Annotated in this window: 839 protein-coding genes, 4 tRNA genes, 12 pseudogenes and 2 riboswitches (2 of these 857 only partly in view); of the genes and pseudogenes, 450 read left to right on the forward strand and 405 right to left on the reverse strand. The window is 71.3% G+C overall.

Annotated features, from left to right (window positions below):
* Window positions 1-227 carry the end of an NAD(P)H-binding protein gene (locus tag H4W80_RS03505; RefSeq protein ID WP_192783733.1) on the forward strand. It extends 628 nt beyond the left edge of the window, so the window shows 227 of its 855 coding nt (coding positions 629-855); its start codon lies off the left edge, out of view; the stop codon is at window positions 225-227.
* Window positions 228-242: 15 nt separating this feature from the next.
* On the opposite strand, the gene H4W80_RS03510 is transcribed toward H4W80_RS03505, so the two are convergent.
* Window positions 243-1,583 (reverse strand): serine hydrolase, encoded by a 1,341-nt coding sequence (locus H4W80_RS03510; protein WP_192783734.1) that lies wholly within the window; start codon window positions 1,581-1,583, stop codon window positions 243-245.
* Between the two features lie 134 nt (window positions 1,584-1,717).
* On the opposite strand from H4W80_RS03510, the gene H4W80_RS03515 reads away from it, so the two are divergent.
* The 4 genes from H4W80_RS03515 (at window position 1,718) to H4W80_RS03530 (ending at window position 5,464) form a co-directional block, all read left to right on the forward strand.
* Window positions 1,718-3,469 (forward strand): sensor histidine kinase, encoded by a 1,752-nt coding sequence (locus H4W80_RS03515; protein ID WP_192783735.1) that lies wholly within the window; start codon window positions 1,718-1,720, stop codon window positions 3,467-3,469.
* Complete coding sequence (locus H4W80_RS03520; RefSeq protein WP_192783736.1) at window positions 3,462-4,136, forward strand: response regulator transcription factor; 675 nt, start codon at window positions 3,462-3,464, stop codon at window positions 4,134-4,136. Before H4W80_RS03515 ends, H4W80_RS03520 begins: the two co-directional genes overlap by 8 nt.
* Window positions 4,137-4,310: 174 nt before the next feature.
* Window positions 4,311-4,508, forward strand: coding sequence for a hypothetical protein (locus H4W80_RS03525; RefSeq protein WP_192783737.1), 198 nt, complete (start codon window positions 4,311-4,313; stop codon window positions 4,506-4,508).
* A gap of 140 nt (window positions 4,509-4,648) precedes the next feature.
* Window positions 4,649-5,464: an alpha/beta fold hydrolase gene (locus tag H4W80_RS03530; RefSeq protein WP_192783738.1), complete on the forward strand. Its 816-nt coding sequence runs from the start codon at window positions 4,649-4,651 to the stop codon at window positions 5,462-5,464.
* A 105-nt stretch (window positions 5,465-5,569) separates the two neighbouring features.
* Here H4W80_RS03530 and H4W80_RS03535 read toward each other — a convergent pair whose 3' ends face one another.
* Together H4W80_RS03535 and H4W80_RS03540 are read right to left on the reverse strand one after the other, a co-directional pair.
* Window positions 5,570-6,754: an NAD(P)/FAD-dependent oxidoreductase gene (locus H4W80_RS03535; RefSeq protein ID WP_192783739.1), complete on the reverse strand. Its 1,185-nt coding sequence runs from the start codon at window positions 6,752-6,754 to the stop codon at window positions 5,570-5,572.
* Window positions 6,751-6,960, reverse strand: coding sequence for a ferredoxin (locus tag H4W80_RS03540; protein ID WP_192783740.1), 210 nt, complete (start codon window positions 6,958-6,960; stop codon window positions 6,751-6,753). The genes H4W80_RS03535 and H4W80_RS03540 overlap by 4 nt, the downstream gene beginning before the upstream one ends.
* A gap of 104 nt (window positions 6,961-7,064) precedes the next feature.
* Between H4W80_RS03540 and H4W80_RS03545 the strand changes: the two genes are divergently transcribed.
* From H4W80_RS03545 to H4W80_RS03555, 3 genes are all read left to right on the forward strand, one after another.
* Complete coding sequence (locus H4W80_RS03545; protein WP_192783741.1) at window positions 7,065-7,715, forward strand: TetR/AcrR family transcriptional regulator; 651 nt, start codon at window positions 7,065-7,067, stop codon at window positions 7,713-7,715.
* 312 nt (window positions 7,716-8,027) lie between these two features.
* The gene (locus tag H4W80_RS03550) at window positions 8,028-8,207 is read left to right on the forward strand and encodes a hypothetical protein (protein WP_192783742.1); all 180 of its coding nucleotides are present in this window, start codon (window positions 8,028-8,030) and stop codon (window positions 8,205-8,207) included.
* A gap of 101 nt (window positions 8,208-8,308) precedes the next feature.
* On the forward strand, window positions 8,309-9,454 hold the full coding sequence (locus H4W80_RS03555) for an epoxide hydrolase family protein (RefSeq protein WP_192783743.1): 1,146 nt from the start codon (window positions 8,309-8,311) through the stop codon (window positions 9,452-9,454).
* A gap of 54 nt (window positions 9,455-9,508) precedes the next feature.
* Here H4W80_RS03555 and H4W80_RS03560 read toward each other — a convergent pair whose 3' ends face one another.
* On the reverse strand, window positions 9,509-10,393 hold the full coding sequence (locus H4W80_RS03560; protein WP_192783744.1) for a helix-turn-helix transcriptional regulator: 885 nt from the start codon (window positions 10,391-10,393) through the stop codon (window positions 9,509-9,511).
* A gap of 361 nt (window positions 10,394-10,754) precedes the next feature.
* Between H4W80_RS03560 and H4W80_RS03565 the strand changes: the two genes are divergently transcribed.
* Window positions 10,755-11,384, forward strand: coding sequence for a TetR/AcrR family transcriptional regulator (locus H4W80_RS03565; protein WP_192783745.1), 630 nt, complete (start codon window positions 10,755-10,757; stop codon window positions 11,382-11,384).
* A gap of 88 nt (window positions 11,385-11,472) precedes the next feature.
* Here H4W80_RS03565 and H4W80_RS03570 read toward each other — a convergent pair whose 3' ends face one another.
* Genes H4W80_RS03570 through paaA form a run of 8 tightly spaced genes read right to left on the reverse strand, consistent with a single transcriptional unit; the run spans window position 11,473 to window position 18,034 of the window.
* On the reverse strand, window positions 11,473-12,294 hold the full coding sequence (locus H4W80_RS03570; protein WP_192783746.1) for a 3-hydroxyacyl-CoA dehydrogenase family protein: 822 nt from the start codon (window positions 12,292-12,294) through the stop codon (window positions 11,473-11,475).
* On the reverse strand, window positions 12,291-13,022 hold the full coding sequence (locus tag H4W80_RS03575; RefSeq protein WP_192783747.1) for an enoyl-CoA hydratase/isomerase family protein: 732 nt from the start codon (window positions 13,020-13,022) through the stop codon (window positions 12,291-12,293). Before H4W80_RS03575 ends, H4W80_RS03570 begins: the two co-directional genes overlap by 4 nt.
* Window positions 13,019-14,197 carry a thiolase family protein gene (locus H4W80_RS03580; protein WP_192783748.1) on the reverse strand — a complete coding sequence of 393 codons (1,179 nt, stop codon included), beginning with the start codon at window positions 14,195-14,197 and terminating at the stop codon, window positions 13,019-13,021. Before H4W80_RS03580 ends, H4W80_RS03575 begins: the two co-directional genes overlap by 4 nt.
* 12 nt (window positions 14,198-14,209) lie before the next feature.
* On the reverse strand, window positions 14,210-15,265 hold the full coding sequence (gene paaE / locus H4W80_RS03585) for a 1,2-phenylacetyl-CoA epoxidase subunit PaaE (RefSeq protein WP_192783749.1): 1,056 nt from the start codon (window positions 15,263-15,265) through the stop codon (window positions 14,210-14,212).
* A 1-nt stretch (window position 15,266) separates the two neighbouring features.
* Entirely contained in the window at window positions 15,267-15,896 is a 630-nt protein-coding gene (gene paaD / locus H4W80_RS03590; RefSeq protein ID WP_318787603.1) for a 1,2-phenylacetyl-CoA epoxidase subunit PaaD, read from the reverse strand.
* Window positions 15,897-15,949: 53 nt separating this feature from the next.
* Complete coding sequence (gene paaC, locus H4W80_RS03595) at window positions 15,950-16,786, reverse strand: 1,2-phenylacetyl-CoA epoxidase subunit PaaC (RefSeq protein WP_192783750.1); 837 nt, start codon at window positions 16,784-16,786, stop codon at window positions 15,950-15,952.
* Between the two features lie 13 nt (window positions 16,787-16,799).
* The gene (paaB, locus tag H4W80_RS03600) at window positions 16,800-17,093 is read right to left on the reverse strand and encodes a 1,2-phenylacetyl-CoA epoxidase subunit PaaB (RefSeq protein ID WP_192783751.1); all 294 of its coding nucleotides are present in this window, start codon (window positions 17,091-17,093) and stop codon (window positions 16,800-16,802) included.
* Window positions 17,090-18,034, reverse strand: coding sequence for a 1,2-phenylacetyl-CoA epoxidase subunit PaaA (gene paaA, locus H4W80_RS03605; RefSeq protein WP_192783752.1), 945 nt, complete (start codon window positions 18,032-18,034; stop codon window positions 17,090-17,092). The genes paaB and paaA overlap by 4 nt, the downstream gene beginning before the upstream one ends.
* A 109-nt stretch (window positions 18,035-18,143) precedes the next feature.
* Between paaA and paaZ the strand changes: the two genes are divergently transcribed.
* Both paaZ and H4W80_RS03615 read left to right on the forward strand, forming a co-directional pair.
* Window positions 18,144-20,195 carry a phenylacetic acid degradation bifunctional protein PaaZ gene (gene paaZ / locus H4W80_RS03610; protein ID WP_192783753.1) on the forward strand — a complete coding sequence of 684 codons (2,052 nt, stop codon included), beginning with the start codon at window positions 18,144-18,146 and terminating at the stop codon, window positions 20,193-20,195.
* Window position 20,196: 1 nt separating this feature from the next.
* Window positions 20,197-21,000, forward strand: coding sequence for an enoyl-CoA hydratase/isomerase family protein (locus tag H4W80_RS03615; RefSeq protein ID WP_318786683.1), 804 nt, complete (start codon window positions 20,197-20,199; stop codon window positions 20,998-21,000).
* 128 nt (window positions 21,001-21,128) lie between these two features.
* Here the strand turns inward: H4W80_RS03615 and H4W80_RS03620 are convergent, their stop codons facing one another.
* Both H4W80_RS03620 and H4W80_RS63335 read right to left on the reverse strand, forming a co-directional pair.
* The gene (locus H4W80_RS03620) at window positions 21,129-22,538 is read right to left on the reverse strand and encodes an aldehyde dehydrogenase family protein (protein WP_192783754.1); all 1,410 of its coding nucleotides are present in this window, start codon (window positions 22,536-22,538) and stop codon (window positions 21,129-21,131) included.
* Window positions 22,539-22,546: 8 nt separating this feature from the next.
* Window positions 22,547-24,094, reverse strand: coding sequence for a GMC family oxidoreductase (locus tag H4W80_RS63335; RefSeq protein ID WP_192783755.1), 1,548 nt, complete (start codon window positions 24,092-24,094; stop codon window positions 22,547-22,549).
* Window positions 24,095-24,216: 122 nt separating this feature from the next.
* Between H4W80_RS63335 and H4W80_RS03630 the strand changes: the two genes are divergently transcribed.
* The gene (locus H4W80_RS03630; RefSeq protein WP_318786684.1) at window positions 24,217-24,678 is read left to right on the forward strand and encodes a GbsR/MarR family transcriptional regulator; all 462 of its coding nucleotides are present in this window, start codon (window positions 24,217-24,219) and stop codon (window positions 24,676-24,678) included.
* A 4-nt stretch (window positions 24,679-24,682) separates the two neighbouring features.
* On the opposite strand, the gene H4W80_RS03635 is transcribed toward H4W80_RS03630, so the two are convergent.
* A complete protein-coding gene (locus tag H4W80_RS03635) occupies window positions 24,683-25,174 on the reverse strand; it encodes an Lrp/AsnC family transcriptional regulator (RefSeq protein ID WP_225963219.1) in 492 nt (163 codons plus the stop codon).
* Window positions 25,175-25,293: 119 nt separating this feature from the next.
* Between H4W80_RS03635 and pdhA the strand changes: the two genes are divergently transcribed.
* From pdhA to hisC, 4 genes are read left to right on the forward strand one after another with little or no spacing between them, the layout of a single operon-like run.
* Window positions 25,294-26,370: a pyruvate dehydrogenase (acetyl-transferring) E1 component subunit alpha gene (gene pdhA / locus H4W80_RS03640; protein WP_192783756.1), complete on the forward strand. Its 1,077-nt coding sequence runs from the start codon at window positions 25,294-25,296 to the stop codon at window positions 26,368-26,370.
* Between the two features lies 1 nt (window position 26,371).
* Entirely contained in the window at window positions 26,372-27,394 is a 1,023-nt protein-coding gene (locus H4W80_RS03645; RefSeq protein ID WP_192783757.1) for an alpha-ketoacid dehydrogenase subunit beta, read from the forward strand.
* Window positions 27,391-28,797, forward strand: coding sequence for a dihydrolipoamide acetyltransferase family protein (locus H4W80_RS03650; protein ID WP_192783758.1), 1,407 nt, complete (start codon window positions 27,391-27,393; stop codon window positions 28,795-28,797). The genes H4W80_RS03645 and H4W80_RS03650 overlap by 4 nt, the downstream gene beginning before the upstream one ends.
* Before the next feature lie 19 nt (window positions 28,798-28,816).
* Window positions 28,817-30,025: a histidinol-phosphate transaminase gene (hisC, locus tag H4W80_RS03655; RefSeq protein ID WP_192783759.1), complete on the forward strand. Its 1,209-nt coding sequence runs from the start codon at window positions 28,817-28,819 to the stop codon at window positions 30,023-30,025.
* On the opposite strand, the gene H4W80_RS03660 is transcribed toward hisC, so the two are convergent.
* From H4W80_RS03660 to H4W80_RS03670, 3 genes are read right to left on the reverse strand one after another with little or no spacing between them, the layout of a single operon-like run.
* Window positions 29,914-31,224, reverse strand: a complete 1,311-nt coding sequence (locus H4W80_RS03660) for an MFS transporter (protein WP_192783760.1) — start codon at window positions 31,222-31,224, stop codon at window positions 29,914-29,916. The two genes, hisC and H4W80_RS03660, sit on opposite strands and share 112 nt — an antisense overlap.
* Window positions 31,225-31,233: 9 nt before the next feature.
* On the reverse strand, window positions 31,234-32,751 hold the full coding sequence (locus tag H4W80_RS03665) for an acetate--CoA ligase (protein WP_318786685.1): 1,518 nt from the start codon (window positions 32,749-32,751) through the stop codon (window positions 31,234-31,236).
* Window positions 32,748-33,509: an enoyl-CoA hydratase/isomerase family protein gene (locus tag H4W80_RS03670; protein WP_318786686.1), complete on the reverse strand. Its 762-nt coding sequence runs from the start codon at window positions 33,507-33,509 to the stop codon at window positions 32,748-32,750. The genes H4W80_RS03665 and H4W80_RS03670 overlap by 4 nt, the downstream gene beginning before the upstream one ends.
* Window positions 33,510-33,621: 112 nt before the next feature.
* Between H4W80_RS03670 and H4W80_RS03675 the strand changes: the two genes are divergently transcribed.
* Window positions 33,622-34,515 (forward strand): LysR substrate-binding domain-containing protein, encoded by an 894-nt coding sequence (locus tag H4W80_RS03675; protein ID WP_192783762.1) that lies wholly within the window; start codon window positions 33,622-33,624, stop codon window positions 34,513-34,515.
* A 46-nt stretch (window positions 34,516-34,561) separates the two neighbouring features.
* Here the strand turns inward: H4W80_RS03675 and H4W80_RS03680 are convergent, their stop codons facing one another.
* Window positions 34,562-35,506, reverse strand: coding sequence for an AraC family transcriptional regulator (locus tag H4W80_RS03680; protein ID WP_192783763.1), 945 nt, complete (start codon window positions 35,504-35,506; stop codon window positions 34,562-34,564).
* 82 nt (window positions 35,507-35,588) lie between these two features.
* Here H4W80_RS03680 and H4W80_RS03685 point away from each other — a divergent pair, with 82 nt between their 5' ends.
* Complete coding sequence (locus H4W80_RS03685) at window positions 35,589-36,422, forward strand: NAD(P)H-binding protein (protein ID WP_192783764.1); 834 nt, start codon at window positions 35,589-35,591, stop codon at window positions 36,420-36,422.
* Window positions 36,423-36,483: 61 nt separating this feature from the next.
* Here the strand turns inward: H4W80_RS03685 and H4W80_RS03690 are convergent, their stop codons facing one another.
* Window positions 36,484-37,086 (reverse strand): hypothetical protein, encoded by a 603-nt coding sequence (locus H4W80_RS03690; protein ID WP_192783765.1) that lies wholly within the window; start codon window positions 37,084-37,086, stop codon window positions 36,484-36,486.
* A 263-nt stretch (window positions 37,087-37,349) separates the two neighbouring features.
* Here H4W80_RS03690 and H4W80_RS03695 point away from each other — a divergent pair, with 263 nt between their 5' ends.
* Window positions 37,350-37,643 carry a hypothetical protein gene (locus H4W80_RS03695; RefSeq protein WP_192783766.1) on the forward strand — a complete coding sequence of 98 codons (294 nt, stop codon included), beginning with the start codon at window positions 37,350-37,352 and terminating at the stop codon, window positions 37,641-37,643.
* Window positions 37,644-37,693: 50 nt separating this feature from the next.
* Here the strand turns inward: H4W80_RS03695 and H4W80_RS03700 are convergent, their stop codons facing one another.
* Window positions 37,694-38,893, reverse strand: a complete 1,200-nt coding sequence (locus H4W80_RS03700) for an aminoglycoside phosphotransferase family protein (protein ID WP_192783767.1) — start codon at window positions 38,891-38,893, stop codon at window positions 37,694-37,696.
* A gap of 177 nt (window positions 38,894-39,070) precedes the next feature.
* Window positions 39,071-40,021, reverse strand: a complete 951-nt coding sequence (locus H4W80_RS03705; RefSeq protein WP_192783768.1) for a LacI family DNA-binding transcriptional regulator — start codon at window positions 40,019-40,021, stop codon at window positions 39,071-39,073.
* Between the two features lie 243 nt (window positions 40,022-40,264).
* Here H4W80_RS03705 and H4W80_RS03710 point away from each other — a divergent pair, with 243 nt between their 5' ends.
* The 3 genes from H4W80_RS03710 (at window position 40,265) to H4W80_RS03720 (ending at window position 44,913) form a co-directional block, all read left to right on the forward strand.
* Window positions 40,265-41,458: an MFS transporter gene (locus H4W80_RS03710; RefSeq protein WP_192783769.1), complete on the forward strand. Its 1,194-nt coding sequence runs from the start codon at window positions 40,265-40,267 to the stop codon at window positions 41,456-41,458.
* Between the two features lie 27 nt (window positions 41,459-41,485).
* A complete protein-coding gene (locus H4W80_RS03715) occupies window positions 41,486-43,999 on the forward strand; it encodes a glycoside hydrolase family 2 TIM barrel-domain containing protein (protein ID WP_192783770.1) in 2,514 nt (837 codons plus the stop codon).
* A 173-nt stretch (window positions 44,000-44,172) separates the two neighbouring features.
* A complete protein-coding gene (locus H4W80_RS03720) occupies window positions 44,173-44,913 on the forward strand; it encodes an SDR family NAD(P)-dependent oxidoreductase (RefSeq protein WP_192783771.1) in 741 nt (246 codons plus the stop codon).
* Window positions 44,914-44,970: 57 nt separating this feature from the next.
* Here H4W80_RS03720 and H4W80_RS03725 read toward each other — a convergent pair whose 3' ends face one another.
* Window positions 44,971-45,912 (reverse strand): aldo/keto reductase, encoded by a 942-nt coding sequence (locus tag H4W80_RS03725; protein WP_192783772.1) that lies wholly within the window; start codon window positions 45,910-45,912, stop codon window positions 44,971-44,973.
* Window positions 45,913-46,004: 92 nt separating this feature from the next.
* Here H4W80_RS03725 and H4W80_RS03730 point away from each other — a divergent pair, with 92 nt between their 5' ends.
* Window positions 46,005-46,610: a TetR/AcrR family transcriptional regulator gene (locus H4W80_RS03730; protein ID WP_192783773.1), complete on the forward strand. Its 606-nt coding sequence runs from the start codon at window positions 46,005-46,007 to the stop codon at window positions 46,608-46,610.
* A 48-nt stretch (window positions 46,611-46,658) separates the two neighbouring features.
* Here the strand turns inward: H4W80_RS03730 and H4W80_RS03735 are convergent, their stop codons facing one another.
* Both H4W80_RS03735 and H4W80_RS03740 read right to left on the reverse strand, forming a co-directional pair.
* Window positions 46,659-47,753: a winged helix DNA-binding domain-containing protein gene (locus H4W80_RS03735; protein WP_192783774.1), complete on the reverse strand. Its 1,095-nt coding sequence runs from the start codon at window positions 47,751-47,753 to the stop codon at window positions 46,659-46,661.
* 4 nt (window positions 47,754-47,757) lie between these two features.
* Window positions 47,758-48,177, reverse strand: coding sequence for a VOC family protein (locus H4W80_RS03740; RefSeq protein ID WP_192783775.1), 420 nt, complete (start codon window positions 48,175-48,177; stop codon window positions 47,758-47,760).
* 95 nt (window positions 48,178-48,272) lie between these two features.
* Between H4W80_RS03740 and H4W80_RS03745 the strand changes: the two genes are divergently transcribed.
* The 3 genes from H4W80_RS03745 to H4W80_RS03755 are packed head-to-tail and all read left to right on the forward strand — an operon-like array spanning window position 48,273 to window position 49,752.
* Window positions 48,273-49,289, forward strand: a complete 1,017-nt coding sequence (locus H4W80_RS03745) for a helix-turn-helix transcriptional regulator (RefSeq protein WP_192783776.1) — start codon at window positions 48,273-48,275, stop codon at window positions 49,287-49,289.
* 44 nt (window positions 49,290-49,333) lie between these two features.
* The gene (locus H4W80_RS03750) at window positions 49,334-49,549 is read left to right on the forward strand and encodes a hypothetical protein (RefSeq protein ID WP_192783777.1); all 216 of its coding nucleotides are present in this window, start codon (window positions 49,334-49,336) and stop codon (window positions 49,547-49,549) included.
* A 17-nt stretch (window positions 49,550-49,566) separates the two neighbouring features.
* Window positions 49,567-49,752, forward strand: coding sequence for a hypothetical protein (locus H4W80_RS03755; RefSeq protein ID WP_225963220.1), 186 nt, complete (start codon window positions 49,567-49,569; stop codon window positions 49,750-49,752).
* Window positions 49,753-49,765: 13 nt separating this feature from the next.
* Here H4W80_RS03755 and H4W80_RS03760 read toward each other — a convergent pair whose 3' ends face one another.
* Entirely contained in the window at window positions 49,766-50,662 is an 897-nt protein-coding gene (locus H4W80_RS03760; RefSeq protein ID WP_192783779.1) for a hypothetical protein, read from the reverse strand.
* Between the two features lie 133 nt (window positions 50,663-50,795).
* On the opposite strand from H4W80_RS03760, the gene H4W80_RS03765 reads away from it, so the two are divergent.
* Window positions 50,796-51,338 (forward strand): MOSC domain-containing protein, encoded by a 543-nt coding sequence (locus tag H4W80_RS03765; protein WP_192783780.1) that lies wholly within the window; start codon window positions 50,796-50,798, stop codon window positions 51,336-51,338.
* Window positions 51,339-51,374: 36 nt separating this feature from the next.
* Window positions 51,375-52,181, forward strand: a complete 807-nt coding sequence (locus tag H4W80_RS03770; RefSeq protein WP_192783781.1) for an APH(3'') family aminoglycoside O-phosphotransferase — start codon at window positions 51,375-51,377, stop codon at window positions 52,179-52,181.
* 22 nt (window positions 52,182-52,203) lie between these two features.
* Here the strand turns inward: H4W80_RS03770 and H4W80_RS03775 are convergent, their stop codons facing one another.
* Entirely contained in the window at window positions 52,204-52,944 is a 741-nt protein-coding gene (locus H4W80_RS03775) for an SDR family oxidoreductase (protein WP_192783782.1), read from the reverse strand.
* A gap of 101 nt (window positions 52,945-53,045) precedes the next feature.
* On the opposite strand from H4W80_RS03775, the gene H4W80_RS03780 reads away from it, so the two are divergent.
* Window positions 53,046-53,666 (forward strand): TetR/AcrR family transcriptional regulator, encoded by a 621-nt coding sequence (locus H4W80_RS03780; RefSeq protein ID WP_192783783.1) that lies wholly within the window; start codon window positions 53,046-53,048, stop codon window positions 53,664-53,666.
* Here H4W80_RS03780 and H4W80_RS03785 read toward each other — a convergent pair.
* The 6 genes from H4W80_RS03785 to H4W80_RS03810 all read right to left on the reverse strand — a co-directional run bounded on the left by H4W80_RS03785 (window position 53,613) and on the right by H4W80_RS03810 (window position 59,279).
* Window positions 53,613-54,767 (reverse strand): alpha/beta hydrolase family protein, encoded by a 1,155-nt coding sequence (locus H4W80_RS03785; protein ID WP_192783784.1) that lies wholly within the window; start codon window positions 54,765-54,767, stop codon window positions 53,613-53,615. The genes H4W80_RS03780 and H4W80_RS03785 overlap by 54 nt on opposite strands.
* Window positions 54,768-54,780: 13 nt before the next feature.
* Window positions 54,781-56,244 (reverse strand): S41 family peptidase, encoded by a 1,464-nt coding sequence (locus H4W80_RS03790; RefSeq protein ID WP_318786687.1) that lies wholly within the window; start codon window positions 56,242-56,244, stop codon window positions 54,781-54,783.
* Complete coding sequence (locus tag H4W80_RS03795) at window positions 56,205-57,251, reverse strand: ABC transporter permease subunit (RefSeq protein WP_192783785.1); 1,047 nt, start codon at window positions 57,249-57,251, stop codon at window positions 56,205-56,207. The genes H4W80_RS03790 and H4W80_RS03795 overlap by 40 nt, the downstream gene beginning before the upstream one ends.
* Entirely contained in the window at window positions 57,248-58,138 is an 891-nt protein-coding gene (locus H4W80_RS03800) for an ABC transporter ATP-binding protein (RefSeq protein WP_192783786.1), read from the reverse strand. The genes H4W80_RS03795 and H4W80_RS03800 overlap by 4 nt, the downstream gene beginning before the upstream one ends.
* Window positions 58,135-58,527: a GntR family transcriptional regulator gene (locus H4W80_RS03805; protein WP_192783787.1), complete on the reverse strand. Its 393-nt coding sequence runs from the start codon at window positions 58,525-58,527 to the stop codon at window positions 58,135-58,137. Before H4W80_RS03805 ends, H4W80_RS03800 begins: the two co-directional genes overlap by 4 nt.
* A 95-nt stretch (window positions 58,528-58,622) precedes the next feature.
* Window positions 58,623-59,279: a TetR/AcrR family transcriptional regulator gene (locus tag H4W80_RS03810; RefSeq protein ID WP_225963221.1), complete on the reverse strand. Its 657-nt coding sequence runs from the start codon at window positions 59,277-59,279 to the stop codon at window positions 58,623-58,625.
* A gap of 65 nt (window positions 59,280-59,344) precedes the next feature.
* Here H4W80_RS03810 and H4W80_RS03815 point away from each other — a divergent pair, with 65 nt between their 5' ends.
* Window positions 59,345-60,319: an NAD(P)-dependent alcohol dehydrogenase gene (locus H4W80_RS03815; RefSeq protein ID WP_225964462.1), complete on the forward strand. Its 975-nt coding sequence runs from the start codon at window positions 59,345-59,347 to the stop codon at window positions 60,317-60,319.
* A 44-nt stretch (window positions 60,320-60,363) separates the two neighbouring features.
* Here the strand turns inward: H4W80_RS03815 and H4W80_RS03820 are convergent, their stop codons facing one another.
* From H4W80_RS03820 to metX, 3 genes are read right to left on the reverse strand one after another with little or no spacing between them, the layout of a single operon-like run.
* Window positions 60,364-60,846: a CoA-binding protein gene (locus H4W80_RS03820; protein ID WP_192783788.1), complete on the reverse strand. Its 483-nt coding sequence runs from the start codon at window positions 60,844-60,846 to the stop codon at window positions 60,364-60,366.
* The gene (locus H4W80_RS03825; RefSeq protein WP_192783789.1) at window positions 60,843-62,180 is read right to left on the reverse strand and encodes an O-acetylhomoserine aminocarboxypropyltransferase/cysteine synthase family protein; all 1,338 of its coding nucleotides are present in this window, start codon (window positions 62,178-62,180) and stop codon (window positions 60,843-60,845) included. The genes H4W80_RS03820 and H4W80_RS03825 overlap by 4 nt, the downstream gene beginning before the upstream one ends.
* Window positions 62,177-63,400 carry a homoserine O-acetyltransferase MetX gene (gene metX, locus H4W80_RS03830; RefSeq protein WP_192783790.1) on the reverse strand — a complete coding sequence of 408 codons (1,224 nt, stop codon included), beginning with the start codon at window positions 63,398-63,400 and terminating at the stop codon, window positions 62,177-62,179. Before metX ends, H4W80_RS03825 begins: the two co-directional genes overlap by 4 nt.
* Before the next feature lie 79 nt (window positions 63,401-63,479).
* On the opposite strand from metX, the gene H4W80_RS03835 reads away from it, so the two are divergent.
* Window positions 63,480-64,028, forward strand: a complete 549-nt coding sequence (locus H4W80_RS03835; protein ID WP_192783791.1) for an OsmC family protein — start codon at window positions 63,480-63,482, stop codon at window positions 64,026-64,028.
* A 35-nt stretch (window positions 64,029-64,063) separates the two neighbouring features.
* Complete coding sequence (locus H4W80_RS03840; RefSeq protein ID WP_318787604.1) at window positions 64,064-65,278, forward strand: NAD(P)-binding domain-containing protein; 1,215 nt, start codon at window positions 64,064-64,066, stop codon at window positions 65,276-65,278.
* A gap of 4 nt (window positions 65,279-65,282) precedes the next feature.
* Here H4W80_RS03840 and H4W80_RS03845 read toward each other — a convergent pair whose 3' ends face one another.
* The 8 genes from H4W80_RS03845 to H4W80_RS03880 are packed head-to-tail and all read right to left on the reverse strand — an operon-like array spanning window position 65,283 to window position 73,048.
* Window positions 65,283-66,164: an ABC transporter substrate-binding protein gene (locus H4W80_RS03845; protein ID WP_192783792.1), complete on the reverse strand. Its 882-nt coding sequence runs from the start codon at window positions 66,162-66,164 to the stop codon at window positions 65,283-65,285.
* Window positions 66,161-67,273 (reverse strand): LLM class flavin-dependent oxidoreductase, encoded by a 1,113-nt coding sequence (locus tag H4W80_RS03850; protein WP_192783793.1) that lies wholly within the window; start codon window positions 67,271-67,273, stop codon window positions 66,161-66,163. The genes H4W80_RS03845 and H4W80_RS03850 overlap by 4 nt, the downstream gene beginning before the upstream one ends.
* Complete coding sequence (locus tag H4W80_RS03855; protein WP_192783794.1) at window positions 67,263-68,063, reverse strand: LLM class flavin-dependent oxidoreductase; 801 nt, start codon at window positions 68,061-68,063, stop codon at window positions 67,263-67,265. Before H4W80_RS03855 ends, H4W80_RS03850 begins: the two co-directional genes overlap by 11 nt.
* 1 nt (window position 68,064) lies before the next feature.
* The gene (locus H4W80_RS03860; protein WP_192783795.1) at window positions 68,065-69,555 is read right to left on the reverse strand and encodes a zinc-binding metallopeptidase family protein; all 1,491 of its coding nucleotides are present in this window, start codon (window positions 69,553-69,555) and stop codon (window positions 68,065-68,067) included.
* Entirely contained in the window at window positions 69,552-70,277 is a 726-nt protein-coding gene (locus H4W80_RS03865; protein WP_192783796.1) for an ABC transporter ATP-binding protein, read from the reverse strand. Before H4W80_RS03865 ends, H4W80_RS03860 begins: the two co-directional genes overlap by 4 nt.
* Complete coding sequence (locus H4W80_RS03870; RefSeq protein WP_192783797.1) at window positions 70,274-71,095, reverse strand: ABC transporter permease; 822 nt, start codon at window positions 71,093-71,095, stop codon at window positions 70,274-70,276. The genes H4W80_RS03865 and H4W80_RS03870 overlap by 4 nt, the downstream gene beginning before the upstream one ends.
* Entirely contained in the window at window positions 71,092-72,081 is a 990-nt protein-coding gene (locus H4W80_RS03875; protein WP_192783798.1) for an ABC transporter substrate-binding protein, read from the reverse strand. Before H4W80_RS03875 ends, H4W80_RS03870 begins: the two co-directional genes overlap by 4 nt.
* Window positions 72,074-73,048, reverse strand: a complete 975-nt coding sequence (locus tag H4W80_RS03880; protein ID WP_192783799.1) for an ABC transporter substrate-binding protein — start codon at window positions 73,046-73,048, stop codon at window positions 72,074-72,076. Before H4W80_RS03880 ends, H4W80_RS03875 begins: the two co-directional genes overlap by 8 nt.
* Before the next feature lie 126 nt (window positions 73,049-73,174).
* Between H4W80_RS03880 and H4W80_RS03885 the strand changes: the two genes are divergently transcribed.
* The gene (locus H4W80_RS03885; protein WP_192783800.1) at window positions 73,175-73,948 is read left to right on the forward strand and encodes an IclR family transcriptional regulator; all 774 of its coding nucleotides are present in this window, start codon (window positions 73,175-73,177) and stop codon (window positions 73,946-73,948) included.
* A gap of 60 nt (window positions 73,949-74,008) precedes the next feature.
* On the opposite strand, the gene H4W80_RS63340 is transcribed toward H4W80_RS03885, so the two are convergent.
* Both H4W80_RS63340 and pip read right to left on the reverse strand, forming a co-directional pair.
* Entirely contained in the window at window positions 74,009-75,004 is a 996-nt protein-coding gene (locus H4W80_RS63340) for an RCC1 domain-containing protein (protein WP_192783801.1), read from the reverse strand.
* 184 nt (window positions 75,005-75,188) lie between these two features.
* Window positions 75,189-76,142: a prolyl aminopeptidase gene (gene pip, locus H4W80_RS03895; protein WP_225964466.1), complete on the reverse strand. Its 954-nt coding sequence runs from the start codon at window positions 76,140-76,142 to the stop codon at window positions 75,189-75,191.
* A 188-nt stretch (window positions 76,143-76,330) separates the two neighbouring features.
* On the opposite strand from pip, the gene H4W80_RS03900 reads away from it, so the two are divergent.
* The 4 genes from H4W80_RS03900 to H4W80_RS03915 all read left to right on the forward strand — a co-directional run bounded on the left by H4W80_RS03900 (window position 76,331) and on the right by H4W80_RS03915 (window position 79,473).
* A complete protein-coding gene (locus H4W80_RS03900; protein ID WP_192783803.1) occupies window positions 76,331-76,603 on the forward strand; it encodes a hypothetical protein in 273 nt (90 codons plus the stop codon).
* Window positions 76,604-76,791: 188 nt separating this feature from the next.
* Window positions 76,792-77,169, forward strand: a complete 378-nt coding sequence (locus H4W80_RS03905; protein ID WP_192783804.1) for a hypothetical protein — start codon at window positions 76,792-76,794, stop codon at window positions 77,167-77,169.
* Window positions 77,170-77,213: 44 nt separating this feature from the next.
* Window positions 77,214-78,404, forward strand: coding sequence for a serine hydrolase domain-containing protein (locus H4W80_RS03910; RefSeq protein WP_192783805.1), 1,191 nt, complete (start codon window positions 77,214-77,216; stop codon window positions 78,402-78,404).
* A 415-nt stretch (window positions 78,405-78,819) separates the two neighbouring features.
* A complete protein-coding gene (locus tag H4W80_RS03915; RefSeq protein ID WP_192783806.1) occupies window positions 78,820-79,473 on the forward strand; it encodes a class I SAM-dependent methyltransferase in 654 nt (217 codons plus the stop codon).
* Here the strand turns inward: H4W80_RS03915 and H4W80_RS03920 are convergent.
* Window positions 79,468-80,943 carry a DUF1349 domain-containing protein gene (locus H4W80_RS03920; RefSeq protein ID WP_192783807.1) on the reverse strand — a complete coding sequence of 492 codons (1,476 nt, stop codon included), beginning with the start codon at window positions 80,941-80,943 and terminating at the stop codon, window positions 79,468-79,470. The two genes, H4W80_RS03915 and H4W80_RS03920, sit on opposite strands and share 6 nt — an antisense overlap.
* Before the next feature lie 151 nt (window positions 80,944-81,094).
* Between H4W80_RS03920 and H4W80_RS03925 the strand changes: the two genes are divergently transcribed.
* Window positions 81,095-81,757 carry a response regulator transcription factor gene (locus tag H4W80_RS03925; protein ID WP_192783808.1) on the forward strand — a complete coding sequence of 221 codons (663 nt, stop codon included), beginning with the start codon at window positions 81,095-81,097 and terminating at the stop codon, window positions 81,755-81,757.
* On the forward strand, window positions 81,754-82,902 hold the full coding sequence (locus H4W80_RS03930; RefSeq protein ID WP_192783809.1) for a sensor histidine kinase: 1,149 nt from the start codon (window positions 81,754-81,756) through the stop codon (window positions 82,900-82,902). The genes H4W80_RS03925 and H4W80_RS03930 overlap by 4 nt, the downstream gene beginning before the upstream one ends.
* Here H4W80_RS03930 and H4W80_RS03935 read toward each other — a convergent pair.
* From H4W80_RS03935 to H4W80_RS03945, 3 genes are all read right to left on the reverse strand, one after another.
* Window positions 82,854-84,002 (reverse strand): DUF418 domain-containing protein, encoded by a 1,149-nt coding sequence (locus tag H4W80_RS03935; RefSeq protein WP_192783810.1) that lies wholly within the window; start codon window positions 84,000-84,002, stop codon window positions 82,854-82,856. The genes H4W80_RS03930 and H4W80_RS03935 overlap by 49 nt on opposite strands.
* A gap of 146 nt (window positions 84,003-84,148) precedes the next feature.
* A complete protein-coding gene (locus H4W80_RS03940; protein ID WP_225963222.1) occupies window positions 84,149-85,900 on the reverse strand; it encodes a SpoIIE family protein phosphatase in 1,752 nt (583 codons plus the stop codon).
* Window positions 85,901-86,015: 115 nt separating this feature from the next.
* A complete protein-coding gene (locus tag H4W80_RS03945; RefSeq protein WP_192783811.1) occupies window positions 86,016-86,378 on the reverse strand; it encodes a hypothetical protein in 363 nt (120 codons plus the stop codon).
* A gap of 297 nt (window positions 86,379-86,675) precedes the next feature.
* On the opposite strand from H4W80_RS03945, the gene H4W80_RS03950 reads away from it, so the two are divergent.
* Window positions 86,676-87,440, forward strand: coding sequence for a class I SAM-dependent methyltransferase (locus tag H4W80_RS03950; RefSeq protein ID WP_192793257.1), 765 nt, complete (start codon window positions 86,676-86,678; stop codon window positions 87,438-87,440).
* Between the two features lie 186 nt (window positions 87,441-87,626).
* The gene (locus H4W80_RS03955; protein WP_192783812.1) at window positions 87,627-88,466 is read left to right on the forward strand and encodes a phosphotransferase enzyme family protein; all 840 of its coding nucleotides are present in this window, start codon (window positions 87,627-87,629) and stop codon (window positions 88,464-88,466) included.
* Window positions 88,467-88,615: 149 nt separating this feature from the next.
* Here the strand turns inward: H4W80_RS03955 and H4W80_RS03960 are convergent, their stop codons facing one another.
* Together H4W80_RS03960 and H4W80_RS03965 are read right to left on the reverse strand one after the other, a co-directional pair.
* Window positions 88,616-89,842, reverse strand: a complete 1,227-nt coding sequence (locus tag H4W80_RS03960) for an MFS transporter (protein ID WP_192783813.1) — start codon at window positions 89,840-89,842, stop codon at window positions 88,616-88,618.
* An 87-nt stretch (window positions 89,843-89,929) separates the two neighbouring features.
* On the reverse strand, window positions 89,930-90,394 hold the full coding sequence (locus H4W80_RS03965; protein ID WP_192783814.1) for a MarR family winged helix-turn-helix transcriptional regulator: 465 nt from the start codon (window positions 90,392-90,394) through the stop codon (window positions 89,930-89,932).
* Window positions 90,395-90,475: 81 nt separating this feature from the next.
* On the opposite strand from H4W80_RS03965, the gene H4W80_RS03970 reads away from it, so the two are divergent.
* From H4W80_RS03970 to H4W80_RS04010, 9 genes are all read left to right on the forward strand, one after another.
* Window positions 90,476-90,856 carry an ester cyclase gene (locus tag H4W80_RS03970; RefSeq protein ID WP_192783815.1) on the forward strand — a complete coding sequence of 127 codons (381 nt, stop codon included), beginning with the start codon at window positions 90,476-90,478 and terminating at the stop codon, window positions 90,854-90,856.
* A complete protein-coding gene (locus tag H4W80_RS03975; RefSeq protein ID WP_192783816.1) occupies window positions 90,853-91,020 on the forward strand; it encodes a hypothetical protein in 168 nt (55 codons plus the stop codon). The genes H4W80_RS03970 and H4W80_RS03975 overlap by 4 nt, the downstream gene beginning before the upstream one ends.
* Before the next feature lie 61 nt (window positions 91,021-91,081).
* On the forward strand, window positions 91,082-91,465 hold the full coding sequence (locus H4W80_RS03980) for a hypothetical protein (protein ID WP_192783817.1): 384 nt from the start codon (window positions 91,082-91,084) through the stop codon (window positions 91,463-91,465).
* Window positions 91,466-91,742: 277 nt separating this feature from the next.
* Window positions 91,743-92,552, forward strand: a complete 810-nt coding sequence (locus H4W80_RS03985) for a rod shape-determining protein (protein WP_192783818.1) — start codon at window positions 91,743-91,745, stop codon at window positions 92,550-92,552.
* A 31-nt stretch (window positions 92,553-92,583) separates the two neighbouring features.
* On the forward strand, window positions 92,584-92,925 hold the full coding sequence (locus H4W80_RS03990; protein ID WP_192783819.1) for a TraR/DksA family transcriptional regulator: 342 nt from the start codon (window positions 92,584-92,586) through the stop codon (window positions 92,923-92,925).
* Window positions 92,926-92,978: 53 nt separating this feature from the next.
* Window positions 92,979-94,526 (forward strand): PucR family transcriptional regulator, encoded by a 1,548-nt coding sequence (locus H4W80_RS03995; protein ID WP_192783820.1) that lies wholly within the window; start codon window positions 92,979-92,981, stop codon window positions 94,524-94,526.
* 120 nt (window positions 94,527-94,646) lie between these two features.
* The gene (locus H4W80_RS04000) at window positions 94,647-95,891 is read left to right on the forward strand and encodes an NAD(P)/FAD-dependent oxidoreductase (RefSeq protein WP_192783821.1); all 1,245 of its coding nucleotides are present in this window, start codon (window positions 94,647-94,649) and stop codon (window positions 95,889-95,891) included.
* Between the two features lie 146 nt (window positions 95,892-96,037).
* Window positions 96,038-96,373, forward strand: coding sequence for a hypothetical protein (locus tag H4W80_RS04005; protein WP_192783822.1), 336 nt, complete (start codon window positions 96,038-96,040; stop codon window positions 96,371-96,373).
* A 406-nt stretch (window positions 96,374-96,779) separates the two neighbouring features.
* Window positions 96,780-97,283, forward strand: a complete 504-nt coding sequence (locus tag H4W80_RS04010) for an inclusion body family protein (RefSeq protein ID WP_192783823.1) — start codon at window positions 96,780-96,782, stop codon at window positions 97,281-97,283.
* Window positions 97,284-97,364: 81 nt separating this feature from the next.
* Here H4W80_RS04010 and H4W80_RS04015 read toward each other — a convergent pair whose 3' ends face one another.
* Together H4W80_RS04015 and H4W80_RS04020 are read right to left on the reverse strand one after the other, a co-directional pair.
* Window positions 97,365-97,517: a hypothetical protein gene (locus tag H4W80_RS04015; protein ID WP_192783824.1), complete on the reverse strand. Its 153-nt coding sequence runs from the start codon at window positions 97,515-97,517 to the stop codon at window positions 97,365-97,367.
* A gap of 78 nt (window positions 97,518-97,595) precedes the next feature.
* Window positions 97,596-98,639, reverse strand: coding sequence for an FAD-binding oxidoreductase (locus H4W80_RS04020; protein WP_192783825.1), 1,044 nt, complete (start codon window positions 98,637-98,639; stop codon window positions 97,596-97,598).
* Window positions 98,640-98,849: 210 nt separating this feature from the next.
* Here H4W80_RS04020 and H4W80_RS04025 point away from each other — a divergent pair, with 210 nt between their 5' ends.
* A complete protein-coding gene (locus tag H4W80_RS04025; RefSeq protein ID WP_192783826.1) occupies window positions 98,850-99,599 on the forward strand; it encodes a neutral zinc metallopeptidase in 750 nt (249 codons plus the stop codon).
* Between the two features lie 247 nt (window positions 99,600-99,846).
* Here H4W80_RS04025 and H4W80_RS04030 read toward each other — a convergent pair whose 3' ends face one another.
* The 3 genes from H4W80_RS04030 to H4W80_RS04040 all read right to left on the reverse strand — a co-directional run bounded on the left by H4W80_RS04030 (window position 99,847) and on the right by H4W80_RS04040 (window position 103,018).
* Window positions 99,847-100,947 (reverse strand): hypothetical protein, encoded by a 1,101-nt coding sequence (locus H4W80_RS04030; protein ID WP_192783827.1) that lies wholly within the window; start codon window positions 100,945-100,947, stop codon window positions 99,847-99,849.
* 237 nt (window positions 100,948-101,184) lie between these two features.
* Entirely contained in the window at window positions 101,185-101,568 is a 384-nt protein-coding gene (locus tag H4W80_RS04035) for a hypothetical protein (RefSeq protein ID WP_192783828.1), read from the reverse strand.
* A 124-nt stretch (window positions 101,569-101,692) separates the two neighbouring features.
* Window positions 101,693-103,018 (reverse strand): phytase, encoded by a 1,326-nt coding sequence (locus tag H4W80_RS04040; protein WP_192783829.1) that lies wholly within the window; start codon window positions 103,016-103,018, stop codon window positions 101,693-101,695.
* A gap of 487 nt (window positions 103,019-103,505) precedes the next feature.
* On the opposite strand from H4W80_RS04040, the gene H4W80_RS04045 reads away from it, so the two are divergent.
* Window positions 103,506-104,051, forward strand: coding sequence for a PadR family transcriptional regulator (locus tag H4W80_RS04045; RefSeq protein WP_192783830.1), 546 nt, complete (start codon window positions 103,506-103,508; stop codon window positions 104,049-104,051).
* A 171-nt stretch (window positions 104,052-104,222) separates the two neighbouring features.
* Here H4W80_RS04045 and H4W80_RS04050 read toward each other — a convergent pair whose 3' ends face one another.
* A complete protein-coding gene (locus tag H4W80_RS04050) occupies window positions 104,223-105,137 on the reverse strand; it encodes an NAD-dependent epimerase/dehydratase family protein (protein WP_192783831.1) in 915 nt (304 codons plus the stop codon).
* A 66-nt stretch (window positions 105,138-105,203) separates the two neighbouring features.
* Here H4W80_RS04050 and H4W80_RS04055 point away from each other — a divergent pair, with 66 nt between their 5' ends.
* Together H4W80_RS04055 and H4W80_RS04060 are read left to right on the forward strand one after the other, a co-directional pair.
* Entirely contained in the window at window positions 105,204-105,800 is a 597-nt protein-coding gene (locus tag H4W80_RS04055) for a TetR/AcrR family transcriptional regulator (protein ID WP_192783832.1), read from the forward strand.
* A 7-nt stretch (window positions 105,801-105,807) separates the two neighbouring features.
* On the forward strand, window positions 105,808-106,296 hold the full coding sequence (locus tag H4W80_RS04060) for a site-specific integrase (protein WP_225963224.1): 489 nt from the start codon (window positions 105,808-105,810) through the stop codon (window positions 106,294-106,296).
* A gap of 25 nt (window positions 106,297-106,321) precedes the next feature.
* Here the strand turns inward: H4W80_RS04060 and bla are convergent, their stop codons facing one another.
* Window positions 106,322-107,341, reverse strand: a complete 1,020-nt coding sequence (gene bla / locus H4W80_RS04065) for a class A beta-lactamase (RefSeq protein ID WP_225963225.1) — start codon at window positions 107,339-107,341, stop codon at window positions 106,322-106,324.
* On the opposite strand from bla, the gene H4W80_RS04070 reads away from it, so the two are divergent.
* From H4W80_RS04070 to H4W80_RS04085, 4 genes are all read left to right on the forward strand, one after another.
* Window positions 107,334-107,861 carry a hypothetical protein gene (locus H4W80_RS04070; RefSeq protein ID WP_192783833.1) on the forward strand — a complete coding sequence of 176 codons (528 nt, stop codon included), beginning with the start codon at window positions 107,334-107,336 and terminating at the stop codon, window positions 107,859-107,861. The two genes, bla and H4W80_RS04070, sit on opposite strands and share 8 nt — an antisense overlap.
* Window positions 107,862-107,891: 30 nt before the next feature.
* Window positions 107,892-108,197, forward strand: a complete 306-nt coding sequence (locus H4W80_RS04075; protein WP_192783834.1) for a hypothetical protein — start codon at window positions 107,892-107,894, stop codon at window positions 108,195-108,197.
* Window positions 108,194-109,342, forward strand: coding sequence for a bifunctional WXG100 family type VII secretion target/C40 family peptidase (locus tag H4W80_RS04080; RefSeq protein WP_318786688.1), 1,149 nt, complete (start codon window positions 108,194-108,196; stop codon window positions 109,340-109,342). The genes H4W80_RS04075 and H4W80_RS04080 overlap by 4 nt, the downstream gene beginning before the upstream one ends.
* A gap of 186 nt (window positions 109,343-109,528) precedes the next feature.
* Window positions 109,529-110,248 (forward strand): hypothetical protein, encoded by a 720-nt coding sequence (locus H4W80_RS04085; protein ID WP_192783835.1) that lies wholly within the window; start codon window positions 109,529-109,531, stop codon window positions 110,246-110,248.
* 326 nt (window positions 110,249-110,574) lie between these two features.
* Here H4W80_RS04085 and H4W80_RS04090 read toward each other — a convergent pair whose 3' ends face one another.
* On the reverse strand, window positions 110,575-112,182 hold the full coding sequence (locus H4W80_RS04090; protein WP_192783836.1) for a phospholipase A2: 1,608 nt from the start codon (window positions 112,180-112,182) through the stop codon (window positions 110,575-110,577).
* Window positions 112,183-112,470: 288 nt separating this feature from the next.
* Between H4W80_RS04090 and H4W80_RS04095 the strand changes: the two genes are divergently transcribed.
* Window positions 112,471-113,031, forward strand: coding sequence for a GNAT family N-acetyltransferase (locus tag H4W80_RS04095; protein WP_192783837.1), 561 nt, complete (start codon window positions 112,471-112,473; stop codon window positions 113,029-113,031).
* Window positions 113,032-113,037: 6 nt separating this feature from the next.
* Here the strand turns inward: H4W80_RS04095 and H4W80_RS04100 are convergent, their stop codons facing one another.
* The 6 genes from H4W80_RS04100 to H4W80_RS04125 form a co-directional block, all read right to left on the reverse strand.
* Window positions 113,038-113,730, reverse strand: a complete 693-nt coding sequence (locus tag H4W80_RS04100; protein ID WP_192783838.1) for a hypothetical protein — start codon at window positions 113,728-113,730, stop codon at window positions 113,038-113,040.
* Window positions 113,721-115,163, reverse strand: coding sequence for a hypothetical protein (locus H4W80_RS04105; protein WP_192783839.1), 1,443 nt, complete (start codon window positions 115,161-115,163; stop codon window positions 113,721-113,723). Before H4W80_RS04105 ends, H4W80_RS04100 begins: the two co-directional genes overlap by 10 nt.
* Window positions 115,160-115,996 carry an ATP-binding cassette domain-containing protein gene (locus tag H4W80_RS04110; protein ID WP_192783840.1) on the reverse strand — a complete coding sequence of 279 codons (837 nt, stop codon included), beginning with the start codon at window positions 115,994-115,996 and terminating at the stop codon, window positions 115,160-115,162. Before H4W80_RS04110 ends, H4W80_RS04105 begins: the two co-directional genes overlap by 4 nt.
* The gene (locus H4W80_RS04115) at window positions 115,993-116,781 is read right to left on the reverse strand and encodes a zf-HC2 domain-containing protein (RefSeq protein ID WP_192783841.1); all 789 of its coding nucleotides are present in this window, start codon (window positions 116,779-116,781) and stop codon (window positions 115,993-115,995) included. The genes H4W80_RS04110 and H4W80_RS04115 overlap by 4 nt, the downstream gene beginning before the upstream one ends.
* Window positions 116,778-117,350, reverse strand: coding sequence for an RNA polymerase sigma factor (locus tag H4W80_RS04120; protein ID WP_192783842.1), 573 nt, complete (start codon window positions 117,348-117,350; stop codon window positions 116,778-116,780). Before H4W80_RS04120 ends, H4W80_RS04115 begins: the two co-directional genes overlap by 4 nt.
* Before the next feature lie 82 nt (window positions 117,351-117,432).
* Window positions 117,433-118,620: a cytochrome P450 gene (locus H4W80_RS04125; protein WP_192783843.1), complete on the reverse strand. Its 1,188-nt coding sequence runs from the start codon at window positions 118,618-118,620 to the stop codon at window positions 117,433-117,435.
* 74 nt (window positions 118,621-118,694) lie between these two features.
* On the opposite strand from H4W80_RS04125, the gene H4W80_RS04130 reads away from it, so the two are divergent.
* Window positions 118,695-119,303: a TetR/AcrR family transcriptional regulator gene (locus tag H4W80_RS04130; RefSeq protein ID WP_192783844.1), complete on the forward strand. Its 609-nt coding sequence runs from the start codon at window positions 118,695-118,697 to the stop codon at window positions 119,301-119,303.
* Between the two features lie 27 nt (window positions 119,304-119,330).
* Here H4W80_RS04130 and H4W80_RS04135 read toward each other — a convergent pair whose 3' ends face one another.
* From H4W80_RS04135 to H4W80_RS04155, 5 genes are all read right to left on the reverse strand, one after another.
* On the reverse strand, window positions 119,331-119,750 hold the full coding sequence (locus tag H4W80_RS04135) for a MarR family transcriptional regulator (RefSeq protein ID WP_192783845.1): 420 nt from the start codon (window positions 119,748-119,750) through the stop codon (window positions 119,331-119,333).
* A 115-nt stretch (window positions 119,751-119,865) separates the two neighbouring features.
* On the reverse strand, window positions 119,866-120,906 hold the full coding sequence (locus H4W80_RS04140; protein ID WP_225963226.1) for a PP2C family protein-serine/threonine phosphatase: 1,041 nt from the start codon (window positions 120,904-120,906) through the stop codon (window positions 119,866-119,868).
* Between the two features lie 341 nt (window positions 120,907-121,247).
* Window positions 121,248-122,777: a rifampin monooxygenase gene (rox, locus tag H4W80_RS04145; RefSeq protein ID WP_192783847.1), complete on the reverse strand. Its 1,530-nt coding sequence runs from the start codon at window positions 122,775-122,777 to the stop codon at window positions 121,248-121,250.
* A gap of 269 nt (window positions 122,778-123,046) precedes the next feature.
* Complete coding sequence (locus H4W80_RS04150) at window positions 123,047-123,667, reverse strand: L-threonylcarbamoyladenylate synthase (RefSeq protein ID WP_192783848.1); 621 nt, start codon at window positions 123,665-123,667, stop codon at window positions 123,047-123,049.
* Window positions 123,668-123,886: 219 nt separating this feature from the next.
* Window positions 123,887-125,110, reverse strand: a complete 1,224-nt coding sequence (locus tag H4W80_RS04155) for an oxygenase MpaB family protein (protein WP_192783849.1) — start codon at window positions 125,108-125,110, stop codon at window positions 123,887-123,889.
* A 180-nt stretch (window positions 125,111-125,290) separates the two neighbouring features.
* Between H4W80_RS04155 and H4W80_RS04160 the strand changes: the two genes are divergently transcribed.
* Together H4W80_RS04160 and H4W80_RS04165 are read left to right on the forward strand one after the other, a co-directional pair.
* Window positions 125,291-125,947, forward strand: a complete 657-nt coding sequence (locus tag H4W80_RS04160) for a TetR/AcrR family transcriptional regulator (protein WP_192793260.1) — start codon at window positions 125,291-125,293, stop codon at window positions 125,945-125,947.
* An 18-nt stretch (window positions 125,948-125,965) separates the two neighbouring features.
* Window positions 125,966-126,508 (forward strand): dihydrofolate reductase family protein, encoded by a 543-nt coding sequence (locus tag H4W80_RS04165; protein WP_225964473.1) that lies wholly within the window; start codon window positions 125,966-125,968, stop codon window positions 126,506-126,508.
* 57 nt (window positions 126,509-126,565) lie between these two features.
* On the opposite strand, the gene H4W80_RS04170 is transcribed toward H4W80_RS04165, so the two are convergent.
* Both H4W80_RS04170 and H4W80_RS04175 read right to left on the reverse strand, forming a co-directional pair.
* Window positions 126,566-127,228: a hypothetical protein gene (locus tag H4W80_RS04170; RefSeq protein ID WP_192783850.1), complete on the reverse strand. Its 663-nt coding sequence runs from the start codon at window positions 127,226-127,228 to the stop codon at window positions 126,566-126,568.
* A 195-nt stretch (window positions 127,229-127,423) separates the two neighbouring features.
* On the reverse strand, window positions 127,424-128,317 hold the full coding sequence (locus H4W80_RS04175; protein ID WP_192783851.1) for a helix-turn-helix transcriptional regulator: 894 nt from the start codon (window positions 128,315-128,317) through the stop codon (window positions 127,424-127,426).
* Window positions 128,318-128,378: 61 nt separating this feature from the next.
* Between H4W80_RS04175 and H4W80_RS04180 the strand changes: the two genes are divergently transcribed.
* The gene (locus H4W80_RS04180; protein WP_318786689.1) at window positions 128,379-128,936 is read left to right on the forward strand and encodes a cyclophilin-like fold protein; all 558 of its coding nucleotides are present in this window, start codon (window positions 128,379-128,381) and stop codon (window positions 128,934-128,936) included.
* 39 nt (window positions 128,937-128,975) lie between these two features.
* Here the strand turns inward: H4W80_RS04180 and H4W80_RS04185 are convergent, their stop codons facing one another.
* Window positions 128,976-129,584 (reverse strand): TetR/AcrR family transcriptional regulator, encoded by a 609-nt coding sequence (locus H4W80_RS04185; RefSeq protein WP_192783853.1) that lies wholly within the window; start codon window positions 129,582-129,584, stop codon window positions 128,976-128,978.
* A 92-nt stretch (window positions 129,585-129,676) separates the two neighbouring features.
* On the opposite strand from H4W80_RS04185, the gene H4W80_RS04190 reads away from it, so the two are divergent.
* The 4 genes and pseudogenes from H4W80_RS04190 to H4W80_RS64365 all read left to right on the forward strand — a co-directional run.
* Window positions 129,677-130,417 carry an SDR family NAD(P)-dependent oxidoreductase gene (locus tag H4W80_RS04190; RefSeq protein ID WP_192783854.1) on the forward strand — a complete coding sequence of 247 codons (741 nt, stop codon included), beginning with the start codon at window positions 129,677-129,679 and terminating at the stop codon, window positions 130,415-130,417.
* 40 nt (window positions 130,418-130,457) lie between these two features.
* Window positions 130,458-130,850 (forward strand): ester cyclase, encoded by a 393-nt coding sequence (locus tag H4W80_RS04195; RefSeq protein WP_192783855.1) that lies wholly within the window; start codon window positions 130,458-130,460, stop codon window positions 130,848-130,850.
* Between the two features lie 81 nt (window positions 130,851-130,931).
* Window positions 130,932-131,618: an SDR family NAD(P)-dependent oxidoreductase gene (locus H4W80_RS04200; RefSeq protein WP_192783856.1), complete on the forward strand. Its 687-nt coding sequence runs from the start codon at window positions 130,932-130,934 to the stop codon at window positions 131,616-131,618.
* A gap of 83 nt (window positions 131,619-131,701) precedes the next feature.
* A pseudogene (locus tag H4W80_RS64365) lies at window positions 131,702-131,986 on the forward strand (sulfatase-like hydrolase/transferase); the annotation flags it as partial.
* Window positions 131,987-132,007: 21 nt separating this feature from the next.
* Here the strand turns inward: H4W80_RS64365 and H4W80_RS62415 are convergent.
* The 6 genes from H4W80_RS62415 to H4W80_RS04230 form a co-directional block, all read right to left on the reverse strand.
* Complete coding sequence (locus tag H4W80_RS62415; RefSeq protein WP_264085959.1) at window positions 132,008-132,589, reverse strand: RAD23 family protein; 582 nt, start codon at window positions 132,587-132,589, stop codon at window positions 132,008-132,010.
* Complete coding sequence (locus tag H4W80_RS04210) at window positions 132,586-133,293, reverse strand: hypothetical protein (RefSeq protein WP_225963227.1); 708 nt, start codon at window positions 133,291-133,293, stop codon at window positions 132,586-132,588. The genes H4W80_RS62415 and H4W80_RS04210 overlap by 4 nt, the downstream gene beginning before the upstream one ends.
* On the reverse strand, window positions 133,290-134,327 hold the full coding sequence (locus tag H4W80_RS04215) for a COG1470 family protein (protein ID WP_192783858.1): 1,038 nt from the start codon (window positions 134,325-134,327) through the stop codon (window positions 133,290-133,292). The genes H4W80_RS04210 and H4W80_RS04215 overlap by 4 nt, the downstream gene beginning before the upstream one ends.
* Window positions 134,328-134,425: 98 nt before the next feature.
* The gene (locus H4W80_RS04220) at window positions 134,426-135,061 is read right to left on the reverse strand and encodes a hypothetical protein (RefSeq protein WP_225963228.1); all 636 of its coding nucleotides are present in this window, start codon (window positions 135,059-135,061) and stop codon (window positions 134,426-134,428) included.
* A gap of 78 nt (window positions 135,062-135,139) precedes the next feature.
* Window positions 135,140-140,293, reverse strand: a complete 5,154-nt coding sequence (locus H4W80_RS04225) for a ThuA domain-containing protein (RefSeq protein WP_318786690.1) — start codon at window positions 140,291-140,293, stop codon at window positions 135,140-135,142.
* Window positions 140,294-140,551: 258 nt separating this feature from the next.
* Window positions 140,552-141,832 (reverse strand): ROK family transcriptional regulator, encoded by a 1,281-nt coding sequence (locus H4W80_RS04230; RefSeq protein WP_192783860.1) that lies wholly within the window; start codon window positions 141,830-141,832, stop codon window positions 140,552-140,554.
* 242 nt (window positions 141,833-142,074) lie between these two features.
* Here H4W80_RS04230 and H4W80_RS04235 point away from each other — a divergent pair, with 242 nt between their 5' ends.
* The 6 genes from H4W80_RS04235 to H4W80_RS04255 all read left to right on the forward strand — a co-directional run bounded on the left by H4W80_RS04235 (window position 142,075) and on the right by H4W80_RS04255 (window position 148,619).
* The gene (locus H4W80_RS04235; RefSeq protein ID WP_318786691.1) at window positions 142,075-143,397 is read left to right on the forward strand and encodes an ROK family transcriptional regulator; all 1,323 of its coding nucleotides are present in this window, start codon (window positions 142,075-142,077) and stop codon (window positions 143,395-143,397) included.
* Between the two features lie 432 nt (window positions 143,398-143,829).
* Window positions 143,830-145,383: a sugar ABC transporter ATP-binding protein gene (locus H4W80_RS04240; RefSeq protein ID WP_192793265.1), complete on the forward strand. Its 1,554-nt coding sequence runs from the start codon at window positions 143,830-143,832 to the stop codon at window positions 145,381-145,383.
* Complete coding sequence (locus H4W80_RS04245) at window positions 145,370-146,380, forward strand: ABC transporter permease (RefSeq protein ID WP_192783861.1); 1,011 nt, start codon at window positions 145,370-145,372, stop codon at window positions 146,378-146,380. Before H4W80_RS04240 ends, H4W80_RS04245 begins: the two co-directional genes overlap by 14 nt.
* Before the next feature lie 48 nt (window positions 146,381-146,428).
* Window positions 146,429-147,490 (forward strand): ABC transporter substrate-binding protein, encoded by a 1,062-nt coding sequence (locus tag H4W80_RS04250; RefSeq protein WP_192783862.1) that lies wholly within the window; start codon window positions 146,429-146,431, stop codon window positions 147,488-147,490.
* Window positions 147,487-147,615, forward strand: a complete 129-nt coding sequence (locus H4W80_RS62420; RefSeq protein ID WP_264085960.1) for a hypothetical protein — start codon at window positions 147,487-147,489, stop codon at window positions 147,613-147,615. Before H4W80_RS04250 ends, H4W80_RS62420 begins: the two co-directional genes overlap by 4 nt.
* Window positions 147,612-148,619, forward strand: a complete 1,008-nt coding sequence (locus H4W80_RS04255) for a sugar phosphate isomerase/epimerase family protein (RefSeq protein ID WP_192783863.1) — start codon at window positions 147,612-147,614, stop codon at window positions 148,617-148,619. The genes H4W80_RS62420 and H4W80_RS04255 overlap by 4 nt, the downstream gene beginning before the upstream one ends.
* 116 nt (window positions 148,620-148,735) lie before the next feature.
* On the opposite strand, the gene H4W80_RS04260 is transcribed toward H4W80_RS04255, so the two are convergent.
* The 8 genes from H4W80_RS04260 to H4W80_RS04295 form a co-directional block, all read right to left on the reverse strand.
* Window positions 148,736-149,017, reverse strand: a complete 282-nt coding sequence (locus H4W80_RS04260) for a YciI family protein (protein ID WP_192783864.1) — start codon at window positions 149,015-149,017, stop codon at window positions 148,736-148,738.
* Between the two features lie 105 nt (window positions 149,018-149,122).
* Window positions 149,123-150,031: an amidohydrolase family protein gene (locus H4W80_RS04265; RefSeq protein WP_192783865.1), complete on the reverse strand. Its 909-nt coding sequence runs from the start codon at window positions 150,029-150,031 to the stop codon at window positions 149,123-149,125.
* Window positions 150,032-150,036: 5 nt separating this feature from the next.
* The gene (locus H4W80_RS04270) at window positions 150,037-151,152 is read right to left on the reverse strand and encodes a vWA domain-containing protein (protein ID WP_192783866.1); all 1,116 of its coding nucleotides are present in this window, start codon (window positions 151,150-151,152) and stop codon (window positions 150,037-150,039) included.
* Complete coding sequence (locus H4W80_RS04275) at window positions 151,145-152,002, reverse strand: AAA family ATPase (protein ID WP_192783867.1); 858 nt, start codon at window positions 152,000-152,002, stop codon at window positions 151,145-151,147. Before H4W80_RS04275 ends, H4W80_RS04270 begins: the two co-directional genes overlap by 8 nt.
* Window positions 151,992-153,008, reverse strand: a complete 1,017-nt coding sequence (locus H4W80_RS63345) for a xanthine dehydrogenase family protein molybdopterin-binding subunit (protein WP_192783868.1) — start codon at window positions 153,006-153,008, stop codon at window positions 151,992-151,994. The genes H4W80_RS04275 and H4W80_RS63345 overlap by 11 nt, the downstream gene beginning before the upstream one ends.
* 3 nt (window positions 153,009-153,011) lie before the next feature.
* Window positions 153,012-154,391, reverse strand: coding sequence for a xanthine dehydrogenase family protein molybdopterin-binding subunit (locus tag H4W80_RS63350; RefSeq protein ID WP_192783869.1), 1,380 nt, complete (start codon window positions 154,389-154,391; stop codon window positions 153,012-153,014).
* Window positions 154,391-154,894, reverse strand: a complete 504-nt coding sequence (locus H4W80_RS04290; RefSeq protein WP_192783870.1) for a (2Fe-2S)-binding protein — start codon at window positions 154,892-154,894, stop codon at window positions 154,391-154,393. Before H4W80_RS04290 ends, H4W80_RS63350 begins: the two co-directional genes overlap by 1 nt.
* 11 nt (window positions 154,895-154,905) lie before the next feature.
* Window positions 154,906-155,703: an FAD binding domain-containing protein gene (locus H4W80_RS04295; protein ID WP_192783871.1), complete on the reverse strand. Its 798-nt coding sequence runs from the start codon at window positions 155,701-155,703 to the stop codon at window positions 154,906-154,908.
* Between the two features lie 90 nt (window positions 155,704-155,793).
* On the opposite strand from H4W80_RS04295, the gene H4W80_RS04300 reads away from it, so the two are divergent.
* Entirely contained in the window at window positions 155,794-156,465 is a 672-nt protein-coding gene (locus H4W80_RS04300) for a GntR family transcriptional regulator (protein WP_192783872.1), read from the forward strand.
* Between the two features lie 58 nt (window positions 156,466-156,523).
* A complete protein-coding gene (locus H4W80_RS62425) occupies window positions 156,524-156,658 on the forward strand; it encodes a hypothetical protein (RefSeq protein WP_264085961.1) in 135 nt (44 codons plus the stop codon).
* 158 nt (window positions 156,659-156,816) lie between these two features.
* Here the strand turns inward: H4W80_RS62425 and H4W80_RS04305 are convergent, their stop codons facing one another.
* Complete coding sequence (locus H4W80_RS04305; RefSeq protein WP_192783873.1) at window positions 156,817-158,274, reverse strand: FAD-binding protein; 1,458 nt, start codon at window positions 158,272-158,274, stop codon at window positions 156,817-156,819.
* A 295-nt stretch (window positions 158,275-158,569) separates the two neighbouring features.
* On the opposite strand from H4W80_RS04305, the gene H4W80_RS04310 reads away from it, so the two are divergent.
* The 4 genes from H4W80_RS04310 to H4W80_RS04325 all read left to right on the forward strand — a co-directional run bounded on the left by H4W80_RS04310 (window position 158,570) and on the right by H4W80_RS04325 (window position 162,755).
* Window positions 158,570-158,911, forward strand: coding sequence for a hypothetical protein (locus H4W80_RS04310; RefSeq protein WP_192783874.1), 342 nt, complete (start codon window positions 158,570-158,572; stop codon window positions 158,909-158,911).
* Window positions 158,904-159,419 carry a TetR/AcrR family transcriptional regulator gene (locus H4W80_RS63355; RefSeq protein WP_192783875.1) on the forward strand — a complete coding sequence of 172 codons (516 nt, stop codon included), beginning with the start codon at window positions 158,904-158,906 and terminating at the stop codon, window positions 159,417-159,419. Before H4W80_RS04310 ends, H4W80_RS63355 begins: the two co-directional genes overlap by 8 nt.
* A gap of 583 nt (window positions 159,420-160,002) precedes the next feature.
* A complete protein-coding gene (locus tag H4W80_RS04320) occupies window positions 160,003-161,109 on the forward strand; it encodes an SGNH/GDSL hydrolase family protein (protein WP_192783876.1) in 1,107 nt (368 codons plus the stop codon).
* Window positions 161,110-161,198: 89 nt separating this feature from the next.
* Window positions 161,199-162,755: a lectin gene (locus H4W80_RS04325; protein ID WP_225963230.1), complete on the forward strand. Its 1,557-nt coding sequence runs from the start codon at window positions 161,199-161,201 to the stop codon at window positions 162,753-162,755.
* A 60-nt stretch (window positions 162,756-162,815) separates the two neighbouring features.
* Here H4W80_RS04325 and H4W80_RS04330 read toward each other — a convergent pair whose 3' ends face one another.
* Window positions 162,816-164,099, reverse strand: a complete 1,284-nt coding sequence (locus H4W80_RS04330; protein WP_192783878.1) for an extracellular catalytic domain type 1 short-chain-length polyhydroxyalkanoate depolymerase — start codon at window positions 164,097-164,099, stop codon at window positions 162,816-162,818.
* A gap of 239 nt (window positions 164,100-164,338) precedes the next feature.
* Between H4W80_RS04330 and H4W80_RS04335 the strand changes: the two genes are divergently transcribed.
* The gene (locus H4W80_RS04335) at window positions 164,339-164,797 is read left to right on the forward strand and encodes a MarR family winged helix-turn-helix transcriptional regulator (RefSeq protein ID WP_318786692.1); all 459 of its coding nucleotides are present in this window, start codon (window positions 164,339-164,341) and stop codon (window positions 164,795-164,797) included.
* A gap of 80 nt (window positions 164,798-164,877) precedes the next feature.
* Here H4W80_RS04335 and H4W80_RS04340 read toward each other — a convergent pair whose 3' ends face one another.
* Genes H4W80_RS04340 through H4W80_RS04355 form a run of 4 tightly spaced genes read right to left on the reverse strand, consistent with a single transcriptional unit; the run spans window position 164,878 to window position 169,717 of the window.
* Window positions 164,878-166,494 (reverse strand): GH39 family glycosyl hydrolase, encoded by a 1,617-nt coding sequence (locus H4W80_RS04340; protein WP_192783879.1) that lies wholly within the window; start codon window positions 166,492-166,494, stop codon window positions 164,878-164,880.
* 43 nt (window positions 166,495-166,537) lie between these two features.
* Window positions 166,538-167,422, reverse strand: a complete 885-nt coding sequence (locus H4W80_RS04345; RefSeq protein WP_192783880.1) for a carbohydrate ABC transporter permease — start codon at window positions 167,420-167,422, stop codon at window positions 166,538-166,540.
* Window positions 167,406-168,359 (reverse strand): carbohydrate ABC transporter permease, encoded by a 954-nt coding sequence (locus H4W80_RS04350; protein ID WP_192783881.1) that lies wholly within the window; start codon window positions 168,357-168,359, stop codon window positions 167,406-167,408. Before H4W80_RS04350 ends, H4W80_RS04345 begins: the two co-directional genes overlap by 17 nt.
* Window positions 168,360-168,400: 41 nt before the next feature.
* Window positions 168,401-169,717 carry an ABC transporter substrate-binding protein gene (locus H4W80_RS04355; protein WP_192783882.1) on the reverse strand — a complete coding sequence of 439 codons (1,317 nt, stop codon included), beginning with the start codon at window positions 169,715-169,717 and terminating at the stop codon, window positions 168,401-168,403.
* Window positions 169,718-169,900: 183 nt separating this feature from the next.
* Here H4W80_RS04355 and H4W80_RS04360 point away from each other — a divergent pair, with 183 nt between their 5' ends.
* Together H4W80_RS04360 and H4W80_RS04365 are read left to right on the forward strand one after the other, a co-directional pair.
* Complete coding sequence (locus H4W80_RS04360) at window positions 169,901-170,944, forward strand: LacI family DNA-binding transcriptional regulator (protein WP_192783883.1); 1,044 nt, start codon at window positions 169,901-169,903, stop codon at window positions 170,942-170,944.
* A gap of 300 nt (window positions 170,945-171,244) precedes the next feature.
* A complete protein-coding gene (locus H4W80_RS04365) occupies window positions 171,245-172,675 on the forward strand; it encodes an endo-1,4-beta-xylanase (RefSeq protein WP_225963231.1) in 1,431 nt (476 codons plus the stop codon).
* Between the two features lie 86 nt (window positions 172,676-172,761).
* Here the strand turns inward: H4W80_RS04365 and H4W80_RS04370 are convergent, their stop codons facing one another.
* The 3 genes from H4W80_RS04370 to H4W80_RS04380 form a co-directional block, all read right to left on the reverse strand.
* Window positions 172,762-175,587 (reverse strand): glycosyl hydrolase family 95 catalytic domain-containing protein, encoded by a 2,826-nt coding sequence (locus H4W80_RS04370; RefSeq protein WP_318786693.1) that lies wholly within the window; start codon window positions 175,585-175,587, stop codon window positions 172,762-172,764.
* A 171-nt stretch (window positions 175,588-175,758) separates the two neighbouring features.
* Window positions 175,759-177,114, reverse strand: a complete 1,356-nt coding sequence (locus H4W80_RS04375) for a lectin (protein ID WP_192783886.1) — start codon at window positions 177,112-177,114, stop codon at window positions 175,759-175,761.
* Between the two features lie 366 nt (window positions 177,115-177,480).
* Entirely contained in the window at window positions 177,481-178,170 is a 690-nt protein-coding gene (locus tag H4W80_RS04380; RefSeq protein WP_318786694.1) for a FadR/GntR family transcriptional regulator, read from the reverse strand.
* Window positions 178,171-178,395: 225 nt separating this feature from the next.
* On the opposite strand from H4W80_RS04380, the gene H4W80_RS04385 reads away from it, so the two are divergent.
* From H4W80_RS04385 to H4W80_RS04400, 4 genes are read left to right on the forward strand one after another with little or no spacing between them, the layout of a single operon-like run.
* Window positions 178,396-179,643: an ABC transporter substrate-binding protein gene (locus tag H4W80_RS04385; RefSeq protein WP_225963232.1), complete on the forward strand. Its 1,248-nt coding sequence runs from the start codon at window positions 178,396-178,398 to the stop codon at window positions 179,641-179,643.
* 4 nt (window positions 179,644-179,647) lie between these two features.
* On the forward strand, window positions 179,648-180,610 hold the full coding sequence (locus H4W80_RS04390) for a carbohydrate ABC transporter permease (RefSeq protein WP_192783889.1): 963 nt from the start codon (window positions 179,648-179,650) through the stop codon (window positions 180,608-180,610).
* Complete coding sequence (locus H4W80_RS04395) at window positions 180,610-181,437, forward strand: carbohydrate ABC transporter permease (RefSeq protein WP_192783890.1); 828 nt, start codon at window positions 180,610-180,612, stop codon at window positions 181,435-181,437. Before H4W80_RS04390 ends, H4W80_RS04395 begins: the two co-directional genes overlap by 1 nt.
* 1 nt (window position 181,438) lies before the next feature.
* On the forward strand, window positions 181,439-182,602 hold the full coding sequence (locus H4W80_RS04400) for a mandelate racemase/muconate lactonizing enzyme family protein (protein WP_192783891.1): 1,164 nt from the start codon (window positions 181,439-181,441) through the stop codon (window positions 182,600-182,602).
* Between the two features lie 53 nt (window positions 182,603-182,655).
* Here H4W80_RS04400 and H4W80_RS04405 read toward each other — a convergent pair whose 3' ends face one another.
* The gene (locus H4W80_RS04405) at window positions 182,656-184,158 is read right to left on the reverse strand and encodes an arabinofuranosidase catalytic domain-containing protein (RefSeq protein ID WP_192783892.1); all 1,503 of its coding nucleotides are present in this window, start codon (window positions 184,156-184,158) and stop codon (window positions 182,656-182,658) included.
* Between the two features lie 208 nt (window positions 184,159-184,366).
* Complete coding sequence (locus tag H4W80_RS63360) at window positions 184,367-185,104, reverse strand: FadR/GntR family transcriptional regulator (protein ID WP_318786695.1); 738 nt, start codon at window positions 185,102-185,104, stop codon at window positions 184,367-184,369.
* 337 nt (window positions 185,105-185,441) lie between these two features.
* Between H4W80_RS63360 and H4W80_RS63365 the strand changes: the two genes are divergently transcribed.
* The 3 genes from H4W80_RS63365 (at window position 185,442) to H4W80_RS04425 (ending at window position 192,467) form a co-directional block, all read left to right on the forward strand.
* Entirely contained in the window at window positions 185,442-187,826 is a 2,385-nt protein-coding gene (locus H4W80_RS63365) for an RICIN domain-containing protein (protein ID WP_192783893.1), read from the forward strand.
* A 95-nt stretch (window positions 187,827-187,921) separates the two neighbouring features.
* A complete protein-coding gene (locus tag H4W80_RS04420) occupies window positions 187,922-190,747 on the forward strand; it encodes an RICIN domain-containing protein (RefSeq protein ID WP_192783894.1) in 2,826 nt (941 codons plus the stop codon).
* 10 nt (window positions 190,748-190,757) lie between these two features.
* On the forward strand, window positions 190,758-192,467 hold the full coding sequence (locus tag H4W80_RS04425; RefSeq protein ID WP_192783895.1) for a ThuA domain-containing protein: 1,710 nt from the start codon (window positions 190,758-190,760) through the stop codon (window positions 192,465-192,467).
* A gap of 69 nt (window positions 192,468-192,536) precedes the next feature.
* Here the strand turns inward: H4W80_RS04425 and H4W80_RS04430 are convergent, their stop codons facing one another.
* From H4W80_RS04430 to H4W80_RS04460, 7 genes are read right to left on the reverse strand one after another with little or no spacing between them, the layout of a single operon-like run.
* Window positions 192,537-193,868 carry an alkaline phosphatase family protein gene (locus H4W80_RS04430; protein WP_192783896.1) on the reverse strand — a complete coding sequence of 444 codons (1,332 nt, stop codon included), beginning with the start codon at window positions 193,866-193,868 and terminating at the stop codon, window positions 192,537-192,539.
* A complete protein-coding gene (locus H4W80_RS64370) occupies window positions 193,868-194,116 on the reverse strand; it encodes a hypothetical protein (protein ID WP_192783897.1) in 249 nt (82 codons plus the stop codon). Before H4W80_RS64370 ends, H4W80_RS04430 begins: the two co-directional genes overlap by 1 nt.
* Before the next feature lie 3 nt (window positions 194,117-194,119).
* On the reverse strand, window positions 194,120-194,965 hold the full coding sequence (locus tag H4W80_RS04440; protein WP_192783898.1) for a TatD family hydrolase: 846 nt from the start codon (window positions 194,963-194,965) through the stop codon (window positions 194,120-194,122).
* Window positions 194,966-195,463, reverse strand: coding sequence for an EboA domain-containing protein (locus H4W80_RS04445; RefSeq protein ID WP_192783899.1), 498 nt, complete (start codon window positions 195,461-195,463; stop codon window positions 194,966-194,968).
* A complete protein-coding gene (locus H4W80_RS04450) occupies window positions 195,417-196,274 on the reverse strand; it encodes a sugar phosphate isomerase/epimerase family protein (RefSeq protein WP_192783900.1) in 858 nt (285 codons plus the stop codon). The genes H4W80_RS04445 and H4W80_RS04450 overlap by 47 nt, the downstream gene beginning before the upstream one ends.
* Window positions 196,271-197,107 (reverse strand): SCO3242 family prenyltransferase, encoded by an 837-nt coding sequence (locus tag H4W80_RS04455; protein WP_192793268.1) that lies wholly within the window; start codon window positions 197,105-197,107, stop codon window positions 196,271-196,273. Before H4W80_RS04455 ends, H4W80_RS04450 begins: the two co-directional genes overlap by 4 nt.
* Window positions 197,108-197,112: 5 nt before the next feature.
* Window positions 197,113-198,252: an inositol-3-phosphate synthase gene (locus H4W80_RS04460; protein WP_192783901.1), complete on the reverse strand. Its 1,140-nt coding sequence runs from the start codon at window positions 198,250-198,252 to the stop codon at window positions 197,113-197,115.
* Window positions 198,253-198,615: 363 nt separating this feature from the next.
* On the opposite strand from H4W80_RS04460, the gene H4W80_RS04465 reads away from it, so the two are divergent.
* The 6 genes from H4W80_RS04465 (at window position 198,616) to H4W80_RS04490 (ending at window position 207,922) form a co-directional block, all read left to right on the forward strand.
* Entirely contained in the window at window positions 198,616-200,046 is a 1,431-nt protein-coding gene (locus H4W80_RS04465) for a sugar ABC transporter ATP-binding protein (protein ID WP_192793269.1), read from the forward strand.
* Window positions 200,047-201,060, forward strand: a complete 1,014-nt coding sequence (locus H4W80_RS04470; RefSeq protein WP_192783617.1) for an ABC transporter permease — start codon at window positions 200,047-200,049, stop codon at window positions 201,058-201,060.
* Complete coding sequence (locus H4W80_RS04475) at window positions 201,057-202,007, forward strand: ABC transporter permease (RefSeq protein WP_192783616.1); 951 nt, start codon at window positions 201,057-201,059, stop codon at window positions 202,005-202,007. The genes H4W80_RS04470 and H4W80_RS04475 overlap by 4 nt, the downstream gene beginning before the upstream one ends.
* Window positions 201,994-203,214, forward strand: a complete 1,221-nt coding sequence (locus tag H4W80_RS04480; RefSeq protein WP_192783902.1) for a substrate-binding domain-containing protein — start codon at window positions 201,994-201,996, stop codon at window positions 203,212-203,214. Before H4W80_RS04475 ends, H4W80_RS04480 begins: the two co-directional genes overlap by 14 nt.
* Before the next feature lie 75 nt (window positions 203,215-203,289).
* A complete protein-coding gene (locus H4W80_RS04485; RefSeq protein ID WP_225964488.1) occupies window positions 203,290-204,123 on the forward strand; it encodes a sugar phosphate isomerase/epimerase family protein in 834 nt (277 codons plus the stop codon).
* Window positions 204,124-204,445: 322 nt separating this feature from the next.
* The gene (locus tag H4W80_RS04490) at window positions 204,446-207,922 is read left to right on the forward strand and encodes a ThuA domain-containing protein (RefSeq protein WP_192783904.1); all 3,477 of its coding nucleotides are present in this window, start codon (window positions 204,446-204,448) and stop codon (window positions 207,920-207,922) included.
* 402 nt (window positions 207,923-208,324) lie between these two features.
* On the opposite strand, the gene H4W80_RS04495 is transcribed toward H4W80_RS04490, so the two are convergent.
* Together H4W80_RS04495 and H4W80_RS04500 are read right to left on the reverse strand one after the other, a co-directional pair.
* Entirely contained in the window at window positions 208,325-209,056 is a 732-nt protein-coding gene (locus H4W80_RS04495) for a hypothetical protein (RefSeq protein ID WP_192783905.1), read from the reverse strand.
* A 66-nt stretch (window positions 209,057-209,122) separates the two neighbouring features.
* A complete protein-coding gene (locus tag H4W80_RS04500; protein ID WP_192783906.1) occupies window positions 209,123-209,347 on the reverse strand; it encodes a hypothetical protein in 225 nt (74 codons plus the stop codon).
* Between the two features lie 134 nt (window positions 209,348-209,481).
* Here H4W80_RS04500 and H4W80_RS64375 point away from each other — a divergent pair, with 134 nt between their 5' ends.
* The gene (locus H4W80_RS64375) at window positions 209,482-209,775 is read left to right on the forward strand and encodes an exo-rhamnogalacturonan lyase family protein (protein ID WP_225964489.1); all 294 of its coding nucleotides are present in this window, start codon (window positions 209,482-209,484) and stop codon (window positions 209,773-209,775) included.
* On the opposite strand, the gene H4W80_RS04505 is transcribed toward H4W80_RS64375, so the two are convergent.
* Both H4W80_RS04505 and H4W80_RS04510 read right to left on the reverse strand, forming a co-directional pair.
* Complete coding sequence (locus H4W80_RS04505; protein WP_318786696.1) at window positions 209,718-210,302, reverse strand: carboxymuconolactone decarboxylase family protein; 585 nt, start codon at window positions 210,300-210,302, stop codon at window positions 209,718-209,720. The genes H4W80_RS64375 and H4W80_RS04505 overlap by 58 nt on opposite strands.
* 467 nt (window positions 210,303-210,769) lie before the next feature.
* Window positions 210,770-211,351: a TetR/AcrR family transcriptional regulator gene (locus H4W80_RS04510; RefSeq protein ID WP_225963233.1), complete on the reverse strand. Its 582-nt coding sequence runs from the start codon at window positions 211,349-211,351 to the stop codon at window positions 210,770-210,772.
* Window positions 211,352-211,443: 92 nt separating this feature from the next.
* Between H4W80_RS04510 and H4W80_RS04515 the strand changes: the two genes are divergently transcribed.
* The 6 genes from H4W80_RS04515 to H4W80_RS04540 all read left to right on the forward strand — a co-directional run bounded on the left by H4W80_RS04515 (window position 211,444) and on the right by H4W80_RS04540 (window position 223,857).
* A complete protein-coding gene (locus H4W80_RS04515; protein WP_192783908.1) occupies window positions 211,444-212,319 on the forward strand; it encodes an SDR family oxidoreductase in 876 nt (291 codons plus the stop codon).
* A 272-nt stretch (window positions 212,320-212,591) separates the two neighbouring features.
* Window positions 212,592-212,861, forward strand: a complete 270-nt coding sequence (locus tag H4W80_RS60185; protein ID WP_225964491.1) for an SDR family oxidoreductase — start codon at window positions 212,592-212,594, stop codon at window positions 212,859-212,861.
* 850 nt (window positions 212,862-213,711) lie between these two features.
* Window positions 213,712-216,411, forward strand: coding sequence for a DUF6603 domain-containing protein (locus tag H4W80_RS04525; protein ID WP_192783909.1), 2,700 nt, complete (start codon window positions 213,712-213,714; stop codon window positions 216,409-216,411).
* 35 nt (window positions 216,412-216,446) lie between these two features.
* Window positions 216,447-218,633, forward strand: a complete 2,187-nt coding sequence (locus H4W80_RS04530) for a hypothetical protein (protein WP_192783910.1) — start codon at window positions 216,447-216,449, stop codon at window positions 218,631-218,633.
* On the forward strand, window positions 218,630-222,181 hold the full coding sequence (locus tag H4W80_RS04535) for a hypothetical protein (RefSeq protein WP_192783911.1): 3,552 nt from the start codon (window positions 218,630-218,632) through the stop codon (window positions 222,179-222,181). The genes H4W80_RS04530 and H4W80_RS04535 overlap by 4 nt, the downstream gene beginning before the upstream one ends.
* Window positions 222,178-223,857 (forward strand): PLL family lectin, encoded by a 1,680-nt coding sequence (locus H4W80_RS04540; RefSeq protein ID WP_192783912.1) that lies wholly within the window; start codon window positions 222,178-222,180, stop codon window positions 223,855-223,857. Before H4W80_RS04535 ends, H4W80_RS04540 begins: the two co-directional genes overlap by 4 nt.
* Window positions 223,858-223,914: 57 nt before the next feature.
* Here the strand turns inward: H4W80_RS04540 and H4W80_RS04545 are convergent, their stop codons facing one another.
* The 3 genes from H4W80_RS04545 to H4W80_RS04555 are packed head-to-tail and all read right to left on the reverse strand — an operon-like array spanning window position 223,915 to window position 226,644.
* Entirely contained in the window at window positions 223,915-225,051 is a 1,137-nt protein-coding gene (locus H4W80_RS04545) for a mandelate racemase/muconate lactonizing enzyme family protein (RefSeq protein WP_192783913.1), read from the reverse strand.
* Window positions 225,048-225,983: a dihydrodipicolinate synthase family protein gene (locus tag H4W80_RS04550; RefSeq protein ID WP_192783914.1), complete on the reverse strand. Its 936-nt coding sequence runs from the start codon at window positions 225,981-225,983 to the stop codon at window positions 225,048-225,050. Before H4W80_RS04550 ends, H4W80_RS04545 begins: the two co-directional genes overlap by 4 nt.
* Window positions 225,970-226,644: a GntR family transcriptional regulator gene (locus H4W80_RS04555; RefSeq protein ID WP_318786697.1), complete on the reverse strand. Its 675-nt coding sequence runs from the start codon at window positions 226,642-226,644 to the stop codon at window positions 225,970-225,972. Before H4W80_RS04555 ends, H4W80_RS04550 begins: the two co-directional genes overlap by 14 nt.
* 179 nt (window positions 226,645-226,823) lie before the next feature.
* On the opposite strand from H4W80_RS04555, the gene H4W80_RS04560 reads away from it, so the two are divergent.
* The 3 genes from H4W80_RS04560 to H4W80_RS63370 are packed head-to-tail and all read left to right on the forward strand — an operon-like array spanning window position 226,824 to window position 229,992.
* On the forward strand, window positions 226,824-228,182 hold the full coding sequence (locus H4W80_RS04560; RefSeq protein ID WP_192783916.1) for an ABC transporter substrate-binding protein: 1,359 nt from the start codon (window positions 226,824-226,826) through the stop codon (window positions 228,180-228,182).
* Window positions 228,179-229,093, forward strand: a complete 915-nt coding sequence (locus H4W80_RS04565; protein WP_192783917.1) for a carbohydrate ABC transporter permease — start codon at window positions 228,179-228,181, stop codon at window positions 229,091-229,093. Before H4W80_RS04560 ends, H4W80_RS04565 begins: the two co-directional genes overlap by 4 nt.
* On the forward strand, window positions 229,090-229,992 hold the full coding sequence (locus H4W80_RS63370; RefSeq protein WP_318786698.1) for a carbohydrate ABC transporter permease: 903 nt from the start codon (window positions 229,090-229,092) through the stop codon (window positions 229,990-229,992). Before H4W80_RS04565 ends, H4W80_RS63370 begins: the two co-directional genes overlap by 4 nt.
* On the opposite strand, the gene H4W80_RS60190 is transcribed toward H4W80_RS63370, so the two are convergent.
* Together H4W80_RS60190 and H4W80_RS60195 are read right to left on the reverse strand one after the other, a co-directional pair.
* Window positions 229,982-230,377, reverse strand: a complete 396-nt coding sequence (locus H4W80_RS60190; RefSeq protein WP_318786699.1) for an NAD(P)-dependent oxidoreductase — start codon at window positions 230,375-230,377, stop codon at window positions 229,982-229,984. The two genes, H4W80_RS63370 and H4W80_RS60190, sit on opposite strands and share 11 nt — an antisense overlap.
* On the reverse strand, window positions 230,335-230,607 hold the full coding sequence (locus tag H4W80_RS60195; RefSeq protein ID WP_225966524.1) for a Rossmann-fold NAD(P)-binding domain-containing protein: 273 nt from the start codon (window positions 230,605-230,607) through the stop codon (window positions 230,335-230,337). Before H4W80_RS60195 ends, H4W80_RS60190 begins: the two co-directional genes overlap by 43 nt.
* 25 nt (window positions 230,608-230,632) lie before the next feature.
* On the opposite strand from H4W80_RS60195, the gene H4W80_RS62445 reads away from it, so the two are divergent.
* The 6 genes from H4W80_RS62445 to H4W80_RS04600 all read left to right on the forward strand — a co-directional run bounded on the left by H4W80_RS62445 (window position 230,633) and on the right by H4W80_RS04600 (window position 234,312).
* Entirely contained in the window at window positions 230,633-230,782 is a 150-nt protein-coding gene (locus H4W80_RS62445; protein ID WP_264085962.1) for a hypothetical protein, read from the forward strand.
* Window positions 230,783-230,922: 140 nt separating this feature from the next.
* On the forward strand, window positions 230,923-231,450 hold the full coding sequence (locus H4W80_RS04580; RefSeq protein ID WP_192783918.1) for a GNAT family N-acetyltransferase: 528 nt from the start codon (window positions 230,923-230,925) through the stop codon (window positions 231,448-231,450).
* A 72-nt stretch (window positions 231,451-231,522) separates the two neighbouring features.
* On the forward strand, window positions 231,523-231,933 hold the full coding sequence (locus tag H4W80_RS04585; protein ID WP_225963235.1) for a Tn3 family transposase: 411 nt from the start codon (window positions 231,523-231,525) through the stop codon (window positions 231,931-231,933).
* 365 nt (window positions 231,934-232,298) lie between these two features.
* Window positions 232,299-232,457 carry a hypothetical protein gene (locus H4W80_RS04590; protein ID WP_192783919.1) on the forward strand — a complete coding sequence of 53 codons (159 nt, stop codon included), beginning with the start codon at window positions 232,299-232,301 and terminating at the stop codon, window positions 232,455-232,457.
* A gap of 112 nt (window positions 232,458-232,569) precedes the next feature.
* Window positions 232,570-233,166 carry a hypothetical protein gene (locus H4W80_RS04595; protein WP_192783920.1) on the forward strand — a complete coding sequence of 199 codons (597 nt, stop codon included), beginning with the start codon at window positions 232,570-232,572 and terminating at the stop codon, window positions 233,164-233,166.
* Between the two features lie 507 nt (window positions 233,167-233,673).
* On the forward strand, window positions 233,674-234,312 hold the full coding sequence (locus tag H4W80_RS04600; RefSeq protein WP_192783921.1) for a hypothetical protein: 639 nt from the start codon (window positions 233,674-233,676) through the stop codon (window positions 234,310-234,312).
* A gap of 293 nt (window positions 234,313-234,605) precedes the next feature.
* Here H4W80_RS04600 and H4W80_RS04605 read toward each other — a convergent pair whose 3' ends face one another.
* Together H4W80_RS04605 and H4W80_RS04610 are read right to left on the reverse strand one after the other, a co-directional pair.
* Window positions 234,606-235,412 carry a hypothetical protein gene (locus tag H4W80_RS04605; protein ID WP_192783922.1) on the reverse strand — a complete coding sequence of 269 codons (807 nt, stop codon included), beginning with the start codon at window positions 235,410-235,412 and terminating at the stop codon, window positions 234,606-234,608.
* Window positions 235,413-235,561: 149 nt separating this feature from the next.
* Window positions 235,562-238,858, reverse strand: coding sequence for an ATP-binding protein (locus H4W80_RS04610; protein WP_192783923.1), 3,297 nt, complete (start codon window positions 238,856-238,858; stop codon window positions 235,562-235,564).
* Window positions 238,859-238,960: 102 nt separating this feature from the next.
* Between H4W80_RS04610 and H4W80_RS04615 the strand changes: the two genes are divergently transcribed.
* From H4W80_RS04615 to H4W80_RS04625, 3 genes are all read left to right on the forward strand, one after another.
* Window positions 238,961-239,602, forward strand: a complete 642-nt coding sequence (locus tag H4W80_RS04615) for a hemerythrin domain-containing protein (RefSeq protein ID WP_192783924.1) — start codon at window positions 238,961-238,963, stop codon at window positions 239,600-239,602.
* A gap of 59 nt (window positions 239,603-239,661) precedes the next feature.
* Entirely contained in the window at window positions 239,662-240,087 is a 426-nt protein-coding gene (locus H4W80_RS04620) for a DUF4267 domain-containing protein (RefSeq protein ID WP_192783925.1), read from the forward strand.
* A 274-nt stretch (window positions 240,088-240,361) separates the two neighbouring features.
* The gene (locus tag H4W80_RS04625; RefSeq protein WP_192783926.1) at window positions 240,362-241,282 is read left to right on the forward strand and encodes a hypothetical protein; all 921 of its coding nucleotides are present in this window, start codon (window positions 240,362-240,364) and stop codon (window positions 241,280-241,282) included.
* Between the two features lie 194 nt (window positions 241,283-241,476).
* Here H4W80_RS04625 and H4W80_RS04630 read toward each other — a convergent pair whose 3' ends face one another.
* Window positions 241,477-241,797, reverse strand: a complete 321-nt coding sequence (locus H4W80_RS04630; RefSeq protein ID WP_192783927.1) for a hypothetical protein — start codon at window positions 241,795-241,797, stop codon at window positions 241,477-241,479.
* Between the two features lie 232 nt (window positions 241,798-242,029).
* On the opposite strand from H4W80_RS04630, the gene H4W80_RS04635 reads away from it, so the two are divergent.
* The 5 genes and pseudogenes from H4W80_RS04635 (at window position 242,030) to H4W80_RS04655 (ending at window position 246,045) form a co-directional block, all read left to right on the forward strand.
* Window positions 242,030-243,175 carry a sensor histidine kinase gene (locus H4W80_RS04635; protein WP_192783928.1) on the forward strand — a complete coding sequence of 382 codons (1,146 nt, stop codon included), beginning with the start codon at window positions 242,030-242,032 and terminating at the stop codon, window positions 243,173-243,175.
* 43 nt (window positions 243,176-243,218) lie between these two features.
* Window positions 243,219-243,857, forward strand: coding sequence for a response regulator (locus H4W80_RS04640; protein WP_192783929.1), 639 nt, complete (start codon window positions 243,219-243,221; stop codon window positions 243,855-243,857).
* Between the two features lie 124 nt (window positions 243,858-243,981).
* Window positions 243,982-245,196, forward strand: coding sequence for an alpha/beta hydrolase family protein (locus H4W80_RS04645; RefSeq protein ID WP_318786700.1), 1,215 nt, complete (start codon window positions 243,982-243,984; stop codon window positions 245,194-245,196).
* An 82-nt stretch (window positions 245,197-245,278) separates the two neighbouring features.
* Window positions 245,279-245,446, forward strand: a pseudogene (locus tag H4W80_RS64380) (RICIN domain-containing protein); the annotation flags it as partial.
* Window positions 245,443-246,045, forward strand: coding sequence for a hypothetical protein (locus H4W80_RS04655; protein WP_192783931.1), 603 nt, complete (start codon window positions 245,443-245,445; stop codon window positions 246,043-246,045). The pseudogene H4W80_RS64380 and the gene H4W80_RS04655, both read left to right, overlap by 4 nt.
* A 6-nt stretch (window positions 246,046-246,051) precedes the next feature.
* On the opposite strand, the gene H4W80_RS04660 is transcribed toward H4W80_RS04655, so the two are convergent.
* Window positions 246,052-246,381, reverse strand: a complete 330-nt coding sequence (locus H4W80_RS04660) for a sensor histidine kinase (protein WP_192783932.1) — start codon at window positions 246,379-246,381, stop codon at window positions 246,052-246,054.
* Between the two features lie 299 nt (window positions 246,382-246,680).
* Here H4W80_RS04660 and H4W80_RS04665 point away from each other — a divergent pair, with 299 nt between their 5' ends.
* From H4W80_RS04665 to H4W80_RS04675, 3 genes are all read left to right on the forward strand, one after another.
* The gene (locus H4W80_RS04665) at window positions 246,681-246,863 is read left to right on the forward strand and encodes a WD40 repeat domain-containing protein (RefSeq protein ID WP_192783933.1); all 183 of its coding nucleotides are present in this window, start codon (window positions 246,681-246,683) and stop codon (window positions 246,861-246,863) included.
* Window positions 246,864-247,108: 245 nt separating this feature from the next.
* A complete protein-coding gene (locus tag H4W80_RS04670) occupies window positions 247,109-247,621 on the forward strand; it encodes an RNA polymerase sigma factor (protein ID WP_192783934.1) in 513 nt (170 codons plus the stop codon).
* The gene (locus H4W80_RS04675; RefSeq protein ID WP_192783935.1) at window positions 247,618-248,664 is read left to right on the forward strand and encodes a CU044_5270 family protein; all 1,047 of its coding nucleotides are present in this window, start codon (window positions 247,618-247,620) and stop codon (window positions 248,662-248,664) included. Before H4W80_RS04670 ends, H4W80_RS04675 begins: the two co-directional genes overlap by 4 nt.
* 111 nt (window positions 248,665-248,775) lie before the next feature.
* Here H4W80_RS04675 and H4W80_RS04680 read toward each other — a convergent pair whose 3' ends face one another.
* Entirely contained in the window at window positions 248,776-249,396 is a 621-nt protein-coding gene (locus H4W80_RS04680) for a Tn3 family transposase (RefSeq protein ID WP_225963236.1), read from the reverse strand.
* Entirely contained in the window at window positions 249,332-249,589 is a 258-nt protein-coding gene (locus tag H4W80_RS04685) for a hypothetical protein (protein WP_192783936.1), read from the reverse strand. Before H4W80_RS04685 ends, H4W80_RS04680 begins: the two co-directional genes overlap by 65 nt.
* Before the next feature lie 570 nt (window positions 249,590-250,159).
* On the opposite strand from H4W80_RS04685, the gene H4W80_RS04690 reads away from it, so the two are divergent.
* From H4W80_RS04690 to H4W80_RS04700, 3 genes are all read left to right on the forward strand, one after another.
* Window positions 250,160-250,696 (forward strand): DUF302 domain-containing protein, encoded by a 537-nt coding sequence (locus H4W80_RS04690; protein ID WP_192783937.1) that lies wholly within the window; start codon window positions 250,160-250,162, stop codon window positions 250,694-250,696.
* A gap of 185 nt (window positions 250,697-250,881) precedes the next feature.
* On the forward strand, window positions 250,882-251,934 hold the full coding sequence (locus tag H4W80_RS04695) for a BUD32 family EKC/KEOPS complex subunit (protein WP_192783938.1): 1,053 nt from the start codon (window positions 250,882-250,884) through the stop codon (window positions 251,932-251,934).
* 187 nt (window positions 251,935-252,121) lie between these two features.
* On the forward strand, window positions 252,122-252,643 hold the full coding sequence (locus H4W80_RS04700; RefSeq protein WP_192783939.1) for a Rossmann-fold NAD(P)-binding domain-containing protein: 522 nt from the start codon (window positions 252,122-252,124) through the stop codon (window positions 252,641-252,643).
* A gap of 116 nt (window positions 252,644-252,759) precedes the next feature.
* Here the strand turns inward: H4W80_RS04700 and H4W80_RS04705 are convergent, their stop codons facing one another.
* Window positions 252,760-253,290 carry a hypothetical protein gene (locus H4W80_RS04705; protein ID WP_192783940.1) on the reverse strand — a complete coding sequence of 177 codons (531 nt, stop codon included), beginning with the start codon at window positions 253,288-253,290 and terminating at the stop codon, window positions 252,760-252,762.
* 72 nt (window positions 253,291-253,362) lie between these two features.
* Between H4W80_RS04705 and H4W80_RS04710 the strand changes: the two genes are divergently transcribed.
* Together H4W80_RS04710 and H4W80_RS04715 are read left to right on the forward strand one after the other, a co-directional pair.
* Window positions 253,363-254,328 carry a metallophosphoesterase gene (locus H4W80_RS04710; protein ID WP_192783941.1) on the forward strand — a complete coding sequence of 322 codons (966 nt, stop codon included), beginning with the start codon at window positions 253,363-253,365 and terminating at the stop codon, window positions 254,326-254,328.
* A 529-nt stretch (window positions 254,329-254,857) separates the two neighbouring features.
* On the forward strand, window positions 254,858-257,170 hold the full coding sequence (locus tag H4W80_RS04715; protein ID WP_225963237.1) for a molybdopterin-dependent oxidoreductase: 2,313 nt from the start codon (window positions 254,858-254,860) through the stop codon (window positions 257,168-257,170).
* Window positions 257,171-257,185: 15 nt separating this feature from the next.
* Here the strand turns inward: H4W80_RS04715 and H4W80_RS04720 are convergent, their stop codons facing one another.
* Entirely contained in the window at window positions 257,186-257,485 is a 300-nt protein-coding gene (locus H4W80_RS04720) for a hypothetical protein (RefSeq protein WP_192783942.1), read from the reverse strand.
* 505 nt (window positions 257,486-257,990) lie between these two features.
* Between H4W80_RS04720 and H4W80_RS04725 the strand changes: the two genes are divergently transcribed.
* Window positions 257,991-258,539, forward strand: coding sequence for an EF-hand domain-containing protein (locus H4W80_RS04725; RefSeq protein ID WP_192783943.1), 549 nt, complete (start codon window positions 257,991-257,993; stop codon window positions 258,537-258,539).
* Between the two features lie 112 nt (window positions 258,540-258,651).
* Here H4W80_RS04725 and H4W80_RS04730 read toward each other — a convergent pair whose 3' ends face one another.
* The 6 genes and pseudogenes from H4W80_RS04730 to H4W80_RS60210 form a co-directional block, all read right to left on the reverse strand.
* Window positions 258,652-259,005, reverse strand: coding sequence for a hypothetical protein (locus H4W80_RS04730; RefSeq protein WP_192783944.1), 354 nt, complete (start codon window positions 259,003-259,005; stop codon window positions 258,652-258,654).
* On the reverse strand, window positions 259,002-259,169 hold the full coding sequence (locus tag H4W80_RS04735; protein WP_192783945.1) for a hypothetical protein: 168 nt from the start codon (window positions 259,167-259,169) through the stop codon (window positions 259,002-259,004). The genes H4W80_RS04730 and H4W80_RS04735 overlap by 4 nt, the downstream gene beginning before the upstream one ends.
* A gap of 181 nt (window positions 259,170-259,350) precedes the next feature.
* Window positions 259,351-259,533, reverse strand: coding sequence for a hypothetical protein (locus H4W80_RS04740; RefSeq protein WP_192794434.1), 183 nt, complete (start codon window positions 259,531-259,533; stop codon window positions 259,351-259,353).
* A 634-nt stretch (window positions 259,534-260,167) separates the two neighbouring features.
* Entirely contained in the window at window positions 260,168-260,329 is a 162-nt protein-coding gene (locus H4W80_RS60205; RefSeq protein ID WP_225963238.1) for a hypothetical protein, read from the reverse strand.
* Between the two features lie 84 nt (window positions 260,330-260,413).
* Window positions 260,414-260,503, reverse strand: a pseudogene (locus H4W80_RS64385) (hypothetical protein); the annotation flags it as partial.
* A complete protein-coding gene (locus tag H4W80_RS60210; protein ID WP_225963239.1) occupies window positions 260,461-260,634 on the reverse strand; it encodes a hypothetical protein in 174 nt (57 codons plus the stop codon). The gene H4W80_RS60210 and the pseudogene H4W80_RS64385, both read right to left, overlap by 43 nt.
* Window positions 260,635-260,859: 225 nt before the next feature.
* Between H4W80_RS60210 and H4W80_RS04750 the strand changes: the two genes are divergently transcribed.
* From H4W80_RS04750 to H4W80_RS04765, 4 genes are read left to right on the forward strand one after another with little or no spacing between them, the layout of a single operon-like run.
* Window positions 260,860-261,384, forward strand: a complete 525-nt coding sequence (locus H4W80_RS04750; RefSeq protein ID WP_192783946.1) for an RNA polymerase sigma factor — start codon at window positions 260,860-260,862, stop codon at window positions 261,382-261,384.
* Window positions 261,381-261,863 carry a hypothetical protein gene (locus tag H4W80_RS04755; protein ID WP_192783947.1) on the forward strand — a complete coding sequence of 161 codons (483 nt, stop codon included), beginning with the start codon at window positions 261,381-261,383 and terminating at the stop codon, window positions 261,861-261,863. The genes H4W80_RS04750 and H4W80_RS04755 overlap by 4 nt, the downstream gene beginning before the upstream one ends.
* Window positions 261,860-262,555 carry an ABC transporter ATP-binding protein gene (locus H4W80_RS04760; protein WP_192783948.1) on the forward strand — a complete coding sequence of 232 codons (696 nt, stop codon included), beginning with the start codon at window positions 261,860-261,862 and terminating at the stop codon, window positions 262,553-262,555. Before H4W80_RS04755 ends, H4W80_RS04760 begins: the two co-directional genes overlap by 4 nt.
* On the forward strand, window positions 262,552-263,190 hold the full coding sequence (locus tag H4W80_RS04765; RefSeq protein ID WP_192783949.1) for an ABC transporter permease subunit: 639 nt from the start codon (window positions 262,552-262,554) through the stop codon (window positions 263,188-263,190). The genes H4W80_RS04760 and H4W80_RS04765 overlap by 4 nt, the downstream gene beginning before the upstream one ends.
* A 450-nt stretch (window positions 263,191-263,640) precedes the next feature.
* On the opposite strand, the gene H4W80_RS04770 is transcribed toward H4W80_RS04765, so the two are convergent.
* The 3 genes from H4W80_RS04770 to H4W80_RS04780 form a co-directional block, all read right to left on the reverse strand.
* Window positions 263,641-265,101, reverse strand: a complete 1,461-nt coding sequence (locus tag H4W80_RS04770; protein WP_192783950.1) for an extracellular catalytic domain type 1 short-chain-length polyhydroxyalkanoate depolymerase — start codon at window positions 265,099-265,101, stop codon at window positions 263,641-263,643.
* Between the two features lie 400 nt (window positions 265,102-265,501).
* Window positions 265,502-266,776: a cytochrome P450 gene (locus H4W80_RS04775; RefSeq protein WP_192783951.1), complete on the reverse strand. Its 1,275-nt coding sequence runs from the start codon at window positions 266,774-266,776 to the stop codon at window positions 265,502-265,504.
* Window positions 266,777-266,792: 16 nt separating this feature from the next.
* Window positions 266,793-268,148 carry a glutamine synthetase family protein gene (locus tag H4W80_RS04780; RefSeq protein WP_192783952.1) on the reverse strand — a complete coding sequence of 452 codons (1,356 nt, stop codon included), beginning with the start codon at window positions 268,146-268,148 and terminating at the stop codon, window positions 266,793-266,795.
* A gap of 290 nt (window positions 268,149-268,438) precedes the next feature.
* Between H4W80_RS04780 and H4W80_RS04785 the strand changes: the two genes are divergently transcribed.
* The 6 genes from H4W80_RS04785 to H4W80_RS04810 are packed head-to-tail and all read left to right on the forward strand — an operon-like array spanning window position 268,439 to window position 273,920.
* Window positions 268,439-268,627, forward strand: a complete 189-nt coding sequence (locus tag H4W80_RS04785; RefSeq protein ID WP_192783953.1) for a ferredoxin — start codon at window positions 268,439-268,441, stop codon at window positions 268,625-268,627.
* 5 nt (window positions 268,628-268,632) lie between these two features.
* Complete coding sequence (locus H4W80_RS04790) at window positions 268,633-269,856, forward strand: NAD(P)/FAD-dependent oxidoreductase (RefSeq protein WP_192783954.1); 1,224 nt, start codon at window positions 268,633-268,635, stop codon at window positions 269,854-269,856.
* Entirely contained in the window at window positions 269,853-270,659 is an 807-nt protein-coding gene (locus H4W80_RS04795; protein ID WP_192783955.1) for an acetoacetate decarboxylase family protein, read from the forward strand. Before H4W80_RS04790 ends, H4W80_RS04795 begins: the two co-directional genes overlap by 4 nt.
* 40 nt (window positions 270,660-270,699) lie before the next feature.
* Entirely contained in the window at window positions 270,700-272,172 is a 1,473-nt protein-coding gene (locus H4W80_RS04800) for an aldehyde dehydrogenase (protein ID WP_192783956.1), read from the forward strand.
* Window positions 272,165-273,073 carry a 3,4-dihydroxyphenylacetate 2,3-dioxygenase gene (locus H4W80_RS04805; RefSeq protein ID WP_192783957.1) on the forward strand — a complete coding sequence of 303 codons (909 nt, stop codon included), beginning with the start codon at window positions 272,165-272,167 and terminating at the stop codon, window positions 273,071-273,073. The genes H4W80_RS04800 and H4W80_RS04805 overlap by 8 nt, the downstream gene beginning before the upstream one ends.
* Window position 273,074: 1 nt before the next feature.
* Window positions 273,075-273,920 carry a fumarylacetoacetate hydrolase family protein gene (locus tag H4W80_RS04810; protein WP_192783958.1) on the forward strand — a complete coding sequence of 282 codons (846 nt, stop codon included), beginning with the start codon at window positions 273,075-273,077 and terminating at the stop codon, window positions 273,918-273,920.
* A 7-nt stretch (window positions 273,921-273,927) separates the two neighbouring features.
* Here the strand turns inward: H4W80_RS04810 and H4W80_RS04815 are convergent, their stop codons facing one another.
* Window positions 273,928-274,638: a type 1 glutamine amidotransferase gene (locus H4W80_RS04815; protein WP_192783959.1), complete on the reverse strand. Its 711-nt coding sequence runs from the start codon at window positions 274,636-274,638 to the stop codon at window positions 273,928-273,930.
* A gap of 94 nt (window positions 274,639-274,732) precedes the next feature.
* Here H4W80_RS04815 and H4W80_RS04820 point away from each other — a divergent pair, with 94 nt between their 5' ends.
* Both H4W80_RS04820 and H4W80_RS04825 read left to right on the forward strand, forming a co-directional pair.
* The gene (locus H4W80_RS04820) at window positions 274,733-276,223 is read left to right on the forward strand and encodes an aldehyde dehydrogenase (protein ID WP_192783960.1); all 1,491 of its coding nucleotides are present in this window, start codon (window positions 274,733-274,735) and stop codon (window positions 276,221-276,223) included.
* Window positions 276,220-276,933: a gamma-glutamyl-gamma-aminobutyrate hydrolase family protein gene (locus H4W80_RS04825; RefSeq protein WP_192783961.1), complete on the forward strand. Its 714-nt coding sequence runs from the start codon at window positions 276,220-276,222 to the stop codon at window positions 276,931-276,933. Before H4W80_RS04820 ends, H4W80_RS04825 begins: the two co-directional genes overlap by 4 nt.
* Before the next feature lie 53 nt (window positions 276,934-276,986).
* Here H4W80_RS04825 and H4W80_RS04830 read toward each other — a convergent pair whose 3' ends face one another.
* The 9 genes from H4W80_RS04830 to H4W80_RS04870 all read right to left on the reverse strand — a co-directional run bounded on the left by H4W80_RS04830 (window position 276,987) and on the right by H4W80_RS04870 (window position 286,942).
* Window positions 276,987-278,681, reverse strand: a complete 1,695-nt coding sequence (locus tag H4W80_RS04830) for a serine hydrolase (protein ID WP_192783962.1) — start codon at window positions 278,679-278,681, stop codon at window positions 276,987-276,989.
* Between the two features lie 25 nt (window positions 278,682-278,706).
* Complete coding sequence (locus H4W80_RS04835; RefSeq protein WP_192783963.1) at window positions 278,707-279,618, reverse strand: MBL fold metallo-hydrolase; 912 nt, start codon at window positions 279,616-279,618, stop codon at window positions 278,707-278,709.
* Window positions 279,619-279,875: 257 nt separating this feature from the next.
* Window positions 279,876-280,643 (reverse strand): MBL fold metallo-hydrolase, encoded by a 768-nt coding sequence (locus H4W80_RS04840; protein WP_192783964.1) that lies wholly within the window; start codon window positions 280,641-280,643, stop codon window positions 279,876-279,878.
* Between the two features lie 78 nt (window positions 280,644-280,721).
* Window positions 280,722-281,576, reverse strand: a complete 855-nt coding sequence (locus tag H4W80_RS04845) for an amidohydrolase family protein (protein WP_192783965.1) — start codon at window positions 281,574-281,576, stop codon at window positions 280,722-280,724.
* Window positions 281,577-281,579: 3 nt separating this feature from the next.
* Complete coding sequence (locus H4W80_RS04850) at window positions 281,580-283,271, reverse strand: amidohydrolase (RefSeq protein WP_192783966.1); 1,692 nt, start codon at window positions 283,269-283,271, stop codon at window positions 281,580-281,582.
* 20 nt (window positions 283,272-283,291) lie between these two features.
* Entirely contained in the window at window positions 283,292-284,158 is an 867-nt protein-coding gene (locus tag H4W80_RS04855) for an ABC transporter ATP-binding protein (RefSeq protein ID WP_192783967.1), read from the reverse strand.
* Window positions 284,155-285,141, reverse strand: coding sequence for an ABC transporter ATP-binding protein (locus H4W80_RS04860; protein ID WP_225963240.1), 987 nt, complete (start codon window positions 285,139-285,141; stop codon window positions 284,155-284,157). Before H4W80_RS04860 ends, H4W80_RS04855 begins: the two co-directional genes overlap by 4 nt.
* Window positions 285,142-285,143: 2 nt before the next feature.
* Entirely contained in the window at window positions 285,144-286,001 is an 858-nt protein-coding gene (locus H4W80_RS04865; RefSeq protein ID WP_318786702.1) for an ABC transporter permease, read from the reverse strand.
* The gene (locus H4W80_RS04870; protein ID WP_192783968.1) at window positions 285,998-286,942 is read right to left on the reverse strand and encodes an ABC transporter permease; all 945 of its coding nucleotides are present in this window, start codon (window positions 286,940-286,942) and stop codon (window positions 285,998-286,000) included. The genes H4W80_RS04865 and H4W80_RS04870 overlap by 4 nt, the downstream gene beginning before the upstream one ends.
* A 239-nt stretch (window positions 286,943-287,181) precedes the next feature.
* On the opposite strand from H4W80_RS04870, the gene H4W80_RS04875 reads away from it, so the two are divergent.
* Both H4W80_RS04875 and H4W80_RS04880 read left to right on the forward strand, forming a co-directional pair.
* Window positions 287,182-288,819 (forward strand): ABC transporter substrate-binding protein, encoded by a 1,638-nt coding sequence (locus H4W80_RS04875; protein WP_192783969.1) that lies wholly within the window; start codon window positions 287,182-287,184, stop codon window positions 288,817-288,819.
* A 44-nt stretch (window positions 288,820-288,863) separates the two neighbouring features.
* Window positions 288,864-289,679, forward strand: coding sequence for a mycofactocin-coupled SDR family oxidoreductase (locus H4W80_RS04880; protein WP_192783970.1), 816 nt, complete (start codon window positions 288,864-288,866; stop codon window positions 289,677-289,679).
* A gap of 90 nt (window positions 289,680-289,769) precedes the next feature.
* On the opposite strand, the gene H4W80_RS04885 is transcribed toward H4W80_RS04880, so the two are convergent.
* Window positions 289,770-290,363, reverse strand: coding sequence for a MarR family winged helix-turn-helix transcriptional regulator (locus H4W80_RS04885; RefSeq protein ID WP_192783971.1), 594 nt, complete (start codon window positions 290,361-290,363; stop codon window positions 289,770-289,772).
* A gap of 324 nt (window positions 290,364-290,687) precedes the next feature.
* Between H4W80_RS04885 and H4W80_RS04890 the strand changes: the two genes are divergently transcribed.
* A complete protein-coding gene (locus H4W80_RS04890) occupies window positions 290,688-291,074 on the forward strand; it encodes a hypothetical protein (protein ID WP_192783972.1) in 387 nt (128 codons plus the stop codon).
* A 145-nt stretch (window positions 291,075-291,219) separates the two neighbouring features.
* Here the strand turns inward: H4W80_RS04890 and H4W80_RS04895 are convergent, their stop codons facing one another.
* Both H4W80_RS04895 and H4W80_RS04900 read right to left on the reverse strand, forming a co-directional pair.
* Window positions 291,220-291,465, reverse strand: coding sequence for a sulfurtransferase TusA family protein (locus H4W80_RS04895; RefSeq protein ID WP_192793276.1), 246 nt, complete (start codon window positions 291,463-291,465; stop codon window positions 291,220-291,222).
* Window positions 291,466-291,486: 21 nt separating this feature from the next.
* Window positions 291,487-292,050 carry a dihydrofolate reductase family protein gene (locus H4W80_RS04900; protein WP_192783973.1) on the reverse strand — a complete coding sequence of 188 codons (564 nt, stop codon included), beginning with the start codon at window positions 292,048-292,050 and terminating at the stop codon, window positions 291,487-291,489.
* A gap of 129 nt (window positions 292,051-292,179) precedes the next feature.
* Here H4W80_RS04900 and H4W80_RS60215 point away from each other — a divergent pair, with 129 nt between their 5' ends.
* Window positions 292,180-292,926: a TetR/AcrR family transcriptional regulator gene (locus H4W80_RS60215; RefSeq protein ID WP_225963241.1), complete on the forward strand. Its 747-nt coding sequence runs from the start codon at window positions 292,180-292,182 to the stop codon at window positions 292,924-292,926.
* 432 nt (window positions 292,927-293,358) lie between these two features.
* Here H4W80_RS60215 and H4W80_RS64390 read toward each other — a convergent pair.
* The 3 genes and pseudogenes from H4W80_RS64390 to H4W80_RS04915 all read right to left on the reverse strand — a co-directional run.
* Window positions 293,359-293,487: pseudogene (locus tag H4W80_RS64390) on the reverse strand (class I SAM-dependent methyltransferase); the annotation flags it as partial.
* Complete coding sequence (locus H4W80_RS04910) at window positions 293,450-293,770, reverse strand: hypothetical protein (RefSeq protein WP_192783974.1); 321 nt, start codon at window positions 293,768-293,770, stop codon at window positions 293,450-293,452. The pseudogene H4W80_RS64390 and the gene H4W80_RS04910, both read right to left, overlap by 38 nt.
* Window positions 293,728-294,216, reverse strand: coding sequence for a cytochrome P450 family protein (locus tag H4W80_RS04915; protein WP_192783975.1), 489 nt, complete (start codon window positions 294,214-294,216; stop codon window positions 293,728-293,730). The genes H4W80_RS04910 and H4W80_RS04915 overlap by 43 nt, the downstream gene beginning before the upstream one ends.
* 668 nt (window positions 294,217-294,884) lie before the next feature.
* Between H4W80_RS04915 and H4W80_RS64395 the strand changes: the two are divergent.
* The 6 genes and pseudogenes from H4W80_RS64395 to H4W80_RS04955 form a co-directional block, all read left to right on the forward strand.
* Window positions 294,885-295,091 (forward strand): annotated as a pseudogene (locus H4W80_RS64395) (hypothetical protein); the annotation flags it as partial.
* 810 nt (window positions 295,092-295,901) lie between these two features.
* A pseudogene (locus tag H4W80_RS64405) lies at window positions 295,902-297,899 on the forward strand (transposase); the annotation flags it as partial.
* 205 nt (window positions 297,900-298,104) lie between these two features.
* On the forward strand, window positions 298,105-299,505 hold the full coding sequence (locus tag H4W80_RS04940; protein WP_225964503.1) for an alpha/beta fold hydrolase: 1,401 nt from the start codon (window positions 298,105-298,107) through the stop codon (window positions 299,503-299,505).
* 70 nt (window positions 299,506-299,575) lie between these two features.
* The gene (locus H4W80_RS04945; RefSeq protein ID WP_192783979.1) at window positions 299,576-300,808 is read left to right on the forward strand and encodes a sensor histidine kinase; all 1,233 of its coding nucleotides are present in this window, start codon (window positions 299,576-299,578) and stop codon (window positions 300,806-300,808) included.
* Window positions 300,805-301,452 carry a response regulator gene (locus H4W80_RS04950; RefSeq protein WP_192783980.1) on the forward strand — a complete coding sequence of 216 codons (648 nt, stop codon included), beginning with the start codon at window positions 300,805-300,807 and terminating at the stop codon, window positions 301,450-301,452. The genes H4W80_RS04945 and H4W80_RS04950 overlap by 4 nt, the downstream gene beginning before the upstream one ends.
* A 184-nt stretch (window positions 301,453-301,636) precedes the next feature.
* Entirely contained in the window at window positions 301,637-302,344 is a 708-nt protein-coding gene (locus tag H4W80_RS04955) for a hypothetical protein (RefSeq protein WP_192783981.1), read from the forward strand.
* 225 nt (window positions 302,345-302,569) lie between these two features.
* Here the strand turns inward: H4W80_RS04955 and H4W80_RS04960 are convergent, their stop codons facing one another.
* Window positions 302,570-302,824 carry a hypothetical protein gene (locus H4W80_RS04960; RefSeq protein WP_192783982.1) on the reverse strand — a complete coding sequence of 85 codons (255 nt, stop codon included), beginning with the start codon at window positions 302,822-302,824 and terminating at the stop codon, window positions 302,570-302,572.
* A 276-nt stretch (window positions 302,825-303,100) separates the two neighbouring features.
* Window positions 303,101-303,823, reverse strand: a complete 723-nt coding sequence (locus H4W80_RS04965; RefSeq protein ID WP_318786704.1) for a recombinase family protein — start codon at window positions 303,821-303,823, stop codon at window positions 303,101-303,103.
* A 75-nt stretch (window positions 303,824-303,898) separates the two neighbouring features.
* Here H4W80_RS04965 and H4W80_RS04970 point away from each other — a divergent pair, with 75 nt between their 5' ends.
* A complete protein-coding gene (locus tag H4W80_RS04970) occupies window positions 303,899-304,498 on the forward strand; it encodes a PDDEXK family nuclease (protein WP_192783984.1) in 600 nt (199 codons plus the stop codon).
* A 154-nt stretch (window positions 304,499-304,652) separates the two neighbouring features.
* Here H4W80_RS04970 and soxR read toward each other — a convergent pair whose 3' ends face one another.
* The 4 genes from soxR to H4W80_RS04990 all read right to left on the reverse strand — a co-directional run bounded on the left by soxR (window position 304,653) and on the right by H4W80_RS04990 (window position 308,031).
* Complete coding sequence (gene soxR, locus H4W80_RS04975; RefSeq protein ID WP_192783985.1) at window positions 304,653-305,147, reverse strand: redox-sensitive transcriptional activator SoxR; 495 nt, start codon at window positions 305,145-305,147, stop codon at window positions 304,653-304,655.
* Between the two features lie 32 nt (window positions 305,148-305,179).
* On the reverse strand, window positions 305,180-306,667 hold the full coding sequence (locus tag H4W80_RS04980; RefSeq protein ID WP_225963242.1) for an MFS transporter: 1,488 nt from the start codon (window positions 306,665-306,667) through the stop codon (window positions 305,180-305,182).
* A gap of 461 nt (window positions 306,668-307,128) precedes the next feature.
* Window positions 307,129-307,311, reverse strand: coding sequence for a hypothetical protein (locus tag H4W80_RS04985; protein ID WP_225963243.1), 183 nt, complete (start codon window positions 307,309-307,311; stop codon window positions 307,129-307,131).
* 102 nt (window positions 307,312-307,413) lie between these two features.
* Window positions 307,414-308,031 (reverse strand): stage II sporulation protein M, encoded by a 618-nt coding sequence (locus H4W80_RS04990; protein ID WP_192783986.1) that lies wholly within the window; start codon window positions 308,029-308,031, stop codon window positions 307,414-307,416.
* An 83-nt stretch (window positions 308,032-308,114) separates the two neighbouring features.
* On the opposite strand from H4W80_RS04990, the gene H4W80_RS04995 reads away from it, so the two are divergent.
* A complete protein-coding gene (locus H4W80_RS04995) occupies window positions 308,115-308,762 on the forward strand; it encodes a TetR/AcrR family transcriptional regulator (RefSeq protein ID WP_225963244.1) in 648 nt (215 codons plus the stop codon).
* Window positions 308,763-309,099: 337 nt separating this feature from the next.
* On the opposite strand, the gene H4W80_RS64410 is transcribed toward H4W80_RS04995, so the two are convergent.
* Window positions 309,100-309,555, reverse strand: a complete 456-nt coding sequence (locus tag H4W80_RS64410) for a recombinase family protein (RefSeq protein ID WP_378526871.1) — start codon at window positions 309,553-309,555, stop codon at window positions 309,100-309,102.
* A gap of 225 nt (window positions 309,556-309,780) precedes the next feature.
* On the opposite strand from H4W80_RS64410, the gene H4W80_RS05005 reads away from it, so the two are divergent.
* Genes H4W80_RS05005 through H4W80_RS05015 form a run of 3 tightly spaced genes read left to right on the forward strand, consistent with a single transcriptional unit; the run spans window position 309,781 to window position 316,086 of the window.
* Window positions 309,781-311,562: a branched-chain amino acid ABC transporter ATP-binding protein/permease gene (locus tag H4W80_RS05005; RefSeq protein WP_225964508.1), complete on the forward strand. Its 1,782-nt coding sequence runs from the start codon at window positions 309,781-309,783 to the stop codon at window positions 311,560-311,562.
* Between the two features lie 22 nt (window positions 311,563-311,584).
* Window positions 311,585-314,767 carry a S8 family serine peptidase gene (locus H4W80_RS05010; protein ID WP_192783989.1) on the forward strand — a complete coding sequence of 1,061 codons (3,183 nt, stop codon included), beginning with the start codon at window positions 311,585-311,587 and terminating at the stop codon, window positions 314,765-314,767.
* Window positions 314,767-316,086 (forward strand): ABC transporter substrate-binding protein, encoded by a 1,320-nt coding sequence (locus H4W80_RS05015; protein WP_192783990.1) that lies wholly within the window; start codon window positions 314,767-314,769, stop codon window positions 316,084-316,086. Before H4W80_RS05010 ends, H4W80_RS05015 begins: the two co-directional genes overlap by 1 nt.
* Window positions 316,087-316,451: 365 nt before the next feature.
* Here H4W80_RS05015 and H4W80_RS05020 read toward each other — a convergent pair whose 3' ends face one another.
* Window positions 316,452-317,630, reverse strand: a complete 1,179-nt coding sequence (locus H4W80_RS05020) for a coiled-coil domain-containing protein (RefSeq protein ID WP_192783991.1) — start codon at window positions 317,628-317,630, stop codon at window positions 316,452-316,454.
* Window positions 317,631-317,781: 151 nt separating this feature from the next.
* Between H4W80_RS05020 and H4W80_RS62460 the strand changes: the two genes are divergently transcribed.
* Entirely contained in the window at window positions 317,782-318,819 is a 1,038-nt protein-coding gene (locus H4W80_RS62460; RefSeq protein ID WP_264085964.1) for a tyrosine-type recombinase/integrase, read from the forward strand.
* A 36-nt stretch (window positions 318,820-318,855) separates the two neighbouring features.
* Here the strand turns inward: H4W80_RS62460 and H4W80_RS05030 are convergent, their stop codons facing one another.
* The 3 genes from H4W80_RS05030 to H4W80_RS05040 form a co-directional block, all read right to left on the reverse strand.
* Complete coding sequence (locus tag H4W80_RS05030; RefSeq protein ID WP_192793282.1) at window positions 318,856-319,722, reverse strand: AraC family transcriptional regulator; 867 nt, start codon at window positions 319,720-319,722, stop codon at window positions 318,856-318,858.
* A gap of 66 nt (window positions 319,723-319,788) precedes the next feature.
* On the reverse strand, window positions 319,789-320,601 hold the full coding sequence (locus H4W80_RS05035; RefSeq protein ID WP_192783992.1) for a phytanoyl-CoA dioxygenase family protein: 813 nt from the start codon (window positions 320,599-320,601) through the stop codon (window positions 319,789-319,791).
* Between the two features lie 404 nt (window positions 320,602-321,005).
* Window positions 321,006-321,464, reverse strand: a complete 459-nt coding sequence (locus tag H4W80_RS05040) for a MarR family winged helix-turn-helix transcriptional regulator (protein WP_192783993.1) — start codon at window positions 321,462-321,464, stop codon at window positions 321,006-321,008.
* 298 nt (window positions 321,465-321,762) lie between these two features.
* Here H4W80_RS05040 and H4W80_RS05045 point away from each other — a divergent pair, with 298 nt between their 5' ends.
* Complete coding sequence (locus H4W80_RS05045) at window positions 321,763-323,487, forward strand: FAD-binding oxidoreductase (RefSeq protein WP_225963245.1); 1,725 nt, start codon at window positions 321,763-321,765, stop codon at window positions 323,485-323,487.
* Between the two features lie 79 nt (window positions 323,488-323,566).
* Here the strand turns inward: H4W80_RS05045 and H4W80_RS05050 are convergent, their stop codons facing one another.
* Window positions 323,567-324,910, reverse strand: coding sequence for an MFS transporter (locus tag H4W80_RS05050; RefSeq protein ID WP_225963246.1), 1,344 nt, complete (start codon window positions 324,908-324,910; stop codon window positions 323,567-323,569).
* A gap of 176 nt (window positions 324,911-325,086) precedes the next feature.
* Entirely contained in the window at window positions 325,087-327,774 is a 2,688-nt protein-coding gene (locus tag H4W80_RS63375) for a helix-turn-helix transcriptional regulator (RefSeq protein ID WP_192783995.1), read from the reverse strand.
* 160 nt (window positions 327,775-327,934) lie between these two features.
* Between H4W80_RS63375 and H4W80_RS05060 the strand changes: the two genes are divergently transcribed.
* The 5 genes from H4W80_RS05060 (at window position 327,935) to H4W80_RS05080 (ending at window position 331,644) form a co-directional block, all read left to right on the forward strand.
* A complete protein-coding gene (locus H4W80_RS05060; protein ID WP_225963247.1) occupies window positions 327,935-328,450 on the forward strand; it encodes a dihydrofolate reductase family protein in 516 nt (171 codons plus the stop codon).
* An 18-nt stretch (window positions 328,451-328,468) separates the two neighbouring features.
* Window positions 328,469-329,965 (forward strand): DUF6298 domain-containing protein, encoded by a 1,497-nt coding sequence (locus tag H4W80_RS05065; protein WP_192783997.1) that lies wholly within the window; start codon window positions 328,469-328,471, stop codon window positions 329,963-329,965.
* A gap of 5 nt (window positions 329,966-329,970) precedes the next feature.
* Window positions 329,971-330,531, forward strand: coding sequence for a pyridoxamine 5'-phosphate oxidase family protein (locus H4W80_RS05070; RefSeq protein ID WP_192783998.1), 561 nt, complete (start codon window positions 329,971-329,973; stop codon window positions 330,529-330,531).
* Complete coding sequence (locus H4W80_RS05075; RefSeq protein ID WP_192783999.1) at window positions 330,528-331,142, forward strand: dihydrofolate reductase family protein; 615 nt, start codon at window positions 330,528-330,530, stop codon at window positions 331,140-331,142. The genes H4W80_RS05070 and H4W80_RS05075 overlap by 4 nt, the downstream gene beginning before the upstream one ends.
* Window positions 331,143-331,248: 106 nt before the next feature.
* Window positions 331,249-331,644: a DoxX family protein gene (locus H4W80_RS05080; RefSeq protein WP_192784000.1), complete on the forward strand. Its 396-nt coding sequence runs from the start codon at window positions 331,249-331,251 to the stop codon at window positions 331,642-331,644.
* A 147-nt stretch (window positions 331,645-331,791) separates the two neighbouring features.
* On the opposite strand, the gene H4W80_RS05085 is transcribed toward H4W80_RS05080, so the two are convergent.
* Window positions 331,792-332,028, reverse strand: coding sequence for a Tn3 family transposase (locus tag H4W80_RS05085; RefSeq protein ID WP_318787605.1), 237 nt, complete (start codon window positions 332,026-332,028; stop codon window positions 331,792-331,794).
* A gap of 48 nt (window positions 332,029-332,076) precedes the next feature.
* Window positions 332,077-332,943 carry a GNAT family N-acetyltransferase gene (locus H4W80_RS05090; protein WP_192784002.1) on the reverse strand — a complete coding sequence of 289 codons (867 nt, stop codon included), beginning with the start codon at window positions 332,941-332,943 and terminating at the stop codon, window positions 332,077-332,079.
* A 139-nt stretch (window positions 332,944-333,082) separates the two neighbouring features.
* Here H4W80_RS05090 and H4W80_RS62470 point away from each other — a divergent pair.
* A pseudogene (locus H4W80_RS62470) lies at window positions 333,083-333,238 on the forward strand (YciI family protein); the annotation flags it as partial.
* A 692-nt stretch (window positions 333,239-333,930) separates the two neighbouring features.
* Here H4W80_RS62470 and H4W80_RS05095 read toward each other — a convergent pair.
* Window positions 333,931-334,500 (reverse strand): dihydrofolate reductase family protein, encoded by a 570-nt coding sequence (locus H4W80_RS05095; protein ID WP_192784003.1) that lies wholly within the window; start codon window positions 334,498-334,500, stop codon window positions 333,931-333,933.
* Between the two features lie 991 nt (window positions 334,501-335,491).
* Between H4W80_RS05095 and H4W80_RS05100 the strand changes: the two genes are divergently transcribed.
* From H4W80_RS05100 to H4W80_RS05130, 7 genes are all read left to right on the forward strand, one after another.
* Window positions 335,492-336,598: a serine/threonine protein phosphatase gene (locus H4W80_RS05100; protein ID WP_318786705.1), complete on the forward strand. Its 1,107-nt coding sequence runs from the start codon at window positions 335,492-335,494 to the stop codon at window positions 336,596-336,598.
* A 413-nt stretch (window positions 336,599-337,011) separates the two neighbouring features.
* Window positions 337,012-337,173, forward strand: a complete 162-nt coding sequence (locus H4W80_RS05105) for a hypothetical protein (RefSeq protein WP_192784004.1) — start codon at window positions 337,012-337,014, stop codon at window positions 337,171-337,173.
* Entirely contained in the window at window positions 337,173-337,379 is a 207-nt protein-coding gene (locus tag H4W80_RS05110; RefSeq protein ID WP_192784005.1) for a hypothetical protein, read from the forward strand. The genes H4W80_RS05105 and H4W80_RS05110 overlap by 1 nt, the downstream gene beginning before the upstream one ends.
* A 785-nt stretch (window positions 337,380-338,164) precedes the next feature.
* The gene (locus H4W80_RS05115; protein WP_225963248.1) at window positions 338,165-339,466 is read left to right on the forward strand and encodes a coiled-coil domain-containing protein; all 1,302 of its coding nucleotides are present in this window, start codon (window positions 338,165-338,167) and stop codon (window positions 339,464-339,466) included.
* 543 nt (window positions 339,467-340,009) lie between these two features.
* A complete protein-coding gene (locus tag H4W80_RS05120; RefSeq protein ID WP_225963249.1) occupies window positions 340,010-340,966 on the forward strand; it encodes a cyclase family protein in 957 nt (318 codons plus the stop codon).
* 17 nt (window positions 340,967-340,983) lie between these two features.
* A complete protein-coding gene (locus H4W80_RS05125; protein WP_192784007.1) occupies window positions 340,984-341,205 on the forward strand; it encodes a tyrosine-type recombinase/integrase in 222 nt (73 codons plus the stop codon).
* Window positions 341,206-341,360: 155 nt separating this feature from the next.
* The gene (locus H4W80_RS05130) at window positions 341,361-342,125 is read left to right on the forward strand and encodes a class I SAM-dependent methyltransferase (protein ID WP_192784008.1); all 765 of its coding nucleotides are present in this window, start codon (window positions 341,361-341,363) and stop codon (window positions 342,123-342,125) included.
* A gap of 372 nt (window positions 342,126-342,497) precedes the next feature.
* Here the strand turns inward: H4W80_RS05130 and H4W80_RS05135 are convergent, their stop codons facing one another.
* From H4W80_RS05135 to H4W80_RS05155, 5 genes are all read right to left on the reverse strand, one after another.
* Window positions 342,498-343,265: a MerR family transcriptional regulator gene (locus tag H4W80_RS05135; protein ID WP_192784009.1), complete on the reverse strand. Its 768-nt coding sequence runs from the start codon at window positions 343,263-343,265 to the stop codon at window positions 342,498-342,500.
* 170 nt (window positions 343,266-343,435) lie between these two features.
* Complete coding sequence (locus H4W80_RS05140; RefSeq protein ID WP_192784010.1) at window positions 343,436-344,707, reverse strand: serine hydrolase domain-containing protein; 1,272 nt, start codon at window positions 344,705-344,707, stop codon at window positions 343,436-343,438.
* Window positions 344,708-344,975: 268 nt separating this feature from the next.
* Window positions 344,976-345,362: a hypothetical protein gene (locus tag H4W80_RS05145; RefSeq protein WP_192784011.1), complete on the reverse strand. Its 387-nt coding sequence runs from the start codon at window positions 345,360-345,362 to the stop codon at window positions 344,976-344,978.
* 9 nt (window positions 345,363-345,371) lie between these two features.
* Complete coding sequence (locus H4W80_RS05150; RefSeq protein WP_192784012.1) at window positions 345,372-346,847, reverse strand: alpha/beta hydrolase; 1,476 nt, start codon at window positions 346,845-346,847, stop codon at window positions 345,372-345,374.
* Between the two features lie 381 nt (window positions 346,848-347,228).
* Entirely contained in the window at window positions 347,229-347,852 is a 624-nt protein-coding gene (locus tag H4W80_RS05155) for a LysE family translocator (protein ID WP_192784013.1), read from the reverse strand.
* A 109-nt stretch (window positions 347,853-347,961) separates the two neighbouring features.
* On the opposite strand from H4W80_RS05155, the gene H4W80_RS05160 reads away from it, so the two are divergent.
* On the forward strand, window positions 347,962-348,936 hold the full coding sequence (locus tag H4W80_RS05160; protein ID WP_192784014.1) for a LysR family transcriptional regulator: 975 nt from the start codon (window positions 347,962-347,964) through the stop codon (window positions 348,934-348,936).
* 27 nt (window positions 348,937-348,963) lie between these two features.
* On the opposite strand, the gene H4W80_RS05165 is transcribed toward H4W80_RS05160, so the two are convergent.
* The 9 genes from H4W80_RS05165 to H4W80_RS05205 all read right to left on the reverse strand — a co-directional run bounded on the left by H4W80_RS05165 (window position 348,964) and on the right by H4W80_RS05205 (window position 359,359).
* Window positions 348,964-349,287 (reverse strand): dioxygenase family protein, encoded by a 324-nt coding sequence (locus tag H4W80_RS05165; protein WP_465263744.1) that lies wholly within the window; start codon window positions 349,285-349,287, stop codon window positions 348,964-348,966.
* A 40-nt stretch (window positions 349,288-349,327) separates the two neighbouring features.
* Window positions 349,328-349,861, reverse strand: a complete 534-nt coding sequence (locus H4W80_RS05170; RefSeq protein WP_192784016.1) for a pyridoxamine 5'-phosphate oxidase family protein — start codon at window positions 349,859-349,861, stop codon at window positions 349,328-349,330.
* Between the two features lie 55 nt (window positions 349,862-349,916).
* Window positions 349,917-351,008: a serine hydrolase domain-containing protein gene (locus H4W80_RS05175; protein WP_192784017.1), complete on the reverse strand. Its 1,092-nt coding sequence runs from the start codon at window positions 351,006-351,008 to the stop codon at window positions 349,917-349,919.
* Window positions 351,009-351,361: 353 nt separating this feature from the next.
* Window positions 351,362-352,417, reverse strand: a complete 1,056-nt coding sequence (locus H4W80_RS05180) for a hypothetical protein (RefSeq protein WP_318786706.1) — start codon at window positions 352,415-352,417, stop codon at window positions 351,362-351,364.
* 214 nt (window positions 352,418-352,631) lie between these two features.
* Window positions 352,632-354,422, reverse strand: a complete 1,791-nt coding sequence (locus H4W80_RS05185; RefSeq protein ID WP_192784018.1) for an ABC transporter permease — start codon at window positions 354,420-354,422, stop codon at window positions 352,632-352,634.
* Window positions 354,423-354,427: 5 nt separating this feature from the next.
* Complete coding sequence (locus H4W80_RS05190) at window positions 354,428-355,168, reverse strand: ABC transporter ATP-binding protein (RefSeq protein ID WP_192784019.1); 741 nt, start codon at window positions 355,166-355,168, stop codon at window positions 354,428-354,430.
* On the reverse strand, window positions 355,165-355,698 hold the full coding sequence (locus tag H4W80_RS05195) for a PadR family transcriptional regulator (RefSeq protein WP_192784020.1): 534 nt from the start codon (window positions 355,696-355,698) through the stop codon (window positions 355,165-355,167). The genes H4W80_RS05190 and H4W80_RS05195 overlap by 4 nt, the downstream gene beginning before the upstream one ends.
* 374 nt (window positions 355,699-356,072) lie before the next feature.
* Window positions 356,073-357,440, reverse strand: coding sequence for a sensor histidine kinase (locus H4W80_RS05200; protein ID WP_192784021.1), 1,368 nt, complete (start codon window positions 357,438-357,440; stop codon window positions 356,073-356,075).
* A gap of 968 nt (window positions 357,441-358,408) precedes the next feature.
* On the reverse strand, window positions 358,409-359,359 hold the full coding sequence (locus tag H4W80_RS05205) for an NADP-dependent oxidoreductase (protein WP_192784022.1): 951 nt from the start codon (window positions 359,357-359,359) through the stop codon (window positions 358,409-358,411).
* An 83-nt stretch (window positions 359,360-359,442) separates the two neighbouring features.
* Here H4W80_RS05205 and H4W80_RS05210 point away from each other — a divergent pair, with 83 nt between their 5' ends.
* From H4W80_RS05210 to H4W80_RS05220, 3 genes are all read left to right on the forward strand, one after another.
* A complete protein-coding gene (locus H4W80_RS05210; protein ID WP_192784023.1) occupies window positions 359,443-360,015 on the forward strand; it encodes a TetR/AcrR family transcriptional regulator in 573 nt (190 codons plus the stop codon).
* Between the two features lie 597 nt (window positions 360,016-360,612).
* Window positions 360,613-361,194, forward strand: coding sequence for a hypothetical protein (locus tag H4W80_RS05215; protein ID WP_192784024.1), 582 nt, complete (start codon window positions 360,613-360,615; stop codon window positions 361,192-361,194).
* Between the two features lie 11 nt (window positions 361,195-361,205).
* Entirely contained in the window at window positions 361,206-362,114 is a 909-nt protein-coding gene (locus H4W80_RS05220; protein WP_192784025.1) for a hypothetical protein, read from the forward strand.
* Between the two features lie 180 nt (window positions 362,115-362,294).
* Here the strand turns inward: H4W80_RS05220 and H4W80_RS62475 are convergent, their stop codons facing one another.
* The 3 genes from H4W80_RS62475 to H4W80_RS05235 form a co-directional block, all read right to left on the reverse strand.
* Window positions 362,295-362,429 carry a hypothetical protein gene (locus H4W80_RS62475; protein ID WP_264085966.1) on the reverse strand — a complete coding sequence of 45 codons (135 nt, stop codon included), beginning with the start codon at window positions 362,427-362,429 and terminating at the stop codon, window positions 362,295-362,297.
* 286 nt (window positions 362,430-362,715) lie between these two features.
* Complete coding sequence (locus H4W80_RS63380) at window positions 362,716-363,849, reverse strand: TetR family transcriptional regulator (RefSeq protein ID WP_318786707.1); 1,134 nt, start codon at window positions 363,847-363,849, stop codon at window positions 362,716-362,718.
* A 547-nt stretch (window positions 363,850-364,396) separates the two neighbouring features.
* A complete protein-coding gene (locus H4W80_RS05235; protein ID WP_111697587.1) occupies window positions 364,397-364,870 on the reverse strand; it encodes a nuclear transport factor 2 family protein in 474 nt (157 codons plus the stop codon).
* 747 nt (window positions 364,871-365,617) lie between these two features.
* Between H4W80_RS05235 and H4W80_RS05245 the strand changes: the two genes are divergently transcribed.
* Window positions 365,618-365,914, forward strand: a complete 297-nt coding sequence (locus tag H4W80_RS05245) for a hypothetical protein (protein WP_192784027.1) — start codon at window positions 365,618-365,620, stop codon at window positions 365,912-365,914.
* Window positions 365,915-365,920: 6 nt separating this feature from the next.
* Here H4W80_RS05245 and H4W80_RS05250 read toward each other — a convergent pair whose 3' ends face one another.
* Complete coding sequence (locus H4W80_RS05250; protein WP_192784028.1) at window positions 365,921-366,775, reverse strand: helix-turn-helix transcriptional regulator; 855 nt, start codon at window positions 366,773-366,775, stop codon at window positions 365,921-365,923.
* A 129-nt stretch (window positions 366,776-366,904) separates the two neighbouring features.
* Here H4W80_RS05250 and H4W80_RS05255 point away from each other — a divergent pair, with 129 nt between their 5' ends.
* Complete coding sequence (locus H4W80_RS05255) at window positions 366,905-367,714, forward strand: MerR family transcriptional regulator (protein WP_192784029.1); 810 nt, start codon at window positions 366,905-366,907, stop codon at window positions 367,712-367,714.
* Window positions 367,711-368,700 (forward strand): BtrH N-terminal domain-containing protein, encoded by a 990-nt coding sequence (locus H4W80_RS05260; protein WP_192784030.1) that lies wholly within the window; start codon window positions 367,711-367,713, stop codon window positions 368,698-368,700. The genes H4W80_RS05255 and H4W80_RS05260 overlap by 4 nt, the downstream gene beginning before the upstream one ends.
* 17 nt (window positions 368,701-368,717) lie before the next feature.
* Here H4W80_RS05260 and H4W80_RS05265 read toward each other — a convergent pair whose 3' ends face one another.
* On the reverse strand, window positions 368,718-370,007 hold the full coding sequence (locus H4W80_RS05265; RefSeq protein WP_192793287.1) for an FAD-dependent monooxygenase: 1,290 nt from the start codon (window positions 370,005-370,007) through the stop codon (window positions 368,718-368,720).
* A gap of 41 nt (window positions 370,008-370,048) precedes the next feature.
* Between H4W80_RS05265 and H4W80_RS05270 the strand changes: the two genes are divergently transcribed.
* Complete coding sequence (locus H4W80_RS05270) at window positions 370,049-370,573, forward strand: TetR/AcrR family transcriptional regulator (protein ID WP_378526869.1); 525 nt, start codon at window positions 370,049-370,051, stop codon at window positions 370,571-370,573.
* Between the two features lie 25 nt (window positions 370,574-370,598).
* On the opposite strand, the gene H4W80_RS05275 is transcribed toward H4W80_RS05270, so the two are convergent.
* The gene (locus H4W80_RS05275) at window positions 370,599-371,213 is read right to left on the reverse strand and encodes a TetR/AcrR family transcriptional regulator (RefSeq protein ID WP_225963250.1); all 615 of its coding nucleotides are present in this window, start codon (window positions 371,211-371,213) and stop codon (window positions 370,599-370,601) included.
* Window positions 371,214-371,239: 26 nt separating this feature from the next.
* Here H4W80_RS05275 and H4W80_RS05280 point away from each other — a divergent pair, with 26 nt between their 5' ends.
* Together H4W80_RS05280 and H4W80_RS05290 are read left to right on the forward strand one after the other, a co-directional pair.
* Window positions 371,240-372,574, forward strand: a complete 1,335-nt coding sequence (locus tag H4W80_RS05280; protein ID WP_225963251.1) for a M14 family zinc carboxypeptidase — start codon at window positions 371,240-371,242, stop codon at window positions 372,572-372,574.
* Window positions 372,575-373,176: 602 nt separating this feature from the next.
* Window positions 373,177-373,944 carry an SDR family NAD(P)-dependent oxidoreductase gene (locus tag H4W80_RS05290; RefSeq protein WP_192784032.1) on the forward strand — a complete coding sequence of 256 codons (768 nt, stop codon included), beginning with the start codon at window positions 373,177-373,179 and terminating at the stop codon, window positions 373,942-373,944.
* 52 nt (window positions 373,945-373,996) lie between these two features.
* On the opposite strand, the gene H4W80_RS05295 is transcribed toward H4W80_RS05290, so the two are convergent.
* Complete coding sequence (locus H4W80_RS05295; RefSeq protein ID WP_192784033.1) at window positions 373,997-375,337, reverse strand: FAD-binding oxidoreductase; 1,341 nt, start codon at window positions 375,335-375,337, stop codon at window positions 373,997-373,999.
* A 136-nt stretch (window positions 375,338-375,473) separates the two neighbouring features.
* Here H4W80_RS05295 and H4W80_RS05300 point away from each other — a divergent pair, with 136 nt between their 5' ends.
* The 3 genes from H4W80_RS05300 (at window position 375,474) to H4W80_RS05310 (ending at window position 378,313) form a co-directional block, all read left to right on the forward strand.
* Entirely contained in the window at window positions 375,474-376,382 is a 909-nt protein-coding gene (locus tag H4W80_RS05300; RefSeq protein WP_192784034.1) for an RNA polymerase sigma-70 factor, read from the forward strand.
* 78 nt (window positions 376,383-376,460) lie between these two features.
* Window positions 376,461-377,393: an NAD-dependent epimerase/dehydratase family protein gene (locus tag H4W80_RS05305; RefSeq protein ID WP_192784035.1), complete on the forward strand. Its 933-nt coding sequence runs from the start codon at window positions 376,461-376,463 to the stop codon at window positions 377,391-377,393.
* Window positions 377,390-378,313 carry an RNA polymerase sigma-70 factor gene (locus H4W80_RS05310; protein WP_192784036.1) on the forward strand — a complete coding sequence of 308 codons (924 nt, stop codon included), beginning with the start codon at window positions 377,390-377,392 and terminating at the stop codon, window positions 378,311-378,313. The genes H4W80_RS05305 and H4W80_RS05310 overlap by 4 nt, the downstream gene beginning before the upstream one ends.
* Window positions 378,314-378,760: 447 nt before the next feature.
* On the opposite strand, the gene H4W80_RS05315 is transcribed toward H4W80_RS05310, so the two are convergent.
* Window positions 378,761-379,087 carry a hypothetical protein gene (locus tag H4W80_RS05315; RefSeq protein WP_192784037.1) on the reverse strand — a complete coding sequence of 109 codons (327 nt, stop codon included), beginning with the start codon at window positions 379,085-379,087 and terminating at the stop codon, window positions 378,761-378,763.
* Window positions 379,084-379,461, reverse strand: a complete 378-nt coding sequence (locus H4W80_RS05320) for a DUF6069 family protein (protein ID WP_192784038.1) — start codon at window positions 379,459-379,461, stop codon at window positions 379,084-379,086. Before H4W80_RS05320 ends, H4W80_RS05315 begins: the two co-directional genes overlap by 4 nt.
* Before the next feature lie 141 nt (window positions 379,462-379,602).
* Here H4W80_RS05320 and H4W80_RS05325 point away from each other — a divergent pair, with 141 nt between their 5' ends.
* Together H4W80_RS05325 and H4W80_RS05330 are read left to right on the forward strand one after the other, a co-directional pair.
* Complete coding sequence (locus tag H4W80_RS05325) at window positions 379,603-380,718, forward strand: sensor histidine kinase (protein ID WP_192793290.1); 1,116 nt, start codon at window positions 379,603-379,605, stop codon at window positions 380,716-380,718.
* Window positions 380,719-380,770: 52 nt separating this feature from the next.
* Entirely contained in the window at window positions 380,771-381,415 is a 645-nt protein-coding gene (locus H4W80_RS05330) for a response regulator transcription factor (protein ID WP_318786708.1), read from the forward strand.
* A gap of 3 nt (window positions 381,416-381,418) precedes the next feature.
* Here H4W80_RS05330 and H4W80_RS05335 read toward each other — a convergent pair whose 3' ends face one another.
* A complete protein-coding gene (locus H4W80_RS05335) occupies window positions 381,419-381,868 on the reverse strand; it encodes a MarR family winged helix-turn-helix transcriptional regulator (protein ID WP_318786709.1) in 450 nt (149 codons plus the stop codon).
* 87 nt (window positions 381,869-381,955) lie between these two features.
* On the opposite strand from H4W80_RS05335, the gene H4W80_RS05340 reads away from it, so the two are divergent.
* Window positions 381,956-382,681: a nucleotidyltransferase domain-containing protein gene (locus H4W80_RS05340; RefSeq protein WP_318786710.1), complete on the forward strand. Its 726-nt coding sequence runs from the start codon at window positions 381,956-381,958 to the stop codon at window positions 382,679-382,681.
* A 17-nt stretch (window positions 382,682-382,698) separates the two neighbouring features.
* On the opposite strand, the gene H4W80_RS05345 is transcribed toward H4W80_RS05340, so the two are convergent.
* The 5 genes from H4W80_RS05345 to H4W80_RS05365 all read right to left on the reverse strand — a co-directional run bounded on the left by H4W80_RS05345 (window position 382,699) and on the right by H4W80_RS05365 (window position 384,125).
* Window positions 382,699-383,520 (reverse strand): nitroreductase/quinone reductase family protein, encoded by an 822-nt coding sequence (locus tag H4W80_RS05345; RefSeq protein ID WP_192784040.1) that lies wholly within the window; start codon window positions 383,518-383,520, stop codon window positions 382,699-382,701.
* Between the two features lie 241 nt (window positions 383,521-383,761).
* Window positions 383,762-383,843, reverse strand: a tRNA-Tyr gene (locus H4W80_RS05350).
* A gap of 39 nt (window positions 383,844-383,882) precedes the next feature.
* Window positions 383,883-383,955, reverse strand: a tRNA-Glu gene (locus H4W80_RS05355).
* Window positions 383,956-383,968: 13 nt separating this feature from the next.
* A tRNA-Leu gene (locus tag H4W80_RS05360) sits at window positions 383,969-384,041 on the reverse strand.
* A gap of 13 nt (window positions 384,042-384,054) precedes the next feature.
* Window positions 384,055-384,125: transfer RNA gene (locus tag H4W80_RS05365), tRNA-Ala, on the reverse strand.
* Window positions 384,126-384,349: 224 nt separating this feature from the next.
* Here H4W80_RS05365 and H4W80_RS05370 point away from each other — a divergent pair.
* On the forward strand, window positions 384,350-385,102 hold the full coding sequence (locus H4W80_RS05370; protein ID WP_192784041.1) for a MerR family transcriptional regulator: 753 nt from the start codon (window positions 384,350-384,352) through the stop codon (window positions 385,100-385,102).
* Here the strand turns inward: H4W80_RS05370 and H4W80_RS05375 are convergent.
* The gene (locus tag H4W80_RS05375; RefSeq protein ID WP_192784042.1) at window positions 385,086-385,772 is read right to left on the reverse strand and encodes a TetR/AcrR family transcriptional regulator; all 687 of its coding nucleotides are present in this window, start codon (window positions 385,770-385,772) and stop codon (window positions 385,086-385,088) included. The genes H4W80_RS05370 and H4W80_RS05375 overlap by 17 nt on opposite strands.
* Window positions 385,773-385,858: 86 nt before the next feature.
* Here H4W80_RS05375 and H4W80_RS05380 point away from each other — a divergent pair, with 86 nt between their 5' ends.
* Window positions 385,859-386,935, forward strand: coding sequence for an FAD-dependent oxidoreductase (locus tag H4W80_RS05380; protein WP_192784043.1), 1,077 nt, complete (start codon window positions 385,859-385,861; stop codon window positions 386,933-386,935).
* Here the strand turns inward: H4W80_RS05380 and H4W80_RS05385 are convergent.
* Window positions 386,925-387,836 carry a LysR family transcriptional regulator gene (locus tag H4W80_RS05385; RefSeq protein ID WP_192784044.1) on the reverse strand — a complete coding sequence of 304 codons (912 nt, stop codon included), beginning with the start codon at window positions 387,834-387,836 and terminating at the stop codon, window positions 386,925-386,927. The two genes, H4W80_RS05380 and H4W80_RS05385, sit on opposite strands and share 11 nt — an antisense overlap.
* A gap of 71 nt (window positions 387,837-387,907) precedes the next feature.
* On the opposite strand from H4W80_RS05385, the gene H4W80_RS05390 reads away from it, so the two are divergent.
* Both H4W80_RS05390 and H4W80_RS05395 read left to right on the forward strand, forming a co-directional pair.
* Window positions 387,908-388,273 (forward strand): YybH family protein, encoded by a 366-nt coding sequence (locus H4W80_RS05390; protein ID WP_192784045.1) that lies wholly within the window; start codon window positions 387,908-387,910, stop codon window positions 388,271-388,273.
* 45 nt (window positions 388,274-388,318) lie between these two features.
* Window positions 388,319-389,389 (forward strand): adenylyl-sulfate kinase, encoded by a 1,071-nt coding sequence (locus H4W80_RS05395; RefSeq protein WP_192784046.1) that lies wholly within the window; start codon window positions 388,319-388,321, stop codon window positions 389,387-389,389.
* A gap of 49 nt (window positions 389,390-389,438) precedes the next feature.
* Here H4W80_RS05395 and H4W80_RS05400 read toward each other — a convergent pair whose 3' ends face one another.
* Genes H4W80_RS05400 through H4W80_RS05410 form a run of 3 tightly spaced genes read right to left on the reverse strand, consistent with a single transcriptional unit; the run spans window position 389,439 to window position 392,902 of the window.
* Window positions 389,439-389,834 carry a DUF742 domain-containing protein gene (locus H4W80_RS05400; RefSeq protein ID WP_192784047.1) on the reverse strand — a complete coding sequence of 132 codons (396 nt, stop codon included), beginning with the start codon at window positions 389,832-389,834 and terminating at the stop codon, window positions 389,439-389,441.
* 6 nt (window positions 389,835-389,840) lie between these two features.
* Entirely contained in the window at window positions 389,841-390,239 is a 399-nt protein-coding gene (locus H4W80_RS05405) for a roadblock/LC7 domain-containing protein (protein WP_192784048.1), read from the reverse strand.
* Entirely contained in the window at window positions 390,236-392,902 is a 2,667-nt protein-coding gene (locus H4W80_RS05410) for a sensor histidine kinase (RefSeq protein WP_192784049.1), read from the reverse strand. Before H4W80_RS05410 ends, H4W80_RS05405 begins: the two co-directional genes overlap by 4 nt.
* A 406-nt stretch (window positions 392,903-393,308) precedes the next feature.
* On the opposite strand from H4W80_RS05410, the gene H4W80_RS05415 reads away from it, so the two are divergent.
* Entirely contained in the window at window positions 393,309-394,301 is a 993-nt protein-coding gene (locus tag H4W80_RS05415; protein WP_192784050.1) for an ABC transporter substrate-binding protein, read from the forward strand.
* A 49-nt stretch (window positions 394,302-394,350) separates the two neighbouring features.
* Here the strand turns inward: H4W80_RS05415 and H4W80_RS05420 are convergent, their stop codons facing one another.
* Both H4W80_RS05420 and H4W80_RS05425 read right to left on the reverse strand, forming a co-directional pair.
* Complete coding sequence (locus H4W80_RS05420; RefSeq protein WP_192784051.1) at window positions 394,351-394,953, reverse strand: TetR/AcrR family transcriptional regulator; 603 nt, start codon at window positions 394,951-394,953, stop codon at window positions 394,351-394,353.
* Window positions 394,954-394,957: 4 nt separating this feature from the next.
* Window positions 394,958-395,926 carry an aldo/keto reductase gene (locus H4W80_RS05425; protein ID WP_192784052.1) on the reverse strand — a complete coding sequence of 323 codons (969 nt, stop codon included), beginning with the start codon at window positions 395,924-395,926 and terminating at the stop codon, window positions 394,958-394,960.
* Between the two features lie 96 nt (window positions 395,927-396,022).
* On the opposite strand from H4W80_RS05425, the gene H4W80_RS05430 reads away from it, so the two are divergent.
* From H4W80_RS05430 to H4W80_RS05445, 4 genes are all read left to right on the forward strand, one after another.
* Window positions 396,023-396,250 carry a response regulator transcription factor gene (locus H4W80_RS05430; RefSeq protein ID WP_225964521.1) on the forward strand — a complete coding sequence of 76 codons (228 nt, stop codon included), beginning with the start codon at window positions 396,023-396,025 and terminating at the stop codon, window positions 396,248-396,250.
* Between the two features lie 221 nt (window positions 396,251-396,471).
* On the forward strand, window positions 396,472-399,402 hold the full coding sequence (locus tag H4W80_RS05435; RefSeq protein ID WP_192784053.1) for an AfsR/SARP family transcriptional regulator: 2,931 nt from the start codon (window positions 396,472-396,474) through the stop codon (window positions 399,400-399,402).
* A 240-nt stretch (window positions 399,403-399,642) separates the two neighbouring features.
* Window positions 399,643-403,695 carry a LamG-like jellyroll fold domain-containing protein gene (locus H4W80_RS05440; protein ID WP_192784054.1) on the forward strand — a complete coding sequence of 1,351 codons (4,053 nt, stop codon included), beginning with the start codon at window positions 399,643-399,645 and terminating at the stop codon, window positions 403,693-403,695.
* 11 nt (window positions 403,696-403,706) lie between these two features.
* Window positions 403,707-409,655 carry an RHS repeat domain-containing protein gene (locus tag H4W80_RS05445; protein WP_192784055.1) on the forward strand — a complete coding sequence of 1,983 codons (5,949 nt, stop codon included), beginning with the start codon at window positions 403,707-403,709 and terminating at the stop codon, window positions 409,653-409,655.
* Window positions 409,656-409,731: 76 nt separating this feature from the next.
* Here H4W80_RS05445 and H4W80_RS05450 read toward each other — a convergent pair whose 3' ends face one another.
* The 3 genes from H4W80_RS05450 to H4W80_RS05460 all read right to left on the reverse strand — a co-directional run bounded on the left by H4W80_RS05450 (window position 409,732) and on the right by H4W80_RS05460 (window position 412,798).
* Window positions 409,732-410,754 (reverse strand): hypothetical protein, encoded by a 1,023-nt coding sequence (locus H4W80_RS05450; RefSeq protein ID WP_192784056.1) that lies wholly within the window; start codon window positions 410,752-410,754, stop codon window positions 409,732-409,734.
* 77 nt (window positions 410,755-410,831) lie between these two features.
* Window positions 410,832-411,869 carry a nitrilase-related carbon-nitrogen hydrolase gene (locus H4W80_RS05455; protein ID WP_192784057.1) on the reverse strand — a complete coding sequence of 346 codons (1,038 nt, stop codon included), beginning with the start codon at window positions 411,867-411,869 and terminating at the stop codon, window positions 410,832-410,834.
* Window positions 411,866-412,798, reverse strand: coding sequence for a DUF1838 family protein (locus H4W80_RS05460; protein ID WP_318786711.1), 933 nt, complete (start codon window positions 412,796-412,798; stop codon window positions 411,866-411,868). The genes H4W80_RS05455 and H4W80_RS05460 overlap by 4 nt, the downstream gene beginning before the upstream one ends.
* A gap of 173 nt (window positions 412,799-412,971) precedes the next feature.
* On the opposite strand from H4W80_RS05460, the gene H4W80_RS05465 reads away from it, so the two are divergent.
* From H4W80_RS05465 to H4W80_RS05480, 4 genes are read left to right on the forward strand one after another with little or no spacing between them, the layout of a single operon-like run.
* Window positions 412,972-413,610 (forward strand): TetR/AcrR family transcriptional regulator, encoded by a 639-nt coding sequence (locus tag H4W80_RS05465; protein WP_192784059.1) that lies wholly within the window; start codon window positions 412,972-412,974, stop codon window positions 413,608-413,610.
* Entirely contained in the window at window positions 413,607-413,900 is a 294-nt protein-coding gene (locus H4W80_RS05470; protein WP_225963252.1) for a DUF6204 family protein, read from the forward strand. Before H4W80_RS05465 ends, H4W80_RS05470 begins: the two co-directional genes overlap by 4 nt.
* Before the next feature lie 36 nt (window positions 413,901-413,936).
* Complete coding sequence (locus tag H4W80_RS05475; RefSeq protein WP_192793294.1) at window positions 413,937-414,494, forward strand: helix-turn-helix domain-containing protein; 558 nt, start codon at window positions 413,937-413,939, stop codon at window positions 414,492-414,494.
* Between the two features lie 28 nt (window positions 414,495-414,522).
* Window positions 414,523-415,062 (forward strand): GNAT family N-acetyltransferase, encoded by a 540-nt coding sequence (locus H4W80_RS05480; RefSeq protein WP_192784060.1) that lies wholly within the window; start codon window positions 414,523-414,525, stop codon window positions 415,060-415,062.
* Here the strand turns inward: H4W80_RS05480 and H4W80_RS05485 are convergent.
* Entirely contained in the window at window positions 415,046-415,879 is an 834-nt protein-coding gene (locus tag H4W80_RS05485; protein ID WP_192784061.1) for a MurR/RpiR family transcriptional regulator, read from the reverse strand. The genes H4W80_RS05480 and H4W80_RS05485 overlap by 17 nt on opposite strands.
* 64 nt (window positions 415,880-415,943) lie before the next feature.
* On the opposite strand from H4W80_RS05485, the gene thrC reads away from it, so the two are divergent.
* The 8 genes from thrC (at window position 415,944) to H4W80_RS05525 (ending at window position 422,583) form a co-directional block, all read left to right on the forward strand.
* Window positions 415,944-417,008, forward strand: a complete 1,065-nt coding sequence (gene thrC / locus H4W80_RS05490; RefSeq protein WP_225963254.1) for a threonine synthase — start codon at window positions 415,944-415,946, stop codon at window positions 417,006-417,008.
* Between the two features lie 103 nt (window positions 417,009-417,111).
* On the forward strand, window positions 417,112-417,720 hold the full coding sequence (locus H4W80_RS05495) for a biotin transporter BioY (protein ID WP_192784063.1): 609 nt from the start codon (window positions 417,112-417,114) through the stop codon (window positions 417,718-417,720).
* A 7-nt stretch (window positions 417,721-417,727) separates the two neighbouring features.
* A complete protein-coding gene (locus tag H4W80_RS05500; RefSeq protein ID WP_192784064.1) occupies window positions 417,728-419,095 on the forward strand; it encodes a class I adenylate-forming enzyme family protein in 1,368 nt (455 codons plus the stop codon).
* 1 nt (window position 419,096) lies between these two features.
* Window positions 419,097-420,305 (forward strand): thiolase family protein, encoded by a 1,209-nt coding sequence (locus H4W80_RS05505; protein ID WP_192784065.1) that lies wholly within the window; start codon window positions 419,097-419,099, stop codon window positions 420,303-420,305.
* Window positions 420,302-420,976 carry an energy-coupling factor ABC transporter ATP-binding protein gene (locus H4W80_RS05510; protein ID WP_192784066.1) on the forward strand — a complete coding sequence of 225 codons (675 nt, stop codon included), beginning with the start codon at window positions 420,302-420,304 and terminating at the stop codon, window positions 420,974-420,976. Before H4W80_RS05505 ends, H4W80_RS05510 begins: the two co-directional genes overlap by 4 nt.
* On the forward strand, window positions 420,973-421,578 hold the full coding sequence (locus tag H4W80_RS05515) for an energy-coupling factor transporter transmembrane component T family protein (RefSeq protein ID WP_192784067.1): 606 nt from the start codon (window positions 420,973-420,975) through the stop codon (window positions 421,576-421,578). The genes H4W80_RS05510 and H4W80_RS05515 overlap by 4 nt, the downstream gene beginning before the upstream one ends.
* Before the next feature lie 49 nt (window positions 421,579-421,627).
* Complete coding sequence (locus H4W80_RS05520; RefSeq protein WP_192784068.1) at window positions 421,628-421,972, forward strand: ArsR/SmtB family transcription factor; 345 nt, start codon at window positions 421,628-421,630, stop codon at window positions 421,970-421,972.
* A complete protein-coding gene (locus H4W80_RS05525) occupies window positions 421,972-422,583 on the forward strand; it encodes an SRPBCC family protein (protein WP_192784069.1) in 612 nt (203 codons plus the stop codon). The genes H4W80_RS05520 and H4W80_RS05525 overlap by 1 nt, the downstream gene beginning before the upstream one ends.
* Window positions 422,584-422,653: 70 nt before the next feature.
* On the opposite strand, the gene H4W80_RS05530 is transcribed toward H4W80_RS05525, so the two are convergent.
* Window positions 422,654-423,625, reverse strand: coding sequence for an MASE1 domain-containing protein (locus tag H4W80_RS05530; RefSeq protein WP_225963255.1), 972 nt, complete (start codon window positions 423,623-423,625; stop codon window positions 422,654-422,656).
* A 373-nt stretch (window positions 423,626-423,998) separates the two neighbouring features.
* Entirely contained in the window at window positions 423,999-424,835 is an 837-nt protein-coding gene (locus tag H4W80_RS05535; RefSeq protein WP_192784071.1) for a hypothetical protein, read from the reverse strand.
* Window positions 424,836-424,929: 94 nt separating this feature from the next.
* Here H4W80_RS05535 and H4W80_RS05540 point away from each other — a divergent pair, with 94 nt between their 5' ends.
* The gene (locus tag H4W80_RS05540) at window positions 424,930-425,958 is read left to right on the forward strand and encodes an NAD-dependent epimerase/dehydratase family protein (RefSeq protein ID WP_192784072.1); all 1,029 of its coding nucleotides are present in this window, start codon (window positions 424,930-424,932) and stop codon (window positions 425,956-425,958) included.
* Window positions 425,959-426,115: 157 nt separating this feature from the next.
* Here H4W80_RS05540 and H4W80_RS05545 read toward each other — a convergent pair whose 3' ends face one another.
* Entirely contained in the window at window positions 426,116-427,069 is a 954-nt protein-coding gene (locus H4W80_RS05545; protein WP_192784073.1) for an NADP-dependent oxidoreductase, read from the reverse strand.
* Between the two features lie 98 nt (window positions 427,070-427,167).
* On the opposite strand from H4W80_RS05545, the gene H4W80_RS05550 reads away from it, so the two are divergent.
* The gene (locus H4W80_RS05550) at window positions 427,168-427,701 is read left to right on the forward strand and encodes a MarR family winged helix-turn-helix transcriptional regulator (protein ID WP_192784074.1); all 534 of its coding nucleotides are present in this window, start codon (window positions 427,168-427,170) and stop codon (window positions 427,699-427,701) included.
* Between the two features lie 83 nt (window positions 427,702-427,784).
* Here H4W80_RS05550 and H4W80_RS05555 read toward each other — a convergent pair whose 3' ends face one another.
* Window positions 427,785-428,906 (reverse strand): FAD-binding oxidoreductase, encoded by a 1,122-nt coding sequence (locus H4W80_RS05555; RefSeq protein ID WP_225963256.1) that lies wholly within the window; start codon window positions 428,904-428,906, stop codon window positions 427,785-427,787.
* A 71-nt stretch (window positions 428,907-428,977) separates the two neighbouring features.
* On the opposite strand from H4W80_RS05555, the gene H4W80_RS05560 reads away from it, so the two are divergent.
* Entirely contained in the window at window positions 428,978-429,847 is an 870-nt protein-coding gene (locus H4W80_RS05560) for an NmrA/HSCARG family protein (RefSeq protein WP_192784075.1), read from the forward strand.
* Window positions 429,848-429,856: 9 nt separating this feature from the next.
* Here the strand turns inward: H4W80_RS05560 and H4W80_RS05565 are convergent, their stop codons facing one another.
* A complete protein-coding gene (locus H4W80_RS05565; protein WP_192784076.1) occupies window positions 429,857-430,429 on the reverse strand; it encodes a TetR/AcrR family transcriptional regulator in 573 nt (190 codons plus the stop codon).
* A gap of 462 nt (window positions 430,430-430,891) precedes the next feature.
* On the opposite strand from H4W80_RS05565, the gene H4W80_RS05570 reads away from it, so the two are divergent.
* The 6 genes from H4W80_RS05570 (at window position 430,892) to H4W80_RS05595 (ending at window position 436,626) form a co-directional block, all read left to right on the forward strand.
* A complete protein-coding gene (locus tag H4W80_RS05570) occupies window positions 430,892-431,446 on the forward strand; it encodes an RNA polymerase sigma factor (protein WP_192784077.1) in 555 nt (184 codons plus the stop codon).
* Window positions 431,446-432,279, forward strand: a complete 834-nt coding sequence (locus H4W80_RS05575) for a hypothetical protein (protein WP_192784078.1) — start codon at window positions 431,446-431,448, stop codon at window positions 432,277-432,279. The genes H4W80_RS05570 and H4W80_RS05575 overlap by 1 nt, the downstream gene beginning before the upstream one ends.
* A gap of 121 nt (window positions 432,280-432,400) precedes the next feature.
* The gene (locus H4W80_RS05580; protein WP_192784079.1) at window positions 432,401-433,801 is read left to right on the forward strand and encodes a hypothetical protein; all 1,401 of its coding nucleotides are present in this window, start codon (window positions 432,401-432,403) and stop codon (window positions 433,799-433,801) included.
* Between the two features lie 4 nt (window positions 433,802-433,805).
* Entirely contained in the window at window positions 433,806-434,798 is a 993-nt protein-coding gene (locus tag H4W80_RS05585; protein WP_192784080.1) for a helix-turn-helix transcriptional regulator, read from the forward strand.
* Window positions 434,799-435,070: 272 nt separating this feature from the next.
* Window positions 435,071-435,661 (forward strand): RNA polymerase sigma factor, encoded by a 591-nt coding sequence (locus tag H4W80_RS05590; RefSeq protein WP_192784081.1) that lies wholly within the window; start codon window positions 435,071-435,073, stop codon window positions 435,659-435,661.
* Window positions 435,658-436,626, forward strand: coding sequence for a CU044_5270 family protein (locus tag H4W80_RS05595; protein WP_192784082.1), 969 nt, complete (start codon window positions 435,658-435,660; stop codon window positions 436,624-436,626). The genes H4W80_RS05590 and H4W80_RS05595 overlap by 4 nt, the downstream gene beginning before the upstream one ends.
* 609 nt (window positions 436,627-437,235) lie before the next feature.
* Here H4W80_RS05595 and H4W80_RS05600 read toward each other — a convergent pair.
* Window positions 437,236-438,354 (reverse strand): FAD-dependent oxidoreductase, encoded by a 1,119-nt coding sequence (locus H4W80_RS05600; RefSeq protein WP_192784083.1) that lies wholly within the window; start codon window positions 438,352-438,354, stop codon window positions 437,236-437,238.
* Between the two features lie 93 nt (window positions 438,355-438,447).
* Between H4W80_RS05600 and H4W80_RS60250 the strand changes: the two genes are divergently transcribed.
* Both H4W80_RS60250 and H4W80_RS05610 read left to right on the forward strand, forming a co-directional pair.
* The gene (locus H4W80_RS60250; protein ID WP_318786712.1) at window positions 438,448-439,023 is read left to right on the forward strand and encodes a TetR/AcrR family transcriptional regulator; all 576 of its coding nucleotides are present in this window, start codon (window positions 438,448-438,450) and stop codon (window positions 439,021-439,023) included.
* A gap of 272 nt (window positions 439,024-439,295) precedes the next feature.
* Window positions 439,296-439,574: a hypothetical protein gene (locus tag H4W80_RS05610; protein WP_192794435.1), complete on the forward strand. Its 279-nt coding sequence runs from the start codon at window positions 439,296-439,298 to the stop codon at window positions 439,572-439,574.
* A 118-nt stretch (window positions 439,575-439,692) separates the two neighbouring features.
* On the opposite strand, the gene H4W80_RS05615 is transcribed toward H4W80_RS05610, so the two are convergent.
* Together H4W80_RS05615 and H4W80_RS05620 are read right to left on the reverse strand one after the other, a co-directional pair.
* Window positions 439,693-440,331: a response regulator gene (locus tag H4W80_RS05615; protein ID WP_192784084.1), complete on the reverse strand. Its 639-nt coding sequence runs from the start codon at window positions 440,329-440,331 to the stop codon at window positions 439,693-439,695.
* Between the two features lie 290 nt (window positions 440,332-440,621).
* Entirely contained in the window at window positions 440,622-441,758 is a 1,137-nt protein-coding gene (locus H4W80_RS05620) for a sensor histidine kinase (RefSeq protein ID WP_192784085.1), read from the reverse strand.
* Window positions 441,759-441,924: 166 nt separating this feature from the next.
* Here H4W80_RS05620 and H4W80_RS05625 point away from each other — a divergent pair, with 166 nt between their 5' ends.
* The 8 genes from H4W80_RS05625 (at window position 441,925) to H4W80_RS05660 (ending at window position 448,661) form a co-directional block, all read left to right on the forward strand.
* Window positions 441,925-443,397 carry an alpha/beta fold hydrolase gene (locus tag H4W80_RS05625; RefSeq protein WP_192784086.1) on the forward strand — a complete coding sequence of 491 codons (1,473 nt, stop codon included), beginning with the start codon at window positions 441,925-441,927 and terminating at the stop codon, window positions 443,395-443,397.
* Window positions 443,394-444,350, forward strand: a complete 957-nt coding sequence (locus tag H4W80_RS05630) for an ATP-binding cassette domain-containing protein (protein WP_192784087.1) — start codon at window positions 443,394-443,396, stop codon at window positions 444,348-444,350. The genes H4W80_RS05625 and H4W80_RS05630 overlap by 4 nt, the downstream gene beginning before the upstream one ends.
* The gene (locus tag H4W80_RS05635; RefSeq protein ID WP_192784088.1) at window positions 444,347-445,099 is read left to right on the forward strand and encodes an ABC transporter permease; all 753 of its coding nucleotides are present in this window, start codon (window positions 444,347-444,349) and stop codon (window positions 445,097-445,099) included. The genes H4W80_RS05630 and H4W80_RS05635 overlap by 4 nt, the downstream gene beginning before the upstream one ends.
* Window positions 445,100-445,540: 441 nt before the next feature.
* Window positions 445,541-446,713, forward strand: coding sequence for a serine hydrolase domain-containing protein (locus tag H4W80_RS05640; RefSeq protein WP_192784089.1), 1,173 nt, complete (start codon window positions 445,541-445,543; stop codon window positions 446,711-446,713).
* 131 nt (window positions 446,714-446,844) lie between these two features.
* On the forward strand, window positions 446,845-447,627 hold the full coding sequence (locus tag H4W80_RS05645; protein ID WP_192784090.1) for a MerR family transcriptional regulator: 783 nt from the start codon (window positions 446,845-446,847) through the stop codon (window positions 447,625-447,627).
* Between the two features lie 41 nt (window positions 447,628-447,668).
* A complete protein-coding gene (locus H4W80_RS05650; RefSeq protein ID WP_192784091.1) occupies window positions 447,669-447,965 on the forward strand; it encodes a hypothetical protein in 297 nt (98 codons plus the stop codon).
* On the forward strand, window positions 447,962-448,210 hold the full coding sequence (locus H4W80_RS05655; RefSeq protein WP_192784092.1) for a hypothetical protein: 249 nt from the start codon (window positions 447,962-447,964) through the stop codon (window positions 448,208-448,210). The genes H4W80_RS05650 and H4W80_RS05655 overlap by 4 nt, the downstream gene beginning before the upstream one ends.
* Before the next feature lie 253 nt (window positions 448,211-448,463).
* Window positions 448,464-448,661 (forward strand): hypothetical protein, encoded by a 198-nt coding sequence (locus tag H4W80_RS05660; protein WP_192784093.1) that lies wholly within the window; start codon window positions 448,464-448,466, stop codon window positions 448,659-448,661.
* Here the strand turns inward: H4W80_RS05660 and H4W80_RS05665 are convergent.
* A complete protein-coding gene (locus tag H4W80_RS05665) occupies window positions 448,645-448,818 on the reverse strand; it encodes a zinc finger domain-containing protein (RefSeq protein WP_225963258.1) in 174 nt (57 codons plus the stop codon). The genes H4W80_RS05660 and H4W80_RS05665 overlap by 17 nt on opposite strands.
* A gap of 108 nt (window positions 448,819-448,926) precedes the next feature.
* Window positions 448,927-449,511 (reverse strand): TetR/AcrR family transcriptional regulator, encoded by a 585-nt coding sequence (locus H4W80_RS05670; protein WP_225963259.1) that lies wholly within the window; start codon window positions 449,509-449,511, stop codon window positions 448,927-448,929.
* 199 nt (window positions 449,512-449,710) lie between these two features.
* Here H4W80_RS05670 and H4W80_RS05675 point away from each other — a divergent pair, with 199 nt between their 5' ends.
* From H4W80_RS05675 to H4W80_RS05685, 3 genes are all read left to right on the forward strand, one after another.
* Window positions 449,711-450,364, forward strand: coding sequence for a CatB-related O-acetyltransferase (locus tag H4W80_RS05675; RefSeq protein ID WP_225963260.1), 654 nt, complete (start codon window positions 449,711-449,713; stop codon window positions 450,362-450,364).
* A 45-nt stretch (window positions 450,365-450,409) separates the two neighbouring features.
* Entirely contained in the window at window positions 450,410-451,684 is a 1,275-nt protein-coding gene (locus H4W80_RS05680) for an erythromycin esterase family protein (RefSeq protein ID WP_192784095.1), read from the forward strand.
* A gap of 120 nt (window positions 451,685-451,804) precedes the next feature.
* Window positions 451,805-453,334, forward strand: a complete 1,530-nt coding sequence (locus tag H4W80_RS05685) for an FAD-dependent monooxygenase (protein ID WP_192784096.1) — start codon at window positions 451,805-451,807, stop codon at window positions 453,332-453,334.
* Between the two features lie 81 nt (window positions 453,335-453,415).
* Here H4W80_RS05685 and H4W80_RS05690 read toward each other — a convergent pair whose 3' ends face one another.
* Window positions 453,416-453,925: a TetR/AcrR family transcriptional regulator gene (locus H4W80_RS05690; protein ID WP_318786713.1), complete on the reverse strand. Its 510-nt coding sequence runs from the start codon at window positions 453,923-453,925 to the stop codon at window positions 453,416-453,418.
* Between the two features lie 137 nt (window positions 453,926-454,062).
* Between H4W80_RS05690 and H4W80_RS05695 the strand changes: the two genes are divergently transcribed.
* Window positions 454,063-455,496: a DHA2 family efflux MFS transporter permease subunit gene (locus H4W80_RS05695; protein WP_318786714.1), complete on the forward strand. Its 1,434-nt coding sequence runs from the start codon at window positions 454,063-454,065 to the stop codon at window positions 455,494-455,496.
* 158 nt (window positions 455,497-455,654) lie between these two features.
* Here the strand turns inward: H4W80_RS05695 and H4W80_RS05700 are convergent, their stop codons facing one another.
* From H4W80_RS05700 to H4W80_RS05715, 4 genes are all read right to left on the reverse strand, one after another.
* On the reverse strand, window positions 455,655-459,374 hold the full coding sequence (locus tag H4W80_RS05700) for an NB-ARC domain-containing protein (RefSeq protein ID WP_192784098.1): 3,720 nt from the start codon (window positions 459,372-459,374) through the stop codon (window positions 455,655-455,657).
* Window positions 459,375-459,500: 126 nt separating this feature from the next.
* On the reverse strand, window positions 459,501-461,105 hold the full coding sequence (locus tag H4W80_RS05705) for a hypothetical protein (RefSeq protein ID WP_192784099.1): 1,605 nt from the start codon (window positions 461,103-461,105) through the stop codon (window positions 459,501-459,503).
* Window positions 461,106-461,452: 347 nt separating this feature from the next.
* Window positions 461,453-462,442: a DMT family transporter gene (locus tag H4W80_RS05710; RefSeq protein ID WP_192784100.1), complete on the reverse strand. Its 990-nt coding sequence runs from the start codon at window positions 462,440-462,442 to the stop codon at window positions 461,453-461,455.
* Window positions 462,443-462,513: 71 nt separating this feature from the next.
* A complete protein-coding gene (locus H4W80_RS05715; RefSeq protein WP_192784101.1) occupies window positions 462,514-463,089 on the reverse strand; it encodes a helix-turn-helix domain-containing protein in 576 nt (191 codons plus the stop codon).
* Between the two features lie 54 nt (window positions 463,090-463,143).
* On the opposite strand from H4W80_RS05715, the gene H4W80_RS05720 reads away from it, so the two are divergent.
* Window positions 463,144-464,463 (forward strand): alpha/beta hydrolase, encoded by a 1,320-nt coding sequence (locus H4W80_RS05720; protein WP_225963261.1) that lies wholly within the window; start codon window positions 463,144-463,146, stop codon window positions 464,461-464,463.
* Window positions 464,464-464,862: 399 nt separating this feature from the next.
* On the forward strand, window positions 464,863-465,456 hold the full coding sequence (locus tag H4W80_RS63385) for a serine hydrolase (RefSeq protein WP_192784103.1): 594 nt from the start codon (window positions 464,863-464,865) through the stop codon (window positions 465,454-465,456).
* A gap of 162 nt (window positions 465,457-465,618) precedes the next feature.
* Here H4W80_RS63385 and H4W80_RS05730 read toward each other — a convergent pair whose 3' ends face one another.
* Together H4W80_RS05730 and H4W80_RS05735 are read right to left on the reverse strand one after the other, a co-directional pair.
* Window positions 465,619-466,839: a riboflavin synthase gene (locus H4W80_RS05730; RefSeq protein ID WP_192784104.1), complete on the reverse strand. Its 1,221-nt coding sequence runs from the start codon at window positions 466,837-466,839 to the stop codon at window positions 465,619-465,621.
* Window positions 466,840-467,021: 182 nt separating this feature from the next.
* Window positions 467,022-467,651 carry a TetR/AcrR family transcriptional regulator gene (locus tag H4W80_RS05735; protein ID WP_225963263.1) on the reverse strand — a complete coding sequence of 210 codons (630 nt, stop codon included), beginning with the start codon at window positions 467,649-467,651 and terminating at the stop codon, window positions 467,022-467,024.
* Between the two features lie 74 nt (window positions 467,652-467,725).
* Between H4W80_RS05735 and H4W80_RS05740 the strand changes: the two genes are divergently transcribed.
* On the forward strand, window positions 467,726-468,409 hold the full coding sequence (locus H4W80_RS05740) for a carboxymuconolactone decarboxylase family protein (RefSeq protein ID WP_192784106.1): 684 nt from the start codon (window positions 467,726-467,728) through the stop codon (window positions 468,407-468,409).
* 59 nt (window positions 468,410-468,468) lie between these two features.
* On the forward strand, window positions 468,469-469,107 hold the full coding sequence (locus tag H4W80_RS05745; RefSeq protein WP_192784107.1) for an NAD(P)-dependent oxidoreductase: 639 nt from the start codon (window positions 468,469-468,471) through the stop codon (window positions 469,105-469,107).
* Here H4W80_RS05745 and H4W80_RS05750 read toward each other — a convergent pair.
* A complete protein-coding gene (locus H4W80_RS05750) occupies window positions 469,104-470,348 on the reverse strand; it encodes an MFS transporter (protein ID WP_192784108.1) in 1,245 nt (414 codons plus the stop codon). The two genes, H4W80_RS05745 and H4W80_RS05750, sit on opposite strands and share 4 nt — an antisense overlap.
* Window positions 470,345-471,454 carry a MerR family transcriptional regulator gene (locus H4W80_RS05755; protein WP_225963264.1) on the reverse strand — a complete coding sequence of 370 codons (1,110 nt, stop codon included), beginning with the start codon at window positions 471,452-471,454 and terminating at the stop codon, window positions 470,345-470,347. The genes H4W80_RS05750 and H4W80_RS05755 overlap by 4 nt, the downstream gene beginning before the upstream one ends.
* Before the next feature lie 191 nt (window positions 471,455-471,645).
* Between H4W80_RS05755 and H4W80_RS05760 the strand changes: the two genes are divergently transcribed.
* Window positions 471,646-472,665 (forward strand): aldo/keto reductase, encoded by a 1,020-nt coding sequence (locus H4W80_RS05760; RefSeq protein WP_192784109.1) that lies wholly within the window; start codon window positions 471,646-471,648, stop codon window positions 472,663-472,665.
* A 4-nt stretch (window positions 472,666-472,669) separates the two neighbouring features.
* Here the strand turns inward: H4W80_RS05760 and H4W80_RS05765 are convergent, their stop codons facing one another.
* On the reverse strand, window positions 472,670-473,053 hold the full coding sequence (locus H4W80_RS05765) for a nuclear transport factor 2 family protein (RefSeq protein WP_225963265.1): 384 nt from the start codon (window positions 473,051-473,053) through the stop codon (window positions 472,670-472,672).
* Window positions 473,054-473,154: 101 nt separating this feature from the next.
* On the opposite strand from H4W80_RS05765, the gene H4W80_RS05770 reads away from it, so the two are divergent.
* The 7 genes from H4W80_RS05770 to H4W80_RS05800 all read left to right on the forward strand — a co-directional run bounded on the left by H4W80_RS05770 (window position 473,155) and on the right by H4W80_RS05800 (window position 477,779).
* On the forward strand, window positions 473,155-473,925 hold the full coding sequence (locus tag H4W80_RS05770) for a helix-turn-helix domain-containing protein (protein ID WP_192784110.1): 771 nt from the start codon (window positions 473,155-473,157) through the stop codon (window positions 473,923-473,925).
* A 26-nt stretch (window positions 473,926-473,951) separates the two neighbouring features.
* Window positions 473,952-474,206 (forward strand): NmrA family NAD(P)-binding protein, encoded by a 255-nt coding sequence (locus H4W80_RS05775; protein WP_225963266.1) that lies wholly within the window; start codon window positions 473,952-473,954, stop codon window positions 474,204-474,206.
* A gap of 5 nt (window positions 474,207-474,211) precedes the next feature.
* Complete coding sequence (locus H4W80_RS62480) at window positions 474,212-474,340, forward strand: hypothetical protein (RefSeq protein ID WP_264085967.1); 129 nt, start codon at window positions 474,212-474,214, stop codon at window positions 474,338-474,340.
* A gap of 212 nt (window positions 474,341-474,552) precedes the next feature.
* Window positions 474,553-474,696: an SRPBCC family protein gene (locus tag H4W80_RS05785; protein ID WP_192784111.1), complete on the forward strand. Its 144-nt coding sequence runs from the start codon at window positions 474,553-474,555 to the stop codon at window positions 474,694-474,696.
* Between the two features lie 196 nt (window positions 474,697-474,892).
* Window positions 474,893-476,035: a hypothetical protein gene (locus H4W80_RS05790; protein WP_192784112.1), complete on the forward strand. Its 1,143-nt coding sequence runs from the start codon at window positions 474,893-474,895 to the stop codon at window positions 476,033-476,035.
* Window positions 476,032-477,177 carry a sensor histidine kinase gene (locus H4W80_RS05795; protein ID WP_192784113.1) on the forward strand — a complete coding sequence of 382 codons (1,146 nt, stop codon included), beginning with the start codon at window positions 476,032-476,034 and terminating at the stop codon, window positions 477,175-477,177. The genes H4W80_RS05790 and H4W80_RS05795 overlap by 4 nt, the downstream gene beginning before the upstream one ends.
* Window positions 477,174-477,779: a response regulator transcription factor gene (locus tag H4W80_RS05800; RefSeq protein WP_192784114.1), complete on the forward strand. Its 606-nt coding sequence runs from the start codon at window positions 477,174-477,176 to the stop codon at window positions 477,777-477,779. The genes H4W80_RS05795 and H4W80_RS05800 overlap by 4 nt, the downstream gene beginning before the upstream one ends.
* Before the next feature lie 35 nt (window positions 477,780-477,814).
* Here H4W80_RS05800 and tsaA read toward each other — a convergent pair whose 3' ends face one another.
* The 10 genes from tsaA to sigJ (H4W80_RS05850) all read right to left on the reverse strand — a co-directional run bounded on the left by tsaA (window position 477,815) and on the right by sigJ (H4W80_RS05850) (window position 486,049).
* Entirely contained in the window at window positions 477,815-478,219 is a 405-nt protein-coding gene (gene tsaA / locus H4W80_RS05805) for a tRNA (N6-threonylcarbamoyladenosine(37)-N6)-methyltransferase TrmO (protein ID WP_192784115.1), read from the reverse strand.
* 57 nt (window positions 478,220-478,276) lie between these two features.
* Entirely contained in the window at window positions 478,277-479,224 is a 948-nt protein-coding gene (locus H4W80_RS05810; protein ID WP_225963267.1) for a DUF1152 domain-containing protein, read from the reverse strand.
* A 25-nt stretch (window positions 479,225-479,249) separates the two neighbouring features.
* Window positions 479,250-480,686, reverse strand: a complete 1,437-nt coding sequence (locus tag H4W80_RS05815; RefSeq protein ID WP_318786715.1) for a HAMP domain-containing sensor histidine kinase — start codon at window positions 480,684-480,686, stop codon at window positions 479,250-479,252.
* Window positions 480,683-481,366, reverse strand: a complete 684-nt coding sequence (locus H4W80_RS05820) for a response regulator transcription factor (RefSeq protein ID WP_192784117.1) — start codon at window positions 481,364-481,366, stop codon at window positions 480,683-480,685. Before H4W80_RS05820 ends, H4W80_RS05815 begins: the two co-directional genes overlap by 4 nt.
* Entirely contained in the window at window positions 481,363-481,893 is a 531-nt protein-coding gene (locus H4W80_RS05825) for a GerMN domain-containing protein (protein ID WP_192784118.1), read from the reverse strand. The genes H4W80_RS05820 and H4W80_RS05825 overlap by 4 nt, the downstream gene beginning before the upstream one ends.
* Window positions 481,796-483,130, reverse strand: a complete 1,335-nt coding sequence (locus tag H4W80_RS05830) for an acyltransferase family protein (RefSeq protein WP_192784119.1) — start codon at window positions 483,128-483,130, stop codon at window positions 481,796-481,798. The genes H4W80_RS05825 and H4W80_RS05830 overlap by 98 nt, the downstream gene beginning before the upstream one ends.
* Entirely contained in the window at window positions 483,130-483,909 is a 780-nt protein-coding gene (locus H4W80_RS05835) for an SGNH/GDSL hydrolase family protein (RefSeq protein ID WP_192784120.1), read from the reverse strand. The genes H4W80_RS05830 and H4W80_RS05835 overlap by 1 nt, the downstream gene beginning before the upstream one ends.
* Before the next feature lie 97 nt (window positions 483,910-484,006).
* Entirely contained in the window at window positions 484,007-484,435 is a 429-nt protein-coding gene (locus H4W80_RS05840; protein ID WP_192784121.1) for a YybH family protein, read from the reverse strand.
* A 21-nt stretch (window positions 484,436-484,456) separates the two neighbouring features.
* Window positions 484,457-485,065, reverse strand: a complete 609-nt coding sequence (gene wrbA, locus H4W80_RS05845; protein WP_192784122.1) for an NAD(P)H:quinone oxidoreductase — start codon at window positions 485,063-485,065, stop codon at window positions 484,457-484,459.
* A 60-nt stretch (window positions 485,066-485,125) separates the two neighbouring features.
* On the reverse strand, window positions 485,126-486,049 hold the full coding sequence (gene sigJ, locus H4W80_RS05850; RefSeq protein ID WP_192784123.1) for an RNA polymerase sigma factor SigJ: 924 nt from the start codon (window positions 486,047-486,049) through the stop codon (window positions 485,126-485,128).
* Between the two features lie 95 nt (window positions 486,050-486,144).
* Here sigJ (H4W80_RS05850) and H4W80_RS05855 point away from each other — a divergent pair, with 95 nt between their 5' ends.
* Window positions 486,145-487,098, forward strand: a complete 954-nt coding sequence (locus tag H4W80_RS05855; RefSeq protein ID WP_192784124.1) for a WD40 repeat domain-containing protein — start codon at window positions 486,145-486,147, stop codon at window positions 487,096-487,098.
* 493 nt (window positions 487,099-487,591) lie between these two features.
* Complete coding sequence (locus tag H4W80_RS05860) at window positions 487,592-489,601, forward strand: transglycosylase domain-containing protein (protein ID WP_192784125.1); 2,010 nt, start codon at window positions 487,592-487,594, stop codon at window positions 489,599-489,601.
* Between the two features lie 140 nt (window positions 489,602-489,741).
* Here the strand turns inward: H4W80_RS05860 and H4W80_RS62485 are convergent, their stop codons facing one another.
* The 5 genes from H4W80_RS62485 to H4W80_RS05885 all read right to left on the reverse strand — a co-directional run bounded on the left by H4W80_RS62485 (window position 489,742) and on the right by H4W80_RS05885 (window position 494,852).
* Window positions 489,742-490,698 carry a MerR family transcriptional regulator gene (locus H4W80_RS62485; RefSeq protein WP_192784126.1) on the reverse strand — a complete coding sequence of 319 codons (957 nt, stop codon included), beginning with the start codon at window positions 490,696-490,698 and terminating at the stop codon, window positions 489,742-489,744.
* Window positions 490,699-490,777: 79 nt separating this feature from the next.
* On the reverse strand, window positions 490,778-492,007 hold the full coding sequence (locus tag H4W80_RS05870; RefSeq protein ID WP_192784127.1) for an NAD(P)/FAD-dependent oxidoreductase: 1,230 nt from the start codon (window positions 492,005-492,007) through the stop codon (window positions 490,778-490,780).
* Between the two features lie 78 nt (window positions 492,008-492,085).
* A complete protein-coding gene (gene sigJ, locus H4W80_RS05875) occupies window positions 492,086-493,027 on the reverse strand; it encodes an RNA polymerase sigma factor SigJ (RefSeq protein ID WP_192784128.1) in 942 nt (313 codons plus the stop codon).
* A 90-nt stretch (window positions 493,028-493,117) separates the two neighbouring features.
* Window positions 493,118-493,603, reverse strand: coding sequence for a carboxymuconolactone decarboxylase family protein (locus tag H4W80_RS05880; RefSeq protein ID WP_192784129.1), 486 nt, complete (start codon window positions 493,601-493,603; stop codon window positions 493,118-493,120).
* A 217-nt stretch (window positions 493,604-493,820) separates the two neighbouring features.
* On the reverse strand, window positions 493,821-494,852 hold the full coding sequence (locus H4W80_RS05885; protein ID WP_225963268.1) for an NADP-dependent oxidoreductase: 1,032 nt from the start codon (window positions 494,850-494,852) through the stop codon (window positions 493,821-493,823).
* A gap of 91 nt (window positions 494,853-494,943) precedes the next feature.
* Between H4W80_RS05885 and H4W80_RS05890 the strand changes: the two genes are divergently transcribed.
* Window positions 494,944-495,387 (forward strand): MarR family winged helix-turn-helix transcriptional regulator, encoded by a 444-nt coding sequence (locus H4W80_RS05890; RefSeq protein WP_192784130.1) that lies wholly within the window; start codon window positions 494,944-494,946, stop codon window positions 495,385-495,387.
* On the opposite strand, the gene H4W80_RS60270 is transcribed toward H4W80_RS05890, so the two are convergent.
* Window positions 495,359-495,598 carry a hypothetical protein gene (locus H4W80_RS60270; protein ID WP_225963269.1) on the reverse strand — a complete coding sequence of 80 codons (240 nt, stop codon included), beginning with the start codon at window positions 495,596-495,598 and terminating at the stop codon, window positions 495,359-495,361. The genes H4W80_RS05890 and H4W80_RS60270 overlap by 29 nt on opposite strands.
* 9 nt (window positions 495,599-495,607) lie before the next feature.
* Between H4W80_RS60270 and H4W80_RS05900 the strand changes: the two genes are divergently transcribed.
* Both H4W80_RS05900 and H4W80_RS05905 read left to right on the forward strand, forming a co-directional pair.
* Window positions 495,608-496,186, forward strand: coding sequence for an RNA polymerase sigma factor (locus H4W80_RS05900; protein ID WP_192784131.1), 579 nt, complete (start codon window positions 495,608-495,610; stop codon window positions 496,184-496,186).
* Window positions 496,183-497,067, forward strand: coding sequence for a hypothetical protein (locus tag H4W80_RS05905; protein ID WP_192784132.1), 885 nt, complete (start codon window positions 496,183-496,185; stop codon window positions 497,065-497,067). Before H4W80_RS05900 ends, H4W80_RS05905 begins: the two co-directional genes overlap by 4 nt.
* 95 nt (window positions 497,068-497,162) lie before the next feature.
* Here H4W80_RS05905 and H4W80_RS05910 read toward each other — a convergent pair whose 3' ends face one another.
* The 3 genes from H4W80_RS05910 to H4W80_RS05920 all read right to left on the reverse strand — a co-directional run bounded on the left by H4W80_RS05910 (window position 497,163) and on the right by H4W80_RS05920 (window position 500,501).
* Window positions 497,163-497,957 (reverse strand): SCO6745 family protein, encoded by a 795-nt coding sequence (locus tag H4W80_RS05910; protein ID WP_225963270.1) that lies wholly within the window; start codon window positions 497,955-497,957, stop codon window positions 497,163-497,165.
* 354 nt (window positions 497,958-498,311) lie between these two features.
* Window positions 498,312-498,896, reverse strand: coding sequence for a dihydrofolate reductase family protein (locus H4W80_RS05915; protein WP_192784134.1), 585 nt, complete (start codon window positions 498,894-498,896; stop codon window positions 498,312-498,314).
* A 531-nt stretch (window positions 498,897-499,427) separates the two neighbouring features.
* A complete protein-coding gene (locus tag H4W80_RS05920) occupies window positions 499,428-500,501 on the reverse strand; it encodes a saccharopine dehydrogenase family protein (RefSeq protein ID WP_192784135.1) in 1,074 nt (357 codons plus the stop codon).
* A gap of 142 nt (window positions 500,502-500,643) precedes the next feature.
* Between H4W80_RS05920 and H4W80_RS05925 the strand changes: the two genes are divergently transcribed.
* Window positions 500,644-501,561 carry an AraC family transcriptional regulator gene (locus H4W80_RS05925; protein WP_192784136.1) on the forward strand — a complete coding sequence of 306 codons (918 nt, stop codon included), beginning with the start codon at window positions 500,644-500,646 and terminating at the stop codon, window positions 501,559-501,561.
* Window positions 501,562-501,596: 35 nt separating this feature from the next.
* Here H4W80_RS05925 and H4W80_RS05930 read toward each other — a convergent pair whose 3' ends face one another.
* Both H4W80_RS05930 and H4W80_RS05935 read right to left on the reverse strand, forming a co-directional pair.
* The gene (locus H4W80_RS05930; protein WP_192784137.1) at window positions 501,597-503,111 is read right to left on the reverse strand and encodes an MFS transporter; all 1,515 of its coding nucleotides are present in this window, start codon (window positions 503,109-503,111) and stop codon (window positions 501,597-501,599) included.
* A gap of 29 nt (window positions 503,112-503,140) precedes the next feature.
* Window positions 503,141-503,761, reverse strand: coding sequence for a class I SAM-dependent methyltransferase (locus H4W80_RS05935; RefSeq protein WP_192784138.1), 621 nt, complete (start codon window positions 503,759-503,761; stop codon window positions 503,141-503,143).
* Between the two features lie 97 nt (window positions 503,762-503,858).
* Here H4W80_RS05935 and H4W80_RS05940 point away from each other — a divergent pair, with 97 nt between their 5' ends.
* Both H4W80_RS05940 and H4W80_RS05945 read left to right on the forward strand, forming a co-directional pair.
* Window positions 503,859-504,464 carry a helix-turn-helix domain-containing protein gene (locus tag H4W80_RS05940; RefSeq protein WP_192784139.1) on the forward strand — a complete coding sequence of 202 codons (606 nt, stop codon included), beginning with the start codon at window positions 503,859-503,861 and terminating at the stop codon, window positions 504,462-504,464.
* Window positions 504,465-504,588: 124 nt separating this feature from the next.
* Window positions 504,589-504,843 (forward strand): hypothetical protein, encoded by a 255-nt coding sequence (locus tag H4W80_RS05945; RefSeq protein ID WP_192784140.1) that lies wholly within the window; start codon window positions 504,589-504,591, stop codon window positions 504,841-504,843.
* Here H4W80_RS05945 and H4W80_RS05950 read toward each other — a convergent pair.
* On the reverse strand, window positions 504,808-505,242 hold the full coding sequence (locus H4W80_RS05950) for an ester cyclase (protein ID WP_192784141.1): 435 nt from the start codon (window positions 505,240-505,242) through the stop codon (window positions 504,808-504,810). The two genes, H4W80_RS05945 and H4W80_RS05950, sit on opposite strands and share 36 nt — an antisense overlap.
* A 229-nt stretch (window positions 505,243-505,471) precedes the next feature.
* Here H4W80_RS05950 and H4W80_RS05955 point away from each other — a divergent pair, with 229 nt between their 5' ends.
* From H4W80_RS05955 to H4W80_RS05980, 6 genes are all read left to right on the forward strand, one after another.
* Window positions 505,472-505,855: a hypothetical protein gene (locus H4W80_RS05955; protein WP_192784142.1), complete on the forward strand. Its 384-nt coding sequence runs from the start codon at window positions 505,472-505,474 to the stop codon at window positions 505,853-505,855.
* On the forward strand, window positions 505,848-507,449 hold the full coding sequence (locus H4W80_RS05960) for a multicopper oxidase family protein (RefSeq protein ID WP_192784143.1): 1,602 nt from the start codon (window positions 505,848-505,850) through the stop codon (window positions 507,447-507,449). The genes H4W80_RS05955 and H4W80_RS05960 overlap by 8 nt, the downstream gene beginning before the upstream one ends.
* Before the next feature lie 71 nt (window positions 507,450-507,520).
* Entirely contained in the window at window positions 507,521-507,976 is a 456-nt protein-coding gene (locus H4W80_RS05965) for a MarR family winged helix-turn-helix transcriptional regulator (protein ID WP_192784144.1), read from the forward strand.
* The gene (locus H4W80_RS05970) at window positions 507,973-508,812 is read left to right on the forward strand and encodes an ABC transporter ATP-binding protein (protein WP_192784145.1); all 840 of its coding nucleotides are present in this window, start codon (window positions 507,973-507,975) and stop codon (window positions 508,810-508,812) included. The genes H4W80_RS05965 and H4W80_RS05970 overlap by 4 nt, the downstream gene beginning before the upstream one ends.
* Window positions 508,772-509,632 (forward strand): ABC transporter permease, encoded by an 861-nt coding sequence (locus tag H4W80_RS05975; RefSeq protein ID WP_192784146.1) that lies wholly within the window; start codon window positions 508,772-508,774, stop codon window positions 509,630-509,632. The genes H4W80_RS05970 and H4W80_RS05975 overlap by 41 nt, the downstream gene beginning before the upstream one ends.
* A gap of 119 nt (window positions 509,633-509,751) precedes the next feature.
* Window positions 509,752-510,843 (forward strand): VWA domain-containing protein, encoded by a 1,092-nt coding sequence (locus H4W80_RS05980; protein ID WP_192784147.1) that lies wholly within the window; start codon window positions 509,752-509,754, stop codon window positions 510,841-510,843.
* A gap of 108 nt (window positions 510,844-510,951) precedes the next feature.
* Here the strand turns inward: H4W80_RS05980 and H4W80_RS05985 are convergent, their stop codons facing one another.
* The 6 genes from H4W80_RS05985 to H4W80_RS06010 all read right to left on the reverse strand — a co-directional run bounded on the left by H4W80_RS05985 (window position 510,952) and on the right by H4W80_RS06010 (window position 517,961).
* Entirely contained in the window at window positions 510,952-511,713 is a 762-nt protein-coding gene (locus H4W80_RS05985) for a glucose 1-dehydrogenase (RefSeq protein ID WP_225963271.1), read from the reverse strand.
* Between the two features lie 206 nt (window positions 511,714-511,919).
* Window positions 511,920-514,115 carry a xanthine dehydrogenase family protein molybdopterin-binding subunit gene (locus tag H4W80_RS05990; protein WP_192784149.1) on the reverse strand — a complete coding sequence of 732 codons (2,196 nt, stop codon included), beginning with the start codon at window positions 514,113-514,115 and terminating at the stop codon, window positions 511,920-511,922.
* Window positions 514,112-515,095 (reverse strand): FAD binding domain-containing protein, encoded by a 984-nt coding sequence (locus H4W80_RS05995; RefSeq protein WP_225963272.1) that lies wholly within the window; start codon window positions 515,093-515,095, stop codon window positions 514,112-514,114. Before H4W80_RS05995 ends, H4W80_RS05990 begins: the two co-directional genes overlap by 4 nt.
* Before the next feature lie 4 nt (window positions 515,096-515,099).
* Complete coding sequence (locus H4W80_RS06000; protein ID WP_378526868.1) at window positions 515,100-515,729, reverse strand: (2Fe-2S)-binding protein; 630 nt, start codon at window positions 515,727-515,729, stop codon at window positions 515,100-515,102.
* Window positions 515,730-515,766: 37 nt separating this feature from the next.
* Window positions 515,767-516,810 carry a zinc-dependent alcohol dehydrogenase family protein gene (locus H4W80_RS06005; protein ID WP_192784151.1) on the reverse strand — a complete coding sequence of 348 codons (1,044 nt, stop codon included), beginning with the start codon at window positions 516,808-516,810 and terminating at the stop codon, window positions 515,767-515,769.
* A gap of 80 nt (window positions 516,811-516,890) precedes the next feature.
* Window positions 516,891-517,961, reverse strand: a complete 1,071-nt coding sequence (locus H4W80_RS06010; RefSeq protein WP_192784152.1) for an MFS transporter — start codon at window positions 517,959-517,961, stop codon at window positions 516,891-516,893.
* Window positions 517,962-518,104: 143 nt separating this feature from the next.
* Between H4W80_RS06010 and H4W80_RS06015 the strand changes: the two genes are divergently transcribed.
* Window positions 518,105-519,022, forward strand: coding sequence for a helix-turn-helix transcriptional regulator (locus H4W80_RS06015; protein WP_192784153.1), 918 nt, complete (start codon window positions 518,105-518,107; stop codon window positions 519,020-519,022).
* Window positions 519,023-519,065: 43 nt separating this feature from the next.
* Here the strand turns inward: H4W80_RS06015 and H4W80_RS06020 are convergent, their stop codons facing one another.
* Window positions 519,066-519,473: a MerR family transcriptional regulator gene (locus H4W80_RS06020; protein ID WP_192793302.1), complete on the reverse strand. Its 408-nt coding sequence runs from the start codon at window positions 519,471-519,473 to the stop codon at window positions 519,066-519,068.
* A gap of 59 nt (window positions 519,474-519,532) precedes the next feature.
* Here H4W80_RS06020 and H4W80_RS06025 point away from each other — a divergent pair, with 59 nt between their 5' ends.
* The 4 genes from H4W80_RS06025 (at window position 519,533) to H4W80_RS06040 (ending at window position 522,360) form a co-directional block, all read left to right on the forward strand.
* Window positions 519,533-520,240, forward strand: coding sequence for an SDR family oxidoreductase (locus H4W80_RS06025; protein WP_192784154.1), 708 nt, complete (start codon window positions 519,533-519,535; stop codon window positions 520,238-520,240).
* Window positions 520,241-520,479: 239 nt separating this feature from the next.
* On the forward strand, window positions 520,480-520,803 hold the full coding sequence (locus H4W80_RS60275) for a hypothetical protein (protein WP_225963274.1): 324 nt from the start codon (window positions 520,480-520,482) through the stop codon (window positions 520,801-520,803).
* Window positions 520,804-520,850: 47 nt separating this feature from the next.
* Window positions 520,851-521,768 (forward strand): NADP-dependent oxidoreductase, encoded by a 918-nt coding sequence (locus H4W80_RS06035; RefSeq protein WP_192784155.1) that lies wholly within the window; start codon window positions 520,851-520,853, stop codon window positions 521,766-521,768.
* A gap of 82 nt (window positions 521,769-521,850) precedes the next feature.
* Window positions 521,851-522,360: a P-loop nucleotide/nucleoside kinase family protein gene (locus H4W80_RS06040; RefSeq protein ID WP_192784156.1), complete on the forward strand. Its 510-nt coding sequence runs from the start codon at window positions 521,851-521,853 to the stop codon at window positions 522,358-522,360.
* A 4-nt stretch (window positions 522,361-522,364) separates the two neighbouring features.
* Here the strand turns inward: H4W80_RS06040 and H4W80_RS06045 are convergent, their stop codons facing one another.
* Both H4W80_RS06045 and H4W80_RS06050 read right to left on the reverse strand, forming a co-directional pair.
* Window positions 522,365-523,255, reverse strand: a complete 891-nt coding sequence (locus tag H4W80_RS06045; RefSeq protein WP_192793303.1) for an MsnO8 family LLM class oxidoreductase — start codon at window positions 523,253-523,255, stop codon at window positions 522,365-522,367.
* Between the two features lie 95 nt (window positions 523,256-523,350).
* Entirely contained in the window at window positions 523,351-523,830 is a 480-nt protein-coding gene (locus H4W80_RS06050; protein ID WP_225963275.1) for a MarR family winged helix-turn-helix transcriptional regulator, read from the reverse strand.
* 84 nt (window positions 523,831-523,914) lie between these two features.
* Between H4W80_RS06050 and H4W80_RS06055 the strand changes: the two genes are divergently transcribed.
* Window positions 523,915-524,388 (forward strand): cupin domain-containing protein, encoded by a 474-nt coding sequence (locus H4W80_RS06055; protein ID WP_192784157.1) that lies wholly within the window; start codon window positions 523,915-523,917, stop codon window positions 524,386-524,388.
* Window positions 524,389-524,393: 5 nt separating this feature from the next.
* On the opposite strand, the gene H4W80_RS06060 is transcribed toward H4W80_RS06055, so the two are convergent.
* From H4W80_RS06060 to H4W80_RS06070, 3 genes are all read right to left on the reverse strand, one after another.
* On the reverse strand, window positions 524,394-525,371 hold the full coding sequence (locus tag H4W80_RS06060; protein ID WP_192784158.1) for an NAD-dependent epimerase/dehydratase family protein: 978 nt from the start codon (window positions 525,369-525,371) through the stop codon (window positions 524,394-524,396).
* Window positions 525,371-525,805 carry a MerR family transcriptional regulator gene (locus H4W80_RS06065; RefSeq protein ID WP_192784159.1) on the reverse strand — a complete coding sequence of 145 codons (435 nt, stop codon included), beginning with the start codon at window positions 525,803-525,805 and terminating at the stop codon, window positions 525,371-525,373. Before H4W80_RS06065 ends, H4W80_RS06060 begins: the two co-directional genes overlap by 1 nt.
* Window positions 525,806-525,884: 79 nt before the next feature.
* Window positions 525,885-526,463: a TetR/AcrR family transcriptional regulator gene (locus H4W80_RS06070; protein WP_192784160.1), complete on the reverse strand. Its 579-nt coding sequence runs from the start codon at window positions 526,461-526,463 to the stop codon at window positions 525,885-525,887.
* 100 nt (window positions 526,464-526,563) lie between these two features.
* On the opposite strand from H4W80_RS06070, the gene H4W80_RS06075 reads away from it, so the two are divergent.
* The gene (locus H4W80_RS06075) at window positions 526,564-527,460 is read left to right on the forward strand and encodes an SDR family oxidoreductase (RefSeq protein WP_192784161.1); all 897 of its coding nucleotides are present in this window, start codon (window positions 526,564-526,566) and stop codon (window positions 527,458-527,460) included.
* A gap of 7 nt (window positions 527,461-527,467) precedes the next feature.
* Here the strand turns inward: H4W80_RS06075 and H4W80_RS06080 are convergent, their stop codons facing one another.
* The 6 genes from H4W80_RS06080 to H4W80_RS06105 are packed head-to-tail and all read right to left on the reverse strand — an operon-like array spanning window position 527,468 to window position 533,641.
* On the reverse strand, window positions 527,468-528,205 hold the full coding sequence (locus tag H4W80_RS06080; RefSeq protein ID WP_192784162.1) for an ABC transporter ATP-binding protein: 738 nt from the start codon (window positions 528,203-528,205) through the stop codon (window positions 527,468-527,470).
* Entirely contained in the window at window positions 528,205-529,146 is a 942-nt protein-coding gene (locus H4W80_RS06085; RefSeq protein ID WP_192784163.1) for an ABC transporter ATP-binding protein, read from the reverse strand. The genes H4W80_RS06080 and H4W80_RS06085 overlap by 1 nt, the downstream gene beginning before the upstream one ends.
* Window positions 529,146-529,988 carry an ABC transporter permease gene (locus tag H4W80_RS06090; RefSeq protein ID WP_192784164.1) on the reverse strand — a complete coding sequence of 281 codons (843 nt, stop codon included), beginning with the start codon at window positions 529,986-529,988 and terminating at the stop codon, window positions 529,146-529,148. Before H4W80_RS06090 ends, H4W80_RS06085 begins: the two co-directional genes overlap by 1 nt.
* Window positions 529,985-530,899: an ABC transporter permease gene (locus H4W80_RS06095; RefSeq protein ID WP_192784165.1), complete on the reverse strand. Its 915-nt coding sequence runs from the start codon at window positions 530,897-530,899 to the stop codon at window positions 529,985-529,987. The genes H4W80_RS06090 and H4W80_RS06095 overlap by 4 nt, the downstream gene beginning before the upstream one ends.
* A 4-nt stretch (window positions 530,900-530,903) precedes the next feature.
* Window positions 530,904-532,511 carry an ABC transporter substrate-binding protein gene (locus tag H4W80_RS06100; RefSeq protein ID WP_192784166.1) on the reverse strand — a complete coding sequence of 536 codons (1,608 nt, stop codon included), beginning with the start codon at window positions 532,509-532,511 and terminating at the stop codon, window positions 530,904-530,906.
* The gene (locus tag H4W80_RS06105; RefSeq protein ID WP_225963276.1) at window positions 532,508-533,641 is read right to left on the reverse strand and encodes a C45 family autoproteolytic acyltransferase/hydrolase; all 1,134 of its coding nucleotides are present in this window, start codon (window positions 533,639-533,641) and stop codon (window positions 532,508-532,510) included. The genes H4W80_RS06100 and H4W80_RS06105 overlap by 4 nt, the downstream gene beginning before the upstream one ends.
* 153 nt (window positions 533,642-533,794) lie before the next feature.
* Here H4W80_RS06105 and H4W80_RS06110 point away from each other — a divergent pair, with 153 nt between their 5' ends.
* The 4 genes from H4W80_RS06110 to H4W80_RS06125 all read left to right on the forward strand — a co-directional run bounded on the left by H4W80_RS06110 (window position 533,795) and on the right by H4W80_RS06125 (window position 542,043).
* Entirely contained in the window at window positions 533,795-534,637 is an 843-nt protein-coding gene (locus H4W80_RS06110) for a MurR/RpiR family transcriptional regulator (protein ID WP_225963277.1), read from the forward strand.
* A 36-nt stretch (window positions 534,638-534,673) separates the two neighbouring features.
* Complete coding sequence (gene lepB, locus H4W80_RS06115) at window positions 534,674-535,189, forward strand: signal peptidase I (RefSeq protein ID WP_192784169.1); 516 nt, start codon at window positions 534,674-534,676, stop codon at window positions 535,187-535,189.
* A gap of 188 nt (window positions 535,190-535,377) precedes the next feature.
* Window positions 535,378-539,628 (forward strand): HAMP domain-containing protein, encoded by a 4,251-nt coding sequence (locus tag H4W80_RS06120; RefSeq protein ID WP_192784170.1) that lies wholly within the window; start codon window positions 535,378-535,380, stop codon window positions 539,626-539,628.
* A 114-nt stretch (window positions 539,629-539,742) separates the two neighbouring features.
* Entirely contained in the window at window positions 539,743-542,043 is a 2,301-nt protein-coding gene (locus tag H4W80_RS06125; protein WP_318786716.1) for a PP2C family protein-serine/threonine phosphatase, read from the forward strand.
* On the opposite strand, the gene H4W80_RS60280 is transcribed toward H4W80_RS06125, so the two are convergent.
* From H4W80_RS60280 to H4W80_RS06140, 3 genes are all read right to left on the reverse strand, one after another.
* Window positions 542,044-542,313, reverse strand: a complete 270-nt coding sequence (locus H4W80_RS60280; protein WP_378526872.1) for a helix-turn-helix domain-containing protein — start codon at window positions 542,311-542,313, stop codon at window positions 542,044-542,046. It lies immediately after the preceding gene.
* A 44-nt stretch (window positions 542,314-542,357) separates the two neighbouring features.
* Complete coding sequence (locus H4W80_RS06135) at window positions 542,358-543,143, reverse strand: glucose 1-dehydrogenase (protein ID WP_192784172.1); 786 nt, start codon at window positions 543,141-543,143, stop codon at window positions 542,358-542,360.
* Between the two features lie 188 nt (window positions 543,144-543,331).
* Window positions 543,332-544,246 (reverse strand): NmrA/HSCARG family protein, encoded by a 915-nt coding sequence (locus H4W80_RS06140; protein ID WP_318786717.1) that lies wholly within the window; start codon window positions 544,244-544,246, stop codon window positions 543,332-543,334.
* Window positions 544,247-544,367: 121 nt separating this feature from the next.
* On the opposite strand from H4W80_RS06140, the gene H4W80_RS06145 reads away from it, so the two are divergent.
* Window positions 544,368-545,000, forward strand: coding sequence for a TetR/AcrR family transcriptional regulator (locus tag H4W80_RS06145; RefSeq protein ID WP_225963279.1), 633 nt, complete (start codon window positions 544,368-544,370; stop codon window positions 544,998-545,000).
* A 58-nt stretch (window positions 545,001-545,058) separates the two neighbouring features.
* Here the strand turns inward: H4W80_RS06145 and H4W80_RS06150 are convergent, their stop codons facing one another.
* A complete protein-coding gene (locus H4W80_RS06150; RefSeq protein WP_192784174.1) occupies window positions 545,059-545,667 on the reverse strand; it encodes a TetR/AcrR family transcriptional regulator in 609 nt (202 codons plus the stop codon).
* Between the two features lie 199 nt (window positions 545,668-545,866).
* Between H4W80_RS06150 and H4W80_RS06155 the strand changes: the two genes are divergently transcribed.
* Both H4W80_RS06155 and H4W80_RS06160 read left to right on the forward strand, forming a co-directional pair.
* Window positions 545,867-546,427, forward strand: a complete 561-nt coding sequence (locus H4W80_RS06155; protein ID WP_192784175.1) for a hypothetical protein — start codon at window positions 545,867-545,869, stop codon at window positions 546,425-546,427.
* Window position 546,428: 1 nt separating this feature from the next.
* Window positions 546,429-547,868, forward strand: a complete 1,440-nt coding sequence (locus tag H4W80_RS06160; RefSeq protein ID WP_192784176.1) for a dihydrolipoyl dehydrogenase family protein — start codon at window positions 546,429-546,431, stop codon at window positions 547,866-547,868.
* Between the two features lie 24 nt (window positions 547,869-547,892).
* Here H4W80_RS06160 and H4W80_RS06165 read toward each other — a convergent pair whose 3' ends face one another.
* Window positions 547,893-549,692 (reverse strand): DUF5605 domain-containing protein, encoded by a 1,800-nt coding sequence (locus H4W80_RS06165; RefSeq protein WP_192784177.1) that lies wholly within the window; start codon window positions 549,690-549,692, stop codon window positions 547,893-547,895.
* 184 nt (window positions 549,693-549,876) lie between these two features.
* A complete protein-coding gene (locus H4W80_RS06170; RefSeq protein ID WP_192784178.1) occupies window positions 549,877-551,376 on the reverse strand; it encodes a sulfatase family protein in 1,500 nt (499 codons plus the stop codon).
* A gap of 101 nt (window positions 551,377-551,477) precedes the next feature.
* On the opposite strand from H4W80_RS06170, the gene H4W80_RS06175 reads away from it, so the two are divergent.
* The 6 genes from H4W80_RS06175 to H4W80_RS06200 are packed head-to-tail and all read left to right on the forward strand — an operon-like array spanning window position 551,478 to window position 560,063.
* Window positions 551,478-552,071, forward strand: a complete 594-nt coding sequence (locus H4W80_RS06175; RefSeq protein ID WP_318787606.1) for a TetR/AcrR family transcriptional regulator — start codon at window positions 551,478-551,480, stop codon at window positions 552,069-552,071.
* Window positions 552,068-554,473, forward strand: coding sequence for a beta-glucosidase family protein (locus tag H4W80_RS06180; RefSeq protein WP_192784180.1), 2,406 nt, complete (start codon window positions 552,068-552,070; stop codon window positions 554,471-554,473). The genes H4W80_RS06175 and H4W80_RS06180 overlap by 4 nt, the downstream gene beginning before the upstream one ends.
* A gap of 52 nt (window positions 554,474-554,525) precedes the next feature.
* Window positions 554,526-556,109: an ABC transporter substrate-binding protein gene (locus tag H4W80_RS06185; RefSeq protein ID WP_192784181.1), complete on the forward strand. Its 1,584-nt coding sequence runs from the start codon at window positions 554,526-554,528 to the stop codon at window positions 556,107-556,109.
* A gap of 12 nt (window positions 556,110-556,121) precedes the next feature.
* On the forward strand, window positions 556,122-557,069 hold the full coding sequence (locus H4W80_RS06190; RefSeq protein ID WP_192784182.1) for an ABC transporter permease: 948 nt from the start codon (window positions 556,122-556,124) through the stop codon (window positions 557,067-557,069).
* 4 nt (window positions 557,070-557,073) lie between these two features.
* Window positions 557,074-557,955, forward strand: coding sequence for an ABC transporter permease (locus H4W80_RS06195; protein ID WP_192784183.1), 882 nt, complete (start codon window positions 557,074-557,076; stop codon window positions 557,953-557,955).
* Window positions 557,952-560,063: an ABC transporter ATP-binding protein gene (locus tag H4W80_RS06200; protein ID WP_192784184.1), complete on the forward strand. Its 2,112-nt coding sequence runs from the start codon at window positions 557,952-557,954 to the stop codon at window positions 560,061-560,063. Before H4W80_RS06195 ends, H4W80_RS06200 begins: the two co-directional genes overlap by 4 nt.
* A 6-nt stretch (window positions 560,064-560,069) precedes the next feature.
* Here H4W80_RS06200 and H4W80_RS06205 read toward each other — a convergent pair whose 3' ends face one another.
* A complete protein-coding gene (locus H4W80_RS06205; RefSeq protein ID WP_318786718.1) occupies window positions 560,070-560,849 on the reverse strand; it encodes an NAD(P)-binding domain-containing protein in 780 nt (259 codons plus the stop codon).
* Window positions 560,850-560,908: 59 nt separating this feature from the next.
* On the opposite strand from H4W80_RS06205, the gene H4W80_RS06210 reads away from it, so the two are divergent.
* A complete protein-coding gene (locus H4W80_RS06210; RefSeq protein ID WP_192784185.1) occupies window positions 560,909-561,478 on the forward strand; it encodes a TetR/AcrR family transcriptional regulator in 570 nt (189 codons plus the stop codon).
* A gap of 543 nt (window positions 561,479-562,021) precedes the next feature.
* Here the strand turns inward: H4W80_RS06210 and H4W80_RS06215 are convergent.
* Together H4W80_RS06215 and H4W80_RS06220 are read right to left on the reverse strand one after the other, a co-directional pair.
* Window positions 562,022-563,053 carry a sensor histidine kinase gene (locus H4W80_RS06215; RefSeq protein WP_192784186.1) on the reverse strand — a complete coding sequence of 344 codons (1,032 nt, stop codon included), beginning with the start codon at window positions 563,051-563,053 and terminating at the stop codon, window positions 562,022-562,024.
* On the reverse strand, window positions 563,050-563,715 hold the full coding sequence (locus tag H4W80_RS06220; protein ID WP_192784187.1) for a response regulator transcription factor: 666 nt from the start codon (window positions 563,713-563,715) through the stop codon (window positions 563,050-563,052). Before H4W80_RS06220 ends, H4W80_RS06215 begins: the two co-directional genes overlap by 4 nt.
* A 66-nt stretch (window positions 563,716-563,781) precedes the next feature.
* On the opposite strand from H4W80_RS06220, the gene H4W80_RS06225 reads away from it, so the two are divergent.
* Entirely contained in the window at window positions 563,782-564,813 is a 1,032-nt protein-coding gene (locus H4W80_RS06225; RefSeq protein WP_192784188.1) for a hypothetical protein, read from the forward strand.
* Between the two features lie 180 nt (window positions 564,814-564,993).
* Here H4W80_RS06225 and H4W80_RS06230 read toward each other — a convergent pair whose 3' ends face one another.
* The 4 genes from H4W80_RS06230 to H4W80_RS06245 are packed head-to-tail and all read right to left on the reverse strand — an operon-like array spanning window position 564,994 to window position 567,560.
* Window positions 564,994-565,188, reverse strand: a complete 195-nt coding sequence (locus tag H4W80_RS06230; RefSeq protein WP_192784189.1) for a hypothetical protein — start codon at window positions 565,186-565,188, stop codon at window positions 564,994-564,996.
* Window positions 565,189-565,238: 50 nt separating this feature from the next.
* Entirely contained in the window at window positions 565,239-565,883 is a 645-nt protein-coding gene (locus H4W80_RS06235; protein ID WP_192784190.1) for a response regulator, read from the reverse strand.
* Window positions 565,874-566,959, reverse strand: coding sequence for a sensor histidine kinase (locus tag H4W80_RS06240; protein WP_192784191.1), 1,086 nt, complete (start codon window positions 566,957-566,959; stop codon window positions 565,874-565,876). The genes H4W80_RS06235 and H4W80_RS06240 overlap by 10 nt, the downstream gene beginning before the upstream one ends.
* A complete protein-coding gene (locus H4W80_RS06245) occupies window positions 566,943-567,560 on the reverse strand; it encodes a DedA family protein (RefSeq protein ID WP_192784192.1) in 618 nt (205 codons plus the stop codon). Before H4W80_RS06245 ends, H4W80_RS06240 begins: the two co-directional genes overlap by 17 nt.
* A gap of 102 nt (window positions 567,561-567,662) precedes the next feature.
* Here H4W80_RS06245 and H4W80_RS06250 point away from each other — a divergent pair, with 102 nt between their 5' ends.
* Both H4W80_RS06250 and H4W80_RS06255 read left to right on the forward strand, forming a co-directional pair.
* Window positions 567,663-570,392, forward strand: coding sequence for a DEAD/DEAH box helicase (locus H4W80_RS06250; protein ID WP_318786719.1), 2,730 nt, complete (start codon window positions 567,663-567,665; stop codon window positions 570,390-570,392).
* Window positions 570,389-571,516, forward strand: a complete 1,128-nt coding sequence (locus H4W80_RS06255; protein WP_192784193.1) for an SWIM zinc finger family protein — start codon at window positions 570,389-570,391, stop codon at window positions 571,514-571,516. Before H4W80_RS06250 ends, H4W80_RS06255 begins: the two co-directional genes overlap by 4 nt.
* A gap of 35 nt (window positions 571,517-571,551) precedes the next feature.
* Here H4W80_RS06255 and H4W80_RS06260 read toward each other — a convergent pair whose 3' ends face one another.
* The 5 genes from H4W80_RS06260 to H4W80_RS06280 are packed head-to-tail and all read right to left on the reverse strand — an operon-like array spanning window position 571,552 to window position 580,180.
* Window positions 571,552-575,571, reverse strand: coding sequence for a glycoside hydrolase family 2 TIM barrel-domain containing protein (locus tag H4W80_RS06260; protein ID WP_192784194.1), 4,020 nt, complete (start codon window positions 575,569-575,571; stop codon window positions 571,552-571,554).
* Entirely contained in the window at window positions 575,568-577,388 is a 1,821-nt protein-coding gene (locus H4W80_RS06265) for a glycoside hydrolase family 2 protein (protein WP_318786720.1), read from the reverse strand. Before H4W80_RS06265 ends, H4W80_RS06260 begins: the two co-directional genes overlap by 4 nt.
* A 19-nt stretch (window positions 577,389-577,407) precedes the next feature.
* Window positions 577,408-578,250 carry a carbohydrate ABC transporter permease gene (locus H4W80_RS06270; protein ID WP_318786721.1) on the reverse strand — a complete coding sequence of 281 codons (843 nt, stop codon included), beginning with the start codon at window positions 578,248-578,250 and terminating at the stop codon, window positions 577,408-577,410.
* Window positions 578,247-579,176: a carbohydrate ABC transporter permease gene (locus H4W80_RS06275; RefSeq protein WP_192784195.1), complete on the reverse strand. Its 930-nt coding sequence runs from the start codon at window positions 579,174-579,176 to the stop codon at window positions 578,247-578,249. The genes H4W80_RS06270 and H4W80_RS06275 overlap by 4 nt, the downstream gene beginning before the upstream one ends.
* The gene (locus tag H4W80_RS06280) at window positions 579,173-580,180 is read right to left on the reverse strand and encodes a LacI family DNA-binding transcriptional regulator (RefSeq protein ID WP_192784196.1); all 1,008 of its coding nucleotides are present in this window, start codon (window positions 580,178-580,180) and stop codon (window positions 579,173-579,175) included. Before H4W80_RS06280 ends, H4W80_RS06275 begins: the two co-directional genes overlap by 4 nt.
* Before the next feature lie 141 nt (window positions 580,181-580,321).
* Here H4W80_RS06280 and H4W80_RS06285 point away from each other — a divergent pair, with 141 nt between their 5' ends.
* Both H4W80_RS06285 and H4W80_RS06290 read left to right on the forward strand, forming a co-directional pair.
* Entirely contained in the window at window positions 580,322-581,782 is a 1,461-nt protein-coding gene (locus tag H4W80_RS06285) for an ABC transporter substrate-binding protein (protein WP_192784197.1), read from the forward strand.
* A gap of 9 nt (window positions 581,783-581,791) precedes the next feature.
* Window positions 581,792-583,267, forward strand: a complete 1,476-nt coding sequence (locus H4W80_RS06290; RefSeq protein WP_318786722.1) for a sulfatase-like hydrolase/transferase — start codon at window positions 581,792-581,794, stop codon at window positions 583,265-583,267.
* A 26-nt stretch (window positions 583,268-583,293) separates the two neighbouring features.
* On the opposite strand, the gene H4W80_RS06295 is transcribed toward H4W80_RS06290, so the two are convergent.
* The 10 genes from H4W80_RS06295 to H4W80_RS06340 form a co-directional block, all read right to left on the reverse strand.
* Window positions 583,294-584,175 carry an aldehyde dehydrogenase family protein gene (locus H4W80_RS06295; protein ID WP_225963280.1) on the reverse strand — a complete coding sequence of 294 codons (882 nt, stop codon included), beginning with the start codon at window positions 584,173-584,175 and terminating at the stop codon, window positions 583,294-583,296.
* Window positions 584,168-585,592 carry an aldehyde dehydrogenase family protein gene (locus H4W80_RS06300; protein ID WP_318787607.1) on the reverse strand — a complete coding sequence of 475 codons (1,425 nt, stop codon included), beginning with the start codon at window positions 585,590-585,592 and terminating at the stop codon, window positions 584,168-584,170. The genes H4W80_RS06295 and H4W80_RS06300 overlap by 8 nt, the downstream gene beginning before the upstream one ends.
* A gap of 14 nt (window positions 585,593-585,606) precedes the next feature.
* Window positions 585,607-586,527: a deoxyribose-phosphate aldolase gene (deoC, locus tag H4W80_RS06305; RefSeq protein WP_318786723.1), complete on the reverse strand. Its 921-nt coding sequence runs from the start codon at window positions 586,525-586,527 to the stop codon at window positions 585,607-585,609.
* Entirely contained in the window at window positions 586,520-587,527 is a 1,008-nt protein-coding gene (locus H4W80_RS06310; protein WP_192784201.1) for an ABC transporter permease, read from the reverse strand. The genes deoC and H4W80_RS06310 overlap by 8 nt, the downstream gene beginning before the upstream one ends.
* Window positions 587,524-589,011, reverse strand: a complete 1,488-nt coding sequence (locus H4W80_RS06315) for a sugar ABC transporter ATP-binding protein (protein WP_192784202.1) — start codon at window positions 589,009-589,011, stop codon at window positions 587,524-587,526. Before H4W80_RS06315 ends, H4W80_RS06310 begins: the two co-directional genes overlap by 4 nt.
* Window positions 589,008-589,949, reverse strand: a complete 942-nt coding sequence (locus H4W80_RS06320) for a sugar-binding transcriptional regulator (RefSeq protein WP_192784203.1) — start codon at window positions 589,947-589,949, stop codon at window positions 589,008-589,010. Before H4W80_RS06320 ends, H4W80_RS06315 begins: the two co-directional genes overlap by 4 nt.
* Complete coding sequence (locus H4W80_RS63390) at window positions 589,946-591,460, reverse strand: FGGY-family carbohydrate kinase (RefSeq protein ID WP_192784204.1); 1,515 nt, start codon at window positions 591,458-591,460, stop codon at window positions 589,946-589,948. Before H4W80_RS63390 ends, H4W80_RS06320 begins: the two co-directional genes overlap by 4 nt.
* Window positions 591,461-591,462: 2 nt before the next feature.
* Complete coding sequence (locus tag H4W80_RS06330; protein ID WP_225963281.1) at window positions 591,463-592,515, reverse strand: galactitol-1-phosphate 5-dehydrogenase; 1,053 nt, start codon at window positions 592,513-592,515, stop codon at window positions 591,463-591,465.
* Window positions 592,516-592,569: 54 nt separating this feature from the next.
* Window positions 592,570-593,556 (reverse strand): substrate-binding domain-containing protein, encoded by a 987-nt coding sequence (locus H4W80_RS06335; RefSeq protein WP_192784205.1) that lies wholly within the window; start codon window positions 593,554-593,556, stop codon window positions 592,570-592,572.
* Between the two features lie 633 nt (window positions 593,557-594,189).
* Window positions 594,190-595,074 (reverse strand): LysR family transcriptional regulator, encoded by an 885-nt coding sequence (locus H4W80_RS06340; RefSeq protein ID WP_192784206.1) that lies wholly within the window; start codon window positions 595,072-595,074, stop codon window positions 594,190-594,192.
* Window positions 595,075-595,144: 70 nt separating this feature from the next.
* Here H4W80_RS06340 and H4W80_RS06345 point away from each other — a divergent pair, with 70 nt between their 5' ends.
* Complete coding sequence (locus H4W80_RS06345) at window positions 595,145-595,831, forward strand: CTP synthase C-terminal region-related (seleno)protein (RefSeq protein WP_192784207.1); 687 nt, start codon at window positions 595,145-595,147, stop codon at window positions 595,829-595,831.
* Window positions 595,832-595,855: 24 nt separating this feature from the next.
* Here H4W80_RS06345 and H4W80_RS06350 read toward each other — a convergent pair whose 3' ends face one another.
* Genes H4W80_RS06350 through H4W80_RS06365 form a run of 4 tightly spaced genes read right to left on the reverse strand, consistent with a single transcriptional unit; the run spans window position 595,856 to window position 599,555 of the window.
* Entirely contained in the window at window positions 595,856-596,284 is a 429-nt protein-coding gene (locus H4W80_RS06350; protein WP_192784208.1) for an SRPBCC family protein, read from the reverse strand.
* Window positions 596,281-596,595 carry an AfsR/SARP family transcriptional regulator gene (locus H4W80_RS06355; protein WP_192784209.1) on the reverse strand — a complete coding sequence of 105 codons (315 nt, stop codon included), beginning with the start codon at window positions 596,593-596,595 and terminating at the stop codon, window positions 596,281-596,283. The genes H4W80_RS06350 and H4W80_RS06355 overlap by 4 nt, the downstream gene beginning before the upstream one ends.
* 56 nt (window positions 596,596-596,651) lie before the next feature.
* On the reverse strand, window positions 596,652-597,983 hold the full coding sequence (locus tag H4W80_RS06360; RefSeq protein WP_192784210.1) for a serine hydrolase domain-containing protein: 1,332 nt from the start codon (window positions 597,981-597,983) through the stop codon (window positions 596,652-596,654).
* An 18-nt stretch (window positions 597,984-598,001) separates the two neighbouring features.
* The gene (locus H4W80_RS06365; RefSeq protein ID WP_192784211.1) at window positions 598,002-599,555 is read right to left on the reverse strand and encodes a hypothetical protein; all 1,554 of its coding nucleotides are present in this window, start codon (window positions 599,553-599,555) and stop codon (window positions 598,002-598,004) included.
* A gap of 235 nt (window positions 599,556-599,790) precedes the next feature.
* On the opposite strand from H4W80_RS06365, the gene H4W80_RS06370 reads away from it, so the two are divergent.
* The 6 genes from H4W80_RS06370 to H4W80_RS06395 are packed head-to-tail and all read left to right on the forward strand — an operon-like array spanning window position 599,791 to window position 605,372.
* Window positions 599,791-600,501 carry a phosphoribosylaminoimidazolesuccinocarboxamide synthase gene (locus H4W80_RS06370; RefSeq protein WP_192784212.1) on the forward strand — a complete coding sequence of 237 codons (711 nt, stop codon included), beginning with the start codon at window positions 599,791-599,793 and terminating at the stop codon, window positions 600,499-600,501.
* Complete coding sequence (locus tag H4W80_RS06375; protein WP_192784213.1) at window positions 600,498-601,199, forward strand: SDR family oxidoreductase; 702 nt, start codon at window positions 600,498-600,500, stop codon at window positions 601,197-601,199. The genes H4W80_RS06370 and H4W80_RS06375 overlap by 4 nt, the downstream gene beginning before the upstream one ends.
* Window positions 601,200-601,256: 57 nt before the next feature.
* Complete coding sequence (locus H4W80_RS06380) at window positions 601,257-602,411, forward strand: NAD(P)-dependent oxidoreductase (protein WP_192784214.1); 1,155 nt, start codon at window positions 601,257-601,259, stop codon at window positions 602,409-602,411.
* Complete coding sequence (locus H4W80_RS06385; protein WP_192784215.1) at window positions 602,408-603,364, forward strand: HD domain-containing protein; 957 nt, start codon at window positions 602,408-602,410, stop codon at window positions 603,362-603,364. The genes H4W80_RS06380 and H4W80_RS06385 overlap by 4 nt, the downstream gene beginning before the upstream one ends.
* Window positions 603,364-604,566 carry an MFS transporter gene (locus H4W80_RS06390; RefSeq protein WP_192784216.1) on the forward strand — a complete coding sequence of 401 codons (1,203 nt, stop codon included), beginning with the start codon at window positions 603,364-603,366 and terminating at the stop codon, window positions 604,564-604,566. Before H4W80_RS06385 ends, H4W80_RS06390 begins: the two co-directional genes overlap by 1 nt.
* Window positions 604,563-605,372: an HAD family hydrolase gene (locus H4W80_RS06395; protein ID WP_192784217.1), complete on the forward strand. Its 810-nt coding sequence runs from the start codon at window positions 604,563-604,565 to the stop codon at window positions 605,370-605,372. The genes H4W80_RS06390 and H4W80_RS06395 overlap by 4 nt, the downstream gene beginning before the upstream one ends.
* A 350-nt stretch (window positions 605,373-605,722) precedes the next feature.
* Here the strand turns inward: H4W80_RS06395 and H4W80_RS06400 are convergent.
* A pseudogene (locus H4W80_RS06400) lies at window positions 605,723-606,148 on the reverse strand (sigma factor); the annotation flags it as partial.
* 250 nt (window positions 606,149-606,398) lie between these two features.
* On the opposite strand from H4W80_RS06400, the gene H4W80_RS06405 reads away from it, so the two are divergent.
* From H4W80_RS06405 to H4W80_RS06460, 12 genes are all read left to right on the forward strand, one after another.
* A complete protein-coding gene (locus tag H4W80_RS06405) occupies window positions 606,399-607,154 on the forward strand; it encodes an SDR family oxidoreductase (RefSeq protein WP_192784218.1) in 756 nt (251 codons plus the stop codon).
* Between the two features lie 164 nt (window positions 607,155-607,318).
* Complete coding sequence (locus tag H4W80_RS06410; RefSeq protein ID WP_192784219.1) at window positions 607,319-608,110, forward strand: class I SAM-dependent methyltransferase; 792 nt, start codon at window positions 607,319-607,321, stop codon at window positions 608,108-608,110.
* Window positions 608,107-608,337 (forward strand): hypothetical protein, encoded by a 231-nt coding sequence (locus H4W80_RS06415; protein WP_192784220.1) that lies wholly within the window; start codon window positions 608,107-608,109, stop codon window positions 608,335-608,337. The genes H4W80_RS06410 and H4W80_RS06415 overlap by 4 nt, the downstream gene beginning before the upstream one ends.
* A gap of 138 nt (window positions 608,338-608,475) precedes the next feature.
* Window positions 608,476-609,375: an RNA polymerase sigma-70 factor gene (locus tag H4W80_RS06420; RefSeq protein ID WP_225963282.1), complete on the forward strand. Its 900-nt coding sequence runs from the start codon at window positions 608,476-608,478 to the stop codon at window positions 609,373-609,375.
* Window positions 609,376-609,514: 139 nt separating this feature from the next.
* Window positions 609,515-610,201, forward strand: a complete 687-nt coding sequence (locus H4W80_RS06425) for a sigma-70 family RNA polymerase sigma factor family protein (RefSeq protein ID WP_192784222.1) — start codon at window positions 609,515-609,517, stop codon at window positions 610,199-610,201.
* A 50-nt stretch (window positions 610,202-610,251) separates the two neighbouring features.
* A complete protein-coding gene (locus H4W80_RS06430) occupies window positions 610,252-610,737 on the forward strand; it encodes an Ohr family peroxiredoxin (protein ID WP_318786724.1) in 486 nt (161 codons plus the stop codon).
* A 271-nt stretch (window positions 610,738-611,008) separates the two neighbouring features.
* Window positions 611,009-612,091 carry a ribosome small subunit-dependent GTPase A gene (gene rsgA / locus H4W80_RS06435; RefSeq protein WP_225963283.1) on the forward strand — a complete coding sequence of 361 codons (1,083 nt, stop codon included), beginning with the start codon at window positions 611,009-611,011 and terminating at the stop codon, window positions 612,089-612,091.
* 79 nt (window positions 612,092-612,170) lie between these two features.
* Window positions 612,171-612,707, forward strand: coding sequence for a GNAT family N-acetyltransferase (locus tag H4W80_RS06440; RefSeq protein WP_378526867.1), 537 nt, complete (start codon window positions 612,171-612,173; stop codon window positions 612,705-612,707).
* Between the two features lie 123 nt (window positions 612,708-612,830).
* Window positions 612,831-613,817, forward strand: a complete 987-nt coding sequence (locus tag H4W80_RS06445) for an NAD-dependent epimerase/dehydratase family protein (protein WP_192784224.1) — start codon at window positions 612,831-612,833, stop codon at window positions 613,815-613,817.
* Window positions 613,818-613,989: 172 nt separating this feature from the next.
* Window positions 613,990-615,387, forward strand: coding sequence for an MFS transporter (locus H4W80_RS06450; RefSeq protein ID WP_225963284.1), 1,398 nt, complete (start codon window positions 613,990-613,992; stop codon window positions 615,385-615,387).
* A gap of 46 nt (window positions 615,388-615,433) precedes the next feature.
* Complete coding sequence (locus H4W80_RS06455; RefSeq protein WP_192784226.1) at window positions 615,434-615,982, forward strand: YciI family protein; 549 nt, start codon at window positions 615,434-615,436, stop codon at window positions 615,980-615,982.
* A 36-nt stretch (window positions 615,983-616,018) separates the two neighbouring features.
* Window positions 616,019-616,768 carry a hypothetical protein gene (locus H4W80_RS06460; protein ID WP_192784227.1) on the forward strand — a complete coding sequence of 250 codons (750 nt, stop codon included), beginning with the start codon at window positions 616,019-616,021 and terminating at the stop codon, window positions 616,766-616,768.
* 13 nt (window positions 616,769-616,781) lie between these two features.
* Here the strand turns inward: H4W80_RS06460 and H4W80_RS06465 are convergent, their stop codons facing one another.
* Window positions 616,782-617,171, reverse strand: a complete 390-nt coding sequence (locus H4W80_RS06465; protein ID WP_192784228.1) for a cupin domain-containing protein — start codon at window positions 617,169-617,171, stop codon at window positions 616,782-616,784.
* Window positions 617,172-617,208: 37 nt separating this feature from the next.
* Entirely contained in the window at window positions 617,209-618,663 is a 1,455-nt protein-coding gene (locus H4W80_RS06470; protein WP_225963285.1) for an MFS transporter, read from the reverse strand.
* A gap of 464 nt (window positions 618,664-619,127) precedes the next feature.
* Here H4W80_RS06470 and recD2 point away from each other — a divergent pair, with 464 nt between their 5' ends.
* The 4 genes from recD2 to H4W80_RS06490 all read left to right on the forward strand — a co-directional run bounded on the left by recD2 (window position 619,128) and on the right by H4W80_RS06490 (window position 626,173).
* The gene (recD2, locus tag H4W80_RS06475) at window positions 619,128-621,332 is read left to right on the forward strand and encodes an SF1B family DNA helicase RecD2 (RefSeq protein WP_192784229.1); all 2,205 of its coding nucleotides are present in this window, start codon (window positions 619,128-619,130) and stop codon (window positions 621,330-621,332) included.
* A 123-nt stretch (window positions 621,333-621,455) separates the two neighbouring features.
* Complete coding sequence (locus H4W80_RS06480; RefSeq protein ID WP_318786725.1) at window positions 621,456-622,664, forward strand: L,D-transpeptidase; 1,209 nt, start codon at window positions 621,456-621,458, stop codon at window positions 622,662-622,664.
* 1 nt (window position 622,665) lies between these two features.
* Window positions 622,666-623,184 carry a GNAT family N-acetyltransferase gene (locus H4W80_RS06485; protein ID WP_192784231.1) on the forward strand — a complete coding sequence of 173 codons (519 nt, stop codon included), beginning with the start codon at window positions 622,666-622,668 and terminating at the stop codon, window positions 623,182-623,184.
* Between the two features lie 130 nt (window positions 623,185-623,314).
* The gene (locus H4W80_RS06490; protein ID WP_192784232.1) at window positions 623,315-626,173 is read left to right on the forward strand and encodes an AfsR/SARP family transcriptional regulator; all 2,859 of its coding nucleotides are present in this window, start codon (window positions 623,315-623,317) and stop codon (window positions 626,171-626,173) included.
* A 15-nt stretch (window positions 626,174-626,188) separates the two neighbouring features.
* On the opposite strand, the gene H4W80_RS06495 is transcribed toward H4W80_RS06490, so the two are convergent.
* From H4W80_RS06495 to H4W80_RS06510, 4 genes are read right to left on the reverse strand one after another with little or no spacing between them, the layout of a single operon-like run.
* Window positions 626,189-627,886, reverse strand: a complete 1,698-nt coding sequence (locus H4W80_RS06495; RefSeq protein ID WP_192784233.1) for a multinuclear nonheme iron-dependent oxidase — start codon at window positions 627,884-627,886, stop codon at window positions 626,189-626,191.
* 14 nt (window positions 627,887-627,900) lie between these two features.
* Window positions 627,901-628,581 carry a TOMM precursor leader peptide-binding protein gene (locus H4W80_RS63395; protein ID WP_192784234.1) on the reverse strand — a complete coding sequence of 227 codons (681 nt, stop codon included), beginning with the start codon at window positions 628,579-628,581 and terminating at the stop codon, window positions 627,901-627,903.
* Window positions 628,560-629,897 (reverse strand): YcaO-like family protein, encoded by a 1,338-nt coding sequence (locus H4W80_RS06505; RefSeq protein ID WP_225963288.1) that lies wholly within the window; start codon window positions 629,895-629,897, stop codon window positions 628,560-628,562. Before H4W80_RS06505 ends, H4W80_RS63395 begins: the two co-directional genes overlap by 22 nt.
* Complete coding sequence (locus tag H4W80_RS06510; protein WP_192784235.1) at window positions 629,897-630,799, reverse strand: TIGR03621 family F420-dependent LLM class oxidoreductase; 903 nt, start codon at window positions 630,797-630,799, stop codon at window positions 629,897-629,899. The genes H4W80_RS06505 and H4W80_RS06510 overlap by 1 nt, the downstream gene beginning before the upstream one ends.
* 146 nt (window positions 630,800-630,945) lie before the next feature.
* Here H4W80_RS06510 and H4W80_RS06515 point away from each other — a divergent pair, with 146 nt between their 5' ends.
* The 17 genes from H4W80_RS06515 to H4W80_RS63405 all read left to right on the forward strand — a co-directional run bounded on the left by H4W80_RS06515 (window position 630,946) and on the right by H4W80_RS63405 (window position 649,745).
* Entirely contained in the window at window positions 630,946-632,292 is a 1,347-nt protein-coding gene (locus tag H4W80_RS06515) for a radical SAM/SPASM domain-containing protein (RefSeq protein ID WP_192784236.1), read from the forward strand.
* On the forward strand, window positions 632,285-633,100 hold the full coding sequence (locus H4W80_RS63400; RefSeq protein ID WP_192784237.1) for a TOMM precursor leader peptide-binding protein: 816 nt from the start codon (window positions 632,285-632,287) through the stop codon (window positions 633,098-633,100). Before H4W80_RS06515 ends, H4W80_RS63400 begins: the two co-directional genes overlap by 8 nt.
* Entirely contained in the window at window positions 633,094-634,359 is a 1,266-nt protein-coding gene (locus H4W80_RS06525) for a YcaO-like family protein (RefSeq protein ID WP_192784238.1), read from the forward strand. The genes H4W80_RS63400 and H4W80_RS06525 overlap by 7 nt, the downstream gene beginning before the upstream one ends.
* Before the next feature lie 20 nt (window positions 634,360-634,379).
* Window positions 634,380-635,705, forward strand: a complete 1,326-nt coding sequence (locus H4W80_RS06530; RefSeq protein ID WP_192784239.1) for an MFS transporter — start codon at window positions 634,380-634,382, stop codon at window positions 635,703-635,705.
* A complete protein-coding gene (locus H4W80_RS06535; protein ID WP_225963289.1) occupies window positions 635,702-636,604 on the forward strand; it encodes a S8 family serine peptidase in 903 nt (300 codons plus the stop codon). The genes H4W80_RS06530 and H4W80_RS06535 overlap by 4 nt, the downstream gene beginning before the upstream one ends.
* Window positions 636,605-636,612: 8 nt before the next feature.
* On the forward strand, window positions 636,613-637,260 hold the full coding sequence (locus H4W80_RS06540; RefSeq protein WP_192784240.1) for a GAF domain-containing protein: 648 nt from the start codon (window positions 636,613-636,615) through the stop codon (window positions 637,258-637,260).
* A 7-nt stretch (window positions 637,261-637,267) separates the two neighbouring features.
* A complete protein-coding gene (locus H4W80_RS06545; RefSeq protein ID WP_192784241.1) occupies window positions 637,268-638,353 on the forward strand; it encodes a radical SAM protein in 1,086 nt (361 codons plus the stop codon).
* The gene (locus H4W80_RS06550; protein WP_192784242.1) at window positions 638,341-639,321 is read left to right on the forward strand and encodes a 4Fe-4S cluster-binding domain-containing protein; all 981 of its coding nucleotides are present in this window, start codon (window positions 638,341-638,343) and stop codon (window positions 639,319-639,321) included. Before H4W80_RS06545 ends, H4W80_RS06550 begins: the two co-directional genes overlap by 13 nt.
* Window positions 639,311-639,991 carry an iron-containing redox enzyme family protein gene (locus tag H4W80_RS06555; RefSeq protein WP_192784243.1) on the forward strand — a complete coding sequence of 227 codons (681 nt, stop codon included), beginning with the start codon at window positions 639,311-639,313 and terminating at the stop codon, window positions 639,989-639,991. The genes H4W80_RS06550 and H4W80_RS06555 overlap by 11 nt, the downstream gene beginning before the upstream one ends.
* Complete coding sequence (locus H4W80_RS06560) at window positions 639,988-640,173, forward strand: aroma-sacti cluster domain-containing protein (protein ID WP_192784244.1); 186 nt, start codon at window positions 639,988-639,990, stop codon at window positions 640,171-640,173. Before H4W80_RS06555 ends, H4W80_RS06560 begins: the two co-directional genes overlap by 4 nt.
* The gene (locus tag H4W80_RS06565; RefSeq protein WP_192784245.1) at window positions 640,170-643,289 is read left to right on the forward strand and encodes an AAA family ATPase; all 3,120 of its coding nucleotides are present in this window, start codon (window positions 640,170-640,172) and stop codon (window positions 643,287-643,289) included. Before H4W80_RS06560 ends, H4W80_RS06565 begins: the two co-directional genes overlap by 4 nt.
* A 185-nt stretch (window positions 643,290-643,474) precedes the next feature.
* Entirely contained in the window at window positions 643,475-643,690 is a 216-nt protein-coding gene (locus tag H4W80_RS06570; protein ID WP_192784246.1) for a hypothetical protein, read from the forward strand.
* A gap of 72 nt (window positions 643,691-643,762) precedes the next feature.
* On the forward strand, window positions 643,763-645,019 hold the full coding sequence (locus H4W80_RS06575) for a M16 family metallopeptidase (RefSeq protein WP_192784247.1): 1,257 nt from the start codon (window positions 643,763-643,765) through the stop codon (window positions 645,017-645,019).
* Between the two features lie 10 nt (window positions 645,020-645,029).
* The gene (locus H4W80_RS06580; protein WP_192784248.1) at window positions 645,030-646,448 is read left to right on the forward strand and encodes a M16 family metallopeptidase; all 1,419 of its coding nucleotides are present in this window, start codon (window positions 645,030-645,032) and stop codon (window positions 646,446-646,448) included.
* Entirely contained in the window at window positions 646,445-647,776 is a 1,332-nt protein-coding gene (locus H4W80_RS06585) for a SagB family peptide dehydrogenase (protein ID WP_192784249.1), read from the forward strand. Before H4W80_RS06580 ends, H4W80_RS06585 begins: the two co-directional genes overlap by 4 nt.
* On the forward strand, window positions 647,773-648,960 hold the full coding sequence (locus H4W80_RS06590) for a M20 metallopeptidase family protein (RefSeq protein ID WP_192784250.1): 1,188 nt from the start codon (window positions 647,773-647,775) through the stop codon (window positions 648,958-648,960). The genes H4W80_RS06585 and H4W80_RS06590 overlap by 4 nt, the downstream gene beginning before the upstream one ends.
* Before the next feature lie 137 nt (window positions 648,961-649,097).
* Window positions 649,098-649,745 carry a LuxR C-terminal-related transcriptional regulator gene (locus tag H4W80_RS63405; protein WP_192784251.1) on the forward strand — a complete coding sequence of 216 codons (648 nt, stop codon included), beginning with the start codon at window positions 649,098-649,100 and terminating at the stop codon, window positions 649,743-649,745.
* A gap of 48 nt (window positions 649,746-649,793) precedes the next feature.
* On the opposite strand, the gene H4W80_RS06600 is transcribed toward H4W80_RS63405, so the two are convergent.
* Window positions 649,794-650,678 (reverse strand): radical SAM protein, encoded by an 885-nt coding sequence (locus tag H4W80_RS06600; protein ID WP_318786726.1) that lies wholly within the window; start codon window positions 650,676-650,678, stop codon window positions 649,794-649,796.
* 188 nt (window positions 650,679-650,866) lie between these two features.
* Between H4W80_RS06600 and H4W80_RS06605 the strand changes: the two genes are divergently transcribed.
* From H4W80_RS06605 to H4W80_RS06665, 13 genes are all read left to right on the forward strand, one after another.
* Entirely contained in the window at window positions 650,867-651,190 is a 324-nt protein-coding gene (locus H4W80_RS06605; protein ID WP_192784252.1) for a DMT family transporter, read from the forward strand.
* Window positions 651,187-651,852, forward strand: coding sequence for a TetR/AcrR family transcriptional regulator (locus H4W80_RS06610; protein ID WP_192784253.1), 666 nt, complete (start codon window positions 651,187-651,189; stop codon window positions 651,850-651,852). Before H4W80_RS06605 ends, H4W80_RS06610 begins: the two co-directional genes overlap by 4 nt.
* 20 nt (window positions 651,853-651,872) lie before the next feature.
* Complete coding sequence (locus H4W80_RS06615; protein ID WP_192784254.1) at window positions 651,873-652,427, forward strand: GNAT family N-acetyltransferase; 555 nt, start codon at window positions 651,873-651,875, stop codon at window positions 652,425-652,427.
* Window positions 652,424-652,717 (forward strand): DUF952 domain-containing protein, encoded by a 294-nt coding sequence (locus tag H4W80_RS06620; RefSeq protein WP_192784255.1) that lies wholly within the window; start codon window positions 652,424-652,426, stop codon window positions 652,715-652,717. The genes H4W80_RS06615 and H4W80_RS06620 overlap by 4 nt, the downstream gene beginning before the upstream one ends.
* Window positions 652,718-652,816: 99 nt before the next feature.
* Window positions 652,817-653,191 (forward strand): nuclear transport factor 2 family protein, encoded by a 375-nt coding sequence (locus tag H4W80_RS06625; RefSeq protein ID WP_192784256.1) that lies wholly within the window; start codon window positions 652,817-652,819, stop codon window positions 653,189-653,191.
* A gap of 705 nt (window positions 653,192-653,896) precedes the next feature.
* Window positions 653,897-654,103, forward strand: coding sequence for a hypothetical protein (locus H4W80_RS06630; RefSeq protein WP_318786727.1), 207 nt, complete (start codon window positions 653,897-653,899; stop codon window positions 654,101-654,103).
* Between the two features lie 551 nt (window positions 654,104-654,654).
* The gene (locus tag H4W80_RS06635; RefSeq protein ID WP_192784258.1) at window positions 654,655-656,358 is read left to right on the forward strand and encodes an enoyl-CoA hydratase-related protein; all 1,704 of its coding nucleotides are present in this window, start codon (window positions 654,655-654,657) and stop codon (window positions 656,356-656,358) included.
* A 16-nt stretch (window positions 656,359-656,374) separates the two neighbouring features.
* Window positions 656,375-657,904, forward strand: a complete 1,530-nt coding sequence (locus tag H4W80_RS06640) for a helix-turn-helix domain-containing protein (protein WP_192784259.1) — start codon at window positions 656,375-656,377, stop codon at window positions 657,902-657,904.
* A 123-nt stretch (window positions 657,905-658,027) separates the two neighbouring features.
* Window positions 658,028-659,032, forward strand: a complete 1,005-nt coding sequence (locus H4W80_RS06645; RefSeq protein WP_192784260.1) for a tyrosine-type recombinase/integrase — start codon at window positions 658,028-658,030, stop codon at window positions 659,030-659,032.
* Between the two features lie 94 nt (window positions 659,033-659,126).
* The gene (locus tag H4W80_RS06650) at window positions 659,127-659,378 is read left to right on the forward strand and encodes a helix-turn-helix domain-containing protein (RefSeq protein WP_192784261.1); all 252 of its coding nucleotides are present in this window, start codon (window positions 659,127-659,129) and stop codon (window positions 659,376-659,378) included.
* A 107-nt stretch (window positions 659,379-659,485) separates the two neighbouring features.
* Window positions 659,486-660,433: an ATP-binding cassette domain-containing protein gene (locus H4W80_RS06655; protein ID WP_192784262.1), complete on the forward strand. Its 948-nt coding sequence runs from the start codon at window positions 659,486-659,488 to the stop codon at window positions 660,431-660,433.
* A complete protein-coding gene (locus tag H4W80_RS06660; protein WP_318786728.1) occupies window positions 660,430-661,224 on the forward strand; it encodes an ABC transporter permease in 795 nt (264 codons plus the stop codon). Before H4W80_RS06655 ends, H4W80_RS06660 begins: the two co-directional genes overlap by 4 nt.
* Window positions 661,225-661,236: 12 nt before the next feature.
* A complete protein-coding gene (locus H4W80_RS06665; protein WP_192793319.1) occupies window positions 661,237-662,037 on the forward strand; it encodes a MerR family transcriptional regulator in 801 nt (266 codons plus the stop codon).
* A gap of 49 nt (window positions 662,038-662,086) precedes the next feature.
* Here the strand turns inward: H4W80_RS06665 and H4W80_RS06670 are convergent, their stop codons facing one another.
* A complete protein-coding gene (locus H4W80_RS06670) occupies window positions 662,087-662,743 on the reverse strand; it encodes a ribonuclease FAU-1 family protein (protein WP_192784263.1) in 657 nt (218 codons plus the stop codon).
* 138 nt (window positions 662,744-662,881) lie between these two features.
* Between H4W80_RS06670 and H4W80_RS06675 the strand changes: the two genes are divergently transcribed.
* The 3 genes from H4W80_RS06675 to H4W80_RS60295 all read left to right on the forward strand — a co-directional run bounded on the left by H4W80_RS06675 (window position 662,882) and on the right by H4W80_RS60295 (window position 664,991).
* A complete protein-coding gene (locus H4W80_RS06675; RefSeq protein WP_185075410.1) occupies window positions 662,882-663,214 on the forward strand; it encodes a YnfA family protein in 333 nt (110 codons plus the stop codon).
* 257 nt (window positions 663,215-663,471) lie between these two features.
* Complete coding sequence (locus H4W80_RS06680) at window positions 663,472-664,368, forward strand: LysR substrate-binding domain-containing protein (RefSeq protein ID WP_192784264.1); 897 nt, start codon at window positions 663,472-663,474, stop codon at window positions 664,366-664,368.
* Window positions 664,369-664,448: 80 nt separating this feature from the next.
* Entirely contained in the window at window positions 664,449-664,991 is a 543-nt protein-coding gene (locus H4W80_RS60295; protein ID WP_225966525.1) for a hypothetical protein, read from the forward strand.
* On the opposite strand, the pseudogene H4W80_RS60300 reads toward H4W80_RS60295, so the two are convergent.
* From H4W80_RS60300 to H4W80_RS06695, 3 genes and pseudogenes are all read right to left on the reverse strand, one after another.
* Window positions 664,977-665,132 (reverse strand): annotated as a pseudogene (locus tag H4W80_RS60300) (MerR family transcriptional regulator); the annotation flags it as partial. The gene H4W80_RS60295 and the pseudogene H4W80_RS60300 sit on opposite strands and share 15 nt — an antisense overlap.
* 110 nt (window positions 665,133-665,242) lie before the next feature.
* Complete coding sequence (locus H4W80_RS06690) at window positions 665,243-666,805, reverse strand: serine hydrolase domain-containing protein (RefSeq protein ID WP_225963290.1); 1,563 nt, start codon at window positions 666,803-666,805, stop codon at window positions 665,243-665,245.
* A 347-nt stretch (window positions 666,806-667,152) separates the two neighbouring features.
* Complete coding sequence (locus H4W80_RS06695) at window positions 667,153-667,593, reverse strand: YybH family protein (protein ID WP_192784265.1); 441 nt, start codon at window positions 667,591-667,593, stop codon at window positions 667,153-667,155.
* Window positions 667,594-667,840: 247 nt separating this feature from the next.
* Here H4W80_RS06695 and H4W80_RS06700 point away from each other — a divergent pair, with 247 nt between their 5' ends.
* The 5 genes from H4W80_RS06700 (at window position 667,841) to H4W80_RS06720 (ending at window position 671,548) form a co-directional block, all read left to right on the forward strand.
* Window positions 667,841-668,740: an ABC transporter ATP-binding protein gene (locus H4W80_RS06700; RefSeq protein ID WP_192784266.1), complete on the forward strand. Its 900-nt coding sequence runs from the start codon at window positions 667,841-667,843 to the stop codon at window positions 668,738-668,740.
* The gene (locus H4W80_RS06705; RefSeq protein WP_192784267.1) at window positions 668,737-669,459 is read left to right on the forward strand and encodes an ABC transporter permease; all 723 of its coding nucleotides are present in this window, start codon (window positions 668,737-668,739) and stop codon (window positions 669,457-669,459) included. The genes H4W80_RS06700 and H4W80_RS06705 overlap by 4 nt, the downstream gene beginning before the upstream one ends.
* Before the next feature lie 8 nt (window positions 669,460-669,467).
* Window positions 669,468-670,670 (forward strand): sensor histidine kinase, encoded by a 1,203-nt coding sequence (locus H4W80_RS06710; protein ID WP_192784268.1) that lies wholly within the window; start codon window positions 669,468-669,470, stop codon window positions 670,668-670,670.
* A complete protein-coding gene (locus H4W80_RS06715) occupies window positions 670,667-671,260 on the forward strand; it encodes a response regulator transcription factor (protein WP_192784269.1) in 594 nt (197 codons plus the stop codon). The genes H4W80_RS06710 and H4W80_RS06715 overlap by 4 nt, the downstream gene beginning before the upstream one ends.
* 90 nt (window positions 671,261-671,350) lie before the next feature.
* The gene (locus H4W80_RS06720) at window positions 671,351-671,548 is read left to right on the forward strand and encodes a hypothetical protein (RefSeq protein ID WP_192784270.1); all 198 of its coding nucleotides are present in this window, start codon (window positions 671,351-671,353) and stop codon (window positions 671,546-671,548) included.
* Window positions 671,549-671,612: 64 nt separating this feature from the next.
* Here H4W80_RS06720 and H4W80_RS06725 read toward each other — a convergent pair whose 3' ends face one another.
* Entirely contained in the window at window positions 671,613-672,851 is a 1,239-nt protein-coding gene (locus H4W80_RS06725; RefSeq protein ID WP_192784271.1) for a glycosyltransferase, read from the reverse strand.
* 480 nt (window positions 672,852-673,331) lie between these two features.
* On the opposite strand from H4W80_RS06725, the gene H4W80_RS06730 reads away from it, so the two are divergent.
* The 3 genes from H4W80_RS06730 to H4W80_RS06740 all read left to right on the forward strand — a co-directional run bounded on the left by H4W80_RS06730 (window position 673,332) and on the right by H4W80_RS06740 (window position 676,492).
* Window positions 673,332-674,288: a D-alanine--D-alanine ligase family protein gene (locus tag H4W80_RS06730; protein ID WP_192784272.1), complete on the forward strand. Its 957-nt coding sequence runs from the start codon at window positions 673,332-673,334 to the stop codon at window positions 674,286-674,288.
* Window positions 674,285-675,670, forward strand: a complete 1,386-nt coding sequence (locus H4W80_RS06735; RefSeq protein ID WP_192784273.1) for a UDP-N-acetylmuramoyl-tripeptide--D-alanyl-D-alanine ligase — start codon at window positions 674,285-674,287, stop codon at window positions 675,668-675,670. Before H4W80_RS06730 ends, H4W80_RS06735 begins: the two co-directional genes overlap by 4 nt.
* Window positions 675,671-675,799: 129 nt before the next feature.
* Window positions 675,800-676,492, forward strand: a complete 693-nt coding sequence (locus H4W80_RS06740) for an aspartate/glutamate racemase family protein (RefSeq protein ID WP_192784274.1) — start codon at window positions 675,800-675,802, stop codon at window positions 676,490-676,492.
* Between the two features lie 15 nt (window positions 676,493-676,507).
* Here the strand turns inward: H4W80_RS06740 and H4W80_RS06745 are convergent, their stop codons facing one another.
* Complete coding sequence (locus H4W80_RS06745; RefSeq protein ID WP_192784275.1) at window positions 676,508-678,607, reverse strand: ATP-binding protein; 2,100 nt, start codon at window positions 678,605-678,607, stop codon at window positions 676,508-676,510.
* An 18-nt stretch (window positions 678,608-678,625) separates the two neighbouring features.
* The gene (gene vanY-N / locus H4W80_RS06750; RefSeq protein ID WP_192784276.1) at window positions 678,626-679,183 is read right to left on the reverse strand and encodes a D,D-peptidase/D,D-carboxypeptidase VanY-N; all 558 of its coding nucleotides are present in this window, start codon (window positions 679,181-679,183) and stop codon (window positions 678,626-678,628) included.
* A gap of 198 nt (window positions 679,184-679,381) precedes the next feature.
* On the opposite strand from vanY-N, the gene H4W80_RS06755 reads away from it, so the two are divergent.
* From H4W80_RS06755 to H4W80_RS06765, 3 genes are read left to right on the forward strand one after another with little or no spacing between them, the layout of a single operon-like run.
* Complete coding sequence (locus H4W80_RS06755) at window positions 679,382-680,056, forward strand: response regulator (RefSeq protein ID WP_192784277.1); 675 nt, start codon at window positions 679,382-679,384, stop codon at window positions 680,054-680,056.
* A 7-nt stretch (window positions 680,057-680,063) separates the two neighbouring features.
* Window positions 680,064-681,539 carry a sensor histidine kinase gene (locus H4W80_RS06760; protein WP_192784278.1) on the forward strand — a complete coding sequence of 492 codons (1,476 nt, stop codon included), beginning with the start codon at window positions 680,064-680,066 and terminating at the stop codon, window positions 681,537-681,539.
* Window positions 681,536-682,018 carry a GerMN domain-containing protein gene (locus H4W80_RS06765; RefSeq protein WP_225963291.1) on the forward strand — a complete coding sequence of 161 codons (483 nt, stop codon included), beginning with the start codon at window positions 681,536-681,538 and terminating at the stop codon, window positions 682,016-682,018. The genes H4W80_RS06760 and H4W80_RS06765 overlap by 4 nt, the downstream gene beginning before the upstream one ends.
* Window positions 682,019-682,050: 32 nt before the next feature.
* Here H4W80_RS06765 and H4W80_RS06770 read toward each other — a convergent pair whose 3' ends face one another.
* On the reverse strand, window positions 682,051-682,929 hold the full coding sequence (locus H4W80_RS06770; RefSeq protein WP_318786729.1) for an aldo/keto reductase family oxidoreductase: 879 nt from the start codon (window positions 682,927-682,929) through the stop codon (window positions 682,051-682,053).
* A gap of 93 nt (window positions 682,930-683,022) precedes the next feature.
* Between H4W80_RS06770 and H4W80_RS06775 the strand changes: the two genes are divergently transcribed.
* On the forward strand, window positions 683,023-683,886 hold the full coding sequence (locus tag H4W80_RS06775; protein ID WP_192784279.1) for a LysR family transcriptional regulator: 864 nt from the start codon (window positions 683,023-683,025) through the stop codon (window positions 683,884-683,886).
* A gap of 126 nt (window positions 683,887-684,012) precedes the next feature.
* Window positions 684,013-684,390 (forward strand): serine hydrolase domain-containing protein, encoded by a 378-nt coding sequence (locus H4W80_RS06780; protein WP_225963292.1) that lies wholly within the window; start codon window positions 684,013-684,015, stop codon window positions 684,388-684,390.
* 184 nt (window positions 684,391-684,574) lie between these two features.
* Here H4W80_RS06780 and H4W80_RS06785 read toward each other — a convergent pair whose 3' ends face one another.
* A complete protein-coding gene (locus H4W80_RS06785) occupies window positions 684,575-685,108 on the reverse strand; it encodes a DUF1062 domain-containing protein (RefSeq protein ID WP_318786730.1) in 534 nt (177 codons plus the stop codon).
* Window positions 685,109-685,449: 341 nt separating this feature from the next.
* On the opposite strand from H4W80_RS06785, the gene H4W80_RS06790 reads away from it, so the two are divergent.
* Entirely contained in the window at window positions 685,450-686,856 is a 1,407-nt protein-coding gene (locus H4W80_RS06790; RefSeq protein ID WP_192784281.1) for a serine hydrolase domain-containing protein, read from the forward strand.
* Between the two features lie 94 nt (window positions 686,857-686,950).
* Here the strand turns inward: H4W80_RS06790 and H4W80_RS60305 are convergent, their stop codons facing one another.
* Both H4W80_RS60305 and H4W80_RS64415 read right to left on the reverse strand, forming a co-directional pair.
* Complete coding sequence (locus H4W80_RS60305; RefSeq protein ID WP_225966526.1) at window positions 686,951-687,163, reverse strand: hypothetical protein; 213 nt, start codon at window positions 687,161-687,163, stop codon at window positions 686,951-686,953.
* A 16-nt stretch (window positions 687,164-687,179) separates the two neighbouring features.
* Window positions 687,180-687,338, reverse strand: a pseudogene (locus H4W80_RS64415) (TetR/AcrR family transcriptional regulator); the annotation flags it as partial.
* Window positions 687,339-687,566: 228 nt separating this feature from the next.
* Here H4W80_RS64415 and H4W80_RS06800 point away from each other — a divergent pair.
* Entirely contained in the window at window positions 687,567-688,088 is a 522-nt protein-coding gene (locus tag H4W80_RS06800) for a hypothetical protein (protein WP_192784282.1), read from the forward strand.
* A gap of 237 nt (window positions 688,089-688,325) precedes the next feature.
* Here H4W80_RS06800 and H4W80_RS06805 read toward each other — a convergent pair whose 3' ends face one another.
* Window positions 688,326-690,653: an ATP-binding protein gene (locus tag H4W80_RS06805; RefSeq protein ID WP_318786731.1), complete on the reverse strand. Its 2,328-nt coding sequence runs from the start codon at window positions 690,651-690,653 to the stop codon at window positions 688,326-688,328.
* Between the two features lie 205 nt (window positions 690,654-690,858).
* Here H4W80_RS06805 and H4W80_RS06810 point away from each other — a divergent pair, with 205 nt between their 5' ends.
* Window positions 690,859-691,467, forward strand: a complete 609-nt coding sequence (locus H4W80_RS06810) for a hypothetical protein (protein ID WP_192784284.1) — start codon at window positions 690,859-690,861, stop codon at window positions 691,465-691,467.
* A gap of 10 nt (window positions 691,468-691,477) precedes the next feature.
* Here the strand turns inward: H4W80_RS06810 and H4W80_RS06815 are convergent, their stop codons facing one another.
* The 5 genes from H4W80_RS06815 to H4W80_RS62505 all read right to left on the reverse strand — a co-directional run bounded on the left by H4W80_RS06815 (window position 691,478) and on the right by H4W80_RS62505 (window position 694,551).
* Complete coding sequence (locus H4W80_RS06815; RefSeq protein ID WP_192784285.1) at window positions 691,478-691,876, reverse strand: ATP-binding protein; 399 nt, start codon at window positions 691,874-691,876, stop codon at window positions 691,478-691,480.
* Window positions 691,873-692,064, reverse strand: coding sequence for a DUF5999 family protein (locus H4W80_RS06820; RefSeq protein ID WP_192784286.1), 192 nt, complete (start codon window positions 692,062-692,064; stop codon window positions 691,873-691,875). Before H4W80_RS06820 ends, H4W80_RS06815 begins: the two co-directional genes overlap by 4 nt.
* A 133-nt stretch (window positions 692,065-692,197) precedes the next feature.
* Window positions 692,198-693,196 carry a hypothetical protein gene (locus H4W80_RS06825; RefSeq protein ID WP_225963293.1) on the reverse strand — a complete coding sequence of 333 codons (999 nt, stop codon included), beginning with the start codon at window positions 693,194-693,196 and terminating at the stop codon, window positions 692,198-692,200.
* Window positions 693,197-693,250: 54 nt separating this feature from the next.
* Window positions 693,251-693,769 (reverse strand): hypothetical protein, encoded by a 519-nt coding sequence (locus tag H4W80_RS06830; RefSeq protein ID WP_192784287.1) that lies wholly within the window; start codon window positions 693,767-693,769, stop codon window positions 693,251-693,253.
* The gene (locus H4W80_RS62505) at window positions 693,766-694,551 is read right to left on the reverse strand and encodes a MerR family transcriptional regulator (protein ID WP_192784288.1); all 786 of its coding nucleotides are present in this window, start codon (window positions 694,549-694,551) and stop codon (window positions 693,766-693,768) included. The genes H4W80_RS06830 and H4W80_RS62505 overlap by 4 nt, the downstream gene beginning before the upstream one ends.
* A gap of 80 nt (window positions 694,552-694,631) precedes the next feature.
* Between H4W80_RS62505 and H4W80_RS06840 the strand changes: the two genes are divergently transcribed.
* Window positions 694,632-694,940 (forward strand): ArsR/SmtB family transcription factor, encoded by a 309-nt coding sequence (locus tag H4W80_RS06840; RefSeq protein WP_192784289.1) that lies wholly within the window; start codon window positions 694,632-694,634, stop codon window positions 694,938-694,940.
* Window positions 694,937-695,737, forward strand: coding sequence for an SRPBCC domain-containing protein (locus tag H4W80_RS06845; RefSeq protein WP_192784290.1), 801 nt, complete (start codon window positions 694,937-694,939; stop codon window positions 695,735-695,737). The genes H4W80_RS06840 and H4W80_RS06845 overlap by 4 nt, the downstream gene beginning before the upstream one ends.
* A gap of 56 nt (window positions 695,738-695,793) precedes the next feature.
* Here H4W80_RS06845 and H4W80_RS06850 read toward each other — a convergent pair whose 3' ends face one another.
* From H4W80_RS06850 to H4W80_RS06870, 5 genes are all read right to left on the reverse strand, one after another.
* Window positions 695,794-696,819, reverse strand: coding sequence for a DUF4037 domain-containing protein (locus H4W80_RS06850; protein WP_318786732.1), 1,026 nt, complete (start codon window positions 696,817-696,819; stop codon window positions 695,794-695,796).
* 106 nt (window positions 696,820-696,925) lie between these two features.
* On the reverse strand, window positions 696,926-697,660 hold the full coding sequence (locus H4W80_RS63410; RefSeq protein ID WP_318786733.1) for a GNAT family N-acetyltransferase: 735 nt from the start codon (window positions 697,658-697,660) through the stop codon (window positions 696,926-696,928).
* A gap of 6 nt (window positions 697,661-697,666) precedes the next feature.
* The gene (gene purB / locus H4W80_RS06860) at window positions 697,667-699,097 is read right to left on the reverse strand and encodes an adenylosuccinate lyase (RefSeq protein WP_192784292.1); all 1,431 of its coding nucleotides are present in this window, start codon (window positions 699,095-699,097) and stop codon (window positions 697,667-697,669) included.
* 61 nt (window positions 699,098-699,158) lie between these two features.
* Window positions 699,159-701,549 (reverse strand): ATP-binding cassette domain-containing protein, encoded by a 2,391-nt coding sequence (locus H4W80_RS06865; RefSeq protein ID WP_192793325.1) that lies wholly within the window; start codon window positions 701,547-701,549, stop codon window positions 699,159-699,161.
* Window positions 701,550-701,663: 114 nt separating this feature from the next.
* On the reverse strand, window positions 701,664-702,020 hold the full coding sequence (locus H4W80_RS06870) for a VOC family protein (RefSeq protein WP_192784293.1): 357 nt from the start codon (window positions 702,018-702,020) through the stop codon (window positions 701,664-701,666).
* A gap of 171 nt (window positions 702,021-702,191) precedes the next feature.
* Between H4W80_RS06870 and H4W80_RS06875 the strand changes: the two genes are divergently transcribed.
* From H4W80_RS06875 to H4W80_RS06885, 3 genes are all read left to right on the forward strand, one after another.
* Window positions 702,192-702,566 (forward strand): helix-turn-helix transcriptional regulator, encoded by a 375-nt coding sequence (locus H4W80_RS06875; RefSeq protein ID WP_225964573.1) that lies wholly within the window; start codon window positions 702,192-702,194, stop codon window positions 702,564-702,566.
* Window positions 702,567-702,576: 10 nt separating this feature from the next.
* On the forward strand, window positions 702,577-702,993 hold the full coding sequence (locus H4W80_RS06880) for a VOC family protein (RefSeq protein ID WP_192784295.1): 417 nt from the start codon (window positions 702,577-702,579) through the stop codon (window positions 702,991-702,993).
* Between the two features lie 101 nt (window positions 702,994-703,094).
* On the forward strand, window positions 703,095-704,141 hold the full coding sequence (locus tag H4W80_RS06885; RefSeq protein WP_192784296.1) for a methyltransferase: 1,047 nt from the start codon (window positions 703,095-703,097) through the stop codon (window positions 704,139-704,141).
* On the opposite strand, the gene H4W80_RS06890 is transcribed toward H4W80_RS06885, so the two are convergent.
* The 3 genes and pseudogenes from H4W80_RS06890 to H4W80_RS06900 all read right to left on the reverse strand — a co-directional run bounded on the left by H4W80_RS06890 (window position 704,128) and on the right by H4W80_RS06900 (window position 706,172).
* The gene (locus tag H4W80_RS06890; RefSeq protein ID WP_192784297.1) at window positions 704,128-704,691 is read right to left on the reverse strand and encodes a dihydrofolate reductase family protein; all 564 of its coding nucleotides are present in this window, start codon (window positions 704,689-704,691) and stop codon (window positions 704,128-704,130) included. The two genes, H4W80_RS06885 and H4W80_RS06890, sit on opposite strands and share 14 nt — an antisense overlap.
* A gap of 81 nt (window positions 704,692-704,772) precedes the next feature.
* A pseudogene (locus tag H4W80_RS06895) lies at window positions 704,773-705,075 on the reverse strand (MerR family DNA-binding protein); the annotation flags it as partial.
* Window positions 705,076-705,350: 275 nt separating this feature from the next.
* Complete coding sequence (locus tag H4W80_RS06900; RefSeq protein WP_192784298.1) at window positions 705,351-706,172, reverse strand: helix-turn-helix domain-containing protein; 822 nt, start codon at window positions 706,170-706,172, stop codon at window positions 705,351-705,353.
* 100 nt (window positions 706,173-706,272) lie between these two features.
* Here H4W80_RS06900 and H4W80_RS06905 point away from each other — a divergent pair, with 100 nt between their 5' ends.
* The gene (locus H4W80_RS06905; RefSeq protein ID WP_192784299.1) at window positions 706,273-707,250 is read left to right on the forward strand and encodes an NmrA/HSCARG family protein; all 978 of its coding nucleotides are present in this window, start codon (window positions 706,273-706,275) and stop codon (window positions 707,248-707,250) included.
* A 16-nt stretch (window positions 707,251-707,266) separates the two neighbouring features.
* Here the strand turns inward: H4W80_RS06905 and H4W80_RS06910 are convergent, their stop codons facing one another.
* Window positions 707,267-707,572 carry an SCO4225 family membrane protein gene (locus H4W80_RS06910; RefSeq protein ID WP_192784300.1) on the reverse strand — a complete coding sequence of 102 codons (306 nt, stop codon included), beginning with the start codon at window positions 707,570-707,572 and terminating at the stop codon, window positions 707,267-707,269.
* Between the two features lie 327 nt (window positions 707,573-707,899).
* Here H4W80_RS06910 and H4W80_RS06915 point away from each other — a divergent pair, with 327 nt between their 5' ends.
* The gene (locus tag H4W80_RS06915) at window positions 707,900-708,907 is read left to right on the forward strand and encodes a carboxymuconolactone decarboxylase family protein (RefSeq protein WP_192784301.1); all 1,008 of its coding nucleotides are present in this window, start codon (window positions 707,900-707,902) and stop codon (window positions 708,905-708,907) included.
* A gap of 207 nt (window positions 708,908-709,114) precedes the next feature.
* On the opposite strand, the gene H4W80_RS06920 is transcribed toward H4W80_RS06915, so the two are convergent.
* From H4W80_RS06920 to H4W80_RS06930, 3 genes are all read right to left on the reverse strand, one after another.
* Window positions 709,115-710,233, reverse strand: coding sequence for a phosphotransferase (locus H4W80_RS06920; RefSeq protein ID WP_192784302.1), 1,119 nt, complete (start codon window positions 710,231-710,233; stop codon window positions 709,115-709,117).
* A 13-nt stretch (window positions 710,234-710,246) separates the two neighbouring features.
* The gene (locus H4W80_RS06925) at window positions 710,247-712,766 is read right to left on the reverse strand and encodes a DUF7825 domain-containing protein (RefSeq protein ID WP_192784303.1); all 2,520 of its coding nucleotides are present in this window, start codon (window positions 712,764-712,766) and stop codon (window positions 710,247-710,249) included.
* Window positions 712,767-712,848: 82 nt separating this feature from the next.
* Window positions 712,849-713,835 carry a helix-turn-helix transcriptional regulator gene (locus tag H4W80_RS06930; protein WP_192784304.1) on the reverse strand — a complete coding sequence of 329 codons (987 nt, stop codon included), beginning with the start codon at window positions 713,833-713,835 and terminating at the stop codon, window positions 712,849-712,851.
* A gap of 89 nt (window positions 713,836-713,924) precedes the next feature.
* Here H4W80_RS06930 and H4W80_RS06935 point away from each other — a divergent pair, with 89 nt between their 5' ends.
* On the forward strand, window positions 713,925-715,058 hold the full coding sequence (locus tag H4W80_RS06935; RefSeq protein WP_192784305.1) for an epoxide hydrolase family protein: 1,134 nt from the start codon (window positions 713,925-713,927) through the stop codon (window positions 715,056-715,058).
* 40 nt (window positions 715,059-715,098) lie between these two features.
* Here the strand turns inward: H4W80_RS06935 and rph are convergent, their stop codons facing one another.
* Both rph and H4W80_RS06945 read right to left on the reverse strand, forming a co-directional pair.
* Window positions 715,099-717,753, reverse strand: a complete 2,655-nt coding sequence (gene rph / locus H4W80_RS06940; protein ID WP_225963294.1) for a rifamycin-inactivating phosphotransferase — start codon at window positions 717,751-717,753, stop codon at window positions 715,099-715,101.
* Window positions 717,754-717,784: 31 nt separating this feature from the next.
* Window positions 717,785-718,528, reverse strand: coding sequence for a TioE family transcriptional regulator (locus H4W80_RS06945; RefSeq protein WP_192784306.1), 744 nt, complete (start codon window positions 718,526-718,528; stop codon window positions 717,785-717,787).
* 42 nt (window positions 718,529-718,570) lie between these two features.
* Here H4W80_RS06945 and H4W80_RS06950 point away from each other — a divergent pair, with 42 nt between their 5' ends.
* Window positions 718,571-719,773: an erythromycin esterase family protein gene (locus H4W80_RS06950; protein ID WP_192784307.1), complete on the forward strand. Its 1,203-nt coding sequence runs from the start codon at window positions 718,571-718,573 to the stop codon at window positions 719,771-719,773.
* A 3-nt stretch (window positions 719,774-719,776) separates the two neighbouring features.
* On the opposite strand, the gene H4W80_RS06955 is transcribed toward H4W80_RS06950, so the two are convergent.
* Together H4W80_RS06955 and H4W80_RS06960 are read right to left on the reverse strand one after the other, a co-directional pair.
* Complete coding sequence (locus H4W80_RS06955; protein ID WP_192784308.1) at window positions 719,777-720,919, reverse strand: NAD(P)/FAD-dependent oxidoreductase; 1,143 nt, start codon at window positions 720,917-720,919, stop codon at window positions 719,777-719,779.
* Window positions 720,920-721,087: 168 nt separating this feature from the next.
* Window positions 721,088-722,098, reverse strand: coding sequence for an ArsR/SmtB family transcription factor (locus tag H4W80_RS06960; protein ID WP_318786734.1), 1,011 nt, complete (start codon window positions 722,096-722,098; stop codon window positions 721,088-721,090).
* A gap of 95 nt (window positions 722,099-722,193) precedes the next feature.
* Between H4W80_RS06960 and H4W80_RS06965 the strand changes: the two genes are divergently transcribed.
* From H4W80_RS06965 to H4W80_RS06990, 6 genes are all read left to right on the forward strand, one after another.
* The gene (locus tag H4W80_RS06965; RefSeq protein WP_192784309.1) at window positions 722,194-723,756 is read left to right on the forward strand and encodes a serine/threonine-protein kinase; all 1,563 of its coding nucleotides are present in this window, start codon (window positions 722,194-722,196) and stop codon (window positions 723,754-723,756) included.
* Window position 723,757: 1 nt separating this feature from the next.
* Complete coding sequence (locus H4W80_RS60330; protein ID WP_225963295.1) at window positions 723,758-725,512, forward strand: protein kinase domain-containing protein; 1,755 nt, start codon at window positions 723,758-723,760, stop codon at window positions 725,510-725,512.
* Window positions 725,509-726,888, forward strand: coding sequence for a protein kinase domain-containing protein (locus H4W80_RS06975; protein ID WP_192784310.1), 1,380 nt, complete (start codon window positions 725,509-725,511; stop codon window positions 726,886-726,888). Before H4W80_RS60330 ends, H4W80_RS06975 begins: the two co-directional genes overlap by 4 nt.
* Complete coding sequence (locus H4W80_RS62510; RefSeq protein ID WP_192784311.1) at window positions 726,888-728,549, forward strand: protein kinase domain-containing protein; 1,662 nt, start codon at window positions 726,888-726,890, stop codon at window positions 728,547-728,549. Before H4W80_RS06975 ends, H4W80_RS62510 begins: the two co-directional genes overlap by 1 nt.
* A 48-nt stretch (window positions 728,550-728,597) precedes the next feature.
* The gene (locus H4W80_RS06985) at window positions 728,598-729,614 is read left to right on the forward strand and encodes an aminotransferase class V-fold PLP-dependent enzyme (protein ID WP_192784312.1); all 1,017 of its coding nucleotides are present in this window, start codon (window positions 728,598-728,600) and stop codon (window positions 729,612-729,614) included.
* A gap of 232 nt (window positions 729,615-729,846) precedes the next feature.
* Window positions 729,847-731,673, forward strand: coding sequence for a rhamnogalacturonan lyase (locus H4W80_RS06990; protein WP_192784313.1), 1,827 nt, complete (start codon window positions 729,847-729,849; stop codon window positions 731,671-731,673).
* A 7-nt stretch (window positions 731,674-731,680) separates the two neighbouring features.
* On the opposite strand, the gene H4W80_RS06995 is transcribed toward H4W80_RS06990, so the two are convergent.
* Window positions 731,681-732,763 carry a TetR/AcrR family transcriptional regulator gene (locus H4W80_RS06995; RefSeq protein WP_192784314.1) on the reverse strand — a complete coding sequence of 361 codons (1,083 nt, stop codon included), beginning with the start codon at window positions 732,761-732,763 and terminating at the stop codon, window positions 731,681-731,683.
* 113 nt (window positions 732,764-732,876) lie between these two features.
* On the opposite strand from H4W80_RS06995, the gene H4W80_RS07000 reads away from it, so the two are divergent.
* The 9 genes from H4W80_RS07000 (at window position 732,877) to H4W80_RS07040 (ending at window position 743,090) form a co-directional block, all read left to right on the forward strand.
* Window positions 732,877-733,884, forward strand: a complete 1,008-nt coding sequence (locus tag H4W80_RS07000) for a LacI family DNA-binding transcriptional regulator (RefSeq protein WP_318786735.1) — start codon at window positions 732,877-732,879, stop codon at window positions 733,882-733,884.
* Window positions 733,885-733,901: 17 nt separating this feature from the next.
* The gene (locus H4W80_RS63415; RefSeq protein ID WP_192784316.1) at window positions 733,902-735,992 is read left to right on the forward strand and encodes a beta-galactosidase; all 2,091 of its coding nucleotides are present in this window, start codon (window positions 733,902-733,904) and stop codon (window positions 735,990-735,992) included.
* A 31-nt stretch (window positions 735,993-736,023) separates the two neighbouring features.
* Window positions 736,024-736,749: a ThuA domain-containing protein gene (locus tag H4W80_RS07010; RefSeq protein ID WP_192784317.1), complete on the forward strand. Its 726-nt coding sequence runs from the start codon at window positions 736,024-736,026 to the stop codon at window positions 736,747-736,749.
* A gap of 8 nt (window positions 736,750-736,757) precedes the next feature.
* Complete coding sequence (locus H4W80_RS07015) at window positions 736,758-737,792, forward strand: Gfo/Idh/MocA family protein (RefSeq protein WP_192784318.1); 1,035 nt, start codon at window positions 736,758-736,760, stop codon at window positions 737,790-737,792.
* Between the two features lie 162 nt (window positions 737,793-737,954).
* Window positions 737,955-739,244: an ankyrin repeat domain-containing protein gene (locus H4W80_RS63420; protein WP_318786736.1), complete on the forward strand. Its 1,290-nt coding sequence runs from the start codon at window positions 737,955-737,957 to the stop codon at window positions 739,242-739,244.
* Between the two features lie 36 nt (window positions 739,245-739,280).
* Window positions 739,281-739,835 carry an MmyB family transcriptional regulator gene (locus tag H4W80_RS07025; RefSeq protein WP_318786737.1) on the forward strand — a complete coding sequence of 185 codons (555 nt, stop codon included), beginning with the start codon at window positions 739,281-739,283 and terminating at the stop codon, window positions 739,833-739,835.
* A gap of 114 nt (window positions 739,836-739,949) precedes the next feature.
* Window positions 739,950-741,575 carry a PP2C family protein-serine/threonine phosphatase gene (locus H4W80_RS07030; protein ID WP_192784319.1) on the forward strand — a complete coding sequence of 542 codons (1,626 nt, stop codon included), beginning with the start codon at window positions 739,950-739,952 and terminating at the stop codon, window positions 741,573-741,575.
* A complete protein-coding gene (locus tag H4W80_RS07035; protein ID WP_192784320.1) occupies window positions 741,572-742,645 on the forward strand; it encodes a cobalamin B12-binding domain-containing protein in 1,074 nt (357 codons plus the stop codon). Before H4W80_RS07030 ends, H4W80_RS07035 begins: the two co-directional genes overlap by 4 nt.
* A 22-nt stretch (window positions 742,646-742,667) precedes the next feature.
* Complete coding sequence (locus tag H4W80_RS07040) at window positions 742,668-743,090, forward strand: GrpB family protein (RefSeq protein ID WP_192784321.1); 423 nt, start codon at window positions 742,668-742,670, stop codon at window positions 743,088-743,090.
* Here the strand turns inward: H4W80_RS07040 and H4W80_RS07045 are convergent.
* Genes H4W80_RS07045 through H4W80_RS07060 form a run of 4 tightly spaced genes read right to left on the reverse strand, consistent with a single transcriptional unit; the run spans window position 743,080 to window position 748,096 of the window.
* Window positions 743,080-743,982: a carbohydrate ABC transporter permease gene (locus H4W80_RS07045; protein ID WP_192784322.1), complete on the reverse strand. Its 903-nt coding sequence runs from the start codon at window positions 743,980-743,982 to the stop codon at window positions 743,080-743,082. The two genes, H4W80_RS07040 and H4W80_RS07045, sit on opposite strands and share 11 nt — an antisense overlap.
* The gene (locus H4W80_RS07050; RefSeq protein WP_192784323.1) at window positions 743,979-744,860 is read right to left on the reverse strand and encodes a carbohydrate ABC transporter permease; all 882 of its coding nucleotides are present in this window, start codon (window positions 744,858-744,860) and stop codon (window positions 743,979-743,981) included. Before H4W80_RS07050 ends, H4W80_RS07045 begins: the two co-directional genes overlap by 4 nt.
* Window positions 744,860-746,230, reverse strand: a complete 1,371-nt coding sequence (locus H4W80_RS07055) for an extracellular solute-binding protein (protein WP_192784324.1) — start codon at window positions 746,228-746,230, stop codon at window positions 744,860-744,862. Before H4W80_RS07055 ends, H4W80_RS07050 begins: the two co-directional genes overlap by 1 nt.
* A 12-nt stretch (window positions 746,231-746,242) precedes the next feature.
* Window positions 746,243-748,096, reverse strand: coding sequence for a glycoside hydrolase family 127 protein (locus H4W80_RS07060; protein ID WP_192784325.1), 1,854 nt, complete (start codon window positions 748,094-748,096; stop codon window positions 746,243-746,245).
* A gap of 128 nt (window positions 748,097-748,224) precedes the next feature.
* On the opposite strand from H4W80_RS07060, the gene H4W80_RS07065 reads away from it, so the two are divergent.
* The 3 genes from H4W80_RS07065 to H4W80_RS07080 all read left to right on the forward strand — a co-directional run bounded on the left by H4W80_RS07065 (window position 748,225) and on the right by H4W80_RS07080 (window position 752,836).
* A complete protein-coding gene (locus tag H4W80_RS07065; RefSeq protein ID WP_192784326.1) occupies window positions 748,225-749,256 on the forward strand; it encodes a LacI family DNA-binding transcriptional regulator in 1,032 nt (343 codons plus the stop codon).
* Window positions 749,257-749,365: 109 nt separating this feature from the next.
* Entirely contained in the window at window positions 749,366-751,327 is a 1,962-nt protein-coding gene (locus H4W80_RS07070) for an Ig domain-containing protein (protein WP_225963296.1), read from the forward strand.
* A 9-nt stretch (window positions 751,328-751,336) separates the two neighbouring features.
* On the forward strand, window positions 751,337-752,836 hold the full coding sequence (locus tag H4W80_RS07080; protein WP_192784327.1) for an Ig domain-containing protein: 1,500 nt from the start codon (window positions 751,337-751,339) through the stop codon (window positions 752,834-752,836).
* 44 nt (window positions 752,837-752,880) lie between these two features.
* Here H4W80_RS07080 and H4W80_RS60345 read toward each other — a convergent pair whose 3' ends face one another.
* Together H4W80_RS60345 and H4W80_RS07095 are read right to left on the reverse strand one after the other, a co-directional pair.
* Window positions 752,881-754,131, reverse strand: a complete 1,251-nt coding sequence (locus H4W80_RS60345; RefSeq protein WP_225963297.1) for a hypothetical protein — start codon at window positions 754,129-754,131, stop codon at window positions 752,881-752,883.
* A 40-nt stretch (window positions 754,132-754,171) separates the two neighbouring features.
* Window positions 754,172-754,945, reverse strand: coding sequence for a pectate lyase (locus tag H4W80_RS07095; RefSeq protein WP_225963298.1), 774 nt, complete (start codon window positions 754,943-754,945; stop codon window positions 754,172-754,174).
* A 184-nt stretch (window positions 754,946-755,129) separates the two neighbouring features.
* Between H4W80_RS07095 and H4W80_RS60350 the strand changes: the two genes are divergently transcribed.
* Window positions 755,130-759,344 carry an AAA family ATPase gene (locus H4W80_RS60350; protein WP_225963299.1) on the forward strand — a complete coding sequence of 1,405 codons (4,215 nt, stop codon included), beginning with the start codon at window positions 755,130-755,132 and terminating at the stop codon, window positions 759,342-759,344.
* Window positions 759,345-759,404: 60 nt separating this feature from the next.
* Here the strand turns inward: H4W80_RS60350 and H4W80_RS63425 are convergent, their stop codons facing one another.
* The 4 genes and pseudogenes from H4W80_RS63425 to H4W80_RS60360 form a co-directional block, all read right to left on the reverse strand.
* Window positions 759,405-760,937: an epoxide hydrolase family protein gene (locus H4W80_RS63425; RefSeq protein WP_318786738.1), complete on the reverse strand. Its 1,533-nt coding sequence runs from the start codon at window positions 760,935-760,937 to the stop codon at window positions 759,405-759,407.
* A 21-nt stretch (window positions 760,938-760,958) separates the two neighbouring features.
* Window positions 760,959-761,777: an NAD(P)H-binding protein gene (locus H4W80_RS07110; RefSeq protein ID WP_192784328.1), complete on the reverse strand. Its 819-nt coding sequence runs from the start codon at window positions 761,775-761,777 to the stop codon at window positions 760,959-760,961.
* 226 nt (window positions 761,778-762,003) lie between these two features.
* Window positions 762,004-762,537, reverse strand: a complete 534-nt coding sequence (locus tag H4W80_RS64420; protein WP_225963300.1) for a group II intron maturase-specific domain-containing protein — start codon at window positions 762,535-762,537, stop codon at window positions 762,004-762,006.
* Window positions 762,538-762,620: 83 nt separating this feature from the next.
* Window positions 762,621-762,844: pseudogene (locus tag H4W80_RS60360) on the reverse strand (IS5/IS1182 family transposase); the annotation flags it as partial.
* A 212-nt stretch (window positions 762,845-763,056) separates the two neighbouring features.
* Between H4W80_RS60360 and H4W80_RS07120 the strand changes: the two are divergent.
* Window positions 763,057-763,263, forward strand: a complete 207-nt coding sequence (locus H4W80_RS07120; RefSeq protein ID WP_192784329.1) for a cold-shock protein — start codon at window positions 763,057-763,059, stop codon at window positions 763,261-763,263.
* A gap of 358 nt (window positions 763,264-763,621) precedes the next feature.
* Window positions 763,622-765,055 carry a DEAD/DEAH box helicase gene (locus H4W80_RS07125; RefSeq protein ID WP_192784330.1) on the forward strand — a complete coding sequence of 478 codons (1,434 nt, stop codon included), beginning with the start codon at window positions 763,622-763,624 and terminating at the stop codon, window positions 765,053-765,055.
* On the opposite strand, the gene H4W80_RS07130 is transcribed toward H4W80_RS07125, so the two are convergent.
* On the reverse strand, window positions 765,015-765,245 hold the full coding sequence (locus H4W80_RS07130) for a hypothetical protein (RefSeq protein ID WP_192794436.1): 231 nt from the start codon (window positions 765,243-765,245) through the stop codon (window positions 765,015-765,017). The genes H4W80_RS07125 and H4W80_RS07130 overlap by 41 nt on opposite strands.
* A gap of 417 nt (window positions 765,246-765,662) precedes the next feature.
* On the opposite strand from H4W80_RS07130, the gene H4W80_RS07135 reads away from it, so the two are divergent.
* Entirely contained in the window at window positions 765,663-766,652 is a 990-nt protein-coding gene (locus H4W80_RS07135) for an aldo/keto reductase family protein (RefSeq protein WP_192793331.1), read from the forward strand.
* Between the two features lie 13 nt (window positions 766,653-766,665).
* Here the strand turns inward: H4W80_RS07135 and H4W80_RS07140 are convergent, their stop codons facing one another.
* Window positions 766,666-767,280, reverse strand: a complete 615-nt coding sequence (locus H4W80_RS07140; RefSeq protein ID WP_192784331.1) for an ATP-binding protein — start codon at window positions 767,278-767,280, stop codon at window positions 766,666-766,668.
* 44 nt (window positions 767,281-767,324) lie between these two features.
* Complete coding sequence (locus H4W80_RS07145; RefSeq protein ID WP_192784332.1) at window positions 767,325-767,906, reverse strand: TetR/AcrR family transcriptional regulator; 582 nt, start codon at window positions 767,904-767,906, stop codon at window positions 767,325-767,327.
* Window positions 767,907-767,970: 64 nt separating this feature from the next.
* Between H4W80_RS07145 and H4W80_RS07150 the strand changes: the two genes are divergently transcribed.
* Window positions 767,971-769,014, forward strand: coding sequence for an FAD-dependent monooxygenase (locus H4W80_RS07150; protein ID WP_192784333.1), 1,044 nt, complete (start codon window positions 767,971-767,973; stop codon window positions 769,012-769,014).
* Between the two features lie 23 nt (window positions 769,015-769,037).
* On the opposite strand, the gene H4W80_RS07155 is transcribed toward H4W80_RS07150, so the two are convergent.
* Window positions 769,038-769,730, reverse strand: a complete 693-nt coding sequence (locus H4W80_RS07155; RefSeq protein ID WP_192784334.1) for a type 1 glutamine amidotransferase domain-containing protein — start codon at window positions 769,728-769,730, stop codon at window positions 769,038-769,040.
* A gap of 315 nt (window positions 769,731-770,045) precedes the next feature.
* Entirely contained in the window at window positions 770,046-771,575 is a 1,530-nt protein-coding gene (locus tag H4W80_RS07160) for an FAD-dependent monooxygenase (RefSeq protein WP_192784335.1), read from the reverse strand.
* 73 nt (window positions 771,576-771,648) lie between these two features.
* Here H4W80_RS07160 and H4W80_RS63430 point away from each other — a divergent pair, with 73 nt between their 5' ends.
* Window positions 771,649-772,296 (forward strand): TetR/AcrR family transcriptional regulator, encoded by a 648-nt coding sequence (locus tag H4W80_RS63430; RefSeq protein WP_192784336.1) that lies wholly within the window; start codon window positions 771,649-771,651, stop codon window positions 772,294-772,296.
* 61 nt (window positions 772,297-772,357) lie between these two features.
* On the opposite strand, the gene H4W80_RS07170 is transcribed toward H4W80_RS63430, so the two are convergent.
* A complete protein-coding gene (locus H4W80_RS07170; protein WP_192784337.1) occupies window positions 772,358-773,095 on the reverse strand; it encodes an SDR family oxidoreductase in 738 nt (245 codons plus the stop codon).
* 132 nt (window positions 773,096-773,227) lie between these two features.
* Between H4W80_RS07170 and H4W80_RS07175 the strand changes: the two genes are divergently transcribed.
* The 6 genes from H4W80_RS07175 (at window position 773,228) to H4W80_RS07200 (ending at window position 781,048) form a co-directional block, all read left to right on the forward strand.
* Window positions 773,228-773,584, forward strand: coding sequence for a winged helix-turn-helix transcriptional regulator (locus H4W80_RS07175; RefSeq protein ID WP_192784338.1), 357 nt, complete (start codon window positions 773,228-773,230; stop codon window positions 773,582-773,584).
* 175 nt (window positions 773,585-773,759) lie between these two features.
* The gene (locus H4W80_RS07180) at window positions 773,760-775,814 is read left to right on the forward strand and encodes a carbohydrate-binding protein (RefSeq protein ID WP_192784339.1); all 2,055 of its coding nucleotides are present in this window, start codon (window positions 773,760-773,762) and stop codon (window positions 775,812-775,814) included.
* A 39-nt stretch (window positions 775,815-775,853) separates the two neighbouring features.
* The gene (locus tag H4W80_RS07185; protein ID WP_192784340.1) at window positions 775,854-777,944 is read left to right on the forward strand and encodes a glycoside hydrolase family 36 protein; all 2,091 of its coding nucleotides are present in this window, start codon (window positions 775,854-775,856) and stop codon (window positions 777,942-777,944) included.
* Between the two features lie 14 nt (window positions 777,945-777,958).
* Window positions 777,959-779,278: an ABC transporter substrate-binding protein gene (locus H4W80_RS07190; protein WP_192784341.1), complete on the forward strand. Its 1,320-nt coding sequence runs from the start codon at window positions 777,959-777,961 to the stop codon at window positions 779,276-779,278.
* A 1-nt stretch (window position 779,279) separates the two neighbouring features.
* Window positions 779,280-780,194, forward strand: coding sequence for a carbohydrate ABC transporter permease (locus tag H4W80_RS07195; RefSeq protein ID WP_318786739.1), 915 nt, complete (start codon window positions 779,280-779,282; stop codon window positions 780,192-780,194).
* Window positions 780,191-781,048 carry a carbohydrate ABC transporter permease gene (locus tag H4W80_RS07200; RefSeq protein ID WP_318786740.1) on the forward strand — a complete coding sequence of 286 codons (858 nt, stop codon included), beginning with the start codon at window positions 780,191-780,193 and terminating at the stop codon, window positions 781,046-781,048. The genes H4W80_RS07195 and H4W80_RS07200 overlap by 4 nt, the downstream gene beginning before the upstream one ends.
* Window positions 781,049-781,115: 67 nt before the next feature.
* Here H4W80_RS07200 and H4W80_RS07205 read toward each other — a convergent pair whose 3' ends face one another.
* From H4W80_RS07205 to H4W80_RS07215, 3 genes are all read right to left on the reverse strand, one after another.
* The gene (locus tag H4W80_RS07205; RefSeq protein WP_192784342.1) at window positions 781,116-783,701 is read right to left on the reverse strand and encodes an outer membrane protein assembly factor BamB family protein; all 2,586 of its coding nucleotides are present in this window, start codon (window positions 783,699-783,701) and stop codon (window positions 781,116-781,118) included.
* The gene (locus H4W80_RS07210; RefSeq protein ID WP_192784343.1) at window positions 783,695-784,567 is read right to left on the reverse strand and encodes a hypothetical protein; all 873 of its coding nucleotides are present in this window, start codon (window positions 784,565-784,567) and stop codon (window positions 783,695-783,697) included. Before H4W80_RS07210 ends, H4W80_RS07205 begins: the two co-directional genes overlap by 7 nt.
* Before the next feature lie 125 nt (window positions 784,568-784,692).
* Window positions 784,693-785,301 (reverse strand): TetR/AcrR family transcriptional regulator, encoded by a 609-nt coding sequence (locus H4W80_RS07215; RefSeq protein WP_192784344.1) that lies wholly within the window; start codon window positions 785,299-785,301, stop codon window positions 784,693-784,695.
* Window positions 785,302-785,387: 86 nt separating this feature from the next.
* On the opposite strand from H4W80_RS07215, the gene H4W80_RS07220 reads away from it, so the two are divergent.
* From H4W80_RS07220 to H4W80_RS64425, 3 genes are all read left to right on the forward strand, one after another.
* On the forward strand, window positions 785,388-786,179 hold the full coding sequence (locus H4W80_RS07220; RefSeq protein ID WP_192784345.1) for an SDR family NAD(P)-dependent oxidoreductase: 792 nt from the start codon (window positions 785,388-785,390) through the stop codon (window positions 786,177-786,179).
* Between the two features lie 125 nt (window positions 786,180-786,304).
* Window positions 786,305-787,660, forward strand: a complete 1,356-nt coding sequence (locus H4W80_RS07225) for an L-lactate MFS transporter (protein WP_318786741.1) — start codon at window positions 786,305-786,307, stop codon at window positions 787,658-787,660.
* Complete coding sequence (locus H4W80_RS64425; protein ID WP_417629245.1) at window positions 787,657-787,767, forward strand: MFS transporter small subunit; 111 nt, start codon at window positions 787,657-787,659, stop codon at window positions 787,765-787,767. Before H4W80_RS07225 ends, H4W80_RS64425 begins: the two co-directional genes overlap by 4 nt.
* Before the next feature lie 26 nt (window positions 787,768-787,793).
* On the opposite strand, the gene H4W80_RS07230 is transcribed toward H4W80_RS64425, so the two are convergent.
* From H4W80_RS07230 to H4W80_RS07240, 3 genes are all read right to left on the reverse strand, one after another.
* Entirely contained in the window at window positions 787,794-788,252 is a 459-nt protein-coding gene (locus tag H4W80_RS07230) for an ATP-binding protein (RefSeq protein ID WP_192784347.1), read from the reverse strand.
* Between the two features lie 114 nt (window positions 788,253-788,366).
* On the reverse strand, window positions 788,367-788,741 hold the full coding sequence (locus H4W80_RS07235) for an STAS domain-containing protein (RefSeq protein WP_192784348.1): 375 nt from the start codon (window positions 788,739-788,741) through the stop codon (window positions 788,367-788,369).
* A gap of 301 nt (window positions 788,742-789,042) precedes the next feature.
* On the reverse strand, window positions 789,043-790,014 hold the full coding sequence (locus H4W80_RS07240) for a helix-turn-helix transcriptional regulator (RefSeq protein ID WP_192784349.1): 972 nt from the start codon (window positions 790,012-790,014) through the stop codon (window positions 789,043-789,045).
* Window positions 790,015-790,253: 239 nt separating this feature from the next.
* On the opposite strand from H4W80_RS07240, the gene H4W80_RS07245 reads away from it, so the two are divergent.
* From H4W80_RS07245 to H4W80_RS07265, 5 genes are read left to right on the forward strand one after another with little or no spacing between them, the layout of a single operon-like run.
* A complete protein-coding gene (locus tag H4W80_RS07245; protein WP_225963301.1) occupies window positions 790,254-790,838 on the forward strand; it encodes a hypothetical protein in 585 nt (194 codons plus the stop codon).
* Window positions 790,839-790,856: 18 nt separating this feature from the next.
* Window positions 790,857-791,555, forward strand: coding sequence for a fibronectin type III domain-containing protein (locus tag H4W80_RS07250; protein WP_225963302.1), 699 nt, complete (start codon window positions 790,857-790,859; stop codon window positions 791,553-791,555).
* Between the two features lie 7 nt (window positions 791,556-791,562).
* Window positions 791,563-792,849, forward strand: coding sequence for an ABC transporter substrate-binding protein (locus H4W80_RS07255; protein WP_192784351.1), 1,287 nt, complete (start codon window positions 791,563-791,565; stop codon window positions 792,847-792,849).
* Window positions 792,849-793,784 carry a carbohydrate ABC transporter permease gene (locus H4W80_RS07260; protein WP_192784352.1) on the forward strand — a complete coding sequence of 312 codons (936 nt, stop codon included), beginning with the start codon at window positions 792,849-792,851 and terminating at the stop codon, window positions 793,782-793,784. The genes H4W80_RS07255 and H4W80_RS07260 overlap by 1 nt, the downstream gene beginning before the upstream one ends.
* Window positions 793,781-794,611 (forward strand): carbohydrate ABC transporter permease, encoded by an 831-nt coding sequence (locus H4W80_RS07265; protein ID WP_192784353.1) that lies wholly within the window; start codon window positions 793,781-793,783, stop codon window positions 794,609-794,611. The genes H4W80_RS07260 and H4W80_RS07265 overlap by 4 nt, the downstream gene beginning before the upstream one ends.
* On the opposite strand, the gene H4W80_RS07270 is transcribed toward H4W80_RS07265, so the two are convergent.
* A complete protein-coding gene (locus H4W80_RS07270; protein WP_318786742.1) occupies window positions 794,586-796,652 on the reverse strand; it encodes an amylo-alpha-1,6-glucosidase in 2,067 nt (688 codons plus the stop codon). The genes H4W80_RS07265 and H4W80_RS07270 overlap by 26 nt on opposite strands.
* Before the next feature lie 162 nt (window positions 796,653-796,814).
* On the opposite strand from H4W80_RS07270, the gene H4W80_RS07275 reads away from it, so the two are divergent.
* Genes H4W80_RS07275 through H4W80_RS07295 form a run of 5 tightly spaced genes read left to right on the forward strand, consistent with a single transcriptional unit; the run spans window position 796,815 to window position 802,052 of the window.
* A complete protein-coding gene (locus H4W80_RS07275; RefSeq protein ID WP_318786743.1) occupies window positions 796,815-797,810 on the forward strand; it encodes a LacI family DNA-binding transcriptional regulator in 996 nt (331 codons plus the stop codon).
* Between the two features lie 39 nt (window positions 797,811-797,849).
* Complete coding sequence (locus H4W80_RS07280) at window positions 797,850-799,100, forward strand: sugar ABC transporter substrate-binding protein (protein ID WP_192784355.1); 1,251 nt, start codon at window positions 797,850-797,852, stop codon at window positions 799,098-799,100.
* A complete protein-coding gene (locus H4W80_RS07285) occupies window positions 799,097-800,122 on the forward strand; it encodes a carbohydrate ABC transporter permease (protein WP_192784356.1) in 1,026 nt (341 codons plus the stop codon). The genes H4W80_RS07280 and H4W80_RS07285 overlap by 4 nt, the downstream gene beginning before the upstream one ends.
* The gene (locus H4W80_RS07290) at window positions 800,115-800,960 is read left to right on the forward strand and encodes a carbohydrate ABC transporter permease (RefSeq protein ID WP_192784357.1); all 846 of its coding nucleotides are present in this window, start codon (window positions 800,115-800,117) and stop codon (window positions 800,958-800,960) included. Before H4W80_RS07285 ends, H4W80_RS07290 begins: the two co-directional genes overlap by 8 nt.
* A gap of 54 nt (window positions 800,961-801,014) precedes the next feature.
* Window positions 801,015-802,052, forward strand: coding sequence for a hypothetical protein (locus tag H4W80_RS07295; protein WP_225963303.1), 1,038 nt, complete (start codon window positions 801,015-801,017; stop codon window positions 802,050-802,052).
* 15 nt (window positions 802,053-802,067) lie between these two features.
* Here H4W80_RS07295 and H4W80_RS07300 read toward each other — a convergent pair whose 3' ends face one another.
* Window positions 802,068-803,558 (reverse strand): NAD(+)/NADH kinase, encoded by a 1,491-nt coding sequence (locus H4W80_RS07300; protein ID WP_225963304.1) that lies wholly within the window; start codon window positions 803,556-803,558, stop codon window positions 802,068-802,070.
* Between the two features lie 44 nt (window positions 803,559-803,602).
* Between H4W80_RS07300 and H4W80_RS07305 the strand changes: the two genes are divergently transcribed.
* Together H4W80_RS07305 and H4W80_RS07310 are read left to right on the forward strand one after the other, a co-directional pair.
* The gene (locus H4W80_RS07305; RefSeq protein ID WP_192784358.1) at window positions 803,603-803,836 is read left to right on the forward strand and encodes a hypothetical protein; all 234 of its coding nucleotides are present in this window, start codon (window positions 803,603-803,605) and stop codon (window positions 803,834-803,836) included.
* 307 nt (window positions 803,837-804,143) lie between these two features.
* Entirely contained in the window at window positions 804,144-804,782 is a 639-nt protein-coding gene (locus H4W80_RS07310) for a TetR/AcrR family transcriptional regulator (protein WP_192784359.1), read from the forward strand.
* A 136-nt stretch (window positions 804,783-804,918) separates the two neighbouring features.
* Here H4W80_RS07310 and H4W80_RS63435 read toward each other — a convergent pair whose 3' ends face one another.
* From H4W80_RS63435 to H4W80_RS07330, 4 genes are all read right to left on the reverse strand, one after another.
* Window positions 804,919-806,220, reverse strand: a complete 1,302-nt coding sequence (locus H4W80_RS63435) for an FG-GAP repeat domain-containing protein (RefSeq protein WP_192784360.1) — start codon at window positions 806,218-806,220, stop codon at window positions 804,919-804,921.
* A 200-nt stretch (window positions 806,221-806,420) separates the two neighbouring features.
* The gene (locus H4W80_RS07320; protein WP_192784361.1) at window positions 806,421-807,266 is read right to left on the reverse strand and encodes an ABC transporter permease; all 846 of its coding nucleotides are present in this window, start codon (window positions 807,264-807,266) and stop codon (window positions 806,421-806,423) included.
* The gene (locus tag H4W80_RS07325; RefSeq protein WP_192784362.1) at window positions 807,263-808,153 is read right to left on the reverse strand and encodes an ABC transporter ATP-binding protein; all 891 of its coding nucleotides are present in this window, start codon (window positions 808,151-808,153) and stop codon (window positions 807,263-807,265) included. Before H4W80_RS07325 ends, H4W80_RS07320 begins: the two co-directional genes overlap by 4 nt.
* A gap of 122 nt (window positions 808,154-808,275) precedes the next feature.
* Window positions 808,276-812,109 (reverse strand): S8 family serine peptidase, encoded by a 3,834-nt coding sequence (locus H4W80_RS07330; RefSeq protein ID WP_192784363.1) that lies wholly within the window; start codon window positions 812,107-812,109, stop codon window positions 808,276-808,278.
* A 115-nt stretch (window positions 812,110-812,224) separates the two neighbouring features.
* Between H4W80_RS07330 and H4W80_RS07335 the strand changes: the two genes are divergently transcribed.
* Window positions 812,225-813,172 carry a LuxR C-terminal-related transcriptional regulator gene (locus H4W80_RS07335; RefSeq protein ID WP_192784364.1) on the forward strand — a complete coding sequence of 316 codons (948 nt, stop codon included), beginning with the start codon at window positions 812,225-812,227 and terminating at the stop codon, window positions 813,170-813,172.
* Between the two features lie 34 nt (window positions 813,173-813,206).
* On the forward strand, window positions 813,207-814,190 hold the full coding sequence (locus H4W80_RS07340) for a helix-turn-helix domain-containing protein (protein ID WP_192784365.1): 984 nt from the start codon (window positions 813,207-813,209) through the stop codon (window positions 814,188-814,190).
* A 352-nt stretch (window positions 814,191-814,542) separates the two neighbouring features.
* On the opposite strand, the gene H4W80_RS07345 is transcribed toward H4W80_RS07340, so the two are convergent.
* Together H4W80_RS07345 and H4W80_RS07350 are read right to left on the reverse strand one after the other, a co-directional pair.
* A complete protein-coding gene (locus H4W80_RS07345; RefSeq protein WP_225963305.1) occupies window positions 814,543-815,973 on the reverse strand; it encodes a peptidoglycan recognition protein family protein in 1,431 nt (476 codons plus the stop codon).
* A 6-nt stretch (window positions 815,974-815,979) separates the two neighbouring features.
* A complete protein-coding gene (locus H4W80_RS07350) occupies window positions 815,980-816,978 on the reverse strand; it encodes a M23 family metallopeptidase (RefSeq protein ID WP_225963306.1) in 999 nt (332 codons plus the stop codon).
* Window positions 816,979-817,188: 210 nt separating this feature from the next.
* Here H4W80_RS07350 and H4W80_RS07355 point away from each other — a divergent pair, with 210 nt between their 5' ends.
* Window positions 817,189-820,017 (forward strand): AfsR/SARP family transcriptional regulator, encoded by a 2,829-nt coding sequence (locus tag H4W80_RS07355; protein ID WP_192784366.1) that lies wholly within the window; start codon window positions 817,189-817,191, stop codon window positions 820,015-820,017.
* On the opposite strand, the gene tenA is transcribed toward H4W80_RS07355, so the two are convergent.
* Window positions 819,998-820,705, reverse strand: a complete 708-nt coding sequence (tenA, locus tag H4W80_RS07360; RefSeq protein WP_192784367.1) for a thiaminase II — start codon at window positions 820,703-820,705, stop codon at window positions 819,998-820,000. The two genes, H4W80_RS07355 and tenA, sit on opposite strands and share 20 nt — an antisense overlap.
* A riboswitch (TPP riboswitch) is annotated at window positions 820,697-820,792 on the reverse strand. Its footprint overlaps the gene before it by 9 nt.
* 25 nt (window positions 820,793-820,817) lie before the next feature.
* A complete protein-coding gene (locus tag H4W80_RS07365) occupies window positions 820,818-822,017 on the reverse strand; it encodes an MFS transporter (RefSeq protein WP_318786744.1) in 1,200 nt (399 codons plus the stop codon).
* A 59-nt stretch (window positions 822,018-822,076) separates the two neighbouring features.
* Between H4W80_RS07365 and H4W80_RS07370 the strand changes: the two genes are divergently transcribed.
* The 12 genes from H4W80_RS07370 (at window position 822,077) to H4W80_RS07425 (ending at window position 837,767) form a co-directional block, all read left to right on the forward strand.
* The gene (locus H4W80_RS07370; RefSeq protein ID WP_318786745.1) at window positions 822,077-823,051 is read left to right on the forward strand and encodes an ArsR/SmtB family transcription factor; all 975 of its coding nucleotides are present in this window, start codon (window positions 822,077-822,079) and stop codon (window positions 823,049-823,051) included.
* 72 nt (window positions 823,052-823,123) lie between these two features.
* Window positions 823,124-823,244, forward strand: a riboswitch (SAM riboswitch).
* A 54-nt stretch (window positions 823,245-823,298) separates the two neighbouring features.
* Window positions 823,299-824,414: an ABC transporter substrate-binding protein gene (locus H4W80_RS07375; RefSeq protein ID WP_192784368.1), complete on the forward strand. Its 1,116-nt coding sequence runs from the start codon at window positions 823,299-823,301 to the stop codon at window positions 824,412-824,414.
* Window positions 824,393-825,496 carry an ABC transporter ATP-binding protein gene (locus tag H4W80_RS07380; RefSeq protein ID WP_318786746.1) on the forward strand — a complete coding sequence of 368 codons (1,104 nt, stop codon included), beginning with the start codon at window positions 824,393-824,395 and terminating at the stop codon, window positions 825,494-825,496. Before H4W80_RS07375 ends, H4W80_RS07380 begins: the two co-directional genes overlap by 22 nt.
* Window positions 825,493-826,350: an ABC transporter permease gene (locus H4W80_RS07385; protein ID WP_192784370.1), complete on the forward strand. Its 858-nt coding sequence runs from the start codon at window positions 825,493-825,495 to the stop codon at window positions 826,348-826,350. Before H4W80_RS07380 ends, H4W80_RS07385 begins: the two co-directional genes overlap by 4 nt.
* Window positions 826,343-827,143, forward strand: a complete 801-nt coding sequence (locus tag H4W80_RS07390; RefSeq protein ID WP_192784371.1) for an ABC transporter permease — start codon at window positions 826,343-826,345, stop codon at window positions 827,141-827,143. The genes H4W80_RS07385 and H4W80_RS07390 overlap by 8 nt, the downstream gene beginning before the upstream one ends.
* 26 nt (window positions 827,144-827,169) lie before the next feature.
* A complete protein-coding gene (locus H4W80_RS07395; RefSeq protein WP_192784372.1) occupies window positions 827,170-829,317 on the forward strand; it encodes a hydantoinase/oxoprolinase family protein in 2,148 nt (715 codons plus the stop codon).
* A 2-nt stretch (window positions 829,318-829,319) separates the two neighbouring features.
* Window positions 829,320-831,323, forward strand: a complete 2,004-nt coding sequence (locus H4W80_RS07400; protein ID WP_192784373.1) for a hydantoinase B/oxoprolinase family protein — start codon at window positions 829,320-829,322, stop codon at window positions 831,321-831,323.
* Entirely contained in the window at window positions 831,320-832,576 is a 1,257-nt protein-coding gene (locus H4W80_RS07405) for an amidohydrolase (protein ID WP_318786747.1), read from the forward strand. The genes H4W80_RS07400 and H4W80_RS07405 overlap by 4 nt, the downstream gene beginning before the upstream one ends.
* A gap of 304 nt (window positions 832,577-832,880) precedes the next feature.
* Window positions 832,881-834,302: an RICIN domain-containing protein gene (locus H4W80_RS07410; RefSeq protein WP_192784374.1), complete on the forward strand. Its 1,422-nt coding sequence runs from the start codon at window positions 832,881-832,883 to the stop codon at window positions 834,300-834,302.
* A 100-nt stretch (window positions 834,303-834,402) separates the two neighbouring features.
* The gene (locus tag H4W80_RS07415) at window positions 834,403-835,347 is read left to right on the forward strand and encodes a cucumopine synthase-related protein (protein WP_192784375.1); all 945 of its coding nucleotides are present in this window, start codon (window positions 834,403-834,405) and stop codon (window positions 835,345-835,347) included.
* The gene (locus H4W80_RS07420; RefSeq protein WP_192784376.1) at window positions 835,344-836,432 is read left to right on the forward strand and encodes an NAD(P)/FAD-dependent oxidoreductase; all 1,089 of its coding nucleotides are present in this window, start codon (window positions 835,344-835,346) and stop codon (window positions 836,430-836,432) included. The genes H4W80_RS07415 and H4W80_RS07420 overlap by 4 nt, the downstream gene beginning before the upstream one ends.
* 27 nt (window positions 836,433-836,459) lie before the next feature.
* Complete coding sequence (locus H4W80_RS07425) at window positions 836,460-837,767, forward strand: cytochrome P450 family protein (protein WP_192784377.1); 1,308 nt, start codon at window positions 836,460-836,462, stop codon at window positions 837,765-837,767.
* Window positions 837,768-837,801: 34 nt separating this feature from the next.
* On the opposite strand, the gene H4W80_RS07430 is transcribed toward H4W80_RS07425, so the two are convergent.
* Together H4W80_RS07430 and H4W80_RS62530 are read right to left on the reverse strand one after the other, a co-directional pair.
* Entirely contained in the window at window positions 837,802-838,698 is an 897-nt protein-coding gene (locus tag H4W80_RS07430) for an ABC transporter ATP-binding protein (protein ID WP_192784378.1), read from the reverse strand.
* Window positions 838,699-838,716: 18 nt separating this feature from the next.
* A complete protein-coding gene (locus H4W80_RS62530) occupies window positions 838,717-839,340 on the reverse strand; it encodes a TetR/AcrR family transcriptional regulator (RefSeq protein WP_192784379.1) in 624 nt (207 codons plus the stop codon).
* Between the two features lie 138 nt (window positions 839,341-839,478).
* On the opposite strand from H4W80_RS62530, the gene manA reads away from it, so the two are divergent.
* On the forward strand, window positions 839,479-840,636 hold the full coding sequence (gene manA, locus H4W80_RS07440; RefSeq protein ID WP_318786748.1) for a mannose-6-phosphate isomerase, class I: 1,158 nt from the start codon (window positions 839,479-839,481) through the stop codon (window positions 840,634-840,636).
* Window positions 840,637-840,691: 55 nt separating this feature from the next.
* On the forward strand, window positions 840,692-841,294 hold the full coding sequence (locus H4W80_RS07445; RefSeq protein ID WP_192784380.1) for a flavin reductase family protein: 603 nt from the start codon (window positions 840,692-840,694) through the stop codon (window positions 841,292-841,294).
* On the opposite strand, the gene H4W80_RS07450 is transcribed toward H4W80_RS07445, so the two are convergent.
* Window positions 841,291-842,856, reverse strand: a complete 1,566-nt coding sequence (locus H4W80_RS07450) for an FAD-dependent oxidoreductase (protein WP_192784381.1) — start codon at window positions 842,854-842,856, stop codon at window positions 841,291-841,293. The two genes, H4W80_RS07445 and H4W80_RS07450, sit on opposite strands and share 4 nt — an antisense overlap.
* A 95-nt stretch (window positions 842,857-842,951) precedes the next feature.
* Here H4W80_RS07450 and H4W80_RS07455 point away from each other — a divergent pair, with 95 nt between their 5' ends.
* Together H4W80_RS07455 and H4W80_RS07460 are read left to right on the forward strand one after the other, a co-directional pair.
* Window positions 842,952-843,542 (forward strand): helix-turn-helix domain-containing protein, encoded by a 591-nt coding sequence (locus H4W80_RS07455; RefSeq protein WP_192784382.1) that lies wholly within the window; start codon window positions 842,952-842,954, stop codon window positions 843,540-843,542.
* Between the two features lie 31 nt (window positions 843,543-843,573).
* Window positions 843,574-844,158 (forward strand): Rv1733c family protein, encoded by a 585-nt coding sequence (locus tag H4W80_RS07460; RefSeq protein WP_192784383.1) that lies wholly within the window; start codon window positions 843,574-843,576, stop codon window positions 844,156-844,158.
* Between the two features lie 278 nt (window positions 844,159-844,436).
* On the opposite strand, the gene H4W80_RS07465 is transcribed toward H4W80_RS07460, so the two are convergent.
* Window positions 844,437-844,907, reverse strand: coding sequence for a VOC family protein (locus tag H4W80_RS07465; RefSeq protein ID WP_192784384.1), 471 nt, complete (start codon window positions 844,905-844,907; stop codon window positions 844,437-844,439).
* A gap of 165 nt (window positions 844,908-845,072) precedes the next feature.
* On the opposite strand from H4W80_RS07465, the gene H4W80_RS07470 reads away from it, so the two are divergent.
* Complete coding sequence (locus H4W80_RS07470) at window positions 845,073-846,101, forward strand: TIGR04222 domain-containing membrane protein (protein WP_192784385.1); 1,029 nt, start codon at window positions 845,073-845,075, stop codon at window positions 846,099-846,101.
* A gap of 16 nt (window positions 846,102-846,117) precedes the next feature.
* On the opposite strand, the gene H4W80_RS07475 is transcribed toward H4W80_RS07470, so the two are convergent.
* From H4W80_RS07475 to folE, 3 genes are all read right to left on the reverse strand, one after another.
* Window positions 846,118-847,011, reverse strand: a complete 894-nt coding sequence (locus tag H4W80_RS07475; protein WP_192784386.1) for an ABC transporter permease — start codon at window positions 847,009-847,011, stop codon at window positions 846,118-846,120.
* A 424-nt stretch (window positions 847,012-847,435) separates the two neighbouring features.
* Window positions 847,436-848,656 carry an NAD(P)/FAD-dependent oxidoreductase gene (locus H4W80_RS07480; RefSeq protein WP_192784387.1) on the reverse strand — a complete coding sequence of 407 codons (1,221 nt, stop codon included), beginning with the start codon at window positions 848,654-848,656 and terminating at the stop codon, window positions 847,436-847,438.
* A 52-nt stretch (window positions 848,657-848,708) separates the two neighbouring features.
* Window positions 848,709-849,347: a GTP cyclohydrolase I FolE gene (gene folE / locus H4W80_RS07485; protein WP_192784388.1), complete on the reverse strand. Its 639-nt coding sequence runs from the start codon at window positions 849,345-849,347 to the stop codon at window positions 848,709-848,711.
* 115 nt (window positions 849,348-849,462) lie between these two features.
* On the opposite strand from folE, the gene H4W80_RS07490 reads away from it, so the two are divergent.
* Window positions 849,463-850,173, forward strand: coding sequence for a helix-turn-helix transcriptional regulator (locus H4W80_RS07490; protein ID WP_192784389.1), 711 nt, complete (start codon window positions 849,463-849,465; stop codon window positions 850,171-850,173).
* 150 nt (window positions 850,174-850,323) lie between these two features.
* Here the strand turns inward: H4W80_RS07490 and H4W80_RS07495 are convergent, their stop codons facing one another.
* The 5 genes from H4W80_RS07495 to H4W80_RS07515 all read right to left on the reverse strand — a co-directional run bounded on the left by H4W80_RS07495 (window position 850,324) and on the right by H4W80_RS07515 (window position 855,030).
* Window positions 850,324-851,130, reverse strand: a complete 807-nt coding sequence (locus H4W80_RS07495) for a Gmad2 immunoglobulin-like domain-containing protein (RefSeq protein WP_225963307.1) — start codon at window positions 851,128-851,130, stop codon at window positions 850,324-850,326.
* Between the two features lie 90 nt (window positions 851,131-851,220).
* Window positions 851,221-851,877: a helix-turn-helix domain-containing protein gene (locus tag H4W80_RS07500; RefSeq protein ID WP_192784390.1), complete on the reverse strand. Its 657-nt coding sequence runs from the start codon at window positions 851,875-851,877 to the stop codon at window positions 851,221-851,223.
* Window positions 851,878-852,009: 132 nt separating this feature from the next.
* Entirely contained in the window at window positions 852,010-852,798 is a 789-nt protein-coding gene (locus tag H4W80_RS07505; RefSeq protein WP_192784391.1) for an HAD family hydrolase, read from the reverse strand.
* Window positions 852,799-852,876: 78 nt separating this feature from the next.
* Window positions 852,877-853,998, reverse strand: coding sequence for an esterase-like activity of phytase family protein (locus tag H4W80_RS07510; protein ID WP_192784392.1), 1,122 nt, complete (start codon window positions 853,996-853,998; stop codon window positions 852,877-852,879).
* A gap of 198 nt (window positions 853,999-854,196) precedes the next feature.
* The gene (locus H4W80_RS07515) at window positions 854,197-855,030 is read right to left on the reverse strand and encodes a putative protein N(5)-glutamine methyltransferase (protein ID WP_192784393.1); all 834 of its coding nucleotides are present in this window, start codon (window positions 855,028-855,030) and stop codon (window positions 854,197-854,199) included.
* 268 nt (window positions 855,031-855,298) lie between these two features.
* On the opposite strand from H4W80_RS07515, the gene H4W80_RS07520 reads away from it, so the two are divergent.
* Window positions 855,299-855,898 carry a TetR/AcrR family transcriptional regulator gene (locus tag H4W80_RS07520; RefSeq protein WP_192784394.1) on the forward strand — a complete coding sequence of 200 codons (600 nt, stop codon included), beginning with the start codon at window positions 855,299-855,301 and terminating at the stop codon, window positions 855,896-855,898.
* Window positions 855,882-856,388: an FBP domain-containing protein gene (locus tag H4W80_RS07525; RefSeq protein WP_192784395.1), complete on the forward strand. Its 507-nt coding sequence runs from the start codon at window positions 855,882-855,884 to the stop codon at window positions 856,386-856,388. Before H4W80_RS07520 ends, H4W80_RS07525 begins: the two co-directional genes overlap by 17 nt.
* 940 nt (window positions 856,389-857,328) lie before the next feature.
* Here H4W80_RS07525 and groL read toward each other — a convergent pair.
* Entirely contained in the window at window positions 857,329-858,954 is a 1,626-nt protein-coding gene (gene groL / locus H4W80_RS07530; RefSeq protein ID WP_192784396.1) for a chaperonin GroEL, read from the reverse strand.
* Window positions 858,955-859,162: 208 nt separating this feature from the next.
* On the opposite strand from groL, the gene H4W80_RS07535 reads away from it, so the two are divergent.
* Window positions 859,163-859,774, forward strand: a complete 612-nt coding sequence (locus H4W80_RS07535) for a TetR/AcrR family transcriptional regulator (protein WP_192784397.1) — start codon at window positions 859,163-859,165, stop codon at window positions 859,772-859,774.
* 6 nt (window positions 859,775-859,780) lie between these two features.
* Here H4W80_RS07535 and H4W80_RS07540 read toward each other — a convergent pair whose 3' ends face one another.
* From H4W80_RS07540 to H4W80_RS07555, 4 genes are all read right to left on the reverse strand, one after another.
* Window positions 859,781-861,268, reverse strand: coding sequence for an MFS transporter (locus H4W80_RS07540; protein WP_192784398.1), 1,488 nt, complete (start codon window positions 861,266-861,268; stop codon window positions 859,781-859,783).
* A 124-nt stretch (window positions 861,269-861,392) separates the two neighbouring features.
* Entirely contained in the window at window positions 861,393-861,944 is a 552-nt protein-coding gene (locus H4W80_RS07545) for a TetR/AcrR family transcriptional regulator (RefSeq protein WP_192784399.1), read from the reverse strand.
* A gap of 73 nt (window positions 861,945-862,017) precedes the next feature.
* On the reverse strand, window positions 862,018-862,608 hold the full coding sequence (locus H4W80_RS07550) for a TetR/AcrR family transcriptional regulator (RefSeq protein ID WP_192784400.1): 591 nt from the start codon (window positions 862,606-862,608) through the stop codon (window positions 862,018-862,020).
* Window positions 862,609-862,652: 44 nt separating this feature from the next.
* Window positions 862,653-863,240 (reverse strand): TetR/AcrR family transcriptional regulator, encoded by a 588-nt coding sequence (locus H4W80_RS07555; RefSeq protein WP_192784401.1) that lies wholly within the window; start codon window positions 863,238-863,240, stop codon window positions 862,653-862,655.
* Between the two features lie 126 nt (window positions 863,241-863,366).
* On the opposite strand from H4W80_RS07555, the gene H4W80_RS07560 reads away from it, so the two are divergent.
* Window positions 863,367-864,122, forward strand: a complete 756-nt coding sequence (locus H4W80_RS07560) for a class I SAM-dependent methyltransferase (RefSeq protein WP_225963308.1) — start codon at window positions 863,367-863,369, stop codon at window positions 864,120-864,122.
* On the opposite strand, the gene H4W80_RS63440 is transcribed toward H4W80_RS07560, so the two are convergent.
* On the reverse strand, window positions 864,117-865,310 hold the full coding sequence (locus H4W80_RS63440) for a cytochrome P450 (protein WP_318786749.1): 1,194 nt from the start codon (window positions 865,308-865,310) through the stop codon (window positions 864,117-864,119). The two genes, H4W80_RS07560 and H4W80_RS63440, sit on opposite strands and share 6 nt — an antisense overlap.
* 186 nt (window positions 865,311-865,496) lie before the next feature.
* On the opposite strand from H4W80_RS63440, the gene H4W80_RS07570 reads away from it, so the two are divergent.
* Together H4W80_RS07570 and H4W80_RS07575 are read left to right on the forward strand one after the other, a co-directional pair.
* Complete coding sequence (locus H4W80_RS07570; RefSeq protein WP_192784404.1) at window positions 865,497-866,333, forward strand: hypothetical protein; 837 nt, start codon at window positions 865,497-865,499, stop codon at window positions 866,331-866,333.
* Between the two features lie 184 nt (window positions 866,334-866,517).
* The gene (locus H4W80_RS07575) at window positions 866,518-868,077 is read left to right on the forward strand and encodes a sulfatase family protein (protein ID WP_318787608.1); all 1,560 of its coding nucleotides are present in this window, start codon (window positions 866,518-866,520) and stop codon (window positions 868,075-868,077) included.
* A 66-nt stretch (window positions 868,078-868,143) separates the two neighbouring features.
* On the opposite strand, the gene H4W80_RS07580 is transcribed toward H4W80_RS07575, so the two are convergent.
* Window positions 868,144-868,662: an XdhC family protein gene (locus H4W80_RS07580; RefSeq protein WP_192784406.1), complete on the reverse strand. Its 519-nt coding sequence runs from the start codon at window positions 868,660-868,662 to the stop codon at window positions 868,144-868,146.
* Window positions 868,663-868,704: 42 nt separating this feature from the next.
* Between H4W80_RS07580 and H4W80_RS07585 the strand changes: the two genes are divergently transcribed.
* The gene (locus H4W80_RS07585) at window positions 868,705-869,493 is read left to right on the forward strand and encodes an SAM-dependent methyltransferase (protein WP_192784407.1); all 789 of its coding nucleotides are present in this window, start codon (window positions 868,705-868,707) and stop codon (window positions 869,491-869,493) included.
* A 20-nt stretch (window positions 869,494-869,513) separates the two neighbouring features.
* On the opposite strand, the gene H4W80_RS07590 is transcribed toward H4W80_RS07585, so the two are convergent.
* From H4W80_RS07590 to H4W80_RS07615, 6 genes are all read right to left on the reverse strand, one after another.
* Complete coding sequence (locus H4W80_RS07590) at window positions 869,514-871,211, reverse strand: carbohydrate-binding protein (protein ID WP_192784408.1); 1,698 nt, start codon at window positions 871,209-871,211, stop codon at window positions 869,514-869,516.
* 4 nt (window positions 871,212-871,215) lie between these two features.
* Window positions 871,216-873,126: a glycoside hydrolase family 127 protein gene (locus H4W80_RS07595; RefSeq protein WP_192784409.1), complete on the reverse strand. Its 1,911-nt coding sequence runs from the start codon at window positions 873,124-873,126 to the stop codon at window positions 871,216-871,218.
* A gap of 27 nt (window positions 873,127-873,153) precedes the next feature.
* On the reverse strand, window positions 873,154-873,960 hold the full coding sequence (locus H4W80_RS07600; RefSeq protein ID WP_192784410.1) for a carbohydrate ABC transporter permease: 807 nt from the start codon (window positions 873,958-873,960) through the stop codon (window positions 873,154-873,156).
* Window positions 873,957-874,898, reverse strand: coding sequence for a carbohydrate ABC transporter permease (locus H4W80_RS07605; RefSeq protein WP_192784411.1), 942 nt, complete (start codon window positions 874,896-874,898; stop codon window positions 873,957-873,959). The genes H4W80_RS07600 and H4W80_RS07605 overlap by 4 nt, the downstream gene beginning before the upstream one ends.
* A gap of 4 nt (window positions 874,899-874,902) precedes the next feature.
* Window positions 874,903-876,180: a sugar ABC transporter substrate-binding protein gene (locus H4W80_RS07610; RefSeq protein WP_192784412.1), complete on the reverse strand. Its 1,278-nt coding sequence runs from the start codon at window positions 876,178-876,180 to the stop codon at window positions 874,903-874,905.
* 67 nt (window positions 876,181-876,247) lie between these two features.
* Window positions 876,248-877,318: a LacI family DNA-binding transcriptional regulator gene (locus tag H4W80_RS07615; protein WP_192784413.1), complete on the reverse strand. Its 1,071-nt coding sequence runs from the start codon at window positions 877,316-877,318 to the stop codon at window positions 876,248-876,250.
* A gap of 371 nt (window positions 877,319-877,689) precedes the next feature.
* Here H4W80_RS07615 and H4W80_RS07620 point away from each other — a divergent pair, with 371 nt between their 5' ends.
* On the forward strand, window positions 877,690-881,310 hold the full coding sequence (locus H4W80_RS07620) for a LamG-like jellyroll fold domain-containing protein (protein WP_225963310.1): 3,621 nt from the start codon (window positions 877,690-877,692) through the stop codon (window positions 881,308-881,310).
* Window positions 881,311-881,401: 91 nt separating this feature from the next.
* Here the strand turns inward: H4W80_RS07620 and H4W80_RS07625 are convergent, their stop codons facing one another.
* Window positions 881,402-882,058: a response regulator gene (locus tag H4W80_RS07625; RefSeq protein WP_192784414.1), complete on the reverse strand. Its 657-nt coding sequence runs from the start codon at window positions 882,056-882,058 to the stop codon at window positions 881,402-881,404.
* On the reverse strand, window positions 882,055-883,278 hold the full coding sequence (locus H4W80_RS07630; protein ID WP_192784415.1) for a sensor histidine kinase: 1,224 nt from the start codon (window positions 883,276-883,278) through the stop codon (window positions 882,055-882,057). The genes H4W80_RS07625 and H4W80_RS07630 overlap by 4 nt, the downstream gene beginning before the upstream one ends.
* A 133-nt stretch (window positions 883,279-883,411) precedes the next feature.
* On the opposite strand from H4W80_RS07630, the gene H4W80_RS07635 reads away from it, so the two are divergent.
* Genes H4W80_RS07635 through H4W80_RS07645 form a run of 3 tightly spaced genes read left to right on the forward strand, consistent with a single transcriptional unit; the run spans window position 883,412 to window position 886,346 of the window.
* On the forward strand, window positions 883,412-884,314 hold the full coding sequence (locus tag H4W80_RS07635) for an ABC transporter ATP-binding protein (protein WP_192784416.1): 903 nt from the start codon (window positions 883,412-883,414) through the stop codon (window positions 884,312-884,314).
* Window positions 884,311-885,198 carry an ABC-2 transporter permease gene (locus H4W80_RS07640; protein ID WP_192784417.1) on the forward strand — a complete coding sequence of 296 codons (888 nt, stop codon included), beginning with the start codon at window positions 884,311-884,313 and terminating at the stop codon, window positions 885,196-885,198. Before H4W80_RS07635 ends, H4W80_RS07640 begins: the two co-directional genes overlap by 4 nt.
* Before the next feature lie 20 nt (window positions 885,199-885,218).
* Window positions 885,219-886,346 (forward strand): alpha/beta hydrolase family protein, encoded by a 1,128-nt coding sequence (locus tag H4W80_RS07645; protein ID WP_192784418.1) that lies wholly within the window; start codon window positions 885,219-885,221, stop codon window positions 886,344-886,346.
* Window positions 886,347-886,363: 17 nt separating this feature from the next.
* On the opposite strand, the gene H4W80_RS07650 is transcribed toward H4W80_RS07645, so the two are convergent.
* From H4W80_RS07650 to H4W80_RS07665, 4 genes are all read right to left on the reverse strand, one after another.
* On the reverse strand, window positions 886,364-886,948 hold the full coding sequence (locus tag H4W80_RS07650; RefSeq protein ID WP_318786750.1) for a 2'-5' RNA ligase family protein: 585 nt from the start codon (window positions 886,946-886,948) through the stop codon (window positions 886,364-886,366).
* A gap of 104 nt (window positions 886,949-887,052) precedes the next feature.
* Window positions 887,053-887,607 carry a type II toxin-antitoxin system prevent-host-death family antitoxin gene (locus H4W80_RS07655; protein WP_192784419.1) on the reverse strand — a complete coding sequence of 185 codons (555 nt, stop codon included), beginning with the start codon at window positions 887,605-887,607 and terminating at the stop codon, window positions 887,053-887,055.
* 63 nt (window positions 887,608-887,670) lie between these two features.
* A complete protein-coding gene (locus H4W80_RS07660) occupies window positions 887,671-888,717 on the reverse strand; it encodes a LacI family DNA-binding transcriptional regulator (RefSeq protein WP_192784420.1) in 1,047 nt (348 codons plus the stop codon).
* Window positions 888,701-891,106, reverse strand: coding sequence for a beta-xylosidase/alpha-l-arabinosidase (locus H4W80_RS07665; protein ID WP_192784421.1), 2,406 nt, complete (start codon window positions 891,104-891,106; stop codon window positions 888,701-888,703). The genes H4W80_RS07660 and H4W80_RS07665 overlap by 17 nt, the downstream gene beginning before the upstream one ends.
* Window positions 891,107-891,507: 401 nt before the next feature.
* On the opposite strand from H4W80_RS07665, the gene H4W80_RS07670 reads away from it, so the two are divergent.
* From H4W80_RS07670 to H4W80_RS07685, 4 genes are all read left to right on the forward strand, one after another.
* A complete protein-coding gene (locus tag H4W80_RS07670; RefSeq protein WP_192784422.1) occupies window positions 891,508-892,827 on the forward strand; it encodes an extracellular solute-binding protein in 1,320 nt (439 codons plus the stop codon).
* The gene (locus tag H4W80_RS07675; protein WP_192784423.1) at window positions 892,824-893,750 is read left to right on the forward strand and encodes a carbohydrate ABC transporter permease; all 927 of its coding nucleotides are present in this window, start codon (window positions 892,824-892,826) and stop codon (window positions 893,748-893,750) included. Before H4W80_RS07670 ends, H4W80_RS07675 begins: the two co-directional genes overlap by 4 nt.
* A 1-nt stretch (window position 893,751) precedes the next feature.
* Entirely contained in the window at window positions 893,752-894,642 is an 891-nt protein-coding gene (locus tag H4W80_RS07680; protein WP_192784424.1) for a carbohydrate ABC transporter permease, read from the forward strand.
* An 85-nt stretch (window positions 894,643-894,727) separates the two neighbouring features.
* The gene (locus H4W80_RS07685) at window positions 894,728-895,054 is read left to right on the forward strand and encodes a rhodanese-like domain-containing protein (RefSeq protein WP_192784425.1); all 327 of its coding nucleotides are present in this window, start codon (window positions 894,728-894,730) and stop codon (window positions 895,052-895,054) included.
* A 12-nt stretch (window positions 895,055-895,066) separates the two neighbouring features.
* On the opposite strand, the gene H4W80_RS07690 is transcribed toward H4W80_RS07685, so the two are convergent.
* Entirely contained in the window at window positions 895,067-895,789 is a 723-nt protein-coding gene (locus tag H4W80_RS07690; RefSeq protein WP_192784426.1) for an SDR family NAD(P)-dependent oxidoreductase, read from the reverse strand.
* Between the two features lie 124 nt (window positions 895,790-895,913).
* Here H4W80_RS07690 and H4W80_RS07695 point away from each other — a divergent pair, with 124 nt between their 5' ends.
* The 5 genes from H4W80_RS07695 (at window position 895,914) to H4W80_RS07715 (ending at window position 900,924) form a co-directional block, all read left to right on the forward strand.
* Complete coding sequence (locus H4W80_RS07695; protein ID WP_192784427.1) at window positions 895,914-896,549, forward strand: TetR/AcrR family transcriptional regulator; 636 nt, start codon at window positions 895,914-895,916, stop codon at window positions 896,547-896,549.
* Between the two features lie 90 nt (window positions 896,550-896,639).
* Window positions 896,640-897,614 carry a pirin family protein gene (locus tag H4W80_RS07700; RefSeq protein ID WP_192784428.1) on the forward strand — a complete coding sequence of 325 codons (975 nt, stop codon included), beginning with the start codon at window positions 896,640-896,642 and terminating at the stop codon, window positions 897,612-897,614.
* 2 nt (window positions 897,615-897,616) lie between these two features.
* Complete coding sequence (locus tag H4W80_RS07705) at window positions 897,617-897,937, forward strand: tetratricopeptide repeat protein (protein ID WP_192784429.1); 321 nt, start codon at window positions 897,617-897,619, stop codon at window positions 897,935-897,937.
* A 131-nt stretch (window positions 897,938-898,068) separates the two neighbouring features.
* Entirely contained in the window at window positions 898,069-900,234 is a 2,166-nt protein-coding gene (locus H4W80_RS07710) for a transglycosylase domain-containing protein (protein ID WP_192784430.1), read from the forward strand.
* Between the two features lie 78 nt (window positions 900,235-900,312).
* Window positions 900,313-900,924 carry a DUF4232 domain-containing protein gene (locus tag H4W80_RS07715; protein WP_192784431.1) on the forward strand — a complete coding sequence of 204 codons (612 nt, stop codon included), beginning with the start codon at window positions 900,313-900,315 and terminating at the stop codon, window positions 900,922-900,924.
* Window positions 900,925-901,073: 149 nt separating this feature from the next.
* Here the strand turns inward: H4W80_RS07715 and H4W80_RS07720 are convergent, their stop codons facing one another.
* Window positions 901,074-903,338, reverse strand: a complete 2,265-nt coding sequence (locus tag H4W80_RS07720; RefSeq protein ID WP_192784432.1) for a glycoside hydrolase family 3 C-terminal domain-containing protein — start codon at window positions 903,336-903,338, stop codon at window positions 901,074-901,076.
* Between the two features lie 124 nt (window positions 903,339-903,462).
* On the opposite strand from H4W80_RS07720, the gene H4W80_RS07725 reads away from it, so the two are divergent.
* A complete protein-coding gene (locus H4W80_RS07725; protein WP_225963312.1) occupies window positions 903,463-904,452 on the forward strand; it encodes a LacI family DNA-binding transcriptional regulator in 990 nt (329 codons plus the stop codon).
* A gap of 7 nt (window positions 904,453-904,459) precedes the next feature.
* Here H4W80_RS07725 and H4W80_RS07730 read toward each other — a convergent pair whose 3' ends face one another.
* Together H4W80_RS07730 and H4W80_RS07735 are read right to left on the reverse strand one after the other, a co-directional pair.
* The gene (locus H4W80_RS07730) at window positions 904,460-905,803 is read right to left on the reverse strand and encodes an MFS transporter (RefSeq protein WP_192784433.1); all 1,344 of its coding nucleotides are present in this window, start codon (window positions 905,801-905,803) and stop codon (window positions 904,460-904,462) included.
* Between the two features lie 43 nt (window positions 905,804-905,846).
* Window positions 905,847-907,376 carry the 3' portion of a sulfatase gene (locus tag H4W80_RS07735; protein WP_192784434.1) on the reverse strand. The gene runs 240 nt beyond the window's last position, so 1,530 of the gene's 1,770 nt are visible here — the last part of the coding sequence; its start codon lies beyond the right edge, outside the window — the gene reads right to left on this strand; the stop codon is at window positions 905,847-905,849.

A 907,376-nucleotide genomic window follows, 5' to 3' on the forward strand; every position in this document is an offset into this window, starting at 1 on the left:
GCCGTCCGGTCCGCTTCGCCGTCCAGGATCTGGACGAGTACCGTGCGGAGCTGAGCGCCTGGACGACGCCCCAGGTCGCCGACGTGGTGATCAAGGAGTCCGCCGCCGCTGTCGACCGGCCCATGCCCCCCACGGACACGGTCGAGAAGGTCACCGGCCGGCCCGCCCGCACGTACGGCGAGTGGGCGCGCGACCACGCCTCGGTCTTCCGCGACGAGTCCTCGTGATCGTGGCCGGGGCCGTCAGGAGCCCTTGACCAGCGTGAACGCGCCACGGGTCAGCCCCAGCTGCTCCGACTGCGTCCGCGCCTGGTCGAACGGGGTCTTCGGATCGATCGCCAGGGTCGTCACCACGAACGACCTCCCGTCCGCCGCCCTGGCGAGGTAACCCAGGTCGCTCACCCCGGGCTCCGACCCGCCCTTGAACCAGACCGACGGCCACTGGGACCTGTCCAGCGCGAGGCCCGCGTCGCTGATCGACAGGGCCTCGCCGACGTGATTGTCGGTCAGCTTCGACAGCCGGGCGAAGGCCTGGCACACCTGGGCGGGGGAGGCGTACCACTCGAGCGTGTCCAGCTCGCGCGGCGCGGTCCACCCGGCGACGCGGGACAGCGGGACCTTGGCGACCACCCTGTCCAGATAGGCCCGCTTCCCGGCCGTTCCCAGCGACAGGTACTTCCTGGCGTGCCGCGGATAGCCGGCGCCCTTGAGCACGAACATCTCCCGCGTGGTGAGCCAGGGCCTGTCGCGCCGGTCGCGGGCGCCCCAGGCCCGCGCGGTACGCTCGACGTTCTTGCGGCCGGCCCGGTGGATGAGCAGGTCGGCGGCGGTGTTGTCGCTGATGGAGATCATCAGCGTGGCGGCCTCCAGCACCGACACCTTGCTGCCGTCCGGGCGGTTCTGCAGCTCGCCCGACCCCAGGCTCTTCAGCTCCGGCGTGATCGCGAGCTTGGTGTCCCATCCGAACGCCCCGCTCGCGATCCGCTCGGCCACGGCCCCCAGCACGTAGAGCTTGAACATGGAGCCGAGCGGGCGCGCCGTACCAGGGGCGACGGAGTGCACGGGGCGGCAGGCCCCGTCCCCGGTCACCTCGGCGGCGATGAAGCCGGCCCGCGGCGCGAGCCGGCTCAATCGCTGGTCCAGCTCCGCCCAGTCCTTGGGCGCGGGGGCGGCGTGGGGGCGGAACAGCAGTCCGCTGACGAGGCCGGCGCCGTCCGTCGTGAGCGACAGGTCGAACAGGACGCCGGCCGCCTCGACCGTGGCGACGAGCAGGGCGCTCTCCGACCTGGTGAGCTCCTGGAACCGCATGCCCTTGAAGGCGGTCAGGGTCTGGTTCAGCCGGTCGGCGGGGACGTTCTGGAGGAACTCGGCGGCGAAGTGCTGCCTCAGCTCGCTCTCCGGGATCGGCGGGCGCTGGGCGGCGTCAAGCAGCCAGCGCAACTGCCTGCCCGCGGGCGTGTCGGGGATCTCGGGCGCGGCGACGGCGGTGGCCTGCACGGGCGCGGTCTGACCCGCGCAGACCGCCGTCATCGTGGCCGCGACGGCTGCCGCCGTCAGAAAGCGGACGGGTTTGTTGTTTCTCATGGTGCTCAGGCAATCGCGGCGGGGTCATGGCGGGCCACCATGGGAGCCCCCGTTCCGGCTGGTGGGGATGGCCGTACGAAATATGCGGATAACCTCATAGCCCTCTCGCCGATCACTCGCGACGATGGGGGCTTATGGGTTCGAGGCTGGTGGCCGGGGTACTGGCGACGGGCGCGGCCGCCGGCATCGTGGCGAACGTGATCATCACGAGCCGCATCACGGCAAGCCGCGGCGTCCCCCTCCCCGTGACCGAATGGGTGTTCATGGTGGTAGCGCTGCTCATGCCCGCGCTGGGCTGGTTGCTGGCCACCCGGCGTCCGGAGCTGCGGTACGGCTGGCTGCTCCTGCTCTGCGCGCTCTTCCTGGGCGTCGGTCTGACCGGCTCGGGGTTGTCGATCACGGGCGCGGTGCCGCTCTGGCTGTCCGCCCCGCTCTCCTCCGTCCTCGCTCTCTTCTACGGCCTGAACTGGATCTTCGTCCCCCTGCTCTTCCCCGAAGGACGGCTGCCCTCGCGGCGCTGGCGCGCGTTCGCGTGGATCTCCGGTATCGCGATCGCCCTGCATGCCGTGGGGAACACGCTGAGCGGCGGCGTCGCGCGCGGGCCGACGCGGATCCTGGAGTCGACGCTCACCCTGGTCGGCCTCCTGTCGTCGGCCGCCGGCCAGCTCGTCACGTGGATCATGGCGACGCTCGGGTTCTGCGGGCTCGTGCTCCGCCTGGGGCGCAGCGCGCGGGTCGAGCGCCGGCAGTACGCCTGGATGGTCGGGGGCGTGGCCGTGAGCCTGCTGGGTGGCGTCGCCCAGATGGCGTTCCTCACGAGGGTGCCGATGCTCGCGCTGCTCGGGACGGTGGCCATGACGGGGGCGCTGCCCGTCGCGATCGGGGTCACCGTGGTCCGCCACCGGCTGCTCGACATCGGGATCGGCATCCGGGGCTCCCGCCTGCACCTGATCTTCGATGTGCGGCCGACGGTGGACGAGGTGCTGTCCGACCTCGGCACCGCGCTGGAGGGCGCGCCCGAGCCCGCGGAGCAGCTCGGCCGGGTGGCCGCGGCCGTACGCACCGCGTTGGAGGCCACCTGGGCGGCCGTGACTCTGGCGGACGGCACCCGCGTGGTCGCCGGTCGGCAGGAGGGCCCCGCGACGCTGACGGTGCCGGTGCACGGAGGGCTCGGCCGGATCGAGTGCGGCCCCCGAGGCGTGGGCGGGCTGACGCGCGTGGACCGGCGGCTCCTGGAGGCGCTGGCCGTGCCGGCCGGGCTGGCCATCCAGAGCGCCGGCCTGGCCGCCCGCCTGGTCAACGCCCAGGAGGCGGAACGCCGGCGCATCGAACGCAACATCCACGACGGCGTTCAGCAGCAGCTCGTCGCCCTCATCGCCGGTCTGGAGCTGGCCCGCTCCACCGGCGCGAGCCCCGACATGCTCGCCCACCTGCGCGAACAGGCCCGCCAGACGCTCGCCGACCTGCGCGAGCTGGCGGCCGGCATCCACCCGTCGGCCCTCGGACAGGGCGGCCTGGTGGAGGCGGTGGAGGAACGCTGCTCCCGCCTGCCCGTTCACACGACGGTGACCTCGGACCCCGGGCTGCGAACCAGGCGGTTCGCGGACGAGGTCGAGGGCGCGATGTACTTCACCGTCAACGAGGCCGTCGCCAACGCGCTCAAACACGCGGGTGCCGCCACCATAGAGGTGGGCCTGTCGCACGCGGGCGGCCGCCTGCGCGCCACGGTCGCCGACGACGGCAAGGGTTTCGACCCTGGGGCCACCGCCCGCAGGGGGCTGGCCACGCTGTCCGACCGGCTGGACGCGCTCGGCGGCGGGCTCGACCTCGACAGCTCGCCGGGAAAGGGGACACTGGTGAAGGCGTGGGTGCCGGTCGATGGGTGAGCGGATCCGTACGGTGGTCGCCGACGACCACTACCTCGTACGCGAGGGCACCCGGCAACTGCTCGACATGTCGGGCGAGATCACGGTCGTCGGCGCGGTCGGCAACGCCGACGAGCTCCTCGACGCCGTCCGCCGCCTCGGCCCCGACGTCGTGGTCACCGACATCCGGATGCCGGGCGGCGACTGGCGGCCCGGCTTCGAGGGCATCGACGCCGCCCACCGCATCAGGGCCGCGCATCCAGGGGTGGGGGTCGTGGTGCTGTCGCAGTTCGCGGACGCGTTGTTCGCGTTCGAGCTGTTCAAGCACGGCACCGAAGGCTACGCCTACCTGCTCAAGGATCGGGTCGGAGACCTGGACGAGCTGCTGGGGGCCATCAGGGCGGTGGCCTGCGGCGGCTCCGTCATCGACCCGAAGGTCGTGGAGGGCCTGCTGGCCAGGCGCGACGTCCGCGGCCGGCCGGAGGCGCTGACCGGACGCGAACGCGACGTGCTCCGGGAGATGGCGCGCGGCCGCTCCAACTCGGCCATCGCCAGGGCGCTTCATCTGTCGATCTCGTCGGTGGAGAAGAACGTCAACGCCATTTTCACGAAACTGGGGCTGGAGAACAGCGGGGACGTGCACCGGAGGGTGGCGGCGGTCCTCGCCTACCTCGGCCCCGATCGATAGGCGCGGGCGACTGTGCTGCCACGATGATCCACTCCCTGCCGTTACCCGGCGCGCTGTCGGCGACCCTGCTCCTGGTCGCGGTCACCGCCGCGCCCGCCGCCGCCCCCGGCCGCTCGGCGACCACGACGTGAACGTGCCCGCCGCCGGCGTCGTGCTGCACGAACGAGACGGCCCGTGGCGGGTGACCGCCTCCAGCAAGGAGGTGTCGTCGTCGCATCGCGCCGCCTGATCACCACCGTCGGGTTCGTGATCGTGGACCCCGCCACCGGTGCCTCGAAGGCCGTCACCACCCGCGGTGTCGAAGGGAACGCGGTCTTCCAGTGGACCCCGGACGGCCGATACCTGGCTGCCGACTTCTGGGACCAGGAGTGAGCCTGTCGATGGAGGCGTCGACTTCTGGGCCATCACGCGGGTGCTGGCGACGTTCTCCGCGAAGGCCAACCGGGACTGGGTGGATCTGGTCTACACGCCCGACCTGTGACTCGGAGCACGGCTCACTACCATGGGTAGTCATGGAGTTGACGGAGCGATTCGAGTGGCGTGGGAGGCAGATCGCCTGGGGCCGCGCCGGCACTGGTCCGGCCGTGGTGTTCTGTCATGGCACGCCGTTCTCGTCGGCGTTGTGGCAGCCGTTCGCCGACGCCCTGAGCCGCGACTTCACCGTCTACCTGTGGGACATGCCCGGCTATGGCCTGTCGTCCAAGCATGCCGAGCATCCCGTGGACTTCGGCGCGCAGGCCGAGGCGTTCGCGGCGCTGCTCGCGCACTGGGGGCTGGAGCGGCCGCACGTGGTCGCCCACGACTTCGGCGGTGCCGTGTCCCTGCGCACCCACCTGATCCTGGGCGTGGACTACGCCTCGCTCATGCTCGTCGACGTCGTGGCCATCCCGCCCAGCGGCTCGCCCTTCTTCAAGTTCGTGCAGGACCATCCTGACGTCCTGGGGCAGTTGCCGGCCTACATCCACACCGCCATCGTGCGGGCCTACATTCAGGGCGCGAGCCATCGCGGCCTGCGCGACGACGATCTCGACGCCCTCGTGCGGCCGTGGACGGGGGAGGAGGGCCAGCCGGCCTTCTACCGGCAGATCGCCCACTACGACGAGGGCTTCCTCGAAGAGAACGAGGAGGCGCTGGGCCGCGTCGGCATTCCCGTGCGGATCCTGTGGGGCACCTGCGACGCGTGGATCCCCACCGAGATCGGCCGGCGGCTGCAGGGCCTGATCCCCGGCGCGGAGCTGTCGCTGATCGAGGCCGCCGGTCACCTGGTCCACCACGACGCTCCCGTCCCGCTCATGGACGAGATCCGCGCCTGGCTCACGGCCGGCTGAGGCGCCGGCCGTGTGAATCTACAATGTAAAGGCGCCGGGACGGGAGGCCGCGGCCACGTCGATCTCTCCAAGTGACCGCAGGCGACGAAGAACGAACGGCGCCGGTCAGGCCGATCCCGCGAGCAGGGAAGTCGCGGCCAGCTCCTGCCGGTGCAGGCGGGCCTGTTTGGGCATGTTCCAGCCGAGTACGCCGGTGACCCGGCCGTCGTGGCGGTAGACGGCGACGAAGCGGCGCTCGGCCACGGAGCCCTCCGCGATGGAGACCTCGGCGTCCGGGGACGGCATCCCGTGTACGTGGATCTTGGCGTCGAACTGGTCGGTCCAGAAGTAGGGGATCGGGGTGTAGGGGCGGTCGTCGCCGAGGATGTTGCCGGCGACGGCGATCGCCTGTTCGGTGGCGTTGGTCCGGTTCTCCAGCCGGAGCGACCTGCCCAGCGTCTCGTGGTGCCAGCGGGCCACGTCGCCGACCGCGTAGACGCCTTCCGCCGCGCGGCAGCGGGAGTCGCACACCACCCCGTTGTCCAGGTCGAGCCCGCTGGTGGCGAGCCAGTCCGTGACCGGGGCGGCGCCGAAGGCCACCACGACGACGTCGGCCGGCAGCACGTCGCCGGTCTCCAGGCGTACCCCGGTGACGCGGCCGTGCCGTTCGGTCAGGCCGCCGGCCGCGGCGCCGAGCCGCAGCTCGACCCCGCGCTCGGTGTGCAGGTCGGCGAGCAGTCCCGCGGCCGGTTGGCCGAGCTGGCAGGCCAGCGGCGCCGGTTGAGGGCCGGCCAGGGTGACGTTTACGCCCATGCCGCACGCGGTGGCGGCGATCTCGGCGCCGAGCACGCCGTCCCCGACGACCACCAGGCGCGTGCAGGACAGCAGGTCTTCTCGCAGCGCGAGCGCGTCGTCGAGCGTGCGCAGCACGTGGACGCCGGCCAGTCCGGCCTGGCCCGGCAGCGTGCGGGGGCGCAGCCCGGTGGCGACCACCACCGCGTCCGCGCTCAGCACGCGTCCCGACGCCGTGCGCACGGTACGGGACGGGACGTCCAGCCCGGTCGCCGGGTCGCCGAGCAGGAACTCCGCGTTCAACGCGGACAGGGCGGCCGGGGGTCGCAGCCGGGCTCGCTCGGGCTCCCAGCCGCCGGACAGGATCTGCTTGGACAGCGGGGGCCGGTCGTAGGGCGGGTGGGGTTCGGCGCCCAGGACGGTCACCCGGCCCGCGTACCCCTTGCGGCGCAGGGCTTCCACGGTGGCCAGGCCGGCGGCGGAGGCGCCGGCCACGAGCACGTGGTCCGGGGTGGTCATGCGTCCTCGCCCACGGAGCCCACGGAGATCGCCGCTCCGGGGCAGACGTCGGCGGCCTCGCGGACGGCCGGGTGGAGCTCCGCGGGCGGCCGCTCGTTGAGCAGGATGACGATCCCGTCGTCGTCTCGCTGGTCGAACACGTCCGGCGCGACGAGCACGCACGTGCCGGCGCCGCAGCATTTGTCCTGATCAATGGTGATCTTCACGGTTTCGTCTTCCTTCCCCGCGGGTTAAATCAGTCGCTTGATTTAAATTAAATCACATGATTGAGTTGAGTGAGTGTGAGGTTCCCTACGGGGAGGAGAGGGCGATGGCGGGCAGGGCCGCGCGGCCCGAGCGGGGGAGCGCGACGCGGGAGTTGATCCTGGCCACCGCGGAGCGGCTGTTCGCCGAGTACGGGGTGCAGGCGGTGTCCAACCGCCAGATCAGCGAGGCCGCGGGGCAGGGCAACAGCGCCGCGGTGGGCTACCACTTCGGCGCGAAGGCCGACCTGGTCCGCGCGATCGCGCGCAGGCACGCCGACGAGATGGAGCAGCTGCGGGCGTGGATGGTCGCCGAGGCCGCGGGCTCGGTGGACGTACGCGACTGGGTGGCCTGCCTGGTGCGCCCGTTCACCCGGCACCTGGAGGCGCAGGGCAGCCCCACCTGGTACGCCCGGTTCCGCGCGCAGGTGATGGCCGATCCGGCGCTCTACCAGATCACGGTCGAGGAATTCCTGCCGTCGCCCTCGCTGCGGCTGCTCGTGGACGGTCTGAACCGGTGCGTGAGCGACCTGCCGGCCACCGTGCGGGAGGAGCGCTGGGCCATGGCGCGTCACGTGATCGTGCACATGTGCGTCGAGCGGGAGCGCGCCCTCGCCGAGGGCGCCTCCACCCTCCATCCGAGCTGGGACGACCTCGCCACCAGCCTGATCGACGCGATCGCCGGACTGTGGCAGGCCCCGGTGACGCCTCGCCCGTGACCGCCTGCCGCGAAGGAAAGACCCAAGGAAAGGACCGACTCCTATGTCGCCGGCAGGTTGTTTACGGCACCCTCTACCGGCGCGTCCCCACCTTGAAACTGGCCACCGAGCTGGACCGGGGTCCCGTTCAAGCGCAACGGGCTGGTTTACGGCGTGTTCGAGGTCCCCGTCACCTGGTGACCCGGCAGGGGGGTATCCGGTGAACGAATCGGCGTGAGCGCTATGTGGATAGCGGGACCTCGTGCGACGCCCATAGGTTCACATGGCCGGAAGGCGTCGGCATCTCCGGCCCCCTGTGAAAGGAAACCCAACATGAATCGTGTCCTGGTTGGCCTGGCCGCAGCGCTTGCCTTGGCGGCGGGAGGCGTCCTGGTCGCCGTGTCGCCGGCCGTGGCCGCCGGCTCGGAATCGGGCAACGGCGCCGTCCCGAGGACGGTCACGGGTGACGAGAGCGACAGCGTCCGCATCACGGGCGAGACCCCGGCTCCCTGAACGCGTGCTTCCCGACGAAGTCAGCACGTCAGCCCGTCCTCCGGGACGGGCGGTGAACCGCGACAACCCATATCTATTTCATTGCCGGAAGGAACGTTTCGATGATCAACCCGTTCCGCATTGACATCCCGCAGGACGAGCTGGACGACTTGAGAGACCGGCTTGCCCGTACCCGATGGAGCGGCGAGATCGGTGGCCAGGACTGGAGCCGTGGCGTCCCGACCGGCTACCTGCGGCAGCTCGCCGCCTACTGGGCCGACGACTACGACTGGCGCAAGCACGAGGCCAGGCTGAACGACGTGCCCCAGTTCACCACCGACATCGACGGGCAGACCATCCACTTCGCCCACATTCGCTCTCCCGAGGCCGGGGCCACCCCGCTGATGCTCGTCCACGGCTGGCCCGGCTCTTTCGCCGAGTTCCTGGACGTCATCGGCCCCCTGACCGACCCGCGCTCCTACGGCGGCGACCCTGCCGACGCCTTCCACCTGGTGATTCCCTCTTTGCCCGGGTTCGGCTTCTCCGTTCCGCTGCGCGACGCGGGCTGGACGCACGGCCGCATCGCCGCCGCCTTCACCGAGCTGATGCACCGGCTCGGCTACACCCGCTACGGCGTGCAGGGCGGCGACGTCGGCGCCTTCGTCGCCCCGGAGATGGGCCGCCAGGATTGCGAGGGCGTCCTCGGCGTGCACGTCAACGCCCTGGTCACCTTCCCGATCGGGGCCGAGGGCGAGATGGACGGCCTGACCGCGTCCGAACAGGAGCGGCTGGGGCGGCTGGAGCACTGGCAGCAGGAGCAGAGCGGCTACGACAAGATCCAGGGCACCCGCCCGCAGACCCTGGGGCACGGCCTGAACGACTCCCCGGCCGGCCAGCTCGCCTGGATCGTCGAGAAGTTCAAGGAGTGGACCGACAGCGCCGCCGACCTGCCCGAAGACGCCGTCGACCGCGACGCCCTCCTCACCGATGTCAGCATCTACTGGTTCACGCAGACCGGCGCCTCTTCGGCCCACCTCTACTACGAGGCCCACCACGATCCCTCGGCCTGGGCGCCCCGCGAACCCAGGACCGTGCCCACCGGCGTGGCGGTCTCCCTCACCCAGGACGTCGCCATCCGCCGCTTCGCGGAACGCGATCACGCCGTCGTGCACTGGACCGAGTTCGAGCGCGGCGGGCACTTCCTGGCCCTGGAGCAGCCCGGCCCGTTCGTCGCCGACGTGCGCGAGTTCTTCCGCTCGCTGCGCTGACCGTTCACACCGCCGGGCAGGTCGGCTCGATGCCCGGTGGTGGGGCTCCCGCGCTCACTGGCGTCCTTGCCGGGTGCTGGACGGAAGGCGGCCGTACGTCTGCCTGTACAGGGCGGCGAAACGGCCGAGATGGGTGAACCCCCATCGCAGGGCCACCTCCGTGACGGTCGTCCGGCTGCCCGTGTCCGCGATACGGAGCAGATCGGCGTGCGCGTGAGCCAGCCGTACCGAACGGAGGTAGGCCATCGGGGTGGTCTGCAGATGTTCGCGGAAGCCGAGCTGGAGGGTGCGGATGCTGACTCTGGCCGCGGCGGCGATGTCGGCAAGGTGGATCGGCTCGCCGGCGTGGTCTTCGCAGTAGCGGCCGGCTCGCCGGAGGGCGGCAGGGGTCCAGGGGGCGGCGGACTCGCGTAGCGCGTCCGAGTGGTTGTGCGGCTGGGAGGAGAGCAAGGTGTGCAGGAGAAACTGCTCGAAGTGATGCTCGGCCAGTTTCGTGGCCGCGAAGGGCAACATACCGGTCGAGGCCAGCATGGTGAGCGCGTGGCCGAGCGCGCCGGCGGCGTCCACCCCGGGGTCGAACCGCAGCCCCTCCTTGGGAGGATCGCCAAGGTAGGCCTCGAGCGCCTCCTCCATGGCCCCCAGCGGAACCTGCATCATCAGAACCTCGTGATCGATGCTCCAGCGCATGTCGATCTTCTGCTTGGGGCCGATGAGGGAGATCGGCGCGGTGACGTCCCGCCCGTTGAGCATCACCCCGCCGCTTCCCTGCAACGGCATCATGATCGCGTAGAAGTTGAACGACTCCGACGTTCCGACGCGAATCTCCGCACCGTATGACGCGGTGTGCAGAGCGATCTTTCCCTTGTGGAGGAGCTGGTATCGGGCACCGCGCGGGTCGGGCTTGACGATCTCGAGGTAGTAGGGCGGGAAATGCTGCACCAGTAGGTCTCGCAGCTGGTCGACATGTGCTGTGACAACCGGGTGATTCGCCGACGGGTATTGGGACTTCGACTCTTTCATGGCGCTGATTCCCTTGCACGTTCTGCCGGTGGCCACTGGGCTCGGCGACATGGTGGCATGAATTCCGGCGTTCGCGTATCCATTTCATTCCCGCGTCTGCTGCCTGCGGGTTCAGCAGATTAACGATGGATCTCGACGCTGCAAGGACGCTTTGAGGTATTTCTAAATAAAACGCTTTTTGGGTTGGTCGCGGTTAAAATCGCGCTGCGGCGAGTGGCCGGCGCCCGGTTACGTCGCACGGCCGATCCGGGTGCCTGATCCGTCGTGAGATGCTGCATTCGTGACGACTCAGCCTGCCGAACCGTCCCCGCGCCGCGGGCGTGGCCGTCCCGGTCATGACCAGGCCGCGGTCCTGCGCGCCGCGGTGGAGCTGTTCAACCGCAAGGGGTACGACGCCACGAGCATGGGCGACCTGGCCAAGGAGCTGGGCCTGACCAAGCCGGCCATCTACCACCACGTCACCAGCAAGGAGCAGCTGCTCGGCCAGGCGTTGGACGACGCGCTCGACGAGCTGACCGCCGTCGTGACCGAGGCCTCCAAAGACCGGGCCGGGGGGACGAGCGCGTACGGACGGCTGCGCGAGGTGCTGCGCCGCAGCGTCGAGGTGCTGGTGGCGCACCAGCCCTCGGTCACGCTCCTGCTGCGGGTGCGCGGCAACAGCGAGGTCGAGCTGGCGGCGCTGGAGCGGCGGCGCTGGCTCGACGACCGCCTCGCCGCGCTCGTCACCGACGCCGTCGAGGAGGGCGCGCTCCGCGACGACGTGCCGGCGACGCTGGTCAGCCGGCTGCTGTTCGGCATGGTCAACTCGCTGGTCGAGTGGTACCGGCCCGACGGCGCCTACGACCGGGCGATGGTCGCCGACGCCATCACCGCCATCGCCTTCGACGGCCTGGCCCGTCACGAAGCCTGACCCTCCGAGGGCCGGACGCCGTCACGAAGCCTGGCCCTCCGACGGCCGGACGCCGGCACGAAACCTGACCCCCAAGGGCTGGAAAGGCTCACCAGGTGTAGAAGCCCTGGCCCGTCTTGCGGCCGAGATGTCCGGCCGCGACCAGGTCGCGCAGGATCCGCGGCGGCTCGAACCGGGGCCCCAGCTCGCGCGCCAGATGCTCGGCGATCGCGAGCCGCACGTCCAGCCCCACCACGTCGGTGGTGCGCAAGGGTCCCATCGGGTGCCGGTAGCCGAGGGTCATCGCCGTGTCGATGTCGGTCGCGCTCGCGACGCCCTCCTCCAGCATCCGCATCGCCTCCAGCGCCAGGCAGACGCCCAGCCGGCTGCTGGCGAACCCCGGCGAGTCCGCGACCGTGATCGGCGTCTTGCCCAGCTCGGCCGCCCACTCCTGGGCCAGCGTCACGAGCGCCGGATCGGTACGCGGCCCCGTGACGATCTCGATGAGCGCGCTCACCGGGACGGGGTTGAAGAAGTGCAGCCCGAGGAAGCGCTCCGGTGCGGCCAGGCCGGCGGCCAGCGCGCCGATCGACAGGCTGCTGGTGTTCGAGGCCAGCACCGCGCCCGGCGCCGCCTTCTCGACCAGGGCGAACACCTGGGCCTTGAGCGCCGCGTCCTCCGGGACCGCCTCGATGACGAGCTCGCACGGGCGCAGCTCGCCGGGGTCGGAAGTCGTGCGCAGCCGCGCGAGGGCCTCCGGGTCCGCGTGGCCCTTGGCCAGGCCGTCGCCCACCCGGGCCCTGGCCCGCTCGGCCGCCTCCGGGCCCTCCTCCACGACGATCACGTGGCTGCCCGAGGTCAGGAACGCCTGCGCGATCCCGGACCCCATCCGCCCGCCGCCGAAGACGCCGACCATCCGTGGCAGGCTCATGAGCGCCGCTCCAGGAATGCCGTCATGCGCATGTGCTTCTCCTCCGTCTCGAACAGGACCGCCTGGGCCACATCGTCCACGAACGGGTGCGCGCCCCGCGGGGCGTGGAAGACCGCCTTGGTCAGCCGGGTCGCCAGCGGCGCCCGCGCGGTGATCCGGTCGGCCAGCCGGTGCCCGGCCGCCAGCAGCTCCTCGGGCTCCACGACCTCGTTGAGCAGCCGTACGGCGTGCGCCTCCTCGGCCGTGAGCACCCGGCCCGCGAGCAGGATCTCCTTGGCCAGCGGCTCCCCGACCAGCTCGGCCAGCCGCCAGGCCGCCCCGGCCGCCGCCAGGATGCCGAGGCCCGTCTCCGGGTTGCCGATCCGCGTGGCCGGCGTGCCGATCCGGAAGTCGCAGGCGTAGGCCAGCTCGGCCCCGCCGCCCAGGGCGTACCCGTCGAGCAGGGCCACGGTCGGCATCGGCAGCCGGTGGATGCGCTCGAAGAGTTTGGAGTTGATGCCGCGCAGCGCGTCGTACAGGTCGCGTTCGCGCAGCTGGGCGATGTCCGCCCCGGCCGCGAACGTCGAGCCCTCGCCGGTGAGCAGGACGACGCGCGGCTCCTCCTCGACGGCCGCGCACGCCTCGTGGAGCCTGGCGACCAGCTCGCGGTCGATCGCGTTGCGCACCTCGGGGCGGTTGAGCCGCCACACCACCCTGTCCTCGCCCTCCTCGACGATCAGGCTGGTCATGGGCGCTCCACCAGGAGGGCGCTGCCCTGGCCGACGCCGACGCACATGGTCGCCAGGCCGCGCCGGCCGCCGGAGCGTTCGAGGCGCCCGAGCAGGGTGAGCAGGATCCGGGCGCCGGACGCGCCCAGCGGGTGCCCGAGGGCGATCGCGCCGCCGTCGGCGTTGACGCGGTCGAGGTCGAGCCCGAGATCGCGGACGCAGGCGAGCGACTGCGAGGCGAACGCCTCGTTCAGCTCCACGGCGTCCAGGTCGCCGACCGACCAGCCGGCGCGTTCGAGCGCCTTGCGGGTCGCCGGGACCGGGCCGAGGCCCATGATCTCCGGCGCCACGCCGGCGTTCGCCGCCGCCACCAGCCGCGCCCGGGGCGTCAGGCCGTGCCGTTCGAGGAAGCGGTCGCCGACCACGACGACGGCCGCGGCGCCGTCGTTCAGCGAGCTGGAGTTGCCCGCGGTGACGACCCCGCCGGGGCCGTTGACGGGGCGCAGCCGCGCCAGCCGCTCCAGGCTCGTGTCCGGCCGCGGCCCCTCGTCGGTGTCGACGACGCCCGCAGCCGTGGGAACCGGGACGATCTCGCCGGCGAAGCGGCCCTCCTTGATCGCCGCGACCGCCCGTTCGTGGGAGCGCAGCGCGTACGCGTCCAGCTCCTCACGGGCCAGCCCCCAGCGCCGCGCGACGGTCTCGGCCGTCTGCGGCATGGAGGCGGTCGTCGCGGCGTCGAAGCGGGGGTTGGTGAACCGCCAGCCGATCGAGGTGTCGAACGACGGCCCCGGCTTCGCGAACGCCTTGGCCGGCTTCTCGGTCACCCACGGCGCCCGGGTCATCGACTCCGCCCCGCCCGCGACCACCACGTCGGCGTCCCCGGCGGCGATCAGGGCGCGCGCGGTCGCGACCGCGGTGAGCCCCGAGGCGCAGAGCCGGTTGACGGTGAACCCGGGCACCGAGTCCGGCAGGCCCGCCAGCAGGAGGGCCATCCTGGCGACGTTCCGGTTGTCCTCGCCGGCCTGGTTTGCCGCGCCGAGCACCACCTCGTCGACGAGGTCGGGGGCTATCCCGGCGCGGGCGACGGCCTCGCCCACGACGAGGGCGGCCAGGTCGTCGGGCCGGACGTGGGCGAGCGCGCCGCCGTAGCGGCCGATCGGCGTCCGCGCGCCGGAGACGACGAAGGATTCGGGCATGAGAAGGGCTCCTTATGCGTCGTAGTCGACGGTGACGCGCTCGCCGACCGGAACTGTCTGACAGGTCAGGACGAACCCGGCGTCCACCTCGGCCTGTTCGAGGGCGTAGTTGCGGCGCATGTCCACCTCGCCGGCCCGTACGACCGCGCGGCAGGTCCCGCAGACGCCGCCCTTGCAGGCGAACGGCAGGTCCGCGCGCGCCGCCTGCGCGCCGTCGAGCAGCGTCGCGTCGCGGGAGATCGTCGAGGTCGTGCGCAGGCCGTCGAGCACGGTCGTCAGCTCGCTCGTCGCGCCGGACGCGACCCCCTCCGCGGCCCGTCGCGGTCGCGGCGGCGGCTCGTCGACGTAGAACAGCTCGACGTGTACGCGGGAGGCCGGCACGCCCAGGTCGGCGAGCACGTCACGCGCCTGCTGGATCATCGCCAGCGGCCCGCAGAGCCAGACGTGGTCGAACACCTCGACCGGCACCAGCTCGGTCAGCAGGCGGCGCAGCCGGTCGCCGTCGAGCCGCCCCGAGAACAGCTCGACGTCGCGCGGCTCCCGCGAGAGCGCGTGGACCACCTGGAGCCGGGGGCCGTGCAGGTTCTTCAGGTCGCCCAGCTCCTCGGCGAACATCACGGTCCGGCTGGTCCGGTTGCCGTACAGCAGCGACACCTGGGCCCGCGGGTGGGCGAGCACGGTCGAGGCTAGCGACAACATCGGGGTGATGCCCGACCCGGCGGCGACGCACAGGTGCCGCTCGCCCGTCGCGGGGTCGGCCCGCCAGGAGCCGGTCGGCGTCTGGACCTCGATTCGCGTCCCCGGCGCGACCTCGCGTACCAGCCAGGACGAGAACAGCCCGCCCGGGATCTCGCGGACCCCGATCCGGGGCCGCGCGCCGGCCGGCGCGCAGATCGAGTACGAGCGGCGCTCCTCCCGCCCGTCCACGACGCGGCGCAGGGTGAGCGACTGCCCGGCGCGGAAGGCGTACGCCTCGCGCAGCTCGTCCGGGACGGCGAAGGTGATCGCGGCGGCGTCCTCGCACAGGTGGTCCACCGCCGACACGGTGAGCGGGTGGAAAGCGGCCATGTCAGATCTCCTTGACGTGCTCGAACGGCTCAAGGCAGCCGGTGCAGCGGTAGAGGGCCTTGCAGGCGGTCGCGCCGAACTCGGACGTCAGCCGGGTCGCCGCCGACCCGCAGCGCGGGCAGGGCGGGGCGCTCCTGGCCGGCCCGAGGGTGAGCGGGATCGGGCCGCTGCGCCGGGGGGCGGGGCCGGGGGCCGACAGCCCGGCCTCGCGCAGGGCGGCCCGGCCGCGCTCGCTGATCCAGTCGCTCGACCAGGGCGGATCCAGGACGATCCGCACCTCGACCCGGGCGAACCCGGCCTCCCGCAGCCGGTGGACGAGGTCGTCGCGCATGGTCGCCAGGGCCGGGCAGCCGGTGTACGTCGGGGTGATCGACACGACCACCTCCTCGCCGCCGTGGACCTCGCCGCCGTGGACCTCGCCGCCGTGGACCTCGCCGCCGTGGACCTCGCCACCGTTGACAGCGCCACCGTTGACAGCGCCACCGTTGACAGCGCCACCGTTGACAGCGCCACCGTTGACCTCGACGCCGCGCAGCACGCCGAGGTCGGCGAGGGTGAGCATGGGCATCTCGGGGTCGCGCACCCCTGCCGCGACCTCGGCGGCCCGCTCGCGGGCGCTCACCAGCGCCACCTCGGCGGCCGCGCCGCCCACCAGCGCCACCTCGGCGGCCCGCTCGCGCCCGCTCACCAGCGCCCGCTCGGGTGGGCGCGGGCGACGACCTGCATCTCGGCGAGCAGCGGGCCGAGGGCGTCGGTGTGCGCGCCGTCGCGGCCGGCGCCGGTCAGCGGCGCCCGCCCCGGCCGCTCGACGCCGCTCACGGCGAAGACCTGGTCGAGGACGACGTCCACCTCCTGGCGCAGCTCCACGCCGAGATCGGTGAGCTCGGCCTGGTACGGCCACAGGGCGTCCAGCGCCGCCACCAGCCTGCGCCGCGACTCCTCGGTCCCCTGCGCCAGGGTGAGGAACCAGCGGCCCGCCCAGTCGCGGTGGTAGGTGAGCTCCTTCACGCCCTTGGCCGCCACCGCCGCCAGGACCTGGTCAGGGCTCGTACGCAGCCGCTCCAGCAGCGCGAGCCGGGCCACCGAGAACAGCAGCAGCCGCACGACGACGTGCGCGAAGTCCCCGTTCTCCACCTCGGCGAGCCGGACGTTGCGGAACTGCTCCGCGTCGCGGAAGTACGCCAGCGCGTCCTCGGCGGGCACCGGCGAGCCCTCGGGGAGGGCGGGCACGAGGCCGGGGTCCGCGGCGGCCGCCCGCGTCAGCAGCAGGCGGGCCTGGCCGAGCAGGTCGAGCGCCATGTTCGCCAGCGCGATGTCCTCTTCCAGGTCGGGCGCGCGGCTGCACCACTCGGCCAGGCGCTGCGACATGATCAGCGCGTCGTCGCCGAGCATGAGGCAGTACGCGGCCAGCTCGGCGGCGTCCACGCCCGGCGGCACCGTGGTGTCGACCCCGGCCAGGGGGTCCTCGAAGCCGGTGCCGAAGGCCCACTGCGAGGAGTCGCCGGCGAATTCGTCGTTCATGCTTGCCAACCGATCACATGTGCGGGACGTTGTCGGGAATGTCGTAGAACGTCGGGTGCCGGTAGACCTTGTCCCCGCTCGGCGCGAACAGCGGGTCCTTCTCGTCCGGGCTGGAGGCCGTGATGGCGTCGGCCCGTACGACCCAGATGCTCACGCCCTCGTTGCGCCGGGTGTAGACGTCACGCGCGTGCCGTACGGCCATCGCGTCGTCGGCGGCGTGCAGCGACCCGACGTGCACGTGGTTGAGGCCCCGCTTGCCGCGGACGAACACCTCGTACAGCGGCCACTCCCGCCGGTCGGCGCTCATCGCGTGCCCGCCCGCTCCGCGAAGGCCGCCGCGGCCTCGCGTACCCAGGCGCCGTCCTCGTGCGCGGCCCGGCGGTGCGCCAGCCGCTGGGCGTTGCACGGCCCGTCACCGCGGATCACGGCGGCGAGCTCCGCCCAGTCGGGCTCGCCGAAGTCGTGGTGGCCGCGTTCGGCGTTCCAGCGCAGGTCGGGGTCGGGCAGCGTCACCCCGAGCGCCTCGGCCTGCGGGACCGTCATGTCCACGAACCTCTGGCGCAGCTCGTCGTTGGAGTTGCGCTTGACGCCCCAGGCCATCGACCGCGCGCTGTTGGGGGAGTCGGCGTCCGGCGGGCCGAACATCATCAGCGACGGCCACCAGAACCGGTCCACCGACTCCTGGACCATCGCCCGCTGGGCGTCGGTGCCGCGCATCATCGTCATCAGCAGCTCGTAGCCCTGCCGCTGGTGGAACGACTCCTCCTTGCAGATGCGGATCATGGCGCGCCCGTACGGGCCGTAGGAGGTGCGGCAGAGCGGCACCTGGTTGCAGATCGCGGCGCCGTCGACCAGCCAGCCGATCGTGCCGACGTCGGCGTACGACAGCGTCGGATAGTTGAAGATCGAGGAGTACTTCTGCCGGCCCGCGAGCAGCAGCTCGGTCAGCTCGGCGCGCGAGACGCCCAGGGTCTCGCACGCCGAGTACAGGTACAGGCCGTGCCCGGCCTCGTCCTGCACCTTGGCCAGCAGGATCGCCTTGCGGCGCAGGGACGGCGCGCGGCCGATCCACGCGCCCTCGGGCTGCATGCCGATGATCTCGGAGTGCGCGTGCTGGGCGATCTGGCGTACGAGCGTCCGGCGGTAGGCGTCCGGCATCCAGTCCCGGGGCTCGATCCGGTCGTGGCGCGCGATCGTCGCCTCGAACGCGGCTTCGAGCGCTTCCGGCTCCGCCGGTGTCGTCGTCATCGATTTCCCTCCTCGGGCGTCGAGTCGTATTTACTTATCGCTCGGTCAGTAATACCGTGACACGTGTGGGGGTACCTGCGCAAGGGGCCCGCGGAGAGGAGACGACAGCGTGAGCGCGCTGCTGGAGAGCTACGCCGCCGGAGGATGGTTCCGGGCGGCCGATGACGGGGAGCCCCTGCTCGACGCCGCCACGGGCGAGGAGGTCGCGCGGATCTCCAGCCGGGGGCTGGACGTCGCCGCGATGGTCCGCCACGCCCGTGACACCGGCGGGCCCGCGCTGCGGTCCCTGACCTTCCACGAGCGGGCGGCCCTGCTGAAGGCGCTGGCCAGGCACCTGACCGAGCGCAAGGAGGAGCTGTACGCGCTGTCGGTGCGCACCGGCGCCACCTCGCGCGACACGATGATCGACGTGGACGGCGGCATCGGCACCCTGTTCAGCTACGCCGGCAAGGGCGTTCGGGAGCTGCCGAACGACACCGTCGTCCTGGACGGCGGCCTGGAGCGCCTGGGCAAGGGCGGCACGTTCGTCGGCCAGCACCTCTACACCTCGCGGCCGGGCGTCGCCGTGCAGATCAACGCCTTCAACTTCCCGGTCTGGGGGATGCTCGAGAAGCTGGCCCCCGCCTTCCTGGCCGGGCTGCCCTCGGTCGTCAAGCCCGCGAGCCAGACCGCGTACCTGACCGAGCTGGCCGTACGGCTGATCGTCGAGTCGGGCCTCCTGCCCGAGGGCACGCTCCAGCTCGTCGCGGGCGGCGCCGGCGGGCTGCTCGACGAGCTGACCGTCCAGGACTCCGTCGCCTTCACCGGCTCCGCCCACACCGCGGGCATCCTGCGCCGCCACCCGAACGTGCTGGACGGCGGCGTCCTGCTGGGCGTCGAGGCCGACTCGCTGAACTGCTCGATCCTGGGGCCGGACGTGCGGCCGGAGGACCCGGAGTTCGACCTGTTCGTCAAGGGCGTCGTCACCGAGATGACGGTCAAGGCGGGACAGAAGTGCACGGCCATCCGCCGGGTCCTCGTGCCCTCGCCCCTGGCCGGCCAGGTCGTCGAGGCGCTGGCCGAGCGCCTGGCCAAGGTGACCGTCGGCGATCCCCGCAATCCGGACGTACGGATGGGCGCGCTGGCCAGCCTCGGCCAGCGCGACGAGGTGCGCAAGGCCGTCGAGGCGCTGCGGGCGAGCGCCGAGGTCGTCTTCGGCGACCCCGCCGGCGCCGCCCTGCTCGACGGCGACGCCGAGCGCGGCGCGTTCATGACGCCGCTGCTGCTGCGCGCCCGCCCCGGCGCCACCGAGCCGCACGACGTGGAGCCGTTCGGGCCGGTCGGCACCGTGCTCGCCTACGACGGCCTGGACTCGGCGATCGCGCTGGCGGCGCGCGGCAGGGGCAGCCTCGTCGCCTCCGTCGCCACCCATGACCCGGAGGTCGCGCGGACCGTCGTGCTGGGGCTCGCGCCGTGGCACGGCCGGGTCCTCGTCCTGGACAGGGACGACGCCAAGGAGTCCACCGGGCACGGCTCGCCGCTGCCCGTCCTCGTCCACGGCGGCCCGGGCCGGGCCGGCGGCGGCGAGGAGCTGGGCGGCGTGCGCGGGGTCCTGCGCCACATGCAGCGCACCGCCGTCCAGGCCTCCCCGGACCTGCTCACCGCGGTCACCGGCCGCTGGACCACGGGCGCCGCGCGCGCCGAATCGGGCGTCCACCCCTTCCGCAAGTCCCTGGCGGAGCTGCGGGTCGGTGACACCATCGCCTCCGCGCCGCGTACGGTCTCGCTCGCCGACATCGAGCACTTCGCCGAGTTCACCGGGGACACCTTCTACGCCCACACCGACGCCGAGGCCGCCGCGCGCAACCCGCTGTTCGGCGGCATCGTCGCCCACGGCTACCTCGTCGTGTCCCTGGCCGCCGGGCTCTTCGTGGATCCGGCGCCCGGACCGGTCCTGGCGAACTTCGGCGTCGACTCCCTGCGCTTCCTCACCCCGGTGAAGGCGGGCGACACGATCGACGTGACGCTGACCGTCAAGCAGATCACCCCGCGCAGCTCCGCCGACTACGGCGAGGTCCGCTGGGACGCCGTCGTCGCCAACCAGGACGGCCAGCCGGTCGCCACGTACGACGTGCTGACGCTCGTGGCCAAGACCTGGCCGCTGCCCGGACAGGAGGCCTGAGGTGGACCCTGTGGTGGAGGGGGCCCCGCTCCTGCTTGAACGAGATGGCGCCGTCGCCGTGCTGACCCTCAACCGCCCGGACCGCCGCAACGCGCTGGACACGGGGCTGAAGACGGCGCTGCGCCGGGCGCTGGAGGAGGTCGCGGCCGACGACGCCGTACGCGCCGTGCTGCTGACCGGCGCGGGGACCGCCTTCTGCGTCGGGCAGGACCTCGCCGAGCACGCCGCGGCCCTCCGCTCGGACGCCGGGCACGCCTTCGACACCGTCGAGGAGGACTACGCGCCGATCGTCCGGCTCCTGGCCACCATGGGCAAACCGGTCGTCGCCGCCGTCAACGGCACGTGCGTCGGCGCCGGCCTGGCCCTCGCCCTGGCCTGCGACCTGCGGGTGCTCGCGGAGGAGGCCGTCTTCGCGACGGCGTTCACGGCGATCGGGCTGACGTGCGACTCGGGGCTGTCCCTGACGCTCGCGCGGGCGGTCGGCGAGGCCAGGGCCAAGGAGCTGGTCCTGCTGGGCGAGTCGTTCGGCGCCCGGCAGGCGGTGGAGTGGGGGATCACGGGCCGCGTGGTCCCCCAGGAGGAGGCGGGCGGGGTGGCGCGCGAGCTCGCGGCCCGGCTCGCCGCCGGGCCGACCGCCGCCTACGCCGAGTCCAAGCGGCTGATCGCCGGGGCCTGGGACCAGGACCTCGGGGCGGCGCTCACCGCCGAAGCCCGCGCCCAGGCCCGCCTGGGGCTGACGGCCGACCACGCGGGGGCGGTGGAGGCGTTCCTCGACAAACGCAAACCCACCTTCGAGGGCCGCTGACCCACCGGCCCCGGCTCGCGTCGGGCGCCGTACCCGCCACCCACGTGCCGGCCCGCGTCTTCTCGAAGGCCGGCCCGGGGTGGGCGTGGACGCCGGTCACCCCAGGCCCGTACGACGTCGGCGGGCCGTCACGCGGCCGGTGCGGTGTGGATCGAGGTGGGGCGGGTGGCCGCGTCATAGGCGGCGCGGGAGCCGGTCGCGCCCATGCCGCTGTCCCCGGCCGGTTCGTACAGCCGCTCGGGGCCGCCGCCCTGCCACTGGTTCACCCACACGACACCGGCGGGGATGCGGCGGGCGGCCGCCATGTGCGCGGGGTCGGCGGTGTACACGGTGGCGGCCAGGCCGAAGCGTGACGCGCTCGCCCGCTCCAGCCCCTCCTCGAAGGAGGAGACCACGACCACCGGGGCGATCGGGCCGAAGGTCTCCTCGGTCATGACCAGCATGGACTCCTCCACGCCGGTGAGCACGGTCGCGGGGTAGAAGAAGCCCCTGCCCTCCGGCACCACCCCGCCGGCCCGTACGGTCGCGCCGCGCGCGACCGCGTCGGCGACGTGCCGTGCCACGATGTCGCGCTGCCGCCGGTCGACCAGCGGGCCGAGGACGGTGCCCGCGTCGTGCCCGTCACCGAGCGCGTATGTGCCCGCGGCCTCCACCAGGGCCTCGATGAACGGCTCGGCGACGTCGCGGTGCACGTAGACGCGTTCCATGGAGGTGCAGATCTGGCCGGAGTTCGCGAAGGCGCCGAACGCGACCGCGGCGGCGGTGGCCACCGGGTCCACCCCCGCGTCGACCACCACGGGATCCTTGCCGCCCAGCTCCAGGATCGAGCGGCGCAGCAGCGCCCCGGTCCGCTCGCCGACCTTGCGCCCGGACTCGACGGAGCCGGTGAAGTGCACGAGCCCGACGCGTTCGTCGGCGACCAGCGGCGCGCCCGCGCGGGAGTCGCCGAGGACCAGGTTGACCACGCCGGGCGGCAGGTCCATCAGCTCCAGCAGCCGCACCGCCGACATCGGCGAGCGCTCGGACGGCTTGAGCACGACGGTGTTCCCGGCGGCCAGCAGCGGGCCGAGCGCGCCCAGGGTCATGGGCACGGGGAAGTTCCACGGCACGATCACGGCGGCCACCCCGAGAGGGGTGCGCACGATCGTCGTGCCGGTGCCGTCGATGGTCTCCTCGAACGCGTACTCCAGGGCCTCGGCCACCGCCGCCTTGAACCCCGTCGCCGCGCCGCCGATGAAGGCCCGGCCGAGGGCGACGGGCTTGCCCATCTCCCGGCATTCGAGCTCCGCCAGCTCGTCGGCGTGGGCGGCGACCGTGTCCGCCCATCGGGACAGCCGCTCCACCCGTTCGGCGACGCTCAGCGCGGCCCAGGCCGGCTGCGCGCGCACGGCCGCGTCCACGGCCAGGCGCACGTCCTGCGGCGAGCCGCTGGGGCAGCGGGCGACGACCTCCTCGGTCGCGGGGTTGACCACGTCGTGGAAGGCGTCGCCCCGGGAGTCCTCCCAGGTGCCGCCGATCAGGTTCTGCAGGGTTTTCACAGGGCTCCTCAGAGACGGTCGGCCATGAGCTCGCCGACCATGATCGATGCCAGGTTGGTGTTGGCCCGGGGTACGGACGGGAAGATCGACGCGTCCACCACGCGCAGCCCCTCGACCCCGAGGACGCGGCACGACGGGTCCACCACCGTGGCGGCGTCCCCGGGCGCGCCCATCCGGCAGGTGCTGGTGCCGTGCTGGGCGTCCACGGCGGTGGCGAGGAGGTGCTCGTCGAGCGCGGCGTCGTCGTCCAGCACCGCGAACAGCCGCTTGTTGCTCGCCTCCACGGAGCCGGAGCCCGCGACGATCGTGGCCGCCTCGGGGCCGCGCGCCAGCTCGACCAGGGCGCGCACGCCCTCGCGCAGGCGTCGCAGGTCGCGGGGGTCCGACAGCATGCGTTCGCGCACCTCGGGCTGGGCCTGCGGGTCGGCGGAGGTCAGCGTCAGCACGCCGCGCGAGTGGTTCTGGTTGAGCCACACGCCGAAGCCGCCCGCCGGGAAGCGGGTGTCGGCGGCCTGCATGGACAGCACGTTCTGGTTCAGCGAGACGAACATCAGGTCGTGCGGCAGCCCACCGGGGCCGCCGCTGGTGTGGCGGTCGTCGGCCGTCTTGACGGCGGCCTCCTCGGTCAGCGGCAGCTCGACGACGATCATCGGATGGTCCTGCATGCCGAGCCCGACCGGGAGGTCCCGCCGTACCGTGATCCCCAGGCGGCCCAGGTCGGCGGCCGGGCCGACGCCCGAGCGCATGAGGATCGCGGGGGAGTGGATCACGCCCGCGCTGAGGACGATCTCGTCGGCGTACTCGGTCACCATGGTCCCGCCCACGACGGCCCGCACGCCGACGGCGCGGTCACCGGCGAAGACGACCTGGTCGACCAGGGCGTCACCGCGGACGGTGAGGCCGGGCAGGGACCGGGCCGGCTCGAGGTAGCCGTCGTTGACCGTGACCCGGCGCCCGGCGCGCGAGTTGATCGGGTAGGGGGAGACGCCGGCGGCCCCGGGCGCGTTCACGTCCGGCGCCCAGGGGTGCCCGGCCGCCAGCGCGGCGGCGGCCAGCGCGGCGTCCGCCCCGCCCCACCGCTCGCGCGGCATCCGGAAGATCGGAGTCGGCCCGCCCCGCCCGTGGTACGGCTCGTCGCCGAACTCCTCGTCGTCCTCCAGCTTCGCGAAGTACGGCAGCACGTCCCGCCACGACCAGCCGGCGCATCCCGCCGCGGCCCAGTCGTCGAAGTCCTCCATCGGCGGGCGGATCGCGATCTGCCCGTTGATCGACGAGCTGCCGCCGACGCCCCTGCCCCGCCAGTACGGGGCCGCCGCCTGCCTGTCGGTGCGGGAGGAGGTGACGCCCGTCCAGACCAGGCCCTCGACGGCGGTGGGGTCGAGCAGCGCGCGGACCGGGTTGGGGGAGCGCCACGCCTCGTGCAACCGCGCCGAACGGTAGTCGGGCCCGGCCTCCAGCAGCAGGACGCGCTTGCCCCGCTCGGCGGAGCGGGCGGCCAGTGCCGCGCCGGCGGACCCCGCCCCCACGACGATGATGTCCCAGCCCGTGTCTGTCACGGCGAACCTCCTGCGCTCGGCCCGGAACCGCCCGGGCCACCGTTAGCCGGTAGACTGCCCCCAGCAGAAAGTTCAGTCAATAGTGAAAGTTCATTTTTTTCTGAACGGATGGTGTTCCGCTGGTGTCCGTCGGCGACGTGAACCTCCTGATCGACGACTTCGGCCTGCGCATCGGCCGCGCGATGGGCTGGCCGCCGATGGCCGGGCGGGCCGCGGGGGTGCTCATGCTGAGCGAGAGCCCCATGACGATGGACGAGCTGCAGGCCGCCCTGAACGCCAGCAAGGGCTCGGTCTCGGAGACGACCCGCCTGCTCGTGGTCAGCGGGACCGTGCGGCGGTTCAAGGAGCCCGGGTCCCGGCAGTACGTGTACGAGTGGCGCGACGACGCCTGGATCGGCTGCCTGCAGCACCAGCTGGAGCAGACGACCGAGCTGCTCGCCCTGGCCGAGAACGCCCGGGCCCGCTCGGCCGGGCTCCCCGATCGCCAGCGCGCCCGCATGTCCGAGATGTACGACTACTACACGTTCATGGTGCGGAGCCTGGAGGCGTTGCTCGGCGAGTACAAGGCGTCGCGGGCACGCTGAGCGCTCACCCGGCTCCGGCGCCGCGGGCCTCCTCGAACACCAGCCATGTGCGGGTCGCGCGGATGCCCGGGATGTCCTGGATGAGCTCCAGCACCACGTGCCGGAGCGTCGCGTTGTCCGGGGTCCTGACCAGGGCCAGGACGTCGTAGTCGCCGCCGACCAGGGCGAAGTTCTCGACGTACGGAGTCTCCCGGAGACGGGCCGACACCGCGCGCCAGGAGTTCTGCTCGATGGTGAGCGAGACGTACGCGCTGGTGCCCAGGCCGGCCTTGTGCGGCGCGATCCGCGCCGTGAAGCCGGTGATCACCCCGGCGTCCATCAACCGGGTGATCCTGGCGTAGACGTTGGCCCGGGAGACGTGCACGCGCTCGGCGAGGGTGCGCATCGAGATCCGGCCGTCGCGCCGCAGCTCGGCGATGATCGCCCGGTCCACCCCGTCCAGCGGCGCGGCCGAATGTCCCGCCAACCCCTCTCCGACGCCGTCGTTGAACGACAATCGGCCCTCCTTAAGACTGGTTTGAGACCTTTTGTCGCTCATCATGCCTGATGTCTTGAACACCTGGCTCCATCCGCGGACGCTTTCCCTGTCAAACGTCCAGAGAAAGGGAGCGTCGCATGTCCGTCGACGTCCTTCTGCCCTCACCCGTGCCGGTGCGCTTCGTCGCCGAGGACGGCACGCCGGTCCAGCCGCCCACCGGCTACCAGGTGCCGGAGGAGGATCGGCTGCTGGAGGCCTACCGCCGGATGGTCGTCGGCCGCCGCTTCGACCGCCAGGCGACCGCGCTGACCAAGCAGGGACGCCTGGCCGTCTACCCCTCCAGCCGCGGGCAGGAGGCCTGCCAGATCGCCGGGGTGCTCGCGCTGCGCGAGGACGACTGGCTGTTCCCGACCTACCGGGACTCGGTGGCGCTGGTCTCCCGTGGCCTCGATCCCGTCGAGGTGCTGACCCTGCTGCGGGGCGGCTGGCACTGCGGGTACGACCCCGCCGCCACCCGGGTCGCGCCCCAGTGCACCCCGCTGGCCACCCAGACCATCCACGCCGTGGGCATGGCCGACGCCCTGCGCCGCAAGAACGAGAGCGGCGTCGTCATGGCGTTCATCGGCGACGGCGGCACCAGCGAGGGCGACTTCCACGAGGCGCTGAACTACGCCGCGGTCCTGCACGCGCCCGTCGTGTTCTTCGTGCAGAACAACAAGTACGCGATCTCCGTGCCGCTGGCCAAGCAGAGCGCCGCGCCCGCGCTCGCGTACAAGGGCATCGGGTACGGCATCCGCTCCGAGCAGGTGGACGGCAACGACCTCGTCGCGGTGCTGTCGGTCCTGACGGCGGCCGTGGAGCACGCGCGCACCGGCGGCGGCCCCTTCCTGGTGGAGGCGCACACCTACCGCATGGACCCCCACACCAACGCCGACGACGCCGGCCGTTACCGGGACAAGGGGGAGGTCGAGCAGTGGGAGGCGGCCGACCCGCTCGCCCGCCTGGAGACCTACCTGCGCGAGCGCGGCGCGCTCGACGCGGCCGCCGTGGACGCGGCGCACCAGGCCGCCGAGGAGTTCGCCGCCCGGGTGCGCGAGGAGATGAACGCCGACCCGAAGGCGGATCCGTTCGAGCTGTTCGAGCACGTCTTCGCCGAGGCCACGCCCCAGTTGCGCGAGCAGCGGGCCCTGCTGGCGTCCGAACTGGAGGACTGAGATGACCAGTTTGAGCATGGCGCAGGCGTTGAACGCCGCGCTGAGGGACGCCCTGCGCGAGGACGAACGCGTGCTCGTCTTCGGCGAGGACGTGGGCCCGCTGGGCGGCGTCTTCCGCGTCACCGACGGGCTGACCAAGGAGTTCGGCGAGGAGCGGTGCTTCGACACGCCGCTGGCCGAGGCGGGGATCGTGGGCCTGGCCGTGGGCCTGGCCATGGGCGGCTTCCGGCCGGTGATCGAGATGCAGTTCGACGCCTTCGCCTATCCGGCCTTCGAACAGATCGCCTCGCACGTGGCCAAGCTGCGCAACCGTACGCGCGGGCGGCTGTCGCTGCCGATGGTGATCAGGATCCCGTACGCGGGCGGCATCGGCGGCGTCGAGCACCACTGCGACTCCAGCGAGGCGTACTACGCGCACACGCCCGGCCTGAAGGTCGTGACCCCCGCGACGGCCGACGACGCGTACTGGCTGCTGCGCGACGCCATCGCCGACCCCGACCCGGTGATCTTCATGGAGCCCAAGCGCCTGTACTGGTCCAAGGGTGAGACGTCCTTCGGGGACCGGCGGGCGGCGGGGTTCGGGCAGGCGGCGGTGGTGCGCGAGGGCCGCGACGCGACGCTGGTCGCCTACGGGCCGAGCGTTTCGGTGGCGCTCCAGGCCGCCGACGCCGCGGCCGAGGACGGGCTCGCCCTGGAGGTGGTGGACCTGCGGACGATCGTCCCGTTCGACGACTCGACCGTCGTGTCCTCCGTACGCAAGACCGGGCGCTGCGTGGTGATCCAGGAGGCCCAGGGGTTCGCCGGGGTGGGCGCGGAGATCGCGGCCCGGGTGCAGGAGCGGTGCTTCCACTCGCTGGCGGCGCCGGTGCTGCGGGTCACGGGGTTCGACATCCCGTACCCGCCCCCGATCCTCGAGCACTCGCATCTGCCGGACGCCGACCGGGTGCTGGACGCGGTGGACCGGCTCCAGTTCGGCGACGAGCCCGATCTGGCGCACCTGGGCGGTTCCGGGGAGGCGTCATGACGCGGCACGTGTTCCGCCTGCCCGATCTGGGCGAGGGGCTGACGGAGGCCGAGATCGTCGACTGGAAGGTCTCCGTCGGGGACACCGTCGAGATCGACCAGATCGTGGTGGAGGTCGAGACGGCCAAGGCGGCGGTGGAGGTGCCCGTGCCGTACGCGGGGACGGTGCTGAGCCTGAACGCTCCGGCGGGGACCGTCCTGTCGGTGGGGGAGCCGCTCATCGAGGTCGGGCCTGCGAGGGGTGCGGGCGGTTCGGCGGCCGCGGAGCGTTACCGGGAGGAGGAACGCGCCGGATCCGGAAATGTCCTCATCGGCTACGGCACCGGCCACACCCCCACCAACCGCCGACGCCGCACCCCCCGAAAGCCCCCCACCACCCAGCCCCACACGGCCCCGGGTTCCATGGCCGATGAGCTGCAGGCACCTCGGGTGATCTCCCCGCTCGTGCGCAGGCTCGCCCACGAGCACGGGGTGGATCTCGCCGCCGTCACCCCCACCGGACCCCGCGGCGTGATCCTCCGCCGCGACGTCGAAAGCGCCATCGCCGCCCTCTCCACCTCCACCGTCTCCACCATCGCCGCCGCTGCCGTCGATCCGGCGACGCCCCGAGCGACCGAGACAGCCGCGCCCGCGACCCAGCCGAACTCGGACCCGATCCACCCCATCTCGGACCCGACCCGGACGACACCGATCGCGGCCGGAACCCCGCTGCGGGCCGAGCGCATCCCCTTGCGCGGGCTGCGGCGGGCAGTGGCCGACAAGCTGAGCCGCAGCCGCACCGAGATCCCCGACGCCACCACCTGGGTGGACGTCGACGCCACCGGCCTGCTCGAGGTCAAGGACGCGCTCCGGCGGGACCGCCCGGACCTGGGCATCGGGCTGCTCGCGCTCCTGGCCCGCGTCTGCGTGGCCGCCCTGCGCCGCTTCCCCGAGCTGAACTCCTCGGTCGACACCGCCCGCGCCGAGATCGTCCGGCACGGTCACGTCAACCTCGGCTTCGCCGCCCAGACCGATCGCGGCCTGGTCGTGCCGGTGGTCCGCGACGCGCACCTCATGTCGACCGCGCAGCTCGCCGCCGAACTGACCAGGCTCACCGCCCTCGCCCGCGAAGGCACGCTGCCTCCCGCGGCGCTGACCGGGGGCACGTTCACGCTCAACAACTACGGAGTCTTCGGCGTGGACGGATCCACCCCGATCATCAACCACCCCGAGGCGGCGCTCCTCGGCGTCGGCCGCATCATCGACCGCCCCTGGGTGCGGGACGGCGCGGTCGTGCCCCGCAAGGTCACCCAGCTGTCGTTCACGTTCGACCACCGCGTCTGCGACGGCGGCGCGGCGGGCGGCTTCCTGCGCTTCGTGGCCGACTGCGTGGAGAACCCCGCCATCCTGCTCGCCCACGCCTGACGGAAGGAAGTGACCTCAGGTGGTCAACCTACGCTCGTCCCTGCTCGGCCTCCAGTCCTACGTGCCGGGCCGCAAGTCGCCCGGGGCCGTCGTCCTGGCCAGCAACGAGTGCCCGTACGGCCTGCTGCCCGGCGTCGCCGCCCGCCTGGCCGAGCTGACCGGCGGCCTGTCCCGGTACCCGGACATGGGGGCCACCCGCCTGCTCGAAGCGCTGGCCGCCCGCCATGAGGTGAGCCCCGATCGCATCGCCGTGGGCGCGGGCTCGTCCGAGGTCTGCGGGCAGGTCCTGCACACGGTGTGCGGGCCGGGCAGCGAGGTGGTCTTCGGGTGGCGGTCGTTCGAGGCGTACCCGATCCTGACCACGGTGGCGGGCGGAGTCCCCGTACGGGTGCCGCTGCGCGACCACGTGCAGGACCTCCCGGCCATGGCGGCGGCCATCACCCCGCGGACCAGGCTGGTGTTCGTCTGCAACCCGAACAACCCGACCTCCACCCCCGTCGGCGAGGCCGCCCTGCGCGCCTTCGTGGACCAGGTGCCCGAGGACGTGCTGATCGCCGTCGACGAGGCCTACCACGAGTACGCCGACCCGTCCGCCGTGCCGGACGCGCTCGCCCTCTTCGGGGACCGGCCGAACGTCGTCGTGCTCAGGACCTTCTCCAAGGCGTACGCGCTGGCCGGCCTGCGTGTCGGCTACTGCGTCGGGCCGCCGGAGATCATCGCCCAGGTACGCAAGACGCAGACGCCCTTCAGCGTCAGCGCCCTCGCCCAGGAGGCGGCCGTCGCGGCGCTCCGGGAGCACGAGGAGGTGGACCGGCGGGTCGCCCTCACCGTCAAGGAGCGCGACCGCGTCACCGGCGAACTCCAGGCCCTCGGCTATGACCTGCCGCCCTCTCAGGCGAACTTCCTGTGGCTCCCGCTCGGCCAGGACAGCGCGCCCTTCGCCGACCACTGCCACGGCAACGGGGTGATCGTGCGGGCGTTCCCGGGGGAGGGGGTGCGCGTCACGGTGGGCCTGCCGGAGGAGAACTCGGCCTTTCTCGCGCCGGCCGCGACCTTCCGCGCGACGACCGCGGAAGGACAAACGGCCGTCCCGGACGCGATCGGGGCCGGGACACCTCAGGCCCCGCCGGTGACCTCGTCCACGCCCCGGTCCAGCCGCAGGCCGCGGGTCTCCCTGAACGAGGTCAGCACCACGACCAGCGACACGGCCGCGAGCCCCACCATGTAGAAGGCGGGCGCGACGGCGCTGCCCGACGCGGAGACCAGCCCGGTCGCCACGAACGGGGCGGTGCCGCCGAACAGCACGTACGCCGCCGTGTACCCGATGGCCGAGCCGCTCGCCCGCACCTTCGCGGGGAACATCTCCACCAGCGCGGGCACGTTGGAGGTGCCGATCACCGCCACGAGCATCGCCAGCACCGAAGTGCCGACCATCGCCCCGGCCAGGCTCGACCCCATCAGCCAGAACGCCGGCAGCGGCAGCAGCACGAAGCCCGCGCACGCCACGACGAGCATGGGCCGGCGGCCGAACCGGTCGCTGGCCGCCGCCGCGAACAGGCAGGCCACGCTGTAGGCGAGCATCGAGACCACGTTCGTGAGCTGGGCCTGGCTCTTGGTGTAGCCGAGCTCCTCCGACATGTACGCGATCATGTAGCTGCTCATCAGGTAGTACCCGACGGCGTTGGTGATGCTGTAGCCGAAGAGCGTGGCGATCTGGCGGCCGCAGCGGCGCACGGCCTCGCGCAGCGGCGCCGGCTCGACCGCGTCGTTCTGCTGCAGCGACCGGAACACGGGCGTGTCCTCGACCTTGGACCGCAGGTAGAGCCCGATGAGCCCGAGCGGCGCCGCCAGCAGGAACGGGATGCGCCAGCCCCAGCTCTGCAGGGCCTCGGCCGTGACCGACGAGGTGATCAGGAAGCCGACGCCGGAGCCCGCCACGCTGGCCAGGCCCACGGTCACCGGCACGGCGGCGGCGAAGCGGGCCCGCCGCCCCTCCGGCGCGTACTCCACGATGAACGCCGACGCCCCCGTGTACTCGCCGCCGGTCGAGAACCCCTGGGCGCAGCGCAGCAGGAACAGCAGGATCGGCGCGGCCATGCCCCAGGAGGCGTAGGTGGGCAGGATGCCGATGAGGAACGTGGCGCCGCTCATCGTCAGGATGGTCAGCGCCAGCATCCGGTTGCGGCCGAGGCGGTCGCCGTACCTGCCGAAGAAGGCGGCCCCGAGCGGGCGGGCGATGAACCCGCCCGCGAAGATCGCCCAGGTGGCGAGCAGCGCGGCCGTCGTGTCGTAGTCGGGGAAGAACAGCTTGGCGATCGTCGCGGACATCACCGCGTACGCCGCCGAGTCGAACCATTCGACGAAGTTGCCGATGGCGGAGGCCATGGTGACCTTGCGCCGGACGTCCGTGGTGGGGTGGGGGGTCATTGTCACTCCCTATTTCTGGTGACGGAGTCGGAGCTGGGCGCGCTGGATCTTCCCGGTCGCCGATCGGGGCAGCTCGTCCACGAACTCGATCTCCCTGGGGTAGGCGAAGCGCGAGTGCGTCGTCTTGGCGAACTCGCGGATCTCCCGTGCCAGCTCCTCGCCCGGCAGGTGGCCGGGCGACGGCCGGATCCACGCCTTGACGGCCTGGCCGCGTACGGGGTCGGGCACCCCGGCCACGCCCACGTCCGCGACGGCGGGATGGGCGCGCAGCGCCTCCTCGATCTCGTCGGGGCCGACGCGGTAGCCGGAGGTCTTGATCACGTCGTCGACGCGGCCGAGGAACCAGTAGTAGCCGTCCTCGTCCACCCGCGCGTGGTCCTTGGTGTGGAACCACTCGCCGCCGAACACCTCCCGGGAGGCCTCGGGGCGGTTCCAGTAGCCGAGCGGGAACTGCGGGTTGCTCCGCGCCCGCAGGCAGATCTCGCCGACCTCGCCCGCCGGGACCGGCCGCTCGTCCTCGTCGAGGAGCGCCACGTCCCAGCCGGGCAGCGGCCGGCCCATGGACCCCTCCTTGACCGGGGTGCCGGGGAAGTTCCCCACCAGCGGGTACGACTCCGTGGACCCGTAGTAGTCGAGCAGCGTGACCCCGAACTGCTCGCGGAACCAGCGGATCAGGTCGGCGGTGAGCGGCTCGTTGGCGCAGCAGATCGTACGGAACCGCTGCGGATGACGGCGGCCCGCGTCGGGCAGCTGCTCGCGCATCTTGCGCAGGAACGTGGGGTTGACCAGGCCGGTCGTGACGCCGTTGCGCGCCATGCTCGCCAGCAGCCCCTCCGGGTCGAACCCGGCCGCCGGGCGGTAGACCAGGTGCGTCGCGCCCGCCCTGAGCGGGCCCATGAGCTTGGCCATCGACCAGGCCCACTCTCCCGCGCCGTAGAAGACGTCGCCGGGGCGCAGGTCGTGGCAGTGCCGGAACTCGTTGTGGCCGAGCAGCGTGCGGTGCGCGTGCACGATGCCCTTGGCGGGGCCGGTCGTGCCGGAGGTGTAGAAGATCAGCGCGGGATCGTCGGCGGCGGTGTCGGCGTCCTCGAACTCCGGCGTCAGCAGGCCGATCGCCGGGTCGTCCACGTCGACCACGATCCCGCCGTACCCGCTCGCCCGCCGGATCGCGCCCGCCTCGGTGACCAGCACGGACGCGCCCGAGTCGGCGAGCCGGTAGGCGATCTGGTCGTCGGCCCAGAGCAGGGACATGGTCACGAGCACGGCGCCGGTACGCAGCACGCCCAGGTACGTCGCCGGGGTGTCGGTGCGCTGCGGGAGCATGACCGCGACCCGGTCGCCGGGGCGGACGCCGAGGCCGTGCAGGCAGGCGGCCACCTGGCGGGAGCGGTCCTGCACCGCGCCCCAGCGGACCTCCTCGTGCGCCCCCGTGTGATCCTCGAAGATCAGCGCCAGGTTCTCGCGGGGGTGGCGGTCGGCCACGTCCACGGCCATGTTGTAGCGCTCGGGAACGCTCCATTCGCTCACTTGGCGCGCCCCTTCAGAAAACGGGCCATCTCCCGCTGGGGCTCGCCCGTGGCGTACGCGGCGGCGTGCACCTTCTTGGCCGCCGCGACCGAGTCGGCCAGGGCGTCGCGCTCCAGCTCCCTGAGCCGCCCCTTCGTCAGCGCCACCGCGCCGGAGGGCAGCGCGGCCAGCTCCTTGGCCTGCGCCACGGCGGAGGCAAGCACGTCGTGCTCCGCCACGAGCCTGGTCAGCAGGCCGAGCCGCTCCGCCTCCGCCCCGTACACCAGGCGTCCGGTCAGCGCGAACTCGGTCGTCTTCGCGCGGCCGAGCACGCTCCACATGGCCCAGATGCCGGTGATGCTCGGGATGCCCGAGAGCACCTCCGGCTGGCCCATCCGGGTGCCCGCGTGGCCGATGCGCAGGTCCGCCAGCAGCGCGAACTGGAACCCCGAACCGGCCGCCACCCCGTTCACCGCGGCCACGACCGGCTTGTCCAGGTCGAGCACCGCCCGGTAGAGCCGGTCGAAGCCGTCGATCCAGGCGTCGGAGGCGGCGTGGTCGTCGGGGTCGATCCCGGCCGTCTCACCCAGGTCCTGACCGGCGCAGAAGGCGCGCCCCGCCCCCGTGAGGACGACGGCGCCCACCTGCGGGTCGGCGCCCGCCTCGCGCAGCAGCTCGATCAGCCGCTCCCGCATCCCGGCGGTCCAGGCGTTCAGCTTCTCCGGGCGGTTCAAGGTGATCACCGCGACGGGTCCGTCACGGTCCAGCAGCACACTCACTAGCGTCCCTTCGCAGGTCAACGGGCTTGCCGGGGATATAACCAGGTCCTGCGGGGCGCTGGCCAACATCAATGTGGACTCTTGGCGATATCAGAGCGATATGGTCAGGGTGATGGAGCTACGCCACCTGCGCTATTTCGTCATGGTCGCCGAGGAGCTGCACTTCGGCCGGGCCGCGGAGCGGCTGCACATGGCGCAGCCGCCGCTGTCCCAGCGCATCCGCGACCTGGAGCGGGAGCTGGGCGTCCGGTTGTTCGACCGCAACCCGCACCGCGTCTCGCTCACCGAGGCCGGCGCGCTGCTGCTCGAGCACGCGCGCGGGGTGCTGGAGCGGGCGGACGCGGCCCGCGAGGCCATGCGCCGCATCCGGCCGGGCGACTCGGGCGTGCTCCGGGCCGGGGTGCCGCCGGACACGACGCCGATGGCGCTCAGGACGCTGGTGGCCACGTTCGCCGAGCGCGTCCCGGACGTGCTGCTGGAGCTGCACGAGCTGACCACCGCCAGCCAGCTCGCCAAGCTGCGCGCGGAGGAGCTCGACGTGGGCCTCCTCCGGCATCCGTGTGACACGGTGGGGCTGGAGTCGAGCGAGGTCGTCCACCGGCGGCTCGGCGTGGTGCTGCCCGCCGACCACCGCGCCGCCGGGCAGGAGGTGGTACGCCTGCGCTCGCTCGACGGCTCGCCGCTGGTGATCTTCCCTCGGGAGATGGCGCCTCAGCTCTACGACCACATGCTGGAGGCGTGCCGGGACAACGGGTTCCTGCCCGGCGCGATCAGGCACGCCAGAAACCCCCACTTCGTGCACGGCCTCGTCATGTCGGGGCTGGGGGCGCACCTCAACGAGGAGCCGTACGACGAGCTGCCCGCCGGGCTGGTGTGGCGGCCGATCGACGAACCCCGGCTGACCTGGTCGACGTCGGCGGTGTGGCTGCCGGCGCAGGGCGGCGAGGTCACCGCCGCCTTCGCCGCCGCGGCCCTCGCGGGGCTGCGCGAGGTCGGCCATGCGTAGTGCTCCACCGTGACGCCGGCAGGAGGCCATCGCCGGTGCAAGGAGGTCAGCGCGCCTGGCGGCGGCGCCAGGCCGAGGGGCTGAGGGCGCGGGCGCGCTTGAAGGCCACGCTGAAGGCGAAGGCGTCCTCGTACCCGACCTGCCGGGCCACCGTGGCGACGGTCGCCTCGGTGTCACGGAGCAGGTCCGCCGCCAGGGCCATGCGCCAGCCGGTGAGGTAGGTGAGCGGGGGTTCGCCGACCAGGCCGGTGAAGCGCGCGGCGAAGGCCGCGCGCGACATCCCTACCTTGGCGGCCAGCTCGGCGACCGTCCATCGGTGGGCAGGGTCCTCGTGCAGCAGGCGCAGGACGTCGCCGATCGCGGGGTCGGCCAGCGCCCGATGCCAGGCGGGCAGCGCCGGATCCGGCCTGGCGCACCACGCGCGCAACGCCAGCACGAGCACCAGATCCAGCAGGCGGTCGAGGATGGCGTCCTGGCCGGGCTCGTCGCAGGCGACCTCGGTGGCGAGCAGATCCAGCGCCGCGCGGGTCCGCGGCCCGGCGGGCACCACCGCCAGCGGCGGGAGCATGTCCAGCAGGCGGTCGCCCACGTCGCCGCGGAGCTCGTACGCGCCCCGGATCATGACCGTGGCCCCGGGCAGGCCGTCACCGTAGGTGCGCGGCGCCAGGCTCCGACGAGCCGGCGTCGCCATCTCCTCGCCGCCGACGACGTACTTCTTCTGTCCCTGAATGACCACCTGGGGCGGGGTGGACGGGCTGTCGGCGATCGTGTACCGGCTCGTGGCGCTGATGAGGGCGATGTCACCGGCGGCGAGGCGCACGGGCGCGCCGTCCTCGCCGAGCCGGACCGACGCGTGGCCGCCGAGCGTGGCCACGACCGTGAGCGCGGGGGCGTCGGCGAAGCTCAGCGACCATGGCGGCCGCTGGACCAGCTTCCTGACCAGCGCGTTCCTGGCGCGGGCCCGGTGCAGCAGATCGCTCAGGACATCCATGCCCACCACGGTAGACGATCACAAAGGCATCCCGGAGGTTCTCCCATGGATCGTCTTTGCGTTGTGGAGTTCCCTTAGGGGAATGACGAACCTCATCCTGGGCGGCAACGGCAAGACCGGCCGCCGCATCGTCCGGCGGCTGCGGGCCGCCGGCCATCCGGTGCGGGCGGTGGCCCGTACCACCGGCGACCTCCCCTTCGACCTGGGCGACCCCACGACGTGGGCGCCCGCGCTCGACGGCGTCACCGCCGCCTACCTCATGGAGCCCGACCTGCGGGGGAGTGCCGGCCACGGCGCGCGCATCCCCAGGTTCGTGGCGGCGGCGGTCGCCTCGGGGGTGCGGCGGCTGGTGCTGCTGTCGGCCTACGGCGTCGGCGAGGCCGGCGACAGCCATCCCCTCAAGCCCGCCGAGCAGGCGGTGCGCGCCTCCGGTATCGACTGGACCATCCTGCGGCCGGACTGGTTCGCGCAGAACTTCAGCGAGAGTTTCTGGCTGCGGGGGGTTCTGTCCGGGGAGCTGGTCCTGCCCGCCGGTGACGGGGGTACGCCGTTCGTCGACGCCGAGGACATCGCCGAGGTCGCCGTGGCCGCGCTGACCGAGGACGGCCACAGCGGCCGGACCTACCAGCTGACCGGCCCGCGGGCGATCAGCTTCGGTGAGGCGGCCGATCTCATCGGCAAGTCCGTCGGGCGTACGATCCGTCACGTAGACGTCGAGCCCGAGGTCTTCGTCGAGCGTCAGGCCGCCAACGGCGTCCCCGCCGAGGTCGCCCGGCTGCTCACCGGCCTCTTCGTGGCCATCCGCGACGGCCGGGGATCCCCGGTCTCGGACGGGGTGGAGCTGGCCCTCGGCCGGGCGCCCAGGCCGTTCGAGGACTACGTCGCGGAGACCGCCGCGGCCGGCCACTGGGACTGACCACCGGAGCCTGTCGTGGTGGCACCGCGGCTGCGGCGCCACCACGACAGGGCGCGGCCCGTCAGAGGAATTCACCCCACACCGGGACGGCGTCCCCCTGCTCCCAAGGCTCCTTCGCGTCGTCGTCGCGCGGGTAGAAGTCGTTGGTGATGTATTCGGCAAGGTCCCGGCCGTAGCTGATGATGTCCGTGCCCCAGATCGACAGCACCTGACTGCCGTGTGTGCCGCGTCCGCCGGGCAGGAAGCGATGGGCGTAGAGGGGGATCAGCTTCGGCGCCCCCGCCAGCTCGCGCTCCGCGATCTGGAGCGCCTGCGCCTTGTCCTCGGGCCGGGGTCCCCATGACCTCAGCCAGACGCCGTACTCCACGTCACGCAGGACGTTGCGTACCGGCCACTCCAACTGGTGGCGAAGCTCCTCCTCGTCGCCGTCGCGCCAGTCCGGCCAGGGGCGGTCCCAGGTGGCGCCTTCCTCCGGACGGGCGGAGTTGATCGGGAGTCCGGCGGCGAGGAAGGCACGGTGATCGTCGGCGAACTCGACGCCGTGCTCCGCCTCGATCCAGGCGAACTCCCTGTCGGTCAGCCCCGGCGTGATCTCGCACTCCCCGGACAACGCCAGGCGCCGATGGGCTTCCCGCCCGAGCCGGACCGCGTCTGGATGCAGCACGCCGTCCACCCTAGCGAGCGACGGTTCGGCCTGCGGCGCCGCGGATCGACGGCCGCACGCCCGCTCGCGTTCCGGCGTGTGCCGCCCGCGGTGCTAAGGTCCGGCCATGAACAACGAGCGATCAACGGGGCCGACCGGCTTCAGGTAGTCCGCCAGGAAATGCCTGGCGGTGCTACCAGGGGAGCCCCATGTCCCGCACTGCCCATCACCTCGACCGCCCGATTCCCGACGGAAGCGGCCGAGGGGGAGACCCATGGCGATCGGTGACGATAGTCGATCTCCGTTACAGCGCCGCGTGCCTGCGCGAGGCACACCGAGCCGGCCATCGAGCACGCCCGACCCCCGTCCGCCGCAGGATCGACGTCTACTCCTGGGCCAGGGCCGATCGCCGGGACCGGTGGGTGGCGCAGTGGGCCATGATCGAGGAGCGTCGAGCGCGCCGGCGTCTGCGTCTCCGGCTCGAAGCGATCCGCCAGAGGGCCAACGCCGCCGAGGCCGTCGACGATCTCGAGGTCCACCCCGCCCGGCACCGTCGCAACGCCCTCTGGCTGTACTGATCGGGATACGCCCTTCTTCCGTAGATCCGGCTTCCCGCCCCGGCATCGCGTCAGTCCATGATCACGACGGTACGCAGGGCGGCGCGGATGCTGGTGACGGGGTCGCCGTGGTGGTAGATCCGCTCCGACGGTTCGATGCCGTCCAGGAACTCCTGATAGCGGACGGCGTAGTCCAGGTGGGACAGCGGCTCGGCGATCGCGAGTGCCCGGGCCGCCTCGCAGCCGGGGACATGGGCGGTCCAGGCGTCGATCCAGGCCCTGGCGGCGGCGGGCCGTTTGTCGGCGGGAAGCCAGTCACGGGCCCGTATTCCGTCCAGCACCGGGTTGCCGAGGTGCGCGTCGGCGAAGTCCACCACGGCCGGCGGGCCGCCGTCGCTGCGCCAGTTTCCCGGGTGGAAGTCGCCGTGCACGATCGTGTCGGGCAGGCCGCACTCCGCCAGCAGAGGCCAGCGTTCGACCAGCTCGTACGCCCCCGCCAGCTCCTCGGCGGTCAGCTCGCGGCCCACGTCACCGGCCAGCAGGCCGCGGACCCGGTCGGCGACGACGGGTCCGCGCCGATCCGGCAGCCCGGACGGGATCGCGCCCGCCAGCCGGGCCTGCGCGGCGACCAGCCGCGTCACGGCGCTGTCGACGATCTCGACGGGGGCGTCCCAGCAGTCCTCGCCGGGAAGATGCTCCAGCAGGACCCGCCCCGGCCCGGACGCCACGACCGTGGGAACCAGGCTCGGGTCCAGCGCCGCGAACATGCCGATGACGGCGGCCTCCTCGACGGCGAAGTGCGGCGTGGCCTTCAGCCACACCGGCCCTCGGGCCGTGGGCAGCAGGAACAGCCCGGCCAGATTCCAGGTCTTGCGCTGCCGGATCGGCCCGGTCAGCGGTCGCCCGGCCGTCCTCAGCGCGTCCTCCGCCCAACCGAGCAGCTCCCGCAGCCCGTCGATCCGCGCCCACGGAGCCCGCAGCCGCTCGGGCCTGTCCAGCACTCCATGGTCGGTGGGCTGCGGAGCCGTCAGCCGCCCGGGCTCGGGCCGCTCCAGCGCTTCGACGTGATAGGTCACATGACCGTCGCGGCCGCCTTCGCCGCCGTCCACGTCCAGCAGGCGCAGCACCAGCACATCCACGCCGAGCACCTGGCGTACGTGCGCGACCACCGGCTCCACCTCGGCCCACCACGGCACCTCCACCGCGAACGGGCCGATGACCCCGAGCCGCTCGTCACCCGAAGTGACCCACGCGCTGACCGTTCTTCCCATCCGGCCAGTCTGATCGCTCCCCGCGACGTCCGCCACGGAATATCCGGCCGGCGCGGCACCCGTGCCGGAGGCCCTCGGCGGCCTGGCCGTGCGCCGCGCCCCTTGCCGCCGGCGCGCCTCAGGCTCGGTGGCGGTGCGGGCAGCCGCGCTGATCGGAGCTGGTCGCCAGGTGCTGGCTTACGTTGATTCGCCCTGGATGAGCCGGCATTCGCCGACGCCGGTGAAGTCGGCCTCGGTGGGCTCGCGATCGAGGAGGAGCTCGGCCAGGCGACCATAGGACGTGGGCGGGCCGAAGCCGATGGTCGTGAGCCGGGGGCTGGTCTGGGTGGCCACCGGGGTGTCGTCCACGCCCACCACCCCCAGCTCCTGCGGCACCGTACGGCCGATGACCCGTGCGGCTGCCAGCACCGCCGCGGCGGTGTCGTCGTTGTAGCAGGCCAGGCCCGTGCCGATGGGCAGCGAGGCGATGGCGTCCAGGTCGGCGTCCGCGCGCAGCGCCACGGTGATCACTTGCGGCTCGTCCATGCCGGCGGCCCGGCACGCCTCGCGCACGCCCTGCTCGCGGGCCCGCAGCAGCACGTCGTCGCGGGCTTCGGTGAGGCGGGCGTAGGCGATGCGCCGGTATCCGCGCCGCATGAGGTGCTCGGCCTGCGTCCGCCCCACGGTCCAGCTGTGCCCGCCGGGCTGGGAGATCGCGTGGGCGATGTCGAGGGTGCGCACGCCGGCCGAGCTCAGGACGGCCCGCTTGCTCTCGCTCAGCTCCGACAGCGCGATGACCATGCGGGGCCGGGCGGTGGTGATGACCGCCGCGAAGGATCGCGCGGAGGCGGTGGCCGAGCACATGAGCAGGGACAGGCCGTGCTCGGCCAGCGCCTCGGTCATCTGGTCGGCCACCTGGCTGAACTGGCCGTTCGGGGAGATCGGCAGAACGAGGAGGATCAGGTCGCTCTGGCCGCGCGCGAGCGCGCGGCCGGCCGAATGCGGGCGGTAGCCGAGTTCGGCCACGGCCCGCTGGACGGCGTCGCGGGTGGCCTGGCTGAAGCGGTCGCCGTGCCCGTTGAGGATGTAGCTCACCGTCGAGCGGGACACGCCCGCATGCCGGGCGACGTCTTCGCTGCTGACCCGCATCGCACTCCTGTTCAGTCTGGAGCGGTTCGCCCCAGACAGATGCTAGACGGAACAGGCGCCAGCCCCCTACGCTTCCGATTCACGCGCGTGTTCACACGTGTGAATCACGCGCGTGAACAGGACGGGAGAAACTCATGCCAGACGCTCTGCCGGCGCGGGATCCGGAAGCGGTCACCCCCCACCCCAGCGACGCCCCCACCCCGCCCCCCCGCCGCCGAGCCGGCGCCCGGACGCTGGCTATGGGTGATCTATCCGCTGGCCATGGTCGCGATGAACGCGGTGTGGGGCGGTGTGATGCAGGTGCTGCTCGGCAAGCAGATCGCCGCGATCGTGCCGGAGCAGGCCGCCTCCGCCGCGGCGCTCGGGATGGCCCTGAGCGTCTCGGCCGTCTCCAGCGTCGTCTCCCAGCCCATCGCCGGGATGTTGTCGGACCGCACCCGCACCCGCTTCCTCGGCCGCCGCAACGTGTGGATCTTCGGCGCCGGCATCGTCGGCGCGCTGGGGCTGGTCGCCATGTCCCAGCTGACCTCCACCATCGCGATCGCCATCACGTGGGCGGCGATGATGTGGCCGCTGAACGCCACACAGGCCAGCCTGACGGCGGTGCTGCCCGAGCGGGTGCCGCAGCGGCTGCGCGGCAGCATGTCCGGCGTGCTGGGAGCGGCCGGCCTGATCGGGGCGTACGCCGGCGTCGCCCTGGCGGGGCTGTCGCAGGACCTGTTCATGGGCTATCTGCTGGTCGCCGGGCTCTTCCTGCTGCTGACCCAGATCTTCGCCCTGACCACCAAGGACCGTCCGGCGCCGGAGCCGGACGCCCGCACCACACCCGGGGAGGAAGCCGGCGGCACGAGGCTCAGCCTGCGCGGCGCGCCGGACTACTGGTGGGCCTTCACCGGCCGCTTCCTGCTGATCTTCGGCTACTTCTCCGTCAGCAGCTTCCAGCTGTACATCCTGCGCGACCACATCGGCCTGGGCGACATCGACCGGGCGGCCACCACGCTGGTCGCGATCTCGGGCCTGGGCACGCTGCTGAGCCTGGCCTTCGCCCTGCTCGGCGGCTGGATCTCGGACAAGACCGGCCGGCTGCGGCTGTTCGTGGGCCTGTCGAGCCTGATGTTCGTCCCGGCCGGGCTGGTCTACCTGCTCGTGCCCACGCTGACCGGGGCGTGGGTGGCGACCGCCGTCACCGGAGCGGCCTTCGGCGTGTACATGGCGGTGGACCAGGCGCTGATCACGCGGGTCCTGCCGGGCGTCGGCAACGCCGGCCGGGACCTGGGAATCATGAACATCGCCAACGCCGGCCCGCAGATCATCGCCCCCAGCGTCGCCGGCGCCGTGGTCGGCGCCACGGGCGACTACCGGCTGGTGTTCGTGCTGCTCATCGTCTGCACCGCGCTGGGCGCCCTGTCGGTGCGCTTCATCAAGGGTGTCCGCTGACACCGTCCCCCTGAGGAGAGAACAACCATGATCCGCGAACCCTTCAACGACGGCTGGCGCGTCACCCGCCGCACGTCCATCTTCGAACTGTTCACGGCCGGCGACGGCGCCGGGGCGGTCGCCGTGACGCTGCCGCACGACGCCATGCTGGCCGGCGGCAGGTCCGCCGAGGGCTCGGACGGCTCGCACACCGGGTACCACCGGCCCGGCGCCTGGCGCTACGACAAGGAGTTCGAGGTGCCCGCCTCGTGGGCGGGCAAGCGGGTGAGCATCGAGTTCGAGGGCGTCTACCGCGACGCCATGGTGTACATCAACGACGCCTTCGCCGGCCAGTGGGCGAACGGCTACTCCACCTTCCACCTCGCCGCCGACCCCTACCTGCGCTACGGCCGGACCAACACCATCCGGGTCGAGGCGCAGGCGTACAAGGACTCGCGCTGGTACAGCGGCGGCGGCATCCACCGCCCGGTGCACCTGCTCGTCGGCGACCTGCTGCACGTCACCCCGACCGGCCTGCGGGTGAGCACCCCGCAGATCGACGACGAACTCGCGGTGGCCGCGGTCGCCACCGAGGTGGTCAACGAGGGCACCGGCACCCGTACCGTCGAGGTCCTGCTGGAGGTACGCGACGGCGACGGCGAGATCGTGGCCGCCGACCACGCCCCGCTGACCGTGCTGGCCGGTGAGCGGGCCATCGTGCGCCACCGCGCCTACATCCGCCACCCCGCTCTGTGGAGCGTGGAGGAGCCGAACCTGTACACCGCGACCGTCCGGCTGACCGACGACGGCGGGCAGGTCGACGAGGCCCGCACCACGTTCGGCATCCGCAGCGTCTCGGTGGACCCGATCCGGGGCCTGCGCGTCAACGGCGCCACCGTCAAGCTGCGCGGCGCGTGCGTGCACCACGACAACGGCCCGCTCGGCTCGGCCGCCATCGCCCGGGCCGAGGAACGGCGCGTGCGACTGCTCAAGGACGCCGGCTTCAACGCCATCCGCTCCGCGCACAACCCGCTCAGCACCGCCATGCTGGAGGCCTGCGACCGGCTCGGCATGCTCGTCATGGACGAGACGTTCGACATGTGGACGGTGTCCAAGACCGACGACGACTACGCGCGCCGGTTCCCGCAGTGGTGGGAGCGGGACGTGGACGCCCTGGTGGCCAAGGACTTCAACCACCCCAGCGTGATCTTCTACTCCATCGGCAACGAGATCCTCGAAGCGGGCACCCCGCACGGCGCCCGCTGGGGACGCCTGCTCGCCGAGCGCATCCGGGCCCAGGACCCCACCCGCCTGGTCACCAACGCCCTCAACGGCATGATGGCGATCATGGACCAGATCCCCGCGCTCATGGCCCAGGCGAGTGGCGCACAGGCTCAGGCGGATGCCGGCGGGCCGGCCCAGGCGGATGCCGGCGGGCCGGCCGTCGAGGGCGGCTTCAACGACCTGCTGGACGGCATGGGCGCGCTCACCGCCCTGCCCGAGGTCGGCGAACGCATCGCCGAGTCGGCCGCCGTGCTGGACGTCGTGGGCCTCAACTACGGCGACTCCCGCTACCTCACCGACCACCAGACCCACCCCAACCGCGTCGTGGTCGGCTCGGAGACCTTCCCCACCCTGATCGACCGCTACTGGAAGCTCGTCACCGAGCACGGCCACATCATCGGCGACTTCACCTGGACCGGCTGGGACTACTTGGGCGAGAGCGGCATCGGCCGGCCGACCTACCCCGGCGAGGGCCCCTCCTTCGGCGCTCCGTACCCGTGGCTCACCGCCTCCACCGGCGACCTGGACATCACCGGCCGCCGGCGCCCCATCTCCTACTACCGCGAGACCGTCTACGGCCTGCGCCGCACCCCCTACCTGGCCGTGCAACGCCCCGAGCACCGCGAGCACCCCTTCCGGCCCAAGGGATGGGCCTGGAGCGACTCCATCGCCAGCTGGACCTGGGACGTCCCGGCCGGCACCCCCGTCACCGTGGAGGCCTACACCGACGCCGACGAGATCGAGTTCGTGCTCAACGGCACCACCGCGGCCAGAGTGCCCGTCGGCACCGACAAGGCGTACCTGGCCACGGCCGAACTGCCGTACCAGCCCGGCACGCTGGAGGCGGTGGCCTACCGGGACGGGGCCGAGACGGGCCGCTGCCGGCTGCTCACCGCGGGCGCGGCCGCGCGGCTGCGGCTCACCCCCGACCGGCCGCACCTCGGCGCCGACCCGCAGGACCTGGCCTATCTCGACATCCACCTCGTGGACGAGCACGCGACGATCAACCCGATCAGCGACCGCACCGTGACCGTCAGCCTCGACGGCCCGGCGACCCTGCAGGCTCTGGGCACGGCCAGGCCCTCCACCGAGGAGCCCTTCCACGCCACCTCCTGCACCTCCTACGAAGGCCACGCCCTGGCCGTGCTGCGCCCCACCGGCGCCGAAGGTCCCGTCACGGTCACCGTCCGCGCCGACGGCCTCCCGCCGGCCACCGTCACCATCGAGGTATGGCAGCCCGGCGGCACCGCCGCGCGCCACGAGCCGGCACGTTCATGAGCCGGCGCTGGGGGGTTCCCGCGCGGGCCCTCCAGCGGCCGGTGCGCGTCACGGCACGGCCGCCGGGCGTCCCGTTCCTGGAAAACCCCCGGGCGGGGCGTGTATTCTGGCTGGTCAGGGGCATATTCGGTGCGGTGCCGACGGGTGGCATCTCACTGATCAAGGGCTCGATCATGGAACTTCAGAACCAGACCGCGCTGGTGACCGGGGGCGGCTCGGGCATCGGCCGCGCGACCGCGCTGGTGCTCGCCCGCGAGGGAGCCTTCGTCATCGTCGCCGGTCGCAGTGCCGACCACCTCGCCGAGACGGTCGCGGAGATCGAGGCCGCGGGCGGCAGGGCCCGTGCCGTTCCCACGGACCTCAACGACCTGGCCGCGCTGCGGCGGCTCGCCGACGAAGCCGGTGATGTGGACATCCTGGTCAACAACGCGGGCGTCTACCCCTTCATGCCGACCCCGAAGCAGGATCTGGAGTCGTTCATGCAGGTGTTCGACACCAACGTACGGGGGCCGTTCTTCCTGACCGCCGCCCTCGCGCCGAAGATGGGGGCCAGGGGGGCCGGCAGCATCGTCAATGTCAGCTCGATCGCCGCTCTCCAGGGCATCCCGGACGCCGCCGCCTACGGGGCGACGAAGGCCGCTCTCGACGCGCTCACTCGCTCCTGGGCCGCCGAGTTCGGCGATCGCGGGGTGCGGGTCAACTCCGTGGCCCCCGGAAACACCCAGACTGACAACGTGGTGAAGGCCCTCGGTGAGGAGATGTTCGAGGAGTGGGGGCGGACGGGCAACCCACTCGGCCGCCTCGGCCGTCCGGAGGAGGTCGCCGAAGCGATCCTCTTCCTCGCCTCCCCGCGGTCGAGCTACATCACCGGGGTCACCCTGCCGGTCGACGGCGGCTACGTCGCGCGCGGCTGAGCCGGATGGCCGTCGGAGGGTCCTGCCGCGAAACCCTGCGCCGGCTTCAAAGGGGGATCAGCCGAGCGGGACCTCTGCCGAGCGGGAGGGGACGGCGTCGAGCGTGCTGAGCGTGGCGCGGTCGAAGGTGATCGTGGCGGCGGCGACGTTCTCTTCGAGGTGCTCGATGCTGGACGTGCCGGGGATGAGCAGGACGTGCGGGGCGTGGTGGAGCAGCCAGGCGAGGCCGACCTGCTCGGGTGTGCGGCCGAGCGTCGCCGCCGCGGTGCGGACGGCCGCCTCGTCGGTCACCTTCGGCATCTGGGGGAAGGCGCCGCCGAGGGGGAAGAACGGGACCCAGGCGATGCCCTCGGCCCGGCACAGCTGGAGCATGGCTTCGTCGTCGCGGGTGACGAGGCTGTAGGCGTTCTGGACGCAGGCGATGCCGGCGGGGATCGCCCGGCGCAGCCCGTCGAGGGTGACGCTGCCCAGCCCGATCGCGCCGATCTTGCCCTCGTCGCGCATCGCCGTCATCGCGGCGAGCTGGTCGTCGAGGTCGACCGCCTGTTCGCCCGTGGCCCGCAGGCCGGGGCCGGCGTCCAGGCGGCGCAGGTTCACGACCGGGATCTGTTCCAGGCCGAGGCTGACGAGGTTGTCCTCGACGCTGGCGCGCAGTTCTTCGGGTCGCTGTGCGGGGCGCAGCGGGATCGGGCCGCCGGGGTCGGGGTCGGCGCCGACCTTGCTGACGATCATGACGTCGTCCTGCGGCCGGATCGCTTCGCGCAGGAGCTCGTTGGCGAAGCCGTTGCCGTAGAACTGGGCGGTGTCGATGTGGTCGACGCCGAGGTCGATCGCGCGGCGCAGGAGCGCGAGGGCCGTGTCGGGGTCGTGGTGCAGGCGTTCGAGCTGTGCGGTGCCGTAGCCGACGCGGGAGACGGTGCGCCCGGCGAGCGGAGCGGTGCCGCCGGGGCGAGGGGCGTCGACCGGCCGCGCGCCGGAAAGGGGGTTGCTGGAGGTCATGAGGATCCCCGTCCACATAGGATGTCAGAGATAGCGGAGGAGCCTCCGCTATCTCTGACTGACTATAGAGCAATACCGGAGGTTCCTCCGCTTTGAGTCCGCCCGAATCGGCGTCCGCCGACACCGCCGCGACACAGCGCCCGCTGCGCGCCCACGCCCAGCGCAACCGGGACAATCTCATCGCCGTCGCCCGGGCCGCCTTCGCGGCGGCCGACGACACCGTCCCGCTCGAGAGCATCGCCCGTGAGGCGGGCGTCGGGATCGGCACCCTCTATCGCCATTTCCCCACGCGCGAGGCGCTGGTGGAGGCGGTCTACGCCGCCGAGCTCGACGACATCGCCACGAGCGCCCCGGCCCTGCTCGAACGGTTCCCGCCGCAGATCGCGCTGCGCGCCTGGATGGAGCGGTACGCGGCGTTCACGGCGGTGAAACGCGGGATGGCCGACGCGCTGCGTGCGGGCCAGGCCTCGGGGCGCATCCCGACCTCCACCACCAGGGAACGTATCACCACCGCGATCGCGACGATCCTCGCCAAGGGCGCCGAAACGGGCGCACTCCGCGCGGACGTCGACCCGGACGAGGTCACCACGATGCTCCTCGGCATCTTTCTCGCCACGTCGGCCCGCGACACCCCCGAGCAGACCGGGCGGCTCCTCGACCTGCTCCTCGACGCCCTGCTCCCCAGAGCGGCCCGGTAGCGGCGGGCCGGGGCGACGCCGTGCCCGTGCCCCGGGGCAGGGGTCAGCTCAGCCGTCGCCGATCCGCACGCGGTGGCTGTCGCCGTCGGACAGGAACGCCGCCAGCGCCCGCCCCTGCTCGCCGACGGCGTCCCGGTCGCCTCCGGACAGGCGGCCCAGCGGGGTGACCACCACTGTGCCGTCCTCCACGGTCCAGGTCGCGCAGACCCGGCCGTCGACCAGCACCACGCGGGCGCCCGCGACCGACAGGCCGCGGTGGGCGTCGTCGATGATCCGGCCGCGGTCGTGGTAGCCGAGGATCGCGTTGTCGAAGGCGGGCAGGAACCGCACCGGCGCGGGCGTGTCGGGGTCGGGGCGCGGCGCGTCGGGCAGGTCCAGCAGCTCCCGGCCGCGCTCGTCGCGGAAGGAGACGAGCTCCGGGCGCACCGCGGCCACCGCGGCCGGCAGCCCGGCCAGGCCGCACCAGGCGCGCAGGTCGGCCGAGGCCGCCGGGCCGTAGGCGGCCAGGTAGCGCCGCACCAGCGCCTCGCCGACCGGGTCCGAGCCGTTCTGGGCGGGCGGATCCGGCTCGCGGCCGAGCCAGGAGGACAGCGGCGCGTTGCGCACGCCCGCCTTCGTCCGCCACAGCCCGCGCGGCGGCAGCTGCGCCATCGGGATGAGGGCGGCGACCAGCATCTCGCCCAGCACGCGAGGTCCGGCCGCCGGCCAGCGCCCGGCGACCGCCCGCCCGAGGTCGCCCATCGAGCGGGGCTCGCCGTCGGCCAGCACCGCCCGGCCCGCCGCCGCGAGCTCGTCGAGGTCCACCCCGTCGAGCTCGCGGCGGTAGGTGCCGAGCATCCGCTGGCGCAGCATGGCGTCGTGGCGGGCGCGCCAGGCCAGGGCGTCCTCCGCGGTGAGGAGGTGGACGGTGCGGCGCATGAGAATGGTCCGCACCAGCCGCCGCCCGGTCAGCAGCTCCGAGAGCGCCGCCGCGTCGAACGCGCGCAGCCGCGACCAGAGCCCCACGAACGGTTCCTGCGGCTCCTGAGCCTGCAGGCCGCACAGGTGGGCGACGGCGTCCCGCACCGGTAAGTCGGCGCGATCGAGCAGCAGCTGCCGCGCCAGCGTCGCGCGGTTGAGTGTCCGGGTGTCGAGCACGGTCATGCGATCATCCTGCCGTGGCGGCGACGTCGATGACCCAGGTGACGCCGAACCGGTCCGTCAGCATCCCGTACAGCGGGGCCCACTGCGCGGGCCCGAGAGGCTGCAGCACGGTCGCCCCGTCGGAGAGCCTCTCCCAGTACGCGGTGATCTCCTCGGCCGTCTCGCCGCGCACCGAGACGAAGAACGCGTTCTCCCCCCGGCTGTACGGCAGTCGCGAGGGCACGTCGTAGGCCATGACCTCGAATCCGGCGGCGGCGCTCACCTGGCCCCACATGACCTGATCGGCCTCGGACGGCTCCTGAGCGCCGCCGGCGTCCTTGTAGGTCACCACGGCCAGGTCCCCGCCGAACACGGACTGGTAGAACGTGAGCGCCGCTCGGGCGTTCCCGCGGAAGTTCAGGTGGGTCACGGTGTTCACGGACATGATTGCTCCTTTTGTCGGCGGTCATCCCGGTCGCCGACCACACTCCCAGGGGTAGCGGTCAGGTTGTGGCCGCTTCTGCGGGTGATACTGGACGGGTGCAGAAAACCTCGGCTCGGCTGCTGTCCTTGCTCTCGATGCTCCAGGCGCGCCGGGACTGGCCGGGAGCGCTGCTGGCCGAGCGCCTCGGCATCAGCCCGCGCACCGTGCGCCGCGATGTCGACCGGCTGCGCGAGCTCGGCTATCCGATCGTGGCCGCCAAGGGCCCTGACGGCGGCTACCGGCTCGACGCCGGTACGCGGCTGCCGCCGCTGCTGTTCGACGACGAGCAGGCCGTCGCCCTGGCCATCGCGCTCCAGTCCGCCACCACGACCGGCGCCGGCATCGAGGAGGCCGCGGCCCGTGCGCTGACCACCGTCCGGCAGGTCATGCCCGCCCGGCTGCGCCACCGCATCGACGCCCTCCAGATCACCGCCGTCGAGCGGTATGCGCCGGATCCCCCGGTCGACAGCGGGGTGCTGGTGTCCGTCGGCGCCGCCGTACAGGCCGGGGAGGTGCTGCGTTTCGACTACGCCTCGCCAGGAAGCGACGGCGGCGACGGGCCGGGCCCGCCGCGCCGGGTGGAGCCCCATCACCTCGTCACCTGGGGCGGGCGCTGGTATCTCGTGGCATGGGACCTCGACCGGGAGGACTGGCGGACCTTCCGGGCCGACCGGATCGCGCCGCGCGTCCCCACGGGGCCCCGCTTCACGCCGCGCGAGCTGCCCGGGGGAGGGGTGGCCGCCTTCGTGGCCGATCGGTTCCGGGGCTCCGGCGGCTCCGGCGAGTGGCCCTGCCGCGGCGAGGTCATCCTCGGCCTGCCGGCCGCCGCCGTGTCCCCCTACCTCCACGACGGGGTCGTCGAAGCGCTCGGCCCGGACCGGTGCCGGGCCATCCTGGGCTCCTGGTCCTGGGTCGGGCTGGCCGCGAGCGTCGGCAGGTTCGACGCCGACATCGAGGTCGTCGGCCCCGCCGCGCTCAAGGACGCCTTCGCGCACCTGGCCCGCCGCTACGCCGACGCCGCTTCGTCCCGGGGGGCGTCGACGGATGACACGATTCGCCATCCGGATGCGTGATCGGGCCATGGCCCCGGCCGGGCCGCGATGGCGATGATGGGGCGATGAGCAACCCCGACCTGAAGATCCCGTACGAGCGCGACGGCTACCTCGTCCTCGGCCGCGCCCTCGGCCCCGGCGAGGTAGGCGAGCTGCTCGAAGAGGCCGTCCGCATCTGCCGGGGCGAGCTCGGCGACATCAGCGGCGCGTGCTGGTGCCGACGTTCCTGGCCGACCCGGCGCCGGCGCGGCGCACGCCCCCTGTCCTGCCGCCACCGGTGATCGCGATGATGAGCGCGGTGCGCGCGCACTGGTCCGACGGGGTGTCCAGGCCGGTCCCGATGCGGGAGCTCGCCTCGGCCGCGCGGGTCTCGCCGAGCGCGCTGTGCCGTACGTTGCGCCGCACCGCGCCGGAGGCCGCCCCGCCGTCACCAGCCGAGTCCCACGGCCTCACGGTGCTGCAACCGCTCGTCCAAGCCCCCTGACACTGACGTGAGGTCAGCGCGGCGGGCCGGTTCGGCGCCCGTACGCCTGCGACAACGCCAGCAGGACGGCGAGGCCCGCGCAAACGGCGACGCAGTGCTCGGCCACGGCCACCCCGCGAAGTTCGACCGGCTGGTACGCCCCGGCCACCAGCCACGCCAGCCGCCACGCCCCCCAGGAGAACAGCGACCCGGAGGCGACGAACCCCACGGCCATGGGCAGCCACACCGGCGTCCGCCCGCTGCCCCACGGGCCGAGCGCCCACAGGCTCCAACCGGCGGCCGCCGCGCACAGCGCGCTGTCGGCCATGAGGAGCCTGCCTTGGGCGTCCACCACGGTGAGCAGCCCGTAGGTGCTGCCCGCGGCCCAGGAGATCCAGGCCGCGGTGAGCGCCCCGAGCGGCGCCAGCGCCCACAGGAAGCGGCCGTCGGCTCGTTCCCGGCCCACCCGCCCCGCGAAGGCGCGCGGCCATCGTTCACGCAGGAAGAGCGGCAGGCCCACGACCAGCGCCACCGCCATGCCCGCGAACCCCACGCCGATGAGGACGGTCTCCCAGGCCGGCGTGGCGGCCGCCGCCGGCTCGGGCGCGCTCGGGGCCACCAGGCTGCCGACGATCATGAACGGGATCATGGACACCAGGAAGCCGCCGGCGACCCACCCGAGCGGCAGCACCAGCCAGTCCGGCAGCCGCGTCCCCCACGACTGGGCCAGCGCCAGGCCCAGCGCGGCGCCGGCCAGCGCCATCACCACCGTGACCGCGTTGAGCAGCACCCAGTGGGCCGTGCCCTGCCACACCTCGGCGGCGATCCAGATCACCTTGACCAGCAGGTAGAGGGACATCGCCACCGCCGCGACGAATCCGGCGAAGCGGCGCACCAGCACGAGCGTCCGAACCTCGATATGTACACGCATGTCAGGAGCCTCCCGGCCCGCGCCGGTGCCCGGCCACCCCCGTAAGAGGCAGGCCCCTCCCCAGCGAGGGGGAGGCGGGGCTCGGCTACGCTGCCCCCGAATTGCCAAAACCTTATGAAGGGGGACGAACGGGGTGAACGGGACTGTTACCGCCGTCAGCACCAGCGGCGAGCACTCCTTCAGCAAGCCGAACCGGGAGAGCATCACCCTGCTGGCCGGGCTCGGCGTGGAGGGCGACGCGCACGCGGGCGTGACGGTCAAGCACCGCTCCCGCGTCGCGCAGGACCCGACGCAGCCGAACCTGCGCCAGGTGCACCTCATCCACGAGGAGCTCTTCGCCGAGGTGGGACGGGCGGGCTTCGCGGTCGGCCCCGGCCAGCTCGGCGAGAACATCACCACCCGGGGCGTCGACCTGCTCGCACTGCCGGTCGGCACCCTGCTGCGCATCGGTGCGGAGGCCGTCGTGGAGCTCACCGGGCTGCGCAACCCGTGCGTGCAGATCGACGGCTTCCAGAACGGCCTGCTCAAGCAGGTCGTCGGCCGCGACGAGGCCGGGAACCTGGTGCGCCGGGCCGGCGTCATGAGCGTCGTCAGGACGGGCGGCGTCGTACGCCCCGGCGACGCGATCAGGGTGGAGCTCCCCGCCGAGCCGCACCGCCCCCTCGACCGGGTCTGACCCGCTCGGCCGGCCACTCCGGCTAGGGTGGTCGACATGATCAACTTGCGGGCAGTGCTCTACGACGGCCGCGACGGGGACGGATGGATCCCCGTCACGGACGGCGAATCCGGGGCCGGTGTCTTCCGCTCCGATGACGGCACCCGATACGCCAAATGCGTCACCGCCGGTGGCGTGACCTCGCTGGAGGAGGAGCGGGACCGCGTCGAGTGGCTGGGCGCGCAGGGCGTTCCGGGCCCGCGCGTCCTCGACTGGCGCGTCACGGCCGACGGCGCCCGCCTGGTGACCAGCGCCGTCGCGGGCGTCCCCGCCCATCGGGTCCCGGCCGCGCGGCTGCGGGCGGCGTGGGACCGGATCGCGGATGCCGTACGCCGCCTGCACGACCTGCCCGCCGGCCGGTGCCCGTTCACGCGGGATCTCACGCGGATGTTCGCCATGGCCGGCGACGTCATCGCCCGGGGCGCCGTCAACCCCGAGTTCCTCCCCGAAGAACAGCAGCACACGCCCGCCGGCGAACTGCTCGCCCGCCTCGCACCTCAGCTGGAGCACCGCCTCGCGCAGGAGGCCGCCGAGACGGTCGTCTGCCACGGCGACCTGTGCCTGCCCAACATCATCCTCGACCCGGAGACCCTGGACGTGGCGGGCTTCATCGACCTCGGCCGCCTCGGCCGGGCCGACCCGTACGCCGACATCGCGCTCCTGCTCGCCAACTCGCGGGAGACGTGGCCCGACGAAGGGGAGGCGAACCGGGCGGACGAGAGGTTCGCCGAGCGGTACGGCATCGTCCTCGACCGTGACCGCGAGCGCTTCTACCTCCACCTCGACCCGCTCACCTGGGGTTAGCGCCCGCTGAGACAAAACGGGCTCAGTTCTGCGTCGTCGGGCGGATGACGATCTCGCCGATCTCCACGTCACGCGGCTGTTCGATGGCGAAGGCGACAGCGCGGGCGACGGCCTGCGGTGCGATGGCGTACCGGTCCATGTTGCGGCGGATCTCCTCGCGGACCTCGGGGTTGTCGATGGAGCCGGCGAGTTCCGTACGCACGTAGCCGGGCGAGATCGCCGTGGTCCGCAGCACGCCGTCGGTCGACTCCTGCCGCAGCCCTTCCAGCAGGGTGCGCACGGCGTTCTTGGTCGCGGCGTAGACCGCCATCGTGGGCGTGATCTTCAGCCCGGCCGTCGACACCGTGGTCACGAGATGGCCGTGGCCCTGCTCGCGGAACACCGGCAGCGCGGCGGCGATGCCGTGCAGCACGCCGCGCAGGTTGACGTCGATCATCGCCGACCAGCCGGCCACGTCGAGGTCGGCCATAGGGCCGATCTTGCTGATGCCGGCGTTGCCCACCAGCACGTCGAGCCGCCCGAACTCCGTCACGGCGAGGCCGACGAGCCGTTCGAGGTCCTCGCGGGCGGTGACGTCCACGGCGCGGGTGGCGGCGCGCCCGCCGCGGTCGCGGATCTGGCGGGCGATCTCGTCGAGCCGCTCCGTACGCCGGGCGCCGAGCACGACGGCGGCGCCCCGCTCGGCGAGCAGGCGTGCGGTGGCCTCGCCGATCCCGCTGCTCGCCCCGGTGATGGCCACGACCTTGCCCGTGATGGCTGACATGGGAATTTCCTCCACAGTAAACTGGACACGTGTCCGGTTAGGTGCTCCCCACCGTACCGGACACGTGTCCGCTTAGCCAGCCCCCGTCATGCGGAGGACCGATGAACGCACCCCGCCGAGCCGACGCCACCGAGAACCGCGCACGGATCCTCCAGGCCGCACGAGAGGTCATCGCGAACGCGAGCGAGGTGCGGCTCAATGAGATCGCCAAGCGGGCGGGCGTCGGCCAGGGCACCCTCTACCGCCACTTCCCGACCCGGGAGGCGCTGCTCGCCGAGGTCTACCGCAAGGACGTGGACGACCTCGTGGCCGCCGCGCCGGCGCTGCTCGCCGAGCACGCGCCGCTGCCCGCCCTGGCCGGCTGGCTGGACCGGGTGGCGGAGTACGCGAAGGTCAAGCGCGGGGTGTTCGCGGCCGTCGAGGTGGGGGTGTGGCAGGACCTGTCCGCGCACAGCCTCGGCCCGATCGGCGAGGCGCTGACCACGCTCCTCGACGCGGGCAAGGCCGAGGGCGTCATCCGCCCCGACGTGGACGCCCGCGACGTCATCCTGCTCATCGGCTACCTGACCCGCCTGGAGCCCGCGGAGTGGGACGCCCGCGCCCACCACCTCCTGCGCGTCATCCTCGACGGCCTGCGCGGGTCGACGGGGCTCGCCCCGGCCGGCGGTTCAGGACTGGCCGCAGGCCGCGGGGCAGAACCTGACCTCGGGGTAGCGCGATGACGGCTTGTCCAGGAGGGGTTGCCGCCGCGACTTCAGGTGCTGGTCGAGGAAGGCCCCCACGTAGGTGCGGGTGAGCTCGGCGGCGCGCGCCGCGGGCAGCAGGCCGTAGGCGGGTTTGATGCCGAGGGCGCCCGCCAGCAGCGGGAGGTCGGTGAAGGACTGGTGGTCCGCGCCCGTCAGCACGATCCAGCGCTTCCACCCGGTCAGCAGCTTCCAGTCGCGCTCCCACGAGTTGTCGCCGCCGCCGGGGACGTGCTGCGGTGAGCCGATGAACATGAACGGCCGGGAGAACCCGCCCTTGGGGATCCGGGCGTAGGTGGTGCCGTCCAGGTCGATCCCGGCGCGTACCCGTGGGTCCCGCACCATGGCCGCCATGGCGCCGGCCCCGCCGATGGACTGGCCGACCATGGCGATGCGGGAGCGGTCGATCCGGCCGGCGCCGTCCCACGCCGAGGGCAGCTGGTCGAGCACGAAGGAGACGTCGGCGGCCCGGCCCGCGACCACCCCCGTGCCGAAGCCCGGGTCGGCGTCGCTGTCGCAGGCGAGGCATTCGGCCACCCGCCCGTCGGCCAGGGTCGTGGCGTAGCTCTCGTAGATGTGGTCGATGCCCGCGACGACGTACCCGCGGCTGGCCAGGTCCTCGGCCAGGGAGGTGAGGGTGTTCATCGGCTTGGTGAAGCCCGGGGAGAGCACCACCAGCGGCAGCTCGCGGCCCGTGGGCTCGGCGTCCTTGACGGCGTTGGTCCGGGTCCTGCTCAGCGTGTCGTCCGGCACGCCCGTGATCCTGCCCCCTCTCAGGGTGAGCTCGGATTCCTTCGGCGTCATGTACGGGGCGCGCTGCCCGCCGCGCCGCTCGGCCGGGTACCACAGGGTGACCTTGAGCTCCCTGGCTCCGGCGTCGAGGTTCCAGGGGTCGGGGCGGGAGGTGTCCTTCAGGTGGAGGGCGGTGGTGCCGACGGGGTGGGCGCCGGTCGGGGCGGGCAGGGTGGCGGGGCCGGTGGGCGTGGCCGAGGGGGCGGCGGAGCGCGGCGGCGTGGGTGCGGAGCAGGCGGACGCGGCGAGGACGGCCAGTCCGGCGGCGGCTGCCAGGAGGTGTCTCATCGGGAAGGTCCGTTCACTTGTGCAGCAGGGCCAGGGCCTTGGCCAGCGCGGGGTCGCGCCCGGCGGCCGCGTCCTGAGGGGTGAGGGGTACGTGGTGGTCGGGCGGCACGCCGATCCGGTCGATCACCTCGTGCCCGGGCCCCAGGTGGTGCCGGGTGGGGAAGCTCAGCGTGGTGTTGTTGCCGAGCAGGTACGGCTGCGCCGGTCCGGAGATGACGCCGGCGGTCCTGGTGCCGATCAGCACGCCGGTGCGCAGGTTCTTGACCGCGGAGGTGAAGTGTTCGCAGGCCGACGCGCAGCCGCGGTCGGTGAGCACCATGAGGGGCAGGTCGAGCAGGGGGACGGTGTCGTCGGTGCGCAAGGTCTCGCACCTGCCGTCCACGGTGCACAGGTGGGCGGTGGCCTGGCCGTGGGCGAACGCGCTCACCAGCCGGATCGCCTCCTTGGGGCTGCCGCCGCCGTTGCCGCGCAGGTCCAGTACGACGCCGGCGAGGGTGCGGCCGGTGCGCAGCCTGGAGATCGCCTTGAGAACCCTGTCGGCGGAGTCGGGGGCGAACCCGCGCATCCGTACGTAGGCGATGTCGTCGTCCAGCAGCTTCGACTGCACCACTTGCAGGGTGGCCAGGTCGCGCTGGTAGAGGCCGGGTTCGAGCGTGACGCTCCAGCGGCGGCCGGTGCTCTGCCGCAGCAGCCGCAGCCGGACCGGCCGCGCCTGCGGGTATCGCGGGTAGAGGGCGGCGATCGCGGGGGTGGCCTCGCCGTCGATGAAGGGGGCCGAGCCGTTGATCGACTCGATGAGGTCGCCGGGGCGCAGTCCGGCGGCCCGCGCCGCGCCGCCCGGCACGGTGGTGACGAACAGCGGGGCGAGGGCGGTGCCGGAGTTGCTCTGGACCTGCTCGCCGTTGACGTTCGCCTCCAGGCCCAGGCCGTAGCCGTCGCCGTCGTAGTAGCCGGGTGGCCGCTCGACGTCGTGCGCCCAGCGGGCGTGGTCGTCGCCGAGGGCGGCCACGACGGCCTCGAGGGTGACGACGGCCAGCTTGTCGCGCAGGCCGGGCACCTGATCGGTGATCTTCCGGTAGGCGGTCTCGAAGGCGGCCCAGTCGGCTTTCCGGTCGCCGGTCAGCGCCGGCATGGTGGCCTCGGGCACGTCGCGCCCGTCGCGGTTGAGCTGCTGGGTCAGGGCGGCGAATCCGGCGGTCAGCAGCGAGCGGGCGTCCAGGGTGGCGCCGCTGTAGTAGTTGCCGAGGATGCAGAAGTACGCCTGCTCGATGACGTCGATCGTGGTGGCCGTCTCCGCTCCCGGGCGTCCCTGGGGCTGCGAGCAGGCCGTACCGGCCGCCGTGCTCGCCTGGCTGCGCGGTGGGGCCGGCGCCGTGCAGGCCGCCGCCAGGAGGAGGGCGAGCCCGGCGGCCGCGGCCCTGGCGGCGGCGGGCGCGGTCATGACAGCCGCCTGCGGATCCACCAGAAGCAGAACCACGTCAGGCCGAGGGTGAGCAGGGCGTAGATCCCGGTCTCGATCCACTGGAAGGGCCAGAAGCGCTGCAGGGGCTGGTAGGCCGCGTGCTGGCGGTAGCCGAGCCGGTTGATCTCGGCGACGCAGCCGTCGCCGCCCGCGGCCGACGGTGAGCAGGGTCCCGATGTCGTGGAGACCTGGATGGCGGCTCCGCCGTCGTCGTCGGAGATCGTGCGTCCGGACGGATCGGTCATGGTGCTGGACAGGACCCAGGCGCCGGCCTGGCCCGGAACGGCTGATTTGAGAAGGATCCGCACAGGCCCGCCTCCCTCTCGTGATATGCCGAGGTTTTCCACGTTCGCCTGGCTGAGCTGGAAGGCGCCGGTGGCCGGGGGCATCAGGTGGGCGCGGACCAGCAGCGGCATGGCGAGCTGGATCGCGGCGAAGACGGCCAGGGTGAGGGCCATGGCGGGCAGCGTGCGGCGTGCCAGCATGCCCACGGTGACGCCGAGGACGAAGGCGAAGGCCGCGTACCCGATCGGGGCGATGCCGCGCGCGCCGAACACCAGGGGAGCCATGAGGGCGAGGTTCTCCGAGGCCGACTTGTCCAAGGGGTCGGACCACCAGCTCGCCGCGAGGGCGCACAGGCACGCGGCGGCCATGGCGGCCAGGCCGGTGAGCCCGAGTTTGACCGCCAGCCAGCGGCCGCGGGTGATGCTCTGGTTCCAGACCAGCAGGTGCGTGCTCGCCTCGAGCTCGCGGGTGATCAACGGCGCTCCCCAGAAGATCCCGACGAGGGCGGGTAGGAGCAGCACGGTGAGGTTGACGGCCATGAAGGGCGTCTCGTACGCGCCGAAGAAGCGGTTGTAGAAGCGGTCGCAGGTGCCGTCCTGGGTGCAGGCGGCGATCCCGGCGGAGTAGCGGGTGGCCAGGTCCGGGCCGGTCAGGGCCAGGACGACGGCGAGAACGACGAGGACGGCGGCCATCGTCGCGGCCGAGCCGCGCAGCTGGCGCCAGGTCAGCCAGATCATCGCCGGACCTCCAGGGCGACGCGCCGGTGGTCGGCGGTGCGTTTGTCCATGTAGGCCAGGACGAGGTCCTCCAGGCTGAGCCGGCTGACCGTCCAGGCGGGGTCGTGGATCGGGCCGTCGGTACGGATGATGAACGTGCTCTGCCGTTCGGTGTGGCGCGCGGAGATCACGTGCTGGCCGGCGGGCAGCCGGTCGGGGTCGCGGCGGGGGCCGGTGAGCCGGTGATGGGTGGCCAGCAGGTCGTCGACCTCGCCGGCCACCTGGACGCGGGAGTCGACGAGCACGATGAGGAAGTCGCAGACCCGTTCCAGGTCGGAGACCAGGTGGGAGGAGAGCACGACGCTGAACTCGTGCTCGACGGTGGCCTCCATCAGTCCCTGCAGGAACTCGCGGCGGGCCAGCGGGTCGAGCGAGGCGACCGGCTCGTCCAGGATCAGCAGCTCGGGCCGCTTGGCCAGGCCCAGGGTGAGGGCGAGCTGGGCGCGCTGGCCGCCGGACAGCCTGCCCGCCCGGTGGGCGGGGACGAGTCCGAGCCGCGCGACGCGCTCGCGTGCCGCGGCTGCGTCCCAGCGGGGGTTGAGCCGGGCTCCCAGCCGCAGGTGTTCGGCGACGGTCAGCCCCGGGTAGACGGGGGTGTCCTGGGCGACGAACCCGATCCTGGCCAGCTGGGCGGGCGTGGCCGCCGGCCGGTCGCCGAGCACCGTGATGCCGCCCGCGGAGGGGTGGAGCTGGCCGCCGGCGAGCTTCAGCAGCGTGGTCTTGCCGGCACCGTTGGGGCCGACCAGCCCGACGACGTGGCCCGCCGGGATGTCGATGGTGCACTCGCGCAGCGCCCAGCGTCTGCCGTATTTCCTGCCCAGTGCCTGGGCCTGCAGGACGGCGTTCACGCTATGTCCTCCTGAGCGAAGGTCCGAAAAGTGGTCATGAAGAGCGCCTCGATGCTTTCGTCGTCGAGACCGGCTCGGCGGGCCTTGGCCAGCCAGCGCTGCAGCTCCATCCGCAGCGGGCCGTGCGCGGCCAGGGAGGTGTCGGCGAGCGTCGCGGTCACGAACGTCCCCACCCCCGGCCGGGCGGCGACCAGGCCCTCGTGCTCGAGTTCGCGGTAGGCCTTGAGGACGGTGTTGGCGTTGATCGCCAGCTGCGCCACGACCTCCTTGACGGTCGGCAGCTGGTCGCCCTCGCGCAGCACGCCGAGCCGCAGCGCGTGCCGTACTTGCTGGACCATCTGCAGGTACGGCGAGACACCCGACCTGCCGTCCAGATGGAACTCGATCACGGTTCCTCCATTTATCTAGCTTCCTAGCACTATAGGACTCTAGATGTTAGAGGACCATAAGGATCACAGCCGGGCCGGTTCCCGCTGACCCGGGGCTACCGCGCCGCCGCCGGCCCGTGCAGAGAGTCGAGGGTGAGGGGCGGCGCCGGCGGCAGGGGCTCGGCGTGCTCGGCGCGGAAGGCCTGCAGCAGGTACGCCACCAGCCGCCGCGACCCCGCCGCCGCGACCTCGCTCGTCCCGGTGGCGACGCCGCAGTTGGCCTTGAGCAGCAGCGTCAGGTCGGCCGGGTCGAAGTCGGCCCGCAGCCGCCCCGCGGCCTTGGCCCGCCGCACCACCTCGGCGAGGCCCTGCTCGGCCCGCACCCGCGTGCGCTCGTAGTCGATCGCGTCGGGGAACGCCGTCAGGAACGCCTCGGTGAACCCCCGGTCGGCGACCTGCATCGCGCACACCGTCTCGATCATCGAGCAGAACCCCCGCCACGGGTCCGGATCGGCCAGCGCCTCGTCCACGACCGACGCGCACGTGGCCAGCTCGTCGCCGAACACCTCCGTGATCAGCGACTCCCGCGACGGGAAGCGCCGGTAGAGCGTGGCCACGCCCACCCCGGCGCGCCGCGCGATGGCCGCCATGGGCACGTCGAGCCCGCGCGTGGCGTACGCCTCCCGCGCGGCCTCGAGGATGCGCGCGCGGTTGTGCCGCGCGTCGGCCCGCAGCTCCTGCGCGGGCTCCATCTGAGAGGGATGACCAGGCATGTTTCTCACATTAACGTAAGTGGACGGCACCATCCGTTTAGCCCGGTAGCGTCGCTGACGTGGAGATGAATGCGACGGAGATGCGCGCGGCCCTGTTCGACCGGTACGGGCCGCCGGAGGTGCTCTATGTGGGCACGGCGCCCAGGCCGGTCCCCAGGTCCGGGGAGGTGCTGGTGCGCGTGCACGCCATCAGCGTGAACGGCGGCGAGCTGCACGGCCGGGCGGGCAAGGTGCGGCTCGTGACGGGGCTGACGCGGCGGGGCTTCCCGAAACGGATGGGGCTCGACTTCACCGGCGAGGTCGTCGCCCTGGGCCCGGACCCGGCCGCACCCGGCCCCCGGGTGGGCGACCGGGTGTGGGGCGTGCTCGGCCGCACGTTCGGCAGCGCCGCCGAGTACCTGGCCGTCCGCCCCGGCCAGCTGTCCCTCGTCCCGGAGGGCCTGGACCTGGTGGAGGCCGCGGCGCTCCCCGTGGGCACGACGGCGATCACGGCGCTGCGCGACAAGGCGGAGCTGCGGCCGGGCGAGCGCCTGCTCGTCCGGGGCGGCAGCGGGGGCGTGGGCGTCGTCGCGGTGCAGCTCGGCAGGGCGCTCGGCGCCCACGTCACCGCCCTGGCCGGGGCGCGCAACCTCGACCTCGTCCGCGACCTCGGCGCCCACGAGGTCCACGACTACGCCACCACGCGGCCCGCGGATCTGCCCCGCTTCGACGTGGTCCTGGACACCGTCGGCACCCAGCACCCCGCCTACCGGCGCCTGCTGACCCCGTCGGGCCGCATGGTGGCGATCGCCTTCGACGTCGACCGGGCCGCCTCGGCCCTGTCGTACCTGGCCGCCTCCACCGTGTACGGCCGGCGGCGCGTGCGCTTCTTCAGCGGCCGGCCCACCCACCGCCTTTTCGCCGATCTCGCCCGGTACGTGGAGAGCGGCGCCATCCGCCCGGTCGTGGACACCGTGTTCCCTCTGGAGGAGATCGCCAAGGCGCACCGGGCCCTGGAGGCGGGCGGCGTACGCGGCAAGATCATCGTCCGGTTGGTCTGAGACCCGGCGTCGCGGGCGGCACGCCCAAGGGTGTCGAAGGGCGGCTACTGGAGGCCGGCGCGGACGGACGTGATGCGCTGGGTGTTGAAGCCGAGCCAGTGCATCCGGCCCACATACCGGGCGTGCTCGACCTTGAGGCAGCGGTCCATGATCACGGTCACGCCGCCGTCCCCGGCGATCCGCGCGCCCTCCTCGTTGATCACGCCGAACTGGCACCAGAGGGCGGCGGCGCGAATCGCCACGGTCTCCTCCGCGATGGCGGGCAGCGCGTCCGGCGCGCGGAAGACGTTCACGAGGTCCACCGGCACGGGCACGTCGAGCAGGCTCGGGTAGCTGGTCTCCCCGAGGATCTCCTTCTCGCGGGGGTTCACGGGGATCACCCGGTAGCCGTGCCGCTTGAGGTAGTAGCCGACGAAGTAGCTGGCGCGCAGCTCGTTGCCCGACAGGCCCACGATCGCGATCGTCCTGGTGGAGTGGAGTACGCGCTGGATCGTCAGCGGGTCCTGGTATCGCCCGAGCTCGGTCATGGCGTCTCCACCTTCTTTCCGATCGTCCCGGCGACGCGGGCGAACCCCTGCTCCAGGTCCCAGATCAGGTCCTCGACGGACTCGGTGCCGACCGACAGCCGCACCGTCCCCGGCCCGACGCCGGCCGCCCGCAGTTCGTCGTCGCCGAGCTGGCGGTGCGTCGTGCTGGCGGGGTGGATGACCAGGCTCTTGGCGTCGCCGACGTTCGCCAGGTGGGACCAGAGGGTCAGGCCGCCGATGAGGGTCTGCCCGCCGGTCCGGCCGCCGGCGCAGTCGAAGGAGAAGACGGCGCCGGCGCCGCGCGGCAGGTACTTCTCCACCAGCGGCCGGTACCGGCTCTCCGGCAGGCCGGGGTAGGTCACGTTGGCGGCCAGTTCGTGCGACTGCAGGAACGTCGCGACCGCCCGCGCGTTGTCGACGTGGCGGTCCATGCGCAGCGACAGCGTCTCGAGCCCCTGCAGGAACAGGAAGGCGTTGAACGGCGAGAGCGCCGCGCCGAGGTCGCGCAGGGTCTCGGCCCGCAGTTTCATCAGGTAGCCGTACGTCCCGAACGTCTCGTGGAAGCGCAGGCCGTGGTAGGCGGGCGACGGGTCCGCGACCACCGGGAACCGCCCGTTGGACCAGTCGAACGTGCCGGCCTCGACCACGACGCCGCCGATGCTCGTGCCGTGGCCGCCGATGAACTTGGTCGCCGAGTGGATCACGATGTCGGCGCCCCACTCGATCGGGCGGCACAGGTATGGTGTCGCGAACGTGTTGTCCACGATCAGCGGCAGCCCGTGCTCGTGGGCGATGGCCGCCACGGTCTCGATGTCCAGCACGTTCCCGGCGGGATTGCCGATCGTCTCGCCGAAGAACGCCTTCGTGTCCGCCCGTACCGCCCGGCGCCAGGCGTCCGGGTCGTCGGGATCGACCCACGTCAGCTCCACGCCCATCTTGCGCAGCAGGTGCTTGAGCTGGTTGACCGTCCCGCCGTACAGCGCCGAGGACGAGACGACGTGGTCGCCCGGCTGCAGCAGCGTGAACAGCGCGGCCGCCTGCGCGGCGATCCCGCTGGCGAAGGCCACCGCGCCGCTGCCGCCCTCGAGGTTGGCCACCCGCTCCTCGAACACCGCGACGGTCGGGTTCATGATGCGCGAGTAGGTGTTGCCGTACTCCTGCAGGTTGAAGTACGCCGCCGCGGATTCGGGGTCTTCGAAGACGTAGCTGGTCGTCTGGAAGATCGGCACCGCGCGGGCGCCCGTGTTCGGGTCGGGCCGCTGGCCGGCGTGCAGTTGCCGGGTCTCGAACCCGAACTCGCGGGCCTGCTCGGCACGGGGGAGCTGATCGGTCACGAAGACCCCTTCCTCGACGTCGCCCCGGCCAGGAACCGGCGGATGATGGGCGTCTGCCGCGCCTCCTCGAGCAGGAAGCAGTCGTGGCCGTACGGAGCCTCGATCACCTCGAACTCGACCGGTTTGCCGAGGCCGCGCAGCGCCTGCTCGATCTCCGCCGACGCCGACGGCGGGTAGAGCCAGTCGGAGCTGAAGGCGATCAGCAGCGTCCGCGCGCGAACGCCTTCGAGCGCCGGCGAGAGAGCCCCGCCGCCGTGCTGCCGCGCGAGGTCGAAATACGTCAGCGCGCGCGAGGTGTAGAGGTAGGTGTTGGCGTCGAAGCGCTTGACGAACGAGTCGGCCTGGTGGCGCAGGTAGCTCTCCACCTCGAACTCCGCCTCGGTGATCGTGTAGCGCGGGGCGTCGGCGGACTGCAGCCGCCTGCCGAACTTCTCGCTCAGCGCGGGCGCGGACAGGTACGTGATGTGGCCGACCATCCGCGCCACCCCCATGCCGCCCGCCGGCGCGCGGCCCGTGCCGTAGTAGCGGCCGCCCTGCCAGGCCGGATCGCGCATGATCGAGTCACGCGCGATCGCGTTCCAGGCCACCCCCTGCGGGTGGAGGGCGTGCGTGCTGGCGATCGCCACGACCGCGTCGACCTGGTCGGGGAACAGGACCGCCCACTGCAGCGCCTGCATCCCGCCGAGCGAGCCCCCGGCCACCGCCGCCAGCCGCTCGATGCCCAGGGCGTCGAGGAACGCCCGCTGCGTGCGTACCATGTCCGCGACCGTGACCACGGGGAAGTCCGGCCCGTACGGCCTGCCCGTCGCCGGGTCGGTCGAAGACGGGCCCGTCGTCCCGCGGCAGCCGCCGAGCAGGTTCGTGCAGATGACGAAGAACCGGTCGGTGTCGAACGCCTTGCCGGGCCCGATCATGCCGTCCCACCAGCCGAGCCCCTTGCCGCCCGCGCCGTCGCGGTCCTCGGCCCCGAACCCGTCGCGCGTGCTCTGGCCGGACGGCGCCTTGGCCAGGCCCGCGGCATGGGCGTCGCCGCTGAGCGCGTGACACACCAGGATCACGTTGTCGCGCCGGGGCGACAGGACGCCGTAGGTCTCGTAGGCCACGCGCACCGGGTGCAGCTCCCGGCCGCAGTCGAGGCGGACCGGCTCCGGCAGGTCGAGGTGCTGGGTCTCCACCGTGCCGACCGTGCCGGCCGCGAGCGTCGGGGCTGGCTGCGACATGAGGGCTATGGTAGCCGCCACGGCCGGTGTATGGTCAAATACCTACCGGAAATGAGGGAAGGGCCGGAAGGGGCGGGACATGACTACGGTCGCCAACGGAGTGAACGTGCAGGCACTGCTGGACGCGCGCGAGGCGCTGAAAGGCGCGCCCGAGGCCGCGCAGTTCGTCTGGCGGGCATCCTCCAGATGGCAGAACGGCGTCCACAGCACGACCACGGTCAAGGAGTTCTTCGGTCTCGGGCAGGAGCAGGCCCACAGGAACGAAGCGGTGTTCGACGCCGACCACCCCGAGGTCTTCGCGGCCGAGGACAACGGCATCACGCCGATCGAGTACCTCCTCGTCGGCCTGGCGAGCTGCCTGACGGCCGGCGTGGCCTCCGTCGCGCAGAACCGCGGCATCCAGCTGCGCTCGGTCGAGGCGACGCTCGAGGGCGAGCACGACATCCGCGGCATCCTCGGCGTCGACGCCGACGTGCGCAACGGCTTCAACGACATCAAGGTGACCTTCGCCATCGACGCCGACGCCTCCAAGCAGGAGATCGAGGCGCTGGTGGCCCAGTCGCAGAAGCGGTCGGCCGTCTTCGACGCCCTCACCAACCCGACGAACGTCACCGTCGAAGTCGCCTGAGAGGCCGAGCCATCGAGCACGTCACCACGGTCGTCATCGGGGCGGGCCACGCCGGTCTCGCCGCGAGCCACTTCCTCGGCGAACGGTCCATCGATCACCTGGTGATCGAGCGCGGCGAGGTGGCGAACTCCTGGCGGCGCGAACGCTGGGACTCCTTCCGGCTGCTCACCCCCAACTGGCAGAGCCGCCTGCCGGGCCTTCGCTACGAAGGCCCGCGGCCCGACGGCTACATGACCACGAAGGAGGTGACGCAGTTCATCGAGCGCTTCGCCGCGCTCTGCCGGGCTCCCGTGCGGACCGGCACGGACGTGACGTCCGTCCGGCGCACCGGCGACGGCTACCACGTGACGACGAGCCGCGGCGAGCTCCGCTGCCGGGCGGTGGTCATCGCCAGCGGAGCCTGCAACCGGCCGGCGGTGCCGGCCTTCGGCGACGCGGTGCCGCCGTCCGTCGGGCAGCTGACGCCGTTCGACTACCGTGCCCCCGATCGGCTCCCCGACGGCGGCGTGCTCGTGGTGGGAGCGTCGGCGACCGGCGTGCAACTGGCCGCCGAGCTGCGCGCGTCCGGCCGGCCGGTGACGCTCTCGGTGGGCGAGCACGTGCGGTTGCCCCGCACCTACCGCGGGCGCGACGTGCTGTGGTGGATGGACTCTTCGGGCGTGTGGGACCAGCGGTACGACGAGGTCGACGATCTGGCGCGGGCCCGGCGGCTGCCCTCGCCCCAGCTCGTCGGCACTCCCGAACGCCGCACGCTCGATCTCAACGCGCTCACCTCGATGGGGGTCGAGCTGGTCGGCCGCTGGGCGGCCGTGCGCGACGGGCGCGCGCTGTTCTCCGGCGGGCTGCGCAACGTGTTCTCCCTCGCGGACCTCAAGATGGAGCGGCTGCTGGGCACGTTCGACGAGTGGGCGCGTACGCGCGGCCGCGACGCCGAGGCGGGCCCGCCCGAGCGCTTCGCGCCGACCCGGGTGCCCGAGTCGGCGCGTCTGCAGCTCGACCTGCGCGGCGGCGAGACCCGCACGATCGTGTGGGCCACGGGTTTCCGGCCCGATTACGGCTGGCTCGACGTGCCCGTGCTGGACGAGAAGGGCCGGCTGCGCCACGACGGCGGTGTCGTCGACAGCCCAGGACTGTACGCGCTGGGCCTGCCCGTGCTGCGACGGCGCAGGTCCACGTTCATCAGCGGCATCGAGGCCGACGCGCGCGAGGTGATCGACCACCTCGCGCGCTACCTGGCCGGGCGTCGGTGACGGTTCAGCGGGTCCGCAGCACCAGCTCGCCGATCTCGGGGAGCACGGCGTCCGCGACCGAGACCTTCTCCTGGATCAGCCCGTTGGCGTGGAAGAGGTCGGCGGCGTGCTGCTGCTCGGCGACGAACTCCTCGCTGACCGGGTGCAGCCCCCAGGGCCGGGTGCGCAGCGCGTGCTCCCAGGCGTCGAGGTCGCCGTCGAACAGGGCGGCCGCCTCGCGCGGGTGCCCGGCGGTCCAGCGGTCGGCCTCCTGGAGCGCGGCGACGATCCTGGCCAGCTCGTCGGGCCGTTCCCGCGCGAAGTCGCGGCGGGTGAACCAGAGCGAGCGGTGGCTGAACAGGCCGTCGGTCTCCACGAGCGTGCGGGTGCGCGACTCGACCGGCGTCAGGTACGGGTAGGAGCCCACCCAGGCGTCCACGTCGCCGTTCACCAGGAGTTCGGCGGCGTTGCCGTAGGCGTCCACGGGGACGATGTCGCCCCAGCCGAGCCCGGCGCGCTCCAGGGCCAGCAGCAGCAGCGTGGTCTGCCACGAGCCGTGCCCGAGCGCCACCCGCCTGCCCTTCAGCTCCGCCACGGAGCCGATCGGCGAGTCGTCCCGCACCACCAGGCGGCCGTTCTCGACCCGCGGCCCCGAGATCGCCACGTACACGATGTCGTGGCCCTTGGCCTGGGCGGTGACCGGGGGAGTGGAGCCGGTGCCGATGAAGTCGTACCCGCCGTCGAACAGGTGGTCGCCGTGCGCGGACGGCAGGGCCCGGGCAGGATCGACGCGCTCGCCCCGGCCGAGGGCGTTGAGGTCCACCCACTCCACGCCGGGCAGCAGGTCGCGGTGGCGGGCCACCCACAAGGTGTTGTTCTGCGGGAAGAAGCCGACTCGGGTGGTCATGAGGTACGTCCTTTCAGCAGCGGCAAGACATGGCGGCCCACGCGGCGGGCCTCTTCGAGATGGGGGATCCCGGCCAGGATGAAGGCGTCCACGCCGAGGTCCAGGAACTGGTCGAGGCGTTCGGCGACCTGGTGGTAGTCGCCGACCAGGCCGAAGGCCGGGCCGTCGCGCAACTGGCCGAAGCCGCCCCACACGTTCGGGGCGACCTCCAGGGCGCGGGGGTCGTCACCGGCCTCGGCGAGGAAGGAACGGCTGCGCCGCACGCCGACGGAGTCGCCCCCGCCGGAGCCGCCGCCGGAGTCGCCGCCGCGCGGCCTGGCCTGCCAGCCCTGCCGGATCTCCTCCCACGCCTCCTCCTCGCTCTCCCGGGCCAGCAGGTCCACGCGCACGGCGAACCGGGGCGGCGTGGCGCTGTGCGCGCGTACGGCGTCGAACTTCTCCGCCAGCGCCTCGAACGGCTCCAGCCACGACAGGTAGTAGTCGGCGTGCCGGCCGGCGGCGTCGATGGCGGCGGGGGAGGAGCCGGAGAAGAAGATCTCCGGGAACGGCTGCCCGGCCAGCTCCTCCGGCAGGCCCGCGTCCTCCACCTGGTAGAAGCGGCCGTGATGGGTGTGCCCGCCCTGCCAGACGCCCTTGAGCACGTCCAGGAACTCCGAGGTCCGCGCGTAGCGGTCGTCGTGGTCCACCTTGTCGCCCCACCAGAGCTGCGCGGGACCGCCGCCGCCGGAGATGACGTTGTAGACGATCCGGCCGCCCGTCGCACGTTGCAGCGTGGCCGTCATCCGGGCCGCCTGCACCGGGTGCAGGAACCCGGGCTGGAAGGCCACCATGAAGCGGTACGAGGTGGTCTCGCGGGCCAGCGTCGCGGCGGCGGCCCACGGGTCGTCGGTGTGCGGGAAGTTCGGCAGCAGCCCGCCGACGAAGCCGGACTCCTCGGCCGCCCGGGCGACCTCGGCCATGTAGTCGGCGTGGGTGTAGCCGTCGTCGCGGCCGTCCCGGGTGCCGGGGGCGGTGCCGCCCGGGGCGAACCCGCCCCGGCTGCGGACCCGGCGGCGCAGCGACGGCTGGTCGCCCTCCATGTGGATGCGCCAGTAGATGTCAACCGGCAAGAGCCTGCTCCTTGAGGTGCTCACCGAGGTGGTAGACGTCCTCGGCGGGGACGAAGAACTCGCTCACGCCGCGGCGGGCGTACTCCGCCACGTGGTCGAGCACGTGGTCGAGCGAGGTCAGGTGGACGCCGTAGCGCAGGCCGGGCAGCTCGGGGACGAGGGCGTCCAAATCGTCGCCCTCGGCGAAGACGTGCACGTCCGCGTGCCGCCGCGACAGGGCGAGGGCTTCGGGAGAGGTGCCGGAGAGCTGCACCTCGGGGAAGGGGGACGCCGACAGCGGCAGGCCGAAGCCGCCCGCGGCGACCTCGTAGAAGTCGCCCTTGAAGTCGAACGGGCCGTCGTGCCAGACGCCCTTGGCGACGGTCAGGAACTCGCCGGCGCGGGCCTGGCGGTCGGGGCCGGTCAGGAAGTCGCCCTGCGCCCTGGCCGCGGCCGGGTCCAGGTCCACCGCGAGCCGCCAGCCCAGCCGGCCGGCGGCGAAGCGCTGCAGCGAGGCCGAGAGCTTGGCGGCGTAGACGGGGGTGGCGGCCGCGGCGTGGAACCCGGCGACCACGCGCAGGTGCCGGGTGCGGCGCAGGACGTTCGCGGCGACGGCCAGGGACTCCTGCCCGCCGGGGTCGAACGGCACCAGCGCCCCCGCCAGCCCCGCCAGGTCCGCGGCCACGGCGCTGCGCCCGGCCGGATCGGTCAGGGCGGGCCGGACGTCGGTGACGAACGCGGGCAGCTCCGGCGCGGCGGCGCTCCTGGTGGGCAGGACGACGTGGAAGCGGGCCGTCGCGGGATGGGTCATGTCAGATCTTTCCTAGGAGTTCGGCGGAAACGGGAGGCGTCCTGATCGGGCGCGGCGACTGCCCCGTCTCCTGGAGGAACGTGGGCGGCGGCAGGTGGTACGGAGGCTCCGCCCCGGCGGGCAGCGGCCCCGGCCCCCGTTCACGGGCGGCGAACTCCCGCCGGACCGCCGCCAGCGTCTCGGGCTGCTCGACCAGCGTGACGGCCGCCGCGGCCAGGTAGCGGGCGGCGGCCAGCAGCCCGGCGTGGGCGATCGTGGTGCCGGTGGCGGCCGTGGCCGCCCAGGAGTGCAGCGGCACGCCGATCGGGACCACCGCCGCGGTCAGGCTGAGGTGCGGCGCCGTCCAGCTCACCTCCGAGGTGTCGCTGGACGGCCCGCCCAGGTCCGGCCCGGCGGGCGGGCGCAGCGGCAGGACCCCTGCCGCCAGGCCCGAACCCGGCCTGCCGATCGCCTCCTGCAGCCGCACCGCGAACTCGTGGTCGGCGTCGGTGAACGCGGGCGGACCGAGCTCGCTCATCGTGTGGTGCAGCAGCTCCGCGCCCGCCCGGTTGCCGAGCCCCTGTCTGATCGCCGTCACCAGCCGGTGTTCGAGCCGGGTCTGACTGGCGACGGCCGCGGCCCCGGCGCAGGCCACGACCTTGTCATAGAGGGTCCTGGCCCGCTCGTGGGTGGCCTCGCGGACGTAGACCCACAACGTCTGCAGGTCGGGGGTGACGTTGGGGGCGCCGCCGCCGCCGATCGCGTAGCCGATCCGGCCCGCCGGGGAGACGTTGCCCGCGCGCAGCCGCTCGATCATGCCGGTCAGCAGGAGCACCCCGTCCAGGCCGCTGCGGGTGCCCAGCGGGTTCGAGCCGTGGCCGGGCGAGCCGAGGAAGGAGAACGTGGCAGAGTACAGCGCGCTGGTGACGTCCCAGCCCGTCCCGGTGACGGGGGCGGGATGCCAGTCGAGGAAGGCGTCGAGGCCGTCGTACGCGCCGTCGCGCACCGCGTACGCCTTGCCGACGAGCTGCTCCTCGCCCGTGGAGGCGAACACCTTGACGGTCGCCCGGCCGCGCAGGGCCCTGGCGGCGGCGATGGCCGCGCCGGTCGACGCCGCCGCCAGGGCGTTGTGGCCGCACCCGTGGCCGTGACCGTACGCGGGGGCGTACTCGTCGCCCTCGAACCCGGTGGGCTCGTGGCGAGGGACGCCCGCGCGCTGGGACAGGCCGGGCAGCGCGTCGTACTCGACGTTGAAACCGAGCACGGGGCCGCTGCCACCGCAGGTGGCGACGAAGGCGGCCGGCAGGCCGGCGGTGCCCCACGCGATCGTGAAGCCGTGCGCGCGCAGCAACTCGGCGGTGGCCAGCGCGGAGCGCCACTCGCGCAGCGACGGCTCGGCGTAGGCCCAGATCCGGTCCGCGAGCCCGGTCAGCGCGGGCGCGTTCTCGTCGATCCACGCGGTCGCCACCGTGACCGCGCCTGCGCCCGGCGCCCGGCGCACAGGCGCGGTCACCGGGCCACCTCCTCGCGCGGCGTGCCCGCGTGGGTGTCCACGCCGAGGTCGGCGAGGAGGCGGCGGCGCAGCTCCACGAAGGCGGGGTCCGTCCTGTCGCGCGGCCGGTCGAGGCCGACCCGCAGGTCCGTGACGAAGCGGCCCTCGCGCAGCACCGCGATCCGGTCGGCGAGCAGGATCGCCTCCTCGACGTCGTGCGTGACCAGGAGCACGGCCGGGCGGTGCCGGGCGCACAACTCGGCGATCAGGTCCTGCATGTGCAGGCGGGTCAGCGCGTCGAGCGCGGCGAACGGCTCGTCCAGCAGGAGCAGCTCCGGCTCGCGCACCAGGGCCCTGGCCAGCGCCACCCGCTGGGCCTCGCCGCCGGACAGCGTCGCGGGCCAGGCGTCGGCGTGCCGGCTCAGGCCCACCTCCGCCAGGGCCTCGAGCCCCTTGGCGCGGGCGGAGCGGCCCTGCCCGATGATCACGTTCGCGAGCGCGCGCTTGGAGGGGATGAGCCGCGGCTCCTGGAACACCACCGTGCGCACCGGCGGCACCAGCACGCTTCCGCCGGTGGCGGCGTCCAGGCCCGCGAGAATGCGCAGCAGCGTGGTCTTGCCGGTGCCGCTCGCGCCGAGCAGCGCCAGGAACTCTCCGCGCCGCACCTCCAGGTCCACCCCGTCCAGCACGGCGCGCTCGCCGAAGACCTTGCGCAGCCCCGTCGTCCGTACGGCCAGGCTCATCGCAGCGTCACCGCCCTGCGCCAGGGCATCGTCATCCGTTCGACCAGCCGCAGCGCCAGGTCGGCCAGCAGCCCGATCACGGCGTAGAGCAGCACGCACAGCGCCAGGATGTCGGTGCGCAGGTAGTCGGTGGCCCGGGCCATGAGGTAGCCGAGCCCGGCCGTCACGTTGATCTCCTCGGCCGCGATGAGCGCGATCACGCTGAGCGTGGTGGCCAGGCGCAGCCCGGCGAAGACCGACGGCAGCGCGCCCGGCAGCACGACCTCGCGGGCGATCGCGAGCCGGCCGAGCCCGAACGAGCGAGCCGCCTCGACGACCTTGCGGTCCACGTTGCGCACGCCGCTGGAGACGTTGACGTACATGGGGAAGGTGCAGGCCACGCCGATCAGCAGGATCTTGGACGCCTCCTCGATCCCGAACCAGACGACGAACAGCGAGGTCAGCGCCAGGAAGGGGATGGCGCGCAGCGCCTGCATCGAGGAGTCCACCAGCTCCTCGCCGAGCCGGGTGAAGCCGGAGACGACGCCGAGCAGCAGTCCGGTGGAGGCGCCCAGCACCAGGCCGAGGCCGGCCCGGGTGACGGACACGCGCAGCGCCTCCGGGAGCTGGCCGTCGGCCCACAGCTCGGCGAAGGTCTTGACGACGTCCTGCGGGCCGGCGAGCACGTCCTTGGTGAGGGCGCCGGAGGCGGTGGCCGCGTACCAGGCCGCCAGCAGCAGGACGGGGCCGACGGCCCGCAGCGCGAACGTCAGCGCGGGCGCGCGGCCGGCGGCGCGGGGCGGGTTCGGGGCGACGAGCCCCTGCACCGCGGCGCTCATTGCTTCGCCTTCCCCAGCGTCGTCACGTCCACGACGTGCTGGGAGACGTCCAGCGGCGCGGTGAGCACCTTCTGGTCGAGGAAGAACTTCGCGACCTCCTGATATTTCGCGATCTCGGGTGCGGTGACCGCCTGGGCGGGCTTGCCCTTCTTCTGGATGCCGACCACCAGGTCCTTCTGCTTGCCCTGCACGGCCTGCGGGCCCGCCTGGGTGAAGACGTTCAGGTACGCCGCCGGGTCGGCGATCTCCTTCGCGCTGCCCTCCTTGAGGAACTCGAACAGGGCCTTGACCACCTCGGGATGCTCGTCGAGCAGCTTGTTGGCGGCCACGTAGATCACGTAGTTGTCCGACTTGATGGCCTCGCCGTCGGCCAGGATCCGCGCGTCCAGGTCGGTGACGGCGGGGATGAGGAAGGTGGAGAACGTCGACCAGGCGTCCACCTTGCCCGAGCCGAAGACCGGCGCGGTCTGCGGCGGCAGCAGGTAGACGCGCTTGACCTTGTCCACCGGCACGTTGAACGTCTGCAGCGCCTTGAGCAGCAGATACTCGCTGGTGCCGCCGTGCCCGACGGCCACGCTGCGCCCGGCCAGGTCCGCGACCGACTTGATCGGCGAGCCGTTCTTGACCACGATCCCCTCGCCGGCGAGGTCGGGCGGGACGGTGGCGAAGATCTTGAAGCTGGGCTTGACGGCCAGCGCGGTGACGCCGGAGGTGATCGAGCCGGTCGCGATGTCGAGCGAGCCGGCGTTGATGGCCTGGGCGGCCGGGGCGAAGACGGAGAAGTCGCCGGCCCACTTGACCTTGGCGTTGACCTTGGCCAGGGCGGCGTCCAGGCTGCCGTCCTTCTTCGCGACGGCCAGGAAACCGCTGTTGCCCGGGTCCGCGATCCGGACGACCACCTGCTCCTGGGCGGTGGTGGCGCCGGCGCCGCCGCCACAGGCCGCGGCCAGCAGGACGACAGGTACGGCGAGCAGCAGCTTACGCATGGGTGACTCCTTGAAGCGGGGTGTGGTCGGCCCAGGCCGCGACGTCCACGGGCGATGGGAGGAAGTGGTGGCCGCGCAGGAAGCGCTCCTGCTCGGCCAGCAGGTCGAGGCGTTCGGGCGACAGGTCCAGGTGGAGCGAGGCGCCGGGAACGTAGGCGGCGGCCACGCCGCTCGCGCCCGCGCCGGTCTCGGCGCCGAGGATTCTGGCGACCTCCGCAGGGTGCCCGGCGGCCCAGTCCGCGGCGCGCAGCAGGACGCCGAGGAAGCGGGTGACCACGTCGGGGTGCTCGTCGAGCAGGCGCTGGTGCACGGTGATCGGCCGCGGGGTGCCGTTGTTCACCCGCGCCCGCCGGTCCGGCACGGCGTCGAGGTCGAGGCCGACCTCCGCGCCATGGCGCAGGGCGGCCTCGACGGCGAGCGCGCCCTTGACGTAGACCGCGTCCACCTCGCCGGCGGCCAGCGCGGCCAGCTCGGCCTCCCACTGGCCGCCGCCCGGCTCGGCCGCGACGTCCACCAGCTCGGCGTCGCCGAGGCCGAGCCCGGCCAGAGACAGGGCTCCGTGGAAGCCGCGCAGGGCCATGGCCCGCCAGAAGTCGATCGCGATGCGGTGCCGGGGAACGGCCAGGCGCAGGCCCTTGAGCTGCTCGGGGCGCTCCAGAGCGGTGCCGGCGCGGACCAGGACGGCCTGGTGCTCCTCGATCCAGGTGAGCCCGATGAGCCGGGTGGCCTCGCCGCGGGAGCGCGCCCAGAGCGCGGGCACGTTGCCGCCCTCGCGGAACAGGCCGGTCAGGGCGTGGGTGTAGTGCGTCTCGCGGGGGACGTCGGGCGAGTCGTCCTGCAGGGACCGGACCTCGATCCCGTCGGCGGCGAACTCCCCGGCCAGCCAGCCCTGGTCCGCCGCGATGCCCGTCGCGGTGGGCACGGGACAGCGGGTGAACCAGATGGTGTCGAGTGCGGCGGTGGTCATGGGGGAGAGTTTGCCGCTAAATTGGTAGGGAATGCAAAGAATATCCCGCGATGCGGGAAGCCTTCCCGGCCGGACCGGCTCTCACCTGGTCACGGCTCTCCCTACTCGGAAGACGGAGTTTCCCGCATGGCAGCAGAAGGCGGCGTGCAGTCCGTGCGCAGGGCGATCGGCGTGCTCGACTGCTTCGGCGGTGGGGACGCCTCGCTCGGCCTGTCCGACCTCTCGCGCAGGATGGGGCTGTCCACCTCCACCACGCACCGCCTGGCCAGGACGCTGACCGCCGCGGGCTTCCTGGAGCAGGAGGCGCGCACGGGCCGCTACCGGCTCGGGCCGTCGATCACCGAGCTGGGGCAGCTCTCCTTCCACCGGCGCGGCCTGCACCGCGTCCCGCCCGAGCTGGCCGAGCTGGCCCGGATCACCTCCGCCACCGTGGACCTGGCCGTGCGCAGTGACCGGCACGCGGTCATCCTGAGCGGCGGCTCGCTCAACCCCGACAGCGGCGTCGGCCTGCGCCGCCCGTTGCACTCCACGGCGCTGGGCAAGGTCCTGCTGGCCTGGGACCCGGAGGGCAGGGCGGACCTGGAGGCGCTCGGGCCGCTGCGGGCGCTGACCGGCCGCACGATCGTGGACCACGGCGAGCTGCGCGCCGAGCTGGAGCGCGTACGCCAGGCCGGGTACGCGCTCAACGACGGGGAGTCGGGCGACGGCATCCGCACGGTCGCGGTGCCGGTGCTCGACCGGCAGGGCCACGCACGTTACGCGCTGGCCGTTCGCTCCACGCCGCTGGTCATGAGCGAGGCGCGGATCGACTGGTTCGTCACGCACGCGCGGGCCTGCGCCCGCGCGCTGGAAGTGCTGCTGATCCCGCCCGCCGAGCGCCGGTTGCGCACCTCCGAGTGAGGCTGCACTCTCTCAGGACGGGCAGAATCGCGGCCGGGACGGCTCAGCCCCGGAGTCCCGTCACAGCAGCACCATGCAGACATATCCGCAGGAGATGGCGCGCGCCCCGCAGTGCGCCTCTTCGGGGATGTCGAGCTGCCCGTAGAAGTCGTACGCCCACGTGACGATCCTGCCGCCGGCGGTCAGCGCCATGCTGGCCAGGTTCCCGGCGGAGATCGCGACGACGTCGGACTGCGCCTCGTACGGGACCTCCAGTTGGCCGTACTCGTTGTCGCCCCAGGCGATCACGGCGCCGTTCTTGAGGGCGAGGCTGAAACCGTTGCCCGCGGAGATGGCGGTGACGCCGGACTGTGCCTCGGCGGGCACCGCCAGGTTCGCGGGGAGGTCGGGTCCCCACGTGACGACGCGGCCGTCCTCCCGCAGCGCGAGAGCATGCTGGCGGGCGGACATCGCGACGACACCCTCCTTCGCCTCATCGGGAACGTCGACGAATCCCCGCCATTGGATGACGCCGCCGTCCTTGAGGAAGAGGCCGTACGAGCTGCCGCCGTTCGCGCCGGTCATCGCGGTGACACCCGATTTCGTCGCTTCGGGGAGCGCCAACTCGGTGTCGTGGGTACCGCCCCAGACGATGACGCCACCGTCTCTGAGCGCGAAGGAATACGCGCCCGCTGTCGCGATCGCCGTCACGTCCCGGGTCGCCGCGACAGGCACCCGAACCAACCTCTGCTGGTTGCGGTCGTTGAGGTTGAAGTTTCCCCAGATGGTCACCTTCCCGTCCTTGAGCATCAGGTTGTACAGGTTCGCGCATGCCCCGATGGAGAAGGCGGTCACTCCCGACAACCCGGCCGCCGGCACTTCCGGGGCATTGGCCGGACCCCATTGGATGAGCTTTCCGCTGCCCGGAGCGCACTCCGGCTCTCCTCGGCCTTCGGTTGTGATCGAACTCGCCCCCGAGTGCGCCTGCGCAGGGGACACGCGCGATACCGTCCCGCCCAGCACGGCGGCCGGCAGGCCGACCGCGACCGTACGCATGAGCTGACGTCTACTGATCACAGAGCCTCCATGACGTGGTACGGCCGGCGCGAACCTGCGCCGGCGCCTGAGGCTACGAAAGCGATCTTCCGGTCGTCTTCCGCTCCGGTTCTGTGCCGCCGCCCAGGACGCCCTGCCACCCGTCACGCCGCCCGGGACGCCCTGCCACCCGTCACGCCGCAGCCCTGCCGCTGCGGCGTGAGCGTCAACGTCGGCGGAAGCGGTCGGTGGCGTCGATCAGGCGGTGCCGGGTGCCGGGTTCCGAGCCGCCGTGGCCCGCGTCCTCGACGAGGTGGAACTCGGCCTCGGGCCAGGCCTGGTGCAGATCCCATGCCTGGTCGGGCGGCGTCTTCATGTCGTAGCGGCCGTTGACGATCACGGTGGGGATGTGCCGGATGCGGTCGATGCCCGCCAGGAGGCCCTCTTTGGGGAGGAAGCCGCCGTTGCTGATGTAGTGGTGGGTGATGCGGGCGAAAAGGAGGACAGCGCCGTCGTCCAGCTCCGGCGGGTCGACAGGCAGCAGGGTGTTGGCCGAGAACTCCCAGTCCATCCAGGCGCGGGCGGCCGGGAGATGGACGGCGGGGTCGGGGTCGCCGATGCGGCGGCCGTACGCGGCGATCAGGTCGTGACGCTCGTCGGCGGGGATGGCGTCGCGGAACGCGGCCCACTCGGCGGGAAAGAGGCGGGCCGCGCCGCTGGAGGTGAACGTCCAGTCCTCGTCGGAGCGCCGGACGAGGTAGATGCCGCGGAGCACGAGCTCGGTGACCCGGCCGGGGTGGGCCTGGGCGTACGAGAGGGCGAGGGTGCTGCCCCAGCTTCCGCCGAAGACCAGCCAGCGGTCGACGGACAGGTGCTCGCGGAGCCGCTCCATGTCGGCGACCAGGTGCGAGGTGGTGTTGTGCCGCAGTGACACCGCCGGGTCCGCGGCGCTCGGCCGGCTGGCGCCGCAGTTGCGCTGGTCGAACAGCACGATCCGGTACGCCGCCGGGTCGAAGAACCGGCGGAAGGCGGGCAGGAGGCCGCCGCCGGGCCCGCCGTGCAGGAAGACCACGGGCTTGCCGGCCGGGTTGCCGCAGGTCTCCCAGTAGATCTCGTTGCCGTCTCCGACGTCGAGCAGCCCGGAGTCGTACGGTTCGATCGGCGGATAGAACTCCTTCAGTGCCATGTGATCAAGTAGACCACCCGAGCCGGGCGGTCGCGCACCGCGCCGGCTGAGGCGGTCCGGTGCGGGGTCAGTCCCGCAGGGCGGTTTCGGCCTGCCGGTTCTGAACGGGCCCGGTCTTGAACAAGAAGCAGAGCAGGGCGGCGGCCACCAGGACCACGGCGCAGGCCACGAGGGTGGTCTGCATGGCGCCGACGAAGCCGGCGGTAGCGCTCTCCCTCGATCAGGCCGAACACGATGCCGCTCAGTACCGTCTGCTGGAGTGGCGGCGCGGACCGAGGCCGCTGATGTCCGGAGATGTGAAGGAGCAGAAGGATCGACACGCGTCGCCACCGTCACAGAACACCCTTTTTCGGGATGTGGTGAGTGACTTCCACCTTCCCCGTGTCATCGGGACCCGGGTGAAGCTGGTTGGCGAGGCGGAAAGCCCAACGGTGAGAAGCCGGCTCGCAGCCTAGCACAGCGCTTCGGCGCCGCCGGCCCGGCACAAAACCTCGTCTCTCTTGTAGACGAGGTTGTCGTGGCGCGCTAACGTTGTCTTCGTTGGAGACGACGTTTGAGGGATCTTGTGAGGCAAGATCTCCACGTCGGCCGTGGTAGTACTGGAGATCCGCGAAGGAGGCCGCACAGACAAGCAGGTGCACCCATGACCGAGCGCTACCTCGGCGTCCTCGGCGTCGCCGAGGCCCTGGGCGTGAGCCGTCATGCGGTGCACAAATGGCGCAGCCGCTATTCGGACGACTCCGATCACCCGTTCCCCCCGCCCGACGTAGAGGTCGACGGAGCTCCCGGCTGGCGGCCCGATCGGCTGGCGGAGATCGTACGGTGGCGCGAGGGGCTGCCCGGCCGCGGCGCGGGCGGGGGCCGTCCTTCCCTCGCGCGTCAGGAATACCTCAAGGAAGCAGGGTCGCGCGGCCTGACCCGGGACGAGGCCATACGCGCGCTCGCCACGTTCGGCGAAGAGTTTCCCGAGATGACCGAGCCGGAGATCTGCGCCTGGCTCGTCGGGAAATGGCGCGGCTAGAGCCCTTCCCCCTCACCCCTCATCAGCACGGAAGGCGATGACGCATGCCCGAGATCGGCGGAGACACCGCACCGGGATTCGAAGCAGTACGCGAGGCGTTCGCGGCCGACCTGGCCGCCGCGCCGGGAACAGGCGCCGCGGTCAGCGTCTACCTGCACGGCCGTAAGGTCGTCGACCTGTGGGGCGGGATCGCCGACCCCGGCACCGGCCGCCCCTGGGAGCGCGACACCCTGCAGCTCGTCTACTCCACCACCAAGGCCGTCACGGCCGCCTGCGCCCTTCTGCTGTCCCAGCGGGGCGAGCTGGACCTGGACGCGCCCGTGGCGGAGTGCTGGCCGGAGTTCGCGGCCAACGGCAAGGACCGCATCCCGGTCCGCTGGCTGCTCACCCACCAGGCCGGGCTGCCCGCGATCGACCACCCGATCACCCCTGATGAGGCGATCGCCTGGGAGCCCATGGTGACCGCGCTGGCGGCCCAGCGCCCGTACTGGGAGCCCGGCACGGATCACGGCTACCACGGGCTCACCTACGGCTGGCTCGTCGGAGAGGTCGTCCGCCGGGTGTCCGGCCGGAGCCTGGGCACCTTCCTCGCGGACGAGATCGCCGGCCCGCTCGGGCTGGACCTGTGGATCGGGCTGCCGGAGACCGAGCGGCACCGGGTCAGCCGCATCATCGAGACCCCGCCCGACTTCCAGGCCATGGCCCGGATCGACCTGGACGCCCTTCCCGAACCCATGCGCGAGATCATGGCCGCCTTCGCCGACCCCGCGTCGCTGACCAGGCGCTCCCTCGCCGTCGTCACGCCTCCGCTGGACCACAACAGACCGGAGGAGCAGGCCGCCGAGATGCCCGCCACCAACGGCATCTGCACGGCCCGCGCGCTGGCCCGCTTCTACGCCGCGCTCATCGGCGAGGTGGACGGGCACCGCATTCTCGCCCCCAGCACCCTGACCGCCGCGACCGCGGAACAGGTCAGTGGCATCGACCGCATCCTGCGCGTGCCCGTCCGCATCGGCACCGGTTTCGGCCTCCCGACACCGGACGCGTTCTGGTACTCCCCGACCGCCTTCGGATTCCCCGGCCGCGGCGGCTCGCTCGGTTTCGCCGATCCGGCGACCGGCCTCGCGTTCGGATACGTCATGAACCACCTCCTGGAAGGCGTGCCGGACCTGAGGGCCGCGAACCTTCTCGCCGCGGTCCAGAAGGCCATGGACGCCGGAGCGGCCCACTCTTGATGATCTGACCGCCCTCCGGCAAGTGATCGTCAAGCGTTCTCCAACCACGGTCTCTTACGTTCTGGGCATGCCTAACGTTGGTTTGATCGAGATCATCGTCGCGTTCATCATCCCCATGGCGATTCTCTGGGTCGTCATCTACACCGCCGTACGGGCGGCGATCCGCCACAGCAGGTGACCCTGCCCGGGCGGCGGCGTGGCCGCGCTGCGCGAGATCGAGGGGGAGTGAGGAGCCGATGACCTCTCCCGCCGGGCGGGTTGTGGACGGGGGAGCCGGCGGTCGGCTTGAGCGAGCCTTCCGACGAGGATCGTGAAGCCGAGCACGCCGTCGGCCGGATCCACCCCACGCTGACCGGCCGGTAGGCGTGCTCGCTCATTTGACTTCAAGCGCACTTGAAGTCGTTGACTGGCGATCATGCAGACAGCAGGTACCTCTCTCAAGCAACGCGCGCTCAGAAGACTGGTGCGCCAGGCCCATCACCCCCGGGGCGTCGTCGGATGGGCGATCGGCCAGATGTTCGCTCATCGCCCCTCCAACCGGCAGCGCAACATCTGGGCGGTGAAGCTGCTGGACGTGCGCCCCACCGACCGGGTGCTGGAGATCGGCTTCGGTCCCGGCGTCGCCATCGCCGAGTTCGCCCGCCGCGCCACCCGGGGCCACGTCTTCGGCGTCGACCACTCGCAGGCCATGCTCCGGCAGGCCGCCCGCCGCAACGCCGCCGCCGTCCGCGCGAACCGCGTCCACCTCACGCGCGCCTCCGTGGAGGAGCTGCCGGACTTCGGCGATCCGCTCGATGCCATCCTCGCCGTCAACTCCGTGGGGTTCTGGCCCGACCCGGTGGCGCGGCTTCGTGAGCTGCGCCACCTGCTCCGCCCCGCGGGACGCATCGCGCTCGTCAGCCAGCCGCGCTGCCCCGGCGCCACCCGGGACACCACCGTCCGGGCCGCCCAAGAGCTCCAGGACCTGCTCACCCTGGCGGGCTTCACCCATTTCCGGGTCGAAACCCTCGAACTCGACCCGCCCGTCGCCTGTGTGCTGGCCGAGAATCCGACCGGCACGCCGTCATGACCGCCGACGTCCGGCGGCGATCGCCGCACCGAGGGCGATGGCCGCATAGCCGCAGGTCACGGCCAGCCCTGCCCACGGCGGGAGCGGGTAGTAGCCCCCGAGCAGTGACGGGTCCACGTCCACGTGCGCGAACGTCGGGACGCTCTGCGTGATCGCGAACCCGGCGGCCGGGGTGATCATCAGCAGCCATGGCGCCAGGCCCGCGGTAGCCAGCAGGTAGGGCACGACGACCAGCGCGATGGCCAGCCCGATGGCGACGACGGCCCGCTTGACCAGCGCGGCCAGGCCCAGAGCCAGTACGGCGGCGGCCGCGGTCAGCGCCGCGTAGCCGGCGATCACCCGCAGCTCGGTCTGCAGGGTGATCGGCTGGATCGGGTTCTGGTTGGCGCGCAACATCGCCAGGCCGGCAGGAATCACGACCCCTGAGGTCACCAGCCCCGTCACGAACGCGACCGCGCCGATCACCACGGCCTTGGCCGCCAGCAGTGCGACCGGCGGGCTCGTCCCGAACAGCCCGCGCCGGCGGTCCGCCGTGACGAACGTGACCGCCCCCACGAGCACCGGGATCAGCCCTATGGCCCCGCCGATCAGCATGAGGTCGGCGCGCAGACCGCCCTCCACCGTGGCGGGCCCGATGTCACCGCCGCCGGTCACGATGAGCTTGTCGCCGGACTCGACGACCCCGCCCGGGTGATGCGGGGTCCTGCCGTCGGACTCCAGGGAGACGCCGACGTCGTCGCGGCGCCACGAACCGTTCGCGCCCTGCACCGTGATCCGGTCGAACGTGGCCGTGGCCTGGGCGAAGGCCTTCGCCATGTCCCACAGGGCGCCCGGCGAGGTGGCGAACAGCCCGATCTCGACCGTCTCCGGCAGCCCGGTCAGCTCGACCGTGCTGACCTCGGTCCACGTCTTGCCGTCGTCCGACTCGTAGCCGGTGACGGTGTCGCCCGACCTGGTCAGCCGCAGCCACTGCGGGCCGTTGTGGGGGCCGCCGGGGACGTCGTGGGTGTAGTTGTACTGCATCCGCACGCCGTGTGCCCCGGTGAGCATGACGGCCGCGTACGGTGTGCCCTGCTGGAGGCTCTGCCTGACGAGGAGCCCGGCCTTCGCCCACGGCACCACTCCCTCCTGGACGTTGCGCACCCCGGGTACGGCGTCCGGCAGCCGGACCTGCCCGGTCATGTCCGATACGCGGGCGGTGATGCTGCCGTTCCCCTTGAGCGGCTGGTGCACGAAGTAGTACTTGTCTCTCACCGCCGTGCCATCGGGTCCCACCAGCGGCGCGGGGCAGGGCCCTTCGCCCTTCCCGGTCACGCAGGTGGTGCGGGCGCCCCCGGCGACCAGCAGTCCGAGCGACACGGTGACCAGCACGGAGGCCGCCATGGCGAGCGCCCAGCCGCGCGCGCTCCGGAACCTGGTCCACTCCGCGCGCAGCAACTGAGGAAAACGATCATGCCCGAATGAACTCATGCCGACGGTTGTACGCGGCACCCGGTCCCAGCCGGGTCGCAGCCGCTGCGACCTGGCTGGAACCGGGGATCTGGCATCGTTGAGCCATGGCACCTCGACCCGCCGGCCGGTCCGGCCGCTGCGCCCGCACGTCCACCGGCGGTGAGCGGCGGTGAGGGTCCTCGTCGTCGAAGACTTCGAGGTCCTCGCCCGCTCCATCGGAACGGGGCTGCGCCGCGAGGGCATGGCCGTCGACGTCGTCCTGGACGGGACCGAGGCCCTCGACCGCCTGGCCGCCACCCGCTACGACGTGGTGGTCCTCGACCGGGACCTGCCCGGCGTCCACGGGGACGAGATCTGCCGGCGGCTGGCCCACGGCCGCTGTGAGACCCGCGTACTGATGCTCACCGCCTCCGGCACGATCGAGGACCGCGTCGACGGGCTCAGCCTCGGGGCCGACGACTACCTGCCCAAGCCGTTCGCGTTCGCCGAGCTGGTCGCCCGCGTCCGTGCCCTGGCCCGCCGCGCCACCCCGCCGCTGCCGCCCACCCTGGCCTGCGGCGACATCACCCTCGATCCGGCCCGCCGCAGCGCGTTCCGGGCCGGCCGGCGGCTCGAGCTGAGCCCCAGGGAGTTCGCCCTGCTCGAATGCCTGCTCGCCGTGCCCGGCGTGGTCATCTCCGCCGAGGAACTGCTCGAACGCGTCTGGGACGAGGCCGCCGACCCCTTCAGCAGCGCCGTCAAGCACACCATGCACCGGCTACGGGCCAAGCTCGGCGACCCGCCCGTGATCGAGACCGTCCGCGAAGGCGGCTACCGCATCGGACCGTCATGACCTCCCCGCAACTCGCCAGAAGATCCCTGCAGACGCGGCTCGCGCTCGCCTACGCGGCGGGCATCTACGCCGCCGGGGTCTTCGTGCTCATACTCGTCGACGTGCCGCTCGTCGGCATCCACGCGGCCAAGCCCGTGGACGGCCCCTCACCGGGCGTGATCACCGGGACCGGGTCCGGGATCGGCCTGCCCCAGCTCCTCATGGGATCCGCCGTCGCCCTGGTCATCCTCATCCCCGTGGCCCTGGCTCTCGGCTGGTACGTCGCCGGCCGGTTCCTGCACCCGCTGCGCGCGATCACCGCCACCGCCAGGGTCATCTCCGCCGGAAACCTCCACCGGCGCCTCGACCTCGGCGAGCCCATGGACGAGCTGACCGAACTCGGCCACACCCTCGACGACCTGTTCGCCCGCCTGCAAGCGTCCTTCGACGCCCAGCGGCACTTCGTCGCCAACGCCTCCCACGAGCTGCGCACCCCCCTGGCCGGCCTGCGTACCCTCCTCGAAGTCGCCCTCGCCGACCCCGATGCCGACGCCGGCAGCCTGCGCGCGGCCTGCGAGGAGGCCCTCGCTCTCGGCGGACACCAGGAACGGCTCGTCGAAGCGCTGCTCGCCCTGGCCACCAGCGAGCGCGGCGTCACCCGCTGGGACACCCTCGACCTCGCCCACGTGGTCGGAGGCGTGCTCGCCTCCCGCCGCCACCTGGCGGCAGAGGCGGGCGTCGACCTGGCCGAACACCTCACCCCCGCGGTGACGGCCGGGGACCCGAGACTGATCGAGAGCCTCGTCGCCAACCTCATCGACAACGCCGTCCGCCACAACCACGCGGGCGGGCACGTGAAGGTCACCGCTGAGACCTCCGGCGAGGAAGTGGTCCTCACGGTCGCCAACAGCGGCCCGGTCATCCCCGGCGACCAGCTCCAGCGCCTCTTCCAGCCCTTCCAGAAACTGGCGCCCGATCGAAACGGCCGGGGCGACGGCTACGGTCTCGGCCTCGCCATCGTCAACGCCGTCGCCGAGGCTCACCACGCCACCCTCACGGCCGGCGCCCGCCCCGAAGGCGGCTTGGCCGTCACCGTGCGGTTCGCGTCTGCGGCTCATCAGGCCCAGTTGGTGACGCGGCGCAGGACGTACTCGACCGGTCCGTAGCGGTGCGTACGTAGCCAGCGCGCGCTCAGCCAGAGCAGGACCGTGTAGATCACCAGGGCCACGCCCATCACGGCGAGCGGCGACAGCTTGCCCGCCAGCGCCAGGCCGTACCCGGTGAAGACCAGGCAGCACAGCACCGACTGCCCGACATAGTTGGAGGCCGCCACCCGGCCCGCGGGGGACAGCGCGCGCCCGGCGGCGGGGAAGCGCCGGATCACCCGCAGCAGGGTCACCACGTACGCGGCGGCCAGCAGGATCGAGGTCACTGTGGACACCGTCGCGCCGGCCAGCTCCCACGTGCCTCCCGCGCCGGCCGTCAGCGCGAGCAGGATCCCGCCGGGCAGGCCGAGGCCGAAGCCGATCCACTGGATGCGCGGCGCGAGATGCCACCACCGCTCGGTCTCCTCCAGCAGCCTGGCCTTGCCCGCTGCCAGCCCGAACAGGAACATGGCCAGCGCCATCGGCCCCTGGAAGATCCAGACCATCGCGACGAGCGGCGGGTAGAGCTCCAGTTGCAGGGTCAGCACGTCGAGCGGGCTGCCGGTGGCCAGGGCCAGCGTGCGGGCCGCCGCCGCGACGTCGGCCACCGGGGCCTGGCCGGCCGCCGGGTCGAGGGTGGACAGCCACGCCAGGCCGGCCCACAGCAGGGCCAGCACGCCGACGATGACCGATCCGGTCACGACGGCGGTCTTCGGCCTGATGCCGCGCAGCGCGAGCAGGAGCAGGCCGAGCATGGCGTACAGGGTGAGGATGTCCCCGATCCACAGCAGGATCCCGTGCGCCAGGCCGATCACGAACAGGCCCAGGCACCTGCGCAGCGTCCTGGCCCGCACGCTCGCGCCCGCCCGCTCCGCCGAGCGCATCTGCAGCGTGAACGAGTAGCCGAACAGGAACGAGAAGATGATGTAGAACTTGGTCAGCACGAGGGCGGTGATGACCGTGGCCACGGGCCCGTCGGGGATGGGCATGGTGCCGTTGATCGCGTAGCCGGGGTCGGCGAAGAAGCCGATGTTGGCCACCAGGATGCCCGCGAGCGCGAAACCGCGCACCACGTCGATCTCGTGGACCCGGCCGGCGAGCGGCGTGCGCACTTGTGTCATGGGCCTGAAGCTACGGACGGCGTGCCCGCGCGGGCATCCGACCTTGGTCTGTCTCCGGGCGACTAAAGCAGCACGGGGAGGGGCACGGCATGCCCTGCGCGTTCTCCGCGTGCTCGTGACAGGCGGCGGTCCCGGAGGATCCGGTCTCAGGGGTGGGCCGGGATGCGCACCGTGAGCAGGGCGACGTCGTCGTCGTTGTCCGTGGGGCGGACGCGGTCGATGAGGACGTCGCCCAGCAAGGTGACGGGCCGGTGGGCCATCGAGGCGGCGTGCCGGGCCAGCCGGGACATCCCTTCGTCCAGCGTCCGGGTCGGCGACTCGATCAGGCCGTCGGTGTAGAGCACCAGCGTGGACAGAGGCGGCAGGTCGGCGGTGGCGTCGGCGCGGACGGTGGGGATGCCGGTGCCCAGGAGCAGGTCCTGCCCCTCCTCCAGGTAGCGCGTCCGCCCGTCCCGCTCCACCAGCAGCGGTGGCGGGTGGCCCGCGTTGGTCCAGCGCAGCAGCCATCCGCCGTCGTCGCGGCGCTCCAGCCGGGCGAGGACGGCGGTGGCCATCGTGGTCTGCGCCATGCGGGCCACCGCCTGGTCCAGCCGGTCCACGATGACGCTGGGCGGATCCTCGCTCGCGCCGGCGTAGGCGCGCAGCATGTTGCAGACCTGCGCCATGCCGGCGGCGGCGTCCAGGTCGTGGCCGACCACGTCGCCGATCACCAGGGCGGTGGCGCCGTCGGGCAGGACGAAGGAGTCGTACCAGTCGCCGCCGACCTGCGAGGCGCGGGGCGCGGGCCGGTAGGAGGCGTTCATCTCCAGCCCGGGCACCGACGGCAGATGGGGGAGCAGGTGGCGCTGCATGGTCTCGGCGACCCGCCGTTGCCGCTCGTACAGGCGGGCGTTGTCCAGCGCCAGGCCGGCCCGGCGGGCGATGTCCTCCACCAGCAGCAGGTCGGCGGTCGTGAACGCCGCCGGCTGCCCGGAACGTCCCAGCGTCAGGGCCCCGACCACGTCCCGCACCCCGCGGATCGGCGCGATGCACGCCGAATGCATGCCCGTCACCCGGAACAGCTCCTGCTGGGCGACGGCGATGCCCGAGTCGGGATGCCCATGGTAGGTCTCCGGGGTCACGAGCGTGGCGGTGACTCCGCGCAGCGCCCGCGACAGGGGCATCGGCGACTCCTGGGGAACGGGCGGCATCGGCCCCTCCAGGTCGTCCCGGTACGTCAGGAGACCGTCCTCGAAGTGGACGACGGAGGCGCGCGACACCCCGCCGTCCTCGGTGAGCAGGTCGATCACCACCCAGTCCGCCAGCAGCGGCAGGACCAGGCGTACGAGCTGGCGCAGCGTCTCGTCCACGTCCAGGCTGGAGGTGAGCGTCGTGGTCGTCTCCGCGAGCAGGGCCAGCCGGTCGAGCTGCGACATCGAGGCCGCGGCGCCGTCCGCCTCATGCGGGGCGGGCGTGGGGGACGGGGTCTCGTGGAAGATCACCAGCGCTCCCGTCCCGCCCTCGTCGAGCCGGCAGGGGGTGACCATCCAGGAGACCCGCATCAGCAGGCCGTCGCCGCGCTCGAACCATTCCCCTTCGCCCTGCGCGCTGCCGCCCACGATGAGGGGCCGGCGCATCGCGCACCGGCTGCGCGGCAGGGTCTCGCCGTACTTGCCGCGGTGCAGCAGGTCATGGGCGTCCCGGCCCAGCAACTCCTCGGCGGGGCGGCCCAGCAGCTGTTCGGCCTGGGCGGCGACCTCCACGATCCGCCCGCGGTCATCCACCACGTACGCTCCCGCGTCGGAAAGGTCGGGCAGGCGGCCCAGCCGCGCGCCGTCCACCGCCCATGATGCCCCGGTATCGCCGGCTGGCACGTTCATGGACGGCGCTTCCTCCCGGGTGCCCGTGACCTGTTTCATCACAAGCAGCCTAGAGGAACGCGGCATATGCCCAGGAAACGCTGTCACTCGCCGCCCGGCCCCAGGCATGGGCCGGCCCCGGCCGACGGGCGACCGGGGCCAGGCGAGCCGGATGTCAGTCGGCGCAGATGGCGAAGACGCTGATGCCGACGTCGTTGTAGCCGTCCTGGCGGCCTATGCCGATCCAGCCGCGGCCGTCATCGGTGGGGAACGACCCGACCAGGATCGCCCTGTTGCCGCGGGCCTCGGCGCCGCCGCCGAGGACCCTCTTGCTGCCGGGGCAGAAGAGCGTGCGGCGTTGGAAGTTGGGGACGTTGGCGTTGGGCAGGGTGACGAGCTGGTAGCCGGATGGCAGAGCCGATGGGCGGGCGGCCGCCGGGGCCGGTGCGGACGCCTGGCTGGCGACGGCGGTCGCCGTCAGGCACGCCCCCGCCGTGAGGACGGTGAGGGGGATGGTCAGGAACCACTTCGACTGCATCGTTCTCCTTCTGTCCTGCCCCTGACGGCCACGACTCCGGGCAGCACGGCACGCCGGCGAATGCGCGCACTGAGAGTGGTGGTCTGATCACGGAGGGCAAAGGTGCTGACACGATGAGTATCGACTCTATTACTCACCGTGTCCATACGTATCTGTGTTCGGAGGGCCTCACCCCCGGGCGCTCAAGTCTCGTACTTCGCGCACGCACACTGCGGCTGCGGCACCGCCCACGACGGTGTGCGCTCAGCCATGGCCAACGGGCTGTATGTCTGCGCAATCCGTGAGGGGTGGGCCAAAATGGCCCGCATGCCTACCATGCCCGAAGATCACGTTGAGACCGCACATCCCTCCCCCTTCAACGCCTACGACATGATCGCCGAGGGGTACGCGGCCGAGAACGAGACGAGCCTCGCGAACGCGTACTACGAGCGGCCCGCGATGCTGGAGCTCGCCGGGGACGTGACCGGCCGGCGGATCCTCGACGCCGGCTGCGGCTCGGGTCCCCTGTTCGCCGCGCTGCGTGATCGAGGTGCCATTGTGACCGGCATCGACGCGAGTGCCGGGATGCTGGAGCTGGCCCGCCGGCGGCTGGGCGCCGACGCGGATCTGCGGGTCGCCGACCTGGGTAGCCCGCTGCCCTTTCCCGACGGCGCGTTCGACGACGTCATCGCGTCCCTGGTGCTGCACTACCTGGAAGACTGGGGACCGACGCTGGCCGAGCTGCGACGCGTGCTGAGGCCTGGCGGACGCCTCCTCGTCTCGGTCGATCATCCTTTCGTGATCACCCTCATGCGTCGCATGGCCGGGGAAAAGGCCAGCTATTTCGGAATCCGTAACCGGACCGAAGAATGGACCATGGGTGGGCAGACTGCCCAGATGAGCTTCTGGGACCGGCCGCTGCACGCGATGACCGAAGCCTTCACCGCGGCTGGCTTTCGCATCAGCGTCATCAGCGAACCGCCGTTCGTGCCGGAAGCCCGCGAACTGTTCCCCGAGGAGTTCCGCGAGATCACCGGCACGAGGTTCCTGAGCTTCCTGTTCTTCGTTCTGGAAGCCAACTAGCGGCGTCTCGTCACGATCGGCTGTGGTGACCCAGCATTTCAGGGGGTGATTCCCGCCATCTGGAGCGCTCAGCCACATGATCACGGGCCTATGACGGAAGCCGGCGCCGCAGCCTTGGTACGGTGCCTGGGTGGCACCGCTGGGAGAGTGCGGCGGCAGCGTTCAAGGGAGAGGGGTCAGGCCACGATGCAGGCGTCAGAGGTCGCGCGGGCGGTGGCCGCGGCCACGTCGATCGCCTCGTCACTCGCCCTGACGTTCGACGACGCGATCGTTCTTCATGACTCGAACAAGCTCACTCTGCGCCTGCTGCCGTGTGACGTCCTGGCCCGGGTGGCACCTGTAGGGCAGCAGGTCGCACAGTTCGAAGTCGATCTTGCTCAGCGGCTCGCCGAGTCGGGGTGCCCTGTGGCCGCTCTCGAGCCTCGAGTGGAACCGCGCGTCCATGAACGTGACGGTTTCGTGGTCACGCTGTGGACTTACTACGAACCCGTGACACCTCACGAGGTCTCACCGGCCGGCTACGCCGACGCGCTCGAGCGGCTGCACGCCGGCATGCGCGGGCTCGATGTCCCGACACCGCACTTCACGGATCGGGTCGAGCAGGCTCAGCGACTCGTGGCGAACCGCGACCGCACTCCGGCGCTCGCCGACGCGGACCGGGAGCTGCTCGGCGACACGTTACGAAGCCTGAGACGGGCGATCGGCGAGCGCGGCGGCGCCGAGCAGCTGCTGCACGGCGAGCCGCACCCGGGCAACGTGCTCGCCACGAAGAACGGGCCGCTGTTCATAGACTTTGAGACGTGTTGCCGCGGGCCCGTCGAATTCGACCTCGCCCACGCGCCCGAAGAAGTCGGCGAAAACTATCCGGGTGTCGATCAGGAGTTGCTGCGCCAGTGCCGGATCCTCGTACTGGCGATGATCACATCGTGGCGCTGGGATCGAGGCGATCAACTCCCGAACGGGCGCCAGTTGGGCCGAGAGTGGCTCAGTCAGATCCGAGCGGCGCTCGATCGCGAAAAGCTGTAGTGGGTGGCGGCATCCCCGGGGACGGTTCGCCACCGGCGCCCGTGATCAGCCGCTGTAGGAGATCCAGCCGTATTCGTACTGAGTCCAGCCGTTCTCGTCCCCGCTGAGCGCGGATCCGCCTGTTCGGTGATCCACTCTCGCCGAACAGCTCAGTCGTCGTGGGCGATGAGCATGAGCTGCCGCCACAGCAGCACCACGAACACCGCGGAACCGGCGAAGGCGAACCAGAAGGGCGCCGCGACACCGAAGCGGGTGGCCAGGACACCGCCGATCAGCGAGCCGACCACCAGACCGGCGTAGACGCAGATGGCATTGACGCTGCCCACCCGGCCCTGGAGCTCGCGCGGGACCGCGCGCTGGCGGACGGTGACCGAGGTCGTGCCCCAGATGAACGCGTGCGCGCCGAAGGCCAGGAAGATGCCTCCGGCGACCCACGGCGAATGGGTCAGTGCCAGGCCCAGGTGGGTGAACGTCTCGATGACGAGTCCGATCCGCATCAGGGCGCCCAGGCTCACCTTGCTGGTGATGGCCCCGTACAGGCCGGTGCCGATCAGGCCGCCGATCCCGCCGATGGTGGTCATCAGGCCGAAGCCCATGGCGCCGAGGCCGAGCTGCTCCTGGGTGTAGAGGACGAGAACCGACCAGGCCGCGCCGAACGTGAAGTTGAAGATCAGGATGGTGAGCGCCAGCGTGCGGACCGCCGCGTGCTGGATGGTCCAGCTGAACCCGGCGATGAGCTCCCGTACGGTGTTCGGCCTCGGATCGTCGTCCTGCCGGCCGTGCGGTGGCAGCGTGATCCGGGAGACCAGGACGATCCCCGCCATCACGAGGAGCAGCTGGCTCGCGAACGGCCAGGTCAACCCCAGGCCGAACAGTGCCGCGCCGATCGGCGGCCCGGCGAGCTGGTTGAGCGTGATGAATCCCGTGCCCAGCCGGGCGTTGGCGATGACGAGATCGTCCTTGCCGACCATCATGGGCGTCAGCGTGGCCGTCGCGTTGTCGGCGAAGACCTCGGCGATGGACCGGAGCGTGAGCGCCACCAGCGCCGTCGCCACGGTCACGGTGCCGGTCACCATGAGGGTGACGAGGGCCGCCAACACCACGGCCCGTACGGCGTTCGCGACGAGCACGATCCTGCGCCGGTTGTGGCGATCCGACAGCACGCCCGCGTACAGGCTGAACATCAGCGGCGGCGCCCAGCCCACCAGGGCCGACAGTGAGATCATCAGCGGATCGCGGGTCAACGTCGCGATCAGCAGGGGGCCCGCGGCGGCCGCGACCCCGTCACCGAGATTTGTCAGCCAGCTCGAGGCCAGCAACCACCGGAATCCTGTCCCTAGCCGGGCGGGCAGGACTCGCTCCACGACTGCGATCACGAGCGCAAAACCATACGTTGCGAGGGTTTTCACGGCAACGCGTTTTTTGCGTCGCGGCAGGCGCGTCACCAGGGGAGGAGACCGATGTCACTCGGCGCGCATGCGCCCGACCTCTGACTGGAAGACCTCCTCCGTCCTGCCCAGGAAATCGGCGATCAGCTCCAGCTGCTCGTCGGTGTAGCCGTCCAGCGCGCCGCGCCACGCCCGTACGAACGGGGCGAACACCGGGCCGATCACCTGCGCGGCCTCCTGGATCTGGAGCGTCACCACGACCTTGCGGCGGTCGACGCTGTCGCGCTCGCGCCGTACGTATCCCACCGCCTCCAGCCGGTCGATCACCCCGGTGACGGACGCGGTCGTGATGCCCGCCCGCCTGGCCAGCTCGCTCGCCGTCAGCGGGCCGTCGCTGAGCAGGTTGAGGCAGTGCAGGTCGGTGGTGTTGACGCCGATCCGCTCCGCGGCGCCCTGGCTCATCGCCACCGACAGCGCGTTGGTACGGCGCAGCGCGTCGAGCAACTGCGTCACGAGCTCGGCACGCCTTGACATCGCCATCCAAACTCCTTAGCGTCCCAAGTGTTTAGGAAAACTAGAGATATGGTTCTCTAGCAACTAGCCTATCGGAAGGACGGCACCATGAAGGATGTCATCAGGCGCTTCTACGACGAGGTGCTCAACGCCGGCGACCTCGACGTCGCCGACGAGATCGTCGGCCCCGGCTTCGCGCCCCGGGGCGGCGGGGCCGCCGGCCCCGAAGCGCTCAGACAGATCGCCCGCTACCTGCGCTCGGCGCTGCCCGACCTGCGCTTCGACATCGAGGACCTGATCGCCGAAGGCGACCGGGTGGCCAGCCGGTGGACGTTACGGGGCACGCACACGGGAGACTTCTTCGGGTTCCCGCCCACCGGCAAGCCGCTGGAGGTGCGCGCCTGCGTCATCTTCCGCATGGAGAACGGCAAGGTGGCCGAGATCTGGCCGGTCATCGACTCCGGCTCCCTCGCGACCGCGAGGGGATGACCTGGTATTTCGGTGGCATGCGCCGCCACAAGAAGGCGCTGGGCCGGCTCCCGCCCCAGGCGCACGAGCCCCGGCCCCGCCGAAGGCATCGCCGGATGCGCGAAATCCTGGCGACGGTCGACCGGCTGCCGCTCCCGGACCGCGAGGGCGGCAGCGGCGGCTGATCGCGCACGCCGGCGATCGCCGGGCATGCCTTTTCTGGTGGTGTGGGCTATGGTCGGCCCTATGACGGGACCGTGGAGAACACCACAAGGGTCCATCGCGTTCATCGGCGTGATGGTCCTGGTCCTGCTGTCCCTGGTGGCACTGTCGCTGTCGCTGACCAGCGCTTCGGGCAGAGCGAGCGGCCCCGTCGTGCAGGGGGCGGTCTCCGGCCCGGTGTGGAGCCCGGGCGGAGGGGACGCCGACCTGTCCAGCCTGCCGCCGCAGGCGAGTGGCGTCCGCGAGCACCACGTACTGTCCCTGTGGCCACCGCTGCGCGGCGAGCGCCGCGCCGAGCTCGCCCATCTGGCGCTGCTCCCGTCACCGGGCTCGGACGCGGACACGCTCCGCGACCCTCAGCAGCTGGCGCACCGCACCGCGGGATCGCGCAGCCCGCCGCTCACCTAGCCGACGTCTTCCCCGTCAGGCTCTGCGGCCACACGCGCCGCAGAGCCTGACCGTACGCCGACGCGCGCCGCGGAGCCTGACCGCGCGCTGTGGAATCTGACCGCGCGCCCACGCCCGGACCGTTCGCACCCGCGTGCCGTCGCGCCTGGAGACGTCTGACGACCGTCCCTGCGGCAGGAGAAGCGACAAGGATCGCCTCCCCATGCCGCCTTTCCCTCGTCGTCAGCTAGGAGCTGATCATCGTCATGCCGTTTGTTGCATCCGTGCGCGTCCATCCATGGCCGGCGCGCTTGCGCGGGCCCAGCCCGGCGGCACGTGGGAGCGCGGGATGAGCCCGACGCGGCGCGTGGTGGCGCTCGACCTGGGCACCGCGCGTACCCGATCGCTGGCCCTGAGCGGGCACGCCATCGCCGACCGGCCGTCGGTGATCACGGGGCGAGCCTCCGGCGTGGCGGAGGTGGTGCGGCCCATCCGGCACGGCATGGTGGCCGACCCGGGCGCCTGCCTTCGGCTGGTGCGCCTGGTGTTGCGGGACATCCGGCACTACGACGGCCGGCCGCCGGCGCTGGTCCTGACCGGGGTGCCGATCGCGGCGTCGCCGAGCGATCGCCGGGCGGTCCACGCCGCGGTGTCCGAGATCGCCGGGTGCGAGGTGACGCTGGTGGAGGAGCCGCTGGCCGCCGCCGTCGGCGCGGGCCTGGACGTCCTCGATCCCCGGCCCTGCCTGGTGCTGGACGTGGGGGCGGGCATCGTCGAGGCCGTGGCCATCGGTGGCGGGGCCGCCGTCGACGCGGTCTCCCTCCAGCTCGGCGCCACCACCGCCGCGGGGCTGCCGCCGTACGCGCTGGAGAGCGTCGTCGACATGACGGCGGGCCTGCTGCGCCGCCTGCCGACGGCCTCGCGCTCCCGGGGCTTGGTGGTCACCGGCGGCGGCGCTCGTCAGGAGCAGCTGCTGAGCCGCCTGCGCGCCGCGCTGCGGCTGCCGATCGACGTGGCGCCCCAGCCGCAGCACGCCACCATCCGCGGCCTGATGCGCCTGTGCCTGCAGCCGGCTCTGGCCGACGGCCTCGGCCTGCGCGCCCGCTGACGTATTCCCTTCCCAGAAAGGACCTTCCATCATGACCGACAACCACGAGACCACCCACCTCAGCAGCGTGCAGCTCCAGTCGCTGCGCCAGGACCTGCAGGAGCAGCTGGAGCAGCGCAGGCGGCACCTGGACGGGCTGCGGGTGCAGGAGCAGGAGGGCAGCGGCGCCGACGGCACGTGGCAGGAGCTGGTCATCTCGATCACCGCCGCCGAGCGCGCCGTCGCCGAGCTGTCCCAGGCCTACGACAGGCTGGTGGCGGGCACCTACGGCCGCTGCGCCGCCTGCCAGGCGGCCATCCCGTTCGAACGGCTCAAGGTCCGGCCGCTGGCCCGCAACTGCATCGACTGCCAGCGGCGGCACGAGGCCGCCTGACACCGCGAGAGGGAGCGGGGCGCCCGCTCCCTCTCGCCGACCGGAGTTTGAACATGATCACATTGGACCGCCTGGTGAACGTGCTCGGCGGGTACGGCGTGCGGCTGTGCGGCCGTCCCGAGGCACGTTCGGCCTGGCTGCGCAGCGTGGCGATGCCCGATGCCACCGGTCGCCACGCCGCCGGCGACCTGCTCCTGGCCGTCGGCACCGCCTCGATCGCCGAGGCGGTGCGGTGGGCCGCCGCGTCCCGGGCCACGGCGGTCCTGGTCCGCCCGGCCGGCAGCGGCGCGGAGGTCGAGCGGGACGCCGCCGAGCTCGGCGACCGGCACGGGGTGGCCGTCCTGCTGGCCGACCCCGCCGTGTCGTGGAGCCAGCTCGCCGGCGTGGTGTACGGGCTGGTGCTGGAGAGCCGTGAGACCGCCTCCGGGCGTGGCCCGACCGACCTGTTCGCGCTGGCCGACAGCCTGGCCGACGTCATCGGCGGGGCGGTGACCATCGAGGACCGGCACTCGCGGGTGCTGGCCTACTCCCGCTCCCAGCAGGCGGGCGACCCGGCGCGGTTGGAGACCATCCTCGCCCGGCGCGTCCCCGACCGGCTGCGCGAGCTGTTCCAGCAGAGGGGGGTGTTCGCCCGGCTGGCCGCGGCGGACGAGCCGGTGTTCGTGCCCGCCGATGCCGAGCACGGCCTGACCGGGCGGATGGCGGTGGCGGCGCGGGCCGGCCGCGAGCTGCTCGGCTGGGTGTGGGTGACCTGCGAACGCCCGTTGACCGGCGCTCATCTCCGCGCGCTGGCGGACGGCGCGCGCACCGTCGCCCTGCACCTGCTGCGGTCGCGGGCCAGCGCCGACCTGGAGCGGCAGGTGGAGTCGGACCTGGTCATCCGGCTGCTGGAGGGCAGCTCCGACGCCGAGACGGTGATCAGCCGGCTGGGGCTGTCGCCGCAGCCGATGCGGGTCATCGCCGTACGCGCGCACACCCCTGATCGCCACGCCGCGCTGCTGCTGGCCTTCGAGCAGGCGACCACCGGTTTCGGCTGGTCCAGGCCCGGCCGCAGCGCGCTGCTCGGCGACACGCTCTACACCATCCTGCTGGCCGAGCAGGCCGACGCGGCCCGGCAGTGGATCACGGCCCTCCACCGCGAACTGCCCGCTCAGGTACGCGTCGTGGCCGGGATCGGCGCACCCGCCGAGGTCGCCGAACTGCCCGCCGCCCGCCAGGAGGCCGACGAGTGCCTGGCGCTGCACGAGAGCGCCGGGCCCGGCGCCGTCCCGCCCGCCTACGACGAGTCCTGGGACGACATCCTGCTGCGGCGGCTGCGGGCGGCGGCGCGTACCGGCCGGACTCCGGCCCGCGGGCCGGTGAGCACGCTGATGCGGCACGACACCGGTCACGGCACCCGCTTCGTGGCCACGTTGCGGGCCTGGCTGATGAGCCAGGGCGACCTGGCCCTGGCCGCCGAGCAGCTCGGAGTGCATCCCAACACCGTGCGCAACCGGCTGCGCAAGATGGACGAGCTCGTTCCGCTGGACCTGAACGACGGTCGCAAGCGTCTCGCCATGATCATCATGCTGGCCGCCGTCGAGGACGAGCCCCGCCACTGAGGCGTTGTGCCGGATCGACAACGGCCGCGCCGCGATTGTCGCCCGCCCACAACGCCGCAGGCCGCCGCCGGGGCCATGCTGACTGCGACACCCCGTCATTCGTCCCGTTGGAGGTTGGGCATGGGCGGCAACTGGCCGCGATCGGTGATCGTGGTGGGCGCGGGCATCGTGGGCCTGTCGACCGCATGGTTCCTGCAGGAGCGCGGCGTCCAGGTGGACGTGGTGGACCGCGGGGGAGTGGCGGCCGGCGCGTCCTGGGGCAACGCCGGATGGGTCGCGCCGGGCCTGGCCATCCCCCTGAACGAACCGGCCGTCCTGCGCTACGGCCTGCTCTCCCTGCTGAACCCGGCCGCGCCGCTCCACGTGCCCGCGAGCCTCGACCCGGGCCTGTGGAAATTCCTGGCCCGCTTCGCCGCCAACAGCCACTGGCGGTCCTGGACCCGGGCCGCGCGCGCCAACGTGCCGCTCAACGACGAATGCATCGAGGCTTACGAGGTGCTCGCCGCCGACGGCGTGTCCGCCCCGGTCGTCGCGGCGCCGATCACGGCCGCGTTCCGCACGTCGCGCGAGGCCCAGGGGCTGCTGCGCGAGCTGCGCAGGCTCCAGGCGGTCGGGCAGCGGGTCGACCACACCGTGCTGGACGGCGACGGGCTCATCGAGCACGCCCCGCTGGCCGGTGACGCGCTGGGGGCGGGGGTACGGATCGACGGCCAGCGCTACGTCGACCCGGGCGCCTTCGTCCACGCTCTGGGCAGGGCCGTCATGCGGCGCGGCGCGACCGTGTACGCCGTCGAGGTCGACGACGTGCGTACCGACGACCGGAAGGTGATCGTCCGCTCGGCCAAGGGCACCGTCCTGTCCGCCGACGCGGTGGTGCTCGCCACCGGCGCGTGGCTGCCCCGTCTGGCCCGGCAGTGGGGCGTACGCGTCCCGGTTCGGGCGGGCCGCGGCTACTCCTTCACCGTGCCGGTCGACCACCCCGTTCCGGGCCCTCTCTACCTGCCCGACGTACGGGTGGCGTGCACGCCGTACCGGGGCGGGCTGCGGGTGGCGGGCACCATGGAGTTCCGGGACCCGGACGCCCCGCAGGTGCCCGCCCGGCTGGAGGCCATCATCGCCTCCGCCCGTCCGCTGCTGCGGGGCGTGCGCTGGGAGGAGCGGACCGACGTCTGGGTGGGGCCCCGCCCCGTCACCCCGGACGGACGGCCGCTCATCGGCGCGACGGTGGCGCCCACCGTCTACGTGGCGGGCGGGCACGGCATGTGGGGCCTGGCCCACGGCCCGATCACGGGGCGGCTGCTGGCCGAACAGATCACCACCGGCAAGCAGCCCGCCGCCCTGGCCGACTTCGACCCGCTCCGCTGATCCGGACAGCCTATTGCATAGGAAGCTTTCCTATTTAATACTTCGATCAATGCAGCGTATCGCGGCGCGCGATGCTCCATCGCGCTCCTGCTGCACGTGCCGCCGTGCCCCCACCGGCTCGGCGACTTACCCCCCCGGAGGTCCTCGTGACTCGTCGTGTCCCTGCCCTCCTCACCGCCATGCTCGCCGGGTTCGGCGCGCTGTCCATCTCCGCCGCGCCGGCGCGGGCGGCAGTCGTGGAGGTGACCTACAGCCCGGTCTCACTCGGCGATTACTGCTCCGCCAAGGTCAACTCCTCCTCCACCATCGGCTTCTACAACGGCAGCCTGAGCTGCTACCGCTGGAGCAGCGGCGGCTCCGGCATGACCTACACCGGTAGCGGCAGCGCCTCCGCCGCGTGCGCCTACTTCAACCCCGCCTACACCTACCTCGGCTCTGCCCAGGGCGCCAGCCAGGCGCTGATCTGCAGGTACTCGGTCTGACCCACACCGGTGCCGCCCTTCGCCGGCCGGCCGCCGCGCGGGCGAGCTTCGCCCGCGCGGTCATCGCCGGCACCGCGCGGGTCTCGTCCCGCACTGCCGGGGCGCGAGCGGCCTCCCCGCCCATCCGCCCCCCAAGGGGCCCGCGACAGGTGAACATTCCGGTAATGCTGGCCTGTCCTGGCTGCCACATCCGGCCGGGACAAAATGCGCTCCTCTCATCCTCCAGGGACGTATTCCGGCTGCTCATCGTCTCGTTGTGAAGCGTTACGGGATAATGCGATTTTGTTCGGGTTACATTATGCAGCCTTGACGGCACACAACGTCAAAGATCAGGGTGGAGGCATTCGCCCGGCGCAGTCCGGGCCACGGTCTGTTTTCGTCAGATACGACAGGGGGGAATTTCTGCATGTCGGAATTCATCAACGTCCTCATCGCCATCGACGCGGAAACCATTCTCGAAAGGTTCGGCAAGAACACCGATCCGGACCGGCCGACGTCGATCCCCGACAGCAGCAACCTGATCTACATGACCACCCGCCAGAATCAGCTCGGGGGCGCTCCGGGCAGCGAGTTGACCATCAACGCCTCTCCCATGGACATCATCAGGTGGCGGGAGACGACGCTGTCGCTGAACTCCGAGTACACCGGCATCCTCTACCGGTTCAACACCCTCGCCGGAAAGGAGCTGATCAGCACCCCCGCACCGAGGTCGGTGGTTCTCAGTGAGCCGCAACCGAACAGCCAGGACCCGTTGAATCCCACCACCCAGAAAATCAGCAGCTACTACTGGGAGTGTGAGGTCCTGGACACGGGGACGGTCACCTACAACTTCAGCTTCATGATTCTCAACCACAAGGGCGAGAAACAGGGTTACTACTGCTGGGACCCCTTCATCAATATCCAGCCCTGACGGCGGGCCCTCCGGCCGTCCTCCTGGGCGGATGACGGCCGGAGGGATCCCTCCGCCGCCTTGGTCAGCACGTCGGAGTGCTCAGCGAGGCACGAAGCCGCGGTAGACGATGCGCCGGCGCCGGAGCACCGGCCACTGCCGGTCCTTGATGCCGCCCAGCGCGAGGGCGATCACCGCGCCGGTGAGGAAGGTGCCCACGATGACGCTCATGACCAACATGAAGGCGATCTCCACGATAATCCCCTTGTCAACAGTTGAAATCTGAACTTGATGGCGTGAACAGCGCCCTTCCCTGCTCTATTCCGTGAGGTCTCACTCGTGATCGTCGTCAACGTGCACCAGCTCGGCGTCCGGGGCATGCATGAGGGGCTGCGAGTGCTCGCCGAACAGCCTGGCCGCCGGCTCGCCGCGGCTGCCGACGTCCACCTTGGCGAAGATCGCCTTGAGGTGGTCGCGCACGGTGTGGGGGCGACAGGTGCAGCCGGGTCGCGATCTCCGCGCGCCCGGGGCCAGCTCCCCGCCCAGGTGGCGTGCCTCGATCGTCAGCAGCTCGTCGGTGGCCTGCCGGTCCAGCTGCGCCACCACTTCGACCGCCACCAGGCTCCGCCCGCGGAAAGCTTGCGGGATGTCCTCCAGCGGCGGGAAGCGGAGCAGCCGGCCGGGTGAGATGACCGAGTCGGGGACGGCGGCGGTCCAGTCGCGCCACCGGCTCAGGACGGCCTCGGCCCGCTCGATCGGCCAGTACATCGCCCCCGCGTGCACCCTAGTGAGGGGGAACAGGGCGAACTCCAGCTCGGTGACCAACGCGAATCTGCCTCCGCCGCCGCGGAGCGCCCGGAACAGGTCCGGCTCGCGTGCGGCGTCCACGCGTAACGTGCGGCCGTCGGCGGTCACGACCGTGGCCGCGGTCACGTGGTTTGCCGCCGGTCCGTGGGAGCGGGCGAACCAGGACAGGCCACCGCCCAGCGTGTAGCCGACCGCGCCGACGTCGGCCGCGGACCAGGACAGGCCGATCAGGCCGTACTGGGCGGCGGCCGCGGTGACCTCCGCCCACACCACACCGGCGCCCACCCGGGCCAACCGCAGGTCGGGATCGATGTGCACGCGCGCCAGCTCGAAGGTGCGCAGCAGGATCGTGCCGTCCAGCGGGCCGAGCGGGGCGGCGTTGTGCCCGCTGCCCTGTGGGACCACCCGCAGCCCTGCCGTACGGGCCGCTTCCAGGGTGGTGGCCACATCGCAGGCCGTACGGGCAAGCACGACCGCGGCCGGACCCTGGTCGACGGCCAGTTGCCAGGCCGAGCGGGCGGCGTCCCGGCCCGGATCGCCGGGGAGGATCAGTGCTTTTCGAAGGGTCAATGACCCGAACGAGGGTGCCGGACGGCGCGATCCACTCCCATCCCGCACGTCGGGCACTTGAGGGATGCGCTCATCTCGATGATCTACTTTGTAAAGGGCGATGGCTCATGAAAATTCTTAGGACCTCAAAGCAAAAAGCGCGGGCTTCGCCCGCCCACTCCCACAACCAAGTGTTGACCAGTCATCTACGGGGCCCTATTCTCGCCCATCGTGAAGTTCTTCAAGATCGCGGCGCTTGCCTGTGCCCTCATCACCCCGTTAGCCGGAACGGCGTCCGCGAACGCCTCGGTATTTCCGGTGAAAAACTCTGTCCTCACCAAGAACGCGCTGTACGAGGCGGGCCCGCTGCCGCCGACGAGATGTGACGAGCTGCCGGTTGAGCCGTACAACGCCGGGCAGGCTCGCGCCTACATTGACGAGGTCATCCGCTGTCTGGAGAACACGTGGGGGCCGTATCTGAAAAAGGCCGGCCTGCCCTATGAGCCGGTCAAAGTTCGGTACGTGAAGCGCCTGCCCAAGAACTACTGCGGCTCCGACGAGGAGAGCAGCCGGGACTCCGAGGCGTGGTATTGCGACTGGGATCGCACGCTGTCCTTCAAACTCGGCTCTTCCTGGCTTGCGTCCCCGTCCGATCTCCTGCTCTTCAACGAGGCTGCGCTGATGTACGGCTATCACGTGCAGAAGCTGACGGGCCTTTACGACGCCGGCGAAGACCTCAGGGCCGGGAGCAAGGCCGAGCATCACGAGCAGCTGCGGCGCATGTATCTGCAGGTCGAATGTCTGGGTGGCGTCTTCATTCAGAGTGTCTGGCCGCTCAGGGGCAGGACCACCGAGGATTGGAACAAGGTCCTGGGGTATGTCCTGGACGACAACGTCAAGCATTGGATCCGGGCCGGTTTCCGTACCGGTGATCCGGGTTCCTGCAACACCTGGTCGGCGCCTTCGTCGAAGGTGGCTTAGAGCTGTCGATGCTCTCCAGAGCGTCGCGGCGCTCCAGCGGGACCCGGGGCAGGGGTTTCGGAGACGCCGTCCGGTACTCCGGAAGGCTCGCGGTAGGTGCGGTGGCCGGTTCGTGTCACGGTCAGGGCGGGCGTGGACAGCACGATGGGAGTGCCGGTGCTGTCCACGAGCGTGGCCGGGGCCGGGCGGATCAGCGGAGAGTCGTGGCGCCGTCGGTCTCGGTCTGATCGGTCGGCTGTGGGGCCGGCTACTTGAAGGCGAGGTGGAGCTGGGTCATGGTGTTCTCGACGCGGTTCTTGTCGCCGACGACCACGTAGGTCTCGTAGTTGACCTTGTCTCCTCTGTCCAGGGCGCCGCGGGGGCTGGTGACCTGGATGGTGTTCTCGGCGAAGTGGCCGTTGTAGTCCATGGGCGGGCGGGTCATCGTGTAGTAGTAGGCCTTGCCGCGGAGGACTTCGGGCTTGACGTACATGCCGAGGCAGTAGCGGTCGTCGTCCGTGCAACGGACCATGGGGTCCTTGCTGGTGTGGGAGTCCGCGGGCTTGGGGGAGAGGCGGCCGGTGGCGGGGCTGTAGGAGAAGACCTTGGTGAAGTCCGGCTGGAGGTAGGCGACGAGGACGCCGCTGAAGTAGTCGTGTCGTTCGTCGTCCGAGGTGATGGTGGCGGCGGCGCGGAAGACGTTCTCGAGTGCCGGTATGTCGTGGTCGGGTGCGAGTTCGATCTGGGTCTGCAGCCAGTAGGGTGACAGGCCCATGGTGAACGGGGAGCGCTTGTCCTGGTGGTCGGCGCTGCGGCAGTTGCCCCAGCCTGGTTTCGTGTCCGCGAGGGTGACGAACATCGCGGGCCTTCCCGCTGTGCGGATGGAGCTGCCGGACCTGGCCATGGTGTAGAGCGCGCTGGTGCTGGGGCCGTGGTAGGGGGGCGGCTGGTTTTCGTCGTCGAGGCGGGTGCCGGCCTGGGTGGGGTTGTAGCATTCGGTGGCGGCCTCGCCTTCCTGCCAGGCGTGGAAGGCGTATTGGAAAGCGGCGCCGTGGCCGCCGCTGGAGATGAACTCCTTGTTGTTCACCTTGACGGACGCGATCGCGCCGGCCAGTGCTGTCGAGGTCGTGACTGCGAGCTTGTTGCGCTTGTCGACCAGGACGGACGCGGTGACGTCTTGGAACGTCCGGTCGTAGTTCTTCTTCGTGGCGCACTCGGACTTGTAGGTGAGCACGAAGTCGTTGTAGGTGGGGCTGCTCCGTGGCGGTGCCTCGCATGAGTTCTGTGCGGCTGTCGCTGCCACTGGGGTGACCACCGCGGTCATGACCGTGACCGCGGCCAGTGTGGCCCCCTGTCGGATGGATCTCATGAGCGGATCTAACCGGCCTGCGGTGATGCGGCGGGGTCTGTTAAAGAAAAGGGCAAATGTTAGGGGTTGCCGTTTCGGGTGGCCTCTGGCGGCGCGTCAGCGGACAATCGTCGAGGTACGGCTGCCGCGTCCTCGGGCCGGTCTTCACCCGCCGGCGCGGTGGCGTCGCCTCTTGCATGACCGGGCTGTGGGAAACGCCGGAACGGGTCGCCGGAATGAACCGGCGACCCATTCAGGTCATGGCCTGACTATCGTCTTCTTGGGTCCGCAGTGGGCGAATTTAACCTTGTACGGCTTGCTTACGCAGGCCCAGAGTTCGATCTGGCCGTGCGGCATGCCGATGGTCTTCTGCTCGATGCAGTCCTGGTCTTTGTAGTAGTTGGCGTACTGGTAGGTGTGGCCTTTGTATCGCACCTTGGCCATCGCGTAGCGGTGGTCGGTGCTGCGGTCGCAGACGAGGATTGCGTTGTGCCCGGACAATTGGGCCTCGGCCAGCACGTCTCCGTGGGAATTGGTGATGTACGCCCCCGGATAGGTGTGAGCGGTGGCCGAGGCGGCGCTCGATCCCATGACGGTGAACGTGAATCCGGCAACGGCGGTGATGAGCAGCAGTTTTCTCACGGTGCCCCCTGTCGGTGATCCTTTCCGTAGGAAAGACGACGGGTTCACCCCTCAAGTTCATGAGAAATCGGATGCCTGTGCCCGTGGTCCGCGCGATGCCTCGAGGCGGTCACGGGCGGGCTGCTCAGCCGCGCGGGTTCCAGCCGGTGACGTCGATGTCCAGCCCGAGGCGGTGGGCGATGTCGTCCCACTTCACGTACTTGAAGTTGGTGTTCTCGCGGACCTCGCCCTGCGGGTCCGTCGCCTCGGGGGTGTTGGTGCCGTCGTGGGTGACGAACAGGCCCTTGGGGAACCGGCGGCCGAGCGGTACGTTGACCACCATCGTCCCGTCGCTGCCCTGCACCCCGTCGATGCCGTCGTTCTCGCCGACCTGGAAGGAGCCGAGGTAGGTGTTCTCGCCTCTGCGGTCGTAGACGGCGAAGGTGTCGCTGCCCTGGCTGGAGGCGATCAGGTAGCCCTTGCCGTTCTTGGCGTAATAGATGGTCAGGCCTTCGGCGTCTGCCGTCAGGTGGTCGCCGCCGTATCCGGGGTCTGCGCCGGGGGCGCATTCCTCGGTGGTGGGGTCGTAGGTGGCCGGTACGCCGTACTCGCGGACCCGGTCGACGAGCTTCGGTGAGCCGGTGAGATCACCGGGGATGCGCCAGATGCCGACGTCCTCCTGGGCCGCGTAGAGGGTGCCGGTCTGGGCGTCGACGACCATGCCTTCGATCTGCGGGCCCACGCCCGGCTCGTCGCAGGGGCTCCAGGTCTGGCCGTTCGGGAGGGTGAAGCTCGACGGGAGGTCGATCGTCCGGAGCGTCGTGTAGCCGATCTTGCCGTCGGGGGCGTCGGTGAGCTTCAGCAGCGCGAGTCGCGTGGTGTGGCGGCGGCTGACCAGGACGTAGGTTCCCGAGTCGCGCTTCCATGTCGCGAGGCCGTAGACGGTTTCGGCGTCGTTCACCTCCGTCTGGGTCGTGTTGAAGATGAAGGGCGCGGCGGGGTCGGTGATGTCGGTGAGGGGCTGCCGGCTCTGGCTCGCCTTCGCCGAATCGACGCGGTAGATGCGCAGCTTGTCGGAACCTCGGTCGGAGGCGACGAAGATGTCCGATCGGCCCGCCTTGGAGGCGTGCCCGTAGACGACGTCCACGTTGTTCAGCCGGCCCGGCTCGTCGCCCTGGGTCGGCTCGGCCGGTGCGGGCAGGTGCTGGAGCTGCCGGCCGTCCAGGTCGTAGACGTACAGGCCGCCTTCCTTGGCGGTGGTCGCGATGAGGCTCCCCTCGGGAGAGGTGGGGTGGACCCAGATCGCCGGGTCGTCGCCGTTGGCGTTGCCGCCGGCCTCGTCGTCGAACAGGGGCGGGGTCTCGACTCGCGGCTCGACGGCGGGCAGGTTTTGCGCGGTGGCGGGTGGGACCAGGGCGGCGAGCAGGCCGATCGTCAGTGCTGTGGACGCCAGCGAGGTCAGGGGGCGCATCGACTTCTCCTCATTGTGGAACCTTGCAGCCTTGATCCTCATGAGCGAAGCCGACCGGACCATGAACCGTATCGGAACTTCCGCCCAAATCGCGGCGCTGTCGCCCTCATACTCGCCAGGCCCGGCGGGAAGCATGGGAAGCAGCGGTCGATCACTCCCGGCGTCGGCGACCTGACGCTGGATACCGAGGTGATCCGGCTGCCGGCTGGCCCCGGCCTGACCCTGATCACCCACTCCGCGCCTGCCGGCTCGCCGAGCGACGACGGGCTCCGGCTCCTCGCGTCCACGATCGGCCCGCATACGGCCTCGGCAAAGTAGGCGGTCTGTGGTGGGGCTGCCTGCCCGGGCGCGGACCTTGCGGTACGGCGGTCGTCGTCGGGTGCGGTACGGGGTGCCTCGCCCGTCGCCTTCCCGCCTCCACGGGCACGACAGCTAGCCTGTTCGGCAGGGCTTGGGCGGGTGCCGGGCCCCGCGAGTGAGGGAGACGATGTCGGCGACGCGACTGCTGGTCCTGGGCGTGGTGCGGCTGCACGGTCAGGCACACGGCTATCTGGTGGGCTCCGAACTGGAGTCGTGGGAGGCCGGGCAATGGGCGGGGCTCAGGTCGGGCTCGATCTACCACGCGCTGCGTCAGCTGGCCAAGGAAGGTCTTCTGGACACCAGCGAGGTGCACGAATGGCCGGGCCGTGTGGCCGCTTCGACGACTTCGAGCTCGGCGCCGACCAGGCAGCCACGCTCACTTACGGATCGGCGCCCTCTGTCTCGAGCCACCAGCTTCTCACCCGGAGCGGCCGTCGCCTACGCGGGGGACGTGACGGCACCGCAGAGTCGTGGAGCACCTCCCCGGGTGTGGGAGCTCATCGACAACCTCGTGCAATATGCGATGCGGCCCGCGGGCCCGCGCACCATCGCCATCGGGGTGCGCCGGCGGCAAGCACCGGCAGCGGGTCTGGTGGAGATCCTGGCCCGCCGGGTACGCGAGCGCGGCCACGCCGAGCACCGCCGCGCGCACCTGCCCCGTGTGCTGGTGTAGGGGTGTCCGGGACCGACGCGACCAAGCCCCGGACGCTCAGCCCAGCATCGACCGCCAGGCCCTCCGTGCGGCTGTACGGGGGGCTGGTTCGTCGTCGGCACCCGTTGCCCCAGGTCCTGCGGCTATGTCGACGTTCAACCGCTCAACGAACTCTGGGGTTATTTCTCAATCTCAGGCGGCGTTGTGGCGGAACCAGTCGAGGGTCGCGGCGATGCCGTCGGCGTGCGGGGTGACCTTGACCGGTCCGAACGCCTGGCGGAAGGCCGAGTCGTCGGCGATGAACGGGCGGTCGCGCTGATACCAGGTTTCCCCGAGGGCGCGCACGGTCGGGTTGAACAGCCCGATCAGGCGCTGCGTTCCCCGGCCGAGCCCGGCGATCTTCAGCTCGCCTCCCACCGCGGTCCGTACGAGGCCGAGGAACTCCCGGCCGGTGACCGCTTCGGCGGCGGGCAGGTGCCACGAGCGGCCGTCGGCCTCGGCGTGCTCGCCCAGCGTGACCAGCCCGGCGGCGACGTCCGGCAGGTAGGCGACGGTGTGCGGCTGGTCGAGGTCGCCGACCCAGCGGGCGGTCTTGCCGGCCAGCGCGGCGGCGAAAATGGTCGGGCCGATGGTGGTGTTGACCCCGCCGGGGCCGTAATAGTCGGAGACCCGCCCCAGGGCCGCGCGGATGCGCCCGGTCCGGTGGGCGTCGAGGATCAGCCGGTCCACTTCGGCGCGGGCCCGGCCCTTGGGGTTGGTGGCGGCGTGCGGCAGGTCTTCGGTCATGGGGGCGTCGACCGGGCCGTAGACGTACAGGTTGTCGGCCATGACCAGCTTCGCCCCGGCGGTCTCGACCCCGGTCAGGACCGTGCGGATGAAGCCGGGGAACTCCTTGGCCCAGCGCTCGTACTTCGGCTGTGCGCACTGATAGACCACGGCGGCGCCCTCGCAGGCGGCGATGGCACCCTCGGTGGTGGTGACGTCGGCCTTGAAGGCGGCGCCTCCTCGGCTGACGGCCCGGACCTCGTGGCCGCGCGCGGTCAGCTCGGCGACGACGGCCGCGCCGATGCCGCCGGTGGCTCCAAGGACTACATGAAGGTCGGACATGTGATCACTCCCGTGAGGCCGTTTCGAATCAGCGTTATATAACAACGTTATGATAGTATCCCATCCATGGCAAGACCGAGAAACCGCGACTACGACGAGCTTCGCCGCGAGCTGGTGGACGCCGGAGGCCGGCTCCTGGCCACCGAGGGCCCGGCGGCGCTGACCACCCGCCGCGTCGCGCAGCGGGCGGGCGTGTCCACCATGGCCGTCTACCAGGTGTTCGGCGACAAGGGTGGTCTCGTGCGCGAGATGTTCCTGGCCGGGTTCGAGCGGCTCGCCACGGCCTTCGCCGCCGTCCCGCACACCAGCGATCCGATCGCCGACCTCCTGGCGCTCGGGCGCGCCTACCGGGCCAACGCCCTGGCCAACCCGCACCTCTACGAGCTGATGTTCGGCCGTCCCATCCCCGAGTTCCAGCCCGACGCCGAAGCCGCCGCCCAGATCCAGCCGACCTTCGACACGCTCATCGCCGCCGTCGCGCGCTGCGTACGGGAAGGAGCCTTCGCTCTCGCAGAGCCCGCTGACCTCGCCATCGGGATCAACGCGCTCGCGCACGGGCTGTGCAGCCTCGACCTGCGCGGCGCCCTCGGCGACGCCACCGAGGCCAGCCGTCACTGGGACCGCGCCTTCGACACGATGGTGCGAGGGCTGCGCGCGGGGTGAGTGCAAGATGTCGGCCTTTGGCCGACGCGGGCACCGCGTTGATCGGCGGCCGGCCGTACCGCATACTCGGCGCGCCTACCGCGGCGAGCCGATCGCCTTCGCCGCCCCCCACGGCGAGGAGATCGACGCACTGACCGCCGTGCCGGTTCGCGCGTTCCTGGCCGAGCTCGCCGAGCTGTCACCGGCCAGCCGTAAGCGCAAGCGCGCCGCGATCGCCTCCTTCGCCACGTGGGCCGTCCGGCACGACCTGCCGCCGGCCGACCCGACGGACCGGATCGACACCATGAAGGTGCCCAAGAGCCTGCCCGCCCCGGCCGCGGCCGCCGACGTCATCAAGCGGCCTGGATGGGTGGTCGGCCTGACGCCGAACGTGGTGATGGCGGTGGCCGCACGCCTCATGGGCAGCGCCCGGTGCCGGAGCGGGCATGCGTCTGTTCGTTTGCGTACAGCCCCTACCGGCTTTCCGCGGCCGGAGAGCGCGCGATCTGGTTCATGATCGCGGTTGCGAACGGAGAAGCCCCTCAGAGCCGGCCGAGGGCTTTGGCCAGCGCGGTCGCGGAGGAGGCGATCACCTTGTCGTCATGCGCGGTGTTGTCGGTGTTACGGTTGGTGAACACCGAAAGGATCATCGGCGCGTTGGACCCGGGCGCCCAGACGATCGCCAGGTCGTTGGCGGTGCCGTAGTTGCTCGCGCCGCCGGTGCCGGTCTTGTCGCCGACCGTCCAGTCCTTGGGGAGTCCAGCCCGGATCCGGTTGGCACCGGTGAGGCTGGCCTTCAGCCAGCCGACCAGCCGCGTCCGGTCGCCGATGTGGAGGGTCTTGCCGGTGGTGAGCTTGGTGAAGGTCTGTGCGGCCGCCGCGGGGGTGGTGGTGTCGCGCTCTTCACCCGGCTCCCACTCGGTCAGGGTGGGCTCCGGCCGGTCCAGCCGGCTTGTCCGATCACCGGTGGCGCGGAAGAACTCGGTCAGCCCGCGCGGCCCGCCGATCTGCTTCAGCAACGTGTTGCCTGCGAAGCCGTCGGATTTGGTGATCCCGGCGCGGCACAACTGTGCGGGTGTCATGCCGGTGTCGGTGTATTCGGTGGTCTCCGGGGAGTTCGTGGTCAGCCCGGCCATGTCGGCAGGCTTCCAGCGGACCACCTTGTCCATCAGCCCGGGGTCGCTGGTGCGTGCTTTGTGCAGTACGGCCGCGCAGGCGAACACCTTGAACATGGAGTTGAGGGGAAAACGCTCATCGGCTCGGTAGCCGACCGTTTTACCGGTTCCCAGGTCGATGCCCACTGCGCCGATACGCCCCTGGTAGGACTTCTCGAGTTCCTGCAGCGTCTTGTCCAGGTCGGAGTCGGAGGGGGCGGTGGTCCCCGTCCGGGAGCCGGCGCTGGAGGTGCTCGTCTCGCCGGTGGCGGCATCCGCCGCACTGGCAGGGCCGCTCAGCAGCACGGAAGCGGTCAATGTCGCGATCCCTAGACGCAGGAGTGGTTGTGTCATGGCGGAGAGCAGATCAGAAACTGGCCAGGGGCGTCCAATATTGATATTGATCATTGAGTCATATCGATATGGATATCCGCAGGCGACTCAAGGGCAGATGGCGCCGGTGAATGTGCAGGGTGCCCTCGGTGTCGCCCGCTCCACGCTGTATCGAGCGCTGGAGCACGACTCCCCGCTCGCCGCGGCGGCCGTGCCGGTCGAGGCGAGCGTCGACCGGGACCACGCACCCCTCTCTCCCGCCCCGGTGGCGGCCGCCGAGCTCCGCCTCGCGCGGGCCGTCGGCGTAGTGCTGCTGGCCGTCGACTTCCAGGACGACACGGGTACTGTGCGGCGGGAGCAGCGAGAAGTCCATGCGCTCGCGTCCCAGCACGCTGTCCTTGCCGCCTCGCTGCCTTCGGGTCTGTGGGTCGCAGTGCAAGTACACCTGCGGGATGAGGGCGGGGCAGCGCACAGGGACTGGCGGTCGCGTCCGATCGAACTGCTCTTGGGCCGCGACGCCGGTGGGAGGCATCGCGCCGTCCATGAGATCGCGGCCGGACAAAAGGTCAAGGATGTTAGATTGTCGGGCGATTGATGTTGATCTGACAGCAGAGGCGTGACTCACGTGGCAGGGTTTGAGATCTACTTCGATGCGCTCGAGGAGTGTGCCACCAAGGCCAAGGGAGTCGCGAACCAGTTCAAGAGCGCGGCGGAGGACGGTCCCACGACCGTCAGCACCTCCTGCTTCGGCGGCCTGGAGAACGTCTCCGACAAGCTGGCCAAGGCCGTCAACGACTTCGAGGCGAAGATCGACACCGAGATACGCCATGCGCAGCGGAACCTGACCAAGGTCGAGGCGGCCATCCACCAGGTCGTCCAGAACGTCCGCAAGGCCGACCTCCCCGACGTTCCCCGGACGGAGCGGGTGTGACGGACATCTGGGACCAGTACCTCAGCCCCATCCAGCGCGTCATCGACGACCTGAGCGGCGACCAGGCCCAGATCTCCAAGATCTCGGGGCAGTGGCGGACGCTGGCGGGCGACCTCACCACGGAGACCGGCGTGATCAAACGCGCGGTCAACAGGGTGGACAGCGCGTGGAACGGCGCCGCCGCCGAAAATTTCGCCACGTACATGGCCAGGTATCCCGAGTCCGGTACGGCACTGAGTGAGGCCCTGACCAGCTGCGCCGGCAAGCTGGATGCCGCCGGGACCGCACTGGAGACGGCCAAGGGCGAGGTCCAAGCCCTCTACCGGGAGAAGCGCGCCTGGCTGGACGAGCAGCGCAGCGACCCCGACAGCACCACGATCTCGATGACGAGCATCAGGTCCCAGGTGTCCGACGCCCTCGAACGGGCCAAGGCGCACACGGACAAGGCCGCCGAGGTTCTCGGTCAGGCCACCAGCGAGATCGGCAAACACCTCGGCGAGGTACGGTTCTTCACCGGTATCCCCGCTCCCGGCGATCAGGACTTCGTCCCGGGCAACAAGTCGGGGATGCCCTGGATCCCCGACCCGGACTTCCGGCCGCACACCCCGAAGACGCAGCTGGCGTCCTACAACGGCAACGGCAACGGCCTGCCGACCGGCGATGGCATCGGGAACGGCGTCAACGGGGCGGGCGGCGCCGGCAGCAGCGGTGGTGGTGGCGGTGGCGGCGCGCCTTCGCTGGCCGTCCCGCCGAACGCCCACAGCCTGGCGCCCAACCCTCGTGCCCAGGCCGTCATCGACTACGCCCTCAAGCAGCTCGGCGACCCCTACGTGTGGGGAGCGACGGGACCCGGCTCCTTCGACTGCTCCGGACTGACCCTGCGCGCGTACGAGGCCGCGGGGACCACCATCCCTCGGGTCGCGCACGATCAGTGGCTGCGCGGGCCGCGTATCCCTGATGGCAACGCGCAGCCCGGAGACCTTGTGTTCTTCGACAACAACGGTGACGGCACGGCTGACCATGTGGGCATCGTGCTCGACCCCGACAAGGGCACGATGATCCACGCGCCCAGACCGGGCTCCGAAGTCAAGATCGCCCCGTACAGCCGTACCCCCATGGGCTTCACCCGGCCGGGAACGAGCTGACCCCGGGGCACGAGATCTGGCCGTCGGGAACCCTGCGCGTGCCCTCGGCGAGCCCGGGGGTGCGGCTTCAGTCCTTCCGGGCGTCTTGCCGGACGGTCGGCCTGGCATGCACCGCGCCCTGTCACACCCGCAGGCTAGATTCACTCCAGCCATACTTGATCTTCACTTACCACTTGGATGTACGGAATGCACCCCCTCATCGTCGCCTTAGCCCTTGTCACCGCCGCTCCCGCCACCGCCCACGCCCAGACGGCCGAACCAGACCCGGTCGCGGGCCTGCGGTCGCTGCTCGCCCGCGGCGCCGGCGCGACGGCCGAGTTCTACGGCCAGGCCTCCACGGACCTGTCCAAGGAGGTGCTACTGAGCAACGGCAGGCGCACCGTCATCGGGAGCGGCATGGGAGTGCGCGGAACCGGCAAGGTCAAGCTGGGCCCGGCCGGCGTGATCGCCTCGGAGCACACCCGGCAGCTCGGCGTGGGCGGCAAGGAACTGATGGTGGAGGCGGCATCCAAGGACCCCTACTTCGCCGGCGTGATCGCCACGGTGGGGACGCTGCGCACCGTCAGCGTGGGTGGCTGGCAGTACCAGCTCGCGCCGGGGGCGAAGACCTGGGTGCGCACCGGCCGCGCCAGCGGCGCCGCGGCCGCGTACGGCGACCAGTTCATCAACGTCCTGGAGATGGCAACGCTGCGCAAGCTGCTGGCCACCAAGACCCGCAAGAGCGTCGCGCCGTGGCTCAAGGATCACACCACCGGCCGCAAGCAGCGGATCTACACCCTGACCGGGACGATCAAGCTCAAGGAGCTGTATCGCGTCTCTCCCAGCTTCCGAGAGGCCGCGGGGACGGCGGCGTCCCTCGGGACGTCTGAGGTGACATGGACGTACATGTACGACGACCGCGGATGACCGTACCGGGTCGGCTGGCGCTTCTACGCGCACCCGCGGCCCGAGGTCCCGGGGCTCGGACATGACCGGATCCTGCGGGGGCACCTGGCCACGCAGTACCGGAACTGGGACAGGCCGATGACGATCATCGCGCCCCAGGCGAAGCCGGGCCGGGGACTCGCGGTGGACGACCTCGCCGACGTCCTCAGCGCCCCCGAGCGCCGCAAGTGAGGAACGAGCTGTAGTCGCTTGGAGCGACAGGGGAACGGGCGCTCGCCGCGCCGCCCTGCGCCTGATCGGCCGGACAAGGGCGGGGGCGATGGTCGCCCCCGCCCTCCCTTGGCTGCTCAGGGGTTGCCGTACTTCTTGACGAACTGGTAGTACGTCCACGCCCATGCCCTGCAGTCGGGCCGGACCAGAATGAAGTAGCCGCCGCACACCTTGTCGCGCATCGTGATGTAGAACCGGTTGTCCACATCAAGCTTTCGCGTACGGGTGTTGTCGAGGTAGTACTTGTACTTCTTCTTCTGGTTGGCGATCAGCCCGTATCCGTAGTCGTGGGAGTCGCAGGCCGGCCGCATATCGAAATTGTGGGGCTTGTCCGGAGACTTCGTGCAGTGGTCGTAGTAGATGCCCCTGACCTTGAAGCCGCTGGCGGTCCGTTTCCAGTCGGGCTTGCGCCATTTGCCGCCGTGCCAGGCCCAGGCAGAGCAGCCCGACTTCGTGTACCACATCCAGGTGACAGCGGTGTTGCACTTCTTCGGGTAGGACTGCGGGGGGTCCACGCCGTCCGGCAGGAAGTCGCCGGCCGGCGGCTCGGTGGCGTTCGGGTCGTCGAGCCCGGCCGCGCCCTCGGTGGGCCCGCCGTTGGCCGGCATGTCGGTGCCGGTGGCGACCACCTGGGGAGCGGCGGCGCCCGCCGGGAACGACAGCTGCCACCCGCCGCTGGTGACGGACTCGATCGACGACAGGCGCCCCACCGAGTCGTAGGCGTAGGTCCCCTGGACGGCGCCCACGCTGGGATCGCTCATGGTGCGCAGCAGGCCGTTCAGGTCGTAGGCGTAGGCCGCCTCGATCTGCGGCGCGTCGGTTCCGTAGGTGACCGCCACCTCCTTGAGCCGGCCCGCGTAGTCGCCGTTGGAGGCGCTGGTGGCGGTGGTGGCCGTGGCGTAGGTGAACCTGGTGACGGACGCGGGGGTCGCGGTGCCGGCCGGCTCCTTCACGGTGCTGACGCGGCCCTGGGCGTCGTAGGTGATCGTGGACTTGCCGAAGGCGGTGCTGCCCACATCGGTCACCCGCCAGGGGTCGGCGCTCGGCGCCCCGGCCGGCCGGGCCCAGGTGTAGGTGAGCTGGAGGTCGCCGGTGCTGATGGGGGTGCCGTCGTCGGTGGCGAAGGTGTCGTCGCCCGCCTCCACGGGGCCCGGATCCGTCACGAGCGTCTCGACCGTCGTGGTGCGCATCGCCCCGATGACCGCGTCCCACCTGGTGGTTTCGGTGATCTTGGACCCGCCGGCGGCCTCGTAGGTCTGGACGCCGCCGCCGTCGGGGAAGGAGACGCTGCTCTTCAGGGAGTAGCTGGTCGAGGTGCCTTCGTCGAGTTCCGTGACGACGATGGTGCCGTTCTGGTTCTCGAGTTTGCGGTTGATCTGGCCGCCGGCGATCTCGGCCTGCCAGCCTGGCCCGAAGACGCCCAGCTCAGGGCGGGTCGCCGGGGCCGACTGCGGCCGGGCCAGATCACCGGCGGTCAGGGCCACGCCGTGCTTGCGGCTGATCGCGCCCGCGGACACGTCCAGCTCGGTGAGCCTGAAGGTCTTGGTGTCGGAGGAGTACTGGCCGGGGCCGATCTCCTGGACGTTGGCCGGTGGCGGGTCGTCGAGCGCGGCGGCGGAGACCGGCGGGGAGAGGAAGGGGAGCAGCATCGCCGAGACGGCGACGGGGAGCGCTAATCGGCGCAAGGGGTGCCTCCAGGTAAAGGGAGAAAGTGATTTGATCACCTGGAGAGTAGAGGCTGATAAACCGCTCGACAAGAGCTGGACAATTTCCTGGAAGGGTGTTCAAATCGCCTACGAAGCCATGTCGTGAATGTAATTTATTCGTGCGTTCGTGCAGGTCGCCGGGCTGGATGTAATTTTGTGGCGAATTTATGGCGATTCTGTGGAGGCTTTGTGAATAATGACGTGAAGTGTATTCGGTTCCGTATGTGGTGGCCCGGACCACATCCCGTGCCCTAGGATCGTGAGCCTATGAGCCAATTGCCCACGCTGTCCGCCACAGAAATCCCTTCGGAACGGCTCCTGCTGCGCAAGGCGCACGCCGCCGACCGTGAAGGCATCATCGAGCTGATGACCGATCCCGAGGTCCAGGCATACCTCGGTGGCCCCCGGCCGCGCGGTGACGTCGAGCAGCACTTCGACGCGGTCATGACCGCCGACGCCACACCCAGGCCCGGCAACTATGTCATCGCGGACGGCACGACGGACCGGCTGATCGGAACACTGATGCTCGCCCGCCGTTCGGCCGATCGACCGGGGCGTGTCACCGAGGACGGCGAGGAGCTGGAACTGGGCTATGTGCTGCGGCGCAGCGCGTGGGGCGCGGGATTCGCCTTCGAGGCCACAACGGTCGCGTTGCGCGCCGCGGCCGACGAACTTCCCGACCAGCCGGTCTTGATCGTGACCCAGACCGCGAACACGCGATCTCTGAAACTCGCCGCCCGCCTTGGCTTCCGCCCCGTCAGCACATTCGAGGAGTTCGACGCCGAGCAGACCCTCTGCACCGCTCCCTTGTCCGTGTTCCGAACCTGATCTGTATCAGCGCCGCAGGTCCCGTCCCGCGAGAACGAGCCAGAGGTACGGCAGCGGCAGCATCGCCAGCCAGAACAGGTGCGCCTCGTTCCAGTACCCGAACCCGCACGTCGGCGGCCAGAGCCGGACCTGCTGCGGCAGCAGGATGGTCCCCAGCACCATGGCCAGCTGGACCACCACGGCGGCCATGGCGGCCTGCCGTCCGGGCGCGAGCCGCACGGCCGTCGCCGCGGCGGCCAGCGCGATGCCGAGGCAGACGCCCACCTCGATGAGCAGGTCGCCGACCGGGAACAGGGAGCCCTCCGGCAGGCGGGTCAGGACGTAGGAGAAGGCGGCCAGCCAGATCGCGATCGCGGCGGCACCGGGCAGCAGACAGCGCAGCGCCTGGCGCACCCATCGGGGGACCGCCGCGGCGCCGAGGTCGGCGGACATGGCATCGACCAGCCCGAAGGCCGCCGCCGCGCCCAGCAGGGTGCCACAGATGCGCATGAGCACGAGCGCGTCACCCCCGGGAAGCGCCTCCCCGTACCGCACCAGGCTCACCAACCCGGCGGTGAAGGCGGCGACCAGGACCAGCGGCGCCCAATCGATGGCCCGGGCGAGCGGCCCCACCAGCAGCAGCACCACCCGCCGGCGGGACGGCGGCGAGGCGAACGAGGGTGCGGCGGTCTGCTGCCGGGCGGGCAGGGTCACATGCATGGCGTGGCTCCCATCGGCGCGTTGAACTCGCGTCCCAGCCCGAGCAGCGGCAGGGCCTGGTCGATCGTGGTGGAGGGCTTCATGAGCGTGTCCCAGTTGGCCTGGACCTTCTGGCGGGAGCCGGGGGAGGCCAGCAGCAGCTTGGCGTAACCGACCTCGGCCGGGCCCCAGTCCAGACCGGACAGGCGTCCTTGATGACTGTCGACATAGAGCTGCCGCCGGGCCTCGGGAGGGGAGACCTGGCCGATGAGCCAGAGCGCCACCACCGTGCGGGCCTGACCGCGCACGTCACACAGCGCGGCGCGCCGGGAGGGGGTGAAGTGCTTGACGGCCGAGTCGTACAGCCCGGTCGTCCAGAAGGCCACGTCCTCGGCCAGCACCCTGCGCTGGTCGGGATGCCCCCAGCTCATCGGCGGCTGGACCTCGCCGGGAGCGTCGGCGAAGCTCCAGCTCATGCTCATCTGCCGCACCTGGGGCGCCCGGGTGCGCGGCGCGGCGGGCAGCGCCGCCACGACCGGCTGGACCGCCTGTTCCCACAGCGGGATCCACGGTTCGTAACCGGGAAAGGCACAGTAGGTGAGCCCCTGGCGCTTCGTGCAGCGGTGGGCGCCGGGGCCGAAGTAGCGCTCGCGCACGCGGGAGTCCACATGGTCGAGCGTCAGCGTCACGTTCGTGGGGAACTGCGCCGGGGGCCGGGTGGACGCCGCGGTGGCCCCCGTTGGCACCGCGACGGCCAGCCCCATCACCACGGCCACGGCGGGCGCCGGCCGTACCCTGTGTCTGAGCAGCGCGATCCCGCCGAAGACGGCCGCGGCGGCGAGCACGTACACCAAGTGGAGCGCGGACGGTCGGTCGGGCCAGTCCGGCCGGTGGACCTGCATCACCGGCAGCAGCCAGCCGGCCTGGCGGTTCGAGGTGTTGGTGAAGATGAGGAAGCCGAGCACGGCCACCACCAGCGGCCCGGCGATCAGCCACCGCGCCCAGCGGCCGACGGCCACGCCCAGCGTCGCGGCGAGCACGGCGGCGGCCACCGCCGTCAGCGGCTCCCATGGGTCCAGCCGGCCTCCGGCGGGGCCGCTCAGCAGCCGGATCGCCAGGTAGCCGCCCATGGCCGCCGCCGCCGCGACCCCTGCGACCAGCGGTGCGGCCAGCAGCAGGGCGCGCGTGCGGTGCTCGGCCCGCCCGGGCAGGCCCGCGAGGCTCTCGGGCATGCCGTGCCGCCCGTCGCGCGAGGTGGCCAGGCCGGCCACGATCAGGACCGCCGCACCGAGGCAGGTGGCCAGCCCGGTGGCGTTGATCGGGTCCATCGTGAGGTCGGGCTGCTGGTCCCAGCTGAGGAAGGTCTGCAGCGCCAGCACCAGGACGGTCGCGCCCCACACCAGCGGGTGCCGCACCAGCCTGCGCGCCTCGAACAGGAACAGCCGCCGCGTCACGCCGCCTCCCCGAGCAGCATGAGATAGCCGTCCTCGACACCGGGCGTCGCCGCGTCCGCCGCCGGCGGCCGCGCGCCGAGCGTGCGGTAGCGGCCGTCAGCGGTCCGCCAGAACAGCTCCGACGTGGCGGGCGGCGCGTCCGACAACCACACCCGGCCCTGCGCCACGGCCGCGAGCTGGCCAGGCGTGCCGTCGAAGACCGCCCGGCCGTCTCGCATGACCACCACCCGCCCGCACAGCGCGGCGACGTCTTCGGTCTGGTGCGTGGACAACACGACGGTACGGCTCTCGCCGAGCCGCGAGACCAACGCGCGGAAGGCCATCCGCTGCTCCGGGTCCAGACCCACGGTCGGCTCGTCGAGAATGAGCAGGTCCGGCCGGCCCAGCAGCGCCTGGGCCAGCGCGAGCCGCTGTCGCATGCCGCCCGACAGCCTGCGCACCTTCGTCCGTGCCTGATCGGTGAGGTCCACCTCGGCCAGGACCCGGCGTACCTCGGCGTGCCGGTGCTCGCGGTCGGTCAGCTCCTTGAGGATCGCCACGTAGTCCACGAGGTCGAAGGCGGTGAAATGCGGGTAGGCGCCGGGGCTCTGCGGCAGGTAGCCGAGCCTGCGCCGCAGCGCTGTCCGCTGCCGGCGGTCGGCCGGGTCCAGGCCGAAGGCGTCCACCGTGCCCCCGTCGGGAGCAAGGGTGGTGGCCAGGCAGCGCAGCAGCGTGGTCTTGCCGGCGCCGTTCGGGCCGAGCAGGCCGGTCACGCCGGTGCCGAGCGTCAGGTCGAGGCCATCGAGTGCCCGCTTGGCGCCGTACGTCTTGGTCAGTTCCTTGATCTGGATCATCTGGCGCTCACTCTGTAGAAGCGGTACGTCAGCAGGACGGCGGCCACGCCGTACCCGATCTGCGGCGCGGGACCGAATACGGCCAGCCAGCTGCCGATGAGGCGGCCCGCGCCGACGATGGCCAGCCACACCCCGCCCATGGAGAGTGCGGCCATCGGGACGGGCAGCCGGTTCGACAGGGCCAGGCAGCCCGAGGCGGCGGCGAGTGCGGGCAGCAGCCAGGCGGCGGCCAGCCCGGGCGGTGCGGGCAGCAGTGGTGAGGCGAGCCCGGCCAGCGCCGCCGACACCGCGAGCACCGCCGTGGCGCGGGTCAGCAGCAGTCGTGGCCCCGACATCGGGGTGGCGGCCACCAGCTCGTGGGCGGGATCGACGCGGGCCCCGTAGGCGAGCGCGATGCCCGCCAGCGGCAGCACCGGCGCGACGATCAGGAAAGCGGGCAGGTAGTCGGCCTGCGCGCGGGCTGCCAGCACCGCGAACGCCAATACCGCCACCACGGCGGCCAGCCAGGACCGGCTCATCGTCGGCGTCGCCGACAGCAGCCTGGCCAGGTGGTCGGGCACCCCGCCGTGGCGTAGAAGCCGCTCGGCCAGGCTCAGGCGCGGCGTGATCAGCTCGGTTTCCAGCCGCGCCCAGGACTCGTCGAGCCAGTCCTGGTCGTACGGCACCGCCGCCCGGCAGTCGGCGCAACGGCCGAGATGCGCGTCCACGGACATGGCCAGCGCCGGTTCGAGCGCGCCTTCGAGGTAGCGCTCGCGGAGGTCGTCAGGGATGTGCCAGCCACTCATGACAGCTCCTCGCGCAACCGGGCCCTGGCCCGCATCGCGCGGGTCTTGACCGTGCCTTCCGGAATGCCCAGGAGACCGGCGGCCTCCTTGGTGGTGAGACCGTCGAGGACGGTCGCCTCGATGACGGCCCGCAGCTCGGGGGAGAGCCTGGTCAGGGCGGTGCCGAGGTCGCCATGCTCCACGTTCAGCAGCACCACGTCCTCGGCCGAGGCGACTGGCGAGCTGTCGCCCGGTTCGATGCCGGAGCCGATCCAGCGCGAGCCGCTGCCACGCAGGGCGGAGATCAGGCGGCGGATGGCGATGGTCCACAACCAGCCGGCCGGGTTGTCGCCGCGGAAGCGGCCCGCCGAGCGCCACACGGCCAGGAACGTCTCCTGGAGCGCATCGTCGACGATGTCCGTGTCGGCGCAGCGGCGGGCCAGCCGGGCACGCAGCCAGGGGGCGTGCCGCTGATGGAGGAGGCGCAGGGCGGCGGTGCTCCGCGCGGCGACGGCGGCGACGAGCTCGGCGTCGGTGCTGTCCGCGGTGACGTCGGGGGCTCCGCGCCGCCTGAAGGGAAACGGGCTCACGGTGTATCTATCGCACAGCCCGCATGGGCCGGTTCTCACGGTGCCGGCAACCGGAGCCGCCGGCACGGCGCTTCGGGGGACGCTACCAGGTGACCGGCAGGGCGGCCACGCCGTAGATGGCGGCTCGCGGTCGCAGCGGCACCTCCTCGGCGGGTACGGCCAGCCGCAGCGTGGGGAAGCGGCGCAGCAGCGCCGGGTAGGCGAGCCGCATCTCCAGCCGGGCCAACTGCTGGCCCAGGCACTGGTGGATGCCGTGGCTGAAGCCCAGCTGCTGGGTGGCCTGGCGGGTGACGTCGAAGTGGTCGGGGGCCGGGAAGCGGCTGGGGTCGCGGTTGACGACCGGGAGACAGATCGTCACGGTCTGGCCGGCTTTGATCGTCTGTCCGGCGAGGGGCACGTCGGCCCTGGCGACCCGGATCGGCCCGATGTGCGTGACGCTGAGGTAGCGCATCAGCTCCTCGACCGCGCTCTCGGCGACGCCGGGATCGGTGCGTACGAGGTCCGCCTGCTCGGGGTGGCACAGCAGCAGGAACGTGCCCAGGCCGAGCATGTTCGCGGTGGTCTCGTGTCCGGCGGTCAGCAGCAGCGTGGCGACGCCGGTGAGCTCCTCGTGGTCGAGCTCGCCGCCGGTGGCCAGCTCGCTGAGCAGGTCCTGGCCGGGCTCGGCGCGCTTGCGTCCGACCAGCTCGGACAGGTAGCCCATCAGCTCGCCGGCGGCGGCGCCCCGCTGTTCGACGGTGTTGTCGAGGTTCACGGCCCGCGCGGTGGTGTCCTGGAAGCGTGAACGCTCGTCGTACGGCACGCCGAGCAGCTCGCAGATCACCAGCGACGGGATCGGCAGCGCGAACGTCTTGACCAGGTCCGCGGGCGCGCCCCCGCGGGCCATCTCGTCGAGCTGGCCGTCGATGACCTCCTGGATCCTGGGCTCCAGCTTTCGCATCTTGCGCATGCTGAAGTGCCCGGTCAGCAGCTTGCGGTAGCGGGAGTGCTCGGGGTCGTCCATCGCGATGAAGAAGCCCGGCGGGATCACCAGGTCCGTCAGCCCCTCGGGCGGCGCCAGCTCTTTGATCGGCGGGGCGGCGCCCTGCTGGGTGTTGCTGAAGCGGGGGTCGTCGAGCACCGCGCGCGCCTCGGCGTAGCCGGTGACCAGCCAGCCGAGCCGTCCGTCGGCGTAGGTCATCGGGTGCAGCGATCCGGGGAGCTCTTTCAGGAGGGCAGGCGGCTGGAACGGGTCCTCCCGCTCGACCGGCAGCGCCTTGAGGGTTTCCATGCCTCCCAGAAAAGCGCACAGACTGCGAAATTGCAACCTCTGCATAAACGCAAGATGTGCGGTAAGCTGGCGACGTGGAAGGTCACCGCGAACGCAAGAAGGCCCGCACCCGCCGCGCGCTGCTGGAGGCCGCGGTGCGGCTGTTCGGCGAGCAAGGCTACGAGCAGACCACCATCGCCGAGATCGCCGCGGCGGCCGACGTGGCGCCCAGGACCTTCTTCGCGTACTTCGCCAGCAAGGAGGATGTGCTCTTCCTGCAAGCCGACGATCGCTGGCAGGTCATGCTCGACGTGATCGCCGGGCGCGAACCGGGGGAGCCCCTGGGGGATCTGCTGAGCCGGATGTTCGAGGCCCTGGTGCGCAGCCTGGCCGAGGACGACGAGCTGGACTTCTCGCTGTCGCCGCTGCGGACGCGGCTGGTGTTCACCGAGCCCGCGCTGCGGGCACGCGGGCTGACGCTCATCCTCGAGGGGCAGCCCCTGCTGGCCAAGGCCCTGTGCGAGGTCTACCCTGAGCTGGATCCCGTGGCGGCAGGCGCGGCCGTCGGCAGCTTCATGGGTGCACTGGCCGTGGCGGGGATCGTCGCCCAGCAGCAGGGCGGCTCCAACGAGGACGTCCTGGCCGCCGGGCGGCGGGGGATCGAGATCGCGGTCAACGGGCTGTCGGGCCTCGACGGCTCCTGACGCGCGGCGCCCGCGACCGCCGGAGGTTCACCGCCGGCGTCGCATGGACAGGGCCTGCCGCCAGTGCTCTGCCGCCTGGCCCATGTCGTGGCCGAGGAGTTCGAAGAACTGGGTGGTGGTACGGAGCCGATCGCCGGTGGGCGTGTCGGCGCCGAAGATGCCGACGCCGTGTCGCGTGGTGTCGGCCCAGATCGCTATCGACCTGGCACTGGCCGCCCACGTGTGGTACCAGACGTCCACGTCGACGAAGTAGCGCACCCGGCGCGCCTCCCGCTCCCGGGCGAGCATCTGCCGCTGCTCCAGCCATTTGACGGCATTGGAGATCGTCGCCGGACTGACCTGGAGCTGCTGGGCGAGCTCCGTGGCGGTCAGGCTGCCGCTCTCGCTGAGGAACAGCGCGGCGAACACCCTGGCCGTCATCGGCGCCATCCCGCCCTCGACCATCATGGCGACGAACTGCTACCTGGCAGGCCTGCCCGTAACCGCCGCCAAGGCTGACCAGCCCCGGCCGCACAACACGAAGACGGACTGGGAATGCGCCCTGGCCGCCGGGTGAGCGGATTCACGGGGCCGGTTCGCCGGCGCGGTGGGTGATCGCCAGAATCGCCATGTCGTCATCGCGCGGACCGCCGGCCCAGCGCTCGACATCGCGCACCAGCACGTCGATCACCTCCTCCGGATGCCGGAACGGGCCTCGGCCGCCGAGCCGGCTTTCCGGGTCGTAGAACGCCCCGGAACGGCTCCGGGCCTCCGTCACCCCATCGGTGACGAGCAGGAGCGTGCTCCCGGTGGGGAAGGGCCAGTGGTCGGGCCGGGCCCGCGGTACGCCCAGGCGGCTCATGCCCAGGGGAAGACTCGGCTCCGCGGGATCCAGACACGACACCGTGTCACCCTGAAGGAGGAAGGGCGAGGGGTGGCCGCAGTTCAGCAGGAGCACCCGGTCCGCGTCCGGTGTGATCTCGCCGAGCACCGCGGTGACGAACCCCTCCATCCGTACGCTTTCCTCCCGCGAGGAGGCTTCCTTGATCAGTGCGCGCTCCATGCGCTCGGCCAGCACCACGAGGTCGGCTTCCTGCTCTGCCGCCTCCCGGAACGTGCCCAGCAGGACGGCCACCGTGCCGACCGCGTCCAGGCCCTTGCCTCGCACATCCGCGATCAGCAATCTGGTGCCGTACGGCGTGTCCTGGACGGCGTAGGCGTCTCCACCGATCAGGGCCTCGATCTGCGCGGCCTTGTAAACCGCGGCGATGGCCAGCGGCCCTACCTGTGCCGGAGGTGCGGGCAGCACGGCGCGCTGGACGGCCTCGGCGACGGAACGCACCACTTGCAGCCGGTGGCTGTGGCCGGCGACCACGCGGTTCACCCCGAGGCCCACGAGCGCGGTGAACACCGCGCTGATCAACGAGAGTGTGCCGACGGCATGACCGAAGTAGCCATCCTTGATCAACAACACCAGCTGGACCAGGACGATGGCCGCCGCGACCGCGATCGTGTGCCGCCGCGACAGCAGCGCCCCTGCCACCACGACCGCGGCGCCCAGCATGTAGTCGCCCCAGTAGTAGCGCGGGGACAGCAGGTTGAAGACGGCGCCGATGACGATCATGGCGGCCGGTATGAAGGAGATGTACCGGGGCCACCTCGTGGAGAGTGGGTTCATCCGCACCCCGATCCGCAGCCGGTCGACCTGTGCTCGACGAGCAGGGGCACGGCCGCGTGACGTCCTCTGGTGGTCGTCGCACGCCGTTCCCGCAGGTGCCGGAGCTGATCCTTTTCTAGTGAATGTTGAATCGCCTGTCGAGGCGACACTCCCAGGGCGCCCTGGGAGCGGGCTCCTCGGGATCGGTGATCTCGCGGTGAGATCTCATGGTGAGATGGGCCGCTCGGTCACCGCCGCCTCCCTCAAGTCGCCGCCATGATCTCCACCCGAGACAGGCGTGTTCGCCTTCAGTCGGCGGGCTTGCCGAACCAGCGGGAGAGGTGGTCGTCCAGGTCCTGCTGATCGTCGCCGATCCAGGCGACGTGGCCGTCGGGCCGTAGCAGGACGCACGGAACATCCAGCGCCGCGGTGGGATCCGCGAGGTGGTCGACCCGGTCTGACCAGCCGCCTACGGTCAGGCGTTCGGTGCGGTCCAGCAGCAGGCCGCGGCCGCGACGCAGCAGACCGTAGAGGTGGCCCTGTTTCACGTCGATGTCGCGCAGGCGGCGGCCGAGCAGGTCGGGGCCTGCGCCGAAGTCGTAGCGGATGCCGATCGCGGTGATCTTCTCGATCAGATGGCGGTTCACCTCGTCGAAGTCCATCAGCTCGGTGAGCAGCCTGCGCACGGCCTGCGGGCCAGGTTCGGTGGACAGCAGTTCCATCTGGGCGCGGGTGTTGTCCAGCACGTCCGCGGCGACCGGATGACGTTCGGCCTGGTAGGTGTCCAGCAGTGCTTCCGGGGCCCAGCCGCGGATCTGCGCGGCCAGCTTCCAGCCGAGGTTGAACGCGTCCTGAACGCCCAGGTTGAGGCCCTGACCGCCGATGGGCGGGTGGATGTGTGCCGAATCGCCGGCCAGCAGTACCCGGCCGACCCGATAACGTTCGGCCAGCCGGGTGGCGTCGCCGAAGCGGGACAACCAGCGCGGGGAGTGCACGCCGAAATCGGTTCCGGCGATGGCGCGCAACTGTTGTTGGAAATCCTCGAGGGTGGGCGGTTCCGCCCGGTCGCTGACCCCCGCGGCGGGGACGACGACGCTGTAGATTCCTCCGCCGAAGGGCCGGAGCCAGAATGGCTGACGGGTCTCGCGGATTTCGGTCACCTTGGCGGTGATCTCCTCCTGCGGCACACCCACTTCCATCTCGCCCATCAGCGTCTCGGTCCGCGAGGGCTCGCCGGGGAAGCCGACGCCGAGCAGTTTGCGCACCGTACTGCGCCCGCCGTCACAGCCGACGAGATAGCGCGAACGCACCCGTTCCCCGTCGGCCAGCTCGACGGTCACGCCCTCGTCGTCCTGCTCGAAACCGGTCACCGTACAACCGCGCCGGACCTGCGCACCCAGTTCGGTCGCATGTTCTTCGAGCAGGCGTTCAATGACCGGCTGCGGGATGCCCAGCAGATAGGCGTGCGCGGAATCCAGGTCCTTGGGCGCGGGTTTGCTGATGGCGGCGAAGAAACCGCCGGCCGGACGTTGCCTTCCATGCTGGAGAAGGCGATCCAGGAGTCCGCGCATCGCCATCAGTTCGAGACTGCGAATATGCAGACCGACGATGCGGACGAACGACTTCGGCTCGGTTTCCTTCTCCAGAACGAGTACCCGTACGTCGTGCAGCCGCAGTTCGGCGGCCAGCGTCGCGCCGGTCGGCCCGCACCCGGCAATGATCACGTCGAACGTGAAAGGCGCGCGATCGGCGCCGGAGGCCGGCGACCGGAGGGCTCCGGGGACGTCGCCCACCGTGGAGTTCGACGGCGGCTCGGCGGTGACCTGCTGAGAGTGCATAGGTGTTGCCTTTCGGGAGTGCCCTGTTGTCCAGGCGCTCCCGGCGACACCTACGTCAATCGCCAGCCGTGACGGGAAGGGGGAGCACCCACGTCGATACAGCGTTCATGGGTCTCACCTCCTCGGGCGGTGTCACGGTCAACCGCAAGTTACAAGCCCGAGCATCATGCCGTCCACTCATTTCCCAACCACGTGATCGGGGGCGCGCCAATCCGTCATGGTCACCGACGGGAACGAGTGCTGTGGCGGCTGCTGTACGAAACAGTCGCCTATTCGAACGGGGAGGTGTCTCCCGTGCCCCGGCGGAGAATCTCGGGCTCCTCTTGCGAGAAGTCGATGACGGTCGTCGGGGTGGCGCCGCATTCGCCGGAGTCGATGACCGCGTCCAGCACGTGGTCGAGCCGTTCCTTGATCTCCCAGCCCTGCGTCGCGGGTTCGGTCTCGTCGGGCAGCAGCAGGGTGCTGGACACCAGTGGTTCGCCGAGTTCGGCCAGCAGTGCCTGGGTGACGAGGTGATCAGGGATGCGGACGCCGACCGTCTTCTTCCGGGGGTGCAGCAGCCGCCGGGGGACCTCCTTGGTGGCGGGCAGGATGAACGTGTAACCGCCGGGAGTCGCCGCCTTGACCTGGCGGAACAGCGCGTTGCTCAGGTGTACGAACTGTCCGAACTGGGCGAAGTCCCGGCATACGAGGGTGAAGTGGTGGTCGCTGCCGAGGCCGCGGATCTCCCTGATCCGGTCGAGGCCCTCCTTGTTGCCCGGTCGGCATCCCAGGGCGTAGCAGGAGTCGGTGGGGTAGGCGATGAGCCCGTCCGCCCGCAGGATCTCGGCGATCTGGCTGATCAGGCGAGGCTGGGGGTTGTCCGGGTGAAGATCGAAGTATCTGGCCACGCCTGGGATCCTAGGGGGGTCCGGCACCCTGGCATGACAGGCGCCCCCCGGGCGCTACAGTCTCGCCGCCCGGCGGCGCCTCCCTGAGCCCGCACCAAGGCTCCCGTGGTTGACGTCGGCGAACGGGGCCAAGTTCACCACCTCCGAGGCGGGTTGACGTGGGTTTCCCCGCGTTGCCGTTGGTTGCGGCCATCGCCTGTCGACACCCCTGGACCGTGATCAACCGGGCCGGTTGCCCGTCGGAATCACGATCTTGGTTTGTGCCCCCTTGGTGAGGTAGTACGTGGTCCACTTCTTGACCATCTCGTCGAGGAGCCAGGCGGCGGCGGGCACCAGCGGCAGCCCGATCACACCCTCCCGGAACTGCACCAGCAACGGCCAGGCGGTCTTGACCACCGGGTCCCACAGCGGCTCGCGTCGGATGCCGTTCCAGTCGGCCACCTGGTTGCCGGTGAGGTACCGGGCGAACGCGTTGACGAGAGACTTGTCGATGCCGCCGGGGCTGGTCAGCTCCGCGAGCATGTCCCGCAGGATGGCGTTGAGTTCCACCCCCTCCGGGGTCGGTCCCATGTTCCTGGGCAGGACCAGGTCCGACTGGGCGTAGGAGGAGTCCCAGGTGGCGGGGAGGAACTCGTCCCTGATGCCGAGCATGTGCCCGAGCATCTGCACCGAGTGCAGGTACCCCGCGGCCTCGGTGGGGGAGATGCGCACCTTCCACTCCCGCATCCCGCGCATGGAGTAGGTCGCCAGGGTGTGCCACGTGACGAGCATGTCCTCCTGGCTGATCGGGATGGGGCCGGACCAGTGGGGAGACGACTTCAGCAGGTGCCGCACCGCCGCGTGCACCAGCCGGGTCTTCACAGCCTCGACGACGGCCGTGCCGCCGGCCCCCCAGGCGTTCTGGGGTCTGACCGCGTACGCCAGGATGTTCGTCTTGGCGATCCGGTCTTTCAGATCCGCGCCGCCCGCCGAGTAGTAGACAGCGCGTGCCTCCTTGGGGATGGCGGTGGCCAGCATCCCGGCGCCGACAATGGTGAGGACGACGATGTAGTTCCCCTTGAGCGCGTGGAACCGGGCCCCGGCGTCCAGCATGGCGGGGTCGGCCCACGACGGGAGCTGACGCGCCTGCTCGATGAAGGCCCGCAGATCCTCCGGAAGTCCCGCGGGCAGGGGCTGGTCGTTGCGGTTCCAGTCGTACAGCAGCCGGTTGACCTCCGGTATGACGCCGCGATCGAACAGTGAGGCGAGGAGCGGATCGGCCACGTCGTCCCACACCCATCGGGGGTCGGCGCCGCTGCCGGAACCCGCGATCGAACCACTGGCCGGCCAGGTCCAGCCATCGGACAGGGAGTCCGCCTGGGCCGGGGAGATCATTCCTAACGCGCCGAGCGCTCCCATGGCGGTGCCCGAGATCAGCACCTCGCGCCTGCTCAACTCTGCCATGCTCTGCACTCCTTCGAGGTGGGGGGTCCTGCTCCGGGCATGCGAGAAATGGATGATACTGAGAAACAAATCATGAGTCTGTGTATCATCATCAGAGCACAGTGTGACGGGCATCACAAGACCGCGTTTGAGGCAGAATCCCTACAGGAGGTGATCGTGGAATCGGTGCTGTCCGGATTCATGGCGTTGTCGGACTCGGATTCGTTGCTTCAGCGCGCCTATTCCGATGCCGTCGAGCGCGTCGACGACAGTGACACGCTACGGACGCGCATCCTTGACGCGGCGTACGAGCAGTTCTGCCGGATGGGCATCAGGCGCTCCACCATGGAGGACGTCGCCCGGTTGGCGAAGGTGTCCCGGATCACGGTGTACCGGCGGTTCGACACAAAGGACACGCTGATCGAACACGTGGTGCGCCGCGAGTTCCGCCGCTATTTCGACCGGTTCCTCATCGACATCGAACAAGCCGGCACCGCTGCCGACAGGGTGGTGCTGGGCTTCGTGAGCTCGTTGCGGGCAATTCGCGGTAACCCGCTGATCGGCGGACTCATCGCCACGGAACCGGACCTGCTGGTCCCCTCCATGACGGCTGACGGGGGGCAGACCCTCGCCACCGTGCGGCATTTCGTCGCGGGCCAGCTCCGCAGCGAGCAGCGCGCGGGGAACGTGTCGAGCAGCCTTGACGTCGACCTCGTGGCCGAGATGATGGTGCGGATCTCGGCCTCTTTCCTGACGATCCCCAGTGCCATCATCAATCTGGATGACGACGAGCAACTGGCCGCGGTGGCCCGGCGGTTCCTCGTGCCCATGCTTGAGCCATTCGCCGGCGAGCGATGACATTTACCCCTGTCGATTCTGGGTTTTTACGTCTCGCTCGACGGCAAAAGCGCTGACGCGGACAACGGAATCCGGGACGTCATGATGAGCATCGACGACCCGAAGCAGGAGGAGTACTTCGTCAGCCGGCTGTGGGAGGCCGGGGCCTTCCTCATGGGCCGCAACACCTACGAGATCATGGCCGGATACTGGCCCACCTCCGACCACCCGTCCGCCAGGGCCATGAACGAGATCCCCAAGGTCGTGTTCTCCCGCACCCTGAAATCGGCCGGCGACTGGCCCGAGACCCGGATCGCCGGCGGTGACACGGCGGAGGAGATCGCCAAGCTCAAGGCCGAGCCCGGCAAGGACCTCGTCGCCGCCGGCGGCACCGAGTTCATGCACTCCCTGATCAAGCTAGGCGTGGTCGACGAGTACCGGCTGTGGGTGCTGCCCGCCGCCACGGGCAAGGGCGCGCCGCTGTTCCCCGAGCTGGATCAGCCCGTGAACCTGCGCTTGGTGAAAAGCACGGCCTTCCCGTCCGGAGTCCTCGAACTGGTGTACGTGCCGGCCGACAGGTGAGACCCGGCAAGCGACGCACAGTCATCGAGGTCGGATCCCGTTTGGCGGCTCATCGTGTCAGGTCGGGCGGATGGCGTGCGTCAGGCTGCGGCACATGGCGTCCGAGTCGGCGATCCACATGATCATGAAGTCGTATCCCTGGGCTTCTCTGGACTCGGCGTCGGCGCAGAACTTCGGCGTCGGCGGGCCATCGGCGCGGAAGCCGACGTCTGGGAGGAACGGCACCTGCTTCAGCAGGAGGCAGACGGCATCCTCGGCTGCGGCTTCCAGATCCCCTCGCACCACTGCGACCAGGCCCACCGACCAGTCGTACTGCGGGTCCTGGTAGATCGACACCGCCAGGTGGTCGTTCTCGTAGGCGCAGTCCACCGCGTCGGCGGCCATGGTCACCCGGCTGGCGAAGGTCCTGAGCCCCTGACGGAAGGTGCGCAGCTCCGCTTCGTCGGCCATCTTCTGCTCCGGGATGACATCCAGAGCCATACCGATCAGGCCGTTCACGCCGAGGCAGGGGTTCGTGGCGACCCGCTCGACTCCCTCCGGGGAGGGCAGCAACGACCGGGTGATCGGGCCTGCGGCGGGGCAGAAGCCCTTCTTGGGCGGCGCCTTCGTCTGGGCTGCCCGAGGAGGAGTGTCTTGTTGAGGGAAGTCCTCGCACGCGGTGACGAGACTCAGCGCGAGGATGGCCGCCAGCAGCCTGCTCAGGGTGGAGCGATGAAACATGGGAGTCCTTCCGGCACCGGAGGTTGGCACTCCACTGGATGGTTCCTGGTGGCGGCGGATATGGCATGAGTAGCCCCTACTCATGTCCTGTGTCCGGGGCACGGTCTCACGAGATCATCGGCGCGAGTGACCAGCGCAACGGGTGCCATCCCCAGGTCTGGCGCGCTCGCCGATCGGGACCGTCAGTGCGCACCTTCAGCCAAGGTGAGGGTGGTCGGTGTCCTGGGGCCGCTCGGTGCGCTCGTGCGTGGCGGCCCAGGAGGCGAGCAGGCGGAGCGCGTCCTCGGACGGGGAGCCGGGTTCGGCGGCGTAGATCGTCATGGACAGGTCGGGCTCGGCGCGCAGGTCCATGCTCTCGTAGGTGAGGGTGAGGTCGCCGACGATGTGGTGGTGGAAGTGTTTGACGCCGGTGCCGTGGGTGCGCACGTCGTGGGCGCCCCAGCGGCGGCGGAAGTCGTCGCTGCGGGTGGACAGCTCCCCGACCAGGTCGTGCAGGCCCTTGTCGTGCGGGTCCTTGCCGGCGGCGGTGCGCAGGTTGGCCACGGTCATGTCGGCGGCCAGGTCCCAATCGGGGTAGAGGCGACGGGCGGCGCTGTCGAGGAAGGTGAAGCGGGCGAAGTTCGGCGGCCGGTTGGGGTCGGCGTAGACGTCGCAGTACAGGGCGCGGCCCAGGTGGTTGGCGGCCAGCAGGTCCGACCGGTTGTTGCCGATGATCGCCGGGGCGGTGGTGATGGTGTCGAGCATCCATTGCAGGCCGGGGCGTGCCGTCGGCTGCTTGGGCCGGCGGCGGCGCAGGATGGCGTTGCTGCCGTTGGCCTCGTGCGCGAGACGCAGCAGGTGGGCGCGTTCGGCGTCGTCCAGGTGCAGGGCGCGGGCGAGCGCGTCGAGCACGCCGGCCGAGACGCCGGCCAGGTGGCCGCGTTCGAGCTTGGCGTAGTACTCCACGCTCATTCCGGCCAGGGCGGCGACCTCGCTGCGGCGTAGTCCGGGGACGCGACGCCGGCCGGCGACGGGCAGGCCCGCCTGCCCGGGGGTGATCTTGGCGCGCCGTGAGGTGAGGAATTCGCGCACTTCGGACCGGTTGTCCATGCCACGACGGTACGCCAGCCTCTGGGCAGGGTGGGATGTACTGGCAGTACATCCATCAGGAGTGGCTTCCTCGCTCCCGGGCTGCTCGGATGTGCTGGATGCCATGACCGATGTCGTGACCGTCGCCGTCCGGGCCCGCCGCATTGCCGCCTGCCTGCTTACCGCCGCGCTGGCCGGGTGCTCGCTCCCGGCGGACCCGTATCTGATCACGCCACGGTCGAATACGGCGAGCGTCATTTCGGGAATGCCGGTCGTGCTGTGGCTCGGCGACCAGGCCGTCACCGCGAGCTTGACCGACACGCCGCCATCGCGGCAGTTCGCCGCGATGTTGCCGTTGACCGTACCGCTGACGGACGCTTGGGGACAGGCGAAGGCGGGGCCGCTGCCGCGCCCGCTCACCATCGACGGCGGCGTGCCGGTCCACGATCCCACCCCGGGTGAGATCTACTTCTGGCCGTCGAACTCAGTGATCGCCGTGTACTACGACGAGCTCGGCCAGACGGTCCCTGATCCGGGCCTGGTCCGCCTCGGCGTCGTCACGACCGGCCTGGACAGGCTCGCCGAGGCGGGCGAGCGGGTCACGGTCCGGATCGAGCCGGCTGCCGCGACCGGCTCTTGACCATCGCAGTTGCTCGCGAGGACCGTCGCCGGGCGGATCTCAGGAGAGCGGCCAGTTGCGTAGGGCGGCATCGGCCAGCTCCTGGAGTTCGTCGCGGCAGACACCGCTCGCGGCCTGCACGGCGATGCCGAACGCCAGAGTGGTGACGTAGCGGGCCAGGAGCCCCGGATCGGTTTCCGGAGGAAGGTCGCCTTCGTCGATCGCTCGCTGGAACCGCTCTCGTACGCAGGAGTAGGAGTCGTTACGCCAGGCGACGAGAAGGTCGCGGACCTCGCGCCCGGAGTCGCTGGCGGCCAGGGCGCCCTGGACGCCCAGGCACCCGTGGGGATGGGCCGGGCGGGTGGTGGTCCGAACGGTGCCGGCCAGGATCGCAGTGGCGACGCCGAGGGCGGTCGGCTCCTCCAGGGCCTGTGTCAGGTATGCGCTCGGCCCCTCGGTGTAGCGCTCCAGGGCCTTGCGGAACAGTTGCTCCTTGTTGCCGAAGGCGGCGTACATGCTGGTGGTGGAGATGCCCATCGCGTCCGCCAGGTGGGCCGTGCTGGCCCCCTCGTAGCCATGCTCCCAGAAGGTCAGCACGGCGCGCTCGAGAGCTTCGTCGGCGTCGAATTTTCGCGGCCGGCCGATGGGGCCGCTCTGTTTCCTCTCCACTCGCCCAGCCTACCTCTTTTTGCAGCGATCGCTACAGAAGTGCTACCGTCGACTTCTGTAGCGATCGCTGCAAAAATCGAAGGGGCATCGACGTGGGACTGCTCGACGGCAAGACCGCTCTCGTCACCGGAGGTAGCACCGGAATCGGCCTGGCCAGTGCTATGCGGCTGGCGGCCGAGGGCGCGCACGTGTTCATCACCGGCCGGCGCAAGACCGAACTCGACGCGGCCGTCGAAGTGATCGGTTCAGCCGCCACCGCGGTGACCGGCGACATCTCGAACCTGGCCGACCTGGACCGGCTCTACGAGACGATCCGCAGCCGGGGACGGGGCCTGGACGTCCTGTTCGCGAATGCCTCCGTCGCCGCGCTCGTGCCGCTCGAGCGGGTCACCGAGGAGCACTTCGACACCCTGTTCGGTATCAACGTCCGGGGCATGCTGTTCACCGTTCAGAAGGCGCTGCCGCTGCTCAACGACGGCGCCTCGGTGATCTTGAACGGCTCCACCAACGTGGACGTCGGCGATGAGGGGCTCGGCGTGTACGCGGCCACCAAGGCCGCCACCCGGCAGTTCTCCCGGACCTGGGCCAACGAGCTCAAGGGCCGCGGCATCCGGGTCAACACCGTCACGCCCGGCCCGACCGATACCCCTGCCTTGAGAGGGCTCACCCCCGACCCGGAGCGGTTCGAGCGGCACCTGGCTGCGCGTGTGCCGCTGGGACGGCTCGGGCGCCCGGAGGAGATCGCCGCCGCCGTGATCTTCCTCGCCAGTGAGCAGAGCAGTTTCATCACCGGGTCCAGCCTGTACGTCGACGGCGGCCTGAACCAGATCTGACGGGCGAACCTCAAGGGCTGCCATGCAGAAAGGTCATCTCATGTCCGACAGCGATCTACGCGCGTTCTACCTGCGCTACCTCCAGGAGCTCAACGCCCACAGGTTCGATGGCATGGACGAGTTCATCAACGATCAGACCACGTTGAACGGTGAGCCGGCCACCCGGGACGACATCATCGCGGTTCAGAAGGCCGACGTGGACGCGGTTCCGGACCTGCGCTGGGAGCTCAAGGAACTGCTCTTCGACGGTGACCGTCTGGCTGCGCGTCTGGTCAACACGGGCACCCCGGTGAAGGAGTGGCTCGGTGTGGCTCCCACCGGCGCCTCGTTCGAAATCGTCGAGTACGCCATCTACCAGGTCCGCGACGGCCGGTTCGTGCGCATGACGGCCCTGCACGACGCCGGCGAACTACTCCGGCAGCTCACCGGCTGACCTCCGCGATCGGCGCCAGGGAACCCGGACGCCCGCAGATGTCCGAGGGATGCTCGGGCCACGAACGTCGAAAGGAAAAGCATGACCATCACACTGATCACCGGGGCCAACAAGGGCATCGGCTTCGAGACGGCCAGACAGCTTCTGGAGTTGGGCCACGTCGTCTACATCGGCGCGCGTGACGTCGAGCGAGGCGAGAAGGCCGCGGCAGCACTCGGCGCACGATTCGTGCAACTCGATGTGACCGACGACGCATCGGTCAGCAGCGCGCTGGCGACGATCGACGCGGCCCAGGGCCGGCTCGACGTTCTGGTGCACAACGCGGGCATCTTGGGAGAGGGAGCCATCGACGGTCCCAAGGCTCTGCGTGTGTTCGACACCAACGCGGTGGGAATCGTGCGCGTCACGGAGGCGGCGCTTCCCCTGCTACGCAGATCATCGAACCCCAACGTGGTCACCGTTTCGAGCAGCGCCGGGTCGTTCTGGGCAGTGAACAACCCCGACCGGCCGGAGTTCCACCTGCCCCTGGCGCTTTACTCCGCGTCCAAGGCAGCGGCCACCATGCTCACGGTTCAGTACGCCAAGGCCCATCCTGGCATCAAGTTCAATGCGCTCGAGCCCGGCACCACCGCCACCGACATGACCGCGGCCTTCGGGATCGGAAGGTCACCGGAGGAGAGCGCCAGGACCGTCGTGCGCCTGGCAACCCTCGGCGCGGACGGTCCGACGGGAACGTTCCAGGACGAGAGCGGGGAATTGCGCTGGTAGGCGCGTGAAAACGACCCACAGGCAGCGCGACCGCGCTGCCTGTGGGACCAGATACAGGCGCCGCAACGCCACGAACGACGATGATGCCGACGGTGCGAACGCCGCGGCTGGACGCGCTGGCGGCCTCGGGCGCCTTGCTGACCCAGTGGTACTCGAACTCGCCGGTCTGTTCGCCGTCCCGGGCGGCCCTGCTGAGCGGGCGATATCCGGGAAACGCGGGCGTACGGTCGATCGTGCAGGGGTATCGGACCACGCCGGGCCTGACCCAGGACGTGCCGACGCTCGCGAGCGCGCTGCGGGAGGTCGGCTACCACACCGAACTGGTCGGCAAGTGGCACCTGGGCCTCACCCCGGAATCCCGGCCGGAGGCCCACGGCTTCCGGCCGAATTCAGCGGCGGAGACCCATGCGATGCCGCCAGGCGAGGGCGATCCAGGCCGCGAGGGCGACGAGCGCCACGAGGACGATGACGCCGATCTTGAGGGGAGTGCCCATCGCACCTTGGTCGTCCATCACGGTCGCCGGCGCGGCGGCTTTGCTCCGCGCGGGCGCCGTCGCCTGGCCCGTTGCGGGGGCGGTCGCCGCCACGGGGGAGGGGGCGATAACGCCCGCCTTCACCTTCACCGTCGCCTTCGCCTTGGAGGGCTCGGTCGCGGTCACGGTGACCCGCCACTCGCCGCTCGGCAGCGGCTCGGCCGAGTGGTAGAGGTTCTGGCCCTCGGGCGCCGACCTGAGCGGCACCGGCCCGAAGGAACGGCCGTCTGCCGAGGTCGCCTTCAGCGTGGCCTCGACGATCTCCGTCACGGGATGGCCGTCCTTCTTGTACGTGACCAGCACGTTGACGTTGTCGGCGCCGTCTCCCGTCACCTCCAGCTCGATCGGCCCGCCGTGGGCGGAGGCCGCCGGTGCGCCGAGCACCAGCATGAGCCCGGCCAGCAGGACGGTGAGGACGTGTGCCGTTGCCTTGTTCACGAGTCGTGGCTCCCCTCGGGTTCGGTGTCGGGGGTGAGCGCCCCTTCGCCGGGTGATGTCGGTAGGAACACGTGCTGGTGGCCGTAGCCCGCGTCGACGTTCACGGCGTCGAGAGCGGTGGCCCCGATCGACCAGGTGAAGAGCGCGTCGGCGCGTTGCCGTACGGCCAGGTCCATGGCGGCGGCGCGGGCCGGTCCTGTCAGACCCCGCGCGGCCGCGTAGGTGTCGACGGTCGTGGCGAGCTGCCGTGCGGCGGAGGCGAGACTCGACCGCGCCACGTTGGTGGCGGTCTCACCGGACGGCGGGTCGGCGAAGCCCTGGACGGCCGCGGCGGCCGCCTGCTGCCAGGTCTCGACGTCGGCGGCGGTCACCGCGACGGGCCCCGCTGTGCCGTCGGACGGCATGGCCCGGCTCAGCCCGTCGAGCACGGGCAGGAGCCGGGCCCGCGTGCCGCGGGCCAGCTCCGTCAGGGTCTTGATCTGCGTTCTGTCGCGGAGGGCGGACTCGGCACGGAGACGGTCGGCCGTCCGCTCGATCGAGTCAGGCCGGGTCAGCGCGAACACCACACCGCCGGCGACGATCGCGCCGAGCGCGAACGCGACCGCGAGGGCGAGCAGGCGGGCCCACGCCGCACCCTGTGCGGGGGCCGGTTGCCTGGGTCGGTTGATGGTCGCCTCCTGAGGGCGGATGTCGATGGCGCTCACGCCTCCTGAGGCGTGCCCTTGCCGTGGAGCATGATCAGCTTCTTGATGCGCCTGCGGCGCCAGGCGGCGACCAGCCGGATGGCGAAGGGGGCGAGGACGAGGAGGACGAGGAGGGCGAGCTGCGGCCACGGCAGGGCCCAGACCGTGGTGCCGACCGCCATCCGCTGGGCGGTGACACCCGGGATCGGCCGGCCCGCGGGCGAGGGGATCACCGTGACCGTCGTGCCGATGGGCCCCAGCGGCCAGGCGCCGGCCACCCGTGCGACGAACGTGCGGCTGCCGCCCGGCATGAGCTCCCTGGTCTTGGCCGCGGACGGGTCACTCCAGTTGTTCTCGCCCACGAACGTGGACGTCAGGACCCGGTTGTCCGCGACCAGCCGGACGTTGCCGGCGTTGGCCACGGTATAGGTCACCTCGACGGATCCGGCGGCGAAGGGATTCCACGATCCCGTGTACTCGGCTCGCACGCCGGTTACCGCCACCTTGGCCACATAGTCGCCGGTGACGCGGATGTTCAAGCGGACGCCCACCCGGTTCTGGACCCGTACCTGACCGGAGACGGTCTCCAGGGACGCGGTCACACCCGCGGGGTGATCGCCCGGCGTCGCGTTCTGGGGGATCGACACCGTCACCGGCACGACGGAGGTGGCCCCGGCGGCGATGGTCACCTTCTCGGGAACCGCTATCCAGGAGCCGCCGTCGGCCGGTTTCGCGTCCGAGGGCCGCATGTCGAAGTAGCCCTTGGAGGTCAGGTAGCCGTCGTTGGCGTCGATCGTGAAGTCGACCGGCTGAGTCGATCGGTTGATGACCGCCACATGCTCGACCGCCTGCTGCCCGCCGGCGAGTTCGAGGTCGATGACGCTGCGGCCGTCAGGGCCGTCGGCGTTGGCCGGAACGACCGACCAGGTGGTGTCGGCGTCGGACGGGGGCGCGAACGCGACCGTGGTGACCAGGACGGCGACCAGCAGGGCAACGCCGGCAGCGGGTAAGGCGGCGAGGCGGGCGAGGGCGCCTCGCGAACGGCTTGTGGTCAACAGAGGTGTCTCCAGTCTCATCGTGGTCGTCCGGGACCTGCGCCAGGCCGGCACAGGTCCCGGACGACCACAGCGGGCGATGGCGTCCTGCCTCCGGTTCAGGACTGGTTGAAGAGGGAGAGCGTCAGAGTCGAGTGGTACTCGCCGGCGGCCACGTCGGCGGGAGTACGCAGTGCGAGGCCGGCGTTGACCTGCCAGGTGCCGATCTCGTCGGCGGAGTTCGCCGTCGACACCAGCAGCTCCTGACCCTGCAGACCGACGGCGGGCGCTCCCGAGCCGTCTGAGATGACACTGGAGACGGGCTCACCGGCCTCCACCGCCCCGGAGGAGGAGTCGCTCAGCAGGCGCGGCCGCCAGCCCAGGTACTGCGGGCCGATGGGCGGCGCCGAACCGCTCGTCACGGTGAACTCGCTGGCCTGGCCGACGACCGCCCAGAAGTCACCGGCGGGGATCTCCTCGGGCCGGCGGCTGTCCGTCACCGTGACCGTCGGCAGGGTGCCGACGAACTGGCGGGCGGCGGCGTTGGAGCCGTCCTCCCGCAGGGCCACTCCGCCGTTGTCGGCGACGGTCATGGACACCTCACCGGGAGTGGTGTTCGGCTCGATCGTCACCGACACGTCGATGCCGTTGCCGGGGTCGTCGTCCGCCACCGCGGGACCGGCCACGCCGGCGCCGGCGGTGGCGAGCGCGACACCGAGCATCGCCGTGGCGAGTATCTGTGCAGTCCTGTTCATTCTCATGTGTTTCGCTCCATTGAGGGGGTGGGGCCGGTCGGCTGCTCGGCCGGCCGGCCCCGGTTCTGCTGTCGGCGGTCAGCGGCAGCTGAGCGCCGGGTAGGCGGCGTCGTACGACGAGGTGACCTGCTCGCCGCCGATCGTCGCGGTCCCCTTCACGGTCACCGTGCCCGCGTCGATCTGCCCGGCCCGGCTGTTGAAGGACTGGTACGCCTGCTTGCCCGGGGCCACGTCGGCCACGGTCTTCGAACCGAACGGGGTGGTCAGCGTCACCGTCGCCGGCACGTCCGAGCCGTTGACGGCCGTGACCGCCACGTACGCCGAGGTGCCGATGCAGCGGGACGAGGCGGAGACCGTCAGCTTGACCTGCGGCGCGGACGCCGAGATCGTCAGCGTCAGCGTCTTGGCCTCTTCGACGTTGCCCGCCTTGTCGGCCGAGCGGTACTTCAGCTCGTGCTGCCCGTCGCCGGTCACGGTGACCGGCCCGGTGTAGGCGGTCCAGGCGCCGCCGTCGAGCTGGTACTCGGTCTTGTCGACCCCGCTGCCGCCGTCCTCGTCGGCGGCCTTCAGCGTGACCGACACCGGACCGGTGAACGTGCCGCCCGCCGGCTGCTCCGGATCGGTCGTCGCCGTCGTCACGGGCGCGGTCCTGTCCCCGCCCGAGCCTGCCTTGGTCAGGTGGAAGTAGTCGAACGTGACCGTCTTCGACGCCGACTGGCTGGTGCCGATGGTGTACACGCCGACCTTCGCGCCGGTGGCCACCGCGGCGTTCTCCACCGTCGCGGAGAGATCCGTCCAGGTCTGGCCGTCGGAGGAGTAGGAGCCGGTGAAGGTGGTGGCCGCCTTCTTCAGCCGCAGCCACCACACGCCGCCGGTGAGGTTGTTCACCTGCGGCTGCGGGTTCTGCACGGTGCCGCCGACCTCGCTGCGCAGTTCGATGCCCCGAGCCACCGTCGAGCCTGCCGCGTTGGTGGTGAGGAAGTCGAGCTTCACGTAGTCGTCGTCGCCGGTGTACACCATCAGGCCGCCCTGCTGGTACTGCTCGTTGAGCGCAGAGGCGTCCACCTTGGTCTCCAGCGTCCAGTCGCCGCTCGGCGCCGTCTGCAGGATGAAGTTCTTCGGGCCGCTGTTGCCGGTCCCGTAGATGTCACCGGTCGTGGTGTCGAGCTCCAGCCTGCCGTTGCCGACGCGCGCCGCCGTGGCGTCGGGGCGCACGACCGCGTTCCAGCGGCAGGAGTCGAGCGCGGTGCCGTCGAACTCGTCGTCCGGGTCCGGCGCCGTCGCCTTGTCGTCCGGCGTGATGTGGAACCAGTCGAAGGACGCGTCCACCACCGGGTGGTTGGCCCCGGCCAGCGAGATCAGGCCGATCTTAGGGTTGGCGATCCCGGCGAGCGGCTTGGTCTGCGGCATCGCGGTGAACGTGGTGCCGTCCGAGGAGTAGTGGGCGGTGATGTTGGTGCCGTCGCTGACGAACCGCACGTACACCGTGTCGGGGTAGGAGTCCCCGAGGTTGGCCGTGTTGCTCTGCGACACTTCGTTCGGGCTGCCGTTCTCCTCCCGGATGAACTGGAAGATGCGGCTGGCGTGGTTGGAACCCGAGGTCGACCGCGCCTGCAGCACCATCTTGGCGTAGTTGTCGTCGTCGCCGTAGATGATCAGGCCCGCCTGCTGGTACGCGTCACGCGCGTCCAGCGTGAGCTTGGCGGTGGCGGTCCACGCACCCGATGGCGCCGGCTGCACGACGATGTTCGGCGTGTTGCCGCCCGTGCTGTAGATGTCGGTGGTCGAGGTCGGGATCACGAGCTTGCCGTCCGCGACCTTGAGGTCCTGGTTCTCCCGGATGACCGACCAGCGGTCACGGTCGAGCTGGCTGCCCAGGAAGTTGTCGGAACGGCCGGCGAAGCACACCGTGGCCGGCGCGTCCACCTTGACCGGGACCTGGGCGGTGGCCGACGCGCCCTTGTCGTCGGTCACGGTCACCACGGCCGTGTAGTTGCCCGGCGCGGTGTAGGTGTAGCTCGCCTCGGCCGTGGTGGGCTCCGGCGCGCCGGTCACCCCGAAGTTCCACTTGTAGGTGATCGGGTCGCCTTCGGGGTCGGTGGCCGTCGCCTTGAAGCCGACCTTCAGCGGGGCGACGCCCGTCGCCGGGGTCGCCGTCGCGGTCACGGCCGGACGCTCGTTGTCCGTGGCGCCCTTGCCGACGAAGTCGACCCAGTTGAAGTTGGCCAGGTAGGCGTTGTCGGCCGCGCTCGCCGGCTTGCGCACGACGAAGTACAGCGGTCCGCTCTCGGTCGGTGGGCCGGCCAGGTCGAGCGTGACGTCGGTGAACGTCTGCCAGCCGCCGGTGGGCGGCACGTCGACCGAGCCGACCAGCGCGCCGGTCTCGGGGTTGCCCGCCCGGACCTGTACGGTTCCGCCGGCCCCGCCCGAGGAGGCCCGGAGCCGGATCGCGGTGACGTTCGACAGGTTCACCGGGTCGAACGACCACCAGTCGCCGTCCTGGACGAACGCGATGTGCTGGTTGCCGCCCTGGGTGTCGGTCGTGGTCTCCGCCTGGACGCCCGCGGCGTCGGTGCCCTTGCCGTCGGCCACCCGGCCGGTCCGCGCGAAGTGCTCGGCCTGCTTGCGCTTGGGCTCCAGGATGATCTGGCCCCGCCCGGTCAGCGGTCCGGCGCCATTGGCGCCCCCGTCGGTGTAGCTGGCCTCGATGGCGTAGAAGAGGTTGTCGTACTCGCCGTGCCCCGCCTGCTGGGTCTGCAGGGTGCCCTCACAGCCCTTGAGCTGGTCGAGCGGATGGCCGTGGCTGTCGTGGCCGAGGATCGCCTGGATCTTGACCTTGTCGCAGTCGATCGTGCCGTCCTCGGCGTCGGTGACGGTGACCTTGAACTTCACCTGGTCGCCGAACTCGAAGAAGGCGCCGTTCGGCGGAACGTCCACCTTGACGGTGGGACGGGTGTTGCCGGCGCTGATCGCCACGCTGGCGGTGGCGGTCTTGCCGTCGGGGGTCCTGACGGTCAGGACCACGCTGTAGTCGCCCCCCTTCTCGTAGGTGAAGGCGGGGTTGGGGTCGGTGGAGTCGGTGTCCCCGTCACCGTCGAGGTCCCAGGCGTAGGTGAGCGTCTTGCCCTCCGGGTCCCGGCTGCCCTCGCTGGAGAACTTGACCGCCAGCGGCAGGGGCCCGTCGGTCTTGTCCGCCGTGGCTCGGGCGATCGGCGGCCGGGTGCCCTTGGTGTACTCGATGCGGTAGATGCCGGAGTCGGCGTTGTCGCCGCCGAAGCCGGAGCCCCACTCGATCATGTAGAGCGCGCCGTCGGGACCGAACTTCATGTCCATCGGCTTCTTGAACGACAGGGAGCCGAGGATCGGGTTCATCTCGACGACCTTGCTGCCGTTCTCGTTGAGCTGGAACGACCACACCTTGTCGTTGTTCCACTCACCGAAGACGGCCTTGCCGTCCCAGTACGCCGGCCACTTCACGTCCGACTGCAGGTTCGGGTCGGAGCGGTAGACCGGGCCGCCCATCGGCGCGCCACCGCTCAGCTCCGGGAAGTTCTGCGGGTCGGCCGCGTAGTGGTACCAGATCGTCGCCGGGATCACCGGCGGCAGGCTGGTCAGGCCGTCGTTGTTCGGCGATTCGTTGACCGGCGCGGCACAGTTGAACGGCGACCCCGACTGCTTGGTGGCGAAGTTGTAGTCGACGTACGGGGTGTTGTTGCCGATGCAGTACGGCCAGCCGAGGTTGCCGGGCTTCGTGACGAGGTTCCACTCGACCGTGTTCTGCGGACCCCGGGTGGAGCTCGCCGCGTTCGCGTCGGGACCGTACTCGCCGAGCATGACGTTGCCCGTCTTGGGGTCGAGACCCATGCGGAACGGATTGCGCAGGCCCATGCCGTAGATCTCCGGCTTGGTCTTCGCCGTGCCCGGCGCGAACAGGTTGCCGGACGGGATGGTGTAGGTGCCGTCGGCCTCGGGGTGGATCCGCAGCAGCTTGCCGCTCAGGCTGTTGGTGTTGCCGGCGGTACGCTGGGCGTCCCAGTTGGCGCGGCCGGACTGCTCGTCGATCGGCGCGTAGCCGTCGGAGGCGAACGGGTTGGTGTTGTCGCCCGTGCCCAGCCACAGATTGCCGGTCTTGGGGTCGATCACCATGCCGCCGCCGTGGTGGCAGCACTCGGCCCGCTGCACCGGGACGTCGAGGATCTTCTTCTCGCTCGACAGGTCCAGGGTGTCACCGGTGACGGTGAACCTGCTCAGCCGGTCGACGTTCGTCCCGGTGGGCGAGTAGTAGAGATACACCCAGTGGTTCGAGTCGAATCCGGGGTCGAGCGCCATGCCGAGCAGGCCGCTCTCGTTGGCGGTGAAGACGCTCAGCTTCGCCGCCGTCACCGTGCCGCCGGCCGGCTTGATGATCTTGACCTCGCCGAGCCGGTCGATGTAGAAGACCCGGCCGTCCTTGGCGACGTCCACCATCATCGGGTTCGACGTGTTGTCGTCGAGGGTGACCTTCTCGAAGCTGGAGCTCTGCGAGGCCGAGCAGTCGGCCTTGACCGCGCCGGCGGCGGTCTGGATGCCGCCGAGCAGCAGCTTCAGGAAGTTGGGCTCGCTGTAGTTCTCCTTGAGGTGGCCGAGCCCGGTGTACCACGAACGGCCGCCGTCGAAGTCCTGACACCACGTGTTCGGGTGGTCGGCGCCCATCGTGGCGCCGGTGTAGGACTTCTCGTCCATCGACGTCAGCACGTGAACCGTGCCACGCGGGTTCGCCTGGTAGTCGTACCATTCGTCGGTACGGGTCCAGGTCGTCGGGAGGTCCTTGGTCGCCGGGTGCGCCGGGTCCTCGACCTTGACCGTGGCCTGCTGGATCGCCGGGTGCTGCTTGAAGTACGCCCCGACCAGCTTGCCGTACCAGGCCCAGTTGTAGCCGCTGTCGGCGGCGGCGTGGACGCCCACGAAGCCGCCGCCGCCCTGGATGTAGCGCTGGAAGGCGTCCTTCTGCGCCTGCGTGCCCAGCGGGTCACCGGTCGTGGACATGAAGACCACGGCCTGGTACTGCGCCAGGTTCTGGTCTGTGAACAGGGCGCTGTCCTCGGTCGTGTCGACCGCGAAGTTGTTGTCCTGGCCGAGCTTCTGCACGGCCGCGATGCCTTCGGGGATCGAGTCGTGCCGGAATCCGGTCGTCTTCGAGAAGACGAGCACCTTGAAGGCGGGCTCCGCCGCCGTGGCGGCCTCGGCGCTCACGGGCGCCGCAAGGAGCGTGAGGAAAGGGGCGACGAGGGCTAAGGCCATCGTGGTGGCGGTTCGACGTCTCGGACGTCGTCCGCCTGCTGGCAGGACCGCGTTGAGCAGCCTGGCCCACGTTCGAGGACGTGGTGACATGGAAAACCCTTCCTGACCGGGGGGACGTCAGGCAAGGCGCGCGCCGCCGCGCTGTTGCCACTTGGTGGTAGCGGATGGTGCGGGTTGCTGGAGGGTGCCGTCTCCAGGTCTGTGGGGCCGTCAGTAAGGTGCCGGCCTGCGGAGTGAATCCAAGATCGTCGTCGGATCGTCGATGATGTGGTTGACCACCATGCTCGCGGCGCCGCGGGAGGCGGCGCCGAAGCCGAGCGTGGAGGCGACGAATCGGCACTGGGCGGCGGGAGCGGCCACCACGAGCCGTTGCAGCTGATCCTGTGCGTGCGGCAGCAGCCACTGGGCCAGTGAGGCGAAGTAGCCGCCGATGACGATCACCCGCGGGTTGAACAGGTTGGCCAGGATCGAGCCGCCGAGCCCGAGCCACTCGCCGACCTGCGCCACCGCCGTCATCATCCGCCGGTCGCCCGAGGCCAGGCCCTGGGCGATGTCGGCCACCCGCTCGCCGGGATCGGGCACCGGCATGCCGGGCAACCCGTACGCCTGTTCGGGCATGGCCGCGCGTACGAGCGCGGCCAGGCCGACCTTGGTCTCCCAGCAGCCGATGCGGCCACAGCCGCATCGGTCGCCGTTGGGGTCGACCCGCAGATGCCCGACCTCGCCGGAGAACCCGTCCGCTCCGCGCAGAAGTTCGCCGCCTGAGATGATGCCGCCGCCCACGCCCACCTCTCCGGTGAGATAGACCAGGTGGGGCGTGCCGGCGGCGACGCCGGAGGTGTATTCGGCCAGGGCGGCGAGGTTCGCGTCGTTGTCCACCCACACCGGCACGCTCCGCGGGCCGAGTATGGAGCTCAGCTGCTCGGCCAGGGGCAGGTCGCGCCAGTGGAGGTTCGGTGCGAGTGTCACGACGCCGCGTGTCACGTCCACGAGTCCGGGGACGGCCACCGCGATGCCGGTCGGGACCGCTCCGGCCCGCCGCATCGCCTCCACGGCCTCCTTGGCCACGAGCCCGAGCCGGCGTACGGCGCTGTCCGGGCCGCTGCCCATCGCGTCGTGGACCACCCGGCGCTCGACCAGGCTCCGGCCGCTCAGGTCGGTGCCGTGGACCGCGATGTAGTCGACGTTGATCTCCATGCCCAGGGCGCCGACGTGCGCGCCGTGCAGCGCCACCGCCCGTCTGGGACGCCCGATCGCGCCCACGTGCTCGACACCGACCTCCCGCACCAGCCGCCGTTCCAGGAGCTCGGCCATGAGGTTGGAGACGGTGGCCCGGTGCAGCCCGGTCGCCTGCGCGATCTCGGCACGGGACAGGGACGTGTGCTCGCGCAGCTCGCGCAGCACCAGCGAGAGGTTCGCCCGGCGCAGCGTGGCGGGACCCGTCGGCGCGGCGCCGCCAGGGGGGCGGGAGCGGGACGGTCTGTACGTCACCGGCACCACCTGCCCCTTTGTTTGTCTCCGAGATCAATTAATCAGGGTTGTAACACGGCGATGTCCGACCACGCACCCCTCAAGTCCGTAACGAGTTGGCATCGCTCACTTCCGTGCAGTTCCGCCACGTGTTTCGCTCCAGTTACCGGAACGTTATGGAAGTTACGAACGATTTAATACTTGTGCCCGCCGGAAGTCGTGCCTTTAATTCGGCTAGCCATCTGAACTAATCGAGGAGGAGCGTGGACCACAGCCGGGCCGACGGCCACGCGACCGACTCGATGAGTCGCGGCGGGTCCGCGGGAGTTCCCGCGGATCAGGCCACCGTGCGCCGTTCCAACCTCGCCCTCGTGCTGCGTCACGTCAGCGCGTGCGGCCCGTGCACCCGATCGGCCGTCGCCGCCGCGACCGGGCTGAACAAGGCGACCGTCACCAGTCTGGTGAGCGAGCTGCAGGCGCGCGGACTGGTCAAGGAGATGGGGCCGCAGCACGCCGGCTCCGTCGGCCGCCCGGGCGTCGCGCTCGCCCTGGACGGCTCCCGGGTCGGCGCCCTCGGCATGGAAGTCAACGTCGACTACATCGCCGCGATCGCCACCGACCTGGCCGGCAGGGTGATCATCGACCGGCGCATCGGTTTCGACGCCATGGGCTCCAGCCCGGAACGCTCGCTGGACGAGCTGGCCCGCATGGCCGAGAGGACCGTCGCCGACCTCGACCGGCTCGGGATCACGCCGGCCGGGATCATCGTGGCCGTCCCCGGCCTGATCGACGCCACCACCGGCACCGTCGTCGTCGCCCCGAACCTCGGCTGGCGCGGGGTGGCGGTGGCGGAGCGGCTGTCCCACGCGAACATCGCCGCGGAGATCCCCGTCGCGGTGGACAACGACGCCAACCTCGCCGCCCTGGCCGAGTACACCTCGGGCGTCGCGGCGGGCACCTCCGATCTGGTCTACCTCACCGGCGAGGTGGGCATCGGCGGCGGCGTCATCGCCGGCGGCCGGCTGCTGGGCGGAGCGGACGGATTCGCGGGGGAGGTCGGCCACGTCGTGATCGATCCCTCCGGCGAGCCGTGCCGCTGCGGCCGGGTCGGCTGCTGGGAGACCAAAGTCGGGCTGGCCGCGCTGGTCCGCATGGCCACACCGGACCGCGCGTACGGCACGGGCCCGCAACTCGTCCGTGACCCGGAGGAGCGGCTGGCCGAGATCGAGCACCGACGGGCCGAAGGAGATCCCCGCGTCGACGCCGCCGCCGTGGAGGTGGGCCGGTGGCTCGGAATCGGCGCGGCCATGCTGGTCAACCTCTTCAACCCACGGGTGATCGTGCTGGGCGGGTACTTCGCGCGACTCGCCGACCTGATCATCCCCGCAGCGCAACAGACGCTGGCACGCCTGGGCATGAGCGACGCCGTCGAGCGCTGCCGGTTCGCCGCCTCCGACCTCGGCTTCGGCGCCGCCTCGCGCGGAGCGGCCGGAGTCGTCGTGGAACGAGCACTGTCCGACCCCACAAGCATCTCGATCCGAACGTCTCCAACCATCGGGGTCATCGAGGGGACCCCGATGGCCTGATCGCCACACCGTCAGCCTGACCCGCGTGCCCGCCACGCGGTCCCGATCTACCGCCCGCTTTCCGAACCTCCCGTCCGCCTGACCGGCCTGTTCCGCACCGCCTCGGCACATCCCGCCCATTTTCGCGTGCCGCGGCCATGGGGCATGCGGGCAGGCGGACGGGAAGCCCCCGTGCCCCTTTTCCCCGTGCCCTTTCCCCATCCAGAACGTCCCGCCCGCCTGATCGGTCACCCGAAGCCGCACCGGCACCGTTGACGCCGACCTCGGTGCCGTTGCGGCGGTGCCAACCGGCGCCGTCAGGCGGGCGGGGCCGTCAGGCGGGCCCATCAGGTGGGCCCATCAGGTGGGCCCATCAGGTGGGGCACGGCCGCACCGTAACCGAGGGAGGCCCCTGTGCCGCGGTCACCATCCGACTCGTCATCGCTGCTCGTGATGCGAGGAATCGTCAAGCAGTTCCCGGGCGTGCGCGCCTTGGACGGCGTGAACCTTGAGGTCAGAGCCGGAGAGGTGCACTGTCTGCTCGGCCAGAACGGCGCCGGGAAGTCCACGCTCATCAAGATCCTGTCCGGTGCCCACGAACCCGACGAGGGCGAGGTGCTGCTCGACGGCTCGCCCGTACGGCTGGCGCCGCCGACCGCGGCGATGGGCCACGGAATCGCCACCATCTACCAGGAACTCGATCTGGTGGACGGGCTGAGCGTGACGGAGAACATCTTCCTCGGCCACGAGATGGCGACCTTCGGGTTCTCCCGCCGGGCCGAGGCCGACCGGGCGACGGCCGAGCTGCTCGCGCGGCTGGGGCACGGCGAGATCCGCCCCCGCACCGAGGTGGGCTCGCTGTCGCCGGCTCACAAGCAGATCGTCAGCATGGCCAGGGCGCTGTCGCACTCGGCCCGGGTGATCATCATGGACGAGCCGTCGGCCGCGCTGGACCACGACGAGGTCGGCAACCTGTTCCGGGTGATCCGTGACCTCACCTCCCAGGGCGTGGCGGTGATCTACATCTCCCACCGGCTGGAGGAGATCCGCGAGATCGGCGACCGGGTCACCGTGCTCAAGGACGGGCGCACGGTCGCGGTGGGGCTGGCGGCCAAGGACACCCCGACCTCGAAGATCGTGGCGCTGATGACCGGCCGCAACGTCGAGTACGTCTTCCCGCCCCGGCCGGGCAGGGGAGCCCACGAGGGGCGGCCCGAGGTGCTGCGGGTGGAGAACCTGACGCTGCCCGGCCGGTTCGCGGACGTGTCGTTCAGCATCAGGACCGGGGAGATCGTCGGCCTGGCGGGCCTGGTCGGCTCCGGCCGCAGCGAGATCATCGAGGCGATCTACGGCGCGCGGCGGGCCGGTGGCCGGGTCGTGCTCGATGGGCGGACGGTGCGGCCGGGCAGCACGACCCGCGCGGTGCGGATGGGCATGGGCCTGGCCCCCGAGGAGCGCAAGGCGCAGGCGTTGCTGCTGGACCACCCCGTCGCGCAGAACATCACGCTGGCGAGCCTGAGCCGCTACACCAGGCCGCGGTGGCTGGGCTGGCTCGACCGCCGGACCGAGTTCGCCGAGGCTGAACGGCTGTCGCAGCTGCTGGACATCCGCCCGCCCGATCCGCGCCGGCCGATCAGGACCTTGTCGGGCGGCAACCAGCAGAAGGCGGTGCTGGGACGCTGGCTGGCCGAGGACCGCAAGCTGCTGCTGCTGGACGAGCCCACGCGCGGGGTGGACGTCGGTGCCAGGGCCGAGCTGTACGCGCTGGTGCGCAAGCTGGCCGACGACGGCATCGGCGTGCTGCTGGTGTCCAGCGAGGTGCCCGAGGTGCTGGGCCTGGCCGACCGCGTGCTGGTCATCCGCGAGGGCCGGATCGTCCATGAGGCGCCGGCCGAGGACCTGGACGAGCACCGGGTGCTCGACCTGGTGATGGTCTCCGCAGGACAGAGACCCGGATCCGATGTGGCACATCCCCCCACCGAAGGAGCATCGCATGACCGAGGTTGATCAGGCCGCGCCGGCAGGTCCGCGATTGAAGGCGGCAGGACCGGGCGGGCGGTTCGGCCGGCTGGGTGAGGTCCGGCATCTGGGGCTGGTCGCGGCGTTGATACTGCTGGCGATCGTGGGATTGGTGACGAGGCCGGAGAACTTCGCCACCTCCTCCAACTTGGTGAGCATCCTGGCGCTGGCCTCGACCATCGGGGTGATCACTGTTGGCATGACGTTCGTGATCACCGGTGGTGGCATCGATCTGTCGGTGGGCGCGCTGATGGCGCTGGCGTCGGTGTGGGCGACCACGCTGGCGACCCAGTCCTACGGGCCGGTCGTGATGATCGTGTGCGCGGTGCTGGTGGGCACCGGCGCGGGCCTGCTGAACGGGATCTTGATCGCCTACGGCCGGATGGTGCCGTTCATCGCGACGCTGGCGATGATGGTGGCCGGGCGCGGCCTGGCGCAGCGGATGTCCAACCAGCGCACACAGCTCGTGCAGCAGGACAACTCGATGATCGTGAGCCTGTCGACCACGCGGGTGCTCGGGCTGCCGCTGCTGGTGTACGTGTTCGCGCTGGTGGTGCTGTTCGGCTGGCTGGTGCTCAACCGCACGACGTTCGGCCGGCGCACCTACGCGGTGGGCGGCAACCCCGAGGCCGCCCGCCTGGCCGGTATCGACGTACGCAAGCACACGCTGCTGTTGTACGCCCTGTCGGGGTTGTGCTGCGGGATCGCCGCGGTGCTGATCATGGCCAGGACCACGACCGGATCGTCCACACACGGCGACCTGTACGAGCTGGACGCGATCGCCGCGGTGATCATCGGCGGGACGCTGCTGAGCGGCGGCCGGGGCACGATCATCGGATCGATCCTCGGTCTGCTGATCTTCACTGTGATCACCAACCTGTTCATCCTGAACGGCCTGAACACCGCCGACCAGCTCATCGCCAAGGGCGCGATCATCGTCGCCGCCGTGCTGCTGCAGCGGCGAAGCCTCAAGACACAAACCTGACACCAGGGCCGGATCGCAAGCCTTCCGGCTTCAGCAAGGAGAGAAGACATGGACAAGAACGTCGCCCGGCGCGGCTTCCTCTTCAGCGGCGCCGCCCTCGGCGCGGGCGCCCTCATCAGCGCCTGCACCAGCAACGAGCCGGTCGCCACCCAGCAGGCGAGCGCGCCCGCCGCCGCACCCGCGGCCGAGGACGGCAACGACGCCCCTGGCGAGAAGGTCGTCATCGGCTTCTCGGCCCCGGCCGCCGACCACGGCTGGATCGCCGCCATCAGCAAGAACGCGGCGGAGGCGGCCAAGCAGTACACCGACATCGAATTCAAGCCGGTCGAGCCGACCAACGACATCAATCAGCAGATCTCGGCGGTGGAGTCGCTGATCCAGGCGAAGGTCAACGTGCTGGTGATCCTGCCCAACGACGGCCAGCAGCTCAACCAGGTCGCCCGGCAGGCCATGGACGCGGGCATCCCGGTGGTCAACGTGGACCGCGTCTTCCCGGACAAGCTGTCCTACCGGGCCTGGATCGGAGGGGACAACTACGGCATGGGTGTGGCCGCCGGGCACCACATCGGCAAGACGCTGAAGGACAAGGGCGTCTCCAACCCGGTCATCCTGGAGATCCAGGGCATCGCCACGCTGCCGCTGACCCAGGACCGCAGCAAGGGCTTCGCCGACGCGCTGAAGACGTACGGCTTCAAGGTGACCGCGCAACAGGACGCCAAGTTCACGGTGGAGTCCGGGACGCAGGTGGCCGCCAACCTGCTCCAGGCGCACAAGAAGATCGACGCGATCTGGAACCACGACGACGACCAGGGCATCGGCGTGCTGGCGGCGATCAAGGAGGCCGGTCGCAACGAGTTCTTCATGGTCGGCGGCGCCGGCTCGGCCAACGCGATGCGTGACATCCAGGCCGACAGCGGCGTGCTGAAGGCCACCGTCACCTATCCGCCCACCATGGCCGCCTCGGCGATCAAGATCGCCCGGCTGATCGCCCAGGGCAAGGGCATGAGCGACCTGCTGGAGCAGCAGGTGCCGCAGTCGATCACCCTGGCTTCCGAGACCATCACCAAGGACAACGCCGCCCAGTACCTGCCTCTCGGGTTCGAGTCATGAGGCCCGCCATCGAGATCGGCATGGCGGCCCCGCACCGTCCTTCGAGGACGGTGCAGCGGGTGCCGGCGGCCGTCGAGCAGAGCGCGGCTGAGGACAGCCGCTTCATCACTGTGGAGGGATCATGACGAGGCCGGTCACGTTGTTCACCGGGCAGTGGGCGGACCTGCCGTTCGAGGAGGTCTGCCGGCTGGCGTCGGAGTGGGGCTACGACGGCCTGGAGATCGCCTGCTGGGGCGACCACTTCGAGGTCGACAGGGCCCTCGCGGACGACTCCTACATCGAACGCAAGAAGGAGACCCTGGCCAAGTACAACCTCGGTGTGTGGACGATCTCCAACCACCTGGTCGGCCAGGCGGTCTGCGACCACCCCATCGACGAGCGCCACAAGGGCATCCTGCCCGCCCGCATCTGGGGCGACGGCGAACCCGAAGGCGTACGGCGGCGTGCCGCCGAAGAGATCAAGAACACCGCCCGCGCGGCGGCCGCGCTCGGCGTCAGGACCGTCGTCGGCTTCACCGGCTCGTCGATCTGGCACACGCTGGCGATGTTCCCGCCGGTGCCCCCGTCGATGATCGAGGCGGGCTACGCCGACTTCGCCGACCGGTGGAACCCGATCCTCGACGTCTTCGACGAGGTCGGGGTGCGCTTCGCCCATGAGGTGCACCCGAGCGAGATCGCCTACGACTACCACACCACGGTGCGGACGCTGGAGGCCGTCGGGCACCGGCCGGCCTTCGGCCTGAACTGGGACCCCTCGCACATGGTGTGGCAGGACCTGGACCCGGCGAACTTCATCCTCGACTTCGCCGACCGGATCTACCACGTGGACTGCAAGGACGCCCGGGTGGCCACCCGCGACGGCCGGCGCGGCCGGCTGGCCTCCCACCTGGCCTGGGCCGACCCCCGGCGTGGCTGGGACTTCGTGTCCACAGGCCGGGGCGACGTGCCGTGGGAGGCGTGCTTCCGCGCGCTCAACCACATCGGCTACGACGGCCCGATCTCCATCGAGTGGGAGGACGCGGGCATGGACCGGCTGCACGGCGCGCCGGAATCCCTCGCCTACATCCGCTCGCTCAACGCCATCACCCCACCGGCCGCCGCCTTCGACGCCGCCTTCTCCTCCGAATGACCCATCACGCCGCGCGGCGGCCGCACAGTGGCGGCCCCGCGCAGCCTCCGGGTGACCGGCACAGGAGAGCTGGTCTTCGGCTGGAAAGGAAGGCCGCGGCGCGGAAGGGGTGAACTCTAGCCGGAGCCGAGCGAGCCGACCGTCACGCGCCACTGGCGCAGCCGGCGATCCCTGGTGACCTGTAGTTGTGTGTACGGGTCCTGGTCGACGAGCGCCTGCGCCGCGGTCTCGTCCTCGGCCTGTAGGACGATCATGCCGGCCGTCAGGTCCGTGTAAGGGCCGGCCGCGACGAGGCTGCCCTGCTCGAAGAGCTTGTTCAGGTGTGCGAGATGGTCCTCGCGGCGCTCCGCTCTCAGCGGGGTGTCGTTGTAGCCGTAGGTCAGGACGAACAGTGCCATGGCGAGATACTCCTTTTCACTTCGATTCCGTTGGCGACCGGGACCGTCTGACGTCACCGGTCGAAGCCCTCCGAGCCCCGCGGCCCGAGGCCCGGCAGTTTCAGGTCAGCCCTCCAGCCCGTACACCCGTCGTGCGTTGCCGGCGAAGATGTCGTGCTGGTCGGCGGGTGGGAGATGAGCCAGTGCGTTCTTCCACGCGTCGACCAGGTGCGGCATCGTGGTCCAGATCTTCTCGACCGGGAAGTTGGTGCCGAACATGGCCCGGCCGGCGCCGAACCAGCCGATCACCTCGTCGGCGACGAAGGAGATGAGGTCGGGATCGACCCGGTGGACGAAGGTGCCCTGCCCGGTGAGCTTGACGACGACGTTCGGGCGCTCGGCCAGCGCGGCCATCCCGGCCCGCCACGGCTCGAGGCACTCCAGCCCGATGAGCATGCCCGCGTGCACCAGGACGAAGGTGACGTCGGGGAAGGCCGCCGCCAGCTCGACCGCATCCGGCATCTGTTCGGGAAAGACCTGCAGCTCGAACAGCCAGCCGTGGTCGGCGAGCGCGCCGATGTTCTTACGGAAGACCGGATCGTTCATACGATCGGGCGCAGTGGCGAACCGGAACTCCGGGCGCTCGTGCCAGTGCAGTTGCTGACGGATCCCCCGGATCAGCGGCGTGAGCGCGGCCTGTCGTCGCATGGTGTCCGGAGCGCTCTCGTCGAACATGTCGGCCGATCCGATGACGGCCATCGGCCGGCCCGTCTCCTGATGAACCTCGTGAAGCCAGCGCACCTCGTCCACAACCCGGTCGAGCGGCCAGTTCGTCTGCACGTAGACCGACTCGCTGATGCCCGCGGCCGTGGCGTCGGCGACGTACTCGTCGATCAGGTAGTCCCGCCTGATCGGCTCGTACGGGCCGAAGATCCGCGGCACCATCGGTCCGGACAGCCAGGGCAGGTCCCCGGCCCGCCAGATGTGGTGGTGCGAGTCGACGATGTCGCCCGAGTAGCGGGTCGCCTCCGGCATGACGATCACTCCCTGATCAAGGTCTGTACCTGCTCGTACGCCGTACGCAGGTCGCGTACGCCCGCGAGCGCGTCCACGCTGCCGAGCACGGCCGACATGCCGCGGGTGACCGGCCGGTACGCCGGGTCGCAGGCCAGCGGCGACCACCACAGCAACCGGTGGCTCAGCAGCGACAACCGCCGTACGGCCGCCTGCATGGGCCGGCAGTCGCCGCGTTCGAGGCCATCGGAGAGCACGATCGTCAGGGCGCCGCGCGCCACGGTGACATGCCGGGCGTTGGCGAGGAACTCCTGGAGCGAGGCGCCGATCCGCGTCCCGCCCTCGGCGTCCAGGACGACGTCGCTCAGCGAGCCGACGGCCGCGTCGACATGCCGTGCGCGCAGCGGTTCGGTGACGCGGGTCAGCCGGGTGCCGAAGGTGAACACCTCGACGCGGTCGAGCCGGCCGACCACGGCGTGGGCGAAGCGGAGGTAGTCGGCGCTGTGCTGCTTCATCGACCCGGACACGTCGATGAGCAGCAGCACGCGGCGCTGCCGCCGCGGACGGTCGCGCCGGCGCAACGTCACGATCTCCCCGTGGCTGCGCCTGGACTCACGGCAGATCCTGGCGACGTCGATCCACGGACCTCGCCGGGCAGGGCGCCGACGCCGCGACCGGATCGTCGGCACCGCTCCGGGTAGTTCCCGCCGCAGCAGCGAGAGCACCGCCCGGTCGTCCTCGCTCGCCGGGCCGAACATCGGGCGTCTCTCGCGCTCCGAGGAACCGGCCTTCAGCCCGGCCTCCCCGCCGAACGTCGCCGTGAGAGGAGCCTCGTCTCCGTTCCCGCGCGGCGCGGGGGCCTCCTCGTCGGAGAACTCCTCATCGGGGACGCGCCGTGCCGCGACCTCCCCGAACCAGCGCTCGAACGTGGGGGAGTACACCTCCAGGTCCTCGTGGGAGGTGGTGAGCGTGGCCACCCCGATCCAGTAGAGGTGTGTGGCGTCGCGCGGGCCGACGGCCTCGATCGCCTGGAGGAAGACCCGCTGTCTGGGCACCGGTACGGGCAGGCCCCGATCGCGCAGGTCCCGCAGGAACCCGTGCACATGATCGCCGATGCGTACGAGGAGGGACTGCTCAGTCACCGAACACCTCCGCGGCGTGGCGGCCGAGGAGCGCGAGGTCCTCCTCGTGCTTGACGAGCAGCCCCGCGGACCGGCGCATCGCCTCCAGCCAGCTTGAACCCTCGCGGGTCAGCGTCTGCACGCCACGGGCCCAGGAGACCGACTCGGCGATGCCCGGGCGTTTCAGCAGAGCCAGTCCGCGGATGCGATGCACGGCGGCCACGAGGCGGGCCGCGCTCCTCTCGTCCAGGCCCGGCGCCTGCGCCCGGATGATCGCTCGCTCCCGTTCGGCGTCGGGAAAGGGGATCCAGTGGTAGAGGCACCGGCGCTTGAGCGCGTCGTGCAGTTCGCGGGTCCGGTTCGAGGTGAGGACGACGAACGGGACGCTCGCCGCCGTGATGGTGCCGATCTCCGGGATGGTGATCTGGAAGTCGCCGAGGAACTCGAGAAGGAAGGCCTCGAACTCACTGTCCGCCCGGTCGATCTCGTCGATCAGCAGCACCGCGCCGGATGCCGCCCGCAGCGACCGCAGTAACGGCCGCTGCAGCAGGAACTCCTCGCGGTACAGGTCGCCCACGCCGCGCCCCTCCACCTCGGTGGCCCGCAGGGACAGCAACTGTTTGGGGTAGTCCCACTCGTACAGGGCCTGGGAGGCGTCCAGTCCTTCGTAGCACTGAAGCCGGATCAGCTCGCGGCCGAGGATCCGGGCCAGGACGTTCGCGACCTCGGTCTTGCCGACCCCCGGCTCGCCCTCCAGCAGCAGCGGGAGCCCGAGCGTGCCTGCCAGGTGGAGGGCGGTGAGCAGACCCTCGTCGGCGAGGTAGCCCTCCGCGCCCAGCCGCCGGTCCAGCGTGTCCTGATCAACCAGCACGGCCGGCTCGCAACTCGTCGAGTCCGCGCAGCACCTTCTCCGGGGTGAAGGGCATGCTCGTCAGCCGTACGCCGACCGCGTCGTACACGGCGTTGGCGATCGCGGGGATCGGCGCGTTCGCCGTCATCTCGCCGATCCCCTTGGCCCCGAACGGCCCGTTGTCGGCGGGCCGTTCGAGGAACAGGCTCGTCTGCGCCGGGATGTCGGCCGGCCCGGGCATCAGGTATTCGGTGAAATCGACCGGGCCGTGCTCGCGCGAGTGCGGATAGTACGGTTCGGTCGACTCGAACAACGCGTGCGACAGGCCCATCCAGGCGCCGCCCTCGACCTGCTGCGTCGCGAGGGCCGGGTTGAGCGCCCGGCCGATCTCGTAGGTGTTGTAGAGCCGCAGCACCTCGATCACGCCGGTCTCGTCGTCGACCGCGACCTCGGCCACCGTGCACGCGTGCGCCTGGCAGGAGTCCGGGTCCATCTCGCCGGTCTCCGGCACCGGGGAGCTCGGCTCCTTGAGGAAGATGCCCCGCCCGGAGATGGTCCGGCCCTGCCGGAAGTGCGCGGCGAGCGCGACGTCGCTGATGTGGATCTTCATTTCCGACGATCCCTTGAGGCGGACGAAGCCCGTGCCGTCGGTCTCCAGGTCCTCCGCGTCGACCTCCAGCTCGTCGGCGGCGACCTGGAGCATGACCTCCCTGGCCTCGCGCGCCGCCATGATCACGGCGTTGCCGACGCGGTGGGTGCCGCGGCTGGCGAACGTTCCCATGCAGTGCGGGCCGGTGTCGGTGTCGGCGGTGTCGACGATGATGTTCTCGATCGGGATGCCGAGCGTCTCGGCGGCGCATTGGGCGATGACCGTCCGCAGTCCCTGGCCGAGATCCACCGAGGAGAGCGTGACGACGAATCCGCCCATCGTGGTGGCGTGGACGAGTGCCTGCGACGGGTCGCCGCCGAGGTTCATGCCGGTCGGGTAGTTGACCGCCGCGTATCCGCGCCCGTGCCGTAACGCCATCGCTCAGCCCTCCGATCGCTCGGTCGAGGACATCGCCCGGTACTCCGGCGGAAGGTCGTGCCCCACCAGGCCGGCGGCGCTCTGGATCACCTCGACCAGCGCCGTGCCGGACGCGATCTTGCGATGAGCCTTCATGTCGCCGTCCCGGTAGGCGTTCTTGAGCCGGAGCCGCAGCGGGTCCATGTTCAGCTCCCGGGCGATGCGGTCCATGTGCGACTCCAGCGCGAAGTCGCCGATCGTGACGCCGAACCCGCGCATGGCGCTGGACGGCGTGCGGTTGGTGTAGACGCAGTACGCGTCGACATGGACGTTCGGGATCGTGTACGGGCCGGGCATGTGCGCCGCCGCCTTGGTGGTGCCGTACGGGCTGTGCCGGGAGTACGCGCCCGCGTCCACGTAGAGCGTGATCTTGCGGGCGACGATCCGGCCGTCGTCCATGACGCCGTCCTTGATGGAGATGCGCTCGGCCGCTCGGGGGGACGAGACCTGCATCTCCTCGGCGCGGCTGTAGACGTACTTGGCCGGCCGGCCGGTGAGCATGGCGGCGATGCACGCGAGCGGCTCGACGATGACGTCGACCTTGCCGCCGAAGCCGCCCCCCACGGTGCCCCCGACGACGCGCAGGCTGGTAGGAGGGACGCCGAGAATGAGCGCGGTGTTGTCGAGGGTGAAGAAGGCGGCCTGGGTGTTGGTGTGGATGCGCAGCCGGCCGTCGCCCTGAGGGACGACGATGCAGCCGGTCGGCTCGGTCGGCGCGTGTTCGATGGGGGAGGAGCTGTAGCGGCCCTCGATGATGCGGTCCGCCTCGGCGAAGCCTCGCTCGACGTCGCCGAAGCGGATCCGGCGGCAGTGATGTCCCTCGTACACGAAGTGGTTGGTGCCCGCCTGTTTGATGATCGGGGCGCCGTCGGCCAGCGCCTCCTCGACGTCGAGGACGGCGGGCAGGTCGGTGTAGTCGACCGTGACCCGGGCCGCGCCCTCGCGGGCGGCGTCCTCGGTCTCGGCGACGACGGCGACGATCGGCTCGCCGCGGTAGAGGACCCGATCCTCGGCCAGCACGGGCTCGTCGTCAGGTCCCACGCCGATCAGGCGCAGCACGGTGTACCAGTTGTTCGGCACGTCCTGGTGGGTGATGACCCGGAGCACGCCCGGGACTCCGAGGGCGCCGGAGACGTCGACCCGGTTGATGAGGGCGTGGTGCCGTGTGGACCGGTGGATCTTGACGTGCGTCATCTCCGGCAGCGTCATGTCCTCGAAGAAGACCGTGCGGCCGGTGACGTGGGCGCGGGCGTCCGAGCGCGGGACGGCGGAGCCGATGACGGCGAAGTCGTCCGCGCGCTCGCCCTTGAAGTACGCGGTGTCGATCGGGGTGAGGCGCGCCATCAGACCTCGGCCTCCGCGCTCGTGAGGGGGGCGCCGCGGCGGCGTCGCGCGGCGGCGAGGACGGCGGCGATGATCGGCTCGTATCCCGTGCAGCGGCAGACGTTCCCGCAGATCGCCTCGGTGACATCTTGGCGGGTCGGATCCGGCTTCCGGTTGAGCAGGGCCGTGGCGGACATGATCATCCCCGGGGTGCAGAACCCGCACTGCGTCGCGAAGAGGTCGACGAACGCCTGCTGTACGTCGCCGAGCCGGTCGCCCTCGGCCAGGCCCTCGATCGTCTCCACGGCGGAGCCGTCGATCGTCACGAGGGGGATCAGGCACGAGACCACGGGCCGGCCGTCCAGCAGCACGGTGCAGCTGCCGCAGCCCCCTTGCACGCAGCCGCGCTTTGCCCCCATCAGTCCCAATGTGTCGCGCAGTGCGCTCAGCAGCGTCGTCGACGGCCGGGCGATCAGCTCCCGCTCCGTGCCGTTCACCTTGAGCGTGACGATTGTCGAGGGCATGCGATCCCCTTTCAGGCCCCCAGCAGGGCGCGACGCAGGTGGACGGGGTAGACCCGAGCGCGGTACCAGGCGGAGGCGTAGGCGTCGTCGAACGGCTCGATGACGTCGGCTCCGGCTGCCTCGGCGACGACCTGGGCGTTCAGCGGCGCGCCCAGCAGAACGCGCTCGGCGCCGACCGCGCGTACCAAGCGCCGCGCCAGGCCGCCGAGCACGAGACGGATGTCGCTGACCAGGCCGTCCTCGATCGTGATCCGGGCCGCCACCGTCACGATGGATCCCGAGTTGAGCCGCCGCCGGCTCGCCTTGTAGAACCGGAACGCGTCCTTGGCCGGAGCGGTGAACCGGACGCGGGTCACCAGGTCGCCCGTCCGCAGGCCATCGGTGACGACCCGCTCGAGCGGCTCGGGGCGGGCTCCGTCGGCGCCGAGCACGTCCAGCTCCGCGTCCAGGGCCAGAAGGGCCGCCGCCAGGTCGCCGTACGGTTGTGGCACGAAAAGGTTGCCGGCCACGGTGGCGAGGCTGCGGACCGGCGGCGCGGCGATCGACCGCACGCAGCCGGACAGGTAGCTCAGCCGATCGTCGTCCTCGATGTCGGCCAGAGTGGTGGCCGCGCCCAGGGCCACCGTGTCGCCTTCGACGTCGACGCCGGACAGTCCCGCCCGGCGCAGGCTGACCAGCCGCAGGTCGCGGCCGGCCTGTTCGTCCAGGCGGGCCAGCAGGTAGGTGCCGCCGCCGAGGGGCACGGCCCCGGCCTGAAGCGCCGCACGAGCCGCTTCGGGACTCTCGGGTGTCTGAACGGAGGTCAGCATGTGCACTCCAGTTATCGATATCGATAATTAACTTACGTGGCATGATCGAAGAGTCAAGGGCCTTCTGGGCCCTCAACGTCAGGAGGTTTCTTGTCGGAACCCACGGGGAGCCCGCGCTCCGCGCGACCGACGCTGAGCCGGCAGATCCGCGACGGTCTGCTGCAACGGATCGTCTCCGGCGAACTCGGCGAGGGCGACCGGCTGATCGAGACGAAGATCGCCATCGAGTTCGGAACGAGTCAGGCCCCGGTCCGGGAGGCGCTCCGGCAGCTCGAGGGCCTCGGCCTCATCGACAGTCAGCCTCGTCACGGCAGCCGGGTGCTTCCCTTCGCCGAGCAGACCATCCGCGAGGCGTACATCGTGCGGGCGGCCCTTGAGGAGACCGCGACGCGGCTCGCCATGCTGGCCGCAACCCTCCCCTTCGACCGGCTGGGGGAGGCGGTCGAGGAGATGTACCGCAGCGCCCAGGACAACGACGCGCACGGCATCGGCCTGGCCAGCGCGCGATTTCACCGGCACGTCGTGCAGGCCGGCGGCAACGTGCTGCTGACCCGCGCGTGGGAGGCGCTGCAGATCGAGGCGCGCACGGCCATCGCTCTCATGGTCACCAGGCCGAAACTCGAGCGGGTCGCCGACGAGCACCGCGAGCTGCTGGACGTCATGCGCGCCGGGGACGTCGAGGTGGCCTGCCGCCACGCCCGTGACCATCAGTGGGCCTACGCCGACACGCCGCACGACCCGTACGGGACGCCGAAACACTAGAGGTCAGCGCCTTTCTCGACGCCGGCCGGTGCCGAGCGGACGGCGTTCCCCCGCTACCGTGCGCGACCGGCCCGGTCTCGACGGCCGGCCCGACGGCCCGTTCGGCATCACGGCGCTGGGCGGGGGCGCGTACTACTTCCACATCGCGGCGGCTTCGGCGGTGCCGACCCCTCGCGGCCGCACTGCAACATGACCGTCAAAGGCACGCTCGCCAACCCGTACGCGACGGCGCCCTCCACCCAGCTCAGAAACGTCCTGGAGTACGCACGGGCGTGACCACTTGACCGAGAATAATGTCGGGGCCTGAGCACCCGACGTGGCATAGGCCCCGGAATGATCCGGCCGCGGACTTCACGGTCCCGGAGGGAAGACGCCCTGGCCCGGAGTGAGGATTCCGTCGGGGTCGTAGCGTTCACGGGCCGCCTCGAAGTCGGCCCATGCGGGGCCGTAGTGGGTGCGCCACTCCTCAGGCGTGGTGGGTATGGAGCCGACCGGGTACTGGTAACCCCCGACGGCTCGGGCACGCAGGTAGAGGGAACGGTTGGCCTCCACCATGTCCTGCGGGCTCTCGGCTCCGGGCGAGGCGGTTCTGAGCAGCGTGAAGAGGAAGACCGTCTCCTCGTCGGGCATGCGCAGCAAGGGCAGTCGCAGGCGGGCGCGGGGGAAGGGATAGAGCAGGACAACGCCGCTGGCGCCGACCTCGGTCTCGGTCAGCTCCTTGATGGCGGCCTCCACGAAGGCGTCGGTGCGGCTCGCCGGCAGGAACATGTTCCACCAGGGGTGCGGGCGGTACCACTCGCCAGTGGACTTCAGATAGGCGACGCCCGCGGCGAGCCGGTTGAGGAAGTCGAAGTAGGACATGTCCTGGATCTGCCGGTCGACGGGCTGGTCTCCCAGCCCGTCGAGAAGCCTGGCGTCGTCGGGCGGGGTCGTGCCGTTGAAGAAGGCGACCGCTTCAAGCTGGTGACTCCAGCCGGCGGAGCCGGTCGGCAGCCCGAGCTCTCCCTCCACGTAGTCGAAGCGGCCCTCGTTGACCACGCGCCGCTGGTCGGCGGTCAGCGCGGCGACGCTCGGGTAGGAGAGCAGGTAGTGGCGGACCGTCTCGGGGGCGGGCAGCAGGCGCACGGTGGCCTTGGTGATGATGCCGCACTGTCCTCTTCCAGCCAGCGCCGCGCGGAAGAGGTCGGGGCGCGTCTGCGCGGAACACCTCCTCAGGCCGGCATCTCCCGTGACGACCTCCAGCTCTACGACGTTGTCCGCCTGGGATCCGTGGTGGTGGGTCTGGCCGCCGACACCGCCCACCGAGAGCGTGCCGCCGACCGAGAGCTCCAGGTAGTCGGTGAAGACCGGAGGGGTCAGGCCGTGGGCCAGGGTCGCCTGCGCCAAGCTGCTCCAGAGCGCGCCCGCCTCCACGACGGCCGTGTCCTCCCGCACCTCAATCGCGTTGAGCGGGGTCATGTCGATGATCAGACCGCCCGCTACCTGGCCCTGACCTAAGGTGGCGTGTCCCTGGCCGCGCGCGGCCACCTGCAGGCCGTGCGTCCGGCAGTACTTCATCATCGCCATGATGTCCGACACGGCGCCGGGCTCCAGCACGGCCCCGGGGGTCCGATGGACCAGGTGCCCGAAGTCGTCGGCCGCCTGGCCGCGCGAGGCGGGATCGGTCACCACCTTGCCCTTCAGCGGCGGCAGGTCGACCATCCCCTGAGACTGGGCGGCGTCGGTGACCCACGTGCGCGTGGACGGGTCGAAGCCGACCACGGCCGCCCCCGCCGTGAGGAACGCCTGTCTCCACGGATGCCACGTCATACCGATCCTTTCGCCGCGCGGTCACGTCGCGTCGATCATCGCCGACGGCATCCGGCGACGCTACCCGAACGAAACCGGATGACAGCCACAAAAGGGTTACTACGGCGCTTCGGGCCTCGACGGGCGAGCCGGGGGGCAGGCGAAACTCATCGGGGCTCGGCTGACTCGTGACCCAGTGCCTTGTGCCGTAGCCGGAACATCGACGGCTTACTGGGCTCCGGCCGCGCAGGCTAACGGCGTTAGCTTATGCTCTCGACACCAGCTAACATCGTTAGCCATTGCGAAGGGAGACGTCATGAGCGTTGAGACCATGCGGGGCCGGGGATGGGGCGCGTGGGTGCGCTGGGCGGGGTGGGTGCTGCTCGCCGGATTCCTCGGAGCATTCGCCGTGTTCGAGTCGGCGAAGTACGGGCTGCCGACCACGGCGGCGGCGGTGGCGTTTTTCCTGCTGCCGGATCTGGCCGGCAAGGTCGCGGGCAGGCGGCGCTGGATCGTCGCGGTCGCGAACTCCGGCTGGATTCCGGTCGTGATCCTGGTCGGCTACTCCCTCTCACCGATCGGCTGGCCGCCGCTGTTCACCGCCGGGCTCGGCTGGGCGACGCGGCTCGTGGTCGCACGGGTGGTGCGGCGTGGTTGAGCGCCGTGAGCAGATCGTCGCGGCCGCGCTGGAGCTGTTGGAGGCCGACGGCCGCGAGGCGATGTCCATGCGGAGCATCGCTGAGCGCGTCGGCGTCCGCGCGCCGTCGCTCTACAAGCACTTTCCCGACAAGGCGGCCGTCGAGTTGGAGCTGACCGTGATCGGGCTGACCGCGATGACCGAGGCGCTCGAGGCCGCCGAGCCCGGGCTGCTGTCCTGCGCACGCGCCTACCGGAACTTCGCATTGGCGCGGCCGCACCTCTACCGGCTGACAACCACCAATCCGCTGCCGCGGTCGTTGCTGCCCGAAGGACTCGAGGACCGGGCCGCCGGTCCCATCCTGCGTGCGATGCACGGCCGCGCGGATCTGGCCCGCGCGGTGTGGGCGTTTGCGCACGGGATGGTGATGCTCGAACTCGACGGCCGGTTTCCGCCCGGAGCCGACCTGGAACCCGCCTGGATCGCGGGTTGTACGACCTTCCAGCCACGACCGGTCCATCGCCGTTGAGGACTCCTGCCGGTCACCACCAACTCCGGCAGGAGATAGCAGCCTGCGGACTCAGTGTGGAGACGGCTACGAAACACGTCAAGACGTAGGCGAATCGGTTCGATTGGGTGGCCGGCGCCCAGGAGGCCTGTGCGCTGGTGCGTCCTGGTCGTGCCACGCCGCCACCGGATGAACGTTTCATCAGCTCGCCCGCCGTGACAGTGCGACCGCGCCCGGTCAGCTCTGATCAGGCCGCTTCGGCGCGCGGCGGAAGAGGGCGGGCCCTTGACGGACCGTCTCGCGTCATGTTTGCTCCGCCACATCACCACCTCGGCAGGCCGGTGTGAAAGGAGCCCCGGATTGGCCAGGGCGATGTTAACGCTAACAACGATACCGGGAGCCGATGCCGGCAGGCCGAAGGGGACAGCACCCGACCGTGCCCGCCGTGGGCCGGTTACGGCGACCACTCAGCACGATGCCAAGTCGCCGATCCTTACCGAAGGAGGTCCTCGTGTCCGCAACAGACAGGCCGGAGCGCAAGGGCATTAGCGCAAACATTGCTACTCGATTCGACCTACCCCCTGACCGCCGCGAGAGAATGAGCATGCGTACGTGGGGACGATGGTGCGCCGCCGCGCTGATGGCCGTGGCCTTGGTGATGGCGGGTACGGCGGGGGTGGCCGCCGCGGAGTCCAACGGCGGGGTGCGGGTCATGCCGCTGGGCGACTCGATCACCGAGGGCACGCAGGTGCCGGGCGGGTACCGGATCGGGTTGTGGCAGCGCTTAGCCGCCGGCCGCTACACGGTCGACTTCGTCGGATCGCAGTTCAACGGGCCGGGCAGCCTGGGCGATCACGATCATGAGGGACATCCCGGGTGGCGGATCGACCAGATCGACGCGAACATCAGCGGCTGGCTGCGTACGTACACGCCGCGCACGGTGCTGCTGCACATCGGCACCAACGACGTCCTGCAGAACTACAACGTGGCCGGTGCCCCGCAGCGGCTGTCCACGCTGATCGACCACATCACCACAGCCGTGCCCGACGCCGACGTCTTCGTCGCCACCATCATCCCGCTGTCCAACTCCGGCCAGGAGTCGGCCGCCCGCACCTTCAACGCGGCGATCCCCGGCATCGTCCAGAGCAAGGTGAACAGCGGCAAACGCGTCCACCTGGTCGACATGCACAGCAAGTTGACGACCTCCGACCTGATCGACGGCATCCACCCCACCGCCGGCGGTTACGACAAGATGGCCGCCGCCTGGTACGGCGCGCTTCAATCGGTATCGGGCAGCATCGGCCAGCCGGGGAGCGGCAACCCTGGTGCGGGCGCGATCAAGGGTGTGGGGTCGGGCAGGTGCCTCGATGTCTCCGGCGCCTCGCAGGCGAACGGCGCGCAGGCGCAGATCTGGGACTGCAACGGCCAGGCCAACCAGCAGTGGACGGCGACCGCGAGCGGTGAGCTGCGGGTCTACGGTGGCAAATGCCTGGACGTCTACGGCGCCGGCACCGCCGACGGCGCCAACGTCATCATCTGGGACTGCAACGGCCAGACCAACCAGCAGTGGCGCTTCAACTCCGACGGCACCATCACCGCCGTCGGGGCGAACAAGTGCCTGGACGTGCCGAACTATTCCACCGCCAACGGCGTGAAACTCCAGATCTGGTCCTGCGGCGGCGCCGCCAACCAGCGCTGGACCCGCTCTTGACGGATGACATCCCGGTGGATCGCCCGGAGATCTCCCCCCGACACCCCGGTAGGTAGAGGAATCAGATGCGCAGAATCCTTGGCTTAGCAATGGCGGCGGTCCTCGCAGCCGGCTCCGTCGTCGCGATCGGCGGCGAGACGTCGCCGGCCGCCGCGCTGGACAACGGCCTGGCCCGCACGCCCCAGATGGGCTGGAACGACTGGAACAGCTTCGGCTGCAACGTCAACGACTCCCTGATCCGCCAGACGGCCGACGCCATGGTCTCCAGCGGCATGGCGGCGGCGGGCTACACCTACGTCAACATCGACGACTGCTGGTCCACCAAAAGCCGCAACTCCAGCGGTGACCTGGTGCCGGATCCGCAGAAGTTCCCCAACGGCATCAAGGCCCTGGCCGACTACGTCCACTCCAAGGGGCTCAAGCTCGGCATCTACTCCTCGGCCGGAACCACCACGTGCGCGGGGTACCCGGCCAGCCTGGGCAACGAGCGGCGGGACGCGGCACTGTGGGCGTCCTGGGGGATCGACTACCTGAAGTACGACAACTGCGGCGACCACCGGGGCCAGAACGGGCAGCAGCGGTACACGGCCATGCGGGACGCGCTGGCCGCCACCGGGCGTCCGATCGTGTACAGCCTGTGCAACTGGGGCCAGGAGAGCGTGTGGACCTGGGGGATGCCGGTGGGCAACTCCTGGCGCAACACCGGCGACATCGCGGCCAACTGGAACTCGATCATGGGCATCCTGGACCAGCAGGTCGGGCTCGACGCGTACTCGGGCCCCGGCGGGTGGAACGACCCGGACATGCTGGAGGTGGGCGTCGGCGGGGTGACGGGAACCGAGGGCCGCGCGCACTTCAGTCTGTGGTCGCTGCTGAACGCGCCGCTCATCGCCGGAAACGACCTCCGTACGATGAGCGCCGACACGCGCACGATCCTCACCAACACCGAGGTCATCGCGGTCAACCAGGACTGGGGCGGCAGGCAGGGCCACAAGATCAGCGACAACGGCAACCTGGAGGTCTGGCGCAAGCCGATGTCGAACGGTTCGGTCGCGGTCGTGCTGCTCAACCGGGGCACCTCCACCTCGACGGTCTCCACCACCGCCTCCGCCCTGGGGCTGGGGTCCGCGTCCTCCTACTCGGTGCGGGACCTGTGGGCGCACACGACGTCCTCCTCGTCCGGGACGATCAGCGCGTCGGTCCCTGGACACGGGGCGGCCATGTACGTCGTGACCGGCGGGGGCATCGTCACTCCTCCGCCCGCGGGCGCGATCAGGGGCGTGGGGTCGGGCAGGTGTCTTGACGTCGCCGGCGCCTCGCAGGCGAACGGCGCGCAGGCGCAGATCTGGGACTGCAACGGCCAGGCCGGCCAGCAGTGGACGGCGACCGAGGGCGGCGAGTTGCGGGTCTACGGCGGCAAGTGCCTGGATGTGTACAACCGGGGCACCGCCGACGGCACCAACGTCATCATCTGGGACTGCAACGGCCAGGACAACCAGAAGTGGCGCTTCAACTCCGACGGCACCATCACCGCCGTGGGGGCGAACAAGTGCCTGGACGTGCCGAACAACGCCACCGCCAACGGCACCAAGCTGACCATCTGGTCGTGCAACGCCGGCGCCAACCAACGCTGGACCCGCGCCTGACGTCGCGCGCCACATGGGTGCACCGCTGTGGCGGTGCACCCATGCATCAGGCGTACGGCACTACGTGGCGAGGGCGCAGGCCGTGCCATTGAGGGCGAATTGCGTAGGTGCGGAGTTCGTGCCGCTATAGGTGGCCTGGAGGCCGAAGGTGACGGCGGTACCCGCGGCGATGGTCGCGTTGTAGGCGGCGTTGCGCGCGGTCACCTGGGCGCCTTGCTGGCTCACGGTGGCGTTCCAGGCGTTGGTGATCTGCTGGTTGCCCGGCCAGGTCCAGGTGAGCGTCCATCCGCTGACCGCGGTCGTGCCGGTGTTGGCGATGGTGACGGCGGCGGTGAACCCGTTGTTCCAGGAGTCGGGTGTGTACGTGACCCGGCAGGCGCCGGCCGGGGGAGTCGGCGTGCTGGTGGGGCCGCCGCCGGTGAGGCCGAAGAACTGGACGGCGGCGGCGGCCATGCCGCTCATGGGCAGGCTGTGCCCGGCGCCCTGGATGCTGTAGGCCTCGACCTTGACCGTTCCGGCGGGGTCGGCGTAGCGGCGGCGGTTCCAGTTGGCCTGTGGCGTGTCGGTGCCGGTGGGCGTCTGGCTCAGGCCGAAGACGTTCGTCCACTGGTCGATCTCCTGCTGGAGGGCGGCGTAGTAGACAAGGGTGTCGTTCGTGCCGTGCCAGAGCTGCACGCGCGGCCGGGCGCCGGTGTAGCCGGGGTAGGCGGCGCGGACCAGGTCCCCCCACTGCTGTGGGGTCTTGCTGATGCGTCCCGAGGCGCAGTTGCTGGCTCCCGGCGAGGGGATGTAGTCGGCCTCGTTCGCGAAGCAGCTGTGCGGCACGCCCATGAACGCGGCCCCGGCCTTGAAGACGTCCGGGTAGTTGCCGAGCATGATGTTGGTCTCCATGCCTCCGGCCGAGGTGCCGGTGACGTACACGCGGTCGGCGTCGCCGCCGTAGCGCTGCAGCGTGTAGGTGACCATCGACATGAGCGAGACCGGGTCGCTGCCGCCGCCCCGCACGTGCGACTCGGCCGACCAGGAGTCGAAGCAGTTGCCCTTCTTGGAGGCCGACGGGTAGATGACGATGAAGCCGTAACGGTCGGCGAGGGAGGCGAACTCCGAGCCGGAGTAGAGGCCGGGGCCGGATCCGCCGCAACCGTGCATGGCCAGCACGATCGCCGGGCGTGCCGGGCGGTTGTCCGGAACGTACACGTGCATGCGGAGATTGCCGGGGTTGGCGCCGAAGCCGGTCACCTCGGCCAAGGTGGCCGCGGCGGCCTGGTGCGGCAGTGTCGCGGTCATGACGACGGACAACACCGCGGCGCAGACGCCGGCCACCAACGCGGTCAGTCGTTTCATTCGCCCTCCTCTGCTCGGTACCCGGGGTGCGGCGGCGTCGGGGTGTGGCCGCATCGACGCCGGTCGCTGGACCATAGGAGCCGCCCCGATCGGCCGTCAACGCCTCGCCCGTGCGGAGTCGGGGTGGGGAGATCGCGCGAAAGCGCATTTCCGCTGCATGTCAAGCAACTTGTTATCAAGCTGCTTGACATGCTCGCCGGGAAACTTTCATCGACGCGGTCGCGCGATATCGTCTCCCGGTGACCGACCGCGTGATCTCCCCGGCCGACCCGCCCGACCCCCTGACGCCGCGGGTGAGCTATCTGGTGTTCCGGCTGGAGCGCTACATCCGCAGCCGCCTGGACGAAGCGCTCACCCGGCACGGCGTCACGACCACCGAGTACATGGCGCTCAGCGAACTGCGGCTGCGCGACGGGCCGTCCTCGGCGGACCTGGCACGCATCGCCTTCGTCACGCCGCAGGCGATGAGCCTCGTCATCCGCGACCTCGAACGACGCGGCCTGATCCGCCGAGACCCCCAGCCCGGCGCCGGCCGCGTGCTGCGCGCCCGCCTCACCCGCAAGGGCCTGTCCACCCTGCGGCGCTGCGACCGCTCCGTCGACGAGATCGAGGCGGTCATGTTCGCCGAGGTCGACGACACCGCGCGCAAGACGCTGGCGGAAAGCCTCACGGCGTGCGCCCGCGCCCTGCGTCCCTGACCTGCGTCGCTGCGTCAGCCTTGCCGACCGGCGAGTTGCCGATCGGTACCGGGGCGTGCTTCAGCGGGGCTGCGACGCGGTCACGCCGACTGCCTCAACGACATCACGGCCCACGGCGCGAGTTCGACATCGAGGTCCAGCACGCCGCTGCCGGGCACGGTCAGCGTGAACCTGAGGAGCGAGTCGGCGACTCCGCTCAGGTACTCGCTCTCGGCTCGGGACGGGTTGAGGGGGGACCCGAGCCGGTACCAGGCCTCGGCGGCGTTCCCGTGCTCCCAGTCCACGATCTCGACGAGGAACGTGGCGCCCGGCTCCAGCCCGTCGATCGAGTGGCGGATCCTGCGGCTCGGCCCCATCTCGGCCAGCGCGCGCGCCGCCGGATACGAGTTCTCCGAGCCGACCCCCCTCGTGCCCATGTCCTCGGGGTAGTTGAAGAACACCGCCGACACGGCTGACGTCCGGCTGTCACGGGTCACGACCCCGTCGGGCGTCGCGAGGAGCAGCCGGTCGCCGAGCCGTTCCAGCATCGTGAAAGCGTGGAACGTGGGCTTGTGGACGCCTCCCTCGTTCACCAGGCCGAAGCCGCCGTGGAACGGGCCCATCCCGGCGCCTCCCTCCTCGAACACGTCCGTGAAGGTCCAGTAGGAGATCGAGTCGGCGAGAGTGGCGCACTTCAGATACGACCGCGTGATGGAGGTCGCCGCGAACAGCGTGTCGTGGATGAAGTCGCGGGCCGACGGCGACGTCGACCACTCCGTGATGTGGATCTCCGCCTCGGGATAGGCGCTGTTGGTCACGAGCTTGCGAAGGAGGGTCAGGTCGTCGAACGTGGCATCGGCGTACCGGGTGATCTGCACGGCCTCGCCGTCGGTGCCGTACGCGAAGTCGGTGGGGTACAGGTGGGTGGAGATGAAGTCGATCGGGAGTTCGCGCTCGGCGCACCAGGCGATGAAGTCCTCGATCCACACCGGGCGCCAGTCGAGCGCGTCCACGTCGGCCGCGGCGGCCGTCTCGTACATCGCGGAGCGGTCCTCGGCCTCGCCCTTGTAGCGGTCGTCGGGCACGAAGACGCTCGTCGCGGGCCCGCCCACCTTCAACGCGGGATCGATCTTCTTGATCGCCCTCACGGTCTGCTCGTAAAGCTCGAAGTACTCGGTCTTCGTGCCGGTCCAGAAGTGGGGAACCAGGTTCGGCTCGTTCCACACCTCGAACCGCCACTCCCGCACCTCGGCGAGGCCGTACCGGTCGATCCAGTGCTCGACCGACCTCGTGACCAGCTCGACCCAGCGCGCCATGTCCTTGGGCGGGCTGCAGTGAGCGCCCCACCAGAACACCGTCTCCGTCTCCGTCGCCAGCTCGCGCGGCATGAAGCCCAGCTCGACGAAGGGGCGGACCCCGCAGTCCACAATGAAGTCGAACACCTTGTCCACATAGCTGAACGTGTGCACGGGCGCGGCAAGGGGGGTGTTCGGGCCGAAACCGCTGCCGTAGCTCTCCCGGTACACGAACATGTCGTCGTGAAAGACGCCGTGGAAGCGGATGTACTGGATTCCGCATGCGGCGACGACGTCGGCGAATTGCTGCCGCCAGTCCGCGCGCAGGGCCTCGTTCGCCCGTCCGGCGCCGATACACCTGCTCCAGACGTGCGGAAGCGCACTCTCGTCGCACAGCCTGCCGTCGATCCGCAATCGGGTCATGGTCTCACTTCTCTTCAGGAAAACGTTGGTGAATGGAGCGCTGCTAACCTTTGACGGCGCCCAGCGACAGGCCCGACTGCCAGTACCGCTGCAGGCTGAGGAACGCGATGATCAACGGGATGATGGTCAGCAGCGCGGACGTGATCACGAGATTCTGGATGAGGGCGCCGTTCCCCGCCGTCGAGCCCAGCTTGTTCCACTGGTTGATGCCGACGGTCAGCGGATACCAGGCGGGATCCTTGAGCATGATCAACGGCAGGAAGTAGTTGTTCCAGATCGACACGAACGAGAAGAGCAGGACCGTCACGCTCGCCGGTGCGAGCAGCGGGAGTGCGATCTGGAGAAAGGTCCTGAACTCCCCGGCACCGTCGATCTTCGCGGCCTCCAGCAGGCCATTCGGCACGGCTTCGGCCGTGAACACCCACATCAGGTACAGCCCGAAGGGGTTGATGAAGGACGGGATGAGAATCGCCCACGGGGTGTTGGTCAGACCGACGTGCGCGAACAGCAGGAACTGCGGGATCGCCAGGGCGATGCCGGGGACCGAGATCGATCCCAGGACGACGAAGAGGAACACCCGCTTGCCCCTGAAGTCGAGTTTCGCCAGGGCGTACCCGCCGAGGGCGGCCAGGAAGGTCGACACGGTCGCACCCACGACGACGTAGAGAACGGTGTTGAGGAGCCAGCGGGAGAAGATCCCGTCCTGGTAGCTGAACACCTGCACGATGTTGTCCCACAGGGCGAACTCGCGGCCGGGTGCCAGCCCGAACGACGACACGAAGTCGGCCTGCGACTTGGTCGCGTTGATGACCAGCCACACGAGCGGCAGCAGGCAGTACAACATGAACAGAGCTGTCATCACGGTGAGGGTCGTGCTCTTCCTGGGATTCTCCACCGTGTAGAGCCGGCGGCTACTGATCGGGTGCATTCCTCAACCCTCTGATCTGGACGACGTAGGCGACGGTGATCGTGATCGCCGCCATGACGAGCGCGAGTGCGGCCGCATAGCCCTGCTGGGACCCGGTGAACGCCAGGTTGTACGCGTACAGATTCGGCGTGTAGAACGTGGTGACGCCGCTGTTGGCCACCATCGAGGGCAGGATCTGCGGTTCGTTGAACATCTGGAACGTGCCGATGATCGAGAAGATGATCGTGACGACCAGGGATCCGCGAAGTGCCGGCAGCTTGATCGCGCGGACGATCTGGAGCTCGTTCGCCCCGTCGATCGCGGCCGCCTCGTACAGTTCGCGTGGGACGGCCTTGAGCGCGGCGTAGAAGATGAGCATGTTGAAGCCGGTGAACGCCCACGTCACCATCACCCCGATGGAGATGAGCGTGGTACCAGGGGCGAAGGGGTCGAGGTCCGTGCCGAAAGCGTCGTTGAGGCTGCCGAACAGGCCGTACTTGACGCCCAGCAGGAATCCCCACATGAGGGTCGCCACGATCGCCGGCACCGCGTAGGGGAGGAAGATCGTCACCCGCATGAACCTGGTGCCGTGCACCCGCATGGAGTCCAGCGCCAGCGCCAGCGCCATGGCGAAGATCAGCATGATCGGCACCTGGACGAGCGTGAAGCGGAAGACGCGCCCCACCCCGTCCCAGAACTGCGGATCCTGGAACAGCTTGCCGTAGTTCGCGAATCCGACGAACGTGTTGCCCCCGATGAGCTTGTCCTGGAAGAGGCTGAGGTAGACCGCGTACAGGATGGGCACGATGAACACCAGGGCGAACAGCGCCCCGAAAGGCGCTATGAACGCCAGCCCGATCTGTGACTTCCGGCGCTTGTGACTTGGCGCCGGATGGTGTGCGGCATCCGGCGACGCCATGGCCGAAGCGGTGACGTCGACCTGACGTGCCAGGCCCATGTCCGTGTTCCTTCCGATTCGTTGCGGTGGCCGAGGGCTCACTAGTCCACTTCGAAGCCCTGCTCGTTGCCGTACTGGATGCAGCGCTGCTTCCACTGCTCGAGGATCTCGGCGAGCGAGCCCTTGCCCGTGGTGTAGAACGGCGAGGCGAGGTCGCCGTAGACCGAGCGGGCCCACTCGAAGAACGGCGGGTACTGCCAGCCGCTCCCGACGATCTCCGAGGCCTCGGCCAGCACGGCGCCGACCTTCTGCTCGCCGAAGTACCGGTTGGCCTTGCTCTGGAACGCCTCGCTGTCCAGGACCGACGTGTTCGGCACGAAGGCGCCCGCGTCGACGCGGGACGACAGACCACCGCCGTGCGTGAAGTACTCGAGGAACTTGAAAGCCGCGTCCTGGTGCTCGGCCGCGGCCGGGATGCCGAAGGAGCTTCCGCCGTTCGCCGCCCCGACCTTGTCTCCCTGCTTCCACTGCGGCATCAAGGCGACTCTGAAGTCTCCGGCGGCCTTGGGCGCGCGCTCCGGCAGCGTGGAGGTCAGCCAGCCGCCCATGGTCTGGGTGGCGAGGGTTCCGTCGTTGAGCGTGCGGTTCCAGTCGTCGGACCACCCTGTGATCTTCGTGTTGATCAGACCCTCGTCGAGCATCTTCTGCCAGAAGGCGACGGCCCTGGTCGTGCCCTCGTCGGTGAAGTCGATGTGCACCTTGTTGCCGTTCACCTTGAACGGACGGCCACCGGCCTGCCAGATGAGGGAGAGCAGGAAGAAGATGTCTCCCGTGTCCTGGGCGATGTAGTGGTCGCCCCCGAGCGCCCGCACCTTCTTGGCGGCTTCGTAGTACTCGTCCCACGTGGCCGGGGCCTTGTCGATGCCGGCCTTCTTGAGGGTGGCCGTGTTGTAGAACAGCGCCGAAGGACCGTAGTCGGACGGCAGCGCGTAGACCTTGCCGTTGACCGTCACGTCGCTCCACGCGCCCGGGACGTAGTCCTTCTTGAAGTTCTCGACGCCGTACTTGCCGAGATCGGCGAGCTTGCCGGGAATGGCGAAGTAGGGCACCGCGAAGTACTCGAACATCACGACGTCAGGCACGCCGGAGCCGGCCTGGATGGCGTTGTCGAGCGCCTTGTACTCGTCCTGGGACGAGCCCGCGTTGACGACCTCGACCTTGATGTTCGGGTTGGCGGCCTGGAAGCCCGGGACAGCCCCCGCTACGGTGCCGTCCCAGCTCCAGACCGTGAGCTTCACCTGCTGGTCACCGCCGCTGCCGGTCGCGCTTCCGCCGCCGGAGCCGCCCGAGCAAGCGGTCAGCGCGAACATCGGCACGAGGACCGCGGAAAGGAGCCTTGCCTTCTGGGAGAGCCGCATCGAGCCTCTCCTCTCGTCCTGGGGGATGGGTTCGAAACTATTTCGCAACTTGTTCGGTGCTGCCAGGACACTAGGTGGCGTGTCTGTCCCGTGTCAACGGGAGGAACAGCGAGGATGCCGGACGGCAATGGGGGAAGGGCCGTGGTAGATTCGAAATAGTTTCGAAGCCCGAAAGGAGCCCTGATGTCACGGCGAGGTCGTTCGGAGCGAGCCACCTTGGCGGACGTCGCCCGACTGGCCGGCGTCTCGCCGGCGACCGCCTCGAAGGTCCTCAACGGGCGGAGCGATGTGGGCGCGAGCACGCGTGAGCATGTCCTCGGGGTCATGGCCGAGATCGGCTACATGCCGACGGCGGTGCGACATGAGCGAACCCGCGGCCGGACCCTCGTCACGGTGCTCGACATCGTGGAGTCCCGTTATGCCGGGACGGTGCTCCAAGGGGTACTCCTGGCGGCGACCTCCGCGCAGGCCGAGCTCCTCCTTCGCCTGCCGCCCGACGAGCCGATCAGCGCGAGCCGTACGGCGGCCCGGGCCTGGATGGAGGAGCAGCAGGCGTCCGGTGTCGTCGGTGTCATCGCCCTCGCCGTCGCCGTGCCCGACTCGGTGCTCCTCGCGGCGGAGGAGCTGGAGGTGCCCATCGTGACGATCGACCCGATCGATACGACCGAATCGCGTCTCGTCAGCATCGGCTCCACCAACTGGGCGGGCGGTCGCTCGGCGACCGAGCACGTCATCAAGCTCGGCCACCGCAGGATCGCCTGGATCGGCGGGCCGCTGGGCTCTGCCCCCTCGCTGGAACGCTTCCACGGGTACCAGGCCGCGCTCGACTCGGCCGGCGTCACGCCGGATCGCGCACTGATCCGCCACGAGGCGTTCTCCGTCGAGGCGGGACTGCGGCACGGCCATGACCTGCTCGCGCAGGACGAGCGGCCGACCGCGATCGTCGCGGGCAATGACGAGATCGCCGTTGGGGTCCTCGCCGCGGCCAAGAATCTTCACATCAATGTGCCGGGCGAGCTGTCGGTCACCGGGTTCGACGACACGCCGCAGACCCAGTGGACCACGCCCCGGCTCACGTCCGTCCGGCAGCCTCTCGTCGGCATGGGCCGGATGGCGGTCGAGACCGTCCTCGGCATGGCGGACGGCGTCCAGCCCGCCTCCCGGCACCTCCAGCTGGCGACGACCCTCAGCGTCCGCGACTCGACGGGCCCCGCCCCTGCGTCCTGATCTGCCCAGGTTCAGACGCAAAATATGAAACTTTCATGGCCTGCCGTCCCTCGCGGGAGCAACGGGCGAAAGTTTCGGTGCGCATCATGAGTGGCTGAGGCCCTTTAGCCCCGAATCAGGCAGCCGAATGTGTCTGAAACTTTTCAGACCTACCTTGACATGTTTCGGAAGCATTTCCACACTGAGTCACCAAGTGACGCCTTGATGGCGTGTCCCCACGTGTTCCCGTTTCCGTATCTCAGACATGGAGGCTCAGGCATGGGCGCAAACGCCATACCCTCGTCTGAAACCAGGCGGCCCTTGAGCGGCTTACGCTGGTCCCTGATCGTCGGTGCTCTCGGCGTGCTCGCCGTGATCATGGCACTGATGGCGCCGCTTCGCGCCGACGCCGCGGCGAGCACGCTCGGCGAGGCCGCCGCGCAGAGCGGGCGGTACTTCGGCACCGCCATCGCCGCGGGCAGGCTCGGCGACTCGCAGTACACCACGATCGCCGGCCGCGAGTTCAACATGGTGACGGCCGAGAACGAGATGAAGATCGACGCCACCGAGCCGAACCGGGGCCAGTTCAACTTCACCAACGGCGACCGCGTCTACAACTGGGCCGTGCAGAACGGCAAGCGGGTGCGCGGCCACACCCTGGCCTGGCACTCCCAGCAGCCCGGCTGGATGCAGTCCCTGTCCGGCAGCTCGCTGCGCCAGGCGATGATCGACCACATCAACGGGGTCATGGCCCACTACAAGGGCAAGATCTACGCCTGGGACGTGGTCAACGAGGCCTTCGCCGACGGCAACTCCGGCGGCCGGCGCGACTCCAACCTGCAGCGGACCGGCAACGACTGGATCGAGGTCGCCTTCCGCACCGCGCGCGCCGCCGACCCGGCCGCCAAGCTCTGCTACAACGACTACAACATCGACAACTGGACCTGGGCCAAGACGCAGGGCGTCTACAACATGGTCCGCGACTTCAAGCAGCGCGGCGTGCCGATCGACTGCGTGGGCCTGCAGTCGCACTTCAACGGCAACAGCCCGTACAACAGCAACTACCGCACCACCATCTCCAGCTTCGCCGCCCTCGGGGTGGACGTGCAGATCACCGAGCTGGACATCCAGGGCGGCTCTCCGCAGACCTACGCCGCCGTGACCAACGACTGCCTGGCCGTGCCGCGCTGCGCCGGCATCACGGTGTGGGGGGTACGCGACCAGGACTCCTGGCTCGGCGCCGGCGCCAGCCCGCTGCTGTTCAACGGCGGCAACAAGAAGCCCGCCTACGACGCGGTCCTCAACGCCCTCAACGCCGCCAACCCCGGCCCCACGCCCACGGTGACCCCGACGCCGCCCGGTGACAGTGGCCAGATCAAGGGGGTGGCCTCCGGTCGCTGCCTGGACGTGCCCAATGCCAGCACCACCGACGGCACCCAGGTGCAGTTGTGGGACTGCAACGGCCAGTCCAACCAGCAGTGGAGCTCGACCTCCGCGGGTGAGATCAAGGTGTACGGCAACAAGTGCCTGGACGCCGCCGGCACCGGGAACGGCACGAAGGTGCAGATCTACGGCTGCTGGGGTGGCGACAACCAGAAGTGGCGCGTCAACTCCGACGGGAGCATCGTCGGCGTGCAGTCGGGACGCTGCTTGGACGCCGTCGGCACAGGCACCGCCAACGGTACCCAGATCCAGCTGTACGACTGCTCAGGCGGCGGCAACCAGAAGTGGACCTGGAGCGGGCGTTCCTGAAGCCGCGCCGGTAGGCCCATGACTTCGCCGCAACCGGTGGCCGGTTGCGGCGAAGCGCGTGCGAAGGTCTGCGAGCGTCGTCCGGTTCACACGCCCGTGATGGTCCATTGGTTGTTGGTGCTGTTGTTCGGCGACCACATGGCGACGGTGGAGCCGGCCGTGCTGTTGCCCATGCCGTCGAGGGCCGTACCGGTGCCGCGGTTGATGATCTGGTAGCGGCCGTTGCCCGTGCTGTTGAGGCGCCACTGCTGGTTGTTGCCGCCGCCCCACGCGGCCTGCCTGGCGTTGGCTCCGTTGGCGGTGTTGCCCCAGCTGTCGGCGACCATGCCGTTGGTACGGTTGACGATGCGGTACCACCCGCCGCCCAGGTCGACGAGCTGCCACTGCAGGTTGGTGCTGCCGTCCCAGTTCCACTGCTTGAGGTTCGCCCCGGAGGCGACGTTCCCGCCGCTGTCCAGCGCCAGGCCGGTGGTCGCGTTGGTGATCCGCACGTAGGTCGCCGGCGGGGGACCGCCGGAGCCGGTCATGCGGTACGTACGGCCGGCCTGGCCGGTCAGTCCGATGACGTCGTTCTCGGGTTTGGCGACGCTGACGGTGTCGCCGGTCGTGGTGTCGACCACCTGGTAGGTCCCGGCGAAGATCCGGCTGCGCACGTTGACCGTCCCGTCACGGTCGAACCTGATGAGGATCTCGGTGGCCCCGCCGGAGCTCCACGTCGCGTCCACGGTGTAGCCGCCGCGCCCTCGAAGACCCTGCGCCTTCCCGCTCGGCCAGGCCGCCGGGAGCGCCGGCAGCACGTGAAGCTCGCCGTTGTGGCTCTGCAGCAGCATCTCGGCGATGCCGGACGTGGCGCCGAAGTTGCCGTCGATCTGGAACGGCGGGTGCAGGTCGAACATGTTGGGCGCGAGCCGGGCCGTCGTCACGAGGGCGCGGATCAGGTCGTGCGCCCGCGTGCCCTCCTCCATCCGCGCCCAGTAGTTGATCTTCCAGGCCAGGGACCAGCCCGTACCGTCGTCACCGCGCAGTTCGAGGGTCCGCCGCGCGGCGGTGTACAGCGCGGGGGTGCCGCGCTTGGTGATCTGGTTGCTGGGGTGCAGGCCGTAGAGGTGGGAGATGTGCCGGTGGTTCTGCTCGGTCTCGACCCAGTCGTACAGCCACTCCTGGATGTTGCCGCGTGAGCCGGTCTTCATCGGCGGGAGCCGGTCCCGGGCGGCGAGGACCTGGGCACGGAAGCTCGCGTCCGTGCCCAGGAGCTCGCTCGCCTTGGCGCAGCCGTTGAACAGGTCCCGCAGGATCTGGTTGTCCATCGTGGGTCCGGCGCAGACGCTGACGCCCGCGTGGTGGGTCAGTTCCGGGGAGTTCGACGGGTTCGTGACCAGATATTTGAGGCTCGGTTCCTCCACGAGGGTCTCCAGGAAGAACTGCGCGGCCCCCTTCATGGCCGGGTAGTACTGCCGGAGGAAGTCGAGGTCGCCGGTGAAGAGGTAGTGGTCCCAGATCATGGTGGCCAGCCATGCGCCGCCGGTCTGCCACATGCCCCAGGTCGCGCCGTCGACGACCGAACTGCCCCGCCAGCCGTCGGTGTTGTGGTGGGTCACCCAGCCGCCGGCGTTGTACTGCACCCGGGCTGTGCGGGCGCCGCTGACCGTGAGGTCGTTGATCATCCTGAACACCGGCTCGTAGCACTCCGACAGGTTGGTCGTGTCGGCCGGCCAGTAGTTCATGGGCAGGTTGGCGTTGAGGGTGTACTTCGAGTCCCAGGACGGGGTCAGCGAGTCGTTCCAGATGCCCTGGAGGTTGGCGGGCTGGGTGCCCGGCCGCGAGGAGGAGATCAGCAGGTATCGGCCGTACTGGAACAGCAGCGCCGAGAACTGCGGGTCGTTGCTGTTCGCGTGCTGCGCGATCCGCACGTCGGTCGGCTGGTCGGCCGCCGAGGTGCGGCCGAGGTCGAGCGTCGTGCGCCCGAACAGCCGCTGGTAGTCGGCGACGTGCCGGCCGCGCAGGTCGTCGTAGGTCCTGCCGGCGGCGGCGTCGAGATGGCGCCGGGCGATGCCCTGGTAGTCGCCGCTGACGTCCTTGTAGTTCACGTAGCCGGAGCCGATGGAGATCAGCACCGTCACGCTGTCGGCGGACCTCACCTGCAGGGTGCCGCCGGAGCTGCTGACACTGCCGCCTTCGGCGACGGCCCGGGCCAGTGCCAGGAACCTGACCTTGCCGGCCAGGCCCCTCTGGTCGCCGGAGATGCCGTCGAGCGCCACCGTCGTGCCGTCCGGGCTGGACCGTGTCGTCCGCTGCGGGCTGCCGAACGTCGCGGAGAACGTGATCGAGCCGGGCTTGTCGGCGGTCAGGCGGATGGCGATCACCTGATCCGGCGCGCTCGCGAGCACCTCGCGCCGGTACCGTACGCCGTTCTGCAGGTATGTCACCGTCGTGGTGGCCGTGGTCAGGTCCAGGGAACGGTTGTACTCCGAAACTCCGGTGGCGCTGCCGAAGGTCAGTCGCAGATCGCCCACGGGCTGGTAGGCCAGCTGAGCCGAAGGGTTGCCCAGCATGTTCTGGTCGACCAGGGTCTGGGCCTGGCTCCACTGGTTCTGGAAGACCAGCTGCCGGATCTGCCCCAGCGCCGCCGCGCCCTTCGTGTTGCTCTGGTCGTACGGCCCGCCGGCCCAGATGGTGTCCTCGTTGAGCTGCAGCCGCTCGGTGTCGACGTTGCCGAACACCATGGCGCCCAGGCGGCCGTTTCCGATCGGAAGCGCGCGCAGCCACTCCGTGCCGGCGCTTTCGTCGTACCACAAGGCCAGATCGTTCGCGGCCCTCACCTCCGCGGGCGCCACCGACTCGGCCCGGGCCGCGGCCGTCCATGGCAAGGGCACCAGCGCGGCTCCGGCTCCAGCCGCGCCGAATCTCAGCACTTGTCTTCGCGATAAATCAGCCATTTCGGTTCTCCAAGCCCATGAGGGTTTCGCGGGCGGTCGTCGGGTGCGAGCACGAGCCCCGCACCGTGTACGTCCAGGCGTGCTCGTGGCCATCGCCGGGGCGATGAGTCGTCCCGGCGATGGCGCATGGTCAGCTGTCACGGGCCGTCAGGCGCGGGCCCACTTCTGGTTGGTGGCGCCGGTGCAGCTCCAGATCTGCACCTTGGTGCCGTTGGCGGTGCCGTACCCGGACACGTCCAGGCACTTGTTCGCGCCGACCGCGGTGATGGTGCCGTCGGCGTTGAGGCGCCACTTCTGGTTGTTCTGGCCGTTGCAGTCCCAGATGATCACGGCGGCGCCGTCCGCCGTCCCGGCTCCGCTCACGTCCAGGCACTTGCCGCCGTAGACCCGCAGCTCACCGGAGGTGGTGGAGGTCCACTGCTGGTTGGCCTGGCCGTTGCAGTCCCAGATCTGCGCCTGCGCGCCGTTGGCCTGCGAGGCTCCGCTGACGTCCAGGCACCGCCCCGACCCCGCGCCCTTGAGCGCGCCCGCCGCCGGCGGATCAACCGTGGGGGTCGGTGTCGGGTTCGGGTCGCCGCCTCCGAACTGTGTGAAGAAGTTCCACACCACCGGCCTGGTCCAGGACTTCTCGCCGGGCTCGAAGTCGCCGGGCTTCCCGTCCACGGGACCGGGGGTGTGGCCGGCGTCGAACGCCGCCCATGCGACCGGATACCCCGCCCGGCACCCCGAGTAGTAGGTGACGACGTGCGTCAGGCTGCCCTGCGCAGGCTCGGGCGGGTTCTGGGCGGTGCAGCCGTTGTTCCTGACGAACCTGTCACGCAGCGACCGGCCCGCGGAGATGTTGAGCACCCCATCCCTGAGGCCGTGCAGCCCGATGTACGCGATGGGCTCGTTGCCGCCGCTGCACCCGCTGAGCTGGCCGCCGGAGTAGACCGCCACGGCGCGGAAGACCGTCGCCCGGGCGCACGCGAGCGCGTAGCTCATGCCGCCGCCGTAGCTGAAGCCCATGGCGAAGCGCTGGGAGGTGTCCACACAGAGGTCCGCCTCGATCCGCCGGAGCATGTCGTCGACGAAGGTGATGTCCTCACCGCCGGAGTTGGCCCAGCCGTTGTTGAAGCCCTGAGGCGCGACGAAGATGGCGGTGTTGTTCGACAACGCCCTGAGCCCGTAGTAGGACCAGGGATATCCGCTGGTTCCGCCCCCGTCGACATCGTTGGCGGTGCCGCCATTCCAGTGGAATCCGAAGATCAACCGGTAGGGGGTGCTGTTGTTGTAGTTGTCCGGAATTCTCAGAATGTAGCTGCGATTTTTCCCGCTGGTCGTGATCGACTGCGTACCGCTTCTCAGCGTCGGGGTCTTGCCGCATCCCGCGGTGCCCGCGAGGGCGCTCTTTTGCGCGAGGGACGGGGGCGCGCTGTCGCCCAGCGCCGTATGCACCGTGGCCAGGACGATGAGCAGTACAGCGGACGCGATAGCGGTGAAGAGGTACCTGAGCCTCGACATCACGCGAATTCCTTTGCCGTTCTTGGGGGTGAAAAACGTAAAAGGGAAGCCACTCCACCACCTTTTCCGGGGGTGCGGGCATTGGCGGCCGGCCGGTCGAGTTCTTGAAGTGTTAGCGCTCACTCAACGCCGCCGTCAATGGGATCTCCTTTCTTCCTGGCGGCTGGAGGCGATGGTGCAGCGGAGCAAATATGACCGTGACAAGACCTGTCAAGGCTCGGCCTTCCAGGCGTTGGGGACCTGCGCCTGAGACGGGCCCGTCGCTCCGGCGTCTGACCAGGAGAAGCGGCCGCGGCCGCCACTGACGCGCCGCGATGAAACTTTCACACCCCTCGATCGAATCGGTTCCGAGGACGCGAACGGGTGCTAACGCCGCAGCCGTACGGGGTCGGCCGGTCCGCTGCGGCGCACGACCCAGGCCTCGGTGATGTGGTTGAACATCGCCTCGGCGGCGCCCCCGGGATCGTGGGCGGCGATGCGTTCGTAGATGCGGCGGTGGCCGAGGTTCGACGCCACGCACAGCGCCCGCTCGGTCCGGCCCAGGTATCGGGCGGTGTTGACGACCTGGCTTTCCAGCGCCCGTACGACACCCCGGGCGATGCGGTTTCCCGACGCCTGCATGATCGTGTCGTGGAAGGCGCGGTCGCTGTCGGCGTACGTGACCGGGTCGTCCACGAGCCCGTCCATCCGATCCACCAGTACGCGCAGCTGCTCGATGGTGTCCGGCCCGGCCAGGCGGGCGGCGACGTTCGCCATGTCGGACTCCAGCACGCGCCGTGTGACGACGAGGTCGTCGAGAATCGCCAGGCTCTCTTCCTCGGCGATGGTCGCGGCGAGGACGAGCTCGTCGAGCATGTCCCACATCGTCGGCGGGGTCACCATGGTGCCGGAGCCCTGACGGACCCGTACCAGTCCCTTCTCCTGCAGGAGTTTCACCGCTTCCCGCACGACCGTGCGGCTCACGGAGAAGGCCTCGCACAGCGCGGGCTCGGGGGGCAGCGAGGTCCCCGGCGGGTGCACCCCGCGAACGATGCGCTCCACCAGCTCCGCTGTCACCGCTCTGGCGAGACTGGCAGGACGTCGTACCCAGGCCGGTGGCGCCGGGACGCTGCCAGGCGTTTCCTGCGATGTCGTCATAGACCCCTCCTGGCGCGCGCCACCGCGTCAGTATACGTGAGCCCTATTGACGTTATACGTCATACGAATTATGTTTGCGCCTGGTCCAGCGGTCCTCTCGGAAAGCGGGCAGCAATGAAACAGCGAGCATTGTGGTCGGCCTTGATGGTCGCCGCACTGGTCCTGGCCGGTTGCGGGAGCGCGGCCCGGACCGAGTCCCCGTCCGGAGACTCGACGCAGAAGCAGCAGAAACTCGTGGTCTGGGACTGGAAGTCCGGTGAACCGGCCGCCGCCGCCTACATCGAGAAGGCGAAGGCCGACTTCGCCAAGCGGCATCCGGGGGTCACCGTCGAGTTCGTCGCCCAGCCGTTCGACCAGTACTACACCCTGCTCGGCACGGCCATCCAGTCCAGCAAGGGGCCCGACGTCATGCTCTTCAACGGGGGAGGGCAGATCCGCGACCGGGTCACCGCGCTCCTTCCGCTGGACCAGTACGTGGCCGAGGACAAGAGCCGGCTGGCGGGCTGGGACGCGTTCGGCAAGGACGGCAAGATCTACGCCGCACCGGTGACCCTGCAGGGGCACCCGATCTACTACAACAAGGCGCTCTACGAGAAGGCCGGCCTCGACCCGGCGAACCCGCCCAAGACCTGGAACGAGTTCGTCAGCGGCTGCGCCGCCATCAAGAAGGCGACCGGGGCCACCTGCTTCGCGCTCGGCAACAAGGAGGGCTTCGGCATCCAGTTCTTCCTGTCGGGTCTCGGATCCGGCGTCCTGACGCCTCAGGAGTACGACGCCTGGATCGCCGGGAAGCGCGACTGGACCTCTCCTCACGTCAGGCGGATCTTCGAGCTGTGGAAGGAAGCCGGCGACAAGGGGCTGAACAACGACGGCGCCAACTCCACCGCGATGTTCACCGACATCTTCAGAGTCTTCAAGACCAGTAAGGCCGCTCATATCATCGGGCTGATGTCGGACATCGGGCACTGGAAGGACTTCGGCGAGTTCCTGCCGCCCGACAAGATCGGCGTCATGCCGGCCCCCGTCGTCACCGGCGGAGCCACCCCGAGCCTTCCGTACGACGGCGGCATCGGTTACGCGGTCGCCAAATGGACGAAGGACCCCGCACTGGCCGCCGATCTCGTGCGCTCCCTGACCTCGACCGACGCCTTGACGGCGTTCTACGCCAAGGCCGGCGCGATCGCGGCCGACACGACGATCGACGTCTCGCAGGCCGGCCCGGCCGTCACCACGATCGCGTCCGAGATCAAGACCGGCAAGCCCGCCCTGCACGTGGCGCTGTCCTCCAAGACCCTGGACCTGATGGGAAGGCTGTCCCAGCAGCTCCTGAGCGGGTCGACCACCGTGGACAAGGCCGTGGCGCAGCTGGCCGCCTCCGACCGGGCGGGCTGACCGCGTGCCGATCGGAAGTCCGACCCCGTTGGTCCGCCCGGCCGGCTCCGGGCGGACCGGCGCAGCCACCGTCACGCACCGCAGACGCCGCCAGGACGCCCGTAGGGGGCGCGCGGAGCGCCTCGCGCCCTACGTCCTGGTGGCCCCGGCCGTACTGATCATCGTGGTGCTGCGGCTGTGGCCGCTGGTCCTGGGGGTCAACTTCTCCTTCACGGGCGACGGCGAGCTCAACGGAACCCCCGTCGGCCTGGGCAACTACCTGGAGCTGGCCGCCGACCCGTTGTTCCGCACCTCGCTGCGCAACGTCGGGCTGCTGGTGCTGCTGCTTCCCGTGGCGGTGGCGATTCCGGGCCTGCTCGCGACCTTCATCTATCTGCGCGTGCCGGGTCACCGGGTCTACCGCAGCGTCTATTTCTTCCCTGCCGTGCTCTCGCCGGTGATCGTCGGTGCGATCTTCAACCTCATGCTCGGGTTCGACGGCCCGTTGAACGCCGTCCTCGGGGCGGTCGGCGTCGGCCCGGTCGACTGGCTCGGCGATCCGGACCTCGCCATGTTCACGGTTGTCGGCGTGCACGTATGGGCGACGTTCGGGATGGCCCTGGTGGTGTTCCTCGCCGGATTCAGCACCCTGGACGCCTCGCTGCTGGACGCCGCCCGCGTGGACGGCGCGTCGCTCCGCCAGACGATCTGGCACGTGATCATCCCGAGCCTGACCCGCACCATCCAGTTCGTCTTCGTGACCACGATGATCGGGATGCTGACGTCCATGTTCGGCCTGCTCTTCGTCATGACCAGTGGAGGCCCGGAAGGGTCGACCTACCTGCCGGAGTACTACATCTGGCACCAGCAGGGACAGATGAACCGGCCTGCGCTCGCCTCGGCCGCCTCGACGGTTCTCTTCGTCGTCATGCTCGTGGTGGGGCTCCTGCAGATCACCCTGCTCCGCCGTGCGGGGAGGCAGGACTGATGCCCGGCAGGCGTCTGGCCGGGTGGGTGGCCGCTGTTCCGATGGCCGTGCTCGCGCTGGCGACGATCTACCCCCTCGTCTTCACCGCCAACGTCGCGATGAAGACCCGGCGCGACTACGTCCTCGACCGGTTCTCCCCGGCGGGTTCCCTGCGCTGGGACAACCTCGCCGAGGCGTGGGCCGGCGCCGGAATGGCGCGATACTTCGTCAACTCGTTCGTCGTCGTGGCATTCGCCGTGGCCCTGCTGTTGCTGCTGGGGTCGATGGCGGGCTTCGCGCTGAGCCAGCTGCGCTTCCGCGGTTCTTCGATGATCTTCCTGGGCTGTCTCGCGGGGCTGTTCGTCCCGTTCCAGGTGATCATGGTGCCGCTCACCAGGGTCATGGCCGACAGCGGGCTCATCGACACCTATCCGGGACTGATCCTGGCCTACGTCGCGCAGTTCCTCCCGTTCACCGTCTTCCTGATGACGAGCCACTACCGGACCATTCCGGCGGAGATCGTCGACGCGGCCAGGATCGACGGGAACACGGTGTACGGCGTGTACCGGCGGATCATGCTCCCGCTGGGCGTTCCGGCGCTGCTGTCGGTCGGCATTCTCGACGCCCTGTTCTGCTGGAACGACGTGCTCATCTCCCTGCTCATGATGCCGTCGCCCGAGCATCGCACCCTCATGATCGGGGTCAATGCGTTGCGCGGACAGTATTCCGACGACATCCCCACCTTCGCCTCGGGGGTCCTGATCGCGGCGATACCCGTGCTGATGATCTATCTGTTCCTCCAGCGCCAGATCGCCGACGGCGTCACCGCCGGTTCCACGAAGGGCTGACATGCGGATCACGGGGTATCGCACCACGACGACGGTCCAGGAATGGGGCCGTCCCGTCGGTGACGCCAACGGCGTCTTCGCCGACGGAGTCGTCTCGGTGCCGCTCGTCATGGTGGACACCGACGAGGGGATCACCGGCATCGGCATAGGGCCGCACGTGGAGATCGAGACCGTCTTCGCCGCCATCGAGGGCGAGGATCCGCGCGGCGTGACGGCGCTCTACGACCGCATGCTGCGGCAGACCTTCAAGGCGGGCCACGCCGGCGCCGTGTTCGGCACGATCGGCGCGCTCGACACCGCCCTGTGGGACATCAAGGCGCAGGCGGCCGGTGAACCTCTCTGGCGGCTGCTGGGCGGACGCGACCGGCGGGTGCCCGCCTACGCCTCAGGCCTCGACATCGGCCTGACCGACGACGAACTCGTCTCGGTCTACCAGGTCTACGCCCAGCACGGTCTGCGCGCTGCCAAGATCAAGGGCGGCCTCGACATCGAACGCGACCGGCACCGCCTCACCCTGGTACGGGACGTCCTGACCGAGGCCGGGCACGGATCGCGGCCGGGCCTGATGCTCGACGTGAACGAGGCCTGGACCCGCAAGCAGGCGGTCCGGCACGTCTGCGAGCTCGAACGCAGCCTCGATCTCACATGGATCGAAGAGCCGGTCCGGCGATGGGACGCCGAAGGCCTGGCCGTGGTCGGTCGCGGCATCCGCGCCTCCGTCGCCACGGGGGAGAACCTCACCGGACTCGAGCAGTTCCGTCCGCTGCTGGCCGCGGGGGCCGTCGACATCGTCCAGACGGCCGCGGTCTGGGGGGTGTCCCACTTCCTCCGGGTGTCCGCCCTGGCGCATGCCCATGACCTGCCGGTCAGCCCGATCGGGAACACGCCGGTCGGGCTGCTGCACGCCGCGTCGTCGGTGCCGAACCACCTGGCCAGCGAGTTGCAGGACCTGAGCCCACCGCTCGGAATGTCGCTCGACCTGTACGTCGAGGACGGCGCGTTCGTCCTCGGAGACTCGCCGGGCCTCGGCATCACCATCGACGAGAGCGCGATCAACGCGTTCACCCGCCGGCCGGACGCCAGGGCCGCGCAGGGCCCCAACATCCGGCCGGAGCACGCCGGACGACGGCTGCTGGCGGTCACCGGCGGCGCCCACCAGACCTAGCGTCATCCGCCCCTCGCCGGCGTCCGGGTATGCCGAAGGTTCGTGGCACCGGGTCAGCGGTAGCCGGCGGCGATGATGTCGGCCTGGACGGCGTTCTCGGTGGCGTCGGTGGGATAACCGGCGACCATGGCTCCTTCGTAGAAGGTTCCGGCGCTGAGGTTGGCGCCGCCGTCGGGCTTGCAGCAGTCGCCGCCGCTGCCCAGGATGATGGCCCCTTGCTTCTTCATCGGGCTGTAGCCGTTGGGGAGCGGCCCGTCGTACAGGGTGTACAGGCTGCCGGACTGCGCGTTGCTGCCCTTGATGGCGAACCTGCTGGTGCCGTTGTTCTTCAGCGTGGCGGTGACGAACTTGTGGGGGAAGGCCCGCTGGTTGGGGTTCCAGGACTGGCTGCCGCCGGGGTAGAGCCCCCATTCGAGGTCGGCCTGGACCCAGGGGCCGGTTCCCTGGCAGCCGCCGAACCAGCACTGGGTGCTGAAGTTGATGGCGTCCATGGCGCCGGCGGCGTCGGCCTTCCTGGTCGTCTCGCTGTTGCCGTAGTCGAAGCAGCAGCCGCCGTTGACGTGGGTGCCGCTGGTGACCATGTACATGCCCTCGGGTGCGCTGCCGGTGGGGACGCCGGTCAGGTGGCCGTCCCGCCAGTAGCTGTTGCCGGGGTTGATGTAGAGCGAGTACGCCTTGCCGCCGCCGACGGTGAGCGACTCGGTGGTGGCGATCGCGGGCCTGCTCTGAGGCGAGCCGGGGACCACGCTGGATCCCTGGTACCACAGGTCGTTGCCCCGCCCGGACTGGTCGTACACGACGGTCATGACGCACGTGGTGCCGGCGCAGAACGAGTCCTGGGCCGCGGCGTCGGCGACACCGCCCGCGGTCAGCACGCCGATGTTCCTGGTCGTGCTGTCTGAGGAGCGCCTGACCTGGTACAGGTTGCCGTTGTAGGAGCCGTAGAGCGCCCGTGTCGTGCTGTGCGCGGCCACGCACGGCGTGCCGCCGGAGGCGTAGATGTCGCACGGGCGCGCGCCGGGCGGCGGCGGGGTCGGCGTCGAGGTGGGCCCGGCTCCGGTGCTCCATTTCTGGTTCGTGCCGCCGTGGCACGCCCAGATCTGCACTTTGGTGCCGTTGGCGGTGCCGTACGCGGACACGTCCAGGCACTTGTTCGCGCCGACCGCGGTGATGGTGCCGTCGGCGTTGAGGCGCCACTTCTGGTTGTTCTGGCCGTTGCAGTCCCAGATGATCACGCTGGTGCCGTCGGCGGTGCCGGCGCCGTACACGTCCAGGCACTTGGTGCCTTGCACCCGCAGCTCACCGGCGTCGGTGGAGGTCCACTGCTGGTTGGCCTGGCCGTTGCAGTCCCAGATCTGCGTCTGCGCGCCGTTGGCCTGCGAGGCGCCGCTGACGTCCAGGCACCGCCCCGACCCCACGCCCACCAGTGGCGTGGTCGCTGCCGAGGCCGGTGCCGACCAGGTCAGGGCGGTGGCCAAGAGGGTTGCCAGGGCCGCCACCACAGCTGCGACGACGGCCGCCCGGGAGCCCGATAAGGGAACGGATGAAGGCTGCATGTCGTACTCCTTGGAGGTAGGACGAGACGGAGACAGCCACGCTCGGAGACTGGAGCGAATCGATTCGCCAACGGCGAAGCACATACGACGCCTTGACCGCCTGTCAAGGTTCCGTCCCGCCCGGCGGCCTGCTCGGCGGTACTCATCGGCGACGCTCGCGGTCGGACTCGATGAAACGTTCATCCGCCGCAGGATCGGCGCGGCCGGATCACTGGGAGGAGAAGAGGCGCTGCTGGATCTCTCTCCGGTAGTCGTCGAGGGTGTTGTCGATGTGCGTGGCCGCGGCCTGGGCGGCCGCTTCCGGGTCGCCGGCGCGGATGGCCCGGTAGATGGCCTCGTGTTCCTCGACGGCCTTGGCGGCGTGCCCGCCCACCGAGCCGCTCAGCCCGATGAGGTTGGACTGCGCCTGCAGCCTGCGGGCCTCCCGCACCGCCACCTGGAGGAACATGTTGTGCGAGGCCGTGGCGATGGCGGTGTGAAAGGTGTCGTCGCCCTGGTTGAACAGGTCTTCTTGCCCGGTCTCGAAGCCGTGGCGGCACAGGCCGGCCGCCTCCTCGATGGCCCTCAGCTCCGCGGGGGTGGCGCGGCGGGCGGCCAGCCTGCTGGTCTCCATCTCCTGCGCCCGGCGGAACTCGAACAGCATGTAGACGTGGTCGAGGTCGGTCGGGAGGAAGAAGGAGGCCCAGCGCCCGGTGCCGAACATCCCCTCGTCGTCGGCCACGTACAGGCCGCGGCCCTTCTGAGCGCGTACCCGGCCGAGCGCGGAGAGCAGCTTCACCGCCTCGCGCACCACCGTGCGGCTGGTGCCCAGCTGCCGGGCCAGCTCGATCTCGGTCGGCATGCGGTCACCCGGACGCAGGCCGAGCCGGACGATCAACTCCAGCACCTGCTCGGCCGCCACCTCGTAGCCCGGCCGGTATCCGCTCTCGCGCGGGGTGTCGGTCACCGTGCTTCCTTCCTCGCCGTTCCCTGCAAAGTATGACTGATGCGGGCGCCCTCCCACGGCTCAGACGCTGAGGCTATGAGTACGACACATCTGAACGGTTCATCTGAAACCGATCGGCACGGGTGCGCGCGGCGCGGGAATTCATGCTGGTGAATGGTGCAATTCGGCTAACCGTGGCCGGATCCCCGGTGTGCAAATGGTGAAATAAGCGGGCTTAAGGTCTTGACGGGTATCAATACTCACAACGTAATTAGAGGCGAAGACCCTCACAAGGGCGTCACCTGCCCGAGCAGCAGGGCGTGACCTGGCCACACCCGTACCCCCCAAAGGAACCACCGTGCAGTCATCTTCGCCCGTCACGGCGCTGAGACCGTTCCTGATCGGCATCGTCGCGGCGCTGGCCGCGGCGTTCGCCCTCGTAGCCCCCGCCACCCCGGCCCTCGCGGCCACCACGACCCTCTACGCCTCACCCACCGGCACCGGCACCGCCTGCACGTCCGCCCAGCCGTGCTCGCTGTCCGCGGCGCAGACGGCGGTGCGTTCAGCGAACGGCGCCATGTCCGGGGACATCGTCGTCGAACTGGCCGACGGGGTGTACCGGCTGTCCGCGCCCTTCCGGCTGACCGCCGCCGATTCCGGGAACAACGGCTACACCGTCAAATGGCAGGCCGCGGCGGGCGCCCGTCCCGTCATCAGCGGAGCCAAGGCGGTCACCGGATGGACCGTGGCCGATTCGGGGAAGAACATCTGGCGCGCCGACGTCGGCGCGGGGATCGACACCCGGCAGCTGTACGTCAACGGCGCCGTCGCCACACGGGCGCGCACGACCGTGAACCGGTCCGACTTCACCGCCACCACCACCGGTCTGAGGTTCGGCAACAGCGCCCTGAGCTACCTGAACAACCTCGCCAACCAGAACCGGGTCGAGATGGAGAGCGTGGGCTCGTTCACGGACCGCTACGTGACGGTGCAGAGCATCAGCGGGAACTTCATCACGATGCAGCAGCCCGGCTGGAACAACAACAGCTTCGGGTACGACACCTTCACGCAGCCGCACCGGGCCGGTCCGCTGTACCTGGAGAACGCCTACGAGTTCCTGGACGCGCCGGGGGAGTGGTACATCAACCCCGGCACCGGCGTCCTGTACTACATCCCGGCTGCCGGGCAGAACATGAGCAACATCAGTGTCGAGCTCCCGATCCTGCAGTCCCTGGTGAACGTCGGGGGCACCTACGACGCGCCCGCGCACCACATCACGTTCAGCGGGATCACCTTCTCCGGCACGACCTGGCTCGGACCCAGCAGCAACCAGGGCTACGCGGACCAGCAGACCGGCGCCTACATCGCGGGCAACTGGAACTGGCCCGCCGACAGGCTGACCTCCTGCCAGGAGGGCTGCCAGCAGTTCGAGGCCGCGCGGCCGAACTGGCAGCAGATGCCGGCAGCCGTGCAGGTGTCCGCCGCCAACAACGTCACCTTCACCGACTCCCGGTTCGTCAACCTCGGCCAGACGGCCATCGGCATCGGCAACGACGCCAACGCGCACGCCAGCGGTGTCGGCCTGGGCGCCGGCGACATCACGGTCACCCGGTCCGAGATCGCCCAGAGCTCGGCAGGCGGCATCGTGGTCGGCGGCGTGCGCGCCGACGCGCACCACCCCAGTGACCAGCGGATGGTCAACCGGAACATCACCGTCAGCAACAACCGCATCCACGACCTCGGCCTGGACTACCGGGGCATCGTCTCGGTCCTGACCACCTACGTCACCAACACCGACGTGTCACACAACGAGGTCTACAACCTGCCGTACACCGGCATGTCGATCGGGTTCGGCTGGGGCGCGAACGAGCCGGGCGGCAGCAACAACTACGCCAACCGCGGCCTGTACAACTACCAGCCGCGGTACACCACCCCCACCACCGCGTCCGGCAACAAGCTCATCGGCAACTACGTGCATGACGTCATGCAGCAGATGACCGATGGGGGCTGCATCTACACGCTGTCGTGGAACCCGAACGCGGTGATCAGCGGCAACCACTGCCTGCGGACCAACGGCTGGTTCGGGATCTACTTCGACGAGGGCTCCAAGTACTACAGCGTCACCGGCAACGTGCTCTCGAACACCGGCACCTGGGCCACCGCCAACTACTGGGGCGGCGAGAACATGGGGAACTTCACCGTCACCGGCAACTGGTCGACCAACGGCAGCACCAACGTGACCAACGGCGACCGCGGCAATGTGGTGAACAACAACGTCACCGTCGCCAACGGCGCCTGGCCCGCGGGAGCCCAGGCCGTGATCGCGTCCGCCGGCCCCGGGGGCCAGCCTTCGGGGAGCACGAGTGCGTTCAAGGGTGCGGCGTCGGGGCGGTGCCTGGACATCAGCGGAGCCTCGCAGGCCAACGGCGCGCAGGCGCAGATCTGGGACTGCAACGGCCAGGCCAACCAGCAGTGGACCTCCACCGCCTCCGGTGAGCTGCGGGTCTACGGCGGCAAGTGCCTGGACGTGAACGGGGCCGGGACGGCGGACGGCACCGCGGTGATCATCTGGGACTGCAACGGCCAGAACAACCAGAAGTGGCGCCTCAACGCCGACGGCACCATCACCGCGGTCGGCGCGAACAAGTGCCTGGACGTGTCCGGGTACGGCACCGCCAACGGCACCAAGGTGCAGATCTGGAGCTGCACCGGCGCCACCAACCAGAAGTGGGCCCGCGCCTGACACCGTTCGGCGACGCGCCCTCGGCGCCCCGCTCTCGGGGACGGGAAGCGGGGCCCTCCCTTCGCTCGAATCGATTCGATAGCAGAGGAACGCTCATGTCCCGACGTCCGTGGCTCACCTTGCTGACCACGATGGCGCTGATCACTCCCGGAGCACTCGCGCTCGACGCCTCCCCGGCGAACGCCCTCGCCATCCCGGCGTCCGACTACCAGCAGGTGTCTCTCGCGTCGGGAGGCGCCGAGCTGGGTGAGGCGATGTCGCTGGCCGTGATGCCGAACCGGTCGGTGGTGCACACCGCGCGCGACGGCACGGTGCGCGTCACCGATGTCAACGGCACCACGAAGGTGGCCGGCAGACTCAACGTCTACAGTCACGACGAGGAGGGCCTGCAGGGTGTGGCGGTGGACCCCGACTTCGCGTCCAACCGGTACTTATGGCTCTACTACTCGCCGCGGCTGAGCACGCCGAACGGTGATGCGCCGACCAACGGCACGCAGGCGCAGTTCGACCAGTGGAAGGGCGAGCTGTACCTGTCCCGGTTCGTCCTCAAGCCGGACGACACTCTCGACCTGGCCAGCGAGAAGGTGGTCCTGAGGGTCCAGAACGACCGCGGCCAGTGCTGTCACGTGGGCGGGGACATCGACTTCGACGCCGCCGGAAACCTCTATCTGACCACCGGCGACGACAGCAACCCCTTCGAGTCGAGCGGCTACTCCCCGCTGGACGAGCGGACCGACCGCAACCCGCAGTTCGACGCCCAGCGCTCGGCCGGCAACACCAACGACCTGCGCGGCAAGCTCCTGCGTATCAAGCCGCAGCCCGACGGCACCTACACGATCCCCAGCGGCAACCTGTTCCCGCCGGGGACGGCGAAGACCCGGCCGGAGATCTACGCGATGGGCTTCCGCAACCCGTTCCGGATGAGCGTGGACAAGGCGACCGGCACCGTCTACCTCGGCGACTACGGGCCGGACGCGGGCGTCACCAACGCCAACCGGGGGCCGAGCGGGCAGGTGGAGTTCGACCGCATCACCGGTCCGGGCAACTACGGATGGCCGTACTGCACGGGCACGAACACCACCAGCGAGACCTACAACGAATGGAACTTCGCCACCAACAGCACCGGTCCGAAGTACAACTGCGCGGGCGGCCCGACCAACAACTCCTTCCGTAACACCGGCCTGACCACGCTGCCCGCGGCGAAGCCGGCGTGGATCAGGTACGCGGGGGACGCCGGAAGCCCGCCGGAGTTCGGCTCCGGGTCGGAGTCGCCGATGGGCGGCCCGGTCTACCGTTACGACCCCAACCTGAACTCGGCCGTCAAGTTCCCCCAGGCGCTCGAGGGGCGGTTCTTCGCCGGCGAGTACGGCCGGCGCTGGATCAAGGCGATCGAGGTCAAGACGGACGGCGCCTACGGGGAGATCTCGGCGTTCCCCTGGTCGGGGACGCAGGTGATGGACATGGCCTTCGGTCCTGACGGGGCCCTGTACGTCCTCGACTACGGCGACGGCAACAACAACCAGGCGCTGTATCGCATCGAGTACATCGGCAGCGCCAACCGCAATCCGATCGCCAAGGCGTCCGCCGACAAGACGTCAGGACCGGGCCCGCTGACGGTGAACTTCTCCTCGGCGGGCAGTTCCGACCCGGAGGGCGGCGCGCTGACGTACTCGTGGAACTTCGGCGACGGCACCACCTCCACGGCGGCGAATCCGAGCAAGACCTACACCACGAACGGCGCCTACACGGCGACGCTCACGGTCCGGGACCCGCAGGGTCTCACCGGCACGGCGAGCGTGATCGTGAACGTCGGCAACACCGCGCCGACGGTCACCCTCACCACCCCTGCCGACGGGCAGCTGTTCTCCTTCGGCGACACCGTGCCCTTCCAGGTCACCGTCACCGACCCGGAGGACGGCACGATCGACTGCGCCGGGGTCACCGTCGCCTACTTCCTCGGCCACGACAGCCACCGCCACCAGATCACCTCCAAGACCGGTTGCTCAGGCTCCCTCTCGGTGCCGGTGGACGGTGAGCATGACGCCGCGGCCAACATCTACGGCGTCTTCGTGGCCTCGTACACCGACAAGGGCGGTCTGACCTCCACCAGCGACCGTACGCTCCAGCCGCGGCACCGGCAGGCCGAGCACTTCGGCGCCCAGCAGGGCGTCCAGGCGGCCGACCACGCCACCGCGGAAGGCGGCAAGACGGTCGGCTTCACCGACGACGGCGACTGGATCTCCTTCCAGCCGTACAACCTGGGCAACGCGACGAGGATCACCGCCCGGGTGTCCTCGGCCGGCGCGGGGGGCCGGATCGAGGTGCGCGCCGGCTCGGCGACGGGCACACTGCTGGGAACGGTGAACGTGGCGAGCACCGGCAGCTGGGACACCTTCACCGACGTCTCGGCGAACCTCAGCGGCGCCCCGGCCGGCACGACGACGCTCTATCTGGTCTTCCGCGGCCCGACCGGACAGGGCTACCTGTTCGACGTGGACGCCTTCACTCTTGACACCGGCACCCCGCCCTCCGGGAGCACGAGTGCGTTCAAGGGTGTGGGTTCTGGGCGGTGCCTGGACGTCAGCGGAGCCTCGCAGGCCAACGGCGCGCAGGCGCAGATCTGGGACTGCAACGTGCAGTCCAACCAGCAGTGGACGTCGACCGCCGCGAGTGAGCTGCGGGTGTACGGGGGCAAGTGCCTGGACGTGAGCGGGGCCGGGACGGCGGACGGCGCCGCTGTGATCATCTGGGACTGCAACGGGCAGAACAACCAGAAGTGGCGCCTCAACGCCGATGGCACGATCACGGCGGTGGGGGCGAACAAGTGCCTGGACGTCACCGGCTCCGGCACCGCCAACGGCACCAAGATGCGTATCTGGACCTGTACCGGAGGAACCAACCAGCGCTGGACCCGGGTCTGAGAGGACACCCATGCTGAGCGAACGAAAGACATCCGTGCTGCGACGCCTCTCAGTGACGGTGGCGACGATCATCGCCGCCGCGACGGCGATCCCGGCCATCCCCGCCCAGGCCGCCGCCTTCAAGGTGCTGGTGTTCTCCAAGACGGCCGGGTTCCGGCACGACTCGATCCCCAACGGGATCCAGGCCATCCGCGACCTGGGAGCCGCCAACGACTTCGCCGTCGACGCCACCGAGGACGCGAACGCCTTCACCACGGCCAACCTGGCCCAGTACAAGGCGGTGGTGTTCCTCAGCACCACCGGTGACGTGCTGAACGACAACCAGCAGGCCGCCTTCCAGACGTATGTGGACGGCGGGGGCGGCTACGTCGGGGTGCATTCGGCCGCGGACACCGAGTACAGCTGGCCGTACTACGGGCAGCTGATGGGGGCCTGGTTCAACAATCACCCGGCGATCCAGCAGGCCACCGTACGGAACGAGGACCGGGCGCACGCCGCGACCGCTCACCTGGGGACGACCTGGTCACGTACCGACGAGTGGTACAACTACCGCACCAACCCACGCCCGAACGTCCGGGTGCTGCAGAGCCTGGACGAGGGCAGCTACAGCGGCGGCGGCATGGGCGATCACCCGATCACCTGGTGCCACCCGCAGTCCTCCGGCCGGTCGTTCTACACCGGCCTGGGGCACACCCAGGAGTCGTACGCCGATCCGAACTTCCGCACGCTGCTGCTCGGCGGGATCCGGTACGCGGCTAAGGCCACCAACGCCGACTGCCGCCCGGAGACCGGGTACACGACGTTGTACAACGGCTCGACGACGGGCTGGTCGCAGGCCGGGCCGGGGTCGTTCGCCAACAGCGACGCCACGCTGACCTCCCAGGGCGGCATGGGCATGCTGTGGTACAACGCCAAGGAGTTCCGCTCCTACTCCGTCAAGCTCGACTGGAAGATGACCGGCGACTCCAACTCCGGCGTGATCGTCGGTTTCCCGGCCACCAGCGACCCCGACGCGGCGCTCAACACCGGATATGAGGTGCAGATCGACGCGACCGACACCCCGGACAAGACGACCGGGGCGATCTACGGGTTCAAGGCCGCCGACATCGCCGCCCGCGACGCCGCGCTGAACCCGCCGGGGCAGTGGAACACCTATGAGTTGCTGGTGGAGGGCGAGCGGCTGCAGGTGTTCCTGAACGGCACCAGAATCAACGATTTCACCAACGCCGATCCGGTCCGCTCGCTCCAGCAGGGCTACATCGGCATCCAGAACCACGGGTCCGGCGACGTGGTGTCGTTCCGCAACATCCGCGTCAAGGAACTGACCAGCACACCGGGCGGTACGGGCGCGCTCAAGGGCGCGGGGTCGGGCCGGTGCCTGGACGTCAGCGGAGCCTCGCAGGCCAACGGCGCGCAGGCGCAGATCTGGGACTGCAACGGCCAGCCGAACCAGCAGTGGACGGCGACCGCTGCGGGTGAGCTGCGGGTTTATGGCGGCAAGTGCCTGGATGTGAGCGGGGCCGGGACGGCGGACGGCGCCGCGGTGATCATCTGGGACTGCAACGGGCAGAACAACCAGAAGTGGCGCCTCAACGCCGACGGCACGATCACGGCGGTGGGGGCGAACAAGTGCCTGGACGTCAACGGCACCGCCAACGGCACCAAGGCACGCATCTGGACCTGCACCGGAGGCACCAGCCAGCGCTGGACCCGCGGCTGAGGCCACCCGTCCACAAGCGGCGCGGCCCCCGACCGGGGGCCGCGCGAGCCCTGTGACCCATGTGCGGGGTCAGCGACTTCGCCGGGCCAGGCCCGCCAGGAGTTCTTTGACCTCGGTCGCCTCGTAGCGGTCGCGGTCGAAGGGGCCGATGAGCAGCGGGCCGTCGTCGGGGCTGTCGGGCAGGCGGCCGTGGCTGCCCCGCACCGGTGCGGGGTCGAGCGGGACCACCGGCATCGTGTAGCGGAAGCCCAGTTTCTTCCTGGCCAGGGCCGCGGCGGCGCGGAGCTTGACGAACGGGTCGCGTGGGTTCATGAACAGTTCGGCGGGGTCGTAGCCGGGTTTGCGGTGGATGTCCACGAGCCTGGCGAAATCCGGGGCGCGGTCGTCGGAGAGCCAGTAGTAGTAGGTGAACCAGGCGTCGGGTTCGGCGATGGCGACGAGTTCGCCGGCGCGTTCGTGGTCGAGGCCGTACTTGGCCTTGCCCGCCTGGTCGAGCACCTCGTCCACGCCGGCGAGTTCGGCGATGGCGGCGCGGGTGCGGTCGAGGTCGGCGGGGTCGCGCACGTAGATGTGGGCCACCTGGTGGTCGGCGACGGCGAAGGCCCTGGACGCCCACGGGTCGAGGTATTCCATCCCGGCCTGGGTGTGGACCTCCAGGAGCCCGGCGGCGCGCAAGGCCCGGTTGACGTCGATCGGCCGGGACGCCGGGGTGATGCCGTACTCCGACAGCACGACGATCTCGGCCTCCTCGGCCAGGAGCGGGGCGAGCGCGGCGTCGACGGCGCGGGCGGCGGCGATGGCCTCGGGTCCGTCGGGGCCGTGCCGTTGCAGGTCGTAGTCGAGGTGCGGGACGTAGACCAGCAGCAGGTCAGGGCGTTCGCGGGCCAGGATGCGGCGGGCCGCGGCGATGATCCATGCGGAGGAGGTGATCCCGGCGTTGGGCCCCCAGTAGGTGAACAGGGGGAACGGGCCGAGAGCGGCTTCGAGGTCGTCGTGGAGTGAGGGTGGGCGGGTGTAGCAGTCGGGATCCTTGCGGCCGTCGGCGTGGTAGATGGGGCGTGGGGTGACGAGCAGGTCGGTGGCCGCGCCCATGGCGTACCACCAGCAGACGTTGGCGGTGCGCAGTCCGGGTACGGCGGTCCACAGTTGGTCGCCCTGGATGAGTGCGTTGTGCTGGCGCCACAGCAGCACCTCGCCGAGGTCCCGGAAGTACCATCCGTTGCCGACGATGCCGTGGTCGCGGGGCATCGCGCCGGTCAGCAGGGTGGCCTGCATCGAGCAGGTGACGGCGGGGAGCACGGGCCGCAGCGCGGCCGCCGTTCCCACCTTGGCCACATTCGGCATGTGCGCGAGCAGGCGCGGGGTCAGGCCGACCACGTTGATCACGACCAGCGGCGCCATCACTGCTCCTTCATTCCGAGCGCGGTCAGCCGCTCGCGCAGCCCGGCGAGCTCCCCGGGCCGGGTGAGGAGGTCCGCGGCGGCGTGCTGGGACAGCCACAGCCCGAGCCGTTCGACGCCGAGCAGGGTTCTGACCCGCGCGGCGATGCCGGAGAGCTGGCGGTGGATGCCGGGGAGATCCTCGGCCGGGTGCACGTTGGTGCAGTAGGCGAGGTGGATCGTCGAGCCGTCGGGGTGGCGCAGCCTCATGAGTCAGCCTCGCTTGATCGTGTTGCCGGCGTAGTCGGGGGCCGCCTCGGTGCCCGCCTCCAGGCTGAGCCGGCCGCTCTGCCCGTAGAAGGCGACCGGATTGCGCCACAGCACCTGGTCCACATCGTCCTCGCCGAAGCCGGCCGCGAGCATCGCGTCGGCGACCTCGCGCGTCTTCAGCGGATCGCTGCGTCCCCAGTCCGCGGCCGAGTTCACGAGCATCCTGTCCGTGCCGTACTCCTTGAGCAGGACCACCATCCGGTCCGCGTCCATCTTGGTGTCGGGATAGATCGAGAACCCCATCCAGCAGCCCGAGTCCGCGACCATGCCGACGGTCAGCTCATTGAGATGGTCGACCAGCACCCGTTCGGGAGGCATCCCGGCGTCCCGCACCACGTCGAGCGTGCGGCGGGTGCCCGCGGCCTTGTCCCGATGCGGCGTGTGCACGAGCACCGGGAGATCATTGGCCCGCGCGAGGGCGAGCTGGGCCTCGAAGGCCCGTTCCTCCTCCGCCGTCATCGAGTCATAGCCGACCTCGCCGACCGCGACGACCGAGTCCTTCAGCAGATATCGCGGCAATTCATCCAGCACCTCGGCGCAGCGCGGATCGTTCGCCTCCTTCGGATTGAGCGCGAGCGCGCAGTGGTGGCGGATGCCGTACTGCGCGGCGCGGTGCGGCTCCCAGCCGAGCAGCGCGTCGAAGTAGTCGAGGAAGCTGCCGACGTTGGTGCGGGGCTGGCCCAGCCAGAAGGCGGGCTCCACCACGGCCCGGACCCCCGCGGCGTGCATGCGCTGGTAGTCGTCGGTGGTCCGGGAGGTCATGTGGATGTGGGGGTCGAAGATACGCATTCAGATCCTCTCCATGACATCGCGCGGAACGGGCCGGCCGGCCGCCCGCCGCTCCGCCGCGTAGTCCGACAGCATCCGGGCCAGCTCGGCGTCGAACCGGCGCTCCAGGCCGGACACCGCCGCCAGCGGGATCGACATGAAGACGCACTTGAGCACCCCGTGACGGAAGGCATGGTCGTCCAGCCACGCCGACCCGTAGGGGCCGAGGGCCGCGGCGACCAGCCGCGCGTCGTTGGCGCGCAGCGCGTCCTCCACCAGGTCGACCGCGGCCGGGCCGAGATCGAGCTCGGGCAGTGCGGTCAGGATGGCCAGCCGCTCGCCGGTGTCGCCGCGCTCGTACAGTTTGCGGATCGTCGCGTGGTCGCCGCCCAGCGCTTTGAGCAGCGCGCTGCGGGCGGTGGGGCCGCCCTTCCGTTCGGCTTGCGGGAAGAGCAGGTGGATCGCGTCCGGGTCAGCCTCGACCCGCCGAACGGCCTGCGTCTGCCACTCGTCCCTCATGTGCCCTCCTCAGGAACTCGATCGATCGGCGGGCGACCTGCGGGGCCGCGTGCCCGTGCCGGGCCAGCTCCACGGCCACCAGACCGGAGTAGCCGCGCAGCTCGGCGAGCACCGGCACGAAGTCGATCTCACCCTCGCCGAACTCCAGGTGCTCGTGGACTCCCCGGCGCATGTCCTCGATCTGGACGTGCACGGTGTACGGCAGCGCCCGCCGGACGCAGGCGGTCAGATCGTCCCGCTCCACGCAGTGGCAGTGCCCGATGTCGAGGGTGAGACCGAACCGGGGATGGTCGCCGAGCATCCGGCGCAGCCGCTCGAAGCCGTCCAGGTCGGCGACGAGCATCTCGGGTTCGGGTTCGAATCCCAATGTGACACCCACCTGGTCGGCCTCGTCGAGCAGCCGTGCGCACTGGCGGGCCAGCCGCGTGTACGCCTCCGCCTCCGGCATGCCGTCAGGTTTGACCCCGCTCCACAGATGCACCACGGGAGCGCCCAGATCGGCGGCGACCCGCATCGCGGTGGTCAGGAACTCCACTCTGCGCTCGGCGTCGTCGCTGATGAGGGTCGGATGGTGTTTGCGCAGGGGATCGAGGGTGTAGCGTCCGCCCGTCTCGACCACGGCATCGAGGCGGAGGCGTTCGAGGAGCCCGGCGATTCGCGACACCTCCGCGGCCAGGCCGGGGGAGTGGGGGTCGAGATGGCCGACGTCGAGCGTGATCGCCGCACCGGTATACCCCAGATCGGCCAGGATCGCGAGCGCCTCGGGAAGCCGGTGGTCGGCGAAGCCGTTGGTGCAGTAGGCCCACTTCATGACGTGGCCAGCCGGGACGAGAGCCACCTGCCCAGGGGCAGCGAGCACAGCAGCGCGCCCGCCGCCGCGAACCGCCCGCCACCGGCGAGCGCCGCCGCCTGGAGCGGGATCAGGGCGAGGATGCTGAGGCGGACGGCGTTCCGCACGTTCTCGGGATCGGGGTGGGCCCGTAACCCGGCCTGGACCGGAAGGGTCGAGGCGAGATAGCCGGCGAGGAGGACACCCGCGCCCGTCCGGGCGGCGGCTCCCCTGCGCAGGCTGGCCGCGGCCGCCAGACCGGCCGCCGCGGTGGTGGCGGCGAGGGCGCGCTCGGCGGTCCCGGGTGCCGCCCCCGCCACCTCGGCCCGGCCGAGGACGCTGATCCCGTACGTGTGCGCGCCGACCGCCAGCGCCATCGGCACCGCGGCTCTCCCGCCCGAGCCGGCGCCCAGGATCACGTCCAGGGCGCGGCAGGCGGCCATCGAGGCGGGGCCCGCCGCCGTCCGTTTGAGGCCCAGGTCGTAGGCCCACACCGCACCGGCCAGCAGGCCGGCGACGGTGAGGCCGCGGCGTCCACCGGCGAGGGCGGCGGTGGCCAGGCCGGCGCCGGTGAGGGCGGCGGCGACCCCGAGCGCGGCACCGGGGCGGACCCTGCCGGACGGGATCGGGCGTTCAGGACGCTCGACGGCGTCGGCCTCGCGGTCGGCCCAGTCGTTGAGCGCCATGCCCGACCAGTACATCAGCACCGAGGCCACGGCCAGCCCCGGGTTCGGGCTCCGTCCCGCGGCGACCGCACCCGCCATGGTGTCGCCGGGCACCGACAGCGCGGCCGGCGCGCGGACCAGCTCCAGCATCGCCCTCACGACAGCTCCTCGGCGAAGGCGAGCAGGCGGGCGTACTGGGCAGCCAGGGCGTGTTCGCCGGCTCCCAAGGGGTTCTTGAAGAAGTAGCCGAGCTCGGGGAGCACCCCGCCCCGTCCCTTCTCGTGCGCCCGCGCGACCAGCCGGGCCAGGTCCAGGATCAGAGGGGCCGCCAGCGCCGAATCGCAGCCCTGCCAGGTGAACTGCATCGCCATCCGCACGCCGAGGAAGCCGTCGAAGGTCACGTGGTCCCAGGCGGTCTTCCACTCTCCCAGGTCGGCGACGTAGTCGATGTGGGTCCGCCCCTCGACGGGCTCTCCCACGACCCCGGCGACGACCTGGTCCTTGGACAGCTCCTTGCTCGACCTGGCGGCCGGATCGGCGAGCGTCGCCCCGTCCCCTCCGCCGAGCAGGTTGAGCCCCGACCAGGAGCGCACCCGTAACGCCCGATCGGCGAACATGGGCGCCAGAGCGCTCTTGACCAGGGTCTCGCCGGTCTTCCCATCGCGTCCCGCGTACGGCACGCCCCGCCGGGCGGCGAGTTCCGCCAGCGCCGGCAGGGTCGGCCCGGTGGAGGGCGTGAACTCCACATAGCCGCACCCGGCCTGGAACGCCGCATAGGCGTACAGCGAACTCGGCGGCAGGACGTCGTCCCCCGTCGCGAGCCGCTCCTCCAGATCGGCCAGCCTCTCGAACTCCGGGCGAGAATCCACCGGAGGCTCGGTCGACGACACGTTGACGACGACCACCCGGGCCAGCCCATGCCGGGCCCGGAAGCCGGCGATGTCCCCGCTCAGGCGGGCCGCGGCCGCGGCCTGCCCGCCGTCGCCGGGGACGTGGCCCGGCCGGATCTCGGCGTCGGCGGCGTCCAGGTCCGCGGCGATCAGCCGGGGCAGGTCCGGCGGTACCACCCCCGCCCTGCTCAGCTGCTCGGCGCGTTTGCGTAAGGAGGTCTCGGTGATGTCATGGCCGCCGAAGGCCAGGCCGGCCAGCGGAACCAGGCTTCCGGGAAAGCCGGGGGACTCGCTCACGCATCCTTGCGGGGTCGCGGCCCCCGCCCTGATGGCCGAGGCGCCCACGATGGCGGTGGTCGCCACGGATCCCCGTGCTCCGATGAGCCACACACCGAGCTTGTCCATGAAAGCTCCATCGTGTCGGGACTACCCCCGCATGCGGAAGGCATCCGGTATGTAAGTCTCCGCGATGGTAAGAGCTATTTTTGTCGATGGTCAACCATAAGCAGGCTTATCGTCGTCTTTTTATCCGCTGCTTGCGGTCATCACCGCTCGGTCCACCGCCTCGGGCGTCAGCAGGTCCTGGAACGCCCATCCCGAGCTCCGCCGTCTTTCGCGATCTCCGCGCAATTATGTCGCACCGAGGGCCGCTTTTGCTTGACCGTCGACATAAGCCCGCTTAGCATCCCGCACCATGAGGGAGATAAGCCCGAAACTTGCCGATGGCCCCAGGCTCACCCTCATGGTGGGAGAAGCGGGGTGCTGAGCATGCGTGGCATCGGCAAGAGCTTCCTGGGCGTACGGGTGTTGTCCGGAGTGGAGCTGGACGTGGCGGCCGGCGAGGTGCATGCCGTCGTCGGTGAGAACGGAGCGGGCAAGTCCACCCTGATGAAGATCATCTGCGGGGTGCATGCGCCGGACGAGGGCACTGTCGAGATCGACGGTCGGCCGGTTTCCTTCGGCCACCCCCTGGACGCACAACGCTCCGGTATCGCGATCATCTACCAGGAGTTCAACCTGCTGCCCGAGCGCACCGTCGCCGAGAACGTCTTCCTCGGGCGCGAGCCCGTCCGGCGCGGCCTGGTCGATCGGGCCGCGATGGAGCAGGCGACCGCGCGGCTTCTCGATGAGCTCGGCGAGCACTCCTTCGGCCCCCGCGACGCGGTCAGGCGCTTGTCGGTGGCCCAGCAGCAGGTCGTGGAGATCGTCAAGGCGCTGTCGGTGAACGCCCGGCTCGTCGTCATGGACGAGCCCAGCGCGGCGCTCGCCGAGCACGAGGTCGAGCTGCTCTACCGGCTGATCGGGCGGCTGCGGGAACGTGGCGTCGCCGTCGTGTACATCTCCCACCGTCTGCGCGAGGTGTTCGACCTGGCCGACCGGGTCACCGTCCTGAAGGACGGCAAGCTCGTCACGACGGTCCCGATCGGCGAGGTGTCCTCCGACGAGCTGATCCGCCTGATGGTGGGCCGCGATCTCGGCACCTACTTCCCGCCCCGCTCGACCGCGACCGGTGAGGTACGGCTCAGCCTGCGCCGAGCGGGCAACCACAAGCTGCGCGACATCGATCTGGAGCTGCGGGCCGGACAGATCGTCGGCATCGCGGGCCTGCAGGGAGCCGGCCGGTCGGAACTCGCCAAAGCGATCTTCGGTGCGGAGCCGTTCACCACCGGCGAGATGACCCCGTCGCGCCCCCGCTCGGTCCGGGAGGGCGTGGCCATGGGCATCGGGCTGGTGAGCGAGGACCGCAAGGCCGAAGGGCTCGCGCTGCGCCAGTCGGTGCGTGACAACGCCCTGCTGGTGGCCCGCGCGGTGGGTGCCAAGGGCCGCGACGGCGTCGCCGGCCTGCTCGATCGGGTACGCCTGTCGCCTGCGCGCCAGGAACAGGAGGTCCGCTACCTGTCCGGAGGCAACCAGCAGAAAGTCGTGCTCGCCAAGTGGATGACGATGGCGCCGCGGGTGCTGCTGTTCGACGAACCGACCAGGGGTGTCGACGTCGGGGCCAAGGCCGCGATCCATGACCTGATGCGCGAGCTCGCCGATGACGGCATGGCCATCATGATGATCTCTTCTGAGCTGCCCGAGCTCATCGGTATGAGTGATCGCGTCGTCGTCCTGCGCGATGGCCGCGTCGCGGGGGCGCTGCCGGCCGGGGCCTCGGAGGAGGCCGTCATGCGCCTGGCCGCGGGAGAGGTGGCCTGAATGGACACCCTGTCACGCAGTCGCCGTCCCGCCCTCGGCGGCGAGGCGCACGGTGGCCTGGCGGCCCGGTTACGTGAGCCCACGCACGTGGTGTTCCTGGCGCTGTTCGGCCTGGTCGCGGTCGGCTGGGTCCTCGTCGCGCTCGACGGCGGCCAGTTCCTGACCATGGAGAGCGTCGTCGGGATCCAGCAGCGTTCGGCGGCTCTCGGCATCGTGGCGGTCGGGCAGACGCTGGCGATCCTGGCCGGGTCGCTCGATTTGTCCGTGGCGTACCTGATCAGCCTGACCTCGCTGATCGCGGCGGAGATCATGGCGGGCCAGGACGGCAACATCGTGCCGGCCATCGCCGCGGTGCTGGCCGTCAGCGCGCTGGTGGGGCTGGTCAATGGGCTGGTCATCACCAGGCTCCGGGTGCACGCCTTCATCGCCACACTCGGCGTCGCCCTCATTATCAGGGGCGTGGTCGACCATCTGTACGACGGCCCGGCCGGTAAGGTGCCCGAGTCGTTCCAGATCCTCGGCTACTCCCGGATCGGGCCGATCCCCGTCTCCGCCCTGCTGTGGGCGGGCGTGGCCGTCGTGGCCTGGTTCCTGCTGAGCAGGACCCGGCTGGGCTACCGCATCTACGCCGTCGGCGGCAACGAGGAGGTCGCCCGGCTGTCCGGGATCCGCACGGGCCGGGTCATCGTGCTCACGCATGTGCTCTGCTCCGTCTGCGCCGGCGTCGCGGGTCTGCTGCTGGCCAGCCGGCTCGGCGCCGGCGCGCCCACGGTCGGCACCGATGGCGGCTACGACCTGGAGTCCATCGCCGCGGTCGTGCTCGGCGGGACCGCGCTGGCCGGCGGCAAGGGCGGCGTCGCCGGGACGGTGGGCGGGGTCCTGCTGCTGGCCGTCCTGGACACCATCTTCAACCAGCTTGAGGTCAACTCTTTCGTCAAGGACGTGGTCCGCGGCGTGGTCATCGTCATCGCGGTGGCCGTCTACGCCCGGCGTATCAAGGGACGGTCGGCATGAAGCGGGCACTTCCCATCCTCGTGGTCCTGCTGGTGCTGCTGGCCGCGATCGCGGTCGCCAACCCTCTCTTCCTGGAGCCCGCCGGGTTCCTGGCGTTCCTCAAACGGGCCGCGCCGCTGGTGATCCTGGCGGCGGGACAGTATTTCGTCATCGTCTGCGGCGAGTTCGACCTGTCGGTCGGCTCGCTGGTGACGGCCGAAGTGGTGATCGCCGCGCGGCTCATCGACGGCGACGATGCGGCGACCTGGCCGGTCATCGCCCTGCTGATCGTCGCCGGGCTGCTGGTCGGGCTGGTCAACGGCGTGGTCACCACCAAGCTGCGGGTGCCGTCGTTCATCGTGACGCTCGGCATGCTGCTCATCCTGTCCGGAGCGGTGTTCTTGTGGACCGGCGGCGCGCCGCGCGGCGCCCTGTCGGAGGGCTTTCGGGCCTTCGGCCGCGGCGGTCTCGGGCCGGTGCCGTGGTCGGTGCTGATCCTGCTGGCCATGGGGGCGGCGGCGATCTGGCTCATGCGCGCCGATTTCGGCAAAACGCTGATGGCCACCGGCGACAACGAGCGTGCCGCGGCCCTGTCCGGGGTCCGGGTCGACCGGGCCAAGATCTTCGCCTTCATGCTGTCCGGTCTGGCCGCCGCCGTCGCGGCGATCCTGCTCGGCGGTTTCGCCGGGGTCTCGGCGCAGGTGGGTCAGGGGCTGGAGTTCTCGGCCATCACCGCGGTCGTGCTCGGCGGCGTGGTGCTCGGCGGCGGGCGCGGCTCCGTGCTGGCCGCCATGGCCGGCGCCTTCACCCTGGAGGCGCTGTTCACGCTGCTCAACCTGTATGGGATCTCCGGAGCGCTGGAGTTCACCGTGCAGGGCGTCATCATCATCGCCGCGGTCGCGGCGGGAGCCATCCGACTTCCCCGGAAGTTCACCCCCCGAAGAGGAGACGCACATGCCGCGTCATAAGGCCACAGCCGCGGTATTCGCCGCGCTGGTCCTCGCCGGCTGCACCACCGACAAGCCGGCAGCCACGACTCAACCCGCCGCTTCCGCCCCGAACGCCACTCAGAGTGCCCAAGGCTCGGGCTCGGGCTCGGGCACGGGCGCGCAGTCGAAGTTCTTCGTGCAGGCGGACTTCGACGCCCAGCTGGCCATGCGCACCCAGACCCCGCAGGGTCCCTCCGACAAGCCGTGGGAGCAGGCCATCGCCCCGCAGATGACCGGCACGGCCAAGTACAAGAAGGACGGGCCATACCACCTGTGCTTCTCCAACGCGGCGGTCAACAACCCGTGGCGCCAGGTCGGGTGGAAGACGATGCAGGCCGAGGCCGGCCTGCACAAGGAGATCACGAAGTTCACCGCGCTGGATGCCGAGGGCAAGGACGACAAGCAGATCTCCGACATCGCCGAGTTGCAGGCCAAGGGCTGCGACGCGCTGATCGTCTCGCCGAACACCACGGCCACGCTCACCCCGGCCGTGACGGCCGCGTGCGGGAAGGTGCCGGTGATCGTGTTCGATCGGGGCGTGCAGACCGACTGCCCGGTGACGTTCATCAAGCCGATCGGCGGCTACGCCTTCGGCGCCGACGCCGCCGAGTTCCTGGTCGAGAAGGTGCCGGCCGGCGGGAAGGTGCTGGCGCTGCGCATCCTGCCCGGCGTGGACGTGCTGGAGACCCGCTGGTCGGCGGCGAAGGTGGTGTTCGACAAGAGCAAGGTCCAGGTGGCGGGGGTGGAGTTCACCGACGGCGACGCCGCCAAGACCAAGAGCATCGTCAGCGACTACATCCAGCGGTACGGCAAGATCGACGGCGTCTGGATGGACGCCGGAGCGACGGCGGTGGCCGCGATCGAGGCGTTCGAGGACGCGGGCGTGCCGGTGCCGCCGATCAACGGCGAGGACCAGCAGGACTTCCTGCAGAAGTGGAAGGATGCGGGCCTCACCGCCGTCGCGCCCACCTATCCGACCTACCAGTGGCGCACCCCGATCATCGCCGCGCTGAAGATCCTCAAGGGCGAGGAGGTGCCCAAGATGTGGAACCTGCCGCAGCCGAAGGTCACCTCGGAGAACCTGTCGACCTACCTCAAGCCCAACATGCCGCCGCTGCACTACGCGCTGTGCGGCTGCGAAACCCTGCCCGGGTTCCCCGAGAACTGGGGCGGGAAGAAGAGCTGACCGGTTCCTCGCGAGAACCCACGGCGAAGAGCTGACCGGCTCCTTGCGCCCATTCGACGACGAAGAGGGATGCCATTGTTCTCCATCGGCGTGAACACCTGGGTCTGGGTCTCCCCGCTGACCGACCACGACCTGGCGCGGCTCGCGCCCCGCATCGCCGGGTGGGGCTTCGACGTCATCGAACTGCCCGTCGAGCAGCCCGGCGACTGGAACCCGGACAAGGCCGCGACGGTGCTGGCCGAGCACGGGCTGGCCGCCTCCGTGGTGCTGGTCATGCCGCCCGGGCGCGAGCTCGTGGCCGCCTCCCCACAAACCGTCCGCGACACCCAGGACTATCTGCGGCACTGCGTCGACGTGGCAGCGACCGTCGGCTCCCCCGTGATCGGGGGGCCGGCCTACACCTCCGTCGGCCGCACCTGGCGGCTGTCACCCGACGAGCGCCGCGCCGCCTACGCCGAACTGCGCGAAAACCTGCGGCCCGTCCTGGACCACGCGGCCGAGCGCGGGATCAAGCTCGCGGTCGAACCGCTCAACCGATACGAGACCAGCCTCATCAACACCGTCGAACAAGCACTGGAGGCGCTGCCCGAAGACTGCCACCTGGCACTCGACACCTACCACATGAACATCGAGGAGAAAGACCCCGCCCAGGCGGCCCGGGCCGCGGCCGGCCGGATCGCGCACGTGCAGGTGTGCGGCACCGACCGCGGCACCCCAGGCGCCGACCGCTTCGACTGGCCCGGCTTCACCCAAGCGCTGCACGACGCCGGCTATGACGGGCCGCTCGTCATCGAGTCGTTCACCGCGCACAACCAGACCATCGCCACCGCGGCCTCCATCTGGCGGCCCCTCGCGCAGAGCCAGGACGCGCTCGCCGTGGACGGCCTCGCCTACCTGCGCACCCTCTGATCAAGGTGGTGCTTGAAAGTTTCATACTTATTGACGGCCTTTTTCTAGTATCGGTGAGACAGCGTGGCACCGCCGACGCCGCCTACACCTGCAGATTTCCAGTAAAGGCAGCAGGATCCTGGCCCGGCAGAAGCAAAAAGGCGGGCGTGGATTCGCTGGATAAGCATGCTTGACACTAAGTTTGGCCCGACCTATTTTCGTTCCGAATCGATTCGATATCTGTCGCATGGTCAGGCCCCGCCGCCCGGATCGATGGGTGGGCCACTGCTGCTTCCCGCCCTTCAACTCCGACCGTAGCCGGTAACCCCCCAGGAGATCCTTCATGCGAACATCACGCCTGCTTCCCGCCCTCGTCGCAGCCTTATTAGGGCTGTGGCTGTCCGCGGTACCGCTGGTGGCACACGCAGCCGCTCCGCAGTTCAAGGTGCTGCTGTTCACCAAGACCGCGAGCGGCGCCTACCGGCACGACTCCATCCCCGCCGGTGTCGCGATGTTCCAGCAGATGGCGACCGACAACAACTTCCAGCTCGACCAGAGCGAGGACTCCGCCGTCTTCACTACCGCGACCCTGAACACCTACGACGCAGTGATCATGTTCCAGACCAGCGGCATGGTCTGGGACAACGACGCCCAGCGTCAGGCCTTCCAGGCGTACGTGCGCAGCGGCCACGGCGTCGTCGCGATCCACAACGCCACCGACATGAACATCGAGACGCAGTTCCCCTGGTGGGACCAGGTTGCCCTGGCCGGCGCCCACATGACCGCGCATTCATCGATCCTGCAGGGCACCGCCAAGGTGGCCGACAAGGTTCACCCCTCCACCAAGGGGCTGCCGGATCGCTGGGTGCGCACAGAGGAGTGGTACAACTTCGACAAGAACCTGCGCGGCTCGGTGCACGTGCTGGTGACCGCGGACGAGACCACCTATGACGCGGGGCCGAACAAGATGGGCGCCGACCACCCGATCTCCTGGTGTCACAACCCGGAGGGCGGCCGGCTGTGGGCCACCGCGATGGGCCACCAGGCGTCCTCCTATTCGGAGTCGTCGTTCAAACAGCACCTGCTGGGTGGGGTGAAGTGGGCGGCGGGCGCGGCGTCGGGCGACTGCGGCGGCACCGTCGCGGCCCGGTTCCAGAAGGTGACCCTCGACGGCGCACCGGATCAGCCGATGGAACTGGACGTGGCCGGCGACGGCAGGGTCTTCTACATCTCGCGCTCGGGCAAGGTGAACCTGATCCCCGCCAACGGCGGGGGCACGCGCGTCATCGCCACCCTGTCGGTGTACGACGGCGGCGAGGACGGCGGCATCGGGCTGGCGCTGGATCCGAACTTCGCCACCAACGGCTGGATCTACGTCAACTATTCGCCGTCCAACGGCGGCGAGGTGAACCGGGTGTCGAGGTTCACCTTCAACGGCACCAGCCTCGACCTGGCGAGCGAGAAGAAGATCATCGAGGTGCCGGCGTACCGCAACGTCGACGAGCCCGGCCACACCGGCGGCTACCTCGCGTTCGGGCCGGGCGGGAACCTGTACATCGGCCCGGGTGACGACACCAACCCCAACGGGTCCAGCGGCTACGCCCCGATCGACGAGCGGCCGGGCCGGGAGCATTACGACGCCCAGCGGTCCGCGGCCAACACCAACGACCTGCGGGGCAAGATCCTGCGCATCCACCCCGAGGCCGACGGCACCTACACGGTTCCGTCCGGCAACCTGTTCGCGCCCGGCACCGCCAAGACGCGGCCGGAGATCTACGCGATGGGCTTCCGCAACGCGTTCCGCTTCTCGGTCGACAAGGTGACGGGGTGGATCTCGGTGGGTGACTACGGCCCCGACGCCGGCGCCGCGAACCCCAACCGCGGTCCCGAGGGCACCGTCGAGTGGAACCTCATCAAGCAGCCGGGCTTCTACGGCTGGCCGTACTGCGTCGGCAACAACATCCCGTTCAACGACTTCAATTTCGCCACCAACACCTCCGGCGCGAAGTTCAACTGCTCGGCACCCGTCAACGACTCGCCCAACAACACCGGGCTGACCAATCTGCCCGCGGCCAAGCCCGCGACCGTCTGGTACAACTACCACGCCTCGGCCGAGTTCCCCGAGATCGACTGCTGCGGCGGTGCCGCCCCGATGGGCGGCCCCTTCTACCGCTACGACGCCGCCAGCGGCTCTGACCGCAAGTTCCCCGAGTATTTCGACGGCACGCCGTTTGTCTACGAATGGAGCCGCAACTTCGTCAAGGAGTTCCGCCTGGACTCCTCGGGCAACCTCCTCAAGATCAACCCCTTTGCGGCACAGCTCGCCCCGCACGCGCCGATCGACATGAAGTTCGGTCCGGACGGCGCCCTGTACATGGCCGACTGGGGCAACGGCTTCGGCCACGCGAACACCGATGACAGCGTCTACCGGGTCGACTACGTGGCCGGAAACCGCGCGCCCCTGGCCAAGGCGAGCGCCAACCCCGACTCGGGCGCGGCACCCCTGACGGTGGCGTTCTCCTCGGCCGGCTCGTCCGACCCCGACGGCGACGCGATCACCTACGCGTGGGACTTCGGCGACGGCGGGACCTCCACCAGCGCCAACCCGTCCCACACCTACAACGCCAACGGGACCTACACGGCCAAGCTGACCGTACGGGACTCCGGCGGGAAGACGGGCAGCGTCACGTTGTCCATCGCCGTCGGCAACACCCGTCCCAAGGTCGTCTTCTCGGCTCCGCCCGACGGCGGGTTCATCGACTTCGGTGACCAGGTGGCCTACACGGTGAACGTCACGGACCCCGAGGACGGCGCCGTCGACTGCACCAAGGTCAACGTGATCACCGCGCTCGGCCATGACCAGCACGCCCACGACACCGGCCAGTACACCGGTTGCTCCGGAACGGTCACGACCACCGCGTCCGGCCATGACGAGGCCGCCAACGTCTACTACGCCCTGTCCGCCGACTACACCGACAAGGGCGGCCTGAAGGGCAGCGCCGGCATCACCCTGCAACCCAAGCACAAGCAGGCCGAGCACTTCACCGGCTCGTCCGGAATCCGGATCGTCGACGAGCCCGGAGCCGAAGGCGGCAGGCGCATCGGCGACATCTCCAACAACGACTGGATCTCCTTCGGCCCGATCAACCTGTCGGGGATCGACACGGTGTCCTTCCGCGTCTCGGCACCGTCCAACACCGGGGCGTCCATCGAACTGCACGCCGACTCGCCGACCGGAGCCCTCGTCGCCTCCAGTCCCGTGCCGGCGACCGGGGGATGGAACACCTACGTGTCCCTGCCCGCGGTGCAGGTCACCGATCCCGGTGGCACCCACAATGTCTACGTCGTGTTCAAGTCGCCGTCCGCGAACTCGTTCGACGTGGACTCGTTCACCGTCAACGGCAAGGGCGTCGGGCAGGGCGACGGCTCGCCCCCGGGCAGCACCAGCGCGCTGCGGGGTGTCGGGTCGAACCGGTGCCTCAACGGCGCCTCGCAGACGAACGGCACACAGGTGCAGATCTGGGACTGCAACGGGCAGGCCGGCCAGCAGTGGACGTCTACCGCCGCGGGTGAGCTGCGGGTGTACGGCAACAAGTGCCTGGACGTGAACGGGGGCGGGACGGCGGACGGCACCGCCTTGATCATCTGGGACTGCAACGGGCGGGACAACCAGAAATGGCGGTTCAACGCCGATGGCAGCATCACCGCCGTCGGGGCGAACAAGTGCCTGGACGTCAGCGGCGCCGGCACCGCCAACGGCACCAAGACGCAGATCTGGACGTGCAACGGCCAGAACAACCAGAAGTGGACCCGCGTCTGAGCGTCGTGTGACGTCCGAACCCTGGAGCCGGCCGCTCTCCTGCGGCCGGCTCCAGCGGCCTGGACGGCCGGGGCGTCGGAGATGTGGATGTGGCCGCGCCGGTCCACCACGACGTCCTCCGTCCGCGCCACGAGCCGGCTTGCGGGCATCGGGCCGTACCCGCGGGTGGGGGTCCGGTGGTACGAAGTAGCGCACCTCGCAGGCAGACGGGCGTTGGACACGTCGTACACACCGCATCGATCCGTGGATCAGGTCGCTCCGCTACGAGCCCTGCCGCCCCCGATGGATCCAGGGGGCTGTCAACGGCCGGCCCGAGCGTAGTCGTGTACCGTACCGGATCCGATCACCGCTCCGGAGCGATTCGTCGCCCCGCGTACGTCGACGAGACAGGTCGCCCGCAGTTCAGGGACGTACGAAGCGGTCGTCGAGCGCGGCCTGCGCCGGCGGCGGCGCCCGTAGCCCCGTGAAGGCCAGCGCCGCGGACAGCACCCCGAGCAGCGCGCACTGCCCGCACGCCGTCACCCAAAGGATCGTGCCGACCTCGCCCTCGTTGGCGTAGGCGAGCAGCGACAGCCGTGGCAGCAGCAGGAACAGGCCGTAGATCGACAGCGCGAGCGGCCACGACGACGAGCGCCTCCGGGTCAGGGCGAGCACCCCGCTCACGGCGAACACCGCTATCCCCGCCCCGGCGGGGTCCATCCACAGGAACATCCAGGGCGAGTCGACCCGGCCCCAGGGCAGGATCTGCGTCCACCCCTGCAGGGCGAGCGCGCCGCCCACCGGCAGCAGCGCGAGCCACCACGGCCGCCGGACAGGAGGCATGTCGGCGTGGAACCCGGCCAAGAGCGCGATCACCGGCACCCCGGCCGACGCGAGGTGGGCCGCGTCCTCCAGAGGCAGGATGGGCTCGCCCGCGACCACGTGTTCGATGAGGAAGTGGACCGGCGGCAGGACACCCGGCAGAGCCGCGATCTTCGCCTCACGCGGGCGGCCACGCATGATCGCCGCGAAGGCGACGGCGGTGCAGGCCCCGGCGATCGTCACCACGATCTCGAGCAGCCGTTTCGGCGAACCGGGAGCGCCGAAGAAGTGGAATTCGCCGTCCGCGCCCAACCCGCGCAGCAGGTCACCCACGCCCGAGAGAGCGACGGACGCCTGGAAGGCCAGCCCGATCAGGGCCAGGAGGCGTACGGTCTCGCCTCAGGCGAGGAAGCGGGGCGCCGAGCCCGCGGCGCCGAGCCGGATCCGTACGGACAGGGCCAGCACGCTGGCGATCTCGCTCCAGGGCGGCCGGGGGTTGATCTCGTCGGGCGCGTCGCCGTACATCTCCATGAACGCGTCCACCATCTCCTCCTCGCGCTCGGCGCGGTAGGAGGCGGGCAGCAGGCGGAGCACCGAGCGGTAACGCTGTTCGAGCAGGGTCATGCGGCACCTCCGGCCGTCCGTGCGCGCAGCAGGGTCGTGGCGACGCGCGCGGTTCCTCCATGCGGGCGGCCTCCGCGCGCAGGGCCTCGGCGCCGTCGTCGGTCAGGCGGTAGTAGCGCCGCAGGCGCCCCCTGCTGTGCCTCTTCGCGGTCGAGCGCGATCAGGCCCCCGGCCGAGAGCCTGTCGAGTACGCCGGGGTCACCGGCGCGGACTGGGGCAACCTCAACCTCAAGCAGGCGTATGCGCGGGCCACCGCCTACGCGGCCAGGCAATTGAGCGACGTGACCCTCGCCGAGCGCGCCTGGCAGGAGCTACGCACCGGGCGAGCCCACGACCCGGCCTATCGACTACCTGGGCACCGGCATGTCTTTCAGGAGGACGGCGCGCCGATCCCGAACACTTCCATCAGCTGCGCGAGGGTGCGGTAGTAGCCGATGAGGACGACGAGCTCCACGACACCTTCGTGTCCGAGCACGCTGACCATGGCCTCGTACTCGTCGTCGTCCAAGGGCCGAGGGGTGTCTTGCAGACGTCGGCACAGAGCGTAGGCCGCCCCTTCGACGGGATCTTCGGAGGCGAAGGTGCCGGAGGCCAGGGCGGACAGTTCTTCTTCGGTGAGCCCTGCCGCGCGTCCCACCCGCTCGTGGGCGTACCTCTCGAAGTCGCTCCGGGTGGCCGCTGCGACGGTGAGAATGGCGATCTCGCGGGTTCGGGCGCTCATCTTGGTGCGGTAGCGCACCGCCGCGCCCAGCTCCTGAAGCGCCCCGCCGAGGGCGGGCGCGTACAGCATCACGCCGAAGGGGCCGTTCAGCGACCCGTCCCGGTCCTGGACCGCGAAGTGCTGGGGACCAGTGACGCGGGGACCTGAGGTGATTTCTTGGTAGAGGGCCAACTGTTCCTGACTCAGCGCGGCTCGCGTCAGTTTCGGCAGGCGGGGGGCAGAGGCGTCGTGCACGTGGATGTCCTGTTCGTGAGCGTCGTGTCAGAGACGGGTGGTGGAGAACTGTACGACGATCGCCAATGGTCTCGTCCTCGTCGAACGCGCGGCCCTCGTGGTTGGCGCCGTCCAGGAGCAGGCTCTGTGCGCGGCCGCCGGCTGCCCGCATCGCCTCTGCGATCCATCGGCTCTGCTGGGCCGTGGTGATGGCGTCGCCCGTCCCGCGCAGCAGCAGCGTCGGAGGGCTTGCGGGGTGGACGTGCGTGACCGGGCTGAGCGCGGGGAGGTGCTCCTCGGTGAGCTCGGATTCGGGTACGCCCGCGAGCAGGGCGGGGTCGGGGCGAGCAGAAGGTCTGCCGTGTCCATCCAGGCATAGGGCGGCCCTTCCACAACTCCGGGACGCGCCGATCCACGCGCGGCAGTACGCCAGGAGCATGCGCATGCCTTGCAACGCCGGCGCCGTTCCACGTGTCGCTGGATGGTTCTCAGGAGTTGGGCTGGGGCGGCTGAACGAGCCCGGCCACGGCGCTCACCACCGCGGCCCGGCGGCTGGCGAGATCGTGGAACCCGAATTCCGGTTGCAGCGCCTTCAGTGACCAGGCGGCGCTGTCCCAGCTGATCACCACTCCGATCACCATGGCCATGAGCTCCGCCGGCGGGATGTCGTTGCGAAGCTTGCCCGCTTGCTGAGCGGCCGCGATCGCGACGACCCTCGCGCGGTATCCCGCGACCTCGGGCTCGAAGGACTGTTCTCGTTCCAGCCCTGCCCACAGGTAGAGCCGCCGGACGTGCGGCCACTTCTCCAGGCGGTCGAACAGGTCGCCGGCGTAGCCGATGAGGTGATCGTCGCCGAAGGGGATCGATGCCGCGAGCTCCAGGAAGGTGTCGGCGACGACCTTGTCGAACAGCTCTTCCTTGGTGCCGAAGTGCATGTAGATCGACCGCTTGTTGGCCGCGGCGTTCTCGGCGATGCGATCGACCCGGGCACCGGCCAGACCGTACCGGGCGAACTCGTCGACCGCCGCTTTCATGAGTCGCCGCTTGGTCTCGGTGGCGTCAGGTGGCATCCACCCATCGTACATAACTATCCAGGGATTTACGTACGGCGCGGCGTGCTGTATGAATACATCTAGTTAGTTACAAACGAAGGGGAACCCTCATGGGCACCTGGTTCATCACCGGAACCTCCTCCGGCTTCGGCCGTGAGCTCACCGAACAACTGCTCGCCCGAGGAGACCGGGTCGCCGCCACCGCGCGACGCCCGGAGTCCCTCGACGACCTGGCGGCCCGCCACGGCCGGCAACTGTGGCGAGCCCGCCTGGACGTCACCGACACGACCGCGCTGCGCCAGGTCGTGGACCGCGCGTTCACCGACCTCGGCCGCATCGACGTCGTGGTGTCCAACGCCGGCTACGGCCTGTTCGGGGCACCCGAGGAACTCACCGACGAGCAGATCGACCGGCAGATCGCGACCAACCTCACCGCCTCGATCCAGCTCGCCCGCGCCGCCACCCCGCATCTGCGCCGGCAGGGCGGCGGACGCTACATCCAGATCGCCAGCGTCGGCGGCCAGATCGCCTTCCCCGCCATGAGCCTCTACCACGCCACCAAGTGGGGAATCGAGGGATTCTGGGAGTCCTCCGCCGCCGAGCTCGCGCCGTTCGGCATCGGCGTCACGATCGTCGAGCCCGGCATGTCCCGCACCAACTTCGGCGGCGGCGGCGCCGTCCTCGGCGCACCGCTGCCCGAATACGCCGACGGCCCGTCCGGGCAGCTGCGGCGCGTGCTCTCCGGCGAACTGCCGCCGCTGCCCACACCTGGCGACCCCGCCAAGATGGCGGCGGCCATCATCGCCTCCGCCGACCAGGCCGAGGCGCCGCTCCGCCTGACGCTGGGCTCCGACGCCTACGAGCTGGCGACCACGGCCCTGCGCGGCCGCCTCGAAGCCCTGGAGGCCGGGCGAAGCCTTGCCTACTCCACCGACGCCGACGACGTCGTCCACGCACCTGCCCTCACCGCCTCCACCTCCCGCTGAAGGAGCCCGCCATGTTCGATTTCACCGGCAGACCGTCCTGATCACCGGCGCCTCCGGCGCGCTGGGCACCACGCTGTCCGTCCAATTCGCGCAGGCCGGCGCGAACGTCGTCGCCGCGTCCCGCAGCCGCTAGGACGAGGTGGCCGAGAAGGCCGGCGGCAACAGCCTCGGCGTCCGCCTCGACGTCACCAGCGAGACGGAGTGGGCCGAGGCGATCACCCGGGCTCACCGCCGCGCCCGGCCTCGTCGCCTACAGCAGCAGCAAATGGGCACTGCGCGGACTCACGCGCGCCGCGGCCAAAGAACTCGCCCGCGACAGCATCCGCGTCAACGCCGTCCACCCCGGCATCATCGAAACGCCCCTGGCCTACGACCCCGACGGCAACCCGATCGTCCCCGTCGACAACCTCGCCGTCCCCCGCAACGCGGCCCCCGACGAGATCGCCGACTTCATTCTTTTCACCGCCTCCGACCAAGCCCGCTTCGCCACCGGCTCCGAAGTCCTCGCCGACGGCGGCTACATGCTCGGCGCCATCGCCTGACAACAGGCAAGCTCATCACCGCATCAGGGGCAATCGAGCTCACCATTGTTCAGCCTCCGCTCGACGCGGGCGGGTGCCGCTTCATGACTCGTCGCAGGGCGCTTGGTCTGCGGTTTTGAGTTGGAGCGGAGGCCTCAGCAGGAGCGCTGATGTGCTGGATGCGTGCAGAAGAGCAGGTGGCGAGCATGCATTCGGCTATCTGCGCCTCGCAGAAGGCGGCCGAGAACCGAGAAGTCTCGGAGCCGATTTCCTCTCGCAGGCACCAGGCCATCACCTCCCCGCTACTTCACTCAAAGTGAGCGCGTGCTTACTTTGAGCGAGAATGCCGATCCAGAGAAAGGAAAGGTTTCTGCCCATCCTGTCCGCCCTCGTAGACCGCACCACCACCGCAACCCCTCCACGGGACAGGTCGGCGTCGGGCCACGCCCTGCGTCTCGGGCGCATGCCGTTCGCCGGCGTCGACCAGTCCCTCGAGGCCCGGTTCACCACAGTGATCGACGCACGTGCGAGCTTCCGAGCGACAGGAGCGACAGGAGGGACATGGGCGACCTGGTCGAGTTGTGGAAGCGGGACATCAGTGATGGCGGGGTCATCGACGACCTGCTTGACGAGACGCACCCGGGGTTCACCGGCGCGAAGCTGAGCCGGCCGCGCGCTGTGTGCCCGGCGGCGAGGCTTCGGGACACAAGGCGGCGCACGGCACCGCGGTGGCCGGCGAGCGCGTGGTTCGGACCATGGGGGAGGGGTTGCCGTGCCGACGGTGGATGATCTGCGTGCTTTGCTGGAGGACGCGCGGTTGGAGGGTGCGCTGAGTCTGCCTGCTACGGCGTTGGGGCCGTGGTGGGAGCCGGTGAGCGCACTGTGGGCCGGGGACGGCCTGCGGATGGAGCGGCTGGACGGCGGCGATCCGGCCCGGCTTGCGGTACGAGGGTTCGCGGCGCTGGCGGACAGGAGTGCGGCGCCCGCGGTGGTGTCGGTGGAGTTCACCGCTGCCGATGGTGAGGTGGCCGGTGTCTCGCTGTCGGTGGACGGCGTGGAGCCGGGGATTCCTGCGGCGTGGTTGGCCGGGCGGGTCGGTGCCGTGTGTGCGCGGCTGCCTGAGAACGCGGTGGTCAGTGGGTTCCGGGTGCGGGCGGGCGCCGACGGGCTCGCGCTGGACGGGTGGGGCCCGGAAGTCCGGCTTGCCGTGCGCAAGAGCGCCGGTTCGCTTTGTGCCGTGGAGGGCGGCGGCGGGGACGGTGGCCGGTGGCGGGTGGTGTGCTGTGATCGCGACCTGACGGCGGACGGCCTCGCGGAGGCGGCGTCGGGGCTGGACGACCTGGTGCCTCGGCTGCCCCAGGGCCTGGCGGCGGGTTCCTGGCTGGTGCTGCCGGGTCCGGCCGTGGTGCCGGTGCGCGGAGGCCGGCACAACGTTGCGCGTGGTGCGGAGCGCGATGGTCTGGGGCGGGCGTTGCCGGTGAAGCCGCAGCGGCCGCGGCCGCTGCCGTCGCGGCGGGTGCCGACGGCGGTGGCCGGGCGCGAGGGTTTCACGGTGCTGGCACCGGCCGCGCAGGGGGCGCAGCCGCTCGGGTGGAGCATCGGGACGCCGGGTGACGGCGAGGGGATCACCGTCTCCTACCGGGTGCCTCCGCTGTCGGTGACGGGAACCTTGACGGCCCTGCCCGCGTCGCCGCCGTACCGCACGGTGCTGGGCGGGGTGCTGCTGGTGGAGAGCACGCTGGTCACCGGCAGCGCGGTGGGAGCCTACGTCGTGCCCGGTGAGTCCGGGGTGCGGCCGTCGATGTTCGCTTTCGGCGCGCTCGGCCGTGACAAGGGGATCGGGCCGCCGCCGTTCCAGGTGCGCGGCATCGCGCTGGGAATGGGCTGGAACAGCCGGGTTCGGCAGCCCACGATCGAGGAGGTGGCCGATTTCCCGTTCGTGGTGGCGTTGGACAACCCGGGGGCGATCGGCGGCGCGGGCGGCGACCCGGTGCAGGTGCTGCGTAACCTGACCGGCGGGAACGACCCGTGGGTGCGGCCGGCCGAGGGCGAAGTGTGGGTCGCCGCGGGCCTGGCGTTCAGTTGCTTCGATGTGGTGTTCGGCCGGGCGCTGGCGATGGTGCAGACCGGGGCGGATCTGACGATCGCGCTGCTGGGCGTGGGAAGTGCGGAGCTGCCCCGCAAGGCGGGCAGGAAGTTCGCGAAGGCGGAGATCGCCCTGGAGGCGGTGCTGAAGCCGAACGCGGGGGAGATGCGGCTGTCGGCGGCGTTGACACCGGCGTCGTTCGTGATCGACCCCAACTGCAGGCTGCGCGGCGGGGCGACGCTGGCGGTGTGGTACGGCTCCAGCCCCCAGGCGGGCGACTTCGTCCTGAGCCTGGGCGGCTACCACCCCAACTACAAGCCGCCGGCGCACTACCCGGTGCCTGCGCGCCTGGGTTTCGACTGGGACCTGACGGGGAGCGTGACCGTCAGCGGCAGCGCCTATTTCGCGGTCACGCCGTCGGCGGTGATGCTCGGCGGCAGCCTGGATGTGCGGTTCCATTCGGGCATCCTGCGGGCGTGGCTGACCGCGCAGGCGGACGCGCTGATCCAGTGGGAGCCGTTCGCGTTCGACATCGGCATCAGCGTGCGCATCGGCGTGCAGGCCCGAATCAAGATCATATTTGTGACGCTGACGATCACCATCGAGATCGGGGCGAGCCTGCGGCTGTACGGGCCCCCGACCGGTGGGGAGGCCACGGTCCACTTGTGGTTCATCGAGTTCACCATCGGTTTCGGGGCCGAGCGCAGCGCCGAGGACGACCTCCTGGACTGGGGGGAGTTCACGCGAATGCTGCCGCCGCCTGGCGGGCTGGTGCGTATTCACCCGGGTGCGGGACTGATCAGCGACGAAGGGCGGGTCGGTGGCGCGGGCGGCGCGTGGCTGGTCTCCTCCGCGGGTTTCGCGTTCACCGTGGACTCCTCGGTGCCGATCACCGAGATGTACGTCGACAGCCTGTCCACCTCGCCGGTGCAGCGCGGTGACCGGGTCGGGGTGCGGCCGATGGGCGAGCGGGACCGCACGGCCAAGCAGGTGGTCGCACTGCTGCTGGAGGGGGAGCCGCTGTCCCTGGGCGGGTGGGGGAGACGGTTCCACCGCTCGGCGGTGCCGCGGTCGCTGTGGGGGACCGGGTCGCCGACTTCGCTGCCGCCGGACGGGGCGCAACTGATCCGCAACCAACTGACCGGCGTTGAGCTGGCGTCCCCGGCGGCGGACAACGGCGGCAGCACCGGGTACGTCTCGGCCGAGCACCTCAAGTTCGATCGGATGGATCCCGGCGTGCTGCCGTTGGACGCGAACGCTCGTCCCACCGGGCCGACTCCGGTGCGGCTGCCCGGAGGGCAGGCGATCGACCGTATCCGCTCCACCGTCGATGCCGCGCCGCAGCGTTCCGCCCGGGCCGCACTGGTGGCCGCGCTGGCCGCTGCCGGGGTGGAGGTGGGGGCGGTGGATCGAGATCTGCCCGGATACGCCCGTGCGGCCGAGTCCGCCTTCACCGCGGCTCCGCAGCTCGTCCCCATCGGCTGACCACCTCACCGGTGGAGAAAGGCTTCACATCGGTCATGAGCAGAATCAGCAGTGTCGAGCACCGGATGCGCCTGTTCGACCATCGCATCCCCGCCTTGTACGCGGGCAGGCACGAGATCCGCGTCGACCAGAGCCTGGATGCCACCGGGGCGAGCCTGCCCACGCACCGGCAACTGTTCGACGTACGGGAACTGCGGTTCGAGATCGCGGCCACGGACGTGCAGGCGTGCTATCCGCTGCCAGGGGCCAGCGGCCTCTACAGCCAGGTGCTGCCGCACATCACCCTGGACACGGCGGCGCTGCCGTGGCTGCGGCGCCTGCCGGGGACGGACAGGGCGACGCCATGGATGGCCCTGCTGGTCTTCCGCGAAGACGAACTCCCGGGAGACCCGCTGGCGACGGGCATGGTCGACGTGCAGACCGTGCGCGGGCTGCTGGACGGCGCCCTGCCCGGACAGCCGCCGCATATCGCGCCGGAGTACATCTTCGACGACGAATGGGACAGGGCGTGCACGACCATCCGCGTGCCCGGTGAGCTGTTCTCCGCGATCGCGCCGACGGCGAAGGACATGGCCGCACTGGCCCACCTGCGCGAAGGCGGGCCGCCGGACGCCACGCACAACCGCTCGGGCGACGAACCCGAGCCAGAGCTGGACGAGCTGAACGCGGTAGTGGTGGCCAACCGCTTCCCCTCCGTGGACGGCGGCATGCACGTCGTACACCTGCTCTCCTTCGACGGATTCGAGCGCTACCTGGACGGCGCGAGCGCCCCGCCGGCCGCGGGGCTGCGGATGGTCTCGCTGTGGTCGTGGACGTTCGAGTCCGCCAATGACACCGGGGTCGGCTTCGGTGACCTGGCGCACAACCTCGCCACGGGCCCGGATGCCCGGCCCGACCTGCTGCTGCGCCGACGGGTGCCGGATCCGGCCGGGTCGGAGCCCGCGCGGCGTGAGGTCGCCGAACGGCTGCGGGCGGGCGCGGCGGCACTCGCGCATGTGCTGGACTCCGGCGAGCGGTCGGTGGCGTTCTACCGCGGGCCGTTGACCGCGCAGCGCGCGCAGCCGCTGCCCGGCCCCGCCGAGGGGCGTTCCCGGCTGGAGTCCGCGGGTGAGGCGCTGACCTACCTGGAGGAACACGGTGTGTTCGACACCGGGTACGCGGCCGCGTTCAGCCTGGGGCGGCAGCTGTGCTTGGGCGATGAGGAGTTCCGTACCGCGCTGATGGAGTTCCGCAAGGCGGCGCGCGGCGTGGTGCGGCGAGTCGCCGGCCGAAGGGCGCTCGGGCGGTCGGTGACGGCGGGGGAGTTGTCCGGGCGGGCGGCGCGCGAGGCGTTCGACCGGCTGCTGACCGCCGAGTCCGGGCGCCGGTTCGGCCAGATGCTGTCCGCTGCGGGGGCGGCGGCCGCCGCCGGGCGGCGCACCCGCCGGGCAGGCGCCCGATCGGCCGGCGCGTCCAGTCCTGTGGGTGCGGTGCAGTTGCGCGCGGCCGTGGCGCAGGCGGACACGCGGGCGGTGCTGCGCGAAGTGCTCGCGCAGGAGCTCGAACCGGTCGCGGCGTGGCTGGGGCGGCTGCCGATGCTGGAGACGATCCCGTTCGAGCACCTGGTGCCGGACGAGGCGATGCTGCCGGTCGAGTCGCTGCGGTTCGCCTACACCGACCCCGGGTGGATACGCGCCGCCGTCGACGGCGCGCTCAGCGTGGGGGTGGGCCATGCCCTGGACGCCGATCTGAACGCGCTCGCCGCGCAGGTCGCCGAGCCGCCGCCGTGTGTGCTGCTGCTGCGGTCCGACCTGGTGCCGAACTGGCCGAAGATCATCATGACGGCCTTCCGCGGGGACACCGTGGTCGAGCCGGTGCGGCGCGCGGTGTACGGGCATGACGTGCTGTTGATGCTCTACCCGCAGGTGATCGACTGCTTCACGATGGCCGAGCCGCCGCAGGGCCTGCATTTCGGGTTCAGCGACATCGGCACCATCGAGCGGCGGAAGATCTCCGGTCCGGACGTGGGCGCGAGGCTGGGCGAGTTCCCCGAGGAGCCGACCGACGACCGGTTCGCGCGGTTCCTGCGGCCGGGTGGCCACGACGTGCTCAACGTCGACGGCACCGATGATGCGCTGCTGCCCGCCCTCTCGCGCGCTCACGAGATCGAGCGGCTCACCTCCGCGCAGTTCGCCCTGCAAATGATCAAGGCCCCTCAGTTTCAGGAGTTCTCCCGTCCATGAACACGACCGGGCGTTCGACAGGGCCGGCGATGACCGCGGCCAACACTCTGGTGGTCCCGGTCGAGGTCGCCGCGCTGGCGGTCAACGACCAGACCCGCATCACCGACGGCAGCTTCATCTGGCAGCGCTGGCAGGCCGACTTCAGCGCCGTGGCCGAGGACAACCTGCCGCCCGAACCGGTGCCGTTCACCTTCGAGGACTGGAGCGACGACCCCGGCCGGTGCGGGGTTTACCTGCAGTGGCAGCTACCCCAGGCGCTGACCCGTGGCCGGCACGACGAGGCCGAGGGCATCGGCGACTTCCCGCTGGTGCCCAACCGGTGGCTGGTCGTACGCCGTCTCGGTCTCCAGACGCCACGCACCTGGCTGGTGCACAGCGATTACCTCGGCAGCCGTGACGACGGGCCGGGCGTCACCCCCGGCACCGTGTCCTATCTCGACCCGAGCTCCGGACAGGAGCCGAAGGCGACCTTCCTCGGCCGCGCCGTCGAACTCACCCAGGACAACCCCTGGAGGGAACCGGACGACGCCCGTGAGCCGTTCCTGACCGCGATCGGGTCGGGCCTGCTGACCTTCGCGGCCTTCCAGCCGTACAACCACAACGTGTTCTCGCTGCACGACCCGCTCGACGATGTCACCAGAGACGCGACGCTGTCCTACCACGTGTCCGGCTGGTACTCCCATCCCGGTGCCGACATCGCCGCCAGAGCCGGCGAGGAGAGCCTGCACGAGTGGCTGGACCGCCTGCGGTGGAGCGCGCCGACCGCCACCAGCGAGGTGGCGCGCACCCTGTACACCGGCAGCGTGCTCAACCTGGTGTGGCAGCCGGGTGGGCCTGTGCCGGAGTCGGACTGCCCTGGGCCGGACAACATCGCGGTGTGCGTGGGCAACAGCTCCGCCGAAGCGGTCGCCGCCCTGCCCGGCGAGGCTGAAGGCGTCCTGGACGCCGAGGACTCGCGGCTGTTCCGCGCTTTCGCGCTGGGCTGCCTCGGCGCGCTGGACCGCGCCGACGGCGCCGGTGACGGGCTGGTCGCGCAGGCCGCTCACGACACAGGGTTCGGGACCTCCCCGGGAGGCTTCGCCTGGCGCGTGGTCGACCACGACGACGCCGAGGCCCGCAGCCGTACACTGGCCCAGCACCGCGTACGCGAGCAGCAGGTGGTCGCCGAGCTCAACCGCCTGCAGGCCGAGCACGACGCCGATGTACGCGCCCTGGCGGGGGAGCGCGACCGCCTGTTCGACCTGTGGTCGCTGTCGCAGGCGGCTCGCCGCCACCCGGACGTCGACGCCATCCTCGACGACGAGCTCGACCCCGACTTCTCCTCCGGCGCAGCCGGGCGTGCCGCCGCCCTCATCCGCCGCATTCGGACGGCACGCGAGGTTCTGCCCTGGGGCGAGACGCCCGAGGAGCTGGCGGCCGACGCGGCCGCCTACGCCGACCGGGCCGGGCTGCGCTCCGCATGCGTCCTCGAACGCGTCCCGGCACCACCCTTCCACCACGCCACCGACCCGGTGGTGGTGCTGCACGGCGCCCACCTCAACGCGCCGCTCACCCGCGGGTCGGCGCTGCCGTGCCGTCCCGCCGACCGGCTGGTCCGGGCCGTCCGTTTGATCACCGAGAACGACGTGCGCGCCGAAGTGCGGGCCGTGCCCACCAGCGGCCTGCCGGAACTGCTGCCCGCGGCGCTGACCGAGTTCTTCATCCTCGCCCGCGCCCGCCCAAGCGGCCCCATCAGCGCCGGGGACACCATCGGCGCCCCGCCCGAATACGGCATCGACCTGTGGCGGCAGCCCTGGCAGCCGCTGTTCCTGATGTGGAAGGCCAGCTACACGCCGCTGGCCTACACCGAAGCCGGCCGGCGCCGCTGGCGGTTCGACGGCACCCGCTACATCTGGGACGGCGACGGCGACATCCCCGACGCGGTCGAGGTCATGGGCCGGCAGATCCTCACCCCCAGCGTGGGGCACGCGCTGGCCGGACAGATCGACGCCCACACCGCGCACCGCACCGACCTGCCGGACGACCTGGTGCGCGGGCTGCGCGAGACCGTCCGCCGCGAGGACCTGCTGGCGCAGTCCCTGGACGGGTTCGGCGCGATGCTGCGCCAACGCGACCCCCGGGCGGGCCGCCGCCCCCCGGCCGGCGTCGAAGCCCTCATCGGCCCCACGGACATTTCCCCGCCCGTCCCCGGCATCCCGCCGAAGTATCCCGGACAGGAATGGCAGGACTCGCGCTACCACGAACTGCGTGCCGGGCAACTGGCCTTCACCCGGCTGTCGGTGGTCGACCGGTTCGGCCGCGCGGTCAACCTCATCGAGGACGAACGCCACTTCACCCCGGTGCTGCCGGACACGATGATCCCCGAGACCCCCGTCGATGACATCGCCTCCGACCGGCTGATCGAGTTCGGCCCGCGCCTGCTCCAGCCGGCCCGGCTGCGGTTCGACTTCCTGGCCAGTGACCGCGACGACGACATCGCCGTCACCCCCGGCGCCAACCCGGTATGCGCCTGGCTGCTCAACAACCGCCTCGACCGCGCCCTGGCCTGCTTCGACCCCGACGGCCGCGCCCTGGGCGAACTGCGGGACGTCCTGGCCCCCGACGGTGACCGCGCCGTCGCCTGGGCGCCCCTGCCCGGCTCGCACGTACGCGAGCTCGAGCAGCTACGCGAGATGTTGCCGCACACCTACGCGTTCCTCGACGCCATCCGCGGCCGCGGTCCGGCCGTGCTGGCGTCCGTGCGCGCCACCGTGGACGCGGCACTGACGACGATCGACCCGGACGGCCCCGCCGACGCCGGCCTGGGCTTCCTGCTCGGCCGTCCCGCCGCCCTGGTCCGCACGCGCCTGGACCTGGAACTGCTCGGTCCGGTACGCACTACCGTCGGCTGGACCCAGGTCGCCGACCCCCCGCCCCCCGAGGTGCCCTCCTACGAGTGGTTCGTCCGTCTGGGCGAGCCCGCGCGGACCGACGACGGCCTGATCGGCGTCGTCCTCAACGACGACTACACCCACCTGCACACCACGATCGCACCGGTCGGCGACCACGGCGGCTACCTGCGGCCCATCCCCATCGACGGCGAACCGTCCATCACCGTCTCCGTCACCGGCGCCCCGATCACCGCCACCCTGCTCGTCGACCCGCGGGTGCCCATCCACGCCACCACCGACATCCTGCCCACCGGCACCGTCCACATCCCCCAGGAGTTCACCGCCACCGCACTGTCGCGCATGGCCGTCGGCTTCCGCGCCGGGCCACTGCTGGCCGCCGAAGCCCGGGGGAGCGCGCTCACGCCCGCCCCCGCCACCGCGACCGGCACCTGGACCTGGTCAGAACCCACCGCCGACGGCTGGCGCAACCTGCCCATGACCACCCCCGACCCCACCGCAGCCTCCTTCCACCGGCCGCAGATCCGCTCCGGCTTCCTCGTCCTGAGCGACGTCCTGAGCGCCGGCCTGAGCGACGTCCCCGCCTTCACCGACAGCACCCCCGATCCCGCAGACGGCCAGGACGCCGATGGGGGAAACCAGAACGGAGCCGCCCGATGAGCCTGACCGTCTCCCAGTCCGTCGCCTCCACCGACAGCCCCTCGGCCTCCTCCAGCGGTCAGTCCGGTCTCGTCTACGACCTCAACACCGACCCCGACCCGCTGAGGGTCTCGCCCGCCCAAGGTGCCCTGGAACGCGGCGACATCGTCATCGTCGCCAGCGCCATGAACTTCAACCCCATCGACGTCCGCCGCATCACCGTCGGCTTCCCCGTCGGACCGCACGCCCACTCCCTCACCGAGCACCTGGAGCAGATCGAAGCCACCCTCAACCAGCAGGGCACGAGCTGGACACCCTCACACGACCCCCAGGAACAGCAGATCGTCTTCACACCCCCCGGCGGCAGCGCGGTCATCGACCCCGGCAGCGGCGCGACCATCCAACTGCGCAACATCCCCGTCAACCGCGCCGTCGGCACCGTCCCCCTCAACATCACCGTCTCCTGGCGGCGCGGCAACGCCGCCTGGAAGGACGACATCGATCTGCTCTCCGTCGGCAAGTTCCCGCCCGACTTCCGCCTGTCCAATCTCAAGGCCGCCCCCCTGACCCTCGAACACTCCGGCAGCGTCACCCTCACCTGGGAGGCCTCCTCAGGCGCCACCTACCGGCTGCTGTACGGGACCGCCGAAGTCGACGTCACCGACGTGCGCACCTACACCGTCAACAACCTCCGCCAGACCACCCCGTTCTACCTGCGCGGCATCGCCCAGTCCGGCAACTCCACCGTGGAGCGCACCCTGACCGCGATGGTCACCGTCACCGTCCCCGACCTGGAGGTCACCAACCTCTACGTGCGCGGCAACCTCAACGCACGCATGATGACCAACATGATGCGCACCAGCTACACCACCGCCGACGGCTGGGGCCCATCCGTACCGGTCAACCTCCACTCCGGCATCACCATCCCGGGCATGGCCGTGCACAACGACCGCCTGTACTGCGTCCACACCCCCTTGATCGGGGACCGCCTGCAATGGTCGGTCTCCAACGACGGCATCGACTGGCGCGCCGGCCAGCCCTTCAACGCCCGCAGCTACGACGCCCCCGCCCTCGCCTCCGCCGGCGGCCTGCTCCACTGCGTCTACCGCACCCCCGACGACGCCCTGCACCACACCACCTTCAAGGACGAGGTGTGGAGCCCGCCCGTCCCCATCGGCGAACGCCTCACCACCCACGCCCCCGCCCTGGCCACCATGGTGGACGGCACCACACTCGTATGCGTCTACCGCGGCACCGACGGCATCCTGTACTACATCGTCTATGACGGCAGCACCTGGAGCGGAGGAGAAAACCACTACGTACGCAGGGAGCGCAGTATCACCGGTCCTGGCATGACCGCAGGAATCAGGGGCGATCTCAACGTGGTGTGGTGCACCCACCAGTCGGAAGACGGCGGCTGGTGGCAGAACTACTACCAAGGTGGGTATTCCCCCGGCTGGCCAGGAGCTGGGTACGCCCCTACCGAGCGCTCCCAGAGCGCCAAGGCGTGCGCGACCTACGACCGCCGCCTCAACCTCGTCCACCGCCGCGAAGACGGCTACTACCTGCAACGCAGCGCGCCCGGCGGAACCGGCACAGAGGTTCCCATGCAGCGGATGGCCGTCTCCAACCACACCGCCGCAGCCCCCGTTCTCATCACCTACGACAATGCCCTGCACATGTACTACATGCGCTGACCTGCGGCTTCCGGGCCTGTGGGACTGTGCGGCCAACGGCGGAGCTGCAATCCGGTGTCAGCAGAACGCGAGGGACCCGTCCGGCCGGACGGGAACCCGGCGTTCCCAGTGCACGTAGTCGTCCTCCGCCAGCGCGTCCTCGTCGATGGTGATCCCCCAGCCGGGCCGGTCGGGCCGCAGCTCCAGGTGCCCGTCGACCGGCACGTACGGGTCCGGGCACCACCTCGTCGTCTCCGGCTTGTACTCCAGGATCGAGAAGTTGCTGCAGGCCGCGGCGAAGTGCACGTTGTGCGCGGTGGCCAGTGGCCCCATCGGGTTGTGGGGCGCCACCATGGTGTTGAAGGTCTCGGCGAGGGTCGCGATGCGCCGCATCTGGGACATGCCGCCCACCACGCAGATGTCCGGCTGGACGATGTCGGCGCCCCCGTGGGTGAGCAGGTTCAGGAACTCGTGGGGGGAGTACAGGCTCTCCCCGGTGGCCAGGGGCACCTCCAACTGCTGGCGCAGGTAGCCCCAGGAGGCGAAGTGCTCCGGGCGGAGCGGCTCCTCCAGGAAGAGCGGGTCCATCGGCGCCAGGGCGTTGCCGAGCTGAACCGCCTGGTAGGGCTCGAAGATCTTGGCGTGCGCGTCGAAGGCGAAGTCGAACTCCTCCGGGCAGCACCGCCTGACCTCCTGAGCCCATTCCGCGGTCTCGGCGACGACGAGGCCCCAGCGTCTGGCGTGCAGGTCCGTACGGAACGGGCTCAGCTTGAAGGCGGTGAGTCCGTGGCTCCGGTGCAGCTCGGTGGTCTGGCGGCGGCACTCGTCGGGGTCGGGCGCGGAGTAGAGCCCGCAGTAGACGCGCACCCGATCCCGTACGGCGCCACCGAGCACCTGGTAGACGGGCACGCCGAGCGCCTTGGCGGTGATGTCCCACAGCGCGTGGTCGATGGCGGCGATCGCCGCCAGCCCGAGCGCCCCCTGCGGGAACCTGGCGGTGCGGAGGAGGAGCTGGGACACGTATTCCACGCGCCGCGGGTCCACACCCTTGATCTGCCCGCCGAGGTAGTCGAGCAGGGGGCCGAGCGCCAGGTCGGGGCCGTGGTTGTAGGCCTCGCCCCAGCCGCTGACGCCCTCGTCGGTGTCGACGCGCACCAGCACCCGGGGACGATCGCCGACGCGCTGCACGAACGAGCGCAGGCCGCTGATCCTCATGACGCCGCCACGGGCAGGGGCCCGAGGTCGTCGGTCTTCGCCCACTCGGTGAGGATCCGCGCGACCTCCTGCCGTTCCGGTTCGCCGAGGACGGTGCTCGGCGCCCGGACCGCGCGGTCGCACAGGCCGAGCTGGTGCATCGCCTCCTTGACGACGCTGACGTTGTTGGCTCCGGCGTCGACCGCGCGCAGGTGCTCGAACCGCGCGATGTCGTGGAGCATCCGCTCCGCCGCCGGATAGCGCTCCTCGCGCAGGGCGTCCCTGAGCCGGAGCGAGAAGGCGGGGTTGACGTTCACCAGCCCGGAGGTGAAGCCCTCGGCCCCGTGGACGGCGTAGGACAGCGCGTACGGCTCGGCCAGCCCGGCGATCCAGACGAACCGGTCGGGGCCCACCTCCGAGCGTAGCTGCGCGAAACGGTTGACGTCCGCGACGGCGTACTTCAGGGCGATCACGTTGGGGCACAGGTCGCCCAGCCGCGCCAGCAGCCGGCCGTCGACCCAGGCGTTGCGCAGGTAGAGGACCAGGGCCAGGTCCGGCACCGCCTCGGCGATCTCCCTGTGGTAGTCGAGCCAGCCCTGGGCCGACACGTGCGGGTGCACCGGCTGGTGCACCATGACCATCCGGATGCCGTGCGCCGCCGCGTGGCGGGCCTCCTCGACGGCGGTGGCGACGTCGAGGCCGATCCCGGCCAGGAGGTGCGCCTCTCCCTGCGCGGCCTCCGCGGCGGCCGTGATCAGCTGAAGCCGCTCCTCGGCGCTCAGGGCGTAGAACTCGCCGGTGTTGCCGTTCGGGGTGAGCACCTTGACGCCCGCGTCGATCAGGCGGCGCAGCAGCGCACGGTACAGCGCGAGGTCGGGGACGCCGTCGGCATAGGGCGTGACCGGGATGGCGACGACGTCGCGCAGGGCCCGGGAGAGCTCACCGAACCTCACGGCCGGCCTCCTTGATCTGCTGGAGCGCCCGCTCCTGGAACACGCTGATGTGCTGCAACACGAGCCGGGCCGCCTCTTCGGCCTCCCCGTTCAGTGCCGCCTCGAGAATCTGCTGGTGCTCCTGCGCCTCGTCCTCCCAGGAGGGACGCTGGGACCAGACGTTGACGGAGATGAGGGCCGTCTGGTCGCGCAGCTGGTCGAGCACCCCGACCAGCACCTCGTTGTCGCAGTCGGCGTAGAGGGCGCGGTGGAAGTCGCGGTTGGCGAGGCTGCGGGTCACCTCGTCCGTGGTCTCCTCCGCCTTGCGCAGGGCCTCGCGGGCGAGCCTGCCGCCGTCGCGCAGCCCCGCCTCGACGCTTCGCCGCACCGCGACCGGCTCGATCAGGCACCGGGCGTCGAACACGCTGCGGGTGAGGCGCTCGTCGACCTTGCGGACCGTCACCCCGGTGTATTCGCTGATGGTGACCAGGCCGGCGCCGCTGAGCGTCTTCAGCGCCTCGCGCACCGGAGTCTTGGAGACACCGAAACGGCTGGCGAGCTCCACCTCCACGAGCGCACGCCCGGCCGGCAGCTCGCCGCTCAGAATGCCGCGACGCAGCGCTTCGAGGACGAGGGCCGTCCTCGAAGACGCTTTGATCGCGCCCAACGCTGTCTCACTCACCCGCGCTCCTTCACTTGTCGTCGACCGCCACGGCCGGCGCTCCGTCTGGCCGCCGGGGTGGGATCGGAGGGCACAAGGCCCGTTGTATAGAACCGACCATACCCTAAATCTCATATCTCATGTACCGTATGGCAACCGCACAGCGGAGCGCAGTTCTTGGTGAACGAGAGGAAAGACCCATGACCCGTCAGCACCACCCGGCCGAGATCCTCGGCCCGCACGCCCTGTCCCGGCGCGGCTTCATCCGGACGGCGGCACGGGCCGGCGTCGCCATGGGTCTGGCGTCCGCGGTGAGCGCCTGCGACGGCTCAGGCGGCGGCAGCGGCGGCGCCGTCACGTTGCAGTTGTGGGACACCGACACCCGCCCGGAGCGCACGGCCAACCTCAAGAAGCTGATCTCGATGTTCGAGGCCAAGAACCCCGGCATCCGCATCAACTACCTGGGCCTGCCCACCGACCAGTACATGCAGAAGATCAACACCGCGATCGCCACGCGCTCCACACCCGACCTGCTCACCCCGAAGGCGTCCGACCTCGCGGCCCTGGTGGCCCAGAACGCGCTCGCTCCCCTGGACGACCGCGTCAAGAAGGCCGGCCTCGAACAGCACATCTCCGAGCAGATGCTCAAGTCCACCCGGGCCGCCGCCCCCGACGGCAAGCTGTACCTGACGCCCACCACCAGCCTCGCCGACGTGATCTACTATCGTGCCGACTGGTTCCAGGAGGCCGGGCTGAAGCCGCCGGCCACCTGGGCGGACTTCGACGCGGCCGCGAGCCGTCTCACCAACGCCTCCTCCGGCCGCTTCGGCTACACGCTGCGCGGCGGCAACGGCTTCTTCAGCCAGTTCGTGCAGATGGTCTATCCACGCGCGGGCGTGAGTACGTTCTTCCGCGAGGACGGGTCCTCCACGCTGGACGACCCCGCGGTCATCGCCGCCTGCGAGAAGTACGTGGCCCTGTTCGGCAAGCAGACCGCGCGCAGTGATCTGACCGCCGACTTCAAGACCATGGTGGCCCAGTTCGGCAACGGCGGCGCGGCCATGTTGAGCCACAGCATCGGCTCCTACCCCAACCACGTCGCCGCCCTGGGAGCCGAGAAGGTCGGCGCCGTCGCGCCCTTCCCCGGGCCGGACGGCCAGGTGCTGACCGGCTGGATGACGACCGGGTTCGCGATGTTCCAGGCGAGCGAGCACCAGGAGGAGGCGTGGAAGTTCCTCGCCTACACGATGGAGCCCGAGGGCAACAGCTTCTGGGCCCAGAAGTCCGGATACCTCCCGGGCAACACGACGGTCGCGAAAGAGCAGTGGGTGACCGAGAACGCCGCCATGAAGGCCGCGCTGGACGCCGCCGCGAAGCCCGGCGTCGTGACCCTGGAACTGCCCTACTACCTGCCGGAATTCACCTCCATCACCGTCACCGACCTGCTTCCGGAGTGGCAGAAGGTGCTGCAGGGCAGCCTGACGTCCCGTGACTTCCTCACCGCCGCGGCCGCGGCCCTGACCACGGCCAAGCGCAAGTACGACAAGGAGCACGGATGAGTTCCACGACCGCCGAACCGGTGCGCCGGCCGACCGGGTCCCGGACCGGGCACGCGTACCTGCTGATCGCGCCGGCCGTCGTGCTGGTGCTGGTCTTCCTGCTCTATCCCGTGCTCAGCGTCTTCTGGGAGAGCCTGCGCCACCACAACCTCACCCGGCCACTCGACGACGGGTTCGCCGGCCTGGACAACTACCGGGCAATGCTGGCCGACGAGCAGTTCTGGCGGAGCCTGCGCTTCACCGGCCAGTGGGTGTTCGTGGAGGTGGCGCTGCAGTTCGTGCTCGGCCTGGCGCTGGCGCTGGTGCTGAACCGCACCTTCGTGGGCCGCGGGCTCGCCCGCGCCCTGGCCTTCAGCCCATGGGCGGTGTCGGGCATCCTCACCACGACGATCTGGATCCTGCTCTACAACCCCACCACCGGGATCGGGCACTACCTGGCGTCCATGGGCATCGGCGAGTACGGGACCTCCCTGCTGTCGGATCCCGACACGACCTTCTGGGCCTTGATCCTCGCCGAGCTGTGGAAGGGCATCCCGTTCTTCGCCATCCTCATCCTCGCCGACCTGCAGTCGGTGCCGCTGGAGCTGTACGAGGCGGCGGGCGTCGACGGCGCCGGGCCGCTGCGCCGGTTCTCGGCGGTGACCTGGCCGCACATCCGCAGGGCCGTGGTCATCGCCACGCTGCTGCGGGCGGTGTGGGAGTTCAACAACGTCGACCTGCTGTACACGATGACCGCCGGCGGCCCGGCGGGTTCGACGACCACGCTGCCGCTCTACGTGGCCCAGACCGCCATCCACGACCAGGACTTCGGCTACGGCTCCGCGCTCACCGTCACGGCGTTCCTGCTGCTGACCTTCGCGTCCCTGGTCTATCTGCGCATCAGCTCCGGCGATTCCAAGGAGGGCAAGTGAGCCTCGCCACCCGCGACGACGTCGGGCCGGCCCCGGCGGCACCACCGACCCGGCACGCGACCGGCGCGCACGCGGCCCGCAAGCGACGGCGCTCGGTGGGCGACCGCCTGATGCTGTGGGTGCCGCTGACGTTGTTCCTGCTTTTCACGCTCGTCCCGTTGTACTGGATGGTGCTGTTCGCCTTCCGGCCGACGGGTTCCACGGCCCTCGTGCCGTGGCCCATCACGCTGGAGAACTTCGAGAGGGTCTGGGAGGGCTCGGGCTTCGGCGTCTACTTCCGCAACAGCATCGCCGTCGCGGTGGCCAGCCTCGTCGTGTCGACGGTGATCGGCATGCTCGGGGGGTACGCGCTCGCCCGCCTCAGCTTCCGCGGCAAGAACGTCTTCCTGGTCATCATGCTGTGCACCCAGTTCATCCCGGGCGCCATGATGCTCATCCCGCTCTTCCAGATCTTCAACGGGCTCTATCTGACGAACAGCCTATGGAGCCTGATCATCGCCGACACCGTCTTCCACCTGCCGCTCTCCCTCGTCCTCATGGCGGGCTTCATCAGAAATGTGCCGGTCTCCCTGGAGGAGTCGGCTCAGGTGGACGGGTGCGGCCGGATCCGGGCGTTCTGCGCGGTCGTCCTGCCGCTGCTGAAGCCCGGGATCGTCGCCGTCGGGTCCTTCGCGTTCATCAGCGCGTGGAACAACTTCCTGTTCGCCATCATGTTCATCAGCTCCCAGGACCGGTTCACCGTGCCCGTCGGGCTGAGCTACCTGCTGGGCGAGTTCGGCAGCGACTTCGGCGCTCTCGCCGCCGGAGGCCTGATCGCCGTCGCGCCCGTGGTCGTGCTCTTCGCGTACGTCCAGCGCTTTCTCATCCAGGGGTTGAGCGCCGGCGCGGTCAAGGGCTGACCCGCGCCGGGATGTGCGGCGTGAGCTGCACGTTGGGCAGCCCGAACAGCGGTGAGCCGATCGGCAGTGGTTCCGGGTCGGTGACGTCGAGGATCGCGCTGAGCCGCCCGCTCACGCATTCGGCGGTGAGCGCGTCGGTGTCGATCAGGCTGCCCCCGGCGGTATTGATGACCGTGGCGTGGTCGGGAAGCAGAGCCAGGCGGTCGGCGTCCAGCAGGCCGCGGGTCCCAGGCAGTGACGGCGCGTGCAGGGTCACGATGTCGCTGCGGCGCAGCAGGTCGGGCAGCGGCACGGGGGTCGTGCCGAGGTCCTCGGCGTCCGCCTTTGTGGCGTACGGGTCGCTCACGAGCACGGTGAGGTCGAAGGCCTGCAGCAGGCGTGCCACCGCCAGCTGGTGTGCGACAGGCCGACGATGCCGACGACGCGACCGTAGTTCGACCCGGCGGTCATCCGTTCCCGCCACGCGGGGTCGGCGCCCCGCCGCCGGTACGCCTCGGCGAAGGCGCTCACGCGTTTGCCGCTGTGCAGGATCGCGGCGAGGGTGTACTCCGCGACGGGCACCGCGTTGGCGTTGGCCGCGGAGGTGACGAGGATTCCGCGTTCCCAGCACGGCACCACCGCGTCCTGGCACACCGTCGACGTGACCGCGTTCGTCCAGGACCAGCTCGCCGCCGGGCAGGACGTCGGCCTCGCGATCGCGTCCACCGCCACGGCGTACGGGCCGTTCACCCCCTTCTCCAGCAAGGAAGCGATCGACAACCACCCCTACCTGGAACTGACGCTGTCCTGACCCGCGCGACGGCGCCGGCCCACCTGGCCGGCGTACCAGGTCGAAGGCGCTGTCGCCGAGGACGGTCGCACCGCCTCCTTCGTGGGATGGGAGAGTGAAGCGAGTTGATTGTCCGGATCGCACGCTGGTAGAACTCGGCGATGCTGACTGGAACGCTTGTCCGCCTACGCGCCGTCGAACCCACGGATTTCGAGAGCCTATGGCGCTGGAGTCACGACCCCGAGGTGGTGCGCTGGATGAGCAGCGGCTATCCCGAGTCGTTCGTGCAGGCGCAGGAGCGGTTGGCAGCGGCGCCGCGCAACAGCTACGAGAACTGCCGGTTCATCATCGAGTCGCTCCACGATCAGCGTGCCGTCGGGTTCGTCCGGCTCAGGGACGCCAAGCCGGAGGTCGGGAATGCTGAGCTGGATATCCAGCTTGGCGAAAAGGATGTCTGGGGTCGTGGCTACGCCACTGAGGCGATACGCCTGATGTGCAGGTACGGCTTCAACGAAATGCGCCTGCACCGGATCACTCTGGACCTCGCGGCAGAGAACACCGCAGCGCGCCGCGTTTACGAGAAGGTGGGCTTCGTCGAGGAGGGCCGCGTCCGCGAGTGCTTCCGTCGTGATGGCAAGTGGCACGACATGATCCTTATGGGCCTCCTTGAAGGCGAACTCCGCGACTGATCGATGAGACTGCCTCAAGTCAGGTGAGACAGGACACCAACCGAGCCCGTCTTCTGAACTTCGGACATCAACTTGACTTGTCCACATAACGAACATGGTCAACTTCGGGTTGTTCGACCTGGTCGGCAAGGCCCTCACCCCGCGCATCCGTGGGCCGGGGAAGATCACCATGCTGCGGATGGCCGGTCGCTCAAGTTCGGAGAGGCGACCGCGTCTTTGATGGTGGGGAAATGGTCGGCGGCTTCCTGGCAGAACACCCTGGCGGCGGCGTTGAAGGAGTGGGGGCGGATGCGGCGGGCCATCCACGCTGCCCGTTATATGTCCGATCCGGTCTACCGCCGCAAGATCTCCCGGCAGCTCAACAAAGGCGAGAGCCTGCACGCGCTGCTGGCCGAACTCATCGAGCGGGCGGTGTCGAGCCTGTCACCGTGGCGTGGCTCGGGCTGGGGCTGGGGCGGAGTGGGCCTGACGTCGGTGGGATGAGCGGCGGTGGGGTTCGGCTGTGGTGCGCGCTCCCGCCTCCTAGGAAATCTACTTTGTAAAGGACGTCGGTTTAGACAAAATTCCGCTCGGAAGACCACAGCGGCACGGGCTTCGCCCGTACATCATCTACAACCACCAACCTGCCCAGGAGATCGCGTCGACGATCGGCGCGCTGGGAACCCGTGTCCGCCATACCTCCTCCGCAGGGCCCGCCGGTCCGCCCACTACATCCCGGCCGGCCCCGGACACCGCAAGCTGCGTCTCTGACACCACCAACCGCATCGCCGGTCCCACACGCGATGAGGACCGAACGACCCGTACTCACCCCGGGCGCCGGTCTGGAAGTGCCAGCGGGGGAGGGCTTGGTGGCCGCCCCCGCGACCGGGGACGCCGACCAGGCCCTCATGTACGGTCTCCTCGGGCTGAACACCGCCCGCTATGTCCGCATCACCGTCGAGCCGGTCGGCGGCGCCTGGTTGTTCGCAGGCGAGGTGGAGGTGCGCACCACCTGGCCCGAGCGCTGACTGTCCCCGTCTGGCGATGTGTCCGGAATCGGCCGCGCCCGGTCCGGGAATCTGGCGGGTCGGCTTGTAGGCGCTACCGGGACGCCCTACGAACAGCTCTTTTCTGGTCAAGGTGGCTGACTTCGTGTTCAGCCCCGCCTTTGCGGGGCCCGGAAGGCGCTTACGGATCCCGCCGCCCTCCCTGGAGTCGACTCAGACGAGGCCCGCCGCCCGCTGGAACGCCTTGCTCAAGGAACCCGTCAATCTGTGCCAGGCGATCTTCGGTGACCGGACGGAACGGGAAGATGCCTTGTACTCCGCAGTGAGATATTGGCTCATCCATGTGGCCAGGCTCGGCCCCCGGGTGCCTCCCGGGCAGCTTCTGTGGACCTTGAAAGAAATGTACGGGCGCGGCCTGGACCGGCAACTCGTGACGGGCCACGATGAGGGATCCGATGAGTCCGAGGTTGCCCCTGAGCCCTACGACGGCGCTCGCAAGCTCTTCGAGATAGCGGCCGACATCGTCGTACCCACCGAGAACGCGGTCCAGCTTCCTCTGCTGGTCGCCGACCTCGCGGCGGTGAACGAGCTGCCCCTCGATCAGCAAACCGTCGACGAACTGCACGGCATGATGGCCGACCTGCCCATCTGGGACAGGGAGCGGGACGACCCGCTGTTCGAGGGCCGGATGAAGGAGCATGCAGCAGAAGCGGAAAAGGAGCGGAAGTGACCGGTGACCTGGTGGCCATCGCCGATGCTGTGCGCGGCAGGCTGCGCAGCAAGCTCGACCTGTCCAGGGGCTGGGTGACGGCCGCCGGGCACGGCGGCAAGGCCTCGATGGCGCTGCGGGGGGTCGCGGACGAGGCCGTCTTGGGCGACGCGGCGCGACGCCACCGGCGCCCTTCTGGCTCGGGCCGTTCTCGACCCGGGGAGCAGGCAGCACATTCAGGAGGTCGTCCAGGCGGTCAACGCGGAGCGGGTGGCCCGGACCTGACGGCTCGTCGTTCGATTCCAGCCGTTCCATGGGGTTCGAGCGCGTGTCCGGGTGTTTCGGCCGTTATCTGGGCGCGCGTTCGGATGCCTCACGAGGTCTGATCAGCGTCTCGCCGGGCTCAACGCCATGCTGAGCCGCATCATGAGCGTGTGCCGGCTGGGTGGTAGCAACCATCGCAAGCCGCCCGGACCGTTGCAAGCCGGGCTCAATCCCTGCGCAAGGTGCTCCCTTTAGCGTCGCAGCGTGTTCAAACGACTGGTTCTCGGCGCCGCTCTTTCTGCGGTCGCGACATTGACGCTCGCCTCCACCGGCTCCGCCTTGGCCGCTCCTGTCTCGGCTGGGGCGCCCGCGCCCGGTAAGGTGGCGGACAAGCTGTTCCGCGCCTGGCTGGCCGCCGATCGCGCGGGTGCCGCGAAGGTGGCTACGCCCGCCGCGGTCAAGGCGATCTTCACTTATGTCTATCGCGCGCCCGACCGCTTCGACGGCTGCTCCGGTAACGTGTGCCGGTTCGTGCACACAAGCGTGCGCGTGCCCGGCGGGCTTGACGGCATCGCGATGGTGGTCACCGGTTCGAAGGTCAGCAAGGTTTACCTGTCGCGGCACATCACTGAGCCGCCCATCGTGGCCAAGCACCTCTTCGCCGCTTGGAAGCGCGGCGACGAGTACGGCGGTCTCGAGGTCGCCACCTCCGCCACGGTGCAGAAGCTGTTCAAGGTCAAGTACGACCCGCGCGGCGTCACCCACTTCTTCCAGGGGTGCAGCAGGGAGCGGCAGGGCTACTCGTGTGCCTACTCCTATGAGGGCGGTGCGATGCTGATGCACGTACGCGGCTCCAGGAACGCCGGCTACGAGGTTCGCTCGATCTCCTACCTGGCCGACTGAGGGGCCCGGCACGTCGCAGGTTCGATGCGCGGTCAGTTGGGCCGTACCATCGTCGCCTGCTCGATGGTGGTTCGGCCCGGCGAGCGAAGTGTCCTGTGGGTCCTGGACGCGCGGGTCGGCATGCCCGAATCGTGGGGCGTCCTGGCAGAGCGGGTCGCCGTGATCGACATAGGGCTTCGATCCGTCACCTAACCGATGGGAGAACTTCGACTACCGGCGGGCGGCGGGGGAGGAACAGCATGCCTTCGTGCCCAAGGCGACTCTGCCGCCAGACAGCAGCCACAGATTCTCGATCACCGGTCGTCGGTGATGAGGTGCTTGGGCGGGGCCGTGATCTTGACGGGCTTTCCCCATCCTCGATAGATGATGTTCATCGTCATGGTGTAGGTGTCGCCGCCCTCCGGGTGGGTGAACCGGATGATGGCGTGGAATCGTCTCGGCAGGTCGTCCGGACCGACCCAGAGTTTCCAGGTGATCGGCCCTTCCCATGAGCTGTCGCCTTCCTTTTCGGTCTCGAAGTACATCCCGGCCTGCCTCTCATCCAGCCGGGGGACCGTCACCGTGCCGCTGTGGAGGGTCGTCTTCGCTCCCTCGAAGGTTCCGCCGTCGGTGCTGGTCGCGCCGTGGGAGGCGCCCAGTTTGAGGAAGCCCGGGTTGATCCCGTTGATCAGGTCTTCTCCCCAGATGACCCCGGCCAGGTTCCGCCCGTAGGTCCATTTCCCCACCGTCGACGGCGACTTCCAGGTGTACTTGCCGTCCTTGGAACGCACGTAGGCCTGTGAGTAGAACTCCCGGCCGATGCTGATTTCCCGGGACCGGCCTGTCCCCCCTACCTCCTGGGAGATCGTCGTGGTGTCGGCGGCGTACACGCCTGAGGCCTTGAACCGGTACGCACCGGACGCCTTGATGTCCCAGGTGGCCGGGGGCCCGCCGTGTCGCTTGACGGAGAAGCGCACGCTGCTGTTCTTCGCGAACTGCTTCTTGATCGCTTTGATGACGGAGTCGAGGGACTCCGGTTTGGGGGCCGCGTGCACGGTGCCGCCGGGGATCGAGACGCTCAGCAGGCCGGCCACCACCAGGGCGACGCTCATGCGTTTCATACGCCGATCATCCCGGACGACGATCTCCCTCTCATCACGGCAAGGCGCTGGGCCATGGTGCATGCGGCGGACCCTTCACGCAGGGAGCCGAAACTGCCGCTGATTGCTGGAACGTGGTCCGCCTCCTCAGGTCGCGCCGTGGGCAGAGGCTAGGTGGTCGTTCGCGACCGGGCCTCGGCGGCCCAGTGGGGTGCGTTCCACTGGTCGGCGATGGTGGCGGCCTGGGTGAAGTGGGCGGCGGCCTCGGTGCGGCCTAGGAGGAGGGCCAGCTCGCCGAGGGTGTGGGCGACCGGGCGCAGCGCCACCGCCAGGCTCGCGGCGCCCGCCGGGGGGCTGTTGCGGTGCGGAAGCAGCGTGGCGTAGATCTCCTCGGCGGCGTCGCGGTCGTTCAGGGCGACGATGGCCATCGCGCGCAATGTTGTGAGGAAGGTGAAGAAGAAGTCGGGGCGGATCGGGCTGGGTGACGCGCGGACCTGGCGGGCTTCGGCGTCCAGGCCGTTGGCGTGGAGGGCGAGCGCGAGCAGGTCGGAGGTCATGGGGCCGAGTGCGGTGTGGAGGGCGCGTACGTCGTCCAGGTGTGCACCGAGCGTGCCGTCGTTCAGCCAGATCGTGGCCAGGGTGAGTTGGAGGATGCCTGTGGCGTGTACTGATCCGGCGCGGCGCATGCCCTCGTCGGCCTTGATGTAGAGGAGTTCGGCGTCGGCGAATCGGCCTTCGACGAGTGCCAGGGTCGCCAGGGTGATCTCGGCGACGGCGATCGCCTCGGGCATGCGGTAGGTGCGGGCGAGGTCCAGGGCTTCGGTGGCCGCCTGGCGCATGGTCACCGGGTCGTTGGCGGCGGCGGCGACGGCGGCGTGGTTGATCAGCCCGGTGACGCGGTAGACGGGCAGGTCGTGTTCGGTGCCGATCGCGACGAGTTCTCGGCAGAGGTCGGCGTCGCCGTGGATTCGGGCCAGGCTCTGGAGGGCGGCGGCCCGCAGCCGGGGCCCGCGGGCGAGGTCGAGTGCCTCGTGCGCTGCCTGCAGAACGGTGGGGTCGTCCTCGCCGGCCAGTTCGTCCACGTACGCCGTCAGGAGCCGGGATCGCACCGAAGGGGTCAGGTCGCGTTTCAGCAGGCGGCTCAGGCGGTCGACGATGGGCCGGTCGACGGTGCCGTATATGCGGGCCTGCCAGGGGGTCGGCTCCGTCCACGCGGTGAACGCGGCGATCATCAGGTCGTCGCGGCCCAGGGACTCTGCGTACTCCACGGCTTGGCGGCGTGTCTCGCGGGCGGCTCCGACGGCTCCCGCCCGGATCTGCGCGCGCAGCAGCCTGCCGAGCAGTTCGACGCGTTCGTCCGGTCCGGTCGAGTTGGTGACGGCGTCGGTGAGGAGGGCGGCCGCCACGTCGTGGGCGTAGCGGGCCTCGGCGAGTTCGGCGGCCTGGACGCAGTAGCCGACGGCCTTGGGTGAGCCGGCGCGCGCGTAGTGGTGGGCCAGCGCCGCGATGTCGCCGGTGCCTTCGAGGGCGGCGGCGATCCGGGCGTGCATGCGTGCTGTGCGCAGGCGGCTGAGGTCGGTGATGAGCGTGTCTCTGACGAGGGCGTGGACGAAGCGGACGCGTCCGGGGGCGGGCTCGTTCAGCAGACCGGCGATGACGCCCGCGTCCAGCGCGTCCATGACGCCGTCCTCGTCGGTGTCGGCGGCTTTGACGAGGACGTCCACGGAGCTTTCCCGGCCTGCGACCGCGGCCAGCCGGAGGATGGACACGCCTCCCTCGGGCAGGCGCGCGAGCCGGCGGCGCAGGACGTCCCGTACGCCTTCGGGGACCTCGGAGAGGGCGACCAGCGCGCCTTCGCCGTTCAGCAGCCGGGCGCTTTCGCGTACATAGAACGGGTTGCCGCCGGTGCGCTCGGCGATCCCTGCGATGGTCTCCTGGTCGGTCTGGCATTCGGCTCGTACGAGCTCCGCGACGGCCTCGTCGTTCAGTCCGGGCAGCGCCAGGCGGAGGGGTGTGGCGCGTGCGAGGGAGGCCAGCGTTTCGGTGAGGTGTCCGCTCTCGTCCGCGCGGTACGCGGCGACGACCAGGATCGGGGCCCGCGTGCCGAGGCCGCCGCCGAGCAGTTCCAGCGTGGCGGCGTCCGCCCAGTGCAGGTCGTCCAGCACGACGGCGACCGGGCGTTGCGCGGCGACGGCCGCGAGCCATTTCCACACGGCCTGGCGCAGGCGGAAGCGTCCCGCGGTGGCGTCGGCGTTCACCGGCTGGGTGTCGGTGAGCAGCGGCGCGAGGTCGTTGGCGAACTCGCCCGGGGGCGTGGCCGCGGCGACGGCTGTGAGCGCCTCGGTCCAGGCCCATGCGGGTGGCGCGCTGTCGACTTCGGGGCAGTGGCCGACGGCGACCAGCCATCCGTCATGTTCGAGCCGCCTGCCCAGGTGTTCCAGCAGGGTCGATTTGCCGAGCCCGGCCTCGCCGGTGACGAGGGCGATGCGGGCGCCGTCGGTGGCGGCCTCGGTGGCGGCCGTGACGAGTGTCGACAGTTCCGCCTGGCGTCCGACGAACGGCGTCTCGGTGATCGGGGCCGGGCGCGGCGGCGGTGCGGTCGGCGGTGCGGTCGGCGGTGCGGTCGGCGGTGCGGTCGGCGGTGCGGTCGGCGGTGCGGTCGGCGGTGCGGTCGGCGGTGCGGTCGGCGGTGGCGGGGGCACGGTTTCGCGCAGGACGTCCGTGCGCTGGGTGAGGATCGCCTCCTCCAACGCCGTCAGGTCCGGGCCGGGGTCGAGCCCGAGTTCCTCGGCGAAGATGCCGCGGGCGCGGCGGAGCGTCGCCAGCGCGTCGGCTTGGCGGCCGCTGCTCCACAGTGCCAGGGCGTGCAGCCGCCAGCCCTCTTCGCGCAGCGGCTCCTCGCGGGTGAGCCGCTCGGCCTCGGGGACCACCGTAGCAGCGTCGCCGATTCGCAGGCCCGCCGCGACGTGCAGCTCGGTGGCGATCAGGCGCAGCTCGTTGAGCCGGGCCGTCTCGGCGGCGGCCCATGGCTCGTCGGCGACCTCGGCGAACGCCGGTCCCTGCCACAGCGCCAGCGCCTCGGCGAGCCGTGACCGGGCGGCGCGCGGGTCGGTGACCGTACGGGCCTGGTCGAGCAGTTCTTCGAACCGCCACGCGTCCACCGACTCCGGGGGCAGCCGCAGCGCATAGCCGGGCGCCGCGCTCACCAGCAGGCGGGCCGGCGTGCGCGGCGGGCGCCCGGGCTCCAGCAGCCGGCGCAGGTTGGACACGTACGCCTGCAAGGACATCAGCGCCCGCGCGGGCGGCTCGTCGCGCCACAGATCTTCGATCATCCGATCGACCGGTACGACCTGGCCACGCGCCGCCACCAGCAGCGCCAGCACGCCCCGCTGTCGTGGCCCGCCGAGGTGAACGGTCGCGCCGTTCACCTCGGTCGCGAACGAGCCCAGTACCCGGATGAAAACCATGATTCGCACATCGTACGGGGATGGTTCCAAATCGGCTCCAAGTCCCCTCCAAATATCCGGGAGCAGCCTGGACACATCGCCACCGATGAAGGGCAGGAACAGATGAGCGTCAACACCCAGGACATGGAGATCGTCCACCGCGCCTTCCGTCGCGAGTCACGGCTGCTGGTGGAGCTCGTGGCGGCTGTCGCCCCGGGTGACATCGCTCGCGCCAAGGTGATCGCCGGCCACTTCCGCGACTACCGGCTGGGGCTGAAGAACCATCACGAGGGCGAGGACGAGCTGCTGTGGCCGCCGTTGCTGTCCCGGGTGGATCTGGAGGCCGACATCGTGCTGCGTATGGAGGCCCAGCACGAGCGTGTCGCGGCCACGCTGACCAGGCTGGAGGCCGCGGTCCCGGCGTGGGAGGCCGCGGCCGGGGCGGAGGAGCGCGACACGCTCGTGGCCGCCCTCGCCGACCACCGGGCCGTGCTTCTCGAGCACCTCGACGATGAGGAGGCCACTCTCCTGCCGCTCGCGGCCGAGCACATCACCGAAAAGGAGTGGGCTTCCCTGGGCGAGCACCTGGTGGCCAACACGCCCAAGTTCACCCTGCTCACCCTTTTCGGCCTCGTGCTGGAGGATGCGAACCCGGCCGAGCGCGCCACGCTCCTGTCCGTCCTTCCCACTCCGGTACGCGGTATCTGGCACGTCATCGGCCGCCCTCGCTATGCCCGCCACATCAGCCGCGTCCGCGCCGCCTGACCGGACCCGCACGACTCCCAAGCCCACTGAGCTCACACAGACTCGCAAGGAGAAGAACAATGTCACTGAAGAAGATCAACACTGTGCTGGCCGTCGCCTTCATCCTCTTCATCCTCTGGTTCGGGATGGATTTCATCGTGAGCCCGGAGACGACGGCGCCGGGGTTCGGCCTGCCGAGCTGGCCGTCCGGTGACGGCGGCGGCTTCCTGATCGTCAAGGGAATCCGTGATGTCGTCTTGGCCCTGGTCCTGGGGATCCTGCTGGTGACGGGCCACCGCCGGGCGCTGGGCTGGGTGCTGCTGGTGGAGGCCCTTGCCGCGTACGGTGACATGACGACCGTGCTGGCCCACCACGGCTCCGTGGCCACCGCGTTCGGCGTCCACGCCCTGACCGCGACGCTGATGGTGGTCAACGGCCTGCTGCTGATGCGCGAGACCCGCAAGGTCGCGGCCGCTCCGGCGACGCCTGCCCCGCAGCCCGCCTGACGCCACCTTGGCGCGTGTCGGCGTTCGCGTGCTCGGCGTCGCCTCAGGACGGCTTGGCGTCCGACGGCGTGCGGGGCTGTGGTGGACAACATCAACGGCGACATGGCAGTCATCGACTGGGGGAAGGCCCGCGTGGGGAGGCTGTCAGATTGAGTTGTCGGATTCTGCTTGATTTTAGATCTTGGTGTTGCAGAGTGTCTGTCATGGTGGCTTTGCGCGTGTTGGCTGGTGGGATCGAGGCTCTGCCGCGTTGGCGGAGTTTTGGGACGAGAACGTGAGACGGCGGCTCGCAGCCTCGATCGTTTGCGCGCTGGTCGCTGCCGCTCTGGCTGCCGTGCAGGTCCTCGCCGCGGATCGCTTCGGCATCAATCAGTGGACGACCAGAGTGGGCCCCTACGATGACTACGTCGGCTGGGACCACGCGATGACCCGTTCCACGTGGTATCCGACCGCTTCCACGCTGATCGCCTCAGCGATCACGTACCGTGTGTTCCACCGTGCGTCGTGGTCCTGGCTGTGGCTGCCGGCCGCGGCTTGGCTCGGCTCCTGTCTGATCGCCGCCCCGCTTCTGTACGGCCTGGCCGCCGCGGCGCCGGAAAAGGGCCTCAACTCCAGTCCATCCGAGGTGGCCTGGGCGACGATCATCGGCGGCGCGATCGGCGTCGCCGCGGCGATGGCGGCGCTACGTCATCGGGAGGCCGGGGCCGGCCTGGTGGCCTATACCCTGTGGGTCTCCCTCCTGGAATTCACCAGGCCCTGGTGGTGGGATAGACCGCCGCCCTTCGATCCCATGCTCGCGGAAGGCGGGTTGAGCGGCGAAACCGGTGAGTACGTGGTGATGGCGACGCTCCGAGAAGCCGGTGGGGTCACCGCGGGGCTGATCGGGCCGGTCCTGATCAGCGGCATCGTCGCGGCATGGGCGGCAGCGCAACAGGGCCGATGGATGAGCGGTGCCCTCGCGGGCGTGGCCGGTCCGCTTCTGCTCTGCTCCGTCTATTTCACGACTGATCCGGGGTTGGGCGACCAGGAAAGTATTCAGTCCCTTCTGTGGGCCTACTCCATTGCGGCGGTGCTGATCGGGCTGTGCGTCAGTACGATCATCGCCGCCGTCGCCCAGATCCTCGCGAAGCGGGGGAGGGTGTACGTGTTGGGGACGAAGTCTTGGCCTCCGATCCGACCGCGGGGGAAACGGTAGCCGAAAAGGTCACTGCGTTGATCGATGGTTCCGGTATGAAGCCTCTGGTCGAGATCACCATCAGGGCAGAGGGAGAGCGAAATGCCCTTTTGGGGCATTTGTCGTTGTGGCTGTTTCATCGCGAGAGGGGAACGCCGGCGCCACTGCGTTCACCGCGGTGTCAACACCCGGCTGCTCTGACCTCATCGAGCACTTCACCGGCGCCGGGCCCAGCGGCGAAGCTCGGTGGCGGCCTCGTCGGCGGTAAGGGAGCCGCGTTCCAGGTGAACCTCCTGAAGATGCCGGATCGCGGTCCCCACCAGCGGGGACGACGGGATGCCGAGCACCTCCATCACCGCCCTGCCGTCGAGTACGACGGGGGCATCGTCGCGCCTGACGTACCTGTCACGTTCGGTGGCGGCGCGGGCAGCGGCCTCCTCCTTCGCGCGGTCCCGCAGTCGCAGGGATCCAGGCGTGCTCGGGACCCCAGGTCTGGCGGCCGTTCTCCCACAGGGCAGCGGTCTGGCTGCCGTCACCACCCCAGAAGTCCGCCTCCACGTAAGGGGGTTGGGCAGCGTAAGAACGAAAAGTCGCGTCAGCGGGCCGGGCGGAAGCGGCTTGGCGTGACATTCCGTTCCGGATCGGGCGTCCGAAGGATCGCGGCGCTACGAGGCGTCTGCGCGGCCAGACGACGGATATGACGGCCGGAGTTGAGCATGCGACCCTTGGGGCGTGCACGTCACGCCGCATGTCGAACCCCATCCGCCGATGATCAGGCGAATCCGGCCGGGGCACTGGCTGGCGCTGGATCGGCTCGCCGCGATCGGCTACGCGTTCGTCGCCTTCCTGCTGCTGGCCGACGAGGTCGGTGGACCCGAGAGGTTCGCGGTCGTTCCCCTGGGTGTGATCGCCTCGGCGCTGCCGATCGCGCTGCGCCGTCAGCGGCCGGTCGTCGCGTTCGGGATCGCCCTGGCCGGGCTGGTCGCGGCGGAGCTGGTCGAGCGCGAGACGATCATCTTGGGGATGCTGTCCGTGGCCTACGTCCTGTATGCGGTGGCGGTCCTCTGCCGCCCGCGCACCGCCTTCCTCGCGCTCGGGATGGCGCTGGCCGCCGCCGTGGCGACCGGAATTCCCGGCTTTCCCCGCATCGGCGGGGCCCCGGTGATCTCCGTACTGCTCTTCACCACGGTCTGGACCGTCGGCTACGCCGTGGGCATGCATCGCCGCCACCTCGGGGAGTTGCTGCGCAACCAGGCCAGGCTGGCCAAGCAGAGTGTGACCGACGAGCGGATGCGCATCGCCCGCGAGCTGCACGACGTCATCGCGCACGGCATGAGCGTGGTCACCGTACAAGCGGGATTCGGCGCCCTGGTGATCGACGACAGGCCGCAGGAAGCGCGGGCCGCGCTCACGGCCATCGAGACCACGGGACGCCAGAGCCTGGCCGAGATGCGGAGGCTGCTTGGCGTGCTCCGCGAGGAGGACCGGAGCGAAGGGCCCGATCTCGCGCCCGCGCCCGGGCTGGCCGACCTCGACCGGCTCCTGGAGCAGATCGCCGGGGCGGGGGTGCGGGTGGAGCTCACCACCACCGGGCCGCCTCGCGCACTGCTTCCCGGGATCGACCTTTCGGCGTACCGGATCGTGCAGGAGGCGCTGACCAACGTGGTGAAGCACGCCGCCACCGGCTCCGCCAGGGTGACCCTGCACTACGGCCCGGACGAGCTGTCCATCGAGGTCGCCGACGACGGCCTCGGCTGCCGGAAGGCCGGCGGGCCGTCCCCCGGACACGGCCTGGTCGGCATGCGTGAGCGCGCGCACCTGTACGGCGGCGCGTTCCACGCGGCGGGCCTGCCCGAAGGCGGTTTCCGCGTCACCGCCACCCTCCCCGTCCCCTCCACGGAGCACCCGGCATGAACCTCGCCCTGACCTCCGCGCTCGCCATAGCCGGGCGCGCGGCATGACCGTCCGCGTGGTGGTCGCCGACGACCAGATCCTCGTACGTGCGGGGTTGTGCGGCATCGTGAACACCGCCCCAGACCTGACCGTCGTCGGCGAGGCCGGCACCGGGCTGGAGGCCGTCAAGGTGGTCCGCGCACAGGCGCCGAACGTGGTGCTCATGGACATCCGGATGCCCGGCATGGACGGTCTGGAGGCCACCCGCCTGATCACCTCGTCCGGCGACACGAAGGTGGTCATCCTCACCACCTTCGACCTGGATGACTACGTGTACGCGGCGCTGCGCGGCGGGGCCAGCGGGTTCCTGCTCAAGGACACTCCCGCCAGGGACCTGCTGACGGCGGTCCGGGTCGTCTCGGCGGGCGACGCGCTGCTCTCCCCAGGCATCACACGGCGGCTGATCAAGGAGTTCGCGGGTCGCGCTCACCCTGAGCCACTGGAGGGCATCACCACGCGCGAGCGAGAGGTGCTCGCGCTGGTCGCCGAGGGCCTGTCCAACGGTGAGATCGCCGAGCGGCTGCACATCGGGCCGGGTACGGCCAAGACCCACGTCAGGCACCTGCTGGCCAAGCTGGACGCCCGCGACCGCGTGCACCTGGTGATCATCGCCTACCGCAGCGGGCTGGTCTCCGTCCGCTGAACCCGGCATCGGCCGAAAAGGCGTAGCCCGCCGGCGCGAAATGAGCCCTGGGGTAGACGACTCCGGCCGGGGCGGGTCACTAGCTTCGGACCACTCCCACTTCCAATGATCTGAAGGAGTGCGTGTGATCTCCCCGCGAGTGGTGTGCGCCGCCGCCCTGCTGGCCGCCGCCCTGCTGGCCGTACCGACCGCCGCCCAGGCCAAGACACAGCTCAAGACACAGGCCCTGGCACAGGCCCGGCCCCAGGCCGCCGCCCCGCCCCAGCTGACCCTTCCGGCGCCGACGGGCCCCTGCCCGCTCGGCACGGTGTCCCTGCATCTGGTCGACCGGTCAAGGAAGGACCCGTTCGCGGGCGCTGGCCACGACCGCGAGCTGATGATCAGCCTGACCTATCCGGCCAGGAAGGTCGCCGCGTACCCGGTCGCACCCTGGCTGCCGCCCAAGGCAGCGGCCCAGTACCTGCGCCAGGAGGGCCTGCCTCCGGGAGCCGTCCTGCTGCCGCAGACCCACGGGCACGAGGGCGCCCCCGCCGACCGGCGCGAGGGCCGGTTGCCCGTCGTGCTGTACTCCCCGGGCAACGACTCCTTCCGGTCGGCCAACACCGTGGTGGTCGAGGAACTGGCCAGCCGGGGATACGTGGTGGCCACCATCGACCACACCTATGACGGCCTGGTGGAGTTCCCCGACGGCCGAGTGGTGCCCCCCGCTCCCGACGGGGGAAAAACCGGCCGGGTGATCTACGAGCAGCGCATCGCCGACACCCGCTTCGTCCTGGACCAACTCGCGGTAGTGAACCGCGGCGGCAACCCCGACGCCGAGCACCGCAAGCTCCCCAAGGGACTGCGCGGGCTGCTCGACCTGGACCGGGTCGGCATGTTCGGCTACTCGGCCGGCGGGCCAACGGTCGCGTCCGCCATGGTCGAGGACAGGCGGATCAAGGCTGGGCTCGCCATGGACGGCCCGGTGGCGGGCCCGGTCGTCACCGCGGGGCTGGACCGGCCGTACATGCTGATGACCGCCACCAAGGCCGTCCGCGACCGGATCCCCGACCTGGCCACGTTCTGGTCGAATCTGAAGGGCTGGAAGCTCAACATCAGGACTGAAGGGGTCGAGCACGTCTCCTACGGCGACCTGGAGATGATCGCCCCGCAGGTGGCGTCACTGCTGAAGTGGACGCCCGCACAGCTCGCCGAGCAGATCGGCACGCTCGCCCCCGAGCGCGGCGAGGCCGTCCAGCGGGCCTACCCGCTGGCCTTCTTCGAGCGGAACCTGCGCGGCAGGGGTCACCTGCTGGACGGCCCGTCGCCGAGATTCCCCGAGGTCACCTTCATTCCCTAGTCGAGTAGCTCCAGTTCGTCGCCTTTGTCGTCGTGAGCGGCGTTGAGGGCCAGAGCACTGCGTCTACACGGACAACCAGCGGTGGTGGCTGCGCAGGAACTCCGACGGCACCCGGGCGGTCATCGCCAAACAAAGCGGCAAGTGCCTGGACGTGGCCTGGGCCGAGCAGAAGAACGGTACCCAGATGGTGCAATCGCGCTGCTGGGACGGTAAGAAGCAGAAGTGGACCTTCCTCGCGATCCCCCGATGACACCCCCGCCCTGCCGGCTCTACGTGCTGCCCGCCGCAGCCGCTCCGACGGCCGTGATCATGCGTCGCGGGCCGTCGGTGTGGTGGCACCTGCTGACCTGGGACCTGGAGGCAGGCGAGCTGACCCCGGGCGCGTGGCTGCGGGGGATGCTCTACCCCGAGCGCAGCGCCGTCTCGCCGGACGGGAAGCTGCTCGGCTACTTCGCGCTCGGCCACGGACGGCACCCGTGGGACACCTACTTCGCCGTGTCGAAGGTCCCGTGGCTCACCGCGCTCGCCGCCTGGCACACCCACGGCACGTGGACCGGCGGGTGCGCGTTCGCCGCGGACAACAGCCTGACGATCTCCGCCTCCATGGACAAGCGCCCCTTCCACGGCCGCTATCCGTACGGTGTCACGGTGGGAAACCTGCCCCCGACGCTGCCGGGGGCGGCGGGGACTGCGCGGGACCACCGGGGGCGGCTGCTCGTGGCCACCGACCAGGGTGAGGTGAAGATCGTCGAGGAGCGGTCCGGCGCCCGGGTGACGATCTGGTCCCGCGACCTGAACGGCCTCACCCCCGACCCGGTGCCGTCCCCGCGCTGGGCGCGGGCCTGGTGACCAGATCTACAGCAGGAGTGCGGCCGTGACCTGCCAGCCGTACGGCGTGGGCCCCGGCGCTGGCCCGGCAGCCCACCTCCTCGGCACGTTCGACGAGCGAGCGCAGGCCGACACGGGCTGCCACGACGACGGCGGCGGGGCGCCGTCGTCCCGGACGGTGATCGCCAGGTCCGGGCAGGCGGTCAGGGTGATCACGCAGCGCGAGGTGGTGGAGTGGCGCTGCACGTTCGTTGGCGAGCGCCTCGACGGCGATGCGATGCGGTGGGCGGCCAGCTCGACCGCAGGTGACGGTTCGGGCAGCGGGTCCGCCGCGTCGACACCTCGCAGCCTGATCATCGCTTAACCCGCTGTTCGAGCCCGAACCTCTAGGTTGAGGATGGCGGCGTGTGCGCTCCGCGGCGTCGAAGCATGCCCGGCTTCCCCTCCAGGGATGGCGAATGGCTGCACGACCACTGCGCCACCGTCCGCGGCGATGCGGGCAGTGGCGGCGTCGAGGTCGGCCACCCGGATGACGGGAACGACCCGGGGCTGTCCGTCGCGCGAGGCCATGATTCCCGTGTCGATCCCGGCGCCGTCCCCGTGCGGGGCGATGAGGTGGTCGGGCGCGGCGAAGGGCTGCATCTCCCAGCCGAGGAGTGGAGTCGGTGGCGTTCAGCCCCAAGGGAAACACCCTCGCCACCAGCGACCAAGACGGCGCCGTGCGATTGTGGGATGTCGAGATCCGGCTCACGCCCGCGAGCGGGTGGGCGCGGCCGAGCTGCTCGACGATGACCGGATCCAGCGTGTCGCCCTCCCTGATCCGCCAGGTTGCCAGATAGCGCGGATTATCTGGGAACCGGTCGAGCCCCGGCCCGATCACAATCCTGAGGGCGTTCCCGTTCTCGGGCACCTGCGTCGGCAGTGGCGGTGTCCGGTCGATGCGCTCCTAGCTACACCAGCCCCGGCGACGGTATGGCGTCCGGACTACAGGGTGAGTAGCGCAAACTGCTCATAGCCAGCTGCCACATTCCGCGAGGTGCCGGACATTTACCAGGTGTCCGGCACCTTTCGGCAAGGAGACTCTGTGACACACCGAGATCGCTTCGAAGCGGTCTATGACGCGTACTACCCGGCGATACACCAGTACGCCGCACGCCGTACCGGTTCGCCCGACGACACGGCCGATGTCATCTCCGAGACGTTCCTCACCGCCTGGCGGCGCATCGGCGACGTGCCTGAGGGTGAGGAGGCGCTGCTGTGGCTGTACGGGGTGGCCCGCCGCGTACTGGCCAACCAGCAGCGCGGCGAATCTCGCAGGGCCGTGCTCACTGAGCGGCTACGTGCGGAACTGGCAGCCGACCGGCCGGTCAGGCCGGTCGATCTGGACCATGTTCGCGCCGCCTTCGACGGGTTACCCGAACGCGACCGCGAGGTTTTGGCACTGGCCTGCTGGGAGGGTCTGACCAGCCAGCGGATCGCCAAAGTTTTGGGTTGTACGGCTATTGCCGCCCGGACCCGGCTGCATCGGGCGCGCAAACGGATGGCGGCGGCGCTGGCGCGGCAGGCGTCCTTGACGATCGCGATGGGGGAAGCATGAGCGACATCGACAACCTGGTAAGGGCCATCGACCCGGCACCACACGCGCCGGATCAGGGGCCCGGCGCGCGCGAACTGCGTGCGGCGATCATGGCGACCCAGGCGCGGCCGCACCGAGCGGTCCGGCGTCTGCCGTGGCGGGCCGGTGCCATCGGGCTCGCAGCGGCCGCGGCCGCGACGGCGGTCTTCCTTGGCCAGGTCACCCTCACCGCATCGCCCTCTCCCACGGTCACACCCGGCGGCACCGTCCTGTCGGGCACGTCGATCCTGCTGGCCGCCGCTGCCAAGGCCCAAGCCGCCCCAGAAGGCGCCTACTGGCATCTCAAGCAGCTGTACGTGGGCTCGGCGGGACCTTACGGCCAGAACGGCAACACCTACCGTCTGGAAACCTCGTACCTCTCGGAGACGTGGGTGGCCAAGGATGGCCGAGGCTGGATCGGCCGCAGGCAGCTGGCCGCACGCCCTCTGGATGTGGAGGCATGGCGCCGGGACGGCTCGCCGACCGAATGGGAGATGGGGAAGGACGGCGGCGTCTACTCCACCTCGCCCGGCGAGGGCACGCTCACCCGGCTCAAGGGGGAACAGAAGCTCTACTGGAGTGCCATGCCCCTGACCCTGAAGGAGATCGAGGCGCTGCCCGCCGACCCCGAAGCGCTGAAGAAGCGGGCCGCTGAGGCCATCCGTAGCGATCAGGATTTCGCCGGTTCGGTGGAGGACGGCCTGCCGCCCACCTTGGCATCACTCCTGTACGAGCTGCCCGCCTCCCCACAGGTGCGCAGCGCCGCCTACCAGGCGCTGGCGACGCTGCCCGCAGTGCGGGTCGAAGGCCGGACCACCGATCCGCAGGGGCGGCCGGGCGTCTCCGTGACCTTCCCAATCCAGCAGGGCCGGCCCACCCAGGGCAGACTGATCATCGACCCCGACACCTCCAAAGTGCTGACCTTCGAAGTCACCGGCGGCATGCCAGAGGTGAAAAACCGGGTCAACATGGTGCTGGAGTCCGGCTGGACCAACACCCGGCCATCCCCGCCCTCCGCCGAGTGAAGGCCGCCGGGCTGGTCGGCCGCGGCGCGAGCCCGCCGGCCGGCCCGGCTACATCCGCCCTCGGTGAGGGGATGTGAGCGGCAAGCGCATGGTTCTTCCAGGGTTCGGGCATCAGGAATTGATCAGGAAGGTGGTGCCTGACTCGTTCACCAGGGTTGGCCGCAGCGGCCGTCGGCCGTCGTGCAGTTTGGCGAGTTCGGCTTCGATGTCGACCTCGATGAAGCCGAAGAAGTTGATGTTCTCGCGGTGGCCGGGGGCGATGAACGACAGCAGTTCGTCCGGGACTTCGCGGCCCTGGACGCGCAGTTCCTTGATTGCCATGCCGTAATACTCGGTCGTCCACGTGATCACCGCGTTCGTCAGGATCGTAAGGCACCATGCCTGCTCGGTCTGGTCTTGCAGGTGGGGCCGGACGATGGTGCCGTGCTGGGCGTAGTGCAAGTCCCGGCGCAGCGCGTGCAGCGGTTCGCCCTTGTTGAGCTGCCGGGAGATCTTGCGTCGATAGACCGGATCCGAAAGGTAGCGGGCGGCATGGATGGTGCGGCGCATCCGGCCCCATTTCTTCAACGCCGCGGCCAGGGTGTTCTGCCGGGAGGCGGCTGGCCACTTCCCGACGATGAGCGAGGCGGTGGCCTCCCCGAACTTCGTTCGGTTCAGGGCGCCGGGATCACCCGGGCGAGACCGCGCCGGTCCAGACGGCGTCGGCGGCGGAGTAGACCGCCAGCAGTTCATCGTCGAGGTAGGGGGACAGGCCCGTGTCGTAGCGCAGGTTGGCGTCGGTGTCGGTGACGCTGAGGGTCCGGCCGTTCAGGTAACCTCTGGCGCCGGCCGCGTCGTAGTTCAGCAGCCAGGAGGAGCCTTGCGCGCCGTACCCGGTGAACCAGGAGGAGCCTTGCGCGCCGTACCCGGTGAACCAGGAGCGCATGGGCAGCAGCCGCTCGCCCTTCAGGCTGGGGGCGTGGGCGGCCGAGTGCGGCGCCGGGGGTCTGGGTGTCGAACGCGCACTGCGCCGCGGTTGCCACGACGTTGCGGTACTACGAGCGTACGGCGGTGCCCGTGTACCAGTGTGGCTGCCCGTCGGCGCCGATGAAGAACACCTTGCCTGAGGTGGCCGGGCCGTCGGGTTGCGCCGGACCGCTGACGGAGGGAAGCGACGACACGATGCTGCCGGGCTTGCCGCCGGGCGTGATTGCGGCGCCCGCGAGGGGCTTGCTGACGGAGCCCGTACGGTGTAGGGGTGGCGTTGGCCAGGTTGGCGCCGCCGTCGCCGAGCCAGAACGCCGCGACCTCCGCGGCGGCCGCCTGTGTGGAGGCCAGCGGCTTGGTCACGACGTTGGACGGCGACGTCGGCTGCGGCGGCGCGGCCGGGCCCGGTGAGACTGACGACTGTGGCCTTCTTTGGTGCGACCGTCGCCGCGCGTGTCACCTCGACAGACGAACCCAGCACCCGCTAGAAGTGGAGCGAGGCGGGGTCCTCCGCTGGGGAGGAATTGTCATGCAGGCTCCGAACACGGCGACGTCCATCACGCACACCAACGTGCGCCTGCTGATTCCCGTGCCCGGCTCGTTCGCCGAGGCGATGAGCGACTACGAGAGGCTCGTGCCCTCCCTGGACTCCGCCCGGGTCGAAGATCTCGTCCGGCGGCAGGCGTCGTGGGACGAGGTGATCGAGCAGGCCCGCGAGAACGCCCCGCACGGCTTCGTGATCTTCTGGCGCTTCGAGGTCCAGCCACTCATGAGCCTGGCCGGTGACGAGTGGCCGTGCGTCCAGTACCTCATGGGCAACCACACGATCGCGCAGCGGATGTTCCACCACGACCCCGCGGTCATGCTGAGCGCCCCGCTCCGCACGGTGCTCTGCGCCGGCGCGTCCGGTGTCGTGACATTGCAGGTCGACCAGCCCAGCAGCCGCTTCGGCAGTTACGGCGACCCCGAGATCGCCGCCGTGGGACGCGAGCTCGACGGCATGCTGGCCGACCTGCTGGATGCGCTCGGCGCCCCGGTGCCGGGCGAACTTCGGGCTCAACGCTGACGAAGCCGGGGGAGAGCGCCCCCGGGACGACCGGGTCGTTGGCGACGCTGATGTTCTCGTCCCCGATTCCGGGTCCGGTTCGGTGCGGGCGTCGAGGGTGACCGCTCGAATTGTCTTGGGTTCCTTCCCGTCCTCTGCCCGCACTCCACGCGGTAGGGATACCGTCATCGGCCGGTAAGGTGATCATGATGACGGACCCGCGCCTGACCACCCACCGTGACGTTTCCACGGCCATGGCCCGCTACGACGACCGGCAACTGGCCGAGCTGCTGGAGCGCGAGGCCGTGCCCCTCGGCATCGGCATCGGCGGGGCGTCCGCGCGGCTGGAGGTCGGCGGCACCTCGGTCTTCGTCAAACGCGTGCCCCTCACCGAGCCCGAACTGCGCCGCCCGCACTCGACGGCCGACCTGTTCGGGCTGCCGTCTTTCTGCCAGTACGGCATCGGCTCGCCCGGCTTCGGCGCCTGGCGCGAGCTGGCCGCGCACACGATGACCACCGAGTGGGTGCTGACCGGCCGGTTCCCCGGCTTCCCGCTGCTGTATCACTGGCGGGTGCTGCCCCACGCCGAGCCCGCCCCGCTGTACGGACAGCTGGCCGACATCGATCAGGCGGTCACCTTCTGGGAGGGCGCGCCCGGCGTGCGCCGCCGCCTCGAAGCGCTGGCAGAGGCCCCGGCGAGCCTGACGCTCTTCCTGGAGTACTTCCCGCACAACCTGCACCAGTGGCTGGAGGAGCGGGTGCGCGCGGGCGACGCCGACCGCGCCTGCGCCCTGGCGGACCAAAGGCTGCATGAGGCCGTGTCCTTCATGAACGCGGGCGGCCTCCTGCACTTCGACGCGCATTTCAAGAACATCCTCACCGACGGGCGCCGCTTCTACCTGACCGACTTCGGGCAGGCCGTGTCGACCCGGTTCGACCTGTCACAGGAGGAACAGGCCTTCTATCGCCGGCACCTCACCTTCGACCGCACCTACACGCTGACGTACCTGGTGAACTGGCTGGCCGGCGCCTTCCACGGCGCCGACTGGCCGCGGCGTCGCGAACTGGTGCGGGAATGGGCGGCGGGAGAGCGGCCGGCCGGCGTCCCCGGCGGGGTCGCGGCCCTGCTGTCGCGGCACAGCCCGCTGGCCACCGTGCTGAACGACTTCTACCACGGTCTGCAGAGTGAGAGCAGGAAGACGCCGTACCCGCTGGAGGAGATCCGCCAGGTTGGGGTGCCGCTAACCAACGTGTCATAGGCCGCCAAACCTTGAAGATCCCTAGCCTGACCTTCTGTAATGCCGAAGGCCCCGGCGCGGATCTATGGGCATGGGACGTCCGCCGCTTGGCATGGATGAACTCATCGAGCACTGGACTGTGCACGCTCAAGGACTAGGCCGACCTGGTCTATCGCACCGGGACTTCGTCGACTGGTCGGGCGGCGGGATGGAACTGGCCGTGATCAACCCCGTCGGCATCTTCGGCCCGGCGCTCGGCCCGGACTGCTCGGTCTACGTCGAGGTGGTGGAGCGACTGCTGAACGGAAAGCTGCCTGCCATTCCACGCGTGACCGTCGGGGTGGTCGACGTGCGCGACGTCGCCGACCTGCACCTGCCCGCGATGGTCGAGCCGGGTGCTGCGGGCGAGCGGTTCCTGGCCGCCGCCGGGGTGATGTCGCTGCCGGAGATCGCGAACCTGCTGCGGGTACGGCTCGGCCCGGCGGCCCGCCGAGTGCCGACCCGGACGGCATCGGACTGGGCGATCCGCCTCGGCGCGCTGGTGAGCCCTCGCTTCGCGACGGTCGTTCCGGACCTGGGCGTGGCACGCCAGGCGTCGAGCGCGAAAGCGCGTGAGGTTCTGGGCTGGCGGCCCCGGGCGATCGAGAAGACGATCCTGGACACCGCGGCCGACTTGGCCGGCCTGGGCCTGCTCCGCAACACCACGCGAATGGCCGACGCGGGTCGGTGACGCCAGCTGGTGGCTGCGCGGCGGAGTAGCCCTGGCTGGGCGCATGGGACGTTGACGGCCAGGCAGTCGGTCAGCCTGTCGCCGTCGGCGACCGAGCACTCCCGAACCCGTGATGGTTACGGATCTCCTGAAAGGTGCCGCTCGATCGTCCGGCCCGACCACCCTGTACAGCCCAAGGTGCCGGCCGGCGTCTTGGTCCGGCGGGCGACGTGGTCAACCACCTTGTCGGGGAACTCCGCCCGGCCGCGCGGGAAGCGTCCATGCTGGCGTATGGAACGCGACCGCCCAACATTACGGACGGTCAGATCACCTGACTGGGTGACCACAGCAGGGGGAGCCTGACAGCGCTCGCAAAAGGAAAATGCCAGTTCAGAATAGGTTTGGCGGATCATCGCACGCTTCTTAACGGCACCCCAGGTTGCCGGACGGCACGCCCTGCCGCTCGAGTAAAGGGTCACCCACCGGTTGAGGAGACGCACGCCGATCGGGAAGGCGGACAAGGACCCGACCGAACGGCCTCCGACCAGCGCACGCGTGCCACACTGCTTCGCCATCCGCGGCTCGGCTCCGAACTCGCCGGCGACCTCGCCCCTCCGCAGGCCGGAACAGGTCGTCAGGATGGCCGGGACGAGGTCGGCCACGTCCATGTCAGCGAGCCGTTGGCGACTCGTCGACTTGGCGTAATGTCCGGGTTGTTGGGTTGTGCGGAGAATCGTCCCATGCGTAAATCTTCCGCTGCCGTCGCCGCGCTGATGGCAGCCCTGGTCGCCGGCACCGTCACTCCCGCGTCGGCCGATGCCCAGGAGACCCGCGGCCCGTCCCTCAGCTTCGCCCTGCTCGGCGACACCCCGTACGGCGCCGACCAGCAAGCAGCGTTCCCCGCGCTGGTCGACGCGGTGAACGCCGACCCGGACGTCCGCTTTGTCCTGCACGCCGGTGACGTCAAGAACGGCGCGTCCACCTGTGACGACGCGCGCTTCGCCGACCTGGCCAAGCTGTTCGGCACCTTCGACGACCCGTTCGTGCTGACCCCCGGCGACAACGACTGGACCGACTGCCACCGCACCGCCGCAGGGGGGTATGTGCCCACCGAGCGGCTTGAGGCGGTCCGCACGTTCTTCTACCCGAAGGCCGGTCACACGCTCGGCCGCGACGCGATGGGCGTGCGGACCCAGGCGTCCGACAGCCGGCACAGCGCCTACAAGGAGAACGTGCTGTTCCGCCGGCAGGGTGTCGTGTTCGCGACGGTGCACGTGGTCGGCAGCGAGAACGACCTGGCGCCGTGGTCCCAGTTGCCGGGCGGTGACCGTCCCGACCTGCGACTGGCCGAGTTCACCGCGCGCAAGGCGGCGGCCCTCGACTGGATCGACACCGCCTTCGACACCGCACGGCGGACGAACGCGCCCGGCGTGCTGCTCCTGATGCAGGCCGAGCCGGCCGACACTCCCGGGTTCTCCGAGATCCGCGCCCGGATCACCGACCGTGCCAAGGCGTACGGCAAGCCCGTCCTGCTCGTGCACGGTGACGAGCATGTGTACGAGGTGGAGACCGGCTACGCGGGCGTCCCCAACCTGACGAGACTGGAGACCTACGGCGTCACGGCGACCCAGTGGCTGCGCGTCACGGTCGAGCCCCGCTCGCGAGCGGTGTTCTCATGGCGGCCCCAGACGGTGCCCGCCTCGTAAAAGCCCGCCGGCCCGGAGCGCCCGCTCCGGGCCGGCGGCCTTCAGCGCAGATCGAGCGCCGGTCACCCGCTTCGAGGAGGGCAGGCAGGTCTTCGCCGACCCCCGGATGAGCTCCTGGCGGCCGCGGCATGACCTCCCGGAGGAGGAAGGCGACGAGTGCGCGCCGCCGGCCCCTCATCGGAACAAAATCTGTCCAACCAGATCCTGAAAGGTATGGCGGGCGGCCGGGTGCCTGGATGACCAGGGAGACCCCGTTCCTGCCCGGAGCGGTGGGCGATCACCATCGCATCGAGGCTACTTGGCCGCCCCTCGCCGAATCGACCACCCGCGAGGAGCTGATGCTCGTGGCCTGTTCTGGGGATGTCGCCCCTGATTGCGAGGGTGTTTGCCGGGACGTTGGCGTTTCCGCTTAGGGGTCCCGTGGCCCATCCGCTTCTCTACGGCAACGGTCAATTTGTAGTGCCCAGGGTATGACGTTAGCAACCGCTGTCCCATTATCAGGCGGAAACTTCAGAGTCGGAGTTGATGCATGGTGGAACGACGCATGTCGGTTGCGACGCACTGGGGGAGTTATATCGCCGTAGTCGATTCCGGCCAGCTGGTGCGAATCGAGCCGAGGTACGACGACCCCGTACCATCGCCGATCGGCCCCGGAATGGTGACAGCCGCCGACGACAGCGCTCGCGTGTTGCGCCCCGCGGTGCGCAAGGGCTGGCTGAACGGCGAGCCGCGCGCCCACGACACGGCCAGAGGTACGGACGCCTTCGTGGAGGTGAGCTGGGACGATGCGATCACGCTGGTGAGCGATGAACTCCGTCGAGTTCGTGCACAGCACGGAGACAGCGCGGTGTTCGGCGGGTCCTACGGCTGGGCGAGTGCGGGCAGGTTTCACCACGCGCAGGGCCAGCTCCACCGGTTCCTGGCGCTGGGAGGGGGATACACCGACTCCCGCAACACCTACAGCACCGCGGCGTTGGAGGTCATCCTCCCTCATGTGATCGGCGGCCATCCGTGGAGCTACCAGTCCCGGATGCCGATGTGGGGTGAGATAGCCGAGAACTGTGAGCTTGTGGTGGCGTTCGGAGGGCTTGCCCTTAAGAACAGCCAGATCAACCCTGGTGGCCTGGCCAGGCACCAGACGCAGAACCTGCAACGCCAGTGCCGTGAGGCTGGGGTGCGGTTCGTGAACATCAGCCCCATCCGCAGCGATACCGCCGGCTTCCTCGACGCCGAATGGTTGCCCGTCATCCCCAACACCGACACCGCCGCGATGCTCGGCATCGCACACACGATGCTGGTCAACGGGTGGCACGATGAGGACTTCCTTCGCCGATGCTGTGTCGGGTTCGATCGCTTCGCCTCCTACCTGGCCGGCGAGCTCGACGGCATCCCGAAGGACGCTGCCTGGGCAGCGAAGATCACGGGCATCAGCCGCGACGCGATCACCGACCTCGCCGGCCGCCTCACCACCCAGCGTTCTCTCATCATGGTCAACTACGCGGTGCAACGGGCAGACCATGGTGAACAACCGATCTGGATGTCTGTCGTACTGGCCGCCATGGCGGGCTCGATGGGTCGGCCCGGCTGCGGCTGGGGCGCAGGGTACGCGACGATGGACGCGACAGGCGTTGCCCCAGATCGCCCCTTTGTGGGGACGATACCGGAGGTATCCAACCCTGTTCCGGATTTCATCCCAGTGGCAAGGATCGCCGATGCCCTGCTGCATCCGGGCAAGACCATCGACTACGACGGCCGGCGCCTCACGTTGCCCGAGCTTCGCCTGATCTACTGGTGTGGAGGGAACCCGTTCCACCACCACCAAGATCTCCATCGGTTGGCGCGTGCCTGGCAGACCCCTGACACGGTGGTGGTTCACGAAGCCTGGTGGAACACCACGGCCAAGTTCGCGGACATCGTGCTGCCCGTCGCCACCAGCCTGGAGCGCGACGACTTCGCCGCCGGATTTTCGGACCCCCACATCGTCGCGATGCCGAAGGTCCGCGAGCCGGCGGGCGAGTCGCGTACCGATCACAACATCTTCGCCGCCTTGGCCTCCCAGCTCGGGTACGAGCGGGAGTTCACGGAGTCGCGCTCCGAGATCGAGTGGGTCCGACACCTTTACGAGCAGACGAGGACCAAGCTCGGCGGCGATGCCGCCCTGCCGAGCTTCGACGACTTCTGGCGCAGTGCCACCGCTGAGCTGCCGGCGGCGACCGGACCGTTCCCCGGCAGTTTCGAGGACCTCCGCTCAGATCCGCAGCGCTTCCCCCTGCTGACGCCGTCGGGCCGGATCGAGATCTTCTCCGAGGAGATCGACTCGTTCGCCTACGACGACTGCGCCGGGCATCCGAAGTGGTTTGAACCAGTGGAGTGGCTTCGTGCCGATCTGTCGGACCGATTCCCGCTGCACCTGATCTCGAATCAGCCGGCCTCACGCTTGCACAGCCAGTACGACAACGGCGGCCGCAGTCTCAGTTCGAAGATCGATGGTCGTGAGCCCGTGACAATGAATCCGATGGACGCTGCGCCGCGCGGCATCGAGAGCGGCATGATCGTGCGCGTCTACAACGATCGAGGTAGCTGTCTCGCGGGCGCGGTCCTGTCGGACGACGTCATGCCGGGCGTCGTGCAACTGTCCACGGGGGCGTGGTGGGATCCGGTCCAGCCAGGCATGGACGGAACGTTGGACCGCCACGGTAATCCGAACGTTCTCACCGCGGATCGGCCGTGCTCGCGCCTTTCCCAAGGACCGAGTGCCCTCAGTGCACTGGTCGACGTTGAGCGCTACGACAGCCCCCTTCCCGATGTGCTCGCCTTTTCGCCCCCAAGCCTCGAGCATTGAGACTGGAGGAGGTCGTCAGCGGGAGCATAGGCGTGCTGCCGGATCGTGCTCGGCGGTGATACGGGCGGAGGTCTCCTCGCCCGGGCGAACGTAGCGGCCGAGGCCGGCCAGGTGCTGGTGGCGGCTCTTGGCCTGCAACCCCGGCGCGGTGCGCCCGGCCTGGGCCAGATGTTGGAGCGCGCTGTGGCGCAGCTGGTGCAGCGTCCCGCCCTGGCCGTGCGGGTCGAGCTCGGCGGAAGCGGTCTTGAACAGGTACTCGGCGCGCGGATAGGACAGCCGGCCGCGGCCGGTGGCCGGGCAGATGTCGGCGGCCACAGGCGCGCGTGTCCCGGAGACGGGAGCGCGCCGGTCGGCGAGGGGGATGGCGCGGTCGCCGCGGTGGGCGGTCTTGCGCCGCTCAGGCGGCGGGGCCGGGCCGGTGGCCAGCAGGTCCAGGCGCTGGGCCCATATGGTGAAGGAGACCAGGGCGGACAGGTGCCGGTTCCAGGTGGCGGCCGCGGCGAGATGTCAACGCTCCATCACCGTCGCGTACTGCTCGGGAGTTTCTGTCGGCGGTACTCAAGCCTCACCACCACGCCACATCACAGCATGTATCTCATACGTTACTTTCGGCTAGCGTCCTGGCGGTGATCATTCGATCCCCGCGAAACGGCGAAGGCGAGGTGGTAAAGGTTGCATCCAACTCCGCACGAACAGCAACGTCTGATGACCGGCCGGGCCGTACTGACGTCCTGGCCGGTCCGCCGTCCTGCGGCTCAGTGATGATCCTCAAACAGGAAGGAACCACACCATGTCTGACTCATTCGCAGCTCACGCAGACATGACCACTCTTCAAGATCGCAAGTACCGCCAGTGGTTCAGGGGCGCCGACGTCGACGGCGACGGGGTCATCACCCGGCAGGACGTCCTGCTGATGGCCGAGCGCTACATCGCCGCCCGTGCCGCGTCACAGTCCCCGATCGCCCATCGCCTCACCCAGGAGCTGGACGCGTTCTGGACTCACGTGATCGCCCCGATGGATCAGGACGGCGACGGGAAGATCGACCTGCGAGAGATGACCGAAGGGTTCCGGCGGGCCCTGACTGACCCCGGCCTGTACCCGCAGCAGATCCAGTTGGTGGCCGACTGCTATTTCGACCTCGTCGATCTCGATGGCAACGACAAGATCGACCTAGAGGAGTTCCAGCAGATATTCGGCCTGGCCGGCAACATCTCCTTCGAGCACTGCGCCGAGGTTTTCACAGCCCTGGACCTGGACGGTTCAGGCACGCTGGATCGCGCCGAGTTCCACCAGGCTCTCGCGGAGTATTTCTACGGCAACGACCCGGACGCCCCCGCCATCCACCTGTTCGGCAGAGTCGCGGACTGACGGCCCCTCGCCGTGCGGGCGAGGGCGTCAGGGCCGTGTTCCAGGAGCACGGGGCGGGACACCGCACTCGCCAACGTCGCGCAACCCCAGACGGTCATGATCGCCGGTCCCGTCATGGGGCGAACAGGACGCGGGATTCAAGATCGAGGCGGGTGGCGGGAGCGGCCGGAGCGTTGATATTGAGGATCCAGTTGCCGAACCGGCGAATCGTCACCACATCGTCGCGGACCCCGGCCCGCACCGTGTGCAGCAGGCTGACGATCAGCGTCAGCCCCTTGTCCTGGTCCAGCACCTTGCGCAGATCCGCGACCTCGGTCACCAGTGCCTCGCCCGCGAAGTGCGCGACCTTCCCCGGCGGCACATCCGCCAGCCAGGCCTCGGCCGGGCCAAGCGCCTCCAGGTGCCGCAGGAGCGCCAGACGTCCCTTGAACTTGCCCAGCGACGCAGCCTGCGCCACGTCCGTCAACCGGTCGTAGTCACTGCGCGCGTGACCGGATCGACCACCAGCAACGTGGCCGGCCTCACGCGAGCAGCAATATCGACCCGGCCCGCCACGAGCGTGAGGAATTCGCGGTTCACCTCGGTACGGATCGTCTCGGTCAGCTCGTCGTGTAGCCGGGCAACTCGCATCGCGCCCGGACCAGGTCCTCCAACGCCACGTTGATCAGATCGGCTGGGTTGTCCCTGGCCTGGGCCGCCTTGCGGGTCGTCTTGCGTCCTACCGTGGGCCCACTCCACCTCATCGGCCGTGGGAGTGAACACCTCGGCCGGTTCCCGCGCCCCGATAGTTCGCGCGAACCTCCGGAAACCATCACCAACCGGCGTGAATGCGGAAGATGCCGCCATCGCCCTCGTAGTTGTGCCAGGTGGTGACGTTCCAGCGCACCGTGGGGTGGCCTCCCGAGCCGTCCGGTTGCACGCCGTCCCAGAGCGCGTCGGAGGCGCCGATGTCGGACTTGCAGAAGTTGATGCCGCACTTGGCCGCCGGCGGCAAGGCGGAGAGCGATGGTGAGCCGCACGCGAAGCCGGGTGCGTTTGCGGGGATGCTGATCAGGGTTGAAGCCTTCGATGACGATGTCGGAGAAGTGCGGCGCGAGTTGCTGGTCGGCCTGAGTGCGCGCAGTCCCGCGGGACAGTCGGCCGGCATTGATGGTCTGGCGGAGCCGGTCGCGCTCGGTGGCGGGGATGGGGCGGCGTCCGAGCCAGTCGGGCCAGCCGTCAGGCCGTGTGGGTGAGAGGGGCGGCACGGGGTCGGCGTTCCCTTCGGCTGGCGTGGTGCTGCCTTTGGTGACGTGACGCCTTGCGCGGTGGCGGGAACGGCTGTTGATCAGTTACTTACCGCCTTTGCTGGCGGTCCGGACAGGCCTGCCAAGCTTGCGATTCCTGCATGGGGGCGGTTTCGAACTCGAACCTCGTCTCCTGTTCGTCCTGCCGCATGGTCCCGGTTGCGCGCCGACGATCAGCGTGCTGCCCGCTCACGCCGTTGGTGGATGTCGATCTCGACCCCGGCCTGCGCGCAGTAGGTCTGCCAGCGGTGGTGGGCGGCGTCGTAGGACAGCGGCCCACCACGACCGTTGATCGAGGCGCGAAACAGCGGCCCGGCGCGGTAGCCAGCCGGCGCGGGCCAGCTACAGCTTGAGCAGGGCGACGTAGCCGCGATCGTCCAGCAGCACCGTGCGCACGCTGCCGCCCTTGCCGTGGATGCGCACGTGTTCGTCGTCCAGGCGCAAGCCGAGGTCTTCGACGTGCAGGCCGCACACCTCCGAGGCGCGGGCGCCGCAGCGGTCCATCGGGTCAGCCTGCAGCAAGTCGTGGCGGAGCGCCCACTTGCAGAAGGAGGCGACGGCGGAGCGCTTGCGCTTGCGGGTCGACGGCGCGAGTCCGGCGATCTCGGCGAGGAACGCGCGGACCGGCGCGGCGGTCAGCTCGCCGACCGGGTCGCCGTGGTGGCCGGCGAACTGCAGCAGGTCCCCGCGCGATAGGCGCGCCGGGTGTGCGCGGAGGCGCCGGCATTGGTCAGGTCAGTGAGGAAGTCGTCCAGGGGCGCCGCCGGCGGGTGCGCGCGGCCGAACTGCTCGCTGATGACCGGATCCATGCCGCCTGCCCTCCGACGTCTCGGCCCCGATCGGCGAAGTTGCCAGACAACCGGGAAACGAAGCGTCCGCGCGAGAGGCCGGCCGCCCAGGTCGTGCCCGGCCTGTGATCGCTATCTTGCCAGATAACGTAGATCGTCTAAGAACTGGTCACGTCCCAAGGTGATCCGGAAATCGTGAACCTTCTTGGCTTCTCGCCCGACTGTGCAAGATGACGGGAGGGCGAGATGACCGATGAGCTGCTGGTGGTGCGCGCTCAGCTGGGCGAGCGCGCGGCGCTGGCCGAGTTGCTGGCTCAGTGGCGGGTGCCGGTGTGGACGTACGTGCGCCGCATGCTGGATGCAGACCGGGCCGACGACGTGACCCAGGAGATTTGGCTGGCCGTAGTCCGCGGCCTGCCCCGGCTCAGGGAACCCGACCGGTTCGCGCCGTGGCTGTTCACGATCGCCCGGCGCTCGGTCACCGACCGGCTGCGCGGCGAGTATGCCCGCGAGCAGGAGACGCTCGCGGGCGACGACGTGGCCACCGAGGACCCGGTCGAGGCCATGGTGGATCGCGCCGCGCTGATGAACGTGCTGTCGGAGCTGCCGGTGCTGGAGCGGGAGATCCTCGTGCTGTTCTACCTGGAGGACCTGACGGTCGAGGAGTGCGCGTACATCTGTCGGATCCCGGCCGGGACAGTCAAGTCCCGACTCAGCCGCGCCCGTCGTCTGCTGCGTGAGCACCTCAAGGAGAAGGGATACCGGCCATGACAGAAGAGCCTCGTCTGTCGGCGCAGGACATGATCGATCGACTGGCGCCGGTGTTGTCGCCCAGGGTCCGGATCCGGGCGGTGGCGGCACTGCTGGCCGGCGTCGGCGGCACGGTGTTCGTGGGCACGTTGTGGTGGTCGGAGCCAGGACCGCTGCCAGGGCGCACGCATCTGGCGTTCGCGTTGTTCACCGTGTTCTGCCTGGCCTGGGCGACGTACGGCGGGTGGCTGCTGACGCGCCGGGTTCCGCTGTTCGCCACCGATCGGGTGATCGCCGCCTGGATCGGCCTGGCCGCCTCGCTGGCCACCACGGCGGTCGTGACCGTCGTGGCCGTGCAGCGCGGCACCGGGGCGGGGCTTGCCCTGGCGGTCGGGGGCCTGTTCGTCGCTGTGGCCCTGGCGCTGGCGGTGCGCGCCCATGCCCGGCGCGCAGCGCTGCTGCGCCGCATGCACGAGCTGACCGGCCGGGAGGAGCGGTGAACGCGCTGCGGACCAGTGGCCTGGGCAAGCGTTACCGGCAGCGGTGGGCGCTGCGCGAGGCCACCATCGCGGTGCCCGCCGGGGCCAGGGCCGCGTTGGTCGGGCCGAACGGGGCAGGCAAGTCCACGCTGCTGAACCTGGCGGCGGGCCTGCTGACGCCCACCACGGGACGTGCGGAGGTCTTCGGCCGGCCGCTGGAGACGGCCGCGGTCGCGTTCGTCGCCCAGGACAAGCCTCTGTATCGCCGGTGGAGCGTCGCCGACCTGCTGCGCTTCGGCTCCGCGACCAACCCCCGCTGGGATCGCGCGGCTGCGCAGGCTCTGCTGTCCGGGCACGACATCAGCCTGCGCGAGCGGGTGGACCGATTGTCCGGCGGCCAGCGCACGCTCCTCGCGCTCGCGCTGGCCGTCGGCAAGCGCGCCGATCTGGTGGTGCTGGACGAGCCGCTGGCCGAGCTCGATCCGCTGGCCCGCCTGCAGGTGATGAGCGTGGTACGCGAGCTGGAGGCCACCGTGCTGCTGTCCTCCCACATCCTGGCCGACCTGGCCGAGGTGTGCGATCACCTGATCCTGCTCGGCGCCGGCCGGGTTGGGCTGTGCGGCAGCTTCGCCGACCTGCTGAGCAGCCACTCCGCCACCGATCTGGAGGACCTCGTACTGCACTATCTCCGCAACCCCGAGGCGGTTCGATGAGCGGCCCGCTGTGGGTGGCCTGGCGCGGACAGCGCGCCCAGGCCGCCGCCATCGCCGCGCTGCTCCTGCTCTACGGTGCCGCCGCCGCGGCCGAGCGGCTGGACCCGGGCCTGAGCGGACTCACCTTCCAACTGGCCGGCTTCCTGGCCGGCGCAATCTGCCTGATCTGGGGCGCTCCCCTCATCGCCCGGGAGTTCGAGGCCGGCACTCACAAACTTGCCTGGACCCAGAGCCTGTCGCGGGGCCGCTGGCTGGCCGCCGTCCTCGCCATCGCGGCGGCCGGCGCCCTGACCGCGACCGCCGCCCTCGCCGCGGTGCTGACCTGGGCCCTGCCGGGCACCGAGGGTAACCCGATGGCCTGGCCGTACTACGAAAGCCACGGCCTGGTTCCGTACGCCAGGGCGCTGTGGGCGCTGACCCTCGGCGTCGCACTCGGTGCGGTGACCCGGCACACCCGCATCGCCATGCCGCTATCGGTACTCCTGGTCGGTGCCGGTCAACTCGCCGCTCGGGCCCTGCGCGGGCGATTCGATCTGTCCTTCTGGGCCATGCAGCGGACCGAAACGGCCGTCTACCTGGCGTTCACCCTTGCCCTGACCGGAATCGCCTACTTGGCGATACGACGCCGAGCCTGACCATGAAGGAGATCACGATGGCCCACAACCCGAAATTCGTCCGCCGACGCCTTGGCACGACAGCCCTGGTCGTGGTGACCGTGCTCGTCGCCGCGGTGCTCCTGGCCGGCGTGATCACACTGCTGGGCTGAAGCGCCTGCGTGGTGAGCCGGCATCGCCCCCCGGCTGCTCTGCGGCGCCCGGCGGCGGCGGCGGCCGGATCCGTCGCGGGTGCGTGAGTTGCTGCACCAGGTCGGGTTGGCCGGGCGGGAGGGGTGGCGCCCGGCGACGGGATACCGGTGGCGTCGGTGATCAGAGGGTGCTCGCTGCCGACCCGTCCGCGATCGACCGCGGACGGGCCGGTCTGCGGCAGGTGCTCCCAGGCGATCCCGGGCGCTCTTTGGAGTGATACCCGTGAGAGACGTCGAAGGGTGTACCCAGAGCATCTGGACACACCCTTCGACGTGGCCGTCAGGTCGGGCAGCCGCTGTCGGCGATGACGAAATATCCGGCAGACCTTTCCTCAAGGGTGTGACCGGTGTAGAGGTTCCAGAGGCCCATCTGCTGGTTGGAACCGTTGGCGTAGACGTAGCCGCCGCTCTGATGGGCGCGACCGGCCGCGACGTGGTTGTAGTTGCTGGCAGTGAAACACTGCGGGGTGTAGCTGCTCGTCGTGGCGTTGACGGCAGCGGACTGGGAGCCGACCGCTCCGGCGCCGTCGACGGCGGCCACCGTGTAGCTGTAGGACGTGCCGCTGGCCAGGCCCGTGTCCGTGTAAGCGGTGGAGGTGACTGCGGAAGTGTTGATCTTCGTACCGTTGCGGTAGACGTTGTATCCGGCCGCCCCGGAGACCGGATACCAGGTCAGGGAGGCCGAGGTGTCGGTGGTTCCCGTCACCGAGAGACCGCTCGGTGCCGCAGGACCCGTCTGGTCGAGGCCGAAGAACGTGGCTGTGTAGTAGCTGGAGCAGATGTACTTCAGATAATAGGTGCTGGAGGTTCCGCACTGATCGGCGCCGGAGCCGGGGTTGACGGCCAGGCCATGGCCCATGCCGGAGATCGAGTAGGTGACCACGGCAGGCTTGCCGTTGGCGTCGTTGTAGACGTTCTCGGTAGTGCCGCCGGTCAACGACCGGGTGCTGGAGGGGGTCTGGCTGATACCCCAGACGTTGGTCCAGCCGTCTCTGCTGTAGGTCAGCTGGGCCGGGTTGACGGTGTAGTCGGAGCTGCCGTGCCAGATCGCCACGCGCGGGTACGGTCCGCTGTAGCCGGAGTACGCGTTGCGGATGAGGTCGCCCCACTGTTTGGGAGTTCGGCTGGTCGTGCCTGAAAGGCAATTGGTGTTGGTGATTCCGGTGGTGGAACAGTAGGCGGCGGGACCGGAGTGTATGGAGCCCGCGGCGAACACGTCCGGATAAGCGGCGAGCAGGTCGGCGGCCATGCCACCACCGGCGGACAGGCCGGTCACGTAGATGCGGCTGGGGTTGACGTGGTAGTTGGCCTTCGCGTACTGAACCATCTGGTAGATGGACAGCACCTGGCCCTTGCCCCGGGTGATGTTGGACGAGGTGCCCCAGTCGAAGCAATAGTTGATGGGGCTTATCAACGAGGGCTGCTCTGGGAAGACGAGGGCGAACCCGTACAGGTCCGCATACTTGGGCCAGCCGGATTTGGCGTAGTAGTCGCTGGCGCTCTGAGTGCAGCCGTGCAGGGCGACCACGAGCGGCGCGTTGTCCGGCAGGCCGGCCGGAAGGTAGCTGTACATGTTCAGGCTGCCGGGATTGGAGCCGAAATCGCTGATCTTCGTAAGCGCGGCAGCGCTCGCGGGAGCCGCCGTGACCATGCTTCCGATGAGCAGCGCTCCGGCCACGAGGACCGACCAGAGCCGGGCGAGACGGGCCTTGATGTGATGTGGTGTCGGTGAATTCTCCATCGTGCACTCCTGGGGGGTGGGAGATGAGCACCGGCTGTCAAACCGCCCACGCTCCCTCGAACACGGCCCTGCCATCGGAGTACGTGACGGCGGTCACAGACCTTTTGGGTATCCTCCGTCTCGCTAGCTCCTGCTGATATGTGTGCATGATCCCCTGTTCACATCGGCTTCGTATGAGCCGCGACCACAAGCGTCCGAGGCTGGAACCGGGAACGCGAACGGCAGCGCGTTCCAGGCGTTGAGGATGCTCTGTGGTTTGCGGCGATGTGGCAAGGATCAAGATCGGCGGCTCCGCCTCGCCGGGAGGAGGCGGCGATTGCAGGGCCGCATGCTTAATCAGGCTGTCAGCGCCTTGGCGAGATGAGTTTCCCGGTCCCGGCCCGGTCCTCAGTTCCGCGGATCAGGTCAGGGTGACTTCGACGGGGAGCTTCTTGATGCCGTTGACGAAGTTGGAGCGGACGCGGGGCACGTCACCGGCGAGCCTGATCGAGGACAGGCGGGGGATGAGCTCCTCGAACATGATGCGGATCTCCGTACGGGCGAGGAGGTTGCCCAGGCAGAGGTGCGGGCTGCCTTTTCCGAAGGTGATGTGGTCGTTGTCCTGGCGGGCGACGTCGAAGTCGTAGGGGTCGGTGAAGACCTCCTCGTCCCGGTTGCCGGAGGCGTACCACATCACGACCTTGTCGCCTTCGCGGATGAGCTTGCCGCCGAGTTCGACGTCGCGGGTGGCGGTGCGGCGGAAGTGGTAGACCGGCGAGGCCCAGCGCAGGAACTCCTCGACCGCGGTCGGGATGAGGGACGGCTCCTCCTGGAGGCGTGCCAGCTGCTCGGGGTGCTGGATGAGCGCCAGCATCGAGTGGCTGATGGTGTGGCGGGTGGTCTCGTTGCCCGCGACGACCAGGAGCAGGAAGTAGTTGTCGAAGTCCTGCGAGGACAGGGGGACTCCGTCGCGCGGGGTCTCGTTGACGAGCTTGGAGATGAGGTCCGCGCCGGTGCCGCCGCGCCGCTGCCGGGCCAGTTCCCGGCCGTATTCGAAGACCTCCAGGGAGGCGGGCGAGCGGAACGGCAGGTCGCGGTATCGCTCGCTCTCCTCGCTGTGCAGGAGGACGTCGGCGTAGTCGGGGTCGGTGTTGCCGATGATGCGGTTGCCCCAGTCGATGAGTTTCTGGTTGTCCCCTGGCGGGACGTCGAGGAGCCGGGCCAGGACGTTGATGGGAAAGTCGGCGGAGACGTCGGCGACGAAGTCGAAGGAGCCCTTGGCGAGGGCGGCATCGAGCGTCTTGGCGGTGAGGCCGCGAAGGAAGTCGGTGTAGGAGCTGATCACGGAGTTGCCGAACTGGCGCTGGAGCAGGCTGCGCAGCGCGCGGTGCCGGACGCCGTCGAGCTCCAGGATGGAGGCACGCTTGGCGATCTGGTCGTCGTCGAGCTCTTCCAGGTTGACGAACTTGGTGGAGGTGAAGGTCTCCGCGTCGCGGTCGACCCGGGCGACGTCGGCGTGCCGCGTGACGGCCCAGAAACCCGAGTTCGGGGAGGCTTCAGGCGTCCAGTGGACGGGGTCCTGGTGCCGCAGGGTGTGGAACATGCGCCACGGGGTGACGCCGTCGGTGAAGCGGTCAAGGTCGGAGAGGTCGACCTCATCCAGCGGAAGTGGCTCGGAAAGTGCGTCTTTGATCACGAGGGTTCCTTCGGCGTCACAGGTGGTAGGCGTATTCGGTGAACTCCCAGTCGGTGACGTGCCGTTGGAAGCGTGCGACCTCTTCGCGTTTGTAGGAGAGGAAGGCGGCGACGGCGTCCACGCCGATGACGTCGGCGAGCAGGGCGTCGGCCTCCAGCGCGTCGAGCGCGGCGGGAAGGTTCATGGGGAGGACCGCGGCCTTGGCGGTGTCGTAGCCGTAGCCTTCGAGCGGGGCGGGAGGTTCCTCACCCGCCAGGACGCCCAGCAGCGCGGCGGCGGCCGTCCCCGCGATCAAGAGGTACGGGTTGGCTCCGGCGTCGGCCAGGCGCAGCTCGAAGCGGGCGCCTGGGCCGCGTTCCGGAGGGACGCGGAGCATGGCGCTGCGGTTGTCGAGGCCCCAGTCGATCAGCCAGGGCGCGAGGGTGTCGGGCCCGAACCGTTTGTAGGAATTGATGCTCGGGTTGAGCAGGGCGGCGAGTGCCGGCGCGTGGGCGAGGACTCCGGCGACCGCGTGACGGGCCGTGGCCGACAGTCCGTAGGGGGCCGCAGGGTCGTCGAAGGTGTTGGTGCCGTCGCCGTCCTCGCAGGAGAAATGCAGGTGGAAGCCAGATCCGCCGGCGTCGTTGAACGGCTTGGCCATGAACGTGGCGAGCTTTCCCTCCTGCCGGGCGAGCTCCTTGACGGCCGCTTTGAAACGGAAGGCGCGGTCGGCGGCGTCGAGCGCGGTGGAGTGGGTCAGATTGATCTCGATCTGGCCTCCGTCGAACTCGTGGTTGCCGCTGGTGACGCCGATGCCGAGGTCACGCAGCATCCGCAGGGTGCGCAGCAGGTGATTGTCGGGATCGGCGCGCAGGCCCGCCGTGTACACGGCGCCGGAGACCTCGCTGTAGCGGCGCCATCCGGCCGGCGAGGCCGGGTCGGGCTCGCACAGGAAGTACTCCAGTTCCGGCCCGACCACCGGGTGCAGTCCGTGTTCCGCGCAGCGGGCCAGAACGGTGCGCAGCAGGTCGCGCGGTGACTCCGGCGCGGGCGACCCGGTGCGGGGGTCCTCGACCTCTCCGAGGCACGACGCGACGCCCGGCTCCCACGGCAGGCTGACGAGGGTGTCCAGGTCAGGGCGGACGATGACGTCCGGCAGTCCCGCGTCGAGCCCGCCCGCCACCGGGACCACGTCGCCCTGGGGAGTGGTGTGGTAGACCGCCCGGCAGAAGGCGAGGCCATGCCGGAGAGCGGTGGGCAACTGGTCGACCAGGACGTCCCGGGCGCGGTCGACGCCGATCAGGTCGGGATAGGTCACCCGGACCACGTCGATGCCCTCGGCGGTGAGTCGTTCCAGGTGCTGTCTGACGTCGGGGTTCTCTGGTGCGCTCACCGGGTCTCCTAGGCGGATGTATGGGGGAGACGCCAGCCGGACGTGGAGACGAGCGTCGGTCCGACAGGACGTTTGAAGCCAAACGTTAAAGATGATGACCCTCCTTCGCAAGGGGAGGGATACAGAAAATCTATCCATCCGGACGTCTTGACCCGGTGTCGGGTCCTCCTTATCTTATTTGGAGTCAAACGAGTTTGGGGTCGAGTCGCCCCGGTGGCCAGGGCCCGGTCCCGGCAATGTCCGCGGGCGGGCCCTTCTCCATTTCTCTCGCCCCTTGGGAAGGACCGGCAATGAGGGTCATCGTCGACATGAGCAAGTGCCAGGACCACGGACAGTGCGTCTTCGCCGCTCCCGACGTCTTCCGGATGGACGCGAACGGTCGGCTGGCCTACGTCAGCGATCCCCATGACGCGCTGCGCGAAGAGGTCGAGGAGGCGGCGGATGTCTGCCCCCTCCAAGCCATCCGGATCGAGGACTGACCACGATGAGTGGCCGGATCGTCATCGCTGGAGCCTCTCTGGGAGGCCTGCGCGCCGCCGAGCAGCTGCGCGCCGCGGGCTGGGCCGGAATGATCACCGTTGTGGGGGACGAACCCCACATGCCCTACAACCGGCCGCCCCTGTCCAAGGAGGTCCTGGCCGGAAAGGCGGGCTTCGACTCCCTCGCGTTCACCCCGAAGGCCGGCGTCGCCGATGTGGAGTGGCGCCTCGGCACCGCCGTCACCGCGGCCCGGCTGGAGGAGGGCGTCGTCGTGCTCGATACCGGCGCGGAACTCACCTTCGACGGGCTGGTGATCGCCACCGGCATGCGACCCCGGCGGTTGGCCTGCCCGGGGCCTCGCGACGGCCGCCACACGGTGCGGACGCTCGACGACGCCCAGGCATTGCGCGCCGAACTGATGCGCCCGGGAGCCATGGTCGTGGTGATCGGCGGCGGGTTCATCGGCTGCGAGGTGGCCGCCACGGCGGCCGGCCTCGGCGCCGCGGAGGTGACGGTCGTCGACCCGCTGCCACTGCCCATGGCCGGACCTCTGGGCGAGCTCCTGGGAGACGCCCTGCTCCGTCGGCATACCGATCGTGGGGTCCGTTTCCTGCTCGGCCGGGGCGTCGACGGCTTCCAGGGCGACGCCCGTGCCGAGGCGGTGGTCCTGGACGACGGCACGGTACTCGCCGCCGATGTGATCGTGGAGGCGGTCGGATCCGTCGCGAACACCGAGTGGCTCGACGGGAACGGTCTCGATCTCACCGACGGAGTCCTCACCGACGACCGGCTGCGAGTCGGTGGTCTGCCGCACGTCGTAGCGGTCGGCGATGTCGCCCGTCACCCCAACGCCCGCTACGACGCCGTAGCACGGCGTGTCGAGCACTGGTCCATGCCGACTGAGACCGCCAAGCACGCCGCGAAGGCTCTCGTCGCCCAGCTGACCGGCGCGGTGCCGTTCCCCGGTCCGTTCGCGCCGCTGCCCACGTTCTGGAGCGATCAGCACGACTTCCGGCTCCAGTCCTTCGGCCTGCCGGTGCTGGGCAGGGACGACGTGCGGGTCCTGGAGGGCACTCCGGACGGCGACTTCGTCGCCGGTTACCACCGCGACGGCGGTCTGGTCGGCGTGGTGGCGCTCGGCGGCGCTCCTGCCGCCCTGGCCGCCTCCCGATACCGCGCCCAACTGCTCGGACAGCTCGTTCTCACCGCTCATGGAGTCCCCCGATGACCGCCCTGCGTGGCTATTTCCATCCCAAGTCGGCGAGCGGCGGCTCGTCGCTGATCCCCTCGCCGCCCTGGCTGTACTCCGGTGACCTGCTCACCGTCGAGTACCGTACCGACCCCGATCGGGTGCGCGAGCTGCTGCCCGCGCCGCTGGAGCCGGCCGAGGACGACCCTGGGGCCGTCGCGCTGATCTGGGCCGACTGGCAGTCCTGCTCGACCGGCGGAACGGAACTGCTCGATCCGGTGCGTTCCCAGTACAAGGAGGCGTTCGTCGTCGTGCGCTGCTCCTATCAGGGGCGGACGTACTCACGCTGCGTCTACATCTGGGTCGACAAGGACTTCGCGATCGCACGGGGCCTGCACCAGGGTTACCCGAAGAAGCTCGGCTCGATCCACCAGACCCGCCCCCACCCCTACGGGCCCGCACCGCGTATCGAGGCAGGAGCCCGGTTCGGCGCGACCCTCGCGGCGGCCGACCGGCGGCTGGCCCAGACGGTGGTCACCCTGCGGGAACCCGCCGAGACCAACGGGTTCGTCAACGGCCACCCCATGGCCCACCACCGCTGGCTGCCGTCTGTCGAGAAGGGCAGGGGACTGGCCCTCGACGAGCTGATCGAGTCGGGCGCCGCCTCCTTCGAGGGCGGCCGGCCATGGGTCGGCGACGCCGAGCTGGAACTGTTCGACGCGCCCACCGAGGAACTGTCCCGGCTGGAGATCCGTGAGCCCATCGCCGCCTACTACAGGCAGGTCGGCGTCGTCTGGGACGGCGGCCGGCTGCTGGCGTCCGGAACCTCCGGAGCCGAGTGACCGTGCGCTTCAACATGCTTTTCATCAACAGGAGGGTGGCATGACCGACCACATCACCACGGTCGCCGGGGTCGCGGTCGACACCCGGCACTGGATCGGCGGCGCACGCGTCGCCTCCGAGGAGACCTTCACCGACGTCTCGCCCATCGACGGCAGCGTCCTGGGTGAGATCGCTCGCGGCACGGCGACGGAGGCCACGGCCGCGGTCGCCGCCGCCACGGCGGCCTTCCCCGGCTGGGCAGCGACGCCCCGCGCCGAGCGGGCGCGCCTCCTGCACGCGATCGCCGACGGCGTCGAGAAACGCCTCGAGGAGTTCGCGATCGTCGAGACCTCCGACAACGGCGCTCTGCTGCGCTCCCACCGCCGGGGCGTCATGCCGCGGGTCGCCCACAACTTCCGCTTCTTCGCCGACCGGCTGCTCGACCTCGGCCACGACGACTTCGAGACCCGAGGGCACACCAACCACGTCAGCTGGGACCCCGCCGGACCGTGCGTGCTCATCACGCCGTGGAACGCACCGCTCATGCTGGCCACCTGGAAGATCGCCCCCGCCCTCGCGGCGGGGAACACCGTGATCCTCAAGCCCGCCGAGTGGACGCCGCTCACCGCCTCGCTGCTCGCGGACGTCACCGCCGAGGCCGGGCTGCCCGCCGGAGTTCTCAACATCGTGCAGGGCTACGGGGCCGAGGTGGGCGAGGCGCTCGTCACGCATGCCGACGTACGCCGCATCAGCTTCACAGGGTCGGTGCCGACCGCCCGGCGCATCGCCGTCGCGGCCGGAGACCACCTCACCCCGCTGAGCCTGGAGCTCGGCGGCAAGTCGCCGTTGCTGGTCTTCGCCGACGCCGATCTCGACCTGGCCGTCGATCTGGCCGTCGAGCAGTACGACAACGCCGGACAGGTCTGCCTGGCGGCCACCCGGATCCTCGTGGAGGAGACGATCGCGGAGGAGTTCACCCGCCGCTTCACCGCTAAGGCGGCCGCCTTGACCCAGGGCGACCCTCGCGACCCGGCCACCGACATCGGCCCCAACATCCACCCCCGCCAGGTGGAGAAGATCGACGGATTTGTACGGCGTGCCCTGAACGCCGGAGCCCGCGCGATCATCGGCGGCGGCCCGAAGACCGACCTCGGCGGCCTCTACTACCGCCCCACGCTCCTGACCGACGTCGCCCAGGACAGCGAGATCGTCCAGGAGGAGGTCTTCGGCCCGGTCCTGACCCTGCAGACCTTCGCCTCCGAGGACGAAGCGGTCGCCCTGGCCAACGACACCCGCTTCGGACTGGCGGCCACGCTGGCCACCGGCGACCCCGAGCGCGCCGAGCGGGTCTCCGCCCGGCTCGTGGCGGGCACCGTATGGGTGAACTGCTTCTTCGTCCGCGACCTTCGGGCACCTTTCGGCGGCGCCCGCCAGTCCGGCGTCGGCCGCGAGGGCGGAACCTGGAGCTTCGACTTCTACTGCGACCTCAAGAACACCGTGACCGCACCGACCGAGGGGGTTCGGCATGGGTGAGATCGTCGGCGCAGGCCTGCTGGCCCACGTCCCCACCATCGTGCTGCCCGAGGCCGATCGCCTGGAACTCAACGGGGGCAAGGAGATCACCCTCGTCACCGGGCTGCACCGGTTGCGCGCCGAGGTCTTCGACCGGGACGACTACGACACCGTCGTCGTACTCGACTCCCACTGGGCCACCACCGTCGAATTCGTCGTCACCGCCCAGGACCGGCGCGCCGGCCTGTTCACATCGGAGGAGCTGCCGCGCGGCATGTGCCGCATGCCCTACGACTTCCCCGGTGACCCTGAGCTCGCCCGCAACATCGCCTCCTTCGGCGCTGAACGCGGCACCTGGATCACCCCCATCGACGACCCCTACCTGCCGATCTACTACGCGACGATCAACCTCTGGAAGTTCCTCGGCGAGGGGCTCCCGGACAAGCGGTGGGTGACCATCGGCGTCTGCCAGACCGGCGACCTCGAAGACCACCTGCGCCTTGGCCGCGCCCTGGCCGACGGCATCGCCGCCACCCCCGGCCGCCGTGTCCTGCTCGTCGCCTCCGGCGCGCTCTCGCACACCTTCTGGCCGCTGCGCGAGCTGCGCGCCCACGAGGCGAGCGACCCCGCGCACATCTTCACCCCCGAGGCGCGCGAGGCCGACCACCAGCGCATCGCCTGGTTCAAGGAGGGCCGCCACGACCGGGTCCTCCAGACCATGGACGAGTTCTGGAAGTACAGGCCCGAGGCGAAGTTCTTCCACTACCTGATGCTCGCCGGTGCTCTCGGGGAGGGGGCATGCACCGCGCCCGCCCGCCAGTACGGGGAGTACGAGAACTCCATCGGCACCGGCCAGGCCCATCTCTGGTTCGACCGTCCAGCCGGCGGCTGGACCGCTCCCCGCCACACCCAGGAGGTCTGACATGCCTGAATACCGCCGCATCCTGCTTGACGGCGTCGTCGTCGAGACGGTCCGGGAGGGGGAGGAACTCGTTGCCGGGGACGGTCGCCGGATCAAGGTCGAGGAGGCCCGCCATCTGCCGCCGGTCGTTCCGTCGAAGATCATCGCGGTGCATCTGAACCACCGAAGCCGGGTCGAGGAGTTCCAGATCAAGCTCGGGGGCACCCCGACCTACTTCCACAAGCCCACCTCGTCCCTCAACGCCCACGGTGGCGCGATCGTGCGGCCCGACGGCTGCAAGTGGCTGAACTACGAGGGGGAGGTGGCGATCGTCATCGGGAAGACCGCGCGGAACATCGCACCGGACGACGCGGGGGAGTACATCGCCGGCTACACCGTGGCCAACGACTTCGGCCTGCACGACTTCCGCGACACCGACGCCGGGTCGATGCTCCGCGTGAAGGGCTCCGACACGCTCTGCCCGCTCGGCCCGGGGCTCGTCACCGACTGGGACTTCCGCGGCAGGAGCCTGCGCACCCTTGTCAACGGGAAGGTGGTCCAGGACGGCTCCACCGACGAGATGACCTGGGACATGCACTACCTCGTCGCCGACATCGCCCGCACCATCACCCTGTACCCGGGAGACGTGCTCCTGTCGGGCACCCCGGCCAACTCCCGTCCCGTCCGGCCCGGCGACGTCGTCGAGGTCGAGGTCGAGGGGCTCGGCAGGCTGACCAATCACGTGGTGGCCGGGCCGGCCGCCGTCCGCACCGACGTCGGCGCTCAGCCGACGGAGTCCGAGGAGGTCCTTTCGACGGCGCTCGGCGGCGACTGGGAGTTCCGCGGGATTCGTCCTCCGCGCCGGTAGCGCCTGGTCAGCCGACGGGCAAGGCTATCCGGTCGAGGAAGGCGTCGACCAGCTCGGCGGTCCTGGCCAGGGCCTGGGGCCGCTCCGCCAAGGTGCGCGACACCAGTTCGTCGGGGTCGATGCCGAGCCGGGCGCAGAGGGTCCCGCCGTCCAGGTCGAGCCAGGCCCGCAGGACCGGCGCGGTGATCTCTGGATGGAACTGGACGCCGAGGCTGCGTCCGGCGACGAACGCCTGGAGGCCGGCCACGTTCCGGGCGATCTCCACCGCTCCGGGCGGCAGGACGCACCGGTCGTAGTGCCACTGGAACCACGGACCGGATGAGACGAGGTCGGGGATGTCGCTCTGGACGTCGGTCCAGCCGAGCTCCGGGAATGGCGCGGGCTCCACCGATCCGCCGAACGCCGTGGCAAGGGCCTGCGCGCCGAAGCAGATGCCCAGAACGGGAACGCCGAGATCGCGCGCCTCGCGCAGCAGGGCGAGTTCGCCCGCGATCCAGGTTCCGATCGTCTCCTCGTCGTACACGGACCAGGGCGCGCCGAGGGAGACGACCAGATCCCACTCGGCGGCCGACGGGAACGCGAATGTCACGTCAGGTGAGTGGAAGCGCTCCTCCGGAACGACGGTCAGCGTGGTGAGGTCGTACCCGCGCTCGATGAGCCGGTCGCCGACCAGTCCGGGCTGTGAGGCGTGATCGTGCCGCAGGACGAGCGCACGCATGGCGGTCTCCTTCCGAGGTCGTTGGACGGGGCGGGGGAGACTCGATGATATGTCATTTGGAGCCAAACATGACTAGGTGGTCGGGAGGCCCCACATGCTGGAGATGACCCATGAGCACTGGTCGAAGCGCGCCGAAGGTCTCAATCCCGGCGGTGCGCATCTGATCGGCGGCTCCGAGGAAGCGGGCTCGGGCGGCGCGTTTCCCGTCGTCGCGCCGCGTGACGGCAGGGTGCTGACGCACGTGGCCGATGCCGGAGCCGCCGAAGTGGACGCGGCCGTCGCCGCCGCGCGCCGCGCCTTCGACTCCGGCCCCTGGCCGAGGCTGGCGCCCGCCGAGCGCGGCCGGATCCTCATCCGTCTCGCCGATCTGCTGGAGGAACACCGCGAAGAGCTCGCCCTCACCATCAGCCTGGAAATGGGCAAGCCGATCACCGATGCCTACGCCATCGAGCTGCGCGCCGTCATCGCCACCTTCCGCTGGTACGGGCAGCTCGCCGACAAGGTCGCCGACGAGTCCCCCCACACCCCTGCGGACGCGCTCGCGCTGGTCACCAGGGAACCCGCCGGGGTGGTGGGCGCGGTCGTCCCATGGAACTTCCCGCTGACGCTCGCCGGATGGAAGATCGCGCCCGCGCTGGCGGCGGGGTGCACGGTCATCCTCAAGCCCTCGGAGTGGTCGCCGCTGTCGGCGCTGCTGCTGGGCCGGCTCGCCGGTGAGGCCGGGCTGCCGCCGGGCGTGCTGAACGTGGTGAACGGCGCCGGGCCGGTGGCGGGCCGGGCACTGGGGCTGCACCCGGACGTGGATGTCGTCGCCTTCACCGGCTCCACCGCTGTGGGACGCCACTTCCTGCGGTATGCGGCCGACTCCAATCTCAAACGGGTCTGGCTGGAGCTGGGCGGCAAGTCGCCCAACATCATCCTCCCGGACGCCCCCGACCTGGACAAGGCGGCGGCCACCGCCGCGTGGGGGATCTTCTTCAACCAGGGCGAGATGTGCACCGCGCCGTCGCGGCTCCTCGTCCACCGGTCCGTCGCCGATCAGGTCACCGAGGCCATCGTGCGACGCGCCGGTCAGCTGCGGGTCGGCGACCCGCTCGACCCGGCCACCGAGATGGGTGCGCTCGTCGGGGAGACCCATCTGGAGCGGGTGCTCGGTCACATCAGCGCGGGGGTGCGGGAGGGGGCCAGGCTGCGGACGGGCGGCGGTCGCGCGCGACCCGTGCCCGGGGGCAGCTACCTGGAGCCCACTGTCTTCGACCAGGTCGACCCGGGGCAGCGGCTCGCCCGAGAGGAGATCTTCGGCCCGGTGCTGTCCGTGCTGGCCTTCGACGACCTCGACGAGGCCGTGGCGCTGGCCAACGCCACCGAGTACGGCCTCGCGGCCGGCCTGTGGACGTCCGACCTGTCGACCGCACACCGCGTCTCGCGTGCTCTGCGGGCGGGGACGGTCTGGGTCAACTGCTACGAGGAGGGCGACCTGACCGTGCCCTTCGGCGGGATGAAGCAGTCGGGCAACGGGCGTGACAAGTCCGTCCACGCCCTGGAGAAGTACACCGAACTCAAGACCACCTGGATCCAGCTGTGACCCGTCCCCTGATAGCGATCCCCGCCCGCTTCTCCGCCTCCGCATCAGCCCTGCGGTACTCCGCGGAGGTCACCGCCCGCGCGCTGGTCGAGGCCGTCTGGCGGGCGGGCGGAGAGCCGGTCTCCCTCCATCCCGACGCGCCTGGAGGCGTCGCCGACCCGGCCGAGGTCGCGTTCCGGCTCGCCCGGTTCGACGGAGTACTGCTGCCCGGCGGCGGAGACCTCGCCCCTCGCCGCTACGGGGCCGTCGATACGCATGAGAGCGTCTACGACGTGGACGACGTACAGGACGGATTCGATCTCGAAGTGGCACGGCAGGCCCTGACGGCGGGCGTGCCCCTGCTGGCCGTCTGCCGCGGCCTCCAGGTCGTCAACGTCGCCCTGGGTGGCAGCCTCGACCAGGACATGGGCGGACCCGGTCGGGAACACCGTCACGTCGTCCAGCCCGTCGTCGTGGCCGGCGGTTCCCTGCTGTCGCGGGCTGTCGGATCAGACAAGGTGGCCGCTTCCTGTTATCACCACCAGCGGGTGGACCGGCTGGGGGAGGGCCTGGTGGCGACCGCCTGGGCCGCCGACGGCACCGTCGAGGCCCTCGAGCTCCCAGGCCGCGCCTGGTTCGCCGCCGTGCAGTGGCATCCGGAGGACAGGGCGCACGAGGACCCGACCCAGCAAGCGATCTTCGACGCGCTGGTGGAAGCGGCTGGCCGCTGACGCATGGTCATCCCGCGGCGAGCGGCCGGAGGTCCATCAGCGGAGACTCGAGGTCACTCGACCACGCCGCACACCTTGTTGGTGAACTGTGGCGCGATCACGTTCTTCATGAGGTTCTGCACCGCTGTGTAGTTCGGTGCGGCATCCGGCACGTTGCCCGTCAGGGTCAGGACGAAGTTGTTGTTCCTGCAGATGAAGGTGTCCTGGTTCCCCCAGCCGCGGAAGGCCGTCAGGTGGCTCAGGCCGTACTCCGACTGGTCCTCGATCCACATCTGGAAGCCGTACCAGCTCGGCGTCGTCGCCGGGATCGTGGAATCGGCGGGGAATCCACGCGCGTAGAGCTGCTGCACGTGCTTGGTCGTCATCAACTTGAGGAAGTCCGCCGGCACCAGCTGGGACCCGTTCCAGTTGCCCTTGTTCAGGACCAGCCGGCCGAGCTTGTGGAAGTCGGCAGGTGTGAAGTAGGACTCGCGCCCGCCCTCGTTGATGCCGTCACCGAGGGTACGGTTGCCGCCGTTGGCTTCTTCACGGTGCACCGACCACTTGAAGTCGCTGATGCCCATCGGCGTCAGGATCTTCTGCTTGATGAACTCCGCCGTCGCCCCCACGGTGCCACCGGTGTTGTGGTGGATGATGGCGGACAGCAGGTGGGCGTTGCCGGTGTTGTAGAAGAACTGCCCCAGCGGTTTCTGCTTGGTGGGGCGGCTCGGCCGGCTCAGGATGTAGGCGACGCTGTCGGTCACGCCGTCCATCTCCTCGAAGTCGGACTTGCCGGTGCCTGTGTTGATGCCGTCGTTCCAGGACAGACCGCTGGACATCGTCAGCACGTTCTCGAGGGTGATGTCGGCCTTGTTGACGTTGCCGTTGTTGGTGAACAGCGAAGCGTACGAGGCCGGCAGCAGATCCTTCAGCTTGGTCTGGTACGGGTTCGTCTGGTCGAACAGTTCGGGCTTGGCCTTGATCAGGGCGCCGATGCCCAGGGCGGTGATGGTCTTCGTCGCCGACTGCATTTCGTGCTGAACGTTGGCGCCGCCACGGAAGTACCGGTCCGCGATGGTCTCACCGCAGTACGTCATGGTGTAGCTGTCCAGACCGGTGGCGTTGGCCTGGATCCAGGAGATGGCGCTGGTGCTCAGTGCCGTGCGCTGCGCCGAGGTCAGCGGGCTGCAGCCGCCGGACGCCGGGATGGTGAACGTCGTGGTCTGTGTCGCGCTCTCCCGGCCCTGCGCGTCGACCGCCTTGGCGGTGACGGAGTAGCTTCCGTTCGCCAACCCGGAAAGGATGGTCGACCAGCTGCCGCTCGCGTCGACGGTGGCAGTCACCGGGGCGTTGCTGCCCAGTCGGACGACGACCTTGGCCAGATCTCCGTCGGCGTCGGAGGCGGTGCCGGTGACGGTCGCGTTCACGCCGCTGACCGCGACGCTCATGCTGTTCAGGGTGGGGGGATGGGCCGCTGCGGGGCACAGGTTGTTGGTGTCGAGGAACCAGAACGTGGAATCCCAGGAGTTCAGCCCCTTGAGGAGCGTCGTCGTCGCGTTGCCGTCGTACCCCAGGTAGTCGCCGCCGGTGGTGATGAAGTAGCCATAGTTGTTGGCACGGCCCGCGGTGACATGGCTGCTGTTGGTCCCGGTGGCACAGGTCGGCGTTACGGCATGGGCCGCTGACGGAGTTGCGATTCCCAGCAGGCCGGAAACCAGCAGGCATGCCGCGCCTAAAACTCCAGGGCGCCTTCTTCTGGCCTTTCTCATACTGCGTTTCTCCTTTCGAGAGAACTCAGGACATGTGATTGATCAGACTCCAGTGGAGGAAAAAGTCTGCCTCCTTGTAATCCGGGTAGAGCGCCGTGATCCGGGCGGTGGCGTCATCGATGTTCTTGGCGCTCCTGACGATCCGCAGGTAGTTGTCGAAATAGCCGATCTGCTCGTTGAGCATCGACAGGTCACCCGGGTCGCCGTGGCCCGGATAGACGACCGGGTTCAGCGATCGATATCTGTCGCGGAGGTTTCCCAGTTCTTCTCGCCAGACGGCCACGCGGTCGAGCGTGATGTCGTCGCCCATCCACGGATGGACCTTGTTGTAGGCGAGGTCGGAGAGGAACAGGGCGTTGTTCGACGGGCAGTAGACCGTCGTCATGTAGTGCGCCTCGGTCGCCGGGTAGTCCGTCTCCACCTCGCAGCTGCCGCCGCCCTGGAGGTGGAGCTTCTTCCCGCCGAGCAGCTTGATGTCATGCTCGTAGTCGAAGCCCTGAGGGAAGGAGCGAGACTTCGGCCGCAGGGATTCGTCCAGCGCGCCGAGGCCGTCCATGTAAACGGCGTAGTCCTTGATGTCGCGACGAATGTTCTTGTTGGCGGCGAGGATGCGTGCCTGCGGGAACTGGTCTCGGAAGAGGGGCATTCCCGCGAAGTGGTCGGTGTGGCCGTGTGTGATCAGCACCTGCCGCAGCGGAAGGCCGAGCCTCCGCACCTGGTCTGCCAGCTTCTGGGCTTCCGCTTTCGTGCGCTGGACGTCGATGACGGTCAGCGACCGGCCGTTCGACAGGATGTAGGAGTTGACCGTCGCGAACCCGCCTTTGTGGACGGTCACGCTGATCTTGACCTTCTCCGAGGTTCCCTTCCTCTCGGACGCGTTCGCCGGTGTGGCCGAGGGCGCCAGGGTCAGGACCGCGAGCCCCGCTCCCAATGTCATCAGATTTCTTCTTTTCACTCGCATACTCCTTAAAGGGCGCATCCGTGGTTTTGTGGTGCCTCGTTTGTGTCCAAACAGTATGCGTCTGTGAACGGGAGTGCAAGGCCTCGGGACGCCTCGATTTCGCCTCGTTATTTCTCCGGCTGACCGGGAAAGGCCGCGAGACAAAGCCGAAAGGAAATGCGGAGACCCCGGGAGACGCGAATAGATCGGAACCCGGGGTCTCGGTAGCGCATTGCGCGCGGAAAGGCGCGGTATCAGTCGGCGAGCAGACTGGTCAGTCCGGCCGCGGCGAAGGCGGCGTCGAATTCGGCACGCCCTTCGGTGAAGTGGCCCCAGCTGTCGACGTGGGCGACGACCACCCGACGGGCGCCGAGGATGCCGGCGGCCTGAGCCGCCATCGCGCCGTCGATGGTCAGGAGCGCACCGTCGAACAGGGGAGTGCGTACCGCCCCGGCGAAGAGCAGCGCGGTGTCGACCGGGCCGAATCGTTCGGCGATCGCCTCGACCGGTTCCAGTGCGGCATTGTCGCCGCTGACGTAGACGGTGGGCAGGTCAGGGGCGGTGAGGACGAACCCGATCACATCGCCGGTGAAGGGCTCGCAGCCCTCGGGGCCGTGCCGTGCGGGGACGCCGGTGATCGTCAGCGTGCCGCCGTCCGGGCGGGACAGCTGGGCGGACTGCCAGGGGGCCAGGCCGCGGGCATTGCCGCCCAACCGCTGGGCGCCGCTCTCGGTGACGAACACCACCGGGACGGTGCCCAGCAGCGCGCGCCCGGAGGTGTCGAGGTTGTCGGGGTGCTCGTCGTGCGACAGCAGTACAGCGTCCACCGGGCCGAGCTCGGCAGGGGCGGCGGCCGGGCCGGCCGTCTTGGTGAGGAACTGGCCGGGCCCCACTTCGTACTGCCCTGGAGCGTCGAAGGTGGGGTCGGTCAGCAGCCGCAGGCCCCCGATCTCGATCAGCGCGGTCGGGCCGCCGAGGACCCGGACTCGAGCGGCGCCGGCGGGGGTTTTGGTGTTGACCACATCATCCTCATGTCAAAGTTGAGGTTTCTCCGTGAGGCGGCATTTGGCCTTCCTCGCGGAATGGACGGATTCTTGCCGTTAGACAACCCTCGGTTCGAGCCCGAAGACCCGGGCCGCGTTGTCGTGCAGGACCTTCCCCAGCACGTCGTCGGGCAGGCCGAACCCGTGGTAGCGGTCCACGATCTCCGGCAGCGGGCAGTAGGGATAGTTGCTCGCGAACAGGAAGCGGTCCTGGAGGTAGGTCCGCATGGCCAGCAGGTAGTCATGCTCCCCGGGCAGCCCGGGGAAGTAGACATCGGGCATCATCCACACATTGCGGCGGCGGAACGCCACCCCGAGAGCCTCCTGCACGAAGGGCCAGCCACCGTGCACATAGATGATGTCGAGCCGCGGGAACCGGATCGCGACCCGCTCGTGCCTGAGCGGATCGCTGTAGGACAGGTCGGGTCCTGTCTCACCGCCCCCCATCAGGAGCAGGGGGAGACCCGCGGACTGGCAGGCGTCGTAGACGGGATCGACGACGGGGTCATCGAGGTGTACGGGGGTGCCGGCGAGTCCGGGCTCGACGACGATCCCGCGCGCGCCGCGGGCCCGGAGCCGGGCGATGGTGACCTCGGGATCCGGGTCGAAGGCGTCGACGGCACCGCAGGCGTGGAAGAACTCCGGCCTGTCCTCGACCGCCGCGAACACGGGGTCGTTCCCCTGGCCGCCCCACAGATCGTTCGGAACACGAGCGGCGAGACCGGCCTGCCGCACTCCCGCGGCGGCGCAGTCGCTCAGATAGGCGTCCATGGACGGTGCCGCCATCGACGGAGGCACCGTCCATCCACGCTCGCGCACGCCCCGCAGGGTGCCCTGGAGATCGGCCCAGGTCCGGTCGTTGACGAAGGCCTCGATCGGAGGGCACACGCGGGCGTCGATGATGTTGTCCATGGATCAGCTCTCGCGCTCGTGGATCACCCGGCCGCCGAGGACGGTCATCCGTACCGTGGCCCGCGGGATGTCATGCGGATCCAGGGACAGCAGGTCCTGATCGAGCAGGCACAGGTCGGCGACCTTGCCCGGTTCCAGGGTGCCCTTCCAGTCCTCGGCGAAGTCCTGCCACGCACCGGCGGCCGTGTAGGTGCGCAGTGCCTCGGTCAGGGTGATGCACTGGTCCGCGCCGCTGACCTTGCCGCTCGCCTTGGACTCGCGCAGCATCATGGTCGAGACGCCCTGCAACCAGTCCGGTGCGGTGACCGGGGCGTCCGAGCCGCTGGCCACGTTGATGCCGGCGTCGATCGCGTCGCGGTAGGGCCACTCGTACGCGGCGCGTTCCGCGCCGACGAACTGCTCCTCCAGGTCGGCGATGGTCCACTTGATGGTCGGGTTCATGTTCACCCCGAAGCCGTACTCCGCGCAGATGCGCATGCTTCGCGCGGTCAGGAAATCGCCGTGGATGACGTAGTGACGGGAGTCCTGGCGCGGATGCTCGTTCACAGCCGCGGCGAAGGCGTCGACCACGGCGTCGATCCCGCGGTCGCCGGTGATGTGCACACCGGCCTGGTAGCCGGCCCGGTGTGCGTGCGCGATCATCTGGTTGAGCTGGGCGACCCGCTCCTCGTCGGTCTCACCGGCGACGGTCAGCTCACCGCAGCCACCACTCACGTAGTGGTCGTGCATCCAGGCGGTCTTGTTCGGCGGGATGCCGTCGGCGAGGATCTTCACGCCGACCACGTTGACCATGCGAGGGTCCTTGGCCGGCGGCACCGTCATCGCGTCGAGCTCGGCTGCGAAGTCCGCGTAGGAGCTGGACATGGACACCGGCAGCAGCAGGGCGGTGACGCGAGCGTTGAGGCGTCCTTCCTCCAGCAGCCGATGGTAGGTGGCCAGCCCGCCCTCTCCCATGCCGCCGCTCTTGTCGCCGGGGCCGAGACCCGGCTCGGTGAAGCTGGTGATGCCGAGCGCGTTGAGCTCGGCGACCGCCGACAGCACGGCGGCCTCGCGCACCTCGTCGTCCAGGGGTGGCAGCAGCGCGGCGATCGCGTGCTGGGCACCCTCGCTGAGGACGCCGGTGGGCCGCCCGCCGTCATCGGTGAGGATGGTCGAGCCGGGCGGCGGCACGGTGTTCTCGTCGATCCCGGCCAGCTCCAGGGCCCTGCTGTTCACCCAGATCGTGTGGTAGGAGAAATCCTGCAGATGGACGGGGTTGTCGGGGCTGACCGCGTCCAGGTCATGCCGGGTCGGCATGCGGTCCGGATTCTCGCGGCACTCTTCGAGATATCCGAGATCCCAGCCCGCGCCGACGATCCACTGCCCGGGCTCGGCCTGGGCAACCGCGTCGGCGACGACCCTGGTGATGTCGGCGATCGACGTGACGGCCGGATAGCTCACGTCGAGGCTGAGCGGCGGGCGGGTGAGTCCCCAGCTGATGGCGTGCAGGTGAGAGTCGTTGATGCCGGGCAGAAGGGTGCCGCCGCGCATGTCCACGACGCGGGTGTCCGGACCGGCGAGCCGCTCGATCTCGTGGCGCTCGCCGACCGCGAGGATCTCGTCGCCGGCGATGGCGAGTCCCTCCGCCACCGTGGAGTTCTCATCGATCGTCAGGACCCTGCCGTTGACATAGATGATGTCCGCGTATTGCTTCATGTGGTCTCCTTGCCTGCGGGTCAGGTGGCCTGCGGGCGGCTCTCGGCAGCGCGCCGTTCGGGGCGCCAGCCGGGCCGTGGTGCCGCGGCCCTGAGCATCTGGGTGTAGGGGTGTTGGGGGTCGTCGAACACCTTGGCGGTCTGGCCGCGTTCGACGATCGTGCCGTCGCGCATGACGATCACGCGGTCGGCGAGCTGGCGGATCACCGAGAGGTCGTGCGAGATGAAGATGTACGACATCCCGGTTTCGGCCTGGAGGTCGGCCAGCAGGTTGAGGACCTGGGCCTGGATGGACACGTCGAGTCCGGACACGGCCTCGTCGAGGATGATCACATCCGGTTCGGCGGCCAGGGCCCGGGCGATGCCGATGCGCTGGCGCTGCCCGCCCGAGAGGTTGATCGGCAGCGCGTGGCGGCGGCGCGTGTCCAGACCGACGGAGTCGAGCAGCTCGCCGGCCCGCTTCTCGCGCCGCGCCCCGCTGAGCTCGCCGAAGTGCAGCCGCAGCACCTCCATGACCGCCTGGTGCGCGCTCTGCCGCGGGTCGAGGGAGGTGTACGGGTCCTGGAAGACGATCTGCGTCTCGCGGGCCCGCCGCCGCCGTTCCCGCGCCTTGGTCACCCCGTGGTCGCGTGGTCGGCCGTTGACGGTGATGCGGCCGGCGTCGGGCCGTTCGATGCCCAGCAGCAGCTTGGCGACCGTGGTCTTGCCGGAGCCCGATTCGCCGACGAGGCCGAGGCACTCGCCGCGCAGGACGTCGAAGGAGACGTTGTCGACCGCGACGAACTCCCGGTGGTCGAGCCGGAACGTCTTCCGCAGGCCGGTCGCCTCGACGACCGCGGTCCCGGTCGCCCGCGGCTCGTTCGCGTGGTGCGTCTGCTGCACGGTCATGCGGTCCACCTGCGTCCGGATACGAGAGTCTCGGCGAGCTCCACGGAGCGGTGGCAGCGCACTCGTCCCTCCGCTTCGGCCGTCAGGTCGGGCAGTTCCAGGCGGCACAGGTCCACCGCGTGGGAACACCGGTCGTTGAAGGAGCAGCCGTTCGGCGCGGTGGCGGCGGACACCGGGTTGCCGGGGATCGAGGCGAGCCTGTCGACGCGCTCGTCCACCGCGGGGCGGCAGCCGATCAGCGCGGCGGTGTACGGGTGCCGGGGCTGGTCGTACAGCTGTACCGCGGGACGGTCCTCGACGACGCGGCCCGCGTACATCACCGCGATGCGATCGCAGATCGCGACGGCCAAGTCGAGGTCATGGGTGATGAACAGCAGTGCCAGGTCGTTTTCTCTGCGCAGTTCGTCGAGCAGCAGGACAACTTCGGCCTGGATGCTCACGTCCAGGGCGGTGGTCGGCTCGTCCGCGAGGATCAGCCGGGCGCCGGACCCGAGGGCGCTGGCGATCATCACGCGCTGCAGCATGCCGCCCGAGAACTCATGAGGGAAATGGCGCAGCCGGGTGCGGGCGCGGCTGATGCCGACGGAGTCCAAGAGCTGGACGGCCCGTTCCTCGGCGGCCCGCCGGTTCAGGCCTTGGGACATCCGCAGGCCCTCGGCCAGGAAGTCGCCGATGCTGCGCAACGGGTTGATGGCCGCGAAGGGGTCCTGGAAGATCATCGCCACCTGGGTGCGGCGGTAACGCTGGAGCGCGGAGGCGTCCATGTCCAGCACGGAGTCGCCGTCGAAGGTAACCCGGCCGCTGACCTGGCTGTTGTTCGGGAAGACCTTGAGGATGGCGCGGGCGGTGAGCGACTTGCCCGAACCGGACTCGCCCACCAGGCCGAGTGCCTCGCCACTGTCGACCGTCAGGGTGATGCGTTCGAGGAGGGGACGCCGGCGCCCGGCGGACACCGCGAGGTCATGGAGTTCCAGAAGGGCCATGGTCAGTCCTCCTTGTCCGGGTCGGAGATCGTGTTGCCCAGGAAGGTGAAGGCGAGGCCGAGCAGCACGATGCACATCCCGGCCGCGAGGGGCCCGTTGTAATTGCCCTGGACGATGCTGGTGGTGTCACCGACCATGACGCCCCAGTCGGGCGCGGGCGGATCGATGCCCAGCCCCACGAAGGAGAGCATCGCGAGGTCGACCAAGGCGAAACCGAAGGAGATGGTCGCCTGGGCGGTGATCATCCGCGCCAGGTTGGGCAGCAGATGGCGCAGCGCGATGCTCAGCGCCGACTGGCCTTGGACGTAACAGGCGACGATGTACGGCTTGGATCGCTCGCGCAGCGCGGCGGTGCGCGTGATGCGGGCGGTCCACGGGATGTACGCGATCGCGATGGCGGCGACCGCGGCGGTCAGGCCGCGGCCGGCGACCACCACGATGAGCGCGGCGACCAGGACCGAGGGGAAGCAGAACACCAGGTCCAGCCCCCTGCCGATGACGCGGTCCACCCAGCCGCCCTTCCAGGCGGAGGCCAGCGCGAGCGGCACGCCGGCCAGCAGGGACAGCAGGACCACGAACAGCGGTCCGAGCAGGCTGGGGCGGGCACCGTGGAGCAACCGCGACAGGATGTCGTTGCCGGCCGCGTCCGTACCGAGCGGATGGCTCGCGCTCATCGGCAACGACTGGTCGAGGATGTCGCCGCCGGTGGGGCTGTGCGGTGCCAGCAGCGGGGCGAACAGCGCGCCGAGCACGGCGACGGCGATCACCGCGATCGCGGCCCAGGTCAGCGGCGGCAGCCGGCGGAGGCGTCGGGTCGCGGTCCGCCCGGTGTTCGAGGGTGCCTCCAGGGTGATGCTCACGATCTCGCTCCGATTTTGACGCGGGGGTCGAGCATTCCCTGCAGGATGTCCACGACCACCGCGGTGATCACCGTGACCAGGACGATCAGCAGGGCGATCGTTTGTACGACGGGGTAGTCATGGGCGTTGGCGCCGTTGAGCAGCAGCGAGCCCAATCCGCTGAGGCCGAAGGCCTGCTCGACGATGACAGAGCCGGCGATCATGGCGGGGATCTGCAGGCCGACGACGGCGAGCATCGGCGGGGCGGCGTTGCGCAGGACATGACGCCGGAAGACCCGCCCGTACGGGACGCCGCGTGCCGTCTCGGTGAGCGTGTGCGGGCTTTCCATCTCCTCGCGCATCGCGGCTCTGCCGATCCGGGCCAGCATCGCGGAGGAGACGATCGCCAAGGCGATGGCGGGCAGCGTCAGGTGCCACAACCGGTCGACGAATCCGCTTCCCGCGCCGGTCGCGGGGAAGATGCGGAAGTGCACGGTGAAGACGGTGGAGAGCAGGACTGCGGTGACGAACGTCGGAATGGTGGCTCCGACGGTGGTGCCCAGCGCGACGATCGCATCCGGCACACCCTTGAAGCGGGCGGCGACCGCGGCGGCCGTCGTGCCGATGATGATCACCAGCAGCTGCGAGTAGACGATCAGCCAGAGGGTGACGGGCGCGGCGGAGCGCAGCAGGCCCGAGACGCCGGTCTGGGCGGAGATCGAGGTGCCGAAGTCGCCTTGCAGAGCGTTGCCGAGCCACAGCCAGTACCGCTCGAGGAATGGCTGGTCCAGGTGGTACTGGGCGCGGAGCTGGGCGACGCGTTGCGGGTCGGGTGTTCGGTTGCCGAGCAGCGAGCTGAGCGGGTCTCCGGGGGCCAGATAGACAAGAGCGAAGATCAGCACGCTCGCCACGAACAGCAGGATGACGAGCGTCGCGGCTTGTTTGCCTAGGTAGCGAAGCATGGTGATTCCTTCGCTGGGAGCGGTTCAGAGGAGTTCATTGACAGCTCCGGAGGGAGTGCCGATACTAACGGGATCGTAAGACCCCAAACGGTAGCAGTCGACCGCCACCAGCACCAGAGTCGTCAAAAGGGAATCCCCGAGCGCACGACTGCCCACCGATTCCGTGATCGCGGACGTCGAATCGCCAATTCCGACGTCGCGCCAAGCGCCCATATGAGGAAGGCATTGGCATGCCCAAGATGCACAGACGGAGGACGGCTGTCGCCGCGGCATTGCTGCTCGGCGTGACGGCCGGATGCGGCGGCGGTCAGACCGGCCAGGCACTGAAGGTCGAACAGAACGGCAGCAAGGTCTATCGCGCGGGGACGCCCACCAAGCCCCTCGACCAGGTCAAGTGGTACACCTTCTACCGGCCGGTGCTCGGGCTGGTCTCGGCGGCCTTCAACGACTACCCGGAGCTGATGGTCAACGCGAATCTCTGTGAGAGCGTGGTCCGACTCGACCCGGACTATTCGATCAAGCCCGGCTTGACGACCTTCACCGTCAATCCCGACAGCACGGTTTTCACCTACAAGATCCGTCCGGGCGCGAAATTCTGGGATGGCTCACCGGTCACGACCGGCGACGTCATCTACAGCATCACTGCCAATACGACAGGGTCGACCGGCGCGCAGAACGCCACCATCGGCAACGAGATCAAGTCGATGGTGGCGACCGCGCCCGACACGGTCACCATCACGCTCAAGGCCCCGGACATCATCTTCAACGACCAGCTCGCCGGCAGCGCCGGCAAGGTCTACCAGAAGAAGCAGGCCCAGGCGGCCGGCCAGAACTGGGGCCTGCCCGCCGCAGGGGTCATGTGCACCGGCCCGTACAGGACCGGAAAATGGGATCCGGCGAGTTCGCTGGAGATCGTCCGGAACGACGACTACTGGGGGCCCGACTTCAAGCCGCTGGTGCGGTCGGTCGTCTTCTCCTGGCCGCAGGACCCCACCACGCTCGCCAACGCCTTCCGCGGTGGCACCCTGGACGGCGGCTGGAACATCCCGCCGTCCATCGTCCCGACCCTGCAGCGCTCCGGCAAGGGGACGATGATCGTCGGCAGCTCCGACAACGCGGTACAGATGTACGGGCTGGTCGTCAGCAACACCACCAAGGGCAGCCTGGCCGATCCGAAGGTACGGCAGGCACTCTCGAAGTCGATCGACCGCGACGCCATCGCGGCCAAGATCTACAACGGCGCGGCGGACCCCCTGGCCGGTCTGATCCCGCCGGGTTCCATCGGCGATGACAGCACCTCGTTGAAGAACGCCACCGCCCGGATCTCCACCGCACAGGACGTCGCGGGCGCCAAGCAGCTCATCACCGAGACCGGAAAGCCCGCCCCGACACTGACGCTCGCGCTCCCCGCGGCTGACGCGCTGGCCAATCCGACCGCGGTCGCCGTCCAGAGCCAGGCGGCGGCGGCCGGTTTCAAGATCACTCTGAAACCGATGGAGCCGAACCAGTACGCCCAGCTCTTCGCGGACCCGGCGGCCCGCAAGGGCGTCGACCTCTTCTTCACGGTGTACGCGCCGATCGTGCACGACCCGATCGTCTACCTCAACGACCTGATCGCCGCCGACGGGGTCTACAACTTCAACGGCTATGACAACCCCATGGTCCAGCGCGCGCTGGCGGATGTCCGCGCCCAGACCGACCCGGCCAAGCGCGCGGACGGTCTCCTCCGTGCACAGGACCAGTTCCTGAAGGACCTGCCGCTGCTCCCGCTGACGGCTCCCCGCGTCACCGTCTGGGAAGGACCCGGCCTCACGGGATCGCCGACCACCTTCACCTATGTGCAGTCGCCGTGGGCGGCACTGCTGGGCGGCAAGTGAGCACGCCGACGATGATCGATACGGAAAGAGCAGGAGAACACCCCATGGGACGACTCGCAGGCAAGACCGCGTTCATCACCGGCGCGGCGGGCGGACTCGGGCGCAGCCATGTGCGCCGGCTGGCGGAGGAGGGGGCGGACATCGTCGCGGTGGACATCTGCCGTTCGATCGACACCGTGCCCTACCCGCTGTCCACACCGGCGGAGCTCCAGTCGACGGTGGAGGAGGTCGAGGTCCTCGGGCGGCGCATCATCGCCCGCGAGGCCGACGTCCGCGACCGCCAGGCGCTGCAGGCGGCCTTCGACGAGGGCGTGAAGGAGTTCGGCGGCATCGACGTCGTGGTCGCCAACGCGGGCATCGCGCCGATGCTCATCGAGGACCGGCCACAGGCGTGGCAGGACGTCATCGACGTCAACCTGACCGGCACCTTCAACACGGTCGAGGTCGCCATCCCCTCGATGATCGAGCGCGATCACGGTGGTTCCGTCATCATCATCAGCTCGACCGCCGGCCTCACCGGCATCGGCGGCTCCAGCAACGGCGGCCTCGGGTACTCCGCCTCCAAGCATGGTGTGGTCGGGCTGATGCGCTCGTACGCCAACAACCTGGCCGAGCACAGCATCCGGGTCAACTCCGTGCACCCGACGGGGGTCTCGACCCGGATGGTGACCGACCCCGCCATCCTGGAGTTCGTCGCTCAGGACGCCGGAGCGCAGCGCATGCCGCCGAACGCGCTGCCGGTGGAGGCGGTCGAACCGGTCGACGTCTCCAACGCGGTCCTGTGGCTGGCTTCCGACGAGGCGCGGTACGTGACCGGGATCATGCTGCCGGTGGATGCCGGGTTCACCAACCGGCGGTGACTCCCGGGCGCTCAAGAAAGTTCCGGCCCCCCGGTCTCGTTCCTGCCCGGATGCGGCGCGGGGGCGAGGCCGGGGGCGGCGGCCGCGTCCTCAGCTCCTGGCTCGCCGGCCACTGCGCCGCGGCGCGAGGTCCTTGCCGTTCAAGAGCTCTCCGCGGCGCTCTTCGCCGTTCTCCTCGAGTTGCCGGACGACCTTGCGCAGCGATTCCGCAGCGGACTTGCACTCCTGCGAATCGAGCAGTGCCGTCACGAAAGCCTCCTCGGCGTGGAAGGCGGGGAACAGAGTCTGCATCAGTTCCTCTCCTTCGCGCGTGAGCCTGACGAGCACCAGCCGCCCGTCGGTCGGGTGGTCGGCGCGGCTGAGCAGCCCTCGCTCTTCCAGCGTACGGGCGACGCCGGTCAGGGTGCCCTTGGAAATGCCGGCCTCCTCGGCAACGTGCCGGGTCTCCGACTCCCCCCAGATCCACACCACCCACAGCACCACGAAACCTGTCCAGGTGAGGTTCAACGGTCGCAGCACCGAGTTCTCCACGTGCTGGCGAATGCTGGCCGCGGCGCGGTAGATATTCGCCACCATGGCCATACGCTCCTGCTGGATCTCGAGCCCGCCCAGCCTCGCCTGGACCAGTTTCTCGGTTTCGTTGATAGACCCCGGGCCGGTCGTCTTCGGACCTTCGATTGCCATGTGATCAGCGTCCTCCGAACTCACATCTTATCTGGGCCCAAACGATCTGCTGCGGGTGAGCATACCTGCGATCCATGCCGCGGGCGGCTCTGGGCGGTGGTGAGGCGCGGCATGGTCGATGTCGTCGGGTACGCAGACCTCCGTATACCCAGGTCTTTTCAGGGACGCGGAGTAGTCCAGCGGCGCATTGACCCGGCGCCACTGCTCAAAACAGGTTGGGCGATGCGATAGTGCCGCGCCGGGAGCTGAAGGAGGCGGTGGCCGCGGTGACCGGCATGGTGCCGCCGCCGGACGCCGACGCCGGACGCCGACGCCGATGGGCAGATGCGGGCGCTGCTGGCCGAGCGGATCGCCACCGTGTCGGGATTCCTCAAGACGCTGACCACGGTGATCGAGTTCGGCGCGAACGCCGAGGCGCAGCGGCTGCCGGCCGCGATGAAGACGCTGCCGCGGCTGCTGGACGGCCGCAAGAAGGTGACCGAGGCCGACATCGACGTCACGCTGGTGAGCGGGTCGTGGAAGCGGCTGGTGTTGCGGGCCGGATCGCACGGCAGCACGGTGGACGAGAACGCCTGCACCATGTGCGTGCTGACCCAGTTCCACCGCCATCTCAAGCGATGTCTATGCCGAGGCCTCGGCGCGCTGCCCGATCTCGGCCCCGGGGGCGTGCGGGAGCTGCGAAACCCGGACGAGCCCGAGTGGGACGACTGACGTTGACGTCAACGATCGCGCGGTGGTCCGGGCACTCTGAGGCGGCGCGGCACGACCAGTTGCCCAGCCTGCCTGGGCCTGCACGGCGCTCCAGGTGGGGGCGTCAGGCCCGCGTGTCGCGCTTCCACCGGTTCACGGGTCGGCCTCAGCGGTTGTCGGGGCGCCAGGGCGCGTCGGGGTCCACTGGACGGGCTTGGCCGCTGACGCGCAGGGCGTAGGTGGGCTGCTGGCGGTTCCGGAGCGGGCCGAGGTAGGTGTGGCCGGTCAGATGGCACCAAGCGGGCAGGTCGAGAGGCGCGGCCGGGTCGGTGGCGATGATGTGCACGAGTGTGCCGGGCTCTGCGTTGGCGATGGCGGCGCGCAGGCGCACCAGGAGGGTGATGCAGAGCAGGCCGGTCCGTGGCCGATCGGCTCAGCGGCGGACGCGGTAGCGGATGTGGGTGGCCTCTGGGGTGTCGATCACCTGAATGATCTCCAACTCGATCTCCGACGGCAGGACGTCGAACAACCGGCGCCCTGCGCCCAGGAGTACTGGAATGTGATGGATCTGCACTTCATCCAGCACCCCGGCCTGGAGGGCCTGCTGCACCGTGTACGCACCGCCACGAATCTGGACGTCCCGTTCCCCGGCGGCGGCCTTCGCCTGCGCCATCGCGCTTTCGATCCCGTCGTTCACGTAGGTCACCAGCGGATAGCCCCACCGGGCGGCCGGGCCGGGCGGCCGGTGACTGGGGACGAAGATCGGCAGACCGCCGTGAGAGCCGCCCCAGTGGTCCATGAGCTCAGCGGTCCGCCGTCCCGCGAGGATCGCACCAGCCCCGTTCCATTCGTCTTGGAACTGCTTGACCGGCCCGGGATGCTGGTCCGAGTCAGCCCACTTGTGCAGCCGCTCGCCATCGTCGCCACCGAGAAAGTCGTTGGGATCGGCGATGTACCCGTCGAGGGACATCGACATGTCGAGCACTGATTTGGACATGGCCCACTCCTTGTCTTCAACGGCGTGGCCCCTCGGCCACCGCCCGCTCCCTAGTTCGGAGATTAACTGTGTCCCCAGGACACTGTGTACGCTAGAGACAGTTTTGACGGATGGCAAGTGGGAGGCGACATGTCGGCCAACGAAGATCCAAGGGCACTGGCCGAACTGTTGTGGGGCCTGCGGAAGCCGCACACCAGAGGCCCCAGGCCTGCCTTCGACCTCGCCCGGCTGGCCGACACCGCCGTCAAGGTCGCCGATACCGAGGGCCTGGAGGCGGTCTCCATGCACCGGGTCGCCGCCGAGCTCGGCCTCACCAAGATGGCCCTGTACCGCTACGTCAAAGGCAAGACAGAGCTGATGGCCATCATGATCGAGGCGGCGGTCGGCACACCCCCCGACCTGAGCGGGGCGGCCGGCTGGCGGGCCAAGCTGGAGGAGTACGCCCGCGGACTGTCCGCCGCCTGGCGGCGCCACCCCTGGCTGCCGTCGATCACCGTGGGCGACCGCGTCATGGGACCACGTGAGACCGCATGGTCCGAAAGAGCCCTCAGCGCCCTCACTGACGCCCCCCTGACCGAACGCGAACGGCTCGACGCGGTCATGATGGTGTCCCACCACATCCGCGCCACCCACCTGGCCGCCACCCAAGGCACCCAGACCTGGACGGACGGCAGCGCCGCCCCCATTATGCGCGACCTGCTACTCCTCAACGCCAGCCGTTTCCCGCTGCTGGCCACCGCCGTGGCCATCCCCTCGACCACCACCACCCGGGAGTTCGGCCTCCTCGCCCTCCTTGACGGTCTCGAACGCACCATCACTCAACGCATCCACAACAACGGCGATGAACAAGCGGCTTCGCCCCCAGATCCTCCGTAAGCGGCGACCACCAGCGGGCCCCCGAACAGGACCTGCCCATCGACGGCCGGCACCTCGGTTCCGACGGGTGGACCCGCCCAAGGTCGCGCCCGACCACACCAAGGAGATGGTGTCACCGGGCTGGAACAGACCAGGCCGGCACGGGGTGTCCCGCCCGGACGAAGCTTGCGCCTTCCGGATCCACTTTGCAGCTCGGCGGGACGCGCCAGCATGAACACCCGGACGGGCAGCGAACGGCAAGGTTCCCGACCTCCCAGGCACCGAATACTCCACGGTGAAACCGGCCCGCTCGATCTCCGCCAGGGTGTCGCGGCCGGTGTGGCAGCCGCCGGCCAGGTGCGGCCAGATAGTGGCGTCCAGCACCGCCTGCACCCGGGCCAGGCCGCGCGTGTCAGCGCGTCCGTGCTCCAGGAACCGCACCTGCCCGCCGGGTTTGAGCACGCGCCGTGCCTCGGCCAGCGCCGCCGGGACGTCGGGCAGGGAGCACAGCACCAGGCAGAACACCACCGTGTCCACGCTGCGATCAGCGGCTGGGAGCCGCTCGGCCAGCCCCGGCAGCACCTCGACGGCGACCGCGGCATCGGCGGCGGCCGCCCTCGTCCAGGGCGCGGGCCATCGCCGGATACATCCGGCCGAAGACCGGCCGTCGCAGGTTCGTCCTCTGCTCGGGGTGGGCCAGCAGCCACAGCGCGCCCTCGTCGATCGCGGCGACCGTGGTCTCGTGCCCGGCGAACAGCAGGAACATGCCCATCGCGGCGGCCTCGTCGTCGCTCACCCCATCGGTGGCGGCCAGCCGGGAGATCACATCGGCGTCCGGGTCACCGCCGGCGCGCTTACGTGCCACGAGCTGCTGGCCGTAGAAAACAGCTCGGTCAGGCCCTGCTCGGAGCGGGCGCGGTCGGTGACGTCGCCGGCGGCCTGGGTCCAGGCCCGGAACTGCGCGCGGTCCTCGAACGGCACGCCGAGCAGCTCGCAGATGACCGCGATCGGCAGAGGCAGCGCCAGCGCGGCGTGCAGGTCGGCGGGCGGCCCGGCCTCAACCAACTCGTCCAGCAGACCCGTGGTGAGCGTCTCGACCCGGGCGCGCAGCGCGCGCATGCGCTTGGGCGAGAAGTGCGGCTGCAGCAGCGCGTGCATCCGCCGGTGGTCGGCCTGCTCGGTGCCGAAGTCGCCCAGCGGGCCGCCGAACATCGCCGACTCGCCGGTGCGGGAGGCCTTGTCCGGCTCGCGGTGGGCGCGGCCGAGCCGGTCGTCGTCGAGTAGCTGGCGTACTTCCTCGTATCCGGTCACCTGCCAGCCGGGATCGCCGACCGCGGTGGCGGATGGCGTGAATCGGAATGCGCGCCTGCAGCTCGCGCAGCAGCGGCGCGGGCCGCATCGGGTCGGGCTGCTCATACGGCAGCTGGACGGGAGCGTGCGCCAGGAGGACCTCCAAAAGGTAGACGAGCATTTGTATCGGCCACACGCGCCTTCGCCCATGCCGGATACGCCGCCACCGATCTGGACGACATCGCCGCCGAGGCCGAGCTGACCCGGGCGATGCTGTATCGGGCCGTGCTCGATCGGGCCTGCGTCCGGCTGGCCGAGGCCACCGGCGCCGACGACTTCGGCGACGACGCCATCCCCGCCCTGCTGCGCGCCGCCGCGGCCGACCCCGACGGGTTCCGGCTGCTGTTCCGTTACGCGGCCCGCGAGCCCGACTTCCGCGACCTGATCGACTCCATCACCGCCGCCTCCCGCGAGGTCGGCCGCCGCAACCTGGCCCGCGTCATCCCGGAAGGGCCGTGGCTGGACTGGGCCGCCAACCCTGCTCCCCGGCTTCACCCTGGAGGCCGTCATCGCGTGGCTGGACGCCGACCGGCCCGACCCCGACCAGGCGGCCGAGCGGATCAGCCAGGCCGTGCACGGTTCAGCGGCTGGGTCGTTTCGCCAAGGCTCGTGAGGTGCCGCCCGTGGTGGTGGAGCATGTACGGCGGTGCCTGGAGGTGGGTGAGGATGTGGCGCCGGTGTATGCCTCGCCGCGTACGGCAGAGTCGCATCGGGTGCTGGTGCGGCGCCGGGAGGGGGTGGCGTGCGCGCCGGGCAAGGCTCGCAAGATCGCGGCCAAGGCGTTGACCCGGGCGGCGTGGGTGAAGAACCACCCGCCAGACCTGATCAACGTGGCATTGGAGCGGCTGACGCAGGCGCAGCTGGAGCTGCCGGCGTTCTCCACCCTGGACACTATGGAGTCGACGATCCGCGGCCAGGTCAACGGGCAGATCTTCCAGACGATCTGGCGGCGGCTGGGCGCTGAGGGCCGCGCCCGGATCGAGGCGTTGCTGGTGGTCGGGCCGGGCGGCAAGAGTGATCTGGACCGGCTGAAGAAGCCGGCGCGGCGGGCGAGCTGGTCGAAGTTCAAGGCCCAGGCTGCCCACCTGGCCTGGGTGGCGGGGCTGGGCGATACCGAGATGGTGCTGGAGGGCATCGCCGCCTCGAAGATCGCCGATTTCGCCGGGGAGGCCGAGGCGGCCGACGCCGATGTGCTGGCCCGGTCCTACACGGTCGACGCCAAGCGGGTCGCGTTGCTGGTGTGCCTGGTGCACACCGCTCAGGCGCGGGCGCGTGATGATCTCGCCGAGATGTTGTGCAAGCGGACGGCGGCCACGAACAAGAAGGCCAAGGCCAAACTGGAGGAGATCCACTTGCGGCAGCGGCAGGTGGTGGAAGGCTTGATCGGCACCTACCGGGGGGTGCTGCAGGGCCTGGTGCCGGGCGGGCCGGTGGAGGCGGCCGAGGTCGCGGCCGCGCAGATGGTGATGATGGCCCTGGCCGCGCTGACCGGCCCAGCCGGGGACGCGGACGCCGGCAGCGAGGCCAGCGCCGAGACCGGCAGCGTGGCGGGCCGGGAGGCCGGCGAGGAAAACGCCGAGCCAGATCCGCGGACCGGTCTGGAGACCGCGGTCGAGGCGCTGGTCAAGGCGGTGCGGATGCAGGCCGCGGGGATGGGGTCGGTCCGCCAGGTGGTGGAGCGGGCCGGCGGCGCGAGCGCGCAGCTGGCCGACATCGAAGAGGTCACCGCCTACCAGCACGACAACCACGAGCTGCTCATCCAGCAGTTCTTCAAGGCCGACCGGTCCACCATGCTCGCCCTGACCGGCGTGTTGCGGTTCAAGGCGACCTCCGCCGACCGCAGCGTGCTGAAGGCTCTGGAGCACGCTTTGACCTACTGGGGCAAGACCCGCGACTTCATCCCCGCTCGCGGCACCGATGGCCGCCTACTGGATCTGGGGTTCGCCTCGGCCAACTGGCTGCGCGCGATCCGGGATCGCAAGCATCCGGGCATGCTGGTCAAACGGCACTTCGAGGCGATGGTGTTCGCCTACCTGGCCGAGGAGGTACGCACCGGGGACATCGCGGTGGCCGGGGCGGCGGAGTACGGCGACTGGAGCGCCCACCTGCTGAGCTTCTACCAGTGCCGGCCCCTGCTGGCGGCCTACTGCGCCGAGGCGGGCCTGCCGGGATCCGCGGCCGAGTTCGTGGCCGAGCTGAAGGAACGCCACCGTCAGGCCGCCGAGCACCTGGACGCCGGCTACGCCGACAACGAGGACTTGACGTTCGCCAAGGACGGCACCCCGACGCTCAAGCGGCTGGCCGGGCTCGGCACCACCGCGACCGCGGCCAAGCTGGGGGCGGAGATCAAGGCGCGGATGCCCGAGCGCACGCTGATCGAGATTGTGTCGCGCACCGCGTACTGGCTGGGCTGGCACCGGCACTTCGGGCCCGCCTCCGGCCACGACCCGAAGCTGAAGAAGCCGCAGGACCGCTACGTTTTGACCACGTTCGCGTCGGGTCGAACATGGGCCCGGCCGAGGCGGCCCGGCACATCGAGGGGATCACCGCGCACGAGATCTCGCTGGCCAAGAACCGGCACATCAGCCTGGCCAAGCTGAACAAGGCGATCACCGACGTGGTCAACGCCTTCGCCCAGCTGGACGTGGTCAAGGCGTGGGGCGATGGCAGCAGCGTGGGCACCGACGGCACCCAGGTCGACACCTACATCGACAACCTGCTCGCCGAGACTTCGATCAGATATGGGGGTTTTGGTGGTATTGCCTACCATTACGCATCTGATAACTATATTGCGTTGTTTTCCCGTTTTGTTCCTTGTGGGGCGTGGGAGGCGATCTACATCATCGATGGGCTGCTGGCGAACGCCTCCGAGGTCCAGCCCAAGACGGTGCACGCCGATACCCAGGGCCAATCGTTCCCCGTCTTTACCCTCGCGCATTTGTTCGGGTTCGATCTGATGCCGCGCATCCGCAACTGGAAGGGCCTGACCTTCTTCCAGCACGCCGACCACGTCACCTACCGCCACATCGACGCCTTGTTCCGCAGCGAGAACGGCGCCCGAATCGTGATCGATTGGGGGACTGGTGGAGAAGATGTGGCCCGATCTCATGCGGGTGGCGATTTCGATCCGCGAGGGTAGGCTCAACTCGGTCACCTTGTTGCGCCGGCTCGGCTCCCACTCCCGCAAGAACGAGATCTACCGGGCGTTCCGGGAGGTCGGCCGCAGTGTGCGCACCGTGGCGCTGCTGCGCTTCCTGGCCGATCCCGCGCTGCGCAGGCGCGTCACCGCGGTCACCAACAAGGTGGAGGGGTTCAACGGCTTCTCTGGCTGGCTGCGGTTCGGCAACGACGGCGTCATCGCCGTCAACGACCCGGCCGAGCAGGAGAAGATGATCAAGTTCAACTCCCTGCTGGCCAACTGCGTGATCTTCCATACAGCGCTGGACATGATGGAGGTGATGCGCCGACTGCTGGCCGAGGGCTGGGAGATCAGCGCCGAGGACGTCGCGCAGCTCTCGCCCTACCTGACCGCGCACATCAGCCGGTTCGGCCTGTACGCCACCGATGTGCTGCGGCTGCGGCCTGATGACTTCGACCCTGACCTGCCCGAGATCGACTTCACCACTCTGGCGGAGGCGGCGTAGCACTCCATCCAGATCTCGCTCGCACCAGGATGGCAGTCGAATTGTCGGCGTTGGTGTGGCGGGTCATAGGTATGTCTAGTGGCAGATGTGGCGGGAGATCGGTGTGCCTAATCTGTGAGGTCATCTGCGGCGCTCGCCGCACCATCTCCTGTTGGAGGATTCGATGACCCGGCCACGATCGGTTTTGCTTGCCGTGCCCCTCGTGATGACGATGGGAGCGTACGCTCCAGCCGCCTCCGCCTCATCCAGCGGAGCGCCCGCGCCGCCCCTGACCTGGTCCGCCTGCGGGGGGAAGATCTCGGCCGAGCTGCAGTGCGCCACCTTGACCGTGCCCGTCGACTGGTCGAAGCCCGGCGGGAAGACGATCGCCCTCACGGTGGGCAGGGCGCCGGCGACCGGCGCGGCGGCCGCGGGCACCGTCCTGTTCAGCCCTGGCGGCCCCGGTGGCGCCGGCGTCCAGGAGCTGTCCCGGGCGCTGCCCCACTTCGCCGGGCTGCGCACCCGCATGGACGTCGTCACCTGGAACCCGCGCGGCGGGGTGAGCGGCGAGCACATCCCACTCGCCGCGTGCGCGGCCGGTCCCGCCTTCGCCACGCCGGACAGCCGGCGCGAGTACGACCAGGCGCTCAAGGCGAACGCCGCCGGGATCGCCCCCTGCAGGGACGCCGTGCCCGACCTGTTCGCCCACCTGGACTCCGCCACCCAGGCCCGCGACATGGACGCGATCCGCGCCGCCCTCGGCGAGCAGAAGATCTCCTTCCTCGGCAACTCCTACGGCGGGGTGCTCGGAGCCTCCTACGCGCGGCTGTTCCCCCAGCGGCTGCGCGCGATGGCGGTGGACAGCGTGCCCGACCACGTGGACCCGCTGGCGAAGTCGGAGCGACTGCAATACGAGGGGCTGGAGGCGGGGTTCCAGCGGTTCGTCCGCTGGTGCGCCGACGCTTCCGACTGCGCGCTGCGGGGCACCGACGTGGAGAAGACCTGGCAGGCCGTCGTCCGGCGGGCCGAGCGCCGTCCCCTGACCGGTGCCGCTGCCGCCGGTGAGCGCCGCTACGACGGCGACGACCTGAAATTCCTGGCCTACGGCCTGGTCGACAGCACGGCGGAGTGGCCCGCGCTGGCCAAGGCCATCGCGAGCGCCGCCAAGGGCGACGCGTCCGGCTTCGACCCCCAAGGCCGCGGCCTGCCGCCGCGGGTCACCGCCATGCTCGCGGTCAACTGCGCCGACGGGTTCCGCTACGACGGCTACCACGCCTACCGCGCGGCCGTGCGGCGCTCGGTGAAGGTGTCACCGAACTTCTCCGGCATGCGGGAGAACGCCTGGCTCGCCTGCTCGCCGTGGGCGCCCAAGGCCACCAACCCGCCGGCGCCGCTACCGGCCCGCAAGCTGCCGCCGCTGCTCGGCATCGGCCCGGTCTACGAGTACCCCTCCGTCCGCGCCATCACCGACCAGGTCCCCGGCTCGGTCACGGTCAAGTACGACGACATCGGCCACGGCCGCTACCTCAACGCCGGCGACCCCTGTGTCACCGGCCACGTGAACCGCTACCTCATCGACGGCAAGCTGCCCGCCCCCGGCACCACGTGCCCCGCCTGGCCGGCGTGATACTGATCGCGTGAGACGACTAGCGGCTTTGTGCCCCTTTCCGGCCGGCGTCTGGCGACGTATACCGCTCATGGGCCGCGACGCCCTGCTCGCCTGCGCCGTGGCGATCATCGCCCTGACCGTCTCGGCACTGGACGCATGGTGGCGCGGTCAGCCCGCCGAGATCACCGATGCGGGCGCGGCGTGGGCGGCGCCGATCCTAGCCGTCTGCGCGCCGCTGGCGCTGCGCAGGCGGCTGCCGCTGACGGCAGTGGTCGCGTCCGCGACGGTGATGCTGGCGCTCGGCCTCGCGCTGGAGCGCGACGCCGGGATCTGGGTCCTGGGCCTGATCGTCGCCTCGGCGGCCTACCACCGCCATCGGCTGCGCTCGGTGCTCCTGATCGGCTCGGCCGCCTGGGCGGTGGCGGCAGGCCTCGGGGGCGGGTCCGTGCCGGACCTCGCCACCGTGTCCGTCTACGCGGCAGCCGGCGCGATGCCGGTCGCCGCCGGCTACGCGCTGCGGCTGCGAGCCGACCGTGCCGTGCAGGCCGCGCGGCTGCAGCGTGCCAGGGAGGAGCAGGCACGCTCGCAGGAGGCCGCGCGGATCGCCCGGGAGGTGCATGACGTCGTCGGGCATCACCTCAGCGCGATCAGGCTTCAGGCGGTCGGTGCCCGGCGGGCGCTGGCCGGTCACGACTGCGAGGCCGACCGCGCGCTGGCCGGGATCGCCGGTCTGTCGGCCGAGGCGCTGGCCGAGATCCGGGCGCTGCTCGCGACCTTGGTGCGCTCGGGCCGCGAGGACCACGCTCACAGCGGAGGTCTCGCCGGCCTGCCCGCGCTGGCGGAACGCAGCGGCGGCCCGGGACTGGTCGTCTCCCTGAAGGTCGACCCTCGCCTCGAGAGCACCGTCCACCCTGAGACGGCGGCCTGCGCCTACCGGATCGTGCAGGAGGCGCTGACCAACGTGGCGCGGCACTCCACCACCGCGCTGGCCTCGGTCACGGTCCGTGCGGTGAGCAGCCAGGTGGTCGTCACCATCGACGATCCAGGCCCGCCCCGGCTGCCGGCCGACGGCGGCGCCCCAAGGGGTGGGCGCCGCGATGGGCAGGGCCTGGCGGGCATACGCGAGCGGGTGGCGGCGCTCGGAGGACAGTGCCACATCGGTCCACACGGCAGAAACGGCTGGCGGGTGCGCGCCAGCCTGCCCGCCCTTCCTCCACATGCGCGTGACGACAGATCGGCGGAAACGGCCGGCGGCACAGAACCCGGCCCTTGCACGATGTCCTCAGCGTACGGTCATCCGGCCCGGAAGGTGCTCCCGTGATCCGGCTGCTGATCGCCGACGACCAGCAGCTCGCCCGCGAGGGACTGCGGCAGCTGCTCAGCCATGAGCCCGACATCGCCTTCCTCGGTGCCGCGAGCGACGGAGCCGAGCTGATCAGCATGGCGCGCGAGCACCAGCCGGACGTCATCCTCACCGACCTGCGAATGCCGGGCACCGACGGCATCACGGCGATCCGGCGGCTGACGGCACGGGCACCGGACAGGCCGATCATCGCACTGACCACGTTCGACACCGACGAATACCTCTTCGGGGCACTCGAAGCGGGTGCCGTGGGCTTTCTGCTCAAGGACGGCGACCCCGACCTCTATCTGGCAGCGATACGCGCGGCCCACCGAGGGCAGGGACTGATCGACCCGCAAGTCACCCGCAGGCTCGTCCGCCGCTTCGCCACCCCACCGGTGCGAGGCCATGGCCTGGAGTTGACGATCCGGGAAACGGAGGTCCTCCGCCTGGTCGCGCTGGGCCGCACCAACGCCGAGATCGCCGGACATCTGCGCATCGCCGCAGGCACCGTCAAGATCCACGTGTCGCGTGTCCTGACCAAGATCGGCGTGCGCACCCGTGTCCAAGCCGCGATCCACGCCTACCGCTCAGGATTGGTGTCCTCGCATGAGGAGGAGTGAAAGTCCTCTCGGCACCGCCGCTCGGCCCGCGCGGCCGCTTGCCGGGTGTCCAACCCAGGTCCGCAGCACCCAGCAACCCGTCCAACGAAGCTGCACGATGCGGAACGTCATCATATGGAGTGGTGTGATGAGTCGAAGGCGCACAACGTGGCGGTGGCTGCTGGCCACAGCCGCAGGGCTGGTCGTGGCCGTGGTGGCCGGTGTCGTGGTGGCCTTTCCATCGGTCGCCGCCACGACCTGCCCTGGCTGCTACGGCATGAAACAGGCCAGGCCCGGCCTGTATCTGGAGCCGGGGCTGCCGCCAGCACGGGAGCGGCAGGTGACCGAGGTGATCGAAGCGGCCAACCGCCGGGTGTCAGACTTCTACGGCGGACGCCGGAGCTCTCCCGACATCCTGGCCTGCGTGACCACCACGTGCTACCGAAAGATCGGCGGTGGCGGGGAGCGTGGGATCGCCGTGCTGAACCGCGCGGTCATGCTGTCACCGAAGGGCCTCGATGCGGTGATCGCCTCACACGAGATGTCACACGTCGAACTGCACGCCCGTCTAGGATCCGACGCCGGGCCCATCCCGCAATGGTTCGACGAAGGACTGGCCGTCGTGGTCTCCGATGACCCGCGCTACCTCAAGCCCGAGGGCACCGGTGACCGGTGCCGGGTGTCCACGCCGGGAGCCCTGCCCCGAACACTTGACGACTGGCTGCGCACCGCGCAAGCGGACCAGGACACCTACGCCAAGGCCGCCTGCCGGGCGAGCCAGTGGCTCCAGGCGAACGGTGGTTCCAAGGCCGTCCTCGAACTGATCGAACACATGGCCGCTGGGAGTGCCCTGCCCGCCTCCGTGGCAGCCGCCACGCGTGAAGCTCCTTCGACAGCGGCACCGGCTGGGTGACAGCGTTGCGATCGCCCTCCAGGAGGGCTCTGACGACAGGCCATCTTCAGCACGCCCCAGCGGTAGCTCTGAGCTATCGCACTAGAAATAACCTCACTGGGTTCTGCGACCAGCCCAAAGTAGCTCCCTGTGATCGACACTACGGTCAGTCACGTTAGGGCCCGGCAGGTTCCGACTTTCGCGACTAACCGTCCTGACGTCGGTGTGGACACACCGGGGCCTCGTTTAAACGATGAGGTCCACGGCGCGGGGAAAGGTCGCGGCGGCGGCTTCCATGCCTGTGAGGGCATTACGCCGGTCTGCGGTCTTGTCTTCGCCCACGTCGACGTAGTTCTGTTCGCAGAACTCGCGTGCGAACTCGCCGACGTGCTCGGCGGTCTCGGCCAGCTTTTCAGTTACCATTCCGACGCTCATCCCGCCGGTGAAGGCGATATGGAACCGGTAGAGCAGCAGCGGGAGGTCGGCGGCTGCGGTGGCCATACAACGTGGCCTGCCGCTCGATCTCGTTGTTGATGTTGGTCAGGCTCGCGCGCCATCCGCTGTCGATCAGTTCCACGGCCGGAACAAGCCCGTCGTTGACCGCCGACTCCAGGTAGTTGCGGGCGTCGGGGCAAGGAGCCCTCGCGTTCCTCGTCGGTCAGTTTCTCCCACGTCGGCACAAACGTGCAGTCGTGGGCGAACTGCTGGCGGGCCCTGGCCAGGGCCAGGACGCGCGGGTCGTCGAGCGGAATCTGCGGCAGTGGCACGGCGTGCTCCTCAGGGAATCGGGAGCTGGTCAGCGGGGTTGCCCTCGGCAGCGGCTGCGAGGGTTTTATGAACGACGCCAACGGAGACCTTCACCCCGGCGGCGATGGTGCGGATGGATTCCCCGCGCCGGCGACGGTCGAGGATCGCGACGCGCTTGTCGTCGTCGACCACGGGGCGGCGGCCGCCGACCTTGCCTTGCTTTCGGGCCGTCTCCAGGCCGTTCTTGGTCTTGCGGACGATGTCGCGGCGACGGTCCTCAGCCAGAGCGAGGGCCAGGTCGAGGATGAAGGAGCGTTCGGTGTGCTCGCCGGCGCCGATGCCCTCCAGCACCTTGACGCCGACGCCCTGCTGGAACAGGTCGTTGAGGACGATCAGTCCTTCCAGGAGATTGCGGCCGAGCCGGTCGACTTCCTGGACGGTCAGCAGGTCGCCCTCGCGGATGTAGGACAGCGCGGTGAGGAGGTCGGGCCGGTCACTGGTGGCGAGCTTGCCGCTGGCCTTCTCCTCGATGACCTTCAGACAAACCGGATCGAGAGCGTCATGCTGCCGCTGGGTCTTCTGCTTGTCGGTGCTAACCCGGACCAGTCCGATGAGCGCCTGCGCTGTAGACGAACCGACGTCGGCGGGGACTCGTACCCATCCTCCGCCCGAGGGGTCTGAGCGGCGTCCCGAGCAGGGATGAGGAAACTGATTAGCAACCTCATAAGCCGCAGCCCTGCCCAGCGTTGGCACCGATGATTGGGCTGCCTGCCTCAAGATCATCCCAATGTGGGTTTTGCGCTTATGTGGGTTGACTCCCTGTGAGGCATGACGACGGTGACCTGGGAGCGCGAGCCCGGGGAGAAGGTCGAGGAGTTCGTCGCGGCGCTGCTGCTGCTCAAGTACCCGCACGGCAATCAGCCCACCCCGTCCAAGGGAGATCGCGGCGTCGACGTACGCGTGGAGAATCCCGACGGCTTCGACATCTACCAGGTCAAGCGCTACAGCCGCCCGCTGACGGCCGGCCAGGCACGCAAGATCGAAGCCTCCTGGAACACCTTCGTCAGCCAGACGCTGCCGGTGCGCTCCTGGACCCTGGTGACGCCGTGGCAGCCCACCAACCCGCGGCTGGACTGGCTGGCCGGAGACGGCGGGCAGCGCCTGGCACGGCTGATGGCCGAGGCACTGCAGGGCGGCCGCGAGGTGCCCCCGGCGTCCCGGCCGAGGACCTGCTGGACGCCCGTCGTGCCCTTCTGCACAGTCACGACATCGACGGCCTCTTCGACCACGACCAGACCACAGCAGAACTCGCCGCCGAAACCCTCCTCAACCGAGCCCGATGCATGTTCCCGGACGCCGGCCACATCACTCCACGGCGGATCACCCGAGGCCCGCGACCGACACCAGCCGATGGCAGGCCGGCCATAGGCGAAAGCGCAAGCCTCCCCGGCTACTACGAACTCTCCGCACACAGCGGGATCACCCTCGCACCACTCCTGGGCCGGCTGCTCGCAACGGAGATCCTTACCGAGAGCCGTGACCCCATCCTCTCTTCCTTCCGACCAGACCGTCCTTGACATCGTCATCGCCGCCTCTGATCATGTGGTGGTTCGTCCGGAAAGGTGGCGTCAGGCTCCTGGAGTCGTACCGGCCCCGGACCCCGTCCGCGGAGGGCGTCGTCAGGGTTGAGCAGCAGGCAGGCCTTCATCGACAGGCAGCCGCAGCCGATGCAGCCCGTGAGCTCCTGCTCGAGGGCTTCGATGGCGCGACGGCGTTCCTCGAGCTGTTTCTTCCACGCACGGGAGACTCGCTGCCAGTCTCTGTGGGTGGGGGCATGATCGGTGGGCAGGGTGGCGAAGACCTCGGCGACGTCCGACAGCGGGATATGCAGGCGCTTGGCCACGATGATCAAGGAAATCCTTCGGAGCATGTGCCGGGAGAAGATCCGCTGGTTGCCGCTGCCGCGTTCGCTGAAGATCAGGCCCTTGCGTTCGTAGAAGTGCAGGGCGGAGGCGGGCACGCCGGTCCGGCGGATGATCTCACCGATCGTGAGGTGATCGTCCGGGCTGGCGCGCACGGCATCTCTCCTTGTTGTGCTCGGGACAGTGGTCAGGTGGCGCGGCGCGAAGCCGGGGCTCGGCCGTGGATCAGGGCGGCCACGACGATCGACAGCATGAGGCACAGTAGTCCGACGCCGAGCTGGGTCAGGTGCCAGGACCAGGTGAAGGCGTCCAGCTCCGCGGCCTCGGCTCCGGTGGTGAGGCGTCCGGCGCCGACAGCGGCGGCGCGGGTCGTGTCGCCGAGCCTGGCCGTGAGGAGGCCGATGAGGGAGGCACTGAACGCGGCGATCACAAGAGCCTCGGCGGCCCCGCGCAGCGTGTTGAGGAATCCGGCCGCCATGCCTACGGCATTGGCCGACACCAGAGCCATGGCCTGGCCGTCCGTGATGCCGAACGACGCGCCCATACCGACGCCGATCATCACCAGCGGGGCCGCGACGGACGCGACCGCGTGGTCGGCGTTCAGCATCACCAGCCACAGGTTCCCCGCCACCACCAGGAGTAGCGCGATCATGATCAGCAGGCGGGCCGGAACCCCCTTGTTCACCAGGGTCACGGCGGCCATGGGCATGATCAGCACTGGCGCGGTCAGCAGTAGCATCGCCGCCCCCGCCGACGCGGGGGACAGTCCTGCCGCCGCCTGCAGGTAGGTGGGCAGGAAGACCAGGACGCCGAGGAACCCTATCGAGGTGGTCAGGGTCGCCAGACTCCAGCCCAGGAAGCCGCGGTTGGCGACCAGGGCGGGGGCCAGGACCGGGGCGGGGCTGCGCCGCTGGACGAAGCCGAAGATGACCAGGGCGACCAGTCCGGCGATCCCGGTGATGAGGATGACCGGGTGGGTCCAGCCGAGCGTGGGCGCCTCCAGGAGCGCGAACATGAGCAGTGCCAGCGCGACGACGAACAGTGCGGCGCCTGCCCAGTCGACCGGGCCGCCGTCGCTCGCGCGGGACTCGCGGGCACGGGTCGCGCCCAGAGCCACCAGCAGGCCGATGATGGTGAAGACCGCGAAGCTTCCCCGCCACCCGGTGGCGATGATCAGCAGCCCTGACAGGGTGGGGCCGATGGCGATGCCGATCCCGGCCATGGTGCCCATCAGGGCGAAGGCCCGATTGCAGGCCGCACCGTCGTAGCTGGAGGCCAGGATGGCGCCGCCCGCGGCCATGATCCCCGCGCCACCGGCGCCGGAGACGATGCGGGCGATGTCGGTGACGAGGATCGCCGGGCTCAGTGCCGTGGCGAGGAATCCGGCCGCGAAGACCAGCGCCGCGAGGATGAACACCCTCCGGCGGCCGATCCGGTCGGCCGTCGATCCCGCGATGAGCGTCATGGCCGCGAAGGCCAGGTTGTAACCTGCGACGACCCAGTTCAACGGGGATCCGGAGGCGTCGAGCTCGCGGCCGATGCTCGGCAGCGCGACCGCGGTCCCCGAAATGGACATCGCCACCAGGACGACGCCGACCAGGACTACCGGCAGGGTCAAGGGAGACGCCCGGTCCACCGTGGCCGGGGGATGGGACGAATCTGTAGTGATGTCCATTCTGCCCGCCTTCTCTGGTCCTCAGACTTCGGCGAACAGCTCATCAGCTCAACCGAAGTTGAGGTCAAGTGCGCAGGTCAGCGCCGCTACGCGGGCGGCTGCACGGCCTGGTTGGGATCTCTGGGGCCCCGCTCGGAGCCCGATGTGGTCGCGTGGCAGCGGCGCTGGCCTACTTCTGCGATCCGGCCAGTCCTTTCAGCGCGGCTCCAACGAGAAGCATCTGCCGCGATCCGAGGACGGCGATCAGCCGGCCCAGCTGAGGACCGGGTACTGCTGTTGGGCAGTACCGTCACAGAATCCGGACCGAGTTACTGGAACGCGGGGAGCCTGTAAGACTGCTGTCACCCGGTACACGCGATTGCGTTAGAGCAGGTCAGGCTCCCTGTGTCGAGACGGAAACGCCCGACCTTGCGGTAGGTCGCCAGGCAGCAGCCGGGGGGCCGGGGAGCCGATGCGATGGGTCAGGCTCGCCCGCGGCCGCCGCGCCGGAGGGGGTCTCGTGCTGCGACGTGGTCGGCGACGGCGTCGACGCCGGGGCGGGCGTAGCGCTCCAGGGAACGGACGGAGGCGTGCCGGGAGCGGGCCAGCAAGGTGGGGGTGTTGGTGCCGTCTTCCGCTTCGTGGGTCAGGGAGGAATGCCGCAATTGGTGCGGGGTCCACCCCCCGCGTGCGCTGGGGCGACCCGGTGCTGCCGGGCGCGGGTCGTCACGGCGTGAAGCGCCACCCTGGGAGTTGTTCCGCATCGCTCAGCCCTCCGTGAGCAGGGGGACCAGGTAGATCAGCGAGAACGACTCGTGGATCGCCCCGACGACGAGCAACGCCAGGGCGGGCAGGCTCAGTCGGCCGAGCTGCCGCAGCCCGCGGACATACCCCTGACGCCGGTTCACGGCGTCGACGGTCCGGGGCCGGATCCACGCCCGCCCGAGGAGGTAGGCGCCGAGCGCGAGCAGCACGAACGCCTGGAACTCGATCAGGATGGTCAGCGAGTGCGGGATGAGGGCCAGCCAGGCGGCCTCGTTGGCCGGCGCGAGGGTCACACCGACCGTGTACTGGCTGTAGGCGAACCAGGGGATGCCCGCGAACGGCACGATCATCGATGGCAGGACGAGGATGAGCAGGCCGGCCCGCAGCGCGTTGTTGGCGAGGATCGCGAGGGCGAACAGCCAGGGGTTCTCGAGCAGCGACTGCACCAGGTCCCCCGTGCCACTGCTCTTCATGGACTCCACCTGCGCGGCGGCCAGGCTGGGGAAGAGCAGACCCACCCCGAAGCCGACGAGAACCGGGCCGTACACGATCGCGTTCAGGACGAGGTAGGCACTGCGGTTCGCTCGGATGGTCTGGATCACGTGACGAAGGAATCGCATCTTCAGGCCCCCTGATTTATTTAGCGCTGGCATGCCAAATAAGCTAGCACGGCCATGCTAAAACGTGGGTTAGGATGGTTGCCATGCCCAAGCGAGTCGACCCGGATGCCCGCCGGGAACAGGTCGCCGACGCCGTGATCGACGAGATCGCCGAGCACGGGCTCCGCTCGGTGACTCTCGCCCGGATCGCCACTCGCACTGGCTTGGCCATCGGGAGCATCCGGCACTACTTCGGCGACCACGTCCGCGAGGTCATGCGCTTCACGCTGAGCGTGCTCATGCAGCGCGCCGCGGGCCGCGCCACGACGATGTCCGACGACCCGGTGACGCGGATCGCGGACGTGGTCACCTTCGCCACGCCGACCAGTGAGCAGGAGCGCAAGGAGAACGCCGCCATTGTCGAGTACCGCGTCATGGCACGCACGGACCCGGAGTTCGCGGCCGACAGCGCTGCGATGTCACTCGCAGCCGCCGGGGTGATCCGCTCGCTGCTGCGCCAGGCGCTGGCCGACCGCGTCGTCGACGAGGAGTCGCTGCACCGCGAGGCGCTCCTGCTGTTCACCCTGATCGAGGGCTTCTCGTTCAGCGCGGCACTGCTCTCCGCCCCGCTGCGCGAGGCGGACGTCCGTGCCGTCGTGACGGCGACCATGGAACGCCTGCGCGACGCCTACCCGCCCGCCGAGAACGACGTCGGGGCGGCGGCCGGGGTGCCCGAGGTGGCCGGAGGGTGAGCCGCAGGCCCCGAGTCAGTCGCGTGGTCCGACCGAGTGGCTGACTCGACGGTGCTGGGCCGCCGAGTCAGTCGAGTGGTCGGCGGACCTGCCGACGCTCCTATGGTTCGTCAAGCTGTGACAGGTGGGTTCTCGAGGCGGCGGTAGAGGTCGCGGGCGATGTAGCGCTTGAGGCAGCGGCGGATTTTTCGGGTGTCTTGCCCTCGGAGTTCGACTTCGAGAACCAGACGGCCGACGCCCAGAGCAAGCGGTTCGGCTACAACTGCGACTTCGTGACCGTGTTCCCGATCGGGGTTGAGGAACCTGCGGACAGCCGTTGGCGGTACCCGCGAGTAACTTAGCCGGACGCTTCTGCGGGGCCCTCGGTCGGGATGAGCACGGGCAGACCCGGCTGGCCGGGCAGTAGCCCGGTCAGCGCAGTTCGGATGGCGGCCCGGCTCACTCCATGCGCACGGGCGAGAGCCGCGATCGAGGTGCCGTGGTCGGTGAACGCCGAACGCACCTCTTCAAGCTGGGCGCCGGCCAGCGCGGGTGGCCGGCCGCGGTAGCGGCCTTCGGCTTCGGCGGCGGCGATCCCTTCGGCGGTCAGCTCGTTTTGCAGGTCGCGCTGGAACTGCCCGACTGCGGTGATCACGTTGATGAGCAGCGCTGTCGTGGCGTCGTCGGCCGCGAGGCCATGGAAGTTCGACAGCGGTCCCGACAGGACGCGCAGGGCGACGCCGCGGGCCTGGCACCAGTCGCGGACGGCGTGGATGTCGATCAGGTCACGGCACAGCCGGAACAGCTCCGACACTGTCAGGACGTCGCCGGGGTGCGCGGCGGCGGCGTCGGAGTGGCCGAACAGGTGCTGCTGTGGAACGACGTCGCCTTGGTCTGGCTGGACGGCGCGATCCTGGTGGTCCTGCTGATCGACGCGCTACTGACCCGCCGGGTCCTGGGACGGAGTGCGGACAATGGCGAGAGCGGCGGCTGGACGCTGGTCGCCGTCGATACGGGCTGGCCCGCGCCGTACAGATCGATGCGGTCGGTTCGAGCCCTGCGGACGATCATCGGTGGTGGACTCGTCGTCCTGGTGGCAGCCGTTCCGTGGTTCTCCTCCCAGGTCACCGTGCAGGCGCTGACCGCTGGGTGCGGGTTCGCGCTGGCGTGCCTGTCGGTCTACGTGCTCGCTGGGATCTCCGGCCAGCTCTCGCTGGGACAGTTCGCGATCGCCGGGATCGGCGCTGTCACGTCGGTGCTCGTCCTCGCCTGGACCGGGATCTTCCCCCTGTCCCTGCTGGCCGGGCTCGCAGCCGGCGCGGCGGCGGCTTCGCTGGCCGGCGTTCTGGCGACACGTCGGCCGGGCACCGCGCTGGCGGCACTCACCCTTACCGCCGCGGGGCTGGTGCCGACCGTGGTGCTGGCGCCGGAGTGGGGTTTCGGCACCGGCCGCACACCGGGGCTACCGCTGATCGGCGGACAAGCACCCGGCCCGACCGCGATATACCTGGCATGCCTGGCCGTGTTGCTGGGCTCGGTTCTTGCGGTACACCGGCTGCGTCACGGGAGGACCGGCCGGGCGATGCTCGCCGTACGGGACAACCCGACACTGGCGCGGGCGTTCGGCGTGCGGATCGGCCGGACGCGGATGTTCGGCTTCGTTCTCGCCGGCGCGTTCGCGTCCCTGGCCGGGATCCTGCTCGCGCACAGTTCCACTGTGGTCACACCGGGCCAGTTCGCTCAGGATCTATCGGTCAAGGTCGTGCTCGCTGTCGTGGTCGGCGGGATCGCCAGTCTGGGTGGCGCGCTGATCGGCAGCCTGTGGCTGTTCACCGTGCCGCAGCTGTTCCCCGGCTCAGGCCTGGCGACCTCGGCGACTTCGGTCGGCGGTCTGCTCCTGTTGCTGTACTTCCCCGGAGGCATAGGTCCTGCCCTGATCAGTGGCCGCAACTACCTGCTTGGCCTGCTCACCGCGGTCCGGGAGCGGCGAGCCCCGGTCGCGGCGGCCGAGCCACCCGTGTCCGCAACCGTGACACGGCCGAAGGTCTCGGTTGTCCCGCCACCTCAGCATCGGGAAGGACCGGTACTCGAGGTGAGCGGGATGGGCAAACAGTTCGGTGGTCTGGCCGCTGTGTCCAACCTGACCCTGTCGGTTCAGGCGGGGGAGATCCTGGCGCTGATCGGGCCGAACGGCGCGGGCAAGACCACGGTGTTCGATCTGATCAGCGGTTTCGAACCGGTGACCACCGGGACGGTGCGCTTCGACGGCGAGGACATTACGCGGCTGGCTCCGGATCAGCGGGCCAGGCGCGGGCTGATCCACTCGTTCCAGGAACCGTTGCTGTTTCCGACGATGACCGTCAGCGACGTGCTGTCGGTCGCGGCCGAGGCCCGGCTGCCGAGCCGCCGGGCCCGCCTCGCCGCGGTCGAAACCGCGCTGGACTACTACGGTCTCGGCAGGTATCGCGACCACCGGGCGCGGGAACTGTCCATCGGCACGCGACGGATCGTCGAACTGGCGGCGATGCACACGCTGCGCCCGAAGGTGCTGCTGCTGGACGAACCCTCGTCCGGCATCGCCCAGCGCGAGACCGAGGCGCTGGCCGGTGTCCTGCAGCGGATGCGGGCCGATCTCGACCTCACCATCGTGCTGATCGAACACGACCTGCCGCTGGCCTTCGGCATCGCGGACCAGGTGGCGGTGCTTCTCCAGGGTGAGCTCCTCACCCAGGGCACCCCGGACCAGGTACGGACAGATCCGGCGGTCGTGGACGCCTACCTCGGCGCGCGGTTCGAGCAGTCCGCCACGTCACCGGCCTAGACGACACAAGGGAGCAATGCACATGGCTGGACGCCTGTACAAGGACAGCAGAAGCGTGCTGGCCTTCGCCCGCGCGGCCGGGCAGGAGGTTGTGACCGTCCTGCTGCTCGCCTGCGACGGCCGCGTCGAGGAGGTCGCCGACGTCGTCGCCGGAGCGGGTGGGACGGTGCTTCGCCGATACGACCCGATCGGCTATCTGCGCGCCGCCGTGCCCCTGGACAGCGTCGAGTCGGTCGTCGACAGCCCGGCCGTACACACCGCCTCGGTGATGCACACCGAGGACGGCGCCGTGCGGCAGCCACAGATGCCGGACCCCGGGGCAGAGAGCCCATTGGCCGAGGATCGGGGACAGCGCCTGCCGCGGCTGGTGGATCCGATCGCGTCGCCCTACTCAGCCTTGCCGGATCTGGCGGCGCAGAGCTGGCGTGACCAGCACCCCACGTGGGATGGCCGGGGGGTGACCGTGGGGATCATCGACGGGTTCATCGACCAATTGCTGCCGGAGTTCCAGACCGCGACGACCATCGACGGGGCTCCGGTGCGCAAGATCCTGGACAACGTCAACCCGATGGATCCGGCGATCGACCGCGGGCCGGAATGGATTACCGACTGGCGCCGGGTGACCGCCGTGGACGGCGCTTTCACCGTCGACGGCCGGCGCTTCAACGCCCCTCGGGATGCAGAGTACGAGCTCGGCCACCTCGATGAGCGACTGCTGTACTTCGGCCGCAAGGATCTGCGACGCGACGGTAACCCGGAGGGGTCCAGCCCGCTGTTCGCGGTGCTGTGGGACCGGGCCGCCGGCCGGGTATGGGTGGATACCGATCAGGACGACGACTTCACCGACGAGCGCGAACTGGCCGATTACGCCGAACGCGGCGACATCGGCACCTTCGGCGACCCCCACTCAGCGACCCCGATACGCGAGTCGACCATGTTCAGCGTCAAGATCCGTGCCGATCGGGATGCGGTGGCGATCAACATTGGTGGCGGCGCACACGGAACCGGGATCGCCGGGGCGACCTTCGGAAGCCGGGGCGAGCACGGCAGGTACGACGGCATCGCCCCCGGAACCCAGATCGTCATGATGTGCCCCTGCCCGGCCGACGCGCGCGGCACGCCGGCCACGTATCTCGAGGCGCTGATTGCCGCGATGAGCGACCCGCGAATAGACCTGGTGGTCTACGAGTGGTCTTATTACACCACCGTCGGCTATCTGCCGAAGGACGGTGGGTCGATCGCCGCCGTGGTGGCGCAACGGCTGGTTGAGGTGTACGGCAAGCCGCTGTTCGTGCCGGCGTCCAACCGGGGGTGGCTCAACCAGATCAACGAGGAGGCCGCCGCGCGAGGCGTGATCGCCGTCGGCGGCTACCAGTCCCAGGAGTGCTACCGGATCAATGACGGTTTGCTGGTATCGGACAGCGACAACCTGCACTGGGCCTCATCGCACGGGCCCGCCGGCGACGGAGGGATGACCCCGCTGTTGCTGGCGCCGAGCGATCTGCTCTCCAGCCAGCTCGGGTACGAGACCGACCGGAGGGGCCCGCACCGGCTGCCGACCGGTTACATGATCGTCGGCGGGACCTCAACCGCGACCCCGGCGGCGGCCGCCGCCACCGCGCTGCTCATCAGCGCAGCCAAGCAGCTGGGTGTCCCGTACGACACGGACCGCTTGCGGCGGGCGTTGTGCGGATCGGCCCGTTACCTGGACGAGGTGCCGGCACACACCCAAGGACATGGGCTGATCCAGGTGGAGGCCGCCTGGCGCCTGCTGACTGAGCTGGCCGCCGTGGACCCCGAGCGCGCGGCCGGCATGCGGCTGGACGTCGAGGCCGCGGTCCGCACCGCGGTGAGCGCCAACCTGACCACGCCGCATCGCGGTCGCGGTCTGTTCGAGCGGGAGGGCTGGCGGGCCGGCGACCGGCGAACCTCGGTGATCGCCGTGACCCGGACTGCCGGGCCTCCTGAGCCGCTGCCCGTGGAGCTGTCCTGGCTCGGCAACGATGGGACCTTCAGCTGCGCGAAGACCGCGACCCTTCCACGCGGCGAGCAGGTGGAGATCGCTGTGGAGGTCGCGCCGCCGGCGCCGGGAGTGCACAGCGCGGTGCTGGTGGTCAAGGATCCCAGAGACCCGCTGGCAGAGCAGCGGGTACTGGCCACCGTGGTGGTCCCGGACGTGAGCGATCTCGGCGCGGTGCCCTCCGTCCACGCCGAGGTCGGCTACCGCATGGCCTGGCCTGGGGCGCGGTACATCGAGGTCCCGGAAGGGGCAGCCGCGATCCGCTTCGAGGGCTCGGACCTTGCGGTGAGTCTGCCGCACGGCGGGAGCCCGCTGACCGGTGAAGTCCCGGAGGACCGGACCGACCACGGCAAATGCGACAAGACGTGGAGCCGGCCGGTCCCCGGAGTCTGGGAGGCGTGCTTCATCGCCCGCCCTGCGTGGAGCGAGAGGCACAGGCTGGTGGAGGAGAAGACCCGCAAAGGAAACCTTCTCGTCGAGCTGTACGGCGTGCAGCTGTCCCTGGCGGAACCACCGACCGCGCCGATGGCCGGGCGGTCGCAGGACATCGTGCTGAACCTTCACAACCGTTTCGCCGGTTTCACCGGTGTTGTCCGCAGCCGTCCGCTCGGGACGGCGTGCACCGGCCGCTACCAGATCTCCGGTCGGCGGACGCGAGCGCACCATATCGAGGTCGCCCCAGGCTCGGACCTGCTCCTGGTCGACGTGCGCACCGACACAGAAGACGCCGACCTCGACGTGTATCTCTACGACTGCACAGCCGCCAGTCCGCGGCTGGTAAAGAGGCAGACCGGAGATCCGGCCGGCGGTCCACTGTTCACGGAGAATCCGGCACCCGGCCGCTGGGTGGCGGTGGTGGATGCGCCCGATGTGTCATACGAGTATCTGGAGCTGTCCACCAACCCGGTACACGGGTGGCTCGGCGTCGCCGAGGCAGCCGCGGAACGGCCCGCCGGCGCGCGGTGGTCGACGACCGCTCACCTGTGGTTCGGCGCGACGGCGCACCAGGTCCACCGGCAGCAGGCCGCGCTGCTCTGGGTGGACAGCGACGACGTCCAGGCCCAGAGCTCCGCAACGAAAAAGAAAGCCTCTGCCGAGCGCGTGCCACTCGGCTGGGCTGCACTGCTCTTCTCGGATTCAGGTCCCCGGTGGATCGCCGGTGACCGTCATCGGAGGTGTTCTTGATGCGCATGCGAGGAATGTGGCCCGCGCTCGGGTTGGCGCTGGTGACAGCCCTGTCCGGCTGCCAGGCTACGACCCATCTGGCGGCTTCGGCCGGACCGGCGGTGTACCCGGACAAGGCCGGATCACCGGGAATCACCGACGCCACGCTCACCATCGCGGTCGCCGGGGTGACAAACCAGGACTCGACCCTGCGAGCGTCCTACGGTCCGGTCTTCGCGGCGCTGCAGAAGGTCGTTGAGCAGGTCAACGCCGAGGGAGGCGTGACCGGCAGGAAGCTGACCATGGTCCCGATGTTCGACGCCGTCAAGGGCGATGAGAAGTCAGTCGCGGATGCCACCCGGGTCATCTGCGATCTCGCCGTCCGCCGTGAGCGCAGCTTCCTGATGCAGGGCCAACCGTCGTTCGGCTCGGTCAAGGAACTGGAGCAGGCCGGCTGCGTCGCCGGCACCCGCACTGTGAACGTGCTGCGCACCGGTTTGATCAAGGCCGACGAATTGACGAAGTCGCCCGATGTCGTCGCGCCTTACGCGCTGGACGACGTGACCGCCGCACGGACCCTGGTCAGACGGCTCGCAGCGGAGAAGTTCTTCGACGGCGCGACCAAGGTCGGCGTGCTGAACCCCGGTGGCGGCTACGCCGCGACGATCAACGATGTGCTGGTCAAAGAGCTGGCGGTGCTGGGGATCAAAGACCCGTTCGTGCTGATCGGCAAGGGCGGCGCGGAAACCCAGGCCGACGCGAGCTCGAACGTGCTGAAGCTCAAAATGGCCAAGGTGGACCGGATCGTATACCTCAACGACAGCCAGGGCGGCCTCCTGCTGCAGCGGGCGATGGTCGGCCAGAAGTTCACCCCACCGCTCGGAACCCTGAACAACGTCTATCCAGAGGATCTGATCACGTACGCGAAATACCCTGCGCACAACGTATACGTGGTGTCCACGCTCGCGGGCTTCAGCACCTCCGACAACAACGGGGAGCTCCTGGGCTTGCCCAAGACACAGGCTTCAAGTCGCTGCCTCGGAGCCATCAACAAGACCGGGCAGAAGCTCGCCCCTGGAACGTCATTCCCGTTGCTCGCCGCCTGCGACGTGCTGGGGCTGACGGTGGAGGCGCTGCGGGCCGGCGGTGCCAAGGAGCCCTCAACGGCAGCCTTCTTCACAGGCCTGTCAAAACTGCCCAAGTTCGACTCGGCGTTCGGGATCCCGCTGGACTTCAGCCATGGTCGGGCCGGCGCCTCCCAGGTGTGGAGCCTCAAGGGAGACGACAGCTGCAGCTGTCTGAAGACCACCGGCGGCCCGTATCCGGTCGCGCGCGGCTGATCTTGGTTGTTGAAACGGCCAGGGGTTAAGGACACAGATCTCGGAGATATCGACCACGGTGAATGTTCTCCTCGCCATCCAGGCGTCCCTCGATCTCTTGGCGACTGGCCCTCTTTCGCGCGCCCAGCAGAGCAGGAGGTGAAGCCCCCTGTTAGCGTCCACGGGAGTGGTGTACGGGTTTGAACCCGTTCGTCACCTTGATGCCCGTGAGGGAAGATCGACGTGACATGAGGGCGGCCACTCCGCGATCCTTCACAGCTGTCAGGGTGAGTGGTTCGACGAGACCCTCGCCACGGCGTCGCCCCGATGGCCACGATCGCACTCCGAAACCGGGCGTCACATTCCGCTCAAGATCATTCTCAGTGTCAACCGCTGTTCCTGGGTTCCTCAACCCCGGGCTCGCCAGGTTGGGGATGAGGGTCTACTGCGCGATCCGGCTCCTCCGGCGGCTGGGCGGATTCTCTCTGTTCGCGCAGTAGAGCGGTCGCTACCGCCGCCGCGGTTTCGGCCTGCCGACGTTCTCGCTGGACGGTCTCCAGCGTATTGGTGAGGCTTGCAAGTTCACCCCGCAGCCGTGCGACCTCGTCAGCGGCTGCCATGGTGGCCTGTTCGGCGGCAGTACGGGCCTGTTCGGCGGCAGTACGGGCCTGTTCGGCTACGGCGGCCGCGGTGGCGGCTTGTTCGCGCCGCTGTTGTTCGGCGGCCAGCGCCTGGCGTAGCCGGTCAGCTTCCTCGGCGCGTGCCGCGACGATGCCGCGGGTCAGGTCGCGCTCCTGCTCAGCCTTTCGGGTCCGAACTTCCTGCTCCTGCAGTTGGCGACGGAGGCGGGTGAGCTCCTGCTGCCGGTCGTCGGCCTGCTGCTCGAGTCCGGCGATGCGGGCGGTCGCTGTGGCGTGCGACTCGGTGAGCTCGGCGGTTCGTCGGCGGGCGGCGTCACGGTCGTGCTCGGCCCGACGCTGCCGGTCGGCGGCCTCGGCGGCGAGCTGCTCGGCTTGGGCGCGAGCGTTCTGGTGCTCGCCGACCTGCCGCCAGGCTTCCTGCTCGCGCTCCTCGGCGCGGTCGCGAGCGGTCTCCGCCTCGGCGCGGGCCTGTTCGGCGGCGGCGATCCGGGCCGCGGCGGTATTGGCCGCGGTGGTGGCGTGTTGCTCGGCCGCCGCGGCGGCGGCACGCGCCTCCTCGGCGGCCTGTTCCGCGGCCTCCACCTGGGTCAGCGCGCCGGTGCTCAGCTCGGCGAGCTGGGCGCGCAGGGCTTCCTGGGCAGCCTGCCATTGCTCGCCCGCGACCAGCAGCGGGGCAAGAAGATCGTGGGCGCGCAGCAGGGCGTTGGCCACGGGGGCGGCGTGCGCCGTGGTGCGCGCCCGGTAGGCGGCGGCCCGGCAGGCGTCGCTGCAGTACTTGGCGCGGCTGCTGCGCCCGGGCAGGGTCTTGACGCACCCGGGACCGGCGCATCGCGGCTCCGGCTCCGCCCCGGCGTTCTCTTTCCCGCCCGTCTCGCCGTTCTCGGCCGCGGTGTCCACCGCCACAGTTTCCTGATCGTCTGCCACAGTCCCACAGACTACCGTTCGCAGCGAACGAACGCAGCATTTCCGTACGTTCGCAAACGGTCACAGAATAAATCCTGACCCGTGATAACCTTCCTTATCGCGGGTCAGGCGTGATCGCGCCGAGCGCTCCCAGAAAGGGGACAAAGCGGACATGGGCGAGGATGGGCAACTGGCGACGGCGGGAGAGCACCCGCTGATTTCCGCGGCTCCTGAAGCTGCCGGCGCCCACACCGCCGCCGACCACGCGCTCAGCGCCGACACCCGCCGCCTCATCGCCGACGGCGTACCCGCCAACACCCGCCGCGCTTACGCCCGCCAATGGGCCGCCTTCACCGCCTGGTGCACGACCCAGAGCCGCCTCGCTCTGCCCGCCACCGGCGCGACCCTGGCCGAATACACCGCCCAGCTGTGCGCCGCCGGACAGGCCCCCGCCAGCATCGAACAGGCCCTCGCCGCGGTGCGCACCATGCACCGCCTGTCCGGCCACCCCAATCAGCCCGCCACCGAGGCCGCCCGGCTCGCCCTGCGCGCCTACAAGCGCCACCGCGCCGAGAACGGCGGACGCGGGCAACGCGAGGCCCCGCCGATCACGATCGACGCGCTGCGCGCCATGGTCGCCGCCTGCGACCTGACCACCCCGATCGGGCTACGTGACCGGCTGCTGCTCGTGCTCGGCCTGGCGCTGATGGGCCGCCGCAGCGAGCTGGTGGCGCTCAACCGGGAGGACGTACGGGAGGTCTCCGACGGCCTGGAGGTGGTCATCCGCACCTCCAAGACCGACAAGGACTCGACCGGCGAGACCATCGCCATCCCCCGGGGCAGTCACCCGCTCACCGACCCGGTCGCCGCCTGGCGCGACTGGCTGCACGTACTCGACCAGGCCGGAGACGCCACCCCAAGGCTGCTGCGCCGCGTCAACCGGCACGGCAGCATCGGCCCGTCACTCGGCGCCGACGCGGTCAACGTCATCGTCCGCGACCTGGCCGTCCGAGCCGGCGTGCCCAGCGCGGACACGATCACCGCGCACAGCCTGCGCGCCGGCGGCGCCACCGTCGCCTACGCCGCCGGCGTCCCGGTCGCCATCATCGCCAAACACGGCCGTTGGGCCCCGACCTCACCCGTCGTGCTGCGCTACATCCGCGCCGTCGACCGCTGGCGCGACAACGCCATGCGCAACGTCGGACTTTGACGCGCCCCACGCCTGCCCGGGGGCATGCCGCCGTGTTCAGCGGTGCTCGGGCTCCACCGGGAGCCACAGTTCGGCGTCGGCCTCGGTCTTGTCCGGCGACAGGTGGGTGCGCAGGATCTCGGGGCCGGTGCGGGTGCGGTACGGATTCGACGGGAACCACTCGGTGAACACGTCCCGCCACAGCTCCTGGATCGCCTGTGGTGCCGGCCCGGAGGTGGTGAAGACCGCCCAGGTGCCGGCCGGGACGGCCAACGTGGTTGTGCCCTCAGGAGCGGCCGCGGAAGTGATCACGCCGTGGTAGTAGTCGAGTTCGGTGCCCTCGGCGCGGCTGGGGTCCATGTCGTCGCAGACCGCGACGATGCCGTGCGGCTCCTGGTCCGACAGCTTTTGCAGGCACTCCAGAGCCCGCGGGTCGGCCCCACGGACGAAGTCCATGATCGCCTGGTTCGGGCCCGCGTGCACCAGCGGTACCCGGGTCCTGAACCCGACGACGGTGAAGTCCGCCCTGTCCACGATGCGGTACCGCATACTGCTGCTCCCTTCGATGGTGAGGCGGAAGGCCATCCGGGACTGGGAGTTGAGCGCGGCGCCGGTACGCCGGGCCTCGCCTGGTCCGATGCCGTGCATGGCACGGAACGCCCGCGCGAACGCCTCACCGGAGCCGTAGCCATAGCGCACCGCGATCTCCAGCAGCGTCTCACGTCCCGCGAGCACTTCGGCGCCCGCGACGGTGAGCCGGCGGCGCCGGACGTACTCCGACAGCGGCATGCCCGCGAGCGCGGAGAACATCCGGCGCAGGTGGTGCTCCGAGGTGGCCGCGATGCGTGCCAGCTCCTCCACCTCGACGGCCTGGTCGAGATGGAGCTCGATGTGCTCCATGGCCTGGTTCAGCCGCTCCAGCATGCCCGGCGGGCCCCCTTCCTCATCCCTCTTCACGACCACCTTGCCGACGATAGTCGTGAAGAAGGTCTACCCGGCGTTGTGGTCGGTGCCGTCCCCGTCCGGACCGGGGGTGTCCCATCCCAGGCCCCGGCGGATCGCGATCTCCACGGGGGAGTACGCGCCGTCGGCCCGCTCCAGCTCGTACGGCGCGGCCGGCATCAGCGGCGGCTGGGCCATGAAGCGCGGACGCACCCCATGGTGCGCCTGCGCCGCGTGCACCAGGAACGGATGGCACAGGAAGACGTCGCCCGGGGACCCGGTGGCAAGGGCGAGCGGTCGGTGGTCGGACGCCGCCACCAGATCGGGCGCGAGGGTCAGCCCGCTCGCCCCTTCCTCCCCGTACTTCTCCAGCACCTTCGGCACGTCGAGGTGTGAGCCGACCCGGATCCGGGTCGGGGCGTCCTCCTCACCGACCTCGCTGAACAGGAACAGCATCAGCAGCGCCCGGCCCTGGGAGCGCAGATTCGTGAAGTACCAGCTCTCGCCCTCCGGCAGATAGCTCCCCTCGATGTGCCAGCCCGCGTCGTCCGGCTCCTCCTCGTGGGGGAAGCGCAGCGGGAACGTGCCCAGCGAGTAGCGCGGCTCCCAGCGTCCCGCGCCGACGAGCAGGTCGTACGCGTGCTGCAGGAACGGGGAGTTGGGCGCGGCGGCGAATGGTCCCTGCGCCATGCCGCCCACCCAGTGCACGGGCTGCGTCCACGTCGACGGATCGTCCGGGTCGCAGCCCGTCTCCCGCCACAGCAGCCGCGCGCAGTCCGCGGCCACGCGCGGCGCGACGGCGCCCTCCAACTTCACGAAGCCGTCACGGAGGAAACGGGATACCAAGGTCGTGTCATCCATGCCCCTATCGTGCGACGACACCGGCCCCGATCACCCGACATTCTCCGTACCGCCTTTGTCGGGTATGAGGATGGGTGTGGTCCCTGGTCACACCGCCCGCTTGAGCACGTGCCCGGAAGAGGGCGGTGCGTCGGCCGCCAGCCGTTCGTCGTCGACGGGGACCCTGTCCTGCTGAGCCGGCTCGTCACCAACCTCCTCGACAACGCGGTCCGCTACAACCGTCCCGGCGGACAGGAGGAACAGCGGAGTGATACATGTGACACGGAGGGGCCGGGGCTGCTCGTCCGAGTCGGCGGTGCAGGGGAGAACGGCTGCGCCACCGGCGCGTACCACGTGCGCAATCCCGAGAAGCCGTCGCGCATGGAGCGGGGAAACCGCCGTGAGCGCCTGAGGCCGGGACGGCCTCAGGCGTGTTTGTCGCCGTGATGGGTGACGAGGCGGGTGAGCAGGTCGATCAGGTTGCGCCGGTCGGCCGCGGGCAGAGGGGCGAGGAACTCGTCTTGGGCGGCGGCGAGTAGCCGGTCGAGGTCGGTGAGTTGGCTGCGGCCTGCCGCGGTGATGGTGATGATGTTGCGCCGGCGGTCGTCCGGGTCGGGCGCGCGCTCGAGAAGTCGCCGTTCGGCGAGGTCGTTGACGGTCGCCACCATGTCGCTGCGGTCGATGCCGGTGCGGCGGCCGAGGGCGGCCTGGCTGGCGGGGCCGTACTCCTCCAGGGCGGCGAGCAGGGCGTAGTGGTAGCGCCGGACGCCGGCTTGGCCGAGCGCTTGGTCCACGAACCGGTTGGCGGTCTGCGCCGCCTGGTTGGTCAACCTGCTCGGCAGCGTACGCAGCCGCTGGGGCGGCGGTCCCTCTGGCGTGTCCACGGGGACAATCTAGCAAATTGTTGGCCGCACCCACGATTAGGTGTACTGTTGGCCGCACCAACGTTGGCCTGTCCAACATTATCGGTTCATGCAGGGGTGATCTCTCATGCGCATCAATGACGTGGCCGGCGGCCAGACGACCCCCTGGAGGATCGCCGGCTCCATGGGGCGCTGACCCGGGTCGGTGGCCCGTCCGGCTCGCCGGCGCCATCGCGGCCGCGACCCTGCTGACCAGCTCTCCACCGCCCACGGGGGGCGGACGACCAGACAAAGTCCTTCGAGAAAGCGGATAACTGACATGCCGATGACGAAGCTCGCGGCCGACGCGCTCCAGACCCCCGTGGGAGTCTGGACCGGCCTGACGCAGCACGACGATCAGACCGGCTCCTTCACCATCTCGTTCGCGCCTGACGGAACAGTCGCGCTGCGCACTCCTCGCAGCGTGGGCACCGGCGTCTGGCGCGCGGACCGGCCCGGCCGGTTCTCCTACGAGCTCACCGAGCTTTTCCCGCACTCGCGCCGCCGGCAGATCAACGTCGAGGCTCGCCTTGAGGGAGCCGGATATCACGGGACCGGCACCGTCACCACCTCGGCGAACCGCCTCGCCGACGGGCAGGCGGCCTGGCACGACGTGGTGAGCCTGGGCGCGCGGATCCGGGGGCGCACGCTGTTCCCCGGTGACGAGGGCTTCGAGGAGGCCTGCTCCGGCTGGTTGCTGACGGTCGAGCACCGGCCCGCGGCGGTCGTGGTCGCCGCGGACGCCGATGACGTGGCCGCCGCCCTCCGGTTCGCGGCGCAGGCGGGACGCCCGGTCGCGGTGCAGTCGACCGGGCACGGCAAGTCGGTGCCCGCGGATGGAGCCGTGTTCATCGCCACCGGGGAGCTGCGCGAGCTGTCGGTGGACCCGCGTGCCGGCACCGCGCGGATCGGAGCCGGGCTGCGGTGGGGCGAGGTGCTCACCGCGGCGGCCGAGCACGGCCTCGCGCCGCTGTGCGGCTCCTCCGGCCAGGTCGGGGTGATGGGCTACCTGACCGGCGGCGGCCTCCCGCTGGCCGCTCGTACGTACGGCTTCGCCGCCGACCACGTCCGCTCGCTCGACCTCGTCACCGCCGACGGCCTGCTCCGCACCGTCTCGCCGGCCCTGGAGCCCGACCTGTTCTGGGCGGTACGGGGTGGCAAGAGCAACTTCGGTGTCGTGGTCGCGGCCGAGATCGAGCTGCTGCCGCTGCGTACCGTCTACGGCGGTGAGCTCCGCTACCCGGTCGAGGACCGCAGGCGCGCCGCCCACGTGCTCGGCTCCTACCTGGCCTGGGTCAAGGAGCAGCCGGAGGAGATGTCGTCCTCGGTGACATTGCTGCGCTTCCCTGACGTGCCGCAGTTGCCCGAGGAGTTCCGCGGCCGTTCGTTCGTCCAGGTGCGGCTGGTCTACGTGGGGGAGGAGGAGCAGGGCGGGCGGCTGGCGGAGCCGCTGCGTGCGCTCGGGCCGGACAAGGACACCTGCGACGCCCGGCCGTACACGCAGATCACCGAGATCTACCAGGACCCCAAGAACCCCGTCATGGCGCACCTGCGCAGCGCGTTGTTGCACGAACTGGACGACGAGGCCGTGGAGGAGCTGGTCTCGTTCATCGACCCGTCGGCACTCGGGGGGCCGTTCCCCGGCATCGAGCTACGTCACCTGGGCGGGGCTCTGAACCGGCCGCCCGGCCGCTCGCACGCGGTCAGCACCCAGGGCGCGGCCTTCCACCTGTGGATGCGGATGCCGGCTCCGGCCGAGCAGGCCGAGGCGGTGCGCAAGGTCGCCGACGAGGCGCTGGAACGGCTGCGGCGGTGGGACACCGGTGCCGTGCTGCCGGGGTTCCTGTTCGACCACGACTCGGCTCCCGAGCGGGTCAGGCGGGCCTACACCGAGGAGGACTACCGGCGGCTGGCCACGCTGAAGGCGAAGTACGACCCGACCCAGCTCTTCCGTATCAACCACAACATCCCGCCGTCCGGCAACGGCGAGCGCACCCGATCCTGAACGCCGCGCCGACTCGGCTGGTCGGCCGTGCGGGTCCTCCTCATCCGCACGGCCGACGTGGCCGGCCACCGCACCGCGGTCATGTCGCCGCGCTGAGCGGCGTCGCGATGGACTCCAGGCTCTTGCGCTCGGCCTTGACCCCGAACAGCAGCTCGACCAGCCCCGCCGCGATCATCACGATGCCGCCGATGGAGAACGCGAGCGCCGTGTCCCCGGGCACCCCGGTCTCGACCAGGGAGGCGAAGACGAGCGGGCCGGCGATGCCGCCGGCGGCGGTGCCGATCGCGAAGAAGAACGCGATGGCCAGAGCCCTGGTCTCCATCGGGAAGATCTCGCTGACGGTCAGGTACGCCGAACTCGCCCCGGCCGAGGCCACGAAGAGCACCACCGACCAGCACGCGGTCAGCGTGACGGCGGTCAGCAGGCCCTGGCTGAACAGCCAGGCCGTGCCCAGCAGGAGCAGCCCGGACCCGATGTACGTGGCCGAGATCATCGGGATCCTGCCCACGGTGTCGAAGAGGCGGCCGAGCAGGAGCGGGCCGAGGAAGTTCCCGACCGCGATGACGGCGAAGTAGTAGCCGGCATTCGTGTCGATCTTGAAGAAGGTGGTCAGGATCTGCGCGTACCCGAAGGTGATCGCGTTGTAGAGGAACGCCTGTCCGATGAAGAGCGACAGGCCGAGGATCGTACGTTTGGGATAGAGCGCCACCATCGTGTGGGCGATCCGGAGGAAACCGATGGACTTGCGCTGGTGCACGGTCACCGACTCCTTCGGCTCCGGCAGGTCGCCGCCGATCTGCCGCTCGATGCCGCCGACGATCTCCTCGGCCTCCTTCTCCTTGCCGTGGATGAACAGCCAGCGCGGGCTCTCCGGTACGTGCCGCCGTACCAGCAGGATCGCCAGGCCCAGCACCACGCCCAGGCCGAACGCGATGCGCCAGCCGATGTTCACCGGCAGGTCGCTCAGCAGCGGCACGGTCAACAGCGCGCCGCCGGCGGCGCCGAGCCAGTAGCTGCCGTTGATGATGATGTCGATGCGCCCCCGGTGGTGACTCGGGATGAGCTCGTCGATGGCGGAGTTGATGGCCGCGTACTCGCCGCCGATCCCGAACCCCGTCATGAACCTGAACAGGAAGAACCACCACGCGTGGAAGGAGAACGCGGTCATCAGGGTCGCCGCCAGGTAGACGATCAGCGTGATGAGGAAGAGTTTCTTCCTGCCGAACCTGTCGGTCAGCCAGCCGAAGAACAGCGCGCCCAAGCAGGCGCCGGCGACATAAAGCGCGGCGGCCAGGCCCGCGACCTGCGCCTGAGTGATCTCCAGGCCGCTGCCCGGCTTGGCGAGCTGCCCTGAGAGGTTGCCTACGATGGTGACTTCGAGCCCGTCGAGTATCCAGACGGTGCCGAGCCCTACGACGATCATCCAGTGCCAGCGGGACCAGGGAAGCCGATCAAGGCGCGCGGGCACTTTGGTGGTTATGGTGCCGGTTTCCACGTCGCTCATAAGCTTTTCTGGCTACCCGCGTTCTTGCCGGATAGGCGTTCTGGAGGAGTTTGTCGATCATGCAGGCGCGGGGCTCAGGGGGGACGGATGATGATTCACCGATCGTCGGTGGATGACGCTACTCCGGCGAGTTCGGTGCGGTTGGCGACACCGAGCTTGGCGTAGATATGGGAGAGGTGGGTCTTGACGGTGCTGCGGCTCATGAACAGCCGTGCTCCGATCTGCGGGTTGTTGAGGCCGGCGGCGGCCAGCCGTGCCACGCTCAGCTCGGTCGGGGTGAGGCTGTCCCAACCGGCGGCCGGCCGGTCGCGGGCACCCCGGCTACGGCGGACGTAGGCGACCGCGTCGTCGAGGGACAGCTCCGCGCCCGCCGCCCATGCCGTCGCGAACTCCTCACCGAGCCCCTGCCTGAGCCGGGCGAGCAGTTCCTCGTACTCGCGTCGTTCGGCCACGGGCCGGGGATATCCCAGGGCCGCGCGTGCCGCGGTGCTCGCCGCCAGCGTCCGCACCGCGTTCGGCGGGGGCAGATGCGCGGCGATCGCGTCCAGGCTGTCCACCCAGAACGTGCGCAGTCCGTGGGCGACGCGAATGGTCAGCGCCTCGTGGTGCAGGTCGGGATCGCCGGTGAGATGGGCCTGTTGCTGCAGCACGTCCGCGAGGACGCGCGGCATGCCGAGCTTGGATGCGACGGCTGCCGCCCGGTCGAGCTCGTCGCGAGCGTCCTCGCACCGGCCGGCGCGTCGTAGGGCCTCTCCGTAACCGGCGTGCACCTGCGCCGCGAGGTAGGTCGGCGCGACGTGCTCGCTCTGGCGCACATCGTGCTCGAACCAGCGCAGCGCCCCGTCGAGATCGCCGCCGGCCACCAGCACCTGTGCGAGTGCCGCCCCCGCGCCGGGCACGAAGACGGCTGCTTCGGCGTTCTCCATGAGCAGCAGCAGCGGCCGCATCGCCTCCAGCGCCGCGCTCACGTCTCCGGACGCGGCGTGCGCCGCGGCCAGGGCAGCGCGTGCCATGCCGACGCGCAGGTAGTCGCCGAGCGGCTCGGCGAGTTCGAGCGACTGGCCGGCCAGGCGGCGGGCCTCGGCCGGCCGGCCGCTCGCGAGCGCTCCGCTCGACAGGTACGCCAGCGTGGTCGACGCTATCCCGCGGTGACGGTGGCGCAGGCCGTCGAGTGCCGTCTCCAGCAGCGGGCGGGCCTCGTCGTGCCGGTCCTGCAGCTGTCTGATCATGCCCTGCAGCGCCAGCTGGGCATGCCTGAACAACTGGTCGCCCGCGAGGTCGGCGGAGCGGGTCGCCTCGACGGTGAGGTCCCAGGCGGCGGCGAAGTCGGTGTAGAACCGGCCGACCGCGGCCAGCGAAAGGCACTGGCTGCGCAGGCTCTCGTCACCGTGCGCGGTGGCCAGTTCGAGCGCCTGCCGCGCCACGTCGTACTCCATGTCCAGCGGGCTCGTGGTGTCCGCGACCAGTGCCAGCCCGGTGAGCAGCCGCGCTTGCAGCAGTGATCGGTCCGACGGCACGCGGTCGATGGCGCGCCGCAGGAAGGCGATGCCCTCGTGCCCGTGCCGGTGCAGGTGCCACAACCACGACAGTTCGGCGGCGAGGCGGCGTCCCCTGCCGGGGTCGTCGGCGGCCAGCCCCCACTCCAAGGCGGCGCGCAGGTTGTCGTACTCACCCTCGAGCCGGGCCCGCCAGGCGTCGAGGTCGGCGGCCCGCGCGGGCCCGCCTGCGGCGAAGGCGAGGAAGTGGTCGAGATGGCGGTCGCGGACGAGGCCGGCCTCCCCGGCCTCACGCAACCGGTCAGCGGCGTAGTCGCGGATGGTCTCCAGCAGCAGGAAGCGGGAGACGCCGCCGCGGGCCTCTGCGACCACCAGCGACTTGTCCACCAGCCGGCCGATGCTGCCGAGCACGTCGTCGCGAGCGACGACTCCGCCCTGACAGATCGTCCGTACGGCGTCCAGGTCGAACCCGGAAGGAAACACCGCGAGGCGGCGAAACACCGCCCGGTCCTGCTCGTTGAGCAGGTCGTGGCTCCAGGCGATGGACGCCGCCAGGGTCTGCTGCCGGGCGGCGACGCCGCGGGGGCTGCGGACGAGCAGGCCGAAGCGGTCGTCCAGGCCGTGCTCGATCTGTTGTGGGGTGAGGGAGCCCAGCCACGCGGCCGCGAGCTCGATGGCGAGCGGGATGCCGTCGAGCCTGGAGCACATCACGCGGGCGGCGGCCTCGCCCGCCCGGTCCAGGCCGAACTGCTGCCGGACCTGGCGGCCCCGTTCGACGAACAGCTCCAACGCCTCGTCCGGGGCCAGCGACGGCACCCGCCAGACCACCTCGCCCGGCACGGCCAGCGGCTCGCGGCTGGTGATGAGCACCGACAGCTCCGGGCACGACGACAGCAGCGCGCCGGTCAGCTCGGCGGCGCCGTCGATGACGTGCTCGCAGTTGTCCAGGCAGAGCAGCGCGTGGCGGCCGCGCAACTGGGCCGCCATCGACCGTACGGGGCCTTGGACGGGTTCGACGAGCACGCCGAGCCTCGCCGCGACCAGCTCGGCGAGTCGCGCCTGGTCGCCGGCGGCCGCCAGCTCGACCCACCAGACGCCGTCCGGCCGTCGCTCGACCTCGGTGGCGGCGAGCTGTGCGGCGAGCCGGGTCTTGCCGACGCCGCCGGGGCCGGTCAGCGTCACCAGCCGCTCGGTGTCCAGCAGCGCGCGCACCGCGGCCAGCTCGGACTGCCTGCCTACGAAGGTGGCGAGCTGGACGGGCAGGTCAGGGGGCATTTCGGACGTCATGGCAGGGCTCAGTCTGCCATCGAAGCGTCGGCATCGGCCACCGGAGAGTCCTGGCCTCGGCCACCTGGCCGATGTTCTGCTCAGCCGCCGGAGGCAGGCTTGCCGCAGCAGCCGAACCCGACGACCAGGGAGCGACGTGATGGGATCTGTCATCGCCAGTATGTCCATGTCTCTCGACGGCTTCGTCGCCGGGCCGAACGACGAGGTGGACCAGGTGTTCGCCTGGTACGACGCGGAGCGGGCCGGTGCCGAGGTGTTCCCGCCCGGCGCGCTGGGCTCGCTGGTGTGTGGCCGCAGGCTGTTCGAGCTGACCAACGCGTGGGGCGGCAGGCATCCGATGGGCGCGCACGTCTTCGTCGTCACCCACAGCGTGCCGGACGCCTGGCCGCGCGAGGACACGCCGTTCACGTTCGTCACCGACGGTGTGGCCAGCGCGGTACGGCAGGCCAAGGATCTCGCTGGTGGCCGCGATATCGCCATCGCCACCCCCACCATCACCCAGCAGTGTCTCGACCTCGGACTGGTCGACCTGCTCGCGGTGGACCTGGTGCCCGTCCTGCTGGGAAAGGGCGTCCCGTTCTTCGCCGGACTCTCCAAGGGGCCGGTCGGCTTGGGCACCCCCACCGTCATCGAGGGCAAGGGCGTCACGCACCTGCGCTACCCGGTCCACCACTGACACCCAAAAGGAGACATCATGTCGGATATATCCACATATCGGGGTCAGATGCCCGGCCCGCTGGAGGTGTCCGCGGACAACCCGCGCTACTTCACCGTACGTTCGGACAACCGGGCGGTGTATCTCACCGGCTCGCACATCTGGAACAACTTCCACGACGGCATGGGGCCCGGCGCCACCGCACCGGCCGAGCCCGAGAAGCTGGACTACAGCGCCTACCTGGACTTCCTCGCCGCTCGCGGGCACAACTTCATCCGGCTGTGGCGCTGGGAACAGTTCCAGTCACAGGCCGCCGGCGGCGCGTACCACCTGAACATGAGCCCGCAGCCCTGGCCGCGGACGGGACAGGGAACGGCCAAGGACGGCGATGCGAAGTTCGACCTGTCCCAGTTCGACCCGGCCTATTTCCAGCGGCTGCGCGAGCGGGTCACCGCGGCCGGCGAGCGCGGCATGTACGTGGCGGTGATGCTGTTCGACGGCTGGGCGCTGCACCTCAGCCCGGCGCCGGACAACGTCGAGGGGCATCCCTTCCACGCCGGCAACAACGTCAACGGCATCGGGATCACCTCGATCCTCGACCACCAGGTCCTGCCGCTCGACCCCGCCGTACAGGCACTGCAGGAGGCCTACCTCCGGCAGGTCGTCGACACCCTGCATGATCTGGCCAACGTCCTGTACGAGGTCTCCAACGAGTCATCCGGCGGTGGCGCCGTCAGCCCGGAGATGGCCGACGTGCTCGGCGTACCGCTGGAGACCGAGTGGGGCGACTCGACCGGCTGGCAGTACTGGGTGATCGAGTTCGTCCGGCAGTACCAGCGGCAGCGGGGATATGACCCGCGCCCGATCGGCATGACCATGCAGTTCCCGGTGGCCGACCAGACCCTGGTCAACGCGCCCCTGTTCGACGGGCCCGCCGACTGGATCTCGCCTGGCTACGATGACGAGATCTTCCGCGAGGGCGGTCACCCGTCCGCCCCGGGCGGCTCGCCGTCGCGATGGCTGGACGACCCGCCGCCCGCCGACGGCCGGAAGGTCCTGCTCAGCGACACCGACCACTTCGCCCCCGGCCACGGCGACGCGCTGTGGGTGTGGAAGGCGTTCCTGCGCGGCCACAACCCGATCTTGATGGACTACGGCCTCATCGACGGCGTCCCGTCCTCACCGGACGCCCTCGAACCGGCCCGCCAGGCGATGGGCGACACCCGGCGCTACGCCGAGAGGATCGGCCTCATCGGCATGGCCCCTCGCGGCGACCTCACCTCCACCGGCTACGCGCTCGCACACCCCGGCAAGGAGTACCTCATCCTGCAACCGGGCGGGACCAGCGAGGTGTTCACCGCCGAGTTGCCGGCCGGCGGCTACACAGCCGACTGGTACGCCATCGACGCGCGGACATCCCTGGCCGGCGACGAGGTCACGGTGCCGAGCGACGGCCTGGTGAAGTTCACCGTACCGTCCACGATCCAGGGCCCGGCCGTCCTGCATCTGGCGGCCACCACCGTCCGAGACCGGTGACCGGCATGTGGGAAGTGGTTCCCCGGCTGCTGGGCGACAGCCGCTACCTCGTGCTCGCCACCGCCGATCGCCAGGGGCGACCGTGGGCCACACCCGTCTTCTTCGCCGCCCGCGATGAGGACCGGCTCGTCTGGGTGTCGGCACCGGGCAGCAGGCATTCCCGTAACATCGCCGAACGCCCGGACGTGGCCATCACGGTCTTCGACTCCCACGCGCCCATCGGCGGCGCCGAGGCGCTCTACCTCGAGGCGACCGCCGGCCCCGCCGACGATCCCGCCGCGGCGCTGACGATACTCAACGCCCGCCTGCCCCCAGGCAAGGCACTCGGCGGCGACGACCTCGCGCCGTCCGGCCCCCTGCTGGTCTACCAAGCCGACGTACGACGGCATTTCATCCTGATCCGGGGCGGGGATCCGCGCTTCGACAACGTCACCGACGCACGCCTGCGCGTCACTCGCGCTCAGGAGCGACCCCCCATGGATGAGCCCATCCACTCGATCATCACCTCACTCGACGGTCACATGAACGACAGCTCCGGCTCCGCCGGCCCCAAGGAGCAGGCATGACCCGCGTCATCGCTGACATCTCGCTCTCCCTCGACGGCTTCGTCACCGGACCCGATCCCGATCCGGACAACGGCCTGGGCGTCGGCGGCGAGGCCCTGCACACCTGGGCGTTCTCCGACGACCCCGACGACCGCCGGATCCTGCGCGAGGCGACCGCCCGCTCCGGCGCCGTCATCCTCGGCCGGCGGCTCTTCGACGTGATCGACGGACCGAAAGGCTGGAACGACGACTCCGGCTACGGCGCCCGCGAGGTCGGCAAGCCCGCGTTCATCGTCGTGACGAACTCGCCACCGCAGTCGGTACGGCTCACCGACCTCGACTGGACGTTCGTCACCACCGGCCTGCCCGACGCCGTCGCCGCCGCCCGCGAGCGCGCCGAAGCGGCATCGGCACAGCGCGGCCAGGACCTCGACGTCGTCCTGATGGGCGGCGGCGCCACCATCGGCTCGGCCATCGACGCCGGGCTGGTCGACGCGCTGACGCTGCACCTCGCGCCCGTCGTCCTGGGCGCGGGGACCCCGCTGTTCACCGGTGCGGCGCCGCGCACGCTGGTGCAGCGGAGCGTGACCTCGACCTCGACCGCGACGCACCTGACCTACGACATCCCCTGACGACGTCGTGGCGCCCCGCCACGGCCGTCTTCGCCGACCCTTTTGACAGGAGGACTCCATGAGTCACGCACAGTCCGCAACCGCCGCCCCGCCTGCCCGGACACGCATGCGCACACACGTCAGAACGGCCGCTCTATGGGCGGCGCAGGCCATCCTGGCCGTCCAGCTCGCCCCGGCCGGAATCCTCAAGGTCACGAGCGATCCCGCGATGGTGGAGCTGTTCACCACGATCGGGGCCGGGCAGTGGCTCCGGTACACCGTGGGCACCCTGGAGATCGCCGCCGCGATCGGCCTCCTGGTGCCCAGGCTGTGCGGGCCGGCCGCCCTCGGCGTGGCCGCCCTGATGACCGGCGCGACCCTCACCAACATCTTCCTCATCGCTGCCCCGCCATGGCTGCCCCTCGGCTTGCTGATGGTGGGCGCGCTGGTCGCGTGGGCACGCCGTACCGAGATCAAGGCCTTTCCGCTCGGGGCCGTGTCACCAGACGGAAAGCAGCTGTGAGTGATCAGGGCCACCGGCCGGTAGGCGCCCTGCCCAGCTCGCGCAGCTGGGCAGGGCGCAGCGGGCCGCCAGCCGCTGATGTCCGGCTCCGCCTCCACGCCCACCGCGACCGTCTCGCTGTGCGCCGGGGAGATGTACGCGAGCAGCTCATCGCGCACCTCCCGGCCAGAGCCGGGTCTCGCCCTTGTTCGGCTGGCGGGCGATCTTCCTGCGGTAGGGCGGGTCCGACAGATACTTCGCCGCGTACAGGCTCTCCTTGAGCGCCGCGGCCAGGGTGTTCTGCCGGGAGGCGGCCGACCACTTGCCTACCACCAGCGAGGCGGTGGCCTGGCCGTACTTCAGCCACCCGGCCATGCGCAGCAGGTCCGGCCGGCACTCGGCGATGGTCTTCGGAGAACACGATCACCACGAGGGCCCGCCAGCGCTCAACCTCTAGGCATCCCGGTATTTGTCCCGGACTTCAGGGAGTTGCCGGAAGCCGGCTGACCTGTAGGTGGCGACGGCGCCGACGTTGGAGCTCGGGGTGCAGACGATCGCGCTCGACGCACCCAGCTCCTGGAGTGCGGCGGCCGCGGCGACGCTGATCGCCTTGCCGTACCCGTGACCGCGGTGTTCCCGGTGCACGCCCATCGGCTCGAGCAATCCGGGCTTACCCGGACCGGCCGACCACACCGTCACCGCGGCCACCGCGTCGCCCTGGTCGTCGTACGCGACCAGGCACCGGGCGTCGGCGTACGGCAATCCGGCCGCCATCGCGTGCCAGTGCTCCTCCGTGAACCTCGACCCGTCGAACGACGCCCGCTGCACGGCGGCCCGCACGTGCGCCTGCTCCGGTCCGACCACCTCGATCCGCACACCTGGGTCCTTCACCGGCTCCGTGAGATCGCGGCGCAGCGGTGTCCACGGCTCGTCGACCTTCCAGCCACTCTTCGACAGCAGATCCTGGACCAGTGCGTGTATGGGCGCTTCGACGTTCACCTTCCCCTCGATCAGCACGCCGCGCTCCGGCTCGGTCACGTCCTCGACCAGCTGCCGTGCCAGCTCCTCGTCCCGCTGAGCGTCCGGTGCCAGTGTCAGCCGCAACAGGTCGGGCTGGTCCAGCAGCCCGACGGCGAGAATCTGCCCGCCCCGGCTCCACGTACGGACCGCCGCGGCCGTCGCCTCCGCACCGAACCGCCAGAACCAGCCCACGTCCCCCGGATGCAGTTGCATCGGCGCCCCGTCGTCCTGCCACTCCCGCAGCGCGCCCACGACCTCGCTCAGCCCGTCGACTCCCGGCTCACCCAACACAATCGTCATAGCCCCGATCACACTCCACCGAGCCGGCAGTCCGCACCCGGTTTTCGGCCGGCCGGGGCGGGGCTCAGCGATGAGGGGTCGAAATGCACCGGAGTCTCGCAGGCGGATCCGGGGCGTGCGGTGACGACGACTATGGACCCAGTGGACGCCGGAGGAGGTCGACGCGCACGTGCAGGACATGCGCGACTTCGCGGCCCGGTCGGAGGAGGCGGGGGAGTCGGCCGACGGCCAGGCGCTGATGCCCAAGGGCGCGTTCGTGCGGTATGACGGCGAGGGGCGCCCGCCGGTGACCGAGTGAACGAGCCGCTGCTACGGGAGCGCGTGCACGCGGAGATCGGTGTTCTCGGCTGACGCGGAGCCGACTTCGCGTCGGCCGAGAACACCGCGCAGGACTGCCTTGATCCGGGCGCCGGAGACCTGGCCGGACGATCCACCGCGCGATCCGAAGGCATGGCTCGTCGCGATCGCGTGACGCAAGTCCCTCGACGCCGCCCGGGCCGAGGCGTGGCGGCGGGGCGCGAGGGAAAGTCGGTCGTGGGCGGGGTGACCTAACCCTTGCGCGGTATCGGCTTACGCGGCACCGAGGCGTCAAGCAACCCGCCTGGACGATCTTCAAGGCGCGGCCTGACCTGGCTCGCAGGGGCTGACGGCGAGCACACTGAGGTGTTCATGCTCGCCCGGCACCTGCACCTGCACCAATCCTCGCCGATGTTCATCCACACCCGGCCTCTCCGGACAGTCCTACGAGATCCGGAGGGGCGAGCAGGCTCACCGGCGAGGACTGGCGAGCGCTTCAGCGCGTGCTCGCGTGCGCGAGCCAGGCGAGGCTGATGATCCGTTGGGCAGCCTGGAAGGTGACCTCGTCGGATCCGTCTGCACCCGCCGACTCGACGTCGCATACGCCCCGTTGATCGGCGTGGGCTCCACGGCCGCCGCGCGGGCAAGGGGAGGGCTACTTCAAAGGCAGCGCGGGTGCCGGCTGGTCGCTCATCTGGAGGTGAGCTGGTAGTGCGACACCACGACCTGGCCGTCAAGGACCTGCGAGTTAACAAGCCGCAGCTTGTGGCGCTGCTCCGGCGCGGCGAACAGCCGCCGTCCGCCGCCCAGCACCACCGGGTGCACGGCGACGTGATACTCGTCGATGAGCCCCAACTCGGTCAGCGCCGCCGCCAGCGCGGAACCGCCGGTGAGCAGCAGGTCCCCGCCCTCCGGCCGCGCTTTGAGGGCGGCGACCTCCTCGGCCAGGTTCCCGGCGATGACGCGGCTGGTCCACTCATCACCCGGGTACGTACGAGAGAAGACGATCTTCGGCGTGGCCCGCCAGAAGGGCGCGAAAGCTTGAACGTGCGCGTCATCCAACATCGACTCGGCCTCCGGCCAGAACCCCACCATCATCTGCCACACCGGACGCCCGAACAGCAGCGTGCCGACCTCCTTGTCCAAACTTTCGGAGTACGCCGACAGCTCCGGCCCCATCACCGGCCAGTCGAACTCCCCGCCAGGTCCGTCGATGAACCCGTCCACCGACGCGTGCACCCAATAAATGATCTTGCCCATGAGTTACCTCTCTTGTCTGTGCGGTCATAGGTAGGTCGGAGCCGGCCGCCGGTTCTTGACGGGCGACGGCGAGCGGGCCCGGCATCGCCAAGGCGACGCGGCCAGAACTCCACAGGTATCCATCCGGCAGGAGGCACGATCGGGAAATCGTGCCTCCTGACATCTGAACGTCGACATCAGGTCGAAATCATGATGATCCACCAATCGGGTTCCATGACGCCTCCCTTCTGCGTCGCTGTCGCTGCCTGCGACTCTGGCCTGCCGCGACAGGCCGGGACATCCGTGCGGACCCCCTGACCGCCACGGAGGTGGCACGGATCCGCCACGGAAAGACCCCACGGCCCCTGTCTGCACACCCGGCGCCATGTCGGCCATGTCAGCGACCGCATGCCGAGCACCACGTCACAAATCGCCGCCTCCCGATCTGGGTGACGTGCTGCACGCACTCTGCGCCGCTGGGCCCGGCGCGGCCCGCCCTGGTCAGCTGCTGCCCGGCGAGTTCGCGCCGCTCATCCCCGGGCAGCCCCTGGCACTGGCACCCGACACAGCACTCCGACCGACGGCGGGTTCTGCACCCTCCAACCCGCGCTCCAGGCCGGGGCGTGCCTCTGGAAGCGGAACTGCGACAAGCCGGTCCTGTCCGGCGCCGATCCGCTCTCCTGGCGCCGAAAGCAAGAGCAGCGGCGCCCGATCGCCGAACGAGCACCCGACGAGCAAGCAGCCCGCGTCGCGCCCTCCTGACGGGAACGAGCACTCAATACGGAAGCCGAGCCCAAGCACCCCCACTGCGAGATCGCCTTGCACCGCAACGCCATCGGCAAGATCCGTGATCTGAAGAACGACCTGCCCGAGGACAGCCTTCAGCAACTCTCCGACCGGATCGCTCTCGCCGCGCCTCGATCCTGACCACTGTCCTGTCGCCGGATGAACCCGGAAGGCCCATCCCCGACAGGTGTAGCGTCTGACACGCGAAGTTGATCACGAAGGGTGCGTGCCATTGGACCTGCAAAACACCCGATTGGACATGTCGCAAAGTGCGCGTGTCCACCGATACAGCGATGTCGCAAGCGCATTGGCGTTGCACAGCGACCGGCAGCTCAGCGAGTCACTGGACCAGGCGCAGACTCTAAGCTCGGGGATCGGCGGTACCTCGGTACTGCTGGACATCGAGGGCGTGCCGGTCTTCGCCAAGCGAATGCCCCTGACCGACCTGGAGCGCCGCGAGGGCAACGCGATGTCCACCGCGAACCTGTTCGGGCTGCCTCCGTTCTGCCAGTACGGACTCGCCGCCATCGGCTCGCCGGGCTTCGGCGCCTGGCGTGAGCTCGCGGCCAACGTCATGACGACCAACTGGGTCCTGGCCGGGCGCAGCGCGGCCTTTCCGCTGCTGTATCACTCGCGGGTGCTGCCGGGAGCTCCGCCACCCATCGATGAGCACGCCGACGTCGAGGCGGTCGTACGGTACTGGGATGGATCACCGGGCGTACGGGATCGTCTCCACGCCCTTGCCCGGGCCTCGGCCAGCATCGTGCTGTTTCAGGAGTTCATCCCCTACAACCTCAACAACTGGCTCGACGCTCAGCTCACCGCCGGTCAGGACGCTGCGATAGCGGCGAGCGCCATGGTCGAGTCGTGCCTGCTCACCGACGTGGCCTTCATGAACGGCCAGCAGCTGATGCACTTCGACGGCCACTTCGGCAACATCCTCACCGACGGTGAACGCCTGTACATCGCCGACCTCGGACTGGCGACCTCCCTTCGGTTCGACCTGTCGACGCAGGAGATCGAGTTCCTGGAGCGCAACCGGACCCATGACCTCGGGTACGCGCTGATGCGGCTGGTCAACTGGCTCGTCACCAATATCTGCGGAGTGCCGGTGCCGCCGAACGGCATACCGGCACAACGCAACGAGTACATCCGCGCGTGCGCGGCCGGCGCGGACCCCTCTGGCGCCCCGCCGGTTGTAGCCGCAGTGATCCGCCGATACGCACCCGTGGCGGCGGCCATGAACGACTTCTACTGGGACCTGTACGGCACGTGTAGGACCACGCCGTATCCGAGCGAGAAGATCGAACGCGCCATGAGCGCAATGCCCTGACCCCCATCAGCACGAACACCAAGCCGACATGCTGCACCGCAAGACCCCCGGCAACGTCACATCTCGCCGGGGTCTTCTCCCTCCCCCCTGAATGCCGCCGGCCTCACCATCTTGAACGTCCGCGCACACCACAGACGTGCTTTCAACCCGCCGAGCGAGCGTCAACCGGCCACGTCGCGCACCCGTTTGCCGCACCCGCAGCTCACCCTCCTCTCGGGGCGACAGCGCGGCCCGGCGGTTCCTGCGCCTCACCCTCAAGATGATGACAAAGCTGCCGGGCCGGACCGGGTTCAAGGTATTGGACCGTCGAGCACTCGCCGGCGTAGATGACGAACGCCCGGCACGACGCGATCGACCAACGAGCGGCTGCCCCAGCACAGCGAGATCACTTGACCTGGCCCTCGATCACGCTCATGACAAGGCACCCGACCAGGGAGAACGCCACACCAGCACTGGAACAGTGGATCACCCGGCGGGCGCCAAGGCGGCTGCTGGCCATCGTCTCGTCCTGGTTGACGGCCGTCGTGGCGGTCGGAATCGCGTTCCTGCCGAACCCGCGGCTGGTTGGCCGCTGATGATGTTCCTGGCCAGGCCGATCAACATCGTCCTGGCCAGCTATGAGGCGCAGACCATCCCGGACGCGTTGATGGAGCGGTTCTCCAGCGCGATCAACTTCGGGGCCTGGTCGATCCGGTGGGTCGGCGCCCTCGCGGCCGGTGTCCTGGCGTCGGCCTTCGGCGCGGTGGCGCCGACGAGGTGTTCGCCGGGGCGCTGGCGCTGATCGCGGTGAGCACAATGATCGCGAAGGGCATGTACGTGCTCAACCAGCCCATCAACGAGATCGCCGCAGGCTAGCGAGCGACCTTGAGCCATCCGTTCCCTCGTGCCGCGTTCCTCGACGACGCACGTAAGCCCGCGCGGCGCCGGGGGAGCCGGGAAACGAAAGCGATCTTCCGGTACCCATCGCTTCTGCTCTGCCGTGCTCGTGAACGCCTCTGACCACACCACAGTGACAATCCCCATTAAGCGGGGGCTTTCGGTAAACCTGAAGATCACCAAGTCGGATCACAAACCCCTCCTTCGCCCCTGCTCGTCTGAGCGCGGAGGCCCGTCACACACTGGTGAACGCCTTGGTGCGCGCCCGCGCGGCGTGCTCCCCGGATGCGCGATGGCTCTGACCTCCGCCGCGTAGAGCCATGAAGGACAGGCGCCGCCATCGGCGGGCACGACGGACGGCGTCTCGGTCGCCGAGCCGCCCGCATGCTTGGTATCGGCCCGTCCACCGGCTAGGCGGCGCTCGAGCGACGCTGACCAGCGGCCGCACCACTCGCATCCCGTTTCCGCTCCTTGGCCCCCCGCAAGATCGTTGTCATCGACAGCGGCCGTCCGGCGGTTCCCAGGCCCCGGAACTGGAGGCCCCTGCGCATCACTTCGAGCCGCCACGCTCCCGGCGAAGTCATGTGGGCGTGGGCATGAGCGTGGCGCACGCAGCAGACCATGTTTTCTGAATTTTATTTTCTGGAAAATCAAAAATGATAGGCTGACGCCGTGACTCCGGATGCCAGTGTGGTAACGCCATGTAAGCACTGTGGCGCGCCGATCGAGCAGCGGCGGGGGAGAGGGCGGCCCAAGGCGTACTGCCCTGAGAAGGACTGCCAGGCGGCGGCCAAGCGGGAGCGGGAGTTGCGACGGGCCACGCCGGGGTTGGAAGGGGCGCTGGCCAGGGCCGAGCAGTTGTACGACCGGATGGAGAGCGGTTTGGCCGCCGCCATCGAGCCGCTGGCGCGGGCTCTGGCTGCGGAGCTGAGTCCGGCGGGGGTCGAGGCGAAGCTGAGCGCGGTGCAGGCTGAGGCGCACACGCGCGTGGCGATCGCGCGTACCGAGCGGGAGCAGGCGTTCGAGCAGGTACGGCTGGCGCGCGAGGCCGCCGAGCACGCCCGCAGGCAGACGGCCGAGATGCGGGTACGGCTCGAAGAGGCGCAGGCCGAGCGCGAGACGGCGCTGGGGGATGCCGAACGGGCGCGGGAGCAGGCGCTGGCCGCGTTGCGGGAGGCCGCGAGCACCGAACGGCAGGCGCTGCAGACGGCCGAGGAGGCGCAGCGACGCGCGAAGACGGCCGAGCGGCGGGCCGAGGAGGCGCTGCATCGGGGCGAGTTGACGGAGCAGGCCAGGGACCAGGTCGTTCATGAGCTGGCCGAGCGGGCGGAGCTGGCCGAGCGGCGTACGGCTGAAGCCATGGAGCAGGCTGAGCAGCGCACCGCCGAGGCCCGGGCGCAGGTCGTACAGGCTCAGGAGGAGGCCGACCGGGCACGGGAGGAACGCGACCGGGCCCGGGACGAGACGGCGGCGGCCGTGCGGGAGCGTGAACAGGCCGAACGGAAGCTGATCGAGGCGCAGGCCCGCGCGGAGGCGGCGGCGCAGGAGCGGGACCGGGCGGTGGAACGGGCCGTCACGGCCGAACGGGCGGCGGCAGAGGCCGAGCGGGATCGCGCCGTGGCACTTAAAGAGGCCGAGCGGGACCGGGCGGTGGCACTTAAGGAAGCCGAGCGGGATCGCGCCGTGGCGCTCAAGGAGGCCGAGCGGGACCGGGCGGTGGCGCTCAAGGACGCCTCGCAGGCAGCGGCCGAGGTGGAGCGGCTGGAGGGGAAAGTGGCGGAGGCTTCCGCGTCGCTGACCCGGGAGCGGAAGCTGGCCTCCCGGGAGAAGTCCCGGGCTGATGCCGCGGCGAAGGAGCGGGACGGGTTGCTGGCGGAGCTGAGGCTGGAGCGGATGCGGGTCGAGGATCTGCGGGGCGAGCTGGAGACGGTACGGGCGGAGGCAGCGCAGCTGCGGGAACGGGCGGTCGCCGCGGAACTGCGCTCGTCCTAGAGAAGGCCTGGCGTTGGCTTCGCATGGACAGCATGCCCCACACGAAACAACAACTGGGCTCCTCATGGACGGCGTTGGCCGACCCGCGCGCATCCGCTGGCCGGGCGCAGTGGGAAGCGATCGCCGAGGACGTGCTGACCTCCCTCCACTCACCGTCCCGGTCGAGGAACGTCTGGACGGCAAGGTCCTGGCCCTGGACGCGGCCTGGGATCTACACCCCCTCTCCTCGTCCGCGCCGCCGCCCTCAGGCAGATTGGGGATCTCACTGGGCGGCCGCAGACCTTCGACCGGCGTGGAGGAGGAGGTGGAGTAGCGGCCCAGGACGTTGAGGTGCGCATGGCCGAGAACCGATGGCAGCCTGAAGCCGGACGTCACACTTCGCTTGTCTCCGAGGCGGATGGGGATTGACAGGTGCCTCGCCGCGGGTCGGATCGAGGTTGCTCACACCGTCTCTCCGGCCCCGGCGAGGTCATGTGAAAGGAAAGGGCGGGATACCCTGCCTTCGGTGCCTCGAACCACGTGACCGGAGGAGTCGATGCTGGGATGACGGCAGAGCGACCGATGCCCACACAGGACGACGTCCTCGGGTACTTCAACACGCTGTCGAACTGGGGACGATGGGGTGACGACGACGAGCTCGGCACTCTGAATCACATCACCGACGACGTCCGGCTGGCGGCGGCGCGTGCCGTGCGCCACGGCAGGAGCGTGTCGTGCGCATGGGAGGTTGCCGTACCGGAAGACATGGAGCGGTCGACGACGACGTGCCCGTGCGCCGCCGACATGCCGGGTGCCGAGAACATGCCGGTACCCGCATTCCACGCCGACCGGCGCTGGGGCTTTTCGTCCGAGCGGCTCGGCATCACGTTCCACGGCAACACCCTCACCCACGTCGACTCGCCGTGCCACATCTTCTGGGACGGCACGATGTACAACGGGCGGTCGCACTCGCTGGTCGACGCCGCAACGGGATCGGCGTGGGCGTCCGTCACGGCGGCGGCGAACGGGATCATCACGCGTGGCGTGCTGCTGGACATTGCGAGGGTCCGCGATGTGCCGTGGCTGGAACCGGGGCAGGGTGTGTTTCCCGACGATCTCGAGGAGGCTGAGCGTCGCCAGGGTGTGCGGGTGCGATCCGGCGATGCGGTGCTCCTGCGGACCGGCTATGGCCGCGCCCGGCACGAGACCGGTGCGGTCAGCGGTTTCACGCAGGCCGGCTGGCACGCGTCCTGCCTGCCATGGCTGCATGAACGGGAGGTCGCGCTGATCGGCGCTGACACCCCCCAGGACGTTCAGCCATCGGGGTACGAAGACGTGTTGATGCCGGTTCACGCCGTGAGCCTCGTCGCCATGGGTCTGTGGATGCTCGACAACTGCGACCTGGAGGCGTGCGCGACGACCGCTGCCGAGCTCGGCCAGTGGGACTTCCACCTCGCAGTCGCGCCGGTCCGCTTCGCCGGTACGTCCGGCAGCCCGGTCAACCCGATCGCCACATTCTGACCGCGGTCCCCGAGGGGATGCGATGCCATGAAGAACCCGGCCCGCACCTGGAGCGCGGTCGACCCCGACCGCAAACTCGGCACCTGCGCCCGCACGACGCCCGCCACGCCTTCGCCTTCCGGCTGTCCGAAGCCTCCGGCCACAACCGCGCCGAACTCGAACGCCGCCTCGGCCACGCCAATGACCGCTACCTGTGCCTGTACACCGACCCGCCCGACGACATTTATCCGGGGTGCTGAGAAGGCGTCAGGCATGTTGGTCACCTGTGGAGATCCCTTCTCGAGCATTCGCTCAAGGCTCGGTCGTACGTGTCGGAAAGTCACGCCAGGCGGCGCAGGTGCCCTGCCGGTTATTCACATGTGCGCCCCGGTGGTCGGGTGACATCCTTGCGCCCATGGACGCAGACCCGGCTTCAAACCCGTGCCTGCGGCAACCGCGCATCGACGACGCTTTCGGCCGCATCCTGGCCCGTTGCTGGGACGCGGGAGCCGCGCCGTGGTCGGCGGTTGAGGTGATCGAGCGCGACGACGGCCTGATCACTGCCAACGACGCGTCGCGGTACTTCGCCGAGCCGGAGCATTGGCCGGACCTGGAGCGCTGGGGATGGGAGCAGGGCGCCGGCCGGATCCTGGACGTGGGGTGCGGTGGCGGGCGGCACGCCGTCCCATGGTTGGCTCTCGGCCATGAGGTGGTCGGTTTGGAGCCGTCGCCCGAGGCGGTGCGCGTCTTGCGCGAGCGGGGGGTCGAGGCGGTCATCGGCTCGGTGCCGTCCCTGCCCGAAGGGCTCGGAGAGTTCGACACGATCGCCCTCTTCGGCAACAACCTTGCCCTGCTGGGCAGCCCGGCGCAGGCACCCGAGGTTCTCGCGGCACTTGCCGCGGTGGCCCGCCCCGGCGCACTGCTGATCGGCTCGGGCATGGACCCCGGCGACGGCGGCGCCGCCCATGCCGACTACCAGGCATGGAACCTCCGCCGCGGGCGGGCTCGCGGACAGCTGCGTATCCGGGTACGGGACGGCGCGACGACGACGCCATGGTTCGAGTACTGGCTCGCGACACCGGACGAACTCGTGGCCGCCGTCGCCGAGTCGGCGTGGACCCTGGAGGCCCTGGAGCGCGACCCGGCAGGCCCCGGCTACATCGCCCGCCTGAGCTGTTGAACGCTCGCACAGACCAAGGCACGTCTGGCGGGGTTTTTCACGCGGCTAAGGACCTCTCGACGGCTCCTGGCGCGGCAGCCGCGGCCGATCTACAGGTCTTCAAGCCCCTGGCCGGCTAGTTCGCTTGACTACCCCAGATAACGCCGACGCCGTGCGGCAGCTCGACGCCCTCGAAGGGCGCATGCGGCGGGCAGCCACGCAGGCGATCGTGCGGGAGGCGTACCACCAGACAGTGGGCGAGCAGGAGGACGAGCAGCGCAGGCCCACCGCGTTCGCCGAAGAGCGGAAGAGCCGCCTGGCCGCGCTGTGGGCCCAGGACACCGTGAAGATATCGGGCCGGTCACCGATCACTGCCGCCGGTCGACGCCCGGTTCAGCCGGGCGGCTCCGCCAGCCGCTCCGGCCGGGTCCAACCGGACCAGCCACGCTCGCGCATCAGGTCCAGCAACCGCTCCGACCGCGGGTGGGACTCGGCGGCAAGTGCGTCGATAAGGTCAAACGCTAGATCATGGTGCGTCATCTTGCCGGAGGCGTATGCCTGCTCGGCCAGGCCGGCCAGGATGTCGGCGGCTTCCTCCAGACGCTGGTCGTCGTCGCCTGCGCCGCCTTCCAAGAGCTCTGACAGGATCCGATAGAGGCGAACGATTCGCGGGTCATCGAGCTGCGTGAATTTCCCGGGCATAACCTCGCGGATGTAATCGGGCCAGCGAGCCGCAACCAGGGTCCACCCGTCCCGCTCACCCTCCACCACCCGCTCTGACACCCCGATCTCCCGAAGCCGATCGAGAAAGGCGACCACCTCCGGCGGGAGCGCCAGACTGTCCCCGGAAGCGAGCTGCGCGATCTGCTTGCGGCTGGCCTCAAGCCGTCCGATCTCCTCGCGCAGGTGGCCGTCGATCCTTTGGACCGCTTCGGTAAAGGTCGATGCGTCGGCTTCGAGCATCTGACCGATCTGAGACAGCGGCACGCCGGCGTTGGCGAGGGTGCGGATCTTGATGAGGGACACGACCGCCGTTGCGCCATACCGCCGGTAACCCGAGGCATCCCGCTCCGGCTCGGGCAGGAGTCCGATCTGGTGATAGTGCCGCACGGCCCGCACCGTGACGCCGGCATAAGCCGCCAGTTGACCGATCGTCAGCATGCTCTGATCCTGCCCTCAAACTCGCCCGGACCCGGTCGACGCCCGCGCAGGAGAGCCTGCAACGGTAGGAGATGCAGGCAACGATGCGGATGCCGACGCACCAAGCGGGGGATGTCATGCCGGTCTGCCGGCTTCTGCAGCGTCGCCTGGAGTTCCACACGCGGGCTGTCTCAACCGAGGCAGGACCGGACGGCCTTGGCCAGGTTCGACGCCCGCGGGTCGTCGGGCCGGAAGTTCCAGAGGTTCGTGACGTAGCCGAAGCCGACACCGGCATCGGGGTCGCCGAGGGCGATCGATCCGCCGGAGCCCGGGTGGCCGAACGACCCTGGCCCGACCATCGGCATCGGAGGGCATGCTCGCCAGAACCCCAGCGACATGTAGAAGGAGCGGTCGGCCGGGATGACCAGGCCCGGCGGCAGCCCGTACATCCGCGTCTTGTCGGTCTGGACGGCGGTCATCCTCTCGACCGTTGACGGATCGAGCAGCCGCACTCCGTCGACGTCGCTGACCGTGGCTGCGTACATCCGCGCCAGCGAGTGCGCGTCCGCGAGCATGTTCGCGGACGGGAACTCCGCCGCGCGCCAGGCACGCGTCAACACATACTCCCCGGACGCGTTGTCCAAGGCGCCGCCGAGCTCGCCGCTGCGCATCTGGATCGAGCCCGGACTCCACATCGATTCGACCCAGGCGGTGACCGTCTCCGCATCGAGCCCGGTCGTCGCGATCATCCCGGCGAGCAGCTCCTCCACGCTGAACGGAGCGGCGTAGTGGAGTCGGGCCACCCGGTGCTCTTGTTCCTCGGGCAGACCGATCCAGGCGCTCAGCCCGAGCGGGGCGGCCACCTCCTCGGCGAAGAACGTGCCCAGGGACTTGCCGGTGATCCGGCGTACGACCTCCCCGACCAGAAACCCGAACGTGACGGCGTGGTAGACGTGCTCGGTGCCCGGCTGCCACAGCGGCTTCTGCGCCTCGATCGCACGGATGACCGGGTGCCACGCGCACGCCTGCTCGAACGTCAGCGATCCGTCGACGAGCGGGAGACCGGCCTGGTGGGACAGCAGCCAGCGCACTTTGATCTGTTCCTTGCCGTTGGCGCCGAACTCCGGCCAGTACTGGGCCACCGGGGCGTCCAGATCCAGCTCACCGCGTTGTGCCAGCAGATGGGCGCAGATCGCGGTAGCGCCCTTCGTAGTGGATGCGACGTGGACGACGGTGTTCTTGCGCCACGGTCGGTTCGCCTCGCGATCGGCGAGCCCGCCCCACAGGTTGGCGACGGGGCGGCCGCCCACGTAGACGCTGCACGCCGCACCGACCTCGCCGGGGGCCTCGAAGTTCGCGCGGAACGCGTCAGCGAGCTTTCCCCAGCCTTCCGCCACACCGTGCTCGAGATCGTCACCACCACCGCTCACGAAAGCGTTGTCGCGGCCCTGACCGGCTGTCATTCGGATGTCCATCCTCTCGTTACGGTTTGTCGCCCGGGTGCCGCCATCGATGGTGTTGGTCAGCCGTTCCCCCTCGGACTGATCCACTGAGCCTCCGGGTGGTTCCAAGCATGGAGGGCTGACGCAGCGTCAAGGTCAAGCCCACAGGGCAGGTTCGATTCGTCTGCGTACGTCGTCGATCGTCCGGAACCCGGTGCCGTCCTGCCAGGCGGGCGCGCACCGCCCCTACCGCGATCATGAAGTTAGTCCGGGTTGCCCGGTTCTGGTCCTATTCGAGCTCGACATGAGTCGCCACCTGGAGCTGGACGGCGTTCCGCTCGGGCGGTCCAGCGCCCCGTGACGCACGGGGTCGGGCCAGGGCGAGGACCGTGTCCTGTTCCCGGTCGCCGAGGCCTTGCTCGTCAAGGCGTTCGATGGCGTAGTCGCTGATGCGTTCGCCGTACAGGCCGGCGGCTTGGGCCCGGCGGACCAGACGAATGGCTGCCTCTGCGGCCTGGCGCCAGTCCACCTGGTGGTGCCGGCAGCACGCACGAGAGGCCTGGCGGGGCACGAGCCGGGGAGCCAGGCGGCGGATCCGCCGCCTGACCCAGACCTTCGGGGCGATCATGCGGGCCGGTTCGCGGATCTCGTTGGGTACGGGCAGGCGCTCCGGCATGCGCCATCGTTAGCCGGAGTTGGCGCCTGCTCTTCGGGGCATGATCGAGGGCCGCGCCTCGGGGCAGCGGACCCCGTTGGCCGGGACCGACTGCGAGATCAGGTAGCGGTCGATCGCGCCCATGGTGCACTCGCTCCGGCCGTACACGCTGTGCCCCGAGCCCTCGTACGTGAGCACGCGGGCCTTGGCACCGATCTGCTCGGCCGTGCTGAGCGTCCACAGGTAGCCGGTGGCGGGGTCGTTCAGCGAGGAGGCCAGCAGGATGGGCGCGGTGGCGTCCACGCGCAGCCGGTGCTGCGGGTTGGGAATGGGCGTGGGCTGCCCCAGGCAACCGGCGATCCGGCTCAGCGCGGGCGGGCTGTACCTCATGTCCCTGGCCCGCGGCGCCTGCCGACGCAGGAGCGAGGCGTACTGCGTGTAGTCGGCGACCGGCAGGTGGAAATCCTGGCAGAACACCGGCGTACTGACCCTCACCTCCTCGTCCTTCTCGGTGCTCGCCGCCGCGTACGGGCCGCCGGTGTCGATGGCGACCAGCAGTTGGGCGAGTTCCGCCCAGTTGGGGTTGTAAAGTCCGGAGAACGCTGTGTCGACCAGCTCGTAGGCGCCCATGGGTACGTCTGGCAGACCCGGCTCGTGAAGCTCCCCGCGGTCGGCCCGCTCGAGAAGCCTCTTCCAGAACGCCCGGATGTCCTTGCCGTTCAGCGCGCACGACGCCGTCGCCTCACACCAGGTGACGAACTGGTCGAACGCCCCCGCCGTATGGGTGGCCGTGGTGCTCAGGTAGCTCGTGGTGTTCACGCTGTGGTCGAAGTTCGAGTCGAGCGCGAGCGCCCTGACCTTGCCGGGGAAGCGCTCGGCGTACGCCTGGCCGATCAGGGTGCCATGCGAGACGCCGTAGTAGGTGAGCTTGTCGTCGCCCAGCGCCGCCCGAAGAGCCTCCACGTCACGCGCGACGTCCAGCGAGCTCACGCGGTCGTACAGCGGTCCGGTGCGCGCCCGGCAGTCCTCCCGCAGCCGCTGGTTGAACGACACCCAGGCGTCCATGTCCGTCTGGTTCTTGATGAGCGGGTGTGGACGTTCACGTACCAGCGCCGCCGAGCAGACCACCGGGTGGCTGCGTCCCACCCCGCGCGGGTCGAACCCGACGATGTCGAAGCGATTGCGAAGCTCGGCGCTGAAGTAACTGCTGCCGTGCACCACGAAGTCGACGCCGGAGCCGCCCGGCCCGCCGGGGTTGACGACCAAGGAGCCGACCCGGGCGCCCGGGATGGCGGCCTTGCGCCGGGCTACCGCCAAGTCGACAGTGGCGCCGCCCGGGGTGTCCCAGTCGATGGGCACCTTCAGCGTGCCGCATTCGGCGGTCGTGTCCTCGGGGCACGGTGTCCAGGTGATCGTCTGCGGGGAAGCGGCGGCACTGGCGACGCCTCCTGGAAGCAGGCTGATGACCAGGGACGAAACGGCTGCGAGCAAGACGTGATTCGTCATACGATCCTTCGTGGTCGAGACGGGGCCGATGACTTCAAGATCATGCGACCACCCGCATAACCCCGCCATAACCGTCGGCTCGTCCATCAGTCACCGCATCATCGCCATCAACTGCGGCAGACTCGGGCTTGACTCATGCCGGCGAACCTTTTCGATCTTCCTCCTGGAAAGGGTCGTTTGTGCGAGTCCGGGGTCGGGGTGTCGCTCGTGCGCAATAGATAGCTATCGGCTGCGCTGTTCTTGCGGCTTGCGCGCGAGGGCCGGCGTGGGTGCGGCACTCCTCGAAGTAGGCGTGCCGGTCGTTCGGGGATGCGGTCGGCGAGCCAGGGGTGCGTTGGCGGCGGGGTTGAGCAGGTCGTCGCTTCCGTGGTTCGGCGGCCCTCAGACACCTGCTGTCACCGCGGCGCCCAGCCCCAGCAGGACGACGCCGGTGGTCACGCTGAGTCCCCGCAGGACGGTCGGCTGCGACACCAGGGCGCGCCCCCGGCTGACGGCCCAGGTGAGCAGCATGTACCAGGAGGCGCTGACGAGCGCCCACAGGGCTCCCAGGGCGACGGTTGACAGGAACACCGGGCCTTGCGCGGTCACGAACTGGGGCAGCACCGAGACGGCGAACACCCCCGCCTTGGGGTTGCCGAGGTTGGTGATCAGGCCGGTGAGATATCCGCCCGCGAAGCCGGTGCGGCGCCCGCCCTCGCGGGGCGGGCGGGTGGAGGCGGTGGTGAGGGCGGTCCGCAGCGTGTTCACCCCGAGGATCATCAGCACGATGCCACCTGCGATCCGGAGCATCGCGTACGCGGTGGGGCTGGCCAGCAGGATGGCGGACAGCCCGGCCGCGGCGGCCGTGGACCACAGCAGGAAGCCGGTGGCGTTGCCCGCGAGCGTGCCTCGGACTGTGCGTTGCCCGCCTTCGAGAACCTGCCGGATCATCAGGGCTTGACTCGCGCCTGGCAGCATCGCCAGCAGCAAGGTGGTGGCGATGAAAACGGGCACATGCGTGGGCATGGGAAAGAACCCCTTCCGGGGATTGCGGCCGATGGGTGTCCCACCAGCCTTCCTCTCCCGCGCTCGTAAGAGAAGTTAAAAGAGAGGGGTACAGCATTAAGATTGGTGAATGGTGGTGGATCCGGGGCAGTTGCGGCTTCTCGCGTTGATCGAGCGGCACGGCTCCTTGACGGCGGCGGCTCACGCACTCCAGCTCACGCCCGCGGCGGTCACCCAGCAGGTGGTCAAGGCCGAGCGCGACTGGCAGGTTCCCCTGGTCATCCGTGGTCCTCGCGGAGCGACGCTCACCGCGGCCGGTGCGCTGCTCGCCTCCCACGGTCGGACCGTGGAGGAGGCCTCGGACAAGGCCGAGGCGCAACTGGCCGCACTGCTCGGCCACCTCTCACTCCGTCTGCGGATCGGAACCTTCCAGGCGGCTGCCCTGCACCTGCTGCCACCCGCCCTGACGGCCCTGCGGCACCGCCATCCGGACGCCGACGTCTCGGTCGTGGACGTGGTGTCCGGACGCGGAGCGGACGAGATCAGCGCGGGACGTTTGGACCTCGCCATCGTCGCGTCCTGGGGCACACCGCTCGCGCCGCCCCCACACCTACGGGCCCACCCGCTCCTGTTGGACCCGATGGTCGTGGTTCTCCCCGATGACCACCCACTGGCCACCGGGCAGCCCGCGGACACCGAACTTCACCTGGAACAACTGCGCGACGAATCGTGGGTTTCCATCCTGGCCGGGCATGCCGCCCGCGAACAGTTCCACGACGCCGCCCGCGAGGCCGGCTTCACTCCCACCGTGCGGTTCGAGACCGAGTCCTACGACGTCGCCCAGGCCCTCGTCGGCACAGGCATCGCAGTGGCCCTGGTCTCGCGCCTGGCCCTGACCCATGCGCCTGGCACCACCCATCGCGAACTGGCCCACCCCAGGCCGTACCGCCAGATCTACGCCGTGACCAGAACCGACGCCGGCCTCACACCACTCGCAGACATGCTCATCGACCTCCTACGTGATGTCGCCCGCGACATCACCGCCACCTGGGAGGCTCCCCAGCAAGAAGGACAACGCTCGTCGAACTCACCGCACGGAGCCTGAAGCGACACCGCCGGGTCCGGATCGGCCTCAGGCCGCCGGGCGTGCCGGTGCCGGGGAGGTCGCCGGCCGCAGCACATAGTCGCAGGTGAGGGTGCGACGTGCCTGGTAGTCGACCGGGTCGTCGTGGAGTTCAGTGCTCTTGACCGCGGCCGCGGGGACCGGGCCTTCGATGGTGCCGCTGACGAGCGGGTCGCCGTCGAAGTAGATCTGGGTGGTCAGCGGCAGGCAGCCGTCGACTGAGACGATGGCGTGGATGTGCAGGGGCCGCATGCCAGGCAGTTCAAGCGCTTTGGTCAGGTCGGTGAGCGGGCTGTGGTCCTGCTTGAAGCCGAGCGTCTCCAGGCCGGGCATCACGGTCCGGAACTTGTACCGTCCCTCGCGGTCGGCCCCCTCAGCTCCACCGGTAGCGAGTCTGGGACGACTCGCTACCGGTGGCGAAGGCGAACCCCTTGACCGGCTGGACCCGGTAGAGCTGAACATTCCCGGTCCGAACGGCGTCGCCCAGTTGATACCAGGTTCCGTCCTCGCGAGTGAGCTGCCAGCCATAGGCCTGTTCGAACGCGGTCGCCACGGCTTCCCTGGTGGCCTGCTCCGTTACCAGGCTCGCAGTGCCTTCGATGACGTAGTCCATGCCGGTCAGGGTGTCGGTTCCCGTGGTCAGCGCGCAGTGCTGGTTGGCATTGAGATTCTTGGCCTTCTGCTCGTTGTCGCCGGTGGTGAACCACATCGCGCCGAGCGCCCAGATCGCCAGCAACGGTGTCACGTGAGGGCGGCCGTCCCGGCGCACCGTGCACAGCTGGAATTTCTGGATCCGGCGCAGTGCCCACTCCGTCGCCTCCCACGGCGTCGGGCTGGCGCCTGGCGAGGAGAACGGGCCGAGGCTGGTCTGCGGCGCGGTCGAGTCGTCGGCCGTACGAGTGGACATGATTTTCTCCTTGTGATCGTTGCGAATTCCGCCCCCCGCGCATCCGCGGGAAGGCTCAGCGGGTCCCGGCGAGATGGTCGGCCAGGATCGTGGTGACCGACAGCGCGGTGTCGAAGTTCGGGACGAGCCGGTTCTTCGTCAGCGCGAAGGCGACCCCTCGCGCGGGGTCGGCGTAGGCGTAGCTGCCGCCCCCGCCCGGCCATCCGAATGCCACGGAGTTCTCCTCGGCAGGGGCGCCCATCCTGCCGATCGGGAAACCCAGCGCCATCCGCGCCGGGGTGCCGAAAACCTGATCCACACCCTCGAACGCGAGCGCGGACAGTTCCGCCAGACGCGCAGAGTCCACGAGCTTTCCCTGCAGCACGGCGTTGAACATCGCGGCAAGGCCGTGTGCGGTGGCGATACCTACCGACGGGATGTCGGCGCGCAGGATCTCGCCGTTGTTGCCGAAATCGGCACTCGGCTGGTTTTCCCACGGCGCGAGAATCACATCACCGTCATCCGGGCCGGCAGGCCATTGCCCCGCCTGCTGCTCGAGGCGTGCCAACTCCGGCAGCGACTCCTTCGGAGCGGCGAAGTAGAGCTGCCCCTCGATGCCGAGCGGCTCAGTGATCCACTCACGCAGCAGCTCACCCATGGGCCGCCCGGTCGCGCGGCGGGCCAGCTCGCCGACGAGATAGCCAAAGGTGTAGGAGTGATAGCCCACGGCCGTGCCCGGCCGCCAGCGCGGCTCGGCGGCGGCCAGCGACGCACACACCCTGGACCAGTCGGGAAGCTCGCGAGGAGTGACCTCGCGCGGCATGGCCGGCAGACCGACCGTGTGGGTCAGCACGTGCCGCAGTGTCGCCGTGGCCTTGCCGTGCACACCGAACTCGGGCCACAGGTCCGTGACCGGGCTGTCGTAATCCAGGAAACCACGCGCGACGAGCAGATGCGCGAGCGTGGCCGCCACGTTCTTGCCAGTGGAGAAACTGAAGATCGGCGTGCCGGAGGTGACCGGTCGCCCAGTGGCGAGGTCGGCCGTGCCGGCCACCGCGTCGACGATCAGCGCGCCATCCTGATAGACAGCGACCTGCACACCGGTCTCCGCGCCGGTACCGACCAGCGTATCGATATGACGCTGAATCTGTTCCTGTACCTCACTCATCGCCACCCTCACCACTTCCCCGACCGCGCGAGGATGGTGTGCCGCCTGGTTCACCGGTCGAACAGGGAGACCTACGCTGTCGTCCGGACAGGGCCACGAACCCATCGAGGGACATGCAGAAGCGGCCGCTCACGGTCATGGTCAAACTCCTCGTCAACTGCTCAAGGCCCCGCGCGTCTTCCGAAGGTAGACAACCGACGGCCGGAAAACTCATCGCGCCGGACAGAGCCAACCGGCGGCGACCCACCGCGCGGACAACCTCCAGCCACGAAAGTCAGCTTGGGCGAGACACCGTCAACTCCGCACGCATTGCCGGCCGGCAGGAGGACGGCGGCGAGGCGCAGGGCTCGGGGTCATTCCCGACCGGTGGCGGCCGCCCCAGGCGGAACGGGGTGGGCGGGGGTCGCGTTGGGCAGGAACAGTGCCCCGAGCGCCAGCCCGATCAGGCCGGCGACGATCGGCGCGCCGGTCCACAGTTCGGGCACGGCAGGCAGGCCGCCCCCGGTGGCTGAGGCGACACCGATGTACAGCGACCAGGTGGCGAAGGCCGACAGCCCGGCGAAGGCCCAGTAGGCGGCGCGCCGCTCACCCGAGGGCCGCAGCCGGCGGATCAACAGGTCGCTCACGAACCCGGCGACCACGAACGACAGCAGGATCGGCAGGTTGCGGAAGCTCGTCTGGGCACCCGGCATGAGCGCGATGACCGCGTACATGAGGGTCACCGAACCGAACGGCAACAGCCAGCGGCGCACCAGGAAAAGCACCGGGCTGAGCATGACGATGTTGGTGACGACCATCGCGACGGCTACGCGTTCGGCGCCCGGGCCCACCGCCACGGGGCCGGCGCCCCGCGGCGGGGCGCCCGAGTTCTGTGCCATGGAGAACGCCTGGACGATCGCCTGGGGCCGGTAGTGCAAGGCGTCGCCGTACGTCAGGAACAGCGACACCAGCGTGGTGGCGAACGCGAGCCCGAGGAGCGCGGGCAGCAGGCGGCCGAGCGAGGGCCGGGCGCCGACATCGGGGGCGTTCCACGCCGAGCGCAGCGGTGTCGAGATGATGAGCATCATCGTCACGACGAGGCCGAGGTGGGACGGGCTGAAGAAGATGTTGACGGTCGTCTCGATGCCGAGGACGGTGTGCCACGTCATGTCGGCGAACCCGAAGGCGGCGAACGCGGGAATCGCCACCAGCCCGGCGAGATAGCCGGTGGGAACGGCCGCCAGCCCCTGCCGGCCGGCGCGTACGTTGCGCCACACCTGCCAGCTGATCCAGCCGGAGACCACGACGAAGCCGGAGTAGAACACCGCATGCCAGGGAGTGAAGAACGTCTCCAGCTCCGCCAGAGTGCTGTGCGCCCAGGCGTCGATCATCAACCCGGCCCCGAACCAGATCCCGAGTAACGCCGTCACCAGGTCTGTCCTGGGGGTCACCCATCCGCGGGGTTGCCCCGTGTCCGCGATCAATCGCCGGATGCCGACGGCGGCAGATGCCACTTCGTGATTCCTTTCGGTCGTTCACATCGACTCCGGCGCCGGTGGGCCGGATGAGGTCTGTGCGGGGTCGTGCGCCGCTGAACGCCGCTACTGCCGACGCCCGCCGAAAAGGCCGGCTGAGCGGGGTCGATCACGCTGTCTCGGCGCTGAGGGCCTGCGCCACTGGCCGGCGGGCCGCCAGGCGGGCGGGCAGGACGGTGAGGGCCGCCGTCGTCAGGAGGGTCGCGAGTACGGTGGCGAGCAGCCAGGAGGTGGGGGGTGGCGTCCAGTTCCTGGCGCTGAAGAGCGCGAACAGGCCGACCCCCAGGGGGGCGCCGATGATGGCGCCGGGCAGGTTGGCCAGGAACTGGGCGGTGGACAGGCCGGCGGAGATCTGTCCCGGGGTGGCGCCGAGGGTGCGGGCGATGGCCATGTTCGCGCGGGCTTCCATGGCGGTGGTCCAGGTGAAGGTGAGGGTGTTCACGATGGCGAGGGTGATCAGCAGGATGGTGACGGCGAGCATGAGCCGGCGGTCGAGTTCGCCGCGCAGGTTGGGCAGGGCGGGGGAGCCGTTGAGGCCGTAGCCCCTGTCCGTTTGGGCGTAGAGGCTCAGCAGGGCGATGATCGAGATCACGGTGGTGGCGGTGGAGCATGCCTGCAGTACGGCGCGGCCGGGCCGGCGGGCCATCAGGCGCAGGCCGAGCAGCAGCGGGGTGGGCAGCAGGGCGGAGATCGCGGTGAGCCAGGGCCGATGACCGGGCTGGTACGCGGTGGCGGACAGTGCCGTGACGGTCGCCGTACGCAGGGCCCGCAGCGTGGGGCGCAGGGTGGACAGCACCGCCACCGCCACGGCGAGTACGGTCGCGGTGGCGATCGTGGCGCCGTCGGGGCCGGCCGCGTCGCCGATCCGGCTGGCGGTGGGGCTGGCGATGGCGGGCACGGTCAGGCGGGCGATCAGCAGCCCCAGCGTGTCGCCGATCAGTGCCAGTGCCAGGTATTCGGTGAGCAGGACGGCGGCGATCAGGCCGGGGGTGGCGCCGACGGCCTTGAGCAGCCCGGCCCGGCGCGTCTGCTCGACGGCGCGTCCGGCGGCCAGCGCGGCCACTCCGGTGATGGCCAGGAAGCTGAGCAGCCAGCTCCCGATGACCAGGATCGGCTGGCTGTTCCTGAGGATGACCATGTCCTGTTGCGCGGTGAACTGCCAGGAGTGGAGGTTGACCCTGAAGGTGGGAACGCGGCGGGCGTCGATGAACGCCTCTGTGGCGGCGGGGTCGCGCAGCTTGAGGTCGATGGCCGTGGTCACCGGGAGGTTCCCGGCCGATGCCAGGGCGCGGGCGTCTGATCGGGTCATCCAGGCCAGGCCGCTGTAGTCGCTGGGGCCGCCGCCGGGGCCGATCTGCGCGGCCCAGGGGTAGATGGAGGTGGCCGCGGTGACGGCGATCCCGACGACGGGGTAGGAGCGGCCGGCGATGGTGACGCGGTCGCCGACACCGACGCCGAGCGCGGTGGCGAAGCCGCGTTCGAGGACCGTGCCGCCGGGGCGTACCCAGCGGCCCGAGGTGACCAGGGGCCGGTTGACGGGGCCGGGCGTCTCGGCGAAGCCCTGCACCACCACCGGGGACGACGTGGAGCCGCGATTGGTGAGGGTGGCGTAGACGACGCGATAGGGCCCATGGTGGGCGACCACTTCCGGAGCCTCCGTCAGCGAGGTCAGGGTCGAGGTCACGGAGGGGCCCGTGTCGCCGGAGAGTGCCACCAGGTCCGGCCCGGCGGTGGCCGCGCGGGTCTGCTCGTACAGCGCGTCGCTCACGCCGCGCAGGGACAGGCCCAAGGCCATCGTGGCGGTGGCCACGGTCACCGCGAGCAGGAGCATCACGGCCTGGACCTTGTGCACGCGGATGTCGGCCAGCACCAGGCGGGCGATGAGCACGATGGAGCCCATGACGTTCAGCCCTCCAGCCCGATCAGCCCGCCCAGCCCGCGCGCGTGGGTGCCCTCCAGCCGGGTGTCATCGACGAACATCCCGTCACGCATCGAGATCAACCGGTCCGCCGTGGCCGCGACCCGCTCGTCATGCGTGACGATCACCAGGGTCTGCCCCGCTGCCCGCAACTCCTGGAAGATCCGCAGCACCTCGAACGTGGCCGCGCTGTCGAGGTTGCCGGTCGGCTCGTCGGCCAGCAGCACCAGCGGGTCGTTGGCCAGCGCGCGGGCGATGGCGATGCGCTGGCGTTGCCCGCCCGACAACTGCGAGGGCAGATGCCGCGCCCGGTCGCTCAGCCCCACCCGTTCCAGCAGCAGACCCGTGCGCCGCCTGGCCTCCCGCCACGAGCGCCCGGCCAGCAGCACCGGCAGCTCCACGTTCTCGGCCGCCGACAACTCCTCCACCAGATGGAAGGCCTGGAAGACGAACCCCACCGACCGGCGCCGCAACCGGGCCAGAGCCCGCTCGCTCAACGTGTCGATCCGCTGCCCCGCCAGCCACACCTGGCCACCGGTGGGCCGCTCCAGGCCGCCCAGCAGGTGCAGCAGCGTGGACTTCCCGCAGCCGCTGGGACCCATCACCGCCAGCAACTGCCCCTGCGGCACCTCCAGATCGACCTCGTCCACCGCGCGCAGCAGGCCCTGCCCCGCACCATGCGTCTTCGCCAGGGCACAGGCCCGGATTGCGGCATGTGACACCTTCATCCACCCTCAACCATGTCATCGGCCTTCGACCAGGCCCGCTCACACGCCTCCAGCCAGCGCAGATCCGCCTGCAGCCGCAGCATGACCCCTTCCAGCAGCAGCCCGGCACCCGACCCCGCCGGCTCGGCCAGCGCCGCCTGTTGCACCTCACGCAAACGACGCAGCAGCTCCCGGCGCTGCCCAGCCACCAGCTCCACCGGATCGGCCAGCCGTCCCGCATGGGCGGCGGCCAGCTTGAGATGGAACTCCGCCAGGTCCGGTTTCGGCCAGCCCACCTCGGCCAGCCAGGCGGCCACCCGCTGCTGCCCGGCCGGGGTCAACGCATACACCTTGCGCTCCGGCCGCTCGGCGACACCATCGGCCCGCTCGCCGACCACCAGCCCGGCCTTCTCCAGCCGGGCCAACGTCACGTAGATCTGACCCCGGTTCATCGACTCACCCAGCGGGCCGAGACTCCGCCGCAGCCGGGCATGTAGCTGGTAGCCGTGAGACGGCTCCTTGGCGAGCATCGCCAGCACCGCGTCCTGCACTGCACCTCCCTAACGGTTGGCTAATAGATAGCGGTTACCCATAGAAGGTGTCAAAACGCGAGGACTCATGGGAAAGGGGGCGGGGCGGCCCGGCAGAACGCGCCCCGCGGCTGTGCGCGATCATGCACACGCGCCGGCCGCGGTGGCCGTCGAGAGGTTCCATCAGCGGCGCCGCACAGCGGCCGCGGTTATCTTGGGTTCTTGGCTCCTACTCGCAGGAGACAACGATTGCGTAGGCTTGCCGCTTTGGCTGCAGGCGCTTGCGCACCACGGCGCCGACCAGGTACTCGTGGCGTGCAGCTGGATTCCGTCGGCGGCCATGGCGAGCGGGTACTGGAGGCGGGCGCGGCGACCCCGCGCACCAAGCCACCGTGTCAGGCCGGGTGACGCTTCAGCAGCGGCAGGCGCAGGACGAAGCGCGCGCCTCGCGTAGAGTCATCGATCTCCAGGGTCCCGTGGTGGGCTGTGGCGATCGCCCGGCTGATGGCAAGGCCCAAGCCGGTGCCTGCGGGATCCTTGCGGTGTCCTTCTGCCAGGCGGACAAAGGGCTGGAACACGCGGTCACGGTCTTCGAGGGCGATGCCGTCCCCGTCATCGCTCACCGTCACCACGGCCTGGCCATCCTCGCGGCCGGCGCTGACCTCGACGCTGGTTACGGCATGCCGCTGGGCGTTGACCACCAGGTTGTTCAACACCCCGATCAACTGCATATGGTTGCCGAGAACCGTCACCTCGCCCTTCACCCGCGTGCGCACCGGCACGTCCCGAGTCGTGGTGACCAGCTCATCGTGCACCAGCGCGCCGAGATCGACCGGCTCCGGAGGCTCGGGAGCGGCCGTGCGGATCCGGGCGAACACCATGATGTCATCGATCAGCGCTCGTAGCCGTTCCGTCGTCGCCAGCCCTGCTTTGATCGTCTCGCGAAGATCGACGTCGTCCGGATACAGCACCGCTTCCTCGAGTTGGGTCTGGAGACCGGCCACGGGAGTCTTGAGCTCGTGGGAGACAATCGACGCGAAGTGCCGCTGCTGCTGCACTGCCGTCTCCAGCCGGGACAGGGTCTGGTTGGCGGTGCGTGCCAACTGTCCGATCTCGTCACTGCCGGGTGGTTCCGGCACCCGAAGGCTCAGATCGGTGACGCTGATCTCCGACATTCTCGCGCGGATCGCCGCCACCGGTCGTAGTGCCCGCCCGACCGCGGCCCAGGCGATCCATGTGGCGAACCCGGTCGCCAGCAGTGCTGCGGCCAGCGTGCTGAACTCCAGGATGTGGGTGGACAGGACGGGCGGCTCGGCCGTACCGGCATAGACGACATGGGGCTCTCCTCCCCAAACGAGGGAGGCCTCCTGGGGCGAGACACGGACGGACGTGAGCACGAAGCATCCACTATGGGAGCACTCTGTGAGGTGGATGATCCGGTCGTCATTGGGCGGCCGGACGGCGCTCAACGGGGGCCTGCCCGCGGCTGCGGGACTCGCGGCCACTACCCGACCGTGGGAGTCGACGAGTTGCAGGAGGTTGACAGCGGTATTGGGAATCAGGCTCGGGATGCGGCCGGGCTTCATGGACCCGATCCAGCCGGTCGCCACTCGCTGCGTGTCACCGAAGAGCTGGTCCCGGACCCTGTTGCGGATCATGAGATCGAGACCAATGGCGATCAGCGTAAAGAAGATCAGGGACAGCGCCGCCGCGGCCGCTGTGAAACGTGTTTGGATTGAGCGATGGCGAAAGAGAAGTCTCATCCATGCACCCCCCTGACCCTCCCGGCAGTCACCGATCCCATCTATTGCACCGGTGCACGTGAGAGTCATATGTTGCGATATGGGACGAGTTTGGCGTCGTGCGGCATCTCGTGGCCGGACCAGCGCCACTGTCTGCGATAACAGTGCCCGCGCAAGCGCCCTGTCGGTCTCCTGCAGGATTACACACCGGATGTACTTCGTCGGCCCTCCGCCCTGGTGAGGCCTGGCGCTCCAGGCGCTCGACATGCCCTTGTACCCAGGGCTCGGCTCCAACAAAACCCTAGGCTGGAGCGATACCGAAATTTTCCGTTCTTTCTACCGTTGACCTGCGACAGCCTTCAGATCGCAACCTCCGCAGGTCAAATGTCACGTTTGTGGAAGTTGAGGAAGGCCGCTGCCAGAATGACCGCCACGGACAGCACGAAAATCCAGAAACCGGTGGCGGGGGCGAGGAGGTCGGGGTCGCGATAGATGGTCATGACCCGGCTTCCGGCACCATCACGGCCAACGCGTGCGGGCGGTCTCCATGGCGATCGCCGCGACCGTGCAGCACGGCAAGGTCGTGCAGTCCGCCGTGCTCGGCTGGGACGCGGTGGACCTGGCGGCGCTGGCGGGCGATCCACGCACGCCGCTACTGACCGGCAACGACGCCACCCTCGCGGGCCTCGCTAATTTTCAACGAAGTAGCACCTCACCTGCAATAACGGAGGAGTTGACCTTCTGTGGCGGGCCGATGATCACTGCCGCTACAGTCCTTCCGGTTTGTCCGAGAACATCAACATTTTCGGCGCCATCGATGTCGACATCGAAGGTGAACTCGCCCAGCTCGGCCCGACCGGGTACCGGCCGTTGCGGGTACGCGACACCTTGTTCTGACCGCCGGACAGGACAAGGTGCCCGGGCGAGGAGAAGAGGCCTGGCCCCGTTCCTCGTCGAGGTGGTCTCGCTTTATCAGGCTGGCAGGGCGATCACAGGACGAGCATGAGTTTGCCGCCGGGGCGCCGGGATTGGCTGAGCTTGGCTGCTTCCTGGATCTGGTCGAGGGTGTAGGTGCGGGCGACCGGTACGACCAGGATGCCTTCGCCGGCGAGCCTGGCGAACTCATTCATCTGGTCGTAGCGGATCTCGGTGGTGATCCGGACGCCCAGCTCGGCTGCGGCGGCGAAGTCCGAGACGGTGAGAACACGGTCGGGATCCCCGGTCAGCTCGATCAAGGTCGGTAGCGAGCCGCCGGCCGGGCTGGGCTGGTCGGCGCGGTCGATCCGGCCCCCGGTTGGCGCGGTGTCCAGGGCGCGGTCCACGGGGCCTGGGGTCAGTGCGCTGACGCGTTCGGCCATGCCCTCGCCGTAGGCGGTCACCTGGGCGCCGATCTCTTCCAGGGCGGCGGCCCGAGTCGGCCCGGCTGTGGCGATCACCCGAATACCCCGGTGCAGCGCGAAGCGCACCGCCGCCTCACCCACGGTGGTGCCCGCGCCGTGGACGAGCAGCAGCTCACCCGGCTGGACGCCGAGGTCGTCGAGCGCGCGCCACGCCGTCTCGGCCGCCATCGGCAGCGCGGCGGCCTGCTCGGCGGTTACGCCCTCGGGAATGCGTGCCCAGGCCGGCATCAGCGCGTACTCGGCGGCGCCGGCCGTCGGGCCGTCGAAGGTGGCCGGGCCGAACACGCGGTCGCCGATCTGGACGCCGGTGACGCCCTCGCCGAGCGCGTCGACGGTGCCCGCGACCTCGAGGCCGAGCCCGCGCGGCAGCGGCGGCAGATGGTCGGCGAGGAGACCGTCGACGACGTGCCAGTCGGCCGGTGTCAGGCCGCACGCCCGCACGGCGATCCGGATCTGGCCGGGTCCCGGCTCTGGCTGCGGGACGTCGCGGAGCACGATCACGTCCGGGGAACCGAACCGGTCGAATTGCAGAGCCTTCATGACGATCTCCTGGCTGATAACAGCATCTGTTGTCATCGACCGTACCAGCTGATAACAGCTCCTGTTGTCGTACCCTGGTGGGTATGCCGCGATGGGAATCCGACGCACAGGGCCGGCTCGAACGAGCGGCGCTCGAGCTGTTCGAGACGCAGGGGTTCGAGCGCACCTCGGTCGCGCAGATCGCAGACGCCGCCGGTCTGAAGGAGCGCTCCTTCTATCGCTACTTCCCCGACAAGCGGGAAGTCCTCTTCGCCGGCAACGAACTCGAGGCCCACCTCGTCGCCCAGGTCGAGGCGGCCGATCCGGGCCTCACCCCGATCGAGGCGCTGCTGACCGCGCTGGGAACCGCCGAGGAGATCTTCCGCCCACGCGAGTTCCTGCTGCGCCGGGGAAGAGTGATCGCCGCCAACCCGGCACTGGCCGAGCGCGATCTGATCAAGCTCGCCGGCATCGCCGACGCGCTGGCACCGGCGCTCGAGCGCCGCGGCGTCGAGCCCGGCAAAGCACGCTTCATCATCGACGTGGTGCTGGCGATCCACCGGCGCGCCATGCCCCGCTGGCTGGCCGAGCCGGACACCACCCTCGCTCAGCTCATGGCCCAGGCCGCCGCCGAGCTGCGCGAGGCGGTCACACTGCCAGCTCCGACAGTCCGCTGAGTCGACTGTTGCCTGCAGGGTGACTCTTCGCGCCCGTGTAAGGCTTCAGGTACCTACCGGATAATAGGCCATTATCCGGTAAGGTGATCCATTTCAGGTGTGACCTTCGCCGAAACAAGCCATCAAAGTCACACTGGAGCCCGCGGAGCTGCGGGAGAGCGCCGCCCGGCTGGCCCGCCGCCTCACGGCGCTCGCCGGGCCGCCCGGCTGACCTTTCCGGCGAGGGTGCGGCGTCCTTCGCAGGAATCGGACGCCCGCCGACCGGGCCCTTCGTTCAGCGGAATTTCAGCGGAAATTCAACCGGCCTGGGCAGGATACGGATTCCTGAGGCCGCGAACACCCGCGACAAGGAATCGGCGCATACGGCCGGCTCGTACAGGTCGTCATCTATTACTCGACTACTCGGCCCGGATCCCGAACCGGCCGGCCTGGAGAACAACCCGCGTCCGGCCGGCGGGAAGCCCAAGTGCGGTGTGAAACGCGATCACGTCGGCGGCCTTTTCGATTCCGCGGGAAAGCGGAGAACTTACCGAAAGGATCCGAGTGTCCCCAACCTCCCTGCGCCGTGATGGACGCGGCGCGGCAATGGCCGCCCTCATGGCCTTCATTACCCTCATCACCCTCGTCGTGCTCACTCCGCCTGCCCAGGCCAACTCGTTCGGCTGGTCGGTCCTGCATCCGTCAGGCTGCTGTATGCACGCCGACAACAAGAGCCACTCCTACAACTACTCGTCGCTGACGGGGAACATGAAGGTCGCGGGCAACTACGCCATGATCAACCTTGGCAGCCAGACCGACATGACCGTCCACTACGACAGCACCCCGAACAACCAGACCGACGTGGAGATGTTCGACCAGTACTACGACGACTACTGGGGCGTCGACTGGGACGGTTCGAGCACCGGGACGAACGTCCACGCGCGCGCCCAGTGCGTACGGGCCCTCGTGCCGGCCATCTCGACGAGCTGGTGGAAGTGCGACCAGTACGAAGTCCGTTTCGACCTGGCGGACATGAACAGGTTCAGCGAGAACGAGCGCAAGCACACCGCCTGCCATGAGGTCGGGCATACCGTGGGGCTCGGACACTCCTCCCAGACGTCCTCCTGCCTGCGGGACGGCCGCGTCTCGACGCGCACGTACAACAGCCACGACATCGCCCACATCAACGGCCGCTACTGAGGACGGGGACCATGCACAAGACGCTCCGCTCCCGCACCACGGCCGTGGCCCTGTGCCTGGCCGCCGGCCTCGCCCTCATCGCCGCCGCCGGCGTCGCCGCAGCCCGCTCGGCCCAGCCCGCCGCCCCGTTCTGGTCGCTGATGCGCGCAGGAGTGGGCGAGTCGCTAGGTGAGTACACCTTCAACTCCCTGGCCGACCTGAAGCCGGGGGCGCCCGCCTCCGGCGTCTTCACCCCGGCCGCCGCGCTGGTCGAAGGCACGATCGTCGGCGTCGAGCCGGGTATCGCCTTCGCCTCGGACGACGGTGCGACCACCGGGCCGATCGTCGCCCACGACGACCCGGCCGCGGCCGTCCGCTACGCCGCCCTCGTGATCAGGGTGGACCAGGTGCTGTCCGGCGCGCTCGGGCTCGGCCTGCAGGACGGCAAGATCCGGCTGCAGATCGAGCAGCCGCTCCAGGTCGGCCTGGCCGAACTGCGCGCCTCGCTCGGCACCGCGGGGCGTGGGCTGTTCTACGTTCACAACGCCCTGGAACGGCGGCGGGCCGAGGGCCGTACCGTCCCGCAGGAACTGTCCGGCTACCTGGCCTCGGTGCACATCCCGATCGGCGCTGGCGTCTTCGTCGAGCAGCGGACGGGCGAGCCCGTCATCGCGCCGCTCATGGACGACCCTGACCGGGTGAACCAGATACTCAACGGCGTGGCCCCGCCGCCCGAGCCGGAGCCTGAGCCTGAGCCGACCGGCCCGAACCCGCCCAAGCCGACCGACTTCCCGCAGGAGGAGCCCACCGACCCCGAATGGGACGGCTCCGACACCCCCGACGCCGAGCAGCCTGACACGCCGGGCCCCGTGGAGGAGGAGCCGGAGGTGGACACCCCGACCCTGGCCGAACTGCGCGCCCGCGCGCTGGCCGGGAGCTGACAGACCGCCGCCTGCCGCAAGCCCCGGGCCGGTGCCCGCCACACGCCCCCGAGGCGCGTCGGCCACACGCCCGGCCGGACGCCCCCGAACCGGCGCCCGCCGTACGCCGCACGCCCCCGAGGCGCGTGCGGCGGGCGCCATACCCCGGTGACTGGCTGGAGCGCGGCGTGGCGCTCCGGCTCACATGCCGCCGGGGTGCTCGATCGATCGGATGACGGTGTCGGGGACGACCAGGTCGGCCTTCGCTCTGGTGGCGGCGATCAGGCCGGCGTTGCGCTGGTCGACCTCCTCTACCCAGCTCCTCGCAGGCCGCACGCCCGCCCGCCGCGGGAGCGGCCGATCTGCCCCTTCACCCAGGCGCAGTTGGCCGCCGCCGCGCTGGCAGGCCCTCAACAAGCGTGCCGTCAGCGTCTTCCGCGCCCGAATCAGGGCGTCACGCGAGCAGGCCGTGGCGCCGCGCTCGGAGCCTGGCGGCTGCCGCACAGCATCACCGGCCCCGTTCAAGCTGTCCTCGCTCTGCGTCCCAACGCCCCGAACCGAGCTGCAAAGGGCCGGGGTGCCCCTACGAACACCCGGGCTGTGAGTGAAGGCGACGGCGTGCTCAGGCAGCGGTGACCACGTCTGCGTGAGCGGCCCGCAGCAGGGTGCGGGCGGCGTCCTTGGCGTGACGGGCGGGCTCTGGAGACCCGGAGATGGCCGCTGTGGTCATCGCGCCCTCGGCGAGGGGAACGAGCTGGTCGGTCAGCCACGTGGGCGCGTCCGCGGCGGCCACGAGATCGGCGAGATAGCGCCGGAAGGCATCCTTGTGGGCCTTCGCGATGTCGGCCACGGCCTGGGACGTCGCTCCCAGTTCCCCGAAGGAGTTGATGAAGCCGCAGCCGCGGTAGTCCGGCTCGCTGAACCAGCGGTACAGCCAGTCGAAGACCGCCAGAATCCGCTGCGTAGGTGAGTCGTGGGCATCCACGTACCGAGCCAGATCATGGAGCCACCTCGCGTCCCGCCGCTTCAGGTACGCCTCGACCAGGGTGTCCTTGGAAGGGAAGATCTGGTACAGGCGCTTGAGGGGCACGCCGGAGGCGGTGCGGATCGCATCCATTCCCACCGACTGTATGCCTCGGCCGTAGAACAGTTCCTCGGCAGCGTCGAGGATCCGCTGCTCAGTCGTTTCGAGCTCCACTTCGATCGCCCCTTCTCGAAAACGAACGTTCTCTTTACGGTACAGCGCGCCAGGTCGCAAGGCACATTCCCGGGCGCGGGCCTGACCGTCGCCGTAACGCGGCCTGCCCGGAGCGAGGCCGGGCAGGCTTGCCCTCTGCCCTTTCAAGCGAGCACAAGGCCCGCCCGGGATGCCCCGGCCGGTGCGTGGCGACGCGCACACCGGCGCGGTCCCGTCGGCGATGCCGTTCCTCAAGCGTCTCGGTCCAGTCCGCCGGCAACTCGACGATGCCCACGCCGCGGCCGTGCTCATCATGGGCACCGGTGGGGCGAGGGCGACGTGGCGCCGGAGTCCGCAACCTCGATACGCACGGCGCGGCCTTCGAACGTGGAGGCTCACGATCATGTCGGCCCGTCCGTGCTGGGCCGCGTTCCCCGCAAGCTCGCCGACGATCAGCAGGACGGAGTCCTGATCCTCCGGGACGATGTCCCATCGGGCCAGCAGGGACGCGGCGAAGTGGCGGGCGGTGTGTACCCAGCGCTCCTCGGCGGGAAGGGCGATCATGCCGTGCCGGTGCATGCCCGTATGAGCAATGGGCCGGCGCCGGGGTCACGGGGGCTGTCCGGGGCTGCTCGCCGGACAAGGGCGGCGCCATCGGCGGGGGTTGCGTTGCGGTGTGCGAGAGGGTCATGGGAACGCCCATCCGAACTTTCCGAGCCCACATCAAGAGGCTCATGTTCTGCAACTTCTTTGCCCTCGGCCCTGGATCGAGTCGGCGTCAGGCCGAGGCGGCGGTCCTGCGGCACTCGCGGCGGCCGAACCGGCAATCCGTCCGGCCAGCGGTGACCGTGTCGTGAGCCTCCAGCTGAGAACGATCGTTCCATCGATTGAGATCAATCTATGGAACGATCGTTCTCAGCGCAAGAAGGAATGCGTTGAACTGCCGAAATCTGGAGCAACGCCCCACGCTCACCGCAGGTGAGAGGGTCTTCAAGGGCTGCGAGGGAATCCTGAGCCCAAAGCCCTCCAGGTACGCGGCGACCCCTGCCGCAGGTACAGCCTCACGCACGAACGGCCACGCCGTGGATCCGGCGTCGGGCCCGGATCCACGGCGCGGGGCGGGCGGTCAGAGGCCGAGGTCGCTCAGGCCGGGGTGGTCGTCGGGGCGGCGCCCGAGGGGCCAGTGGAACTTGCGCTCCGACTCCTTGATGGGAAGGTCGTTGATACAGGCGTAGCGCAGCCGCATCAGGCCGTTGTCGTCGAACTCCCAGTTCTCGTTGCCGTAGGAGCGGAACCAGTTGCGTGAGTCGTCGTGGCATTCGTAGGCGAAGCGCACGGCGATGCGGTTGCCGTCGAAGGCCCACAGCTCCTTGATGAGCCGGTACTCCAGCTCCCGGTTCCACTTGCGGGTGAGGAAGGAGATGATCTCGTCACGGCCGGTGGCGAACTCCGCGCGGTTCCTCCAGCGCGAGTCCACGGTGTATGCGAGGGCGACCTTCTGCGGGTCGCGGGTGTTCCAGCCGTCTTCCGCCAGGCGGACCTTCTGGATGGCGGTCTCCCGGGTGAACGGCGGGAACGGAGGGCGTGCTTCGTCGGTCATGTCGCTTCCTTTGGGTCTGTGCGGTATCGCCGCCGGCGGGTGTGGGTTCCGTTGGCGTGGGCGCACCGTCGTGAGAACGAACGTTCTCACCGTCAAGCACAACCGTACGAGAACGATTGTTCTCGCGCAAGACTGACACGACCACGACCTGGCAGCCCTTCCCCCTGTCGGGCCATCGCGCGCGGACGCCTCGGCCGGTGGAGCGGTACTTCCGGGGCAAGCCACCGTGAACGGGCTCGCGACGAGGGAGTCGGCCTCGTGCCTGGTTGAGGCGGCGGGTGCGTTCCGGGTTGGCTGCGCGGTCGGCGTCGAGTGCTTGTGGTGTTCGTCCGGCTGGTCCTGCCTGCCCCGCAGACCCGGGCCGGGTCGGGCAGCACGGCCTGGAGATCATCATGGCCGTGTGCCAGAGCTTCGAGGTGCGCCGCGAGCCGGTGGGCAAGCGAGTCAGGGCCGCCATCGTGCTGGCCGACGACCCCGGCGGAGATCCGGCCGGCCGCCTGCTGTGACACGCCCTGGATCGGTTGTGCCTCCAGGCTCAGCATGTGGGGCCGTGTCGACGTCCGCGCCGCCCCGCGCGCCTGGCACGATGGTCCTCATGCAGCCGCTGCCGGCTCCCTGCCCCGCCGACCTCATTCCCGACGCGATGGGCATGGCGGCCTTCAAAGCGGCGTACCGGCAGCCAAGGAGCAGGACGCCGTCTTCGTCGCCATCGAGTCTCTGGGCGAGCACTGGACGGTGAAGGCCGACATGATCACCGCCCCGCAGCACGCCGTCGCCGACTCGGTGTACGACGCCGTCCGCGCCGTGGTCATCCAGCTGCTCCGCGCCGGCGAGATCCGCTCGGACTCCTCCGCGGGGCCGGTCTACTTCGTACTGCACGACATGGCAGAGGAGGGCCGGGCCCGCGAACTCGCAGCCGCCCCGCACGCCGCCCTGTACGGAAACCTGGCGCCGCTCGCCCGCGCGATGCCTACCGCATCCTGGCCAGCCGCCTTCAGGACTCCAAGATCATCTCGTGGCCGCTTTTGGGCTCACCTTGGCTGAACCCGCTCATCGATGACTGCGGTGAGCGGTCTCCGGGCCGACGACGCGGAGGAGCTCCAGCGCCTCGACGCTCTTGGATCCGGGCGGCGGCGTGAAGAGGCGCAGGCGCTGGTCCGCGGCCTGCGTCTGCAGCATCTCGAAGTCGAATTCGATGGGCCCGACGGACGGATGCATGACGCGCAGCCGGCTCTGGCGGCGTACGGCGACCTCGTGCCGCTGCCAGAGGGCGGCGAACTCCTCGCTCGCCGCCTCGAGCCGCTCGATCAGGGAGGTCGAGGGGTGGTCGTAGCCGCGGTGCGTCGCGGCGGCACGCAGGTCTGCGACGTGCAGGCGGCTCAGGTGGTCGTGTTCCTCGGCGGGGTACGGCTCGCGCACGAACGGGTCGGTGAACCAGCGCCACACGACGTTGCGGTCCGGTTCTTCGACTGTGCACACGCACCCGAACAGGGCCTCGGCCAGGGGGTTCTGCGCGAGCAGGTCGCCGAGGTCGGTAAGGAGCTGGGCGGGCGTGTCGCCCAGCCGGTCGAGGAGGTAGAGCAGGCCGGGACGGACGTGGTTTCCGGCGCGCGCCCCTTCGGGCGGTCGGTGGCCCGCCAGCAGGTAAAGGTGGTCTCTTTCGTCCTCGGTCAACCGCAACGCCCGGGCGAGCGCGCTCAGCAGCTGGACCGACGGCTGGGAGCTGCGCGCCTGCTCGAGCCGCATCACGTAGTCGGCCGATACCCCGGCCAGCTGGGCCACCTCTTCGCGGCGCAGGCCGGGGGTGCGGCGTCGCGGCCCGGCGGCCAGGCCCGCCTCCTGCGGCTGGAGCCGCTCGCGGGAACGGCGAAGGAAGTCCGCCAGCTTGACGCGGTCCATCTTCATGTCATCCATCCTGGGCGTTCCGGCCCACTGCTCGTGCCGCGCACCCTAGGAGAGCCGGTCCCAGGGACCGATGAGGCAGGCCGGGGGTCAATTGGACTCTCCCACCATGGGAGAGTTCACCATGGTGGCGTGCAAGGCGAACTTCTCACCATCGGGCGCTTCGCCCGCCTCTGCCGGCTCAGCGTCAAGCAGCTACGGCACTACGACGAGATGGGCCTGCTGGCCCCGGTCCACGTGGACGCCGGCTCCGGCTACCGCTATTACGCCCCTGAGCAGGCACGCGATGCCCTGACCATCGCTCTGCTGCGCGAGATGGACCTTCCCCTGGCTGTGATCGCCCAGGCCCTGGCCGCCCCCGAGCCCGAGTCCAGGGCGCGGATCCTGCGCGCCGAGCGGGACCGGCTGGCCGAACGGATCAGCAGGGACCAGGCGCGGATGGAGATGCTGGAGCGGCTGGCGGAGGGCGGCCTGCCCGGCTACGAGGTCACGATGGGCAGGGAGCCGGAGCGGCGGCTGGCAGTGGTGCGCGCGGTCTGCGCCCCTGCGGAGATCGGGGAGAAGGTCGCGGAGTGCGTGGGCCGGCTGCTGCCCGTGCTCGGCAGGGCGGGGATCGCGTGGGAGCCGCCGCTGTGGGCGCTGTACCCGCTGGATCTGGAAGAGCGGATGGAGATCGCCGTCGGGGCGCTGACGCCGCAGGGGGCAGAAGTGCCCGGCCTGGAGATCGAGGTGCTGCCCGGCGGACCCGTGGCAGAGACCGTACACGTCGGGCCCTACGCCCAGCTGCCCTTGGCCTACAACGCGCTCTTCGCCGCCATCCACGAGCGCGGGCTGCGGCCGGAAGCGCCCGTACGCGAGGCCTATCTCGTCGGGCCCGCAGAGGCGCCGCAAGAAGAACTGATGACCCGGCTGATCATCCCCATCCAGGAGAGCAAGGCATGACGAAGGTGAAAGACGTCGACACCCGCGGTGCGCAGCACTGCGAGACGACGGCTCTGGGGGTGCTACTGCGGCACCAGGGACTCGATCTGTCCGAGCCCATGCTCTTCGGCCTCGGCTCCGGCCTGTCCTTCATCTACTGGGACAGCAAGAACATGGACTTCCCCTTCCTCGGGGGCCGGGTCAAGCCTTTCGACCTCACCCGGAACCTGGCCGCCAGGCTCGGCCTGGAGCTGCAGGTCCAGGAGACCGTCTCCCCTCGCAGGGCGTGGGAGAACGTGGCAGCCCCCATCGACGCCGGCCACCCCGTAGGACTGCAGCTCGACAGCTACCACCTGGACTACTTCAGCTCGAAGGTGCACTTCGGCGGTCATGTCGTCGCCATGTACGGCTACGACGACCACGACGCCTACCTCGTGGACACCGACCAGCAAGGCGGAGCGGTGTCCACCAGCCTGACCACGCTCGCGCAGGCCAGGGCCGCGCGCGGCCCGATGGCCGCCAAGCACCGCTCCTTCACCCTCACCGCTCCGCGGAACCCGCCCTCCCCGCGGGACCACATCATTCCCGCCCTCACGGCCTGCGCCGGCGCCTTCCTCAACCCGCCCATCGCCAACGTGGGGCACCGCGGAATCGACAAGGCCGGCAAGCTGGTACGCACCTGGCTCCAGCGGACCGACGACCCGCGGCGGGACCTGCCGCAGGCCGCCCTCTTGATGGAGAAGGCCGGCACCGGCGGCGCCCTGTTCCGCAATCTCTACCGCGACTTCCTCGCCGAATGCGTCCAGCTGCTCGACAGCAGCCACCTGCGGACCGGCCACGGACTGTACGCCGAGGCGGCCACCCTGTGGACGGAAGCCGCGGCGCTGATCACGAAGGCCGGTGAATCAGGCGAGGCGGATCACCTCGTCCAGGCGGGCACCGTCCTGTGCGATCTTTCACGCATAGAGCGCGAGGCCATGCAGGCGCTGAGCTGCCTGGGGGAGTGAACTGACTCCCGGCACACCTACCTCAGGAGGGACCAGCACGGGTCGCCCACGAGGGCGTCCAGGTCGGGGTCCGTGTCCGCCGCCCAGGCCGCGTAACCGTCGGGGCGGACCAGGACCGCGCCGGGCAGGCCGTCCACCGGCTCGGCGCGCGTGGCACCGAGGTCGGGCGGGAGGATCCCGGCCAGGTCGAGCAGGACCGGCTTGCCGGCCAGGAACAGCGACGGATCCAGCCCGGCGACCCGGTGACCGGCCAGCGGATGGCCGCCGGGCAGGTCGTAGGAGTGCGACAACCCCGACATCAGGCCCGCCAGGTGCCGGTTGGCCTCGGGCAGGCGCATCAGGTCGGTGAACACCTTGCGCAGCTCGACGGCGTCCTCGCCGGGCCGGGGAGTGGCGAAGACCCGCTGCGCCTGGGTGATGTGCAGGACCCAGGCCCCGGCCGGGTGCCGCTCGGCGTGGTAGGTGTCCAAGAGGTCCGCCGAGGCCCGGCCCCGCAGTATGGCGGCCAGCTTCCAGCCCAGGTTGAAGGCGTCCTGAACGCCCAGGTTCAGGCCCTGCCCGCCGAAGGGCGGGTGAATGTGCGCGGCGTCGCCGGCGAAGAACACGTCGCCCACCAGGTAGCTGTCGATCTGCCTGGTGGCGTCGCTGAACCGCGAGGCGTTGTCCACGGCGGCGAGCACGGTCTGCTCGCCGTAGACGACGCGCAGCAGTTCGGCGATCTCCTCGAACGTGACCGGCTTGTCCTTGGCCGGCTCCTCCCCACCCGCCGCCCCGCCGGTGAACCGGTAACGGCCGCCGCCCAGCGGCACCAGCATCACCCAGCGGTCGCCGACCTCGCGCGTGAGCGTGCTGATGTGCCCGAGGGTCTTCGGTACGAGGTCGGACACCGACGACAGCCGCACGTCGGCCAGCACCGCCGTGTACGTCCCCGGCCTGCCGGGGAACGGCACGCCCAGCAGCTTCCTGACCGTGCTGTGCCCGCCGTCGCAGGCCACCAGGTGGCGGGCCTCGATCCGCCGGTCGCCGGCCGTCACGACCACGCCGTCGTCCGGCTGCTCCACCGCCGTCACCGCGCTCTCGCGCAGCACCTTGACGTCCAGCGCCGTGGCGCGCTCCTCCAGCACCTCCTCGATCTCCCACTGCGGGGTCGAGAGCGGGTACGGGTGCGCGGTGTCCCACGCCGTGCAGTCGAGCGGCACGGGCAGCATCGCGAAGTGCCCGCCCGTCGGCTCGCGCGAGAGCGCCCTGGCCTGCATCGGCTCCAGCAGGCCGCGCAGCTCGAGCAGCTCCTGCGTGCGCGGCTGGATCGCGCCGCCCTTGGTCTGCTCGCGGGTTCGACCAGGTGTCGGTGGCTGAGGTGGCGGAGGCCGCCGAAGTGTCCAAGCGGACCCTGTTCGCCTACTTCCCCGCCAAGGAGGACCTCGTCGTCCACCGCTTCGCCGACCACGAGACCGAGGCGGGCCGCGTGGTGCGCGCCCGCCCGGCGGGGGTCGGGCCGCTGGCCGCCCTCCGCGACCACTTCCTGGACGGCCTGCGCGAGCGCGACCCGATCACCGGCCTCAACGACGTCCCGGAGATCCTGGCGCTCATCCGCATGGTCTCGGAGACTCCGGCGCTGCGGGCGCGGGCGACCCGCTTTCAGGAAGGTTCGGAACGGGCACTCGCGGAGGCGCTCCAGGACACCGCCGGCGTCCCCGCCCTGACCGCGCGCCTGGCGGCCACCCAGGTGGTGGGCGTGCACTGGCTGTTGTCGATGGACAACTCCGGGGCGCTGGCCGGCGGCCAGTCCGCCGACGAACGCTATCCGCAGGCGGTCGCCGACGCCGAACACGCCTTCACACTGCTGTCCGAGGGCCTGGCCGGGCACGTATAGCGGGCTGCAGCGGGACGGGCGCGGCTCAGGGCGGTCCGAGCACGTCCGGCGTGACCAGGGCGTGAGCTGCGGCGGTGAAGTACTGCTCGGGCACCGCTTGCGCCAGACCCAGGATGACACCCTGGCTGAGGCCGACCATGAGCCCGCGCAGCCCGGTGGCCAGGCGCTGCGCCTGACGCATCGTGAGCGCGTTCCCGTGGTGGATCCTTCCGGCCAGCAGCGAGGTCAGCCGCTCCTCGTGCGCCCGTACGGACGCGGCGAGCCTGGGCCGTAGCTCGGGGTCGCGCAGGGCGAGGTCCTGCAGGCTGATCTCGAACGACAGTTGCCGCAGCGCGTCGGGGTCGTCGCACAGGCGCCGGTAGTGGCGGGCGAAGACCTCCACCGTTTCGATGAGGCCCATGTCGGCGGGGACGGCTTGCTCGATGCCGTCGTAGTGCGGCGTGAGGCAGTCGGTGACCAGGGCGACGAGCAGCCCGTTCTTGTTGCCGAACAACGAGTAGACGGCGCCGGTGGTCACCCCGGCCTGCTCGGCGATCTCCTCCAGCCTGGCCCGGTGGCCGTCGCGGGCGACGACCAGGCGGGCGGCCTCCAGCAGGGCCCGCCGGTTGTGCTCCTTGGCCTCGGCCCTTGTCATTCTCATAATCTCATTATTACCGTAATCTCATTATGAATGTTGCCGAGTACATGAGACACGTCCCCGGCTGTGCCGCGTTCCCGACCGTCGACGCCCTCCACGACGAGCTGGACGAACTGACCGCCGCCCATCCCGACCTGGTGCGGTCGCGCCGCATCGGCGCTTCGCGGCTGGGCGACCCGCTGCACGCCGTGACGGTCGGCGACGGCCCCGCGGACGCGGTGGTCATCGCCGGACCGCACCCCAACGAGCCGGTCGGGGCCCTGACCGCCCTCGCGTTGGTCAAGCTGCTCTGCCGCGACCAGCGGCTGCGGACGGAGCTGGGCTTTCGCTGGCACATCGTCGCGTGCGCGGACCCGGACGGAGCCAGGCTGAACGAGGGCTGGTACGGCAGGCCGGGCGACCGCCGCGCCTACGCCGAGCACTTCTACCGTCCCGGCCTGGCCGACCAGGTCGAATGGACCTTCCCGCTGGCCACTGCCGACTACTCCTTCGACCGTCCGTTGCCGGAGACGGCCGCGCTGATGCGCCTCATGGACGAGGTACGCCCGTCACTGGTCTGCTCGCTGCACAACGGCGAGTACCAGGGCGCGTTCTTCTACCTCAACCGCCATGACGCGACGCTGGCCGAACGGCTGGCCGCCCTGCCCGGCCTGCAAGGGATCGGACTGCACCACGGGGAGCCGGAGCTGCCCGGCGCCGAACCGATCGTTCCCGCCGTCTACCTGACCCCGCCCGGCTCGCAGGTGGGCAGGGCTTTCGGCGCGGGCGGCAGCAGCGCCGACTACGCGGCCGCTTTCGGCGCGCTCCACCTGGTCACCGAGGTGCCGACCTGGTCCGACGAACGCGTGGCAGACCAGAGCGCCAGCGGCCGCCCGTACCGGGAGATCCTGGCCGGGGGAGCGGCGGCCAGGCGCGAGCTGATCGACACGATGCGGTCGGGCATGCGGGCCGTCGCCGGCGACCTGAGCGTGCGCTCGCCGTTCCGCCTCTCGACCGAGAGCACGCTGGAGACCTTCCGCAAACTCGGCGAGCTCGAAGAGACCGTGCCCGATCCGGACCGTATGGCCACGGTCGCCGAGGAGTTCGGCAACCGCCAGATGCTGCACCTGATGCGACTGCGCCTGCTCGGGACCTTCCTGCGCGCGCTCGACGCGGAGATCGCCGCGGGCAACCCGACCCCGGCCATCCGCGAGCAGCGCCGCCTGCTCGCCGAACGCTTCGAGACGTGGTACGGCCAGGCCGAGGCCGACCCGCCCGGCCCGCCGATCGAGCTGCGCAAGCTGGCCGCCGTCCAGCTGGGCGCCGTCCTGACCGCCGCCGCGCACACGGCACCGGACCGCTCGCCGCCGGCACCGGCCTGTTGAGGAGAAGCACCGCCATGGACATCAAGACCGCGATCGCCGCCGAACGTCGCGAGCTGGCGCGGATGCTGGAGGACCTGCCGACCGGCTGGCCCGTCAGGACGCGGCCCGCCTGTCGACGGCCCAACTGGTCGCCGCCATCCGGGACAACGCCCACCACCCCTGGAAGCCACCGGTCGGCGGCGTCACGGCGGCTCTGGGCCATGACGTCATCCACGGCCTGGACATCACCGTCGCCCTCGGCATCGACCGCCGCGTCCAGGAAGACCGCCTTCGCCCGCTCCTGGAGGCCATCACCCCCCGAACGGCGGCGTTCTTCGGCGCCGGCCTCGACGGCGTCGAGCTACGCGCCGACGACCTGGAGTGGTCCTTCGGCGCCGGCGCCCCAGTGACCGGTGCCGCGCAGGACCTCCTCCTGGTCGCCTACGGCCGCAAGCTGCCACCCGGACATCTCCACGGGCAGGCGAGCGACCGGTACGTCGCCACCTGAGCGAACAAGCCGATCACGGCGGCGACCGGCTCCGATGTCACAGCCGGGTGGGCCATCTCGTCTCGGGTCCGAAGGTGCCCGGAAGAACGCACCATCCCATAGCAAGGAGCTGGACATGAGCGAGCACACCACGCATCCGAAGATCGCGCTGATCACCGGGGCGAACAAGGGGATCGGCCGCGCGGCCGCCGAGCAACTCGCCGCGCTGGGCATGACGGTCCTGATCGGCGCCAGGGACCCGCGGCGCGGCGAGGAGGCCGCCGCGGCGGTGCGGGCGAGGGGCGGCGACGCGCACGCGGTCACCCTGGACGTCACCGACCCGGCCACCGCCCAGGCGGCCGCGGAGCAGGTCGAGGAGCGCTTCGGCCGCCTCGACGTGCTGGTCAACAACGCCGGCATCACCGGCTCCGGGCAGGTCACGCCCCTCGACGCCCACGACCAGATCCCCAGCTCCGTCGACCTGGACATGGTCCGGGCGGTGTTCGAGACCAACGTGCTCGGGGTGATCGCGGTGACCAACGCCATGCTGCCGCTGCTGCGGCGCTCGCCGGCGCCGCGCATCGTCAACGTCAGCAGCGCCGCCGGATCGCTGACCCTCAACAGCGACCCGGACGGCCCGTTCACGGCGCTGCCGGCGTCGGCCGCGTACTCGCCCTCCAAGTCCGCGCTGAACGCGCTGACCGTGCAGTACGCCAATGAGCTGCGCAAGGACGGCATCCTCGTCAACGCGGCCGACCCCGGCTACGTGGACACGGAGATCAACAACCACAGCGGCTTCCTCACGACCGCGCAGGGCGCCGCGATCCTGGTGCGCCTGGCCACGCTCGGCGCGGACGGGCCGACCGGCGGGTTCTTCAGCGAGAACGGCCCCATGCCCTGGTGAGAAACGAAGCGGCCCCACGCACACTCCGTGCGTGGGGCCCGCTTCGGTCGGCCTACTGAGGCCGGATGTTGTGGTTGTGGGCGAACAGGTTGCCGGGGTCGTACTGGCGCTTGACCGCCGCGAGCCGCTCATAGGTCCCCGCCGGATAGACGGCGGCGACGTCCTCCTCGGTGGCGGAAGCCAGGAAGTTCGCGTAGGCGCCGTTGACGTGGGGTGCGAGCCGCGCCCAGATCGCCTCCAGAGCAGGACGGGCGGCCTCCACGACCGGCTCGGGACCCAGAACGGTCGTCACGAACATCAACTCCGCCCCGCGATGCGCGTAGGCGGTGGCGTCGTCGGCGACTCGGGACACCGCACCGCCGACGCTGCGAACGGCGATGAGCGGCGACCCCTCCGAGGCCCCGACCTCGGCGAGGATCCGGAGGACCTCGGGCACCGACTCCTCGCCGGCGAAGGCGCTCCGGGTGACGAGCCGGATGCCGGGCGGCGGGATCGCGCCGTCCACGAGCGTGTCCGCATAGGGCTTCAGCGCCACGTCGTCGTCGATCACCGTGCCGAGCCGGCGGATCGGGTCGATGGCCCGCGCGGCGAGCTCCGGGTCGTCGCCGTCGAAGGCGACGAAGATCTCGACCGGCGCCTGGGGCCCGCCGGCGAAGGGGTTGGCGAAGCTCGCGATGGAGGTGAGCTCTTCGGGGGCGGTACGGAGGTGGTCCGCCCAGCCCTGGAGCACGGCGGCCGCCTCCGAAGCCGGGAAGGCGACCCTGCCGTGGAAGACGTCCGTCGTCGGGTGTGCCGCGAACTCGAAGGCGGTCACGATCCCGAAGTTGCCGCCGCCGCCGCGAACCGCCCAGAACAGCTCCGGGTTCTCCTCCGCGCTCGCGCGCACCACCTCTCCGCCCGCCGTGACCAGCTCCGCGGCGACCAGGCTGTCCAGGGCCAGGCCGTACTTCCTGACCTTCCAGCCGATGCCGCCGGTCAGGGTCAGCCCGCCGACGCCGACGCTCTTGGTGTCGCCCGAGGAGATCGCCAGGCCGTGCGGGGCCAGGGCGGTCGCGACCTGGCCCCAGGTGGCGCCGCCGCCGATCCGTACGAGGTGCCGCTCCTTGTCGATGACCTCCACCCGCGCGAGGCCGCCGAGGTCGATCACGATGCCGTCGTCGTTGGTGCCGAAGCCCGCGAAGGCGTGGCCGCCGCCGCGTACGGACAGCGGAAGCCCGCTGCCGGCGGCGAACCTGACGCCCGCCCGCACGTCCGCGACGCTCCTGGGCCGCAGGACATAAGCTGGACTGCCCGAAGCCAGAACCGAGCGGCTGGCCGGCCCGTACTCCGCCGCGCCCGGCTCGATGATGTCGCCGCCGAAGTCGCGGCGCAGGGTCTCAAGTGCTGATGTCATGAACACGAGATGCCGGCCGGCCGATCCTTGTGACAGCGCGGGGTACGTGAGGTGTGTCACAACGGCCAAGGCGTCACAGAACGGCGGGGTCCGGCGTCTGGTGGGTGACATAGTCGCGAACGAACAGGAGCCACCCATGCCGCACACCGCACCCGAAGACCGCGGCGGGGACATGAGCCCGGACGCCGCCACCGAGGCGTTCCTCACCCACCGCAACCTGCTGTTCACCGTCGCCTACGAGATGCTCGGCTCGGCCGCCGACGCCGAGGACGTCCTGCAGGAGACCTGGTTGCGGTGGGCGGGCGTCGACCTTGACGAGGTGCGGGATCAGCGCGCGTACCTGGTCCGGATCGCCACCCGGCAGGCGCTGAGCAGGCTGCGTACGCTGGGCCGGCGCAAGGAGTCCTACGTCGGGCCGTGGCTGCCCGAGCCGTTGCTGACCACGCCTGACGTGGCCGAGGACGTCGAGCTGGCCGACAGCGTCTCGATGGCGATGCTGCTGGTGCTGGAGACGCTTCAGCCGACCGAGCGGGCGGTGTTCGTGCTGCGCGAGGTGTTCGACCTGGACTATGACGAGATCGCCGAGGCGGTCGACAAGAGCCCGGCCGCCGTACGCCAGATCGCGCACAGGGCACGGGCGCACGTGGCCGCGCGCCGGCCGCGCGGCATCGTCTCCCCGGCCGAGACCCGGGACGCGCTGGAGGCGTTCCAGCGGGCGGTCGAGACCGGCGACCTGCAACGCCTGCTCGACATCCTCGCGCCGGACGTCGTCCTGCTGGCCGACGGTGGCGGGATCAGGCAGGCCGCGCTGGCGCCCGTCGTGGGGGCCGACATGGTGGCCTCCGTGCTGGGCAGGATCCGCCCCACGCAGTCGGTGCAGGCGGCGCAGGTCAACGGCCACCCGGCGCTGGTCCTCCGGCTGGACGGCGAGATCGACACCGTCATGGCGGTGCGCATCGAGGAGGGCCTCATCACCGGGCTCTACGCCGTGCGCAATCCCGAGAAGCTGGCGCGCATGGAGCGGGAGACCGCCCTGCACCGCTGAGCCCGGCGATGTCACAGCCGGGCGGGCTGTCTCGTCTCGGTTGCGAAGTCGGGTTCTGAGTTCGGAAAGGTGATGACTATGCGGGTGTTCGTGGCCGGTGGGAGCGGGGTTCTGGGGCGGCGGCTGGTGCCGCTGCTGGTGGCCAGGGGGCACCAGGTGACGGCTTCGACGACGAGCGCGGCCAGGACGGGAGTGCTGGAGCGGCTGGGCGCCGAGGCGGTCGTGATGGACGGGCTGGACGCGGTGTCGGTCGGCGAGGCGGTGGCCAAGGCCCGGCCGGACGCGATCGTGCACCAGATGACCGCAATCTCCGTGGCGCACGCCGGCAAGCCCGACATGAAGCACATGGATCGGTGGTTCGCCGGCACCAACCGGCTGCGTACCGAGGGGACGGACCACCTGCTGGCCGCCGCCGAGGCGACCGGCGTGACCGGCTTCGTCGCCCAGAGCTACGGCGCCTGGAACGGCATCCGCGAGGGCGGCTGGGTGAAGACCGAGCAGGACCCGGTGGACCCGATGACGGGGACGCCGGCTGAGCCCGGGATGAAGGCGATCGCCCATGTCGAGGACGTGGTCGTCAAAGCAGGGGGCGCGGTCCTGCGCTACGGCTGGTTCTACGGGCCGGGCGCCACCGACGACCTGGTCGAGCCCGTACGCAAGCGGCAGTTCCCGGTCGTCGGGAGCGGCGCCGGCCACTGCTCGTGGGTGCATCTGGACGACGCCGCGGGCGCCACCGTCCTGGCCGTGGAGCAGCGGGCGAGGGGAGTGTTCAACATCGTCGACGACGAACCGGCCCCGGCCGGCGAGTGGCTGCCCTACCTGGCCGAATGTGCGGGCGCCAAGCGGCCGATGCGGGTCCCCGCCTGGCTGGCCCGGCCGCTGGCCGGGGACGTGGCGGTGACGATGATGACCGAGGGGCGCGGCTTCTCCAACGCCAAGGCCAAGCGGGAGCTCGGCTGGGAGCTGCGCCACCCCTCGTGGCGGCAGGGCTTCAAGGAGGAGCTGGCATGACGCGCGCCGAAGAGTTCGAGGAGCTGCGGCCGCTGCTGTTCTCGATCGCCTACCGGATCCTCGGCAGCGTGAGCGAGGCCGAGGACGCGGTCCAGGAGACCTGGCTGCGCTACCAGACCTCCCCGGCGGAGCCCGTCTCGGCCAAGTCCTTCCTGGCGGCGGTGGTGACCCGGATCGCCATCGACGTGCTGCGCTCGGCCCGCGTCCGGCGCGAGGAGTACGTCGGGCCGTGGTTCCCCGAGCCGCTGCTCGCCGACCCGTACCAGGACCCGGAACGCTCGGCGGAGCTGGCCGACTCGCTGTCCATGGCGGCCCTGCTGCTGCTGGAGCGGCTCAGCCCGCTCGAGCGCGCGGTCTTCGTGCTGCGGGAGGTGTTCGGGTTCGGCTTCGGCGAGGTCGCCTCGGCGGTGGGACGTTCGGAGGCGGCCTGCCGCCAGCTCGCGGCGCGGGCGCGCCGCCACATGGACGCGGGCCGGCCCCGGTTCGAGGCCGACCGCAGGGAGCGGGAGGAGCTCGCCGAACGGTTCTTCGACGCCTTCCGCGAGGGCGACGTCGAGGGGCTGCGGGCGCTGCTCGCCGCCGACGTGCACCTGGTGGCCGACAGCGGCGGCAAGGCCCCGCAGTGGGGTACGGGCGTCTTCGGCGCCGAGAACGTCGTCCGGGTCATCGCCACGCTCGCCCCGCTGTTCGCCCGGATCGGGGGCGTGGTGGAGCCGCACCAGATGAACGGCCAGCCGGGCGCGATCTTCCGCGACCGGGACGGCAAGGTCGTCAACACCTGGACGCTCGACGTCCTCGACGGGCAGGTCCAGGCGATCCGTACGGTGCTCAACCCCGACAAACTTGAGCACGTGGGCCCGGTGGCGGACGCCTGGGCGACCCTCCGCGAGGCGACCCGGGCCCGCCGACCGGCGGACTGACCGCGAGAGCCGGCCGCCCCCGCGCCTGGGTCAGCCGGCTCACCGGGCGGACGGCACCGCCGGCTCGGCCGCGCCCCGTCCACGGGCGCGCCCGACCACAGCGCCCTGCCCATCGCCGGCGACGACGCGCAGGCGAAGGCGGAGGCCACTCGGCTGCTGGACGTCCTCGGTCACGACGCGGTGGACCTCGGCACGCTCGCCGAAAGCTGGCGCAGCGAACCGAACACCCCGGTCTACATCCGGCCCTACCTCGGCGAACTCCCCGCCATGGGCGTGGCGGACTTCCTCCGCTGGACGCTCCGGAACCCCGGTATCGCCATCCCCGCGGCGCAGGTCAGCGAGCTCGTCGAGGCCGCGGTACGCCGATCGGCGGGCGAGGCGAGGCCACCGAGCGCCGCGACTGGCTGTCCTTCCTGCCGCCGCTGTAGCCGCCGCCGTGCAGGTGGATCAGGACCGGGGCCCCGGTGGGCCGGGAGCGGTGGCCGTAGAGGTCCAGCAGGTTGCGCCTGCCGGCCGTGCCGTACGGACCAGGCCCGCCATGGTCAGGGCCGCCGCCCCCGCGATGATCGGCGAGGTCAGGTCGCCCTGGACGAAGGCCGGCACCGAGGCGGCCAGGAGCCAGGCCGACACCACGAAGGGCAGCTCGTTGACGGCCAGGCCGAGCCGGAAGCTCAGCCCGGCCAGGAGCCGGGTACGACCGGGCGCGGCCAGCGCGAAGAAGGTGCAGATCGCGACGAGGACCAGCGTGATCAGGTACCCGAAGGGCAGGTTCATCGCCGGGCCAGCCCCGCGACGAGCACGGCGCCGACGACCAGGTGCAACAGCATCAGCACCAGCGTCGCGGCGAGACCGACGGCGCTGCCGAGCGGGCCGGAGAGGGACAGGACGAGCACGACCAGGGCGATGATCGTCCAGACGCGGCCGGGCCGGGCGGCCCGTCGTTCCAGAACGGCCAGCAGCGCCCAGCCCGCGAGCCCGGCCACCAGGCTCGCGACGATGACCGACACCGGGCCGACGGTCTGCGTGCCGCCGCCCGCCCGCACGGTCAGTGTGGCGCCGGCCAGCGGCACCGCCAGGGCCCAGACGGCCAGGGCGGCCGCGGGCGCGCCGATCACGGTGAGGAGCAGTCTTCTGAGGGAGGTGTTCACGCCGCTCAGCCTCGCCCGTGCGGGCGGGCCGCCACATCGGGCCGGCGGTCGCGCTCTGCCCGCCCCCGGTGGGGTACGGGTCCTCCTTTAGTAGGTGATAGCTCCTTCGTACCGGCGACTAACCTTTGGCCGGTGAGCAAGATGCGACCCCAGCAGCCCCTGGCCGTGGCGGTCATGGCCCTCGGGGTGGGCGGCCTGACCGGCGTGACGCTGTGGGGGCAGAGCAGCGGGCCGTTGTTGTGGCCGGATGTCGCCGTCGCGGTGTTGAGCCTGGTCGCGGCGCTCGTCCAGCTGTGGTGGCCGGTCTCCGGGGCGCTCGCCGCCGCCCTGCTCGCCGTGGTCTCCCCGGTGGCCACACCGGCGGCGACGACGGGGGCGTTGCAGGTGGCCCAGCGTAGGCGCTTCCCCGTCGCGGCGGCGGTGGCGGCGGCGGGCATGGCGGCCCACCTGGTCCAGGGGCTGTGGCGGCCGAACTCCGGCATCTCCCTCGGCTGGTGGCTACTGCTGATCTGCGCCTCGTACGGGGCGCTGCTCGGCTGGGGCGCGCTGGCCCGTTCCCGCCGCGCCCTGCTCGTCTCGCTGCACGAACGCGCCCGCCGCGCCGAAGCCGAGCAGGGCAGGCGGGTCGCCGAGGCACGCATGGCCGAGCGCCGCCGGCTCGCGCGGGAGATGCACGACGTACTGGCCCACCGGCTGTCGCTGGTGGCCACCCACGCGGGGGCGCTGGAGTACCGGCCTGACTCCTCGCCCGACCAGCTCTCCCGGGCCGCCGGGGTGGTCCGCTCCGGAGTCCATCAGGCCCTGGAGGAGCTGCGCCAGGTGATCGGCCTGCTGCGCGAGGAGGACGACCTCCTGGACGAGCTCGAACCCCAGCCCACGCTGGCCGACGTGGCGCGGCTGGTCGCCGAAGCGCGCGAAGCGGGTCAGGACGTACAGGTCAGGGACGAGACCGGCGGCGCGGCCCCGCCGCTCGCCGGACGGACCGGCTACCGGGTCGTCCAGGAAGGGCTGACCAACGCCCGCAAGCATGCCCCCGGCCGGCCGGTGGAGGTGCTGCTGCGCGGCGCGCCCGGCACGCGCCTGCTGATCGACATCAGCAACCCGCTGCCCCCGCCCGGCTCGGCGCCGGCCGCGCCCGGCAGCGGCGTCGGCCTGGTCGGGCTCACCGAGCGGGTACGGCTGGCCGGCGGGCAGCTGGACCACCAGAGCACAGGCGGCCGGTTCCGGCTCCAGGCCTGGCTCCCATGGCCCCCTTGATCCGCGTGATCCCCCGTGGTCCGCGTGATCCTGGCCTGGCTACCATGTCCGCGTGATCCGCGTGCTCCTGGTCGACGACGACGCCCTGGTCCGCGCCGGGCTGTCCATGATGCTGGACGGCGCCGCGGGCATCGCCGTCGTCGGCGAGGCGGCCGACGGCCAGGAGGCCATCACCGCCACCGACGCCCACGCCCCCGACGTCGTGCTCATGGACCTGCGGATGCCGCGCCTGGACGGCATCACCGCCACCCGCCGGCTCCGCGCCCGCGCCCGTCCGCCGGAGGTGATCGTGCTGACCACCTTCGACACCGACGAGAACATCCTGCACGCGCTGCGCGCCGGCGCCAGCGGGTTCCTGCTCAAGGACACCCCGCCGCCGCAGATCGTCGAGGCGGTCACCCGGGTCGCGGCGGGCGATCCGATCCTGTCCCCGCGCATCACCCGGCGGCTGATGGAGCGCACCGTCGCCCAGGCCGGGGCCTACGAGCGGGCCCGCGCCGCGCTGGCCGCCCTCACCCCTCGCGAGTACGAGGTCGCCCTCGCGATCGGGCGCGGCCGGACGAACGCGGACATCTCCACCGAGCTCGCCATGGGCATCACGACGGTGAAGGCGCACGTCTCCAACATCCTCACCAAGCTCGGCCTGGACAATCGCACCCAGATCGCGCTCCTCGCCCACGACGCGGGCCTCGCCTGAGCATCAGGGCCGTTCGTGGCCGAGCTCCGCGAGGCGGGTCAGGGCGGGCAGGGCGGCGGCGATCGCCCGGCGCTGTTCGGGGGTCAGCCGGGCCACGAGCGGGGCCAGGTGGCGGGTGCGGTCGTCGCGCCGGGAACGGCCGATCCGGCGGCCGGCCTCGGTGATGTGGACGAGCACGGCGCGGCCATCGGTCGGGTCGGGGCGGCGCTCCACCAGGCCGTCGCGCTCCAGTCGGGTGATGAGCTGGGTGATGCCGGGCTGGGTGACCTGCTCGGTCCTGGTCAGATCGGTCAGCCGCATCGGGCCGTCGCTGAACGCGAGCGTATCCAGCACCGACAGCGTCGTGAACGGCAGCTTCTCCAGCACGGGGAGCCGGATGTAGAAGCGGTTGAAGTGCTCGATCGCCGTGGTGAAGGCGTTGACGTCGAGATCGTCGCGCGAGGTGTCGTCCACGCCGAGAAGATACCGAATCTCGTTTGAGCTGCGCTGACCCATAATCGGCGGCAAAATTTGATCATTTGCCCTATCTTCGACGGAAGCGTGCGACTCGAAGGGCACCACCCCGTGACCGACACCCCCAGCAACGTGCTGCTCGCCGGCATCGTCGGCTCCACCGCCTACGGCCTGGCGGGGCCCGACTCCGACGTCGACCGGCTCGGGCTCTTCGCCACCCCCACGCTGGACATGGTCGGCCTGTCCCGGCCCAAGGAGAGCATCGTCCAGACGAACCCCGACCGCTCTCTCCATGAGGCCGGCAAGTGGTGCTCGCTCGCGCTGGGCGGCAATCCGACCGTGATGGAGCTGGTCTGGCTGCCCGACGACCTGTACGAGACCCGCACCCCGCTCGGCGACCGGCTCATCACCATCCGCACGGCGTTCCTGTCCGCCCCGCGGGTCCGCAACGCCTACCTCGGGTACGCCACCCAGCAGTTCAAACGCCTCGACCAGCGCGGCGACGGCTCGTTCTCGGCCGACACCCGCAAGCGGACCAGCAAGCACGCCCGCCACCTGGCCCGCCTCCTGCACCAGGGGCGCGAGCTGTACGAGACCGGCCACCTGCCGATCCGGCTCCCCGACCCCGAGGCGATCCACGCCTTCGGGGAGAGGGTGGCCGCCGGCAGCCTCGAGGAGGCCCAAGCCCTCCTGGCGGCCACCGAGGAGGCGTTCGACACCGTGCGCACGCCGCTGCCCGACCAGCCCGACGAGGCGACGGTCGAAGCGTGGCTGCGCGAGGTCCGCATCGCCCACTGGGACCCGCGGACCTAGCCACCCGCCGTGCGGGATCAGCCGTTCAGCAGCGGTACGAGGTATTCCTCCTCGTAGTCGAGGTGGGCCTCGACCTCGCGGGTGAGCCGTTCGACCTCCTCCAGCAACGTGCCGGGGGAGAGGTCGTCGTCACGAAGGAGCGTCTGGAGCTCTGCGAGCAGCCGCTGGACGGTCTCGTGCTCGGCGCGCAGCCGGGCCATCACCGGCCCCAGCTCCGGATAGCGCTCCTCCATCGCGGGGAAGACGGCGTCGTCCTCGCGCGTGTGGTGCTCGTGCAGGTTGCCGCACATGGTCAGGCAGTTGACGCGCAGCTGCGCGCCCAGGCGCGGCCCCGACCGGGCGACCTCGATGCGGATGCGGGCCAGCTCCCTGCGGAAGGCGTCGTGAACCAGCTTGAGCGCGTCGCCCAGGCGGCCCGGCGGCGGCCCGTCGAAGATCGGCAGGAGCGCGACCACGGGCAGGACGCGCCCCGCGCTCTCCTGGTAACGCCCCCAGCCGGGGTCGGCCTCCACGGCGCGGGCGAACATCCGCTCGCGCTCCTCGCCCTCCAGGACGACCGCCTTCGCCTGGTAGGTGAAGACGCCGTCCTCCACGGTGACCTGCGGGTTGGCGACCAGATTGTGGTACCAGGCCGGGTGCCGCGGCGCGCCGCCGGCCGAGGCGATGATCAGGTTGCGCTCGCCGTCGGGCAGGTAGCCGAGCGGCGTCGTGTGGCGCGCGCCCGTGCGCGCCCCGACGGTCGTCAGAAGGAGCAGCCTGGCTCCCTCGAACATGCCGCCGACCTCGCCGCGGTTGGCCCGGAACTCGTCGATGATCTGCTGGTTGAAGTCAATGGGCATGCGTGTGTTCGCTCCAAAGCGGGATGGGTTCTTCGATGACCTGGGAAACCCGTCAGAGCACGCCGGAACGACGTGCGCGGGTCAGCTGCGTTCAGGCAAGCCCAGCGATGTGAGAAGTCATCGGCCTCATCCCCTTTGGTTTCGGCGCCTCCATGCCGCCGCCGTCCGCACGGCCGGCGTCACGCGACGCGACGGCCATTACACGTTGATCCGCGACGGATGTCAACTCGCCCGGGAGAAGTGCGCGAGGACGGAGTCGAACCGCCACAGCCGAGGCGTCCGGTTTACAGCCGGGTGGGCTCACCAACGTGCCCAGCTCGCGCATTGCCGATGGATTATCGGGGCCAGGAAATGGCAGGCCGTACCCCGTACCGGACTCGAACCGGCGATTTCCCGGGTGAAAGCCGGGCGTCCTGACCGCTGGACCAACGGGGCCTTTCTACTTACGTACGTCCGGCGGGATTCGAACCCGCACCGTCCGGTTCCTTAGACCGGTGCCTCTGCCATTGGGCTACGGACGTGCCGGCGCTTTCGTGGACCGACAGGATCTCGAAACCTGAACTCCTGCTTGCAAGGCAGGTGTGATGCCTTTTCACCATCAGCCCAAAGAGAAAGGCCGCCCGGTGGATTGCCCGGCGGCCTCTGGAGGATCCCCGAAGGGGATTATCCAGAAGCCCGCCCGGCCGCCGCGAGCGCGCCGCCGTACGCCGCGCCCCGGCGATAGTGGCGTTCGGCTGCGAATCGCATGGGAGGCCTTTCCTTTCGTTCTTCCGACGAACCCGACAGTAGCCGGTGCGCCTCTACGCGTGCCATTGATTTATGGTGGAGCATGCGGATCGGAGAGCTCGCCGCGCTGCTCGGGGTGTCCACCCGGACGGTGCGCTACTACCACCAGCAAGGCATCCTGCCGGAGCCGCCGCGCCTGGCCAACGGCTACCGCGAGTACGGCATGCGCGACGCGATCGCCCTGGCCCGCGTGCGGCGCCTGGTGGAGCTCGGGCTGAGCCTGGAGGAGGCGCGGGACGTCATCGCCGACGACCGCTCCCGCGAGCTGTCCGACCTCCTCGCCGAGATCGACGCGGACCTGGCCCGCCAGGAGCACGAGATCCAGCTGCGCCGCCGGCGGCTGGCCGAGGTGCTCAAGCAGGCCGAGGCTGGGTCGCTGGGCCCCGACGACACCTCTTCGCCCGATCTGCTGGCGTTCCTGCGCACGGTGGAGCTGCCGGCCTCGAAGGCGGCGGCCTGGGACCGCGATCTGCTGGTGCTGATGGACAGCATGGCGACGAGCGGCGATCGGAAGCAGGCGTTCGCGATGTTCGACGCGCTGGCCGCCGACCCCGAGATGACGGCGCGCGGCCACGACTTCTACCGCAGGCTCGACGCGCTGGCCGACGCCTCGCCGGACGATCCCCGGGTGGGGCCGCTGGCGGAGTCGCTGGCCGACTACAGCGTGGTGCACCTGCTGGCCGGCTCGGGCCCGCCCGACTGGGACCCGGCCGCGGTCGAGCCGTTCCTCGACGGGCTGGCCCCCGCGCAGGCCGAGGTCGTACGGCAGGCGATGCGGATCATGGCGCGCCGGTGACGTGCGGGGCGACCCCGTCGAGCACCCAGTCGAGACCTTCGTCGAAGTCGGGCTGGACGTCCTCGCCCGCGACGAATTTGGCCACCTCCGGGTAGCGGCCGGTGGCCAGCATCCGGGTGAGGTACGGGCCGACGGTGCTCCGCCACTCCTGCTCGTCCAGGCCGCTGGCGCGCTCGACCCGCAGTTCGGTGATCTCGCGGCGGACCGCGCCCATCACGTACGCGTTCACGGTGCTGACGACCCGCAGCGTCGCGGTGACCGGCACGTCCTTCAGCGCGGTCAGGGAGGTCTCCAGGTAGGCCAGCGCGTTGGGCCCCAGCTGCGGCCGCCCGCCCAGCAGGTCGGCGAACCACTCGTGACGCAGTGCCGCCTGCCTCATGCGCCGGGCGAGCTCCCGCAGCGCCGCCCGCCAGTCGCCGCCGGGCGGCTCTGACGGGACGACCTCGCCGTACACCTCGTCCACCATGAGGTCCAGCAGCTCTTCCTTGGTGGACAGGTAGCCGTACAGGCGCATGGGGCCCGCGTCGAGCGCGGCGGCGACCTTGCGCAGCGACACCGCGTCGAGCCCCTCGCGGTCGGCGAGGTCGATGGCCGCGCGCACGATCCGCTCCCTGCTCAGCGGGCTCGGCGTGGGCCTGCTCGGCGGCTCTGGCCGCTCCCAGACGAGCATGGGCTCACCTCCTTGAGGAACGAGGGTACACCGTCTATGGTCGATACACTGTATTGAACAATACGCTGTATCGAAGGGATCCAGTCATGACCTCTCCCCGCGTCGCCGTCGTCGGAGCCGGGCTCGGCGGCCTCACCCTGGCCCGCGTCCTGCAGGTCCACGGCCTGCCCGTCACCGTCTTCGAACGCGAGCCGTCACCCGATTCCCGCTCCCAAGGCGGCACCCTCGACCTGCACGTGGGCTCCGGGCAGACCGCGCTGGCCAAGGCCGGGCTGCTCGACGAGTTCCGCGCGCTGGCCCGGCCGGAAGGGCAGGAGAGACGGATCCTCGACGAGGAAGGGACCCTGCTCCAGCACGAGCAGCCCGCCGACGGCGACGAGAGCATGCCGGAGATCGACCGGGGGCAGCTGCGCGGCCTGCTCATCGGCTCGCTCGCCGACGGCACCGTCCGCTGGGGTCAGGGCGTGGAGGGGGCCGCCGGGCGGAGCGTGCTCTTCCGCGACGGCTCCAGCGAGGAGTTCGACCTGGTCGTGGGCGCTGACGGCGCCTGGTCCCGGGTGCGTCCCAGCCTGTCGGAGGTGACGCCCGCCTACACCGGCGTCAGCTTCATCGAGACCGGATTCGAGGAGGCCCGACACCCCGAGCTGGCGCGCCTGGTCGGCAACGGCTCCATGTCGGCCTACGGCCCCAACAAGGCCGTGCTCGCCCAGCGCAACAGCAACGGCCGCATCCGCGTCTACGCCGCCTACCGCGGTCCTCATGACCTGCCCGTCTCCGAGGTGCTGGCGATGTTCGACGGCTGGGCGGAGAGCGTGCGCGCGCTCCTGCTGGAGGCCGACGAGCCGTTCGAGTCGCGCCCGCTGTTCGCGCTGCCCGTCGGTCACTCCTGGCCGCACACCCCGGGCCGCACGCTGGTCGGCGACGCCGCCCACCTCATGCCGCCGCTGGGCGTGGGCGCCAACCTCGCCATGCTCGACGGCGCCGAGCTGGCCGACGCCCTGGCCGCCGAGCCCGACGTGGACGCGGCGGTCCGCGCCTACGAGAGCGCCATGTTCCCCCGCGCCGCGCGCCTGGGCCGCTTCGCCACCGACGGCCTCGACGCCCTCTTCTCCCCGGAAGGCGTCAAGGGGGCCCTGCGGCTCTTCGGCGAGCTCACCGGCTGACCGCTGCGGACGAAAGGGAGGGGAAGGCCCCGAAGGCCTGCCGGCCGCGGGCCAGGAGCTCCCGTACGGCCGGGCCGTGGCCGGTGCGCCAGACCAGCGCCAGCAGGGCGGGCGCCTCGACGTCGGCGATGGTGCGGGCGACGAGCCGGTCGCCGTGGCGGGCGGCCATGGAGTCGCTGAGGACGCCGACGGCGACGCCGCGGGCGGCGAGGTCGGCGATGGCGTCGGCGGCACTGGCCTGCAGGGCGATCACGGGCCTGCGCCCCTGCGCGGCGCAGGCCCGCTCGAACACCGCGCGCAGCCCCGTGCCGGGCGGCATGCACACGATCGGGTACGCCTCCAGGTCGCGCAGGCCGACCTCGGGCAGCTCGGCCAGGGGGTGGCCGGGCGGGACGGTCACGACGAGGCGCTCGCGGACGATCGTGAGCGCCTCCAGCCCCTCGAGGGCGTCGGTGGCCGTGCCCACCAGGGCCAGGTCGATCGTGCCCGCGCGGACCCCGTCGATGAGCCGGTCCGAGTTGTCCTCCAGCAGGGAGAGCTCCACGCCGGGATGCGCCCGGTGGAAGGCGGCGAGCGCGTCGAACAGCGGCGTGACCGTGCAGCCGATCACCATCCCGACCGTGAGCCGCCCCCGGATCAGGTCGGTCACCTCGCCCACCGCCTCGCCGACTGCCCCCGCCGCCGCGAGCGCGGCCCGGGCGTGCTCCAGCGCCGCCCGGCCCGCGACGGTCAGCGTGGCGGTGCGGCCCGAGCGGTCGAACAGCTCGGCGCCGAGCTCGCGTTCGAGCTGGCGGATCTGGGCGCTGACGCCGGACTGGCTGATGTGCACCCGCTCGGCGGCCCGGGTGAAGTTCTGCTCCTCGGCGACCGCCACGAAGTACTCCAGCTGCCTGAGTTCCATAACTGTAGATTCTAGCTTCCATGAGAACCATCTGTTGGACTTCTGATGGGCGGCCCGGCAGGGTGGAACCCATGACGGAATACGAGAAGGCCATGCGGCCGGAGGACATCACCCGCCTGTTCGTCGAGCGGTCCAACGCCGGTGACGCGGCCGGGGTGGCGGCGCTGTACGAGGAGGACGCGGTGCTGGCCTACCCGCCCGGCAGCCAGACGGTGGGCCGGGAGGCGATCCGCGAGCTGTGGGAGAAGGTGCTGGCCGGTCGGCCGCACTTCGAGCCGGAGCAGCCGCTGCCGACGTTGATCCACGGCGACCTCGCGCTCACCTCCACCCCGCCGAGGGACGGGGCCGGGGCGCGAGCCCAGGTCGTACGCCGCCAGCCGGACGGGAGCTGGCTGCGCGTGATCGACCAGCCCGAGTTCGTCCCGCCCACCCCCTGAAAAACGGGTCGCCGGGCAGGGCGGGGGCCGACTACGGTCGCGTGGATGAGCGATGATCGTCTGCCCCTGCTGTGGCTCTGCGGTCCTTCGGGCGTCGGCAAGTCGACGGTCGGCTGGGAGGTGTTCAACCAGCTCAGCCGGAGCGGCGTCAGGACGGCGTTCGTCGACGGCGACCAGATCAGCATGTGCCACCCGCTCCCCGAGGGCGGCACCCACCCCGTACGGGCGCGCCACCTGGCGGCGATGTGGCCCAACTTCCGCAGGGAAGGCGCCCAGTGCGTGGTCCTGTCCGGCTTCGTCTTCACCGACGAAGAGGTCCGCCAGTACACCCGCCTGCTCCCGGACGCCGCGCTGACGCTGTGCCGGCTGCGGGTCGGCCCCGCCGAGCTCAAGGAGCGCTTCCTGACCAGGGGCTGGCGTCCCGACCTGGTCGAGCAGGCCATCGCGGACGCGGAGGCCCTGGAGCGTACGGACTTCGCCGACGTGTGCGTGGACACCGACGGGCTCTCGATCGAGGAGGCGGCCAGGACGGTCCTCGCCCACGCCGGGGGATGGCCGCTCGCCGGGGTGCCGGTGCTCTGGTTCTCCGGCGCGACCGCCGTCGGCAAGTCCACGGTCGCGTACGAGGTCTTCTCGCGCCTCATCAGGAGCGGCGTCCCGGCCGCCTACGTCGATCTCAAGCAGATCGGCGTGCTGCGTCCCGTCACCGACGACGCCCAGCGGCTGAGAGCGGGCAACCTGGCCGCCCTGTGGTCCGGCTACCGGGCCGCCGGGGCCCGCTGCCTGATCGTCTCCGGCGACGCCGGCCTCGACACCTACGCGGGCTCCCTCCCCGGAGCCGCGCTGACGGTGTGCCGCCTGCACGCCGGACCCGGCACGCTGGCCGAACGGGTGATGCTGCGCGGGCAGGGCGGAGGGCCGGCGATCCCCGGCGACGAGCTGAAGGGGCTGGATCCCGGAGCCCTGCGGCGGGCCGCAGAACGGGCGGCCCGCGAGGCCGAGGCGCTGGAGCACGCCGGCGCGGGCGACCTCCGCCTCGACACCGACGGCCGGTCGGCGGCGGAGCTGGCCGAAGAGGTGCTGGCCGCCTGGCCCGGCCGTCCCGCCGACGCGTGAGGCGGCGCATGGGCGTGCGGGCGTGTGAGGTGGCGGGCGGGCGCGGGGTTCAGAGCCGCTGCAGCCCGCTGAGCACCCGTTCCAGCAGGCCGGCCTCCGGCCGCCCGCCGGTCAGGCGCGGGTGGTACAGGTGCAGCAGCCCCTCGGCCGCCATGTCGGCGATCAGCACGCGGGCGACCCCGAGCGGAATCTGCAGCACCGCCGCCACCTCAGCCACCGAGCGGACCTGCCGGCACAGCTCGCTGATGGCGGCGTACTCGGGCGTGATCAGGGCGAAGGTGTGCGGCGGCGCGTCGGCGGAGCACACCAGGGCCTCCATCGCCAGCTTGATGCGCGGCGCCGTGCGCCCGCCGGTGACGGCGTAAGGCCGGACCGGCGAATCCTGGTCCTGCTCGTCGGGGTCGGGCGGCGGCCGCCAGCCGCCGCCCCAGGGCGGGTCGGTCATGCCCGCTCACCAGGGCTGGCGGGCGCGAAGGGCCGGGGTGAGCACCTGCCCGGCCCGGTCGGCCAGGAGCGTCATCTGGTACGCCACCACGCCCATGTCGCAGTCGGGGGCGGCCAGCACGGCCAGGCAGGAGCCGTCGCTGATGGCCACGTTCAGCATGAGCCCGCGCTGCATCTCGATGGCGGTCTGGATGACCGGCCCGCCCTCGAACAGCGTGGCCGCGCCCTGCGTCAGGCTGGCCAGCCCCGAGGCGACGGCGGCCAGCTGCTCGGCGCGCTCCGGCGGGAAACCGGCCGAGACGGCGAGCGGCAACCCGTCGGAGGAGACGACCGCCGCGTGGGCGACGCCGGGGACCGACCGGGCGAAGTCGGTGATCAGCCAGTCGAGATTGCTGTTGCGGGTCATGGGCCTTCCTCGCGGGTCGTGCTCCCTGCATCGAAGGGAGGGATGCTGCGCATGCAGATCTCGTCGCGGGCCGCCCGGAACCCCTGCTGGTAGCCGGCCATGCGGTCGCGGACCTGCTCGGGCGAGATCTGCGGGATGGGGGCGACGCCCTTGGGCATCGAGGGGGTTTCGGCGCTGCCGGGCACCAGATTGGCCTTGGGCACGCGTTTGGGCAGGCCGGAGGCGGTGGTGCCGTCGTTGGCCGGGCTGGCGGCGGCCTCGGCCGCGCTCCACCCGGCGTCGGCCTGGGGGGAGCTCCAGGCGCCTTCGGAGGTGTCGTGGTCGAACCAGGCCGACTTCACCGCCGCGAAGATCGGCAGGTAGCCGTCGGGGTCGGTGACGGGCGCGACCCCCAGCCCGGCGCCGAGCGGGTCCACGGAGACCGCCCTGGCGGGGCCCGCGCCGTCCGGCGCCGCGCCGCCGAAGGCCGGACTTCCAGGGACCGCGCCGCCGAAGGGCGGGCCTCCGGGGACCGGGCCCGGGCCGCCGCGCAGGAGGTCGAAGCGCGCCCTGGCCCCGGGCGTGTCGAACACCCCCGGCCAGATGGAGGACGCCGACCAGCTCGCCGAGGGCCGGTCGGGCCCGGGATCGGTGGCGAACGACGGCCAGTCGGCCGGACCCGTCCCCATGGCCGGCGAGTACGGCCGCGGGGACGGGACCACGGGCGGGGGAGTGGCGGCCCAGGAGTCGGAGATGTCGAACGGCCGCCCGAACGAGGCCGCCGGCGTGGGCTGCGCGGGCGGTTGCAGCAGCGCCTCCGGCAGGAACACCGTCGCGGTCAGCCCCTTGGAGTCGTTGAGGTGCAGCTGCACCCGGATGCCGTGGCGGTGGGCCAGCCGGGCGACCACGAACAGCCCCATGCGCCGCGAGACCGACACGTCCACCGCGGGCACGTGGGCCAGCCGCTCGTTGGCCTGCGCGAGCTCGTCGGGGACCATGCCGATGCCGCTGTCGGAGATGGACAGCACGACGCCGCCGCCCTCGATGGCGGCGGCGGTGACGACGACGGACGTGGTCTGGGGCGAGAACGACAGCGCGTTCTCCACCAGCTCGGCCAGCAGGTGGATGATGTCGTTGACCGCCTGCCCCGAGACGGCGCTGCGGGTGGCGACCCGGGGCGTGACCCGCTCGTAGTTCTCCACCTCCGACAGGCAGGCGCGTACGACGTCGGCCACGCTGACCGGCTTGTTCCAGCGCCTGGGAGGCTCCTGGCCGGCCAGGAGCAGCAGGTTCTCGTTGTTGCGCCGCATGCGCGTGGCCAGGTGGTCGAGCGTGAACAGGCTGGCCAGCCGCTGCTCGTCCTGCTCGCCCCGCTCCAGCCCGTCGATGAGCTTGATCTGCCGCTGCACCAGGGTCTGGCTGCGCCTGGACAGGCTGACGAACATGGCGTTGACGTTGGCGCGCAGCCTGGACTCCTCGCCGGCCAGCCGGACGGCCTCGCGGTGGACCTCGTCGAAGGCCCGCGCGACCTCGCCGACCTCGTCCAGGGAGTCGACCCCGATGGGCGGGATGGCCAGGGCGGTCTCGTCGCCGGCCTCGTGCAGCGAGCGCACGGTCCGGGGCAGGCCTACCCCGGCGATGTGCAGGGCCTCGGTGCGCAGCCGGCGCAGCGGCCTGACCAGCGACTGGGCCATGATGGCGGTGACCATCAGGACCGCGAGCAGCAGCAGAAGGCTGTAGGTGGCGGCCAGCAGCGCGTCGCGGCGCGCGGAGTCCTGCAGCGTGCGGCTCTGCACGTTGATCGACTCGCCGAGCCGCCGCTGGACGGTCCACATGCCGTCCACGGTGCCGCTGATCGCCTCGAACCAGCGCTGGGCGTCGTCCTTGCGGTCCGGGTCGAGATCGATCCGGCCGCCCCCGGCGACCTGGGCCAGCGCGCGCAGCCTGATCGCCTCGGCGCGGTCCACCAGCGTGCCGGTGACGATGTCGTCGTAGGTCTGCAGCTGGTCCAGCGTGGCCACCGACCTGAACACCGCGATCTCGCTCTCCTGCTGGGCGCGGGCGGCCATGAAACGTTCGAGCTCGCCGCTCTGGAAACGGCCCGCCGAGGCCACCGCGGCGAGCAGGCCGCGCTGCTGCGAGGCGGCGTCGTGCGCCTTGGACAGGGCCGACAGCGCGCGCACGCTGTTGCCCAGGGCCTCCTGGTCGCCGCCCTGGGCGATCTGGTCGTGGAACTGCTGGAAGGCGCTGATGACCTGGGAGTACTTGGTCAGCGCGGGCAGGGCGAGCAACTGGGTGGACTGCACGACGCCGCGGGTCGCGGGGATCTCCGGCAGGCGGCTGACCATCTGCTGGGTGATGGTCCAGGCGCTCTCGCCGTGGGCGGGGGTGATCACCTGGGCCTTCGCCCGTACGGCGGCGACCGCCTCGTCCACGGGGCCGAACTGCCGGCGCAGCGGGTCGGCGCGCGCGGCCGAGCGGCCGGCGGCCACGAAGTAGACCGCGAGGTCGCGCTCGCGGGCGAGCTGGTGGGTCAGCTCGATGACGGCGTCGCCGAGCTCGGCCTTCTCCAGCACGCGCTGGTACTGTCCCGCCGCCGCCCACGAGGTGATCACCTGCTGGGCGCCGAGCACCACGCCCACCCCGGTGGGGATGAGGATCAGGGCGACCAGACGTGCCCGCACCCGCCAGTCCCGCAGTCGCAGCCTGCGCTTCTGCCTCCTGCGGACGTGCGCTAATCGGGGGCGAGGGCCGCGCGCGGCCGGTTGCTTCGTCACTGGCTCCCCACTCTGTCGCCTGAACGCACGCCGGCATGCGAGGCGCGTGATCTGCGCCCGGAGACGAAGAGCAATTTGAGCACATACCGACGAGGTAGGCCAACCTTACAAAGGCCGTGACTTCCATTGGAATGGCCGATTGACCTGGAATCCCTCCTATCTGCCCAAGGTCGCCAGAAATAGGACACTTTGGACAACCCGTAATGATCCACCGGGTCATGACTCATGACATTTCATGGCAATTGCCGCAGAACCTGCTGTACGATCACCGGCGGCCTTTCGGATGCGTGGACTCGCCAAGGAGAAACCCTCAATGGAATCCGGTTCTGCTTTTCGCGCGGTCCTGGCGTTACTGACCGCCGCCGCCCTCGCCGGGTGCGGCGGCGGCAGCACCCCCGCGGCGAACCCTGGCGCCCCGGGAGACCTGGAGAAGACCGCGCTGACCATAGGCGTCAGCCCCACTCCCTCCTCGGCGCCGGTGTTCATCGCCGATCGCAAGGGCTTCTTCAAGGCCGAGGGCCTGACCATCAAGACGGAGATCATCCAGGCCCCGCAGGCGGCCATGCCGAAGATCCTCAACGGCAGCATCGACATATTCAAGGGCAGCTACGTCTCCCTGATCAACATCCAGGACAGCGGCGCCGCCAAATTGAAGATCCTTTCAGACAGTTTGCAGGGCGCGCCCGGCATCGCCGGCGTCGTGGTACGCAAGGACTCCCCGCTGCAGACCCCCAAAGACCTCAAAGGCAAGACCATCGCCGTCAACTCCCTGAACAACCTGGGCACCATGTCCATGAGCGCCCATTTGAAGGCGCATGAAGTAACGCCGAAACAGGTGAAGTTCGTCGCCATCGATTTCCAGGCGCAGCTGGGCGCGCTGACGAGCGAGAAGGTGGACGCGGCCTGGATGGTGGAGCCGTTCCTGTCGGCCGCCCAGCAGGCCGGCGCCCGGCTGCTGCTCGACACCAACACCGGCCCGACCGACGCGCTGCCGATCGACGGCTTGACCGCCACGGCGGAGTGGGTGAGCAAGCGCCCGAAGACCACCGCCGCCTTCCAGCGCGCGGTCGCCAAGGCCCAGCGCCTGGCCGCCACCAACCGCGCCGAGCTGGCCGAGGTCGTCCCGCTCTACACGCAGACGCCCAAGCAGGCGGTGATGACCATGGCGATGGGCACCTTCCCGACCTCGCTGAACCCCAAGCGGATCCAGCGGGTGGCCGACCTGATGTACGAGTTCGGCTACCTGAAGTCCAAGGTGGACGTGGCCTCCATGGTCGTCCCGGAGCCCGTTCCGCAACCCGGCTAGTCACGGCAGGCGGAACGCGCCGTCCGGGACGGGACCACCGATCGAGCGATCAGCCTTCGGAGGCCCCCAGCCGGGCGCGGCCGGCGATCAGCGCGAGCGTGGCGTCGGCCGCCCGCCGTACGGCCGTGTCCACGGCCTGCTCTCCGGTGCCGAACGCGCCCAGGTGCAGCAGCCCCGCGTGCCCGTGCGCGGTGGCGGCCACGGCCAGCCCGAGCGACTCGGCGGCCACCGGGTCACCGTCGGCCAGGGCCATCGCCCCCGACTGGAACGCCTCCTTGACCGGCTGGGAGGCCCGCTCCAGATCGGGTGACCAGGAGCCGAACAGCACCTCGAACAGCGCCCGGTGCCGGGCGGCGAACCGTACATATCCTCTGGCCACCGCCACCAGCCGATCCTCCGGCGCGCTGCCTCCGCGCTCCGCGGTCACGGCCGCCACCAGCAGTTCCCCGGCGCGTACGCTCACCGCGAGCAGCAACTCGTCACGGTCGGCGAAGTGCCGGTAGGGGGCGCTGACCGCGACGCCGAGCCGCCGGCTCGCCTCGGCCATCGAGAACCCCTGGACCCCCTGCTCGGCGATGAGCTCCAGCGCGGTTTCGATGAGTGCGCCCCGCAGGTCGCCATGGTGGTAGCTGGGTCGTTTCCTGGGTGGCACCAGATCAGGTTAGCGACAGTTCATCCAGGGTTTTGTGCTCCGCGTCCGTCAGCGCGAAGTTCATGGCCCCCGCCGCCTCGGCTGCCTGCTGCGGCTTGGACGCGCCGGGGATGGCCACGACGGTGTCGCCGTAGCGGGTGATCAGCCAGTTGAGCGCCACCTGGGAGATCGTGGCGCCGTGCCCCTCGCCGATCCGCCGCATGGCCTCGATCAGCGGCCGGGTGCGTTCGAGCCCCTGGGCGCTGAGCACGTTGCGGCTGAACAGGCGGCGCGCCGGCGGCGCGGACCTGGCCAGTGCCGGGTTGTCGTGGAAGCGCCCCGTGAGCACCCCACCCTCCAGCGGCGAGTACGCGATGAGCGTCACGCCCAGCTCGCGGGCCGTGTCCAGCACCGAGTCCCGCTCGACGTTCCTGTGCAACAGGCTGATGCGCACCTGGTTGGCGGCCAGCGGGATGCCCTCGGCGGCCAGCACGCGGTGGGCGAGCACCAGCTGGCGGGCGTTGAAGTTGCTGACGCCGACCGCGCGGATCCGGCCCGACCGTACGAGCCGCGCCATGGCTTCGAGCTGGGCGGGGAGGCTCGACAGGCTGCCGGTGGGCATGTGGATCTGGTGCAGGCCGACGGGGTGTCCGCCCAGATGGGCCAGTCGCTTGCCGATGGTCTTGGTGATGCTGGCCGCGGTGCGCAGGTGCGGCGTCCATTTCGTGGCGACGGTCACCTGGCCGGGGGTGATGCCGCACTCGTTGAGCGCGGTGGCCAGCGCCTGCTCCGATTGCCCCCGGCCGTACATCTCGGCGGTGTCGAACCAGGTGACCCCGCCGTCGAGGGCGGCCTGTACGACTGCGGTGGCCGTCTCCTGGCCGATGGGATTGATGATCAGGCGGGTGTAATTGGCCGTGCCCGCGAACTGCATGCACCCCAGGCCGATGGGGCTGATCTCGATGTCGGTCTTGCCCAGCCTCCGCGCTTCCATCCGCACTCCTCAATGTGATAGTCGATCACATTGTGAAAGGCTATCACATTCGCGGCGCCGGGCTCAGAGCCACGCCCGGAGCTCCTCGCCGTGCCCATGCATGCGCGGGCGGCCGGTCTGGACGTCGACACACCGGGCCCCGACGCCTTCGCCGGGCTCTCCCCGCAACAGCAGCAGATCGTCCGGCTCGCCGCCCGCGGGCTGACCAACCGCGAGATCGGCGAACGCCTCTTCCCGTCGCCGCGCACCTTTCCCAAGCTGGGCGTCACCTCCCGCTCCCAGCTACGCGACGTGCTGGAGGCAGGGACCCGCACGACTGCCTGACGCGCCGGACACCCGGTGCGGGCTCCGCCGAGAGCCCCCGCCGGCTCGGTCGTCGAACGTATGAGCCCGGGGTCGCGGACCGCGAGGCGGTCCCACGCACGCCGGAGTTGAACGCCGATCGGTTTCCTCGAGGTTGTCCGGTTCTCCGGGCCATCATGCGGGCATGCGGCCCGCCGAATATGTGAGGATCTGTTCACATAACGATGAATATAATGATCGCCATGGGCCGTACGGCAGGCGAGGACATGACGGCGCCTGACAGCCTGCCCCCGAAGACGCACCAGCCGGACGGCGTGGAGTTCCGCCTGCTGGGGCCTGTCGGGATCTGGGCGGGTGAGAAGTTTCTCGGCCCTGCCACCCCGCAACAGCGCTCGGTGCTGGCGATGCTGCTGCTCCACGCTGGCCGGACGGTTCCGCTCGAGCGTTTGATGAAGGCGGTGTGGGACCAGGAGCCTCCCGCCTCGGCGCGCAACGCCGTTCAGGGATACGTGTCCAAGCTCCGGCGGCTGCTCGCCAGGGTGCCCGGCACCGAGCTGTCCACCTCGCCGCCGGGGTACCGGCTGGTCCTCGACCCGGCACGGGTGGATCTGCTGCGCTTCCGTGAGCTGGTGGCCCGCGCGCATGCGAGCGATCAAGGCCGGGCGTGCGACCTGTTGCGGCAGGCGCTGGTCTTGTGGCACGGACCGCCGCTGGCCGACGTGGCAGGTGGCCTGCTGCGTGACACGTTCGGCGTGACGCTGGAGGAAGAGCGGCTGAGCACGATCGAGGAGCGCCTCGCGATCTGCCTGCGGCTGGGCAGACATCACGAGGCGCTCGTCGAGCTCCCCGCGCTTGTGAGCGAGCATCCGCTGCGGGAGCGCCTGGTCCATCTCACGATGGTGGCGCTGCACCGGGACGGCAGGCGGGCGGCCGCGCTGGCCGCGTACCATGACCTGCGCGGGCGGCTGGTCGAGGAACTGGGGATCGATCCCGGGAGCGAGCTGCAGCAGCTGTACCAGCGCCTCTTGGAGGAGGACGACCTCGCCGAGGCGGGAGACGGTCCCGCCACCGTCCTTCATCGCGGTGACCTCTCGGCGGGGGGCCCGGGAGGCGTGCCTGCCCCGCCGGTGCCCGCGGAGCTGCCTGCCGACCTGGTCTCCTTCACCGGGCGCGGGGCGGAGCTGGCCCGCGCGTACGAAACTCTGCGCGCGACCGAATCCGGCGGGCCGCGGATCTGCCAGATCACCGGGCTCGGCGGGGTCGGGAAATCATCGCTGGCCATCCACATCGCGCATGCCGTCGCCGGCGACTTCCCCGATGGCCAGCTGTACATCAACCTGCACGGCGACACGCCTCACACCAGGTCGGTGAAGCCGGCGGAGGCCATGCGCCGCTTTCTGCGCTCCCTCGGCGTGGCCGAGGCAGCCATACCCGCGGGCCTGGAGGAGGCCGCGGGGCGATTCCGGTCGCTGATCCACGGCAGGCGCATGCTCATCATCCTGGACAATGCGCGCGACGCGGCGCAGGTCCGGCCGCTGCTTCCCGGCAGCCTCGGGTGTGCGGTGCTGATCACCAGCCGGCGCCGGTTCACCTCCTTCGACGGCGCCGTACAGATCTCGCTGGACGTGCTGCCGGACGGGGAGGCCCTCGACCTGCTGCGTGCCGTGATCGGGGAGAAGGCGATCGCCGCCGAACCCGCCGCGGCGGCCGAGGTCGTCCGGCTGTGCGGCAGCCTGCCCCTGGCGTTGTGCCTGGCGGCGGCTCGGTTGAGGGCCCGGCCGGCCTGGTCGCTCGCGTCCCTGGCCAAGCGGCTGGCGAACACCCGGCGGCGGCTGGACGAGTTGCGCGCCGACGACCGGGCGCTCCGGGCGAGTTTCCAGACCAGCTACCAGGATCTGCTCGCCGACTCGCAAGGCAGGGCCGCGGCGCGGATGTTCCGGTTGCTGGGCATGTTCGACGGGCCGGACATCAGCCTGTCCGCAGCCGCCGCGCTGGCCGATCTCCCCGAGGAACGGGCGCAGGACCTGCTCGATCACCTGGCCGACGGGCAACTGGCGGACAACTACCTTCCGGACCGCTACCGGCTGCACGACCTGCTGCGGCTGTTCGCCCGCGAGCGCGCGGAAGAAGAGGACAGCCTGCCGGAGCGGCAGCGGGCCTTCCGCCGGGTCCTGCATCACTTCCTGGCCACTGTCCGCACGATCACCCATACCCTGAACAGGGGCAGCACGTGGCGGCTGGACGTCGGGCCGGCCGACCTGGTCCAACCGGGCGTGATCTCGTTGAAGAGCCAGGACACGAAGGCGTGGATCGACTCCGAGGCGGACAACATCCTGGCGGCCGTGGACCAGGCGACACGCACACCGGTCGCCGGCGAGGTGGTGGGGCTGGCCACGTCGTTCGCCGTCCTGTTGCACGAGCGTGGCCACTATCTCAAGCAGTTCCACCTCGCCGAACTGGCGCTGGTGGCCGCGGAGCACACAAGTGACCCGTTCTATCTGGCCGTCGCACACGGCGACCTCGGCTGGGCGCACATCTACGTGGAACACCCGGACGACGCCATCCGCCACCTGCACAAGTCCCGGGCCGCCTTCCGGCGGGCCGGGAACACCGGCCGCGAGGCGGCACTGCTCGACTACATCGGGGTCGCCCACAGGAGCGCGGGCCGCTACGACGAAGCCATCGCCCACCACCTGCGCGCACTCGCCCTCGTCGGCGAGGCGGGCAACCGCCTGACCCATGGGGCGGTCCTCACCCATCTGGGGCTGGCCTACCAGCGGGCGGGGCGCTTCGCCGAGGCCGTCGCCGCGCATACCGACACGATCGCCATCCTCAGAAAGGCCGGCATCTCGGCCTACCTAGGGCTCGCTGTCGGCCATCTCGCCGAGGCGCACCGCCTGGCCGGAGACCCGGGGCGGGCCGTGGCCTATTACCAGCAGGCCCTCGACCTCCACCGGGAAGCGGGCCCCATCGGCGAGTTGCGGGAGGCCGACATCCTCTGGGGACTGGGCCGCGCCCTGCACGACGCCGACCGGACCCCCGACGCCCACCGATCCTGGCGGCGCTCGATCGGCATCATGCGGGGCCTCAACCTCATCTCGGCCGAGGAAAGGCACGCACTCGAGAACAGCGAGGTTCCCGAGACGCCGCAGGCGATTCAGCGGCAGCACTGAGCTCGCCCTGCGTATTCTGCCCGGCGCCGATTTCCCCGTACTTGCAGTTGACAAAGGTGTCCGCGACGCCGCAGGTCAATCAGTCGCGCCTCTGGTTGTGGTCTTCAACCGCCGATTCTCGCGCCCCCCGCTGAAATTCCGCTGAAATTCCGCTGAATTGTCGCGACTATTGCTTAAGTTGATGTTCGCAATTTATGATCCCGGCCGTAGTTGATCACCTTTATCGCGAACGTGAGGGCGATGACTGTGTTACGTGGGCTGGCCGCGTGGACCGTGGCGTTGACGCTCTCGGCCGGGGCGCTGATCTCCGCCACTGGGGCGGCGGCGGACCCGGTGATCCCATCCGACGAGGCGGCCACCGCCAAGGCGCGCGAGTCGGGCGGCAGGGTCGAGATCCTCTCCAAGAGAAGTGAGAGCCGGGAGGTCTTCGCCAACCCCGACGGGAGCTTCACCGCGGTCGAGCACCTGCGGCCGGTCAGGGTCCGGCGAGGAGACGGCTGGGTGGCCCCGGACCCGACGATGGACAGACGCCCCGACGGCTCGATCGGGCCGCGTGCCGCGACGGTCGGGCTCGCGGTGTCCGGCGGCGGGGACGCGCCGCTGGCCCGGCTGTCGTACGCGGGCCGCTCCATCGCGCTCACCTGGCCGGGCCGGCTGCCCAAGCCGGAGCTGCGCGCCGACACCGCCCTCTACGCCGAGGTGCTGCCGGGCGTCGACCTGCTCGTCAGGGCCGAGGTGGACGGCTTCGCGCACACGCTCGTCGTCAAGGACCGCGCGGCGGCGGCCAGTCCGGCCCTGGCCAAGGTGGCCTTCGGGCTGCGCGCGGAAGGGCTCGACGTGACCAAGCGCGACGGCCGGCTCACGGCCGCCGACCGCGCCGGCGGCGGCGAGGTCTTCGAGGCGCCCGGCGCGATCATGTGGGACTCCGGGGAAGGGGCCGCGCCGGACGAGCTGGCCAAGGGGCCGGCGCCGCTGTCCCGGGTGGCCGGGATGGACACGGCGGTAGCGGGCGGAAGCCTCACCCTGACCCCCGACCTGGCCATGATCAACGACCCCGCCACCCGGTTCCCGGTCTACATCGACCCGGTGTGGAAGACGGTCAAGGCCTCGGCCTGGGCGTACGTCTCCAGGGCGCACCCCAGCTGGTCGTTCTACAAATTCGGCGGAGAGGACACGGCGGGCGTGGGCCTGTGCGAGGCCGACAGCCGATGCGAGCCCTCCGACGTCAAGCGCCTGTTCTACCGCATGCCGACCAGCTCCTACGCCGGCAAGCACATCATCTCGGCCACGTTCACCGCCCGCGAGACCTGGTCGTACTCCTGCGACGCCAGAGAGGTGCAGCTCTGGCGGACCAAGGGCTTCACCGAGAACTCCACATGGAACTCCACCTCCGACAACTGGCTGGAACACCTCGACACCCGCGACGTGGCCAAAGGCCGGCCGGGCTGCGCGGAGGGCAACGTGGAGTTCAACGCCCTGCCCGCGGTCAAGGACGCGGCGGCCGGCAGGTGGTCGACGACGACGTTCGGGCTGAAGGCGGCCGGCGAGGGCGACAAGTACGGCTGGAAGCGCTTCGCCGACGACGCCTACCTGACGGTCAACTACAACACCCCGCCGCCGCAGCCCAAGCAGTCGAACCTGTCGATGAACCCGGGGGGCCGGTGCGTGCACGACAACCCGCCGGCCGTGAACGTACCGCCGGAGCTGCGGGCCGTCCTGTACGACCCGGACTCGCAGGAGGCGAAGAAGGTCTCCGCCAGGTTCAGGGCCGTCTGGGACGGCGAGGTCAAGTGGGTCTCCTCGCTGATCGGCCCGCTGACGTCGGGATCGGTCTTCAAGACGACCATGCCCTCGTCGATCCCCAAGAACAAGACCATCGCCTGGGGGGTCCAGACCTACGACGGCTACGAGTACAGCCCGTGGAGCTTCGCGGGCAACGCGACCGCCTGCTACTTCACCTATGACTCCAGCAAGCCCGCGGCCCCGGTCGTGACCTCGGCCGACTACCCCGAGTCCACGGGTGAGGACCCCGACCCGTGGTACGACGGCGTCGGCAGGTACGGACGCTTCACCGCCGACTCCGCCGACAACGACGTCACCCGGTACGTCTTCGACGTCGGCGGCAAGCTGATCGAGCGCAAGCCGTCCGCCCCCGGTGGCCCGGTGACCCTCGACCTCGCCCCCTCCCACTCCGGCCCCAACGCCATCGGCGTCCAGGCGTTCGACGCGGCCGGCAACAACAGCGCCATCCGCGGCTACCTGTTCAAGGTCAAGGCGGGCAGCCCGGCCAAGGCCGAGTGGCCGCTGGACGACCCCGAGAACGCCACCCAGGTCGCCGACGCGACGGGCGCCTTCCCCGCGGCTGTCCACGGCGGGGTGACCCTGGGCATGGACGGCATCACCGGCACCGCGATGCAGGTCAACGGCACCTCCGGCTACGCGAGCACGGCCGGCCCGGTGCTCGACACCACCAAGAGCTTCGCGGTGTCGGCCTGGGCCAGGCTGCCGGACGACAAGCAGGGCCGCGCGGGCGTCGTCGCCACCCAGATCGGCAACGTTCGTCCGGGCTTCGAGCTCTACTACTCGGCCTCGTACGACCGGTGGGTCTTCAACCGCTTCAGCGCCAACACCGCCGATGCCACGATCACCAGGGCCACCGGCACGGCCGCGCCCCAGGGCGGCGAGTGGGCACACCTGGTCGGCGTGTACGACGCGGTGGCCAAGGAGATCAAACTCTACGTCAACGGCCGGCTCCAGCAGGCCACGCCGTTCACGACGCCGTGGCAGGCGAGCGGCGTCATGCAGATCGGCGCCGGCGCCTACGACGCGCAAGCCCGCTCGTTCTTCTCCGGCGAGATCGACGACGTGCGGGCCTTCGACCGCATCGTCACCGAGGACGAGGTCGGCGAGCTGTTCAGCCGCCACCCAGTGGTCAAGGCCCGGTGGCGGCTGAACGACTCCGCCTCGGCCGTCCGCCAGAGCGCGGCCCACTGGAAGCTGGACGAGGCCGCGGGCGCCACGCGGGCCGAGGAGGTGGGCGGGCGGCACCCGGCGAACAGGTCGGGCGGCGTCACGTTCGGGGCCGCGGGCAAGGTCGGCACGGCCGCCGGCCTCGACGGGACGAGCGGCCACCTGAAGACCGCGGGACCGGTCCTGGACACCATGAAGAGCTTCTCGGTCACCGCATGGGCGAGGCTGCCCGCGACCAAGCCCACGCACGCCTCGGTGATCGCCACGCAGGCCGGCGCGGGCCAGCGCAGCGGGTTCGAGCTGTACTACTCGGCCTCGTACGACCGCTGGATCTTCAACCGGTACACCGGCGACACGGCGGCCGCGGCGGCGGTGCGGGCGCAGTCCACGGCGGTGCCGCAGCCCGGCGTGTGGACCCACCTGACCGGCGTCTACGACGCCGCCTCCAAGCAGATCAAGCTGTACGTCAACGGCAGGCTCAACACCGTCACCCCGTTCACCACGCCGTGGCAGGCCACCGGTCCCGCGATGATCGGCGCCGGCTGGTACGGCTCGGCCGGGCAGTTCTTCACCGGCGAGATCGACGACGTGCGCGTCTTCGACCAGATCATCACCGACTCGGAGATTGCCACGCTGGCCGGCGGCTCCCCGCTGACGATCGCGGCCGACGACACCGCTTCGGGACGGCACGTCACGCTGTACGGCAACGCGCTGATCGACCAAGGCGCCGGCTGGGTCGGCACGCCGCCGGGCGGCCTGGTGCTGGACGGCGCCGGCGACTACGCGGCCACCGCCGCGCCCGTCGTGCGCACCGACGAGAGCTTCACCGTCGCGGGCTGGGTGACCACCGCGGGGCGGCCGGACCGGGCGGCGGCGGTCTTCAGCCAGGAGGGTGCGGTCAACAGCGGTTTCGTGCTGCGCTACCGGCCCGACGACGCCGACCCGGCGGGCGCGGGCGGGTACGAGATCGAGATGCCGGACGCCGACGCCGCGGGCGCGGACCGGCCTGCGGCGCGGCACTCGGCCTTCCAGTCCGGTTTCTCCTGGGACCACGTGGCGCTGGTCTACGACGCCTTCCAGGACGAGATGCGCCTGTACGTCAACGGCGAGCTGGAACAGACAGAGGAACGCGTGTCCTGGCGCTTCGACGTACGCGGCTTCCACGCGGGCAAGGGCCTGCAGCTCGGCCGGGCCAAGAGCGACGGGGCCTGGGGCGAGTACTGGCCAGGAGTGATCGACGACGTGTGGGCCTTCCAGGGGATCGCGACGGAGGAGCAGCTCCAGATGCTCGCCGGCGGCACCGAACTGGACGTGACGCTGTGAGGAGGCAGGCCATGAAGAGGTTGACCGTCTTGCCGGCGCTCGTCGTCGTGGCCGCGATGCTGGTCGCCACACCGGCCTCCGCCGAGGCAGGCCCGGGCCGGCCGGAGGTGCGCAGCGCCGAGCGGGTCGTCAGGGGCGAGCCGCTGGCGGCCGAGCCGCGCAAGCCCGACCCGGCCAAGGAGCCGGCGTCCTGGCCGCGGCCGGGCGCCGCCGTGCTGCGGGCGTCGGGCGGAGCGAAGGTGACCAAGCACGGCAGCGGGCTGCTGTTCAGCCTGAACGCCGCCGCCCGTACCGACGTCGAGCTGGACTACTCCCGGCTGGCGGCGGCGTACGGCGGCGCGTACGGCAGCAGGTTGCGGCTGGTGCGGCTGCCCGCGTGCGCGCTGACCACCCCCGAGCAGGCGGCCTGCCGCACCGGCACGCCGGTGGCCGCCCGCAACGACACCGAACGCCGCGTCCTGACCGCGACGATCCAGCCGGGGGACTCCGGCGCCGCGTCCGTCCGAAGCGGCGCGGAGACGGTGCTGGCGGCGGTGGCCGGAGCCTCCGGCGAGCAGGGCGACTACACGGCGAGCAAGCTCTCGCCGTCGGCGACCTGGAACGTCTCCGAGCAGAGCGGCGACTTCGCCTGGTCCTACCCGATGCGGGTCCCCCCGGTGCCGGGCTCACTCACCCCCGAGCTGGAGATCTCCTACTCGTCGGGCAGCGTCGACGGCCGCACGTCCAGCACCAACAACCAGCCCTCCTGGATCGGCGAGGGCTTCGACCTGTGGCCCGGCCACATCACCCGCGCCTACAAGCCGTGCGCCGACGACGGCGCCCCCAAGGACGAGTGGGGCAACTCCCCAGGCGACCAGTGCTGGGCCTACGACAACGCCACCATCGCCTGGAGCGGCGGGGCCGGCGAGCTGATCCAGGCCGCCGACGGCACCTGGCGGATCAAGGACGACGACGGCACCAAGGTCGAGCGGCTCAAGGACACCGGCAAGGGCAACGGCGACGACGACGGCGAGTACTGGAAGGTCACCGCGACCGACGGCACGCAGTACTTCTTCGGCCTCAACCGGCTGCCCGGCTGGTCGAGCGGCCGCCCCGAGACCGGCTCGACCTGGACCGCCCCCGTCTTCGGCGACGACGCGGGCGAGCCCTGCCACGGCGCCTCGTTCGCCTCCTCCTGGTGCGACCAGGCCTACCAGTGGAATCTGGACTACGTCGTCGACCCCCTCGGCAACGCCATCACCTACTTCTACTCCCAGGAGACCAACCGCTACGGCCGCAACCTCAAGCCCGCCGACGACACCGCCTACGTCCGCGGCGGCTGGCTGGACCGGATCGAGTACGGCCACCGCTCCGACACCCTGTTCACCGCGAAGGCCCCGGCCCGCGTGCTCTTCGGCGTCTCCGAGCGCTGCCTGCCGGCCGACGGCTTCGACTGCGCCCCCGGCAAGATCGGCGACAGCCCGACACGCTGGGCCGACGTGCCCTGGGACCTGAACTGCGCGGCCGGCACCGAGTGCAAGGACGACCACGGCACGGTGGCCCCCAGCTTCTGGTCCCGCAAGCGGCTGACCAAGGTCTCCACCCAGGTGCTCAAGGCCGACGGCGGCTACCGCGACGTGGACGCCTGGGCCGTCGACCACCGCTGGGGCGACGCCGACATCGACCGTGCCCTCCTGGTCAAGTCGATCAAACACACGGGCCAGGCCGCCGGCCCGGCCGTGGCGCTGCCGTCGGTGACGTTCAACCACGTCCAGCTCCCCAACCGGCTGGACAAGATCGGCGACGACATCGCCCCGTTCGTGAAGTACCGCGTCGGCGCGATCTACGACGAGTCCGGCGGCCAGATCGACGTCAGCTACTCCGGCACAGACTGCGCGCTCGACGCGCTGCCCAAGCCGGAGACGAACACCCGCAGGTGCTTCCCGGTCAAGTGGACCCCGGCCGGGTACGAGGACCCGATCACCGACTGGTTCCACAAGTACGTCGTCACCAGGGTCGTCAAAGCCGACAGGACCGGCGGCGCGCCGGACATGCTCACCGACTACGAGTATCTGGGCGGCGCGGCCTGGCATTTCGATGACGACGACGGCCTGACCAAGGAGAAGAACAAGACGTGGTCGCAGTGGCGCGGCTACGGCCACGTTCGCGTCAGGACCGGCGGCTGGAACGACCCCCGCTCCCAGACCGACCGCCTCTACCTGCGCGGAATGGACGGCGACCGGCTCAACGCCGCCGGCGGGGCCAAGCAGGTGGCGGTCCCCGACGGCGAGGGTGGCACGCACACCGACCACGACGCGTTACGCGGCTTCCCGCTGAAGGAGATCGTGTTCGACCGGCCGGGCGGGACGCCGGAGCTGAAGACCGTCAACACCCCGTGGCGGCACCAGACCGCCGCCCGGACCAGGAGCTGGGGCACCGTCACGGCCAACCTCGTCGACGTCGGCAAGAGCCGCAGGTGGGAGCTGATGGACGGCGGCTCCTGGCGGCAGAGCGAGATCGCCAACGCCTACGAGACCACGGCGGGCCTGCCCACCCAGGTCGACGACAAGGGCGACCTGTCCACGGCCGCCGACGACAAGTGCACGCGCACGTCGTACGCGACCGACAAGGGCGCCTGGCTGCTCGACTTCCCCACCCGCGAGGAGACGGTCTCGGTCGCCTGCGCGACCACCCCGGATCGCGGCAAGCACGTCGTCGAGGACGTCCGCACGACCTACGACCAAGGCACGCTCACCAAGGGCCTGGTGACGAAGGTCGAGGAGATCGCCGCGCACGACGGGACCACCGCCTCGTATGTCGCCAAGGAGGCCACCACCTACGACGGCTACGGCCGGGCGCTGACCGTCAAGGACGCCCTCGGCAACGTGACGACCACCGCCTACACCGACACCGCGGGCCTCAACACCCAGGTCAAGGTCACCCGTCAGGCGGACGCCGCCACCGCGCACACCACCGTCCGCCACCTGGACCCGGCCTTCGGCCTGCCCACGGCCGAGATCGACGCGGGCGGGCTGCGGACTGAGCTCTCCTACGACGCGCTCGGCCGGCTGGCCAAGGTGTGGCTGCCCGACAGGTCGGGCGACACCGGCCAGAACCCCAACATGGAGTACAGCTACCAGACGGCCGAGGGCAAGATGGCCGCCGTCGGCACCAGGAGGCTGACCGCCGACGGGGGACAGAGCGCGCCGGCGTACGAGCTCTTCGACGGTTTCCTGCGCCCCCGCCAGACGCAGGAGCCCGGCCCCGATGGCGGCCGGCTCATCGCGGACACGCTCTACGACGCGCGGGGCAACGTCGCCCGCACCTACGAGCCGTACTACTCCACCGGCGCGCCGTCCACCACGCTGTTCGGCCCGTACGAGGGCAACGTCGAGGCGCAGAACGCCTTCGAGTACGACGGGCGCGGGCGCGAGACCGTGGAGCGGTTCCTGACCGGCAACGGTGACACCGGCGAGAAGTGGCGTACGGTCACCTCCTACGCCGGCGGCCGGGTGAGCGTGGACCCGCCGACCGGCGACACGCCGGTCACCACGCTGACCGACGCCCACGGCCAGGTCGTGGAGCGCCGCCAGTACCGGGGCGACGGGCCCAGCGGAGACTACGACAAGACCGCCTACACCTACACGCCGGCCGGGAAGCTCGCCACGATCACCGACCCGGCGGGCAACACCTGGACCCGCCACTACGACCTGCGCGGAAGGGAGATCCGGACCGACGACCCCGACCGCGGCACGACCAGGACGACCTACGACGACCTCGACAGGGTCGTCTCCGTCACCGACGCCCGCGGCAGGACGGTCTTCACCGCCTACGACGGCCTCGGCCGCAAGACCGCGACCCGCGACGGCTCGGCGACCGGCCCGGTCATCTCGTCCTGGACGTACGACACCGTCCGCAAGGGCCTGCCGGCGGGCTCCACCAGAACGGTGGACGGGCGGGCGTACACCAGGACCGTCAACGCCTACGACACTCTGAACCGCCCGATCCGCACCACGATCACCATCCCGGAGTCCGAGGGCGCCCTGGCGGGCTCATATGCCTTCGACACCCGCTACAAGCTCGACGGCACCCTCCAGTCGACCGGCTTCCCCGCCGCCGGCGGCCTGCCGGCCGAGACCGTCGTCCACTCCTACGACGAGCTGCTCCGTCCCACCACCACCGGCTCCAACCTCGGCTCGTACGTGACCCGCTCCCAGCACAGCCTGACCGGCAGACCGGAGCAGTACGAGCTGACCACCGGCGCCAAGAAGTCCTGGCTGACCTACACCTACGAGTACGGCACCCGCCGGCTCCAGTCCTCGCGCGTGGACCGCGAGGGCGTCGAGCGGCCCGACAGGAACACCGCCTACTCCTACGACGCCGCGGGCAACATCCTGCGGGTCTCCGACGCCGGCACGGACACGCAGTGCTTCACCTACGACCACCTGCGTCGGCTGACGGAGGCGTGGGCGCAGCAGGCTGAGACCTGCGCGGCCACGCCGAGCACGGGGGTGCTGGGCGGGGTGGCGCCGTACTGGCAGTCGTTCTCCTACGACCTGACCGGCAACCGGACCAAGGAGGTCGAGCACGGGGTCGGCGGCGCGGCCGACGTCGTACGCGACTACGCCTACCCGGCCGCCGGGCAGTCCCGCCCGCACGGCGTCACCTCCGTCACGCAGGGTCAGCGCACCGACTCCTACTCCTACGACGCCGCCGGCAACACCACCGCCCGCCCCGGCCAGGTGCTCGAATGGGACGTCGAGGGCCTGCTGACCAAGGTCACCCAGGGCGCCCAGGTCACCTCGTTCGTCCACGACGGCGACGGGGAGCGGCTCATCCGCCGCGAGCCGGGCGCGACGACGCTCTACCTGCCCGGCATGGAGCTGCGCCTGGCCACCGGGGCGACCAGCCCGCAGGCCAGCAGGTACTACACCCACGAGTCGGCCATGGTCGCGGTGCGGCGGCCGAGCGGCGTGCACTTCCTGGCCGGCGACCACAACGGCACGAGCGAACTGGCCGTGAACGCCGCCACCCAGGAGGTCACCCAGCGCCGCTTCAAGCCCTTCGGCCAGCTCCGCGGCACGGCCGCCGGGGCCTGGCCGGGGGAGAAGGGGTTCGTCGGCGGCACCGACGACACCTCGATCGGGCTGACGCGGCTGGGGGCACGCGAGTACGACGCGGCGCTGGGCCGCTTCGTCAGCGCGGACCCGGTGGTCGACTTCATGGACCCGCAGCAGATGAACGGCTACGCCTACGCCAACAACAGCCCGCTGACCTTCACCGACCCCGACGGGCTGCTGGTGAAGAAGAAGGTGCCCCCGAAGGTCGGGCCGCCCAAGAAGAAGATCCATACCCCTGCCCGCCCTCGGTTCAAGAGCTGGGGCGACGCCAAGTGGAGGTGGAGCCCCATCGTCCGCAAGGGCGGCTCCTCCAAGATCTCCTCCGGCCGCCCGCAGCCGAAGAGGCTCCCCCAGCCGACCCCGCCGGTGTTCAGGGGAAAGAACACCGACATCATCAAGCCCTATTGGCACAATTACGTGTCCCCAGCGATGGGAATCGTCGAGAGGGCCATGCGCAGGTTGCCCGACCTCTGGGGAAGTGCGGCGGAACGCATGGATAAGATCGGCGCGCGCGTGGGGTGGGCCGGGAATGTGGTCGGCTTCGTGGACGGGATCTATTCGGAGTGGAAGGAAGACGCCGATCGGGACGACATGAGCGTGGCGTACCGGATCGCCCGTGGAAGCATACGCGGCTCGATAACGACGGGCTGGAGCTTGGTCGGCGGGATGGGCGGCGCGGCAGCCTGCGGCGCCACGGGCCCCGGCGCCTTCGTGTGCGGCACAACCGGCGCAACCGCGATGGGAAACCTTGGCGGTTACTACGCGGACGGGTTGCTGGCGATAGAGGAGCGGCTGGGAGTGTTCAACCGCGTCGAAGACGGCGTCGGGGCGGTCGTCGACGCCGTCCGCGGACTCTGGTGAACCGGCGCTCGGGGGCCGGCGGGGAGCCCCCGAGCGCCGCCAGGCGCCGGCGCTGCCGGAGGTCGGCCGGCGGAGCTCACTGGACGCTCCAGGCCTCCTTGCGGGGCGGATAGGCGAAGGTCTGCGTGCCGGCCCAGTCCTCTCCGACGACGCGGTAGTCGTGGGCGGCTTCGCTCGCGGCGTGGTCGCGGCCGATGTCGATCGTGTCGGCCGTCGACCAGACACCGTCGACCTCGTGCTCCACGGTGTAGAGGAACTCGTTGAAGCCCGAGGGGGACACGCACGTGGTGACGATGGTGAGCGAGCCCCGCCCCCTCGTCAGATCCGGCGGGATGGTGACGATCTGGTCTCTCCACTTGTAGATACCGTCCTCGAGCAGCGGTCGCCATTCCGCGGCCGGGCTCCCGTTGACGGTGATGGTGGCCTGTTGCAGCCCGACGCCCGCATCCAGCCGGCGGGTCAGCCGTACGCCCGTGTTCGCCGGGCTGACCCTCACGGTGAACCGGCTCGATCCTCCACGAGGGAACGCACGACCATCGTCACTGACGATGTGGGCGGGGTTGACGATGTGGCCAGGCACGCCTTCGGACGCGCCGGGTTGCGGCGTCGCCCGTTGAGCGATGACGACGCCCAGGATCGCCGCGGCTGCCGACACGGCCACCGCTGCGAGCAGGGTGGCTCGGCGCCGACGCCACCTGGCGGCACGGGGCGTGTCCGTGGTGCCAGGTTCGGTCATGGCCTGGGTGGCGATCTCCCTGGACCCGGCGGGCAGCTGATGGACCCGCACCCGCTCCCACGCCCGTTCCCATGCCGGAAGCCGATGGTCGGGAACGCGGCATCCCCGGAGGAACGCCACCATCACCGCCTTCTTGGGGAAGCGACGGCCGGCCAGCATGTCGGCGCAGGTGGAGCGGGGCAGCCGCGTCCCGCCCGCCCGGTCCGCCCGGGTCTGAAGCTCCCGAAGTGACACGTCGGCCCGCGCGAACTGCTCGGCCAGCAGTTTCACCAGATCCTCGGGAGAGGTCACCGACTCCAGCCCGCCCTCGGTCGCCTCCGCGGCGGGCCGAGGGTCTTGGTCGCCTTGGGGGGCCTCGCTCATCGTTCCCAGACCTTGTCCTCTCCTGACCGGCCCGTTCGGCCGCGCCCGCTGCGACAGACAGTGTATGGGTAATCGCTCTACGTGTCCGGGCCCTCGCTCCCGCTCTGGTCGCCGGGACCGTACAGGCGCTCGATCGCCTCGGCCTGCCGGGCGGCGAACCAGGCCCGATCGCGCGCGCCCTGCGACAGCCCGCCGGGCCGCTCCCCGTCGTGCCTGGCGTACTCCTCGGCCCACAGCCCCGTCTTCACCCTGCTCAGCAGGTTGCCCATGCCGGGCCGCCGCCGCAGCCGGCGCAGCGCGCCCACGTCGAGCTCGGCGGCGGCCACCAGCGACTCGCCCGCGCCCGCCTGGGCGAGCACGCGTCCCTGGTGGTCGAGCACCTCGGAGCCGCCGTTGGTGGAGTCGCCGGGGATCGGGATGCCCCTCAGGCCGCCGCTGTTGGCCGAGACCACGTAGGCCAGGTTCTCGGCGGCCCTGGCGCGGCGGGCGATGGCCTTCGGGGTCAGCGCCGGCGAGGAGGCCTCGGAGGTGGGGTGGCAGAAGACCTCGGCGCCGCGCAGGGCCAGCGCGCGGGCCAGCTCGGGCATGAGGATCTCCTCCGAGGCCAGCACCGCCAGGTTGCCGATCTCGGTGCGGGCCACCGGCAGCACCCCGTCGATGCCGTAGACCTCCAGGTAGCGCTCCCACACGTCGTACGGGCTCGGCGTGAACATCGAGTGCAGCCTGCGGTAGCGCAGGACCGGCGCCCCCTGCGGAGAGAGGATCACCGACGCCTGGAAGTACAGCTCGGGGAAGTGCTCGTCGCGCTCGTAGGCGTTCACGCACAGGTAGACCTCGTGCCGGGCGGCGATCCCGGCCAGCGCCTCGTACTCCGGGCCGCCGGGGTCGAGCGCGGCCTTGTCGCGCCACTCGGCGAAGCTCTCGCGCATCGGGAAGCCGGTCAGCACGTACTCGGGCAGCACCACCAGGCGCAGGTCGCGGCCCAGCCACGCCTTGCTGCCGCCGACCTGCTCGGCGATCCGCCCGATGGCGGCGCGGATGGCGGCCCTGGGGTCGGCGGCGGCGTTGACGGCCCTGGTCTCCATCTGGAGCGCCAGGGCCGTGCAGGCGGTCATGAGCGCCCGTTGGCCGCGCACCAGGCCGGCCAGGTGGTGGCGCCCTTGCCGAGCTGCTTGTTGTAGAAGGAGCTCCAGGAGTTCTCGCTGGCGCCGGGCGCGGTGGGCGCGGCCTTGAAGAGCGGGTAGTTCGTTTCGACCTCGGCGCGCAGCCACGGCTCGATCTCGGCGTAGGAGCTCAGCGACCAGCTGCGGGCGTGATAGGTGAGCTGGCCGCGTACGTCGCTCTCGGCCAGGCACATGAACGGCGCCCACGGGCTCGTCCGCGCCCAGCTGATCTTCGTCTCCATGGCCCCGGAGGGGACGGTGCCCGGAACGGTCCTGGCGGCCGCCTCGCGCTCGTCCACGGAGAAGTCGAACATCTCCTGGGCCGCGTACACGCCGCCCACCAGGCCGAACCGCTCGCCGAGCGTGGCGCCGAAGTCGGTGCGTACGGGGATGTCACTGGTCCACACGTTCTCATCATGCAACCGGCGCACCGGCGGGCCCACGTAGGAGGAGGTGATGTTGAACGGGCCGAAGTTCACCGTGTCGTTGTTGATGGGGATGACCGGGTAGGTCTTCTGGTCGATCGGGTTCTTCCATTCCCGCAGGACCCGCGTGGGGTCGGCGGGGTCGGTGTAGAAGACGATCTCGCGGGAGAGCTGGTAGAGCTGCGTCGTGTCCGGCACCCGGTACAGGCGCCTGATGTTGTAGCCCTCGATGTTGAACAGCTTCTGGCCGTGCCGCATCGACGGGTCGAGGCTGTTGCCCTCGATGTTGGCGTACACGCTGCCGGAGATCCGGAAGACCATGTCCTTGCCGTCGGGACGGCCGAAGGTCTGGAGCGAGAGCAGGCCGCTGCGATCGGTGACCGTCTTGTAGACCGGTCCCGGATTCGTCGGGTCGGCGGGCTTGCTGTCGTCGGCCGCGGCGCCTGGAGCGGTCACGCTCAGGAAGAGGGCGGCAAGGGCTACAGACCGGAGGATATTGCGCTTGAGCATGGGTCCGCTCCGAACACTTAGGCGAGTGAGCGAGCCCAATGTGATCATGTCGCGCTCGGCGCTGTCCATCTCGCCCCAGAAAACTGCAATGGACTCCAAATTTGGAGTAGACTCCAAGCATGGTGGAGGGGCTCCGGGAGCGGAAGAAACGGCAGACCCGGCAGCGCATCATCGGCGTGGCCATCGGCCTGTTCGTGGAGCGCGGCTTCGAGCACGTCACGATCGCCGAGGTCGCGGCGGCCGCCGAGGTGTCGGTGAACACCGTCTACAACTACTTCCCGGCCAAGGAGGATCTCGTCCTGCCGCCGGAGGAGGCCTCGCCGCACCGGCTGGCCGACATCGTGCGGGAGCGCCCGCCCGGCCAGTCGGCGGCCGGGGCGGTGCTGGCGCGGCTGCGCGCGGAGGTGCGCGGGCGCGAGCGCCAGGTGGGGCTGACGGAGGGGTTCGGGCGGGTGCTGGAGATGATGCGGGCCGCGCCCACGCTGGCCGCCCGGCTCGACGACCTCGGCCGCCGGATGACCGACGAGCTGGCCGTCGTGCTGGCCGAGGAGACCGGGGCGGCCGAGGGCGATCCGCTGCCGCGCGTGGCGGCCTGGCACATCGGGTGCCTGCACGCGCTGGTCTACGCCGAGATCGGCCGGCGCACGGTCGCGGGCGAGCGGCCCGACGCCATCGCCGCCGCCGTGCTGGAGCTGATGGATGTCGCAGAAGGGCTGCTGGGCGAGCGTGTCCTGGCCTATGCCGTACGAAAGGGATGACCGTGTTCAGGGTGACGATCAGGGGCAAGTTCAAGGGGCTCGACGACGCCGGGCGGGCCGCCGTGCTGGCCGCGAGCGGCGCGGCGTACACGGAGGCCGGGACGTTCACCCATGACGCGGGCGTCACGGCGTTCACCTTCCGCTGCCAGGTGCCCGCCGGGCCCGACGACGGCGAGGACGAGGCGGCGCTGGGGGCGATGGCGGCGCTGGAGGAGCACGGGCATCCGTACGAGATCCTGCAGCTCGCGGTGACCGACATGCGTGACATCAAGGTGCGACGTCGCCGCTGATCTCAGATCTGGGATACATTCTCTTATGTGAGACAGATGAGGGAGGTCGAGGTCCGGCTCGCCGGGCGGCTCGCGGAGCTGCGCGTCGAGCGGGGCTGGTCGCTGGAGGAGCTGGCGAGCCACTCGGGGATCAGCCGCTCGACGCTGTCGCGGCTGGAGCGGGGCGAGATCAGCCCGACCGCGGCCCTGCTGGGCAGGCTGTGCGCCGTCTACGGGCGGACGATGTCGCGGCTGCTGGCCGAGGTGGAGTCCGAGCCGCCGCAGCTCGTCCGGGCGGGGGCGCAGGCGGTGTTCCGGGATGAGGAGTCCGGGTTCGTCCGGCGTACGGTGTCGCCGCCCCATCCCGGGATGCGGGGCGAGGTCGTGGAGGGCAGGCTGCGGCCGGGGGCGGACATCTCGTACGACGCGCCGCCGGTGCCCGGGCTGGAGCAGCACATCTGGGTGCTGGAGGGGTCCGTGGAGATCACCGCCAACGGTCACACGCACACCGTGGAGGCGGGCGACTGCCTGCGCTTCCGCCTGTGGGGGCCCTCCCGCTTCCGCTGTCCCGGCCCCGGCCCGGTCCGGTACGCCCTCCTGATCGTCCTCCCATGACCTCACTGAAAGACCCTGGAGGAATCCCATGCCCGCCATCGAGCGCCTGACCGCCGAGGGCTTCGACGCCGGCGTCAAGGAGCTGGCCGGCCTGCTGGTCGACGCCGTGGACGGCGGCGCGTCCGTGGGCTTTCTCGCACCGTTCGGCCACGAGGAGGCCGCCGCCTGGTGGCGGTCCCAGGCTCCGGCGGTGGCCGATGGCAGCCTCCTGGTGTGGGTGTGCCGCGACGGCGGCGCCGTCACAGGCCCAGTCATCGGCACCGTGAGCCTCGCCCTGGCGAGCAAGCCGAACGCCCGCCACCGCGCCGAGATCGTCAAGCTGATGGTCCACCGCGAAGCCCGGGGCCGGGGCCTGTCGCGCGCCCTGCTGGCCACCGCCGAGCGGGCCGCCCTCGACGCCGGGGCGGACCTGCTGCTCCTGGACACCGAGACCGGCAGCACCGCCGAGCACGTCTACCGCACCGGCGGCTGGACCCGCTACGGCATCGTCCCCGACTACGCCGGCTCCCCGGACGGCACGCTCCAGGACTGCAGCTTCTTCTACAAGAAACTCACAGCGTCTGGGTGAGCGTATCGAGGTCGGCCAGCCGCTCGGCGGGGGCCAGGCGGGCGGCCGCGGCGACGAGCAGCAGCTCGGTGACGGCGATCTCGTGGGCGAGCGGCGCGATCGGCCCGGCGGCCTCGCGCGGCAGCCTGATCAGCACCTCCGCCTCGGCGGCCAGCGGCGACTCCCACGCGTCGGTGACGAGCACCAGCCGCGCGCCCCGGGCGCGCGCGGCTTTGACGAAGCGGGCGGTGCCGGCGGAGTAGCGCCGGAAGTCGTACGCCACCACCGCGTCGGCCCCCTTCAGATCCAGCACGGTACGCGCCCGGGCCTGCGCGGAGTCGGGCACCCGGTGCGCGCCGGGCCGAAGGCTGGCCAGCTGGCGGATCAGATATTCGGCGGCCAGCTCGCTCAGCGGCCCGCCCAGCGCCCACACCGTCCTGGCCTCGGCGAGCAGGGCCGCGGCCGCGTCGAGGAGCGGGTCCGTGGCGGCGGCGAGCGTGCCGTCCAGCCCCGCACGCAGGTCCTCGGCGGCCTGCCGCAGCTCGGGACTGGTGGCGGGGGAGTCAGGTGCGCGCGAGACGAACTCCAGCAGCCGCGACCGGTCCCGCGCCCCGTCCCGCACCGCGGCCTGGAAGTCGGCGAACCCGCCGTACCCCAGCCGGTCGAACAGCCGCGACGCCGTGGGCGGGCTCACCCCGGCGCGCTCGGCCAGCGCCCGCAGGGAGCCCAGCGCCGCGAACGGATAGTCGTCGAGCAGCACCCGCACGATCGCCCGCTCCCCGGGCGGCAGCTCGGGATAGACGGCGCTGAGACGGTCGGCCACCGGATCGTTCTCCACAATGACAAATGTTACATCAAACCCTATTACCCGGCTTGACGAAACGAATGTTACGGTGCTGGACATGAGAACCTGGCACGGTCTGATCGACAGCGACTACCGGCGCTGGCTGCCGGTCACCGCCGACACCCCCTCCATCTCGCTCAACGAGGGCAACACCCCGCTCCTGCGCTCCGCGCACCTGTCGGAGCTCACCGGCTGCGAGGTCTGGCTGAAGGTCGAGGGCGCCAACCCGACGGGCTCGTTCAAGGACCGCGGGATGACGGTGGCGATCAGCAAGGCCGCCGAGGCCGGGGCACAGGCCGTCATCTGCGCCTCCACCGGCAACACCAGCGCCTCGGCCGCCGCCTACGCCGCCCGCGCCGGGGTGACGGCCGCCGTGCTGGTCCCCAAGGGACGCATCGCGCTCGGCAAGCTGAGCCAGGCCGTACGCTACGGCGCCGAGATCGTCGAGATCGACGGCAACTTCGACGACTGCCTGCGCGTGGCCCGCGAGCTGGCCGCCCACCACCCGATCGCGCTGGTCAACTCCGTCGGCAACGAGCTGCGCCTGGCCGGGCAGCGCACGGTCGCCTACGAGATCGTGGACGCCCTCGGCGAGGCGCCCGACGTACACTGCCTGCCGGTCGGCAACGGCGGCAACATCACCGCCACCTGGGGCGGCTACCGCAACTACCACGGCGCCGGCCTGGCCGGGCGGCTGCCGCGCATGTGGGGCTTCCAGGCGGCCGGAGCGGCCCCGCTCGTCCACGGCGCTCCCGTGGCGGCTCCGCGGACGGCGGCCACCGCGATCAGCGTGGGCAACCCGGCCACCTGGGACGGCGCCGTGGCCGCCCGCGACGAGTCCGGCGGGCTGATCGAGGCGGTGACCGACGAGCAGATCTTCGCCGCGTACCGGACGCTGGCCCGCCGCGACGGCGTCTTCGCCGAGCCCGCCTCGGCGGCCGGCGTCGCGGGCCTGCTCGACCGGCACGAGCGGGGCCTGCTGGAGCCGGGCCTGCGGATCGTGATCACGCTCAGCGGCAACGGCCTGAAGGACCTGGACGCCTCCCTGCGCGACGGCTACACCTCGACGGAGACCTCCTCGTCCGCCTCCGACGTGGCACGGGCCCTGCGCCTGGCGGCCTGACCGGAGCTGTGGAGAAGGTATCGATCGGCCGCAGAGGAACGCACGGAAAGTTGTGGGATCCCTCCATGCCTGGAGTGTGGGGTTCTGGTGTGGGATCGTCCCCATGATGGATGCATCGAAGCGGCGCGGGTTCCCCACGGGCGACCTGGCGCGGGTGGCCGTGTTCGCGGCGCTGATCGCGGTGCTGGGCGTGCCCGGCTCGCTCAACCTGTTCGGCAACGCGGTCCCGGTCACGCTCCAGACGCTCGGCGTGATGCTGGCAGGGGCGATCCTCGGCACGTGGCGGGCCGCGCTGGCCGTGGTGGTGCTGCTCGTGCTGGTCGCCGCCGGCCTGCCGCTGCTGGCGGGCGGGCGCGGCGGGCTAGGCGTGTTCGCCATGCCGTCGGCCGGATACCTGATCGGCTGGATCCCCGGCGCGGCGGTGACCGGCTGGCTCGTCGAGCGCGCGGGCCGCGACCCGGGGGTCCTCCAGCTGATGGTGGCGTGCCTGGTGGGCGGGATCGGGGTGATCTACCTGTTCGGCATCCCCGTCCAGTCGCTCGTCACGGGGGTCTCTCTGAGCGCGACGGCGGCGTCCAGCCTCATCTTCCTGCCCGGCGACCTGATCAAGGTGGTGCTGGCGTCCGTCGTGGTCAGGGGCACGCAGCGGGCCTACCCGGACGCGGTCCCGGCCGTGCACCGCGAACGGCTGCGCTCCGGTGGGGGGCGTTGACCGCTCGATGCCCGTAGCACAACACGTGATGCGGCACGCCGCCGAGCGCCCTTCGCGCCCGGCCGTGTGCGGCCCCCAGGGCGAGCTGACCTACGCCCAGTTCGCCGAACGGATCCACGGCGCCGCCCGTCACCTGCTCGGCCGCGGGATCGGCCCCGGCACGCCGGTCGCTCTCGGCCTGGCGGACCCGGTCGAGCTGCTCACCGCCGTGCTCGCGGCCGACCTGGCGGGCGCGACGCCGCTGGTGGGCGACCCCGCCTGGGGCCGGGAGCGGTGGTCGAGCGTCGCCGCCGGGCTCGGCTTCCACGTGGACGCGCCGCTGCCCGGGGCGGCGGGTCCGGCGGTGCGGCACGATCCGCAGCCCGGGGACCGGGCGTGGGCGTGCTTCAGCTCTGGCAGCACCGGCCGGCCGCGCGCCGTCGTGCGCACGCGCGCGTCGTGGACGGAGTCGTTCCCCCACCTCGGCGAGCTGGCCGGGATCGGCCCTGACGACGTCGTGCTGATCCCGGGCCCCCTCGTCTCCAGCCTGTACGCCTTCGCCGCCGTCCACACCCTGGCCACCGGGGCGACGGCCCTCCTCCCCGGCCGCCGGCCCTCCCGCGCGCTGCGCGGCCTGCTGGCCAGGGCCACGGTCGTGCACCTGGTGCCGCACCAGCTGCCCGACGTGCTGGAACACCCGGGAGCGCTGCGCGTGGCCGTCGTCGGCGGCGCGGCCCTCGACCCCGAAACGAGGGCGGCGGCCGTCCGGGCGGGGGTCCGGGTCGTGTCCTATTACGGGGCGACGGAGCTGTCGTTCGTGGCGGTGGACGCCGACGGGGGCGGGCTGCGCCCCTTTCCGGGCGTGGAGATCGAGGTCAGGCCCGCGGGCCCGCCGGGCGGCGGGCTCGGCGAGGTGTGGGCGCGGTCGCCGTGGCTGGCCGAGGGATATCTGGGCGACGCCGCGGGCCCGCTGCGCCGGGACGCCGGCGATTGGGCGACCGTGGGCGACGTGGCGGAGCCGTACCGGGTAGGAGAGGTGCTGCGGGTACGCGGCCGGGGGGACGGCGCGATCCAGACCGGGGGCGCCACCGTCGTGCCCGAGGACGTCGAGGAGGTGCTCAGGAAGGTGCCCGGCGTGTGGGACATCGTCGTGATCGGCTCGCCGCACCCGTCTCTGGGCGCGGTGGTCACGGCGGTCATCGAGGCCGAGTGCGCCACGCCGCCGCCGCGCGCGCTGCTCGAGGCGACGGCCAGGGGCGGCCTGGACGAGGCGCAGCGGCCCCGCCGCTGGTACGCGGTGCCGAGCCTGCCGCGCACCCAGACGGGCAAGCCCGCCCGCGCCCAGGTCGCGGCCCGGCTGGCGGGCGGCGACCCCGACATCAGGCGGCTGATCTGACATGCGCGACTCCGACCCGCGCCGCGAACCCTCGACCCGGAGCCTCGGGGACGAGCCCGTCGTCGTGGCGGCCCGGCGCACCCCCATCGGGACGGCCGGGCACGCGTTCAAGGGCGTGACCGTCGATCGGCTGGCCGCGCCCGTGATCGCCGCCGTGGCGCGCGAGCTGGCCGGGCGGCGGGTGGACGACGTGGTGCTGGGCAACTGCATGGGGCCCGGCGGGAACATCGCCAGGGTGTCGGCCCTGGCGGCGGGCCTGGGGCACGAGGTGCCCGGCCTGACGGTCGACCGGCAGTGCGGCAGCGGGCTGGCCGCGATCCTGGTGGCCGGCCAGGCCGTCCGGGCGGGCGAGATGGACCTGGTGATCGCGGGAGGCGCGGAGAGCGCCTCGACCGCGCCGCTGCGTACCCATCGGGGCGCGACGGAGCCGTACCCCAGGGCGCCCTTCGCCCCGCACGGTCGCCCCGACCCCGACATGGGGCCGGCCGCCGAGGCGCTGGCGGCGGCGCGCGGCGTCAGCCGGGCGCGCCAGGACGCCTACGCCTGCCGCAGCCACGCCAGGGCGCTGGCCGCCCGCGAGGCGGGGCGGTTCAAGGAGGAGATCGTCCCGATCGGCGGGCGCTCCGACGACCAGCGGCCCCGGCCGCTGCGGGCGGCGTCGCTGGCCCGGCTGCCCGCGGCGTTCGTGGCGGACGGTACAGTGACGGCCGGTAATTCCTCCCCGGTCAGCGACGGCGCCGCGGCCGTGGCCATCGTGCCCGAGCGGCTGCGCGCGGGCCTGCCGGGGATGCGGCTGGTGGCCGGGTCCGTCGTCGGGTGCGATCCCGAGCTGCCCGGGTGGGGTCCGGTGCCGGCGGTGCGGCGGGTGCTGGCGCGTGCGGGGGTGGAGTTGGAGCAGGTCGCGGCGGTGGAGATCGTGGAGGCGTTCGCGGCGCAGGTGCTGGCCGTCACCGACGCGCTCGGGATCGACGCCCTGGACGACGATCGGGTGTGCGCCGACGGCGGCGCGCTGGCGCTGGGGCATCCCTGGGGCGCCACCGGCGCGGTCGTGGTGACCCGGCTGTTCAGCCGCCTCGTGCGCGGGGGCGCCCCGCCGGGGACGCTGGGCCTGGCGGCGGCCGCGGTGGGCGGCGGGCTGGGCGTGGCCGCCCTGTTCGCGGTGGTCGGCCCCGGCCGGGACGCCGGTCTCCGGGACGGAGCGCGGGCGTGATCGAGTTCGCCGACGTGCACGTACGCCTGGGCACCCGCGACGTCCTCAACGGCGTCACCGCGGCCCTGCCCGAGCGGCGGATCGGCGTGGTCGGCGCCAACGGCTCGGGCAAGAGCACCTTCGCCCGCCTGATCAACGGCCTGGCCCTGCCCACCTCGGGCAGCGTCACCGTGCTCGGCCTCGACACCCGCCGCCACGCGGCCAGGATCAGGCGGGGCGTCGGGTTCCTGTTCACCGACCCGGACGCGCAGATCGTGATGCCCACCGTGGCCGAGGACGTGGCCTTCTCCCTGCGCCGCAAGGGCCTGGCGCGCGAGGAGGTCGAGCGGCGCGTACACGACGTGCTCAGCCGGTACGGCCTGGCCGGGCACGCCGACCACCCCGCCCACCACCTGTCGGGCGGCCAGAAGCAGCTGCTCGCCCTGTGCTCGGTCATGGTCCTCGAACCGGACATCCTCGTCATGGACGAGCCGACCACCCTGCTGGACCTGCGCCACTCCCGCCAGGTCGCCGACCTGCTGCGCGAGCTGCCGCAACAGGTGCTGGCGGTCAGCCACGACCTGCCGCTGCTGGCCGACTTCGACCGCGTACTCGTGCTCGACCAGGGCCGCGTCGTCGCCGACGGCACCCCGGACGAGGCCATCGCCCACTATCGGAAGATCATGTCGTGAACGGCCTCACCGGCGCCTACGTCCCCGGCTCCTCGCCGCTGCACCGGCTCCCGGCCGGGGCCAAGCTGGCCGGGCTGGCGCTGGCGTGCACGGGGCTGGTGCTGCTGAGCTCGCCACTGGCGCTGGCCGGCGCGGCGGTCGTGACGGCGGGCCTCTATGCGCTGTCCGGGGTCGGCGCGGCGGCGGCGTGGGCGCAGGTCAGGCCGGTGCGGTGGTTCGCGGTGGGGCTGTTCGGGATGCAGTGGGTGCTCGTGGATCTTCCGGGGGCGGTGTCCACGACGCTGCGGGTGGTGCTCGCGGTCGCGCTGGCCGGGCTGGTCACGCTCACCACCCGCACCTCGGCCATGATGTCGGCGCTGGAGCGCTGCCTGTCGCCGGCCAGGTTCGTGAGGCTGGACCCGTTCCGGCTGTCGTTGCTGCTGTCGCTGACGGTACGCAGCGTGCCCGTCGTGGCCGCGCTGGCCACCCGAGTCCGGGAGGCCCAGCGGGCCAGGGGCGTCGAACGCAGCTTCCGGGCCTTCGCCGTGCCGCTGGTGGTCGGCTCCCTCCGGCACGCCGACGCCCTCGGCGAGGCCCTGAGCGCCCGCGGCCTGGACGACTGAGTTTATCCCAGGTTTGACTTATATAAGGCTGTCCTGAAACAATCAGGTCGTGCACGCATTCGACGTCCTCGGCGATCCGGTCCGGCGGCGCATCCTGGAGCTGCTCGCCGCCGGTGAGCAGAGCTCGGGGGAGCTCACCGGCGTCATCCAGCGCGAGTTCGGCATCTCCCAACCGGCCGTCTCCCAGCACCTGCGGGTGCTGCGCGACAACGGCTTCGCCAGCGTACGAGCCCAGGGCACCCGCCGGCTCTACGCCGTCGAGCCAGGGCCGCTGCAGGAGGTCGATCTCTGGCTGGAGCGATTCCGTGGCTTCTGGACCCAACGACTGGACGCGCTGGCGACGGAGCTGGCCCGCGGCAAGCGCGAGCGCCGCATGAACGAAAAGGACACCTGATGGATTTCGTGGACGAGCTGCTCAAGGCGCAGCGCGAGCTGAAGGACGGCGACGTCAAGATCGTCGTGCTGCGACGGCACTACGACGCCGAGGTCGAGGACGTCTGGGACGCCTGCACCGACGCCGAGCGCCTGTCCCGCTGGTTCCTGCCCGTGAGCGGGGACCTCCGGCTCGGGGGGACGTACCAGCTCCAGGGCAACGCGGGCGGGGAGATCCTGCGCTGCGAGCCGCCCAACCTGCTGAAGGTCAGCTGGCTGTTCGGCGAGAACCCCGGCTTCTCCGAGGTGGAGGTGAACCTGTCCGCCCAGGACGGCGGCACCCTGTTCGAGCTGCGCCACAGCGCCGAGGTGCCGCCGGAGTTCTGGGGCCGGTTCGGGCCGGGCGCGACCGGCGTGGGCTGGGACCTGGCGCTGCTGGGCCTGGCCCTGCACCTGTCGACCGGGGGAGACACCGGGGTCGACGCGGCCACGTTCCACGAGACCGGCGAGGGGCGGCGCTACATCACCGAGAGCGGCCGGGCCTGGGGCGAGGCCCACCTGGCCGCGGGCGGCCCGCCCGATGAGGTAGCTGCCAGCGTCGCTGCGACCACCGCCTTCTACGCCCCGGAATAGGGCGCCTGGTCGCGGAGGGCGAGGACGGCCCAGGCGCGGCGCCGCCGAGAGCGGGAGAGGGATCATCCGGCTACTGCGACCGATCCCTGCTCCGCTCTCCAGCGCGTGGGGGCGGCAGCCGGATGACCAGCTTCTTGTCGCGCGCAAGCCGGTGCGCCACCTCGTTGAGCCGGGTGCAGACGTCCTTGATGTTCTGGTGGGCCTTGTCGCGCTCGGAGATGATCGCGGCGAGCAGCAGCGCGGTCAGCGCCGCGGAGCCGTTGAAGGCCTGGAGGGCGATCATGTTGAGGAGGAGGCCGTGCTGGGCGAACGGGCCGGAGTGCTGCGCGGCCGAGACGATCGCCACCGTCGACGCGATCAGCGCGCAGGCTGCGGCCCCGAGGAGCTGGAAACGCAGCGCGGACCAGATCAGGAAGGGGAAGACGAGGAAGAGCAGGTTGATGGGGGCCACGGTCGCCACCAGCGTGACGAGGAGGGTGCCCAGCAGCAGCGCCGCCCCTTCGACCCAGCGGAGCGGGTGGACGTTCCACGGCATCCGGGTCGTGCGGATCGCGAGCAGGAACGGCGTGACCACGAGCACGCCCATCGCGTCGCCCGTCCACCACACCGACCACGCGGGCCAGAACTCGCCGGGCCGCAGCCCGCCGGCGAGCACCAGCGAGCCGGCGCCCACGGTCGGGCTGACCAGCATCCCGGCGAAGGCGCCGAGGAACACCAGGGCGAGCGCGTCACGCAGCCGGTCCAGTTCGATGCGGAAGCCCACGCGCTCGAGCAGGAGGTAGGCGCAGACCGGCGCGAGCGTGTTCCCCGCGGAGATGCCCAGGACGGCCCCGATCGTCGGCCCGATCGACACGTTGACCAGGAAGGCGCCGAGGGTGATGCCCGGCCAGACCCGGAGGCCGAGGAGGAGCAGGGCGGCCAGCGCGATTCCCGTCGAGGGCCACAGCGGCGTCACCTGCCCTCGGACCAGCTGTTGTTGCAACCCCAGCTTGCCGGCGACGAAATAGGTGATCGCGACGGCGAGAATTTTCACGGCCGTCATGGCATGATCCCGTAGCCCATACTGGACGGCCACAGCCCTCATAGGAACACCTCCGGCCCCACCGAATCGGCGCCCGGTCTGGCGCGTACCGCCGCAACAGTCGTCTCTGCCCTCACCTGGCCGTACAGTCTTGGATGACCGGCCTTGTTTCAAACTAGTCATAATCCCACCAGGTGGGACCCAATGCCGGGTAATCGACATATACGTCAAAAGCGATATCGCCATAGAAAAAGGAAAAGATGCCCCGTCGCGGTGAGATTCTTTTTTATCCGGTGCGTCTCGGGGCATGATGCTGGCAGAGGCCGTTGATCGAGTGATCTGTATTCGCCGCAGCCCTGCACCTGGGCCCCGTGCGCACTTACCGCCGCCCTCGTCAGCCTTCGCCGTACGCCTCGGCGAACACCGAGAGCGCGACGTCTGGCCGGCAAGCGGCCACGATCCTGATGTCCGGCTGCCCAAGAGCCTCTATGGCGTGCTCACGGCAGGCCGATACGGGCCCGTGACCGAAGTCAGGGTGCCAGAGTTCCACAATCGGCTCCGAGGCGCAGTCGTCGGTCCCGCAGGCGAGGTCCTCGCGGATCACCAGGGACGAATGGCTGTTCATGGCCGCGTACGCGTCAGCAGTCAACGCCGCAAGCAGCCCCTTCGCACGCGCCGCGGTGCGCTCGGCAGGCGAGGGAGCACCCACCGCCACCGCATGCGCGTCCACTAGCGCCATGTCGAAGACGTCGAGGCGTTGCGCCGGCGATGTCTGCTCGATCTCGTCGAGCCGGCCCCGAAGGGCGGCCAGGCGTGGCGCTTGTTCTGATGTCTCCTCTGATGCCATGAGCACGGCACGGACACACTGCACGAACTGGTCCCCGCGGCGGTTCCACCAGGTGAGCTTGCGCTGTCGTTCATCACTCAGCCCGGCCAGCCCCGGCCACTTGCGCCGGGCGCCTTGCCTGGTCATCCCGGCCGCGTCCCCGATCGCGGGATAGTCGGCGCCGTACTGTGCCGCCGACAGCGCGGCGGACGCCGCAAGTTGGTCCGCGCTGTCGCGGATCGCCAGCAATGAGGTCAGCGCGGCCAGCCACATCTGCCGCAGGTCCGCGTCCGGCGCATCGGAGCCAGGCCCCGCATCCGGTTGGAGCTGCAGCATTTCCCGTACCGCCGTCCACGCAAGCTGCTCGACGGCGGTGGTCAAATCGGCGCATTGCGCGTCGGACATGTCTCGCACGGCGACCCCTTGACAACAGTTGTTTACGACATCACCATGATGCGGGCGACAACATCTGTTGTCAACGGCGACCAGAAGGTGAAACATGAGATTATTGGTCATTGGCGGAACGTCGTTCGTCGGACGCACCATCGTGGGCGACGCCCTCGGCCGGGGACACGAGATCACGACCTTCAACCGCGGGCTGACCGGCAAGGACATCGACGGCGTCGAGGCGCTTCGCGGCGACCGGTCCACGGACGAGGGTGTCCAGCTACTCGCCGGGCGGAGCTTCGATGCGGTCATCGACCCGGGCGGCCAGGTGCCGGCGCACGTCCTGCGCACCGCACAGGCGATGGCCGACTCCGCCCCCTTCTACGCGTTCGTCTCGACCACCGCCGTCTACCAGGCCTGGAACACTGCTTCGCTGGACGAGTCGGCCGCGACCTGGCCTGGCGTCCCGGACCAGGACGGCGACCCTGCCGACCTCGAGAAATTGCGCGTTCACAAACGCGGCTGCGAACTGGCGGTCGAGCAGACCTACGGGCTTGACGCCGGCCTGGTCGCGCGCGCCGGGTCGATCGTGGGACCGCACGACAACCTGGGCCAGCTGCCGTGGTGGCTCACCAGGATCGCCGAGGGCGGCCGTATGATCGCGCCCGGCGACCCAGGGCGCGGCCTGCAACTCATCGACGTGCGTGATCTCTCGGCCTTCGTCCTGGACCAGGTGGAGGCGCAGGCAGGCGGCATCCACAATGTCGTCCCGGACGGGCCGAACACCACGATGGGCCGGCTGCTCGGCGACTGTGTGCAGGCAACTGGTTCGGACGCCGATCCTGTGTGGGTGGATGAGGGTTTCCTGCTCTCGCAAGGGGTGCTGCCATGGGCCGAGCTCCCCCTGTGGATCCCGGACGTACCGGACACCGCCGGTTTCTGGGCCGTGTCCGGCGCTTCAGCGAAAGCAGCAGGACTGCGCACCCGCCCGTTCGGCGACTCCGTCCGAGACACCTGGCAGTGGCTGAGGTCAGGCGGCGAGGTCCGCACCGCGCCCGGCGTCCCGCCACTCGGCCTCGCCGGCGAGAAGGAGCAGCAGGTGCTGGCCGCGTGGGATGCCCGACTGTCCGAAGGCAGCTGAGCTCCCCGGTCGGAGGCCGGCCGTCCGGAACGGGCGACGCGAGGACCGCGCCGCCCACCACGGCGAGGAGATCGGCCGGCTGAACGCCGCACCGGTCCGGCTATGGCTGCGGCGACTTCGGGATCCAGGGTGAGGGACATGTTAGGTTCCGTTCGATTCAAGTCCGCCAGGCGGTCGGCGCAAGGACGACGACCTTGCCGGACACGGCGCCGGCGGCGACTTCCGCGTGGAACGCCGGGAGGTCCTCGAGCTGGATCCGGCGGCTGATGTCGATGTGAAGTTCGCCTCGGTCGATCGCCGCCACGAGGCCGGCGAGCTGCTTGGCGTCACTCCGGACGAAGACGTTGACCCCGCGAACCTGGCGCTCTTCGTCGCTCGGCGCCTGCATCCACACCGTGGTGTTGACCACGGCCCCGCCGGACCGCACGAGAGCGGCCTGCTCGGCGAGCTGCGAGGGCTCGATCGGTGCGAGGTTGAGCAGGAGGTCGACCGGCTGGGTCACCGCATCCACCACGTCGGTCGCGGTGTGGTCGAGGACCTCGTCGGCACCGGCGGCCCGGACCCGCTCCGCGCTGCGCGGGCTCGCCGTGGCGATGACGTACGCGCCGGCGTTCTTCGCCAGCTGCACCGCGTAGGCGCCGACAGCGCCTCCGGCGCCGGTGATGAGCACGCGCTGCCCGGCGGTGAGCTCGCCGAGTTCGAACAGTGCCTGCCATGCGGTCAGGCCCACCAGTGGCAGGGCCGCCGCGTCAGCGAGCGGCACGCTCGAAGGCGCGGCCGTCAGGACCTCGGCGGGCGCGATGACGTACTCGGCAGCCGCGCCGTCGCCGATCATCGGGAGGAATCCGACGACCTCGTCACCGACCGCCACCGCATCGACGCCGTCACCGAGCGCGTCGACCGTTCCGGCGACGTCGATGCCAGGCGTGTGGGGGAGCGTCACCGGGAACGGGCCCTGGAGACCACCGCCGCGGATACCGGCGTCGACCGGGTTGAACGACGTCGCCGCGACCCGGATGCGAACCTCACCAGCGCCGGGGACGGGCAGCGCCACGTCCTCGTAGCGCAGGACATCGGCATCGCCGTACTCGTGGAATCGCACTGCCTTCATGACGAACTTCTTTCTTCGAAAGGCGCAATGTGCTTCGAATTCGAAGCACTGAGGTGAAGCTAGCACTGCTTCGAGTTCGAAGCAAGTACGATTGCCGCATGACCGAAGAAGCGTCCCCTCCGCCGCTCGATCCCGCCGAACTCGGTGCGTACTTCGCGCTGATCGAGGTGAGCAGCCTGCTGCGCCACACGGTGGAGCAGCAGTTGCGCGACGCCGGCGACCTCAGCTACGTCCAGTTCCAGCTCTTGGCCACACTCGGGGACACGGCGGACGGCACCCAGCGCATGACCGAGCTGGCAGACGGGGTTGTGTACAGCCGCAGCGGCCTGACCTACCAGGTGGGGCTGCTGGAGAAGGCCGGACTCGTCGCCCGCAGTCCGTCCGCGGAGGACGACCGGGGCGTGACGGTGACCATCACCGAGGCGGGACGGGACGTGCTCGCCAGGGTGTTCCCCGGTCACATCGACGTCCTGCGGCAGCTCTTCCTCGAACCGCTCGCGCGCGAGGACATCGACAGCCTCGCTCGTGTCCTCACCGTCGTCCGCGATCACATGCGCTCCATCCCGCCTCGGTCGGCGAAGCCGCGCCGGAAGAGCGCCGTACGCCAGAGCCCCACTGGCGGCGGAGCCTGATCGCACCCCGGTCCCATCGCCGGGACAACGAGCGCCGCGGGATCATCCGAGCAGGCGCGAGCGGCGGATTCGGGCATCCGGGTCTACGGCGTCGGCGATCGCCGGGACCGCTTCCGGACATCCGCCGGCAGCGCATCCGGCACGCCGGCCGCGCCCTCGACCCACGAGCCCGGCGTCGAGCCGGCGTCGGCGATCGACCAGACAGATCGTGCCCGAGCGAACCCTGCTTCGATCCGTTCACGGGGGAACAGGCTGAGCGGCGCAACCGCGTGGTAGATGAAGTCGCCCGGCGGGGCCACAACGGCCCCGGTGCGCCTGACCGGTGCGCCCGCCACGTGGCGGATCTCCATCATCACGATCGGGGCGTCGGCTGCCGCGGCCGTCGAGAGGAGCGCTTCGGCGATGTCAGGGGTCGATGCGTCGAGCCACCGCGCGTCACCGATGGCCGGGGTTGCCGTAGGTGGATCGAGGTGGATCCGCGCAAGTCCCGCCGCGTCGGTCGGGCCCCAGCTGTCGGAGACAGGCTCCGCTGCCGCCCGCATCGCGTCGAGCAGCGGAGTCGCCGCGACGGGCCCGTCAGGATCGGCGATCGCGAGGTGAACTGCGACCCTCCCGTGCAGTTCCTCCGGGAACGGGGGCAGAGGCGGCACGTGGAGCACCGCGATGCTGGAGGAAACGCCGCTGCCGACTGTCCCGATGGTGCTCGACCATGCTGCGATGAGTTTCGGTAGCGCGTCGGCATGCCACAGCAGTGCTCCGGCATGGAGGTCCGCCGCTGGGACGAGGTCGAACTCCAGACCGATGCCGCCGCCGAAGGTGTAACCGGACACGGACACGCTCGGGGCTGAGCCGGCTAATCCGAGCAAGCCGTGCCGTTCGGCGGCGGCGTTCACCGCAGACCAGGTTGCGCCGGCCCCGACCACGGCGACGCGCGACTCAGGGTCGATCGACACGTCGGTGAGCCTCGACGTGTCGAGGAGGACCGACCCTTTGCCCACCGGCGCGCCGGCCCCGTGGCCGGTCGCCTGCGGCACGATCTCGAGCGGCGTGCCCGACGACTGCGCAAGCGCAGCCACCTCATCGAGCGTCGGCGCGATGTCCTCCGGACGGGAGACGACCGCGACCCGCGCGGGTCGCTGCTTGATGGACGAGTTGTGGGGGCGGGTTGCGGCGGCGTAGCCGTCTGAGTCCACGTCAACGAGCATGCGATCATCGTACGGGAATAGCGGAGGTTTTCCTCCGCTTAAAGCCGTCACGTACTCAGATTGGATGACTCATGACTCATCTTCAGCAGCCCATCGCCGTGATCGGGGCGACCGGACAGCAGGGCGGCAGCGTGGTGGATGCCCTGCTCGCACAGAAGCAAGCAGTTCGCGCCCTGGTTCGCGACACCGAATCCGCAGGCGCGCGTGCTCTCCGGGCCCGCGGCGTGGAGGTCGTCGTCGCCGACCAGGAGAACGGCGAATCGCTCCGGCGAGCACTCACCGCGGTCGCAGCACTGTTCTTCATGACGACGTTCGAGGGAGCAGACGGCACTGAGGGCGAGACGCGCCGCGGTGTGACCGTCGCGGATGCCGCAGCACGCGCGGGCGTGCCGCACGTCGTGTACTCGTCGGTCGGCGGGGCAGAGCGAGCGACAGGGATCCCGCACTTCGAGAGCAAGCACCGGGTCGAGCAGCGGCTTGTCGAGGTCGTGCCGGCGAAGTTCGTCCGTCCGACGTTCTTCATGGAAAACCTGGCGCCGCAGCTCGCCGACGGCGGGAGTGGGGAGTTGGTGCTTCGCCTGCCGGTTTCAGGTGACGTTCCGCTCCAGATGATCGCCGTTCGCGACATCGGCGCCGCCGCCGCGCGTCTCTTGATCGACCCTGATGCGATCGATGGCAATGCGGTCGAACTCGCCGGCGACGAGCTCACCATGGCTCAGGTGGCCGACCGGGTCGCGTCCGAGCTCGGCCGACCGACACGGTACGAAGGACTGCCGATCGATGTGCTCGGTGATGACGAGGACATGCGAGCGATGTTCCAGTGGTTCACCACCGTCCCCGCCTACCAGGCCGACTTCGACGTCACGCGCCACCTCGTCCCCGACGTGCGCGACCTCGCGGCATGGGTCTCCGACCAGGGTCCCGGCGCGCGCCGGGACTGACGCGTCGGACTAACCGCGATCGGGTGCGATGCCGCGCAGGAACACCGCGCGCTGTTCGGCGGCCGCCTCGGCCCAGCCGGGCACGTTCGACATCGGCTGCGCGAGCATCGCCCCGAAACGCACCACGGTCCCCGCATTCACATCCGTACGGACCGAACCGTCCTGATGGCCGCGCTCGAGGATGGCACCCATGACTTGCTGCATGCGCGCGCGCAGCTCCGCGGACTCGGTGCCCTCGGTCATGGGCGCTCCGTGGAGCGGAAGCACCAGTTCGTCTCGATGAGCGAAGGTTTGATGGAGGAACCGGCTGATCGAGTCATGACCGGTATCGCCGGACGCCAGCGCGTCCTCGGCCTCCGCCAGGATCAGACGATAGGCGCGGACCGCCATCGCCTCAAGCAGCGCCTCCCGGTTCGGGTAGCGACGGTAGAGCGTCCCGATCCCGACCCCCGCGTCGGCAGCGATCTGCTCCAGCGGAACGAACTTACCCTCGGCCAGCCCCGCACGCGCGGCCGCAGCAATCAGCCGCTCAGCGTTCTCCGCCGCGTCCTTCCGGAGCTTGCGCTTTCGGGTGGAGGTCATGAACAACACATCCTACGTGAGCAGGGGTGTCTCATGCACGGCGGATCCGACGATCAAGGAGACGCCAGATGGCCGACACCGTGCGTGCTCCACCTGCCGCGCGGCAGCTTCCATCGGGGCCTGCACGGGCCGGTCACGCCGCCGTCGAACTCCTGCATCAGCGACACGGCGTGCGGTGGCCTGAGCTGATGAGGGCCTCGAAGACCTCCGATAGCGGGGGAGTCCTCGCTACCGGGGGCTCGCCCTCCTCGTCATGACCCTTGAGTCTGGCGGTGCAACACGAGACACGCTCGTCGCGAAGGCCCCGCAACCCCGACGAGCCGGATCGGGAGGAGGACATCCCCTGAAGAACGCGGTGACCGGCATGCGGGACAGCCGAACTTCGCCGGAAATCGGGGTGAAACTATCTGGCGGGTCCGGACAGGTACGGGGTGTCGGACCTATCGGATGAGAGAAGGCAGCGTGACCCACCATGACCGCAAGCAGCGCTTCGAGGTGATTTACGTTGCCAACTATGACGACATCCTTGCCTATGTCCGGCGGCGTACCGACTCCCACGAGGATGCCGCCGATGCCCTCGCTGAGACGTTCGCCACGGCCTGGCGCCGGCTGGACGACATCCCCGAGGGGCGGGACGCACGCCTGTGGCTGTTCGGCGTGGCCCGCCGGGTGCTGGCCAACGGCCGCCGCGCCGAGTCGCGCCGCAGCGAGCTGGTGGAGCGGCTCGGTCACCAGCTCGCCGTGTGGGCGGAGCACACCGAGGCCGACGAGAGCCTGGCGGGCCTCCAGGAGGCGTTCGCGCGGCTGAGCCCCGACGACCGGGAGATCCTCGCGCTGGCCGGCTGGGAGGGGCTGAGCGCCGACGAGATCGCCACCGTCCTGGGCTGCTCGCGGGCCAACGCCCGGCTGCGGCTGCATCGGGCCCGCAAACGGCTGGCCAAACACCTGAACGCGGCCGGCGTCGACATGGCCCGCATCGGCCTGCGTGCCATCGCGATGACGAAGGGGGCTATGTGATGCACGAGATCGACCGCCTGGTGGCCGGCATCGCGCCCGATCCCGGTCCCGGCATGACGCCGATCGCCAGGGAACTGCTCGAGGAGATCACCTCCGTCCCCGTCCCCGAGCGTCGCCGCAGTTGGTTCGCCCTTCCACGGCCGCGCAGGTGGGCGGCCGTGCCGGTGCTGGCCACGCTGGCGGCCCTGCTGTCCTTCGGCGTCGCTCAGGCGCCCGCCTCCGCCGCGCTCGACATCGAACTGGTGGACGACCACTACGTGATCACGGTGAAGGACCTGCTGGCCGAGCCCGAGGTGTACCAGCGGGAGCTGCGGGCCAGGGGCCTGGACATCACGCTCAACCTGGTGCCGACCTCCGCGAGCCAGACGGGCCAGATGATCGTGATCAACGACATGGATCGGTTGCGGTCCGGCAAACCGGTGCCCGGCGACGGCCCGATCACCACGATCGACGCTCCGGGGTTGTGCGAGCGGTTCGCCGCCTGCCCTGTGGGCCTGAAGGTGCCGGTCGACTTCGACAAGAAGGCCGAGGTCTTTCTCGGCAGGCGGGCCCTGCCCGGGGAGAGGTACAAGATGCCGCCCGGCATCGCGTTGCCCGGCGAGCCTCTGCACTGCGTGGACTACGTCAACAAGAGCGTCGCCGAGATCTCGGCCCTGCTGCGCGAGCGGGGCGTCACACCCTCGTACATCCAGCACGGCAAGCGTGCGGCCCCCTCCGCCCCCGGCGGCTGGTACGTGCACGACGGCGTCATGAGCGCCGACGGCCAGGCCCTCCTGCTGGTCGGCGCCGAGCCCAGCACCCAGCGCAGCCCGGTGCCGCAGTCCCGCTGCTGATCCCGGCCCGGCAGTGAGAGCTGCCACCCGGAGCGCGCGCGGCTGAGCGCGCGCCCATCACCGCCATGTGTCGTCCTCGGCATGCGCGGACCCCTGTCATGCCCCCACGATCGGATTTCGCGTGCTCACCGACACCCGGGTGGCGCTGCCCTCGCAGCGCCGCCTGTCCGCCCTCGCCGACCACCGCGTCTTCGCCGCGTTGCTGCTCCTGGCCGCCGTGTTGCGGGTGGTGACGATACTCGGCTACCGCCCCGTCACGCTCTACTGGTACGACTCCTTCACCTACCTCGACACCGCCGTGCACCCGGCTCCGTCGGCGACGTTCCACCCGATCGGCTACCCGCTGCTGCTGCGGGCGCTGCTGCCGTTCCACAGCGTGGAGCTGGTCGCGGCCGTCCAGCACGTCATCGGCCTGAGCACCGGCATGCTGCTCTACGCGGTGCTGCGCCGCAGGTCGGCGCCCGGCTGGGCGGCGGCGTCGGCGACGGTGCCGCTGCTGTTCGATGCCTCCTTCCTGCGGCTGGAGCATGCCGTCCTGTCCGACGCGCAGTTCATCTTCCTTGTCGTGGCCGGGCTGGCCGTGCTGATGTGGTCGCCGCGGTTGTCCGTGCGCGCCGCCGCCGGAGCGGGTCTGCTGTTCGCCGCGGCCGCGCTGACCAGGACGATCGCGCTGCCGCTGCTCCTGCTCGTCGTGCTCGTGCTGGCCGGGCGACGCGTGGGGTGGCGGCCGCTGGCCGCGCTGGTTCTGGCCGGTGCGCTGCCCCTGACCGGGTACGCCGCCTGGTACGCCCAGCACCACGGCCGTTTCGCCATCAGCGGCGCCGACGGGGTCGCCCTGTGGGCGCGCACGATGACGTTCGCCGACTGCGCCCGCATCCAGCCGCCGCCCGATCTGGCGCGCCTGTGCCCCAACGGGACGAAGGTGGATGCGGCCTCCGAGTACGTGTGGGCCCCCGGAGCCTCAATCAACCGGCTGCCCGGCGACCGCTTCACGCACAACGACCTGGCCCGCTCGTTCGCGCTCGACGCGATCCTCGCCCAGCCGCTGGACTACCTGGGCGACGTCGTACGCGACACCGCCATCGCCTTCTCCTGGACGCCGATCCCGCACCCCGCCCGCACCACCCCGGCGTTCGGCTTCAGGAGCGGGCACTGGGAGCTGCCCGACCAGCCACTGATCGACAAGGTCAAACGGGAGTACGACCCGGACATCCGCGGCCTGTCGTCGGTGTCGCCGTACGCGGATCTCCTCATCGCCTACCAGCACGCCGCCTACCTGCGCGGCCCGGTCCTGGGCCTGATCCTCCTGCTGGGCGTGGTCGCCGCGGTCCGGCGGCCCCGCGTGGCGCTGCTGCCGTGGGCCGTGGCGATGGGCCTGCTGATCGGCCCGGTCGCGGTTTTGGACTTCGACCACCGGTACGTGCTGCCCGTCATACCCGTCGCCTGCCTGGCCGCCGCCCTCGCCTTCCAAACCGCCCCTAAGCGGCGGGGATATATGTCAGACGGCGTCATATACCGTTGAAGACGTGAGATCCGAGCGCCTGCTGTCGATCATGCTGCTGCTCCAGACCCACGGCCGGCTGCCCGCCAGTGACCTGGCCGAGCGGCTGGAGGTGTCGGTCCGCACCGTCATGCGCGACGTCGAGGCGCTGTCGTCGGCCGGTGTGCCCGTCTACACCGTGCGCGGCCCCCACGGCGGCATCGCGCTGCTGCCCGGCTACCGCACCAACGTCACCGGCATGACCGCCGACGAGGCCCGCGCCCTGTTCGTGCTGCTGTCCGACCACGCTCACACCGAGCTGGGCCTGGGCCAGGCTCTCGGCTCCGCGCTGCGCAAGCTGATGGCCGCCCTGCCCGCCCCGCACCGGCCCGACGCCGACCTGGCCAGCCGCCGCATCCTCCTCGACCCCGTGCGCTGGCGCGGCGGGCCGGCGCGTCCCGCGACCGGCACCGCCGTCGACCTGGCCGTGCTCCAGCAGGCCGTCTTCAACGACCGGCGGCTGCGCCTGCGCTACCGGCACGGCCGCGACAACCGCGTCCGCTCCTACACCCTCGATCCGTACGGCCTGGTCAACAAGGCCGGCGTCTGGTATCTGGTCGCCGACCACCGCGGCGAGCCCGCACTCTTCCGAGCCGACCGGGCCCTGTCCGCCGGCATCCTCGACGAGCCCGTACGCCGCCGCGACGGCCTCGAACTGGCCGACGTCTGGGACGGCCTGCGCCGCCGCATCGACGAGATCCCCGCCCCGCTGCCCGTCACGGTCAGCGTTCACCGGGACATCCTCAGCAAGTTCCTGCGCATCCACGAAGCCGACCTGGCCGGCCCTCCTCCCGCGGCCGACCAGCGAGCTGAGCGCGTGCCCGTCCAGCTGCACTTCCGCTCCCTGGGCGCAGCCGAAGTCCTCCTGGCCTTCGGCACCGACGCCGAAGTCCTCGCCCCGGCCGAGCTCCGCCAGACCCTGGCCCGCAAGGCGGCCGAGGCCGCCGCCCGCTACGCCACCGACACCGATCACCGGTAGGACCGGCCGGTCACCGCTCTGTCCGTTCCGACCCTGCCCGACGGTGGAGAAGGTCAGCGTGTCCCCGGTACGGCTGCCGCGGGCACCTGCGCCGACTGGGCGATCAGCGGGACGTCGGATCTGCGGGCATCGTCATAGCGCCAGGCCGCCAGCTGGGTGACGTCGAACAACCGCCGTCGAGCACACCTCCGGCCACCGACGTCCGGACGGAATCACGTACAGATGCCCTTGGCCGTCGAGAACTCGATTCGCCCCATCGGGAAACAGCAGGCATGACACGAACCCCACCGGAGGAGATGGTCGAGGCGGACGACGCCGAGCTCATCCGCCGGTCAATCGACGATCCGGAGCAGTTCGCCGGCGTGTTCGACCGGTATGTCGAGCAGATCCACCGCTATGTCGCGCGGCGGTTGGGCGTGCAGGTCGCCGACGACATCGTGGCGGAGACGTTCCTGACCGCCTTCCGCTGCCGCGCCTCCTACGATCACGCGCAGCCGCTGGCCAGGCCGTGGCTGTACGGCATCGCGACCAACCTCATCGCCAGACAGCGGCGCGATGAGGAGCGGTTCCTGCGGGCGCTGGCGCGTACCGGTGTGGAGCCGCCGCCTGAGTCCATGGCCGACGCGGTGATCGGGCGCGTGGCCGCGCAGGCCGAGGACCGCCGGCTGGCGGGGGCGCTGACGGGCCTGGCCAGCGGTGATCGCGACGTGCTGCTGCTGGTGGCGTTGGGAGGACTGGCCTACGACGAGGTGGCGCAGGCGCTCGAAATCCCGATCGGGACCGTGCGCTCGCGCCTGCACCGGGCCCGCAAACAGGCGCGGGCCGCCCTCGGCGCCGGCTGTCACACGAGAGAGGACGCATGATGGATGAGTTCGGACGGTTCCTCGAGGCCACCCCGGCGATCACCGGCGAGGCGAAGGAGGCGGCGCGCACCCGGTTGCTGCAGGCCATCCGCGAGCCGGCCCCCATGCCGCCGATGCCCTCGCCGAGGCGGCGCAGGCCGCGCCTGGCCTGGCGGCTGGCGCTGGCCGCGTCGGTCGCGCTGGCCGCCAGCGCGGGCATCATCACGGTGCGCGGCGGTGAACGACCTGCCACCACCCCGGTCGCCAGCGTTCAGGATCTCGGCGACAAGGCGGCCAGGAGCGCCGAGACCGACCCGTACGAGATCACGCCGTCGCCGGGCCGCTGGCTGTACGTGAAGCAGACGATCGCTCCGCTCCGCAAGGAGCCGGAGCCCGAGGTGGATCGCGACAGGCGCATGACTCTCGAGACGTGGCACAGCTTGGACGGCAAGCAGCTGGCGCTGGACGACGGACGGGGCAAGCTCGTCACGGAGGAGTACGGCCCCGGCATCACGGGAGCGGACCTGGCCAGGGCGCCGGTCACCCCCGAGGAAATGATCGCCAGGATCGGGGCGAGCGTCGATGCGACCCCCGTGACGGAGTTCGACGACGCCGACGCGACCAGGCAGGAGCGGATCTTCCGAACGATCTCCCAGTTGCTGGGCGAGCAGCCGTTGGCCGCCGACGTGCGGGCCGCGTTGTTCCGGGCGCTGCCCATGATCGAGGGGGTTTCGGTCAAGCAGGACGCGATCGACGCGGCAGGCCGCCACGGGGTCGCGTTCGACTACACGGGAGCCTGGGAGCGCTTCGAGATCATTGTGAGTGCGCAGGACTACCGGTTCTTGGGGACGTATGGCGAGAGCGTCGCCGATCGCACCTTCAACCTTCCTGACGGCGCGACACGTACGGTCAAGGCGGGCACGCCTCTGGTGTGGAGCGCACGGATGACGGCGGAGGTCGTCGACAAGCCCGGAGAACAGCCGTAGGGGCACAGCCTCGACGTGGAACGATGCGGTCCGTCGCTCGACGCGACCAGGCGTGATCATGCCGGACGGCACTTGATCGCCACGGGAGCCCAACGATGGGCGTGGCCACCAGGCCGCGCCCATCGTCATCGCTGGATCAGCCCTGCGCGGCCGCACCTTTCGCAGGGCTGATGGCGTGTCACCGCACGAGTTCAGGTCCAAAACGGCCCGCCGCTCCTCAGCTTGGCGATCATCCAGAGGGCCGAGGAGACCGATGTCATGATGCTGATGGCCATCAGGGCCGCCCAATGCCAATCTGGGCCGATTGCCGTGAGATCGCAGTCGTCGTTGATTCGCCACCTGGACGTCGTGGGATTGAGCACTACCGCCGCTGCCAGACCGCGGTCGGCGTTCAGCCGCGAGGGATCTCAGTGGGCTGCTTTCGGGAGAGCCACCGCCAGTGTCGGTAACCCCGCCTGTCCTGGTTCGCGAACGCCATCGGCCGAGGTCGGTTGCTGTTCACCGCCCTGTGGCGGAGTTCGTGTTGCGAGCGATGCCGGAGGGACCGCGACGGTGCCGTATGTTCCCGTGAAGGTGAAGCCGTGGTGCTGGTGCTCTCGCGCTCGGCAGTCAGGATGGCTGGACTTGGTCGAAATGGGCGACAGCTTCGGCGGGGTCCGGGCTCACGAGGCGTTCCAGACCGGCCATCGTGATCTTCGCCCACCTGCCGGCTCGTGCCCACATCTGTTCCTCGAAGGCGCGGACGGCCTTGTCCAGATCTCCAGGGCCGGTGGCGATGGTCTCGGCGAGTTCGGCGCCTTCCAGCATCGCGAGGTTCGCGCCCACCCCCAACGGGGGCATCAGATGGGCGGCGTCGCCCAGTAGCGTCACCCCGAAGACGTGGGTCCAGGTGTGGGCCACGGGCAGGACGTAGAGGGGGCGGTGGACGAAAGCGGTGCCGTGGTGGAGGAGGTCGAGGACGGGAGCGGCCCAGCCGCCGAACAGGGCCAGCAGACTCGATCGCACGGCCTCGGCGTCGGCCAGGTCCAGGTTCGCGTGCCAGTCCAGTGGCGCACGGAACCGGGCGTACACCTTGACGTGGCCGCCGCTGTTGCGCTGGGCGACCAGAGTTCGGTTCACGCCGTACACGGCCACGGAACCGTCGCCGATCAACCGGGCGAGGTCGGGGTGACGGGTGTCGACGTCGTCCAGGGAGGTCTCGACCACGGTGATGCCGGTGTAGTGCGGCGTCACCGGCGAGACCGCGGGGCGGACCCGGGACCAGGCGCCGTCCGCGCCGACCACGAGATCGAACGTCTCCTGCCGCCCGTCCGCGAAATGGACCAGTACGCCATCCTGGGTCCCCGGCACCACCTCCGTCACGCCCCGTCCCCACTGAACGTCCAGAGGGCCGAGCAGCAGGTCACGGAGTTGCCCGCGGTCGATCTCGGGGTTGGCCTGTTCATCCGGACGGGGTTGCCAGTCGCGTAGGACGGTCCCGGCCGTGTCCAGGATGCGCATGGCCTGCCCTTCGGGACGAGACAGCGCCTGGAACTCCGCCAGCAGCCCCGCCTTGTCCAGCGCGAGCTGACCCAGCCCTTGGTGCAGGTCCAGCGTGCCGCCCGGGGGGCGGGCATCGGGGGCGGGATCGCGTTCGAGGATGGTGACGGGGTAATCATGGCGGTGCAGGACGCGGGCGAAGGTAAGGCCGCCGGGACCGCTTCCGACCACTGCGATACGATGTCTCACGTCGATACACTGTATTGGTACAAGACGATGTATCGCAACAGTACGGGTGTAACCATCACGGTGTGAGACCGGCCTGAGCCGCCGACTCGCCCGGTGCCGCTCGACCGGGAGCGGATCGTCACCGGCACCATCGCACTGGCTGACGAGGGCGGGCTGGAGGCGGTGTCGTTGCGCAAGGTCGCCGCCCGGCTGGACGCCGGCCCGATGCGGCTGTACGCATACATCTCCACCAAGGAGGAGCTGTTCGACCTCATGGTGGACGAGGTCCACGCCGAGGTCCTCCCCGAGGAGCAGCCCGGCGACTGGCCGGAGGCGCTGCGCGTCCTCGCCCACCGCACCAGGGGCCACGTCGATGGCCGCGGCCGGGCGGGGCAGGTTCTTGGGCGCCTGGACGGTGTCGATCCGATTCATCGGGTCGGCCTGCAGCGGGTCGTGGCGACCGGCCCACTTGGCGAGGGATGCGACGGCGGCGCGTTCGCGCTTGCGGTCGGCCGGCGACAGCTCGGCGAGCTCGGCCAGGTACGCACGGATCGGTCCGGCGGTCAGCACGCCGAGCGCGGGCATCGACCTGCAAGCCCATTTCTGCCAGCGGAACCACCTGCCGGTGGCGGCATCACCTTTCCGCCGTGTCCGGGGGTTGAGGAACCCAGGAACAGCCATTGGCAATGAGAATGATCTTGAGCGAAGTGTGGCGTCCGGCATCGGCCCGCCACGTACGGGGCGGGCGGCAAGGCGCGGCTGTATGAGCCGAGGAATACGGCGACGATGCCGGCGGTGACCGGTCGTTGGAGGCTGAGGCGATCGACGACGCGCTCGATCTGTTCGCGCTGCTGATGGCCTCGCGGCTGATCTCGCCGGCGCGTCGCAAGTCCTCGGGCGAACGGTTGGCGATGCGGCCGTAGCCGGAGAAGGCTTCCAGGCTCCTGTCCCGGGCGGGGCGGGTGCTGGTCGAGCAGCTCGACCTGGTCGCCGAGGTGGGCGTCGACCGGGATGTCGCAGCGCTGTGGACGGCCGTCATCGCGGAGGCGGGGGCGAGCAAGGAGCAGGTCCTGGTCGCGCTGGAACAGAAGAACGCCGCCCGGCTGTCCCCTCTCGGCCACGCCCGCCTCAACGTTCCGGGCCGCTACTCCATCTCCTCATCCGCCCCGACCGAGGGACTGCGGCAGCTCGGCGAGATCCCCGACCCCGACGGTGGCGGCGTGAACGAGGAGGGGGTGTAGACCCCCGGGCTCGTGGGCCACGACAAGCGTCCTGGTCCCGATGCTTTCCTCGCATGCCCGGTGTGCGGGCCGGCGCGGTGGAGCGCTGACGCCGCCCGCGGTCACGGCGCGCGGTCGGCTAACGCGGCGTGACCAAGCGGGCCTCGTAGGCGGCGATGACGAGCTGGGCGCGGTCGCGGGCGTTGAGCTTGGCCAGCAGACGGCCGATATGCGTCTTCACGGTCCCGGGACTCACCTGGAGCTGCACGCTGAGCTCGGCGTTGGACAGTCCGTGCGCGACGAGGGTGAGCACCTCGCGCTCCCGGTCCGTCAACGTGTCGAGCCCGTGAAAGGGCTGCTGGACCGGCCGCCGTACGAACTCCGCGATCAGTCGGGTGGTGACGGTCGGCGCGAGCAGCGTCTCACCCGACGCCACCACCCGGATCGCCTTCAGGAGGTCGTCCGGAGGCGCGTCCTTGAGCAGGAATCCGCTGGCACCCGCGCGCAGCGCCGAATAAACGTACTCATCGAGGTCGAATGTGGTCAGGATGAGCACCCGAGTGTCCCCGGTGATCTGCCCGGTCGCGGTGATGCCATCCATTTCGGGCATTCTGACGTCCATGAGCACCACGTCGGGTGACTCCGTACGCGTGAGCGCCACCGCCTCCCGACCGTCGCCCGCCTCCCCGACCACGGAGAGATCGTCCTCCGAGTCGATCAGCAAGCGGAAACTGCCGCGCAGGAGTGCCTGATCGTCGGCGATGAGCACCCGGATCACGAGCCTCCCCCCGCCGCACCCACCCCGACCGGGCCCGGCCCGGGCCGCGGACGCCCTGTCCGGATCCGCCGACTCCGCTTCCTGCGGCTCACACTCGTGATCCTCGTCATCACGTCCATCATGACCGATCCGCGCCTACCGCTCGCACCACGTCGACGCTCTCTCGCAACTCCGGCCGTACGTACCACTGCGGCGCTCTGTCGAAGGGCCTGCCGTTCGCGCACGCCCGCGCTTCGCCGGAACGTGTCCGGCACCGCCCCCTCTCCCTCCGTCGAGAGGGCGCGGAACTTTCAGGCGGGTCCAGGAATCTCCCACGACGCGTGCACGCCGAACCCCCTTTCCGGAAGCGGGCCGGCCTCGAAGGTGCCGCCGTACAGCAGAGCCCGTTCGCGCATTCCCGCCAGGCCGTGCCCGCCCGGCCGCCCCGGCAGCATCCGTTGCCCAGGCCCGTCGTCGACCACGGAGATCCGCAACCTCCCGTCGGCGACCGACACGCCGGCCTGGCAGTGGGCGGGAGCGGCGTGCTTGACGACGTTGGTGATCGCCTCCTGGAGGATGCGGTAAACGGCCGGCGCCATGCTGTCGGGCACGGTTCCGTTCACCGACAGATCGACCTGCACGCCGGCCTCCGCCGCCTGGCGCGCCAGGGACGGCAGGTCGGCGAGCCGGGGGAGCGGTGTGCTGTCGGGCGCGCTGCCGGGTGCGCGAAGCGCGCCGAGAAAATGGCGCATCTCCGCGAGCGAGCCGCGCCCGATCTCCTCGATGGCCCGCAACGCCTTGCGCCCCTCCTCCGGATGCTTGTCCAGGACCTTGGCCGCCACCCCTGCCTTGACGGTGATCATGCTCATCGAATGCGCGACGACGTCGTGCAACTCGCGCGCGATCCGCAGGCGTTCGTCGGTCGCCGCCTGCTCGGCCTGCCTCCTGGCGTCGCGGGCGGCGAACTCGCGGCGGGTGCGCGCCGCGGTGCCGAGACTCCAGCTCGCTGCGAGGACCAGCCAGGCCGTGCCGAGGATGAAGACGGGGTCGGGCCAGCCGTTCGAATATTGTGCTGGGCCCGACATCGAGACCAGCAGCGAGCCTCCGTTGACGAGCAGGCCCGACACCAGGGCGATCGCCGATCGCCACACCGGCCGGCCGGTCGCCACCGGGTAGATGGCCAGGGCCGCCACCACCGTCGGCATCAGCCGGTTGGCCTGGACCGAGAGCACGGCGATGCCGAGCAGGATCGCACTGTAGTAGGCGGGCTCCGGCCATACCCGCCGCACCGCCACGGGCACCGCGAGCAGCCAGCAGAGCGCGGTGGTCACGGCGTTCGTGGTCAGCTCCGGCGGACTCGCCGTGGACGCCAGCGCGAGCAGCACCGCGACCACGGTGTCGGCCAGGATGAGCAGCCAGGGCGGAGGCCGTCGGGCGAGTAGATTCACAGCCCGACGTTATCGAGGAACGGCCGGGGGCGAATCGGAGCACGGGCCGTCGGACCAGGGTCGTACTCCGCCCACGTATGCCGGTACCGTATGCCCCTGGTCCGATCCCAAAGATCGGATCCGGCTCCGATGTGCGGACCCACCGCCGTACAGGATCGTTGCCGCCATGAACCGACGCAGACTCATCGCTCTGTGCCTGGCGGCCTGTCTCGCCGTGCCGCTCGGCGGTATCGCGCTGGCCTCGGCGCAGGCCCACGGCCTGGTGTGGAAGGACTGCGGTGACGGCCTGCGATGCGCCAACCTCGTCGTTCCCGTGGACTGGGCCGACCCGGGCGGGCCGAAGACCGCGGTGCACGTGGCCGAAGCACCCGCGACAGGCAAGAGCATGGGACCACTGATCATCAACCTCGGCGGCCCCGGCACCACCACGGCGATACTCAGGCCGAAAAACACCGCCGACACCCCACCCGAGTGGCCCATCCTGCTCAAGCAGCTGCGCAGCCGGTTCGACGTCATCGCCATCGATCCGCGCGGACTGTCCGAGCCCGGCAGCGGAGCGAAGACGGTGAACTGCGCGGAGCCCGACGCGTCCATCTACGGACTGATCAGCGCGCGGACGAAGCAGGACTGGGACGCCCACGCCGCCCAGAACGCGGCCCATCAGGCGAGCTGCCGCAAGACGGCGGGGGCGGCCTGGCGCGGCATGACGGCCTGGAACGTGGCGCACGACCTCGACGCGCTCCGCGCCGAACTCGGCCAGGACAAACTCATCTACGTGGGCAACTCCTACGGCACCGTCTACGCCCAGGCGTACCTAGAGCTGTTCCCGCAGCGGGTCGGCCGCATGTACTTCGACGGCACCGCCGATCACACCCAGCAGGAGTTCGAGCCCTGGCTACGCAACTACGCGCTCACGCAGGAGCGCCATCTCACCCGCTTCCGCGACTGGTGCGCCCGCCGTTCGGACTGCGCCCTGCACGGCAGGGACGCGGGCAAGGCGTGGGACGAACTGGTCGCGAGGGTCCGCCGCGCGCCACTGCCGGCCTCCGCTGGCCGGAAGGTGACCGAAGGACAGCTGTACGCTGCCGCGATCAAAGGCATGAACCCGCCGAGATGGCCACTGCTCGCCACCGCCATCCGCAAGGCCCTCGACGGCGACGCCGGCAACTTCCTAGCAGCAGAGCTCGCGCCGGACACGGGCAACTCATACGTGAGCCAGGACTCCTTGTGCAACGACTTCATGCCGAAGCTGCCGACGTATGAGGAGTTCCAGGGCATCGAGGCCCGGCTTCGCGAGATCGCGCCGAGGTTCGGCTGGATCGAGGGCCGCCTCGAGCTCGGGCGCTGCTGGGGCCGCAGCGGAGGCGCGTCCTGGGCGCCGCACCCGCTGCGCGTGAAGAACGTCCCGCCGGTCCTGTTCGCGATCGGGGAGCTCGACAACACCACCAACTATCTCGGGCAGCAGCACGTGGCCGAGCAGATTTCCTCCGCGCGCGTGTTGTGGCACGGCGATGGCCACGGGTCGTGGGCGAGCAACTCCTGCCTGCGGCGCCATGTCTTCGCCTATCTGACCACGGGCGCGCTGCCCGCCCCCGGCACCCGCTGCCCGGCCGAACGCATCCAGAAGGTGGGGAAATGATCGAGGTCACAGAACTGACGAAGGTGTACGGCTCCACGCGCGCGGTGTCCGGGCTCACGTTCGACGTAAAACCCGGGCAGGTCACCGGGTTCCTCGGGCACAACGGCGCCGGCAAGTCCACCACCATGCGCATGATCCTCGGCCTCCACACTCCCACGTCGGGCAAGGCGTTGATCAACGGCGTCCGCAAACAGGATCTGCGCGACCCCATGCGCGAGGTCGGCGCCATGCTCGACGCGGCCGAGGTGCAGGGCGGGCGCAGCGCGTTCGCTCACCTCCAGGCGCTGGCCTACGCGGGCGGGATCGGGCGCCGCAGGGTTGTGGAGGTGCTGGAGGAGGTCGGACTGTCCGGGGTGGCCCGCAAGCGGATCGCCGGATTCTCCCAGGGGATGCGCCAGCGCCTCGGCATCGCGGCGGCACTGCTCGGTGACCCAGGAGTGCTCATCCTCGACGAGCCGGCCAACGGCCTCGACCCCGACGGCATCCGCTGGCTCAGGACAATGCTCAGATCCCTGGCGGCCGAGGGCCGCACCGTCCTGCTGTCGAGCCACCTGATGACCGAGATGTCCCTCACCGCCGACCGGCTCATCATCATCGGCCAGGGCAGGCTGATCGAGGACGTCTCGACGGCGGACCTGCTGGCCCGCTTCCAGAGCGGCGTACTGGTCCGATCACCCCACGCGGCCCACCTGTCCAGAGCACTCGAAGCGGCCGGAGCAACCATACGCCCCGCTCAGGACGCCGAAGCCGGCGAGGAGCCGGTGCCCGGCCGGCCCGCAGGCGCTGGAGCCGATGCGCGCTCCGTGCGGGACGCCGGCGGAGAGGAATTGCTGGTGGCCGGCCTGACCGCAGCCGTCATCGGCGACATCGCCCTGGCGAACGGCTGCGCCGTTCACGAGCTGGTGTCACGCCGGACATCACTGGAGGAAGCCTTCATGGAGATCACCCAATGATCAACGTCGTCGCATCGGAATGGCTCAAGCTACGCTCGCTCCGATCCACCTACTACGTCCTCGCCTCCACTCTCTCGGCCCTTGCGCTCACCGGCTTCGCCGCCTACTCGATCTCGCACTACTTCGACACCAACGGCCCCGGCGGCGATCCCGTCGGCACGGGTCTCAGCCTCAGCGCCGACATTCCGCCTGTGCTGTTCGGCATGCTGGGCGTGTTCGCCATCTCCGGCGAGTACGCCACCGGCATGATCAGAATCACGCTGACCACGATCCGGAGCCGGTGGACGCTCCTTCTGGCCAAGGCAGCCGTGGTGGCCGCCGTGGCCGCTGTCGCGGGCCAAATGCTGGCGTTCGCCACCTACTTCACCGCACAGGCCGTGGTGGCCGGGCGTCCGATCGGCGCCTCGTTCGCCGAACATGCGGCCCTGGCCGAGGTGCTGACCACCGGCGCCGGTTCCGCCGTCGCCGCGGTGCTGGGGCTGGGCCTGGCGACGGTCCTGCGGTCGACACCGGGAGCGCTCATCGCGCTGGTCGTCCTCCCGCTGTCCCCGATCGTGCTCGAGCGCTTCCTGCCGGCTCCGTGGAACGACTGGATCAACTCCCTGACGATTCCGTCACTGGCCAGGCAACTGGCCGCTGTACCCGACGCCGGAGCCTTCGGTCCCTCAACGGCCGCCGCCATCCTGGTGGGTTATGTCGTGGTGTCCCTCCTGCCGGCAACCCTGGCGATCAACCACCGCGACGCCTGACTTCGGACCCTCCTGGGCGGCCAGTACGTGGAAAGGACAGCTATCACGTGCATAGCCGCTCACCGCTTCGCTACGGGCCGGGACTGCCCGAGGTGCGTGCGGTGAGTGCCAGCCGGTTGCTCGTGCGGGGCGTGACGGTAGACAGCGGACATGCGTGGCGCCCGCCGGCGCGGACCACAGCGGCGCATGAGGGAGATCCAGAACGTGGCTGGGATGAATCGGTGTTCCGTAGGGGATCCTCAACCGGAACACCCGCCGGACCTCCCGCGCGAGATGCGGCTGTCACCCAGCGGGGGACGGCGTCCTGCTCCCAAAGCTGTCTCGAATCCCGATGCAGCTGTGAGCCAGACCACGCTTGAGGTTGACCTTGGGTCAGGGTGGAAGCTCGGCGCAGCGGCGAGACGCCGACCCGGACGTAACAACTTCGAAGGGCAAACCACCATGACGATCACCCGTTCCGATCAGGACAAGGGCACCCTGCCGGCAGCCGCGGCCGGGCAGGACCGCCCGGAGCTGCACAAGGCGATCGAGGAGATCGTCGAGTCCGGTTTCCTCGGGGTGTCGCTGCGCGTGCACGATGAGCGGGGCGAGTGGGTCGGCAGCGCCGGGGTGGCCGAGCTGGGCGGCACTGCCAAGCCGCCGGTCAACGGGCATGCCCGGATCGGCAGCAACACCAAGACCTTCACCGCGACCCTGGTGCTGCAGCTGGTGGCCGAGGGCAAGCTCGAGCTGGATACCTCGGCGGCGGACTACCTGCCCGAGTTCGGGCTGGATCGGCGGATCACGGTGCGGATGCTGTTGCAGCACACCAGCGGGCTGTTCAACTTCACCGGCGAGGTCTACGACGACGGGACGATCGTGCACGGGATCCCCGTGCCCTACAGCACCACGGGCAAGGAGTGGGTGGACAACCGGTTCCATACCTACCGGCCTGAGGAGCTGGTACGTCTGGCGCTGTCCAAGCCGGCCCGGTTCGAGCCGGGCACGGGCTGGAGCTATGCCAACACCAACTACGTGCTGGCCCGGCTGCTGATCGAGAAGGTCACCGGCCGCTCGCTGGCCGAAGAGATGCAGCGACTGATCCTGGGGCCGCTCGGGCTGTCGGGCACCGTGGTGCCGGACGCCTCGCCGGAGATTCCTGCGCCGCACGCCCACATCTACTACCGCCACGAGGAAGACGGCCAGCACAAGACGATCGACATCACCCGCTACAACCCCTCCTGGGTCTCCACCGGCGGTGACATGATCTCGACCACCCGGGATCTGCACACGTTCATCTCCGCGCTGGTAGGTGGCAAGCTCCTGCCGGCCGCACTGCTGGCCGAGATGTGCACCCCGCACGCCACGGGCATCCCGAACATGGACTACGGGCTGGGGGTGTTCGTCCAGAAAACCGACTGCGGCGGCACCGTCATCACCCACAACGGTGGCAACGTCGGCTCCGCGACACTGATGTACAGCACGCCCGACGGCATCAAGACCCTGACCGCCGTACTGAACTGGGTGGACGACGCCGCCATGTCCATAGCGACAGCGTTCCCGAACGCTCAGCAAAAGCTCGTCAACAAGGTGTTCTGCGGCAAGCAGGCCGATCCGGCCCGGCCGGCGCACTGAACACCTGTGACCCGCACACCTCCAGAGGCGACCCCTTCCGGGTCATGCATCAGGGAGAACATCAACCGGGGCCACATGCACGGCTGCGGTCCGCTGGTCGCCGAACTCGAGCACAAGGCAGAATTCTGCCGATGAACGGAGTCACGATCGGGCAGGCGGCGGCATTCGTCGGCGTCACAGTCAAGACGGTGCGCCACTACCACAAGCTCGGCCTGGTCAAGGAGCCGGAACGCGACAGCTCCGGCTACCGCAGGTACGGATCCGCCGAGCTGCTGCGGCTGGTGCAGATCCGGACGCTGGCCGCCGCCGGGGTGCCGCTGGCCGAAGTCGGGCCCCTGCTCGACGCCGACGCCGCCCAGTTCGCCGCCGCGCTCACCGGCGTCGAGCGGCAGCTCACCGAACGGATCGAGGAGCTGATCGCGCGCCGTGACATGCTGCACCGGCTCGCCGACGGAGACCGGGCCCTGCTGCCCGACCGCGCCGTGGCGCTGCTGGAGCGGATGTCCGGCCTCGGCCTTCCCGCGGAGCAGGTGGCGGCAACCAGGGAGGGCTGGGTGCTGGCCAGGGCCCTGGTTCCCGAGGGCTTCGACGACTTCCTCACCCATGTCGAGCACGCCCTTGACGACCCCCGCTTCGTCGCGTTGAGCAAGCAGGCCACCGAAGCCACGGCATGGGAGCCAGACGACCCACGCCTGGCCGAACTCGCCACCGCCATTGCCGACCACTTCCTCGCCAACCCCGCACACCTGAAGATCGTGACCGGCCTGCAAGCCCGCACCGACGCCGCGGCCCGGTACCACCTGGTCGCCCACCACGGCGAACAGGAGGGATCGGCCACGGCCCAGGGGGTCGCGATCGTCGAGGCCAAGCTCCGCGCCGCGGGCATCCATATCCCCAGACCAGACACCCACTGACCGGCCGGGACCACCGCGGCACCTGGGAACGGTGGACCAGCGTGGACGGCAAGCGGTCGGCCTGGTATCAGGTCGGCAAACTGATGTTCCAGGGCAGCGCGGTCTTCGACCCGGCTGAGCTGACCAAAGCTCCTGTCACCCCGGCTGGGGTGATCGCCGGGATCAAGGCGGCCATCCTCGACGAGGACCGCCGGGGGCCGCAGGAGCTGAACGGCCACGTCCCGCCGCAGATCCTCTTCATGGAGAGATCAACCAGCTCATCTCCGAGCAGTGGCTCGCCCCTGAGGTGCGGGCCGCGCTCTTCCGTGCGCTGCCCACGGTCAAGGGCATCACCATGACCGAGGACGTGCCCGTCGCCGACGGACGGCGAGGCGTGGCGTTCAGCTTCGACGACGACGGGGCACGGCAATCGCTCGTCCTGGACCCGCAGACGTTCCAATATCTGGGCTCCACCTCGACGCGGCTGCAGGACCGGACGTACGAGCGCGCCGACGGCAGTAAGGAGACCTTCAAAGCGGGCACGGTGAGCCTGACCGCGCAGTTGGAAGCCAAGATCGTGAACCAGCCCGGCCAACGCTCCTGATCGCAGCCGAACCAGGCCGACCGCTGCGTGGGCGGCCTGGTGCTCGGCCGTGATGGGATCCCGGTAGCAATGAAGAAATTTCAACGAAGTAGGGCCTGACCCGTGGTAACGGAGCGTCGTCCGGCCGAGGTCTCGGCTCGATTACGGTAGGGGACCACAAGCTCGGCACGCGAAACGGTAAGGCGGCGCCAGTGCAGGCACAGCGTCGGTCGAGCAGGGCGAAACTGTCGGCAACTCGTGGCACGCTGCTGTGATGTCGGGATGTACGCGCGACACCAAGCGCTACGGCGACAAACTCGTGTACGAGGCGCTCGGCTCGAAGTGGCGCCACTACCACGACACCCACTGCAGGTGCGGCCTGAACTGGGTCACCGAGCACGCCGAACCGGCCGGATTCACCGTGGTGCGCTCCGGCACCGGCTGGGTTGCCCTGATCAGGTCGGTACGTTGAGCACCTTGGCCAGGGACGGCACGAGCCGGAACCTGGCGGTGTGGTACTGGGCGGCCACCTTGCCCCGGCCGGTGCGGCAGGGCGATCCGGCCGGGGCGGCACAGGAGGACATCGGGCAGTCGAAGGCTTCCACGCGGGAAAAGCCGTCGTCGCTCACCCCGTGATCGTTTCATGGATGCGTTTCAAAGCTCCGGAGATTTGAAACGACTCATGGAACCGGATGGGGGCGGGTACGCCCTGGACGGACGGACGCCGGACCGCTGTTTCATACGTCGCCTGGGCCCATGCCGGCGAAGAGCGAGTCGAGGATCTGGTCGACATACTCATGAGTCAGCGGTTCATGCGTGATGAGGAACTGGAAGTACAGCGGACCGGACAGGATCGCCATCGCGAGGTCCAGGTTGAAGCCGCGCGCTAGTTGACCCTGGTCCTGCGCTTTCTTCAGCCGGGCGACGGTCTTGTTGGTCTGGGGGGCGATGAAGCGCTCGTTGAGCGCGGCGGCGACCTGGGGGTCGTACTGGGCCTCGCCGACCAGAGCCTGGTACAGGGGGCCGAAGGGGGGCCTGGCCATGAGATCGATGGCCGCGTAGATCTGCTGACGCAGATCGGTGGTGATGTCGCCGGTGTCGGGGTAGTCCAGGTCGGACTCGTGCAGGGACAGCAGCGAGTCGAGCAGCAGGGCTCCCTTGGACGGCCATCGGCGGTAAATGGTGTGCTTGCCGGCGCCGGCGCGGGCCGCCACCGCTTCGATGCTGAGTTTGGCGTAGCCGATCTCCTGGCCCAGCTCCAGTGTGGTCCGCATGATGGCCTCGGTCCGGCTGGCGCCACGACGGTTGCGCGTATCGGTCATGCCATCACCCTATCGGTACGGCACGTGCCGTGCTTGACACTGGAAGTGCCAATGGGCATCATCGCATCGGCACGGTTCGTGCCGATGTGATGAAGATGGGCACCTCAAGGGCACGTCTCGCCTCGGCACACGCGACGTCGCAGGCAACGAGACCTGCCGTGCACCGCGCCCCCACTTCTCCGAAGGAAGATGATGTGTGATGTCCGTTCCCGCCGACCCGACCGCGGTGCATCCGATGCCCGAGCAGCCGCGGGTGGTGCTGTTGAAGCCGCTGGTCACTTCGCCGCTGATCGAGGTCGGGGAGTTCTCCTACTACGACGATCCGGATGATCCGGCCGCCTTCGAGAGCCGTAATGTGCTGTATCACTACGGGCCGGAGAAGCTGGTCATCGGGAAGTTCTGCGCGCTGGGCGAGGGGGTGCGGTTCATCATGAACGGCGCCAACCACCGCATGGACGGCCCCTCGACGTTCCCTTTCCCGATCATGGGTGGTTCCTGGGCCGAGAGCTTCGACCTCATCACCGGTCTGCCCGGGCGGGGTGACACCGTGGTGGGCAACGACGTCTGGATCGGCTACCGGGCCATGGTGATGCCGGGTGTCCGCATCGGTCACGGGGCGATCATCGCCTCGGGTGCCGTCGTCGTCGAGGACGTGCCCGACTACGGCATCGTCGGCGGCAACCCGGCCAAACTCCTGCGCCGCCGCTACACCGACGCCGACATCGACCGCCTCCTGGCCTTGGCCTGGTGGGACTGGCCGCTGCCACTCATCACCGAGCACCTGCGCACGATCATGTCCGGCAGCGTCGAGGACCTGGAGCAAGCGGCTCCCGCGGCTCCCCGCGTGCGGTGACCCGTACTCCCACCCCTTCCAGCACACCAGAATCGAGCTTTCGGCATGCCTGCCTCGTCCCACCCCCATCCGTTCGCCGACTGGCTTGGCGACCGCGCCGTCCCGCTCACCCACCTCGACCCTGAGGCGCCGCTGGACGACCTGGAGCCGCTGTGCGACATCGTCGGCGACGCGCGCGTCGTGGCGATCGGTGAGAACTCCCACTTCATCACCGAGTTCTCACACCTGCGGCAGCGCCTCCTGCGGTTCCTGGCCGAGCGCTGCGGCTTCACCGTCCTGGCCTTCGAGTACGGCTTCAGCGAAGGCGTCCCCCTCGATGCCTGGGCCCAAGGCCAGGGCGCCGACGACGACCTGTCTACGCACCTCGCCACGGCCATCCCGGTGGGCGTGGAGGAGCCGCTGCGCTGGATGCGCCGGCACAACGCCGCCACCGCCGAGGCGCCGATGCGGTTCGCCGGGATCGACATCCCGGCCGCCGGCGGCTCCCTGCTGCCCGCCCTGGCCCCCGTCGCCGACTACCTGCGCGACATCGACCCCGAGACCCTGCCTGCCATCGAGCAGGCCATGCGGATCGCCGGATCATTCGCGGGCGCCTCCGCCGCCTCGGCCGCACCGGCCTGGACCCGCCTGCCCGCCGCCGACCAGGACGCTCTCAGCGCGATCCTGATGCGGCTGCGCATCCGCTTCCGCGCCGTCGAGGTGCTGTACGTCTCCCGTGGTGACCGGCCCAGCTACGACATCGCGCTGCGCCGCCTGGAGGCCGCCTGCCACGCCGACTACGGTTTCCGCGCCATGGCCGGCCTGTACGCGGGCACCGGGTGGACCGCCGACACCTCAGCCCGCGACGTCTACATGGCCGAGTCCGTCCTGTGGCACCTGCAGCGCTCCGACCCCGGCACCCGCATCGCGCTGGCCGCCCACAACGCCCACATCCAGAAGACGGCCGTCTCCTTCAACGGCCACCTCACCGGACTCCCCATGGGACAGCACCTGCACAACTCCCTCGGCGACGACTACCTCGCCCTCGCCCTGACCAGCATCACCGGACACACCGCCGACATGCGCCCCGACGAGAACGCCCGCTTCGGCTTCGCCGTCGACGACGTCCCGCTGCCGCCGCCCGAGCCGGGCAGCATCGAAGCCGCCTTCGCCGACGCCGGACTCGGGCTGAGCATCGCCGATCTCCGGCAGGCGCCCCGCGAGACTCCCGGCCCCGACCGCTATCGGATCCAGAGCGCCTACCTGCACACGCCCATCCTGGACGCGTTCGACGCCGTCCTCAGCACCCCGACCTCCACTGTCGCCGACATCGCGCGCTGAGGGACCTCGACATGAGGCTTCACCCTCCCGGCCCGGCCACACCGAGGCCAGAACCTGTGGACATGTTGCTGACGATCAGGTCGCGCCAGGACGCGACGAAACCCTCGAGGAGCGTGAACCATGCTGGACACTGACGTGATCATTGTGGGAGCCGGCCCGACCGGTCTCATGCTGGCGAATGAGCTGCGCCTGGCCGGGGTACGGCCGCTGGTGCTGGAGCGGCACCCGCACCGCCGGGACACTCCCAAGGCCGGTGGTGTGGGCGGGCAGATCTTGGAACTGCTGCGCTACCGCGGCCTGCTGGAACGTTTCGAAGCCGCCTGCCCCGGCCCGGCCCCGGCGCCCCGGTTCCCCTTCGGCGGCGTGCACCTGGACTTCACCCAACTGGCCGACCCGCCCATGCACGCCCTGCCGCTGCCGCAGCAGCACCTGGAGCGGCTGCTCGACGAGCGCGCCGCCGAACTTGAGGTGGACGTCCTGCGCGGGCACGAGGTGACCGGCATCAGCCAGGACGAGGCCGCGGTGATCGTGGACGTACGCGGCCCGGACGGGCTCTACCAGGTGAGCGCCCGCTACCTGGTCGGCTGTGACGGCGCCCGCAGCCGCGTCCGTGACTGGGCCGGTATCGGCTTCCCGGGCACCGTCTACCCCGAGGTCAACCGGCTGGCCCAGGTCACCCTGCCCGGCCCGGTGACCGTACTCGGCAACGGCGATCTCGACATCCCCGGCTACGGCACCATCCGCGCCGGTTTCACCCGCACCGACCGCGGCCTGTTCGGCCTCGGCTCCTCACCCGGCGCCACGAGCGTCTCCCTCTACACGATCGAGGACGAGAGCACCGAGTACGACGACGACGTCCCGATGACGTTGTCCGAACTGCAGGACAGCATCCACCGCGTGCTCGGCGCGCACCTGCCCCTGGCCGGATCGACCCGGCTGTCCCGCTTCACCTTCAAAGCCCGCCAGGCCGAACGCTACCGGGCCGGGCGCACCATGGTGGCCGGCGACGCGGCGCACCTGTTCCCGGCCACCGGCGTAGCCATCAACGCCGGCATGCTGGACGCGGTCAACCTGGCCTGGAAACTGGCCGCCGACCTGCATGGCTGGGCACCGGCCGGCCTGCTGGACACCTACCACGACGAACGCCACCTCGCCGGCGCCCGCACCATGCTGCACGCCCAGGCCCAGGTGGCGTTGCGACGCGGCCACGACGTGGCCGCCGAGGCGCTGCGGGAGGTGTTCACCGAACTGCTCGCCGACGAACAACCGTTGCGCCGGATGGGGGCGCTGGTCGCCGGCACGGACATCCGCTACCCGATGCCCGGCACCGGCCATCACCCGCTGACCGGCACGTTCGCCCCCGACCTCACCCTGCACACCGACCAGGGCACCACCAGCGTCGCGCACCTCATGCACCCCGCAAGGCCCATCCTGCTCGACCTCGCCGACCGCGAGGATCTCCACGAGACCGCCCGAGACTGGCGGCGACGCGTCGACATCCACACCGCCAAGACCGACGATCGGCCGGCCGACAGCCTCCTGATCCGCCCGGACGCTCACATCGCCTGGGCCGCGACCATCGACGAACCCGCCGACAGCGCCGCGCCCGCGCTGCGCGAAGCGCTCTCCAGCTGGTTCGGAACACCCTGACCACTATGACGATCGCAGGGAGCAATGCGTGATGCCGCTGATCGAGGTCGCAGAGCAGTCACGCGCCCGCGCCGAACTGGATCAGGCGAGCAACCGGTCGACCAGCCCGTCGAGGTAGTCAGGGGTGAGCGGGCCCGCGCCGAACAGGACGCGCATGTAGATCGGCGCCAGGAGATGGTCCAGCACCTCCAGCGCGTCGGGCGGGTCCTCGCCGCGGTCGCGGGCGCGGTCGAGCATGGCCTGCAACTGCCTGCGGCGGTCGGCCAAGAGCTCGTCGCGCGCCTGAAGACCCTGCCGGCCCTCGCCTGACAGCGCGACGGTCAGCCGCACCAGCGCCAGGCCGTCGGGGCCGGTGACCTCGCGGGCCACGATGGCGGCGTAGGTGCGCAGGTCGCCGGCCAGGCTGCCGGTGTCAGGCATCGGCGCCTGCGCGTTCAGCCGGGTCAGCAGCACATCGCTGAGCAGGGCTTGGAGGTTGCCCCACCGGCGGTAGAGGCTGGTGTCGGCCACGCCCGCGCGGGCCGCGACCTCGCCGATGGTGAAGTTTCCGTACCCTCGCTCGCTGACCAGGTCGGTAACGGCCTGGTGCACTGCCGCGCGGACCCGGGCGCTACGCCCGCCGGGTCGCCTGGCTCGCCCATACTCCTCCACACGCTTAGCTTAACGCAGCGCGAAACTGCGTTAAGCTCTGTTAACGCAGTTACTGACTGCCTTTAGGAAGGATTCGCGTGAAAGCGTTGCTCACCCTGACCTGCGCAGGTCAGTTCATGGTGCTGCTCGACAACACGATCGTCGGCGCCGCCCTGCCCGACATGCAGCAGCGGCTCAACACCGGGCTGACCGGCCTGCAGTGGATCGTCGACGCCTACGTGCTGCTGGTGGCCATGCTGCTGCTGTCGGGCGGCGTCTTCGCCGACCGGTTCGGCCGCAGGCGGGTGTTCCTGGCTGGGGTGGTGGTGTTCACGGCCGCGTCGGTGGTGTGTTCGCTCGCGCCCTCGATCGGCTGGCTGATCGCCGGGCGGGTGCTGCAGGGCGTCGGGGCCGCGGCGCTGAGCCCCGCCTCGCTGGCGTTGCTCGCCGCCGCGTATCCCGCCCCGAGTGAGCGCGTCAGAGCGATCGGGTTGTGGGCCGGGTTCAGCGGCATCGGCCTGGCCGCCGGACCGCTGGCGGGCGGGATCCTGGTGGAGTCCTTCGGCTGGCCCGCCATCTTCCTGGTCAACGTGCCCATCGGCGCGGTCCTGCTGCTGGCCGGGCTGCGCGTCCTGGGCGAGTCCCGCAACCCGAGCGCACCGCCGATCGACGTCCCCGGCACGGTCCTGTCCGTCGCGGGCGTGGGCGCCGTGACCTACGGCCTGATCGAGGGCGGTTCCCGAGGCTGGACCTCGCCGGTGATCCTGGGCAGCTTCGCCGCCGGACTGGTGCTCCTGGCCGCGTTCGTCGTGGTCGAGGGTCGTGCGTCGACGCCGATGCTGCCGCTCCGGCTGTTCCACCAGCGGCTGTTCACGGTGTCCAACACGGCGATGGTCGTGGTCGGGTTCGCGCTGATGGGGTCGTCGTTCTTCTTCTCCCAGTTCTTCGTCCACGTCCAGGGCACTTCGATCCTGGTCGCCGGGCTGCGGACCCTGCCCACCTCGCTGGCCATGGTGATCGTCAGCCCGTACGCGGGCCGGCTCGCGGCCAGGTACGGCTTCCGCGTCGTGGTCGGCATCGGCCTGGCGCTGGCCGGGCTGGGGCTGCTGGCGCTGGGCTTCGTCCACGCCGATACCGGCTACGGGAACGTGTGGTGGCGGCTGGCGGTCGTCGGCATCGGGTTCGCTCTCACCATGTCGCCGCTGACCGGGGCCGCCATCCAGGCGGTCAGCCCGCAGGAGGGCGGCCTGGCCTCGGGCGTCAGCAGCACCACCCGGCAGATCGGCGCGGTGCTCGGCGTGGCGGTGCTCGGGGCGATCGTTCACGCGCGGGAGTCCGGCGGAGCCTCCTTCGAGTCCGGCCTCAACAGCGCCTTCCTCGCGGCGGGTGCCGTGACGCTGGCCTGCGCCGTGTTCACCGGCCTGTGGCTGACCGCGGCCCGCACGCCGAGGGGCGTCCGGGCCGAACAGTCTGGAGGCCGAGCAGTCAGTGAGCAGCCGCTGACAGCTTCTCCCAACCGGCCCGCGTCTTGAGCCTCATCCCGTCGCGGCAGCGTGTCGTCCCCGCCCGCGCCGAGCCCACAACCCGCACCACCAGCGCCACTGGGGCCCCGCCCTGCCCCGGCTTGTCCGGGGCGACCGTAGCGGCAGGGATCATCGACCCGCCTCTCGCACGGGCGCGCGTAGCGCCCTCAACCGATCACGGGAGGAGTTGCGCGGGCCGCTGCCGGGTGCGGGCGGTCCAGAACGTACAGGCCCTGCGGGCCGGCCGCGCACAGCGTGCTCGCGTCCGCGAGCCAGGCGAGGCTGGTGATCCGTTCGGCGGTCTGGAAGGTGACCTCGTCGGATCCGTTCCACAGCTTGATGATGCCGTCCTGCCCGCCGGTGGCCAGCCAGGCGCCGTCGGGAGAGAACGCCACCGCACCGACCCGGCCCCGGTGCGCGCTCGGGCGACCCTGCTCGTGACCGTCCGGATCCCAGACGCGGACGACGCCGTCCACGTCCCCGGTGGCCAGGCGGGCGCCGTCCGGTGAGATCGCCATCTTGATCGGCCCCCCATCGGGACTGCCTCCGAAGGTGCTGCGCTGCTCACCTGCACGGTCCCACACCACGACCTGTCGGCCGTCCCCGGTGGCCAGCCAGGTGCCGTCCGGCGGGATGGTCAGTGCGCTGACTCGCCAGAGAGGGGAGCAGTAGCGGTCGAAGCGGAACGTGCCGTCGGCGTCCCAGATCTGGATCCGGTTGCCGGCCGCCGTGGCGAACCAGGTTCCGTCCGGGGCGATGGCCAGGGCGAGAATCCACTCTTCCACATGGGGGATCGTCATGGTGCGGCGCGGCTCGCCTCCGCAGCCCCACAGCCGGACCTCACCGCGGCCACCCCCGGTGACTAGCCACGACCCGTCCGGAGCGATGGCGAGCGCCGACGTACCGTCTGACCCGCTCAGCCTGGCGCGCGGCTCGCCGTGAGCGTTCCACAGCCGGACGTCCTCGAAGGAAGGCGCTGTGGCGAACCAGGCACCGTCCGGCGCGACGGCGATCGCGGACACCCGCGTTGGCACGACGCTCACCTCGGCACGCCGGCTCCCGTCGGCATCCCAGACCCGAACTCGGCCCCGGTCGTCGCCGACGACGAACCATGATCCGTTCGCCGCGGCGGCCAGGGCGGTGACCGGCCCGGTCTCGTGCGGAGTCTCGACGAGCACGTCAGGGGCGGAGTCCCAGAGCCTGGCAGCGCTGTTCCCGCTGCTCGCGCTGGCGAGCCAGGTGCCGTCGGAAGCGATCGCGAGCCCGCTCAGCCAGCCGGTGTGGCCGCTCAGCCTCGCCCGTGGACTGCCGTCGCTCTGCCACAGGCGCACCTCGCCGGTCGCGTCACCGCTGGCCAGCCATGTACCGTCCGGTGCGATGGCCAGGGCGGTCACCGCGGCGTCGTGGCCATCGATGGCATTGCGCACATGCCCGTTACGGTCCTGGATGTGGATCTGGCCCGCGTCGCTGCCGGCCACGAGCCAGGAGCTGTCCGGGGAGATCGCCAGACAGCGGCATCTCGAGTCGAAGGCGAAAGCGCCGGACAAGGCGGTGAAGCGCGAGTCCAGGACGCGCACGGCGCCTCGATCGTCACCCATGGCGAGCCAGGAACCGTCCGGGGAGATCACCAGCGTCGTGACCTCGCCGTCGCTGGGATGATCGAGGAAGGCGATCGGGATGCCGCCGGGATCCAGGATCGTCACGCGGGATCCGGAGCCGGCGGCCAGCCAGGTACCGTCCGGCGAGATGGCCAGTGCCGAGATCCAGCCGAAGGTGGCGCCGTCGTACGTGGCCAGCAGGCGGCCTCGCCTGCTCCAGATGCGAACGGTGGGGCTGTGGTCGCCGGTGGCCAGCCAGCCGCTGTCGGGGGCGATGGCGATCGCCGTCACCATGTCATGGTGGCCGTCGAGGGAGGCGATGCGGTCTCCTTCGGGCGTCCACAGCCGGGCGGCGCCGACGCCGTGCTCCATGCTGATCACGTCGAAGCCGTTGCCGTCGCCGGTGACCAGGAAGGTGCTGTCGGGGGCGATGGCCAGCGCGCTGACCCCGCCCGGATGTCCGTCGAGAACGGCCTGCAGGTCACCGTCGCTGTTCCACAGGCGCACGACGCCCACGGCGTCGCTGTAGTTCGCGTTGGATTTCGGGCCGCTGCTCTCGCCGCTGGCCAGCCAACTGCCGTCGGGAGCGATCGCCAGTGCGGCCACGCCCTTGGGGTGGCCGGGCAGCAGGCGGCGCAGGTTCGCCGAGTCGCCCTCGGGGAGCGGCCGGCGGGCGGGCAGAAAGGAGACCCCGGCCTGTTCGGCGTACGAGGCGACCGGCGCCTGCCGGCCTGGGACGGCGCTGAGCCTGGTCAGCAGGTCGGAGGAGGAGGTCAGCAGGTGTCCGAAACCGGAGAGCATGCCGGCGATCTGGCGGGCCGGTGGGGACGACGCGTGAGCGAGGTCGGCCACCGCGGCGGCCGGCCCGGACCGGGCGGTGCGCGGCACCAGCCAGCGGACGTCGCTGACGAGGTCGTTCACTTCGTCGCGCAAGCCGGCCTCTTTGAGGTGAAAGGCCAGGTTGTCCCACAGGTAGGGCTCGCCCGGCGGCAGGTTCCACCATCCGCCGGGAGCGAGCGCTCTGGCCCGGGTGATCAACCGGCGGCCGGCCATGACGAGGGCCGTCGATCCGGCTGCCGAACGCAGATAGCCGCGGATGACGTCGTGCAGCGTGACCACGGCCATCGAGCCGGCGGCCCAGTGCAACGCCAGCAGGGCGAGCTCGTGCAACTTCTCGCACAGGCGCTCGGCTTCGGGCTTGGGGCATCCCCACAGCAAGGCGACAGCGTCGACCGGCACGTCGGTGTCCTCGGGCAGGACGCCGAGGTCGGCGAACCGGGCCCGCTCCTCGCCCGTGAGCAGGTCCAGGCTGTAGTCGACGGTCGCGCGCACCGCCTGCGCGCGCTCATCGGTGACGGTGAGGTCGAAGGCGGCCGGCCCGTTCGCCCGCAGCCGCTGAAGCGCCTCCTCGGCGGCCCTGTCCACATCGGCGCCGCGGGCTCGCTGCTTGCGCAGGCGGGCGTTGACGACCGCCAGCAGCAGCGGCCAGCGGCCGGTGGCGCGCAGCAGATCCCGTACGAGATCGGCCCGCACATCAGGCAGGTCGCGGGTGAGCAAGCGGGTGGCCGCCTGCGGGGACATCTCATCGACCTCGATCGTGGTGCCCCGCACGATGGACGGACGCCGGGTGGTGACCAGGAGCTGAGCATGGGCGGCCGCGGGCAGGAACGGGGCGAGCTGGGCGGCGCTCCACACGTCGTCGATCACCAGCAGCACCGGCCTGCGACCGTCGAGGACCTCGACCAGCCGATGGCCGGCCTGCTCGGGATCGCCGAACTCGGGGCGCTCCCCGTCGAGGTGGGCCACGACGTCGTTGATGAGGGAGGCGAGCTCTGCGCCGGATCGGTCGCGGCCGAGCGTCACCCACACGATGCCGCCCTTGAACCGCCGGCGGGCCTCCCGGCGATGGCAGATCTCGGCGGCGAGCGAAGTCTTGCCGAAGCCGCCCGCGCCGACGATGCCCGCAGTCAGCCCGACTGGTGCCGATCCCCTGCGCAGCGCCGCCATGATCATGGCGAGCTCCCGCCGGTTGACCCATTCCGGATCCCGCGGCGGCACGCGGAACGACGGCACCCGAGCCCGGCGCTCGGACAACGTGGGTAACAGCAGGGTGAGGGCGACGATGAGCACGACGGCACCGGCGAGGCCGGCGATCCAGGCGGGCCGGTTGGCGGTGACATGGTCCGGAAGGTAGTCGCTGACGACATTGACCGGCAGGCCGATCACGATGCCGAGCACCACGAGCAAGGCCGTCACCAAGGCTGGTGCGAGCGTCCTGCGGCGCGCCATGGGCCACCTTAACGCCTTGCTGCCGCACGGGTCATCCAGTGCGGCCCGATATCCGACGTATCCACTCCGCCCGCTCCATGGTGGGCCAACGCGTGTCTCACTGCACACCGCCCGCGCTCCGCGGGGTCAGCGGGGCGGGCGGTGGACGACCTTGTCCTTCGAGCGGCCGGGATAGACGACGAGCAGGTGCTCCTCCAGCGGGGCGTCGGGGTCGTTCTCGTCCCATGGCAGCGTGCGGGCGTGGACGCGCAGGCGGTAGTGGCCTGGACCGGCGATGGCCAGGTCGGGCAGCGGGCCTGCCGCCCCGCTGTCACCGCCCTCGGGGTGGGTCGGCACGACCAGGCGGCCGCTGCGGCTGGCGATGCCCACCTCGACCACCTGGTCCCAGCCGGTGAGCCGGAGCGGCGGGGCGCTGTCGAACACCTTGACCGTCATGCAAATCGCCGAGTTCTCCTTGTAGGTCACGATGGCGGCGCTACTGCCTGCGGCGTCGATGAACCCGTCCTCGACAGCGTCGAAGATGTCGGCGGCATCGCCGTCGCCGCCGTAGATGTCCCCAGGATCGCCCGCGCTGTCGTCGCGGTCGTCGAAGACGGCGTAGCCACCCCCTTCGGACAGCATGTACGCGGCCGTGCCCCACCGCCTGGCCCGTACCCGGGGCCACGGGTCGGCGCACCGGGCGTTGGCCTCGGCCTTCCACGCGGCTTCCTCCCGCTCGCGCTCGGCCTGCCGGCGCTTGGCGTCGGCGTTCTGCCGGGCGACGATGCCGGGGCACAGGTACTCCAGGGCCGCGGCCAGCTCGATGGAGTCCGCCGTGCCGCCCGCCCGCTCGTGCAGCGCGTGCCGTTCCCGGTCGCCGGGCAGCGCGCACAGCTGCGTGCCATAGGCGAGAATGCGCTGGTCAGCCAGGTCCTCGGGGAACATCGTGGCCGCCGCGAAGGTCCCACCCCTGGCCAGGCAGAGGAACGACCGCCGCCGCTCCTCCGGCCCGAGGCCGGCCGCGGGCCGGAGGCGGTCGCGGCAGCCCTCGTCCGCGGCCGTATAGGTGAGCTGGGCGTCCCCCTCGGCGCCGACCGCGGCCATCGGCAGCACCAGTACGACGACGGCGGCGGCGAGCAGCCGCGGCGACCGCCCGGTTCCGGGGGCCGCGACGCCCGGGCCGGGCGCGGCGAGCTCGTGCGCGGTGCGCGCCGCCCACACGACGATCAGCCCGTCGAGCGCGTGCACCGCGAGCGAAAGGCCGTCGAACGTCAGCCGTCCGGCCAGAAGCAGCGAGTAGACCTGCGGGACGAGGAGCGCGGTCCAGCCGATGGCGACCGTGACGGCGCTGAACCGCCCGTCGCGTCCCTGCCCGGCGATGATCATCGCCTTGCAGCCGAGGGTCGCCATCATCAGCAGGAGCGACGCCGTCAGCAGCGGGCCCTCGGCGAACATCCGCAGCGCCGCGGCCAGGACCCCGGTCAGGCCGAGCCCGAGGGCGATGATCCGGAACCGGGTCGCCACCCCGGCCAGGGCCCGCACCAGCAGGAACATGGTGGCGGTCCACACGGCCCAGGTCGCGGCGTACTCCGCGACGTCGGACACGTCATCGAGGAGTTCCCAGAGCAGCAGGTCGCCGGCCACGTCCGCGTAGAGCAGGCGCCGCAGCCACACCACCTCACGCGGCAGCGCCCCGGCGCGCGGCGAAGCCGGGCCGCGCAGGATCTGCCACAGCGCCCACGCGTTGAGCACGCCGATCGCCGCGGGCAGGAGCCGGGACCCGTCGTCCCACGGCCGGAAACCCGCCGTCGCGACGACGGCGAACCACTGCCCGCCGTCGTACCCGGCGGCGACGGCTGCGGCGGTCAGGTAGAGCGCGACGGCGATGGCGGCCGGACGCCCGAAGCGGTGGCGGGCGATGGCGGCCCGGAGTAAGGCTACGATGCGGATGATCTTATTGGACCGGCCGGACCCCCTCGACGCTGGAGATGGCGTAGACGCCGAGGCCGGGAGATCCGCGTGTCAGGACAGCGACCAAGCGGCCTGTCCTGCGCGATGGGAGGGGGCTGGCTTCTGCGGTGGGGGGCAGAGTGCCTCATCTATGGCGACGCCGTGCCTGGATCCGTCCCGCCGTCGGGTCGGCGCCGGGTTCGATCGCCGGTGCGCAACCGCACGACCAGCACGACCCCGAGCAGGATGGCCGCAAAGCCGGCGAGTTGGCCGATCGGCGGCCACTGTCCCCGGGCGGCGTACACGTACGCGAAGCCCGAGACGGTCTCCACGTTGATCAGAATGCCGGCGGTGGTCGGCGGCAGGCGGCCGGAGGCTGTGTTCCACAGCGCTGTGCCGCCCCAGGAGACCACGATGCCCAGTACCAGCGACCCGATCACCAGCGGACCCGGATCCTGCCCAGTGCTGCTGAGCTGGCCGGTCAGCGCCGCCACGGGGAGCGCGGCGAGCGTCACCGCCCCGGTTGCCAGGCCGACGATGGTGGACCAGCCGGTGTCCGGGACGTCCGGGTGCCGGTCGAGGAAGCGGGCGTTCGCGATGGCGTACCAGGTCCACAGGGCGACGGCGCCGAACGCGCATCCGATGCCGGCGACCTTCACCATCGCGGGCGCGCCGGCGTTCGGCGCGGATCCGGTCATCTCCAGGACGTTGACGACCAGCAGCCCCACCGTGACCAGGCTGATCGGCGGCGCCAGGCGGCGCCAGGGGTGGCTGCGGACGACGAGGTTGCCGACGACGGCGATGACCACCGGGATGCAGCCGATGATGATGCCGGTGACCGGCGCGCCCACCGCCTGGACGCCGAGCACCATCAGCAGGTAGTAGCCGGCGTTGCCGGTGATCGCGAAGTGGACCGCCGGTCGCCAGTGCCGCCGCGCGTGCGTGCGCAGCGCCGCGCCGCCCAGGGCGAACAAGATCGACGACACCAGGCCGTACGCCAGGTAGCGGCCGGCGGTGATCGTGACTGCCGACCAGCCCCGTAACAGTTCGGGGACCAGGAAGGCCAGGCCCCACACCAGGCCCGCGACCACTCCCGCGCCCAGGCCGGCCGACCTGATCCTTTGTTGCGTTGTCGGCATGGGCTTGGGCTACCCGCCGGACGAAAGGTCAGGCGGGTAGCAGGGCAAGCGGCGCTGGGCGAGCCAAATGATCACGTACGTGGGTCAGGACGATCCGGGTCCGGCTCCGAGTCGGTGGAAGGCTGTTCGACCGGGAAAAAGATCGGGCTGAGCAGGTGTTGTGTGCGGTCCGGCGTCGGCTGGTTGGCCAGCAGGGGCAGGATCACGCGACGGAGCTCCCTGATCATCTCTTCCAGCTCGTCGCGGGTGAGCCAGACGGCGTGCTGCCGGTAGCCGACGAGGTCCGTCATCGGGTCGGCACCCTCGTGGTCGAGGTAGGCGTTGAATTCACTGACCAGGACGGCCATCGAGGTGGCGAAGACGCGACGGTGGTCGTCGGGCGTCATGGCGGCGAGGGCATCGGCGTCGAGGACGGCTCGGTCGTGGCGTAGCCGGTAGCGGCGCTCCACCGCGCCGCGTACCCGCCTCTCGCCCGCCACTTCCAGGATTCCGCTGGTCACGAGCAGTTCGACGTGCCGATAGACCATGGCCTTCGAGGTGTCGGGGATCCGCGCGCACAGCTGGCCGGTGGTGAGCTCGCGCTCTCCGCGCATCGCATGCACGATCCGCAGCCGCACCGGATGCGCCAGTAGCTCCAAAGTGTCCACGGTGCAACATTCTCATGTCGTGCTACCGTTCGCCAAACAGTAGAAAGGATGGCCATGGGAACGGATCCGGCGGCGATCGCCATGACGGTCGTCGAGCTGGCGCGAAGTGGCCGCTTCGCGGACATCGAGGCATTGTTCGCCCCGCCGCTGCGAGCGGTGGTCTCCGCTGAGACGCTGCAGCTCGCCTGGGAGAGTCAGCGGTCCAAGATCGGGGCGATCTCCGCGGTCGGGACGCCGATCAGCGAGCCGGCCCCCGAGAGCTGGGTGGCCGCATCGGGGAAGGCGGAGCTGGTCAAGGTGAGCGTCCCGGTGACGTACGAGCGTGGCGGCCTGACGGTGGTCATGTCGGTCGACGAGACCGGCCTGCTGCAGGGCCTGCAGCTCGCGCCCGCGCTCACCGAGCGGTGGACGCCGCCGCCGTACGTCCGCCGCAAGAGGTTCGACGAGCAGGAGGTCACCGTGGGCTCCGGCGCGCTGGCCGTGCCCGGCACGTTGAGCCTGCCGCGCGGGCACGGTCCGTGGCCAGGAGTGGTGCTGCTCAGCGGCGGCGGGCCGTTCGACCGGGACGCCACCAGCGGCCCCAACAAGCCCCTCAAGGACCTGGCCTGGGGGCTGGCCGGCCGCGGCGTGGCCGTGCTGCGCTTCGACAAGGTGACCCACGCCCACGCCGGCCGGGTGGCGGCGGACCCTGGCTTCACCATGAGCGACGAGTACGTCCCGCACGCCGTCGCGGCCGTCCACCTGCTCCAGCGCCACCCTGCCGTCGACGCCGCGCGTGTGCATGTCGCAGGCCACAGCATGGGCGGCAAGGTGGCCCCGCGGGTCGCCGCCGCCGAGCCGTCCGTGGCCGGACTGGTGCTCCTGGCCGGTGACACCCAGCCCATGCACCAGGCCGCCGTACGCGTCGTCCGCCATCTCGCCTCGCTCGATCCCGGCGCGCAGGCCGCGGTCGAGACGATCACACGGCAGGCCGCACTCGTCGACAGCCCGCACCTGTCGGCCGAGACACCCGCCACGGAGCTGCCGTTCGGCTACTCCGGGGCGTACTGGCTCGATTTGCGAGACTACGACCCGGTCGCGACCGCGGCCGCGCTGGACAAGCCGATGCTCATCCTGCAGGGCGGCCGCGACTATCAGGTGACCGTCGCCGACGACCTCGCGGGCTGGCGGGCGGGTCTCGCCCACCGTACGGACGTCACCATCCGCGTCTACGACGCCGACGACCACCTGTTCTTCCCCGGCTCGGGCCCGTCCACGCCCGCGGACTACGACAAGCCCCAGCACGTCGACGCGGCCGTGGTCGCCGACATCGCCGACTGGCTGGCACCGCGCCGATCGGGGATCGCCCGGATCGTCTCCGGCTTCAAACGCTGACCACTCCGGCTGGACACCCCCTTGCAGGAAAGGCACAGCAGTGAACGACGAAACCCCCGCGAAACAGCAGCTGGACTGGCTGCTGGACGCGTCACTACGGGGTCCGCTGCCGGACGGAGAGATCAGCCGGCACCTGGCCCCGGCCCTGCTGGAGGCGAGCGGCGGACCGGACGGATTCAACGCCGCACTGGCCGCCGTAGGCCCGCTCACCCTCCGGGAGGCCCTCACGACGCGACCGGACCAGGTCCAGGCGGTCGTGGACGGCCACACCACCGGCTACCGCATCACCGTGCACGTGGAGGCGGCGGGGCGCGTGGACAACCTGCGCCTGACCCCGGACGAACCCGAGCCGACCTCGTGGGCCGAGATCACACCCGGCTGGCCGAGCTGGGAGCACGCGTGTCCTTCGCCGCGGCGCGCATCGAGCCGGACGGGCAGTGCCGCATCGCGCACGGCCTCGACGCGGACACGCAACGCCCGATCGGCTCGGCTTTCAAGCTGTACGTGCTGGGCGCGCTCGCCCAGGCCGTCGCCGAAGGGCGGCTCTCGTGGAACGAGCGACTGGCCATCCGCGACGACCACAAGAGCCTGCCCTCGGGCACCCTGCAGAACCGCCCCGCCGGCACCATGCTCGCGCTGTCGGAATACGCCGACCACATGATCTCGATCAGCGACAACACCGCCACCGACCACCTCATCCACCGGCTGGGCCGGGACGCGGTGCGACGCCAGCTGTCGCTGTTCGGCCACCGCGAGCCCGACGCGAACGTCCCGATCCTCACCACCAAGGCGTTCTTCCAGCTCAAGGCCGCCTCGGATCAGGACCGGACACGGCAGTACCTGGCCCTGCCGGCCCACCGGCGCACCGCCGACGGCCGCGCGCTGGCCACCAGCCTCATGGTGTCCGACCCCACCACCGCACCCGACACGATCGACGTGGCGGCCAAAGGCCAGTCCATCGTCCGGGGAGCGTTTCACCTCCTGGCCCTATGACGGTGACCGCGCCACAATCACCAGGCGGTAGCCCAGGTCGAGGGTGTCGGCGGCGAGGCGCCGCATCGCGCGCCCGACCTGCTCCTGGTCGAGGATCGCCATCGCGGCGTCGAACGCGGTGGCGGGAGTATCCGAGCCCGATCGACCCGTACAGGTCGGCGGTCACAGGTGCTTCCCGAGGTCGGCCACGTCCAGCAGGGGCAGGCCCCAGCGCAGGGCGGCGATCTCCAGGTCGGCGGCGTCGGCCATGGTGCCGTCGGGGTTCATGACCTCGCAGCACACCCCGACGGGCGGCAGGCCGGCCGCCACGCACATGGCCACGGTGGCCTCGGTGTGCCCGGCGCGTTCGGCCAGACCGCCGGGGCGGGCGGCGAGCGGGAAGACGTGTCCCGGTCGCAGGAAGTCGGCCGGCCTGGCGTCCGGATGGGCCAGGCGGCGCACGGTCGCGGCGCGTTCGGCGGCCGACACCCCGGTGGCGGTGCCGGAGGTCAGGTCCACGGGGACGTGCGGGCGGGTGCCGTGCCGGTCGCCGGGGCCGGGGACGGGGCCGATCTCCAGCCGGTCGAGGACCTCGGGCGCGCAGGGCACGGTCGGATGGCCGCAGACCTGGGTGAGCAGGAACGTGAACGCCTCCGGGCGCAGCCGGGCCCCCGCGAACACCACGTCGCCCTCGCCCTCCCGGTCGGGGTCCCAGATCATCACGGCTCCTCCGGCGGCGAGCTGCGTGAGCGCCTGCTGCACGCCGCGCGCGCCCGAGAGCCGGCCGGCCCAGGGGAGGGCCGCGACCACCTCGGTCACCGACCTCGCCAGGTCGGGCAGGCGGCGCCGTGCCAGGCGGACGACCAGGTCGGGCTCCAGGTTCACCCTGTCGCCGACGGACAGCTCCGACAGCGTGGTGGCCTGGAGCGTCAGCGGGATCAGCGCCACGGAGAACCGGTCGCGGGACACCTCGGCGACGGTCAGGCTGACGCCGTCGACCGCGATCTGCCCCTTCGCGACGACCATCGAGAGGAAACGCTCGGGCGGCTTGATCCACAAGCGCCGCGCGACCCCCTCGTCGTCGATTCGCACGATCTTGCCCACGGCGTCCACGTTGCCCTGGACCAGGTGGCCGGCGAGCGGGTCGCCCAGCGTCAACGGGGTCTCCACGTTGACCCGGGTGCCCGCTCCGATCTGGTCGAGGGTCGATCTGCGCCGGGTTTCGGCCGACAGCCCGGCCTCCAGCAGGTGCGTCTCGTGCGCGGTCCGAAGGACGGTCAGGCCCACGCCGTTCAGGCAGATCGAACCCGGCGCGCCGGCGGCGGCCCTGGGGGCGCTGACCGCGATGCGCGTCTCGTCGACGGCCACCACCGTGCCGATTTCCTGGATATTTCCGGTGAACATGCGACATCACCTCTCGACAGCGGGAACCAGGGGCCGGACAGGCCCGAGAGGTGGCGGGGTGTCACCGCGTGGCCCGGAGTCGCACCGAGTCGTCCCGCCGAAACCGGCGGAACCGGCGGGCTTTCACCGCCGCACCTTGGAATCGCACCAATCATCCTTTTATCACCCGACAGCCCAGGAGATCAAAGCCCCTGGCTCAGGGACGCGGGCGCGATCCCGGCCAGCTTGATCAGGAACCGGTCGATCTGCTCCTCCAGCGGCGGCCAGGGCAGGTCGGGCTGGTTGACCCGCATCGACACGGCCCCGTGAACCGCCGCCCGCAGGTCGAGCGAGACCTCCGCGGCGTCGCCGGGGGCGGCGAGCCCGGCGTCCATGCAGCGCCGCACGGCGGCCGTGGTGCGCTCGCCCAGCTCCTGCTTGAACTCCATGGCGGCCCGCTGGTTGAGCGTGCTCTCGTGGAGGACCTTGTACAGGCCTGGGTGGCGGCGTACCCAGTCGCCCAGGTGGAGCAGCCGGGCGCGCAGCCGCGCCACCGGGTCGGCGGCGGTCTCGGCCTGGTCGAGGGCGCGTACGAGGTCGCGGTGGCACTGCTCCAGAGCGGCGAGGACGAGGGCGTCGCGGTCGGCGAAGTGGATGTAGACGGAGGTGGCGGCGATGCCGACCTCCCGCGCGACCGCGCGCATCGACAGGGCCTGGTCGTCGGCGAGCTCGTCCAGCAGCCGTACGGCGGCCGTGACGATGTCCTCGCGCAGCCGCTCGCCCTGACCTCGGGGGTTGCGGCCCCGTGAGCGGGGGTTCGTGGTCGCGTTCATGGGAGCCATTGTAACGAGACGACCGTTGCCCTACAGTCGTAGCGCTACAACTGTTCAGTTATCGAGGAGCATCGATGAATGTCCACGCCAAGACGCTCGACCCGGTGTTCGCGCAGATGAGCGAGGCCACCGACCGCAAGGTCTGGGAGGAGATCACGGAGCTGTCCACGCGGGAGAAGGTCCTGCTGTCCCTGGTCGGCGACGTCTGCCAGCAGACCCTCGGCCTGCCCTTCGAGGCGCACGTGACGATGGCGTACGAGAACGGGCTGTCCGCCGACGACCTGCGCGAGCTGCTGCGCTTCATCGCCTACGACAGCGGCTACCCGGCGGCCCTGTCGGCGCTGGCCCGCCTGGTCGACATCGAACGCGAGCAGGGCCGGCCCGGCCCCACGGGCGACGGGCACCCGATCGACGCCGACGGGCAGAGCAGCCCGATCCCCGCGCCGACCCGGCAGGCCGTACGCAATCTCGACCCCGTCTTCGCCGACTTCATGGACCTGCAGTCGCGCATGCGCGCGGGGATGCGACGGCTGACCGGCCGCGAGCGCGCGTTCGCGACCATGACCGTCGACGTGCTCTTCCAGACGCTGGAGGAGAGCTTCCGCGTCCACGTGACCCGGGCTCTGAAGGCGGGCGCCACGCCGGAGGAGGTGCGGGCGGTGGTGCGCTTCTCCGCCCAGTTCGGCCTGACGAAGGCGTGGCGCGGCATGCGGGCGCTGAACGACCTGTTCACGGAGGCGGGCACGGTGTTCGCCTGATCCCGCCGCCCCGCGAGGTAGGGTGAGTGAATACTCACCAACCAAGAGGGGCGACACTGATGAGAATCGCGGTCTTCGGCTCGACCGGCGGCATCGGCCGGCAACTCGTGCGTCAGGCCCTCGGACTGGGCCACGAGGTCACCGCCGTCGTACGCGACTCGTCCCGGCTGCCCGCCGACCTGCGCGGGCGGCTGGACGTCGTCGAGGCCGACGTGATGAACCCCGACGCCGTCTTCCCGGCGGTCAAGGGCTGTGGGGCCGTGCTGTCCGCGATGGGCACGCGCGACCGCGGCCCCACCACCTTCCACAGCGCCAGCACCGCCTCGATCATCCAGGCCATGACCCGGGCGCAGGCCCGCCGCATGCTGCTGGTCAGCGCCAGCGGCCTGGTCGCCGACGCGGGGGACGGCGTTTTCACCCGGTACGTGCTCAAGCCGCTCATCGTGCAACGCCTGCTCCGCCACCACTACGCCGACCTGGCCCAGGCCGAGGAGCTGCTGCGCGGCTCCGGCCTGGACTGGACGATCGTGCGCCCCTCCCGCCTGCTCGACACCGAGCACCCCGGCCGCTACCGCACCGCCCGGGACCTCAACATCAGGGGCGGGCTCAGCACCACCCGCGCCGACGTGGCCCACTGCATGCTCGACCTCATCGACGACCCGTCGTCCATCCGCCACGTCATCTCGGTCGCCTCTTAGACGGGGGAGTACTTCCGCAGCTCCGGCAGTGCCCACACGACCGCGGCCACGGTCACGATGGTGAGCAACCCGCCGGCGCAGATCACCGCCCGGTGGTCGAGGACCGAGGTGGCGGCCCCGTGCAGCAGGCTCGCGAGGTGCGGGCCGCCGAAGAGCACGACGGTGAGCGAGCCCTGGATCCGGCCGCGCATGGAGTCGTGGGTGTGCGCCTGCGTGATGGCGTTGCGGAAGGTGCTCAGCACGAAGTTGACCGCGCCGCCGAGGACGAGCGCCACCAGGGCCAGCCACAGCTGCGCGGCCAGCCCGAGGAGCACCACGGTGACGCCCCACGCCGAGGCGGCCGCCGCCATGAGCGCGCCGTGGCGCCGAGCACGGGTGAACGTGCCCGACAGCAGCCCCGCCGCGACCACCCCGGCCGGATAGGCGGCGTACAGCAGTCCCAGCTCCGGGCCGCCGCCCGCGGGCCCGCCGTAGGTCTGCTGGGCGAGCTGCGGGAACAGGGCCGTCGGCATGCCGAAGACCATCGCCGCGAGGTCCACCAGGAGCACCGCCACCAGCAGCCGGCTGGCCGCCAGATACCGGAGGCCGGTCGCCGACCGGCGCCGCGCGGCCGGCTGAGGCAGGGGCGGCAGCGGTGGCAGCTTGACGACCGCCCACACGACGGCCGACAGGGCGACGGCGTCGAAGAGGTACAGCGCGCCGAGCCCCACCCTCGGGATCAGGGCCCCGGCCAGCACCGGTCCGAGGATCGACCCGGCGTATCGGGTCAGGGAGCTGAGGCTGTTGGCCGCCGGCAGGAGCTCGACCGGGACCAGGCGGGGCACCGCGGCGCCCATCGTGGTCATGATCGCTCCGAGGGACAGCCCCTGGCAGGCGACCAGCACCATCAGGACGGGGACGGAGCGCCCGCCCAGCACGGCCTGCGTCCAGAAGGCCACGTACGTGAGCGCCAGCCCGCAGTGGGCGGCCAGCAGCACCTTTCGCCGGTCCATGACATCGGCGAGCGCGCCCGCCCGCAACGCCGCCACGACCAGCGCCACGAACGACACCGCCCCCGCCACGCCCACGGCCGCCGAGGAGCCGGTCACCGTGAACAGCTGCGCCGGCACGGCGACCACGCTGAACGAACCACCCACCGCGCAAACCGCCGATGACACCCACAAGCGCCGGAAGGCCGCGACGGCCAGCGGGCGGCGGTCGACGGTGTAGGCGCCGAGCGACCGGGCCGCGGACGCGATCATCGTCCGGCCCCACCGGCGTCGGCCGGTGTCTCCAGGCTCACCACGTCGGCCACGACGCAGGCGAGGTTGTCGGGGGCGCCGGCGGCGTACGCCAGCGCCACCAGCTCGTCGAGCACCTGCTGGGGGGCGCCGGGCCCGGTCAGCGCCTCGCGCAGCGATCCGGCCGGTACGACGGCGGACAGCCCGTCGGAGCACAGCAGGTACCGGTCGCCGGCTTCGGCGGCGTGCAGCGACAGTTCCGGCCGCGCCCCGCCCGTGCCGGTCAGCGCTCGCGCCAGCAGCGCGCGCTGCGGATGCGAGGCCGCCTCCTCCACGGTCAGCCGGCCCTCGTCGACCAGCCCCTGCACATAGGTGTGGTCATGGGTGATCTGGAACAGCTCGCCGTCCCGCACCAGGTACGCCCGGGTGTCACCGATGTGCACCAGCGCCAGCCGGGAACCGGACCACAGCAGCGCGGTCAGCGTGGTCACCGCCTCACCCGACGGCGTCGAGGCGGCGATCTCCCTGATGGCCCGGTCGGCTTCTCCGACCGCCTCCGCGAGCGCGCCGAGCAGGTCCTCTGCCGGTACGGCCAGCGTCTCCAGCGGTTTGAGCGCGTCCACGGCCGCCGCGCTCGCCAGGTCCCCGCTCCAGCCGCCTGCGCCGTCGGCCACCGCGAGCAACCGGGGGCCGGCGTACGCGGTGTCCTCGTTGCTCGTGCGCACCAGTCCCAACTCTGACCGGGCCGCGTAACGGAGCCCCAGCATGGTCGCCGTCTCTTCCACGGTGCTTCCCCTCCCCGACAGATAGTCGACGAGGAACGTGGCCAGCTGCCCACGGGCGGCGGTCTCGGCCAGCACCTGCTCCCAGTAGCCGGCGATCTCCTCGGCCGCCGCGCCCGCCGGCAGGTCGCACACCCGCCGGATGCGCGCCAGCGGCATGCCCAGCCTCCGCAGCCAGGCGATCAACCGGGCCCGCTCCAGCTGCGCCGGGTCGTAGAACCGGTATCCGGACTCGCCGTCCACCGCGGCAGGTCGCAGCAATCCGAGCTGGTCGTAGAGCCGCAGGGCCTTCGGCGACAACCGCGCCGCCCGAGCGAACGCCCCGATCGTCAGCAGCCGCACCATTCCTCCTCGTCCCGGCCCCTGTGGCCGGTGCCGACGATGCTGCCGCTTCACCCAAGGGGAAGGTCAACACGGCACTTTCCGGAAACCAGTTCCGCATGCACGCCGGGGGCGAGTTGCGAAACCGAAGCCGCGTTCCCTATCTTTATCGGAACACGGTTCCGTTTACATCTCCTCATGGAGGAAACACAGTCATGCAGTACCGCACCTTGGGCCGTACCGGCGTGCAGGTCAGCTCCCTCGTGCTCGGCGCGATGAACTTCGGCAAGATCGGGCGCACCACCCAGGACGAGGCCACCGCCATCGTCGACGCCGCCCTCGAAGCCGGGATCAACCTCATCGACACCGCCGACATGTACGGCGACGGCGAGTCGGAGGAGATGGTCGGCAAGGCCATCGCCGGCCGCCGCGACGACATCGTGCTGGCCACGAAGGCGGGCATGCCGATGGGGGAGGAGCGCAACCATCGGGGCGGCTCGCGCCGCTGGCTGGTCACCGAGCTGGACAACAGCCTGCGCCGCCTCGGCGTCGACCACGTCGATCTCTACCAGCTCCACCGGTGGGACCCGGCGACCAGCGACGAGGAGACGCTGTCGGCCCTGACCGACCTCCAGCGCGCGGGGAAGATCCGCTACTTCGGCTCCTCGACCTTCCCCGCCCACCGCATCGTCCAGGCCCAGTGGGCCGCCCGGGACCACCACCTGAGCCGTTACGTCACCGAGCAGCCCAGCTACTCGATCCTGCAGCGCGGGATCGAGAGCCACGTGCTGCCCGTCACCGAGGAGTACGGGCTCGGCGTGCTGGTGTGGAGCCCGTTGGCCTCCGGGTGGCTGTCGGGCGCGATCCGGGAGGGCCGGGAGATCGCCACCAACCGCTCGGCGTTCATGCCGCGGCGCTTCGACACCTCCATCCCGTCCAACCGCGCCAGGCTCGACGCGGTCGAGCGCCTGGCGGAGGTCGCCGACGCGGCCGGGCTGACGATGATCCAGCTGGCGCTCGGGTTCGTGACCGCGCATCCGGCCGTGACCAGCGCGATCATCGGCCCGCGCACCCTGGACCACCTGCGCTCGCACCTCGCCGCCGCCGACACGGTGCTCCCCTCCGACGTGCTCGACGCCATCGACGCCATCGTCGCGCCCGGCGTCGACCTGGCCCCGGACGAGAAGCACGACACCCCGCCTTCCCTGCTCGACCCGTCGCTACGCCGCCGCTGACCGCTCAGGCGGATTCCCACCACACCAGATTGGCGGCCACCCGGGCCACCGGCTCGATGATCTCCCACGCCTCGGCGATCAGCCCGTCGTCCAGCCGGAAGATGTCGACGACCGCGATCTCAGGCCCGGCGCCGGGGAGCCGGCGCCGCGAGTACATCACGACGTGATCGCCGTCGGCCAGCACGTGATGGATCTCGACCTGCATGCCGGCGAGCGGGACGAGCGCGGCGCGTACGGCGGCGAGCCATTCCGCCTTGGTCGAGGAGGTCGGGCCCGGCCGGTGATGGACGAAGTCCTCGCTCAGCACCGGCGCGAGCGCGTCGACGTCGCCCGTCGCGACCAGTGCCGTCAGCGCCCGCTGGACGATGCCCTTGTTGTCTGTGGTCATGTTCGGCGTAGTCATGGCGGCAGTGTTTCGACCGTCGCCGCGGTTGTCGATGAACTCCCATTTCATGGCGCCCGGAGCCACGACGAGTAACATCGACGGGCATGTACACGGTCGGGGAGCTGTTGCGGCAGTGGCGGCATCGCCGGCGACTCAGCCAGCTCGATCTCGCGATCGCCGCCGACGTCTCGGCTCGGCACGTCAGCCTGGTGGAGACCGGCAAGTCCAACCCGAGCGCCGACATGATCCTCCGGCTCGCGGACCAGCTCGAGGTGCCGTTGCGTGAGCGCAACCGGCTGTTGCTGGCCGCCGGCTTCGCACCCCGCTACGCCGAGCGGCCGCTCGGTGGGGACGCGCTGTCGGCGGCCTGGGGCGCGGTCGAGCGGGTGCTCCGCGCGCACGAGCCGTACCCGGCGCTGGTCATCGACCGCCGGTGGAACATCGTGATGACCAACCGCGCCCTGGGCCCGTTCCTCGCGGACGTCGCTCCCGACCTGCTGCGTCCGCCGATCAACATGCTGCGGCTGGGACTGGACCCGCGCGGGCTGGCCCCTCGGATCGTCAATCTGGCCGAGATGCGCGTGGTGCTCCGCGCCCGGATCGCGCGCCAGCTCGCCACCGCTCCCGACCCCGAGCTCGCCGCGCTCTACGAGGAACTGCTGGCACCCGGCTCCGAGGACGCGGGCCGGCCGGTCGAGTCCGAGGTCGTGATCCCGATGATCTTCAACTTCGGCGGGCGGGAACTGCGGCTGTTCTCGACCACCACGACGTTCGGCACTCCGATGGACATCACGCTGGACGAGGTCGCGATCGAGTCGTACTACCCGGAGGACGAGGAGAGCGCCGACTACTTCAGGAGCCTCGCCGGCGCTTGACCTCAACCTCGGTTGAGATCCCAGGATTGCTGATCGCGGGCGTCGCCCGCAGGTTCCGGATCGGATTCTCTTTCAACCGCGGCGCGGTCGCCGACCTGCTCCTGGAGCGCGGTCACGAGGTGGTGGCGTACGTGCGCTCGGGGGAGTCCCCGGCCGCGAAGGCGCTCTCCGCTCGGGGAGCGCGGCTCGCCACCGGTGACCTCGCCGATCCCGACGCGCTCCAACGGGCCTGTACGGGCGCCGACGCGGTTTTCGGCCTCTCGGTCGCGAGGCCGGGCTGATCAGCATGACCGTCGACGGCCGGCACCGGCGGATCCGGCCGCGCGCCGACGACCTGGGCGACCGCTTCCCGGGCCTGCTCGACCCGATCCTGCGCCTCAGCGCGCCCGAGTCGCCGGACAGCGGCCTGCTGTGACGCCCTGACCGCCGTCCCCGAGCTGTCACCGAATTAGGGGGCAGGCCGTGAAGCGGCCACGAATGGTCGGAGCCGGGGTTCTGGCCGTGGCTGCCCGACGGCCGGCCCGGAGGGTCGAAACTCATCACCCGGCTCGTGACATTTACATCTGTCTCCCGCGGGCCCTCACGTGGAGGATCGGTTCGCGTAACCCCACCCCATAGGGAGCAGTCATGACCGTCTCGCCCGTGGCCAGGACCGTCCGGATCGAACGCGCCTACGCGGCCACGCCCGAGCACGTCTGGCGCCTGTGGACCACCGGCGCCGGCATCGAGTCCTGGTGGTCGCCCGACGGCTTCACGGCGGGAAGACTCTGATCCCCTCACGCTCGTGGTGCGCACCATCTCATCCTTGAACGGCCACGACGCCGCTCTCGCCCCCCGCCTGCGCCGCCGCACGCTCGGAGCGGATCCGGGTCGCCGGCATGCCGGCCCGTCCAGGACTCCCACCGGCGCCGGATCCGGCACCCGGCCGCGGCCTCTACTCTGGTCAGCCAGGACGCGAGGGCGGGCGGTGAGCGGATTGGCGGAGCTGTGGCGATCCGACCGCGTCCTGCGGCTGGCGCCGGCCGGCGCGGCCGCCTGCAGCGCCCTGCTGCCGGTGGCGCAGGTGCTGCTGGCGTTCAGCTACATGGACAACGACGCGCGCACGGGGCTGTGGAGCCTCGCGGCGACGGGGGCGTACCTGCCGCTGCACCTGCGCCACGTCTGGTACGCGGCACACGCGCGGCGGCCACCGGCCGGCGTCTGGACCTTCGCCGTGATGGCCGCCGTCATCCTCGGCGCCACCCCCTTGGCCGGGAACATGTGGCCGCGGTCGTACGCGGCCCTGGTGGTGTCGGCGCTGCTGGTGCTGCCGGCGCCGTGGTCCTACCTCGTGTACGTGACGGTGGCGGCCGCGGCGGCGCCGATCGGCTACGCGCTGGGGCTGCCGTGGACGTCGGCGCCGTGGCTGCTGTTCTCGGTGCTGGCCGGCAGCGCGGCGCTGCTGCTGCTGGTCTGGCTCCCCGCCGCGCTGACCCGGCTGCGGGCGGCCAGGGAACTGCTCGCCCAGCAGGCGGTGGCGCAGGAACGCCGCCGCCTCGACGACGACCTGCGCCGGAGCCTCGGCCGCGCACTGGAGTCGATCGCCGCACGCGGCGAACAGGCCGGGCGGGCGCTGGAGTCGGTCGCGGTGCATGGGGAACAGGCCGGGTGCGCGCCAAAGTCGGCCCCGGCGCATGGGGAACAGGCCGGGTGCGCGCCGAAGTCGGCCCCGGCGCATGGGGAACAGGCCGGGTGCGGCAAGGTCGGGGGAGCCGTGCCCGAGGGACTGCCGGACGAGCTGGCCGCGCTCGCCGACGACTCCAGACGCACGCTCGCCGACGCCAGGCAGCGCGTACGCGGCTACCGCCGGCCGTCGTTGCGCGCCGAGCTGGAGACCGCCGCGACCCTGCTGGCCGCGGCCGGCATCGAGACCCGACTGGAGCTTCCGCGCGGCGGCGTGCCCGACGCCATCGCCCCGCAGTCCCGGGCCGCGCTGCGCGCGACGGTCACCCGGCTGCTGCGCACCGGCGCCGTACCCTCCTGCACGATCACGGTGACCTCCACGGACGGCCGCCCGCGGCTGGAACTGCGCACCGGCGAGGCGACCGAGACGATCGAGATACCGGCATGACCGCCTCCATCCCGCCCCGCTGGGTGCTGCGGCACCCGCACTGGCCGCTGATCGCCCTGCACGTGCCGCTGACCCTGCAGGTGCCGGTCTACACGGTCCTCGGCATGGACGGCCCGCCCGGCAACCCGGCCGCCGCGACGGTGGGGGCCGCCGCGGCCGGTGCGATCCAGCTGCGGCACAGCCTCGCGGCGGCCCGGGGCGAGCGCCCCGCGGGCTGGCCCTGGAGCCTCGCGGCGCTGGTGCTCCTCGCGGACCTGCCGATCTGGTGGCTCGGCTCGAACTGGGAAGCCTTCGGCATCTTCGCGCTCGCCTCGATGCTGACCTTGTTGCGCAGAGGGTGGTTGCCGGCGGCGGCCGCCACGCTGCAGTTGACGGTCAACGCGACGAGAGAGGCGCTGACGGGGCTGCAGGACGAGGGCACGGTCGCGCAGGCCGCCCTCCTCGGCATGTACGCGGTGGTCGCCACCGGCCTGTACGCCGCGGCCCTGGTCGGTGGCGCCCGGCTGGTCCGGCTGCTGAACGAGCTGGACGCCGCCCGTACCGAGCTGGCCGCGACCGCCGTCGGCGAGGAGCGGATCCGGGTCTCGCGCGACCTGCACGACCTGCTCGGCCAGAGCCTGTCGGCGATCGCCCTCAAGGGCGACCTGGCGCTGCGGCTGCTCACCAGGGACTTGGTCGCCGCCCGCGCCGAGATCGAGAGCCTGACCGGCGTGGCCCGCGACGCGCTGCACGACGTACGGGCGATCACGCGGGACCAGCACGCCGTGTCGCTGCGTACGGAGATCGACGGGGCCGCGGCCCTGCTCGGCGCCGCGGGCGTGGACACCCGGCTCGACGTGGCCGACCTGCGGTCGCTGCCCGCCTCCGCGCAGAGCGCCCTGGCGTGGGCCGTCCGAGAGGGCACCACTAACCTGCTGCGCCACAGCGAGGCCGGCTCCTGCACCATCGCCCTTTCCCGCCGGCACGGGAGAATACGGCTGGAGATCGTCAACGACGGCGTCCGCGGCGTCGCCGCCGTCGGGACCGGCTCCGGGCTCGCCGGGGTGGCCGAGCGGGCCGAGGCCGTGTCCGGCTCGTTCGAGGCCGGTGTCCGAGACGGCCGGTTCCTGCTGTCGGTCGAGATTCCCGAGGAGGTCGCGTGATCCGCGTGCTGATCGCCGAGGACATGCACATGATCAGGTCCGCGCTGGTCGCGCTGCTGTCGCTCGAGGACGACATGGAGGTCGTCGCCGAGATCGAGCGCGGGGACGAGGTGCTGGACGCCGCGCTGCGGGTGCGCCCCGACGTCGCCGTGCTCGACATCGACATGCCGGGCCTGGACGGGCTGTCGGCGGCCGAGCAGCTGTCGGCGCGGCTTCCCGGCTGCCGCACCCTCGTGCTGACGGGGCTCAGCCAGCCGGGCAACCTGCTGCGCGCGCTGAAGGTGCACGTCAAGGGCTTCATCGTGAAGGACGCCCCGGCGCAGACCCTCACGGACGGGATCCGGCGCATCGCGGCGGGGGAGCGGGTGATCGACCCCGAGCTCGTCGCCGCCGCCCTCGAGACCGGCAGCAGCCCGCTGACGGCCCGCGAGACCGAGGTGCTGCGCGCCGCGGCGAGCGGCAACCGCGTCGCCCAGATCGCCACCCAGCTGTCGCTGTCGCAGGCCACGGTCCGCAACTACCTGTCGAACGCGATCAGCAAGGTGGGCGGGCGCAACCGCATCGACGCCATCCGCATCTCCCGCGACGCCGGCTGGCTCTAGAACCTGTCGATGCCGGCCGGACGCCGCGCGAGCTGTCAGCGGTCGGGGGTCAGGAGGGGTTTGACGTCCACGATCGGGGTCGCGTCGAGGGCTTCGAGGTTGCGCACGTGGACGCGCGTGCCGTCGATGGCCAGGATGTGGACGACGTGCAGGCCGATCGGGTTGGGACGGTCGGGCGCCCGGGTGGCGAAGACGCCGGAGAGCGGCCGGGCGGTGTCGCCGCGCGGATGCACGGTGAGCGTGTCGCGGTCGGCGCGGTCGAGCCAGGTGAGCAGCAGTACGTCGGCACCCGGGGTCAGGCCGTCGAGGGCGGGGGCGTACTGACCGTCGAAGACGAGCCAGGCGTCGGGCGCTCCCTCGTCGGGCTGCCGGGGCGCCTCCGCCCGATCGGTCAGCGTCGACTCCACGCGCCCGATCGGGCGCAGCGTGTATTCGGTCAAGGGTCCTGGATCCTTTCCTGAGCGGGCGTGCCGTACCCGAAGCAAGGCACCGGGTCTCTAGTGTGGGAACGCCTTCGGCGGGCGGGGCGTCACCTCGTCGCGGAACTCCTCGATGACGGAGACGACCTGGCGCATGAGCACGGTGTCCTGGAGCCGGTCCAGGTAGAGCGAGCGCCGGGCCAGCGCGTCGAGGTCCACGGCGAAGTAGATGGCCATCAGCGGGTTGACGAACAGCTCGCTGCCCTTCGTCCTGTCGGTGAAGCGCACATCCCCGAACTCGCCGCGCACGGCCGCCGCGATCGAGCCGTTCACGATGCTCGGGTACGCCGGCAGCTCGGCCTGGGCGTGGGCGACGGCGTCGAGGTAGAGCGCGCCCGCCTTCGTGGTCCTGGAGACGGAGAACGCGCCCAGGTAGGCGCCGTCGCGTTCGAGGGCCGCCAGGTTCTCCAGGACCTGTACGTGGTTGACGCCGTGATAGGCGTCCACGCCGAAGCCCAGGCAGGCCACGACCTTCTCGGGGACGTCGAGGGCGTGGGCGGCGGCCAGGCTCGTCATGTCGTCGGCCGGGGTGCCGAGGCCGGCCTCGTCACCGCGCATGAGGATGTCGGTGCCGCCGTCCACCAGGACGACCGCGTCCAGGTCGAGGTGCTCGGCGAGCTTCGCGTACGCAGCCCGCAGCGGGCGGACGCCCACCTTGGGGAAGGCGTACACGGTCGACGGCTGGCCGTGCGTGGCCAGCCAGCGGGCCAGGCAGCCCTCCGGGAAGTACCAGTCGCGGGCCTCGGTGTCCGGGCGGATCTCCGCGACATCCTCGAACAGCCAGACGTCGAGGTCGAGGGCGTCGAGGTGGCTGAACGACAGGTTCGCCAGGTGCACCTCCTTGCCGGCCTCCCGAAGGGTCAGGGCGAGGGGTAACCCGGCGTACACGTCGGAGCCTCCGCCCGCACCGGCGACGAGGATCCGGCGGCGACGCTCAAGCCGGGCGAACAGGGGCGAGTCGAACATGGATCACATCTTCCACCGAAGAGGCTCAGGGTGTGGTCCGGGGGAGGGTGAGGGTCAGGACGGCTCCGCCGCGAGGGGCGTTGGCGGCGGTGAGGTCGCCGCCGTGCAGGCGCGCGTTCTCGGCGGCGATGGCCAGGCCCAGGCCGCTGCCCTCGGTACGGGTACGGGCGGCGTCGCCCTTGGTGAACCGGTCGAATACGTGGGGCAGGAGGTCGGCGGGGATGCCGGGCCCGTCGTCGGAGACGGTGACGGCGATCCGGTCGGCGCCGGCCCGGACCTGGATGAGGACCGACACCGCCGGGCCGCCGTGGCGCAGCGCGTTGCCGACGAGGTTGGCGAGGATGACGTCGACGCGGCGCGGGTCGAGGCGGGCCCGCAGGCCCGGGGGAACGTCGGTGCGCACCCGGTCGTGCCAGTGCCGCAGATCGAGCGTCTTGGCGATGAGCTCGCCCAGGTCGACCTCGTCGAGATGCAGCACGGCCGCGCCGGCGTCGAAGCGGGACACCTCGATCAGGTCCTCGACCAGGCGGGTGAGCTTGCGGGTCTCGTCGGAGACCAGTTGCAGCGCCTCGGCGGTGAGCGGTGCGAGGCGGCCGGAGGCGGCGTCGGCGTCGAGGACCTCGGTCACGGCGCTCATGGCCGCCAGCGGCGTGCGCAGCTCGTGGGAGACGTCGGCGGCGAACCGGCGCGCCCGCGCCTCCATGGCGCGCAGCGCGGCCGCGTCGGCCTGGAGCGTGGCCGCCATGGTGTTGAAGGTACGGCCGAGGTCGGCGAGTTCGTCGTCGCCGGTGACGCTCACGCGGGTGTCCAGGCAGCCTCCGGCCATCCGCTCGGCGGCCGTGCGCAGCCGCCGTACCGGTCGCAGCAGCCTGCGCGCGGCCAGCAGCGCGGGGACGATGGAGGCCAGGGCGACGGGGAGGGCTCCGGCGCGGGCGGCTGCCGCCAGGCTGTCCACGTCCTGCTGCTGGGAGGCCAGGGAGAGGGAGGCGTAGACGACGAGCGGCGGCGGGCCGTGCGGACGTGCGGCGGCGGTGACGGGAAGGGCCACGGCCAGCCACGGCGTCCGGGCGTGGTGGAAGCGCTGGGCCAGCGCGGTGCGCGCCGAGGCCGCCCGGTCGCGTAGCTGCGCGGGCAGCGGCGGCGCCTGCTTCCCGGCGGTGATGAGCGGGCCGCCGCTGTAGGACAGGGCGGTGTGCCAGCCCCGCGTGCCCGTCGCCAGGTCGAGTTGCCGGGCCAGCTTGCGCAGGTCCGCCTCGGCGGGCTCGGCGGGCAGGTCGGGCGTCCGGGAGGTCAGGTGGGCGCGCAGTTCCTGGAGGACGTCGGCCTGGGCGCGTTCGACGATCGCGGTGTGGCCCTGCCGGTAGGTGATCGTGGCGGCGGTCAGCGCGCTGACCGTGGAGACCAGGAGGAACACCAGGACCAGCTGGGCCCTCAGGCCGCGTGCCCGGGCGAGGCGGATCACAGCGGCCCGAACCGGTAGCCGAAGCCGCGCACGGTCTGGATGTAGCGGGGGTTGCGGGGGTCGTTCTCGATCTTGGCGCGCAGCCGCATCACGCACGCGTCGACCAGCCGGTAGTCGCCGTGGAAGCTGTGTTCCCAGACCAGTTCCAGGAGTTGCTGGCGGCTGAAGGTCTGCTCGGGCGCGGCCGTCAGGAACAGCAGCAGCTTCAGCTCAGTCGGCGCCAGCGCGAGTTGCTCGCCGTGCTTGAGCACGCGCAGGGCGACCCGGTCGACGAGCAGGTCGCCGTGGGTGGTGCGGGCCTGGTCGGCGGAGGCGGGCTGGGCGGTACGGCGCAGCACCGCGCGCATGCGGGCTTCGATGACCTCGCTGCTGGCCGGCTTGATCACGTAGTCGTCGGCGCCGGCTTCCAGGCCCACGACGACGTCCACGTCATCGTCGCGCGCGGACAGGATCACGATGGGCACCTGGCTGAAGGCGCGGATGCGGCGGCAGGTCTCCAGTCCGCTCATGCCGGGCAGCATGAGGTCGAGCAGGACGATGTCGGGCGCGCTCGCGACGAGTTCGGCCAGCCCTTCCTCGCCGGTCGAGACGAGCAGGGTCTCGTGGCCTCTGTGACGCAGGCCGAGGCTCACGCCGCGGCGTACGGCCGGGTCGTCCTCTATCACCAGGACGCGGGTCATGAGGAGGCTCCCCGATGGGCCGGGACGGCCGACCCGCTCTCGTCGCACCTGACCGGCCAGGGCGGGCCTGGCATGCCGGGCTCGAACACCTCGATGACGGGGTCGTCGCCGACGCCCGGGGCCTCGGCGGCCGTGCAGACCAGCTGGCTCACCGCGGCCGGGCGCAGGTCACGCACCAGCCACGGCAGGCGCAGCTGCACGCGGCCCTTGGCCGTCGTGGCCCGGACCGGCTGTGACGCCGAGGGCAGCTGCGTGGCCAGTCCCCGGGCCCGCTCGGCCGCCGTCGGGCCGTCGAGCAGCGCGTCCATGGCCTGTTGCGGCCGGGCCCCGGTCGGTGCCGGCCGGGAGACCGGCCAGGTGCCCTGGGGCGTGACGAAGTACACCCGCAGCGAGCTGCCGAGGTCTTCGGTCAGGCCGCCTTGGACCGGGTCACCGGCGGGGCGCACCCCGGTGTCGCTGATGCCACAACCCGCCAGCGTCGCCGCCGCGACCAGGCCGGCCGCGACGTGGCGTAAGACCTTCGGCATGTGTCCGTCCCCCCGTTTCCTGGCGCGAACTGTCCGGCCATGACCGGCTGAGCCTGCTCACGTCGACCGTCCCGGCGCCGGGGCGCGGCCGCGGTATCGCCGCCCACAGCCCCGCTGCCACGACCGCCGCGGCGGTCAGCGCCGCCCATCCGCGCCGCCCGGTGGCCCAGCCGGTGCGCAGCCGTATCGGATCTTCGACGGTGGCCTTCGAGACTACCGCAGCCAGCAGTGACAGCCCGGCCGCGACGATCGTCCAGCCCCAGTCGGCGGGCCCGGCCGCCGGCCGGGGGAGCAGCAGGTAGACCGGCCAGTGCCACAGGTACAGGCCGTACGACAGCTCGCCCAGCCGGCGCGGCACGGCGCTGCCGATCATCCGGCCCGCCAGGCCGTCCGGCGCGCGGGCCAGGAGCGCGATCAGCGCGGCGCCGGCCAGGGAGTGCGCGAACATCCCGCCCTGGAACAGGCCGGGGGCCTTTTCCCCGCCGGTCAGCAGCCATGAGGCGAACAGCCCGCCCAGCAGCAGGGCGCAGATCACGTCCACGGCGGTGCGCGACAGGCCACTCATCGCGTTCCGGACGGGCGCGGTGGCGGCGGCCGCGCCGAGGAGCAGGGAGGAGGCGCGGGTGTCGGTGCCCTCGTAGGCACGGGTGGTGTCCACGGCGGCCCCGAGCCTGATCATGAGCAGGAGTGAGACGAGCGCGCCGGCCATTGCGACGAGCGCCACCCGCCGGGGCCCGCCGGGGCCTCTCCCGGCCAGGGCCACCGTCAGGGGCCAGGCCAGGTAGAACTGCCATTCGACGCCGATGCTCCACAGGTGGGCGAACAGGCGGGTGCCGGAGGCGTTCCAGTAGCCGATCTGCTCGCCGATGTAGTGCCAGTTCACGCTCTGGGCGGCCACCCACGGCGCGTCCTGGAGGGCGTACCTGAGCAGGTCCGGCCTGGCGAACGCCCAGGCCAGCAGCAGTGTTGAGGCGACCATGACGGTCAGCGCGGGCAGGAGGCGGCGGGCCCTGCGCTCCCAGAAGGCCACCAGGCGCGGACCGCCGCTCCTGCCGAGCTCCTCCAGCAGCAGGCCGGTGATCAGAAAGCCGGACAGTACGAAGAACAGGTCGACGCCCAGGAACCCGCCGCGCAGGTGCCCGGCGTGAAACAGCAGGACCGCGGCGACGGCGAGCCCTCTCAGCCCGTCGAGCGCGCCGACATGCGCGCGGCGCGGGGCTGACGTCGTCGGTGCCATCAGCCGCAGCCGAGTTTGGCGAAGCGCTCGTCGCCGGTCCACGGCCCGGTGGCCCAGACGGCGGGGGCGGCCGGGGTGAAGCCGGCCAGCTCGCCGAGCTGCTTGGCGAACCAAGTGGCGAAGGCCGCCGATCCCTGCTGGCAGGAGTGGATGCCGTCCTTGGCGCGCTGGGCCCTGGCGGCGGCGTAGTCGCTTCCCCACAGCGCGGCGGCATCCAGGTAGTGACCGCGCGCGGCCTTGGCGGCCATCGCGGGGGCGCTCCTGATCGCGTTCTCGTGGGGCTTGTAGAAATCGTCGATCTTGAACGGCGGGGCGGACACCAGCACGAGCCTGGCGCCGGCGTCCTCGGCCGTTCGGGAGAGCCGCTGGTAGGCCGACAGTTGCTGGCGGGGGGTGCCCCAGTCGTAGGTGGTGATCTGGTAGGCGATCACCGTCGGCCGGAAGGAGGCGAGGTTCTCCTTGAGCGTCTTCCAGGTTTCCCTGGCCGCCATGGCCGTCACCTCGTGGTCACCGGCGACGACGTTGCCGCCGCCGTCGGACGTGGCGTTCTCGAACGCGACGCCCGCGGCCTTGAGCGCCGCCTCCACCGCCGGGGCCTGCGCGCCCGCGATGGAGTCACCCATCCAGAGCACCCTGACGCCGGTGGCGGCCTGCCGGGTCACCGTGCCGGGGGAGGTCGCGGACGCGCCGCAACCCGCGAGTGCGAGCCCGGCCGCGACGGCCAGGATCAGGCCGGTGGACCCGGGGTGGAACCGGCGAGAGAGGTTCGTCGATCGCATGGCCAGCAGGCAATCAGACGAATGCGGAGCCCAGCCGGGTTGTCATCGTTTCATCACACGATGCGGGAACGGCCGTCACTGTCGCCAGGCAGCCGGCTCACACGGCCGGGGGGACCCAGGGTTGAAGGGTCTGCGGGTCGAACGGCATGGAAATGTGTTCGTGCGTGATCAGCCAGCTGCCGCTGGACCGGCTGCAACAGACCGTCGATCGCACCCACATCGTGCGATCGGACCCGCTCTTCAGAGTTCCGGTGTCCAGGTGGAGCATGTGCGCGAACGCGAGGTCTCCGCTCGTCGCGACGGTGAGTTCGTGCGTTTCCAGGCCGATGGGGCCGTCATATTCGTCGAACCACCGCACGAAATTGCGGCGGACCTCGCCGGACCCCGCGAACTGGAGCGGGGGAACGACATCGTAATAAACGATGTCGGGAGAATAGTGTGCCATGAGCCGATCGATGTCCTTCACCTGGCAGGCATCGACTCGACCTGCCAAGAAGGCCAGAAACTCGGAATCGTTCGTGGTCATTTGCATTCTCCGTTCAAGAAATCAGGCGGCGCGGCCGGCCTTGAGCGAGGCGGCGGTGTCGACGACCCGGCGGGCCTGGTGGCGGGCCGCCTCCAAGGGCACGTCGCCGGGCGCGCCGTCGCCGCTCACGTGGGAGGTGCCGTACGGGTTGCCCGACTGGAACTGGATGGGGTCGGTGTAGCCGGGGGGCACGATGATGCCGCCCCAGTGGTAGAACGTGTTCCCCAGCGCCAGAAGGGTGGATTCCTGCCCGCCATGGGCGGTGTTGGAGGCGGTGAAAGCCGAATACACCTTGTCGGCGAGCAGGCCCTGGAACCACAGGGGCCCGGTGGTGTCGATGAAGGCCCTGAGCTGGCTGGCCGGATTGCCGAAGCGGGTGGGGGTACCGAACAGCACCGCGTCGGCCCACGCCAGGTCGTCGAGACCGGCCTCGGCCACGTCGGCGCTGTCCTCGATATGCCGGCCCCAGGCCGGATTGGCGCCGATCGCCTCCGGCGGAGCCGTTTCCGCGACCTTGCGCAGCCGCACGTGGGCGCCCGCCTTTTCCGCACCCTCGGCGGCGGCTCGCGCCAGGGCATGAATGGTGCCGGTGGCACTGTAATAAATGATCGCGAGGTTCACGGGTTCCATGGTTGCTTTTCCTTCCGCAGCGTTCGTCTCATTAGTACGACGACACAGCCGTGCGAAATGTCAGGCCGTCCAGGGCCGGAGCTTTTCGGGATTGCGTACGGCCCACAGGTGCTTGATCCGCTCTCCTGCGACGTCGAACGCCATGACCACCACGGTCTCCCCGTCCTGCTGGGCCACGATGCCGGGCTGGCCGTTGACCGTGCGTTCGAGGATCACGAGGCCGGGTGCCCGTTCGGCGATCTCGACCAGGTAGCGCGCGATCCGCTCGCCACCCTCGACCGGCTGCAGCATGGCGCTGACCAGGCCGCCGCCGTCGGCGACCGCTCTGGCGTCGGGGGCGAGCAGGCCGATGAGGGCGTCGATGTCCTTGGCCTCCCAGGCCCGCCTGAAGTCCCTGACGACGCCGGCCTGCCGGGCCTCCGTCGTCACGGGCGTCTCCGACTCGCGGATGCGGCGGCGCGCGGAGGAGGCGAGCTGGCGGCAGGCCGCCGGGGTACGGCCGACGATCTCGGCCACTTCGGCGAAGGAGTAGCGGAAGACGTCGTGCAGGACGAACGCGACCCGCTCGGCCGGGGTCATCGCTTCGAGCACGACGAGGAACGCCATGGTGACCGACTCGTCGAGGGTGATCCGGTCGGCGGGGTCGCCCGGCCGCGCGCCGATCAACTCCGTACGGTCGGGCAGCGGCTCGGGCACCCATTCGCCCACGTAGCTTTCGCGCCGGACCCGGGCGGAGCCGAGCAGGTCCAGGCAGATGCGGCCGGCGACCTTGGTGAGCCAGGCGCCGGGACTCTCGATGGCCTCCTGCTCCCGGCGGGTCATGGCGTACCAGCGGGTGTAGGTCTCCTGCACGACGTCCTCGGCGTCGGCCAGGGAGCCGAGCAGCCGGTAGGCGAGATTGATCAGCTGCCGCCGCTCGCTGATGATCGCGCTCAGACTCGGATCGAGCCGGTCGTCGTCTCCTGGCTCGGATCGGGTGGTCATGATGTGCCGTCTTTCCTTGTCGCAATCGCTCTTACCCCTACGACGAGACAACACTGTGGAATGTGAGGTCGGTGCCCGGTCGCTACACTCTGCGGATGATCATGAGTGCGACGATTCCCGCCGATTCCCCGATCCGCGACCTTTCCGTCGTGCGCCACGAGGGAAGCTCCCTGATCGTCTGCGCGGACAGGTGGGGCGGGGTGTGGACGTGGTCCCCGTCGAGCGGCGAATGGTCGGGGCGGTCCCTGCCGTACGCGCACGCGGGGGACCCGGTCGTGGCGCAGTTCCCCGATGCCGAGAACGTCATCGACATGGTCGCCGCGCTTTCCGTCGGCGGCAAGCTGCTCCTGGCGGCCGGCGGAGACGAGCAGGAGCCGGCTCTGTGGGATCTCGGCAGCGGCGAGCTCCTGTGGCGGACACCGCTCAACGGCGAGTACCTCGCCGACGTCATCGCGTTCGACGGCCGGTTCGTCACCGCGCAGCAGTACTCCGAGGAGGTGCGGCTCTGGTCGCCGGACGGCACGGACACCCTGCTCGACGAAGTGGGCCAGGTGTTCTGCCTCGGGACGGCACGGGCCGGTGGCCGCCGCCTCATCCTGGCGGGCGGGTCGGGAGCCCACGCGTGGGACGCCGCGAACCTCACCGAGCTCGGCTCCTTCTACCCGGACGAGGGGCGGGTGTGGGCGGTGACCGCCTGCGCTCTCGCGGAGCGCACGGCGATCGTCGCGGTGACCGAGAAGGGCGAGCTGTACGCTTGGGCTCTCGGCGCCGAGCCGGACGAGTTGCTGTACGGACCGGTCTCCGCTTCGGAAGGGGCTCTGGAGGCGGTGGCGGTGATGACGGTGGACGGGCGGCCGCTGGTCGTGACCCCGGCCTCGGACTCGTTGCGCCTGTGGGACGCCGCCGACGGGACCGAGGCCGGGCACGTCAACGCGCACGGGCACGACATCACGACGATGGAGTCGGCGATCGTCGACGGCCGTGGTGTGCTCGTCACCTCCGGAGGCGACGGCGTCCTGCGGATCTGGGACGAGTCCGACCTCGCCTGAGCCGGCGCGAGGTGATCGGCTGACTGGCGGTTTGTTCGTCCTCCGGGTGCAGCGCTTTGACACCCTTTAGGGTGGCCGCTATCTATTGGCTAACCGTTAGGGGGATGGATTGCAGGGGATGCCGGCCAAGGAGCCGTCGCACGGGCACCGCGTACCTGCTCGGCCGCAGCAGAGTGGCGAGCCTGACCGTGGCGGTGCCGGGGAAAGCCCGCGCAGGGTGCGGCGCCGCGCCGCGGGCCCGGCGACGGCTCAGCGTCCGCAGGCAGGTCGTGACGGGTTACGGAGATCCGGCGGCCCCGTCCCCGGCGGTCCCGGTGGCCCCGGACAGGGCGGTCCTGGTGGCCCCGGACAGGGCGGTCCTGGTGGCCCCGGACGGGGCGGTCCCGGTGGCCCCGGCGGGCCGGGTGACGACGGTCCCGGGGGACGCCCGGACGAGGGCGGCGACCGGCCGCGCCGGACGGACTGGAAGCGGTTCATCCCCAGCTGGAAGGTCGTGGTCCTCGCCTTCACGGTGCTGGCGGCGGGCCTCTTCGGCATGATCATGGTGGCGTACGCCAACACCCCGCTCCCTCTGGCGACCCAGCAGCGGGCTGTCGAGCAGGGCAGCGTCATCTACTACCGGGACGGCAAGACCGAGATCGCCCGGCTCGGCACCAAGCGCGAGATCGTGCCGATCAGCAAGATCCCGCGGCATGTCCAGGACGCCTTCATCGCCGCCGAGAACCGCACGTTCCGCACCGACCCGGGCATCTCGGTGTCCGGCATCATGCGGGCGGTGTGGAGCACGGTGACCGGCCAGCAGGTCCAGGGCGGTTCGACGATCACGCAGGAGATGGCGCGGGCCTACTACGACGGTCTCAGCCAGGAGCGGACCATTCAGCGGAAGGTCAAGGAGATCTTCGTCTCGATCCGCGCCAGCAAGGAGATGTCGAAGGACGAGATCCTTGCCAACTACCTCAACACCATCTATTTCGGCCGCGGCGCGGACGGCATCCAGGCCGCCGCCCAGGCGTTCTTCGACAAGGACGTCGACAAGCTGACCCCCGCCGAGGCCGCCTACCTGGCGGGCCGGATCCAGAACCCGGTCGTCTTCGACAAGACGGAGGCCAAGAAGAACTGGGCGCCGACCCGGGAGCGGTTCACGTACGTCATCGGCGGCATGGCGGTCGTCGACCCGGCGAAGTACGGGCAGCTGCCCAAGACGGCGAAGTTCCCCAAGCTCGCCAAGCTGGACAAGAAGGAGACCCTCAAGGGCATCAACGGCTACATGGTCGACATCGTGCAGCGCGAGCTGGAGCAGCGGGGGATCTCCAGGGAGAGCCTGCGCAGCGACGGCTTCCGGGTCACGACGACGTTCGACAGGAAGCTCATGCAGGCCGCGAAGAAGGCGGTGGAGAGCAACCTCGCCACCGTCGGCGACAAGCACATCCGCGCGAACATGGCCGCCGTGGACCCGCGCAACGGCCGGGTGATCGCGTTCTACAGCGGCCACGACTACCTGAAGAGCTTCACCAACAACGCCTTCGACGCCTACAAGCAGGCCGCGTCGGCGTTCAAGCCGTACGTGCTGGCCGCCTGGCTCGAGAACGGCTACAGCCTCAAGAGCTACGTGTCCGGCAACGGCCCGGTCACGCTGCCGGGCACCAAGCCGATCGGCAACTCGCACAATGTGGGCGCGGCCGTGCAGATCGACCGGGCCACCGCCGAGTCGGTGAACACGGCGTTCGCCACGATGGCGCAGGAGGTCGGCCTGAAGCAGGTCGAGAGGATCGCCGAGGACGCAGGGATCAACAAGAAGAACCTGGACCAGGCCGTCAAGGACCACGCGTACGGCATGTCCATCGGCGCCGGCCTGGTCACCCCGGTCGAGCAGGCCTCCGGGTACGGCATCTTCGCCGGCGGCGGCGTCCACCGCGACGCGCACGTGGTCGTCTCGGTCAAGTCGTTCAAGGGGATGACCGTCATGCAGGAGGCCGGCGTGCCCAAGACGGTCATCAGCTCCGAAACCGCCGCCGACGCGACGTACGCGATGCAGCAGGTGGTCAAGTACGGCACCGCCGCGGGCACCACGCTGCCCGGCGGGCGTCCGATCGCCGGCAAGACCGGCACCAACAACGAGAACAAGGAAGCCTGGTTCGTCGGGTACACCCCGCAGCTCTCCGCGGCCGTCGGGATGTACAAGGAGGTCCCGCAGGTCGACCCGAAGACCAAGAAGGTCATCAAGGACGCCAACGGCTACCCCCTGCCCAAGGAGGTCTCCCTGGGCAACATCCAGGGCGCCGGAACGCCCACCAAGATCTGGCGTGACTTCATGACGGCCGCGATGGACGGCAAGCCGGTCGAGCAGTTCCCGACGCCCACCTTCGGCGGCCAGCAGCACGACCTGGTGCAGAAGCCGACGCCCAAGCCGACCCAGGAGCCGTCCACCGACGACGACGTCAGCGAGGACCCGCTTGAGGACGACGATCCCCTCGAAGCGGACGACGTCACCACGGGGTTTTAGCCTGAGGAGGGCTTGGAGCGCCGGCGATGCTGATCGGGCTGGAGGGCTGAACGACGTGGGAGCCCGCACGCCTGGCGGCGCGCCGGCCAGTGGCACAGGCCCTCAGCGCCGAAACGGCCCGACCGTCCGCCCGGTGCCCTCTACAGAGGGTTGTCCCGTAGCCAGGTCAGGACCTGGGCGGCGTGCTCGTTCGGCGGGAAGATCGGATAGAAGACGTGCTCGACGGCGTCGTCGCGGAGGATCAGGGTCAGCCGCTTGTACAGCGTCCGCCCGCCGGCCTCGAACGTGGGCAGATCGAGCGCCTGGCCCAGGCTCCGCGCCGGGTCCGAGAGCATCTGGAACGGCAGGTGGAGCCGCTCGACGACCTCGCGCTGATAGCCGGTGTCCTGGCTCGACAGGCCGAACACGTTCGCCGCGCCGGCGGCGAGCAGGTCCTGATGGTGGTCGCGGAAGCCGCAGGCCTCGGGGGTGCAGCCGCGCGCTCCGGGGATCGAGTCCCAGCCGTCGGGCAGGTCGGTGCCCGGGCGGCCGGTGAGCGGGTAGATGTAGATCACCGTCCGGCCCGCGCCGAGCGCGTCAAGGCGGATCGTCGCTCCGCCGGTGCCCTGGAATTCCAGGTGCGGCGCCTTCATGCCCGGCAGATGGGCGGCCGCGCCGTCGTCCTCGGGCACGGGCAGGTCAGCGGGCAGGCTCGCGTAGTCGGTCATCAGGTCCTCTCCTTCGTCGGCCGGTGGGACGCGGCTGTTGCGGTGGGCGGCCTCCTCCAGGTGCGCGATCAGCACCGTCCGGCGGGCGGCGAGCCCCTCGATCCGCTGCGTGAGCTCGGCGATCGCGTCCCGGTACCCGGCCAGCGAGGCCGGGCAGTCGTCGGCGTGCCGGTGGCCGGCCGCGAGGCAGTCCAGGAACGGCCGGGTGCGCTCGACGGGGATCCCGAGGTTGCCGAGCGCCCGGATCTCCCGCGTGAGTTGTACGTCGTGCTCGTCGTAGTCCCGGTAGCCGTTGGCCAGCCGCCCGGGCGTGAGCAGTCCCAGCGACTCGTAGTAACGCACCGCTTTGGTCGTCACGCCCGCCCGACGGGCCAGCTCACTGATCCGCATGCCTCTCACCTCGATGAACGGTAAACCTTGCCCTTGAGGGTAAGGTCAAGCCGAGCCAAGGACGTTCTCTTCGCGCGCTCTATGCCGATGCCTTGACGGCCGAGCCCGTCGCGGCGCGTTCCCGCGTGACGCGGCGGCGCCGGGTCGGCAGCCCGAGCGTCGGGTTGGCGACGCCCCAGGCGGCGCTCCTGCAGATCAGCTCCTTGTAGACGGCGGCGAGCCGGCCGGTCAGGACCGCCTGCACGGCGCGGTCGTCGGCGGTGACGTACTGGATCAAACCCTCCTTGCGGCCCAGCGAGATGCACTGGTTGAAGTAGTGGATCGACACGTTCGGGAGCTTCCGGCCGGTCAGGCGCGCCGCGATCGCGTCGGCGGCCTGCCACGCGGTCGGCGTTCCCGAGGCGCACGACATGCGCAGCGGCTTGTCGCCGGGGCCCATCACCATGGCCGCGTCGCCGATGGCGTACACGTCCGGGTGCGAGACCGAGCGCATGGTCCCGTCGACCACGATCTGGCCGGTGCCGTTGACCTCCAGGGCGGTCGCCTGCGCGATCGGGTGGACCGCGAAGCCGGCGGTCCACACGGTGACCGCGGCCGGGATGGCCTCGCCGTCGGCGGTGGTGACGTGGTCGGCTTCGACGCCGGTGACGGCGGCGTGCTCGTACGCGGTGATCCCGAGCCGGCCGAAGACCTTGCGCAGGTGCTCGCGGCCCTTGGGGGAGAGCCAGTCGCCGAGGCCGCCCCTGGCGGCGAGGGCGACGTGGAGGTCCGGGCGGGCCTCGGCGATCTCGGTCGCGGCCTCCAGCCCGGTGAGTCCGCCGCCGACCACGACGACGCTCTGCCCGGCGTCGAGGCGGGCCAGGCGCTCGCGCAGCCGGAGCGCTCCGGGGCGGCCGGCGATCTCGTAGGCGTGCTCGGCGGTCCCGGGGACGCCTTGGGCGTTCCACCGGCTGCCGAGGGCGTAGACGAGCGTGTCGTAGGGGAGCTCTTCGGCGCTGGACCCGGGCGCAATCAGGCCGGCGCCGGCGCCGTTCGCGTCGATCAGGCTGACGGTCTTGCGGTCGACGTCGACGCCGGTGACCCGCGCGAGCCGCAGTTCGACGCCGGTGCCCGCGAACATCTCGATGAACGGCCGGGGCTTGAGGTCCTGGCCGGTCGCCACCTGGTGCATGCGGACGCGTTCGACGAAGTCGGGCTCGGCGTTGACGAGGGTGATGGTGACGTCCTCGCGGTGGAGCCGCTTGGCGAGGCGGCCGGCGGCGACTGCTCCGGTGTATCCGGCTCCGAGGACGACGATGCGGTGCTGCATTTCCTGCTCCTGTCTGTGCGGTTGCCCCTTGAACCGGGCAGCCCGCCGTTTCCTGACAGGAACGGGGTGTGAAGCACCTCACATAGCGAACAGGGGCTCCCCGTGGTCGACGGCCGCCCATTGCGCGGTCGCGCGTTCGAGCTTGTCGGGGTTGACCTGATTGCGGAACGCGGCGAGGCCCTCGGCGGTGACCTCCACGCACATGATGCCGACGACCCGGCCGTCCACGACGGCCACCACGGCGGGCTCGCCGTTGGCGGTCCAGGCGTAGACCGCGGGCAGGCCGCCGAGCAGGGTGCGCTTGGCCTCGCCGGGTTTGAACAGGCCCCGCAGGAACGTCGCGACCGCGACGGCGCCCTCGAACGCCTTGGTGCGGACCGGGATCTTCCCGCCACCGTCGCCGATCGAGACGGCGTCCTCGGTGAGCAGGCGTACGAGCGGCTCGGTCCGGCCGCTGGTGGCGGCCGCCAGGAACTCCTCGACGATGCGCCGGGCGGCGGCCGCGTCGATCTCGGTACGGGCCTTGCCGTCGGCGACGTGCTTCTTGGCGCGGTGGAAGATCTGCTGGCTGGCGGCCTCGGTGAGGTCGAGGATCTCGGCGATCTCCCGGTGCGGGTAGTCGAACGCCTCCCGCAGCACGTACACCGCCCGCTCGTTGGGGGAGAGGCGCTCCATGAGGGTGAGGACCGCGTACGAGACCGATTCGCGCTGCTCGGCGGTGTCGGCCGGGCCGAGCATCGGGTCACCGGCGAGCAGCGGCTCGGGCAGCCATTCACCCACGTACGTCTCGCGGCGCGCCCGCGCGGAGGTGAGGTGGTTGAGGCACAGGTTGGTGAGAACCTTGGTCAGCCAGGCCTCGTGGACCTCGATGCGGTCGACGTCGGCGCCCTGCCAGCGCAGGAACGTCTCCTGCACGGCGTCCTCGGCCTCCGCGGCGGAGCCGAGGAGGCGGTAGGCGATGGCCTCCAGGCGCGGCCTGGACGCCTCGAACCGGTCGATGTCGTCCGCGGTCAAGGGCATGGCGCGATCCTAGCCCGCGCGGCGCGCGCCGGCCGCACCCGCACCCGGGCGGGCCCCGGCCCGGATCCCGGGCCGGGGTTCGCCCGCCGATCACTTCGACAGGCTCGCGAACATGCCGGGCTCGTAGGAGCCGCCCTGGGTGCGCACGATCACGCCGAGCCGGTTGGCCGCGTTGATCATCGCGACCAGGTAGACCAGGGCGGTGATCTGGTCGTCGTCGTAGTGCTTGCGCACCTGGGCCCAGGTCTCGTCGGACACGCCCTGGTAGGCGTCGGCCAGCCGGGTGCCCTCCTCGGCGAGCGCCAGCGCCGCCCGCTCGGCCTCGGTGAACACGGTGGACTCACGCCAGGCGGCGACCAGGCTGAGCCGCACCGCGGTTTCCCCGGCGGCCGCGGCGTCCTTGGAGTGGTAGTCGACGCAGAAGCCGCAGCCGTTGATCTGGCTGGCGCGCAGCATCACCAGGTCCCGGGTGGGCTTGGGCAGCGTCGACTGCTCGATCGCCAGGCTGACGTTGTAGAACCGCTTGCCGAGCTTGGCGCCGAACTCGTTGGCGTTCAGGTCCATACGGGGTTCCATGACTTCGTCCTCACTTGTGGAGCTGCCCGCCGCGCGGATCGTCCCCGCGGCGTCCTGACGGCATAGAGATGCCGGCCGCCTGCTCCTTGTGACAGCTCGAAGATGTGACGTGCGCCACCCGGCCTCCACGATCCGGGCCTAGGTCAACGCCGAGATCTTCGCCCGCATGGTGGAGCGCATGGGCGCGCTGCTGACGACGGTGGGAACGGACGGCGGGTCATGCCTGATCCTGGAGCCGGACGACGGCCTTGCCGATCGTGGCCGCTCCGCTGTGCAGCAGACCCAGCAGGACTTCGGGCACCCGCTCGATGCCGTCCAGCACCGTCTGCCGGTGGACGATCTCGCCCGAGCGCACCCAGGAACCCACCTCGGCGCGGAAGGCGGGCATCTGGTCCTGATGGTCGGTGACCAGGAAACCGCGCGCGGTCGCCCGCTTGGTGATCAGCTCGTACAAGTTCCGCACGCCGTACGGCTCGCGGCCGTCGTACTGGCTGGCCATCCCGCACAGGGCCAGCCGGGCCCCGACCCGGAGATGGTCGATCGCGGCCTCCAGCTGGGCGCCGCCGACGTTGTCGAACACCACGTCGATGCCGTCCGGCGCGGCCTGCGCAAGGTGCTCACCGGCCGCACCGTCGTGATGGTCGAAGGCGGTGTCGAAACCGAGGTCGTCCACCAGATGGCGCACCTTGGCGGACGATCCCGCGCTGCCGATCACCCGCTTGGCCCCCCGCAGCCTGGCGAGCTGACCGGCGATGCTCCCGACCGCCCCGGCCGCTCCCGTAACGAACACCGTGTCGCCGGGTCGCACCGACGCCACCTGGGTGATGCCCAGCCATGCGGACAGGCCCGTCACACCGAGCACACCGAGAAAGATTTCGGCGGGCAGGCCGTCGGTATCGATGGGGACGACCCCGGCCGCATCGACCACGGTGGCCTCCCGCAGGCCCAGGAAATGCTCGACCACCTGGCCCGGCTTGACACCGTCGGCGCGGGACTCGACGACCACGCCGACCGCTCCGCCCTCCAGCGGCGCGTTCAGCGGGAACGGCGGGATGTAGGACGGGCGGTCGTCCATCCGGCCACGCATGTACGGGTCCACCGACAGGTGTGTGTTGCGTACCAGGACCTGGCCGGGCCGCAACTCGGGAATCGGGGCTTCGACCAGCGAGAAGTCGTCGGCTGACGCCTGCGCCGACGGCCGTCGTGCCAGGTGCCACTCCCGGGCCCGTCCCTTGCTGGTGACCATCATCGGAACACCCCTTCCACAGATACTTGATCCAATCAAGCATCTATGCTGACACACGTACTTGAGTGCATCAAGTTCTTGGTAGAGTGATCCCATGGCCGTACCGACGGGGCCCGTCACCGCGTCGACCGATGCCGAACGGGCGATGTTCGACTTCGTTGACGCCTACGACCGCGCCTACGAAACCGCCGCCCTGGAGCACGGGCTGAGCGTGGCGCAGGCCTGCGTGCTCGGGCGGCTCACCCGGCAGATCGGGATGCGAGAACTGGCCGACGAACTCGGCTGCGACGCCTCCAACATCACCCAGATCATCCGCAGGCTCGAGGCGCGCGATCTCGTCCGCCGCCGCCCCCACCCCAACGACCGCCGCTCCCGGCAGATCGTCCGGACCCCCGATGGAATCGCCCTCTACGCCGCCTTCGAGAAGTCCTTCGAGTTCGCCCGATCCGCCGCCGCCAATCTGAGCGCCCGCGAACAGGACCAACTGGCCACCCTGCTCCGCAAGGCCCTCAACGGAACACGAGAACCGAACAGCTGACTCCCTGGGCGTGGTGAATGGTCCGGCCTGGTGGCCGGCGTGCGGCGCGGATCTCGGCGTCGGCGACCTTGTCGTCGAGTAGCGCGTACAGCTGGGTGGTTTCGGTGGAGGCGTGGGCGTGGCGCAGTCGGTGGATGTCGATCCCGACGCGTGCGGCGATTTGAACGACGAGAATCCCGGTTCGCGACACACCTGTGGGCCTGCCGGACATGACCTGGGCATGAACGTCACCGACACCGGGCCGCCGCGCACCCAGCGCTTCGCCCACCTCTACGAGCAGACGTATGCCGCGTTGCTGCGGTTCGTCGAGCGTCGTGTCCACCCCTCCCACGCCGAGGACGTGGTCGCCGACGTGTTCCTCGTCGCTTGGCGGCGCCTGGACGACGTGCCGCCGGCGGCGGACGAGGCGCGGGCCTGGCTGTTCGGCGTGGCGCACCGCACTCTCCGCAACGGGCTGCGGGCCGACCAGCGGCGGCAGGCGCTCACTGTCCGCATCGCCGACAGCCAGCTGACCGGCGCCGCGGCGGCCGGGCTGGACGCCGAACTGGTGGCACGCCGGCTCGACCTCGTCCAGGCGTGGCGGCGGCTCAGCCCGCGCCACCAGGAGACGCTCGCCTTGGCCGTTTGGGACGGCCTCACAGCCCCACAGGCCGCGCGGGTGCTCGGCATTTCCCCCGTCGCGTTCCGGCTTCGGCTCGCCCGGGCCCGGCGTGCCCTGCGCCACCACGCCGACGCGGCCCCCGCCACTACAACCCAGCCCGTGGCAACCGCCACCGTGGAGTCCCGGAGCATTCGATGAACGACACCCTCGACCACGCGTTGCGCGACCTCGACCCGGCCGTCACCCCCGCCGACCTGGACACCAGCACCGACCCCAAGGCTCGGGCCCTGCTGGCCCGGGTGGTGGCCACCGACCCGATGGAGGCGCCCGCACCGACGACCAGCCGCCCTCGCCTGCTCACCGCCGGGCGTCTCACCGCTGTCGGCGGAGGGATCGCCGCCGGCATCGCGGCAGCGCTGCTGCTGCCCGGCGTGTTCGGCGGCGGCTCGGCGATGGCAGCGTGGACCGCGACGCCGCACACGGTGAGCGGCGACAGGGCCACCGACGCCCAGGAGAAGTGCCTCGACCACGCCCAGGACACCGCCAAGCGGACAACCGGGCGCGAGCTCGGCTTCCGCCCCGTGGTGACCGAGGGCCGGGGGCCATGGACGCTCGTCTACGTCAACGACGGCAGCAGCCATCTGGCCGAGATCAGCTGCCTGTTCCGCGATGGCGACATCGCTGCCGCGGGTGGCACCACGCCGGGGCCCGGCGCACAACCGCTTCCGCCGGTTCCCGCGGGGTCGGCGCGGGCCGCCCTCGGCTCGGTCGTGAGCTCGAGTGAGGAGAGCGTGCGTATCGTGACTGGCAGGGTCGGTGCCGGCGTGGTGGGTCTGGAGCTCTCCACGGAGGCGAAAGGCAGCGTGACCGCGACCGTCACCGGCGGCTACTTCGCGGCCTGGTGGCCGGACGCGCCAACGACGGAGGAGCGCGAGAACGCCTCGCCTCGTGGCGGCGTCAAGAGCGTCACGGCAATCCTCCAGGACGGGTCGCGGCACAGCGTCTCCCTCGAGGAGCTCACCGGCCGGACGAGCGCGCAACTGAACACACCGGCCACGGGGGGCTCTGCGCGCGACTGACCCGGCCACCCACGGCGGCACCGGGCCTCACGGTCCGGCGCCGCCGAATACCGGGTGGGCGGACACGGCGCGGCGACGTCGCCTGATGCGCCCGTTCAGTCGTCGGCGGCCTGTACCGCGGCGGCGATCGGCTCGAGCCCCGCGACCAGCTCGTCGAGCTCGTCCGCACTGAGCACCTCGTACGCCGGCGCAGCCAGCTCGTCGGTGAGGGCCTCGATCCGCACGTTGATCTCCCGGCCGGCGTCGGTGAACCCGCCGGCGGCGTCCACGAGGCCGCGGCCGCGCAGCCCGTCGACGACGGCGGCCAGCTGTGCCTTGGGCAGGTGGTGGATCCGGCCGAAGTCCTCCGCCTTCATTCCGAGGGAAAGAGCCAGGAGAACGTGGGCCTCGGTGCCGCCGATGCCGTGCGCGAGGAGGGCGGCGTTGTGACCGTCCCCGCGGTGCTCCCGCAGTAGCGTCGCCGCGTGCCAGAGCCTGGCCACCGGCTCCTCGGGCACGTCGAGCGCCCGGAGCCCGGCGTACAGGACCCGGCCCTCGGCCGGCGCGCTGACCGCTGCTCGGGTGGCGAGGTCGGCGGCCCGCACCAGAGCGGGGGAGTCGGCGAGCTCCCCGATCCTCTGCCGCAGGGCGGTGGCGCTGCCCCGCTCACGCACGGCGATCGCCTCCTGCGGGCTGGTCTTCCCCCACACCCATGGGATGTGGCGCGCCACCTCGCCGTCGGCGAAGTTGTAGAAGACCGCGTGCACCACCGCGGCCGGTGCCAGGCCCAGCGGCGCGGCCCGGCCCGCGAAGTATCCATCCCAGTAGTTGCGCATGCCGAGGGCCAGGAAAGCCTCGTTCGCCACCTCGGAGAAGGTGACGGTGGCGATCGGCTCGACGAGCTCGAACATGCGGTGGACCTTGGCTAGTGGGTGCTGCGGCATCGGTCGGCGTCTCCCTTGGTCGTGGCAGTGCCCTCGTGGGCGACTGCTCACCCTAGCTACGAACAACGCGGCCCGGATACGACAGCTCCGGTCGATTCCGCCGGGCAGCGTCGGGGTGTCACCCGGACTCGGTCCGTGCTCACCACCCGTCATGTCGGGCGGGCCCAGGGCGGGCAGGGTGGTGACGGGGCTGATCCGGATCTGCAAGCGCCTGGCGCCTCATCAACGGCACGCGGAGTTCGGGAACGGGAGATGGCTGAGGAGGGCCACCCTGCGTCGCGAGAGTCGTCCGGTGTGAGGTGATGGCGCTGGTCGCCGTGGTCACCGGCCGGCACCTGAGTTCACCCGGTAGCGCAGGTGCGTGACACCGGGCGCGTCGAGCACCCGGATCAACTCGAACTCGATGCGGTCGGGGCCGAACAGCCGCCGCCCGTCACCGAGCACGACCGGGATCAGGTGGATCTCCAGCTCGTCGAGCAGGCCCTCGCGCAGCAGCGACTGGGCGAGCCCGGCACCGTGCACCATCACGTCCTTGTCGCCGGCGGCCGCCTTGGCCTCGCGCATCGCCGTCGCGACGTCGGGCACGTAGTGAACCCAGCCGCTCTGCGGCGCCGGAGGGACACCACGCGTGGGTACGAAGATCGGCACCCCGTGGTGATCACCGTGCCAACGGCCGGCGTAGTCGAACGTCTTGCGGCCCACCACGACCGCACCCGTCGCCATCAGCTCGCCGAACACCTGCCCGCTCAGCCCCGGCGGGTCGAAGTGCGGCGGGTCGGAGGCGGGCTCGCCGAGCCACTCGTGCAGCCGCAGGCCGCCGATCCCGAGCCCGTTGCCAGGCCCGTCGCCCGGGCCGGCAATGAACCCGTCGAGCGACATCGACATGTACAACACGGACTTCGTCATACCGTTTCCTTCCTCGCCGGCGCAGGGGGAGCGCCCGCCGGCAGCCTCGCACGCCTGCGCTGTGGGAAGATTGGATCTTGATGTCTCCGATGAAGTCCACCTTGTCGCCGTGGCCGCCCCGGTGCACAGATACAGATGTCACCGCGTAGGCGATGAGTTCTGCTGGTACGCACGACCACGGCCTTCGCCCCTCTTCTCGACGACAGAGGTCGTGACCCGGCCGCTGGACGACGGACACCTGGAAAACCGGGCCCTCGCCGGGCCGGCAGGCCCGCAAGCGCGCCGCAGACCAGCCTCGGCCGTTCTCCGCGCCAGGCGCCAGCCCGATGCCGTGGGAGACGACGGAGTGGGCAGGATCTGGTCGGCAGGACACGGGTGGTTCCAAGAACTGCGGATCAGCCACCTGGCGGTTGGGGACACGTTCGGGAGCTGAGGGCCGAGCCGCCTGCGTGCGTCGCCGCTACCGACTGGCCACGGCCGAGCGGCACGCTCGCATCGCGCCTGATCGGGATCCGGCGACTGCCGTGACGATCACACGCCGTGGCCGATCGTTACCGGAGAAGGCTCATTGTCGACGATCCACTGGATCCCGTACGGGACGAGAAAGTCGAGGAAAGCGCTCGGGCGGTAGGCCTGGGCGGGCGCGAGTACTCCCGGCTTGGCAGGGTCGGCGATGAGACGCCGGGCACTTTCGACGGCGATCACCGCGGTCGTGCCGTAGGTGTCGGGACCCTGGACGATGCCGCGGGCGCGGCGGCCGTCTGTGCTGGTGGCGTCGAGCACGTAGGTGAAACGCTGCGTGCGGCGGCTGTCCTCATCGGGTCCTTCAGGCAGGCTTTGGATGATCTCCGGTGTGAGCGGGGTGTTGAGCCGGTCGCCCAATGCCGCCTCGGTCAGGCCCTGGACATGGCGGACGCGGATGTGACGGGGAATGGTCACCACTTCCGACACCGGGAAGGCCACCACCGGGGTCGCCTCCGACTGTCCGGGCAGCCTGATCGCGGTGCGGCGGGCGGGCATGCCGGGGCGCCAGTCGCCGTCGTCGTAGGTCAGGCCTCCCGCCTTGATGGCGTCGATCGTTTCGACCAGCGAGCGCAGCGAGCCGCGCGACATGCCGCCGCCCCCGACGACCACGTGGGTGATGATGATCTCTTCGACCGGTTCAAGGCGGTCGGCCAGGAGGTGGGCCATGAGGTCTACCGGGACGCAGCCGTCGTTGGCGGCGGGCACGACGGTGACCCCGGCGTTCTCCGCCTCCGTAGTGAAGGTGTCGAAGATCTTCTTGACGTAGAGCTGCTCGCCTGAGGTGTCGACGTAGTGACAGCCGGCGGCGATGGCGGCGCGGACCACGGCCTCACCTGACGAGGTGAACGGTCCGGCGCAGTTGATGACGCCGTCGCAGCCGCGCAACGCGCTCACCAGCGCCTCATGGTCGCTGGTGTCGGCCACGCGTCGTTCCGCGTCGGGGAGACCGACCGCCGAGGCGGCCTCCTCCAGGCGCGCGAGATCGCGTCCGGCCAGGACCGTCTCGATGTCGCGTCGTGCCAGTTCGGCGAGAACGAGCTTGCCCTGATATCCACTCGCGCCATAAACGGCGATCTTCATGTCGTCTCCTCACGATGGCAGCTGCGCGGTTGCTCAGCTCTCCAGCACAGTAAGGCGCTGACACAAGACGGTTGAATACGTGATTCGCTCTAGAGTTTGCGTCATCGTCTTCGCTTAGGTCGTCGATAGTTACACTGGCCGAGTGGACGTTCTGTCTGATGTGGTGAGCGCGGCGCGTACCGGTCGACCCCACTCGGGCCGGGTGACCAGGTCCGCTCCCTTCGCCCAGCGGTTTCCGGCAGTGCCGTCCGCCGGGTTCCACATCGTTCTCCAGGGAACGTGCTGGCTTCTCCCCTCGCGGGGCGAGCCGATCGCGCTCGGGCCGGGCGACGTGGCGTTCCTGCCCCGCGGATCCGCACACGGTCTGGCCGACGACCCATCCACCCCGGTAACGCTCACCAGAGTCCATGATGGCCGCGACGACGAAACGTCAGCCGACCGACCGGCGACGGTGGTCATGCTCTGCGGCGCCTACCTCCTGGACAGATCCGGGCCGCATCCGCTCCTGAACGACCTGCCCGAGGTCATCCACCTGCCGACGCGGGTAGGGCGGCACAGGGAACTCCGCGCCGCGGTCGAACTCCTCGGCGTGGAACTGGACAGTGACGCCCGCCCAGGCTCCGACACCATCCTGCTCACCCTGCTGGATCTTCTCCTGCTCTACATCCTGCGCGCGTGGTTCGAAGAACAGCACGTCTCCGGCCACTCCGCCACCGGCTGGGCCGCGGCCCTGCACGACCCCGCCGTCGCCGCCGCCCTCCGCGCCATCCACGGAGATCCCAGCCGGCCATGGACCGTCGAGGAGTTGGGCGCGCAGGGATGCCTGTCCCGGGCCGCCTTCGCCCGGCGGTTCACCCATCTGGTCGGCCAGCCACCGCTCACCTACCTGACATGGTGGCGGATGACCACCGCCGCCCGGCTCCTGCGCACCTCCGACGCTCCCGTCAACACGATCGCCCAGCAGGTCGGCTACAGCTCGCAGTACACCTTCACCCATGCCTTCAAACGCCAGTACGGGTCACCGCCCGGCGGTTACCGGCACCGCGCCGGCAGGAGATAGCCCCTCCAGGTCCCACCTGCGCGAGCCAGCGCAGGTCACGGCTGTCGCCGCGGACCTCGCGCGAGAACGTACCCGAACAGGACCGCCATGACCACCGCGCCCGCCCACATGGCCTGCTGCCAGCCGGCGACGAAGGACTCCTGGGCGGCCCGGATCAGCGACTGCGCCCCGCCGGCGGCCGCGAGGGCGTTGGCGATGCCCTCGCGGGCGGTGCCGGCGGCGGCGTCCGGCACTCCGCCGAGCCGGGAGTCGATGGCGCCGCGGTAGCCGGCGGTCAGAACCGCTCCCAGCAGCGCGACGCCGAGAGCGGTGCCGAACTCCCTGGTCACGTCGTTGAGCGCCGACGCGACACCTTGACGCTCGCGCGGCAAGGCCGTGGTGATGGCCTCGGTGGAGGGCGTCATCGTCAGGCCCATACCGAGTCCCATGGCGAGCATGCCGGGCAGGACCGACAGGTAGCCGCCGTCGACGGAGACGAAGGTGGCCATGAGGACCAGCCCGGCGCCGCCCAGGAAGATCCCTGACGCCATCGTCGAACGGCTGCCGATGCGCGCGGCCACCTGCGGGGCGAGGCCCGAGGCGAACATCATCAGCAGCGCCATCGGCATGAGCGCCAGCGTGGAGCGAAGGCCGGACCAGCCGAGCACCGCCTGGAAGTACGGGAAGAGAACCACGAAGATCCCCGCCTGCACGCCGAAGACCGTCAGCAGCGACACGGAGCCGCTCGCGAGACCTCGCTCGCGGAACAGGCGGACGTCGAGGAGCGGAGCCTGTTGCCGCAGCTCCCATGCCACGAATCCGACGGCGGCGACGACGCCGGCGACAAGGCCCAGGAGCGTCGCGGGCGCGGTCCAGCCCCGTTCCGGGCCCTCGTGGAGGAAGAAGACGAGCCCCACCACCGCCACCACGGACGACAGCGAGCCGATGGCGTCGAACCCGTGCCCGGACGCCTCGCGCGAGTTCGGGACGGATCGCAGCGCCATGACGATGGCGACGACGACGAGCACGACCGGCAGGACGAACAGCCACCGCCAGCTCGCCAGGTCGACCAGGACGGCCGACAGGTACATCCCCAGGATGCCCCCACCCCCGGCGACGCCGGTCCACACGCCGATCGCCTTGGAACGTTCCTCGTCCGGGAAGGTCGAGGTGATGACGGCGAGGGTGGCCGGCATGATCATCGCCGCCCCCACGCCGCTCAGGAAACGCGCGGCGAGCATGACGCCGGACGAGGTGGCCAGGCCGGCCGCCGCGCTCGCCGCCCCGAAGACGACCAGGCCCGCGAGCAGCACCCGCCTGCGGCCCCACCGGTCACCCATCGCCCCGAGCGGCAGCAGCAACGCGGCCAGGCTGAGGGTGTAGACGTTGATGAACCACAAGACCTCGCTCTGCGAGGCGTCGAACGCCACGGCGAGCTCCGCCTGGGCGACGTTCAGCCCGGAGACCGAGGCGATGACCGCCATGAGCGCGACGCAGACCCCGGCCAGGATCGTACGTCGTCGCCGCGGGTCGTCGATGGTCAGGCCGGGGGCTTCCGGCTTCGTACTCATGGAATTCCCTCCAGGAACGGACGGCGTGATCACGGGCGTCGGGTGGCGCGTACGACGACGTCGTGCAGGGGAACCCCGTGGCCGGTGCGGAGGCGCTCTTCGGCGGTGACGATCTCCCACTCCGCGCCGTCCATGCGCGCGGTGACGGCCGCGGCGGTGGCCGACGCCTCGGCGGGAGGATGGTGCCCGTGGCCGGTCGAACCCGGGGTGTGCAGGTGGCCCACGATGAGCAGCGTGCCGCCGGGAGCCACCCATCCGGCGATGCGGTCGTAGAACTCCAGCTGGGGCATCGCCGGGTGGGCGTAATGGGTCATGACGAGGTCGAACTGCGCGCCTGGGCTCCAGACGCTCAGATCCGCCTCAACCCACCGCACGCGCTCGGAGGCCCCGCTCGTGGCCGCGCGCTCGGCAGCGCGCGCAAGGGCCTCGGACGAGATGTCGGCCGCGGTGACGTCCCAGCCGCGGGAGGCGAGCCAGATCGCCTCGGCGCCGCCGCCGCACCCCGCATCCAGCGCCGTGCCCGGCGTCAGGCCGCTGGTCTCAGGAGCGAGGTACGGGTTCGGCGGGTTGCCGCCCATGGACCCGGGGCCCCCGGCGCGCCCCTGCTGCCAGTGCCGCTCCCAGAAGTCCTTGTCGAATTCGTACGTCATAGGTTGTTTCCCCTTGTTCGCGGTGATCAGCGCTGTTCATGGTGCTGACAGTGAAGGCAGATGCGCAAACGTTGTTGCCAAATGGCAAAATGGTGGGGTGGACGAAACCATTGACCGCACTCTTGACGCCGTGGGCCCGAGACTGAAACGCCTTCGGCTGCAACGAGACGTCACGCTCGCCGACCTCGCGGCCGAGACCGGCATCTCCACCAGCACCTTGTCCCGGCTCGAGGCGGGCCTGCGACGTCCCACGCTCGAGCAGCTGCTTCCGCTCGCCCGCGCCTACGGGGTCACGCTCGACGAGCTCGTGGACGCGCCGCCGACCGGCGACCCCCGCATCAACCTGCGTCCCATCCCGTGCGGCGACGGCTCGACCATCCTGCCGCTGACCCGTAGGCCCGGAGGAATCCAGGCCTACAAGTTCGTCCTCCCGACCGGCAGCGACGACGCCGCGCCCGACCTGCGCACCCACGAGGGCTACGACTGGGTCTATGTCCTCAACGGGACGCTCCGCCTGGTGCTCGGGGAGCACGACCTCATCCTCAAGCCGGGGGAGGCGGCGGAGTTCGACACCCGGACCCCGCACTGGTTCGGGGCCACCAGTGCCGGTCCCGTCGAGTACCTGAGTCTCATCGGGAAACAGGGCGAACGCGCGCACGTCCGTGCGGCACCGAGACAGGGCCCGGCCGCCGGCAAGGGCTGATCAGCCTAAGGGCGACCGTTTGCGCCGCGCGACTTCGAAGCGGGTGGCCGGGACCTCCAGCACCGGGGATCCTCATGCGGCCCGAACACCAGCCGCCGCACCGACGACCAGATCGAAACGTTCGGTGAGCGAGGTCCCGCCGGCGGTGTCGGCCGGCGTCACGTTCACCCCGCCGGCGTCCTGGCGGATCCGGGTCGGCACCATGGAGCAACGGATCTCGACGCCGGGCGGCGGCCCGCTCGACGATGACCGGCGTCCAGCCGGTCTGGCGCAGCCGCAGCGCCGTCGCGATCCCGCTGATGCCCAACCCGACGGCCAGCGCCCGGCGGCCATCGCTGCTCTCCTACGCCTGGATCAGGCCGAGCTGCCGCAGCTGTGAATAGACGTCCACGACTCCCCAGAGGTCGATGATCTGGCCGTCGGCGAAGCGGGCGATGAAGATCTCGTTGTAGGTGACGGACTTGCCGGTCGGGGGCATGCCCCGGTATTCACCGGAGTTGGTTCCGGTGACCGTCTGCCGAGCGACGATCTTGTCTCCCTCGGCGAGCAGGTCCTCGACCGTCACGTGAATGTCGGGAAAGGCGCGCAGCAGGATCTCCCATACGCGCTTCTGCGCCTGCACCGCGGTCACGTCCGCCAGTTCCTTCGTGTGGAAGCGCCCGTCCGGGTGAACGAACTCGTCGATCGCCTTCGCGATGACCTCCAGATCGCCGCTGTTGATGGCCGCGTGGAAGCGGTGGTACGTCTCCTTGTTCCGTGCTTCCTGGGCTGTTGACATGTCGCCACTCCTTGAGATCGAGACAGGTGCTCACAACGGGACGCGTGGCGGTGAAGCCCGCGCCTCTGCAGGTATCGACCAGACAGCCCCTCGGATTGTCAGGCCCGCCGCGCGGCCGAGGTGCCATGCCTCTCAATACATAACTGCATAGCGATATTGATCTTAGACAAGATAACGCGCAGGCCATAGCTTCGGAACCGGTCGAGAACCGAATGAGGAGGGATGTCGCATGCTCACCATGGCCTCGCAACTGCGGGCCGTCGTCAGCGCCCATGTGGTGGCGATCGTCGGCCAGCCGGTGTTCGCCGGGGTGTATCTGACCGGTGACTTCGACGGCCTGCGCTGGCACGCGATCGGCGCCGACGTGGTCACGTCCATCGGCTACCTGCAGGTGATCGTGGCGATCGTGGTGTGGATCCGGCTGCGTCAGATCTGGCCGTTCCTGGCCACGGCGGCGGTGGTGGCGGCCGAGACCGTGCAGTACTTCGCGGGGCTGGACGGCGCGCTGTGGTTGCACATCCCGTTGGGCGTGATGACAGTCGTCGGGCTCGTCGTGCTGTTCATCGCCGTCTGGAGCCGGCCCTTGCCGCGGCGGGAGGTCCCTCATGCGTGAGCATGGCGCCCGGGGCCTGACCCGGCGGCGGGTTCTCGGCATCGGCGGGGCGCTCGGGCTGATGGCGGGCACCGGCTTGTCGGCCGCGGCGGCGCTGGCTCGCCGGCCGTCGATCACCGGTGCCGAGTTGCGCAGCGCCGTACCGCTGCCGCCGCCCTTCCAGGTGCCGCTGCCGATCCCCGCCGTGCTGAAGCCGGTCAGCGCCTCCGGCGGCGCCGACCGTTACGAGATCACCCAGCGCGAAGCGAGCGCGGAGATCCTGCCCGGTGTCACGACGCCGCTGTGGACGTACGGCGGGACCTTCCCGGGGCCGACGATCGAGTCGCGCCGCGGCCGGCCGGTCACCGTGACGCACCGCAACGAGCTGCCCGTCCCGACTGTCGTGCACCTGCACGGCGGGCGGACCCCCGCGGCCTCCGACGGGTATCCGACCGACCTCGTCCTGCCCGGGGGCCGGCAGCAGCACTCGACGCACATGGGGCACGGGTCCGAGCACGGCATGCGCGACCCGCGGGCCGTGGTGACCGAGCTGACCAGGGACTACACCTTCCCGCTGGACCAGCGGCCCACGCTGCTGTGGTACCACGACCACCGGATGGACTTCACCGCCCCCGCGATCTGGCGGGGCCTGGCCGGGCTGCACCTCGTCCGCGACGACGCCGAGGACGCGCTCGGCCTGCCCGCCGGACCGCGCGAGCTGCCCCTCATGATCGCCGACCGGGCGTTCGCCGCCGACGGCAGCCTCGCCTACCCCGCCCTGGACCCGACCCTGCGCGTACGGCCCGGCGTCCGCGAGCCGTACCTCGCCGGGGTCCTCGGCGACGTGATCCTGGTCAACGGCGCCCCGTGGCCCGTGCACGAGGTCGACGCGGCCCGCTACCGGCTGCGCATCCTCAACGCCTCCAACGCCCGCCACTACGAGCTCGAAGCGGTCACCGGCGACGGGCGCCGCCTCGACCTCGTCCAGATCGGGGCCGATCAGGGACTGCTCGCCGCCCCGGTCACCCACCGGCTGCTGCCGATCGCGCCCGCCGAACGCTACGACGTGGTCATCGACTTCTCCGGCGTCCCGACCGGCAGCCTCGTCAGGGTGCTCAACCGGCTCGGCTCGGGCCGTACCGGCGACGTGATGGCCTTCCGCGTCGCCCGCGCAGCCGCCGACGACAGCCGCATCCCCGCCAGGCTGTCCACCGACCTGCCGGAGTGGCGGCGTTCGGACGCGGTCAGGGTGCGCGACTTCTCCTTCCGCGCCGGGCAGATGCACGCGGGCCACGGCTGGCTCATCGGCGGCCTGCCGTTCGACCCCGCCCGCGCCGATGTCACGACCCGGCTCGGCGACGTCGAGGTCTGGCGGCTCGTCGCCGACGTCCACCATCCCGTCCACCTGCACCTGGCCGGCTTCCGGGTGCTGTCGCGCAGCGGCAGGGCGCCGCTGGCCCACGACGCGGGACTCAAGGACACCGTCTCGCTCCGGCCCGGGGAAGCCGTGGAGATCATCACCCGGTTCGACGGCTATCGCGGCCGTTACCTCTTCCACTGCCACAACGCCGAACACGAGGACATGGGGATGATGGCCAACCTTGAGATCATTTAACCGGATTTATCCGCATACGTGCTGAGCTGGGTACTTCACATTAGCTCGTGAACAGAGCTAATGTTTTGAGTATGGGCAGCACGGATCTCCCCGACGCTCTCGCGGGCGTCCTGACCGGCATCCAGCGGCTCCTGCGGCGCAGGCTGCGCCGCGGGCTGACCGGGCCGCGGTTGCGCGGCGCCCAGGTCGAGCTGCTGCGGCTGGTCTCCGCCAACCCCGGTATCGGCGTCTCGGCGGCGGCCAAGGAGCTTTACCTGGCCGGAAACTCGGTGTCCACGCTGGTCAATCAGCTCACGACGGCCGGGTTGCTGCGCCGTGAGACCGGCCACGACGACCGCCGTTCCGCCCGGTTGCTGCCCACCCCCGAGGCCGAGGCGCGGCTGCGCGCCTGGGAGGAGCGGCGCGCGGCGCTCGTCCGCGAGCAGGTGGAGCGGCTCAGCGAGGAGGACCGGGCCGCGCTGGCCGCCGCGCTCCCGGCGCTGCGCAGGCTCGCCGAGGGTCTGCACGAGGAGGTGGGTACGGCATGAGGGACGGTACGCCGACGGCGGGTGACGCGGTCACCTGCACCGGCCTGCGCTATTCATTCGGCCAGACCAGGGCCGTCGACGGGGTCGACCTGACGGTTGCCGCCGGAGAGGTGTTCGGCCTGCTCGGCCCCAACGGGGCGGGCAAGACCACCGCGATCCGGTGCGTGACCACGCTGCTGCCCGTCCCGTCCGGGATGGTGCGGGTCTTCGGGCACGACGCGGCCACCGAGAAGATGGCGGTGCGCCGCCTGCTCGGCTACGTGCCGCAGCAGCTGTCGGCGGACGCGAGCCTCACGGGCCGGGAGAACGTCTCCCTGTTCGCCCGCGTGTTCGACGTCCCCCGCCGCGAGCGCGCGGGCCGGGTCGGCCAGGCGCTGGAGGCCGTCGGGCTGGCCGACGCCGCCGACCGGATGGCCGGCACCTACTCCGGCGGCATGGTACGCCGCCTCGAACTCGCCCAGGCCCTGGTCAGCGCGCCCCGCCTGCTCATGCTGGACGAGCCGACGATCGGGCTCGACCCCATCGCCCGCACCGGCGTCTGGGAGCACATCATGGCGGTGCGCGCCGCCACCGGGATGACCGTGCTGGTCACCACGCACTACATGGACGAGGCCGAACAGTACTGCGACCGGGTCGCGCTCATGCACAAGGGACGCGTACGAGCCCTCGGCACCCCGGAGCGGCTCATCGCCGACCTGCGCGAGCGGCGCGGTGACGACGCGGTCCCGACGCTGGAGGACGTGTTCCGCGACGTCGCCGGAAGCGGCCTCGACGAAGGAGGAGGGGAGTTCCGCGATGTCCGCCGTACCCGCAACACCGCCTCCCGCGTCGGCTGACCGCACCGGCGCGGACGGCCTCGACCTGCTGCTGGTTCCGCCGCGCGCCCGTACGGGGTGGCGCGTGCTGCCCGCCAGGGTCGCCGCCATGTGCGTCGTGGAGCTGCAGAAGCTGCGCCACGATCGCACCGAGCTGTACACCCGCGCGATCCAGCCCGCCCTGTGGCTGCTGATCTTCGGTGAGACGTTCACCCGCATCAAGCTGATCCCGAGCGACGGCATCCCGTACCTGGACTACCTGGCCCCCGGGATCATCGCCCAGTCCACGATGTTCATCGCCATCTTCTACGGCATCCAGATCATCTGGGAGCGCGACTCGGGGGTCCTGACCAAGCTCCTGGTCACGCCGACCCCGCGAGCCGCGCTGGTCACCGGCAAGGCGTTCGCCGCCGGGGTGAAGGCGATGATCCAGGCGGTGGTCGTCATGGTCATCGCCGCGCTCCTGGGCGTGAGCATGACCTGGAACCCGCTGCGCCTGGCCGGCGTGATCGTGGCCGTGCTGCTCGGCTCGGCGTTCTTCTCCTGCCTGTCGGTGACGATCGCCGGGATCGTCCTGACCCGCGACCGGCTGATGGGCATCGGGCAGGCGATCACGATGCCGCTGTTCTTCGCGTCCAACGCGCTCTACCCGGCCACGGCCATGCCGGCCTGGCTGCAGTACGTCAGCGCGGTCAACCCGCTCAGCTACCAGGTCGACGCGCTGCGCGGACTGCTGCTCGGCGTGCCCTCGCACCTGCCGCTGGACTTCGCGGTGCTGTTCGCGGCCACGGCGATCGGCATCACGGCGGCGTCGGTGCTGCTGGGGCGGCTGGCACGGTGACCCCCGGGGCGGCGCCGCTCACTGAGCGGGCTCGATCGGGAGGTCACATGTCGGGCACGACCCGGTCACCGTGTGGCCCGGGCCTGAACGTCCGCACCGATCCTTCCGTCGGAAAGGTCATGACACGTCACCGTGTACTTCTCGCCGCCCTGCCGCTGTCCGCCGTCCTCCTGACCACCGCCTGCGGCGCAACAGGCACGATCGCCTCCGACGCGCCCGAACCGAGGTCCGAAGCCCAGGCGCGGCCGGGGTTACGCGCGGGCAGCGTCGACGACAATGCCGCCTTCACCGCCTACCTGGACTACCGCAAGAAGTTCGCCGACGGCGACCAGGAGGTGCGCGACGCCGATGTCAGCGGGCGCAGGATCGTGACCGTGACGGACCGGCGCGGCCGGCCGCTGTTCGGCGCCACCGTACAGGCTGGGGATCAGCGGGCCCGCACCTACGCCGACGGACGCGCGCTGATCTTCGGTGACGGCCGGATCACCGTCTCGTACGGCGGGGCCACCGCCGCGGCCACCGGCCACGCGCCCAAGGTCAAGCTGCCCGTCACCGCGCCGCAGGGCCGGGCCAGGCTGCAGGTGCTGTTCCTCATCGACACCACCGGCTCGATGGGCGACGAGATCGGCCGCCTGACCGCCAGCGTCGACTCGGTCGCCGCACGCATCGCCAAGCTGTCGGCGGGGCCCGAGCTGGAGCTCGGCATGACCCTCTACCGCGACAAGGGCGACGAGTACGTTACCAGGACCACCGACTTCACCGCCGACGTGGGAACGTTCCGCGAGCAGCTCACCGCGGTGCGGGCCGAAGGCGGCGGCGACACCCCCGAGGACCTGAACGCGGCGCTCGCCGAGGCGCTGGCCAAGCCGGCCTGGCGCGAGGACGCCGTCAAGCTGGTCTTCCTCATCGCCGACGCCCCGCCGCACCTCGACTACGACGGGCCGGACTACCTGACCGAGGCCCGCCGGGCCGCCGAACGCGGCATCAAGATCGAGCCGATCGCCTCGTCGGGCCTGGACGACCAGGGCGAGTACATCTACCGCCAGCTCGCCCAGCTCACCATGGGCCGCTTCACCTTCCTCACGTACGGGGCCGACGGCGTCTCGCCGGGCGACAAGACCGAGCATCACGTCTCGGAGTACGCCGTGCTGGCCCTGGACGACCTGGTGGTCAAGCTGGTCGCCGACGAGCTGAAGGGGTTCCGGCAGTAACTGCGCTGGACCGCCGACCTACGGCGCCGCCCAGCCGGCGCAGCACGCTGCTGCGCCGGCTGGGCGGCTCGCGCCAGGCCCTTTCATGACACGCCCGGCCAGGCTTGACTATCGCGCGGTGTATCCACCGTCGACCGGAAGCGCGACTCCGGTGACGAAGCTCGCGCCGGGGCCGCACAGCCAGAGAACGGCCGAGGCGATCTCCTCGGCCCTGCCGAGCCGTGCCATCGGCGTGGCGGCGAGGGCAGCGTCCATGTCCAGTTCCCCGGCGTCGATCATGCGCTCGACCATGGGGGTGTCAATGGTGCCGGGGCAGACAGCGTTGATCCGCACACCACGAGGGGCGTACTCCAGAGCCGCGCTCTTGGTCAGGCCGACGATGCCGTGCTTCGTCGCGTCATAGGAAGCGCGTCGTGCGTCCCCGACGAGTCCGGCGAGCGAGGAGCAGTTGACGATCGCGCCGGAGCCCTGGCGCCGCATCCGGGCCAGCTCGTGCTTCATGCACGCCCAGACGCCGCGCAGGTTGACGGCCATGACGCTGTCGAACGCCTCGGCCGGCTCGTCCGCGGCGTCGGAGTCCGGGATCATGATTCCGGCGTTGTTGAACGCCATGTCGAGCCGCCCGAACTCATCGACGGTCCTGTCCACAGCGGCGGCGACCTGCCGCTCGTCGGATACATCGCAGGCAAGGGGGAGGACTTGGCAGCCTCGCTCGGAGAGCTCTCGCGCGGCCTTCTCGACGGCGTCCTGATTGATGTCGGTGAGCACGACGGATGCGCCTGCCGCGGCGAACGCTCGCGCGGTGGCCGCTCCCATGCCCGCGGCGGCGCCTGTCACCATGGCTACCTGGCCGCTGAAGTCGTACGTCAACGTCATAGGAACTTCCTTTCCCTCTGTGGTGTGCGTTCGCACCGAGGTCGAGACCGATCGGAGAGCGGCAGCCGGCCCAGCCGGTCCTCGGACAGCCCGGCCTCGCGCAGGAGGCGCAGGTGTTCGTCGTGGGTGCGCCGCCGCGACGGCCTCTGACGGTCCGGCAGCCAGAGGGGCGACCGGGGTTGGGTGCGTTACGGATCGGGTCAGAGCAGTGCTTCGGCGGTGATGGGCAGTTCGCGGATCCGGCGGCCGGTGGCGTTGAAGACCGCGTTGGCGATCGCGGGCGCCACGCCGATGTGGACGAGCTCGCCCAGCCCTTTGACACCGAGCGGGTCGGCTTCGCGGTCCTCGCCGTCCAGGTAGATGGTCTTGATGTCCGGAACGTCGGCGTTGACGGGGACGAGGTAGTCGGCGAGGTTGGCGTTGACGATGCGGCCGTCGCGGTGGTCGGTGACCGTGTGTTCCAGCAGGGCTGTGCCGATGCCGCCCACGATGCCGCCGATCGCCTGGCTGTGGGCGAGTTTGGGGCTGATGATGCGGCCGGCGTCGTACACGCCGAGCATGCGCCGCACCCGTACGAGGCCCAGCGTCGCGTCGACGGCGACCTCGGCGAAGGTGGCGTTGTAGGCGTAGTAGGAGTGCCGTTCGGCCCCGGACGGGCGGGAGAAGGAGCCGAGAGCTTCGAGGTGGGTGCGGTTGTTGCGGGCCAGGAGCTGCCGGTACGTCTCGCCGCGCGCGGGATCGTCCTTGACGTGCATCCGGCCGTCGCGGACGACGACGTCCTGTGCGGCCGCCCCGTACAGCGGCGACCGGCGGTCCTCGACGGCCAGCTTGATCGCCTGCTGTCGCACCTGGTCGCACCCGTCGAGGACGGCGGAGCCGACGCTGGCCATGGTCATCGAGCCGCCGTGCGGTGGGGTCGGTGGGAACAGTGAGTCGCCCAGCCGGAAGGTCACCGCGCCCATGGTCAGCCCGAGGGCGTCGGCGGCGACCTGGGTCTGCGAGGTGTAGGTGCCCGGCCCCATGTCACTGGCGGCCGCCTCGACCGTGGCGGTGCCGTCGGCGTTCAGCCGGGCCCGGGCCTGGGCCGTGTTGCGCTGTGTTTCGTACAGGCCGGCGGCCATGCCCATGCCGATCAGCCAGTCGCCCTCACGGCGGGAGCGTGGCTCGGGACGGCGGCGGTCCCAGCCGAACTCGCGGGCGCCGACGGTGTAGCACTCGCGCAGCCGGCGGGTGGAGAACGGCAGCCCGTTGGACTCGTCCTCGGCCGGTTCGTTGCGCCGGCGCAGCTCGATCGGGTCGAGGCCGAGCTGGTGGGCGAGTTCGTCCATGGCTGACTCGATGACGAAGGACGCCGTCGCGAAGCCTGGGCCGCGCATCCACAGCGGCGTGTTCACATCCAGCGGCACCGTCCGGTAGGCCTGCGAGACGTTGGGCATGCTGTAGAGCATTTGTCCCGCGGGCATGATGGTCTCGGTGAACTTCTCGTACGAGGAGGTCTCGGCGTCCATCTCGTGGGCCATGGCGGTCAGGCGTCCCCGACGGTCGCTGCCCAGGCGCAGGCGGTATTCGTAGGAGGGCCGGAAGCCGGTGCCGAAGTACATCTGCCTGCGGCTCAGGACGACCTTCACCGGACGGGCCATCACTCGGGCGGCCAGCGCGGCGACGACCACGTGCGGCCAGCACCGCAGCCCGGAGCCGAAAGCACCGCCGACGAACGGGGAGATGACCCGCACCGCCTGCGCCGGGATGCCGAACACGGCGGCGAGCTCGTTCTGCGTGCCCACGACCCACTGGGTCTTGTCCCACACGGTGAGCCTGGGGCCGCTCCAGCGGGCGATGGCGGCGTGCGGCTCCATCGGGTTGTGATGGTTGCGCGCCGTCCGGTAGGTCAGGTCCATCCGTACGGCCGCGGAACGTAGAGCGGCTTCGGCATCGCCGCGCGCATAGCGCGTCGGCTCGTCGGCTTCGGCCTCGCGTAGATCGGTCGAGGACCGCTCGGCGTCGTAGCCGACCTCGACCAGGCTCGCGCCGTGCTGCGCGGCCTGCAGGGTGGTGGCCACCACGACGGCGACCGGCTGACCGTGGAAGAGCACCCGGTCGTCCTGGAAGACCCGCAGCCGCCGCCCGGGCGGGTTGTTCGACCCGGCGTTGTCACGGTACGGCAGCTTCGGCGCGTCGCGGTGACTGATCACCCGCAGCACCCCCGGGTGGGCCAGGGCGGCGCGGGTGTCGATCGAGGTGATGCGTCCACGGCCGATGCCGCTGTCGACGATGGCCGCGTACACGACGCCATCGACGTCGTGCTCGGCGGCGTACAACGCCTTGCCCGTCACCTTCAGCCGCCCGTCCACCCGGGACAGCGGCGCACCCACGGCTGCCTGTGGCTGAGGGCTCACTTCATACCTCCCACGATGCGAAGCTGACGTTCGACGGTGCGCTTGAGCAGTTCGATCTTGAATCGGTTGTGGCGCAGCGGCCGGGCCCCGTCGGCGGCCCGCACGGCGGCCTCGGCCCACAGCGCCTCGGACGGCCGCTCGCCGACGAGCAGGCGCTCGACGGCGGGCAGCTTCCACGGCACGGCGCCCACGCCTCCGGCGGCGACCTTCGCCGCGCGGATCACCCCGCCGCGCACGTGCAGGGCGACGGCCGCCGAGGTCAGCGCGAACTCGTACGACTGCCGGTCACGAACCTTCAGGTACCCGGACTTGAGCGGGCGCGGATGGGCCGGGATCTCGACGGCGTAGATCAGCTCGCCGGGTCGCAGGGCCTGTTCCTGGTGCGGGGTGCCACCCGGCTGCAGCAGGAAGTCGGCGAAGGCGACGCGACGTTCTCCGTCCGGGCCCAGCAGGTGCACCGTGGCCTCCAGCGCCGCGAAGGCCACGGCGACGTCGGAGGGGTGCGTGGCCACGCACTGGTCGGAAGCGCCGAGGATGGCGTGGCCGCGGTTGAAGCCGTCCAGTGCCGCGCATCCGGAGCCCGGGCGGCGCTTGTTGCACGCCGCCGTCACGTCGCGGAAGTACGTGCATCGGGTGCGCTGCATGATGTTGCCGCCGATGGTGGCCATGTTGCGCAGCTGGGCGGAGGCGCTCAGCTCCAGCGCCTGCGCCACGACCGGGTAGGTGGCGCGCACCTTGGGGTGGGCGGCGGCGTCGGCCATCGACACCAGCGCGCCGATGCGCAGCCCCCCGCCCGAGGTCGCGGTCACCTCGCGCAGCGGAAGGGCGGTGATGTCGACCAGTTCGGCGGGACGCTCGACGTTCTCGCGCATCAGGTCCACCAGAGTGGTGCCGCCGGCGATGTAGCGGCCGCCACGCCGCCCGGCGGCGAGCGCGTCGTCGACGTCGGCGACTTTGGCGTAGGAGAACGGATGCATCATGACCTCACTTCGCGCCGGCGGCCTGCTCGACCGCATTGACGATCTTCACGTAGCAGCCGCAGCGGCAGATGTTGCCGCTCATCCACTCCCGGATCTCCTCCGGCGAGCCGGCGTGCCCTTCCCGGATGCAGCCGATGCCGGACATGATCTGGCCGGGGGTGCAGTAGCCGCACTGGAAGGCGTCCTGGTCGATGAACGCCTGCTGCAACGGGTGCAGGTCGTCGTCCTCGTCCGGGGCGAGCCCCTCGATGGTGGTGACCTCGGCGCCCTCCAGCCGCACCGCCAGCGTCAGGCACGCGTTGACGCGGCGGCCGTCGACCAGGACGGTGCACGCCCCGCAGGCCCCGGCGTCGCAGCCCTTCTTCGTGCCTGTCAGCCCGAACTGTTCACGCAGCAGGTCCAGCAGCGAGGTCCGGTTGTCGATCACCGCGGCGTGCCGTTCACCGTTGACGGTCAGTGAGACGCGGCCGCTGGGCGGCGTCTCGGAGGTGGCCGCCTCGCGAGGGGCGGCGAGGGACGGACCTGCGATCAGGCCGTCCGCGACGGCAGCACCACCGACCGCGGTACCGGCAGCGAGGAAGGTGCGTCGATTGAGCGTCGAGGAGGACTCGTCGGCTGTGGTGGAGGGTGGCACAGCGGGTCCATGGGAATCAGAGGCCATAAACTACTCCTCAGGGTTGGATGAGCACTTTGAGGCTCTTGCGGTCGGCCATGTCCTGATAGCCGGCCGGGACGCCGTCGAGGTCGGTCGTGGCGTCGAACACCTTTCCCGGCTCGAGGGTGCCGTCCAGGATGTCGGGCATCAGTTCCTCGATGTAGGCCCGGACCGGCGCGGGTCCGCCGGCCAGGCGGAGGTTGTGGCGGAAGAGGCTGCCGAAGCCGATCGGCGCCTCCTCGTACTGCGGGACGCCGACGCGGCTGATGACGCCGCCCGGGCGGACGATGCCGAGGGCCTGCTCGTAGGCCGACATGGTCCCGACGGCCTCGAGGACCGCGTGCGTGCCGTGCCCGCCGGTCAGCTCGCGGACCTGGGCGATCCCTTCCTCACCGCGGGCGGAGACGACGTCGGTGGCGCCGAACTCCCTGCCGAGGCCGGTACGCGCCGGGTGGCGGCCCATGAGGATGATCTGCTCGGCGCCCAGGCGCCTGGCCGACAGCACCGCCAGCAGGCCGACGGCGCCGTCGCCGATCACGGTGACGCGGGTGCGCTCGTTGACGCCGGCGGCCACGGCGGCGTGATAGCCGGTGCCGAACACGTCCGAGAGCGTCAGCAGGGACGGGATGAGGGCCGAGTCCGGTGCGACGGGGAGCTTGACGAGGGTGCCGTCGGCGAGCGGGACGCGGACCGCTTCGGCCTGGCCGCCCTCCTCCGGCTCGCCGTCCCAGAAGCCGGCCTGCGGGTGGGCGCAGGAGGTGTGCAAGCCCTCGCGGCAGAACGCGCAGGTGTTGTCGGAGATGGCGAAGGGAGCCACGACCAGGTCGCCCCGTTTGACGGTGGTCACCTGCGAGCCGGTGTCCTCGACGACGCCGATGAACTCGTGCCCCATCCGGGCGGGCCCGTCCGCCGGGGACAGCGAGCCGTAGGGCCACAGGTCGCTGCCGCAGATGCAGGAGGCGGTGACGCGGACGAGCGCGTCGGTGGGCAGCTTGACGACCGAGTCCGGGACGTTCTCGACGCGGACGTCGCCGGCTCCGTACATGAAGGTTGCACGCATGAGGTGTTCTCCGATGCGATTGGTGCTTGATTTCGGGTGTTGGCGTGCCGATTGCCTGACGAGGGCCAGGAGCCCCTCAGCTACGTCGTGGCTGCTGCTGCGGAGTGGCGGCGCCGGGTGAGAGCGATGGCGATCGTGGGGATCAGGGTCAGCGCGGCGATGGCGGTGCCGACCACGGCAGGACCGGTGGTCCCCAGCGACGAGCCGAGCGCGAGGCCGGCGATCCAGGATCCGACGGCGGTGCCGAAGTTGAACGCCGAGATGGTCAGTGCAGAGGCCAGGACGGGTGCCCGGCCCGCGAAGCGGACGGCCAGCGACATCAGCACCGGGTTGGCGCCGAGCCCGAAGAAGCCCAGCAGGGCGACCAGAAGAACCGTGGCCGCGGCGTAGCCGCTCAACAGGCAGATCGCGAGCAGCAGGAGGGTGGCTCCTGCGGCTGCCACGATGGTCACCGTGTGCGGACGGGCGTCGCCCAGACGCCCCCCGACGATGGACCCGGCGAGGGCGCCGACGCCGAAGCCGACCAGCGCCAGCGGCAAGAGCCCGGCGGAAAGGCCGGCCCGGCCGGTCAGCAGCGGCGAGATGTAGGAGTACGCGGCCAGGACACCGCCGGTCGTGGTGGCACAGGCCGCCAGCACCAGCCACAGCCGGCCGGAACGCAGAGCGGCCAGCTCCGAGCGGAGCGAACCCGCATGCTGGGCCGGCCCGTCGTGCGGGACGGCGCGGGCGATGAGCGCGATGGCCGCCGCGGCGAGGGCCGCGAGGGCCCAGAACGGTCCCCGCCAGCCCATGAGCTGCCCGGCGAACGCGCCGAGCGGCACGCCGACGACATGTCCGGCGGCGAAGACGCCCAGGGCGAGCATCAGGGTCAGCCGCTTGGGCAGCCGCAGCGTCAGCATCGCCATCAGCGGCGCGCCGACGATCATGCCGACCGCGAAAACCGTGATCAACAGCCCGGCCTGGGCCACGCTCACCTGCAGGTTGCCCGCGATCTGCGGCAGCAGGCCCGCCACCACGAACTCGGTCGTGCCCATCAGGAACGTGCCCAAGGCCAGCACATAGATGACGGAAGGAAGCCTGGCGGGCGGACGGTCATGCTCTTCAGCGCGCACGTCGCCACGGGCGTGCAGGACTCCTCCTCGCGTACTCATACTTCTCCACAGGGGTCGTGTTCGAACTGTCGATCCCACGAAACCGGCTTCACCGCATGTGGAGAAGGTCCTGTTTATGGGGGGTATAAACCCAACCCCCCTCCGCACTTCCTGCACGTCAGCCCGCGACTACCGTGGAAGGCATGGACCAGGAACCCGGTAATCGTTCCGACAACCGCTCCGAGATCCGGGACTTCCTCGCGAGCCGGCGCGCCAGGATCACCCCCGAGCAGGCCGGGCTGCCGACCAGCGGCCGACGCCGGGTTCCCGGGCTACGGCGCGAGGAGGTCGCCGTCCTGGCAGGCGTGAGCACCGAGTGGTACACGAGGCTGGAGAAAGGCCACATCAGCGGAGTGTCCGAAGACGTCATCGACGCGGTCGCCCGGGCACTGCAACTGGAGGAGGACGAACGTACCTACCTGTTCGACCTGGCCCGGGCAGCCCGGCCCGCCCGCCGTACGCCCTCCCGCCGCAAGGATGTCGAAGTCCCGCCCCGCATCCAGTGGATGCTCGACTCCATGACGATGGCCTCGGCATCGGTGCAGAACGGGCGCATGGACGTCGTCGCCGGCAATCCACTGGCCCGAGCCCTGTTCGCGCCGTGGTTCCGCAGCGGCACCATCGACAAGCGCGGCCGCCCCAACGTCGCCCGCTACATCTTCCTGGACCCGGGCGCCCACGACTTCTACGTCGACTGGGAGAGCGCCGCCGTCACCACCGCCGCGCTGCTACGCGCGGAAGCCGGGCGCGAACCCCACGACCGGGCCCTGCGCGAACTCGTGGGCGAGCTGTCCACGCTCAGCCCCGACTTCCGCACCATGTGGGCGGCCCACGACGTCCGCATCCGCCACGACGGCATCAAGCGGCTGCGCCACCCCGAGGTCGGCCGCCTGGAACTGACCTACCAGTCCCTGAACCTGCCGATGTCCCATCGGGCGGTGCACGACCTGACCATCTACACCGCCGAACCGGGCACCACCTACGAAGACCGGCTCAAGCTCCTCGCCAGCCTGGCCGCCACCCGGCCCCGGGCGGAGGAGCCCACCAACCAGCCCCGCTGAAGCAGGCCGCCCCAACCGCGAGCCCGAACCGGTACCGCGGCGATCATGGCGTCGCGGAGTGACTCGCCTGCGCGGCGACGTCTCGGTCCGCGATCCACCCGCAGCCGCTGGCCGGGCTTCCGGTGGAGGCGATGACCGCGTCCAGATTGTCGCGAGTACGGGTCAGCGCGGCGATCTGGGCGTCGATGCGATCACGCTCGGCGGCCAGCCGGGCACGTGATTCGGGGGTGCTGACCTTGGCATCGACGCAGGGCAGCAACTCGGCGATGGTCCGGCTGGACAGGCCGGCGGAGTAGAGCATCTGGATCAGGTGAACGCGGTCGGCCGCCGAGGCGGGATAGTGACGCTGCCCGGAGTCGCTCCGTTCCGCCTCCAGCAGCCCCTGCTCCTCGTAGTAACGCAAGGCCCGCACGCTGACGCCCGACCGCGCCGCCAACTCGCCGATCCGCACCGTGACCTCCATCACAACACTTGCCTCTGACGTCAACGTCAGGTTTTAGCCTATCCAGCATGCAGATCAACGGAGCACATGTGCTGGTCACCGGCGCCAACCGGGGCCTGGGCCGGCAATTCATCCTTTCCCTCCTCGACCGCGGCGCCGGCAAGGTGTACGCCACCGCCCGCCGTCCCGATCTCGTCGACGTACCAGGAGTCATCCCGCTGCGCCTGGACATCACGGACCCGGCGTCGGTCGCCGCCGCGGCCGCCGCGGCGCCCGATGTCAAGATCGTCATCAACAACGCGGGCATCTCCACCGGCGCGAACCTCATCACCGGCGACCTGGACACGATCCGCCGCGAGATGGACACCCACTTCTACGGCACTCTCAACGTGATCCACGCCTTCGCGCCCCAGCTGGCCGACGGCGCGATCCTCAACGTCCTGTCCGCCCTCTCGTGGCTCGCCTTCGACGGCGCGGGTGCCTACCACGCGGCCAAGGCCGCCGAGTGGGCGCTCACCAACAGCGTCCGCCTGGAGCTGGCCGGCCAGGGCACCCTGGTGACGGGTCTGCACCTGGGCGCCGCGGACACCGACATGTCGGCCTGGTACACCGGTGACAAGACCGCTCCTGAGGTGATCGTCGAGGCAGCCCTCGACGGCATCGAGGCGAACCGCCCCGAGGTGCTCGCCGACGACTGGAGCCGCCAGGTGAAGGCGTGGCTGTCCGAGGACCCGAGCGTCATCTACCGGGAAGCAGCGGCCGCCCTCACGGCCTGACCCTCAGGCCGCCTCGGCATGCTCAAGCCCCGAAGGAACACAGTGGTCGCCGAACTGGGAGGCTGAACGAGGACTCGATCGCGGCCCGCCCCGCGCGATGCTGCCCTCAAGAATGCCGGCTCGCTCCCGCAGCCGCTTCGGCGACAACAGCACGGTCGATCGCCCCGGCCGTAGCGAGGAAGCACAGGCTCCTCCGGTGGCGCGTTGAACCCCGCTATCCGGACGGCTCAGGTGCGGCGATGAGCGTGATCGATCGGCTGCTCGAGTCTGACCCCGCCATCCGCCGGCAGGGGCTGCGCGATCTCACGGACGCCGCGCCCGACGAGGTCGCCGCCGAGCGAGCTCGCGTGGAGCGCGAGGGCTGGGGGGCCCGTCTCCTGGCGCTTCAGGGGTGGCGACGGGTTGTGGAACGGTGGCGCCTGCTTCCCGGCGTCCTACACCGGCGGCTCATCACCGAGCACGGGCGATGGGAGCACGCCGGGCAGCGGTACATCGGTGGTCGAGCGCAGCATCGGACCGTCGCTCCTAGGAAGACCGCTCCGTTCCAGGGCCGTCGAGGGTGATGGCAGTGTGAAGGCCCATCCGGACGAGGAAGAGCGGTGATCAGGCCATGAAGGCGGTGCGGTTCCACGAGTACGGCGGGATCGATGTCCTGCGGGTGGAGGAGGTGGAGCGTCCGGTGCCCGGCCCCGGGCAGGTGCTGGTCGAGGTGCGCGCGGCCGGGATCCAGCCCGGCGAGGCGATGATCCGGCAGGGCGCGCGGCACGAGCGCTGGCCGGCGACGTTCCCCTCCGGGCAGGGCAGCGATCTGGCCGGTCTCGTGGTGCAGGTCGGTCCGCAGGTGCGCGGCGTCGCGGTGGGCGACGAGGTCCTCGGTTTCACTCACCGGAGGGCGAGCCACGCGGAGTTCGTCGTGGTGGACGATGTGCAGCTGACCCCGCGTCCGAAGGGGCTGTCCTGGGAGGTGGCCGGGTCGTTGTACGTGGCCGGCACGACCGCGTACGCCACCGTGTTCGCGGTCGACCCCGGGCCGGGCGACACGGTCGTCGTGTCCGGCGCGGCGGGCGGCGTCGGGTCCCTTGCCGCGCAGCTCGCGCGGCGGCGCGGCGCCACGGTGATCGGGCTGGCGAGCGAGCCGAACCACGCTTGGTTGAAGGATCGCGGGGTCGTTCCGGTCGAGTACGGAGAGGACGTGGCCGAGCGGATCCGGCGAGCCTGCAGCGGGAAGGTCGACGCGTTCATCGACACGTTCGGCGAGGGCTACGTGGAGCTGGCAGTGGAGCTGGGCGTGCGGCCCGAACGGATCAACACGATCCGCGACTGGCAGGCCGCGGCCAAGGTCGGCGCGCGTACCGACGGAGAAGGCGCCGCGGCGTGCGCGGTCGTGCTCGGCGAGCTGGCCCGGCTCGCCGCGCGCGGGGAGCTCGAGGTGCTGATCGCCCGCACCTACCCGCTGGAGCAGGTACGGGAGGCGTTCCGCGAGCTGGAACAGGGACACACTCACGGCAAGATCGTGCTCCGGCCCTAGCCGGGGAAGGCGCGGCCCATGTGCCGTAGCGGTCGCGGCTCGTCAACGGCGAGTAGCGACCCACGGCCCGTATGATCAACCGGTGGATGAAGGGATCTTGTTTCTTCTCGCCGGTGCTCCGGGGTCGGGCAAGAGCACGCTGCTGCCACACCTGCTGAAGGCCGCCGACGGGCTGGTCGTCATGGACATGGACGAGCTACTCGAGGACGGCGGGCTCATCGGCGTGCCGATCGCGACGATGGACGCCGCGCCCGTCTGGCCCGCGTACGACCGCATGTGGACCCGCATCGTCACCATGGTCCGGCGCGCCGGCCACCCCGTCCTCCTGCTCTGTCCCGTCCCCGACGCCGACGAGCTCGCACCGGGCGGGCGATGGACCGGCGACGTCCACTGCGCCCTCCTGGACTGCACCGACGCCGAGCGGCTGCGGCGACTGCGAGCACGCGGCGACAGGCCGGATGAGTTCGAAGACGCGATGGCGGACGCCGCCCGGGCACGTGCTCTCATCCCCACCGTGTTCCACACCGACGACGCCGACGTCACGGAGCTGGCCACGCGGATCGCCGGCCATGTCAACAAGCTGCGCCCCTGACACTTCAACCGGCAGAGGCGACGGGATCCTGAGGCGGGCCGAGCGCGGCTGTGTGGCCGGCGGGGGAGAGGTCTGCGTCGTCAATGTTCGGGGTGGTGACCATGAGTTCGTCGGTGCCGGTGGCGTCGAGCACCGACTGCAGGTGCTCGACCACCATGGCCGGGCTTCCGACGAGGACGCCGCCGGAGCGGGCGGCGATTTCGGCGCGATCGTCGTCGGTGTAGGGATACGCTGCCGCGTCCTCGGGGCTCGGCAGCAGGATGCGGTTTCCCCGGATCCGGCTGAGCACCTTCAACCGGGTGGATCCGGCGAGCCATTCGGCGCGTTCGTCGTCCTCGGCGGCGATGACGGACACGCTGACCAGCGTCGTCGGTGTCGCGGCGTGGTCGGAGGGACGGAAGTGCTCCCGGTAGGTGTTCATGGCGTCCGCGGCCGTCTCCGCGTTGAGGTGGTGGGCGAAGGCGTAGGGCAGGCCGAGCTCGGCGGCGAGTTCGGCGCTGCCGGTCGTGGAGCCGAGCAGCCACAGCGACGGCACGTTCCCGCCGAGGACGGGGATCGCCTTGACCTGCGCGTCCTGGGGCGGGTCGAGGTAGGTCCGGAGCTCGTCGAGCTGCCGGCGGAAGGTCTTCGCGGTCCGCTCCCGTTCGGGACGGACCGCGTCCACGGCCGCCCGAGGACCGCCCGGGGCGCGGCCGAGGCCGAGGTCGATCCGTCCCGGGTGGAGCGCGGCCAGCGTGCCGAACTGCTCGGCCACCACGATCGGAGCGTGGTTGGGCAGCAGGACCCCGCCCGCGCCGACGCGCAGGTGCCGGGTGGCGTCGGCGAGGTGGCCGATGAGGACGGCGGGGGCGGAGCACGATCGGTGAGGTGTCCAGCACCGAAATGCGTACGTCAGCCTGCCGGCACCCGCTCATGCTCGTCCTCTCCGGTCACGCCACAGCCGTTCCATTCCAGCGCAGCCCCGGACCTGCGGCGGGCCGAGTGTCCAGGCTAGGTGGCAGAGGCGTCACCGGTGGGCGGCCGGTCTGCTTGCAGGTTGTCGAGGATCTTGGCGGCGATGTCGGCGAACAGTTCGAGCTCTTCGGGCGTGAGACGGTCGACGAACAGGCGCCGTACCTCCTCGGCGTGACCAGGCACGGCCTTCTTGAGCGCGGCATGACCCTCTGCGGTGAGCACGACGTCTATGCCGCGAGAGCCGCACCGCTCGCGGGCGATCTGGCCCCGCCGCTCCATCCGGGTGAGCTGGTGGTGCATGCGGCTTTTCTCCCAGCCGGCGGCCCGGCCGAGCTCGTAGGCACGCATCCGTCTGCCGGGCGCTTCGGACAGCAGAGCGAGGACCGAGTAATCGGCGTTGGACAGGCCGCCGTCGGCCTGCAACTGCTGCTCGATGCGCGTTCGCAGCATCTCCACCATCTGGAAGGAGGTCCGCCACGCGCGGAGCTCGCGTTCGGTCAATCCCAGCTGCGCCATGAGGTCACTCTACCAATGAGTTGACATGTCTACTCAATAACGTAATCTCCGGTTGATACATCAACTCATTGGAGGAGAGGGCGCGTGAGCGTTGGCCTCGTGCGGAACCCCGGCGACGGGCGGTTCTTCCGCTACTACCACAGCGAGATCGAGCAGGTCGTGTCGACCACCGAGACGAATGGAGCGGTCACCGTATCGCGGCTGAACCTGGACCGCGCCGGCGCGCCGCCCCTGCATGCCCACAGCCGGGAGGACGAGAGCTGGGTGGTCCTGTCCGGCCGTGTCCGGTTCTGGGTTGGATCGGTCGGATCGACCTCGCTCGACACGTGCGACGTGCACGACGCCGAACCCGGCGCCTACATCTACGCGCCCCGGTACGTGCCGCACACGCTCCAGCCGATCACGTCGACCGCGGAGATCCTCGTCATCAACAGCCCCGGAGCCCTCGAAGGCTACTTCCAGTCGATCGGAGCCGCCGACGAGCGCCACGACGCGGACCACGCCGACCTCCTGGCAGCGTACGGAATGGTCGTCCTCGACAATCCTCCCGCCGCCTAGAGAATTCAGCCCCTCGCCTGCACCAGGCCGAGGTCGCGCAGGCTCTGCGCCGTCTGCACGATCGTCGTCTCGGCGGGCCGTGGACGCCAGCCGAGCTCGCCGCGGGCCCGGTCATTGTGGATGATCGGCCGCGGCGGGTCTTCTCCCGGCACCTCCTGCGTGGGTACGCGTGCGGCCGCCGGGCCGAGCCGTCGGCGCAGGATCCGGGCCATCTCCAGGAAGCTCAGCGTCGGGCCGTCGGCGACGGCCAGGAAGCGCTTGGCCGCGGCTTCCGGCTCCGCCATGGCGCGAAGGTGCAGGTCGGCCACGTCGCGTACGTCCACGACGCCGAAGCGCTGGCGGGGCGCGAGGCTCATCGTCCCGTCGAGCATCGCCTTGATCAGCTGCGTCGAGGAGCGCAGGTCGGTCGTGAGAGTGGGCCCGAAGATGGCCGTCGGATTGACCACGACGAGTTCGGTGTCGCCGCCGTCGCGTTCCATCAGGTCCCACGCGGCCCGCTCGGCGATCACCTTGGAACGCGGGTACGGCGCCAGGCCCGGCGTGTCGGGATCGGTCCAGTCGTCCTCGGTGAACTCGGCGCCCGGTTTGGGGGTGTATCCGACCGCGGCGAAGGACGAGGTGAGCACGACGCGCCGGGCGCCCGCGTCGCGCGCGGCACGCAGCACCCGCAGCGTGCCCTCCCGGGCGGGGACGATCAGCTCGTCGGGGTCGTCGGGCTGGGCGACCGGGATGGGCGAGGCGACGTGGTGAACCTCCTCGCACCCGGCCACCGCGGCGGGCCAGCCGTCGTCGGCCATCAGGTCGGCGGCGACGACCTCCAGGCCAGCGTCGTCGGCGTCGCCCCGGCGCACCGCCGCGCGCAGCTCGGTCTCCCGAGCCGTCGAGCGCACGGTGGCGCGTACCGGTCTCCCGGCCCGCAGCAGTGCGGCGATCAGGTGCGTCCCCACGTAGCCGGCCCCGCCGGTGACCAGGACCCGGCTCATCACAGCGCCCCCAAGCGACCGGCCGCGTCGATGGACCGTCGCACCGCCTCGGCCTCCGCGGCCGTGTCGCCGCGGTCACGGGCATCCCACAGCGCCGCCTTCTCCCGCAGATAGGCCAGCCGGGCGTGCTGGGCGACGATCTCGGCCTCGATGCGCTCGGCGTGACGTAGCAGCAGATCGCGCTGTTCGGCCGCCGCCACCGGCCCGCGGGTGCGGTTGGCCAGGTAGGTGCGCATGTCCTCGATGCCCACGCCGACCGCGCGCAGGCAGGCCAGCGCCTCGATCACGTGAAGATCCTCGTCTCGGTAACGCCTGTGCCCGCTGTTCTCGTCACGGTCGATCGGGCCGACCAGCCCGACCTCCTCGTAGTAGCGCAGGGTCGGCTCGCTCAGCCCGCTGCGCCGGGACGCCTCATGGATGGTCAAAACTGCCATGTGGCCAGCGAAACACACCTCAAGCGCTTGAGGTCAAACGCGCGCGTACTGAGTGGAGATCGACAGGGCCGGCGTCGGGTCACCCGGTCTCGGCGCGCGTCAGGTCGCTGACGGCGGCGAGACCTTCGCGTTGCAGTTGGAGCAGATCGCGGGTCTCATCGGGCGCGATCCACCGGGCGAAGGCCGTCTTGAACACGAGCACCCCCAGCTCGCCGGCCAGGGAGGCGGTCACCTGGGCGACGCCGCGGGCCACGAGCGCGGCGGTCACGGCGTGGGAGAGCTTGGCCAGCTTGAGCAGCTCGCGCTCCCGCAACTGCTCATTCGCCGTGATGATCGTGTTCCGCATGCGGGAGAACTCCCGGCCCCGTCCGTCCTGCAGGACCCGGCCGCCGGCATCGAGCGCCGCGGCGAGCAGGCCGGCCATGGACGTCTCCGCCGGGGCGTCGGCGATCGCGCCCACGAAGGCGGCTTCGAGCTGCTCCCCGCCGGCGAACAGCACCTCGCGCTTGTCCGCGAAATGCCGGAAGAACGTCCGCTCGGTCACCCCGGCCCGCCCGGCGATCCCGGCCACGGTCGTCGCCTCGAAGCCGTCCTCGGCGAACAGCTCCAGCGCCGCCCGCTGCAGACGATCCGACGCTCCAGGTGCCCAACGTGCCATGTCCGGATCGTAGCCGGAATCGGGGTGATGACAGCGGCTGACATCACGGCTATGCTGACTGATGTCAGCCACTGACATCAGTAGGGGAAGCGAGTCCACCATGCACGTCTTCGTCACCGGAGCATCCGGATTCATCGGTCGCGCCGTCGTCGCCGAGCTCATCGCCGCAGGTCACGAGGTGACCGGCCTGGCGCGTTCCGAGGCATCGGCATCCGTCATCAAGGACCTCGGGGCGGATGTCCACCTCGGCGACCTCGACGACCTCGACCGCATCCGCCAGGGTGCGGACGCGGCCGACGGCGTCGTCCACCTGGCGAACAAGCACGACTGGACCCGCCCCGAGGTCTCCAACCACGCCGAACGGGCCGCGGTCCAGGCCATCAGCGACACGCTCGCCGGTTCGGACCGGCCGTTCGCGCTCGCGGCCGGTCTGGCTCTGCCCGGCCTCGGACGCCCGTCGACGGAGCGGGATCCCAACCCCGCCGTCGGCCCCGACTCACCGCGCGGCGGCGCCGAGAACCTCGCCCTGAGCTACGCCGGCCGTGGCGTACGCGTGATGTCCGTCCGCTTCGCCCCGACCGTCCACGGCGAAGGCGACCACGGCTTCATCTCCATCATCGCCCAGGCCGCCCGGCGGCGCGGAGCCTCCGTCTACCCCGGCGAGGGACTCAACCGCTGGCCCGCCGTCCACCGCTCCGACGCCGCGCGCCTGGTCCGGCTCGGGCTCGAGAACGCCCCCGCCGGTGCGATCCTGCACGCCGCCGCCGAAGAGGGCGTGCCCGTCCGGCGGATCGCAGAAGCGCTGGCCGACCGCCTCGGCGTGCCGGCGAAGTCCGCCCCGGCGGAGCAGGTCGCCGGCGAGATCCCGTTCATCGGCGGGTTCCTGGGTGCCGACTTCCCCGCCACGAGCGAGATCACGCGCGACCTGCTCGGCTGGCGGCCCACCGGCCCCACCCTCCTGGAGGACATCGCCGCGGGCCACTACGACCAGCCCTGAACCCCGCCTAGCGCGCCCTGGGCACCGAGTCGAGCAGCAGCCTGGTGTAGGGATGCTCGGGCTCCGCCAGCACCCGCGAGACGGGGCCCCGCTCGACGACCACCCCTCTGTGCAGCACCAGCGTGTCCTCGCACAGGTGCCGTACGACGGCCAGGTCGTGGCTGACGAACAGCAGCGCGACCCCGGACTCGGCGCGCACCCGGTTGAGCAGTTCGAGGATCTGCGCCTGGATGGAGACGTCCAGCGCGGCCACCGCCTCGTCGAGCACGAGCACCGACGGCTCCACGGCCAGTGCCCTGGCGATGGCCAGGCGCTGCCGCTGCCCGCCGCTGAGCTGGTGCGGCCGGGCCCCGGCCTCGCGGGTGCCCAGCCCGACCTGGTCGAGCAGCTCGGGGACGCGCGAGCGGTCCCCGCCGTGCAGCCTGAGCGCCACGCGCAGGCATTCGGCGGCGGTGAGCCGCGGGTCGAGCGACAGGTAGGGGTCCTGGAAGACCATCTGGATCTCGCGGGCCCGCCGCAGCCGCGCCGCCCGGCCGCGCTCCTTGGCAGAGCGCGCCCGCCCGTCCACGGTGATCGTGCCGGAGTCGGGGGTGACGAGGCCGACGAGCATGCGCGCGATCGTCGTCTTCCCCGACCCGGACTCGCCGACCAGGCCCAGCGAGCCGCCCGGCGGCAGCTCGAAGGACACCTGGTCGGCGGCCACCGAGCCGTGGAAGGACTTGCACAGATCGCGTACGCCGAGCATCACGCCTCCACCAGACGGCAGGCGGCGGAGCCGCCGGACACGGTCACGGGCCGCGGCGACCACTCCTCGCAGGCGTCCGCGGCCCGCGGGCACCGCGGCGCGAACGGGCAGCCGGCGAACGTGTCGTCCAGCGAGGGCGGGCGGCCGGGGATGGGCCGGAGAGGACGGGGATCGTCCAGCTCCGGCGTGCAGGCCAGCAACCCGGCCGTGTAGGGGTGCCGGGGGTCCCCGAACAGCTCCTTGGCCGGCCGCGACTCGACCACCGTGCCCGCGTACAGCACGTGCACCCGGTCGCAGAAGGACGCGGCGAGGTGCAGGTCGTGGGTGATGAACAGCATGCCGAGCTCCCGCTCCGCCTGGACCTCGCGCAGCAGGGCGAGCGTCTCGGCCTGGGTGGTGACGTCGAGCGCGCTCGTCGCCTCGTCGGCCAGCAGCAGCGCGGGGTCGGCGGCCAGCGCGGCGGCGACGACCACCCGTTGCAGCATGCCGCCGGACAGCTCGTGCGGATATTGCCGCATGCGCAGCTCGGGATCGCGCAGGCCGACGGCGGCCAGCAGCTCCACCGCCCGGGCGCGCGCCTCGGCCTTGGGGCGGCCCAGCGTGTGCACCATGCGCTCGGTCAGGAAGTCGCCGACCCGGCGGACCGGGTTGAGCGAGGCGCGCGGGTCCTGGTAGATCATCGACACTTGCGAGGCCCGCAGGTCCCTGAGCCGGCCCGGGTCCATCGCGAGCACGTCCTCGCCCGAGACCAGCACCCTGCCGGCGGCCGCCGCCCCGGCGGGCAGCAGCCGCAGCACCGCCCGGGCCAGCGTGGACTTGCCCGACCCCGACTCGCCGACCAGGCCCACGATCTCGCCCTTGCCGACGGCCAGCGACACCTCGCGCAGGATCGGCCGCCGGCCGCCCGCCTCGATCGTCAACTCCTCCACGGAGAGCAGCATCAGGTCCCCCTCACGCCCAGGCGGTCGGCCAGGCGTACGCCGATCACGTTGAACGACACGACCACCAGCGCGATGGCCGCGCCCGGCACCAGCACCGGCAGGAACGCGCCCTGCACGATCGCCGGTTGCCCCTCCTTCACCATGAGCCCCCAGTCGGACGACGGCGGCTGCGCCCCGAACCCCAGGAAGCTCAGCGTGGCCAGGCTCATCAGTCCCTCGCCGAACAGCACGACCAGGTAGCCCACGATCGAGCGCGCCATGTTGGGCACCAGGTGCCGCACGCAGATCGCGAACCCGCCCATGCCCTGGACCCGGTAGGCGTCGATGTACGGCTTGCCGCACTCGCCCAGCGCCACGCTCCTGGTGTAGCGGGCGATCGTCGGCGTGTACGCCAGCCCGAGCGCGACCACCGCCGTGGTCATCCCGTTGCCGAACACCGCGACGACCAGCACCACGAACAGCAGCCCGGGGAAGGCGTACATGACGTCGGTCAGCCTGGACACGACGGCGTCCACCCAGCCGCGGTGCCAGGCGGCCAGCGTGCCGAGCGCGACGCCGAGCACGGAGGCGATGGCCAGCAGCGCCAGGGGGCCGATCAGGGAGGTGCGGGCGCCGTACAGGACCCTGGTGAGCAGGTCGCGGCCCGACTGGTCGGCGCCGAGCAGGTGCCCGGGCGACATCGGCGCGAGCGTGGCGGCGAAGTCGACCGCGTCCGGCTCGTACGGGGCCACCAGCGGCGCGAACACCGCCGCCACCACGACCAGCGCCAGGAAGGCGCCGGCCAGCCGGTAGCCGAGCGGCCGGGCGGCCTTCGGCGAGAGAGTGGCGACCATCGTGGTCATGCGCGCCTCCGCACCCTGGGGTCGATCAGCGGCTGGGCGAGATCGACGAGCGTGGTCACGAGGATGTACGCGGCCACCATGAGCAACATCACCGCCTGCGTCACGGGGAAGTCGTGCGTGTTGATCGCGTTGACGAGCAGCGAGCCGACGCCGTTGAGCCCGAACGCGGTCTCCACGGTCACCGTGCCCGCCAGCATGCCCGCCGTGACCAGCCCGCACATGGTCACGATCGGCCCCAGCGCGCCCCTGAGCACGTGTCTGACCACGATCAGCCGTTCGGACAGGCCGGACGCGCGGGCCACGGTCACGTGGTCGAGCTCGCGCTGCTCCACCATGGACTGCCGGGTCACCCGGCTGATGATGGCCAGCGCGCCGAGCGCCAGCGTCACGGCCGGCAGCGTCAAGTGCCACAGCGACCCGCCGCCCATGACGGGGAACCAGCCGAGCTGCACGCCGAACAGCGAGATCAGCGCCGTGGCCACCACGAAGGGCGGCACCGAGGTGGCGAACGTCGTGCCCGCCACCACCGCCGAGTCGGTGCGCCCGCCGCGCACCGCGGCCAGCACCCCGAGCGCGATCCCGAACCCCACGAACAGCGTCGCGGCGTAGGCCACCAGCCCGAGCGTGCTCGGCAGCCGCGCCATCAGCAGGTCGAAGACCTGGTCGTTGTACTGGGTCGAACGCCCGAGGTCCCCGGTCACCGCGTCGCCGAGCCATCGTGCGTACTGCACCAGGAACGGGTCGTCCAGGTGGTATTCGGCCCGGACGGCGGCCAGGTATTCGGGCGTGAGGTTCTCCTTGCCGCCCGCCAGGAACGTGACCGGGTCGCCGGGCGCCGCGTAGGACGCCCCGAAGATCACGAACGAGGTGGCGAGCAGCGTGACGAGCAGCCCGGCCAGCTTGCGCACCATGGGTTCAGCCCTTGGCCCCGAGGTCGGCCGCCCACGGGTAGCCCATGTTCACCTGCGAGGCCGGGGGCCCGGTCACCTTGCTGCCGAGCACGACCGCGTTGGGCACCTCGACCAGCGAGATCCACACCATGTCGGCGGTGAAGCGGCGCTGCAGCTCGATGACGTCCTTGGCGCGGGCCGCGTCGTCGGTGGCGCTCAGCGCCCTGGCGACGAGCTCGTCGTACTCGGGCGAGCTGAACTTGACCCAGTTGTTCGACGAGCCGGTCAGGCCGTTGTCGTAGAAGCCGATCGGGTCGGACTTGGTGATGTACCAGTCGTCGGGCACCAGGTCCACCTGCGCGCGCAGCGACTCGTCGGTGTAGAAGCTGCCGAACTCCGAGGCCGGGACGGTCTTGATCTGCGCGGTCAGCCCGATCTTCTTCGCCGCGTCGACCACCGCGTTGGCGATCACCGTACGGGCCTGCTCGCCGTTGGTCGCCACGATGATCGGCTCCTTCGGCGACCCGGCCTCCTGCACGAGCTTCTTGGCCTCCTCCAGCCGCGGCGAGTCCGGCGCCCCCTGCAACTGGTCGTAGGCCGCCTGGAACGCCTCCTTCTGGTAGGACCACGCCCCCGCCCCGACGGGCACCTTCCACGGCCTGGCCAGCCCCGCGAATCCGGACTTGGCGATGCCCGCCCGGTCGACCGCCAGCGACAGCGCCCGCCGGATCCGCGCGTCCTTCATCACGCCGCGGTCGGTCGGCAGCAGCACGAACACGCGCGTGGTCGCGCCGTAGGCCACGCTCACCGCCTGGTTGCTCTGCGGCGCCACCGCGGGCCCGGTGTCCGACAGGTACGCCCCCTGCGCCGCCCCCGTGACCAGGCTGTTGACCAGCGCCGTGTCGTCGGCCCACTGGAAGGTGACGGTCTTGGTGAGCGGCTTGACGTCCTTGTTCCAGTACGCGTCATAGCGCTCGATCGTCAACTGGCTGCCGGACTTCCACTCCTTGAGCCGGTAAGGCCCGCTGCAGGCGTCCTCGTGCCCGGGTGTGCCGAAGTCCTTGCCGAGCCCGTCCACGACCTTCTGGTTCAGGACGATGCCCGCGCCGCCCGCGAGGGCCTGCACGAACAGCGCGTTGGGCCGCTTGAACGCGATCGTGACCTCGTGGTCGCCGGTCTTGGCGACGGACTGCACGTCCTCGAACTCGTCGGACTCGTCCTTGCCCTCACCCGCGTGCCGCTCGAGGCTCCACACGACGTCGTCGGCGGTGACCGGCGAGCCGTCGTGGAAGGTGGCGTCCTGGCGCAGCGTGAGGACCATGGTCTTGGGGTCGGGCTGCTCCGTCTTCTCGGCCAGCCACGGTTTGACCGTCATGTCGGGCTGGGTCTGCATGAGGCGCTCGCAGACGTTGGCCATGACCGTGCGGTTGTCGGTGCCGCCGTCGAGGTCGAGGTCGAGGGTGCCGGGCTCCTGGCCGAGCAGCCAGACGGCGTTGTCGAGCGGGCCTGCCGCCTTCGGCGTGCGGTCGACCAGCGTGAGCGTGGCCGGGTCGGGCGCCTTGGTGGTGGCCGCCGGGCCGCCGCAGGCCGCGGTGAGAGCGGCGAGCCCGAGCAGGGCGAGTGTCTTCTTCACGGGGTCACTTCTCCATGCGGTCCGTCGTAGAGGTTCCAGGGCACGCGCTCGTACTCGTGGTCGCAGGGCGTGCCGGCCGCGATCAGGTAGTCGCCCGTGGTGAGGTCGACGCAGCTCGACAGCAGGGTCGCCCACCGCTTGACGGCGGGCTGGGTCTCGTCGGGGTGGGTGCAGAGGGACTCGGGGTAGCCCAGGTGGTCGGACATGGCGAGCCTGATGCGCTTGCGGGCCTCGTCGGTGCCGGACGCCGCGGCCACGGTACGCAGCCCGCCCTCGGCCCTGGGCACCCGGAACAGCGAGTCGGCCGATCCCGGCCGGTAGGTCGCGGCCAGCTGCGGCGGCACGAACGCCTGGTAGTGGTTGCCGTGCACGAGCAGCCCGTCGGTCGGGTACATCCAGCCGATCGCGCCGGGGGTGGTCTCCAGATCGATGGCGAAGCCGTCGCGGTGGGTGACCAGGGCGTTGCTGGCGATGTGGGCCCGCGACTTGGTCAGCGCCTCAAGGGCGGAGTTGAGGTTGCCGCTGTCGAGCACCTTGCGCCTGATCAGCGTCTGCGGCACGCCCACCGTGTCGTCGAAGCGCCCGCCGAGCCCGTTGGCGTTGAGCGCGATGCCCGCCGAGTTGGCCCCCTGCCGCCCGACCTGCCCCGCCTCGACGTGCATGATGACCGTCGGCCGGCCGGGCTGCACCACCCTCAGCACCATCACGGTGTCGGAGACGCCGTCGCGCCAGTCCCAGTTCTGGCCCGCGTAGACGTGGCCGTCGCCGGAGGCCTCCGGCATCAGCGCGAACGACGTGCACCCGTCGGGCTCCATGGAGCCGAACGTGGTGTCGTAGATGATCTCGCCGCGGGCGTTGAGCGCCAGGATGTCGAGGAAGCCGACGCCGGCGCCCTCGGCGATGCCCTCCATCTCCTCCACCAGCTCCGGCGCGAACTCCTTGCTGGGCTCGACCCAGCGCGCCGCACGCGCGCCGACCTGCTCCCACGACAGGCCGCTGGAGTGCGCGAACGCCTCGGCGTAGTAGGCCAGCGCGCGGTGCACGCGGTCGCGGGCCTGCTCGCCGTACTGGCGGCCACGCTCGCGCGGGGCACCGGAGATCTCGACGAGGGGCAGGGATGTGAGGCTCAATGGTGCTCCTTGGACCGGCCCGCGTCCTGTAACGTTCATTTCAAGGAGCGGCAAGTCTGTAGCGGTCGTTTCCAAGAAAGAGTAATGAGCGCTACACGGGAGTCAAGACTCGTAATGGAAAATACACACAGTCCAATCGAGCAGCTCAGAGCCATGGTCAGGCAGCTGTGGGACGAGCTGTCGCCCGCCGAGCGGGCCGTGTGCCACTACCTGATCTCGGCCTCGCCCGAGCAGATCCTCTTCGCCAGCGCCCAGGAGCTGGGCAGCGCGACCGGCACCAGCAACGCCACCGTGGTGCGCACCATGCAGCGGCTGGGCTTCGGCGGCCTGCCCGGGCTCAAGCGGGCGCTGGCGGCCGAGTTCACCTCGTCGGTGGCGCCCGACGTCCGGCTCAAGCGGCGCATCGGCCACGTGGGCCAGGACCTGTCGGCCATCTGGGAGCGGGTCTTCGACGAGGCCCGCGAACGGATCGACCACTGCCGCCGCCTGTTCGACGCCGAGGCGTACAAGAAGGCCGTGGAGCTGCTGGTCAACGCGCCAGGAGTGCTCGTCTACGGCGCCGGCGCGTCCGACCCGGCCGCCCGCCACCTGGCGCTCAAGCTGGGCCGCAGGGGCCACCGCGCCCGCGCCACCTCGGCGACCGGCTTCGCCCTCGCCGACGACCTGCTCTCCCTGGCCCACGGGGAAGCGCTCGTCATCTTCCAGCCCGGCCGCCGGCTCAAGGAGATCACCGTGCTGATCGAGCGGGCCCACGCGGTGGGCGCGGGCATCGTGCTGATCTCCGACGAGCTCGGCGGCGAGTTCGCCGAGCGCGTGGACGCGGTGCTGGCCGCGCCGCACACCCCGACCGGCATCACCGGCGAGCCGCTGGCGGGCATCCTCGTGGCCGACGCGCTGCTGCTGGCGCTCGACTCGCTCGACGAGCCGCGGTCCGTCGAGCATTCCCACCAGCTCAACGCGCTGCGCGAGCAGCTGCTCGGCCCTCGTTTCCGCTAACCCCGCGCCTGTTGGGCCTTGCGCCATAATGCTCTGGTGATCCGTGGACGTACGACCGCTTTGCCCTTCTTGTTCCTACTGGCCGCCACCGCCGGTTGCGGCCTTGTCGGCACGTCCACCATCACCATGTCGAGCAAGTCGATGGAACCGACGATCATGGCGGGCACGGACGTGTCGCCCCGCAGCACCGATGGACACTACGCTCCCCACCTCGGCGACATCATCGTCTATCGAACCCCCAAGAACTGGACCAACGTCACGCCGGATCAGCTACGCGTCTCACGGGTCATCGGCGTACCGGGAAGCACGGTGAGCTGCTGCGACCCCCAGGGACGGCTCCAGGTGAACGGCAAGGCGCTGGACGAGGCCTACCTTGCCGCTCCACCGGCCTCGCAGCTGCGGTTCGAGGTTCAGGTCCCGCCCGGCCGGCTCTGGGTGATGGGCGACAATCGTCACGCCGCGCTGGACTCTCGCGCCCACCTCGCCGACCCCGGCCACGGGACCATCGAGACCTCCCAGGTCGTCGGCGTGGTGGATCCCGCGAGACGGTAACGCGTCCTCGCCCGGCACGGCCTGTCGGATTGCAACGGATTCCCCATCCAGTAATCTCACGGGCAAAGATCCGGGCAACAACGCTCCACTCTTTGGCCGTATGGCGTCGATCGGGGCGCGGTGATCGCCTCGTGAGGGGTCGCAGCATCGCACCGGGCTTGACCGTGAGGCAGAACAGTGAGGTGGACATGAGTGGCTCGACCATCGAGGGGTCCCGTTCGGCCGGCGCCCCCGGGGCCGAGGTGGGGGAGCCGGAGCTGAGGCAGTTGCTCGCCGGGCTGACGGCGATCAAGGACGGGAACTTCGGCACGCGGCTGCCCGGCGACGCCGACGGTCTGTTCGGCGAGATCGCCACGGTTTTCAACGGCATGGTCGACCAGCTGGCCCTGGTCACCTCCGAGGTGACCAGGGTGGCCCGCGAGGTGGGCACCGATGGGCGGCTGGGCGGCCAGGCCGAGGTCAAGGGTCTGTCGGGCACCTGGAGGGATCTGACGGAGTCCGTCAACGCCATGGCGGGCAACCTGACCGACCAGGTACGCAGCATCGCCCAGGTGACCACCGCCGTGGCCAGGGGTGACCTGACCCAGAAGATCACCGTGGACGCCAGGGGCGAGATCCTGGAGCTGAAGAACACCGTCAACACGATGGTCGACCAGCTCTCGTCGTTCGCCGACGAGGTGACGCGGGTCGCGCGCGAGGTGGGCACCGAGGGCGAGCTCGGCGGCCAGGCCGACGTCAAGGGCGTGGCCGGCACCTGGCGGGATCTGACCGACTCGGTCAACTTCATGGCCGGCAACCTCACCGCCCAGGTCCGCAACATCTCCCAGGTGGCCACGGCGGTGGCGCGCGGGGACCTGTCGCAGAAGATCACCGTGTCGGCGCGGGGCGAGATCCTGGAGCTGAAGAACACGCTCAACACGATGGTCGACCAGCTGTCCTCGTTCGCCGACGAGGTGACGCGGGTCGCCCGCGAGGTCGGCACCGATGGGCGGCTGGGCGGCCAGGCCGACGTCAAGGGCGTCTCGGGCACCTGGAAGGCGTTGACCGAGTCGGTCAACGTGATGGCCGACAATCTCACCGCCCAGGTCCGCAACATCGCCGAAGTGACCACGGCCGTGGCCAAGGGCGACCTGTCGCAGAAGATCCGGGTGGACGCGCGCGGGGAGATCCTGGAGCTGAAGGAGACCATCAACACGATGGTCGACCAGCTCTCGTCGTTCGCCGACGAGGTGACGCGCGTCGCCCGCGAGGTCGGCACCGAGGGCAACCTGGGCGGCCAGGCGACCGTACGCGGGGTGTCGGGCACCTGGAAGGACCTCACCGACAACGTCAACGTGATGGCCTCCAACCTGACCAGCCAGGTGCGCAGCATCGCCCAGGTGGCCACGGCGGTGGCCAGGGGCGACCTGTCGCAGAAGATCACCGTGGAGGCCAAGGGCGAGGTGGCCGCCCTGGCACAGACGATCAACACGATGGTCGACACGCTGAGCGCGTTCGCCGACGAGGTGACGCGGGTGGCCCGCGAGGTCGGCACCGAGGGACAGCTGGGCGGCCAGGCGCGGGTGCCCAACGTGGCCGGCACCTGGAAGGACCTCACCGACAGCGTCAACTCCATGGCCGACAACCTGACCAACCAGGTGCGCAGCATCGCCCAGGTCACCACCGCGGTGGCCAGGGGCGACCTGACCCGCAAGATCGACGTGGACGCCCGCGGGGAGATCCTGGAGCTGAAGACCACGATCAACACGATGGTCGACCAGCTGTCGTCGTTCGCCGCCGAGGTGACGCGGGTGGCCCGCGAGGTGGGCAGCGAGGGCCGGCTGGGCGGTCAGGCCGAGGTAGAGGGCGTATCGGGCACGTGGAAGCGGTTGACGGAGAACGTCAACGAGCTGGCCGGAAACCTGACCCGGCAGGTGCGCGCCATCGCGGCGGTGACCAGCGCGGTGACCTCGGGCGATCTGACCAGATCGATCACCGTGGACGCCGAGGGCGAGCTGGCCGACCTGAAGGACAACATCAACTCGATGGTGGGGTCGCTGCGCGAGACCACCCGGGCCAACGAGGAGCAGGACTGGCTCAAGTCCAACCTGGCCCGCATGTCGGGGCTCATGCAGGGCCACCGTGACCTGGCCACGGTGGCCGAGCTGGTCATGAACGAGCTCACGCCGCTGGTGTCCGCCCAGTACGGCGCCTTCTTCCTGGCCGACGGCGAGGAGCTGCGGCTGATCAGCGCCTGCGGCTACTCCGCGGAGTCCGGCCGTCCCACCCGGTTCAGGGTGGGGGAGGGGCTGGTCGGCCAGGTCGCGAGCACGCGCAAGAGCATCGCCCTCACCGATCTCCCGCCGGGCTACGTCAAGGTCTCCTCCGGTCTCGGCGAGGCACCGCCCAGCGCCCTGGTCGTGCTGCCCGTCATCTTCGAGGAGCAGGTGCTCGGCGTCATCGAGCTGGCCTCGGTGCACGCGTTCACCCCGGTCCACCGGTCCTACCTCGAACAGCTCACCGAGACCATCGGCGTCAACCTCAACACCATCGTCGCCAACGCCCGCACCGACGAGCTGCTGGCCGAGTCCCAGCGCCTGACCGCGGAGCTGCAGGCCCGATCCGCGCAGCTCCAGCTCCAGCAGGAGGAGCTGCAGCACTCCAACTCCGAGCTCGAGGAGAAGGCGCGCCTGCTGGCCAGCCAGAACCAGGACATCGAGGCCAAGAACCTGCAGATCGAGCAGGCCCGCCAAGAGCTGGAGGAGCGGGCCCACCAGCTGTCGCTGGCCTCCAAGTACAAGAGCGAGTTCCTGGCCAACATGAGCCACGAGCTGCGCACCCCGCTCAACTCGCTGCTCATCCTCGCCCAGTTGCTGGCCCAGAACCACACGCGCAACCTCAGCCCGAAGCAGGTCGAGTACGCCGAGATCATCCACTCGGCCGGCTCCGACCTGCTGCAGCTCATCAACGACATCCTCGACCTGTCCAAGGTCGAGGCAGGCAAGATGGACGTCACCCCCGAGCCGGTGAACCTGCGCCGGCTGATCGAGTACGTCGAGGCCACCTTCCGGCCGATGACGAGCCAGAAGAGTCTCGACTTCCAGATCGTCACCGCGCCCGGCATCCCGGTGGAGCTGCTGACCGACGACGCGCGCTTCCGCCAGGTGCTGCGCAACCTGCTGTCCAACGCGGTCAAGTTCACCGAGACGGGCGGCGTCGAGCTGCGCATCGAGCCGGCCGGCCACGGCGAGCTCCCTGCCACGGTACGCGCCCATGGCGCGGCGCTCGCCTTCCGGGTGATCGACACCGGCATCGGCATCAACGAGCACCAGCTGGAAATGATCTTCGGGGCGTTCCAGCAGGCCGACGGCACCACCAGCCGCAAGTACGGCGGCACCGGGCTGGGCCTGTCGATCAGCCGCGAGATCGCCCACCTGCTCGGTGGCGCGATCACCGCGCAGAGCGCTCCCGGCCAGGGCAGCACCTTCACCCTCTACCTGCCGATCGCCCACCCTGATTTCGAGGACCACATGGTCGTCGCGGAGCCCTCAGCCGAGGTACAGGAGGCCGGACAGGACGAGCCCGCAGAAGCCGGCCCCCCGGCGGCGCCGTCCCCGCAGCACCGCCGGCTCCTGGTGATCGAGCAGCGGCCCCGCGGGCTGCTGTCCCTGGTCACCGAGACGGTCGTGACGGAGCTGTCGGGAAGGTGGGACGAGACGATCGAGCTCGTCACCGCGGCAGGGGTGCAGGAGGCGGCCGCCACGCTCGCCGACCAGCCCTGTCATTGCATCGTGCTCGACCTCGACCTGCCCGAGGGGGCGGCCTACCACCTGCTGGAGACCATGGAGAGCGACCCCGCCCTGGCCGGGGTGCCCGTCCTGGCCTACAGCAGCTGGCGCACCACCCAGCAGGAGACGCGCCTGCGCTCGCACTCCGCCGACCGGCCCCTCGAACAGCTGTCCAGCCTGGACGAGCTGCGTGAGCGCATCGCCTTGCACCTCACCGCCAACCGGGCCGGGGAGGTGCCGCCGCTGATCCGGCGCGAACCGGAGCAGGCGCCCGCGGCGGTCAAGAGCGACAGCCCTCTGGCGGGCCGGACGGTCCTGGTGGTCGACGACGACACGCGGAACCTGTTCGCGCTCACCAGCATGCTGGAAAGCCACGGCATGGCGGTGCTGCACGCCGAGAACGGCCGGCTGGGCATCGACACCCTGATCGCCAACCCCGACATCGATCTCGTCCTGATGGACGTGATGATGCCGGAGATGGATGGCTACACCGCCACAAGCGCGATCCGGGCCATGCCGCAGTATGCCAACCTGCCGATCATCGCGGTCACGGCCAAGGCCATGCCGGGCGACAAGGAGAAGAGCATCGCCGCCGGGGCCAGTGACTACGTCACCAAGCCCGTCGAAATCGGCCATCTCATCGATCGGATCCGGCACTGTCTCAACGCCTGACGCTCACCAAGGTCGTAGGTCACCGGCAAGGAGCATCCGAAGTTGCAAAGTCATCAGCAGTCACCCGCCCCCCTGCCACGGGCCGGCCGTGCGGCAGCCGACACTGTCACGAACGTGGGGCGGCTGGCGGCGACCGTCGAACGACTGCGTGAGGAGATCCGGCGTGCCCAGCGCGCCGCCGAGGGGCGCGCCCTGATCGAGGTGGCCAAGGGCATCCTGGTCGAGCGGCTGCAGTGCGGCCCGACCGCGGCCGCGCAGCAGCTCGCCACTCTGGCCGAACAGGCCGACTTGACCCAGCTCGAACTGGCCGCCGACATCATCAACCAGGCGGCGCGCGACCGCATCAGCCAGACCGCGCGTGACTTCCTGGACGGGACCCGGTCGGAACGGGGCCCGCGCGAGGTGGCCGATGTGGCGGTCCGGCTGCGCTCGGCCGAGATCGGCATGCTGACGGCCACCGAGTCCCAGGCTGTGGCGCAGTCGTTGCTGGAGCACGCTCTCGCGCCGCTGGGAGCGACGGGCGTGGCCATCTGGGCGGCGGGAGCCGACGCCTCCCTCACGCTGGTGGGCCATGCCGGATTCAGCGCGGCGGAGGCCCGGCGGTGGCGCTACGTCCCGCCGGGGGTGGCCACTCCCGCGCAGCGTGCGCTGATCGAGCGCGAATCCGTGTGGTCGCAGGCGCTCAGCGAGGTCGGCCTGCCCTCGATCGGGATGCGCGAGGCGCCCGACGGGGGGCGGGTGACCGTGCCGGCGGGGACGGGCGGGCGCATCCTGGGCGTGCTGGAGATCGGTTGGCCGGCTCCGCTGGAGCCGCAGCCGCCGCAGGTGATCAGGCAGGTCGAAGCCCTGGCCGACCTGTGCGCGCACACCCTCGAACTGCCTGCCGGCATCGGCGGCACGCTGGGCCTGGCCGAGCTGACCGACCTGGCCGACGCGCTGCCGGACGCCGCCCTGGTGCTGACTCCGCATCTTGACGGCGACGGCAATCTCGCCGACTTCCGCATCAGTCACATCAACCCCCGCTTCGTGGATCCGGCCGGCCGCCCGGCCGGCGCCGTCAGCGGCGCGCTGATGCTGGAGGCGTACCCGCTGGCCGCCGACGAAGGCGGGCTGTTCTCGGTGATCGAGCGGGTGCACGCGACCGGCGAGCCGTTCATCGCCGGCCAGATGACGATCAAGGCGCTGGTGGACCAGGTCCCGCTGGACAACATCGCCACCGTCAGCGTCGCCCGGCACGGCGAGGGCGTGCTGCTGATCTGGCGGCTGCAGGACGAGTCGGCGCGACTGGCCAGCCTGCTCCAGCATGCCCAGCGCCTGGGCCGTATCGGCGCGTTCGAAGAGGACGCGCTGACCGGGGAGATCACCTGGAGCAGCCAGCTCTACACCCTTCACGGGCTCGAACCGAGCCGGCCTCCCATCCCGCTGGAGCGGCTCGCCGACTACGCCCACCCCGACGACGCCGACGGCATCGGCCGCTTCCTGCGCAAGCTGCTGCATCACCGCCTGCCGGACTCCACCACGTTCCGGTTGCAGCGGTCGGACGGCATCGCCCGGCACATCCGCGTGGTCGCCGACCCGGTCCTGTCGCCCGACGGGAGGCTGCTGGCCATCAGGGGCGCGTTCCAGGACATCTCCTCCCAGCACTGGACGGAGGTGGCGCTTGCCGCCACCCGCGACCAGCTCGCCCACAGCGAGCAGCAAGCCGCCGAGCGCAACCGGCTGGCCCTGCAACTGCAGCGGGCCATCATGCCGCCCACCCGAGGGCCGATGGAGGCCTTCGACCTGAACATCGCCGTCCGCTACCGGCCGGCCGAGCACGAGCATCTGGTCGGCGGCGACTGGTACGACGCCACCATCCTGCCGTCGAAGCAGATCCTGCTGTCGGTGGGCGACGTCGCCGGCCACGGGATCGAGGCGGCCACCGGCATGGTCGTCCTGCGCAACGCGCTGCGTGGCCTGGCAGCCACCGGCGCCGGCCCCAGCCAGATGGTGGGCTGGCTCAACCTGGTCTGCCACCACCTCACCGAGAACGTCACGGCCACCGCCATCTGCGCGCTCTACGACCCCGAGACCCGGATCCTGCGCTGGGCCAGGGCCGGGCATCTGCCCCCCATCCTCATCAGGGGGGACGAGGCGATGGAGCTGGACCTGATCGGTGGGATTCTGCTCGGCGCCGTGTCCGAGGCCGACTTCGACGAGGGGCAGGTCCAGCTCGAGCAGGGCGACATCATCCTGATGTACACCGATGGACTGATCGAGCGGCGTGACCGCGACCTGCACCACTCACAGGAGCAACTCCTGCGGACGGCGACGCGGCACACCTCCATGCTGGAACACCGCCTCGACTACCTGCTCACCCACAGCAACTCCGACACCGACGACGACACCTGCCTGGTCGGCATCCAACTCCGCTGATCATCCGGTCGCCGCCATCACCGGTTCGAGGTGCTCATGCCGGGCCGCCCGCCATGCCGTTACGCCATGCGGGTGATCCCGCGCAACGACCAGCTCGTCGAGCTCGTCCGCGCTGAGCACGTCGTACGCCGGCGCAGCCAGCTCGTCGGTGAGGGCCTCGATCCGCACACTGGCCTCCCGGTCGGCGTCGGTGAAGTTGGAGAAGGCCGCGTGCACCACCCCGGCCGGTGCCGGCCCCAGCGGTGCGGCCCGGCCCGCGAAGTAACGCAGGCGGAGTTACGGGACCGTTGGCGGCAGGTGACGCGGGCGACCGTTCACTGGGCGGTCGCTCCGCCGTCGATCGGCAGTGCCGCGCCGGTGATGAACGCCGCCTCATCACTGAGCAGGTAGGCGACCAGCCCGGCGATCTCGCGGGGATCGGCCACCCGTCCCGTCGGGTTGGGCGCGGAGAGCTCGTGCGTGGGCACCTCCGGCGGCGCGCCGAGCAGCCGGCGGTACAGCGGCGTGTCGACGTTGCCGGTGACGAGCGCGTTGACCCGCACGCCGCGGCCGGCCCACTCCAGCGCGGCTGATCGGGTGAGGCCGACGACGCCGTGCTTGGCAGCGGTGTAAGCGGCCAACCCGGGAATCGCGGACACCCCTGCGGTGGAGGCGTTGTTGACCACGGCCCCGCCACCTGCCGCGCGGATGGCGGGGAGCTGGTGTTTGAGGCCGTGGAACACGCTGGTCAGGTTCAGGTCGAGCTCGGCGCGCCAGGCCTCGCCGGCGATCTGGTCGAGCGGTCCTGCGGCGACCACCCCGCCGGCGTTGTTGACGGCGCAGTCCAGCCGGCCGAACTCGGCCACGGCGGCCTCGACCGCCGCCGCCACATCGTCCTCCACGGTCGCGTCACAGCGGACGAACAATGCCTGGCCGCCGCTCGCGACGATGTCAGCGGCCAGGCCCTTGCCCAGGTCGGCGCGCCGGCCGGCGACGACGACGATGGCTCCCTCAGCGGCGGCGCACAGCGATACGGCCCGGCCGATGCCCGAGGTGGCGCCGACGACCATGACCACTTTCGACTGCAGCCGGGCGGCGGCGCCCCATTCCTTGTCCGACATGGTGTGATCAGCATATCCAGCCCTGGGCTCAGTCTCCGGCTACGTGATCGGCTTCACGGGAGACTTCGGCGGGCGTCGGCCAGGGCCGGCAGCGCCGGTACGACGGCGTCGCGTGGCCCGGCCACCAACCCGGTCAGAGCGGTCAGCGCCGCCTGCCCAGATGCCGGCCCGTCCGAGGGCGAGCGTGTTCATCGGTCCTGCCCGGCGGCGTCCTGAGCGGCCAGGAAGCCGGCGATCCGGACCGCTCCGGTGCGCTCCAGCCAGGTGCGCAGGTCCATCAGGCCCGGGTGGAGGGCGCGGGTGAAGGCGACGTCGGCGCGATAGCCGCGTTCGTTGAGCCAGGTGTAGGCGAAGGCGAACTCCTCGCCGGCCTGGGCGATCGCCTCGATGGGGATCTGGACGTACGGCAGCGGCCGGTCGATCGCCTCCGAGATCGCCGCGGTGATCTGGAGCGGGGTCAGTTCGTCCCCGGCCAGGTCGACCGCGCGGCCGATCCACTCGCCTGGCTGGGCGAAGGCCAGGGCCGCGAAGGCGCCGACGTCGTCGACGGCCATGATCTGCTGCGGTACGGCGGGGTCGAACGCGGTGGTCACGGCGCCGTCGTGCAGGTGGTAGGCGCCGGTGTAGTTCTCCATGAAGGAGACCGGGCGCAGGAAGGTCGCGGGCAGGCCCAGCCGGGTGATGTGCTGCTCGATCCGCCACTTGCTCACCACGTTCTGCGGCAGCTTCTCGGTGTTGTGGCGGCCCGCGCCGGCGAGCGAGGCGTAGACCAGGTGCCGCACGCCGGCGGCATGCGCCGCGTCGGCGACGTTGCAGCCCCAGCGAACCTCGTCCTCGGCCGAGAAGCCCGCCGGGGTGCCCGGGGAGCCGACGGTGGGCTGCACGCTGAACAGGCCGTAGGCGCCCTCGGCTGCGGCGACGAGCGAGGCGACGTCGTCCATCTCGGCGCGGACGAGCTCGGCGCCCGCCTGCGCCAGCGCCCGGGCCGGCGCGGTGTCCGGATCGCGCGTCACCGCCCGCACCCGCCGGCCGTCGGCGAGCAGCCGCGCCGTCACGGCCCGGCCCTGCAGGCCGGTGGCCCCCATCACCACGATGGTCTTCACGATGTGTCTCCCAGACGGTAGGCAGGCGGAGGCCATCCGACAGAAATGGGGTGGCCCTCCGGTTCTGGGTGAGTACGATATGGAGGACCACCCCGGTTTTGCAAGGCCACTCGGAGACCGCATGCCGCCCGACAGCCGTACGACCCCGCCCGCGCGAGCGATGCGCGCGGACGCGCGCCGCAACTATGACCGCATCCTGGCCGCGGCCGCCGAGGCCATCGCCGAGCACGGGGCCGAGGCGTCCCTGGAGGAGATCGCCCGGCGCGCCGGCGTGGGCTCGGCCACGCTGCACCGGCACTTCCCTTCCCGGCAGCAACTGCTGGAGGCGGTCTTCCGCGGCAAGGTCGAGGCACTGTGCGCCACGGCCGGCGACCTGGCCGCCGGACCTGACCCGGGACACGCGCTGGCGGCCTGGCTCGGAGCCGTCGCCAGGCACATCGTGTCCAACCGCGGCCTGGCCGCCGCCCTGATGCGGGGAGCCCATGACGGCGATTTCACCCTGGGCGCCACCTGCCACACCATGATCACCAGTGCCGGAGCGGACCTGCTGGCCCGGGCCCGCGAGGCGAACGCCGCAAGGCGCGACGTCTCCATCACCGACCTGCTCAAACTCGTCAACGCCATCTGCCTGGCCGTCGAGCGGGAACCCGACAGCGCGACCCAGGCCGACCGGCTGCTCACCCTCGCGCTGACCGGAGTGCACCCTGCGGGAGAGCGGGCTCTCACCCGGCCGGCGGGCGTCATCGACCCCTGAGCTCTCAGTCGCCGGGAGTACTTCGCCGCGCGGTGAGATCCGGCCGAGGGCTGCGGCTTCAGGCGCCCGCCGGTCCGCTGTAGTCGGTGGCGGCATAGACCTGCAGGAGCCTCTCGACCCCGTGCAGGAAGGTCTCGCAGATCAGCACCGGGTCGAACAGGCAGCCGGCGGCCATCGCGCCGTCGCGCATCATCACGAAGTGGCGGGCGGCGGGCTCGGCGCCGGTCTCCTGGATCTTGGCCAGCAGTTCCGTGACGGTGTCCAGGAACCATTGGCGGTGGGCGAGCACGGCTTTGTGCACCGGGGACTCGGGGTCGGGATATTCGGCGGCGGCGTTGAGGAAGGCGCATCCCCGGAAGCCGGGGGACTGGATGCCTTGGGCGATGGACTTACTGAGGGCCACGAGGGCGTCGGCGGCCGGCAGCCCGGCGGCGACGGCCTCGTCCGCCTGGCCCCGCATGGCTCGGTCGACCTCGTTCAGGTAGGCGAGGACAAGGTCTTCCTTGCCGGGGAAGTGCCGGTAGAGGGTGGCCCGCGTCACCTGCGCTTCGACGACGATGCGATCGATGCCGACGGCGTGGATGCCTTCCGCGTAGAAGAGCCGGGTGGCCGTGTTGAGCAGCCGGGACCGCGCTTCGGACGGCCGGCCTTCGGATGGGCTGGGCATGCCACCATCCTAGTAGGTAGAACGTTCGGTCTTGACAGTCTGCGCCGCATGTTGCCATGCTGTGGCCGAGACAGAACGTTCGGTCTACCAAGGTTCGTGGCAGTGACTGCCGTGACCTGGTCGCCCGCCTGACCGAGAAGGCCGACCGCGGGTCGCACCGAACCGCTCTCCACCTCGCTCATCCATCGAAAGGATCATCATGAGCACCATCGCTGCCTCGCCCGGTGTTTCCGGGACCGCGTCCACACTGCGGCGGCTGTACTTCGTCCGGTTCGCGTTCGCCATCGTCTGGGCCCTCGCGATGTTCACGACCGCCGCGAACCTGGGTCCGCTCGCGGTCACCCTGCTCGTGCTCTACCCGCTGTTCGACGTGGCCGCCGCCATCGTCGACGCCCGCGCCTCGCGCGCCACCGGATCACCTGTCCTGCTGTACGTGAACATCGCGGTCAGCCTGATCACCGCCATCGGCGTGGCCATCGCCTGCGCGTCCGGTATCCCGGCCGTGCTGCGCGTGTGGGGAGCCTGGGCGGTCGTGGCGGGGCTGGTCCAGCTGATCGTGGGCGTCACCCGCCGCAAGATGGGCGGCCAGTGGCCGATGATCATCAGCGGCGGCATCTCCGTGCTCGCCGGCGCGTCCTTCATCCTCGGCGCCTCCGCGGCCGGCCCGACGCTGACCAACGCGGCCGGCTACGCCATCCCCGGCGGCATCTTCTTCCTCATCTCGGCCTTCCGCCTCGGCCGCGCCGCGAAGGGGAACTGACATGCACGGCAGCACCTACGACGTCGTCGTTATCGGGGCCGGCCCGGTCGGGGAGAACGTCGCCGACCGGGTGGTGCGGGGAGGGCTCAGCGCCGCCGTCGTCGAGCGCGAGCTCGTCGGCGGGGAATGCTCCTACTGGGCCTGCATGCCGACCAAGGCGTTGCTGCGCAGCGCGGCGGCGTTGCGGGCGGCGCGTCAGGTCCCGGGAGCGCGCGAGGCGGTGACCGGCGGCCTCGACGCGGCCGCGGTGCTGGGCCGCCGGGACTCCTTCGCCTCGCATTGGAAGGATGACGGTCAGGTCGGCTGGCTCGATTCGGCCGGGATCGCGCTGCACCGTGGTCAGGGCCGGATCGTGGCCGCGGGCGAGGTCGAGGTGACCGGCGACGACGGGGTACCGGTCACGTTGACGGCCCGGCATGCGGTGGTCATCGCCACCGGAAGCGGCGCGCTGCTGCCGGACGTTCCCGGTTTGCGCGAGGCCGCGCCGTGGAGCAGCCGGGAGGCGGCTGCCGCGAGCGCGGTCCCCGGCCGGCTCGCGATCATCGGTGGCGGCGTGGTGGCGTCGGAGATGGCGACCGCCTTCGCCGCCCTGGGGTCCTCGGTGACGATGCTGGCCCGTGACGGTGTGCTGCCGCTGGCCGAGCCGTTCGCCGGCGAGCTGGTCACCGAGTCGTTGCGGGAGGCCGGCGTGTCGGTACGCCTCGGCGCGGAGGCCGCGTCAGTGCGCCGCGACGAGGCCGGAACGGTGCACATCACGATGACCGACGGCGAGCAGGTGGAGGCCGACGAGGTTCTGGTGGCGATCGGCCGGACACCGAACACCCAGGATCTCGGCCTCGGCGCCGTCGGCCTGATGCCGGGTGCCTGGCTCACGGTGGACGACACGCTGCGAGTGGTCGGAGGGGACGGGGCGCCGATCGGTGACGGATGGCTGTACGCCGCCGGTGACGTCAACAGGCGAGTGCTGCTGACCCACCAGGGCAAGTACCAGGCCCGCGCGGTCGGCGACGTCATCGTGGCGCGGGCGAAGGGCGAAGCGGTCGAGGACGGCCGCTGGGGCCGGCACGTCGCCACGGCCGACGAGCGGGCGGTGCCCCAGGTGGTCTTCACCGAACCGGAGATCGCGTCGGTGGGGCTGACCGCGGCCGCGGCCGAGGCCGCCGGGGTGCGGATCCGCGTCGTCGACCACGACCTGGGCGCGGTCGCCGGCTCCGCCCTGCACGCCGACGGATACCGGGGGCACGCCCGCATGGTCGTCGACGAGGACCGGAAGGTGATCGTCGGCTTCACGCTCGCCGGCCCTGACGTCGCAGAACTGCTGCACGCCGCGACGATCGCGGTCGTCGGCGAGGTGCCGATGGACCGGTTGTGGCACGCGGTCCCGGCGTTCCCCACGGTCAGCGAGGTGTGGCTGCGGCTGCTGGAGGCGTACGGCCGCTGACCGCCGGGCGGCGTGCTGTTCCTGTCACGGCCGATCAACCGAGACCGCATGATTCTGCTCGGCGTCGGCGGCGACGCAGCGGATCGCCATGTACTGGCGTGCCGGCAAGGGGACCCGGAAGCTGCCCGAGTACGTGCCGGGCAGCGTGTCGACGGTCATGTTCCACGTGTCGATCACGTCGACCCTCCAGACCGTGCCGGGCTCCATCGTGACATCGCGGTACGACGGCCGGTTGAAGCCGAAGTAGGCGATCAGATAACGCGAGGCCACGCCGCCCCAGGGGGTGTCCCAGTCGCTCGGCAGCGGGTCGAGCACGCCGGTCGGTGACTCCTCGATGATCCGTCTGAGAAAGGCGATCCGATCCGGACTCGAGCCGACGAGCTCGCCGCCCTTCGACCACCACAGCTCTTCGCGGTCGTTGAGGTAGGTCTCCCCGTGCCCGACATAGCCGCCGCGCACCGCGCCCTCCCAGAACCGCCGGGTCATCTCCTCGCCGGTGATGTTGCCCCACCCCTGGTCGATGTCGCCTTCATAGGCGCATTCATCGATGACGACGGGTTTGCCCCACTCTTGGCGCCACTGGTCGGTGTTCTCGGCGGTGCGGTAGACGTCGATGCGCTGCGCACTCGCGTGCGTGATCCACGGTCGCCCGTAGTCGTAGAAGCGGAAACAGTTGTGGATCGAGAGCAGGTGCCCTACCGGGTCCTCTTCGGCGACGATCGCGGCCAGCCGCTCCCAGTCGTCGGCGGTCTTCGAGAACAGCAGGTCGTACTCGTTCGCGAGCGACCACCAGACGTTCGGCGACGCCGACAGTCGCCGGACCACGTACCGGACGTAGCGGTCGTCCGCGGCGGTGCCCAGGTCCGAGAAGCCCCAGCGGTCGTAGGCGTGGAACAGGATGACATCGGCTTCGACGCCGATCGCGGCCAGATCCGCGACGCGGCGCTCGAAAGCGCGGAAGTAGGCGGGGTCGAAGCGGGTGAGGTCCCAGCCGCCGTCGCCGTCCGGCTCGAACGGATAGAGCGGCGGCTCGTTGGCGTTGAAGAGGTACGACTTGGGGAAGATCCCCATCCGGAGCTTGGTGAACGGCGACTCGGCGAGCGTGCGCAGGGTCTGTTCCTGCAGCTCCTCGCTCTGGTGGGTCCAGGCGTACGCGGTCGTGCCGAGCGGCAGGTGACGCGTGCCGTCCGCGTACGCGAAGTGATACCGGTCCGCCACCCGGACGGGTCCTCGACCGGCGCCGGCCGCCGCGGTGAGCTCGACGGTGACGCCGTCGAGGGAGGGCGTGGTCGCCTCCGTCGTGACGAGCCAGCGTCCGGGCTGGTCGGGCAGCAGCCGGACGCGCCAGATCCCGTCGCCGTCGTAGAAGCCGCCGAGCCGGCGCGTCGACCCGTCGGGGGCGGTCGCGCGTGCGCGCAGGTCGACGTCGGCGAACGGGTTGCCGTGGTCCGGCCCGGCGAGGGCGAGCTCCCACGTCGCCCACACTTCGCCCGCGGCCGGTGCGGAGAGCACGCCGGCCGAGGCGCGCGGCGTACCGGCCGGCTCGTAGTGGGGGTCCGGCCTGATCGGCGGCGGGTCGGAGCGCACGCGCGGGTCGCCGGCGTCGAGCGCGGCCAGCTCGCGCCACAGAGCGTCGAGCTGTGCGGGGGAGAGCCGGGCATAGGGGCCGGCGGCCGTGATCTTGCCGAGGGTGCGCCGGCGCAGCTGTATGAGCAGGGGAGAGTTGACGACGCCGGGCAGCGTGCGCTGGATGACGCCGCGGGCCTCGGCGTGGTCCAGGACGTCGGCGAGCAGGCTGTCCGGCCCGAATCCCCGGCCGCTCATGCCGCGCCGCCCTGAGTCCGGTGATCCGGTCCGTTCCCGGTCCCTGGGCGACCGCATGCTGCCGTCATCGTGCGGATCCGGTGATCCGGTCCGTTCCCGGTCCCTGGGCGACCGCATGCTGCCGTCATGGTGCGGATCCGGCGATCCGGTCCGCTCTCGGTCCCCGGGCGACCGCGTGTTGCCGTCATCGTGCGGATCCGGCCTTGCGTGAGCGGGTGCCCGGGGTGGGGAGGTCGACGTCGGGCATCCGGGTGTCCGACTGCTCCGGCAGGGTGTCCGCGGTCTCCACCAGCCAGCGCAGCAGCACGCCGGAGAGCCGGGCCTCGACGTCGGCCAGGTCGGGGCGCCCGGCGAGGTTGTGCGCCTCGTGCGGGTCGGCCGACCGGTCGTAGAGCTCGGCGGGCTCGTACAGGCGCCACACGTACGTCCAGCGTCCGTCGCGGACGGCGGCGGCCTTGCCCACGGTCATCGGCCGCTCGTGCTGAAGCGCCGTCTTGCGGTCGTACGGGAAGCCGCTGCGCTCGAACTTCGGCTCCTCCTCGGCGAGGAAGCCGCCCTCGCTGAACGCGTACTCGCGGTGCCCCGCGGCGGGGTCGCGCAGCACCGGGAGCAGGCTGCGGCCGAAGTGGTGATGCCCCGGCTGGACCCCGGCGAGATCGAGCACGGTCGGGAAGACGTCGATCAGCTCCACCATGGCGTCGACCGTGCCGTGCGCCGGCAGCCCGCCGCCGCTGATGATCACCGGGTCGCGGGTGATGCAGCTGTGCAGGGCCGACGGCCACTTCTCGACCACGCCGAAGTCGCCGAGGTACTCGCCGTGGTCGGAGAAGAACACCGTCACGGTACGTTCGGCCGCGCCCGCACGATCCACGCCGTCGAGCAGGCGGCCGACATGCGCGTCCAGCCGCGAGACCATGCCCTGGTAGGTGGCCCGCAGCTCCCGCCACACCTCCGGGGTCGCGCGGTCCGTGCCGTAGTAGTCGCGGATCCCCTGAAGGTACGCGGGTTCCGGGCCGCTGCCCGGCACGGGGTCGCCCACGGAGTCGCGGTCGTGCAGGGAGAACCACGGTTCCGGGGCGCGGAACGGGCAGTGCGGCGCGACCAGCGGCGCGAACAGCACCCACGGCTCGTCCGGCGGTTCGGCCAGCCACTCCTCGGCGGTGCGCACGGCGGCCTCGTCGAAGTCGATGTCGCCGTCGTCGACCACGCGACCGTGGTAGTAGAGGCGGTCCCAGAGGTCCGGATCGACGTCGGAGCGCATCCGCGGCAGCTCGGTGGCCGCCCTGGCGCCGCCGGCCCACCGGCCGCTGGTCGGCCGCGTGCCGAAGCCGTGCTCGTGGACGCTGAGCTCGGTGGCTCCGGGCCCGAACGTGTCGCCGCGGTCCCCGGCCCAGGCCACGTGGTAGCCGTTCTCCTTGAGCGTGCGCAGGAAGTTCGGCTCGTCGGCGCGCAGCGGCGTCCCGAACGTGCGGTGCCCCGCCGTGTGCGGATACCAGCCGGACAGGAACGACGCGCGGCTGGGCGAGCAGACCGGGTGCTGCGCGTAGGCGTTGGTGAAGGCGGTGCCCGTCGCGGCGAGGCGGTCGAGGTTCGGGGTGCGCGCGGACGGGTTTCCGAAGGCGCCCACCGCGTCGGCCCTCAGCTGGTCCGCGACCACCACCAGGAAATTCGGGCGATACGTCATGGTCATCCTCCCGTTACTGAATTGGGGGGTAGCGTACCTTACCGAGTACTCGGTAAGGTCTGCCGAAACCGCGAGAACGCAAGGAGAATCTCTTGTCAGGAGTGGCACCGTCGGTGCGTAACCGCAGGCCGCCAGGGGTGCGGCGGGAGGAGATCCTCAGGGTCGCCACCGAGATGTTCGGCGACAGCGGTTACCGGGGTGTTTCGCTCGCCGACATCGCGGCCCGGGTCGGCATCTCCCAGCCCGGCCTGATCCACCACTTCAAGAACAAGGAAGAGCTGCTGCTCGCGGCTCTCGAACGGCGTGACGAGGACAGCCGCGACCACATGGACGCGATGTTCCAGGAGATGTCCGTCGCGGACGCGCTGATCTCGCTGTGCCGCCACAACGTCGAGGACCCGACGGCGATGCGCCTGTACGCCGTGGAGTCCGCGGAGAGCATCGAGCCGGGCCACCCCGCCCGCGAGTTCTTCCTGCGCCGGTACGCCCGGGTCCGGGAGCGCGTGGCCGAGCGCATCCGGCGCGACCAGGAGCTGCGCCGGCTTCCCGCCGCGCTCGACCCGGTCGTCCTGGCGGGCGAGATGATCGCCGTGATGGACGGGCTCCAGGTCCAGTGGCTGCTCGACCCCACCATGGACCTCCCCGGGCGCATGGCCGCCTACCTCGAGCGACTCATCATCAAGGAGGACCGGTGAACGACGGACTCGAGGAGCACCTCGACGCCCTGGTCGGCAAGCTCGACCTCCCGCGGAAGGTGCGGCTGCTGACGGGGGAGTCCCACTGGCGCACGTACGCCGAGCCGGCCATCGGGCTGCGCGAGATCAACGTGTCGGACGGGCCCGCCGGGGTGCGCGGGCCGGCCTGGGACAACGGCTCCCCGTCGGCGTGCCTGCCGTGCCCGACCGCGATCGCGGCGAGCTGGGACGTCGACCGCGCCGCCGCGGCCGGCCGCGTGCTCGCCGCGGAGGCCACCCGCAAGGGCGTCGACGTGGTCCTGGGCCCCACCGCCAACCTCCAGCGCAGCCCGCTCGCCGGCCGCCATTTCGAGTGGTGGTCGGAGGACCCGGTCCTGACCGCCCGGCTCGCCGGCGCGCTCGTCGGAACGCTCCAGCGGCACGGCGTGGCGGCGACCGTGAAGCACTACGTCGCCAACGACTCGGAGACCGAACGCGCCACCGTCGACGTCCGCCTCGACGAGCGCACGCTACGCGAGGTGTATCTCGCCCCGTTCGAGCACATCGTCCGCAACGAACGGCCGTGGCTGGTCATGGCGTCGTACAACGCCGTCAACGGGACCGCGATGACCGAGCACGAGCTGCTCGACAGCCCGCTGCGCGCGGACTGGGGCTTCGACGGGCTCGTCATGTCCGACTGGCACGCCACCCGCTCGGTGGCCGCCGCCTCGGCGGGCCTCGACCTCACCATGCCGGGCCCCGGCGGGCCGTGGGGCGCCGCGCTGGTGCAGGCGGTCACCGACGGGCTGGTCAGCGAGGCCGCGGTGGACGCGAAGGTGAAGAACCTCCTGCGGCTCGCCGCCCGGCTCGGCGCCCTCGACTCGGTGCCGGTGACCCGCACTCCGGTCACCGTCGACGTGCGCCGCGAGCTGCACGCGGCCGGCGCGGACGCGACCGTGCTGCTGCACAACTCCCGTGACCTGCTGCCGCTCGCGCCGGAGCGCCTGCGCCGCGTGGCCGTGTTCGGCGAGCTGGCCGGCAGCCCGCGCATCCAGGGCGGCGGCAGCGCCGAAGTGCGGCCCACCCACGTCGTGTCCCCGCTGGACGGGCTCGAAGCCGCCCTGCCCCCCGGCGTCCGGCTGACCTACACCGCCGGCAGCTACCTGGAGGGCGACCCCGCCCCGGTGCCGCCCGAAATGCTCGGCACGCCCGTGCTGATCCGCTGGCTCGACGACACCGGCGCCGAGGTGGCGCGCGAGGACCGCCGGAGCGCCGCCCTCGTACGGCTCGGCGCCGACGTGCCCGCGGGGGCCACCACCGTCGAGCTGACCACCCGGATCGTCCCGGACGTCTCGGGCACGTGGCAGCTCGGTCTCAGCGGGGCGGGGCGGATCGTGTTCGCCGTCGACGGCCGGACGCTGCTCGACGACGACGTACGGCCCACGCACGACGGCCCCGGAGCGGAGATCCTCACGCCGCCCGTGCGCACGTTCGACGTGCCGCTCGACGCGGGCAGGCCGGTCGACGTGCTGCTGCGGCAGCGGATGCCCAAGTCCGGCTCGGCCGTCGCGATCCGCTCCCGGGCGCCGCGGCGGACGGCGGCCGAGGAGCTCGCCGTCGCCCGCGAGCAGGCCAGGGCCGCCGACGTCGCGATCGTCGTGGTCGGCACCAGCTCGCAGACCGAGAGCGAGGGCTTCGACCGGGCGAACCTGTCGCTGCCCGACGGGCAGGACGACCTGGTGCGCGCGGTCGCCGCGGAGAACCCGAACACCGTCGTCGTGGTCAACGCGGGCGCCCCCGTGCTGCTGCCGTGGCGCCATGACGTCGCGGCGGTGCTCGTGACGTGGTTCGGCGGCCAGGAGTCCGGCGCCGCGCTCGCGGACGTGCTCCTCGGTCACGCCGAGCCCGGCGGCAGGTTGCCGATGACGTGGCCGGAGCGCGGCGAGGACGTCCCGGTGCTCGACACGGCGCCCGTGGACGGCCGGCTGGAGTACGGCGAAGGCGTCCACGTCGGCTACCGGGCGTGGCTGCGCGCCGGGGTCGAGCCCGCGTACCCGTTCGGGCACGGCGTCGGCTACACCTCCTGGGAGCTCGCCGACGTCCACAGCGGACCGGACTCGGCCGTACGGGTGTCCGTGCGCAACACCGGTTCGCGGCCGGGCAAGCAGGTGCTGCAGGTCTACCTGGCGCGGCCCGGCTCCGGCGTCGACCGCCCCGCCCGCTGGCTGGCCGGGTTCGCCGTCGTACGAGGCGGACCCGGCGAGACGCTCACCGCCGAGATCCCGCTGCCGCCCCAGGCCTTCCAGCACTGGGACGCGGCACGGCGCGACTGGGCGGTCGAGCCTGGAACGTTCGAAGTCTCCATCGGATTCTCCTGCGCGGACATCCGTGGCACGACCTCGATCAAGGTTCACGAGGAGTGATCAACCGGGTCTTCCCCCCGGCCCGAGAGAAAGTAAGTGAGGTGGTGCAGCGATGTACCCCAGTAATCGCCACGTCGAGTCCATCCCCCGTGCTTCGGCCCTGTCGCGCCGGACGCTCCTCAGCGGGCTGGCCGTCCTCGGTGCGGCCGGCCTGGCCGGATGCCGTTCCGCCGTCAACGAGAGCAAGACGGCCGGCGCGGTGAGCGGCCCGGCCCGCGGCGGGACCCTGGTCGCCACCGTGGCCGCGCCGCCGGACCCCGGGGCCTATTTCACCGGCCGCCCCGGCAACATCTTCTGGAACCGCAACGTCCTGGAGACCCTGGTCCTGGTCGACCAGGACAACAAGCCGCAGCCCCTGCTGGCGACGAAGTGGGAGCTGCGCGACGACAACCGGACGCTGGTGCTGTCGCTGCGCGAGGGCGTCACGTTCCACGGCGGCCGCGCCTTCACCGCCGAGGACGTCGTGTTCACCCTCGAACGCGAGATGGCGGGCGACGGCCTGGCCACGCTCACCGGCGCGATGAAGGGCTGGAAGGTGAGCGCCACCGGCGAGCACGAGGTCACGATCACCTCGCCGCGGCCGCTGCAGGAAGTGGTGCTGGACATCCTCGACTCGACGCCGATCATCGACCGCGAGAGCTACAAGGGGCTCGCGGACGGGTCGAAGGTCATCGGTACGGGGCCGTTCCTCTGGTCCGGCTACAAGGCCGGCACGGAGATCAAGATGACGCGTAACGACGCGTACTGGGAGAAGGGGCTGCCCTACCTCGACGGCATCGAGCTCACGGTCATCGGCGACTCCACCGCCCAGCTGGCGGCGCTGCGCTCGGGCCGCGCGCACCTGGCCAACGGGCTCAACATCCAGGACGCCAAGACGGTCGTCGACGACAAGAAGTTCCACCTCGACCTCAACCACGGGCTCGTGTACGCGCTGGGCTTCGACGTCACCAAGGCGCCCTTCGACAAGCCCGAGGTGCGCCGGGCCATCGGCTACGCGATCGATCGCCAGCGCATCAACCAGCAGGTCTTCGGCGGGGTGGGCACGACGACCAGCCTGCCGTGGAGCGACGACGCGACCGGCTACCCCGCCGAGCTCGCCGCCACCTACTCCTACCAGCCGGACCGCGCGAAGAAGATGATCGAGGACGCCGGGGCGGCCGGGGCCCGCGTCGAGATCGCCGTCCACGCGCTGCCGGTGCCGCGCAACGTGATCGAGATCGTCTCGCGCAACCTGGCGGACGTCGGGCTCAAGCCGTCGGCGCTCGAACTGCCCCCCGCGGAGTTCGAGCCGCGCCGGATCGCCGGCAAGCTGGGGCCCGCGTTCCTGACCTGGACCGCGGTGGCCAAGCTGCCGCCGGCGCTCTCGCTGTACGGATACCCGGACCTGCGGCCGGCCAAGAACACCTCCAACTACGCCGACGCCGGTTACCGCGAGCGCGCGCAGGCGCTGATCGACAGCGCCGACGAGAGCGAGACGGCGCAGCGGCTGAAGGACCTCTCGCAGTACCTGCTCGATGCCGCCTTCCTCCAGACCATCGCCATCGTGCCGGCCACGGTCGTGCGCGCGGACGCCGCGAGGGACATCCTGGTCAGCCGCTACGGCCGCTCCATGCGCGCCGCCTACCTCACGCCGTGAACGAGGCCGAGCATGATCCATTTCCTGATCCGGCGCCTGCCGTCGGTCCTGCTCGTCCTGGTGGCCACGACCGCCATCGCCTTCCTCCTGCCCCGCCTGGCGCCCGGTGATCCGGCCGCCATCGCGGCGGGGCCGGAGGCCACGGCGGAGCAGGTCGCCGCGATCCGCGTCGAGATGGGGCTGGACCGCCCGCTGGCCGAGCAGTACGTCCACTGGATGGGCGGGCTGCTCACCGGCGACCTGGGCCAGTCGCTGCAGTTCAAGCGCCCGGTCGCCGAGCTGATCGGCAGCAGGGTGGAGAGCACGTTCGAGCTGACCGTCGCGGCCACGATCCTCCTGGTCGCGGTCTCGCTCGGGCTCGGGATCTTCGCCGGGTCGGCGCGTTCGCGGCTGTCCCGGTTCACCGCGGACGCGAGCAACACCGTGCTCCTGGCGATGCCGCCCTTCCTCTTCGGCCTGTTGCTGATCATCCTGTTCGGGGTGGTGTTCCGCCTGCTGCCGATCAGCGGTGAAGTGGCGGTGCTGGACGACCCGGTGATCGGCCTGCAGTACCTGATCCTGCCCGCGGTGGCGATGGCGGTGCCGATGGGCGGCCACGTCGCCATGCTCGTCCAGTCCTCGATGGACAACGCGTGGCGGCAGGACTACGTCGACCTCGCCGTGGCCAAGGGCGTGCCGCGACGGTGGATCACCCTGCGCCACGTCGTCCGCAACAGTCTCGGGCCCGCCGCCGTCACGATCGGCATGCGGTTCGGCGACATGCTGGCCGGCGCCGTCGTCATCGAGATGATCTTCGCGCGGAACGGGATCGGGCAGCTCGGGGTGTCGGGCGTGCTCAGCGCGGACTACAACCTCGTACAGGTGATCATCGTCGGCACGGTGCTGATCGCGGTGGTCGTGCAGCTGCTCACGGAGATCGCCATGGCGGTCCTGGACCCCCGCGTCAGGTTGGGAGCGTGAAACCATGACCACCACTGTCACCGCACCCGATGCACCCGCACAGGCCGTGCGGCGCCGGCCCGGCGGCGGGGCGCTGAGGCAGTACCTCACCGCGCTGCGCACCCCGCGCGGCGCGTTCGGCGCCGGGCTGCTGCTGGCCCTCGTCGCGGTCGCCCTCCTGGCGCCGGTCCTGTTCCCCGGCGGCTACGACGACCAGAGCGGCGACTCGCTGGCCGGCGCCTCGGCCGCGCACTGGATGGGCACCGACGAGCTGGGCCGTGACATCCTCGCCCGTACGATCTACGGCCTTCGTACGGATCTGAGCCTGATCCTGGCCGCGGTGCCGGTGAGCGCCGTCATCGGGACGCTCATGGGGCTCACCGGCGTGGTCTCGCGCCTGCTCGGCGCCGCGATGCAGCGCGCGCTCGACATCATCCTCGGCTTCCCGGGGCTGGTGCTCGGCATGAGCGTCGTGCTCGTGCTCGGCACGGGCTGGCTCTCGCTGTTCGTGGCCGTGCTGATCAGCGGCCTGCCGGGGTTCGGGCGGCTGTCGCGGGCCGGGCTCCAGGTCGAGCAGGAGCGCGAGTACGTGCTGGCCGCCAAGGTGCTCGGCGTGCGCAAGCGCACCGTGCTGGTGCGGCACGTGCTGCCGAACATCATGGACCCGATCGTCGTCGGCGCCGCCGTCTACATGGTGGTCGCGATCTTCATCGTGTCCGGCCTGAGCATCGTGGGTCTCGGCATCAAGCCGCCCGTCCCCTCGCTGGGCGCGATGCTCAACGTCGGCGCGCGCTACATCGAGGTGCACCCCGCGTACGTGCTCGGGCCCGGCCTGGTGCTGCTGCTCCTGGCGTTGGCGTTCACCCTGCTGTCCAACGCGCTCAACAAGGCGGTGCTGCGGAAATGACCATCCACCCCCATGGCCACCCCCACGGCCACCCCCACGGCGTCGCGCCGGCGGCCCCGGCGCGTCACGACGACGTCCTGCTCGAGGTGCGCGGGCTGCGGACCGAGTTCGCGACCGGCGCGGGGATCGTCCACGCCGTCAACGACGTCGATCTCACCCTGCGACCGGGCCAGATTCTCGGCGTGGTCGGCGAGTCCGGCTCGGGCAAGTCGGTGACCGCCCGCTCGATCCTGCGGATGGTGCCCCAGCCCGGCCGGATCGCCGCGGGCGAGATCCGCTTCGGCGGACGCGACCTGCTCGGGCTGTCCGAGGAGGAGGTGCGCCGCATCCGCGGGGCCGAGATCGCGATGGTCTTCCAGGACCCGCAGTCCGCGCTCAACCCGGTCCTGACGGTGGGCGCCCAGATCGTCGAAGCCCTCACCGCGCACGGCACGGGCAAGCGCGCGGCCCGCGCCCGGGCGCTCGAACTGCTCCGGCAGGTCGGGATCCCGGACGCCGAACGCAAGATCGACGACTACCCGCACCAGTTCTCCGGAGGCATGCGCCAGCGCGCCGTGATCGCCATCGCGCTGGCGAGCTCGCCGTCGCTGCTGATCGCCGACGAGCCGACCACCGCCCTGGATGTCACCATCCAGGCGCAGATCCTGCGCCTGCTCAGGCAGCTGCGCGACGAGCTGGGCATCGCCGTACTCATGATCACTCATGACATGGGCGTGGTCGCCGAGATGTGCGACGACGTCGTCGTCATGTACGGCGGCCGGGTCGTGGAGCGGGGGCCGGTCGAGACGATCTTCGCGCGGCAGGAGCACCCCTACACCGCCGACCTGCTCAAGGCCATGCCGCGGATGGACACCGCGGGCGGCAACCGGCTGCCGGCGATCCCCGGCGCACCGCCGGACCCCGCCGCGCTGCCGCCCGGGTGCGCCTTCCACCCGCGCTGCCGGCTGGCCGAGGACCGCTGCCGCGCCGACGTTCCCGAGCTGCTGCCCCTGACCACGCCAGGGCACGCCGCCGCCTGCTGGGTGACCCATGGGGGCGCGCCCATACCGCCGCTCACGCTCGTCGCCGCCGACCCGGCCGCGCGGGCCGAACCGGCGCGAACCCCGCTGCTGAGCGTGGAGAACCTCCGGGTCGACGTAGCCTCCGGCCGCAGGAGCCTGTTCGGCCGGCCGGAGCCGGTGTACGCCGTGGACGGGGTGAGCCTGACGGTCGCCGGCGGGGAGACGCTGGGCCTGGTCGGCGAGTCCGGGTGCGGCAAGTCGACCCTCGCCAGGACGGTCGTCGGGATCAACCGGCCGGCTGCGGGCACGGTCCGCGTCGGCTCGGACGGCGTCGACGCGTTCTCCCCGGCCGGCGCGCGGGCGCTGCGCTCCACGGTCCAGTACGTGTTCCAGGACCCGTACGCCTCGCTCAACCCGCGCCGCACGATCAGGCAGTCGCTCGACGAGGCGCTCGACATGCGTGGCGTGCCGGTCGCCGAGCGGGCGGCGGAGGCGGACGCGCTCATCCGGCGGGTCGGCCTGAACGAGTCGCACCTGGACCGCTACCCGCACGCCTTCTCCGGCGGGCAGCGCCAGCGCATCGGCATCGCCCGCGCGCTGGCCGTCGAACCGCAGGTGCTGATCTGCGACGAGCCGGTGTCGGCGCTGGACGTGTCGATCCAGGCGCAGATCATCAACCTGCTGGAGTCGCTGCGCGACGAGCTCGGCCTCGGGTACCTGTTCATCGCCCATGACCTGTCGGTCGTGCGGCACCTGTCCGACCGGGTCGCCGTCATGTATCTCGGCAAGATCGTCGAAACCGGCCCGGTCGAGGCGGTCTACGCGGCTCCGCGGCATCCGTACACGGTCGCGCTCATGTCGTCCTCGCCGGTGCCCGACACCACGGTGCGCGGGCGCAAGCGCATCGTGCTCGCCGGCGACCTGCCCAGCCCGAAGAGCCCGCCGTCGGGCTGCCGTTTCCGTACGCGCTGCCCGATCGGCCCGCTGGCCCGTCCCGAGCGGACGATCTGCGCCGAGCAGGAGCCGCAGCTCGCCGGGACGCCGGGCGGGCAACTGGCCGCCTGCCACTTCGCCGGGGAGCTGGTGGCGGCCGCCGGGCAGCGGTGAGGCACGTCAGAGATCGGCGAGGAGGTCGTCGAGGGCTTTGCCGAGGGCTTGGGCGTTGGCCGGGGTGAACCAGGTGGTGCGGATCCGTTCGTTGTTGCCCTTCGGGGTCTCGTGGTCGGCCGCGAGCTGGTGCAGCGAACGGGTCTCGTCACCCAGGGAACGGCCGACCCCCTGGAAGAGGCCGCGGACGTAGCGGTCCGCGTCGCCAGGGTCGATGCCGTGGTCGGCGGTCCACCGCGTGAGTGTGGCGAGATAGGAGTAGTGGGTGGTCAGCGTCCCCGTCAGTGCGGAGAAGACGTTGAAGGCCGCCTCGTCCGCGACCGGGAGCACCCCGCCCAGGTGCTCGAAGAGGGAGTCCGCCACCGGGTGCGAGGGGTACGTCACCGTGACGGAGCGGCGTTCGCGCACGGTGGGCAGGGGGATGGCGCGTACCAGCGGGGCGTCGGTGGCGAGGGTCCGGCGCAGGTCGTCGGTGCCGACCCCGGCCATCACGTTGACCACCACCTTGTCGCCGGCCACCCGCAAGCCGGCGAGTGCGTCGTGCCGGTCGTGGCGACGCACGGCGATGATCACCACCTCGGAGCGGTCCACCACCTCCTGGTTGCCGGCGCACACCCGCACGCTCGCGTAGCGCTCGGACAGCTCCGCGACCGTGCCGGCTCCCCGGGGAGACAGGAACACCTCGGGGGGCCGGTCGGCTCCGTCGCACAGGCCCGCCACGATGGCCCGGCCGATCTCGCCCACTCCGATGATGCCGATGCGCTTCACCGCGTCTTCCTCCGTCACCCTATTGCGCTACCCTGAGTATCGATACCGATAGTAGCGCAATGGGTTATCGTGTGGGCATGACCCCGACCACCTCCGCCAGGCCACCCGGCCGCCCGCGCGCCGGCGTCAACGACGTGGTCTTCGCCGCGACGCTGAGCACGGTCCAGGAGCTCGGCTACGCGCGTGCCACCGTCGACCGCATCGCCGCCGCGGCCGGGGTCGCCAAGACGACGATCTACCGCCGCTGGCCGTCCAAGGGCGCGCTGATCGTGGACTGCCTCCTGGACGTGTTCGGCCCGGTGCCGCTGGAGGGCACCGGGCGGGCCGAGCTCATGTCCGCGGCCATCCACTGGATCGCGGCGAAGATCAGCGAGCCCGGGGTCGGCGACGCGTTCGCCGGCGTGTTCAGCGACGCGGTCAGCGACCCGGCCCTGCGCGAGATCCTGTCCACGCGGTTGCAGGACCCCTACCGGCTCGCGCTGAAGGACGCGCTCGGCGAGCCGGACGACCGGGTCCTGTTCTTCATCGACGTCGTCGTCGGAACCCTGCTCCACCGGATGGGCATGACCGGCGAGCCGATGGTGGACGCCGACGTCGCCGCGCTGACCGAGATGGTCCTGTCGCACTTCGCCGACGACCCGGCCTGACCACCGCTCGGGCGTGACGACGCATCACGCCCCGCCCTGGCGCTGACGATCGGGCGGGCCCGTGCGTCGAGGGTCAGGCCGGGGGTCCGCTGCCCCTGCAGCTGGTGAAGGACCAGTTCGACCAGCTCTACGCGGACTCGGCGGGGAGCGGGCGGGTCATGGCGCTGGCGCTGCACCCGTTCGTGATCGGGCAGGTTCTGTGCCAGGTATCTGGACCCAGGCGCTGGAGTACATCGCCGAGCATCCCGGCGTGGTCCGCGGTGACCGGGATCATCCAGAGGCCGGCCGCACGCGCGCACCTACGGGGTGAACCCGTTCGATCCGCAGGCTGGGGTCGTGGACCTGACCGCGATCCTGCCGACGTACGAGTTCGGGCCGAGCGGCGGCCTGGTGTCGACGCCGGAGGACCTGAACCGGTTCTGGCGGCGGGCACCGCTGGCCGCGATGAGGCGCTCGACCGTGCCGATCAGCGCGGAGGGCTGGCCCGCGGGCGCCAGGTACGGCTTCGGCGTGGCGCGGTCGCGCGCCGCGCAGCCGCATCGGTCAGGGGAAGCGGATGGTCACGGTCAGCCCGCCGCAGGGGCGCGGGGCGGCCGACAGGTCGGCGCCGTGCGTTTCGGCGACGGCTCGCACGATCGCCAGGCCCAGGCCGTGGCCGCCGGCGGAGTGCGTGCGCGCGGCGCCGAGCCGCTGGAACGGCTGGAACAGGCGATCCAGGTCCTCCACCGGCACGGCCGGGCCGGTGTTGCTGATCGCCAGTCCGGCCGGACCGGTGGCCAGCGTGACGCTCCCGCCGGGAACGTTGTGACGCAGGGCGTTGTCGACCAGGTTGCCGATCATGCTGGCGAGGAGGTCCGGGTCACCGCTCACCGGCGCGGGATCCAGCGCCGCGTGGACGGCGAGGTCCGTCGGGCGGTCGAGCAGGACCTGCCGGGTGAGCCCGGCCAGGTCGACCACCTCCCGCCGGTCGAGACCGCGCTGCCCCTCGGCGAGGCTGAGGAGGGCGTCGATCAGCCGCTCCTGCCGTACGCCGAGGTCGAGGACCTCCTCGCACGCGGCCCGCAGGCCGGCGGCGGTCGCGCCGGGATCGGCGAGGGCGACCTGCAGGACGGCCCGCTGCCCGGCCAACGGGGTCCGCAGCTCGTGCGAGGCGTTGGCCACGAAGCAGCGCTGCGCCGCGAAGGCCGCGTCGAGCCGCGCGAACAGGTCGTCGAGCGTGCGGGCCAGCCGGGTCAGCTCGTCGTCGGGACCCCGCAGGCCGAGCCGCCGGTTCAGGTTCGTTGCCGAGATCTCCGCGGCGGTCACGGTCATGGCGCGCAGCGGGCGCAGGAAGCGCCCGGCCAGCCACCACGCGGCCACCACGGAGAGGACCACCACGACCGCGGCGGTGCCAGCGAGCGCGGCGTCGACCTGCTGGGCGGTCGTGTCGGGCGGCGGTACGGCGTCGCCCGCCCGCAGCCGGTGCTGGTCCCTGCCGAACAGGAACCCGGCCAGCAGCAGCATCGGAACCGCCACGGCCAGCACCAGCCCCGCGTACAGCGCCGTGAGCTGGACCCGCAGGGAGGGCCGGGTCATTGCGGGAGCCCGATCCGGTAGCCGCCCTCGCGGACGGTCTCGATCACCGGTGGGTCGCCGAGCTTGATCCGCAACCGGCGCACCGTCGTCTTGACGGCCGTGGTGAACGGGTCCGCCTGCTCGTCCCAGACCCGCTCGAGCAGTTCCTCCGCCGAGACGACCCGGCCGCCCGCGGCGAGCAGGCAGCGCAGCAGCGCGAACTCCTTCGCCGTCAGTTCCAGCGGCTGTCCCCCGCGCGCGGCCGTACGCCGCCCCGGGTCCAGTGTGAGCTCCCCCACCCGCAGCACCGGCGGTACGGCAGGCGCCGAGCGACGCCCGAGCGCGTGCACCCGCGCGACCAGCTCGGCGAAGTCGAACGGCTTGGGCAGGTAGTCGTCTGCCCCCAGCCCCAACCCCTCGACCCGGTCCCGCACCGTGCTCGCCGCGGTGAGCATCAGCACCCGCGACCCGGACCCGCCCGCGGCGATTTCCCGGCACACGTCGTCGCCGTGGGTGCCGGGCAGGTCGCGGTCGAGCACCACCACGTCGTAGCGGACCTCGGCCAGGTGGGCCAGCGCGTCGTCGCCGTCCAGCACCACGTCGACCGCCATGCCCTCGCGCCGTAACCCGGTGCCGATCGACCGGGCCAGCACTTCGAAGTCCTCGACCACCAGAACGCGCATGCCGTTCACGATGCCAGGGATCCGGTGTCACCGGGGTGACACCCGGCCTGCCGTACAACCGGGGCCATGACAGATCCACGATGGACACGGCGCAGGCTGCTGGCCGTGACAGGGGCCGGCGCGGCGCTCGGCGGGTTGCTGCCCGCCGGGCGGGCGGGGGAGAGCAGCGTGCCGGCCAGGGCCACGGACTTCGCCCGCGCGGTGCTCGCGGGCTTCGACCGCCACCGGCTCGTGGCGCTCGGCGAGGCGCACGGCCAGCAGGAGCACGGCGACGCGCTGCAGCTCCTGCTCGCCGACCCGCGGCTGCCGGAGGTGGTCGACGACGTCGTCGTCGAGTTCGGCAACGCGCGCTACCAGCCGGTCGTCGACCGGTTCGTCGCCGGCGGGGCGGTCGACGATGCGGTGCTGCGGCAGGTGTGGCGCGACACCACGCAGTCGCCCGCGGGCACCGGCGACCAGCCGATCAGGGAGCAGTTCTTCCGCACGGTCCGCGCCGTCAACTGGACGCTGCCCCCGCAACGGCGGATCCGCGTGCTGCTCGGGGACCCGCCGATCGACTGGTCGAAGATCAGCACTCAGGCGCAGGTGGACACGTTCCTCGAGCAGCGCGACGCGCACGTCGCCGCCCTGGTCGAGCGGGAGGTGCTCTCCAAGGGACGCCGGGCGCTGATCTGCTACGGCAGCGGGCACGTCCTGCACGCCAGCGCGGACCACGCGGTCTCGCTGATCGAGGAGCACACCGGCCGCCGCGTCCACGTCATCGTCTCCGGCACCCATCCCCGCCTGGCGGGACAGCCCCGGCGCACGGTGATCCCGTGCGCGGGCACCTGGCTGGCTTCGGTCGACGCCGGGCAGTTCATGGACGCGCCGCCGCTGTGCGGGACGCCGCTGGGCAAGGCCGCCGACGCGGTTCTGTACCTCGGCCAACGGGCGGAACTGACGCGGTCGCTGTGGAACCCGGCGATCTTCCTCGACCCGGTGTACTGGGCGGAACTGCAGCGGCGCAACGCCATCAACGGCAACCACCTGGACCTGGAGCAGTACCGGCAGCCGCAGCCGATCGGCTGGTCCACGGGCTCGCCCGGTCACTGCGGTTAAGGTTGAAACGAATCCGTCTTTATAGACACATGCCATCCGCATTCAGCGCCGAGGAGAGGGCGCGCATCACCGGCCTGCTCCTGGACAACGACCGTAGACTCCAAGGAGGCGCTCTACCTGAAGCCGTGCACGCCGGCGATCCCGCACCGACGACGTGGCCCGCGAGCTGGCCGAAGGCCCTCAGGTGGCGCTGCTGGTGGTGCCGACTTGGAGCGCCACGGCGGCGACATCCCCGCGGCGCTGGCGGCGCGGGAGGCGGGGCTGCGTCCACGCTTCCACCGGTTCTCGCACCACGTAGTTGCGCGGTGGCCGGCCTCGGGGCGCCCAGGTGAAGGAGATGGGGCGGCCGAGCGGGAACGTGGGTTCGTCTGCCATGAAGCGTTCGAGCGGGCCGCCGGCCGTTGGTTCGGCAGCCCGACAGCGGGTCAGGACTCCAGGAAGTGCAGCACGGCCAGCACGCGGCGGCTGTAGCCGGTCGTGTGCGACAGCCTCAGCTTGTCGAACAGCGAGTTCACGTGCTTCTCCACCGCGCTCTGCGACACGTGCAGGGCCTGGGCGATGGAGGCGTTGGTCAGGCCCTGCGCCATCCGTTCCAGCACCTCGCGCTCCCGCGCCGTCAGCCGGGCCAGGGGGTCCACCTGCGTCGTACGGGCCAGCAGCTGGCGCACCACCTCCGGGTCGAAGGCCGCCCCGCCCGCGCCCACCCGCTCCAGCGCGTCCAGGAAGTCGCCGACCTGCGCCACCCGGTCCTTGAGCAGGTAGCCGACGCCCTCGACGTCGGCGCTCATCAGCTCGGTGGCGTAGCGCTTCTCCACGTACTGCGACAGCACCAGCACCTTCACGGCAGGCCAGCGCCGCCGGATCTCCAGCGCCGCCCGCAGGCCCTCGTCGGTGTGGGTCGGCGGCATGCGGACGTCCACGACCACGATGTCCGGCCGGTGCTCGGCCACCGCGGTGACCAGCGCGTCGCCGTCGCTGACCGCGGCCGGCACCTCGTGGCCCTCCTCCAGCAGCAGCCGCACGAGGCCCTCGCGCAGCAGCGTGGAGTCCTCGGCCAGGATCACCCGCACGGCAGCACCGCCGTGATCGTGGTCGGCCCGCCGGTCGGGCTGCTCACCTCGAAGCCGCCGTCCAGCGCCGCCACCCGCCTGGCCAGCCCCGACAGGCCGCCGCCCGCCGCCTGCGCGCCGCCCGCGCCGTCGTCTCGCACCCGTACGAGCACCGCGGCGTCCTCCTCGTGCACCTCGACCGTGATGAGCGTGGCGCCGGCGTGCTTGGCGGCGTTGGTGACGGCCTCGCACACCACGAAGTACGCCGCCGTCTCCACCGCCCTGGGCGGCCGACGCCGCAGGTCGCAGGCTACCTTGACCGGAACGCTCGACCGTTCGGCCACCCCTGCCAGCGCCTCGCCCAGGCCCAGGGCGTCCAGGCCGCTGGGATAGACCCGCCAGGCCACCTCGCGCAGCTCGGCCAGCGCCTGCTGCGCCTCCTGGTGCGCCTGCTCCAGCAGCTCCGGCCGGCCCCGCCTGGCCCGTCCGACCAGCATCGACAGCGCCACCAGCCGCTGCTGCAGCCCGTCGTGCAGGTCGCGCTCGATCCGGCGGCGTTCGGAGTCCACGGCGGCCACGATGCCGGCGCGGCTCTCGGCCAGTTCGGCGATCCTGCGTTCGAGGGCCTGGGTCGGGTCGGGGGCGAGCATGCGCACCGCCAGCCGCCGTTCCAGCGCGTGCACGCCCACCAAGCCCGACAGGGCCAGGAACAGCAGGACGGTCCCGCCGACCACGAGGTAGGTGACCAGCGGGAGCGAGGGCGCCATCCCGTCGAACCGCTCGCCGCGCGCCCAGGCGGTGAGGAGGAGGACGTAGGCGCGGGCCCCGTACACGAGCAACGTGATCACCAGCCCGCCCAGCACCCCCACCGGGACGCGGGCGGCCAGGTAGGGCACGGGCCTGCCGTCCTGGAGGGCGTCGGGGTCCAGGCGCAGGCGGCGTGCCTCGAGGCGGGCCAGCCGGCGGGCCGCGGCGGTGACGTTCGGATTGCCCAGCAGCGGCAGCGCAAGCAGCAGGAAGACCAGCTCGGCCAGCGCGGTGACTGCGCCCAGCGTCACCGCGCCCAGCAGTCGCAGCCCCTCAGCGGCGACTCGCATGCCTGCCCTTGCGCCGCTCGGTCAGCCGTACGGCGACGAACACCACGATCGCCAGGACCACCAGCCCGAGCACCACCTTGGAGCCGATGCCGACGTACGCCTCCACCAGCGACCAGTTCTCGCCCAGCAGGTAGCCTGCCATCACGAAGATGGTGTTCCAGATCAGGCTGCCGGTGGCCGTCAGGAGCGTGAACGGCACCAGCGGCATCCGCTCGACGCCCGCCGGCACGGAGATGAGGCTGCGGAAGAGGGGGATCATCCGCCCGAAGAACACCGTCTTGCGGCCGTGCTTGAGGAACCACGCCTCGGTCTTCTCGATGTCGGACGTCTTGACCAGCGGAAGCTTGGCGGCGATGGCCAGCGTGCGCTCGCGGCCCAGCAGCGCCCCCACCCAGTACAGCGCCAGGGCCCCGATCACGGAGCCGAGTGTCGTGCACACCAGCACGTCCAGCAGGTCCATCTCGCCTCTGGACGCGGTGAAGCCGGCCAGCGGCAGGATCACCTCGCTGGGCAGGGGAGGGAAGAGGTTCTCCAGCGCGATCGCGAGCCCGGCCCCGGGCGCGCCGAGAGTCTCCATCAGTCCAACCAGCCAATCAGTCATAGGGACAAGCCTAGGCATGATCGGATATGCCGGGGTATGAGGCGGACTTCTGATCGCGGGGTGCGGTAAACCCCACCCCTACGTACCGTACACTGTACGGCCGTGAGCTTCTCCACGGATCTGGCCCAGCACGCGGCAGTCTTCCAACCCGGCGACCCACCCAGGTCCGGATATATCACCTTCCTCGACCCGGGCGGGCCGTCCGCGGTGACGGTGGCCGAGGAGCACGACGGCGCGGTCCGCACGCGCGAGCTCGCGGCCACCCTCGTCCCGGTGGGAGAGGCCGTGGCGGGGCTGGCCCGGGCACGCATGGACCCGCGGGCCCACCCGGCGACGCGCTTCTGGGGAGCGGCCGCCCTGGTGGCGCTCCAGCTGGTCACCCGGGGCCGCATCCTGCCGGGGGTGTCGGCGGGGGAGCACGACTCGTGGCGCGCGGGCCCGCTCGACGCCGCCGACATCCAGCGCGTACGCGAGCTGGCCGCCGCCATGCCCGCCGCGGCCCGCGCCGTCCCCCTGCGACCCGGGCAGCAAGGGGATCCGTGGCTGCCGGAGGCGGAGCCGCTCGTGCGCGCGTTCCTCGACGCCGTCGCCGACGCCATGCCGCGCTCGCCCGGCGCCGTACGGGCCACCGGCGCCACCGCCTTCGCCGCCGCCAAGCCCGTCAAGGTGCCGCACCTGCGCCCCTGGGCCGAGGAGGTCGCGGCCGGCCTCGACTCGGGCGTACGGCTGTCGCTGCGCCTGGAGGCCGAGGACCTGGCCGCCGCCGAATTCCGCGCGATCGTGCAGCTGCACAGCCTGGCCGACCCCTCCCTCGTCGTCGACGCGGCCGACCTGTGGCAGGGCCGCGACGCGGGGTTCGGGCCGCGCGCCAGGATCGAGGCCACGATGGCCGTGCGCCGGGCCGCCCGCACCTGGCCGCGCCTGGAACGCCTGCTCGACAGCGCCGTCCCCGACGAGCTCGCGCTCACCGACGGCGACGTCGAGCAACTGCTCGCCGGCGCCGCCGAACGCCTGGCCGCCGCCGGCGTCGAGGTGCACTGGCCCAAGGCCCTGGTGCGCGGCCTGAGCGCGCGGGCCGTCATCGGCGAGCGCGACGCCAGGCCGTCCGACCTGCCGTCGTTCCTCGGCGGGCAGCACCTGACCAGCTTCAACTGGCAGCTCGCGCTCGGCGGCGAGCGCCTGAGCGCGGCCGAGATGGACCGGCTCGCCGAGGCCCACCGCCCGGTGGTGCGGCTGCGCGACCAGTGGGTCCTCATCGACCCCGACCTGGCCCGCAAGGCCCGCCAGCGCGACCTCAAGCCCCTGACCGGCATCGAGGCGCTGGGCGCGGCCCTGACCGGCTCGGTCGAGGTCGAGGGCGAGCAGGTCGCCGTGGAGCCCACCGCCTGGCTGAGCGAGCTGCGCGAACGCCTGGCCGAACCCGCCGACGCCGGCCCTCCGGAAGGGCTGGCGGCGACCCTGCGCGACTACCAGCTGGCCGGGCTGCGCTGGCTGGCCCGGATGACCTCGCTCGGGCTGGGCGGCTGCCTGGCCGACGACATGGGCCTGGGCAAGACGATCACGCTGATCGCCCTGCACCTGCACCGCGCCGGCGACGCCGCCGGGCCCACGCTCGTGGTCTGCCCGGCCTCGCTGCTGGGCAACTGGGAGCGGGAGATCACCAAGTTCGCGCCGGGCGTGCCGGTGCGCCGCTTCCACGGGGCGCAGCGCACGCTGCCCGATGAGGGGTTCGTGCTGACCACGTACGGCACCATGCGCCTGGACGTGGCCCGCCTGGGCGCGCACCCGTGGGGGCTGGTGGTGGCCGACGAGGCCCAGCACGTCAAGAACCCCGCCTCCGGGACCGCCAAGGCCCTGCGCGAGATCCCGGCCGCGGCGCGCGTCGCGCTGACCGGCACCCCCGTGGAGAACAACCTGTCGGAGCTGTGGGCCATCCTCGACTGGACCACGCCGGGGCTGCTGGGCCCGCTGGGCAGGTTCAGGGCGCGGTGGGCCAAACCGGTCGAGTCCGGCGACAACGAGACGGCCGAACGCCTGTCGCGGCTGGTGGGCCCGTTCCTGCTGCGGCGCCGTAAGAGCGATCCCGGCATCGCGCCGGAGCTGCCGCCCAAGACCGAGACCGACCGACCGGTCGCGCTCACCACCGAGCAGGCCGGCCTGTACGAGGCCGTCGTCCGCGAGAGCATGGCCCAGATCGCCGAGGCCGGCGGCATGGCCAGGCGCGGCCTGATCGTCAAGCTGCTGACGGGCCTCAAGCAGATCTGCAACCACCCCGCCCACTACCTGCACGAGGCCGCGCCGCGCCTGGCCGGCCGCTCGGGCAAGCTGGAGCTGCTGGACGAGCTGGTCGACACCATCGTGGCCGAGGACGGCGCGGTGCTGGTCTTCACCCAGTACGTCGCCATGGCCCGCCTGCTGGAGCGGCACCTGACCGCCAGGGGCGTGGCCAGCCAGCTGCTGCACGGCGGCACCCCGGTCGCCCGCCGCGAGGAGATGGTCGAGCGCTTCCAGGACGGCCGCGCGCCGGTGTTCCTGCTGTCGCTCAAGGCCGCCGGCACCGGCCTGAACCTCACCCGCGCCGACCACGTCATCCACTACGACCGCTGGTGGAACCCCGCCGTCGAGGACCAGGCCACCGACCGTGCCTACCGCATCGGCCAGACCCGGCCCGTCCAGGTGCACCGGCTGATCGCCGAGGGCACGATCGAGGACCGCATCGCCGAGATGCTCGGCGCCAAACGCGCGCTGGCCGAGGCCGTGCTGACCTCCGGCGAAGCCGCCCTGACCGAGCTGACCGACGCCGAACTCGCCGCACTCGTGGAGCTCAGATGACCGCCGCCCGCGGCTTCGCCGCCTTCCCCCCGCAACGCGCCGGAGCCCGTTTCGCCACCTCCTGGTGGGGGCGGGCCTGGGTCAAGGCCATGGAGGACACCTCGCTGGACCAGGGGCTGCTGCGCAAGGGCCGCGCCTACGCCAAGACCGGCCAGGTCGGCCCCATCACCGTCAGCCCCGGCCGCATCGCCGCCGTGACCGAGAGCGAGTACGACACCGTCGTACGCGTCGAGCAGCTCACCGAGGCCGCCTGGGAACGTTTCCTCGACCAGGTGGCCGCCAAGAGCGGCCACATCGCGGCCCTGCTCGACCGCGACATGCCGCACGACCTGGTGGCGGCCGCCGAGGACGCCGCCGTGCCGCTGCTGCCGGCCGTCGGGGACCTGGAGCCGGAGTGCTCCTGCCCGGACTGGGGGCATCCGTGCAAGCACGCGGCCGCCCTGTGCTACCAGGCGTCGTGGCTGCTGGACGCGGACCCGTTCGTGCTGCTGCTGATGCGCGGGCGCGGCGAGCGGGAGCTGCTGGAGGCGCTGCAGGGGCGCGCGGCCCCGCCCGCGCCGGACCCGGCGCCGGCCGCGGCCATGGGGGTGCCGGCGGCGGAGGCGTTCGCGGCGGGCGTGCCCGCGCTGCCCGAGCCCCCGCCGGTCGAGGTCGCCTTCGCCCCGCCCGTGCTGGACCCGGCGCCGGGCGTGGACGTGGCCGCCCTGACGGTGCTCATCGCCTCGGCCGCCTGGCGGGCGCGCGAGGCGCTGCTCCACGGGCGGCTGCCGGAGCTGTCCGAACACCAGGACCGCGTCCGCCTGGCCGCCGAGCACGACCTGGACCTCGGGCTGGAGGCGGCAGTGCGGGCCTGGCGGTACGGCGGCGCGCACGGCCTGGAGGTGCTGGAGCACGCCTGGACGCCGCCCCGCCAGGACCTGGCCAGGTCGCAGGCCCTGCTGGAGGCCGGTTGGGAGGGCGAGCAGCCGCCGCCGCTGGAGTCCTGGCGCAACCGCTGGACCCTCGGCCCCCTGCAACTGCGCTACGGCCGCGACGGCCGCTGGTACCCCTTCACCCGGGTCGAGGGGGAGTGGTGGCCCTCCGGCCCGCCGGAGCGCGACCCGGCGGCGCTGGTCAGCGGGTGAGCCGTCGGGCGCGGCGGCGGCAGGCGACGGCCCCTTTACCAGCCGGGGTCGCTGCGGCCTTCGAGGCGGCCGATCGCCTGGCGGCCGGCGTTGCCGCGCAGGCCCACGGCGTAGTGCCAGCCGTCCAGCGCGCCGGGCCTGGTGAAGTCGATGCGGCCCTGGGTGGTGCCCGTCATGATCTGGGACCAGCCCCAGCCACCCCCGCGGTCGACCCAGGTGCTGATCGAGTTGCCGTCGAGGACGAACGCCCAGCGGTCGCCGGGCTCCAGCACCCCCGTGGCGCCGGAGGCGGTGGTGAGCCTGCCGTCGATCCTGATGTCGATGCCGTGCTGGCCCTTGATCCCGGTCCACGCCATGACGTAGTTGCGCTCGTCCTTGACCAGGCCGTTGAACAGGGCGTCCTGCCCCTTCCCGGTGCCGGCCCACCGGTCATGGTCGACGATCACGACAGCCCGGGAGCTCTTCGGCCCGGAGCCGTGGGAGACCAGGCCGTAGTAGGCGCCCGCTCCCTGCGCCTGCAGCGTTCCCGTGCCGAAGGTCAGCTGCGGCGACGCCTCGGTCGCCGACGGCTTGCGGACCGTGTAGGCGGCGCTGGAATCGGTGTCGAAGGTGTCGTCCACGCCGACCTCGGGGTAGGCCTCGGGGGCGAAGGTCACCGTCGTTCTGCTGATCGCCTGGATCGCGTGCCCGTCCCAGCTCGCGGTGGCGGTGAAGTCCGCGGTCTGGCCGGTCAGCACGGTCGATTCCGCCCGTACGGTGAACGCGACGTGACGGGCCTCGCCGGGCTTCAGTGAGCTGATCACGTCCGGCTCGGCGGCGGTCGCGGTCCAGCCCTTAGGGGCCGACAGCCGTACGCGGACGTTCCGCGCCGTCTTGGCGGTGTCGTTGACGACCGAGACGATCGCCGTTCCGGCGCCGGTCGCGGTGGAGATCGCGGCCGGCGCCTGGTACACCGAGAGCCGGGAGTCGACCGCCCGGAAGCGGGGACGCTCCTCGGGCACGGAGACCCGGCCGCTGACCAGCGTGGGCGGTGCGCCGTGGCGGCCCGAGCGGACGCCGAAGACGGACAGCCCGCCGCCGTCGGAGGCGAAGCGCAGCGTGACGGTGTCCTCGTCGCCGAGTTGGCGTGCGGTGATCGGGACGGCGATTCGGTAGCCGTAGCGGTTGCCGAAGTCGGCCACGAGGGAGCCCCGTGATCGACCGGCCAGCGCCGTCGGACCGTGGGGATCGTCGGGCAGCTCGATCGCCGGCAGCGCGGTGCCGTTGACCGACACGGTGAGGCGGGTGGGGTAGCGGCGCGCGGTGGTCACGTTGTTGGGGTCGTACCAGCCGCGGGGCTGGGCGGCCGCGAGCTCCGCGATCAGGGTGGCTCCGCGCGCCCGGCCCGTGCGGACCTCCTCGGGCAACTGGACCTCGTACTCGAAGTGGCCGCGGCCGTAACCGGTGACCCAGTCGGACCCGCCGGTGGTCCTGGCCTGGGCTCCGCCGGTCCATTCCTGCGCGGTCACCGCGCCGGGGGAGAAACCGCCGTCGGGGGCGGGGGTGTCGAAGCTCAGGTAGTTCTCGGCGACGGTCCGGCCGCCGGTGTCGAGCCAGATCCACACGTAACCGTTGCGCAGCTTGGCCGGCGCGGTGACCGACACGGTGCCGGCGTCGGTCACGGTGTAGCGTTCCGGGGCGAACGGCCGCGAACCGCCGCCGCCCGCGTCGGCGACCCACCGGCCTTCGTCGTCGTAGCCGCCGATCCTCCACCGGAGCGTGGCCCGGGACAGGTCGGTGTCACCGAAGTGGCTGACCTTGACCGGCACCTCGATCGCGCCGCCGCGTTCGACGGTCCGCGCCGCCGTACCCATCAGCGAGATCGCGTCGTCCCCCTGGAACAGGTCTATGCCGCGCGGCCTGCCGTGATGGTCCATGAACTCCGGCAGGTTCGGCTGCCGGTCGAACGTGACCGGGCTCTGCACCTCCTGCTCGGTCTCGGCGAGCTGGACGCCGACGTACCCGTTGAGCTTGGGATAGGCACGGAACAGGCCGAACGTGTGCGGCACCTGCCCGGACCTGATGGCGAACTCGGAGTTCAGCCACGGCTGCCCGCTCTGGGCGCCGTCGTTGAAGTTCCAGGTGGAACCCGGCTTGACCTGGGCGTCGAACCCGTCCAGCAGTTTCTTCCACTCGTCGTAGCCGGCCAGGTAGTAGTGGAAGTCGTTGAGGTCGGTGTCGAGGTGGCCGTTCTGGCAGCAGGCGGAGTTGTCCACGATCAGCCGCGACGGGTCGGCGTCGCGGGCGACCCCGACCATCCTGCGGACGTACGGGAACGCCTCCGCCGGGATCGGCTGCTGCCACGGCTCCTTGCCGAGCCCCCACGCCTCGTTGAAGATCGTCCAGATCACGATCGACGGATGGTTGTGGTCCCGCTTGAGCGTGGCGCGCAGCAGCCCCTCGAACAGCCGCTCCGCCTCCGCGCCCAGGGAGTGCCAGCCCGCGTTGGGCATGTCGTACCAGATCATCAAGCCGAGCCGGTCCGCCCAGTGGTAGTAGGCGGGCTCGTTGACCTTGAGGTGGTTCCTGATCACGTTGAAGCCGAGCTTCTTGGCGTTCTTCAGGTCGAGCAGGATCGAGCCGCGGCCCGGCTCGTTCTCGGTCCCGGTGCGCAGGTCGGGCCCGGCGGTGACCCCGGTGTAGGTGTACAGGCCCCACGGGTTGTAGCCCTGGTCGAGCACGCCCCTCAGGTAGACCGGCCGGTTGTTGAGGTACACGTACTGGTACTCGTTCTGGTGGCCGGGCGCCCATTTCCGCTCGATCGTCCGCAGACCGAACGTCGTCCGGACGCCGTCGTCATGGCCGAGACGGAAGTCGGCGGTGTACAGGGCCGGATCGTCCGGCTCCCACAGGCGCGGCCGCGCGATCGGGATCCGCGCCGTCCCGCGCCCGTCCTCGAGCGGTACGTCCGCGCTGCCGACCACCTTGCCATCGGGGCTCCTGACCTGCACGGTGGCGCGCTGCCCGCCGTCGGCCGCGACGTCGATCCGCGCGGCCGCCACGGATGGCGTGCGCGCGTCCCCTTCGAAGGTCAGCTCGGGTGTCACCCGCGTGTCGGTGAGCCGCGCGCCCGCGTAGGGCTCGATCCACACCGGCTGCCAGATCCCGCCGACGTCGCTGAACCAGCCGGTGTCCGCCCCGTTGGGCTCGCCCGTCTGCTTGCCCATCGGGTACGGCGACTCGGGCGTCGTCGGCGGCGCGACCACCCGGATCGTCACCGTGTGCGTCGAACCGGGAGCCAGCGCGCCCAGCCCGGCGCTGATCTCGGTGAACCCGTCCCCGGTGTACGGCAGCACCGGCTCACCATCGAGCCAGACCGCCGCGCCCCAGTCGGCGGCCCCGACGCGCAGCCGTACCTGCTGCTCGGGGAAGTCCCTGGGCACGGTGAACGACCGCTGGTACCAGACCGTCCCCCGGTAACCGGCGAAGGCGCTGCGGAAGATCTCCTTGGTCGCCAGCTCCTCCTCACCCCACGCGGCCAGCGACTGGTACGCGAACGGCACCCGGATCGCCTTGCCGAACACGTGCCCAGGGGCGTACCAGCGTTCGCGCTCCCCGGCGTTCCCGGGATCGAAGTCGAACGACCAGGTCCCGTTCAGCGACAGCCACGTGTCGCCGGTGAACGGGCGCCGGTCGGCGTCCGGGCGCGGGTACTCCTGCCGCGCCGGGTCGGTGTCCCTGGCCAGTTCGAGGGTGACCGAACCGGCCGCGGTCGTGGACGCGAACGCGTACCCCTCCTTGCCGGCCACCACGAGCGCGCTGCTCTCCGGCACGCCGGACAGCACGAACGTGCCGTTCTCGGCGGTCGTGGCGAACACGTCGCTCCGCGAGGCGTGCACACTGGCCCCCTCGATCGGCGCGCCGCTGCGGGCGTCCACCACCCGGCCGCTGACCTCGATCGTGCGCCCCTCCGCGGGGGTCGCGGGCGGCGGCGGCACCGCGAGGGCGGGCGCCGTCGCCGCCAGCAGCGTCCCCGCGGTGAGCACCGCGACGGCGAAGGTGCGTCGTAACGTCATCGCCCGTTCTCCGATCCGGCCCGCTCGATCGCCGCCGGGCGCAGTTGCGCCGCGCGGATCCGCGCGACGTCCAGCTTGCTCGACCGGTCGAAACGGTAGATCCCGTTCTGCTCCTGATAGACGTCGGTGAGCTGCGTGTAGCAGTAGCCGAACATGCGGGGATCGTCGAGCAGCACGCCGACCAGCCCGGCGAAGCGCCGCTGGAGCTCCTCCTCACTGGCGGGCCGCTCGCCGTAACCCCAGGACTGCTCCTCGGGAGGCGCGTCCGGGTTCCACCAGATGCCGCCGAACTCGCTGCAGAAGTACGGCTGCCCCTGGTACGGCACCGACCACGCGGTCCCGTCGGGGCCGGCGTTGACGTACGGCGTCCCGTCGGCCAGGCCCGACATCAGCTTGCCGAACACCTCGGGATCCTGCTCGTAGCAGTGCGAGTCGTACACGTCGGCGCCCGGCACCCGGTGGGCGTACCCGGACGCGTCGATCAGCGGCCGGGTCGGGTCGGCCGCCTTCGTGGCCAGGTACATGCCCCACGTGACGTCGTCGAGCACGGTGATCCGGTCGTGCAGCTTCTGGAAGGTCTCGTTGAGCGGGCACCAGCCGACGATGGACGGGTGGGAGTAGTCGCGTTCGACCGCCTCCAGCCACTGCGTCACGAAGGAGGCGGTCGGCCGCTGGTTGTCCCACGACGGGCCGCCGCCGGTGTTGGCGCCCCAGTCCCCGAACTCGCCCCACACCAGGAATCCCATCCGGTCCGCGTGGTACAGGTACCGCTCCTCGAACACCTTCTGGTGCAGCCGGGCGCCGTTGAAACCGGCGGCCACGGCCAGCTCGATGTCGTGGCGCAGGGCCTCGTCCGAGGGCGCGGTCATCAGGCCGCCGGGGTAGTAGCCCTGGTCGAGCACGAGCCGCTGGAAGCGCACCTCGCCGTTGAGCAGCACGGCATGGCCGTCGATGGAGACCGAGCGCAGCCCGGCGTAGCTGGCGGCGGTGTCGATCACGGTGCCGTCGACGTCGAGCAGGTCGATGCGGACGTCGTACAGGTGGGGGTCCTCGGGGGACCAGAGCCGGACGCGGTCCTGCGGCAGCGGCAGCCACACCTCGGGGGCGAGGTCGAGGTCGGCGCGCGCCCGCGCCCGCGCGACCTCGCCGTCCTGGTCCGACACGGTCACCTGCACCTGGTGCCCGGCGCGGGCGGCCGAGACCGGCACGGTGATCCGGAACGCGGACGCGGCGACGTTGGGCGTGATCCGCGGCCGGCCGAGGTGCTGGGAGGGCACGGGCTCGCACCACACCGTCTGCCAGATGCCGGTGGTGCGCCCGTAGCGCGCGCCGTGCCCCTCGTACGTGGTCGCCTGCTTGCCCCGCGCCTGCGGACCACTCCGCGGGTCGCGGGCCCGCACGACCACCGTGTACGTGTGCCCCGGATCGGCCGAACCGGCCAGGTCGCAACTGAACGGCGTGAACCCGCCCCGGTGCCGCCCGGCCTCCACGCCGTCCACCCACACGGTGGCGTCGTGGTCCACCGCCTGGAAGTGCAGCAGCACCCGCCGCCCGGCCCAGCCCCGCGGCACCCGCACGGTACGGCGGTACCAGACGGCCTCGTGGAAGTCCGGGTCGCCGATGCCGGACAGCGGCGCCTCCGGGCAGAACGGCACGACGATCTCGCCGCTCAGCTCCCGGTCGAGCAGCCCGCGCTCCAGCCCGGAGTCGCCGGCGTCCCGCTCGAACTGCCACGTCCCGTTCAGGCACTGCCATTCGTCGCGGACGAACTGCGGCCGCGGATACTCGGGACGGGGGATCATGGAGTTGTCAGGCACGATGCTCACTTTCGATGGGTCAGGATTTGACTGCACCGGCGATGCCCTCGATGAAGTACCGCTGCAGCACGACGAACAGCACGACGACCGGCAGCAGCGAGATCGTCGCCGCGGCGGCCATGCCCGACCAGTCGGTGGCGTTCTCACCGACGAACGCCAGCATGCCGACGCTGACAGTGCGCAGGTCGGGCCGCGAGAACGTGAAGACCAGCGGCAGGAAGAACGCGTTCCAGGTGGACAGGAAGGTCAGCACGGTGACCGTGGCGGTCACCGGCTTGGCCAGTGGGAGCATGACGCGGAAGAAGATGGTGGCGAAGCCGGCGCCGTCGATGAGCGCGGCCTCGGTCAGCTCCTTGGGGATGCCGCGGAAGTAGCCGAAATAGAGCAGGATGGCCGCCACGTTCGCGGCGCCCGACATCGCCAGGATGATGCCGGTCAGCGAGTTGAGCAGGCCGAGCTTCTGGGACAGGTCGACCAGCGGGATGATGGTGTAGCCGGCCGGGACGAACAGCGTGGCCACCAGGACGCCCATGATGAGCTTGCGGCCGCGGAACTCGTGGCGCGCGAGGACGTACCCGGTCATGGCGCACCTGACCACCACGACCACCACCGTGCACACGGTGATGATCACGGTGTTGAGCAGGTATTTGCCGAACTCCGCCTCGACCCACGCGCGCTCGTAGTTGGCCCACTCCGGTGCGTCGGGCAGCAGGTCGAGCCCCTTGGTGAACACCTCGGCCGACGTCTTGAACGACGCCGAGACCATCCACAGGAACGGGTAGATCCAGATCAGGCAGCCGATGGCGAGTGCGGCGGCGGCCAGCCACCAGGGCAGCCGGCGCAGGACCGTGGCCGCGTTCACGCCATCCCCCTGGTCCGGCGGGTGGCGCGCATCGCGAGCAGTTGCACCATGCCGACGAGGCACACGAACAGGCCGAACAGCACGGCGGCCGCGGACGCGTACCCGAGCCGGGGGACCGTCGCGGCGAAGGCCCACCGGTAGATGTACACCTCGATCACCTCGGTCGAGTAGAACGGGCCGCCGTTGGTCATGGTCAGGACGAGGTCGAAGACCTGCAGCGACGCCTCGACCGAGAGCAGGGTGATGATCACCAGGAAGGGCTTGAGCAGCGGCATGGTGATGTGGCGGAGCGTGGCCAGGGCGCCGGCGCCGTCGAGCCGGGCCGCCTCGTACACCTCGTTCGGCACGGTCTGCAGCGCGGCCAGCCAGTAGACCAGCGTGATGCCGAACCACTTCCAGACGTACACGCCGATCGTCGTGCCGAGCGCCGTCGAGGACTGCCCGAGGAAGTCGACGCCGTCCGGCGCCAGCCCGGCCTCGCGCAACGCCAGGTTGACCGGGCCGCTGGCCGGGTCGAACACGAACTGCATCACCACGCCGACGATCGCCGTCGTGGTGACCACCGGCAGGAACAGGGCGGTCCTGAACAACTTGCGCAGCGGCATGCGCGGCGAGTTGAGCACGATCGCGATCAGCAGCGTGGCCAGCACCTGGATCGGCACCGCGACGAGCATGAACGTCAGCGTCAGCCGGAACGAGCTCCAGAACATCGGGTCGGCCAGGACCTCCTGGTAGTTGGCCAGGCCGATGAACGAAGGGCTCGCGTCGAACCCGTTCCAGTCGGTGAGCGAGTACACGTAGCTGCCGACGATGGGGTAGACCGTGAACGCGCCGTACAGGAGCACGGTCGGGGTCAGGAACAGCCAGACGTACAGGGTGGTGCGGTCGCGGCGCCGGCGCGCCGCAGGGGGGAGTGCGACCGTCATCCGCGCACGCCCGTGGTGCTCTCGTCGACCATCAGCCGCCACGGCGCCTCGAGCTGCACCGGGGGGCTGTCGTCGCCCTCGACGCGCTCCAGCAGGCGCCGCACGGCCAGTTCGGCGATCTTCTCCTTGTCGGGCACGATGGTGGTCAGCGGCGGGGTGGCGAACCGGCCCTCCTCGATGCCGTCGAACCCGGCCACGGCGATGTCCTGCGGCACCCGCAGGCCTCGCGCCAGGATCGCCCGCATCGCGCCGAGCGCCAGCAGGTCGTTGTAGCAGAACACCGCGTCCGGCGGTTCCGGCAGGTCGAGCAGCCGCTCCATCGCGAGCCGGCCGTCCTGCCGCTGGTAGCGCAGCACCGGCACGGTGAGCTCGGCACGCAGGGGCAGCCCCGCCTCCTCCAGCGCCTGCCGGTATCCGGCCGACCGGTGCGCCGCGGTGTTGCCCACCGGCCGGTCCACCAGGCCGATGGCGGCGATCCGCGTCCGGCCCAGGGAGGTCAGGTGGGCGGTGGCGCTTCTGGCGGCGGCGGTGTCGTCGATGGCGACGTGGTCCACGCCCTCCACCTGCACCTCGCCCAGCGTCACCGCCGGGCACTCGCCCGCCCAGTCACGCAGCTCGTCGGGGGTCAGGCCGAGCGGGCTGAAGATGAACCCGTCGAAGAGAGCCGAGCGGTCCCGCCGCATGACGATCTGCCGCTCCCGTTCGGCCACCCCCTCGGTGCGGTCGATCAGCACCGTGTAGCCGCGCTCCTCCGCCTGGTCCACCACGTGGGCGGCCAGCTCGGTGAAGTACGGCACGTCCAGCGGCAGCACGAGGGCCAGCAGGTCGGAGCGTCCCCGGTTGAGGCTGCGCGCCGCGACGTTCGGCCGGTAGCCGAGCTCGTCCAGGGCCCGCTGGACCTGGGCGCGGGTCTCCTCGGACACGTACGCGAAGTTGTTGACGACGTTGGACACGGTCCGCACGGAGACTCCCGCCAGCCGCGCCACGTCGCGCTGGGTGACCACAGCCGCTCACATCCTCCAGTCGGCAGCATTGTTCAAGGAGAAGTCTTGCCGCGCGGCATGCCGCGTGGCAAGAATGAATTTGCCACGCGGCAACATTTCTTTACGACACGTTCACGCGCCGCGCGGTGAAAGGCAGGACCGATGACCGCGATGACTCGGCGAGGGTTCCTCGCCGCGGCGGGTGCCCTGACGGCCGTGGCCGCGACCAGTGCGTGCGGCGGGAGTGGCGGGGCTGGGAGTGGCGGCGGTGGCAACTCGCTGACCTGGTGGGATCACCAGAACCAGCTTCAGCAGGCGAAGAAGGAGATCTTCGCCCAGTTCGCCAAGAGCCCCGGCGGCGCCCCCGTCCAGTACACGTACTACAACCCCGCGAAGCTGGGCCAGGCGCTCCAACTGGCCAAACAGAGCAATCAGCTCCCCGACCTGCGCAGCAACGCCGGGCTCACGCTGCCCGCCGCGGCGCTCGTCGCCGCCGGATGGTCGCAGCCGCTGGAGCTCAGCGCCGAGGCGAAGGCCCGGGTCCAGGACTCGCTCATCGAGGGCCTGCACACGTTCGACGGCAAGATCTACGCCTTCCCCATCTTCAGCCACCAGACCTACTCGGCGGTGACGTGGTTCAACAAGGAGCTGGTCGCGCGTGCCGGGCTGGATCCGGAGGCGCCACCGAAGACGTACGACGAGTTCCGGGCCGCGGCGCGCGCGGTGCAGGGCAAGGGCGGCGGCCAGACCTACGGCTGGGTGTGGAACATCGGCATGCCGATACGGCTGGCCGAGCAGGTCAACGACCTGGCGCAGGCGGCCGGGTTCGCCGGGGCCGCCGGCGTCCGCTACGGCAACGGCGAGTTCGCCTTCCACTCCGACGAGTACCTCAACGTGATCGAGTTCCTGGTCTCGCTGAGCCGGGACAAGGTGCTGGTGCCCGGGGCGAACTCCTGGCTGGACGACGTGGCCCGGGCCCGGTGGACCGCCGGGATCGCCGCGTACTACTTCGACGGCCCGTGGTGCCCCGGCGTGGCGCTGAAGGCGACGCCCGGCTTCGCGGACAAGCTCGGCGTGGGACCGATCCTGACGCCGGAGGCCGGCGCCGAAGTGGCCACCTACCATGTGCCGCAGCCCGGGGACTACTGGTTGTCCTCGACGAGCAAGAACGCCGCGCTGGCGAGCAAGCTGCTGAGCGAGCACTTCACCACGGAGGAGTACTCACGCCGGGTCGCCGACACCATGTCGCAGCCGCCGCGCGACATCTCCGTCGTCGACCAGTCCCAGGCGCACCCCGCCTACAAGAAGCTGATCGGCTGGTTCAAGGAGAGCGTCTTCCTGGCCCCTGAGCCGATCGCCGGCAACAAGGACCTCCAGCAGGTGCAGATCGCCACCAAACCGGTCACCCCCACCCTCGGGGACATCGTCCAGGGCGCGCTCACCGGCGACGTCACCGACGTGCGCGCGGCGCTGACCAAGCTGTCCAGCGACAGCGCCGCCATGCGCGACGCGGCGATCGCCGCGGCCAAGGCCAAGGGCGCGCAGGTCAGCCTGGACGACTACGCCTTCCCCAACTGGAAGCCGCGGACGGACTACACCAAACCGATGTACGCCGAGCGCTGACGGAGCACCGTGAACCGACCCAACATCGTGCTGATCATGACCGATCAGCAGCGGGCCGACTGGACGGCCGAGAGCGGCTTCCCCCTGGACACCATGCCCTTCCTCGACGGGCTGATGGGCGGAGGGACGCGGTTCCGGCGGGCGTACACCACCTCGCCGCTGTGCGTGCCCGCCCGGATCAGCCTGCTCACCGGGCGCTACCCGTCCGCGCACCGCGTCCGCCAGAACAGCGCCGCCCGGCACGTGCTGCGCGGGGCCGACCTGGTGGACGTGCTCCGCGACGCCGGCTACGCGCTGCACCTGGCGGGCAAGACGCACTTTTACCGCGAGCAGGCCGACTTCGACACGTTCGCGGCGCCGTACTGGCATGATCGCGGCCCGGACGGCGCGGCGACGCCCGAGCAGGCCCGTTTCGAGCGGTGGCTGGCCGAGCTGGACCACTCGGTCGGGCACGAGCCCACGCCGTTCCCGGTGGAGTGCCAGTTCCCCTACCGGATCGTGGACGGCGCGATCGACGCCATCGAACGCACCCCCGCTGACCGGCCGTTCTTCACCTGGTTGTCGTTTCCCGAACCGCACAACCCGTACCAGGTGCCGGAGCCGTACTTCAGCCTGTTCGACCCCGGTGAGATGCCGGAACGGCTCACGGGCCCCGAAGGCGCCGCGCGCAAGGGCGGCACGTACGCCTGGCTGCGCGAGCTGATCGAGGAGAAACGGCCCGGCTACGACGCCGAGTGGCGGCGCTACCGCGCCAACTACTGCGGCATGCTGCGGCTCATCGACGACCAGCTCCGCCGGTTCTTCACCCACCTGCGTGAGACCGGGCGCGACACGGACACGCTGGTGTTCTTCGTCGCCGACCACGGCGACTACGCCGGCGACTACGGCCTGCAGCGCAAGGGCGCCGGCATGGCGGAGTGCCTGATGCGCATCCCGTTCGCCGTGGCCGGGCCGGGGGTGCGGCCGCTGGCCAACGACACCGACTTCGTCTCGCTCGCCGATCTGCTACCGACGATCTGCGACGCCCTCGACACGGAGATCCCGCCCGGCGTCCAGGGCCGCAGCCTGTGGCCCCTGCTCACCGGCGCTCAGTACCCGGCCGAGGAGTTCGCCACCGGGTACGGCGAGCGCGGGTTCGGAGGGCTGTCCTACGGCGTCGACGAGCGCCCTCCGCTGCACTTCCCGTACGAGGGCCGCACCTTCGACGAGCTCAACACCGTCACCCAGGCCGGCACGACGGTGATGCTCCGGCGCGCCCAATGGAAGCTGCTCCTGGACGAGCGCGGCACCGGCGAGCTCTACGACCTGGAGGCAGACCCGGCGGAGCTGGACAACCGGTATGACGATCCGGCGCTCGCCGAGATCCGTGCCGCCCTCACGACCGACCTCGCCCGCTGGATGATCCGCGTCCGGGACGACCTGCCGGAGGCGGCATACACCCTTAAACGCGCACCACACAACTGGCACGCCCCGGGAGGGAGGTAGCCCCGGGACGCGCAGGCTCTTCCGGGTTACCGGCCGATGGGGTGCCAGACTGTCTTGATCTCCAGGAAGGGCCTGATCCGGGAAAGCCCGGGATCGGGGTCGTCCCAGTCGTCTCCGGCGGGCCGCAGGACCCTCTTGAGGGTGGTCGCCGCCAGCGCCTCAAGCTCGCCCGCGAGAGTCCCCGAGCCGGCCAGGTCCAGGGCGTTCACGTCGGCGTGGCCGGCCAGCGGCGGGGCGAGCTCGGCCAGGCGGCCGGTCAGGATGTTCGCGACGCCGGCCGGCAGGTCCGAGGTGGCCAGCGCTTCGGCCAGCGTGACGGCGGGCAGCGGGGCGCGTTCGCTCGCCACCAGCACCGCCGTGTTGCCGGAGGTGATCACGGGCGCGAGCACGGAGACCAGCCCGAGCAGCGAGGAACCGGCGGGTGCGAGGACGCCCACGACGCCCGTCGGGTCCGGCTCTGAGAGGTTGAAGTACGGGCCGGACACCGGGTTGGCTCCGCCCAGCACCTGGCCGATCTTGTCGGCCCATCCGGCGTAGTAGACCCAGCGGTCGACGGCCGCAGAGACCAGCGCCCGCGCCCTGTCCTCGCTGACCCCTTCCGCCGCGGCCACCTCCTCGGCGAACTGGGCCCGCCGTCCTTCCATCATCTCGGCGATCCGGTAGAGGATCTGGCCGCGGTTGTAGGCGGTGCGGCCCGACCAGCCGGGGAACGCCTTGCGAGCCGCCACCACGGCGTCGCGCACGTCTTTACGCGAGGCCAGGGCGGCGTTGGCGAGCTGGTCTCCGGCCGGGGACGTCACGGGATAGGACCTGCCTGATTCCGAGCGCGGGAACGCGCCGCCGATGTAGAGCTTGTACGTCCTGCGCACGGCCACCCGTGACGGAACGCGCGAGGGGATGTCAGCCAAGGTATGCCTCCAGCCCGTGCCGACCGCCCTCGCGGCCGTAACCGGACTCCTTGTTGCCGCCGAAGGGGCTGGCGGGATCGAACACGTTGAAGGTGTTGGACCACACCACACCGGCGCGCAGCCGGCTCGCGGTCCAGAGCATCAGGGAGCCCTTCTCCGTCCACACCCCGGCGGACAGCCCGTACGGCGTGTTGTTGGCCTTGCTCACGGCCTCCTCCGGGGTGCGGAAGGTGAGAACCGACAGCACGGGGCCGAAGATCTCCTCGCGGGCGATCCGGTGCGCCTGCGTGACCCCGGTGAACACGGTGGGCGGGAACCAGTATCCGCGTTCCGGCAGCGGGCACGACGGCGACCAGCCCGTGGCGCCCTCCGACTCGCCGGCGGCGGCGAGTTCGCGGATCCTGGCGAGCTGCGCGGCGGAGTTGACGGCTCCGATGTCGGTGTTCTTGTCCAGCGGGTCGCCGAGGCGCAGCCGTTCGATGCGGGCCCGCAGCCTGGCCAGCAGCTCGTCCGCGATCGATTCCTGGACCAGCAGCCGCGAGCCCGCGCAGCACACGTGCCCCTGGTTGAAGAAGATCCCCGTGACGATCCCCTCGACGGCCTGGTCGATCGCCGCGTCGTCGTAGACGATGTTGGCGCCCTTGCCGCCCAGCTCCAGGGTGAGCCGCTTGCGCGTGCCGGCGACGGCGCGGGCGATCTGCCTGCCCACCTCGGTGGAGCCGGTGAAGGCCACCTTGTCGGCGTCCGGGTGCGCGACCACGGCCTGGCCGGTGGCGCCGGCTCCGGTCACGATGTTCACCACGCCCGGCGGCAGCCCCGCCTCCTGGCAGATCTCGGCGAAGGCCAGGGCGGTCAGCGGGGTGGTCTCGGCGGGCTTGAGCACGACCGTGTTCCCGGTGGCCAGCGCGGGCGCGACCTTCCACGCGAGCATCAGCAGGGGGAAGTTCCACGGGATGACCTGCGCGGCCACGCCCAGCGGCCTGGCGCTGCCGTGCCCGGCGTGCGCCAGCTTGTCGGCCCAGCCGGCGTAGTAGAAGAAGTGGGCCGCGACCAGCGGCAGGTCGACGTCCCTGGTCTCCTTGATCGGTTTGCCGTTGTCGAGTGACTCGAGCACGGCGAGCTCGCGGGCGCGTTCCTGGATGATGCGCGCGATTCTGAACAGGTATTTGCCGCGTTCGGCGCCCGGCAGGGGTGACCACACCCGCTCGAAGGCCCGCCGCGCGGCGGCGAAGGCGCGCGCCACGTCGGCGTCGCCGGCGGCGGCGACCTCGGCCAGCGGCTCCTCGTCCGCCGGGTTGACCGTGACGATGCGCTCGTCGCTCTCGGCCTCGACGAACTCGCCGTCGATGAACAGGTCGTACGACGGCCGGATGGACACGAGGGATCGTGCCTCCGGCGCGGGCGCGTACTCGAAGATCTCCACGCCTCTCCCTAGTCGATGGTGTAGTAGTCGGGCCCGCCGTAGTGGCCGGTGGCGAGCTTGGTGCGCTGCATGAGCAGGTCGTTCAGCAGCGTCGAGGCGCCCAGCCGGAACCACGCCGGATCCAGCCAGTCGTCCCCGGCGATCTCCTTGACCAGCACCAGATAGCGGATCGCGTCCTTGGTGGTGCGGATGCCGCCGGCCGGTTTCACCCCCGCCTGGCGTCCGGTGGCGGCCCGGTAGTCCCGGACGGCCTCCAGCATGACCAGGGTGACCGGCAAGGTGGCGGCCGGCGCGACCTTGCCGGTGGAGGTCTTGATGAAGTCGGCCCCGGCGTGCAGCGCGAGCCAGGACGCCCGGCGCACGTTGTCGTAGGTGACCAGCTCGCCGGTCTCCAGGATGACCTTCAGATGAGCCGGGCCGCACCGCTCCTTGACGGCCGTGATCTCGTCGAACACCTTGCGGTAGTCGCCTGCCAGGAACGCTCCACGGTCGATGACCATGTCGATCTCGGTCGCGCCCGCGGCCACCGCCGCGGCCGTGTCGGCCAGCTTCACCTCCAGCGACGTGCGCCCGGAGGGGAAGCCGGTGGCGACCGAGGCGAGCCCGACGCGGCTGCCCGCCAGGGCCTGGGCGGCCACGGCGACCAGGTCGGGGTACACGCAGACCGCGGCGACCGGGGGAGCGGTGGGGTCGGCAGGGTCGGGCCGCATGGCCTTGGCCGCCAGCGCGCGTACCTTGCCCGGCGTGTCCGCCCCCTCGAGGGTGGTCAGGTCGACCATGCCGATGGCCAGGTCGATCGCGTGCCGCTTGGCCGTGGTCTTGACGGATCGGGTGGACAGGTCGGCCGCGCGCCGGCCGACGCCGACCTCGTCGACGCCGGGCAGTCCGTGGAGATAGGCCCGCAACGAGCCGGGGATGGTGTCAGGCACGAGCGCCACGCCTCTCGATCAGCATGTTGAGGATGAGGGCGACCAGCAGGATGAGGCCAGTCACCACCATCTGGAAGAAGGAGCCCAGGCCGAGCAGGTTGCACAGGTTGCGCAGCACCGACAGCAGCAGCACCGCCACGAATGTGCCGAACACGCCGCCCCGGCCGCCGAACAGGTTGGTGCCGCCGAGCACCACTGCTGCGATCGCGTCCAGTTCCAGCCCGTTGAAGGCGGTGGGCTGGCCCACGGTCAGGCGGGAGGTGAGCAGCACCCCGGCCAGCGCCGCCAGCGCGCCGGACACGGCGAACACGGTGGTGATCACGCCGCGGACGGGCAGGCCGGACAGGCGCGCGGCCTCCTTGTTGCTGCCGACCGCGTAGACGTACTCGCCGAACGTGGTGCCGCGCAGCACCACGGCGGCGAGAATCGTGATCACCACGAAGATGATCCCGGCGATCGGCACGTAGCCGATGAACCCGCCGCCGAGCAGCTGGAACGCCTCCGAGCCGCCGGCTTCCGCGGGCTTGCCGTCGGTCAGCAGGTAGGTGAGCCCGCGGATGGCGGTGAGCCCGGCCAGCGTGGTCATGAACGCCGGCAGCGACAGGTAGGCCGACAGACCGCCCATGACGGCGCCGAACGCCGCGCCGGCCGTCACGGTGAGCAGGATCGCCGGCAGGACCGGCACGCCCGCGGCCATGAGCAGGGCGACGGTCATCCCGCCGAAGGCCGCCACGCTGCCGACCGACAGGTCGATGCCCGCCGTCAGCACCACCATGGTCATGCCGATGGCGACGATTCCGGTCAGTGACGACTGCTGCAGCAGGTTGGCGATGTTGCGGCCGGTCAGGAACTGCGGGGCCAGCAGCGACGCCACCACGCACAAGGCGAGGAAGACCAGCAGCAGGTTGGACTTGACGATCAGGTCGGCGCCGCGGCGCGAGCGGGCGCCACCTTCCTGGCCGGCGGTCAGGCCCGCCGTGGATCCGATGGATGCGGTCATGGTGCGGCTCCTGTGATGACGGTGTGCGCGATGACGCTCTCCGGACTGACCCGGGGGTCGAAACACGCGACGTTGCGGCCCTCGTACAGGACCTGGATGCGGTCGGCGTTGGCGGTCAGCTCGTTGAGCTCGCTGCTGGCGAGCAGCACGGCCACGCCCTGGTCGGCGAGGTGGCGCACCTGCCGGTAGAGGTCGGCCTTGGCGCCGACGTCCAGGCCGCGCGTGGGCTCGTCCAGCAGCAGGACCTTGATCCCGCCGCGGGTGATCCACTTGGCCAGCACCACCTTCTGCTGGTTGCCGCCGGACAGTTGCCCCACGAGCTGGCCGGCTCCGGCGGCCTTGACGCCCAGGCCGGCGAGCGCGGGCCGGGAGAGACGCCGCCCGAGCCGGCCGGGCAGCAACCACGGCGGCCGGCCGAGCGCGCCGATCGCGGCGTTGCGGCTCACGGACAGCCCGAGCATCAGGCCCTGCTCCTTCCTGCTCTCCGGTACCAGCGCCAGGCCCGCGCGCACGGCGGCGGCCGGGCTGCCGGCCTTGAGCGGGCGGCCGTCCAGCCGGGCCGTGACCTGCGCGTTGAGGTCGCCGAACAGGGCGCGCAGCAGCGTGGTGCGTCCCGCGCCGCCCAGCCCGGCGAGCCCGACGACCTCGCCGGGCCGCACCTCGATGCCGCGTACGTCGAGCAGCCCGGGCACGTGCACCCGCTCGACGCCGAGCAGCGGCTCGCCCTCGGGCGCGGCCCGGTCGGTGGTCCCCACGAGCTCGCCGGCCTCGCCGATCATCGCGGCCACGATCTCGTCAGGGCCGGTCGAGGCCAGGTCGTAGACGCCGGCCGTGCGGCCGTCGCGCAACACGGTGGCGCGGTCGCCGATCTCCATCACCTCGTCCATGCGGTGCGAGATGAAGATCACCGAGCGTCCTTCCGCGGTGAGGGACCGGATGACCTCGAACACCGCGAGCAGCTCGCTCTCGCCGAGCGTGGCCGACGGCTCGTCCATGACGATGACGCGCGCGTCGGCCGTCAGCGCCTTGGCGATGGCGGTGAGCTGCTGGGCGGCGATCGGCAGGTCCCTGACCCGGGTGGTGACCGGGAAGGAGGCGCCGACCCGGTCCAGCGCCTCGCGGGCGAGCTTCGCGCGCCGTGCCCGGCGCACGAACGGTCCCAGCCGGGGTGCCCGGCCCAGCAGCAGGTTCTGCGCGACGGTGAGGTCGGGCAGCAGGTCCAGCTCCTGGTAGATGACGGCGATGCCGGCCGTCAGGCCCGCGTGCGGGGTGGCGGGCCTGAAAGGCTGCCCGTCCAGCAGGATCGTGCCCTCGTCGGGCTGGTAGGACCCGGCCAGGATCTTCATGAGGGTGCTCTTGCCGGCTCCGTTCTCGCCCAGCAGGCAGTGCACCTCGCCGGGGCGCACGCTCAGCTCCACGCCGTCCAGGGCGACGGTGCCGGGAAAGCGCTTGACGATGCCGGTCATGCGCAGGCGTTCGGTCATGGCTCCTCCAGCAGGTGGATGGCGTTCTGGTCGTCGGTGATCAGCACGTCGCAGAGCCCGTTCGTCACGACGGCACGGCACACCGCCCGCTTGGCCTCGCCGCTGACCAGCGCGACCGAGGTGGTGGCCGAGCGCAGGGCGTCCAGGGAGAGGCCGAGCGTGCGGCCGTCGAGGTCCGGGTCGACGATCCGGCCCCGCGCGTCGATGAAGCGGCCCAGCACGTCGCCGACCGCGCCGGCCCGGGAGAGCCTGTCGAGGTCGTCGGCGTCGATCTGGCCGGAATCGACCAGCACCGAGTCGCTGCCCATGCCGCCGGGGCTGAACAGGAACAGGTCCGCCCTGGCGGCCAGCGCGAGCACGTCGGAGACGGCCCGGTCGCTCTCCAGCACCGCCCGGGTGCTCTGCTGCTCCACGATCGCGGGCGCGGTCAGCAACGTCGCGGTGCCGCCGCCGTGGTGGGCGATCATGCTCGCCATGCTGTGCGCACTGGTCGGCTGCCGCGACCGGCTGAGCGCGCCGTTGATCTGCACCACGTTGACGCCGGTGGCCCAGCCGGGGGCGAGCCCTCCGGCCAGCCGGTCGAGCGTCCGCCCCCAGGAGACCCCGATCAGCCGGGGCACGGGCCGGATCTCCGTCAGGTGGTCGGCTCCGGCCGCGGCCACCCGGTCGCGCACCTGCTCGGCGTCGCGGTCGCCGCCGCTCGCCACCACGATGGCGTCCCGCAGCCCGAACCGCTCCTTCAGCGAGCGCTCCAGGGTGCGCACCCGGGAACGCGGATGCAGCACCTCGATCCGGACGATGCCGACCTCGCGCGCCTCGGCCAGCATCCGCCCCACCTTCCAGCGGGTCAGGTGCAGCGCGTGCGCGATCTGCTCCTGCGTCTCACCGCTTTCGTAGTAGCGCACGGCCACCTGGTACAACTGGTCGTCGTCGGTCATGCGCCGCGGCTCCGTCCTGGCTGGCTCAGCCGGTGGGAGATCTCTGTGGTGGCCCGCGTGGCCGCGCGGTAGTCGGCGTAACCGGCCTGGTACGCCGCCACGTGCTCGGCGACCGGCTCGACTGTGCGCACCCGGGGCGCGTACTGCGCCGCGGCCTCCGCCAGCGAGGCGTGCCATCCGGAGCCGGCCGCGGCGAGCACCGAGCAGGCGCGCAGCGTGAGATTGTCACCGGCCACCAGGTGGACCGGCCGCCCGAGCACGTCCGCGGTCGTCTGGAGCCACAGCTCGTTGTGCCGGATGCCGCCGGACAGGAAGACCTCGTCCACGGCGATCCCGCCGTCGGTGAAGGAGTCGATGACCTGGCGGGTGCCGTACGCGACGCCCTCCACGGCGGCCCGGTAGACCTGCTCGGGAGAGCTGGCCAGGGTCAGCCCGAGCACCGCGCCCCGCAGGCGCGGATCGCGTAGCGGCGTGCGATTGCCCATGAAGTAGTCCAGGACGATCAGCCCGTGCTCGACCGGCGGCAGCGCCGCCGCGGCCTTGATGAGGCCGCCGAGCTCGCTCCGCGGCCGCCCGATGAGCCGTTCGCCCGCCCAGGCCAGCACGGACCCCGCGCTCACCTGGCCGCCCTCCACGAGCCAGCGCCCCGTGTGCAGCGCGTCCGGGTACGGCCCCCAGACTGTCGGGGGGAAGACCGGTTCGTCGATCTCCGTGACGAACGCGTTGGACGTGCCGCAGACGATCGACACCCGCCCTTCCGGGGCGCCGCCGATGGCCAGCAGCGACAGGTGCGCGTCGATGCCGCCCGAGACGACGACGGCGGGACCGGTGACGCCGAGCTCCTCGCGGGCCCGCGCGTCCAGCGGCCCGACCGGGTCGCCGACGGGCACGACCTCGTCCGGCAGCTTGCCGGCCAGGTCGCCGATGCCGAGCGAGGCGTACAGGTCGTGCGGGGAGCCCGCGCCGCGCGGGTCGTAGTTGCTCTTGCAGACCGCGTTCATCCGCGAGGCCGCCCATCGCCCGGTGAGCCGCCACACCATGTAGTCCACCGCCTCGGCGATGCGCGCGGCGGCCCGGTAGGTCTCGGGCTCGTGGCGGGCCAGCCACATGGCCTTGGGCACCAGCCACTCGACCGCGTCGCTGCCGCCGGCGTAGCGCAGGACCGGGTGGCCGGTCGCGGCGGTCAGGGCCGACTCCTCGCTCGCGCGGCCGTCCATCCACAGCAGGGCCGGCCGCAGCGGACGGCCCTGCCCGTCCAGGACGGCCACCGTCGAGGCCGTGGTCGCCACCGCGACCCCGGCGACGGACGGGTGGCCCGCCTCGGCGAGCGCCTCGCGGGCGGCGTGGACGCTCGCCCGCCACCAGTCGTCCGGATCCTGCTCGGCCCACCCGGGACGGGGGAAACTCGTCGGGTACGCGGCGTGGCCCGCCCCCATCGGCGCACCCTCGACGCTGTAGACCGCGGCCCGTGCGCCTTCGGTTCCCAGATCGAGAGCGAGGAAAGCCGTCACTGTCACTCCTCGTTCGGCAGGAAGAGGACCTTGGAGCTGAAGATCGAGCGGTCGCCGAGGCCGGCCATGGTCTCGGGCAGCGCGTCCAGCCCCAGCTCATGCGTGATCATGAACTTCCACGCGAGGCCGCCCGAGGCCAGCGCCTTGGCGGCCACCCGCCACTCCTCCCCGGGGAAGGGCGCGGAGAAGGAGTTCCAGGCGCCATGCAGGGTGACCTCGCGGCGAAGGAAGGAGCTGAAGGTGGCCTTCGGCAGCACCACGGGGTCGTGCGGGATGCCGATGAACACCGCCTCGCCGTGCCGGGCCGCCAGGGCCACGGCCTGGTCGACCGTGGCGGGCACCCCCGCGGACTCGATGACCACGTCGTAGCCGTCGCCGGCCAGCTCGGCCGCCGCCTGCGCGCTGGTCGCGGTGTGCGTGGCGCCGGCTTCGGTGGCCATGGCGGCCTTCTGCTCATTGAGCTCGATGACCAGCACTTCGGACGCTCCGGCGATCCTGGCCCACTGCACGGCGAACAGCCCGATCGGGCCGGCGCCCACCACGGCCACCCGCCGGCCGCCGCGCATCCGGGTGCGCCACAGGGCGTGCAGCGCGATCGCGGCCGGGTCGAGCATGGCCGCGGCCCGCGGGTCGAGGTCGGGGGGCAGCACCATGAGGTTCTCGTCCGGCACGGTGACGTACTGCGCGTACGCGCCGTCCCTGCGGCTGCCGAAGTAGCCGTAGTCCTTGCACAGGCTGAAGTTGCCCTGGCTGCAGGGGGCGCAGGCGTGACAGGGGATGAGCGGGGGCACGGTGACCAGGTCGCCCTCGCGCACCCGGCCGGTGGCGGCCAGGCGGTCGCCGAGGCGCACCACGTGCCCCGAGAACTCATGGCCGCAGATGATCGGGAAATGGTAGGCCCCCGCGCGCAGCATGCGTGGAATGTCAGAGCCGCACACCCCACAGGCCGCGACACGGACGAGCGCCTCGCCGGGGCCTGGTTCGGGCACGGGCACCTGCTCGACCCTGATGTCGCCGGGGGCGTGGAGTACCGCGGCCCGCATGGTTTCCGACATTCTTTCGCCTTTCTCCTTACGTGCTGACTGGCGCGTGCTCACTGGGCGGCTGCCTCACTGGGCGGCTGCGGCGAATTCGCCGGCCCCGGCGTACTGGGCCGCGTTGTCCGTGTCGATCAGCGCGGTGCCGGCGTCGATGGACGGCTCGACCTTCTCGCCCTTGCGAACCTTGAGCACTGTCTCCACGGCCTTCGCGCCGAGTGAGATGGGATCGTTGAGCGCGGTGGCCACGTACTGGCCGGACGGGATCTGCTTGACCGCCTCCATGAGCCCGTCGACTCCGGCGACCAGGACCTTGTTCTTGCCGTTCTCCTTGAGCACCTGCAACGCGCCGAGCGCCATGTCGTCGTTGTGCGCGTAGACGGCGGCCACGTCGGGGTGGACCTGGAGCAGGTCCTGCATCGCGGTGACGGCCTTGGAGCGCACGTAGTCCGAGTACGGGCCCTCGATGATCTTGATCTTGGGGTTGGCCGCCACGGCCGCGTGGAAACCCGCGCTGCGGTCGCGGGCCACGGCGCCGCCGGCGTCGCCGCGGATCTCGATGACCTTGCCGCCCTTGGCGCCGAGCTGTTCGCTGAGCCGCTTGCCGACGAGCGCGCCCATCGCCTTGTTGTCACGCCCGACGTGGGCGACCGCGCCCTCGGGCACCGGCCGGTCCACGGTCACGACCGAGACGCCCGCCGCCTTGGCCGCGGCGATGCCCGGCTGGACGCCCTGCGGATCCACGGGGTTGATGAGCAGGACGTCGACCTGGCGGGTGATGAGGTCCTGGATGTCGTTGTTCTGCTTGGTGACGTCGCCGCCGGCGTCGGCGAAGTACAGCTTGGCGCCGGCCTCCTTGGCGGCCGCCTCCGCTCCTTCGCGGAGCTGGACGTAGAAGGGGGACTGCTGGGTCGCCTGGCTGAAGCCGATGGCGACGGCGCCGTCCGCCGGCTTGCCCGTGCCCTCGCCGGATCCGCCGGGGGTGCTGGACACCGAGCATGCGGACAAGGCGGTGACCAGGAGGAGGGCGGGGATAGAGAGCGACCGGAATGCACTCATTTGGGCCTCCGTATGTGACGTAGATAACGCACCGTAAGTCGCCTATTAACCTCGCTGCAACACTTGAGCCAGATTTTGCTCATATGAGCAGAATGCGAGTGTGAGAGCCACACCTGTGGGGCGACGGCGGACTGTTTGCCCTGGCCAGCGCGCCGGCCCCGCCGGAGGGCGTCCGTAGCCCGCCCGAGCCAGTGGAGGTGTCAGGCGACGGCCGGAGCTGCGGCGATGGTGACCGCCAACCCGCCACCAGCCGGACGGTGCATCCCGGCACGGTTGAGCGAGTTCGCCTGCGTGCGATCGACGGGGTGCAGCCAAGGTGCCACAGCCACAGCCGGGCTCGCGGCCGGTCCCGAGGCTGTTGGCGAACAGGCCGCGCTCACCGCAGGTGGCTTGGCCTTGCTCGGGAACGTGATGCCATTCCTAGCGGGTCCAGTCCGTACGGCTTCCTCGTCGTCCTGGATTCCGAGCCCAGGATGGATCAGTGGTCTGGTGGGTCAGAGATTCCGATGACGTGCAGCGGCCCGCCGGACAACGCGCAGGGTCTTCAACGGGCGGGGCGAAGACGGCGGCGGTAGGCGGCGGCCGGCGGGGCGAAGACGGCCAGAAACCGCACGCCGGAGGCCGGCGTCCGAGTCAGCCGGACAGGACGGCGGCCAGGTCGGCCGCCGGGCCCGGCGGCAGGGCGCCGTGCAGCAGCTCGACGCGGTGGACCAGCCGGGGCGCGGCCAGCGGCACCCCTGCCGGCACGGCCCCCCACAGGGAAGAGACGGAGAGGGCTGAGGCCGGCAGGAGGGTCAGGCCGTGGTCGGCGGCGACCAGGTTGAGGACGGTGTGCACGTTGTCCCCCTGATAGTCCAGCCCCACCGGGAACCCGTCGCCCACCAGGTCGCGCAGCCGGGCCAGCGGGCACAGCGGGGTCTGCAGCCAGCGCGCGTCCACCAGGTCGGCCAGCCCCAGCGCCGCCCGCCCGGCCAGGGGGTGACCGGCGGGCAGGGCCACGACCAGTTCCTCCTCGCTCACCCTGACGGCCGTCATCGGCCCGGCGTCCAGCAGGCGCAGCGGGTCGGACGGGGCGGCCAGCCCGTCGGCCAGGCCCAGGTCGGCCCGCCCTTCGGCGACCATCGCGACGGCCTGGTCGCGCCCGCAGGTGTGCAGGCTCACCTCCAGGCGCGGATTGCCGGCACGCGCCCGCGCCAGCCGGGCGGCCACGATGGGGTTGACGGCCAGCGGGGTGGCGGCCAGCCGCAGCCGGTGCCCGGGCCGGGCGGCGGCGCGCAGCACGTCGGCGCGGGCCGCGCGCAGGCGCAGCAGCAGCGGCCCGGCGTGCTCCAGCAGCCGCCGGCCGGCCTCGGTGGGCTCGACCGGGCGGCGCAGCAGCAGCGGCAGGCCGAGGTCGGCCTCCAGCGCGGCGATCTGCTGGGAGACGGCCGACTGGGTGTAGCCGAGCTCGGCGGCGGCCGCGGAGAACGAGCCGTGCCGGGCGACGGTCACGAACGTGGTCAGCAAATGAGGATCCATCAGTGTTGCTTATAGCAGGTCCACAAATCATCGTTGGCGCTTAACCAGGGGCGGCGGTCAGGATGAGGGCATGAAAATCGCCCTCGTGGGGGATCGGTCCCCCAGTGTTCGTTCGCATGCCCGGATCCCGGTGGTCGTCGAGGCGCTGCGGGAGCGGGACGGCATCGCGCTCGACCCGTACTGGATCGCCACCACCGACGTGTCCGGCCTGGAGGGCTTCGACGGCATCTGGATCGTGCCTGGCAGCCCGTACCGGGACGAGGAGGGCGCCGTGGAGGCGGCGCGTGTCGCCCGGGAGCATCGGATCCCGCTCCTGGGCACGTGCGCGGGGTTCCAGCACATGCTGCTGGAGTTCGCGCGGCACGTGTGCGGGCTGGACGTGGCGCACGCCGAGAACGAGCCGGACGCGCGCGAGTTCCTGCTGACACCGCTGGCGTGCTCGCTGGCCGGGCACGAGGGGCGGGTGCGGATCTCGCCCGGGACGCTGATGGAGCAGATCATGGGCGAGCCCGTGACGGTGGAGTCCTACGTCTGCTCCTACGGGCTCAACGAGAGCTACACCCGGACACTGGCCGGGCACGGGCTGGTGTTCTCCGGGTACGCCGACGACGGGGCCGTGCGGGCGGCCGAGCTGCCCGGTCACCCGTTCTTCGTGGGCACGCTGTTCCAGCCGGAGCTGTCGGGGGACGGGCGGCGCGCGCACCCGGTGATCGCCGCCTTCGCCGCCGCGGTGGCCCGCCAGGCGGTTCGCACCTGACCTGCGCGGGTCCGGCCGCTTCGCTCAGGTTTCCGGGACCAGCAGGCCGGACAGCTTGCGCAGCGAGTGGCGCAGGAGGGCGAGGCTGACAGGGCGGACGAGCGGCCACAGCGCCCGGCCCAGCGGCCCGAACGGCAGTCGCAGCCGCTCGGCCCAGATCACGCGGCTGCCGCCGTCCTGGGGCCGGATCCGGATGGCGCCGTGGCCGCGGACGAACCGGCCGGTGTGGGTGACCAGCACCAGGGTCGGGGGCTGCCAGGTCGTGATCGTCATGGTGTCCAGGAATCCGAACGGCCGCACTCCGGTGTAGGCCTCGACCGCGTGCTCGCCGACCCGGCGGGCCTCGGTCATGAACATCCACTCCCGGTGCCGCGGCCAGTCGGTGATCAGCGCGAACACCTGCTCCGGCGGCGCCGGCACGTGCACGGCGGCGCCCGCGTAGACGTACGTCATCCCGGACCTCCGGCGGCCGGCTCCACGGCACAGGCGCGGTCGAGGGCGCGGCGGCGGGCGAAGGCCTGCCCGCCGAGGTCGCTCGCCAGCGCGGCGGCCTCCGGCAGCGTACGGCGCAGGCGGGAGACCAGCGACTGCCGCGCGTCGCCGGGGTCGGCGGGCGGCTCCTCGGGCCACAGGTCGGCGGCCAGCGCCTCGACGGTGACGGCCCGCCCGGCCGCCAGCGCCAGGCGCACCAGCAGCCGGCGCAGCCGGGCGCCCCCGACCGCGGCGGACTCGACCTCCAGCGGCCCCAGGATCGCCACACGCACACGACCATGCTGCCACCTCCGGGGCGGCGTGCCCGTCTGTCAGGCGTGCCCGTGTGTCAAGCGTGCCAGTCGCCGGCCCCGCCGGGCACCGGCGCCTGCGGATCGTACGGGGTGCGGGTGAAGATGAACGTGTTGAGGTCGAGGTGGTCGGCGGCCACCCGCAGCGTCTCCCCGGCGTAGTAGCCGTCCAGCCCCAGCCACGTCCCGTCGGCCTGCGGCAGGAACCGCGAGGCCCGCCCGCCGCCTCCGACCGGCTCCAGCGACAGGGCGCGCTCGGGCAGCAGCCGCAGCGTGTACGGCTTGGGCCCCCAGTGCCACAGCCCCGTCAGGGCCAGCAGGCCGGGATCGGCGGCGACCGGCTGCCATTCGTCCGGCAGGCGCGGCTCGTGCTCCTCCAGGATGCCCAGCAGGTCGGTCAGCAGCGAGCCGCGCACCCCCGCGGTCGTGTTGGCCATGAACAGCACCCCCACCCCGTCGGAGGGGTCGGCCCACACCGTGGCCAGGAACCCGGGCATCGACCCGCTGTGCCCCGCCAGCCGCCGCCCGCCGGGCCGGAACAGCTGCAGGCCCAGCCCGAACCCGACGGTCCAGGAGTCCCCGTCGTCCACCCCGACCGGCTCGCGCATCTCGGCCAGCGTGTCGCCGCACAGCACGCCCGCGGTGTCGCCGCCCAGGAACGCGGCCCATCGCGCCAGGTCGTGCGGCGTGGACCACAACTGCCCGGCCGGCCCCATCGCCTCGGCGTCGTGCTCCGGCTCGGCCAGCACCGCGTCGGCGTAGGGGTGGACGGCGTATCCGGTGGCGTGCGGGGCGCGCGGCCGGGGAGTGGTGTCGTCCATGCCGAGCGGGTCGAGCACCTCCGACTGCAGCGCCTTGAGCCAGGTGGTGCCGCGCAGCCTGCCCACCAGCTCGCCCAGCAGGGCGAAGCCGACGTTGGAGTAGTGGAAGCGGCGTCCGGGGCGGTGCTTGAGGTCGCCGGGCCCGAGCCGCTCCAGCAGCTCGGCGACGGGGACGCCGGGGGTGCGCTCCCACCAGGCGGTAGGCGGCTCGGCGGTCAGGCCGGCGGTGTGCGACAGCAGCTGGGCGATGGTCAGGTGGCCCAGCTCGGTGCCCGGCAGGTGCGCCTCCAGCGGGTCGGACAGCCGCAGCGCGCCCTCGTCGCGCAGCCGCATGACCACGACGGCGACCATGCTCTTGGTGATCGACCCGATCCGGTACTGGGTGGCCTGGGTCGGCGGCGCGCCGTCCACCCGGCCGCGCCCGCCGAACCACGCCGGCCTCCCGTCCCGCACGATCGCCGCCGCCAGCGACGGCACCCTGCATTCGGCCTGTTCGACGGCCAGTCTGCGCAGCAGAGCGCGCGCCGTCGCGTGTTCCACCTGGCTCATGAGCGACAAGATTAGCCGCTAGATGAGCACCAGCCGCGGGCCGATCAGCTCACCCTGGTGCGGCTGCGGGTGGGCCTGGTCGTGGTAGTAGTGCCCGGCGTACCAGATCACGACGTTGGTGCCGTCCAGGCTCTCGCCGTTGAGGAAGCGGTTGAGGGCCGCGCGGTCGCGCGGGCCGGGGTTGCCGTCGTCGAGCTCGCGGGGGTGGTGGCGCAGGAACCACAGGTCGGACACGCCGTAGGCGTCGGCGGTGCCGTCGAACTCGCCGGGGTGGATCTGGTAGCCGCGGCCCGAGGACTTGTCGCGCACCTGCCAGTACAGGGCAGGGTGGAGGCGTTTGCGGGAGGTCTCGCGGATGATCGGCACGGGTTCGGGGATGATCGAGCCGGTGTCGTCGATCTGCTCGACCACGTCGTTGCCGGCGCCCTCGATGTCGAAGTCGAGCCGCCAGTAGGCGTGGTGGCGGTGCACCATGCACGTCATCGGGTTGGCGGTGGCGGCGAACCCGAAGCGGGGGCTGATGTCGCCGTTGTCGGCCAGGCGCCAGTCGCTGGCGTAGCGGTACCAGCCGGCGGCCAGCTCGCTGACGATCCGCAGCTGCTCGCCGTCGTGGTGGAAGGCCACGCCCTGGAAGTTGCCGGCGTCGGTCGAGGGGCGTTCGAGGATGGTACGGGGCGGGCTGTCGCACAGCCGCCACCCCCAGCCGACCGGGTCGGTGCCGGTGGCGTTGAAGCGGGTCTCGAAACCGGCGTCGTCGCGGAAGGTCGTGCCCTCCTCGTACTCGACGTTCAGGACGGGCACGTGGGCCTGCCGGAGCACGAGCCGGCCCCGGTAGCGCACGTCGCGCAGCTCGACGCCGCCGCCGACGCCGGGGTTCTGCGGGGCCGAGGCGCGCGGGCGCACCACCAGCAGGTTCCACAGCTCGGTGGAGCCGCGCTGGACGCGCACCCGTACCTGGTTGGGGCCGCCGTGGTCGGTCAGCGCGTCGATGCCCTCGGGGACGCTGTGCTCGCAGTCGTGGTGCATGCGCACGTTGATCCCGGACGGGGTCCAGTCGACGGCGCGGTTGACCAGGTCGACGGCGACGATGCGGTGGCGCAGCCCGGTGGGCTCGCCGGGGGTGTAGAGGCCGAGGGTGGGGCGGCGCACGGTGGTGCCGTCGGGGTTCTCCAGGTCGGCCAGCGGCGGCATGGGCCGGTAGACGACCACGTCCTGGCCGGCCGGGAAGCGCGGGTCGGCGCGCAGGATCTGTGCGGCGGCCGCCAGCTCCTCGCGGCTGGGCTGCGGCCGGTGGGCGCTGGGGCGCAGCTCGGCGCGTTCGGGCCGGTCGAGGGTGCCGCGCAGCTCGACGGCGCGGTTGCCGACCGGGTCGAACACGGTGGCCTGGAACGGCGCGTTCTCCCCGGGGTCGTGGCCCAGGCCGGGCGCGAAGGCCACGGCGAGCCGGCCGGGGTCGGCGACCTCGAGCGCGGCCAGCGCGTCCGGGTGCTCGGCGACCGCCTGGCGCAGCTGCTGCGCGGTCAGGCCCGCGCGGGGGACCGCTTCGATCGTGACGCGTACTTCGTCGCTCATGAGCTGTCTCCTTGGCACGGCTGGTCGGTAAGGGCCGCTGGTGCGTTATCGGGCCGGGACGCCGTGGCGTTAGCCCGCCCGCGGCGATCCGCAAGCCGTCGAATTAAAGTGGATATCGACGCGTATAGTCGAGAATACAAACAGCCCGATCTGTGAATATTTCCGGAAAGGGCCGAGGATTTCCCGGCTGAATTATTCTTGACATCGCCAGTCACACGAATGACCATGCTGTTCTGTGACCCCTCCGAAGAATGGCACGACCGGGCCGCCCGCGATCGAAGGCCGCAGCAAACGGATCTGGCCGCGCGACGACGGCACCTGCGTGGTCGAGCTGATCCCCAGCCTGCGCAGCTACACCTTCGACCGCGACGAGCTGGTGCCGGCGACCGCGCGCCTGCGCCTCGACTTCTACGAGCGTGCGGCCCGCGCGCTGCACGCCGCCGGCATGCGCACGGTGTTCAGGGAGCGGCTCGGCGAGACCACCTATCTCGCCGACTACGTGCCGGCCCCGCCTTTCGAGGTCATCGTCAAGAACCGGGCCGTCGGATCGACCGTCCGCAAATATCCCGGCCTCTTCCCAGAAGGTCATGTCTTCCATCCCCCGGTGGTGAAGTTCGACTTCCGGATCGACCCCGAGGACCAGCCCATCGGCGAAGACTATCTGTGGGCCTATGGAGTGGATGTCGAGGAGTTCCGCCGCATTGCCCGGCAATGCAATGACTGCCTCCGCAAGTGGCTGGAGCCGCTCGATCTCTGGGATTTCTGCCTGATCATCGGCCCGGGACCCGAAGGCGATCCCATCATCAATTCCGAAATATCGCCCGACTGCATGCGGCTGCGCGATCGCCAGGGCAACTCGCTGGACAAGGACCTGTTCCGGCAGGGGGCCGGCCACGAGCACATCGTCTCCGTCTGGTCCGCGCTGGTCGGCAGGCTCCCGGCATGACCGGGGCGCATCGCCCGGTCGCCCTCGTGACCGGGGCCAACCGGGGCACCGGCCTGGCCATCGCCGCGGAGCTCCACGCGGGCGGCTGGGAGGCATGGGGGCTCAACCGCACCCCGGCGGGAAAGCCGTGGCTCCCCGAAGCCCCGTGCGACCTGGAGTCGGCCGACGCGGTGACGGCCGCCGTCGAGACGGTCGCGCGCCGGCGGGGGCGCATCGACGCGCTCGTCGTCAACGCGGTGGCGCGGTCACTGGGCAGGATCGGCACGCTCGGCCTGGCCGACTGGCGGGCCGCGTTCGACGTCAACATCGTCTCCGTGCTGCCGCTGCTCCAGGCGGCCCTGCCGCACCTGCGCCCGCGCAAGGGCAGCATCGTCCTGATGGGCAGCCACGCCGGGAGCCGCTACTTCGAGGGCGGCGCGGCCTACTGCGCCAGCAAAGCGGCCCTCAAGGCGCTGGCCGAGGTGCTCCTGCTGGAGGAGCGCCCCAACGGGGTCCGCACCACGCTGATCAATCCCGGCGCGATCGCCAACGAGATCGGTGACGACTCACCGTTCAAGCTGTCGACGTCCTCCGTCGCCCGAGCCGTGCGGTGGGTGGTCGAGGCGCCCGCCGACACCGCGATCGGCGAGATCGAACTGCGCCCGGCGCACCTGCCCGACATGGCGGTGACCGGCCTGAACCGGCTCCAAGCGGTCTGAAGCCGCCCGCCCGGCGCCGAGCCGCAATCTCTCCATCTCCGCGAGGGGGACCCTGCCATGACATCCATTCTCGAGCGCGAACCCGTGCCCGCACGCGCCGGACACGCCTCGCGCGCCTGCGACCTGCCCGTGCTGCGCGGCGCCCAGGCCGACTGGCCGATGCCGCCCGCCCGCACGATCCTGATCGCGCACCTGCTCGACACCGCGGTGCCCTACGTGCGGCTGCTGAGCCGCTCCACCGACCTCGCCCAGATCGTGCCGGTGCCCTACAGCGCCCAGCCGGAGGCGCTGGCGCTGCTGGGCGACCTTCCGGTGAGCATTCCGGCCTCGATCGAGGAGGTCGGGCCCATGGCGGTCGCCGCCGCCCAGCGGGCCGCGCGGCAGGGCGATTCGCCGGTGATGATCCAGGAGGTCGGCGGCTACTGCGCCGGGGCGGTGCGAGACCTGGCCGGGGTGCCGGGCTTTCGCGGCATCGTGGAGGACACCAAGCAAGGGCAGTGGCAGTACGAGCGCGCCGCGCCGCTTCCCCTGCCGGTCTTCACCATCGCCGACAGCCCGCTGAAGGCCCTGGAGGACGTCCAGGTCGGGCGGTCGGTGGCCTACAGCGTCGAGCGCCTGCTGCGGCTGCGCTTCTACCGGCTCCTCAGCGAACGCCGCGTCCTCGTGCTCGGCTACGGCGGGATCGGCACGGCCCTGGCCGAGCACCTGCGCCGCACCGGAGTCCAGGTCGCCGTCTACGATCCCGACGACATCCGGATGTCCGCCGCCCTGGTGCACGGGTTCCGCGTGGGCCCGCGCCAGGACCTGCTCTCCTGGGCCGAGGTGATCATCGGCGTGTCCGGCCACCGCGCCCTCACCACGGCCGACCTGCCGCACCTGCGCGACGGCGTCGTGCTGGCCAGCGGAAGCTCCAAGCAGGTCGAGTTCGACGTCAAGGGCCTGCGCCGCGCGGCGTCGGCCTCGGCCGAGGTCGACGAGGTGCTCGAACTGCGGGTGGCCGATCGCACCGTCTATCTGCTCAACGACGGCAAGCCCGTGAACTTCATGGAGCACAGCATCCTCGGTTCGGTCCTTGACCTGGTCTACACCGAGCTGTATCTGTGCACGCGTGAGCTGGCTCGGCAGACCTGGGAGCCGGGGCTGCACCGCCTCGACCCGCGGCTGCAGCGGGAGCTGGCGCAGCGCTGGCGGGAGGAGTACGGACAACGGTGAATGCGATTCTCGAGAAGGTGCGGGCCCGCGTGGCGGTCGACTTCGCGACCGCCGACCCGGCCCACGACCTCGGCCACGTCGACCGGGTCGCCGCCCTGGCGGGGGAGATCGCGGCCCGGACGGGCGCCGACCCCCGCATCGCGCAGGTGGCGGCGTACGTTCATGACTACCACCGGGTAGAGGAGGCCAGACGCGACCGGCGGCCCATCCGGCCCGAGGACGCCCGCGCGGCCGTGCTGGAGGTGCTGGAAGGGTGCGGAGTGCCGCAGGAGTGGCATCCGCCCATCCTGCGCGCGGTGGAGCTGACAGGCCGCTACCGCTTCGCCGAGGACGACCTCGACGACGGGTGCCCGGTCGCCGCGGCGGTCCACGACGCCGACAACCTCGACGCCATGGGAGCCATCGGCATCGGCCGGGCCTTCGCCTACGGCGGGCTGCTCGGCGAGCCGCTGTGGGACCCGGGCACCGCTCTCCAGGAGGTCTACCAGGAGGGCGAGACCTCCTCGGTGCTGGCCCACCTCTACGAGAAGCTGGTCCGGCTGGAGCAGGACATGCTCACCGAGCCCGCACGCCGGATGGCGGCCGACCGGGCGCTGCTGCTGCACCGGTTCGCCGCCGGGTTCCGATCCGAGTGGGACCGGGCGCAGGCGGCCGGCTCGCGGGTCCGGTGGGACCCGCGCACCCGCTTCCTGTCGGTGGAGGAGCCCCGCGGCGAGGCCGATGAGCCGGTCGTCCGGGTCGGCTTCCGCGGGCAGGTCTCGCTGACCTTCGACGAGCAGGGACACCCGGCCGAGGTCCACCTGCTGGACGTGCCGGACCTGCTGGCCACCGGCGTGCGGATCGTCCTGTCCCAGGGCCGGCCGCACCACCGCATCGAGGGGATCGGGGACATCGAGCTGCAACTGCGCGAGAACCGGCCGGTGGCGCTCCAGCTGCACCTGCGGAGCCGGTGATGGGTTATCTCAGCCTGCTCCGGGCTCCGTACGTGACGCGGCTGCTGCTCGGGACGCTGGTCGGGAGGCTGCCCAGCGCGATGGCGGCGCTGGCGATCCCGCTGGTCCTGCGGCAGGCGGGCGCCGGCTACGACTTCGTCGGCCTGGCCGCCGGAGCCTTCGCCATCGCCGCCGCCGGCGGCGGGCCGGTGCTCGGCCGGCTGGTGGATCGGGTCGGCCAGGTCCGGGTCCTGGTGCCGGCCGCGGTCGTGGCCGGCGCTGGCCTGATCGCGATCGCGGTGGCCCCCTCCGAGCCCGCGGCCGTCGTCGCGGGCGCCCTCCTGGCGGGGGCGGCGACCCCGCCGCTGGAGCCCTGCCTCAGGGTGCTGTGGCCCGATCTGGTGCCGCCCGCCCGGCTGGAGTCGGCCTACGCCATGGACTCGGCCTCCCAGGAGCTCGTCTTCGTCGGCGGCCCGCTGGTCGTGGCCGGCTGCGTGGCGGCCGGGTCCACGGCGGGCGCCCTGTGGGTGGGGGCGCTGCTGGGCCTGCTGGGCGTGTTCGTGGTGGCCACCGCGGCGCCCACCCGCGCCTGGAAGGCGCCGCTGCGCTCGCCCGACTGGCTCGGGCCGCTGCGCAGCCGCGGTCTGACCGTGCTGCTGGTGAGCCTGACCGGGGTCGGCGCCGCCATCGGCGGCCTCAACGTCCTGGTGGTCTTCTACACCGAGCACCGCCACGTGCCGGGCGGGGCGGCCACGCTGCTGGCGCTCAACGCCTTCGGCGCCCTGGTCGGCGGTCTCGGCTACGGCGCCGTGCGCTGGTCGTCCTCGCCGCCGCGGCGGACGCTGCTGCTGACCGTCGCCCTCGCCGCCGCGTACGCGCTGCTGTGCCTGGTGCCGTCGCCGCCGTACATGGCCGCCCTCATGATCCTCACCGGGCTCTTCCTCGCGCCCGTGCTGACGGCCGCGTTCGTCCTGGTCGGAAAGCTCGCCCCGGCCGGTACGGTCACCGAGGCCTTCGCCTGGCTGGTCACGCTGATGACCACGGGCATCGCCCTGGGATCGACCGCGGCGGGCCTCGTCCTTGCACACGCCACGGAGTCCTGGGCCGCCTGCGTCGGGGTGCTGGGCGTGGCCGTGGGCGTCGTCGTCCTGGCGGCCGGGCAGCGGTGCCTCGCGGCCGGGAGCTCCGACACCGCCGACGACCCCGCGGGCGCCGCCGTATGACACGGATCCAGCTGGTCTGCACGGACCTGGACGGGGTGCTGCTCACCAGCGCCGGCGGCCTCAGCCACGACACCCGCAGGGCGCTGGCCGAGGCCCGCGCCGCCGGCCTCCAGGTCATGGTCGCCACCGGGCGGCCCACCCGGGACGCTCTGGACTGGGCGCTGGAGGCCGGCCTGCGGGGCCTGCTCGCCTGCAGCAACGGCGCGGTGATCTGGGACACCTGCGCCGAACGGGTGCTGTTCGACCACTGCTTCACCGCCGGCCAGCTCAAGCAGGTCCTCGTCTGGGCCGAACGGTCGGTGCCGGGCGGCGTCCTGGGGCTCGACACCGAGCACGAGCTGACACTGCAACCCGGCTTCGCCGACCTGGTGCCCGACTGCTGGCCCCACGCCGTCTCGGCCGATCTCATCGGCCGCGCCACTGCCGGCAACCGCGCGGTCAAGGTGCTCCTGGCCCATCCCGAGCTGTCGCCGGCCCAGCTCGGCGGCGCGTTCGCCGGCGCGCTCGCCGGCGGGGCGGTCACCGGGCTGCGGGCCACCTTCTCCACCGCGCACTTCCTGGAGATCTCTCCGGAGCACGCCAACAAGGGCCAGGCCCTGCGATGGGCGGCCGCGCACCGGCGCGTCCCCCTCGCCGCCACGGCCGCCGTGGGCGACATGCCCAACGACCTTCCCATGCTCCGCCAGGCCGGACTGCCCGCGGCCGTCGCCAACGCCCACCCCGAGGTCAAGGCGGCCGCCCGGATCCTGCTGCCCAGCAACGACGACGACGGCGTGGCCTCGCTGATCCGCACCGTCCTGCGCTGACCGCTCGAAGGTGGTGCACGCCTACGTGGCCCTCGCCAAGCGCGCCCCGGCAAAGGACCAGGGGCTGCCCTGTCGCGGCTCGGCGGCGTCCGGCCCTTCGTGCCCGCCCAGGCCACGCCGAGTCCGCTCCAGAGCCGGGAAGCCCGTACGGCGCCGCCGTCGCAGTAGCCGATCACGTCCGCGGCGAGCAGTTCCTCCAGCGCGGTCATGTCGCCGGAGCGGGCGGCGGCGACGAAGGCGGTGAGCAGCCTGCATTGTTCGGCTCGGGTCACGGGGGTGCGGCGGGCGACGAGGACGCGTTTGCGGGCCCTGCTGACGAGCTGGCGTACGGCCGGTTCGTTGAGGTCGATGATGCCGGCGATCTGCCGGTAGGGGTAGTCGAACGCCTCCCGCAGCACGTAGGCGGCGCGTTCGGTGGGGGAGAGCCGTTCCAGGAGCAGCAGCACGGCGAACTCCAGGGCCTCGGCGCGTTCGGCGCCGAGGCAGGGGTCGGCGCCGGTGTCGACGGGTTCGGGCAGCCACGGGCCGAGATGGGTCTCGCGGCGGACGCGGGCGGACCGGGTGGCGTTGATCGCCAGCCGGGTGGTCGTGGTGGCCAGGAACGCGGCGGGGTCCTCGACCGTGGCGCGGTCGTAGGCCTGCCAGCGCAGCCAGACGTCCTGCACCAGGTCCTCGGCCTCGCTGACGCTGGCCAGCATCCGGTAGGCGATCCCGAACAGGCGCGGTCGCACACCGGCGAACACCGCTACCGCCTGCTCCAGATCGGCCACCGCCATCGCCCCCTGCTCGTCACAAGTGCGATTTCTCGACTGTTACCCCCCGAACTGCGGGGTCAGGCCGGCGCAAAGGTACAGGCCAGGAAGATTTCTTCCTCTCACAGATCACGACGCCGGCCGCCTTGACGAGCTCTTCATCCAGAAAAGAGGAAAAGATTTCGCGACGGCTGTCACAAGCCTCAGGGCTGCCCTGTCTTAGCTGGCGACCGGTCGGCACACGGGTGCCCCGGCGGAGAAACAAGGGGACGCCATGAAGGTCGTCGTGGTCGGCGGGACCGGGCTGATCGGCTCGAAGCTGGTGGCCATATTGGGAGAGCACGGTCACGACGCGGTGGCGGCGGCGCCGAGCACCGGTGTCAACACCCTGACCGGTGAGGGGCTGGCGGAGGTGCTGGCGGGCGCGCAGGTGGTGGTCGACGTGTCCAACTCGCCGTCGTTCGAGCCGGCGGCGGTGATGGAGTTCTTCGAGACCTCCACCCGCAACCTGCTGGCCGCCGAGGCGGCGGCCGGGGTCGGTCATCATGTCGCGCTGTCGGTGGTGGGCACGGATCGGATGCCGGACAACGGCTACTTCGCGGCGAAGATCGCCCAGGAGCAGCTGATCGAGAAGTCGGGCATCCCGTTCTCGCTCGTACACGCGACGCAGTTCTTCGAGTTCGTACGCGCCATCGCCGATGAGGCCACGGACGGCGACACGGTGCGGATCGCGCCGGTGCGCTTCCAGCCCATCGCGGGTGAGGAGGTCGCCCAGGCGGTCGGCCGGGTCGCGATGGGAGAGCCGCTGAACGGCCGGGTCGAGATCGGCGGCCCCGACGACGTCCGGATGGACGAGTTCTTCCGCGACGCCCTGGCCGCCTGGGGCGACCCGCGCACGGTGGTCGCCGACCCGCGGGCGCGCTACTACGGCAGCGTGCCGGGCGAGCGGACGCTGGTGCCGGGCGAGGGCGCGATCCTCGGCACCATCCATTACCGCGACTGGGCCGGCCGGAACGCCGCCGCCAAGTAGTGGGCCCCCGGCAGGAAAGGTTGTTCCAGGTGCGGCGGCGACGCGGCGACCACCGGGCGGGGCCGTCATGGCCCGCGTCCGGCCTGCGCGCCGATGACTGCCAGGGCGACGACCGGGCGACCGGCGGCCGTCGCGCGCGCCCGCGACGGGACAGGGGTCACGCGGTGACCGCATCGGCGATGGTCGCGGAGTTCGACGATGTCGCCGGCTGGACCGCCGACGCCGTCGAGCAGCTGGGGGAGCGGCACGCCATCCCGGCCGCCTGCCGCGGGAGCGCGAGTCCGGCGGCACTGGGGTGGCTGGCCGAGGCGTGCGAGCTGTCGCCCGGCGTCACGCTGCTGGACGTGGGCGCGGGCGCCGGCGGGCCGGCGGCCTGGGCCGCGGAGCGGTTCGGGGTCCGGCCGATCCTGCTGGAGCCGATGCCGGCCGCGGGCCGGGCCGCCGCCCGGCTGTTCGGGCTGCCGGTCATCGCGGGGGACGGGCGACGGATTCCGCTCCGTACGGGGTCGGCCGACGCCGCCTGGTGTCTGGGGGTGCTGTGCACCGTGCGGGACAAGGCGGCGGTGCTCGCCGAGATCCACCGGGTGCTCAAGCCTGGCGCCTCACTCGGGCTGCTGGTGGTCGTCGCCCGGGGCCCGCAGCTCCTTCCGGTGCCGGACGGCAACCACTTCCCCACCCAGGGGGAGCTTGCCGGGCTGCTCGCCTGCGCCGGGTTCGACATCGTCGAGCAGATCGACCAGCCCGGCGGGGCGCCGCGGTCGTGGTCGCGCCGTGCCGAGCAGGTCGCCGCGGTGATCGCGACCCGCCACCGGGCCGAGCCCGCGTACGCGCTGGCGGCTCACCAGGGTGAGCGCTTCACCCGCCTGTTCGCCTCCGGCCAGATCGCTGTACGGCTGATCCACGCGGTCAGCCGGTCTGCCGGACATCCACTCAAGCCACGCATGGAGGAAAGATGAGCGCTCCCAGCGGCGAGGACGACTTCCTGTACGAGCTCCAGGTCGCGGTCGAGGCCGAGGTGACCCTGGTCGAGGCGAGCCGTCCGGAGGAGGTCGCCGAGCTGCCGGTCACCGAGTGGCTGTTCGACCCGGTGGACGCCGAGCGCGAGGAGATCGGCCTCAGGGGCCTGCTCGACGCGGTCGAGGCACTGGAGGACGGCTCCCGGCCCGGCGATCACGTCGCGTGAAATTCGGGCAACAAGTCGTCGTGCGACGGCACCCACCGGGAGGAACCCCGGCCTGACACCGTCGGCCACGTACGGGGCTGAACGGGCACGCCCAGCCGGGGGACAGAATCGATGTGGACAGCGAAGGCGTGGGGAAACATGCAGGTGGAATCACTGAAGCAGGCAAACGCGCTCGAACAGGCCGCGTCCGCCTTCGTCGAGCTGCGCCCCCGGCTGTTCGGCATCGCCTATCGGATGCTCGGCAGCGCGGTGGAAGCCGAGGACATCCTTCAGGAAGTCTGGCTGCGCTGGCAGAACACCGACCGCTCGACCGTCCAGAACCCTGCGGCCTTCCTGGCGTTGATCACCACCCGCCTGGCCATCAACGTCGCCCAGTCCGCCCGTTCGCGGCGCGAGTCCTACATCGGGCCCTGGCTCCCCGAACCGGTGGACACCAGCATGGATCCCACGCTGGGCGCCGAACGGGGTGAAGCGCTCGAACTCGCCTTCCTGCTGCTGCTCGAACGGCTCACCCCCACCGAGCGGGCCGCGTACGTGCTGCGTGAGGCCTTCGTCTACCCCTACCCGCAGATCGCGGAGATCCTGCAGGTCAGCACCGTCAACGCGCGCCAGCTCGTGAGCCGCGCCCGCAAACGGCTGACCGCCGCGCGGCGCGAGCCCATCGACAAGACAGAGCACCGGCGCCTCCTGGCGGTCTTCCTCGACGCCGCCCAGACGGGCAACATCGCCGCCCTCGAAGACCTCTTCGCCGCCGACGTCGTCAGCTCCTCCGACGGCAACGGCATCCGAGGGGCGGCGCGCTTCCCCCTGCTGGGCAGCGCCCGCGTGGCGAAGTTCCTGGCCGCGTACGCGCCGCGATTCTGGCCGGGCGCCGACATCACCTGGGTCGAGGTGAACGGCCGCGCCGCCGTGCTCGTCCCCCGCAACCGCACCGAGATCACCCTGCTCACCATCGAGGCCTCGCCGCAGGGCATCCACCACCTCATGTGGATCGTCAACCCGGCCAAACTCGGCGCATTCGGGGGTGTCACAACCTGAGCGGCTGTCCTGTCTCAACTGCCGACTCCGGAAGAACAGAGGACATCGTGCGGACCACCACCCCGTCGCCCGGCGGCCACGCCGGCACCTCCACAGCAGGCGAACAGCCCTGCTGCCCTGGCTGTGAAGGTGGCCGGACATGACCGAAGTGAGCGCCGGGACGCTGGCGGAGATGCTCGACGAGCGGCAGCACCTGCTCGAGATCGCCTTGTGGATGTTCGGCTCGGAGAGCACGGCCGACCGGATCGTCCAGGAGACCTATCGCCGCTGGTACGCCCTCGACGACGACGAACGCGCGGACATCGCGGTGCCGCGCGCCTGGCTGACGCGGGTCGCCGGGGGCATCTGCCTGGAACTGCTCGCCTCCGGCCCGACCGCCCTGCCGGAATCCGCCGCCCTGCCGCCCCGCCGCCGGCCCGCCATGCTCCCGGCGTACCAGCAGGCCACGTCGGACCGGGCGATGCTCGTCCGGCACGACCACGTCGCCCGCCGCTTCGCCGCGGCCTGCGACCTGGGGGACACGGCGGCGCTGCGGGCGGTCCTGGCCGCGGACGCGATAGTCGTCAGCGACGGTGGCGGCAAGCTGCGCGCCCCGGTACGCCCCACCTACGGCGCCGACGCGGTCGCCCGGTTCGTCACGTCCTTGCTGGCCGGCCGGCCCGGCACCGAGGTGGCCGTCGAGTCCGTGAACGGCCGGACGGGCCTGGTACTGCGCCAGGCGGGCCGGGCCGTGGCGGTGGCCGGCGTGAGCGTCGCCGGAGCCGAGATCACCGCGGTGTGGATCGTCCTGAACCCCGACAAGTTGCAGCGCTGGCACCGCCCATGACCGGCGTGCCCTCACCCCAGGCGCCCCGTGCGCCGCTGAAAGGCGTAGCGGTGAACGACCCGATGCTGTCCACGGAGCACGACTACAGCGGCTCCACGTTCAAACCCCTCTATGCGACGCGCGTCACCGTCAGCGGCGGCAGCTCCGCCCACGGCCGGGCCACCGGCCGGGCCCGCTCCGCCGACGGCGCCCTCGACCTGCAGCTGCGGATGCCCGAGGAGCTCGGCGGCGACCACCCCGGCCCGAACCCCGAGCAGCTCTTCGCCGCCGGATACGCCGCCTGCTTCCACGGCGCCCTCAGCCTGCTCGCCCGCCGGCACCTCCTCGACCCCGCCTCGATCACCGTGGAGGCGAGCGTGGCTTTCGGCCGCGACCCGGCCGACGGCGGCTACCGGCTGAGCGCCGACCTCGTCGTGACCTGGCCCGGAGCCGACCGCGACCGGGTCACGCCGCTGCTCGCGCAGGCCGCCGCGCTGTGCCCGTACGCCAAGATGACCCGCCAGGGCATCCCCGCCACCATCAGCCTCGCCCCCTGAGCCGCAAAGATCGCGTGGGCCGGCCCGCGCGATCTTTGCGGGCCCCCGCTCATGCTGCTATCTTGTCCAGCGCAACACACGTTCGTGACAACAGGAACTCTTCGAGGGAGGTGAGGTTAAATGACCGTCGTGGTGATGGCTGCCATCTGCGGCACTCGGTCCATCCTCACGTCCCCGGGCCTTGGCTGACCTTTTCGAGGCGCCTTCCCTGGCGCGGATGCGGCATGCCCCATCCGCCAAGGCCCCCTTTTCTGCAAAGGGTTCCATTCCGTTGTCATTCGAGCATTCCCTTGACGATGGCCTGTCCGCGTACGGTTGGGACGCAGGGCTCGAACAGTCCTTCACCTCCCACCGCTCCGCGGGGCTCATCCCGGCCCGCGTCGTCGGCGTCGACCGCGGCGCCTGCGACGTCATCACCGAAACCGGCCCGCTCCGGGCCCGCCTCTCGCTCCCGGCGCCGGCGGATCCGGTCGAGTCCCCCTGCACGGGCGACTGGGCGGCGCTGCGCCCCGGCCCCACCCCCGAACTGGTCGCGCTGCTGCCGCGGCGCGGCGTGATCGTCCGCTCGACGGCGTCGCGTACCTCCCACGGCCAGGCCCTGGCCGCCAACGTCGACACGGCGGTCGTGGCCGTCTCGCTCGCCAGCCCGCCGAATCCGAGCCGGATCGAGCGGCTGCTCGCGCTGGCATGGGAGAGCGGCGCCCAGCCCGTGATCGTCCTGACCAAGGCCGACCAGGCGGCCGATCCCGGCCAGGCGGTGACCGCCATCGCCGAGCTCGCCCCGGGCGTGGAGACCATCGCCACCAGCGCCGCCACCGGCCAGGGCATGGACACCCTCGCCGCCGCGCTCACCGGCACCGTGGTCCTGCTCGGCCCGTCCGGAGCGGGCAAGTCCACGCTGGGCAACGCGCTGCTGGGCACCGAGCTCCTGGAGACCGGCGCCGTACGCGCGCAGGACGGCAAGGGCCGCCACACCACGGTCCGCCGCCGGCTGGTCCCGCTGCCCGGCGGCGGCGTGCTGATCGACACCCCCGGTCTGCGCGGCGTCGGCCTCCTGGACGCCGACGAGGGTCTGCAGCAGGTCTTCGCCGACATCGAGGAGTTCGCCGAGCAGTGCCGCTTCGGCGACTGCGGCCACGACTCCGAACCCGGCTGCGCCGTCCAGGCGGCCCTCGCCTCAGGTGATCTGAGCGAGCGCCGCCTCGACAGCTACCGCAAGCTCCAGCGCGAGAACGCCTGGGCCAGCTCCCGCAGCGACGCGCGCCTGCGCGCCCAGCACGATGATCGCAAGAAGGCGATCACCCGCTCGCTGCGTGAGACCTACGCCTTCCGGGACCGGCAGCGCCGTTCGTGACCCGGCCGCGGGCCGCGGCGCGAGCACGCGGCCCGCTGCCCCTCTCTTCTACCTCCGCACCGCCGCCACCACCAGCCTCATGACCACGACGAAAGACGAGCACCCCATGACGCACACCTGGATCACCCGCCCCGAGACCCCGCAGGACATCCCCGCGATCCGCGCCGTCGCCCTCGGCGCCTTCCCCACCCCGCTGGAGGCCGACCTCATCGAGGCGCTGCGCGTCGATCCGGCCTGGTCGCCCGAGCTGTCCATCGTCGCCCAGGCCCCCGACGGCACCGTGGCCGGGTACGCGCTGCTCACCCGCTGCCACGTCGGCACCGCGCCGGCGCTGGCCCTGGGCCCGTGCGCGGTCCTGCCGCAGCACCAAAGGAGCGGCGCCGGCTCGGCCGCCATCCGCGCCGGCCTGCAAGCCGCCCGCGGCAAGGGAGAGAACCTCGTCCTCGTGCTCGGCCACCCCGAGTACTACCCGCGCTTCGGCTTCACCCCCGCCTCGGCGTACGGGATCCGCCCCTCCTTCGAGGTGCCCGACGAGGCCATGATGGCGCTCGTCTTCGACGACACCATCCCGGTGCCCGGCGGCACCATCGTCTACCCGAAGCCCTTCGGCGTCTGACGCTCACCGGCCTGCCCGTGACGCCACTCGTCCCGGGCAGGCCCGGCTCTGCTCTCGGCGAACCGGGTCCGCTGTCAGTGAACCCGGCCGGGCGCTCGGCGTTCGCGGTGATTGGGTGTCGGAATGGACATCTTGATTCTGGGCGGAACGGCGTGGCTGGGCCGGGAGCTGTCGCGGCAGGCGATCGAGCGCGGCCATCGGGTGACGTGCCTGGCGCGCGGCGAGAGCGGCCAGGTCGCGGACGGAGCCAGGCTGGTGGCCGCCGACCGGCGTGATCCTTCGGCGTACGCACCGCTGCTCGACCGCGAATGGGACGCCGTCATCGAGGTGTCATGGCAGCCGGGGTTCGTCCGTGAGGCCCTGCGCGCGCTGGGCGGCCGGTCCCGGCACTGGAGCTACGTCTCCTCCGTCAGCGCCTACGCCTCCCATGCCGCGCTGGACGCGGACGAGTCCACGGCCCTGCTGCCCGCGACCGATCGAGACGAGGTCGATTCCGACCTGTACGGCGAGGCGAAGGCCGCCTGCGAGCTGGCGTCCACGGCGGCCGTGGGCGAGCGCCTCCTGATCGCCCGCGCCGGCCTCATCGGCGGCCCGGGCGATCACAGCGGACGCACCGGCTACTGGGCGGCCCGTGCCGCCCGCGACCGGCAGGGGCCGATGCTGGTGCCCGACGCGCCGCACCTGCCGACCCAGGCGATCGACGTACGAGACCTGGCCGCCTGGCTGCTGGACGCCGGGGAGAAGGGCATCGTCGGCACCTACGACGCCGTCGGGCCGGTCGTGCCGTTCAAGGAGTGGATCGAGCTGTCCCGCGCGGCCGGCGGCCACACCGGCCCCGTGACCACCGCCGAGCCGGCCTGGCTGCTCGCCAACGGCGTGGCCGAGTGGATGGGGCCCGAGTCGCTGCCGATGTGGGTGGCCGAGCCGGGCTTTGAGGGGTTCTCGGCCCGCAGCGGGTCCGCGGCGCGCGCCGCGGGGCTGCGCCATCGGCCCAGGGCGCAGATGCTGGCCGACACGCTGGATTGGGAGCGCGAGCAGGGGCTGGACCGCACCCGGCGCGCCGGCCTCAGCGCCCAGCGCGAGCGCGAGCTGCTCGACGCCCTCGGCTGAGGGGCCCCGCGCGGGCCGGGGTTCCACCGCGGGTTGAAGCTCGCCCGCCACCCGGCCCAGCACCGCCGCCCGGCAGGCGGCGCGAACTCTCCGGCGTCGGTTCAACGACAGCCTTGAAGCCATGAGTGCTGAGGAACACGAATCGATATCCGTGGCAGGTCTGCCTGGTCCGATGATCGTGCCGGCCGGCGGGGTGCTGGTCGGCGCGGTCAACATCTACCTCGCGGCCAGCCTGCTGCCGACCGCGGTGGCCGACCTCGGCGGCGCGGGCTTCTACGCCTGGAACATGACGATCTACCTCGTCGCCATGGTGGTCGCGACGATGCTCTCCGGCCGGTTCCTGTCGCGGTGGGGGAGCGTCGGCGCGTACCTGCTGGGCTTCGCCGTCTTCGCGGCGGGTTCGCTGGCCTGCGCGCTGAGCCCGGCGATGGCGGTGCTGCTGGCCTCGCGCGGCGTCCAGGGGCTCGGGGCGGGGCTGCTGTCGGGGCTGGGGTTCGCCGTCATCCGGTCGGCGCTGCCGCCCCGGCTCTGGACGCGCGGCACCGCGCTGATGTCGGCGATGTACGGGGCCGGCAACTTCGCCGGTCCGGCGCTCGGCGGCCTGTTCGCCCAGCTGGGCTCGTGGCGGCTGGCGTTCGCGGTGATGGCGGCGTTCGCGGCGGTGTGCGGCGCGTTCGTGCCCCGCGTGCTGCAGTTCGACGGCACGCGCGGCGAGCATGGCGGCCTGCGCCCGCCGGTCCCGGTCGTGTCCCTGCTGCTGGTCATGGCGGCCGCCGGGGCCGTGAGCGTGGCGGGGGTGCTGGCCGGCCTGCTCGCGAAGGCGGCCCTCATCGGGACTGCGCTGCTGCTGGTGGCCGGGTTCGTCCTCCATGAGCGGCGCAGTGAGCTGCGCGTCTTCCCCCGCGCGACCTACCGGAGGGGTTCGTCGCTCAAGTGGGTCTACCTGACGCTCGGGCTGCTGGCCTGCGGGGTCGCGGCGGAGTCGTTCCTGCCGCTGTTCGGTCAGCGGCTGGCCGGGCTGGCGCCGCTCGTGGCGGGGTTCTTCGCCGCGGCCATCTCGTTGGGCTGGTCGCTCACCCAGATCGCCGGCTCGTCGGTGACGGGCGGGCGCGCGGTGCGCCGGCTGCGCGTGCTCGGCCCGGTGCTGCTGGCCGCCGGGCTGCTGGTGCAGGGGTTGCTGCAGCGCCAGGAGACGCCGCTGTGGCTGGTGGCGGTGTGGGTGCCGGTGCTGTTCGTGGCCGGAGCGGGCATCGGGCTGGCCTATCCGCACCTGTCGGTGGCCGCGATGTCCAGAACGCGCGATCCGGAGGAGGGCAGGCAGGCGGCCGCGGGGATCGCGACGGTAACGAGCCTGTCGATCGCCTTCGGCACGGCGGTGGCGGGGGCCCTGGTCAACCTGGGCGGCGGGTCGATGCTCGATTCGGCGCGGTACGTGTTGTTCGGGCTCGCGCTCCTGTGCGCGCTCGGCGCCCTGACCGCCCACGCGGCGAACCGGACGGATCCCGCGCCCGATCGCGAAGATGCGCCGGAGCCGCGACGAGGGGACGCCCGCTCGCCTACCGCACCGTGAAGGTCCAATGGAGCTCCCGACGCGGCCCATGGTAGCTACTCTCGGCATGGAATTCTTCTGCTACCACCGTGACCGCTCAGGCTCCGCCGCGCTGCGCGCCGAGCTGGGGGAAGCGCACTGGTCCTACATGGACCGGTACGCGGCGGAGATGATCGCCCGTGGCCCGACCTTCGGCCGCGGCAGCGAGACGGCCACCGGCAGCGTGCACATCCTCGACCTGCCGGATCCGGCCGCCGCGCGGGCGTTCGCCTTCGAAGAGCCCAACTATCAGGCCGGCGTGTACCGGGACGTGATGGTGCGGCGGTGGCGCAACGTGCTGGGCCGCACCATGTGGGATTTCCCCGGCGGCAGGGAGGGCGGCGACCGGTATCTGGTGCTGGGTTTGGGCTCCGGCCAACCGGCCGACCAAGTGCCGCCGACCGGCCGGGACGAGCTGATCGCGTACGGGCCGCTGCTGTCCGACGACGGCGGCACCTGGCTCGGTACGGCGCTGCTGGTGCGGGCGCCGGACCCGGCCGCGGCCCGCGCCGTCCTGACCCAGGACCGGTACGCCGACATCGAGGTGCACGACTGGGCGTTCGGCGGGCGGCGGTGACGAGCGGGCCCTGGCAGCGGCCTTTAGGGTGACCTCATGCTCGTGCTGGGGATCGAGGTGCCGGACGGCCTCCTCCACCGGTGGCTCGGATGGTTCACGCCACCGGTGCAACCCTTCGTGATCCCGCCCGATCTCGCCGCCTCCCTCGAGCTCGCCGATGACCGGGACCGGCTCACGCCCGAGGTCAGGGACACCTTCTGCCTCTACGGCCTGGGTTCGTCGGCGCTGGTGTGGCTGACGGAGGCCGGCGCGCGCCGGCTGCCGGCCGCGGTCAGGCGAAGCCAGCCCACGCCGCACCGCTGGCCCGGCCAGATCGCCGGGCGCGAGGCCGAGGCGGTCGTCACGTACGTCGAGAAGGGGCGCCGCCCGAGCCGGCACCGCGAGGTCGCCCCCGCCACGTGGGACGCCATCGCCTCGGCGCTGCCGGGAGCGCGTCACCTGGCCGGGACCTTCCCCACCCGCAGCGGCCCGAACTGCTTCGGCACGGTGATGGCGGCCTGCGGTGTCGAGGGCGCGCAGGACAGGTGGATGCTCCGCGAGCCGTTCGAGGACTGGCTCGCCGAGCACACCGCCAGGGGAGGCCACGACGGCGCGCCGGGGACCGTCCTGGTCTGGCGGGCCGCCGATGGAGGCGCGCAGCACGCCGCGGTCACCCTCGGGGACGGCTGGGCGCTGCACAAGCCTTCGCAGGGCTGGATGAGCCCGACGAAGGTCCTCGCGGTGCGAGACCTGAAGTACAGCGCCCGAGCCGCAGGACAGCGCCTTCACCGGCACCACCTTCAGTGACCTCGCGCCTGGCCTAGGCTTCGGTGCGCTTTTCCAGGCGGCTGCCCCGCGGCAGGGTGACGGCCATGATGTTGCTGGGGATGTCCAGCTCGATGCGGTGCCAGCGCCCGCGCGGGACGATGGCGGCGGTCCCGGCCGTCAGCCTGATCTCCTCCTCCTGTTGTCCCGGCCGCTCCGGACGCAGGTAGAGGCGGATCTTCCCGACGAGGCAGGACACGACCTCCTCGGCCTCGGGATGGACCTCCCAGTGGTCGGCGTGGACGTCGGCGCCGGTCTTGGCGTGGAAGGCCGTCAGCCGCCAGCCGTCCTGGTCGGCCTCCGCCGCCGCCTTTTCGGCGTGGATCTGGCCGCCTTGGCGCAGGTGGACGGAGGAGGCGAAGAGATCGATCGGGTTCACAGGCATGCCGGGACGCCCCTTTCTGCGGTGGGTGGATCGCCGGTCAATCCCGGGCGGAGAGCGAAACAACACGGTCGTCGGCCCGTGCGGGCGGGCCGGTCCTCGGCAGGACCGTGAGGGCGATGAGGACGGCGCCGAGCAGGAGGACGGCGCCGAGGCCCAGGCCGAGCGCGTAACCGTCGTTGAGGGTCTCGGGCGTGACGCTCTGGCCGGTGCGGTCCTGCGCGAGGGTGCCCAGGACGGCCAGCCCGAGCGAGGCGCCGATCTGGCGTGAGCTGTTGAGCAGGCCCGAGGCGGTGCCGCTCTCGTGGGCCGCGACGCCGACGGTCGCGGTGGAGACGACCGGTCCGAGGCAGAGCCCGAAGCCGACGCTGGCGACGATCGAGGGCCCCAGGACGTCGGTGACGAAGGCGCCGTCCGGGCTGATCAGGCCGAACCAGGCGAACCCGGCCGCCGTCAGCAGCCCGCCGATGACCAGCAGCGTACGCGGCGCGAGCCGGTAGCCGAGCTTGACCGCCAGCACGGAGCCGGCGACCACGCCGAGCGCGAACGGCAGGAACTCGACCCCGGTCAGGGCCGGCCCCGTCCCGAGCACGCGCTGCAGGTAGAGGGAGGCGAAGTAGAAGGCGGCGGCCATGGCCGCGCCGAGGAGGAGGTTGTAGGCGTTCGCGCCGGCGACCGAGCGGTTGGTGAACAGGCCGAGCCGGATCAGCGGTTCGCGGGCCGTGGTCCGCTCGACGACAATGAACGCGGCCAGCAGCACGGCGGCCACCGCCAAAGTCGCCACGGTGACCGGCGAGGTCCACGCGTACTGGTCGGTGCGCACGACGCCGAACACCAGCAGGGTCATGCCCGCCGTGGCCAGGACCGCGCCGAGCGCGTCCGGCCGGGCGCCGCGCACCGCGGGCGGCCCGGCGGCCACGGCCCGCCAGGCCAGCGCCAGCGCGCACGCGGCCATGGGCACGCTCACGAACATCACCCAGCGCCAGCCGGCGTACTCGGTGAGCAGGCCGCCGATCAGGACGCCGAGCGCGCCGCCGGCGGCGTTCGTCGCGCTCCAGATCCCGAAGGCCCGCACGCGGGCCTTGCCCGCGGGGAACGTCGTGGTCAGCAGCGCCAGCGCGGCCGGAGCCAGGGCGGCGGCCCCGATGCCCTGCGCGGCCCGGGCGGCGACCAGCTGACCGGGCTCCTGGGCGAACCCGCCGGCGAGCGAGGCGAGGCCGAACAGGGCGAGCCCGAGCAGCAGGACCGGCTTGCGGCCGTAGCGGTCGGCGGCCTTGCCGCCCAGCAGGAGCAGCCCGCCGAACGTGAGCGCGTAGGCGTGGATCACCCAGGTGAGGCCCACCGCGCTGAATCCGAGGGCGGCGCCGATCTGCGGGAGCCCGACGTTCACCACCGACAGGTCCAGCGACACCATGAACTGCACGACGGCCACGGCGGCGAGGGTGAGCCCCGGCCGGACGCGTACGCTCGCGCCTGCTGACGATCTACTGGTCAACGCAGCTCAGTCCTTCGAGCCGGAGGGGTCATCGCGGTCCGGCCCCGGCCGCGCGGGGGAGCAGAGATGCGGGTGGCCCCGGTGGATGGTGCCGGCTGGGGTTCTCATGACCGCCATCGTCGTCCAGCCGCTGCTCGCGGGCGTCCTGCCGGCGAAGTCATCTGCCGCTACCGCCCCGGGACCAACGACCGACCCGACTACGACGCCGGGAGTAGTCGCCGACACGGCCCCGCAGGACGCGCTCGCCGTCCGCGAGTAGTCGCCGATGCGGCACCGCAAGCCGCGCTCGCCGTCCGCTCCCCCGGCGGCCCGCCGGATCATCCCGGCCGCGATCCACCGATGTCGCACGCGCGTCCCAAGACTGCCCGCGAGATGCCCTCCGCGCACAGGTGATCCACCGGCCGCGCGGCCGCTCGCCCGTGCTGGTTTACTCTTGCGACAAAGCAGGCGGGAGAGGGGTTTGTGTGAAGCCTGGCGCGGATGGTCCACCCGTTTCATCCTTGGATGCCGTTCTCGAACGCATCACCTACGCCAACGAGGAGACCGGCTACACCATCGCCCGCGTCGCCACCGAACGCTCCGGCTCCGAACTGCTCACCGTCGTCGGCCCGCTGCTCGGCGCGCAGGTCGGTGAGTCGCTGCGGCTGCTCGGCCGCTGGAGCTCCCACCCCCGCTACGGCCGGCAGTTCGAGGTGCGCTCCTACACCACCGTCCTGCCCGCCACCATCCAGGGCATCCGCCGCTACCTCGGCTCCGGCCTGATCAAGGGCATCGGCCCCAAGATGGCCGAGCGCATCGTCGACCATTTCGGCACCGACACCCTCGAGGTCATCGAGCAGCAGCCGCAGCGCCTGGTCGAAGTGCCGGGCCTGGGGCCCAAGCGGACCAAGATGATCGCCGCCGCCTGGGAGGAACAGAAGATCATCAAAGAGGTGATGATCTTCCTGCAGGGCGTCGGCGTGTCCACCTCGATCGCGGTGCGCATCTTCAAGCAGTACGGCGAATCGTCCATCTCCGTCGTCAAGACCCGCCCGTACCAGCTGGCCGACGACGTGTGGGGGATCGGCTTCAAGACCGCCGACACCATCGCCCAGGCCGTCGGCATCCCCCACGACAGCCCCGAACGCGTCAAGGCCGGCCTGCGCTACACGCTGTCCCAGGCCGCCGACGACGGCCACTGCTACCTGCCCGCCCCCAACCTCGTCGCCGACGCCGTCAAGATCCTCGAAGTGCCCGCCGACCTCGTCACCACCTGCCTCGAAGACCTCATCGAAGCCGAAGGCGCCGTCCGCGAACCCATCCCGGCCGGCGACAACGTCGTACCCGCCGTCTACCTGCCGCCCTTCCACCGCGCCGAGAACTCCCTGGCCTCCGGCCTGCTCTCACTCCTGCGCTCCGGCCACGACCGGCTCAAAACCTTCGCCGACGTCGACTGGGAACGCGCCGAGACCTGGCTGCACGAGCAGACCGGCGCCGAACTCGCCCCCGAACAGCGCCAGGCCGTCCGCCTGGCCCTGACCGAGAAGGTCGCCGTCCTGACCGGCGGGCCCGGCTGCGGCAAGAGCTTCACCGTACGCTCCATCGTCCTGCTCGCCCGCGCCAAACGCGCCAAGGTCATCCTGGCCGCCCCCACCGGCCGCGCCGCCAAACGCCTGGCCGAGCTGACCGGCCACGAGGCCACCACCGTCCACCGGCTGCTGCAGCTGCGCCCCGGCGGCGAGGCCACCTTCGACCGCGACAACCCCCTCGACGCCGACCTCGTCGTCGTCGACGAAGCCTCCATGCTCGACCTGCTGCTGGCCAACAAACTCGTCAAGGCCGTCGCGCCGGGCGCCCACCTGCTGTTCGTCGGCGACGTCGACCAGCTGCCCTCGGTCGGGGCCGGCGAGGTCCTCAAAGACCTGCTCGCCGCCGACGACATCCCCCGCGTACGCCTGACGCAGATCTTCCGCCAGGCCCAGGAGTCCGGCGTCGTCGTCAACGCCCACCGCGTCAACACCGGCCACCACCCCATCCTCCAGGGCATGAACGACTTCTTCCTGTTCCCCTGCGAGGAGGCCGAGGAGATCGCCGCCCTGACCGTCGACGTCGTCGCCCGCCGCATCCCGCGCCGCTTCGGCCTCGACCCGCGCCGCGACATCCAGGTCCTGGCCCCCATGCACCGCGGCGCCGCCGGCGCCGGCGCCCTCAACACCGCCCTGCAGGAAGCCCTCACCCCCGCCCACGAGGGCATGCCCGAACGCCGCTACGGCGGCCGCGTCTTCCGCGTCGGCGACAAGATCACCCAGCTGCGCAACAACTACGACAAGGGCGCCGCCGGGGTGTTCAACGGCACCGTCGGCATCGTCACCGACATCCGGCCCGACGAGCACAAGCTCACCGTCGTCACCGACGAGGACGAGGCCGTCGACTACGCCTTCGACGAACTCGACGAGCTCGCCCACGCCTACGCCGTCTCCATCCACCGCTCCCAGGGCAGCGAATACCCGGCCGTCGTCGTCCCGCTGGCCACCAGCGCCTGGATGATGCTGCAGCGCAACCTCCTCTACACCGCCATCACCCGGGCCAAGAAACTCGTCGTCATCGTCGGCTCCCGCCGCGCCCTGGCCCAGGCCGTGCGCACCAAGGGGGCCGGTCGGCGGCACACCGGCCTGACCCACCGCCTCTGAACGGGGCCCTTTCCCAGTCACAAGTAATTGAAATGTGACCGAACTCTCCCAAATGAATCCTCGTCTTACATGCATCAGCATTAAGGTTTTTGAGGTGCGTTTGGTGTCATGGGGGAAAGGACAGTGTTGAACGTTACGCCCGCTTGGAGGAAGCCCGCCACCGCAGTCGCGCTGCTCACCGCAGCCGCACTGACGGCCTCATGCTCATCGGGCACCACCCCCGGCGGCGGCAGCGGGGGAGCGGGCGCGCCCGAGGCCACCACGACCGCCACCCCCCAGGCCCCCACCGTCAAGATCAGCCCGGCCGAAGGCAGCGGCAAGGTCAGCCCCGAAAAGAAGATCGTCGTCACCGCCGACGGCGGCGCCCTCGACAACGTCACCGTCGAGGCCTCGGGCGAACAGGTCGAGGGCAAGTACAACACCGACAAGACCAAGTGGGTCTCCAAGACCGCGCTCAAGCCCTCCACCGACTACACCGTCAACGCCACCGCCGGCGCCACCACCGCCACCAGCACGTTCACCACCGCCAAACCCGAACGCGCCCTGCAGATCGCCGACGTGACCCCCCACGCCAAGGGCGAGACCATCGGCGTCGGCGCCCCCATCATCGTCACCTTCAACCAGCCCGTCACCAGCAAGGCCACCATCGAACGCGCCCTGGAAGTCGAGGCCGAAAAGCCCGTCACCGGCGCCTGGCGCTGGATCAACGACACCGTCGCCATCTACCGCACCGCCAAATACTGGCCCGCCCACCAGAAGGTCACCCTCAACGCCCGCATCACCGGCATCAAGGGCGGCGACGGCCTGTACGGGGTCAAGGACTACACCGCCACCCTCAAGATCGGCGCCCGGCAGATCAGCAAGGTCGACACCAAAAAGCACATGATGTACGTCTACAAAGACGGCAAACGCGTCCAAACCATGCGCATCAGCGCCGGCATGGCCACCACCCGCGAATACACCACCACCTCCGGCGTCCACCTCACCATGGAACGCGGCAACCCCGTCCGCATGATCTCCCCAGGCCGCAAAAAAGGCGACCCCGGCTACTACGACGTCATGATCGACCACGCCGTCCGCATCTCCAACTCCGGCGAATACGTCCACGCCAAGGACAACGTCTGGGCCCAAGGCGTCCGCAACGTCAGCCACGGCTGCGTCAACGCCCGCCCCGACCAGGCCAAATGGTTCTACGACAACTTCCAGCGCGGCGACGTCGTCGACATCACCGGCACCACCCGCCAACTCGAATGGAACAACGGCTGGGGCTTTTGGCAACTACCGTTCAAAGAGTGGAAAAAGGGCAGCGCCCTGAAGAACACCAAGGCCTGACATGACCCACCCCAGCACGCTCCCGCGCATCCGCGAAGGCCGCCACGGCGACGTCCCCATCGTCCTTGGCATGTTCGACAGCGCCGTCACCTGGCTCACCGCCCAAGGCCGCACCGGCCAATGGGGCAGCGAACCCTTCACCGGCAACCCCCGCCGCACCCGCCAGATCACCGGCTGGCTCGAACTCGGCGGCATGCGCATCGCCGAAGTCGACGACCACCCCGCCGGCTGTCTCGTCGTCGGCGGCGCCCACGACTACGTCACCCCCGCCACCGAGCCCGAACTCTACGTCCAGGCCCTGGTCACCGACCGCCGCTACCACGGCCACGGCATCGGCCGCGCCCTGCTCGACCGCGCCGCCGCCGAAGCCGCCGAACGCGGCGTCGGCCTGCTGCGCGTCGACTGCTACGCCGGCGACGACGGCCGCCTGGTCGCCTACTACGAAAGCTGCGGCTTCACCCGCGTCGCGCCGTTCACCGTGGGGGAGTGGCCCGGCATGCTCCTGCAGCGCCGCATCTGACCTCCGGCCCGGTCCAGGCGGGCCGACCTGCGGGCCCACGCGGCTTGGAGCAGATCTTGATCTGTGTCATGGTGAAGCCATACGCCCGATATCGGAAATCCTGCCGGACAGCGCCTCGGGTGGAGGTTGGATGCCCGCCGACGACGATGGCCCCTTCCCCGACTTCCGGATCCTGGGCCCGCTGGAGATCAGCCTGTCCCGCCGGGAGGTCCAGCTTCCCGGCCAGCACGTCCGCTGGCTCCTGGCCGTGCTGCTGTTGTCACGGGGGGAGCCGGTCGCCGAAGGCCAGCTCCTGAGCCACGTCTGGGGCACCTCCGAGGCCAGCCTGCGGGCTCTGCGCACCAGCGTGTCGCGGCTGCGATCGTGGTTGCGCGACCACACGGGGATGACCGAGGCGGTCAAGTACACCAGGTCCGGCGGCTACGTCCTCGACCTGGACGCGCGGCATGTGGACGCGGCCCGCTTCCTCGGCCGCTACCGCGCCGCCGCTCGCGAGCCGGACCCCGCGCTCGGGCTCGACCTGCTGTTGCGGGCGCTCGCGCAGTGGCGCGGGACCGTGCTGGAAGGAGCCCCCGAGGAGGTCCGCGCGCACGCGGGCATCCGCCGGCTGCAGAGCGCCCGGGCCGGCTGCGCGGCCAGGGCCGCCGACCTGGCGCTGCACACCAGCCGCCCGGAGGCGGCCCTGCCGCACGTGCGGGAGGTCGCCGCGGACATGCCGTACGAGGAGCCGCTCCAGACCCGGCTGATCAGGCTGCTCGGCGCCACCGGCCGCAGAGCCGAGGCGTTGCGCTGCTTCGAGGAGATCCGGCGCAGGCTGGCCGACGAACTCGGCGTCGACCCCTCCGACGAGCTCCGCGCCACGCACGCGGAGCTGCTGCGCGAGCACCGGCCCGCCCCCGGGCCCGCGGCGCCGCGCCCACCCGAGCAGGCCCCACCCGAGCAGGCCCGGCCGGTGGCCGCCGAACTGCCGATGGACGTGGCGACGTTCACGGGGCGCAGGCGAGAGGTCGAGCATCTGTGCGGCTTGCTGGGAGCGGCACGCCAGGAGGGCCCGGTCGTCGTGTCGATCTCGGGCGGCGGCGGGGTCGGGAAGTCGGCGCTGGCGATCCACGTCGCCCACCGTCTGGCCGCCCGCTACCCCGACGGCCAGCTGTACCTCAACCTGCACGGATCCACCCCCAACACCAGGCCCGTCGAGACGTCCGCGGCGCTGGCCCGGCTCCTGCGCTCCCTGGGGACGGACGACGAGGCGGTGCCGGCCGAGGTCGAGGAGGCCGCGGGCCAGCTACGGTCGCTGACCGCGGGCAAACGCCTGCTGATCGTCCTGGACAACGCGCTGGACGCCGCCCAGATCCGTCACCTGCTGCCCGGCCACGGCGCCGGCGCGGTACTGCTCACAAGCCGCAAGGTGCTCACCGAACTGGACGGCGCCACGCACCTACGCCTAGAGCTCCTGCCCGAAGAGGACTCCCTGGCGCTCTTCGCCCGCCTCGTCGGCCGTGACCGCGTCCGGGCCGAGACCGCGGCCGCCGAGGCGGTCGTCCGCCAGTGTGATCACCTACCCCTGGCGGTCTGCATCGCCGCCGCCCGGCTCAACGCCCGTGCCACCTGGAGCGTTCGCGCCCTGGCCGACCGCCTGGCGACGGACCGGCACCGGCTGGCCGAACTCCACGTCGGCGACCGGGCGCTGCGCGCCAGCTTCGCCGTCGGCTACGACGAGCTCGACGCCGGTCACGCCCGCCTCTTCCGCCTGCTGGGCCTGCTCGCCAACGCCGACGTCGGCGTGGGGGTCGCCGCCGCCCTGGCCGGCATCCCCGAACGGCAGGCGGAGGACGTCCTGGACTATCTCGTCGACCTCCACATGGTGGAGAACCACGCCCCCCGCCGCTACCGCATGCACGACCTGCTCCGCCAGTTCGCCTACGAGCGCGCGCACGAGGAGGACGACGCCGACCGGCGCGCCGCGGCCCTGCGGAACGTGCTGCACTGGTACCTCGCGACAGCCCGGGCCGTGTGCGTCCGGGTCAATCCGGACGCCGCATGGCGGACCGGCATCGGGCCGCAGGACCTGGCCGTGCCGGGGGCCCGCCTGGACAGCCACCAGCAGATCCAGGCCTGGATCAAGGCGGAGACCGCGAACTTCCCCGTGGTCCTGCGCCAGGCGATCGGCGAGCTCGACGACGGCCCGTCGCTGGCGGTCGGCCTGGCGGCGGCGCTCTACCTCCCCCTGGGATACGAACGGTTGTGGAAGGACCAGTACACGCTGCAGGAGCTGGCGGCCGACGCCGCCGGGCGCGCCGGCGACCCGCTGCAGTTCGCGGTCGTCCAGGGAGACCTGGGCGACGTGCAGTCCCAGCTGGGCCAGTTGAGCGACGCCATCGCGAGGCTGCGGGACTCCCTGGACGCCTACCGCCGCCTTCGGCATCCGCGCGGGGAGTCCTCACAGCTGGACCGGCTCGCCGGCGCCTACGGCCTGCTCGGCCGCTATGACGAGTCCATCGACTGCTACCGGCAGGCGCTGGCGCTCGACCGCAAGCAGGGCGACCGGTTCAACGAGGGCATCACGCTCAGCAACCTGGGCCTGACCTACCAGAAGGCCGGCCGCTTCGCCGAGGCCGTCCATGCCCACACCGAGTCCATCGCCATCCACCGCGAGACCGACAGCCCCTTCGGCCTCGGCTGCCTGCTGGGCAACCTGGCCGAGGCCCGGCGGCTCGCCGGCCGGCCCGACCTGGCGGTCCCCCTGTTCCGGGAGGCGCTGCGGGCCGACGACGACGCCGGCCGGTCCGGCACGTACGACGAGGCCGAGCACTGGTGGGGGCTGGGCCGCTGCCACGACGACCTGGGCGAGTCGGGGCCCGCGCAGGAGTGCAGGCGCGCGGCGGGCGCCCTGCTCCACCGTCTGGGCCTGATCGGGGCGCAGGAGAGGCAGCTGATCGAGGCCGAGGCGCACCCGCCGACACCGGAGATCATCCGCAGGAACACCTGACCGCCCGCGTGCGCCTCACTGGCCCGTGCAGCAGGCCGCCGTCCCCGGCTCCACGAGGGTGTGGTAGTTGAGATCGGCCAGATCGGCCTCCGCCCCACCGGCCGCCCCACCGGCCGCCCCACCGGCCGCCCCACCGGCCGCCCCACCGGCCGCCCCACCGGCCGCCCCGCCAGCGACCCCGCCGGCCGCGCACGCGGGCCCGGCGACGAAGGCGAACCGGCACTCGCCCAGGTGCCGCACCGTCACCGGGGCCGGCAGCAGCGCCCGCCGCGGGTCGAGGGATCCGCCGCGGAAGGCGTCGCTGAGATAGGTCAGGTCGACCCCGACGTCGAACGTGTCCGAGGCGGCCGTCCCGGCCGCGCACAGGTTCATCCAGCTCTCGACGCGGACGAGTTCGGGCCCGACGGCGTCGCCGGGGTCCTGCGCGACGAGGTCCTCGTAGGCCTCCCTGGCCTTCTCCCACAGCTCCCGCGACCTGTCCTGGAGCAGCGGCGGGACCAGCAGGTCGTAGAACGCGCCCCGCTCCAGGCCCGTCCGGCGCATGAGCCAGCGGGTCGCGAGGGGGTAATAGCTGGTGGCGAAGCGGCCGTGCAGCTGGATCCGGGACAGGCGTTCGTACTCCCACCTGCGCTGCTCGGCGACCGCGAACACCTCCAGCACCTCCTCGCCGGCGGCCGGGAGCCGGACGGGGGAGCCGCCGTGCAGCAGGTCGTACATCCCCACGGTCGCCTTCTTGGTCCTCAGACGTGCCTGCTCGCGCGAGGGGCGCGGCGCCGGCGCCGGCCGCGTCCCGGCGAGCCAGGCGGCGACCGCCGGCCTGGCCCTGATCTCGGCGATCCTGGCCAGGGCGCGGGCCGGGATCTTCGCGCCGAACACCTCCAGGGTGATCGCCCGCAGGTTGGGGGCGTTGCGGACGACCTCGTCGAGCATGTCCAGGCAGACCGAGATGATGGGCTGGTCGCCGTGCGTGTCGTCGTAGTGGTAACCGTCCTCGCGCAGGTCGATGCCGCCGCCCGCGACGTGGATCTCGGTGATGGACGGCCACGGCAGCCGGTGGAAGTCGCTCGTGGGCGCGGCGCCCCGGGCGATCTGGTAGCTCAGCACGTGCCCCACGTCGAAGCACATGCCGCAACCCGTCTCCCGGGTCAGCTCGGCGAAGAAGTCGAAGGCGTGCATGTCGCCGGCCACCAGCGTGGTCGGCGGGAACTCCGCGTTGAAGGCGACGCCGAGCCGCTCCTGCACCTCGCGGACGTTGCCGGCCGTGACCACGAGCGTCGCGTCGGTCAGCGGGAACGGCATGAAGTGCGGGTACACGTGCCGCTCGGACATGAGCCAGACCCCCAGATCCTCGGTGATCCACGGGGTACGGGTCACCTCGACCAGCTCGGCAAGCTCGGCGAGGTCCCCGGACGTGGGCGGGTCGGGATAGACGGGATTGATGTTCGTGCTGTGCACCAGCACCCGTTTCTCGCCGGCCACCTCGGGGATCTTCATGGCGACGAATCCCTTGCTCCTGGCGTTGCGGCGATGCCTGATCTCCGCGTATCCGGTCGGCCCGCCCAGGTGACGGGCCGACGGGGCGGTGATCTCGAAGTAGTCGATCCGTCCCGGCGAGTCCGCCAGGTAGTCGGCGTGCAGGTCGGACGGGTTGACCCCGACCCCGACGCCGAAGATGGGAAGAGCCTGGAAGTATTCGGGTCCGAACGTGGCCATCTGCCCTCCATCGTTCACTGTGGGATGCGCCATTCCTCGAGTCGCAGCAGGCGCCGCAGGTCGCGGACCGGCCGTTGACGGCCGCAGCGGTCACAGCCGTGACAGGCCACCACCCGGTCGCGCGAAACAGACAGGCCGGGAACCGAGAGGGTGATCACCGCTCCCGCCGCGTCCCGGGCCGCGTCCCGGGCCGCCCTTCCCGGGCCGTCCCCGGCCGGGCGCAGCAGCAGGCGGGCCGCCGTCGCCGCCACATCCGCATGCCGCGGCCGGAACCCGGCCGGGCCGAGGGCCGGGTCGCTGTCATAGGCCGCGTACCTGGCCCGCGTCCGGTGCCAGCGCGGGTCGTGCTGGACGCGCCGGTCGGCGAAGCAGCGAAAGCACGGACCGCTGCCCGGCCGCACCAGTGGCCCGACGACGATCGAGGCGTCCTCCATGACGACCGGCAGCCAGGCCGTGCCGGTGGCGTGCGCCAGCTCATCGGCACGCTCGCACAGGCCCGGCGCGGGCCGCCACAGCGCCACCACGACAACCTGCGCCCCTGCGGCGAACACGGCGTCGAGATCGCCGGCGGTGAACCGGGCGTCGAGACCGTCGGCGGTGAACCGGGCGCCGGGCGGCCGGTCCCGGAGACGGTCGGCGACCCGGGCGCCGAACGGCCCCTGCCCCACGGCGATCACGCGAACGGTTGCGGCCACGGATTCAACTCCTCCTGCGCCAGCACCCTGTAACCCATGCGGGCGGGCGCCTCGTACAGACGGGGATGGCCCTTGAACTGGGCGCGCGGATGCAGGCTGAGCGGCTGGAGGTCGGGCACGATGACGTTGACCGCGGTCAGTCCCGCGCCGGCCAGTTCGTCGGGGGTGCGGTCGACCACGACGGCCCGCATCCCCGCCGCGGCCAGGCCGCTCACCAGCCGCCGCAACGCGAGGCCGGGCGCCGCCGGCAGCGCGTCCGGCGGCGCTTCCGCCAGCGCGGGCCGCCCGGCGCCCGTGCCCGCCTGATCCAGCAGGAACGCGAACGCCGGCGCCCGGTCGGCCGCGCCCATGTACCGTGCGCCGTCCTCCATCGCGCGGAAGTCCGCGGGGGAGTCCGGCACCGGGCCCTTCGCCCGGCGCAGCTCGGCCCGCATGCCGATGGCCTCGAACAGCGCCTTGTCGGCCGCCGCGGCAAGGGTGCGCCCGGTGCCCGCGCCCACGGCGTGGCAGGCTCGCCGGTCGCGGCGATCAGCCAGGACGCAGTAGGCGACCGGGACGCCGAGATCGGTCGAGGCGTCGAACAGGTGGACCTCGACGGACCGCGCCGCGCACCAGTCGATCGCCGCCTGCGCCGCCTCGGAGCGGTCGCCGGCCGCGATCCGGGGCAGCGGCAGGCGTTGCAGCCAGGCGAGCGCCGCCGCGTCCCGTTCCACGACCTCGCAGACACCCTGAACGACCGCCTCCACGGGGTCGGTGTGCACCGCCATGCCCGTCGACATGCGGAAGGTGAAGCCCTCCGCAGGCACCGCGTCCCGCAGCCCCGGGCACGCCATGACGGACGGCACCCAGGTCTCGCGCCCGGTGACCAGGTCGAGTCCCCGCGACCACCGGATGCGGGCCGCCGGATCGAAGGGCCGCATCGGGCAGTCCGCGGCGCCGTACTCGGCAGGTGAGCAGCGCGGGTACCGCGCCGGGTCCAGGCAATCACCGCCGAGCTCGTCGGCGGTGGCCCAGATCCGCTCCTCGCCGAGGATGTCGAACCCGGCATAGCGCTCGGCGCCCTCCGCGATGGCCACGAAGCGCGCCATGGCCGGGGAGTCCCAGGCCCGGCCGCCGCTGAACACGTGGTTCACCACCGCCAGGCCGCCCTTCTGGATCCGGCCGTAGCTGGAAGTGGCCCGCCCCGGCATGCCGCTGCCGATGCCGGCCACGGCGAACGACAGCCGCTCGGGGCTGTCCAGCTCGTGTGCCGTCTCCACCCGGGAGACGACCCCGTACGGGGACAGCAGCACGTTCAGAGAGTCCGGATCCGTCATCAGCCCGCCCGCCCCAGCTCCCCGATCACCGGGCCCAGGCTCCGCATCTCGCAGTCGTGCACGGCGATGTAGCTGAAGCCGTAGCGCTCGCGGCACTGGAGGATCTGCTCGGCGATCTGCTTCCTGGTGCCGATCAGCAGGAACGGGCTGTCCAGGGCGTCGGCGACGCTGTAGTGGGGATAGTGCGCGGCGACCAGGTCCGCGGCGGCCGACCGCCTGTTCCGCGTGATGATCACTTCGTGGACGAGGAGGTTCAGCTCCAGCTCGCCCGCCCGCTCGCCCGCCTGGCCGGTCACGAACCGCACCCGTTCGTCGATCTCGCGCGCGGTCCCGAGCCGCGGCCGCCCCCCGGGGCAGGGGTAGGCGCCCGCCACGGCCACGATGTCGGCCCGCCGCGCCGCCAGCCGCAGGATCCGGTCGCCGGTGCCGGCGATCAGCAGGGGCGGGCGCGGCCGCTGGGCGCCGGCGTACCTGTCGTCCTGCTCCAGCAGCAGCCGTAGCCGCTCGACCGAGGACTCCAGCCGCGCCAGCCGGTCTGCGAACCTCGCCCACGCGATGCCGGCCTCCGCGGCCTCCGCGGGCAGATGCCCGGCTCCCAGCCCGATCTCGAGCCTGCCCCCGACGAGCCGGTCCGTGGTGGCCGCCTCCCTGGCCAGCAGGTACGGGTTCCAGTAGGCGATGTTGAGCACGAACGTACCCACCCGCATCCGCCCGCTGGTCTCGGCCGCCAGCGCCAGGGCGGGGAAGGGCGCCGTCGCCGACGGCTTGCCCGCCCCGCTGCCCAGATGGTCGGGCACGAGGACGACGTCGAAGCCGTAGGCGTCCGCCTCGCGGCATGTGGCGACGAACTCCGTGCGCGTGCCGACGCTGAACACGTTGCACCCGAAGCGAAAATCCCGCATGCCGATCACGTTCCAGCAAAGCGCCGCCGAGATCCGCCCCCCGACGGCGGGGGAGCGGCCGCAACACCCCTCCGGGGAAGGGTTTCGGCCGCATCTGCCCGCGCGCACGGTTGAACCACACGCCAGCCATGGATCGGATGCCGCCGATGTCACCTCTGGTACGCAGCAGATACCTCCTCCTGTCGCCCCACGAATACCGGACCCAGGCCGGCGAACGGGTGTGCCTGGGCTACTCGACCATCACCGCCCGCGTCTTCTCCGTGTCGCCGCGGACCGCGCGCCTGCTGGAAACGGGGGACCTGGCCGAGCTGAGCCAGGACGTCCGCGACGACCTGGCCCGCCGCGAGATCCTGGTGCCCCCTCAGGACGAGCTCGGCCCGGTGCTGGAGGGCATCAGGGACACCTCGGCCCGTCCCGGGCTGCGCGGATTCACCATCATGCCGACCGCGTACTGCAACATGGCGTGCAGCTACTGCGGCCAGGAGCATCGCAAGGGCTCGCTGCGGCAAGAGCGGATGGAACGGATGATCGCCCGCGTCCTGGCGGCCATCTCGGACCCCGGCACCGGCCACGTCGAGGTCACCTGGTTCGGCGGCGAACCGCTGCTGGGCTTTCGCACCATCGTCGAGATGAGCGGGCGGTTCCTGCCCGCCGCCGCCCGGCACGACACCCGCTACTCCGCGGCGATCATCACCAACGGCAGCCTCCTCGACGAGCGCCGGGTGGACGTCCTGTACGGGGAGTGCGGGGTGCGCGCCATCCAGGTGACGCTGGACGGCGCCGCCGACACCCATGACCGCAGAAGGAAGATGAAGAACGGCCGCCGGACCTTCGGCAAGATCGTCGCTCTGCTGTCATCGGTGCTGGCCGCCGGCAACCATCCGCAGCTGCGTTTCGACATCCGCGTGAACGTCGACGCCGAGAACCAGGACGACATCCCCGGCCTGCTGCAGACCCTGGCGGCGCACGGGCTCGGGCACCCGTCGGTCGACCTCGACCTCATGCCGGTGCATTCCTGGGGCAACGACGTCTCCGACGTGGAACTCACCCCGGCGGGCTACGCCGAGCGGGAGGCCGAGTGGCTGGCGCTGGCCCGCTCGCTGGGGCTGCGCTTCCGGCTGCTGCCCACCCGGCGCCGGAGCACGACGTGCCTGGCCACGACCAGGAACGGCGAGCTCCTCGACCCGTCCGGCGCCGTCTACTCCTGCTCGGAGCACCCCCTGGTGCCCCGCGACCGGGACAGCGGCGTGCTCGCCACGCTCGACGACCTCGCCACCACCGCCCTGCGGCCCGCCGGCATGTTCGACACCTGGTACGACGAGATCGAGCAGGACCGGTGGCCCTGTGCCCGCTGCCCGTTCCTGCCCGTGTGCGGCGGCAGCTGCCCGAAGCTGTGGCACGACGGCGCCCCGCCCTGCCCCAGCTACAAGTTCAACTGGCGGCAGCGGCTGGACCTGGCCGCGCAGTCGAAGGGGCTGGTCCGCTGTGACTGAACCGCCGCCGATCGAGTACGAGCCGACGCCGCACGCGAGCTGGGCCGACCTCCACGACCTGCCCGGCGGCGTCATCGTCTCGGCACACGGCTGGTACGCCATCCTGCGGGGGCGGACCGGCCGGCAGGTGCGCGAACTGCTGGCCGGCCGCCGGCGGGTCATCCGTTCCGGCCCGGACAGCGCCGCCCGGCTGAGCCGGCTCGCCGAGCGGGGTGTCCTGCGCGAGCGCGACCCCGGGGCCGGCGCGCCCGCCGGCCGGTCGATCACCGTGCAGGGCAGTGGGCAGAGCGCCGCCCTCATCGAGGACCTGCTGCGCGCCGAGCTGCGCGGGCAACCCCACGAGGTGTACGGCAAGCCCGTCCCGGGCCCGTGCCCGCCCGGCGGGCTGGCCGTGGTCGTCGCGGGGCCGGAAGAACTTTCGAGGGCCAACCGCGCCTTCCTGGCCGCCGGGGCCCCGTGGCTGCTGGTGGACTCGCGGGCGGCGGCCCCGGTGCTCGTCGGCCCGCTGTTCGTGCCCGGCCGTACCGGGTGCCTGGAGTGCTACTGGTCCAGGCGCGCCAGCGCCTACGCCCACCCGGCCGAGTACGGCGTCCTGATGCGCTCGGGCAGGTCGGGACCGGCCGGCCCGTGGCACCTCCACATGATCGCCGGCCTGGCGGCCCGCATGGCGCTGGACTGGCTGCGCGCGGACCCCTCGCCGTCCGGATCGTACGTCGAGGTGCCGACGCGGCCGGGGGCCGCCATCACGCGTCACACCCTCGTGCCGGTGGCCGCCTGCCCCGCCTGCGGGGGCGAGGCGTCATGGTGATGCCCGCGGGCCTGGAGCAGGCCCTGGTCTCGGCGCGCACCGGACCCGTGTTCGAGGTCACCGAACACGCCCCGCACACCCACGGCGGCGCGGACTGGCTGGTGATCGCCTCGGGGGTGGCGGTCGATCGGCTGCACGGCGCGTTCATCCCGACGAGCGGCGCGGGACGCTCGCCGGACCAGGCGTCGGCCAGAAGGAACGCGCTCTACGAATGCGCCGAACGCCTGGCCCTCAGGGAACCTCCGGGCCGCGGGCACGGTCCGGCCGGCCCGGATTGCCCGCTCGCCGGCCGGACCGTCCCGGTGCGCGACCTCGCCTCCGGCGCCATGCTCGACCGTCCCGCGGGCGACTTCTACCTCCACCCGCCACCCTGCCCCAGGGCCGCCGGCCCCGACCGGCCGACCTCGAACGGGGCGGCCGCCGGCGACTCCTACTGGAGCGCGGTGGAGCGCGGCCTCCTGGAGCTGCTGGAACGCGATGCCCTCATGACGACGTGGCGGTTCGGCCTTCGCCCGCCGCGCCTGCCCGCCGACGACCTCGTTCCCGACCAGGTCGAAGCGCTGCGCGGGCAGGGCCTGACCCTCACCCTGGCCGATCTGTCGCCCCTGCACGGCCTGCCGATCGTGGTCTGCGTCGCCGGCGGGCAGGTGGACGGCCACCTGGTGCGCACCGTCGGCAGCGCCGCCGACCGCACGCTGCGGCGGGCGGCCGCGCGCGCCGCCGTCGAGGCCGGCAGCGTCCACCAGGTCGCCGCGGAACGCCTCAGGCTGGGACGGCACGAGGAGCTCACGTTCGGGGACTTCGTCGACCACGCCTTCTACTACCTCGATCCGGACAAGGCCCGGCTGCTCGACCTCTTCGATTCGGGACCCGTCGCCACCGCCCGGGCCACCGCCCGGGCCACCGCCCGGGCCGCCGCGCTCGGCGACGACAGCGGGCAGACCGACAGCGGGCAGACCGACAGCGGGCAGACCGACAGCGGGCAGACCGACTGCGAGCAGGACCGCAGCGAGCAGAACGTGCGCGCCCTGGCCGAGCGGCTGGCCCGCGCCGGCGTCGCCATCCATGCGGCCGACATCACGCCCGCCTGGCTACGCCCCCACGGGATCCACACGATCGTCGCCCGCTCGCCGGACCTGTATCCGCTCGAACTGGGACCCGGCAGCCCCGACCTCGCCCGCCGCCTGCGCCGCCACCCCGCCCGCCAGGCCCTGGTCAGCGGGCGGCCCGTCAACCTCGCGCCGATCCCGCTGGCCTGACCCCCACTGGAGAGAGGTCCATGATCGCCAACCCTGGCCGTGCGCTCCTGGTGTGTTTCGTCGGCTCCCGCGCCCTGTCGACCTTCGGCAGCTGGGCGTCCGGCATGGTCGTGGTCATCTGGGTCAGGACCCTGACCGGACGCGACGACGCGGCCGCCCTGTCGATGCTGCTGTTCGCCCTGCCGACCCTCGCCTACCCGCTCATCGGCCAGCTGATCGACAGAATGGACCGGCTGGCCGCCCTCGCCGCGAGCCAGGCCGCCGGAGCGGCGATGATCTCGTGCTTCTTCCTCGTCGACGACCGCTCCGACATCTGGATCGTCTACGTCGTCCAGCTCCTGCAGGGCGTCAACGCCGGCCTGATCTCGGTGGCGGGCGACGCGATGCTGCCCCAGCTCGCCCCGGCCGACCGGCTGTCGTCGGTCAACGGGTGGCTGCAGTCGGCGATGCAGGCCGGCCGGCTCGCCGCCCCCGGGACCGGGGTGCTGATCTTCACGATGTCCGGCGGCATCACCGCCGTGATCGTCTTCGACATCACCACGTTCCTGGTGTCCCTGGCACTGCTCGCTCCCCTCGCGCGGACGGGGAGACACCGCCCGGCGCGCCCGGAGCCCGAAAGCTACATCCAGGCCCTCCGGCACGGCACCAGGCTCATCACCAGCCGGCCAGAACTGCGTACGGTCACCCTGCTCAACCTCGGGTGCGGCCTGGCGGCCGGGTTCCTGTCCAGCAGCTGGTTCGCGATGATCACCTCCGGGCTGGGCGCGTCACCGGACTTCGCCGGAGTCCTGGCCACCAGCCAGGCCATCGGCGGAATGCTCGGCGGCCCCCTGGGCACCTGGTTCGCCGCCACCCACCGGATCCGGGGCGCGGGCCTGTGCGTGACGGCCGCCTTCTGCGCGGTCGGCCCCGCCCTGCTGTCGGGCCTGGCGCCGCTGGCGGTGGCGGGCATCGCGCTGGTCGGCCTGGGGACGTCGGTGCTCTTCGTGGTCTACGTCACCGTCGTGCAGAACGCCGTGCCGGAGCAGCTGCTCGGGCGCTCCTTCGCCACGCTCGACGCCTACACCAACCTCGCGCAGGTGGGCGGGCTGGCCATCGGCGCGCTCTGGCTGGGCGCCATGGGCTCCTTCCAGCCGATCGTCGTGGCGGCCATGGTGGTGCTCGTCCCCGTGGCGCTGATCCTCCTTCGCGAGGGCTCGGCGCGCGGCGAGGCCGCCGAAGTCGTGGCGCACGCGCTACCCGCGCCCGCCTCGGCCCTGCGCGGCGCGCTGACGGTCGAGACGCCCGCGGTCGGCGGCCTGCACTACCGCCTGCGCGCCCACGACGGCGCCGGTCACCGGTCATGACCGGCGCCATGCCCGGCGCCATGCCCGGCGCCATGACGGGCGCCATGACGGGCGCCATGACGGGCGCCATGACGGGCGCCATGACGGGCACGGCGGCGCACCCGCGCAGGACCATCCGCTTCGCCCACACCTCCACCGGCGCCACGGTGGACGCGCGCAACCTGGTGCTGCCCGGCGCCATCTCGCGCCAATGGGCCTGGGGCGAGGCCACCGGCAGGAACGTACGCGTGTGCCTCATCGACAGCGGCGTCCGGGCCGAGGACGCACCCGGCCGCGTCGACTGCTTCGCCGTACAGGAGAGCGGGACCTCCTGGACGGTCGAGCCGGACCAGGACGGCGACAGCGCGGGACACGGGACCACCTGCGCGGCGATCATCCGCCGGCTGGCGCCGGACTGCGACCTGGTCAGCGTCCGCGTCCTGGGACGCAACCTGCACGGCCAGGGAGAGGCGCTGCTCACGGCCCTGCGATGGGCCATCCGGCACCGCTTCGCCCTGGTCAACCTGAGCCTGTCCACCCGCAAACCCGCCTTCAAGGAACAGCTCCATGACCTGGCCGACGAGGCCTACTTCGCCGGGGTGACCCTGGTGTCGGCCGCGCACAACAGCCCGGTGGACAGCTACCCGTGGCGCTTCCCCTCCGTGCTGTCCGTGGGCTCCCACGACTCGCAGGACCCCGAACACATCGAACTCAGCCCGGACCCGCCCGTCGAGTTCTTCGCCCCCGGGGTCGGCATCCCTGCGGCGGGACCGCCCGGCGCGAGGCTGACCGTATCCGGCAACAGCTTCGCCGCCCCCCACGTCACCGGACTGTGCGCGCGCATCCTGCAAAAACACCCGGGGTTCAGGACGGCGCAGCTCAAGCAGGTGCTGGCGGGCGCGGCAGGCAATCTCAGGTGAGGAGAGACGTGAGTTACGAGATCCCGGGCGCCCTGCGCCCCACGGTCGGCCGGCTCCTCGACCCGGCCACCCACGACGAGCTGCTGCGCTCGTCGGTACGGCTGGCCCGCCTCGCCTTCCGATCCGGCGCCGCCTCGGTGTTCCTGTACGACCGCCGGCGCGACGAGCTCGTCTTCGAGGCCTCCTCGGGCGCGGGCGAGGACCGGCTGCTGGGCGTGTCCGTCCCCTGCGACCAGGGGATCGTCGGGTGGGTCTGGAACACCGGAGAGACGATCATCGCGCACGACCTGCGGCGCGACCCGCGGTTCAACCGTGAGTTCGCCGAGAGCACCGGATTCGTGCCGAACGAGATCATGGCCGGCCCCCTCGACCTCGACGGCGAGTCGATCGGGGTGCTGGAGGTGCTGGATCCCCGGCTGGACGGTTACGGCGACACCGCGGCGATCGAGCTGCTCACGGAGATCACCCGCCAGTCGTCGGCGGCGCTGTCCTTGCTGGTCGCGGCCCGATCCCTCGGACCGGGCCTGCGGGCGCAGCAGGAGTCGGACCCGTTGCGGCGGCTGGACGCCGCGCTGGGCCGCCGGGACGGCAAAGGCCGCCAGGCCGCCGACGCCCTCGTCACCGCCCTGGCCGAGCTGCTGGGCGAGCGCGGGTAGGCACGGCATGCACCTGGCCGAGATAGCCGCACTGCGCGCGATCCCCGCCGCCGGGATCCAGTTGGCGCTCACGCAGCGCTGCCCCCTGTCGTGCGCTCACTGCTCGACGGACTCCTCGATGGGCGGGACGCAGTTCCCGGGCGGCCCCTTCCGCCGGCTGGTGGAGTCGTTCACCCGCGACGACCACCCCGAGGTCGTGCTGATGTCGGGCGGGGAACCGCTGCTGCGGGCGGGTCTGGTGACCGAGCTCGCCGGACGGGCCAGGCAGGCCGGGACCCGCAGCTACGTCCTGTCGGGCATGTACTTCGCGCGATCCGGGCGAGGACTGCCGGGGCCGATCCGGCGCGCGCTCGGCTCCGTCGACCACCTGGCGGCCAGCCTGGATGCCCACCACGAGCGCGAGGTGGCCAGGGCGGAGGTCTACCGCGCGGTCCACGCCGCGCTGGACCTCGTGCCCGGCGTGAGCTTCCAGGTCACCGGCGTCGACGACGACGACCCGTACCTGGCCGAGACCGTCGCCGACATCAGGCGAGAGTTCGCCGACCGGGTGCCCGTCCTGGTCACCCATCTCCAGCCGACCGGCCGCGCCCGCGCCCGGCCACCCGCGCCTGCCGCCGGGCCGGTTGCCGCACCTGCCGCCGGGCCCGGGCCTTGCGACTTCGCCACGTGGCCGCTGGTCGGCTACGACGGCACGGTGTACGGCTGCGCCCGCCAGAGCCTGCTCGACCGGCACCGCCCCGCACATCTGGTCCTGGGCCGGGCCACGGACGGCTGGCCGGCGCTGCGTGCCCGGCGCGAGGCCCGCGCCCTGCTGCGGATGGTCCGGGCGATCGGCCCCGAGCTGACCCAGCGGCGTTTCGGCTCCGGCGAGCCCGCCGGCGGCCCGTGCGCGACGTGCATGCGCCTGTCGGAGGAGCCGGCAACGGCGGCGCGCGCGCAGCAGTACCTGGACGGAGCGGCCGGCCGGGCCGTGGAGAGGATGGCCCGCGCTCTGGCCGAGGACCGCGACCCCTACCGCTTCGTGGCGCGGTGGGGATCGGCCCGCTACAGCCGCCTGGTCGCGCTGGGATGGGAGGACGCGTGCGCAGGCTGACACTGGCGGACACCGAGCGACTGCGTGCCACACCCGGCGCCAGCGCGCTGCTGTTCATCACCGACCGCTGCCCCGTCGGCTGCCGCCACTGCTCGGTCTCCGCCGAGGCCGACGGCGCAGGCATCACGGACTGGGAGCTGTTCACCGAGATCGTCGCGGGAATCGCGGCCGTGCCCGAACTCCAGGCCGTCGCGATCTCCGGCGGCGAGCCGTTCGCCGAACGGCGCGGCCTGTCGCACGCCGTCTCCGTCCTGCGCGAGGCGGGCAAGGACGTCGTCGTCTTCACCAGCGGCTACTGGGCGCCGGCCCGGCCGGACTCCTGGATCACGCGGACCCTGAGCCAGGTGTCGACGGTCGTCCTGAGCACCGACCGATTTCACCCGGTCGGCGCGGCGCGGGCGGCCCTCGCCGCACGGGCGATCATCGACGCCGGCTGCCACCTCATCGTCCAGCTCCTCGGCGAGCCGGGCCGCGAGCCACGCCTGCCCGGACCCCTCGCCGCCGTGGCCGGCGCCGGCGCGGAGGTGAACGTCATCACGCCGCTGCGGCACGGACGCGGCGCCGGCGTCTTCCACCCGACGCCCCGCAGGCGGTGCGCGGAATTCGGCCGCTGCCCGCTCACCCGTTCTCCCACCATCCGCTACGACGGCACGGTCCTGGGCTGCTGCGGCGAGGCCGTCATCGCGGGCGGCGGACCCGCCGCGCTGCGCTCGTTCGCGGATGAGCGCGGCCAGGTCGCCGCCGCGTTGCGCTCGTTGCGGGCCTCGCCCGTCCTGCAGGTCGTCGGGGCGCACGGCCCCGGCGCGCTCGCCGCCCTCCCGCCGTTCGCCGCGCTGCGGGACACGCGTCACGCCGACATCTGCCGCGCCTGCTGGGCCGCCCACGACACAGCCGAGGCCGCGCCCGAGGCCCGGCGCATGGCCGTGGCGCTGGCCGCGACGATTCCCGAGGGGCGCCATGGCCGGTAGGACGACGCCGGGCACCCGGCTGCGCGCGCTGCTCGACCTGCTGGCCCCCGGCCTGGCCCGGGCGAGCGGCCGGATGTTCTCCGGCGACCGGGAGGCGTACCTGTCCTGGCTGGAGATCTCCTACGCCATGACGCGGGCGACCGTCCCCCTGCTGCGCGCCGCGCTGCAGGAGAGCGAGCGGCGCACGGACCCGGTCGCGCCCGCCCTCGCCTCCTACTACACCGCACAAATCAAGGACGAATCAGGGCACAGCGCCTGGGTCGTGTCCGACTACGCGGCAGCCGGCGGCACCCCCCGGAACCTACGCGAACGCCTGGCCGCCCCCGCGGTCGCCCGGCTGGTGGGCGCGCAGTACTACTGGCTGCGCCACGAGCACCCCATCGCGCTCCTCGGCCACATCGCCGTGCTGGAGTGGTACCCCCCTGCCGGCGAACTCGCCCGGTCGCTGGCCGGCCGCACCGGGCTGCCCGGCACGGCGTTCAGGACGATCACCGGCCACGCGCTCCTCGACGCCCGCCACGGCGACCGGCTCGCCCGCCTCCTCGACACCGGCCCGATCAGCCGCCGCCAGGAGTCCCTGCTGACGCGCAGCGCGCTGACCTCCGTACGCGGCCTGGGCGACGTCGTCCGGGAGCTCGTCCCGCGCGCAGAAAGGAGCGACCGACCATGACCGACCTGTCCCGCCTCGCCGAGCTGGGCTTCGACCTGGAGCTGGCCACCCCCGAGCAGCTCGCGGTGCTGCAGTCGCTGTCGCCGGAGGAGATCGAACTGCTGGCCGAGGTCAAGAGCCGGCTGGAGGAGGCGGCGGGCGACGTCGAGGGCCACATGGACGGTGGTGGGTTCTGCTGGTGAACACCGCCCTCGCACCCAGGAACGACGCCGTCTGCCGCCGCTGCGGCGCCACCGGCCCGGCCGCCGCCCGCTTCTGCATGGCCTGCGGCGCCGCGATCACGGCCACCCAGCCGGCGCAGGCACGCATCCGGCTGGTCACGGTCGTCTTCTGCGACGTCGAACGCTCGACCGAACTGGCCGTACGGCTCGGCGGCGAGCTCTGGAACGACGTCCTGGAGGCGTACTTCACGGATGTCAGCCAGGCACTGCACGCGCAGGGCGGCCGCCTGGAGAAGTTCATCGGGGACGCCGTCGTCGGCGTCTTCGGCGCGGACGGCGAGCAGGAGGACGACGCGGTCCGCGCCGTCCAGGCCGCGGGCGAGGCCCTGCGCCGGCTGGCCGGGCGGGCCAAAGCCCTGCGCCGCCGCGGCATCGAACTGTCCGTACGCTTCGGCATCGCCTCCGGCAGAGTGCTCACCACCACCCGCTCGGCCTCCTTCGCCGTCGGGCCCGTCACCAACCGCGCCGCCCGGCTGCAGCAGTTCGCCCCGTCCGGCGGCGTCGTCCTCGACCTGAAGACCTGGCTGCTGGCCAGACAGGCCGTGCACTGCCGCCCCCTGGACCCCGTCGAGGCCAAGGGCTTCGCCCACCCCCTGCGGTGCTGGCTGGTGGAGCGGGGCGGCGACGCCCGGCACGGCGGCCCCCCGGTCCACCAGCCGGTCAACCAGATGGTCAACCAGCGGCGCCTGCTGGCCGACCTGACCACGAGGCTGGAGCGGGCCATGCGCGAGCCCGGCCTGTCGACGCTGGCCCTGGAGGGGGACATCGGCGTCGGCAAGACCAGGATCCTGCACCAGCTCGGCCGGGCCCTGGAAAGCCGCGGTCAGGTGCTGTTCGTCACCTGCAAACACGACGGCGACCGGCGCGGGCTGTGGCCGCTCCAGCAGCTCGACCACGAGCTGGCCCGGCTGAACGGCGAGCTGAACGGCGGAGCGGGCGGCGGGCTGGGCGGGCCGGCTGGGCCCGCCCGCGCCGAACGGCCCGGCCGCTCGGCCGCGCACCGCAGCGCCGAAGAGCTGCGCTGGACGCTGCGCCGCCGCCTGGCCCGGCTGTCTCACCGGTGCCCCGTCGTGGTGATCGTGGACGACTGCCACAAGGCGCTGGACCAGCTGGCCCAGCTCTGCGGCGGGCCCGACGAGCCCGGTGGCGGCAGCGTGGTCCTCCTGCTGAGCGGGCGCGCGCTGCCCACGCTCGCGATCCCCGAGGCCGACCGGCTGGCCGTGCCCCTGCTCACGCCCGCCGAGTCCCGTACCCTGCTGGAGAGCCTGTCCGCCCGGTTGAGCCTGCCCGGGGCGCTGCCGCACGCCGACGAGATCGTCCAGCGCAGCGGCGGCAACCCCCTGTTCCTGGAGCAGCTCGCCGCCCTGACCGCCGCAGAAACCGCCGCGGAAACCGCCGCAGAGACCACCTCTGGGACCACCTCTGGGACCACCTCTGGGACCACCTCTGGGACCACCTCTGGGACCACCTCTGGGACCGGCGCAGAGTCCGCCTCTGGGGCCGGCGCGGGCGCCGGCCGGCACGACCTCATCGCGCCCAGTGCCGAGGCCGCGCTGGGCTCCCGGATCGACCGGCTCGGCCTCCAGGCGGTGCGGATCCTCGGCTGCGCGGGCGCCTGGGGCGGGCAGGTCGCCCTCACCGATCTCCTCGCCACCTGCGGGCTGGGCGAGGCCGAGGTGGACGCCGCCCTCGCCCAGCTGGCCGAGGCCGGTCTGGAGCTCACCTCCGCCTTCGTGGGGGAGGTGGCCTACACGCGGCTGCGCCTGGCCGAGCGGGCCCGCATCCACGCCGGCATCGCCGAGCATCTGCGCCGGCGCGCGCTGCGCTACCCCGGCGACATCGACTCCGCCGCGTTGCACGCCGAGCACGCCCACCGCGCCTGGCACGACCTCGCGCCGGGCGCCGCCGAGGACCGCTCGGCGGCCGCGCGGGCGGCGGGCTGCCTGTGCGCGGCGGCCCGCCTGGCGATCTCCCGCGCCGACGTCTCGCTCGCGCTCGAGCTCGCCGGGCGCGCCCGGCGGCTGCGCATCGCCAGCCCCGCCCTGGAGGCGGAGATCGGCGCCATCGAGACCTACGCCCTGGCGGCCTGCGGCCGTCCGGCCGAGGCCCTGGCCCGGATCAGGCGCACCCGCGCCCGCGTCCCCAGCAGGGCCAACCTCCCCGCGGCGGCCAACCTGCGCGCCAACGAGCTGGCCATCCTCTTCACCGGTGGCACGTGGGACGCCGGACTGCTGCGCCAGGCCCACCGCCTGGCCGAGCTGTCCGGCGACGCCGGAACCCGGGCCCGGCTGCTGCTGCTCGAAGCCCTGCGGGCCGCCCAGTCAGGCGACTACCGGGCCGCGGAGGCGAGCCTCAGAGTCGCCGAGTCCCAGGCCGGCCGGGCGGCCTACTGCTTCGGGGAGAGCGAGATCTACGGCAACCTCGCGCTGTGCCTGGCCTACGGCGGCACGCCGGCCACGCAGGCGCTCACCGAATGCGCCGACCTGCGACGGCGCCTGGCCGAGACCCCGGTCCGCGACGCCGCCGTCGCCTGCCCCATGGCGTTCCTGCTCGCCATGCGCGGACACGGGCAGCAGGCCGAGAGCCTGCTGGCCGAGGCGGAGTCCGTCTTCGCCGGCACCGGCCATCTCATCGGCAGGGCGGGCGCCTACGAGTTCCGCGGCATGGTCAGGGAACTGCAGGACGACCTGCCCGGCGCGGCCGGCTGGCTGGAGCGGGCGGCGGCGCTGTATCGCGAGATGGGACTGGACGCCGCGGCCGAGCGCTGCCGCATGAAGAGCGCCCTGGCCACCGGGGTGGCCCCCGAGGCCCCCCTGCGGCCCGGTCCCCGTGCGCCCTGGGACATGCGCGCCCTGGCCCACCAGGTGGCGGCGTTGCGGCAGCACCGGCTGGGAGGCGTGGAGGCGGCGCGCGAGCACCTGGCCGCCGCGCTCCACGAGATCGAAGGCATCAGGGGAGAGGGGGCCGTCATCATCGCGCTGCGCTCGTGCCTGCGCCTGTCGGCGTCGTTCGGGCCCGAGGCGGACACGACCCGCATCCGGGCAGCGCTCACGGAGGCGGAAAAAAGAAAAATCTGATCACCGGAAAAACGAAAAACAAATCCACCGGCCACGGCCGGCGGCGCATATTCCCATGCAAATTAAATGACAATTACCGGCCCCAAAATAATTGCAAAACGAATCTCGACCGGCCCATCCATTCATGTTAATCTCAATATAAGCAGCCGAAGACGGTCGGCTGACTTACCACATCAGGAGGACGCGTGACTTCCGAAACCATGACCACCGAAGAAGCCGCCGCTTCCATTCCGGCGGACGACCTGGCCACCGCCATCCGCGTGGGCAAAACCCTCGGCGCCGCCCGCGACCGCGGCAACGCCGACGTCGAGGGCCACTCCGACGTGGACCTGTTCGAGGAGGGCGACGAGGTCTCCGGCCGGTTCGGGCCGACCAACAGCGGCTGTTTCTGCTGCGCCTGAAACGCCGTAACCGAAAAACGTGTGCGGCCCTCCTTCCGGGGGCCGCACACGGCCTGCGAGGAGCACAGAAGCATGCGCGACCGCTGCACGGAACTCGAACTCGACAACGGACTGCGGACGATCCTCGCCGAGGACCGCACGATGCCCGTGGTCACCGTGGCCGTCCGCTACGGCGCCGGCGCACGGCACGAGAACCACTCCGGCCAGGCCCACCTCCTGGAACACCTCATGTTCCAGGGCTCACGCGAAGTCGCCCCCGGAGAGCACGTCCGCCTCGTCGAATCCCTCGGCGGCCAGGCCAACGCCCGAACATCCATGGACTCCACCTATTACGCGCAGACCCTCCCCAAAGACGGGCTGGAACTGGCTCTGTGGCTGGAGGGCGAACGCCTGCGAACCTTTCTCGACACAGCCGGACAGGACCGCCTCGACGCACAACGAAAAGTCGTCGCGAACGAACGGCTCGAAACAATCGACAACATCCCGTACGGCACCGCCGAAGAACTCCTGCTGGCCCACCTGTTTCCCCCCGGACACCCTTACCACCACCATCCGGTAGGCACCAGGAACGGCATCGAAACCGTCTCGCTCGACGACCTCACCGCCTTTTTCACGCGTTTCTACACCCCCCGCAACGCGGTCGTCGCAGTGGTCGGCGATTTCCCCGCGACCACAGCCGCGAAATGGGCGAAAAAATATCTGGGACAGATCCCCGCCACCACCCCGCCACCCCGGCCACCACCCGAACCCCCGATATCCGCGACCGGCGTCCGGCGCCTGGAGGTCACCGGCCGCATCCCGGGCAAACTCTTCCTCGGCCACCGCGTCGCCCCCGCCGGCACACCCGCCTTCGACGCCGCCCGCGTCACCTCCGTGATGCTCGGCCACGGCCGGGGCGGCCCGCTGTGGCGCAGGCTCGCCCACGACCGCGACCTCGTCACCGACCTGCGATTCCGGCTGACCCCGCTCGTGGGCGGCGCCTCCCTGGGCATCGCCGAGATCACCCCCCGCCCGGGCGTCACGCCGGCCGCAGCGGAGGAGGCCTACCAGGAAGAGCTCGCCGCCTTCGCCACCGACGGCTGCGCCGACACCGACCTGCGCTGGGCCACGACCCGGCTGGAGTCAGGCTGGGCCGCCCGCCTGGAGACCACCGGCGGCCGAGCCGAAGAACTCACCTGGCACGCCCTCCTGACCGGCGCCGCGGCCCACACCGGCCGGCTCCTGCCCCGGCTACGCGAGGTCACAGCGGCCGACGTGCGGCGATGCGCCGCCGAATGGGCCGACGCGGCCGGCCGGGTGGTGCTCACGTACCAGACCCGATCCCCCTAGAAGAGGGCCCATGACAGGAACCAGCCCGCCCCGGCCGCCGCTACCGAAGGCGCAGGACGGCGGCCTGCCGGCGGCCCACACCACCGCGCTCGACACCGGACTGCGCACCACGTACATCGACCTGCCCGGCCGGGACGTGGCCGCCGTGCAACTCCTCTTCGCCGGCGGCGGCGCGCACGACCCACCAGAACTCCAGGGCCTGTCGCACGTCCTGGCCCACACCCTCATCCTCGCCTCCGCGACGCGCGGCCCGGCGGAGTTCGCGCTCGCCGTGGAGGGCACGGGAGCCACCTTCACCGCCGGCTGCGACCCCGACGGCGCCCACGTCGACGTCGTCGCCCCCGCCACGCGCCTCGTCCCGGCGCTGCGCCTGCTGGCCGAGGCCGTCACCCGGCCCGCCCTCGACGCCCGGACGATCCGGCAGATCGTGGACCGGCGCCTCGTCGAGATCCGGCGGGCCGGCGCCGACCCGCACCACCGAGCCGTGCAACTGTTCGCGGCCGCCGTCCATCCCGGCCACGGCCACGGCCGGCCCGCCGGCGGGACGACAGAGTCGATCAACCGGCTGCGGCAACAGCACCTCCAGGAGTTCTACGACCACAGGATCGGCCCCCAGCACGCCCACCTGATCGTCGCAGGCGACCTGTCGGCCACCCGCATCCGCCACCAGGTCGAGCAGGCTTTCGGCGCCTGGCGCAAACCCAGCCACCCCCCGCCCCGCCTCACCCCCGCCGCGGCCGGAGCCGGACGATGCCTCATCACGCACCTGCCCGGCGCCAAACAGGCCGCCCTGGTCCTCGGCCGGGCCGGACCCGTACTGCCGCTCGGCTCCCGAGCGGGCCTGGAGATCGCCGTTCACGCGCTCGGCGGCTGGTCCGGATCGCGGATCAACCAGCTCCTGCGCGAAGAACGCGGCCACGCCTACGGCGTGCAGGGCTGGCTCGTCTCACGCCCGGCGGCGCCCGGCCGCCACCAGTGCACCCTCCAGCTCCGCGCCGCCACGGCCAACCCGGACCTCGGCCACACGGCCCGCGAACTGATCGACACGGCAGCCGCGGCGGCCGGCGGCGACCTCACGCCCGCGGACCTGCGCTCGGCCGCCGACCACCTGATCGGCGTGCAGGGCGTCCGCTGGGAAGCCGCACGTCACCTGATCGAGGCCTACGCCCACCTCGTCAGGAAGGGCTACCCGCCGGGGTTCTTGCAGCGCCGGACCGCGGCCATCGCCGCCGCCCTCGGCACCGACCGGCCCGCCGTCGACTCTGACCGGCCCGCCATCGCCACCGCCACCGCCATTGCCACCGTGGACCCGCGGCACCTGCGACCGGAGCACCTCACGCTGGCAGTGGCCGGAGACGCCGACATCATCCACCCCGCGCTGTCGGCCATCGGGCTGGCCCCGGAGATCGTCGAAGGGAACCCGCCATGACACAGACGGCGTTGCGCCGATCCCTGCGCCTGCTTCCGCACGCCCGCGCCCTGATCGCCGACGGCCGGCTGCACGTGGTCACACAACTGCGCACCGCGTCCCTCGGCCCGGCCTCCCCGGACAAGCGCGCGCTGCTGCGACACCTGAGCGCCGGCCTGCCCGACCGCGAAACCCACGACGACCTCGTCCAGCGGCTTCTGCACCAGGGCTGGCTCTCGATCACCGTCGAGCAGCGGGGGCGCCCCCTCTACACGCTGCGACCCCACCGGCCACCGCCCGCCCCGCCCCCTCGACAGCCCGCAGCGAAACTCCGCCTGTCGAGGTTCGCCCTCATCACGAAACAGAACGCGACCATGGTCGTGGACTCCCCGCGATCCTGGTGCACCCTGCTCCTGCACGACCCCCTGACGCTCGCCACGCTGGCCGGGCTGCCCGCCGGCCAGGACGACGTCCCGGATCACCTGCTGCGAGACCTGGTCTGGGCCCGCCTCGCCGTCCCGCACGAACAACAGGAGGAGGACTTCCGGCTGCGCCAATGGAGCCCGCACGAGCTGTGGTTCCACGCGCGCAGCCGGACGGTCCGCGACACCCCCTTCGGGGTCACCTGGTGGGCGCGGGAACGCTTCGCGCCCCTGCCCGCCCGCCACGACCCCTTCCCAGGCCCCCAGTTCGACCTCCACGTCCCCGACCTCGCACGGCTGCGCCGCGACGACCCCACCGTCACGGCCGTCCTCGAAGACCGGCGCTCCATCCGCGACCACGACGAGACCCGGCCCCTCACCGCCGCGCAACTCGGCGAGTTCCTCTACCGGTGCGGCCGCGACACCGGCGCCTACCTGCGCGACGGCGTCGAGCACGTCCGCCGCCCCCACCCCAGCGGAGGCGCCTCCCACGAACTCGAGATCTACCCGCTCATCCGCCACGTCGACGGCCTCGACCAGGGCCTGTACCACTACGACCCGGCCATCCACCGGCTCGAACAGGTGGCACCCATGACGGCCGCGGTAGGCCGCCTGCTCGAGGTGACCGCCGCCTGCGCGCGCACCACCACCCCACCCCAGGTCCTGCTCGTCATCGCGGCACGCTTCGGCCGGGTGATGTGGAAATACCAGGAGATGGCCTACGCGCTCATCCTCAAAGACGTCGGCGTCCTGACCCAGACCATGTACACCGTGGCCACCGCGATGGGCCTGGCCCCATGCGCCATCGGGGGAGCGGGCGCGACCGAGTTCGCCGACGCCACCGGACTCGACCCGATGACCGAAAGCAGCCTCGGCGAATTCATCCTCGGCACCCGCCGCCCCGACGGCCCGGGGGAGACACCATGACCATCGCCGACGACGCCCGCGCCCTCCACGAACACCTCCTACGGCTCCGGCACGACCTGCACACAGAGCCAGAGATCGGACTGACGCTCACCCGCACCCAGCACAAACTCCTCCAAGCCCTGCACGACCTGCCCCTGGAGATCAGCACCGGCGCCAGAGCCACCTCCATCACCGCGGTGCTGCGCGGCGCCCGGCCCGGCCCGACCGTACTGCTGCGCGCCGACATGGACGCCCTCGCGCTCCACGAACACGGCGACGCCGGCCGGATCTCACGCTTCCCCGGCCGGATGCACGCCTGCGGCCACGACATGCACGCCACGATGCTGGCCGGAGCCGCCCGACTGCTCAGCGACCGCCGCCGCACCCTCCACGGCAATGTCATCTTCATGTTCCAGCCGGGGGAGGAGGGCCACGCGGGCGCCAGAATCATGATCGAGGAGGGCGTGCTCGACGCCGCAGGCACCCGCCCGGCCGCCGCCTACAGCCTGCACGTGGTCTCCGCCGGCATCCCGCGCGGCGTCTTCGTCACCAGGGCCGGATGCATCATGGCCGGCCGCACCGTGCTCACGGTCACCGTACGCGGCGCCGGCGGACACGCCGCCCTGCCCCACCTCGCCAAGGACCCGCTGCCGGCCGCCTGCCGGATGGTCACCGCACTGAGCACGATACGCCTCCCGCGCCAGGCCCCCGTCACGGTCTCGGCCGCCGACTTCCACGCCGGCACCACCCACAACGTCATAGCGGACCGGGCACGCTTCTCCGTCACGATCCGGTCGCCGTCACCACGCCTGCAGCGCCAGGCCCAGGACCACGCCGTACGGCTGCTGCGCGACATCGCCGCCGCCCACGACCTGGACGTGGACATCGCCGCCGCCTCCACCTACCCACCCACCGTCAACGCCGAGCACGAGGGCGCGTTCGTCCACGCGGTGGCCCGCGACCTCTACGGTCAGGAGCGCACCGCACTCGCCGCCCAGCCCTCCATGGCCGCCGAGGACTTCTCCTTCGTGCTCGAAGAGATCCCCGGCGCGGTCACGGTGCTCGGCGCCTGCCCCGCCGACCGCGACCCGGGCCGAGCCCCCGCCAACCACTCCCCGCATGCCGCCTTCGACGACGCCGTGCTGACGGACGGCGCCGCCATGTACGCCGAACTGGCCGCCCGCCGCACGGCGTTACCCGCCTGAAAGCCCACCCGGCCCCGCGCCGCCCGATGAGAACACCGTGAAAACGAGGTGTGATCGACCGCTGACATATTCGCCCCGACGAGCACTCCAACCCTTCGACGGGCGGACCGACGATGAGGCCAGGCAGAGTCCTACTCGTGAACGACAACCTGCTGGCGCGCAGCGGGCTGCGCTCGATCCTCTCCCAGCAGTCCGACCTCCAGGTCGTCGGCGAGGCCGACAACCTCGCCCAGGCCGGCCGGATCTTCGTCCAGGCCAGAGTCGACCTGTTCGTCGTGGACTCCCCGTCGGTCACCATCCACACCCTGGACGCGGTCCGGTTCATGACCGGCCTGCCCTCGCGCGCGCCGGTCCTCATCGTCACCGCCGACCCCGCCGGGCTCGAACTCGACCTGCTCCGGCTCGGCTGCTACACCCTGCCCCAACGGCAGCTCACGGCCACCGAACTGATCGCCGCCGTACGCCTGGTCATCGCGGGTTACGCCATCATGGACCGCCGCAACGCGGGATACCTGGCGAGCGCCTTCACCTCCCGCCCCGACGACGACGTCGAAGCGCACACGGCCCAGGCCCTCACCAGACGCGAGCAGGAAATCACCGGCCTCATCGCCCAAGGACTGTCGAACACCGACATCGCCGACATCCTGGGCATCGCCCACTCGACCGTCAAGGGCCACGTGAAAGAGATCTTCCGTAAGCTCGGCCTGCGCAACAGAGTCCAGGCCGCCCTCTACCACCACGCTCACATCAGCGGCGAGCCGACCAGCCCGCACACCCGGACGTAACCACCCGCAACCCCGCGCCCGCAGCCACCGATCAACCGGACGCCCGCCTCACACCAGCGCGAGCTGCGCCGCCCGCGGCCGACGCGGCCCCACCTCCGGCGCCCCGCACCCCATCCCGTACACCTGGCACAACTGCGCGATCTGCCCCGTGATGCGCCCCTCATAATCCGGCGACGGCAACCCCGCCCGGTCGTACAACTCCTCATAACGCTCCACCAGCTGCGGATGCGCCTGCGCCAGCCACTCCTCGTACCACGCCCGAGTCCCCGGCGGCAGCCGCAGCACCACCGGCTCCACCGCCCGCGCCCCCGCCGCCGCGATCCGCCGCACCGTCGCGGCCAGCTGATCGGCCGCGTCACTCAGCAGCGGCAGCACCGGCGCCATCAGCACCCGGCACTCCACCCCCGCCTCCACCAGCGCCGACACCAGCTCCAACCGCGCCTGCGACGACGGCGCCCCCGGCTCCACCGCCCGCCGGATCCGCTCGTCCACGAACGCGATCGACACCGCCACCCGCGCCCCGGCCTCCGCCAGCAACGCCGCATCCCGCAGCACCAACGCGCTCTTGGTGTAAACGGTGAACGGCACCGCCGCCTGCGACAGCGCCCCGATCACCCCCGGCATCAGCCGATACGTCTCCTCCGCCGCCTGATAACAGTCGCCGCTGAGCCCCACGGCCAGCTCCTGGCCGTCCCAGCGCACCAGCTCCGCCCGCAACCGGTCCACCGCGTTGGGCTTCACCACGATCCGCGTGTCGAAATCACGCCCCGCATCCAGCCCCAGCCGCCCATGACCCGCACGGGCACCACAACCACGACAGGCATGGGCACAGCCACGATAGGGGGACAGGGCCCACTGCTGGGCGATGCCCGCGGCCGGCGGCACCCGCTCGATCATCGTGCGGGCCTGCAACTCGTAGAAACCGTCACGCACCACCGCACGCCGCTCGATCAGCGGACGCTCATCAGCGGCCTCGTCGACAAGCGCAAGCGCGTCCCAACCCACACCCACCAATGGAACACGCATTCGACAGCCTTTTCAAGCAGTTCCGCACATCCGCACCCGCCACGCGAGCCAGATAAAATGGCACACCAGTACCAGTTTTCGTCTGGGAGACCCCCATGCCCTGGCTCCTGCTCGCCCTCGCCATCACCACAGAAGTCCTCGCCACCACCGCACTCAAACTCTCCAACGGCCTCACCCACCTCGGCTGGACCATCGCCGTCGCCGCCGGCTACATCACCTCCTTCACCCTCCTGTCCCAAGCCCTCAAACAACACCTCGACATGGGCACCGCCTACGCCGTCTGGTCCGGCGCCGGCACCGCCGCCATCGCCCTCATCGGCGCCACCTTCATGGGGGAGACCCTCACCCCACTCAAGATCGGCGGTATCCTCCTCATCATCGGCGGCGTCGTAGTCCTCAACCTCGCAGGTGGCCATTGAACCCGCACCAGGACCACACACCAGCAGGCACCCACCCCACCGGCGACCCCGCCCCGGCCGCACCGGCGGGGGAGCGGCACCACCACCCGCCCGCCGGCCCCACCGCCCGCACCGGCCCCACACAAGCACGCGGACGCCGCCGCCGCGCCACCCTCCTGGCCGCCGCCGTCGACCTCCTCACCCAAGGCGGCTTCGCCGCCGTCACCCACCGAGCCGTCGCCCACCACGCCAACCTCCCCCTCGCCGCCACCACCTACTACTTCGCCTCCCGCGACCAACTCCTCGCCGAAGCCTTCGCCCAACTCGTCGAAACCGAACTCACCACCACCCGCACCTGGATCACCACCCACGGACTCGCCGCCCTCACCGACCAGATCGCCACCGCCGACCGCACCCGCCAACTCGGCCTCTGGGAGCTCTACGTCCACGCCGGCCGCGACCCCGCCCTCCAGCAGATCGCCCGCCGCTGGGCCGACGGCTGCATCCGCCTCATCGCCGACACCCTCCACCTGCCCGAGACCGACCCCCGCGTCCGCCTCCTCTACACCACCCTCAGCACCCTCTGGCTCGAGCAAGTCGTCGAACAACGCCCCCTCGACGAAGCCCGCACCCTCCTCACCCTCGCCATCAACACCGCCGAAAACACATTGCCGCCACCCTGACCCCTCCCTACACTTCCTCCGTGCTCAAACCCCACTACCCGATCACCACCGACCGCCTCCACCTACGCCCCTTCACCCCCGACGACCTCGACGCCGTCCACGCCTACGAATCCCGCCCCGACGTCGCCCGCTACCTCTACTGGGAACCCCGCGACCGCGACACCAGCGCAACCTTCCTCGAAAAGAGAGCCACCCGCACCGCCCTCCACGACGAAGGCGACGCCATCGACCTGGCCGTCACCCTGCGCCACACCGGCGAGCTCATCGGCCAGACCCTGCTCATCTGGACCAGCAAACAACACCGCCAAGGCGAAATCGGCTACATCTTCCATCCCGACCACCACGGCCACGGCTACGCCCCCGAAGCCGCCCGCGAAATGCTCCGCCTCGGCTTCGACGACCTCGGCCTCCACCGCATCACCGGCCGCCTCGACGCCCGCAACACCGCCTCCGCCCGCGTCCTGGAAAAACTCCACATGCGCCGCGAAGCCACCCTCATCGACAACGAATACGTCAAAGGCGAATGGAGCAGCGAAACCATCTACGCCATCCTCCACGCCGAATGGACGCCATGACCCCCATCCACCACCTCGCCCTGCGAACCGACTGGGAAAACGCCCAGCAAGCGGGGGAGTACCGCATCTCCACCCTCGGCCACACCCTCGACGAGATCGGCTTCATCCACTGCAGCCGCGACCTGACCCAGCTACGCGGCGTCCACACCACCTTCTACGCCCACGTCACCCAACCCCTGGTGATCCTCGACATCGACCCCACCGGCCTCGACATCCGCCTCGAAAACGGCTTCCCCCACCTGTACGGGCCCCTGCCCATCACCGCCGTCACCGCCGTACACCCCTGGTAACACACCACAGGGGAGCGGACCACAGCCCGGGGGAGAGCCACTCACCTCAACCCCGCAAAACCGCCCTCACACCCAACCCCACACCCGCACAATGGGCCCATGAACCCCCGAACCGCCGCCCAACGCTTCGCCGACACCTGGCAACACGGCTGGACCCACCACGACACCGCCGCCATCATCGCCCTCTACCGCGACGACGCCGTCCACACCAGCATGCCCTTCCGCCCCCCACACCAGGGCAAACAGGCCATCGCCGACTACATCACCTGGTCATTCACCGGCGAAACCAACCCCCACGTCACCTTCGCCGACCCCATCGTCGACGGCGACACGGCCGCCATCGAATTCCGGGTCCACGCCCACGACAACGGCCGCCCCATCACCCTCGCAGGCTGCGTCTTCGCCCGCTTCGACCCCGACGGCCTCGCCACCGAGACCCGCGACTACTGGCACACCACCGACGGCCACCAATAACCCCGCCCAGCCGCCGGCCCGCACAACCGGCCACCCCGCACCCCACGCGGGGAACAACCCACCAAAACGATCAGCGCACCACCCGCAACGGCGTACGCACCGGACCCTGCACAGGCACCGCCGGCGCCGGAGCCGGCTCCAGACGCACCATCTGCTGCGTCTGCTGCTGCGCCTGCTCCTCAGCACGCCGCTCCGCGCACCCACCCGCGCAGTAACCGTTCGTCAGAATGAGACGCCCCCGCAGCGCCGTGTACGCCTCCTTACCCGTCGCAGGCACAACTCCCTGACACACCGGGCATAACACCGACTGGCTCCCCACGTGCTGCTCCTCTCGCGGCGCGAATAGCAGGACTTCCACCTTAAAACCACACCTCGCGCCAAGGACAGCGAATCGACAGAACGTCAAACTCTCCGTAAGCGCCCAGGGGAGCCCGCCACACCACCACACCGAACCCCGAAACCCCCGCTCAGCCCCCCGAAACCGGCCCTCGCCACACCCCTGGACCCCGCCGCGCGGCCGGGAAAAAAATCCCATCAGACCCACCGGCCCCAGCCGCCGAGGGGAGCGGCAGACCCCTCCCGAAAGCGGCTACTTGACATAATGTTCATTATCAAGCAACTGGCATGAACCGCCCGGGCGCGGGCAGACGCCTTAACATGTCCGCCCTGGAGATCACAACCCCCGGTCTTGTCGCACTCACAGGCGTGATCACCGCCCTGGCCATCTGGCTGATCATCCTGGCCGTCCGGCTCACCAGGAACCCGCGCAACCGGCCCGGCGTCAGCATGGACATGGTTGATCAGGTCCGTGAGCTCAAGTCGCTCGGTCAGATGCAGGAAGCCGTGTTCTTCGTACGCGGTGAGACCGGCATGAGCCAGCGGGCCGCCGCCCGCTTCGTCAAGCGCCTGTGACCCCCTCCCGGCCCTCACCCTCGACATCTCATCCCATACCGGACAGAAGCTGAATTCTGTTTGGTATGGGATATAAAGCAGCAAACGGCACTTAAGGGCCTTAACGCCCGGAGGTGCCATCCCCGCGCGCCGGCCCGTGCCCGCCTGCCGGCCGTCTCGCCGCGTTGCGCTCTCGCGCCCTCGCGCTCTTGCGCCCTCGTGGCCTTGCGGTCGGGACCGCTGCGGGTTTGAGAAGGGGCTCTTGTGCGCGGGCCGGCCGCTCCCCCGGGGCTGAAGCTCCGGGATGGCGGGTTTCGGCTGGAGTGTCACGCTGGGTGGCACCTCCATCACAGACTGGACGTTTCGGGCAAATCATGTCAATTGGGGCCGGTCAGAGCGGGTTTTTGTCCGGAACTGTCACCAGCAGTCGACGATGCGTGTCAGCATGAATGGCATGTATGGGCCATATGGGGCTGTCTTAAAAGCGTGGGGCCGGAGGGAACGCCTCTCCCGCTGAGCAGTCCCCCGCCCCCTGAACTCCGTGTCCCTCTTGCCTGGAAAGAAGTCCCCCGTTGCGTATCTTGCTGCTGTGCTCCTCGTTCAACGGCCTGACCCAGCGTTGCTGGCTGGAGCTGCGCCGGGCCGGTCATGACGTCGGTGTCGAGCTGGCCGTGTCGGAGCAGGCGATGGTGGAGGCGGCCGAGCTGGCCAAGCCTGATCTGGTGATCTGTCCGTTCTTGAAGGAGCGGGTGCCTGAGCGGTTGTGGCAGGCGCATCGTACGGTGATCATTCACCCGGGTCCTCCTGGGGACCGGGGGCCGTCGTCGCTGGATTGGGCGATTTTGGAGGCCGAGCCCGAGTGGGGGGTGACGGCGTTGCAGGCGGTGGAGGAGATGGACGCGGGTCCGATCTGGGGTTTCCGGACGTTCGCGATGCCGTCGGAGGCGCCGCGTAAGTCGGCGTTGTACAACGGGCCGGTGGCGGATGCCGCGGTGGAGCTGGTGGTGGAGGTGGCGGGTAAGGCGGCGGATCCGTCGTTCGCGCCGGTGCCGTTGGATTACCGTTCGCCGGATGTGCGGGGGCGGTTGCGGCGGGCGATGCGGCACTCTGATCGGGAGTTTTCGTGGGAGGAGCCGACGGAGGAGATCGTTCGGCGGGTGCGGGCGGCTGATGGTGCGCCTGGTGGGCGGTCGGTGCTGGGTGATGTGCCGGTGCGGGTGTTCGACGTGTATCGGGGTCCGGAGCTTGGGGGGCGGCCGGGTGAGGTGGTGGCGCGGCGTGAGGGTGCCGTGCTGGTGAACACCGGTGATGGTTCGGTGTGGGTGGGGCATGTGCGGTTGGAGCAGGAGGGGGCGGTGAAGCTTCCGGCGGCGTTGGCGTTGGGTGATCGGGTGGCTTCGGTGCCGGAGCGGTCGGGGTACAGCGAGATCACGTATGACCGTAGTGATGGTGTGGGGGTGGTGAGTTTCGACTTCTATAACGGGGCGATGTCGTCGGATCAGTGTCGGAGGTTGGCGTCGGCGTTGCGGTATGCGGTGGCGCAGGACACGAAGGTGCTGGTGGTGCGGGGTGGGGAGACGTTCTCCAACGGTATTCATCTGAATGTGATCGAGGCGTCGCGTCATCCGGAGTTGGAGGCGTGGGCGAACATCAATGCGATCAATGGGGTGTGCCGGGAGATCGTGGGGTGTACGAGTCAGTTGGTGGTGACGTCGATCGGGGGGAATGCGGGTGCCGGTGGGGTGATGATGGGTCTGGGGGCGGACCGGGTGATCATCCGGGAGTCGGTGGTGTTGAATCCGCATTACCGGACGATGGGGTTGTTCGGGAGTGAGTACTGGACGTATGTGCTGCCGCGGCGGGTGGGGGCGGAGGCGGCGCGGCGGTTGACGCGGCAGGCGTTGCCGGTGGGTGCTGCGGAGGCGGTGGAGTTGGGGTTGGCGGATCGGATGTTGGCTGGTTCGCGGTTGGACTTCGAGCGGCGGGTGCTGGAGTACGCGGAGCGGTTGGCGGTGGATCCGGGTTATGATCGGCTGCTTGCCGGTCGGCGGCAGGCTCGGGAGGTGGATGAGCGGCGTAGGCCGTTGGATGCTTACCGGGCTGAGGAGCTGGCGGAGATGAGCCGGGACATGTTCGATGATCGGCATGAGTTCCGGGCGGCGCGTCGGGGGTTCGTGCATAAGGTGCGGGCGCAGGCGACTCCGGAGCATTTGGTGCGTCTTGGTGGGTTGTCCGGCGCGTCGGGGTCTGGTGGGGCTGGGGCATCTCATATGTGAGATATGGTCTCGTGTTGTGTCAGATGATTACCTTGTACGGATCGGCCGGTTGATCCGGGATGCGCGCCAGCATCGTGGTTGGACGCAGCTTCAGTTGGCGGATGCGCTGGCGACGTCGCAGAGCGCGGTCAACCGGATCGAGCGCGGCAACCAGAACATCAGTCTTGAGATGATCGCCCGGATCGGTGAGGCGCTCGACAGCGAGATCGTTTCGCTGGGGTATGCGGGGCCGATGCATCTGCGGGTGGTGGGCGGTCGCCGGCTGTCGGGCAGCATCGATGTCAAGACGTCGAAGAACGCGTGCGTGGCGTTGTTGTGTGCGTCGCTGCTGAACTCGGGGCGGACGATCCTGCGCAAGGTGGCGCGGATCGAGGAGGTCTACCGGATCCTGGAGGTGCTGGCCTCGATCGGGGTGCGGGCCCGGTGGATCAACGAGGGCAGCGATCTGGAGATCGTTCCTCCGGCTCGGCTGGAGCTGGAGGCGATGGACACGGAGGCGGCGCGCCGTACCAGGAGCGTGATCATGTTCCTGGGGCCGTTGATGCACCGTACGGAGCAGTTCCAGATCCCTTATGCGGGGGGGTGTGATCTGGGGACGCGTACGGTGCAGCCGCACATGTCGGCGCTGAAGCATTTCGGGCTGGACATCACGGCGACGGGCGGTTTCTATCACGCGCGGGTGGATCGGGGGGCGGCGCCGTCGCGGCCGATCGTGTTGACCGAGCGGGGTGACACGGTGACGGAGAACGCGCTGCTGGCGGCGGCGCGGCACGACGGGGTGACGGTGATCCGTAACGCCTCCTCCAACTACATGGTGCAGGATCTGTGCTTCTTCCTGGAGGAGCTCGGGGTGCGGGTGGAGGGGGTGGGGACGACGACGTTGACGGTGCATGGCCTGCCGGACATCGAGCGGGATGTCGACTACTCCCCCTCTGAGGATCCGGTGGAGGCGATGAGTCTGCTGGCGGCGGCGGTGGTGACGTCGTCGGAGCTGACGATCTGCCGGGTGCCGGTGGAGTTCCTGGAGATCGAGCTGGCGGTGCTCGAGGAGATGGGCCTCGATTGTGATCGGGGGCGGGAGTACGCGGCGGCCAACGGTCGTACGCGGCTGGTGGATCTGACGGTGCGGCCGTCGAAGCTGGTCTCCCCCATCGACAAGATCCATCCGATGCCGTTCCCCGGGCTGAACATCGACAATGTGCCGTTCTTCGCGGCGATCGCGGCGTCGGCGCAGGGGTCGACGTTGATCCATGACTGGGTTTACGACAATCGGGCGATCTATCTGACGGAGCTGACGCGGCTGGGGGCGTCGGTGAAGCTGCTGGATCCGCATCGGGTGCTGGTGGAGGGTCCGACGCGGTGGCGCAGCGCGGAGATGATGTGCCCGCCGGCGTTGCGGCCGGCGGTGGTGGTGCTGCTGGCGATGATGGCGGCGGAGGGCACGTCGGTGTTGCGGAATGTGTACGTGATCAACCGCGGGTATGAGGATCTGGCGGAGCGGCTGAACGCTCTGGGGGCGCGGATCGAGACGTTCCGCGACATCTAGGGCGTCGCTTGTGGGCGGGCGTCTCGGCTGGTGTCGGGGCGCTCGTTCTGGGGCGGTGTTTCTGTCGGTGTCGGCCGCTACCGTCGTGCTTGGTTCGTCGTGGCGCGAGGGAAGGGGTGGCCGGTGCGGCCTGCGGAGCTCGACCGGTTGACGGTGGCGGAGGCGGCTGACCGCTATGTGGAGCTGGTGCGGGCGCGGACGGTGACGGGGGCGTTGTCGTCGTCGACGGCCGAGGTGTATGCGCGGGATGTGGCGACGCTGGTGGAGTTGGCCGGCGCTGATGTGGTGCTGGATGATCTGACGGGCGCGGATGTGGATGCGCTGCTGCTGGCGTTCGCGCGGCGGCCGGATGGGCGGTTGCGCAGTCCGAGTGGGGGGCAGTCGCCGTCGTCTCAGGCGCGGTTTCGGCGGTCGATCTCGGCGTTGTTCAAGCATGCGACGCTGGCGGGGTGGGTGCAGATCAATCCGATGACGGCTTCGACGGTGACGTCGAAGGAGCGTGGGGGGTTGCGGCCGCAGCGGCGGGCGTTGACGCGGGAGCAGGCGCAGGGGTTGATCGGGGCGGCGCGGACGTTGGGGGATGTTGCGCCGCCGGAGGGTAAGCGGCGTGATCAGCGTACGGAGTTGCGTGATGCGGTGATCGTGTTGTTGCTGGCGACGGTGGGGCCGCGGGTGTCGGAGTTGGTGCGGGCGAATGTGGAGGATTTCTTCACCAACGACGGTGTGCGCTATTGGCGGATCTTCGGTAAGGGCGGGCGGACGCGGGATGTGCCGTTGCCGGATGATGTGGCGGCGGTGTTGCAGGAGTATCTGGCGCGGGGGCGGGCGGCGGTGGCGGAGAAGGCGTTGCTGTTGTCGTGGCGGGGGCGGCGGCTGGCGCGGGGTGATGTGCAGGCGGTGATCGATCGGGTGCAGCAGCGGGTGGATCCTGATCAGCGGCGTTCGGTGACGCCGCATGGGTTGCGGCATACGACGGCGACGCATTTGCTGGCCGATGCGGTGGACATGGATGCGGTGCGGCGGGTGCTGGGGCACAGTGATCTGGCGACGCTGGGGCGTTATCGGGATGAGCTGCCGGGTGAGCTGGAGGTGGCGATGCGTGCTCATCCGTTGTTGCGTGGCCGGTGAGGTCGGGGTGGCGCTCCCCCGGTTGGCGTGATTCCGCCCACCGTAGGCTCGATAACTATACCGGTATTTGTATCCCGGGTATAGAGTGGGTGTCATGGTACGACCTCCGTTGACTCTTGAGGAGCGGCTGCGTGGCGAGCAGCTCGGCTTGGTGCTGCGTCAGGCCCGTGGCGAGCGCAGCATCGTCGAGGTGGCCGCTGCTGCCGGGATGTCGGCCGAGACCCTTCGCAAGATCGAGACCGGCCGGATCGCCACGCCGGCGTTCTTCACGATCGCCGCCCTGGCCGACGTGCTCGGCATCTCGCTCGACCGCCTGGCCACGCGCTCCACTCCCGCCGCCACCTGACCTGCGGGGCGGGCCGGGAGGACGGCGGTGTCCTGCTGTGCCCGCTCAGCGCCGGGTGCCGCCGGGATTTGCCCCTGACGCAGGGTCAATCTCCCACCATGGTCGCCATGACCACGAAAACCAGTGCGATCGAGGTGACCGGGCTGCGCAAGGCGTACGGCGATCTCGAGGTGATCGCCGGACTCGACCTGAGCGTTGCCGCGGGCACCGTCTACGCCCTGCTCGGCCCCAACGGGGCCGGCAAGACCACCACGGTCCGGATCCTGTCCACGCTGCTGAGCGCGGACGCGGGGCGGGCCCGGGTCGCCGGGTACGACGTGCGCCGCGAGGCCGAGCGGGTGCGCGCGTCGATCGGGGTGACCGGGCAGTTCTCGGCCGTGGACGAGTTGCTGACCGGGCGGGAGAATCTGCGGCTGATGGCCGACCTGGGCCACCTGGACCGGCGGCGGGCCGGGAGTGTGGTCGGGGGGCTGCTGGAGCGGTTCGATCTGGTGGGCGCCGCCGACCGGCGGGTGGTGACGTACTCGGGCGGTATGAAGCGGCGGCTGGACCTGGCGATGACGCTGGTGGCGGGGCCGCGGCTGATCTTTCTCGACGAGCCGACCACCGGACTGGACCCGCGTAGCCGCCGTGACCTGTGGGGCGTGGTGCGGGAGCTGGTGGCCGATGGGGTCACGGTCTTCCTCACCACCCAGTACCTGGAGGAGGCCGACCAGCTGGCCGACCGGATCGGGGTGCTGGACGGGGGCCGGCTGGTCGCCGAGGGCAGCGCGGCCGAGCTGAAGCGGCTGGTCCCCGGCGGTCGCGTGGAGCTGCAGGTGGCCGACCGCGAGCGGGTGGCGGAGCTGGCGCGCCGGTTGCCCGGGGCGGTCCCGGACGCCGGGGCGCTCACCGTGACCGTGCCGCACGACGGCAGTCTGGCCGCCCTGCGGCGGCTGCTGGAGGGGATCGACGACGACGGCGCGGTCACCGGGCTGGCCGTGCGGCCCCCGGATCTGGACGAGGTGTTCCTGGCCCTCACCGGCCGCCCCGCCGCCGAGGAGGTGACGGTGTGAGCAGCGCGACGTACGCCGTGCGTGACTCGGTGACCATGCTGCGGCGCAATCTCAGGCGCATGGCCCGTTACCCGTCGATGACGTTGATGCTGGTGGGCCAGCCGCTGCTGTTCCTGCTGCTGTTCGTCTACGTCTTCGGCGCCACCATGGGCGCCGGCCTGCCGGGAGCTCCGGCGGGGGGCCGTGGCGGCTATCTGACGTTCATCACTCCGGGGATCTTGATGATGACGGTGGCGAGCGTGTCCATCGGCACGGCGGTCCTGGTCGCGACCGACATGAACAACGGGATCGTCGACCGGTTCCGGACGATGGCCGTCGCGAAGGTCTCGGTGCTTTCCGGTCACGTGCTGGGCGCGATGATCCAGACCGCGTTCGCGCTGGTGGTGGTCGTGGGGGTGGCGTTGCTGATCGGTCTGGACAGCGGCGCCTCGGTGGCGCAGTGGGCGGGGCTGGCCGCTCTGCTGGTGCTGGTGTCGTTGGCGATGACGTGGTTCGCCGTGGCGTTGGGGCTGGCCAGCCCGGATCCGGAGACCGCGAGCAACCTGCCGACGATCTTCGTGGTGCTGCCGTTCGTGGGCAGCGGGTTCGTGCCGGTCGCCTCGATGCCGGCGGGGTTGCGGTGGTTCGCCGAGCACCAGCCGTTCACGCCGATCATGGACGCTTTCCGCGGCCTGCTGGCCGGGTCGCCGAGCGGGCCGGCCGTGCTGTGGGCCGTCGGGTGGTGCGTGGCGATCGGGTCGGCGGGCTATGGGTGGTCGCGGCGCCTGTTCCGGACCCGCGCCGCGCGCTAGGAGACTGGTGTGATGCTGACCATCGGCGAGCTGGCTTCGTATGCCGGGGTGACGGTGCGCGCGGTGCGGCACTATCACGCCAAGGGGTTGCTGCCGGAGCCGGAGCGGGACCACTGGGGCTATCGCCGCTACGACGCCGGCGCCGTGGTCGAGCTGATCAGGATCCGCACGCTCGCCGGGGCGGGGGTTCCGCTGGCGCGGGTGCGGGAGCTGCTGCGGGCCGATGAGGAGGAGTTCGCCGCGGCGGTCGCGGACATTGACCGGCGGCTGCGGGCGGAGATCCGGCAGCGGCAGCGGTCGCGGGAGCGGATCGCCCGGCTGGCCGCCGGGGACCAGCTGGTGCTGCCGCCGGAGGTGGTGGAGTTCCTCGATCGGCTGCGGGCGCTGGGGGTGGACGAGCGGATCGTGGCGGTCGAGCGTGACGGCTGGATCCCGCTGGCGGCGCACTCCCCCGGGCGGGTGCCGGAGTGGGTGGCGCGCAAGCGGGAGCAGCTCGCCGACCCGCAGCTCGTGGACTTCTATCTCACCCTGGGCCGGGCTCTGGACTGGAGCGCCGAGGACCCGCGGCTGGTCGAGCTGGCCGACAGGCTGGCCGCCTCCATCACGCGGATGGCCGAGGAGCAGGGCGAGGACTACGTGGACGTGGTGGGGGTCGAGGCGCCGTTGGTGCGGTTGATGGATGATCTGGCGTTCGACTCGGCGCCGCCGGCGCGCCGGCTGATCGGGCTGCTGAAGGAGCGCGGCTGGACGGGCTGGACCCGGCTCGAGCGCGTGGACCCGCCGCCGCAGGGAGAGGTGCGGCGGCCCCAGTGAGCGGCCGCGCTCAGGGCTGGGCGAGCTGCTGGGGGGCGCCGCGCGGGAGTCAGAGGGGCCGCAGGGCGTCGTCGGGGAGCGTCGGGGTCGGCCACAGGTCGTGGGCGGGGGGTGACCAGTCGCAGGCGAAGGGGCCCTGCCGGGTCTCGAGGAGTCCGACGACCTCGTCGCGGGCCGCGGTGACGTGCCGGTGCACCTGGTCGTCGATGAGGCCGAGCCGTCTGCCGTGCCGGTATTCGTCTTCGTCCTTCCACCGGTGCCGGGACAGGTCGGGTTCGGCGATCAGGTCGAGCATGAGGTCGAGGGTGTCGATGCCCAGGCGGGTGCGCCGTTTGGGCAGGTCGAAGTCGATGTACCAGGTCAGGGGCCGGTGGTCGGCGTCGAAGAACTGGCGGACGGTGAAGTGTTTGTCGATGCCGTACCAGCTGCGCACGACGGTGTCCCGCCAGGTCCACCAGCCGAGTTCCCACCGGCCCGAGGCCAGTTCGTCGATGGTCTGCTCGCGGCGGGTGCCGCCGTTCAGGAACGAGGTGATCCAGGTGGTGGAGGCGAGGCTCTTCAGCCCTGGCCAGCCGGCCACCACGAGGTAGTCGTCGGTGTCCTGGAGGACCCGGTACGGGGTGGCCGTCCACACCTTGCCGTTCCGGACGTGGCGGCGCACCGCCGTGGCGCCCTCGTCGAAGCGGGTGTTGCCGTCGGCTGTCATGCGTTCGATCATGCCGGTTGCGAGGAGGTATGGGCAGGGTTGCGTGGTGCGGCGCTTGGTGCGGGTTGCCTGCCACGGGGGCCTGCTCGGGTGGGCCCCGTGTGCGTGGCGGGGGCGGGGGCTGGTGCAATGGCGGGCATGAGTGTGGTGCGTTCGCTGGTGTTGTTCGCGTTGGCCGCCCTGTTCGAGATCGGCGGGGCGTGGCTGGTGTGGCAGGGGGTGCGGGAGCAGCGTGGGCTGGTGTGGGCGGGCGCGGGGGTGATCGCGCTGGGCCTGTACGGGTTCGTGGCCACGTTGCAGCCGGATGCGCATTTCGGGCGGATTCTGGCCGCGTACGGCGGGGTGTTCGTGGCGGGGTCGCTGCTGTGGGGTGTGGTGGCCGACGGGTTCCGGCCGGATCGGTGGGATGTCGTGGGGGCGCTGGTGTGCCTGGTGGGCGTCTTGGTGATCATGTATGCGCCCCGCGGCTGACGGGCGTCCCTGATCGTCGGAGTGGCTCACGCGGCGAGCGCCGGGCCCGCGCGGTCGTGGGCGTCAGCGGTGTCGATCGCCGGGCCCGGGCCTGTGGGGGCGGTGCCGGCCGCGGTGGGAGACCTGGTAGTGGCTGATGAGCCAGCCGGCGTGCGAGCGCTAGCCGAACTCCCAGCGCACGTCGGCGGCAAAGCATTGCTCACGCGTTATCTTCTCTACGATTGATATCGCCGTAGTGCTATGCGTCTGGAGGCGTGATGGAGCTCAACTCGCTCAGGCAGTTCCTGGTGGTAGCGCGGCTGGAGCACCTCAGCGGCGCGGCCGAGGAGCTGCGCGTCGCCCAGCCATCGCTGAGCCGTACCATCGCCCGCCTGGAGAGCGAGCTGGGCACGCCGCTGTTCGACCGGAGCGGCCGGCTCCGGCTGAACGACACGGGCCGGCTCTTCCGCGACCACGTCGAGCGGGCGCTGGGCGAGCTCGACGCGGGGCGGCGAGCCGTCGCCGAGGCCGCCAGCGAAGGGGTGGGCAGCGTGCGGCTGGCCTCGGAGACCTTCCTCACGCTCACCGGGCCGCTGGCGGCCTACAAGCGCGCCCACCCCACCGTCGAGGTCGAGCTCCGCTGGGCGCCGGCCGAGGACATGGCCCGTCACCTGCGCTCTCAAGAGGTCGATCTGTGTGTCGCCTCGCAGCCGATCCCCGCGGAGGGCCTGGAGTCGGTGGAGCTGCTCGACGAGGCGGTGGGGCTGGCCGTGCCGCTCGGCCATCCGCTGGCGGGCCGTGCCGGCGTGAGCGTCGAGGAGCTCGCCGATCAGGCCTTCGTCAGCGCCGGCAGGGGGCACTGGCAGCGGCGGCTCCTGGACCGGCTCTTCGCCGCGCGAGACCTGACCCCGAGGATCGTCTGCGAGGTCGATGAGCTCAGCGCCATCGCGGCCCTGATCAGCGCGGGGCTCGGCGTCGGGCTCGTCCCCGCCTTCGCCCTCGGTGGCTCCACGCGGGTTCCCGCCGCCTGGGTGCCCGTCGACAGCCCTGACTGCCGGCGCGCGGTCACCCTGTACTGGGGCGCCGGCAGCCATCTGTCCACCGCCGCCCGCCTGATGCGCACCACGATCGCCAACTGGGACTGGACCACCGGCGAGCCACAGGAGAAGCGCTGACGAGGTGTGCTGCCGGCGGCGCGGAGCTTGGTCTCGACGAGCGTGACCCCCCGGGCCGCGGCCGATCCCGGCTGTTCGCCGTGCAGGGCGATCAGCTTGTAGCGGGTCGCGGCGTCGGTGCGGGCTTGCAGGCCGGTCACGATCTTCAGGTGTGCGGGGTTGGCGAGGAGGTGGTCGGCAATGGCGGTGGCGAGTTCGGCGAGGCGCGGGTCGTCCGGTTCCCAGGCCGCGGCTTCGGTCGCGCGCTTGATCAAGGCGACGAAGCGGGGGTCGTCGAGGGCGTGCTCGACATGGGTGAGGTAGTCGTCGAAGCCCTCGGGGACCAGGGCCCTGGCCAGTACCCAGCCCTCCCTGGTTGCCGCCACCTGTTCCGCGGGGAAGCCGAGGCCGGACATCCGCTCCAGCAGCGCCACGGCGTGGTCGGGCAGCAGGGCCCGGTCTCCGTCGGCGAGCCGGCGCAGGGTGTCACGCCGCGTGATCAGCTCCTCGATCCGTTCGGTGAGCTGCCGTTCGACGTCGGCGAGCGTGGCGGCGAACTGGGCGGGGTCGGCGTCGAGCAGGGGCCCGATCTCGGCCAGGGGCACCCCGGCGGCGGCCAGCGTCCGGATCTGCACCAGCCGTAGCAGGTCGGCCGATCCGTACGTGCGGTAGCCGGAGCTGTCGCGTTCCGGCTCCTTGACCAGGCCGAGCTTGTGGTAGTGGCGCACCGTCTTCACCGTGACGCCGACGAATGCCGCCGCCTGCCCGATCGTGACTCCGTTCATCGGCGCAATCCTGCCTTGTGCTGGAGCTCGGCGGCCGAGCAGGCCACGGCCGAGCGTGTGGACGGGCCACGCCGAGCTCGTCGGGCTCGGCGTGGCCCCGGTTCGCGTGCTCAGCCCGTCGGCTGTGCCGGATCGGCCTGCCCGCCGCGGAACACCTCGTTGAGGAGCCTTTGCTGGGCCTTCTGGAAGGCTGCCGCGATGGACAGGCCGGCGTCGTCCACGCAGTTCAGCGCGGCGGTCAGGGTCTTGCTGCCGTCGGGGGTGCTGTACATCAGGGCCGCGTGGCCCACGGCGGCGCCGTTGTGGGAGATGAGGGTGCCGTCGTCCGTGGTCACCACGAACACTCCCAGGCCGTAGTCCATGTTCGGGATGCCCGTCGGGTGCGGGGTGCACATCTCGGCCAGCAGCGGGGCCGGCAGGAGCGTGCCGCCGAGCAGCGCGGAGATGAACGTGTGCAGGTCCTGGGTGGTCGAGATCATGTCGCCGCCGGTGGAGATCCAGGAGGGGTTCTGGCGGGTGATGTCGATCGTCTTGTGCTCGCCTGCGTCCTCGTACCGGTAGTAGGCGTGGGCGTGCGGCTCGGGGATCTCCGGCGAGGCGTCGGGCAGCAGGGTGCCCGACAGGCCGAGCGGCCCGAGGATCAGCCGCCGCATCTCTTCGGCCAGCGAGCGGCCGGTGACCTTCTCGATCAGCAGCCTGGCCAGCACGTAGTTGGTGTTGGAGTAGCTCCAGCCCGTGCCCGGCTCGAACCGTGCCGGCTTGGACAAAGCCAGCTCCACCAGCTCCTGCGGCCGGTAGGTCCTGAGCCGGTCGTCCACCCACTCTTTGCCCGTGGTGCCGTAGGGGATGGCGATCCCCGGCACGATCGTCCCGTCGTCGTAGACCTCGCCGGTGAAGTTGAACAGCCCGCTGGTGTGCTGCAGCAACATCCGGACCGTGATCCGCCGGTCCAGCCCGAACTCGGGCAGGTAGTCCGCCGCCGGGGTGTCGAGCCCGATCTTGCCCTCGGCCACCAGCTGCAGCACCAGGGTCGCGGTGAAGGTCTTGGTGTTGCTGCCGATCCGGGCATGCCCGTCGATCGGCGGCTTGGCGGTCCCGCCCAGCTCGCGCGCCCCGGCGCTGCCGGCCCACTCGCCGCGCTCATCGTGCACGCGCAGCGACACCCCGACGAATCCGGACTCGACGATCTCCTCGATCGCCCTCTGCAGCTCCGGGCGGTCCTGCCCGGCCGCAGCTTCCGGTACGGTCCCGCTGTCCGCGCCGGCTGCCCCGGCGGCGTCGAGCGCTTCGGTGATCTTGCGGGCCATCGCGGCCGTGGCGGGGCTCGGCCGGCCCTGGCGCACTTGGGCGGTTTCGACAGCGACGAGAACGGCGCCGCGGAAGTTGCCGGCCTCGGCCGGGTCCTGCTGGTGCAGCAGGTTCATGGCCGCGGTCAGGGCCGGCAGCACGCGGTCGGCGATCTCGGCGACGGACTTGCCGGCCAGGTCCTTGCCCTTGGGGTACTCGGCGAGGACGTGCCCGACCAGGCCGGTGGCCGAGCCCAGCGCGATGCTGCCGTCAGCGGCGCCCCTGTGGGGCTTGCCGGCGGCGCCGGCGGCGGCCATCAGCGTCACGGCGCCGTACGCGGCGATCCGCAGAGTGCTCTTGTCCTGGTCGGAAAGGGTGATCGTCATGGTGGCTTGTCCTTTGAATCCGTTACGTCCGTGCCGGCTTCGTGCGGCTGCGCCGAGCTTCCACCCTGACCCGAGGTCAACCTCAACCGTGATCTGGCTCACAGCGGCTTCGCGAGCTTGAAGTTCGCGAGCGCGGCGCCGTACCACTGCTCGCCGAGGCCGAAGCACGGCGGCCGACCGTCGGTCATCATCGACGACACGCTTCCCACCGTGCTCCGCCGCGGAGCGAACGCGGAGTCCGCCGAGCGGATCCAGCCCGGCCCGATCATCCCCGGCGGCAGGCGCAAGGGACAGAACCCATCCGTCAGGGATGTAGTGCCGCGGCGCGGGCGAACGGGGTGGTGGGATCAGGGCTCGAGGTCGACAACGCCTTTGCCGCTGGCGATGTCGAGCGGCACCGAGACCTGGTCGTGCACGATCAACCACGTGCCCTCGATCTTCCGGAGGCAGTGCGTGACCCTGACCCACATGCCGCTCGTCGCCGTCCCGTTCTTCAGCGTGCCGCCGAGGCGGGCGAAGGCGTGCCCGAAGGCCACGTCCTCGCCCACGGTGAGGGTCAGGTCGCGAACCTCGTAGGTCACACGCTCGAAGAATGTGAACACGGGCGCCCAGTTCTTGAGCTTCGCCTCGATCCCCACGTGCTGGAGCGGCTGCTCGATGTCGAACGACACGATGTCCGTCGCGTAGAGGCGCTTGAGAGCCTCGAGATCCTTGCCTTGGAGCCCTCCGACGATCTTGGCGATCAGTTGGCGGATGTCGGCTTCATCAGCCTCGCGTTGCGTGGGCATCGCTCCCCCGGTCCTTCCTTTGTGGTGGGATCTTGGCTTCTCACACTCCCAACGTTATGACTGATGAGTTATCTTGTCCAAGATAAATATTGCTATGACGTTATGCTCCGTGCGGCATGACAGAATCGTGCAGTCTTGGCGTGAACGGCCTGTCATCTGCGGCATCTCTGACCCTGACGTTTGTCACATGGGGCTGGCTGACGCACGGCACTACAGCCGCTGCTGCCGCCTCGCTCATGCTGAACGCATGGGAATCGCGCTGGAACTCAAAGCTGTGAGCAGGCGCTACGGCGCCACCGTCGCGCTCAACGGCGTGGATCTGGATGTGGAACAAGGGCAGGCGGTCGCCGTGCTGGGCCCCAACGGGGCGGGCAAAACGACCATGCTCTCCATCGCCTTGGGACTGCTGTCCCCTGATGAGGGAACGGCCAGGGTGTTCGGCCGCCTGCCCGCCGAGGCGCTCAAGCGAGGCGAGGTCGGGGCGTTGCTGCAGGATGCCGGGCTGCTGGACGACGTGCGGGTGGCGGAGCTGGTGGCTGCGGTGGCCGGGATGTACCCGCGCCCGATGCCGGTCGAGCGGGTGATGCAGGCGGCGGGCGTGCAGGACCTGGCCGGGCGGCGGGTAGGCAGGCTGTCCGGCGGGCAGCAGCAACGGGTACGGTTCGCTCTGGCGCTGGCCGGGGATCCGGCGTTGCTCGTCCTCGACGAACCCACCGTGGGCCTGGACGTGGAGAGCCGCCGCGCTCTGTGGCAAGAGGTGCGCGCCCGGACGGCAGCGGGCCGCACGGTGGTGTTCGCCACCCATTACCTCACCGAGGCCGACGACTACGCCGACCGGATCGTGTTGCTGGCGGACGGCGAGATCGTGGCGGATGGGCCGGTTGACGCCATCAAGTCCCTGGTCGGCGGTACGGAGATCCGCTTCCGGACCGATCGCACCGATGTGAGCCGGTTCGAAAGGCTGCCCGGCGTTCGCCAGGTGCGCATCGAGGGGCGCACGGTCGCCCTGCGCACAGGCGACTCCGACGCCACCTTGCGCACCTTGTTCGCGACGTTCGACGCGTTCGACGACGTCAGGGACGTGCGCACGGCGAGCACTGATCTGGAGAGCGCCTTCGTCAGCCTGACGGGAGGGCAGGAGCGATGAGGTCGTACCTGAGCCTGGAGATGCGGCGCGGCTTTCGCAACCCCGCCGGGCTGGTCCTGCTGACGGGCTTCCCGGTGGCCCTGTACCTGCTGTGGACCAAGGTGCTGAACGTGGTGCCGCAGGAGCAGCAGGGTGATTTCGCCGCCGCCACGATGGTGTCGATGGCCACGTACGGCTCGATGGGCGGCGCGTTGTTCATCGGCGGCGCCATCGCGCTGGAGCGCAGCAGGGGCTGGGCGCGGCAGCTCGCGGTGACGCCGCTGCCTGCGCACGGCTATGTGGTGGCCAAGCTGGTCAGCGGGGCGAGCGGGGTGCTGCCGAGCATCGTCGTCGTCCTGGCCGCGGGCGCGCTGTTCGCCGGGGTACGGCTGCCGTTGTGGACCTGGCCGGCCCTGGTGGTGCTGATCTGGCTGGGCGTCATGCCGTTCGCCGCGCTGGGCATCGCCTTCGGCTACACGCTCAAGGGACAAGCCGCGAACCTGGCCATGATGGCGGTCTACTTCGGCCTGTCCGTCCTGGGCGGGTTGTGGCTGCCCGTACAGCTGATGCCTGAGGGCATGCGGGTGCTGGCCGAATACAGCCCGGCCTATCAGGCGGGTTCGCTGGGCTGGCGGGCGCTGGCGGGCGAGTGGCCTACCGGGACAGCGGTCGGCGTGCTGGCCTGCTGGACCCTGCTGTTCACCGCGCTGGCCATCTGGCGCTACCGTCGGGCTCTGTGAAGGTGGGCATGGCGGCGGCGGATTTCGGCCGGGGCCGCCGGGCGATCCGGGCCGGTGCCTTGGCGTGGCTGCTGTTGGTGGGCTGGCCGCTCTGGTCGCTGCTGGAGTCGGGGCCAGGAGCCTGGCGGGTGGTGTGGGCGTTCGCGGCGGTGGCGGTGTTCGCGGCCTGCTGGGTGGCCGTCATGTGGCGGATGTTCGGCGCCAGGAGGCCGCCGCTTCCTGCCGCGGCAGGGCTGATCGTCACGGCGCTGTCCCTGCTCCCGGTGCTCGGGCCGCCGTGGGTGTACATCTCGTTCGTGTTCGTCGTCAGTGCGCTGGCCACCTCACTGCAGGGTGTCGCATTCGCCGCCGCGGTGGCGGTGACCGCGGGCGTGGAGGTGGTCGCGCTGATGGCGCAGGGGATCTCGTTCGGGGGGATCTGGTGGGTGCCGGTCGCCATCGCGGCGCAGGCCGCCGCGGTGGACAGCATCAAGCGGATGGGGGTGCTGCTGGCACGCCTGGACGCGGCCCGCGCCGAGGTGGCGCAGCTGGCGGTGGAGAACGAACGGCTGCGCTTCGCCAGGGATCTGCACGACATCCTGGGGCACACGCTGACCTCGATCATCATCAGGAGCCAGCTCGCCGCCCGGCTGGCCCGTACCGATCCCGATCGGGCGGCACGTGAGATGACCGACATGGAGCAGGTCGCTCGCCGGGCGTTGGACGAGGTGCGGCACGCGGTCGCCGGCTATCGCGCGCCGGCGCTGTCGGAGGAACTGGACAAGGCGGCGCGTGAGCTGCGGCTGGCCGGGATCGAGCTCGAGGTCTCCCCTGCGGATGTGCCCATTCCTGCCGCTACGGAGATCCTGCTGGCGTGGGTCGTACGGGAGGCCGCGACCAACGTGCTGCGCCACAGCCGGGCCCGGCACTGCTGGATGGACTTGCGCGTGGACGCGGGAGCGGCCAGCGTTGAGGTCTACGACGACGGGTCACCGGTGGGCGGGATCGGTGCCGGCATCACGACTGGCGAGGAGACGGTCGCCACATCGGCGCCGAACATGGTCACCGGCCCGAGCGCGGACCGGGCGCAGCCTTCCGGGCAGCCCGACGGCAACGGGCTGACCGGGCTGGCCGAGCGGGTCGCGCAGGCAGGCGGACTGCTGGAGGTCGGCAGGCCGGCCGGCGGCGGCTACCGTCTCTACGCCCGTGTCCCGCTGGCTGACGCGTCATGATCCGGATGCTGATCGCGGATGACCAGGACCTGGTCAGGGGAGGTCTGGCCGCGCTGCTCGCGCTGGAGGACGACATCGAGGTGGTCGCCGAGGTGGGGAGAGGCGACGAGGTCGTGGCCGCGGTGGCCGAGCATGACCCCGACGTCATCCTGCTCGACATCGAGATGCCGGGCCTGTCTGGTCTGGAGGTCGCCGCACGCCTGCGCGACCGAAAGGTGATCATCGTGACCACCTTCGGCAGGCCCGGCTACCTGAACAGGGCACTGGACGCGGGCGTGGCCGGGTTCGTGGTCAAGGACGCTCCGGTCACGGAGCTGACGGCGGCCGTGCGACGGGTGCTGGCAGGTGAGCGAGTGCTCGACCCCAAACTGGCCGTCACGGCCCTGACCGTCGGTCCAAGCCCGCTGACCCAGCGGGAGGCCGAAGTGCTGCGCGCCGCCTCCGACGGCTCCACTGTGGCCGACATCGCCCGCCGGCTGTTCCTCACCGACGGCACCGTACGCAACTACCTGTCCTCGGCCATCCGCAAGACCGGAGCCCGCAACCGCGCCGAGGCCGTCCACGTGGCCGAGTCCCGCGGCTGGCTGTGATCGGCGACCAGCCAATTCGTCGAGTCCGCCGGCGTCCAGAGGAAGAAAGGGAGAGCGGCGGGCAGTACTCTACCCGCGTTCCTGACCAAGGTGGCCGACCTGGTCGTGCTGGACGCCAATCCGCTGGCGGACATCCGCAACACACGCGCGATCCATGCCGTGATGACACGCGGTCGCCTCATCACGCGCGAAGAGCGGGAGAAGATCCTGGCGGACGTCGAGGCCGCCGCCAAGGACCCGGAGGCCGGCGCCGCCTCACTACCGGCATGTGTCTGCCACGGCATCTGACGCGGCCCCGACCGGCCGCGGGCGTGCGGACCGGCGGGGTGCCTGCCTGTGTAGCCTCCGGGGATCAGCCCGCGGAGCCGCTCCGGCCGGTCATGTCGAGCAGCAGCTTCGCGGCCTGCTCCGCCCCGTCGGTGCGGACCGTCTCGGCCACGACGGCCGCGCGGGCACCGGTCTCGGGAGCCAGGGCGATCTTGAGGGCGGCCGACAGGGACTCGGCGGTCGGCGTCGGACCGTCGTGTCCCGTGCCGATGCCCAGCTCGGTGACCCGGCCCGCCCAGTACGGCTGGTCCGCGACCTGCGGCACGATCACCTGCGGCGCCCCGGCACGTGCCGCCGTCGTCGTGGTGCCCGCGCCGCCGTGGTGCACGACCGCGGCCACCCGGCCGAACAGCGCCTGCTGGTTGACCTCGCCGACGGCGAAGCAGTCGTCGGCGTCGTCGATCAGGGCCAGGTCGGCCCAGCCGCTCCCGAGCAGGACGCGGCGGCCCTGCGCCCGGACCGCTTCGATGACGGCCCGGGAGACCTCCTGCGTGTTCGCGCCCCGGATCAGCATGCTGCCGAAGCCCACGTACACCGGCTTCGCGCCGGCGGCCAGGAACGCTTCCAGGCCGGCGGGGAGCGGGCGGGTGTCCGGCCGGATCCACGCGCCGGTCTGCCTCACGTCGAGCTCCGGCGTCTCCTGCCACGGGCCCAGGACCGGGTCGGCCGCCAGGAACGGGTGGCCGGTGAAGACGTGGTCGCGCACGCCGCTCACCGGCGGCAGGCCGATCGAGGCCCGGTGGGTGTTGATCGTCTCGCCGAACAGGGTTTCCAGGTTCTCGGCGTGCAGGTCCCACAGCCCCCGGTTGTCGGTCACCTCAGGGGGGATCACCTGGCCCGGGCGGCGCAGCGGCGGGTGATGCGCCGACGGCAGGTAACACGGGGAGAAGGACGTGAACACATAAGGTACGCCGAGCTTCTCGGCCGCGTTCCGCGTGCCGGCCAGGGCCGGGAACGAGCCGGTGGCCACCACCGCGGCGCAGCCCTCGGCCACCTCGGCGACCGTCTCGTAGGCCATGGCGGTCAGCTCGGCGGAGATGTCGGACAGGCCCGCCTTCTCCTTGCCGGGGATCGCCCCCGTCGCCAGCGCGCGGATCGGCCAGCCGAGGGGAGTCAGCGGCACGCCGGCATCGTCCAGCAGGTCCGCGTAGTCCGGCGGCGCGCACACCCGCACCTCGGCGCCGAGCGCCCGTAGCCGCACCGCCAGCCCCGCCATCGGCTCGACGTCCCCGCGCGACCCGTAGGTCACCAGCACAAACCGCATTCCGCGGTCCCCCGATCTCCGTAAGTTCCGATGTCGAAGGGTGATTGTGCGGGACGACCGGGGTCTTGTGGCAAGTCCCCCCCTGCGCTATAGATTGGAAGTGGCAAGGAGTGGATATTCCCCTTGCCCTTTTTTATTGCCTCCCCCGCTCGCCCGGCCGGGGACGGCGCCGGCCCGCCAGCCCCGCCACATGGTCGCCATGCACAAGACGATGCCGACTTCGGGCGCCGGCATTCGCCACGCCGACGCGGTGCCAGGTGACACTCCCGGCGGTATGCCCGCCCCCGCCGCCGGGCGAACCCCCGGTGACGGCCGCCTGCGGCAGGCCCGGTCGCGGCACACCGCGGGTGCGCTTCGGTCAGGAAATGGGCTCCGAATGGCCTGGGAACCGGTCAGGCGAAAAGCCGACACTCGGCGGCGAGCACCGTGCCGTCGGCGGTGCCGGTGCCGTCTCGTGCCGCTGAGGAAGGCTGATGGATCGTGACTGAACGCGTACGCGTGGCTGTGCTGGCGGGTGGGCCGTCCGCCGAGCATGAGGTGTCGCTGCAGTCGGCGCAGGCCGTGCTCGACGCTCTGCCGAGGGACCTGTACGAGCCCGTCCCCGTCATCATCGACCGGCAGGGCAGGTGGCCGACGGAGCTGCGACGCGACCTGGCGGACGTGGTCTTCCCCGTGCTGCACGGGCCGTTCGGCGAGGACGGCGTCGTCCAGGGACACCTGCAGACGCTGGGCATCCCGTACGTGGGCTGCGGCGTCCTGGCCTCCGCCGTGGCCATGAACAAGGTCGCGATGCGGCGCACCTTCCTGGCCGAAGACATTCCGGTCACCCCGCATGTGTGGTTCACCGAGCACGAATGGCGCACCACCACCGACCACTGGGCGCTGGTCAAGTCGCTCGACTGGCCGATGTACGTCAAACCAGCCAGCATGGGCTCCTCCATCGGCATCTCCCGCGTCACCTCCATGGAGGAGCTGCGCGCGGGCGTCGATCTGGCGCTGGCCCACGACCGGGTGGTCATCGTCGAGCAGGGCGTGAGCGCGCGCGAGGTCATCTGCGGCGTGCTAGGCGGCTATGACACCGCGGACGCTTCGGTGCCCGGCGAGCTCATCGTGCCCGGCGACTGGCTCGACTACGAGGCCAAGTACCTCAGCCAGGCCGAGATCGCCGCCATCCCCGCCGTGCTGCCGCAACGGGTGGCCGAGGACGTACGCGAGCTGTCCCTGCGCGCCTTCCGGGCGATCGGCGGCTACGGCCTGTCCCGTGTCGACTTCCTCTACGAGCAGGACACCGGACGCCTGTACGTGCTGGAGATCAACACCATGCCCGGTTTCACCTCCCGTTCCGTCTACGCCAGGGCCTGGGCCGCCAGCGGCCTCGCCTACCCGGACCTGCTGCGCCGCCTCATCGACCTCGCGTTCGCCAGGAGCGGCTCATGATCCCCATGACGCTGGAGGAGATCGCGCGGGTCGCCGGCGCGAGCCTGCACGACGTGCGCGAGGCGCGGGCGCTGGTGACGGCGCCCTCGGCGGTCGACTCCCGCGAGGTGGTGCCCGGCGGCCTGTTCGCCGCGACGGCCGGCGCCCGCGTCGACGGCCACGACTACGCGGCCGCCGCCATCGCGGGCGGCGCCGTCGCCGTGCTGGCCGCACGGCCCGTCGGCGTGCCCGCCCTCGTGGTCGAGGACGTCCAGCTCGCGCTCGGCCTGCTGGCCAGGCACCTGCTCGGGCGCATCAGCCCGGCCGTGATCGGCCTGACCGGCTCCGTGGGCAAGACCACGACCAAGGACCTGCTGGCCCAGGTGCTCGAACGGCACGCCGCGACGGTCGCCACCGACAGGTCGTTCAACAACGAGCTCGGGCTGCCGCTCACCGTGCTGCGCGCCGACGCCGGCACCCGATACCTGGTGCTGGAGATGGGCGCGGGCCGCAAGGGCGACCTGAGGTACCTGACCGGGATCGCGCCGCCCCACGTCGGGCTGGTGCTCAATGTCGGCACCGCGCACGTGGAGCGCATGGGGGCCGGGCCGGCCGACGTGGCCGAGGCCAAGGGCGAGCTGGTCGAGGCGCTCGCGCCGGACGGGTTCGCGCTGCTCAACGCCGACGACCCGTACGTCATGGGCATGGCCGGCCGCACCAGGGCCCGGATCCTGTTGTACGGCAGGTCGGCGCGGGCGCAGGTGCGAGCCGAGGACGTGCGGATGACCGGCCGCGCGCGCACCGCGTTCGAGCTGGTGACGCCCTGCGGGCGCGCCCCGGTCGAGCTCGACCTCATCGGCGAGCACCAGGTGAGCAACGCCCTGGCCGCCGCCGCCGTCGCCACCGCGCTCGGCCTGGGCGCCGCCGAGATCGCCGGCGGGCTGAACGCCGCGCGGCGGCGCTCCGCCGGCCGGCTGGAGATCGTCGAACGGCCTGACGGGGTCACCGTCGTCGATGACGCCTTCAACGCCAGCCCCGAGTCCATGCGGGCCGGGCTGCGGGCGGTCAAGGCCCTGGCCGGCGCCCGTCGTACCGTCGCCGTGCTCGGCGCGATGGGGCAGCAGGCGGACGCCTCACGCGCCCGGCACGCCGAGATGGGCCGGCTCGTCGCCGACCTCCGCTTCGACGTGCTGATCACGGTCGGATCGGGGGACCCGCTCGCGATGGCGCAGGCGGCGGAGTCCGCGGGCCAGGGCGTGGCCGTCCACGCCGCCGAGGACGTGGCCGGGGCCCTGCGGCTGGCCAGCGCGCTTGTCGAACCGGGAGACGTGGTGTTCGTCAAGGCCTCCAGCGAGATCGGGCTCGGCGCCTGCGCCCGGGCGCTGGCAGCGCCGCCGAGCTGAGCGGAACGGGGCGTGTACGCACGCCACCGACCCGCGACCGCTCCTGACCGCTCCTGACCGAACGGGGTCTCGAGCCGTCGCGGAGCCGGCCGGACAGCTTTTGATCTGCTCAATGCGAACAGGAGTTCCATGCGCACCATCGGTCTCATCGGCGGGTTGAGCTGGGAATCGACGGTGATCTACTACCAGATCATCAACCAGCGCGTACGCGAGCGGCTGGGCGGCAGCCATTCCGCCGACAGCCTCATCTGGTCGGTCGACTACACCACCGTCGAGGACCTCATCTTCGCCGGCCGCTGGGAGGAGGTGAGCACGTTGCTGACCGGCGCGGGCAGGAAGCTGCAGGAGGCCGGCGCCGACCTCCTGCTCATCTGCAGCAACACCTTCAGCCGGGTGAGCGACGACGTGGAGCGGGCCGTGAGCGTGCCCGTGCTGCACATCGCCGACGCCGTAGCCGCCGAGGTGCGCGCCAGGGGCATGCGCAAGGTCGGCCTGCTGGGCACGCGCTTCACCATGGAGCAGCCCTTCTACCGGGACCGGCTGGCCGCTCACGGCTTCGAGGTGGTCGTCCCGCCGCGTGCGCAGCGGGAGCTGGTCCATCGCGTGATCTTCGATGAGCTGGTGCGGGGGGTGCTCCGGGACTCCTCCAGGGACGCCTACGCCCGGATCATCGAAGATCTGGCAGCCGACGGCGCCGAAGGCGTCATCCTCGGCTGCACGGAGATCGAGCTGCTGATCGGCGACAAGGACAGCGCCGTCCCGGTGCTGGAGAGCGCTCGGCTGCACGCGGAGGCGGCGGCCGGCTTCGCGCTCACCGGCTGACACGCGATGGGCGGCTCAGGCGGATCGGTACGCCGGCGCGCCATACAGCTCCCGGTGCCACAGGTCGGCGCAGACGCGTTCGATGCCGGCCGCCAGATGGCGGCGGTAGGTGGTGAAAGGCAGGTCGAGCCGTTGCGCGGCCAGCTCCTGGGTGGGCGTGCCGCGCAGGAACGTGACCGACAGCGCCCGGTGGGACTTGACCGAGCGCGGATCCTCACCCAGGTCGTCGATCGCCTGCCGGAGCAGCTCACCCAGCGCCGTGGCCGGGTTCTGCCCGGCCCGCTCGGCCACCAGCCTGGTGCGCGTCAGCGGGGAGGCGGCCAGCGCGTCCAGCCGCGGCAACTGGCGCAACGCCTTGCGAACCGCCTCGGCGAACTCCGCCTGCGACAGCACCGCCAGCCCCGCCGTCGCGGCGCCCGGGCCGCCGGCGGGCCCCTGGTTCAGCCGCTCCAGCCACGCCCGCGCCGGCTCCGCGCGCCAGTCATGGACGAACAGGGTGTACGCGTCATCCCCCAGCCGTGGCCGCGCGGAGAGCTCACGCATCCCGTAGTGCCGCCGTAGCTGATCCACCCACGCTTGGTCCGGGTGCCGTATCGCGATATATGACCATGCCAGCCGCTCGGACCGCACACAATTGCCGACCATTCGCCACCGGATCAGATCCATCACCGGCGCGTTCCCGCGATACCGCGGCAGCGCCCATACCCGGCCGACCGCCAGATGTTCGCCGGCGCGCAACGGCGTGGTGGCGCGCGCGTGCGCCCACGCCGCGGCCACGACGGGATCGGCGGTCAGCTCCTCCTCGTCGAGTTGCGCCAGCCGCAGCCATGCGGAGAAGGCCACGGGCTCGCCGGTTCCGGCCCGCCGGTAAAGCCGGAACGCCTCCGGCTGACGTTCCGCCCAGAAGGCGGCGCAGGCCGCGGCCGCCGCACCCTCCTCCTTCGCGCCCTCCCCCGGCGTGCCCTCCCCCGGCGTCGCCACCCGGAGCAACGTGCCGACGTCCCCCTCCCGTACCACCTCTTCCAGGAAGCCGCTCTCACCGTGCCGACCGTGGAAACCGGCCGGCGCCCCGTCGCCGCGATGCACGTAGAGCAGTGCCGCCACCGCGCCGGGCACCTCCCCGTCGCTCGCCGTACGCACCCGCTCCGCCAGCTGCGCATGAATGCGGTCGTGCATCACCGCGTACCCCTCCGGATCCCGCCACCGCAGGTCCGCCTCCAGCACCTCCCGCACCACGTCATGCGGGAACAGCCCGCGGCTGCTCGGCTCCACGAACGGCAACCGCCGCAACCACCCGAACAACGCCCCGGCGTCGTCCTGCGGCAAGGCCGCCCGCAGCAGGTCCTCCGTCGTCGTGTACGCGTGCGCGCAGATCTCCAGGGCCTGCCGGTGCGCCGCCGAAGGCACCTGGCCCACCAGCTGATCCAGCAACGTGGCCACCACGTCCTGGTTCGGCGTCCACCGGCGGCCGGCCCCGCCGTCCTTCACCGCCACGGCCGCCCCCAGCAGCAGCGCCAGCGGATGACCGCCGGCGAAGGCCAGCAGCGGCCCGCGCGAGTCGGCCGGCACCCCGCAGGAGTCCATCAGGGCCTGCGCGTCCGCGGCCCGCAGCTCGCGCAGCGGCAGCACCTGCAACGCCCCCGCCCATCCGGGATCGGCCTGCCAGCGCATATCCGGCGGGTTTCGCCCCGCGATCACCACCAGCGCGCCCATGGGCATCCGGGGCAGGAACCGCTCGCGCAGCCATCCTTCCAGGTCCTTGATTCGTTCGAAGTGGTCGATCAGCAGCACCGCATCCGCCTCGTCAGGCACCAGCCCGGCCTCCACCGTGCACCCGTCCACCGTGCACCCGTCCACCGTGCACCCGTCCACCGTGCACCCGTCCACCATGGACACCGGCCGCCCCGCCACCGCGGCCTCGCGGGCGAAGCGCCGCAACAAGGCCGACTTGCCGATGCCGCCGGGGCCGTGCACGTACAGAACGCTGCAGCCGCCCCCGTACAACGCCGCCTTGAAGACCGCGAGCTCTTCCTCCCGCCCCACGAACGCCGTCTCGCGCGCCGCCTGCAGGCGCCATCCCAGCAATCCGGAGGTGTTGCTCCTCCCCGGTGACATACCCTTGGCTCCTTCCGATCAGTCGATGACGTGGCCCACGCCGGGGTGCGGCCGTCGTCGTGGTGGCGTGCCGCCGGTGTCGGGGCGGTACTCGAAGTGCCACCACTCGTTGTCGTACATCCGGTACAGGTCGTAGCGGCCGCCGTGCTCCTCGAGCCAGCGCGCCCCTTCGTGGGGACGCACGTCCAGCGCGATGCCCTTGACGTGGGAGGATTCCGCCGGCGGCAGCACGAGCATGCGTGCCGAGGCCGGCGAGCCGGAGCGGCGCACCTCCTCGTCGAACATCCGCTGCTGGACGATGGGGTCGCGGTATCCGGAGGTGAGGCCGAGGAGCTGGCCGTGACGCCACAGCGCCTCGGTGCGCGCCGCGGTGAACGCCGCCAAGGCGCCGTCGGTGAGCCCGGTCAGGTCCTCGGCGGGGAAACGCATCCGCAACGCCCAGCCGCAGGCCAGCTCCCGGGCGCGGCCGGGACGGCGGGCGAACGCCGCGGGCAGCAGGAGCACGGCCAGCACCAGCGTGAGCGCGGCGTACAGCCGGTCCCGGGGCCGAGGTGGGATGGTGCGTGGTTCGTTCATGACGACCCACGATCGGCGCCGAATGTGCGCGCGCCGTCCGCCGTATGTCATGGTTTCTCGACGGCCGCCACCTGCCCGCCACCGTCGGCGCGACTGTGACACAACCATGACACGGCGCGGACGAGGCGGGGACACGGCTGGCCGACAGTGGAGGGGTCGGCCTGCGGGCAAGTTACGGAGCGTGCTGTGATACGCGGAGTGTCGCGTGTGTTGTTGATCGAGGATGACCCGGCCGTGCGGGAGGGCCTTGAGCTGGCCCTGACCCGGCACGGGCACCGGGTGAGCGCGGTGGAGTCCGGCGAGCAGGGGCTGGAGCGGCTGCGCGCGAACCTTCCCGACGTCGTCGTGCTCGACCTGATGTTGCCCGGCATGGACGGGTTCGAGGTCTGCCGCCGCATCCGGGCCGTCGGGCAGGTGCCGATCATCATGCTGACCGCGCGCGGCGACGACATGGACGTGGTGGCAGGGCTGGAGGCGGGCGCCGACGACTACGTGGTCAAGCCGGCGCAGCCCAGGGTGCTGGAGGCACGCATTCGCGCGGTGCTGCGGCGCATCGGCCGCGACCAGGCGGAGCTGGAGCGGCACGGGGACCTGACCATCGACCGGGCCGGGCTGGTGGTCACCAACCGCGGCGAGCCGGTCAGCCTCGCCCCGACCGAGCTGCGCCTGCTGCTCGAGCTCTCCGGCACGCCGGGCCGGGTGCACAGCCGCCAGCAGCTGCTGGAGTCGGTGTGGGAGCACGGGTATTTCGGCGACTCGCGGCTCGTGGACGCGTGCGTGCAGCGGCTGCGCGCGAAGATCGAGGACGACTCGGCGGCGCCCGTCTACGTGCAGACGGTACGTGGGTTCGGGTACCGGTTCGGGCCGGTGTGAGCTGCCGATGCCACCTCGGCCGAGCCTGGGGCTGCGTGCCCGGCTGCTGTTCGCGTTCGCGCTGCTGTGTGTGGTCACCGCGGCGGCGGTGGCCGGCGTGAGCTACGTCATGGCCCGCAACGCCATCCTGCAGCGCGCCCAGGATGCCGCGGTGCAGACGATGAGGAGCCGCCTGGAGGCGGTCTTCCCGTTGCGGGATCCGTCGCCGGGCCCGGCCGAGCTCGGCGAGATCGCCGCTACCGTGGCCGACGGGAGCAACGACACGGTCGCCCTCTACTTCGGCACGCGCTCGCCGGCCGGCCCCGGCCGGCCGTGCCTGCCTTTCGCCAGGCCCTGCCGGCAGGGCCTGGATCCCGGGATGATCCCCAAGGGGCTGCGGCGGGAGGTGATCAGCGGCAACATCGCCTGGCAACGCGTGGTGTGGCAGGACGGGCCCTACCTGATCATCGGCACGCCGCTGCTGATCGTCGAGCAGAACAACAGGACGCGGATGTCCGGCATCGAGGTCTACACCGCGCACAGCCTGGCTCCCGAACAGCGCAGCATCGACGAGCTCGCGACGTTGGCCTGGCTCACCGGCGGGGCGGCCCTGGCGTTCGCGGTCGTCCTGGGGTTGCTGGCCACCCGTGGCGTGCTGCTCCCGGTGCGCGAGCTCGGCCGGGCGGCACGCCTGCTGGGCGAGGGCGAGCTGCGGACCAGGATCGAGGTCCGCGGCTCCGATGAGCTGGCCGATGTGGCACGCACGTTCAACAACACCGCCGCGGAGCTGGAACGGCACGTCGAGCAGCTGCGCGGGATGGAGGCCGACGCCCGCCGGTTCGTGGCCGATGTGTCGCACGAGCTGCGTACCCCGCTGGCCGCGCTGACCGCGGTCGCCGACGTCCTGGACGAGGAGTCGGGCCGGCTGCCCGAGCCCGCCGGCAGGGCCGCCAGGCTGGTCAGCCAGGAGACGCTCAACCTCACCGGGCTGGTGAACGATCTCATCGAGATCAGCAGGTTCGACTCCGGCGTGGCGGCCCTGGCGCTGAACGAGGTCGACGTGGCCGAGCTGGTGCGCGCGACCCTGCGTGTCCGGGGCTGGTCGGAGCAGGTGCACAGCGAGCTCGCGCCCGAGGTGACGGCGCGGCTGGACCCGCGCCGCGTGGACGTCATCCTCGCGAACCTGGTCGGCAACGCCCTGCGGCACGGCGAGCCACCGGTGTCGGTACGGCTGTCCGCCGACCCGGACTGGATCGCCGTCGAGGTCCGCGACCACGGGGCGGGGCTGGACGAGGCGGTGCTGCCGCACGTGTTCGACCGGTTCTACAAGGCCAGCGCGGCCAGGGCCAGGTCCGAGGGCAGCGGCCTGGGCCTGGCCATCGCGCGGGAGAACGCGCGCCTGCACCAGGGCGACCTCACCGTCACCAACGCCCCGGACGGCGGCGCCGTCTTCACGCTGCGACTGCCACGCCGGGCACCCGGCCTGGACGAAGGCCCCGAGTGAGGTCCGGGCTCGCCCGCCGGGCGCTCGCCGCGGCCCTGGTGTCGCTCCTCGCCGCGGCCGGCTGCGGCGTGCAGCCCAGCGACGCCATCGACGCCGGCGACCCGCCGAGCGGATTCGTCGCACCACCCCGGAAGATCATCCTCTACCTGGTGAAGGACGGCCGGCTCCGCATGGTGACGCGGCCCGATCGCCGGCTGCCCCCGGCGGACACGCTCGCGCTGCTGGCGGCCAAGCCGACCGCGAGCGAACGGGCGCGCGGGCTCACCACTGAAGTCCCGCCAGAAGCCGCCCCGTTCTCGCTGGCCGCCGAGCCCACCGGCCACGTGAAGGTGACCCTGTCCACTCCGGCCGGCGATCTGTCCACGCTGGCCGTCGACCAGATCGTGTGCACGGTCGCCGCCATGGCGCCGGAAAGCCGGGTCCAGATCACCGTCGCCGGCGCCGGGCAGAGCGTCGGCCCCCGCGACTGCCCGCGCTGACGGCCGTCAGGGGTGAACCCGCCTCCGGCCGGTCACCCCTGACGGTGGCCGATCCTGTCCAGCTCGGCGAGGTCCTCGTCGGAGAGCGAAAGTCCCGCCCCGGCGACGTTCTCGCGCAGGTGCGCCACCGACGAGGTGCCCGCAATGAGCAGGATGTTCGGCGAGCGCCGCAGCAGCCAGGCCAGCGCGACCGACATCGGCGTCGCATCCAGCCGGGTGGCCACGGCCGAAAGCGCCGTGGACTGCAGCGGGGTGAAGCCGCCGAGCGGGAAGAAGGGCACGTAGGCGATGCCCTTGCCGGCGAGATCGTCGATCAGCTCGTCGTCGCGGCGGTAGGCGAGGTTGTACAGGTTCTGCACGCACACGATCGGCGCGATCGCCTGCGCCTCGGCGACCTGTTCCGCCGTGGCGTTGCTCACTCCGAGGTGGCGGATCAGGCCCTGCCGCTGGAGTTCGGCGAGGGTCTCGAAGGGCTCGGCGAGCGAACCGGGCCGGGGACCCTGAGCGTCGCCGAGCCGGAGATTGACCACGTCGAGCGCTGCGAGGCCGAGGTCCTGAAGATTCTCCTGGACGGCGCGGCGCAGCTCCTCGGGCTGCCGGGCGGGCGGCCAGCCGCCCCGCTGATCGCGGACCGCGCCGACCTTGGTCACGATGTGCAGCGATTCGGGATAGGGGTGCAGCGCTTCACGGATCAGCTGGTTGGTGAGGCGTGGCCCGTAGGCGCCGGCGGTGTCGACATGGGTGATCCCGAGACCGGCGGCCTCGCGCAGGACGGCGAGCGCGCCGTCGTGGTCGGCCGGCGGGCCCATGACCCCGGGGCCGGCGAGCTGCATGGCGCCGTAGCCGAAACGGGTGACGGTCAGGTCACCCAGATGCCAGGTGCCGCCGGGCAGTGACGTCGTTTCGCTCATGCCGTCGATGTTCGCCCGGGGACAAGCGGTGCCGCCAACATCGGTACGGTGCCCTGTCATACCCGGCAGGTATCACTGAGCTAGGGTGTGGCCGTGGACACCCTGGAGACCCGTGAGCTGAGATACTTCGTGGCCGTCGCCGAGGAGCTCCACTTCGGCCGCGCCGCCGAGCGCCTCGGCATGGCCCAGCCACCGCTGTCCCGGGCGATCCAGCAGCTCGAACGACGTCTCGGCGTCTGCCTGCTGAAACGCAACCGCCGCGGCGTCTGCCTGACCGGCGCCGGAGAGGTGCTGCTGCACGAGGGCCGCGCGGCCCTCGACGCGGCCACCGCCGCCGCTCGCCGCACCCGTCGCGCCGCCGGCGCCGACCGTCCCGGCGGCCCCCGCAACCGCCTGGTGCTGGCGGTGAAGGCCGGCGCGTCTCACGAGCTGCTGCACAAGCTCCTCGACGCCTACGCGGCCGAGCCCGACGCCGCCGAGATCGAGGTGCTACCGAGCGGCACCTGTGAGCAGGAAGGCATGCTGCGCGACGGCCGCGCCGACGTGGCGCTCATGCACGCGCCGTTCAACTCCCTGGCCGGGTTCGACAGCGAGGAGCTGATGACCGAGGGGCAGATCGCCATTCTGCCCGCCGGGCACCCCCTCGCCGCGCGCAAGACCCTGTCCCTGGCCGACATCAGCGACATCCCCGATCTTCCGCTCGCCCGCTGGTCCCGCCACGGCACGTTCCCGCCCGGCCCGGGCCCCGAGATCCACGACCAGACGCAGCTGGCCCAGCTGATCGCCCTCGGACGCACCGTGGCCGTCTTCCCCGACTCCGCCCGCGCCTGGTTGTGGGCCGAGCACACCGCCGTGCCCCTGACCGACGCACCTCCGGTCGTCACCCACATCGCCTGGCCCGCGCACAGCCGCTCCCTGGCCCTGGCCGGGCTGATCCGCACGGCCACCCGGCTGTGACCCTGCTGCGCCTTCCGTCGCCGCCGTCACTCTGATCTCGCTCCCAGCCTCAGCTATTCAGTGCTGCTATGTACCAGTAGTCAGCGCCACTAGGTAGCTGAAGCGGGGCTGTTCCAAAGGAGATTCATGATGGGACAAGGCAACAGCGGCTTCTCCAAGGCCGGGCTGAGCAGACTGCGCGAGGTGCTGGCAGGGCATGTCGAGTCCGGGAGGATCCCCGGGCTCGTCGCCCTGGTCAGCCGGGGCGAGGAGACGCACGTCGAGGCGATGGGGACGATGCGCCGTGACGGTGGCGCGCCCATGCGCCGCGACACCATCTTCCGGATGGCCTCGACGACCAAGCCGGTCGCGGTGTCGGCGGCGATGGTGCTGCTGGATGAGTGCCGGCTGCGGCTGGACGACCCGGTCGACCGGTGGCTGCCCGAACTCGCCGACCGGCAGGTGCTCAAGCGGCCCGACCCGGAAGGCAACGAATTCTGCCTCCTGCGGACCCGCCTGAGCTGAGCATCGGCCCGCACCGGCGGTGGTGGTTTCGCCCCGTATGCCCGGCTACGACGCGGACACCCGCCTCCGGCCTCGCCACCGCGGCCGCAAGCCCGTGGAGCGGGACCGAGGCGGCCGCCGTGACGGCGGGCGAAAGCACCACACCCGCCGGCCGCAGCCTCAGTCCCGCCCGCTCTCCCCGGCCCTAGTCAGCGGGCATGACGACGAACGAGAAGTCCGTGCTCGTGGTGCGATTGAGGGGCAGGTCGCACTTGATCCGGCGTTCGACCTCGCCCCTGCTGATCCCGAGCCCCTGGGCGATCAGCCGCTCCGGTCGGACGGGCACGGGATCGAGGAAAGCGACGTCTACCCGGTACGGCCAGGCCGCCTCGACGGCCGATGACTCCAGTTGCCACGCGCCACGCCAGTCGAGGGTGAACCGGTTGCGCCGTGCGACCGCCGGGTCCAGGAGCGCGTGGGCGACGAGCGCCTGATCGTTGTCCTCGAAGGCGCAGAGCCTGGCAGGATCCAGCGATCGGACCGGCACCCGCTCATGGACTGTGATCTTCGAGGTCCGATCGCAGCTGACACAGCGGACGAGCAGCCACACGTCAAGCAGCTTGCCGTTGGCGTTGATCCGGAACCTGCCCTCGCCGACGGTGGCCGCCTTCGCCCGGCAGTCCAGGCAGCGCAGGGTGAGCAGCGGCAGCCGAGTCCTCCGCACGGTCCAGGGCAGCACGAAATGATCTCTATGGGGTTGTGAAGACATGATCTCTCTAAGACCTGACACAAAACGCTGAGCAGCCAGGGCGGCTCAAGGATTGGGAGCAGCCCGGCGAGACCGGCCACGAGGCCGGTGAGAAAGCGCAGAAGAAGATGTCAGGCAGCGAGAGCAGGCGGCGTCACGCGACAGTCCCCACGACGGATCCGATAGTGCTGGCCGTACGCTACTGGTTCACCGGCCGGCGCCACAATCGAATTGTTGTCCTGCCGACAGGGGCGGTGATGGTGGTTTCCCGTAACGAACGCGGCGGGTTGCCACAATGGTGTGCGAGTGAGCGGCCTCAGTAGTTTCGGCAGGTGCTCAGAACCGCCCTTGTCGCCATCTGTCTCACTTTTGTCCCCGCCCCCGCATCGGTGCCCGCATCGGTGCCCGCGTCGGTCGACGCCTACGTCGAGCAATACCGGGCGGCCACGGGCCTGCCGGGCGTCGCGGTGGCGATCACGAAAAAGGGCGAAGTCATCCACGCCGCCGGATACGGCAGGACCGCCACGGGCGAGCCCGTCACCGCCGGCACCCCCATGGCGATGGCCTCGGTCAGCAAGTCCTTCACCGCCCTGGCCGTCATGCAGCTGGCGGAGCAGGGCAAAGTCGCCCTCGACCAGCCGGTGCGCCGCTACCTGCCCGAGTTCACGATGGCCGACCCCCGGGCCGCGAAGATCACCGTACGGCAGCTGCTCAACCAGACCTCAGGCATGGCCGACTCGGCCTTCCGCGAAAAGAGCCTGCCGCAGCCGGACACGCTCCAAGGCGCCGTCGCCCGGCTCAGAACGGCCAGGCTCGCCGCCGAGCCCGGGACCGCCTTCAGCTACCACAACACCAACTACCAGGTCGCCGCCCGGCTCATCGAAGTGGTCAGCGGCCGGCCGTTCGCGGCCTACCTCGACGCACACGTCTTCGAGCCCCTCGGCATGCGCCACAGCACGACGATCGACACCGACCGTGACCTGCCCGCCACCGCCCGCGGCCACCTGTACGTCCTCGGCCGGGCCGTCGCCGTGCCGGAACCCACCGGATTCGGCAACGGCTCCGGCGGGGTCATCAGCACCGCGGACGACATGGCCAAGTGGCTGATCGCGCAGAACGCCGCTCTGCCGACCCTGCTGTCCCCGCGCAGCGTCGAGGAGATGCGCACCGCCTCCGAGCAGAGCCGGGACTACGCCCTCGGCTGGATGATCGGCACGACCGGACGCGGCACCCCCGTCCTCGAGCACGGCGGCGACCTGTTCACCTCCACCGCGCACGAGTTGCTGATGCCCGGCCCGGGATACGGCATCGCCGTCATGGCCAACACCGGCATGGCCTTCTCCGACGCGCACACCCTCATGACGGGCCTTCTCGCCATCGTCGAGGGCGGCACCCCGCAGCTGCCCTCCAGCCGGCCCTTGCTCCTGACCGACCTGCTGTTCGCGCTGCTGACCCTGGTGAGCGTCGGGCTCGCGGTGCGGGGCACGGCACGTGCCCGGCGATGGGCCGCGCGCCACACGGGATGGCAGCTGTGGCGGCTGACGCCGTACCTGGCCCCGATCGCGTTGTGCGCGACGATCGCCCCGATCCATCGCGTACTGGCACGCGGCCGCGACGCCGCATGGGTCCAGCTGGTCTACCTGTACCCGACGTTCATGGTCTGGCTGGTGACGGCCTCGGCCGCGGCCCTCACCGTGGTCGCCGCGCGCCTCTGGAGCTTGGCACGCCTACGACGGTGATGGCGTGTGCGCGGCCCCAGCGGGTGGCGAGTCCCGAGGGCTACGTGCAGGGCCAGGGGCCCGTCCGAGGCCGTGTCGTCGCAGCGGGCAGGCGTCAGATGCCGGCCACGGCCTCCTGCGGCGCGCGGGCGCCGAGCAGGGCGAGGCAGTTCGCCCACAGGAGGCCGAGCCGGTGAGTGCTGTTGTAGAGCTTGGCGAACAACACCTGGCCCTCGAGCTGGGCGACCACCGCCCGCGCGGCCTCGCGCGGGTCGGCCACCTCTGAGCGCGGCCGCCCAGGCGCGCTCCTGGCCGGCCCAGTGCCCATCGATGACGGCCAGCGCGAGCGACTCCTTGGAGTCGAAGAAGTAGCAGAAGCTGCCCTTGGGCACGCCGGCCGCGCGGCAGATCTCGGCCACCCCCAGGGCCGCATACCCATGCGTCTCGATGAGCGAGCGTGCGGCGCTCAGGATCCGCTCGCGAGCATCACCGGTCCGGCCCATGGGGCCAGTTTACGACCGGTCGACTATCACCCCCGGCGCCGTCGTACGCGGCGTTCGCGGTGCGGGTCCGTGCCGCGAGCAGGGGGCCGGCCGCGGACCTCCCCGTACCGGCCTACGGGTGAATAGGTACCCATATGGGGATTTATCCCGTCTTCCTCGGGGGCGGGTCGGAGCGAAGCTAAACGTGTCTCTGAACACATGCGCCAACACGGGGAGGAGACGATACACGTGCCAGCCATGTTGCAGCCGCACATCGAGCACGGCAACGCGGCAGGACAGCAGCCCACGCTGCGGCTGCTGTCCTGGAACGGGCTCCTGGCCATGGGGGATGGCCTGGCCGTTCGCACCGGGTGGGCCGGACAGGACCGCTCGGTGTCGTGGCTGCTGTGGGCACGGCCTTCGGCGGTGCCGAGCGCGCGACGCATGACCGCGGTCCGGCTGTCCGCCTGGGGGTTGTGCGAACACACCGGCAACGCCGACCTGCTGGTCGGCGCGCTGGTCGCCGACGCCCTGCGGCACGCCACCGCCAGGGTCAGGCTCTCGCTGTGGTTCGAGGACGACCTGCTGCGCTGCGAGATCGAGGACGACCGTCCCACGCTCGCCTTCACCGCGTCCCGCCACAAGGCCACCGACCACGGCGATCACGGGCACAACCCGCTGCTGGCCCGGCTGGCCTGCTGCTGGGGGGTCGCCGGCAAGGTCGTCTGGTTCGAGCTCGTCACCGGCGACCGCGCCTGCCAGCACGCCTGAACCCACCCACCGGCACGCACGCCCGTACCTGCCGCCCGAGCGGCACCGAGGGAAAGGAACGACGCATCGTGCGCCAGACAAGGATCCGCGTCTCCAAGCGGCCGACGCGCCGCCCCGCTCAGGGTGTGGACCTGCGGACCCCGTCAGGACGGCCACTGCCCTACTGACACGGCACCGCCGACGGCTGGAACCGGCCCTCACCCTGGAGCCGGTTCCGGCCTCCTCAGCCGGCCCCCTTCAGTCGTGGCCGTCGGCCCGGGCCCGCTCTCCCACCCACACCGCGATCTGCGCCCGCGAGCTGAACCCCAGCTTGGTCAAAATGTGCTCGATATGCCCCTCCGCCGTACGCTGCGCGATCACCAGGGACGCCGCGATCTCCTTGTTCGTCATCCCCTGCGCCACCAGCTCGGCGATCTCCTTCTCCCGCCGCGTCAGCGGCGTCCGCTCCTCTTCCTTGGCCGGCCGCTCCGGCTTGTCCTCCTCCAAGGCATAACTCAGCGCCTCCTCCAGCGGCAGGCGGGCCCCGCGCCGCACGGCCGTCTCGAACGCCGGCTCCCCCAGCACCTCCCGCATGGCCCGCTCGCAGTCATCGTGATACTGGGCCAGATGCCCGAACCCCGACAGCGGCGCCCCGGCACAGCTCCACATCGTCTCCAGCACCCCCAGCAGCCGCGCGGCCCGCTGGTGACGGCCCTGGCTGGCGGCGATCCAGGCCAGCACCTCGATGTTCACACCCGCGCCGAGCGGATCGCCAACCGCCCGGTTGAACGTCAGGCTCTGCTTCTCCAGCTCCGCCGCCCGCTCCAGATCCCCCTGCCGCCACACCTGCACCCCCAGCGCCATCATCGTGTACGCCCGGTGCCAGCCCTCCCCGGAGGCCTCGCACTCGGCCAGGCACTCCTCGCCCGCCGCGATGGCGGCCGAGGAGTCACCCAGGAACGAGTGGGCGAGCGTCAGCCGGATGAGCGACAGCGCGATCCCGACCGGGTCGCCGGTACGGCGATGGCGGGCAAGGGCGTCCCTGTATAGCTCGATCGCGGCTTCCGTTCGCCCCTCGCACATGGCCACCATTCCGCGGAACAGGGCCACGTAGGCCAGAACCGGCTCATCCTCCAGTTCCTCGCCCAGCCTGCGGCTCTCGCCGAGCAGGGCGGTGGCGGCCGGAATGTCGGCCTGAATGATCGCCAGCCAGCTGCCGGCCCACAGGGCGCCGGCCCGTACCCGGCTCGGCTCGGTGTCCGCGGCCAGCGCCTGCTCCAGCCAGCCGCGGCCCTCAGCCAGGTAATAACTGGTGATCCAGTGATACAGCAGGTCGCCCGACATGCTCAGCGCCGCACGGGCCTCGCCCGGCGTGTTCAGCCAGCTGTCCAGGGCGGCCCGCAGGTTGGCATGCTCGCGCCGCAGCCGGGCGAACCACGCCACCTGGCCGGGCCCGAACAGCTCCGCCCTGGCCCGCGCCGCCAGCTCGCGGTAATAAGTGCGGTGCCGTCGCTGCAGGTCGGGCTCGCAACCCGAGCCCGCGAGCCGTTCGCGACCGTACTGCCGCAGCGTCTCCAGCATCCGATAGCGTACGCCGCCCGGATGGTCCTCTCGTATCAGCACGGACTTGTCCACCAGGCCGATCACCAGGTCCATGACGTCGAGCGGGTCGATCCCGTCCTCGCCGCACACCGCCTCGGCCGCCTCCAGATCCAGGCCCCCCGCGAACACCGAGGCCCGCTCCCACAGCAGGCGTTCTCCTTGCGAACACAGCGCGTAACTCCAATCGATCAGCGCCCGCAGCGTCTGATGCCGGGGCAGCACCGCCCTCGACCCGCCGGTCAGCAGGCGGAAACGGTCGTCGAGCCGGTCGAGCAGCTGCTCGACCGACAGGGCCCGCAACCGCACCGCCGCCAGCTCGATCGCCAGCGGCAGCCCATCCAGCAGGCGCACGATGCGGGTGACGACCTCCCGGTTGTCCTCCGAGACCGTGAAGGACGGCAGGACCGCACGGGCACGCTCGGCGAACAGCCGCACCGCGTCCTGCCGGATCAGCTTCTCCAACGGCACCTGAAGATCCGGCAGCGGCAGCGGCGCCACGGGCACCGCCTGCTCGCCGGAGATGCCCATCGCCTGTCGGCTGGTGGCCAGCACCCGCAGATCCGGCGCCGCCCGCAGCAGCGTCTCGCTCAGCGCCGCACACTCGGCGATCATGTGCTCGCAGTTGTCCAGGATCAGCAGGGCCTGCTTGTCGCGCAGATGACAGGTCAGCACCCCCATCGTGGTGGCGCCCGTATGGTCGCGGATCTCCAGCGCCTCCGCCACCGCCTCGGCCAGCATCGCGGGGCCGTCCAGCTCGGCCAGCTCCACCAGCCACACCCCGTCCCGGAACGCCCGCCGCACGTCCTGGCCCACCCGCACCGCCAGACGCGTCTTGCCGACACCGCCGGTGCCGGTCAGCGTGACGGCCCTGGAAGCGGACAGCAGCTGTTTGACCTCGGCCACCTCGTGCCGACGCCCCACGAAACTCGTCACCTCGGCCGGCAACCCGCCGTTGGGCCGCCCTCCGTAGGTGCTGGCAGTCACCGCTGTCATTGGCGCCTTCCGCGACGCGGCCGGCGCTGCCGTCGGCCCGCATCCCACGTCGTCGCCCCCAGGTTATGTCCCGGCCGTTATCCCAGACGAGCACGGTCAAGAACCCACAACAAGTTTTGGCCATCGCATGGTGTAACGGCGTCTCGACCTTGACGGCCGGCCGCTCCTAGCGTGGAGACGAGGAGAGGGGCAGACCATGTTCATCCAGGTCATCGAGGGCCGGGCGATCGAGGTCGACGATCTGCACCAGGCACTGGAACGGTGGATGCGCGACCTGTCGCCCAGCGCGCAGGGCTGGCTCGGCACCACGGCCGGCGTCACCGACGACGGCCTGTTCGTCAACGTCGCCCGCTTCGCCACCCGCCAGGCGGCCCACCGCAACGCCGACCGGCCCGAGCAGGGACAGTGGTGGGTGGAGACCGCGAAACTGTTCGCCGGCGAGGTGACCTTCCTCGACTGCGACGAGGTGGTCGAAATCCTGGGCGGAGGATCCGACGAGGCCGGGTTCGTCCAGGTACTGCAGGGACGCGTGCGCGACCACGCGCGCGTACGCCAGGCGCTGGAGCGGGGACAGGAGGAGCTGGCCGCCTTCCGGAGCGACCTCATCGGCGGCACCGCCGCACTGTGCGGGCGAGACGGCTGCGTCGAGACCGCCTACTTCACCAGCGAGGTGGCGGCCCGGCAGGGGGAGGCCAAGCTGCAACCGCCGGCGATCCGGGAGCTGCTGCGGCAATGGCAGGAGCTGTTCGTCTCCGACGTGGACTTCTTCGACCTGCGCGAACCGTGGCTGTACTCGCCGCGCTAACCGCGCCCGCTCACCCATGGGCCCGCGCCGGCATCCGTACGGGCACCTCGAACCACACGAGCTTGCCCCGGCCCGTGGGAACGCTGCCCCAGCCGGACGACAGCACCTCCACCAGCAGCAGCCCACGCGAACCCTCGTCCTCGAGGGAGGCGGCGCGCAGGGTCGGCGGCACCGGGCTGGAGTCCTCCACCTCACAGCGCAACAGCCCGTCGGCCGCCGACAGGCTCATCCGCACCAGGCCCCGCGCGTGCCGGACCGCGTTGGTGACCAGCTCGCTGACCAGCAGCTCGGCGTATTCACACGCCTGCTGCAGCCCCCACTCCGCGAGCTGGGCGCGCACGGCGTGCCGGGCCCGGCTCACCGAACGCGCCTGGGCGCTGAACGTCCACGACGCCAGGGGGGTGCTCACGCGGCCCGCTCCAGGACCGTCGCCGGGACGACGCTACGGCCGTCGGGCAGCAGCTCGCCGGTGTCGTCGAAGAAGACCACCCCGTTGCACAGCAGTCCCCATCCCTGCTCGGGGTGGTAGGCGACCAGGCGCGCGGCCTGGTGAGCGGCGGAGTCCGCCGGAGGACAGGGAGGCTGGTGCGTGCACATGGTGCGGATTCCCCCGTTCCTCGCATCCAGCTGTTGATCCGTACGCTTCCAACGTGCCTCACAACACCACGCCAAGAGGAGGTGAAAAATACCCTTATAGGTACCTACGTCCGATACGTACGTAGGTGGACGATCACATCGTCAGCGCCTCCCGCCCCTCATCCCACCTCCACCGCACCTCCCGGCCACGCAGATGCACCCCGCCGATCCAGCGGTCCACACCGTTCAACCCCACCTGATCCTCCTCACCCGCCAGCACCCGCGCACCCACAGCCGTCAACCGCACCACAGTGGCCCGCCCCACCGGCACACCAGCCGGCCGCAGATCCAGCAACGGGTACGGCCCCCCGGCCAGACGATCCATCATCGCGAAACACGACGTGTCCCCCAGATACGGGCGCACCTCCCGCGACGCCGCACGCACGAACACATCCCCCGCCGCACCCTCCCGCACCGCGGCGGCAGCCAGCACCCGACGCTCCGCCAGCGAAAGCCCATCACGAGTGGAGGGATACTCCCGGCAAAGCCGCTCGAACGCCTCACCGAGGAAACGCAACTCACCCGAACGAACAGCCGCCACACCCGCCAGCCCCTCCGGCGTCGGCGCACGAAACGCCGCCCACGCCCGAGACGCCAACTCCAACGCCGCCGGAGACAACCTCGCGCACGCCCCCGTCGCCGCCAACTCCCGCAACTGCTCCGCACGCAACTCACCCAGCCCACCGAACCGGGCGATCCCCGGATACTCCCCGATGCAGATCAGCGTGACAGCCTCCGCCGCCACCCCCAACTCCCTCAGCCAGGCGAGAATCTCCACAATCTGCAACTGGTCATACAGATCGGCCTCGAACCAGAGCACATACTCCCCACCCCGGTTCGCCTCCACCGCCGCATCCCGCTCCAGGAACACCCGCAGCACCTCACCACGGTCATCCCTCCCCGCCAGGAACGCCGCCCGGACCCGGCGCAACTCCTCCCGCCCCACCGCCGGAACCGGCCCCTCATGCAGCACATCCCGCCAGAACACGATGCGCCGGGCCAGCCCCGTACCCGCCAGATCCGTGCCATCACCATTGCTGACGTGCAGCGCCTCCGCCATCCAGCCCTGATCGCCCAGAAGCCCACGGTGCATGACCCGCCTCCCGAACGCCATGCTAACCGCGCCCCGGCGCCACCCGCGAGACCCCTAGACCGGCCCCTGACGCACCGGCTGACGCAGCACCGTACGCGGCTGCGGATCATCGAAAGCCGTCAGATACACCTCATGATGCGGCCCATTCGGCACCAGCCCCCGCTCCGCCATGAACGCCTCCATCACCGCCAACGACCGATACTCCTCACTGAAGGCACCCACATGCAGCACCTCCACACACTCACCCTCCGTGAACGTCGCCACCCGCACCCGATCCACCGCCGCCCCCGACGAACGCGCCTCCTCCCGCGCCCGCTCCACCAACCCCGGCTCCGGCACCCCCGCCAGCGGCAGCAGCAGATGCCAGCGCCACAACTCCCGCGGCACCTCCAACCCCGGACGCTCATCCTCCACGAACCACAACCCCTCCAGCGGCCCCACAGGACCACCCATCCCCGCCGCCACCGCATACAACGCCCCGATGGCCGACACATGCTCACTACCGCCCGGCTCACCCATGCCCGTCACGTTCAGACAGGTCACCGGACCGTACGTCGCCAGCTCAGGATTCACGACTCCTCCAAACAGATCATCAACTGCGTGACAAGACAATCAGGCGAGGTCACGGCCGGATCCGACACGTACACCTCACGAACCGGCCCCCGAACCGCAACCCGGCGCTCGCCACACCAGGCCAGCACCGCATGCGCCGTCAACGACATCTGGTCATAAGGCCCCACATGCGTCGCACAAGCGAACCTGCCCCCCGGCAACACCCGCACCGGCGCACCCCCACCACCCTCCCCATCCCCCAGCACCCGCGCCCCCTCCACCTCGAACACCTCACCCCAATCCAACGGAAACAACCCGATCAACCGAACCGGCCCGGCGGGACCCCGCAACCGCGACAGCGCCGCCGACGTCGCCCGCCCCACATCCTCCGGACCCGCCGCCCACTCCCTCGCCACCACCACCCGCCGCGCCGGCTCCTCCACCACCCGCACCGGCACCGACGGCAACCCCTCCGCCATCACCCGCTCCAGCGACGCGAGCGTACGACGCCGCCGCGCCAACTCCGCCTCCAGATCCTCCCTGACCCCCGCGAGCGCCCCCGCCCCACCCGACAACACCTCGCCCACCACCGCCAGCGGCACATCCAACGACCGCAGCAACGCGATCGACAACGCCACCCGAGCCTGCGACGCCCGGTAATACCGGTAACCCGTCACCGCGTCCACCCGCGCCGGCCGCAACAACCCCAGCTCGTCATAGTGACGCAACTGCTTCACACTCAACCGCCCCAACCGGGCGAACTGCCCGATCGGCAGCAACTCCTCGTCCACGCCCACCAGCATGGACCCTCCCACCGAGGGAGAGTCCAGCGACCAATACATGCCCTTGAAGGTATATAGCCAGCGGGGTATATTAACGAGCCATGCGCTTCGACGTGCTCGCAGAACCCACCCGCCGCCACATCCTCGACCTACTCCTCCAACGCCCCCGCTCCGTCACCGAACTCACCACCCACCTCGGCCTCACCCAACCCGGCACCTCCAAACACCTCCGAGTCCTCCGCGAAGCCGGCCTCGTCACCGTCCGCAAAGACGCCCAACGCCGCTGGTACGAACTCCGCCCCGCCCCCCTCGCCGAAATCGACGCCTGGCTCACCCCCTACCGCAAACTCTGGAACCACAGCCTCGACCGCCTCGAACACCACCTCGACACCATGGAAGACGACCAATGAACGAAAACCTCACCATCCACCCCGACGGCCGCACCACCCTGCGCATGCAACGCCGCCTCCCCCACCCACCCGAAAAGATCTGGCGCGCCATCACCCAGCCCCAACACCTCGCCCACTGGTTCCCCGCCACCATCACCATCGACGGCGACCGCATCAGCTACGGCTTCGGACCCGACGGCCACATCACCGAGAACAACCCACCCCACACCTACGCCCACACCTGGGGCGACGACGAACTCCGCTGGGAAATCCACCCCGACGGCCCCCACGCCAGCATCCTCACCCTCACCCACACCTTCACCGACCACCACGGCGCCGCCAGCTTCGCCTCCGGCTGGCACACCTGCCTCAGCGCCCTGCTCCACCACCTCGATCAGCGCCCCACCCAGCAACCCGCCGACAAACAACCCGCCGAATTCGCCCGGCTCCACGAGGACTACATCGCCATCCTCGGCCTCGTCCCCGCCACCGCCGAAAACGGCGACGTACGCGTCGAACGCCAGCTCACCCGCCCCGCCGAAGACATCTGGCACCTGCTCAACGGCGACGACGCCACCCCCGGCGACCCCCCGCCCGCCCCCTTCACCGCAGCCGGCCTCCAGCCCGGCCCGGTCACCCGCACCGAGAGCGCCAAACTCCTCGAGTACGACACCCCGACCGGCCCCGTCCGCTGGGAGCTCACCCAGGGCACCGGCCAGGGCGCCCGGCTCATCGTCACCCACACCGGCGACACCACCACCCTCGACGCCTGGCGCATCCGCGTCGAGGAGCTGGCCTCCGCCCTGGTGGAGTTGTGATTTTTACGGGGTGAAGGGGACGGCACAACCACCCGCGCCCTTTACAATGTAGATCACTAAGCTTCGAGGCCGAGAGCCGCCGCAGTCACCGCCCGCGCCCGCCCCGGCGCCACCAGCAGGTCCGTGGAATCCGACAGCTGATCCACGCACCCCACCACCGGCAACCCCCTGATCACCGGGTCCGACACCGACTCCAGCAGCACCTGCACGAACCGGTCCCCGCCGATCACCTCGAACGGCCGGTCGAAGAACCCCCGCACCCGCTCATCCAGCCGCTCGGCCAGCCCCACCCGGTTCTGCAGCGCCGCCACCCGCGCGTACGCCCCCGACAGCCCCTGCTGCCGTTCCCGCCAGGAGCGCGCCGCCAGCGCCGCCCCCAGGCACTCCCCCAGCTCCGTCGAGCCCGGCATGCGCGCCAGCGCGCTGCCGAGCCATTTCGCGTACGGCGGGTAGCGCCGCCGCAACAGCAGCGCCAGCCGCATCACCTCCCGCGCCAGCCGCGCCCCCACCACGGCCGAGCCCAGCTCATCGCCCACCTCACCGCACCGGCCCGGGAACGACTCCTCCTGGGCGATCCGCCGCCACTGACACGCCAGCACATACCGCCACACATCCTCCGGATACCAGCGCAACGCCGCCCGGGCCGCCTCCAGCCCGCCCCCGGGAACGGCGGCCTCCAGCCCGTCGTGGAACACCTCGCCCCGCGTCACCTCGGCCAGGCTCTGCCACGGCGCCGACAACCAGTCCAGCAGCGACACCCCCGCCCGCGGATCGAACCCCAGCCGCTCCACCAGCCACGGCCCCAGCTCCGTCACCGCCACCCCGGGCTGCACGCTGCCGTGGTAACCGAACACGGTCGGAAAACCGCCGAAACGCTCCGGCAGGCCCGCCACCACCTTCTCCCGCACCTCGGGCGCCGTCCCGGGCGCCACGAACACCAGCACCCGCGGCCCCCAGTCATGGTCGGTCGAGCGGGCCGTGTCGAACTCCAGCACCTCCGACCCCGGCCCGATCAACGCGGCACTGTGCGCGACCCCGGACACCAAAGGCGCCACCACCTCGCCGTAGAAGGCGCGGGACAACTCAATACCAGGTACAAAATCGGACATCACGCCGTCAACTCTGCCCCAGCGCCGCCCGAACCTCACCCGATTTTCCCGGCGCCACCGGCGTCCCCGGCGCCCCCGGTCATCCGGCGACGCGAGAGGCCATCACCCGCCTGCGCCGGTAGCCGATCCGCTCATAGACCGTGATGGCCGCCACGTTGTCATCGTCGACCATCAGCGCCGCCCGCCCGTAGGCGGCCAGCAGCTCCGCCGACGCCCACCGGCACACCCGATCGGCCAGCCCACGCCCCCGCATGCCCGCCTTGGTCGCCACCCCGGCCAGCAGCCCCACGCTGGGCGCCGGCCAGGCGTCGGCCGCCACCGCCGCCAGCTCGCCGCCGACGCGTACCCCGGCCCACCGGCGCACCCCGGCGAGGCCGGGCACCGCGTACGAGTCGGGCGCATCGGCCGCCAGCAGCGCCGCCACCTCGGCCTCGGCCTCCGGCTCCAGCCAGCCCACCCCATCCGGGGCCGGGTCGTGCAGCGCCGGCAGGCTCATCGAGGAGAACGTCCCGGACTCGCGCAGACCGTCGAGCTTGGCCGTCACCTGGCGTACCAGCTCCAGCTCCCCGAACGGCCGGTAGGAGGGGCCCAGCTCGGCCAGCGCGTACCGGACCAGCTCCACCGCGTCCGGCAGCGCACCCCACACGCCCAGCCGGTCGCGGCGCGAGGCCCCAGGGCCGGCGGCCACCACTGCCCCGCCCAACGCCCACGCCCGCGCTCCACCGCGCAGCCCTTGCGCCGCCCACACCAGCAGGTCGTCGTCACCGCACGCGGCGCGCACCTCGGCGTCGTCGCGTAACTCCCGTATCACCACAGCTCGTCACAGGATGGCGCCGGGCCGGTAGGCCGCCGCCTCCGGGTGCGCCGCCACGACCTCGCCCACCTGCCGCGTGACGGCCTCCACCTGGTCGGCGGCCGCCCCGGTGAACGACACCTGGTCGGCCAGCAGCGCCTCCAGCCGGGCCCGGTCCAGCGGGAAGCGCGTGTCGGCCGCCAGCAGGTCGAGCAGCTCGTTGCCGGCGCCGCGCGAGCGCATCGCCAGCGCCGCCCCCACCGCGTGCTCCTTGATCAGCTCGTGCGCGCTCTCCCGGCCCACCCCGGCCCGCACCGCCGCCATGAGCATCTTCGTCGTGGCCAGGAACGGCAGATAGCGGTCCAGCTCCGCGGCGATGACCGCCGGGAAGGCGCCGAACTCGTCCAGCACCGTCAGCATCGTCTCCACCAGCCCGTCGAAGGCGAAGAACGCGTCCGGCAGCGCCACCCGGCGCACCACCGAGCACGACACGTCGCCCTCGTTCCACTGGTCGCCCGCCAGCTCGCCCGCCATCGAGGCGTAGCCCCGCAGCACCACGGCCAGGCCGTTGACCCGCTCGCAGGAGCGGGTGTTCATCTTGTGGGGCATCGCCGACGAGCCGACCTGCCCCTCCTTGAACCCCTCGGTGACCAGCTCGTGCCCGGCCATCAGCCGGATCGTCTTGGCCAGCGACGACGGCGCCGCCGCCAGCTGCACCAGCGCCGTCACCACCTCAAAATCCAGCGAACGCGGATAAACCTGCCCCACGCTGGTGAAACGGTGCGCGAACCCCAGGTGCGCGGCCACCTTCTCCTCCAGCTCGGCCAGCTTGCCCAGGTCGCCGCCCAGCAGGTCGAGCATGTCCTGCGCGGTGCCCACCGGTCCCTTGATCCCGCGCAGCGGGTAGCGGCCGATCAGCTCCTCCAGCCGCCGGTAGGCCACCAGCAGCTCATCGGCCGCCGACGCGAAACGCTTGCCCAGCGTGGTCGCCTGCGCCGCCACGTTGTGCGAACGCCCGGCGACCACCGTCGCCTTGTGCTCCTCGGCCAGCGACGCCAGGCGCCCCAGCAACGCCACCACCCGGTCACGCACCAGCAGCAGGCTGTCGCGGATCTGCAGCTGCTCGACGTTCTCGGTCAGGTCGCGCGAGGTCATCCCCTTGTGCACCTGCTCGTGCCCGGCCAGCGCGTTGAACTCCTCGATGCGCGCCTTCACGTCGTGCCGCGTCACCCGCTCACGCGCCGCGATCGAGTCGACGTCGACCTGCTCGACCACCTTCTCGTAGTCGTCGACCGCGCCCTCCGGGACGGCCACGCCCAGCTCGGCCTGCGCCCGCAGCACCGCCAGCCACAACCGCCGCTCAGCGATGATCTTGTATTCGGGGGACCACAGGCGGGCCAGCTCCGGCGAGGCATAACGCGAGGCCAGGACATTCGGGATACGCGGCTTGGACGTCACGTCGGACAAGTCTATTCACACGCCCGCGCCCGCACGGCACCAGGCCACGCGAGCGCCCCGATCATGCTCCGACGTAGGCCGCCAGGTGCTCACCGGTAAGGGTGGAGCGGGCCGCGACCAGATCGGCGGGCGTGCCCTCGAACACGATCCGGCCGCCGTCGTGACCGGCGCCCGGGCCGAGATCGATGATCCAGTCGGCGTGCGCCATGACCGCCTGGTGGTGCTCGATGACGATGACCGACTTGCCGGAGTCGACCAGCCGGTCCAGCAGGCCGAGCAACTGCTCCACGTCCGCCAGGTGCAGGCCGGTCGTCGGCTCGTCCAGCACGTAGACGCCGCCCTTGTCGGCCATGCGGGTGGCCAGCTTGAGCCGCTGCCGCTCGCCGCCCGACAGCGTGGTGAGCGGCTGGCCGAGACTCAGGTAGCCGAGCCCGACGTCGGCGAGCCGGCCGAGGATGGCGTGCGCGGCCGGCGTACGCGCCTCGCCGGCGCCGAAGAACTCCTCGGCCTCGGCCACCGGCATCGCCAGCACCTCGCTGATGTCGCGGCCGCCCAGGCGGTGCTCCAGCACCGAGGCCTGGAACCGCTTGCCGTCGCACTCCTCGCACACGGTGGAGACGCCCGCCATCATCGCCAGGTCGGTGAAGATGACGCCGGCGCCGTTGCAGGCGGGGCAGGCGCCCTCGGAGTTGGCGCTGAACAGCGCCGGCTTCACGCCGTTGGCCTTCGCGAACGCCTTGCGGATCGGGTCGAGCAGCCCGGTGTAGGTCGCCGGATTGCTCCGCCGCGAGCCCCGGATCGCGCCCTGGTCGATCGACACCACGCCCGCGCCGGCCGGGATCGACCCGTGCACCAGCGAGCTCTTGCCGGAGCCCGCGACCCCGGTGACGACGGCCAGCACCCCCAGAGGGATGTCGACGTCGACGTCACGCAGGTTGTTCGCGCTCGCGCCGCGGATCTCCAGCGTCCCGGTCGGCTTGCGCACGCTCTCCTTGAGCGCGGCCCGGTCGTCGAGGTGACGCCCGGTGACGGTGCCGCTGGCCCGCAGCCCCTCGACGGTGCCCTCGAAGCAGACGGTGCCACCCGCCGTACCGGCGCCGGGGCCCAGGTCCACGACGTGGTCGGCGATCGCGATCGCCTCCGGCTTGTGCTCCACGACGAGCACCGTGTTGCCCTTGTCCCGCAGCCGGCGCAGCAGGTCGTTCATCCGCTGGATGTCGTGCGGGTGCAGGCCGATCGTGGGCTCGTCGAAGACGTAGGTGGTGTCGGTGAGCGAGGAGCCCAGGTGGCGGATCATCTTGACCCGCTGCGCCTCGCCGCCCGACAGCGTGCCCGCCGGCCGCTCCAGCGACAGGTAGCCCAGCCCGATCTCCACGAACGACTCCAGAGTCCGCAGCAGCGTCGCCAGCAGCGGCGCCACCGACGGCTCCTCGAGGCCGCGAATCCATTCGGCCAGATCGCTGATCTGCATCCTGCACGCGTCGGCGATGTTGACACCGTTGATCCGCGAGGAACGGGCCGCCTCGCTGAGCCGGGTGCCGTCGCACTCGGGGCAGGTGGTGAAGGTCACCGCCCGGTCCACGAACTCCCGGATGTGCGGCTGCATCGCCTCCCGGTCCTTGGACAGGAACGACTTCTGAATCTTCGGGATCAGCCCCTCGAAGGTGAGGTTCACGCCCTCGACCTTCACCTTGGTCGGCTCCCGGTAGAGGAAGTCCTGCATCTCCTTCTTGGTGAAGTCGCGGATCGGCTTGTCCGGGTCGAGCAGGCCGGACTCGGCGTAGACCCGCACGGTGAAGAAGCTGTCGGACTTCCAGCCGGGAATGGTGAACGCGCCCTCGGCCAGCGACTTGGAGTCGTCGTAGAGCTGGGTGAGATCGATGTCGGAGACCGCGCCCCGGCCCTCGCAGCGCGTGCACATGCCGCCGGTGCGGGTGTAGGTCTGCACCTCCGTCTTCTTGGCGCCGCGCTCGACGGTGATCGCGCCGCTGGCCCGTACCGACGGGACGTTGAAGGAGAAGGCGTTGGGCGAGCCGATGTGCGGCCGCCCGAGCCGGCTGAACAGGATGCGCAGCATCGCGTTGGCGTCGGTGGCGGTGCCCACCGTGGAGCGGGGGTCGGCGCCCATGCGCTGCTGGTCCACGATGATCGCGGTGGTCAGCCCGTCCAGCACGTCCACCTCGGGCCGCGCCAGCGTCGGCATGAAACCCTGCACGAAGGTGCTGTACGTCTCATTGATCATCCGCTGCGACTCCGCGGCGATCGTGTTGAACACCAGCGAGCTCTTGCCCGAACCGGAGACGCCGGTGAACACCGTCAGCCGGCGCTTCGGGATCTCGATGCTCACGTCCTTGAGGTTGTTCTCGCGCGCGCCGTGCACGCGGATCAGATCGTGGCTGTCGGCAACGTGCGGCGCAGGCGACTGCGGGTCCGTCCTCGTGGCCTTGCTCATCATGTCTCCATCTGTTGGCAGGACCGCCCTGCGCGGTCTCCGTCGGCGTCGCCTGGCTCGATCCGACCAGTTTCGAGCATTATGTCTGGCTTTTGGGGTCGGTACGGTCGCCGCTCACCGGTCCTGAAGCAGCCCCAGAACGTTGCCGTCGACGTCGGTCACGGTGGCCACCAGCCGCCCGCCGCCGACGTCACGCACGGGCTCCTTCACCGTGGCGCCGGCCGCGGTCACCTCGGCCAGCTTCGCCTCGATGTCCGGCACGTGCCAGTAGGCCACCGGCGAGGCCATCGCCTGCGGACCCCCGGCCGGCACCAGCCCGATGTGCTGGCCCGCGGCCTCGAACCCGACGTAGTAGGGCCCGTCGGCCACCGGCTCGACGCCCAGCAGGGCCGCGTACACCGCCTTGGCCTTCGCCAGGTCCGACACCGGGTGCAGCACCGTCTTGATCCCCTGGGTGGAAGAGTCGCTCATGGTTCACTCCTGTTCGAAAAGGTGAGGTCTGTGCTCGCCACGCTAGCCGCACCGTACCCAAGCGCGCTTCTCCATTCCTGACCGGTCGCACCCCGGCCGCTGTGAGACACTGACCAGGTGAAACGGCAGGACCTCGACGATCTCGTCCGACTGCGGCGGGCCCGCGACCGGATGGACCGCGACTACGCCGAGCCCCTCGACGTCCCCGCGCTGGCGCGCGACGCCCTGATGTCACCGGGCCACTTCTCCCGCAGCTTCCGCACCGCGTTCGGCGAGACGCCCTACAGCTACCTGATGACCCGCCGCATCGAACGGGCCAAAGCCCTCCTGCGACGCGGCGACCTGTCCGTCACCGAGGTCTGCTTCGCGGTCGGCTGTACGTCACTCGGCTCCTTCAGCACCCGCTTCACCCAACTGGTCGGCGAGAGCCCGAGCGCCTACCGGGCCCGCGACCACGACCACGCCGCCGACATCCCCGCCTGCATGGCCAAGATCTACACGCGACCCGTCAGGAACGGAGAAGCGAGCCCCACCTCTCCCCCATAGGCTGAAACGCATGGACATCAAGCTCTCCACCTGCTTCATCGCCGTCGACGACCACGACAAGGCGCTCGCCTTCTACTGCGACGTCCTCGGCCTCGAGGTGCGCAACGACGTCAGCTACGAGGGGATGCGCTGGGTGACCGTCGGGTCGCCCTCCCAGCCGGACGTGGACATCGTCCTCGAACCACCCCTCGCCGACCCCAACGCCTCACCGGCCGACAAACAGGTCATAGCCGAGCTGATGGCCAAGGGCCTGCTGCGCGGCATCATCTTCACCACCGACGACTGCGACGCCACCTTCGAACGCATCAGCGCCGCGGGCGGCGAGGTGCTGCAGGAGCCGATGGACCAGTTCTACGGCGTCCGCGACTGCGCCTTCCGCGACCCCGCCGGCAACATGCTGCGCTTCAACCAGACCCTCCACAAGTGAGCCGCTCGGAGCGGCTTTTGAGGTGTGGCTGTTGACGTGAGTTGTCCCTGACCCACGCCCTTTACATTGTAGATTCCTAAACTGGGGCGCATCATGGGCACATGACGAGCGACGACACCGCCCTGGACGGGGCCGCCGCCTGGCGGGCCCTGACGCCGCTGATGGACCTGATGACCCCCATGGCACTGCGGGTGGCCGTGACCCTGCGGCTGCCCGATCTGGTGGACGAGCACGGCTGCGACCTCGACGACCTGGCCGACCGCGCCGGCGCCGATCCCGACGCGCTGGGCCGGGTGCTGCGCCACCTCGTCGGCCGCGGCGTGTTCGCCGAACCGAAGCCCGGCACGTTCGCGACGAACGGGACCGCCGCCCTGCTGCGCCGCGACCACCCGTCCGCGGCGTGGCGGTGGCTGGACCTGGACGGGTTCGGCGGCCGGATGGACCTGGCCTTCACCGGCCTGCAGGACACGGTCAGGACCGGCCTGCCCGCCTGGCCCGCCGTCTTCGGCGCCCCGTTCTGGGACCATCTCGACGCCGACCCCGAGCTGAGCGCCTCTTTCGACGCGACGATGGCCGTCAACGCCGGGGGCCGCGAGCTGGCGGAAGGCTACGACTGGCAGGCGCTGAGCCGGGTGGCCGACGTCGGCGGCGGCACCGGGAAGCTGCTGGCCGAACTGCTGCTGCGGCACGACGGCCTGCGGGGCGTGCTCATCGACCTGCCGGACACCGTCTCCCGCGCGCGGCGCTACCTGGCCGAGCGCGGGCTGGCGGACCGGTGCGAGACGGTCGGGCGCAGCTTCTTCGACGAACTGCCCGCCGGCGCCGACGCGTACGTGCTCAACCGGGTGCTGCACGACTGGGCCGACGCCGAGGCGACCGCCATCCTGCGCCGCTGCGCCGCCGCGGCGGGCCGGCACGGGCGGGTGCTGATCCTGGAGTCGCCCAGCACCTCGGAGGTCGATCCGGCCATGTTCGCGGAGATGAACCTGCGGATGCTGGTCCTGACCGGCGGCCGGGAACGCACCGTCGACGACTACCGGACGCTGGCCGCGGCCGCCGGGCTGCGGGTCGCCGCCGTACACGACCTCCCACCGCGGCACACCGTCATCGAGTGCGTCCCCGACGGCGACGGGGTCAGGCGCGCTTAGGTTCGTAGTGCAGCGCGGTGATCCCGCAGTCGAACGGCCGGGCCGCGACCAGACGCAGCCGCCTGTAGTCGCCGGCGTCGCCGAACACCGGCATCCCGGCGCCGATGGCGACCGGGTTGACGAACAGGTGGAGCTCGTCGAGCAGCCCCTGGGCGATCAGGCTCGACACGAGCGTGCCGCCGCCGTAGGCGATCATGTCGCCGCCCGGCCGGGCCTTGAGCCCGTTGACGATCTCGGCGAGGTCACCGCCCGCGACCACGGCGTTCTCCCAGGGCGACTCGGTGAGCGTGTTGGAGATGACGACCTTGGGCGTGTTGTTCATCTGGTCGATGGACTTCTGGTCCTCGCCCTCGGGCCCGGCCGCCCACGCCGGGATGAACCCCTCGGCGAGCCTGCGGCCCAGCACGATGCAGTCGACCTCGTCGGTGAGCGCGTCGATGTAGGCGTTGATGTCGTCGGTCCACGGGAAGCTCAGCCAGTCCATCTCGCCCTCCGGGCCGGCCATGTAGCCGTCGACGGTCATCTGGACCTGGAGTTTGAACGTGCGCACGAGGTGCTTCCTTCCGGGCCGAGGGATGTTGCTCGAGAGCGTAGCGGCGCCCCCGTACGACCCGCTCGAGATTACCTCCGCTCAGACCAGGCACCCGCCCTCACCGTGGTCGTGGAGCCCGGCCGCGCCTTCCACGACGCGGCGGTAGTCGGGGCACTGGGTGAAGTCGTCGGCCGTGCACCGCATGAGGTGCTCGATCAGCGCCCTGGACGCCGCCGGCTCCCGCTGGCGTTGCTCCGGTTCGGCGTGATGGCGCTGGAGGAGCGCCCGGCGTTCGGCCAGGCCGTAGGCGCCGAGCATCTCCCGGATCTGCTCCAGGCTCATCCCGCCCGCCTTCGCGCGGATGATCGTCAGGACGCGGATGACGTGGTCGCGGGTGTAGCGGCGGCGGCCGGTTCAAGCCGTACCTGATCGCCGGGTCGGTGATCGCGGTGCTGGGATTCGCGCTGCTGAGCCGCCTCGAGCCCGGCAGTCCGTACGTGCTGCTCGCCGTGGGGATCGGCGTGCTGGGGGCCGGCTTCGGGCTGCTCATGCAGAACCTGGTCGTTCTCGCGCAGAACGCGGCCTCCCCCGCGGATCTGGCCGCCGCCACCTCGGCCGCGGTGTCCGGCCGCGGCCGTGCTGGTGGCGCTGATGGTCCTGCTGCCCTCGCCCCGCGGCTAGGAGCTCAGCGAGTCGAGCAGTTGCAGGCGCTCGGCCGAGTCCGTCCCGGGCGCCGCGCCGAGGAAGATGATCCGCTGGCCGGGGTCGTCCGGCACGCGCATGGTCTCCTCGTTGAGCTCCAGCGGGCCGACGAGGGGATGGTTGACCCGCCGTACCGCGTAGGTGCACTCGGCGACCCGCTGGGCGGCCCAGACGCGGGTGAAGTCGGGGCTCTTGATGCTCAGTTCGCCGATCAGCTCGGCCAGCAGGGGATCGTCCGGCATGTCGCCGGTGGCCATGCGCAGGTAGGCGGCAACCTCGCCGGCGTGCGTCTCCCAGTCGGGATACAGGTCGCGCATGGCCGGGTCGAGGAACATCGTCTTCGCCAGGTTCACCCGCTGACCAGGGTTCAGACCGTACAGAGCGTAACCGAGCCGGTTGGCGCCGAGCAGGTCGAAATACCTGCCGAGGATGATCGCCGCCTGGTCGGCGACCCCCTCCACCAGCGCCACCACCGACGGGCGCAGCCGCTCGGGGCCGTAGGGACGGCGCGCCACCTGCACCTGTTCGGGCCGGGCGAGCCGCACCAGGTGCATGCGCTCATCGGCGGTCAGCTGGAAGGCGTTGCCCAGCGCCTCCAGCACCGAGTCCGACATCTGATGGCTCTCGCCCTGCTCCAGGCGCGTGTAGTAGTTGACGCTGATCCCGGCCAGCTGCGCCACCTCGTCGCGGCGCAGGCCCGGCACCCGGCGCGCCGCGCCGTAGGTCGGCACGCCTCCGGCCTCGGGCGTCAACGCGGCACGACGGGCGCGAAGGAACTCCCCCAGATGCTCTCCCATGCCTCCATTGTCGCCACATCCGCGGGCCGTTCCCATCCCCTGGCATGGGTACCCAGGACAGGGGCAGGCGCCCGCGCGAGAACGCCCCCAAGGTGGAGGCATGACCGACAAGAAGATCATCGCCGTGGTCGGGGCCACCGGAGCGCAGGGCGGCGGGCTGGTCCGCGCCATCCTCGCCGACCCCGACGGACCGTTCACCGTCCGCGCCCTCACCCGCGACACCGCCTCCCCGCAGGCCCGCGCCCTGGCCGAGCAGGGCGCCGAGGTCGTGTACGCCGACCTCGACGACGAGGACAGCGCGCACCACGCCTTCGCCGGGGCCTGGGGCGCGTACGTCGTGACCAACTTCTGGGCCCGGCGTACCCCCGAGCAGGAGGCCGCCCGCGATGCCGCCCGCATGGAGATCGACCAGGCGCACGCCGCCGCCCGCGCCGCCAAGGCCGCCGCGCTCAGGCACGTCGTGTGGTCCACGCTCGAGGACACCCGGCCGCACTTCGCCCACCTGGGCCGCGAGGTGCCGACGCTGCTCGGGGAGTACGCGGTGCCGCACTTCGACGCCAAGGCCGAGGCCAACGCGGCCTTCACCGGTCTCGGCGTGCCGACCACGTTCCTGCAGACCACCTTCTACTACGAGGCCTTCCTCCAGGGGCAGGGCCCGCACCGCGACGAGAGCGGCCGCCTCGTGCTGACCCTGCCCATGGCGGGCAACCCGATGTCCATGATCGCCGCCGAGGACATCGGCCGCACCGCGCTGGGCATCTTCCGGCGGGGCCCGGAGTTCGTCGGCCGCACCGTGAGCATCGCCGGCGAGCACGCCGACGGCAAGGAGCTGGCGGAGAAGTTCACCACGCTGCTCGGCGAGCCGGTGACCTACGCGCCGCTGACCTACGACCAGATGCGGGCCGCCGGCTTCCCCGGCGCCGTCGAGATCGGCAACATGTTCGAGTTCTACTCCGAGGCGTCCGCCTACTTCACCGGCGTACGCGACCTCGGCCTGGTACGCGAGCTCAACCCCCGCCTGCGCTCCCTCGACGACTGGCTGAACGAGCACCGCGACGAGATCACGGCCGCCATCTGACGGCCGCGGCGCGCGATCACACCTCGTCTCCGGGGACCGGACGACCCCGGAAGATCCGCCAGATCAACCACGCCTGCAGCAGACCGGCGCCGGCCAGGACCACGGTGAGCAGCACCGGGTTCGCGAACGGCACCAGGTTCCATCCCCACCAGATCAGCCAGCCGAGAGGGAAGGTGACGCCGACGAGCGCCACGCCGCTCAGCAGGATCGGATCCCGCACCGTCAGCAGGATCACCAGCGAGACCACGCCGAGAACCAGCACGAGAGCGGCGTAGACGACGGCGAGCACAGCCGCGACCTTGCCGTTCCGGTAACGGTGCATCCGACCACGTCCTTCACGGGAGACGACGGCGTCCACCCACGATCCTTTCACGGACGCCCGGCCGTAACCTCCTCGACGGACGTCGGGGCGCTGTCGCGCCCGGTCGCCTGCCCGGCCGCCACGCCCGACACTCGGTGGTGGTGTCGTCGCCGCCTGAGCGCGACGCGCGTCCAGTCCATGGGCGCGCCGCCGTCCCTACTCCACCCGCCGTAGCCGCACCTCCCGATACCCCCCGGGGAGTATCGGGAGGTGACGTCACCGGGACGACGACACCACCACACCCGGACCGCGATGCTCGACACCTCATCCGAAGAAAGGCATCGCCCCATGTCATCGACCCTGGTACGGCACATCACCCCCGTCCTCCCGCACCGCGCCCGCGGCGTGGTGGGCGAGGTGTACGCGCAGGTCAACGCCGAGTTCAGCAGCATCGGCCCGGCCGTGATGATGATGTCGCCCTCCCCCGAGCTCATGGCCGCGGGCTGGTCGCTCATGCGCGAGAGCCAGCTGGCCGGCGACGTCCCGGCGCTGGAGAAGGCCGTCGTGGCGCTGGGCGCGGCGCAGGCCAATGACCTCGACTACGACATCCAGGCGTTCCTGTCGGTGCTGCGCCTGCTGGGCGAGCCGCACCTGGCCGAGGCCATCGAACGCGGCGACCCGCCCGCCGACGCCAGGCTCGCCGCGCTGCTGGACTGGGCCGCCTCCACCGGGGTGGCCGCGCGGGAGCCGCAACGGCCTCCGTTCCCCGCCGGGCCGGAAGCCGCCGAATTCCTCGGCACGCTCCTGTTCACGCACTTCGTCGACCGGGTCGCGGCCGCCATGCTGCCGGCCGGGCTGACCCCCGGCACCCTGGCCCCCGACGACGAACCGCCCTTCGACGGCGCCCCCGTCCTGCGCCCGCTCGACCAGGACCTGCGCCCCGGCGCCACGCTCCCCCTCCTGGACGGCCTGCCCACCGCGCCGCCCCCGCCGTGGGCCGCCGACCACCCGATCGGCACCGCGTACGCCGCCCTCACCGCCACCGCCGCCCAGGGCGCCGGCCTGCTCACTGCTGAGGCCGCGGACGTGACGGCCAAGATAATCGCCGAGCACCGGGGCCGCCGCCTGCCGGTCGTCGACCGGCTCGACCAGGCTCTGGCCGGCCTGACACCGGTCGAGCGCGCGGGGGCGCGGGTCGCGATCCTCGCCGGCCTGGCGCCGCACACCATCACCGACGAGCACGTCGCCGCCTGGCGCGCCACCGACCGCCGCTTCAGCGACCACTGCACCGTCTACCTGCTCGCCTACGGCGCCATGACCGCCGTCACCCACATCGAAGCCGACATCACCACCTAATTCGGGCAGGCTCGGTATCTGGTAGCCGTCGGCGAGTGAGCACTCCCACCACCTGGGCTGCCAAGGACGGCCGCTTCCCGCCGGGTCTGCCACACCACGCGGGCGATGCCAGGGACGGCCGTTCCCACCGGGACCGCTACACCACAGACAGCCCGCTCCCACCGCGCACCCGTGCGCGGCCACCGGCGCACACCACGGACAGTCCCCTCACCGGCGGCGCGCCGCGAACGCCGGTAACCCCGCCACGTCCACATCCGCGTCCGGCCACCGCCGCCGCAGCGCCTCCGCCACCCGCCACCCCCACCCGGCCAGCCCCGGCAGCACGCCGAACGACTCCGCCACCCGCGCCGCCGCCTCCACCGTCGCCACCAGCTGCACCCGGCTGTCATCACCCGCCGCCCGCCCATCCACCAGCGGCAACCGCTGCAACCGCAGCAACATGTACGAGAAACACGCCGCCGCCAGCCCGAACCCGAACCGCCGATCGTCCTGCGCCTCCGGCACCCCCACGGCCAGAGCCCGCCGGTACGCCGCCCCCATCCCCCCGTCCACCGACAGCCACGCGGGACCCGGAACGTACAGGCAGACCGCGTCATGCAGCGCATGCGTGAACCCGGCGAACTCGAAATCGATCACCCGCGCGTCCGGCGCCCCCGCCGCCTGCACCAGAACGTTGTTGGCCTCCGGATCCCCGTTGCTCAGCGCCAGGAACGGCCCCGGATCCTCCAGCTCCTCCAGCACCACCGCCAGCTCCCGCTCGGCACCACCGGCGACCTCCACCCCCAAGGCCGCGACCTGCAGCCGCCCCTCCTCCCGGAACCCGGCGAACCTCCCCGCGCAGTCCGCCGCCCGATCGACCGCCCCCAGAGCCGCCCTGCGCGCGTAATAGACCTCCGCCCGGCCGGCGGTCACGGCGTTGAGCTCACCGCGCACCCGGGCGAACGCCGCCAGCCGCTCCCCGTGCGCCGCCGCCCCGTCCGCCCGCAGCAGGCCGTCCAGCGCCACCCGCGGCGCCAGATCCTCCAACACCACCAGCCCCGCCGCCAGGTCCGCGGCCACCACCCGCGCGGCCAGCCGCACGCCGAGATCCTCGGACAGGAACCCCAAGGCGGCCACCTCGCTCCGCAGCCGCCACGACTCCGAACGATGAAGGCCGGGCCCATGGAGCCGCATCCACTTCACGATCACCGAGCCGTGCGATCCGCTCAGCTCCGCCCGCGCGACCGCCCACGGCTCCAGCCGCCGCCACCCGACGACCGCGGCAGGTGACAGGAGCCTCTCGACCTTGCTGACAAGGCTGTTCTCCGCGGGATTGAGGATGATCATCGGCCCGGCGCCTTTACAAAGTAGATTTCTTGGGGAGGGTGACCAGGTGCTGCAGCCGCCGCGCCTCCTGGACCAGCCTGCTCGACCCCTTGCGGGCCGCCACCGCCGCCACCTCCGGCAGCTCGGCCCGTACGCCGGCGATCCTGGCCGCCCGCGCCCCCGCCGCCAGCAGGTCGGCCACGCCCGCGCGGGACCGTTCGCCCTCCAGGGGCAGCAGCCCGGGCAAGAGCCGCACGACCACCTCCCACACCGCCTCGTGCGCCCCGGCCTGCGTGGCGTCGTCGAGCACCGACGCCACCCGGTTGAGCTTGAGGAACCCCCCGACGACCAGCTTCGTGAGCGTCTCCCCCAGCTCCTGCGCCGGCACCCGGCCGCGGGCGGCCAGCGTCAGGAGGGCGTCGGTGGCGGCGGCGCGGTCGGTGGCGTTGGCGTGGCCCATGCCGCAGGCGAGCGCGTGCGCCACGGCGCCGCCGAGCGGCCCGTCGGCGTGGGCCAGGCCGACCAGCGCCTGCGTCTGCGCGTCGCTGAAGTCGATGCAGATCGACATCATCCAGACCATGTGCGCGGCCACGATCTCCGGGTGCGAGGGCATGGCGAGCGGCCACCACTCGAGCGTGAACGCGTAGCCGGTCTCCGGCCGGTAGAGCGGGCGAAGCTCCTCGGGAAGATCGTCCGGCGCGTCCACGACGGACCGCAGCGCCGGCAGACCCGACAGGTAGTAGCCGTTACGCTCGTTGCGCAGGTGGACCGTCACCCGCGGATCGGGGACCCCGCCGCCGCGCATCCAGGCGGCGCACGCCCGGCCCGCCTCGGAGGTCAGCCGCCGCGCCCGCCGCACGCACGCGTCGGGGACGTCGCGGGGCAGCCGCAGCAGGGCCTGCACCAGATCGCCGGGCAGCGCCGGCACCCCGGCGGCCTCCAGCAGCTCCAGGCGGTCGAGCAGCACCCCGGGATCGACGTGGCCGCTGCCCGCCGTGGGCGTGGCCAGCAGGACCGGGTAGCCGTCACCCGCCTCGAACGAGCGCGCGAGCTCGGCGGCGCGGCCGAAGTAGAGCTGCTTGAACCCGCCCAGGGTCGGCGGCCGCCGGATGTCGAGCGCGGGCAGCGAGCCCCCGGCCTCGGGCGAGGCGAACGCCAGGAACGCCCGGCGCACGGCGTGGACGGGGTCCTCGCCGTTGTGACCGAAGAAGACCGAGTCGAACGGCTCCACCCAGGGGCGCAGCGCCTCGCGCAGCGCGTCGGGCGCCCGCCGCGACCACTCGACCAGCCCCGCCAGGAGGCGTTCGAACGTGTGCGGGTCGACCTCGCGGGCGCTCACCGCGCGTACGAGCTGGTCCGGCGAGGCGTACGGCGGCGGCAACGCCGGCCCCTGCCCCACCGCCGGCAGCGGCATGACGGTCACCTCCTCGGCCGCGATGCCGCCCCCGTAGGCCGCCGAGACCCGCTCCAGCAACTCGGCGGGCAGCCCGGCCGCCGCCTGCCGCACCGCCTCCCGGCCGGCCTCCCCCGCCTGCGGGGCCAGCTTGACGGCCAGCCGCACGGCACGCTCCTGCAGCGCCAGCGTGTCCTGCGCGAAGATCAGCGACATGGCGGCCAGCACGACGTCCGCGCGGCGGGCGTCCCGCAGCACGGCGTCGCCGGCCCACGACAGGGCCGCGCGCAGCAGCTTCTTCTCCGGCCGGAACGCCAGCGCCTCCACCGCCTCGGCGAACAGCTCCTCCTCCAGCCGCCCCGCCTCCTCCAGCCGCCGCAGCTGCGCCAGGGCCAGATCGGCCACCGCCACCGGCCCGGCAGGCAGCAGCCGGGTGTAGTCTCTGGCCCGCTCGGCGGACTCGTCGATGTCGAGGTCGAGCCGATCGTGCAGGACGACCAGGGCGCTCAGCGCCGACGGCCCGTCACGCAGCAACCGCCCCACGATGCCGTCGATGACCGGCTTGCGCTCCAGCGGGCCGTCCTCCACGAGCCGGGCGATGGTCCCCACCTGCTCGGGAAGGGCCTCGCTCAGGCCGTCGATCTCGAAGAGCCGCGGCGCGAACGCGGTGAACAGCGGATCGGTGTCCGCCGTCCGCGAGTGGAGCGAGCGTAACCAGCCCACCATGAACGCGTCGCCGTCCGGCGGCTCGATCCCGGTCTCGCGCACGAGCGCCGCGGCCACCTCCCAGTGGCGCAGCTCGGGCAGGCGCAGGCGGGCGGCGATGCGGCGGGCCACGTCGGCCCGCCACTCGGCCGGCCGCTGCCGCAGCAGCAGGATGAGGCGCTCGTCGTCGTCGCGATCGGCCCACTGGAACTCGCGCCTGAACAGCCACGCCGTGACAGCCGCCGCGCCGCCCAGGCACGCCACGCCCGCCAGCCGCAACGGCCTGACCTGGTGCCGCCAGGACCACCAGTCCCCGGGCCGCAGCCCCGACAGGTGGCGCGGCAGCTGCTCCGCCACCGCCTTGCGATCGCCGGCGTCCAGCTCGAGGAGCAGGCGGAAGACGCCGGCCACGTCACCGCCCTTGGCCAGCTTGACCAGGCGCTCCCACGCGCTCATCCGGCCACCTCCGATGCGGGCCGGGAAGAGCCGGCGCATGAACAGACCTCCGCTGCGTCAACCATGACGGTGACCCTAGCGATCACCCACGACAATCTCGGGCCCCGCGCGGGACCGCTGCGGCCCGGACGGCGCGGCCGCCGACCGCCCGCAGGTACGCCAGCAGCTCCGGCGGTTCGTGCACCTCGAACTCGCAGCCGAGCATGAGCAGCCGCGCGGCCAGCCACTCCAGGGTGTCGGCGTGTCCGCGCAGCTCGCAGCTGTGCTCGTCGACGGACCGGACATCGCCCGGATCGGCGCCGAGCCGCCGGATCACCTCCTCGGCCGGCAGGCGCAGGGTCGCCCGCACCTCGTAGGTGGGGACGATCGAGTAGATCTTGCGGGTGACGAAGGCGGCCGCGTCCGGCTCGGGCGGCTCGCGCGGCGCGACGCGGACGCCGGTCGGCCGCGGGCCGCTGAGCCGGTCGACGCGGAAGATCCGCCAGTCGTCGCGGTCGTTGTCGTACGCGAGCAGATACCAGCGGCGCCCGCCGGCCACCAGCCGGTAGGGCTCGACCAGCCGGCTGCTCCGGCTCCCGTCGTTCGCCTGGTAGTCGAAGCGCAGGCGTTCGCGGTTGGCGGCCGTCCAGGCGAGCACCGCCAGGTTCTGGGGGTCGACGCTCGGCCCGCCCGCCGCCGTCATCGACACCGTGGCGGCCCCGAGCGCGCCGACGCGCTGCCGCAGCCGCGCCGGCAGCACCTGCTCCAGCTTGGCCAGAGCGCGTACGGAGGCCTCCTCCATGCCGTCCACCGGCTGCCCGGCCGCCATGCGCAGGCCCACCGCGATGGCCACCGCCTCCTCGTCGTCCAGCAGCAGCGGCGGCATGGCCTTGCCGGCGATGAGCCGGTAGCCGCCCGCCGCGCCCATCGTCGCCTGCACCGGGTAGCCGAGCTCGCGCAGGCGGTCGATGTCGCGGCGGACCGTACGGGGGCTGACCTCCAGCCGCTGGGCCAGCTCGCTGCCGGGCCATTCGCGCGGGGTCTGCAGCAACGACAGCAGCGCGAGCAGCCGGGCGGGGGTGTCGCTCATGACGTCAAGTATGCGTGCCATGTAGGACACAGTTAGACCTATATGCCTCCTAGCGTCGGTCACGTCATCGCGACCACAGGAGGACAATCATGGGCACCGAGATCCGCCCCTTCCGTATCGACATCCCCCAGGCCGACCTGGACGACCTGAACGACCGGCTGGCCCGTACCCGGTGGTCCCGGCGGCTGCCGGGCGAGGGCTGGAGCCGCGGCGTGCCCGCCGACCACCTCGAGGAGCTGGCCGCCTACTGGCGCGACGGCTACGACTGGCGGCGGCACGAGGCGCGGCTGAACGGGTTCGCGCAGTTCATGACCGAGATCGACGGCCAGGACATCCACTTCCTGCACGTGCGCTCCGCCGAGCCGGACGCCCTGCCGCTCATCCTCACGCACGGCTGGCCGAACTCCTTCGTGGAGTTCGCCGACCTCATCGAGCTGCTCACCGACCCCCGCGCGCACGGCGGCGACCCCGCTCAGGCGTTCCACGTGGTGGTGCCGTCGCTGCCCGGGTTCGGGTTCTCCGCGCCGCCGCGCGAGAGCGGCTGGGACGTCACGCGCGTGGCGCGGATCTGGGCGGAGCTGATGCGCCGCCTCGGATACGACCGCTACGGCACCCAGGGCGGCGACTACGGCGCGTACGTCGCCCCGGAGGTCGCCACGGCCGACCCTGAGCACGTGGTCGGCGTCTACGTCATCAGCGGGCTCGGCTTCCCCACCGAGGCCGACGTCCCGGAGATGACCGAGGAGGAGCGGGCGGCGTACGCGCGGCTGCAGGAGCAGGACTGGATGAACGGCGTGGACCACCATGGGCTGCTGCGCGCGGCGCCCGCGACCTTCGCCTACGGCTGGCACGACTCCCCGGTCGCGGCGCTGGCGTGGATGACGCAGAAGTTCAAGGAGTTCACGGTCGCGGCCAAGACGCCGGAGGAGGTGATCGACCGTGACCTCTTCCTCACGAACGTGAGCCTCTACTGGCTCACCGGGACCTTCGGCACCTCGTCCTGGCCCTACTACGAGAGCACGGGGTTCGGCTGGCCGAAGGGGCAGAAGGTGGTGCCGACCGGCGTCTACAGCGGACCGCCCGGCATCCGGCGGCTCGCCGAGCGGCACAACACCATCCTGCACTGGCCGGAGGACAACACGGCCGGGCACCACTTCGTCGCCATGGAGCAGCCTGGCCGCTTCGCGGCCGACCTGCGCGCGTTCTTCGCCAAGGTCCGTTGACCTCGCGGTGCGGCCGCGCCGGTGACGCGGCCGCACCAGGTCAGAGCAGCTCGACGTACCCCTCGGCGCCGTTGACGCGGATGAGCCGGCCGTCCTCGATGCGCCGGGTGGCGTTCTCCACGCCGACGACGGCGGGCAGGCCGTACTCCCTGGCGACCACGGCGCCGTGGGTCATCACCCCGCCGACCTCCATCACGACGCCCTTGACCGAGACGAACAGCGGCGACCAGCTCGGGTCGGTGTAGACGGTGACGAGGATGTCGCCCTCCTCGACCGCCGCCTCGTCCATGCTCAGCACGACGCGGGCGCGCCCCTCGACGACGCCCGAGGAGACGGCGATGCCCGCCAGGGCGCCCTCGGGCAGGGAGCCGGTGTCGTACTCGCCGGAGATCACCTCGCCCTCGGAGGTGATGACGCGCGGCGGCGTCAGCTTCCGGTCCTCCTCGAACGCCTCCCGCCGCTCGTCGACGAGCGCGGGGTCGAGCCGCCCGGTCCGCACGACCTGCCTGAACTCCTCCAGCGACAGGAAGTACACGTCCTGCGGCTGCCTGATCACCCCGCGATCGACGAGCTCGGCCGCCTCGGCGAGCAGCGCCCGCTTGTACAGCTCGTACCGCTGGAGCAGGGCGTGCTTGGAGTACTCGCGGTAGCCGATGAAGTGGCGGATGAGGCTCATCTGCCGGGCCGCCTTCTTCGCCTTCCGTTCGCCGCCGGGCAGCGCCCTGAGGCGTTCCAGCAGGCCGGCGATGGTGCGCTCGGCCTCGGCGCGGCCCCGTTCGACCTTGCGGGCGCGCTCGCCGGGCGCGAAGTTCCTGACGTTGCTCAGCAGGAGCGGGACGAGCTGGGTGGGGTCCTCGCTCCAGCGGGTCCTGGTGATGTCGATGTCGCCCGAGCAGTGCATCCCGTACGTGCGCAGGTAGCCCTCGAGGGCGCGGCGGGCCTCGGGGCCGCCCTCCAGGCCGTCGAGCCCGGTGAGGAGCGTGTCGCGGCCGGCGCGTTCGAGGTGCTCGACCACCGCCGGGTACGGGCGGACGGCGTCCGCGACGTCCAGCAGGTCGAGGCCCATGGCGGCCACCACGTTGTGGTCGGCGGACTGGGCGATGGCGTCGGCGGCGTTCTGCACGCCGAGCCAGGCCTTCATGCGCTTGTTGACCCAGTTCACCGCCTGGATGCCGACGAAGGCCGCCGCCACGCTGCGCGGGTCGAACGTGAGCCGGGCCAGCACGTCGTGGTCGTCCAGGATGTAGGCGAACAGCTCGTCCCCCGACTTGCCCGCGATGCCGCGCCGCAGCTCCTCGACCGTCCGCTCGTTCTCGGCGATCAGCTCGGGCACGGCCTCGGCGTCGTCCTTGCCGGACATCTTCAGATACTGGCGGGCCATCGGCAGCAGCCCGCCCTCGCCGAAGTCCAGCATCGAGGTCTTGCCGTGGGCCAGGTCGCGCACGAAGTCCTTCCTGGTGAGGACCTGGCGCAGGGCGTTGGCCATGAGGACGTCCACCTGGCCGAGGCTCTTGAGCGTGACCGCGCGCGCCCACGACGAGGACAGCTCGGGCGAGACGTCCTTGTAGAACCGGCTGCCGGACACCGTGCCCGCCGAGCGGCCCAGCCGGTCGTGCAGGAGCGCGAACAACGACAGGCCCAGGGGCTTGAAGGCGTCGGTCATCATCTGGCGGTGGCCGTAGGACATGAAGACGTGGTTCTTGCCGTCGGCCGTCGCGGGCACCGGGTAGAGGGTGGTGATCGGGCGGCTCTGCAGGATCTGGAACTCGCCGCCGGCCAGGCCCCACTCGATGTCCTGCGGGCGGCCGAAGTGGCTCTCGATGCGGCGGCCGAGGCGTTCGAGGCGGAGGATCTGCTCGTCGCTCAGGGTCTGGACGTGGCGGCGCGCGGGCTCGATCTCCCGCTCCTCCGTGCCGCCGTCCGGGGAGGGGCGCAGCTCGACGGCCTGGGTGACGACGTTGCGCGCGATGATCTCGCCCGCGCGCACGCGGTAGTTGTCGGCGTTCGCCACGCCCGACACGAACGCCTCCCCCAGGCCGAACCCGGCGTCGATCGAGACCACCTTCCGGTTGCACGTCACCGGGTCGGCGGTGAACATGATGCCCGCGGCCTCGGGGAAGACCATCTGCTGCACCACCACGGACACGCGCACCGCGCGGTGCTCGAAGCCGTTCTTGATCCGGTAGGCCACCGCCCGGTCGGTGAACAGCGACGCCCAGCAGCGCCGCACGCTCGCGAGCACCGCCGGGGCTCCCGTGACGTTCAGGTAGGTGTCCTGCTGGCCGGCGAACGAGCTGGACGGCAGGTCCTCGGCGGTGGCGCTGGAGCGCACCGCGCACGGCACGTCGCCGAGCTCCGCGAGGCGGCGCAGGATGTCGTCCTCGATCTCGGCCGGTACGGGCAGCGTCTCGACGGCCTCCCTGAGGCGGGCGGACGCCTCGGCGATCCCGGCCCGGTCGTCCGCGCGCAGCCCGGAGAGCCCGTCGATCAGCGCGGCGATCGTCGCGTCCGACTCGACGACCGCGCGGTAGGCCTCGGTGGTGACGCAGAAGCCCGGCGGCACCCGCACCCCCTCGACGGCGGACAGCTCGCCGAGGTTGGCCCCCTTGCCGCCGACCAGGGGGAGCAGGGTCTTGTCGATGTCGTGGAAGCCGAGCACGTAGGCACCCATGGCGTATTCCCGTCTGCCTGTCATGGCCAATTAGGATACAGAGCTGCCCTGTATCCTAATCCTCCGGGAGCGCGCCGGGGCGGCCGGGGTGGCGCAGGTACGCGTCCAGCCCGGCGGCGCCGGTCAGCATGGCGCGGCCGCGGGCCGTCAGCCGGGCGTGCCAGTCGCGCAGGGTCGCCTCCAGGGGCGCGATCCCCCCGGCGGAGCGCACCTGGGCGAGCAGCGGGGCGATCTGCTCCAGCAGGTAGCCGCCGCGTCTGAGCTGGTGGGCCAGCCGGGCGTCGCGCACGTCGGCGGCCGTGTAGACGCGGTAGCCGGTTTGAGGGTCGCGACGCGGGTTGACCAGCCCGGCGCGCTCCCACTTGCGCAGCGTCGCGGGCCTGATGCCGAGCCTCCTGGCCAGCGGGCCGATGAAGGTGACACCACCGGGCCCGGGCCGCTCCTCTGCTCTGGGCTTCTCCTCCGCCGTCAGGTCGCGCAGCGCGCGCTCCACGGCCAGCAGCGTCCGGCGGTCGTCGAGCAGCTGCGCGTGGCTCTCGTCGATGAGCCGCAGGGCCTCCTCGACCGCGCCTCCGTTCACCTCCCGCATGATCGAGGTGGCCGTCTGGTGGCCGTGGCCGGGGATCAGCGCGAGGAAGGCGCGCAAGGCCTCCCGGTGGACGGGGGTGTAGGTGCGGTAACCGTGGGGCGTGCGCGCGGCCGGCGGGAGGATGCCCGCCTCTTCATAGTTGCGGATCGCCTGCGTGGACAGGCCGTGCTCGCGCGCCAGATCCACGGGCCGGAGTCGCTCGCGGGGCATGGGCAAAGTTTACACGGAAGGTTCAACGATACGGTTGAAGGCATGGAATCCGCGATCCTTGACTCCGGCTGGCCCTTCGAGGGCGCCGCGATCACGAAGCTGCTCAGGTCGTTCCCGGCTCCGCCGCGCCTGCTCGGCCTCGGCGAGCCCACGCACGGCGAGGAGGCGTTCCTCCGGCGGCGCAACGAGGTCTTCCGCCACCTCGTGGAGCACGAGGGCCATCGGTCGATCGCGATCGAGAGCGACTGCCTCGCGGCGCTGATCGTGGACGCGTACGTCACGGAGGGCGCGGGGACACTCGACGACGTCATGCGGCGCGGCTTCAGCCACGGGCTCGGCGGCTCGGCCGCCAACCGGGAGCTCGTGAGCTGGATGCGGGAGCACAACCGGCACCGGCCCGCGGCCGAGCGGGTCCGGTTCTTCGGCTTCGACGGGCCGCTCGAGCTGGCCGGGCCCGCCAGCCCCCGCCCCGCTCTCGCCGGGCTGCACGGCTATCTCGCCGCCCACCTCGACGTGCCGCCCTTCGACACCATCGACCGGCTGCTCGGCGCCGACTCCCGGTGGACGGACCCCGACGCCACCATGGACCCCACCCGGTCCGTCGGCCGCTCCCCCGACGCCGTCGAGCTGCGCCTCATGGCGGACGACCTCACGGCCCTGCTCACGGCGGAGTCACCGCGTCTGATCGCCGCAACCTCGCGGGAGGCGTGGTGGCGGGCCTGCCTGTTCGGGCGTACGGCCACGGGCCTGCTCCGCTACCACGCGGGGATGGCGGACACCTCGCCGAGCCGGGTCGTGCGCCTCATGGGGCTGCGGGACACGATGATGGCCGAGAACCTCCTGGCGCTCGCACCGCACTACGGCCCGCTGCTGGTCCACGCCCACAACCGGCACCTCCAGCGGGACAGGAGCGTCTGGCGGACGGCGGGCTGGCAGGGCGGCGACCTGCTGCTGGAGTGGTGGAGCGCCGGCTCGATCGTCGCGGCGCAGCTGGGCGAGGAGTACGCCTTCATCGCCTCGACCGCGGGCGCGGCCTCCCCGCCGGACACCCTGGAGGGCGTCCTGCGCGCCGCCCTGCCTCACGACGCCTACCTCATCGCCTCCAAACGGCTGGCCGGGGCGCTGAAGGGCGTCGAACCGGCTCCCCCCGCCGACACGAGCTCCGGCTACTTCGCCCTGGACCCCGGCCAGGTGGACACGACCGACGGCATCCTCTTCCTCAGGACCATCACACCCGCCGAGTGACCGTCATTGCTGTCCCGGCCGCCGCGCCGGAGCAGGGACGGGCCCGGCGGCGCCGTCGGCGAAGCGGGACGGCCGGAACGGCGCCAGCAACGGCGACTCCTCGCCGTACACCTCGCCCGCCACCTCTCCCATGAGCAGCGGCGCCAGCGTGATCCCGCTGTGCGTGGCCACCGTGTACACGCGCCGCTCCGCGTCCACGAAGCCCGCCACCGTGAGCCCGTCCCCCGGCATCGCCCGCCGGCCGACCACCGCCCGCTCCACCGCGGCCCCGTCCACGGCCCGCAGCACGCGCGACATCAGGGCCAGGATCGAGTCCAGGACGTCGCCGGGCACCGGGACGTCCGGGTCCGCCCGGCCGTCCAGCGGCAGCGACTGCAGCAGCAGCCGCCCGCCGCCGTCCGGCCGCAGGTTGAGCTCGTCGGAGTGGAGCACGCGGGACAGGCGGGCGGGCACCGGGGTCGTGGTGACGAGGAAACCGTTGGTGACCGCGCCGGACACGGCCGGGTCGAGCATCGGCACCTCGGCCCCGGCCAGCGCCGCCACCCCCTGCGTCCAGCGCCCGGCGCAGGTGACCACCACGTCGCCGCCGAAGACCCGTCCGTCGGCCGCCGTCACCTCGACGCCCGACGACGAGGTCTCGATCGCGCTCACCTCGGCCCCGCACACGACCGCGGCCCCGGCGTCGCGGGCCTCGCCGAGCAGGCGCCCGAGCAGCCGCAGCGGGTGGACGTGCGCCTCCATGGGGAAGAACACGTACTCGGCGCCGGGAGGCGGCGGCACCAGGTCGGGCTCCAGGGTGAAGGCGCGCGCGGCGGTGATCCGCTCGACCGGGTAGCCCATGCCGATCAGCCGCCGTACGCGGGTCTCCAGGAGTTCCTTGTGCTCGTCGGAGACCGCGCACTCGAGGTTGCCCGTGGGGAAGAACCAGTCGCCGGGGAGCTGGTGGTGCGCCCGGACGGCGGCGTGGTTGAGGTCGAAGTACTCCTTGGGCGTCTTGTTGTTGGCATTGACCCATGCCAGGGACGTGGAGGTCGTGCCGGATCCCGGCGTACGCGCCTCCAGGACGGTGACCTGCGCGCCGCGCCGGGTGAGCCCCGCCGCGACCGCCGCTCCGACCACTCCCGCACCGATGACCACGACCCGCATGCCGGCTCCTTCCCGTTCCGAATCGCTGACCGCGACGCGCGACCATCGTCCGTGCTCTCTCGGCCGGTGTGAAGGACCCGGAAGCGATGCGTCGGCGTCTTCCGTCGCGGTCTCGCCGTTCCTCGCACTCGACGACGTCGCCTGGCCCTCCTGATGACCGGCCGCCGGCTACTTCGAGGCCGGTGGCGCGGGCCCCAGCGGAGGACCGAGCAGACCGCTGCCCAGCGGGGTCAGCAGGTTGAGCACGGCGGGGCCCCGGCGCACGCTCCTGATCAGGCCCGCCTCCCGCAGCACCTTCGCGTGCCGGCTGGCCGCCGCCAGCGACACGCCCGCCCGCCGCGCCAGCTCCGTGGTGGTGGCCCCGCCGTCGGCGGCCTGCAGGACGGCCGCCCGGGTGGCGCCGATCAGCGCCTCCACCGAGCCGGGAGTCCGCTCGCCCGGCTGCCACCGGAACGCGGCGTCGATGGGATAGATCAGCACCGGCGGCAGGTCGGGGTCGGCCAGCGAGACCGGCACGCGGCGGCAGAAGAAGGACGGCACCAGCGTCAGCCCCCGGCCGCGCAGGTGCAGGTCGCGGTCCACGCTGTAGTCGACCTCCAGCACCGGCGAGCGCCAGCGCATCATCGGCTTCATGCTGCTCAGCAGGCCTTCCACGCCGGAGTTGAGCAGGTGGCCGGCGCGCCAGGCCCGGTCGGCCTCCACCGCGGGCTGGATGAGGTCGTGGTACGGGGCGATGGCCGCCGCGTGGTAGCCGGCCAGGGCGGCGGCCAGCTCGGCCACGGGCGCGGACGGGCGGTCGGCGAGCGCGCCCAGCCAGGCCGGGATGGGCGTGTGCCGGGCGAGCAGCTCCAGCTCGTGGCGGAAGCGGCGGCTCGGGGTGGCGCGCAACGCGTCGAGCCCCGCCTCCAGGCCGTCGCGGGCCGCCGCCGGCGTGAGGAAGTCGGGGAAGTACGGCGCCTCGGGCGCGAGCGCGGTCAGCCAGCGCAGGCCGGAGGCCATCCCGGACAGCCTGGCCGGGCTCTCGCGCAGGGCGCGCTCCCAGGACCGGAAGGCCGGCGCCTTGTCCCTGTCCTGCAGCCGGAACCTGCTGAGCACGATCTCCCACAACGGGTCCGCGCCCGCGGCCACTGTCGTGCGCGCCACGTCGTCCACCGTGAAATGAATCCGCAGCAGCCCCACGAACCCTCTTCTCCGACGCCGGCGAGCAGCTTGTTTTCACTAGGCTGCAAAGGGTCTGGCCGAGGCATCGTACCAACGACACCATGTGACCAACGATGATCGACAATCCCCCCGCATCCCTGTTGTCCGGGCGCTACCGGCTGATCCGGGCGCTCGGCCGAGGCGGCATGGGCACCGTCTGGCTGGCCCGTGACGAGACGCTCGACCGCGAGGTCGCGGTCAAGGAGGTGCTGCTCTCCCCCGACATCGCGGCGGAGGAGCGCGCCGAGCTGTGCGAGCGCACGGTGCGCGAGGCGTACGCGGCGGCGCGGCTGAGCCATCCGGGCATCGCCACCGTCCACGACGTGTTCTCCGAGGACGGCCGCCCGTGGATCGTCATGGAGCTGCTGCGCGGGCGCACGCTGCAGGACGCCATCCGCGACGACGGCCCGTGGGCGCCGCAGCGGGTGGCCCGGCTCGGCGCCGACCTGCTGACGGCCCTGTCCGTCGCGCACCGGCAGGGCATCCAGCACCGCGACGTCAAGCCCGGCAACGTGTTCCTGTGCGACGACGGCCGGGCGGTGCTGACGGACTTCGGCATCGCCCGGATCGACGGCCAGGTCACCATCACGCAGTCGGGGCTGCTGATCGGCTCGCCGGGGTTCATCGCGCCGGAGCGGCTGCGGGGCGAGCGCGGCGGGCCACTGTCGGACCTGTGGTCGCTGGCCGCCACGCTGTACACGGCGGTGGAGGGCCTCTCGCCGTTCCACAGCGCGTCACCGGTGGCGACGCTGCACCGGGTGCTCACCGAGGATCCGCCGCCCTCCGCGCGGGCGGGTCCGGCGCTGGGGCCGGTGCTGCTGCGCATGCTGTCGCGCGAGGCCGCCGACCGCCCGGACCCCGAACTCGCGGGCCGGTGGCTGGAGGCCGCCGCCTCCGGCGTACCGGCTGCCCTGGACCGTCCCCGGCGTCCGCGCCCGCGCCTCGGCAGCGCCGTCCCGGTGGCCGCCGCCGTCGCCGGGCTCGCCGTCGTCGGGGCCCTCGCCTGGTACGGCGTCGCCCGCGACACCCCTGACCCGCCGCCGCCCCGCGCGGCCGTCCCGCCCGCGTCCGCCGCCGCTCCCCCGGCCGCCGCCACCACCACGCCGGCGAAGGGCAGGTTCACGGTGCCGGTCGACTTCTGCACGCTGCTCACCGGCGCGCAGGTCAAGGAGACGGCGTACGGGCGCGAGCTGAAGCGCGACCACTCGGAGAACGGCTGCGCCTGGACGAAGCGGAAGGTCGGGCTCTCCGTCGAGCCCACCAAGGCCCAGAACAAGGACTACTGGGAGGCTCTCCCCGTGGAGGCGCACGAGGAGTTCCTCAACAAGCGGACCGTCAACGCCGACGGGTCCAGCGGCGGGCTGTGGCAGTGGGGCGCCGTCGGGATGCAGTGGCCGATCGGCACCACGTCCACGGCCGCCGCCCCGGTCGCCGGGGTCGGCGAGGAGGCGTTCCAGTACGACGTCTCGGAGCGGAAGTCGGGGACCATGGTGAGGTCCAACGTCGTGTTCCGGGTCAGCAACATGGTGGTGGAGGTCCAGTACGTCGACTTCGACGGCACGCAGGCGGCGCGGGTGCGCTCGGCCGCGCTGCGGGCCGCCAGGCTGACGGCCGCCGCGCTGAGCAGGCGGGGGTGACATGACGTCGCTGGTCGGAGGCAGGTACCGGCTCATCGAGCCCGTCGGCGAGGGCGGCATGGGCGTCGTCTGGCGCGCCCGCGACGAGAGCCTCGGGCGGGAGGTGGCGGTCAAGCGCGTGCGGCTGGCGCCGGGGCTGGACGCCGCGTCGCGGGCCGCCCTGTGCGACCGCGCGCTGGCCGAGGCGAGGACGGCCGCCGCGCTGCGGCATCCCTCGATCGTGGCCGTGCACGACCTGATCGTCGAGGACGGGGATCCGGCGATCGTGATGGAGCTGGTCCACGGGCCGTCCCTGGAGCAGGTCATCCGCGAGAACGGGCCGCTGCCCGCGCGCCGCGCGGCCGAGATCGGGCTGCGGGTGCTGTCCGCCCTGGCGGCCACGCACGCGGCGGGGGTGCTGCATCGGGACGTCAAGCCGGCCAACGTGCTGCTGGCGGGGGACGGGCGCGTGGTGCTGACGGACTTCGGCATCGCCACCCTGGTCGGCGGCCTGCCCGGCACGCCGGTCGGCACCCCGGGCTACACGGCCCCCGAATGCCTGCACGCCCCCGCCCCGGACCACACCCTCATCCTGCCCACCGATCCCACCGACCTCCACACCGCCGCCGCGAGCCCGCCCTCCGGCCCGGCCGACGGTCACGCCATCGGCCCGACCGATGGTCACACCGCGGACCATACCGATAGTCGCGCCACCCGCCCGGCCGATGGTCACGCCACCGACCGGACGGTGGTTCAGCCCACTGACCCGGCTGGGGCGGGTCCTGCGGACCGGACCGCGAGCCGGCCGACCGGCCCGGCGTCGCCACGAGCCGCCGGGGCCGGCTCGGATGCGTGGTCAGGGGCCGCGGGTCCGGCCTCGGATCTGTGGTCGCTGGCCGCCGCCCTCTACACCGCCGTCGAAGGGCGCGGCCCGTTCGCCAGGGACAGCGCCGTCGCCACGCTGAGCGCCGTCCTCACCGAGCCGCCCGCCCCCTCGGGGAGCGCGCTGTGGCCGGTGCTGGCCGCCGCGCTGGAGAAGGACCCACACAAGCGTCCCGGTGCCGAACGGCTCCGGGGCTGGCTGGAGGCGGTCGTGCAGGGGCCGGCCGCTACAGCCGTACTTCCCGAACCGCCGCGGGACACCCCGCCCGGGGTGCGGCTGCCGGTCGCGTTGGGCGCCCTCGTCGTAGCGGCGCTGGTGGGCGCGGGCGCCGTCGTCGTACCCCAGCTCGGGAGAACCTCCGCGGCGGGCCCCGCGGCCGTCGCCGCCGCACCCCCGGCGACGGCCGAGGCGGGGCGGTTCGCCGCCCTGCCGCGCGCGTGCGGGCTCCTCACCCCGGAGCAGGCCGCCGAGGCCGTCCCGAAGGCGTTGATCATGCCGAGGGAGAACGCCGAGTGCACCTGGCATCAGAGCCTGGCCAAGGAGTCCCGGTCGCTGCGGCTCGAGCTGGAGATGCAGGAGCCGACCGGCACCCACGCGGAGATCGCGCTGGCCGCCGACGACTTCGACTCGCGGCGGGACGAGGCCGAACGGAGCAGGAAGTCCTCTCTCCTGGGCAGGAGCTCCGAGATCAGCGACCTCAAGGGGCTCGGCGACGAGGCCATGACGTGGACCGTCACCGACGACCGCCGGCCGCAGACCGAGGTGGCGATCGTCTTCCGGGTGAGCAACCTGGTGGCCAAGCTGACGCTGCGGCGTGAGGTCGCCAAGGACCCCGCTCTGCCCGGGCAGGCGGGCGCCGCGGCCCGTTCGGTCGTCGAGGCGCTGACGCGATGAGGGGCACCGTACTGGCGGGACGCTACACCCTGGCCGAGCCGCTCGGCCCGGGCGGCGGCACCTGGCTGGCCAGGGACGAGGTGCTGCACCGCGACGTGGCGGTCAGACGGATCCCCCTCGCCACCGCCCGGCCCGCCGGCGAACCCGACACGACGGCGGACGGGCGGCCCGACTCGGGGGCAGGCGGCCGACCGGGATCGGGGGCGGGTGAGCGGGAGCGGGTCCTGGCCGAGGCCAGGTTCGCGGCGTCGCTGAGCCATCCGGGGCTCGTCACCGTGCACGACGTTCTCACCTCAGGCCCCCAGCCCTGGATCGTCACGGACCTCGTCCGGGGCGGCTCGCTCGACCGGGTCGCCGCCGCCGAGGGCCCGCTGGAGCCGGGGCGGGTCGCGGCGATGGGGCTGCGGCTGCTCGACGCGCTGGCCGTCGTCCACGCGCACGGGCACGTACACGGCGCGGTCACACCGGGCAACGTCCTCATCGCCGCCACCGGCGAGACCGTCCTCGCGGGCCTCGGCACCACCATGCCCGACGCCACCCCCGCCGTCGATGTGCGGATGCTCGTCACCACCCTCGTGTTCGCCCTGGACGGGGGCTCCACGCCCCACCCGGACCACGCGGCCGCCTCCCCGGCGCTCCTTCCCCAGCCGCGGGAGGCGGCCGCGTTGCGGGCCGCGCTCGCCCGCTCGCGTGACGGGGCGGAGGTCCGTGCCGTCCTGGCCGAGGCGGCGGCCCGCGCGGCGGTCATGGCGGCCGAGGTGCCCACCGTGCCCACCGAGGTCAGCTCCACGAGCGGGCGGCGTACGCTCTGGGTGTCCGTCACCACCGCGACCGCGCTCGTCGCCACCGTGGCGGCCCTCGCCGTCGCGAGACCGGGCACCGCAACCCACGACCCCACCGCCACCCCCGCCTCCCCGACCACGACCCCGAGCCGGTCCCGGACCGCGGTGGCCCCCTCCCCCGACCCGTGCGCGGTGGTCGTCCCCACGGACCGGGTACTGCCGAGCAAGTCGTCCACGTGCTCCGTCACCGTGGACGGCGCCGACGTCACGATCAAGACCCAGCGGAACGTGGACACCGCGCGCAAGGTGTTCGACGCCCTCCGCAAACGCCGGCAGTCGCAGACGGGCACCTCGAAGGTGGAGCGGGCGGTCACCACCCCCGTCAAGAACGTGCCCGGCGTCGGCGACGAGTGCTTCTCCCAGGACACCACCGTGGGCATCCTGTCCAGCGTGAGCAGCAACGTCTGGCTGCGGGTCCGCTCGATGGTGATCGAGGTGTCCGTGATGGGGAACGGTTCCGCGGTCACCTCCGAGATGCGGGAGACCGCCATGCGCGCGGCACGCACCACCGCGGCCAGACTCCAGGGGAACTGATGACCGGCGAACGCTTCCACCCGATCGCCCCCCTCGCCCCGGGTGCGCCCGGCCGCGCGCTGCGGGTGTTCGACCGCCGTACCGGCATGGAGGTGGCGGCCAAGCGCCTGCCGCTGCCGCGGGGCCGGTCCGATTTCGACGAGGTACGCCGGCAGGCCATGGCCGCCGGGGGCCTGCGGCACCCGTCGATCCACCCGGTGTACGAGGTCGTCGGCGTCGGCACCGAGGTGTGGGTCCTCTCCCCGATCGTCAACGGCTGGTCCCTGCGCGCCGAACTCCACCAGCGCGCCGCCCTCGGCCCGGCCGCGGCCGCCACGATCGGCCTGCGCGTGCTGGACGCCCTGACGTACGCGCACCGGCACGGGGTCACCCACGGCAACCTGCACCCGGGCAACGTCCTGCTGGCCCCGGGCGGACACGTGGTGCTGAACGACTTCGCCGTCCCGGCCCTCGCCACCGAAACGGCCGCCAGGCTGCCCGGCTTCACCGCACCGGAGCTCACCACCGACTCCGGCGTACCGCCCGGAGCGACACCGGAACCCGCCGACACAGGGGCGTCTGGACCCGCGACGGAGCCCGCCGACGCCGGAGCCGCCGCTCTCGCCCGCGACGAGGCCGAGCCGGGACCCGCCACCGACCCGGGGCGGGCGCGTGGTGCCGGTGCCGGGGTCGTGCCGGGGCCCGCCGCCGACCTGTGGGCGCTCGGTGCGATCCTCTACACGGCGGCGCTCGGCAGGCCGCCCTTCGTCCGGGCCACACCCGCCGCCACCGCGGAGGCCGTTCGCCAGGGGATCGCGATCGAGCCGAAGGACCCGTTCACCGCCCTGCTGCGCGACCTGCTCGACCCCGACCCGGCCCGCCGCCCGGACGCGGCCGCCGTCCACGCGGTCCTGCGGGACGTCGCCGCGCGGCCCGCCTTCGAGGCCGCGACCGTCACGGTCGGCGGCGTCGAGATCGTCGGCCATCCCATCCCCGCCGACCCCGCCCCTGCCCCCGCCCATCCCCCGGCCCCGGCCAGGCGCTCGCCGGGCCTCAAGCCGGCCGCCCTCGTCCCCGCCGTGGCCGCCGCCGCGGTGCTGGGCGCGGGCCTCGCGCTGCTCGTCCCCGTCGGCACCACCGCGACGCCCCCGGCCGCCGCCTCCGGCACGGGCCCGGCCGCCGCGCCCGTGCCGGACGACATCCCGCCGTTCACCAAACCCCTCAAACCGTGCACGCTGGTCTCCGACGACCTCGTACGGGAGCTCGCCCCCTCGGCGGGCAAACCCTTCACGTACGTCAACGGCGCCTTCACCTCGTGCTCGTGGAAGAGCGACTACGCGATCCCGGAGGCCAAGCGCGGCGAGCTGTCCATAACGCTGGACACGCTGGACAGCGAGGCGATGTCGGACGGCACGTTCGACCTCTCCAAGAAGGTCGCGTCCCGCCTGCACACGAACTACCGCGAGCTCGACGGCCTGGCTCAGGACGCGTTCACCTACACCGACACCACGACGAGGGGCTTCAGACGGTACAAGGTGACGTACGAGTTCCGGCTGAGCAACCTGCACGGGACGGTCGAGTACGGCCGCTCGGTGGGCGTCGACCCGGACGGCTCCATCGCCGGGAACGCCGAGAAGGTCACCCGCCTGGTCATCGACCGCCTGCTGAAACGCCCCGGCTGACAGGCGGTCCCGGGCAATGACCCGAGGGCGGGGACCTAGGCTGGCCCCATGGACATCGCCTCGGCGCACGAGCTCTGGGACGCCGACCCCGGCTGGCTCAACACCGCCTCCTACGGCCTGCCCCCTCGCCACGCCTTCCAGGAGCTCCAAGCCGTCCTGACCGAATGGCGGCACGGCAGCGGCGACTGGAAACCGTGGGACGCCTCGGTGGGCCGTTCCCGCGCCGCCTTCGCCCGGCTCGTCGGCGCGCCCGCCGCCGACATCACCGTCAGCTCCACCCTCTCGCAGATCATGTCCACGGTCGCCACCGCGCTGCCGCCGGGGGCGCGCGTCGTGGTGCCCGAGATCGAGTTCACCAGCAACCTGTTCCCGTGGGCGGTGGCCGCCGAGGTCGAGACCGTGCCCGCCGACCGGCTGGCCGACGCCGTCACCGGCTCCACCGCCGCCGTCGCCTTCAGCCTCGTCCAGTCCGCCACCGGGTACGTCGCCCCGCTCCAGGACATCGTGGCCGCCGCCCGCGCCCACGACGCGCTCGTCATCGCCGACGGCTCCCAGGCGTGCGGCTGGCTGCCGGTCGATGTCGAGGGCATCGACGCGCTGGCCTGCGCCGCGTACAAGTGGCTGATGACGCCGCGCGGGGCCGCGTTCGGCTACCTGTCGCCACGCCTGCGCGAGCGCATGCGCCCGCTGGCCGCCAACTGGTACGCCGGGGCCGACGAGGGCGGCTCCTACTACGGCCCGCCGCTGCGGCTCGCGCCGGACGCCCGCGCGTTCGACCTGTCGCCGGCCTGGTTCTCCTACGTCGGCGCCGCCCCGGCCATGGAGCTGCTCGGCGAGCTCGGCGTCGAGCGGATCCGCGACCACAACGTCGCCCTCGCCAACCGCTTCAGGGCCGGGCTCGGCCTCGAACCGTCCGACTCGGCCATCGTCTCCGTGGACGCCCCGGGCGAGCGCCTGGAGGCGGCCGGCATCCGCGCGGCCGTGCGGGCGGGCAAGGTGCGGGCCAGCTTCCACGTCTACACCACCGCCGACGACGTCGACCGAGCGCTGGACGCCCTTACCTGACCCGTTCATGACAACGGGCCCTTGCGGCCGGGGGACGGGGCCGCTTTAATACGCCGGGCCGCGGACGCGGCGACCCCGTTTGCCGACGAGGAGACATTGTGGCCATTTCCGCAGGTCTGACATTCGTCCCTGACATCCACGGTCCCGGCCCGCGTCCGTCAACGCTGACACCCCGATGAAACTTTCTCTTTTCGCCCATCGGGAAAGCGCTTACCACGAAGGGAAAGAACGCATGCGCTTACGACTGGCCGGCGCGGCCGCGGTCCTCGCCCTGGCTACGACGATCAGCGGCGTCCCCGCCCAGGCCGCCCCGCCCACCAAGCAGATGGAGGACCTCGACCGCGGCCTGGTCAGCGTCCGGTCCGGTTCGGGCAACCTCGTGTCGTGGCGGCTGCTCGGCACCGACCCCGACGGCGTCGCCTTCAACGTGTACCGGGGCTCGACCAGGGTCGCCACGAACCTCACCGCCTCCACCAACTACCTCGACAACGGCGCCGCCGCCGACGCCTCGTACACGGTCAGGGCGGTGGTCGGCGGGACCGAGCAGGCCGCCTCGCCCGCCTCGCTCCGCTTCACCGGCGACTCGTACCTCGACGTGCCCATCCAGCCGCCGTCCGGCGGCACGACACCGGACGGGGTCGCCTACACCTACAGCGCCAACGACGCCAGCGTGGGCGACGTGGACGGCGACGGCCGGTACGAGATCGTGCTCAAGTGGGACCCGTCCAACGCCAAGGACAACTCCCAGTCGGGCTACACCGGCAACGTGTACGTGGACGCGTACCGGCTGGACGGCACCCGCCTGTGGCGCATCGACCTGGGCCGCAACATCCGCGCGGGCGCCCACTACACCCAGTTCCAGGTCTACGACTACGACGGCGACGGCCGGGCCGAGGTCGCGATGAAGACCGCCGACGGCACCAGGGACGGCGCCGGCACGGTCATCGGCAACGCCTCGGCCGACTACCGCAACTCCAGCGGCTACGTCCTGTCCGGCCCCGAGTACCTGACGATGTTCGACGGCCAGAGCGGCGCCGCCAGGTCCACGGTCTCCTACGACCCGCCCCGGGGCACCGTGTCGAGCTGGGGCGACTCGTACGGCAACCGGGTGGACCGCTTCCTGGCCGGCACCGCGTACCTGGACGGCGAACGCCCCTCGCTGATCATGGCCCGCGGCTACTACACCCGTTCCGTCATCGCCGCCTGGGACTTCCGCAACGGCACGCTCACCAAGCGCTGGACGTTCGACAGCAACTCGGCGGGCTCCCAGTGGACCGGCCAGGGCAGCCACAGCCTGTCCGTCGGCGACGTCGACCAGGACGGCAGGGACGAGATCGTCTACGGCGCCATGGCCGTCAACGACAACGGCACCGGCATGTGGACCACGGGCACCGGCCACGGCGACGCCCAGCACCTGGGCGACTTCGACCCGGCCAGGGCGGGCCTGGAGTACTTCAAGGTGAGCGAGTCGGGCTCCCAGCCGTCCTCGCTCTACATCGACCCGCGCACCGGCCAGATCCTCTGGTCCACCCCCGCCAACGGCGACAACGGCCGCGGCGTGGCCGGCGACATCTCGACGGTCAGGGTCGCCAGCGAGTTCTGGTCCGCCGCCGACGGCAACCTGCGCAGCGTCACCGGCAACAACGCCGGCCGCAAGCCGTCCTCGGTCAACTTCCTCGTCTGGTGGGACGCCGACCCGCTGCGGGAGCTGCTCGACCAGACCAGGATCGACAAGTACGGCACCAGCGGCGACACCCGCCTGCTGACCGCCTCCGGCGTGCACTCCAACAACGGCACCAAGGCCACCCCGTCGCTGTCGGCGGACCTGTTCGGCGACTGGCGCGAGGAGGTCGTCTGGCCCACCAGCGACAACCGCGCGCTGCGGATCTACGCCACGACCACGCCCACCGACCGCCGCATCTACACCCTGATGCACGACCCGCTCTACCGGGTGTCGGTGGCGTGGCAGAACACCGCCTACAACCAGCCGCCGCACACGAGCTTCTTCATCGGCGACGGCATGCCCACCCCGCCCAGGCCGAACATCTACGTCCGCTGACGGCCTCCTAGCCGGTACGGGGGAGGGCGGGTCCGGTGACGGCCGCGGCGTGGGCGGCGCCCCGGCCGTGGGCGCGGGCGACGATCCGGCCCGCCTGGACGCGTACCGCGGCCTCGGTGGCGTCATCCACGTCCGGGATCCCGGCGGCCGAGGCGACGGCGGCGTGCTCGTCGAGGACGAGGCGCAGGCCCGGCAGGGGATCCGGGCCGAACACCCGGCGCAGGCTCCCGGCGAGGTCGCCGATCCTGAGCCGTACGAGCCGCCCCAGTTCGGCGGGATCGCCCGTCACCACGGCGACGGTGACGCGCTCCCCCGGGCGGGCGGCGCGGACGGCCTCCTCGGCGGCCTCCAGCCGGCCGGTCCCCAGGACGGCGATCACACCGTCGGCGTCGAACCCCGTCCGGCGGCCGGTGAGCTCGTCCGGCAGCTCCGCGGGCGGCTCCCAGGCGTCCCGGACGGCCCGCGCGGGGGCGATGTAGGGCAGGTGGGGCGGGTCCCACGTGTCGGCGAGGTCGAGGCCGGCCAGGTGCCGGCAGGCGCGGGCCACGTCGAAGGGGTCGCCGAAGCCGGGCGCCGTCCCGGCCAGGTGGGCGGCGCCGCTCAGCAGCGTGAGGACCAACTCGGCCAGCCGAACCCGCCGCGCGTGGCCCGGCGCGCGCGGCTCCAGCGCGAGGGCGAGCAGCAGGGCCTCCAGCCGGGCGAGCTGGCCCAGGGCGGCGCGGCCGGGTTCGTCGTCGAACACCCCGGCCAGCGAGCGCGACTGCAGCCTGCCTCCGGCGGAGGTGTCGCCGGTCAGGGGCAGCCGTTCGAGCCACATGCGGGCGAACGCGCCCAGCGCCTCGGCCACGCCGGACGGCGGCGGGCCCTCCTCGGCCGCCGCGGGCCCGATCGAGGCGACCAGGACCGCCAGGTAGAGGGCGCGCTTGCTCGGGAAGTTCGAGTAGACGGCGCCGCGGGTCAGCTCGGCCCGCTCCGCGATCCGGTCCACCTTGGCGTCGGCGTATCCGCGCTCGGCGAACTCCTCCCTCGCCGCCGCCAGCACGGCCGCTCGGGTGCGTTCCTGCTGCTGCGCCCGGGTCAGCCTGACCATCGAGCCACACTCCCAACATTCAGATGTTCACATCATCCGGAATGATAGCCCTCTTGACATCGAGGTGTCGCGGGGGCGAGCCTGACTACGTAGTCATAAGGCAGGAGCCGCACGTGTCCGACGCCAGGCGAAGGCCCCCGAGCAGCACCGACGTCGCCGCCCTCGCGGGCGTGTCGCAGAAGACGGTCTCGCGGGTGCTCAACGGCGAGCCGTACGTCAGCGAGGAGGTCCGCGAGCGGGTGCTGGCGGCGGCGCGCGAGCTCGGCTACCGCCGCAACACCGCGGCCAGGGCGCTCCACCTGGGCCGTTTCCACCGCATCGGGGTCGCCTCGATCGGCAGCTCGCTCTACGGCCCGTCATCGCTGCTCGTCGCCCTGGAGCGGCAGGCCAGGGAGATCGGGTACGCGTTCGCGGTCGCCTACGCGGGCGAGGGCGCCGGCGTCATGAGCGCGGTCGAGTCGCTGCTGGCCCAGGGCGTGGACGCCATCGTGGTGTCCGACCCGATCGACGGGAGCCAGGAGTTGCGCATCGACGCCGACGTGCCCGTGCTGAGCTTCCGGCCGATCCCCGGGCCGCGCGTGGTGGTCACCGGCGTCTCCGGCGTGGAGGCGGGCAGGCAGGCGACCGAGCACCTGCTCGGCCTCGGGCACGCCAGCGTCTGGCACGTCGCGGGGCCGCACCGGTGGCCTGCGGCGCGCGACCGGGCGCGCGGCTGGCGGGAGGCGCTGGCCGCCGCAGGTGCTCCCGAGCCGCCGGCGCAGGAGGGCGACTGGTCCCCGGCCTCCGGGTACGCGGCGGGCCGGGTGCTGGCGGCGGACCCGCGGGTCACGGCGGTGTTCGCGGCCAACGACGACATGGCGATCGGCGTGCTGCGCGCGCTGGCGGAGGCCGGTCGCGCGGTGCCGGAGGAGGTGAGCGTGGTCGGCATGGACGACATCCCGGCGGCGGCGTACCTGTCGCCGCCGCTGACCACCATCCGCCAGGACTTCGAGGCGATCGCCCGGCACGGCCTCGCGCTGCTCGCCGCCGAGATCGAACGCTCTCCCGGCGAACCCGCCCTCGGAGATCTGCCCGCGCACCTCGTGGTGCGCCGATCGACCGCTCCGCCCGCGAAGCCGTGACAAGGAAGGGAACCCCTGTGCCGCGAGTACTCTTCGGCGCCGCCTACTACCCCGAATACCACCCCGCCGACCTGCTGAAGACCGACCTGGACCTGATGGCCGACGCGCGCTTCTCGGTGATCCGGGTCGGCGAGTCGGTCTGGTCCACCTGGGAGCCCGAGAACGGCCGCTTCGACCTCGACTGGCTGCAACCGGCGCTGGACGGCGCGCACGAGCGCGGCATCGGGGTCATCCTGGGCACGCCGACGTACGCGGTGCCACCGTGGCTGGCCCGGCTCTACCCGGAGATCGCCGGGGAGCGGGCCACCGGGCAGCGCATCGGGTGGGGCGCCCGCCAGGAGATGGACTTCACGCACCCGGCGTTCCGCTTCCACGCCGAGCGGATCACCCGCAAGGTCGTCGAACGGTACGCCGGCCACCCGTCGGTCATCGGCTTCCAGGTCGACAACGAGCCGGGCGTGCACCTGCTGCACAACCACGGCGTGTTCCAGCGGTTCGTCGACTGGCTGCGCGAGCGCTACGGCGACGTGGAGACGCTGAACCGGGAGTGGGGCCTGGTCTACTGGTCGCACCGGCTGTCGGACTGGGCCGACCTGTGGCGGCCCGACGGCAACGCCCAGCCGCAGTACACGCAGGCGTGGCGGCGCTTCCAGGCCGACCAGGTGACCGAGTTCATCGCCTGGCAGGCGGACATCGTGCGCGAGTACGCCCGTCCCGGGCAGTTCGTCACCACGTGCATCGCCTACGACCGGCCCGGGGTGGCCGACGACGAGCTGACCCGGCGGCTCGACGTCACCGCGGGCAACCCGTACTACACGATGCAGGACGGCCTCGCGCTGCCCGCGCCGCAGGACGCGCCGCAGAGCTGGATGACCAGGAACACCTGGGCGCTGTACCTCAGCGCGGACCGGATGTTCTCCTCCCGCCAGGAGCCGTTCCTGGTGACCGAGACGAACGCGCAGGCCATCGGGGGACCCTGGGTGAACCAGCCCGCCTATGACGGCCAGTGGCGGCAGGCCGCGTGGGCGCTCGTCTCCCGCGGGGCCTCCATGATCGAGTACTGGCAGTGGCGGACGCTGGTGTTCGGCACGGAGACGTACTGGGGCGGGGTGCTGCCGCACAGCGGGCGGCCGGGGCGCACCTACCGGGAGATCGCCCGGATCGGGGCCGAGCTGGAGACGGCGGGAGACCTGGTCGAGGGGCTGGTCCCGGACGCGGACGTCGCGATGCTCTACTCCACGCCGAGCAAGTGGGCGCTGAGCGCCCAGCCCGCGCTCGGGCGGCCGGACGGCGGGCCGGACGAGCGCTCCTACCAGGGCATCTTCGAGCCGTTCTACCGTGGCGCGTTCGACGCCGGCTGCCAGGTGCGGGTGGTGCACGCCGCCCAGGCGGTCGCCGGGGAGCCGGGCGCGCTGGCCGCCCGGCATCCGGTGCTGGTGGCCGCCGGGCTGTACGTGGCCGACGACGCCACGCTGGACTGGCTGACGGCGTACGCGGCGGCGGGCGGGCACCTGGTCGTCGGCCCGCGCACCGGCTACGCCGACACCGAGGCCCGGGCCCGCCGGGACGTCCAGCCGGGCAGGCTGGCCGACGCCGCGGGCGCCTGGTACGACGAGTTCAGCAACCTGACCGAGGACCTGCCGGTCAGGGGCCCAGTAGGAGGCATGGCCTTCCCGGAGGGCGCGGCGGGCACCCGGTGGGCGGACGGACTGCAGGCAGAGGGGGCGGAGGTGCTGGCCGGTTACGAACACCCGCACTTCGGGCGGTTCGCGGCGATCACCACCCGCGAGCATGGCCAGGGCCGGATCACCTACGTCGGCACCGTGCCCAACGCTGTGCTGGCCGAGGCCCTGTTCCGCCGGCTGGTGCCGTCGCCCGGCCCCTGGTCGGAGCTGCCGCCCGGGGTCACCTCGACCGGCGCCACCGCGCGCGACGGCCGGCGGGTTCGTTTCCTGCACAACTGGGCGTGGGAGCCCGCGTCGGTGCGGGTACCGGTCCCGGTGCGGGATGTGCTCGACGGCTCCGCCCACGAGGCCGGCGCCGAGTTGCCGCTGGGGCCGTGGGACGTGCGGGTGCTGTCGGAGACGGCAGGCGGCGACGTACGCTGATCTTGCGCCCGTACGGCCAGGAAGGAAACGCATGGCGGTCAACGTCACGGTCTGGAGCGAGAACTATCACGAGCCGCGCGAGGAGGCGGTACGCCGTATCTATCCCGACGGCATGCACGGAGCCATCGCCGAGGGGCTGACCGAGCTGCTGGGCGAGCGCGTGACCACGCGTACCGCCGTGCTCGACGAGCCCGAGCACGGCCTGACCGACGCGGTCCTGGCCGGCACCGACGTGCTGACCTGGTGGGGCCACATGGCGCACGAGGAGGTCGACGACAAGGTCGTCGAACGCGTGCGGCGGCGCGTGCTGGGCGGCATGGGCCTGCTGGTGCTGCACTCGGCCCACTACTCCAAGATCTTCCGTGCGCTGATGGGCTCCACCTGCACGCTCAACTGGCGTGACGCCGGCGAGCGCGAGCTGGTCTGGACGGTCGCGCCCGGCCACCCGATCGCGCAGGGCGTGCCCCGTCCGCTGGTCATCGAGCGGCAGGAGACGTACGGCGAGCCGTTCGGCATCCCGGAGCCCGACGAGCTGGTGTTCATCAGCAACTTCAGCGGCGGCGAGGTGTTCCGCAGCGGCTGCTGCTTCCGCAGGGGCCTGGGCAAGATCTTCTACTTCAGCCCCGGCGACCAGGAATACCCCGTCTACCACCACCCCGGCGTGCGGCGGGTGCTGGCCAACGCCGTCCTGTGGGCCGCGCCGGCGGGCGAGGTGGGCGAGCCGCTGCAGAACGCCCACACCCCCGTCCAGTGGTAGGGGGCCGCGTGACCTTCGACATCGTCAAGGAGGACCGGCCGCTGCGCGGCGTGGTGGTCGGCGCCGGCTACATCGGCGGCCAGTGGGCGCCCGAGCTGCTCGCCCACCCCGGCACCGAGCTGGTGGGCTGGGTGGACGTGGTGCCGGAGCGCGCCCGCGCCGCCGCCGCCGAGCTGGGCCTCGACGACCTGCCCGTCAGCGCCTCGCTGACCGCCGTGCTCGACGGCGAGGAGCCCGACTTCATCGTCAACTGCACCGTCCCCCAGGCCCACCACGACGTGACGGTCACGGCGCTGCGGCGCGGGGTGTCGGTGCTGAGCGAGAAACCCATGGCGGTCACCCTCGACGAGGCCCGCTCCATGGTCCGGGCGGCCGACGAGTCGGGGCGGCTGTTCGCGGTCAACCAGAACCGCCGTTTCATGCAGACCCTGGTGGCCTTCCGGCGCACGGTGGCCGACCTGGGGCCGCTGGGGGTGCTGACCTCGGAGTTCTTCATGCCCTACCGGGGGCCGGAGTTCCTGGGGACGCTGGAGCATCCGCTGTTACAGGACATGGCGATCCACCTGTTCGACGCGGCGCGGGCGGTGTCGGGGACGGATCCCGTGTCCGTCTACTGCGAGTCGTTCCGGCCGTCGTGGACGTGGTATCCGGGGGCGTGCTCGGCGACCGCGATCTTCGAGATGACCGGCGGGCTGCGCTACACGTTCGCCGGGAGCTGGTCGGCGCCGGGCCAGGCGACGTCGTGGACGGGCAGCTGGCGGGCGGCCGGCCCCCGGGGGACGGCGCGCTGGGACGGCCAGGGTGATCCGACGGCGGAGGCGGCCGAGGGGCACGTGGTGCGGCCGCACCCGCCGGAGGCCGACGCGTACCCCGGCCGGCGGCGCTTCCAGGGGCTGGCCGAGGGGCTGGAGGAGTTCGTGACGGGGCTGCGTACGGGGCAGGCGCCGCAGGGCGAGTGCCACGACAACATCCGCAGCCTGGCCATGGTCACCGCGGCCCTGGAGTCGGCCCGCACGGGCGCGCGGGTGCCGATCACGCTCTGACGTCCCGGGGGGTCGTGCCTCGGCGCGGCCCCCCGCTAGGATGGGAGGGCGTTGCCGGGCGCGTCCAGTCCGCGGGGAAGGGACCATCCCACCGGCGGCATCTCCCTTTTGGTCGACGGACCTCGGCCCGAGCGCGCGGACCCGGGCAGCCGGAGGTTCGCCGTGTCCGATCTTCCCCAGCGCCCTTCGCTGGAGCATCTGCGCAAGCAGGCCAAACACCGCAAGCGCGCCCAGGGCGTCCCGCTGAGCCGGGCGCAGTTCGAGCTGGCCCGCGAGTACGGCTTCCCGAGCTGGCCGAAGCTGGTCGAGCACGTGCGCGTCGCCGCCCTGGAGGGCATCGAACGGGCGCTCGTCCTGGCCGATCCGGCCGCGCTGGCCCCGTTCCTGCCGGCCCGCGAGCCGGTCGGCGGCCTCCCGCCACTGCTGGTGCTGCTGCGGCGGGCCGTCGCCCCCGCCGAGCGGGTACGCGAGTGCGCCCGGCTCCTGCTGGACGCGGGCGCCGACCCCGGGAGCCACACCCTGGAGCAGGGCGGCAGGCGGACGGCGTTGTCCGACGCCGTGGAGCGGGGTGACCTGGCCCTGGCCCGGCTCCTCGTCGAGCGGGGCGCGCCCGCGGACGAGGACGCCTTCTACCACGCCTGTGAGCAGTCGGACACGGCCTTCCTCGACCTCCTCCACCGGCCCGGCTTCGAGCGCATGGTGACGCACAAGCTGGACTTCGAGGACGCGGCGGGGCTGCGCTGGTTCCTCGACCGGGGCGCCGACGTCAACGCCTGCCGCGCCCTGCACCACGCCGTCGCCCGCGGCCGGGGCGTCACCATCCTGACGATGCTCCTCGACGCGGGCGCCGACGTGAACCTGCCGTGGGACCGCTGGGACGCCGGCCGCCGCCCCCTCGCGCTGGCCGCCCGCTGCGGCCATCTGGCGGCGTACGAGCTGCTGGCCTCGCGGGGCGCGAGGGCCGACCTGGACCCGGTGGACGCCGCCGTGCTGGCGGTGGCCCGGGGCGAGTCGGCGCGCCTGCCCGCCGCGCCGCCGCCGGCCCTCGGCAACCCGGACGCCGGGGACTACGGCTGGGCCCTGGGCCAGTTCGCCCTGCTGGGCCGCACCGACGTGGTGCGGGCCCTGCTGGAGGCCGGGATGGCGGTGGACACGCGCGGCTGGAGCAACTTCACGCCGCTCGACCAGGCCGCCATGCACGGCCGCACGGCGACGGTGCGGCTGCTGATCGAGCGCGGCGCCGATCTGGACGACCGCGCCTTCGACGAGGAGGGCCCGACCCCGCTGGACTGCGCGCTGTGGGGGCTGCGCAACAACCGCGCGGAGGACGGCGACTACCCGGGCACGGTGGCGGCCCTCCTGGAGGCGGGCGCCCCCACCCGCCTGGGCCCGCCCACGGGCGACCCGGCCGTCGACGCCCTCCTGGAACGGTCAGCCGAGCTTGAGCAGTAACCCGGCGAGCTCGACCGGCATGGTGATCATGCAGCCGTGGCGGGACGTCAGCTCCCACACCTGCGCCGGGGCGCCGGCATCAGCGCCGCCCAGCTCGTCGCCAGGCTCCCGCTGCCCGTGTACGTCGAGGGCCGCTACTTCGACGTCCTCGCCGCCAACGCCCTGGCCACCGCGCTGTCGCCGCGCCTCGTGGCGGGAGCCAACCGCCTGCGCGACGTGTTCCTCGGCCCTGCCGAGCAGGCGCTCCATCCGGACTGGGAGAGCGCCGCCGTGGGCATGGTCGCCGGCTTCCGCGAGTCCGTCGGCACTGACACCGAAGACCCCCGATTCATCGAGCTCTCCCTCGCCAGCCCCCTCTTCAGCCGCCTCTGGGCCCGCCACGACGTGGAGGCGTGCGAGGGGGCGGTCAAGCACATCGACCATCCGCGGGTCGGCGGCCTGCGGCTGCACCGGGAGAGGCTGGGCGTCGGCGGCGCGTCAGGCCAGACGCTCGTCGTCTTCCACCCGGATCCCGGCACCGACGACGCCGACAAACTCGCCCTTCTCGCCTCGGCCGTGAGCGACTTGACACCCGTACGCCCCCGCGACTGAGGCCAGTGGGGGGTGAAAGATACTGCAAAGAACCATATGACGTGACGAAGCCCACGGCTCCCAGCACGTAGAGTGACGGGTCTGGAGAGGGGTCTGGGACGAGGCACGATCGGGATGGTGTGGGAAGACGCGCCGTACCCGATGCTGACGGTCGACACCGCCGGCATCATCGAGCAGGCGAACGAGGCGGCCCGGCTGCTTCTCGCCGGCGCGGCCGCAGGCGTGCCGCTGGCGCGGGTGGCCCCTGCCTGGCTGTCACGGGCCCATCACGAGGTCTGCGCCGGGCTCCATGTCGATCAGCGGGTCGATCAGCGCGTCGATCAGCGGGCCCGCGGGCCGGTCGGCGGGCCGGTGTTCGAAGCGCATCCCGTCCATGCCGGCCGCGACCGTGTCACGTGGTGGCTGGTCGACGTCGACGATCACCAGCGGGTCGTCGAGGAGTTGCGCGCCGAGCGGGAGTGGACCGCGTTCATGGTGGAGGCGTCCGTCGAGCTGCTGTCCTCGCTCAACCTGGAGCATTGCCTGGAGGCGACCGCGCGCCTGGCCGTCCGGCGGCTCGCCGACGCCGCGCTGGTCGTCATGCCGCTGGCCCCGCGCCAGTACGCGATCGTCTCCTGCGATCAGCGGGGTGAGGTGTCCCGCGAGCGCGCGTCCGTCGATCCCCGTACGGTGCCGGGGCTCGGGGAGGCGCTGCAGGGCTTTCCCCCGGCGCCCACCCGGTGGATCGAGCCGGCCGAGACGCCCGGCTGGGTGCTGCGCCACCAGGGCGGCGAGGTGGGCTCCGTCGCGGTGACCGCGCTGCCCGGCCATGGCCTGGCCACGGGGGCGCTGGTGCTGCTGCGCCGTACCCCTCGGGCCGGTTTCTCGGACGCCGAGAAGGTGTTCGCGCCGCTGTTCACCGCGTGGGCGGGCGCGGCGATCTCGGTCGCGCGGCTGTACGCCGAGCAGGCGGCCATCGCCGAGACCCTGATGGCCGAGTTGCTGCCGCCCGTGGCGCCGCCGCTGGAGGGCGTGGAGCTGGCGGCCCGTTACCGGACCGCCGGCGACAGCGAACGCGTCGGCGGCGACTTCTACGACGTGCATCCCGTCGCCGGCTCCGGCCGGGAGTCGCTGGTGGTGCTCGGCGACGTGTCCGGCAAGGGCCTGGAGGCGGCCGTGCTCACCGGCAGGATCCGCAACATCCTGCGCGCCCTGGTGCCGCTGGCCGACGACCATCACCGGGTGCTCGAACTGCTGAACGGCGCGCTGCTCACCCATGGTGATCCGACGAGCTTCGTCACGCTCGTCCTGGCCTCGATCGAGCGCCGCGCGGACCAGGTCGCGGTGCGGCTGACCAGCGCCGGGCACCCGCCGCCGCTGATCCTGCGCAACGACGGCCGCGTGGAGCCGGTCCACGCCGTCGGCACGCTGATCGGCCTGGTGGAGCACATCACCTGCGTCACCGAGTCGGTGCTGCTGGAGCCCGGCGAGACGTGCCTGCTCTACAGCGACGGCATCGTCGAGGCCAGGGGCGGCCCGGTCGGTGACGAGTTCTTCGGCGAGGAGCGGCTGTGCGAGCAGCTCCGGCAGTGCGCCGGCATGCCCCCGGAAGCCCTGGCCGACCGCGTCCAGATGCTGGCCTGCCAGTGGGTCGGCCTCGGTGAGCACGACGACATGGCGGTTGTCGCCATCACCGCGCCCCGCGAGCCGTCCCACCGCGAGCCGTCTCACCCCGCGCCGTCTCACCGGGCGCCGCCATGACGCGCGACGTCGAGGAGCGCGTCGAGACGTTGTGGGCGGCGGCGACGGCCGGGGACGAGTACGCCGCCGCCGACGCGGCGCTGGCCGCGCTCGACGCCGGGATGCCGATGGAGACCCTGCTGCTGGACGTCGTCGCCGCGGTGCAGTCGCGCGTCGGCCGGGAATGGGCGGCCGGCCGCATCACGGTCGCCCAGGAGCACACCGCCACGGCCGTCAACGAGCGCGTGCTCGCGACGCTGGCCCATCAGCCCTCCGCGCGACGCGGTCCGGAGCCGGGCCGGGGTCGCATCACGGTGGCCTGCGTCCACGGCGAGTGGCACGCGTTCCCGGCGCGGCTGCTGGCCGAGGTGCTGCGCCTGCGCGGCTGGCACGTCGACTACCTGGGCGCGCAGGTGCCCGCGCCCCACCTGGTCGCCCACCTGCACCGGACGAACCCGGACGCGGTGGCGCTGTCCGGCTCGCTCGCGCCCCGGCTGCCCGCCGCGCACGCGGCGATCACGTCGTGCCAGGCGGTGGGCACGCCGGTGCTGGCCGGCGGCGCCGCCTTCGGCCCGGACGGCCGCTATGCCCGGCTGCTCGGCGCCGACGCCTGGGCTCCCGACGCGTGCGCCGCCGCCGACCTGCTGGCCGGCGGGCCGCCGCCCCGTCGGCCCGCGACCGGCCGGCCCGCCGACGCGCCGCCGCACCTGGCCGGCCCCGAGTACGCCGCCCTCACCGGGTCCGCCCCGGACCTGGTGAGAGGCGTCGCGGAAGAGCTGGCCCGGCGCGTCCCCGAGCTGGCGCCGGCCTATGCCGAGAGCCGGCTCGGGCACCCGGTCGAGGACGTCGCGTCCATCGTCGACTACCTGAGGGCCGCCCTGTACGTCGACGACCCCGAGCTCTTCTCCTCCTTCATGGGCTGGATGGCGGAAGTCCTCACGGCGCGCGGCATCCCGGCACACGTGCTGCTCCCCGTCCTGGACGCGCTGGCCGAGCGCCTTCCCGGCTCCCCACGCGCCCTCGTCATGCTGGAGGGGGCGCGCGATGTGACGCGGCGCCACCGCGTGGGCGATCACTGGACGCGTCGGTAGCGGAGCGGACGAGGATGGCGAGATGCCGATCGACGTGATCGATTACGATCCGGACTGGCCGGAGCGGGCGGAGCGGGCATGCGAGGAGCTGACCGCGAGCCTTCCGGGTGTGTTCCTGGAGATCGAGCATGTGGGCAGCACGGCCGTTCCCGGTCTCGCCGCCGAACCGATCATCGACCTGATGGCCTCGGTGCGCCTGCTGGCGGCGGTGACGGACCGGGAGGCGGCGCTGGAGGGTCTCGGCTACCGCCGCGAGGAGACCGGCATGCCGGGACGCCTCTTCTACCGCCGCGAGGACCCCGCTGGCCGCCGCAGCCACCACCTGCACGTGGTGACGGACGACACGTGGGAGAGCCGCAACGAGCGCCTGCTCCGCGATCACTTGAGGGCCGACCCGCAGGCCGCCGCCGAGTACGCCGCCCTGAAGCGCGTCCCTAGTTCTTGATGCCGGTCAGGGTGACCCCCTCGATGAAGTAGCGCTGCATGAAGAAGAACAGCGCGATGATCGGCGCGATGATGGCCGCCGAGGCCGCCATGAGGTAGCCCCACTGGGTGATGTACATGCTCTGGAACGACGCCAGCCCCAGCGACAGCGTGTAGTTCTCCTCGTTCTGCAGGTACAGCAGCGGCCCGAGGAAGTCGTTCCAGGTGCCGATGAACGTGAAGATGGTCACCACGATGATCGCGGGTTTGGACAGCGGCATGATGATCGTCCAGAACACCCGCCACGGCGAGGCCCCGTCGATGTAGGCGGCCTCGTCCAGCTCGAACGGGATCGTCAGGAAGAACTGCCGCAGCAGGAAGATGTTGAACACTCCCCCGCCCGCCCCGGCGAACCAGCTCGGGACCGTGAGCGGCGCGATGGTGTCGATCAGGTCCAGTTCCTGCCACATGACGAACGTCGGGATGAGCGTCACCGCGTACGGCAGCATCACGCCGCTCAGCAGCAGCGCGAACACGATGTTGCGCCCGCGCCAGCGCAGCCGGGAGAAGCTGAAGGCCGCCACCGCGCAGGTCAGCACGGTGCCCAGGACGCTGATGACGGCGATGACCACCGTGTTGAGGAAGTAGCGGGCGAACGGCTGGGTGGTGAGGGACTCGCTGAAGTTCGACCACTGGAACGGCGAGGGGATCCACTGGGGCGGCGAGACGAACATCTGCGCGTCCTGCATGAGCGCGCTGCGCACCAGCCAGACGAACGGCAGCAGGGTCGGGATCGACCCCGCCACCAGCGCCACGTAGAGCAGGATCCGGCCGTACCTGCGCGGTTTGCGCAGCCCCTGGGTCGGGGCCACGCCACGCGCGGCGGTCTGGTCCGGTGTCGCCAGGGCGGTCATCGCGCGCCTGCCATCTCGTAGTAGACCCAGCGGCGGGCGTTTCTGAACATGAGGAACGTGACCACCATAATGATCATGAACAGGGTCCAGGCGAGGGCGCTGGCGTAGCCCATCTCGCTCTCGGTGAACGCCTTGCGGAACAGGTAGTAGACGTAGAAGAGCGTGGCGTGGTTGGGGCCGCCCTCGGTCATCACGTACGCCTGGTTGAACACCTGGAAGGTGCCGACCACGCCGACCACCAGGTTGTAGAAGATGGTCGGCGTCATCATCGGCAGCGTCACGTGCCAGAAGCGCCGCCACGCGCCGCCGCCGTCGATCGAGACGGCCTCGTACAGGTGCCTCGGCACGCCCTGCAGCCCCGCCAGGAAGATCACCATGGTGTTGCCGAAGCCCCACGTGCTCATGATGATCATCGAGGGCACCGCGGTCGACTCGGCGTAGATCCACTGGGAGCCCGGCAGGCCGCCCTGCCGGAGCAGGGAGTTCAGCAGGCCGAAGTCCGGGTTGAAGATCCAGATCCACAGGACGACGTTGGCGATGGCGGGGACGAGCGTGGGCAGGTAGAAGATCGTCCGCCAGACGGCCAGGCCGCGCACCTTCTGGTTGAGCAGCATGGCCACGGCGAAGCTGACGATCAGCACCAGCGGCACCGCGCCGAGGGTGTAGTACGTGGTGGTGGACAGCGACTTCCAGAACAGCTCGTCCTGGACCATGGTGGCGTAGTTGTCCAGGCCGATGAAGTTCGGGCTGGCGCCGATCGTCCAGTCGGTCAGGCTGAAGAACGCCGAGGCCACCATGGGCCCGATCGTGAAGATGACGAACCCGAGGATGGCGGGCAGCGCCATCAGGATGCCCCATCGTGTTTCGAGGCGGCGCATCACAGCTCCTGGGTGTGCTGCCAGCCCTGGAGCATGCTGGAGATCTTCGGCGCGACGGCCTTGAGGATCTCGGCGGCCGGGCGCTTGCCGGTCTCGAGCTCCTGGAGGGCGGGGGTGAGCACGTCGCTGGAGATGGTGGACATGTTCTTGACGCGGTTGCCGAACGCGGGGACGCCGTGGTCGCGCGCGTAGTCCACCACGGCCGTGCGGAACTCCGGCGGGTGGAGCTCGTTCTTGGTCCAGGAGTCGATGGCCGCCTGGTCCTCGTAGTACTTCTTCTCCTGGGGCATCCACAGGCCCTTGGCGAACAGGTCGACGTAGCGCGGGTCGTTGTGGAAGGCGAACAGCTCGACCGCCTCCTGCTCGTGCTTGGACCCCGCGAACACCGCCGAGGCGCCCGCCACCTGGGAGGAGGTGAACGGCTCCTTGTACTTGGGCAGCACGCCGATGCCGTAGTCGACCTTGCTCTCGTTCATGTCGAGCAGGCTCCAGTGACCGTCCACCACCATCGCCACCCGCTTGGTCTTGAGCAGGATGTTGGTGCCGGGCACGTCGTCGCCGGTCGCGGCGAGCTGGCCCGGGCCGGGGGCGACGCGGTGCTTGTAGATGAGGTCCTGCAGGTTCTGGAACACCTGGATCGCCTCGGGCGTGTCGAGCAGGCACTTCTTGCCGGTCTCGTCGGCGAAGTCGACGCCGTTGCTGCGCAGGAACCCGTACCAGGCGGCGCCGTAGGTGATGCTGCTGGAGATGCCGAACTGCTTGATCTGCTTGGGGTCGAAGCCCGACTCGTCCGGGTGCTTGCCGTTCTGGTCGATCGTCAGCTTGTAGGCGTTCTCGACGAGCTGGTCCCACGTCCACGCGGAGGCGGCGTCGGCGGGCGGCGTGACCCCGGCGGCCGCGACGGCGGACTTGCTGTACCACAGCAGCTCGATCTCGTTCGCGGTCGCGACGCCGTGCAGGTTGTCCTGGCCGCTCCACAGGTACGCGTCCGGCAGGTATCCGGCCAGCTGCGGATATTTCTTCAAATAGGGGAACAGGTTGACCAGCTTGCCCTGCTGGCCCAGCCGGTACGACATCGCCAGCGGCACGTACCCGGCGTCCGGGAGCCGGTTGCTGGCCACGAGCGTGTTCAGCTTCACGTCGTACTCGTCGGGCGTGTAGAGCGGCTTGACCGTCACCCCCGCGTGCTTCTGCTCGTACTGCTTGAGCATCCGCTCGACGGCCGCCTTCTCGAACGTCGAGCCCCAGTACATGAACTGGAGCTGCACGTTCTTGCCGCCCGAGCCGGAGCCCGAGCCGCCACCGCAGGCAGCCGCCGCGGTGCCGAGGGCGGCGAGCCCGCCCAGCTTCAACAGGTCGCGTCTTCTCATCCGCGTCTTTCCTTACGCGAGGGGGATCCAGACCCGCATCGGGCCGCCGTCCCGGTTGTCCCACTGGAAGTAGGGGACGGCGGTCGCGGTCACGCTGGTGCTGGTCGCCAGGGGTTTCGTGGTGTACGGCAATCCGCCGCGCGGCTGGTCCACGGCGACGGCGTCGGTTTCGATCAGTACGGTGCGCCCGACGCCCGGGAGGTCGTCCACGGGCTTGAGGCGCAGGGGTGCCTGCGGGCTCAGGGCGAGGTCGTCCACCTCGACGCCCTCGGGCTGGTCGGCCTGCTCGAAGCAGTAGACGAGCGGTCCGCGCTCCAGGGCCACGCTGCCCCGCACCGCGTCGATCCTGCGGTGGGGGTGGACGAGCCTGGGCGTCATGTCGAGCCGGAGCTCGACCGTGTCGCCCCGGCGCCACTGGCGACGGATACGGAAATATCCGTCTTCGGCGGCTTGGGCGGGGCTGTCATCGATGGTGGTGTTCTCGCTCCAGGCGGGGATGCGCAGCGCGAGCTCCCATTCGCCCTCGTCCTCGATCGTGATGCGGACGAGCCCGTCCCACGGGTAGTCGGTCTCGATCCGGACCCGGCCGTTCACGGTGCCGGGGACGTACTGGTGCAGCTGGAGGCCGGCGTCGGTGGTCGTGGCCAGGTAGGAGCCGAGCGAGGCCACCAGGCGCATGATGTTCGGCGGGCAGCAGGCGCACGCGAACCACTCCCTGCGCCGCCCGAGATAGGCGTCCTCGACGAGGTCGGCGCGGCGCTGCAGCGGGTTGACGTAGAAGAAGCGCACGCCGTCGGCCGAGGTGGAGGCGGCGAAGGCGTTGTAGAGCGTGCGCTCGATCAGGTCGGCGTGGCGGCCGTGGCCGGTGGCCAGGAGCAGCCGCCAGTTCCAGTGGATGCTCGCGATGGCGGCGCAGCTCTCGCTGTAGGCGCGGTCGGACGGCAGCTCGTACCGCTCGCCGAACGCCTCGCCGTCGTGGCGCGAGCCGTGGCCGCCCGTGATGTACGTCTTGGTGGCGACCATGTCCTCCCAGCGGCGCAGTGAGCACTCCAGCAGCGACTCGTCGCCGGTCTCCAGGTAGACGTCGACGACGCCGGCCTCCAGGTAGAGCTGGCGCACGGCGTGCCCGACCGCCGTGTCGGCCTCGCGGACCGGCAGGTGGTCCTGGGCGTACAGCATGCCCATGCCGCTGTCCTTGATGAGGCCCTTGCCGCGGTTGTCGATCAGCTTGGACGCCAGCTCCAGATACGCGCGCTCGCCCGTCAGCCGGTACAGCTCGACCAGCGCGGTCTCGACCTCGGCGTGGCCGTCGATGCCGTCGTTGCCGCCGGTCAGGAACTCCTCCACCAGGTGGTCGGCGAAGCGCCTGGCGACCTCGACCACCCCGTCGCCGATCCCGGCGCGCGCGGCCGCCACCGCCGCCTGGAACAGGTGGCCGGCGCAGTACATCTCGTGGCTGTACTCGAGCTCGGCGTAGATCTTGTCCGGCTTGACGACCTGGTAGTGCGAGTTGACGTAGCCGTTGTCCCGCTGGGCCTTCTTCAGCACGGCCGCCGCCTGGTCGGCGAACTCGGCGTACCCTGGCTCAGGGGCGCGGACGTGCTCCCACGCGATCGCCTCCAGCTGCTTGTAGAGGTCGGAGTCCTGGAAGCGGTAACCCTGGAAGGGCCCTTCGCCCTCGCCGCCGGCGCGGCGGAGGTTGGGCAGCACGCCCGACCGCTCCATCTGCTCCAGGCCCAGCGGGATGCTGGCCTCGTGATTGATCCGCTGCCATCGCGCGAACGGGCCGCCGGTGATGACGACGTCATTGATGCCGATCGGCCGCCACAGTGCCCGGCTGGACGGAACGACAGGACTCTGATGCATCGAGCTCCTCTAACCTCAACCTCGGGGCCTCGCTGAGAAAACCTTGGGAATAGGTTTTCTCAAACGGAGGGTAAGGTGTGATACATCACAGGTCAAGAGCGGATGCTTGTGCGCGAAAGGGGACTCGGTTGACCAGTCCTTCCGATGGGACGGCGAAGACCATCACGATCAGGGACGTCGCGGCCGCGGCCGACGTGTCGATCGGCACCGCGTCCAAGGCGCTCAACGGCCGCGGGCGGATGCGCGACGAGACCCGCGACCGGGTGCTGGCCGCCGCCGAACGGCTCGGCTTCCGGCCCAACCCGCTGGCCCAGGGGCTGCTGGCGGGCCGTACGTACACGGTGGGCCTGGTCACGGGCGACAGCTTCGGCCGCTTCAGCATCCCGGTGATGCTGGGCGCCGAGGACGCGCTCGGCGCGGGGCAAATCTCGGTGTTCATGTGCGACACGCGCGACGACCCGATCAGGGAGCGGCACTACGTCGAGCGCCTGCTGGCCAGGCGTGTCGAGGGCATCATCGTCACGGGGCGGCGCACCGAGCCACGGGCCGGCATCGGCCGTGACCTGCCCGTTCCCGTCGTGTACGCGATGACGCAGTCGACCGACGACTCCGACGTGTCGATCATCCCGGACGACGAGGGCGGCGGGGCGCTGGCCGCCCGCCACCTCATGGCGACGGGCCGCACCCGCATCGGCCACGTCACCGGGCCGCAGCGCTTCCAGGCCGCGCGCCGGCGCGCCCAGGGCCTGACCACGGCCCTCGCCTCGGCCGGGCTGTCGCCCGCGGGCGAGATCCTGTACGGGCAGTGGAGCGAGGAGTGGGGGCGGCAGGGCGCCGACGTGCTGCTGCACGCCGCGCCCGACGTGGACGCGATCTTCTGCGGGAGCGACCAGATCGCCCGCGGGGTGGCCGAGACGCTGCGCGAGCGGGGGCGGCGGGTGCCCGAGGACGTGGCGCTGGTGGGGTTCGACAACTGGGAGCCGATGGCGCTGGGGTGCCGGCCGCCGTTGACCACCGTGGACATGAACCTCGGGGAGATCGGCCGGATGGCGGCCCGGCACCTGCTGGACGTCATCGCGGGCAAGCCCGTCACCGGCGGCGTCACGATCGTCCCGGCCAGCCTGGTCCTGCGCGAGTCCACCCGCCGCGCCGCCCCGTAGCCGGGGGGCGATGCAAGGCGCTGCAAGGGCGGCGGATGGGGTTGACCGGTGCTGTGTAACACCTTACTGTGCGCCAGGGAAAACCTATTCCCATCCTTAAGGAGTCCGGATGGACCGAGGACGCCGCAGCGCCCCGAAAGCCGCCAGGGGCGCCAGGCGAATCACCGTGGCGGCCGCCTTACTCGCCTCCTTACTCACCGGCGTGTCGCAGCCCGCGCACGCCGCCGCGCCGACCGCGACGGTCGTCGACATGTTCGGCAGGACCGTCAACGACTACGGCGTCAAGCTCGTCGACTGGCAGGGCTACCTGGCCAACCCCTACGTCGAGCTCACCGTCAAACCCCCGGCGGGCGTCCAGTACCCCGTCACGATCGACCTCAAGGCCGAGGGCACCTCCAGGCTCATGATGGACCTGCCCAGCCAGCTCACCGCCACCGGCGCCACCAAGACGCTGACGTTCGCGAGCGCGAGCGACCAGAAGGTGTTCCGCCTCGCGATCCACTCCAAGCGGGGCCCCGGCCAGGATGAAAGTTACACGCTCAAGCTGAACATCCGGGACGGCTCCGGCACGACGACCCAGCAGCAAATGCCGATCCGGGTGCAGCAGGACGAGAAGACCGCGCTGCAGCCCAGCCTGCCCATCAACTTCGACTACCGCTACGACAACATCACCGGCTACTTCAACGAGCCGAACTTCCGCAACGCCGCCGAGGAGGCGGTGAAGGACTGGTTCAGGTTCTTCGACATGCAGCCGTTCGACACCGTGGCGGCAGGGGCGGAGAACAACCACCTGCCGGGCAACGACTGGCAGAACAACATCAACGTCACCAACAACGCCGCCTACAACGGCATGTACGTGTTCTTCCGCGGCATCCAGACCCCGTACTCGACCGGCTACCCCGCCGCCAACGGCAAGTACAGCACCCGGAACGGCCAGCAGCTCGCGGGCCCGCTGCACCGCTCGACCGCGATGATCTTCGAGTACGACGAGGCCGGCAAGCAGCTGTTCACCTCCCTGGCCGACGAGGACTGGTACAAGACGGAGATCGCGGGCTCGGTGCTCGACGTGCACGGCCTGGTCATGCACGAGTACGGCCACGCCGTCGCCTACCACAGCGACTGGGCCGGCATGCGGTCCTACGTCTCTTCGGGCGGCAACGACCCCGACGTCGTCGCCTACCAGGGCTACCCCGTCCCCCTGGACAGCAGCTACCACATCCCCGGCGACCAGAAGTACTGGGACCGGCTCAGCGGCCAGAACGGCGGCTGGACCCACATGTTCCCCACCCGCCGGTGGATGCTGACCAAGCTGGCGCTGCTGGTCGCCGAGAACGCCGGGTGGAAGCTCAACCGCAACCTCACCCCGTTCCTGCCGCCGTCCATCGTCACCACCTCCCTGCCGTCGGCCACGCCGGGCACGGCCTACAGCCAGACCCTCCAGGCCAAGGGCGGCGTGCCGTTCTACGACTGGCAGGTCACCGGCGGCTCCCTGCCCGCGGGGCTCACCCTCGACCGGTTCACCGGCGCCATCAGCGGCACCCCCACCACGGCCGGGACGTCCAGCTTCACCGTGCAGCTGCGTGACTACGACAAGCTCAGCACCCCGCAGACCAGGACCTTCCAGCTGACGGTCGGCACCGGCGGCGGCACCTCCACCAACGTGGCCGGCAGCGCGACCCCGTCGGCCTCCTACACCTCCCCGTGGGAGAGCGTGGCGGCCATCAACGACGGCATCGACCCGCCCAGCTCGAACGACACGGTCAACAAGCGCTGGGGCACCTGGCCGAACACCGGCAGCCAGTGGGCCGAGCTCACCTGGCCGTCCGCCCAGACCCTCAAGTCCGCCGACGTCTACTTCTTCGACGACGCCGACGGCGTGCGCCTGCCCGCCTCCTGGAAGCTCCAGTACTGGACCGGCAGCGCCTACGCCGACGTCCCCGGCACGTACCCGATCGCCATCAACTCCTACAACAAGGTCACGTTCAACCCGATCAGCACCACCCGCCTGCGCGTGGCCCTGCAGAGCGGCCAAGCCTCGGTGGGACTGCTCGAAGTGAAGGCCAACACCTAGAAGGGTTCAATGCGGAAGATCGCCATCTTCAGCGCGCTGGCCGCCCTGGCCGGCGCGCTGTCGGTCCCCTCGCCCAGCCTCGCCGCACGCCAGCCCGCTCCCGCGCTGGACGTGTTCGACATCTTCTACCGCAAGGTCAACGACTACGGCGTCCAGCTCGTGGACTGGCAGGGCTACCTCGCCAACCCCTACGTCGAGCTGACCGTGCGCGCGCCCAAGGTCCCCGGCATCCAGTACCCGCTGAAGGTGGACCTGCAGGCCAAGGGCACGTCCCGGCTGATGTTCAACATGCCGAGCGAGCTGACGGCCGCCGGGGCGACCAAGTCGTTCACGCTCACCGGCCCCGCCGACCGCGAGGTCGTGCGGCTGGCCATCCACTCCAAGCAGAGCGGCGGCCAGGACGAGCTGCACCGGTGGATCATGAAGACCACGGACGCGAGCGGCGCCACCGGCACCCAGACCATGCCGATCCGGGTGCAGCAGGACGAGAAGACCCCGCTCAAGCCGACGATCCCCATCGACTTCGACTACCGCTACGACGACATCACCGGCTACTTCAAGGACCCCGGCGTCCGCAAGGCCGCCGAGGCCGCGGTGCGCAACTGGTTCGCGTTCTTCGACCTGCAGCCGTTCGACACCGTCCCGGCGGGCGACGAGGTCAACCGGCTGCCGGGCGACGACTGGCAGAACGAGGTCGAGGTCTCCAACGCCAAGCCGTACAACGGCATGTACGTCTTCTTCCGCGGCATCCAGACCCCGTACTCGACCGGCTACCCCACCATCAACGGCAAGTTCCACACCCAGAACGGCAAGCCCACCCCCTACCACCGTTCGACCAGCATGATCCTCGAGTACGACGAGCAGCTGATGAAGCTGTTCACCTCGCTCAAGGACGAGGACTGGTGGAAGACCGACCTCGGCCAGGTGATCGACGTCCAGGGCCTGGTCATGCACGAGTACGGCCACGCGGTCGCCTTCCACAGCGACTGGCAGGGCATGGCCGACTACGTGGCCTCCAAGGGCAAGGACGACCAGGAGGTCATCGACTACCAGGGCTACCCCGTCCCGCTCGACACCAGCTACCACGTGCCCGGCGACGACCCGTACTGGGACCGGATCAGCGGGCAGAGCGGCGGCTGGCGGCACGTCTTCCCGACCCGCAGGTGGGAGCTGACCAAGCTGTCGCTGCTGATCGCGGAGAACGCCGGCTGGAAGCTCAACCGCAAGCTCACGCCGTTCCTCAAGCCCTCGATCGAGACCTCCGCCGTCCCGGCGGCGACGGTCGGGGCCGCCTACGAGCAGCGGCTGCAGGCCAAGGGCGGCGTCCCGTTCTACGACTGGCAGGTCACCGGCGGCTCGCTGCCGGAGGGGCTCACCCTCGACCGGTTCACCGGAGCCATCACCGGCAAGCCCGCCAAGGCCGGGTCGTACGAGTTCACCGTCCAGCTCAGGGACTACGACAAGCTGAGCGCCCCCGTCACGCGTGACTACAAGCTCACCGTCGGCTAGCACGAAGGAGGGCGGCGGAGACCCCGCCGCCCTCTCCCTTTTTCTCAGAGGCCGTAGCGGCTCTTCAGGTGCCGCCACCAGTCCCGGAACATCCACTTGTCGAACTCCGTGATCTGCGCCGCGCTGCCCGCCTTCATCAGGAAGCAGCACTGGCCCGTCGGAGTCCAGTCGTAGAAGTCGTCCAGGCCGAACGAGTGGCCCATCTCATGCAGCAGGATGTGGATGTTGTCGGCGTTGAGGTTCGACATGTAATACTCGCTGCCGATCCGCTGCCCCCAGTCGCCCCCCGCTCCCCCGCCGAACCCGGCGGTCAGCCAGAGCGACATGTCGTAGTGGTGCGAGGCGCCGCCCGGGCAGTTGGGGTACTGTCCGCTCTGGTTGAAGAACCGGCCGCAGGGCTCGGAGCACTGGGGCGCGTTCTCGCGGATGTTGTTGACGTAGATGTCCACGGAGTTGTCGCTCCACTGCAGCTGCGCCCGGTCGCGTACGGCCCAGCCCACGACCTTGACCGGCACGTTCGCGTAGGGCCAGCCGTTGTGGCCGGCCATGACGTCCATCCACTTCTTGAACTGGCGGGCCAGCGCCGCGTGGATCTGGTCACGCTGCGCCGCCGTCACCGTGGCTGTGGTGTCCCAGCGTACGCAGTAGTTGATCGAGCCGCCGTTGGCCATGATCTGGTCCCAGCCGTAGTTGCGGAAGCCGTACAGGTTGGGGTACGTGCTCTCGACGTGCTGCCAGACCTCGTTGAGCGGGGTGACCAGGTTGGCGGGCGGGTTCCAGTTCGAGGTGCCGCCGCCGGAGTCGGCGGTCCACGCCTTGACCTCCAGCAGGCCGACCGAGCCCGCGCCGCTCTGCAGCTGGACGCGCAGGCGCGTGGTGCTGACCTGCGTGAAGGTCACCTTGTTGTAGGCGTTGACGGCGATCGGGTACGAGGCGGAGATGTCGGCGTAGGCGCTGCCGGTCCAGTACTGGAGCTTCCAGGAGGCGGGGACGCGCACGCCGCCGCCGTCGTCGAAGAAGTACACGTCGGCGCCCTTGAGGTTCTGGGCCGAGGACCAGGTGAGCTCGGCCCACTGGGCGCCGGTGTTCGGCCAGGTGCCCCAGCGCTTGTTGACGGTGTCGTTCGAGCTGGGCGGGTCGATGCCGTCGTTGATGGCCGCCACGCTCTCCCACGAGGAGGTGTAGGAGGCGGACGGGGTCGCGGTCGTGGCCACGTTCGTGTCGGCCAGGGCGTTCTGGATGGGTAAGAAGAACGTGATGATCAGGAGGAGGGGCAGGACGGCCAACCGTTTCATTCGAGCCTCTCTGGTGGTGGTAGCGCTAACATTCGAGGGTTCAGCGGTAGGTGATGTCGGACGAAGAGTAGATGCAGTTGACGCCGTCGGCCCCGGATCCGATCTTCACCGGCTCCTGGCCCTTGGGGACGCCCCGGTACTTCTCGCAGATGGTGGCGCTGCCGTACACGGTGATCCGGCTGAACCTGGCCGTGTCGCCCCAGTTCGTGTTGATCCCGGCCAGGACCTTGGTGGTGCGGACGGTGACGCCGTCCATGACCACGTTGCGCCGGTAGGAGGTGGAGCAGTTGCCGCAGGCGCGGTAGAGCTTGCCCGAGCCGTGCACCTGGAAGTTCCTGATGGTCAGCGTGCCGGCGCCGTTGTGCTGGAACACCTTGTCGGAGGCGGACTTGGCGCCTCCGCCGTCCACCAGGTAGGTCGCCGAGGAGCTGGACGACTTGAACGTCGCGGCGTCCTCGCCCACGTCGTTCCACCACACGTTGCGGATGGTGCAGGAGCCCTCGCAGTGGATGCCGTCGCCGGCCGGGGCGTCGATGATGACGTTCTGGATGGTGCCGCCGTTGGCCACGACGAACATCGGGTCCTGGCTCTCGCCCTGGCCGCCGTCGCCGATGCCGTAGTAGCGCTTCATGCCTCCGTCGAAGAACGTGCCGGCGTTGCGGGTCGAGGTGAGGTGCACGCTGCCGGTGTCCGAGGGCCAGGGGCCGCTGCCGTCGGTCGGGGCGGCCTGCGCGGGCGTCGCCGCGGTGACGGCGGTCAGGAGCCCGGCGGCCATCGCTGTGGCCACCACGGTGGAACGGGATCGGAATGTCAAGGTCGCCCTCCTTCTCGGTAAGCGCTTTCCCAACGGGACTGGAGCTGCGCCTGCTTTGATCGCACGGGCACGGGCCCACGTCAAACCGCGGACGGGGGCGTCGCCGCCGACCTGCGGATTCGGGCTGAAACTTTCATCTCTCCCGGCCCCCGGAATTGTCGGCCCGGCCGCGTAGGGTGCCCGCATGGCGATGCTCATCGGGAGGGAGCGACCCGCGGCCCTGCTCCTCGGCGAGGTCGAGCGCACGCTCGCCGGTCACGGCGCGCTGGTGCTCGTCACCGGCGAGGCGGGCATCGGCAAGAGCGCCCTGGTGGCGGGCGCGGCGGAGGAGGCCGTGCGCGGGGGCGCCCGGCTGCTCGCCGGCGCCTGCTGGGAGGGCGAGGGCGCGCCGGGCTACTGGCCCTGGGTCCAGGTGATCCGCCGCCTCACCCCCGGCGCGACGCTGCGGAGCCTGGCCCGCTCCGACGGGTTCGAGCTGTACGACGCGGTGACCGGCCTGCTGGTGGACGCCTCCCGCGAGCGGCCGGTGGTGGTCGTGCTCGAAGACCTCCACTGGGCGGACGCGGCCTCGCTGCGGCTGCTGGAGTTCGTGGTGCGCCATGCCTGGTTCGAGCGGCTGCTGGTGATCGGCACCTATCGTGACGCCGAGGTCGACGGGCCGCTGAGCCTGCCCCTGGAGGCCAAGGCCACCGTCCTGACGCTGACGGGGCTGGACCGGGAGGAGGTGGGCCGGCTGGTGGCCCACACCACGGGCGCGGACCCCGGAGAGGAGCTGGTGACGGAGATCCACCGGCGCACGGGCGGCAACCCGTTCTTCGTGGAGCAGACCGCCCGCCTGTGGCAGGGCGGGACCCCTCTGGCGACGATCCCGCCGGGGGTGGGGGCGGCCGTGCGCCGCCGGTTGTCGCGGCTGCCGGAGGGGGTGCTCGAGGTGCTGCGCATGGCGGCGGTCCTGGGCCGCGACTTCACCGAACCCACCCTCCACACCGCGCTCACTGCCCCACCCCACGACTCCCCTCTCGCCGCCTCCCCACCCAACGGCATCCCTTTTGACGGCATCTCATCCCCCGGCATCACGTCCCACCGCATCTCATCCCAGGGCGCCTCTCCCAACGGGCCCTCGTCCGACGGCACCTTTCTCGACGGCTCCACATCCGACGGGGCCGCGCCTGGCGACCTCTCACCCGACGAGCCTTCGCGCGACGAACCCGCGCCTGACGACCCTCCGCGCGACGAACCCGCACCTGACGAGCAGACGCCTGACGAGCCCTCATCCGACGACGTGCCCTCGCTTGACGGGCCCCCACCACCTGACGGGCCTGCACCCGACGGCTCATCACCCAATGACCCGCCGCCTCGCGAGCCTGCGCCCAACGACTCCCCACCCCACGGGCCCTCGCTTGGCAGCCCCTCATCTGACGGGCCCCTCCCCGATGACCCTTCACCCGACAGCCCTTCACCCGGCGACTCTCCGCCTGACGGCCCCCTGCCCTACCGAGGATCCCGTTCTTCATCCGTTCACGGCGTCGCCTCTCCGGCCGGACCGACGCTCGTGGCGACCGAAGCCTCAGTGCGGCGGGCCCTCGACCAGGCCGTGTCAGCCAAGCTCATCACCTCTCTGGGCTCCGGCCGCCATGCCTTCGTCCACGACCTTGTACGCGAGACCCTCTACGCCGAGCTGAACGAGCACGAAGTCCGCGCCAGGCACGCGGCCGCCCTCCGCGCCCTCGACCCGGCACCGGCCGCGATCCGCGCCCACCACGCGTACCTCGCCGCCGCACCCGACGCCCCCGCCCTCCTCCTCGCGGCGGCCAGGGACGCCGAGGCACGGATGGCGGACGAGGAAGCAGTCGGCCACTACCGGCGCGCCCTGGAGCTGGCCCCCGCGCGGGAGGCTCGCAAACGCGCCACGATCGGCCTGGACCTCGGCGTGGCGCAGTACCGGATGGGCGACACCGCCGCCGGCGCCCGCACACTGGAGGCCGCCGTCGCCATCACCCGCCGCCTCGACGACCCCGACCTGCTGGCCCTGACCGCCCTGAAGCTGCACGACCTCGGCCACACCGGCCAGGGCCGCTGGACGGACTTCGTCCACGAGACCCACCACCGCCTGGTCCCCCCGTCCACCCCCACTGCCAACACGCCCGCCCGCGAGACCACCGGGCCCGTACAGGGCGAACCCCCATCCAGGCGGCCCGGGGCTCAGAGCGCGCCAAACCATCGCAGACCCAGCCCAGCGATCGCAGTGGGCCCGCCACCCAACCACACCCCAACGACACACCGGCCCAACGACACCGCGTACACGTCCACCCGCGTCTCCCACGAGACGGCCGACACCGCACGTGAAAGTGGAACTACCCGCCAGGTCCACCCCACCCACGAGGGCAACGCCACGAGACGCCAGCACGGCGACACCACGGGCGAGCGCAACACCACGGGCCCGCGCGATATCCCCGGCAACAGGCGCGGCGACGTCACGCACACGACCACCGGCCTCTCCCACGAGACGGACGACACCACAGGTCAGCACGGCACCGCACAGGACCTCAATGTCCTGCACGACCGCAACGCCCTGCACCTGATCGACCACCCACGTGAGGCCAACTACCTGCGCAAGGCCGACCACCGGCGCGAAGACGACCACCCTCGTGAAGACGACCCCCGGCGCGAGGCCGACCACCAGTGCCAAGCCGACCATCCGCATGAGGTCGACCACCCACGTGAGGACGACCACCAGCGCGAGGCCGAGCACCCACGTGAGGACGACCACCAGCGCGAGGGTGACGCCTTGCTCGGCGGCGACACCACGCCCCACACCGCTGCCTACGGCCGGGGGCGGTTGGATGTCGCGGCCCGGGAGTTGAGCGCGGTCGCGGCGGAGCTGGCCAGGCAGGGGGCGGACGACGAGACACTCGGCTTCAGCCTGCTGGCCAGGCTAGGGGCCATTTGGGGACCGGGCAGCGCGGCCGAGCGGCTGGCCGTCACCGACGAGCTGTCGGCCGTGGCGCGGCGAAACCGGGATCAACGGCTGGAGCTGGCCGCGCGGTCCTGGCGCGTCGGGGCGCTGCTGGAGATGGGGGATCCCCGGTGCCTGCCCGAGCTGCAGGCGTTCGCCACGCGCGCCGAAGGTGCCGAGCTGGCGCTGTTCCAGCATGAGGCCACGGTCCTCAGGGCCATGTTCGCCACGCTCGCCGGACGCTTCGACGAGGCGGCGACGCACATCGACGCCGCCTACGAGCGGGGCGAGCAACCAGGCATCGGCCGACGCGACCTGCGCTGGATGCAGCGGTGGTCGGCCGCGACGCTCAGGGGTCGCTTCGACGTGGCCGACGGCGTTCTGGCGGAGATGGAGCTCGCGGGCAGCCATCACTTCCCGCTCTACCGCGCCGCGACGGCGGTGCAGCGCGGCGACGAGGGCGCGGCGCGCCATCTGGCGGCGGTCGTGACGGGGGGCGAGCAGTACCTGCGGTGGATGGCACCGCTGTGGCTGAGGCTCCAGGCGCAGGCGGCCGCCCTGTCCAAGGACCCGGTGCTCTGCGAGCGCGCACGGGCCGCGATCATCCCGTACGTCGGCCAATGGGGTGTGACGGCCACGGTCGCCGTCGAGGGGCCGTTCGCGCACTGGGTGGCGGTGCTCGACGCCGCCCAGGGACGCTGGGACGAGGCCGTCGCCGGGTTCACCGCCGCCTGTCACGCGGCCGACCTGCTGGGCGCCCGGCCCTGGTCGATCGAGTCCCGCGCCCGCCTGGCCGAGGCGCTCCAGGCGCGCGGCGACGACGCCTCCACACTGATCGCACAGGTCGAGCGGGACGCCGCCGGCCTGGGCATGCTGGTACGCCTGCCGCGCGCCGCAGCCAACGCCTTCCGCCTCGACGGCGGGGTCTGGACCCTGACCTTCGCCGGCCGCACCGTGCACCTGCCCGACTCCAAGGGCCTGGCCGACCTGCGCGTCCTGCTCGACCGCCCTGGAAGCGACGTCTCGGCGGTCGAGCTGCTGAACCCGGCCGGCGGCGAGGTCGTGCTCGCTGCCAGGAGCATGGGCGGCGACGACGTACTGGATGAGAAGGCCAGGACCCGCTACCGGAGACGGCTCGAACTGCTCGACGACGAGATCGACCGAGCCACGGAACTGGGCGACGACCGCCGGGCGGCCGAGCTCGACGCCGAGCGCACGGCGCTGCTGAACGAACTGCGCACGGCCGCCGGGCTGGGCGGCCGCCCGCGCCGGCTCGGCGACGAGGCCGAACGCGCCCGCAAGGCGGTCACCAACCGGATCCGCAACACACTGCGCCAGCTCGACCAACGCCACCCGGAACTGGCCGCGCACCTGAGATCCTCGGTCTCCACCGGCGCCACCTGCCGGTATCACCCCAGCCCCGAAGTGCGCTGGCCACCGTAACCACCGGCCGTCAAAGGCACCGATCACCGTGCCGCACGCCCGCCGCTTGGCCGGGCGGAGTCAGCGGAGCTTCGCGAAGAACGTGGTGACGTCCTCGGTGAAGAGGCCAGGCTGCTCGGTGGCGAAGAAATGACCGCCCTTGTCGTACTCGGCCCAGTGCACGATGTTGTGGTCGCGTTCAGCCCAGGGGCGGATGGTGACGTCGCAGGGCTTCGACACGAGCACGCCCGTCGGCACGGTGCCCCGCGCTGCCGCAGCCCAGTCCCCCGCAGTACCCGAGTCGGACGCCCCCAAAGCGGCCGCACCGCCCCAGACACCGCCACCGCCCGAGTCGGACACCCCCGAAACGGCCGCACCGCCCCAGACACCGCCACCACCCGCACCGGACGCACCCGAATCCGATGCGATGGAGCCCGACGCGGCACCCCGCTCACCGGCGGCACCCAGATCGGAGCCACCACCCAAGTCGGACGCCCTCGAAACGGCCGCACCGCCCCAGTCACCGCCACCACCCGAACCGGACGCACCCGAACCGGACGCACCCGAATCCAACGCGCTCGGGCCGGACGCGCCACCCCACCCACCGGCAGCACCCGCATCGGGAGCGTCGCCCCCGTCGGAAGCGCCACTAGAGACGGACCCGCCACTCGCCAGGGCGGTCCAGTCGTCGGCGCCGGCTTCGCTCCAGTCGGTCGCGCCCATGCTCTCGTAATAGAACTGCGCCGACGACCCCGCCGTGCCGGTCAGCCAGTAGATGGTGACGTTGGTCAGCATGAGGTCGCGGTCGATCGAGTCCTCAGGCAGCCCCTCCACCGGGTCCGTCAGCTCCTTGAACTTCTCCATGATCCACGCCAGCTGCCCCACCGGCGAGTCGTGCAGCCCGTACGAGACCGTCTGTGGCCGCTTCGACTGAGTCTGGAGGTAGCCGTCGTTGAAGTTCTGCATCGTGTCCCAGCGCCGCCGCTCCTCCTCCGTCAGCCCGTCCATCTCCCCCTCCTGGCCGATGGGAAAGGTGATGGCGGCATTGAGATGGACGCCGATGACGTGGTCGGGGGCGTGTCTGCCCATTTCCGGCGCGATGAAGGAGCCGCTGTCCCCGCCCTGCACCCCGTACCTGTCGTAGCCGAGCAGCGCCATCAGCTGCGTGAACGCCCTGGCGGTGCGGGCGGGATCCCAGCCGGGGCCGGACAGCGGGGTGGAGAAGCCGAAGCCCGGCAGGGAGGGGATGACCAGGTGGAAGTCTCGTGAGAGGGGCTCTATGACGTCCAGGAACATCACGAACGTGCCCGGCCAGCCGTGCAGGAGCATGAGCGGCAGGGCGGACGGGTTGTCGGAGCGGAGGTGGGCGAAGTGGATGTCCTGCCCGTCGATCGTGGTGGTGAACTGGGGGATCTCGTTGAGTCTGGCCTCGTGGGCGCGCCAGTCGTAGCCGGTGCGCCAGTATTCGGCCAGGTTCTTGAGGTAGTCGAGGGGGACGCCGCGCTCCCATCCGGTGCCGGGGAGCTGGTCCTGCCAGCGGGTCATGGCCAGGCGGGTGCGGAGGTCGTCCAGGTCCCGCTGGGGGACTTCAATACTAAAAGGGCGAATTGTCATGATATTTCTCCTGGTAATGGGCTAAGGGCGGAAGGCGGCGGCGTGCTCGGCGGCCCACTGGGCGAACGTCCGCCCAGGACGGCCGGTCACCTGCTCCACGGTCGGCAGCACGACCGAGGCCGCGTCCGGCGGGTTGGCACCCAGCCCGACCGCGAACTCGATCAGCTCCTCCCCCGCCCCCCACGCCTCCATCGACGCCCGATACTGTTCCTCGCTCAGCTCCTCGAACCGGATCTCCCGCCCGACGGCCTCGCCGATCACGCGGGCCCGCCGCTCCGGCGTCAGCGCCTCCGGCCCGGTGAGCAGGTACGACCGCCCGGCGTGCCCCTCCTCGACCAGCGCCGCCACGGCGACGGCGGCGATGTCGGCCTCGTGCACCACGGCTCCCGGATGGTTGCCGAAGACCCGGACCACACCCTCCTCGCGGATCGATTCGGCCCACTCCAGCGCGTTGGTCATGAACTCCACGCAGCGCAACTGCGTCCAGCCGAGGTCCCCGGCCCGCAGCGCCTCCTCGACCGAGCACTCGTCCCAACTGCTCAGCACGCTGACGCGGGTCACGCCCGCCTTCGCGGCCAGCTCGACGAGCTCGGGCCCGGTCTGGAGCGCCGCCTGGTCGTCTCCGGCGACGGTGATCAGGTGCAGCCCGGTCACGCCTTCCAGCGCGGGGCCCAGGGACTGCGGCGCGGTCAGATCACCGTAGGCCACCTCCACGGACTCGGGCAGCCGTGCCGCCGCCGGGTTCCTGGTCAGAGCCCGGACCCGCTCGGCACGCGCGACGAGCTGCGCCACGACCTGGCGGCCGACCGTGCCGGTGGCGCCGGTCACGAGAATCGTCATGCTTTCCTCTCATCCGATGATCTCGAACATCGAGAACGTCTCGACAGGCAGGCGCCACACGGGAAATAGCACCCGCTACACGGGGGGAGACTCCGTCCACCAGCCCGTGCCACAGGACCGCGCCGGCCATCGGCGGCAACTCGAGGACGTACCGGAGGAGGGCCGACCCGCCCGGACACCTCTCGCCTGCGCTCAACGGCCATCGCGTACGTGCTCGCCGAGCGCATCAGCAGCCACGGCCTGCCTCTCCCCGCGCCAGCAACTGGCGTAGGAACCGGTCGAGCGGCGGAAGCCTCGCGGAACGCGCCGCACCTCCGGGCGCCGCGAAGGGTGACGACCGGCGACACGCCGGTGGAGCCCCCGAACGTACGCAACTTCTACGGAGGCGGGAGGACGCGACGAGCGGGAAAGGCGGGCGTCCCCACACCGCCTCGAAGGAGGCTCGCATGGTGACCACGGGTCGGGTCGCCGGGAGGGATTTCACCTCCCGGCTCCCACGGATCCGGGCGTGACGGTCTCCCGTCACCCGGCTCTTGTCACCCCTGGTCCCCAGAAACCACAGGTCCAGCGCCAATGCGCGAACAGCTGGGGGTAGTGGGTGGTGATTCCCTTCCCAGCATGTCTTGGCTTTCTTGAACCCGCGTAGCCGGCGGTATTTCTTGCGGATCCACCGCATCAGGTAGACGTTGATGCGTTGCAGGAGAGGATGCAGCACGGAGCGGTAGAACGCCCCGTAGTACTGCATCCAGCCCCGCACCATCGGGTCGATCGCGTGGGGCTCACAGCATCACATCAAGAACCCTGCCTATAGGCAGCCTCCGTGTTCGTGGCACACAGCCCTTTTCATTCTGGACAGCGGCCGTCTTCGTTGAGCCGCAGGACGAGGACGGCCTGGACGATCGGGGTGGTGCGGTGCGGGCAACAGCGCAGTTGGGCCAGGACCTTCCAGGTCTTCAAGGTGGAAACGGCGCTCGCCGTGGGCGAGGGTGAGCGCGGTTGACCGATCGCTGGTGGCCGGACAGCAGCGGCCGCAGCCGGTGGCGTTCGAACGGCGTGCGGATGGTGCCGACGGCGGCGGGGTGTGCGCAGCACGGCTGCACGTGTGCTAGATTGGATCCAGTTGCAGTTGTGGTACCCATAAAAACTTGTGTGCACCTGACGGTATGTAGCCTCAGGTGCATTTTTTGTTTGCCGGTCTTCTCCGGGTGTGGGCCAATTACGGCGACGCGGAATCCGTCCGATGCGGATTTCGGCTTTGCACCTATCAAAGGAGATCAACATGGCTTCTGGCACCGTGAAGTGGTTCAACGCGGAAAAGGGCTTCGGCTTCATCGAGCAGGACGGCGGCGGCGCCGACGTCTTCGCGCACTACTCCAACATCGTCGCCAACGGCGGCTACCGCGAGCTGCACGAGGGCCAGAAGGTAGCCTTCGATGTCACCCAGGGCCAGAAGGGCCCTCAGGCCGAGAACATCGTTTCCGCCTGACACTGACGCACCACGCAGCTGGGGCCCGCGCCATAGGGTGTGGGCCCCGCCGCGTTTCTCTTGCGGTACCCAATGCGCCGTGACGGCCTCACAGACCGCGAAGGACAGCATGTCTGTTCTTCCGCCGCACACCGGATGGTCCACACCAATGGCTCCGGTTCGGGCATGGGTCCGCTCCAGCCCTCTGACCCGCAGCGCAGCCGCCGTTCTTTTCGGCGAATGGCGACCATTTCGACACACGAGGCCAGGCTGTTTTCCGCCGGCTCGGCTCGTCTTTCTTCGGCTCGTGCCCGCCATTCTTGTGCCGCTCATCGCGCCGAGAATCACTTGACACGTGCCGCATCGAGGAAGGTTCTGCATGAACCATGCAACTCGCAAGCACGACCGCGACTCCGCCACCCGCAGGGGCGGCTCTGCCAACCCCAGCAGGGGTGACCGATTCGGGTCACCGGCTCTGGGCCGTTCAGGCACCCCCAGGCGTTCCGGTGGTCACGGGCGGCGTCCCGCCGCGATCCAGGGGGAGTTCGCACTGCCGGTCACCGTCACCCCGGCCCTGCCCGCAGCCACGACATTCGCTGAACTGAACATGCCGCGCGCGCTGATGAAGACGCTCACCAGCCTGGGTATGAATGAACCATTCCCGATCCAGGCCGCCACGCTGCCGAACTCCCTGGCCGGCCGGGATGTCCTTGGGCGTGGGCGCACCGGGTCAGGCAAGACACTCGCCTTCGGCCTGGCCTTGCTCGTCCGCACCTCCGGACAGCGTGCCGAATCGCGGCAGCCGCTGGCCCTGATCCTCGTTCCCACTCGGGAGCTGGCCCAACAGGTCACCGACGCGCTCGCCCCGTACGCCCGGTCACTGAAGCTGCGGCTGGCCACCGTCGTCGGCGGCGTGTCGATCGGCCGGCAGGCCAGTGCGCTGCGCGCTGGTGCCGAGGTCGTCGTTGCGACCCCGGGACGGCTCAGGGATCTCATCGAGCGCGGCGACTGCCGCCTGGATCAGGTCGGCATCACCGTGCTGGACGAGGCCGACCAGATGGCCGATATGGGCTTCATGCCGCAGATCACCCACCTGCTCGACCAGGTGCGCCCCGCGGGCCAGCGGATGCTGTTCTCCGCCACTCTGGACCGCAATGTCGACCTGCTGGTACGCCGCTACCTGACCGACCCGGTGGTCCATTCGGTTGACCCCTCGGCGGGCGCGGTCACCACGATGGAGCACCACGTGCTGCACATCCAGAGCGCCGACAAGCAGGCCACCACGTTGGAGATCGCCGCTCGCGACGGCAGGGTGATCATGTTCCTGGACACCAAGCACGCCGTGGATCGGCTCACCGAAAACCTGCTGAACAGCGGCGTACGCGCCGCCGCGCTACACGGGGGCAAGTCCCAGCCCCAGCGCACCCGCACCCTCGCCCAGTTCAAGACCGGCCACGTCACGGTGCTGGTGGCGACCAACGTCGCGGCCCGCGGCATCCACGTCGACAACCTCGACCTCGTCGTCAACGTCGACCCGCCAAGCGACCACAAGGACTACCTGCACCGCGGCGGCCGCACCGCCCGCGCCGGCGAATCCGGCAGCGTCGTCACCCTCGTCCTGCCCAACCAGCGCCGTGACATGACCCGCCTGATGGCCGACGCCGGTATCGTCCCGCAGACCAGCCAGGTCCGTCCGGGCGAGGCCGAACTGAGACGTATCACGGGCGCCCAGGCCCCCTCAGGGATCCCCGTGACCATCACCGCACCGGTTGTCAATCGTCGGGCGGGACGGAACCGCCGACGATTCGGGTAGCACAGGACGAGAACGGCCTGACGATCGCGGTGGCGCGGCGTGGGCAGCAGCGCAGCATGGTCAGGATCTTCCAGGTATTCAAGGTGGCGACGGCGGTCACCGCCAGTGCGTCGATCAGGCCCGTGGTGCGTGCTGCCGTCAGGCCATGGGTGAGGTGAAGCCCGATACCAGCCGGCCTGCGGGCGATCATCGCGGTCCAGCCGAGGCGGCAGTGGGGAATCTGGGAGCTGCTCCTCGTTCAGAAGATCGCCATCACCGTCTTCGGGAGCGCAGGGCCCGCCTCCCCCTCGAGCCGCAAACCTGCTGTCCGCGATCCAGGAGAACCGCGATCTCGACAGCGGCGAGGGCCTGACCGACGGGCAGATCGCCGACGCTGATCTCGTGCGTCCGCCTTCATCCCTGGAGTACCGGTGCGGCCGCGGCGGACGAGCCGGCGGCTCTGGGCATTGGCCAGGCTCGCTGCCCGGCCTCCTCGGCGACCCGCTCGACATTTGACAAATTCATCTTCAACTGCTCTCCGAATTTACCCTGAGAGCACCTTGAATTAATTTGTCAAATCGATCCGACAAAGTCCTTGATGGTCAAAGTGAAGCGCTACCTTAAACGCATGGAATTTCGTCGTCTCGGCCGCAGCGGCCTGTCCGTAAGCGCGATCTCCTATGGCCACTGGCTCGCGTACGATGCCCCGGACCAGGAAGAACGCGCGCGAGCGTGCGTCACGGCGGCGCTCGACGCGGGCATCACGACATTCATCACCGCGGACGCGTACGCGAACACCGCGGCCGAGTCGGTGCTCGGCCGCGCCCTGAAAGGACAGCGGCGGGAAAGCCTGGAGATATCCACGAAGGTGTTCTGGCCCACCGGGCCGGGCGGACCCAATGACAAAGGGCTCGGCCGCAAGCACGTCATGGAGTCGGCACGCGCGTCGCTGCGGCGGCTGGGCACCGACTACCTCGACGTGTACCAGGCGCATCGTTTTGACCGGACGGTGCCGCTGGAGGAGACCATGGTGGCGTTCGCCGATCTGGTCAGGCAGGGCCATGTGCTCTATGTCGGCGTCTCCGAATGGACGGCCGAGCAGATCACGAGCTGCGCCGCGCTCGCCCGGGAGCTGCGCGTGCCGCTGGTCTCCAACGAGGCGCAGTACAGCGCGTTGTGGCGGGTGATCGAGGCCGAGGTCGTGCCGGCGTGCGAAAGGGAGGGGCTCGGTCAGCTCGCCTGGTCCCCTCTCGCGCAGGGCGTACTGACGGGCAAGTATCGCCCGGGGCAGCCGGCGCCCGCCGGGTCGCGCGGCGCCGACGTGAGCGGCGCGGGCAGTTTCATCCAGCCCTTCCTGCGCGAGGACGTGCTGGTACGGGTGCAGCGGCTGCGTCCCCTGGCCGATGAGGCCGGGCTGACCCTGGGTCAGCTCGCGCTGGCCTGGGTGTTGCGGCGCCCCACCGTGGCTTCGGCGATCATCGGGGCGTCGCGGCCCGAGCAGGTGCGGGAGAACGTCGCAGCGGCCGGGGTCCGGCTCGACGCCGAGCTCATGGAGCGCATCGATCAGGCACTGGACGGGGTGGTCGAAACGAACCCGGCGCTGACGACGAGCCCGTGAAGAGCCCGATCGGTCAGCCGCCGCGGCGATCGTCGACGACCACGGCCAGACCAGGCCAGGCGCCCGCGAAGCGCCGCAGGTCGTCGGCGAGCGGGGACAGGTGCGCGCCGGGCAGGAAGCGCACGGTCGTGCCCGTGGTGCCGTCGCCGGCGACGGGCTCCAGGCCGGTGACGGGCACGCCGTGCTCGTACCGCTGGGTCCAGGACCCGTTCAGGCGGCGGTTGGTGTGGACGAGCCACGCGCTGAGCGCGGCGACGACGGACATGCCGCGGCGCGGATGCCCGTCGGCGAGCACCTCCGCGCCGGGGTGGTCGAAGAAGCGCAGGTCCTTGGACGCCATGACGGGCTTCTTCACCGGCCGCCCCCGCTCGTCGAAGCGGGTGTCGGTGCCTCGCCCCTCGTCGGCCACGGACACCGAGCCGTCGGCGTGGAGGGTGACGGCGCAGCGGCCGGCGCCGGTGCTCGCCGCCTCGTCGGCCGGGTAGGCGAGGACCTCGAGGATCAGGTGCCGGACGCCGCCGGGGGCGAACTCGGCCGGGTTCGCCCGGATGTGGGCAAGGTGGCCGAGGTCGACGTCGGCCGCCCAGTCATGGGTGGTGTTGCGCCAGGAGGCTCGGGGTGTGCTCACCGCAGCACCCTACTCACGGCGACCGGCGTGCCCGAGGACGCCGGTCAGCTTCGGTGGTCCGGGTAGGCGGAGGCGAGGAGACGGCTCAGGAATCGATCGAGGTCGTCGAGCCCGTAGGAGGCGAGCACGTCGGGCGGCTGGGTGAGCAGGTAGGTCAAGGCGCTGTTGACGGCCAGGGTCACCATGGCGGCGCTCTCACGGGTGGCCGGGAGGCCGGCGGCCCGCTGGGCGGCCAGGTGCAGGTCGAGGTCGGCCCGGGTGAGCCGGGCCAGGGTCTGCTGCACCTCGGGGTTCCTGGCGGCCTCGGCGTGCAGTTCGACGTAGGCCAGGACCCGGGACCGGTTGACCGTCATCGCCCGCTCGATCATCAGGCGCAGCAACCCGAGCAACTGGTCGACGGTCTCGACCTCGGCCTGCCGCAGCTCGCTCCAGTAGCGCTCGACGCACCGCTCGGCGGCGGCCCGGAGAAGGCTGTCGCGGGTCGGGAAGTAGTTCTTCGCCGTGCCTTCCGGCAGCTCGGCGGCACGGTCCAGCGCGCGGTGGGTCAGGCCCCTGCCGCCCTCCCCCGCCAGCACCTCGATAGCCGCGTCGCGCAACCGGTCGCGGCGGTCCCTGTTCTCCACCATGGCCCCCATCCTCCCGCCTTTGTGTCATCACCACAGATGTGGTACCACATCTGTGGTGATGAAGATGAGAAGAGCTGTCGTGGTCGGCGCCGGAGTCGGCGGGCTGACGACCGCGATCGCGCTGCGCGCGATCGGCTGGGAGGTCTCGATCTTCGAGCGATGGCCCCGGGTCGTCGCCGAAGGCACGGCGCCGGGCCTGCGCCCGGACGCCCAGGCCGCCCTGGCCGGCCTGGGGCTGGGCGAACAACTGCGCGAGCGCACCGTCCCCTACCGGCACGCGCAGATCCGCACCCCCGACGGCAGGCGCCTGGCCGGCCTGCCGTTGGAGCGCATCGAACGGCGCGCAGGGGCGCCGGTCCGCATGCTGTCGCGGGTCTCGCTGATCGAGATGCTGGTGCGGCAGGTGGACCCGGCGACGATCAGCACGGGCGTGGAGATCACCGATCCCGCCGCGCTACGCGCCGGCTATGACCTGGTGGTCGGCGCCGACGGGGTACGCAGCGCGGTGCGCCGGGCGTTCTTCGGCGCAGCGACCCGCCCCCGCTACGCGGGCATCGTCGCCTGGCGCGGCGTGATCCAGGGTTTCGAGCCGCAGGACTACGGCGAGACCTGGGGGCGCGGGCAGATGTTCGGGATGACGCCGCAGGCTCCGGGGGTGACCAACTGGTACGCGCCCGTACGCACCCCGGAAGGGGTTCGCGAGAGCCTCGACGACCTGCGCGCCCGCTTCGCCGGCTGGCACGACCCCATCCCTCGCGTGCTGGCGGCGGCCGAGGAGGACGCCGTGCTGCGGCACGAGGTCTACGACCTGGCGCCACCGCTGGGGTCCTACGTCACGGGGAACGTGGCCCTGATAGGAGACGCGGCCCACGCGATGACGCCCGCGCTGGGGCAGGGCGCCTGCCAGGCCCTGCTCGACGCGGTCGAGCTCGCCGCCTGCCTGCGTACGCACCCCGGCGACGTGGCGCAGGCGCTGCTGTCCTATGACGCGCGGCGGCGCCCGGCCGCCCAGCGGATGGTCACCGCCTCCAGCTGGATGACCCGCCTGGCCGGGGCCGGTCGCCTGGCGCGGCCGCGCGACACGCTGATGCGGATGCTGCCCATCTGAGCGTCCGGGGGAAGGCGCCCGGACTACGACAGGACCTTGAGCAGCCGGTCGGCCAGGACGGCCGCCGAGGCGGGGTTCTGGCCGGTGAACAGGTTGCGGTCGACCACCGTGTAGGGCTTCCACGCCTCGCCCTTGGTGAAGTCGACGCCCAGGTCGATGAGCTCGTCCTCCAGCAGCCAGCGGGCCTTGGGGCCGAGGCCGACCGCGTTCTCCTCCTCGTTGGTGAACGCGGTGATCCGGTAGCCGGCGAACGGCGACACGCCGCGGATCCTGGTCGCCAGCATCGCCGCCGGGGCGTGGCAGACGACGGCCAGGGGCTTGCCGGAAGCCAGCGCCTCGGTCAGCAGCCGGCCGGCGTCCGCGTCGAGGCACAGGTCTTCCATGGGGCCGTGGCCGCCGGGAAAGTAGACCGCGTCGTAGTCCTCCGAACGGGCGTCGGCCAGCCGGATCGGCCGCCGCATCTCCTCGGCGGAGCGGATGATCGCCTCCAGGTCGAGGGCGATCTGGGCGCTCCCGGCCATGTCGGGGCGCAGGCTCATCATGTCGACGGTCGGGACCACTCCGCCGGGCGTGGCGACCACGATCTGGTGGCCGGCGTCGGTGAGCGCCTTGTACGGGGCCGCGAACTCCTCGGCCCAGTAACCCGTCGCGTGCCTGGTGCCGTCCTTGAGCGTCCAGTACGCCGTCCCGGTCATCACGAAAAGGAGCTTCGCCATCGGAACAACCGCCTCCCCGTCCCGCGCGGTTGGTCTTACAGGCAGCATTTTAGGTCCGGCGTGATCGAGGCCACTTCCCGGGCGCGCCTCGATTGTCCTGATTTTGCCAGGCGTTACGAACAGCAAGGAAAAGGCAACGTCGAATTCTCTGGCGGGCGAGGCTGAGCCGCCATCCGTTCGAGGCGGGACTCCAGCAGCGAAGCGACGTCGAACGCGACCTGCCGCGCTGGGTGACGCGGTTCCCGTACCGCCCCGGCTCCGACGGGGAGTAGACGCTCCGGGCCCAGGCACCATGGCGTCCCCGCCGGCGGGGCCTCAGCCCGGGCTCAACCAGCGGGTGAGGGCCGCCTTCAGGCCGTCGGGGTCCGCGCCCGCCCAGGCGACGTAGCCGTCGGGCCGGATGAGCAGTGCGGGTGCCGGGGCGTCGCCGGCGGTCGCGCTCACGCGGCGCACGTGCTCGTTCCAGGGCTCCGCGGTGACGGCGAGGTCGTTCCCGCCGGTGAGGTCGAGAAGCAGGGGACGGGCGTCGCGCAGGAGCTCGGCCAGGCGCCGCGGGTGTCCGTCGTCGGTGATCAGGTCAAAGGACGGCACGAACCAGCCCGTGGGCGCGGCGGGATGTTCCTCGCCCATGTCGTAGCGGACATCGGCGCCCGCCAGCAGGGCGGCGACCAGACGCAGGTTCTCGGTGCGGCCGAGGAGCTCCGCGAAGAGCAGGCGCAGGGCGGTGACATCGCCTCCGGGCGCCAGCAGGGCGCTCGCGGCCCGCGTGTGCATGAGCACGCGTTCGGCGCTCGCCCGGCGCTCGGTTCCATAGCTGTCCAGCAGGCCATCCGGGGCCCACCCCCGCAGCGTGGCAGCGAGTTTCCAGGCCAGGTTGGCCGCGTCCTGCAGCGCCAGATTCAGGGTGGGACCGTGGCTGACGTGCGCGGCGTCGCCGGCGAGGAAGACCCGGCCGTCGCGGTAGCGGTCGGCGAGCCGGGAGTTGCGGCCGCACTGGCGGCGCAGCAGGGTGGGCGCGCCCTCGGGCGGCGGAGCCAGGGGCAGGCGGACTCCGAGGACCCGTTCGACGCTGTCCTCCATCTCGGCCGGCGTCATCGGCGCACCTGGCCCCGGAAAATCGCCTGCCGGGTGGTCTTCCCATTCGGCCGTGTTGATCAGCGGCCGCTCCGGGTCGTGCGCGAGAAGGGTGAAAACGCCCCGATCGGTACGGTGGAAGTGCGCCGGGATCTCCCCGAGGCCCTCGATCACGACCCGTCCCCCCGGCGCGAAACGGTAACGGTCGCTCGGCCCGATGAGGGCGGTCCGGTCGACGACGTGGTCGTCACTGGTGCCGGGGAAGGCGATCCCCGCCTGCTTGCGGATCAGGCTGTGGCCGCCGTCGCAGCCGACGAGGTATCGGGTCGTGAAGGTCGTCTCGGTCCCGTCCGCGCCGCGGGCCACGACGTCGACCCGATCCTCGTTCTGGCTGAAGGACAGCACGTCCCAGCCTCGCCGGACCTGCGCGCCGAGTTCTGCCGCCCGCTCGCCGAGCACCCGTTCCAGATCGCGCTGGTTGACCGGCAGGAGATACATCGGGTTCTCGTCGCCGAGCGCGTGCAGCGGTAACGGCATGCCGCCGAAGAAGAACCCGGGCGCAGGCGCGGGTGCTCCCCGGCCCCCGCAACGTTCGAAGAGGCCGCGGTTGTCCAGCAACCGCACCACCTGGCCCGCGAGGCCGTGTGCCTTGTCCGCCAGATCCGGCTCCGGCCGCCGTTCCAGCACCAGGGGCCGCACTCCCGCCAGGCGGAGCTCGCAGGCCAGGAACAGGCCGGCGGGTCCACCGCCGACGATGATGACGTCGAACATCGCTGACGCCTCCTTAGGATACGCATCTGTATCTAACGGCGGACACCGTAGGACACCGCGATAAGATACGCAAGTGGATCGTAAGGACGAGCAGGTCGCGGGTGAGCACGCGGCGGGACGTCGCGCCGACGGCGGCGCGTCCCGTCGCCGCGGCGCCGAACTCGAGGACGCGATCCTCGACGCCGCCTGGGACGTGCTGGTCGAGCACGGATATCACGGCTTCACCTACGAAGCGGTCGCCGCCCGCGCCGGCACGAGCCGTCCCGTGCTCTACCGGCGCTGGCCGCAGCGCGACGACCTGCTGCTGGCCACTCTCACCAAGTTCTGGCAGCCGATCGCGGTGCCCGACACCGGCAGCCTCCGCGACGACGCGATCGGCTTCCTGCGCAACGCCAACGCCGACCGCGCGCCCACGATCACGTTCATAAGCGTGCAGCTGGCCGGCTACTTCCGCGACGCCGGCACCAGCTTCAGCGAGCTGCGCCACACCCTGCTCCCGCCGGGCCGGGCCACCGCGTTCGAGACGATCGTCGCCCAAGCGGTCGAGCGCGGCGAACTGCCCGACGTGCCACGCCCGTCCCGCGTGGTGAACCTGCCGTTCGACCTGCTGCGCCACGACCTGCTCACGACGATGCGCGCGGCGCCGGACGAGTCGATCGTCGAGATCGTGGACAAGGTGTGGCTACCGTTGCTCGGAGTGTCCGGAGCTCCGACGGCCTGACCCGCCTCCCACCCCCTGGAGACCGCCGGCGACCTCGCTTCTCGGCACGGGCGAGGGGCTGTCAGCCGGACAGGACACGGAAACCCGCGTCCACCGGGATGCATGCGCCGGTCACGGCGTCGAAGCCGCCGTCAAGCACGGAGCCGATCACCGCGGCGACGTCCTGAGGATCGAGCATCCGGCCGAGGATCGAGCGGTGCCCGAGCGCCGCCTCCGTCTCGGGCGTTCGCATCGCCGCGCTGGCCTCGGTACGGACCGCGCCGGGCGCCACGATGTTCACCGGGATTCCCCAGGCGCCGGCCTCCGCGGCGACATGCTGGGCAAAGGTGTTGAGCGCCGCCTTCGCCGTCGCATGCGCGATCGCACCCGGGCGTACCAGCTCGGCGCTGAGGCTGGAGACGTAGACGATCCGGCCGTTGCCCTGCTCGCGCATGCGGTCCAGCACCCGCCGGGTGATGTGGAAGACGCCGGCGAGCTCCCCGGTGACCTTGCCGGCGAAGTCCTCCCACGACATCCGGGCCAGCGGGCCGAACGGCGGGGGGATGTTGGCGTTGCAGACGAGCGCGTCCACCCGCGCGCAGGCCTCGACGAGTTCGGCCACCTGGCCCGGGTCGCGGACGTCGGCCTGTACGGCCTGCGCCGTGCCACCGGCCGCCTGGATCTGCTTGACCACCGAGGTGGCCGCCGACGTGTCGGCGCGATAGTTGACGATCACATGGAAGCCGCGACGGCCCAGCTCGTGTGCCGTCGCGGCACCGATGCCGCGCCCTGCCCCGGTGATGAGTGCGATGCGTCGCATGTCAGACCTCCTCCGCTCTAAGGCTTCGGTGGCAGACTCTAGGTATTGAGCATTCCAGGAGAAAGTACCTACCTTTGGGTAAGCTCCATACCTTGCCGTCGGCTTTCTGCTCGTCGAAGGGTGGCACGACGTATGAGTGACGCGTTTCACAGGGACTGCCCGGCACGCATGGTGCTCGACCACGTCACCAGCCGCTGGGCGGTGCTCGTGCTGACAGCCATCGGCGGTGGCCCGCTCCGGTTCCACGAGCTACGCACCAAGATCGAGGGGATCAGCGAGAAGATGCTGTCCCAGACGCTGCGCACTCTCGTACGCGACGGCTTCGTCCGCCGAACCGTCACCCCTTCCACGCCACCGCAGGTCAGCTACGGCCTGACCGCCCTCGGCGAGGGGATCACCGAGCCGCTCCAGGCCCTGTCCGACTGGATCCGGGACCATGCGGGCGACATTCTCACCGCGCAGGCCGTGTACGAACGGGAAACAGCCTGAGCCCCGCTGGACCCCTGCTGGATATTTGCCGGTAACAACCTGGTAACAGGGTCTTCTCCTCGGCAATGTTAGCGGTCACACTCAGGCATCAAGAAATGTGACCGGTCACATCTGCGCACCTCCACGTCCCCCCAAGGGCTCCAACGCCCGCAGCACGCAAGGAGGTTGTCTCGCCATGAGGAGGAAACATGCCTGGTCAGCGATGCTGGCGGTGGTCCTGGTGACGGGTGCCCTGCACGCCGCCCCCGCCCGGGCCGCGTCTCAGCTCGTCGTCGATCTCGGCAGCTCGACCGGCGCGCTCAGGTACGGAGCCACCGGCTTCCTGTACGGGCTCGGCGACGAGGGCATCCCGAACGAGACCATGCTCGCCGCCCTCAAACCGCAGGTCACCGCCCAGAAGGCGCCCGACGGCCTGCAGCACCCGAACGGCGACGCGCTCAAGATCGCCCCCATGTTCAAGCGCGCCGGCGGCCGCGAGATCCAGATCTACATGCAGGACGTCTACAAGCAGTGGCCGTACGAGAACCTGGGCATCAACGACTACCTGGCCAAGGTGGACACGATGGTCAGGAAGGTCGTCGCCGACCCGTACCGCACTTCGTACGTCTACGTCCCCTTCAACGAGCCCGACCAGATCTGGTACGGCGGCAACCTCGCCGGGTTCATGAACGACTACCGCACCGTCTACCGCCGGATCCGCTCCCTCGACCCCGGTGCCCGCATCGCGGGCCCGAATTTCGCGAGCTACCGCTCGGCCGACCTCCGGACGTTCATGCAGTTCGCCCGGGACAACGCCGTGCTGCCGGACGTCACCACCTGGCACGAGCTGGGGGATGACTTCTTCACCGGCTGGCACAACCACTACGCCGACTACCGGGCGATCGAGTCCAGCCTGGGCATCTCCCCCAGGCCGATCACCATCAACGAGTACGGGCGTTTCTCCGGGGATCTGGGCGTGCCGGGCAACCTGGTGCAGTTCGTGGCGAAGTTCGAGAACAGCAAGGTCGACGGCTGCCTGGCGTACTGGACGACGGCCGGCGGGCTCAACGACCTGGTCACCAGGAACAACCAGGCGACCGGCGGCTGGTGGCTGTACAAGTGGTACGGCGAGCTGACCGGCAACACCGTGGCCGTCACCCCGCCCGCGCCCACCGGCTCCCTCCAGGGCCTGGCCGCGCTCGACCAGGGCAAGAAGCAGGCCAGGGTGATCTTCGGCGGCAACAACCCGGCCAGCGGCACGTACGACACCAACCTGGTCGTCAAGGGAATCCCGGGCACCCTGGGCACCACGGTCCACGCGGCCGTCTGGGGCGTGGACGACACCGGGCTGAACCCCTCCCCCGGCCCGTACAAGGTCACCGAGGCGGACTTCACGCCGTCCCGCGGCCAGATCACGATCCCGCTCACCGGGCTGAAGGGCTCCTCGGCGTACCACGTGATCGTGACCCCGGACAAGGACCCGACCGCCGGGTCCCGCTACGAGGCCGAGTACGCCGCCGCGCCGGGCGCGATCACCTACGGCCAGGTCTCCTACGCGGACGGCGGCGCCAGGTTCGTGGTCACGGCCCCCTCGGACGGCTACTACAACGTGGACCTGCGTTACTCGGCCTCCGCCGCCCGCGTGGCCAAGCTGCGGCTCAACGGCTCCGACCTGACCGACGTCCCCCTGCCGGCCGCGGCGAGCTGGAGCACCGTGACCACCAAGGTGTTCCTGACCGCCGGGATCAACCGCCTGGAGGTCGGCGCCACCGGCGCGAACGTCGACTACCTCGACGTGTCACCGGCGACGGGGACGATCACCGCGTACGAGGCCGAGTCCAGCGCCAACACGCTGGGCGGCGCCGCCAGGGTCGCGGCCAACACCGCCGCCTCGGGCGGGAAGTACGTCGGCTACGTCGGCGCCGGCGCGGCCAACACGCTGCGCTTCAACAACGTCACCGTCGCCTCGGCCGGCCGCTACCGCCTGGTCGTCACGTACGCCAACGGCGAGCTGGGCGAGGGCGCCTCCAACTACAACAGCAACATCGTCGACCGCTACGCCGACATCTCGGTCAACGGCGGCGCGGCCCAGCGGCACTACTTCCGCAACACGCTGGGCTGGTCGAACTACCGGACCACGGTCGTGGACGTCACCCTGGCCGCCGGCGCGAACACGATCACGTTCGGCAACGCCTCCGCCGGCTACGCGCCCGACATCGACCGCATCCAGATCGCCAAGCCTGTCGGCTGACAAGCGCCGGCCGGTAAGAAGCAGCAGCAGAGGAGATCCATGAACACCAGCGTCGTCTGGGGCCACCCGAGCCTGCGGGTCGTGCTCGACGTCTCACCCGACGGCCCGGTCGGCGTCCGGTCGCTGTCCGGCGGCGACGCCGCCACGGCGCACCTGCCCAGGGCGACGCAGCCGCTGGTGGAGCTGCTGGTCCCGGAGGAGGGCCGGGCGCGGGCCTCGCACCGCTTCTCGCGGACGGCCGTCGGCCTGCGCCTGGCCTACCGGGGCTGCGAGCAGCGCAGGGAGGGGGTGTGGCACGTGCTGCAGCTCGACCTGCACGACGCGCGGAGCGGGCTGGACGCCGAGGTGTTCCTGCGCTCGGCGGAGGGCGTCAGCGCGTTCCAGGTCTGGACGCGGGTGACCAACCGCGGCCAGGCTCCCCGGCTGCTGCTGGGCGTCACGTCGTTCGCCGCCGCCTTCGCGGGGGTGGTGGACGACCTGGACGTGGTACGGGCCGACAGCGAATGGCTGGGCGAGAGCCGCTGGGTCCGCGAGGCCCTGCGCGGGCACGCCGTACCCGATCTCCGCCTGGGCGGCCACGGGCAGGACGGCCGCGGGCGGCTCGCGGTCGTCAGCACCGGCACCTGGTCGACCGGCTCCCACCTGCCCACCGGCGGCCTGATCGACCGCGCCGGCGGGCAGGCGTGGCTGTGGCAGATCGAGCACAACGGCGCCTGGCGCTGGGAGGTCGGCGAGCGGCTCGACGACCCGTACGTCGCGCTGCTCGGCCCGACCGACATCGACCACCAGTGGCAGCACCTGCTCCAGCCCGGCGAGTCGTTCACCACGGTGCCGGTGTCGGTGGCGGTGTCCGGCGCGGGCCTGGAAGGGGCGGCCGCCGCGCTCACCGCGCACCGGCGGACGATCGTCCGGCCGCACCCCGACCGGGAGCGGCTGCCGGTGGTGTTCAACGACTACATGAACACGCTGTCGGGCGACCCGACCACGGACAAGCTCCTGCCGCTGATCGACGCCGCAGCCTCGGCCGGGGCCGAGGTGTTCTGCGTCGACGCCGGCTGGTACGACGACGGCGGCACCTGGTGGGACAGCGTCGGCGAATGGCAGCCGTCGCAGACGCGCTTCCCGCGCGGCATCGAGGAGGTCCTCGGCCGCATCAGGGAGCACGGCATGGTGCCGGGACTGTGGCTCGAACCCGAGGTGATCGGCGTGCGCAGCCCCATGGCCGACAAGCTGCCCGCCGAGGCGTTCCTGCAGCGGGGCGGCGTACGCCTGGTCGAGCACGGCCGCTACCACCTCGACCTGCGCCACCCCCGCGCGATCGCGCACCTGGACCAGGTCGTGGACCGGCTGGTGGAGGAGCTCGGCGTCGGCTACTTCAAGCTCGACTACAACATCGACCCGGGCGCGGGCACCGACCTGGACGCCGACAGCGCCGGCGACGGGCTGCTGGCCTGCAACCGGGCGCACCTGGCCTGGCTGGACGGCGTGCTGGCCCGCCATCCGGGCCTCACCCTGGAGAACTGCGCGTCGGGCGCCATGCGCATGGACTACGCCATGCTGTCGCGGCTGCACCTGCAGTCCACCAGCGACCAGCAGGACTTCCGCCTCTACCCGCCGATCGCGGTGTCGGCGCCGATGTCCGTGCTGCCCGAGCAGTCGGCGAGCTGGGCGTACCCGCAGCCCGACATGTCGGATGAGGAGATCGCCTTCGCGCTGTGCACCGGCATGCTGGGGCGGCTCTACCTGTCCGGCCATCTGGACGGGATGACCCCCGCCCAGCTCGACTCGGTCCGCGACGCCGTACGCGTCCACAAGGAGATCCGCGCGGATCTGGCCCGCGCGACGCCCGTGTGGCCGCTGGGGCTGCCGCGCTGGGACGACCACCACCTCAGCCTGGGGCTGCGTACCGCCGACGTCACATACCTTGGCGTATGGCGACGCGACGGGGCGAAACCCGTACGGCTGGACCTGCCGCACCTGGCGGGCCGCGCGGTCGAGATCGACGTGATCTACCCGCGGCACCTGCCGGACTGGGCGCGCGACTGGCAGCCCGGTTCCGGCGTGTTGACGCTCACCCCCTGCTGCGACGAGCCCCACTCCGCCCGGATCCTCCGCATCCGCACCGCCTGATGAAAGAGACCGCCATGAAGACCAAATGGACGGCCGCCGCCGCCGCGACGGCGCTCGCGCTCGGCCTGGCCGCGTGCAGCGACCCCTCCGTCGAGACCTCCTCCGCCGCCCCCGCCACCGCGGCGGCCTGGCCCGACCCGGCCACCAAACTCGACGGCGTCAAGCTGACGATCTGGGCCGCCCAGAACAGCAACACCGTGCCCAAGGCGGTCATCGCCGGGTTCCAGAAGGCGACGGGCGCGACGGTCGAGGTCGTGACGATCCCGGACCCGTACGAGCAGGGCATCCAGACCAAGGTCGCCACCGGCGACAAGCCCGACCTGGCGTTCTGGCAGCCGACCGCGTCGATGCTGACCGCGATCAACGCCAAGGCCAACCTCCAGTCGCTGAACGACGCGCCGTGGCTGGCGCAGCTGTCGCCGGACCTGAAGGACATCACCGGCATCCTGGACGGCGCCCGGTACGCGGCTCTGATCACGAGCCCCGCCGTCGAGGGCGTCTACTACAACAAGGAGGTCTTCGCCGCCAACAAGATCACCAGCACGCCGAAGAACTTCGACGAGATGGTGAAGCTGGGGCGCACGCTGAAGGCCAAGGGCGTCACGCCGTTCTTCGAGATGGCCGGCGACAAGTGGGCGACCCAGTGGTGGGTGCAGGTCCAGCTCGCGGACGCGGCCAAGGACGGCCTGTGGGAGCGGATCAACACGGGCAAGGAGACGTTCAACAGCCCGGCCGTCGTCGGGGCGATCAAGACGTACAAGTCGCTGATCGACGAGGGGCTGTTCAACTCCGACATCAAGACCGCGAAGTTCGAGGACCAGGGCGCGGCGTTGCTGTCCGGCAAGGCGGCCATGGTCGTGCAGGTGAACTCGTTCTTCGGGCAGCTGCAAGCCTCGGCCGACACCGCCACGCTGAACAAGAAGATCGGCTTCTTCCCGATCTCGCCGTCGGGGAACGTCGGCACGTTCATCCCCGACCAGTCGAACGCGCTGGTGGCGTTCAAGACCGGGGACGCCAAGCGCGAGGCCGCGGCGCGGCAGCTGCTGGCGTACTGGATGGGGCCCGGCTACAAGGACTTCGTCGCCGACCGCAACACCGTCTCGCTGGAGCCGTCGGTGCCCAGCCCGGCGGGCGTGCCGCAGGCGCTGCTGGACGTGCACGCCGCGCTGCCCACCGCGGTCGGGTCGATGCAGGCGCTGGCGGTGGCCAACCCGGACCTGTACCTGAACCTGGCCGACATGATCACCGGGACCATGACGCCGGAGAAGGTCGCCTCGGCCACCCAGGATCAGTTCGCCCAGCTCGCCAAGGCCGCCGGGGCGAGCGGTTTCTGACGTGCTGATCACCACCTCGCGGCGGGCCGCCTCCCGCACCACGACCGCGACCCGCGGGCGCCCGGTCGTCGGGAGGCGGACGCACCCCATGTGGTTCATGGCTCCGGCGTTCGCCATCCTGCTGGTGTTCTTCTTCCTGCCGACGCTGTTCAACTTCGTCTACGCCTTCACCGACTGGTCGGGCTTCAAGAGCGCGATCCGGCCCGTCGGGCTGGACAACTTCACCGACCTGGCCTCCAACGGCACGCTGTTCCGGTCGCTGCGGGTCACGGTCGTGTACGCGGTGCTGGTGGCGATCTTCCAGAACGCGTTCGGCTTCGGCCTGGCCGTGCTGCTCGAACGCGACACCTGGCTCAACCGGGTGGCCAGGGTGTTCTTCCTCATCCCGGTGCTGATGTCGGCCCTCGCCGTCGGCTACATCTTCCAGGCCCTGCTCAAGCCGGCGGGCGGCCTGAACCGGCTGCTCGGGATCGACCACGCCTGGCTGGGCGACACCACCTGGACGATCGTGGTGGTCGCGCTGATCCACGCGTGGAAGTGGATGGGGCTGTCGATGCTCATCTACCTGGCGGGGCTGAAGACCGTCCCGGACGACATCGTGGAGGCCGCCCACATCGACGGGGCGTCGCGGTGGCGTACGTTCTGGGCGGTCCGCTTCCCGCTGCTGGCGCCCGCGATCACGTTCAACGTCGCCACGGCGCTGCTGGGCTCGATGAACGGCTTCGACATCGCCCAGGCCACCACCGGCGGCGGGCCCGCCCGCACGACGGAGATCCTGAACATCTTCATCTACCGCACCTTCGGCCAGGGGCTGTTCGCGCAGGCCACGACGATGAGCCTGGTGCTGTTCCTGCTGGTGGCCCTCATGGCCTTCCCCGTCATCTACGTGCTGCGCAAGCGGGAGGAGATCCTGTGACCCCCGTCGTCCCCGACCGCCGCGGTGTGAGCGACGCGCCGGTGTGGCGCCGGCTCCAGCCCGTGGTCACGTTCGTGCTGGTGGTGCTGTCCATCGGCATCCCGCTGTGGCTGGTGCTGGTGACGGCGGCCAAGTCCCGCGGCGAGGCGCTCACGCCGGACCTGTCGCTGCCGACCGAGTGGCACCTGCTGGAGAACCTGGGGCAGGTGTGGGGCGACGGCGAGGTCCTGCGGGCGTCGCTGGGCAGCCTGCTCGTCGTCGTGCCGTCGGTGATCGGGGTGCTGCTGTTCGGGTCGATGGCGGCCTGGATCCTGGCCCGCCGCGCCACGCGGCTCAACGCCGTCCTGTACGCGCTGGCGATCAGCGGCATCGTGCTCCCGCCCGCCGTCGTCACCGTCGTCCTGCTGCTGCGCCAGCTCGGCCTGGCCGGGAGCGCGGTCGGGATGATCGGCGTCTACATGGGCATCTACATGTCCACGGTGATCTTCTTCGTCACCGGCTTCGTGCGTACCATCCCCACCTCCCTGGAGGAGGCGGCGCAGCTCGACGGGGCGAGCCCGATGCGGGTGTTCTGGCTGGTGGTGCTGCCGCTGCTGCGCCCGGTGCTGGCCACGGCCACCATCCTGGTCTGCCTGTACGTGTGGAACGACGTCTTCTACGCCTTCTTCGTGATCGGCGGGCGCCTGGACACGCTGCCCCTCAACCTCTTCCGGGTGGCCAGCGCCGGGCTCTATCTCAACAACTGGCACCTGATCTTCGCGTACGTGATCCTGATGAGCCTGCCGCTGGTCGTGGTCTTCGCCGTCGCCCAACGCAAGATCATCTCCGGCATCACCAGCGGCGCCGTCAAGTAGCGGGCCGGCCGGCCATGCGTGCCGGCCGGCTCCGGGGGCGCGCCATCCCGAAAGTTTCGCCGCAGCCTCAGGCGGGGAATGCCTGGACATCGCCGTTCGAGCTGCCGACGTACACGAAGGCGCCTGCCACGACCGGACTGGTTTCGACGGGAGCGCCGGTTCGGAAGCTCCGTCGCACCGTGCCGGTGGCGGCGTCGAGCGCGTGCAACGTCCCGTCGACGCCTGTGGTGTACAGGAGTCCGGAGGCCACGGCGGCACCCCATCGGTAGCCGGCTCTCTCGCCTTCGGTCCGGAAGCTCCACAGCCGCGTGCCGGAGGCGGCGTTCAGCGCGTACGTCGTGCCGTCCCGGCTGCCGAGGTACACGGCCCCGCCGGCCGCCACGGGGCGGAAGCCGACGGAACCGGCGATCTCCGAGCTCCACCGGGCCTTCCCGGAGTCGGCTTCCAGGGCGTGCACCTCGCCGTCGGCGCTCGCGGCGTAGACGACCCCGCCGGCTCGCGCCAGAAAGGTGCGGTCTCGCGCTCCGCCGGCCCGGAATCGCCATTTCGGCGCTCCCGAGTCGGCGGCCAGCGCGTACACCATGCCGTTGTCGCTGCCCACGTGGACGACGTCGCCGGCCAGCACGGGGCTTGGGTTGAGGACGTGGCCCTCCGGCCGGAAGGCCCACGCCCGCTTGCCGGAGGCGGCGTCGATCGCCACGACCTCGGCGTCCGGGGACCAAGGGCGGCTCCTGGTCCAGACGTAGAGTCGCCCCGCCGCGCCCGCCAGGTCGCCGGCCACGTGGAGCCTGCGGCTCCACCTCGGGCGGCCGGTGGCGGCGTCCAGCGCCATCAGCCTGCCGGAGGTGTTCGCGACGAAGACGGTGCCGTCCATCACCACGTGATCGAACCGAACGGGTCCGCCGGTCCGGAAGGTCCACCGCACCCCGCCGGTGGCGGCGTCCAGCGCGGAGACCGTGCCGTCGCCGCTCGCGGCGTAGACGACACCGCCGGCCACCACCGGCTCGGCGTGGACGGCCGCGTCGGTCGCATGGATCCAGCCGCGCTCGCGCACGGGGCCGGGAGCGCGGGCGCCCGGCTGGTAGCGGGCGAGCAGATTGTCCAGCAGCAACGGGGAGAGGAGCCGCACGGCCTGTCGTGAGGTGGAGGTCAGCCGGACGATGACGGGGCCCGCGTTGACGATCGTCGCGCCGTGCAATCCGTTCGTCCCGGCCACGGTGTAGGAGAGGAAGTCCGGGCGCCGGGTGGCGAGGTCGACGTCATTGGCGGCCTTGACGGCGCCCGCCTCGGCGGTGAACAGCTTTCGCGCGGCCGCGCTCGACGGGGACACCCATTCCACGGAGAGCGAGACGACGGCGCCGTCGTCCGTGGGCGGTATCCAGTCGCAGCTCGCCGGGTTCGGCAGCGCCGGATCGTCCTGGCCGGGCTCCGCGCGGTAGCCGTCCGCGAGGACGGACAGGTCACGGCCGGTCAGCAGGGCGCAGGCGTCCGGCCAGGCGCTCGCCGGGACGCCGCCGAACCGGGCGGATCCGCGGGAAAGCCCGTAGCCCAGCCTGTACGCGGTGAGGCGGCCGTCACCGTACACGAAAGCCAGGTCCCGGATCGCCCCGACGAGGGACACCGACGGCGCGGGCAGGTCGAGCGGCAGTGCGGCGAGCCGCCCGGTGGCGGGGTCCAGGGAGGTCAGGTACGCGGGCAACGGCCATCCGCTGTCCAGGGAGAGCGCGCCGTCGCCGGCCGCCACGGGGTAATAGCCGGCGAACAGGGGCGGGCTCCAGCGGGTCGGTTCCGTGACCCGCACGGCCTCCGAGGCGGTGGACGCCGGGCGGCCGTCCGGCCCGTAGAAGAAGTCCTCCTCCCCCACCGAGGCGTGGACGAATCCATCCGCGTTGGCCGTGAGGGTCATCGGCGGGCCCCCGGCCGGCGGCGAGGCGAGGGATGACAGCAGGCGCGCCCGGCCCGGCCGCAGCGTGCGCGGATCCATCGAGGCGAGCCGCGCCTGGTCGCCCGCGCAGAAGCTGAGCAGCGTCACCGATCGGGCGGTCGCGGCGCCTCGAAGGTGGCAGCCTCGCGGATACGTCGCCCGCGCCGTGGTCGCGCCGGTCCGGAGATCGAGGGCCTGGAGGTCGAAGGGCTCGGCGGGCCGCTCGAACACCACGATGCCGCGCTCGGTCACCATGATCCGCGGGCCCCGGTACACGCCGGCGCCGATCGCCGGGGGCCGATGGGTGGAGACGGTGATCGTGCGCCGCCACAGCGTGGTGCCCGTGGCCAGATCCAGGCCGGTCAGGGCATGGGCGGCGACGTCCGGCGTTCCGCGCGAGACGACCAGCGTGCCCGCCGCGATCCACACGCCGGTGACGGGCGCGGCGGGAGCCGGGTCGGAGGGGACGGTGCGCCGGAGCTCGCCGGTACGCGGATCGTGGATCCGTACAGTGCCCTGGCGGGTCGCCATGGCGACCGCGCGGTCGGACACGGCGTAGCGCGGAGTCTCGAAGAGCGGCTCGCCGGTGCCGGTGTCCGCGGGCGCCGACCACGCCACGCGCCACTCGACGGGGACGAGCGAGAGCCGCGGAGCGTCCGCGGACGAGCAGACCGCCAGGACGGCCACGAGCAGGATCGCGACCGCGGGCCGCCCGGGCACGGTCAGCACCCCTTGCTCTTTTGGATCTTGCGCTCGATCGCGCACGCCTGGCCGCGCGAGATCGGCTGCCAGCCGCGGAGCGGGGAGACGGCGTAGTAGGCGCGGTAGGCGCCGGCGACGCCGGTCACCCGGAACGGGCTCCGGCCCGGCCCCTCGATCGTCACCTGCTCGGTCCGGCCCTCCGCCAGCACGGTGGCCAGGAGATCGAACTCGTAGTACGCCGCCGCGCCCTTGATCGACAGGGAGAGGGTGACCGGCTCGTCCCGTTTCAGGTCTATCTGCTTCTTCCTGAAGTACGAGGCGTCCTCCGCGGTGGCGAAGCGGGGCGCCGGCTGGTCGAGATCGGCGGAGAGCTCGACGGTGTCGGCCTCGCCGGCGGCGGTGTAGACCAGCAGCGCGCCGTCCGACACCGGCTTGCGGTCGAGGACCCGCGGCTCGATGTCGACGATGCGCACGCTGCTGCGGTTCCCGACGAGGACGACAGTGAGGTTCGCCTCGCCGAGCGGGGCCCGGTGATGGCTCGCCATGATCGTGTCACGGCGCGAACCTGACGTGTTGCCCAGCAGGGCCGCTCGTTCCCCGGGGTCGGTCACCGGCGTCCTCAGGGCGGTGTCCTGGGCGGAGTAGTCGACGACCACGTGGCCGACCTTGATCAGGGGCGTCCCGCCGATCCGGTCGACCGCGTCGGGTCCGCGGGCGTTGAACCAGGCGGTGAACACGACGCCGATCGCCGCGATGAGCGCGGCGCTGACAATGCCCGCCACCCAGGTCCGCGCGGCCTTCCACCGCCCGTCCCCGGCCTCCTCGGTCCGAGAGGCGGGAGCCTCGTCGGCTCCGGCGGATTTCGCACGCCTTTTCCGGCGCGCTCTGGCCATGAGGCGTCCCCCTGTGCCCGGCGAACGGCGGCTGACTCTCCCCTTGCCGTCTACCTATACGGCCACGACGGCCGCGGTGTGGGGCTGTCGACGAATTTCCTATGGCACGGGCTCGCCCGCCCTCGTCAACGACCGAGAGGCAGGCGGCTCTCGGCGAGGGTGCGGACGGCCGCCACCACGGCTTCGCGGCGGCGGGCCAGGGCCGCCTGGTCGTCCTGCTCGTCGAGGACGAGGCGGCACAGCTGGGGGACGGCGAAGTTCCAGGCGACCAGCCCGAGCACGGTGAACATCCAGTCCTGGGCGGCGCGGCGGCGCTCGGGCGCGTCCAGGCCGGCGCCGACGCCGGCGTCCACGAGGTCGCTGACGTTGTCCCGGTAGGCCGCGCGGCGTTCGTCCTCGCCCTGGACGGGACCCTGGCCGCTCTCCAGGGCCTCCCACAGCAGCAGCCTGATCAGCTCCGGGTGGTCCTGGTACCAGTCGAACAGCTGCCCCACGGAGTCGGCCACCGCGCCGGGGTCGAGGGCGTTGGCGTGGCAGACCTCGTCGACCTTGGCCCGCACCACGGCGCCGAACAGCTTGTCCTTGCCCCCGAAGTACAGGTAGATCGCCTGCTTGTTGGCCTTGGCGGCGCCGGCGATGCGATCGACGCGGGCGCCGGCCAGGCCGTAGGCGGCGAACTCGGCGGCGGCAGCCTGGAAGATCCGCTGTCGGGTGGCCTCCGCGTCATAGCTCATTCCTGAATTAAACCATCCAGTTGACTTTCTGGGCGACATCCGCTTCGATCTAAACCAACCAGATGGTTTATTTCTGAGGAGACATCATGTCCACAGCTCCCGTGCCGGTCCGCTCGCCGCTGCCCGCCGGCCTGGCCGGCTCCACCGTGGTCATCATCGGCGGCACCTCGGGCATCGGCCTGGCCGCCGGCGTGCTGCTGAGCGGTGCGGGCGCCCGCGTGGTGGCGGTCGGCCGCGACCAGGCCAGGCTGGCGGCCGCCGTGGATCTCGTACGCGGTGCGGCCCCGGCGGGCGGCCCGGCGGACCCGGTGCTCGGCCTCTCCGCCGACGGCTCGGACGAGGTCGCGCTGGCGGAGGTCTTCGAGCGGGCCGGGCACGTCGATCATGTGCTGGTGACGGCCGGCGGCCTGAGCGGCGCCGGTCCGGTGACCGAGGTCTCCCACGACGACTTCCGCTCGGTCCTGGACTCCCGGCTGTGGGGGGCCATCGCCGCCGCCCGGCTCGCGGCGACGCGGCTGCCCGCGGGCGGGTCGATCACCTTCACCTCGGGCACGTACGCCATCCGCCCGGTCCCCGGGATGAGCGTTCCCCTGGCGGCCGTCGGCGCCGTCGAGACCTTCACGCGGGCGCTCGCCGTCGAGTTCGCGGCCAAGCGGCTCCGGGTGAACGCCATCCGCTACGGCACCTTCGACACCCCGCTGCTGCGCACGATGGCCGGGCTGGACAGCGACGCCGCGGTGGCCAAGGCCGGGGAGGGCGCCCCGCTCGGCCGCTTCGGCACCGCCGAGGAGGCCGCCGCGTCGGCCCTCTTCGTGATGGCCAACAACTACGTCACGGGCCAGGTGATCACCGTGGACGGCGGGCAGAGCCTGGTATGAGAGGACAGGGGCGAGCGGCCGGGGCGCCGCTCGCCCCTTGTGCGCCCGTGCCGCTCGTCGCTCGTTTCTGACCGCTTGCCGTAAAGATCTTCAAGACTGCATACGGTATGTGGTACGCGTGTGAGGTGGCAAGATTCCTCGACCGTTCCCGGATCGTGGCGGCACCCGGCTGGAGCCGGTGGCTGGTGCCGCCCGCCGCGCTCTCGGTCCACCTCGCGATCGGGCAGGCGTACGCGTGGAGCGTGTTCAAGCCCCCGCTGGAGTCCTCGCTCCACCTGTCGGGCACGCAGAGCGCCCTGCCGTTCCAACTGGGCATCGTCATGCTCGGCCTGTCGGCGGCCTTCGGCGGCACGCTGGTGGAGCGCAACGGGCCGCGCTGGGCGATGTTCGTCTCGATGGCCTGCTTCTCCTCCGGCTTCCTGCTGTCCGCGCTGGGGGTGGCCACCCGGCAGTACTGGCTGGTCGTGCTCGGCTACGGCGTCGTCGGCGGGATCGGGCTCGGCATCGGCTACATCTCCCCCGTCTCCACGCTGATCAAGTGGTTCCCCGACCGGCCCGGCATGGCGACGGGGATCGCCATCATGGGGTTCGGCGGCGGCGCGCTCATCGCCTCGCCGTGGTCGGCGCAGATGCTGGAGTCGTTCGGCACGAGCACGAACGGGATCGCCACCACGTTCCTCGTGCACGGCGTGGTCTACGCGGTCTTCATGACGATGGGCGTGCTGCTGGTGCGCGTCCCGGCGGAGGGCTGGTCGCCACCGGGCTGGACGCGGCCGGTGGTGGCGTCGAGGCCGCTGATCACCGACGCGGACGTCTCGGCCCGCAACGCGATCCGCACCCCGCAGTTCTACTGCCTGTGGGTGGTGCTGTGCTGCAACGTCACCGCGGGCATCGGGATCCTGGAGAAGGCCGCGCCCATGATCAGGGACTTCTTCGCGGGCACGGCCACGCCGGTCGCGGTGGGGGCGGCGGCGGGGTTCGTCGCGCTGCTGTCGCTGGCGAACATGACCGGCCGCTTCGTCTGGTCCTCCACCTCCGACGTCATCGGCCGCAAGAACATGTACCGCGTCTACCTGGGGGCCGGCGCGCTGCTCTACCTGGTGATCGCGCTGGCGGGCAACTCCTCCAAGCCGCTGTTCATCGTGTGCGCGCTGGGCATCCTGTCCTTCTACGGCGGCGGCTTCGCGACGGTCCCGGCGTACCTGAAGGACCTGTTCGGCACCTACCAGGTCGGCGCGATCCACGGCCGCCTGCTCACGGCCTGGTCCACGGCGGGCGTGCTCGGCCCGCTGATCGTCAACGCCATCGCCGACGCGCAGAAGGCGGCGGGGCGGTCGGGGCCCGCGCTCTACACCACCTCCCTCTACATCATGATCGGGCTGCTGGCGGTGGGCCTGCTCGCCAACGAGCTGATCCGGCCGGTGAGCGACAGGTATCACGAGAAGCCGGCCGAGCCGGCCATGGAAGGGCAGGCGACATGACGTCCAGGCGGACCGCCCTGATGGTGCTGGCGTGGGCCTGGGTCGCGCTGCCCTTCGCGTTCGGCGTGTACGAGCTGGTGCTGAAGCTCACGCAGCTGTTCGACTAGGTCCGGTATCGGCGTAATCGAGCGTTTCAGGCCGTGCGGGCGGACGGGCTGTCCTGGGTGCCGCGCCTGCGCCCGGCACGGCGCCCGAACGGGATCACCGTGGTGGGACGGTCGTGGAAGTGCAGGGTCAGCAGCGAGCCCGAACCGGTGTCTTCCAGGGTGACCTCGTCGCACAGACTCTGGATCACCCACAGGCCGAATCCTCGTGAGCCGGTGGCATCCACCGTGGCGGCGGCCAGATGCTCCTGGGTCAGCCGGCCGCCGATGTCGAGGATCTCCACGATGACGCCGTGGTCGTGGCCGCGCGCGGTGATCAGGCCCGCCTGGCCGCCGTGGTCGAAGACATTGGTGACGGCCTCGTTGACCGCCAGCACCAGCCCGTCCAGCTGCTCGCCGTCCAGTCCGTGGTGCTCGCCGTGGACGCGCAGCAGGTCGCGAATGTAGCCCAGGTCGAAGCTGATGGGGCAGCGCAGCTCGAAATTCATGGCTCTCCGAGACCGCGGGCCGGGAATGGGAGGGAAGGTTCGCGGGCTCACGTGTTGTTTTCCAGCTGGCCGATCGTTAAACACCCGGGGCGTGATCCGCCGCGCGACGGAGGATCAGGATGGCTTCCGGGCGCCGTCCGCGCCGTGGCCGCACATCGCGACGGCGGCCTGCTGAGCGTCGGGATGGATGGTCAGCACCGACCACACGCCGGTGATCTGCAGGAGGCGCGCGGGCCTGCCCTGCACCGCGGCCACGCGGAGGAGGCCGCCCTGCTCGCCTACCGCGGCGTGCAGCCGGAGCAGGACGTGCAGGCCGCGGCTGTCCAGGAAGGTCAGCCCGCCCAGGTCGAGGACCATGCCCGGGCCGGGCCGGCGGTGCGACTCGGCGTAGGACTCCAGCTCGTGAGCGTTGGTGGCGTCGACCTCGCCCGTCACTGTGATCAGCGCGCCGCCGGGCAGGTCGCGGCTGCTCAGGCTCAGGGGCGACATGGCGCCACTTCGGTGACAGCCCGGTCCGGGCCACCGCCCGGCCGGGGTGGACGGAGCGTGCCGCTGCCCGGACGCGGATGCGCAAATCTCTTCCAAGCCGGGCTCACCCATCACCCTCTCTGTTCCACGGTGCCGATCCTCGCCCTCCTACTCTTGTCCCGCCGTCGCGGCTGGTCTGCACGCCAGGCGAAGTATCGTCCGCACCGCTGTCCGGAAAACGAAACCGGCCGTCCCCGATCCGCGCCGCGGGCCGTGGTGCGGGCTGCCCACCATGCCGAGATCACGGCCGGTGCGGAGCCGCTCAGGGGTGACGCGGTTCGGCCGAGGCGTTCAGGGTTTCGCTGGGCGCGCACCCGTACTCGGCCTTGTAGGAATGGGCGAAACGCCCCGGATGGAAGAAGCCCCAGCGGGCCGCGGTCGCGGCCACCGTGGTGGCGGCGGGATCGCCGGTCTTCAGCTCGTCGTGCGCGCGGGCCATCCGGACCTGGCGCAGATGGCCCAGCGGGGTGGTGTTCAGGTGCCGGTGGAAGGCGTACTGCAGGGCGCGGGCGCTGACCCGGGCCGCGGTGGCGATCTCGGTGATGCCCATGGGGGCATCGGCGTGCTCGTCGATGAAGACCATCGCGCGGCGCAGCGTCTGGGGATGCGCGTCGTGCCGGTCCATGCCGGTGGCCTCGGTGCCGGCGTTGCTGGGCAGGGCGGCCAGCACGCTCGCGGCCAGCAGTTGCCCGGCGGTGGAGACCACGAGGGGTTCGCCGGCCAGCTCCGGGTTGGCCAGGACGTCGTCGCGCAGGTAGGCGATGGTGCGCAGGAGATGCCGGCCGGTGGCGGCGGAGACGGGCCGGTGTCCGAGCAGCCGTACCGGTTGCGGCCGGCGCTCCGGAAGAGTGTCGGCCACCTGCTGCAGCAGCGCCGGGTCGAACATGACGATGTTGTAGTGCGAGCGGCGGATCTCACCCGCGTAGGGCCGGTCCGGCGGCGCGAACAGCACCGCGTCCCCCGGCCCGAACACCTCCTGCTCGCCCCCCGCGACCTGCTGGACGATCGACCCGGACTCCACGGTGCACAGGCACACTTTGCCGAGCGGGTTGACGTCGTAGCTCATGGCGTACTCCAGCTGCAGCTGGTCGACGCTCACCGATCCCATGACCTGACGCGAGATCCAGGTCCGCGGACGGTCCACGTCAGACCCGATGCGCATCTTGGCGTAAGCCTTGCTGAGGAACTCCTCGGTCTGCCCGACATCACGACTGTCGAAGGTCAACGGCTCCATGACACCCTCCGCTCGCCGCCCCACCCGTGGAACCCTCGAGACCTGCGTGCAGGCGTCGGAGCAAGGTGACGGATTAATTGACCATACCTTGACGGCAGGCGTCCTGGCGGCGCTCTTCCTTACAGCCATGAGACCTCCGATGAATACAGCAGTCGCGGCCCATGGTCAAGAGTCTTGACGGGCGAACGCGCCAAGTGATCCTATGTCTCATGATAGGAAAGTTTCCTAATGGAGGGTCGATGCGATTACTCACCATGAGCGCGCTGACCGCCGGGATGCTGCTGCCCGCCCTTCCGGCCGTGGCCGACCCCGTGGAATCGGGGCCGTGGACCTCGTACTCACCCACGTTCACCGTCCAGGAGCGGGGCTGCGGCGACGTCAGCGACCTGACGTTCACGCTGACCTGCTCGACCGACAGCGGCGACCAGCGGGCCGAACGGCGCTACGCCACCTACTCCAGCGGCACGCGCCAGTTCGAGGGCTACTTCAAGATCACCAGCCTGCCCGGTTCGCGGATCAGCCTCAAGCAGACGTTCAAGACCACGGGCCCGTTCTTCATGCTCGCCGTCGAGCGCGGCGGGCGGCTGTACGCGGTGCACGGCGGCGACACGATCGCCACGGGCGCGACCATCGGCACCACGGTCCGCGTCAACACCGTCCACGTGGTCGGCAGCGTCCACCGCACCTATATCAACGGCTCGCTGAAGCACACCGCGGCCAGCGAGAGCGGCAGCTTCTACGACAAGCTGGGGGCCTACCGGACGGCCAGCGGCCAGGGGCCCGCCACGGTCGAGTGGAGCGGCATCCGCTTCTGGCGTAAGTAGCGGGCGATGAGGGCCCGGATGGCGTTGGCGCTGGCACTGGTGGTCACGGGGTGCGCCGCCCCGCGGCAGGATCCCGGGGTCCGGCTGGAGGCCGCGCTCGTGTCGCCGACCGACATCGCGCTGCGCTGGCGGGGCCGGGATCCGGGCGCCGCCGGTCACGTGATCGAGTTCGCCACCGAGCCTCAGGGGCCGTACACGATCCTGGGCTTCCTGCCGCCGGAGCAGAACTCGTACACCCATCCCGACCTCATGCCGCGCACCACGTTCCACTACCGGCTGCGGCCCTACTACGGCGCGGCCTCCGCGCCGGTCGACGTCACGCTCGGCGACGGCCCTTACCCGAAACCCGGCCCCGGCTGGGCGGAGCCGCGCGTGATCCCGGGAGGGTCCCCCGGGACGCGGCCGGTGGGCGGCGAAGGGGCCGCGCCCACCGGCCTGACAGCCACGGTGACGCAGGCCGACGGCGTCGCGTTCCGATGGGCCGACCGGGCCCGCGACGAGGAGGGCTTCCTGCTGGAGGACCGGCCCGCCGGCCGGCCCGACTATCGCGTGATCGCCGTGCTGGCGCCGGACGTCAACGCGTTCGGCCTGGTCACCCTGCCCGAGGAGCGGCACGCGTCGTACCGGGTGCGCGCCTTCCGCTACGGCCCGCCGTCGAACGTCGTCCGGCGGACGACCGGCGACGACCTCCCATCCCCCACCACCGGAGAAGACTGAGCCCACCATGAACAAGCTGTCCGCGGCCGGCGCGCTCGCGCTGGCCGTCACGTTGGCGCTGAGCGCCTGTTCGAGCGGCACGCCGAGCACATCTGCCGCCCCCTCGACCGGGGGCAAGCAGAAGGTCACCTTCCTCGTCTTCCCATCGCCCAACCTGCCGGAGTCGTACTGGAAGGCCCAGGTCGCGCTGGTGACGAAGGCCAACCCCGACCTCGACGTGGAGCTCGTCGCCGCGCCGTCGGAGTCGGAGCGCAACGACTACGCCAAGCAGCTCGCCGCCTCGGGCCAGCTGCCGGACGTGCAGATCGGCATGCAGGACCTGATCGCGCTGGAGCCGAACCTGGCGACCTGGACCGAGCAGGAGCTGAAAGACTTCATCTGCCCGACCTGCGGGGCGGTCAACGGCAAGGTGCTGCAGCTGCCGGCCAACACCCAGACGATCCCGAACGTCTACTACAGCAAGAAGCTGTTCAAGAAGGCCGGGATCGAGGCGCCGCCGAAGACGTACGCCGAGCTGCTCGCCGACGCCGGCAAGCTCCAGGCCGCCGGGATCACGCCGTTCGTGAGCGGCGGGGCGTTCGTCACCTCCCAGCCGTGGACCGCCATCCTGGCCACCGACCTGTACGCCAGGACGCCCGACTGGATCGCCAAGCGGCGCGCCGGCCAGGTCACCTTCGCCGGTGACCCGGCCATGAAGGCGGCCACGCAGAAGTTCGCCGACCTGGCCGCCAAGGGCTACCTCGACAAGCGGCAGATCGGCCAGGACTACCCGAAGACGCAGGAGGCGTTCCTGGCCGGCAAGGGCGCGATGTACCCGATGGGGAGCTGGTTCGCCGCCGCCGCCGACCAGTCGGCCATGAGGGACGACATCGGCGTGTTCGCCTGGCCGGGCGACGACGGGAGCCTGCACCTTCCGGCGTTCACCGGCGGCGGCCTGTCCGTCAGCGCCACGGCCAAGAACCTGGCCGCGGCCAAGAAGTTCGCGCTGGCCTTCCAGCTCACCAAGGAGAACCTGGACGCCTCGGTCAAGGCCGACGCGCTCTTCCCCGCCGTCAAGGGCTACACGCCGCCCTCCACCACCGGCCCGGTCTTCAAGGCCGTGTACGACCTGTGGCAGCAGGCCCTGCAGCAGAACGCGACCGTCCCGGCGTTCAGCTGGGAGGCGGGCGACGCGGCGATGCTGCCCGGCATGCAGGGCAAGTTCTGGTCGACCGCGCAGGACCTGGTCAGCGGCAAGAAGACGACGGACCAGGCGCTGGCCTTCCTCGACACCGAATGGGAGAAGAGCGGCTGATGGCCGTCAGCACCACCCATCGCAGGCCCGGCACGCTCACCCGCCCGGGGAGCAGGCGGCCGGCGTGGCCGGGCCTGTGGCACTTCCTGACGTTCGCGGCCCCGGGCACGCTCGTCTACACGTGCCTGGTGCTGCTGCCGATCGCGATGAGCGTCGGCTACAGCCTCACCAACCAGGCGCTGCTCAGGCCGAACACGCGGTTCGTGGGCCTGCGCAACTACGAGCTGCTCTTCCGGGACGAGACGTTCCTGAGCTCGCTGCGGGTCACCACGATCCTGACGCTGATCGTGGTCATCGTCCCGAACGTGCTCGGCGTGGCCGTCGCCGTCGTCCTCGACCGGCGCGGCTGGCTCTACAACGCGCTGCGCAGCGTCTTCTTCACGCCGATGGTGATCAGCTCCGTGGTCATCAGCGTGATCTGGACGCGCGTGCTCGCCGACGACGGGCCGATCAACCAGGGGCTGCGGGCCCTCGGCGTGGCCGAGCCGCCGGGCTGGCTGTCCGACCCGGACATCGCGCTGTACTCGCTGTCGTCCATCGTCTGCTGGCAGATGCTCGGTTTCTGCGTGGTCGTCTACCTGGCCGGGCTGCAGGGCGTGCCGCAGGAGCTGGCCGAGGCGGCCGCGATCGACGGGGCGGGGCCGCTGCGCCGCTTCTGGAAGGTGACCTGGCCGCTGCTGGCGCCCGCGCTGACCATCAACACCGTCGTGCTGCTGATCTCGGCGTTCAAGATCTTCGACCACGTGAAGGTCATCACGAACGGCGGCCCGGGCACGGGCACGACGGCCAGCGTGGCGTTCGTCGTCCTGCAGGAGGGGTTCGTGGAGAACCGCACCGGTTACGCCTCCGCCGAGGCGGTCGTCATGCTCGTCGTCATCGCCGCCCTGTCGGTGGTGACGCTGCGGATCCTGCAGCGCAGGGAGGTCCAGCTATGAGCGGTTCGCGGCTGCCGTGGGTGCGTCCGCTGGTGGCGCTGGTCATCGGCGCGGTCTTCTTCGTCCCTCTCTACATCGCGCTGATCAACGTCTTCAAGGCGAGCGGCCAGGTCGCCCGCGACACCATGTCGCTGCCCGACCCGCCCACCCTGGACAACCTCACCCGCGTGCTGACCGACCCCGGCAGCCTCTTCTGGCCGTCGCTGCGCACCAGCGTCGTGGTGACGTCGCTGTCGATCGTCATCCTGACGCTGCTGTCGGCCATGCTGGGCCACTACCTGGCGCGGCACACCCAGTGGTGGTCGCGCGCGGTCATGGTGCTGCTGCTGTGCGGGCTGATGATCCCGCCGCAGGTCATCCTCATCCCGGTCACGCAGGTGCTGAAGTCGCTCGGGCTGATGTCCACGCTCCAGGGGCTCATCCTGTTCAACGTCGGCTACTACGTGCCGTTCGGGGTGTTCGTCTTCTCCGGGTTCATGAAGGGCATCCCGCGCGAGCTGGAGGAGGCGGCCGCGATCGACGGGGCGACGCGCTGGCAGACGTTCTGGCGCGTCGTCTTCCCCCTCCTGCGGCCGGCCACCGCGAGCGTGCTGATCTTCCTCGGGGTGTGGATCTGGAACGACTTCCTCAACCCGCTGATCATCTACGGCCCCCGCGAGGGCACGACGATCATGACGGGCGTGTACAAGTCGCTCGGCCAGTACGCGGCGGACTTCGGCGGCATGTTCGCGCTGATGTTCCTGGCCACGCTGCCGATCCTGGTCTTCTACCTGCTGCTGCAGAAGCAGTTCGTCAAGGGCCTCACGGGCGGGGCGACGAAGGGGTGACGGCCTCCTCCAGGCGGACGCCCGGGGGCAGGCCCTTGACCGTGGCGGTGCCGTCGTGGCCGACCCGTACCTCGACCTCGGCGTCCGCCACGCGCAGCCCGGCCGTCAGCGCGCCCAGGGGCGCGCCGGACAGCGGGCGCAGCTCCACCCGGCCCGCCGGCACGTCGGGGTAGAGCCCGGTCGCCGCGTGGGCGATGACGACCGCGGCGGCGGCCGACCACGCCTGGGGGCGGCAGGAGGCCGGGTAGGCCACCGGGCGGCCCATCTGTTCGCGGGCGTCGCCCGCGAACAGCTCCGGCAGCCGGTAGCCGAACGACTCGGCCGCCGCCAGCAGCCCCTCGGCCAGGGTGGTGGCCTGCTCGTCGAAGCCCTCCCTGGCCAGGCCGGCGATGACGATGGCCGTGTCGTGCGGCCAGACGGACCCGCAGTGGTACGACAGCGGGCTGAACCCGCCCTCCTCCGACGACATCGTCCGCAGCCCGAACCCCTCCGCCATGCCGGGCGAGGCCAGCAGGCCGGCGACCCGGGCCGACTCCTCGCGCGAGAGCAGGCCGGTGCCGAGCAGGTGGCCGATGTTGCTGGTCAGGGAGTTCACGGGGCGCTTGTCGCGGTCGAGGGCGAGCGCCGGGAAGGGGCCCTGGGGGCCGTCGACCCAGAAGGCGGCGCGGAAGCGCTCGGCCAGCGCTCCGGCGTAGTCGCGCCACCGATCGGCCCCCGGGAGGTCGAAGGCGTCCAGGAGGGCGGCTCCGTGCAGGGCGGCCTGGTGGGCGTAGCCCTGCACCTCCGCCAGCGCGATCGGCGGCTCGGCCTGGCGGCCGTCGTGGAAGCGGACCGAGTCGCCCGAGTCCTTCCAGCCCTGGTTGGCCAGGCCGCGGCCGCTGGAGTCGATGTACTCGAGGAAGCCGTCCCCGTCGGGGTCGGCGTGGTCGGCGAGCCAGCCCAGCGCGGCCTGGAGGTTCGGCAGCAGCGCCCGCACCTCCGAGTCCGGCAGGCCCCAGCGCCACGCGTCGTGCAGCAGGCTGATCCAGAGCGGGGTGGCGTCGATGGTGCCGTAGTAGGCGGCGGGCAGCCGTCCGCCCTTGTCGTTCAGGTCGAAGGCGTCCCGGCGCAGCTCGTGCATGATCTTGCCCGGGGCCTCGCCGGAGTCCGGGTCGAGGCGGCGGCCCTGGCGGCGGGCCAGGACGCGCAGGGTGCCCGCGGCCAGCCGGGTGCCGAGCGGGAGCAGCATGCGCGCCGCCCAGATGCTGTCCCTGCCGAAGAGGGTCAGGAACCAGGGCGCCCCGGCCGCGAGGAACGTGTCGCCGGGCTCGGCGGGCTCGGCCAGCCGCAGCGAGCGCAGGTCTTCCAGGGACTGGTCCAGCAGCCTGGAGACGCGCCGGTCGTCGGCGGTGACGTGCGGCTGGCTCCATTCGAGGGTCGCGGCGGGAGGCACGACGACCACGGCGGAGTCCTCGACGGCGAGCTCCCAGCGCAGGGTGGCCCGGCCGCGGGGCGGCAGGCTCACCTCCCAGCGCAGGCACGCCCCGTCGCCCGCCGTCGCGTGGGCGCCGTGGCCGGTGACGGTGACCTGGGTGGTGTCGGCGTGCCAGGTCAGGCGCCCGTCCCCGGCCGCGCCCGCCGGTACGGGGGTGCCGGAGCGCCCCGACTTGACCGCCTCGACGGCGGCGAAGTCGCACGCCAGCTCGACGGTGACGGTGGCCGTGACCGGCGACGCCGCGGTGGAGACGATCTCCACCTGCTCGCCCATGCCGAACGGCGACAGCTCCCGCGAGCGCTCGATCCGGACCGTGGGGTCGATCGTGCGGTCGCCGAGCCAGCGGGCCAGGGACACGAACCGGGCCTGGCCGGCGGCCCCGGGCGCGTACCCGATGGACTCCGGCTCGCGCCCGTCCACGAGGAGCCGGGCCTGGGAGAGCACCCGGCGGTCCGCGCAGAAGAGCCCCTGCACGCCGGCCTGACGGATCTGGCCGTCGGCGTCGCTCAGCGCGCTGGCCGGCGCCATGACGGTGCTGACCAGATCGTGCAGCAGCGGCTGAAGCACTACGTTTCCCCCTGAGGTTCAGATAAATGATCACCCGGGTCTTGACAGACGGACGCCGGGGGTGCAGATTGCGAAACACTCCGCTAACTTTGAACGATCAAATCATGCCTCAACGGACTTTGAACGTTCAACCCCCTCGAAAGGCGATTTATGGCGGAAAAGGTGACGATCACCGACGTGGCGAAGGCAGCAGGCGTGTCGCGCCAGACGGTGTCGAACACGCTCAACAGCCCGGAAGTGGTCCGAGAGGAGACCCGCAAGCACGTCCTCGAGGTGATCGAGCGGCTCGGCTACCGGGCCAACCAGGCCGCCATCCAGATGCGCACCGGCCGCTCCCGCCTGATCGCCATCGGCATCGAGCCCGACGGCGACGGGATCAGCGGCTCGTGGGCCGACCGCTTCCTGCACAGCCTGTCGGAGACGGCCGCGCAGGAGGGCTACCGGATCCTGCTCTACACCGCCGCGGACGACCCCTCGGAGATCGCGACGTACGAGGACCTGCTCGGCGCGTACAAGCCGGACGCGTTCGTGCTGACCGGCACCCACCACGACGACCTGCGCGCGTCCTGGCTGCTGGAGCGCGGGCTGCCGTTCGTGGCGTTCGGCCGGCCCTGGAGCGACCTGCCCGACGCGCGGCATCCGTGGGTGGACGTGGACGGCGCCGCGGGCACCGAGGCGGCCACCCGCCACCTGCTGGCCGCCGGTCACCGGCGCATCGGCTTCATCGGCTGGCCGCCCGGCTCGGGCGTGGGCGACGACCGCCGCGAGGGCTGGGCGCGAACGCTCCGTGACCAGGACCGGGGCCAGGAGCTGGGCGGGTTGCAGCGAGCGGTCGAGGACGGCATCGCCGCCGGTGAGAGCGCGGCCCGCGACCTGCTCGCGGCCGACCCCGGCGTGACCGCCCTGGTGTGCGCGAGCGACTCCCTCGCCCTCGGCGCGCTGCAGGCCCGCGAGCCCGCCCGGCCCGTCGCCGTGATCGGCTTCGACGACACGCCCGCCGCCAGGGCCGTCGGCCTCAGCAGCGTCCACCAGCCGCTCGGCGAGGCCGCCGCGGCCTGCGTCGAGCTGCTCGCCCGCGCCCTGGAGAGCCCCGACGCCGGGCCGCCGTCGGCGCACGTGCTGCTGGCCCCCACTTTGACCATCCGTCAGTCCGCCTGACCCCCACCCCCCCGTAACGCGAGAACAGGAACCACTCCGATGACCCCACGCACCCGCCGCGCCGCCGCGATCAGCGGCCTCGCCTGCGCCACGCTCGTTCTGTCGGCCTGCGGCAGCGGCTTCGACGACAAGCCGAGCCAGGCCCCCCAGCAGAGCGGCGGCCAGGTCAACCTGCAGATCCTCATCGGCTCCTCCGGCGAGGCCGAGACCGCCGCCGTCAAGCAGGCCGCCCAGACCTGGGCCTCCTCGGCGGGCGCGGCCGCGACGGTGACGCCCGCGCAGGATCTCGCCCAGCAGCTCGGCCAGGCCTTCGCCGGTGACAACCCCCCGGACGTGTTCTACGTGGACGCCTCCCGCTTCGCCGACTACGCCAGCGTGGGCGCCCTGGAGCCGTACGGCGACAAGATCAGCCAGCCCGACGACTTCTACCCCTCCCTGCGCACGGCGTTCACGCGTGACGGCAAGCTCTACTGCGCGCCCAAGGACTTCTCCACCCTCGCCCTGATCGTCAACAAGGACCTGTGGTCCAAGGCCGGGCTCGGCGACGCCGACGTGCCCACCACGTGGGAGCAGCTCACCTCGGTCGGAGAGAAGCTCAAGGCCAAGGGCGTCACCCCGCTGGCGATCGGCCCGACCCGCGACCGCGTCGGCGCGTTCATGGTGCAGGCCGGCGGGTGGCTGACCAGCCCCGACGGCAAGCAGGCCACCGCCGACAGCCCGCAGAACCTCGCGGCGCTCGACTACGTGCGCTCGCTGGTGTCGGCCAAGCTGGCCCGCTACCCCGACCAGCTCGACGCCGGCTGGGGCGGCGAGGCGTTCGGCAAGGGCAAGGCCGCCATGACCATCGAGGGCAACTGGATCAAGGGCGCGCTCAAGGCGGACTTCCCCGACGTCAAGTACTCGGTCCACGAGCTGCCGGCCGGCCCCAAGGGCAAGGGCACGCTGTCGTTCACGAACTGCTGGGGCATCTCCTCCAAGAGCAAGCACAAGGAGCAGGCCATCTCGTTCGTCGAGGCGATGACCAAGGCCGACCAGCAGATGACCTTCGCCAAGGCGTTCGGCGTCATGCCCTCGCGCCAGTCCGCCAAGGCCGCCTACACCGCCGAGTTCCCCGACGACGGCCCCTTCGTCAACGGCGCCGACTACGCCCAGGGCCCCGTGAACGCCCCCAAGATGGACAGCGTCCTGGCCGACTTCGACACCGGGCTGCAGCAGCTGGCCACCACCGCGCCCAAGACGCTGCTGCAGCGGACGCAGAAGAACATCCAGGCCGCGCTCGGCACGTCATGACCATCAGCAAGACACGCGAGAACCTGGCGGGCTGGCTCTTCGTGGCCCCCGTCGTGGTGATCCTGGGCCTGTTCATGCTGGCGCCGATCCTCATGGCGCTGTGGGTGAGCCTGACCGACTGGAACGGGCAGGGCAGCCCGTTCCGGGGCAGCGTGCCGTTCGTCGGCGTGGACAACTACAGCCGCCTGTTCACCGAGGACGGGCTGGCCAGGCAGGACTTCATGACGAGCGTCCGCAACAACGTCTACTACGTGGCCATCGTGGTCCCGTTGCAGACCGCGCTGGCGCTCGGCCTGGCCCTGGTCGTCAACAGCCGGCTGCTGAAGGGCCGGACGTTCTTCCGCGCCGCGTTCTTCTTCCCCTCGGTGACCAGCTCGGTGGCGATCAGCGTGGTGTTCCTGTTCGTCTTCGCCAACTCCGGCGCGGTCAACGCCCTGCTGGGCCTGTTCGGCGTCGACGGGCCCCAGTGGTTCGCCGACTCTCGCGGGGTGCTGCACCTGCTGCTCGGGGCCGTCGGCGTGGTCGATCCGGCGGCTCCGCCGGAGGCGCTGACCTCCGGCGGGCCGTTCGGGCTGTCGTGGTGGGAGTGGCTGTCCGGGCCCAGCGTGGCGATGACGACCATCATCGCGCTGGTCGTCTGGACCACGTCGGGGACGTTCATGCTCATGTTCCTGGCGGCGCTGCAGGACATCCCGGTGTCGCTGGAGGAGGCGGCCATGCTCGACGGGGCGGGCCGCCGCCAGGTCTTCAGGAACGTGACGCTGCCGATGCTCAAACCGACCATGTTCCTGGTGCTCACGCTGGGGCTGATCTCGACGTGGCAGGTCTTCGACCAGGTGTACGTGATGAGTCAGGGCAATCCCGCCAAGACCACGCTCACGCCGGCGTTCCTGTCGTACCAGACGGCCTTCCGGAGTTTCGAGTACGGCTCGGGCACCGCGATCTCGTTCGTGCTGTTCGCCATCATCGTGGTGCTGACCCTGGTCCAGCGCTGGGTGATGAGAGAGAGGCGTCATGCGTAGGGACAACGCGCGGTCGCTGGCCTCCACCTTCACCGGCTACTTCATCCTGATCTTCTTCGCGCTCGTCTTCCTCTACCCGTTCGTCATCCAGATCGCCGCCTCCTTCAAGACCGAGTCGGACGCGGCGGCGCATCCCCTGTCGCCCATCCCCGACCCGGTGACGATGGGCGGCTACGAGAAGGTGTTCCTCAGCACCGACCTGCCGCTGTGGCTGGGCAACTCGTTGCTGGTGACCGTGGTCATCACGGTCGGGCGCGTGCTGCTCGACTCCATGGCCGGGTACGCGCTGGCGCGGCTGCGCTTCCCGGGGCGGCGGGCGATCTTCTCGACGATCATCGCGATGCTGGCGGTGCCGGGCGTGGTGCTGTTCATCCCGAAGTTCCTGGTGCTGAACCAGTTCGGCATGTACGACAGCTACACCGCGCTGATCCTGCCGGTGATCGCGGACGCGGCCGGGGTGTTCATCATGAAGCAGTTCTTCGAGTCGCTGCCGGTCAGCGTCGAGGAGGCGGCGAAGGTGGACGGGGCGGGCGTCTTCCGTACGTACTGGTCGATCGTGCTGCCGATGGCCCGGCCCGCGCTGCTCACGCTCACCATCATCTCCTTCCAGGGCTCCTGGAACGAGTTCGCGCACACGCTGGTGGCGGTGCAGAACCCCGAGCTGTTCACGCTGCCGCGGGGGCTGGCCGACCTGGTGAGCGGGTCGCTGGGCAAGGGCACGCAGTATCCGCTCAAGCTGGGGGCCGCGCTGATGGCGACCATTCCGGTGGCGGTGGTGTTCGTGATCTTCCAGCGGTACTTCGTGCGCGGCGCGAACGAGGGCTCCGAGAAGGGCTGACCGTTCCTCTGGGTGTCAGCGGATGTTCAGGAGCACCCCCTAGATTCCGGTCACGTGAAAGTTGATGACAGATCTTCCCTGCTCACCCGTCGTTCCCTGCTTGCCGGCGCGCTCTCCGGAGCGGGCCTCGCCGTCCTGGGCGGCACCGCCGCCCAGGCGGCCACGCTCGGCAGGGCGCCCCGGGTCCTGATCGCCACGAACGAGCCGTGGGGCACCTACCACGTGGCCCCGCTGCTCCCGGAGGCGCGGCGGCGCGGGTGGGAGATCACGCAGCTGGTGCCCGACCTGACGGGGATCAAGCCGGGCGACCCGGTGCCGGTCGCGACGCCGGACCGCGCTCCGGACGCCGACCTGCTCGTCGTGACGGGCGCCGGGGACTGGCCGGCGGAGTGCGCGGCCCGGTTCCGGAGGCTGCCGCTGGTCGCGAGCTCGCTGGCGTACCAGCTGCCGGTCGAGGCGCCGCGCGCCAAGGAGTTCCGCGACCGGCTGAGGGCGGTCACCGCGTCCTCGCCGGCCGAGGCGAAGGTGTTCGACGACTACCTGGGCACGCGCCGCCCGATCACGGTCGTCGGCAGCCCGCAGACCGACGACCTGCCCAGGCACGCGCCCGAGCCCGGGACCGTCCTGGTGCTCACCAGCGTGACCAAGTCCAGCGGCACGGGCGGCTCGGCCCCCGGCACCGAGCTGCTGCTGGCCGCGGCCGAGCGGCTGGCGGCGGCCGGGAAGCACATCCTCGTGGGGCTGCACCCCCGCGAGGACCGCTCGCTCTGGGAGAAGTACGAGATCAGCTCCGTGCCGTCGGTCCAGGCGTCGGCCCGGGCCGAGGCCGCCATCGGCATCCCGGGCACGGTCTTCCCGGTGGTCGCGGCCGTGGGCGTCCCGCTGGTCGGCTGCACGGACCCGGCCCTGAACATCCCCGGCTACCTGCTGAGCGTCTGCTCCCACACGATCGCCTCCGCCGACGAGGCCGTGGCCGCCGTGACGCGGGCCGAGCCGGTGTCGCGGGAGGTGCTGTACGAGGCCGTCGGCCCGATCGGCGGCTCGTCGCGCCGGCTGCTGAAGGCGTGGCGGAAGGCCGGCGCCCGGGTCTAGCGGGGTCTAGGCGGTCTAGCGGGTCATCGTCTGGCGCAGCCGCTCGGCCTGCTCGCGCAGGGGTTGCGGGATCAGCTCGACGAGCTGGTCCGGCCTGAGCGGCAGGTCGAGCAGGCTGAGCTTGACCCGCTTGCGCTGGGCGTGCATGTCGGCGTCGAACCGTACGACGTCCACCGCGTCCGTGCGCAGCCGCACCGGCAGCTCGGCTCCGGGCCGCAGCGGCCTGGCGGGGGTGCCGTCCACGGAGAAGAGCAGCGTCATGTCGTCCGACGGGTTGCGCAGCAGGATGTGGTCGTCCTTGCCGAGGATGACCGAGCGGCTGATGCCGGACATCGGGGCCACCGGGGTCAGGGCGACGGCCTCGGTGGACGGGGAGATGATGGGGCCGCCGGCCGCGTGGTTGTAGGCCGTCGAGCCGGTCGCGGTGCAGACGATCACCGCGTCCCCGCGGTAGTAGCCGTGGCGCAGGCCGTTGACCTCGAGGTCGAGGGTCAGGCTGGCCAGCGGCTCGGCGGCGGTGACCACGATGTCGTTGAACGCGGTGTGGTCGTCGGCCTCCAGGCAGCTGTGCGGTTCGAGGGTGTAGTGGCCCTCGGCCAGGCGGTCGAGGGCCGGCTCCAGCTCCGACGGGGTCACCTCGATGAGGAAGCCCAGGTGCCCGTGGTTGACGCCGAGCACCGGCACCTGGCGGCCGACCACCATACGCATCGCGCCCAGCATGGTGCCGTCGCCGCCCAGGCTGATCACGCCGTCCACCCGTTCGACGAACTCCTCGGGCGTGACGATCTCGACCTCCGGCCCCACCTGCCCGGCGTCGCACGGCCGGGCGACGACGGCGGCCCCGATGCGCCGCGCGTGCCGGACGATCAGCCGTACGGAGTCCAGCACCGGCCGGTCGGGGTGCACCACCAGCCCAAGAGTGAAGTGCTTCACGTGGTGCCCCCTACCCAGCGCTGAGGTCAGTGGACCTTTCTGATGGGCATCACCGTCAGGGCGCCGAGCACGGCGAACACCAGGGCGGCCGTGAAGGCGGCCGGGTAGTTGTCGTCGCCGCCGCCGATGGTGAGGAAGGGCGGGGCGATCAGCGGGGCCGGCGACTGGGGCAGCGGGTTGGCGATCTGGAAGACGGCCAGGTCCTTGGCCGCGTTGTCGGGGTTGGTGCAGGACCCGTACGACCAGCGCGATGTCGACGGCCATGTACGCCCCGGTCCCCATGCCCAGGATCAGGGACGCCACCAGCACGAAGATCTTCCTGCGCCCCAGCCGGTCGGACAGCCAGCCGCCGATCGTGGCCGTGACCAGCGAGCCGCAGGTGAAGACGAGCGTGGCGGTGAAGACCAGGGACACGGCCTGGGTGGGGCTGTAGCCGAGGCGGTCGGTGATGACGTGGAAGCCGAACGTCAGCTTGAACGCGTTCCCGGTGAAGCGGTCGGCGGGACGGTCGGGCAGGAACGCGATCAGCAGCCCGAGCGCGACGAACGCGAAGACGCCCGGCAGCAGGAACATGAGGAACGTGCTGTCGGCGACGGATTTGCTGATGCAGGTGGCCGGTGTCGGGTCCGAAGGAGAGCAGTTGCGGGGCGATGGCGTCCAGGACCGCGCGGGTCTCCTCCTCGGTCTCGATCCAGGTGCCGACGTGGGGGTGCGGGCACGGGCGCAGCCCCTCGCCGGTGATGACCTCGCAGGTCCGGGCGAGGTTCTCGATGACGGTGGCGAGCCTGCCCGGGTCGTACGCGGCCCCGGGCGCGGGGGCGAGCCCGTACTCGTCGAGGAGGGCGAGGTAGGCGGCCGCCGACGTGCCCTCGGGCACGTCGGCCTGGACGGCGGTGAAGCCCGCCTCGGCGATCTCGCGAAGGCGGTGCGCAAGGTGGGGACGGTGGGGACGTCCAGCGTGAGGCCGGACGGCCCGAGCAGCCAGGGTAGCCGGTTGATGCCGATCATCCGGTGGTCCTTCCAGGGGCACGAGCATCCGTCATCGCGGCCCGTGGGGAAATGTGATCGAGTGTTAACCTTTGGGACTCAAAACGTAAACGCCTGATAGCTTTTGACGCAAGAGGTGGATCCGGAGATTTTCCGTGGGAGGCTCAGAGCGTGGCGAACGTCGGCGGGACCCCGCGCGGCCCGTACCGGAGCGGCATCAAGCGCCGCGAGCAGATCGTCAGCGCCGCCGCCAAGGCCTTCGGCGAGCGCGGCTACAACGGGGCGTCCATGCGGCAGATCGCCGCGGACGTGGGCGTCTCACCGGCGGCCCTGCTCCGCCATTTCCAGGACAAGGAGGAGCTGCTCGCCGCGGTGCTCGAATGGTGGGCGCGGGAGACCGCCGCGCTCCGGCTCGAAGGGCGCGACGGGCTGGCGGCCTTCGACGGCCTGCGCGACCTCATGACGTACCACATCAGCCACCGGGGCCTGCTCGAGCTGTTCATCCACCTCACGGGCGAGGCGTCCAACGAGAAGCACCCGGCGCGGGCCTTCATCCAGGACCGCTACACGGGCATCGTGAGCATGCTGGTCAAACGCCTGCTCGCGACGGCGGAGACCGGAGAGATCCCGCCGTTGACCGACGCGCAGGCCGAGGCCGAGGTACGCGCCCTCTGCGCCACCATGGACGGCCTGGAGATCCAGTGGCTGCTCGATCCCGCCGTGGACCTGGTCGGCCTCTTCGACTTCCACCTCGACCACACGCTGGCACGGTGGAGGAGCGGCGCGTACGCGCCGGGCGCGCGTTCCTGAGCCTTCGCGAACCGCGGGCGGGGCGCGAAGCCGAGCGTCCGCCGGGCCTTCGCGGAGCCGAAGAGCCGCTACTCGCCCCGAGGCTCCGGCACCTGGTCGGCGGTGGGTCCTGGAGCGTCGCTCGATGCCGGGTGGTTCAGCGGGGTGGCAGGTCGAAGCGGGTCAGGACGCTTTTGCCGTCCGTCACCATGACGTTGAGGAGGTCGTCGCCGGAGGCGAGCACGAGTTCGTCGTCCCCGTCGCCGTCGTAGTCGCCCGCCGCCAGCGGCTCGCCGCGGGCCAGGCCGCTGATGCCGGCACCGGCCCGCAGGCCGCCGGGGCCGCCCCAGAACATCCGGACCGGCTCACGCCCGCCGCGCGCTCCGCCGAAGGCGAGGTCGTCCCGGCCGTCGCCGTTGAAGTCGCCGGCGACGGCCGAGCCCTTCTCGCCCTTGAACGTCCGGGTGCGGCCGTCGCCGTAGTAGACGGTCAGCGTCTTGTCCACCTCGGGCGCCTCGGTCTCGGTGCCGGGCTCGTCGTTGCGGCTGCCGTCGTCGCCGACCGCCAGGTCCCTGGCTCCGTCGCCGTCGAAGTCACCGAACGTGGCCGCCATGCCCTTGCCCAGCCTGCGCCCCGCCTTCGCCAGGCCGTCCGGACCGCCGTTCAGCAGCCATCCGGAGGTCTGCTCGCCGTCGTCGCCCTCGAACACGACCAGCCCCGTAGCGTGCCGCCCGTCGATCTCGTCGACGGTCATCCGCCAGAATTCGTCGCCTGTGGGCGAGGGCTGGACGGTCTGGCGGCTGGGGACGCCCGCGCGGCTGAACGGGCCGTACATCACGACGAGGTCGGCGACGCCCCGGTCGGTGAGGGTGGACATGGCCACGTCGGCGGCTCCGTCCCCGTCGAAGTCGCCGGCGACGGAGCGGAACGTCGCCATGCCGCTCGTCGCGGGCGGCGGCACCCGGGTCGGGAGCGTTCCCGGGTCGATGCCGTCCGGGCCGCCCCAGAAGATGTGCGGGCCCATCTGCTCGTCGCGGTCACCCGCCCGCCCGTAGCCCAGGATGTCGCCGAAGCCGTCCCCGTCGAGGTCGGCCCGGATGCCCGGGTCGATCTGCCAGGCGAAGAACGTCCGCGACGAGACGATCGCCGGCCTGCCGGTGCGCAACCCCCTGGGCGAGCCGTAGACGACCGCGAGGAAGCGCAGGTCCGGGCCGGGCAGCTCGACGTAGAGGAGCAGGTCGGCGCGGCCGTCGCCGTTGACGTCGTCGGGCCGCCCGGCGGCCTTGGCCGAACGCCGCGCGGGGGTCGGGGTCGTGGTCGAGGTGGTGGTCGGTGTCGGAGTCGGAGTGGACACCGACGCCGACGGCGACTGACCGGCGGGGCCGGGCGCGGGGCGGACGCCGCCGCATCCGGCGAGCAGGAGGGCCAACGCCAGACAGATCATCACCCTTCGCGGCACAGGCACCGAGCTTAGTGCGCCATCCTGCCGAGCGCCGGGGTTCCGCCACCCGCGCCCCCCGCCACCCCCACTCCCCGCCGGGCCTTTCCGCCGCCAGTCCTTTGCGCGGCCGGTCCTTCCCGCCGGGTCTTCCCGAGGCCGGGCTTTCCGAGGCCGGGCCTTCGTGCGGCCGGGAGCGGGCCCGCGGGTCTCAAGGGGCGTCAGATCCGTTGCAGGGCCTTCTCTCTGCGGGCCGCGACGCTGGAGCCGGACTCCCCACGGGCCATCCTGCGCAGCACGAACGGCGCCGCGACCAGCCCGAGCACGGCCCAGGCCACCAGTACCCCGGCCGTCTCCACGGGCCGCCAGGACCCGCCGATCTCGACGGCGGCCGCGGCGTCCGGGAGCAGGGCCGAGCGCATGCCGAGCCCGAGCCAGTAGACCGGGAACGCCTGGGCGATCCACTGCACCCACTCCGGCAGCGCGGTGATCGGGTAGAAGATGCCGGAGATCGCGATCAGGCCCAGGACGGGGAGCTGGATCAGCCCCTGGCTGCGGGCGTTGACGAACACCGAGCCCAGCACCGCCCCCAGCGGCAGGGTCGCGGCCAGCCCCAGCAAGAGCACCCAGAGCACGGTCAGCCAGGCGCCCGCGTCGCCGAACGCCAGGCCGGGCACCAGGAACATGCCGGGGACCAGGAAGATCGCGAGGTCGGCGACCAGGCCGCCGGCGACGAGGATGATCTTTCCGAGCAGGTAGCCGGTCATCCCGTGCGGCGTGGCCTTGGCGCGCAGCAGGGTGCCGTCCTCGCGGTCGGCGGTGAGGTGCTGGCTCATGCTCACCATGGACATCCCGGCGTTCATGCCGAGGATGCTCGGCAGGGCCAGGGCGCCGAGCGAGAGGCCGCTCTGCCCGAAGGACACGTTCCGCAGGAAGTACGTGGTGATCAGCATCAGCACGGGCCAGAGGAAGTGGCCGAACAGGTCTGCGGCGTTCGTGAACGACTGCCGCAGCTCGATCAGGCCGCGGGACCAGCCGGCCCGCCAGGCCGTCGCGGTCGGGCTCATCGGGTCCCCTCCTCCGCCTGCCGGACGAGGGACAGGTAGGTGTCCTCCAGCGAGGCGCGGCGCACCTCGAGGTCTTCGATCTCCTCGCCGTACTGCTTGAACAGGTCGAACACCAGCCGGGTCGACTCGGCGGCCGACCGGGCGAAGCGCTGCCCGTCGCGGGTCCAGCGCACCTCGTCCTCGCCGGCGATCTGCCGGGCGAGCTGCGCGGCCGTGCCGTCCGCGACGATGCGGCCCCCGTCGAGCACCATGATGCGGTCGGCGAGCTTCTCGGCCTCGGCCAGGTCGTGGGTGGTGAGCAGGATCGTGGTGTCGCCCTCCGCGGCGAGTTGCAGGACCAGCTCGTGGAAGGCGCGCCGGGCCACCGGGTCGAGCCCGGCGGTGGGCTCGTCGAGGAAGACCAGCTCGGGGCGGCCCACGAGGCCGACGGCCACGTCGAACCTGCGCCGCTGGCCGCCCGAGAGCGTCCTGATCTTGTGCTCCGCCTGCTCGGTCAGGCCGACCGCCGCGATGAGCCGGTCGGCCCGCCACGGCCGGGCGACGGTCTCGGTGGCGTACGCGGCGTAGTAGCGGCCGAGGTGCTGGAGCAGCTCGCGTACCCGCCATTTGCCGTGGTCGCGCCAGGACTGCAGGACGACCCCGACCCGCGCCCGCCAGTCCTCGCCGGCGCGCGCCGGATCGGTGCCGAGCACCTCGACCCGGCCGGCCGACCGCATCCGGAAGCCTTCGAGGATCTCGATCGTGGTGGTCTTGCCCGCGCCGTTCGGGCCGAGCAGGCACACCACCTCGCCCCGTCGTGCCCGGAAGGTGACGTCGTGCAGGACGTCGGCGGGGCCGTAGCGCATCCGCAGGCCCTCGACGTCCAGCACGACTTCGCTCGTCGTCATGGATCTCGCCTCTCGTGGGAGCACGCCTCGGCGTGGCGTCCGGAGATCCCGGCCGCGCAAGCAACCCTAGTTGACTAATTTCGACTTAGTCAACGCGGGTTGCTTGCACGGCCGTCGCGAGGTCACTTCAGGCCGTACGCCCGCCGCACGGTCTGCTCGACGGTGTTGCCCTCGGCGTCCGTCGCCTGGGCCCGCAGGCCCACGGCGCCCGTGGTGGCGGCCAGCGCCGGAGGCGTGACGGTGGCCTGGCCGGAGGCCGAGACGCGGACCGGCGTCCAGTGGGCGCCGTCGTCGAAGGTGACCGAGAGCTTCACGTCCCTGACCTTCGCGTCCGGCGTGCCGTAGGACCCGTGGTAGCCGGTGACGGTGATCCGGTGCGGCGTGCCCGCCTTGAGGCGGTTGTCCAGGTCGAGGGGCACGTCGTAGCGGAGGTTGAGCCGCCGGACCGGCTCGCACGGCGCCAGCTTGCCCGTGGTGAGCCAGGCCAGGCAGAGCCCGTCGTCCGTGGTCCGCATCCCGCCGGTGGGCCGCTTCGACCGGAACGTCCAGGCGGTCTCGACGTCCTTGGCGTACAGCTGGGACGGGTTCGGGCTGTGGAACTTGTCGGTGAGCCGGTAGGCGGCCTCCGTCTCGGGGAGGGTGAAGGTCGGCACGATGATCGCGAAGATGGCGATCACGGCCGTCGCCTCGACGAGCGGGACCTCCTGCCCGTCGCGGTACAGGCGCAGCTCGTCCTTGCCGCCGTGCTTGTCGCTCTGGAAGTTGGCGTTGTACGCGAACGCCTCCTGGTGGTTCGGCACCGGGCCCATGACCGGCAGGGCCGCCAGGAAGGTGTCCTTCGTCCGGCAGGGGAAGCACTGGGCGGTCCCGGAGCGCAGCACCGCGTCGGAGACGACGACGTTGCCCGGCACGCGGGGCTGGATCCCCCACGGCTCGGTCCGCGTGCCCGCGGCGGCGAAGATGTCCACCGCGGTCGCCGACAGCGCGCGTCTGCTGTAGAAGTCGGCGCCCTCGTCGTAGTTCATCGTGTTCGTACGGGTCCAGACGACGTCCGGCGAGACCGGGCCCACGTACTCCGTGAAGGTCGTCTGCGCCCGCACGGTGTGCTCCATGGACCACGTGTTGCCGAACCTGGCCGGCCGCACCATCGCCGCCGCCGTGCTCAGCTCGACCGCGCCGGGCCGGTCGGCGTGGAAGCGGTCCTCGATGCGCTGCAGGTCGCGCGTCCTCACCGAGTAGGCGAGGTCGGCGGGGACGCGGCCCTGCTCGGGCAGCATCAGCGAGTACAGGTACGGCGTGGTCGCGACGCCCTCCGCAGTGACGGTCACCGGCCGGCGCGCGGCCAGGGCGGCCAGGGCCCGCCCCTGCTCGGCGGTCAGGCTCATGGTCGGGATCGGGTACGCGGGCCAGCTGCCGGCCGGGTCGAGGAAGGCCCGGTTGACGGCCCCGTACCCGAGGACTCCGACGGCTCCCGCCTGCTGGGCGGCCTTGACCCGGTCCAGGGCGTTGCCCGTGCAGGCCATGGCCGGGCAGAGGTCCCCGAGGTCGAGCAGGACGAGCTTGCCGCGCACGTCCAGGCCGCCGAAGTCGGCGCCCTTGCCGGCGTAGGCCAGCGGGAGCCGGCTGCGGCCGTCGAGCTTGGGCGTCTGCGGCGCCAGGTCCTGGTAGCGGGGGGTGATGCGGGGGCCGCCGGGCACCGTCATGGTGATGGCGGGGGCGCCGAGCTGGTAGCGGCCGTTGAGGGTGAACGTGCCCTGGGTGACCTTGCGGGTGGGCAGCATCACGTAGTTGTCCAGCCCGTACTGCGGGTACAGGGACTGCACGTCGATGTAGCCGACGCCGTTGGCCGCGGTGCGCCGGTAGGCGTAGTTCGAGAGGCGGACCTCCGACTCGCGCGGCGTCCGTACGGACACCTTGCGCGCCTTGCGCAGGTCGAGCGTGACCGTCGTGTCCTTGGTGATCTCGATCTGCGGTTCGGACGGGAGCGACTGGACCCATTCGCCGTCCGTGCCGCGCCAGGCCAGCGCGGTGAGCACGGTGTAGGTGCCGGGGTAGACCTGGGCCTCGGTCTCGGCGCCCGAGGCGGGGGTGTAGGCGTACTGGAGGTCGTCGCGCTCGTCGGTGCGCATGAACATCCACGGGATCTCCGTGGGAGCGCTCGCGCCGTCGGGCAGCACCACCCGGGCCCGGACGGTGACCTTCTTCGGCTCGACGAACGCGCCCACGGCCGTGTTCACCTGGACCTGGCCGTTGTCGCCCGAGGCGCGGACGGAGCCCTCGTACCAGGTGTCGGGGCCGGCGGGGTCGAACGTGACCGAGACCGGCGCGGTGCCGTGCGCGGGCACGGTGACCGTGTCGCGGTCGACGGTGAGCGTGCGCGCGGGCAGGTCGCCGCCCCGGTGCGCCTTGACGCCCGTGCTCAGCGTGAGGGTGACCGGCTGGTCGCCGTCGTTGGTGTAGGTGAGGGTCTTGGTGACCGGGCCGTTCTGGGGCGAGGGCAGGAAGCCGAAGTCGATGCCGCCGGAGCCGCGCACCTGCTGCTTGACGGCGCGGGCGACGTCCACGCGGCCGGCGCCCTGCTCGTAGGCGTCCTGGCCGTCGCCGTGGGCGGAGCTGGTGAGCGCGGCCTTGAGCTGGGTGTTCGTCCAGTCGGGGTGCTGCTGGGCGAGCAGCGCGGCGGCGCCCGCGACGTGCGGGGTGGCCATCGAGGTGCCGGACGCGGTGGTGTAGCCGTCCTCGGCGGGCTCGCCCATGGACGTGCCGGCGGCGCGGGCGGCGACGATGTCCACGCCGGGGGCGCTGATGTCGGGCTTGAGGCTGTAGTCGATCGCGGTCGGGCCCTGGCTGGAGAACAACGCCAGCTTGTCCTCGCGGTCCACGGCGGCGACCGTGAGCGCCGAGGCCGCGGTGCCCGGCGTGCCGATCTGGCGGCTCTGGCCGTCGTTGCCCGCGGCGACCACGAACAGCGCGCCCGAATCGGCGGACAGCTTGTTCAGGGCCTGGTCGAGCGGGTTGTCCGGGCCGGGGCAGCAGCCGCCGAGGCTCATGCTGACCACGCGGGCCTGCTGGGCGACCGCCCACTGCATGCCCGCGATGATGTCGGACTCGAGGCCGCTGCCGTAGTTGTTGAGCACCTTGCCGACCAGCAGCGACGCCTCGGGGGCGACGCCCCGGTACTTGGCGCCGTTGCCCGCGATGATGGAGGCGACGTGGGTGCCGTGGCCGTGGCCGTCCTGGGCGGTCTTCTCCGAGCTGAAGTTCTCGGCCGCGGCGATGCGGCCGGCGAGGTCGGGGTGGGTGGCGTCGATGCCGGTGTCGAGCACGGCCACCTTGACGCCCGCGCCCTTGAGCCCGGCCGCCCACGCCTCCGGCGCGCCGATCTGCTTGACGCTGCGGTCGAGCGAGACCTGGACCTTGCGGTCGAGCCAGATCTTCTCGGACGCGGCCCTGGCCGTGCCGACCCCGGACCAGAACTGCCCGGCGGCCTTCTTGTCCACCTTCACGGCCGCGGCGTCGATGCTGGCCAGGGTGCGGGCCCCGGCGATGCCGCGCTGCGTCCCGTGCTGGACGATCAGGGGCAGGGTGGGGCTCTCCGCGTCGGAGTAGCCGTTGGCCGCCAGGTAGGCCACGTCGAACAGGCCCCTGTCCAGGCGTCCCGCCGACACCAGGCCCATCGCGTCCGTGGGGTAGACGTAGTACGCGGCGGGCTCGCGTACCGACATGAAGAACACCGGCGCGCCGTCCGGGCGCCGGGCCGGCTGGATCTGGGCCTGCGGGCTGCCGTCCGGGGCGGTGCTGTAGGTGACCACGTCCCCGGTGATCAATGTGATCTTCTTCGCGGACTCCCCCGCCGCGCCGACGAGCGGCGGCGGCACGGAGGGAGCGGGAGGTAAGGTCGGGGCGGCCATCCCGGTGGAAAGCAGCACCCCCAACGCGACAAGCGACCGGCCGATCATGCGTCTCCTCAGAGATCATCGTGTCCCCGGGAACCATGACAGATCGCAGTAAAGCCGCGAAAGACGATTGTGAGTCCTCTTCCCGCCATGTACGGAAATAGGACATGCTGTGATCGTGCTGGAGATCATCGGGCTCTCGTACGCCGAGCAGGCACTGTACGAGGCGCTGGTGGAGCGCTCCCCCGCCACGCTCGCCGAGCTGGGGCACGCCGCCTCCACGGCCGCCACGCTGGAGCAGCTGGGGCTGATCACCCGGCTCCCGGAGGACCCGCCGCGCTACGTGGCGGTCTCTCCCGAGATGGGGCTGGACGCGCTGATCCGGGCGCGCACCCGGGAGCTGGCCGCGGCCCGCCACCGCGCCGCCCAGCTCGCCGCGCGCTTCCACCGCTCGGTGCCGGACCGCGACTCCGCGGACCTGGTCGAGGTGGTGATCGGCAAGGACGCGGTGGGGCGGTGGTTCCAGCGGCTCCAGGAGAGCGCGCGGCGGCGGATCAGCGTCTTCGACGCGCCGCCGTACGCGACGCCCATGGGCGGCAACGCGGTGGAGTTCGAGCTGCTGGAGCGGGGGGTCGAGTACCGGGCGCTGTACGACCGGCGGGCCATGGAGGTGCCGGGCACCCTCTCGCTCATCACCCGCTACGTGGCGGCCGGCGAACAGGCCAGGGTCGGCGACGTGCCCGTCAAGCTCGCGCTGAACGACCTCCCCATGGCGATCATGCCGCTCCGCCACGATGAGCACGCGGTGGAGTCGGCGCTGGTGGTGCACGACTCGACGCTGCTGGACGCGCTGTCGGCGCTGTTCGAGATGTACTGGGAGCGGGCCGTGCCGCTGCAGGTCAGGCACGGGCGGCTGGCCGAGGCGACCGGCCCCGCCGACGCGCAGCGGGACCTGCTGCCGCTGCTCACCGCCGGGCTGACCGACGCGGCCATCGCCGCCCATCTCGGGTGGAGCGATCGCACGGTACGCCGCCACGTGCGCGCGATGATGCTCCGGCTGGACGCGCGCACCCGCTTCCAGGCGGGCTACCAGGCGGTCGTGCGCGGCTGGCTGGAGGAGTCATGACGCCGCGGCGCCCCGACCCGCGTGGGGACGCGGCATGACCTCGCTGGGCGCGATCGGGCTCGGGCCCGATGAGGAGGCGCTGTACGAGGTGCTGCTGGACCGCTCCCCCGCCACCCTCGCCGAGCTGGCCACCGCCTGGCCGCGCGCCGACCTGCAGCCGCTGCTCGCGTCGCTGGAGGCCAAGGGCCTGCTCAGCTCGTCCCCGGGGCCTCCGCCCGCCTACGCCGCCGTCGCCCCGGAGATGGCGCTCGACGTCCTCCTGCTCGCCGCCGAACGCGACCTGCTGCGGGTCCGCGAACGCGCCCGCGAGCTCGAGGAGATCTTCCAGGAGCGCGCCCGCGAGCGTACGCCGCCGGTGGTCGTCGAGGTGGTCACCGGGCGGCGGGCGGTCGAACAGCGGCACGCCCAGATCCAGCGCGCCGCCAGGCAGCAGCTCCGGTGCCTGTCGAGGCGGCCGTACTTCGACCCGCTGGGCAGCGTGGCCGCGCAGCGGGAGCTGCTGGAGCGCGGGATCTCCAGCCGCATGATCTACGAGCGGGACTTCGTGGCGGCCGAGGGCGCGCTGCGGCAGATCGAGGAGATGGTCGGGGCGGGCCAGCAGGCGCGGGTGCTGCCCGAGCTGCCGATGAAGCTGTACGTGGTGGACGACCGGCTGGCGCTGCTCCTGCTCAGGCACGAGCCGGCGGACGCGGTGGCGGCGCTCGTCATCCATCCGTCGGGGCTGCTGGAGGCGCTGATCACGCTCTTCGAGGGGTTGTGGCAGCGGGCGCTGCCGCTCGGGCTGGCGCCGTCCACGCGCAACCCGCCGCCGCCCCGCGACTCCCGGGACGACGCGCGGCTGGTCGCGCTCCTGCTGTCGGGGCTCACCGACGAGGCCATCGCCCGCCAGCTCGGGGTCGGGCACCGGACGGCGGAGCGGCGGATCGCCGAGCTGATGTCCCGGCTCGGCGCCCGCACCCGCTTCCAGGCCGGCGTCCAGGCCGCCCTCTCCCAGCTGCCCCCGCCACCGTCCCCGTGACGCTCACCAGGTCCACGACCGGCATTCCCACCCACCGCCGTCACATCTCCCAAAGGACACCAGCCCCTGACGGCGGGAGAGCCCCTCCCCCACCGACCGGGGTCGCGGTCCTTCGGGGAGGGGGAGCGCCTCGACGCCGCGACCGCAGCACCGCCCCTCCCCCACCGGCCGGGGTGCCGTCTCTTGGGGGAGGAGGAGGCGCCTTGGGCTCTCGGGGGAGGGGCTCTCCCGCCGTCGGAAGCGGGGTCCCTGGGAGGGAGGGCCGGTCGGCCGGCGTGCCCCTCCCCCATCCGGGGGAACACGGATGTGGCCGGATCGCGAGCCCCGCGCGATCCGGCCACAGCTCAGAGGGTCAGCTTCCGCAGTGCTCGAAGCCGCTCTCGTACGTGCTGGCCCCAGCCTTGCCGCCCCACTTGACGCACTTGTCGGCGGCGGCGGCCCGGACGGGTCCGGCGTAGTACTCGAAGTTCCCGGTGTCGGTGACCCGGGGCTTGCCCTCGACCTCCAGGAAGGCCGTGGTGGCGGTGGCCTGGCCCAGCGAGGTCTTCTTGATCGTGGCCACGCAGTTGTTCCCGTTGTCCGCGTTGTAGAGCAGGAAGACGGTGCCCGCCGTGCCCAGCGCGCTGGAGTCGATCACCTTGTAGCCGGTGCCGCACACCGACTCCGGCGTGTGCGGGTTGGTGCCCCCGCCGCCGCCACCGGTGACGTACTGCATGTACTTCGTCCAGTCCCAGTAGCGGCCCGGGTCGGTGTGGTCGGCGCCCGGGACCTCGCTGTGGCCCACGATGTGGGTGCGGTCCTTGGGGATGCCGTACCGGTCGGCGATGTTGCGGGTCAGCGCCGCCGACGAGCGGTACATCGTGTCCGTGAACCAGGTGGCGTTGTCGATCCAGCCCTCGTGCTCGATGCCGACCGAGCGACGGTTCCAGTTGCCGGCGTGGAAGGCCCGGTCCTTCTCCCTGACCGTCTGGGTGATGGCGCCGTCGGAGGAGCGGACGACGTAGTGGGCCGAGGTGGGGTTCGGCCGGGGCCCGGTCTGGAACCAGTCGATCGTTCCGGCGTAGGTGCCCTGCGCCACGTGGATGACGATGCGGTCGATCGCGTCGCTGGTCGGCCGGTTGGAGACCGCGTAGTTGCTGCTGTGCGCCGGAGCCCACGCGGCCCCCGGGTAGTCGGTGCTCGCCGCGAGGGTGCTGGGATTGTCCAGATCGGCGGCCTTGGCGTACGGGCCCCGGTCCGGGGTGACGGCGCGCGCCGGCACGGTGACGGTCTCGCCGCCGGGGGTCGTGGCGCGGATGCCCTGGGCGAGCTGCTCGTACACGGTGTCGGCGTACAGCCGGGCGACCGAGGGCGAGGAGGCGCCGCCGTACTTGGCGATCGCCTGGTACCACTTGCCCGCGTCCTTGCGGGCGGCGGCGTCCAGCTTGAGCTCGTCGGCGAGGGCGCGCAGCACGGCCGCGCCGCCCGCGATGTTGGCCGCGTCGTCCGACTTCAGCACCGAAGCGGACTTCTTGGTCAGCGTGGCGGCCTTGTCGAGGGTCTTGGCGGTGACCAGGTGCATCACGCCGTACCCGCCGCTGGCGCTGGGCTGGCCCTTGTGGCCGTCCAGGTGGGTCTCGGAGTAGGCGACCGAGACCAGCAGGTCACGGGGCACCTCGTACGTCGAGGACGCCTTGGCGAACGCGTCGGCCATCGGATCGGCGGACGCCGCCCCGGCCGGCTGCCCCACGAGCAGCGACAGGGGGAGGACGGCGGCGCCGGTCAGGATCATGCGCAGGTTCAAGGGGGTTCAGCTCCCGCAGTGCTCGGACGGGCTGTTGTACGTGCTGGATCCGGCCTTGCCGCCCCACTTCACGCACTTGCCGGCGGCCGCGGCGCGTACCGGGCCCGCGTAGTACTCGAAGTTGCCGGTGTCGGTGGCCCGGGTCTTGCCCTCGACCTCCAGGTAGGCGGTGGTGGCGGTGGCCTTGCCGAGCGAGGCCTTCTTGATCGTGGCGACGCAGTTGTTGCCGTTGCCGGAGTTGAAGGTCAGGTAGACCGTGCCGCTGGAGCCGAGGGCCGCGGAGTCGATGACCTTGTAGCCGGCGCCGCACACGGACTCGGCGGTGTGCGGGTTGGTGGAGCCGCCACCGCCGCCGCACTTGTTCTTCGAGGTCACGCTGGCGTTCGGGTAGCCGAAGGTGGCGCCGTTGAAGGTGGCCTTGCGGATGTTGCTCGGGTAGCTCGTGCCCTGGCGCACCTCGTAGTGCAGGTGGGGGCTGATGTTGTTGCCGGGCTTGCTGGTGTTGCCGACCGTGCCGATCTTCTGGCCCTGCGTGACCTGGGCGCCGGCGGAGACCGAGCGGACGGTCAGGTGCGCGTAGTACGTGGTCCAGCCGCCGCCGTGGTCGATCTTGACCAGGTTGCCGTAGCCGTTGGTGGAGCCCTGGTGGGCCGAGATGACCACGGTGCCGGCCGCGGCGGCGACCACGGTGTCACCGCGGTCCGCGTCGGCGGTGCTGCCCCGGTTGAAGTCGATCTCGTACGACTTGTGCGCGCTGCTGTTGCTGGAGTTGCCCGTCCACGTCTGGCCACAGGGGAACGGGAGCTGGAAGCTCGGCGCCGCCAGGGTGGAGACCGGCGGGACGTCCACCTGGTTCGCCGGGTTGCCCATCTCCCCCTCGTCCTCCTTCGAGGTGGACGTCGGGGACGGAGACGGGGTGGGAGCGGCCCACGCGGTCGCGATCGGGCCGGTCGTGAGGCTGAAGAGCAGGGCGAACCCGGCCGTAAGCACCCCTCTGGGTCTCATGCGGATACCTTTCTGCACGCGCCGGAGGGGCGATGTCCCCCCGGCGCCGCGAATCTGTCCGTTGGATCTCTCGAAGCGCTCTTGCTGGGGATCAAGATTGCGAGTCCGGCATACAAAGAACATCCAAAATCGGTATAAAAGGCCTTCCAGCTTGAACGCTTCACCCAACGGACGCCCCGCACGGCGCCCAGCTCAGGAGAACGCGCGGTCATGGTGGTTGAACAGCCCGTATTCAGTGTTCTTGGGCCGTTACAGGTCCGGGGCCAGGAAGGGCCCCTGCGCATCGCGGGGAGGAAGCCCAGGCTCCTGCTCGCCTCGCTGCTGCTGGAGGCCAACGAGGTGGTCAGCTCGGAGGCCCTCGTCGAGGTGCTGTGGCCGCGGGCACAGCCGTCGTCGGCCGTGGCGAACCTGCGCACGTACGTGAGCACGCTGCGCTCGGCCGGCGTCCAGATCGAGGCCCGCGCCTCCGGTTACGCGATGCAGCTCGACACGGAGCGGCTGGACGCCCTGGAGTTCGAGGACCTGGTGGCCAGGGCGCGGGCGGCGGGGCGGAGCGACGAGGCGGCGGAGCACTTGCGGCGGGCGCTGGCGTTGTGGCGCGGCACCCCGCTCGGCGACCTGCCCGCCAGCCCGCTGTGGGACGGGCGGCTGCGCGCGCTCACCCAGGCCCGGCTGGCCGCGGTCGAGGACCTGGTGGCGCTGAAACTGGCCCGCGGCGAGCACGCCGCCGCGATCGACGACCTGCGCGACCTGATCGGCGAGCACCCCTACCGCGAGGACCTGTGGCAGCAGCTGATCCTCGCCCTGCACCACAGCGGCCGGCGGGCCGAGGCCCTGAACGCCTACGCCACGATCAGGCGGCAGCTCGTGGACGAGCTGGGCATCGAACCGGGCCAGGACTTGCGTGACGTGCACGCGTCCGTGCTGGCGGGCGACGCCCCGCCCGCGCCCGTCGCGGCGGCGCCGCACCAGCTGCCCGCGGACGTGCCGGACTTCACCGGCAGGGCGCGGGACGTCGCGGCCGTGACGAGCGCCCTGTCCGCCGGGGCGCACCGGCCGGACGGGCCGCCCGCGATCGCCGTGGTGACCGGGCCGCCGGGAGTGGGCAAGTCCGCGCTGGCCGTGCACTGCGCCCACGCGTTACGGGCGGGCTACCCCGCCGGCCAGCTCTACCTGTGCCTGGGCGGCACCGACGCCGAACCCGCCGATCCGCTCGCCCTCCTGGCCGAGGCGCTGCGCGCGCTGGGCGTCGCGGAGGCGGCGCTGCCGCCGACCGTGCGCGAGCGGGCCTCCCTCTACCGTTCCCTGCTGTCCGAGCGCCCGATGCTCGTCCTCCTCGACGACGCCGCCGACACCGCCCAGGTACGCGCCCTGCTGCCCGGCAGCGGCAGCGCGGTGCTCGTCACGAGCCGCCGGCGGATCGCCGAGCTGCCCGGCGCGCTCCAGCTCGAACTCGACGTGCTGCCGCCCGCGGAGGCCGAGCAGCTCCTGGGCCGGATCGTCGGCCCCGAGCGGGTGGCCGAGGAGCGCGAGGCCGCCCAGGCGATCGTGCGCTCCTGCGGCCACTTACCGCTGGCCGTCCGGGTGGCCGGAGCCCGTCTGGCCGGACGGCCCGGATGGTCGCTGGGCGTGCTGCGGCAGCGGCTGGAGGACGAGGCCGGCCGCCTCGACGAGTTACGCGCCGGCGACCTGGAGGTACGCGGCTCGTTCGAGCTCAGCTACCGGCGGCTGTCCGACGACGCCGCCCTGGCCTTCCGCGCGATCGGCCTGCTCGGCGAGCAGTCCGTGCCGGGCTGGGTGGCCGACGCGGTGCTCGACCGGCCCCGGTCCGACGCCGTCGTGGACACCCTGGTGGACGCGAACCTGCTGCGGCTGGCCGGCACCGACCCCGTCGGCCAGCCCCGCTACCGGCTCCACGACCTGATCCGCTGCGCCGCCAAGGAGAAGGCGGGCGGCGACACCGAGCGGAACGCGCTGGCCCGGGTGCTCGGCGGCTGGCTGACCGCCGCCGAGCACGCCTCCTTGCGGCTGCCCACGACTCTCTTCGGGCTGACGTCCGACCTCGCGCCCCGCTGGAGCCTGGAGCGGGAGACCCTCGGCCGCCTGACCGCCCAGCCGCTGTCGTGGTTCGACGCCGAGCGGGAGTCCCTGGTCGAGGCCGTACGGCTGGCCGCCGGCGCGGGCCTGGCCCAGTCCGCGTGGGGGCTGGCCGCCACCCTGGTCCCCTACTTCGACCTGCACTGCCTGCTGGAGGAGTGGCAGCTGACGCACCGCCTCGCCCTCGACAGCGCCCGCGCGGCCGGCGACCGCCACGGGGAGGCCGCCATGCTGCGCGGCCTGGCCCAGGTCTGCCTCTACCAGGACCGGTACGCCGAGGCCGAGGACATGTTCAAGCGGGCCCGCGCCATCTTCCGCGAGCTGGGCGACACCCGGAGCGAGGCCATCTCGATCTGCGGGCTGGCGGCGGTCAGCCAGTTCTCCGGCCGGCATCTCAAGGCGCTCGGGTCCTTCCGGCACGCGCTGGCCATGTTCCTGGCCATCGGCGACCGCAGCGGCGAGGCGTACGCGCGGCAGGCGATCGGGCGCGTCTACCTGTCGCTGCGGGACCTGCAGCAGGCGTCCAGGTGGCTGGGGGACGCGCTGCGGCTGGCCGAGGAGCTCGGCGACACCCACCGCGAGGGCTGCGTGTCGATGCAGCTCGGCCGCATGTACGACCTGTTCGCCCAGTCGGAGCGGGCCATGCGCTACCAGGGGCACGCGCTGGACATCTTCGAGGCGCTCGGCGACCGGCACTGCGGCGCGTACGCGATGCGGAACCTGGGCGGCCTCCAGGTGGCCAGGGGCGACCGTTCGGACGGCTCCGACCAGCTGGAGCGCTCGCTGGTGATCTTCCAGCAGCTGGGGGATCGCAGCGGGGAGGCGGACACGTACCAGACGCTCGGCGAGCTGTACCGCTCGTCCGGGCGCACCACGCTGGCCACCCATTACCTGCACCAGGCCCGCGAGCTGCGCAGGGAGCTCAGCGAGTCGTTCGCGTGAGCTCGGGCCGCAGCCACTGCCCCGTGGGCCAGGTCTCCAGGCGCCAGGCGCTGTCCCAGAACATCCACTCGTACTCGGTGGCCCGGCAGAACGCCTCGTCCATCGCCCGGCGCGTCTCGGCGTCGGCGCTGTCGGCCAGCCGGTCGGCGATGGCCTTGGCCTGCTCCACCGAGGCGGCGAAGGCGGGGTCGGAGTAGGTGGCGATCCAGGTCCGGTACGGGTGGTCGGCCGCGCCCGCCGTACGCCGGAGCAGCGCCGCGCCGACGTCCTGGTAGACCCAGAAGCACGGCAGCACGGCGGCGGCGAGCACGGGCAGGGGCGCGGCCAGGGCCGTGGCCTGGAGGTAGGAGGAGTAGGCCAGGCACGTCGGCGAGGTGGCCACGGCCGCCGTCTCGCCGGCCGTCAGCCCGAACTCCTCCAGGTAGCCGGTGTGCAGGGCCCGCTCGACGACCAGCGCCGTGTGGGCGCTCTGCGCGAAGAACGCGGCGTCGGCCGGGGAGGTGGCGCGGGCCGAGGCGGTCGCGAGGACCTTGGCGTAGGCCACCAGGTAGCGCCCGTCCTGGACCAGGTAGAACGCGAAGCGCTCGCGGTCGAGGGTGCCGTCGCCGAGCGCGGCGTTGAACGGGTGGTCGTGGATCGCCTGGAGCAGCGTCTCCGTGCGCGCCCAGATCGTGTCACAGAAGGTCACCGGTGACGTCCCTTCGCTAGTGCGAACTAGATCAGGTTCGACGGGTGTGATCTCAGCCCGGCAGCCCGGGCACCCCGCGTCGCGGCCAACGCTAGCAGAACGCGCGACCCCGTCAGAGGCGAGGGGCCGCCTCTCGCACACCGCCCGGGCGCAGCGCGCCCGCCAGCGCCAGCGCGACCAGGATCCCGGCACCGCCCGCCACCGCGATCGCGGGCCCGGGCGCGATCAGCTCGCCGAGCGCCCCGACCAGCGCCGCCCCGGCCGCCTGTCCCGTCATCAGCCCGGACGACTGCAGCCCGAACGCCTGCCCCCGCACCTCCTCGGGCACCGACTCCACGAACCGCCGCTGCAACCCCAGCTGGTACGACAGCCCCGCGGTCGCCACGGCGGCCAGCACGGCGGCCCACACGATCCCCGGCCCGAGCGCGAACCCCACCCAGGGCACGCCGAGCAGCACCGCCAGCGGGAACGACAGCCGCTCCCGCAGCCCCGGCGCGGCGAACCGGCCCACCGCGAACTCCCCCACCGCCATCCCGCCGGCCGCCGCCGCGAGCACCACCCCGGCCTTCCCCTGCCCGCCCAGGTAGGGCACCACCATGGCCTCGGCCCCGGCCAGGCACACGCACGGCAGCCACCCCGCCAGCAGCAGCCCGCGCACCCGCCCGTCGACCAGCAGCCGCCGGTTGACCCGCAGCGTCTGGCGCACCGCGCCCGCTCGCGCCGCGCCCCGGGCGGGCCGGTACGGCAGTCCGGCCCGCAGCACCACGGCGGCCACCGCGGCCAGGCCCGCGGTCGTGGCCAGCGCCCCGGAAGGCCCGGCGACGGCCAGGAACGCGCCCCCGGCCGCCAGCCCGGCGATCTGCGCGCTCGCGGAGGCCACGTTCAGGACCGACCGCCCCAGCACGAACGCGTCGCCGGGCAGCACGTCGGGCAGCATCGCCGCCCGCGCGGCGAAGAAGACCGGCGTGAACAGCCCCGTGACCAGCACCAGCGCCAGCATCGCCCAGACCGGCAGCCCCCCGAACGCCAGCAGCAGGCACGTCACCGCCCTGACCACCTCGCCGGTCACCATCAGCGCCCGCGGCGGCAGCCGGTCGGCCAGCGAGAGCAGCAGCAGCCCGCCCACGATGAACGGCAGCCAGCCCGCCATGTACGCCGCGGCCGACAGGCCGGCCGAGCCGGTCCGCGCGTAGACCAGCACGGACAGGGCCAGCATCTTGATCGAGTCCCCGCCGACCAGCAGCGCGAAGCTGCCGAACAGGACCCGGAACTCCTTGACGGCGAACACCTCGCCGAACGTCGCCCCTTGCACGTCCACGATGGTGCGGACCGGACCGGCGAGCTGGCGATTGTTTCGGATATAACCGAAAGGTGCCGGTAAGAATCGAGGTCACGCCACAGGACCTGGTGGCCACCAGGTTCGCGATCTCGCCGCTGATCGAGACCATGCACGCGCAGTGGGTGCTGGCGGGCCGGCTGGAGGCGGGCGTGCACGGCCGGTGGGCCGCGCGGTGGCGGGGCGCGTACCGGGAGCTCGAACGCGCCCACCCCGTGCTGCGGGCCGCGGCCGCGATCAGCGGCAACCGGCGCGGCACGAACGTCGCCTTCATCGCCCCGCCGCCGACGGCGGTGGACGTGCCGTTCGAGGCGGAGCTGGCCGCCATGCGCGCGACGCCGCTGGAGCAGGCGCACGCGGAGATCGCCAGGGCGCTGGCCGGGCGGCCGGCGGCGGGTGAGGCCGGGGAGCTGCTGGCGGGGCCGCGGGTGGTGGAGCGGTTCGCCGACGCGTACGAGGCGCTCTGGACGCGGATCCTCTCCCACGACTGGCCGCGCTTGCGCGCGATCCTGCAGCGCGACGTCGCCCATCGGGCGGGCCGGCTGGCGGCCTACGGCTGGGCGGCGGCGCTGGAGGACCTCAGCCCGCAGGTCCACTGGCGGCCCCGGGGGCAGATCGAGGTCGAGCTGACCACCCTCCACGGGCTGCGCCGGCTCGGCGGCAAGGGGCTGCTCTTCCTGCCGTCGGCGTTCACGACCGCCGTCGGGGCGTACCTGGAGGACGCCTGGCCGTACGCGATGATCTACCCCGCGCGGGGCGCCCTGGCCGCGCCCGCCGCGGCCGACGACGGCCTGTCGGCCCTGATCGGCCGCAGCCGCGCCCGCATCCTCGCCGAGCTGGCCGAGCCCGCCACCACCACCCAGCTCGCGGCCCTGCTGGGGCAGAGCGTGGGCACCACGGGCGGCCACGTGGCGGCGCTGCGCAGGACGCGCCTGATCGCGGGCACCCGCGTCGGCCGCGGCGTGCTGTACGCGCGCACCCCCCTCGGCGACGCTCTGGTCAACGGGTGATAAAAAAGACAAACACCACTAAATCCTCCCTCGACGCCATATCCAGGTAAATCCTACTGATACAGTCGCTTATGTCACGAGTCCAGTGCGAAGCCCCGGCTTGCTGGACGGCAACCCTCCCACCGCGGCGGGGTGCCCCGGGTGATGACACGGTCGTCGAGCTGAATGGTGCTCCTGGCGGCAAGCGCGGATGTCGAGTCGTGCTGCCACGCGCCCTTGGCCGGCTGCTCGAAAAGGGAAGGTAAAGATGAAGGGCGGATTCACTCGCCTCGCGGGACTGGGCATGGTGGTCGCGCTGGCGGTCACGGCCTGCGGCGGCGTCGACACGGCCGGATCCACTGGCGGTTCCACGGGCGGTTCGCCGGGCACGGGCGCGGCCAGGCAGGAGCTCACGGTGACCGCGTTCGCGGGCGCGTGGGGAGAGCTGTTCAAGAAGTCGTTCGTGGAGCCGTTCGAACGCGACACCGGCGCCAAGGTGAACCTCGTCTACGGCGCGAACGCCGAATGGCTCACCAAGCTGCGCGCGGCCGGCGGCAAGAACCCGCCGTTCGACGTCATCGCGTTCACGCCGGACGCGTCGCTGCCCGCGGCCTCCGCCGGGCTGCTCCAGCCGCTGGCCACCGACCGGCTGGCGCACTTCAAGGAGCTGGACCCGGTGCTCGCCGGCAAGTCCGCGTACGACGGCAAGCAGTACGGCGTGCCGCTGACCACCGGCTCCACCGGCCTCCTCTACCGCACCGACAAGATCAAGACGCCGCCCGCGGACTGGGCGGACCTCTTCGACAAGCAGTACTGCGGCCACATCGCCCTCCCGCCGCTCACCTACAACCCCGGCCTGGAGTTCTTCTCCGCCCTGGTCACCTCCCAGGGCGGCACGCTGTCCGACCCGGCCGCCGTGGACAAGGCGTTCGACAAGCTCGCCACGCTGAAGGGCTGCGTGTCCTCCTTCCCCGCCAACGCGGGCAACGCCGCCACCGTCATCGAGAACGGCGACGCCTGGATCATGCCCTTCTGGGACGGCCGCGCCTTCGCCATGGCCCAGGCCGGCTCCCCGATCGGCTTCACCTACCCCAAGTCCGGCCCCGTCGGCGCGCTGACCTCGTACTTCGTCGCCGCGGGCACCCAGAAGAGCGACCTGGCGAACAAGTTCCTCGACCACCTGACGGCCGCGCAGAACCAGAAGCCGTTCGCCGAGGGCACCTGGTACGCCGCGGGCAACGACTCGATCTCCTACAGCGAGCCGTTCGAGCAGAAGGTGAAGCACGGTCCCGACGTCTTCAAGAAGTTCATCTGGGTGGACTACGCGGTCGCCACCCCCAAGCTGAACGAATGGCAGCAGCGGTGGAACCAGATCTTCGGCTGACCCCGGAAGAAGGCGGCGGGCACGTCGAGATCGAGGGGCTCGCCGCCGGGTACGACGGCGCGCGCGTCCTCGACCTGGACCGGCTGTCGATCCGCAAGGGCGAGTTCCTGTCGATCCTCGGGCCCAGCGGCTGCGGCAAGACGACGCTGCTCAACTGCGTCGCCGGCTTCGTCCAGCCCACGGCCGGGCGGATCGTGATCGACGGCTCCGACGTGACCGCGCGGCCCCCGTACCGGCGGGGCCTGGGCATGGTGTTCCAGAACTACGCGCTCTTCCCGCACATGACCGTGGCCGCCAACGTGGCGTACGGGCTGCGCGTGCGCCGGCTCGACCGGCGGGAGCGGGACGAGCGGGTGCGGGAGGCGCTGAGCCTGGTCGGCCTGGAGGAGTACGCCGGGCGGCGGCCCCGCCAGCTGTCCGGCGGGCAGCAGCAGCGGGTCGCCCTGGCCCGCGCGCTGGCCATCCGGCCCGCCGTGCTGCTGCTGGACGAGCCGCTGTCCAACCTGGACGCCAAGCTGCGCAGGGAGATGCGGGTGGAGCTGCGCGCCATCCAGCGGCGCATCGGCACCACCATGGTCTTCGTCACGCACGACCAGGAGGAGGCGCTCGCGCTGTCCGACCGGGTGGCCGTCATGAACGGCGGCCGGGTCGAGCAGCTCGGCACCCCCGACGAGGTCTACCGGCGGCCGGCGACCCGGTTCGTCGCGCAGTTCATCGGCGCGGCCAACGTCCTGGAGGGCACGGTGACCGCCTCGGGCGCGCTCGACTCCGGCGGGATCGTCGTCGAGTGCGGCCTCCCCTCGCCGCGGCCGGGCGCGCGCGCCGTCGTCGCCGTCCGCCCCGAACGCATCCGCCTCACCACACCGGGCCCCGGGGCCACTGGGGTGGCCGGGACGGTCGGGTATCGGGCCTTCGCCGGGGACGCCTGGCACGTCGAGGTGCGGCTGGCCGACGGGCGCACCCTGAGCGTGCAGGTCGCCGACACCGGCGCGGGCGCCGAGGACCCGCCCGGCGCGGGCACGTCCGTGCTCGCGCACTGGGATCCGGCCGACGTCATCCTCCTGGAAACGGAGGCGCCATGACCCGCCGCCGGGCGGGCCTGCCGTACGCGCTGCCGCTCGTCGCCTTCCTGGCCGCCCTGTTCCTGGTCCCCCTCGTCCGGCTGCTGCGGCTCAGCTTCAGCCCCGTCGACGCCTTCAACGCGGCGCTGCCCGGATTCACCTTCGAGCAGTACGCCCGGGTGTTCACCGAGCCGTACTTCTACGGCTCCCTGCTCCGGACGCTGGCCACCGCGCTCCTGGTGGCGGTGCTGTGCGTGGCGCTGGCGTACCCGGCCGCCTACCTCCTGGCCCGCCGGCGCCCCGGCGTGCTGCGGACCCTGCTGTTCGTCATCGTGATCTCGCCGCTGCTGACCAGCGTGGTGGTCCGCACCTACGGGTGGGTCGTGCTGCTGTCCGGCAACGGGCTCGTCAACCGGGCGCTCGTCGGCTCCGGGCTGCGTGACCAGCCCGCCCAGCTGCTCACCAGCTACCCGGCCGTCGTGGTCGCGGTGACGCACGTGCTGCTGCCGTTCGCGATCATCCCGCTCACGACGGCGCTCGGCGGGCTGGACCGCAACCTGCACCGGGCCTCGCAGACGCTCGGGGCCGGGCCGATCAGGACGTTCCTGCGGGTCACGGTCCCGCTCAGCCTGCCCGGCGCGGTCACCGGCGCCCTCATCGTCTTCGCGCTGGCCATGGGCATCTACATCACGCCGCTGCTGGTCGGCGGGGTGACCCAGCCGCTGACCGGCATCCGGGTCTACGACCAGGTGACGACGGTGTTCGACTACCCGGTGGCGGCGGCGCTGAGCTTCGCGCTGCTCGCGCTGACCGTCGTGTCCACGGGGCTGCTGGCGGGCGTGTTCCGGATCTGGGAGAGGCGCCTTCATGGGTGAGCGGGGCTACGACAGGATCGTGCGGCTGGTGGCCGCGGCCCTGGCGGCACTGGTGTTCCTGTTCCTGATCGCGCCGCTGGTCGTGCTGGTGACGAGCTCGTTCAACCAGGCGGGCTCGATGGCGTTCCCGCCGTCGGGGCTGTCGCTGCGCTGGTACGCCGAGGTGCTCGGCTCGCCCGACTGGCAGGTCTCGTTCCGGCTGAGCGGCCTGCTGGTCCTCCTGGTGGTGCCGACGACCGTGGTCATCGGGACGCTGGCGGCGTACGGGCTGACGCAGGGGTCGTTCCCCGGCCGGCGGCTGCTGCAGGGGTTCGCGCTGTCGCCGCTGATGGTCCCGGAGATCATCGTCGCGCTCGGCCTGCTCTACTACTTCCACGGCGTCGGCCTCGTCAACTCGGTGACCGGGCTGTGGCTGGCGCACTCGCTGGTGGCGCTGCCGTTCGTGGTGCGGGCGGTCATGGTGAGCGCCGCGCAGCTCGACCCGGCGCTGGAGCGGGCCGCCCTGAGCCTGGGCGCCGGCCGGGTCCGGGTGTTCCTGACCGTGACGCTGCCGCTGCTGCGGCCCGGCATCCTCGCGGGCGCGATCCTCGCCGCGGTCACGTCGCTGGGCGAGGTCGCCGTCACGGCCCTGGTGGCGGGCGCGAACACCACGACGGTGCCGCTGCGCATCTTCTCGGCCGTGCAGTACCAGCTCGACCCGTCGATGGCCGCGGTGTCCACGCTGCTCATGGCGGCGAGCGTGGTGGTGATGGTGGTCGCGGACCGATTCGCTCGCATTTCGGAGGCCCTGTGACAAGCACAGTGACAAGCACGGGTGCGGTGACCGCGACCGGCGCGCGGATCGGCATCGACGTCGGGGGAACGTTCACCGACCTCGTGGCCTCCGTGCCGGAACGCGGCCTCGTGGTGCACCACAAGGAGCCGAGCACGCCCGCCGACCCGTCCCTGGCGGTCGCGGACGGGCTGGCGGCCCTCCTCGCCCGCGCGGACCTGCGGCCGGAGGAGGTCACGGGCCTCGTCCACGGCACCACGATCGGCCTGAACGCCGTCATCCAGCGGCGCGGCGCGCGCATCGCCCTGGTCGTGACCGAGGGCTACCGCGACATCCTGGAGATCGGCCGCAGCCGCATGCCGTCCTCCTTCGACCTGTACGCGGGCAAGGAGGAGCCCCTCGTCCCCCGCAACCTCATCGTCGAGATCTCCGCCCGGCTGGGCCCGGGTGGCGCGCCCGTGGCCGAGCCGGACGCGGCCGAGCTGGACCGCGTCGCCGCGCGGCTGCGGGCCACCGGGGCCGACGCGGCGGCGGTCGTGATCCTGCACGGCTATACCGACCCGGCCTTCGAGGAGGGCGTCGCGGCGGGCCTGCGCGAGCGGCTGCCCTTGCTGCCGGTGACGGCCTCGGCGACCGTGTGGCCCGAGGTGCGCGAGTACGAGCGGGCCCTGGTGGCCTGCATGAACGCCTACATCCAGCCGCTCATGCGCGACTACTTCGCCCGCCTGGAGGGCCGGGTGCGCGGGCTCGGGGTGTCGGCGCCGATCTTCATCAGCGCGTCCAACGGCGGCTCGATGAGCCTGCGCTCGGCCGCTGAACGGCCCGTCGAGACCGTGCTGTCGGGGCCGGCCGCCGGTGTGGCCGCGGCCGCCCGGCTGGGCGCTGGGGCCATCGTCACGTTCGACATGGGCGGGACCAGCAGCGACATCGCCGTGTCCGTGGACGGCTCGCCCGAGCTGGCCACCCACACCACGGTGGGCGGGCTGCCGCTGATCGTGCCGGTCGTGGCCGTGCACGCGATCGGGGCCGGGGGCGGGTCGGTCATCCGGGTGGACGGGCAGGGCGTGCTCAAGGTCGGGCCGGGCAGCGCGGGCGCCGACCCCGGGCCGGCGGCGTACGGGCGGGGCGGCGACCGGCCGACCGTGACGGACTGCTACCTGGCGACCGGGCTGATCGACCCGCGCACGTTCCTCGGCGGCCGGATGCCCCTCGACGCCGGCGCCTCGTTCAAGGCCCTGTCGGGCGTCGCCTCCCACCTCGCCTCCGGGGGCGAGCGCGGGGAGCTCCCCGGCGGCGACGCGGCCGGGCCGGATGGCGATGTGGCCGGGCTGGACGGACCGGGTGGCGATGTGGCCGCGTACCGGGTGGCGGCGTCGGCGCTGCGGGTGGCGACGGCGGGGATGGCGACCGAGCTGCAGAAGATCATGGCGCAGCGCGGGCTGGACCCGCGGCGGTTCGCGCTCGTGCCGTTCGGCGGCGCGGGCCCGACGCACGCCGCCATGCTCGCCGAGGAGGTCGGGATCGCGCACATCGTGGTCCCGCCGACCGCCGCCACGTTCTGCGCCCTGGGCGCGGCGGGCGCGGACCTGCGCCGCGACTTCGCCCGCAGCCTGCGCCGCCCCCTGGACGCCGCGAGCGCCACCCGCCTGGCGGGCGTGCTGGCCGAGCTGTCCGCCCAGGCCCGGGAGTGGCTGGCCGAGCAGGACGGCGGGGCCCGGTCTCGGGGACGGCTGTCGTTCGCGGCCGACATGCGCTATTCCGGCCAGGCGTACGAGCTCCGCGTCGCCCTCGACCCCGGCCGCCTGGACGCCGGGACGGTCTCCGAGGCCTTCCACGCCGAGCACGAGCGCCTGTACGGCTTCCGCGACCAGGGCGCGACCGTCGAGCTCGGCACCGCCAGGCTCGGCGTGGTCGGTCCGGCGGCCGAGCTGCCGCCCGCCGCCGTCCCCCCGGGCACGGGCGCGCCCCGTCCAGCGGCCCGCAGGCGGGTCCTGCTGGCCGGCGCCTGGCACGACGCCCGCGTCCACCTGCGCGAGTCCCTCGGCGTGGGGGACGCGTTCGACGGCCCGGCGATCGTCGAGCAGGACGACACCACCGTGGTCGTGCCGCCCGGCTGGTCGGCGGACGTGGACGAGGCCGGCAACCTGCACCTGCGCCGGACGGACGGCGCCCAGAATCCTCGTCGGAAGGCCTGAACGTGCGGCTCGACCCCGTCACCATGGAGATCGTCGGCAACCGGCTCAGCGCCATGACCGAGGAGATGTGCCTCACCCTCCAGCGCACCAGCCGCTCCCTGTACGTCAAGGAGACCGCCGACTTCTGCTGCGCCTTCGCGGGCCTGGACGGCGGCTTCGTCGCCTACCCGCGCGGCATCGGCGTCTCCGGCTTCGTCGGCCTCAACGTGCTGACCGCCGTACAGGCCGCCGGCCCGCTGGAGCCCGGCGACGTGATCATCACCAACGACCCGTACCGCTCCGGCGGCCTGGCCACCCACCTGACGGACATCCAGCTCATCGAGCCGTATTTCCACGAGGGCGAGCTGGTCGGCTACGGCTGGGCGTTCATCCACTGCTCCGACATCGGCGGGCGGGTGCCGAGCAGCCTGTCGCCGGTCAACGACGAGATCTTCCAGGAGGGCCTGCAGATCCCGCCGGTCAAGCTGGTACGCGCCGGGGAGCCGAGCCGCGACGTCGAGGCGCTGATCACGGCCAACAGCCGCACCCCCGAGGCGAACCTGGGCGACATCAGGGCCATGCGCGCGGCCCTGCGCACCGGCCGGGAGCGGCTGGCCGGCGTCGTCGCCCAGCACGGCCTGCCCACGGTGCTCGACGCGCAGCGCGACCTGGTCGAGTACACCGCGGGCAAGGCCCGCGCCGCCCTGGCCGCGCTCGGCGACGGCACCCACCGCTTCGTCGACTACCTCGACGACGACGCCGTCTCCAGCCTCCCGGTCCGCCTGTCGGTCACCGCGACGCTGCGCGCGGGCGACCTGCACCTCGACTTCACCGGCACGGATCCGCAGGTCGCCGCGGCGTTCAACATCGCGACCCTGGGCCGGCCGCACGCCTGGATCACCACCAGGGTGCTCGCGCTCATCTGCACCCTCGACCCCGGCATCGCGCTCAACGCGGGGCTCATCGCCCCGATCACCGTCACCACGCCCGAGGGCTCGCTGGTCAACCCCGTGCACCCGGCCGCCGTGGGGGTGCGGCACGCCTCGGCCAACCGCGTCAACGACGCCATCGGCGGCGCGCTCGGGCTGGCCGCCCCGCACGTGCTGCCGGCGGCCTCCAGCGGGCTGGTGGTGCCCGTGGTCGTCGCCGAGCAGCGCGGCTCCGGCCAGAACGTGCAGGTCCTGGAGCCGATGGTGGGCGGTACGGGGGCCCGCGAGGGCGCCGACGGGGTGGACGGCCGCGACAGCGGCATCTCCAACCTGTCCAACAACCCGGTGGAGACCGTCGAGACGGAGATCGGGGTCGAGATCCTCAGGTACGGGCTGCGTACCGACTCGGGAGGCGCCGGGCGCTGGCGCGGCGGGTGCGGGCTGGAGCTGACGTTCCGGGTGCGCGGGGAGGGCTCGAAGCTGCTGGCCCGGGGGCTGGAGCGGATGTGCTTCCGCCCGTGGGGCGTGCGCGGCGGCGGCCCGGGCGCGGCCACCGAGCTGATCGTCAATCCGGGCACGGCCCGGGAGCGCAGGCACTTCAAGATCGACGTGCTGCCGCTGGAGCCCGGTGACGTCGTCACGCTGCTGACCTCGGGCGCGGGCGGCTACGGCGACCCGTACACCAGGGATCCGGAGGCGGTGCTGCGGGACGTGGAGCGGGGCGTGGTCTCCCGGGAGGCGGCGGCGCGCGCGTACGGGGTGGTGCTGGCGGAAGGGGATGGCGGCCTGGCCGTGGACGGCCCCGGCACGGCGCAGGCCCGCGGCGAGCACCGCCCGGACCTGGTCGTCAACGACGGCGGGCCGGAGCGGCGGGCGTGGGAGTCGGTGTTCGACACCGCCAGCGTCGACCGCCTGGTGGCCGCCCTGTTCCGGCTCCCCCGCCCGGCCCGCACCCCGCGCAGGACGGCCCTCTACACCGCGGTCCTGGCCGCCCTGCCGGCCGGCTTCCCCAGGACGCCCCCCACCCCCGATGAGCGCGACGCGGCCCGCCGTACCCTCGTCCAAGAGATCACCGAACTGGAACGGAGGTCGGCGTGAGCGAACAGGACGCCGTCGACGCGATCATGGCCGGGCTCGCGGGCCCGGCGCTCGACGAGCTCGCCGAGCTGTATCGGGACCTGCACCGGCACCCCGAGCCAGCCTTCGAGGAGGAGCGCACGGCGGGCATCGCCGCCGAGAGGCTGCGGGCGGCCGGGTTCGAGGTCGTCACGGGCCTCGGCGGCACAGGTGTGGCGGGCGTGCTGCGCAACGGCGACGGCCCCACGGTGGCATTACGGGCCGACATGGACGCGCTGCCGGTCCTGGAGGCCACGGGCCTGCCGTACGCGAGCACCGCCACCACGCCCGGCGGGGTGCCGCTCATGCACGCCTGCGGCCACGACATGCACGTGGCGTGCCTGATTGGCGCGACGCACCTGCTGGCGGCCGGCCGGGACCGGTGGCGGGGCACGCTCGTGGCGCTGTTCCAGCCGGCGGAGGAGATCGCGGCCGGGGCGCGGGCCATGCTGGACGACGGGCTGTTCGACCGGATCGGCACCCCCGACGTCGTGCTCGGCCAGCACGTCTTCCCCGACCCGGCCGGGACGCTGCTCGTCAGCCCCGGCGAGATCCTGGCCGCCGCCGACAGCATGGAGATCCGGCTGTACGGCCGGGGCGGCCACGGCTCCCAGCCGGAGCGGACCGTCGACCCGGTCGTCCTGGCCGCCTCGACCGTCATGCGCCTGCAGACGGTCGTCTCGCGCGAGATCTCCCCGTTCGAGCGGGCGGTGCTGACGGTGGCCCAGATCCACGCGGGCCACAAGGAGAACATCATCCCCGACGAGGCGTCCATCACGGTCAACCTGCGCTCGTTCTCCCCCGAGGTGCGCCGCACCTTGCTGGCGGCCGTGGAGCGGGTGGTCAACGCCGAGGCGGCCGCCTCCGGCGCGCCCCGCCCCCCGGAGATCCGCACGCTCAGCGCCTTCCCGCTGACCGTCAACGACGGCGACGCCACGGCCCGGGTGCGCGAGGCGTTCGCCGGCCGGTTCGGCTCCGAGCGGGTGCCGGTCATGGAGCCGCTGATGGGCAGCGAGGACTTCGGCCTGTTCGGCTCCGAGGCGGGCGCGCCGTCGGTCTTCTGGGGCCTCGGCGGCGCCGACCCCGAGCTGTACGCCCGCGCCGAGCGTGAGGGCCGGCTGCGCGAGGACGTGCCGGGCAATCACTCGCCCTTCTTCGCGCCCCAGCTCCTGCCCACGCTGCCCACGGGGGTCGAGGCCCTGGTCACCGCCGCCCTGGCCTGGCTACCGGCGTGACGGCCCGGCAGCTCGTGAGAGGCCCCCGGGCTTCTCACGAGCTGAAAGTTTCACGTGCCGAGCTGGGCGGACGTCGCCGGGCGAGCGCTCGGCTGGTGCCCGAGTCCGGCCCGATCTAGGGTGACGGTGCCTGTCCGGCGCCGGCCGTGCACCTCGTGGACGGGTGCCCCGACCGGTGCCGGAGCGGCATTCCTGGCGCGCCCCCACGCGAAAGGGCCCCCCGATGGCACCTCGCCACCGCCTCCCGGCGGCGTCCGGCACGTCTACGACGTCACCGTCTTCGCGAACCGCGCCGGCTGACGCCATGTCCCGTCTCCTGACCCTGCTGGCCGGGCTGTGCCTGGCGCTCACGCTGACCCCCGTCGCCCCGGCGACGGCCGCACCCGTGACCGTGCCGGTCGGCGCGCAGTTCACCGACACCTCGGGCAACCTGCTGCACGCCCACGGCGGCGGCGTGATCAAGGTCGGCTCGTACTACTACTGGTTCGGGGAGAACCGCAACGCCGACGGCACCTTCCGCTACGTCTCCGCCTACCGCTCGGCCGACCTGCGCACCTGGGAGTTCCGCAACCACGTGCTCACCCAGTCCAGCTCCGCCGAGCTGCAGGTCGCCAACATCGAGCGGCCCAAGGTCGTCTACAACGCCGCGACCGGCCGCTTCGTCATGTGGATGCACAAGGAGAACGGCCGGGACTACGGCGAGGCGCGGGCCGCCGTGGCCGTCTCGGCCACGGTGGACGGCGCCTACACCTACCTGCGCAGCTTCCGGCCGCTCGGCCACATGTCGCGCGACATCACCGCGTTCGTCGACACCGACGGCACCGGCTACATGATCTCGGCCGCGAACGAGAACTACGACCTGCACGTCTACCGGCTCAGCGCCGACTACACCGACGTGGCCGCGCTGGCGCGCGTGTGGTCCGGCGACCACCGGGAGGCGCCGGCGCTGTTCAAGCGCGACGGGGTGTACTTCATGCTGACCTCGGGCGCGACCGGCTGGCAGCCCAACCAGGCCCAGTACGCCACCGCCACCAGCATCACCGGCACGTGGAGCGCCTGGCAGAACGCCGGCGACTCGCAGACGTTCGGCTCCCAGCCGGCCTACGTGCTGCCGGTGCAGGGCACGTCCGGCACGTCGTACCTGTATCTGGGCGACCGGTGGGCCGGCGCGTGGGGCGGGCCCGTCAACGACTCCCGGTACGTGTGGCTGCCGATCCAGTTCCCGAGCAGCACGTCCATGAGCCTGACCTACGCCCGCCAGCTCACCGTCGACGCGGCCGCCGGCACGATCGCCGCGACGGGCACCGGCTACGACCGGCTGGCGGTGCGGCACTCCGGCAAGTGCGCCGACGTACGCAACGCCTCCACCGCCAACGCGGCCGCGGTCATCCAGTACGCCTGCGGCGGCGGCGCCAACCAGCAGTGGCGCGTCCAGTCGATCAGCGGCGGCTACGTGCAGGTCGTGGCCCGCAACTCCGGCAAGTGCCTGGACGTCAACGGCGCCTCCACCGCCGACGGGGCGGCGCTGCAGCAGTACACGTGCGGCCCCGGCGCCAACCAGCAGTGGACGCTGCAGGACGCGGGCGGCGGCTACCTGCGCCTGGTGGCCAGGCACTCGGGCAAGTGCGCCGACCTGCCCGGCTCCGCACAGGCCGACGACGTGCAGTTCAAGCAGTATCTGTGCAACGGCGGCCAGAACCAGCAGTTCACCCGCACCCCACTGTGAGCCAGCGAAAGCCTCAAACCACAGAAGAGCACGTCAAGCACGGGTAAATACCCACACCCCACCTCTTTCGCCACAAATCGTGACGTTAGAGTGACATATTGTGAACGAATCGAAGCGTGTGGAAATCACCTGGCCCAGCCTCGGCATCACCGTGGCCGCCGAACTCGACCAGCGCAACCGCGCCCTGGCCCAGTGCCTCTGGGACGCCCTCCCCTACCGCAGCCTGCAGGGGCACGCCCTGGTCGCCGGATATCACCTCTACCACCTCGCACCGGTCCATTCGCTGCTGCACACACCAGCGGAATACCGCGTGGACCGGCGTACCGTGCCCGACGGCACCCTGTTCTGCTCGCGGCTGCAGCATCTCGGCATCAAGTACGGCGAGCTCACCGAGCCCATGACCGCCACCCCGATCGGCCAGGTCGTCCCGGAGGACCTCGACGCCCTGGTCCAGGCCGGCCGCGACGTCTGGCACTCCGTCTACACCACCAAGAAGCCCGTCATCGCCGAAGTACGCCGCGAGGGCGAGCCCAGCGGCCACCAGCTCCCGCGCCTGCCCATCGGCGACCCGCAGCTCAACGAGCTGGTCAAGGACGTGCACGCCGAGACCGAGCGCATCTGGCTGGACCCGCCCCGCGAGCTGCTCGACCTGCACGCGGGCCGCATCCCGTCCGGCGCCGGCAGCTACGAGACGGTCCTGACCACGCTGCTGTTCGTCAACGGCGAGACCCGGCCGCTCGGCTACAGCTGCTACGGCGGCCTCGTCCGCGCCGCCCTCGACGGCATGCCGATGCCGTGGCTGCGCCAGATGACCCGCCAGCTCGCGCACACGCCCGCCGAGTTCCTCGGCTACTGCGGCCTCGACACCCTGTGGGGCTTCACCCAGCGGCTGCTGGACGGGCTCGACCGGCTCGACGACCACGAGGACTTCGTCTCCGTCATGGCCCACATGGCCCTGTACTGCAACTGCCTCGGCGGCTGGAACCTGCACCTGTTCCCCTGGGAGGCGGGCGAGCACCTGCGCCGCGAAGAGGCGCCCGCATGAGCGGTCCGCGGGTGGTGGTCGTCGGCGGCGGCGTGATCGGCCTGTCGATCGCGTACCACCTGGCCGAGGCCGGCGTCGACACCACGCTGCTGGAGCGGGACACGCTCGGCTCCGGCGCCTCGCGCGCCACCGCCGACGTGGTCCGCTCCTACTTCGCCGGCAACCCGGTCAGCTCGGCGCTGGCCGTGCGCAGCCTCGCGGCCTACCACGCCTTCCCGACCAGGCCGGGGATCGACCTGCCGCTGCGGCAGGTCGGTTACCTGGTGCTGTTCACCGAGGCCGACCAGGTGAGCGCGTTCGAGGCCGACCTGCCCGCCCAGCACGCCGCCGGCGTCGACGTGAGCCTGATCAGCGCGCAGGAGGCCAGGGAGCGAAACCCGCTCATCGGGGACTTCCCGCTGGCCGCCGCCGCGTACTCGCCGCAGGCCTACATCTCCGACACCACGGCCATCGTCACCGCCTACGCGCGGGCGGCCGAGCAGGCGGGCGCGACGCTGCGCACCGGCTGCCCGGTCACCGCCATCGACACGCGGGCCGGGATCGTGCGGACCGCCGCCGGCGAGGTCAGCGCCGACGCCATCGTGTGCGCGGCCGGGGCCTGGTCGGCCTCGCTCGTCCGCGGGGCGGGCGTGGACCTGCCGCTCACCGAGCCCATCGAGCAGGAGCTGCTCACCACCGACCCGCTCCCGCCGGACACGCCGGACATCCCGGTCACCCTGCACGCGGCCACCGGCCTGCTCGTCCGGCTGCGCGGCGACCGGCTGCTCATCGGCATGGGCTACCCGGGGCCCGACCGGGAGGCGTGGCGGCGGCAGGTCGCCGAACGCCTCGCCGCCACGTACCCGAGCCTGGCCGGGCTCGCGCTGCACACCGCCGTCACCGGCCTGCGCGACGCCAGCCCCGACAAGACCGCCTTCATCGGCCACCACCCGGGACCGCCGGCCTTCCTGTACGCGACCGGCTTCTCCGGGCACGGCCTGTGCAACGCGCCCGCCGCCGGGGAGCTGGTCCGCGACCTGTACCTCGACCAGGACCCCGGCTTCGACGTGACCGCGCTGGCCTTGAGCCCGCGCCGCGCGGGATGACCCAACGACAGACGGACGGGAAGACCCATGAGCCAAGAAAGCCGCCTCGACCAGGACACTCTCGACGCTCGGGAACAACAAACCGCAGACGACTACGACCCGCACGCCGGCCCAGGGTGCCCGCATGCCCGGTTCGTCCTGGACCCGGCCACCCCGAGCCTGCACGCCGACAACGACCGGCTGCGTGCGGCCGGCCCGCTCGTGCCCGTGACGGCCGAGGGCGTGCCCGCCTGGGCCGCCACCCGCTACGCCACGCTGCTGACGGTCCTGACCCATCCGAACCTGTCCAGGGACATCCGCCACTGGGCCACCCGCGACACCTGCCCGGCCGGCACCGCCATCGACCGCATCGTCACCGACACCTCGATGCTCAACGCCGAAGGCGACGACCACCGCCGCCTGCGCACGCCCGTGGCCGGCGCGTTCACCGCGCGCCGGCTCCGGCAGCTGCGCCCCAAGATCGAGGCGCTCACCGACCGGCTCGTCGACGCCCTCGCCGAGCTGCCGCCCGACGAGCCGGTGGACCTGCGCAAGGAGTTCGCCTACCCGCTGCCGCGCGAGGTCATCTCCGAGCTCATCGGCATCCCGGCCGAGCACCAGGACGCGCTGCACGAGCTCTCCGACGCCGTGGCCCAGGTGTCCGACACCCTCGACGACTCGCCCGACGTGCGCCGGGCCCTGCACGAGCTGCTCGACCGGGTCATCGAGGAGCGCCGGGACACGCCCGGCGAGGACCTCATCACCGACCTGTTCAGGCTGCGCGAGAAGGACGGCGACCGGCTGTCGTCCGACGAGCTGTTCGCCACCATCGAGCTGCTGTTCATCGCCGGGCACGTGACCACCGTCAACCTCATCACCAACGCCATCGGCGCCCTGCTCAACCGGCCCGACCAGCTCGAACTGCTGCGCACCGGCCAGTGCGACTACAGCGCGGCGGTCGAGGAGACGCTGCGCTGGGACTCGCCGATCGCCTACTTCCCCATGCGCTACGCCGTACAGGACATCGAGATCGACGGCGTGCGCCTGCGCACCGGCGAGCCCGTGCTGGCCTGCTTCGCCGCCACGGGCCGCGACCCCGGCCAGTTCGGCGAGAACGCCGACCGCTTCGACATCACCAACCCGCCCAGCGCCCACCTGGCCTTCGGGCACGGGCCGCACTTCTGCCTCGGCGCGCCACTGGCCAGGATCGAGGCCGAGATCGCGCTGAAGGCGCTGTTCGAGGCGTTCCCCGAGATCGCGCCCGCCGCGCGGCCCGAGGACCTGGCCCCGCTGGACACGCTGCTGGGCAACAGCACCCGCAGCATGCCCGTCCTGCTCGGCCCGCGCGCCCGCTGAAGCTCCCCGGACGGGCGGGCCTGCCCGTCCGAGGTCAGCCCACGCTCTGCGCGTCGCGGTCGTAGTGGCGCAGGAACAGCTCCTCCAGCGTCGGCGGCCGGCTCACCAGGCCGCGCACGCCCGCCTCCGCGAGCCGGCGCAGCGCCGGGTCCAGCGCCACGCCGTCCACGCTGAACCGCACCCGCCCGTCACCGGCCCGCAGGTCGTGCACCCCGGGCAGCTCGGCCAGCCCGTCCGGCGGCCCCGCCAGCTCGGCCTCGATCGACGTGCGGGTCAGGTGCCGCAGCTCCGCCAGCGTGCCCGTCTCGACCGTGCGGCCGTCCCGGATGATCGTCACCCGGTCGCACAACGCCTCGACCTCGGCCAGGACGTGGCTCGACAGCAGCACCGTACGCCGCTCCCGCTCCTGCCTGACGCAGTCCCGGAACACCTCCTCCATCAGCGGGTCCAGGCCGGAGGTGGGCTCGTCCAGGATCAGCAGCTCCGCCTCGGAGGCCAGCGCGGCGACCAGGGCCACCTTCTGGCGGTTGCCCTTCGAGTACGTCCGCGCCTTCTTGCGCGGATCCAGGTCGAACCGATCCAGCAGGTCCGCCTTGCGCCGCGGGTCCAGCCCGCCGCGCAACCGGCCCAGCAGGTCGATCACCTCGCCGCCCGACAGGTGCGGCCACAGCGTCACGTCGCCCGGCACGTACGCCAGGCGGCGGTGCAGCTCGCTCGCCTCCGACCACGGGTCGCCGCCCAGCAGCCGGGCGGTGCCCCCGTCGGCCCGCACCATGCCCAGCAGGATCCGGATCGTGGTGCTCTTCCCCGCGCCGTTCGGCCCCAGGAAGGCGTGCACCTCGCCGGCGCGCACGCTGAGATCGAGCCCGTCCAGCGCCCTGGCCGTCCCGAACGACTTCACCAGCCCCTTCACCACGATGGCGTCAGTCATGGCGGTGAACCTCCACATTCACGCGGTTGCGCCCCTATCGAGGGCCTTCCTGGCCTTCGCGGCCTCTTCCAGGCTGAGCAGCGGGTGGGAGTAGAGGTCCACGATCACCCGCATCAGCTTGACCTGCCCCTCCGGGCTGGTCAGATCCACTCCCATGGCACGCTCGACATGTTGGCGCAGCACCGTGGCCGACAGCGCCATCGCCGCGATCATCGCCGAACGGGACCGGGCGTCCACGTCGGGCGGATCGGGACGGCTCCTGTCCGCCTCGGCGACCCACCCCTCGCCGAGATCGACCATCTCGTCGAACAGCGGCGCCGCCCACCCCTCCGTCAGCGCCCGCGCCAGGTAGGGCTGGTACGGCCCCATGACCGCGGCCGGGTTGAGCCCGGCGCCGTAGGGGTCGTCCGCGGCCTGCTCGCTCAGCCTGCGGATCGTCTTCATCAGGTGCTCGTCGCACGCCTCGCGCAGCGCCTGCTTCGAGCCGAAATGATGGCGCACCAGCCCCAGGGACACGCCGGCGGTCTCCGCGATGCCGCGGATCGTCGCCCGCTCGAAACCGTGCTCGCCGATGTGCCGCATCGCCGCGTCCCTGATCCGCGCACGCGCGGTGAGATCCTCCGGATCCGGTACGGTCGTCATCCCGTTCCCCTGTATAGCTCGCTGTTCATCCGAAAAGCAGACTATACCGGTGTATAGCGGCCCCGCAACGCGACCCCCGGCTACGCACGGCGGCCCGTCTCGTTCTACGCTCCATGCACGACGATCGGAGACCACGCCGTGCCACATCCCGACCCGGCGCCCATGCGCCTGGCCACCGCCATCCGCCCCTACGACTGGGGCTCGGTGACGGCCCTGCCGCAACTCTTCGGCACGCCGCCCACCGGCCGGCCCCAGGCCGAGCTCTGGATGGGCGCCCACCCCGGCGACCCCTCCACCGTCGGCGGCACCCCGCTCAACGAGCTCATCGCCGACGACCCCGCCGGCACCCTCGGCGAGCCCGCCGCCGCCCGCTTCGGCCCCGCCCTCCCCTACCTGCTCAAGGTCCTGGCCATCGAACGGCCGCTCTCCCTCCAGGTCCACCCCACCACCGAGCAGGCCCGGGCCGGGTTCGCCGACGAGGACGCCCGCGGCGTCCCCATCGACGACCCCGCACGCACGTACAAGGACACCTCGCACAAGCCCGAGATGGTCTGCGCGATCACCCCCTTCCACGGCCTGTGCGGCTTCCGCGACCCCGGCGAGACCGCCGACCTCCTCGACCGCCTCGCCGTGCCGGACCTGGCCCCCTGGATCGGCCTGCTGCGCGAGGGCGACCTGCGGACCGTGTTCGCCCAGATGCTCGACGACGCCCACGAGCCGCTGCGCGCCCAGGTCGAGCAGGCCCTGCGCGAGTCCGACGACCCCGGCCTGGCCGTCTACGGCGACCTCGCCCGCGCCTGCCCCGGCGACCCCGGCGTCACCGCCGCGCTCCTGCTCCACCACGTCAATCTGGCCCCCGGCCAGGCCCTCTACCTCGGCGCCGGGATCCCTCACGCCTACCTCGGCGGCATCGGCGTCGAGATCATGGCCAACTCCGACAACGTGCTGCGCTGCGGCCTCACCACCAAGCACATCGACGTGCCCGAGCTCATGCGCGTCGTCGACTTCACGCCGTCCGCCCCGCACCTGGTCCGGCCGGAGCAGGACGCGCCCGGCGAGCACCACTACCGGCCGCCGGTCCCCGAGTTCGCCCTCACCCGCTACGACCTCGACAGCCCCCACACGCTGCCCGGGGGCGCCCCCCAGATCGTCGTCTGCATCGACGGAGAGGCCCGCCTGGGCGATCTGACGCTGCGGCCGGGCGAGTCGGCGTTCGTCCCCGCGGTTGTTCGGTCGGTGCCGCTGGCCGGGAAGGGGACGGCGTACCGCGCCGCGCCGGGCGCCTTTACATTGTAGATTCGCTACGACGTTTCGGTCCGGGGTTGAACGTCCCGTTCCTAGGCTCGCCCGCATGAACACTGTGACCATCGAGCCGAGCGTCCTCTACTTCGGGACCCCGGTCGTCCTGCTGTCCACGGAGAACCCGGACGGGACGGCCAACCTCGCCCCGATGTCCTCGGCCTGGGCGCTGGGCCAGGTGATCGTGCTGGGGCTGGGCGCCGAGGGGCAGAGCGCCCGCAACCTCATGAGCCGCCCGGAGGTGGTCGTCAACCTGCCCGCCCCCCACCAGTGGGAGGCGGTCGAACGGCTGGCGCCCCTGACCGGGCGGCACCCGGTGCCGGCGACCAAGCACGCGGGCTGCCGGTACGAGCCCGGCAAGTTCGCCGCGGCGGGGCTGCGCCCCGAGCTTTCCGAGACCGTGCGGCCGCCGCGCGTGGCCGAGTGCCCGCTGCAGTTCGAGGCGCGGGCGGAGCGGGTGGGCCACGACGTCTCGGGGTCGTTCGTGATCGTGGAGGCCGTCGTGAGCAGGGTGCACGCGGACCCGCGCATCGTGGTGCCCGGCACCCAGCACGTGGACCCGGGCGCGTGGAGCCCGCTCATCTACAACTTCCGCCACTACTTCGGCCTCGGCCCCGAGCTCGGCCACTCCTACCGCAGCCAGACGCCCCGCTAGGGCAGTCTGCGGACCTTGAGCACGTTGTCCGTGTGGGTGCCGGGCCTGCCGTCCGGGTCGTCCAGGGTGCGCTCGTACTCCTCGCAGACCTGCACCTCCCACTCCCCCTCCGGCAGCCGGAGCGCGTCCAGGACCTCCTGCGGCGTGGGGAAGTGCACCTCGGCGGGCGGGTTGTGCGTCCAGGACGGCCATCCCGCGTGCCCGACGACCAGCAGCACCCCGCCGGGGGCGACCGCCGCGGCGGCGGAGCGCAGGATCTCCTCGCGCGGCAGGTTCACGAACGAGTGCAGGAAGCAGGCCGAGACGAGGTCGAAGACGCCTTCGGGGAAGGACACGCCCAGGTCGTGCCGCTGCCAGTCGATGCGGTCGGCGACCCCCGCCTCCCTGGCGTGCCCGGCGGCGCGTTCGAGCGCCACGCCGGAGACGTCGGCCGCGGTGACCCGCCATCCCCTGCCCGCGAGCCAGATCGCGTCGCCGCCCTCACCGGAGCCCAGGTCCAGCGCCGTACCGGGCTCGAGGTCCGACACCTCGCGGACCAGCATCACATTGGGGTTCCCGCTCCAGATCCGGGTCTTCTCGGAGTAACGGGAATCCCAGTACTCCTCCGGGGCGACCTCCATGGCGGCGACGGCGCGGCGGGTCTCCTCGGCGACCAGGTCCGCGTTGATCGCCGCCGCCGCCCGCACGCCCGCCGCCGCGGCGCCGATGACCTGCTCGTTCGGGGTGGTGACGTTCCCGGCCACCCACACCCCGGGCACGCTGGTGGCGCCCGTCGGGTCGGCGGGCACGCGGGTGCCGATCACGTGCCCGGACATCTCCGTCTCCTCCGTCTCCAGCCCCAGCGCCGCGAGCAGCCCCGCCTGGGCGGTGAGCCGGCCGGCGGTGGCCAGCGCCCGGCAGGCGACCACGCGGCCGTCGGCGAGCCGCACCCCGGACAGCCTGCCGTCCGTCACCTCCAGGCCCGCCACCTTGCCCTCGACCACGGTGACGCCCCTGGCGGCGAGCTGGCGCCGCTCGTCGTGGCCGGGCTCGGGCGCGGTGTGCGGGAAGTAGGTGACGTCGGCGCTCCACTGCCGCCACAGCAGCGCCTGGTGGACCGAGAGCGGCCCCGTGCCCAGGATCGCGATCGCCTGGTCGCGCACCTCCCAGCCGTGGCAGTACGGGCAGTGCAGCACGTCCTTGCCCCACAGCTCGGCCAGGCCCGGCACGTCCGGCAGCTCGTCGGTGAGGCCGGTGGTGACCAGCAACCGGTCCGCCTCGACCGTGGCGCCGTCCGCCAGCACCACACGGAAGCCCCCGCCGTCGAGCCGCTCGGCGGTGGTGACGGTGCCGGTCACGATCTCCCCGCCGTACCCGATCACCTCCTCCCGGCCCACGGCCAGCAGCTCCAGCGGCGAGAGTCCCTCGCGCCCCAGGTAGGTGTGCACGCCCTCGGCGGGCGCGTTGCGCGGCCGGCCGGCGTCGACCACCAGCACCTTGCGCCGCGCCCGGCCCAGCGTGAGCGCCCCGCTCAGTCCCGCGGCCCCGCCCCCGACCACCACGACGTCGTACTTCGCGTCCATCTCGCCTCTTTTCACGGTGATTCCGACGTCCGACACTGTCCGCCCCGCGCGGTCGATTTGACAAATTTCATTGCCGAAATGGCAAAGTGGGTGGCATGGACGACCTCGACGACGTACTCCAGTCCGTGGGGCCGCGGCTGCGGTCGGCGCGCCAGGAGCGTGGCGAGACGCTGGCGCAGCTGTCCGCGAGCACCGGCATCTCCGTCAGCACCCTGTCCCGCCTGGAGTCCGGTCAGCGCAAACCGACCCTGGAGCTGCTCCTGCTGCTGGCCCGGGCGCACCAGGTGCAGCTCGACGAGCTGATCGACGCGCCGGTGACCGGTGACCCGCGCGTGCATCTGCGACCCTTCAAGCGCCACGGCACGACGTTCATCCCGCTGAGCCGCCGGCCCGGCGGGGTGCAGGCGTACAAGCAGATCCTCCCGCCGCACTGGCCGGGCTACGAGCCGGGGCCGTCGGACCAGAAGGTCCACGAGGGCTACGAGTGGCTGTACGTGCTGTCCGGCCGCATGCGGCTGCTCCTCGGGGAGCACGACGTGATCCTGACGCAGGGGGAGGTGGCGGAGTTCGACACGCGGACGCCGCACGCGTTCTCCAACCCCGGCCCTGAGCCGGCCGAGGTCCTCGCCCTGTTCGGCCCCCAGGGGGAGCGCATGCACGTCCGCGCCCGCCCGGCGGCCCGGTGAACACCCGGTGATCTGGTGCATGATGATGCACGTGACCGAGTCGGTGATGCGGTGGGTGCGGCGGCACCGGCCGGACGGCAACCCGCTGCGGCGGCGCTCCGACCGCCTGGAGAGCGCCGCGCTGCTCGTGACGGTGGTCCTCGTCCTGCTCAGCGTGTGGCCCGCGGCGGCGGCGGGACGGCAGTCGTACGAGCACGCGCTGCCGGCGCTCGGCGACGGGCGCCGGGAGGTGGTGGCGACGTTGCTGGCGGACGCGCCGGTCACGCGCCTGTCGTTCGGGGAGGCGCCCCGGAGCGAGCCGGCCCCCGCGCACTGGACGACGCCGTCCGGCCTGGAGCGGACCGGCCGGGTGATGGCGCCGCCCCTGGCCAGGGCGGGCACGGAGGTGCGGATCTGGGTCGATCCCGGCGGCCTGCGGGTCGGCGCGCCACCGAGCCCCGGCGACCTGCGGGTCACGGCCGTGGCGACGGCGCTGCTGCTGGTGCTGGTGGCGGCGGTGGTCGCGGTGCTGGGGTTCGCGGGCTTCCGGCTGCTGCTCGACCGGAGACGTTACCGCGAGTGGGAGGCCGCCTGGTCGCTGGCCGACGCGCGGTGGCGGCGCCGGCGCTCGTCGTAGGCGCCGGGCCGCCGATCGCGTCCTATACCGAAATCGCATGCCCGGTCAGGGCCCCAGTCAAGGGCCTGCCCAGGTCAAGGGCGATTTTCGCCCGAATCGCGGTGATCTCCGGGCGTCTAAGGTGTAGGGGATGGGATGCGTCACCCGGACGACGGGGTGCGGGCGCGGGGCGTCCTGCCCGGCCAGGCGGAGCTGGAGCCGCCGCGGCCGGTGCGGGCGCCCCGCTGACGCGCAACAGGCGTCCGGAAGCCGGTCGGTGCGGGCGCCCGCTCACGCGCTCAGGCGTCCGGGAGCCGGTCGGTGCCGAAGCCGTCGAGCGTCTGGCGCTCCTCCAGGTCGCGCAGCTCCTCGAAGACCGTGATGTGCAGGCCCGCGGGCGCGTCCAGCCGGGCGTTCAGCGACTCCCAGGGCGTGACCGTGGGCGGCGCCACCTCCGTCGCGCCCGCCGCCACCAGCCGCTCGGTGGTGCCCCGCGCGTCGTCCACCTCGAACGCCACCCGCAGCTTCGGCGCCACCTGCCGGCCCACCTCGACCTCGTCGATCATCTTCTTCTGCGCCGGGTTGGCGATCTCCAGCGTGGCCCGCCCGGCGTCCAGGATCGCCACCCGCGCGCCGTCCCCGCCGGAGAACGCGGCCTGCTCGGGAAGGCCCAGCACGTCACGGTAGAAGGCCAGCGCGGCCTCGTAGTCCTCGGCCTCCACCACGAGCCGGAGCTGCCGTACGGGGCGGTCGTCGATGGGTGCGCTCATGCGATCTCCTCAGCGGGAATGCGGGCCTTCATTGCCTCGTGCAACCCACCTGCCCCGCCCGTTCATCCCGCTCCCACGGTTCGAGAAACCTCTAAGTGTTCGCGGGAACCCTCACGGCTCCGGAAGAGTCCTTCATGCTAAAGGGGCTGCCTCTGGGGAGGCTGTATGAACGGGGTTTTACACGCGGCTGCCATCGTGCTTCTCGCGCTGGTCGTCCTCACCGCGATCCGGACGCAATTCGCGTTGTCCCGGGCGCGCTCCGTCGCGGCGCGCGGGGGCGAGGGGCTGAGCGTCTACGAGGCCGCGTTCCTCGCGGGCGGGCCGCGGCGGGTCATCAACACGGCGCTGGTGTCGCTGGTCGCGCAGGGCGGGGTGCGGGTGTCGAGCGAGGGGCTGGTGACGCCGGTGAAGGGGTTCCGCGTGACCAAGTCGGTGCCGGTCGAGCGGGCGCTCTACCGGCACGTGCGCTCGGGCGGGGGCCCGCACACGACGGCCGAGCTGCGGCACCAGACGGTCCGCGATCACGCGATGCGGCGGCTGGCGACGCCGTTGTGGCGGCAGGGGTTCCTGATGTCGCCGGCCGTCCGGACGCGGTCGCGGCGGCGTACGAGCTGGCTGGCCGTCTTCGCCGGGCTGGCGGCGGTCGTGGCGGTGGTGAGCCTGCTGCTGCGCGCCCCGCTCGGCACGATCGTGATCGCCGGGACGGCGGCCGCCGTCGGCGTGCTCTGTTTCTTCCTGCTGCGGCGCTCCATGGCGAACCCGGTGACCAGGGCCGGGCGGGCCGCTCTGCGGCAGGCCGAGGGCGGCGACCTGGCGGACGGGTTCTGGAAGGTCTCGGACGACGTCGGGGTGGTGGCGCTGCGGGGCCTCACCGAGCTGCCGGACCGGCGGCTGGCCGACTCGCTGGCCCGCGACACGCGGACCAGGAGCAACGGCGGGCTGCGGGCGGCGTGCTGCGCGCCCGGCCACTGCGGGTCGTACGGCAGCCCCGCCTACTCCTACGGGTCCTACGGGTCCTGCGGGGATGCCTCGGGCGGGGGCGGGTTCTTCGACTTCGGCGGCCTGTTCGACGGGGGCGGCGGGTCCCACGGCCATGACGGCGGCGGCGGAGGCTGGGGCGGCTCCGACGGTGGAGGCGGCGGGTCCGACAGCGGGGGCGGTGGCGGTGGGTGCGGCGGTGGCGGAAGCCCGTGACAACCGCCGTTCCCGGTCAGCCCCGCCCGTACCGATCCTCGGCCCGCCAGAAGTACCAGAACCCGAAGATCAGCGCGAACACCGCCCAGAACACGCACGACAGCCACACCGCCCGCGGCGGGACGTGGCTGCCGATCAGGATGTCGCGCATCCACTCGATGTAGGAGGCCGCCGGGTTGAGGTACATCACCGTCGCCACCCACTCCGGCAGGCGCGCGCTGTTGACGACCTTGTCGTGGATGGCGAAGAACACCCCGGACGCGTACAGCCACGTCCGCATGATGAACGGCAGCAACTGGCTGAGGTCCCGCATCGTGGACCCCAGCCTGGCCAGCACCAGCCCCGCCCCGATGTTGAACGACGTCTGCAGCGCCAGCACGACCGGCACCATCAGCCAGAACCACGTGGGGAACTCCCCCGTCACCGTCACGATCAGCAGCAGCACCCCCATGGAGATGGTGAGCTGCTGCAGCTCCTGGATCGTGTACGCCAGGGGCAGCGACGCCCGGGGGAAGTGCAGGGCGCGGATCAGCGACAGGTTGCCGGAGATCGACTTGGCGCCGGCGGTGACGGTCCGCTGCGTGTAGGTGAACACGAACATCCCGGTGAGCAGGAACGCCGGGTAGTTGTGGATGTTCTTGCTGCCGCCGAGGATGAGACCGAACATCACGTAGTAGATGGCCGCGTTCAGCAGCGGCGTCAGGACCTGCCACAGCTGGCCCAGCGCGGACCCCGAGTATTTGGAGACGTTGCGCGAGGTCGCGTACGTCAGGATGAAGTGCCGCCGCTCCCACAGCTGGCGCGAGTAGACGGGCAGTCTCGGGCGCGCGATGGCGGGGCGCAGCCCGTGTCGCCTGGCGAGTTCGGCCAGTGACCCGCTCTCCGGCGGGGCGTTGTCCAGTTGGCTCATGAGCACCTCGCTGCGTTGCGGTCTCCGGCCCCGGTCCTGGCGGCGCGCGGCGGGCGCGCGCCCGTTCCAGATGCCGAGGCTAACGGATCAACCGGCGTCATCGCAGCTAGCGAGGGGTAGCTGTTTCCGTGCGGCGTCGCCGGGGCGGTGCCCTTATCGGGCGATGCGGGGACGCACCATCTCATCCCGCCCCGCCCGCGCCCGGCTTCGTTGGAGCGGCGCTCGGCCATGAGCCCCGGCGCCTCGCGTTCGCGCGGCGTCCCTCATCGTCTCTCGTGACGTCCGAGCGGCGGGGCCGGGCGCGGCCGCCCCTGCGGTGGCGCTGGATCCGCAGGCGGGCGGCCGGCCGAGGGAGATCTGCCGCCGGGCTGCGACGTGCGGCGCCCGGCCCGGAGCCGACGGGGGCGGCCGGGAAGGGAGGCGGTCAGGGACGGATGAGCCGGTCCAGCGGGGTCGCGGGGTCGGCGAGTGCGGCGCGGTCGAGCGGGGAGGCGGCTTGGACGAGTGCCTTGAGCTCGTCGGTCTGGTCCCAGATGTCGACGTTCATCGCGGCGATCACCGTGTCGTCCCGGAGCCAGAACGCGAGGAACTCCCGCTTGGCCAGGTCGCCGCGGATGACGACGTCGTGGGCGTGGCCGGGCGGGACGTGGCCGACGTACTCCATGCCCAGGTCGTACTGGTCGGTGTAGAAGTAGGGCAGCTCGTCGTAGGCGGCCCGCCGGCCGAGCATGGAGCGGGCGGCCACGGCGGGCTGGTTGAGCGCGTTGGCCCAGTGCTCGACACGCAGGTGCCCGCCCAGGCGGGGGTGGTAGGCGTTGGCGACGTCACCGGCGGCGAAGATGTCGGGATCGCTGGTGCGCAGGTCGGCCGTGGTCGTGACGCCGTTGTCGACGGCCAGCCCCGCGGCGGCGGCCAGGTCGGTCTCCGGGACGGCGCCGATGCCGACCACCACGGCGTCCGCGTCGAGGTGTGTGCCGTCGGCCAGCCGTACGCCGGTCTCGGTGACCGCGGCGACACGGGCGCCGAGCCGCAGGTCGACGCCCTGCTCGCGGTGCAGGCCGGCGAAGACGGCGCCGATCTCAGGGCCGAGGACGCCGAGCAGCGGCTGCCGCTCCTGCTCCACCACGGTGACCTCGACGCCGGCGGCGCGGGCCGCGGCGGCGGTCTCCAGGCCGATCCAGCCGGCGCCGACGACGACGATCCTGCCGGCGCCGGACAGCGTGGCGCGCAGGCGGTCGGAGTCGTCGACGGTACGCAGGTACAGCACGTGGTCGCGATCGTGACCGGGGACGGTCAGGCGGCGCGGACGGGCCCCGGTGGCCAGCAGCAGCTTGTCGTACCGGAGCCGCTCGCCGTCGGACAGGGTCACCTGATGAGCGGCCCGGTCGAGGTCGGTGACCGTGACGCCGGTGCGCAGGTCGACGGCATGGGCGCGGTACCAGCCCGCGTCGTGCACGAAGATCTTCTCTCGTTCGCCGCCGCTCTGCAGATAGGTCTTCGACAGCGGGGGCCGCTCGTAGGGCAGGTGCGGTTCCCGGCCGACCAGGACGATCGCACCGTCGAACCCTTCCTCGCGCAGGGCCTCGGCGGCCTTGGCCGCGGCCAGGCCGCCTCCGGCGATCACGAACGTGGCTGGTGCCGGCATCGTCAATCTCCTGTCTGCTCGTCGGTGGAAGGAAGGGGCCCCGTACGAGGGGCTAGGCGTGCACTCCGGTCAGCGCGAAGAACTCCTGCCGGGAGCGCGGATCCTCGCGGAGCACCCCCTGCAACGCCGACGTCACCGTGCGGGACCCGCGGGCCTGCACGCCGCGCATCGACATGCACAGGTGCTCGGCCTCGATCACCACGCCGACGCCCTTGGGCTCCAGGTGCTGCTCCAGCCAGTCGGCCACCTGCTTGGTCAGCCGTTCCTGCACCTGCAGGTCGCGGGCGAACAGCTCGACGACGCGGGCGAGCTTCGACAACCCGAGGATGCGGTCGCCGGGCAGGTAGCCCACGTGCGCCACGCCCTGGAACGGCAGCAGGTGGTGCTCGCACAGCGACTGCACCGGAATGTCGCGGGCCAGGACGAGCTCGTCGTACCCCTCCTCGTTGGGGAAGGTCGTCAGGTTGAACTCGCGCGGCGCCAGCAGCTCGGCATAGGCGTGCGCCACCCGCCTCGGCGTGTCGGCCAGGTGCTCGGACCCCGCGTCCCGGCCCAATGCGATCAGCAGATCGGTGACCGCGCGTTGCGCGGCCTCGAGGTCCACGTCGCCGCGTCCCCGGACCACCCGCAGGCGTCGCTGCTGGTGATCGGGCGACGAACCACTGCTCGGCTGCGCCACGGACTCGCTCATGCCGCCCGCCCGCAGTCGTCGGATGCGCAGCGCATCATGGACCCTCCTTCTATTGACAAGTTTCGCTAACATTAGAAGGTGCCCAGCGATTTAGTCAACAGAAATGGGTTTTAGAATGAGCGAGGTCGACGAGGCATGGCCGGCACGCGTCTCCGCCGTCGCGGCGCTGGACGAGCCGACGCGGCGCCGCTTGTATGAGTTCGTGGTGAGACAGCCCGCGCCGGTGAGCCGCGACGAGGCCGCCGACGCCGTGCAGGCGCCACGCAACACGGTCTCGTTCCACCTGGACAAGCTGGTGGCCGAAGGGCTGCTCGAAGCCGTCTACGAACGCCGCACCGGCCGCACCGGCCCCGGCGCCGGCCGCCCGGCCAAGCTCTACCGGCGCGCGCTCGGGCAGATCACGATCTCCCTGCCGGACCGGCGCTACGAAACCGCCGCCCACCTGCTCGCCGACGCCCTCCAGGAGGCGCAGACCTCAGGAGAACCGCCCCGCGCCGTGCTCGACCGGCGCGCCCGCGAGCTGGGCAGAGAGCTCGGCCACGAGGCCCGCCCCAGCGACTCGGCGCCCGACCCCCGCGCCGCCGTCGTGCCGGCCCTGGAAGCCCTCGGGTTCGAGCCCCGCGCCGAGGGCGCGGCCATCACCCTCGTCAACTGCCCCTTCCACAGCCTGGCCCGGCGGCACACCGAACTGGTCTGCGGCATGAACCTCTGCCTCCTCACCGGCCTCCTCGAAGGGCTCGCCGCGACAGGCGTCACCGCCCGCCTGGAACCCGCCCCCGGACACTGCTGCGTCCGCCTCCACCCGACCGGCCCGGACTCCCGTTGAGACCGGGTCTCGCGGCGCGACGAAGACGGCACCCCCACCCCGCCGCGACCGGCGGGGGACGCACGGGTCGCCTGCCCCCATCGGCGGGGTGACGCGCGGATCGGACCTGCCCGCATCGGCGGAGGGTGCCCCCAGCCCCCGGACGGGTGTTCAGGAGGGGGCGACGTTCACGCCCGTCACCGCGAAGCGTTCGACGGTCGCCACGTGGCCGCCGGTGGACGCCACGACGGTCAGCGTGCGCCCTGGGGGCGCCTTGAAGGAGACCCGGGCCGACCACGGCGAGCCGGTCCCCCCGGCGCCCACGCAGCACGCCTCCCCCACCGGGGCGTCCGAGCCGGGCCGGCGGACCTGGACCTTGACGCTCTCGTCGACGCCCGTGATCCGGCCGCCCACGGTCAGCGGGGACCGCACGGTGGAGCCGTAGGGCGGTCTGGTGAGCGAGAGCGAGGTGTCGTCCGTGCCCACCACCTCCCACGGCGCGTCCTCGCCCGAGCCGTACCTGACCAGATGGACGACGGCCGCCACCAGCAGCCGCGGCCCCTCCTCGGCCTGGTAGGCGACGTGCACCCGCGCGTGGTCGCCCTGCCGGACGGACTCGGCGACCCGGTCGATCTCGGTGAAGCCCAGGAAGTCGCGGGTGAAGGCGAGCGCGGTGCGGCGGGCGTCGAGGTGCCACGCCTCGCGGCCGTCCCTGCGGTGCGCCTCCCGCCACGCCGTCGCCTCGCCAGGGGTGGAGAACGGCCACAGCGGCTGGTAGCGGCCGGCGACCAGGCCCCCGCGAGGGGTCGGCGTGCCGGTGCCGGGAGGCGTGGTCCTGGGGCTGCCCTCCGGAGTGGTCTCCTCGGGTGAGGCCGTCACGGTGACCGAGCCCCGCGGGTCTCTCACGGCCCCGCAGCCGGCGGCCGCCACCGCGAGCACGATCAGCACCGGAAGGGCTGGGCCGGTGAAGCGTTTCATGCGGCACCTCCTGACAGTGGCGATCATGCCCGGCCGGCTACCGAAGTATCCCAGCCGACCGCCTCTGATCAGCAGCGAAACGCCGGAATCCTACATGCCGTGGATGCGCCGGCCCGCGATCTGCTGGGGCACGATACGGATGTAGAGGCGGCGCTCGCCGCCCGCCCAGGGCGTGACGCCCGAGCCGGCCACCTCCTCCGTCTCCTCCGGCGTCACGTGGTGGGCGGCCCCCTGCACCAGGACGCTCCAGCCTTCGCGGTTGGTCTCGTCGATCTTGTCGACCTCGAACGCGATCTTGATGTCCACCCCTTCCAGCCCCGAGCGGAGGTCCTGGTCCATCGGGCCGCCGGACGCGGTGCGGAAGACGATCACGCCGTGGTGCAGCTTGTAGTTGACGGGCAGCACGGTGGGCCCGCGCGAGCCGCTGAACGCCACCCGCCCGATCCCGCCCGGCGAGATCAGCCGCAGGCACTCCTCCGGGTCCAGCACCTCCATCGTCGGGTTGGCCATGGCGGGGCCGTGCCCGGGCGGGCGGTCCAGGCCGCCGCCCAGCAGCTCGTGCACCGTGGTCTGCAGCGCGTCCGCCAGGCGGTAGAGGGCGCCGGTGTCCGGCATATCGGGATTTTCCTCCAGATATCGCAGGTAGCCGGCCGACATGGCCGCGCGCTCGGCGACCTGCTCACGGGTCAGGCCGAGGCGTTCGCGGCAGTGGATGAGGCGGCGTCCGAGATCTCCGGTGCCAGTCATGATCGTTTCTCCTCGCGTGTGGCTACGGCGCGCGGTGCCGTTCACGCGTGCCTCGTGCTGGTCGGCGTCGGTGAAGAGCCGGCGTCCGCGGTAACGCATCGGCGTAGGCGCCCGGCCGGCGCGGCTCGCCGTTCATGGCCGTCCCACCGGTACGCGGCCGGAGACGTCGGTGTCGGCCAGGTCGGCGACCACGACGTCCGCCCCCGCGGCCCGCATCGCCCGGGCGCCGGTCCCCGCGGCGGCCCGCGGCCCGTCCCCCGGCGCCCCGGACCCGCTCCTGTCCACCCCGACGACCAGGCCGAACCCGCCCTTTCGCGCGGCTTCGACGCCAGGCAGCGCGTCCTCCACGATCGCGACCACCCCGGGGGCCAGCTCCAGGCGGCGCGCGGCCTCCAGGAACAGCGCGGGATCCGGCTTGCCGGGCAGCCCCAGCTCGGCGGCGTCCTCGCCGCCGACCACCACGTCGAACAGGTGCAGCAGGCCCGCCGACGACACCACCGCCCGGCAGTGCCGGCCGGCCGAGACGACGCCGGTGCGGCAGCCGCGCTGCCGCAGCTCGTGCAGCAGGGCGACGGTGGAGGGGAAGGCGGCCACGCCGTGGTGCGCGATCGCCTCCACGAACAGCGCGTCCTTGGCCGACCCCAGCCCGTGTACGGTCTCCGCCCCCGGCTCGTCCTGCGGGCCGCCCTCGGGGATCGAGATGCCGCGCGAGGCCAGGAACGTGCGCACCCCGTCCAGCCGGGAGCGCCCGTCCACGAAGGCCAGGTAGTCGGCGCGCACGTCGAACGGCGCGGAGCGGCCCCGCAGGAACGCGTCGAACACGTGCTTCCACGCGGCGGCGTGCACCCGCGCCGTGTCGGTGACCACGCCGTCGGTGTCGAAGACGACCGCCCGGAGCCTGGTCAGGTCGAAAGTGGCCATATCCAGCACGCTACCCACGCTCGCGGCGGCCAGCCCTGCCGCCTGACCAGGCACGACACGCCCCCGGGGCCGACGGCCTCATGGGCACCCCGTGGCGGCGAAGGCGAGGAACTGGGTCACCTCGCGCTGGTCGAAGTTGTCGTCCGAGCCGATCACCAGCGTGCACTCCCCGTCGGCCAGGCGCGGCCCCCAGGCCAGGCTCTCGAGGTTCTGCACCGGAGGCCGGAAGGAGCCGAGGTCGTAGACCAGCCGCTTGGTCACCGGCCGGTATGGCGCGCCCTGCGCCAGGTCGTCCCTGCTCAGCACGTTCGTGGCGCCGCGCAGGTCGATCTCGTAGAGCTTGACCCGGTAGTTGACGCCCTGGATCCAGGACCGCTCCAGCGCCAGATAGCGGTCGTCGTCGATGGCCAGGATCTCCGACACCCCGCTGTCGGCATCGCCGTCGGGCGGGATCGGCGCGGTCGGCAGGGGATCCAGCGGGTAGACGTACTGGGCGCGCGCGATGCCCATGCGGTTCCACACGGTCAGCCGGGCGGGCGCGCCGCGCGCCACCGAGGGCACGGGCCCGTCCTCGTGGCGCGGGCCCTCGGTGACGGCGGTGATGCCGCTTTCCGTGACCGCCACCCCTTCAAAGCCGAAATTACGCCTGGGCCCTCTTTCGGTGTCGGTCAGCCGCAAATTCGGCGGCACCCGCAATTCTCCGGCATTACGCCCCTGAAGGTCGGTCGTGTGCACCGCGGAGGCGGAAATCGGAATGGCCCGATTGGCGCTGTCCGGCCGGTCGCCCTCGTCTCCCCATATCAGCCGCCCGCTCCACCGGTCGTACCTGATCGACTCGGGGTCGGCCGAGCCCGGCTGGCCGTACGCCGCGTACGGCGTGCCGTCGGCCCTGGTCAGCGTCCTGACCCCGGTCACCCGCACGCCGACGAACTCCCCGGTGTCCCGGTCGAAGTCCAGCCGCCCGGTGTAGAAGCGGGCGGGGTTGTAGCGCCAGCGGTCGTCGGAGACGAAGTACCAGGTGCCGGTGCCGGGATCGCGGTCGATCCCCGACAGCCCGCCCACCGTGGTGTCCTCGAACTTCAGCAGGTGCGCCAGCCGCTGCTCCCCGAGGAAACGCGTGATCCGCACGGGATCGCGCTGCGCCGCCGAGGCCGGAGGGGCGGCGCTCGCCGCCACCGTGAAAGCGACGGCGATGTGCATGATTCGCCGCGAACGAGCCATCTGACCCCCGTAATTCGATGCCGAACCGACGGAGAAAATAAAAGCGCGGATCAGAGGCGAAGTCCACGGATAAATAACAGCACGCCGCCCATCAAAAGGGGCGATTCACTCCAAGAAAGTGCTCCCGCAAAGCGTCGTCCACGCTGCTCGGCCGCGTACGCCGGCAGCGGTACGGCGTCAAGCGCGCGTCCCGATCACGGCGGTGGCGTCCAGCTCGTCCGAGCTCGCCACCCGGGCGGCCAGCCCCGCCCGGGCGACGGCCTCGGCGGTGGCGGCGGCCTGCCGCTCGCTGGTCTCGACCAGGAGGTGGCCGCCGGGCGCGAGCCAGCGGGGCGCGCCCGCGATCACCCGCCGCACGACGTCGAGGCCGTCGCCGCCGCCGTCGAGCGCCATGAGCGGCTCGTGCAGCCGGGCCTCGGGGGGCAGCAGGTCGATGGAGGACGAGGGGACGTACGGGGGGCTGGCGATCACGAGGTCCACCCGGCCCAGCAGCGAGGCGGGCAGCGGCTCGTACAGGTCGCCCTGGTAGACCCGGCCCGCGAGCGTGCCGCCGGACGGGAGGGGCACGGCGGCGAGGTTGCGGCGGGCGCACCGCACGGCGGCGGGGTCGAGGTCCACGGCGTGCAGCTCGGCCTCCCCCAGCCCCGCGGCCAGCGCGGCCCCCGCCGCGCCGCTGCCGCAGCACAGGTCGAGGAGGACCGGCGGCCCCGCGACATGGCGGGCCAGCGCGGCGGCCCGGCCGATGAGGAACTCGGTGCGCGGCCTGGGCACGAACACCCCCGGCTCCACGACCATCCGCAGGCCGCAGAACTCCGCCCAGCCGAGGACGTGCTGGAGGGGTTCGCCGGCGACGCGGCGCTCGACCATCGCGGCGAGCTCCGCGGGGGTGCGGGCGGTGGAGACGAGCAGCTCGGCCTCGTCCTCGGCGAACACGCAGCCGGCGGCGCGCAGCCTGGCGACGACGGCGGGGAGGGAGAGAGCTGAGGGGACAGATGACGAAAAAACCGACATGAGAGCCTTTCGGGATGCCGATGGGCGCTCCCGCGGTCACCTAATCCTGATCGTGGGGAGGGAGCACCCGGCCTGCCACAGCGTTGATGGGTCTCACCTCCTAGGGACGATCTCCCCGTGAGCGTACCAGAGCTTTTCTCGCGGGCCGGAGGGGTCCCGGGCAGGGTCTGAGTGGCGCTGTGGACGGCGGGGACGGCCGGTCCTTGCGACAGTGCTAACCTTGGCTATCTAGGAAGACAACTAGAAGGCTTAGGTTCAGGAGGTGGCCATGGCTCGTGCCGGGCTGACGGCGGACCGGGTGACCGAGGCGGCCGCGGAGCTGGCCGACGAGGTCGGGTTCGACAACATCACCGTGTCCGCGCTGGCCCGCCGGTTCGGGGTCAAGGACGCGAGTCTGTACTCGCACGTCAAGAACCTCAAGGACCTGCGGGTCCGGGTGGCGATCCTGGCCGCCCGCGACCTGGCCGACCGGCTCGCCGACGCGACGGCGGGGCGGGCGGGCAAGGAATCGCTGGCCGGGTTCGCCAGCGCGTGGCGCGAGTTCGCGCGGACCCGGCCCGGCCGCTACCAGGCCACCCAGCTGCCCCTGGACGCGGCCGTGGTGGCCGGGTCCGCGGGGCATCTGCGGATCATGTCCATCACGTACGCGCACCTGAGCGCGTACGGGCTGGCCGAGCCGGACCTGACCGACGCCATCCGCCTGCTGCGCAGCACGTACCAGGGATTCTTCAGCCTGGAGGCGGGCGCCGGGTTCAATCACCCGCGCGACCTCCAGGACACCTGGACGAAGATCCTCGACGTGCTCGACGTCGCGCTGAGGCACTGGCCGAGCAACCCCCAAGGAAACGATCATGAATCCCCTCACTGAGAACGACATCCGCGCGTCCTTCGTCAACTGCTCCAAGGGCGAGGCCCGCCGGCTCGGCCTCCCGCGCGGCCTGTCCCAGTCCCCCTGGACCGACCTCGACTTCCTGGGCTGGCGTGACCCGGGGGCGCCCGAGCGGGCATACCTGGTGGCCGAGCGGGACGGCCGGGCGGTCGGCGTGGCGCTGCGCCTGGCGCAGGAGGCGCGCAGGAGCTTCACGAAGTCCACGCTCTGCTCGGTCTGCGTGACGCCGCACTCGGGCACCGGGGTGGCGCTGTTCACCGCGGCCAGGATCGGGGCGGCGGGCCGCCAGGGCAACACGGTCGGCGCCTACATGTGCGCGGACCTGGCCTGCTCCCTCTACGTCCGCGACAAGAAGCGGACGGAGCTGGGCACCCGTTTCGAGTCGCTCACGGTGGCGGAGCGGATCGTGCGGGCCGCCGCCAACCTGGACGGGTTCCTGGAACGGGTACTCGACGGCGACCTGAGGTGACGCGGCTCGGGCGGGGGTTTGAGGGGACGCGGCTTGGGCGGGGGCCTGAGGTGACGCGGCTCGGCGACCGCGATCTGCGGTGACGCGGCTCGGCGACGGCGGCCTGAAGTGACGCGGCTTGGCGGGGGCGACGTCCAGCGCGCGTCCGCGGGCGGGAAGGGCCGTCCGCGGCGCCGTCCGGGCGCTCTGTGAGGCGCCGGTGCGGGCGTCGCCCATGGCTTGGACAGCGATTGCCCGCCCGGCGGTTCCATCGAAACGCCGGCGAACCCGCACCCGCGTCATCCAGGCAGCTCAGGCGGTGAGCCCTGAGCGTCTCGACGGGGGCCTTCGCGCCGCCGCGGGTCCGCCCGGCAGAGCGGCGCCAAGCCTGACCGCCCAGAACCGGGGAGGCCCGCCGGCTCGGCCTGGACCCCGGCACGGGCCCCTCACCTCCTCGAGCGGTCAAGGTGTCATCGTGGCCTCCATGAAGCTGACCGAGGCGGGGTCCCGGGGATCGCCGTGGATCTCCTCGCCCGCGAAGACCGCGAACTGGTGCCACCAGCCGCTCAGCTGACCGCCCGGGAACTTGGCGGCCGTCCAGGGCTTGGCGTCGGCGAAGACGTACTCGGCCCACGGGTTGGCGGGGTTGGGCGGGGCGGCGAAGTAGGCGGAGCCCGCCTTGGGCCAGAGGACCGCCTGGCCGCCCTGCCCGCCCGGCCCCGGGTTGTTCGTGTCGACCCGGTAGGACCAGATGCTGTATCCGGTGCCGGTGGTGGGCCCGGGGATCGCGGCCCGGCCGGCGAAGGTGACTATCAGCGTCGAACACCACTCCCTCGTGCGAAGACCTCTCGCTGACCAGCGTCAGGGCCGGCCGGGCGCGGCGCATGAGTACGGCCTGCTCAACGTGCGCCCGCGGCAGCGGAATGTCACCCCCGGAGGGAGGGCCCGGGCTAGAAGCGGGCTAGAAGTCCATGTCGCCGCCGCCCGGCATGCCCGGAGCAGCAGCGTTCTTCTCGGGCTTCTCGGCGATGACGGCCTCGGTCGTCAGGAAGAGCGCCGCGATGGAGGCGGCGTTCTGCAGCGCCGAGCGCGTCACCTTGGCCGGGTCGAGGATGCCCGCCTCGAACATGTTGACGTACTCGCCGGAAGCGGCGTTCAGGCCCTCACCAGGGGTGAGGTTGCGAACGCGCTCCACCACGACGCCGCCCTCGAGGCCGGCGTTGACCGCGATCTGCTTCAGCGGCTCCTCCAGAGCCTTGCGCACGATCGCCGCACCCGTGGCCTCGTCGCCCGACAGCTCCAGCTTGTCGAACGCCTTGGCGCCGGCCTGCAGCAGCGCCACGCCACCGCCGGGCACGATGCCCTCCTCGACGGCCGCCTTGGCGTTGCGCACGGCGTCCTCGATGCGGTGCTTGCGCTCCTTCAGCTCGACCTCGGTCGCCGCGCCGGCCTTGATGACCGCCACGCCGCCGGCCAGCTTGGCCAGCCGCTCCTGGAGCTTCTCACGGTCGTAGTCGGAGTCGGTGCGCTCGATCTCGGCGCGGATCTCGTTGACCCGGCCGGAGATCTGCTCGGCGTCACCGGCGCCGTCGACGATCGTCGTCTCGTCCTTGGTCACCACGACCTTGCGGGCGCGACCGAGCAGGTCGAGGGTGGCGTTCTCGAGCTTGAGACCGACCTCCTCGGCGATGACCTGGCCACCGGTCAGGATGGCGATGTCCTGCAGCATCGCCTTGCGGCGGTCGCCGAAGCCCGGGGCCTTGACCGCGACCGACCGGAAGACGCCCTTCATCTTGTTGACGATCAGGGTGGCCAGGGCCTCGCCCTCGACGTCCTCGGCGATGAGCAGCAGCGGCCTGCCCGACTGCACGACCTTGTCGAACAGCGGCAGCGCGTCCCTGTTGGCGGAGACCTTGCCGTTGACGACCGCGACGTAGGGCTCGTCGAGGACGGCTTCGAGCCGGTCGGAGTCGGTGATGAAGAGCGGGGCGATGAACCCCTTGTCGAAGCGCATGCCCTCGGTGAGCTCGAGCTCGAGGCCGAAGGTGTTGCTCTCCTCGACGGTGATGACGCCTTCCTTGCCGACCTTGTCCATCGCCTCGGCGATGAGCGAGCCGATCTCGGGGTCGGCGGCGGAGATGGAGGCCGTGGAGGCGATCTGCTCCTTGGTCTCGACATTCTTGGCCAGCTTGGAGAGCTCCTCGCTGACGCGCTCGACGGCGGCCTCGATGCCCTTCTTCAGGGCCATCGGGTTGGCCCCGGCGGCGACGTTGCGCAGACCCTCGCGCACCAGCGCCTGGGCGAGCACGGTGGCGGTGGTGGTGCCGTCACCCGCGACGTCGTCGGTCTTCTTGGCGACTTCCTTGACCAGCTCGGCGCCGATCTTCTCCCACGGGTCCTCGAGCTCGATCTCCTTGGCGATGGAGACACCGTCGTTGGTGATCGTGGGAGCGCCCCACTTCTTCTCCAGCACGACGTTGCGGCCCTTGGGGCCCAAGGTCACCTTGACGGCGTCGGCGAGCTGGTTCATACCGCGCTCGAGACCGCGCCGGGCGTCCTCGTCGAACGAAATCATCTTCGATGCCATGTTCTCTCCTGCTCACGATGGGGGTTCGCCGGGACGGCGCCCGCGACGGACGGCCCGCGGGCAGGCGGCATGACCTGCGCGCGGGACCTCGCCGTCCCGGCGGCTGGCACTCTCCAGGGGCGAGTGCCAGCCGTCCTCCCGCACTTTACCCACAACTTGCGTGCCACGCACATAGTGCGCGGGACGCAATCTCGGATAAAGTCATCCCATGAACGACGACACCGTTGACCTCCGGGCCCGCAACAAGCAGGCCACCAGGGAGGCGATCAGCCATGCCGCCCTGCGCCTGGCCATCGAACAGGGGCCCCACGGGCTGGCCCTCGTCCGCGTCCATGACATCGCCACGGCCGCGGGCGTCTCACCGCGCACGTACAACAACTACTTCTCCAGCAGGGAGGAGGCGATCTGCGCCTTCCACGCCGACCAGGCCAGGCGCGCGGGGCAGGCGCTGCGGGCCCGGCCCGCCGGCGAGCCGCTGGACGAGGCCGTCATCGCGGCCGTGGTCGAGCTCTACACCGACCCCGAGCCCGACCGGGCCGGGCTGCGCATGATCATGTCGACGCCGGCGCTGGAGGGAGAGGCGCTGAAGACGTTCACCATGGCAGAGGGGCCGCTCGCCGAGGCGATCGCGGCGCGCACCGGCGCCGATCCCGGGCACGACCTCTTCCCCGCCGTCATGGCCGCGGCGGTGGCCGGCGCCATCCGGGTGGCGGGGCGGCGCTGGCTGGAGCCCGGCAACACCGACTCGTTCGCGGCGATCCTGCGCAGCGCCCTGTCCGTCGTCCTGCCAGCCGCGCCGCCCGGAGGATCCCGTGGGTAGGGGCGCTCAGTGCTGCGCCGAGGCCAGGTCCAGCCGGGCGGGGGTGCGCCACCAGACGGCCACGGCCGCCAGCAGCATCAGGACGGCGCCGTACAGGCTGGTCGTCCGCAGCGATTCGGTGAAGGAGAGCATGGCCTGGGCGGCCAGATCGGAGGAGCCGAGCGCGCGGGCGGCCGCCAGCGCGCCGCCGAGCGACTCGCGGACCGCGTCGGTGGCGCCCTCGGGCAGTTCGGCCCGGTAGAGGGCGGCGGCCAGGCTGCCCAGCACCGCGACGCCGAAGGTGCCGCCGATCTCGTACGAGGTCTCCTCGATGGCGGCCGCGCTGCCCGCCTTCTCCGCCGGGGCGCCCGCCATGATCACGGCGGAGGCGATGGCCAGCGAGCCCATGCCCGCCCCGATCAGCAGGAGCGACACGGCCACCCAGAGGTAGGTCGTCGGGGAGACCCAGAGCACCGCGAAGCCGAGCGCGCCGATCACCAGCCCGCCGGCCAGCACCGTACGCGCGCCGATCCGGGTGGCCAGGGCCGGCGCCAGCGGCGAGAGGACCGCGGAGCCGACCGCCATGGGCAGCATGGCCAGGCCCGTCTGCAGCGGCGAGTAGCCCTGGACCAGCTGCGCCCACTGGACCATGAGCAGCATCATGCCCGCCATGGCGATCGAGGTGGTGAAGGCGGCCAGGGTGCCGGCGGTGAAGGCGCCGCCGCGGAACAGCCGGATCTCCAGGAGGGGGTCGGGGCGGCTCAGGCACCGCCGGACGAACCAGGCCAGCGCGATCGCGGCCAGGACGGCCGTCAGGGCGGTCCAGGCGTCCAGGCCCTCGGTGGCCACGTGCTTGATGGCGTAGACCAGGGCGATCATGCCGACCATCGACAGCACCGTGCCCAGGGCGTCCCAGCGGCCCGGGTTCGGGTTGCGCGACTCGGGCAGCAGGAGCAGCGCGGCGACGACGGCGACGGCCATGATCGGCACGTTCACCAGGAACGCGGCGTGCCAGCTGAAGGCCTCCAGCAGCAGGCCGCCCACGATCGGGCCGAGCGCGCCGCCCACCGCCGCCATCGCGGCCCACACGCCCAGCGCGGTGGCCCGCTCGCGGGCGTCGGTGAACAGGTTGCGGATCATCGACAGGGTGGACGGCATGATCATCGCGCCGCCGACGCCGAGCAGCGCCCGTACGGCGATCACCTCGGCCGGGCTGTCGGCCCACAGCACGGCGACGGAGGCCAGGCCGAAGAGGGTGAAGCCGGAGACGAGCATGCGCTTGCGCCCCCAGCGGTCGCCCAGCGCGCTGACGGCCACCAGCAGGCCCGCCACGACCAGGGAGTAGACGTCGATCATCCACAACAGCTCGACCGCGCCCGGCTGCAGGTCGGCCGAAATCTGCGGCAGCGCCACGTTGAGGATGGTCATGTCCATCGTGATCAGCAACAGGCTGGCCGACAGGACGGCCAGCGCCGCCCAGCGTCTGGGGTTCAGCTCGGTCACGGTGTTCGTCATGGGGTCCTCCGGAGAAAAGGGGTGGTGGCGCAGGGTCACACGGCGAACCCCGGCGAGCTGGACGAACGCCGGGGTGCTGGGCACGTATGGGGGGGGGTGGAGGACGCCTGCTCGGGATCCTGCTTCAGCCGGCGTCGGCGTCCCGCGCCGCCACCAGCTTGAGCAGGCGGTCGTGGAGTGCCTGCCGGACCGGCTCGGACAGGGGGATCATGCTCGTGGCCCGCCACAGCCACAGCCCGTCTACGGCCAGCTGGGCCAGGAGCAGGTCGATGTCGCGAGGGTCGGTCGAGGTGGGCGGCGGGGCCCAGCGGCCGATGAGGTCGTCCCACACCTCGGCCAGCTCCGGCCTGGTGACCGACTCGACCATGAACGCCAGGTCCGCCTTGCTCACCGATCCGTGCACGCCCAGCCGTACGTAGGCCTCGAGGGCCTCCTGCGGCGACGCCTGCGCCAGCGGCTTGCCCAGCTCGGCGACGAGCTGAGCCTCCCACGCGTCGGTCAGATGCCGCTGGATCGCCAGCAGCAGCTCGTCGCGCGTGCGGAAGTGGTACATGAGCCCGCCCTTGGTCACTCCGGCCTCCTCGGCCGCCGACTCCAGCGTCAGGGCGGTGATGCCGTCGCGCTCCGTCACGCGGATGGCGGCGTCGAGGATCCGGGTCCTCTGGCTCGGTCGCATAGCCGTAACTGTACCATCCAGAAGGTACAGTTACGCGCCGACGCAGCGGCCGCCCGGTATCAGGCGGCCGAGGTCAGGCGGGGCGCAGGGCCTTGAGGGCGAGGTCGACGAGGGCGTCGGCGTACTCGGGGGTGAGCGGGCCCGAGCGGTGCAGCCAGCGCTGGAACAGGGGGGCGTACAGGAGCTCCAGGGCCAGGTCGAGATCGGCGTCCGCGTCGATCTGGCCGGCCCGCTGCGCGCTGCGCAGCCGGGCCTTCTTGGCCTCGTCGACCGGGCCCGCCAGCTTCTCCCGATACTGGGCGGCGAGGTCGGGATCGTTGACGATCTCCATGGTGAGCGCCCGGATCGGCGCCTCGAACCCCGGATCGGCGAACTCGGCCACCGTGGCCCGCATCACGAGCTTGAGATCGGCCTCGATGTCGCCCGTGTCGGGCAGCGTGATGCTGTCGCCGACCTGGCTGAGGGCGAGGAAGGCGTCGAAGATCACGGCACCCTTGGAGCGCCACCACCGGTAGATCGTCTGCTTGCCCACGCCCGCGCGGGCGGCGATGGCCTCGATCGAGACCTTGGCGTATCCCATTTCGGAGACCAGCTCGCGGGCCGCTTCGAGAACGGCCTGCCGGGAGCGCTCACTGCGGCGGGCGGGGTCGGGGCTCTTGGACATACGGGTCAGCATAGCAGCGAAGCGAGACGAGACGGTCCGTCTTGCTAGCGCTCGACACCGGCGATGACGGCGCTGACCATCTTGCGGACGGCGGCGGGCTCCGGCGGAGCGCCCGTCCGGTCGGCGAACAGCAGGTGCCCGGCCCCGATCAGGGTCGGGGCGAGCGTGTCGACGTCGGCGTCCGCCGCGACGCGCCCCAGGTCCCGCTCCGCGCGCAGGTAGGAGGCGATCATGGCGCCGGCCTCCGTCAGGACCGGGAGGCCGACCGGCCAGGACCGGCGCAGCCGGGCGCGCAGCTCGTCGCGGAAGGTGACGAGGGCGACGATCCCCACGGCGACCGACTCGAACAGGCCCGTCAGCGCATCGGCGAGATTGCCGGCCACGGTGCCGGTCCCGGCGGACCCGCGCAGCGCGGCGGCCTGGGCGTCCATCCGGGCGACGCGATCGAGCACGAGCTCGGCGAGGAAGGCGTCGAAGTCCTCGAAGTGCCGGTGCAGGACGCCCTTGGCGCAGCCGGCCTCCGCGGTGACCGCCCGGCTGGTCAGCGCGCTGGGCCCGTCACGCAACAGGATCCGCTCGGCGGCGTCGAACAGCTGCTCACGTACGTCGCGGAGGGCCACCCCTGTCGGCACCGCGCATCCCGCCTTCCATCGTCCGTCATCGCCGGGTTGACGAGTGGGCACATGCCCATTCATAGTGGGCGCATGCCCACTATATCTCAGCCCGGAACCGGGCCCGAGCCGCACCAGGCTCGGCAGATGGCGGAATCGTTCGGCGTGGACGCCGAGCGCTACGACCGGACCCGGCCCCGCTACCCCGACGCCATGGTGGCCCGGATCGTCGCCGGCAGCCCCGGACCCGACGTCCTCGACGTCGGCTGCGGCACCGGCATCGAGGCCCGGCAGTTCCAGGCGGCCGGCTGCAAGGTGCTCGGGGTCGATCCCGACGCGCGGATGGCCGACTTCGCGCGGCGCGAAGGGCTCGAGGTCGAGGTGTCGACGTTCGAGACCTGGGAGCCCGCCGGCCGGGACTTCGACGCGGTCGTCGCCGGGCAGGCCTGGCACTGGGTGGACCCGGTCGCCGGCGCGGCCAGGGCGGCGCGGGTGCTGCGTCCCGGCGGACGGCTGGCGGTGTTCTGGAACGCGTTCCAGGCCCCGCCCGATCTCGGCGCGGCCATCGCCGCGGTCTACCGCAGGATCATGCCCGACGCGCCGATCTACCAGCACATGATGTCCGACGCGGACGCGTACGTGTCGCTGAGCGCCAAGGCCGCCGACGGCATCCGGCAGGCGGGCGCGTTCGGCGACCTGGAGGAGTGGCGCTTCGACTGGGAGCGGCCCTACACCCGCGACGAGTGGCTGGACCTGCTGCCCACCACCGGCGTCCACACCCGGCTCCCGGCGGCCACGCTGCGGGAGGTGCTCGCGGGCGTCGGCGCCGCCGTCGACGCGGCGGGGGGCGGCTTCACGATGCGCTACACCACGGTGGTGGTCACCGCGGCGCGCGAGTCATGACGCTCCCACCCTGACCACCAGCCCGCGGATCTCGTAGCCGCCGACGTCGTTGTTGAAGCTCACGCGCGGCGCCGAGGCCATCCGGACGCCGTCCATGGCGAACAGGCGGCCGAGGAAGACGTCCGTCTCCAGGATGGCGATGTTCGATCCCGGGCACCGGTGCGGCCCGTCGCCGAAGGACAGCGCCGCGGCGCTCGTGCCCCCGTCGATGGCGCGGCCGGGGCAGATCGACAGCGGCCGCGAGCCCACGGCCCGGGGATCGGTGTTGGCAGCGTCGACGAACACCTCGATCACCGCGCCCGCCGGCACCGTGACCGGCCCGTCGGCGCCGGCCAGGTCGAGGGCGGCCGTGGTGCGCCGGCGCAGCCGCCCGACCACGGGTTCGAGCCGCAGGATCTCGTGCAGGACGGCGAGGCGGCCGGGCTCGTCCGCCGCGCGGTAGCGCTCCAGCAGCGCCTCATCGGTGAACAGGTGCCAGGCGGCGACGCAGATGAACTCGCGCGTGGTCACCATGCCGGCCGCGGCGAAGGTCAGGCACTCGCCGAGGATCTCGGCGTCCGTGCACCCTTCGGAGATCAGGTGCGAGATGAGGTCGTCGCGCGGCTCGCGGCGGTGGGCGCGGATCGCCGGGCGCACGTCGGCCAGGTAGACGCGCAGCCAGTTGACGTTCTGCCTGACCAGCCAGTAGATCCCGGTCAAGCTGGTCAGGCCGGGCCGGCCGAACTTCTCCGGGAAGAACCGTTCCAGCCTGCCGCGGATCCCGGGCCTGCTGGACGTGAGGCCGATGATCGCGCTCGCCACCTCGATCGCCATGCCGAAGCTCAGCTCCGACAGGTGCGCCTCCCCCGTCTCCCGCAGCTCGGCGAGCCGGCTGTCCGCGACCCGCGCCATCAGGCCGCGGTACTGCTCGTCCACCCTGCGGGGGGTGAAGTAGCGCGCGGTCTGGCGGCGGTCCTCGCGGTGCTCGGGCCCGTCGCGGTAGAGGACCGGCCGCCGGACCCTGGCGGGCAGCTTCTCCACGGTCTCGATGCCCAGCCCGGCCTGGACGGTGTCGTGGCTGCGCAGCACGGCGCGGGCCTGCGCGTGGCCGCGGACCTCCCACGTTCCGTCGTCGGCACGCCGGACCGGGCAGTCCCCGGGTGCGGCCGGGCGCGGGATCTTGCGCGGGTCTTCGGTGTGGTCGTTCACGCCGGCACGTCTCTCCCTGTCGTTTCTCCCTGTCGATGGCCGCCGTTGACCATGCTCGTCCCCGGTCGGCGCGAGATCAAGGGAACGAGGTGTCCGGGAAATACCGGATGTCATGATTCGACTTGACTGATGATCTTCGATGCACCAGATTGTTCGCGACTTTTCGGACCGTTCCCAAGGAAACCCATGAAGCGAGCCATCATCGGTGCCGCCGTGGTCGCGGGCGTGGCATGCCTCACCGCCACGCCCGCGCAAGCGGCACCCCAGATCGACCCGGTCAAGGCGCTCAAGGCCGAGTCAGTCGCCGGCAGAGCCGTCAACGTGCAGTCCACGGCGAAGGTGACGTACACGCCCAGCCTGGTCGTCACCACGGGGCTGGAGGGCACGATCGGGTTCGACCGGCGCGGCGCGGCCGCGTCCGATGTGGCCCAGACCCTGCAGTACAGCAAGGACCTACTGCGCAGCGTGAAGAAGTCGAAGCCGCAGGAGGTCGAGGCCCTGGGGCAGGGGCCCATCAGGATGATCTCCAGCCGGGACGCGAGCTATGTCTCCGGCCCGATCGTCGATCCCGCGCTGCCCCAGGGCACGAGCTGGGTGCGCTACAGCCCGGCCGGTCTGCCGCCGAGCAATCTGGTGCTGAACGTCCTGGAGCCCGCCACCCTCAAGACGCTCGTGTCCCACCGCACCTCGTGGCGTGACGGCGTGCTCAAGGGCTCCATCAAGGCCAGCAAGCTCGCGGCGGCCTCCCCCTCGTACGCGTCGCGCTTCGGCACGCGTTCCAGGAGCGGCCGCGACGGCAAGATCACCTACACCCTCTGGTTCGGCGGTGGCGGCCTGGTCGAGCGGGTGTCCGCCAAGGCCGTCCTGCCCTACGGCAAGAGCTCCATGACGGTCGAGTCGAGCACCCGCTTCTCGGACTGGGGCCGCGAGGTCACCGTCCTGCTGCCCCTGCGGGGAGACGTGCTCGACCGGGGCCAGCTCGGGGACAAGGTCCCGGCCGAGGTCCCGGGGATCTGGAACTAGCCGCCGGTCCTCCGCCCGGCCGTGCCCCATGAGGGCCGGCCGGGACTTCCCAGCTCCGGCGGGGTGGTATGAAGTTGGTTGAGTGCTTTGTCCTGATTTGCTGTGCATCGCACCTCCAACCTCCTGTCCCCTGCCAAAGAGGCTGTTCTCCCCGATGCCCGGATATATCAGGAAAAGCTTGGCGGTGGCGCTGGCCGTCGTCCTCGCCTTGACCGTCGCGTCCCCGGCCGGCGCCGGCGCGGCCGCCGCGCCCAAGCGGCCGAACATCATCTTCTTCCTCGTGGACGACATGTCCGCCGAGCTGCTCCAGTACATGGACACGGTCAAGAGCCTGGGCCGCGACGGCACCACGTTCACCGGCTACTACGTGGCCGACTCGCTCTGCTGCCCGTCCCGCGCCACCATGTTCACCGGCGAGTTCCCGCACAACACGGGCGTGCGGACCAACCAGGGCTACGACCACGGCGGCTACGGGGCGTTCGCGAAGCACGAGGGCAGGACGTACGCCGTCGCCCTGCGTCAGGCCGGATATCGCACGGGCTACCTCGGCAAGTACATCAACGAGTATCCCGCGGGCCCCGGCTACCGCGTCCCGGCCGGCTGGGACGAGTGGCACGTGACGGCGAGCGGCGGCTACAACGAGTTCAGGTACGAGCTCACCCGCTACATCAAGGAGGAAGCGGGCGGCCGGCGGCCGATCGACGCCTCCCGGGGCCGGTACCTGGTGGACGAGCTGGGACAGCGGGCGGCCGGCTTCATCGAGCGGTCCCGCCGGTACGCCCCCGGCGAGCCGTTCTTCCTCCAAGTCTCGCCGTTCTCACCGCACAACAGGGTCGACGTCAAGCCCGGCGACACGGAGCCGCGCTTCCCGCCCGCGCCGCGCGACCGGCCGAAGGACCGCTTCCCCGCCGGAGAGTTCCCCCATGGCGACTGCGGCGGCCCCGACTGCGACTCCATCGACGTCACCACCCTGCCGTCGTTCAACGAGGACACCGCCGACAAGCCCTCCTGGGTACGCCGGGAGCCCATCGGCCCGAAGATCACCGAGAAGCTCCGCGAGGACTTCCGCGACCGGATCCGCATGGTGCAGTCGATCGACGACATGGTGCAGCGCGTCCTGTCCGCGCTGACCGAGGAGGACAGGCTGAACACGTACGTCGTGTTCACCAGCGACAACGGCTTCCACCTCGGGCAGCACCGCCTGGTGCGCGGCAAGGCCACGGCCTACGACCACGACGTGCGGGTGCCGCTCCTGGTCAGGCGCCCGGCCTCGGGGCCGCGCGGCGACCTGGTGACGCCCGCCATCGCCCAGAACGTGGACCTGTTCGCGACCTTCCTCGACATGGCCGGCGTCGGCGCGGCGACGCGCGACAGCCGCGACGGCCGCAGCCTGCTGCCCCTCATCCAGGGCCGCGCCGTCACCGGCTGGCGCGACGCGGCGCTGATCGAGCACGTCAAGCCGAACCCCCGCGTGCCCGGCCAGCCCGACCCCGACGCCGACGCCATGAAGAAGGGCAACTCCCGGCCGCCCAGCTACTCCGCCGTGCGCACGGCCGGGGAGCTCTACGTCGAGTACAAGGGCGATCCGCGGCCCGAGTACTACAACACCGTCACCGATCCGCGCCAGGAGTCCAACGACCCCGGCAACGCCAGGACGGCCGCCCTGAGCAAGGTCCTCGACGGCCTGAAGGGGTGCGGCAAGCCGGGCGCGGCGGACTGCTGGTCGGCCGCCCACCTGCGCTGACCGCGCCGGGGGTCCTCAGAAACCGGGAGCCGTCAGAAGCCGGGAGCGGTCAGAAGGCGAGGGCTGTCAGAAGGCGAAGCCGCCCGGGCGGGCGTTGCGGTCGGCGATCAGGCCGGCCAGGGTGGCGACGGCGATCTCGGGCGGGGTGCGCGAGCCGATGTTGAGCCCGATGGGCCGGCGCACCCGCGCGATCTCCTCTGGCGGCACGCCGAGGTCGGCCAGCGCCCGTACGTGCGGCGCGGTGTGGCGGGCGCTGCCCATGATGCCGACCCACCGGACGGGGTACTTGAGCACGTCGCGCAGGACCGGGCCGATCTCCTCGCGGTGATGGTCGGTGAGCACCACGTCGGCCGTGGCGTCGAGCCAGCCGCCGAGCTCGGTCACCGCGGTGAATCCCCCGAGGCGGCGCCCGGGGTCGGGCTCGAAGAGGATCGGGCGGAAGCCGAGCTCGGCGCCGAACCTCAGCAGGCACTCGGCCACCGGGGAGGCGAAGACGGCGACCAGCGTCCGCCCGGCGGGCTCGGCGGGAGCCTCGCTGTGGGCCACCGCACACGCCGGGTCCTCTGCGTCATGGGTGTGGGCCATAATCGCAGTCTGACACACGAAGATCCCCGCTAGGCTTCGGCCATGGACGCCGACCCCAGGATCGACCGTACGAAGCCGCATTCCGCCCGGGTCTGGAACTACCTGCTCGGCGGGCAGGACAACTACGACGTGGACCGCGAGGCCGGGGACACCCTGCTGCGCGTGTTCCCCGATTTCGCGCAGGTGGCCACGCTCCAGCGCGAGTTCCTCCGGCGCGCGGTGACCTACCTCGTCACCGAGGCGGGCGTGCGGCAGTTCCTGGACATCGGCTCGGGCCTGCCCACCGCCGACAACACGCACGAGGTGGCGCAGCGCCTCGCGCCCGAGTGCCGCGTCGTCTACGTCGACAACGACCCCCTGGTGCTCGCGCACGCCCGCGCCCTGCTCGCCGGCACCCCGGAGGGCAGGACCGCCTACGTCGAGGCCGACGTGCGCGACCCCGGCACCATCCTCGCGGCGGCGGCCGAGACCCTGGACTTCTCCCGGCCGATCGGCCTGATGATGCTCAGCATCGCCGGCCAGATCCCCGACGACGACCTCGCCGCCGACCTCGTCCGCCGCCACGTCGCGGCGCTGCCGTCCGGCAGCCACCTGGCGCTGTCCGACGGCGCCGACGTCAACCCCTCGCTGGTGGCGGCGGTGAGCTCCTACAACGAGCGGGCCGCCTTCCCCTACACGCTGCGCAGCCCCGAGCGGCTCGCCGTCCACTTCGAGGGGCTCGAACTCGTGGACCCGGGCGTGGTCTCCACGCCGCTCTGGCGGCCCCCGGCCGGAGCGCCGCCCCAGCCGGGGGTGATCAACGCGGTCTGCGGCGTGGGCCGCAAACCCTGACGTACGGGCGGTCCGGCGGGTCAGGTGAGCTGGATGTAGTCCAGCTCGGCGTATCCGGTGCCGCCCGAGAAGAACGGCGAGCCCTTGGCCAGGCGGATCACGTTGTACCCGGCCCGGAGCGTGACGGTGGTGCTGACGGTGGCGCCGAACTCGCCCCACGCCGAGGTGGGCGGGTAGCTGACCGTGCTCCAGGCGCCGCCGTTGTAGGCCAGGCCCTGGGTCGCGGTGGCGCCGGTGCCGTTGGCGTAGCCGATGGTCATCGTGTACGAGCGCGCCGCGGGCACGTTCACCACGAAGTCGACGTAGCTGTCGGTACGCGGCGTGCCCGAGTTGTCGATGCGGCCCACGTAGCCGCCGCCCGACGCGCTGGACGCGCTCAGCCGCTGGGCGCGGAAGACGGAGGCGTTCTCGGCCTCGTACCGCTGCTGGTAGGCGGGCACCCCGCTGACCGGCTCGACGACGAGCTGGTAGGCGCTGGTGGCCACCATGCCGGGCACGGACACGCTGAGCCGGCCGCCGCTGACCGTCTGGGTCGTCGTGGAGATCGTGGTGGGGGCGGTGACCGCGGTGAAGCGGCCGCTGGACGGCGTAGAGGTCAGCGTGACGCGGACGCTGGAGCCGAGCGCGCCGAGGCCGGTCAGGTTGACGGTGTTGGTGCCGGCCTCGTTGCCGAACACCACGTTGACGATCTTGCGGGTGCCGTCATAAGAGGCGAACCCGTCCAGGCCGGTCGTCGTGGTCGTCGTGGTCGTGACCATGTTCCCGGCCATGTCGCCGTACCACTTGTACAGCCACCAGGTGCCGGTGGGCTGGTTGTTGTTGACGACCAGGCCGTTCATGGTGCCGTACTCGTACCAGAAGGCCCGGTGCGCGGACTCCACGCCGCCGCGCTCCAGCTTGGCGACGTAGCTGGCGATCCGGCCGGGCACGTCGACCTCGCCGGTGGCGGCGTACTCGTTGATGGAGATGCGGCGCGGGCTGATGCCGAGCGAGGACTCCAGGTTGCGGTAGTCGGCGATGTCGGAGGCGATCCTGGTGGGGTTCTGGAGCTCGTGCCAGCAGATGATGTCCGGCAGAGTGCCGGTGTTCTTGGCGTTGGTGAGGAACGACTGCATCCAGGAGCGGTTGTAGGTGGCGGTGCTGGGGCCGACGATCGGCGTCAGCGTGTCGAGCGCGCGCACCGCCCGGTGCGTACGCACCCAGGCGTCGTTGAAGTTGCCCGCCGCGGCGGTGTTCCAGGTGTAGTCGGGCTCGTTCCAGAGCTCCCAGCCGATGACGTTCGAGACCGTGGTGGCCGACAGCCGGGCGTTGACCATGGTGTTGACCTTGGCCAGCCAGTCGTCCCAGCTCACCCACCGGTAGGGGAAGTCGGGATAGATGTCGGGCATCCGGATGAACTCGCCCGCGCCGACCCGGGTGGCCTGCGGGGACACCAGCAGGGAGTCGCCGCCGGGCGGCTGGCCGTTGGGGCGCTGGCCGACGCCGGGCGCGGGCTGGGTCAGGGAGTTGACCTTGATCGGGAGAAGGGTGGAGTCGGCCGGCCGGGAGTTCTCGGCCAGGCCGTACAGGCCGCCGGAGGCGACGTGGGTGACCGGCCGGAACGGCTGCGCGACGTCGACGGTCAGCGTCGCGCCGGCGGCCGCGGCCGGGGGTGAGGCGGTCACCAGGGCAGTGGCCGTGGTGACCAGGGCTAAGGCGAGCACTCGGAATCGGGACATCGTGTCACTCTCCTTCGATGGGCAACCAGACACGCATGCTCGACGGGCCGCGGCGGGCCCACGAGTGGTACGGCCGCAGCGGCACGTCGAACCACTCGACGTCCGCCGCGGGGGCGGCCGCGGCGCCGGAATAGGCCCACGGCCGGTCGGGGGGCGCGGCCAGGCGGCCGCGGACCAGCACTTCGCCGGGCTCGGCCCGGGGGCCGGATCGGGGGCCGGATCGGGGGACCGACCGGGGGTCGATCGCCAGGGCGTCGAGCCCGCCGGGGTGCGGCAGGTCGTGGGACTCGGCGCACAAAACCTCCGGGCCGCGCTCGACGGCGACGCAGCCGCGTACGGCGTCGATGCGGGGGTCCGGCCAGGTGAAGCGGGGCTCCATCGGCAGTTCGAGCGTGATCACCTCGCCCGCCCGGAACGCCCGCCGCACCGTGGCCAGGCCGGGCTCGACCGGCCGCGCCCGCCCGTCCTCGGCGAGCGTGGCCCCGGCCGCCCAGGCGGGGACCCGCAGCGACAGCGTCCAGAGCCCGTCGGCGAGGATCCGGACGCGGACGGTCCCACCGGCGGGGTAGTCGGTCTCGACCTCCACGGCGATCTCCCGCCCGTCCGGCAGCTCGGCGCGGACGGTCGAGGGGGCGTACTGGTGGAGCTGCAGGCCGTCGTCGTCGGTGGTGGCGAGGTAGCCCTGGAGGCCGGCCAGGGTGCGGGCGACGTTGGTGGGGCAGCAGGACACGTCGAACCACGCGGCCCTCGCGCCGGCCTCGGCGCGCGGGCTCACCTCGTCCGGGTCGGCCGGCCGGCCCGGGGCCCGCTGGTGGAGGGGGTTGGCGTAGAAGAACGCCGTGCCGTCGGGGCTCGGGGAGGTCGCGATGACGTTGTAGAGCGTGCGCTCGATCAGGTCGGTGTAGCGGACGTCGCCGGTGGCGAGGTGGAGCCGCCAGGAGACCATGATCGAGCCGACGCCGGCGCACGTCTCGCAGTACGCCCGGTCCGGCGGCAGCTCCCAGTCCTCGCCGAAGCCCTCGTCCTGGTGGCGCGAGCCCATGCCGCCCGTGATGTACGTGCGGCGCGCGACCGAGCGCTCCCACTGCCGCTCCACGGCCCGCAGCAGCTCGTCGTCCCCGCGCTCGACGGCGACGTCCACGGCGGCGGCGGTCAGGTAGAGCGCGCGGACCGCGTGGCCGCGCCACACGCCGGCCTCCCGGATCGGGAGGTCGTCCTGGAAGTAGGCGCGGCCCAGCGGGATGTCCCTGAGCGTGCCGTGCCCGCGGCGGTCGAGGAAGATCCGCGCCTGCTCGACGTAGCGCTCCTCCCCCAGCGCCCGGCCGAACTCGGCCAGGCCGACCTCGATCTCCGGGTGCCCGCAGATCCCGGGCCGGCCGTCCGGGCCGAAGGTCTCGCACACGTGGTCGGCGGCGCGGCGCGCGACCCGTACGAGCTCGTCCTCGCCGTGCGTGCGCAGGCGGGCCACCGCGGCCTGCAGGAGGTGGCCGGTGTTGTAGAGCTCGTGGCCCATCTCCAGGTCGCTGTAGCGCGGCGGTTGCGTGCCGTGCCCGAAGCAGGTGTTGAGGTAGCCGTCCGGGTCCTGGGCGCGGGCGATCCGCCCGGTGAGTCGCTTGATCGCCACCTCCGCCCCCGGGTCGCCGGTACGGCCGCTCTCCCAGGCCAGGGCCTCCAGGAGCTTGTAGACCTCCGAGTCGGAGAACGACCAGCCGGGGCGGTCGGGCGCGGTCGTCCCGTCGGCGACCCGGTCGAAGTTGGCGAGCCAGCCGAGGCGCTCCATCCACGCCTCGCAGTGGGCCAGCGTCGCCGCGGCGTTCACGGCCTGCCGGCTCCCCCAGAACCCTCCGGTTATGGAGACCTGCGCGAGCCCGAGGGGGCGTACCCGGCCGTGCGACGGCAGCACGGGGCTGGTCATGTGGCGAACCTTTCGACGAGTTGCTGATCAGTCCTTCACGGCGCCCGCGGTGACCCCGGCGGCGATGTAGCGCTGCGCGAGGACCAGCAGGAAGGCCGCGGGGACGGACGCGATCACGGCGGTCGCCATGATCGAGTTCCACTGCGTGGTGTTGTTGCCGATGTAGCGGAAGATGCCGAGCGTGATCGGGATCACGTCGCTGTTGCGGTTGAGGGTCGAGGCGAAGATGAAGTCCGACCACGCCCACAGGAACGCGAAGAGCGAGACCGTGATCACCGAGTTGCGGCTCAGCGGCAGGATGATCGACCGGAACGTCCGCCAGGTGCTCGCCCCGTCGATCTGCGCCGCGGCCATGAGCTCGCCGGGGATGCTCGCCATGAACGCCCGGAAGAGCAGCACCCCGAACGGCACGGCCAGCGTCGAGTCGGCCACGATCAGGCCGGGGACGGTGTTGAGCATCCCGAGCCTGATGTAGATGGCGTAGAACCCCATGGCCATGACGACGGCGGGGATCATCTGCGCGACGAGGAGCAGGAAGTCGATCCCGCGCGCGCCGCGCGGGCGCAGCTTGGCCAGCGAGTAGCCCGCGGGCAGGGCGACGACCAGCGTGAGCGCGACCGTGCCGAGGCCGATGAACAGGCTCGTGGCCAGGGCCGGCAGCTGCTGGGCGAGCGCCGCCGCGTACCCCTCGAAGGTGGGGTTCCAGGGGAACCAGTGGGGCGGGTCGGCCCGCATGTCGCCCGTTCTGGTGAGCGAGACGTTGAACATCCAGTAGACCGGGAACAGCATCACCCCGACGAGGACGACGCCCGCCGCGGTCTTCCAGCGCTTCATGCGCGCTCCTCCTTGCGCTGCAGGTGCACGTGCAGGAGCCCGGCGGCGAAGGCGATGAGGATGAGCAGGTTGCCGACGGCCGCCGCGGGCGAGAAGTCGGGCTGGCCGGTGCCGAACGCCTCCCGGTACGACCAGGTGGCCAGCGTCGTCGAGGCGTCCGCCGGCCCGCCCTTCGTCATGATCCAGATGATGTCGACGACCTTGAGCGTGTAGATCAGGCCGAGCAGCAGCGTGATCGCCGACACCGGGCGCAGCAGCGGGAAGGTGATGCGCCAGAAGCGTTGCCAGCCGTTCGCGCCGTCCAGGCCGGCGGCCTCGTACAGGTCGGCGGAGATGGTCTGCAGCCCGGCGTACAGGATCACCAGGTTGAACGGGACGCCGAGCCAGATGTTGGCGATCGTGACCGCCAGCAGCGAGGTGTCCGGGGAGGTGAGCCAGTTGATCTGGCCGATCCCGAACGCCTCCAGCGCCGCGTTCACGATGCCGTTGTCGCTGTTGAGCATCCACGACCAGGTCGAGGCGGAGACGATCAGCGGCAGCAGCCACGGGACCAGGAACATCGCGCGCAGCACCGCCGACAGGCGGAAGTTGCGCTGGAAGAAGACCGCGAGGGCCAGGCCCAGGGCGTACTGCGCCGCGATGGACACCAGCGTGAACAGGGCCGTGTTGCGCAACGCCCGCAGGAAGGTGTCGTCGGACAGGATGTCGCGGTAGTTGTCCAGCCCGGTGAACTCCGGGTCGCCCCGCACGAACGCCCGCGGCGTGTAGTCGTGCACGCTGAGGTCGATGTTGCGGTAGAGCGGATAGGCGTAGAAGACGAGCAGGTAGATCACGAGCGGCGCGAGGAACGCGTAGGCCGTCCACTGCCGCGAGCGCCGCCGGGGGGCCGCGTGCGCCGCCCTGCCCACCGTCATCGCCTGGCTGCTGAGAGAGGTCATCGGATCAGCCGCCGGTGGCCTGCTTCGCCTGGGCCTGCGCCTCCTTGAGCGCGTCGGCCGGGGTGGCCGAGCCGCTCAGCGCCTTCTGCACCCCGGTCCACAGCGCCTCGGAGATCTTCGGGTACTTGGTGCCGAGATTGTCGCTGGTGCGGCCCTTGGCCGACTTCACGGCGTCGACCCACGGCTTGAGACCCGGCTCCTTGGCGAGGATGGCCTGCTGGCCCTCGGCGGTGGAGGGGATGTAGTACGCGAACGTCGTACCGGTCTCCACCAGGCCCTCGGGCGTCGTCATGCACTCGAGGATCTTCTTGGTGGTGGCGTAGCGCTTGGTGTCCTTCTGCACCGGGACCGTGATGAACTCGCCGCCCGTGGGCGTCGGGGCGGTGCCGCCGTCCTTGCCGGGGATCTGCACGATGCCAGTGGGGAAACCCGCCTTCTTGGCGCTGTCGATCTGCCAGGTGCCGTTCTCGGCGAACGCGAACTCCCCGGTCAGGAACTGCTCCCAGGTGGTGTTCTGGGAGTTGCTGATGACGGAGTTGGGGGCGGTGCCGTCCTTGACCCACGTGGTCCACAGGTCGAGCGCCGCGACGGCCTGGGGCGAGTCGAGCTGGGTCAGCTGCGCGCCGGAGCCCCAGAACCACGGCAGGAACTGGAACGAGCCCTCCTCCGTGCCGATGGCCGCGAACGTGATCGGCTTCTTGCCCGCGGCCTTGACCTTCTTCAGCGCCGCGTTGAGCGTGGCCCAGTCCTTGATCGAGCCGGGGTCGACGCCGGCCGCGTCGAGGATCTTCTTGTTGTAGTAGAGGGCGAGGGTGTTCGCGCCGATGGGGATGCCGTACGTCTTGCCGTCCAGCTCGCCGGCGGCGATGAGGTTCTTGTCGAAGCGGGCGGTGTCGAGGCCGAAGTCGGACATCGTGGTGAGCATCCCGGCGTCCGCCAGCGTCGAGACGGCGGGGTTGTCGAGGAGGATGACGTCCGGCGCGTTGCCCTCCTGGCCGGCGAGCAGCGCCTGGTTGGTCAGCGCGGTGGTGTCGTAGGCGGTGCGCTGGATGGTGACGCCGGCCTGCTTGCCGCAGGCGTCCACCCGCTTGGCCCAGGCGGAGGACGGGTCGTGCTGCGGGTAGGGGTCCCACCAGGTGTACGCGCCGGCGCCGCCCGCGGAGGCGCCGGTGGTGGCGCCACCGGTCTGCGGGGCGGACGCGCAGGCGGACGCGCTGACTGACAGGGCCAGGACGGCGGTTCCGAGGACCGCCGCCTTCGCGGAAACCGACGTGCGGTTCATCGAGGCCTCCAATGTTAGCGCTCACATCAGAGCGCGGCCGGAAGGTGTGGGGGGTCAGGCCCGCGAACTAGCGGGCGGCAGAGGGCGCGGTCGGGGACGCGGTCGGCGGCACGGTCGGGGGCGCGGTCGGGGGCGCGGTGCTTCCGCGCGAGACCAGTTCGGGAGAGATGAAGCGCACGACGAACGGCTCGTCGCGGGCCGCCGGCGATTCGACGCGGCGCACGAGCTGGCGTACCGCCATGGCGCCGAGCCGGTCGGGCGCGCTCTCGATGAACGAGTAGGGCAGGGAGAAGGTCGCGGCGAACTCGGCGGAGTAGCGCCCGATGACCGACAGGTCCTCGGGCACCCGCAGGCCCCGCTGGTGGGCGACGGAGGGCAGGGCCGCGGTGGCGGCCTCGTTGTTGAGCAGCAGGCCGGTCGCCGACGGGTAGGCGTCGAGCAGGGCGTTGAGCATGCGTCCGACCGCGGGCTGGCGGGACTCGCCGTACACGGCGTGCAGGGTGACGCCGAGCTGGCGGGCCCGTTCGAGCGCGGCGTCGCGCAGGCGCCACACGTACGCGCCGCCGCGCTCGACGACGTGCTCGGGCTGCGAGATCAGGATGAGCTCGCGGTGGCCGAGCCGGTGGAGGTGCTCCACCATGGCCCGGCCGGCCTCCTCGAAGTCGAGGTCGAACACGTCGAGCCCCGAGCAGTCGCCCGGCAGGCCGACCAGGGCGCCCGGCTGCGGCGCGGCCCGCAGGATGGGCAGCCTCGGGTCGATCTGCGCGATGTTCATCAGGACGACGCCGTCGACCATGCGCGAGTCGGTGATGCGCCGCAGCGCCCGCACGCCGTCGGCCTCGGTGACCAGCAGCGTGTCGTAGCCCAGGTCGCGGGCGGTGTTCGTGACGCCCAGGATGTACTGCATCATCGCGGGCGCGAACTCGTCTTCGTGGAACTGGGCGAGCAGACCGAGGACCTTGGTCTGGGAGGTGGCCAGCGCCCGGGCGCCCGCGTTCGGCGTGTAGTCGAGCGCCTCGGCGGCCGCCAGCACGCGACGGCGGACCTCCTCCGAGATGGGCCGCTTGCCCGACAGCGCGTAGGACGCGGTGCTGCGGCTCACCCCGGCCTCCCGGGCCACGTCTCCGATCGTCGCCACTCTCACCTCCTGTAGGTCATTGAACCGGTTCGACAGTCGCGTCGCGGAAAACCCTCGGATCGCTGGCCGGCCTGCGCCTTTTCCTGGGGATCCGCAGGGTCGATCGGCCCGCCGCCGGTCAGGACCGGGAACGGGCTCCTCCTGCGGGCCGCCGGAATCAGCGAACCGGTTCAACGATGTGGCTCGACTGTCGCGCCGCCGTCGAGCGGGCGTCAAGAGTGAGGACGGTCGGCGATATCGAATCGTGACCTGCTGGAAACGCCCATTGACGGGCAGGGCACGGCTACGTAACCTACGCGAAACCCTCAGTTGCGTTCGCCGATCACCCTCCCTGAGATTTGTTAACGCTCACACCTCCCAGGGACATCGTCATGACCATCAAGGCCATGTCGGCCGGGTTACTCCCGGCCGTCCTCCTCGCCGCATTGACCACGGGCGTCGCTGATGCGCGGACCGTGGATCCGCCCTCTCCCGTGCTCCTCTACACCTTCGACTCCGACGACCTCGCCACCGGCTCCATCACCGACTCCTCCGGCAACGGCCTGAACGGGACGCTGGTCAACGGCTCCACCGCCGCGCTGATCGACGGCGCCGGCGATGGCCGGGCGCTGAGCCTGCCCGGCGGCGCGCCGGCCTCCGACGGCGCCTACGTCCGGCTGCCGCTGGACGCGATCAAGGGCAGGACCGACCTGACGGTGTCGGCGCGGGTGAAGTGGGACGGCACCGCCGCCCCCTGGCAGTGGATCTACGCGCTCGGCAAGGACACCAACCGCTACCTGTTCAGCACGCCGTACAACGGGGACGGCGTGCTGCGCACGGCGGTCACCACCTCGGGCGGCGGCGGCGAGGCCAAGGTCACGGGCTATGCCCCGCTGCCGGCCGGCGCCTGGAAGACGCTGACCGTCACCCTCGACACCGCCGCCAAGCGCGTCACCACCTACCTCGACGGCGCCGCCGTGGCCTCGGCCCCCACCACCATCAGCGCCGCGCAGCTGATCGACGCCGCCACGACCTCCGCCGGGTTCATCGGGCGCTCGTTCTACCAGGACCCGCTCTTCGACGGCGCGATCGACGACTTCCGCGTCTACGCCACCGCGCTGTCGGCCGAGCAGGTGGCCGCCGTCACCGGCGGACAGACGCCCACCCCGACGGGCCTCGCCCAGAGCGCGTTCTCCGTCCGGACGACCATCGGCACCGCGCCGGCCCTGCCGGCCGCCGTCCGCGCCACCTTCACCGACGGCTACGACCGCGAGCTGCCCATCGCCTGGTCACCCGTGGATCCCGGGGACTACGCCGCCGCCGGGACCTTCACCGTGACCGGCACGGCGGGCGGCAGGCCCGTCACGGCCGAGGTCACCGTGATCCGCGAGGGCCAGCTCGTCATCGACCTCGCCACGGACACCGGCCCCTTCCACGGGGGCGCGTCCGGCACGCTGTACGGCCTCTACGGGCCGGGGGTGCCGACCGGCAACCTCATCGAGGGGATGCGCCTGCGCACCGTCTCGACCAAGGCCCAGGACGGCCCGCAGCACCCCGGCGCCGACGCCCTGGAAGTGGTCAAGCCGCTGGCCGACAGCACCGACGGCGACGTGTACATCTACATGACCGACATCCACCGCGGCTTCCCCTACCAGTGGCCCGGCGGCACGCCGCAGGAGAAGCTCGACCTGTACAAGCAGAAGATCGCCAAGCAGGTGGACCAGGTCCTCCAGCTCGACCCGAAGTATCAGGACAACATTGTCTTTGTGCCGTTCAACGAGCCCGAGGGCAACATGTTCGGCACGGGCGAGTGGAGCTACAACCGGGTCAGCTGGCTCAGCGACCCGCGCGACTATTTCAAGGCGTGGGACGACGTCTACGCCCTCATCAAGGGCAGAATGCCGGCCGCCCGGATCGCCGGGCCCAACACCAGCGTGCTGTACTCCCAGGTCAAGGGCTACCTGGAGCACGTCGTCGAGGCCGGCACCGTGCCCGACGTGATGACCTGGCACGAGCTCAGCCACCCCGAGCAGGTCAGGGCGAGCGTCAAGCGCTACCGCGAGATGGAGGCCGAGGTCTTCGCCGGCACGAAGTACGCCGGGAAGCGGCTGCCCATCAACGTCAACGAGTACGCCTTCAACTACCACACCTCGGTGCCCGGCCAGATGATCCAGTGGGTGTCGGCCATCGAGGAGTCGAAGGTCGACGCCGACATCGCGTACTGGAACATCGACGGCAACCTCAGCGACTCCGCCGTGCAGGCCAACCGGGGCAACGGCCAGTGGTGGCTCTTCAACGCCTACGGCGGCATGAGCGGCCACACCGTGCGGGTCACGCCGCCGTACCCGGGGCAGAACTACACCCTGCAGGGCGTCGCCACGCTCGACCCCGGAAAGAAGCAGGCCCGCGCGATCTTCGGCGGCGCCGACAGCGCCGGGCACATCCGCTTCGAGAACGTCCCCGCCAAGGTCTTCGGGCGTAACGTGCACGCCTGGGTGCGGGAGATCCCGTGGACCGGCCAGGTCGGCGACTCGGCGCAGCCGGAGATCGTCGCCGAGCGCGACGTCGCGGTCAAGGACGGCACTGTGGTCTTCGACTTCGGCTCGGGTGACCTGCCGAGGCTCAAGGAGTCGTCGGCGTACGAGATCGTCCTCACCCCCGCCGGCTCGGGCACCGCGACGGCGCCCGCGCCCAAGCTGTGGGAGGGGTCGTACGAGGCCGAGGACGCGAAGTACACCGGCGGCGGCTACAGCCGCAACGGCCCGGAGGGCTCCCCCTCGGACGTGTCGAAGTTCTACACCTCCGGCCGCTACGACGTGGGCGGGCTGCGCACCGGCTCGGACGGTGTGCTCGACTTCACCGTCGAGGTGCCGAAAGCCGGCCGCTACGACCTCAGCGTGTTCGCCAACTCGCTGAACACCTTCGACCGGGTGCGCGAGCAGGGTCCGACCAACGTCTTCGTCCGCGTGGACGGGGGCGCGGAGCAGGAGCTGTTCCTGCCGCTGGGCTACAAGTGGGTGGTGTGGGACCACGCGGACACCACGGTGGAGCTCACGGCGGGCAAGCACGTGCTCTCCCTGGCCGCGCGGAGCCTCGACGGCGCCAAGGCCACCAAGGGTGACGCGATCGTCGACCGGATCCGGCTCTCGCTGCCCAACCCGGCGGCGGCGACCTCGATCTACGAGGCCGAGCTGGCCGACCTGCGCGGCGCCCGCCCGTCCTACTCCGCGCACGGCGCCGCGCTCTCGGGCTCCGGCGTCGTCGAGGCCCGGCGCGGGGAGTCGGCCACCTTCTGGGTGTACTCCGCCCAGGACGCCCCGGCCGAACTGGACCTCAAGCTGCTCGGCTCCGGCAAGGCGTCGGTGACGGTCAACGGCGTACGGGTGCTGGAGCGCGCCCGGCGCGGCGGCGCGACCGCGGCGGTGTCGCTGTCCGGCGGCGTCAACAAGGTCACGGTCACCGGCAGGTCCGGCACGTCGCTCATCGACCGGCTCGAGGTGCGGCCCGCCGCCGGCGCGCTGCCGGCCACCGTGTACGAGGCGGAGTCCGCCCGGCTCGCCGGGACGGCGAAGGCGTCGCCGCTCTCGCTGGCCGGCGGCGGGAGCGCGGTCACCGGGGTCGGCGGCACGCCCGGCAACGCCAACACGCTCACCTTCGACGTGCGGGCGGCGGCCGCGGGCACGTACGCCATGCGGGTGCGCTACTCCAACCCGGAGCAGTCGCCCGCCACGCACTACAACCCGGACCCGCTGGCCAGGCACGCCGACATCTCGGTGAACGGGGCCGCCGCGCAGCGCGTCCTGTTCCCCCACACCTTCCACGAGAACAACTTCTGGGAGTTCACCGTCCCGGTGCGGTTGAACAAGGGCGCCAACACGGTGCGCTTCTCCGCCGAGGAGCTGCCGAACTTCGACGGCACCACGTACGCGTCGGAGACCTTCCCCGGGGTGCTGCTGCGCGCGCAGTACGCTCCCGTGATCGACAGGATCACGGTCGCCCCGTACAGCGGCTGACCTCCACCGGTGCCGCCCGCGCCCCGGGATCTCCGGGACGCCCCGGGCGGCACCGGCCTCAGCGGGACAGCGAACCGCACGCTCGCGCCGGTCAGCCGGACGGTGACACCAGGCCCGCGTCGTAGGCCGTGATGACGAGCTGGATCCGGTCGCGGGCGGCGAGCTTGGCGAGCAGGCTGGCCACGTGCGCCTTGGCCGTGCCCGGGCTGATGTGCAGCTCGGCCGCGATCTCGGCGTTGGACAGGCCGCGCCCGACCAGGGTCAGCACCTCGCGCTCCCGCCCGGTCACCCCCGCCAGCTCGCGCGGCCGGGGCGCCGGGGCGGGGCGGCGGGCGAAGTCCTCGATGAGGCGGCGGGTGACGCTGGGCGCGATCAGGGCGTCCCCGGCGGCGACGACGTGCACGGCGGACAGGATGTCCTCCAGCGCCATGTCCTTGACCAGGAATCCGCTGGCCCCCGCCCGGAGGGAGGCGTAGACGTTGTCGTCGTCGTCGAACGTCGTCAGCATGATCACCCGGGTGGCCGGGGACTCGGCGGCGATGGTCTGGGTGGCCTCGATGCCGTCCATGCCGGGCATGCGGATGTCCATCACCACCACGTCCGGGCGCAGCCGCCTGGCGAGCTGGACCGCCTGGGCTCCGGTCCCGGCCTCTCCGGCGACCTCGACGCCGGGAGTGCCGTCGATGACCATGCGCAGGCCGGCGCGGATCAGCGGCTGGTCGTCGGCGAGCACGACGCGGATCGTCACGGCACCTCCACCTCGACGCTCGCACGCCCATCCGTGCCGGTGAATGGGCCGGTGTGCGGACCGGTGAGTGGGGTCGTGAGCGGCAGGCGGGCGGTGACGCGGAAGCCGGCGCCGGGCCGGGGGCCCGCGCTGAAGTCGCCGTTCAGCAGGGCGACCCGCTCGCGCATGCCCGCGATCCCATGCCCACTCCCCGCGCTCGGCGTCGTGGCGCCGCGTCCGCCGTCGGCGACGTCGATGCGCAGCTCCTCGTCCCCGTAGCCGATCGTGACCTGGCAGTGGTCGGTGCCCGCGTGGCGCAGCACGTTGGTCACCGATTCCTGCACGATGCGGAAGGCGGACCGATCCACGGCGGCGGGCAGGGGCCGTGGCCGCCCGTGCCTGCGCACGTCCACGCGTACGCCGGCCGCCGCCGTCGCCTCGGCCAGCCGGTCGACGTCGGCCAGCCCCACCGCGGGGGCGGGCTCGGGAGGCTCGCGCAGCGCGCCGAGCAGGTGCCGCAGCCCCTTCAGCGTCTGCCGGCTGGTCGCCTCGATCGCGCCCAGCGCCTCGCGCGCCTGCTCCGGCCGGCTGTCGATCACGCGGGCGCCCGCGCCGGCCTGGATGGCGATGATGCCGATGCTGTGGGCGACCATGTCGTGCAGCTCGCGGGCGATGCGCAGCCGCTCGTCCGTGACCGCCCGGGCCGCGGCGTGCGCACGCAGCGCGCGTTCGTACTCGCGCCGCTGCCGGATGAACCTTCCGCCCATCCAGCCGGCCACGACGCCCAGGCCGAGCAGGACCGACAGCGCGAGGAACCCGGGCGCCAGGGCGCGCAGGCCGTGCCGCAGCAGGTCCGCCTGCCAGGCCGCCTCCTGGACGACGAGCGCGACGGCCGCCGCGGCCAGGCCCGCCCGGCGCGACCGGGCGGCGGTGACGAGGCAGACCAGGACGTCGCCAGCCAGGAGAAGCGGCCAGAACCGCTGGGCTGGCAGCCCGAACGCCGACGCCGCGACCACTCCGGCCAGCAGCACCGCGAGCACCGTGCCCGGCCACCGCCGCGCCCAGACCAGGGGGAAGACCATGGCGGCGGCGAACGCCGCGTGCCCGGCGCCCACCGGGAGCAGGTTCTCGGCGTCGGTCAGCGTCAGGGCGTAGAGCAGCGGCACCAGGCCCGCCAGGCCGCACCAGGCGAGCAGCCTCCGCACGCCGCCCGGCAGCCGTTCCGGCCATCTGTCGCGCATCCGTCGATGGTAGTCACCCGCTCAGGGGCCGGGCATCGGCCGCCGGGCCTATGCCCGCGGGCCACCCCCGCCCTCCGCGAACAGGCCCGCGGCCAGATGTGGCGCGCCCTCGGCCTGCGACAACGTGGGTCACGTGATCGAAGTCAACGGACTGACCAAGCGCTACGGGGCGGTGACGGCGGTGAACGGCCTGACGTTCACCGTGCGGCCGGGGCACGTCACCGGGTTCCTCGGCCCCAACGGCGCGGGCAAGAGCACCACCCTGCGCATGATCCTCGGCCTGAACCGTCCCACGTCGGGGAGCGCCACCATCGACGGCCGCCCCCGCCCGGCGGGCCTGCGCCACGTCGGCGCGCTGCTGGACGCCGGCGACGTCCACGGCGGCCGCACCGCGGAGGCCCACCTGCGCGCTCTGGCCCGCGGCAACGGCCTGCCCCGGCGGCGGGTGGCCGAGGTGCTGGAGGAGGTGGGGCTGGCGGGGGTGGCGCGCCGCCGGATCGGCGGGTTCTCGCTCGGCATGCGCCAGCGGCTCGGCATCGCCGCCGCGCTGCTGGGCGATCCGCCCGTGTTGATGTTCGACGAGCCGATCAACGGGCTGGACCCGGAGGGCGTGCTCTGGGTGCGCGGGCTGTTCCGGCGGCTGGCCGCCGAAGGGCGCACGGTGCTGGTCTCCAGCCACCTGATGAGCGAGATGGAGAACACCGCGGACCGCCTCGTCGTCATCGGCCGCGGCGAGCTGATCGCCGAGGAGAGCCTGGCCGGGTTCGCCGCGCGCGGCACCGGCGCGTCCGTGACCGTGCGCACTCCGGACCCCGCCGAGCTGGCGGCCGTTCTCGGCCTGGAGGGGGCGCACGTGCGGCCGGAGGGCGGCGACGTCCTGACCGTGACCGGGTTGAGCGCCGCCCGAGTCGGCGAGCTCGCCCATCGGCGCCGGATCATGCTGTACGAGCTCGCGCCGCGGACCGCCTCGCTGGAGCAGGCGTTCATGGAGCTGACCGCCGGCCACGCCGAACACCGGGCCGGTGACCCCCGATGACCGCCGAACACGCCGGAGACACTGGACACGCCGGACACCGAAGCCGACGACCCTCGACGACCACCAGGCACGCCCATGACCCCACGACGAGCTCCGGCACCTTCCGCGACCTGCTCGCCGCCGAGTGGATCAAGCTCTGGTCCCTGCGCTCGACCTCGTGGCTGCTCGGCCTGGGCACGCTGGCCATCGTCGCCCTGGCCGCCCAGAGCAGCCTCGACGCCTACCAGAGCTGGCCGGGCTTCACCGCGATGGAGAAGGCCAGGTTCAACCCGCTGGGCGAGGCGTTCAGCGGCCTGGCCGCCTCCCTGCTCATGATCGGCGCCGGCAGCCTGGGCGCCCTGACCATCGTCGGCGAGTACGCCACCGGCCTCATCCGCACGACGCTCGCGGCCGTCCCGGCCCGCCACCGCGTCGTGGCCGCCAAGCTCGCCGTCACCGCCGCCGTGACGCTCGCGACCGGCGCGCTCATCTCCGCGGGCACGTTCGGCGTCAGCCAGGCCATCCTGTCCGGCCGCGGCGTCGCCGTCTCGCTCGGCGACCCCGGCGTGCTGCGCGTCCTGGCCGCCAACGCGCTGCTCGCCCCGGTGTCGGCGCTGACCGGCATGGGCATCGGCGCGCTGGCCCGGCACACCGCCGCAGCCGTCGTCACCGTCTGCGCCGCGCTGGTCATCGTGCCCACCTTCTTCCAGCCCACCGTCCACCAGTGGCTCAACGACTTGTACGCCCTGGTCCCGTTCTACGTCTGGCGGACCTGCCTGGGCCTGGCCCGGCTCCGCGACGACCCCGCCCTGCCCACGGTGGCCGGCTCGTGGGTCGCCTTCGCGCTGTGGCCGCTCGTCGCCGCCGTCCTGACCCTGATCGTCGTACGTCGCCGCGACGTGTGACCCGTACGAGAGGAATTCCGATGAAGATCCGCCTGCCCGCCGTCGCGCTGACGGCCTGCCTCGCCCTGACCGCCGTCCCCCTCACGGCGACGACCGCCTCGGCCTCCATCCAGCTGGAACTGCCCCGCCCGACCGGCCCGAACCCGGTCGGCCGCGACATCCTCCCCCTGGTCGACAGCGCCCGCAAGGACCCCTGGGTGCCCGAGTCGGGCCCGCGCCGGCTCATGGTCTCGATGTACTACCCCGCCCGCTCGGCCACCGGCGGCGCCGCCCCGTACATGACCACCCCCGAGGCCGCGTCCCTGCTCCAGCGGAAGGCCCCCGGCGCCAAGATCCCTGCGGAGGTCGTCAGCGGCACCCGCACCTACGCCCGCGCCGGCGCCCCGCCCAAGCAGGGCCGCTACCCGGTGGTGGTGCTCTCCCCCGGCCTCGGGCTCCCGCGCGCGAGCCTCACCTTCCTGGCCGAGGACCTGGCCAGCCGCGCGTACGTGGTCGCGCTGGTCGACCACGCCTACGAGTCCTCCGGCACGACCCTGCCCGACGGCCGCACCATCACCTGCGCCCCGCTCTGCGACCGGCCCAAGCCGCCGGAGGGCGGGCAGGCGGCCATCACCACAAGCCGCACCAGGGACATCGCCTTCGTCCTCGACGAGCTGACCGGCCGCCACCCCGCCTGGAAGAACGCCCGCATGATCGCCCCCAAGCGGATCGGCATGGCGGGCCACTCCCTCGGCGGCGACGCCAGTGCCGCCACCATGGCCGTGGACAAGCGCGTACGGGCCGGGGTGAACCTGGACGGCACCTTCCACCCCGCGGTCCCGCTCGACCGGCCCTTCCTGCTCATGGGCAGCCGCTCCGACCACGTGCCCGGCAAGGACCACACCTGGGACGACGGCTGGACGAAGATGAGCGGCTGGAAGCGCTGGCTCACGGTGGCCGGCACCGAACACGCGAGCTTCACCGACCTGTCCATCCTGCAGCAGGCGGCCGGCATGTCGGGCCCCGGCGTCCTCTCGGCGCGGCGCTCCCTGGAGATCACCCGCGCCTACGTCGGCGCCTTCTTCGACCAGCACCTGAAGGGCCGCCAGCAGCCGCTGCTCAACGGCCCGTCACCGGCGAACCCGGAGGTCGCCTTCCACAACCCCTGAGACGGCGGAGGCCATTCTCATTCCTGAAGTATCCGGCTTTGGCGCAGCGGGAAGCGCGCGACGGGCGTCCAGCGGAGCCCGTCGAAGCTCGCCAAATCCACGGAGGTGACGCGGGTGGCGAACGGCAGTCCCGGCGCGACGGCGGTCTCGACGCCGTCCAGGACCTGGTCGTCGCCGTAGCCGACGGACAGGTGCGGGACGGCCTCGCCGTACCGGCCGCCGTACGGGCGCAGCGCCGGCCACCTGGCGGTCACGCTCCGGGTGAGGGCGGCGAACGGCTCGGCGGGCTCCGGCCCCAGATAGAGCAGGCCGGGAAAGCGGGCGCAGCCGGTGAAGGCCGCCTCGAAGGGCCGGTGGCCGGCGAACAGCCCCGCCAGCTCCGCCACCGTCGCCTCCCCGATCTCCGGCCGTGGCAGGAACGGATAGAGCACGGTGACGTGCGCGCTCACGCCGAACCGGGCCGACGGGTCGAACAACGCGCGCTGGCCGCCGACGACCGGCTCGGCTTCGGGCACGGGGACCACCAGGACCGTGGCGCCGACCGGGTAGGGGGCCGCCCCGCCCGCGCTCAGCTCGCACCCCGCGTGCCGTACCAGCGCCACCCGGTCAGCCGCGGGCGATCGGGGAGCGCGGCCCGCAGCGGGCCACCGCTTCGGTCACTGCTCGTCCGGAGCGTGTGCATGGGAAGGATCGTAACAACGGCCGATCAGTCCCGGGTCGGGGTGAGGGCGCGCAGGGCCTCGCGGAGGTCGGCGCCCGCGCCCGCCGCGACGATCCCGCCCTCGCGGTCGACGGCCACGGCGGAGAAGACGGGGCCGGCCGGGGCGTCCAGGTCGCAGGTGAGGGTGACGGCGTGCCCGTCGAGCAGCAGGGCCTCGGCGCCCGTCCTGGACGGGGGCGCGGCCCGGTCGATCAGGTCGCGGGCCGAGATCAGCGCGGCCACCGGGGTGCGGTGGCGGCCCAGCAGCACGGGGCTCTCATCGTACGGCTGGGTGACCTGCCGTACGAGATCGCCGAGCTTGCCCCGGGCCGTCGAGAGCGGCACGAGCGGGAGCCCGCTCCAGATGCCGCGGACCTTGGAGAGCGGGACGAGCGCGGCCCACTCCCAGCGCTCGCGGGTGATCAGGATGGTCTCGCCGCTCCTGGCGGCCTTGACGATGGTCCCCCAGCGGGCGCGGGCCTCCTCGACGCCGAGCGGGGTGCCGTACCGGGCGTGCAGCTCGGCGTAGGAGGGGGGCTGGGCGACGGATTCGTTGATCACCCGCAAAATGGTAAGGCGCCTTACGGAATATCTGCAAGGCGCCTGACAAAATCGCGGAACCGGTCAGGCGCGCTTCGCACACGTCACGTCCGCCGTGGAGGCGCGGACGATCAGCTCGGTGGCCAGCTCGACGTGGTGGGAGTCGATCTTCTCGCCGGCCGCCAGCCGCAGCGCCGTACGCACCGCCACCCCGCCCATCTCGGGCAGCGGCTGGCGGACGGTGGTCAGCGGCGGGGAGGCCATCCGGGCCATCTGGGTGTCGTCGAACCCCACGATGCTCAGATCCTCCGGGATGCGCAGGCCCCGCGCCCTGGCGGCCTCCATGACGCCCAGCGCGCTCTCGTCGCAGCCGGCGAAGATCGCCGTCGGCGGCTCCGGCAGGTCGAGCACGGCCGCGCCGTACTCCAGCCCGTCCTGGTAGCGGAAGTGGCCGGAGCGCGTGTACGCGGCCGGCACCGGCACCCCTTCGGCCTCCATGGCGGCGCGGTAGCCGTGCAGGCGGGCCTGGTTGCAGGCGGCGGTGGCCGGGCCGCCGAGGTAGGCGATGCGCCGGTGGCCGAGGGACAGCAGGTGCTGGGTGGCGGCCAGCCCGCCGGCGAAGTTGGTGGAGCCGACGCTGGTCACGCCGGCGTGCGGCAGGTGGAGCGGGTCGATCACGACCAGCGGCAGCTGGACGCGGGACAGCGCGGTCAGCTGCCGGGTGGTCAGCTGGTCGCACGTGACGCAGATCAGCGCCCGGCGCCCGGCGGCGGCCAGACCGCGGGCCCACGCGGCGGGGTTTTCGATCTTCTTCCGGACGCTGACGACGATCCCGACGCCGAGCTCGGCCCCGGCCGCGACCACGCCCTGGATGATCTCCGTGGAGTAGGTGCTGAAGTCGTCGTCGAACTGCACCTCGACGGTGTCCGTCGCGACAGGCCCGTCCGCGCCCGGGCCCCGGCGCGGCGCCGGCGCGACGTAGTCGTGCTCCCGCAGCAGCGACTGCACCAGGGAGCGGGTGGTCGGTGCCACGTCGCTGCGGCCGTTGAGCACCTTGGACACGGTCGCCACCGACACGCCCGCCGAGGCCGCGACCGTGGCCAGCGTGGCGCGTCTAGAGCTGGACGGCATCGTCTCCCCCTTCCTGCTCGACCGACACGGGGGTGTCCAGGCGCCGGTCATGCCCGACGACCCGGGCCGGGCCGGTCAGCCGTACGGTGCCCCGGCAGGGCAGGTCGGCCGCCGACGTGCCGACGAGCACCTCGATGTCCCCGGGCTCCACGATGCGCCTCAGATCGCGTCCGGTGAAGGCCGTCCGGTCGGCGTGCACCCGGAAGGTCACGCGGGCGCTCGCCCCTGGCTCCAGCGGGACGCGGGCGAACCCGGTGAGCTGCTTGACCGGCCGGGTGACCTGGGCGACGACGTCGTGCAGGTAGAGCTGGACGACCTCCTCGCCGGCCCGCTCCCCGGTGTTGCGCACGCTGACCGACACGCCGAACTCGCCGTCCGTGGCCACCTCGGCGGCGCCGATCCGCAGGTCGCCGACCTCGAAGCCGGTGTAGGAGGTGCCGTACCCGAACGGGAAGAGCGGGGTCGGGTCGAGGTTGCTGATGCCCTGGCTGTCGGCGCCCAGCGGCGGCTGCAGGTACGTGCCCGGCTGCCCGCCGTGCCCGCGCGGGATCTGCACCGGCAGCCTGCCCGACGGCTGGACCCGGCCGGACAGCACGCCGGCGATGGCCGCGCCGCCCTCCTCGCCGGGCATGAACGCCTGGACGAGCGCCGCGGCGCCCGCGTGCACCCGGCCCAGCGCGTACGGGCGGCCGGAGACGACGATGGCGACGACCGGCGTGCCCGTCGCGACCAGCTCGGCCACCAGGTCCTCCTGCACCCCGGGCAGGCGCAGGTCGTCGGCGTCGCAGCCCTCCCCCGAGGTCCCGAGGCCGAAGAGCCCTGCCAGGTCGCCCACGGCCACCACGCACAGGTCCGCCCCGCGCGCCGCTTCGAGCGCGGCGGCGAACCCGGAGCGGTCCTCGCCCTGCACCTCGCAGCCCCGCTCGTGGACGAGCTCGGCCTCCGGCAGCTCGGCCCGCAGCCCGTCGAGCAGGCTGGGCGCCTCGATGCCGAGCCCGAGCGCGGGGTGGCGGGGCAGCACGTGGTTGGGGAAGGCGTAGCAGCCCATGAACGTCCGCGGATCGTCGGCGCACGGCCCGACGACCGCGATCCGGCGCGGCCCGGCGGGCAGCGGCAGCGCGTCGCCGGCGTCGAGCAGGACGATCGAGCGCTCGGCCAGCTCGCGCGCCAGCGCCCGGTTGCCCGGCGAGTCGAGGTCCACTCCGGCCGCCCCGGCCACGGACTTCTCGGGCGTCCAGTCCGGGTCGAGCAGCCCGAGCTGCACCTTCTGGGTGAGCAGCCGGCGCACCGCCCGGTCGATCAGCTCCTCGGGGAGCTCGCCGCCGCGAACGCGCTCGACCAGGTGCGGGCCGAAGCCGAGCGTGTCGGGCAGCTCGACGTCGATGCCCGCGGTGAGGGCCTGTACGCCCGCCTCGCCGGTGTCGGCGGCCACGCGGTGCATGCTGGCCAGGAACGGGACCGCCCAGTAGTCCGACACGACCGTCCCGGTGAAGCCCCACTCCTCGCGCAGCACCTCGGTCAGCAGCCAGGGGTCCGCTCCGGCCGGCACGCCGTCCACGTCGGAGTAGGAGTTCATCACCGAGCGGGCGCCGCCCAGCGCGATGGCGGTCTCGAAGGTCGGCAGGATCATGTCCATCAGCTCGCGCCGCCCCATCGGCACCGGCCCGTGGTTGCGGGCCGCCCGGGAGGCGGAGTATCCGGCGAAGTGCTTGAGGGTGGCGATGACGCCCGCGCCCTCCAGCCCGCGCACGTAGGCGGCGCCGAGCATCGAGACGAGGTACGGGTCCTCGCCCATCGTCTCCTCGACCCGGCCCCACCGGTAGTCGCGCACCACGTCCAGCACCGGCGACAGGCCCTGGTGCACGCCCACGGCCCGCATGTCGCGGCCGATCGCCGCCGCCATCCGCTCCACCAGCCCGGGATCGAACGTCGCCCCCCACGCGATGGCCGCCGGGTAGACGGTCGCCCCGTACGTGGTGAACCCGGTCAGGCACTCCTCGTGGACGATGGCCGGGATGCCGAGCCTGGAGCGCTCGACGACGGCCCGCTGCAGCCTGACCACCTCGGCGGCGCCCTCCCGCGCGGTCACGGGAGCGCTGCCGTGCACCCGGGTCAGGTGGCCGAGCCCGTGCCGGGCGGCCTCGTCGAGGGGGAGCGTGCCGGAGGCCGCGAACACGTCCTGCATCGGCGCGACGTTCAGCGTCTCGGCGTCCTGCTCCGGCTCGTGCTGCATGTCGTTGCCGATCCACCGGCTGCCGAGCTGGCCGACCTTCTCCTCGAGGGTCAGCTCCGCCAGGAGGGCCTCGACTCGGTCGGCCACGGGAAGCGCCGGGTCCTGCCACGGGCGGAGCACGCCGTCCATGGCGGGGGTCCGATCCAGAGCCGTCATCTGCTCTCCTTAGTGCCGATTCCCGCCGTGAGTATTTCGAAATGTTTCGATGTCGTCGAGTGGCATTTGAGCAAGCGTCCCCGATTACAGACGACCAGATGAACGCCGCGCCTGAGTACTTTACACACGCGCTGCTCGAAAGGGCAGATTCCCGGATACGACGGTCTTGACAGGCCCATGGTCGAAACCTAAATTGACGGACCACGCGGTATGTCGCAAATGTTTCGACGAGCTCACTCAAAGGAGACGTGACGAGCGGCATCGGCAGGCGCCGCGTCCCCGGCCGCCCGCCACCACCATCCGACGATCAACGAGCCGCGCGGCCAACCCCCCGGCGTTCAAGTACGGAGATCAGCGTGGAGAACAGGTCAACTTCTCGCCGCACCTTCCTCAGCCTCTCCATGGGCCTTCCCCTCGGAGCCGCCCTGACCGCCTGCGGAGGCTCCGGGCCGACCCAGGCCGGCGCCGGTGGCGGGGGTGGCAGCACCACGAGTGGCGGCGGCGGTGGCGGCAAGGCCACCTACTGGTATCTCACCGGACAACCGCAGGAAGGCATCCGCACCCGCGCCGTCGAGCGCTTCAACAAGGCCAACCCGAGCACCCAGCTCGCGACCACGATGTTCCAGAACGACGCCTTCAAGACCAAGATCAAGACGGCGATCGGCGCGGGCGAGGCCCCCACCATCATCTGGGGCTGGGGCGGCGGCGGTCTGAAGAGCTACGTGCAGGCCGGCCAGGTCGACGACCTCACGTCCTGGTTCGACCAGAACGCGGCTCTGAAGGACAAGCTGTTCCCGTCCTCCTTCAACGCGGCCACGGTCGACGGCAAGATCTACGCGGTGCCGGTCGAGGCCGTGACGCCGATCGTCCTGTTCTACAACAAGAAGGTCTTCGAGAAGGTCGGCGCGCAGCCCCCGCAGAGCTGGGGCGACATCATGGACCTGGTCAAGAAGTTCAACGCCGCGGGCGTCGCGCCGTTCTCCCTCGGCGGCCAGTCGCGCTGGACGAACATGATGTGGCTGGAGTTCCTCTTCGACCGCATCGGCGGCCCCGAGGTCTTCCAGGCCGTCTTCGACGGCGAGAAGGACGCCTGGAGCAACCCGGCCGCCATCGACGCGCTGACCAAGATGCAGGACCTCATCAAGGCGAACGGCTTCATCAAGGGCTTCTCCTCGATCACCGCCGACTCCAACGCCGACCAGGCGCTGCTGTACACGGGCAAGGCCGCGATGATGCTGCACGGCGGCTGGACGTACGGCAACATGCGCGACACCGGCGGCGACTTCGTCAAGGGCGGCAACCTCGGCTACATGAACTTCCCGCCGGTGGACGGCGGCAAGGGCGACCCCAGCGACACCGTGGGCAACCCGGCCCAGTACATGTCGATCTCCTCCAAGGCGTCGGCCGCGGAGAAGGAGATCGTCAAGAAGTTCCTCGCCACCGAGATGAACTCCGACGCGCAGAACAAGGACTGGGCCAGCAACGGCTTCGTGCCGATCGTCAAGGGCAGCGACTCGCAGTTCGGCACCGACCTCGACGGGACGTGGCAGCGGTTCGTCTACGACACCGCCAGCAAGGCCAAGTCCTTCCAGCAGTCCTGGGACCAGGCGCTCAGCCCGACCGCGGCCGAGGTCCTGCTGGACAACATCGCCAAGCTGTTCCAGCTGTCGATCTCGCCGCAGCAGTTCGCCACGAGCCTCAACGAGGTCATAGGCAAGTGACGGTCCCCCCGATCTCCGCCAGGGGAAACGCGCCCCTCGCCGCCGTGCCCGGCGGCCAGGGGCGCGGCCTGGCCTGGCTCGCCGTGCCGGCCCTGCTGTTCTTCGTCGGCTTCGGCGTCATCCCGCTCATCGGGGTCTTCGTGCTCAGCTTCACCGCCTGGGACGGGCTCGGCGAGATCCGTCCGGCGGGCTTCGACAGCTGGCGCGCCGTGCTCTCCGATCCCGGCCTGCCGCACGCGCTGTGGGTGACGTTCCTGGTCATCGCGCTGTCGTGGGTGGTGCAGACGCCGGCGAGCATCCTGCTCGGCACGTTCCTGGCCGGCTTCCAGCGCTACCGCGCGGTCTTCTCGGTGATCTACTTCATCCCGCTGCTGCTCAGCTCGGCCGCCATCGCGATCACCTACAAGGCGCTGCTCGACCCGAACTTCGGGCTCGGCGCCGGGCTGGAGATCCCGCTGCTCGTGCAGGACTGGCTGGGCGAGCCCGTCCTCGCCTTCAGCGTCGTGATCTTCGTGGTGTCGTGGCAGTTCATCCCGTTCCACTCGCTGATCTACCAGGGTGGCGTGCGCCAGATCCCGCGCTCGATGTACGAGGCCGCCGAGATCGACGGCGCCGGCCGGGTCCGCATGTTCTTCAGCATCACCCTGCCCCAGCTCAAGTACACGATCATCACGTCCTCGACGCTGATGGTCGTGGGCTCGCTGGTCTTCTTCGACCTCATCTTCGTGCTCACCGCCGGCGGCCCTGGGGACGCCACCCGGGTGCTCGCCCTGGAGATGTACAAGAGGGGCTTCCAGGCCAACCTGATGGGCCCGGCCAGCGCGATCGCCGTCATCCTGGTCCTGGTGGGCCTGGCGCTGGCGCTGCTGCTGCGCCGCCTCGGCGGCCGGGACGCGACCCACAGCCAGCTGGAAGGTGCCTGACATGACGACGACCCTCGCGAAGAACACCTCGCAGGCGGCGGCGCGGCACACCGCTCCCGGCCCCAAAAGGGTGACCCGCCGCCCCAACTGGGTGGGCGGCGCCGCCGCCTGGCTCTGGCTGGCGGTCGTGGTCGTGCCGATCTACTGGATCGTCATCACCAGCTTCAAGACGCAGAGCAACTACTACGTCGAGAAGCCCCTCCTGCCGCCGTCCGAGCCCACGCTGGACAACTATCGGCTGGTCATCGAGTCGGACTTCATCCGATATTTCATCAACAGCGTCGTCGTCACGGTCGGCGCCGTCGCGCCCGCCGTGGTGGTGTCGTTCATGGCGGCGTACGCGATCGTCCGCAGCGGCAGGGGGCGGTTCCTGCGCTGGACCAACTCGGCGTTCCTCATGGGCCTGGCCATCCCCCACCAGGCCACGATCATCCCGATCTACCTGATCATCATCCGGCTCGGCCTCTACGACACGCCGATGGCGCTGATCCTGCCGTCGATCGCGTTCGCGATCCCGCTGTCGGTGCTGATCCTTTCGAACTTCATCAGGGACGTGCCCAAGGAGCTGTTCGAGTCGATGCGCCTCGACGGCGCCAGCGAGCTCGGCACGCTCTGGCACCTGGCGCTCCCCCTGACGAGGCCCGCCGTGGTGACGGTGGTGATCTACAACGCCCTGACGATCTGGAACGGGTTCCTGCTGCCGCTGATCCTGACCCAGAGCCCCGAGCAGCGCACGCTGCCGCTCGCGCTGTGGACCTTCCAGGGCCAGTACAGCATCAACGTGCCCGCGGTGCTCGCCTCGGTCGTCCTGACCTCGGTGCCCATCCTCATCCTGTACGTGGTGGGCCGCCGGCAGCTGCTGGCCGGCCTGACCGCCGGATTCGGCAAGTAGACCTTCAGATTGCAAATGCGGACTGTGGTCCGGTAACGTCTTCCACGTAACCGGACCACAGTCCGACTCATTCTGGAGGCATGACATGACCGCTCTGATCACCCGGGACGACCTCGCGGCGGCCGTCGAGGCGGGCGCGGTGACCGTGGTGGACGCGCTCGGCGGCGCCTACTACGCCAAGCAGCATCTGCCCGGCGCCGTCCCCCTGGCGCCGGCCGACGTGGACGCCCAGGCGTCGGCGCTGCTGCCCGACAAGAACGCCGCGATCATCACGTACTGCTCCAACCCGGCGTGCCCGAACAGCGGCCAGGTCGCCGACCGGCTCACCGCGCTGGGCTACACGGACGTGCGCAAGTACCGCGAGGGCATCGAGGACTGGACGGCCGCGGGGCTGCCCGTCGAGTCGTCCTGACCTTTCGCCGACCTACTGGCCGAAGCTGCCCACCAGCGTCTCCACCCGGTCCCGCTTCGTGTACAGCTCCCAGAAGCCGTCCGCGAAGACGTCCGGGTGGATCACCTCCGGCTCGAACTCGAGCGGCTGCCCGGACCGGACGATCCCCTGGTGCGGCACGCTGCCCTCGATCAGCGCCCCCACGTTGACCGCCCCCACGTACACGCCCTTGCCCGCGAGCTCGGCGTTGAGCGTGTGGAAGTAGTTGCGCAGCGCCGCCTGCGCCATGCCGGCGTTGCCGAGGAAGGGTGTCGGGTAGATCCCCGACTGCCCCGCCGTGAACAGGATCGCGCCGTCGCCCCGTTCGACCATGCCGGGCAGCACCTGCCGCACCAGCGCGACAGCCGAGAGCACGAACCGGTCCAGGATCAACCGCGCGTTCTCGACGTCGACGTCGAGCGTCGCCGCGATCCCCTCCCCCATGTTCCCGCCGCCGGGGCTGAACTCGGCGACGTCGATCCGCCCGTACGCCTCCTTGATGGCCGCGACGGCGCCGGCGAGCTGGTCGGGCTCGTAGACGTCGGCGGTGAATCCGGCCGCCTCGATGCCGTCGCGGGCGAGCTCGGCAACAAGGTGGTCGAGGTTCGCCCTGGTCCGGGCGACGAGCGCGATCCGGAAGCCCTCGCGCCCGAAGCGGCGGGCGAGGGACAGGCCCAGGACCGGGCCGGCGCCGAAGATGGCGAGGGTTCTGAGCATGATGGCTCCTTAATGCATTCAGTGAATTTGACTGTTGTCCCAAGTTCTGCGTTGGAAGCATACGCACAAGTTGGGAGTGTTCTCAACTTTGGGAGTGTTCTCAACTTCGCCTACGATGGACCGCATGCCGACCTCCGCCAGACCGCTGCGCAGAGACGCGCAGCGCAACCGCGACCTGCTGGTGACGGCCGCGAGAGAGCTGTTCGCCGCCCGCGGGCTGGACGTCCCCCTCGACGAGATCGCCCGTACGGCCGGGGTGAGCAGCGGCACCCTCTACAACCACTTCCCGAGCCGCGACGACCTCGTCGACGCCGTCTTCGCCGACCGCACGGCCACCGTGGTGCAGATCTCGGAGCACGCCCTGTCGATGCCGGACGCGTGGGGCGGGCTGGTGCACTTCCTGGAGCGGGTGTGCGAGCTGCAGGCCGCCGACCGCGGCTACAACGACCTCGTCTCGCACCGGGGCCCGCAGCCCACTCCGGCCGGCGACCCGGCTCACGGCTACGCGATGATGTCGCGGATCATCGAGCGCGCGCACGAGGCCGGGGTGCTGCGGCCGGACTGCACCCTGGAGGACATGGTGTTCGTGACGTGGGGGATCGCCCGCACGGTCGAGGCCACCGCCGCCGTCCGGCCCGAGGTGTGGCGGCGGCATCTGGCGCTGATCCTCGACGGGTTCCGCGCGCCGGCGGCGCATCCGCTGCCGGAGCCGCCCCTGCGGCCCGACGAGCTGGTGCGCATCATGCGCGAGCTCTGCTGACCGGCGCCCTGACGCGGGCCGGGAATGCGCGGCGGTGGTCGTGTGTTGTGGCGAGCAACCGATTGAATTTTCAACAAACCAGGAGGGGTCATGCCCGCCATCACCGCTGACACCCTGACCCTGCCCCGCGTCGCCGCACCCGACCCGGCGGCCGTCGCGCGGCGGCCCGTGCGGTCGGTGACGACCGCGCCCAGCGGGTTCGAGGGCGAGGGCTTCCCGGTACGGCGCGCGTTCGCCGGCGTGCCGCAGTCCGCGCTGGACCCGTTCATCCACATGGACCAGATGGGCGAGGTCGAGTACGCGCCCGGCGAGCCCAAGGGCACCCCCTGGCACCCGCACCGCGGGTTCGAGACCGTCACCTACATCATCGACGGCATCTTCGAGCACCAGGACTCCAACGGCGGCGGCGGCACGATCACCGACGGCGACACCCAGTGGATGACCGCGGGCTCGGGCCTGCTGCACATCGAGAAGCCGCCGGAGCACCTCGTGGTCTCGGGCGGGCTGTTCCACGGCGTCCAGCTGTGGGTCAACCTGCCTCGGGCGCACAAGTTCCACCTGCCCCGCTACCAGGACATCCGCGGGCGGCAGGCGGCGCTGCTCGCCTCGGACGACGGCGGCGCGCTGCTGCGGGTGATCGCCGGCGAGCTGGACGGCCACGCCGGTCCGGGCGTCACGTTCACCCCGATCACGATGGTGCACGCCACGGTGAGCCCCGGCGCCCGGCTGGAGGTGCCGTGGAACCCCGCCTACAACGCCCTGGCCTACGTCCTGGCCGGACACGGCTACGCCGGGGACGAGCGCACGCCGGTGCGCAAGGGACAACTGGTCGTCTTCGGCCAGGGCGGGGCGATCACCGTCGCCGCCGACCCGGCCCAGCCGCAGGCCGAGCCGAACCTGGAGGTGCTGCTGCTCGGCGGGCAGCCGATCCGCGAGCCGGTCGTCCAGTACGGCCCCTTCGTGATGAACAACCGCGCCGAGATCCTTCAGGCGATGGAGGACTACCAGGCCGGCCGCCTGGGCGTCATCCCCGCCGAGCGCCTCCCGCACACCGGACAGGAGTGAACATGCCGATCGAGAAGCTGGCCGAGGAGTACAGGCGCGGGCGCCGGTTCTTCGACTCGCAGGACTACATCGGGGCCGCCCGCATCCTGGCCCCGGTGGTGGCCGCGGCGCCGGACAACCTCGCGGCCCGGCTGCTGCTGGCCCGTGCCTACTACCACTCGGCCCAGCTCGGCCGGGCCGAGGCCGAGCTCCGGCTGGTGCTGGAGCGCGACCCGGCGGAGGGGTACGCCTGCCTGCTCCTCGGTCGTACGCTGCAGCGCCGGAACAGGCCGAAGGACGCCGAGCCGTACCTGCGCATGCATGCCGCGATGACCGGCGAGTGACCTGCGCGACGCCGGGCGCCGCCGTCCCCGGACGGCGGCGCTCCGGCCTGCGGTGATATCCATTTAAATATCGATAATCAAGGCATATCAGTCTTGGACAGCGCGAATGGCTCTGTGCTGTCATGACGCCCATGTCCCCTTCGAGCCCCTTGTGGAGCCTTGCCCGCCTGACCGGAGCGGCCGTGGCCGCCGGCACGGTGGTCGCCGCGATCGCGCTGCCCACCGTGGGCGGCACAGGCTCCCTGTTCGTCTCGGCCACCGAGATGCTTGATCTCAAGCCCGCCCAGCTCGAAGAGCCGCCCCTGGCCCAGACCTCCGTCGTGTACGACGCCGAGGGCAACCGCATCGCCCAGTTCTACGCCGAGAACCGCAAGGAGGTGCGCCTGGACCAGATCGCCGACGTGATGAAGACGGCGATCGTCGCCATCGAGGACTACCGCTTCTACGAGCACGGCGCGCTCGACCTGGAGGGCACCGCCCGCGCCCTGGCCAAGAACCTCAGCTCGGGCGGCATCGCCCAGGGCGGCTCGTCGATCACCCAGCAGTACGTCAAGCAGGTCCTGCTGAACTCGGCCGACACCGAGGAGGGCAAGAACAAGGCGCTGGAGGCCAGCTACGCGCGCAAGCTCAAGGAGCTGCGGTACGCGATGGGCGTCGAGGAGAAGTACTCCAAGGACGAGATTCTCCGCCGATATCTGAACATCGCCTATTACGGCGCGGGCGCCAACGGCGTGGAGGCGGCGGCCCGGCGCTTCTTCGGCGTCTCGGCCGCCGACCTGAACCTGGCCCAGGCGGCGACCCTGGCCGGCGCCGTCCAGAACCCCAACAGGACCGACCCCGCGCTCGGCAAGCAGTCCCGCGCGCTGCTGCTGGAGCGCCGGAACGTGGTGCTGGACCGGATGGCGCAACTCGGCCGGATCACGCCGGACCAGGCGACGCGCGCCAAGGCGGCGAAACTCGGCTACAAGGGCGTCGAGGCCCCCAACGGCTGCCAGGCCAGCCGTTACCCCTACTTCTGCGAATACGTACGTCATGAGCTGCTCACCAATCCCGCCTTCGGCAGGACCGAGCGGGCCAGGAAGCAGCGCTTCGCCCGCGGCGGCCTGAAGATCTCCACGACCCTGGACCCGAAGGCGCAGCGGGCGGCGGAGACGGCGATCAGGAAGCACGTGTTCGCCTCGGACCACCCCGTCGCCGCCGAGGCGCTGGTCGAGCCGGGCACCGGCGAGATCAAGGCGATGGCGGCCAGCCGCCCCTACGGCCGTTCGGCCAAGCGGAACGAGATCTCCTACAACCCGGTGGCGGACAAGCGGCACGGCGGGTTGATCGGCTTCCAGGCGGGCTCGACGTTCAAGACGTTCACGCTGATCACGGCGCTGGCGCAGGGCATGAAGATCGACGACGGGATCAGCGTGACCAACGCCTACACCGCCCCTGGCTACGCCTCGTTCAAGAACTGCAAGGGCCAGAACATGGGCATCCCGTCCTGGACGGTCACCAACGACGAGGGCTCGCCTGGTTTCAAGACGCTGGCCACCGGTACGTGGGGGTCGGTGAACACGTTCTTCATGGCGCTGGAGCAGCGGGTCGGCCTGTGCGAGACGGTTCAGACGGCCAAGTCGCTGGGCATCAAGCGGGCGGACGAGGGGCCGCTGCAGGAGTACGAGACGTTCACGCTCGGGATCAACGAGATGGACCCGGTGACCGTGGCCACCGCGTACGCGGCCGTCGCGGCGCGCGGCACGTACTGCGCCCCCATGGTCATCACCAAGGTGACGGAGGCGAGCACCGGCAGGGCGACCTCGTACGAGCCGTCGTGCCGCAAGGCGCTCGACCCGGAGGTGGCCGACGCGACCGCGCACGTCCTGTCCGGCGTGTTCACCAAGGGCACGATGCGCGGGGTCGGCGGCATCGGCCGCCCGGCGGCGGGCAAGACGGGCACCACGGACGGCTACGCCACGGCCTGGTTCGCCGGGTTCACCCCCGACCTGGCGGGCGCGGTCAGCCTGGGCGACCCGCGCGGCTCCCAGCGCTACAAGCTGACCGGGGTCACGATCGGCGGCCGCACCTTCGGCGCGGTGGCCGGCGCCTCGGTGCCCGGGCCGATCTGGAAGGACACCATGATGGCCGCCCTGAAGGACGTGCCGGCCGCGGACTTCACCCCGGTGAACACGGCCCGCTTCGGCGGCTGCGGCCAGAGCTGCGCCCCGCCCCGCGACGACCGCCCGGACCAGGACCAGGGCCAGGCCCAGACCCAGGACCAGGACCAGGACCGGCCCGCGGACACCGAGGGCTGACTCGAACAATCGAATTGCCCGGGCTGCTCGCTCCCCTGGACGACCCCGGGCTCAAGTTCCCACGGCAGAATGATGTCGATGATCGTTTCGCCCGCCGTGCGCGTCCCCGTCACCGCCGCCGTCCTGATCTGCCTCGCCGGCTGCGGCGCGCAGGCGTATGGTGCCGGTGCCGCGCCGACTCCTCCTGCGGCGACGGCTCTCCCGCCCGGTCACCCCCTGGGCCAGCCGCCGCCGACGGTGTGGTCCCCGCCGCCGACCCCGTCCTGCGCCGGCTCGGGACTGCTCCTGTACGCCGGACCGCCGGACGCCGCGATGGGGCTGCGCGTGCAGACCGTGACGCTCACCAACTGCGGCGACACGGTGCGGCGGGTCAAGGGGTACCCGCGCGTCCGGCTCCTGGACGGGGACGGCGAGGCGCTGAAGGTGACGATCGACCGGGGTGCCCGGCGGGTCACCACCGCCGTCGAGGATCCCGGGCCGAAGGAGGTGACCGTACGGCCGGGCCGGTCGGCCGCCTTCACCCTGGCGTGGCGCAACACCTACGGCGGCACCACCCGTCCGCCCGCGGTCGGCGCCACGCTCGTCGTCACCACCGGCTCGGGCCGGCAGCACGTCAGCGGGCTCTTCGACCTCGGCTCCACGAACCTCCTGGGCGTCACCGCCTGGAAACCGGTCACGGTCAAGCGATGAGCCCTGCCCCCCCCGGCGGCGAGGCGGCCCCATAAGCCTGATCGCTGCCGCGAGCCGTCCCTGAGGCGACGGCGACGCGCGAGGGGTCGCCGGGCGCGTCCGGCCGCGCGGCGGCCTCCTCCCGAGGAGATCGCCGCGCGGCCGACCGCTCAGCCCGCCGGGGTGTCGGAGTTCGCCATCCGCAGCAGGTCGTCCATGGACGGCGGCTGCTGCCCGCCCTGGGAGGCGCCCATGCTGAGCAGGGTCGCCAGCGGGATCTGGGCGATCAGCGCCTGGCTGGCCGGGTCGGTGAAGAAGCTCGGCTCGCCGTCCCCGGCCTTCAGCAGGACCTCCTCGACGATCTTCCGGCCACGGGGATGGGCCAGCCATTCCTGAAGCGTGCCGTCCGCCGTGAGCGCGGCCTGCGGCGGCTCCACGTCCAGGTGGACGCGCTGCTCCAGGAGCAGGTCACGGGAGGAGCGGCCGACGTGCACGCCGTACTCGCCGGGCTCGGCCACCCACCGCCCGTGCCGGGTGCTCCAGTAGCTGAAGGCCCGGGCGTCGAGCTCGATCGTCACGCGGGCGCTCTCGCCGGGGGCCAGGCGGACCTTGCGGAAGCCGCGCAGCTCGCGTTCGGGACGGTCCACGCCGGCGACGGGGTCGCTGACGTACACCTGCACGACCTCGGCGCCCTGCCGCGTGCCGGTGTTCGTCACCGTGACCTCGACGCGGGCCTCGGCCCGTGCGGGGTCGGGGACGTGCACGGCCAGGTCGGAGTAGGCGAAAGTGGTGTACGACAGCCCGAACCCGAACGGGAAGGCCACGTCCCGCCCGGTGCGGTCGTACCAGCGGTAGCCGATGTAGAGGCGCTCGCCGTAGAGCACCTGGCCCTCCGAGCCTGGCCAGTTGACGTGCGCGGGCGTGTCGGACAGCCGGTGCGGGACGGTCTCCGCCAGCCGGCCGGAGGGGTCGGCGTGCCCGAAGATCAGGTCGGCCGCGGCGCCGCCGCCCGCCTGGCCCGGCAGCCACATCTCCAGCAGGGCGGCCGCGTGCTCGGTGAGCGGGCCGGTCAGCACGACGCCGCCGTTGCTCAGCACGACCGCGACCGACGGGTTGACCGCGGCCACCGCTTCGAGCAGCCGGAGCTGCGCCTCCGGCAGGTCCAGGTCCTCGCGGTCGAAGCCCTCGGACTCGGCCTCCGACGGCTCGCCGAGGAACACCAGGACCGCGGCGGCGCCGCGGGCGGCCTCCACCGCCTCGGCGAGCAGGGCGGCGTCGGGCTCCCCGTCGAGGCGGAACCCGGGCGCGAAGGCGACCTCGCGCGAGGTGGCGGCGCGGATCGCCGTCAGGGCGTCGTCCAGGCGGGTCGGGTTGATGAGGGAGCTGCCGGCGCCCTGGTAGCGCGGGGTGCGCGCGAACTCGCCCAGCACCGCGATCGGGCCGCCGGACTCCGGGTCCAGCGGGAGCAGGCCGCCGTCGTTCTTCAGCAGGACCGCGCACTCGGCCGCGACCCGGCGGGCGAGCGCGTGGTGCGCGTCGAAGTCTGGCGCCGCGTCCGCGCGCCCCTCCCGCAGCCGCTCGTGGGTGCTCACCAGGCGTTCCACGGCGACGTCCAGGACCTCTTCGCTCAGCTCGCCGGCGCGCACGGCCTCGACGATGGCGGCGGCGCTGCGGCCGCCGGTGCCCGGCATCTCCAGGTCCAGGCCGGAGCGGACGGCGGCGACCGGGTCGTGCACCGCGCCCCAGTCGGAGACGACGTAGCCGTCGAAGCCCCACTCCTCGCGCAGGACCGTCGTGAGCAGCCAGGGGTTCTCCGAGGCGTACACGCCGTTGACCCGGTTGTACGAGCACATGATCGTGGCCGGGCGCGCCTCGCGGACGACGTGCTCGAACGCGCGCAGGTAGATCTCCCGCAGGGTGCGCTCGTCCACTTCCGCGCTGACGCGCATGCGGTCGGTCTCCTGGTTGTTGGCCGCGAAGTGCTTGACCGACGCGCCGACGCCGCGCGACTGCAGGCCCGCGACCCACGCCGCGCCCATGACGCCGGCCAGCAGCGGGTCCTCGGCGAAATACTCGAAGTTGCGCCCGCACAGCGGGGAGCGCTTCATGTTGACGCCCGGGCCGAGCAGCACGTCCACGCCGAGCGCCCTGGCCTCGACCGCGAGCGCCTCCCCGACCTCGCGCAGGAGGCCGTCGTCCCATGACGAGCCCAGTGCCGCCGCGGTGGGGAACGCCGTGGCGGGCATGCTGTCGGCGAGCCCGAGGTGATCGACCCCGGCCCGCTGCAGGCGTACGCCGTGGGGGCCGTCGGTGAGCAGCGCGGCCGGCACGCCCGCGTGCGACACCTCCGCGGTCGTCCAGAAACTGGCGCCGGACACGAGCCGCGCCTTCTCCTCGAGCGTGAGCCGTTCGACGACGGAGCGTCCGTCGGTCATGTCGTGACCTTCCTGTCCTGCGGGGATGAGCGGAAGCTAGCGCGCGCTAGCTGCCAGCCATGCGACGCTAACCTTGGGGCACTAGCGCGCGCAAGTGCCAGATCGGGGAAACGGGAGGGCGGCCATGGGCGGACGGGCACGGCGGGTGACGGCGAGCGACATCGCGCGGTCCCTGGGGATCTCCCGGGCCACGGTGGGCTTCGTCATCAACGACACCCCGGGCCAGACGATCTCGGAGGCCACCCGGCGCAAGGTGCTCGCCGAGGCCGCGCGCCTGGGCTACCGCCCGCACGCCGCCGCCAGGGCGCTGGCCCGGGGCAGCAACCGCATCGTCCTGTTCATCCTGCCCGACTGGCCGGTGGAGCACAGCCTGCGCCGCTACCTGGAGGAGGCGACCCTCGTCCTGGACCGCGCCGGCTACTCGCTGGTGACCTGGACCCGGCACGCGGGCGGCCGTTCCCGCCCGCTGTGGGAGACGCTCGACCCCGACCTCGTCGTCCCGGTCCTCCCCCTCCCCCGCGATGACCTCGACGTCCTGCGCCGGGAGGCGGGCGCGCGGCTGCTTCTCGGCGGCGACGAGCCCTCCGAGCTGCACGAGGTGCCGTCCCTGCGGGCCGGGCCGGCCCTCCAGGTGGACCATCTCCACGAGCGCGGGCACGCCCGGCTGGCCGTCGCCCTCACGGACGACCCGCGCCTGGAGCTGCTCGCCGGCCTGCGCGCCTCTCTCGCGCGGGCGCGGGCCGCGGAGCTCGGCCTCGAGATCGCCGACGTGCGGACGGTCTCCGGCGAGGACGGCTCCGCGGCCGATGCCGTTCGGGACTGGGTGGACGCCGGCGTCACCGGGGTGGTCGCCTACAACGACGACATCGGCGCCGCCGTCGTGGGGGCGGCCGTGCGCGCGGGGATCGCCGTGCCCGGCCGCCTCGCGGTGGTCGGGCACGACGACAGCCCCCTGGCCCGGCTGCTGGTGCCCGCGCTGACGAGCGTGCGCGTGGACGTGGCGGGTCTGGGCAGGTACGCCGCCCATCGCGCGCTGCACGCCCTCGGCGTGGAGGAGACGCCCCCGGCCGAGCCCGACGTCCGGGCCGGTGTGGTTCACCGGGAGACGTCGTGACTGGGCGTCAGTCCGCGAGTGCCTGGCTGCGGCGGAGTTCGAGCTGCCGGGCCACCCGGGCGGTGTCGCGCGGGTAGGTGACGTACAGGACGGAGAGCAGGAGGCCGTTGACGATCATCAGGATGACCAGCACCCACAGGAACACGCCCTGGATGCCGAGCGTCGCCGCCAGCGAGCCCGCCATGAGCGAGAACAGCGCCCAGGCGATGGTCTCGAACACCGTCAGCCAGATCGCGTACGCCTGCCCGCGCAGCTCCGGCAGCACGACGCCGGCCACGATGGGCCGGTTGACCGGCGGGTTCAGGCCCTGGCAGGCACCCAGCAGGGCCCAGAAGACCGCGTAGGTGGCGATCGCCTCGTACCGGAACTGCGTGCCGAAGAAGGCGATGACGGCGAACAGGATCTGGGCCAGTTGCAGGACCAGGACGCGCCCCCTGCCCGGCATGAGCCGGTCGAGCCGGGGCAGGACGAATCCGGCGCTCAGCGTGGCGACGCTGTAGCCGAGGCCGAACGGGAGCGCCACCAGGATGGCGGTGGCGTTGTCGATGCCGCGCTCGGTGACCAGGAACTGCACGCCGAAGATGGCGATCAGCAGGTGGCCCGACAGGAGCCGGCTCACCATCATCACGGTGTAGGTGGGGATGCGGAACAGCCCGGCCACGGAGGCGACGGTGACCTTCGCCTTCGTCCGGTCCTCGCCGGCCAGGTCGGCGAGCTGCTTCTCGGAGGACCCGATGCCCGGATCGGTGAAGAAGGCGGCCACGACGAGGCCGGCTGCGACGCAGACGCCGCCGAGGGTCCACAGCGCCCAGCGCCAGCCGTCCTCGAGCCCGACGAAGACGGCCATGACCGGCCCGAGGACGATGGCGGCGAGCTGGATCGTGCCGAAGAAGATCCCGTTCGCCCGGGCCCGATGCTCGTCGGCGAAGGAGTCGGCGATGACGGCCATGGCGATGGGCGAGCCGCCGATCACCGCGGCGGACATGAGGGTGCAGCAGATGAGGAGCTGGACGAAGTTCTGGGAGAAACCGGCGGCGATGCCGAACAGGCCGCCGGTCACCGTCGTGGCGACCAGCGCGCCACGACGGCCGATCCTGCTGGACAACCAGACCCAGAACGGGCCGGCCGGAACGCTGGCGATCTTGCCGAGCGCCGCGATGACGCCCAGATGACCGCTGTCGAGCCGGAGCGCGGCCGCGAGCGTGGGGAAGACGGTGTTGATGAGACCGGCTTCGGTGTTGTCGACGACGCTCACGCCGGAGAGGACGGCGAGATTGCGCCAGCGATGGGGGACGTTGGCGGCCTGAGCCGCTCCTGGCTGTACGGACGCGGTGGAGGCGCTGGCATCCATGCGGTGCCCCTGTCTGCAGTGTTGCGATAGAGAGAGCGTCGCCTCAGTCGGAGGAGGCGGCGGGTGTTGCCGAGAGAAGGCCGAACTGCTCGTCGATGCGGCGCAGGACCGCGGCGGGCACGAAGCCGAGACGGGCGAGGTCCAGCAGGCTCATGGGGGCGGGGGCGGCGAGCAGCTCCGACTGCACCAGGGCCGGGGCCTCCTGCGCGAGGACGTCCTTGGCGCCGGCGACGCCCAGCAGCTCCAGGATCGGCGTGCGGAGCAGGGCGGGGGCCTGGAAGTCCGTCTCCGCGGGCAGCGGCACGGCGACGGCCGCCGCGCGCTCGCGCTGCTCGCGGACCAGCAGGTGCTCGCGGGTGACCGCGCCCTCACGCGGGATGCCCAGGCGCTCGAACTGGCTGGGCGGGGCGTCGTTGCCGACCATGAGCCGGCGCAGCAGCTCGATCATCCGCAGCTCCACGTCGTCGTCCACGATCGGGCTCTCCTGCGCCGGATCCTCGTGCAGGTCGAACAGCAGCGTGCCGTGCCGCCACGGGTTCATCCAGCTCGGCGAGGCGGGCATCCGCATCGTGCGCAGGCCCTTGGTGAAGGCGAACGGCTCGGCCGGCTCCCACTCCCTCAGCTCCGCCACCGAGAACCGGGCGCGCATGTGCGTGGGCATGAGCGTGAACTCCTCCAGCGGCCCGTTGGCCGCCTCCCTGGCCGCGCGCATGTAGACGTAGCGGCCGTCGGTGACGTTCACGTGCCCGCCGTGGATGCCGAACAGCGCGCCCTCCCGCAGCGGCCCGTCCTGGGCGAGGTCCGCGCCCTGCATGTCAGGGGTGGGCTCCAGGCCGAAGTAGCGCAGCACGGTCGGCGCGATGTCGATGGTCTGCGCCAGCTCGCCCCGCCGCAGGTCCCGCCCGCCGGTCCGCGGGTCCCACAGGAACATCGGCAGGTGCACCAGCTCGTTGAACCACGGCATCACCGACTTGGCCCACCAGCCGTGCTCGCCCAGCAGGAAACCGTGATCGGTGTTGACGACGAGCAGGGTGTCGTCCCACATGCCGTGCTCGTCCATGAAGTCCAGGACGCGGCCGAGCGAGCGGTCGCACATCGACACCAGCGCGGCGTACTCCATGCGGGCGTGCTCGACCTGCTCGTTCGGCTCCAGCACCTTCTGGTACGGCGGCCAGTCGAACGCGGGCCCGTCATAGTCGTGCGGGTAACGGTCCTTGTAGTGCTGGTGGGTGAAGAACGGCTCGTGCGGGTCGAACAGCTCGATCTGCAGCAACCACCGGTCGGCGTCGGCGTTGGTCTCCAGGAAGTGCAGCCCCGCGTCGACGGTCAGGGTCTGGGAGTGCTCGGCCTCGGTCGGCATGTACGTGCGATTGATCACGTCCTGCCGTTTCATGGCCCCGTACGGGCTCGCAGACCCGCCGTCGCCGCCGGCCACGCCCTTCCACGGGTCGCCCTCCTGGCCCCGGAAGAACTCCCAGGTGCTGTAGCGGGTGTGGTAGGTCGCGCCGCCGTCCTCCCAGTAGTGCGGGTGGTCGGAGACCAGGTGCGCGTGCACGCCCGCCCGCTTGAGCAG

It is taken from the genome of Nonomuraea angiospora, from assembly GCF_014873145.1.
GTDB classification, from domain to species: domain Bacteria; phylum Actinomycetota; class Actinomycetes; order Streptosporangiales; family Streptosporangiaceae; genus Nonomuraea; species Nonomuraea angiospora.

Bases quoted from the DNA above. Each gene is read 5' to 3' on its own strand.
- H4W80_RS03510 (WP_192783734.1), bottom strand. From the start codon at position 1,583: ATGAGAAACAACAAACCCGTCCGCTTTCTGACGGCGGCAGCCGTCGCG.
- H4W80_RS03515 (WP_192783735.1), top strand. From the start codon at position 1,718: ATGGGTTCGAGGCTGGTGGCCGGGGTACTGGCGACGGGCGCGGCCGCC.
- H4W80_RS03520 (WP_192783736.1), top strand. From the start codon at position 3,462: ATGGGTGAGCGGATCCGTACGGTGGTCGCCGACGACCACTACCTCGTA.
- H4W80_RS03530 (WP_192783738.1), top strand. From the start codon at position 4,649: ATGGAGTTGACGGAGCGATTCGAGTGGCGTGGGAGGCAGATCGCCTGG.
- H4W80_RS03535 (WP_192783739.1), bottom strand. From the start codon at position 6,754: ATGACCACCCCGGACCACGTGCTCGTGGCCGGCGCCTCCGCCGCCGGC.
- H4W80_RS03545 (WP_192783741.1), top strand. From the start codon at position 7,065: ATGGCGGGCAGGGCCGCGCGGCCCGAGCGGGGGAGCGCGACGCGGGAG.
- H4W80_RS03550 (WP_192783742.1), top strand. From the start codon at position 8,028: ATGAATCGTGTCCTGGTTGGCCTGGCCGCAGCGCTTGCCTTGGCGGCG.
- H4W80_RS03555 (WP_192783743.1), top strand. From the start codon at position 8,309: ATGATCAACCCGTTCCGCATTGACATCCCGCAGGACGAGCTGGACGAC.
- H4W80_RS03570 (WP_192783746.1), bottom strand. From the start codon at position 12,294: ATGAGCCTGCCACGGATGGTCGGCGTCTTCGGCGGCGGGCGGATGGGG.
- H4W80_RS03575 (WP_192783747.1), bottom strand. From the start codon at position 13,022: ATGACCAGCCTGATCGTCGAGGAGGGCGAGGACAGGGTGGTGTGGCGG.
- H4W80_RS03580 (WP_192783748.1), bottom strand. From the start codon at position 14,197: ATGCCCGAATCCTTCGTCGTCTCCGGCGCGCGGACGCCGATCGGCCGC.
- paaE (WP_192783749.1), bottom strand. From the start codon at position 15,265: ATGGCCGCTTTCCACCCGCTCACCGTGTCGGCGGTGGACCACCTGTGC.
- paaC (WP_192783750.1), bottom strand. From the start codon at position 16,786: ATGAACGACGAATTCGCCGGCGACTCCTCGCAGTGGGCCTTCGGCACC.
- paaB (WP_192783751.1), bottom strand. From the start codon at position 17,093: ATGAGCGCCGACCGGCGGGAGTGGCCGCTGTACGAGGTGTTCGTCCGC.
- paaA (WP_192783752.1), bottom strand. From the start codon at position 18,034: ATGACGACGACACCGGCGGAGCCGGAAGCGCTCGAAGCCGCGTTCGAG.
- pdhA (WP_192783756.1), top strand. From the start codon at position 25,294: ATGTCCGTCGACGTCCTTCTGCCCTCACCCGTGCCGGTGCGCTTCGTC.
- H4W80_RS03645 (WP_192783757.1), top strand. From the start codon at position 26,372: ATGACCAGTTTGAGCATGGCGCAGGCGTTGAACGCCGCGCTGAGGGAC.
- H4W80_RS03650 (WP_192783758.1), top strand. From the start codon at position 27,391: ATGACGCGGCACGTGTTCCGCCTGCCCGATCTGGGCGAGGGGCTGACG.
- H4W80_RS03660 (WP_192783760.1), bottom strand. From the start codon at position 31,224: ATGACCCCCCACCCCACCACGGACGTCCGGCGCAAGGTCACCATGGCC.
- H4W80_RS03675 (WP_192783762.1), top strand. From the start codon at position 33,622: ATGGAGCTACGCCACCTGCGCTATTTCGTCATGGTCGCCGAGGAGCTG.
- H4W80_RS03680 (WP_192783763.1), bottom strand. From the start codon at position 35,506: ATGGATGTCCTGAGCGATCTGCTGCACCGGGCCCGCGCCAGGAACGCG.
- H4W80_RS03685 (WP_192783764.1), top strand. From the start codon at position 35,589: ATGACGAACCTCATCCTGGGCGGCAACGGCAAGACCGGCCGCCGCATC.
- H4W80_RS03700 (WP_192783767.1), bottom strand. From the start codon at position 38,893: ATGGGAAGAACGGTCAGCGCGTGGGTCACTTCGGGTGACGAGCGGCTC.
- H4W80_RS03705 (WP_192783768.1), bottom strand. From the start codon at position 40,021: ATGCGGGTCAGCAGCGAAGACGTCGCCCGGCATGCGGGCGTGTCCCGC.
- H4W80_RS03715 (WP_192783770.1), top strand. From the start codon at position 41,486: ATGATCCGCGAACCCTTCAACGACGGCTGGCGCGTCACCCGCCGCACG.
- H4W80_RS03720 (WP_192783771.1), top strand. From the start codon at position 44,173: ATGGAACTTCAGAACCAGACCGCGCTGGTGACCGGGGGCGGCTCGGGC.
- H4W80_RS03725 (WP_192783772.1), bottom strand. From the start codon at position 45,912: ATGACCTCCAGCAACCCCCTTTCCGGCGCGCGGCCGGTCGACGCCCCT.
- H4W80_RS03735 (WP_192783774.1), bottom strand. From the start codon at position 47,753: ATGACCGTGCTCGACACCCGGACACTCAACCGCGCGACGCTGGCGCGG.
- H4W80_RS03740 (WP_192783775.1), bottom strand. From the start codon at position 48,177: ATGTCCGTGAACACCGTGACCCACCTGAACTTCCGCGGGAACGCCCGA.
- H4W80_RS03750 (WP_192783777.1), top strand. From the start codon at position 49,334: ATGAGCAACCCCGACCTGAAGATCCCGTACGAGCGCGACGGCTACCTC.
- H4W80_RS03760 (WP_192783779.1), bottom strand. From the start codon at position 50,662: ATGCGTGTACATATCGAGGTTCGGACGCTCGTGCTGGTGCGCCGCTTC.
- H4W80_RS03770 (WP_192783781.1), top strand. From the start codon at position 51,375: ATGATCAACTTGCGGGCAGTGCTCTACGACGGCCGCGACGGGGACGGA.
- H4W80_RS03775 (WP_192783782.1), bottom strand. From the start codon at position 52,944: ATGTCAGCCATCACGGGCAAGGTCGTGGCCATCACCGGGGCGAGCAGC.
- H4W80_RS03780 (WP_192783783.1), top strand. From the start codon at position 53,046: ATGAACGCACCCCGCCGAGCCGACGCCACCGAGAACCGCGCACGGATC.
- H4W80_RS03785 (WP_192783784.1), bottom strand. From the start codon at position 54,767: ATGAGACACCTCCTGGCAGCCGCCGCCGGACTGGCCGTCCTCGCCGCG.
- H4W80_RS03795 (WP_192783785.1), bottom strand. From the start codon at position 57,251: ATGATCTGGCTGACCTGGCGCCAGCTGCGCGGCTCGGCCGCGACGATG.
- H4W80_RS03810 (WP_225963221.1), bottom strand. From the start codon at position 59,279: ATGCCTGGTCATCCCTCTCAGATGGAGCCCGCGCAGGAGCTGCGGGCC.
- H4W80_RS03815 (WP_225964462.1), top strand. From the start codon at position 59,345: ATGAATGCGACGGAGATGCGCGCGGCCCTGTTCGACCGGTACGGGCCG.
- H4W80_RS03820 (WP_192783788.1), bottom strand. From the start codon at position 60,846: ATGACCGAGCTCGGGCGATACCAGGACCCGCTGACGATCCAGCGCGTA.
- metX (WP_192783790.1), bottom strand. From the start codon at position 63,400: ATGTCGCAGCCAGCCCCGACGCTCGCGGCCGGCACGGTCGGCACGGTG.
- H4W80_RS03835 (WP_192783791.1), top strand. From the start codon at position 63,480: ATGACTACGGTCGCCAACGGAGTGAACGTGCAGGCACTGCTGGACGCG.
- H4W80_RS03845 (WP_192783792.1), bottom strand. From the start codon at position 66,164: ATGACCACCCGAGTCGGCTTCTTCCCGCAGAACAACACCTTGTGGGTG.
- H4W80_RS03855 (WP_192783794.1), bottom strand. From the start codon at position 68,063: ATGACCCATCCCGCGACGGCCCGCTTCCACGTCGTCCTGCCCACCAGG.
- H4W80_RS03865 (WP_192783796.1), bottom strand. From the start codon at position 70,277: ATGAGCCTGGCCGTACGGACGACGGGGCTGCGCAAGGTCTTCGGCGAG.
- H4W80_RS03870 (WP_192783797.1), bottom strand. From the start codon at position 71,095: ATGAGCGCCGCGGTGCAGGGGCTCGTCGCCCCGAACCCGCCCCGCGCC.
- H4W80_RS03875 (WP_192783798.1), bottom strand. From the start codon at position 72,081: ATGCGTAAGCTGCTGCTCGCCGTACCTGTCGTCCTGCTGGCCGCGGCC.
- H4W80_RS03880 (WP_192783799.1), bottom strand. From the start codon at position 73,048: ATGACCACCGCCGCACTCGACACCATCTGGTTCACCCGCTGTCCCGTG.
- H4W80_RS03885 (WP_192783800.1), top strand. From the start codon at position 73,175: ATGGCAGCAGAAGGCGGCGTGCAGTCCGTGCGCAGGGCGATCGGCGTG.
- H4W80_RS03900 (WP_192783803.1), top strand. From the start codon at position 76,331: ATGGCGCCGACGAAGCCGGCGGTAGCGCTCTCCCTCGATCAGGCCGAA.
- H4W80_RS03905 (WP_192783804.1), top strand. From the start codon at position 76,792: ATGACCGAGCGCTACCTCGGCGTCCTCGGCGTCGCCGAGGCCCTGGGC.
- H4W80_RS03910 (WP_192783805.1), top strand. From the start codon at position 77,214: ATGCCCGAGATCGGCGGAGACACCGCACCGGGATTCGAAGCAGTACGC.
- H4W80_RS03915 (WP_192783806.1), top strand. From the start codon at position 78,820: ATGCAGACAGCAGGTACCTCTCTCAAGCAACGCGCGCTCAGAAGACTG.
- H4W80_RS03920 (WP_192783807.1), bottom strand. From the start codon at position 80,943: ATGAGTTCATTCGGGCATGATCGTTTTCCTCAGTTGCTGCGCGCGGAG.
- H4W80_RS03930 (WP_192783809.1), top strand. From the start codon at position 81,754: ATGACCTCCCCGCAACTCGCCAGAAGATCCCTGCAGACGCGGCTCGCG.
- H4W80_RS03935 (WP_192783810.1), bottom strand. From the start codon at position 84,002: ATGACACAAGTGCGCACGCCGCTCGCCGGCCGGGTCCACGAGATCGAC.
- H4W80_RS03940 (WP_225963222.1), bottom strand. From the start codon at position 85,900: ATGAAACAGGTCACGGGCACCCGGGAGGAAGCGCCGTCCATGAACGTG.
- H4W80_RS03945 (WP_192783811.1), bottom strand. From the start codon at position 86,378: ATGCAGTCGAAGTGGTTCCTGACCATCCCCCTCACCGTCCTCACGGCG.
- H4W80_RS03950 (WP_192793257.1), top strand. From the start codon at position 86,676: ATGGCCCGCATGCCTACCATGCCCGAAGATCACGTTGAGACCGCACAT.
- H4W80_RS03955 (WP_192783812.1), top strand. From the start codon at position 87,627: ATGCAGGCGTCAGAGGTCGCGCGGGCGGTGGCCGCGGCCACGTCGATC.
- H4W80_RS03965 (WP_192783814.1), bottom strand. From the start codon at position 90,394: ATGGCGATGTCAAGGCGTGCCGAGCTCGTGACGCAGTTGCTCGACGCG.
- H4W80_RS03970 (WP_192783815.1), top strand. From the start codon at position 90,476: ATGAAGGATGTCATCAGGCGCTTCTACGACGAGGTGCTCAACGCCGGC.
- H4W80_RS03975 (WP_192783816.1), top strand. From the start codon at position 90,853: ATGACCTGGTATTTCGGTGGCATGCGCCGCCACAAGAAGGCGCTGGGC.
- H4W80_RS03980 (WP_192783817.1), top strand. From the start codon at position 91,082: ATGACGGGACCGTGGAGAACACCACAAGGGTCCATCGCGTTCATCGGC.
- H4W80_RS03985 (WP_192783818.1), top strand. From the start codon at position 91,743: ATGGCCGGCGCGCTTGCGCGGGCCCAGCCCGGCGGCACGTGGGAGCGC.
- H4W80_RS03990 (WP_192783819.1), top strand. From the start codon at position 92,584: ATGACCGACAACCACGAGACCACCCACCTCAGCAGCGTGCAGCTCCAG.
- H4W80_RS03995 (WP_192783820.1), top strand. From the start codon at position 92,979: ATGATCACATTGGACCGCCTGGTGAACGTGCTCGGCGGGTACGGCGTG.
- H4W80_RS04000 (WP_192783821.1), top strand. From the start codon at position 94,647: ATGGGCGGCAACTGGCCGCGATCGGTGATCGTGGTGGGCGCGGGCATC.
- H4W80_RS04010 (WP_192783823.1), top strand. From the start codon at position 96,780: ATGTCGGAATTCATCAACGTCCTCATCGCCATCGACGCGGAAACCATT.
- H4W80_RS04030 (WP_192783827.1), bottom strand. From the start codon at position 100,947: ATGAGATCCATCCGACAGGGGGCCACACTGGCCGCGGTCACGGTCATG.
- H4W80_RS04040 (WP_192783829.1), bottom strand. From the start codon at position 103,018: ATGCGCCCCCTGACCTCGCTGGCGTCCACAGCACTGACGATCGGCCTG.
- H4W80_RS04045 (WP_192783830.1), top strand. From the start codon at position 103,506: ATGTCGGCGACGCGACTGCTGGTCCTGGGCGTGGTGCGGCTGCACGGT.
- H4W80_RS04050 (WP_192783831.1), bottom strand. From the start codon at position 105,137: ATGTCCGACCTTCATGTAGTCCTTGGAGCCACCGGCGGCATCGGCGCG.
- H4W80_RS04055 (WP_192783832.1), top strand. From the start codon at position 105,204: ATGGCAAGACCGAGAAACCGCGACTACGACGAGCTTCGCCGCGAGCTG.
- H4W80_RS04060 (WP_225963224.1), top strand. From the start codon at position 105,808: ATGTCGGCCTTTGGCCGACGCGGGCACCGCGTTGATCGGCGGCCGGCC.
- bla (WP_225963225.1), bottom strand. From the start codon at position 107,341: ATGATCAATATCAATATTGGACGCCCCTGGCCAGTTTCTGATCTGCTC.
- H4W80_RS04085 (WP_192783835.1), top strand. From the start codon at position 109,529: ATGCACCCCCTCATCGTCGCCTTAGCCCTTGTCACCGCCGCTCCCGCC.
- H4W80_RS04095 (WP_192783837.1), top strand. From the start codon at position 112,471: ATGAGCCAATTGCCCACGCTGTCCGCCACAGAAATCCCTTCGGAACGG.
- H4W80_RS04100 (WP_192783838.1), bottom strand. From the start codon at position 113,730: ATGCATGTGACCCTGCCCGCCCGGCAGCAGACCGCCGCACCCTCGTTC.
- H4W80_RS04110 (WP_192783840.1), bottom strand. From the start codon at position 115,996: ATGATCCAGATCAAGGAACTGACCAAGACGTACGGCGCCAAGCGGGCA.
- H4W80_RS04115 (WP_192783841.1), bottom strand. From the start codon at position 116,781: ATGAGTGGCTGGCACATCCCTGACGACCTCCGCGAGCGCTACCTCGAA.
- H4W80_RS04125 (WP_192783843.1), bottom strand. From the start codon at position 118,620: ATGGAAACCCTCAAGGCGCTGCCGGTCGAGCGGGAGGACCCGTTCCAG.
- H4W80_RS04135 (WP_192783845.1), bottom strand. From the start codon at position 119,750: ATGATGGTCGAGGGCGGGATGGCGCCGATGACGGCCAGGGTGTTCGCC.
- H4W80_RS04140 (WP_225963226.1), bottom strand. From the start codon at position 120,906: ATGATCGTCATCGGCGCCGTCTTCAACCTGCTGTCCCCGCGCTACTAC.
- rox (WP_192783847.1), bottom strand. From the start codon at position 122,777: ATGCACTCTCAGCAGGTCACCGCCGAGCCGCCGTCGAACTCCACGGTG.
- H4W80_RS04155 (WP_192783849.1), bottom strand. From the start codon at position 125,110: ATGGCAGAGTTGAGCAGGCGCGAGGTGCTGATCTCGGGCACCGCCATG.
- H4W80_RS04160 (WP_192793260.1), top strand. From the start codon at position 125,291: ATGGCGTTGTCGGACTCGGATTCGTTGCTTCAGCGCGCCTATTCCGAT.
- H4W80_RS04170 (WP_192783850.1), bottom strand. From the start codon at position 127,228: ATGTTTCATCGCTCCACCCTGAGCAGGCTGCTGGCGGCCATCCTCGCG.
- H4W80_RS04175 (WP_192783851.1), bottom strand. From the start codon at position 128,317: ATGGACAACCGGTCCGAAGTGCGCGAATTCCTCACCTCACGGCGCGCC.
- H4W80_RS04195 (WP_192783855.1), top strand. From the start codon at position 130,458: ATGTCCGACAGCGATCTACGCGCGTTCTACCTGCGCTACCTCCAGGAG.
- H4W80_RS04200 (WP_192783856.1), top strand. From the start codon at position 130,932: ATGACCATCACACTGATCACCGGGGCCAACAAGGGCATCGGCTTCGAG.
- H4W80_RS04220 (WP_225963228.1), bottom strand. From the start codon at position 135,061: ATGAACAGGACTGCACAGATACTCGCCACGGCGATGCTCGGTGTCGCG.
- H4W80_RS04240 (WP_192793265.1), top strand. From the start codon at position 143,830: ATGCGAGGAATCGTCAAGCAGTTCCCGGGCGTGCGCGCCTTGGACGGC.
- H4W80_RS04245 (WP_192783861.1), top strand. From the start codon at position 145,370: ATGACCGAGGTTGATCAGGCCGCGCCGGCAGGTCCGCGATTGAAGGCG.
- H4W80_RS04250 (WP_192783862.1), top strand. From the start codon at position 146,429: ATGGACAAGAACGTCGCCCGGCGCGGCTTCCTCTTCAGCGGCGCCGCC.
- H4W80_RS62420 (WP_264085960.1), top strand. From the start codon at position 147,487: ATGAGGCCCGCCATCGAGATCGGCATGGCGGCCCCGCACCGTCCTTCG.
- H4W80_RS04255 (WP_192783863.1), top strand. From the start codon at position 147,612: ATGACGAGGCCGGTCACGTTGTTCACCGGGCAGTGGGCGGACCTGCCG.
- H4W80_RS04260 (WP_192783864.1), bottom strand. From the start codon at position 149,017: ATGGCACTGTTCGTCCTGACCTACGGCTACAACGACACCCCGCTGAGA.
- H4W80_RS04265 (WP_192783865.1), bottom strand. From the start codon at position 150,031: ATGCCGGAGGCGACCCGCTACTCGGGCGACATCGTCGACTCGCACCAC.
- H4W80_RS63345 (WP_192783868.1), bottom strand. From the start codon at position 153,008: ATGGCGTTACGGCACGGGCGCGGATACGCGGCGGTCAACTACCCGACC.
- H4W80_RS63350 (WP_192783869.1), bottom strand. From the start codon at position 154,391: ATGGCGCGCCTCACCCCGATCGACACCGCGTACTTCAAGGGCGAGCGC.
- H4W80_RS04290 (WP_192783870.1), bottom strand. From the start codon at position 154,894: ATGCCCTCGACAATCGTCACGCTCAAGGTGAACGGCACGGAGCGGGAG.
- H4W80_RS04295 (WP_192783871.1), bottom strand. From the start codon at position 155,703: ATGCTGACCTCCGTTCAGACACCCGAGAGTCCCGAAGCGGCTCGTGCG.
- H4W80_RS04305 (WP_192783873.1), bottom strand. From the start codon at position 158,274: ATGACGTGGCATCCGTGGAGACAGGCGTTCCTCACGGCGGGGGCGGCC.
- H4W80_RS04310 (WP_192783874.1), top strand. From the start codon at position 158,570: ATGAGCGTTGAGACCATGCGGGGCCGGGGATGGGGCGCGTGGGTGCGC.
- H4W80_RS04320 (WP_192783876.1), top strand. From the start codon at position 160,003: ATGCGTACGTGGGGACGATGGTGCGCCGCCGCGCTGATGGCCGTGGCC.
- H4W80_RS04325 (WP_225963230.1), top strand. From the start codon at position 161,199: ATGGCGGCGGTCCTCGCAGCCGGCTCCGTCGTCGCGATCGGCGGCGAG.
- H4W80_RS04330 (WP_192783878.1), bottom strand. From the start codon at position 164,099: ATGAAACGACTGACCGCGTTGGTGGCCGGCGTCTGCGCCGCGGTGTTG.
- H4W80_RS04340 (WP_192783879.1), bottom strand. From the start codon at position 166,494: ATGACCCGATTGCGGATCGACGGCAGGCTGTGCGACGAGAGTGCGCTT.
- H4W80_RS04345 (WP_192783880.1), bottom strand. From the start codon at position 167,422: ATGCACCCGATCAGTAGCCGCCGGCTCTACACGGTGGAGAATCCCAGG.
- H4W80_RS04350 (WP_192783881.1), bottom strand. From the start codon at position 168,359: ATGGGCCTGGCACGTCAGGTCGACGTCACCGCTTCGGCCATGGCGTCG.
- H4W80_RS04355 (WP_192783882.1), bottom strand. From the start codon at position 169,717: ATGCGGCTCTCCCAGAAGGCAAGGCTCCTTTCCGCGGTCCTCGTGCCG.
- H4W80_RS04360 (WP_192783883.1), top strand. From the start codon at position 169,901: ATGTCACGGCGAGGTCGTTCGGAGCGAGCCACCTTGGCGGACGTCGCC.
- H4W80_RS04375 (WP_192783886.1), bottom strand. From the start codon at position 177,114: ATGTCGAGGCTCAGGTACCTCTTCACCGCTATCGCGTCCGCTGTACTG.
- H4W80_RS04385 (WP_225963232.1), top strand. From the start codon at position 178,396: ATGGTCGCCGCACTGGTCCTGGCCGGTTGCGGGAGCGCGGCCCGGACC.
- H4W80_RS04395 (WP_192783890.1), top strand. From the start codon at position 180,610: ATGCCCGGCAGGCGTCTGGCCGGGTGGGTGGCCGCTGTTCCGATGGCC.
- H4W80_RS04400 (WP_192783891.1), top strand. From the start codon at position 181,439: ATGCGGATCACGGGGTATCGCACCACGACGACGGTCCAGGAATGGGGC.
- H4W80_RS04405 (WP_192783892.1), bottom strand. From the start codon at position 184,158: ATGCAGCCTTCATCCGTTCCCTTATCGGGCTCCCGGGCGGCCGTCGTC.
- H4W80_RS04420 (WP_192783894.1), top strand. From the start codon at position 187,922: ATGTCCCGACGTCCGTGGCTCACCTTGCTGACCACGATGGCGCTGATC.
- H4W80_RS04425 (WP_192783895.1), top strand. From the start codon at position 190,758: ATGCTGAGCGAACGAAAGACATCCGTGCTGCGACGCCTCTCAGTGACG.
- H4W80_RS04430 (WP_192783896.1), bottom strand. From the start codon at position 193,868: ATGGCGCCGCTGGTCGTGATCAACGTGGTCGGCCTGACCCCGCGCCTG.
- H4W80_RS64370 (WP_192783897.1), bottom strand. From the start codon at position 194,116: ATGAGGCTGCGCCACCCCGACGGCTCGACGATCCACCTCGCCTACTGC.
- H4W80_RS04440 (WP_192783898.1), bottom strand. From the start codon at position 194,965: ATGCGTATCTTCGACCCCCACATCCACATGACCTCCCGGACCACCGAC.
- H4W80_RS04445 (WP_192783899.1), bottom strand. From the start codon at position 195,463: ATGAGGGACGAGTGGCAGACGCAGGCCGTTCGGCGGGTCGAGGCTGAC.
- H4W80_RS04450 (WP_192783900.1), bottom strand. From the start codon at position 196,274: ATGAAGTGGGCCTACTGCACCAACGGCTTCGCCGACCACCGGCTTCCC.
- H4W80_RS04455 (WP_192793268.1), bottom strand. From the start codon at position 197,107: ATGCTGGAGCTGGTCCGCGCGCCGGCCGCGCTGTCGGTGCCCGGCGAC.
- H4W80_RS04460 (WP_192783901.1), bottom strand. From the start codon at position 198,252: ATGGACAAGCTCGGTGTGTGGCTCATCGGAGCACGGGGATCCGTGGCG.
- H4W80_RS04465 (WP_192793269.1), top strand. From the start codon at position 198,616: ATGCGTGGCATCGGCAAGAGCTTCCTGGGCGTACGGGTGTTGTCCGGA.
- H4W80_RS04470 (WP_192783617.1), top strand. From the start codon at position 200,047: ATGGACACCCTGTCACGCAGTCGCCGTCCCGCCCTCGGCGGCGAGGCG.
- H4W80_RS04475 (WP_192783616.1), top strand. From the start codon at position 201,057: ATGAAGCGGGCACTTCCCATCCTCGTGGTCCTGCTGGTGCTGCTGGCC.
- H4W80_RS04480 (WP_192783902.1), top strand. From the start codon at position 201,994: ATGCCGCGTCATAAGGCCACAGCCGCGGTATTCGCCGCGCTGGTCCTC.
- H4W80_RS04490 (WP_192783904.1), top strand. From the start codon at position 204,446: ATGCGAACATCACGCCTGCTTCCCGCCCTCGTCGCAGCCTTATTAGGG.
- H4W80_RS04500 (WP_192783906.1), bottom strand. From the start codon at position 209,347: ATGACCCTGCTCGAACAGCGTTACCGCTCGGTGCTCCGCCTGCTGCCC.
- H4W80_RS04510 (WP_225963233.1), bottom strand. From the start codon at position 211,351: ATGCCACCTGACGCCACCGAGACCAAGCGGCGACTCATGAAAGCGGCG.
- H4W80_RS04515 (WP_192783908.1), top strand. From the start codon at position 211,444: ATGGGCACCTGGTTCATCACCGGAACCTCCTCCGGCTTCGGCCGTGAG.
- H4W80_RS04530 (WP_192783910.1), top strand. From the start codon at position 216,447: ATGAGCAGAATCAGCAGTGTCGAGCACCGGATGCGCCTGTTCGACCAT.
- H4W80_RS04535 (WP_192783911.1), top strand. From the start codon at position 218,630: ATGAACACGACCGGGCGTTCGACAGGGCCGGCGATGACCGCGGCCAAC.
- H4W80_RS04540 (WP_192783912.1), top strand. From the start codon at position 222,178: ATGAGCCTGACCGTCTCCCAGTCCGTCGCCTCCACCGACAGCCCCTCG.
- H4W80_RS04545 (WP_192783913.1), bottom strand. From the start codon at position 225,051: ATGAGGATCAGCGGCCTGCGCTCGTTCGTGCAGCGCGTCGGCGATCGT.
- H4W80_RS04560 (WP_192783916.1), top strand. From the start codon at position 226,824: ATGACCCGTCAGCACCACCCGGCCGAGATCCTCGGCCCGCACGCCCTG.
- H4W80_RS04565 (WP_192783917.1), top strand. From the start codon at position 228,179: ATGAGTTCCACGACCGCCGAACCGGTGCGCCGGCCGACCGGGTCCCGG.
- H4W80_RS04580 (WP_192783918.1), top strand. From the start codon at position 230,923: ATGCTGACTGGAACGCTTGTCCGCCTACGCGCCGTCGAACCCACGGAT.
- H4W80_RS04605 (WP_192783922.1), bottom strand. From the start codon at position 235,412: ATGAAACGCATGAGCGTCGCCCTGGTGGTGGCCGGCCTGCTGAGCGTC.
- H4W80_RS04610 (WP_192783923.1), bottom strand. From the start codon at position 238,858: ATGGTTTTCATCCGGGTACTGGGCTCGTTCGCGACCGAGGTGAACGGC.
- H4W80_RS04615 (WP_192783924.1), top strand. From the start codon at position 238,961: ATGAGCGTCAACACCCAGGACATGGAGATCGTCCACCGCGCCTTCCGT.
- H4W80_RS04620 (WP_192783925.1), top strand. From the start codon at position 239,662: ATGTCACTGAAGAAGATCAACACTGTGCTGGCCGTCGCCTTCATCCTC.
- H4W80_RS04635 (WP_192783928.1), top strand. From the start codon at position 242,030: ATGATCAGGCGAATCCGGCCGGGGCACTGGCTGGCGCTGGATCGGCTC.
- H4W80_RS04640 (WP_192783929.1), top strand. From the start codon at position 243,219: ATGACCGTCCGCGTGGTGGTCGCCGACGACCAGATCCTCGTACGTGCG.
- H4W80_RS04655 (WP_192783931.1), top strand. From the start codon at position 245,443: ATGACACCCCCGCCCTGCCGGCTCTACGTGCTGCCCGCCGCAGCCGCT.
- H4W80_RS04660 (WP_192783932.1), bottom strand. From the start codon at position 246,381: ATGATCAGGCTGCGAGGTGTCGACGCGGCGGACCCGCTGCCCGAACCG.
- H4W80_RS04675 (WP_192783935.1), top strand. From the start codon at position 247,618: ATGAGCGACATCGACAACCTGGTAAGGGCCATCGACCCGGCACCACAC.
- H4W80_RS04680 (WP_225963236.1), bottom strand. From the start codon at position 249,396: ATGAACTGCTGGCGGTCTACTCCGCCGCCGACGCCGTCTGGACCGGCG.
- H4W80_RS04685 (WP_192783936.1), bottom strand. From the start codon at position 249,589: ATGCGCTCCTGGTTCACCGGGTACGGCGCGCAAGGCTCCTCCTGGTTC.
- H4W80_RS04690 (WP_192783937.1), top strand. From the start codon at position 250,160: ATGCAGGCTCCGAACACGGCGACGTCCATCACGCACACCAACGTGCGC.
- H4W80_RS04695 (WP_192783938.1), top strand. From the start codon at position 250,882: ATGATGACGGACCCGCGCCTGACCACCCACCGTGACGTTTCCACGGCC.
- H4W80_RS04700 (WP_192783939.1), top strand. From the start codon at position 252,122: ATGGAACTGGCCGTGATCAACCCCGTCGGCATCTTCGGCCCGGCGCTC.
- H4W80_RS04705 (WP_192783940.1), bottom strand. From the start codon at position 253,290: ATGGACGTGGCCGACCTCGTCCCGGCCATCCTGACGACCTGTTCCGGC.
- H4W80_RS04710 (WP_192783941.1), top strand. From the start codon at position 253,363: ATGCGTAAATCTTCCGCTGCCGTCGCCGCGCTGATGGCAGCCCTGGTC.
- H4W80_RS04715 (WP_225963237.1), top strand. From the start codon at position 254,858: ATGGTGGAACGACGCATGTCGGTTGCGACGCACTGGGGGAGTTATATC.
- H4W80_RS04725 (WP_192783943.1), top strand. From the start codon at position 257,991: ATGACCACTCTTCAAGATCGCAAGTACCGCCAGTGGTTCAGGGGCGCC.
- H4W80_RS04735 (WP_192783945.1), bottom strand. From the start codon at position 259,169: ATGCGAGTTGCCCGGCTACACGACGAGCTGACCGAGACGATCCGTACC.
- H4W80_RS60205 (WP_225963238.1), bottom strand. From the start codon at position 260,329: ATGGACCGCTGCGGCGCCCGCGCCTCGGAGGTGTGCGGCCTGCACGTC.
- H4W80_RS60210 (WP_225963239.1), bottom strand. From the start codon at position 260,634: ATGGATCCGGTCATCAGCGAGCAGTTCGGCCGCGCGCACCCGCCGGCG.
- H4W80_RS04750 (WP_192783946.1), top strand. From the start codon at position 260,860: ATGACCGATGAGCTGCTGGTGGTGCGCGCTCAGCTGGGCGAGCGCGCG.
- H4W80_RS04755 (WP_192783947.1), top strand. From the start codon at position 261,381: ATGACAGAAGAGCCTCGTCTGTCGGCGCAGGACATGATCGATCGACTG.
- H4W80_RS04765 (WP_192783949.1), top strand. From the start codon at position 262,552: ATGAGCGGCCCGCTGTGGGTGGCCTGGCGCGGACAGCGCGCCCAGGCC.
- H4W80_RS04770 (WP_192783950.1), bottom strand. From the start codon at position 265,101: ATGGAGAATTCACCGACACCACATCACATCAAGGCCCGTCTCGCCCGG.
- H4W80_RS04785 (WP_192783953.1), top strand. From the start codon at position 268,439: ATGAGGGTCATCGTCGACATGAGCAAGTGCCAGGACCACGGACAGTGC.
- H4W80_RS04790 (WP_192783954.1), top strand. From the start codon at position 268,633: ATGAGTGGCCGGATCGTCATCGCTGGAGCCTCTCTGGGAGGCCTGCGC.
- H4W80_RS04795 (WP_192783955.1), top strand. From the start codon at position 269,853: ATGACCGCCCTGCGTGGCTATTTCCATCCCAAGTCGGCGAGCGGCGGC.
- H4W80_RS04800 (WP_192783956.1), top strand. From the start codon at position 270,700: ATGACCGACCACATCACCACGGTCGCCGGGGTCGCGGTCGACACCCGG.
- H4W80_RS04805 (WP_192783957.1), top strand. From the start codon at position 272,165: ATGGGTGAGATCGTCGGCGCAGGCCTGCTGGCCCACGTCCCCACCATC.
- H4W80_RS04810 (WP_192783958.1), top strand. From the start codon at position 273,075: ATGCCTGAATACCGCCGCATCCTGCTTGACGGCGTCGTCGTCGAGACG.
- H4W80_RS04815 (WP_192783959.1), bottom strand. From the start codon at position 274,638: ATGCGTGCGCTCGTCCTGCGGCACGATCACGCCTCACAGCCCGGACTG.
- H4W80_RS04820 (WP_192783960.1), top strand. From the start codon at position 274,733: ATGCTGGAGATGACCCATGAGCACTGGTCGAAGCGCGCCGAAGGTCTC.
- H4W80_RS04830 (WP_192783962.1), bottom strand. From the start codon at position 278,681: ATGAGAAAGGCCAGAAGAAGGCGCCCTGGAGTTTTAGGCGCGGCATGC.
- H4W80_RS04835 (WP_192783963.1), bottom strand. From the start codon at position 279,618: ATGACATTGGGAGCGGGGCTCGCGGTCCTGACCCTGGCGCCCTCGGCC.
- H4W80_RS04845 (WP_192783965.1), bottom strand. From the start codon at position 281,576: ATGGACAACATCATCGACGCCCGCGTGTGCCCTCCGATCGAGGCCTTC.
- H4W80_RS04850 (WP_192783966.1), bottom strand. From the start codon at position 283,271: ATGAAGCAATACGCGGACATCATCTATGTCAACGGCAGGGTCCTGACG.
- H4W80_RS04855 (WP_192783967.1), bottom strand. From the start codon at position 284,158: ATGACCGTGCAGCAGACGCACCACGCGAACGAGCCGCGGGCGACCGGG.
- H4W80_RS04860 (WP_225963240.1), bottom strand. From the start codon at position 285,141: ATGGCCCTTCTGGAACTCCATGACCTCGCGGTGTCCGCCGGGCGCCGG.
- H4W80_RS04870 (WP_192783968.1), bottom strand. From the start codon at position 286,942: ATGCTTCGCTACCTAGGCAAACAAGCCGCGACGCTCGTCATCCTGCTG.
- H4W80_RS04875 (WP_192783969.1), top strand. From the start codon at position 287,182: ATGCACAGACGGAGGACGGCTGTCGCCGCGGCATTGCTGCTCGGCGTG.
- H4W80_RS04880 (WP_192783970.1), top strand. From the start codon at position 288,864: ATGGGACGACTCGCAGGCAAGACCGCGTTCATCACCGGCGCGGCGGGC.
- H4W80_RS04885 (WP_192783971.1), bottom strand. From the start codon at position 290,363: ATGGCAATCGAAGGTCCGAAGACGACCGGCCCGGGGTCTATCAACGAA.
- H4W80_RS04890 (WP_192783972.1), top strand. From the start codon at position 290,688: ATGCGGGCGCTGCTGGCCGAGCGGATCGCCACCGTGTCGGGATTCCTC.
- H4W80_RS04900 (WP_192783973.1), bottom strand. From the start codon at position 292,050: ATGTCCAAATCAGTGCTCGACATGTCGATGTCCCTCGACGGGTACATC.
- H4W80_RS60215 (WP_225963241.1), top strand. From the start codon at position 292,180: ATGTCGGCCAACGAAGATCCAAGGGCACTGGCCGAACTGTTGTGGGGC.
- H4W80_RS04940 (WP_225964503.1), top strand. From the start codon at position 298,105: ATGACGATGGGAGCGTACGCTCCAGCCGCCTCCGCCTCATCCAGCGGA.
- H4W80_RS04945 (WP_192783979.1), top strand. From the start codon at position 299,576: ATGGGCCGCGACGCCCTGCTCGCCTGCGCCGTGGCGATCATCGCCCTG.
- H4W80_RS04960 (WP_192783982.1), bottom strand. From the start codon at position 302,824: ATGGCCACCGCAGCCGCCGACCTCCCGCTGCTGCTCTACCGGTTCCAT.
- H4W80_RS04970 (WP_192783984.1), top strand. From the start codon at position 303,899: ATGACGACGGTGACCTGGGAGCGCGAGCCCGGGGAGAAGGTCGAGGAG.
- H4W80_RS04980 (WP_225963242.1), bottom strand. From the start codon at position 306,667: ATGGACATCACTACAGATTCGTCCCATCCCCCGGCCACGGTGGACCGG.
- H4W80_RS04990 (WP_192783986.1), bottom strand. From the start codon at position 308,031: ATGCGATTCCTTCGTCACGTGATCCAGACCATCCGAGCGAACCGCAGT.
- H4W80_RS04995 (WP_225963244.1), top strand. From the start codon at position 308,115: ATGCCCAAGCGAGTCGACCCGGATGCCCGCCGGGAACAGGTCGCCGAC.
- H4W80_RS05005 (WP_225964508.1), top strand. From the start codon at position 309,781: ATGCGGTCGGTTCGAGCCCTGCGGACGATCATCGGTGGTGGACTCGTC.
- H4W80_RS05010 (WP_192783989.1), top strand. From the start codon at position 311,585: ATGGCTGGACGCCTGTACAAGGACAGCAGAAGCGTGCTGGCCTTCGCC.
- H4W80_RS05015 (WP_192783990.1), top strand. From the start codon at position 314,767: ATGCGCATGCGAGGAATGTGGCCCGCGCTCGGGTTGGCGCTGGTGACA.
- H4W80_RS62460 (WP_264085964.1), top strand. From the start codon at position 317,782: ATGGGCGAGGATGGGCAACTGGCGACGGCGGGAGAGCACCCGCTGATT.
- H4W80_RS05030 (WP_192793282.1), bottom strand. From the start codon at position 319,722: ATGCTGGAGCGGCTGAACCAGGCCATGGAGCACATCGAGCTCCATCTC.
- H4W80_RS05035 (WP_192783992.1), bottom strand. From the start codon at position 320,601: ATGGATGACACGACCTTGGTATCCCGTTTCCTCCGTGACGGCTTCGTG.
- H4W80_RS05045 (WP_225963245.1), top strand. From the start codon at position 321,763: ATGCCGATGACGAAGCTCGCGGCCGACGCGCTCCAGACCCCCGTGGGA.
- H4W80_RS05050 (WP_225963246.1), bottom strand. From the start codon at position 324,910: ATGATCGTCGTAGGGCTCGGCACCGTCTGGATACTCGACGGGCTCGAA.
- H4W80_RS63375 (WP_192783995.1), bottom strand. From the start codon at position 327,774: ATGACGTCCGAAATGCCCCCTGACCTGCCCGTCCAGCTCGCCACCTTC.
- H4W80_RS05060 (WP_225963247.1), top strand. From the start codon at position 327,935: ATGTCCATGTCTCTCGACGGCTTCGTCGCCGGGCCGAACGACGAGGTG.
- H4W80_RS05065 (WP_192783997.1), top strand. From the start codon at position 328,469: ATGTCGGATATATCCACATATCGGGGTCAGATGCCCGGCCCGCTGGAG.
- H4W80_RS05070 (WP_192783998.1), top strand. From the start codon at position 329,971: ATGTGGGAAGTGGTTCCCCGGCTGCTGGGCGACAGCCGCTACCTCGTG.
- H4W80_RS05075 (WP_192783999.1), top strand. From the start codon at position 330,528: ATGACCCGCGTCATCGCTGACATCTCGCTCTCCCTCGACGGCTTCGTC.
- H4W80_RS05080 (WP_192784000.1), top strand. From the start codon at position 331,249: ATGCGCACACACGTCAGAACGGCCGCTCTATGGGCGGCGCAGGCCATC.
- H4W80_RS05090 (WP_192784002.1), bottom strand. From the start codon at position 332,943: ATGACGATTGTGTTGGGTGAGCCGGGAGTCGACGGGCTGAGCGAGGTC.
- H4W80_RS05095 (WP_192784003.1), bottom strand. From the start codon at position 334,500: ATGGGCAAGATCATTTATTGGGTGCACGCGTCGGTGGACGGGTTCATC.
- H4W80_RS05105 (WP_192784004.1), top strand. From the start codon at position 337,012: ATGACAAGGCACCCGACCAGGGAGAACGCCACACCAGCACTGGAACAG.
- H4W80_RS05110 (WP_192784005.1), top strand. From the start codon at position 337,173: ATGATGTTCCTGGCCAGGCCGATCAACATCGTCCTGGCCAGCTATGAG.
- H4W80_RS05120 (WP_225963249.1), top strand. From the start codon at position 340,010: ATGACGGCAGAGCGACCGATGCCCACACAGGACGACGTCCTCGGGTAC.
- H4W80_RS05125 (WP_192784007.1), top strand. From the start codon at position 340,984: ATGCGATGCCATGAAGAACCCGGCCCGCACCTGGAGCGCGGTCGACCC.
- H4W80_RS05130 (WP_192784008.1), top strand. From the start codon at position 341,361: ATGGACGCAGACCCGGCTTCAAACCCGTGCCTGCGGCAACCGCGCATC.
- H4W80_RS05135 (WP_192784009.1), bottom strand. From the start codon at position 343,265: ATGCTGACGATCGGTCAACTGGCGGCTTATGCCGGCGTCACGGTGCGG.
- H4W80_RS05140 (WP_192784010.1), bottom strand. From the start codon at position 344,707: ATGACAGCCGGTCAGGGCCGCGACAACGCTTTCGTGAGCGGTGGTGGT.
- H4W80_RS05145 (WP_192784011.1), bottom strand. From the start codon at position 345,362: ATGCCGGAGCGCCTGCCCGTACCCAACGAGATCCGCGAACCGGCCCGC.
- H4W80_RS05150 (WP_192784012.1), bottom strand. From the start codon at position 346,847: ATGACGAATCACGTCTTGCTCGCAGCCGTTTCGTCCCTGGTCATCAGC.
- H4W80_RS05155 (WP_192784013.1), bottom strand. From the start codon at position 347,852: ATGCCCACGCATGTGCCCGTTTTCATCGCCACCACCTTGCTGCTGGCG.
- H4W80_RS05160 (WP_192784014.1), top strand. From the start codon at position 347,962: ATGGTGGTGGATCCGGGGCAGTTGCGGCTTCTCGCGTTGATCGAGCGG.
- H4W80_RS05165 (WP_465263744.1), bottom strand. From the start codon at position 349,287: ATGCCCGGCCTGGAGACGCTCGGCTTCAAGCAGGACCACAGCCCGCTC.
- H4W80_RS05170 (WP_192784016.1), bottom strand. From the start codon at position 349,861: ATGTCCACTCGTACGGCCGACGACTCGACCGCGCCGCAGACCAGCCTC.
- H4W80_RS05175 (WP_192784017.1), bottom strand. From the start codon at position 351,008: ATGAGTGAGGTACAGGAACAGATTCAGCGTCATATCGATACGCTGGTC.
- H4W80_RS05185 (WP_192784018.1), bottom strand. From the start codon at position 354,422: ATGGGCTCCATCGTGCTCATCGCCCGCCTGGTGCTGGCCGACATCCGC.
- H4W80_RS05190 (WP_192784019.1), bottom strand. From the start codon at position 355,168: ATGAAGGTGTCACATGCCGCAATCCGGGCCTGTGCCCTGGCGAAGACG.
- H4W80_RS05200 (WP_192784021.1), bottom strand. From the start codon at position 357,440: ATGAGACTTCTCTTTCGCCATCGCTCAATCCAAACACGTTTCACAGCG.
- H4W80_RS05205 (WP_192784022.1), bottom strand. From the start codon at position 359,359: ATGAAGGCTCTGCAATTCGACCGGTTCGGTTCCCCGGACGTGATCGTG.
- H4W80_RS05210 (WP_192784023.1), top strand. From the start codon at position 359,443: ATGCCGCGATGGGAATCCGACGCACAGGGCCGGCTCGAACGAGCGGCG.
- H4W80_RS05215 (WP_192784024.1), top strand. From the start codon at position 360,613: ATGGCCTTCATTACCCTCATCACCCTCGTCGTGCTCACTCCGCCTGCC.
- H4W80_RS05220 (WP_192784025.1), top strand. From the start codon at position 361,206: ATGCACAAGACGCTCCGCTCCCGCACCACGGCCGTGGCCCTGTGCCTG.
- H4W80_RS63380 (WP_318786707.1), bottom strand. From the start codon at position 363,849: ATGCACCGGCACGGCATGATCGCCCTTCCCGCCGAGGAGCGCTGGGTA.
- H4W80_RS05235 (WP_111697587.1), bottom strand. From the start codon at position 364,870: ATGACCGACGAAGCACGCCCTCCGTTCCCGCCGTTCACCCGGGAGACC.
- H4W80_RS05245 (WP_192784027.1), top strand. From the start codon at position 365,618: ATGATCACCGCCCCGCAGCACGCCGTCGCCGACTCGGTGTACGACGCC.
- H4W80_RS05250 (WP_192784028.1), bottom strand. From the start codon at position 366,775: ATGAAGATGGACCGCGTCAAGCTGGCGGACTTCCTTCGCCGTTCCCGC.
- H4W80_RS05260 (WP_192784030.1), top strand. From the start codon at position 367,711: ATGACGAAGGTGAAAGACGTCGACACCCGCGGTGCGCAGCACTGCGAG.
- H4W80_RS05275 (WP_225963250.1), bottom strand. From the start codon at position 371,213: ATGAGAATGACAAGGGCCGAGGCCAAGGAGCACAACCGGCGGGCCCTG.
- H4W80_RS05280 (WP_225963251.1), top strand. From the start codon at position 371,240: ATGAATGTTGCCGAGTACATGAGACACGTCCCCGGCTGTGCCGCGTTC.
- H4W80_RS05290 (WP_192784032.1), top strand. From the start codon at position 373,177: ATGAGCGAGCACACCACGCATCCGAAGATCGCGCTGATCACCGGGGCG.
- H4W80_RS05295 (WP_192784033.1), bottom strand. From the start codon at position 375,337: ATGACATCAGCACTTGAGACCCTGCGCCGCGACTTCGGCGGCGACATC.
- H4W80_RS05300 (WP_192784034.1), top strand. From the start codon at position 375,474: ATGCCGCACACCGCACCCGAAGACCGCGGCGGGGACATGAGCCCGGAC.
- H4W80_RS05305 (WP_192784035.1), top strand. From the start codon at position 376,461: ATGCGGGTGTTCGTGGCCGGTGGGAGCGGGGTTCTGGGGCGGCGGCTG.
- H4W80_RS05310 (WP_192784036.1), top strand. From the start codon at position 377,390: ATGACGCGCGCCGAAGAGTTCGAGGAGCTGCGGCCGCTGCTGTTCTCG.
- H4W80_RS05315 (WP_192784037.1), bottom strand. From the start codon at position 379,087: ATGAACCTGCCCTTCGGGTACCTGATCACGCTGGTCCTCGTCGCGATC.
- H4W80_RS05325 (WP_192793290.1), top strand. From the start codon at position 379,603: ATGCGACCCCAGCAGCCCCTGGCCGTGGCGGTCATGGCCCTCGGGGTG.
- H4W80_RS05345 (WP_192784040.1), bottom strand. From the start codon at position 383,520: ATGCCCATTGACTTCAACCAGCAGATCATCGACGAGTTCCGGGCCAAC.
- H4W80_RS05370 (WP_192784041.1), top strand. From the start codon at position 384,350: ATGCGGATCGGAGAGCTCGCCGCGCTGCTCGGGGTGTCCACCCGGACG.
- H4W80_RS05375 (WP_192784042.1), bottom strand. From the start codon at position 385,772: ATGCTCGTCTGGGAGCGGCCAGAGCCGCCGAGCAGGCCCACGCCGAGC.
- H4W80_RS05380 (WP_192784043.1), top strand. From the start codon at position 385,859: ATGACCTCTCCCCGCGTCGCCGTCGTCGGAGCCGGGCTCGGCGGCCTC.
- H4W80_RS05385 (WP_192784044.1), bottom strand. From the start codon at position 387,836: ATGGAACTCAGGCAGCTGGAGTACTTCGTGGCGGTCGCCGAGGAGCAG.
- H4W80_RS05390 (WP_192784045.1), top strand. From the start codon at position 387,908: ATGACGGAATACGAGAAGGCCATGCGGCCGGAGGACATCACCCGCCTG.
- H4W80_RS05395 (WP_192784046.1), top strand. From the start codon at position 388,319: ATGAGCGATGATCGTCTGCCCCTGCTGTGGCTCTGCGGTCCTTCGGGC.
- H4W80_RS05400 (WP_192784047.1), bottom strand. From the start codon at position 389,834: ATGACCGACCCGCCCTGGGGCGGCGGCTGGCGGCCGCCGCCCGACCCC.
- H4W80_RS05405 (WP_192784048.1), bottom strand. From the start codon at position 390,239: ATGACCCGCAACAGCAATCTCGACTGGCTGATCACCGACTTCGCCCGG.
- H4W80_RS05415 (WP_192784050.1), top strand. From the start codon at position 393,309: ATGGAATCCGGTTCTGCTTTTCGCGCGGTCCTGGCGTTACTGACCGCC.
- H4W80_RS05425 (WP_192784052.1), bottom strand. From the start codon at position 395,926: ATGGAAGCGCGGAGGCTGGGCAAGACCGACATCGAGATCAGCCCCATC.
- H4W80_RS05430 (WP_225964521.1), top strand. From the start codon at position 396,023: ATGCATGCGCGGGCGGCCGGTCTGGACGTCGACACACCGGGCCCCGAC.
- H4W80_RS05435 (WP_192784053.1), top strand. From the start codon at position 396,472: ATGGGCCGTACGGCAGGCGAGGACATGACGGCGCCTGACAGCCTGCCC.
- H4W80_RS05440 (WP_192784054.1), top strand. From the start codon at position 399,643: ATGACTGTGTTACGTGGGCTGGCCGCGTGGACCGTGGCGTTGACGCTC.
- H4W80_RS05445 (WP_192784055.1), top strand. From the start codon at position 403,707: ATGAAGAGGTTGACCGTCTTGCCGGCGCTCGTCGTCGTGGCCGCGATG.
- H4W80_RS05450 (WP_192784056.1), bottom strand. From the start codon at position 410,754: ATGAGCGAGGCCCCCCAAGGCGACCAAGACCCTCGGCCCGCCGCGGAG.
- H4W80_RS05455 (WP_192784057.1), bottom strand. From the start codon at position 411,869: ATGACCGCCTGCACGGCCCTGGCGCTCCAGATGGAGACCAGGGCCGTC.
- H4W80_RS05465 (WP_192784059.1), top strand. From the start codon at position 412,972: ATGGTGGAGGGGCTCCGGGAGCGGAAGAAACGGCAGACCCGGCAGCGC.
- H4W80_RS05470 (WP_225963252.1), top strand. From the start codon at position 413,607: ATGACCGTGTTCAGGGTGACGATCAGGGGCAAGTTCAAGGGGCTCGAC.
- H4W80_RS05475 (WP_192793294.1), top strand. From the start codon at position 413,937: ATGAGGGAGGTCGAGGTCCGGCTCGCCGGGCGGCTCGCGGAGCTGCGC.
- H4W80_RS05480 (WP_192784060.1), top strand. From the start codon at position 414,523: ATGCCCGCCATCGAGCGCCTGACCGCCGAGGGCTTCGACGCCGGCGTC.
- thrC (WP_225963254.1), top strand. From the start codon at position 415,944: ATGAGAACCTGGCACGGTCTGATCGACAGCGACTACCGGCGCTGGCTG.
- H4W80_RS05495 (WP_192784063.1), top strand. From the start codon at position 417,112: ATGATGGATGCATCGAAGCGGCGCGGGTTCCCCACGGGCGACCTGGCG.
- H4W80_RS05500 (WP_192784064.1), top strand. From the start codon at position 417,728: ATGCCCGTAGCACAACACGTGATGCGGCACGCCGCCGAGCGCCCTTCG.
- H4W80_RS05505 (WP_192784065.1), top strand. From the start codon at position 419,097: ATGCGCGACTCCGACCCGCGCCGCGAACCCTCGACCCGGAGCCTCGGG.
- H4W80_RS05525 (WP_192784069.1), top strand. From the start codon at position 421,972: ATGGATTTCGTGGACGAGCTGCTCAAGGCGCAGCGCGAGCTGAAGGAC.
- H4W80_RS05530 (WP_225963255.1), bottom strand. From the start codon at position 423,625: ATGACGGCCGTGAAAATTCTCGCCGTCGCGATCACCTATTTCGTCGCC.
- H4W80_RS05535 (WP_192784071.1), bottom strand. From the start codon at position 424,835: ATGTCCGACGCGCAATGCGCCGATTTGACCACCGCCGTCGAGCAGCTT.
- H4W80_RS05540 (WP_192784072.1), top strand. From the start codon at position 424,930: ATGAGATTATTGGTCATTGGCGGAACGTCGTTCGTCGGACGCACCATC.
- H4W80_RS05545 (WP_192784073.1), bottom strand. From the start codon at position 427,069: ATGAAGGCAGTGCGATTCCACGAGTACGGCGATGCCGATGTCCTGCGC.
- H4W80_RS05550 (WP_192784074.1), top strand. From the start codon at position 427,168: ATGACCGAAGAAGCGTCCCCTCCGCCGCTCGATCCCGCCGAACTCGGT.
- H4W80_RS05555 (WP_225963256.1), bottom strand. From the start codon at position 428,906: ATGCTCGTTGACGTGGACTCAGACGGCTACGCCGCCGCAACCCGCCCC.
- H4W80_RS05560 (WP_192784075.1), top strand. From the start codon at position 428,978: ATGACTCATCTTCAGCAGCCCATCGCCGTGATCGGGGCGACCGGACAG.
- H4W80_RS05565 (WP_192784076.1), bottom strand. From the start codon at position 430,429: ATGACCTCCACCCGAAAGCGCAAGCTCCGGAAGGACGCGGCGGAGAAC.
- H4W80_RS05575 (WP_192784078.1), top strand. From the start codon at position 431,446: ATGCACGAGATCGACCGCCTGGTGGCCGGCATCGCGCCCGATCCCGGT.
- H4W80_RS05590 (WP_192784081.1), top strand. From the start codon at position 435,071: ATGACACGAACCCCACCGGAGGAGATGGTCGAGGCGGACGACGCCGAG.
- H4W80_RS05595 (WP_192784082.1), top strand. From the start codon at position 435,658: ATGATGGATGAGTTCGGACGGTTCCTCGAGGCCACCCCGGCGATCACC.
- H4W80_RS05625 (WP_192784086.1), top strand. From the start codon at position 441,925: ATGAACCGACGCAGACTCATCGCTCTGTGCCTGGCGGCCTGTCTCGCC.
- H4W80_RS05630 (WP_192784087.1), top strand. From the start codon at position 443,394: ATGATCGAGGTCACAGAACTGACGAAGGTGTACGGCTCCACGCGCGCG.
- H4W80_RS05635 (WP_192784088.1), top strand. From the start codon at position 444,347: ATGATCAACGTCGTCGCATCGGAATGGCTCAAGCTACGCTCGCTCCGA.
- H4W80_RS05640 (WP_192784089.1), top strand. From the start codon at position 445,541: ATGACGATCACCCGTTCCGATCAGGACAAGGGCACCCTGCCGGCAGCC.
- H4W80_RS05645 (WP_192784090.1), top strand. From the start codon at position 446,845: ATGAACGGAGTCACGATCGGGCAGGCGGCGGCATTCGTCGGCGTCACA.
- H4W80_RS05655 (WP_192784092.1), top strand. From the start codon at position 447,962: ATGACCGAGGACGTGCCCGTCGCCGACGGACGGCGAGGCGTGGCGTTC.
- H4W80_RS05660 (WP_192784093.1), top strand. From the start codon at position 448,464: ATGTCGGGATGTACGCGCGACACCAAGCGCTACGGCGACAAACTCGTG.
- H4W80_RS05670 (WP_225963259.1), bottom strand. From the start codon at position 449,511: ATGACCGATACGCGCAACCGTCGTGGCGCCAGCCGGACCGAGGCCATC.
- H4W80_RS05675 (WP_225963260.1), top strand. From the start codon at position 449,711: ATGTCCGTTCCCGCCGACCCGACCGCGGTGCATCCGATGCCCGAGCAG.
- H4W80_RS05680 (WP_192784095.1), top strand. From the start codon at position 450,410: ATGCCTGCCTCGTCCCACCCCCATCCGTTCGCCGACTGGCTTGGCGAC.
- H4W80_RS05685 (WP_192784096.1), top strand. From the start codon at position 451,805: ATGCTGGACACTGACGTGATCATTGTGGGAGCCGGCCCGACCGGTCTC.
- H4W80_RS05700 (WP_192784098.1), bottom strand. From the start codon at position 459,374: ATGGCGCGCCGCAGGACGCTCGCACCAGCCTTGGTGACGGCCTTGCTC.
- H4W80_RS05710 (WP_192784100.1), bottom strand. From the start codon at position 462,442: ATGCCGACAACGCAACAAAGGATCAGGTCGGCCGGCCTGGGCGCGGGA.
- H4W80_RS05720 (WP_225963261.1), top strand. From the start codon at position 463,144: ATGGGAACGGATCCGGCGGCGATCGCCATGACGGTCGTCGAGCTGGCG.
- H4W80_RS05730 (WP_192784104.1), bottom strand. From the start codon at position 466,839: ATGTTCACCGGAAATATCCAGGAAATCGGCACGGTGGTGGCCGTCGAC.
- H4W80_RS05735 (WP_225963263.1), bottom strand. From the start codon at position 467,651: ATGAACGCGACCACGAACCCCCGCTCACGGGGCCGCAACCCCCGAGGT.
- H4W80_RS05740 (WP_192784106.1), top strand. From the start codon at position 467,726: ATGAATGTCCACGCCAAGACGCTCGACCCGGTGTTCGCGCAGATGAGC.
- H4W80_RS05745 (WP_192784107.1), top strand. From the start codon at position 468,469: ATGAGAATCGCGGTCTTCGGCTCGACCGGCGGCATCGGCCGGCAACTC.
- H4W80_RS05750 (WP_192784108.1), bottom strand. From the start codon at position 470,348: ATGATCGCGTCCGCGGCCCGGTCGCTCGGCGCCTACACCGTCGACCGC.
- H4W80_RS05755 (WP_225963264.1), bottom strand. From the start codon at position 471,454: ATGGTGCGGCTGCTGACGATCGGGGCGTTCGCTCGGGCGGCGCGGTTG.
- H4W80_RS05760 (WP_192784109.1), top strand. From the start codon at position 471,646: ATGCAGTACCGCACCTTGGGCCGTACCGGCGTGCAGGTCAGCTCCCTC.
- H4W80_RS05765 (WP_225963265.1), bottom strand. From the start codon at position 473,053: ATGACCACAGACAACAAGGGCATCGTCCAGCGGGCGCTGACGGCACTG.
- H4W80_RS05770 (WP_192784110.1), top strand. From the start codon at position 473,155: ATGTACACGGTCGGGGAGCTGTTGCGGCAGTGGCGGCATCGCCGGCGA.
- H4W80_RS62480 (WP_264085967.1), top strand. From the start codon at position 474,212: ATGACCGTCGACGGCCGGCACCGGCGGATCCGGCCGCGCGCCGACGAC.
- H4W80_RS05785 (WP_192784111.1), top strand. From the start codon at position 474,553: ATGACCGTCTCGCCCGTGGCCAGGACCGTCCGGATCGAACGCGCCTAC.
- H4W80_RS05795 (WP_192784113.1), top strand. From the start codon at position 476,032: ATGACCGCCTCCATCCCGCCCCGCTGGGTGCTGCGGCACCCGCACTGG.
- H4W80_RS05810 (WP_225963267.1), bottom strand. From the start codon at position 479,224: ATGTTCGACTCGCCCCTGTTCGCCCGGCTTGAGCGTCGCCGCCGGATC.
- H4W80_RS05820 (WP_192784117.1), bottom strand. From the start codon at position 481,366: ATGACCCGCGTCCTGGTGATAGAGGACGACCCGGCCGTACGCCGCGGC.
- H4W80_RS05825 (WP_192784118.1), bottom strand. From the start codon at position 481,893: ATGCCGAAGGTCTTACGCCACGTCGCGGCCGGCCTGGTCGCGGCGGCG.
- H4W80_RS05830 (WP_192784119.1), bottom strand. From the start codon at position 483,130: ATGGCACCGACGACGTCAGCCCCGCGCCGCGCGCATGTCGGCGCGCTC.
- H4W80_RS05835 (WP_192784120.1), bottom strand. From the start codon at position 483,909: ATGCGATCGACGAACCTCTCTCGCCGGTTCCACCCCGGGTCCACCGGC.
- H4W80_RS05840 (WP_192784121.1), bottom strand. From the start codon at position 484,435: ATGACCACGAACGATTCCGAGTTTCTGGCCTTCTTGGCAGGTCGAGTC.
- wrbA (WP_192784122.1), bottom strand. From the start codon at position 485,065: ATGGAACCCGTGAACCTCGCGATCATTTATTACAGTGCCACCGGCACC.
- sigJ (WP_192784123.1), bottom strand. From the start codon at position 486,049: ATGACCACCCGATCCGAGCCAGGAGACGACGACCGGCTCGATCCGAGT.
- H4W80_RS05855 (WP_192784124.1), top strand. From the start codon at position 486,145: ATGATCATGAGTGCGACGATTCCCGCCGATTCCCCGATCCGCGACCTT.
- H4W80_RS62485 (WP_192784126.1), bottom strand. From the start codon at position 490,698: ATGCGGATCAGTGAGCTGGCCCGTCGGGCGGGCGTGACGACCAAAGCG.
- H4W80_RS05870 (WP_192784127.1), bottom strand. From the start codon at position 492,007: ATGCAGCACCGCATCGTCGTCCTCGGAGCCGGATACACCGGAGCAGTC.
- sigJ (WP_192784128.1), bottom strand. From the start codon at position 493,027: ATGCCCTTGACCGCGGACGACATCGACCGGTTCGAGGCGTCCAGGCCG.
- H4W80_RS05880 (WP_192784129.1), bottom strand. From the start codon at position 493,603: ATGGAACCCCGTATGGACCTGAACGCCAACGAGTTCGGCGCCAAGCTC.
- H4W80_RS05885 (WP_225963268.1), bottom strand. From the start codon at position 494,852: ATGATGGTCACCAGCAAGGGACGGGCCCGGGAGTGGCACCTGGCACGA.
- H4W80_RS05890 (WP_192784130.1), top strand. From the start codon at position 494,944: ATGGCCGTACCGACGGGGCCCGTCACCGCGTCGACCGATGCCGAACGG.
- H4W80_RS60270 (WP_225963269.1), bottom strand. From the start codon at position 495,598: ATGTCCGGCAGGCCCACAGGTGTGTCGCGAACCGGGATTCTCGTCGTT.
- H4W80_RS05900 (WP_192784131.1), top strand. From the start codon at position 495,608: ATGAACGTCACCGACACCGGGCCGCCGCGCACCCAGCGCTTCGCCCAC.
- H4W80_RS05905 (WP_192784132.1), top strand. From the start codon at position 496,183: ATGAACGACACCCTCGACCACGCGTTGCGCGACCTCGACCCGGCCGTC.
- H4W80_RS05910 (WP_225963270.1), bottom strand. From the start codon at position 497,957: ATGTTCGAGCTCGTCGAGCCGATCGCCACCGTCACCTTCTCCGAGGTG.
- H4W80_RS05915 (WP_192784134.1), bottom strand. From the start codon at position 498,896: ATGACGAAGTCCGTGTTGTACATGTCGATGTCGCTCGACGGGTTCATT.
- H4W80_RS05920 (WP_192784135.1), bottom strand. From the start codon at position 500,501: ATGAAGATCGCCGTTTATGGCGCGAGTGGATATCAGGGCAAGCTCGTT.
- H4W80_RS05930 (WP_192784137.1), bottom strand. From the start codon at position 503,111: ATGAGTACGAAGCCGGAAGCCCCCGGCCTGACCATCGACGACCCGCGG.
- H4W80_RS05935 (WP_192784138.1), bottom strand. From the start codon at position 503,761: ATGACGTACGAATTCGACAAGGACTTCTGGGAGCGGCACTGGCAGCAG.
- H4W80_RS05950 (WP_192784141.1), bottom strand. From the start codon at position 505,242: ATGTCAACAGCCCAGGAAGCACGGAACAAGGAGACGTACCACCGCTTC.
- H4W80_RS05955 (WP_192784142.1), top strand. From the start codon at position 505,472: ATGCTCACCATGGCCTCGCAACTGCGGGCCGTCGTCAGCGCCCATGTG.
- H4W80_RS05960 (WP_192784143.1), top strand. From the start codon at position 505,848: ATGCGTGAGCATGGCGCCCGGGGCCTGACCCGGCGGCGGGTTCTCGGC.
- H4W80_RS05965 (WP_192784144.1), top strand. From the start codon at position 507,521: ATGGGCAGCACGGATCTCCCCGACGCTCTCGCGGGCGTCCTGACCGGC.
- H4W80_RS05970 (WP_192784145.1), top strand. From the start codon at position 507,973: ATGAGGGACGGTACGCCGACGGCGGGTGACGCGGTCACCTGCACCGGC.
- H4W80_RS05975 (WP_192784146.1), top strand. From the start codon at position 508,772: ATGTCCGCCGTACCCGCAACACCGCCTCCCGCGTCGGCTGACCGCACC.
- H4W80_RS05980 (WP_192784147.1), top strand. From the start codon at position 509,752: ATGACACGTCACCGTGTACTTCTCGCCGCCCTGCCGCTGTCCGCCGTC.
- H4W80_RS05995 (WP_225963272.1), bottom strand. From the start codon at position 515,095: ATGATGCATCCGTTCTCCTACGCCAAAGTCGCCGACGTCGACGACGCG.
- H4W80_RS06005 (WP_192784151.1), bottom strand. From the start codon at position 516,810: ATGCGTGCAACCTTCATGTACGGAGCCGGCGACGTCCGCGTCGAGAAC.
- H4W80_RS06010 (WP_192784152.1), bottom strand. From the start codon at position 517,961: ATGAGTACGCGAGGAGGAGTCCTGCACGCCCGTGGCGACGTGCGCGCT.
- H4W80_RS06015 (WP_192784153.1), top strand. From the start codon at position 518,105: ATGGACCAGGAACCCGGTAATCGTTCCGACAACCGCTCCGAGATCCGG.
- H4W80_RS06025 (WP_192784154.1), top strand. From the start codon at position 519,533: ATGCAGATCAACGGAGCACATGTGCTGGTCACCGGCGCCAACCGGGGC.
- H4W80_RS60275 (WP_225963274.1), top strand. From the start codon at position 520,480: ATGAGCGTGATCGATCGGCTGCTCGAGTCTGACCCCGCCATCCGCCGG.
- H4W80_RS06035 (WP_192784155.1), top strand. From the start codon at position 520,851: ATGAAGGCGGTGCGGTTCCACGAGTACGGCGGGATCGATGTCCTGCGG.
- H4W80_RS06050 (WP_225963275.1), bottom strand. From the start codon at position 523,830: ATGGCGCAGCTGGGATTGACCGAACGCGAGCTCCGCGCGTGGCGGACC.
- H4W80_RS06060 (WP_192784158.1), bottom strand. From the start codon at position 525,371: ATGAGCCGGGTCCTGGTCACCGGCGGGGCCGGCTACGTGGGGACGCAC.
- H4W80_RS06065 (WP_192784159.1), bottom strand. From the start codon at position 525,805: ATGGCAGTTTTGACCATCCATGAGGCGTCCCGGCGCAGCGGGCTGAGC.
- H4W80_RS06070 (WP_192784160.1), bottom strand. From the start codon at position 526,463: ATGGCACGTTGGGCACCTGGAGCGTCGGATCGTCTGCAGCGGGCGGCG.
- H4W80_RS06075 (WP_192784161.1), top strand. From the start codon at position 526,564: ATGCACGTCTTCGTCACCGGAGCATCCGGATTCATCGGTCGCGCCGTC.
- H4W80_RS06080 (WP_192784162.1), bottom strand. From the start codon at position 528,205: ATGCTCGGCGTACGCGATCTGTGCAAGTCCTTCCACGGCTCGGTGGCC.
- H4W80_RS06085 (WP_192784163.1), bottom strand. From the start codon at position 529,146: ATGCTGCTCTCCGTGGAGGAGTTGACGATCGAGGCGGGCGGCCGGCGG.
- H4W80_RS06090 (WP_192784164.1), bottom strand. From the start codon at position 529,988: ATGACCACGATGGTCGCCACTCTCTCGCCGAAGGCCGCCCGGCCGCTC.
- H4W80_RS06095 (WP_192784165.1), bottom strand. From the start codon at position 530,899: ATGGTGCGCAAGCTGGCCGGGCTGCTCGTCACGCTGCTCGCCACCTCG.
- H4W80_RS06110 (WP_225963277.1), top strand. From the start codon at position 533,795: ATGGTCAGGCAGCTGTGGGACGAGCTGTCGCCCGCCGAGCGGGCCGTG.
- H4W80_RS06120 (WP_192784170.1), top strand. From the start codon at position 535,378: ATGAGTGGCTCGACCATCGAGGGGTCCCGTTCGGCCGGCGCCCCCGGG.
- H4W80_RS06135 (WP_192784172.1), bottom strand. From the start codon at position 543,143: ATGTCGGACAAGGAATGGGGCGCCGCCGCCCGGCTGCAGTCGAAAGTG.
- H4W80_RS06145 (WP_225963279.1), top strand. From the start codon at position 544,368: ATGCCGCCCGACAGCCGTACGACCCCGCCCGCGCGAGCGATGCGCGCG.
- H4W80_RS06150 (WP_192784174.1), bottom strand. From the start codon at position 545,667: ATGCCCAGCCCATCCGAAGGCCGGCCGTCCGAAGCGCGGTCCCGGCTG.
- H4W80_RS06155 (WP_192784175.1), top strand. From the start codon at position 545,867: ATGAGCACCATCGCTGCCTCGCCCGGTGTTTCCGGGACCGCGTCCACA.
- H4W80_RS06160 (WP_192784176.1), top strand. From the start codon at position 546,429: ATGCACGGCAGCACCTACGACGTCGTCGTTATCGGGGCCGGCCCGGTC.
- H4W80_RS06165 (WP_192784177.1), bottom strand. From the start codon at position 549,692: ATGAGCGGCCGGGGATTCGGGCCGGACAGCCTGCTCGCCGACGTCCTG.
- H4W80_RS06170 (WP_192784178.1), bottom strand. From the start codon at position 551,376: ATGACGTATCGCCCGAATTTCCTGGTGGTGGTCGCGGACCAGCTGAGG.
- H4W80_RS06185 (WP_192784181.1), top strand. From the start codon at position 554,526: ATGTACCCCAGTAATCGCCACGTCGAGTCCATCCCCCGTGCTTCGGCC.
- H4W80_RS06190 (WP_192784182.1), top strand. From the start codon at position 556,122: ATGATCCATTTCCTGATCCGGCGCCTGCCGTCGGTCCTGCTCGTCCTG.
- H4W80_RS06195 (WP_192784183.1), top strand. From the start codon at position 557,074: ATGACCACCACTGTCACCGCACCCGATGCACCCGCACAGGCCGTGCGG.
- H4W80_RS06200 (WP_192784184.1), top strand. From the start codon at position 557,952: ATGACCATCCACCCCCATGGCCACCCCCACGGCCACCCCCACGGCGTC.
- H4W80_RS06210 (WP_192784185.1), top strand. From the start codon at position 560,909: ATGACCCCGACCACCTCCGCCAGGCCACCCGGCCGCCCGCGCGCCGGC.
- H4W80_RS06215 (WP_192784186.1), bottom strand. From the start codon at position 563,053: ATGACCCGGCCCTCCCTGCGGGTCCAGCTCACGGCGCTGTACGCGGGG.
- H4W80_RS06220 (WP_192784187.1), bottom strand. From the start codon at position 563,715: ATGCGCGTTCTGGTGGTCGAGGACTTCGAAGTGCTGGCCCGGTCGATC.
- H4W80_RS06225 (WP_192784188.1), top strand. From the start codon at position 563,782: ATGACAGATCCACGATGGACACGGCGCAGGCTGCTGGCCGTGACAGGG.
- H4W80_RS06230 (WP_192784189.1), bottom strand. From the start codon at position 565,188: ATGGCAGACGAACCCACGTTCCCGCTCGGCCGCCCCATCTCCTTCACC.
- H4W80_RS06240 (WP_192784191.1), bottom strand. From the start codon at position 566,959: ATGCGAGTCGCCGCTGAGGGGCTGCGACTGCTGGGCGCGGTGACGCTG.
- H4W80_RS06245 (WP_192784192.1), bottom strand. From the start codon at position 567,560: ATGACTGATTGGCTGGTTGGACTGATGGAGACTCTCGGCGCGCCCGGG.
- H4W80_RS06255 (WP_192784193.1), top strand. From the start codon at position 570,389: ATGACCGCCGCCCGCGGCTTCGCCGCCTTCCCCCCGCAACGCGCCGGA.
- H4W80_RS06260 (WP_192784194.1), bottom strand. From the start codon at position 575,571: ATGACGTTACGACGCACCTTCGCCGTCGCGGTGCTCACCGCGGGGACG.
- H4W80_RS06275 (WP_192784195.1), bottom strand. From the start codon at position 579,176: ATGACGGTCGCACTCCCCCCTGCGGCGCGCCGGCGCCGCGACCGCACC.
- H4W80_RS06285 (WP_192784197.1), top strand. From the start codon at position 580,322: ATGACCGCGATGACTCGGCGAGGGTTCCTCGCCGCGGCGGGTGCCCTG.
- H4W80_RS06310 (WP_192784201.1), bottom strand. From the start codon at position 587,527: ATGACCGCATCCATCGGATCCACGGCGGGCCTGACCGCCGGCCAGGAA.
- H4W80_RS06315 (WP_192784202.1), bottom strand. From the start codon at position 589,011: ATGACCGAACGCCTGCGCATGACCGGCATCGTCAAGCGCTTTCCCGGC.
- H4W80_RS06320 (WP_192784203.1), bottom strand. From the start codon at position 589,949: ATGACCGACGACGACCAGTTGTACCAGGTGGCCGTGCGCTACTACGAA.
- H4W80_RS06330 (WP_225963281.1), bottom strand. From the start codon at position 592,515: ATGTCGGAAACCATGCGGGCCGCGGTACTCCACGCCCCCGGCGACATC.
- H4W80_RS06335 (WP_192784205.1), bottom strand. From the start codon at position 593,556: ATGAGTGCATTCCGGTCGCTCTCTATCCCCGCCCTCCTCCTGGTCACC.
- H4W80_RS06340 (WP_192784206.1), bottom strand. From the start codon at position 595,074: ATGGATCCTCATTTGCTGACCACGTTCGTGACCGTCGCCCGGCACGGC.
- H4W80_RS06345 (WP_192784207.1), top strand. From the start codon at position 595,145: ATGAAAATCGCCCTCGTGGGGGATCGGTCCCCCAGTGTTCGTTCGCAT.
- H4W80_RS06350 (WP_192784208.1), bottom strand. From the start codon at position 596,284: ATGACGTACGTCTACGCGGGCGCCGCCGTGCACGTGCCGGCGCCGCCG.
- H4W80_RS06360 (WP_192784210.1), bottom strand. From the start codon at position 597,983: ATGAGCCAGGTGGAACACGCGACGGCGCGCGCTCTGCTGCGCAGACTG.
- H4W80_RS06365 (WP_192784211.1), bottom strand. From the start codon at position 599,555: ATGAGCGACGAAGTACGCGTCACGATCGAAGCGGTCCCCCGCGCGGGC.
- H4W80_RS06375 (WP_192784213.1), top strand. From the start codon at position 600,498: ATGACCGGGGCGCATCGCCCGGTCGCCCTCGTGACCGGGGCCAACCGG.
- H4W80_RS06380 (WP_192784214.1), top strand. From the start codon at position 601,257: ATGACATCCATTCTCGAGCGCGAACCCGTGCCCGCACGCGCCGGACAC.
- H4W80_RS06390 (WP_192784216.1), top strand. From the start codon at position 603,364: ATGGGTTATCTCAGCCTGCTCCGGGCTCCGTACGTGACGCGGCTGCTG.
- H4W80_RS06395 (WP_192784217.1), top strand. From the start codon at position 604,563: ATGACACGGATCCAGCTGGTCTGCACGGACCTGGACGGGGTGCTGCTC.
- H4W80_RS06405 (WP_192784218.1), top strand. From the start codon at position 606,399: ATGAAGGTCGTCGTGGTCGGCGGGACCGGGCTGATCGGCTCGAAGCTG.
- H4W80_RS06415 (WP_192784220.1), top strand. From the start codon at position 608,107: ATGAGCGCTCCCAGCGGCGAGGACGACTTCCTGTACGAGCTCCAGGTC.
- H4W80_RS06420 (WP_225963282.1), top strand. From the start codon at position 608,476: ATGCAGGTGGAATCACTGAAGCAGGCAAACGCGCTCGAACAGGCCGCG.
- H4W80_RS06425 (WP_192784222.1), top strand. From the start codon at position 609,515: ATGACCGAAGTGAGCGCCGGGACGCTGGCGGAGATGCTCGACGAGCGG.
- H4W80_RS06440 (WP_378526867.1), top strand. From the start codon at position 612,171: ATGACCACGACGAAAGACGAGCACCCCATGACGCACACCTGGATCACC.
- H4W80_RS06445 (WP_192784224.1), top strand. From the start codon at position 612,831: ATGGACATCTTGATTCTGGGCGGAACGGCGTGGCTGGGCCGGGAGCTG.
- H4W80_RS06450 (WP_225963284.1), top strand. From the start codon at position 613,990: ATGATCGTGCCGGCCGGCGGGGTGCTGGTCGGCGCGGTCAACATCTAC.
- H4W80_RS06455 (WP_192784226.1), top strand. From the start codon at position 615,434: ATGGAATTCTTCTGCTACCACCGTGACCGCTCAGGCTCCGCCGCGCTG.
- H4W80_RS06460 (WP_192784227.1), top strand. From the start codon at position 616,019: ATGCTCGTGCTGGGGATCGAGGTGCCGGACGGCCTCCTCCACCGGTGG.
- H4W80_RS06465 (WP_192784228.1), bottom strand. From the start codon at position 617,171: ATGCCTGTGAACCCGATCGATCTCTTCGCCTCCTCCGTCCACCTGCGC.
- H4W80_RS06485 (WP_192784231.1), top strand. From the start codon at position 622,666: ATGACCCACCCCAGCACGCTCCCGCGCATCCGCGAAGGCCGCCACGGC.
- H4W80_RS06490 (WP_192784232.1), top strand. From the start codon at position 623,315: ATGCCCGCCGACGACGATGGCCCCTTCCCCGACTTCCGGATCCTGGGC.
- H4W80_RS06495 (WP_192784233.1), bottom strand. From the start codon at position 627,886: ATGGCCACGTTCGGACCCGAATACTTCCAGGCTCTTCCCATCTTCGGC.
- H4W80_RS06505 (WP_225963288.1), bottom strand. From the start codon at position 629,897: ATGACGGATCCGGACTCTCTGAACGTGCTGCTGTCCCCGTACGGGGTC.
- H4W80_RS06510 (WP_192784235.1), bottom strand. From the start codon at position 630,799: ATGCGGGATTTTCGCTTCGGGTGCAACGTGTTCAGCGTCGGCACGCGC.
- H4W80_RS06515 (WP_192784236.1), top strand. From the start codon at position 630,946: ATGTCACCTCTGGTACGCAGCAGATACCTCCTCCTGTCGCCCCACGAA.
- H4W80_RS06525 (WP_192784238.1), top strand. From the start codon at position 633,094: ATGGTGATGCCCGCGGGCCTGGAGCAGGCCCTGGTCTCGGCGCGCACC.
- H4W80_RS06530 (WP_192784239.1), top strand. From the start codon at position 634,380: ATGATCGCCAACCCTGGCCGTGCGCTCCTGGTGTGTTTCGTCGGCTCC.
- H4W80_RS06535 (WP_225963289.1), top strand. From the start codon at position 635,702: ATGACCGGCGCCATGCCCGGCGCCATGCCCGGCGCCATGACGGGCGCC.
- H4W80_RS06545 (WP_192784241.1), top strand. From the start codon at position 637,268: ATGCACCTGGCCGAGATAGCCGCACTGCGCGCGATCCCCGCCGCCGGG.
- H4W80_RS06555 (WP_192784243.1), top strand. From the start codon at position 639,311: ATGGCCGGTAGGACGACGCCGGGCACCCGGCTGCGCGCGCTGCTCGAC.
- H4W80_RS06560 (WP_192784244.1), top strand. From the start codon at position 639,988: ATGACCGACCTGTCCCGCCTCGCCGAGCTGGGCTTCGACCTGGAGCTG.
- H4W80_RS06575 (WP_192784247.1), top strand. From the start codon at position 643,763: ATGCGCGACCGCTGCACGGAACTCGAACTCGACAACGGACTGCGGACG.
- H4W80_RS06580 (WP_192784248.1), top strand. From the start codon at position 645,030: ATGACAGGAACCAGCCCGCCCCGGCCGCCGCTACCGAAGGCGCAGGAC.
- H4W80_RS06585 (WP_192784249.1), top strand. From the start codon at position 646,445: ATGACACAGACGGCGTTGCGCCGATCCCTGCGCCTGCTTCCGCACGCC.
- H4W80_RS06590 (WP_192784250.1), top strand. From the start codon at position 647,773: ATGACCATCGCCGACGACGCCCGCGCCCTCCACGAACACCTCCTACGG.
- H4W80_RS06605 (WP_192784252.1), top strand. From the start codon at position 650,867: ATGCCCTGGCTCCTGCTCGCCCTCGCCATCACCACAGAAGTCCTCGCC.
- H4W80_RS06620 (WP_192784255.1), top strand. From the start codon at position 652,424: ATGACCCCCATCCACCACCTCGCCCTGCGAACCGACTGGGAAAACGCC.
- H4W80_RS06625 (WP_192784256.1), top strand. From the start codon at position 652,817: ATGAACCCCCGAACCGCCGCCCAACGCTTCGCCGACACCTGGCAACAC.
- H4W80_RS06650 (WP_192784261.1), top strand. From the start codon at position 659,127: ATGGTACGACCTCCGTTGACTCTTGAGGAGCGGCTGCGTGGCGAGCAG.
- H4W80_RS06655 (WP_192784262.1), top strand. From the start codon at position 659,486: ATGACCACGAAAACCAGTGCGATCGAGGTGACCGGGCTGCGCAAGGCG.
- H4W80_RS06665 (WP_192793319.1), top strand. From the start codon at position 661,237: ATGCTGACCATCGGCGAGCTGGCTTCGTATGCCGGGGTGACGGTGCGC.
- H4W80_RS06670 (WP_192784263.1), bottom strand. From the start codon at position 662,743: ATGACAGCCGACGGCAACACCCGCTTCGACGAGGGCGCCACGGCGGTG.
- H4W80_RS06675 (WP_185075410.1), top strand. From the start codon at position 662,882: ATGAGTGTGGTGCGTTCGCTGGTGTTGTTCGCGTTGGCCGCCCTGTTC.
- H4W80_RS06680 (WP_192784264.1), top strand. From the start codon at position 663,472: ATGGAGCTCAACTCGCTCAGGCAGTTCCTGGTGGTAGCGCGGCTGGAG.
- H4W80_RS06690 (WP_225963290.1), bottom strand. From the start codon at position 666,805: ATGACGATCACCCTTTCCGACCAGGACAAGAGCACTCTGCGGATCGCC.
- H4W80_RS06695 (WP_192784265.1), bottom strand. From the start codon at position 667,593: ATGCCCACGCAACGCGAGGCTGATGAAGCCGACATCCGCCAACTGATC.
- H4W80_RS06700 (WP_192784266.1), top strand. From the start codon at position 667,841: ATGGGAATCGCGCTGGAACTCAAAGCTGTGAGCAGGCGCTACGGCGCC.
- H4W80_RS06705 (WP_192784267.1), top strand. From the start codon at position 668,737: ATGAGGTCGTACCTGAGCCTGGAGATGCGGCGCGGCTTTCGCAACCCC.
- H4W80_RS06710 (WP_192784268.1), top strand. From the start codon at position 669,468: ATGGCGGCGGCGGATTTCGGCCGGGGCCGCCGGGCGATCCGGGCCGGT.
- H4W80_RS06715 (WP_192784269.1), top strand. From the start codon at position 670,667: ATGATCCGGATGCTGATCGCGGATGACCAGGACCTGGTCAGGGGAGGT.
- H4W80_RS06725 (WP_192784271.1), bottom strand. From the start codon at position 672,851: ATGCGGTTTGTGCTGGTGACCTACGGGTCGCGCGGGGACGTCGAGCCG.
- H4W80_RS06735 (WP_192784273.1), top strand. From the start codon at position 674,285: ATGATCCCCATGACGCTGGAGGAGATCGCGCGGGTCGCCGGCGCGAGC.
- H4W80_RS06740 (WP_192784274.1), top strand. From the start codon at position 675,800: ATGCGCACCATCGGTCTCATCGGCGGGTTGAGCTGGGAATCGACGGTG.
- H4W80_RS06745 (WP_192784275.1), bottom strand. From the start codon at position 678,607: ATGTCACCGGGGAGGAGCAACACCTCCGGATTGCTGGGATGGCGCCTG.
- vanY-N (WP_192784276.1), bottom strand. From the start codon at position 679,183: ATGAACGAACCACGCACCATCCCACCTCGGCCCCGGGACCGGCTGTAC.
- H4W80_RS06760 (WP_192784278.1), top strand. From the start codon at position 680,064: ATGCCACCTCGGCCGAGCCTGGGGCTGCGTGCCCGGCTGCTGTTCGCG.
- H4W80_RS06770 (WP_318786729.1), bottom strand. From the start codon at position 682,929: ATGAGCGAAACGACGTCACTGCCCGGCGGCACCTGGCATCTGGGTGAC.
- H4W80_RS06780 (WP_225963292.1), top strand. From the start codon at position 684,013: ATGATGGGACAAGGCAACAGCGGCTTCTCCAAGGCCGGGCTGAGCAGA.
- H4W80_RS60305 (WP_225966526.1), bottom strand. From the start codon at position 687,163: ATGGGCACTGGGCCGGCCAGGAGCGCGCCTGGGCGGCCGCGCTCAGAG.
- H4W80_RS06810 (WP_192784284.1), top strand. From the start codon at position 690,859: ATGTTCATCCAGGTCATCGAGGGCCGGGCGATCGAGGTCGACGATCTG.
- H4W80_RS06820 (WP_192784286.1), bottom strand. From the start codon at position 692,064: ATGTGCACGCACCAGCCTCCCTGTCCTCCGGCGGACTCCGCCGCTCAC.
- H4W80_RS06825 (WP_225963293.1), bottom strand. From the start codon at position 693,196: ATGCACCGTGGGCTTCTGGGCGATCAGGGCTGGATGGCGGAGGCGCTG.
- H4W80_RS62505 (WP_192784288.1), bottom strand. From the start codon at position 694,551: ATGCTGGTGGGCGTGGACGAGGAGTTGCTGCCGATCGGGCAGTTCGCC.
- H4W80_RS06840 (WP_192784289.1), top strand. From the start codon at position 694,632: ATGCGCTTCGACGTGCTCGCAGAACCCACCCGCCGCCACATCCTCGAC.
- H4W80_RS06845 (WP_192784290.1), top strand. From the start codon at position 694,937: ATGAACGAAAACCTCACCATCCACCCCGACGGCCGCACCACCCTGCGC.
- H4W80_RS06865 (WP_192793325.1), bottom strand. From the start codon at position 701,549: ATGAGCAAGGCCACGAGGACGGACCCGCAGTCGCCTGCGCCGCACGTT.
- H4W80_RS06870 (WP_192784293.1), bottom strand. From the start codon at position 702,020: ATGAGCGACTCTTCCACCCAGGGGATCAAGACGGTGCTGCACCCGGTG.
- H4W80_RS06875 (WP_225964573.1), top strand. From the start codon at position 702,192: ATGGACCGCGACTACGCCGAGCCCCTCGACGTCCCCGCGCTGGCGCGC.
- H4W80_RS06880 (WP_192784295.1), top strand. From the start codon at position 702,577: ATGGACATCAAGCTCTCCACCTGCTTCATCGCCGTCGACGACCACGAC.
- H4W80_RS06885 (WP_192784296.1), top strand. From the start codon at position 703,095: ATGACGAGCGACGACACCGCCCTGGACGGGGCCGCCGCCTGGCGGGCC.
- H4W80_RS06900 (WP_192784298.1), bottom strand. From the start codon at position 706,172: ATGGGAGAGCATCTGGGGGAGTTCCTTCGCGCCCGTCGTGCCGCGTTG.
- H4W80_RS06905 (WP_192784299.1), top strand. From the start codon at position 706,273: ATGACCGACAAGAAGATCATCGCCGTGGTCGGGGCCACCGGAGCGCAG.
- H4W80_RS06910 (WP_192784300.1), bottom strand. From the start codon at position 707,572: ATGCACCGTTACCGGAACGGCAAGGTCGCGGCTGTGCTCGCCGTCGTC.
- H4W80_RS06915 (WP_192784301.1), top strand. From the start codon at position 707,900: ATGTCATCGACCCTGGTACGGCACATCACCCCCGTCCTCCCGCACCGC.
- H4W80_RS06920 (WP_192784302.1), bottom strand. From the start codon at position 710,233: ATGATCATCCTCAATCCCGCGGAGAACAGCCTTGTCAGCAAGGTCGAG.
- H4W80_RS06925 (WP_192784303.1), bottom strand. From the start codon at position 712,766: ATGAGCGCGTGGGAGCGCCTGGTCAAGCTGGCCAAGGGCGGTGACGTG.
- H4W80_RS06930 (WP_192784304.1), bottom strand. From the start codon at position 713,835: ATGAGCGACACCCCCGCCCGGCTGCTCGCGCTGCTGTCGTTGCTGCAG.
- H4W80_RS06935 (WP_192784305.1), top strand. From the start codon at position 713,925: ATGGGCACCGAGATCCGCCCCTTCCGTATCGACATCCCCCAGGCCGAC.
- rph (WP_225963294.1), bottom strand. From the start codon at position 717,753: ATGACAGGCAGACGGGAATACGCCATGGGTGCCTACGTGCTCGGCTTC.
- H4W80_RS06945 (WP_192784306.1), bottom strand. From the start codon at position 718,528: ATGCCCCGCGAGCGACTCCGGCCCGTGGATCTGGCGCGCGAGCACGGC.
- H4W80_RS06950 (WP_192784307.1), top strand. From the start codon at position 718,571: ATGGAATCCGCGATCCTTGACTCCGGCTGGCCCTTCGAGGGCGCCGCG.
- H4W80_RS06955 (WP_192784308.1), bottom strand. From the start codon at position 720,919: ATGCGGGTCGTGGTCATCGGTGCGGGAGTGGTCGGAGCGGCGGTCGCG.
- H4W80_RS06965 (WP_192784309.1), top strand. From the start codon at position 722,194: ATGATCGACAATCCCCCCGCATCCCTGTTGTCCGGGCGCTACCGGCTG.
- H4W80_RS60330 (WP_225963295.1), top strand. From the start codon at position 723,758: ATGACGTCGCTGGTCGGAGGCAGGTACCGGCTCATCGAGCCCGTCGGC.
- H4W80_RS06975 (WP_192784310.1), top strand. From the start codon at position 725,509: ATGAGGGGCACCGTACTGGCGGGACGCTACACCCTGGCCGAGCCGCTC.
- H4W80_RS62510 (WP_192784311.1), top strand. From the start codon at position 726,888: ATGACCGGCGAACGCTTCCACCCGATCGCCCCCCTCGCCCCGGGTGCG.
- H4W80_RS06985 (WP_192784312.1), top strand. From the start codon at position 728,598: ATGGACATCGCCTCGGCGCACGAGCTCTGGGACGCCGACCCCGGCTGG.
- H4W80_RS06990 (WP_192784313.1), top strand. From the start codon at position 729,847: ATGCGCTTACGACTGGCCGGCGCGGCCGCGGTCCTCGCCCTGGCTACG.
- H4W80_RS06995 (WP_192784314.1), bottom strand. From the start codon at position 732,763: ATGGTCAGGCTGACCCGGGCGCAGCAGCAGGAACGCACCCGAGCGGCC.
- H4W80_RS07010 (WP_192784317.1), top strand. From the start codon at position 736,024: ATGGCGGTCAACGTCACGGTCTGGAGCGAGAACTATCACGAGCCGCGC.
- H4W80_RS07030 (WP_192784319.1), top strand. From the start codon at position 739,950: ATGGTGTGGGAAGACGCGCCGTACCCGATGCTGACGGTCGACACCGCC.
- H4W80_RS07035 (WP_192784320.1), top strand. From the start codon at position 741,572: ATGACGCGCGACGTCGAGGAGCGCGTCGAGACGTTGTGGGCGGCGGCG.
- H4W80_RS07040 (WP_192784321.1), top strand. From the start codon at position 742,668: ATGCCGATCGACGTGATCGATTACGATCCGGACTGGCCGGAGCGGGCG.
- H4W80_RS07045 (WP_192784322.1), bottom strand. From the start codon at position 743,982: ATGACCGCCCTGGCGACACCGGACCAGACCGCCGCGCGTGGCGTGGCC.
- H4W80_RS07050 (WP_192784323.1), bottom strand. From the start codon at position 744,860: ATGCGCCGCCTCGAAACACGATGGGGCATCCTGATGGCGCTGCCCGCC.
- H4W80_RS07055 (WP_192784324.1), bottom strand. From the start codon at position 746,230: ATGAGAAGACGCGACCTGTTGAAGCTGGGCGGGCTCGCCGCCCTCGGC.
- H4W80_RS07060 (WP_192784325.1), bottom strand. From the start codon at position 748,096: ATGCATCAGAGTCCTGTCGTTCCGTCCAGCCGGGCACTGTGGCGGCCG.
- H4W80_RS07070 (WP_225963296.1), top strand. From the start codon at position 749,366: ATGGACCGAGGACGCCGCAGCGCCCCGAAAGCCGCCAGGGGCGCCAGG.
- H4W80_RS07080 (WP_192784327.1), top strand. From the start codon at position 751,337: ATGCGGAAGATCGCCATCTTCAGCGCGCTGGCCGCCCTGGCCGGCGCG.
- H4W80_RS60345 (WP_225963297.1), bottom strand. From the start codon at position 754,131: ATGAAACGGTTGGCCGTCCTGCCCCTCCTCCTGATCATCACGTTCTTC.
- H4W80_RS60350 (WP_225963299.1), top strand. From the start codon at position 755,130: ATGGCGATGCTCATCGGGAGGGAGCGACCCGCGGCCCTGCTCCTCGGC.
- H4W80_RS63425 (WP_318786738.1), bottom strand. From the start codon at position 760,937: ATGACAATTCGCCCTTTTAGTATTGAAGTCCCCCAGCGGGACCTGGAC.
- H4W80_RS07110 (WP_192784328.1), bottom strand. From the start codon at position 761,777: ATGACGATTCTCGTGACCGGCGCCACCGGCACGGTCGGCCGCCAGGTC.
- H4W80_RS64420 (WP_225963300.1), bottom strand. From the start codon at position 762,537: ATGGTGCGGGGCTGGATGCAGTACTACGGGGCGTTCTACCGCTCCGTG.
- H4W80_RS07120 (WP_192784329.1), top strand. From the start codon at position 763,057: ATGGCTTCTGGCACCGTGAAGTGGTTCAACGCGGAAAAGGGCTTCGGC.
- H4W80_RS07125 (WP_192784330.1), top strand. From the start codon at position 763,622: ATGAACCATGCAACTCGCAAGCACGACCGCGACTCCGCCACCCGCAGG.
- H4W80_RS07130 (WP_192794436.1), bottom strand. From the start codon at position 765,245: ATGATCGCCCGCAGGCCGGCTGGTATCGGGCTTCACCTCACCCATGGC.
- H4W80_RS07135 (WP_192793331.1), top strand. From the start codon at position 765,663: ATGGAATTTCGTCGTCTCGGCCGCAGCGGCCTGTCCGTAAGCGCGATC.
- H4W80_RS07145 (WP_192784332.1), bottom strand. From the start codon at position 767,906: ATGGTGGAGAACAGGGACCGCCGCGACCGGTTGCGCGACGCGGCTATC.
- H4W80_RS07150 (WP_192784333.1), top strand. From the start codon at position 767,971: ATGAGAAGAGCTGTCGTGGTCGGCGCCGGAGTCGGCGGGCTGACGACC.
- H4W80_RS07155 (WP_192784334.1), bottom strand. From the start codon at position 769,730: ATGGCGAAGCTCCTTTTCGTGATGACCGGGACGGCGTACTGGACGCTC.
- H4W80_RS07160 (WP_192784335.1), bottom strand. From the start codon at position 771,575: ATGTTCGACGTCATCATCGTCGGCGGTGGACCCGCCGGCCTGTTCCTG.
- H4W80_RS07170 (WP_192784337.1), bottom strand. From the start codon at position 773,095: ATGCGACGCATCGCACTCATCACCGGGGCAGGGCGCGGCATCGGTGCC.
- H4W80_RS07175 (WP_192784338.1), top strand. From the start codon at position 773,228: ATGAGTGACGCGTTTCACAGGGACTGCCCGGCACGCATGGTGCTCGAC.
- H4W80_RS07180 (WP_192784339.1), top strand. From the start codon at position 773,760: ATGAGGAGGAAACATGCCTGGTCAGCGATGCTGGCGGTGGTCCTGGTG.
- H4W80_RS07185 (WP_192784340.1), top strand. From the start codon at position 775,854: ATGAACACCAGCGTCGTCTGGGGCCACCCGAGCCTGCGGGTCGTGCTC.
- H4W80_RS07190 (WP_192784341.1), top strand. From the start codon at position 777,959: ATGAAGACCAAATGGACGGCCGCCGCCGCCGCGACGGCGCTCGCGCTC.
- H4W80_RS07210 (WP_192784343.1), bottom strand. From the start codon at position 784,567: ATGGCCAGAGCGCGCCGGAAAAGGCGTGCGAAATCCGCCGGAGCCGAC.
- H4W80_RS07215 (WP_192784344.1), bottom strand. From the start codon at position 785,301: ATGAGCTATGACGCGGAGGCCACCCGACAGCGGATCTTCCAGGCTGCC.
- H4W80_RS07220 (WP_192784345.1), top strand. From the start codon at position 785,388: ATGTCCACAGCTCCCGTGCCGGTCCGCTCGCCGCTGCCCGCCGGCCTG.
- H4W80_RS64425 (WP_417629245.1), top strand. From the start codon at position 787,657: ATGACGTCCAGGCGGACCGCCCTGATGGTGCTGGCGTGGGCCTGGGTC.
- H4W80_RS07230 (WP_192784347.1), bottom strand. From the start codon at position 788,252: ATGAATTTCGAGCTGCGCTGCCCCATCAGCTTCGACCTGGGCTACATT.
- H4W80_RS07235 (WP_192784348.1), bottom strand. From the start codon at position 788,741: ATGTCGCCCCTGAGCCTGAGCAGCCGCGACCTGCCCGGCGGCGCGCTG.
- H4W80_RS07240 (WP_192784349.1), bottom strand. From the start codon at position 790,014: ATGGAGCCGTTGACCTTCGACAGTCGTGATGTCGGGCAGACCGAGGAG.
- H4W80_RS07245 (WP_225963301.1), top strand. From the start codon at position 790,254: ATGCGATTACTCACCATGAGCGCGCTGACCGCCGGGATGCTGCTGCCC.
- H4W80_RS07250 (WP_225963302.1), top strand. From the start codon at position 790,857: ATGGCGTTGGCGCTGGCACTGGTGGTCACGGGGTGCGCCGCCCCGCGG.
- H4W80_RS07255 (WP_192784351.1), top strand. From the start codon at position 791,563: ATGAACAAGCTGTCCGCGGCCGGCGCGCTCGCGCTGGCCGTCACGTTG.
- H4W80_RS07260 (WP_192784352.1), top strand. From the start codon at position 792,849: ATGGCCGTCAGCACCACCCATCGCAGGCCCGGCACGCTCACCCGCCCG.
- H4W80_RS07265 (WP_192784353.1), top strand. From the start codon at position 793,781: ATGAGCGGTTCGCGGCTGCCGTGGGTGCGTCCGCTGGTGGCGCTGGTC.
- H4W80_RS07280 (WP_192784355.1), top strand. From the start codon at position 797,850: ATGACCCCACGCACCCGCCGCGCCGCCGCGATCAGCGGCCTCGCCTGC.
- H4W80_RS07285 (WP_192784356.1), top strand. From the start codon at position 799,097: ATGACCATCAGCAAGACACGCGAGAACCTGGCGGGCTGGCTCTTCGTG.
- H4W80_RS07290 (WP_192784357.1), top strand. From the start codon at position 800,115: ATGCGTAGGGACAACGCGCGGTCGCTGGCCTCCACCTTCACCGGCTAC.
- H4W80_RS07300 (WP_225963304.1), bottom strand. From the start codon at position 803,558: ATGTTCCTGCTGCCGGGCGTCTTCGCGTTCGTCGCGCTCGGGCTGCTG.
- H4W80_RS07320 (WP_192784361.1), bottom strand. From the start codon at position 807,266: ATGAGCCCGACCGCGACGGCCTGGCGGGCCGGCTGGTCCCGCGGCCTG.
- H4W80_RS07325 (WP_192784362.1), bottom strand. From the start codon at position 808,153: ATGACGACGAGCGAAGTCGTGCTGGACGTCGAGGGCCTGCGGATGCGC.
- H4W80_RS07330 (WP_192784363.1), bottom strand. From the start codon at position 812,109: ATGATCGGCCGGTCGCTTGTCGCGTTGGGGGTGCTGCTTTCCACCGGG.
- H4W80_RS07340 (WP_192784365.1), top strand. From the start codon at position 813,207: ATGACCTCGCTGGGCGCGATCGGGCTCGGGCCCGATGAGGAGGCGCTG.
- H4W80_RS07350 (WP_225963306.1), bottom strand. From the start codon at position 816,978: ATGAGACCCAGAGGGGTGCTTACGGCCGGGTTCGCCCTGCTCTTCAGC.
- H4W80_RS07355 (WP_192784366.1), top strand. From the start codon at position 817,189: ATGGTGGTTGAACAGCCCGTATTCAGTGTTCTTGGGCCGTTACAGGTC.
- H4W80_RS07375 (WP_192784368.1), top strand. From the start codon at position 823,299: ATGAAGGGCGGATTCACTCGCCTCGCGGGACTGGGCATGGTGGTCGCG.
- H4W80_RS07385 (WP_192784370.1), top strand. From the start codon at position 825,493: ATGACCCGCCGCCGGGCGGGCCTGCCGTACGCGCTGCCGCTCGTCGCC.
- H4W80_RS07390 (WP_192784371.1), top strand. From the start codon at position 826,343: ATGGGTGAGCGGGGCTACGACAGGATCGTGCGGCTGGTGGCCGCGGCC.
- H4W80_RS07410 (WP_192784374.1), top strand. From the start codon at position 832,881: ATGTCCCGTCTCCTGACCCTGCTGGCCGGGCTGTGCCTGGCGCTCACG.
- H4W80_RS07420 (WP_192784376.1), top strand. From the start codon at position 835,344: ATGAGCGGTCCGCGGGTGGTGGTCGTCGGCGGCGGCGTGATCGGCCTG.
- H4W80_RS07425 (WP_192784377.1), top strand. From the start codon at position 836,460: ATGAGCCAAGAAAGCCGCCTCGACCAGGACACTCTCGACGCTCGGGAA.
- H4W80_RS07430 (WP_192784378.1), bottom strand. From the start codon at position 838,698: ATGACTGACGCCATCGTGGTGAAGGGGCTGGTGAAGTCGTTCGGGACG.
- H4W80_RS62530 (WP_192784379.1), bottom strand. From the start codon at position 839,340: ATGACGACCGTACCGGATCCGGAGGATCTCACCGCGCGTGCGCGGATC.
- H4W80_RS07445 (WP_192784380.1), top strand. From the start codon at position 840,692: ATGAACACTGTGACCATCGAGCCGAGCGTCCTCTACTTCGGGACCCCG.
- H4W80_RS07450 (WP_192784381.1), bottom strand. From the start codon at position 842,856: ATGGACGCGAAGTACGACGTCGTGGTGGTCGGGGGCGGGGCCGCGGGA.
- H4W80_RS07455 (WP_192784382.1), top strand. From the start codon at position 842,952: ATGGACGACCTCGACGACGTACTCCAGTCCGTGGGGCCGCGGCTGCGG.
- H4W80_RS07465 (WP_192784384.1), bottom strand. From the start codon at position 844,907: ATGAGCGCACCCATCGACGACCGCCCCGTACGGCAGCTCCGGCTCGTG.
- H4W80_RS07470 (WP_192784385.1), top strand. From the start codon at position 845,073: ATGAACGGGGTTTTACACGCGGCTGCCATCGTGCTTCTCGCGCTGGTC.
- H4W80_RS07475 (WP_192784386.1), bottom strand. From the start codon at position 847,011: ATGAGCCAACTGGACAACGCCCCGCCGGAGAGCGGGTCACTGGCCGAA.
- H4W80_RS07480 (WP_192784387.1), bottom strand. From the start codon at position 848,656: ATGCCGGCACCAGCCACGTTCGTGATCGCCGGAGGCGGCCTGGCCGCG.
- folE (WP_192784388.1), bottom strand. From the start codon at position 849,347: ATGAGCGAGTCCGTGGCGCAGCCGAGCAGTGGTTCGTCGCCCGATCAC.
- H4W80_RS07490 (WP_192784389.1), top strand. From the start codon at position 849,463: ATGAGCGAGGTCGACGAGGCATGGCCGGCACGCGTCTCCGCCGTCGCG.
- H4W80_RS07495 (WP_225963307.1), bottom strand. From the start codon at position 851,130: ATGAAACGCTTCACCGGCCCAGCCCTTCCGGTGCTGATCGTGCTCGCG.
- H4W80_RS07500 (WP_192784390.1), bottom strand. From the start codon at position 851,877: ATGACTGGCACCGGAGATCTCGGACGCCGCCTCATCCACTGCCGCGAA.
- H4W80_RS07505 (WP_192784391.1), bottom strand. From the start codon at position 852,798: ATGGCCACTTTCGACCTGACCAGGCTCCGGGCGGTCGTCTTCGACACC.
- H4W80_RS07510 (WP_192784392.1), bottom strand. From the start codon at position 853,998: ATGCACATCGCCGTCGCTTTCACGGTGGCGGCGAGCGCCGCCCCTCCG.
- H4W80_RS07515 (WP_192784393.1), bottom strand. From the start codon at position 855,030: ATGTCGGTTTTTTCGTCATCTGTCCCCTCAGCTCTCTCCCTCCCCGCC.
- H4W80_RS07520 (WP_192784394.1), top strand. From the start codon at position 855,299: ATGGCTCGTGCCGGGCTGACGGCGGACCGGGTGACCGAGGCGGCCGCG.
- H4W80_RS07525 (WP_192784395.1), top strand. From the start codon at position 855,882: ATGAATCCCCTCACTGAGAACGACATCCGCGCGTCCTTCGTCAACTGC.
- groL (WP_192784396.1), bottom strand. From the start codon at position 858,954: ATGGCATCGAAGATGATTTCGTTCGACGAGGACGCCCGGCGCGGTCTC.
- H4W80_RS07535 (WP_192784397.1), top strand. From the start codon at position 859,163: ATGAACGACGACACCGTTGACCTCCGGGCCCGCAACAAGCAGGCCACC.
- H4W80_RS07540 (WP_192784398.1), bottom strand. From the start codon at position 861,268: ATGACGAACACCGTGACCGAGCTGAACCCCAGACGCTGGGCGGCGCTG.
- H4W80_RS07545 (WP_192784399.1), bottom strand. From the start codon at position 861,944: ATGCGACCGAGCCAGAGGACCCGGATCCTCGACGCCGCCATCCGCGTG.
- H4W80_RS07550 (WP_192784400.1), bottom strand. From the start codon at position 862,608: ATGTCCAAGAGCCCCGACCCCGCCCGCCGCAGTGAGCGCTCCCGGCAG.
- H4W80_RS07560 (WP_225963308.1), top strand. From the start codon at position 863,367: ATGGCGGAATCGTTCGGCGTGGACGCCGAGCGCTACGACCGGACCCGG.
- H4W80_RS07570 (WP_192784404.1), top strand. From the start codon at position 865,497: ATGAAGCGAGCCATCATCGGTGCCGCCGTGGTCGCGGGCGTGGCATGC.
- H4W80_RS07580 (WP_192784406.1), bottom strand. From the start codon at position 868,662: ATGGCCCACACCCATGACGCAGAGGACCCGGCGTGTGCGGTGGCCCAC.
- H4W80_RS07585 (WP_192784407.1), top strand. From the start codon at position 868,705: ATGGACGCCGACCCCAGGATCGACCGTACGAAGCCGCATTCCGCCCGG.
- H4W80_RS07590 (WP_192784408.1), bottom strand. From the start codon at position 871,211: ATGTCCCGATTCCGAGTGCTCGCCTTAGCCCTGGTCACCACGGCCACT.
- H4W80_RS07595 (WP_192784409.1), bottom strand. From the start codon at position 873,126: ATGACCAGCCCCGTGCTGCCGTCGCACGGCCGGGTACGCCCCCTCGGG.
- H4W80_RS07600 (WP_192784410.1), bottom strand. From the start codon at position 873,960: ATGAAGCGCTGGAAGACCGCGGCGGGCGTCGTCCTCGTCGGGGTGATG.
- H4W80_RS07605 (WP_192784411.1), bottom strand. From the start codon at position 874,898: ATGACCTCTCTCAGCAGCCAGGCGATGACGGTGGGCAGGGCGGCGCAC.
- H4W80_RS07610 (WP_192784412.1), bottom strand. From the start codon at position 876,180: ATGAACCGCACGTCGGTTTCCGCGAAGGCGGCGGTCCTCGGAACCGCC.
- H4W80_RS07620 (WP_225963310.1), top strand. From the start codon at position 877,690: ATGACCATCAAGGCCATGTCGGCCGGGTTACTCCCGGCCGTCCTCCTC.
- H4W80_RS07630 (WP_192784415.1), bottom strand. From the start codon at position 883,278: ATGCGCGACAGATGGCCGGAACGGCTGCCGGGCGGCGTGCGGAGGCTG.
- H4W80_RS07640 (WP_192784417.1), top strand. From the start codon at position 884,311: ATGACCGCCGAACACGCCGGAGACACTGGACACGCCGGACACCGAAGC.
- H4W80_RS07645 (WP_192784418.1), top strand. From the start codon at position 885,219: ATGAAGATCCGCCTGCCCGCCGTCGCGCTGACGGCCTGCCTCGCCCTG.
- H4W80_RS07660 (WP_192784420.1), bottom strand. From the start codon at position 888,717: ATGCCGTCCAGCTCTAGACGCGCCACGCTGGCCACGGTCGCGGCCTCG.
- H4W80_RS07665 (WP_192784421.1), bottom strand. From the start codon at position 891,106: ATGACGGCTCTGGATCGGACCCCCGCCATGGACGGCGTGCTCCGCCCG.
- H4W80_RS07670 (WP_192784422.1), top strand. From the start codon at position 891,508: ATGGGCCTTCCCCTCGGAGCCGCCCTGACCGCCTGCGGAGGCTCCGGG.
- H4W80_RS07680 (WP_192784424.1), top strand. From the start codon at position 893,752: ATGACGACGACCCTCGCGAAGAACACCTCGCAGGCGGCGGCGCGGCAC.
- H4W80_RS07685 (WP_192784425.1), top strand. From the start codon at position 894,728: ATGACCGCTCTGATCACCCGGGACGACCTCGCGGCGGCCGTCGAGGCG.
- H4W80_RS07690 (WP_192784426.1), bottom strand. From the start codon at position 895,789: ATGCTCAGAACCCTCGCCATCTTCGGCGCCGGCCCGGTCCTGGGCCTG.
- H4W80_RS07695 (WP_192784427.1), top strand. From the start codon at position 895,914: ATGCCGACCTCCGCCAGACCGCTGCGCAGAGACGCGCAGCGCAACCGC.
- H4W80_RS07700 (WP_192784428.1), top strand. From the start codon at position 896,640: ATGCCCGCCATCACCGCTGACACCCTGACCCTGCCCCGCGTCGCCGCA.
- H4W80_RS07705 (WP_192784429.1), top strand. From the start codon at position 897,617: ATGCCGATCGAGAAGCTGGCCGAGGAGTACAGGCGCGGGCGCCGGTTC.
- H4W80_RS07710 (WP_192784430.1), top strand. From the start codon at position 898,069: ATGTCCCCTTCGAGCCCCTTGTGGAGCCTTGCCCGCCTGACCGGAGCG.
- H4W80_RS07715 (WP_192784431.1), top strand. From the start codon at position 900,313: ATGATCGTTTCGCCCGCCGTGCGCGTCCCCGTCACCGCCGCCGTCCTG.
- H4W80_RS07720 (WP_192784432.1), bottom strand. From the start codon at position 903,338: ATGACCGACGGACGCTCCGTCGTCGAACGGCTCACGCTCGAGGAGAAG.
- H4W80_RS07725 (WP_225963312.1), top strand. From the start codon at position 903,463: ATGGGCGGACGGGCACGGCGGGTGACGGCGAGCGACATCGCGCGGTCC.
- H4W80_RS07730 (WP_192784433.1), bottom strand. From the start codon at position 905,803: ATGGATGCCAGCGCCTCCACCGCGTCCGTACAGCCAGGAGCGGCTCAG.